This window comes from Legionella micdadei (assembly GCF_000953635.1).
Taxonomy (GTDB): domain Bacteria; phylum Pseudomonadota; class Gammaproteobacteria; order Legionellales; family Legionellaceae; genus Tatlockia; species Tatlockia micdadei.
In genome coordinates this window covers 2,155,144-2,987,500 of record NZ_LN614830.1, presented here as the reverse complement: position 1 = coordinate 2,987,500, position 832,357 = coordinate 2,155,144, and the positions used below count along the sequence as shown (strand labels likewise).

Here is an 832,357-nt window from a genome sequence, read left to right as displayed (position 1 = left end):
ATGCTGACATGAGTAACGATAAAGTGGGTGAAAAACCCACTCGCCGGAAGTCTAAGGTTTCCTGCACGACGTTAATCGGAGCAGGGTGAGTCGGCCCCTAAGGTGAGGCAGAAATGCGTAGCTGATGGGAACCAGGTTAATATTCCTGGACTTTTTGTAAGTGGTGAAGCGGGGACGAAGAAGGCTAGGTGAGCCGGGCGATGGTTGTCCTGGTACTTGCATGTAGGCTGAGGGGTTAGGCAAATCCGGCCCCTTGTTAAGGCTGAGGTGCGAAGTGGTTCTGACACTACGGTGTGCGGAGAAGTCATTGATGCCAAGCTTCCAGGAAAAGCCGCTAGCCATAACTTACAGAGAACCGTACCGCAAACCGACACAGGTGGACAAGTAGAGAATACTAAGGCGCTTGAGAGAACTCGGGTGAAGGAACTAGGCAAAATGGTACCGTAACTTCGGGAGAAGGTACGCCCTTTTTGGTGAATTGACATGCTTAATGAGCTGAAGAGGGCCGCAGAGACCAGGTGGCTGCGACTGTTTATTAAAAACACAGCACTCTGCAAATTCGTAAGAAGACGTATAGGGTGTGACGCCTGCCCGGTGCCGGAAGGTTAATTGATGGGGTTATCTTCGGAGAAGCTCTTGATCGAAGCCCCGGTAAACGGCGGCCGTAACTATAACGGTCCTAAGGTAGCGAAATTCCTTGTCGGGTAAGTTCCGACCTGCACGAATGGCGTAACGATGGCCACACTGTCTCCACCCGAGACTCAGTGAAATTGAAATCGCTGTGAAGATGCAGTGTACCCGCGGCTAGACGGAAAGACCCCGTGAACCTTTACTATAGTTTTGCACTGGACTTTGATGATGACTGTGTAGGATAGGTGGGAGGCTATGAAGTGCGGACGCCAGTTCGCATGGAGCCGCCGTTGAAATACCACCCTGTTATTATTGAGGTTCTAACTTGGGCCAGTAATCCTGGCTGAGGACAGTGTATGATGGGTAGTTTGACTGGGGCGGTCTCCTCCCAAAGAGTAACGGAGGAGCACAAAGGTACCCTCGGTACGGTCGGACATCGTACCAAGAGTGTAAAGGCAAAAGGGTGCTTGACTGCGAGAGTGACGGCTCGAGCAGGAACGAAAGTTGGTCTTAGTGATCCGGTGGTTCTGAATGGAAGGGCCATCGCTCAACGGATAAAAGGTACTCCGGGGATAACAGGCTGATACCGCCCAAGAGTTCATATCGACGGCGGTGTTTGGCACCTCGATGTCGGCTCATCACATCCTGGGGCTGAAGCAGGTCCCAAGGGTATGGCTGTTCGCCATTTAAAGTGGTACGCGAGCTGGGTTTAGAACGTCGTGAGACAGTTCGGTCCCTATCTGCCGTGGGCGTAGGAAAATTGAGAGGAGCTGCTCCTAGTACGAGAGGACCGGAGTGGACGAACCTCTGGTGTACCGGTTGTGACGCCAGTTGCATTGCCGGGTAGCTAAGTTCGGACGGGATAACCGCTGAAAGCATCTAAGCGGGAAGCCTCCCTCAAGATGAGTTTTCCCATGAAGCCCGTTGAAGACTACGACGTTGATAGGCGAGGTGTGGAAGCACAGTAATGTGTGTAGCTAACTCGTACTAATTGGCTGATTGTCTTGACCATATAACCTGAACTGCCTTTAGGTTATGAGTGAAGAAGCAAGGCAATATTGAATGACAGGGCAATGTAAATTGCTCAGACAAATGAATACAGAGTTTGTGTTAACCTCTATCCACTTTACCAAGCTGATTGGTTAATAGCCCAATCGGTAAACCAGGTTTCCTGGCGACTATAGCGGTTTGGAACCACCTGATCCCATCTCGAACTCAGAAGTGAAACATACCTGCGCCAATGATAGTGTGGGGCTTCCCCATGTGAAAGTAGGTCATCGCCAGGGTTTTATTCTAAAAAGCGGCCTTCGTGCCGCTTTTTTTATTTATTGTGTCTTTAAATGCTTAAACCACAATTCAACCAACGCACAGAATTGGGGCTGCTGCCTTATTTAGCATATTGCGATGTAATTTTGAGAAAATTATCGTAGCGCTTTTGTGCTAACTTACCTCCATCTAAAGCTGCAATAATTGCGCACCCAGGGCTATCCCGGTGATTGCAATTACGGAACTTACACTGTGAAACTAGTGGCCTGAATTCACGATAGCCTTGTACGATTTCGGAAATAGGCATATGCCACAAACCAAATTCACGTACACCGGGAGAGTCAATCAGATTTCCGCCGGAAGGTAAATGATAGAGGCGCGAGTTACTTGTGGTGTGGCATCCCAATTCTGAACCTGTCGATATTTCTGCTGTTTGAATATCCACCTCGGGAAGCAGCTTTGAAATGAGTGATGATTTTCCAACACCTGATTGGCCTACGAATACAGAAGTTTGTTGATCGAGCGATTGCTTGAGTAAATCGTATCCTGAATTGTTGTGGCTCGAAGTAAATATAATAGGATAACCAAGTGGTTTATAAAGCTTTAAGAGCTCTTCTTGTAGATTAACACAAGGAATATCTACTTTGTTTAAAACGATGCACAGGTTTAATCCAAGATGTTCTGCCATCACAAGATAGCTATCGAGTAGTGGCCAAGTTAAATCTGGCTTTGGCGCAACAACAACAATCACTTGAGTAATGTTTGCAGCGATGGGTTTAAGTTCGCCCCGCTTGTCGGGACGGCTTAAGACTGACTCACGTGGAAACCGACTGACGACAACACCTCCTTTGCTTTCGGCTTGCCAGATAACCTGATCGCCTGCAACTAAAGAGTCAAGATTTGGGCGAATAGAGCAATGCACGCAGTTTCCCTGAGGGTCTTCAACAATCGCATGGCGACTAAAGCGAGTAAGAACTAAACCTTCTACAGTGGGAAAAGTTTCATTCGCTTCGTTTTTCTGGCGGTATCTTGCTTGTATTTTTTGGATACGTGCTGACTGTTGTTTGTTAATTCGTCTTTTACTCATGGTTTAAACATAGTCTATAATTGACAGCATTATAAATGATATGAATCTAAATTAGCTGGGAAATTGTAAAATTAAGTCACTTAGTTCCTGTCTTTAAGGCAAATAATAGTAAATGAAAGTATATCTAGTAGGAGGGGCGGTTCGCGATCAGTTATTGGGATATCCGGTAAGGGAGCGTGATTGGGTTGTTGTTGGTGGGACTCCGCAACAGATGCGGCAGCAAGGCTATCAACAAGTTGGACGCGATTTCCCTGTCTTCTTGCATCCCATAACTCGAGAGGAATACGCTTTAGCCAGGACTGAGAGAAAATCGGGTCAGGGCTACTATGGTTTTGACTGCAACTATAATCAGAATGTAACCTTAGAAGAGGACTTATTACGCCGGGATTTAACCATTAATGCAATGGCTCAAGATGAAAACGGCAAACTTGTTGATCCTTACCGTGGGCAAGCGGATTTGGAGGCAAAGCTCCTGCGTCATGTATCTCCCGCTTTTGCGGAAGATCCGGTTCGTGTACTTCGTGTCGCTCGATTTGCCGCGCGTTATCATCATTTGGGTTTTAAATTGGCTGATGAGACACGCGCTCTTATGTATGCTATGGTCAAGCGTGGTGAGTTGAAGTATTTGGTTGCTGAACGGGTATGGCAAGAATGGCAACGAAGCCTAGAAGAAATTAATCCCGAAGTTTTTATTAAGATCTTAAGAGAATGCGGGGCGCTCGAAGTTGTTTTGCCCGAAATTGAGGCCTTATTTGGTGTCCCCAATCCTAAAAAATATCATCCTGAAGTGGATAGTGGCGTCCATTCGTTAATGAGCCTACAAGCAGCAGCTGAATTGTCAGAAGATCCCACAGTACGATTTGCAGCATTAGTGCACGATTTAGGTAAAGCAAAAACACCCATGAATGAGTGGCCAAAGCACCATGAACATGAAGAGCGTGGTGCAGAAATAATCGAATCCTTATGCGAGCGTTTGCGTATTCCGGCTGACTACCGTAAATTAGCAGTCTTGGTGGCCAGGCTTCATTTGAACATTCATCGTTTATTTGAGCTACAACCAAAAACCATAGTTAATATTATCGAGCAAACCGATGCTTTCCGTCGCCCGCAGCGCTTTGAGAACCTATTGATCGCTTGTGAATCCGATGCTAGAGGTTGCGGAAATAGTAAAATTGACTATAAACAAGGCCCAATTTGGCGTTATGTTTTTACAGAGTGTGCTAAAGTAACCGCTCAACATTTAATAGAGCAAGGCTTCCATGGGCAAGCAATTAAAGAAGCACTTCATCAACGACGTGTAGCTTGCGCTCATCTTATCTCGAATTCTTGGAAAAAGCATGAAAGACAATAACAATTTAATCTGGATTGATTTGGAAATGACAGGTCTTGAGCCTGAAAAAGATCATATCATTGAAATTGCGACCATAGTCACTGATGCACAGTTAAACATTTTGGCTGAAGGACCAGTGCTGGCTATTCATCAAACGGAAGCGTTGCTTGCAGAAATGGATGAATGGAATACTAAACAGCATAATCAGTCTGGGTTAGTGAAGCGGGTTTTGGCGTCAACAGTAACAGAAGCTCAAGCAGAACTTCAAACCATTGATTTCCTCAAAAACTATGTGGATAAAGGGAAATCGCCGATGTGTGGCAACAGCATTTGTCAGGATAGACGTTTTTTGTATAAGTACATGCCCGAATTAGCGTCTTATTTTCATTATCGAAACTTAGACGTCAGTACTTTGAAGGAGTTGGTGAAGCGCTGGAAACCAAAATTGCTAAGCGGTGTCATTAAAGAATCAAAGCATTTAGCATTGAATGACATTAAAGACTCAATTGCTGAACTTGCTTATTATCGTCAACATTTTATTAATTTAGTGGATAGTGATCATGATTGAACGCGAGCAACTTATTCTACCAAATGGGGCTGACAAACTATTATTACATTCCTGCTGCGCTCCTTGCTCAGGTGAAGTAATGGAGGCGTTGCTTTATTCAAAAATCAATTTTTCTATTTTTTTCTATAATCCAAATATACATCCTGTACAAGAGTATGAAATCAGAAAAAACGAAAATATAGTTTTTGCAAAAAAGCATAATATTCCTTTTATCGACGCGGATTACGATAAAGACAATTGGTTTACACGCGTTAAAGGTTTGGAATGGGAGCCAGAACGCGGAAAACGCTGCACTGCATGCTTCGATATGCGCTTTGAACGGACAGCGCTTTATGCTTATGAGCATGGTTTTTCAGTAATAAGCAGCTCTCTTGGAATTTCGCGTTGGAAGGATATGAATCAAATTAATGAAGCTGGAGTACGCGCTGCCAGTCGATATCCTAATATGAAATATTGGACTTACAATTGGCGTAAGAACGGTGGTGCAGCAAGGATGTATGAAATCGCTAAGCGCGAAAATTTTTATAAACAAGAGTATTGCGGCTGCGTTTATTCTCTTAGGGATACCAATACTTGGCGGAAGAAAAATGAACGTGAACGAATTAAAATCGGTGTGAATTATTACGGCAACGAGCAAGAAAAATCCGACGCCCAAGATAACTGAAGGGGAGATAAGCTATGATTTATCACGAATATGAGGATAAAGAGCATGCCCATAGTCATACTCACTCCCATAATCACCATCATGGTCCTGCCCAATTTAATCGGGCCTTTTTGATAGCGATCATAGCAAATGGTTTCTTTGTCGTTTTTCAGATTATTTATGCTTATATTGCTAATTCAACCAGCTTGTTAGCGGATGCTATTCATAATTTAGGTGATGTTTTAAGCTTAATTCTTGCCTGGATTGCCAATAATTTATTAAATCGGATGCCTACTCACCGAACGACTTATGGTATGAAAAAAACATCCATTTTAGCAGCTTTGGCAAATGGTATTTTGTTAGTTTTTACCTGCGGTATTATTGCCAGCGAAGCAGTGTATAAATTATTTTCGCCTTCAGAAGTTCAGGCTGTTTCGGTGATGGTTGTGGCTACCCTTGGTATTGTGATTAACGGTGCTACTGCTGCTTTATTCTTACGAGGCTCTGATGATTTAAATATTCGCGCGGCTTTTCTTCATTTATTGTACGATGCAATCATTTCTGTCGGTGTCGTCGTGTCAGCAGCCCTTCTTTATTGGACACATTGGCTGTGGATAGATCCTGTGGTGGGGTTGCTCATTGCTTTTTTAATTATTAAAGGTACTTGGAGCCTTTTTGCCGATAGCTTTCGCCTCATTATTGATGCTGTTCCTCGAAGCATATCCTGGAATGAGGTTCGTGAATTCCTACAAGCTGAACCCGGAGTGAAAGAAGTGCATGATCTGCATATTTGGGCGATGAGTACTCAAGAAAATGCCCTTTCAGTGCACCTCTATATGCCTGATACTCCTTTAAGCGACGAAGCTCGGCAATCCTTAGTTAGACTTTTGCGTGAGAAACATAATATACACCATGCGACTATCCAGGTTGAGCGCAATTTAACTTTCTGTGATGACGCTTGTACTCCAATGCTTAGTTAATGCGAAGCTTTTTTCCTCGGACAGCTACTATTTGCTGGGGCTGACTTAGCTATTTTCATCATTCTATAGAAAAGGATCACTGTAAATTTTTGATGAAGGAATGCCAGCAAGAAAAGCTTTTGTTTTTAATTTATTGGTAGTCTCTTTTGGCCCGCAAACATATAGCTGAATATTAGTTTTGTCATCTAGGTAGTTCAATATGTGGTGATTAATATCGGCTTCAGGATATCGTCCATCACTTCTTAGAACGCAGGGGGCATACTTAAAGTTTGAATAAAACGATGCCAAAGTTTCAAGTTCTTCGCAATAGTAAATGTCATTATCGATGCAACCTCCATGGATTAATATGACTTTTCCTTGATGTTGTTTGGCAATAGCACTTTTAGCAATTGCCACCAGAGGAGCAAGTCCGGTGCCTGTTCCAGCGAGTAGAATGTCAAAGGCTTTTTTTTCTGGATTAACATAATAGCACTTTCCGAAAGGCCCCCGAATATGAATAGCGGTATCCACAGTGGCTTTTTCCCGAAACCACTGACTCATTACGCCACTATTTTGTAATTTGATATGTAATTCAATATACCCTTCCTTATCAGGTATATTGGCGATGGAGTAACTTCGGCAGATGGATTCAGTATTAATGAAATTAAGGTATTGTCCTGGTATCCAGCGATCAAGATGTTCCGTTAATAGCTTAACTTTGATGACATTGTAAGTCATAGGTGTTATTTCGATAATGATTGCTTCTTGATCACATTCTGATTTGTCGGGCGATTTGAGATTAAAGTCGGTCAAAGGTTTTGCCTGGCAGGCGAGAAAGTACCCTTGAGATTTGAGGGTGTCGGGCAACCCTTCTTGCCATTTAGGGTCAATGGGACTATCACTTGCTTTAATTAGGCAGGCCTGACAAACTCCTGAGCGGCAGGAATGAGGGTAATCAATCCCGTTACGTATCAAGCATTCCAGGATTGATTCACCTTCATTAGAAGTACAAACATGGTGGTTAAAACTAAGCTTTGGCATGATACTACCTGTCTAATACATCTGAGCGGACACTATTAGCAATCGCGGCAACTTCTTTAATATCATCCTCACTCGCCCCCAATTCTCTTAAGGTATCGCCTAAATGGGCAATCACAATATCTACATGGGAATCATTTAGTCCGCGTTTGAGTAAATGACGGTGGCCTGCACGCATATCTTTTCCTTGATAGTGGTTAGGGCCGCCAAAAACCATAGTTAAAAATCTTTTTTGCTTCAGGATCTGTTGTTCCATGTCAATATCGTCGAAGAAATAATTCACACGTTCATCCATTAACATTTTGCGGTAGAAAATATCAACCGCAGTATTAACGGCATTTTGGCCACCCAATCGCTCGAATAAGGAACTAGACATGGTATACTCCTAAAGATGTATTTGAAATACATCTTATAAAAAGAAATAATACACGTCAAGTTAAAAACAATAGAGGTAATGATGCAATTAACTCAATTTACGGATTATTCATTAAGAGCTTTGATTTATATCTCACTTAGAAACGAACTATGCACAATAAGTGATATTGCTAACGCTTATCGTATTTCATCGAATCATTTGGTCAAAATTATTCATAACTTATCTAAAATGGGCATCATCAAGACTGTTAGAGGTAAAAGCGGAGGAATTACCATGGCATTAAATCCATCGAGTATTAATCTGGGTGAACTGATTTTACAGCTTGAGCCTAATTTTGATTTGGTGCCCTGTTTTAATCAGGAAAAGGCAAATTGTTGTATTGCCCCAGTCTGTCGATTAAAGCGCATTTTGTTTGAGGCTAGAAAAGTTTTTATGGCAGTTCTGAAAGAATATACTTTGGCGGATATTCTGCATAATAGAGGGGAATTAAATCAATTGCTCAATATTGATGATCTTGTATGAGGGACATTTTCCACTTAAACATCAAAAAAAGCTTAGGCTATTCTTTAAATGCTGGCCATTTGGGCCAACTTTCTAGAACTGCCTTCAAAACTTTTGCGTTATTATGTTGCTCATCCTTTGCAGCATAAAATAAAGTGATTTCTGAGTTTTTTGCTTTTTCTAAGATGCTTGTAATTAATTCAGGTTTATTTTTCAGTTCATCGATATACCGATTAGCGAATTCAATCCACTTTTCAGGTTGATGGTTAAACCAAGTTCGCAAAGCTGCGCTTGGTGCTATATCCTTTAACCATAAATCAAAAGGAATTGCTTCTTTCTTAAGTCCTCGCGGCCATAGCCGGTCTACCAAAATCCACAGGCCATTTTTAGAGGAGGAGGGGGCTTCATAGACCCTATAGATGTTTATTTTATTCATTGGATATCCCTTCCTAAAGGACTTGACAAGATTATAGAATTTTCTGAGCTAAAAGTATGCCAAACATTCCTTGTATAGGCTTACCATATTCGTCTAACTTATGAAGCAACCCGGGTTTTTCACGGTATTCAAGTACAGACCAACCACTATCCTGGTAAAAATGATAGAGCTCGTCTTTTTCAGCCAGGAAAGTGAATGCTTTGGGATATGAAAATGGTGCTGCTTTAATTGGAAAAACGAGGAAATGCATCCCATTTTTGATTGTTAGTCCTTGCAATTCAGTGAGTAACGGGTTGATTCTTTGTTTGTTTAAAAATTGAAGTACTACAGTTGAGTAAATAAACTGAAATTGCTTACCAATCAATGGAAGTGGTTGATTTAGATCGTGAACCAACGTCTCTATATTAGACAATTGTTCTTGTTGAGCAATATCCCTGATATTTTGAATAAAAGTTGTATTGAAATCGATGCCTGTAACTTGATGTTTTGCCAAAGCGAAGAACAAAGGGTTTCGGCCTGAGCCGCATCCGACATCCAAGATGGATAAATTTTCCTGATCTTTAAGATAATTTTGATAAACTTGCCATAAATCATGATGAATTTGTCCAAGTCCATGTTTTTTTTCAAAGTAGCGATGAGGTTGGCAATAAAAGCGAAGCGTCACTTTAAAATTCGCAGTGATTGGAACAATTTTATGCCAAGATGCTGGAGGTATCCAAAATGTAGGAGCACTCTGATTCAGTCTATGACGCCGCAATTCGTTGAGATTGCCATCTAAAAAAACAAAATCTATTTCTCCCTCGACTAACTTAAGACAGCCCCAGGTTCCCTCTTTAGTGCTGTGCTTGTTAATAAAAAATTTAAGCTTATTTTGATCATCAAGTGATATTTCTTTATACGGCAGTAAGTTATTACAAAATTGTTCGTGAAGATTCATAATTTTTATCGTTGGTTATTGGTGAACTGCAAGCGCTAATCCCTGTCGATAGGCAGTACAAGCGCCACCCTGATCATTAAGACGTTCGAGCAATTTGCCTAATTCCTCATAAGCCTCCGGGGTGGCTGCTAAGCTAATGCTATTTTCAAAATGACTTTTTGCTTTACCCCATAGGTTGCTATTTAAGCACAGGCGTCCTAGGCAGAGATGTAATTCAGCTGAGTGGGGTTGTTTTTTAAGCAAGGATTCAGCGAATGTAAGTTGTTTATCGTTCCCTTTGACTTGACCGTATAGGTTAATCAAATTCTCGCTAAATTGTCGACGCAGGCACTGACGCAGAATTGATTCTGCTTTTTGATTTTCATTACAAGTCAGCAGAAAACGACAGTATTCAGCCATCAGTTCTGGATCCTGAGACAGGTTTTTAGGTAAATGCTCAATTAGCTTTGTCAAAGCTTCTCGTTGGGAATATTTAGTTAAATCTGAAATGGCTTGCAGATAGGTTTGATGTTGTAATCGCTCAAAGGCAGCGCCTGTAACGACTTGATGCTTTTTTAATTCGGGGAGAAGTTCGATGAGTTGTGACCAATCTTTTACTTCGATGTAAAGACGCATAAGTAATTTGAGTACATAGGGATGACGTGGTGCTAAATCCTGTAAATGCCGTAAAGTAGCCAAGGCTTGCTCCCATTGTTGATTTGCAAGTTGGAGTTGTGCTTGTGTTAACTCGACCGCTATTTTGGCATTTGGCATTGATTGTTGTGCCTCGCGCAGATAGTTATCGCGCAGTTTACTATCGCCCATTTCTTGGGCTGCTCTGGCCGCGGTTAAATAATTCAGTAGGGGACTGTCTGTATCAGGTAACGCTTTGATTAAATGGTTTTTAGCTTGGGACCAATATCCTTCGCTGAATTCAATTAAACCTTGCTGAGTTTTTGCTTGCGCCTTCAGGATTCGGCGTTTATTTTGCCAATCACGAAAACTGGTAGGGCTTCGACTTAGTTTTCTGAGCAATAAAAAAATACAATGAAACAAGAGAAAAAAGATGATTAACGCTATAACAGCGAACCAGAGGGTAGTTTCAATGCTCCAATGATTTATAGAGACAAGTACATAGCCAGGATCATGGCTGAGTTGAATCCCGAGATAGACAGAAATAAGCAAGACAATAAAAAATATTAATAAACGAATCATTGTGTCTTAGCTCCTTCCTTAGTCGCAGAGACGTCCGTCTTCTGCATATTTTTGGACTCAATGAGTTGATTGAGAAGATTGAGGGATTGGTTAATGGTCGGTGTAATCGTTTCTAGCTTTTCTTGCTGTAAATTCTGCAGTTGCTGGACTAAAGCTTGTGTTGCAACTGCATTTTCGTCAAAAGTGCGGTTTATTTCTCTCAGCGCTTGAGCTAGGGATAGCCGAAATATTTTAGGATTATTTTGCAAAAGCGCCCATTGGGCCTCTTGTAAGTTAAAACGAATGCTATCTCGCAGCAAGCTTTGGTGGAGGGGGGAAAGCAAGGGTTGAATGTCTTCATCGTTATGACGTACCACAATTAGTTTTTCTAAAATACTCATGCTCTCTTGCAATTTTTGACGCCAGGGAGAAGTGCTCTCGTCGCCCTGTTTTACTTGCGTGCTGTTAAAAGGCTTCTTAATAGGCAAATTTGTAACCGCATTTTCAGCCGCGTCAAGTTGGCTTAAGAGGCCTGCAGTATCGATTTTGGGAAGAGCTTGCAGTTGTATGATTTCTTGGGCAATGGCTTGCCTTATTGTAAATAACTGTTGATCAGGAATGTTATGGAGCAAAGCGTCTGCTTGTTGCAGGAGGGCAATAGTTGTCTCCTGATCACTGCTCCAGTGGGCATTGATTTGGGCTAGCTCTAGATAATAACGTGCTTTTAATAAAAGCCAGTCTTGCTTTTGATAAAGGTGCTGTTGCATGGCAGATTGGAGATCTTTATTCATCGTTTGCAACTGATTTTGCACAGTGTTGTGCAGCTGGCTGGCAGTTAACTTGAGGGTTTCAAGGTCATTTTGGGCGTCAGATTGCTGTTGTTTTAACTGCTCGACAATGTGATTAACAGCTTGTCCTTGTTGTTCATTTAGCTCAATTGATCGTTGGTTTGCGTGGATGGCATAAATGGCGACAATAAGTGCAATGATAGCAATGACTGCCGCTAGTGCCGATACCCAATTGAACGAACTACTAGCGGGATTAAGATTTTTATTTACAGATTTAGTTGACTGAGGAAGTTTGTCAGCCGGTTTGGAAGATGATTTATTCTGCGCTTCATTGCTATTGGCCATCAATTAATCCTTGGTTGAATTCGTGCAGTTTATTTAATATTGTTTCGGGACTACTTATTATAATTGTTTGCATGCCCAATAAGGCTGCTTCTTTTGCCAAGCGTTCGCTAATAACAATACAGGGAATACTACGAAGCCAGGCTTGTTTATCATCGCCGAACAAGAGAAAGGTGTTGTTTATCGCTTGTTGGCTTGTGAACAGTATAATATCCACAGCCCTATTGTGCCACAAAGAATGAATTTGTTCCGAATTGGCTATGGGCATCAGCCGTTTATAAACGTTAAAAATAAGCAGGTTAGCACCGCGAGCAATTAACGTGTCAGCGATAAGAGGCCTGCCATCTTCACCTTTGAACAGTAAAATTGTTTCATGCTTAATCTGTTGCAACACGCCTAATTCTAGCAAATGCTCACTATTTGCGATTTGGGGAACAAAGCTAACTTCAATTTGGTGTTGTTGTAGAGCCATTGCAGTTGCTTGGCCAACGGCAATGACCTGAATCGTAGGGGGCCATAAGAGCTGGGTTTTTTCTAGTGCAGTGAAGCAATACTCTACTGCGTTACCGCTAATAAAAATGGCTTTATCAACCTGATGTAAATCAGGTAACGTCTTTAGCCAACTGATATCAGTTGGCTCGATTGACAATGCCGGGCAATCAATAGCAATACCTCCTGCTGCATTGATTGCCTGGCTCAAACTTTTACCCTGTGTGAGCGGACGTGTATTTAGTACGCGTAATCCTTTAAGTGAATTCATGATGGCGTAGTTAATATTGCGTTTGCTCCTTTAGCCAGTAAGGCATTTGCACAGGCTTCTGCTAGGGCTGTGGCTTGTGATTTAAGCCCAGTCCGTCTATCGCTAATGACAGTTTTACCATCGGGTGTGAGCACTTTGGCTCGAAGCAGTAATTGTTCTTTTGTTGAACCTGTGCAATACACAGCGAGAGGGACATGGCAATTTCCGCCGAGCAAGGCATTTACTCGACGCTCTGTGCTTACACATAAAGCAGAAAGAGGATCATTTAAAGGCGCTAATAATTTTTGGATTTCTAAGTCATCCACGCGGCATTCAATACCCAATGCACCTTGTCCACAGGCCGGTAGCATGGCATCTTCGTTTAAAATTTCACTGACGAAATTGTCCAAGCCCATCCGTTCAAGTCCTGCGACAGCAAGAACAATAGCATCATATTCATTTGATTGTAGTTTGTCTAAGCGTGTGTTGATGTTGCCACGCAATGGTTTAATTTCTAAATCAGGTCGTACTGCTAAAAGTTGGGATTGGCGTCGAAGACTCGTTGTGCCAACGACACTTCCTTTCGGAAGCTCGCTGAGTCTTAAATGATTTTTGCCAATTAAGGCATCCAGTGGATTGTGTCGGGTACAGATAGTGGTAAGTGCTAAACCATCAGGAAAAATAGCAGGAACATCTTTCATTGAATGAACAGCAATATCCGCTTGATGTCCTAAAAGGGCTTCCTCCAATTCTTTCACAAATAACCCCTTACCGCCTGCTGCTAGCAGCTTATCTTTAAGGAATTTATCTCCTGAAGTGACCATAGGTACTAGCTCGATTTGAATAGCGGGCCAGTGCTGGCGAATGTTCTCGCCAACGTAGTTGGCTTGCCATAAGGCAAGAGGACTTTTTCGGGTTGCTATACGTATGATTTTAATAGCCATGATTTACTCTTATGAGTAACATTGGCCATGCATGATACACCGATTATATGCCTAACGTAATACCTGTTAGTCCGCAGCGAGTTAGAGAAGCCTCTCGCTGCGTTTTGGACTAAGAAATATCTACTTTAAAAACATTTGGCTTCGTGCTCGGCGTGCCTCTCCTCCCCGGCCATTGCGCGAGCCATAGCTTCTTTTAAAGCAGGAATGTTTAAATTAAGCTTGCCCTGCGAGTTAACCCATTGAAGTTCGGTAATGACTCGATGAGTGAGCGTTTCCTCGCGTAATCCTTCCTTAAAGATTGATTCCAGACTGGCTGTTTCATACTCGATATCAGGATGGAGATTAAGGGCTTGATTGGCTAAAAGCGAGCTGTATTTTTTTACGAATGCAGCACGTAATTTTTTTTCGCTAATAAAAAGTTCTTCATTCTCTGCGGCTTTTTTATTAGGTGCTGAAAAATTATACTCTCGTGCATACTTTTCATAAAAAATATCAGCGAGCAGGGCATGCATGTCTGCACTTGGATGGACATCATCCCAAAACATATAACCGCTTGCGGGTGAAGTTCCATCCTCGTTAATTTTGAAATCCGGAGAGGTACTATAAGGTTTCTCGCGCTTGCTCTTAGCAAAATGATATTGCTCAGGATTTTGGTAAGCGTCGGTAAATATACTGTTGACATCAAACAATTCGATAGAGCAATGTGGATACATAATACTGAGCTCATGACATGCTTTTGCCAATTCAGTATTAAAATAGTCAGTGCACTCATGTGCGTTTTCAAGCTCGGCGCCTCCTAATGCTTGGTATCGGGGAGTTAATGAAAGATCAGGTAAATTGAACAGCACAAAGTGGCGGTAACCATTTTTGATTAATTCCTCGGCGTTTTTAATCCGGGCGCGAATAGCCAGATCAGCCTCGACATGAGAAGGGCGGGCGTTAACCGTAATGAGATCATTCGCTCCTGACCATTCAATGATTAATGTTTGCTCTTTTTGGGCTCTGGGAATTGTTTGTTCCTGGTCATAATCGAGTAGTTTTTGCCGTTTTAGTCCTAAATTGGATAAAATCAAGCGGGTAAAAAATCGAACAGGACTATAACTTAATGCCCAGCGGTAGTCATGTGCTGTCAGCCCCCCTTCATCATAACTTCTGACGAAGTCAATGCCTTTATATTTCACGTAAAGATCATTGTCTAAGCTATAACTATGTTGGATAGCGTCTTCTATTTTTGTTTCACCGAATAATATGGAATCAGAAATATCAGTTGCCTCCATGCCTTTTTTCTTAAAGCTTTTTATTAAGAACTCGCTGATGAATCGGGCAACAATATGGTCACTCCAAGCATAGCCGTTGGTGAATCTGCCTTGAGGCGATTTCGACAGATCAGAAAAGCAGCGTAGAATTGGCCTTTTACTGGCAGTTCCTCGGTCAGTAAGACTGTCCCCTTCCGTAATAATACGAGTAATGATTTTTGGTTTCACGATTTTTTCCTTGTTAGTTTAATTAATAAACAACTAAATCGCCCTACACAGGTATAAAACCAAAATTCGAGTACCTAACTCCTGTAGTGGTTAATCCATCATAAAACAAATTGTAAAAAATTAATACTGTTTTTAAACAAAAAATTAAACACTGAGATTATTTAGATAACATAATGAATTTAATAATTATTTTTTGAAACAATAAAGAACATCTCTGGTTAAGGATTTTTATCCTGTTTCAGATACTTTTCATACTCTTGTCGGTGACTGCTAATGGCTTGACTTTATTGACTAGGTATACAACTCTAAAGCTCTTCTAAGGATAGAAGTTGATTTAAAATGCACAACTTAAAAAAAATCGTGAATTATCTTGATCTTTCCATGCAAAGAAGCTTGTCTAATGCAGGGCACCAATTGGTCGCAGTCGGGGCAATTGCTTTTTTAGGATTCCCCTTATTTTATTTGATATGGACGGAGTGGTTTCCTCAATCTTATGAAACGTTTTGGTTGCGGATTATAGGAAGCTTACTTGGTTTGGGCTTGATGCTCACGCCTTATTGGCCTAATTCGACTAAGCGCTATCTGCCTTGGTTTTGGTTTCTGACTATTTTATACACATTGTCTTTTTTTTCGCTTTTTCATTCCTGATGAATAAAGGCAGTGTTATTTCTGCAATGTCTTTGCTTTGTTCAGTATTTTTATTAGTTTTGCTCGTCGATTTATTGAGCTTGACAGTTTTGCTCCTTCTGGGGTGGGGACTCGCGTTGATTTGCTACTATTTAGTTTCCCCTGAGCTCTATTTTGGTGAAGAGCACATCGAAACGGCGATTGTGATGCTATTTGTTATCGTTGCAGGTTCAACAGTCAATTATAAAACAGCGATGCTACAGCAGCAGCGTTTGGAAGGGATGGCTGCGGCTGCTGGCATGATCGCGCACGAATTAAGAACCCCATTATTAGGAATTAAAAGTGGGGCTAAAGCGATGTCGCGCTATTCACCACAATTATTTGAAGCGTATCATCTTGCAAAAGATCATGGCTTGCTCGGGGGGACTTTAAGAGAAATGCGTTTACAACAACTGGAAGAAGTAAGCGATAGGATCATCTGTGAAATCGATTACGCAAACACAATTATTGATATGCTTCTAATAAAGGCAGGCCGTGAAAATTTTTTGCAAAATTGTGTTTTGGAGCCTTGCTCGATGGCTGATTGTCTTGCTGAGGCGATAGCGAGATATCCTTTTAAGTCTGTGGAAGAGCGCGCACTGGTTTCATGGCAAGGTGATTTTTTGTTCGCAGGCTCTAAATTATTAATGCAGCATGTCCTGTTCAATCTTTTGAAAAATGCATTGTATGTTATTGCAACTGCACAAAAAGGAGAGATTACTATTTGGACTGAAAAAAGGGATAAATTTAATACACTTTATTTTAAAGATTCCGCTATTGGGATGTCTTCGCAACAGTTATCAAAATTATTTAATCATTTTTATACAACTACCTTTATGGGCACAGGAATAGGGTTATCTTTTTGTAAGCTCGTTATGAATCGATTTGGCGGGGATATTCGTTGTGATGCTAAAGAAGGATGCTACACTCAGTTTTTGCTCTCATTTCCTGCGATTTGAATAAAAAAGAGTGATAAAATATTGTTATTTTTGAAAAATATCTAATAGGATTTTCGTTATTTTTTATTTGGAAAAATGAAACAGTCATGTTATTTTTATTGACAGTTTGTTAGGGTCTAGTCTTCGAATGCACCTAATAAAAAAATAACTCTTCGAAGAAGAGTTTCACGAAAGACGTAAACTGAAGATAGAGGAGTAGATCGTCCCTAAGGGATTCACTCTTGTTCTCCTATAAAGGAGGAGAAGGTGCCTTAAGGGTAGATGAAGGTTGCTGATTTAAAGTTCTTATTCGGCATTTGCCCCATAAGGGCTGAGGCGCTATAGAACTGTTATCGATTGTGATATTAATTTGGGTGATAGGAACGCTTCGCTCAGGAGGAGCCATGCAATATTTTTCAATACCTACTTGCTATTTTCCAAGCACGGCCTTATTTATTGATGACAGCCGGGATTTTTTGTTAAATTTTGTTTTGCAATTAGATGAAGGTTTGGCGTATCGAGTTTTTGATTCACCTTTCGATGCACTTGATTGCATTCATAAAAAACGCTGTGAATTAGATTTACTAAGTCAGCGTTGCCTAAGTGAATATACTGAGGCTAAAAATTGTCCGTTAACCAACCATACAATTAATCTTAATTTGGCTGCGATTCATGCCGAGATTTATAATCCACGACGCTTTTCAGAAATTTCTGTTGTCGTAGTTGATTATGCCATGCCCGGTATGGATGGTTTGGAGTTTTGTCGTCGTATTGAAAATACTAAAATAAAAAAAATCCTCTTAACTGGTCAAGCTGATGAAAAACTTGCAATTGAAGCGTTTAACGAAGGGCTAATTCATCGATATATTCAAAAAAGTGATCCTAATGTCGCTGAGCTAATCACCAAAAGTATTTATGATTTGCAATTACAATATTTCCAAGCTATGTCCGATATGATTGTAAGAATGTTATCAGTGGCATCACCAAGCTGCTTACGCGATAAAAAATTTGCTGAATTTTTTCATCAGCTTCGACATGAAAAGCGAATTTTTGAATATTATCTTGCTGATAATTCCGGTAGTTTTTTATTGCTTGATGATGATGCTAACCCAAGTTTTCTTATTGTTAGAAATGAGGCTGATTTACGGTTGCATTATGATTTAGCCTTAGATAACGGAGCAAGCGAGGAGGTGTTAGATCAACTTGCAGGCGGAGAAAAGATCCCATGCTTTTGGCAAGTAAGAACTCAACCGCTAGAGCGCAATGATTGGGCTACATGTTTGGTTCCAGCTCAGCGTTTTGCCTCTGATGAAACCTACTTTTATGCGTACGTGCGGGGACCTGCGTTATTTGATGTTCAACAAGATAAAATTCTATCTTATCATCGTCATTTGGAAGAGCTGGATGCAGAAGAATTGCTTTTAGTCTAAGCTTCCTTTTGAACAATGATCGGAAATTCTTCATTGCGAGCATTAGCTCAGCATTATCTAAAATGGAAGCTGTAGATAGCGCTAACTGGTAACAGCAATGGATTGTTGATCTGTCCGACATAGCTTTCGCTCAGACTGTATTAGTGTTTTTTTAATCAAACGAGAGATACATAGCCAAAAAGTGGTAACTGGTGCTTTTTTCTATCTAATTTTGCTAGACAATCGACGACTTTCATTAGATTTTCTTGACTATGATTGGCGGAAATTGATAATCGAATTAGAGCATTGTTCTTAGGTGTTGCAGGCGCACAGAAAACAGCCCCATAAATATCTTCTTTCTCAAGTTCATTACGCAACCAGATTGTATTGGCTTCGCTGCCTGTAATAAGAGGAATAATCTGCGAATCACTCTCCCCAAGATAAAAGCCAAGATCAAGCAAATGATTTCGTAAAAACAATGCATTATCATGCAGTTTACTACGCCGCCACTCTTCCTTAGCAATAATCGAAAGCGAGGCGGAAAATCCTGCTAGATCGTGGGGCACTAGCGCTGAGCTGAAAATAATTGGTAAGGAAGTGTTGCGGATAAGTTCAATAAGGTCATTGTTCGCAGCGATTATTCCCCCTCGGCCAGAAATGGCTTTGGCAAGACTAGCTGTGACAATATCAACTTGATCGGATAAGCCAAGTTCTGCTACTAAACCACAACCTTGCGGGCCGTGAGTTCCTAGGGAATGAGACTCATCCACGATGAGTACGCAGTCAAATTCTTTTGCTAGCCTTATGTATTCAAATAGAGGACTAATGGTTCCCGTTGTGCTGTAAATGGAGTCTACCGCAATAATTCCTGAGCCATATCGCTCTAAGCGTTTGCGCAATGAGTGTATTGAATTATGGCGAAAGGGAACTGGTTTAGCATTGGCGGCTTTTACTCCCTCCCAAAAAGACATGTGTGCATAAAAATCGAGATAAACTGGTAAATTTCGCGAAGCAAGTGCCTGGATTAAGCCAATATTAGCGCACCAACCCGATTGAGCTAGTAAGGCAGCAGGATAGCGGAGAAATTGGGCAAATTCCTGTTCACAAGCAGAAAGTAGGCTATCCTCTCTCAAAAATACGGGTGATTGCATTTGGCCATTACCATATTTACGCAGGGCATTAATTTGTGCTTCGATAAGTTTAGGATGATGGCTAATATGTAAATAATCATTACTAGAGAATATGAGAGCTTCTGCTGAGGGGGGCTTTCCTTTTAAAATATGCTTTCCATGCCAAGATTGATTGACTCGCACCATAAAATACTCTTGCATGGCGTTATTAACAAAAGGCGGAAATTTTCCTCTTGCATGAGCAGAAGATATAGTTTGCCCTTCATCCAGCGCATTTTGATCATCGTGCTTCGCCATTAATTGCCCTATCCATCTAGGTCTACACAGGATCAGTGTAACGATATTGAGGTATTTATAACAAGGTTATGCTAGAACCTGTTTACATTTCTACTACCTTGGCTAAAATGAATTGATTTTTTAGGTTCCGATGCTTGAAAACAAGCTATTTAATCATGCAAAACAGGGCCTAAATTATCCCTTCCCTAACATTTTCAGTGATTCCACCTAGCCATTTTCCGGATTAGAAATCCTGAGCCATAGAGAACAACACCAGTGAGCATTAAGCATAAAATACGTACAATTGTTGGTGTTGATGAGGCGTCATAAAACAAGGCTTTAACTGTCGCAAAAGTTAAGATCATTAGGGTTGATTTCGCCATGATTTTATCTTTGTGCATGAAGGCAAAGCCAATTACGCACACTGCATAAAAAAGCCAAGAAGCCGATACTGCTAAGGAGCCGTAGGGATTAGTGAGTTGATAGAGCCAGGCTACCCCAAGTAGATGGGCTGTGCCTAAGGCAAAGTAATAAGTGTATTCGTCTTTCATCATAAAATCATCGAGATGAACTCTTAAGACTAACCAAACGCTTGCAAAAGAGGCTATTCCTACTAAAAGCCAAGGCAAACTGAAAGACCCCGCTAGATGATTTAGTATATTGATGTACTCAATTCCAAGAACAATCAGAAGAGCAATTAAAGGGAAAAGAAAAGTACGAGTGAATTTGGGATGTTCTATTTTTTTATAAAGACTAAATCCTAAAATAATAATCACAAATAGCCAAGGCCTTATAAAGGCCGGCAAAAGTTCAAGGTAAATAGAATGAAAACAAACAATTGTAGAAAATGTAATAATAATTATTCTACTGCTGTGCAGACGACCTGGAAACCATGTTTTTGCCGACAAATAAAGAACGACAAGAAGGGATGCGAAGCCGAGTGAAATCCAAGGAGCGAGTGCTGGTTGAATACGGTTAATAAAATAATATTCCATTGCGTAGAAAATTAGGAGAACGGGGAAAAAGCTCCAGGCTTCTTTTTCGGTTAATTGCTTTTGTGTCAATTGGGTATGGAAATAAGTGCCAATAGAAAAAATGAGATAATACAGAGCTAATACTATTGCAATTAAGATATCTTGATTGAGTTGGAAACCAATGTAAGAAGTTACTGAAATCGCTAAATAAGAAGAAATCAGGGTTAACGTTCGTGATTGAACCCAGATGGAAAGTGTGGCGAAGGTAAGAGAGCAAATAATATAGTAATAAAGTGCAAAAATTGCATTAGCATCAAACTCTAAAAGAAGCGGACTAAGGAAAGCACCTAATGCCGCTATAATTGCATAGAGATCATGGTTAATTTTTATATAGAGCCAAATGCAAAATGCAGAAATAAGGCTTGTCATTACAATTGCAGTTTGAAATGTAATGAGATGATAATAACCGTAGGCACCTAAAACTGAAATGTACAAAATGATCGCGCCGGCTGCAGGCAACATACTTGCATAAGCAAGATCATATTCAAATAGTTTGATTCCTGTTGAAATGAGAGCAAGACCGAATAAAGTTGCAAAAACGAGCTGCTTTTGGGGAGTTAACCAGCCTGATTGGATGGAAAGTTTAATGATAAATCCAGCAGCTAATACGAAGCATATTACTGCAACTATACCAAGCCAGTTGCCCGTCCTAACAGGTCGAAGAGGCTTATTAAAGGTTTGATCTTTTTCTGTTTCTTGTTGAACTTCACATGGTTTTTTCTGAGGACTCAACTCTAATTTATTTTCGATAAAAGACAGGCGGGCTTCAATAGCATTTAAACTCTCTTCAATTTTGCTAAAGTCCACTAGTTTCTCCTTACGCAAATTATCGATGGAATTTTATCACGAATTATTTATATTTATCCTAGTTATTTTATCAAATCCTTCCATTAGTTCCCTTATCAATTCTGCAACAGAAATTTCTTTACATAAATGGGCTGATTGCCCTGCCCACATGGACATAAAATCTGTGCAATTTTTCTTGCCTGCCTCAATTCGCATTGCGCGAGTCATCGCGTTTTGTACTGGAAAAGGGAGGATGTCCTTCGCATGAGCGGACATGCGTTCAATAAATTTGTTCCTTATACCACGAGCTAACCTTCCTGAAAATGCTGTGGTTAATATTGTGTTATCCTTTTTGGTTTCTAATAAGGCCTGTTTGTACATAGGATGAATTTCTGATTCAGTGCAGGTTAAAAAAGCTGTCCCCATTTGGACTCCTGAAGCCCCTAGCAAATAGGCAGCTGAAATGGCTTTTTTCTCCATAATTCCTCCTGCTGCAATGACAGGAATTTTTACATATTTCGTGATCTGAGGAAGTAAACTTAAAAGGCCAATTAATCCGTCCTCTGCATTGCCAATAAAAGTACCGCGATGGCCGCCGGCCTCGCTGCCTTGGGCAACGATCATATCTACCCCTGATTTTTCAAGTAAAATCGCTTCTTCGACATTGGTTGCTGTGCCTATGAGTAGGGTATTCTGTTTCTTTAACTTGTTTACCCAGGTTTTATCAAGTAACCCAAAAATGAAGCTAAAAACGGGCACCTTTTCTTCAACAATCACACTCATTTGCTCTTCAAAATGAGGAGTATAGGGGGCTGAAACCGGTTGAGGCTTATAATTTAGTTCAGTACATGCTTGCTCGAGGAGTGTGCAGCTATGGGCAATTTGCTCTGGCGAAGCATAATGCTCGTTCGGTATAAAAAGATTAATTGCAAACGGTTGCTTGGTTAACTTGCGAATTTCATGAATAGTTGTTCTTATGTCTCCAGCGGGCATATAGGCTGCCCCAAAAGAACCTAATCCTCCGGAATTGGAAACAGCGGCAACAAGATTGGGTGTGGTGGAACCTGCCATGGGCGCTAAGAAAATTGGAAACGGAATACCAAGTTTTCTGGTAAGAGTTATCGTTGGCTCCATGGATGAGCTTCCTTTTAATGTGTAGAATGGCAATAACTTAAGGCAGGTTGCTTGGCAAGAAGAATACCAAACTTGCAAACTATAGCAGATCAAATAACGCGTGATAAGCTAAATTATTCTTGACAATACTGGCTTGTTTTTACAGATTTAGTTTAAGCCGGGTTTGAGTCGCCCAGGGTTTAATGGCAATATTGCTATTTGTTCCTTAAAGAAAGCCTATTTTCACAAGGAATCTAGAAATACGATTTACTTGCCAGTATCATCATTTAGATTCGAAGTAGAGGATTTAATCATGCGTTTTAGTGTTTACGCCTTACTTGTTGCTTTACCGCTAAGTAGTTATGCTTTCAACACTGTGGATAGGCACCAAATCGAGGATAGAATTAAGCCAATTGGCGAAATTCACATAGCCTCGCAAAGTACTCCCTCTTCGACGCAGCGATTGATTCAAACGGGATCTGAGACAAATACTAAGGAAACACTTGGCCAAGCGACTTATCAACAATATTGTTCAACTTGCCATCGCGATGGAGTTGCGGGCGCGCCCAAATTTCGTGACAAGGCGGATTGGCAGCCTCGTCTTGATAAAAAAACACTGGATGAGCTTGTTGCTTCCGCGATTAAAGGGTTGAATGCAATGCCAATGAAAGGTACCTGTATGCAGTGCAATGATGAAGAGATAAAAAATGCAATTCAATATATGTTACCGCAATCATGAGTAAGTTCACTTATAGACGTTTACAAGGGCTGCTTGCTTTTTTGAGCTTCTTTGTGCTGGCTAGCTCTTTTTATTTTCAATATGTTAAGGGATTAGCACCTTGCCCCTTATGTTTAATGCAGCGTTTTTGTGTGTTGTTATTATTTATGATTTGCTTTATTGGGGTAAATACCCGCAGCTTAAGAGGAGGCAAAATAATAGCTGGGCTACAAATGTTTGTTGCTGCATGCGGTCTATTTTTTGCAGGCCGCCAACTCTGGATTCAATCCCTTCCTGCTGGCCAAGCACCTAGCTGTATGCCAGATCTCGATATCTTAATTCGTTATTTTCCATGGCGCGATGTGATGCGCACTCTTCTCTGGGGGACAGGCGATTGTGCAGAAATTTCCTGGCAATGGTTAGGTTTATCCATGCCAGCTTGGGCAGCCCTCTATTTCTTTTTCTTATTAATAGTAGCAATTCCTGTTTTTTGGATTTTGCGTAAGCAGATTGCTGCTGCTTAGGGGATAAGAATTTTACTTTGAAAAGTCCTGATTAGCAGTGATAAGGTTATCTTTTCTTGCAATGGGATAAACTAGCGTGTTATAAAAATTTTAATACCTCTCCGCTGGAAGGACACTATGCGGTTATCTCATACTATAGGTTTAAGTATCATTGTTTGCTGGTTAGCCGGGTGCGAGCAAGTTGCGGTGATATCCACCCCCAAAAAGCAGGCAATTGCATCAAACAGCGAGCTTGCCGCCAAAGCACAAAATTATTTCTGGGAAACCTTGCACGGCGGAAATTACCAAGATATTCCTAAAGCGGACTACCTATTGATGGCTGCTTATTTACAAAATCCAAATGATCCAAAACTTGCTGCTCATCTGGGACTTCTTCATTTGTGGAAAATTACTGAGCGTCAGCGCAATAAAGATGAATCACCCACGATCGTTAATGAAATTATATTATCTCGAAAATACCTGGCTGATGCGTTGCAGCTTGATCAAAAAAATCCTATCTATCAAGGGTTTGCAGGAGATACTCAATTAATCGAAGGACAAATTTTTCATGATCAGCGCGAGGAAACAAAGGCTTATTTCCTATTGAAAAAAGCGATACATAATTGGCCTGAGTTTAATTATTTTACCGCTGGCTATCCAATGACAACTTTGCCCCCCGATTCTAAAAATTTTAAGGAAGCTTTGTCTTGGCAATGGAGCACTCTTGATTTGTGCCAAGGAAGTAAAATTGATCGCAAAAATCCTGTTTATAGTGTTCCCCCAACCAAAGATGACCAGGGTGAAAAACGAGCTTGCTTCAATTCTTGGATTGCGCCTTTTGGCTTTGAAGGTTTTTTCATGAATATGGGAGATATGTTAGTTAAATCTGGGGATTGGCAAACTGCGGTCGTAATCTATAAAAATGCTCAACTCGATAAAAATTATGCAAAATGGCCTTATCGAGAAATGTTAGAAAAACGCATTACTAATGCAAGAGAAAATGTTGGTAATTTTCAGAAAGAATTTTCTGATCCGGATAAAGCGATAATGTTTAATTCTGGATATGGTTGTATGGTTTGTCATCAAAGCGTTGCAAAGTGATAGTCACAGCTTTGATAATTTTGCCAAGAGGGAGAAGTGGCTAACGCTCTAAAAGAAATCCTCCTTTGATCCACTGGTAAATAAGCACCCAGTTAGCTATTATCGCCAGCCATTGTAATTATTAAAGCACCTTCATATGAATAAGTTTAGCTCCGAGCTTATTAAGAAACATGCTTACACTAAAGCGCGAGTGACGCGCATCAGTACGCCCCATGGTGATTTTTTAACCCCCGTGTTTATGCCTGTAGGGACTCGTGCAGGTGTGAATAATATGACCCCTCGGGAGTTACTTGAGGCGGGCAGCCAAATTGTTCTCGGCGGCAATACTTATCACATGCTTTGTGCTCCAGGCATGTCAGTGATTGAGAAAGCTGGAGGTATGCACCCTTTTATGGGGTGGCACGGTCCGATGTTAACTGACAGTGGTGGTTTCCAAGTCTTTAGCCTATCGAAGAATAAAGAAATTTGTAGTATTGATGAAGAGGGGGCACATTTTCGCTTGCCAGGATCCACCCGTCTAATTCATATGACGCCCGAGATGTCGCTTGAAACACAAAAAATCATTGGTGCTGACATCATTATGGCGTTTGACCAATGTACACCAGATCACTGTTCGCGGGAAGAGGTAAAGCGTATCATGAAGCGCACTCATCGTTGGCTTAGGCAATCGATAGACTATCATCAAAAATATCCTACTTCTCGGTACGGGGCAACTCAGGCTTTATTTGGGATCGTGCAAGGGGGGATTTATGAAGATTTACGTCAAGAGAGCGCTGATTTCATTACCTCGATGAATCCAGACGGTATAGCCATCGGTGGTGAAACAGTGGGGTTTAATATGAAAACCACGATTGATATTATCCGTTGGATTAATAAATACTTACCCGAAAACAAGCCGCGTTATACGATGGGGGTAGGGATGTCGCCTCAAGATTTGCTGGATGTAGTAGCTGAAGGAATCGATATGTTCGATTGTGTCGCGCCGACAAGAAATGCGCGGCATGGATCGTTATACTGTGGGGAATTAATCAAAGAGGGGAACTGGCTAAGGTTTGCAAGTCCTTATGAGAATGCGCGCATTCAAATTAAAAAAGCATGTTTTGCTAGTGACTTAGAACCTATTATGCCTTCATGCACATGCTATACTTGCCAACATCATTCTCGGGCGTTTTTGCATCATTTAAGTAAACAAAGAGCAAACCTCTTTACTGCGTTAGCGAGTATTCATAATGTCCATGTAATGAATGAAGTTTGTGCTAAAATGCGCGACCTAATCTTTAGTTCGTAGGCTATATAAAGAATATACAGGAGAGCTTTAATGATTTTGATTAACACTTCCAAAGGTGAAATTCGTTTGGAACTACACGAAGAAAATGCCCCAAAGACGGTGGAAAATTTTCTAAATTATGTTCGTAAAGGATTTTATACCGATACCATTTTTCATCGGGTCATTGATGGTTTTATGATTCAAGGTGGTGGGTTGACTGCGGAAATGGTACAGAAAACTACTGATGCGCCAGTAAAGAATGAAGCTAAACAAGCGAAACCCAATAAACGGGGCACGATCGCAATGGCTAGAACAATGGATCCTCACTCCGCAACAGCTCAATTCTTTATCAATGTTGCTGATAATGCCTTCTTAAATTTCAGCGGTGAACACGCCCAAGGCTATGGCTACTGCGTTTTTGGTGAAGTTGTTGAAGGAATGGATGTGGTGGACGCTATTGCTAAAGTTAAAACAGGTCAGCGTAAAGGGCATGCCGATGTTCCTGTGGAAGAGGTGGTTATTCACGAAATTCTCGAAATCTGATCAGTCCCATGGAATGAAGCGCAATAATCCGTGATGGTTCAGGGCTTCACAAACAGTCGAAGCTCTGGCGGATTCCTGCTTTGGTTCTAAGCACAGATTTTTAGTCGATTCAGGACCTCATTGGTTTTGGCAAAAAGTCAGGCTTGAGCAGAGGTTGTGAGATGCTGTTGCCCGCATGCATGAAATGGTTAATACGCAAAACACTAATCAGTTATTTTCTTACTCGTTTACGCAGGCTGGCAGAGTAATCAAATTTTGGGATTTCAACATGAAAGAAGATTGCTAATAATCGCGTTGAAAAAATAGCAAGCAAAGTAATCATGATGTTAATGCCGTTTGAAAGCTGGAAATAATCCAAAATAATAAATAATAATGCTCCGGCAAGTGCAATCACAGCATACAATTCTTTACGCAGAACTAAGGGAATATCATTGCAAAGTATGTCGCGCAGCATCCCACCACAGATCCCGGTAATCATGCCGCTAAGAATGGCTACGCTAGGTGATAAGCCGTTACTGAGACTTTTTTGTGTGCCGATAATCACAAAAGTTGATAAACCCAGCGCGTCAAGCACGAGAAAAACTTTCATGATTTTTACTAATGAGTGAGCAATAAAAATAGTTAGAAAAGCACAAGCAGAAGTATATAAAAGGTACTCCGGATGAGCTACCCAAGTGAGCGGATAGGTATTTAATAGGAGATCTCTCACTGTTCCTCCACCAAGAGCGGCAATGGATGCAATGAGAACAACCCCAAAAAAATCCATTTTTTTGCGCCCAGCGGCTATGGCCCCCGTAACCGCTTCGACACAGATGCCCATAATAAACAGATAATGCAGTAACATAAATTTTGCTTAGTGTTCAAAAAATGGGAATCATACCATTCTTTATCTAGCTGGCGAAATAGTTCGTTAAGCGCTAGGATTATAATAAAATTGAATCATCATCTCGGAGTAGTGATAAATGGTTGAAACGCAATCAGGAAAACCGTTCCTATTTATAAACGCGGTCGATAAAGATTTGCATGATAATATTCTGCGGTTGGATCAGAAATTGAAGGGATTCCTAGCAGAAATTAACGTAAAACTTGAAGCGATTGATGGGGATGAATTGGAGTTGAAAGAGGAGCGTAAAGAACAATTACTTCTTTTAAGTGAAGAAATAAAAAAAGCAATTAGCGGAATAAAAAATCTGGTAAACACGGTTCTTGAGGATGGACTAACTAGCAGTGAATTTGCAGAGATGAATCGCGAAAATTTAGATTCGTTGCGCGAAGGATTTAAACAAAGTCTTGAGAAGATATCGAAAATGAGGGAAGAATTTTAGTGTGAGCCCATGTGAGTTACTTTGATTACGTAATCCAGACTTTCCTTGTTCACAGTAAGTAGTGATGCATTTTAAATCACTTTTTCTGTTTACTCGAAATAGGTGGTGCTAAATTATGGGAATAAAAGGATTTCAATATTTTTTAGTTATATTAACACTCCTTTTCTCTTTACACTCAGCCAATAGTTCAACTCCGAGTGATTCCGCTGCGCAATCGGGACAACTAGAGCAGCAAGTCGATCAGATTGTAGCCACAAACATGAAACTTTATAGCATTCCTGGGCTTGCGATCGCTGTGCTGCAAAAGGGTAAACCTACCTTATTAAAAGGCTATGGCTATGCAGATGTTCAATCGCAGCAGCCAGTAGGGAAAGATACCTTATTTGCAATTGGTTCGGTTTCTAAAGTGATTACCGCATTTGCAATAATGATGTTAGTTCAACAAGGGAAGATAAATCTTGACGACTCTGTGCTTCAATATATTCCTAAAGCTCCACAAGCATGGCAGGCTGTCACTATTCGCCAGTTACTTTCTCACTCGAGCGGTATTCCACAACATCAAGGACCGTATTTGCCTTGGGAGCAAATTTGGCAAACAATGGCGCAAAAGCCGATGCAGTTTACGCCTGGTACGGGTATAAAATATAATAATTTTGGTTACATTGTGCTTGATCGTGTTATTGAAAATGTTAGTCATCAATCCTTGAGTGATTTTTTTCAGAACACTATTTTTCAACCGCTGGGGATGAATCAGACTGGTTTTCCCCCCACTTTATTTCCTGCAGGGTTAGCTACTGGTTATCAGGTTAACAATGGGGTAATCGAGCCAAATCCAAATAAAAAGCCCTGGCAACAAATGTGGGGATCAGGGGGTATTGTTTCTTCGATTACCGATATGGCCAGGTTTGATGCTGCTATGAGTGCTGGACAATTATTATCACCTTCGTCTTACAAACAACTGTGGAGCCCAACTTTCTTAAAAAATGGCCAACCTGCTGGGCATAAAGATTGGGCATGGGCTTTAGGTTGGCAAGTCTCTTACGATCATGACAAACTGGTTGCTTTCAAGAATGGAGCAATAAGAGGATATAGCAGTTGGATTGTTCGTCATATTGATGATCAGGTTAGTATTATAATTTTGGCAAATACTAATCATGTCCCTTTGAAAAAAATAGCAAAACAAGTTTTTAAGCAGGTTATGTCAACCCAAAAAGGGGATCAAAACACGAATTGATAGGAACTGTTTCGCTATCCATGGACGCGGGGGAATAAAGCTATAGATTAGTTTGGTTATCCATATTTTTTAACTGGAAGTGGTTTTATTTTTCTCATCGCGCGGTTATTCTCAGTGTTCTTTTAACTCTAGAAGTTTAATAATGGCTATTAGTGGTTGGTATTATCCCTCAATCATTGCTCTTGTATTATATGGAGCATGGGGATATTGGGGGGCTAGAGCATCCAGTTTTATAAATCCTCTATCCATTACGTTTTATTCGAGTCTTGGGGTCTTAATCTCTGGTGTGTTAGCGTTGGCCTTGCTTGACTTTAAGCCAGAACTTTCGGCAAAAGGTAGCGTCTATGGATTATTGAATGGATTAGCTAGTGGCATTGCTTGTATTTTTTTCATTTTAGCATTGCGTAAAGGCCCAGCAATGCCTGTCGTGTTAATTACCTCAATGTATCCTTTGATTACTTTAATCTTATGCATAGTGTTTCTCAAACAGGGTATTACGATACGACAAACGTTAGGAATGATTTTCGCGATTATCGCTTTAATATTGTTTTCCACTGAAGCGTAAGAATCTGTTTTCAAATCTTCACAATTGGGAAAAATCATATTATTGTGTTATAATGCGCCAGTTAATAGGGGAAGCCGCATGTTCTCTGAGTTTGCGGGATCTGTAGGTAAACGATAAAGTAAATTCCCCATAACAAACGGAAAAAGTAGTCAAGCGCATTTGAAAAAACGATGGATTGCGGTTTTTTCAGTGCTTTAAGTCCTAACTTAACAAAAGGGTATTGAATGAAAAAATTAGCATTAGTAATGGGTTTGTTAATTCCAGTATTATCATTTGCTGCTAATGTCCCTCCCAATAGAACAATAGATATGTTTCAAGAACAATGTGCTAAGGAGAAAGATCCTGTAAAGCGTCAAAATTCTTGCCACATTCTTGATCGTCACAGCGAATCTCAACTAAATATTCCCGAATTCCATAAAGAAACTGTCACTGTATAAATAAACAGATCACTGATCCTGGTCGCTAGATAGGCCAGGATCAAAAAAAGTCTATTATCATTTATCTGTTACCCAATCCATCCTATTTCAATTAACTCGTAAAAGGCTTCTGATAGTGGATAGCAAATTGCGGTTCTTCCTCATGGAGAGAAACGATGTCGTATTGATTCTTTTGCAGCCGATATCGTTTCGCTAAAATACTTACATTAATTAGCACAATGCATGCAAGGCCAATCATAATAAGGCACGGTGAGCTAGGGAGATGAGTTTTTCGGGCTAAATAATCAGATATAAGGGGCGGCAATCCGGATGCGAGGCTAGCGGCTACTGAAAATACGATAGATAGGGCGGTACAACGGATTTGTAGGGGGAACAGTTCGGTGAGGAGAACAGAAGACACACTATAGTAGCAGGCACAAGGAACAGAGATTAACATCTGCATCAGGAGAAAACTGTTTGGATGACCATAATTGACGGCGTACATAAAAGGATAAGAAAGAACCAAAAATCCAGTTGTTGCCCACGCTAACATTTTTAGGCGATCTTGTTTGTCTGAGAACCATCCAAAAAGGGGAATAAGAATAGTGACAAAGGTAAGCGATGACATAGTCGACATGACAATGAAGGTTCGCGAGACATGCGAGTATTGAGCGGCATGCAAAGGAATGTAGAGATAGAAGAAAAACCCGGTAGCAACAGACAAAAAACTGGCAAAAAAAGCGTAGTTAAACATGAAAGGATTTCTCTTTACGAAGTCCAGGGATTGACTATAAATTGCTCGAGTTGTTGGCTTTACTCGTTCCGCATAATACATGATATAAGCTAAACTCTCAGGCATTCTATAACGGATATATGAACCAACCAGTGTAGTAAATATTGCCAGTAAGAATGGGATTCGCCATAACCAGTCTTGAGTAAAGAGATAAGTATTACCCAGTGCATGAGTCATTTCGACAACGGTGGAAGCAAGAAGGTAGCCCGCTTTTACCCCTACTGATGGCCAACATCCGCGAAAGCCACGTCGCTCATTACTGCCGCTTTCTACCAAAAAAGAGGCTGAGTTTAAAAATTCGGAACCTAACGCCATGCTCTGGATTATTCTGAAAGTAAGTAATAACCCGGCAGAAAAAAAACCGATTTGCTGGTATTTAGGAATTAAACCAATGAGCACAGTTGATAATCCCATGATTAAAATAGAGCACATCAACACGTTTTTTCGTCCATAGAGGTCAGATAAGAGTCCTAAAATGAAAGCCCCGACAGGTTTGGCTAAGTAAGCGAGAAAAATGAGAGATAAAATAACGGTGGGATTCCCTTGGTTATCGCCTATTAACACTCGTGAGAGTTCAGCTGATAGGAAATAGCAGATCGAGATGTCATACGCTTCAACAACATTCCCCATGAAGCCACCTAAAATAATTTTAGTTTGATGTTTCATATTCAACCTGTGTTTGAGGCAAGCAATCATATTCCTGAAAGAGATGGCTGAGCATACTGGAACAATACTGCCCTATTTTGTAGAAGTCTTCGTGTTGGCTTGCAAACAACTCACGAGTGCGATCACAGGAGCGGCTGCTTGCTAAAGAATAAATAAAAAAATCATTTTCCAACTTCGCAGCCAAGGAGTAGCCAATCGGATAGCAGTGTTTAATCTGTTTTAAATAGTAAAGCTCGTCATATCGCTCTGGACTATATAAGGATTGCCAATTAGCTTGGCCGCAAGCACTATACCAAGCCGTGTGATAGGACTTGTCGTAACGCCAAAGGTTACTGCTAAATAAGTTAAACTCCATGGCAGGAGTAGAGGAAAAACTAAGTATCTTATGTTTTCTATCGATCCGCGATATGGCCATGTGGCTAATTTCATGAATGCCCAGTACATCTCTGAACACACTTGATACTCTGGATCTGAAGGCAAAAAGAGCCTCCAGTAATTGCGGGTGGGGTACTGCGTCTATGCAATTAGTTTCCATTACTGACTCTCAAACAGGCTCCATGTTAATGACTAAAGTGCTTTATTGATGATAAAGCCAGGTCGATAATTTTTTTGGATTGCTCTTCGCTGGCATTGATTTGACTTACATCGTTAATTAAGTCAAGAAGAAAGCCAGGAGTTTCTTTTCCTAAGTGAGGCATATTATATAGTTTTGCAGCATGAGTGAGAATATAGAGAAGCAAATTCTTCGTAATAGTTACTTTATTTCCAGAGGTCGCATCGTCGCTATGACTGTCACCAAATAGTAGCCAACCTGGCGAAACATTTAGTTTCGCTGCAATTTCAACGAGCTTAACTGGCTCAGGAATTGCCTCTCCACGAAGATACTTCCGGCATATTTGTACCGAATAACCAGTAATTTCAGCTAACTTATGAATACAAACGCCAGATGTCGAACGCTGTGAATTGAATCCCGCAGCAATCATTGCATCACGTAAACGGTAAGCAAACTGTTTTGTTAAGTCAACTTTCTCCATGGATGCAGAGATTCAAAAAAGTAAATTACACAAATGGTAACAAAGTGTTTTAAATCGTGCAAATTACAGATTAAACGAAACAATTAGTTTCTTTTAGAAATTAATTGTTGCAAATGTGAAATCGCTATGTAATAATTCATGCGAAACTAAGGGACAGTTTCAAGCTAGAGTCTATTTACTGTAAGGCCCGATGGAACATTGTCTTTACAGGTGAGTCCAAATTAAGGAAAGAGTGGTTTAACCTTAGCAGTTAACCTCGCAAAATTCTGTGGCTTGAATCGATATAACTTCCATTCAAGCCTCTCTTTTTTTCTATTAATAAAGGGTTATTGACCATCATAGGTGTTTACTATGATTAATCAGACATCTTCCTTAGTAGTTATTGCTTTGTGATCTCAGCTTCTATATAATCATCGCCATTTCACATGGTAGAACGAATACTAGGCACGTAGCTCAGTGGTAGAGCACCACCTTGACATGGTGGTGGTCGGTGGTTCGATCCCACTCGTGCCTACCAAATAACCCTGCTGCGCAGGGTTTTTTTTTCTCATAGAATCATTAATATTTATGTGGGCTTGGGGGATGGAGGGACAAAGATGCCAAATATTAAATTACCAGACGGAAGCGTCAAACATTTTGAGCACCCCATAACTATTCATGATGTGGCTCAAAGTATCAGTCCTGGCTTGGCCAAAGCAGCTCTCGCAGGTCGTGTAGATGGGGATTTAGTTGATACAAGCTATACCATTTCTCACGATTGTGAATTAGTGATTATTACCGAGAAACAAGAAAAAGAAAGCTTGGAAGTGATCCGGCATTCTACCGCACATTTATTGGCACAAGCGGTTAAAAGTTTGTTCCCCAGCGCGCAAGTCACTATCGGCCCTGTTATTGAAGATGGATTCTATTATGACTTTGCTTTTGGCAGACCATTCACACCTGAAGATTTGGAGCGTATAGAAGAAAAAATGTACGAATTGGCGAAGGCCGATTATCCAATCCTTCGTCGTGAGCTTCCTCGGGATGAAGCTATCGATTATTTTCGCAGTTTAGGTGAGGAATACAAGGCTAAAATTATTGCTGATATTCCTAAGGGTGAAGTCATATCTCTTTATAAGCAAGGGGATTTTGAAGATCTTTGTCGTGGCCCCCATGTACCATCAACTGGCCGCCTTAAAGCATTTAAGCTAACTAAGGTAGCAGGCGCTTACTGGCGTGGTGATGCGCGCAATGAAATGCTGCAGCGGATTTATGGAACCGCATGGACAGACAAAAAAGCGCTTACGGATTATTTGTATCGTCTTGAAGAAGCAGAAAAGCGCGATCATCGTAAACTTGGAAAGGCCCTTGATTTCTTTCACTTTCAAGATATTGCACCTGGTATGGTGTTTTGGCATCCCAAAGGATGGACTGTTTATAAATTGCTTGAGCAATATATGCGCGATCGGCTAGTTGATTACGGATATCAAGAAATCAGAACCCCCCAACTTGTTGATAAAATTTTATGGGAAAAATCAGGCCATTGGGAGAATTTCCGTGAGGAAATGTTTGTTACAGAAACAGAGAATCGCCAATATGCGGTCAAACCAATGAATTGCCCCTGCCATGTGCAGATCTATAATCAAGGATTAAGAAGTTATCGCGATCTGCCAATGCGTCTTGCCGAATTTGGAAATTGTCATCGCTGCGAGCCTTCAGGTGCTCTACATGGTTTGATGCGTGTTCGCAATATGGTACAGGATGATGCGCATATCTTTTGTACTGAAGAACAAATCCAATCTGAAGTCGCGATGATGCTTGAACTGGTAAAATCAGTTTATACTGACTTCGGTTTCACAGAAATAAAGTATCGATTGGCTTTGCGCCCAGAAAAGCGGGTGGGTAGCGATGCCGTTTGGGATAAAGCTGAAAATGCACTTAAAGAAGCAATGAATGGCCACGCTATTACGTGGATAGATGCGCCAGGGGAGGGCGCATTTTATGGTCCTAAAATCGAGTGTTCTTTAGCCGATTGTTTAGGTCGAATTTGGCAATGTGGTACAATACAAGTTGATTTTTCCATGCCTGAGCGATTAGGTGCGCAATACATCGCCGAAGATGGATCCAAACAGACCCCTGTGATGTTGCATCGCGCAATTTTAGGTTCACTTGAGCGTTTCATGGGTATTTTAATCGAGCATTATGCTGGGCGGCTGCCGCTTTGGTTAGCCCCATCGCAGGCTGTTGTGCTTACAATCAGTGATAAACAGCATGATTTTGCGCGAAAAGTGACTAATATTTTGCAAAAACAAGGGATTCGTGCAAATTTTGACTTGAGAAATGAGAAGATTGGCTTTAAAATCCGCGAGCACACCATGCAAAAGGTTCCTTATTTGCTCGTTATTGGTGACAAAGAAGTCGAAAATGAGTCCGTCGCCGTGCGAACTCGCGAAGGTACTGACCTTGGTGTGATGAGTATTGATACAATTTGCGATGTTTTGCACAAAGAAATTGGGGCAAAAGGTCGTGTTAAAAATGATTAACAGCTATTTGGAGGAATGAACTATTAGTGCATCAAATAAGCGTGACGGCGATCGCGCGCGGATTAATGAACAGATCAATGTACCTGAGGTACGCTTAATTGATGTCGATGGCAATCAGGTGGGAATTGTATCAACGCGAGAAGCCCTGCGTGCAGCAGAAGAAGGAGGGTATGATTTGGTGGAGATATCCCCCACTGCTAAACCTCCAGTATGCCGTATCATGGATTATGGTAAGTTTCTCTTTGAGTTGAGTAAAAAACAAGCAGAAGCAAAGAAAAAGCAGAAGCAAATTCAAGTCAAAGAACTGAAATTCCGTCCAACGACGGAAGATGGAGATTATCAGGTCAAGCTACGCAACCTGATCCGTTTCCTAAATCATGGCGACAAAGTCAAAATCACTCTGCGATTTCGCGGTAGAGAAATGGCTCATCAGGAAATTGGTATGAAAATCATGGAGCGCTTGCAACGCGATACTGCTGAACATGCAGTTATTGAGCAGCATGCCAAACGTGAAGGTCGTCAATTGTTGATGGTTTTAGCGCCGAAGAAAAAGCAATAGTAGTTGTTGAATATCTTTGCTCGGTGGGCATGAGTCCACAAAAGAGCTGATTGAAAGCGCTACATCATAATTAGCAGTAATGTGAATGCGGAGTAAAATGTTATGCCAAAATTGAAGACACATAGTGGAGCTGCAAAACGCTTCCGGAAAACAGCAAATGGCCGGGTTAAGCGTCGTGGTGCTTACAGAAACCATATCCTCACTAAAAAGTCACCCAAGCAAAAACGCCATTTACGCGTTGCTTCAGGTGCTTTAAAAGAGTGTGACGCGCGTTTAGCTAGACGCATGTTGCATGGTAGTTAAGGGGAGGATTCGAAGATGCCAAGAGTTAAACGTGGTGTGACGGCTAAAGCACGTCATAAGAAAATTTTAGACCAAGCCAAAGGTTATTACGGTGCCCGTAGCCGGACGTACCGAGTCGCCAAACAAGCAGTTATTAAAGCGGGCCAATATGCCTATCGTGATCGGCGTCAGAGAAGACGTCAATTCCGTGCGTTGTGGATTACCCGAATTAATGCACAAGCCCGTGAGTGCGGAATGTCATATAGCCGTTTAATTGATGGTTTGAAGAAAGCCGGGATCGAACTAGATCGCAAGATATTGGCGGATATGGCTGTGTACGATAAACACGCTTTCGCAGCAGTTGCTGAAAAAGCAAAAGCGGCGCTTGCTTAATAGGTAATGGCTCATCCCTCATGCTTATGCTTACTCGAACGGTTCGGCCGTTCCCGGCTAGAGGCTGAGTAATTACTTAAGAGTTTTTGTTGCCAATTCGCTAACTTGTAGCCTAAGGGACAAGTTAGTAGAATTGATAACAATGCTTAATTACTATCTGTATAATTATTAAGGAGGCTATAGCCTCCTTTTTTACATGTGGGCTTAATCATGCAAGATATTATCCTGTTACGGCAAAAAGCCGCTGATGCGATTTCTCAAGCACAAGACGTTACAATCTTGGAGAATATCCGTGTCGAATATCTAGGAAAAAAAGGCCATTTGACCGAGATTCTCAAAGGATTAGCAGGTTTATCTGCGGAAGAAAGACCTAAAGTAGGGCAACTAGTCAATCAGGCTAAGATTGATATCAGTAAACTGATCGAAGAAAAAATGGCGCATCTTAAAGAGATGCAGCTGCAAAAAAAACTATCGGCCGAAAGGATTGACGTGACTCTTCCTGGACGCAATCATAAATCAGGCTCCTTGCACCCAGTCACGCAAGTTAAACAAAGGGTCAATGATTATTTTAGCCGTATGGGCTTTGATATTGTTGAAGGGCCTGAAGTTGAAACTGAATTTTATAATTTTGAAGCGCTTAATATCCCAGGGCATCATCCCGCTCGTGCGATGCATGATACCTTTTATTTTGGGGACGGACGTTTATTACGTACACACACTTCCCCTGTACAAATACGAACAATGGAAAAACGGAAACCGCCAATGCGTTTGATTGCCCCAGGACGCGTTTACCGTTGTGACTCAGATTTAACCCATACCCCTATGTTCCATCAAGTGGAAGGATTGTTAATTGATAAACATGCAACACTTGCCGGGTTAAAAGGCGTATTGCAAGACTTTTTTGCCCATTTTTTTGGGCGAGAACTCGCATTGCGGTTTAGACCATCTTATTTTCCTTTCACCGAACCTTCGGCTGAAGTGGATATTGAGTGTACTCAGTGCGCTGGCAAAGGGTGTCGTTCTTGTAAGTTCACTGGATGGCTAGAGGTGCTAGGCTGTGGCATGGTTCACCCTAATGTGCTAGAAGCGGTTAATATCTCACCTGAGGAGTACCAAGGTTGGGCGTTTGGTATGGGTATGGATAGATTGGCAATGTTGTATTTCGGCATTGACGACTTGCGAATGATGTTTGAAAACGATTTGACTTTTTTAAGGCAGTTCTAAGGATTTGTTTACATTTTTTGGGTAAAGCTAGCGAAATAGAAGCGGATCCTAGCGATACAATAGGTCGATATTAGGCAGATATTTATGAAAGTTAGTGAATTGTGGTTACGTGAGTGGGTAAACCCTTCTTTAAATGAACAGCAACTTGCGTCACTCTTAACCATGGCTGGTTTAGAAGTCGATGCAGTGACCCCTGTTGCCGGTGTGTTCGAACGAGTCATTGTTGCACAGGTAATGAGCACGAAACCTCATCCGCAAGCTGATAAATTGACTTTGTGTGAAGTGAATACAGGCAGTGCGAGCCCGATAAAAGTGGTTTGCGGTGCTGCAAATGTTCGAGCTGGATTAAAGGTAGCTCTTGCCCAGGTTGGCGCCAATCTTCCTGGAGGTTTAGTGATTAAGGAGGCAACGCTGCGGGGGGAGTTATCTCAAGGCATGCTTTGCTCTGCTACTGAGCTTGGCTTAGCGGATGCTTCAGAAGGGATCATCGAATTAGAAGATGATGCACCAATTGGTACTGATTTACGTACCTATTTAGCTCTCGATGACCACGTACTTGATATTGATTTAACACCTAACCGAGCTGATTGTTTTAGTATCTTGGGTATAGCGCGCGAAGTATCGGCGATAACCCGATTACCACATAAGGTGGTTCCTCAACACACTACCCAACCAGCAACAGACGAAACGTTAACGATTCGATTACAAGCTAAAGATGCCTGTCCACAATATGCTGGCCGTATCATTCGCGGTATTAACTTTCACGCAAGAACTCCCGGTTGGATGAGTGAGCGATTGCGCCGTGCAGGATTGCGCTCTATTCACCCAGTAGTTGATGTGACTAATTATATCATGCTCGAGCTAGGCCAACCGATGCATGCATTTGATTTGCAAACCATAAAAGGGGATATTATTGCCCGTTTTAGTAAGGATACTGAAACCCTTGAGCTACTCGATGGCCAAGAAGTAAAATTAAATAATAACGTCTTGGTGATTGCAGATAGCGAAAAACCTTTAGCCATGGCGGGTATAATGGGTGGGCAGGTAAGTTCTGTGAAGGAAGATACTCAAGATATCTTCCTAGAAAGTGCATATTTCAATCCACTTACGATCGCTGGAGTTGCCAGAAGCTTTGGAGTAACGAGTGATTCCTCTCAGCGATTTGAACGTGGGGTTGACCCTAATTTGCAGGTTTTGGCATTAGAGCGTGCTACAGCGCTCCTATTGGATATTGTTGGCGGACGCCCAGGGCCCATTTCGTTAGCTTCAGAGCCTCAGTCCTTGCCTGCGAAAGTAAGCGTGCAATTTAACCCAGCAAGAGTAAAACAGATCACTGGTATGACTGTCGATGAAGAGGATATGGTTGCGATGCTGCAAGGTTTAGGGATGAGCGTACAGAAGGAATCAGCCTTATGGAAGGTGGAAGTTCCTTCTCACCGCTTCGATATCAGTCTTGAGGCAGATTTAGTTGAAGAAATCATCCGTCTTTACGGCTATGATAAAATGCACGGAGAAAAAATAACTTGCGCAGTACAAGCAGGGACTATAAACCCGTATGAGGCGCTTTCCGCCCGAATTGCCCGGTTATTCACTGCTAGGGGATACCACGAAACAATTAGTTACAGTTTCGTTGATCCAGAATTGCAGCAAACGCTTTACCCAAATGCAGAAGTATTGCAACTGCTCAACCCTATTTCTTCTGAACTTTCACAGATGCGAGTTAGCATGTGGCCTGGATTGCTTGCTTCTATGGTTTACAATGTTCATCGGCAGCAGACTGCTATTAAATTCTTTGAGAGCGGGGTAGTTTTTGATTTGCAAGGCGATTCATTGCAAGAGCACCCTTGTGTCGCGGGCTTATTAGCCGGTGAATTTGGATCGATGAACTGGAGCGAAAAAACAAGAAAATTTGACTTTTATGATCTTAAGGGTGATTTAGAAGCACTTCTTTCTTCTCTCCATCTAAAAAAGATAAGTTTTGAAAGCGCTGTGCATTCTGCGTTGCATCCAGGTAAATCAGCAAAAATTATGGTCGAGGGGAGACAGGCTGGTTGGTGCGGTGTGTTGCACCCGCGCATTGCCGATGCACTGGATTTGAATTATGAGGTAATATTATTTGAATTGCGATTAAATGAGCTGGTTGCAGCAGCACCTATTCGCTACCAGCAAATTTCAAAATTTCCGCAGATACGTCGTGATTTATCAATGTTAGTTGATAATAATGTTACTGCTGCCCAAATTGAATCACAAGTTCGTGAGGTAGTAAGTGATGACAAGCTAAAAGCATTTGATGTTTTTGATGTCTATCACGGTGAATCAATTCCGGAAGGCAAAAAAAGTTTAGCAATCGCGTTAACTTTACAAGACAACAAACGGACGATGATTGACAGCGAGATCAATGCAATAATTAGTGCTATAATCAAAAGACTAAACGAGGAATTTTCTATTATATTGAGGGACTAATCGTGAATGCGCTAAGTAAAGCAATGATTGCGGAAACCTTGTGTAATGAGCTCAATCTCACTAAACCTGACGCTAAGGAAATGGTAGAGCAATTTTACGAAACTTTAAGGCATGCTCTTGAAAGAGGCGAGAATGTTAAACTGTCAGGGTTTGGTAATTTTACTTTACGTGATAAAGCTCAACGGCCAGGAAGAAACCCCAAAACAGGTGAGGAAATTCCAGTAGTAGCGCGACGTGTAGTCACCTTTAAGCCTGGCCTCAAATTAAAAACTAAAATTGAACTAAGGGATAAATAAGCGTTTGACCTACTACAGTAAGCATATCTTTCTATGTACAAACCAGAAAACCTCCGGAAAAAAGTGCTGCGCAAATTCTGGTGGAGAGCCCTTTTTTGATTACATGAAAACAAAATTACTGGAGCTTGAGTTACATGGACCTGGTAAGATTAGAATTAGTAAAACCGCTTGCCTGGGTCGCTGTAGCGAGGGACCCTGTATCGTTATTTATCCTGAAGGAGTATGGTATACTTACGCCACCATGGCTGATATCGATGAGATTATAAACAGCCACCTCATTGCTGGCGAGACAGTAGAACGCCTGCGAATCCCTAGTTAATGGATAAATTGTGATAATGTGATAGCTTAGAAGGCCAAGCCTATTTTTGGCCGAGCTGTTGAATTTTGATTCAGGTTGATATGGATGATGGCCAATAAGGTTATCGATGCGAGTCGTTTTTTGGCATTTTTTCTCGCAAGATGTGTCAAATTAGATCCTTCCAAGACAAGGACTGCGATACTTGCGCAAGAATTTATGACATTTTTACTTGTAGGTTATCCTAGTTTTAGTTAAAATCGCCCGTCTGATTGAAAGATTACCAATAAAGGCGGTACGGAGTTAATTTAATGAAAACATTTAGCGCCAAAGCACACGAAGTCAAACGTGACTGGTACGTGATCGATGCTAGTGATAAGGTTTTAGGTCGTCTTGCTACCGAGATTGCCCGTCGTCTACGCGGCAAACACAAAGCAGAGTACACACCCCACGTTGACACTGGTGACTACATTATTGTGACCAATGCAGAAAAGGTGACTGTAACCGGCCGAAAATATAAAGAGAAGATGTACTACCATCACTCTGGGTTTCCTGGTGGTATTAAATCGATTTCTTTCGATAAATTACAGGCAAAAAATCCTGTGCGTATTATCGAGCTAGCGGTAAAAGGTATGCTTCCCAAAAATCCATTGGGCCGAGAAATGTATCGTAAGCTTAAGGTTTATGCCGGTAACGAGCATCCACATACTGCACAGCAACCTAAGCAACTTGAGATTGAGGAATAAGTATTATGGCTGATAGACAGCAATACTATGGTACTGGTCGAAGAAAAAGTTCAACGGCTAGAGTTTTTTTGCGTCCTGGTAAGGGTGAAATCAAAGTAAACAATCGCGCTTTAGAAGATTACTTTGGTCGCGAGACTTCTTGTATGATTGTTCGTCAACCCCTCGAAACGGTTGACGTAATCGGCAAATTCGACATCTACGCTACTGTTGTGGGTGGTGGAATATCTGGACAGGCTGGTGCCGTCCGCCTCGGTATCGCTCGTGCCCTAGTTGCCTACGATGAGCATGATCTAGCTGAAGATGCGGAGCCAAATCCCAATTCTTTCCGCAGGAAACTGCGCGCGCGTGGCTTATTAACCCGTGATTCAAGACGCGTAGAAAGGAAAAAAGTCGGTCTGCACAAAGCACGGCGTGCAACCCAGTACTCCAAGCGTTAATTTTCTTTATCTACCCCGCACAAGCGGGGTTTTTTATACCCCTTACCTCAATATAGTAAATGCCTGATCTAATCATTGCTGAATGGAATAAATGCACATGTGAGGGCGGTTGATATCTTAAGTTAGAAATAAGATTAGTTAACCCTTATGTGCGTTTTAATATGAATTGAGGATATGAAGCGTTTGCAAAGTGCTAAATCTTTGCTATAAACGAAGCCTGAATTTTTTATGATCATTTGAATTTAAGTTTAGCAAGGTCGTGTATGACCCTAATTGATAAGAAAAATCTTAATCGAGAAAACTCCGATAATGATACGATAGACGAACAAAGGCGCCGTTTTTTACTTGCTACAACCGGTGTTTTAGGGGGGATCGGCGCAGCATGTGCTTTAAAACCTTTCATTTCTTCTTGGTTACCAAGTGCTAAAGCCCAAGCTGCTGGTGCCCCTGTGACAGTCGATCTCAGTAAACTAGAGCCCGGACAGCAAGTTACTGTTGAGTGGCGAGGTAAACCTGTTTGGATTATACGGCGAACAAAAGAAATGCTAGCGCAGCTCAGTGGTCATGATGCGCAGTTACGTGATCCAAATTCATTAGTCGAGCAACAGCCTAGTTATGCAAAAAATCAGTATCGATCAATCAATCCTGAGTATCTGGTTTTAGTTGGTATTTGTACCCACTTAGGGTGTTCACCTAAATATACTCCGGTTAAAAATGAATTGGGCCATCATTGGCCAGGTGGTTTTTATTGCCCTTGTCACGGCTCGATCTTTGATCTTGCCGGACGAGTCTTTAAAGGAGTACCTGCACCAATAAACCTAGAGGTTCCACCCTATCGATATATTAGTGAGAATGTCATCGTGATTGGTGAAGAGCAAGGGCACGGTAACTCGGCATGAAAAAATTAATCCATTGGTTAAATGCCCGCTTCCCACTTTTGACTACCTGGAAAGAACATTTCAGTGAGTACTACGCTCCCAAAAACCTTAATTTTTTCTATTTATTTGGCTCATTAGCACTTGTTGTTCTGTTTATGCAGCTCATTACCGGATTATGGTTAACCATGTTTTATGTGCCCACTGCAGAGCAGGCGTTTAGTTCTATTGAATACATCATGCGAGATGTGAATTATGGTTGGTTATTCCGTTATATGCATTCTACAGGGGCATCCGCCTTTTTTATTGTGATCTATTTGCACCTGTTTAAAGCTTTACTGTATGGTTCATACCAGAAACCGAGAGAGTTAATATGGCTTTTAGGTATGGCATTATTCATCCTGTTGATGGCTGAGGCTTTTTTGGGCTATTTGCTTCCTTGGGGGCAAATGTCTTATTGGGGGGCGCAAGTAATCACTTCCCTATTAAGTGCAATTCCGTATATTGGTGATAGCTTGGTGACCTGGCTTAGGGGCGATTACAATGTTGCCAATGCCACTTTACAGCGTTTTTTCGCCCTGCACGTTATTGGGGTTCCTCTTTTATTGTTGTTTTTGGTTTTTTTGCATCTTATAGCATTGCATAAAGTCGGATCTAATAACCCTGAGGGAATCGAAATTAAGCAAAATCTGGATCCACAAGGTAAACCTTTAGATAGAATTCCTCTCCATCCCTACTTCACAGTAAAAGACTTTGTCGGCGTCCTCGGTTTTTTAATCATTTTTTTTGCTATTGTATTTTTTTTCCCTGAAATGGACGGGTATTTTTTAGAACCAGAGAATTTTGCCCCTGCTAATCCATTAATAACACCAGAGCATATTGCTCCTGTTTGGTATATGACCCCGTTTTATTCTATTTTACGCGCCGTTCCCGATAAATTAATGGGTGTTATTGCCATGGGGGCAGCAATTTTAGTTTTACTATTTATGCCTTGGTTGGATAAAAGCCCGGTACGATCAATGCGATATAAAGGGTATTATTCAAGAAGTGCTTTAGGCGTATTTGTGGTTTGTTTTTTTATTTTAGGTTATTTAGGAACAGTTAATGTAACACCGTTTACTCAATATTTGGCTCGGGTATGCGCAGCAGGCTATTTTGCCTATTTTGTGTTGATGCCTTTTTACAGCCGTCATGAAACATGTCAACGACCACCTCAGAGGATAAAGAGGTGAGTAGACACTTCAAGTACCTAATCGGTTGTCTTACATTCTTAATGCTGCAAATTGCTCAGAGCTCCGTACCGTTATTACCAATAAAGACAGATGTCCGGGATCAAGCCAAGCTCCAGCGTGGTGCAAAAATTTTCATGAATTATTGCTCTGGCTGTCATTCGTTAAAATATTTGCGCTACAATCGAATGGGCAAAGATTTAGGTTTAGTTACATTTGACGGTGAGTTGGATACTCATTTACTCGTTAACAACCTTATTTTTACTGGCGCAAAAGTACAGGATCCTATTCTGGTCAGTATGCCTGCTACTGATGCACGACAATGGTTTGGACTCGTTCCACCAGATTTATCTCTCATTGCACGAGAACGCGGTGCTGGTTGGATTTATACGTACTTAAAAAGTTTTTATGTAGATAATTCTCGTCCTTTCGGTACCAATAATTTACTTATTGTTGATACAGTAATGCCTAACATCTTGGCTCCTCTTGAAGGCGAGGTGATTGCTGTTAAAGAGAGTTCTTGGCAGATACCCCGATTAGTGCTTAAGCAGAATGGAGAGATGAGCCAGCAGCAATTTAATGAAATGCTTGAAGATTTGATCACCTTTCTGGTGTATGTGTCTGAGCCTGCAAAACTAGTCCGTTATCGTATCGGCATAAAGGTTGTTATTTTTTTGTTTATTTTCTGGATAGTGGCTTATCTGCTTAAAAAAAATTATTGGAAAAAGATTTAGATTAAATAGCACATTAGGCTATTAGTAAAAATTTAGATTAATATCACCTCTTACAACTAAAAATTGTGATAGAATACGACCTTTTGACATATTGCAAAGTATGTAAGTGCTCAGCCCTACCAGGGAACTGCCGTATTTGGCGTATCTTACGCGAAAAACTGCACTCGAATACAGCTGTTCGAATAAATATAAATATGGGAGACCTGAGCTAATAACACAACATCAGTAATGATTTTCAGAGGAGTCACGATGGCCATTGTAACAAAGCGTACAATTATGTCTTTGTATTCTGACAATGATGATGTTTACAGTCATCAAGTGCGTATAGTTTTAGCTGAAAAAGGAGTCAATGTTGAAATCCTTCCTGCTAAGCAAGATGAAGCTCCGGAAGATCTCTATACAGTCAACCCTTACGGGTCAGTTCCAACGCTGCTTGATCGCGAGCTGGTGTTATATGAGGCACGTATCATTATGGAATATTTGGATGAGCGATTCCCGCACCCCCCTCTTTTACCCGTTTATCCTGTTGCCCGTGCCGAAGCCCGTAAAATGATGTTTCGCATTGAGCAAGATTGGTATAATTTATTACAACGGATAAAAGAGGGGATTGAGGTTGAGCAATCTCGCCAGTATTTATTCGATAGCTTGGTTAGCCTTGAACCTGTTTTTGCTGATAAGCCCTACTTCCTAAGTGATGAGTTCTCTTTGCTAGATTGTGCACTTGCTCCATTATTATGGCGGTTACCGCAATTGGGAATTGAGATACCTGCGAAATTAAAAGGCCTAAATGCCTATATGCAGCGGTTATTTAAGCGAGATTCCTTCCAGGCGAGTTTATCGGATGTTGAGAGACAACTAAGAGCGGCCTAATAATGACTACTATGACTTCCAACAAGCCATATCTGATTCGAGCAATCTATGATTGGATAGTAGACAATGATTTAACACCCTATATATTAGTCAATGCTGATTATCCCAGCGTTCAAGTGCCGAGAGAACATGTGAGTGGTGGCCGTATAGTGCTCAATATTTCGCCTAAAGCTTGTCGAGGCCTACACCTTGAGAATGATAGAATAGTTTTCACTGCACGATTTTCAGGTCAAAGTGTACAAATTTTTGTTGTGCCTGCGGCTGTGCTTGCTATCTACGCGAAAGAAAATGGCCGTGGAATGGAGTTTGGCGAAGAATATGGCAATAATGAGCCGCCTCCACCTCCTACGCCTGCAAGCTCCACAACCACAAGGCGAGGCAAACCATCATTAACTCTAGTGAAGAAAGACGAAAAAGATTAATATTTTCTAGGGGAATATTGACGAAATTTATGATTGGTTAACCAAGTAGGTTGGGTCGTTTGGCTTAATCTACTTCGCTATGAAATTAATTGTCAACAGACCCTAGTACAGAGTTCTATTAACGCTTCAATTCACCAAATGGAGCATTAAGCGATGACATCAGCAAAAACCGCTCTTTATCAGACTCCTCATATTCGTGCATGTGAGCAAATGGCCGTCGATGAATTGGGCTTAACCGAAGACGAATTAATGGAGCGTGCTGGTTCTAGCGCTTTTTCGACCCTGACTATGTTGCATCCTGACGTAAGAACTATTTCAGTCTTTTGCGGCAGCGGTAATAATGCGGGCGATGGTTATGTGTTAGCGCGTCTGGCTAAAGAAAAAGGGTATTCCGTTATTATTAACCAATACAAAGCCATTGAGCATTTACCGCCAGCGGCTCGTCACGCAGCTTTGCAGGCTGTGGCGGCCGGCGTGCCTTGTCAATGTCTGGATGATCCTATCGATAGCGATGCCGAATTAATTGTTGATGCATTATTAGGTATTGGTTTAAAAGGAAATGTGCAAGGCCCTATAGCTACTGCCATTACTCAAATGAATGACGCTCAGCTGCCTATTTTAGCTATCGATGTCCCTTCGGGATTGGATGCTGATACAGGACGTGTAATGGGTGTATGCGTGCAAGCCTCCATGACAGTTACATTTATTGGTTATAAGTTAGGGTTGATGACTTTAGATGGACCTGATCATTGTGGTCAGGTGATTTGTCATAATCTCCAACTTGATAAATGCTTATCTTCAATACACCCTGCAGCCTACCTTTTAGATGAAAATTTACCCAGAACGCTTCTACCCCGTCGTTTAAAAAATTCGCATAAGGGAAAATTCGGTCATGTATTAGTCATTGGGGGGAACTATGGTATGCCAGGGGCTGTTTGTCTGGCCGCCAATGCAGCCTTGCGCGTCGGAGCAGGCCTCGTTACTATTGCTTCCCGGCCTGAGCATGCAAGACAAGTTTTGCCTATGCTTCCAGAGGCAATGCTGCATGGAATAGACGAAATTAAAGATCTATTGCCGCTGATAGCGAAAGCAACGGTTTGTATTCTTGGTCCTGGTCTAGGGGATGATGAGTGGGCTAAAGCCTTGTTTACTGCAGCGCTTGCTTCTCAGTTACCTATGGTTATCGATGCTTCAGCTTTGCGCCTTTTGGCCCAAAGTCCTCAGCATGATGATAATTGGATTTTGACACCACATCCTGGTGAGGCAGCAAGCTTATTGAATTGCACAACAGGGGAAGTTCAACAAGATCGTTATCAGGCAGCTATCCGTTTGCAAGATCAATATGGCGGTAATGTGATCTTAAAAGGCACAGGTTCGTTGGTAGCAACGGATGAATCAGAAATTTATCTTTGCACTGCAGGAAACCCCGGCATGGCGAGTGCTGGAATGGGAGACGCACTGAGCGGGGTAATTGCAGGTCTAGTTGCCCAAGGATTACTACTTGCTGATGCAGCCAAATTAGGCACGTGGTTGCATGCGAGTGCAGGGGATGCTGCGGCCCTTGAGAAAGGAGAACGAGGGGTATTGGCTAGTGATTTAATGCCTTATCTGCATCGGTTAGTTAATTGGACACCACATGACAACTGTTAGTGCGATTGATTTACCTGATGAGACTAGCTCGGAAATGGTCGCAACCCACTTAGCAGCCTGTTTAACGCCACCTTTAATATTAACTTTTAGTGGGGAAATTGGTGCTGGAAAAACGACTTTCATTCGGGCAATGCTCCGAGTCCTGGGCGTAAAAACGGCAATTAAGAGCCCAACTTTTTCGTTAGTTGAGAGTTATCAGTGCGAACACTTGCAAATACATCATTTTGATCTGTATCGTATTCATGATGAAACAGAGCTAGAGTATATTGGTTTTAGAGACTATTTTTTGGCAAATTCGATATGCTGTATTGAATGGCCAGAGCGTGCTAGTCATACTTTAGAGCATGTGGATATGAATTTTGCATTTGAAATCAGTGGGAGCGGGCGATTATTAACGGTACGTGCACTAAGCGCCGCTGGAGAAACAATGCTGTCTTGCCTTGTAGGTAAACAATGAAAATGCGAACTTTTTGCTTTTGTTTATTGATGGTAATCTGTCCTACCTTAATGGCAGCAAAACTACTGTCAGTTGAAATTAAGCAGGAAGCAGGTCACCCTTCTGTCCTTTTTAAATTGGATAATGCGGTTGTCCACAAAGTATTTACCCTTACCAATCCTAATCGAGTGGTCATCGATTTTGAGGATACTGATTTAGCGCTGGATCTGAATCGCGTCAGTTTAGGGAATCCATTGATTAAGTATATTCGAAGCGGCCATCCTAACCCTAAGACGCTACGTTTAGTATTAGAGGTTAGCCAAGTTGTGAAAACAAAAACAAACCCTTTAAATCCAGCGGCTGCAAAACATGGATTCTCTATTGATTTGTCTGCAAACGGCGAACGGGGTATTAACCCATCATCATTGAATAAGCCATCGTCTCCAATAAAATCCTCAGGCTCTACCAAAACTGCGGGAACGCCCATTCCGGTGCGTCATGCATCTAATCGAAATTTACGGGATGTTGTTGTCGTGCTGGATCCTGGGCACGGCGGTAAAGATCCTGGAGCAAGTGGGCCAAGAAACACTTCGGAAAAGGACGTTACTTTGGCAATAGCATTAAAGCTCAAACAAATCATCGATAAGCAACCTGGTATGCGTGCAGTATTGACTCGCAAAGGAGATTATTACATCGGTTTGCGTGAACGCTTAAATATTGCCAGAAAATATAATGCTGATGTGTTCATTTCAATCCATGCAGATGCATTTATCAACCAACAATCGAATGGCGCTTCCGTTTTTGCTTTATCGCAATCTGGGGCAACGAGCGAGGCCGCACGTTGGTTAGCAGAAAAAGAAAACTACTCTGAATTGGGTGGTGTTAATTTAGCCGATTTGGATGATCAAAGTGGCTTAGTACGTACGGTATTAATCGATTTATCACAAACAGCGACGATCGGTGCAAGCTTGCATATGGGTGAAAGAGTGTTGCGCAACTTGGATACCATCACCACATTGCATAACCGTAAGGTTGAGCAAGCTCGATTCATGGTGCTTAAATCACCGGATATACCTTCTATTCTTATTGAAACAGGGTTTATTTCCAACCCTCGTGAGGAGAGGAATCTTACCAGTAATGCTTACCAAACCCAACTTACGCAAGCGATTTTCCAAGGGCTTAAGCGTTATTTCTGGGACTACCCCCCACACGGTACACGAGTCGAGGCTTTAGCAGGTAATGGTAATGTCCAGGTACCAACAAAAAATACACACTTGGTACAAAGAGGGGAGTCATTGCCAAAAATTGCCAAACAATATCATATATCAGTCGCTGCCCTACAAGCTGCAAATCATTTGTCTGGTTCGCGAATCCAGGCAGGGCAAAAACTTATTATTCCTTCTTCAATCACATGAGAATCCAGCTGTTACCAACCGCGGTAGCAAATCAAATTGCTGCAGGCGAAGTGATTGAACGACCTGCCTCAGTGGTCAAAGAGTTATTAGAAAATTCTTTCGATGCACAAGCAGATATTATTAGTATTGATATTGGCTATGGTGGGTTAAATCAAATAAAGATGAGTGATAATGGTATCGGGATTATGGCCGATGATTTACCCCTTGCAATTGCCGCTCACGCGACGAGCAAAATTAATGAACTTAAGGATCTATATTCAATCTCCAGCATGGGCTTTCGTGGTGAAGCGTTAGCAAGCATTGCCTCCGTTTCGCGTTTATCAATTAGTTCAAAGCCCGCGGATCAACACCATGCTATGATGCTCTCTACCGCTGGCGGGGATTCTTTTCATCTTTCACCTTGTGCCCGCAGCCAAGGAACGACTATTGATGTGCGCGATATTTTTTTTAATGCGCCTGTCAGGAAAAAATTTTTAAAATCGGAGCAAATCGAATTTCAAGCGATTGAAATGATCGTTAGACGCTTTGCTTTAACTGCACCGGGTGTCGCAATTCGCCTTAATCATAATGGTAGGCAGCATTTCAATTTACCCGCAGCTAACAGCGATAAAATGCAGTTAGCCAGAATTCGTAAGATTTTGGGTAAAAATTTTATTGAGCAGTCACATTTTTTAGACATTGAGCATGCTGGTTTACGCCTTACAGGATGGATCAGTTCAAGTGCGTATCAGCGCAGTCAGAATGATAAACAATGGGTGTATGTGAATAAGCGTATGGTCAAGGATAAATTACTTAATCATGCCATTAAACAAGCTTACGAGGGCGTGTTACACCCAGGACGCTACCCTGCTTGCTTACTCTACTTAACCATAAATCCAGAGGAAGTTGATGTTAATGTGCATCCGACGAAACATGAAGTTCGCTTTCAACAACCGCGATTGGTTCATGATTTTATAAGTTCAAACATTAAAAAAGCGCTGCAGCAATCTCAGTTCCCCGTCGATTATCCGCAAGCAAATCTGGGAGCTGAAGCAACGAATCCTCAAATACGTGAACCTTACTTACCTGCAATTCACCCAGCAACAAAAATGGCTGACTTTTTTAATCAGAAGAAAAATTGGCTCGTTTTAAATGCTGCATTCGCGGTAATTTTTCTTAGCGGAGAACCGTATTTAGTTAATGTCATTGAATTGCAGCGCGCTTGGCTATTATCTCTTCTTTCCACGCAATTATTACCTTTGCCAAGCCGTCCTCTATTAGTACCCGTGAGTTATCCAGTTAACTCGTTAAATATCGAATGCATTTATTCTGGTAAAGAAGGATTAAGCCAAATTGGGATCGATTTAGATTTAGCAGGTGAACACGCGGTATTAGTTCGCTCGTTACCTACCGCGATTCCACATTTAGACCTCAAGCAATTTCTTCTGTCGATATTTAATTCTTCCATGCCTTCAATCACTCAATTATTCGAATTGTTAACGATATGCCAATCGTTTACTGCCCTGAATGCAAAGGAAGAAGAGCTTGAAACTTTAATTGGTTATATACAAACGTCGGGTCATGATAAACTAAACACGTGGTGCAAGCATTTATCCATAGAAACCTGCAGGGGTTTGCTAAATGCCTAAAACTATTTTTTGTCTAATGGGTCCAACTGCCTCAGGAAAAACGGCTTTAGCTTGTGAACTCGTCAAACGATTTCCTCTTGAAATCATCAGCGTTGATTCAGCAATGATTTATCGAGAAATGAATATTGGGACAGCTAAACCAAGCCCGCAAGAACTTTTAGTTGCACCACATCACCTCATTGATATCATTGATCCACCAGAAAGCTATTCAGCAGCACAGTTCTGCGAAGATGTAACAAAGCTTGTTGAAGAAATTTATAGTCGTCATAAATTCCCCTTACTGGTGGGAGGGACAATGATGTACTTCCATGCTTTACAGCAAGGATTATCGCCGTTACCTCATGCTGATGAAGAATTGCGGGCAGCGCTTTCCCAGCAAGCAAATTTATATGGTTGGGCTTATATGCATCAACAATTAGCACAGGTTGATCCGCAATCAGCGATGAGGATTCATCCGAATGATACTCAACGTATTCAACGTGCGCTGGAAGTTTATCATTTAACAGGAAAACCACTTTCCTCTTTTTGGTCAGGGCAGAAGGAAAATCAAAGCTATAATTTTGTCAATTTGGTTCTCTTTCCTCAAGACCGCGGCTGGTTACATGCTCGTATCGCAACTCGCTTTGAGCATATGTTAGAGCAGGGTATGGTTTATGAAGTGGCTCAGCTACTCCAGAAGTGGCATTTAACCTTAACTTGTCCTGCGATGCGATGTGTGGGGTACCGACAAGTGATTGACTATTTGGCGGGGGACTATGACTATGAGAAGTTGCGTCAAAAGGGAGTAGCAGCGACTCGCCAACTCGCAAAAAGGCAATTAACGTGGTTGCGCTCATGGCCAAAAGCAACAGTTTTTGCATGCGAAAATCCAGCTATCTTCAGAGAGATCATAGCACTCATCAGTGAAATATTAGATAATATGCCGAATCCTGGTAAGGGAACGCATGTAAAGAAAACAACACACAAGAAATGACTCGTGGGGAAAAATAGATGGCAGAAACGAAAGAAAAACCAGCGTGTACCAAAAAGAAGTATATCGTTCATCATCGCGATTTACCGCTAAGCTGTCCTACTGATGAAATGATTTTGTGGAATGCGCATCCAAAAGTGTATTTACCGATTGAAAAAACGGGTACGGAAGTTTGCCCCTATTGTGGATCTAAGTTTGTTTTAGAATGATAAAATCAATTTGCGTTGTACGATTATCAGCCCTGGGTGATGTGCTGATGTTTGTCCCATTAGTGCGGACACTGCAAGCGAATTTACCTGATGCAGCTGTCACATGGGTGATTTCTCCTCCCGCTTACGATTTGGTAGCAGGGATGGATGGCGTTGAGTTTATAGTTATCAATAAACCTAACAATTTAGCTGACTATTGGCGCTTTAAAAAACAATTAAAAGGTAGAAAATTCGATGTATTGTTAGCATCACAAGCCAGTTTTAGGGCAAATTTACTCTACCCTTTGATTCGTGCACCAAGAAAAATTGGCTATGATAAAGTACGCGCGAAAGATGGTCACAGCTGGGTAATTAATGAAACCATTACGCCTGGTCATGATCATACCCTTGATGGGTTTTTAAAGTTTGCGTCTGCCTTGGGTATCGAAAAAAAGGAATTGCGCTGGGATTTACCCATTAGTCAGACTGATCACGCATGGGCGCGCGCTCATATACCTCCAGGAAAACCTACTTTAGTGGTGAATCCCGCTGCCAGTAAGCCTGAACGCAGTTGGCCGGTGGAGCGTTATATTGAAGTCATAAAAGAAGCACAAAAGCGTTGGCAGGTGCAAGTGGTTTTAACAGGCGGTCCGGGGGGGTATGACAGGACTTTGGCCGATGAAATATTAAAACAAGTCGAATGCACTGATTTGGTAGGAAAAACAAAACCCAAGCAGCTGCTTGCCGTGATCAGCCATGCACAGGCTGTCTTATGCCCGGATACAGGTCCTTCGCATATGGGGGCAGCTGTGGGTACCCCTGTTGTTGCTTTGCATGCAGTAACTAGCGCTAATGTATCTGGCCCTTACACTTTCAGGCATTTGGCTGTGGATTGTTATCCTGAAGCGGTTACTACAGTGCTCAATAAAACAGCTGAAACAACGATCTGGGGCACTCATGCGCATGGTGAAGAAACAATGAAACTAGTGAAGGTCGATGCGGTGCTTACCAAATTGGAGTCTCTATTTTCAAAAAAATAGTGCCTCTAAAGTTGTCCAATAAAAAGCCTGTAATAATTTATGAGAAAATAATAGGATTACCGGTCACCTAATTTATTTGTTGGCAACTCATTTTCTATAATTTCCTCATCAAAAATTTGATTCATTTTGCTCAATCTATTTTTGAAAGTCTGCAACTTTTCCACTGATTCTGTGGAGGGCTTGCCAAAAAAAGTTGCAATATAACCAGACTGCGACTTAAATGATATCACCAAAGCTGGAATGCCTAGGGGTAACAGGGCAAGGAGGCCAAGAATTCTTCTAAAACTTGGACTTAATTGTTGATGCCAAGAACGATGGTTAACAAACTCTTTTTCAGCGTTACTGATGGCTTTTTCGCAGTGGGTTTTAAATGCAATGAAGTTTTCTGCTGTGGGCTTCGTATTTTTAAAGAAAGTGTCAGCAGCTTGCTTGAGTTCAGAGATTAAAATGGCGGCTTCTTTTCCTGCTTTTGCGTAATTGGGATCATAATTAGATGATTTGCTATTTCCCTTATCAATCAGTTGGGAGGTTTTTAGCTTAAGCTCATCGAAGTATTCGTTAAATTTGGCCTTGAAAAATTGTCTTGAAATTTCTTTTAATTGTTCATCTGTAAGTTCTTTTGCTGTAATTTCAGAAGAGTGTCTCGTTAAATGCGTTACGTGTGGACCCGTTTTACTGCACTCAAAAGATTTACCAAAGAGGGTATCTAAATTTTCGTGGGTAGGAAGAGCTTCAGAACCATTCTTTAAAACACTCATAGGACCGACATGACCATGTACAAATTTGACTTTAAATCCACCTGTTGGTTCTGTCATTAATTCGTTACCTAGGGCTCTATTCCATATTAGCCGCTGCAAAGGTTTTGTAAGAGGAATAGGATAATTGGGGTTTGCAAGGCCTTCCAATTCAATCAGTTGGGCTAATTGTTTTTCTTTAGATAGTTTTTCAATCACCTTATTGATTGCATCAATAGTGCGGATTAAATTTCTAATACTGTCATCCCGATAGGGAATTCTAAATTTTTCTGCGAGAGCTTTAACTGTTTCAAGTCCGATAGGAGCATGTGAGAATATTGTTAGTTGTCCTTCTGGAGTAAGGGTATAGTCAATTGCCTTAACCATGGGTTGATAACATTGCTCAACGATATCTCGAACTTCTTTTTCGTCGATCAAGCCTTTTTTGATTAGGGTTTGCATGCCCTCAAGCGATCTACCTTGTCCCTCCAGAAGTCTGTATTGCCCAGTAAATTTTTCTCTTTCATAATCTCTAATGAATTCCACACTATGGTTAGATAGCATGATATTCACGTTAGCCTTTTCGTCGTGGAGTTTTTTTAGCACTAATAAAGTGAAGTAATCATTTTGTCCTCTGTCCGCTAACTCATCACCAATTAGAGTGACTGCTCTTGCCTTGTTAATCTTGGCATTAGCGATAATTGCTCTAAACCGAAAAAGATCATCGCTATTAATTTGACCAGTAGGCTTAAAATAAATTTTTGTTAGTTCATTATATTGTTGCGGGTCAATATTAAGGACATTCTCTTCAATCAAAGTGTAAATTAATTTAAGTGCGTTTCCATGCAAATCACCCAGGCATACATGTGTACCCTGGTGGTTAATGACTTTAGGATAAAGACGCAGGTTAGCTGCCCTGTAAATGAGTGTCATATGAACATAATGATCAGTTATTATGTTAAAAGTATAACAACAAAGCGTTAAGGAATTCTTAAATTATAGTGATTTTAACAGGTGTACATTTCTAACTAGGTGATACTGGGGGCTATTTTATTTTCAAAATTGGATGTTTGTATTACAATATGATCCTGTTTTGATCTCTATAATAGATTGTGCCTCTCTTCCAAGTCCGAAAACCTTATCAATGGATAGCAAGCCTTTATTTCTTCCAGAGCATGCCATTTGTTGTTGTGAGCTTAATCGCTATGCTCATGTATCAGCAACAGGGAGTCAATAACGCACAATCTGCTTTTATAACAAGTTTATTGATCATTCCTTGGGCTATAAAACCTGTATTTGCACCTTTTTTGGAAAGATTTTCAACTAAAAAGCGCTTAACGACTTTTACGCAGGGGCTTATCTCAATTTTATTTTTTGTTTTAGCTTGCAGTGTGAATCAAAATTATTTCTTAATAATCAGTATAATAGGATTAATTTGTTTGGCGTTCGCTTCAGCAATCCACGATATTGTTTCTGATGGGTTGTACATGATCAATCTGGATGAATCCAATCAAAAGCGCTATGTGGCTTTGCGCAGTTTTTTTTATCAAATGGGGCGTTTAGTCATTAAAGGAGGATTACTAGTCATTGTAGGGCAATATGCAATTTATTGTCATTTAAATACATGGGAAGTATTTTTTTATTGTTTATCGCTGATGAGTCTTGTTTTAGTAATTTATCACAGCATGAAAATCCCTGAAGCCGAAAAGATTACTCCAGGAATGAAGAATAACTATTTTTCCATTTTCCGCAACCTATTATCCACACGTCAATGTTATCCCGTTTTATTTTTCATTTTTATTTATAATTTTTCAGAAGCACAAATGCAAAAAATTGTGCCTCTATTTCTTTTAGATAGCGCTGGTCTCGATTTTAGTCTACCTCATGTGGGTGAAGTGTATGGCATTTTAGGCAGCCTTGCTTTAATGTTTGGTATTTTTACTTCCGGATTTTTAATGGCGCGTTACAAGCTTGAGAGCTGCCTTAAAAAATTTACGGTTCTTCTTCTTTTAGGCCATGTGCTTTTTCTGGTTATTGCTTACTGCGAAGTGCATGGTTCCCTCATTTGGGGCACCGTTGCATTGAGCCAATTTGTTTTCGGTTTAGCAAATGGCGCTTATATGGGGTATTTACTTTCAGTTGCTAATAAGAGTCGGTACCCTATGTCAATGTATACAATTTGTACAGCTATCATGGCATTAAGTTTTGCTCTCTTTGGCTCTTTAAGTGGTTTACTAGAGCAACAGTTTGGTTATTGTGGATTTTTTACTTACATTTTGGTGGCGAACAGTCTGTTAGTCATGATCACTTTTAAGACGTTGAAGTAACATGTGGGATTTAAAGCAATTTGAAAATGAACTCGCACAAGCCAATCTAATTAATCAATGTGATCACGCTTTAGAGCGTTATTTAAATAAAAAAGGCATAACGACTTTTTCTTTCACCTATTATGCTTATCATCCAAATTCCGCTAATAAATTAAAATACGACATGAGCTCGGCTAATTTTAAAGACTGGCATAAGCATTATCTTGCTGAACACTATCATGGTATCGATAGTACTCTAAGTTTTGTGTATAACAGCCATTTACCGATTTATTGGGATATCAAACAACAATTAACCCAGGCTATTTCTGCAACGGAGCGGAAAATGCGCTTAGATTCGATTGCTTTTGGTACTAAGGCAGGGCTGTCAATACCTATTCATGGTCCACAGAATAATTTTGCAATTTTACTGCTAGTGCAAATGCAAAATGAGCAGAGCATTCTTCAGCAACAGGGTTTACAGTACGAATTGTTTGTTGCAGCTCATCTTTATTATCATTACATTCAAATTCATCTTCTTAATGAAACACAAGAGAAACAATCATTTCGCTTAACGCAGCGCGAAATTCAATGTTTACTACTTATTGCCAAACATTATTCAGTAAAACAAATGGCACAATTGCTGGAGTTAAGTGAAAGGACAATTAATTTTCATATCCAAAAAATAAATAAAAAACTAGGTACGAAAAATAAATATCAATCGCTGGCAAAGGCTTTAGAAGAGCAATTGCTCACTTTATAACCCCTGTCAAAAATATCAGTGGTTCAGTAATTACCTCTAAAGATAAAATTTGCACAATTAATGACGAAGAGGTGGTTATGAAGACGCACAAATCAATCATGTTATCCGCATTAGCTGTCTTATTTTTTCCTATTGCAGCTAATTCATCACTGACACTCTATACCACTGGATGGTCGATGTATGGTGATAATCCTTACGAGTACGACGGGGCCTATAAAAATGGCCAACCGTATGGCCAATTAAAGTATGTATTCAATCAGGATATGGTCGCCCAATTTAACAATGCAGAGGTAGTAGCTTGGAGTTTTATGCAGGTCTGGAATAGCAAGGATCCTAACCAAGCACAATACCAGATCCCTAATGCCTGGGATGGCTTAATGCATTTTTCTGATCTTTGGGGCGAATTGCCATTTGAAGCTTCCTGGGTATCTTTACCGCCTGAAAGCAATGATTTCTTAATGTTTTGCCGTGCGAATGAAGGGGCTTGTTCGTCAGTGCAAGTCAATGGGAATACCGGTGTAAAGGAGCTATTTACCTACACAGATCAAAAAGGGGTAGGCCAGCTTAATAGTTTTGGTGCTTTTATTAATTCAAACAAGTACGCATCAAAACGGATCATTGCCATAGGCGGTGCAAATACAGTGAGTAATAAAGGGATTAGCAGTTACACGTTCGATGCGATTTTTGCCAATCAAAACAAATTTTTAAATCAATTTAAATCATGGGTGGGGCATTTTAAGAATTTAAAAGGAGTGGATTATGATTTCGAACCGCCTATTAATTTACAAACGGGGGCGCAATTACCTCCTGATACGAAGACGTTGGCCGACTATAAACGGTTGTATGAGCTAGTTAAAGCCAGCCGACAAACTTTAGGGGCTGAGACTTATGTTTCTGTAACTATCACGGTAAATAAAGAGTACTTAGAAGCGATTAATCAGTCGGTGGAGGGGGGCTGGTTTAAGCAAATTTCGCAGTACGCTGACAGCGTTAATTTAATGACTTATGATTTGCATGGTCCTTGGAGTCATGATAGCGATCCTTATACTTCCATTCATGCATATCTTAGGCAACCCGAAACCAGCCGTAAAGATGAATTTGCAATAACTTACGCTACGGACTCGGTCACTGAACAAGTGTTGGCTTATGGAATGCCAAAAGAAAAATTGCAAATCGGTCTTGCAGCTTATGGGCGAGGATTTGCGGGTGTTGAGCAAGGGGAGGATAGCGAGCATCCAGGCTTTGAACAACCCTGGACAGGTGCCAGTCAATTTGCGGCAACCTATACCAATCAGGCAGGAATGCTCCCTTATAAATCAGTCGACAGAGTAATCAAGGAGCTGGGTTACACGCGTTATCTTGTTCATGCACTGGATGTCGAAAATAAATCATTTATTACCGGAGCTTATCTCTATAATTCCTCTAGTAAGCAATTTGTGGGGTATCAGTCTCCGGAAGTCGTTAAATCCGTGTGCGAATTTGTGAAAAAGAAAGGATTGAAAGGAGCAATCATGTGGAGCGCAGATACTGATTTGCCAGTATCCAACTCTAATAGTTTAGTCGCAGCTTATAAGCGTAACTGCAATTAAAAGAGAAGTTGCCTAAATTGCGCCGAACAAAGTATAATAATTGGTCAATTTAAAGTTAATCAGCAAATATGAAATATTTTTTATACCTGTTTTTGATCGTTAGCAGCTTAGTTCATGCGCAAACGCATGTGGTTAAATTGGGTGATACGAAAGTTAGGGTGATAAAATTACACGGCCGGGGCAAAACGTTTGTTCACCTGCATGAGAGTGAATTTACTGCGTTAGCTGCTGCTAAATGTTTTATTAAGCGGGAGGGTGGATCATTGATCACCCTTAAGCACTCCGGCAAACGCAATGTTGAATTTTACTTAAGGGGTGTTCATTACGAGTTTGACCCTAACCGCATTTTTACTGACAAAGGTATAAAAAGGACGCTGAAAAAATATGGACCTTATTCGTTGGCTGCTCATAGAGAGGTCAAAAAGTTGGCGAATAAAATTATTCGATTATTGCCTAAAGGCAAAGTGATTGCTGTGCACAATAATCGGAATTATTCCATCAAAGAGTATTTCCCTAACCGTTCTTTGGCTAAAGATGCGAAAGCCCTCCACTATCGGGCTTTCACGAATCACCGAAATTTTTATTTTGTGACTAAAAAAGAAGATTATGAGCGGCTAAAGCGACTTAATTTCAATGTTGCCCTACAGTCTAACCATGCTCAGGATGATGGATCTCTTTCTTATTATCTTGCCACAAAAAATTACATTAATATCGAATCGGGCTACGGAGAAATGGTAGCCCAGCTTAAAATGTTGCATTATGCCTAAACCGGATTAATGTCTGAATTAGCTTATTTATTCTCTTTCAGCTATGATAAATCGGACAACATGAAGGATTAATCATTATCCAATGGAGGGAGCATTATGCGGTTGCATCAATCAAAAATAAGTCCTGCCTTGATCTTAGCGGCTATCATCACTTGTTTTTTACCACTCATGACCTCTGCTGAAACGGATGATGATACGAATAAACAAGCAGAGTCATTTCAGGCAATTTGCCTTTCATCTTGGATGAAAAGGGTAAGTGACGTGGGCAATATGGCAGGTTATAAAAATTTTGGGGAAAAGTATTGCGCTTGTGCTTTAACCCAACCTTTAGATACTGATGCGGCTGTCGATAAAGCAATTCAAGTTTGTATGTCCCGCACTCTATTGCACAATACGATGGATTCTCTAGAAGAAGAGGTTGGCTTAGATAAAGCTAGTGATAAAGATATAAGCCAATTCTGCCAGGATACTTGGAATCTTATTTATCCCAAAATGACAGACCAAGCAAAAGAAACCGCCACAAATTTTTGTAATTGTTCGCAACCTAAATTAGTGGCACTCCTTAAGAATTCGAGCAACATGACTGATAAAGAATATGACGCTCAAATTGATTCAGTCGCTGCATCTTGTTCTGAATCAATTCAAGGAGGCTAAGTAAATAAAACTCGCATTTAGTCCTGAATGGAAAAATTTATAACAAGGATATATTAGAGAGAGCTACCCCACGTGATCCTTCGCGTAAAAAGACGTGCTTAGGATGATGTACCTGAGGAGTTACCATAATTATTTCAATTGATTAAAAATTTTGTTGTATGCAATTACCCTGTTCGTGCTTTGGGGAAGGTTCCCTCCTCTCTAAAATATGCTAGGATTACCTTAAATTTTCGCAAGAGGATTCCGCAATAGATAAGAATGCAGAACTTTATTACCAAAGCGCATTAGATTTATTACTCCCTACCGAATTGATTAACACGATTGAAGGATTTGCAGTAAGGCTAGGTAAAAAGCATTACTATTTCCGTGGGGGTGATGCTCCATTTAATGATTATTGCTGTGCAAGTATTGCCTTAAATAAGTATTGCATGAATAAAGTGCTAGAAAGAGGAGGAATTCCGGTCCCTAAAGCAACTGTATTGCATGCAAATGAATTTGAAAAAGGTGAGCTTGAGTCAAGAATAGCAGATCTGACCTTCCCTTTAGTTGCAAAGCCCACAAAGAATGGTTACCGAGGCCGTGATGTCCTATGTAATATTCAAAACATCGGGCAATTAAAACGATATCTAGAGAATACTTTCCCATTTTATGAATACCTAAGCATAGAAGAGTTTCACGCTGGGTTAAAGTCTTATCGGGTGCTTGTCTTTAATCAGCGGGTAATTGGAGTCGTCCGCAGATATCCTGCCCATGTGGTTGGTGATGGTAAACACACGATAGAACAATTGGTTAAACGTACCAATGCGCAGCGTGCAAAGCTGAATAATGCCTTGGGAAATATTGTGATCGATGAGGAATGCTATATCAAATTAAATGAATTGAAATTAGGAGTAGATTATATTCCTTCTAAAGACGAGCGAGTCTCTTTAGCTTATACTTGCAACGCGACAAGAGGGGGTACTTTTAAATCGCTTGGAAAGCAAATCTGTAAAGAAAATAGTAAGTTGCTCATCCGCGCTGCAACGATATTAAATTTAGATCTAGTTGGTATTGATGTCGAATGCGAAGATATTAATGTTCCAATTGAAGAATCAAAAGGCGTCATTATTGAGATGAATGTTAATCCTAGTATCAGAATTCATGAAATTCCAATGAGCGGCATTCCTATTCGCGTGACGAAAAAGATCATGCGTAGCCTTATATATCGCCATCCTCTTTCTTACCTGCATGTGCTATATACTAATAAGAAGGTTAATTTTTATACAAAAAGTATTTTTTTTGTAATATTTTTGGGCCTTCTCTATGAATTATTTATCTACTTTGGCTAAGCAATAGGCTCAAAGAGAAAGTGGTAGTATTACAATGGATATAATCAAAGTTTTAGATGCATCATTAAGAGATGGTGGCCATCGAACGAATTTTCATTTTAATGACAAGGACTTAGAAGAAATCTTAAAGTTGCTTGATCAATCAGGTCTTGAATACATTGAAATAGGTTATCGCAACGGTTCTTTGCATCCGATTGAAAATTTAGGCAGGGCTGGACTTTGTGAAAAAGAGTACCTTCTTTTTTGTCGGTCATTAATAAAAAATGCAAAGATTGCAGTCATGGCACACCCTGAAAATGTTAAAAAGCGTGATCTTGAAGAATTAAAAGCGTGCGGAATTACGCTGCTGAGAATTTGCATTGCTAAGGGCCAGGTAGAGTCGGCATATCCTGTTCTTTCTTGGGCGAAGGAGTTAGATTTAGAAACGTCAGCCAATTTAATTCACATGTCTTATTATAAGGAAAATGAATTAGATCAGGCGGTCGAGGTTCTTTCTTGTCATAATCCTAATATGATTTATTTCGCAGATTCAAATGGCAGCATGCTGCCTTCAAGAATACAAGCGATTTATAAAAAATACACTAAACAGTATCCTATTCCTTTTGGATTTCATGCTCATGACAATTTAGGGTTGGCGCAAGCAAATGCTTTAGCTGCTTTGAGTCACGGTGCTCAGTATATCGATGTGTCGCTTGCAGGGATGGGCAAAGGGATAGGTAACCTCAAAACGGAGTTTTTTATCGCTTATTTGCATGCAATAGACATAAAGAAATATAAATTACCAGAAATTTTAGCCGCAGCAAATTACGTCCGCAGCGCCCTAGGGATTGGTCATGAGGGCATTGAGATGGATGAGTTTATTAGAGGGATTTCTGACTTCTCAACAGCGGATCTTAAAATCTATAAAGAAACGTTATAATCGATAAACAACCGCTTCAAATTGAAAATAAAATGAAAAAAATACTAACTCTTGCCCCAGTAATGCCTCAAGAATCTGATATTGAAGACATAGCCAAGACCTTGTCATTTCTTAACTGCGAATTTCAGATTGATTTCGTAGACCCGTTGAGCGTTGCCGACAACCTTCCTAACGAAGGTTACTATCGACTTTGGCAAAACGAATTAGAGAAGCAACTTGTCAATTATGATGCGTTTTTTGGATTCTCTTTTGGTGGGGTTATCCTTCAGCAATGCTTTGTTCTTTTTGAGCAGGTGAAAAAGCCGATTGTCCTATTTTCCACCCCAACTTTTGCTGATGACCAATTGCAGGAAAAATTAGGCAAAGTAATTCGGCTATGCAAAGGAAATCGCGTTGTGGAAGCACTTGAAGGGCTTTATGATCATGTTTTTTTCCCAAATAAGGCACCGCAAATTGATTATCAAAGATATAACCTAGAAATCGCGTCAAAGCGCTTAATTTTTGGGTTGCAGCGTGTTTTAGAGACCGATTCAACAGAGATTCTTAACAATTCAACGGTTGATCATTTGCATTTAATTGGTGAGTTTTCAAATTTGGTTAATAGAAATAACGTCATAACGCCGAAAGTTGGGCGCTTGGTCATTGTTCCTGAAGCGAGCATGAGGGTTCTACAAGATAACCAAGATTATTGTAAGAGTCTCATCTTAGAACAATTAAGTTGTGGAGCTTAGTCCTTGATAAAGATAGCAGTTTTGCCAGGGGATGGTATTGGCGCGGATGTGACAATGGCGGCAATACCTGTTTTTAAAGCACTTGATATCCCAGCGGAATTAAGCTTTGGTGATATTGGTTGGACATTTTGGCAAAAAGAAGGAAATCCAATACCAGAAAGGACGTGGGCGCTTATTAAACAAGCGGATGCAACACTACTTGGTGCAACAACGAGCAAGCCTGAACGAGAGGCCAAGGCTGAATTAGCCATCGAATTAAATCATGCGAAGTTGCATTATGTCTCTCCGATCATACAACTGAGACAGCAATTGGATTTATTCGCAAATGTTAGGCCTTGTTTTAATATAAAAGCGGAAGGTCCAGATTTTAATTTTTGTGTAATCAGGGAAAACACAGAAGGACTATACTCCGGATTTGATTATTATCCCCTTCCCGCAGCGCTTCAAAGTCTGTTACAGGAAAAGCAAGCTTGGCAAGAGACGCCAAATAATGAGATTAGTTGCAGCTTACGCTTGCAAACTAAAAAAGGGTTAACCCGCATTTTTAGGTTCGCTTTCGATTATGCAGTTCGTCATAAGATGACGCGTGTTACTTTAGCGGATAAGCCGAATGTGCTGCGTCAAAGCGGTGCTTTCGCGCGTGAACTGTTTGAATCGGTGGCTAGTGATTATCCTCATATTAAAGCAGATATTTTAAATGTTGATGCAGTAGGGTTATGGTTAGTGAGGCGCCCGGAGGAGTTCGGTGTCATTGTTGCCGAAAATATGTTCGGTGACATTTTGTCCGATGTTGGCGCTGGGGTAATGGGTGGCCTTGGGTTTGCTCCAAGTGCTAACATAGGTCAACACGGTGGTTATTTTGAACCAGTTCATGGGAGTGCCCCGCGAATCAAAGCCCACCGCGCTAATCCAAGTGCAATGTTCCTAACGATTGGTCTTTTGTTGAACCATTTTGGTTATGCAAAACAAGCGGACAAAGTAAAACGGGCAGTAAAGCAAGTAATAAAAGAACGCCGTTTTGTTAGCTATGATCTGGGTGGCCAAAGTACAACTGAAGAGATGGCAAGCGCAATTATTGATTATTGCCTAACAATATAGTTTTTAATGACGAATAAAAATGAACCAATATCAGCGATTACAAGCATTAAGTACGACTGAAGTATCTGACGCATTGGATGCTTGCGGTGTGGAAGGGGCTTTACTCAATATCAAGCCGCTTCTCGCTGGCACTAAATTAATTGGCCCTGCTTATACAATCCAATATTCTCTATATGAGAAAAAACCTAATACATTTAGAGGGGCTGCGGATTACATTGATTCTGTCCCAGCAAAATCCGTGATTGTCATTGATAATAAAGGGCGAAGTGATTGCACAACTTGGGGGGATATTTTAACCCAAGTGGCTATTCATAAAAAAATAGCGGGTACCATCGTACATGGTGCAGTGAGAGATGCCGCTTGTATCCGTGCTGCGAAATACCCTGTGTATTGTGCTGCGGTTTATATGCGTTCGGGGAAAAATCGTGTTTATAAATCAGCGGAGCAATGCCCCTTAATGGTGAATGGTGTCACAATCAATCCGGGTGACTTTATTTTGGGCGATGACGATGGTGTTTTGGTTATCCCCCAACATTTAGTTGATGAGGTGATAAGCAAAGCAGAAAATATACAGGCCACTGAAAGCAAAATTATTACCGCGGTAAAGGCTGGCTCAACGTTAGAGCAGGCGCGCAAGGATTATCGCTATGACCAGCCTTGGCTCAACAAAAGGAAATAGGCTTGAAAGCATTATGCGATTATCAATTCATTGATATTCATTATCACGCATCTCCCGATCTTTATCTCCGACGCCACAATGCATTAGAAGCAGGAAGTCATTACCAAGCGTTAGCAGGTGCCGTGGTGTTAAGAAGCCATTTAGGTTCGACTTCTATACAGGCCACACTTGGTCAAAGACAAGGGCTGCCGGTTTTTCCCTCTGTTGTTTTGAATTCTATTGCAGGAGGAATCAATTACCGGGTAATTCTGCAGGCACTTGCTGAATATCAGCCGCAAATACCATCAAAGCTCATTGTTGATTTTCCAACGATCACTGGCCGTAAATACCAATCTAAATTGACTCGCCAACTAAGTCATGAAAATTTAACTGACCACACCTTGGTGAGTGAGACACTTTTTGATGCGAAATTTAAAATTAAGAAAGAAGCAATAGACATTTTGAAAATGGCTGCTGATTATCCGATTGTCGTATCTACAGGTCATGCGGCAAAAGAGGAAATCGATTGTTTAATTGACGCTTGCATTAAACATCATGTAGCTGCTTTATTGCTAAACCAGCCTGCGAATCCTTTGACAAATTTACAAGCGATGGCGTTAAAGGAAATCACGAAACATGATTTTGTTTGGATTGAGCAAACGACGCTGACTTATTTGCTCGGGCACCAAACAAGAGAGGATTTTATCGAGGTGTTAAGCCATTTACCCAGAGTGATCTATAGTTCTGATTTAGGACAAACAAATCAAATGGATATTAAAACTTGGTTTGATTACTCAACGGCCTTATTTGATGAAATAAGTTTGACGGCCGCACGCAAAGAGGAGCTTTGGCGCAAGAACGCTTTAGCGCTTTTAAGTTGCTAAGTGGTTTAGCTCCTCTGTGGGAAGCCAGAGGAGCTATTGCCAAGACTAAGAGAGCTCCAAATTAACCCCTAACTGGGGATTCGGGAATCCCTCAGTATTTTTGGGCTCTTTTCCCCAAAAAATTGCAGCCCACGTATTTTTAGGGCTTGAATACAAATGATCAGGAACTGTCGTTTCTTTGTTAAGAATGTAATCTCGTGCAAAATTCCCGATTCTATCAATCTGCTCATCGCGAGCGGAGGTATGGTACTCAGAGTCTAAACAGCTTATTTCCTTGTAGTGTTCTTTTACCCTTTCTAGAACCGTTTCGAATTCACCATCGGATGCAAAAAAAGCCTCTTTATTAGTACTTGCTCGGTAAGCGGATAGAAGTTGATCGAGGGTATACTCTGTAACCGTTGATATATTGAAAGTAAACGCTTTTCGAGTGAAGCAAAGAGGGCCTTTGCGGCCATTCTGCTGCTCAGGAATTTTGCTGTTTTCAGCGAGTTGTCCTAATGGGGTAAGCGCTGAATAAATGTTTTTGAATCGTTGAATTCTTTCATCGTCTTCGCCTAAGCCCTTATTTTCAAAGCGAGGTTTCTTATGCGATTGGTTAATCCCCTTCAATAGTGCCACAAAGGGTGAGCATATTGCACCGAGAAGAAGTGCGCCAATCACAGGAGCAACTTTTTTGCCTACTAAAATTAATACCCCAATGGGTAGGGTACTGACTAATGCAATCACATAGCCTAGGCCGCCTATTATTTTTTGGTTTTGGGTGCGTTCATCTCCCGCTAAACCACTAAATAACGGTAGTTCTAGGCTCCCGTTTAATACGGAGCCGGATAAACTAAGCCAAGAGTAAAACGTGTTCGTTAAGAATTTGACTGAGCCAATTCCTACCAACATGAGAAAGCCTAAGCCTGCGCCAATAAAGGCGCCAGGAAAGCCTAAAAGATATTTGGCTTGCCAATGACGCTTATCTTCTTTTTCCAATTGCTTGTAGTTAAATTGCTCGTTATTGACTAAGCCTAAATTGGCGATGGTGGTGAACATTCTAATGCCTGTGTCGATACTATGCGTGACAACTTGACGTAAACCTACGAAGGTGAAACCTATTCCCCCAGAGAGAATACCCAACAGGATGCCAGGAGCACCAAAAACATAAGTATCAAGCTTAGAGCGCTTTTTATTATCTGTCGCTGTTTGAGATAGTTGTGATCGCTCCTGTGCTTCTATTTCCTCAGCGGGCAAGGCTAGTTTAACGAATGCGAAGAAAAATTCTTTAGTGGTTTTCCAGCTTTCGATGAAGATACGCTCAGCAACTGCAATCGCGATAGCTGCAGGGGAAGTAATGCCACCTAAGATAAGTCCGGGAAGGCCTAAACCATAGATGAGGAAAGGACTACGCCCGTCCCGAAGTCCGCGATTGATTTTCTCTTGGCGAACCAGATTAAATGCTGCAGCGTTAAGACTGACAAAGGTAAAAAATGAATTAGTAGCCACACGTCCTAAACCTGCGGCAGAAAATCCTAAGCCGCCAACAATGCCCCCCAAGACAAGGCCTGGCAATCCGAAGCCATATTTCTCTATTTTGGAACGTTGATCTAGAGGTTGGCTAATGTAATTTTTAGGATCCAGTGCTAAATTGGTGACGCGGATAAAGCTGTTTAGTCCGCTGATAAAAGAGTTAGTCACGGTGCGTGCAAGACCAATTGCAGTAAAACCTATTCCCCCTGACACAAGCCCTAACAAAATACCGGGGGCGCCGAAACCATAGGCATTAAGCTTGGAACGTTTTTCTTTTTTACTTTCTTCTACCTGCTCTGATGATTTTCCGAGTTTTTCAGCGGGTAAGGCCAGTTTAACAGCAGCGAAGAACAATTCTTTTGTGGTTTTCCAGCTTTCCTTAGCGATGCGTTCGGTAATAGCAATAGTAATCGCGATGGGAGCCGTAAAACTGCCCAAGATAAGCCCAGGCAGGCCTAAGCCATAGATGAGGAAAGGAGTACGCCCGTTCCTTAATCCGAGATTGATTTTCTCCTGGCGAACTAGATTAAATGCTGCAGCATTAAGGTTGACGAAAGTGAAAAATGAATTGACAGCAATTCGTCCTAAACCTACAGCAAAAAATCCTAAGCGACCAATGAGTGCGCCTAAGAAAAGTCCAGGCAGCCCAAAGCCACATACCTCTAATGTAGAGCGACGATCTTGGATTTGAGGGATCTCATCGGCTGGATCCAGGGCCTTATTCGTGATGAGGATAAACATGTACAATGCACTTATTAATGAATTAATCAGGATACGTGCACACAGAATTCCAACAAATCCTATTCCCCCAGAAATGATCCCAAGCAATAAACCTGGAGCACCAAAACCATAAGTATCAAGTTTAGAGCGCTTGTTTTCTTCCGCACTTTCTTGAGTTGATTCTTCTGGTTTCTTGGCAGGTAAGATTAGGTTAACGATAGCAATGAAAATTTCCTTTGTAGTTTTCCAGCTTTCGATGGCGATGCGCTCAGCGCCGGCGATAGCGATAGCAACAGGGGCTGTAATACTGCCTAAGATGAGCCCGGGAAGGCCTAAGCCATAGATAAGGAAAGGAGTACGCCCGTCCTTTAATCCGCGATTGGTTTTTTCTTGGCGAACGAGATTAAACGCTGAGGCGTTAAGGCCGATGAAACTAAACCATGAGTTAATAGCCACCCGTCCTAAACCGGCAACAGCAAACCCCAAGCCGCCTGCAATGCCGCCCAAGACAATACCTGGAAAGCCGAAGCCATATCGCTTTATTTTGGAGCCTTCTTCTTGAATTTGAGGAAGGCGATCGTTTGGATCGAGAGCCAAATTAGTGACGTGGATGAAACTGAATGCGCCACTTGCAAGGGAGTTAGCCACGATACGGGCAAAAACAATGCCGGCAAAGCCTATACTTCCTGAGAGGACACCCAGTAAGACACCGGGAGCACCGAAACCATAGGCATTAAGCTTGGAGCGTTTTTCCCTTTTGACTTCTTCCATCAGTTCTTGCGCTTCTTCTGGTTGTTCAGCGGGTAAGGCCAGTTTAACAGTAGCGAAGAACAATTCTTTTGTGGTTTTCCAGCTTTCGATGGCGATGCGCTCAGCGCCGGCGATAGCGATAGCAACAGGGGCTGTAATACTGCCTAAGATGAGTCCGGGAAAGCCTAAACCATAGATGAGGAAAGGAGTACGCCCGTCCTTTAATCCGCGATTGGTTTTTTCTTGGCGAACGAGATTAAACGCTGAGGCGTTAAGGCCGATGAAACTAAACCATGAGTTAATAGCCACCCGTCCTAAACTGGCAACGGCAAACCCCAAGCCGCCTGCAATGCCGCCCAAGACAATACCTGGAAAGCCGAAGCCATATCGCTTTATTTTGGAGCCTTCTTCTTGAATTTGAGGAAGGCGATCGTTTGGATCGAGAGCCAAATTAGTGACGTGGATGAAACTGAATGCGCCACTTGCAAGGGAGTTAGCCACGATACGGGCAAAAACAATGCCGGCAAAGCCTATACTTCCTGAGAGGACACCCAGTAAGACACCGGGAGCACCGAAACCATAGGCATTAAGCTTGGAGCGTTTTTCCCTTTTGACTTCTTCCATCAGTTCTTGCGCTTCTTCTGGTTGTTCAGCGGGTAAGGCTAGTTTAACAGTAGCGAAGAACAATTCTTTTGTGGTTTTCCAGCTTTCGATGGCGATGCGCTCAGCGCCGGCGATAGCGATAGCAACAGGGGCTGTAATACTGCCTAAGATGAGCCCGGGGAGACCTAAGCCATAGATGAGGAAAGGAGTACGCCCGTCCTGTAGGCCGCCCTTAAATTTTTCTTGGCGAACGAGATTAAATGCGGAAGCATTAATGCTGATGAAACTAAAAAAGGAGTTAATCACCACCCGTCCAAGACCTGCGGCGGTGAAGCCTACAGCCCCTACGATTCCCCCGAAGACAAGGCCAGGTAGCCCGAAACCGTACTTCTCTATTTTCGAGCGTTCATCTTGATCGAAAAGAAGGTAATCATCTTGATCTAAAGCTAAATTGGTGATTTTGACAAAACTATACTTTCCGCTTTTAAACGAGTTAATTGTAAGCCGTACCAAACTGATTAGCCCCGCTGAAATGGCCCCTAAAGAACCACCGATAATCAATCCTGGAAGACCAAAAATGATGCGGTACCAGGGCATACTTCCTTCAGGGATATTTATTTGTCGTCTAGGTAAGTCAAATAAAGCCAAATTAGTTACGCGTACAAATCCAGCGATAAAAAGTAATACAGAGTTATAGATCAACGGAGCGGCTGTTAGTGCTGCTAACCAACTTACTATTGTCAGAGGGAAAATGGTCAGTGCTATTTGTCCTAATGGATTTAAGTCACTCGGTTTTGGCGGGTTTTTATTTAGTAATTCTTGTTCAATTGGGGCTGTATATTGTGCAATAAGGTTAAAATGGGCTCTGAATGTGTCGCGAATGAAATACGAGCTGATCGCGCCTAGCCGGGCTAATCCCGTGGTCATACTCCAAAATAGGGTGGGCAGAGTGTGTGTCAATTCATCAAGAAGTTCGCCCATGGCCATAAACAAATCTCCCAAGGTAAGCGCTGCTTTCGTCATATTTGTATTGCTGCACAGCAAGAGCGCAAATTTTATATTAAATTTATCTAATTGCCAATTTTGCTGTCTCTTTGATTTTAAAATTTACAATTTAGAAACAACTACAGTGTTTTTTTGTTGCCGGCTATGAACGGATCTTCAGGCGAGTTTAGATTGCTGTTTGTTTAACATGTCCCGAATAACAAGTTCAGCACCGTAATGATTTAAATGGTCGCCATTAAAGTAAAAGGGAAGTTTACCATCGCGGGCAATGCATTTTTGATTATTACAGAGTAAAGAGCGTGGGTCATAAATTTTAACTTGCGGAAAATCTGCTAACAGGTCATCAATGATTTTGTCATAATCAGCAACCCTTTTGGTGTAGTCGGCAAAATCGATCCAACACTCATCCCTAATTTTGGAAGATAATTGAAATGGCCTTATTTTGAAGCAAGATTTAATATTAAAATTGAGATCAGGGATATCTTTTAAAAAAATAATTTTTTTATTTGTTTTAAGGACTTGTGCAAAGAAATGTTTTCCATTTTCTTTAAAGCTTTTTGCTCCTTCTTTATCGATGGCTTTTGCATGACGCCAACGCTCTCCTGTTTCACCAAAACCGCCTGACATTAAGTAGGCCCAATAGCCGGATAAATAGACCTCCTTAATGGTGGAATTTGTTTTAAGAAAAGAAAGGATAGCATCGAATTTTTGCTTGCATTCACCTTGCAAGAAATAACCGCTCGAAAAGGGTAAACAGGAGGTCTGTACAATCATTAAGACAGATTCCTGTGGAAATTGTTTCCACACCGCATTGTAATAATGTGCTGTGTGGGAATCGCCCATAAACAAGATCGTTGGTGCTGATTCTTTGGATAAGCGACAACCTCCATCGAAGTCAAAGTCTTTTAACTCAGGTATTAAATTAGCGCAAAAATAATCCCTACCACTTGGATAGGGGTAATCAATTAAAGTGACTAATTCATTCAAATCATTTAAGTTGCTAAATCTTGATTTGAATCCCTGGTGTGTATAGATGTAAGTACCCATACCCCCCATAAAAGACATTAAGATTAATAACAAAACCGCTTTGAGTTTACTTGAACTGCTGCCAAAGCGAATGGGTTTTTCAATTAGCCGGTAGGTAAGCCAGGCTAATGCGATTGAAATAATAACGGCGGCAATACGAATTTTTTTATTAGGCTTTTCATCTTCAATGATGCGTGCAAACGCCAACAAAGGCCAGTGCCATAAATACAAAGGAAAGCTAATTAGGCCAAACCAAATAAGAATACGGTTAGAGAGAATGACGCGATTTATCCATGCCTGGGAACCAGCGAAAATGATCAACACCGCACCCAGAGTAGGTATTAATGCCCAGAAGCCAGGAAAATCGGCCTTTGTAAACTGATATATGCCATATTCAATGAGCAAGAAGCCTAGCATCGACATAATATGGTTTATCGTTGCTCTATTCGCATTCAATTTTTTAAAAGAGATTTTGTTTAACCAAGTGATTGAGTTTTGACTCAAACCCGCAAAAAAAGTTTGCTTATTCAGTATTAGCCATGCAAGTAAACTCCCGCTTAATAATTCCCAAAAACGGGTTTGTGGGGAATAGAAAACGGCAATAGCGTCTGAGTGCACGTTTTTTAAGTTAAGAATAAATGAAATCAAGGCTATTATGACGATAATTGCAGGCAAATTGATGCGATTCTTCCATGTAACCCATAAAAGCAAAGGCCAAATGATATAGAATTGCTCTTCTATCCCTAAGCTCCATAAATGCAGCAAAGGTTTAGTTTCAGCTGCAGCGTCAAAATAGCCCGATTCATGCCAAAGCAAAAAATTGGAAATAAAGCCAGCCCCACCAGCGATGTGTTTACCGAGTTGAGTGTATTCATCAGGAAGCAACACAAACCACCCTAAAACAATACAGAAACTTAATACAAGCAACAGTGCTGGAAAGATTCGTTTAATTCTCTTTTTATAGAAGTCAATAAAACTGAAGGACTCTCGTTCTAAATTTTCAAACAGTATAGTAGAAATGAGAAACCCAGAAATAACAAAAAAAACATCGACACCAATGAAACCGCCTCTAAACAACTTTGGAAAAGCATGAAAGCCGATTACGGATAAAACGGCGATGGCTCGTAAGCCATCGATGTCTGCACGATATCTTGGGTATATTAACCCATCATTAGTTTTCATAGAAAATTTCTTGTAAGAATAACTCGGTACTTTTCCAGGAACGACGGTCAGCGGTTGAATTATAATGCAAACCCATTTCATCGTCGTTAGCTGTGGGATCAGTAAAAGAATGCGCTGTTTGTCCATACATATGAATCTGCCAATCAGCCTTTCTTTGAGTCATCTCATGGGCAAATTGAAAGACTTCATCAGGTAATACAAGCGGATCATCATAACCATGCAAGACCAGAATTTTTGCCGACATAGGAGTAAGATCAGTGTCTTTGGGAGCAGAAAGAACCCCATGGAAACTGATAACTCCTTTAATATCAATTCCGGTACGTGCGAGATCTAAAACACATAACCCTCCAAAACAATAACCCATAGCAGCAATTTTTTTAGGATCCACTTGAGGTAATGCTGCGACAGTGTTAAAAGCGGCAACCATGCGAGCGGCGAGGCGTTTTCTATCTTGTCTCAAAGGGGTCATCAGCGCTCGTTTCTCCACCTTGTCTTTTCCTAGCTTTGCTTGACCATACATATCGACGGCAAAGCCAACAAAACCCATGTTGGCTAGCTGCTTTGCTTTGTTACAAAAGGCTTCAGCCCGTCCGCCCCAATCATGAACGACGAGAACGCAAGGTTTGGGGTGAACGTTTTTATCATCATAAGCCAAGAAGCCGCGGCATAAGGTTTCATCATCGCTATACTCAATTTCTTCGGTCAGGATCATTTCTTTTCGCTTGTTAAAAATTTTGTACTAACTTTATAGAAAAGTTGAGGTAGGAACAAGCAGCAAAGGTTTAACAATGCTAAGCTGTAATTAGGAATCACAATACGAATAAGAAGGAGAAGTTCAATGGATTATGAGCAACACATCGATAAAAACGGAAACCCCTATTTTGAAGTAAGTACAAGCGATTATAAACTTATCTTAAATCCTTTGCTAAATAAAGGGACTGGTTTTTCGAATAAAGAACGGGAACATTTTAAATTATTTGGTCTCCTACCCCCTGAAGAAAGTACAATCGTTGAGCAGCGCAATCGTTCTTATAAAGCGTTTAAGAGCAAAGAAACCGACCTGGATAAATATATTTATTTGCGCGATTTGCAAGATTCAAACGAGACACTTTATTATAGTTTGCTTTGCGAGCACATCACTGAAATGATGCCTATAGTTTATACGCCTACAGTGGGTGATGCTTGTACGAATTTTAGTCATATTTATAGACGGCCGCGCGGTATATTTGTAGCCTACCCATATCGCGATCGAATCGACCAGATCTTAGCAAACCCCCGATTTGATCAAGTGAAAGCCATTGTGGTATCCGATGGTGAGCGAATTTTAGGATTAGGGGATCAAGGTGCGGGTGGAATGGGAATTCCGATTGGGAAGTTGGCTTTGTATTGTGCTTGTTCAGGAATCCATCCTTCGGCTACTTTGCCCGTTTTATTAGATACCGGGACGAACAATCCTGAATTGATCAAAGATCCGTTATACCTTGGTTGGCGGCATGAGCGCGTACGAGGTAAAGACTATGACGACTTCGTTGATGCTTTTGTCATCGCCCTAAAAAAGCGCTTTCCTCACATTCTCTTACAATGGGAAGATTTTGCTTTACAGAATGCAACACGCTTATTGGAGAAATATCGCGATCAACTTTGTACTTTTAATGATGATGTTCAAGGTACTGCCGCAATTGCTACGGGCACTTTGTTTGCTGCTGTCCAAGTCACAGGAATACCCTTAACAGAACAACGCATTGTTATTTTAGGCGCAGGTACGGCTGGGTGTGGTATTGCCGAGCTTATCGTGCATGCTATGATGGAGGATGGTCTTTCTGAACAAGAAGCAAGGGACCATATTTTTATGGTCGATCGCGATGGGCTTTTAATCGAAGGAATGAAAAATTTACTGCCATTCCAACAAAAACTCCTAAAGTCCAAAGACATTGTTGCTAATTGGCACCTAGAAAATAGTAATATTATCAGCTTGAAAGATGTCATTAAAAATTTGCATCCTAATGCTCTGCTTGGTGTGTCAGGGCAGCCAGGATTATTTACTGAAGATTTAATTCGAGAAATGGCGGCTCACGTAAAACAGCCGATTATCATGCCTTTATCAAACCCCATTACACACAGTGAAGCTAAGCCAAGTGATCTTATGATTTGGACTGATAATCGTGCTGTTATCGGAACAGGAAGCCCTTTTGGCAATATTGTAAAAAATGGCCAGCTATTTAGAGTGGACCAAACCAATAATGTTTATATTTTTCCTGGTATGGGGCTAGGTTTAATTGCTGGAAAAGTGAAAAAAGTGACAGATAAGATGTTTATGGCTGCTGCAAAAGCACTTGCTGATTGTTCCCCGGCGAAGGGTGATCCTAATGCGAATTTATTGCCTCCACTCACTCAAGTAAGGGATATTTCATTTAAAGTTGCTACTGCTGTATTGAAGGAAGCGATTAAGTCCGATTTGGCGGATGATTTATCGGATCAAGAAATCGAAGAATGTATTCAACGCCATGTTTGGAAACCGGAGTATGTTCCCTATATACCCAAAGTTAAAGAGTAAGGACTCACGCTTAAACGGTTACTCAATAGCAGTTTGACTTATTGGTGTCATTCGAAACCCGCGGCTGGGTGAGCCGCGGGATTATTAACCGCTCATCGTCTTAAATTACTGAGCGCCACTGGCACTAGAAGCTGAAGAAGAACCTGCGGCAGTGAAAGTAGGGCTCGGTTGAGAAGCGCGAGCGTTCTGTATTAATAACATGGTATTGGTCAACAAAATGCGCTCTTGCTGTTGACGGCTTAAATAGAGTTGATAATTAATCTCCGCAAGTAAAATGGCCATTTCTTTTTGCACAGTTGCTGCGGAAGCATTGTTAATTTGAGATACCCATTGGGTATTCGGGCTGTTATCGGTGTTGTAAAGGCGCCAAGTGGCCATAGTGAACTCATTTAAGGCTTGGCTTGTTATCTGGCCTGATTGGCCTGACGTATTGCCACTTAGATTTTGGGGCAATCTCTTTGACAAAATATAATAGAGGTTAGCAACCCCAACCGAACTTTGGGCAGCGTAAATCCTGATACTATTTAAATAGTTGGCTAAAGTTGCCTGAGCTTGAGCTTGTTGTACTGGGTTATTTGTGTTTTGTGTTTGTAACAACAAGGCATCATAATCATTGCGATTGGGCATGGGCATTGGTGAGACCGCACCCGTAGCATAACGAATGAAATTCGCGGCTTGTTGTTCAGGACTTGTTGCAACCAGGCCTTGTTGCTGAGTGTTACTGCCTCCGGGTATAAGTGGTGATGCGCCCGCTGAAGTTGGTGTGCCTGTCCCTGCTGTGGCTTGCGGTGAATAAAGCATAGGGGTAATCAAACTATTTACGTTTAATTCAGCTAAAAGTGGCTGTACCTGATTATAAGTAAAATAATTATTGGTATTCGGCAGAGTTCCCACTGTATTCATTATCACTTTGTTCGTATTCAACATCCCTTGAGGATAAGTACAAGAGACAATTTCTGTTTGAGCATTATTCAAGCAATAACTGGGGTCTGGTGTTGATAAAATATTTAAAACTGCCTGACTGACGGGATCAGTTTGATAAGGGGGTTGATCAATCAACGGTGAAACTGAAACAGTGTCCTGGGCAGCAGTCGAATAGGGTGATGGTTGGGAAAAAGTGTAGTTTGCAAAAGCGTTTAACGAGGTAGCATTAGGAATGTTCGGTGAAACAGTGTTTGAGACTATCGGCGATGAGTTAGGTACTGCAGAATTGATCAGTAACGCCCCTAAGTAGCTGTTAATAGTGAAATTGGAAAAGAGTTGTGTCTGGGCGCCATTGTTAATTAAAGTTTGGCTAATTGCTATGGGTTGTTGATTACCGCTCGAATCGGTACTGGAGGGGGGGCCTTGTAAATTATAACCCAAATAAGCACCTAAATTAAGTAGATAATTAGTCAGATCATTTAAACTCTGGTTAGCTGAATTATCCGAAGCGAAAGCAGACGTTGATGTGGCAAAAAATAAAACCCCAGGTAACACTATGCGGCTTAACGATTTCATTATTCATCCCCTTCAAGAGCGCGAGCAACAAGTTTTAATCGATATTCAGAGAAAACACGAGCTAATAATCGTAATCGTTCAAAGACTATGTTTCGTTTAAGGAAAAAACCGGCGGGATCATGGGTTCCCGTGCTCGTTTCTTCTGCGTGAATTAAAATTCGAGAGGCGCTGCCCGGATGTACTGTATCTATCGCTTGGAGTAGGCGCAAACCTCTACCCGATTTAATATTGCCTACTAAACGAATAAAAATATCTTCTTGAGCGAGTGCACCCATGTCAATTTTTTCGATATCATCCAACTCTTTACCTAGTTGAGTAATTGCGGCTTCTAATTCAGGGTCGCCGTCAAGGGTCCAGTCTTCGACACTCTCCATGAACGTAATCACTCGATAGATCATCGGGTCTACGTAGTCGTACCAGTATTTTGCTGATGCTTCATGGCTTAAATCGGGCATTTTTTACTCTTTTTTTACTCTGGTATTCATTGATGGACGATAGGTATTCTAACTACTATAGTATAGTAAGAAGAGTAAAAGTCTATTTATAAAAAGTAAATTTTATGAAAAAGAAACAAAGTTCCAGAATAGTTACAATTTTATCGAGTATATTTAATTTAAGGGCGTGGATAGATTTTGATCGCCTTAAATCATTTACGACCTATTTGGTCAATGGTTTTAAAAAAATGTTCGTGCCACAGAAACTTACTGGCCCTGGAGAATCTTTTGAGGATGCTATGTCAAGATTAAACATAAGCGAAAAGGATCTTCAAGATAAAAAAACAGCTCTATACCGTTTAAGTCTGTTGATGTGTGTAGCGGCGCTATTTATCTTTGCTTATGCAATCTACCATTTGGTTTATGGAGGTTACCGGGCAGTGATAATTAGCCTGGTAGTAATGCTAATTGCTTTGGTTCTGGCTTTTCGATACCACTTTTGGTATTTCCAAATCAAGGAGCGAAGATTAGGTTGTACTATGCAAGAATGGTATCGGAAAGGTCTGTTGGGTGAAAAATGATGAAAAAAATAGTTCTGATCATGCTGTCCTTGCTTTTCCCAGCATTGGCTTTTGCTTCATCCTCTACTTCGACTGGTTCTTCGTTGAGTTTTGCTCCTCCGCCAAGTGATGTTTCCGTTATTTTCTTAGGCAACATATTTGGTATTGTGGATGGCGTGCTACACGGTACTGGTAGCCAAATCATGGGCAGTATGTTTGGTGTATTCAACTCCGCCGTGTTAGCACTTGGCGGTATCATCATTATGTACACGTTGTTGGTGTCCACCATGAATACGGCCCACGAAGGGCAAATGCTAGGCCAAAAGTGGTCATCCATATGGGTGCCCTTACGTTCTACTTTAGGTCTGGCCCTACTTATCCCCAAAGGCACAGGGTATTGTTTAATGCAAATTTTTGTGATGTGGATTGTGGTACAAGGGGTGGGGGCAGCTGATAAAGTATGGGGTGCCGCTTTAAGCTATTTAAACCGGGGAGGGGTTATTGTTCAGACCAACATGACTCCATTCTCTTTGACGAGCAATGCGTCGACGTCAGTTGCCCAAGGTGCTTCAACGATTCTTGCAGGACAAGTTTGTATGCTGGGGCTGCAGAGTGTGTTAGAAAGTTATCAAAAACAATTTCAAACCGCTAAACAAAATGAATCTGGACCTTGTGCTAATTCACCTTCGGGAGTAATGCAAGATTTTTGTAACTCGCAAGTGCCCGATTTCTTAAGCACCGTCAATGCGGTGACAGTTCAAAGTACAAACACTACCAATACGACACAAAATTATTCTGTACAAATGCCTAATTTCGCTAGCGGCCCTTATTCATTCTTAAATGGTATCTGCGGTACAATCACTTGGGCTCCGTTTAATCCCAGTACAATAAGCTCAATTTCCACATTGAGTCAGACGGATATTCAAACCGCCCAGCTTTCAAGAGCAACGGCGGTTCAACAGATGTATCTTGATTTATCGACCGTTGCACAAATTATGGTAAATAATGATCCAGAATTGAATCAGCAACAAAACACTCCTCCCAATAATACACCACCTACTACAGCAACACAACCTTTTGGGATACCTCTCTTAAACTCAGGTACGCCTTGTACGACAGTAAGTGCTAGTTGTACTTCTTGGGGTGCGCCAACGAATAATTCATCAGCCCTATTTAGTGGTAGCGAGTTTTTAGGGGCGATTGCCGATTACAATGGAATTATGCTGCCAACACTTAATTTGATGCAGCAGGCGAATAATGCCACAAACGCAAACAACCTACGCTCGTTTATCCAGCAAGCAAATTCTCAAGGATGGATTTTAGCGGGTAGCTATTTCTTCAATCTAGCTCTTTTAAATGCCTCTGCAATAAATAACGCAAACCTCACCGATTCCAATACAGGTCTTGATGGTAGTTCGTTTGATGCAAGTTTACCCGGCTCAGCATTTGGCAGTAATGGTAATTTAGGATGCTCAGGAAACTACGCCAATTTATGTGTTTGGTTGACTGGCGGTATCCCGAGCCAGAAGTTACTTAAAGACGCATCAGACTCTGTTGCAAACGTAATTAGCTTGATTAATGGTTCAGGCGTTGTACCAACCCTTTCTACGCCTACTTTTAATGCCACTAGCACTAAAGCAATACCCCCTCCTGGTGCTAACACGGTTTTTGGTTTTGTTAACAATTCCAGCATGGTTAATTTGCCAGGACAACCAGGATTGACTCCTCCGCAGTTTGCAATGAAGTTTAATATCGACATTAATCTTGGCCAGTTCCAATTGCAATCTCAAGATTTCCCTTGCGGAACAGTTAAGATTATGTTCTTTAAATTCTGCTTAGGATCATTACTGGGTAATGTTTTCTACAACCTGATTATTAAGAACCTGTTTAATTTCTTCTTAAGCATGGTTGCACCAGTGATTAATGCTGTCATCATGAGCTTCCTTGCCGCTCCTTTGCTCGCTATTGCGCAGATTTTCCAACAGGGGGTTGCGATTATCCAGCAGCCAACTGTTAATCCAGTTGTTGCGCTGGCAAATATGGGTGTGAACTATATTAACTTTGCTAATGACCTATGGGTTCTCTTGATCGGTTTGTCAGTCACAACAGTCATGATCCCTCTCTTCGGAATCTTTATCTTCCCTCTGATTGCATTAGCCATGCCCCTTTTGCTTTCTTGGATGGGAGTGATGGTCGGGATAGGCTTTATCACGGCTTACTATATTCCATTTTTGCCGTACATGATTTTTACATTCGGTTCGATAGCCTGGCTCATGGCGGTTATCGAGGCAATGGTTGCAGCGCCTATTGTCGCTTTGGGGGTTACTCATCCTGAGGGGCACGAGGCTTTTGGTAAGGGCGAGCAAGCCATCATGATTATATTGAATGTCTTTTTACGTCCTGCGATGATGATTATTGGTTATATCGCTGCAATAGCTCTTTCCTATGTTTCGGTATGGATTATCAATGCAGGTTTTGCCAATGCGGCAGCCTTTATTCAAGGTACGGCTACAGGCCTGCAATGGAATTACAGTGCGCAGAATAACTTGCAAAATTCTTCAAGTTGGGCGCAAGATATGAAAAACGCAGGACAAGCTGCAGGACAAGCTTTCCAAGGCAATACCGCATCTTCAGGTGGTGCTGCTGGCCAGGCTGCTGCCAATGCTGCAGCACAAGCTGCTGCCAATAACTTCAGCTCAATGAGCACGGGTTACAGTGGATGGGCAGGCATTTATGGCTTCTTCTTTGCTGTCCTAATCTACACGACGATGTACCTGATTGTGGTGCAAAAGGCGTTCACGTTAATCACCATTCTACCCGATAGGGTATTGCGCTGGATTGGTGGACAGCCTGAAAGTTACGGGGGTGAAGCCGCTCAATGGGGTGAAAAAGCGGAAGGTAAGGTAGAAGCCGGTGGTAAGGAAACAAGTAAGGCAATGGCTACCCGAGATTCACAATTGCAAGGTTATGGTGAAAAAGGAATTGCCAAACTTAAAGGCGGTGCATCTAAAGGTAAAACCGATGTTAACCTTGGCCCCGATTCAGGTCCAAGTTAAGGTGAAGATGAAAATGAAGGCCTGGTATCCAGGCCTTTTTTATTTGGGGAGAAGTGGTTCGATCTCGCGCCGTATTTTTTTGAAAGATGTTGTGGGTAGATAGCGCTTTAAAACTCTTCCCTGCGTATCAACTAAAATTTTAGTGAAATTCCAAGGAATGAATTTCCAAGGTTTTTTTTCAATATGGTTTGCGAGATAAGAATATAAGGGAGCCCGATTTTTTCCTTTTACATCAATTTTGGCAAATAGAGGAAAAGTGATACGGAAGCAACTTTCGGCAAAATGTTGGATTTCTTGATTGGTTCCCGGCTCCTGATGTAGAAATTGGTCGCACGGGAATGCAAGTATATTGAATCCTCGATCCTTAAATTCACGATAAAGGGTCTCAAGCTCTGCATACTGCGGGGTAAAGCCGCATCGACTTGCTACATTCACGATAAGCAACACTTGTCCTTTGTAGTGGTCTAACGTGATGTTTTGCCCATCAATGGTTGTAACTTCAGTTGCATAAATATTCTGGGTTAAGTTTGTACTCATATTCTTCCTGAACAGGCCTTGAGTTAAGTAGTGTAATAAAACCAAGGTCTGTTGACAATTTGAAGAAGTGATCTATGGTCAACAGACCTTAACCTAAAAAACTGCAAAAGGTTAGCTGCTTAACTCACAATCTCAACAGTCCAGCAGTTACCTAAGGACTGTCACTATAGTTGATGTGGGTGTAGGCACAAAACAGGATTCAATGGCTTGATTTTTTAGGAACCCGGCTATTTCAAGGGGCGTGCCAATCTCAGGGGCTACTGCATGAATATTTGCTTTCTTTTCAATCAGCTGTGCGCAAAGTCGTTTTTGCTGATTACAAACAGCGAGGTGTAAAGCGGTGATCCCCTCATTGTTGCAGAGATTAACATCGATATCAGTGTGAGCTAAGAGATATTCTGCGACATGCCATTGATGGCTCATGCATGCAGTCAGTAAAAGCGTATTACCGTCTTTGGTTGTGGCATTGAGGTTAGCTCCTTTTTCTAGCAGTGCTTTGAGAACCTCCAAATGACCATTTTCGCAAGCGATAAAAGCAGCCCCAAACCTTTTGGAACAAGAAGATTGATTTGGATCGGCCCCTAAAGCTAATAACTGATTCACTTTAGAAAGATTGCCTCGTTGTGCCTCGAGGTAAAGTAGGCCGACGCCATCACAATTGGTCATCTTAACCCTTTGTTCATCAATGCGAGCAAATTTTCCGAGACAATCTTTTAATTGTTTAATATTTTTTGATTCAATACTAGCTGGAGTGATGAACTTAATTTTCATTAGACAAGTATCTTGGTCTGCAAAACAGTCGAGTACAGCTCCTGCGATAGAGGCGTTACCGTAACTGAGATAATAATCATCCGTTTCGCCGTCTAAATCATTGATATCGGTGACTTGCCAAAGCCTGGTTTCGATATCGTAACTGATAAAGATATCGTGGTCGTGTGATTCAATACAAAGGCAAAGTGGTTGAATCGCACTAATTAACGGCTCCAGTGCCTCAAATAACTCAGTGATTTCTTCTTCATCTAAAATTACTACTTTTTCGAAACTGTGCAATCCGCCAATCTGTTGAGCGTGATCGCTGAAAAGAAGCTTGTGCTCAATATATCGAGAATAGTCAAATGCCGGTTTAAATCCAGAATATTGAAGTTCACAAACTTTAGCAATTGAAGTCAGGAACTCTTTTATTGAATAAAGTAAAAGATCTTTCTTATTCCCTTTCCTAAGGGCGATCTTTAATATGGCAGAATCGATATCTCGAGCAAGATAACCCATGCTTTTATATTTCCCTATTGTATTAAGGATTTTATAAAAAATATCTTGTTTGTTACTCATGAAAGCCATTGCTAAAAGAGCATCAAAACCTATACAAGGTCCATTACCAAAATTTATTTCCAGTTTTGAAGAAAGGGTTATTAATTTATAAAGAGAAAATCGCATATATTTCGCACAAAGAAGATATTTTTTGCGATTATATAGTCAAAAAATTAACAAAAAATTAAGTAATGCGTCCCTCGAGGCGTTCGGAGGATCTAGCGTTCGTGAAGGAATCATGGATTCGGCGACAACCACTGAATGTTGTAGAAGGGAAACTACTAGTTTTTACTCTTGTCCTGTGTGGGTGGAGAATACCCTTGACGTTGCCTAGTTACTTTTTCTCATTCTCTAAATACCTATCAACATACTTTGGTAGATGAGTTTGGTTTGCTTCGTTGCCGTAATATAAAGGTAAGGAGTGAAGTAATTCGGGGGTATAATAGGTATGTTGTTTGGGGAAATATTCAAAAAGTAACTGAACTTTCCCTGCGGTTTCGTTGCCAGCGATTTCGCTAATAAATTCAAGCGCTAAATCAATTCCACTTGATATACCTCCTGCCAACCAAATTTTGTCATTTTTAACAATCCGTTCTTCCACAATGTGTACATCTGAAAGCAGAATAGCTTCGGGGAGGGCACGCCAATAGGTGGTAATGGATTGATGATTAAGGAGGCCTGCTTTGTGGAGGAGAAACATCCCGGTACAAACTGAGAGAATATACTCGGCATTTTCAGCTTGTTTTTGTATAAAAGAGATAATTTCTTTATTTTCAATTTCTTTAAGTCTACCAGTTCCTCCAGGGATAAGAAGATAATCAATTGGGGGGGAGTTTTTGAAATGATAATGGGTTTTTAGAGTAATATCATTCATGCATTGGACATAACTTTCTTGCTCAGAAATTAAGTACATTTCGATTGGGGCTTTTAAAGTATTTCTCCAACAAGCAAATACTTCCCAGGGACCCAGGATATCCATCGCTTGTGCATTCTCATAAACAACCACCCCGAATGTTTTCATTCCATGCTATCCTTCGAAATACCCGTTTATATATAAATGGTTGCGTGTTAGTTCACTTGATATATTTTTCTACAAGCAGAATTGTCTACACGATCCGTTTTTACACTGTAATAATTCTCTCTCTCAATATTTGTACAAATGATATCTTGATTTAGAAAATTTAAACACATTGCTAAATGTTGTCCTGCACATTCAGGGAAAATGCCCTCATGATGGATGGCGGTATACCTTTCATTCTGCCATTGTTCAACGGATGAGGTAAAGTAAGTGGTAAAATTACTAAGTAGCCCATTCTCGTCCAGCTTAAAGATTTTCATGGCTGGGTTATTATAATGGATACGGCTAATCGAAGGTGTTGAAAAAGCATAAATCGTTTGAGTTTGATCCAGGTTAATCCTTCTGATTTCCTCCATATGGGAATGCGAGGTCAGCAATGTGATCTGTTGATAATTTGCTTGGTAACGCACAAGTAGCTCGACAAATCGATTTAGATAGGCTTCTTCCCAATAAGGGTTGCCTTGATAGTCTTTTCCTGGCGGTATGTGCATTGCGATGAGAAGTTGTTTTGCCCGGTGTTGTGACAATTGGTTTTCAAACCAAGCCAATTGGGCAAAAGCGTCTTTCTCCTGATTTGGATACTTAAGCAAACGTGATGATAAATCGGTAAATTGTACCGAATTTAGAGCTATGAGCATTATTTCACGGTTATTTGGGATAACATAACTGGAGTAGTATCCGCTATCATACATATGCTCTTTGTTGATGAGCAGATTTTCACAAAAGGCACAAGCGCCACTCCATTCTGTTGCGAGGCTGAGTGGAGAATGGCCGTTATCTGAGAAAGGTTGATAATTACCAAGTAAAGAATCATTATTGCCCGTTACATAGAACATTGGTTTTGCGCTTCGATTAGCTTCATATAACGTCTGGAAGACCACTTTTTCATAAATTTCTTTTTTTGCACGGAGATAGTAACCATGTTTGGGCATATCGCCCAAATTGATTATAAAATCGACATCTTCGGCAAGTTGACTAAATTTGTTCATTGCCAGTTGCAATAAATTTTCGCCAGTGTCATGGCCTTCGCCTGAGGTATTTTGATGACCGTAATGAATATCAGAAATGGTTAAAAAGCGTGTGGATGCAAAGCTCGTATGGATTAGTAGGATAAGAGCTATTATGCGAAAAATGAAAGGGAGCATAGGGTTTATTAGAATTTAGGAAGGAAAAAATGCTAAACGAATTACTGTGTTTAAGCAAGGGAAGGTAATTTCTTATTTGAGTGGCTTTATCAGTAGGTATGCCAACGCAAAGGGGGCGTCCAATTTTTCACTATCGTTGGTACTCCTTGGTACCGGCGATAATCAGTTTATAAATCCGTTCTGAGATAATTCCTTGTTCGAATTTATTTTTTGCATCAACGGTCATGAGTTGTCCACGTTGGCGCACGAGTTTTCTTGTCATGGAGGTCACATCGTTGGGATCGCCTTCCAGCAGGGTATCACGTACTTCTTCATCAAATACCAAGTATTCGCGTAAGGCAACGCGTTTGCCATCAACGGTAGGTACTAACTTCTGCCATATGCAAAGTCGTATGGTCTCTAAGATATCAATTGTTCGTCCAAGTCGCTCTTCACCTGCAAACGAAGTTACTAAACGGCGCATTGTCTCAGCCACTCCGGAAGTGTGCAGTGTGGTGTAGACTGGATGACCGGTTAATGCAGCTTCAAGCGCTGCGCTGATTGTTTCAGCATCCCGGCATTCCCCTACCATGATTAAACGGGGTTTTCGTCGAAGGGCATTACGTACCCCATCGGCAAAGTCGGGCAAATGACGGGGAATTTCTGATTGGCTCACCACCGCTGAAATGGTTTCAATTTCATCGTAAACGAACTCGATAGGTGCCTCATAAGTCAAAACTTTACGATGTGAATCTTCGTTCTCAATGAGTTCACGAATGATGGAAGCTAAAAGCGTAGACTTACCGGAACCTGTTGCGCCAGTGATAAAGACAATTCCCTCCTGAGGCGCGATAGCTTCCAGAATATTTTGCGGTAAATTCATTGTCTCTAATCGAGGAGGCGTCGTAGGAATAGTTCTTAATGTAATCTGAATAGCATCGTGGCCTTCGACTAAGCAGGCAGTGGCATTGACTCGATAGCGATAACGTACGCCGCGATTCGGACGGAATTCATAGTGCGTATCAATGTCTTTACCCGAAAGCAATTGAGTCGTGGCGTTAGGTCCATAAATGGCATTAATTAGATCGCCAAGCTCCGTGTTTGAAAGACGGCGATTCGTGATTCGCAACAATCTTCCATATACCTCGGCATAGATAGGCTCGCCTGTCTGAATAGTAATATCAGAGGCATTGAGATTCTCTGCGTGCTGTAGCATTTTATCCATGAAAACTGGAGAAAAACGCGTCGGCTCGTCTGGCATTAAATTAACGTTAGTCATGGTTTATCAAATTAATACTTGTCACGATCAGTTGTATTCACAGGCGCTATGACTGGCTGCCATGCTTTGCTAGTAATTATAATTTTAGTGTTTTGTGCTAATTTTTCCATATTTTTGAATTTTTCCAGTGCATTTTCATCTTTAGCAACAGGAGCAATCCATTCCTTAGCGTTAACATTAAGAAGAGGAAGTGCAGTGATACGTAACACTCTGTCATCAATATGCAATTCATTCGTATCGCCTGTAACTCCCAAATCAGTGTGGGAAACGTAGGGCGGTGAAACCATATTCATCGCTAATAATTTTCTATACAAAATCATTCCTGTGTAATCTTCTTTGATACGGGCGATACTTTCTTCGAGGATAGTGGCTGCTTGCTCAATACCGTTTTTCCAGCCTTTTTCAACATAATAATCCCAAACTTGTTTTTCCCTTCTCGTTTTTGGAAGTAAAGCAGCATTAGGGTATTCAGGTTGTTGGTAGTCCATCCATAAATATTGTCGCCAGTTAGGAGGAGTAGTTACAAAACGTGCCTGTTTAGCAATTTTATAAGTACGATTAGAAATACGAATTGTTTGCGTGTCTGCCAAGTTAAACGCATTGCGTCCTTCAAGTAACACCGGCGGCAAAATATTGTGTTCAAGCATAAGGGCATTAAAATCATAAATTGCGTCAAGCTTACGTGCCAACCGGGTTAATTGATCGTCAATCATTCGTGCGCGCCAAGCTAACCCAGATTGAGCACCCAAGCTCAGTGCCGATTCCTTGAGGGCTGTTTCTCTAATTTTGCTATTTCTTTTCTTTTTACGGGACTTTTTCTTCTTATGCTGAACAGTTCCCATAGCTTTCAACCCCGCGAGCGAAGCGGTGTTGCCTGGGAGCTGATCGGTATTGGTGCGGCTACAGGCAACTAATAAGACCAAGCAAATGATAACTAGGTTACGAATAAATTTTGGCATAGCGTAATTCAACAACTTGACTATTTGGATAAACATGGATGTTGGCTTTCTTTCCGGCTTGATAGTCAATATCACGCAAGATTTCGGCTAAGCTTTCATCCTTAATATTAAGATCAATTAAAACAGGAACTGCGGGCTCCTTGCCTAATACACGAAAACGAAAATGTGCTGCTTTGGCAATTCTTGCCGTTAACTCCTCAATAGGACCAGACCAGTCGACTGATGCTCGCGCTTGAAGGTTGTAAGCATTGGGAATAGTGAGAACATTATCCCGTTTAGGAGGCGTAATTACTTTTTCCACTTTTGCCATTTCCAGCATTGAATCGCTCACGGATACTGCCGCTTCTGCAAGTTTAATTGTTGCATCATCACTTGGCGCATTTAACGGCGGTTTCTTAAATATTTTTATGCCGCCGCATCCATTGAGCATAATTACAGTAATAATAAGGATGAAAAACTTGTTGATCATCTTATGAACTTTGAAATCGATAAGTATTGCACTGATTGAAACAGGAGCCTCGTTCCTTGTCAAGCAGAATAAGGTAACCTTCGCTGATTCGCCAGCGCAGCGTATGCGGTGCAGCTTCTGAGCGAATAAGGCAAAAAAAAAAAGATCATATAGACAGCTCTACTGTGCATTTTGAGTCTCATTTTGCATTCAAGTTTGTGTCTAAGATACTATACAGCCCTTGAATGGATAGATTGGAAAGGGACAAGCATAATCCGTTGTTTTCACTTTATGATTTTTTCGTAAAGCCCATAATAAACATTGCCGGCTTGTTTTGCTTTTCTCTCTTGCCAAACAAAGGGCTCGAGATGAGGTTTTTCTGCAGATTCAATATAAACCAGCCCCCCATTAACCAGTAAATTTGAATGAGCTAAGGTATCAAGACATTGGGGTAAGTACTTTAATGCAAAAGGGGGATCGAGGAAAACGAGATCGAAACATTCTGTTGTTTTTTGAAAATAGTCTTCCGCCTTGGCTTGAACTACCTGTAGGCAATTTGTATTAAATGATGAGGCAATTTGTTTAAGGTTATTGTAGGCTTTGGGTGATGATTCAACGAGCACGACCCGCTTGGCTCCTCGTGAAAAAGCTTCAAAACCAAGAGCGCCACTGCCAGCAAAAGCATCAAGGCAACGGGCATCACGAATATCGTGCATAAGCCAATTAAATAAAGTCTCTTTGATACGGTCGGGAGTTGGTCTTAAACCCTCAATGTCGGGAAAATGCAATTTTTTCCCTCGGTATTGCCCACCAATGATACGAACAGTCTGCTTCACATTCTACCTACTGCGATAACCAGCATTTTGTCTGGATGAATCTTTCTTTGTAAAGCTTCCCTGATTTGCGTCGTCGTGACAGTATTAATACGCTCAACGTAAGTATCGAGATAATCACTGGGTAAATGGTAGAAGGCGATACGCAGCAGCATATTAGCAATGCTGGCATTGCTCGATAAAGATAAGGGAAAGCTACCCATCAAGTACTGTTTGGCATCAGCTAACTCTTTTTCAGTTGGTCCATTTTTAAGGTAAGCAGCTAGTGTCTCTTGGGTAACCTTTAATGCGTTAGCGGCTTCTTTGTTTTCGGTGGATAAGCTGATTATAAAGGGACCATTCCCGGGCATAGGTAGAAATTGACTTGTAACGCCGTAGGTTAACCCACGTTTCTCCCTTACTTCATGAGCAAGTATTGAAACCAGAGCGCCTCCGCCTAAGATATAGTTGCCTACAGTAAGTGGGAAATAATCAGGATCATGATGGTCGATGCCAATTTCGCCTAACCGAAGTATCGTTTGTGAAGAAGGAAAATCGACTGCTATGTTCTCTCCTACCTTAAGAGGGGGCGCTTTAGGAATTGAGGGCGCAGGTTGCCCCTTGGGCAACCCTGTCATGATTTGCTCAGCGAATCGATGTGCTGTTGCGCTATCTATTGCCCCAACAATGACGACCACGGCATTTGATCCGACAAAATATTTTTTATGGAAATTTCGCACATCAGTGGTGCTCATGGCGAGGACAGTATCTTTAGTCCCATTAACAGGATGAGCGTAAGGATGATTTAAGTAGAGCTTTTCAAAGAGAATTTTATTAGCAACTTCTTCGGGTGATTCTTGCGTTTGCGCAATTGCCAATAGTTGTTGGCTTTTTTCTCGTTCAAAAGCATCTTTTGGGAAATCAGGTTTAGCGATAATTGTTGTAAAAATTTCCAATGCTTTTTTCATATCATTGGGTTTGGTCAGTGTTTTAAGGTTCAAAACAACCATATCCCGACTGTTTTCACTGACAAACTGAGCGCCTGTATCGGCCAAATGCTCCGCAACTTGTGTTGCATCCATTCCTGCATTGCCTTGATTAATCAAATTAGTAGTTAAGGTGCTAAGGCCAAATTGATTTCCATCGTAGGCAGAGCCTGCTGCAAAAGCAACACTGATATCAAGCATAGGGACTTCGTTGGCTTGGTAAAAAACGACCTGTGCGCCGTTTGTGGTTTGCCATTGTTGTGTTTTAAATGTATTGGCATGCAGCGGTTGTGTTAGGGCAAAAGCGAGACTTGCCCCTATAAATTGTTTTAATAAGTTTAATTTGAACTGTAACTTCATTCTTGTTCCTCGGGTGATAAAGGAATTAATCGGGCTTCTGTTATTGCATTATCATTGAAATAGCGTTGGGCAACTTGTTGTATTTGCTCAGGAGTAATGCTGTGAATAAAACTGGTGTAGTTGTCAGACGCTTTCCAGCCGAGACCTATGGTCTCCAATAAGCCTATTTCCATAGCTTGGCCAAAAATAGAATCCTTTTCAAAAGTCTTTTGTGCAATGATTTGTGTTTTAATCCGTTGCAATTCAGCCGGTTTGATGAGCTCAGTTTGTAATTGTTTAATTTCCTTGAGCATGGCAGCTTTCACTTGCTCTGGGGTATGGGATTGCGAGGGTGTGCCTAAAAAGATAAATTGCGTAGGGTAACGAGTATACAGATTATAATAGGTATTCGCATCGCTTGCTACATGCGTCCCACGGATGAGATTTTTAGCAAACCGCGCACTTTCTCCGGCACTTAGGATACTTGCTATGACTTCTAAAGCATAAGGTTCCCAAGCTGTTTTCGCTGTTTTTGTGCTAGGAACGGGATAGCCAAACATTATTAAAGGGAGTTGTGCTGGTGCATAAATTTCTACTGCTTTAGGACCTAAAGGCGGCGGCTCAACTTGGGGTTTGCGTTCGTAATGCGTTTGTTTACTGATTTGACCAAAATGCTGTTTGGCTAATTGGTATACTTCATCGGGATTGACGTCGCCAACCACAACCAATGTTGCATTGTTAGGCGCATAAAACCGCCGATACCAGGATTTCACATCTTGAATTGTCATTTGGTGTAAATCGCTCATCCAACCAATGATGGGATGATGATAAGGTGCTGTCAAATGAGCAGCAGCTAAATAACGCTCAAAAGCCAGTGCTTGTGGGTTGTCATCGGTGCGTAAGCGCCGTTCTTCCCGAATGACTTTAATTTCTTTCGCAAATTCCGCTTCATCTAGCAGCAGGTTTTGCATGCGGTCAGCTTCTAATTCGAAACTAATCGGTAACTGATTAGCTGCAATTTTTTCAAAGTAAGCAGTATAATCATAGTTAGTAAAGGCATTTTCTTGGCCCCCTACAGCAGCGATTGTTCTCGAAAAAATGCCGAGCGGGTATTTCTCAGTTCCCTTAAACATAATGTGTTCTAAGGCATGAGATATTCCGGTTATGCCACCAGGCTCATCAGCAGATCCTACGTTATACCATACCATGGATACAGCAATAGGCGCACGGTGATCTTCCTTTACCAGCACTTTTAAGCCATTATCCAGAGTAAATTCTTTTACTTGGCTGAATGATTCACAAGACAAGGCTGCTAGAAGAATTAATAATAGGATGCGCACAGATTAACTCCAAAGCAAAAAAAGTGATAGAATTCCATATTTCCTTCGTTTTGTATACCTTATGATTAAATGGTTTAAAAGAAATCAAGGTGAAACTAAGCCTGAAGAACCTCTTGTTGAGGTTTCACCCGTACTTACTGAAGAGCAGCATTATGAGGATAAATTAGCTCATTCGCCTGCCCCTAGTGATGAATCGCCAAAGCAAGGATTCTTTGCACGTATCAAGCGCGGATTGACTAAAACCCGCCAACAATTTGGTGAGGGGATTGGCCGATTATTACTTGGAAAAAAAGAGATCGATGCCTCTCTCTTGGAAGAGCTTGAACTCGTGTTGCTTGGTGCTGACCTAGGTGTTGAAACATCACAGTCTATCTTAAAGCAACTGGGCGAGGGTTTAGCAAGAAAGCAATTGACTGACGGGAATGCCGTCTTCCAAGAGTTAAAAAGGCGCCTGGAAGCTATCTTGTTAACTAGCGAAAAACCATTACAGTTAGAGAATCCTGATAAATCACCGTTTGTTATTTTAACCGTGGGCGTTAATGGAGCGGGTAAAACAACCTCTATTGGCAAAATGGCCAAACAATTCCAGCAGCAAGGTAAGAAAGTAATGCTCGCTGCAGGAGATACTTTTCGTGCAGCAGCAGTTGAGCAGCTGCAAGTGTGGGGTGAGCGCAATCAGATACCTGTCATAGCACAACACACAGGAGCGGATAGTGCATCCGTGATTTACGATGCGCTGCAAGCGGCAAAAGCTAGAAATATTGATATTTTAATCGCGGATACCGCTGGGCGCTTACACACTCAGGGAAATTTGATGGAAGAATTGAAAAAAGTGAAGCGGGTGTTACAAAAATTAGATGCCAATGCCCCTCATGAAACCATGCTGATTTTAGACGCAAGTATTGGGCAAAATGCACTTAACCAGGCACGTCAATTTCATCAATCCATTGGGGTAACAGGCATTACGATGACAAAGCTTGATGGAACTGCGAAAGGTGGGATTTTATTTGCTATCGCGAATGAATTAGGGATACCATTTCGTTACTTAGGTGTTGGTGAAGGAATTGACGATTTGCGTCCCTTTGATGCCCAGCAATTTGTCAGAGCAATTTTTAATGATGATTAAATTTGACCAAGTCAGTAAGCGCTATCCAGGGGGCTTCGAAGCACTAAGCCAGATTGATTTTTGCTTGCAAAAAGGGGAAATGGTTTTTTTAACTGGCCATTCGGGTGCTGGAAAAACAACCTTCCTTAAATTAATTGCTATGCTTGAACTTCCCTCATCCGGTCAACTTACAGTAAATAATGTCCGTTTAAACCAATTAAAAAAACGCGACATCGCTGCTTACAGAAGCAGTCTGGGAATTACCTTCCAATCACCTAACTTGTTAAGTGATAGGACAGTATTTGATAATGTTGCTTTACCCTTGCAAATTCAAGGACGCCAGTGATGATCACCAAGCGGGTTCATGCAGCCCTTGATATGGTCGGTTTGCTAGCAAAAGAAAAGATGCTGCCTATTCATCTATCCGCAGGGGAACAACAACGAATAGGTATTGCCCGAGCGGTAGTGCATAAACCTTCCTTACTACTGGCTGATGAGCCTACAGGTAATTTGGATCCCAGCCTCTCAACAGAAATTATGAAACTATTCGAGCAATTTAATCAGGTCGGTGTGAGTATTCTTATTGCGACTCATGATCTTGCTTTAATCGCACGAATGAAACACCGTATTGTGATGTTAAAGGGGGGGCGTGTATGTTAAAAAGTATGCGTGCATTACTTTCTTATCATTTGCAAGCAGCAAGCAGTAGCCTTAACCTACTCTGCCGCCAACCCCTTGCCACAACCCTTACGGTTGTAGTGATTGCTATCGCTTTGACCTTACCCACGCTATTTTGGGTTTTTACAGATAATCTTGCTCAATTAACTGGCAGCTGGCAACGTGGTGGCCATATTTCGCTTTATCTTAAATCGCCTATTTCGGCAGAAGAAGAGACCGCATTATTAGAACGTGTCCAAGCCACAGAAGGGGTTGGCCATGCCAGCTTAAAATCTGCCGCAGATGGACTTGCTGAACTGCAGCAGCAAGAGGGGATGCATGATATCATGCGCTATTTGCCGGAAAATCCATTACCGGCTGTCATCGAAGTTGTGCCATCCCTGGCAATTAATTCACCGGCACAGATGGAACAATTGTTTCTTCGATTGAAAGTTTTTCCTCAGGTAGAACAAGCTAAGCTTGATATGCAATGGATTAATCGATTGCATGCGATCTTGAGTTTCATCAGTAAAACAGCACATGCTCTCATTGCCCTGCTTGCTTCTGCGGTAGTGCTCATTGTGGGAAATACGCTGCGTTTAGCCATTCATAATCGTCATGAAGAGATCCAAGTATTAAAATTAATTGGCGCAACCGATCCCTACATTGCCCGTCCTTTTTTATATTCGGGAATATGGTATAGCTTAGCAGGTGCAATACTTGCAGTGCTTTTTGTTAATATTTTTATGCTTAGTCTTGCTGTCGCAGTAAAACAATTGGCATCCGCCTATCAAATGCATTACCCTATAACGAGTTTATCAGTAAAACAGGCTTACTTACTGGTTCTTATATCCACCTTATTAGGTTGGTTAGGGGCTAGGTTATCAGTAAAAAGGCAACTTGCTTCTATTGAACCCTACAATTGATCTATAATAAATTGATCAGTTATTAGTGTGCTATGATTTTACTTATTCGGAGGTAATAGCATGAATCAGCAGTTACAACTGGCATCATTGAATTTACCCATTGGTAGTTTAGATGCTTATATTCATCGGGTTAATCAGATTCCGATGCTTTCTGCTGAAGAAGAACATGAATTCGCGGAGCGTTTTCAGAATCAAGGTGATTTGGAAGCCGCTCGTCGCTTAGTTCTGGCTCATTTACGCTATGTTGTCCGCGTAGCGCGAGGTTACTTAGGTTATGGGTTACCTCTTAATGATTTAATCCAGGAAGGCAATATTGGTTTAATGAAGGCAGTAAAACGCTTTGATCCGAAAATGGGCGTTCGTTTAGTCTCTTTTGCCGTTCATTGGATAAAAGCTGAAATCCATGAATTTGTTCTACGGAATTGGCGAATTGTCAAAATCGCTACCACTAAATCACAACGCAAATTATTTTTTAATCTTCGCCAAATGAAGAACCGCTTGGGTTGGTTTAACACTGAGGAAGTCAACGCAGTCGCCCGGGATCTAGGTGTAAGTCCTGAAGATGTATTAATCATGGAGCAACGACTAAATGCCATGGATACTTCTTTTGACTCTCCTGTTTCGGATGATGAGGACGAAAATTTCAAAGCCCCTGCCCATTATTTACATGATGCAAATAATGATCCCGCCCATTTAATCGAGCAGGAGACAAGCGATGAGTATGGGCGTGAACAGTTATTCTCGGCGCTGGAGCGTCTCGATGAGCGCAGCCAGGATATTTTGCAGCAGCGTTGGTTATCCGATGAAAAAGCAACTCTACATGATTTAGCGGATAAATATGGGGTTTCTGCTGAACGGGTACGCCAATTAGAAAAAAATGCCATGAAGAAACTTCGGCAGTATATGGAAGAAGTTGCGTAAACTATCAAATGAAGAAAGAGCTTGGTTTTAACGTTGTTAAAATTTGGCCTCATAAAAATTTTTGTCAAGTTTTTTGAGTAAGTTAAGCAACTCTCTAGCTTGACAACAAAAATGTCAATAGCTCGCTCTGTACACCAAAACCATACAGATTTAGCCGATCGGCTAAATCTGTACGGTTGCATAATGAAAAATTACTCTTGGACGATTTCCAAAATAGGGGCTCCAAGCGTCAGGCTAATGTAGTCATAAAATTACCAATATATTCGATGCTTAAACCAGAAGTGGGCAGGTCTGGAGTGTATGACAACATAGTTTCGCGGTGGGATCCAGCGATGAAATTGAGGGTGCCTCCAGGGGCTTGGATGATAATGGTTAACGCTTACTCCCTGGCCGACTGGATAAGTGTGATGATACGCAAAGGACGAGCTTGAGAATAGAGCAGATAGACCTAAAGTGCTACACAGAAGCCATTTTTTAGTTTTCATTGTTACATCTCCCAGATTGCAATTTACACAAGCTAGTCTAGGTAATGAATGTAATAGGAATATAACAAGAGGAAAAAAGATTGTAACAAGATTGTTACGAATTTTTGGCTCAACAGACCCTAGTTCAACAAGCGCATTAATCTTAGCTTTGTTGCTTCATCAGCAAAAGATGATTTAATTGCCATTGTGGTAAAGTCAATCATTTTGCTGTCCGAATAGTGATAAGCTTGCTGTACCCTTTTATATTCTTGGGCTAAATTAGTGCGGAAAAAGGGCGGGTCATCTGAACCCAAGCTCACTGGGATGCCTGCGGCCATGAGTTGAGTTAAAGGGTGCTCCAACATATCTTTAAACAGCCCCAAAGCAATGTTACTGGATGGACAAATCTCGAGTGCAATGCCCCGTTCTTTTAATTGTGCGAGCGTTTCTACGGAGTGCATCGCTTGAACACCATGCCCGATGCGCTTGATAGGTAGATACTCCATGGCTTCGAGCATACCACTTGCTGAAGCGAATTCACCTGCGTGTACTGTACAGAAAAGGCCGCCTTCTGCAGCAATACTAAACGCTTTATGAAACAATTTGGGTGGATAATTGATCTCATCCCCCCCTAGACCGAAACCGACAATATAAGGCATTGTTTCTCTGATGGCTTGTTCAGCCGCTTTAGTCACTGCTTCTACACCGAAATGGCGAACAGCGATAATAATAATCCTACCTATAATATTAAATTTTGCTTCGGCATCCTCAATCGCTTGTTGTATTGCTTGTAAATGTTCAGTGGAAGGAATCCCGCTCGCACGTTCGGCATGATCGGGGGAGTACATCATCTCTACATAAATGGTGCCTTCCAACGCATTCTCTTTGAGATAATCAAAAGTAATGTCGTAATAATCGCGAGGTTGCTTTATCACAGATGCAACTTCGTCGAATGCTTTAAGAAAGCCCATAAAATCGGGATAGGAATAACTCTGGCCATCAGGAGCAATTAAAGCTTCTGGAAATGAAATTTGGTTCCGCTTGGCCAGCTTTTTAGCTAAGTCAGGTTTGATTGTTCCTTCCAAATGGACGTGTAGCTCAGCTTTCTTAATTGTCATGGCGTCTTTCCTAGGGCTATAATCCAAATATAAGTAGAGATGGCATCTTAGTTTAAAAACCGATAAAATGTTCATCTTGCTATTTAGTATATGCTATCCAGGATAAGTCATGAGTAATAATGATATTGATAAGGCTTATGTGAGCCCTTACGATAAATATCTCTTTGAGTTTGATGCTCAACATGAAAAATCAGCATCCCAGCAACAAGAAATTAAAAAGCATCAGCGTATTGCGTATCTTCGTGATCATGCTAAACAAAAAGATGCTAAAGGCGAGATTTGGGACGCTTTTTAATCGGGCACCGAAATTGCCTTTACCAGCTGTAGATGCTGATCTACATGTCCAAGAAAGCAAGTAAGCATACACAGGAACAATTATTATACAGGACGTATACTAATGGATTTTTTAAGGGATTGGTTTCAATTTGGACCTCTGCCGGCAAATCGGCTAGATGGGTATTATGACCCAAGCTTAGTTGTCCTCTCCTACATTGTTGCAGTTCTCGCTTCTTATGTAGCGCTGACTCTCGTGTCTCGGTTGCGAGAAGAGAAAACTAACCAAGCAGCAACTTATTGGCTTATTGGTGGTGCATTTACCATGGGTGCTGGCATATGGTCTATGCATTTTATTGGTATGTTGGCTTTTGTACTCCCTATGCCGATGGAATATGAATTAGGGTGGACTGCCGCATCGTTATTGATGGCCATGGTTGCCTCTGGTTTCGCCTTATTTATTCTACAAAAAAAAGAGTGCTCCATATTCCATTTAGGTTTGGGAGGCTTATTCATTGGCCTAGCTATTTCAACGATGCATTACATGGGTATGGAAGGCATGAAATCCCATGTGAATATCCATTATTTGCCTGGAATGTTTTTTCTCTCTATTTTTATTGGGATTGCTGCAGCCGAAGTAGCTCTGTGGTTGGCTTTGGAAAGCAGTCGTGGCAGAGCCCAGAGGCAAACTTATTTTAAAATGGGCAGCGCTCTTATCATGGGATTAGCGATATGCGGAATGCATTACACCGGAATGTCTGCTTCTGTTTTTACAAACTACCCGAATCATTTGATGTTGGCCGAAGATCAAGTCATTAAGCCAAATTACTTAGCATTTTTTATTGCTGGAATTACAGCGCTCATCATTAGTTTGGCTCTAACCGTATCGAGTTACTATAAAAAAATGATTAATGCTGTCCAAAACGAAAAAGAATTTCTTAACGCGATGTTGGATAACCTCGAAGATGGCATTATTGCTTGCAATGAAAAAGGGGAAATTACGGTTTTAAATAACGCAATGCAAAAAAATTTTAGTATCAACAAAATGTCGCTAACCGTTACAGAAATGCATAAATATTATCAATTGTTCACCGAAAAAAATGAGCCTATCCCCAAAGAAAGTTTTCCCCTCAAACGAGTCTTCGATGGCGAAGTAATACAGCGGTTACCTTTAGTTGTAAAATTTAAAAACGAAGAAACGATAGATGTAATCATCGATGGTCAACCAATTATCAATAAAGAGGGTAAATCTCTCGGTGCAGTCGTTGTTGTACACGATGTGACGGAGTTGAAACGGGCTGAAAAGCTTAAAAGAGAATTTGTCTCCATAGTAAGTCATGAATTGCGGACACCACTTACTTCGATTCGTGGTTCTTTAGGGTTGCTCACGAGCGGATTTTTGGGTTCTTTCTCTGAGAAAGCAAAAAAATTATTAGAAATTGCGAATAACAATTGCGAACGCTTGTTGTTACTGATTAATGATATTTTGGACATTGAAAAAATCGAAGCAGGAAAAATGGAGTTTCAATTTAAGAGCATTAATCTCAAACAAATAATAGAGGAAGCAGTTGATGCGAATAAAATGTACGCAGAAAAATATTCTGTTTCTTTGCAGATAAAATACCCTAAAAAGAAATTGATGGTCAATGTTGACACAGGCAGGTTAATGCAAGTATTGGCTAATCTGTTGTCAAACGCCTGTAAATTTTCGCCGCCAAATTCAACGGTAATGATTGAAGTTAAAAGGCTGGATGAGAAAGTACGAGTATCAGTTATTGATAACGGGGTTGGAATTTCTGAAGAATTCCAGTCACGCGTCTTTCAAAAGTTTTCCCAGGCAGATTCTTCTGATACTCGGCGAAAAGGGGGCACCGGTTTAGGACTTAATATTAGCAAGAGCATCATTGAGGAAATGGGGGGGACGCTTAATTTTATTAGCAAACCTAATCAAGGCAGTACCTTTTATTTTGAATTGCCACTCATTGATCTGGCCCAAGAATTCGAAGTTCTCCTTCCACCTTTCAATAAATCAACAAAGCGCTTGTTAATTTGCGAGGATGATCAGGATCAAGCTGATTACCTGCAAGCACTTTTAGAGTCAGCGGGTTTTACTGTGGATATAGCACTCACAGCAGCAGGTGCCAAAGAAAAATTGGAAAACGGGTTTTATCAAGCACTATTATTGGATTTGATCCTCCCTGATCAAGATGGTATTTCCCTCATAAGGGAACTTCGTTCTGTGCAAAAAACACATGACTTACCTATTATTGTTTTATCCATTATTTCACAAACTGGAAAAACTTTACTTAACGGAGACGCAGTTTCGGTGATCGATTGGGTAGATAAGCCAGTGGACCTAAAGCGATTAATGCAAGCGATTAATCGTATCAAAGTACAGGATACCCAGCATTTACCCACTATTTTACATGTGGAAGATAATGCTGATACCCGGCACGTCGTAGGGTTGTTGTTGGAAAAGCATGCGCAAGTCGATACAGCAAATACCCTGCATGAGGCTAAAAAAGTGTTAGCTAAAAAAAGGTATGACTTGATTATACTTGATTTACTCTTGCCAGATGGTAACGGAGTAGAGTTATTGCCTCTGTTAGCAAGTTATAAAATTCCCGTTTTAGTTTTCTCAGACATGCAATTAAACAATGAATATGCTCAATACGTGAGCCAAGCTTTAGTCAAATCTGACTCAACTAATGAAAAATTGTTAAATACGATTATGAACTTAATTTAATTGTTGGTGACGATTGATTTTGCCAACGAGAATTGAGTTAAATTGCAACTGCTAGACTTATTGTTAATAGATCCTATTTTTCAAGGATGGAATTATGAATATTAGGGAATTGCAAAAAATTATTTATGCCGAAGATGAGGAGGATATTCGCACAGTTGCACAAATTGCTTTAGAAGATATAGGTTCATATACGGTTAGATACTGTTTGAATGGTTATGAGGTATTAGAGGCAATCAAAGATTTCCAGCCCGATCTTCTGCTACTTGATGTCATGATGCCGAGAATGGACGGACCATCGGCACTGCGACAAATTAAGCAAATGCCACATATGGCTGAAATTCCAGCGATCTTTATGACAGCCAAAATTCAACCTCAAGAAATTAAAGAGTACAGGGACCTTGGTGCAATTGATGTAATTAATAAGCCTTTTGATCCGATTACCCTTGCTGATGATATTAGACGGATGTGGGATAAATATCATGGATGACAAAGTACAGCAAAAATTAAATGATTTAATTATTCGTTATAAACGAAATTTACCTGCGAAGCTTAATCACATTCAGACACAATGGCAGGAAATCCTCGAGAAATGGAACTCTGAAAAAGTCACTACGCTTCATCGCGATATTCATAGCCTATGCGGTTCTACTGGGACTTATGGCTATATGGAATTGAGTAGGATTGCTCGGGAAGCAGAAATTTTTTTGAAAAATTTGCCTAAAGATAAAGAGGCTAGTGAAACGGAAAAAAATGTACTCTCCTCTTATCTTGTCCAGTTAAAATCAGCGTATTCTGAAACCCAAGATAGGTATCCAGAGATGGCTGAACTACCTATTTCTCGAATAAATAATAAGTTAATTTACCTTTTGGAGTGCGATACGGCATTAAGTAGGGAACTGTATGAGAATTTAACTAGCATGGGTTACCAGCCTGCTATTTTGGACTCAATTACAACTTTAGCCGAGAAAATAAAGGAGGAGCCGCCAACCGCTATTATCATTAATACCAACTACTTGGATGAGGAAGGCACAAACATTCTATGTAACCGGGATTACAGCGAGCAACCGATCCAGTTATTTTGTCTCGTGCCAAATGATGAGCTGCATCCTCGTTTGCTTGCAGTGCGTGCAAAATGCGATGCCTTCTTTCAGCTGCCTTTGGATCTGAGTTATTTTGCTCAAGTCTTTCAAAGTAAATGCAGTACAGGAATGGAGTCGTTTCGTATTTTAATCCTGGATGATTCGGAAACGCTTGCCGAATATTATTCGCTAATTTTAACTAGGGCAGGCATGATTACTGGAATTTTAACAAACCCCATGGAGTTGCTTGATGTATTAAAATCTTTTCAACCAGACTTGCTGCTTATGGATATCTATATGCCAGGTTGCAATGGGCTAGAATTGGCAGCGATATTACGTAAAGAAAAAAACTACACCAAATTGCCCATTATTTACCTTTCAACCGAGGTCGATCGTAACAAGATTTTATTTGCAATGAGTTTGGGAGGCGATGATTTTCTGTCTAAACCCGTTTCTCCTAGCCATTTGATTTCGGCGGTTCGCTCCCGGGCCAAACGAGCTAGTGCTCTAAATTACTACATGATAACCGATAGCTTGACTGGATTGCTTAACCATTCGAGTATTCTTGGGCAATTGGAAATAGAAATTGCCCGTGCTAAACAAAAAGATGGCCCGTTAACTTTAATCATGATTGATATTGATCACTTTAAAAAAATCAATGATGGCTATGGCCATCCTGTTGGTGATAAGGTGTTAAAGCAATTATCGAATCTATTTTTGCTATACTTCCGCAATCAAGATTTAGTAGGTCGTTATGGGGGGGAAGAGTTTCTTATTATACTCCCGGGTACGTATCCTAAAGATGGTAAATTGATTTGTAATGAATTGCGTATGCACTTTAACCATTATCTGTTTAGAGAGAAAATTTTGACTTTCAACGCCACATTTAGCGCTGGAATTACCTATCTTAAAAATAGGGAGGAGGCAGCATCTCTCATCCAAGAAGCCGATAAAGCACTTTATCAAGCGAAGAAGGAAGGTAGAAACCGCATTGTCCTGTTCAATAAATAGGTAACTTGTAATAGCGCTTGAGAGACATCGAGTTAGATCACAATACAGTATGCTCGCCCACCTCTGCATACGCTTACGTAAATGAGCGCGCAATAAGATAATGAAGCACTTTAAAAGCCAGGATTGTTAATAAAGAAGCTACTGGCAGAGTTAATATCCAAGACATGAAAATATTACGGATGACGCGTAGGTTTAATGCACCAATACCGCGGGCTAAACCCACACCTAAGACTGCTCCAACAAGAGTTTGAGTTGCTGAGACTGGAATCCCTGTACTTGTAGCGACTACTACTGTTGTGGCTGCAGCCAAGGTAGCAGCAAAAGCACGGCTCGGGGTTAAAGCAGTAATCGAGCTGCCAACTGTTTCAATAACCCTTCTGCCGTAGATTAAAAAGCCGGCAATTACGCCTACACAGCCCAATAAAATAATCCATGCTGGATAATTAGCCGCGCCAATTGGTTTGTTAGCATTAATGACTAGGCTATGGATAATCGAGAGTGGGCCTACTGCCAAGGCTACATCGTTTGAGCCATGGGCAAACACCATAGCACAAGCAGTTAACGCCATTAAAACGGCAAAATATTTTTCAACTTGAATGAAACGCTCCCGCCGCCTAATCCTCGGCATTTCGGGGATACGTCTGATAAAAGTCATGCCAATGATGGTTATTGAAATACTTGTTGCTAAGGTTACCGCCAAATCCTGCTTCAGGTTCAAGTGAATATGAAAATGATTCAGCCCTTTAAATACGGTAATAAAAGAGAGGATAGTACCGACTAAGAAGAGGTAGATGGGCACATATAGCTTGGCTTTCTCAAGAGGATCACTTTTTATAAATATGACTTGTTGAATGCTAACAAAAAGTGCGTAAGCTGTAATTCCAGCTATGAGAGGGGAGGTTATCCAGCCAATAGCAATGTGCGAAACTTGTTGCCAGTGAATGGTATTAGGGCCTAACACAACCGAGCCAAAACCGACCATCGAGCCGACCAAAGCATTGGTAATGGAAACCGGTACGCCCAAGTAACTTGCGAGATTCATCCATACAGTACAAGCTACTAGGACACCGAGCATACCTTCAATTAGGATCAAGGGCTGATCGGATAACTCACTGCTATTAATAATGCCATCCCGCATGGTTTCAGTGACACCGCCTCCACCAAGGAAAGCACCAGCAAACTCAAAAACGATAGCGATAATCATCGCTTGTTTAACAGTTATCGCTTTTGAACCCATTGTTGTGCTCATCACATTAGCGAGATCATTTGCACCAACCCCCCAAGTCATGAAGAAGCAGAAAGCAATAGCGATAAAAAGCAATATGAAAGAATAATCCATAGGAATTTACTACCTAGCAATGAGAATTTGTAGCCGACCACCCACGGTTTGGGCATGATCAGCCAAGTCACCAATCCATTGAACTAGCTTGTAGAGAAAAACGATTTCAATTGCAGGCAAATCCTTTTCCAGCTCAAAAATACGATGCCTAATGTCAGCTAGTTTCTCGTCACTGTCGTGTTCGATTTCATCAAGAGTCATGATCATCTCTTCAACAATTTTCACTTCATTGCCGCGAAAACCACTTTCAAGCAACTCGTCTAGCTCATTGATGGCTTTACATGCTTGTTTAGATGCATCTAAACAACGATGTAAAAAAGGGATAAATGCGGAAGCAAGGCTATCCGGAATAATCATTTGCCTACTCACAATAAGGCCGGCGATATCTTGTGCTTTATTGGCGATGCGATCTTGAGCGCTTAACAGCTCAAGCAAATCAGTACGAGAGACTGGAAGAAAAAGCCCTGTGGGTAGATGCAATCGAAGATCGCGCTTAATTAAATCAGCTTCTTTCTCGAGAGCAGATATCTTCTTCTTTATGGTTTCAGCAGTTAGCCAATCCTGTCTAAGCACGGCCTCAAAAAAGGGATAGAGCTGTTTGGCACACTGATGTGCTTTACGCATGTGTTGTTCAATGGGCCGAATAGGCGATGGCCCGAACATATTAAATATGCTACCCATTATAAATACACATCGATAAGAAGATTTGGCGATTATAACCAAACTTTAATCAGAACAAAACAATTTCTGCTACACTTGAAATGAGTTAATGAGCAGTAGTGCACGATGCAAACACGGCAGCCTAGTTTTTCGTGCAAAAATACGAGACAACCTCAATGTTCTTGGCAAAGCCGTCTGCGGCTTCTGATATTTTTTGTAAAAACCTATGTATTTGATTAGTGAAGGAGCATGCTTATTATGAAGAAATGGAGTTTCGCCTTAATGTTTATTGTGATTACTGCATTTGCCCAGCCGACAATGATTACCAAAGTCATCCAACTGAATTATCAAAATGCGGATCACATCATTCAACTCATCCAACCTCTATTAGGCGATGGCGAACAAATCAGTGGTTCAGGACAAACTTTAGTCGTAAAAGTAACTCCAGACACTATGACTCAATTGCGAGCAATACTGCATAAACTTGATCAACCCCCTGTCACTTTCCAAATTAGTATCTATCAGGGTGATCCAGATTGGCTAAGTCAAAATGGTGATAATGACATTACTATTACGACCCCTTCTCATTCTGACCAGCTACAGCATCAAACTGTGACGGTAATGAATGGTGAATCCGCTTTTGTAAGCACAGGCGAAGATCAACCTGTTTTAAGTTCAGCGGGTATTGGCTTTTGGGGAACAGGAGTATCTTATGACAGGCGATTAACGCAAAATGGTTTTTTGGTCGAACCTACCCTGCAAGGGCAGCAAGTGAAGCTAAGAATTCGTCGTATCCGCGAACAAGATAGCCCTGTAGTCAATCAACAGTTTGACAGCCAACAAGTCGTTACCACGGTTATGGTGCCCTTAAATAAATGGGTGCCTTTAGCGAGTCCACAAGGAAGTGAGCCTGTAGATTCTTCAACACAAATTATTCGGGCGGGGAATCAATTCACACAAAATTCAACATTATATATTAAAGTCAATGTGGTACAGCAACCGGCCTCAGATGACGATAATTCAAATTGAATGAGGTTATTACTATGGTAACTGGGAATGACAGGCTCGTTGGGCAAAGTGAATCAGAATCAGTAGTACCCACGTTTTCAGTTGAAAGGGAGCTTGCTAATCTGCTCACTGGCAAACCAAAGCTAGATGATTTGTTTAATTTTCTTGACCGTTTTTTTCAGGCTAATCTCGCTAAGGTGACAGCTGGAATAAGTCCTGCTCCTTTAGTAAGTGCTTATTGTTCCTGGCTCTCACAATTAGCACTGAGCCCGGGGCGGCTTTTAGAATTGGCTCTTTATCCTCTCATACACTCACAAGATTGCACTAACAAAATTTGTTGTGAGGAGCGCGCTAGTGATGGTAGGGATGTGCGTTTTCATACCGAGAGTTGGCAATATTTACCTTGGCGTTATTGGGCCGAGAGTTTCCTACAAGTGGAAGATTGGTGGAACAGGGCTACATCAAAGTTACCTGGATTACCTGAACCTGCTTCACGGACAGTTGCTTTCTGTACAAGACAAATTTTGGATGCCCTGTCACCCTCAAATTTTGTGTTCACTAATCCTGATTTATTCAATGAGACAATAAAATCACATGGATTTAATTTGATTCATGGAACTAAACTTGCTGTTGAAGATACACTCGTAAGGTTAACGGGTGTTCCCCCTTTGGGTGTAGAAAATTTTATCCCTGGTAAGCAAGTTGCTATTACTCCCGGTAAGGTAGTTTTTAAAAATCGACTCATTGAGTTGATTCAATATGAACCCCGGACAAAAACGGTTTATAAAGAGCCAGTCCTGATGTTGCCTGCCTGGATTATGAAATATTATATTCTTGATCTATCTCCTCACAATTCCATGGTCAAATGGCTTGTTGAGCATGGTCATACGGTGTTTATCGTCTCCTGGATTAATCCAACGTCCAAAGATCGCAATTTAAGCATGGATGACTATTATCGACTTGGAGCCATGGCAGCTATCGATAAAGTGTCTTCTCTTTTACCTAAACGGAAAATAAATTTAATGGGGTATTGCCTTGGAGGCACTTTAGCAATAATTACCGCAGCGGCGATGGCCAGGGAGAAAGATAATCGCTTAAACAGCCTATCGTTACTCGCCGCACAAGGTGATTTTACTGATGCAGGGGAGCTGAAGCTTTTTATAACCCAAGGGGAAATTGCTTTTCTTAAAAACATGATGTGGGAACAAGGCTATCTGGATACTAAGCAAATGGCAGGTTCATTCCAAATGCTTCGATCTTATGACCTTATCTGGTCTAAGATGATTCGAGATTACATGAGTGGACAACAGCGGGGAATGATCGACTTACTTGCTTGGAACGCAGATGCAACCCGTATGCCTAGTAAAATGCATAGCGAATACCTCGAAAAGCTTTTTTTGAATAATGATCTTGCGGAAGGCCGCTATAAGGTTGAAGGAAAGACAATTGCACCTGAAAATATCCGCATCCCTGCTTTTGTAGTTAGTACAGAAAAAGATCACGTTGCTCCTTGGAAATCAGTGTATAAATTGCATTTAATGTTAAATAGCGTCATGACTTTCGTTTTGACCGATGGGGGCCATAACGCAGGTATTGTAAGCGAGCCCGGGCGTAAAGGCCGACGCTATCATATTCATACACGAGTGCAGGAAGATCCCTATGTCGATCCGGATACTTGGCTTGAGATGGCTGAAGTAAAAAAGGGCTCATGGTGGTTCCCTTGGCATAAATGGCTGGTGAACCAATCTTCATCAAAACGTGTGGCTCCACCTAAACTCGAGCCTTCATTGCCTTCTGCGCCTGGGACTTATGTGTTGCAAAAGTGACAGGCAGGTAATAATTGTGCGTTTCATGCAAACGTTCGTGAAAATGTAGAAAATTTAGATGCAGTTGGATTCCTCATTGGCTTGACTTTACTTCTTGATAGAAAAACAATACCCCTCAAATAAATTGCTGAGGATAAATTAATGCAAATAGCCAGTATTAAAGGACGTGAAATTCTTGATTCACGAGGTAATCCCACAGTAGAAGCTGATGTCGTATTAACTAATGGGGAAATAGGGAGGGCGAGTGTGCCTTCAGGCGCTTCGACTGGAAGTCGTGAAGCTTGCGAGCTGCGGGATAAAGACATGTCTCGCTATGCTGGAAAAGGAGTACGTCAAGCCGTTGAACACATTAATCATGATATCAGCCAAGCACTAATTGGTTTCTCAGTTAAAGATCAACAGCAAATTGATGAATGTTTATGTCGTTTAGACGGCACGGAAAATAAATCTCGTTTAGGTGCTAATGCACTTCTCGCCGTCTCTCTAGCTAGCGCTCGTGCTTATGCTAATGCGGCACGATTACCCTTGTTTCAGGCACTTAATCATGGTGAATCAATGTCGATGCCAGTGCCGATGATGAACGTACTCAATGGCGGAGCGCATGCTGATAATAATGTGGATATTCAGGAATTTATGCTAATGCCGGTAGGGGCTTTGGATTTTTCGACTGCCTTGCAAATGGGGGCGGAAATTTTTCATGTGTTGAAAACAGTTCTTAAAAAACAAGGATTAAGTACGGCAGTAGGAGATGAAGGCGGTTTTGCACCGGACTTAAAATCTAATCGCCATGCTTTAGATATGCTTGGGGAGGCAGTAGAGCAATCAGGTTATAAATTAGGCCGGGACATTGTGTTTGCCCTAGATGTCGCCGCTTCTGAATTGTTCCGGGATAATTATTACTACCTCTCTTCTGAGAATAAAAAACTCAGCAGCGAGGAACTAATTGATTATTATGGTGATTTGATCGCGAACTATCCTATTGTCAGCATCGAAGATGGTCTTGATGAGCATGATTGGCAAGGTTGGCAAAAACTAACTGCCCGGTTTGGTTCCAAATTACAGCTTGTTGGTGATGATTTATTTGTGACCAACACGCGTATTTTGCAAGAAGGGATTTCACAGAAAATGGCAAATGCCATCCTCATTAAACCTAATCAAATTGGAACCTTAACAGAAACTAGAGAAGCGATTGCCCTTGCTCACCAACATGGTTATCGCTGTGTGATGTCTCATCGATCTGGGGAAACAGAGGATGCTTTCATTGCTGATCTAGCTGTAGCTACAGGTTGTGGCCAAATTAAAACAGGGTCATTGTGTCGTACGGATCGTATTGCTAAATATAACCAGCTATTGCGTATTAATGAAATTGCGCCTATTGCTTATGCAGGCCGTAAGGTTTTAATAAACCAATAATGATGCCGGTCATATGAAGCAAAGTGTAAGGCTATAATGCTCTATTACGCTTTGACTTCATATGCTACTGTATAGTAAACCTCTTTTTTTGGGATTTAATATGCGCTCCATTATTATCGTCCTGATATTAGCGCTCATTGGTCTGCAATATAAACTATGGCTTGGTGGCGGAGGGATATTCCAATGGGTCGAGCTTGAGAAAAAATTAGCGGTTCAGGAGACTGAAAATGAAAAGCTCTTAGCACGAAACCGGGCTATTGAAGCAGATATTATTGAGCTCAAAAGTGGTGATCAATCTTTGGAAGAGCAAGCTCGTTATGAATTGGGAATGATAAAAAACGATGAAATCTATTATCAATTTGTTGATAATTGATTGCTATTGCGATATTACTCGTTGCCAAAATAAAGGGAATATAAATTAACATAGGAATTATCTTCTTCCATTGCTTGTAGTTGCTGGTTAAAACGTTGAATTAAAGAAGCATTTACTGGTAGCGCCATAATCCCAATGCCATCACCGTAAGTAAAAGGATTACCCAATGTTTTGAATTGGCTACCTCCATTCTGCACCCAATAGTTTGCTGCCGATCGATGAAGAAAAGCAGCGGTAACCTCTCCATCATTAACAGCCGTAATTAAATCCTCCATGTCATTAAATTGTTCAATTTGGAATTGCTCATTAAAGTTGTGAAGTAAAAAATTGTAAATAGCGCTTCCTTCTTGTTCTCCCTTAATTACGCCAACCTTTTTACCTTTTAAATCCTCAATGGCATGAATATTACTGTTTTTTGAAATCAGAAACTGTCCTTTACTTAGCACATAAGGCAGACTAAAGACGTATTTTGCTTGCCGTTCCGGAGAAATGGCAATACCAGCAATAGCGATGTCGATCTTTCCGGTGTCTATGGAGGTGAATAATTGGTTGTAATTCATGGGAAAAAATTGACAAGTTTCTTGTAAGCGATGGCAGATTACATGCATTAGATCAATATCAAATCCATCACCGGTAGACATAACAAAAGGTGGATAGAAAAAAACTGTACCTACTTTGATAGTTGCATAGACCGTATTATTGAGGGAAAAACAGAAGAGCCATACCAATAAATGAATTTTAATTTTCATTATTATCAATCCTTTGCATTCATTGACAGCGTGTTATAACCGCCTTCTAAGATCTCCCCAACAACTGCATGCTCAGAGCTAATTACGGAGAGTGCCGGGCAGAGAGAGTTATTAGTGCTTTTGTTGTAAATTTAGACAGTACTTTGGGTTTTGTAAAATAGCAAAATCAAACTGTAATAAATTCTATGGGCAACTCAGAGGGTTGGTTCTCCCATAGACTGATGACATAACCTCCACCTCCTGAACCAGTTGGTTTAACTGCCAAAGCACCCAAGTCAAGTAATGTTTGCATATGTTGCTGTAAGGTTTCACTTATCAGCCCCCATTTTTTAAAGCAACTCGCAGCTTGACGCATGGCATCGGCCAATTCTTCCAAAGAGTGCGGGGTGTTTTTTTCTAAGGCTGATTTTGCTTTTATGACGCTTTCATGCATCGTTTGGTCAATTAAGGCAGCAGTTAGAGGATCTGCTTGCCACAACTGCTGAACTTGATTGATGCAATGCGAAGTGATACCTATTTGTCCACAAGAGGATAAAAACCAATAAGGAGCCCAGTTTGGTTTGATAGGAGTCATCTGTCCGTGTCGAAAATATATGCCTGTCTCGGCAGCTACACCAGCAATATCAAGGCCACTGCTTTTCCCATGGAATAAATGCTCTAAATTCTTAGCAAACGAAAAAACCGATTCGTCTCCCAACATATTCTGTGCTTCAAACCATCGTGCTACTGCCATACAAAGGGCTGCGGATGCACCCAGGCCCACTCCAATAGGGATATCGTTGTAGAGATGGAAATGACCGCTCAAACTATTGAGCGATTTTCCTAGCAGTTGTTGGCCTTGTTCCAATACGCTCCAGAATAATAAGTGCATGTCCGAGCCATTAGACCCTTCATAATCTGCACTCAATTCAGCCCCTAAATTGCGATAACTTAAGTGTAATTTTTTTTCTTTAATAGGAAAAACAAGAGCTCCGTGCTGGCGAAGAACCGCATGCTCACCTGCAAGAATCCATTTGCCATAGGTTGTTGTTTCAAAATCATAAGACATCATAATTGCCAATTAAATAATCTTGTTTAAATCGAAGTGCCAATTCTGCTTGTTCTGGCCGATAGAGTAAATGAATATTAGGGCCAGCATCCATTGTGACAATGGGGCCATCCCCTTCGCGATTCCATAATCCTTGTACATTTTTTAATGCTTCTTCTACTTTTTCGTTAAAATAAGTGAAAGAAGGGACGCTCGTTGCAAATAATTTATGCATATCCTGAAATTCAAGCCAGCAAATATGATAAGCACTAGCCCAATCTTTATTTTTAAGCGCTCTTAGTAGGTTTTTCAAATTTTCAGCGGCGCGTTGGCTACGGCCTTGATAATGGCTTGAACTTTTTACTCTTGTGTGGGCTTCACTGGAAGGGACATGCTTTTCCAAATGGCTGATTACAATGACTTCATGGTGTAATTGGGTATAAGGAAGTTCTATTGCTTCAACGGTTTTATCTTGCCAAAGGGCCCAGGGAGAAAAAAAAGAGCGGCAAGATGAACCGGAACCCAGCATGCTTAATTGAGCCTGTTTTTCAATCGGGGGAATGGGCTGCGAAGTAAGTTCGCTCAATGCCAGTGTTGAACATTTAGTAAGGGCGGCAAAGCTCGATGCTGAACTGGCTAGACCGCTGCTTGTCGGGAAGTTATTGCTCGAACGCACAACAAAAGAGCCGGTGTAATTAAAGTAAGCCTTCATGCGAGCTAAATGTTGTAGGAAACGCTCCTGAGCTTGAGCAGACAAAACAAAAGGGGGAGCACCTGGTATTTCTAAAGGTTCCCAAAAATCTTTTTTTCCCGCATGGCTTTCAAGCATAACGCTAGTTAAAAGATTATTTAAGGTGTAAGACAAGGATGGGTTATCCGGTATATTATTTTTATCATCTTTTTTACCCATATACTTTATGAGGGCAATATTAGCGGGTGCTTGGGCAAACCATTGCATGCCGACTTCTCCTTCTAAACTATTTAATGTCCGGGGGCATCATTCCAAAGAATTTTATGCAACTGCAGTTGGAATCTCACCGGCAATTTATCTTTTATAATCCAATCTGCAAGAGTTGTTGGATCTAATTCATTCCAGCTAGGCGAGAAAAGAATTTGAGCTCGCTCTGACAGATTATAGGTTTTCATCATCTGACATGCCCAATCATAATCGCTTCGACTACATAAGACGAACTTAATTTGATCAGTGTGTTTTAGATGATCAAGATTGGAGAGTAAATTTTTTGTACTTTCCCCTGAGTCTGGGGTTTTTAAATCCATGACAACCATGACCCGTTTATCTACTGGAGTGATGTCCCTTGCCCCACTTGTTTCTAATGAAACGTTATAGCCTCTATCGCACAACTGTTGTAAAAGAGGGATGCAACCTGGTTGTGCGAGGGGTTCTCCTCCAGTAACGCAGACATGTTTACATTGATAGCTTTCAATTTTATCTAAAATGGTACTAACCTGAGTGAGCTCGCCACCACTAAAAGCATAAGCAGTGTCACAATATTGGCAGCGCAATGGGCAGCCTGTTAAACGAATAAAAACCGTGGGGAGACCCACGGTTGTTGATTCGCCTTGTAAAGAATGAAAAATTTCAGTGATGCGTAGTTGATTACTAACTTGCTTCATGAGACGCCTAAAGACTCCAATTTTGTTGCTGCTAGTTGTGCAGTAGGTGTGTCAGGGTAGTTTTTTAACACTTGTTGAAGACGAAGCCTTGCTTCTCTATCTTTACCCGAAGCTGCAAGGGCGTAGCCAATTTTAAGAGTACTGGCCGCTGCTTTACTTGATGAGGGAAATTGCTTCAATACTGTTTCAAAGTGTTCGATTGCTTTGGGATAATTATTTTTAACCATATAGAGCTCACCGAGCCAATATTGAGCATTTGCTGTATAACCCCCTTGAGGGTATTGAGCTACGAAGGCTTGCATGGCAACAAGTGCATCATCAAAGCGCTTATTTTTTACCAACTCATAAGCCGCTAGATAACTGATTTGCTCATTTGCTGGGTTGCTGCGAGAAGAATTAACTACTCCTGCCGTAATTTGTTTTTCTTGTTGTGTAGGTTGGGTTGAAGGCAGGGGAGGGGTTGCTGCCGCGGCTACTTTAGGTCCCAAAGTTAACTCTTGAGGTTGCTCCATCGGTGAAGATTGAGCGGATTGAACAGGTTTTGTTGTGTCAGAACGTAAACGTGTGTCCAAGTCCTTATAGAAGGCTAATTGTTGTTGCTGTAATAATTTTAAATCGTGTGCCTGAACTTCTAGTTGCCCACGCAATTCTTGAATATCTTGCTGTAGGCCTTGTAGTTTATTCAGTAATTCGGCGCTATCATTACTGCGATCGCTGTCATGATTGTCATGCGCAAGAGCAACTTCATCACTGTTGTCAGTGTATTCATCAAGCTGCGCTTTGGCAACAGGCTGCTCTACAGCTGCCTGTTGATCATCAAGAATAGCGAAATTTTCACTGTCATCAACTACAGGGGCCTCAGCAAATACCTGCACAGGAAAAACGCAGGTGATGCAAAGGCTAAGTAGAAGCCGATGGAGCTTAATCATCGCGTTGCCTCGTAAGTTAACTCAACACGACGATTCATTTTATGCGCTTCTTCATCGTGGCCAGTGTAGAGGGGGCGTTCTTTACCGTAGCTAACCACACGAATTTGCTGCCGGGAGACACCTGACATGCGTAGCAAATTAGCAACAGTATTAGCACGACGCTCACCTAATGCAACGTTATATTCGCGGCTGCCTCGTTCATCTGTATGGCCTGCCAAAAGAACACGCGCACCCGGATGGGAACGTAAATAGTCTGCCTGCGCCATCAAAGAAGGCTTATACTTAGGTGCAAAAGACGCATCGTCATAAGCGAAGAGATAACGTTGGTTGTGTGGCGCTTGGGTAGTATATGATTCACCAGGCTCTTGTCCAGCAAATTGAGTAAATTGGCCTAAACCGTGGGCAGAAGCTCCGCCTTCACCATAACCGACATCAGCGTTACCGTGATGTTTGGAACAGGATGCAAGCAGCACGATGCCTGCAACAACAAGTCCTAGCTTAAACGATCTGGCTTTCATCCGTTTTTCTCCTTCTTATTCATAGTTACAAATCGATATAAAGAGCCGCAATGGCGGCTCATTGTACAATTGTTTTATCCATTTCGCCATCATAATGCGAATAAGTCAAACTCAGTTAATTATGCGAAGAGTCAAGTTTGACTTGTGATACCACGAAAGCAGTGGCCTCAGCAGTGAAATTCTTTGCTGCAATGTTTGCCGCAGTTACACCGCCGTAGGGAGTATCTGTTGGGCATTTCACCTGTTGACTAATTAAGCGGGAAGCTACAACACGGTTATCGTTAACATTAGACAACACCACTTTGACAACTAAGTCTACATGGCTGGGTTTGGTTAAAAAATTTTGTTGTAATTTGATAAGCTGAGTATCTACACGATAATCAGTAGACTCGGAATGTGTGCTGGAGGTTACAGCATAAAAATAACCGCTGCGCTGCAAGCTTTGCGCAATTAAAGGCAACAGCATTGCCGCTGGTGGATCCATCCAAGCATTATTAGCGAAAGAACTTAGCTCAAAGGGTTTTTTTACATAGAGCATGTCTTCATTTTGATAGCCTGCAACCGCCTCGGGAGTTGCGACTAAAATGGATAATTTAGAAGGATGAGCAGTCAGTTGTTTGTCACTGTATGCCTCTAGTTTGTATTCGTTGGAATTCGGTATTTTAATTGGAGAACACGCAGCTAATAAAAGAAGCAGAACCCAGGTTGTAGATTTTTTCACAGTTATTCTCCTGGTCCCGGTGGCGGGGGAGTCGTGCCACGGATAATCACCGCAGGATTTTGCCGCATCTGCTTGCTTACCTTTTCAAGATTTGCTGCAATAACGTCTAGACGATGTACTAATGCAATCACCGGAGGAACAGTTTGCTGCGAGATTTTATCAATCGCTGTTTTGCCTGATTCCATCGTTGAAGACACTTTATCGCCAGCAGTAGCCAATGAGGTAGCCATTTTGCTAAATTTTTTCAGACCCGATTTAAGGTCACTCACAATTTCGGGAAAGTCATCACTTACATTTGCCGAATTGTGGAGAAAAATTTCTGCACTTTTTATGGAATGACTAACGCTTACACCATTCTTAGCGAGAACATCGGTAAACGATCTTATATTAGCAAGGGTTCTATGTAAATTATCAATATTATCTTTGCTAAAAACTTGGCTGACTTTTATACTCACTTTGTTAACATTCACAGAAACTTCTTTAAGCACTTTATCCAATTGATTAAATAAAGAGGGTTTTGCCGGAATGACGGGATAGGGTTGATTCGGCGCGGCTTTTAGCGGGGTTAAATCAGAAGATGTTGCTGAAAGCCCTACATAAGTATTGCCCGTAATGCCTTGGGAGATTAAGGTAGCCATAGTACTCACAGTTATAGGAGTTCCTTCTTCAATATTAAGAAGGATTTCAACTTGTCGTGGATCATGGCGGTTCAACTCAATTTTCCTAACAAAACCAACTTTAACGCCATTGTATTTAACAGGAGATTGTTCGCTCAATCCTGATACGGCCTCACGCATAAAAACAGCATAGGTATAGTACTTTTTTTGGTTAAAGCCAACTGACAGCCACAGTCCTGCAGCAACCAATGCCCCTGCAAGAATCAGTACTGCTAAGCCAACCATTGTGTAATTGGTTTTTGCTTCCAAAAAGCGTGCTCCCGTTACTCTAACTGTTTAATATGTTGGTTTACCCAAGATACTTCAAAATGCTATTTTTAAGCTATCGCTTTCTTCGTATATACCAGTTTAAAGTCTACTGAAATAATCAGCAATCGATGGATGTGGATTTTTTATTAGTTCATTAAAAGGGGCAGTACATAATACTTTCCCTTCTCCTATAAAGGCAATTCTATCTGCTATTTTTAATGATTCTAAATCATGACTCACCATCACAATAGTGAGGTGCAATGCGTCCCTTAAAAACAGGATTAACTCGTCGAATTTCCTTGCGCTGTTCGGATCAAGTCCCGTAGTCGGTTCATCTAAAAATAGTAATTCTGGATCCATTGCTAGTGCGCGAGCTGCTGCGGCACGCCTTTGCATCCCCCCGCTTAATTCAGAAGGATACTTACCTGCCGCTTCTTTAGGTAATCCTACCAACGCAATTTTGAGCATGGCCAGTTCTTCCATGAAGCTTTTTTTCAACGAGGTAAATTCATGCATAGGGAACATGATATTTTCTAACACATTCATTGCGGAAAAAAGAGCGCTATGTTGAAACATCATACCCCAGCGCCGACGAAGGGCGTTAGACTGATGTGCACTAAGTTGCAGAATATCTTCGCCAAAAACCTTTAAAGAGCCTGCTGTGGGTCTTAAAAGCATAAGCAGGCTGCGTAAGATAGTTGTCTTACCGCTGCCGCTTCCGCCAATTATGGCTAAAATCTCGCCCCTGTCTACAGTGAGATTAACATCAGAATGTACCCATTGCCCACCCAGATAGTTTTTTAATCCTTCAATCTCAATGACTGGTTCGCTCATTAAATTCCCATCCAGCTGTAAACAACAGAATAAACGGCATCGGCAACGATAATTAAAAATAAAGCTTGAACCACACTTTTCGTTGTTTGAGGCCCAATAGTATCACCACTTGGTTGTACTCTGAACCCCTGAAAACAACCAACTAATGCTATGAGTATGGCGAAGGCTGGAGCTTTGTATAGGCCAAGTAGTAATTGCTCCAAGCCAACTGAGTCTTTAAGGCGCGCTAAAAAATCGAGATAGCCGACATTGAGCATCCACTTTGACATTAATAGTGCGCCGATGATGCTAAAAACATCTGACCAGAAAATGATTAGAGGAAAGACAAGCAATAAACCAATGACTTTCGGCATGACGAGCAGTTCAGTGGGGGAGAGTCCCATGGTTAAGAGGGCATCAACTTCTTCGTTAATTTTCATGCTACCAAGCTGGGCGGTGAAAGCTGAGCTGGTTCTTCCTGCTACAATAATTGCTGTGATGAGAGGGGCAAATTCGCGAAATATCGCCATTCCTGATAAATAAGCGATAAAAATATTGGCCCCATAAGTTTGTAACTGTAAACCCATCTGATAAGCAAGGACTACACCAATAAGGAAGGATAGCAGTGCAATAATAGGTAACGCTTGAATGCCTGCAGAATGAATGTTCGAAACGATGCTTGGGAATTGGAAGCGCCGCCAATATCCAAATGCTTCGAAAAGTTTGGTGCTTAAATCACCAATTAATATAATCAAACCATCCATTTGCCGTATTTTATTAATGGCTTCTTCGCCAATGCGATCAAGTATATTGCGTTGCTTTATTGGGGGTGGTCTATACCCGAGAATTTCTTTCTTTTCTTCAACGAGTTTTAATAGCGATTTTTGTTCCTCGGAGAAATCAACTAATTCGACTTCTTTGTCTTTATCCTTTATTAGATCGATGCAATGCATCAAAGCGATAGCTCCAGAGCTATCGAATTTAGAAATGGAAGCACCGTTAATTTTTACTGTTTTATCCGCAGGAATCGAAGTTAAATCCACGTGGCTTAGCAAATCATTGAGTTTTAAGACAGACCATGCCCCTTCACATTGGAAGCAGTGATTTTCCTTATCAAAAATGAAATTCGTTTGTGGTTTTGCTTTAAGCATGGCAATTCAATTGCAGGAAATAACTTAGCATAATACGAATGAGTTATTTACACAAAGTCTATTGAAAACTAGTTGAAAAAGTTAAGATGTGTTAAAATCTAGGCCATTTTTTCTGGTGCAGTATATGGGTATGCAAGACGACTATAGCCAATTTGAAAAGCGCAAACAGGACCATATTGAGTTGGCTTTAATGCAAGCAAATCAAGCGAGCGAATTAAATGTTTTGGATAGTTTCACGTTAATACACGAAGCACTCCCTGATCTTGATTTTGTGGAAATTAATATCGCGAGCCAACGCTTTGGTAAACAGGTGGCTAAACCTTTTTTCGTCAGCTCGATGACTGCTGGACATCGTGGTTCAGTTAATATCAATCGTAATCTTGTCGAGGCCTGTGCAAAGAGTAATTGGGCAATGGGCGTTGGTTCCCAACGCCGTGAACTTACTGATAACCAAGCGGCTTCGGAATGGTATTCTTTGCGTCGTGATTTTCCAGGGGTAAGTCTCTTTAGTAATCTAGGAATCACTCAACTAATTCAAGCCCCCCTAACCCAAGTGCAAAGCTTAATTGAAGCCTTGCAAGCAGAAGCGCTTATTATTCATTGCAATCCTTTACAAGAAGTGATTCAACCAGAAGGAACCCCCCAATTTAAAGGGTGTTGGCATGCATTGGCTAATATAGTAAAAATCCTGCCTGTTCCTGTGATTGTGAAAGAGACAGGGTGTGGTTTTTCTTTAGAAACACTCAAGCGTCTAAACAACATTGGCATTGCAGCAGTGGATGTCAGTGGTCTTGGTGGGACACACTGGGGACGAATCGAAGGACATCGTGCCGGTGAAGGGAGTGTTAAACAAAAAACAGCGAGTACTTTTCGTAATTGGGGCATTGATACGGTTCAAACGGTTATTGACGCAGTATCCTTAAATCCACGTTTTGAAGTTTGGGGATCCGGAGGTGTTCGCAATGGTTTGGATGCAGCTAAGTTAATAGCACTAGGTGCGACATCAATAGGTTTTGCTAAACCAATGCTGGATGCTGCTCTTGAGAGAGCTTCTAGTGTTTATGATCTTATGCAGTTAATCGAATATGAATTAAAGGTTGCTATGTTTTGTACTGGTAGCCGTGTACTCAGTGAACTGAAGGAGAAGGCATGCCGCCGTTAAGCAATCAAGCAGGTCAGTTATTTCAAGGCTTTTCTAAACTCACGCGTGAGGAAAGATTTCAACGCCTATTAGAGTTAGGGGCTTTGACTGCAGAAGATATTCGGTATTTAAGCAATGGAGGCGTGCAAGACACTGTGCTTGCCGACAAGTTAATCGAAAATGTTATTGGTTATTTTCAGCTTCCGTTAGGGGTAGCTACTAACTTTGTAATCGATGGCAGAGATTACGTGATTCCTTTGGCCGTCGAAGAAACCTCAATCATTGCCGCACTGTCAAAAACAGCAAAATGGATAAGGCAACAGGGCGAGATCAGTACTCATGTCGACGGTGAATGCATCATCGGCCAAATACAATTAGCAAAAATAAACAATTTGTCTAAATTTGAGGATATTTTTCAAGAAAACAAGCAATTTTTGATAGAAAAAGTAAACGAGGAAGTCGCTGCCACAATGGTAAAACGAGGGGGTGGTGTCGTTGATTTACAGCTTCGTCGTCTCACGCGAGAGGATGGGGAAGATATGATGGTTATCCACCTCATGATGAATAGTTGCGATGCAATGGGCGCTAACATCATCAATCAAGCTTTGGAATATTTAAAAGAACCTTTAGAGAATTTAACTGGTGAACAGGTTACCATGTGTATTCTATCCAATTTAAATGATCAAAAATTAACAACAGCTAAAGTTGCTATTTATGAGGTTGAACCTGAGCTTGGGGAGCGTATACAGGAAGCTTCCTTATTTGCTGAGCTGGATCCCTACCGGGCAGCTACACACAATAAAGGAGTAATGAATGGTATTGATCCTGTTCTCATTGCTACTGGTAATGATTGGCGTGCAGTTGAGGCAGGTGTTCACGCGTACGCAACCCGCCGCGGTCGTTATCAGGCAATTACTCAATGGCGATACACACAAGGTACACTGACGGGCCAACTTACTGCGCCTATCATCGTGGGCACCGTCGGCGGGGTGACTGCTTTGCATCCTACAGCAAAGCTGTGCTTACGCATGATGGGTATTGAATCTGCTAATCATTTATCCCGCGTGATTGCTGCAGTGGGTTTAGTGCAGAATTTAGGCGCTCTTCGAGCGCTGTGTACGGAAGGGATTATCCAGGGGCATATGAAGCTGCATATCGATAACCTTTTATTAGTTGCTGGAGCTACTGATAGTGAAATGCCACTACTAAAAGAACGATTACAAAGTTGGTTGACCACGAACAAACGGATTAGCCTAAATAACGCATGTGCTCTTCTCACTGAAATTAGACAAGTGCAGACTGCAACATGAAATGGCGTATCCCGGCAAAAACATTCTTATTGGGTGAATATGCAGCAATAGCAGGCGCTTCAGCCATTATTTTAACGACATCTCCTTGCTTTGAATTATCGTTGACTGAGGATAATCTCATGCAAGGTATTCATCCGGATTCACCGGCTGGGCAATGGTGGGCGCACCATCGGCTTCTATCACAAGGTGTCACGTGGCGCGATCCTTATCAAGGAAAGGGCGGGCTTGGTGCTTCCAGTGCACAGTTTCTTGGTGTTTATTTAGCAAGCTGTCGATCACTTCATGTTGAACCTAATCAGAAGGCGCTGTTGGATGCTTATTATCAATGTGCTTGGCGTGGAGAAGGTTTAAAGCCTAGTGGCTATGACTTATTAGCCCAATCGCAAAATCGCTGTGTTTATATCAATCGCGAACAGAAGTTAATAAAGTCTTACGATTGGCCTTTCAAAGAAATTTCTTTTTTACTATTACATAGCGGTCAAAAATTAGCCACCCATTATCATTTGAGAAATTTGAATCTGCCACCTACAATTAATCAATTATCAGCGACTGTTGAAATTGCCCAAACTGCATTTGAACAGGAAAATAGCGAAGAGTTAGTGAAAGCAGTAAATACATATCAGCAACAATTAACTAATTTGCATTTGGTGGCTCCACATAGTTTAGAACATATTAAGAGTTTCATTTCACAACCTGGGGTTTTAGCAGCTAAAGGATGTGGGGCATTAGGCGCTGATGTTTTATTGCTAATCGTGCACAGTAATTGCTTAAAATCAAAAGTAAAAAGTCTTGCAGCAGAAGGTTGGACGATTTTAGCAACGAGTGACAATTTGTATACCGGGCGGGCATTAATGAAAAATAAACCGCACAAAACACTTGAAATTTTGCCTTAATCCGGTATGATTCCAGCCTCTTTGGGCCGTTAGCTCAGGTGGTAGAGCAGGAGGCTTTTAACCTCTGTGTCATAGGTTCGAATCCTATACGGCCCACCATTTTGACCAAAGTTTTGGTAGTAGCTCAAGTCTTCTTGCGGGATTTCGCGCATAAACAGGCTGATCTATTATGGTGTTTTGTCAAAATAATATGTTAAAAGAGTTTTTCTGTAAGGGCCGTTAGCTCAGGTGGTAGAGCAGGAGGCTTTTAACCTCTGTGTCATAGGTTCGAATCCTATACGGCCCACCATTTAGGCAAGAAGATTTCCTTCAGTGATCCACCGCAATGCGCTCGTAGCTCAGCTGGATAGAGTACTTGGCTTCGAACCAAGGTGTCGGGGGTTCGAGTCCCTCCGAGCGCGCCATTTAAACCCAGTAAAATGGGTCTTTCCCAATTACGGGGGCACTAATCGTTAGCAACAGAGCACCCTAACACGCGTTCTATAATTTTCAAAGTTTTTAAACCGATAAGCTCTACGCTGAATGAGTTTCATTTTTCGATGAAAGCCTTCGGTTATCCCGTTGTTCTTAGTGAATCGGAGCATTCTTGCGACTTCATCTTTCCATCTAAATAAGGTATTTCCTAAGGTTTTCAAAGGTTGAAAAGGACTGTGTCTAAGTTCGTTTATCATTTCTAAGAAACGGGGTAATAAGCGTTTGCACTCTTTAGCGGTGCAATGCTTTTTAGTGAGTAATTGATGTAGTTCTTGCTTAAAATCATAAATGGCAGCAATGGCCGGCTGTTGTTCAAGATAGTGATTACGAAGAGAGAGCCTCTTAGTTGTTAAGTTTTCCGGGTTGGTTTTAAGCGCTGCTAATAAACCTCGCTGATACTTGATGGTTGGGTCAATTTGATGAAAGGTTTGTAAGGTGAGCTGATTAATAAGTCTTATAACATGGAATCTGTCAGCCACGATTTGCGCGTTAGGAAAGTGCTGTTTCACCAGTGCTCGGTAACTCGTGCTTAAATCAATACAAACGACTTTCACCCGCTCTTTACCCTCCAAGTTTTTAAAATAGTCTTTTAAATCAGCTGAAGAACGACCTTTAACAATATCAAATACTTTATGTTTTCTAAGGTCGCAAAGTGTAGTTGCATATCGTTGTTTACGGCTAAAGGAATGTTCATCTATTCCAAGAACAGCTGGACAAGGTGCATTCTTTAGTTCTCGTTCTTGTTCTCGATAGTGCTGCTGATACCAGCGCTCAATGGTTGCTTTGCCTTTGCTATATTGCTTAGCAAGGTCTTTTTGCGATATGCCACGGGTATGGTCATGGAAAACAGCTGCCTGCAAACGCCAAGTTGAACGTTGATACTTATTAATCCCAGGAAACTGTTGATTCCCATAACGCTTACAGCTATTGCAATACAGCTTATAAGCCTTAAAGTGTAACTCGCTTCGTCGGTGGCCAATTAATTCATGCGCCACCCGTCGCATATACGACGCTTTTTTACGAACCTCTTTGCTAGCGCAATGGCCACAACGCGCTTTGCGATTATAAGATAACTCCAAAATTAAGGGTTGATAACCACTTACTTTTTTGATGGTAAATCCAGGTAAATTTAGGATAAGATCATTCTTTGGCACTTTAATCTCCTTTTGACCGTCAAATCAAAGGGTTAGTCTATACTAACTCGATTAAAGTGCCCCCGTTTTTGAGAAAGAGCCTAGTAATCGGAGCATTCTTAAGGACATATTGAACAGTAGATTAATTCAGGAATAATTCTTATTCTTAGATTTAGCAGACAGACAGGGGCATGGGTAGAAGGTGCATCCCAGTAAAAATTAAGCTATAACATTACCTGGCGCGTTAGAGTTTAAATCGGTATGTGGGGAAATCATGCCTAAACCAATCATGGATCATTTTGTGTTAAATGTTAAAAATATGGATGTTATGTTAGCATTCTATAAGGATATACTGGGATTGCATCCTGAACGAGTGGAAGAATTTCGTGCTGGAAAAATTCCTTTCCCTTCGATGCGAATTAATTCTGACACAATTATAGATTTGTTTCCCCAAAAAATAAAAAAAACGGATCAAAAATCAAATCGGTTAAATCATTTTTGTCTTTCATTTGCAAAAAACGAGTGGGAGGAAGTATGCCAACGAATTAAATCCCATGGCATTGCTATTATAGAAGGTCCAATCGACCGTTGGGGAGCACATGGGGATGGTGTTTCGATTTATATTTTAGATCCAGAAAACAATAAAATAGAAATACGCTATTATCCTTAGGCTATCAGTAGCTAATGGCTAGCAGTTTTTGCTGGGACTTGCATTTGCTGATGGCACGTCGTTTTTTACGGAAGTCATTCCCTATTGTGTATCGCATTTAGTTGGAAGTAACAAAAGGTGACTAAAACATCAAATATCATGTATAACCCACCGATTCCACAGGGTGGATTATTGCATCCTATTATCCAATCAGGGTGATTATTTAACTTTCCATACCAAGTCCATGTCTGGAGGTAAGTTCCTATCAATTCTAGGTATAAAACAACAAAAAACATACACGAATAAAATAATTTATTATTTTTTCGTAATAAGCAAAAAGTTAAAAAGCAAATGAATCCACAGGTGTCTTGTAAAAATAGCAAGGAAAATACGCTGATCAATAAAGCAAGAAAAAACAGTAGGCGCTGGACTTTATCGGCGTATTGCTGGATCAAAGTTTGTTGGTAAATATAATAAGCAGACGCAAAAACAAGGGCATGACCAAAAGGCACGTAGAGCGGAATATTCTCAAGACGATAGACATAAAACTTCAAGATAAGAGAACCTACTATTTCGCCACAGCTGGATATCAGAAGCATAAGTAACATCATGCCTTGTACCCGTTTATCCGCAACGTAATAAAACCAAGCAAATGTGGTAAGGGTACAGAAATTAACTATCCATTGGCCATAAGGGAATATTCTACTGAAGGGTACGCTGTCTAGGTAAAGTACAATAGGAGTTACAATGATAAAATATAATAGTTGAAGGCGAATTGTTTTCGTTTGAAATTCCATTTTACTAAACCTGAATACCTTTTCCATAAAGCTATTCCCCGAGCAGGTTATCTGGTAACTTTCTAATGTCTTAATATCCGTATAGTTTAGTCTAATCATGACTTATCAGGTAAATTTCAACAAACCCATTAAGTAACTTGTTCTGAAGTCAATTTGGCAAAAGACATTCATTCATCGAAGTAAGGGTCTATACTAATTATTACTGGGCGTATTCGAAGCGCTTTCTTATTTAGTCCGCTTAATCTGCTTTTTTAATTTGGATGAACCATCTTTCAAGGAGAAGAAAATTGTGAATTAACTTATAACCCGTTGTCGTGAGTATGAAAAAGCAATATGTTAGAGTATTGATGATCCTTTCTTTCATTCCATTGTTGGCATTCACCTCTCCTAACTTTGAAGAAGAAGCTCCGCCTTCGCTTGCCGATCACCTCCATTTATTAAAAGCGCAGGATCCTGTTGATGGCGGTTGGCTTCCAGACCTCACGGGATTGCCTGATAAAGCACAGGTTGGCCGTCTTACCCAACACGTTGTCGATGTAATGATGACAGATAATGATAGTCAATGTAACGCGATAGATCCTCATCTAAGGATGCTTATTTTTCAACATTTTGTTATTTATCAAAGCATGGCGAATGCTCAACATATTTATTTTGACGAGCAGGTTGCACGCAAATGGGCACATGTGCTTGGGATGATTCTTAAAGAAAGCAGTGGCGATTCGACTAATATTACCGACATGCAAGGCAATTCCATGTCCACATATGAATCAAAAACCGATTTAGATCACTGGAAGAACATATTAAATCTTACAATACAAAACCGGATTAAGCTGGATTATCAAACCAATTTTGGCCTAACTCAAACATCCGCCGATCGGCTATTTGATGCATTTCATTTAGCTCAAAATCAAAGCTACGATACGGAGTTTTTAGAAGGGAAAGAGGGTGCTTCAACACCAAGAAAAGTAAGCTTAGATACCGCTATTGCGATAAGGCGGTTGATTTGGTTTTACCAAGATTTTGCTCAAGGCCGAATATCACAATCGGATGAACGTATTTATCAAGAAGATATTAATAACAACCCAGACTATTTTAATCGATATCAAAGTGGGCTAAAGGCGGCTCTCCTGTATTGCGGTACGCATTTGATGTTTCACAAAAAGGATTCAATTCCTCTTAATGAGGAGGCTGGACCAAAACTTATCAACGCAATGGCTTCCATTGCCTATTGCAAATTGGGGAATTCACAGGCTGGCTATGGTATGAATGAATTTGACGAGAAGTGCTTTGCAGAATGGGTAACTTTGTGTCCAGCGTTGAATATTGATATCGCACTGCTTACCCCGCTGAGCTACTTTGAAACCAGAGAGACAAAACCAATATGTGAAGATACGTTTAATCGTCTGATTAATAAGCCAAAGCCCTCGGAGAATAATGAAGCAGTAAATTAAGATCCGGCGGATACTCTTACGCCCTAATCCATTCATGAAAGGAAGGAATAAATGTCGATAAAACTAATCTGGCAGAACTCGTGAAAAGCGAGCACTGCCAGGTCAGACAAGCAATTCGAGTGTACTAGGCATGTATCGCTAAGCTTAGATAAGGTCCTCTGTAGGAAAAACTATTGGTTTCTTTGCCAGCGATATGTTGGAATCCTGGATTAAATAGATAGCCTCTTAGCGTATCCATTGCGTTTTGATAGGTACCAACTTGGTAGCCAGCTTCTAATGTAGCGCGAGCAGTATTGGAAAAAACATGGCTATAATCAACACCGAGCTTTCCGGTTATGCTGTTAACAATACGATCATTTTTTGGCCAGGTAAACATGTGACTGAAATTTTGTACAACCACATAAGAGTGGGAATGGATTTGCCCAACAATGAAGGCATAGTCAAAATATCCGACCAAGCCGAATCCGTGGCCTAAGCCGTAATTTGCATCAACACTAAACAGAGGACCGACACCATTAAATTCGCTAATCATGTTACCTGGAGCCGCAAAAGTAAGCTTATGCTCAATTTCCGCATAACGGACACCTGCTGAGGGATGGATGCTAAAACTTTGTGTTGCATCGGAATATTTTCGGCCTGCTTTCAAATCGGCTTGGTGTATTTCATAACGCAAATACGCATTACTCACAAAACCAGGTGTGGGTGGTATGGTTGCATCTGGAAAAAGAACGGAGCCAAAATAATCTGAGCCATCAGAGAAGTCATTAATAGCATGCGTTTTATTTCTTAAAACAAAATAATTTGCTTCAATGTTATTCGCTGAATTTGCAAAGTCATATCCCAAAACTATGCGGCCAGCGAATTTGTGGTGGGGCTGAACAGGCTTGCTGCGGGACAATTCACCGCCGGGAACTGGGTATTGCCAACTATCGGTGACTAAGCCAATGCCTGTTTCACTTGGGCGTAAATAATAACCGGTGAAGTTAGCATAAATACCTCCGGGGGCTTTGAAAGCACAGAGAAATGAAGTACAGACAGGTCCATCCTTATCGAGCGCTAATGGAGCAGCTGAGGTAGCGCCAGAGAAAACAAGCCCTAAGACAGCTAACCAGCGATGTTTTTTTCTTTCCATGAGACTAATACCTTATGAAATATGGAGTTTTGAATAGGTCGAATAAAAATTTGTAAACTGTTTCAACTGATTGAAACTGAACTAATTTATCAAACAAGTGTATGCAATTCAAACGGTAAGGTTTGCGAAACAGTGTAGAAATTATTTAAAGCAAAACAAGAGGGATAAAAGTCTAAGATTTGGATGTCTTTAAAGGTATTCTGTAATATCAATACTTGATTTTTTTCCAATATAACGCAAATTTTGTTTTAGCCATTTTTCACCCTCTTTACGCCCTTCTTCAAACAAATGGCTGATAAACGACCAAGATGGACTTAGTTTGCTTGCAACAGAATATTTCTCCATGATGACATCGGTTCGAATCGCATGGATGAGCATACGCTTCATTCTCCTTTTATAAGCATCTTTAAACCATCCTTCGTCCAGTAACTTACTCACAAATGCCACCGCTCTCATTTCACGCATTAATGAAGAGTTAAAACTAATTTCATTCATACGATTTAAAATTTCTGTAGCCGTTTCAGGCACTTTCTCCCGGTAAATTGGGTTGATGTGGAGGATTAAAATATCAGTGCATTGCGAATTGTAAATAAGCGGGTAAAGTGCAGGATTTCCCATAAAACCGCCATCCCAATAATAGTCATCATTTATTCTAATCGGTTGAAATAAAAAAGGGAGGCATGCTGAAGCCATGATGGCATCCACAGATAATTCTTGATTATCGAAGATCTTGATTTTCCCTGTTCTTATATTGGTTGCCGAGATAAATATTTTCACTTTATTAGAGGACTTAATTTTATCGAAATCAACTTGATCATTAAGTATATTGATCAAAGGGTTAATGTTAAGTGGGTTTAATTGTGCGGGAGAGAAAATCTCAGTCAATAGATTAAAAAGTAAATAAGACATGGAATATTCAGGTTTTATGCCCCACAGCTCCTCTAACGGGGTAATTCTAATTGGATTATAAATTTGCCCCACATCACTAATGGTTTTCCAAAATTTATATAAAGATTCCCGAGCACCCTCATTGCCGCCAGTGACTAGCCCATGAGCAAGAACAGCGGCGTTTGTAGCACCAGCGCTGGTTGCAGAAATTCCCTCAAATTGCACTCGGCCATCTTCGAGTAATTTATCCAGAATTCCCCAGGCCAGAGCACCGTGGGTTCCTCCACCTTGTAGCGCCAGATTAATCGTTTTGGGCTTGCTGCGCATGATATCGGTTCTCTTTCCTTGTAGCGTTTATGCCTGATTCTTTCAGTATACAAGGTTTCTACCTTTATTGAGGTTAGTAGAGTCAGCTATCGAAAACTATAGATGCATTCAAAAAAAGATCAAATTTTTGCCTATTTGTCTTTAGAATGCGTATAATAGGAAAGTTATTTTCTCTGAGTATATTTTTGAGGGAGAGTATTATGCGGGAAAGGATAAAATCATTTTTTTCTGGCGAGAAGACTGTTACACCCGAAATAATTAATACACTGGATTCTCAAAAAACCGAACCGAATGCTAAATCTGACTCTGAAGCTGAATTCAGGGAGAAAGATAAAAAATCATCGGATACTTACGTATTCATATGGGAAAAAACGACTAGCGATCCAGGCCATGCTGCCATTCAGGTGGGAGGCGAAAAACCCAAATTGAAAGTGGATGAACCTGGAAATTATGTTAGCATTCATCCAAAAGGCTTCCCTTCAATGGGGCCCACAGCGGTACTTCCCTTACCTGCCCATTTAACGACTTCGCTTGAAGAAGATATGGATCTTGCAGCTCAGTCAAGGAATAAAGATCCTATACTCACGAGTTTTGATGAAGTCCCCATTATTTCTCAAGACGCACCCACTATTCCTGCCCCTCCTGATCATGTTTATAAATTTCAGGGGCTCGACAGCGATTTAATGAATAAAGAAATTACAAAGCTTAGGGACAATGTGGAGCAAGGTAAAACGAATTACCAATTGTTGCCTAATGTCTCCCTATTAGGCTTCTTCAGTGACGCCTCCTCGTTTGTCAGTCAGGATCCTTTAGATGTCATGGCCTACCACAGGCAAAGGGGAAACAAAAAATACGAAGCCCAAGTCACAAATTGCAGTACTTTGGTTACACATATATTAAATCAAGGTGGAGCAAACCTTAGTTCTCCTAACAAGCCTTGGGGTGTCTCTCCAGATGGTTTAGCTAAAGAGATAGCCTCCACGGATGGCTTAGCTGAAGAAATAAGGTTAAGTTAACCTAAACATAACCCTTAGCTTTTTACTCTGCGCAGGTTCCTCGGATAAATCAGTGCATGTTGGCATTAGGGGCAAAAAGTAGGTTTTGATTTTTTGTCCTGTGTAGGCCATGGTGCTAAAAAAATTTTCTGAATTTAAGGATTAGTTAAGCTTGGCATTTGTACAATAAAAACTTTCTGCGTTTTTTATCTAGCCAGAATGAGCATTACCGTCAAATGAGAGTAGTTATTATGCCAAGTGATAATCGAAAATTAGGAGCAGACACCAAACGGAAGGGAAATCAAGAGTACTATGTGGTTGCGTTCGTGAAGAACACTAATCAGGAGAATGGTTCAGGCCATGTTTCTGTCTCTGCCATAAAACGATCCCCAGGAAGAAGCAAATTTAATCATTTAAGCTTTTTTCCCGGGCCGATTGGTGCCTTAGTTAATCAGCTTACTTTAGGATCTGTTCCTACAGCAGGTCGATTCGCAGAATCTCATCATGAAGATTTTGAAGAGGCAGATCATGTCTTGGTTAAAAAAATTGAAAAAACACAGTACCAAGAAATCAATAACGCTACAAATGAATTTAAAGAAGACGTGAAAAATAAAAGCCGTCTGTATGCTGTTTTTGGTGCTACCAACCCGATTGCTCCTTGCCTGACTGGTGCTTTGACCTTTACATGGAGCTCATGGAAGACTCAACTGAATCATAAAAGGCTTAATTGCTATCCTGCTCCCGAAGACATGTGTGGCGTAGAAGTTTATGATGATGAGACCCATGTGCTAGCGTCGGGGTTTCAACCGGATAATTGCACAAGTTCAGTAACCCATGTTCTAAATAAAGGTGGATTTTCTTTGAAAAATCCAGTGGTTCCAACATTCTTTACCAACAAACTGACAGATGAACATGGATTTGAAAGGATGGACAAAGAACAATTTTGTAGCTTATTTAAAAAATAAATAAACGTTTTGATAAAGTGCAAAGAGCAAAGCAGCTGGCGGCTTTTTTATTTTACTTGCGGTAGGTCAGGCAAAACAGAAGGTGGTTGACAGGCTTAGTATGCTATGCCAGCCTTATTTTAGTGCGCTACAAAAAACTTGTTAATCGTTACATCAAGGAAGATTTCTATGACAAAAGTTCATGCTTATGCAACTCACGAAAAATCCGGTCGGTTGACCCCTTTCGAGTTTACTTTGGGAGAAATTGGTCCAGGACAGGTCGATATTCAGGTGGAATCATGTGGAGTCTGCCATTCCGATCTCTCCATGATCGACGATGAATGGGGTTTTAGTAATTATCCTATTGTCCCGGGTCATGAGGTAGTGGGTACTGTCATTGCAATGGGTGAACACGTTAACAATCTAAAGGTTGGTCAGCGGGTTGGTCTTGGATGGTTTAGCGGCAGTTGCATGTACTGCCATAGCTGTCTTAGTGGCGATCATAATCTTTGTGCTAAAGCAGAACAAACCATTGTAGGGAGACATGGAGGCTTTGCCAACGTGGTGCGCTGTAATTCGATCTGGGCTATTGCGTTGCCCGACGAGTTGAAAGCGTATGACGCAGGCCCTTTGTTGTGTGGCGGTATTACCGTGTTTAATCCGATTGTCCAATTTGATATACGTCCCACCTTCAGGGTAGGTGTAATTGGTATTGGTGGTCTTGGCCATCTGGCATTGCAGTTTCTTCATAAGTGGGGATGTGAAGTGACTGCTTTTTCGTCTACGGAGGGTAAAGAGGCTGAAGCCAAGCGCATGGGGGCTCATTACGTGGTGAATACAAATGACAACAAAGCGCTTCAGAAATTAGCTGGGGTATTTGATTTTCTACTTAATACTACGAATGCAAATCTTAATTGGGCTGCTTATCTTGAGCTGTTAGCACCGCATGGGCGATTACATACAGTGGGTGCAGTTCCAAATCCTATTCCAGCTCCTGCTTTTTCACTCATCTTCAAACAACGTAGTTTATCAGGCTCACCGCTCGGAAGCCCTGCAACCATTCAAGATATGCTTGAGTTCTGTGTGCGCCATAATATCCTTCCATTGACAGAGCATTTTGCTATGAAGGATGTTAATCGGGCAATAGAGCATTTAAGAGCTGGCAAAGCACGTTACCGTATTGTTTTAGACAATTAATTTTGTGTGGGGGATGTTTCTTATTTTAGGCGTCTGTCTCCCGGCCAAGCTGGTTCTTCATTCAATGCTATAATGGATAAAAAAGATGGAGAGATGGTATGTCAAAAGATAAAATCGAGAAAAAAGGATTCGCTAACGGCAGGTTTCATGGGTATCAATTCCAAGAGGATAATATAGCCAATCAAATGGCTTTCCTTTTTGGAGGTGAAGAGGGTGAAAACGAAGCGGCAAGAATCGCCAGAGAAGCAGAAGAACGCTATCCAGGTCCGCTACGAATGCCTGAACGAAAAAAATTTATCGAGGAAGAAATCAGAAAAAGAGCCGAAACGGTAGACTCAAAATTTCAAAGTGGCCTGATGGACATCTTTAATTCATTAAAGGATAAAACAAAGCCGCTTTCGGGTGAAGAAGCTGGCAAAGAGTTGGCATACAATTTGATGAAAAGCCTTGGGTTAAATGTTGATAAAGATAATCTGCAAACCCACTACGATCCAGGCCCTCCCCAAGTTTTTCAAATCACTTGGATTAATCGTCCTACCCAAAACCTGGCCAATGAAAACTCAAATATAAATAAGCTTGCACAATGTTACGCGGATAACTGCGACCAAAAACAAAAAGAGGATTTTAATAAATCTTGGAAAGGCCACGTGGATAATGCTAAGGTGGGTGGTCCGAAAATGGATAAGCAGGAATTTTTAGATAAAGCTGATAAGTCTTTTAAAGAAACGGTTGAACATCTTAAAAAACAGGAGTTACCCCCTCCTACTGACTCCAAAGATTCCCAAGATGAAGCAAGTTTTACTCCACAGGCGTAGCATTAATGACGTATTAGCATAATGCAGTCCTGATTTTAAAACGAAAAATTGCATTCAAAAAACAGGTTGTATAGATTTTGTAATGGCTTCTTACCCACACTGATATGATTAATAAAGAAAAATGGGACAAATTAGCAGCATGGATGGCTAAACTTCATATCGATGAAGCTGAGCTCATCGAGAAATTTATCTTAGGCAGTGGTAAAGGGGGGCAGAAGCTACATAAAACGGCTTCCACTGTTTATTTGAAACATGTGCCCTCTGGTTTGGAAATTAAATGCCAAGAGTCAAGAAGCCGTGAAGATAACCGCTATTTTGCAAGAATGCGTCTTTGTGAAAAATTACATTCGATAGTCAGTGATGAAAAAACAAAAGAGCAACAAAAAATTGAAAAAATAAAACGGCAGAAAAAGAGACGGTCAAGGCGGGCAAAGCAAAAGATTTTGGATGAAAAATCGAGACAAAGTGCAATAAAAGTATTGAGAAAAAAGCCTGAGTCTTCTGAATAAGAAATTATTCTTAACAACGGGGTTTCGACAACTCCCCCTCTGATTTTTACACAGCTACATCCAGTATCTATACTGTAAGTAACAAGTAGAGGAGATTGTTGTGTACAGCAAAGATCATGATGATATCTCTTTGGGGTTTACCTACAAACATTTTAAACATGGCGCACACGCTTGTCTTATGTATCGAGACGAAAGCGAACGACGGCGTGTTATATCGAAATACATCGAATCTGGGATTCTCAACAATGAGAGGATTGGCTATTTTGTCGATATAATGAAGCCTGAAGAGGTAGTCGATTGGTTGGGCGAATTAGGTATCGAAGTGCCGAAAACCAGTCAAGTAACCATTACTCCCGCAGTCACTACTTATTGTCCTGAAGGTAAATTTATACCAGAACAAATGCTGTCTTGCCTTAAAAGGCATTATGAACAAGCAATTGCTGATGGTTTTGTAGGTGCACGCCTTTCAGGGGAAATGAGTTGGTCTCTCCGAAATATTCCTGGCTCAGAGCAGTTAATCGTCTATGAAGCGTTAATTAATACCATTCTGGATACCCATCCAGTTACTGCCATGTGTCAGTATGATGTCACTAAATTTGATGGGGGCTTAATTTATGATGTCTTACAAGTTCATCCCCTCATGGTCGTACATGGCCAAATTGTAAAAAACCCGGCTTATGTTAGACCCGACGAGTTTTTACGTAACTATAAAAACTAACAATGAATAACAAAAAATTAACCTATAATGAAAAGTCGTTATTACGTCTCTATTCTGCTCATAGCGCATTGTTTATTCTGACATCAGCAGAGCATATTGCATCTTATCTTGAGAGGCTTCTGAATACAGTACCCGGGGTATTAGAAAGCGAAGTATGTCTAATCAAGAGTATGGAAAGGGCTGAAAAAGAACTCTATTCTAAATTTATTGGTAAAATCGATTTAAAACAGGGAAAGTTTAATCTGCATGATTTCTTTAATTTATGCGAGTCACTCGAAGAAAAAGAAATACAAGTATATCCATTGATTACAAAGGATATTTTTTATGGTCTTATAGCATTAAAAATTAGTGATTTTGAGCAATTTTCTCTTTTTGATCCTGTTGTAAATAGTTTTGCTATTTCCACCTCCATTATCTTTGAAAATATATTTCAAAAATATGAGCTTGAAAAAACAAATAAGGAATTGCTACTGCACAGAGAACACCTCTCAGAATTGGTAAAGTTAAAAACACAGTCATTGGAACATGCAAAAATAAAATTACAAAGCATGTTAGATAAAACCGTAGAGTCCTTAGCATCGGTTTCTGAACTAAGGGATCCTTTTACTGCAGGGCACCAATACCGCGTAGCGAAACTTGCAGAAGAAATAGCAAATCGATTTGGGGTAAGTCCGAAAATAAAACATGAAATCTATTTAGGGGCACTCATTCATGATATTGGAAAAACACGTATCCCTATGGAAATATTGGTTTATCCCGCAAAGCTCAGCCAGTTGGAATATGATTTTATTAAGCAACATCCCGAAATGGGTTATCAGATTGCCAAAAAGGCATCTTTTAGTAAGACGATAACGAACATTGTTCTGTATCATCATGAACGTTTAGATGGATCAGGATATCCGTATGGATTGAAAGATAAAGAAATTCCTCTGGAAACAAAAATTGTTTCTGTGGCCGATGTTTTTGAGGCTATGAGTTCACATCGCCCTTATCGCCCCAAACACACGATTGAAGAAACTCTAGCTGAGCTAATTAACGGCTCTGGGAAATTATACGAACCCTCTGTTGTTGAATGTTGTATTGAACTTATCACTAAACAGCACCTTGAGCTGCCAACTCCTCCCTACGAACGTCTAAACCAAAGCATGTATCCCTCGGATAAATAAAATCTCAGGAATATGGCACTTTCGATTTCGTAAAAATCCAATAGAGCCCGATAGAGCTAATAAATTTACTATAATGGAATTACGCTGTAAAAAAAGAGATCATTATGCGATTCAATGATGCGTTTTATTATACGGAGAAGCAGGAAGGTAAAATTTATGGCAGTGCTGCTCCTGGCAAGATTAGCATAGACCGATTACTACAAAGCAAGCCCGATTATTGGGAAAAGCCAAGTCTTGAGAAATTGCAGAAACCAAAGTCGCTTATCCTTGCTGACTGGACAGCCAAAAACTGGTTCAGCGATAAAATAGATGCTGTCATCGCTCGCATGGAGCAATTGATTGAAGAGGGGTTTACTATTTATATCTGGCAGGATGGTGTTATTGAACCATTAACTAAGGAGAAGCTTTCTTCCCTACATAGAGAAGATATTCGAGAAAAAATGACACCAGAATTGTCATCCGTGATTACCCTTGCAGCTTCGCAACAACAAGAAATAAATAAAGAGCACATCCATGTTTTAGATGATTATTGGGTCGATCAATGTCTCTGTCCTGACCCAACAACTACCCCACCTCGGCGCGTCTATGTGAGTAGTTTTAATACTAGAATTTATATTGATTATTTTCGCCATCTTTCACGAAAAGTAGAATTCACTAAATCTAACAAAATAATATCAGTCCTTCAGAACGCTACTCCTCCAGTTGAAGAAATTGCATTTGACGAATATAGCAGAGCAAGCATTCTAGCATTATCTGATTTCGAGAAAATTTTCCCAGAAGCTAAAATACACCTTCAATGCAATGCCCTGAGTTTAGATAAAAGGGACCTTGAAAATTTTTTAAGCGGTAAAAAAATTAATTATCTTCATGGACTTGATATTCCGAACGACGAGATTGCTTTGCTTGAGAGAATTGAATTAAATGGTCCCATAACCGATAAGCAATTTGCACAATTACTTGAGAAAGCTCCGCATCTTAAGCATCTAGAAATAGGTCAGGGCGACTTTCTTGAATTTAAAAAGAGACCACCAACTTCTTCAATCGAAATTATTACTGGTTCTTTGCCCAATAAACCAAATGATTCCTATGAAAACTTGCTATTAAGTACCCCTAATCTTCGCATTCTAGAGATTATTGATGAAATCTCTAATCTTATTATTAAGAACGAGCTCAATTTACCAAACCTTTATGAGTTATCAATCACGGGATGTATTTTTTCGGCTGCGACTATTCACAATATTCTTTCTAAAGTGAACAATTTACACGTTCTTGATCTAATGGATTGCAAATTGGATGAATCATGGGCTTTGGGATTGAATTTATCATCACTTGTAACGTTGAAAGCGACAGAGATTGATCATAAGTCCTTAAAAGCTATTCTAACTTCAGCCTCACAACTACAACATCTTGAATTTAGAAAATTACCAAAAGATTTCGCTTTAAGTCCTTACAATCTTTCTGCATTAAGATCTTTCACACTGAACCATGAAATCAGGACGTTGGATTTGCATGCATTTATTGCTAAATCTCCATTATTGAAAAGTTTGAGATTAGCGTATTGCGTTGGTTTGAATACACCTTGCGAAAATGATTTTGACTTTCCATCACTCGAGTTATTAGATCTAAATGGAAGTGATATTACAGCTAAAAATTTGCAATTGATGCTTGCTAAGTCGCCGCACCTAGTAACACTTAATTTATCTTCATGCAAACTCACCGAGAAAATGGACAAATCTCTGGCTTTACCCTCTCTTGAAGAATTGATATTAAAGGATGCCCAAATAACCCCGAATAATCTCAAAATGTTACTCGCTAATGCCCCTTCGCTCAAAGTATTGCATTTAGATCGTGTTCAAAATATTCCTTGGGATGATCTGGACTTATCATCTTTAAAAATCTTGCATATAAGTCGAGATAGTTCCGATAAGCTGATAGCCTCACTACAGGAAAGATGGCCAAATCTAAGTATAGAGTTATCAGGCGTTCGTCACATAGAACCTCGTCAACCAGCAATAACAAAGCAAGCTCCTAAATCACAATCTGAAATTCCTGAAGAACTCAAACAACTCCTCGATTCCATCCCTTTAACCGAAGAACCTTTAGAAACAACTCAACATCTTGAGACCGCACCTACAGAAACCGTAGAACATGAGCCAACAGCACAACCAGCTACTGTAGCGTATGATCCAACTCAACACCTTCGATATCGTCCACCTGCCGAAAATGCTCCTTTTCAATACCAAGGGCTCAATAAAACAATTGCACAATGGGCAATAATTGAGCAATTATCGCAATATCTTACTCTTACGAATCAACATTTAGACTGTATTCCAAAATTAAAAGGCGGAATTTGTAATGCGTTAGCAGAACTTTTTAAAGACATATCTTTCGATAAGACAGTCAAAGATAAAATGACCTTAGAACAATGGAACTACATGCTTGCCAATATAGTCAGTTGGAATGGTTCTGCTGAAACGCTGGATAAGGGCAACTTAATCGAACAATTCGAATTAATATGGAAATACGTCGATAAATTCTATTTCGCCAATAAAAAAAGCGAGGAAACAACCTTTCTTGGCGATCATTTGCTTTCTTTTTTAAAAGAACATCCGCAGGATTTTGTGCTTGGCAACAATTGGCATGATATAGCGGTTAAATACTCAAAAGAGGATGATCAATGGGTTCTCTATGATCCTAACTCTAGTGCAAGGCCAGAGCGTGTTGGTTGGGAGGAACTTGCCGATCGCGTAAAACACTCCTTGGGGAATTTAATTGCCGTTAGAGGGGATTTTGACGTTCAAATAGACATTAAAGATGGACAGTCATTTTTGCAAGAAGGTGGGTTATTGACTCTCACACGTATAAATTATGGCCAAGTTAAATCGATAATGTCCTTATTGCCTAAACCTGAGGAAGTGTCCGATGAGGCTTTAGATGGACTATTCATGCGCAATTTGCAGGGAGCTCCTGCATGGGTTTGTGCCATGCTTAACTCAACCACCTGTCAATATACTGTTGATTTGTTGCAGCAATTTGTCAAAAGAAATCCCAAAACGTTTGCTCAACAATTAAAGAAAAGTGTAGAGGCTTTATCGGCTAATAACAGAGAGCTTTTAGTGATAGCGTTGGTTGGCGGGGTAATTGATGCTGAGAGAATTGGGTTTGTTGAAGAACTACGCTCTATTTTCCATCTTTCAAGTTCTCATAATTACGCTTACCGATTAGAAACTTGGCGTAAAGAGAAGCCGGTATTTAACTCGATAAAAAAATACTGTCAGCACATTGTGCAACCTGAAATCATCAAAAAACGTTTAATTGAATTCCAATCAACGGACGACCTTCGCGCGATGGCGTTGTCTTTAACTGCTCATTGCCAAGCGATAAAACGACCCATCTTTGTTGTCAATTCACCCGATGATTTAGTTTGTTCAGCTCCTTTTGTAAAAAAAGTAGGTGATAAAGGTCAGATCTGCCGAGGACCTGGTGGCCCATTACACGATTTTTTACAAGCACACCAAGATGAAGCTAATCCACCAGTTATCCTGATTAATTATGATAATTTTGAAGCAGACGATATTGTACGTTTCAATGCCATCCTCGATAAAAAGCGCTCTGCTGATGGCAGTTTATTGCCTGAATGTGCCCTGGTAGTTGGGTTAATTAATACCCAGAAACCGTCCTGTTATCAAGGAGCTGACTTTTATTCCCGGTTTGATGCAGTGGGTGACAATCCTTTTTCTTCAGAGACCCTTGGACAAGCCATTGGTCCATTACCGGTGACAGAAAAAGGTGAAGATCTTCTCGAAACCACAGTGATTGATTTCTATCACGGACAGGATTGGGAAGAACGTTTACTAGGCCGATGGGTTATTAAAGACAACGGGCTTTTCTTTGAAGAAGGTGAGTTAATAAAAGCCATCGACAAGGGTTTGCCTATTACACTGCAAAATGGCTTGTGGGAAAACCGGAAATTTGAAACCTTCTGGCGACAAGCTTTTTTATTAGGTCATATCAAACAGGGTGATAAAATTATCCCCCTTCCTCCTGAATTAAAGTTTTTTAAAGCCTCCGGCTATGATTGGAAGTCACTCAAGGATAATGTACGTATTCAAACCGGATTCCAAGCAGATGCAAGTGTACTCAATCCAAGTCGTTTAATGACATTTTTTTCCGATTATTCCTATAATAATATCACTCAAAGCATCAGTACCTTACCAGGATTGCTTGAAGCAAACCAAGGAACAGAACTTCATGTCAATTTAACGCGAGAACTCAATGAAGATGAGTGGGGAATGCTGCTCAAAGCCTGCCATGAACGCAAGGTTCAATTGGTGGTTCATCGCTTGCCATTCATGAATTTACCGCAAGACTTGCAAGCTGCACTTTCTGAAAACCCCGTTGACAATACATCACCAGCTCTAGAACGCTTTGATGATAAAACCATACTCCCTACTCATGTTTTCCAAACTAACGACGTTGACGCCACCACGTCTTACCTCTCTCAAGCAGGGGAATGGATGGTTATTGATGTTTCTGAATGCGAAGCACCTGATTTGCTGATCCGCTTGAAGGGTAAATTAGATAAAGAAGCATTGGATTTTAAATTTACTCAAACACAATCGGCCCTTTTAAAAGGACTTAGTGAAGGTAAAAATATTATTTTAAAGGGAAAGTTTTCAAAAACACTGGGAGATGAATTAGCTCCCTTACTACTAGAAAGACAAAATAATCCGCATATGAAAGGAAAGTTATTGCTTGTCAGTAACGATACGACCCCGTTGAGTTATTGTAGCCAATTGACTGAATTCATTGTGGATAGTGTTCTTAAAAAAACCTTATTAACTCAAGCCGGATTTGAGCCAAAAGATATTGAATCCCTCGATTCCCGTTTGAGCAAAGAATCATTAAGTCAACTTAAGGCGCGTCTCACTTATCAAAAAAATAACCCAGCCCTAATGATGGATCAAGATCCCTGGCAAGGCATGAAATACTTACCCAAAACGAAAATAGAGGGTACTTTCAATGCTGATAAAAGTAAGGAAATTACTGATGCGTTTAATCAAAATCGCCTCGATAGTGTTAATGAAATATTAAGCCGACAACCCTATGTTTACCTCAGCGGTCAAACTGCAGTTGGAAAGTCCACCTTTGTTGAAAAATACCTGAAAACTGACGAAGCGGCTCGAAGAACCCTATATCAAGGAGAAAAAAAATTACTTGAGTGGGCAAAGGACACACGGCCTGGTGTTCGTAAGATTTTATTCCTTGATGAAGCTAATTTAAGCCCTAAACAATGGAGCGAATTTGAAGGATTATTTGATTCACCACCAGGAATTTTGATTAAAGGAACTTATTATCCTTTAACGGAAGAACATAAAGTCATTTTTGCTGGTAATCCACTCAGCTACGGTGACGCACGTCGATTGGCGCCATTTTTTGAAAAACATGGTAATTCAGTCGTCTTTACTGCTCTACCGCAAGAACTCATTTATGAAGAAATATTAAAGCCCGTGTTCTCAGGAACAGCCCTTGAAGGAAAAGAAAAAGAAATTTGTCTTCCTCTACTTAATATTTACCAATTCATCTGTGAAATTTCAGAAGATGAAATCCTCATTTCGCCCAGGGAATTGCAGATGATGGCCTTGATGATTTTAAATTATCAACAAAAAAATCCAGCCGGAAACATTTCCTTAGCCGCGGAGCACTACGCCTATGAGTTGGCAAAACCGCTCGTACCTCAAAATCATCAAAAACGCTTAGAATTATTCAAACCGCAAACACCCCTCATCATGGAGGGTATACAGGAAAAAAAAGGCTCTTTTCTTTTTACCGAATCACGCCAACCTGCCCGATGTCAAATGGATGACTTAATTTTCTTACGGGAGATAAAACGAAGCGGTTTCGTTACCAGTGATGCCCAAAAATACGGTGGTTTAGGTGGTATGGTCTTGGAAGGTGATCCTGGTACCGGTAAAAGTGAACTCGTGGTTGAAAACTTAGTTGCCCAGGGTTATAAGGAAATTCATGATTATCAATCCCCTTTTGATCCAACTCTCAATACGGATAAAGTATTCTATCGCATGCCGGTCAGTATGCAGCTCCCTGAAAAAGAGAAGTTATTGCTTAAAGCGTTTAACGAAGGGGCGATCGTTTTAATCGATGAAATTAACAGTTCTCCCATGATGGAACGACTGTTAAACGCCTTGTTGATGGGAAGAGGTCCAGATGGATCACGACCTATACAACCTGGTTTCTTAGTAATCGGCACACAAAATTCAGCCGCAAAAATGGCCGGACGACAAGAAGCCAGTACGGCTTTAAAACGACGGATCATTACCACAAAAATACCAGCCTATACTATGGAAGAAATGCATGAAATTTTAATTAGCAAAGGCATTTCTCGTGAGAAAGCAATCCTGATGGTGAATGCCTATACAAAGAATGTAGAACGCGCTGAAAAAGAAAACTTATCCCCCGCACCTACTTTTCGCGATTTAATGAAAGTTGCAGATGAGGAAATTAAAATCAAGTCGAAATCAAAAGAATTGCAGGAACCATTAATTGAGAAATCCGTTGTTGATTATGAACCATTTAGCTTTTTCAAAAAAGAGAAGAAAAAAATTGAATCTGAATTGGCGTCTTCACAAAAAAAAGTACGGCCGTAGCGATATCTTGTGATTTGATAACTTTTAGGTGTTTCGCTGCTATTAAAAGCAGAATTCACTCTATTAATGAATAACTGTGCTAGCATCATTAATGCAATAATTACTATTTTGTAATCGGGGCAGCAAAATTGAAGGAAAAGCAATAGATATCATGCTGATTACGGAATATTAGTTCAGCTTTTTTAACTACATTCTAGTTTTCTATAATCTATACTGATGTGATATAACTGGTTTGTGCCCAAAACGCTTTCAGCAAGTAAAAAGGGGAATGGCATGCAGTTTTGCAATAAAGGCCCTAAGCAGTAGATAAAGGGAATCTTAATCAACTTAGAGGTGCCTATGAGGATCGGCGAATACTGTAATCGGGAAGTAGTTATTATTAAGAGCGATGAATCCGTAAAAGCTGCTGCAGAGCTAATGCGCACTCATCATGTAGGTGATTTAGTTATAGTTGAAAAACAAAACAATAAGCAAGTGCCGATTGGTATTATCACAGATAGGGATTTAGTCATTGAAGTGATGGCTGCTGGTCTTGCACCGGAAGTACTCACCGTCAGAGATATTTTGACGGAGCAGCTAAATTTTGTAGTTGAAAATGATAGCTTCTTTGATGCATTAGATCTCATGCGTACAAAAAAGGTTCGTCGGTTACCCGTTGTTAATCATGAAAACTCTCTTGTGGGTATCATAACTATGGACGATATCCTGGATATTCTGGCAGAAATGATAACTCAAGTAGCTTCTATCATTAAGCTACAACAAAGAAAAGAAATAAGGCAGAGAACTTAAACGTGCTTTTATCGACCTCGGTTAGCAAGCTTGGGTGACGCTTCAACGGGAAAAGGGAGCTTTCAAGCTGAAAGCCTGGTTGGCGCACTTACGACAACCAGGTTATGCAGCTTGCCAAAAGAAAGCGGGGGTTAAAACCTCGCATCTTTAGAGGCTCTTTTTCCTAGATCTTCTTCTATTTGGACTTTTTTGTCCTCTATTTTTTTCAATGTCGAGGTTGCTCTTTCTACCAATTGCTCTAACTCTCCTTTTGCTCCTTTTAACTCTTCTATCTCATCTTTGAGCTCTTTATAACCTTGTCTTACTTCTTTATTCTCCAGCAGCAGTTCTAATCTCACCCACGTAGAATATAGAATTGGGTTTCTGGTATATTCAATCGGGAGTCTTTTTCCTTCTTTTCGTCCTGGTACAATTTCTAATTTCTCTTCAAGTTTCGTTACCTCATGCTGTTTGAGCTCTTTTTCTTTGCTTTCTAAGCATTTCTTTTTATCCTCTAATTGCGCTTTGAGTAACTCCAATTCTTGTTTGTGCCTCTCAATCTCTTTGCCTAGGGGCTTATATTCTTTAAACAGCCTGGCGGTTTGGAAACGCTTTACCCAGCTTTGTATGACTGTCGCGGCTTTTCCTTCTTTGTTGGCTTGCTCCTCTCTTGTCTTCATAACTGCCCTGGTTTTTGTTGCTGATTCCTTAGCATCAATCACTTCATCTACGGTGAGGATTAAACCTTTGCCTTGATATCGTTTATCAATGTATTGTTGAGCCCGCGCCTCAACATCTTTGTGTCTTACACAGCGGCCTGCTGCTTGAGGGCCTGATAAAATTCCATTAATCACATTGATGTTAGATTCAACTACAGGCGAATAAGAATTAACGATTTGAACATTCAAAATATCTTTAATGCTTACTCCAGTGGCAATGACTTCATCCGCTACAATATGCGTTCTTAACCCTACTTCGATTTGGGCAAGTTGTTCATCAATAATAGATTGTTTAGTACCCATATCTATGGCACTGGCGTAATTTTCAGTCCCTCCTAATCTACCTAAATCAACGGCAGGTGCATTGGTTATAATGTCAGAGATAGGCTCTGAAGCTTTGATTTTTGCCACCATTTGTTCTGCCCTATCTAAAATCAACTTTTCGATAGCTTCTTTTTGTTCACGAGGTAATTTGGAAATCGGTGGCCCCATTTTTGCCAGAGCATCAGCTAATTTTACCCTATCTTTTCCTTCGCAAGATTGAAGTTTAGATAAAACAGGTGGGGGTATCTCATCATTTTGCTTTTTATATTTGACGATATGCTCATCGTAACCTTTGAGGTGTTCTTCCAGTTTATGGGTTCTGTCTTTTTCAGCGAGATCCGGGGCTTTTTCATTAAAGATAAGTGCAAGAGCATAGCTGTTGATTGTTCTTTGAATATCTTTTCGTTGCTCCGTATCGATATCCTGTTTTAAGTCCACCTCCCGTAAGGGGACTTGCCTGCTTACCTCTTCTTCATTCGCAGCTCGATTAAATTTGCGAGCTAATTGTAGTCTCGCTTGAAATTCAGATTCTCTTCTGAGCTCGGCAACTTTACCTTGATATTTTTCAAGGGTGGGCCTATCTCCCTCTGCAAGTTTCTGATAAACAGTAGCCAATTGTTCACGCGTTTCCTTATCATCAGAAAAACCCATATTGCGCTGGCAACGGATGCGATTCAATTCCAAAGCGCGCTCTATAGCTAATTTTTCTGCCTCAGAATCTCCCATTTCTGCATGCTCTTTCTTAATCTGGGCTTTTAATTCGACAGGATCAGTATACCCAGTCATTCCTTCCGTGAGATAATAATCATCAAAATAATGTATCACGGCCTGATCCACTAAGTCCCCGGCCTCCCAATATGCGACTTCGGGTTTGATTGGCCGGATTGTTCCCAGTTGTATGGCGGCTCCAAGACTTAAATCATCCAAGGGAGGGCCAGAGAACAAATCATACAATTTAGAAGTAGGGGTTGCAGTCAAAGCCAGGATTGAATTGTTTTCTTTTAGCCCCCTTAAAAGTGCTGTATCTTCATCTTTAAACGTATGTCGGTGGCTTTCATCAATTAACACCATGGAATCTTTAATTTCGGGTGCAATAATTTTGAACAAAGGGTGTTCAGCTTGTAAAACTATTTGATCAAAGTGATCATCGGAAGTGTCTTGTATAACCTGGCGAAAATATTCCTGGATATTTTGGATGTCTTTACCACTTAATTCTTCCCAGTTTTCAACATCGACTTTATCTTTAAGAGTTTCTAAAGTGAAAACTGCAGGAGTTTGGCGAGATCCCCGGACGACACCTGCGCCAAGCATCTTTTGTGTTTCAAGCGCTTGTTGGTCAACCAGTGTCTTATCAGGAACAATCATGACGGTACGGCCAACCGCCTGGGCAATCCCTGCCATAATAATACTTTTACCGGAACCGGTTCCCATCACTGCAAGGCGTTGTTCATTCCCTTCGGCTAAACTTTCAGAATATTTTGCCAATATTTCATTTTGGTACGCGTGGGGAATAAAGGAGGTAGTATCAACTGCTAATCCTTTTTTAGTCACAGCATGAACCTCACCTTCTTTAAGGGTTAATTTGACAGTGGCCGCATGGTCTGGGTTGAAAAATAGTTTTCCCCTACTAACCTCTTCGCTTAATTTACTGGTGATGTTGAGAGTGTACTCTTGCCCTTCTTCGGGTGTTTCTGCTTCAAAAATTACATCAACGGTATAAACAGCGCCGCCAATAGTGATTGCAGCTTCAAGATGCCATTTTTCGTCTTCCTTTTGTACCCATTGGCTTCTCCCTGTGCCGGGCTTGCCTGCTTTATCTAAAATTGCTTTGACGACATTGCCAAGTTTGGGAGATTTTTTGTCATTCTCGATGTCAACGATCTCTTTTGCTGCTCCTACTGTAACCACAGCCCCATTGGCTACCACTTCTTTTAATAAATGAACTGCTGCGATGGTATCCGTGTAATCTTTAAGATCCCGAGCTTGGTTTTCAACAATATCTCTATCGGCGCCCATAGTAATCTCCTTTTATCAATTAGATAAAATATTGACCATTTTAGGTGTTATATTGAAATATAGTTCAAAAATTTTGCATCATGGTGATCGGTTTGAATTCCTTTTCCCAAAAGAGGGAGGAAACAAAGACAGGCTATGATTTTTCCTACTAGAAAAAAATTTTTACTTTAGGGATAAATTTTAGGAAAATTATATGCTATATTTTAGAATCTAGTTCACTTTGATCAATATAATGGCACCAGAGATGACTGTTCGTGAAAGTATGCAAACGATTATGCAGGGTTTAGGATCGGCTTCTCGAAAAGAGGGAAGCGAAAACCAAACGCCTTCTGAAAGGAAGCAAATATCAAACGATATACTTAACCGTTTGAATAAATTAAACCTGGGCGATGATCCCCGAATGCTGAGTCTTCTAGAAGCCTATCCCAATTATACCAATCGCTTAATTACCTTATTCAAAGCCTTAAAGGGGCTCAATATCCCCCTGAGTGATGCGATTCATGCTGCTATCGCTAAAAACATTGCCCATCTTGGTGGGGTTGTCAACTTATTAGAGTTAGTAAAAGAAATGAAGGTCGACCCGAACTCTTTTCCTATCGAGCGGTTATTTGATGCTGCAAAATCGGATATGGCTGTAACTCATAGCGTAAGGAAATTGTTCAATATCGAATCGCTTGATTTAGATACTTTTAAATTAATTCTTACATATCCAAGTCAAGCCTACAGTATTTCTCAATTGATTATTGATCTTCAAGAGCATGCCTACGACACTCAAATATTAATTGATAAACTTCTTGCTGCTCAATCTCCGATAAAGAATATGGGGACTATTATTGAGCTGCTTGGTTATATTTTAGAAAATAATCTTTATTATCCTGGTGTGGTTGATATTCTTTTAAGACAGGATCAATATATCGATACCATTTACGAGGGGGCTAAAAAGCTTTTAGCTGGTCATTGCTTGTCAGCCAACTATTTTACGGTACTTGAGCAAAATCCTAAGAATGCCAACATTTTCGCAATGAATATTTTATTGTTATACAACGCTGGCCTCATTGATTACCGTAAACCAGAAGATCTTTCAGAAGTAAGTGGACTGGGTATAGGAGCGCTTCATTTCCTGAGATTTTTACGGCAAGTGGATATGTTAGATGCTGCAAGTTATAAAAAGATCGTCCAGCATAATAATATCCTGATGGCAGAGAAGGTGGTTGAGACATTCAACAATCTTCCTCTATTTACCAGTTTTGATAAAAAGGAATTGCATCAGATGTTAGAATTAGTGAATAAAGAGAAACCGTCTGATGACGATATTAATCGATTCACCCAAATCATATCCAATTATCTTATTCCTAACGACGGAGTACTATCTGCAGGTGCACCACCAAGTCCTTAAATCTGGATCCTAGATGCTTAAGATTCAGATTATCTCAACCTGAAATGGTAGAGTTCTGAAAAATTAAAAACTTTCAGTGGGCTGACACCTGCTGGTGAAATGGATGCCCCGCTCAAATTCAGTGAGGCAATCATGACGATTAATCTTCAGATAGTCGAAAAAATGATTTTACAGATCGCCGAATTTTTTCACTCTATGGCTGCTAATGAGCAGCGGCGCCTCTATTATATGATGCCGCCCAAGAGCAGCTTTCCTTACGCGTATCAACATAGTTCGATTCGGGATGTAGCAACAATTTGTAATATCCTTGACCTGGTTCATTTTTTTAAAGAGCGCCAAATGATGTTAGGGGCGGGTGTTATGGCCGTTTTTGAAGAAGTGGTTGGTAATACTTTGCAAAAATATCACGAACTTTATCAAAAAAATAAAGTTCTGGATCTACCCGATGGGAACATAGGCGATATTGGTTTCTTTCTACTTGCTTTGGAAAAATGCAGTCAAGTCTTTCCATCTAAATTACCCGATCTTTGGAAGACAACTAGGGCTCAGTTGGTTAATCGGTTGCTTAGACGGCAAAATGAGGATGGTTCAATGAGGCTATTTTTTGACAGCCGTTTAACAGTATATGAAAAAAGTGCCGAAGCTTTTTACCTGCCTGAAGCATTGATTGGCCTCATTGCCACCTTAGGCCATCACTCAAAGGAAATAGATAACCAAATTATCACTTTAATCCAGAGAGCGATTCTCTATTGTTGCCAAGACGAGAATCGTGAGCGAAATGTTACCTCTGACATTGTTACTTTTTATGCGAATTGGCAGTTTCAATTGTTTTATCACTGGATTTATAACCAATCAAAGGGGGAAAATGAGATATCTTTGGAGGTAGAGCACTTAAAAAGACTTATTAATGCTTTGATGAACTCTCCGATTGCAAAAATTCCCTTTGAACATAATGTGGCCACTGTAGAAATTGCTTGTTATCTAGAGGGCCTAGTGCATGCCCGGGATGTAATTAGTTTCGTTAAAATAGCATTACACTTACCTAAAGACTGGTTCGAAAAGGAAATCAACCGCTGTATTCATTTTCTCTACCAATTGCAAACAGCAACTCAGCTCACAATCAAAGGAGGATTCGTGCATACTCCCAATAGCCCTGAGGCGCGTGTTGATGTTGCTGGACATGTTTTCAACGCGTTAGCAAAGCTTAGCCGAGATCAGCACTAAGAAGGGGAAGGGGCTCATTTTCAGTTGATTCTTGCTGTAAAAATTGGGATAAACGCTCTTCTTTCTCAGGTGATTCTTGCTTAAAAAATAGGGATAAACGCTCAGCTTTTGTTTCGGATTGTTTGTTTATGTACTCAAAGAAAGATAAAACCAATCTGCCTATTCCGATAGGGAGAGTAAGGAGTCGCGCACAAAACAAATACGCTGCTGCATAGGTATTCTTTATGATGCTAGGGTGAAAATTCTCATCAGCCGATATTTTCTCCATGCCAAAACCATAGAAAAATTTGCCATAAAAATCATCAGTTATTTTATTGATAATTTCACCAAACTCGGAACTTGTGAAACTGTAGATGCCATCATTGCAATCAAAAAATTCGTAAAGATCATTGTCTATTTTTTTTATGGCTAACGCATGGCCACCAACTAAGCCAAAATATTTTAAAACGACTGCATCATTATTGTTGACTAACAACTTTTTTAAGTTGTCTTCTATTGCTGTTTTATTCCAATCGATAGTTACATCGGGAATCCATTCACTTTTTCCGCTAGGAAGAACCTGGAAAAATTGAGCGAGTTCAATCTCATCATTTAATTCTAATTCAGGAGTCGTTTCTGGAAGTTCTAATTTTCCACGGGACCAAAAATAGCTGTACCCATAACAGCAACCAAGTATGGTTCTTGAAGATTGTTTTAATTGTTTAATTTTTTTCACTATAGGCTCCAGAGGAATGTTTTTTTAATAATCTAATTGACCATGTATATTACAATATTAACCTTAAATAAAAATTAAGCCGTGAAGTAGCGTGAAATAGAAAGTCTGAAAGGAAGAAAAACTGTATCAATTCTCAACTATACTTTTGACAGGCAGTTTGGATTATAGGGCACTAACAAAACCTAATCAGATCTTAAAACATTGCAAGTGATTTGAAGATGATAAGAGCGGGCAATGAATGATAACGATAAAACCAATTTCTATTTAGTCTCTGTAGTCCTCATTACTGCAGTAGGGATGGGTGTCCTATTGAGTTCTTACTCAACTGCTCTCTATCTGGGAAACTTTTCTCGCGCGACTTTGCCTTATTATTTTATAGTGTCAGGGATTCTTTCTGCTCTAACAGCAGGAGGATTAGTTCATTTCCTTTCAAACACAAATAAAAAGACTATATTAGTCATCCAAGCCAGTTCTATTGTGCTTGTTTTGCTTTATGTAATCCTCAATTTTTGGCCTTCAAAATTACTAGCCTTAATCTATACTTTTTTATTTATTGCATTGTCAAATATTTATAGTGCAAATAGTTGGAATCTTGCAACTGCATCTTTTGAGCTTCGTGTATTTAAAAGTTTTGCGAATCGATTTTTAGCTTTAATCAGTATAAACAGTATTGTTATCAGTACGCTGTCTTATATTGGTATCGATGTTTGGGGGCAAAATATTTTAATCTATTTTTCTCTAATCCTGATGATCATAAATTGTTTTGCTGTGGCCAGAATTCAACTTCAGCAAATCAATTTTAAAGGTCCCGTTAATAAATCTGTTTCCTTACGGGCTTATCCTTTGTTTTTATCGCTTGCCATTTTTTTGGCTCTAATAAATATCATTTTTATATTCGCTAATTATCAGATGATGTTTCGTCTTAGCCAGGCTCTTGATATGGCACAAATTACTAAATTCATGACCCTATTTTATCTTTTAGGGAATGTGGGTAGTTTTCTTATTCAACTTTACGCAAAGCGAATTTTGGAATTATTTGGAATTTCAGCATTATTTTTGTCTTCTACAGCAGCTATTTTTATTTCTTTTATACCCTCAATTTTCTATCCTTATTTGTACATAATCACTTTGTTTAATCTGGTTCTTTTAATATTTTATACCAGTTGGGTAAGTTTGGGATGGCAAGTTGCTCTCAACGCACTGCCATTTTCTTTAAAAAATAGGGGGCAAATTGTTATTCAAGCGGTAACTAACAATTTAGCAAGAATCGCTGCCTCGTTTATTTTATTAATTTTTGCTTACCATTATGCTTTTTATTCCTATCAAATTTTGACAGGATTAATCCTTATTTTTATGTTAGTTTTTGCCTGGAAGATTAAACAATTTTATGGTGAAACACTACTCTCAAACATTAAAGAGAAAAGATTTTATTTTCCAATATTAGACGAAGAAAGCGATTATCATTTTCTGGCGAAGCAGGTCAAATACTTATTATCTAGTCAGGACCCGATAAAAATAAAAGTCGGTTTATCTATTTTGAGATGGACTAATCCAAAGCAAGTAAGGGAAGAACTAGTCAACCTTTTTGATTATCCAGATCCGTCAGTTCGTATAAAAGTTTATAAAACTTCGAGTTACTTTGGAAAATTATATGACAAAAAACTGCTACAGCAATTGGAAAAAGAAAAAGATCAGGAAGCAACTTGGCAACTTCTCTTTTTAATTTTTAAAAAACATCACGAAAGAATAATTGAAAAATTAGATGATTATTTTCATTACTCCAATCCCCCATACCAGGCTATTGCGATTATTGCAGCGATCAACTATGGCGAACTTCGTCATGTCAGCGAAGCAATAAAAGTTTTAGAGAAGATGGCAAATTCAAAGGAAGAAGATATCCGTTTTTTTGCGGTAATGGCATTGAATCATATCGATCTTGGCAATCCTGTTGAATTGATAAAGAAATTGGCCAATGATCCGAGTTATAAAGTCGCAAAGCAGGCAATTAAAGCCACACATAATACAAAAGATAGGCGTATTGTCCGTCTTGTAATAGCCCAGTTGGATAAATCCAAAGTGAGTTACGATGCGGTACAATCGTTAATAAAGATTAAAATCGATGTTGCTCCATTACTATTGCGTACTTGCCTAACGGTCAATGTGCATCGGTATAAACCTCTAATAAGAGTGCTTTGTAAGTTAAATACGTCTACTACAGAGCGATGTTTAGGCAAATTAATACCTCGTGCCCCATTTTTATTTTCCGTTGAATTGTCAGAGCAAATTGCGTTAAGAGCAACCAAAATTCCTCTGTCAAATCAACTAAAATCAGATATTTTATTACACATAAATCATATTATTACTGAATTGAATATTTTTAATTTCCTATTTAAACAGGAAAGTGATTTGGATAAAAAACGCGAATTAATGTTGCGTAAACAGCTAACAGAGAAAAAGCTGATTTGTTTCCTTGCTACCGTGATTCAACCAAAAAGTATTATGGAAATCCTACCTAAACTTGCTTCTAAGTACGAGTTGCAACAACCCGATTCACAACACGATATTGCCCTCGAATATTTGGATTGGTTAATTGAGGATAGAGCACTAGCAAAAAAAGTGTTTGCTGCAATTGAAGATAAGCTGCAGATAAACGATTTCGATAGGTCTCAATTTGAATTGGATTGTTGGTCCAAAAAAATGTTGTACCACACAGCCTCAGAGGATAAAACGATGGATACAGTCGATAAAGTTTTTGCATTGCGAAAAGTCCCAATTTATACGCATGTGCCTGCTGAATTACTGATTTCAGTTGCAGAAGAATGTCAATTTGTCGAATTCCCAAAAGGAAAAAAACTAATTGGGATTGGTGATTATCCCGATAAAATTTATATGATTTTAAGTGGTAGTGCTGCTGTGGTATATAATGGAAAAATAGAACGCTATGCTAAAGAGAATGATCTCATCGGTTTATTTATAATTCTGACTGAACGCAATAGCCCGCTTGAAGTGATTGTCAATGAAGATTCTACGATGCTTGAATTATCACGGAGTGTATTTGAACAACTGACTAATGATTACCCTGATATATTAAAAGAAATTGCAAAATATGTTGTCAATATTTATTTCAATGTAGTTGAAAAAACCATTCAAACGGACTCAACTGTTTTATCAAAGATACTTTAGAGAATCAGGGGCTGTTGACAATTTGATTTCACAGCTGCCTTGAGCTTAATTGCGCAAATTGGTTAGGCCGTTAAATGGAAACCGTTATGCCTCGTTTAAGCTCTAGTTTCATTTCGCGAAACCAATTGTCAACAGACCCTAAAGAACCAAGTAGTTTTCTTGGCTCTTTAATAGTAAGCAGAAACAAATTGAAGTCCTTTAATTACTTTGTAGCTTAAATTAATCTACTAAGTTGCGTAGTTGAGGACCTAAAGTTAATTTCCCAAGGTTTCCTTTTAGTTTGAACATCGGGATCATTAATCGAAATTTGCTCTAACCACTTAAAAAAAGAGGTAGTATTCTCCTTGGTTACTGGAGTCCGTGTAAATCCCATTTTTTCATAAAAATGATGCGCCCTTTCTAAACTGGGTTCAGTTTCGATGTACATCGCTTGATAACCCTGATTAATTGCTGTTGTTTGAATTTTATCCATCAATTGCGACGCCAAACCTGTGCCTCGTATTTCTGGTAAAAAATAGAATTTTTCCAGTTCACACACTTTTCTGCAATTATCCCGCGAAAAAAAACCATAATGATTGGAACACAGTGATGAAGTGATTCGTGGAAGAAATCCACCACCGCCTAAAACAGTTCGAGTATCGGTTTCTTCGACTACAAAAAATTTACCTCCTTGCCGATAAATATAAGAAAAGAGTTCTTTTATTTTGGGTGGTAGATTATTGATATCATACCCGCCGGTGCGTTCATCTTTAAATCCGTGCTCAGCCAACACAGTAACAATTATTTTAGCCATTGCCTCATTATCTTGAGGCATCATTTCCCTAATGATTTTCATACCATTCTCCTTAACGGTATTAAAAGACAACCTCCATGCATTCCGATTTTTTCATTCTAAGACTTTTAGCCCCCATTTTTTGCAAACGAGCATCAAATTGAAATAAGTGCTAGAAATAATTTATCCTAAAAGAGCAATTTTTGTAAAGATAGTTCTTTGGAAGATTATTTAGAGCAAAGAATAGAAAAAACAAACGATCAATTTTATTTCATTATGATTAAATTTGAGCGGTTTGGTGTTTCCAAAAGATGTCCAAATGCACAGCATTCAGGTGGGCGATTATGCAAAAATAAGGATTTTCTCTAACAGTATTATCCCAGCCTCTATCTTTATTTTCTTGATATTCAGAACCAAGAAGTTTGCTTGGTTCTGATTAGTAGGCAAGGTTACAAAAAACAGTGTTTATGGATACTATCCATATCTTGTTTAGAGAAACATTGGGCAAGCACGATATATATTTTTAGCCAATGATTTTCTGGGATTTGATGCTTGGAGTGATTTATGGTGTGGATGACCTCGTTTACACTCAAACTAGGAAGGGTGAATTCCATTCCTTCAGCGAGTTGCTCTTTCGATAAGCTTTGTGTAAATTTTATCATGACTTTAGCAAGTTCTTCGTCACTAAAATTCTCCCATAAAATCTCTTTTTGCAGGCGTTCCTCTTCATCGATATGTTCTAAATAAGCCGCTATAAACTGATTAAATAAGGGATACAATGTTTCGGGCTCCTCGGATAAACTATGTTCCAGTTTATAGAGTAATGGCTCAAGTTTTTCATGTTGGTAATTCAATAACTCTAATTTGTCTTCGAAATTTTGGTAATAGGGATGAATGAAAGTTTCTTCGTGCTCCATATGTTTTTTCAAGTGGTCTATCATTCCATTAAGTTCCGTTTTTAACATGGCATATTGTAAGGGATCATTAAAATTTATTTTTCCAATTTTTATTGATAAATTAAATAAGTGGTAACGTTGGGCTTTATGTACCAATTTATACAGATCAACGCGCATGATTTATTCTCCGCATGAGTGGATAACTTTGCTTCCCTTCAACTTAATGGTGTCCTTTTCAGTCCAGAAAGTATGCGAGAATGAGTGAAAAAAGAATTGTAAAAAAACGACAAATTAAGTGCTTAGGCCGAGAAATTGATTGGGGGTCATGCCCGTGAGTTGTTTAAATTCTTTGATAAAGTGAGATTGATCATAATAACTTAGGTTCTGGGCGAGCTCTGCACACGAAATACCTGAACTTAAGGATTCGATGGCTTGCTGGAATCGAGCTGCAATGATAAATTTCTTAGGCGTTATCCCAATACAATTTAAAAAATGCCTCTCTAAAGTGCGCTGGCTATATCCATAGTTTGATCCTATTTCGGAAATTTTAATCGAACTGGGTTTGCTGCTGAGGGTGTTAGCGATGCTCATAATTCGCCTAGGCTCAAAATCCTCATTGAGGCGGTACTGTTTTAGAAGAAAATCTTGGATGATTTGGATTACTCCTTTGGAAGACTTAGCACAGGCAATATTTTCTTCAAGGGAATTAATGAGTGTTTCATCTAAGATATCAGACAATCCAACTGATGCATTGCATAAGGCATGGGCTGATTCCTGAAATAATTTCGGAATTCCCCACGGATAAAGTCTGACCAGAACTGTTTTGGTACGTGGGGATAAAGCTTGAAAATCCCTTGAATTGAGAAGTAATCCTGTCATCCCAATTTTTTTAAGTTTGCGACTTCCCTTTTGGGAATCTACCAAAGCTAATTCCCCTTCATACTGAAATCCAAGGGCGGGATATAGGCTCGGGAACACTCTATATGGTTCTATAGAATGGGTGGTTGATGTTTCAATCGAATGAACATAAAGACGTAAACTGGGATGTACGGGATAAAGTTGCATAATCAATTATTACTTTTGAGCTAGTGTACTCTTGAGAGCATGCTATATTTTAAGATATCTGTTAGCGTATGCAAATTTTTTAAAATCCTATCACCCATTCTCTAAGTAATATGTTAACGATACAGTTGCGTTTCTATGAGGAATTAAATGATTTTTTGCCGCGAGAAAAGCGTAAGATAAGTTTTTTTCATTCCGTTACTCATCAAACAACAATAAAAGATCTCATCGAATCGCTGGGGGTTCCGCACACTGAAGTTGATTTGATCTTAGTCAATGGAAAATCGGTTAATTTTAGTTATCTTATTCAAAATGAAGATTACATTTCTGTCTATCCGGTGTTTGAGACCTTAGATATCAGCGAGTTAACCCAGTTGCGCGCTAAACCATTGAGGAAGGCTCGTTTTATCCTTGATGTCCATCTTGGAAAACTCGCCAAATATTTGCGTTTACTTGGTTTTGATACAGTGTATGAGAACGATTTCTCGGATGAGATAATTGCCCTGCGCAGCAAAGAAGAAAAACGGATTGTTTTGACACGTGATGTGGGTTTACTAAAAAATAAAAGCATTTCGCATGGTTATTGGATGCGCCATACGGATCCTAAGAAGCAAGTAGAGGAAGTACTGAAACGATTTAGCTTGACGAAGCAATGCCATCCCTTTACACGTTGTCTCAATTGCAACGGGTTGCTTAAGACAGTTAAAAAAAATAAAATTATTGACCATATCCCCCCATTGGCACGCCAATATCACGACAATTTTATGCAATGCCAATCATGTAAAAAAATTTATTGGGAAGGTTCCCACTATATGAAGTTAAAAAAGGCAATTGAAAAATTGGTACCTGATTGTGGGTAAATATTTCTACAGCGCTTAAGAAAGTTACCGCTAAGTGAACAATCCAACTTTCACAATTGGTTTTGGGCTCTATTAGATGTAACCCATCAAAACGAATTAACTGCACTAGACGAGAGTTATTTGAGCATAACCATTTATATTTTCAGAGATTTTTGTAACCTTGCCCTGTAGGCAAGGAAATGATAAATTGAGGCCATTTAAAATTTTCAGCAGTTGATTAACTGTCTCGCAAAAGGGCTATCAATATGTCCAGTATCGGTACCAACTCATTGTCGTACTTAATCACCGTGTCACAAGCGCACATTATCCCATCTATCCATTTAATAAATACATTAAGACATAAAACAAAAAATCAAATAGTTGTAGTAGGTAATCTCAACAAAGACGGAGAACAACTATTTAAGAAAATGAATGTCGAATATATTAATGAAAATGATATTGATATGAGTAACAGGTTACCAATCGTCAATTGGACTACTAAGTATAGAGAATTTGGTTGGTACAAACAAATGTTTATACGTTTATGCATTGATCGCTTCATGAGCTCAGAACAAGTAATTATCTTAGATAGTGAAGTGTTCGTTTTTAATAATTGGGATGAATCCCGTTTTTATGATCCAATTTCAAAAAAACCTCGGTCTTTATATTGGATACCAAAATTTCGAAAGCCTGATTGGGATTATAAAATGTACAGAGGGGCAGCCTATTTATTAAAAGATCTACCGGAATGTGCTGCTAATATAATGGATTATGCGAATACGATTATTATCGACGACACATATCAGGTGTTGTAATTTTCTCCACCCGTAATATCAAACACCTTTGGCAATTACTTGAAAAACAAACTGATTTAGAAAAAAACATGTTCGAATTATTTAACAAAGAAGAAGAACTTGCATTTTCTGATCATGATTTTTATGGGCTTGCTGCTGAGTATAATTTATTTGAAAATACCGTCTCCACCGTTATGCACAATGATCTTCTAGGGTGGTATGATAATCATGATGATCCCGTTTTTCACGAATTCAAAAAAGATGCAATGTGGAGCATGTGTCAAAATTATAAAGGATACAACACACCACAAAAATACCGTACTTATATGTTGAACACGGTAAAACATCTGAATAAAGATTTACCCCACTTTAGCTATTGGAATGACAACGATAACCATTTGGTTTTAAAAAAATATATTGAAAATGGCAATATTGAATTTCATTCGTATAAACGTCAACTAAATTACACTAAGCGAATGAGATTTTTATCAATGAAATTAGCATTGGATCTATTAAAATCAACAAATGAGCTGTGCCCAACTTTAGTTGAAGTCGGAACTTTAAGGGACAAAAACGTAGGAGGCGGGCATTCAACAATAAAATTTGCTGAATATTGCTCAATGTATGGTGGACATTTGTACAGTATTGATGTTGACAGTCAAGCAATTAAGCATGCTATAGAAAATACCAAAAATTATCATTCTTGGATCTCATTTCATGAAATGGATTCAGTTGAATTTCTACAACAGTTTGAAAATCCGATCAATTTTCTTTATTTAGATGGTTTAGATTCGTTACCAGGAGATGAAGAAAAAGCGTCATTAAAACAACTTGAAGAAATTAAAACAGCATTACCAAAGCTCACAGAGCGAGCTATTGTATTACTTGATGATGCAGATCTTTTTAACCAAGGCAAAACCAAATATTCAAGTCAATATCTTGAAGATAATGGCTTTTCTCTTTATGTAAATAATTATCAAAAATTATATGCAAGGGGATTTGAAAAAAGCTCTGCTGTTAGGCTCATGTTAAATCGTTATGCCTACAAGATTCAATCCGTATGGAAAAAATACTAGGGTGAATGGGAATTCTCATTACGTCAAAGAAATCCTGACAAGCACTTTTTCAGGCTGAATCCTAGGGGAATTTTCAGTGTTTAACTCAGTGCGTTAGACATCGGATAAGAATTTCGAAACAATAGCCCCTCATCTAACCTTCGAGTATTCTCTGCTCGTTCCCGAGGAGAGGGAAAGAATAGATTAGGATTTTTTAGGTGCAAATTTTTGTTTTTCCATGGGGTCAGTTCACAATTGTTTTTCGTTTTATCCAAATCACTGAAGCATTTCCTAATTTGGTTTTCTGGGAGTAACCATTTCTCTAACAGAGAAGACAACGAATAGGTTATGCTTCCTAATAATGCCAGCAGGCCTATGATTGCCCTTTTCACAGGCGCAACAGGATCTATTTTTATAGGGGATAGGAAAAGACACAGGCTGATTGTAAGCATAATATATTTATAAATGTTAAGCCCATTTTTTAATCCATTTAAAAGAGTAAAAAAATTGGTTCTGGGTTGTGAAAATTTAGCCTGTTTTTTCTCCCAGCGTTTGGTGTCTAGGGCACTTGAAAGAGAAAGAGATTCGTTGATGTTTTCTGCATCCACGAGGCCATTACTTTCTAACTCAACTAACTTGTTTTTTATCCAATTAATTTCTTTTTTTAAGAGGGTTAATGTAATTTTTTTTTCTGATTCTTTCAATTTTCTTTGAAAATTAATTTCATCGTAAATTCTAATCGTTAAAACAGCACAAAAATAGATAACACAAAAAGTGGTTATAAAAATTAATGTTGGGGGGGCTAAAATTCCCAAAGCTAATGATCCGATATAGGGATTAATCCCATCTATTAGCCCACTTAATAGCGAAGAGATAAACGATAAAATTTTAGAACGATTAGATTGGGTAACTATCCGGCTATGAAAAGTTTCAATTTGCTCAGGGGTTAATTCCGCATAATTTTGAATTTCAGCTAATAATTGTTTATTTGCTTTCAGAATTTCCTTTTGTCTGTCCATTTTATAGCGCAGATAAATGCGATTAAGCATTGACACTATGCCGAGGCCTAAACCAGCAGGAACAACGAGGTAACGAAGATCTTTCAGGTCAAGCAAAAACAATAAAGTAAGCGTACTGGTGACTCCACGTAACGAATTACGCAAACTTTTTAAACAATCACGAATATATGGCCATGAAGTAATAATGAATTGATTTAAAAATCGATTATCATGCTTGTCTAAGTAATTGGCTAAGAGTGAGAAACTGACAAGAGTTGCGGCTGCCAACACAGTACCTGCCGCACCAACGGGTGTATGCATCCACGCTTGCATTTCATTAAGCGCTAACTCGCTACTTTTAAAATATACGTCGAAGCCATATTTGATCATACTAAAGGAGAGCTTACCACTATCGATACCAATATAAAGGGCATACAGATAAATGTATTTTTGAGACTTGTGCTTAGATTTCTTTTGAGATCTCATCGACCTTGATGTTTAGCAAAAATAGAGTGGAGCGGACTATACTGGGAGTTCTTATTCCTTTCAACACCAGGCTAGCAGATCAATTTAGGTGTTTGTGTGTTTTTTGTCTACAATTAAATCAATTAGTGCTCTTAATTTAAATCTGGGTAATGGATTATCTATGATTAAATTTTTAATCTTCTATGCTTCTTTATTTTCTTCATTCTGCTTTGCTCAAGAACGAGAAATCGCTATTACAATTGATGACTTACCCCTTGTCGCGTCAAAAATGAATACGCTACATGATCAATTGTTAGCCATGGAGCGATTCAGCAATATTATACGCGCATTAGTGGAATTCAAGGTTCCTGCGACAGGTTTTGTAATAGCTGGTGCTATCGAAAGAGGTCAATGGCATTTCTTAGAGCAATTTCGCCATGCGGGGTTTAAGCTTGGCAACCACACTTATTCGCACTATAACTTGAATAAAATGGGTGCAGAAGAATACATTGCGGATATCGATCGCGCTGATAAAATTCTCGCCTCTATCATCTCTGAACCTAAATATTTTCGTTATCCTTATCTCGCTGAAGGCGATTCAATCTCAAAGGAAAAAGTGGAGAATTATCTTAGTCATCATCATTACACCATCGCCCCCGTGACCATTGATAGCAGAGATTATGATTTTAATGCTTTGATTTACAAAATTCCGTTTCATTTACGGGAATATTATATTAAAGGGCTTAAGCCATTTTATTTAATCTATGTTTGGCGGCAAACTTTGCAGGCGGAGAAAAGGGCAGAAGAGGAGGGGCAGGGAACTCGACAGATACTATTGCTCCATGCCAATCTTCTAAATAGCTATTTATTGAAAGACGTTTTAGAGTTGTACCAGAAAAACGGATATAAATTTATTAGCTTGTCAGAAGCCTTAGAAAATCCAGCGCCTTTGCTAACCGTGCCTACCGCTGAAGAGAGAAGAAAGATGAAATTAGAAAACAAACTGCTTCTCAATAATCCTCATTATCCCCAATTGCTCAATATTCAGTAGGTAAATAATTGTGATGTACGGCAGAAGGAACGGTTTCCTTCTGCCTTTGATATTGATTTCTTAAGAATGTGCCATTTCTTTTTGAATTGCTTGGGCTTTATGGAGATGAGCTATCACGTGATGACGGGTTGACTCTAACTCTCTTACTAATGCTGGGCTTGATGCGATTTTGATTAGGCCGTTAAGAAGGTTCACTGCCTCAGTATGACCTTTTACCATCATGGCAATGTATTTCTGATCAAATTGCATACCCTTAGTATGGTTCAGCGCAACTAACTCTCTTTTCCCATTCTTCTGTAGCTTTACTGCTGCAGGGCCATTTTGCGGCATAACACCTATTTTTTTGCTTAACGCAAGGGTGTTTTGTAAATTATTATTATGCTCTTTATACATCCAGTCAGCATATCTTCTTACAGACATATCGGTCGCTTTATTTTGTGCAAGGGTTGCTAGCGCAATTTCGTTCTGATCAAGCGCAGCTACAGCACCTAAAATTTTGGCATCAGTTTGGGCCTGGGCGGAGGTGAGTGCCCCATTTACAGGTGGGGGATTGTTATAGTTTGTAACCGGTGTACAGCTGGGTAACGCAATAACAGCTCCAAGTATTAAAGACATTGTCAGTTTCAGTTTCATCGCATATCCTTATTTGATTTTGAGAAGAGAAAATCAGCATACAATATTTATAAGTAAAAAAATACTAGGATAATCAGAGAAGTAAATAAATTTTTTGTTCTTCTCACGCGTGTGTCACACAGCTGTCTATTAACTTAAAGCTGTATTTTGCAGGGAAGAATTAACTAAAACTTTGAAGAGCCCAAACAAGTCTTCTGGCTTATTCATAATATAATCTGGATTTTGTTTTAAAAGGATTTGTGCTGAGTTAAACCCCCAAGTTACGGCGATAGATGATATTTTACAGGCTTTAGCTGCATCGATATCCCGTGTTTCATCGCCAGCATAAAATGCCTGGGTTTTATCTATTTTATAAACTTCCAGTATTTGATTTAAGGCTATTCCTTTATCTAAATAACTTGACTCAACATGGATAAAATCGAAAAGATGATACAGGTTGTTGTATTTCAACCATTCAATCACGTTTTCAGTTGAGTTTGAAGTTAGAATGCCTAAACCAATCTTTAGCTTGTGTAGTTTTGCCAAGGTTTCTGGCACGTTTAAAAAGAAGGGTAATGTAGGGATTTCTTCACGTAAAAGTTCTCTGATTTGTAAAATAACATCGGGTATTTTATCTCTGGGAATACCAAGATAGTTGATAAATTCTTTGGAAGTTAAATTCTTTAAAAAACTCAATTCTGAAGAACTAATTTTACGGTAATGATAGATATCAGCGAAGAGGTTAAATTTTTCGATGACAGCTTGAAAGCTGTCTACTAAGGTGCCGTCAAAATCAAAAATGAGATGAAGGTTAGATTCCATTGACTAAAGTGGTTTTGAAAAAAATAGCAGTTTAATTCAAAGATCCAGGCATGCCAACATCTGTAAAAAAAATTGACAAAATTGTTGTTTTATAGATAATTAGGGTTTATTTTGAGAAAATTGTTCTTCAATTGTATAGATTATGTGTTATCGATCAATTAAAGGGTATATTTGTTCCTGCTTACTCACTTTTTGCCTACTAAGTCATGCAAGTGTACAAAATCAGGAGGAAAATGGCCGTATTTACTATCATCTGGGTTTCCCTGTAGCCATTTCTGAACAAACTGAAAGTTTACCACTTGATTCAAAGGTAGCTGATTTGCTCACCTCAAATTTTGTTGCCGGTGCAATGTATGCCTATTTGCTTAATCATCGTTATCCTAACCTCTATTTTCATGAAGACTACTTGAAAGGATCGTTGTTTGCGCAATTGTTGCAAGAAAATCTACAGACAAACGGTTATAAAACAGATTCGAACTGGATTAATCCAGATGACGCAATTCGTGCGATGTTATTAGCGCCTGGCCAAGGCGGCCCTTATCAAATTAATGATTATAGTAAGCGGCTAGAAAATGGTTACGGTTTGATTAATTTTACCGTATTGCAGAAAAGTTTAGGCTATACCATTGAGGAACAAGACAGTGGTGAGCAAACTCTGAAACCAGGTCCAGCTATGCTTGATAATAAATATTTTGGCCCTTTAGCCGCTGCATTTTTTCAATTTAATACGATGATGCGTTTGGAGGCCATTAATCAGGATCCTTGGGGGCCTTCCGCAAACGATTTTAGCGATTGCATGAATAATCTCAAAGCAAATCCGAATAATTTCTTAGATATGATTTTAAACGCAGCCTATAACGCTGGGCCCTGGGCTAATATAACGAAAACATACTTGAGTTTATGTGCAAATTTAACCAATTCTTCTTATACAGAAAAGATTAGCCGCATTAATGATTATTCTTTGACCGATACTGAATATCAACAGGCAATAGGTACGAGTGAATCGGTAGGGAGCACATTTATTCTGTATCCACGCCAAATCCGAATTTACTTGGATCAACTATACAATAACCCTACTGCGCTAAATATCCATACTTCAACAGTTCTTTCTCTGAATTTAGCCCGTGAAGTATTTAGCCAGGCTATGAATACATTAGCCTATCCAATTAATAATAAATATGATTATATTCCCATTAGTGAGGCGCAAACAGCTTTTGATGAAGCATCATCTGCTTTATCTCTAAATAATCAATCCTTCGATATTGGTGAGCAAACTCAGCGCCAACAGTTTTTTGAGCTTCTCGATCTTGCTATTGCTAATTTGGCTGGGAAATTAAATATCGATTTTGCTGAAACGACAGAAACTAACATGAATTCATTGGGATAATTAAGTAGGAAATTTTCCTAACAACCGATAATAAAGCTCCCTGAAATGATTGGAATAAGGGAGTATTTCGTTTTCTTCTAGAATGACAATATCAGCATCGAGTATATCTTGATAAGAAGCCGGGTCATTTCTATTAATAGGTATTTCAACTTTTTTCCCTTTTTCAGAAAATTGGTAATGATTTAATATCAAGTAATAATAATGATCCAGTTTGCTAAAAGCGTTAGATTCGGTAAATAACTCTTTAAAAAAATGCGTAAAACTACCCCCAATAATTGCCAGTTTTAACGGAGATGGTTTCTCGTTTGCATTAAAAGTGACGTAGGGAACTCGATAGTGTTTCGGTGGGAAGAGCAACTTGCAAAGATGTAACAAATCTTTATCCACACCAAGAGGCCTGTTACTCACTGTGTAAGAAAAAGATAGTGGCGGTAAAGGGAGCTGTGTTTGTTGAGAAATTAAATCAATAATTTTTTGCCCGGCTAATGCTGCACCCAGCATGGTCCAGTGAGTGCCTCCACGTGTAAACAGTAAGTTTCCATAGGGTTTTTGTTTATTGGCAAGCATCAATTCACTCGCATCGATATAAGGTACGTCAATATTTTTTAATGCTTTTATCTTTAAAAAATAATCAGGACGAGGATTGGTAACAATTTTTGTATAACTATCTGGTAAGTATTCTGGATAAAATGTTGCCTTAGATGGAGTGATAAGATAAATAAGTTTTTGCCCACGCTTCGCAAAAAAATCAGCTAACTCTTGCAAATCTGCTGCCCACTTATCAAATTGCTTTTGTGTATAAGGTATTTTACTGGGATTAGCATATTGGTCTGTGTAGATTTTTTCATAAAGGTAGCCTTTTTTACCGATGACAATATTTGAGTTAAACATAAGAGAAGTCGAAAAAAAGCTGTAATAAAATTGATTGTTAAATTTAGTAAATGTCGATTTGAGTGGGTTATGGTCATTAAACCAGGTTTCATATTCCTTTTGTAAAGTATTATTCACAAATTTTTCCACAGTGAAATCAGGTAATTTCTGTGTTTGTTTGGTTTGAATGGAGAATTTCCTAGCGAATTGTTTTATCACAAATAAATTAAGAGGAAGTGCTAAAACAATCATGATTAAAAAGAAGGGAACAAATTGTCGATAAGCCCTTAAGAATTCTCTCAAGGACATGAGCCAATTATTCGATTCTTTTCTCGAAAGTTCATCCGAAGTGTGTTCTATGCTCATACTCAAAACCTAAAATAGAGAAAAGATTTGAAAGTTGCGGCAACTACCCTTGAAATGGCAAAAAAGGACAGTGCGCTAATCATCCAGTGCTCAATGAGGCGGTTATTTTTGACTAAACGCCATGGCTTTATAGAATCTAGGCTAGGTACAAAGCTAATAATGATAGCTGCAATCATCGCTGCCCAAATATCATTCGTGATATAAATAAAACTACTTTCCTGGGAAGGATGAAATAGTGCGGTTAAAAAATACCCTAACTGTGTTACGGAACTGGTACGGAAAATCGCCCATCCAAACATCACAAAAATTAAAGTCAGCGCGATGTTGACAACACGGGGTAAATGGCTACTAATGCGTAACCAGCCTAGCTTGTCCAAAACTAAAAATAAACCGTTATAAGCTCCCCAGATAACAAAATTCCAATTTGCCCCATGCCATAACCCTGAAATTAAAAAACAGATCCACAAATTAGCATAGGTACGTAAAGTCCCGTATCGGTTACCTCCCAGAGGGTAGTAAAGGTATTCACGGATCCAGGTTGATAGGGAGATATGCCATCGCCGCCAAAAATCAGTAAAATTGATAGCAAGATAGGGCATGTTGAAGTTCTCGAGAAGATTAAAGCCAAACATTTTGGCTAACCCGATAGCCATGTCCGAATAGGCAGAAAAATCCAAATAAATTTGTAGGCTGAAACAAATAAGGCCAAGCCAGGCATTATAGAATCCCAATTGATCAGCTGGGAGGGCGAATACCTTATCCGCTAATTCAGCTACAGTATCGGCAACCAACACTTTTTTAATAATACCTAGAAGGAAGCGCTTAAAGCCTTGGATAAAATTTTCTAAAGTTTGGTAATGATTTTTTAATTGTGCTGCAATATCATGGTATTTGACAATTGGACCGGCTAATAGCTTTGGAAAAAAGAAGATATAGAGGAGATAATTTTTTAATGAGCCAGCTGGTTTAGAAATGCCGCGATACACGTCCACTAAATAAGTGATTTTTTCAAAAACAATGAATGAAATTCCAATAGGTAACGCAATATTTAAAAGGGGTAGTGGCGATAAATTGAAATAGGAAAAAAAGGCATTACTAGAGCTAATAAAGAAATCGAGATACTTGTAATAAAACAGCACGAAGACGTTTAAAATTATCCCTGTATTTAAAAAGGTAAGTGCTTGATGTTTTTTCTTCGCAAGATAAATGCGTTGACAAAGGTAATAATCAGAACATGCAGACAAAACAGCGATGAAGAAAAAGCGGGGTTCACCCCAAAAGTAAAATAAAAAGCTAGCTGTCAGTAAAATCGTATTTTTCGCTTTTAGCGGTGCCATAAAAAATAGGAAAAAGACAAGAGGCATAAAGGTGAATAAGAAGAATGGGCTTGAAAAAAGCATAGATAGGCATGTTTTAAAAAGTGAAACCTGATTTTAAATAATGATCTAAGAGAGTGCAATCTTCAAAATAGGGCAATAAACGCTTCCTACATCCCAAAGGGTCCGGAGTCCCTTTTTATGGATGGATACCGTGTATAAAATACAAAACGTTGGTTTCTTAAAAAATAGTTAATTTACAACCTATTACTTACTCAGTTTGTCAGAGTCAGCGGTTTCTTTAGCCGATATACCACTTAGCGGCTTCAGTGCATGAGTGGTGTCCAAGTGAATAATGCAATCAAATTGATGAGTTAAATGCGTAAAAAAATAGTGGCTTAATCGTTCAGTTTCAGGACGGTAAATCACACCGATCGCTCTTTGCAGCCGTGGGATTTTTAGAAAGCGCTCAAGATCCTCATTATGCTTGAGATCCAAAATGAAATTTTTATATTTTAGTTGATGAAACAAATCTTCATAACTTCCTTCAAGTCCAGGATTAATTTTTTTATATTCAGCTGGCATACCCCAATCGTAGGCAGCTGTAACATAACCGCTATAAGTTGAAAATCCAATTGAATAAGATTGCATATCATATTCTTCGCGCACAAGCTGGCCAATATTTAGCTCGCCTTGTTGGCCCATTTCGGTGGCACGTGCGTCACCAATGTGTGAATTATGAGCCCAGATGATTATTTTTGCTGGCTTTTTAAAACGATTTTCCAGATGATCGACCAGTTTTTGTAATGTTTCCATCATATGTTGATCACGGATATTCCAAGATGAGGCACGTCCTTCAAACATAGAACGATAATACATTTCTGCATTCTTAACTAAACGAGCATTTTGCGCAGCAAAAAAATAATCTTCTTCAGCACTGAGCCCATCCTGTTGGATGTAATCAAAAGATTTTTTTTGTAATTCAATCAAGACAGAAACCGCCTCGTTGATGCAAGCTTTTTTAACCCCTAAATTGGCTAAATAGCCATAGGTTTGCGGTTCAATGTGATCGAAGCATGCGTAGCGTGATTTTGCACGCTGGGCCGCCACAGGATCAATTTTCATTAAGTAATCGATCACTGCTTCTATGGACGCATTGAGACTATATAAATCCAACCCAAAAAAACCAATTTTCCTGGAGGGAAGTAAGCTATCATTGTAATCACGAAGCCATTGAATAAATTGTGCAATAGTTGTGTTTCGCCACATCCAAGTTGGAAACCGGGTAAAGTGACATAAAGCATCTTGCCAATCCTCTTTTACACCTTTTCCTTGGACATAGCGGTGGATAGAATAAGCATCAGGCCAATCCCCTTCAATTGCAATGGCCATAAATCCCTTTTCTTCGATCAGTTTTTTTGTAATCTCTATGCGCGTTTGGTAAAACTCTTGAGTTCCATGGGATGCTTCTCCGATTAATACAAACCGTTTATCTCCTATTTTGTCTAATAAAGAAGAGTATTTGTTATCGAGAGGGGAAATTGCATTATTTAACAAGTTAATTAGCTTGTCATAAGCTTCCTTATGCATACAACGTCCTAAAAAATAAATTATTTATAAATTTTAGTTTAAAAATATCTATTTTTGAGAATAAGCAGATATGATTTTATATAGATCAATCTGCTGTTAATGCTCTCTTAATGTTCATAAAATATAATATTCTCCAATTTAAATAGGAGAGTCGAACTATGAAATATAAAACATCAGCTGAAGTTAAACATGGAGAATTAGTCCTAATAGATGGTCTATTAAGAGAAATTGGTGATTCTATTATTGCATACCATGCTTTGTTAGAAGCTGTTCACGCACATAAATTACAACGTGGTAGAGATTTTAAAGTTGAGTCGATAGGTAACGGTGCGTTTTATGATCGTCTTAAGGTTACTTTTAGCGAAGAGGTTACCCCAGCTGTTGTAAAAACCATTGAGAATGCCTATCCTGGTTTAGTGATTGTGGGCAAAGAACCTCAAATTGAGAAATCTGTAGACACTTCTTACAAACGGTAATTTTAGAGAGCAAGCGTAGCTATTTACTTATGGATGAATCGTGCTACGCTTGTTTTGCAAAACTTCACATCAATTCAAGAAATAGACTTTGGAGATTGGTTAATTAATCAATTAGTTATCTTTGATAAATGCGTAAAAAATTCCTATTTTTTCGAAAATTTCCATGACTATTTTCACTAAATATAATTTTAAAATTTAATAAAAAATTTTTAAAAAAATAGTGAATTTATTCATAAAGTTCCATACCTATTTTTTGTTTAACATTTGCTTTATTCCTTTTATTGTTCTATCCCTATAGATGGGTAATAAATAAGGAGATTTACATGGAAAATAAAGAATGGAATCAAAGTCAAAAAAACCCTAAACATCAAAGCCCTGGCCAACAACGTCCAGGACAACAAGGTCAAGGACAATCACAACGTCCTGGTCAACAAACTCAAAACCCGTCTCGTAGTAGATAACTGTCGTTCAAAACGGTGTGTTTGCTAAGTTTTAGTAAACACACCCGTTATGAAGTACTGAAGGGTAATAGCCATATAGGTAGGAGAAGATCATGAAAAGGACATTGGTTGCGTTAGCAATACTTGCTTTATCTTCAACAGTTTTAGCAACCACGAACACTGGAAGTAGTACAAGTACTGGAACGTCTACAGGAACAGGAAGCACTTCAGGAACTGGAATGGATTCAGGCACTACGGGTACAGGTAGTAGCGGTACTAGTACGGGAACTGGAACCTCTGGGACAGGAACAACAACTACTCCTGGCAGTTCAAGTGGTGGAACTTCTGGATATTAAGTTAGAGGAATAATCACCGAGTACTACTTAAAACTCGGTGATTATTAAGTTTATTTGCTCAGTTTTTGTATCATTGTATCTATATCTTCGACATCACCGGAATAATGGTAATATATTCTTTTATATTGACAGTCGATGATGCAAAGCGGTTCTTGCGGCTCACCCTCGCGTTGCTTGAAAATCCAATAAATCCCCTCGGAGTTGGCGGCTTTGATTTCTTTCAACAAATCGGCCATCCTCTCTTCTTCATATTCCGAGTGGGTACGGCAGGTTACGTTCTTAGAGTCATTAGTAATTTTATAAGCAAAATGCTTTTCTAGTGTCATGGTATTCCTCTGAATCTTATGAAACTAGTACCATTTAACAGGATTTGATCAGTAAAGCCAATACACTTGAAAGCCCCCTTTGTCTTTAATTGCTAATAAATAATCAAATGATGTAAAAAATCTATTGACTGGCAATTATTTATTCTGAATAATCAATTTATGCGATGACCGATTCTTAGCCAAATTTAGGAAATTTATGCAACCAATTTAATTGATAGACAAAAGGAGATTGCCATGCTTACAAAGGAAGATATTAGGGACATTATTGAAGAATGTCGTCAAATTGGTGCAAGTGGGTTAAGAAACGGCATAAAAGCTGATATTCCAGAAATTAAGGTTGACATATTAAAACCTCCCCGCGATTTTTTAGGGGTAAATGGCAACCCGGCAATTTTCATTAATCAAGATACTTATAAACTTTTAGGTTCCATTCACAGGAACTGGATTTTAAACAAAACTATTGCGTTAAAGCCTGGATTCTTATTAAAAAATACCATCGATATCATTGGGATAATCATTCACGAAACCGGTCATGCATTTAATGTAGCGGCAAAAATCGACAATACTGAAGCAAATGCCTATATTTTTGAAATCGAAGTCCTACTCAAGCTATTAGAAACGGATAGTCCACTTCTTTTTGGTTGTACTAAAGAAGACGTTGGGGCATTTTTTAAAACAAGGTTGCCAGATTACAATAAAGCGCAGCGCAGCAATCGTTATTTAGCTAATCTAATCGACGAAATTAAAGATCAATTCAAATTAGAGGAAATAATGTTACCGCCTGCTGAAACTCCCAAAGAAATGAAACGGGGTGTACCAACCATATTTGTAACTTCACGTTATACGCTCTTTGCTGTCCCCACGGATTCCTATTGGGGGAGAGAATATAACATTGTCATGTCAAAGATTAATGCTGCATTATAAACTCAAACTAATTAACCCTATTAAGGTGCATATTATCCCAACGATATGCACCAAATCATATCTCCTTTTTTGTCATGATTTTTGCTAGTAAATTGCTAGCACGCGAGGCCAAAATTGAATAAATGATAATCTAATGAACTAAAATTAATGTTAGTTTATTTATTATTGGGAAGGAAATTGCTATGTCAACGACAAGTAATATGAAGGGTAAATCGAAGGGACACATTATTTTAACTTCCCATCCTTCCGGTCATAGGACAGTACCATTGCCTATTCATTGGGGAGCAAGGGATCCAAAAAAGCGGGGGCCAATAATAGCTTCTCTTACGAATATGAAGCATCGTAATGCAATTGGAACCCATGCCGGTTCTTATTCACTCTACAGGGCATTAGCTGTTGCTGCTGGTGTTTTGGATCCGGAACATAAACCTGATTTAACAGACACGACGCCGCCAGTCATTATCGGTCCGCACGAGCAGTGGTTTGATCCTACAAAAATTGTTTCCATTGATCCTTGGGGGCACATGGTAGCAGAGGTTTTCGCTGATGAAATTGCAGAGGGTTATGACATAAGGCCAACCATTGCTGTCACCAAAGCGCACATTAATTTGCCTGAGATCGATAGTGCACTTCGTCAAGGCAGACTAAAGGTTGACGGAAAAATTATAGAAGAATCAGGCGATGTAGTTGTCACCAAAGCGGCAATTGATCCGGTTTGGTATTTACCAGGCATCGCTGAACGGTTTCAAATTTCAGAATCAGAATTAAGGCACATTCTTTTTCAGTACACCGCAGGCATGTTCCCTGAATTGGTGACGAGGAGCGATCTTAATCTATTTTTACCCCCCATTGGTGGTTTAACAGCCTACTTTTTTGGTGATGTGACTAAGATCCATGATCCAAAAATTGAATTATCTTGCCGTATACATGATGAGTGTAATGGTTCTGATGTTTTTGGTTCTGACATTTGCACTTGTCGCCCTTATCTTGTGCATGGTATTGAATTGTGTATTGAATCGGCTCAACGAGGGGGGGCAGGATTAATTGTTTATAATCGCAAAGAAGGACGTGCATTAGGGGAAGTAACTAAATTTCTTGTCTACAACGCGCGAAAAAGACAGAAAGGCGGGGACACTGCAGCAAAGTATTTTGAAAGAACAGAATGTGTTGCTGGCATCCAAGATATGCGTTTTCAGGAATTGAGTACGGATGTTTTACAATGGCTAGGCATTACTAAAATTCACCGCTTTGTTTCTATGTCCAACATGAAATATGAAGCCTTAACAAAAGCGGGTATAGATGTGGTAGAGCGAATTAAAATTCCTGATGAACTTATATCACCTGAGGCTCAGGTGGAAATGGATGCAAAAAGGGCCGCAGGCTATTATTCTCCCGATCGAATCATTGACATCAATGAATTGGCTATACCCAAAGGACGTGGGCTCCATGAATAATAACTGTGACAAAATGAAATTACTGCAATCGTTGCGTGATTTACAGACCATTCGCAAACAAGCGAAGCGAATGTTAGCTATAGCTCGCCAGAATAAGCTTAAGTATTTTTCTTTTGCCGAAGAAAGGATGCCTGCTGTAGTTGATTATGTTCTAAAGGTAATTTTCGACCAATACCCGAACTTAATCATTCCTAATCACAGCCGTTGGCGGCATTTTGAAGTTGGAGGGATTAACCGCATTCAAAAAATGCAGGTTTTCCTTAATCACTTATCGGAAGAAGAACAAGGAAAAATTCTCTACGAGTTGGTGATTATCAGTGTCTTGCTTGATGCGGGGGCGGGTAAACATTGGCATTATCGCGAAATGACCACAGGCCAAGCCTACAGCCGCTCCGAAGGATTAGCCATCGCGAGCTTAACCCTTTATTTAAGCGGTATTTTCAGTGCTGTAATCGGGCAGCCATTACGTGTTGATGCTTCACGCTTACTCGCTTTTAGCAAGGAGGAATTTATCAAAGGTTTTCAAGTGAATGCAGAAAACCCACTTGAAGGTTTGGAAGGTCGAGTTGCATTATTAAATCGACTCGGCGGTGTAGTTAAAAAACATAATCAGTATTTTGGTGATGAGGGGCGTTTGGGCAATTTTTACTCTTATATTATACATTTCCAAGATAATCATAGCATTTCAGTCCGTCGGATTTTTCAATCAGTACTCACTGCTTTTGCTGAAATCTGGCCTGATCGTCTAAATTATGAGGGTGTTCCCCTTGGCGATGTGTGGGTGCATTCCGCGCTAAAAAATGATGAGCCAGGATCTGAATTTGTTCCTTTCCACAAATTATCCCAGTGGTTAACCTATTCTTTGATTGAACCATTAGAGCAATTCGGCATGAAGGTGACTGATTTAAATGAACTTACTGGATTACCCGAATACCGAAATGGCGGTTTGCTTATTGACATGGGGTTATTGGAGGTTAAAGATAAGCAAATCTTTCAGCAACTACAGGCTCCGGATTCTGAAATCATTATTGAGTGGCGTGCTCTGACTGTCGCGGTGTTAGATGAGTTGGCAGATGCAATTCGCCAACAGCTTAAAATGAGCATGTCTGAGTTACCACTCGCTAAGATTTTGCAAGGAGGTACATGGGAGGCTGGACGTCGAATTGCTCGACAAAAAAGAAAGGAAGGTACGCCCCCTATTCAGATTGTCAGTGACGGCACTATTTTTTAATCTAGGTTTGGTCAAGGACTGAAAATGAACGAAAAGCAGGTAATCGAAATTAAGCATCCTCTCATTCAGCATAAGTTAACCATCTTGCGAAAAAAAGAAACGAGTACGGTTAAATTTCGCACTTTAGTACAAGAAATTAGTATGCTGCTTGCCTATGAGCTCACTCGAGATCTCGAGATTGAATACCAGGAAATTGAAACGCCTTTAGCAACCATGCAAGCGCCTGTTTTAAAAGGGAAAAAGCTTGTTTTTGTGTCGATTTTACGCGCTGGTAACGGCATCTTGGACGGCATGTTACAATTAATTCCTTCCGCTCGCGTCGGGCATATTGGTTTGTATCGTGATCCCAAGACATTAGGGGCTATCGAATATTATTCAAAGCTGCCTGAAAACATGGAAAACCGTGATGTGATCGTGGTAGATCCCATGCTAGCAACAGGCAATAGCGCGATTGCTGCTGTAAAAGAGGTTAAAGAGACTAACCCGAAATCCATTAAATTTTTATGCTTGCTTGCGGCTCCAGAAGGAATCACGGCTTTTCATGAGGAACATCCGGACGTTATTGTTTATACCGCTGCTGTTGATGAAAGCATCGACCAAAAAGGTTATATCTTGCCTGGTCTGGGTGATGCAGGGGACCGACTTTATGGGACGAAATTGCATAATTAAAGTGTAATGGATTAGCCTTAAGAACCGGTAATAAATCAGCCCTATCTGTAGCCCTATTTGGCAAAGTTTGGGGAAGGCGTGGCAAAAAAACCTCATATAGACAGCTATGCTGCCTTTTTTGCCATATTTCCTCGCAATCTATGCTCAAATCTAACCTTTTGTGCCAAATTCCTCAGATGGAACTGAGCTACTTGATAAAGTTTAGTTGCGAAGCCTATCCTCTTTTTTAATAGAGATATCCAAACGGTCATCGACTTTAGGTTGGTAGCATTGCAGGGGGTTACCTGATTCACAAACGATTGGTCCTCCTTCAACTTTATCTGCCAGTGCACTACCAACAACGAGTAGGGATAGAACGCAGGATTGTTGGGAACCCAATGTAAATGGACTAAAGCAATATCCGGGCGAAGCGATTTGGCTGACCCCCCTGATAGGTGTCATTAGCAATGTGTGGGGTGCATCGGATTGATTGACAACCAAGTATTCAATTCTCGCTGTTTCTGTACGCTTCACAGAGATTGATGTTTTTGTTAAGGGGATAAAAGCCCATAAAGGGATACCTGCTTGTGCTGGACTAGTCAATAAAAACACGCTAAGACTCGCCAGCAGTTTCATTAAAGGCGACACAATTTTCATGATGAGGTGTCCTTATGCAATATAAGTCATATTAAATAAAATTCCATTTGTATAAAGATGATTGAGTGCTAGCCCCCTTTTTCCCACCGATTGCCCGACAGCTTGCCCCAATTGGCTTTTACCCCAGTCAGCAAACTGGTATGCAAACCCAATTTGCCAATTATTCATGACTTGCCGTTGGAGACCTACTTCAATGTTGTAGGTAAATGCATTTTTTGTGTAAGCATAAAAATTATTATTGGGTAAGGCTTCAGGGATAAGGGGGGCGTTTGAAAATTCATTTGCATTATTAAACCCTACACCAGCACTTCCGCCGATCCAAGGTGTTACAAATAAATTCATATCTGCTAGCAATCTGCCCTTTAACGTGACTTGTGAGTGCCTCAATTGATAATGGTAAATATGATTACTGAAGAGTGGGTTGGCATCATCCAGGATAACACCTGAAAGCCTGGTATAACTTACGAGGGCTGCTGCAACGCCCATTTGCGCTTGCAGGATGTTAAATAGCGGGTGTTGTATCCCTAAAAAAATTTCACCCTCGACAACAGAATGGTTTGCCCTGCGAACAGTGTAAGTTTTTTGAATCTCGGGGGTTAAACTAAGTGTCTGAGTTCTTCCGTTTTGAGTCCATTGCGGGCCTACACTTAAGCCAATTAATGGAGACCATGAAGGTGTGGGCTTCGCCTCTCCTGCAGTTCCTCCGAAAACGATTGAAGAGAAGAGGCTTAGTAACGCCAGTGAAAAACCCTTTTTTGTCATGTTATCCCTCTTAGTTAAATGTTCGCCGTTGGCGCCTACTATACTAATACAGAATTTGAGTTTAAGCATTGTTAAAAGCAATGGAAATCATGTTAGATTACTTTTTTCTTTGCCTTATTTCTTAGCTTTATTTTGTTACTCAAATTCAGCTACTCTATTATTCAGGTGAACTTGTGTACTGACATAATGAACAAAAAAATTAAGACTATTACAAAAGAGGCAATTTATAAAGGTTATTTGCAACTCTACAAATATGATCTAGAAATTCCGAGCTTTGATAATAAAAAAGAACATATTGGCTCTAAGAAACGCGAAATTGTTGAGACCCATGATTCAGTCCTTGTGCTTATCTATGCGCCAATGATTGATAGCCTAGTCATGTGCCGAGAATTCCGCCCGGGTGTTTTTTTTAATGCAAACGAAGATGCTCCTTTTATTCTTGAATGCGTCTCAGGAACAATTGATTCTCAAAAAAAACCAGAAGAAACCGCAAAAATGGAAGTCCTCGAAGAGACAGGACTTAAGGTGGATTCAGTGAAATTGATCGCAGCTGCTTACAAGAGTCCAGGCATTTTAAACGAAAAAGTATATATCTATTATGCTGAAATAGGCGGCGCTCCTGAAAATGGAATACACGGCGTAGGGGATGAGGAAATCCTGACCCAGATCATTCCGCGAAAAAAGGTTTACGAGTTAATGGATGAAATGAAAATTGTCGATGCAGCTACGTTGATTGCATTGAATTGGTTTAGGGTAAGGAATGCCTAAAACCTAGCTCTTATTTTCATCGTTATTGAACTTATTTTCTTGTAATAGGTCAGCCACAGTTCTATTGCTTTTATTTTTCCAAATCATACCCTGCGTTCACCCAGCCCGTTGATCCTGTCTCTAAAGAATAAACTTGATCATATCCCATGTTTTGTAAACTATCTGCTACAAGTGCGCATCGGAATCCCCCGCTACAGTAAACAACAATAGGTGTATGCGGATCTGGAATTGCTTTTTCGATGTCACGTTCAATAATTCCTTTACTCATATGGATCGCGGTAGGAATATGCCCCGAGGGCCATTCATTCTCTTCGCGAACATCAATCACGGTAAGAGGTTCGTGATTATCAATTTTGCGTTTAAGCATTTGAGGCGTTATTTCATTGATTCGTTTTTTGGCGGCGGCGACCAAGGCTAAGAACTGCGGCGAATGTTGTTTCATTAGCTGTGCTCCAGAAGAACTTTTTTTAAAGAATACAAGCTTTTTCCAACGATTGGAATTTTTAGTGCTGTTCAAAATAGTCTGGAGGGACACCATAAATTGAACAGGCTAATTTTTTGTTTGATTTTTTCTCCCACTCAGGATTGTCTAGTACCTCGATGGCGTTTTTATAGCCTGTTTCGAGACGATATTCGATTGCTGAGCGAATAAAATTATAATCTTTAAAGGAGTGTGTAAAAGGGGTACCGCGATAAATTATATGTACTACACTAAAGCGTTTTTCGTGGCCTAGCGTTAGCAACTGTTGAATTTCTGGGTTGGCTTTGGCTTCGGGCGTCAGGTGCTCGCCTAGGATTTGGATTGCCGTTTGTAAATTTTGCCGGCTGGTATAGACGTTAGTCAGCCGACGAGAATGACTAGCGTACCGGATGTCTTTCTGACGTTCTTCAAGTTCGTCCATGGTTTCGGGTAAGCGCCCTTTCAGGCTGAAACAATCCACAACAAAACAAAGGGTATCTTGTTCTGGTAAAGCGTCGAGAACAGTCACTAGTGGTGTGTTGGCATAAATACCACCATCCCAATAATAATCTTCTCCAATTTTGATGGCAGGGAACCCGGGTGGAAGAGCACCACTCGCCATGACGTGTTCGGTTGTGATTTTAATTTTTTGATTATTAAAAAATTCCATATCCCCGGTTACTACATTCACTGCCCCCAGACAAAGGGTCACCTCTTTTGCATTGATTCGATCAAAATCAATCAATCGCTCCAAAGTACTATGTAACTCCGAGGTATCATAATAGCTCAACTGATCTGGTGTGTTGTGTGAGAAGATTGTCGGTGGAATGGGGCGAGGCTTGAAAAAGCCATCTAGTCCAAAAAACAACGAGTATAAAGCGCCCATACGATTATGCAAATGATGGATAGGATCAAACGATAGGTGGTTTGGTAATTCATCACACCAGATTCTGGGTGTGATCATATTCCAAAATTCTTCTAATTTGTCGAGTTGTTTGGCACGGGAATTCCCTGCGATGATGGCGGAGTTGATGGCACCAATAGAAACCCCTGCAAGAAAATTAGGATGGTAGCCCCGTTCATGAATGGCGCGAAAAGCCCCCACTTGATAAGCGCCTAGAGCCCCTCCGCCCTGGAAGACACAAGCAACTCGTTCATAAGTTTGTTTTTCTTTTGTGGCCTGGGCAGGTTTATTAATTAGACCAAGGGCTTTTTTATGAGGTTCTTGCTTGGTTGTTTTCGTGGTTTTTGCCATAGATAACCTTCTTTTCCTTAATCCCATATTTTAGAAGTATATACCGAGTGGTAATTTTGTGATAACCCGAATGAAGGGATATTTTGTTTAAGGCATCTTAACGATTTCTAAATCGACTAGTGCTTGAGTAAGGGGAAGCAAGGGTAAGCCTAAAATAGTGCTGTCGCTTCCTTGAACTTCCTTGAATAACCATTTTGCTGCTCCTTCATAATGATAGGCACCGCAACTGTGGTAGGGTTTGGCCAAGCGTAGATAACCTTCTATCGTACTATCGCTCAGCCCATGCATTGTCAGTGTGGCAATGTCGTCATTTTGCCAAACAACGTTACCATTCTGGGCGATGCACGTGGTTGCTATCAGCTGGTGGGTTTTGCCGCTGAGCAAGCGAAGTTGATTAACTGCATTAGCGTGAGTCAGTGGTTTGTCGAGGTACTGATTACCGATGACACAGAGCTGATCAGCTGCGATAACAAAATAGTTAGGATAGCGATAACTCACCTCCAACGCTTTGGCGTTGGCGAGGTGAAATGCCAGATCTAACCAATTGTTTGAATTAAAATTTTTCTTAAGTTTTTCTTCATCGCAATGAGACGGGATTACTTCAAAACGTAAGCCTATAGAACTTAATAGGTTAGAGCGGGCACTCGATGCCGAAGCTAAGATTAGGGGATGTTGTTGGTTGATAAACTCAGACATAAGCAGCCACTGCAGCCATTAGGCCAAAGCCAATGATAACAAAACTAAAATCACCTAAGTTACAGCAGCGTTCAACCATCACACAACGCTCTAGGCCATGTAACGTACCTAAATAGAGAAAGGTGCCCGCCGAGGCAGCGATTAGAATAGGATCGAAAAGTGAATTGGTCTCCACACCATGGCCGAAATACCAGCCAAACAGAATTCCGAGCGGTGTCATTAAACTGAAGCTAAGGAAGAACCATAAACTTTGTGAAGTCGTTAAGGTACTTTTATTCAGTTGCACCGCAATAGCGAAGCTTTCTGCCCATTTATGGGTAATAATTGCTAAAAACAACATGATGACCATTGAATTGCTATGATTCAAACCCAATGCTGTGCCCAACATGATTGAATGAACGGACAGCATGCTCCAGGCAAGGATAGCAAAGGTTGGATGAGCGGCATTTTCATGGTGGTAGATTTCTTTTCCTAAGTGTTCGAACCATAGAAAGAATAAGAAAACTGCGCCGGAAATAATATAGGCCAGGGGATATTGGTAGCCCATCTCAAGAAATAAAGCATTCGCTTCGGGAAGCATATGAAGGAGGGCCGCACCTAAGAAAACACCTGTTGCTAAGGTTTCCCCGACAGGAAAATCGAGGTGCTTATCGTCTTTAACCCGTTTTTTGAAGGGATACCAGCCCGCGAGCAAAATGACTATAACCGTGATTATGGCAAAAACTAATTTTAAGTTACCCGTGGACATAGGCGCTCTCTCTATGGTAAGTGCTCAGCCTCGAATAAAACAGTAATAGGGAACTGAGCGATTACTCTTTATTAAGCTTGCACGACATTAATGGGGTGTCGATTAAGAAAATGAATAATATTTTCACACACCGCTTTTAGCAAGCGTTTTCTTGTAGTAAAAGATGCCCAAGCCATATGCGGGGTAATAAAGCAGTTGTTGAATTGCAATAAGGGATTATCTGCTGCAGGAGGTTCTTGACTCAGCACGTCAAGGTAGGCAGCGGCAATTTGTTTGTGCTTTAAAGCCTGCGCCAAATCGGCTTCATCGATTAATCCCCCTCGGCTTGTATTGATTAAAATACTGGTTGGCTTCATCTGGCTTAGGGTATCACTATTAATAATTCGTTGTGTTGTTTCGTTAAGAGGACAGTGCAAGCTCAATATGTCAGCGCGATGTAAAAGTTCAGACAAGGAAACCGATTGGGCAAAGGAGCTCTGGAAACCGGAGGGCTTGTAGCTAATAACCTGCATACCCAATGCGGTAGCGATCAAAGCAACTTTTTGTGCAACACTACCAAAGCCAAGTAATCCTAAAGTTAAGTCAGTTAACTCAATAATGGGGTTTAGCCAGTAAGAAAAATAAGGCTGAGACTGCCAGCCGCCTCTTTTAACAGATTGTGTATGAAGCTCTATATGGTTGGTGTGTGCAAGCATTAAAGCAATAACATGTTGGGCGACACTGTCGGTGGCGTAGCTAGGAACATTCGTAACCACAATGCCTCGTTTAGCCGCAGCAACGACATCAATATTATCAACGCCAGTCGCGGTTTCACCGATGTAGCGCAATTTGGGTAAGTGAGCAAAATGGGAATCGTTTAATTTCACTTTATTGACCAGAATTATCTCTGCCTTTTGAGAGCGTTCAATAATTTGTTGGTCTGTAGTGGTTTGATCAAAAAGGGAAACTTGTCCTATTTCATGCAGTTTGTCTAAGTTAAGACCATCGTTAATTAAAGGTTTAGCATCCAGGAATACGATATTAGGGAGTTTCACGATTAATGACCTCATGCATGCTAATTAGACGTACTTGCTTTATGTCATCATGTGATTTTAAGTCTTGCTGGATATATTCCCTTAACGCTTGCCAGGCTGTGAAATCTTTAGCACATTCAAGCTCAATAATCATTTTGCCGTCGAGATAATGGAGTGTCCAAGTTTGTAAGTCCGGGAATTTTTTTTTCCATGCTAAAAATAACTCGTCATGTAAGGTTTTGCGATTTTTCAGATGGATGGAAGGACAACATTGTTCATCGTCTTCGGGATCCACGTGTACAGTTACATCTTTAACCGCATCGAGCTGTTCGACTAAAATCTTGTCGACATGTTGCGCAATATAATGTCCCTCTGATACCGAGATGTAAGGATTTACGAGAATATGGACATCAATGAAAATATCACCTCCCATCGACCGACTGCGGAGTTGATGAATTTTTTCTACTCCATCAACGGATTGGATGATTTGCTTGATCTTTTCTAGCATGCTTGGTTCCACAGCACTATCGACTAGTTCTTTTACACTGTTCCAACCGTAACTCATTCCCATTTTAATAATCATGAAGCCGACGATTATCGCAGCGATCGCATCGAGATAGGAAAAGCCGAACAAGCTTCCTAGTAAACCCAGAGCCACGACAATAGATGATGCGGCGTCAGAACGATGGTGCCAAGCGTTGGCAATGATTAAAGACGATTGAATGCGTTTACCGATGTGATGGGTATAATGAAATAAACCTTCGTTAGCGACTATCGATAACATGGCGATAGGAAGTGCGAATAACCCTGGTTTTTCAACGGCATAATTAATCAACTCGTCAAATGAATCCCAGGCAATTCCTGCACCAGCCAGAATTAGCAGAACCGCTAAGAGCAAGGTAGCAGCGGTTTCTATGCGTTGATGACCGTAAGGATGCGAAGCATCGGCATCTTGGCTTCCGTACTTGGAGGCAAAAACAACCATGAAATCAGTAAGTAGATCCGAAAAAGAATGAACGCCGTCGGCAACGAGGGCGTGAGAGTGGTAGAAATAGCCTCCAACTATTTTGATACAGCCTAAAAGCGCATTAGTCATTGCTCCAATCAGGGTAATCCTTTTTGCCTGCTGATATCTCTCTTGCTGAATCATGCATTGTCCTTTACCAGTTGTAGAGTAATATGAAATTCACCATTAATTTCTTTACATTCAATGAGTTGATGCCCATTAATACGGCACCAACAGGGCAGATCATGCTGGGCGCCAGGATCGGTTGCAATGACAGTAATGGTATCACCATGTTGCAGTTTTTTGCTCATATTTTGCGTTTTTATGACTGGCATCGGACAGAGTAATCGTCTGGCATCTAATTCATAATGGGGCATTGTTATCTCACAAATACCAATCTTGTTGAATTTCATCAGCACGCATTGGCTGTACTTTTAAAATTTGCGACTTGCCATCAGGATAGTGCAAATCAATTTTAATCTCCGGTTCTTCACGACCTGAACAAAACCGCCCGGCAATTCGTGCACAAGTTACTAAATCATCCTCATTAGGTTGACCTTCGATTAAAATCATCGGGCCACGATGTTCCAAGGCTTGCATATGGATAAACTGCTTACGATAGCCCGTTAAAAAATTACTTTCTGATTCGTCTCGGGCGATGATCATTTTATAGTACGGGCTAAGGCGCAAATGCCTTCCTGCTTTTAAGAGAATAATGTCTTCCATGTCATAATCACGCGTCCCACGATGCTCCCACATATCCCGTAGGCGGCGAGTGTAATTTTCATCGGTTAATACACAGCACCCACCTGCAGGTTGAGCAAATTCTTCAATGGCCATCGATGCGGCAAGGTTAAGTTGGGGCTTGCGATTACGGCCTCTGAAATCATAAAGTGCATCGCGATTAACCCAACCCTCTCGCTCAGGTAATGTGGGTGCAAGAAGTTTGGCGCACAAAGGACGTAATAGGCGATCTTCTGCCCCGGATTTCTGGGCAACAATAGGCATAGTAGCACTGCGCTGTGATTTGGGGCGCTGGCCTATCACTTCGCCAGTGATAATAAAATCAAAACCCTGTTGCAACATCCATTGATAGGCTTGTTGCACCATGAAAATTTTACAGTCCAAGCAAGGATTAACATTTTTCCCATAACCAAATTTAGGATTAAGAAGCACATTCTTATAGGGTTCAACAATATCGATTATATGAAGTTTAATTCCAAGTTGTTCCGCCACCCATAAAGCGTCATTGCGTAAGGGTTTCCCCGTTTTTTGGTTGCGAATTGCCGATGTGTGTCCTGAATGACAAAATCCAGTATAGAAATTTATCCCTTCAACATAAATACCTTGCTCTTGCATGATTTTTACAGCCAGCATAGAGTCTAGGCCGCCAGAAATCAGCGCTACCGCTTTACGTTTTAAAGACATGAGAAAACCTGATAATAAAATGGCCAATATTTTACCTAAATACGTAGGGTTAATCTATAGAAATCAGCCCTTCCTATGGATGAAGAAATTATGGTGCCGCATTTAGCTTGAATTGGTAAGTTCTCGGGCAACTCGACTTTGAGCTTTATTTTCAAGGTGTTTTACATTCTTTACACAGGATTATCCACAGATTTTGTGGATAAAGCGTTTCGCTTGAATATGAGCAAAAAAGTAAGAAAGTCCTTATCCATACTGGGCTGGGTAAAAAATCAAGATCAAAAAACATTATTTTTTAAATGGAGGATGAGAAAGTTATCCACAAGTTCTAATTGAACGAAGATGAGAATCAGCTCAGCTATCTTAGCTAAAGAAAAAATGAAAAAACAGTCTTGACTGAAATTTTTTAAAATATTTATTTCTTGTGATGGATCTTGACTTGGATAAAAAATAGTAAGGAATGTCCCTGAATTTTTTTTGCACACCAAAAAACTTTAGGACCACTGCCTAGTTAAATACTGACCGTTTAGCTTTGCAGGAACTGTTCGAAATCTCCAAGCCAGCGTTTCGCAATGATGCGGGCGAGTTCAAGATTATGCAGGATTAAATCTTTTGCCATTGAAGCCACTATGGTCAAGAGATTCTGATCGCGCTGTAAGTCAGCAATTTTAAATTGATGGTAACCTGTTTGCCTGGTACCTAAAATTTCACCTGCCCCTCTCAGGTATAAATCTTTTTCTGCAATGATAAAACCATCCGTGGTTGCTCGCATAACACGCAAGCGCGCTGCACCTAATTCCGATAAAGGGGATTGATAAAGTAATAGACAATGGGATTGAGTATTGCCTCGCCCAACTCGACCACGCAATTGATGGAGCTGGGATAATCCCAAACGTTCTGCATTCTCAACAATCATTAAGCTGGCATTAGGGACGTCGACCCCTACCTCGATGACCGTTGTGGCGACAAGTAAATCAATTTCACCTTGTTTAAAAGCCGCCATGGTCGCTTCTTTTTCCACTGTTTTCATACGCCCATGCACGAGACCTACCCGCACTTGGGGCAATTGCTCCTGTAAGTTTGCGGCAGTGGCTGTCGCAGCCATACATTGCAATTTTTCTGATTGTTCAATCAAGGTACATATCCAATAAGCTTGTCGTCCACTGGCAATTGCAGTGTGAAGCCGGTGGATGATGGATTCTCTTTTTTCTTGATTGATTACCGCAGTTGTCACGGGTGTTCGTCCTGGGGGTAATTCATCGATAATAGAGAGGTCCAAATGTGCGAACTGAGTCATTGCAAGTGTTCTGGGGATAGGGGTTGCGGTCATGAGTAATTGGTGCGGAATCAGATTAGCTTTCTGGCCTTTTTGTTGAAGAAGCAAGCGTTGTTCGACACCAAAGCGGTGCTGCTCATCAATGATAACCAAACCGAGCTTTGCGAAAGCAACTGCTTCTTGAAAGAGTGCATGGGTACCAATAAGCAAATGGCACTGGTGGTTTGCCAGTTGAGTCAAGATTTCCCGTCGTTCACTGAGTTTCATTTTGCCACTGAGTCTGCGGCAATTGAGGCCAAGCGGCGTAAACCAGGTTTGTAAATTCACTGCATGCTGCTCACTTAATAATTCGGTGGGAGCCATGAAAGCAACTTGATAACCATTAGCAATGGCTTGTAAAGCCGAAAGTGCTGCAACGACCGTTTTTCCCGAACCCACATCACCCTGAACTAATCGGAGCATGGGTTTTGTTTGCTCCAAATCTTGGGCAATTTCATCAACTACTCGGCGCTGAGCAGCGGTTAAGCTAAAAGGCAATTGTTTAAGGAACCGTTTCTGTGAATGGTAATCAATAGGGATAATTGGTGCACTTAGATTGCTTCGATGAAGTCTGGCAAATTGCATGCTTAATCGTTGGGCTAACAGTTCGTCAAAAGCAAGTCGTTGCAGGGCAGGGTGCGAACCGTCTTCCAAAGCCTGTAGAGAAATATCAGGAGGTGGATTATGGAGCAATTCTAGAGCCTCGGCTAAAGGACAGAAATGATGTTTTTCCAAAAGTTCCGGGCTCATCCATTCCAGGCTGATTAACTGGTCCCGATAATTCACTAAAGCAAGCTTGACTATTTGGCGCAGCCGGGTTTGGGTTAAGCCTTGGGTGGTGGGATAAATGGGGGTTAATGTTTCATCCACATTAAAGTCATTTTCGTTTGCAATTAATTGGTACTCGGGATGAATCATCTCCAGGGTATTTGCAAATTCGCGTACCTCGCCGAAAGCACTAATCATATAGCTTTCATTGAGCGCTTTAACCTGTTGTTTGTTAAAATGAAAAAACCGCAATTTTAAAATGCCAGTTTTATCTTCCACATAACAATAAAGCATCATGCGCTTGCCGTATTTAATTTCGGTTTTACATACCCTGCCTGCAATAACACACCAGTCATCGGGACGTAAATCACAAATCGGCGTAATCCGCGTTCTATCCTGGTAACGATAGGGCAGATGAAACAAGAGATCAGCTATTGTATTTATTCCGCATTTGCTAAGTTTAGCATTTAGGGTTGGACCTACGCCGGGTAGTGTTTCACAAGATTGCTGAAGCACGAGATTCTTAAATTCAAAGAAAAAAACTGATAATAGCAGGAAAATAAGTTAGAGTTGATAGTTAAGACTCGATAATCCGGGCTGCGCTATTTTTGCAGGAAATGATTAATTGGAGTAAAAGCATGAATAACCGTACCGTTACTTTTACGGCGGGATTAATTTTAATGTGGATTATTGGTTATTTGCTTATTATTGGCCGCAATTTATTGATTCCGATTGTAATCGCTATTTTCATTTGGCACTTGCTGAACACTGTCAGGGAAGGAGTGCAGCGTACTCCCTTCATTGGTTCCCGCCTACCTTATTGGCTAAGTATGTTTTTGGCTTTAGCTATTGTTGCCGTTTTTATAAAAATTTTAATCGATATCATTTCCAACAATGTGAGTGAAGTAATTGCCGCTGCCCCTCGTTATCAAGAGCATCTGAATAAAATATATAATATGATTGATCAGCGTTTTCATATCAAAGCATTGGTATCTGTCGACCAATTTCTCAAGAGCTTAAGTGTCCAGGGTATGATAATGAATATCTATGCTGTTTTTAGCGCTATCACGAGTTCCGCAGTATTGATTACACTTTATGTCGGCTTTTTATTTGTTGAGCAGCATTTTTTCCGGGAAAAACTCGATGCACTTTTTCCCCATAAAGAACATCGGGATTTGGTAAATAATATCATGGGCCATATCATTAATGATACGCAAATCTATTTAGGTTTGAAGACATTATTGAGTCTTATTACAGCCACATCCAGCTGGATTATAATGAGAGCAGTAGGTCTGGATTTTGCCGAATTTTGGGGATTATTAATCTTTTTTCTTAACTTTATCCCTAATATTGGTGCAATCGTTGCCACGGCTTTCCCTGCTTTACTGGCATTAATCCAATTTGAGAGTTGGTGGCCATTTCTAATCGTTACTTCAGGCATCGTGGCCATACAATTTGTAATCGGTAATTTAGTTGAGCCGCGGTTTCTTGGAAAATCATTAAATTTAAGTGCACTTGTAATTTTATTTTCTTTAGCCTTATGGGGGGCAATTTGGGGTATTTTAGGGATGTTCCTTTCTGTGCCGATTACCGTAATGATGATGATTATTTTTGCTCATTTTGAGTCGACAAGGCCTCTGGCAATCTTGTTATCTCAGGATGGACAAATCAAAAAAGCCTACGAAGCAATATAAGGGGGCATCATGCAAAAATCAAATCAATTGATTCACGAACTTAGCCCTTATCTACAGCAACATGCCCATAACCCAGTTAATTGGTACCCTTGGGGTAAAGAGGCGCTAGAGAAAGCTCAAAAGGAAAATAAGCCTATCCTACTTTCGATTGGTTATGCTGCTTGCCACTGGTGTCATGTGATGGCGCACGAATCGTTTGAAGATAAGGAAACGGCAGATTTAATGAATCAGTTCTTTATCAACATTAAAGTAGATAAGGAAGAGCGCCCTGATTTAGATAAAGTCTATCAAACTGCGCATAATCTTTTGAATCAACAAAGTGGTGGTTGGCCATTAACGGTTTTTTTGACCCCTGATCTAACTCCTTTTTTTAGTGGGACTTATTTTCCACGCGAAGCCCATTTTCAATTGCCCTCTTTTAAACGAGTTTTACACCTTATTGCTGATCTTTACCAGCATAAACCAAATGAAATTAAACAGCAAAACCAAGAAGTAATCCGCATCTTACAACAGCAACAACCTTTTATTTCTGACACAAATTTAAATGAAAAGCCTTTAGAGCTTTGTTTGGCTAATTTGCAACAGAACTTTGATAAGGATAATGGGGGATTTGGCGGTGCACCTAAATTTCCTCAAGCGAGTAAACTGGATTATTTGTTGCGTGAAATATCGCCCATGGCTTTTTCCACATTAATGCATATTGCGGAAGGGGGCATTTATGATCAGCTAGCTGGCGGTTTTTATCGTTATTCAGTAGACAAAAACTGGAACATTCCGCATTTCGAAAAAATGCTTTACGACAACGGCCAATTGTTATCACTCTACGCGCTAGCTAGTAAGCAATATAAAGAGCCTTATTTTATGGAAATTGTTCGTGAAACATCAGAATGGGTACTAGCGGAATTGCAAGCATCGGAAGGAGGTTTTTTTTCCAGTTTTGATGCGGATTCCGAAGGCGAAGAGGGGAAATTTTATCGTTGGGATAAGAAAGAAATTCAACGGTTGCTCTCTTCGCAGGAATTTGAAGTTGTAAAGCGTTATTTTGGGTTAGATAACCCCCCAAATTTCGAAGGTTATTGGCATCTTTATGTAGCCTGCTCTTTAGAGAAAACAGCAAAATTATTAAACATTAGCCAGGATGAGGTTAAAGAGAGATTGCTTAGCGCAAAAGGAAAATTGTTAAAGGCACGAAGGATGCGGCCTCGACCTTTTCGCGATGAGAAAATTTTAACTTCATGGAACGGTCTCATGATTAAAGGTTTGTTGTTGGCGGGTGCTCTTTTAAACGAGGGGCGATTTATCGCCTCTGCGCAACAAGCGCTTCATTTTATTAGACAAAAAATGTGGCAAAATGGCTATTTGCTGGCAAGCTATAAAGAAGGGAAAGCCTATCTCTCTGCTTATTTAGATGATTATGCTTTTTTGTTGGATGCATTGATCACATCCCTCCAGATAACTTGGGATTCGAATCAATTAAATTTTGCTATTGCTATTGCTGATCGAATGCTTGAGTCGTTTTCAGATAAAAATTCTGGTGGGTTCTTTTTTACCCCCGAAAATCATGAAACCCCACTTTACCGCCCGAAAACCATGATGGATGATGCGATTCCAGCGGGTAATGGGGTTATAGTGCGCGTACTCCTTGTGTTAGGGCATTTGGTCGGTGAATCCCGCTATTTAAATGCTGCAGAAAAAACGCTGAAGGCTGCTTGGCCATCTCTACTGCGCTATCCAGCTGAGCATTGCGCTCTATTGCTAGGCTTAAAAGACTTCTTAAAACCCCCGCAAATCATTATCATTCGGGGGGATGAAAAGGAAATCAAAGCTTGGCAAGACGACGTGCAGTCAATCAACAATTACACTTTTGCTATTCCGGCAGAAACCACCGATCTTCCTAAGGCACTTGCTTTAAAAAAGGCGCAAGGTCCAGGTTGTGCTTATGTTTGTCGGGGTACCCAATGTGAGGCAGTTATCACCGAAAGAAAGAAACTTAAGGATTCCAAGCAATACGGTTAGGTGTGCTAAACTTTGAGAAAACTGGCCTAAAGGACTTATCAGTGAAAACGATATTAATTACCGGTTCAAACCGAGGGTTAGGACTAGAATTCACTAAGCAATTAACTACCCAAGGAGAAAATGTTATTGCCACCTGCCGTCAACCACAGAGGGCAGAGATACTTCAGGAGCTAGCTAAAAAGAATGAAAATCTTTCCATCATTACCCTAGATGTTAGCGATGATCAGAGCATTGCCAGAGTGATTAATATGCTTGGCGATACCCCTATTGATTGGCTTATCAATAATGCCGGCATTACAGGAGAGCAAGGGGTTACTATTGGTAATATTACCCGAGATAATTTTCTCAATGTAATGAATGTGAATTGTTTAGGTGCCGTAAAAGTTAGTGAAGCATTATTGCCCAATCTCCAAAAAGGGGAAGATAAGTTAATTATTTGCATGAGCTCCCGTTTAGGGACGATCTCAGATAATCAGTGGGGGCGTGCTTACGCTTATCGCGCTAGTAAAGCGGCTTTGAATTGTGTCATGCGCTCATTTGCTGTGGATGTTGCTAATTTAGGAGTAAAGGTTCTATTGCTTCATCCTGGTTGGGTAAAAACTGAATTGGGAGGACCACTCGCTGAGATTGATGCACCCACCAGCGTCGCTTCCATGTTAAAAGTCATTGAAGCGAGTAAAGCAGACGCTCACGCTGAAGTTTTACACACCTATGACGGTAAAACAGTCGATTGGTAAGTAAGGCCCATACTAAGGAGGAGTTCAGGCCTTCCCGATGTCTTCTCGCAAGATATGCCTCAATAGGGGCTGATGTTTTACTTATTGACATGCGCCTCTTAAGTCGATATCCCAAACATCCACAACGATACCTTTACTGACGACATAAAATTTATCGTATAAATTAATCGTTGGATCACAATGAGGGACGATCAACTCGAGCACGTCTTTATTGGTGGGCAATGGTCCGTTATCTGTTGTCATGATTTTTCCATGTTCGTCCCCGAAACCACCCCAGTCATAGATAAGGTGAGGGTGGCTGATAATTTTCGGCTTTATATGCAGATCAACATAAATTGCTTTAGTTCCTGCATCAACAGTCACGTGTTCGTTGCGGTTACTGGAAATTACTGTCGTGAGTAAAGACATCGCATGTTGGAAATTGTCGAAGCGCTCTGGGTGTGCTTTTGAGCCAATCGTTGCATATTCAACATCCATCACAGTATAAGAGCCAGGTTGAATCTCGGTAATTTCGGATGCAGCGATATCAATATCATAAGTCCCAGTCCCGGAGCCTGTGAGAATATCACAGGGAAGCCTGTCATTGCGAAAATCGATTACGATCTCACTGGCGAGCTGCATGATTTGTAAAGATCGCTCTTTACGCTCTTCATAAGAAAAAATATGCTGTAAATTACCAGCATAACATTGGATGCCTTTGAGATTTAGCCATTGAGAGCGCGCAATTTGACGCCCTAAATCTAAGGCAAGATGCGGCTTTATTCCTGTTCTACCGATTCCTGGATCAACATCGACCAACACATTAATTTTTTGCTGAATTAAGGCTCCGGCTTCATTCAACTCAGCTAAATTTTGCTGGTTATCCAAAACCACCATGGTGTCAGGCGCTTTTTTCAAGCAGTTCAGCAATCGAGTGATCTTGTATTTGCTTACAATAGGCGAGGTAATTAAAATGCCTCTAAGCCCTTTGTTAATCAGTATTTCAGCTTCCGAAACTTTTGCCACACTAAGGCCAATTGCCCCATGTTCAATCTGTAACTTAGCTAACTGACTGCATTTGTGTGTTTTGCAGTGAGGTCTTATATTAACCTTGTTTTTAATCGCATGTTGTTGCATTTTTTTTAAGTTAAAGAAGAGCTTTTCGCGCTCAATAACTAAGCAGGGGGTATCCAATTCTGCTTTTGGTAGCCCAACGAATTGTTTTGTCATGGTGGTTAGAAGGGAGGCTCAATTTTTGAGAGAATTACAAGAAAGATACCTGATAAGAAATGCCAAAAAAAGGCCTTGATTTAAAAAAAATCAAGGCATTATGAAAATTATTCGATTTCAGGATAAATGACTGAATTTTTATGATCGGCGTACCAGATATCTTCTTCACTTAACGTAGTCTCGATAAGTTCAATTGGTGTCCCATATTCAGCAATCATTGCCACTTTGAAGCCAGGGAAAGGTTCGTAAGGTTCTAAGATGACTTCTTTTCCAGCAATAGCCGCAGCAATACTATCCACTTTGAAAGCGACATGTGTTTTGGTCTTAATCAAAGGATGTAATGGGCAATCAGGTTCAAAGCGATGATATTGAACGCGGTACTCACTGTTTTCTCCCCCGCTGGTATACATTTTAAAAGTTGAACTGTAACGTTCGCCTGGTTGGGGTATTTCAGTAGGGATACCAATATGATGAAACTGATAATTTATCGTTTTGATAGTCATCGTTAACTCCCATTTTTGTCGATAGATTAATTATATTATTTGGGAAAAAAACTTGTAAATTGATATAAAATTCATTCATTATGAACTACAGGTTCATAATGTTTATTTTTAATGATGTATAACTTTCGTCAAATTAATTGTTTTTTAAAAGTGGCTGAATTAGAGAGTTTTTCTCTGGCAGCAGCTCTTTTGCATTTAAGCCCTACAGCAGTGAGCAAACAGATTAAGCACCTTGAAGAAATCATAGGGCAACAGTTGTTTTTACGAACGACGCGAACCGTACGTTTAACCGAATTTGGCCATTTATTTTATGAGAGGTGTAAATTAGTCGATGAACAGATTACAGCAGTAAGCCAATTGATTGAATCGAACAAAGGGCAGCCACAGGGTGAATTAAAAGTTCTGGTATCAACCATTACTTCAAAGGAGTGGGTGCTTCATCATTTACAAGACTTCGTCACAAAATATCCACTGCTTCAGCTTGAGCTTATTTTTTCAGAGCAAGATGAAGCACTTTCTCGAGTAGATATTGATATTATGGTTGGTTTTCCTGTGATCCCGCCTGCCACTGAATCGCTTAAATATCGGAAAATGTTTAGTTGTAATAATATCCTTTGTGCATCTAAAGAGTTTATAAGGGACTATGGTCAGCCATTGACAGCAGAGGATTTACCTCATTTTAAGATAATTTCTCATAGCTTGCGCAAACCGGCCCATTTTTTGCCCCTGGCGGATGGGGGGCGCCTACGTTGTGCAAAACCAATCATTTATATGAACGATTTTGATGCACTGAATAAGGCTTGTTTAGCCGGTATTGGTTTATTTCTAACTGGAGATAGTTTAGTTAAAGAGTGGTTGGATAATGGGCATTTAATTCAGATATTACCCGAATATCGCTTTCGTCATTACGAAATTTTTATGTTCTACCGCGCCTATGACTACGAATTACCAAAAATAAGAGCTTTTCTTGATTTTTTTACTGAGCGTTTGCCGCAGCAACTAGGCTAGCTGCCTACAGCGCTTTGCAACCGGCATTAAAAAAGCGCATAATAGTCGCTTTTTGATGAATTAAAAAACGTTATGAAACAAACTGTCGAACAATTACTCGAACAGGCTCTCGATGCTCTCAAGAAGTCTTCCACTATTCCACAAGATCTTGACGTTGAAATCAAGGTAGAACGTGCTAAAGATAAAAGCCATGGCGATTTCGCTACGAATTTGGCCTTGCTGTTAGCTAAACCGTGTCGCCAAGCGCCAAGGCAAATTGCTGAATTAATCACGAAGCATTTACCAGCAAGCCAAGCAGTTGAGCGCATAGAAATAGCGGGTCCCGGCTTTATTAATTTTTTCATGCGCGATGAAGCTCGCTCACAAGTGATTGCTGAAGTATTAAAGCACGGTGAACACTTTGGCCGTAGTAATTTAGGCCAAGGACAGAAAGTGATTTTAGAGTATGTTTCTGCAAACCCAACTGGCCCTTTGCATGTGGGGCATGGCCGAGGGGCTGCTTTTGGCGCTACTCTAGCGAATGTTTTAGCGGCTGCTGGGTTTGATGTAACTAGCGAGTACTATGTCAATGATGCTGGGCGACAAATGAATATACTCGCGGTAAGCGTCTGGCTGCGCTACTTAACCCTAGCTGGTGAGGAAATCATTTTTCCTGCTAATGGGTATCGTGGGGATTATGTTTTAGATATTGCCCAACTTATTCTTGAACAATATCAACGGGAATATGTCCATCCTTGGGTTGAGGTACAACAAGGATTACCACCGGACGAACCGCAAGGTGGCGATAAAGAACTTTACATTGACGCAATGATTGCACGTGCTAGAACGCTTATCGGTGAAGCGAATTTTAAACTGTTTCACAGGCATGCCCTTGAATTTGTATTAGACGATATCAAAGAAGATTTAGCCGAATTTGGTGTCCATTATGATTATTGGTTCTCAGAACAATCCTTGTTGGATGGGGGCGCGATAGATAAAGGGATCCAAGCGTTGAAAGAAGCCAATCATACCTATGAGAAAGACGGGGCATTATGGTTTCGTGCGACGGATTTTGGCGATGAAAAAGATCGTGTGCTGATGAGGGCAAATGGCCATACGACGTATTTTGCTTCTGATGTCGCTTATCATTGGAATAAATATGATCGTGGTTTTGCCCGTGTGGTGGATATTTTTGGTGCTGATCATCATGGTTATGTCACCCGCGTCAGGGCAGCGGTCAGAGCATTAGGCCACGATGATAGCGCTTTAGATGTGGTCTTGGTTCAATTTGCTATTCTTTACCGGGGCGGGGAGCGAGTGCAGATGTCAACGCGAAGCGGTTCCTTTGTCACCCTTCGTGAATTACGTGAAGAGGTAGGTAATGATGCGGCACGCTTCTTCTACATCATGCGTAAACCTGAGCAGCATATGGATTTTGATCTGGATTTGGCAAAATCTGAGTCGAGTGATAATCCTGTTTATTATATCCAATATGCCCATGCTCGAATTAGCTCCGTTTTACGCCAATTGCATGAGCGCGGCTTAAGTTGGGATGAAGCTAAAGGCCTTGAAAACATTGATTTACTGGCTGAGCCGCAAGAAGTGGCTTTAATTTCACTAATTAGCCGTTACCCCGAAGTGATTGAAGCTTCGGCAAAGGCGTGTGAGCCCCATCAACTTGCCTATTATTTGCGAGAATTAGCTACTGGCTTGCACAGTTATTACAATGCAGTACAATTGCTGTGCGAGCAAGAGTTGTTAAGGTCAGCCCGGTTATGTTTATTAAAGGCTGTTCGCCAAGTGCTAAGAAATGGTTTACAACTAATTGGAGTATCGACTCCTGAGAGCATGTGATGGCAAGGGATTACGGAAAAAGAAGGCCAGTAAGACAAAAAAGTAGTGCGCCAAAACAATTGTTCTGGATGCTAGCTTCTTTTCTGAGCGGCTATCTGGCTGCAACTGTATTTGATTTTACCAGCTTAAGCAACTGGGTAAGGACAAATATCCTGGCTCATACGAATGAAAAACCTGAGATTCAGGTCGCAACTAAAGAGCCAGAAATACCAAAACCGAAATTTGAGTTTTATACCCTCTTAGCCAAGGGGAATAATACTTCTACTCCTGCATCTAAACCCCCTCTACCTGCTCAGCAGCCAAAACCAATTAGCCAAACAGCAACAACAATAGGTAACGCACCAATTGCGCCAACCGGACAAACAGCAACGCCTACTAAACAACCAGGTACGGTAAAAGTAGCTGTGGTAGAAAGTAAGCCGGTTACTCCTGTAAGCGCAAGCAAAGAAGCCTATCAAATACAAATCGCCTCCTTTAAAAACCGAAAGGATGCTGAGCACATGAAAGCTGCACTGACTTTAAAAGGTTTTGATGTAAGTGTTGTACCTGTCTCACAACCGCAAGGTAATTGGTTCAGAGTTATTGTTGGCCCCTTTGGTTCGCGTATGGCTGCTGAAAAAGCACAGCTAGTCTTGGCACAAAGTGAACGGATTAAGGGAATGATTCGTAAGATGGACGCTTAAGTATTCTAAAGTTTCTCCATCCGAGCTACTTGGGGTGTGTTGACAAATACAACAGACCCTAATCAATTAGGTAGTTAGCCCTTCTGTATGCCGCCGGACAAGCCGCGGCATATAGGCGGCAGGAATGAATTGCCAACAAACCCTCATCGTACTTCACCATTGAAGGGACTGGGATGTAGATGATGTCAACAGCGTGTCATGCTCATTTGGTAATTCCGGTGATCGATTGCGAAGGTGTTGGGTAAGTCCGAAAGAAAAGCTGGAGTCATGCTCAACCGGGGATTGCAACCTACTCTTTTTCTCTGAATAAACGGTCGGATTAACGGCTTCCCCATCCGCCGAATTGTCCATACAATTATTCACAAATAAATGAGAAGCAACCAATAAACTAAACAGCCCAAATAAGGTTGCACCTGCTAACACACAAGTGCTACTCACAGCCAAAGCGGCTCCTGCAGTGAATACAACGGGGAGGGCTAATCCGCCAGTTGCTATTGTGGCAATAAGTACCGCACCGATGAGTAAACTGGTTGCGCCAACGATTAAACCTATAGACAGATCGGAAGCTAAAAGTCGTTTTGGCCAGGAAGTATTTTTATCTAAGGCACTATCAATAGACAATCGAACTCGGTAAGAATTGAATAAAGCGAGAAAAGTGGTTGATAACATGATGGTTAAAGGAATAAGTGGAGTCACAGCAATCCCAGCGATTGAAAAACTAATAATGAACGCTAAAAAAGCCACTGAGCTGTAAGCCAATAACCATTGGTTTTGTAGAATATTTTTTTTCAAAAAAAGATTAAGCTTGTTATGTTGAAACAGATATTTTAATGAGCCATTTAAACTAATATCAGTAAAAAAAGCAGCTTTGTCATTGGGTGTTATCGCACAACTGACACCACCTTTGTCAGAGACAATCCGAGCGCAAGGCGCGTCATTTAAGCCATCCCCTACAAACCAAACGCCTCTAGGGTTGTCAGTTTTGGCCATGAATTGTGAAAGAAAATTTTCTTTATCTTGAGGTGTTTGTGCAGCGTGAATATTTTCCTCATCAAACAAAGAGCCTATCTGGTGATTAAAACCGCGTGCTGATGATTCACTATCTCCAGTTAGCATAATGAGGTTTACCTTTTGTTCTTTTAAGCGTTTAAGTATTTTTTCTATACCTTTTCTTGGTTCATGGCGAATAAAAATGACACCCTGATAAACATTATTTTCGCCGATATAGATGGGTGTAACGCCGGGTGGAATTTCGATTTTGGGGATGGCTATGTCTGCCTGTCTAAAATAGTCAGCATTGCCAATGTGAATTTTTACCCCTTGTACGTTGGCTGATAACCCGCGGTTTTTAGCGTCCAGAACTTCATCTTTCACTTCTGCAAAAAGCGAGGTAGGTTTATTTTTCCAGTAATGGGTAATGGCTTTAGCGATGGGATGTCCCCCTCCATGCTTCTTTTCCAATAAATAAATACGCTCCCATAACGCTTCGGAAATACCTTCAAAATGAGCAACTGTACTGTTACCAGTAGTTAATGTCCCTGTTTTATCAAAGACAAGCGTATGTATTCCATCGGTACGGCCACATACCGTTTCATCACGCAAGTGGATCCCTTTATTACCTCGATGGAAAATACTAAGCAAGTTAGGAAGTTGGTGCGCGATAGCGATAGTGCAAGGACAAACGGCAAACAAGATACCCATCACATTTTGTAGGAGTAAAGGGACGGTGAGTATACCTAAGGCTAAAGGTGCAGCGACGGAAGCGATAATCCCCGCAAAAATCAATCCGGTATAAAGATAAGTAAACTTAGAGGTTGTTTCGGGAGGGGTATTTTCCCGAGCCCGATTAGCACGGAATAATATCTTATTGATTGTGCTGCCGTAAGCATCTTTTTTAGCATAGACCGTAACGGTTCGGCCTAAATTGATTGCGCCTGCGGGAATAGAATTCAAAACCGTTTTATCAAGTTGCGATTCTCCCGACAAAATGGATGCATCGATAATCGTGTCACCCCTTATGAGGACGCAGTCAACTGGGAAACATTCGCCTCGTTTGACGACGATACACATCCCCTCCTTAAGTTCATCGGTATTTTCTTGGGCTAATTTTTCGCTGGTAAATAAGCCTTGGGTGGCTTCTAGGAATTGCTCAGGATCATGAGCAGATCCCATTAATTTCGCCAAACTTTCCTGCTCAGAGGCAGATAATTGATAACAATCGTACTCGTTTTCCATTTGTGGAAATAAGCTTTCCATTCCTTTAAGACGCATTTTCTTTGATTTATTCAGAACAATACGTTTAATTTCATCCATGCCATTAATTATGGTTATCAGCATGATAGGCATAATTAATCCCATAAATGCCATGGGAAAACTACTTATCAATGGCATATGGATGGCGTGATAAAGGGTATGTGCTAAAGATAAAAACCAGCCAAAACTAATTGTGGTGGTCATATTTGCAAAATTTTTGTTGCGCAAGTTGCGAAAAAAATTGATTAAGTATTCTCTTGCTGTAAAGGCAGTGGTTAAAAAGGAGAGCGTAGTCAAGGCGATCGTTAAAGGTAATGAGGGAGGAAAAGCAAGCCATAAAGCGATGATCGCACCCATCGATAAAAAATTGACAAGAATGTTAATCCAATTAGTTTTTCCTGAACTTTCAGATTGCGACTCTCTGAGATCGGTGATGATTTGTGGACCTTCAGCCTCCTTTAAGCGGGTATCGAGTTCATCTAAGAAAGTAGTTTCTAGGTTTTCCTGAAGCAAAAATTCCTCTTCGCCTTTAATCTTTATTTCTAAACTATGAATGCCTAATTCGTCAGGTTGTGGGTAAATATGGAGTTCTGCATCTTTAGGAAGGCGGGCTTGTTTCTTAAAATCCTCAAACACGTCAGTAAGAATATAGTGAACGGTATTCCCGCATCCTGCATGACACATGATCCCCTGAATTAAGATTTTCTTTTGCAGAATTATTTTTTTTGCCATTGCGGATATCTGTTAAAGAACATGTTGGCCAATATTAAGCTAATTTGTAGTAAACTACCAAATGGAAATTGCGGGTTAAGCGCTTAGCGGGTGACAGTAACCCGCACATCCGCTGCATTCTTAATGGCGCAGGGTTTACTTACAGAGACGGTGACTTGTTGCAAATGAAATTCGGTTTTGATGAGTTGGGCAACTTGATTGGCTACTGTTTCAATGAGTTGAAAGGCATTGGATTCGACGAAATGAGTTACTTGTTGGCAGAGCTTGTCATAATCGATGGTCGTGTCTAGTCTGTCTTCACAAGCACTAAAATCGGCAGGAATGGTGATGTCCAGCAGCAACCGCTGAGAAATTTTTTGTTCCCAGTTATAAACGCCAATGCGCGTTGATACCGCTAAGGCTTTGATTTGTAGGCTATCCACTGATGTGCTCCGATGAGATTGCGCTAGAATAGCAATTACACCCCTTAAGAGCAATGCGTTATACTCGATTAGATTAATGGCTAACCGTTAACAAGTGCTCTGATGTAGTTGTTGCCTGCTCTTTTTCTTGAGGAGGAGGATAAAGAGTGAATTTCATCAAATCATCATAAGAAGCCCTTAGTGCTTTTCTATGGCCTCCTGTAAATACTGGTTCAGCAGCAATTGTTGGACTTAGGTTTAATTCAGTGCCCTCATCAGTTTCTGTTTTTTTCTGTAATGAAATACCCAGTTTAACTTGTGGTTTAGCAGGTTTTGGTGCGAGGAAGAAGCCAAAAACCCTTAACTTTAATACGAGTTTGATTGCTTCCAATAAATTTAATTCTTTATAACCATGTTTTTCAGGATTTTCCAAAGTCTTTTTATAGTCTTCGGGAGATAACATGTTTATCTGGCTAACGTCGGCACGAAAATAGATTTTTCCGTCAAGACCGTAGATTAACAAAGGTTGGGGTTGAGCTTTAGTGTAATCAACTTCAGGTAAAAAGGCTAAACCGCCGTAGTCAGATGCCTCCAATTGCTCGCCTGTTTTCATCAGCCTGGCAATATCACCCAAAGAATTATCCATCCCATTGATGAGCAAATTACTGGTTTCATCATTACTGCGCTTAAAATAAGTTCCATCGCCGTAGGCTTGAGAATCTTCACGAAAGGTAATGTATTCGGATGAGCCTTCAATTTCATAAGGGTTAACAACTCTGACACTATCGGTATTATCTTCGTTATGCATATTGTTAATTAAAATACCACCTAACACTCCAAAACGCTTAGGCATCTCTTCGCGAAGTAAACCAATACGACTCATATGGCCACCCGCGAAGTGATCGGAATAAAAATGCATGGCAAACAAGTCACGGCTAATGGCTAATGCGTGGTAGCGCTGCCAAAGCTCGGTATAGAGCGTTTCATCATTTGCAATTTGCTGAAGTTTGAAATCATATTGCTTAGGATCGCGCTTAATTTGTTCAATAATACTTTGTAATTCTGAAAGGGCATCAGTTGGGATATTTTCGGGGTGATTCTCAGCTAATTGTTTAAAATAAAAGGCCAATGTCGCCATACGCAACGCTGATTCGTGACCTACAACATAAGCACGGGCAGACCAGGGTGCAAAGTGGGCTGAATTTTGGTTTAACTTATCGCTGTACCCTTTGACTGTAAAAGAATAAACCAGTTGTTGAAAGAGTCCATTGAGTGATTTGAAAAAAGGAATGTAGGTTGTATTCTCAATCGCATAAATTTTATCAATATCTGCTTTTTTTACCGTTGGCGAAGCGAGATCCTCATAGGCTTCTCGAAACGCACGTGATTCTTCTTTGGAAACAGCGATTTTAAATAAGGCTTCGTTTTCAGCAATGACATCGCTCGACCTTGCCGGAAGGGTCAACTTATATCCCCATCCTGCCTTGGTGTAATAGTCTCCTGCCATTGCTACAATATCACCAGCGCTTAATTCCAACTTTAGTGGAACAGGAATTCCGTTTACCGTACTCATCATGGTGACGATGAGATTATTTTCAGGATCCTCTGATAAGGTGGTGCTCCCCTTTAGATAGCGATTTTTCAGGGGTTCAATGCGAATCTGATCGCCTACTTGTTTATGTTCGTTTGTTTCCATTTGTCTATTTTTAAAGTGAAGTGTAATTATTTTAATTGGTAAAAATTAAGACAATATTAAAAATCAAAAAACATGCTACAATGAGCGATTTCAAAGTAAGCTGGGTTTTGGCCCAATACTAGACTGGTGCGATTTGCTAAAATTGTTGCTCCAAAGCTCAACCTACAAACGCTAAAATCGTCCTAAATCATTTAAATCTTATTGAAGAATGAGCAATTATGAAAGACCTGGGTGAATCTTTGTTTATTCGCGCACTACATCGTAAATCAGTGCCTCGGACGCCGGTTTGGTTTATGCGCCAAGCGGGGCGTTATTTACCAGAGTATCGCAAGGTGCGTGCCCAGGCAGGCGATTTCTTAACGCTGTGCAAAACGCCAGAATTAGCGTGCGAAGTGACCTTACAGCCGTTAAGACGTTTTCCTTTGGATGCGGCAATTTTGTTTTCCGATATTTTAACCATTCCTGATGCGATGGGGTTAGGTCTGTACTTTGCCGAAGGGGAAGGTCCTTGCTTTGAACACCCGGTACGCGACCTGAAGACAATAGATACGTTGCCGGTTCCGACCGATGAATTAAGTTATGTCATGGATGCCGTAAGCCTCATTCGCCAGGAAATGCCTCAGGATTTGCCTCTGATCGGTTTTTCAGGGAGTCCTTGGACTCTCGCTTGTTACATGGTGGAAGGAGGCTCCAGTCGTGAGTTTAAGAAAGTTAAGCAGCTCCTTTATGGCGAGCCTCAAGCCATGCATCTCCTTCTCGACAAACTAGTTGAAGCTGTCAGTATTTATCTTGAGGAACAAGTGAAAGCAGGTGTGAATGCACTCATGCTTTTCGACACGTGGGGTGGTACTTTGACAACCCAGTGTTATCAAGATTTTTCACTTAGTGCCATGAAAAAAATCGTTGACCGCTTAAAGCGTAAGTACCCTTTGGTACCCATCATCCTGTTTACGAAGGGAGGTGGACAATGGCTTCAGCAAATGGCGGCTAGCGGTTGTGATGCATTGGGTTTGGATTGGACAACTGATCTTAGTTTTGCTCGCCAACAAGTTGGGAAGACAGTCGCATTACAAGGAAACCTTGATCCTTCCGTATTACTCGCCAATACTGAATGTATAAGACACCAAGTAAAAGAAGTTTTGGCGTCTTTTGGCCATGGTTCAGGTCATGTCTTTAATCTTGGACATGGTATAACACCGGAGGTACCGCCTGAGCATGTTGCTGTGATGATTGAGGCGGTGCATGAGTTTAGCCCTAGTTATCATGGTGAAGATGATGATAATCAACAGCAATTTTAAACCTGCTTGGTGGTTAACAAGTTCTCACGGTCAAACGGTTTACCCGACTTTAGCTCGCAACATTAGTGCCCCTGTGGATTCAATGGAGCGGCTTGAGTTGCCTGATGGCGATTTCATTGATTTGGCTTGGGCGATCAATGGACTGGATAGTCAGGCACCTCTAGTTATTTTATTGCACGGCCTAGGGGGTTCAGTTGAATCGAGCTATGCTGCCGGTTTCATGCATGCGTTTAATCGTTATGGTTGGCGAGCAGTACTTATGCATTTTAGAGGAGCTAGCCCGGAACCTAATCGCTTACCGCGAGCCTATCATTCCGGTGATACAGGGGATGTCGATTATTTTCTTAAATTACTTGCCCAACGCGAACCCAAGACTAAGAAAGCAGTAGTGGGGGTTTCGCTAGGCGGCAATGTTTTATTGAAATGGTTGGGCGAGCAAGAAAAACAAACGTTAGTGGATACCGCTGTGGCTGTGTCGGTTCCTTTTGAATTGCGTTTAGTTGCCGATCGGATTGGTCGCGGATTCTCTCGCATATATCAAGCGTATTTATTACGTCGTATGAAAAAGGTATTCGAACGCAAGAAAGCTGTGTTCAATGGTGACGTACCCCAAGCGTTTAAAGACATGGATAAATGGCAATGCTTTTGGACCTTTGATGAATACGTGACGGCACCCTTAAATGGGTTTCCTCACGTCCATGATTATTACCGGGAAGCTAGTTCAAGGCCGTATATCGCTAAAATTACAACCCCCACGTTAATTATCCACGCATTGGACGATCCGTTTATGACACCTGAAGTAGTACCTTCAGAGGAAGAATTATCCAAAGAAGTGACTTTAGAGCTGAGCGCAAAAGGTGGCCATGTCGGTTTTATCACGGGCAATCTACCAGGTAAGCCTGTTTATTGGTTAGAGCAAAGAATCCCTGAGCATCTTAGTCAGGTCTTTAAGTAGATAGAATTAATAGGCGCTTGTTGAGAATTCATCCCTCCATCTCAGTTCCGCGAACAAGTCTCGGCACGAAGGTTGGGGAGATGGATTGTCAACTCGCTCTAGAATTAATAAGCCGGGTTTAAGTCGATCTGCTTGGTGACCCAAACCCATAATCCCGAGCCGCGTGGGTTAGTAAGCAATTGGAAATGCTTATTTGCATTCACCGGCTCGGATCTTTCTTAAGACAACTCGAGCATTTCGCGGTTTTCAGCCTCAATTAAATGGTCAAGCATCCCTGAAGTACGGCGGCTGAAGAAGCCTGCACGAAGCACGTGCTCTGTATCACTTTCCTCGATGAGCTCAGCGAGCGTTTTATTGCTATTGCTTTCATCTGCAATTTTTTGCACTAAGCGTCCGATTGCTATTCTTTTGCCATCTTTACGTTCGTGGTTCATTGAAAAGAAACTCTCTTTTTCCTGCGCTAAAGTGTCCGTATGCTCTCTTAGAGTATCGAGCGCTGATTTGAAAAAACCATGCTGTTGGGTACGAATTTGTGCACGCAAACGTGCTCGTAATTCAGTTATTTGCAAATCTTTGTTATCCACTTGCCGCCGAAGTTCTTGATTATCCCCTTCTTTATCGGCGAGTTGGCGGCGGAGTTCATCTCGCTCCTCCCCTAAAGCTGTGTGCTGTTGGCGCAGCTCGGACAATTCTGTTTCTTGAGTAGCAAACTGTAAATGTAACGTCGATAGTTCTTCTTCTTTAGCTTTATACCCCAACTGGAGCTGAGATAATTCCTCAGTACAAGCCTCATGCAGACGGCGAACCTGGGTTAATTCTGCTCCAACCGACTCATGTTCCAAACGAAGAGAAGATAATTCTTGGTCACGAGCCTCTTGCAATTTGTGAACGCGGGATAATTCTCTTCCCTGGGACTCATATTCCAATCGGAGTGTAGCTAATTCCTTATCACGAGCCGCTTGCAATTCGTGAAGTTTAGCTAATTCTAGCTCTAGGGTTTGATGCAACTGAGTCAGGGCGAAGAACTGTTTTTCTTGCTCTTTGCGCAATTGTTGAAGTTTGGTGTGTTCTTCATATAATAGCTTATGCTGACGCTGTAATTCTTCTAATTCTTCTTCACGCTTTTGGAGTTGTGTGGCGAGTTGATCGTAGCCTTCTTTCGTTTGTGAAAGCATCTCACGATGAAGCGCAATCTGTTGCTTAGCTTCCTCTATATTTTTTGTATAGAATTTGAGATTCTCACGAATTTCTTGCTCATGTTGTGAGATTTTTGATGCCTGCTGCTCATTATGCTCAAGTAGTCGCTTAGTTTCTTCTTCTTTCATTTTCAGTTTGGCTGATAACTCAGAGATTTCAGCCGAAAATTTAAGGCTAGCTTGACTGAAAAGTTTTGATCTTGCTTCTGCGGATTCCAGCTTGATTTGAAGTTGCTCAACCGCAATCTTATCAGCAGTCGTTAGAAAGTCTCTTCCATCAGCTTCTAAGAGATCATCCGCGGTCATTTCTTCCGGTGTTTTTCCTGCGTTATTTTTAGCACGGGCATTGGCATTAATAGAAAGCAGATTATCGCGTAGCTTCATAGCCTTGCTAAGATGTGCTTTGATTTGCTTCTGCTCGGTGACAGTACTCGCGGATCTAAGATGTGCTTGTAACTTATCACAAATCGCATAAGCCAGGTGTAACGCGCTATTGCCATTTTCATCGCGACTGTTGTTTGGATTAACCAAAGTGCGTAAATGAAGTAATTCGGTATCAGTGCAATTCGCATAAAGTCTAATTATCTGTTCAGGCCGCAATAGTAGTTGGCTTAAATGAATGGCGATCCGATGCGGTTCTACCCTTTGAATTTTTGCCCCACCAAATTCAATCAATAATTGTAGGGTAGTTGGGGATAGTGCTTGCAGTGGATGATGGCCGCATCGGCGATTTAGGAAATCATGGATTCCTTGTCTTCCTTCTTGCGCTAATTGAAACAGCTTTTCTTGGGAAGCATCAAAATCCATCGCGCCGACATCACGGGTATTAATATAGATTGTGCGCTCACTATCGGTGCTTTCTAAATGAGTATGTTCTTGATGATAAAGCAGAGAACCAATGAGCGCTGAGAAATAGCCAAACCCCCCATCAATTTTTTTAGCAGCTGCTTTTATTCCTCGTTCAAATTCAAGTTTTTCATCAGGAGTAGCAAGGTAGAGCCCAATGACATTTGGGTTATAAGTTTGCTGTTTACTGCTCATATCCTTATCAAAAGCGCGAACTGGGTAGTTATCCATTACTCCGCCATCAATCAAATCCACGTCCGTATAATCAGGATGAACTTCGCGCGTGAATTCACCAGCTTTATCAACCCGAATATAGTACTTGTGGGGCCTAAAAGCGATTGGGAAAGACATGGATGCCCGAATAGCATCAGCAACAATTGCGTGAGGTGTTTCTTTTGCTGAAAACCACACGGCGTGTGCACGATTTACATCGGTTGCCACCACACGAAGATCTTTAAATCCGGCATCGGCCAAATCTTGGAAAGTAACAAGTTCAGGATGCTCTTGAAGGAAGGCACTGAGCTTAGAATCTTTAATCTTATCTTTGATTCTTGCCCTAATCCAATCTAGGAATATATCACCTTTCATAATTCCTTTATGGGTAGTGACTGTATCAATCAGAGCTTTTGCTTTGCTGACATCACCTGGAGAAAGTGCTGTCCACAAAGCACCACTGGCAATTCCTCCTGAAAAATTAGCAATCAGTCGTTGTAAGGCATCTTTTTGTTGATTAAAGCTTGCATCGATTGGATCGACAAAGTCGAGCAAATTCAAATTACCCATAATCTGCTCTAACTCATCTTCATTGTAACCTAAGGCAATGAGTGCTGCCGTGATAGCGCCTGCTGAGGCACCGGCGACACCGTCAAGGTCATCAAGTTTAAAAAGCCCCTTCTGCGCTGCCTCTTTAATTGCATAAGGGTAGGCTGTTCCTTTTACGCCTCCACCTCTAATAGCGAGCTTGGTATATTTGATAGTAGTTGTGTTTTCTGGCTCGGGCTCAGAGGCAACTAAAGGCTGTGTTAAACTTTTTAATCTTTCTTTGATAGCTGCATCTTCAGTTAATTGTTCTGGCAATCTTCCATCGAGATCGGGAATCGTAAAATCAGCACCGTAATAATTTAAAAGCGTAAAGAAACTCAATTGACCAGTTGCTGCAGCACAATGCGCGGCTGTTTTCCCTGATTCATCTGGGAAATTTGGATTCGCTTTTTCCTTGAGAAGTAAAGCAGCGATATGAGGCTTCCTTCGTATAATGGCGGTATTTAGCCAGGTTGGCTCAAGGTTAACGCCTGAATCCAAGAGCTTTTTGACAAATAGGGCGTGATCAGTATTTTCCTGCACTAAGATTAGTTCTGCCCATTTTTTCCTAATGCTGAGATCAACTTGATTGAGTAATTCTTTGTTTAATAATCCATTAATAACTGAAAAATGATTCGATTTAATAGCTAAACCTACTAGCTCAATGTATTCTTCAAGAACTAATTTGTCATGAACAGCCTCAAAAAATACGCAGACTGCGGTAGGATTCTCTGCAAGTACCTCTTTAAGTAACCCAAATTTATGATGTTCGGGTATGAAAGGCAAAATGGTAAGAAGAAATTCACGTGGTAACTTGTTTGTTAAAGCAAAAGTAACAATATCAGGAAAAGCAACATCTGCTTGCCAATCTTTTTTATTTTCAGCAGCTAATAAAACCAGTAGTTCTTTAATACGGGCGAGGTATTCGCTACGAACAATAGGATCAGTGGTAGTATGATATTTACCTGCAATATAGGGTAGCGGAAAAAGGTTAGCTATCTCTTTAGGCTTTTGATTTGTGGCAAATTGATGGCTGAATAAAGTAGTTAAACTGAATTCAGTTTCGGGAATTTTTGCTTCTTTTGTAATGCTAACAAGCTGTTGTTTAAGATCGTCTTTTTTGTGGCCATCCAAAACGCTAATTAAATTTGCTCCAACACGATAGGTTAAGTTAGGCATTAAATCACCAAAATAAAATCAAAGTGTCGATATATTACTACAAGTAGATAAAATTAGTCCATTACTGGTTGCAATGGACTAATTTTTTTGATAGGGGGCGTAATCTTGAGAAAAAAAACGATAATTTAGGATTTAAATTCCCTCGTTAACTGAATGGCCATTTCTAAGGATTGCTCGTAATTGAGCCGAGGATCTACTAAGCTTCGATAAGCATGTTTTAAATCTTCTTCATTCAAACCCCGGGCACCACCAATGCATTCAGTGACATTATCGCCCGTTAATTCAAAATGAACCCCTCCTAGGTAGCTGCTCATCTCGCGATGAATTCTAACTGCTTGGCGTAATTCACTTAAAATATTGTCAAAATGCCTCGTTTTAATGCCATCCGCCGTTGTCTCTGTATTCCCATGCATCGGATCACAAGACCATGTAACCGGGCATTTTGTTTCTCGAACAGTATCAATAAGAGGAGGTAACAACTTATCAATTTGTTTCGCGCCTAAGCGGGTGATAAGCAACAACCGGCCTTCTTGGTGTTCCGGATTTAAAATCTGAATGATTTCTTTTAGCCACTCTTTTGTTGCACTTGGACCTACCTTAATACCAATAGGATTCTGTATGCCGCGAAAAAATTCCACATGCGCGCTCTCTGGTTTTGCGGTGCGCATGCCAATCCAGGGCAGATGGGTGGATAAGTCATACCAAAGACCATCATGCAGATGGCGAGAGAGGGCTTGTTCGTAATGCAAATGCAAGGCTTCATGAGAAGTGTAGAAATCCACTTTGTTAAGGTTGCTGGAACGAAAACCATCGATCGCTTCTATGAATTCCAAAGACTCGGTTAGGGAGCGCACGATGTCATGGTATTCATCCGCCTGAGGCGAGTGTTCTACAAATCGTAAATCCCAGCGTTGCGGATAGTTTAAATCAGCAAAGCCCCCATCAAGCAATGCACGTACAAAATTGAGCGTCATTGCTGCACAGCTATAGCCTTGAAGCATCAGTTTAGGATTGGGGACACGGGAGGCTGCGTCAAATTGTTGAGAATTAATTAGGTCGCCCCGATAGCTAGGCAGGGTAACGCCATTAATGGTTTCCTGATCAGAAGAGCGTGGTTTAGCATATTGCCCAGCAATGCGGCCAATACGGACAATCGGTTTGCGCATTCCATAAATTAAGATGAGGCTCATTTGCAGCAAAATTTTAAGTTTGCTGCTGATGATGTCTGAACGGCAATCACTAAATGATTCAGCGCAATCTCCTCCCTGCAGGATAAACGCTTCGCCTCGGCCTGCTTTTGCAATCGCGCGTTTTAAATTTTTAATTTCGCCCGAGGTCACTAGCGGTGGGAGTTGGCTTAATTGTTCAACAACACGCTCTAGCTGATTCTGATCCGGATAGGTGGCGGCTTGTTCATAGGAGAACTGCTGCCATGAAGTAAGCGACCATGCCTGCATACGACAAAACCTCTTGATTATCTATAATACTGAGTATGCGATGAATGAACACTTCGCGCAAGTGCAAGCGCTGTTTTTCACTCTAGGAAGATAAAATTCTAGCGATTGCACTTGAATTTTTTTTTGTCGTCCCCAGCTACAGTGACCAATATTTTGGGAGACTCCTATGAACAAAGATAAGAGCAAAGATTGGCGTAAGATAAAAGAAGACAGTGAATTAAACGAAATGGAATCTATTGATGAAGAGGATACTGTAGAGGACGAGGAAGAAGCCGAAAGTGAGGGTGCTTTAGAACACCCAAGTTATACTGCCTTAGAAGAAAAACTGACGTTAGCAGAGCAACAAGCGCATGAAAACTGGGAAAAAGCAGTCCGTGCAACAGCTGAGTTAGAGAATGTCCGTCGTCGCGCTGAGCGTGATGTGGCTAATGCGCACCGCTATGGCCTCGAGAAGCTAATTCATGGGTTTTTACCGGTAGTTGATAGCCTTGAACAAGCGTTGCAGCTGGCTGAGAAACACGCTGATGAAAGCATGCGGGAAGGTTTATCACTCACCTTAAAATTGTTCATGGATGCATTGAAAAAGCTCGATGTCGAACAAATCGATCCACTCGGGGCAGTCTTTAATCCTCAAGAGCACGAAGCGATGTCAATGCAAGAAGTGAAGGACGCTGAACCCAATACTGTCCTGACAGTGTTCCAAAAAGGGTACAAATTAAATGACAGGGTGATCCGTCCAGCACGAGTAATTGTTGCAAAGCCAAAGCCAATTAACGAAAAAGCTTGAAATTAGTGGACTTCATCCCCATATGAGAAACATTGCATATATAAATACATTGGAGCAAGAAAAAAATGGCAAAAATTATCGGAATTGACTTAGGCACAACGAATTCTTGCGTGGCGATAATGGAAGGCGATAAACCGCGTGTTATTGAAAATAACGAAGGTCATCGCACTACCCCTTCAATCGTTGCATTTACGAATGATGATGAAATTTTAGTGGGCCAAGCAGCTAAACGCCAAGCGGTAACCAATCCGGATAATACACTTTATGCGGTTAAACGCTTAATTGGGCGTCGATTTGATGATCCTGTGGTTCAAAAAGACATTAAGATGGTTCCTTACAAAATTATTAAAGCAGAGAATGGCGATGCTTGGGTACGTGTGAAAGGCCAAGATAAGGCACCACCGCAAATTTCTGCTGAAGTGCTACGTAAGATGAAAAAGACCGCGGAAGATTATTTGGGTGAACCGGTGACAGAAGCGGTAATCACTGTACCTGCTTATTTCAACGACTCACAGCGTCAAGCAACCAAAGATGCTGGTCGTATTGCCGGGTTAGAAGTTAAGCGTATCATTAACGAGCCTACCGCTGCTGCACTTGCATACGGTATGGACAAAAAACGCGGCGATTCAGTCATTGCGGTCTATGACTTAGGTGGTGGTACTTTTGATATTTCAATCATTGAAATTGCTGAAGTGGATGGCGAGCATCAATTCGAAGTATTAGCGACCAATGGCGATACGTTCCTTGGCGGTGAGGATTTCGACTTGGCTTTGATTGAATATTTAGCCGCTGAATTTAAAAAAGATACTGGAATTGACTTGCACAATGATCCTTTAGCCCTGCAACGCTTGAAAGAAGCAGCTGAAAAAGCCAAGATCGAGCTGTCCTCTGCGCAACAAACGGATGTCAATCTGCCCTACATCACAGCAGATGCTTCTGGACCAAAACACTTAAACATCAAATTAACCCGCGCTAAACTGGAGTCTCTCGTAGAAAAATTGGTTGAGCGTACTGTTGAGCCTTGCAAGATTGCATTAAAAGATGCCGGATTGAATGTTTCGCAAATTAACGAAGTCATTCTTGTTGGCGGACAAACCAGAATGCCGTTGGTGCAAAAAACAGTACAAGATTTCTTCGGCAAGGAACCACGCAAAGACGTTAACCCAGATGAAGCTGTGGCTATCGGTGCCGCAATCCAGGCTGCGGTCTTGTCAGGAGAAGTCAAAGACATTCTATTACTTGACGTAACACCCCTTTCTTTAGGAATTGAAACCTTAGGTGGTGTCATGACTAAACTGATTGAAAAGAACACAACTATTCCAACAAAAGCAACCCAGGTGTTCTCCACAGCAGACGATAGACAAACTGCGGTGACCGTACATGTATTGCAAGGGGAGAGGGAGCAAGCTTCTGCAAACAAATCATTAGGCCGGTTTGACTTAACAGATATTCCACCTGCTCCAAGAGGTGTGCCACAAATCGAGGTGACTTTTGATATCGATGCCAACGGTATCTTGAATGTTTCCGCTAAAGATAAGGCAACGGGCAAGGCACAATCTATTGTCATTAAAGCATCAAGCGGTTTAAGTGAGGAAGAAGTTCAAGCCATGGTTAAAGACGCACAGTCCCATGCTGAAGAAGATAAAAAATTCAAAGAAATGGCTGAACTTCGAAACCAGGCTGATGGCCTCATTCACAGCAGTGAAAAATCTCTGAAAGATTTGGAGAGTGAATTATCTGCGGATGAAAAATCAAGCATAGAAAAAGCGATCGCAGAGTTAAAAGAAGCAGTAAAAGGCAACGACAAAGCGCTTATCGAAGATAAACTGAAAGTCTTAACGAATGCTTCTGGTAAAATGGCTGAACGGATCTATGCGAAAAAATCCACTGAAAGCCAAACTGCAGCACAAGAAGCTGCTCAAAGTGGTCAGGGTCAACAGGAAGCCAAAGCCGAAGAAGGTGTTGTTGATGCTGAGTTTGAAGAAGTTAAAGAAGAAGAGAAGAAGTAAAAAAGGGATTAGAAGTCATCCCGAATGAAGTGAGGGTTGTCAGGAGTAAGTAGTTTGGGCCAAAAGGCCTAAACTACTCGCAACAAGCCCTTTTTTTGCACAGGATGGGCGATTCGTGCTATAAAGTGCAAGTAAATCTCCCTATTTTTAATTGGTGTTTGAGTTATGGATCAGAAGGATTATTACGAAATTCTCGGTGTTAGTCGCGGCGCTGATGAATCTGAAATCAAGAAAGCTTATCGCAGATTAGCGATGAAATATCATCCCGACCGTAACTCGAACGATAAAGAGGCCGAGGAAAAGTTTAAAGAAGTCCAAAAAGCTTACGGGGTATTGTCTGATCCCCAAAAACGTGCGGCTTATGATCGTTTTGGTCATGCTGGCGTCGACCCTTCGATGGGTGGCGGTGCTGGTGGTTTTGGTGGGTTCGGCGGTTTTGGGGATGTGTTTGAAGACATCTTTGAAAATATTTTCTCAGGCGGCCGCGGCCAAGGGCGTCAATCCAGAGGCCAACGGGGTGCTGATCTACAATTTAATGTGAGCTTGACATTAGAGGAAGCAGCGCTAGGTAAGCAAATTGAGATCACAGTTCCACGCCATGCCAGTTGCGAAGTTTGCAATGGTTCTGGCGCTAAAAAAGGATCTCAGCCAAAAACATGTGAAACCTGTAATGGCGTCGGTCAAATCAGAATCCAGCAAGGCTTTTTCTCAATCCAACAAACTTGCCCAAGCTGCCATGGTGAAGGTCATGTTATCACTGATCCTTGCAGTAATTGCCATGGCCAAGGCCGTGTTAGGGAAAGTAAAAAATTAACCGTTAAAATACCGGCCGGTGTGGATAATGGGGATCGTGTACGCTTAGCAGGTGAAGGTGAAGCAGGTATTTATGGTGGAGGTCCTGGTGATCTCTATGTCCAAATTAATGTGAAACCTCATGCTATTTTTGAGCGCCATGAGAATGATCTTCACTGTGAAGTGCCAATCAGTTTCACTACAGCTGCCCTGGGTGGTTCTATCGAAGTACCTACCCTGGAGGGTAGGGTAACCCTAAAAATTCCTAGTGAAACTCAAACTGGGAAGGTTTTTCGTTTGCGCGGCAAGGGGATGAAGTCAGTTCGCGGTTATGCAACAGGTGATTTGTTGTGCAAAGCGGTCGTTGAGACACCGGTAAATTTATCGCGTGAGCAGAAAGAATTATTAACCCAGTTACAAGATTCATTAGCAACGAGTAAAAGCCATTCCCCTCGCTCAAGTTCTTGGTTTGATGGGGTTAAAAAATTTTTTGAGGATATGAAGTTTTGATGGTGCCTATATTTTGTAACTGATATCCGGGTTCCATCCCAAGCCACTGTTAAAGTTTTTGACCAAAACAGTAGAAATATCCACAAAGCCTGCGGTACAATCGGCTATTTTGCTTTGCACGGGCAAAAAATGAATACTATTTCTGATTAAGAGCCATGTATGTTTAATAAACCAGCAATATTAGTTCTTGCCGATGATACGGTTTTGCACGGAATCTCTGTTGGTGCTAATGGTGATTGTGTAGGGGAATTAGTATTTAATACCTCCATGACCGGTTACCAAGAAATGTTGACCGATCCATCTTATGCCAAACAAATTATTACCCTCACGACAGCCCATGTTGGAAATACTGGTTGTAATCCAGACGATATGGAGTCCTCACGAATTTGGGCGGCGGGTTTGGTCATGCGTGAGTGTTCACTACTGCCCAGCAATTATCGTTCGCAGCAATCTCTTCCGGATTGGTTAAAAAAGCACGGTGTTGTTGCAATTTCAGGATTAGATACGCGCCAATTAACTATTCGTTTACGCGAGCACGGAGCTATTGCCGCGTGCATTAGTACGAATGTTCAACATCCTGAGCTTGCCTTAGAAAAAGCCCGCGCTTTTACAGGAATGGAGGGGAGCGATTTAGCCTGTGAAGTCTCACGGCAAACAATCGAGCGTTGGCATTCAGGCCGAGCTGAGTGGGGACCTCCTTCTATACCACCACAGTTTCATGTGGTGGCTTACGATTTTGGGGTTAAGCACAATATTTTACGGATATTGCATGATAAGGGATGCCACGTCACATTAGTCCCCGCCCAAACAACCGCTCAAGAAGCGTTAGCGCTTAATCCGAATGGTATTTTCTTATCAAATGGTCCTGGCGATCCTTTAGCCTGTGATTATGCGATAAAAGCAACAAAAGAATTTTTAGAAGAGGGTATTCCCCTATTCGGTATTTGTTTAGGGTTTCAAATACTTGCTTTAGCTTGCGGCGGCAAATCATTAAAAATGAAATTTGGCCATCATGGATCGAATCACCCAGTCGTGGAGGTGAAAGAACCAAAACGTGTATTCATAACGAGCCAAAATCATGGTTTTGCAATTGACGAAGCTTCATTGCCTGAGGTTTTGGAAGTCACTTATCGCTCATTATTCGACCAAAGTCTGCAGGGAATTAGGCATAGACATAAGCCTGCTTTGGGTTTTCAGGGACATCCTGAAGCAAGTCCTGGCCCTCATGACATCGACATACTATTTGATGAATTTATTATGATGATGAGTTAATTAAACAGGCTTGAATAAATTGTTTAACTAGGCAGTATTGTTTCTGATATTTCAAGGTTGAAATAAGTCAATAACTATAAGAGGAAATAGCGTGAGTGATTTTCATGTTTTTACGTCAGAATCAGTTTCTGAAGGACATCCCGATAAGATAGCCGATCAAATTTCAGATGCTATCCTGGATGCAATTTTAGCTAAAGACCCTAAAGCCCGTGTAGCCTGTGAGACATTTGTGAAAACAGGTATGGTATTAGTGGGTGGAGAGATCACGACTTCTGCATGGGTCGATGTTGAAGCCATTACGCGCGAGGTCATTAAAGACATTGGTTATGACAGCTCAGAAATGGGTTTTGACTGGGCATCATGTGCGGTATTGTCGGCAATCGGAAAACAATCCCCTGATATTGCCCGCGGTGTTGATAATCAAGAGACAAAAATTCTTGGCGCAGGGGATCAGGGCCTAATGTTTGGTTACGCCAGTCGTGAAACCGACGTATTCATGCCAGCTCCTATCGCGTATTCACACCGATTAATGGAAAGACAAGCTAAGTTGCGCAAAGGCAAGCAATTAGATTGGCTTCGGCCGGATGCAAAATGCCAGCTGACATTGAAATATGTGGATGGCAAACCAGTGGCTGTGGACACGATTGTCTTCTCAACACAACATTCACCGGAAATCAGCCATAAAGATCTTGTTGAAGCAGTGCGTGAAGAAATCATTAAACCCGTTTTGCCTTCGGAATGGCTATTACCTAAAACCCGTTTTTTCATTAACCCAACTGGACGCTTCGTCATAGGTGGGCCTCTTGGCGATTGTGGTTTGACCGGGCGTAAAATTATTGTTGATACTTATGGTGGTATGGCCCGCCATGGAGGCGGATGTTTTTCAGGGAAGGATCCGTCTAAGGTCGATCGTTCTGCAGCTTATGCTGCTCGCTATGTCGCTAAAAATATTGTCGCTGCGGGTATTGCTGATAAATGCGAAATACAGGTTTCTTACGCAATCGGCATAGCCGAGCCGACTTCCATTAGTGTGGATACATTTGGTACCGGAAATTTACCCAACAATGTTATTATTGATTTGATCAATACCCATTTTGATTTGACACCACAAGGTATTATTGATCATCACGAATTATTACGCCCCATTTACCGCAAAACTGCTGTGTATGGGCACTATGGCCGAGATAATTTTCCTTGGGAACGCTTAGATAAAGCTGAAATTCTATCAAAAGCATTATAGGCCTAGTTTAGACACATGAGGATAATCAATGAAACAGGATTCTGTTATAGCAAAAAATCAGGCAAAGCAAGATTTTAAGGTCGCTGACTTATCGCTTGCTGCATGGGGACGTAAGGAAATTGCGATTGCCGAAACTGAAATGCCGGGGTTAATGGCTCTACGCCAGGAATTTGCCAATAAAAAACCACTCAAAGGCGCTCGTATTGCCGGATGTCTGCATATGACGATTCAAACGGCGGTATTAATTGAGACTTTACTGGCACTTGGAGCCGAAGTCAGATGGTCTTCTTGTAATATCTTTTCAACACAAGATCACGCTGCTGCAGCAATTGCTGAAGCCGGTGTTCCTGTTTTTGCCTGGAAGGGTGAAACAGAGGAAGAATATTGGTGGTGTGTCGAACAAACTGTAAATGGTCCCGATGGTTGGACTCCCAATTTACTTCTGGATGATGGTGGGGATTTAACCCAAGTTATTCACGAAAAATACCCGAGAATACTGGCGGAAATCAAAGGAGTTTCCGAAGAAACAACAACGGGTGTTGCTAGGCTTTATGAAATGGCGAGAAAAGGGCAATTAGGAATCCCGGCAATCAACGTGAATAATTCGGTCACTAAATCCAAATTTGATAATTTATATGGATGCCGAGAATCTCTCTTAGATGGGTTAAAGCGTGCCACGGATGTCATGATTGCAGGGAAAATTGCGCTCATCCTTGGTTATGGCGATGTTGGCAAGGGGTGTGCACAAGCCTTACGCGGCCAAGGAGCAACCGTGTGGGTGAGCGAAATCGATCCCATCTGCGCGCTACAAGCAGCAATGGAAGGTTACAGAGTAGTTACTTTAGATGATGTTGCTGAGCAGGTGGATATTGTTGTTACTGCAACGGGTAATTATCATGTTGTGCGTCACGAACACATGTTGCGTATGCGTAATCAAGCCATTTTATGCAATATAGGTCACTTTGATTCCGAGATTGATATCCAAAGTCTACGTAAATATACCTGGGAGAACATTAAACCACAGGTGGATCACGTAATTTTCCCGGATGGTAAGCGTATCATCATTCTTGCCGAAGGCCGTTTGGTTAACTTAGGCTGTGCTACTGGACATCCAAGTTTTGTAATGTCTACTTCTTTCACTAACCAAGTCCTGGCACAGATTGAATTGTTTCAAAATGGACAAAATTACGAAAAGCAAGTATACATTTTGCCCAAGCATCTTGACGAACGAGTTGCGCGCTTGCATTTAGCTCGTATTGGTGCAAAATTAACGCAACTTACTGAAGAGCAAGCCGCATATATTGGTGTTCGGATCGAAGGACCATACAAGCCCGATCATTATCGTTACTAGAAGTTGACTAGGTTCCGTTTGGTCAAAGAGTTAAATAAGATTTAGGTGTTTGGTTAAACGGTTTGGTCAAACGGAGGATTATTCGTAATAGCAGCTGTCTTTGGAAAATCAATTTAATTCAGGGCAGCTGTTATTACGGATCTCACCTTGTCCGGTCAGTGGCGTGAACCCCACAAAAAGACTACCGACGTCCTTTAATAAAATAGGTACGCATTTTACCTTTTCCTTTTACTTCAATCTCATCCCTTTCTTCAATGATAAACTGCTCTTCAAGCAGTAAAGCCATTTTTTCGGTGATCTGAATTTCTCCCGGAATATTGGTTGCTTCCATACGGCTTGCTGTGTTGACCACATCCCCCCAAACATCGTAGATGATTTTCCTGTGTCCAATCACTCCTGCTATCACTGCTCCACAAGTCATCCCAATGCGGACTTGTAATTCTATCTTATAAAGTTGAGCAAACTCTTTCGCTTTATCCCTAATAGCGAGTGCAAAATCAGCGATGCGAAAAGCATGATCTGCGGTGGGTTCAGGAATTCCTGCAGCAGCCATGTAAGAATCACCAATTGTTTTAATCTTTTCGACACCATATTTTTGCGCTAGATCATCAAACTCGTCAAAGAGATGTCCTAGAATATCAAACATCTTGCTAGTACCCATTTTAACCATCAAGGCTGTAAAACCGACGATGTCACAGAAAAGAACACTGGCTTGCGGGTACTCATCAGCAATAATTTTTTCACCTTTTTTGAGTCGTTCTGCAACCGCAGAAGGGAGGATATTTAGAAGAAGCAGTTCATTTTCTTTGGCAGTCCTTGAAATCCTATGTAATGCTTTACTGATTGAAATTAACATAAAAATAGTGGACAGCACGGCAAGAATAATGGCAATAGAAATGACTTGAGTAATTTCGCGCGAAAGCTGCTCATTTCTTTTTGTGGTCCTATCAATTACTTCTTCTATAAACGACTGTATGGGTGCCATAATTTTTGATTTTGCTTCCATGTATTCCTTGCCAAAAACCAAATTGATCGCAAGGTTTTTATCAGGTGCTCCATGGAGGGTATATTTACCAGTCCCATCATCAAACTTACCTTGCGCAGCATTCATTGCTTTGATTTCAATTTTAGTAAGCTCATTACTCAATTCTTGTGCTTGCCTTAATAGATCAAATTCTTGGAGAGAAAAACCGCGATCGATCATCATCTGGACTAATGATTTGGGTTTTCCGAATGGTCTCGGCCTTTTATCGTCCACCACTAGATCCCAGTAGACGGTATCGTAGTCTTGAGGACGCGGACTCGTACCATTACGTATGGAAAGAATTTCATTATAATGATTAAGGTACGTCTTATCCCCTGTTACCACGTATAGACGTACCATTTTTGTCAAATCGTCTGATGATGTTCTGAGTTCCTGGGCAATTCGATAAGATTCATACCGTTCGTTACTGCTTTCAACTTGGAGAGCAGAGAGATATTTCAACCATAACAGGCAACCAAGCAAAGCAATAACAAGGAAAATTAATCCAATGAAGAAAAAAACCAATAAGTAATCTTGCTTGAAATGAAAACGGCGCATCATTTTTCCTTAGATATAATGAAGCGGTAATCGTATTTTTCTACCTATTATGCGTAAATATAATTAACATTAGGCGAACCACATTATTAATTTTAGATTTATTTTGAGGATATTCAATTTATTAAAATTTTTATGTGTACCGAGTTAGGTGGGGTGTCAATTTGTAAGCAGCGGGACAAGTTTGTTTGCCCGAAGGGTTAAAATGGATCGTTAGCGTTCAATGCCTATTCACAGAACAGCTTTACTTGGTGCATATGCCTTTATGCAGCATTATTTTCGTGCAAACCTGCCTCAAAATGACCATACCCTTCGTTCAAGCATACTTTGAATGATAATAAATCCATCAGCCGATCATCTCTGGCACATGTTTAGCTGCCCATTTAGCAAAAAGCTTGGATACTTTAATGCTGGCATATTCAGAAATGTGGACATCGTCTCTCATGAGCGGCATGCCATTGCGTACCATTGAACATTTTCCATTACTACAAAACAAATCGTTTTGATCAAAGAAGATTACTTGTGGATTTGATTTTGCAAAATATTCCCTAAGCGGTTTAAAAAGAGTTTTAATTTCTTCTCGCTGTGCAGCGTTGAATTCACATTTTGCTGGAGGAGTAGAGCTAAAGGGTCTGGGAAAACATTTTTGAATGTTTGTAGTAAATGAAAGAGGCCTCATGAAGATGATGACTTTCAGGTGATTTTTCTCTAAAAAATCAACTCTTCTTTTTAAACGTAAAATATAGTCTGAATCGCTGACACTTCCACCTAAACTTAAGATAGCATATTTCAGTGAATCCGCATTTTTTTCTATGATGTGGTTTATCAATTCTTGTTGATGAAGTTGACGATCACCTGAGCAAGGTGAGCGAGTGTAATTTTTTGTTAATTTTGATTGATCTACTTCGGCAGGGTCGCAAGTGCCAATGGAAAGGATATTGTATTTTGAAAAGACACTGTTTTGAGAAAGTCCTGCATAGAGTTGGTTAGCTAGGCTATCACCCAATAATATTAGGTTAGGTTTTTCATCTTTGGTTAGCATGCAAAACCACCAAGTGTAATCCTTAGCCTCGGCAAAAGGAAAACGCTTTAGGCAGGTGTCATTTTGTGTATATTTCCATAGGGGTCCTACAAATTGGGAATAGGCTTTTTCAGTATTCTTCACGAGTGGTCGAGTTAAAAAACCATTTTGTTTATAGCAGTAAAAACCAATCAATCCTACCATTACCATCGACATAAAAAGGGCTATAACGATCTTCTTCTGTCCATGTCGGCGGATCGGTTTTTCAATTAGTTCGAAAGTTAACCAGGCTAGTATAATAGAAACCAGAACTATGAAAAGTCGAATTTTAGGTGAAGGAACTTGACTCTCCACGATGCGCGCAAAAGATAAAAGGGGCCAGTGCCAGAGGTATAAAGGAAAACTGATTAACCCAAACCATACTAATATTTTATTCGAAAGGATCTTGCGATTTAACCAAGTATTCGGGCCTGCTGAAATAATTAAAACCGCGCCACTACATGGTAATAATGCCCACCATCCCGGAAAAGCGCGCTCTTTTATGATAAACAAAATACCAAGGATAATTAAAATTCCACCAAAAGCTGAGCGCATGTTGGGAGAAATCAGAAGATTGGCATTAAGGGTTTGGGCGATAGGTTTTTTGAGTTTCAGGTTAAGTTTGTTTAAAACGGCCCAATATTTTTGAGGATAAAGGGTAAGATAGGCTAAAAGAGAACCAAGCAATAATTCCCAAAAACGAGTTTGCGGGGCATAAAACGCCCCAATCACATCGTGATGCACTCTGCCTACATTTAATGCAAATGAAATAAAACAGACAGCAATTACGAGCGATAAGATACTCATTTTTCGCTTCCACGCGAAATACAGCAATAATGGCCAAATGATATAAAATTGTTCCTCAATACCGAGGGACCAAAGATGCAATAACGGTTTTGTTTCAGCTGAATTATCAAAGTAACCGCTTTCAGTCCACAAGGTAATATTAGAAATAAAGCTTGCGCCACTGAAAATATGTTTGCCCAATTGCCTGTATTCATTTGCAAACAAGGCAAACCAGCCTAATAAATAACAGGTGAGTAAAACGAGCAAAAGGGCGGGGAAGATACGTCTTATGCGCCGACTGTAAAATTCCGTAATTTTAAAGTTATTTTGCTCTAAACTGCCGAAAATGATTGATGAAATTAGAAAGCCCGAAATGACAAAAAAAATATCGACCCCAATAAATCCGCCTTTAAGTAAACTTGGGAAGGCGTGAAAGCCGACGACCGAGAGAACTGCTATTGCACGTAATCCGTCAATGTCTGGACGATATTTTGGATGAGATGAAACCATTTATGAATCCAATAGAGTGGTTTGTAAGTGTTCGGCTCCTGCTTAAGGAATGGCCTTGTTCGGAGCGGAATGATTTAGTCTAGCTGCATTATCTCTTCAATTGAGGGAATTTTCAATTAGGATGAAAATTGAACAAAATGAACCGCTTGGGGTTAAGACAATGAAGCAGGGGCCATCGAACTTTCGTTTGCTGTGAGCTTGATGCGCTTTCTTGAGATCGCTAAATAAGCAAGCGGAACAATGTATAAAGAAAAAAACGTTCCAACCATCATGCCACTCATAATAACTAGTCCTAATTGCTGTCGGCTTTCCCCCCCGGCTCCGGATGCTAAAGCTAAAGGCAGGGCACCTAGGATCATGGCGAGGGTGGTCATTAAAATAGGACGTAAACGGATGCGTGCACTTTTTATAATGGCTTCTCGTTTGTTGCACCCTAACTTAATTTGATGATTAGCAAACTCAGTGATCATAATCCCATGTTTAGTGATAAGGCCAATTAACGTAACCATACCAATATTGGTATAAATGGATAAATTTTCCCCGAACAAATAAAGTGCAGATATCGCACCAACTAGGCACAAGGGGACGCTGAAAAGGACGATTAGGGGATCAATAAAACTTTCAAATTGGGCAGCAAGTACAAGATAGATGAACAATAAGGCTAGTAAGAAAGCATATAAGCTATTGTTCGATGATTCGATATAGTCTTTAACCGCCCCAATAAAGCGATATTGAATATCATCAGGGAGTTTTTCTTTTAAAAGCGTTTTGACGTCTTTAATGACTTCATTAAGTCGGGCACCTGGTGTTAATTCTGCACTGATGTTGGCTGCGCGCATACGATTTAAGTGGGGGAGGCTGTCAGGCCCTATCGTGTTTTTAATTTGAATGAGAGTAGACAGTGGAATCATGCGACCCCGGCCGCTTTCAACATAAAGCTTATTTAGCACGGATACATCACGCCGATCGGCTTGTTGAAGTTGTAATATGACTTTATAGGACTGGCCATCGAAATTGTAATTGACAGGATTGCTTCCGCCAAGCATCGTTGAAAGTAGTTCAGCGACATCTGCCAAATTGACGTCTAAATCAGCAGCTAATTGACGATCAATTTCAATATCCACCTGCTCGCTATCAAGGGCTAAATTATTTTTGACATGCCTTAAACGCGGATCATCTGATAACGCTTTTACGATCTCACTGCTGATATCATTTAACTTGAGGTAAGAGCTGTTTCCTAAAAGCGCTACACTGAACTGACTATTAGTGCCTCCTCGGTGGCCAAAGGGGTTAGGGCTAACAGGAAAGACGCTAACACCGGTAATTCTTTGCATCTTATCACTCAGTTCATTGCTGATTTCTTTTTGTGAACGATGACGTTTGTCCCACGGAACGAGTTTTAATAAAGTGAATGCTGAATTAGGCTTTACTGAGGTAAGATAAGCGGCTTTTTCGGGGATGGTTTCATAGATGGCCTCAAGTTCGCGGCTATACTGATCCGTGTAATTGGTGCTCGAGTTAGTGGGTGAGGAAATTGGACCCATGATATAGGATTGATCCTCGATGGGCGCAAGTTCTGCACCCAAATGAAAGTAGCAAAAAAGACCTAGTAAACAAGAGAATAACAATAGAATGGATAACCGCCTTGGGTGATTAAGAGCAAAATTTAGACTTTGCTGATAACGGGAGCTTAATTTATCAAATTGTTGATCTAACCAACGGCTATAGCGCCCGTCTTCATGCTTGAGTAATTTTGAGCACATCATTGGTGATAAGCTGAGGGCGACAATTCCTGAGATAACGACGCTTAGAGCCAGGGTGGTACCAAACTGGAGGAATAATTTTCCTGTAAAACCAGCAACAAATCCCATAGGGGCATAAACTGCGGCCAAAGTGATTGTCATTGCTAAGACTACAAAAACAATTTCATTGGATCCTTTGATTGCCGCTTGCACAGGACTTAGCCCTGCTTGCATATGACGATGGCAGTTTTCAAGGACGACAATGGCATCATCAACCACAAGCCCAATGGCCAAAACCATTGCCAAAAGGGTTAGGGTATTCAGTTCAAATCCTAGTAGGTACATAGGCCAAAAAGCGCTTACCAGGCAGATAGGAATTGTGATGATGGGAATAATGGCTGCGCGTAGATTCCCTAGAAAAAGAAAAACCACCAGGCCGACAAACAAAACTGCTTCTACAAAAGTTTTATAGACCTCGTGAATGGATTGTTGAATGTAGCGGGTAGAATCAAAAACAAATTGAATATTAAAACCAGGAGGAAGATTTTGGCTCAAAGAATCAATTGTTTTATGAACTGCTGCAGCAACCTCAACTGGATTAGCTGTTGATTGGGCAAGTATAGCGAGGCCAACAGCTGGTTTTCCGTTAATACGCAGTAAGTTATCTTCATTTTCACTACCGACCGTGATTCGAGCAATCTCGGCTAAGCGGATGAGTTGATTGTTGCGGTGGGCGATCACTAAATCTGAGAAGTGTTTCGCATCTTGCAAGCGCGCGTGAGTAACGACAGTGTAGTAGCGGTTAGTACTTTTAATTTGACCGCTTGGAACATCGATGTTTTGCTGCATAAGCGCATTTTTTACCTCTGCAACGGTGACTTGATGAGCAGCCATCCTTACGGGATCTAGAGCAATTTTAACCGCATAGTCACGTCCACCATGAAAAATGACTTCTCCAACTCCTTTGATTTCTTGCAAGACTGGTTTGATATTACGAGTGACGAAATCAGTGATTTCAAGGGGTGTTTTTGATTTATCGTTAAAACCAATAACGGCTACCGGATTGGCATCGGCATCATTTTTACTGACAGTCGGAGGATGGCTGTCTTTGGGTAATTTTGCTTGAAGGGCAGAAAGCTTATTACGAATATCGTTGACTGCTTCATTGATATCGATACCGAGTTGGAAATCAATGTTGATTCGGCTCTTGCCGAGAAGGCTCGTTGAGCGCAGTGTGTCAATCCCTGAGATGCCAGAGATCGCGTTTTCTATAGGGATGGTGATCTCTTTTTCTACTAATTCGGGGCTTGCTCCATCAAAGTCGGTAGCAACATGGACAACCGGCTTATCGATGTTAGGCAGGTGCCTAAGCGGTAATTTACCAAAGTTAATTAAACCAGCAATGACTAAAATGAGCGTAAGAACAACCGTGAACACAGGACGTTTGATACATCGTTCCGGAAAATTAACCATGAGCTTTATCCTTTACGAATATCAATAACACGACTGCCTTCTTTCAGCTTATGTTGGCCACGTATGATGACAATATCGCTGGGATTAAGTCCGCTACAAATTTCGGTCATTGAGGCGTGATGGGCCCCGGTTTTTACTCGAACTGCGACAGCCTTTTTACCTCGCAAGACAAAAATTTTCTGGCCATTAATAGTAGGAATTAAACTTTCTTCTGGGACAAGAAGGCGCTTTTTTCTTTCTCCAAATTGGTGATTTACGCGCACGAATAAACCTGCAGACAAAAGGCGTTCAACGTTATCAATTAAGGCTTCTACTGCGATGGTGCGGGTTTCTTTATCGACTGCAGGATCAATATAGTTCACTATGCCAATATAAGTTTTATTGGGGAAGGCATCAGAACGCACGGTAACTTTCTGTCCAAGATGGAGCTTTGGTAAATAGCGCTCTGGCAAATTATACTCTACTCGCAATTTTTGGTTGGCCACTAAACGAACGAGCGGCTGCCCAACTTTAACGTATTGTCCAACGCTCACTTGCCTTGAGCCTAATGTGCCTGAAAAGGGAGCACGCAAGCTTAATTTTTCAAGCTGGGCCTGTTTTACTTTGACGGTATTTTCCTTTTCCTGCAAATCGGCCAGTGTCTTATCCAAAGCTTGTTCTGAAGCGAGGCTTCGTTTCGCTAATTCTTTGGTGCGGATGTAGTTAGTTTCACTTAGAGTTAGGTTAGCTTTGGCACTCGCTAACTCGCTTTTTAATACTGTATCATCCAATTGAATAAGCAGAGTTCCTTTTTTAACATAAGCACCAGGTGTAAAATAGATGGCAGCAATTTGTCCTGCCAATTCCGAGCTAATATCAATGTTATCAGTGCTGGCGAGGCTTCCTAGCGTTTCAAATTTTTCAGCGAGAATTTTTTCAGTAACAGGTGCGGTCTCTACCGTGATAGCTTTCACTTCCTTGCCATTTAAGTTTGATTTTTTATGGTGGCTAGTATAGATATAACCCAGAGTCGAGAGGATCAAGAGTGTCAAAAGCAAGATAATTGAGCGATTTTTCATGCAATAGGCCACCCCTAGAATAGAAGAACAGGAAATTATAAATCACTTTGGGGTAAGATTCAAAAAAGCTGCGATTGCTTAAACGATGGGAATATAGGCTGATAACCGCTCCCTCACGGTCGCGGCCCGGATATTTATGCAAAATATTGCCGATTCAACGTAACATCCCGGCCGTGACGTGAGGACGGATGTGATGTTTCATACCATTAAAAGTGGCTTTAACCCGATTGAGACTCGTCCTGAGCTAGCCATTCTGTCAAAACTTCAATAATTTTTCGTGCCTGTTCTTCGCTGGAAATATTGAATTTCGATTTCATCCAATACTGATTATTGCGTTTTTGATAGCGTCGAATAGAGTATTTCACTGGGCCAAAATCGTTTTTGCTATTATCCCAATCTTGGTAGCGAAACATAATTGTCGTCCAGGCGCCTTTAGATAAAACATGTTTTCCTAGCTCCTTTGTTGTTTCGGTACCGTCTTCGCTATAAGCAATGGTTAAATCATCGATTGATGCACTCATAGTTGATTCCACACTAGAAATTAATCGATGGATTGTAGTTTGCCATTAACAAATGTCAAGGTAATTGGCGATTGATATTCACCGGGTTGATAAATCCATACTTGTGGTTTTTGGTTAGATTGTATCGGTTGATTAATATAAGTATTGTTAACCACGGACGGGCTACCGCAGGCACCGTAAACTTTAGAAGCTGGATCACCCACTTGAATACTTGTACCCCCGCAAACGGAAAAGGCGTTGGTTGCTGAGCCGTTAATATTAACTGACTGGACTTTATTATCAACAATGTTAACTTGCAATTGGGCTCCACCACTGGTGCCGGTGGGTATTGACCATACCCCATAAAATGCAGTTGGACTTCCCACATTGTTATACATGAGTTGTTGCACCGGAACTTTTTGCATCACGGGTTGATTGGATTGTTGTTGGCTAAGTGGTTGCCCGCAGGCAGCGATTACTTGGTCGGGTGTCATACCGATGTTGATATAGCCCTGGTTTTGCGGGCAATAGTACGATTGTACACTAGCCATGGCATTTACTGAGAAGGATACGATTCCTACAGCAATCACTAATCGGCTACTCATGAGCTTGTCCCAATGATCCAATTTGATCCTAGTATAGCTCTATCTGTTTATTTTTGCTGCTAAAATATGACTCAATTTTGGCAAGGGTGATTATTTAATTTCTTCAAGTTGATTTGCCGCAGCATTGCCTTATTGTGTTAAGGCAATGCGGGCATAGGCTTTTTATTAAACAAGTCTTAACGGCAATGATGCACTCATGAACAAAACAATTGCTTTAAGAATAATCATGATAATGAAAGGAGAAAAATCAAAGCCAGATATGTCAGGGATGAGATATCGTCCGAATGCTAATAAAGGATCGGTTATCTTTCTCATAACCTCTTCGATGGGATGGTGCCAATCGGGTTTAACCCAGCTCATAATGACCCGGATCAAAATGATATAAAAAAGTAGGTTGCAGGGTTGTGCGATAAGGTCTGCCAATACAAACACAAATAAGTAAGTTAAAGGCATCAACGTGCCGTAGAGAAGGAAACCAAGCAGAATGAATTTAATTATTTCAGTAATGATAATTACAGCTAAACAGGCCCAATCATAACGGCTGGGGTGCGCTTTATCAGAATGAATGAGCCCCTCGATGGGTCTTACTAGCGGATCAACGAAGGTGTTAACCATTTTAGAAACGGAATGGAGCGGCGAAATTTTGTAGAAACGCAAAAACATGCGCGCCCACAACAAGAGCAGCACTAACCCGAAGAATAGTGAAACTAAAAAATGACCAACAGCGATAAATCCTGACATGTTACCCCTCATAAAAATAAGCTTATGCTATACAACTATAGCATGGGTGAGGAACCGAGCTGTTTTGCCCGTTCGTAAGCGGCTTCCATTGCTTTAAAGAGCAATTCGGCAAATCCATGTTGCTCAAGTATATCGATAGCTGCTGCTGTAGTGCCAGCAGGTGAAGTCACTTTTTTTCGTAATTCTTTGATTTCGAGATTGGAGCCTGAGACTAACCCCAATGCACCGATTACGGTTTGCAGGGTAAAGGTTTTAGCAATTTCTTCAGTTAAACCCAATTGTTTCGCCGCATCAATCATCGACTCTAAAAAGAAAAAAACATAAGCGGGACCACTGCCTGAGAGAGCTGTAAACGCATCGATGTCTTTCTCTTCAGAAGTCCAAGAAATAATTCCCGAGCTATTAAAAAGTTCTTCAGCAATTCGTTTTTGTTCTTGACTGACAAATTGATTGGCGATCAGAGGGGTTGCTCCTTTACCTATCGTAATTGCAATATTGGGCATGGAGCGGATTATCGGTTGTCCTTGACGGCAATGCTGCTCAAGCCAAGCTAAGCTTAAGCCTGCAGCAACTGATATGAGCAAGCAATGCTTGGGTAGATCCTCTCTGATTTCATTTAAAACAGTGGCCATTTGCACTGGTTTAACAGCCAATATAACCAAGTCTGCATTCTTAACACCCACTGAATTATCAGGATGCGTCAAGATTCCTTCAGGTGTCTTTCCTTCCCTTAACGAGGGAGATGCTGCGGTAATCTGGTAGGTTTTACCTTGGCTGCATAAACTGTGAGCAATAGCCTTTGCCATATTACCAAAACCAATAAAATGGATGTTCATTTACTTCGCTCGCCAAAAATTGCTCTTCCAATACGGACCATTGTACTTCCTGCACGAATCGCTGCAACTAAATCATCAGTCATACCCATCGATAAAGTATCCATGTTTAAGCCCTGCGTTTGATTGAGTTGATGAAATAACTTCGTTAAACGCAGCAAACTTTCATATTGTTGTTGCTCACCCAATTGAGGTTTGGGAATAGCCATTAAGCCCCGCAATTTTAAACGGGGTAATTGATGAACAATCAAGGCAAGTTCATGTAACTGATCTGGCGACACACCCGATTTAGTTCCTTCCTCATCTAAATTAACTTGCAGACAAACATTAAGTTCAGGTTGATGTGCTGGTCGGTGATGTGCTAGAAGCTGGGCAATTTTCTCTCGGCTGACGCTATGAACCCAGCTGAATCCTTGGGCAATGTCTTGAGTTTTATTACTTTGGATTGGGCCAATAAAATGCCAGCAAATGGGTAAATGTTTTAATGCATGAATTTTTGCCTTCGCTTCCTGTAAATAATTTTCGCCGATATGATAAACTCCTGCTGCAACAGCTTCCTCAATTACGTGAGCAGGTTGCCCTTTGCTCACAGCCAGTAACTGAATCTCCTTAGGTGAGCGCTGGCAAGATTCGGCTGTTGCAGCAATAAGTTGTTGAATTTGAGCGACGCGTTCGGCAATAGTCATAATCGACAAATCGAATTAGGCACTTTTCTGTAATTCAATCAACCGAGCAATCCCGTTTTCTGCCAATGAGAGCATGCTGTTTAGCTGTTCTCGAGTAAAGCTTCTATCTTCTGCAGTGCCTTGAATTTCAATGAAGTGACCTTCTTCGTTCATCACTACGTTCATGTCAGTTTCAGCAAGTACGTCTTCAGCATAATCCAAATCTAAAACAGGTTGGCCGCGATAAACCCCTACAGAAACTGCTGCGACATAATTAAAAGCAGGCATCTTGCGCAATTTTTCTCTGGCAACCATCCAACTCAGCGCGTCTTTCAGGGCAATGCAAGCACCAGTAATTGCTGCGGTGCGCGTACCGCCATCGGCTTGAATAACATCACAGTCGATAGTTAAAGTCACTTCGCCTAAAAGTTTTAAATCAATGCAAGTGCGCAAGGATCGGCCGATGAGGCGTTGGATCTCAAGTGTCCTCCCGCCTTGTTTACCTTTACTTGCTTCGCGTTCTGTACGGCTGTGGGTAGCACGGGGCAGCATACCGTATTCGGCAGTAATCCAACCCTGGTTTTTACCTTTAAGAAAACGGGGGACACCCTCAATGACCGAGACATTACAGACAACACGTGTCTGGCCAAACTCGATTAGCACTGATCCTTCGGCATGGGCTGTAAAATTTCGTGTGATTTTAATAGGGCGCAGTTCATTAGGTTCACGATTACTGGGACGCATGATAATCCTCGATGAAAATGAGGAATTATAACTAAGTGACTTGTATATTTATACCCGAGATACTGCAAAATCTTGCATTTGTACAAATTTAGTTTATATTCGCCGCACCTTGGATTAGTTTGTAGTATTATGACTCATAGCATGACGGCTTTTGCCAGAGTACAAAAACAACTTGATACAAGTATCTTTTGTTGGGAAATTCGATCGGTAAACCATCGTTATTTGGATGCGACTTTTCGTATTCCCGATGCATTTCGGTTTCTTGAAACCTCTTTGCGCGCTATGCTACGTGGTAAGGTAAGCCGGGGTAAGCTAGAATGCCAGCTTAAATTTCAAGATGTGGGAAGTGAAGAGCAAGCGATTCTTATCAACGAGAATTTAGTCAACGGGTTAATTGATGCCGGTAATAAACTATCCGCTTCCAAGCATTTGGCGAATGACCTGTCGTTAACCTCACTACTTACTTGGCCCGGTGTTATACAAATCACGCAGCCGGATATTGAAATATTAGGCCAACATGCGGAACAATTATTCGGTGAGGCATTGACTCAATTGCTGCAAATTAGGGAAACAGAAGGGCAGGCCTTACAAGCTCTTGTGCAGGGCCGCTTGCAGAAGTTAAAAGTTGTTGTTGAAGATGCAAGGCTGCAGGTTGCTTCCAATGCACAGCAAGCGCGAGACAAGATATTAAATCGGCTGAGAACATTACAAATGGACGTGGATAGCTCGCGAATTGAGCAAGAAATCGCGCTTCTCCTCACTCGTTTGGATGTCAGTGAGGAACTGGATCGGTTGCAAGCGCATATTGAAGAAGTGGCTAAAGCGCTTAAAAACACTGAGGCGGCAGGAAGGCGTTTGGATTTCCTAATGCAAGAGTTAAACCGTGAGGCAAACACACTAAGCTCAAAATCGGATTCCATGGCATTAACGCAAAATGCCGTTGAAATGAAAGTGCTTATCGAACAAATGCGAGAACAAATTCAAAATATAGAGTAATGAACTATGGGTGCCCCTTGTCCAGGTAATTTAATTATTGTTGCTGCGCCTTCAGGTGGAGGCAAAACAAGCTTAGTTAGAAAATTAGTCAGCGGTTTGGAGAATATCGAAGTCTCCATCTCTCATACGACTAGGAAAATGCGTCCAGGAGAAAAGGATGGCGTGGATTATTTTTTTGTTACTGAACAGCAATTCCTAGAAATGATCGATGCCAATGCGTTTGTCGAGCACGCTCAAGTATTCAATCACTATTACGGTACCTCAGTGAAGCAAATTAATGCGCGGTTAGCTGCAGGTATTGATGTGGTTTTGGATATAGATTGGCAAGGTGCCCAACAAATTAGAAGCATTTTCTCCGATGCAATTTCGGTCTTCATTATTCCACCTTCCTTAGAAATTTTGCAAAAACGCCTCTTTGACAGGCGGCAAGATAATGAAGAAGTCATCGGTAACCGAATGCAACGGGCACAAGATGAGTTAAGTCATTTTTCTGAGTTTGATTATCTTATTGTTAATGATGATTTCGAAAAGGCTTCTTTTGAATTGCAAGCGATTGTGATTGCAAATCGCTTGCGCATGTCACGCCAAAAGAGAGAGCAAGGAAAACTACTTTCTTTCCTGCTTGCATCGCAGTAAAATAGATTATTTTCGCCTCAATTTGAGATGCATTTGTCAGGTAGATAGATGCTTTATCTTGCTTGCGGCTATCTACAATGTATAACAATCCTGTTTAGGTATTAATTCGGAGGTAAGAATTATGGCACGTGTCACTGTAGAAGACTGTTTAGAACATGTAGCAAACCGTTTTGAGTTGGTCATGGTTGCTACAAAGCGTGCTCGAGATATCGCAGTACGAGGGGAACAACCCTTAGTTGAATGGGAAAATGACAAACCCACCGTGGTTGCACTGCGTGAAATTGCGCAAGGCTTAATTACGCCAGAGATGTTGGACAAAGATTAGGATTCAACGACCCCAATTGACTATATTACTAATAAGGCCCTATAAATATTGAGCTTTAAGCCAAGAGCCTACGCATGACAAACTTCCAATGTTCCGCAAGTTATCCGCGAAACCAATAATACGTTCGATGGATGGATCCCGCGAAAATATCGTGGGACGCGCAATAGAGTTACATTGGATTTTAATTATGCACGCCCCTGGGTTGAGCCTAGAAATGTTGTATTAGGTGCCTATTTTGCTTTGTTGAATCATAATCTGCTGTTGACTAGGGTTTTTGCCTACATCGATATAAAGTTGGCGGTAGTGGAATAGGGGAGTGCGGGCGTGAGCTACTTTAAGGAGCTAGACGAAGAGCTTAAATGCTACCTTGAGCAACCGCTTATTGAAAAATGTTATCAAGCTTATTTGGTGGCTGAAAAAGCACACCGTGGCCAAATGCGCCGTTCGGGAGAGCCCTACATTACCCACCCAGTTGCAGCAGCATTAATCCTAGCCCGTATGCGGCTTGATCATCAAACGATCATGGCAACACTGCTTCATGATGTTGTCGAAGATACCTCTATCAGTAAAGAAGATCTCATCCAACAATTTGGGGAAGATGTCACTGCCTTAGTGGATGGGGTAACTAAGTTAACTAAAATTAAATTCGAATCCCGAGCTGAAGCCCAAGCAGAAAATTTTCGCAAAATGGTGCTAGCGATGGTCAAAGACATTCGGGTTATCATCGTCAAACTAGCAGATCGCTTTCATAATATGCACACTTTAGGCTCAATGCCTTCAGTTAAGCGAAGAAGGATTGCCATTGAGACTTTGGAAATTTATGCGCCCATTGCCAACCGCTTAGGTATGCACGCAATTTACACGGGCCTTGAGGATTTGGGATTTCAGGCACTTTATCCTATGCGATATCGTGCAATTAAATCAGCGGTAGAAAAAGCGCGGGGCAATCGTCGTGAATTAACGCAGAAAATTGAAAAAGATTTGCAGGAAGCTTTAAATGAACTGCATATCCCCTACGAACATGTTTTTGGTCGGCAGAAACATTTATACAGCATTTATCGCAAGATGCGGCAAAAGAAGGCTTCATTTACCGAAATAACTGATGTGTTTGCTTTTCGGATAATCACTGAAGACATTGATGCATGTTATCGGGTGATGGGTGCGTTGCATCGCACTTACAAGCCAGTGCCCCAGCGGTTTAAGGATTACATTGGGATTCCAAAAGCGAATGGTTATCAATCGTTACACACGACATTATTTGGTCCTTACGGTGTGCCTTTAGAGGTACAAATTCGTACACGGGACATGGATAAAGTGGCTGAAAATGGGGTTGCTGCCCATTGGATTTATAAATCTTCTGGCTTGGAAGTCAATGAGGCACAATTGCGGGCCCGTGAATGGGTGCAGCGATTGTTAGAAATGCAGCGAAGCACAGGAAGTTCTTTAGAATTTATAGAAAATGTGAAAATTGACCTCTTTCCAGACGAGGTTTATGTTTTCACGCCGAAAGGCCATATTATGGAGCTGCCAAAGGGGGCGACGCCGGTTGATTTTGCTTACACGGTGCATTCGGGGGTTGGTAATAGCTGTGTTGCGGCCAAAGTTAACCGCCGTTTAGTGCCTTTGAGTGTGCCCCTCACAAACGGGCAAACCGTCGAAATTATTACTGCTCCTGGAGCCCATCCAAATCCTGCTTGGTTAAATTTTGTAGTGACAGGTAAGGCTCGTTCCAATATCCGTCATTTTCTCAAAAGCCAGCAACATGCTGAATCAATCGTTTTAGGTAAGCGTTTACTGGAGCAATCGCTGACTGAATTAAGAAGTGATTATGAAAAGGTACCACCCGAAACCTTACAGGCGTTACTCCATGATCTGAGCTACAAATCGGAGGATGAGCTTCTCTACGCCATAGGTATAGGTAATCAGATGCCAATGGTGATTGCTAAGCGATTAGTCTTAAGTCAAGATACAGCAGAACTTGATAAAACAGCAAAAAGCCGTCCTTTAGCCATTAAAGGAACGGAAGGGATGGTGGTGCATTTTGCCGATTGCTGCCAACCTATCCCAGGTGATAATATTGTGGGTCGTTTCCAACAAGGACGCGGAATTATGGTGCACGCCAGCGATTGTCCTAACATAAATCAAGGACGTGGCCATCCCGAGCAGCTCATTTCTTTACGCTGGGATGAACAAGTAGAAGGTGAGTATTGGGTTGATATTACTGTTGAGGTAGCAAATCAACGAGGCGTGTTAGCAGCCCTTGCTACAGCTATTTCTGAAGCTGAGTCTAATATTGGTAACATTAATGTCGATCCGAGGGATGGACGCCATAATGCTGTCACTTTTTCCATCAGTGTACGCGACAGATCTCACTTGGCGCGAGTGATGCGTCGTTTGCGTGCCAACAAAGTAGTCATGCGCCTTTATCGTAAAAAGCAGGGAGAATAATCAATGCAACCAATCCAAACTGATTTAGCACCCGCCGCAATTGGTACTTATAGCCAGGCAATTCGTTGCGACAACACAGTTTATTTATCAGGCCAAATACCGCTCGATCCGAAAACCATGCAGCTTTGTAGCGATGAAATTCGCATGCAGATTAATCAGGTATTTGATAATTTAGCTGCTGTTTGCGAGGCCGCTGGGGGTAGTTTGGCTGATTTAGTGAGAATCACGGTATACCTTACAGATTTAAATCATTTCCCTCTAATTAATGAGGCGATGACTCGTTATTTTACTGAGCCTTATCCTGCAAGGGCGGCTATCGGCGTGTCAGCCCTGCCCCGCGGCGCCCAAATCGAAATTGATGGCATCATGGTGCTTAAATCATCACACCGAGGTTAATTCAGATGAACAACCGCAGTGTCCTGGTCAGCAGAGGTTTTCTGAGTGAATAATAAACAACACGCCCAAACTGGGCGTTTGATGTTTATTATTGCGTGGCTGATATTTTTTATGCTCTTGTTCACTTTTTTTTACTATTATAATCAAAATGAGCAAGGTTCTTATCGGATAGAGCATGGAACAGTGACAATCACGCCAGATGCGGAGGGGCACTATCGCATAGACGGATCTATCGATGATTATCCTGTGAGGTTTATGATTGATACAGGCGCTAGTTTAGTGGCCATCCCCCAGGAATTGGCAACCCAATTAGGTTTGCAAGGTCGTTATGCGATTAATTTACAAACAGCGGGTGGTGAAGTAACTGGTTATTTAACGCGGTTAAAAAAACTGAGCTTTGCCGGGTTCACACTGAATAATATCAAGGCCGTGATTATCGCGGGCGGTGAAGATAATGAAGTACTGTTGGGTATGAATGTTTTATCGCAATTTAACCTATCGCAACAAGATAAGCGTTTAATTATAAAGAAGTGAGTTTAAGTTTGTATGAGTATAGTTTCCTTCCACAATATTACTTTAAATCTTGCTGGGAATCGTTTGCTTGATCAAGTGGATTGGAAAATCGAGCCTCACGATCGCGTTGCTTTAGTCGGGCGAAACGGGGCAGGAAAATCAACGTTACTTCGTCTTCTACAAGGCGAATTAGTCCCTGATAGCGGTCAGATTAATCGAATAAATGGTTTGCGTGTCGCAGGCCTCATGCAAGAAGTACCGCTGAGTGCTAATCAAGAAAATGTCTATCATTTCTTAGTAAAAAGTTTAGGTGAAGTTGGCGAAGTTTTAAGCCAATTCCATCAGTTATCAACTTCAAACGATCTATCAGCTTTAGCTAGTTGTCAGCAGCAAATGGATAACCTTCACGCCTGGGATCTGCTCCCCCGCGTTGAAATGATGGCGAGCCGCTTAGGTGTGGATACCCATGCTGACATGAGTGGCTTATCAGGTGGTATGAAGCGCCGTGCATTGTTGGCAGCAGCGCTCATTGCTTCCCCCGATCTTTTATTGCTTGATGAGCCGACTAACCATTTAGATGTTAATGCAATTGAGTGGCTAGAAGCCTATTTGAAATCTTATACAGGCAGCGTGTTGTTGGTCACCCATGATCGCGAATTTTTAAGCCAAGTGGCTAATCGCATTGTGGAGATCGATCGCGGAAAACTTTATTCCTATGAGTGTAATTACGAGACTTACTTAGACAGACGAGAAGCAATGCGTTTGAGCGAACAAAAACAGAATGAACTTTTTGACAAACGTCTTGCCGAAGAAGAAGCTTGGATAAGAACAGGAATTAAAGCACGCCGCACGCGTAACGAAGGGCGTGTCCGTGCCCTTAAAGCCATGCGCGAGCAGTATAAAGCGCGCCGCGAGCAATTAGGCAAGATGCAATCATTAACGCTTGATGTGAGTCGCTCAGGTCAAATTGTCCTTGAAGCCAGGCATCTTAATTACCAGATTGCCGGCAAGACTTTAATCAAGGATTTTTCCCTTTTGCTGACCCGTGGCGACAAAATAGGAATTATCGGCCCAAATGGTTGTGGTAAAACAACTTTAATACGCATGTTGCTAGGCGAACTTAAACCCGAATCTGGAACACTTAAGCTGGGTACCTCATTGGAAGTTGCCTATTTTGACCAGTTGCGCCGCCGGCTAGACGAACAGCAAACGGTGATGGCTAATGTGGCTGAGGGGGCTGATTATGTCACCATTAATGGTAAACAAAAGCACGTGGCCTCCTATTTACGTGAATTTTTATTTCCTCCTGAGCGCTTTAATCAAGTCGTCTCAACACTTTCGGGAGGGGAACGAAACCGTTTATTGTTGGCAAAACTATTCGCCAAACCTGTAAATTTATTGGTCATGGATGAGCCTACCAATGATTTAGATATTGAGACCCTCGAGTTGCTTGAGAATATGCTCATGGACTACCAAGGCACACTATTATTAATCAGCCATGATAGGGCGTTTATTAACCAAGTCGTAACTTCTGTACTGGTCTACGAAGAAGAAGGAAAATTTAACGAATACGTTGGCGGCTACGATGATTATCGTGCACAGAAAAAGCAGCAGCGCGAGCAAAGTTCATTACCGAAGCCTGCAAAACGAGCGACTAATTCGACTAAGCTGAGTTTTAACGAGCAACGCGAGTTATCCCAATTGCCGCAAAAAATTGAAGTGTTGGAAGAGAAAATTTCAGCCCTTCAACTAAAAATGGCTGCTCCTGATTTTTATCAACAAGAGGCTAAGATGATTAGCCAATACAATCAACAGCTCTTGCAGGATGAAGAGGAACTGGCGAAACTTTATGCCCGCTGGGAAGCTTTGGAAGAGAGAGGATAACATGGACAACATGCTCACGGTGGCATTAGTCGTTTTAATCAGTTCAATTGTTGTGTTTTTTTCAAAAGAGTTTGGGGATTTATTCAAAAAACTATTCGCTATTCCCGGTATGAAACTCTTTCTACCTCTTATTTTTGCGACTGGTTTGGTAGCTTATTATGAATCTTGGGTCTATTTGGGACTGACAAAATTTCAAGACGTTTTACTGGGATTAGTTGAAAAATTAGCGAGTTGGATGCCATTTCGCAAGGGTGCGAGCGATGCAGTAAAAATTTTAGCCCTGATGGTTTTTTCTTTCCTTCCTGTTATGGCCATTGATTTTTGGATAAAGAAAAAGAAAAGCTACGATTCTTTCCGCTATGCTGGCCTGACGATTACCATTGTGTGGCTATTTTTGGCTGTGTTGCTAACAATCAATTATCGCTATTAACTTAAAGGATTCTAACTTTCTTTGATCTATTACGTAACTGCTAAAGTCATTATGAACTCCCCAGCTTTAATTTAGGCAAAAAATGTCAGCTTGCTTCGCGCCTAAATTAAAGCTGGGGAGTTCACAAGATCCTTAGCGACGTTACCTAACTCAAAGATTCGGCCAAGACTGTAAGGTAGCGGATAAGCAACAAAAGCACGCATCTGCTTATCCAGTACGCGCTGGGATGAAGAGCAATGCCCAATTCTTGAAGAGAATATTAGTTGAAAACAAAATGCTGTTAATCAATGCGTCTGCATTTCCCCTAATTGGAAAGGGTATTGATAACGGCAGCGTTTAAAAGAATGATAAACGTATTGCGGATTTTCCGAATAACTGTAATGGGTCGCATTGTAAGCGCAGCAAGGAATACTGCTCATAAAGCAGCCCCTCTTAGCATTCCACACAAAACCACTCTGGCTAGTTGCCAAAGTCCTCCCATCAAAACAGACATACCGCGGACGATCCGGCTTATTGCCAATGATGCACCCTTGGGCAAAGAGAAGACCAGGTAAAAAAATAAACAAGATGTATACGATTTTGTTCATGCCACAGTCCCGTAGCTCTGGTATACTATACAAATTATAGGAACTTTCTTTCATTTCAAGCCCTTTCTGCAAAAAAAGGCAGATATTTAAGGTGGAGTTAAGAAAGAAAGATTAAAATTAGATTAAGTAACTTTTACGATTGATTTTTGGGGTATTCCATGGCCTATCACAATGATGAACTTCTCGCTGCTCTTGACACTATACGGGATTACCCCCCTGCTATGGGTGATCAGCAAAATCAAGTTGTAGGCGCCTTAGATGAAATTCTTAAAGCAGGTTATGGCGGTGGTGCTGCTAACACGAACTTTAGGAAAGCGATAATAGATAACGCTGGTTTTTGGAATCGGCTAGGGGTTAATATTACTGGAACTGAAAATCCAGGTGTCGATACAGATTTTGCAGCTACTGGTGTTGGTGGAACAAGGCGAAAACCACGGCTTGGGAACCCAAGTAATAATTTTGAAACCCTCTATAAAACTGTAGCTGAAAGACGAGTAATGTTGGCTCTTAGGGAAGCTAACGAAGCTCAACTCGAAGCGATCATAAGTGAAGCCGATAATAATGAAGCCCGTAAGTTGCTTTTTGGCACTGACGGTAAGAGCATATTTGGTGGACAACAAGTAACACTTCCAGCATGGGATCACACAAACGAAAACGTTATTACCGACCAAGCAATTACCCGAATTAAAGAAGAGGCGCAACGCCAGTTACTCATTCAAAAAATCGCAGCACTTGGTGATAAAGGTATGCTTGATGCGTTATTGATGGTTCAAAATCAAGTTGCTTTTACTGCTGCAGTAAGAGGTATTTTTGGCCTTGCGACTCCTGCTTCTCCCCCTCCCCATCCTATAGCAGATGCAATGGATATTGGCAGAGTATTTACCCATAAAGTCGAACGGGCTGCTATTAAAAAAGGAGCTGAGTTACTTATAAATAGCCTTTCTGACAGAAATGTTTTGCACATAGTAAATGGGGTAGCAACAAATATTGGGGGAGGAATCACCGATCTTTTAGATTGTAATCCAGGCGATTTTAGAACACGCTTTCAATCGGTGCATGGTCAAGACATTTGTATACACAATCTTGGTGATAGTGATGTTGTTTCCTTACAAGGCCAACTCGGAGCGCGTTACCTAGCAGCAAATTATGCTACTCTAAGAGCAGACAGGTCTGCGGATTTAGAACGAATTGCTGAGGCTGTAACTGAGGTCGCGCTTAAAGCCACAATAGCCCCTCGCGGTGGACCTGCCATGCCTGAAGCAGGCGCTTACATTGACCACGCAGTAACTGCTGCTACTTTACCTAGCATTCGCCAAGCTGCCGCAAAGCAAGCTTTAAAACTAAAAATTGCGCAATGCGATGACGCAACGGCACTTGGGGAGTTGATTTCTGTCACGAATGCTGATGAACTAAAACAAAAATTAGCCAGATTAAATGCATTAGGCTACACCACCAAGAATGAATTTCGTAATGCCCTCACCGGCGCTAGCGTTGATGATATCGTTGCGATGGCTCATATTCGCAAGAATTTAGCAATTATCCCTACAGATCCTACTGACAGGGCCAAGCATTTAACCAACCTTAAAGACCTTATTCTAGATCCTAATTTTACTGCCAAATACCTAAACACCTTTGCCGCCGGCCAACCAGCTGGAGTTCAAAATGTTTTAAGTGGTTATTTTGGAGACGTAGCCCAAATCACTGCAGCCAGAGAACTGGCGCTGCTCTCTTATCTGGAGCAAAAACTTGGGCAGCTTTCTGATCCAGAGATAACTAATTTAGCGGCGGCTGTAGGTAATCATGCTACTGTAAAAGATCTTATTAAGCCCTTATTAGGACTGCAACTAGCCGATCCTGCATTAGATCACCTTATTACCGACGCGGATAATGGGATTGGATTACAAATTCGTAGTTATGCAGCAGCCGAAAAGATAATTAGAGACGCGAAAAGTACAATTATTGATGTGTCAACAAAGGACGCAGCAACCGCTCAGGCTCATACAGAGTTATTAGATAAAATTAACAATCCGCGTAGCGCTCATCTAAATAATTTAGTCACTGCGCCAACATTTCCTGCTAAAGAAAAACAAAGAGTCAGGGCAAGCTTAGTCGAATCCTTAGTACGGAATTTCCCAGCAGACAGAATCCCACCTCTTCCTGCTCCCCCAACCCCTGATCGGCTAACTGCCTTGGCAAAGGCAGCTGATATCGATAAATTTAAAGATGCTTTAAGAGATATCGGTGTAACCGAGCACGATTGGGTTAATCCAAAAACAATGGAACAAATCCAAAAGGCAGCTTGTGCTCAAATTATCAAGCTTGATCTAAGTAAAGTTTTGCCTTTAGGTAATGAAAACAATAGGGTACATCCAAAATTAATTGAGTTAATTGAGCAACTCCCGTTGTCTCAACAACGCGCGCTGTTGGAAAAAGATAAGGCGTTGATTTCTTTAAGCCAAGTTACCGAGCCCCAAGAGGTGGACCGTATATTAGGCGCTAGAAATATCGTTGATGATTCTTTTGTCAATGCATTAGTAGATGAAAATGAGAAATTGGCCGATTTGGCAAGAATTCCGAACAGTGAAGTTGCTAAAGTATTAGCAAAAATTGCCCCGCCGCTTAATTTAACTCCTCAACAGATCACCCAAATTAGTGATCATATTTTAAATGGGCCTAATTTATTTGATGATACGGCTGGTGTTGCTCCGAATATTCCTTTCATTCAGACTGTGCAAGCAATTGCTGGATTTATAAATCATCCTAATCCACAGGTCATTTATAATGCTTTTGGACTTGATAATCTAGGTGCAAACTTGGGTGCAACTCCTGAAGAACAAGCGATAAGAACAGCTATTCGGGATCAAGAAACTCGTAATCAACATGTACAGACACTCTACAGTGGCGCACTAACAGACGAAAGTAAAGACATCTATAGAGGAATAGCCGGATTAAGCAAGTCTAGTCAAATTACTCAAAGAGCAGCTACTGCTATTCATGATGCGATAAAGAGCTCAACAACCTATAGTGACTTTATTGCGACAATTAAACGACCTGCTTTCAATCCTCATTTAGCGGCATTTAGTCCACCTGGGGTTCCCGCATTAGATAAACAGCTAACTCCGAAACTTTTTGCCCAAATTAAGGTTGAGGCAAGGAAAAAAACACTACTGAACCCTGGCACCTATGAAGAGGAGTTTAAAGAGCAAGGAAAGGTTGTCAAAAGCCTCAGAAAAGACTTTTCTGATTTAAAATTAAACTCGGCTTCCTCTGCGCTTAAACGCCTTGCTAAAGCACGACCAATCTATTGGTTCAACCCAGCATTTCAAGCAGCCTCAAAGGAAAATGCGAAAAAGATGGGCTCACAGTTTCGCGAATTGTCCGAAATTTGCGACACTATGATAGCTCATCTAAAGCAGCAAATTGAACAGCTCGAAGATCAGGGGCGTAGTTTGCCTAATCAAACGGAGATTAGGGCAAGCGCAGGGGGTGGGGCGGTCAAACGAGATATAATGGACAAGGTGAGCGAAAGAACACAAGAGTTAATCGTCCTCCTAGACGAAATGGAGAAAGAATTAAAGGAATATGAAAAACTACAACTTCTATTCAAGGGTAATCCTGGTAGTGACCATCCTCTTTTAAAACAAGGACTTTTAACCACGCTTAAACAAGCCGAGGAGGGTAAGAAGGATATTCGCGTTAAAGGTTTTCATAGTTATGCTGTGGATTATCCCATCGATCAAAAAAGGGCTCATTTTGCACCAACTTGGCAGGGAGAAGGAGTAAGGCCTGCTGATCAAAACGGGGTTAGCATAAAAACTGGTGTGCCCGCAGAGCGTTTTGAAATTACAGATATGGTTAGCCCGGGTAAATTCCGTGAGTACACAGTCTATTATGATACAGTGGACCGTAATAACCAACCTGCAGTCATTAAAAGCACGTATATCGAGGAACGTGGCGCGGGTAATCTAGCAGGGCAAGTGGGTACTGGCGGTGTAACACAGTATTCAGCCGAGCTGACATTGACAGCGAATAAGTTCCCCCCCCGTAATAACCCTGAGGCGCGGGTTCATCAAGCCATGGAAATGGCAACCCGTATTTTAGCTGCGCGTGGTAAACCCCCTACGATTGATGATCCGATCATACTAGATGGTCCTAAAGATCAGATTGAATTTGCCTGGACAGCATTAATGGCTATTGGTAAAAATGATCCGAACATGCGTTTTGATGCGAGTGCAATCGTAATCGATAATGCGCAGTTTAGCCCTGATAGCCAATTGGGCATCCTTGGCCGCTGGAAAGGTGATTCGATTTTTAAAAAGCACTTTGAAACACATCCTAGCTACACCGGCTTATTAAAAGGTATAAAAGAAGTTGATAAGCTAAAATTCGGTAAGCAAGAACAAAAAGCAATGGAAACTGCAAGAAAAGACAGTGCTGAACTTATGCAGTTTTATAAAACTAAATATAACGTACTCACAGGCGTGAAACAAAAAGTGAGTGAGAGCGATGATACTATACCTCCACCAACACCCCCTGCTGCTTAAGAGGTTATTAAGGGAAATTTAAGAAGAAGAATGGAAATGAATAAAAATAAATTGCCTATAGGCGTATTTGATTCAGGGATGGGAGGTTTGACGGTGCTTCGTGCTTTAAAAACCACTCTCGCCCAGGAATCTTTTATCTATCTCGGTGATACCGCGCGCTTACCCTATGGCACTAAAAGTCCAAGTACCATCCAGCAATACGCTATCCAAATGGCTCGTGTTTTGGTGGAAAGGCAAATTAAAGCCTTAGTCATTGCTTGTAATACCGCCACTACCGCCGCACTATCACATCTACAAGCCATGCTTCCTGATATGCCCGTATTAGGGGTGGTGACTCCCGGTGCTTCTGCCGTGGTTGCTGCCACTAAAAATCATCGTGTCGCTGTGTTTGCCACAGAGACCACGATTGCTTCAAATGCTTATCAGCGCTTAATTACTTCCCATTTGCCACAAGCGAAGATTAGTGCCCGTGCTTGCAGCCTTCTAGTGGCTTTAGCGGAAGAAGGCATGGTGGAAAATGCCATTGCGCGAGAGGCCTTAAAACATTATTTATCTGATTTTAGCAATGAGGATACGCTTCTTTTAGGCTGCACACACTTCCCAGTCTTTAAGCCACTATTAGCTACGCTTCTACCAAATACAGTCACTATCGTGGATTCGGCTGAAGCGACGGCAAAAGCGTTGAAAGAGATGCTTGAACAAGCCAACTTGCTGAATACTGAGCAAGGGCAGGGAAATAAGATAAGTTATCTAGTCACTGACTCCGTTAACCGCTTTCAAGCGGTGGGTGAGATTTTCTTAGGCGAGCCTCTGCAGATTCATCAAATTGAATTAGTTGATGCGCAGATGCCTTCTTAGGTATTAAAGTTGTTGCCGTCATCCCGAAGCAAAGCGAGGAACCCCCTGACTCTTGGCAATAACCTACCAAGGAGATCCCTCACTACGTTCGGGACGACAATACATTGTCACCCCGAAGCAAAAGCGAGGGATCTCCTGAGTCTTGGCAATAACCTACCAAGGAGATCCCTCACTACGTTCGGGACGACAATACATTGTCACCCCGAAGCAAAAGCGAGAGACCTCCTGAGTCTTGGCAATAACCTCACTAAGGAGATCCTCACCACGTTCGGGACGACAATACATTGTCCCCCCGAAGCAAAAGCGAGGGACTTCCTGAGTCTTGGCAATAACCTCACTAAGGAGATCCTCACTACGTTCGGGACGACAATACATTGTCCCCCCGAAGCAAAAGCGAGAGACCTCCTGAGTCTTGGCAATAACCTCACTAAGGAGATCCCTCACTACGTTCGGGACGACAATACATTGTCACCCCGAAGCAAAAGCGAGAGACCTCCTGAGTCTTGGCAATAACCTCACTAAGGAGATCCTCACCACGTTCGGGACGACAATACATTGTCCCCCCGAAGCAAAAGCGAGGGACTTCCTGAGTCTTGGCAATAACCTCACTAAGGAGATCCTCACTACGTTCGGGACGACAATACATTGTCATCCCGAAGCAAAAGCGAGGGACCTCCTGAGTCTTGGCAATAACCTCACTAAGGAGATCCCTCACTACGTTCGGGACGACAATACATTGTCATCCCGAAGCAAAGCGAGGGACCTCCTGAGTCTTGGCAATAAACTCACTAAGGAGATCCCTCACTACGTTCGGGACGACAACATGCCGTCATTCTGTAACTTCAATCTGTTTACCGCGTGCGGACAAATAACGGGCTTCCATTTCAACATCAATATACCGATCTGTGGTTACACTAGAGCTGTGACCTGCATCATCGCGCACATGTTCTCGCGGCCTAGTCTTCACATCTTCCGAAATGCCCGTATGCCTTAACCAATGCACCGTCGCTGCAGCTAAATTATCTGCTTCTTCTGTTAGGCCTTTAAGACGCAATTCTTCGGCGGCTAAATCATAGCAAAGTTGCACTAAACGGCGAATGGGGGCAGTATCACTCATTGGGCCTGTACCTTTAATTTTGGGGAGAAGCGGAGAATTATCAGAAGGAGAAGGCAGTGGGGTTAATCCTAAAAACATGCGCCAACGCACAAGGCTTTCAAGCATGGCTTCACTGACAGCGATCCGGCGCTCCTTATTCCCTTTGCCCACTGTTGTAAACCACCAATAGCCATTGCTGTCTTTGGCAAAATCATTCATGGTTGGAATCCATCGGTCACTTGCTGCCAGTTCGGAGATTCGCAAGTACATCCCAAAAAGCATGCTTAGAATAAAACGCGTGCGCTCATGTTTTTCAGGATTTTCAGCTGCTAATTTTTCACTTGCACTAAGGACGGCATCCCATTGCCGCAAACTCAATCGCCTAATCGGTGCATTGTGTTGATGTTTACGAATAAATTTACTTTTTTGGCGAATTAAAGCAACTGGATTCGACGCTAGGTATTCTTCGGCAATTAAAAAATTAAACAACGTGCTTAAGATAGCAAAAATTTCCTGCACAGCACCTTGTGACAGACTAAACTGGTCAATGGAGGGTGAGGCGCCTTCTTTCCTGGCCGATTTGCTTATGGTAGCAACAAAAGGGCGCCATTCTTCATTCGGCACACGCTTTCCTTCTTTCTCAATAAAACGGGGCACTTTTTTAAGGCTAATCCAGCTTTCGGGCGGGTTTTGGCAAAAGCGGACAAATTGCTCAATGTCTTCACGTTTGAGTGCCGTGAGACAAACTTTTTTGATGTTCCAGCACCATTGGAGGAGTCGTTCTGTTTCACGGCGATAGCTGTTAAATGTGCCCTGGCTTCCTACGTAACTCTTAAGAAAATTGAGGCAATGATAAAAATCTGTTTGGAATTGAGGATGGGGGAGAACAACGTTCTCCATGTTTTTATGCAAGTGGTCTAGATTGTCAAACAGTGGTAAGAGTTTTAATTTCATGAATAAAATAGGGTAATAAACTTGCATCAATGCTAGCTTACTCCCTCTAAGTACAGCAATATTTTTATTAGCCTAAGCGAATTAGCAGCAAATATTATTATTGTCTCCTAAAATTTATCTACTCAGGGTTATTGACCTCAAGTAAAGCTCCGAGTATCATTTGCGCTCTGTCCTTGGGACGGGTTTAAAAACGGGGTGTAGCGCAGTCTGGTAGCGCGCCTGCTTTGGGAGCAGGATGTCGGGAGTTCGAATCTCTCCACCCCGACCAAAATTTTTTGCGCCCGTAGCTCATCTGGATAGAGCATCGGCCTTCTAAGCCGAGGGTAGCAGGTTCGAATCCTGCCGGGCGTGCCAGCCTTAGAGCAGATTCTCCTCACAGTTAAGGGTAAATGATGGTGGGCGTAGCTCAGTTGGTAGAGCCCCGGGTTGTGATCCCGGTTGTCGTGGGTTCGAGTCCCATCGCTCACCCCAGATCTCCTTAAACTGGCCGTTTTTGCATAAGATTCACTCCGAGTCTTTACAAGATAGGCTTACTGTTCGATAATTCCACCCTGTTTTGCGAAAGTGGCGGAACTGGTAGACGCGCTGGATTTAGGTTCCAGTGGGGTAACCCGTGAGAGTTCGAGTCTCTCCTTTCGCACCATTTTATGACAATATCCGAGAGGTGACTAGATGCAAGTTTCTGTTGAGACCTTGAAAGGTTTGGAGCGTAAAGTAACGGTTTCAGTGCCCACCGAAAAAATAGAGGAAGAAGTGAGCCTTCGTCTCCACAATCTTGCCCGCAAAGTAAAAGTAGATGGTTTTCGTCCTGGCAAAGTACCTATGCATGTCGTAAAAAGCCGATTCTCTAACAGTGTTCGCGAAGAAGTTGCCAGAGAAATGGTACAATCTACCTTATTTGAAGCATTGCAAAAAAACGAGTTAGTGCCTGCAGGTATGCCGACTGTTGAGCCTGAGAAAATTGAGTCCGGTAAAGACTTCAGATACACCGCATTTTTCGAAGTATTCCCAGAAATTAATATTACAGAATTAAACCAAGATGAAATCGAAGTCATTCGTGCGGAAGTTAAGGATAGCGACGTAACTGATATGCTGGAAAAATTGCGTGAGCAAAATAAAGAATGGCATGAAGTTTCACGCGCTGCTGCAAAAGACGATAAAGTCATCATTGATTTTGAAGGATTTATCAATGATAAAGCCTTTGAAGGAGGCAAAGCCGAAGGGTATGAAGTGATTATCGGGTCTGGTTCAATGATCCCAGGTTTTGAGGATGGGCTGATAGGTGGGAAAAAGGATAAGCAATTTGATATTAAAGTCACTTTTCCAGAAAATTATGGTCATCAAGAATTAGCCGGTAAAGAAGCAACATTCAAAATCACCATACACCAAGTGCTAGAGGGAAAATTACCGTCTTTAGATGATACTTTTGCTGAGAAATTCAACATCACCGAAGGTGGTATGGAAGCGCTGAAAAAAGACATTAAAGAAAATATGGTGCGTGAGCTCGAGCGCCGCGTTAATGCGATGAATCGTGAACGCATTTTTGATAAGCTACTGGCCGTCAACCAATTTGAGTTACCTAATGCATTGATTGACAAAGAAATTGAACATTTAAAGCATGACATGTACCATCGGCTTTTCGGTCATGAACATTCTGATCATGAGCAAATTCCTGACTTCCCTCGTGCTTTGTTCGAAGATCAAGCAAGAAGAAGGGTTCATTTAGGTTTGCTTTTTTCTGAGTACGTAAAAAAACATGAGCTTGTTGCTGATAAAGCCAGAGTTGATGCCATGATTGAAAAATTTGCTAGTGCATACGAAGATCCTGATTCGCTTCGAAGATGGTATCAAGAAAGCAAAGAGCGTGTGGCAGAAGTTGAAGCATTGGTGATGGAAGAAATAGTTGCCGAAAAAATCAGCGAAAATGCGAAGCTCGTCGAGAAAGAAATGAATTATGATGCAGTAATGAATCCCACTAAGGAAAGTGAGGCGAAAGGAGAGTAAATAGATGGGTTATTCAGACAATGTGATTAGAAATGCCAGTGGTTTGATTCCGATGGTTGTCGAGCAAACCGCAAGAGGCGAACGTTCCTATGATATTTATTCAAGGCTTTTGAAAGAAAGGATAATCTTTCTTCTAGGCGAAGTCGAAGACCATATGGCGAATTTGGTTGTTGCCCAACTCTTGTTTCTGGAATCAGAAAATCCTGAGAAGGACATCTCCTTGTATATTAATTCGCCTGGTGGTGTGGTGACAGCCGGACTCGCAATCTATGACACAATGCAATTCATCAAGCCTGATGTTAGTACGCTGTGTATCGGGCAGGCAGCAAGCGCTGCAGCACTTTTGCTTTGTTCTGGTGCTGAAGGTAAGCGTTTTTGCTTACCGAATTCCCGTGTCATGATCCATCAGCCATTAGGTGGTTATCGAGGGCAGGCTTCTGATATTGAAATTCATGCACGAGAAACATTAGCTGTGCGTGAGCGGTTGAATAGTATTATGGCTAAACATACTAAAAAAACGCCCGATCAAATCATGCGGGATACTGACCGTGATAATTTTATGAGTGCCACCCAAGCCTGCGAATATGGTTTAATAGATAAAGTTCTTTTCGATCGTGAAGCCATGGCTGCGTCTGAGTAATAGGATTGCCAATCTGTTATAATTAATGACAGGTTGGTAATTTTACTGGCTTTATTATTTCAATTGTCTAAAATTTTACTAGAGTATTTAGTTTAGCTAGTTAGCAGGGTAATAGCTCCCTTGGAGGAAGATAACTCGGTATTTTAGGTCCAAATTCAGTCGAGGTTGCACACGCAACACAACGGGCTCCGCATACATCAATGTGAGCCGCCCTGTTTTTCACGGGAACAAGTTTTTAAGATGTATTCAGCGTGCAAGTTCGGCTAGTAAGGGTATCTCCTTATACCAAGTAAGTTGTTGCTCTAGCAGTAAAGAAGGGGTTTGTAGATGAGTAGAACCGGTAACGGCGATGGCGATAAAGTTTTATATTGTTCATTTTGCGGAAAAAGTCAGCATGAAGTAAAAAAATTGATTGCTGGTCCATCTGTTTTCGTTTGTGACGAATGTGTTGAGTTATGCAACGACATTATACGTGAAGAGACTCAGGATACCCCGGAAGAAACTGAAACCCGCCTACCGACGCCTAAAGAAATCTCCAATTTTCTTGATGAATATGTAATAGGCCAACCACATGCCAAAAAGGTATTATCTGTTGCTGTTTATAATCATTACAAACGATTACAGCATAAAACAGAAGATGGCATCGAGTTAGGCAAAAGCAATATTCTGCTTATAGGGCCTACAGGGAGCGGTAAAACGCTACTTGCACAAACGTTAGCTCGATTGTTAAATGTGCCGTTTACCATGGCCGATGCGACTACTCTAACTGAAGCCGGTTACGTGGGCGAGGATGTAGAGAATATTATCCAGAAACTACTACAAAAATGCGATTATGATGTTGATAAGGCGCAGCAGGGAATCGTATATATCGACGAAATTGATAAAATTTCGCGCAAATCAGATAACCCATCGATTACCCGTGATGTTTCAGGCGAAGGTGTACAGCAAGCGTTATTAAAATTAATAGAGGGCACTATCGCTTCCGTACCGCCACAAGGTGGGCGTAAACATCCACAGCAAGAATTTTTGCAGGTCGATACTTCAAACATTCTGTTTATTTGCGGAGGCGCTTTTGCTGGGCTTGACAAGATTATTCGTGAACGAAGTGATAAATCGGGTATAGGTTTCTCAGCGCAATTGAAAAATCAGAAAAATCCTAAGGATATAGAAAAAATCCTTGAACAACTTGAGTCTGAGGATTTAGTAAAATATGGGCTAATTCCAGAATTCGTGGGAAGGTTACCGGTTGTCACCACACTTCATGAATTAAGTGAAGATGCGCTGGTCGATATTCTTACTCAGCCTAAAAATGCACTCACCAAGCAATTCCATGCCTTATTTAAAATGGAAAATGTTGAGCTTGAATTCCGTGAAGAAGCACTGCGCATGATAGCTAAAAAAGCACTTGAAAGAAAAATAGGTGCTCGAGGATTACGTGCGATCCTTGAAAATATTCTTTTAGACACCATGTATGAATTACCTTCTCTTGAAGGGGTTAAAAAAGTGGTGATTGATGAAAATGTCATTAATAACACGAGTAAACCCATCCTTATCTATGAAGGTGAGGAAGGCAAACAAACTGCTGCTGGCGGAAGGGAATAGTAGGATCTGTTTTCTACTACCTCGGCCAAAATAGCTGGATTTTTTAGGTTCCGATGCTCAGATACTGCGTTTCGGTGCCTGAAACCAGGCTATTTGGGCTCAAGCTAGTGAAGTAAATGGGTTCTGAAGTCGCTCGCAGTGGTTGCTTGCAAAAAATTCAACTGAATGGCTGTGCTATTTTCTCATAGGATTATCGTTTTGAATAAGGGCTCATTATGTCTAGCGAAAGCGAAAATGAAATCATGCCGTCTGAAAAGGAAGTAATGTCACCGCTACCCGTATTACCTCTTCGGGATGTTGTGGTGTACCCTCATATGGTCATTCCTTTGTTTGTTGGTCGGGAAAAATCCATAAAAGCGCTGGAAGCTTCGATGGTGGATAATAAACAGATTTTTTTAGTTGCTCAGCGAAAATCCTCCAACGATGATCCCGGTGTTGATGACGTGTTTAACGTTGGAACTGTTTCCAGCGTTCTACAATTACTAAAGCTTCCTGATGGTACAGTAAAAGTACTTGTTGAGGGGGAACAACGCGCTCGTGTTAAGTCTTATAAACTAGAGCAGGGTTTTCTCGAGGCGGATCTGGAACCAATTGAAGAAACAAACGAAACATTAAAAGAGCAGGAAATCGAAATTTTAATGCGCTCATTGATGTCTCAGTTTGAACAATACATTAAGCTCAACAAAAAAATACCACCTGAGGTGTTAAGTTCTTTAGCCAGCATTGAAGAACCGGGCCGTTTGGCAGACACCATTGCTGCCCACTTAAGTTTAAAAGTTGATGATAAGCAAGAATTACTTGAGACCATCGATATCGGTACTCGTTTGGAACGATTAATGGCTGCTATCGAGGGCGAAATCGATCTGCTCCATGTGGAAAAACGGGTGCGTGGACGAGTTAAACGCCAGATGGAAAAAAGTCAAAGGGAATATTATCTAAACGAACAAATTAAAGCGATACAAAAAGAGCTAGGCGAGCTTGGTGAAGAAGGCAACGAAATTGAACAATTAGAAGCTTCGATTAAAAAAGCAGGAATGCCAAAAGAAGCTAAAGAAAAGTCTTTATCTGAATTGCAGAAATTAAAGCTGATGTCACCGATGTCGGCTGAGGCGACAGTAATCCGCAATTACTTAGATTGGATGTTGAGCGTTCCTTGGAAGAGGAAGAATAAAATTCAGTTTGATTTACGCAAAGCGGAAAAACTCCTGGATAAAGAGCATTACGGCCTTGAGAAAGTTAAAGAACGCATTATCGAATACCTTGCGGTACAACAGCGGGTAAAACGGTTGAAAGGCCCAATCTTATGCTTGGTAGGGCCTCCGGGGGTAGGTAAGACCTCTTTAGGACAATCCATTGCTAATGCGACCGGTAGAACCTTCATCCGCATCGCCTTAGGTGGGGTAAGGGATGAAGCAGAAATCCGTGGCCATCGACGCACCTATATTGGCTCTATGCCGGGTAAAATCATCCAAAAATTGTGCAAGGCAGGGGTAAAAAATCCGCTGATCATGCTTGATGAAGTCGATAAAATGGCTATGGATTTTCGCGGGGATCCTGCTTCTGCCCTCCTCGAGGTGCTTGATCCCGAACAAAACCATACGTTCAATGACCATTACCTTGAAGTTGATTATGACTTAAGTGATGTCATGTTTATTGCAACTGCGAATTCGCTGGAGATTCCAGCCCCGTTGCTAGACCGAATGGAAGTTATTCGTTTAGCGGGTTACACCGAAGACGAAAAAATACACATTGCGACAAGTTATTTGGTACCAAAACAGCTCGTGCTAAATGGACTTAAACCAGAGGAAATTAGCATCGGTGAGAGCGCTATTCGCGAGATTGTCCGTCATTACACGCGTGAAGCAGGCGTACGTAATTTAGAACGTGATATCGCCAGCATTTGCCGTAAAGTAGTGAAAGAAATCTTAACAGGTAAGCGAGTCAAAAAAGTCGCTGTTTCGCGCACTAATATCGAGAAATACCTTGGCGTGAAAAAGTTCCGCTACGGTCTTGCCGAAGAGTTCGATCAGGTGGGTCAAGTGACAGGCCTCGCTTGGACCAGTGTTGGAGGAGAGCTGCTCACTATCGAGGCATCGATGATGCCGGGTAAGGGCAAAACGACACACACAGGCCAATTGGGCGAAGTGATGCAAGAGTCTATTCAGGCAGCGATGACGGTGGTTAGAAGCCGCGCGAAGTCTTTTGGCCTAACAGACGATTTTTATGATAAAAATGATTTTCACGTCCACGTCCCAGAAGGGGCAACACCTAAAGATGGCCCAAGTGCGGGTATTGGCATGTGTACCGCTCTTGTTTCTGTGGTCACACAAATACCCGTGCGCGCTGATGTTGCAATGACCGGTGAAATTACTTTGCGTGGCCAGGTCCTTCCGATAGGTGGTTTAAAGGAAAAACTCCTTGCTGCGCACCGCGGTGGAATTAAGCATGTGATCATTCCTGAAGAAAATCGAAAGGATCTCGAAGAGATTCCAGACAATGTCTTAAGGAAACTGACCATTCATCCGGTAAAAACCATTGAAGAGGTGCTAGCGCTCGCACTACAACGAAGTCCTATCGTAAAATCCGCTGAATCGACTCCCTCTGAGGTTATTTCTCGAGGAACTTCGAAAAAAAGTAAAAATAAAGATTTACACGCCCATTAATACCGGGTATATTTCACACCGTTGCCCGCTGCTGGCGGGCGATGCAAGGAAGTGACTGCTTGACTGAGGTAGATGATTTTGTTCTAATCACCTTGGATAAGGAAGAATAACTGATTAGGGGAAAAGATGAATAAGAGTGAATTGATTGAAGCAATTGCAAGTGGCTCAGGCGTAACAAAAGCAGACGCTAGTCGAGTTCTCGAAACTTTTATGATGACCGTCACTGATGCACTCAAAAGAGGCGATCAGGTTGTGCTGCCAGGCTTCGGTTCTTTCTCCACTGGCAATCGTTCTGCGCGTACCGGCAGAAACCCGCAGACAGGAGCAACAATTGAAATTAAAGCTTCAAGAGTTGCTAAATTTAAAGCAGGTAAATCTTTAAAAGAAGCTGTACAGGAAGGCTAAGTTTTTTGGGTGCTTAGCTCAGCTGGGAGAGCATCGCCCTTACAAGGCGAGGGTCGCAGGTTCGATCCCTGCAGCACCCACCAAGAATAGGAGTGGTAGTTCAGCAGGTTAGAATACCGGCCTGTCACGCCGGGGGTCGCGGGTTCGAGTCCCGTCCACTCCGCCAGATTAACGCGCCGAAGGGCGCGTTTTTTTTATCAGCTGTGTTTAAAGTAGTAGATCAAGTCCCCCTTATGTTGGCCTTGGCACAAAGTCAGATTTGAGCCCAGGTTGTAAGGAACTTTTTCTAAAACCGCTGGCATAAGTTGTGCTAAATAGGGCTGTTCCTCAATATGGAGCTGGTCTATTGCTGTTAAATCGAGATTTTCTTGCGAATTGACCAATATGGAACTTCGAACATGTTGCAGAAGCTGAACGAACGCATACAGGGTATTATAGCCTGGGTAGTTATTATTCTGATTGCTGTTACCTTTACCTTATTCGGAGTAGACTATTACATGCAATTCCATCAAGCTTCGGATGTCGAAGTTGATGTGAATGGACATCCGATTACTAAACAGGTTTTTGAAGTCAATTATCGCCGGATTCGTCAACAGCGTGACCCTTCTCAATTGACTGCTGCCAGTGAATCAGCGCTTAGAAAGCAAGTGCTCACTGCCATGATTACAAATGAAGTCAGTGTGCAAGCAGCCAGAAATGCAGGTTTTGAAGTGAGTAAAGAGCAAGCTGATGCTGCCATACTTAGCATTCCGCAATTTCAGCAAGATGGCCACTTTTCTCCCGAACGATACCAGCAAGCGTTAAGCGGTGCTATGTTTACCCCTGAATCATTTCAAAATGAAGTAAGACAAGGTATGTTGCTCAATCAACAACGCTTTGCATTCATTGGTACTGCGTTTGCCTTACCCAACGAAATTAAACGGTTCGTTAAGCTCTACATGCAAACCAGAGACTATGATTATTTAGAGATTCCCGCTTCTCTCTTCATGAAAAATAATCAAATTTCTGATGCGGCGATCAATGACTATTACCAGCATCATCAAAAAGAATTTTTGTCACCAGAAAAAGTAAGTATCGATTACGTTCGTTTATCTACCCAGCAAATCAAAGATAAAATTCAAATTACCCCTGATGACATAAAACGTTATTATGACGAGAATAAGGATAATTATCTTACACCTGCACAATGGCAAGTAGCACATATCCTTTTTGCAGTGCCAGAGGATGCTTCGGATGAGACACAAAATCAGATAAAACAAAAAGCGGATGAGACGTACCAAGCATTACAAAAAAATCCTACACAATTTAACGAGTTCGTAAAAACAAATTCTGATGATAAATTGTCAATCGCTAACCAAGGATTGCTTCCCTGGTTGGTTGCCGGTCAATCAGGTTTCGATAAAACATTGGCTAATCTAACCCAGCCAGGACAAATCTCACCTCCAGTGAAATCACCCCACGGTTATGAAATTTTTAAACTGGTTGCCTATAAACCTGCTACAGTAAAACCTTTAGCAGAGGTTGAGTTCAGTATTAAAGAGCAATTGCTCGCGGATCTTGCTCAGACTCAGTATGCCCAAGCTTTAGAGCAACTGAGTGATTTAAGTTATCAAAGCCCGGACTCTTTGGCGCCTGTTTCTGATGCTTTAAAGCTGCCAGTTGAGCACACCGAACCTTTTTCGCGTCAAGGTGGAAGCACAGAGTTAACTAAAAATAAACAAGTCGTCAATGCTGCGTTTAGTCATGATGTGTTGAATCTTGGCAATAATAGCGACCCAATTCAAGTGGACAACGACAGTGTGATCGTTCTGCGTGTGAATCAGCACCTGCCTGCAGCCGAAAAACCATTGGCCGAGGTCAAAGATTTTATTGTAAAAAAACTCGCTCTATTGAATGCTGAGCAGCAAGCAAAACAATTGGGTACCGAGTTGCTGTCTGATAAAGAAGATGAAAGCCAGCAAGAGAAATTAATGCAAATGAACCAACTGCAATGGCATGAGGTAGAGAAGGCCACTCGCGATACAGATAAAGCGGAGCCTGCCATCAACGATTTAGCTTTTAGCCTGCCACGGGTAAATAGCCGTGATGGCCGTAGCTTAAATAATGGCAATTATGTGATTGTGCGTTTGAAGCAAATCAATGATGGCGAATTGGAATCATTAGATAAAGAGCAGCAGGCAAGCATCGCTCAACAAATTGAATCGAGCTATGGGGTAATGGATTATGATTTATACATCAATGATCTAGTTCAGACTGCAAAAATTGGAAAACCTAAGTAGTAAGGGGGTTAATAATGGCAGGTATATTTACCAGCAACTTGCTCGCTCAGCTTCAGTTAAGCTTAGTGAAAGACTATCAACAATTTCTATCTGAACATAAAACCTACGAAGAAATTTGTTCCCTTTTGCGTTCCAAGCTTGATTGTATTATAATCAAGATAGTTCATTGTATAGTCTTGAACCTTCCGAGAAACTTAAAGCCTACACGGTACTTAACACTTTTTTAGCAGCCTGTCCCCAATATTTAGAGCATGAGGGTTATAGGCCTCCATTGGTCTACCGACCGATAATTGAAATCCGTCTCGTAGAAGATTATCGAAGACATTCTCATTACTGTTATTGCCCAACTAATGACTTTATTTTCTATTGGTTCATGCTCGATGCCTTGTCTTACCATCATCACCATGGACCATTTGTTGACGTTGGAGGCATCGGAGGTCACCACCATGGCCATCCAAACTCAGGGTTTTCTGGTGGTGGTGGCAATGATGAAAAGAAAGCTCAACTTTGGGCGGTTCTTGCCATAATCGCGCTTGCACTGATCGGGATTGTCTTGACCACTGTCGCGTTAATTTTTCTTTTTAGGGCCTTTGCTGATAGTATGGAACGCTTGTGGCATAACGAAGGAATTCGCCAAGCCCTTGTTTCCATGCTCAGCATGGCTGCATTCGGTGCTGCATCTGGTGTACTCACGTTTTTCTTCCTTACTGCCCCTCTCACCACACTTGCTTTAGCGGCTGGAATTACCAACCCTGTAGGCCTCATTGTTTTAAGTATTATTTGCTTATCCCTTATCGGTGCTTTTGCAGGGAATTTACTTATTAATGCATTTCAAAATTATATAATTAAAATTGCTAATCCGGATGCGCTGGATCCTGCGGATCCTCATCGTTATACGCTCGATGAGGAAGAGTTAAGAGAGGCGAATCTTGACCCAATAAAAGTAAACTGTGCTATCGCTACCCTTCGTCAACAACTAGGTAAACAAAGCGTTCCTAATTGGTTTTCGCGAAGTAGAGAGAAGCAAGAAATTTTAAACACGATAAGGCAATTGCGTCGTGGTGAACTGTCTGAAGTGGATATAGAAATCGATAAACAAACCTTCCGCTTCAATTTGCGTCCTTTCCCACAACCTGTTGTGTACGTTCACCAGCATCCATCTATGATGCCATCAGCACCGTCGGACGGGTTTGGTATTATACCGCCGCCGGTTTATGGTCACCCCTCTGAGAGGGTCCCATCGACTGGATACCCGCAATACCCTACTTTCTATGCACAACCAGAACAGTATACCTCACCAGTGCAATTTCCTACTCCGATGGCCTCAGGTTATCCGCCTGTTCAACCAGGCTATCCTGGTGTCCAACCCCCATATACTCCGGTTGAAGATCCGTATGCGCACCATGGCTATACACATCCCAATCCTATGGGTCAACAATTCTAATAAAGTTAACGTGGGTCATCTTGACCCACATTTGCCATAGCTGAGTCATTCATCATTGTTATCTTCTTAGATCCAGTCAGTAAACTGAGTCGCGACCCGGTGCTGTCAGGTTAAGAAATTTTGTCTTTTGAAAAGGAACGACAACTCTCGCCCGCGATAACTTTTTGTTGTCCCGCGATTGGTTCGCGGGATTTAAGAAATGTTGATTTTTTTCTTTATTCAATGAGGCTTATTGATCGCTGCTACCTTAGTTGAGTTGAAAACTGCTATCTGCATGGTCATCGCAAATATCTTTACTATCCGGAAACCTGGCTTTTTTTTCGTTTTTATTATTAAAGAAATCAAAACTTTTCTTAAGGGTTTCGGGACTCATGATTGGCTTATAGGCAATTTTTAAGTTGATATGCGGATACTGTTCTAATTTCTTCTGGATCATAAGCAGTTCTTCCGCAGAAAATCCATTACAGATAGTTATTTTCTTTAGAGTTCTATTATTTTTCTCGATTAAAGCGAGCAAGGTTTTTAGGTTTGTATGATTGTTAGACGGGATGAAATCGTAAATAACAATACTCTCCAGTCTAAGTTCCATTTCATTTAACATGGTAAGTGCATCTGCAAATTGTTCTTTTTTCTCAGTGGGAGGACAAAGGCTTGGAGAAAGCACATCGATGATGCTTAGATATTTTACTCCTCCGAATATTGAATAATCGAAAGGAGTATCTTGCTCAGCCTTCTTTTTTTTCCATTGATGAACGGTTTGTTGTAATGTAGGTGAATTTTCTTCCCAGTTCGTATTAAGGGCTAATTCAACGGCGTGTTGACTCGAGAAAATAGGGGCTAACTCGTCTTCCTCCATGTTATGAAAGAGAGAAAAACCAGATGGTTGTATTCCGACCTTTCCTGTTTTTTCTTGTGACTTGCCAAAACTATCCGCCCTTTTATCGTCGTATAAGTGATCAGTCGATTTCTTTTGTTCAGAAAAAGAGGGCATTTTTTTGAATGTGTTGGTGAAGCGGAGTTTTGGTCTTTCAGTCAAGTTGTTAATATTATTTAAGGATGGATTGATTTGCTCTCGCCCCGTTTGGGTATCCTCTCCTTCGGATTTGGAGTTTCCTGAAGAGATAGCTAATTTTGGAGGATTATTGCTTTTTTCGGTTGTATTTTTTTTCGAAGGGTTACTCATGAATGCTCCTTAATGATCGTTTTTGATTTGACTCACCAAAAAAGAGATAGAAAAGTAATTCTGCTCTGAGTGGCGGAGTTGCGTGTATCAAAATATCATGAAGTCGAGTAACTAAGTAGTTTTTTGAACAAGCAATTTTTATAAAAATTGTTCTATAACCTGCTGATTTTTTTCCAAACTATGGCGAAATAATGCTCTGGAAAAGCGATCTGGTATTGGTTGCGGCGTTTGACCCAATAACACGGATTTGAATAAGATCCAATATTGGGTCAGACGACTCTACCTATAAATTAATCCATCTTCCCCAAATCGGACATTGCCACAGCATGATAACCGGCATCCACGTGAACCACTTCCGCAGTAATTCCTGAAGCTAAGTCGGAGCAGAGGAAAGCGGCAGTATTACCCACTTCTTCCGCGGTGACATTACGCTTCATAGGAGTAGTGTTGGCATAGGCAGTTTGCATTTTACGGAAATCCTTAATGCCTGCAGCTGCCAAGGTTTTAATTGGGCCTGCGGATATTGCGTTGACGCGAATCCCACGAGGACCTAAGCTTGCAGCCAAATAGCGTACAGACGCCTCTAAACTGGCTTTGGCAATACCCATGACATTGTAATTAGGTACTGCCTTTTCAGCGCCATAATAGCTAAGTGTTAAAATTGATCCTTGTGTATCTTGCATCAGGGGTAGGGCAGCTTTAGCAAGGCCGATTAAGCTGTAGGCACTGATGTCATGCGCAATATGGAAACCCTCGCGATGCACACTATCAATAAAATCACCACTAATTTGGTCAGCCGGGGCGAAAGCAACGGAATGAATAAGAATATCCAATTTATTCCAATGGCTCCCCAATTGTTCAAAAACAGCTTGAATATCAACATCGCTGGCGACATCGCAAGGAAATGTTAAGTTGGAATTAAATTCGGCGGCCATCGATTCGACGCGGCCTTGTAATTTTTCATTTTGGTAAGTGAAAGCCAGTTCGGCGCCTTGCTCGTGAAATGCTTTAGCAATGCCATAGGCTATAGAGCGATTGCTTGCTAGGCCAACAATCAGTGCTTTCTTTCCGCTTAAAAATCCCATCGTTTTCTCCTCTAACCGTTTTTATGCTGCGCGAGTAACTCACGCATTTTAGCTTGAATCATATCAATGGCAATACGATTTTCTCCACCTCGCGGAACAATGATGTCTGCATAACGACTGGAAGGCTCAATGAATTGTAAGTACATTGGTCTGACAGTTGTTTCATATTGATGGACAACGGATTCAAAGGAACGCTGGCGTTCAACGACATCTCGTTTCAAGCGGCGAGTTAAACAGACATCCAACGGCGTAGACATAAAGATACGGATGTCCATGATTTCACGCAATGCTCTGTCCGTGAATAACAGAATCCCTTCAAGTACTATAATGGCATGCTGGCCTACACGACGGGTTTCGGATAGGCGGATATGCTTTGAATGGGAGTAGATAGGAATCTCAACCGAATCCCCTTGTTGCAGTTTACGCAGATGGTCACAAAGGAGTGCATGATCAAATGCATCAGGATGGTCGTAGTTAATTTTCTCTCTTTCAGTGAAAGGGAGATGACTATTGTCTTTATAATAAGCATCTTCCGAGATGACAACGACTTGTTCAGAACCCAATTCGGTAACAATTGTGTTAGCTAGAAGACTTTTCCCAGAAGCAGAAGGACCAGAAATCCCGATAATAATTGTTTGTTTGTTCATGACGCCACTATTCGAAATTTTGTGCAAATGGTAAGGCTTTACGGTGATAAATTCAATTCGTTTCTTCTTTTTGCCGCTTAAGAAGAACATATAAAGCACCTTCACCGCCGTCACGTGCTAAAGCACTGTGAAAAGCTAAAACCTGTGGAAATTGGGTGAGCCATCGATTAACCAGGTTTTTTAACACAGGTGCTTCACCTTTATGACTGCCTTTACCATGAATAATTAAAAGGCTCCTATGGGCTAATGCAAATTGCTGCCCAATAAATTTAACCAATGCTTCCTTTGCATCATCCGGTTTTAAGCCGTGTAAGTCCAATTTTGCCTGCCAAGGAATTTTCCCTGTTTTTAATTCCCTTAACCGTTTATTAGGAAGAGGAGAACTAGTATAAGACAATATTGTGTTCGCTTGGACTTCCTCAGCATAATAATCAGAAAGATAAACTGTAGTTGTTTTGGTTACAGTAACGCTTTCCCGCTTACGGTTTTTGACTGTTGTAGACACTAAGCTAATCTTATCGTTTTTTTTTAGCGGCTTTACATCGCTCATCATTTTACGAAATAAAGCTTTGTCTTCTTCAGACAAAGAATCATCAGACATAAGGATTTTTATTCACCGAAAGCATATATAAATGATTATAACGCATTTAGAATGGGAAAAACGAAGAGGATGATGTTAAAAGACAAAGTCTCCAAATTAACGTACAATTTGTGGTAATTATGTTCTCTGCGTTAACATATTAGGCTTTGCAACATTTAAGGCAATTTATGAATGACACCTACGCAACATTAACAGCTCATTTTGAAACCATTGTTGATTTTCTCCGGTTTGGTGTAAGTCAAGCGCATGCATCAAATCTTTTCTATGGTCATGGAACCGATAATGCTTGGGATGATATGTTAGCATTGATTTTGGGAAGCTTATCTTTGCCTCTCGATTGCGATCCCTTGCTCTTACAAGCCCGTTTGACTTCTGTGGAGAAGCAAATGTTAGTCAATCGATTATCACGCCGGATTATTGAAAAGATTCCAGTGCCTTATCTTACTAATGAAGCGTATTTTTGTGATCTTGCTTTCTATGTGGATGAAAGGGTCTTAATTCCCCGATCGCCTATTGCTGAGCTTATCAAACAGCAGTTTTCTCCTTGGATAGACACAGATAGGGTGGAAAACATTCTCGATATGTGTACAGGTAGTGCTTGTATTGCTATTGCTTGTCACTATGCTTTTCCTGATGCGCTGATTGATGCGGTGGATATCTCCACCAGTGCTTTAGAGGTTGCGGCCATTAATCGGGAGCGCCACGGACTGCAAGATATTCTCACACTTATTGAATCTGATTGTTGGGTTCATGTACCTAAGAAGCAGTATGATTTAATAGTCGCTAATCCTCCTTATGTCGGTTCGGAAGAAATGCAGACTTTGCCTAAGGAGTATCTCCATGAGCCTCGTCTTGCTTTGGAAACAGATAATAATGGTTTAGCCATTGTTGAAAAAATTCTTGCAAAAGCCCATGATTACTTATCAGAGCATGGCATTTTGGTCGTTGAAGTGGGTAACAGTGAAGAGGCGCTTGTTGAGGCTTTCCCACAAGTTCCTTTTACTTGGCTTGACTTCGAATATGGCGGACACGGGGTATTTTTGTTGACGTACCAACAATTAAAAGCGCATTTTGCGCCTTAAGGCAACTAAATGAGTGGGAATACATTTGGAAAATTATTTACTGTAACAACTTTCGGTGAAAGTCATGGGACTGCACTGGGCTGTATAGTAGATGGTTGTCCTCCTGGTATGGCCTTATCGGAAGAAGACATCCAGCCATTCCTCGATAAGCGCAAACCTGGTCAGTCAAAATACACTACGCAAAGGCGTGAGGAAGATAAAGTCGAAATTCTTTCTGGGGTATTTGAGGGCTTAACCACGGGGACACCCATCGCATTACTGATTAAAAACAGCGATCAACGCTCGAGCGATTACGAGTCCATTAAGACCATTTTTCGCCCCGGGCATGCAGATTTTACCTATCAGCATAAATACGGACTTCGTGATTATCGTGGGGGGGGGCGGTCTTCGGCGCGAGAAACCGTGGCCAGAGTTGCTGCAGGTGCCATTGCCCGCCTTTATTTACAACGGGTCCTAGGCATTGATATTTTGGGTTATTTGCAGCAAATGGGTACTCTCACTTTGGATTTTGTTGATGAAGCAGAAATAGGTAATAACCCTTTTTTCTGTCCTAATCAGCATCAAATCCAAGATTTAGCTGCCTATATTGATCAATTGCGGCGCCAAGGTGATTCAGTGGGAGCCCGGGTAACAGTGATAGCGCGAGGCGTGCCAATCGGATTGGGTGATCCGGTTTTTGATAAACTAGATGCCACTTTGGCTTATGCGTTGATGTCGATTAATGCTGTAAAAGGTGTGGAGATTGGCGCCGGATTTGCGGCAGTTGCGCAATTAGGAAGTGAGCATCGCGATGAAATGACTCGGGAAGGGTTCCTTAGCAATAATGCAGGTGGGGTTCTCGGTGGAATTTCTACGGGACAACCTGTAGTTGTAAGCATTGCTTTGAAGCCTACGTCTAGTATCGTTAAGCCGGGTAAGTCAATTAATACCGAAGGTGAAGAGGTTACAGTGGTCACAAAAGGCCGTCATGACCCTTGTGTAGGCATTCGTGCAGTGCCTATTGCTGAAGCTATGATGGCTTTGGTGTTGCTCGATCATTATTTGCGCCATAAAGCGCAAAATAGGTAGGAAACTTTGACAATTCTACTATCTTGGCCGAAATGCCTTGATTTTCGAACATTGCAGCATACATGGGTAGGTGGGCGGCAAAGGACAGAAAATCCAGGGATTTAAGCTCAATCTAACGAATTGTTAACCTAGTATAGGTTTTAAATTTTTGGTAATCGAGGAGGTAATAATCCCACGGCTTTATGACTCAATAATCCGAGCCGCGCGTGTGAACAAGGGGATATAGGAGTGTCGCTTCTAATTCGCTCCCTCATAGTCGCAGCCCGTATTACCTTAACTTAATAGTCAGTGGGTAAATGCTTTTTCTCAATAAATGCTATCATCCTGAAAGGAAGATAAATAATTTGACCCCCTAGTTGAGGTAGTGATGAACAGACGACTCAATATTGCAATTGTTGGAGCAACTGGTGCAGTGGGTGAAACCCTGCTTAACGTATTGGAAGAGCGGGATTTCCCTGTCGATAAGATTTATCCTCTCGCCAGTCACCGCTCAGTTGGCAATACAGTGACATTTAATAAAAGCGAATTGGATGTGCTTGATTTAGCTGACTTTGATTTCAGCAAGGCAGATATTGCTCTATTTTCCGCAGGCGGAGCTGTATCTAAAGAGTACGCACCTATAGCAGCTAAGGCCGGTTGTATTGTGGTCGATAATACATCTTGCTTTCGCTATGACAATGATATTCCACTCGTTGTTCCAGAAGTTAACCCCCACCGAATTGCAGAATACAAAAATCGCGGCATTATTGCTAACCCGAATTGCTCTACTATACAAATGGTCGTCGCTTTAAAACCCCTACATGATGCAGTAGGAATCAGCCGTATCAATGTTGCAACGTATCAAGCGGTTTCCGGAACGGGTAAAAAAGCAATTGCTGAACTAGTTTCGCAAACGGGTGAATTGCTAAATGGTCGTCCGGCACGTCATTCCGTTTATCCATATCAAATTGCGTTTAATGTTTTACCCCATATCGATGAATTTCAAGAGAATGGTTACACCCGTGAAGAAATGAAGATGGTATGGGAAACAAAAAAAATCATGGAAGACGAATCGATTCTCGTGAATCCAACGACAGTACGTGTTCCAGTGCTTTATGGGCATTCTGAGGCCATTCATCTTGAATTAAAGGCGCCAATGACTGTAGAAGAAGCACGCAATTTGCTTTCAAAGGCGCCAGGAGTTAAATTAATAGATAATACGGCCAAATTGCAGTATCCAACACCAATTACTCATGCAATTGGCCATGATGAAGTTTTTGTCGGCCGCATTCGCAAAGACATTTCTCATCCCAATGGATTAAATTTATGGGTCGTTGCAGACAATATCCGTAAAGGAGCAGCGACAAATGCTGTGCAAATTGCAGAAATTCTGCAGCGTGAGTATTTATAATTTATACTTTATTTTATGAATGATTTTAATAGAACAGACATTGATTTTCCTACCCGATCACCCACAGGCAATCGGGGGGAATCCATATTGAAAGATGAAACTTGGCAAATGGAGAATCAGCGGCGCCTTGAGGAAAAAAATGGCCATCGCAAATTAGGGGTGAAAGTTCATGAGCGTGAGCATTATGAGCCCCAACAAGCAGCAGGTTTAGAAGAGGATTTACAAAACGGGATTAAAGAGCATCCTTTTTTGGACAATCCCTATTTTGATGGTATTGCTAATAATGAAAATCCAAACCCTCATCTGAGTACACGTGAGGTATTGACTAAATTCGAAAACGAACGAAGGGAACAGGATTTACAGCATAAATTGAAATTAGGGCTTGTGGCAGCACCAAAATTTAATCCTAATCCCAATCCTTAGGATCGCGCTAAATGACTATTGCTGATGATATAATTAGCTCCCGTATGCCGGATTTTGACCACTATTTGAGTCAAGGCGAATCTTTAGATGACATTGATGAGTACGGTTTCACGCCGCTTATCGAATGCGCGATTACCGGCCAAGTGAATATTGCTCAGCAGTTGCTTATGCGAGGGGTTAACGTCAATAAAGGTGATGTCACAGGGAGGACTCCCCTGCACTGGGCCGCTGATAACAACAACCTTGAGTTAGCCAGATTGCTTTTGCAGCATGGTGCCGATCCTAATGCATATACCAGTTCTGGCCTTTCTGTTTTAGTTTACCCTGTCCTAAGAGGTTATGATAATCTTAAGCATTTGCTTTATCAACATGGGGCAAAACTTGATTTTGCCCTTGATTTTATTAACGCTAAATTGCTAGGCCACCGCTACGAATTAAAGGGGTATGTCGATATCGTTAATGCTCAAAATGAATTTATTGAGCTTGACTACGAAGGCTTTATGCTTGAGTTCACTGTGGCTGTCGTCAAAGATTCCTTGCGGCGTTTTACCAGCAGCTACTCCACACGCCATTTGAGAGAACACTTTCCTTTTATCCATCCAATAATGGATGCTTTTGCTGCTGCAGGGGAATTACTAAAACTGCAACATAATCTCTCTTTGAATCTGGGGGAGACTAACAAACCCGTTCTTGCCCGCATACTGCAACAGTCACCGATGCTTATTCTACCCGCGGCAAGCCGTGGTCACGCGCTTGGTTTTATTCGGTATAACGAGTGGTGGGCTAAGATTGACCGGGGTGAAAATAGCCTTAAGGAAGGTACGGTGAATCTTTATCGTATCACCAATCCCAAAGCCATTGACGTACGCTTTCTACAGGAATTTCTTTACAAAAAACAACCCCGTCGTTATTTCCATCATGGAATCAATCAGAAATTGGGCCTGATCCCTTTTGCTAAAATGCCTATAAGTGCACAGATCACGGGTAATTGCTCATGGGCTAATGTGCAAGCCATTGTACCTGTTGCTTACGTTCTGCAGCAGCTTTCTGAAACCTCAGGCAAGGGATTTGATCCGCATACGGCGATGGCACTTTATGACGATTGGGTCGAATGGGATAAGGATCGTGCTCTGGATGAATGTATTCATCGTTTTTACTTGGCAAACCATATTCGGAAGGCAAGTTTTGCAGCAATGCTTGGAGCAGTGCTTTTTCAAGCCTGTGATTATGACAAAGCACAACATGTGAAGCGTGCTGAGAAAATTTTAACTATTCTTACTTTACCTGATTACTACTATATTCTAAATAGCTATCTCGATGCCTATTGCGTTAAGCGATTAACACGTCGGGGAAATAATTTACTTAAATTGCTCGATGATTGCGGAGTGAATCCCAATATTGGCATCACGCCGATTGCTACTGGTTTAAAAGAGTCAGAATAAAATCTTAAAATGTGATTTCTTTGCAAAGAACAAAAAATTAATAGGGTTATGGATCATTTAGGTAATGATCCATAACCCTATTAATGATCTAAAAGTGAGTTCTAGCAAAATACCAATGGAACTGTCTCATTGGCGTAGTCTTCACGCCCTTTTGGCGTGTACAGGTTTTGGTTTGTTTTAAGTGGGTTTGCAGAATAGAATTTTTGGCCATTGCAAAAAGTTTTCATGTCTTCACGCAGCAATTGTGTGTTCTGAAGCTCGCTTTGTTGAATTTTTTCGATAGCGTTATCTATGATTTTGCTAAGTTCGGGGAAGCTGGCTTTGATTTTTCCAAGCCCATTCAGTAATTGTTGTTCAAAATTACCCGATTTTTGGGGGACTAAATTGCGCTCAAAGATTGCGTGTTCATCAGAGTTATAGGTTTCGGTTTCGATGGTCCCATGAGCAAAACGTTGGACTCGCACTGTTTTTAAGACATTAGCAATTACCCTAAAAAACGCAGCTTGGTTGCTGGAAAAATCCTCATTGCCATGGGTTAAAATAAGGGTTTCTAATTCTTGTTCAAAGGTTTTGGCTGCATTTTCTTTGGCTGTAGTTAATGGTTCTTTAGTCCATTTTTTCTTTAGCGCACTGTTCTTATACCAAATTTGATACCATTGGGTTTGTCGTTGTTTATCAGCATTTAAATAATGAAATCCAGTTTGAAATATCTCAACCACTTCTTTTAATGAAGGCATTTATTACTCCTAAATAAATCACAAATAGATTAATGAAGACGGATACAATCAATTTCAGCTTCATTATAACTTTGAAAAATGGCTTAGAGGAAATTGTGAATCACTCTCTCCAAATTAGAGTGAAAAATGGAGAAAATCAACACTTTCGTATTTTCCATTAATCCGGGTTAAGGTAAATCCTACTATAATGTATATACAGTTTGTGTTACTAATTAGGTGTTTAATGCCTGATTTTCCCTATGAGACTCTGAATACCACTCAACATATTGATAGGACTGAATTCAAGAATAATAATGGAAAGAGTTATGAGTATTACATTACAAATGATGCCCCTTTTGCAATTTTTGAGTATCCCCAGACTGAATGGGCAGATCACACCGAACTTCAATCACCTTGGAAAATTCATTTAAATGTAAGTAAGGAGCAGGTAGCAGAAGCCTGGGACTTAATTCATCCTTTTTTGCTAGAGCAAGAAGTACCGAGTTTCAAAGTGAGCCGGTTAAGTAAGGCAGAGAATGCCGATGTTGCGGATTCAGCCATGGCGGAACGTGTCTCAGAAGGGGCTCAAATTACCATTTATATCCCTAAGGGAAAGGAGTACGAATATAATCAGCTGATTGCTCAGATTGAGCAAAAATTCTTGGAAAAGGGAATTCAACCGGGTCGATTTGCTGACAGTGATAAAAAGGTAGGTGTTTTTACCTCTGTTCGTGGAGCGGGTATTCCTGGGGATGAAATAACCCCCTATGTCGAAGCAACCCAAGCTACAAATTACAACCCCCATCATTTGGATGATCCTTTTGTTATGCAAGAGTCTAAGTTGGTAGCGCAATTTACTCAAGCGTTAGCTGGATATCTTACAGCAGAATACGCCAAGGGAAGAATTAGAACTGCGATCGGAAATAAAGATGCAGGGATGCTTACTCGATTGTTTGATAGGATGGAATTTGATGGAAATGAACTGTTGGCGAACACGAGAGCTGCAGCTGCGGCAGGCAATTTAGAAGGGTATTTAAGTCAATTTGCAAGAGGGTGTGCGCGACAGCTTTTTAATGATGATCTTAGCGATCTTCATCCAACAATCAAGGACGCGATTGGTACAGAAAATTATGACAATCTTATCCAATTATGCGGAACAAAAGAGGAGTTAGTCAAGAAAGTGCTTCAAGCCACGATTGCTTTGCATACCCAAATATTAACTTCGGCTTTTGAAAAAGAACAAGGCATGACAATGGAGGACGTAGATGCTGGTAAACGAATGACTGAAGAACAGAATGAAGCTTTTCGTAAATTAAGTGAACAAATTACGGTGCCCTCAGATAATTTTTTAGCCCGGCTAGATCCACAGGTATTGCTTCAAGAAAAATTTTCCGCCAAATCTACACCAGATTCAAATAATGAGGAAAAAGCGAAGGCGCTGGAAGAAATACAACATTTTCGCGACAAGGTTGTCGAGATTCAAACAAAATTAGATAACTATATTCGCTCGCTTCAAAAATGGGGAGTATTAAAGGATAAATCAGAAAAAAATGTTATGAATGGCGAAAAAATTAGTGAATTACAGAAGGTTAGTGCGGCCTTTGGAAATTTTGCTCAGAAATTGACAGACGATGTCGAAGGGATGGAGCTGAAGTTTGCCCTCCCAGGTACCACCCCAGAAACAATTAATGAGACACTGCAAAATTATAAAGAGAGGTATACACAGCAGATTGCGGGAGTTTGTTCCGGTATCAACATCACAATCTTCAATCCAAGAGAAAGACATTGGCTAGAGGAGTTCATTAATAGAGTTTATCAATCATTAAATTGGGGGGAATATGAATTTCCATGGAATAAAACGGCTAAAACAACAAAAGAGGCGCAAACTAGTCAGGATGTTTTGAAGTCATCCCTGGGTAAGGGTGAAGAGACTAAACCTGAACCAAGCGTTGATGAAACTTCTACTAGAGAGGAAAGTCCAGATGAAGAGCATCCTAATAACCCATCCGTCCCAGGAATGATGTAGATTCAACTATTGCCATTATGCGAATACCCATAAGGATTTCGTTTTTCTCCATTCGCCCTTTTTTCAAAGTGCTGATAATCTTGAACATCGTACCAGTCGCCACCCGAATCCCAGCCATATTGGGTAAAGAGTTTATAAATTAAACTTTCTTTCGTGATTTTTCCTGGGAAGGCCTCATCGCGATTAACAAAAGGCGTTCCGTTTTTGGGCAAAACAAGCGTTCCTTTTACATACGGATTGATTTGGGCGTTGATATCAATAGCGCGGCCATAGCTATGCTGAGAGTAAATGCCTGGTTGGCCAGTTACCTCTCTGCAATTAAATGCGCTGGTATTATTAGCTGTAAGGGCCGTATTGTCATCACCTTTAAAGGCTTCCATAGGCTCCATTTTGGCAATAGGGAATTTATTTAAATAAAGAATCTTAAAAATTTGCACAACCTCTTTTGCCAGGGATTTGTTTACAATTAAAACACCTTGATGGGTTTGATGATCAAACCCCCAATAACTTAAATGAAGGTAGCGTAGATCGTTTATGGGCACGGGACAACCTTTGTGCCAGGTGGATGCTTTCATGAGTTTTTCAAAATGAGGAGGGATAGTAGAGATTGAAAACGTATCCCCTTGGCTAGTTTTTGCTGAAACACTCAGAGAAATGCACAGAAAAATTATCAATAGACTGGATTGCTTTATCATCGGTTTTTATACAATTAGCGAGCTTGCAATATTCCAAATTTCTCCTTATTCAAGGTATTACAGCTCTTTAATTAACGGAGTAGGTTAGGTCGTTACCTTTTGGGTGCAAACGCCCCGACCTACTCGCCTTATCTTAAATTTCAAAGAACCGGGATCTCAAAAAAAGATCGCAATTCTTTTCTAAGTTAATATTACTCTTTATTCACCGACTCTTTTTTTTTACCCGTGTCGGATTTTAAAGGAACTACCCTGCCGCTTGATTGTTGACCAGATGGATTTCTTCGACGTTGAGGGCTATTTGTACGTTGTTGGCCTCCACCGGGGCGTCGGCGTCGACCAGCTTGATTCGATTGCCGTTTCTCCCCGCTGGCGCTTTGGCTGGGCAGTTTATGCGCAGTGACTTGAGTACTTTTTTCTTGTCGGCTCGGTTGTTCTGCAGCGGGTGTTGATTCAGAGGCTCCGCCAAACAAACTGGACCACAACCGCTTGATAAAGCTACTATGTGGGGCTTTGGGTGGTTGTTGTAGAGAAAAACTCTTAACTGCCGGCTCGTCATGTTTAGCTGCTTCTTGATCCGAGCGCACTATCGTTAATTCAGGTTGCTGAATTAGCGTGTAGCTTGGTTTTTTGTTCTTTCCGACATTGTCTTCTTTTAAGCGTACAATGTTGTATTGAGGCGGATGGAGGTAAGGATTCGCAATGACTAATACATTAACACCATGGCGCTTCTCTATATTCAGAATAAAATCCCTTTTTTCATTGATAATGAAAGTCGCTAATTCCACGGGTAACTGTACTTGAACCTCTGCAGTTTTCTCTTTTAAGGCTTCCTCTTCAATGAGACGAGTGATTGCTAAACCTTGAGATTGGACATTTCTTACCGTGCCTCGCCCTTCGCAACGTGGGCAAACTTCTTGTGCATTTTCGCCTAAAGAAAGCCTGAGGCGCTGACGGGACATCTCTAACAAACCAAATCGAGAGATACGGCCTACTTGGATACGCGCTCTGTCTGCTTTAAGTGCCTCTTTCAAGCGATTTTCAACTTCGCGCTGATTTTTGCTGGAGCTCATGTCAATAAAGTCAATCACTACCAAGCCACCCAGATCGCGAAGACGTAACTGGCGGGCAATCTCGTCTGCAGCCTCCAAGTTCGTGTTTAAAGCGGTAGCTTCAATGTCGGCGCCACTGGTTGCTTTGGCTGAGTTGATATCAATTGAAATGAGTGCTTCCGTGCGATCGATAACTAAAGCACCACCTGACGGTAATAACACTTCACGTTGATAAGCGGTCTCTATTTGGCTTTCAATTTGATAGAAATTAAAAAGCGGTATGGTGCTGTTGTAAAGCTTTAAATTCGGTAGAAAATCAGGTTTAACTTGTTCAATGTATTGTTTTGCCTTGACATAGGAAATTTGGTCATCGATGATAATTTCGCCAATGGATTTACGTAAGTTATCCCGAATGGAGCGGATGATCACGTCGCCTTCTTGATGAATAAGACAAGGTGCTAGTTGTGTGTTGTAAGCTTGGCGAATGGCTTGCCACTGATTGCATAACATATCAAGGTCGGCTTGCAATTCGTCTAGGTTTTTCCCAACGCCGGCAGTACGGATAATAAGTCCCATCCCATCAGGCAATTGCAACGCATTTAACGTTTCTTTTAGTTCGTCTCGATCATCGCCTTCAATACGCCGTGAAATCCCTCCTGAATGAGGATTATTCGGCATTAAAACAAGGTAACAGCCTGCTAACGTAATATAAGTAGTTAGTGCTGCCCCTTTATTTCCCCGCTCTTCTTTATCGACTTGGATAAGCAATTCTTGACCTTCACGAATTAAACTCGTGATAGGCAGTTTTTCATCACCGAACTCGTCTGGATGCTTGCTTAAGTACTCCGGCGCAATTTCTTTAAGTGGTAAGAAACCCTGCCGTTTTGCACCGTACTCGACAAAAACAGCGTCTAAGCTGGGTTCTCGGCGTGTGACTAAGGCTTTATAAATATTACCTTTTTTCTTAACTTCGGAAGGACATTCGATGTCCAGATCATAAAGTTCACGATCTTTTACTAGCGCAACCCGTATCTCTTCAGTTTGAGTTGCATTGATTAACATTTTTTCCATTATTTACCCCATAAAAGGGCGCAACACACTTAAGCAAAGATAGTGTAAGGCTATCCATTTCGTGTTTTGAGGTTACGTTTTTGCTTGTGCCAAATTTGGCTTGAGCTGCATTGGAATTTTTCCAAAGAGCCTAATTACTTGAAGCAATAAATCGTATCTTATCTCTAACTATTATTAGGTTATTTGCTAACAATAGTCCCTCATAACAAAAAATATCCACTTTAAGCATCACCCAGGACTCATAAGACAGACCGCACGCATGGTACCGGCAAATATTGCGGCGCATGTTGGGTAATATACATCTGTAGATAACCGATTTCGTGATAAATAGGAGCTGAAGGTTGTTTCATGCATGTGAAAACAACCCTTGCCTAAATCTGCAAAATATTTGGTGACTGATGTAAAGCATGTCTGACATGCGTGGGTATCTGATAAGTTCGTTTTCAATTTGGCTCTAGTACTGGGTTGCTTCCTTATATCATATACTTAAGGGGAAGCGCGTATTTGGTTTGTCCTATACTCTACTAATTATAGCTCTAAATAATTTTTCCAGCCTTTATGCTCGAAAGCCCTTGTTTAAAGCTCGCTTTAGCGAGCAGGGACAAAACCCCAATTAAATTGGCCGAGTTACGTCGACCGATAAACTTTTTATTTATTTATGCGTTATAATCCGGTCGTGCGAATTTTTTCACACGATTTAGAATAGTATCAAAAAAAAACAGCCCCAGCAAATAGGTAATGCACAATGAGCGATGTACGCTACACGGAAATTGGTGTCGAAGATGAAGGACAGCGCCTCGATAATTATTTAATGCGGATTCTAAAAGGAGTGCCTAAAAGCCATATCTATCGCATAATACGCGCCGGTGAGGTTCGCATTAATAAAAAAAGAGCCCAAGCCTCTTCGCGATTAATTCACGGTGATTGCGTACGTATCCCGCCAGTGCGCACAGCACAGGATAAAGAGGTTTTTGTCGGAACAAAATTAGAACAGAGATTGCGTGAAAGCATTATTTTTGAGGACAATAACCTCTTAGTTATTAATAAACCAGCAGGGATTGCCGTTCACGGCGGAAGCGGTTTGAGTTTAGGTGTTATTGAGGCTCTTCGTAAGACTCGAAATGACCTCCCTTACCTTGAGTTAGTCCATCGTTTGGATAAAGAAACTTCAGGGTGCTTGTTGCTTGCAAAAAAGCGCAGTATGTTACGGTCTATCCACGCGCTACTCGAAGCACGTGAGGTGAATAAAACCTATTGGGCATTGCTGTATCAACCTTGGCAGGGCAAGAAAACTGTCGTCGTTGATATGCCCCTTGAGAAGAATAGTTTGAAGTCAGGTGAGCGAATTGTAACAGTAAATAAAGAGGGCAGGGCATCACAGACTGTTTTTAAATTACTTGAGAATTATCAACAAGCTTGTTGGGTTGAAGCTTCACCTAAAACAGGGCGTACTCATCAAATTCGGGTACATAGTGCCTATTTAGGCCATGCGATTGTAGGTGATCAAAAATACAGTAAGGCTGAACCAATTGAAGGTTTAGAATCAAAATCACGACTTTATTTGCATGCTAGGGCAATTCAATTTAACCTGAACGGAAATGACTATTTATTTGAAGCAAACTTAGACGAGCAGTTTGCAAAGACGCTAAAAAGATTGGGTCTTTTGACAAGTGATTTCGCAAAGCAAAAATTAAGCTAAATTGCAGCTGTGAAATCTGTTGTCAACAGGACCCTAAGTGCGAGGAGTTTATTGGCTCATGGGTAAACCATATCGCTTGGTGGTATTTGATTGGGAAGGTACTTTAGGCGACATCCTAGGACAAATATTAAATAGTGTATCAACAGAGGCTAGACGACTACAGTTTGGTGAATTGGATGAGCAGCTAGCTCGTCAATCGGTTGGTTTGGGACTGGTTCTCGCTTTAAAAAGATCCTTTCCCCATTTAAACGAAGAACAACAAGAACAACTTTTACTCGCTGTACATCAGTCTTTAGTCGCTCGGACCACAGAAGTTTATTTGATTCCCGGAGCAAAAGAAATGGCGGAGCGGCTGGATCAGGCTGGTATTCACCTGGGGATTGCTAGCAACAAGGGACAGCAATCTTTACAGCGCGTTTTACATGCTAGCGGACTAGATAAATTATTCAGGGTAACGCGTTCAGCAGGCCAGGCTCCAGCAAAGCCTTGCCCGCAGATGCTGGAAGAGATTATGGATGCTTATGGGGTCGGTCCCCACGAAACGTTAATGATTGGTGATTCTGTTAGCGATATCGAAATGGCGAAAAGCATTGGTGTGGATGCAATTGGGGTCGATTTTTATCATCAACAAGAAGCAGCGCTCCGTGCAGCAGGTGCTTTGGCTGTGTTTGATGATTATCAACAGCTTGCTGAGTATTTGCAATTGAATTGAAAGGGGATTTTTTAGTGAGTAGAGTAACCAGCTTGCCCAATTTATTAACTTTGATGCGGATTGTACTGATACCCATCTTTATTATCGTTTTTTATCTCCCTGTTCCTTGGGCTCATGGTTTAGCTGCAGCTATTTTTGCTTTGGCAAGTTTTACTGACTGGCTGGATGGTTATTTAGCACGAAAGCTTGAGCAAATCTCACCGTTTGGGGCTTTTCTCGATCCCGTTGCGGATAAGTTATTAGTGGCTTGCAGCTTGCTCCTTTTGGTGGGGGAAAAAGACGTGGGGTACATCACTATACCTGCAATCGTGATTGTGGGACGTGAAATTGTCATCTCCGCTTTGCGAGAATGGATGGCAGAGATTGGCAGCCGGGCAAGTGTCACGGTAAGTTATATTGGCAAAATAAAAACGACCTTGCAGATGTCTGCCCTCTTTTTATTGATTGCGTTCACGCCGGCTGAGTCTTGGTGGGGCGTTCTGGGATTTATCATGTTATATGTGGCAGCAATCTTAACTATTTGGTCAATGATTATTTATCTTAGTATTGCCTGGCCACAGTTAATGAAAAAAGGTCATGTAGCCAGTTGACAGCGTTCTAAATTTCGGTAGAATGGCACCCCGTAGAGACGCGGGAATAGCTCAGTTGGTAGAGCACAACCTTGCCAAGGTTGGGGTCGCGAGTTCGAGTCTCGTTTCCCGCTCCAAATTAAAGCGACGACAGTCGCTTTTTTTTTAGTGGCTGACTAAAGTTGGAATTTGCCAGTGGAGCTTTCTAATCCAGGCTTTGCATATTAGATTGCGAATACTGATACGGCATGGGGTAAAATCCGTAGAATTCAATAGCTCGGCTGTGTGGCAGAGTGGTTATGCAGCGGCCTGCAAAGCCGTGTACGCCGGTTCGATTCCGGCCTCAGCCTCCAAGATATGCCCAGGTGGCGAAACAGGTAGACGCAAGGGACTTAAAATCCCTCGGAGCTTAAACCTCCGTGCCGGTTCGACTCCGGCCCTGGGCACCAATTACAGTTTTTGTAATTGTTCGCAAGAGTTCAAATTAGTACTTAATTCCTTGATTAATAACACAATAATAGTGATTTACCCCCCTAAATTTCTTCTCAACTAAACGTAATTTTTCGTATTAATCCGCACACACTTTGGGTAAGATCTTGGGTAAGCATTTGGCTTACTAAGAGGCTCAAGGAGTGCTATTTAGTTGAGGTAGTTGTTTATGTTGACGGACACACAGATAAAATCGTTAAAAGCTGAAAATGGGAAGGCCAAGAGAAAGGCAATTTGTGATGGGTTAGTTATTGAGGCAAGACCTAGCGGTAAAAAAGTTTTTATATTTCGGTTTCAATGGGATAAAAAACCACAAACAATTACGATTGGCGAATATCCGATTGTAAAACTTGGGGAGGCTCGAGCTATTGCCGCAGATTACCGAGAGTTAGTTAAAAAGGAAATCGACCCGAGACAAAAGAATGATGACTCTGGAAAAACGTTAAGCACTTTTCAAATTATTGCTGACCAGTGGTTTCAAAAAAATAAAGGGATGTGGAAAGAGGTAGCACGTAATCGCCATAGCAAAAGCCTTACCCGAGACATTTATCCTTTAATTGGTAATAAAGCAATTGATGAGATTACCAAGGTGGACATATTAAATGTAATACAACCCCATGAAGAGCAAGGACATCATGATGTTGCTCATCGTATTTTTGCAAGGCTTAAAGCAATCTTTGAATTTGCAGTAGGTGCTTCTTTCACTGAAAATTACCCATTCATTGGACTACACAAAGCATTAATGCCCAAACCTAAGATTATTAATCAGCCGGCAATTAATGCTTCTGATGCTCATGAACTATTGCATCGTATTCGTGAGAGTACAGCAACCAAAATCAATAAACTTTATATAGAAATACTCGCTCATGTTTTTACCAGGCCTAAAGAATTGCGACTAGCCCAATGGAGTGAGTTTGATTTGTGTTCTGGAGAATGGAATATACCTCAGGAGCGCATGAAAATGGGTTTACCTCACTGGGTGCCGTTATCTTCACAGGTACTAAAGCTATTAAAAGAACTTCGATTATTGACGGGATTTACTCCATATTTGTTTAACTCGCCAACCTCAAAAGCTCATCAGCCTATCAGTGAAACAAGCTCGCGCAAGTTATTGCATCTTTTAGGATATAAAAATCGTCATACTTTGCATGGTTTTCGTTCTTTGGCTTCTAGTGTTTTGCATGAGCAAGGTCATTTCAGGAGTGATGCTATAGAGGCTCAGCTTGCACACAAGGTGCAAGGAGTTAGGGGAGTGTATTTAAGAGCAGACTTTAAACAGGAGCGTAGGCAGTTAGTGGAATGGTATAGCAATTGGTTATCTCAAGGTGCAAGTGATCGAACCTACTCTATGGAGAATAATAATGGATAACAAGTGGGTAGATGCTTCTCTCATATCAGAGGCGCTTATATTTAGAGAGAAAATGGAGAAAGATACTTATCTCAATTATAATGTACCCGTAACTCCTGCTCATCTTGAGGAGCAATTATTTATCAAAGTCTCCTTAAACCAAATATCAGAATACAAAGTAACATCAGAGCACCTGCTGCATATTATAGGCTCATGGCATCTTCATCAATATTTAATAACAATTTCAGAAAAAACGGATTTATCAAAATTGAAGCAAAAAATTAATGAGGCTATAAAACATATGAATAAAGCTATTAAGCTTATGGACGAGACTCATCAACAGGTTATTGATAACGAGCTCGTGATGTTTTCATACCTGGGCGTTAATTATTCTTCTCTTCATTTTACATGGAATTTTGATCAATTGAACCAATTGGTAAATAACTTTAATCGAAAACAAGGTAGCCCATTTAATAAGGAAAGGATTATTAAGCATGCTTATTTTGAATTAATTTTTATTGCTGAAGCTTTAGGCATTACACCCCCTACACAAAATTACGAAAGTAGCCAATTTAAAACCTATTTGAAAATATTTTTAGACTCCCTAGATATCCAAGAGAAAACACTTGAGTACTATTATCAACAATATGCCAAGGCAAAAAATAATGATTTAGTGGCGCTATACAAGATTGAAGCTCTCATTGAGTTGGCTATGGAGTTTCATGATAATGTATCCAAGTGGAAAAATTTATTACCTATCTACCGAGAACAAATTGCACCTTTATTACTGTCAAAATAATTAGATGCCCTACGATACACTGGTGTTTTTTTTCATTGTAATGTAGGGACGTGTTGTAACCCCTTTAACTCTTCATAATGGTTTCATCGAATTCTTAAAAAGTAATTCGAATACGCTTTAATTACTTATGGAGAGAACATGAAATTAAAACCAGAAAACCCTCTATTGGCATACCCCAAGCACGCAAAAGAAATATTGGGTGTAGGCACAACAAAGTTTTATGAACTTAACAACCTCCCAAATTTTCCAAAACCTAGATTTCCACTTGGTAGTAAGCGCCCTATGTATGTTCGAAAAGAACTTGAAGATTGGGTAAATAACCTACCAACAACAGTCGATGAATTGTTATGAGGGGCCTGTTATGCAACATGAAAAGAGTAATTGGCTTGCTTTCAATCTATTTCAACTAAAGATAATTGAAGTTAAAAAGTGTTGTGGGGTAGAGCAGGAATGTATCCAAGGCCAATTAGATGAAGCCTGCTCTCAGACAAAAATGCAAGAAAAAGCATTATATTGGAGTAACTAGAAATGGATTTTAATCAAATTATTCCAGAATTCCAAGCGGAGTTATTAGCCAATGGAATTACGCCCCCAAATGAAATAATTGCCGATGGGAAATTGCATCGTTTTCATATTGAAGGAGATAAATCTGGCTCTAAAAATGGATGGTATGTATTACATCTTGGTGGTGTACCATGCGGAATATACGGCAGTTGGAAAAAAGGAGGTTATTTAAAATGGAGTTATAAAAAGCAAGGCTATATGGGTGCGTCAGAACGTAAACAACAAGTGGAGCGTATCAAATCAAGTTGTAAGATGCGTCAGAAAATGCAGGTCAAGGAACAACTTCAGGCCGCTTTGCATGCTGAACATTTGTGGATAGGCTATTCCAAGGCAGATCTCAATCATCCCTATCTCTTAAAAAAACGCATATTACCATTTTATGCCCGTCAATATGGTAAAGAAATTGTTTTACCTGTAATCGATTTTGACAGGAAAATATGGAGTTTGCAGTATATCAATGAACACGGCGCAAAGCGGTTTTTATCAAATGGAGCAATAAAAGAACATTTCATACCTGTCCGGTATTATCCAGCTTATGATAAAAAAATATTAATTTGTGAAGGATTCGCTACTGGTGCAACACTCGCTGAGAAAAACCCAACCTATTGTGTGATTGCTGCTTGCAACGCAGGAAATTTAAAAGCGGTGGCCACAACGATTCGTTATTGCTTACCCAACGTAGAGTTGATTATCTGTGCGGATGATGATCGTTTAACTCCGAACAATCCTGGTTTAACTAAAGGGCGTGATGCAGCGATTGCCTCAGGAGCGTTACTGAGTAAACCAATATGGCCTCAGGGAGTACCAACGTCCTTAAAAGATTTTAATGATTTAAGTTGTTGGCTTGCAGCTCATCATGGGGGTGTAGCATGTTTGAGTTAGATAGAAAAATCTCTGAGGGAACCGAGGGAATAGCCAACGATACTGCGCATTTCAACGGTTCCCTTGAGGAAATAATTCAGGGAACAGAAGGAACCTTATCCACAGAGGATTTACAAGATCCTTCTAGTTTTAAATTAGAGGCAATTTCACCTCATCATGTTCCACCTGAAATATCTGCTGAACCAGAAATCAAACGACCTGGTTTTATGGTATATGACGATTGGTTTTTAATCGAAGGTCATCAAAAACAACCAGGTTTATATTGGCATGGTTTTACAGGTGGGCAAGAACCTAAGCCTATCGATATCTGGGTGTGCTCACCCATCCATTCAGATGCAATTTCTGCTGATGAGCTTAACGAATCGTTTGGTCTGTTGTTACGTTTTATTCAGCCATTTGGTACATGGCGCGAGTGGGCAATGCCCATGCATCTTTTAAGAGGTAATGGCGATGAAATGCGTGGTGAACTCTTAAACTTGGGCGTCAAAATAAATCTCGATGCAAAAAAATATTTAAATAATTGGTTAATGCAACAAAATCCTCAATGCCGCATAACAGCTGCTTCAAGTACGGGATGGCATAGTGATGGGCAATCTTTTGTAATGCCGAATAAAACTATTGGGGGTGCTAATGTGCGTTTTCAATCAGAATATGCCGCACACAATGATTTCATTCAAAAAGGTGATCTCCGAAGCTGGCGTGAACAAGTTGCTCTTCGTTGTAGTGGAAATCCAATTTTGCTGCTGTCCGTCTCAGCTGCATTTGCAGCCCCACTTTTATTGAAAGCAAAACAACAAACTGCGGGGGGTGGCGGTATTCATTTAATCGGCAAATCAAGTCATGGAAAGACAACCGCATTGCAAGTCGCTGCAAGCGTATGGGGTGGCCCCAATTATGTCCGTACCTGGCGTGCCACTGCGAATGGGTTGGAAGCTACAGCAGCTGCACTAAATGATAGCTTACTGGTCTTAGATGAAATCAGCGAATGTGATCCTCGTGAGATTGGTGCCATCATCTACGCGTTAGCAAATGGGCAAGGGAAGCAACGGGCTAAGCGTAATGGTGGAGCGCGTGATTCTTTTAGGTGGCGCACAATAATTTTATCGAGTGGAGAACGGACATTATCTGCGCATATGCAAGAGGTTGGGCAGAAAATTAAAGCAGGACAAGAAGTCAGGCTACTTAATATTCCAGCAACTGATCGTACGTATGGCGTCTTTGATAATCTGCATGGATTAAGTGATGGCCGAGCCTTTGCTGACTCTATGAAACAAGCCACAAGCTTGTTTTATGGATCAAGTGGTCCTGCATTTATTGAAAATCTCTTGAAGGATAAAGATTCTTTTCCTGAAATATATGCTGAGTTTTGTGATTTATTTCCCACTTCAGACGGTGTGGAAAGTCGAGCGGCAGGATTATTTGCTCTTATTGCTTTGGCTGGTGAGAAAGCCACTGAATATGGCTTGACTGGATGGCAGGAAGGAGAAGCTTTAAATGCAATCCTTGAGTTATTTAATTCATGGCGTAATTTTAGAGGCCAAGGCCAAACAGAAACACGTCAAATTCTTCAGGGCATACGTCATTTTATTGATAGGCATGGAGACAGTCGATTTTCTGGGCTTGAGCAAGCAAGGGCTACTTATCAAGGAGATAACATTGATCAACGACCTGTCGTCAGAGATCGTGCTGGTTATTGGAAAGATACACAACAAGGTCGTTTTACTTATTTAATTCATCAGCACTCCAAGAAGCGGCCACGGGATTTGATTTGAATTGCATATTACGGGCGTTGAATGAATCTAAGTGGATTGTAGATAAAGATCCAGGGAGAAATTCCAAAAAAGTTAAACTGGATAAGCAGTCTCTTTCTTTGTATTGGATTTTACCAATTGATGAGGCTTAAGAAATGGGTGTGCGTGATCTAGTTGCTCGTATGAAATTGGCGGGTTCCCTGGTTCCAGCTAGTGTATTTGATGAGGGAACCTTGGAAATCCAGGAGAGGCAAGGCGATTCCCCCGGTTCCCTTAATTTCTCTGAAAAAGTTGAATATAAAGAATTCACCTACAATTGCAAAGGTAATCAGGCGGGAGGTGATATTTTTAGTAATTATTTAAAATATGCAGAATTAGCAGGGCTGGAATTCTTATACGAAGATGTACAGTTTCTGCAGTCTAAGCTCCGGGAGATCTTGAATCAATATACCAAATGCTGGCTTGATGCTATGAGCCATGAAGAGAAAAGCTTTAGAAAGCAAAACAAAGGTAGATTTGCGGCCAATACATTTATTAGGGAGATTATGGAAGATGACGATTAAATCACTAAATGAAGAAAGGTCTAGGCAAGAGAAAATTAATAGATCCAAAAACAATACAAATAGTTTGTCTAGTGCAGCAATGGCAATCAATAAGCTACATGACCATGGTCGTTTACTTGATGTTCCAACGCTCATGGATGAACTAACTAAGAGTTCTGAGCGCGTGATTGATGGCGATATAACTGAAATAGAACAAATATTGATGACGCAAGCAAAAATGCTTGATTATATTTTCTATGATTCTCTCAATCACTTAGCCGATCTTAATATGGTAAATCAGGTTGAGGCAATCTCAAACATTGCTTTTAGAGCACAATCACAGTGCCGAAAAACATTATCTACCTTGGCTGAGTTGAAACACCCACGCCGAGTAATGTTTGTTAAGCAGCAGAATAATGCGGTTAATCAACAAATTAATAACCAGGAAGCCTCAGGCTCCATTGAATTTGAAAACTCAAAAAAAATTGCAAACAAAGTGGTAAGGGAGAAACATCTTGAGAAAATGGACACAGGAAGAACGCTTGATACAGTCTCAATTAACCAAAAAACAGAAGCCGTGGAAATATTCAACCGGTCCTAAAACTTCTGAAGGTAAAGAGAGGGTTAGTAGAAATGCCTATAAGCACGGAGGTAGATGCGCTGACGTGAGAAAATTATCCCAAAAAATTACGGAATTTAAGAAGCAACTCACTCAATTAGTTTGCTTTATTAGGAAATAATTGAGCCATTCATGGGAAAGTCGTGTCTTCTTATTTGATTTCCGCACGTAAAATGTTGATTGAGGGGAACAGCTGCCCAACCTCCACATCTAGCGCAACTGCTATACGAATTATGTTTAATGCTGCGAGGTTACGTTCACCTCTCTCAATCCCACCAACATAGGTTCGATCTAAACCAATTTCATCAGCAAATGCTTCCTGAGAGAGGTTTTTTAACTTACGAAGCTCTCGGATATTATTACCTAATTTAATTAATGCTGGATGTTTTTTGCGCATTCACATAGAATATGCGCCTGAAGACTATATAACCACGGACTATGAGTATCAATTAAAGGGATGTGCATTGAATTTATAAGAGGCAAGTTTATGAAAACATATTTAATATTACTGTTCGCCAGCTTTTTTTCGGCTGCATTATTTGCTAATAATGCTAAAACAATATTCGGTATAGAGTATCCTACATTTCAGATGTTTATTAATGATAAAGAAAACTCTAGATTTAAAGCAGAATGCACAGAAATTAGAAATAACACTGGTGATATAGAGTGTACATTTCATCAGGTATCAATAATGCATAATGATGCTGAAAAAGAAAGGGAGAAAATTGCGCTATTCAACAGCCAGAGTGAACAAGAATTACAATCAGAAATAAGCTCTATGAAACAATGGTGCAAAGATATGAACAATGGCTCAAAGGCGGATACCGAAGAAAAGCAAAGGCTCATAAAAAGTTTTAAAAAATTTTGTGATAATCCATCTAAAGAAGGAATGGCTTCACTTTTAAAAGAGAGCCTTCAGGAAACAGAACAAACTTGCAAGATTTATGATAAAACCTGGTCTGAAAAATTTAAATTCAATGCGGTAACAAATCAATGGATATCGCAACTAGGACCTACCGGAGATTGTGGATTTATTGATATTTCCCATTTAGAAAAAGATCCTAGAAAAGGTTTTAATGCATTTTCATGGAACTATGTATCAAAACGAATAATAACAAATAAAAATGGAAATATTTTAACAGCTAAATGTTCTCAACTGATTGATGATGAAAAGGATTTTGTGAGCTATGGGGTCGGAAGCCTTAAGTATGAAACTAATAGGTTAATGAACTGTAAGTATATAAATTTATCAGAATTTATTTAGCAGGCCATTATAATTCACCATTAGCTGGAATTCGCTTCTTTAGTTCTATATGAACTTGTTGCCCGAGGGCCGCAGCAATATTAACTAATGAGTCAAGAGAAAAGCGAGACATTCGGCCACGTAGTAAATTATTTATTCGAGGTTGAGTAACGGCACAACGAGATGCGGCTTCAGATTGAGTCCATCCTTTGGATTGAATAATTTTTACTATTTTACTCATTAACTGGCATTTAACCTGCATATTAGCTGCTTCACCTGGGGTGTCTGCAATTGCAGCCCAGGCGCTTGTGTAGGGTTCACTGATGTTCATTATAAACCTCTCATTAGTTTGGTAATATGTGCTGTGACTATATTTATTATATTTGTTCTGATATAAACAGCAAATAGGAACTACCTATCGATTCGTATCTTTCCGTAATCATCCAAATCAATTGCAAAAAATGTTAAAATAAACGATAATGTAATTAAGAAAACCCACCAAGGCTATGTTCAATGAGCATCCTCAAACCGGTGGGTTACTTTTTTATAAGCTGGAAAAATGAAGTTTAACAAGCCTTTCCTCTCTATAGAGCAGCAAGTCAAATTATTATCTCAGCGTGGCTTGATTGTAGAGCATGATACTGCACATTACCTGAAACACCTTAATTATTATCGTTTGTCAGGCTATTGGATTCCGTTTCAACACGATAATAAAACTCATCATTTTAAACCAAATGTCAGATTTTCAGATGTTTTGAATTTATATCTTTTTGACCGAGAGCTTAGGCTGTTGCTTTTAGATGCTATAGAACGGATCGAAATCTCCATAAGAACACAGTGGGCTTATTTCTTTGCTGAGGTTGGTGGTGCTCATGCTCACTTGGTGGAAGGTTTAAATAAAAATGTTCAATGGCACAGCCAAAATATTGTTCAATTACAAAAAGAAGTAGCTCGAAGTGATGAGCTATTTATAAAACATTACCAAAATACTTATACTTCTCCCGATGCACCACCTATATGGGCGGCTTGTGAAGTCATGTCATTCGGCCTTTTATCAAAGTGGTTAAAATCCATGAATGCAAGTGAGCCTTGTAATAGAATAGCAAGATGCTATCAGTTAGATTATTCCGTTCTCGTCAGTTTTGTTGAATATTTAGCCTACCTACGCAACCTATGTGCCCATCATAGCAGGGTTTGGAATAGAGGAATGACGAAGACGATGAAAGTTCCACGCTCTAAGCCATCCGATTTAATAAATAACTTTCATAATGACCCCTTAGCTTCGAGAAGGCTTTACAATCCTTTGGTTATGATTATTCATTTATTAAAAATCATTTGTCCTGGAAATCATTTTAGAAATCGACTTATTGCCTTAATTAAAGAGCACGAGATTATAGTAAGTGCCATGGGTTTTCCTGAAAATTGGTCTAATCGCTCCATATGGATAGAAGACTAACGCGTTGGCGAAGAGGGGATATTCCCTTAAATATTATTTATTGGTTCGCATCTTTTCGCAACTATTCAAATCGGTTATCATGTTCTAGTTGGGTAAGAATTTGGGTAAGATTCGAGTCCCTATTATGTATCTTATTAAAAATCAATAGGTTATATTTAAGTTTGATTCCGGCCCTGGGCACCATACTTTAAACCAGTAATGACTCAGGCAACCCACGTTAATGTTTACCTGAACAGTCGGATTTGAGTGAAGGTTGCGCAAAAGATTTGAAAAATGCCTAGTATAACGAGGTGAGCATTTTTTTAATGCCTTTAGCAAGCACCAAATGTGACAATTCCTTGGTAGATACTGAGCGCTTATTAGACACTCATCGAGAAATGCAGTACATCATCATCGGTAATTTCGGTAATCATTCCCTAGCAGTGATGCAGGCCTTAATTGAAAGGGGCAAGACAGGTATTCATTTTGTTTACGTGAATACAGGCTGGGCTGCATCTTCTTGGGCTGAAAGAGTATCTGCTTGTTCTGATTACGCAAAAAGCCAAGGAGTTGAGGTACACCCATTAAACGCCCAAGCCACTTTTTTACAAATGGTTATGGATCGTAAACAATTTCCTAGCCCTAAATTCCAATGGTGCGCTAGTTTCCTTAAAGGCCTAGCCTTGCTTGACTTTTTAGATGAGTTTGATCCGGCTTGCGAAGCCATTGTTGTATCCGGCAAGCGTCAATGTGATTCAAGACGATATGCTAATTTGCAAGAATTTGAACAAGAAGATGATTTGTACCAAGGAAGAACGGTATGGTATCCTCTTTGGCAAACAACTAATCATGAATTCACTGAATTAATTCAAAGAACAGGGTTTACTCTTCTACCTCATCAGAGTCTGGAATGTAATCCCTGTATCCATGTGAAAGAGAACGAGCTTTCTTCCCTTGATCCGTCTTCTATAGAGCGGTTAGAAGCGCTTGAACAGGCGGTTGGTGAAACTATGTATTCTTTTCCTATTCGAAGTTTATGTAAGTCTGAAAGTCCTTCACCCCCCCCTGGTAGCCTCAACTTACAGCAATTTGACTTGGGTTGTGGGTCTCCGTGGGGATGCGGAGAGTAAGTACTATAAGTTAAGGGCTAAAGCGCCTATAATCGAATTACCTTCGCTTAATCAAGGGTGTGCTGAAATAGGGCTCAATAAAATCTATTTGGGCGGTAAAAAGATAGAGCTCGAGTAAATTGCACGATCTTTATTAGCAGCATCCTCTTTAATTTTTTCTGCTGCTTTAAAAAATCCAACAAGTTTAGAATCATGCCAAACATCCTTTTTGATGAGTCTGGAAAAAAGTCCGTTTGAAATTGCATCTAGAGTTTCTTCGATTGCTTTTAGAGATCTTTGTAAATACGAACATGGCTTTTTCCCTTGATTTAGCTTTGATTTCTCCCGGTAAAAATCAATTAATCGCTCAGCATTGGTTTTTTGTGCATTGTTCAAACCTGCCATCATCTTTTCAATACATAGCACAGCTGCTTTACTAGCTGGATCGTAAGATGCTTCTTCTAAATGCAATAATACTTTTTCGCAGACTTTTAATAAGGAATATACCGTCCATGAATCATTGGCCGTTCTTAATTCTCTCTTATTTACCCATCTCTTTTTAGGATCATTATAATCCAAGATATTAGAAACATCTTTGGAACTTAAATTCCATTGTTTATCTAAAATCAATTTCCATTCTTTATCCCTTTGCAGGGTTCTTGCTTCTGGTTTTAATACCTGCACATTAACTAAATCATAATATTGATTATGATTAATTTCATTCAGTCTTGAAAAAGCCCTAAGCAATAAAAAAGCCTCTTTAAACTTAGGGTTATTAGATTTTCCAGAAGTAATCAAATGATTTAGAATTACTGCTAGTTGATTGCCCAAATTATTTTTATTTTTGAAAAAGGGCCAGCTTTTCTGAATTAAAAGATTAAAAGCGTCATCCACTGCTTCCACATTGACATTTAACTTTATGTAGCACATTTTTGCCTTGTCTAAAATTAAATTCAGTTGCTTTGCATGAATTTGCCCTTTTTCAATCTTGGAAATAATTTCTGTAATTTCGTTGAATAAATTGCCTAGTTCTTCATTTTCTTTAGTTAAGTGATTTGTAAAATTATCTTTGGTCATTTCTGCACCTTAAATATTCAAAATGGTTAAATTTAAAGTTAACAGAAGACCCTTACGCTAAGCTTAAGCGGGTATGAAATGTGTTGTTTCCGCTAAGAACAAATTTAAGTGCATCCCTAATAATCAAGTAATTTCATTTGGTTACAATGGATTCAATGAAATCAAAATATAGGGGCAAGAAATGACAGAACTAGAAATTAAAAGACTTATCGGCCAAATCTCAGATGAAACAATACTAACACTTGGGATTAAATTTTTAATCAGTGAGAGCAATGAGGAAAGTAGAAGTTTATGTGGAGATTTTCTAGCTATTGAAGAAAATTTAAGCGATGAGGATCTTGATGAAATAAGAAATTTACTCAAGGAACGTATCCAGCAGATTGGTTCTACTGAAGAAGGCAGGCTGGAAGTTTTAAAACATGCGCTATCCATGATGGATATAGAAGAAAAAATGAGAAAAATGCAAGAGGCTCTAAGTAACTCTTTTAAAAAAGAAGAGTTCGATAGAATGGTTAAAGCCTTAGAAGCTGATCCAGATAGTTTGGTATGGGATGAACAAGAAGAAGTTGGTTCGGAAAGCCGGGAATCGGCAAATGCTAATTCAAAAGAGAAAATATTGTTTGAAATTATCAATACGCCCGATGAAGATCTGCTCGAGTATGGCGATATTTTTTTGGCAAATTTAAATGATGAAGATACCACAGATGAAGACGCCAAAGATTTCTGCCGAGAGCTGAAGGCAAAATTGCCTGCTGAGGATATTGATGAGATCAGAAAGTCACTGGAAAATTGTATTAGCCAGGCTAAGCTAAGGCTTGCTGAAAGACAAAATACGATCAAAAAGACTCAAGAAGGAGCGGAAGATGCAACAGGTAAAGCGGCTGAGGAGCCAACTAAACGCAATAAAGCACCCATATCAGAGAAGGAGAGTTTGAGCCCACCCATTGCAGAACTGCAGCATTCGTTAATGGCTACCAAAGATGCAGGACAGCGTTTGGCACAAGAGAAGAAGATTCTGACTGAACCTCTGGAAGAGGAGGAAGATTATAATCCAGCGCTAATTGCGCACAGAAAAGCAATTACCGCTTTAAAAGCAAGAATTGCAATGATAAAAGATGATGAATTATTAGAAATAATTCAACAGGTTAAAAACAATGATCAGTTAGTGGAAGTAGGTATTAATGCTGGGCTGATAAGCGGCTTATTTGCAGAGGATTATTTATTGATTGTTGAGGCTGCAAAAGAAAGGCAACAAAATTTGCTTAAACAGAGGGAGGAGCAAAGGGCTAGATTTTTAAATTGCGATGAATATCAACAAGCTTTAGCTGAAGATGGGCGCGAATTAGACAAAGCCAAAAAGCATTTAGATGCGGTTACGCAGCTTGACGATAGCGTACGGAAGGAATTGAGTGCCCTAAGTAAATTATCTCCCATTCATTGGTTTAACCCTGGTTTCCAAACTATCGCTAAAAAACATGCGACGGAAATGGAAAACTACTATGAACGATTAGCGAGGAACTGCAATGTACTTGTTAAATATCTTCGAATTTTGCGTATTGAACTAAACCATCAATTAGCTTCGTTACCCAGCGATTTAAGTGAGATCTCAAATCTGTCTCACAAAAAAGCAATTCAACAGCGATCTAACTATCTTGAGAAAGAGATAAAGAAAGTGCAAACTGAATTGGATTTGCACGAGCCTTTGCAAAAGAAATTTTTTGGGGATTGTAAGGCAACCAATATTCTCTTACGCCAAGGCATACTGAAAACCCTAAAGCAAGCAAAATCCGGACAATTTAATGTTAAGTTTTTAACTTTCGCCAGTAACTTTGTGGATATTGATAGAAGTGAAAAAGAACAATTTTTTGGTAATTATTCCCCTGAGAAAATCGAGAAAGCCACTTCTTTGACAGAAAAATCTTATGGAGCAAGTACTTATAAAACGGTTCCTGCTTTAAAAGAGGGCAAGGCTCGGTTGCATACTATTAACCCCCATAAAAAAACAGTTGGTTGCTTTATTGAAGAGCAAGCTATAAGTTATGAGCCGGGGATTCATGGGGAAGGTGGGCTTGCAGAGCAAGTACCCGAAGTGAAATTTACGGTAAATAAATTTCCGCAGGGTCCTGATCCTGACGATCCAGAGCTTGTTACCGGCCGAGTAGAATTTGCTATTGCTATGGCGAGTGAATTTTTATCTCGTTTCGATAAAGCGCCTTCAAAAGGGAATCCGATTATCATTGAGGGAGACGATCCTATAGAGCAGCAATATATCTGGACTGCACTGATGATACTGGGCCGAGAAGTTCCCGATATGAAGTTTGACCAGGAGGCAATCATTTTCTTAGATCCGACTGTCCAATTTAGACCTGAAAAAGAATTAATGAAAACGTTGGGTTTTACCGGGTTTAAGTATGAGTTTGCTAAAGATTCCTGCTATGCAACTCGATTTATGAAACAGCCTGCACTTAAAGACTATCTCCTGGCAATTAAAGAGGCAAGCACGAATAAGTTTGGTCATCAAGAAGGTAGAAAATACACTAAAGCTATTTTAGAAAAAGCAAGTTGCTTCTTTTTCAAACCCCAGCCTAAAGAAATTGTTGAGGGGATCAAAATGGAAATTGAGGGAAAAATAGCTCCTCCAACAGCTTAGGATTTGAGTGACAAATGTTATTCCTAAGCGGCTATCCGAACCAGGTTGTGAGTAATAGATCAACCCTTTAATAAACGATCGTATTTGGCGCATCTTGCGAGAAAACATCTCCAAAAATTACTCAAATTGGCAGCTTTGCTGCTTTTGTTATGTCTTCTTGCAACCTGTACTCAAAACTGGCTGTTTTGTGCCAAATCCAACATTAGGGAGCTTGATCTTTTGCAGCCCTGAGCAATAGGCCTATGATGAAGTAGATGAGTTATTCTTCCCTAGGAGAGCGGCTCATAAGATTGACTACTGCTTGTTGGGGAGTAATTTTTCCCAATAAAAGCGCATTGACCTGTGAACATATTGGCATTTCAACATCATATTGATTTGCTAAGTAGCAGATTTGTGAGGCGTTATGTTTTCCTTCTACGACTTGTCCTATTTGCTGTTCAGCTTCTACAATACGGATTCCTTTTCCTAAAAATAGCCCGAACCGTCGATTTCGTGATTGATCGTCGGTGCATGTCAGCACCAAATCACCAAGGCCAGCTAGCCCCATGAACGTTTCATCTCGTGCTCCCATTTTTATTCCCAAACGCTTCATTTCGGCCAAGCCTCGAGTAATCAGCGCTGCTTTGGCATTAGCACCGTAACCTAATCCATCACTGATACCACAAGCGATAGCAAGGACATTCTTTACTGCTCCACACAATTGCACACCAATAACATCATTACTCAAATAAACTCGCAAGTTATTATGATGCAGTAATGCCCTGATCGTGTTTTGGTAAATAGCATTATTAGAGGCTAATGTGAGTGCGGTTGGTAAAGAGTGGGCAACTTCACGTGCGAAAGAGGGACCAGAGATCACAGCAATTGGGAAGTCGTCCCCCCAACGTTCATAAACGAGATTACTCAGTAATTTATGACTAACAGGATCGACCCCTTTGGTTAACCAAGCCAGACCTTGTCTGGGTTGGTTTAGTTGAGACAATAATTCAGCAAAAGCATGAGACGGGACAGCAATTATTATTTCTGAAGCGTGATCTAAGCAATAGTGCAGATCCATTGTAGGAACTAGTAGATCAGGAAAGTGGCAAGAAGGCAAGTAGCGCTGGTTACAGCGCTGTTTAATCATATCTTGCACATGCTGCGGAGTATGTCCCCACAGCATGACTTGATTACCATTTTTCGCCACATGAATAGCAACAGCGGTGCCCCAGGAGCCGGCACCAAGGATGGCAACCGTACCTTTTTTCATGGTTTAGTGCGTAGTCTCTTCAGCCTCTTTTTGCTTAGCCTTCTTTTTATCTTCGAGCTGTTGCACGTACAACGCATCAAAGTTAATAGGCGCCAATACTAATTGTGGGAAACTGCCATGAATAACTTGTGATGTAATTGTTTCTCGCGCATAAGGGTAAAGAATGCTTGGGCAGAAGCTGCCTAGTAAATGATCGAGCTGGTCAACTGGAGCGCCTTCGATGGTGAAAATACCTGCTTGCTTAACTTCAGCTAAGAACGCGATGTTATTTTGATTTTTCACTGTAGCAGTGACGGTTAGGACGACTTCATACACGCCTTTTTCTAATTCAACGTTTTGTGTGTTTAAATCCAGAGTGAGTTCAGGATCCCACTTTTGCTGAAAAATTGCAGGGGTGCCTGGTGCTTCAAAAGAAGAATCCTTTACATAGATGCGCTGAATCATGAATTGCGCTTCCTGTTGGTTATTTGCTTGTTCTGACATGTTTGTTCCTATTTTCGTAAAAGTTCATCTAACCGCCCCTGATCGTCCAGGGCATACATATCATCACAGCCGCCAATATGCTGACTGTTTATGAATATTTGTGGTACAGTTGTCCTGCCGCTTTTAGCAATCATTTCATCACGCTTGCTGGGATCTTCGTCAATGCGGATGTCAGTGTATGTCACCCCTTTTTTTTCCAGCAATTCCCTGGCTAGACGACAATACGGACAATAAGCGGTACTGTACATAATCACTGTTGCCATAATTTTATTTCCCTTTAACTAGTGGTAATTCAGCAGTTTGCCACGCGGTGATGCCTCCTGATAAAACCATTAGTTTTGAAAAGCCTTGTGCTTGTAATTTAGCTGCCAATTGTGCAGATTGCAAACCGCGTGCGCAAACAAGAATAATGGGTTTAGTTTTGTATTTATCCATACGTTGCTGGGTAAAATCATCAGGTGTCGCCCGCACTGCATCAATGATATGACCTTTGCGAAAAAGTTCTGCCTCGCGCAAATCCACAACCACAGCATTTTCGTGATTGATCAAATTGACAGCGGTTTGCGGAGAGATTTCCTTCGCTTTTTTTCTTTGAGTTAACAGTTCATTAATAAAAATGAGTGCTAAAACAATAGCTAAAGCGAGCCAAAGTCCCCAGTGATTAGTAATAAATTGGCCTAAATGTCCCATACCCTACCTAGCATTAAACTGCAAAAAACGAATTATCCTTAGAATGGTGTTTCAACGCAAGTTTATCAATCCCAAGCACCTAATATTTTTTAAGGGAGAAGGCAGGGTTAATCTTAGGGAAGTAGGGTATCACTCACGGCGCTTTAATTCATACAAGGTTTAATTGATAATTTTTCCGGTAAAGCAACGTTGTTGCCACAGGCTTTGTTTAAATCACTTTGTCCTAGACCATAAGCGTTACTTAAATCAGCATTAGAGAAATTAGTCTGCTGAAAAATCGCTTGATTAAACCAGGAATTTTTTAAAATAGCCCCAGTAAAGTTAGCTTTGGTGAGATTTGTTTTATCAAACTGAGCAAAAGATAGATTGGCACTGCTTAATTGAGCTGAAACCAAGTTGGCTTCTTTAAATTTTACGAATTGCAAATTAGCACTGTTTAAATTCACATCAGCTAGATTGGCTTTAGAGAAATCGGCATTTTCTAGGTTTGCATTAACTAAATTTGCCCCTCGCAAATCAGCACCTGAAAAATTGATGTTACGCAAATCCCGTCCTTCCAAATTGGCCTTTTGCAAATTTACCCCAACTAAATACCCAGGGTTACTAAAAGTGTTTTGAGAATTAATTATCGCCTTGTTATTTAATAATCGGGAGAGTTGAGCTTTTGATGAAATTTTACCAATATCGACAAGTGGTAATGCGAGAACCAAATAAGTTATTGCAATAACTAAGGCAATAACGGTATTGGCATGTCTTATCATTGATAACCAAGGTTTTGTGCTGAAAAACACAGCGAGGCTATAACAGAGGTGATAAGTAAAAAGGAAGAGAAGTAATAACAGCAGTAAAAATACTTCCGGTTTGAACCCATAATTTTTCATATCCGAGAGAGGAAACCGCAAAATATAAAAAGAATAAAGTGTAATAATAATCAACGAAGCATAAATTAAGATTGAAAACCAACGTGCGTAAGGTGCTTGAGTAAAGCCAGCCTGAAAAATCCCATTAAACAATAAAATGTTGGCTATGCTTAAACCAACGATGACAGGCCAAAAGTCAGCAAAAATTTTATGTGCAAAGGGAATGACGAGTAAAAAACTTAAGCTAATAACGACGAAAATGGGGTATAGGAAGCGGCAAAACGCCAATAAAATATTTCTTAGCTTTGTAAGAATATCCTCATAACGGTATAAGATGGTCATTGCGATACCAAAGAAAAACGAAGGCATGATATAGATGAAGGGTTTGCTGAACACCCAATTACTGATTAAAAAAATACCCAACAACTCAAAAAGCTTTGCTGCCAAGATAAACAATGCCCACGTTAAATAGACTAAAAGTTGGCCTAAAAACACTTTTAAAATAATTTGCCAAAACTCACTAAACAAAGTGAGATACGGAAAGTGAAAACGCCCTTCTTCCATAAGGACACAATAAAATACAAATAAGATAAAGGCACTTAGTGCGCACTGAAAGGCTAGAAGAGAAGGCAGGTAGCTACTAGAGGCATGCATCAAGTTGATAAGATGATAAACAGCATAACCGTAAATAAGCCCCATTGAAATAAGGATTCCTATGCCTAGGGCAACCATTTTTTTATTGGGTAGCTTAATTTGTAGTCCCCATAAGGGAAAATTCAGCGCGATAAGGGCAAACAGGGTACCTGCTTCCGAAAGATGGGCTTGTGTAAAGAGTAGATAAACAATCAATCCTTGAGTGAATCCGAGTATAGGCCTTATATACGTCATAATACGCATCCTTTTCTTGCTGGACTTGATGATAAAGGCTCAGTCTCGAATAGTTTGAACAATTAAGTCTGCTCTATTCCACTCTGCCTCATCTTGCCCAAGTTTCACGTGCCATGGCTTGCAAACGTCTAATCCGTTCTTCGGTAGGTGGATGAGTAGAAAACAGTTGTGTTAATTTTGCTGCACTCAAAGGATTCACGATAAACATGTGTGCAGTATTAGGGTGCTCATCAGCGGCTTGGAATTGACCTTGGCCATTCGCTTCTTCCAGTTTTGCTAACGCACTGGCTAACCACAACGGATTCCCGCATAATTTGGCCCCACTTGCATCCGCATCAAATTCGCAAGAACGCGATACTGCCATTTGAATCAAACCTGCTGCTAAGGGTGCAAGTACGGTCATGGCTATAGCGGCGATTGGATTGACCCGGTCGTCTTCCGAAGAGCGAGCAATCGAGCTCCACATGAAAATGTTTGCCAAAGAACCAATAGCCCCAGAGATTGTAGCCGCTACAGCACTGATTAATGTGTCACGATGGATAACATGGGAGAGTTCATGCGCAAGTACTCCTGCTAGTTCTTCCTTATTCATGCGGCTTAAAATCCCTGTGGTTACAGCAACACTCGCGTGTTCCGGATTACGGCCTGTGGCAAAAGCATTAGGCACAGGAGTATCAACATAGTAGACTTTGGGCATGGGTATTTGTGCTTTTTTAGCTAATTCAGAGACTATAGTGTATACAGGGTGTGTTTCATCTAAAGGTTGTGCTTGATAGGCCCGTAACACAATCTGATCCGAATACCAGTAGGCACTAAAATTCATAATGACGGCCAAAGCGAGTGCGATGACTAAGCCTGTATGTCCGCCTAACAAGTTACCAACAACAAGGAGCAAAGCAGTGAGCGCCGCTAAAAGGATAAACGTTTTCGCTTTATTTTCCATTACATGCTCTTGTAATTTTAGAACTTTTATTTATAAAAGTAGCTAGAACCCAGGGTAATTTCAAGATGGTAAATGACCTTCCATGTATTTTACCAGATGCCCTTTAAAACCCTCGCTAAAATAAACTGAGCTTTGGCTCGACCTTCTTATTATTTGATCTTTCATTACACGATTAAACAGGGTGAAATCGTTTTGTCTATTATGTTCCTTCGAGGCAATAGCTCAGCCCCTATTAGGGAAGCGGCCCTCTTTGACATCTTTCTACGAGAAAACATGCACTCAAATTGACCGTTTTTGTTAAATCCAACAGGGGAGACTCAGATTACTTCTCAAGCTCATGTAAGACCTCTGAAAGCGGGTGTCCCACAGCGGCTGAAGGTAATTTGACCGCTAGCACAGCAGCTAAAGTAGGAGCTATATCGGTAGTGCTCACGCTATGATTTATACGTTGGGCTTTAAATGCAGGGTTGGCAAACAATAGCGGGACATAGCTGTCGTATTGCCAGGGAGTGCCATGAGAACCCCTCTGTTCGTTTTTATCGGCTGAGGCTTGGTAAGGTGGAGGAACCAAATAAAGATCTCCTGAACGTTTTGGAAAAGCCATTTTATCGACTTTCGCACTAAGCCAATCGCGCTCTACGTTGACTAAAGGCAAGGGATAAACTTGGAATATATCTTGCTGCTGCCGCAGAACATCTGCAAGATAATGACTTACCTCGCTGATTGAGAGCTGATGTTCGTTAATGATTTGGTGATTGAGGTAAATATAGGGTAATGAGACTGCTTGTAAACTATTCGGAGGTAATTGATAGCGTTTCGCTAAAGTTTCTTCGATTTTCTTTTGTAATTGCGTAATTTCTAAGGAATGATTTTCATTAACATGATGGGCCGCAAGATAAGTGAGTGAATCACTTACACCATGATCGGCGGTGAGTACTATAAGCGTATTTTGTAGCCCAACCTGTTGCTCGAGGGCAGCAAACAATTTAGCCAGGGTTTTATCTAGACGAAGTAAATTATCTTCTGACTCCAGGCTATTCGGGCCAAACTGATGTCCAATTGCATCAACAGCAGAAAAACTAATTGCCAGATAATCAGTTTTGCCATTTGACTTACCTAAGTTTTCCTTAGTTAAGAGAGTGATAGCAAAATCGGCTGTAAGCTCATCAGCAAGGGGGCTCATTGATAAAAATTTATAATATTCCGACGAGTCGGGAGCGCCTAAATGATGCGGAAACTCTTGGCCGAAACCGGGAAATCGATTTATAAAGCGAGGTGCTTTGGCAAAATGGTAGTGGTTAGCTTGTTGGCTTAAATTCCAGGTCTCATCTTTGGGCTTGTAATGGTTATTCCATTCGATGACCCATTGTGGGTAGGCTGAGTAGTAATGTTGGCTTGTAACAAACCCGCCATTTTCTTTATCAAACCAAAATGCTTTGCCAGCATGGCCTGCTAACGTAATTGCAGAACGATCTTTTAATGAAACAGCAAACGCCCGGCCCGTTTGCGCTAGGACAAGCTCATCGCTTAATGTAGAAGCGGCCAAGTTACGTGGAGAACGTCCCTCTAACGTTTTTTGTGTACGTGAGGTAGGTAGAATAGTGCTTTTCTCATCGGCTACGCAATAACGGTTCCGACCTGTCTTTCTATCGTACCACTCATTATCGACTATACCATGCAACGCTGGGTATGAACCTGTTGCGATGGTAGCATGGCCGGCGCAAGTGACAGTATTCGCATGGGGGTGGTGAGCATTGTGGTAGTCAAGCCCATGGCCGAGTAAATAATTAAAACCATTTGCTCCAAATTCATGATGGTATTTTTCGATTAAATCACCCCGTAATTGATCGACAACCAGCTGCACTACAAGTTTGGGTGGTTTGGGATTAGCAAGCAGCACAGAGGAAAAAGTTAATAGAACCAACAATAACCCTTTTTTCATCATGATCTCGCAGCAATAAATAATGGACGCCATCCTAAATGAGTTTTGATTAGGGGTAAATAGCTCAAATAAAAAAACTCGTTGCGACCAAAACAAAGTCAGTTTGATTTTATTCGATGTTTTTAAGTTAGACAAAAAATGTTTTTTTTAATCCGATCATAAGGTTGTAAATTGGATAATTCGTTTAAAGAAAACTCATGACGAATGAATTTAATTAGTTTACACTGATGGCGGTGAAGTGATTTACCACCTATTTCATGGAGTCTAAGGAGAGAAATAATGAGAGGTAGATTTGAATTTGCAGTAAGATCATACGATGAGATACTAAATGGCAGTAAGCCGAAGGAAGGTAGTCATCAAATCATAGGGTTCTTTTATAATGCTGATCTTTTAAGATTGGAGCATGGAAAAGTCCTTACGGATGAACTTCTGCCTGAGCCCCGTAAACATCAAGTTTTGTTCGTTAAAAAAGTAGCTGAGATTTTATCCAAGGAAGAGCCTCAACGAGAAGAAGAAGATAAAAGTTACATTCTAACAAGCATCATTACTCTGATCGGGGCTGAAATTACTGAAACCTATGGTGAAAGCATTTTAGATCCGAAGCATGTTGAAGGGACCAGTTATACGTGCCAAGGAGGGGCCTTAGGCAGTGGAAGTGATTTTTTCCGTCGCTCACTAATCAATATTGGTAGAGTAAAAGGCAATGACATGGATTCTCATGATATGGAATTTTTCATGAACCTTGCCAAAGTTTTTATTGAATCTCAAGTTTACGACAATGGAAAATCCACAGGCAAATTTAAGCTAGAAGATCCTTTTTCTTCTATTGAAGGACTGGATGTTGCTTATTACTTAACTTTATGTAACAACGTTATTCACGAAGCTGCGAACATAACGGTTGAGCAAAATGTAAAGCAAAAAGCAATTGATAAGAAGAAAAAGCAAGAAGAAGATGAAGAAGCCTTACGCAAAGAGCATCTAGCGCAATTAGAAAGAACGAAGGCTAAGGCACCGCAGGGCGCGCCAACTGATGAGCAGAAATCATATTTGGGCAGCATATTTGGTTTTCTAAGCTCTAAAAAGCCTGAACCCCAAGCTACACAACCTACACTCCCTCCTTCAGTGCCTGAGGATGGAAAGCAAACCGATACTCAAAAAGAAGACACGAGTAGTTTAAGTTATACTTAACACTATACTCAAAAAGAAGACACGAGTAGTTTAAGTTATACTTAACACTATACTCAAAAAGAAGACACGAGTAGTTTAAGTTATACTTAACACTAACCAAGAAGGTTGGGATTGACCCAACCTTCTATTGTACTGGTAGATTGTTGTAATAGCACAGGCTTTCCATGTTTTCTCGCAAGATGTACCAAAAAAGGCTGGGGCTGAGCCATTATGATTAGTCTAAGTTTATTTTTCGATAGGATATCCCGACGCTGCCCACTGCACTATCCCTCCATCAATTGAATAAACTTCGTTATATCCCATAGTTAACAAGCAATTTGCGGCATAAAGCGAACGGACACCTCCCTTGCAGTGTAAATAAATTGGCGTATTTCGCTCGGGAACTGCCGTTTCGATGCATCCAGGTAATTCGTCTTTGGGGATATGTAAGGCACCGGGAATGCGTAGGGTTTGCCACTCATCTAATTCTCTCACGTCAATTAAGCACAAATCAGGGTTCGCATCACGCCGCTTCTTTAATTCATGCACATCAATTGTGCTAATTTTAGGATCTCTCATAATGATTCTCTCTAATCATTGGTCTAGTCAGGGTAGAATGGTGGATAAACCAGTAAACTGCTGCTGTCACTACACCGCCAATCAAGGTGGCGAAAGCCCAGGTGGCAGCTGAGACTAAAGCGGGCCGTTGACCTATTTGGTAAAGATTTCCGGCATCCCGCGCCACAGCACCTGCGAAAAGGACGTGTAAAATAGCATTAATCAATATCAATAAATAGTGAAAAGTCTGAATCTGGGGCTCATATTGTTGAATAATGTCGGTCAGCATGTCCTATGCTCTCTGTATTTCGTTTCGGTTGCCGCCATGATAACAGAAAAAGGACATAAAGCATCCTGCTGACGAGCTTCGCGAGAAGCGAAATCACAGGAACACACAGCGAATTTGCAACAAGTTTTGGTTTATTCAACCCTTAACCTGAGTTAACATCGCTTGATAAGCTTATTAGGGGGAGAGAATATGCATCATGAAAATTTTCCTGTGCCTCATTTAACCACAGCCCATTGCGGCCCATTGCACCATGTAGAGAAAATAATTTTAAAACAAACTGTTACAATTGAATCTTGGTTTCGGCAAAAATGGCAAGAAACGCCTCCCCCCATTACCTCCTCAGTGGATTTGCGCCATGCTGGATTTAAATTAGCTCCGGTTGATACTAATTTATTTCCTGCTGGCTTTAACAATCTGAATCGTGATTTTTTGCCATTATGTATTCAGGCGGCTCAATCTGTAATGGTTGATTACTTGCCAAGATGCAAAAATATTTTGCTCATCCCGGAGAGTCATACGCGCAATAAGTATTATTTGCTTAGTTTAGGGGTTTTACGCGATATTTTTATGAAAGCAGGATTTGTTGTGCGTATTGGCAGTTTAAATCCCGAAGTAACGACAGCAACAGAAATCACTACCGATGAGGGGCAGACCCTACTCATGGAGCCACTACAGCGCTTTAAAGATAAAGTCGGATTGCAAGATTTTGAGCCTTGCATGATTTTGCTAAATAATGATTTGTCATCAGGTATCCCTGAGATTTTACAGAATTTAAATCAGCCCATCAGACCCACACCAAAGTTAGGTTGGGCGTCAAGGCTTAAATCGAATCATTTCCATTTTTTTGACGAAGTTGCTTCTGAATTTGCCAAATTAGTTGATATGGATCCTTGGTTAATTAATCCTTATTTCACTGCAGTGGAGGGTGTGGATTTTATGGCGCAAGAAGGGGTTGATAATTTAGCCTACCAAGTCGATCAATTACTTGAGATGATAAGGGATAAATACGCTACTTATGGTATCTCAGACAGACCTTTTGTGGTGGTTAAGGCAGATAATGGCACTTATGGCATGAGCGTGATCATGGTGCACGATGGAGAAGAAATACGCCAGCTCAATCGTAAACAACGAACGCGCATGGCTGCCAGTAAAGGGGGGCGCAAAGTCGATAGGGTGATGGTTCAAGAAGGTGTATACACCTATGAAACAATGCCTAATGGCGCGGTTGCTGAGCCTGTTGTTTATATGATAGGACAATTTGTTGTCGGAGGGTTTTATCGTGTGCACCAGGGGCGAGGTACAGATGAAAATCTCAATGCCCCAGGCATGCATTTTGAACCGCTTGCTTTTGCCCAAGCTTGCAATATGCCGCGCAATGATTTGGCCGTCATCGAATGCCCAAATCGATTTTATGCTTACGGCGTAATTGCACGCTTGGCAGCGCTTGCAGCAGCAAAAGAAATTGCCGCGATTGGAGGCGAATGATGAGACTTGCTGTCTTAATGGATCCTATTCATAAAATAAAGGCTTATAAGGATTCCACCGTTGCCATGATTAAGAGTGCGCAAACACTTGGGTGGGATTGTGTTTATTTTACACAAGAAGAATTGTATTGTCGGGATGGGTTCGCTTATGCGCGAGTCTCCTCAATTCGAGTCAGGGATGAAAAATTGAGCAGTTGGGCTGAGATAGGGCGAGTGGGGGAGCAACCATTAAGTGAGTTTGATATTATTTTAATGCGCAAAGATCCTCCGTTTAACATGGAATACATCTACGCCACTTATGCCCTCCAACTTGCCGAACGTGATGGAGTACTCGTAGCGAATAAACCAAGCAGCTTGCGTGATGCTAACGAAAAATTTTTTACGCTCAATTTTCCTCAATGTTGCCCACAGACTTTGGTGAGTCGGGACATGAGCCGTCTGCGCAGTTTCTGGCAAGAACATCAAAATGTGATTTTTAAGCCATTGGAGGGAATGGGCGGAAATTCAGTTTTTCATGTGGATAAAAAAGCAGAAAATTTATCAGTCATTTTGGAGGTACTCACTCAAGGCCAAACGGTTAGCATTATGGCGCAGCAATACATTCCTGAAATTACTACTTCGGGGGATAAACGCATTTTATTGATCAATGGAGAGCCAGTGCCTTATGCTCTGGCTCGTATCCCCGCTAAGGGTGAGTTGCGCGGGAATCTTGCTGCAGGAGCACGTGGAGAAGTGGTGCCACTCACTGACAGGGATAGATGGATTTGCCAGCAAATTGCTCCTACGCTCAGAATGATGGGGCTTTATTTCGTTGGAATCGATGTCATCGGAAATTATTTAACAGAAATTAATGTGACTAGCCCGACGTGTATTCGCGAAATCGCAGACGAAACCAATTTGGATATTGCGGGTGATTATCTACGTTGCCTGGCAGATTTAGTTTCGGCGTAAAACGTTGGCTCTTGGCTATACTAGTAAGAAAACCAGGATACTCCATGAGCCTAGAGAGCTATCGACAAAAAAGGGATTTTAAAAAAACGCCAGAGCCCAAAGGGCATGTGCATAAAACCAAACATTTTCTTTTTGTTGTTCAAAAACATGCTGCAACCCACCTTCATTATGATTTTCGTTTAGAGCTTAAAGGCGTCCTTAAAAGTTGGGCTGTACCTAAAGGGCCTTGTCTTGACCCTAAGGTAAAGCGGCTCGCAATCCATGTTGAAGATCATCCTATTGAATATGGCACTTTTGAAGGGATTATTCCTAAAGAGGAGTATGGAGGAGGAACAGTAATGCTTTGGGATCAAGGGCATTGGGTTCCGCTGGATGATGATCCGGAAGAGGCCTATCACCAAGGCCATCTTCGTTTTGAACTCAACGGTAAAAAAATACAAGGGCGTTGGGATCTAATTCGTTTTAAACAAAATCAATGGTTCCTCATTAAATATGATGATGAATTTGCCAAGTCCTTCTCAGAGTATGATGTTACGAAAGAAGAACCCCGAAGTGTTCTAAATGATCAATCAATAGAGGAGATTAGCCGCAATTACCAGGGTGTTTGGAGTAAAAATAAAGCCAACCCGAGGGCTGATTTTATTGATCCTGAATTAAAAGCAAGTTTACAGACTAGCCCTTTTCTTAAAACAATTTCTGCACAATTGGCCACTTTGGTTGACAAACCACCTAAAGGGGATAATTGGCTTCATGAGATTAAATTTGATGGTTACCGCATGGTTGCATTTAAAAAAGGAGACAAGATTCGATTTGTTTCCCGCAATCAAAAGGATTGGACAACGGAGTTTCACCAGCTCATTCCTGATTTGCAAAAATTGCCAGTAGAAAATGGTATTTTTGATGGCGAAATTGTCGCTTTAGACGAAAGGAGCCGCTCTAATTTTCAATTATTGCAAAACTCAATAAAATCAGAAAAACAATCTTCTCTTTTTTATTATATTTTTGATCTGTTATACCTTGAACAATATGATCTTCGTTCATTACCCCTTATCGAGCGAAAAAAAATATTAACCACAATACTCGAAGAAGCCCCATTGTCCATTAAATACAGTGATCATGTTGTTGGTCAAGGCGAAGCCATGTTTAAACACTCATGCGATTTTGCTCTGGAAGGGATTGTGTCTAAGCGGGCCGATAGTCGATACCTAGGGAAGCGTAGTAAATCTTGGCTTAAGATTAAATGTTCTAAGCGACAGGAATTTGTGGTTGGCGGATTTACAAAACCAAAGGGTTCTCGAAAACATTTTGGTTCGCTTTATTTAGGTGTTTTTAATGAAGATAAGGAGTTAGTGTTTATTGGGAATGTCGGGACAGGATTTACTGATAAATCACTAGAAGAAATTTACAATGAACTCAAACCGCTTGAAATTAAAAAAAACCCTTTCAATGAATTCCCGCCTGAAGCGAAAACAGCAACTTGGGTAAAACCGAAATTGATTGTTGAAGTAGAGTTTTCAGAATGGACCGACGAAGGAAGACTAAGGCATCCTAGCTTTAAAGGACTTCGCACGGATAAGAAAGCGCAAGAGGTTATTAAAGAAAAAGAACGCTCGTTGGAATCAATCGAATCAGAGCCACCTGCTATGATGGGTAATCCTCAGAAATTGTCCAGTCCCGAAAAAATTCTTTATAAGGAAGATAAAATTAGCAAACAAGATCTTTATGATTATTACGATAAAATTAGTGATTATATTCTGCCGTACATCCTTAATCGGCCTTTAACTTTAGTACGTTGTCCTAATAACTATAAAGAATGTTTTTATCAAAAACACCTTAATAAAGGATTGACAAAATTACATGAAGTTCCTGTTAAAAATAAAAAAGGTGAAGTCGAACAATACTTATACTTGGATAACAAAGAAGGATTGCTAAATTTAGTGCAAATGGGCGTTTTAGAGATTCACCCTTGGGGAAGCACGATTAACCATCTTGAGCATCCTGATATTTTGATTTTTGATTTAGATCCCGCTCCTGATGTGGAATGGAAAATGGTAGTTGAGGCAGCTTTTGATATTAGAGAGCAGTTACAGCAGTATGAATTAACCTCTTTTGTTAAAACAACAGGTGGAAAAGGGCTTCATATCGTTATACCCGTTAAAGCAGAATATGACTGGGATGAAGTAAAGAACTTTACCCGTGTTTTTGTTGAATTTTTAGAAAAAAGAAATCCTGAAAAATACATCAGTAAAATGACAAAAGCTAAGCGGAAGGGAAAAATTTTTATTGATTATCTGCGCAATCAGCGTGACGCCACAGCAATCGCACCTTATTCAACTCGTGCCAGAATTCATGCCCCCATCGCTACGCCCATTCGGTGGGATGAACTTAGTGAACAATATGAAGACACATTTTATACGATCCGTACTGTATTAAAGCGTTTACAAGCGTTAAAAACCGATCCGTGGAGAGGGTTTTGGACTCTATCCCAATCTTTAAGATTGAATGAATTGTGAAAGCCATGCTTTAAAAGGAATAGATGATTTATTTCCCTAGTACATCAAAATACACCGTGCCCAATATCAGGAGATTTCTCGGACGTTTGGAAGGACGAGTTATTTTTTATTGGGCCACGCTGGCTGGTCTGTAAACTCTGTTCTTGTATTTATGAAAAAGAGTAATTAAGATCACCCTGCAATCGGCTTTTTATGCCAGTGTGTTCAAAAAATAATAAATAAGGTTGTGATTATGAAAAAATTACTTTCCATTTCAGCGATTACCTTAATCTTAAGCGGTTGCGCCGCGATTCCTACTGATCCACAGGCTACCCGTGTCATTGTTTCTCCTAACCCTGTACCCAAAGGATGCAAATATGTAGGCCAAGTTGTTGGCAATCAAGGTAATTTCTTTACAGGTGGATTTACTTCCAATCGCAATCTGGAAGAAGGTGCAATGAATGATCTCAGGAATAAGGCAGCCAAGTTAGGTGCAAACTATGTTCAGTTAGTGACAAATCGCGCTGGAGTTACTGGTTCAACGAGCGGTTCTTTTGATCGTCATGGTGGTTTTGTGAGTGGTGGTTCCCAGCAGACCAACGTCACCAATTTAGGAAATGCTTACGTTTGCTCGCCTAAGATGATTGGTTTAGAGTAGCGATAATCGTCGTGATAGTCAGGTAGGCCCGAATGGAGGGCTATCTGACTGTGGAAAAATCACGCTTTTTCAATTTGTACATCCAATGCATTGAGCACCCGTGGAACCATTGCGTAAAAACTGGCTGTCATGACTAATTCAATCATCTCAGCTTCCGTAAAATACTGTGCTGCTTCGGCATGGGTCGCATCATTAACCTGGCCGTGCACGACCGCCTCAGTCAATCCTAGCGCTGCTTTTTCTTTTGCACTAAACGCATCAGACGATGTCCACATGGGTAATTCGGCAATTTGATGTTCGTCAACACCCACAGCATGAGCCATTTTTCTATGCTGATACCATTCATAAGTTGAGTTTTGCAGTTGTGCTGTCCTTAGAATCATCAACTCCCGGAGCTTACGTGGTGTCTTAGCAGAAAGGCGCAGGCTATACGCAAATTCTAACCAAGCATCCAGCATATCGGGCTGATTTGCCAAAATTCGATAAAGATTAATCGGTTTTCCTCCAAGCTCGTTGATTCGTTCAGCAGTTTTGGCATTAATTTCGGCAAAAGAGTAGCGATTCATTATTTTTCTCTAATGATGATTAATCACAGTACTATACTCCAGCTACTTCAAAATTCTAGGCCATAGCCAGCCATTTTTCTCTGAACGTAATCCAACTAATAAAGCGGTTGATAAGTAGAAAATTTTTGATTAAAATGGCCACATTTTAATTAATGTAGCAAAGTAGTATGTTCTTTTTTACCCGAATTTATTTTCCTCGGTTCTCTTCAACAGAATTAGAAAAGAAAATTCAAGCCAAGTTGTTAGAGCGCTCAATTTTGGAAGGGGAAAGGCATAAATACATAGCTCTGTTAAAGTTAAAAGCACATGCTTCGAAAATCGCATCCAGTTGTCATGAATTAAGGGTGCTCTCAGATTCTCTAAATATTAGTTCTCTGTATCGGAGTATCCAAAATGCAATGGCGGACGCAGTTTCTAATCCTCATTTCGACCCTGCCAGGCACAGGAATCTGATTCGCAATAGGCTTGAGCTAGTAAAAAGCGATCTTGTACAAGAGACGGGTAGAAAACTATTGTCTGGCTTAAATTTATTCACTAATTCCCTATTATTTCTCGCTAGTGCTTCTGGAATCGTTATTTTCGGGGCTGCTATCGCTCCGGCCCACTCGGTATAGCCCTTCTAGGAGTGGCTATGACAATTCTATCCGGCTTAATGTTGGCAATAACAGCATATAGCCTTTATGTGGATGGCCGTAATCTATTTGATGTCCAGTTAAAAGAAATTGAGGAAGGGATCAACTTTTTGGATAATTATCCTGCCCTTGTGCAACAATCCAATCCTGGTGCAGAGCCTCTCCCTCCTGAACATGATCAAAGTCAAAGATTGGCCTACCAATAAAGCTTTGCCGACATAATACAGATATTTAGTCATTTCCCCAGCTAGGTGATTATGCAAATATCTCTTGCATGATTGCTTATTGCCTCTACAGTCTCAATGCCTTTGATAAAAGCCTACGTACACACCTAAGTAAAAGGCATGAGCTTAATTCACCACGAGAAAGCAATCCCCCCTAGTTGCTGTGTGATTGCGGTTTCAGCCTACAAAAATAAACTCCTCTGCGGAATGTGGGTTTCAGAAATGGACAAGGTCTTAGAGGGCAACTAAACTTACTTTGTGCGTTGCAGCATAAGGAGCGATAAAATTTAACTGCATTTTATTTAAGGATATTAAAATGAATACTAAACAGGATAAAACAAAGCATTCACCAAATCGACATGAAGCACACCGTGGTGAGATTGCAGAGCAAGCAGATCACGTTTACCACGAGGCAAAAAAATTGGGTACGCAAATTTATGATGAAGGAAGGCATCGATTTGATGAGTTGCAAGAAAATGTCAAAGGCCATACCGATAAAATTGTACAAAAGGTGCATTCGAGTCCTCTGTCATCCTTACTGATGGCTGCTGGCATTGGTTTTATTTTAGCGCGCTTGTTGCGAAGATAATTTGCAAAGAAGGCTTCGCGTCTCCATTCCACGGCTTGTTTCCAGGACAAGCCGTCGGGAAGCGAGAGAATTGTCCCAATTCCTAATGCATCGAATGAAATTCTTCCCATTCGAAATCGACATAGTTTTCGATTAATTTTTTGATTTCTTTTTTAGCACCGCTTTCAGTCAGGGATTCTGTATGAAATTTTTGTGCAATTCCAGAGGCATCCTTCCCTTGCTTAACCACTTTTCCGTCTGCCTTATATAAATTATCTTTGGATACATTGATTTTATAGGAGATGATAAATCCCCTATAACTATATTCTGGCATGATTCTTATCTCTCCTAATTTTGTAACTCATTATAAGAATAGTGCATTGATCTGATTAAATCTAAAAATGGCCTCATAAAATGCGCTAATTTTTTGCTTATATATTGATTTAATTGGCATTGTATTGTCAAAATAGATCAATAGTTGATTATAAACAGGGACGAATGATGAACACACAAGAATATGTGGATGCTTTGAGGGACGGAAATTATTTCAAAGCTCTCGAATTAACCCATTATATTAGTCAAAAGTATGCCCAAATAAAGGAGCCTATTGGGGCAGATGAACTTCTCCAGTTAGGTGGATATGAATTAAGCCTTACTGATATCAATGAAAATGATATTTCGGCTATTAATTTTTTATATAACTACATCCAATACCATAATCAACTTGCCAATGGTGAATTAGGTTATACACTTATTACCTATCTTTCGTTAATAAGCATTGTTTTATCGATCAAAAGAGACAGGGATTTCCGCACGACAGTGGATTCGGTGTCTATTGCCAATCTGATACAGTTTCAGGGGTTCCTGTCAGATAACTCAGATTTTTCTAAACTTGTGGAAAGAAATATGGGCGAATCTGAGTGGATGGACAGGATGCTAGTGCCTTTAAATGAGGATGGGCTCTTAAAACAGATAGCCGCAATGGCTGATCCCGTTTTTGCCAATTTTTACAAAAGCGTTCAGCAAATGCAAGAAAAGCTCAAGGTGGATAAAATTTACTTCTCCTGTCCTTTGGTGCATGGTGTAGCACAGGCAAAATCACTCAAAGAAACCGTCAAAACATTTAGGCTTCGGTTACTTGAGAAGTTGAGACTAGAAGGGATTGAAGTTGATAACCATGGAGAGCTAATTCCTTCTCAAGAGCCTACTCCAAGACAGTTAAAAATAATTAAAAGATATAACGCTGTTCATGTGTTGTACCAAGAACTTCAGGATAAAATTGCTTTGGGAAGTACTGACAGAGAGATGATTCTAGGGATAGTTGAAATTTGTACCCACAACCAAGCGGGTTGGTTTGAGCGACATTTTTCCCAAAAATTCACTGACGTTTTAAGTGGAGGATTAAAACCGCTTTGTCGAACTTTTTTTTCAAAAGAAGCCCAATACAGACGTGAAATGGATGAGATAGCTCAAATACGGCCTGGATAGTATAAAAAATGACTTGTGAGTAAATCCATGCAGATTAAGCACAGCCCATGAAATCAAGCTGACGCCAGGCTTCAAAAAGTATGATGGCAACAGCATTGGATAGGTTAAGGCTGCGATTATTAGGGCACATTGGAATACGAATGGCAGAATAGCGTTCTCTCAATTCTGCCGGTAGTCCTCGTGTTTCGGCGCCGAAGAGCAGCATATCTTCGTCCTGGTAACAAACCTCATGGTAATTTTTTTGACCTTTTGTCGAACATGCAAAAATCCGACGTTGTTGGTTTTTTTCTATAAAATCCTGTTCATTAGAGTAATGAATAATGTTAATCCATTCTTGATAATCAAGCCCGGCACGACGCATCCGCTTATCATCAAGCGTAAAGCCTAGGGGGTATATCAGATGCAGTTGTGCGCCACTGTTAGCGCACAAGCGAATAATATTACCCGTATTAGGTGGGATTTCGGGCTGGTGCAGAGCGATGTGCAGCATTTTTACTACTATTCAATTTAACTGATTTTTTTGTTGAAGCGGGTTCATCCACGTAATCCCCCACATCTTGCTCATCCACATACAACGAAGCGTCGGTATCGGCCTGTTCGCCAGTGATCAAGTAATTTCGATGTTGTAGATAGGCATCACGCATGAACGCATATTTATCCAGTGCTTCATTCATAATCGCATCGGTTTCAAGCAATTGGGATCGCAGATCGACATATCTCAATATTGCAATGGAATAGATTGCGACCCCACTCGGTAAATATGGGTAGGGAGTAAAGGCATAATCAAGCGGTAATCCCAGAGCATCGCGAACGGTACTTGGACCTAAAAATGGCAGAACGATATAAACTGACTTTTTCTTCCCCCATTTAGCAAAGGTTAAGCCGAAATCGTTGTAGTGGGGCGGTAGACTAAAGGCTTTATCGGCAACATCAAAAAAGCCGGCAACACCAATAGTTGAATTAATCAAAAAACGCCAGCTGTCTTTTATCGCCTGTCTCCATTCTCCTTGGAAAAGATCACTGGCTACTGTCGGCAGCATGTACACGTTATTGTAAGCATTGTTTATGCTCGTACGAACCCGGGCAGGTATCACCGCTTTATAAATTTTAGCAGGGGGTTTTAATACGGTGGCGTCAAAAGCCATATTGAAATTGTAGATTTTGCGGTTAATTGACTCATAGGGATCAACAGGATTGTTGCCTTTATGCAGGCAGGAACAAAGCATTAAAGAACTGACCATCGTTGCAAGAGTGGCAATTAAGCGCATGATTCTTCTATTTTTTAGGATGCGAAAGTTGATGTTACACCACTTTCATATTCTTGGGAACTACTAGAATTGGAGCAAAAATGTGACTGGCCCATTGTTACATAAGTGGACTTTCATATTCGCACCGAATTGACCACTGGCTACCTGGGAATATTTTTCCCTGGCTAAATCGAGCAACCGGTGAAATAAAGTTTGCCCTAATTCAGGTGGCGCGGCTTTAGAAAAACTAGGACGTAAGCCCTTATTGGTATCCGCCATTAATGTAAATTGGGGGACAAGTAGAAGTCCTCCGTTGACCTCTTTGAGGCTTAGGTTCATTTTTCCTTGGGAATCATCAAAAATACGGTAATTGAGGCATTTTTCTAACATGCGTAAAAGTGTAGGTTCAGTATCCTCTTTTTCAAAGCCACAAAGGATCATTAAGCCGTGGGCTATTTCTCCTACGATTTCATTGTTGACAACCACCTTTGCTTCACTTACTCGCTGGATTACAGTTAGCATGCATCTAAACCCTGACGTGAAATTTCTATACTTGCATCAATGAGTGCATCAATGATCCCTATTTCTCGGTCGGAATGACCGGCATCCCTGATGATTCGTAAATTTGAAGCAGGAAGAGCTTGATGTAATTCCCAAGCGCCTTCTAAAGGGCATATCATATCGTAGCGGCCATGAACGAGGTAAGTAGGGATATGCCTAATTTTGTGGATATGGGATAGAACTTGATTTTCTTCAATAAAATAGCGATGGTTAATGTAATGGGACTGCAAGCAAGCAAGCGCAAGGGCAAAATGCGGGTCACTGAATTGCTCAATGACGTATAAGTGTGATTGTAAGCTGCTGCAACGTGCGTACCACATGGCCCAGCTTTTCGCTGCGGACATACGGACTAACTCATTATCCCCCTGGAGGCATTGGGTATAAAATCGACGAAGGTCGTGTTGCTCTTCATTAGGTACAAAGCTAGTAAATTCTTGCCAGTAATCAGGGAAAATCAGATTTGTCCCGCTTTTATAAAGCCAATCGGTGTCTTTCTTCCTACCTAAAAAAATTTGTTGCAGTAACAAGGCAGATACCTGCTGCGGATAAAGTTGCGCATAGAGGAGGGCAAGTAAAGCACCCCAGCCGCCGCCAAATAAGACAAAACGGTTGATTTTCAAGTAATCACGAATGGTATCAATGTCTTCTAACAGGCTTTGGGTGTTATTGTCGTGTAGCTCAATATGGGGGGTAGAACGCCCACAGCCTCGTTGGTCAAAAAGCACAATGCGGTAGATTTGAGGATCAAAAAAGCGTCGTAAATGAGTATCACCCCCTGCTCCTGGTCCAGAATGCAAGCCAATAATCGGTATGCCCTGTGGGTTTCCTATCTCCTCCACATAAAGCACATGAAGCTGACTCACACGTAACTCATGGCATTGATAAGGCTTAATAACTGGATAAAGGGTATGCATAATTCTCTCAGCATTTTTAGCTTTTGATTTTAAATCTTATACTCAAGATACTCCAAAATGCTAGGCCTCGGTTTTAAGCAAGTTGGCATTTCCTAATGGTCATATTCAAAAAATTGAGTCTCTTTTAGGGTAGAGATAAAACGTTGTGCATCATTACTGAGCTTATGTCCTTTTCGATAAATGATAAAATAGTTGATGGATAAATCCTTATGCTCATAAATTGTTACTAAATCCTTGTCGATGATATTTTTTGGAATAAAGCTCCATCCAAGGCCCAATTTGGCAAGTTTTAGTAATGCAAAAATTGGTTCAGCTTCGTGTTGAATAGGTAGAAATAAATTTTTGCGGTAAAGAAAATTATCCAATACCTGCCGGGGCGGAGCATATTTAGGCATGACTATGCCTGGGTATTCTAATATCTCTTCTAAACTTATTTGTTCCTTCTTCATCAGCGGATGCGTCCGAGATAGTTTAATAACAAAGGGTAATGTAAATAGGGGGATTAATTCAAACTCGTGAACAATTTTATTACTAATGCAATTTAGACAAAGCTCTATCTCTCGATTGCGCAGTGCCCTTAGGCTCATTAAGGGAGATAAATAATTGACCGAGAAGTCGATATTGGGATTCCCTTGGCTAAAAGAGGCTAAAAAATCAGGAAGCATGAAGCTGCCAATTAAAAAATCCAAGCCCACTTTTAAAGGTTTTTTTTGCTTTTCTAAAAAAAGATTGACAGATGAGATGCCGGTTTGCACTGTTTGTAGTACTTCTATGGCATGAGGTAGGAAAATTTTTCCTGATTCTGTGAGGATTAAGCGATTATGATCTCTGATAAATAGCGGCGTTTTAATTTCTGCTTCAAGAGAAGCGATGCGTTTACTAATCGCTGATTGTGTGATGTAAAGAAAATCAGCTGCCAAAGTAAAGGAGCCAAAATCTGCGGCAGCAATAAATGCGCGAATTTGATTTAGGTCCATATTTATATTACGCATGAGTGATTCGCTGTAATTTAAGTATAACGTATAGGATTTGATTAATTATTAATAACTGTAACTAATGGGTTTTTGCTGCAGGGTTAAAAGTTACTTGTAGCAACTGTGGTTCTGCTTCGATTATTGAATGGAAAAATATTAAGCCATAATGCCTAAGTATATTACAGTTAATTTTTGGAATCTGGCTAGTCCTGTTTGGAATGCATTATTAAAATCATAAAGTTAAAGATTCCTTTTTTATATAATGTTGATCATAATCCTATGTATCATCTAAAGAGGACTATCAATGCAAATTAAAGCAGCTGTTGCACATAAAGTAGGTGAGCCATTATCGGTTGAAATGGTTGATTTAGCTGGCCCAAGGGATGGTGAAGTACTTATCGAGATAAAGGCGACGGGTGTTTGTCATACGGATGCCTACACTTTGTCGGGTGTCGATCCAGAAGGTTTATTTCCAGTGATTTTGGGGCATGAAGGTGCTGGTGTAGTTGTTGAGGTTGGTCCTGGGGTAACTTCCCTTAAACCTGGTGATCATGTTATACCGCTTTACACTCCTGAATGCAGGGAATGTAACTTTTGCCTTTCACAAAAAACCAATCTTTGCCAAGCAATACGTACAACCCAAAGTAAAGGACTGATGCCTGATGGCAGTAGCCGCTTTAGTGTAAATGGTGAACCTCTCTTTCACTACATGGGAACGTCGACTTTCGCCAATTACACTGTATTACCGGAAATTGCTGTGGCAAAAATCCGTGAAGATGCTCCATTTGAAAAAGTGTGTTATATCGGTTGCGGAGTGACTACTGGCATTGGGGCAGTCATTTATACTGCCAAGGTAGAAGTTGGGTCGAAAGTGGTGGTGTTTGGTTTAGGCGGTATTGGCCTTAATGTTATTCAAGCGGCGCGTATGGTGGGAGCCGAGCAGATTGTCGGGGTTGATGTGAATCCGAAGCGTCGTGCCCTAGCTGAAAAAATGGGTATGACCGATTTTGTTAACCCTCAAGAATTAGGAAGCGAGCTTGTCAATTACCTCGTTGAATTAACTAAAGGTGGTGCGGATTACAGCTTTGAATGTGTAGGAAAAGTCGACCTCATGCGGCAAGCGTTGGAATGTTGTCATAAAGGCTGGGGTGTCTGTACTATCATTGGTGTGGCAGGTGCCGGTGAAGAGATTTCCACCAGGCCTTTTCAATTAGTGACTGGCCGGGTTTGGAAAGGAAGCGCTTTCGGAGGGGCTAGGGGACGAACGGATGTGCCGAAAATAGTTGATTGGTATATGGAAGGAAAGATTAATATTGATGATTTAATTACCCACGTGTTGCCTATCGAGCGAATTAATGAGGCATTTGATTTAATGCATCGGGGAGAATCGATACGGACAATTGTAACGTTTTAATAGGGAATTAATTTTATGGCGTTTGAACTTATTGAAGCGCATCGTTGTTTTGATGGAACGCAATATGTTTATGAACATCCCTCTGCGATAACAAATTGTACAATGCGCTTTGGTTTATTTTTACCCCCGCAAGCCACACAACATAAAGTACCCGTATTGTACTGGTTGTCAGGATTAACTGCGAGTGAACAGAATTTTATTACAAAGGCTGGTTCACAAAGAGCTGCCTCCGAATTAGGTTTAGCTTTAGTTGTTCCTGATACAAGTCCACGAGGCATTGAGTTACCGGGGGACAGGGATGATGATGATTTTGGTATAGGAGCAGGGTTTTATCTCGATGCGATAAAAGCGCCTTGGTCTAAACACTATCGAATGTTTACATATATCACAGAAGAGTTACCTCAATTACTTAACCAAATTTTTCCTCTTGATGAGCAACGTACTGGTATTTTTGGGCATTCAATGGGGGGGCATGGCGCATTGACTTTAGCCCTTAAACGGCCTGAACAATATCGTTCTTTATCGGCCTTTGCCCCTATTTGTGCCCCTGCGCAGTGCCCTTGGGGGCAGAAAGCATTTAAAGGCTATTTGGGTGAAGAAAAGGAAACTTGGAAAAACCATGATGCTTGCGAGTTAGTTCTAAAAAACGGATGGCCACATGGTTCCATTTTAATTGATCAGGGCACACAAGATCCTTTTTTGGACACAGAATTAAACCCGGAACTTTTCCAAGCTGCGTGTTTAAAAGCAAATGTGGATTTAAACCTGAGGTGGCAGAAAGGGTATGACCACAATTATTATTTTATTGCCAGCTTCATTGATGATCATTTGCGGTTTCATGCTGCCAAGTTAAAGTAAAAAATTGATAGTAATAGTAACAGGTGATTCATGGTTTTTGCAGTGGATAGTCGTATCGAGGCAAGTTCAGTTTTTCTAGCGGATTGGACTCTATCGCGTCTTTATTTTAAAAAAGATGCTAATTTTCCATGGATTATTTTGGTACCCAGAGAAGAAAATATTCAAGAAATTTATCAATTATTGCCTTCTCAGCGCCAGATCCTCACTGAAGAAATAGCAGCCATTTCTCAAATAATGCAGGATTATTTCAAACCCGAGAAATTAAATATTGGTGCTTTAGGTAATATCGTTTCACAGCTTCATATTCATGTTGTTGCACGGTTCAAAGATGATAGCGCCTGGCCACATAGTATTTGGCAGCCTGATTTGGTTGCCTGTGCTTATGCAGAGGAAGATCTTCATGAACATGTGAGAGCTTTAAGAGAGCGAATAATGGTTTAGCCCTTTTACGGGCTAGCGGAGCGAGCGCAAAGCCGTTGGCTTTTACAACATATACTCAGGTAACGGTTTCTGATCGGGGAATATTTCTTCCAAAGATACTGAGAAACCATCTTCCCTTACTATGCGTGCATGACTTCGTTGTAATTCCCTGGGTTCATTAACGCCGCAAGAATGGCAAAGCGTGGCAACTTCGTGAGCCATGTTCGTTGCGTAATGATAAACACGCTCAGCTTTATCTTCTACAACCAAGCCGTGTTGTAATTTAGGGTTGTGGGTGGTAATCCCAGTAGGACAAGTGTTTTTGTGGCATTTCATCGATTGGATACAGCCCAAAGCAAACAAAAATCCCCTTGCTGAATTGATAAAATCGGCTCCGGCACAGAGCGCCCAAGTCACTTCAGCAGGGGTAATGAGTTTACCGCTTGCGATGACTTTAATTCGATCTCGCAAATTATAAGTTACCAGAATATCAACGAGGCGAGGCAGCGATTCTTGGATAGGAATTCCCATATAATCCATAAGGCCTTGTGGTGAGGCGCCAGTGCCGCCATCAGCACTATCTAAACTAATGAAATCCGGAGCAAATTGTATGCCCCGCTGATGAATTGTAAAACAAAGGTCTTTAACCCATTCATAGCTACCGAGTACAAATTTACATCCAACGGGTTTACCTGTTATCTGGCGAATATGCTCGATTTTATCCAAAAGCTCATCCACATTAGCAATATCAGTATGCCGATTAGGGCTAATCGAGTCTTGATAAGCGGGAATTCCGCGGATTTCAGCTACTTCTTCCGTTACTTTTACAGCAGGCAAAAGCCCACCTTTACCGGGTTTTGCTCCTTGGCTCAGTTTAATCTCAAACATTTTAATGCAGTCATGGGCGGCTAGTTCACGTAAGCGCTCATCGGATAAATTGCCTTGCGCATCACGGAAGCCATATTTTGCTGTTCCAATTTGGGCAACAATGTCGCAGCCCACTTCAAGATGATAGGGGGAAACTCCGCCTTCCCCAGTATTAAGCCAGCAACCTGCTTTTTTTGCCCCTCTCGCTAAAGCTTGGATGGCTGGCTTTGATATGGCGCCATAACTCATCGCAGAAATATTAAAAATGTGGGTAGAGGTATAAGGCTGTCGGCAGTGGGGGCCTATAGTAACAGGTCTAATAGTGGCTTTATTCGTTTCAAGAGGAGGGAACGGAGCGCTTACAAAATAAACGGTTCCTATGCTGTGTAAGGGGCGTGTGGACCCAAAACCGATAGTGGTATCCTCATTTTTAGCAGCCCGATAAACCCAGGAGCGATTTGCCCTATTGAAGGGTAATTCCTGTCTATCATCCGCAAAAAGGTATTGCCGAAGATATACACCGATGTACTCAAGGAAATAGCGAAAATGGCCAATAATGGGATAATTGCGTAAGACTGTATGTTTTTTTTGATTTCTATCCCAAAGATAGACTGACACTAGCAAAACGAACAGGGTGACAGTAAAAATGAGAATAAGCAGTTCATCCGTTTCCAAAGCACGTAGAAAGAATACATCTCGTTTTTTAAGCTCAATAGGTTCCACGAACAAAATATCCTTATTTATCCTTAAAGTTGCAGAGTATACACTTTGTTTGTGGTGAACGGGAGTTTGTGTTGATCGAAATTATTTGTTGAAAATTAACTTGCTTAAACAAATTGTGACAAATTATTTAGTATATACTTAAATTAAATCTGGTGAGATTTTAGGGGGCTGACATGCATTCCTCACTGGCCAACCATCTTCTGATAGCCATGCCCTCTCTTACTGATCCTAATTTCGAGCGATCAGTTATTTACATTTGTGAGCATCATGTGCAAGGTACGGTTGGTTTAATGATTAATCGGCCCATGCAATTCCCGTTAGGTGTGGTTTTTGATCAAATGCAAATCCAATCTGCTTCAACTGAACGCTACCAAATGCCGCTCCTTTTTGGCGGGCCAGTACAGCCTGAGCGCGGCTTCGTTATTCACAGGCCTGTCGGCGGCTGGCGCTCGAGCTTGTCTTTGCGGGATGACGTGACGGTCACGACTTCGAATGATATTATTCGCGCAATTGCTGCTGACATTGGACCCAAAGACGCTTTAGTGACGTTAGGATACACCGGTTGGGGTGAGAGCCAGTTAGAGCAAGAAGTGCTTGCTAATGTTTGGCTGATTTGTCCTTTTTCTTCTGAGATCCTTTATGAGGTACCCTTTTCTGAGCGTTGGGAGTATGCGGGTTTGAGTATTGGCGTCAAAATGAATCAATTAACCAATCAAGCAGGCCATGCCTAATTCTTTGAAATAAATGAGAAATTATGCCAGAAGGTTTTTATTTAGGATTTGATTTTGGTTATAAGCGTATTGGTGTGGCTGTAGGCCAACAAATCACCTGCAGCGCTAGGCCGTTAACGACCCTTGATGCAAAACAAGGCATGCCTCATTGGGCTGAAGTCCAGAAAATAATTAACGAATGGCGTCCACAAGCATTGATTGTAGGTTTGCCCACATGTATTGATGATAGTGAATTGTATACCACTGAGGCTGCACGACAATTTGCCCGTCAATTAGAAGAACGATTTTCTTTACCGGTCCATTTAGTTGATGAGCGATTATCTACTGTAGAAGCCCGTGCTCAGTTGTTTGCTAAGGGCGGATACCGTAAAATCAAGCAATCTCAAATCGACAGCTTTGCTGCCTGTATTATTCTTGAGCAGTGGCTGCAGCATTCCTAAGAGAAACATGAAACATTTTTTAGAAATCAGTCAACTTTCCGACAAACAAATTAATTCGCTTTTACAAAGCGCTTTGAGTTTTAAGAATAGTCACCAATATCCTAGTTATCCCCAACACACCGTAGCCAATCTTTTTTATGAAAATAGTACGCGAACACGTGTAAGTTTCGAGATTGCAGCTAAAAAGCTATCCATGATGGCAATTAACCTTAATTTACAAGGTTCATCTGAGACAAAGGGAGAGGCAATTGAGGATACGATTAGAACTTTGTCCGCAATGGGGATTGATTTATTCGTAATAAGACATCGGCAAGATGGATTACAAAATACCCTAGCTGAAAAATTAACACAGGGTATCCATATTGTTAATGCTGGTGATGGGCAGCACGCCCATCCTAGCCAAGCGATGTTGGATTTGATGACGATAGTTGAAAAAAAGCCTAATCTAACTCAGCTCAAATTGGCTATCATTGGAAATATCCGGCATTCGCGAGTAGCCAATTCACTGCAGTGTCTTTGTGCAACGGTGGGTATAGGCGAATTAGTACTTGTTGCCCCACCTATCTGGCAACCACAGCAAATTCATTACGGAAGAGTGACCCATTCTTTAAGAGAAGGCTTAGCTGATGCGGATGTGGTGATTTGCTTACGCGTTCAGCATGAGCGGTTACAAGAAAATGAACAAATGGATTTAACCACGTATCGTCGTGAATACGCTTTGACTCGGGAGACAATTCGATTTGCGAAGCCTGATGCCATCATCATGCATCCGGGGCCGATGAATCGTGGTGTGGAAATCGATAGCGATGTCGCTGATGGACCTCAATCTTGCATTTTACAGCAAGTTACTAACGGTGTATTCATGCGCATGGCGATTCTTGAATCTTTAATTATGTAATTGACTCTACAAGGATTTTGGTATGAGTAATAAAAAACCTCTCGTTGTGATCACAGGTGCTGGTGCCGGCATTGGCAGGGCTTTGGCAAATACTTTTTCAGAAGAAGGCCACCCCTGTTTGCTGCTCAGTCGTCATATTGAACCATTGCCTGAATTAAAAGGACGCGAAATTAGTTATGCTCAGGTGGACGTGACCAATTATTTACAATTAGAAGAAGCCATTCGTAATGCTGAAAAAAAATACGGGAAAACAGAATGCCTTATTAACAATGCTGGTCTAATTAATATTGGTGAATTTAAAGATATGCCAATCGACAAAATTGAGAATGAAATTGCAGTGCTAATCAATGGTGTCATTAATGGTATAAAAGTTGTCCTGTCAGATATGTCTGAGAGAAAATCAGGAACAATTATCAATATTAGCTCGATAGGTGATCGAAAGCCGGGGCCTCTAGGAGTCAGCTACCATGCCAGTAAACACGCTATTCGTAGTGTGGCTGAGAGTTTGCAGATGGCTGAAGCTAAGAATAGGGTAAGAATTATGAATATTGCACCGGGATTAATTAAGACGAATATTCATGCCAATATGGGTATTAGCTTTGAAGAATATTGCGAACTATTAGGTAATCCTACTTTTATCATGCCAGAGGAATTAGCTGATATCATTATGTTCTGTTGGAAGTTACCGCAGAAAATATGCATTAGGGATTTAGTGGTCATGCCCACAGATTGTGCATTTTAATTTACCACTAAATCAAACGTTCTAAATTTCACTTGTTCATCTTGGATCCATGCTTGGGTAATTGAATATTCAGGCAACTCTATCCAGGTTGTACGGTCGGTGGACAATGGTTCTGAAGCAAAAAGAATGTTACGCCTTATCCCTGTTCCATGCATTTTATAAATACCATCCACTATACTATAGCTCTCACCTACTGTTAGCCAAAGACTATGATATCCAAGGAATGCTTTTTGTACATTAGACGTGTTGCAGCCAAAGTCGAAAACAAAACGGGTAACAAAAAGATATTCGCCATTCGTAATGAATAAATTAACGGGTGAAGCCTCTTCGATGCCGCATTCTTTCCTTGCTTTTCCTAGAATTTCAAAGGTGTTAATAATGGCCTGAAACGCTTCTTCCATTGGCACATTTTCTCTGAAATCTTTAAATTGAGATAAAAACAACACATAAACCCATTCACTGTCTGTTGTACCCTTAATCATGCTCATTAATTGAGGTTTGATGTATTTGACCAATGCCACTTTCAGGCGGTCCATGTGCGCTAAACTGCCATTGTGGGCTAAAGCGAAATGAGCATCGTCGAATTTGAATGGATGGACATTTTGTTCTGAGACGGTTTCTATTATTTTATATTCCACTCCACGCACATGGGCAACCATACAATTGGTCGTTAATTTTTTTGATAAGCGAAAAAGATTTTTATCAAAAAAAGGTAAGCAAGTTGTTTTATAAAGATAAGGCTCTTCAGGATAATGGGATGACTTAGACCAAGCACAAAATCCAAGTCCGGCAAGATTTTGAATGTGCTTCATGAGCTGCGGAGCATAACTTTGGTGAACTAAACCATTGTCTGGGCCGTAAAGTAAGTCATAAATGCTTGATTCATTTTGACCAAGATAAATTAATACTCTGCACATAGTCTTATCCTATCAAGTTTTCATATTCACAATTAATTCTGACAAATTGCCGATTTACAATGTAAACTAAACGGGCAATGTGATGATTTATCTCTCGGCTAATATGAAAGAAAAGGCCTGGATTAAGATCACGAATTTTGTAATACGCATCAAAATCCAATTCTAGAATTGTAGATCTTTCGCTGGTGAGATAAGCCACGTATTGCTGGAATTCAGGAAAGAGACTCGTTGGATTTTCTAAAAAGATTTCGCCTATGCCGGAAACTGCGATAGATTTATTTAATACTTCATCTTGTTTAATAAACATCATTACCGCACCTGAATACGGAATGCACAACCGCGAGTGTACTGAGTTAAGAAATTGAAACGGATAGCCACGATCATATTGGCGAAAAGACATGAACGATAATAAGAAAAGAAAATCTTTCTCCTGTAAGGCAGAAAAAAAATGGATTTGTTTAAGGTAATTAAAGTCTAAATTAGCGTTCGGTAATTTTTTACACTGAGCTTTATGATTAAAGAGGCGAAGCGCGTGTTGTGATGAAATATCTGCCTGTCCAGCTATTTTTCCGAGTAACGAAATAAGTAGAAGAATTTGATTGATAATTTTTTCTCGGGTTTGCCGGATGATATTGGTTTCGAATTTGTAAGCAGTGACAGGATGGGAAAAATGAAGTGTATTTAAAATTTCTCGAGAAAAGCTTAAGCAAGTGCAATCGTTCTCAGCAACAATTGAAGCGGTAATCGGTGTTTGTGTTAGAAAGGTAACCTCCCCAAAAATTTGGCCGCTATCAAGTTTCGTTGCCAGTTTTTGCGTATCGCCGGGCAAAGTAACGTACACGAGCACTCTGCCTTTTTGGAGTAGGTAAAGTTCGTCCCCATAAGAGCCTTGAGACATGATTGTTTCACCGGCTCGAAAGTGTTTAGTTTGGCTGTGTTCGCGAATAAAAGAGTATTCCTCTTGAGAAAAATCAATGAATAGAGGATGATTTTTAAGGTTAGCAGCAGAAGAAGTATTCATCATTATTCCTTATGCTTTCCATTCAGAGATAGGACGCTCTTGGTATTGATTTTCCAAATAACTTGTCATCAAATTATAGAAATTTTTCCCATATTTTTCGATAAAATTACTTTGCCACTGACTTCCGTTAATTTTCGATTTTATCCGGTGTTTGATAATTCCTAAATAACCCTGGATATCGTCTGAAGTAATACCGAGTGCTTCTAGCCCTTTATAGGCTAGGGGAAGCAATTCTTCAAGAAGAGTGAGAGCATTGACTTCGCGATTGGCAAACCACTTAAATTTTGCTTGAAGACCAAAGCGTGCTGCATTAAAAAAATTCCGTCTTGCATCATGAAAAGGCAAGAGGTGATCGATGGGTACTGATTGGATTGCAAAATAATGAAGAAGCCCATAAAAGAAAGCAGCGTTTGCCATCATATCAATAATGGTTGGACCAGAAGGGGGGCCACGGTGTTCGATGCGTAAATGTGGTTTTAAATTGGGGTTAAAATCAATCACAGGGCGATTCCAACGATAAACCACACCATTTTGCCTTCTCACATGAAACATCTTTTCTGGTGGAAACTCAGGAAAAACCTCGGGTAGAAGACGAGGGAAATATTGGAAATTTTGGTCGAAAAGTTCGAAAAAAGAATTATGCAAATAATTAGTTCCGAATAAACAGCATTTAAATCCTCTATCACGATCAAATAAGCGCAATGTCAAGGATTGATCAAATGAAGCTATTCTCGTTTCACTCCACAGTTGATGCCCCAATAAAAAAGGGCTGTTAGCAGAAATGGCCAAGATAGGCCCTGCAAGTGCTTGGGCAACATTATAGTATTGCACAGATTGGCTTAACCCAATTTGAATGTGCATTTGGAATGCTGAGATAAGGCCATTGATTACTAAGGATTTAGGCCTCATTATCAAGGCTTCTTTAGGACCTTCGATATGAATTTTGGATATCTGTCCTCCACACAGGGCTGCTGTGCAGGAATTGAGGATATGATACCTTGGTTTATTGGTCATATATTCTGGTAAATGGCATCTTTCAGTAGCAGTTGGTAAGGTTCCAATTAAAGCTAAATAAGCATTACGATCGTTAGCAATGCTTAAACAATGATTCCATAACTCCAAAATATTCTTATGCAAAGAACTAAAGCAATCGCCATACAGACTAAAGTGTGAAGTATTGATTTCCAAGTGCCATGCACCGATTTCAGGTATTAAAAAGGGCTGATTCACTCGATCAATGAAAGCTAAATTTTCTGGTAGAGGGTTATATTCTTTATCAAGAAGGAAAAATTCAATTTCAGCGCCAATTGCTAATTCCCTCTCCATGAAATATTCTTCAATAAACCACTCTTCAAGCAAGCTAGTTTCTTTAAATAAATGCCGATCAAACTCTTGATAATCAATCTTGGATGTCGGGGTATGCAGATCTTTATGATAAGCCATCAATGCCCTCCGGCATCAGCTCACTTGATAAAAATAGTATAGCTTTTATATTGAAATATAATTGAGTTAAATAAATCCTTATAACAATCTACATTTCTCTTGATGAAATTGGTCTATATTTTATAAATATCATAAAAATTAATTCATTCATTTTTTAATTAAATAACTAATGCGGGAGATTAAGATGTCTTTACTAAAAAGGGAAAATCCAGAAAATAAATCAGGGAAAATCATTATTGATTTTAGTTCGGAATTAGAAGAAATGTGTTTGGATTGCCAAAAAGAAATGCAGAAAAAACGATCTGACTTTAGAGATAAATTAAATTCTTCAATTCTAGTATTAAAAAATGAAATTGATAATGCAGCTCTCATGAACCTTAAAGAGATGGAAGAAGTAAATAAATACAAAGATACTGAAATTGAACAATTGCAAACGATGGTAAATGAAATGGTTAGGGAATTAGAAATTTGCAATAGGACCAGCAAGAAAAAGATAAAATAATTTACATTTGCAATACAATGCATTAAAAAGTGGGTTGTAAACGAATCTGTAACACGTAACTCATATTTAGGGAGATCATTCATCGAAATAGCAGACGAGCTGTTTTCTCTAAAGAAACAATGAGTTCAGAAGGGCAACCTATTTTTATGAAGCCTATTTATCCTTTAAGACTAATTCTAGCTAGCAACTCTCCAAGACGTTTGCAAATATTGCGAGAGCACGGATTGGATGCTGTGGTTAAGCCCGCCAATATCGATGAAATCAAGCAAGAAGGCGAGGATGCTAAAGCCTATGTCACTCGACTTGCAAAAGAAAAAGCGCAAACTATTTTACTGCAGGTAGTAGGAGACACAGCTGATTTAATCCTGGCAGCAGATACTACAGTGTATTATCAGAGCCATATTTTAGAAAAACCCTGCGATCCCGAAGATGCATACAGAATGCTAAGTATGCTAAGCGGCAATTCCCATGAAGTCTATACGGGGTATGCGCTTATTTTTCTACCAGAAAAACGGTGGTGGATTGATTGTGTGACAACAACCATTACTTTTCACTCCCTGACAGAGCAACAAATACAAAATTATATTGATTCGGGCGATCCTTTTGATAAAGCGGGAGGATATGGCATTCAGAACGTATACGAAACCTTTATTAAAGAAATAGAAGGGTCCTACTACAATGTAATGGGGTTACCTATCGAGGAAATTTTAAAAAAAATCAATGCCTAACTAGGTAACGTCCACCTATTCGTTTTACCACAAAAGGTCATATTGCGGTCTTAAATAAAAGTAATATAGCGGGGCTATTTCGGAAAGCCCTAAGTGGTAATAATATCTTTAAATTTAAGGAATCTCAGTTGTTGGCACTGCGGAATTGGCTTTATCCTCTTTTTCATCTCCCATTTTCGATGAAAATAAAGAATACCCTTTTAAGGGATCCATGCTTTTTCTTTTAATTGAGGTTAAAACAACTTTCGCTGGAGTCATTTTTCTTTGATTTTGAGATGAATCAGTTAGCACCTGCTTTCTCAGTTCTTGTATTCTACCGGAGTAGTATATGGGATTAAGGTTGCTTGAAAGCTTTTTAGGAAAATAGTAAGTATTATTTATCCGAAAAATATTTTCGACAGCATTTTGGAATTTATCCATCAAGTTAGCAACATCAGAATCATTATGTTGTGCTTGAAAGTGACTAAGGGAATTTTCAAAAAAGCTTATAAATACCTCGGCAAACTGGCTAGGAGGATGTGATTTTTTATCGAAGAATGAACTAGGCAAAATATCCTCTTTTAGAAAAGAAGAAAGTTGATCAATAACTACCCCTGGATTTTCTGATCGCAACTTATCAAAATCAATATGATCGGTTTTTCTAGGTTGTATTCTGCGAGATAAAATATAGAGTTTATCCTCCAAATTTCCCGTTTCTGGCAAGGGATATGTATTTATAAATTGCGGTAAATCGGTTACAAAAATAAGACATTCAGAATTAATTTTTAGTTTTATTTCAAGAATAGTCTTTAAGATCTCCCCCACAACAGCTCTTCGATGCAGTGCATTCTCGTTCCCATCCCGGGCGAAAGTGACATCAGTGAGAAAGAGGCCTAAAAAGGGCAGGGCAGTCCGGTGTGTAGTGCATATTTCTCTCATATATTGATAGTTTTTCAAATTGCTAGCTATTGTGCAAATTTCTTCAATTGTTTTTCGATCTGTTGTAGATAGCTTTCCTAACTCCACAGTTAGTCTGGAAATATTACTACTGCTAAACACACTTGCTAAAACTTGTAGATGATTAAGATCAGGGTATTTCTCCTCGCCGAGAGCGCATAGGGCTTGCGATAGCTCAATTAGAAATTGTAATGCGTTTCTAGTGTTATCACTTGGTTGATTCAATATTTTTTCTATAAAATAGAAACTTAATTTATTAAAATAGTCTGTGAATTTTACAATTGATGGAGAAAGATGTTTCGTTTCTTCTTTCGACCAATAACAGTTATTAAATTCACAAATTGACACTTCCTGATAAAACATCATAGTCAACATTCTTAATTCGTTCGCTATAGATTGAACGTATTTTGCTCTTTCCTCACGGGGAAATGCGATTGCACAATCAACTAATTGATCAAAAGAATGTAATTTACTCACAAAAGTGAATTGAACGAGCCGATTTAAGTTACTAAAATTTCTGATTATCGGCTCATCTAATAATGCAGAAGATAGTTTAGCTGCCATTTGTAGAATAATGTTTAATTCTTCACCCAATTCGGCTAACCCTGTATTGAAATTCACATTTTTCTTACAGAAAAACCTTAATTGCATGTGAAATGCAGGCCCAAAAGGAAAAGCATTTACTCCGGAATAAAGAAGTAGTTGGACGAGAATGAAATTTGCAATTAATTTCTGGTTAAAGTCAAAAGATGAATATAAGACTCTTAATTGAATCAATATTTTTTCTAATGGAAAGCTGCTTAGCAAACTAATAGCGCTTTCATTTATGACTGCAAAGTTAATCTCCCGCTGTTTATCAAAATCGGATTGACCAGCAGTTAAAAGCCATAAATGGTTTAGTAGCTCTTCATTAGTCGCTTCAGAAATGTCAATTTGAGGTTTTCCTCGGGGTTCGAGATCAACTCTTTGAATATTATTAAGTAGCAATGGAATGAGTGATGTTTGCAAGTAATAAGCTTCTTTTTGATAGGTAGAATATTTTTTATCAGCCAAAGGATGTAATGTTCTTAGGGAATTGCTTATCACTTCGTAAGTGCCCAGAGTTTGCTCTTCACTGCTTAATTTTAGATGTTCGACAAAGGGATCACTCACACATAAAACATTGAACTCGTGTTGAAAGTTTTGACATTTTATAGATGACTCTTTCTCTTGATGCGCACGGGCAATAAGTTTTAAAAATTGCCTTGCCCTGATCACAGCTTCCTCAATCGCCTTTTGGTTATTTTCAGCAGCCCTAGAGGCGAAAAGAGTGAGAGTAGAGGAAGTAGATTCCTTAGCTCTGGGCGATGATGATAGTGCCGAGCGGGGGCTGGATCGGCTTTTTGAACACATTAAAGGGAAGAAAGCCCTAAAATTTCCATCAACGGTTTCAGGGGTTATGCGGGATTTTAAGTTCAGTGAAGTTATTAAGGAGGGATCAACATAAAAAAAGAGAGGTGCTAATTCTTTTCTATCACGAGCCAAGCTTAAGGCTGTACTTTCTGTATGATTTTTAATGGATCGATCAACTGCAGGATGTTCTAAAAGAAGCTTAACTGCATCGATTTTTTCTGCTAAAACAGCCTCATGCAGCGGTGTATTCTTAGAGTTATTTGGTTTATTGATCAGTTCTGGGAATAATTTTATTAATCGGCCTAGGTCGATTGCTTTAGAACTTTTAATTGCATAATGCAAAATGGTATTACCGAATTTGTCAGGCTCTAACGCTTTTCTTCGCCAATTCGGATTCGAGCAAAGCGCTTCAATGACATTGAGTTTATTTTTTTTTATTAAAAGGTGAAAAACGTTTCGATCAAATAGGTATTTTTCATCGATTAGTAAACTATTATTTGTGAACCATACCGTAAGTTTTTTTATTATTTTTTCGTCATTTTTTTTGGAAGATATTAATAATTCAATCATTTCCCTATTCATAATTTTTCCCTAATAATATGCCTTTATGACTTCCTCACGCTCAAAATTCATGTTTCTGCATTGTTTAATTACGAAAAGAGCCCTTATGTGTCTTAAGACATTATTAAATAAATTGCAGAAGTATAATTTTTTACAAAAACAGATCCAATATAAATCATTTTTTATAAATTTCAATCAATTTCTATCGGGGTTATAGAAAATAAGATATCTAAATGCTAATTCTCTGTATCTCGATACAACTTTCCTGTTAAAAGCCAAATGTCTTCGGCGGCTGCCATCTCCATTGCGTTGTTTTCTATTTTGAAGTTGTTCTCTTGTCTTCCAACAGACGATAATACTTCTTTGAGTGGAATATCTGGTTTAAATATTATTTAATAGCAATAAATTATTACTAAATAAAAGCCCAAAAGCTCAATGGGAAAAAGTTAAGAATAGTTTATATAAGGACAAATTGGGATGTCTAAAGTTGTTGAGATGATAAAGTCGTTTTTAATAAATCCAGCCGTTAAAAAAATTCTTATTGCAGAGGATCATTTTGATTACACACCCAAGGAAGCCTTGATTGACCTGTTGGAGGAAATCGAACAAGGGGTTTTTATTTGTGATAGGAAAGTGATTCTCATACTAGAGCACATATCGATAAAAGACCAGATTAAAATTGATGAAGGGGTTAAAAATAAAAACTTTACATCTGATTTGGAGGCTATATTCAAAAAATGCCCTTTTGTTGAACCCCAAAATTTAAATATAAATATGTATTCGGAGCTTGCTAAAAAAGCGATAATTTCTGGAATCCCAATAATAGCCGCTGAAAACGAACTTACAGGTTATAGCTCCATCATTATCTCAACCTGTATCAACCGAATACGTACAGCAAATCCTGTTTTTGAAAATGTTTTTGATGGTGATATTTTTAAGCAAGAAAATGTGGTTGCTATTTTTCTAGGAGGAGCAGCACACATAGTAGACCTGCATCCCAATAGTCAACTGGAGTATGGGCCTAAATCTATCATGGGATTAAAAACCGCTTTAAATGAACAAAGGGATACTGTTTCTATCTTTATCTATGATGAAGGGGGAAATCATCTACATAAAAATCCACAAAACAAATTACCGAACATTGCCTTAGAAGGATTCTACGGGAGCCATAATTTTGATGCTGTTATTTGTGTTAAACCTGCCAAAAAATTATTATCAAAATCGAAAGACGATACTCAACTTTTGAGTCCTGCTATTCCGTCAGATCAATTCCAATTAGATAGGGCATTAAAATCATCATAAATTAAAGTTACTCACTGATGTGAATATAAATTCATCCAACCCAGTAATGAATCTCTTTCGTTACAAAGAAGGCTTTAGAATTTATTCTTTACTTTGCTGCTTAATCGTCTGCTTAAACGATAGTGACTGTTGTAAGCAACTAAGTTCTACTCGTGCTAATCCATTCATATCTGCAATAGTTCTCGCTACTTTAAGAAGGCGGTGATAGGCGCGAGCTGATAATTTAAGGCGATCTAGTGCATAGCTTAGAAATTGTCGTTCTTCGTCTTTTAATTCGCAAATACGCTCACAATCCTTCACACTTAATTGAGCATTGATGCAGTTTTGGCGTTCCAGTTGTATTAACCGAGTTTTTGTAACGAATTGCCTTATCTCATCACTTTGTGTCCCTCCATGTTCGTGAGGCTTAATCAACTCCGATTGAGGAAGCGCTTGAACATTGATTTGCATATCGATTCTATCCAGTAAAGGGGCAGATAATTTTGCCAAATAACGGTTAATTCGCTCAGGTGTACATAAGCAGTCGGCTTGAGGATTCCCCCACTGACCGCAAGGGCAAGGATTCATGGCTGCGATAAGTTGGAATTTTGCCGGAAAATCCGTCTGCACTGCAGCTCTGGAGATGCAAATATGGCCTGATTCTAAGGGCTCGCGAAGGGTTTCTAGAACATGTCTATGGAACTCAGGTAGTTCATCGAGAAATAAAACACCGTGATGGGCGAGGGAAATGTCACCGGGTTTAGGGGGGTTACCGCCACCCACAAGCGCAACGGGTGACGCAGTGTGATGTGGTGAGCGGAAAGGAGGGCAACGCCATTTGTGGAAATCAAGTTGCCGTCCATGAATTGAATTTATCGCTGCACATTCCAGAGCCTCCTCTTCGGTCAATTGGGGTAATAGCGTATTGAAACGTTTAGCTAGCATAGTCTTACCACTGCCTGGGGGGCCGCATAATAAAACGCTATGACCTCCACAGGCAGCTATTTCTAAGGCTAATTTAGCATGATGTTGCCCCTTAACATCGGACCAATCCAATTCATTCCCAGAATGATAAGCATCTGGCTTGGGGGGTAGGGGTTGCAATGGCGTATCCTGGCATAAATAACTACAGACCTCGCGAAGATTATTGGCAACATAGACACCGTCCTGCCCGGCAAGAGAAGCTTCTTCTGCATTAGCCGCGGCGATGACCAATAATTGTTTATCCCGATGGGCAGCAAGAACCACGGGGATGATTGCTGATATGCCTCGTAGATTACCGCTTAATGCCAGCTCGCCAATAAATTCATGTGAAGCGAGTTTTTGTGAAGAAATTTGTCCAGAGGCGGCAAGAATACCAATGGCTATAGGCAAATCGAAGCCGCTGCCTGACTTAGGTAAATCGGCGGGTGCTAAATTGACCGTGATTTTACGGCAGGGAAAATCAAACTGGCTATTTAGGATTGCACTGCGTACACGATCCTTGCTTTCTTTTACGGCGGTTTCAGCCAGTCCAACGATAGTAAAACTGGGTAACCCGTTTGATAAATGGACTTCAACTGAGACGGGCTGTGCCTGAATACCGACGGCAGAGCGCGTTTTGCTAAATGCGAGATTCATTTTTCTTCCTGATTTTAAGATTGGACAAGGCTATTTTACTGGGATGACTTTCAGCCTCTACTGCCGCTCATCCGTTTTCTTTGCTGATTTTTGTACCAGTAAGGCATCAACTTGTTTTTGTAATGCATCTAATTTTTCGCGGGTTCTTGCCAATACTTTCATTTGTACGTCAAATTCCTCCCGAGTGACCAAATCCATACGCGCGAAAGTAGCCTGAAGAATTTCCTTAAATTTTTGTTGAATCTCATTTTCGAAATTTTGGAAGCTTCCGGGTAAACTGGCAAAAAGCTTCTTAGCCAAATCATCAAATTGTTTTGGGTCAAACATAACGGGTCTCCCTGTGCGCGACTATCGCGACAGTCTAGCAATGGTTATCTATTAATTCTACTAGAATTGTTAAATTCACTGGCCTGTTAATTACAACCCACATTCTGCAGTAGTTTATTTTTGTTTAGACTTCGTTAAAAGAGATCTTCCTCTGTTCGTTTGTTAGCGTATAAACCGAGCTGATTGAATCATTTTTGCCTCATCCAAACAAAATAAACTCTACGGCGGAAAGTGGGTTACAATTTTGTTGCACTTTTAACTGGTTGTGTAGTTTCTGTGGTTTGATTTGCCCTGCTTTTCATGTCAGCTAAGCCTTCTTCCATCAATCTTGCTGCATCCTTTCTGGCTTTTGCCCTCTTTTCTTCTCGAGGAGAAAAGAAAAACTCTTGTCTAGGCGAGGAGAAAAAAGTAGTTTCCTTCGAAAGATCAAAATCCTTTCTTCGAGGAATGGGGATAGGTAAAGATGAGTCACGTTGTTCCTTTGCCATGATTTCCACCTTTGAGGTTGGTTAATTAACAAATAGGTTATATTTTAATTGATATTAATAAAAACAAATCGAATTTACAATAGCAATCAATCTCACATAGAATGAAGCCATTCTCATGAAAAGGAGGCAGTTTCAAGTGATGAAATTTGATGCCATGGTACTGGGGGGCGGAATCGTTGGGGTATCGGTTGCCATCCATTTGCAAATGAGAGGGCGTTCGGTGGCTTTGATTGATTTAAAAGCACCTGGAAGCGAAACTTCATTTGGCAACGCTGGATTAATTCAACGGGAAGGAGTGTACCCGTACCCGTTCCCAAGAGAGGTTACTTCCTTAATTAAATATGCATTTAACCGCTCACCTGAAGTGAGGTACCATCTAAGATCCCTATTAAAGCTCGCCCCCTTTCTGTGGAAATACTGGTTTCACTCGCATCCTCAGCGACATGCTGAAATTGCCCGTTCGTATGCAACGCTAATTCAGCATAGTGTTAGGGAACACCATGCTTTAGCTGAGGTCGCTGGGGCTAAATATTTATTTCGGTCAGACGGATGGCTCAAAGTATTTAGAACAGCGAAAACGCAAGACAAAGAAACACGTTTCGCTGAACAATGCCAAAAAGACTACGGCATTCAGTTTGAAAATTTGGATCCGGCTTCATTGCGCCGCATTGAACCTGATCTTGACCAAACTTTATTAGGTGCACTTCGCTATACGGAATCAGAGTCTGTCAGTGATCCGGGAGCGTTAGTTAATGCCTACGCAAACCACTTTACGCGCATGGGGGGACGGTTCTTTTTTGGCGACGCGTTTACTCTAACGGATCAATGGTGCCTTAAGACAAGGGATGGCCAAATTCAAGCGGATTCGGCAGTCATCTCATTAGGTCCCTGGTCTGATGTTTTGAGCTCTCGATTTGGGTATCGTTTTCCATTTGCGGTCAAGCGTGGGTACCACATGCATTACAATACAAAGCCGAATGCGCAACTTACCCATCCGGTGCTCGATATTGAAAATGGCTACTTGGTAACTCCGATGACGCGAGGTGTTCGTTTAACTACTGGAGCAGAATTTGCAAAACGTGATTCAAGAAAAACGCCTGTACAACTTGACTCAGTAGAGCCTATCGCCCGAACACTGTTCCCCATCACTCATCGCTTGGAAGAATTGCCTTGGATGGGAAGTAGGCCATGCACACCCGATATGCTTCCTATTATTGGTAAAGCACCTCTCCATGATGGACTTTGGTTTGCATTTGGGCATGCTCATCACGGATTGACGTTAGGGCCAGTTACGGGTCGTTTACTTGCCGAAATGATGACAGGGCAAGACACAATCACGAATCCATTGCCATTTAGCCCTGATCGGTTTTATTGATGGCTTTGCATCCAACTAATGAGAGAAGGAATGACTATGAAAATGCTTACTGCCATTATTAAGCCTTTTAAGCTGGATGATGTACACGAAGCACTGATGGAAATTGGTGTACCCGGTATAACCATCTCGGAAACGCGGGGGTTTGGTAGGCAAAAAGGGCACACAGAGCTTTATCGTGGGGCAGAGTATGTCGTTGATTTTTTACCAAAAATAAAGATTGAACTTGCTTTGTCAGATGATATGGTCGAAGCAGCAATTGATGCTATCTGCAAAGCCGCTTATACCGGTAAAATTGGGGATGGTAAGATTTTTGTTTATGAGTTGCAGCAAGTAGTGAGGATAAGAACAGGAGAGGTAGGGGTCGACGCGCTTTGAGACAAAAGTGCTACATTTCTTGGGTAACTTTTCGTTACCCAAAAATTCAGATCTAGATGAGAGTGTTTCGATGTGTGGCGCGAATTGCTACCCAACAGTAAGCTCTTGGGTAATGAATAACCATTCATCTTGAGTAACAGGCAGAACAGACAAACGGTTACCTTTACGAACTAAAGGCATCTTTTCAAGTTGAGGGTATCGCTTTAAAGTATCAAGCGGAATAATTTCTTTAAATTTCTCTTTAAAACGGATGTCTACCATATACCATCTTGGATTGTCGGGAGTGCTTTTGGGATCGGGGTGCTCGCTATCTGGATCAAAGGCAGTATAGTCAGGGTAGGGTTTGCTGACGACTTCTGCGATGCCGATAATCCCCGGAGGATTACAATTAGAATGATAAAATAAGACCTGATCGCCCACCGTCATATTATTTATGAAATTACGGGCTTGGTAATTACGTACACCATCCCAATGTGTTGTTTGCTGGGGTGAGGTACGTAAATCATCAATGCTAAAACAAGAAGGCTCAGATTTCATTAACCAATATTTAGTCATTTTTTATTTTACTCCAATGAACTGTCTTTTCAGTCACCACCGCTGTAAGCGGAATATCCCAGGTATGGGGTTCGATATACGGGTAGCGTTGAAACTCATAAGCAACGCCAACAAGCATGGGATGATCTTCTTTAGCCAAAGTCCGATCATAATAGCCTGCTCCCATACCAAGACGCGTACCGTAATGATCGAAAACAACGAGCGGCATGAAAATGATATCGAGTGATTTAGGCTCTATGGCTTGTGATGTATCTACATCAGGTTCGTCAATGCCATAGCGATTCTTTACGAAAGGGGTTGCTGGTGTGGCAGGTAAAAATAACAAGGTTTTGTTTTCTCTAAGAACTGGGAAATAACAAAATTTGCCTTGCAGGGGTGCTGAATTCCATAACGCGTTTAGGCTAATTTCTCCTCGTGTTGCTTGATAAAGAGCAATTCGTTTTGCATGTCGATATTCATGCATACCACGAATTCGCGTGCACACTCTAGCAGAGGCTGTATGCTGATATTCAAGCGGTAAATTTTCGCGAATTTGTCGACAACTTCGTCTGAGGGCAAGCTTAAAGCGGTTGGGCATAGTTTGATTTTTTTCACTTTTCGTCGATTATTGCCCAGATAAATACCTAAGTTCAAGTTGGATGAGGAGAATTTTTTAAAAGATCTAGGCATAATAAAAAAAATAAGGTATATACGGCAAAATTATTGGTGCTTGTCTAGGGCAATGCCCCTAAAGTTTTTGACGGGTTTCAAAGCGCCAAATTTGGTAAAAATCGCGTTTGATAGAGTTGGCTATTCCTTGATCGAACGCAATTCTTACTCCTATTTTGCGCTTTTTCGCTCCTGGCAAGATTTTAGGGACCGGCCTAAAGCGTGATTAACTAACCTTGACTTGAGAGAGTACAATGAGCGATATATTTGAAGAAGATGACGATCTTGTTGAAAGTGATGTATTTGCCGGTTCTCTGGATGAGGATGTTGATATTGACATACCTGATGAAATTTATACGATGGATGCACGTCGACGCCTCGAAAACAAGCTAGATGATATGCGCTTGGAAGCCGAGCTTAAAGACGACTTTGACGATTATTAAACTAAATGTCAACGCTCGTAATGGTTCAGGAACATGATGCCAACCTGTGTTTTACAGCTGATGATCGCATCTTTTTAGGTGAAGGCCTTTTCGAAACATTACGAGTGGTTAAAAATAAGCCTTGCTTTCCAGAGGCTCACTGGCAACGGTTGAAAAAATCTGCCTCTTTCTTAGGTTTAACTTTTGATATTTCTTTTGAAGTATGGTTTGAAAAGCTCAATGAATGCATTAAATTACATGCCATTCAAGAAGGGGGGATTAAAGCCATTCTAAGTAGCGGTAGGGCTCCACGCGGCCTTTCAGCGCGTAGTAAGGAAACAACCCTTATTCTTACCGCATTCCCATACACTCGAAGTCCTCAACCACTTTCTCTTATGAGTGCGCCCTGGCAACGCGATGCAAAAAATCCTACTTTTCAATTGAAATCGATAAATTACTTAGAAGCGATTATTGCGCTTCGGTATGCACAATCAGCTGGTTTTGATGATGTTTTATTTTTTAATTTTCAAAATCATGCGACAGAAACCACAGTTGCTAATTTTTTTATCATAAAAAACAATCAATTGATTACCCCTCCCTTACACAGTGGTGTTTTACCTGGAATCATACGAGAGCGACTATTGTTTCTAAGTAAAAAACAGGGAATTCCTTGCCTTGAATTGGAATTACGCAAGGATAATTTGATCGAAGCAGAGGCAGCGTTCACATGCAATGCCCTACAAGGTATCCGGCCTGTTCGTACCTTTGATAATCATGCTTACACCGTAAAACACCCAATTTTAGAGACATTAAGCCGTTTTTTAATGCTTGAAGAGTACGACTAATCCTTTTTGCAGAAGTTGTTGTGGGGGGATAGGGTATGTTCTCTCCCCTTTTCAGTTTCGCGCAGCATGTCAGACGGATCCGCTAATCCATCGTTATCCTTAGATCCCGTAATCAAATCGTGAGAAACCAAAGGGAATGAGCTATTCCGTTGGGAGTGTTTAAAAAATTTATACCCTAAGAATGCTAAGGCTAAGAGGCAGAGAACAAGAATGCTAGTGTTTTTATAAAGGGGGGTGGGGTGGGTGAGCGCATCCATACCTGCGTGGCCGCAGTAAGTGTAGATAATTTCAGCCGGTGTTAAAAAGATGAACGTAGTCAGAATATAGTGACTAAACTTAATTTGAGTAATGCCTAAACCATAGTTAACTAAGTTAAAGGGCACGATGGGTACGAGGCGCAGTAAAGCAACAAATTGCCAGCCTCCGCGCTCTACCCCGGATATTAATTTATTTAGTTTTGGCCCTCGTTTAGCGGCTAACCAATCAATGGCTAGATGACGGCTAATGCAAAAGGCACAAGCTGCCCCGAGTGTAGCCCCTATCAGATTGAAAAGGGTTCCGAGTAATGGGCCGAATAAGGCGCCTCCAGCGAGTGTCAAAACCATGGTGGGTAACAGGAGAATAGTAGCCAAGCAATATATCAGTAGAAAAAGGATAGGCGCTAACCAACCTAGTCCTTTAATACTACTAAGAATAATCGGCGCTTTCTCTTGAAAAATAATTGCACTAGCAATCAGTACCGCTAGGATGCAAAATGTCTTTAGAAATTGGTTTTTAAGGCACATGGCTCACACTTTATTACACCAGGGTAATTTGGGCAAGCAGGGATTGCTTCAGGGAGGCTGTATTGCAATGATTCTTCTAAATGAGTATAAAATTTTTAACCCCCTAAGGGATTTTAAAACCATGTTAAGAAAAGAGTGGCAGAAGCTCCTAGTTAAACCGGTACAGTGGTTGTTTCAATTCACTCTTGCCCAATGGTTCCGGGTAAAGATTAGGGGAACGATGCTTAAAGAATCGTCTATTATCATTGCCAATTGTACTTCTGTGATTGATCCTCTCTTACTCGCTTTATTTTTACCTGAACGCTTAAATTTTGTTTTAGAACCACAGTTGCATGATAAATTGTGGGTTAAGGTTCTAAAATTATTTGCAGAAGTGGTTTTTCTGGATTTGTCTCAATCATCAACCAAGCAAAGACTTATTAAAACGATCGAAGCTGAAAACAAATCATGGGTGTTATTTCCACAAGAATTTAAAAATGAGGTCAAAAGTTTTGATGATTACGGCTTTGTCTTACGGCAATTAGGGAGAGAAGTAAGACCTATTCGTATAGAAGGGGCGCAGCATAGTTTTTTCTCTCTTGCTAAAGAGAAACATGCAATCTATTTCTTTCCAAAAATTACCCTTCATCTTATGGAGAGCCTCTCCTTAAATGCCCAACACAAAGATGAAAAGAGCTGGGGTAGAAGGTTATTTTTGTTACTTAGTGAAATGGCTTTCCTCAATTTTAATACGGAGCAATCCCTTTTTGCTGCGATACTTCAAGGTGCAAAACACGCCTACAGTCAAGGTTCATGGATTGAAGATTACAACCGGCAGCCTATCTCTTTTCGTCAGTTTATTGCTCGATGTTTTATCTTGGGAAGGCAGTTTAAAAGTGAAACTCAACCATCGGAGATGGTGGGTGTGATGATGCCGACCACTATTGCCGGCGCTGTCAGTTTTTTTGCTTTACAGGCATATCGACGAATTCCTGCCATGCTCAATTTTAGCAGTGGTTTTTATAATCTCTATTCTGTCTGTCAAGCAGCGGGCATTAAAACCATTTATACTTCCCGCCAATTTATCCAGACAGCAAAACTTGAGACATTAGTTGAAGAATTGGACAAAGCTGGATTTATGGTAAGATTTCTTGAGGATTTTGCGCCCAAAATTAATCTGGCGCGTAAGTTTGCTGGATTATTAAAAAGTACTTTGCCAAGCCTGACCTATCGCTTAGTAAGTGGGGTCGTTAAGCCTGATACCTCTGCTTTAGTGCTGTTTACTTCTGGATCAGAAGGTGTGCCTAAAGGAGTAGCGCTAACTCACAAAAACATTTTGGCAAATTGTTATCAAATGATGTCGCGTGTGGATTTTGCTCTTCAGGATATCTTTTTTAATGCATTACCGATTTTTCATTTTTTTGGCTTAACTGCCGGGACCATTGTACCGCTGGTCGCCGGGAACTCCTGTTTTTTCTATCCCTCTCCTTTGCATTTTAAAATAATTTCAGGTCTTGTTCATGAAACTAAAGCAACGATTTTTTTTGCAACGGATACTTTTTTGACAGGGTACGCCAGGGCGGCAGGACCTAAGGATTTCAGTTCGCTAAGGTATATTTTTGCCGGAGCTGAGAAGGTTAGATCTGAAACGATGCACTACTGGCGGGAAACCTTTAATGTGCAAATCTATGAAGGTTATGGGGCAACAGAAGCCTCCCCTGTGATTTCACTGAACTGTCCCTTAGCCTCCAGGGCAGATAGTGTAGGATTGGTTCTGCCTTCTATCGAATATCGAATTGAGCCTGTTGAGGGAATAGCTGAGGGAGGTAGATTGGTTATTCGCGGTCCGAATGTCATGTCTGCTTATTTAACCCCTGATAAAGCAAACCCAATTGAAAATGACGGGTGGTATGCTACGGGGGATATTGTTGTCGAAGATGACGAAGGTTTCTTATCTATTATAGGCAGAATAAAGCGGTTTGCTAAGCTAGGGGGGGAAATGATTTCCTTATCTGTCATTGAGTCTATTGCCTCCACTTTATGGCCGGAGCAACTCCATGCGGCTCTCAGCAGAAAATGCCCTCGTAAGGGGGAGCAAATTATACTCTTTTCAGAATATGCTAAAGCAAGCAAATCGGCTTTTATCCATCATGTGCATGCACAAAAATACCCAGAACTACTTGTTCCTCAGACAGTTTTACCTAATGTTAAAATTCCAGTTTTAGCTTCAGGGAAAATAGATTATCCGTCTTTGGAACGTGATTTAACTACTTTTTTTCCTGATTCCTCATCAGCTGAAACAAATCTTTCTTAGTAACGGATTTACCGGTACAGCCACGGTTTCTCGGTTTATCCCCAGAACCCGGGAGTTAGAATGGGTGCGAGCTTTTTAGTTTATCTGCTTTATTTAAACGGTTTTTATTTTTTTTTTAATCCTTAAGAAAACCTTAATATTTCCCTGTTATGATGAAACTATCAATTCTCCTTGGAGCTAGCTATGTCAACAAGCACTAAAAATATGTTGAAGACATTAAATCCTGGTGCAAAAAAGGCCAGTGCCAATGTACAGCAAAAAAATCGAGTGCATGATGTTGCTGCTGACGCTCAGAAAAAAGAAAGAGAAAAGAAACAGGCTGAACTCAAACCAAATATGGCTGATGTATTAAAAGCCTCTCTAACCCCGACGAAAGGTGGTCCTTCAAACAAGCTTTAAATTACTCATTGAATAAACCCGATGTGTTACCGATGAAATTAGTGATTCGCTGATGGGGCTATCTGCATCTATTTAAATCCAGTCAAAGCGACCTAACGTGCCTTAATCGGAAACGAAATCGCTCAAGTCGGTCAATTCCCCCAAGTTTTTAATTCTACAATGTTGCCCTGAAAAATAGCATTTTCAAGTTTCTTGGGTATATACTTTACCCTATATAGTTCTGTTTTTATCCGAGGATTTTTATGGCCGGGTTTTCTGAAACATCCCACTGGCGCGATTCGGCTAGAAGCGCTCGTTTTTTCCTGGTTGATGCAAGAGCTGCTTTTCCAATTTTTCTTTTTCTGATGCATATTAGGGTTTGGACCGGTATTTTAGTTCTTGTGTCAACAGTTTTCTTTGGCATCATTGAACATTACGGATTTACTGTTCCAGTTTTTTTGCGTTGGCTTAGAAACTTTTTGGCAGGCCCTTTGCGCTCGTCACAACCTTGGTGGAAATAATGGAAACTGATATTCGTAAATGCATGGCTAAAATTGCTGCGGCTTTAAATGCTAAATTCTATTTAAACGATCGTTTTGTTACCTACGAAGAAGTATTTTCTGACACGGGCTTACTTCCGGCCATAGCCCGTCGTGCTGATCAACTTTGCTCACTCTGTCTGGGTTATGGACTTGGTGCTACTTTTGATGAGGCAGAAAATGCTCTGCTAGGAATACGGGTTGTCTTTGATGAAGTGACTCCTAATGCTTTGCGTTTATTGTGTATGACGGACGTATTAAATGAATTAATTCAAGGAGGTCCGAGTAAGGATTACACCCCCTTAGATGAGTTAATGTATGACTAGTGTACCTTTTCGATTCTACAATCTTGGCCAAAACTTGCTTTTCCGTGCTTTGCAGCATCGATCCTTCAGTGCCTATGGTGATGCCCAAAAAGTTGGTCGTTTAACTCAATCCCGTGAGTTCTTAGCTAGCTCAGATTGTTTTAATCAAACAAAGTGTAAAAAAAGTGAAAGTTTAGCCTCCCTTAAGCTTATCTTAAGGAAATATCTGTTAATGTTGGTAGTAAATTAGAATTTGGTATTGGAGTACCTACTGTATGTTGCGCAATCCGTATACGCATTTTAAATTGACAAGTGAGAGCAAGAGTTCAGCGACAGATTTGCTTTCCAGTTCTTCCCCGACAGAAGGAGAACCTTCCGGTGTGCCTATCGCTGTCGGAATAGATACATTACATAGTTTGCAAAGGTTAAATAGTCAGACCGATAAAATGATGGCGATTAGTAAGACTCCAGGGAATATGACTGCATCTGCAACGTTAGGTAAAGCACTTAAAAGGACTGGAAGCGCTATCAATAATGAATTTCCTAAAGAGATTCAAGAAGTTCAAATGGCTCAAGCAGAATCAAGTCATGATTCGTCCCCCGAAGAAACTACATCTGTAAGCTTTTCAAGGCCCTAAAACAGTATTCAGCGTTTTACGCTGAATACTGTTATAATTTTTGTAGAAACTAAATTTAATCAGCTTTGTTCTAATGTTACCCTAGTTCATATACTATGAAAGACGAATTAACTAAACAACAAGCCCATGCCATTTTAGAAGCGCTGGATGAGGCTATTGAAACAGGGCCTTGGGATGAGTCGAATTTTTTGCGTGTGATAGGAAAAAACCTCCGGGAAATACGCGATAAGTTTGCGTCACATCTTAGCGATGTCAAAGTAGAGGCTAATAAGCCAAAAATTGAAAGACAAACTCATATCAATCGGGTTTCGCAGCGTCCTGATCATCAAGAAATATTTATTTCTCTCTACTCTTCTGAAGGAAGTATTATACAATCTTGGGAGCGTATTCTCGCTAATCTATCCCGGCAAATAATTTCGCGTCCTATTTATTCCGATGAGGATGCAGTAAGAGCATTCATTAAATCCAAAGAAAATAAAGAGAATGAAGCATATGTCGCTATTTACATCGATCAAGCAGATATTTTAAATATACCGCCAGACAAAATTCCTGTGGATAAATTTGGGAAGCCTTTATTAAGCCTCAAAGATCGCGCAATAATCTTGGACAACATAACGCGATTCGTTCATACTTCTGGCACTTATCATTACATCAAAGGACGTTTGGTTAAAAACACTCAAACTGAATAGCTGAAGTCACACCACAGTTGACGCAGACTGGTATATACTTGAGATTATAACGGGTTTATTAGAATTAGGAATGGCTCAACAACCACAACAATCAGGCGGTAGTGGCGATAATTCGATGGCACCTGTGTGGATCATGGTGCTTGTGTTTATTATCGGCTTTATTATCTGGAAAACGTCGCATCAGTATATTGTTGCGTTTGTTTTTTATTTAAATGTTCTGGAAGCAAAATTAGTCACTTTATTCGTAAACAATCCTCAATTAGAAAGCAATGTTTATGTGATGCAGACCATCGACCCTGCAAGTGTCGAGTGGGATCAGCTAGTCGATTTAACCCGCGGAGTTGGTGATTATATCCGTTATCCTGTCGTTGCAATTCTTGTTTTTTTGGCAATGTTTCTCTACAAATCTGATATTACTCTTAAATTTCGTAAAGCACATAATATGAAAACCTTACGTGCCCAAGAGCAGCATAACTGGCTCGCTATAATGCCTATTGTAAAAGAAGATTTAGTCAACACCGATATTAACAAAGGTCCTTGGGCTATGGCCTTAACACCTATGGAGTTTGCGCGTAAATACCACTTATTAAAAAAAGAAGATGCGCTGTTGGATAATCCAGTCCCCGGGCAGGAAATGACTGCTGGAATTAGAAAAGGGGATGCCAAGAGGGTTTTCACCCTGCAATTAGGGCCTTATTGGGATGGATTTGAGCGATGCTCCCCCCAAGCTTATGCTTTAGCGGCAGTTTTTATGGCGCGAATGAACAGAGATAGGGATGCGGCTAATTTAATTTTAGAAACATTGGATAGAACTTTTACTGCTGGAAAACCGGATTTCAGTGTGGCAAGACCGGTATTAAAAAAATATCAAAATGCAGAAAATGTCCAGGAGATTATCGCGAAACATGCTTATCTTTTAACTGTGCTAGCTTCATTATTAGCAGCTGCGAGAGATGATGGTGTTGTGCCTAGTTCGGAATTTTTGTGGTTAAAACCTCTCGATCGTCGATTATGGTATATGCTTAATAGTATTGGTAGGCAAACTCCTTTCGTTGAAGTCGGAGGACCTTTTGCCCACTGGCGCGCTGAAAAGGAAATGGGAAGGCGCTCGTTAGTACCGATGATCGATGAAGCAATTAAAGCCCTCGAGATTGCGGTGAAAGAAGTGAAGTTATCGCCTAAAGAGATGCAGGAGTTACAACCGTAATGCGTGGTATAGATTCGCGACATGAAATTGACCCTACACTGCTGTTAAGGGATACAAGAACCCTTGGCCAACGGATGGGCGATTTTTTTTCTGATCCCACCAATGTTTCTATTGTTTTAGTTTCCTTGGCGGCTGTCGCTTATTATATCTCCGAAATTTCAAGTCTAATGCTTATTATTGGGGCTCTATTCTTCTTTTATACCTATACACGTAAACAAAAATTGCCTTTCAGATTACCGAAAATTGCTCGTGTTAAAGATTACAATGACTTAAAACCTGGCGTGGGTACGCCTAATATTGCACGCGGCATTGCATTTTTTGGTAATGACCGAAAAACAGGTGAGGAGTTGTGGTTTGCCAACGAAGATTTAAGAACTCACGCACTGATTTTTGGTTCTACCGGTAGTGGTAAAACGGAAACTTTAGTTTCGCTTGCCTACAATGCACTGGTACAAGCCAGCGGTTTTATCTATGTCGATGGAAAAGGGGATAACTCGCTGTATGCGAAAGTATTTTCAATGGTGCGGAGCATGGGGCGAGAAGATGATTTATTACTGATCAATTTCATGACAGGGGCCCGTGATATTATTGGTCCACAAGAAAAACGCCTGTCCAATACGCTTAACCCGTTCTGTCAGGGTTCTTCAAGTATGCTAACCCAGCTTGTCGTAAGCTTGATGGGCTCTTCAGGCCAGTCTTCCGATGGTGATATGTGGAAAGGCCGGGCTATAAGTTTCGTTGAGGCGTTGATGAAGCTTCTTGTCTACATGCGCGATGAGGGGGCAATACTACTTGACGCAAATACTATAAGAAACTATTTTGATTTGCAGCGATTAGAATCAATCGTAATTGACAAAATTTTCCCACGCGATGAACAAGAAAGCATTAATATCGAATCAGTTCCCAAACTGGTTACAGACCCTTTACGAAACTATGTATTTAACTTACCAGGTTACAATAAGGAGAAAAAAGGTAAGCAAGTTTCTCAAGTGTTAGAGCAACATGGATTTATTACCATGCAGTTGGTTAGGGTATTTTCATCCCTCGCAGATACGTATGGCCACATCATTAGGACCAATCTTGCAGAAGTTGATTTCAAAGATGTGGTGCTCAATCGCAGAATTTTGGTTGTATTGTTACCTGCTTTGGAAAAATCACCCGATGAATTATCGAACTTAGGTAAAGTGATTGTATCCTCATTAAAAGCCATGATGGCTGCAGGTTTAGGAGACCAAGTTGAAGGTGATTATCGTGATGTGATTTTACGAAAGCCAACTAATTCACCTACACCTTATATGTGTATTTTGGATGAGTATGGTTACTATGCTGTACAAGGTTTCGCAGTCGTACCTGCCCAGGCGCGTTCTCTCGGATTCTCGGCAATTTTTGCCGGACAAGATTTACCGGCTTTCCAAAAGGCATCAAAAGAGGAAGCCGCTTCAATTGGTGCTAACACTAACATTAAAATTTGTATGAAGCTTGAAGACCCAACAGAGACCTGGGACTTCTTTACTAAAACAGCTGGCGAAGCTTATGTGACAAAGGTGGATTCTTTCCAAACAAAAGATACGAGTATTGCCAATAGCTATATGGATACGAAGAGTTCTTCTTTTGAAAAAAGATCACGGATTGATTTACTCGATTTAAAAGATCAAACTGAAGGTGAGGCTCATATCTTTTTTAAATCCAAGATCGTACGGGCGCGTATGTTTTATGCCAACCCGACACCGGTTAAACAGTTAAAGCTTAATCAGTTTTTAAAAGTTGAGCCGCCACCGGATGATTATTTAATTAAATTACAGAAACAGCTTTCGGGATTCCAACAAGTGCTTGAAAGCGGTAATCTCAGCATTGAAAAAGAGGTTGATACTGAAGAAATCGCTCTGATAACGAAGGCGCTGCACGAATCGAATATCGCTGAGCCTATCGAGCGGGGTGTGGCTGCCTTATTAGCTTTCCATGGTTATAATGAACCTGAGCCGATAGAAGAGCTAATTGAAGAGGAGCAAGAAGGTGCTCTGACTATATTTAGCAAACTCCGTCATCCTGCTGGCAGTTTACCGCTATTGGCTAAAGACACTGAGCAGTTTTCAATGCCGCTGCTTGGAATCAATGAAACAAGGAATTATCTCTCTGTTGTCGAACGAGCCAGTGGGGCGAAGGATAAATATGCTGGAACGGTTGCAAACGAGTTAATCAAAGATTTTCAAATGGCAACCTGTTATCCGCCACACGATCGCGATGTAATCAGCACAGAAGATTTAGCGCTTATGACGAGAGACCTGTCAAGCAAAATCGTTAGCGAACGTGAAAAAGCGAAGACTAAGGCGCAAGAAGAGGTTTAATTGATATGAGAAAGTTCAAATAATAAGGCCTTTTCCTACCGAACTTAGGTGAATCGCTCGATTTTTTAAGAATTGCTTGTAACGCAATGATTTGTATGTTTTTATTTCATTAGGCAATGTTCTTTAAAGTTTGCCAGGAGCAAAAAAACAAAATTGAGACAAAAATGGCGTTCGATCAAGGCTAGTAGCCTGCTGTTAGCGAGATCGAACACGATTTTTCGGCAATTTGTCAATATTGCATACTGCCAATAATTTTAGAACATTGTGTATATGGAGAATCTAATTTTAATTAACGTGAGAGGGTTTTGGTGAGACGATTGCGTGTTGGTTTATTAGCTTTTTCAACATGGCATGCAACCTTGCTTGCATTTTTACTTTTACTTGGATGCAAGACAAAGGTATACCACCCTGAAGACAATGAAGCGTTAAAACTGCCTTACAAAGTTGAAGGTGCAGATGATGAAGCAATCATAGGATTGCAAAAAAGTCTTAAACGTTGTGGTGTGGCTGTTATTACTATTGGCCAAGATTACTTAATCAGTATACCTTCCGCCTCATTATTTCCAAACCAATCGCCCCAATTGACCTGGGCCTCTTACGGTTTACTAAATAATGTAGTGCGATTTTTAAAACAATTCCGTAAAGTGGCTGTAAACATTACTGCATTTAGCGGTAAGTATGTTTCTCAGAGGCGAGAACATGCTTTGACATTGGCAAGAGCGAGGGCGGTTGCAGATTATCTATGGTCGCAAGGTATCGACAGCCGTTTTATTTTTACTGAGGGGATGGGGAGTGATAAGCCAATGATGGGCTACACTCGCGGTGGGGATAAATCACCTAATTCACGCATTGAAATCACTTTCAGAGATGCGATTGTTTAGACGAGGCAGCAATGAGTCAAGAGGTTTGGGGTACAATTAAACGGTCTAAATCTTTTTATATTCGGACTTACCGATTAGGCGCAACGAGTCTTCTTATCTCTTTGATGCTTAATCTACTCTTAATACTCGGTATCTATTATCTCTATTTTCATGAACCTGAGCGTGATTATTATGCAACGAGTGGTATTACTCCTCCAGTTCCATTAACACCTTTGGACGAACCGAATTATTCATCAACGCCACTTCTTCCACCCGATCCGATTGATGATAATAGTGAAAAGGTCATACCGCAATAAAAGAGGTAACTATGGCTCAAGATGCTTTGACTGCTGTCACAATGAGAAATGAGTTTTATCGAGACGGTCAACGTAAGACAATTCTTGCTTTACTGTTTTCCATTCTCATTAATTTTGTTTTAGCCTCTCTTTTGGTGTATATGATAACGCATCCTCCAGCACCAAAATATTTTGCAACGAGTATAAATGGTAGAATAACTCCATTGTATCCTTTGGACGAGCCTAACCAATCTGACTCAGCAGTATTACAATGGGCAAATCAGGCAGCAATTGCTGCGTTTACTTATAACTTTGTGAATTACCGTGATGAGTTACAGGCGTCCTCTGGGTTCTTTACTGCAGATGGATGGACACAATTTTTGACTGCATTACAACAATCTAATAACTTGGATGCGGTTAAAGCGAAAAAACTAATTGTATCGGCAGTGGCTACTCGTGCTCCAATTATTTTACAAAAAGGCTTATTAAATGGGGTTTATTCTTGGCGCGTCCAAATGCCTATTTTGGTAACGTATCAAAGTGCCAGTGAATTTTCTCAACAAAACAATGTGGTTACAATGTTGATAACACGTGTGTCAACATTAAATTCTCCACGTGGAATAGGAATAGCCCAATTTGTTGTGGGTCCTGCGAGTGGTGGAATAGTGTAATTTGGATTATTTAATGAATAACAATAAGAAGAAAAAAAATTTATTCCATTTACTTGGATTGGTTATGATTTTCGTAACTAATTCAATGCCTCTTCCAGTGAATGCAGCTGCTGAAGCTGACTCTGCCCAGCAAGCGCTCCAGCAGCTTCGACTTTTGCAGCAACGTTTATCTCAATCAGGGGGCACTCAGCAGCCTTCCGCAGGAACAAATAAGCCAAACCAAGCTAACCAACAAGGCAAAGAAGCAAATAAATCCCCACTTGCTGCCGGTAACGCCCCTCCTGCCGGAGGGCAGCAAGCTAATTCCGATGTTTTATCGCAAGAAGATAATGAATTAATCGATGTTAAGGCTTTCGAAGGAGTGTCTAGACAACTTTTCCCACTCTCTCCGGAACAAATTATTCGTTTAAAGCAGATGTATCAAGCAAATGAATTTGCAGAAGCATCTACTGCTGGTACTCCACCAAAACCCACAGCAACTTCGCAGATTGTTAATCTATCACCGGGATCTACGCCCCCCGTTATTCGTTTATCGCAGGGATTTGTTTCTTCGTTAGTGTTTCTCGATTCTACGGGAGCTCCCTGGCCTATCAGTGCCTATGACCTAGGTGATCCTTCTTCGTTTAACATTCAATGGGATAAAACAAGTAATACTCTAATGATTCAAGCTTTGAAGCTATACAATTATGGTAACCTTGCCGTACGATTGCGTGGTTTGAATACCCCTGTTATGTTAACACTCATTCCCGGACAAAAAGCGGTAGATTATCGGGTGGATCTACGAATCCAAGGATTTGGCCCAAATGCTAAAACCATGCCTACAGAAGAGGGGCTGCCCCCAAGTGCAAATGATGTCCTGTTGCATGTTTTGGATGGGGTACCTCCCGCAGGAAGCCAACGATTAACCGTCAGCGGTGGTGATGCAAGAGCATGGATAATTGGCGACAAAATGTATGTAAGGACCAACCTTACTATTTTGTCTCCAGGCTGGATAGGAAGTATGACGAGTGCGGACGGAATGCATGCTTACGAGATGCAAAAATCCCCAGTGTTACTGGTTTCATGGCATGGAAAAGTCATGCAGCTTAAGGTAGAAGGGTTATAATCAAATGGCAGGTAGAAAAGAGAATCTAAAATCGCTATTTACCAATACCCGTACACGGGTCATTATTGTATTTACCGCAATATTGTTAATCGCTGCTGTTGCCATTGGCGTGTTTAAATTAAAGTTCTCGCAAGAAATTGGAGAAACGCCGTCAGGTGTGGGCCATGTTCCACAAGGGATCCAATCTATCCCGGGAGCCCTTAATCCAACTGTACAATATGCAAAATTGCAAGAATCACAAAATGTTAGTCAAGCGGTTTCGGCTTTAAAAACAGGCGGCAGCGCAATTCCTACTATTGTGCGTACCCAAGCTTTAGGAGCCGGTGTGATGCCAATAGGCCAGCCACCAAGCGGCGAGGGAGGTGTCGGATTTACAACGTTAGCACGCGAAAACGAGGCTGGTGCCCAGCGCAGTTTATGGATACAGGCTTTACAAAATAGCAGTTGCAGTAAAGCAACCGTGACTAATGTAGTCAATCAGGGGGCATCACTGACTGATTTGAAAAATGCCTGTACGTGTACTCAATTGAAAGATAACGGCTATCAGCTTTCTGATTTACAGCAAATATGTTCTTGTAAAGAACTAAGAGCAGCCGGATTTAACGCCCGCCAATTAAAAGATGCAGGATTTAGCGCTGGCCGCTTACGGCTTTGTGGGTTTGATGCCTGCGAGTTACGCAACGCCGGTTTTACAGCTCAACAGATGAAAGACGGTGGCTTTTCAGATGGAGAGCTTAAAGGTGCTGGATTTTCCGATGCTGAGATAGCGAAAGCAGGTGGATTGCCTAATGGGATTAGTGAAGCGGATGTGCGTAAAGCGGGTTGTCAAGTTGATGCCCTCAAGCGTTTGCGTGCAGCAGGAGTCTCTGCGGCTGCTATTCGTCGAATAAGTGGTTGTAGCGCCGCTCAGTTGAAAGCAGCGGGTTTTACTGCAGCTGAATTGAGAAACGCTGGATTTAGTGCTGCAGATTTAAAAAACGCAGGGTTTACACCAGCTGAACTTAGGCAAGCGGGTTATACCGCAAGGGATTTGCTTAATGCAGGTTTTAGCCCCGATGATTTAGCAGGTGCTGGGTTCACTCCTGGTGAAATATCAGCTGCAGAATCTGAATTACCCCCCGGAATTAGTCCTGCGGATATTAAAAGCGCTGGTTGTGATGTTGAAGCTTTAAGGAAACAACGTCTTGCAGGCGTTAGCGCTAGGCTTATAAAGCAATACGCAGGTTGCAGTGCCAAAGCGTTAAAAGATGCTGGGTTCAGCGATAGCGATTTACAGCAAGCAGGATTTACTCCCGCAGAAATCAGTGCTGCAGCTCCTATTAATGATAATGACATAAAAGCTGCTGACTGCGATCCAAATAAACTAAAACTACTTTTAGCCAGAGGTGTAACAGCCGCAAGAATTCGTACTCTAAATGGCTGTAATGCAGCCCAGCTGAAAGCCGCTGGTTTTGATGCAAAGCAATTGGCTGCAGCAGGGTTTACACCCCAGCAACTTTTGGCTGCGGGTTACGCACCTGAGCAGGTTCGCGGAGCCCTCACGGATGATGCCATACGCGCAGCGGGGTGTGATCCAACAAAACTTAAGCAACTATTTAATTTAGGGGTATCTGCTAAACGTATTCGTGAACTGAATGGTTGCAGTGCAGAGGCGTTAAAAAATGCAGGCTATGATGCGAAGGCATTATCTGACGCTGGTTTTACACCGCAAGATCTTTTGGATGCAGGATTTACCCCGCAGCAATTGAGGCAGTCAGGTGTGGGTGGAGCCGCAGTGATCTCTGCGGGACGAACAGCTGACTGCAGTGTGGCTTCACTAAAAGCAGCGCGTGCAGCAGGCGTGTCGGCGGCCACCATTAAACAAACTTTAGGATGCAGTGCAGCCGCAATGAAAGCAGCCGGTTATACAGCACAGGAATTAAGAGACGCAGGGTTTACGGCAGCTGAATTGAAAAATGCAGGTTTTAGTGCAGCTGATCTTAAAAGTGCTGGATTCTCTGCCAAGGAATTACGTGATGCTGGATTTAGCGCAGCTGATTTAAAAAATGCTGGCTTTAGTGCAAGTGAGCTAAAAGACGCAGGGTTTAGTGCCGCTGATCTTAAAGACGCAGGATTCTCAGCAAGCCAACTTAAAGCAGCGGGATTTAGTGCCAAGGATTTAAAAGGTGCAGGTTTTAGTGCCACCGATCTTCGTCAAGCCGGGTATGGTGCTAAGGATCTGGCCGACGCAGGATATTCTGCGGCGGATTTAAAAAATGCAGGTTTTAGCGATGCAGAAATTCAAGATGCTGGGCTGAGTACGGAGGTGGCAGGTTTGGGAGCGGCTACTGTTCCTGGGGCAGAACCGTCTAGTGTAACTCCGATTCCTGGCATACCAGGTGCAACTAACCAAACAGCGGCAGCTGCAGCTCAAGCTGCGAATGCCAAACAATTGCAGGAGATTTTGAAGAAACAAAATCAACAATTAGCTGATCAAAAATTCCAGCAGAAGATCCAACAGCGTACATCCCAAATGCTGAGTACAGCAAACCAGTCAATTAGTACTTGGCAAAAGGTAACTTCCCAAAGCTATGTTGCAGGTAATGAGTCTGAAGAAAAGAAAGAAACCACAACCGCTGCAGGAATGGGACAAACAACTTCTTCTTCCCTAAGCCCTGGGGAAATGGGTGGCCCTGCAAAATCGCAGGGGGCTATAATTAAAACAGGGGATATCCTCTTCGCTGTACTTGATACGTCAGTGAATAGTGATGAGCCAGGTCCCATCCTTGCGACGATTGTTTCGGGCAAATTGAAAGGCGCTAAATTAATTGGTAGTTTCAATTTACCTACTAATGCCGACAAGATGGTAATTAGTTTTAATACGATGTCTGTACCTGGTGCACCTAAATCGACTTCAATTAATGCTTATGCGATTGACCCCGATACGGCGCGTACGGCGTTGTCAAGTAACACAAATCACCATTACTTGCTGCGATATGGCTCTCTGTTTGCTTCATCGTTCCTCGAAGGGTTTGGAAATGCATTCCAATCAGCGAACACAACAGTGACGATTGGCGGTACTGGCGGAGGACAGAATATCACTGTACAAAATGGTATTGGTCGTTCAGCATTGCAAAATGCGGTGATTGGCTTGGCAACCCTTGGTAAAGCATGGGGTCAGGTTGCTCAACAACAATTTAGCACGCCAACGACAGTCGAAGTCTATTCAGGAACACCTTTGGGTATATTATTTACTCAAGATGTAACCTCTCTTTAACATGATGAGCGGGTAAGAAATGGCAGATAATGAATATAATGATGAATATCAATTCTCTGATCTGGATACAATTGGCTCGGATGTCTTAGGTGATGAAGAGCCTATCGCCTCCGACGAGATGGGAGAAGCCCCTGCACAAAAGAAACCCCAAGGTAAGAATATCAAACGAAACGCATTAATTGCGGTAGTAATCATTGTTCTTGCTATGCTTGGGTATAAATTTCTTGGTTCGTTTTTTACAAGTAAACCATCTTCAGAGGAAACCACAGTCCCACCGATAACAGCTGCTACCCCTCAACAAATTGAAACAACACCGCCCCCGGCAACCCCGCAACCACAACCAACAGCACAGGTTCAAACTGCCCCTTCACCTGTAGCTCAGGCTCCTATTGTAGATAATTCACAGATTACTCAGAAACTCTCAGCTTTGGAAATGGGGCAACAAAATGTGCGGGCTGAGGTGAGTTCGTTGAATAGCCAGCTCAATGGACTCAATTCAAATCTAAATCAATTGTCCGAAAAAATTGCTAATTTGAACCGCATGATCAACTTGTTGGTCACTAAACTTGACCAGCAATCCAATCAAATTGCTCTCCTAACTGAGAGGACAAAACCTAAGCCGCCGCCAGTTCGCCGTATGGCAAAGGCAGCTAGTTTACCAATCTATTATATTCAAGCAGTAATACCCGGTCGGGCTTGGTTAATTGCTCCAAATGGGTCTACACTTACCGTTAGAGAGGGAACCCAAATTGCTGGTTATGGTGTAGTCAAATTGATTGATCCGAATCAAGGGCGCGTATTAACTAGTTCAGGAAGAGTAATTAGGTTTAGTCAGCAAGATAGTTGAGGGGGTTATGTCCGGTGGAACTGGTTCTTGGCAATCATGGTTAACAAGTCAAGTTGATATTTTAAACAATATCGCAAATAACTTGTTACCAGTTGAGCGCCTAATTACAGGGGCTGCCTATTTAATTGGTTTAGCTTTCGCGTTTAAAGCGATCTATACTTTAAAGGCCTATGGTGAATCTCGGTCAATGATGTCGAATAGTGCGAGCATCAAAGAGCCTATAATTTATATGGTTGTTGCAGCGATTTTCATCTATTTTCCTACGGGCCTAGCGATTATGCTGCAGACTACTTTCGGCTCTTCGAGCATCTTGCAGTATGCACCTGTAAATAGTAATAATCCAGGTATCAGTGCCTTGTTTGGTACTGGGAGTGTGGTTGGAAGACCAATAGCGATTATAATCCAAACAATTGGACTTATTGCCTTCGTGAGGGGGTGGATTCTTATTGCTCGTTCAGCCTCACAAGGTCAACCCCCTGGGGGGACAGGAAAAGGATTGGTACATATTTTTGGTGGAATTTTAGCAATGAACATTGTAGCCACACTAGAAATCATCAATAATACATTATATGGTACAACTTAATAGTCTTTATTATAAAGGAGAGAGAATAGTGAAAATGCCATTAAAAATAAAGCGCCAAACGGAACGCTTGCTCATATGGGCTGCTTGCTTGAGTTTAATGGCCGTAGCGGGTGAGGTGGCGGCGTCAACATCATTAGGAGGTATGGCTTCCAGTGTTACTTCGTCATTTACTGCTCTGGCTAAATTAATTACAGCAGGATCCTACGTGGCGGGTCTTGGTTTTTCTATTGGCGCAATAATGAAATTTAAACAACATAAGGATAACCCAACCCAAATTCCAATTGGTACGCCAATTGCTTTGGTTTTGATCGCAGCAGCTTTGTTGTTCCTGCCTTCAATCTTGGGTGTTGCTGGACAAACTTTATTGGGAACAAGCGGTTCTGTTGCTGGTCCTTCAGGTACAATTTTCGGAAGCTAATAAAGGGTAATTGAGGAGGCACTAACTAGTTGTTATTGCCTCTTTCTATTTGAAGTTTTTGGCTATTATGAGCATGGTAGATGGCTGCTAAACAGCATAATAAATTAAGGCTTGTTGCTAGCCCGGGTTCCTGGCGTTTATATTCGGCAAGAAAGGCCGATGAGCGCTTTAAAGGTTTTGAGCTTAAAGTATTTCAGCGCGATCGCTATACGTGTCAGTTCTGCGGATTCCAAGCAAAATTATTTCAAGAGGTCGTGAATTTAGATCATGATTTCACCAACAATAAATTAAATAATTTAGTAACTGCTTGTTGCTTTTGTGCCCAATGCTTCTTTATTGAGTCTGTTGGTGTAGGAGGGTATGGAGGGGGTACTTTGATTTACCTCCCGGAGCTCAGCCAACCAGAGTTAAATAGTTTATGCCATGTACTTTTTTGTGCTATTACTAACGATACGGGCTATAAAAATAGTGCCCAAAATATTTATCGGAGCTTCAAATTTCGCTCGCAGATTGTTGAGGAAAAATTTGGTGAGGGAACAAGTGATCCTGCGATATTTGGCCAACTGATTATTGATTCGGGGGTGACTTCGCCTGAGGTTTCCGAAAAGTTATTTAAGAATATTCGCTTATTACCTTCAAGAGCAAAGTTCAGAAAACAAATCGAGCGATGGGCTGCAAGCGCATTGGAAGAAATAACAGAAAACAAGGTTTAGCTAGATTAATAATTTTTCTCTTAACTTAATGCTTTAGGTATTAGTGAGGAGCAGTATGGGAAAATGGGCTGATTCATTTTTTGATGGCGTTGATACTTTTTTTGCCTGGCTAAGTACTTCTCTGAAACAAACAACAGAGTCTTATTGCGAGTTAGAAACCGCAGATAGCCCGACAGTCTTGGTTAATCACGATGGTACATTGCTTTCAATAATTAAAATTGAAGGTATCACAGCGCTTGCTGGCGCTGAGGAATTTGAACGACTTGTCGAAGGGCTCAGTAACGCTTTTCAAGCGGCAATGGGCAGGCCTGGCCACGCCCTACAGGTTCATTTTAGTCACGATAAACAAAATATCAGAAAAGTTATTCAAGACATCTATGCGCCAGCAGAAGCGACTGCGAAAAGACTGGAACTTAATTTAGATGACTTATTCCATGAGCGTGTGGCTTACCTTGCTCAGTATTGCGCAGATGAACGTCTCTATTTTGTGCTGTATACACGTCCCTTTAATTTGCCGCAAGATCAATTAAAAGCAGCAAATAAAGCAAAATTAAAGATGATCAAAGATAAAAAAGCGCCGGCATTTAAAAATAGCCAGACTATCTATGCTGCTATCCCTGAATTACGTGATACGCATGATGCTTATGTCCGCACAATCCTTAATGATTTAGACGCCTTAAATATTCATGCGAAATTGCTGGAAGTCCATGATGCTATCCATGCCGTACGTATGACTGCCGATCCTGATTTCACCGCTGACGATTGGCGCCCCGCTTTGCCGGGAGATAAACTTATACCACGCGAAATCAATGGTTTCAGTGGGGATCCTTCAGATTTGCTATGGCCTTCTTTGGCAAAGCAAGTGATTCCGAGAGACGGTGAAGTTCTCGATCTGCGGACGGTTAGAGTCGGGAATAAAATTTATTCTTGCGTGTATATTGACCTCTTCCCTAAAGATATTCGGCCTTTTATTACCTTATTCTCTCGTATCTTACCGTCGCATGTGCCTTGGCGAATTTCGTTTTTAATGGAGAGTGAAGGATTAAATACCATTAAATTAAAAGGGTTACTTTCTGCTATTTTAAGCTTTTCTTCAGCGCAAAACCGATTAATAAGCGACTCTGTTAATTTGCTAAAATATTTGCAGCTTAATACCGACGATCCTATCATCCGCCTACGGGTTGTCGCTGCGACTTGGGCGCCCGAGGGAGAACTTCCTCTATTGCGTCGCCGTAGTTCAGAGCTGGTTAAAGCAATTGAGGGTTGGGGATCTACGGACGTTTCTGAAATTTGTGGTGATCCTTTTGGCGGTTTCGTTTCCAGTATGTTAGCTACAACGCTCAATAGTACTGCAGTACCCTCTGTAGCGCCCTTGTCAGATGTCATCACCATGTTGCCAATCACTAGACCAGCGTCTCCGTGGCAACAAGGGGCTTTATTATTCCGTACCCCTGACGGTAAGCCATGGCCTTTCCAACCCGGTTCAACGCAGCAAACAACCTGGATTGACCTGGTTTATGCACGTCCGGGTTCGGGTAAATCAGTTTTATCGAATGCGCTTAACCTGGCACTTTGCCTTTCCGGTGGTTTAACTCGGTTACCACGTATTGCTATTATCGATATTGGACCATCAAGCAGTGGCTTGATTTCATTGCTAAAAGAAGCGATGCCCGCATCTAAAAGGCATTTAGTTGCTTACCATCGTTTAAGAATGACGCCTGACTATTCGATTAATCCCTTCGATACGCAATTAGGGTGTCGTTACCCTACGGCGATTGAACGTTCATTTTTAGTAAATTTTTTAACATTATTGACTACCCCGCTTGGTGCAGCAAAACCTTATGACGGCATGCCTGACCTCGCAGGTATGGTTGTTGATGAATTGTATAAAAGTTTGGCTGATGAGTATAACCCAACGCCATACTCTCCTGGTGTTGAGGAGTTTATCGATAGTATTTTGGAAGAAATCGGTTTTGTTAGGGATTCAAAATCAACGTGGTGGGAAGTTACAGATGCCTTGTTTTCAGCGGGGTTCGCTCACGAGGCCATGCTTGCCCAGCGTTATGCAATGCCTCTATTAGCTGATGCAGCATCGATATGTCGTACGCCTTCCATTGAGGATTTATATGAGAAAGTGACTGCACCAACCGGTGAATCATTGATTAATGCCTTTTCCCGTATGGTTTCAGGAGCCGTGCGCGAATACCCAATTTTGTCCCGAGTAACAAGCTTTGATATTGGTGATGCCCGTGTGGTTTCACTCGATTTAGACGAAGTAGCTAAAAGTGGTGGTGATGCAGCTGATCGACAAACATCAGTTATGTATATGCTAGCTCGCTATGTGCTTGCGCGTCACTATTACTTAACTGAAGAAAGTTTAAGCAGCATACCTGAACAATACAGGGAATATCACAGGCAACGTATTTCTGAGATAAGAGAAGATCCAAAACGAATTGTTTATGATGAGTTCCACCGAACTGCAAAATCGTCTGCGGTGCGCGATCAAGTGATTATTGATATGCGGGAAGGCCGTAAATGGAAAGTGCAAATCGCTTTACTTTCTCAATCAGTAGAGGACTTTGATTCCATCATGATTGATTTCAGTACTGCAATTTATGTTATGGACGCAGGCCCTTCGCAAGCCGTTGAGAAAACCGCCCAAATCTTTGGTTTATCCAATACCGCTAAAGTTGCCTTGCGCACTCGAGTTCATGGGCCACGCTTAGGGGGGGCAACTTTCTTAGTTCAGTATGCCACTAAATACGGAGTGAACGTTCAGTTATTGACATTAACATTAGGCCCAGTCGAAGTATGGGCGTTTAGTACTACCGCAGAAGACGCGTTGGTGCGTAATCAACTCTATCGTCATTTGGGTCCTGCAGAAGCACGAAGGGTGCTTGCTGCGCTGTTCCCTAATGGATCAGTGGCAAAAGAAATCGAGAATCGTTTAGCTGCTTTGAAGACTGAAACCGGATTGATTGAGGACGATGTAAAAGAAAGCATTATCGAGCAGTTACTCAGTGATATTCTTAACGCTTATGCGAAGGATCCAAATGTCAAAATGCTGCCTAATAAGGTTTAGTAACTCACTAGGTACGTCCTGAACGTATTTTTAGCCGCGAAGATCTCCCGAATGTGCAGGATTAGAAACACTCGAAAAATTATGCTGTGAACTGGCTCTTCTTCATGCTCAGCAATGCTTGCTAATACACCTTTAGATCTTTCGAGGAAGAAGGTATATTGCACTTTAGGTTACTTCCGGTTTAAGGACAAAACCGGTTAAAATTCCTGGGCTAAAGGGATTAATTTGATTTTGTGTTTTTAGTACATACCTGCCCGAGTTACCGTTCACTTCAAACAGGATTTGCAGGCTTGAGCTGTCATTGTTATCCACCAAAACATTAACCTTCTGCAGCATCTTAAAGAAAGCCCAGGGGCCATTTTCTTCGAGCTCATAGTGATTACCTTCGATAGAATAGAGCGTCAACTTTGCATCGTTTTGCGGCCAGCTAAATTGCGTATAAGAGTCAGAAGTTTGGTTATCAGTGAGTTTGGTTTGACCTATACTCAGTTGCAAATTTGCGACAACAGGATCTAAGCTAATTTTTTGTAAACTGAATTCAATTTTGCTGTTCTCCGTGTTGTCTGGAAAGAACATATTGGAGATCACGTTAGCTCGGATCAGCTCGTTAGTAATATCGCTTGATATGGGCAGCACATAGCCATTTAATTCTTTAGGCTGCCATTGGGGTATTGAGGTGTCTAAAAAAGGTTTAATGTAGTTGTTTACAAAGGAATTAAGGGTACCGCGGGGCGAAAAGAAGTGATCAAAGTCTGCAAGATTGACTTCACTTGCTTGCGAAGAATCCAATGGATAACGATTGGCTATGGTTGTTTGGTATTCTCTATAAACTATTTGTTGCCATTGTCTATTTAAGTAGGTCTTACTTTCATTTATAAAAATAAACCAAGTATCATCGGCTAACTGTTTTGCCCAAGCTGATACTGGCTCAGGAAGCTGTCTGGAACGGTTATATAGAGTGCTAAGCGGATCAGAGAGGGTTGCCCCTTGAAATCTTGATTTGGTTAATTCGAAAGCTGTTCTGCCTTGATCATTGACTAAAGAGAGTGTCGTTAAGAATTTTTCAAGTTCATTAATGTTTTGGGTCAATTCGTTCGTAGCAGAAGCAGTCATTAAATTTAAATTTGTAAATTGATTGGCTACTTTTTCATTGAATCGGGTAGTGGTATCAGTGAGTTCGGGCCCAGTCTGCTGTTGGATCAACTCAATCAATTTGGCAATTGCGTTGGATTGATGCAAGGTTAAAGTTAATTGGCGTGCTTGTTGGTAATCTTGATAATGGCGAAGTTTAGTATGCCGTATAAAATTTTGCCACCAAGTCACGTATTCATAGCTATAGGCTTCTTCCAATAAGGCGGGTAGATTATCAAGATCTTGCCGAGCAAGAACCCAATTTTCATGTTGTAGTTGTGTTGCAATTTTCGGAAGTTCGCCAACGACTTCTTTATATCCCTCTTTTGTATAAAACCGAGGTAAATCTTGCGCGGCTAACTCAAAACCTTCTACAGTAATTTTCTGCTTTTCTTGTGTAAAATGATTTTTAGCAAGTGAATAATATAAGTATGTAGCAGGCAAGGCATTGAGGTAATTGCGCGCATCAATCACAATTTGACGGTTAATCACCAAAGGTTGCATAGGTTGCTTTAAAGCATATTTTAGCAGTACCAATTGCTTATCGATGTTTTTCTGTTGATTATTGCCAGTCCAATATTCCTTAAACCAGTGAATGACCTCTGATTCGGAATAATGCTCAGGTTCAGCAAGCATAAGATAAATTTTTAACGCTTCATAACGGGTTATTTGTGTTTGTGCTGGATCAGAGATAATGTGTTCCATATCAGCAATTAATTCGGGTAAGAAATTATCGTATAACCGCTGCTTATTATTGTTTTTTAATTGTGCTTTTAATTGCTCTATAGTGGGCACAGAAAAGAAACTAGTTGGAATTTGCTCAAGCTTAGTTGTCGCCAAAGATAAATGATACAACGCCGAAGTTTTCTCATTGGATTGGCTAAGTAATGCTTCATAAGTAAGCAATTCTTTGCTTGCTTCATCGAGCAGCTGTGTGGCCTTAAAATGATGATACGCAAGCCAGAGCAGCGATAATCCGACACTTCCTGCCGCAATACCCGCTAACCACTTCTGTGAAGTACTAACTTGTGGAATGTAACGCTTAGTCTGTTCTAGAAAGGCTTTTAGCGCCCCTTCAATGAAATAAGCGCGATAATTATTCGATTGGGGAAATTTATCTTGTACCGTCAAAGCATACTCATGCTGAATTTTTCTATTTAAACGATCCACACTTAGCCCACCTTGTTCAGCGCTCGTAAAGTAAATGGCTTTCAGGCGAAAGAGTTGCAAAGGCAGGTTTTGAATTAAAGACTGAATCGGTACGCGTAAACTGGTGAGCTGAAGAGGAAACTCCCTAATCAAGGTTCGTTTAACCGTTGAGCGGGCAGGATGCAATTTATTAATAATTTGCTGCCCTAAAACCTCAAGCATTTGATCAAATTGATGCCGATAATTTTCAAGTAATTTTTTTCTTAGTTTTGCATTATCTAAAGAAAACCCAAGAGGTTTGGTTAAATCACTTGGATGGTCGGATTGAAAGAAATCACAAAATCCTGCGACTGCATCCAATTTAGTAAATAAAAGCGCTGTATCAACAGGGTAGCCTAAACCTTGGCCAAAACGTTCGAGCAATTGAGCATGTGATTTACAAAGATCTAGAAGATGCACAGGTTCAGTGAGTAATAATTCGCTTGAGTCCACACAGAGTATTATTCCCGAAATTCGGACATTTCGATGGCAGCGATTTAATTGTTTTAAGGTATAACCAATCAAATTTTCTGTCTGATTTAACCACGATTCACCAAGCTCTAAAATAACACCTTGCTGATTATAAAAAAGGTTGGCGCTTGTTTCGTTATCAGCAGGATAATGGGTGAGATTGCTTTGGCGTAGAAGGGAGGTTTTACCTTGATTTATTTTGCCGGTCATTAAAAGAAAAGAGACAGCATTGTGTTGCGGTTTTAGATGTCCAAAAATTTTTTTTAATGCGTCACAAAGCGCGCTTAACGATCTATCCATCAATCATCCAGTTTTGCTGTTACTGTATGTCCAAACTGAACTGTCCTAGCCTGCTTTTCTAAAAGGACTTGACTTACGATATAACTCGAAGTTAACACACTCAAAGCAATGATGCTCACTGCGATTAAGGGTCTACGATTTTTAGGAAAGCTTTCAACCCCTTTTTGCTCATTGAAGAGGTGATGCGATTTATTAACCCGATGTTGTTTAATCAATTGATATAATTCTTCAATTAAATTGTCTAACATCTGCCTACCATCAGCTCGCCCATGCTGTTCCCCTTCAAAACCTGTAATGAGGCAATAATAAGCGAGTTCCAGTAAATCGAGGTACTGATTAGGTCTTTGTTTGATGTAGTTCACAATGTCAAAAAAACGGCATTCTGGGCCTTTTCCGTCGTGTGAGGACGGTGTAAAGGCTTGGAACTCGGCCGCTTTCCCGTAAAGTCTTAAGTAGTTTTTACCAATTAATTCGTCTATGGTAGCGCAAAGCAGGTAATGGGCAATCGCATCAAACTCCTCAGTATAGGCTTTACTGTTTAAACGGCTATGAAACGCGCGCAATTCGTGCTCAATGTTGTCACGGATACTATGAATAGGAGGTAACGACGGTGTCACATACAAACGCTCGAGCAAGGACAGGATGGGGCCTGCTGCAGCAACTAAAGGGTTAGTCGTAAAAGGGGCAATGAATAATTTCGAACGATAATACCCTTGTGGCATTTTGTGGGTGCCAGGTAATGACAGACGGCTGACAAAAGAAGCCGCAATTTGCTCGGCAGCCATGGCTTTCACTCCAAGTGGTATCAAAGTATACATGCTTAGCCCTTACCAGAGAACGGCCATATTTGGCGCATCTTGCGAGAAAAACTTACGGTAAAGACATAAAGATTCACTTGATAATACGTCATCTATATTGCCTTGTCGATAAGGGAAATTAAATAATGCACGTCTGTCCCATTAAAAATGTGATGTCGCTCCGGGCGTAGCGAGGAATCTCCAGCAAAGTGGCACGTTCTGTATCAGTGCATTGACTACCATTAGCTTTTACACTCGTTGTCTTTCCCAAGGAGTTTAATGATGTCAGAGGAAGGTACACCCGGATTTTTATGCCATTTCGAGGCAAAAGATCATGACCCTGAAAATATGGCGATGGTTTGGCATATTATTTTTGAATAGGCTTCAAAATACCAAAATGAAATTTAAAGACATGAGCATTAGGCGACTTCAGAAAAAAGCAGCCTGGTGACCCGACTCTCGATATGATTTTTAATGGCGGCATTTTAATGGGATCGAGTTACCTTCCAGGAGATTCCTCGCTAACGCCCGGAACGACATCACATTTTAATGGGAGAGCCGTATCTTCAAACCTCACAATACGCCATGTATATGAGAAGTTTAATAATTTATTTCCCTACGCTCGGAACGACGTCACATTTTTAAAGGGGCAAACCTGTTAAATAATGCTTCGTTAGAAGACAAAAACGAGAAAGAGGAGTTCTTTGAGAGGATATTATGGGTTAAAATAGGGCGCTCTTAAAGCCCTGAGTCAAATTTGATGTTTGCAAAATTAATTATTGCCTTAACACCAATGGTCTTGGCACTTCCTTTAGCGATGGATATTTATGTGCCAGCTATCCCTCATCTCACCAAAGAGTTCCACGCTAGCGATACGCAAATGCTGATGACATTGAATTTATTCATGCTAAGCGCCGGATTGATGCAGTTGGTGATTGGTCCAATTTCAGATCATTTTGGTCGCAGGAGAATAAGTGTCCTCATGGCATTTTGTTTTGCCCTGGGTTCCTTATGTTGCGGCCTGGCAACCAATGTAAACGAATTGGTGGCCTATCGCATCATTCAAGCCCTGGGTTCTTGTGGGATGATGGTGCTTGGTTTTGCTATCGTTCGTGATCATTATGCAGGTGATAAAAGTGCTAAAGCATACAGCTTCCTAAATGGCATGATTTCTTTTTCCCCCATTTTTGCGACGTTTATCGGTAGTTATCTTGACTTGTATTTGGGATGGCCGTCTACATTTTGGGCGTTGTTATTAGTTGCTTTCCCGGCGATAGTGACGGTTGGGTGTTGGCTCGATGAAAGCCTGCCAGCCAATAGGCGAACAGCGTTAACAACCCAAGTATTAGCGCAATACCTTCATGTCGTCCGTAATCAGGAGTTTGCAATTTATACTTTAGCTTCGGCATTTGGGCATTGTTATTTTTATTTGTTTTGTGCTTTATCACCGTATTTGATTATTCGGACTTTAGAAATTCCACAAACTCAATATGGGTTTTATTTTTGTTTTATGGGCATATCGTTGCTTATTGGTAGTTTCATTGGTGGTTCGATTGTTGAGCGTTTAGGTATTTTTAAGACCTGTCTTTTGGGATATCTTCTTAGTTTAATCGGTGGATTATGGATGTTGATTTGGTATCTAGCGCAGGGCTTAAGTATTCATAATTTTATTTATCCAATGCTATTCATTGGGATTGGCGGTACGTTTTGCATGGGTGCTGGGTCGGGCGGAGCTATGGCCCCTTTTGAAGAGGCCAAAGGCGCTGCTGCAGCTGCTGGAGGGGCTTTGCGTTTCTTATTTGCAGGTATCGTCGGGTATTTTTTGATTAGCAAAACGGTAAGTTCTACCTTGCCTTTAGCCATACCTGCTGTTTTATTTAGCTTAATCGGTATTAGCGTGCTTCTCTTAGTCTATAAAGAAAGCGAGAGAACAATAGTTAATATTGATTGATACAATCGATATATTCGATTTTACTTATCGACACACTTCTCCTAAAGTTAAATTAGACAAACTTTAGGAGAGAAAAATGATTAAAGTAGGCGATAAATTTCCGGAATTCCATCTAAAAGCAACTGTGAGCAATAAAATGGCAGATGCTTTTGCTGTTGTGTCAAACCAGACTTATCAAGGGAAGTGGTTGGTGGTGTTTTTCTGGCCGAAGGATTTCACGTTTGTTTGTCCAACTGAAATTGCCGAATTTGGTAAATTAAATGGCGAATTTAGTGACCGAGATGCACAAATTTTAGGAGCAAGTATTGATAGCGAATTTGTCCATTTAGCATGGCGAAACCAGCATCCAGACTTGTATGAACTTCCTTTTCCTATGCTCGCCGACATTAAACGGGAATTGACACAAGCTTTAGGTATTCTTGATGAAAATGAAGGCGTTGCCCAGCGGGCGACTTTCATTGTCGACCCGGAAGGTGTCACTCGTTTTGTGATGGTTACTGATTTGAATGTTGGACGTAATCCACAAGAAGTTTTGCGGGTTCTTGATGCATTACAGACAGATGAGCTTTGCCCATGTAGCTGGAAGAAAGGTGAAGAAACCCTTCACGTTTCTTAAGAGGGGAAAAATCATGCTAGAAATCACTCAACAACAATTACCGGAATTTGCTAAGGATGTGCGTTTGAATTTGATAAAGGTATTGGATTTAACTCAAACGGATGGTTTAACTGAACAGCAAATTATCGGCTCAGCTTTAGCGGTGGCCTATCATTTGGGGGATAAATTAATCGTAGCCGATCTACTTGAGCTATGTAAGGAAGAAAAGATTCAAGGTACGGCGAAGTTGGCGGCTAGTTTGATGGCAATGACGAATATTTATTATCGATTTATCCATTTGAGCGAGCATGAGGAACTTACCCAAGTACCAGCAGGCCTTCGCATGCAAGGAATGATGAACCCGGGAATTGATCGCTTAACTTTTGAAATCCTCTCCCTTGCGGTGTCGATTTTAAATGGTTGCGGTGCTTGCATTAGTTCCCATACTCGGCAATTACGAGGGAACGGCGTATCATCCCAAGGCCTGGCACGAATTGGCCGTATCGCCGCAGTGATTCATGCAGCGCATGTGTGTCTTAATTTATGAATTATATCTTGGGAGTTTACCCAAAATCTGCAAAGAGCGCGCTATCGCACGCTCTTTGAAAAGTTGTGTCCGCATACTGGATCGTAATATTCGTGTTCACTCCAGCTGACTCCTATTTTCAGCAGCTTTCTTATCGAGAATTCTGGTAATCTTGTCAGGTGGAACAGGTCCACTAAAAAGAAAGCCTTGGATGCCGTCACAATTTTTTTCTTTTAAAAAATTAATTTGTTTTTGATTTTCAACACCTTCAGCTAGGACTTTAAAGTTAAAACTACGCGCCATGGCAATAATTGCTTCAATGATCACTTCATCACTTCTTGATTTTGCAATATTTTGCACAAAGGATTGGTCAATTTTTAGGCGATCAAAATGGAGTTTTTTAAGGTAATTTAAACTTGAGTTTCCAGTACCAAAATCATCAAGAACAATTTTTACGCCAATTTTTTTAATTTCTTGGATCATTTGCTGAATCTCTACATGGGTAATGATGACATTTTCTGTGATTTCGATTTCGAGGTATTTCGGGTTTACACCATGCTGCTTCAAAATTTTTTCTAATGTTGTCGCAAAATTGACTTGTTTAAGTTGCTGTGTGGTTACGTTTATTGAAACGCGTACTAGAGGAAGATTATTTTTTTGCCAAGTTTTCAGTTGATTGCATACCTCGTGTATTACCCATTCGCCAATAGGAATAATAAGACCTGATTCTTCTGCTACAGGGATAAAATCCAGGGGTAAAATGATCCCCTTTTGGGGATGTCTCCAGCGAAGAAGGGCTTCCACGCCAATCAAATTATTTTTCTTTATATCAAATTGAGGTTGATAAAGTAAGAAAAATTCGTGATTAGCTAGGGCCTTCCTTAACTCAGATTCTTGCTGCAATCGCTTGCTAAGTTCTTGATTCAGTTTAGGTATATAAAATTTAAATTGGTTGCCGCCATGTTCTTTTGCATTATACATGGCTAAGTCCGCATTTTTCAAAAGCGTACTTACCTTTTTGCCATCGTTGGGATATAGACTGATGCCGATACTGGTGGAAATGGAAATTTCACGGCCGGCAACATGGAAGGGCTGATCGAACGACGTAAGGACTTTTTGGGCAACATTCACCACATTTTCATTTTTTGCCAGCTCGGGGATAATCATTACAAACTCATCGCCGCCTAAACGAGCGAGGGTATCTTCTTTGCGTAACACAGTTGAAAGCCGTTTTGCCACCGCGAACAATAACTCATCTCCTACTTTGTGACTCAAGCTGTCATTAATCAATTTGAATCGATCTAGGTCGAGAAAAAAGATTGCAAAATGTTCTTTTCGCCGGATAGCCGATGCGATTGTTTGTTGGATACGATCGATAAGTAACACGCGGTTAGGCAAATCAGTTAATGAATCATGGGTGGCTTGATGCTCTAATTTCTGCTCAAGAAAAGCGCGTTCTGTGATGTCGCGAAAACTCCATACCCTTCCTACGATCGTCGTGTGGACTCGATGGGGTTGTGAGTAACATTCAATGATTTTTTCTCTCTTTTTAAATTTAAGTAGATTGAGACTGGTGTCATCAATATGTTTGTTAAGATGATTTATTTTCTCGAGATACTCTTTGGATTTTTGTAATCTTCCCAACATAAACTCGAACAATAAATTAGCGTCTTTTGATTCTAAAACCGATTTAGGGGCATCCCAAAGGTTGATGAATTGTTGGTTGTAATCCACTATTTTTCCTGACAAATCCACAACTAAAATGCCATTTGATGATGATTCAATGGTTGCCCTGAGTAAAGAGAGGGAGTGTTGCAATGATTCGGTGCGTTCATTCACAATTTGTTGAAGGGATAGGGTGTGATTTTTTGATTCCTTAGCCAATAACCATTTGCGTGTCAATGCACAAGCAAGCTGTCTTACCGCAATCTTATCAAAGGGTTTTTTTAAGATAAGTAAGTTATCACTGACTCCTAATTTTTGTACAGTTTCTTCCCAAGAATAGTCCGAATAAGCCGTACAGATAACGATTTGAATGTCCTTATCAATTTGCCAGATCCGCATAATGGTCTCAAGCCCGTCCCAGCCTGGGGGCATCCTTATATCAACAAAGGCAAGAGCGTAAGGTCTTCCTTGTTCTAAAGCGTTTTTTATTTTTTCAACACCTTCACGTCCTTGTTCGGCAGTATCAATTTCAAAATAGGGCAGCAAATTACCATGGTTAGCTGAATTATTTTTTCCAAATAATTCTTCATCGAGCTGATCAAAAACCTGAGAGTTTTCATTGTCAGTCAATACTTTTCTAAAATCCTGATGAATTGCAGGATTGTCATCAATAATTATAATGCGAAGTTCATCACTCATTGGACTATCCCTTCCTTACCCTGAGTTTCTTTGATTGGCAAAGTCAAAATAAACTTAGCACCTTTGCCAATCCCTTCACTTTCTGCTCTGAGTGAACCGCCCATATCTTGCGCTGACAAAGCGCTACTATGTAAGCCAAAGCCGTGACCATTTTCTTTGGTAGTAAAACCGAATGAAAAAATGCGTTCAAGATGTTCAGGAGAAATGCCTATGCCATTATCGATGATTTGGATATTAACTTGAGGTTTTTTGCCATTAACAATAAATTCTATTTTCTTTTCTTTTTTCTCTTGATTTTCTAGTACAGCATCTTTGGCATTTTGGATGATATTGACAAGGATTTGTAATAACTTTGATTTGTCTGCAACAATGTTAAGTGCCTCGATATTTTTTATTTCCATTTTAATGAACTTATCTTGCGAAGGCTTAGAGGTCATATGTAAAGCGGTTTCTATCAAATCTGGGAGGAAAATATTCTCTGGAATGCTTGATTTTCCGCCGACAGATTTCTGAATGGATACAATATCCTTAATATGATGCAAATCTTTCTCTAGGCTTTCTATTTCCCTCATGTTTTCTTGTTGTTTATATGCGATTAATTCAGATAATGCTATCAGATATTCAGGAATTAATTTTCCTTTGCTATCTTGGGTTAGATACAAGCAGAGATCTTGAATATTTTCTTTGACCATATGGGCGATTTTAAAAAGTTTATCGTAATAGGGTTTTGACATATTCTCTTTTAATATATTGAGGGAAATATTTGAGCTATTAAGTACGTTGCCAATATTATGCAAAATCGTAGTAGCGACTTCTGACATACCGGCACATCGCGCAGTGACTAATAATTTCTGATTTAATTCTTTAATTTTTGCTTCAGTTTCTTTATCTTTATTGATATCTATAATAACCCCTGTTAGCTGGTTATCCTGCTCTTGATAATGAGAAATGACTCGATACCAACCATAATTGTTTTCACGATTTTTTATCCTTATTTCGCACTCAAAATTTATTTTTTCAAATAAAGATTTATGCATTAGTAATTGAAATCTTTCGCGATCATCTTTGTAAATATTACGCAAAAATTCTTTAAGGGTAAATGCGGTTTTATTTGGATTGAAAATATTATAGAGTTCTTTTGATCCAAAAATATAATCGGAATTATCATCATATTGCCAATAGCAGAGATGGCCTATATGTTCTGCATGTTCGAGTTTTTCATTCAAAATCATCATTTCACGAGAGGAAATTTCCATTGAACGATCTAATAAATACCTATCTTGGTCGTTTTCTTGATAAGTTTTATTAATGTAAGAAATAAACTCTTGCCATTTCCCTAAATCGTTAGGTAATTCATTAACGCTAACTTCAATGCGATTGAGTTGTCTTTTTAGTAATTTGTGAAGTTCCACAGAGCTCTCCTCAATTTCTCGACTATTCAACCTCAGCATAGGTAGTTAACGTCATGGTTTGATTATGTAACTTACAATCAGGTGTTGCGAGCGGCGATAATTCACCATAGGAGTAAAATCCAATTTGTGTCGATCCGGATGGGAAAGATTCTAAGGTTGATTCGGTTTCTTCTTCTGTCCTCTCACCTAACAATAATCGACGGCCTACACAGCTTATACTGATGATAAGCGCAGGCTTCTCGGATTTATTTTCACCTTGCATTTTTTTTCTAGCCGTTTCTCCCGCTTCATTGGCACTTGTTATCAGGCGATCGAAATTGGCCCGCATTAATTGTGCATGGTATCCTGTAGGCATATCGCCAGCGAAAATAAGGGAGTGCGATTTCTCATCGATCCCTAAAATAGTTCGCACAAGCGGGGTCTGATCATTTGAACTCATGTCTCGGATGGCTAAGGGATACAACAAACCCGATGCAGGTAATTGATCTGCTCTATCACCAAGGTATTCTTTGTAAAGCTGCAAAGCTGGCCGATGGTCTAATTCGTAAAGAACGTTCTTGGAGGAGCGTGTAATCCGCCGTAGGGGGCCAAAAATATCCCAGCCTCCTCTAGATCCGTGTCCGATTTGGATGTGGTCGCCATAAAGTCCTGCTGCAATGACATGGTCAGTAAGTATTTCACCATTAAAAATGGTCCAAGTATGCTTGAAATCACTGCCATCCCCAGCTAATCCGCCAGTAATCACAAGAGAATCTGGTGCTAAGGAATTCAATCCCTTGACTAATTCCGAGCCGTTGATGTTTAAACCGTCCGATAATACGAAAATGCCGTTGAGATCATCACTTAATAATTGTTGTGTGATCGACTCACCTGCACTAAATGAGTCCTCGTTATTCTTTACCTTTGCCTTAGCAATTTTGATTTTTGTCTTATCGAACTTAGCGACGACAACGGATAGGCTATGGTCGTAAATATGTGCCCCAAATATTTCTCCAGCACTGGAACAGCCTAATATTTTTGCTTTTTTATAGGCGCTTGCTATTTCTTTTATAGGTTGGGGATTATGAAGAAATTCAGGTGCAGCAAAGATTAGAACTAAAGTTTGTTCTGAATCTAAATCAGGAAAATGTTCTAGACTCCAGCCTGTTTTTAGCAAATATTGAAAGGCTTGCACTTCCATAATTTCTCCATAAACGAGGTTTTTTTGTGCTAACAGAGGTACTATGTCTAATATTAGTATGGTATATAAAATTGCCTTAGGCCAAAAAAGTGATTAGTTTAACATCTCATTTACCTTGCTAGAGATAGAAAAGTGAGCAATAAAATGAAGAAGTTATTCATGATATTCCTCAAAAGCTTTATACTGAAATTTCGAGGTCTTTTAATGTGAGTGTTCATGGAACTTAGAATTGATAATACTCCCTATAAGGCAATTTTTCAGCCTCTCGATTTAGGATTTACCCAGCTAAAAAATCGCATATTAATGGGATCGATGCATACTGGCTTGGAGGAAGAGAAAGAGGGGCTGCATCGTTTAGCTGCCTTTTATCGCGAGAGAGCTCAAGGGGGGGCTGCACTCATCGTTACAGGCGGGTTTGCACCTAATCGGGCGGGCCGTTTAGCTCCTTTCGCAGCGAAGCTCACTTCAAGCAAAGAACAACATCATCATGAGGTAGTTACCCATACCGTGCATGAGGCAGGGGGAAAAATTGCTTTGCAAATCTTGCACGCAGGCCGTTATGGTTATCATCCCTTTATTGTAGCGCCTAGCGCTATAAAATCGCCTATCAGCCCGTTTAAACCTTGGGCGATGAGCAAGCGGCGGGTGGTAAAAACCATTAAGCATTTTGCCCGTTGCGCTCGCTTAGCCAAAGAGGTGGGCTATGATGGCGTGGAAATCATGGGCAGTGAAGGGTATCTTATTAATCAATTTATCGTAGCACACACGAATCAGCGAAATGATGAATGGGGGGGCAGTTTTACCAACCGCATGCGGTTTCCAGTGGAGGTCGTGCGTTCGGTTCGTGAAGCGGCGGGCAAGGATTTTATTATTATTTATCGTTTATCAATGCTCGATTTAATTGCTGAGGGCTCAAGTTGGGAGGAAGTTGTGCTTCTTGCCAAAGCGATTGAAGAGGCTGGGGCGACATTGATCAATACGGGCATCGGTTGGCATGAGGCGCGTATACCCACAATTGCGACAATGGTTCCTCCCGCTGCATTCACACCTATTACAAAGCGCCTTAAACCAGAAATCACGATTCCTTTGATCACTTCAAACCGTATTAATACGCCTAAGCTGGCTAATGCGCTTCTCGAAGAGGGGGTTGCAGACATGGTGTCCATGGCCAGGCCATTCTTAGCCGATCCCCGCTTTGTGGAAAAAGCAAGATTGGGGGAGAGCGAAGCCATTAATATCTGTATTGCCTGTAACCAAGCTTGCCTCGATCGTGTTTTTGTCAATAAACCTGCATCTTGTCTTGTTAATCCTCGTGCCTGTAATGAAACAGAGCTTGTTTATCAAACGGTGCATCATCCAAAGCAAATTGCGGTTGTTGGCGCAGGCCCTGCCGGGCTTGCATTCGCCGCAGTTGCAGCCGAACGGGGGCATCAAGTCACCTTATTTGAAAAATCAGGTGTTTTAGGCGGACAATTTAATTTGGCAAAAAATATTCCAGGTAAAGAAGAGTTTCAAAATACTATCAACTATTTCACCTATCAGCTGCAAAAATACCAGGTTGATATTCGTTTAAACACAGCTGCCACTTTTGATATTTTAAAAGGATTCGACGAAATTGTTTTAGCAACGGGAATCACCCCCCGTATTCCTGAAATTGAAGGCCTCAACCATGAAAAGGTTATGACCTATGTTGAACTCATCCAAGGGCATAAAATCCCAGGAAATCGCGTGGCGGTAATTGGCGCAGGTGGGATTGGATTTGACGTTGCTGAATTACTAACTCATGGGGCTCATGAATCTCAACAACAATTCTACGACGAATGGGGTATTGATATTAAAATGGAGCATCGTGGCGGAATAAAGAAAGCAGAAATCCCCCCAAGCCTTCGGGAAGTCTATTTATTGCAGCGCAAAAAAGAAAAGCATGGTAAAAGATTAGGTAAAACTACCGGTTGGATTCATCGTTTAAGTTTAAAACACAAACAAGTTAAAATGCTTGCGGGGGTACATTATGAGCGCATTGATGATGAAGGTTTACACATTCTCATCGATGATAAACCACAGCTATTAGCTGTAGATTCCGTAGTGATTTGCACAGGACAAAATGAGTTACGGGATTTATATGAGCCTCTAAAAGAGGCAAGCCTATTAGTACATCTCATTGGTGGTGCATTTAAGGCACTGGAGCTTGATGCCCGCCATGCAATTGATCAGGCTTGTCGTTTGGCTGCCTTGATTTAGTAGGGTTTTCTAGGGAGAAGCATAAAAAAGGGTTTCTAAGGTAAAAATATTGAAAAGTAGTAAATAATAATAAGTTTTTTTGTGATTTTGTACTAAAATTCAGACCATCTATTTCTCATCATGCTATTTGCAGAAAAATAAATTTCGTGCATCAGTATGCTTATTTTGTTATTATACTGAGCAAATTTTACATTACTTAAACCCGTTTTCAGATATTCCCTTAGTTATTTGGATTTTTTATGACACAAGAATTAGCGAACTTCGCTGACCTCAATTTATCAGATACATTATTAAAAGCGCTTGAGGATATGAAGTTTAAGAACCCATCTCCTATTCAAGCAAAAACGATTCCGCTATTGTTGCAAGGCCGTGATGTGATAGCCCAAGCGCAAACAGGAACTGGGAAGACAGCTGCTTTTGCCTTGCCTATTTTGCAGCGGTTATCCCTCAAATCGTCCGCCACCCAAGCGCTTATTTTAGCCCCAACCCGCGAGTTAGCTATTCAAGTTGCTGAACAATTTGAAATGCTGAGTGCTCGCCAAAACATTACCGTTTCTGTTCTATGTGGTGGCCAAGATTACCGTCGACAGTTAAAGCAGCTCCGTGATGGAGCTCAGATTGTGGTGGGAACCCCTGGGCGAATTTTGGATCACATTGATCGAGGAACTTTGCAATTGGATCAATTATCCACTTTTGTCCTTGATGAAGCGGATGAGATGTTGCGCATGGGATTTATCGAGGATGTCGAAGCGATTCTTGCGAAGTTACCTACGGCAAAGCAAATGGCCTTATTTTCTGCAACGATGCCTCATCGGATCCGTCAAATTGCTAACAGTTATTTGAATGAGCCAGTTTCGATAGAAATTCGTGCTGAAACCGCAACAGTAAAAAGCATTGAGCAACGCTTTTTATTTGCATCCGTTGCCCAGAAACCAGATGCTTTATTGCGAGTATTAGCTGCAGAAGATTATCAAGGGGTAATTGTCTTTGTTCGTACTAAAAGCAGTACTGAAGAGGTTGCGGAAACATTGCAGCAACAAGGCTATCGTGCTATGGCTATTCATGGTGATATAACTCAAGCCTTACGCGAACGAATCATTGCGCAATTTAGACAGGGAGCAATTGATATCTTGGTAGCAACCGACGTAGCGGCACGTGGTTTGGATGTCGAGCGTGTGACTCATGTTATCAATTATGATATTCCTCATGATTGCGAAACCTATGTGCACCGTATAGGCCGTACTGGCCGGGCTGGGCGCAGTGGGGTGACTGTTTTATTTGTAACCCCCAAAGAATCGCGCATTTTAAATCTTATTGAACGCCATACCCGTCAGCGCATAGAAAAAATAGCTGTACCTAATGACCATATGATCCAGGTTGCACGCCAGCAGCGATTTATGGCGAATATTAGCTCACGGTTACAGCATGAAAATTTACCTGCTTATCGCCGTATTATCGAAGAGTTTATCAAGCAACACCAAACTTCAGCGATTGATGTTGCGGCTGTCCTCGCGTTAATGCTAAATCAAGATAAACCTTGGCAACAAGACTTACCTAAACCCCGCTCTGCGGCTAAAGAAGCACGTATTATTCGAGATGAAGGGAAACCAAGCCGTGGTGCGGTTGTTGGACGTGGTGCAAGCGATCGTAAAGGGGAAAGAAAGTTTCGCGATGATTATCCCCAAGAACTGTTTCGCATCGATGTCGGCCGAGTACATGGGGTAAAGCCAGGTAATATCGTGGGAGCTATTGCGAATGAAGCAGGGCTGCAAAGTCGTTATATTACCGGGTTGAAAATTCATGATGATCATTCAACTGTTCGGTTACCAAAAGGGATGCCAAAAGAGGTCTTTCAAGAACTCAATAAGGCATGGGTTTGTGGGAGACAATTAAAGTTGACTTCATTGGGTACCGCTAACGGTAGTTAACAATAACCCTAAATTAAATAACGATCCATCCTGAGCATCTTCACAAAAATTGAGGCTGTGAAGATCCGGATCGCTTGGATACGTTCGGCCTGGAGAGGGGTGAAAGCTTGGTGTCGTAGACGCTTTGGCAAAACTTCGAGACAGCGCATCTACCCTTCTGCCGAATCGATATGGAAAAATACAAACCATTTTGACGGGCTCGAACTGAGAAAGGATTGACACCGCCTTGAAGCCATACATTAGGACGCAATACAACTTTTGATTTTGTCCATGGAAAATGTCTCGTCTCAATGCAGAACAAAAAAATAACACGGATAAATTACAACTTTCTCGGTTTTACCTGATTCCCCTCTTGTTCAACAATTCTGGATAAACCCAGGAACGGTGACCTTAGATGCAAAATGTCATTTTGATTTTTTGTCTTGCAATGAGATTTCTCAAATAATGCACTTATTGATTTAATTTTTCCTTAAGCTTTGTTTACTATCATAGCCCTTTTTTTCATTTCATAAGAGAAAGGCTATGTTTTTGCACTATATACGGGAGATCGAAAGCGTTCTTGAATATGCTCGAAGGGAATTTTCATTAGGAAGGCATAAACGGGCTAACTTCGCTCTAAAGGATGTATTCGGATTATTAACACAACAAAATTATTATTCAGGCGAAATTGAATTTAACCATTTGCATGGTGATCAGCAATTTGCTGTACGATTAGATTCGGCAATACATGATTATTGTGATTTGATAAATAAGGTCTATTTTGCACAATCCTACCATTTACTGGCGAGATGCAATGATTTAATTGTAAAAGGGGATTTACAACAAGCGGCATTATTGCTGCATATTGTCAAAAGCTACGCAAATAATTTACAGAAATTTTATTTAACTGCTTTGCATAACGGTTTGGCATCCACACCTGCATACATTGATTTTCCAAAAGATTTTGATTATTTAAAACGTTATATTCATAAATCCGCGGAAAATTTTAATCTGACTCTTCTATCAGATAAACTTGTATACAATATAATGCATTTTAAAGATAACCAATCTGCTTTAGGCCTAAATTTACCTTTTAGGGGGTTAACCGGTGCTGGCAGCAATAGGTACAGCCAATTTTCTCCTTCAACTGTTCCTGCAACCGCCTCTGCTGAGGATAGGGTGGAAACCGAGCAAATTGATCATGATTTAGGATTCAATAATGCTTAAATTCAGATCGGCACTACAGAGAATGCTCCCTGTAGTGTGGATTAAGCCAGAGTATTTATTTTCTTAATTGGGTTATTGCCAAGATTGAGAAGATTCCTCGCCCATGAGAGGGGAAACTGCCGTTTTTTGCTTATAACGTAAAAAGATCCCAATAAATCCGGTCATACAAGCTCCGATTATTGCGCAATAAGGAATCATCACAAGTGATCCATGATAAGAATCCAGAGAATAAAGCCTTAAGCCTTCTTGACTTATTTCTCCTGCCCAAGTTGAATCCATCAAATGGCCGATTAACGTATGGAAAAAAGAGCCTCCAAGCATATTAATGCAATTAAGAAGCGCGACCGCCACACCTAATAGCTTAGGGCTAACCAGTTCGGCGCCGGCAGCAAAAACAATGACTTGGTAACAACACATGTTGCCTATCACGAAGAATAAACCAACGAAGCAATACCAATTGTATTCAGTGATTGAAAGTAGTATCAAAAAGGCAAGCGCCATGCAAAGCCCTGCACCAGTTATGACGAAATAATTACCCAAACGATGGCTAAAAAAGGCAAGCAGCGGACCGCCGCATAACATGCCGACAAAAATAAACGAAACTAACTGAGCAGCCTCTTCTTTAGGCAAACTAAATGCGGTCGAAAGGTAAGAAACGCCCCAGACATCAGCAAAACCTTCCAGGGAACCTACCATAAGGAAATTAGCAATCGCTAACAGCCATATGAGTGGTGAAGAGAGAAGAGTTTTAAAATAACTGAGTTTGAATTGATTCTCAGCTTCTACTGACACCCTTTGGGGTGTGGATAAGAAAAAATAGATTGTAAGGCCGATTAGGAGCGCCGCCACAGCCAAGACGGAAGCGACAGTTTGCCAGCTGTAGTTGGTAATCAGGAGGCTGACTGGTTTTCCTCCGTAAATCGCCCCAAGTAGGCCAAAGGTAAACGAAAAGCCAATCATTTTGCCATAACGATTTTTAGGAAACCATTGAGACACAACTTTTGATACCCCAAGAAAACCCACCGCTGATCCAGCACCCACTAAAAAGCGGCTTAGACAAGCGAGATACCAGTTATTGGTATAGGTGAAAACTAAAGTAGCCAAGCCACAGATAAGGGCAAAAAGACAAATAACAGAACGGGCACTGTAGCGTTCAAGCAAAATGGCAACAGGAATTTGTATTCCAGAATAGCCATAATAATAAAGCGCCGCAAGAAAACCGAAATGACTCGCGTCAATGGAAAATTGACCCATAATCTGTTGCATCATTAGGCCAGGCCAGAGGCGCAAGATGAATTGGTAAGCAAAAAAAAGCAGGGGGAAAAGCCACATTAAATAGGACATATAATTTTTTCTAGAGTAAGGCATCAGTCACCTCATTGCTTGGGGATTTAAGGGGTTTTTACAATTAATTTTAAATGTGGGCGTATAAGAATCGGCTATTCAGCCGATTGGAAAAGTGATAATAGCAATGATGGTGAAAGGATTAAAATGCATTGTTCATTGATTAAAGATGCTTATAAAAAAACTATACCGTATTTTTTATAATCATGGAAGCCTGGTTCCCAAATAAAGTAGTAAGATAACCAGGGTTGCTTTACCATTTATGGACAAAGTATATTTTGCATAATCTTAAAATCAATTAAGGCAAAAGGATTGCGGATGAGGGCTAGGATTGAAACCTCGGGTTAATGGATAATTGCAGAAGGAAATTTTATTGTGGCTGTTCAAATTTCTTTAGATCACACGGTGTTTACCCTCCGAGAAAAAATTCAGGAGTTAAGTGATCATTTCCTCAAAAATTTTGGTTTCAGCTATTTTCAGTATTTAAGATGTTATGACGATGGAGCGATTGGGTTGTTGACCAATAATACCGGCCTTTTTGAATATTTTCAGCACATTGATCATTCACCGGTTGTCTTTTCTTCCTATTCCCAGGAATATGAAAATACGCATTCTTACTGGTTTTTGTGGGATGAATCTTTACCTGAGTCTCCTGTGCAACTCGCGAGAGAAAAGTTTAATATCCACAACGGCATCACTTTGGTGAGACGTGCTAAAAATTATTACGATATGATTGCTGTGGCTTTGCCAAAACAGCACCCAAATGCGGCGTTATTTTATCTAAATAAACTTAAAATCATTGAGCAATACATTAATAGTTTTGATCGCAATCATCGAGAGCTGATCACGTTGATGAATGAAAATAGAATCTTACTTCCCCAAGCCTATCGAGATGTCAATTATGAAAAGCTTTGTCTGACTAACGGTCGGGTTAATCTTTATGGTAAACACAGCATGACCTATGTTACAGCCCAAGAATTAGCTTGTTTACGCATCTGGCTTCAAGACGCTTCATATAAAGAAATTGCTCGATTGCTCGAGCTTTCTCCGCGCACAGTTGAAACTTACATCGATAGGATTAAACAGCGAACAGGATTCGCCTCTCGTTTTGAAATCGAGCAAGCACTTGCTCTTTGTCCGTAATAATCGCTGACAATTAAGTTGAAATGAAATAGCTATAATTCGCTTCCTGTCTTTAATATCAAAAGAGGTTGCTATGAAGATTCGAGAATCGCATGCTCAGCAATTATTTTTGGATTTTTGTGAAGGATACAAAGCACGAGATTTACCCAGGTTACTTACTTTATTCACGAATAATTCAAATGTCTGGGGTTCAGGACTTGATGAATATCGTGTAGGATTGGAGCAAATTGAAGCACAGTTGCAGCGTGACTGGAGTCAAACTGATGCAGGTGCAATTGAAATCATTTCGTTTATCCCCACATCGAATGAGGCTTTATGGGCTGCTGCGGTGTGTAAGGCAAAAGTCACGATTGCCGGCCAGGAATATGTTTTTGAGCATTTCCGCGGCACTATAATTGTCGAAAAAGAAAACGGAAACTGGAAAATAGCACATATGCATGCTTCTTTTCCGGATTACAGAAATGGAGACGGAAATTCATTTCCAACAAAACAATAGCTTGTATTCTGAATAAATGGGCTGAGGTTTGGCGTATGGGCCCAACCTAGATTTGAGAGAAACCGAGGGTTGGGCTGCTTGCTTTGAATGACATTGGAGTTGTATCCTCTATCAGTGAACAAGAGCTGTTCAGATACTCACACTGTAAAAAAAATTGATTGCTTTAGGGTTTTGGATTTTGTATATATTATATTCCTTGTTCATTGAGTCAGTTAATAACCACGCATAAGGTTACAGATGAAAGCCCTATTTATTTCGTTCGTTCTGCTTTTTTCAGGCTTTGCTCAAGCTCAGAGCCTACCCTTAAATAACATTGTTGTTTTTGGTGATAGTTTGTCTGACAACGGCAATCTTTACGAATACATGGGACATAAGATCCCACAATCTCCCCCTTATTTTTCAGGGCGTTTTTCGAATGGTCCTATTTGGGTTGAACGTCTAGTCGAATATTATTTTTCGACAAATCCCAACTCCCATCTTCTCGATTATGCTTTCGGAGGTGCAGGTATATCCGATGAAGAGAGTGATGTTTTGATGACCCTAAAGCGTGAGCTTGATATCTACCTGAACGCACATCAAGGCAAGGCCAGCGAAAATAATTTGTATATCGTTTGGATTGGTGCCAATAACTATATTGGTTTGCCGAGCAATGCCGAAGAAACCGTTACGCAAGTGAACAAAGGGATTGTGGCAGGATTAAAACGGCTGGTTAATGCTGGAGCAAAATACATCATGGTGGTTAACATACCCGATCTAGGCAAAACTCCTATTGCATCTGACCTTGAAGCTAGGAAAACACTTTCAAACTTTAGTAAACGCCATAATGCTATTCTACTCGATTCAGTCGGTGAGCTTCAGCAATCTTATCCCGATGTAAAGTGGATGTATTACGATGTTAGATCGAGAATGAACGAATTGTTGGAATCACCCGAAAGCTATGGATTTACCAATATTGTCGATACTTGCTATGCTGCCCAAATTGATAAATCTTTAGGGAATTCCATTTTACACATTGCTGCTGATGTAAAATTAAAAGCCAATGATGATATCTGTAAGGGATATTTATTCTTCGATCCTGTTCATCCTACGGCACCGGCCCATAGTATGCTCGCTGAAAATGCCAAAGCGATTTTAGATTCTGAAGGCGTTCAGTTTGGGGAGTAGGTTTACTAGGGGGCTTATTTGTGCTTTCTCGCTCGCAAGAAATAACACAAATACATGCCCCTTAACCCGTTAGAATCAAGGCAAGGTTTTTGCTTCCTTCAATCCATCCTCAACAAGACTAATCCACAATGAAATTATTGATTCGGATGTGTATATTAGTCATTTTCATCATTACTGAAAGCAAGGCTGAAAATCTTGAAATTCAGGTGAATGGACTAAAAATAAGCCTAACTTATTGGTCAGCACAGAATAAAAAAGCGCACGGAGGGATTTTGATTATTAAAGGCGATCCTTTTTGGGAAGGATTCGCCCTATCGCCTAACTTAGCTAAACGGTTTGCCAAGTTAGGGTGGTCAGTTGCTATTTTGGATACAAATCAGCAACAAGACAAGCTAACATGGATTGATGTGTTGCCAGAGGCCCTATCTAATCTTCGTCAAAAAAACAACCAGCGTATAGTCGTGCTCTATTATGGAGCCCAATTAAAGAGTTTATTGGGCTATTTCTCTAAATTGCAATCTAAACAGGTTAATGGATTAATTTTGCTTTCTGCTTTTGATGAATCTTCATCGAATGAGACTTTGGATATGCTAAAAAAGATCCCTTTTCCTGTATTTGATGTTGTAGGGCAATTTGATTATTCAACTGTCTTAAGGCAGGCGACACTCCGCCGAGAGAATAATCATAGTAACCAATATATCGCATTGCAATTTCCAGGAGCGACACACGATTACCTCTATACGCGCAACATGCTGGTTGGGTACCTTCATGGCTGGATGAAGCATTTACGGCCTGTGACTCGTTCAAAACCGCCGGTTTTGCTTAATTGAGCGACCGCAAAGATTACCAGCCCTTACTCATGCAAATCTGCTCGTAGGCTTTAGTAATTTTTTGGGTTTTATCATTGGCCTTCTTAATCACTTCCTCAGGTAAGCCTTGAGCTATTAATTTGTCCGGATGATTGCGACTGATTAATCGTCGGTAAGCCCGTTTCACTTCTTGTTTATTTGCGTTTTGATTCAGTTCTAGGATCGCGTAAGCATGAGCTAAGCTATCTTGTGGCCTTTGATAACTGCTGCTGTTTTGATAGGCACGGCTGCGATTATAGGAATAAGTGCGTTGGTTGCTTGATTGATTCGCTTTTTGAAAGCCGAAATCTTCGTAAAAACGAAATTGATCGCGTAGAGGGGCAAATCCCAATCGCCTAAATACAACATCAACAGCTTGAATTTTTCTTTCAGATAGCCCGTCTGTCATTGCAGCACGATATTGGATGTCCATAAATAATTTCAATAGATCAGGATTATCTCGACAAGCACTTTCTAAGGCATTCAGCATGTCCACAAGATCGAACGTGATCTTTTTTCCTTCATTAAAAAGCCGCTGCGCTTCTAATTTTTGCTTACGGTTTAAGCGCATTTCATGCATTAGCGCTTTGGCCATCTCAATTTCCTGTTCGGATACACGGCCGTCTGATTTGGCGATATGACCCATAATAGAGAAAGTGGCATCAAAAAAAATTTTCTGCACATATTCTTGCTTCTCTGAGTAATAATACCAGTCTGGTCGGCGATAATGCTCCATAAGGGCACGATCGAAAAAATTACCAATAAGAAGTCCAAAGAGGGCTCCGGCAGAACCTCCTATCAGATAGCCAAGAAAGGCACAAATTAATTTACCCCACCACTGATTATTGGCAAAGAATTGGCGTAAATTCATTATCACATTCCAATTTAGTTATACCTTTTTAGGTATATAGTAATTTTAGCTTTAAAATTGCTTAGGTGACACTAAACGAGCGAGCATCAAGATTAAATTATAATAAACATGTTAATATTTTGTTCTTTTATCGGTATTAAAGTCAATTAAATCACTTTAAATTACCTTCAACTAATAAAATCACTATATAATTACACTTTTTTGCACTGAGACTTGTTATGCGTCAGGTTTATTCTTTTTTAATGTATCTATTGACACCTTATTTGATCCTTCGGCTTTGGTGGAAAGGACGCCGTTTACCAGCTTACCGTCAGCGAATTGCCGAAAGGTTTTCGCTTGATCCCCAAAAACAGCAGGAAATTGATATATGGGTGCATGCCGTTTCTCTTGGTGAAGTGATTGCAGTCACTCCTCTGATAGACGCTTTACTTGATAAAAAATGGCGAATTTTAATGACTACGATGACCCCTACAGGGGCGGAACGAGTCAAAGTTCGTTTTGGTGACAAAGTGAGCCATCGTTATGTTCCTTATGATTTACCCGTTGTGGTTAATCGTTTTTTCAAGAAGACAAAACCCCGATTGGGATTGATTGTTGAAACAGAGCTTTGGCCAAATTTAATCCACTATGCGACAAAGGCCCAGGTACCGCTTTTCCTAATTAATGCAAGATTATCTGATCGCTCATGTCAGGGATATAAAAAAGTTGATTTCTTATTTAAGCCGGTGTTAAACCAGTTTAAGGCTATTTTTGCCCAAAGTGAGGATGATGCAAAACGATTTAAAACATTGGGTGCGGATGAAGAAAGAGTGGTCGTATTAGGGAACATGAAATTTGATTTACAAACCCAGAATATTAATTCTGAAATGTTTTTAGAATTAAAAAATTGCTGGGGGAGGGAGCGTACCGTTGTTATGGTTGCAAGTACCCATGACGATGAGGAGCAGCAAATATTATCTCGTTTGAAAAAGCTCCAAGCGGGATTGGCGAACATGGTTCTATTAATTGCGCCAAGACATCCTGAGCGTTTCCAAAAGGTTTATCAATTAAGTATGGATCAAGGGTTTAATACAGGGCTTCGAAGTCAAATTGAAACTATAAATCCCAATAACGAAGTAATCATCTTGGATTCATTAGGTGAACTTTTAGGTTTCTACCAGATCAGTGATTATGCTTTTGTAGGCGGCAGTTTAGTTCCTGTAGGCGGGCATAACGTACTTGAACCCATCGCAATGCGGGTTCCTGTGTTTAGCGGGCCAGAAGTCCATAACTTTAAAACAATTTGTCGCGATTTGCAGGTAGCTCAAGCCATTGAGCTTGCGGAAAATGCGGATGATTTGATTGACCGAATTATTGCCCTGCATCAAGATGAAAATAAGAAAAGAAGACTGGTTGATAATGCAACCTCTGTGCTTGAGGCAAATAAAGGCGCTGTCCAGCGTTATGCGGCTCAAGCCGAGGCTGTTTTGGGGTAAGCGTTCCCCCATTCGCCGAAGCTGGGCGATTTTATAGCTAACTAAGTTCTTTTACGCTGTGGATCAGCAGGGCTCCTGGTTTGTGACGAGTTTTGGCATGTTTTTCTGACAAATGTGCCAAATATGTTGCTTAATGATAGGGACTTATCCATTACAGTCAAAATATTGCTTTATGCAATGTAGTGGGTGTGTAGGTTGGGTTGCTGACCAACATCGATTTGAATAAGATTCAATATTGGTCGCGACTCAACCTAGGCTAGGCCTAAATCCTAGATGAGCAGATTGCTAAATTCTAGCTTCCTTGATTTTGCCGCTCTTTAATCTCGGAAAGCGTTTTACAATCGATGCACAGAGTAGCAGTAGGACGTGCCTCAAGGCGACGGAGGCCTATTTCGATGCCGCAGGCTTCACAGTAACCAAAATCTTGATCGCGCAATCGTTCAAGAGCATCTTCAATCTTTTTAATTAGTTTTCGCTCCCGATCGCGAGTTCTCAGTTCAAGACTAAACTCTTCCTCTTGACTGGCACGATCAGAAGGATCGGGAAAGTTAGCCGCCTCATCCTTCATATGGGTTACTGTTCTGTCGACTTCTTCCATTAGTGATTGGCGCCAAGCAAGCAATATTTTTTCAATATGCGCAAGCTGCTTTTCATTCATGTATTCTTCGCCTTCAGTTTCCTGATAGGGGGCTATTCCCATGTTGCTAACGGCGTCATTTTTCACGTTTCTTTTACTCTCACTATTTTTATCAATTAGTTGTTCCGGCATCAATGCCTCCTGCTCTGGTGTCTTTCCAACAAGCCCTTACGGCATGCGCTAGAAAACCGCTAGATATATCAAAAAACAGGCTGGTCATCAACTATTCCCTATTATCGTTTACCACCACTCACTCGGTCATTCCCTTGCAAGTCTTGCCAGCACTGAACTTGCCTATACCCATAATCATTAAGCATAGACCCTACTGCAGATTTTTGATCAAAACCGTGCTCAATCAATAATAGCCCGTCAGGTTTAAGTCTAGCAAGACTATGCTGAATGATATGCCTTATTGCTTCCAAACCATCGGTGCCTCCAACTAATGCCAGAGTGGGTTCAAAGCGAACATCGCCCTGGATAAGATGAGGATCATTAGCTGCAATATAAGGTGGATTGGTAACAATAGCATCGAATTTTTGCGTAAGGCTAATTTTTTCAAACCAATCCGAATGGTAGAAGCAAATATTCGTTACCCGAAGGCGGGCAGCATTTTCTTCTGCGATTTGCAAAGCTGACAGACTGCAATCACAAGCAATAATTTGCCAATCGGGTCGCTCATGGGCACAAGCTAGGGCGATAGCCCCGCTTCCCGTGCCCAAATCCAGGATTTGGGCATGAGGTTTATCGGCCAGTAACTTTAAAGTGAGTTCCACCAGTAACTCAGTTTCTGGTCTTGGTATAAGTGTGTCCTCACAAACTTTAAGAGGAAGTGACCAGAATTCCCTTGTACCAGTTAAATAGGGAATGGGCATACCATGAGCACGCTTGTCAACCAGCTGTTGAAAGGTTTGCCATTGGGCTTTTGTCAGGGTTTTATCCATATGGGTATAAAGGTAGGTACGGGTCTTCATCAAGACATGCGCAAGAAGAATTTCGCCATCTAAACGGGGGCTATCACTTTCTGCTTCAAGTTGGGTTGTCGCTTGTGATAGCGCCCCTTTTATGTCAATCATGGCGTCCAAGCTCGGCAAGTAATTCTGCATGATATTCGCGTTTAAGCGCATCAATTATCGGCGCTAAATCGCCAGAAATGATGTCAGGTAGCTGGTAAAGCGTCAAATTAATGCGATGATCAGTTAATCGGCCCTGGGGAAAATTATAGGTTCGGATACGTTCGGAACGATCCCCTGTGCCCACGAGGGATTTGCGAGTTTGCGCTTGTTGTTGGCGCTGTTTGGTCTGTTCTGCATCCAGTAACCGTGTCCGGAGTAGTGCCATTGCTTTTGCTCGATTTTTATGTTGCGAGCGTTCGTCTTGGCATTCAACAACGAGTCCAGTTGGAAGATGGGTAATCCGTATTGCAGAATCAGTTTTATTGACATGCTGGCCTCCAGCTCCCGAAGCGCGATAAGTATCAATGCGTATTTCATCGTTATTAATTTCAATCTCATCGATTTCTTCAACTTCAGGAAGAATTGCAACAGTACAAGCTGAAGTATGGACACGTCCTTGCGATTCTGTTTCTGGAACACGCTGAACACGATGCGCACCTGATTCAAATTTTAGCTGCGAATAAACATCATGACCGCTGACTCTCGCAATAATTTCTTTATATCCGCCGTGTTCACCATGGCTGGCGCTGATCACTTCAACTTGCCAGCCTTGGGTTTCAGCATAGCGGCTGTACATCCGAAATAAGTCGCCGGCAAAAATTGCTGCTTCGTCGCCACCAGTCCCAGCTCTGATTTCAAGGTAAACATTACGTTCATCATCAGGATCCTTGGGGAGGAGATGCCATTGCAGCTCTTCGTCGAGTCCTTCTAGTTTTTTCTTGGCTGCGTCGATTTCATCAGCTGCCATCTCAGCGAGTTCTTTGTCGTCACCTTCAAGCAATTCTTGTAGCGAAGCAAGGTTATCGCGTGCTTGTACATAGGTGTTAAAGCAGTTTGCGACTGGTTCTAATTGTGCATATTCTTTGGACAAATTCTTAAATTTGTTCTGATCAGCGATTACTGAGGCTTCCGAAAGCAGGCGGCCTACTTCCTGAAATCGTTCAAGCATTTGCTCAAGTTTGGATTCAAGAGATTTCTTCATAGGGGGATTGAATCGTTGTGAAATTATATAAATAATGGACTAAATCAAGAAGTTCTTCACGTCCATCCTGCGCTGCTTGGCGAAGGCCAACAGAGGGAGGATGTGTTAATTTATTAACTAACCGATCACACAATTCCTGTAACACCCCAATTTGGCAATGGCCAGCCCGTAATTTTTCTTGGGCTCGTTTTAATTCTTGTTGTGCTAAATCGTGCATGCGGTTGCGGTAATTACAAATAGCATCTTTAGCCCGCAATGAGCGATGCCAACGAATATAATTGTCTAATTCAGATTCGATGAGTTGCTCTGCTTGAAGTGCGGCAGAGCGCCGTTCATCCATACCTTTTACAATCATGGATTGCAGATCATCGATATTATAGAGACGAACTGCTTCTATTTCGGCAACATCCGGTTCAATATCGCGGGGGACGGCTAAGTCAAGAAAAAACATAGGTGCATGAGCACGTTTACCTAATGCATGTTCCACTAGGCTTTTATTAATAAATGGTAAAGGACAAGCAGTTGCAGAGATGACTACATCAGCTTGGGCAAGGTATTGTGGAATATCCCCAATAGTTAATGCTTTCCCATTAAATGCTGCAGAAAGTTGCTTTGCATTCTCGTTGGTGCGGCTTGCGACGAAGAAATTTCTTACACCTTGTTTGTGCAAATATTTTGCAACAAGTGTCGCTGTTTCTCCTGAACCGATTAAAAAAGCGTTTAATGACTGAAAATCGGAAAAGAATTGGCTGACCAGCTGTACAGCTGCATAAGCTACTGATACAGGGTTTGTACCAATACCGCTGCGGTTTCTGATGCGTTTACTCGCGCTGAAAACGTATTCGAATACTTGGCGTAAATTGGTCTTGATGGTACCTAATTCACAAGCATATTGGTAGGCTTGTTTCATCTGGCCAAGAATCTGGGGTTCGCCCAACATCATTGAATCTAAGCCGCTGGCTACGCGCAAAGTATGGCGAATGCCGTGATGCCCGTGATGAATATAGAAGTATGGGGATAAAGACTCAGGTGCAAGTTGATGTTGATAGGCAAGCCAGGGGGCAAGGCTTTCTGGCTCCTCTGTATCGCAGTAAATTTCAGTGCGATTACAGGTAGATAAAATCGCAGCTTCATTGACAGCAGGCAGATTTACCAGGCTATTAAGCAATGTTCCTTGCATAGCAAGCGGTAATGCGATCTTCTCCCGCACATTAATTGGAGCAGTTTTATGATTTAGCCCACACGCGACAAACACCATAGGAATATAGAGCCACAGAATAATCTTGGAATTGTAAACCATTAGCCAATAAATTTATAGCGTTTAATCAAGTTAAGGCACTGCTGTCCCATTTTTAAGCTGTGCAAGATAAGGAGGATAGTTCCATCGGCTGGGAATTGGCGATTACATTGGATAAGAGGGATTCCTTATTCTTCTTTCGTCGTTCTTTATACGCACGTAAGTGACTCACTGAATTAAGCACATTGGGAATGAAAAGCATAGTCAATATGACTAAAAAAAGTTAAATTTGATAAAATTATTGCATATTAATCTCAAGTCATTTTATTTATCGCCGCTAACAATAGTAGGCTTTCTTGAACAGGCAGAATCCTGATAAGGGGTGGCAATGGACATCATTTTTCGAGGTGAACACAACAGTGAAGAGGCCGCAGAAAGTTTATTGAGTGTGCTACGTTTGTTCAAAGAGCGATATAAAATTGGCAATTTCCGAGAGATGCATCTGAGCGTTACCCTGGTCGATGATCAAGGCGATGACGTTGAGTTAGTGGACAGTGAAACAAGCCAAGCTTATCGAACTTTTGAAGTCTATCGCAAAGGGTATGAATTAGAAGGTCGAAAAGGACAACCTTCGCTACGATTAGTTGTCAATAACACAAAGAATAATGCGTAAATTGGGCTTTCCGTAAAATAGCTTAATGAAAGTGTCAGATGCGCACCGGAGGTCATTCATGATATTGGCTTTACTTGCCATTGTAATAACCCTGATTTTAGTCGTTGGAATACATGAGACAGGACACGCCCTGGCAGCAAAGCTATTCGGCGTTAAGATCAAGCGAATCGCCATCGGCTTTGGCAAACCACTACTATCTTATAAAGATAAATCTGGACGAGAATGGGTTTGGGCTTTGTGGCCTCTAGGAGGCTATGTGCATTTGCTCAATTCAAGAATAGAACCAGTTTTAGAAAAAGAACATTACTCCTTATGTTTTGATAAAAAACCCATTTGGCAGCGTTGTATTATTTTGCTTTCTGGTGCCCTAGCTAACTTAATCATGGCCTGGTTGGCCTTTACAATGCTATTTATGCTGGGTTATCAACAACAGCAACCATTGATTCAAAACGTGTTACCGCAAAGCATCGCCGCATTGGCAGGCTTAAAGGCTCATGATCGCTTTGTTGAAATTTCAGGTTGGAAAACCAGTTCATGGCAAGATGTAGGCATGAGCCTGGTCATGACTCTCGGTAAAAAAAATGTACCGGTTTGGGTTAGCAATGAAGAAGGGGGTTTACGAAAAGTCAATTTGGATCTAAGCCAATGGCACTACAAAAAAAAGGATACCTTATTAAGTGCGCTTGGCATTGAAGCGGTTCCTGCTAATGTTTCTAATTCCTTTGTTGTTGGCCAATCTTTTATGGACTCAATTCGCCATGCCTTTGAACAAATTCTGTATTTGCTTGTTTTTTTTCTAGTGATGTTGAAGCAGCTAATTACCGGGATGATCCCCTTCTCGGTTTTACTTGGGCCTTTAGGATTGTTTTCCGTGTCAATAACCTCTTTTTTGCAAGGAACTGCAGTATTTTTATCTTTTATTGCTAGCTTAAGTTTAGCCGTTGGCTTTGTGAATTTATTTCCTATTCCAGGCCTTGATGGAGGCTCAATTGTTTATTCATTAGTGGAAAAAATTCGTGGGAAGCCGATGTCTATCGCAGTCGAGGTGTTATTATACCGTTTGGCATTCATTGTATTTGCTGTCTTGCTCATTCAGCTTTTGATGAATGACTTACAGCGGTATTTAACTCGTTAAAAAGCCCGCGCACAACACCAAAGATCAATTCGAGTGGCGCCTTGTTGTTTAAGAACACGTGCCAATTCATTAGCTGTGCTCCCAGTTGTCAATAAATCATCCACCAAAGTAATGTGTTGATAGTGAGTCAATTTACTTTGAAAAGCACCGCGCACGTTTTGTTTTCGTTGTTTTCTATCTAAATTAACTTGCGGATCGGTATGGACAATGCGTTTACAAAGATTGGGCTCACAAGGTATCTGTAATTTTTTAGATAGAATTCTAGAGAGTTCAACTGCCTGATTGAAGCCTCTCTGCCTAAGGCGCTTAGGATGCAAGGGGACAGGAATGAGGCATTCTGTGGTGATCGGTCGATTTGCCAATGCTTCTAATATTAATTTGGCCAAAAACCCACCCAGGTAAAATGCTTCATGATATTTAAATCCATGCAATAAAGTGCGTAAAGGTTCTTCGAACCGATAAGCTGTGATTGTATTATCAATGGTTGGTTTTTCTTTTACACAAATCCCGCAAACTAAATATTTTTCATCCGGCAAAGGATGGGCGCAATAACGGCATGCAGGTCCGATTTTCTTAAACAAGCGTGTGCATGGATGACAAACAGGAAAGGGTTGATCATGGTATTGGTTACAAAGGACACAGACCGAAGGCAAACGCAACAACTGTGTTATACTGGTGATTTTCTGGCGCACGACGTTGGATTCCCTTATGGCGTGTGGAAAATTAGAAAGTGCTAAGTTCCTATAAAGCAACGGGCGTATTTGGCGCATCTTGCGAGAAAATCAGACCGTTCGAGTAAAGATTAACGTGGGGAAGCTGAGCAATTACAAATGTGTATCACGCCTTAATTATTGTTGACCTAATGATGAATCGAATAACTGAAATCTGCAATGCTTTTGATAAACAGGCTACGGAGTATGAAAAAGCGGCCAAAGTGCAAAATGAAATCGGTGAGCGCTTATTTGAACGCTTACATTATTTAAAAATCACACCACGTTATGTGCTTGATTTAGGCTGTGGCACAGGAATCTTTACCTCTCAGCTTAAAAAACTTTATCCCCAAGCACAAGTAATCGGCTTGGATTTATCGTATGCGATGCTTAAGCAGTCCCGGAGAAAACAAAAATGGCGGTGCAAGTGGCCGTTGATTAATGCGGATATGACATCGTTACCTTTCAATGATGGTGTGTTTGATTTAGTTTTTGCGAATCAAACCATCCATTGGTCTTCGCCGCTTTCTGCAGTAATAAGGGAGTTGAATCGTGTGATGAATTTGAATGGTTGCTTGATGTTTTCAACCCTCGGCCCAGATACGTTTAAAGAGTTAAAACAGGCCTGGTCAGTAGTTGATAATTATGCTCATACAAATGACTTTATCGACATGCATGATATTGGTGATTGTTTGTTGGCTGAACATTTTCTCGATCCTGTTGTCGATATGGAGTTATTAACAGTACACTATTCTAGCCTTAAGCAGTTATTGCAGAATTTGAAGGCGCAAGGGGTGCGCAATATCAATCAAGCACGCAATGAAGGGCTAACAGGCAAAAATTCGTGGCAAACATTTGAGTCGGCGTACCAGGCTTTGTCTACCCCGCAGGGCAAATACCCACTGACCTATGAGGTAGTTTACGGGCATGCCTGGAAAGGGAGCCAGCACCGAATAGAAAAGGGTACGGAAACATTTATACCCATTTCACAGATTCGACGAAGGGAAGGGTAATGTAAGCCTGTTCTCCTAATACACGCCCGAAACAGATGCACGGTTGTAGACTGAGAAGCGATCACTGTGAATTTAAATGGAATATCAATATGAGAACATATCTCTTAGCTTTTACGCTGTTTGTATCGTGCTTTTCAATTGCCTCCTTTGCAGAGGAAACCGTTGAAGCTACCTTTCTTGATACGAAAATACAGGATGTCTTAAGTGATATTAAAGAGGATATTAATATCGGTATTTATGTGCAAGATGCAAAAACTGGTAAAGTCCTTTTTAAAAAGAATGTGAATCGCTATTTTATGCCGGCGAGCAATCAAAAATTATTCACAGCGTTTGCAGCACTTCACTCGCTTGGTCCTGATTTTACTTATCGAACCCAACTTTTTCTTGATTATACTAAAATCCGTAAAGGGGTTTTGAGGGATAACCTATACCTACAATTTTCAGGTGATCCCGTATTCACTGTGGAACAACTGGAATCACTCATCAATTCATTAGCAGAAGTAGGCATCCTCCGTATCAAGGGTAAAATCATTATTGATGATACTGCCTTTGATCAAATGGGTATGAGTCCGGGAACTTCTTGGGATGATCAAGATTTTTGCTGGGGTTCGCCGATAAGTGCTTTAATTATTAATCATAATTGTGTCAAAGCAACCTTAATTCCTGCTCCTGAACCTGGGCAACTTGCCAAACTTGAACTGCCTAACTACCCACAATCCATGCATTTTATTAATCAAGTTATGACCAGTCCTGCTTCAACGAAGAACTGTAGAGTGAAAGTGAAGCGCAGTGATGAGACAACTTATGTGATGAGCGGGTGTCTTAGTGCTTCCGCTAGCCCTTACCCCGTCGAAATGGCAATCAGTAATCCGCGAGATAATGTAAAACTATTGTTAAAGCATTTTTTAGAAAAAAATCACATAGGTGTCACTGGGGAAGTGGAGTTTAAAAATTTTGAGACTCCAGCCAAACCGTTTGCTCGTCAAGATTCTCCACCGTTAAAAAACTTAGTGGCAACGATGTTAAAAGAATCGGATAACACGATTGCCGATGCTTTGTTTAAGACAATGGGAGCAAACTATGCTCACGAAGCAGGAAGTTTTGCTAATGGGAATAGTGCGGTGCGCGATATTTTGGCCCAATCGGTACAGCTGAATTTTCCTAAAACCACGCTTATTGATGGTGCAGGCAGTTCTCGCTATAATTTTTTAACCCCAGCACAAATAGTTACCCTACTACAGAAAATCTTTTTATCTCCAGGGGCATCTGATTTTATTTCTTCTCTTGCCATATCAGGCGTAGATGGCACACTTAAGGATAGAATGAACGATTCTGTAGCTTTAGGGAAAGTACATGCAAAGACAGGTTCTGAAACCGCAGTGACATCTTTGTCGGGTTATCTTGAGACTAACAAAAAGCAGACCCTGATTTTTTCAATCATGATCAATGGATTTGTTGATCCAGCTGCTAAATATAAGGCGTTGGAAGATAAACTATGCAAAGTTATGATTGAGTCTTAACCAGTTTTTGTGCGATCAGTAAAGCACTATAATTTAATCATAAGAATATTATAATTTTATTTTGTTCGCTTTTAGGAGTTACCATGGAATTTGTCAGCCGCTATGTTGCTCACCAACCTGATGCAGAAGGGATGGTAGAGTATTCGAATGAAGAGCATCGCATCTGGCAAATACTTTATGAGCGTCAGATGAGAATTATACCAGGAAGGGCTTGCGATGAGTTTTTACAAGGTTTAGAAAGTCTTGGTTTGTCTGCTGGGCATATTCCCCAGTTGCCTGAGCTTAGCCGCCGTCTCAATGCTCTCACTGGATGGCAGGTTGAGCCTGTGGAAGCCCTAATTTCGGCACGTGCTTTTTTTGAATTACTGGCAAAGCGGCGTTTTCCAGCAGCCACCTTTATTCGTTGTGAAGAGGAAATCGATTACGTTAAAGAGCCTGATATTTTTCATGAGCTTTTTGGCCATTGCCCAATGCTGACTGATCCCGTGTACGCGGATTTTGTCTGTAATTATGCCCGTAAAGTGCTAAGTCTACCCGAAGAAAAGTGGCCTTTGTTGCAGCGGCTTTTTTGGTTTACTGTTGAGTTTGGTTTAATTAAGACACCAAAAGGGTTGCGAGCTTACGGAGGAGGTATCCTTTCTTCAATTAGCGAAACGGCTTATAGTGTTGAGAGTGATGAAGCAATGCGGATATTGTTTGATCCTGTTGTTGCTTTTCGTATGCCTTACCGAATCGATATGCTGCAGCCAGTTTATTTTGTCATTGACGATTACCAACAACTCTATGACTTTGTCGAGTCAGACATTAAGCGTTACATCGAACGGGCCAAGGAACTCGGTGAATATCCGCCTTTATTCCCTGTTGATCCGAATAATCCAAATATTCATATTTTGGCTTGTTAGCACTGTTTTTTGTGATTAAGATAATATTTCAACAAATAGATAATAAAAATCACAGATAAAAAACAGATCTAATTGTAATGCTTAGTCAGTCTTGCTAATATCGATGCATGTTTTCTGTTCATTGACTAGGTAGTCAAGGAGCAACGCTTGATAAAAGTGCTAATTGTTGATGACCACGCTCTTGTGCGAATGGGAATTCGACGATTATTAGATGACCTGCCTGACATGGAGGTAGTTGCGGATGCTGAGAGTGGCGAACAGGCGTTGGCTTTGGTTAAAAGCCATAAGCCTGACGTTGTGCTGCTCGATATGAAGATGCCAGGAATAGATGGCTGGGAGGTAACGAGGCGACTTAAAAAATCCCATCCGCAAGTCAAAGTCATTGCTGTAACCGCCATGTGTGCCGAACCATTACCTACTCGAGTTTTGCAGTTAGGCGCTATGGGTTATCTAACAAAAGAGTCGGGTGCTGAAGAAATGGCAGCGGCAATTCGCAAGGTCTCTAAAGGTGAAAAATACCTAAGTGCCGAAATTGCCCAAAAAATGGCAATTAATAGTCTAGAGGCTGTGCAAGATTCCCCATTTGACTTGCTGTCAGAGCGGGAAATGCAAGTGATGCTGATGATCACGAGAGGTATGACAGTACAGGATATTGCTGACCGTCTATTCTTAAGCTCCAAAACCATTAACGGTTATCGCTACCGCATGTTTGAGAAATTAGGAATCAAGAATGATGTTGAACTTACCTTCTTAGCAATGAAACATCGGGTCATCGAACAGCCTAATGATGATGCTTTGCATGATGAGGGTTAATTTCTAATTCGTTGGGTAGCCCAAGTTCGGCTCAATCCGAGCCGCGTGCGTGAGCAAGCGATTATCCGCTCCCTCACGGTCGCGGCTCGGATATCATTCATTTACCGACAGCGCGGTTACGCCTAACTCTAACGTCTATAATTTAATCGATCTTCTGATATTGTTTCACATGACTTTTGATAAATGAACGACCAAATGCCAACCGACATAACCCATGTCCTCACAAACCTCACAACCGAGCCTGGCATCTACCGTATGTTAGATGCGAAAGGCGATGTTCTTTATGTGGGTAAAGCGAGAAATTTAAAAAAGCGGGTCAGTAGTTATTTTAACAAGCAAAATGTGGGTGCGAAAACGCGCTCGCTCATTAGTCAAGTTGCTACAATTGAGGTAAGCGTCACTCGCAGTGAGACTGAAGCACTCTTACTTGAGTCCAATTTAATCAAATCGCTTCGGCCTAAATACAATGTCCTACTGCGTGACGATAAAACCTATCCTTATATCCATGTCACTTCTAGTCATTCTTTTCCTCGGATGGAGCTTTATCGTTCTAAGAAAAAACCAAACAAGGGGGAGTTTTACGGCCCTTATCCAAGTGCAGCCGCCGTGCGCGAGACGTTAGGAACAATTCAAAAAGTATTTAAAATCCGTAATTGCAGCGACAGCTACTTCAGCGCACGTTCCCGCCCTTGTTTACAATACCAGATCAAGCGCTGTACAGCGCCTTGTACAGGTTATATATCTGCAGAGGATTATCAACGATCGGTTAATGACGCTAGACGATTCCTACAAGGAAAATCGCAGTTGCTTATTGATGAATTAGAAAAACGCATGGAACAAGCGGTGAAACATCTCGCCTTTGAGGAAGCGGCTATTTTTCGCGACCAAATTAAAAGTCTGCGTTTAGTGCAAGAGCAGCAGGGAGTAGTGCAGCTAAGAGGGGATGCGGATGTGATAGCGATTGAGGCGCAGCCTGGCTTTGCTTGCATTCAGTATGTGACTGTTCGCGAGGGTCATGTATTAGCCAGCCATAGCTTTTTCCCTTCCGTACCTAAGCAAATGTTTACCGATGAGGGGAGTGAAGGGAATGCGTTATGGCAAGAAGTTTTTACCGCATTCCTTTCTTTCTACTATATTGATACGCCCGAACGAATACCGGCATTGATCATTACTCATGAGGCCATTCCAGAGCGTGAAGCACTGCAAGCATTGCTTAGCGAATTACGCGGCAAGACTTGCCAAATTCAAATTAAACCACGCGGTGTGAAGGCCCGGTGGTTAGACTTTGCCCTTAATAATTTGCGTCTGTCTGTGGCAGATTATCGGGCATCATCTTCCACGATGAAAATGAGGTACCAAGCGCTAGCCCATTTACTTCACCGGCAAGAAGCCATTGTACGCATGGAATGTTTTGACATCAGCCACACTCAAGGCGAAGCAACGGTGGCCTCATGTGTGGTTTTTGACGAAGAAGGCCCCCGCAAAGCAGATTATCGCCGCTTTAATATCAGTGGAATTACTCCGGGTGATGATTATGCAGCAATGGAGCAGGCAATTACCCGTCGCTTTAAACGCCTTAAGCAAGAGCAACGGTTGCCCGATTTGCTTATTATCGATGGCGGGAAAGGTCAAGTCGCTGTAGCTGAACGGGTTTTGGCGGATTTACAGATAGAAGGGGTTATCCTGTTAGGTATCGCAAAAGGTCCGGATCGGAAAGCAGGATGGGAGCGCCTCATTTTGGTTGCTGATGACAAAGAGATCAGTTTACCCTCAGATTCACCTGCTTTGCACTTATTACAGCATATTCGCGACGAGGCTCATCGTTTTGCGATTACCTCCCATAGGAAAAAACGGCAACATGCCGGAATGGATTCCTCTTTAGAAACCATTGAGGGTGTCGGTCCTAAAAGGCGTCAAGCTTTGCTACGGCGTTTTGGCGGTTTACGTGAATTGGCTAAGGCGCCTCTCAGTGAAATTGCCAAAGTGAATGGCATAAACAGTGAGCTGGCTGAACGTATATTCGCGCATTTCCATTCCTAGCAGCTTCACAGTATTAGTCCACTGCCAATCGAGGAAGGACATAAATTATTTATCATTATAAATTTTAATCAAACCCTAAACTTTTTAACCAACCAACCGACATACCTTTTAAAGCTTATTTTTAAGTTGTCAAAAACTAAAATTTGCAACAAAAAAATAAGAATTTTGCATTTTAAGCACACTTCTTGCATCACAAATATTGAAAAGTAGATTAGGGGAATCACGACATGAAAAAAATAACAGGAGTGATTGCACTGATGATACAAGCAGCTGCAGTTAATGCTGCGAGTTACTACGGTCCTGCTCTCTGTGCCTACCCGAATTATCAATGCATTAAGGTGGGTTCAGGACAATCTTGGGAAAGATTATTTCCCGATGAGCAACAGCGAGATATTGTTCAACGCTTAAACCGCACCTATAACAGTTTATGGGCAGGTAAAGTCATCGTTGTCCCTCGTAATTTATCACAAAAAACACTCCTGGATTTTTCACCTTTTCCATTAACGATTAACGAAAAAGGTGAGAAACAGGTCATTGTTGATCAAGATAAGTTGGCTTGGGGCGCTTACGACAGGGATGGACAACTTGTCAAATGGGGACCAATTTCTTCAGGAAGGGACAGGTGTCCTGATGCAGCCCGATCCTGCCGAACGATGACAGGTATATTCCGTTTCTTTAGTAAAGAAAATGAGAAATGCCGATCCAACGTGTACCCAATTGGACGTGGAGGGGCAAAAATGCCTTTCTGCATGTATTTCCACAAGGGATTTGCCTTGCATGGTTCGCCTGATATTCCCGGATACCGGGCAAGCCATGGTTGTGTGAGAATGTTTACCCGCGATGCTGAATGGCTCAATCACAATTTCGTCGAATTATCCAATGAAAGCAATCATTACTTGGGTACTAAAGTAGTGATTCGTCCTGTTTTGACAAAAGAGGAGCCACAGCAATGAACACGATCACCAAGAATTTAAGTTTAAGCCTTTTGCTGACGCTATTGTCTGTCGGGGTAGCCAACGCTAAGGCTGGAAAAGAGGAAAAAGCAGAAAAAGAGGATGGTAGACCACCAATAGGATGTTATAACTCCGGTTACCAGTTTGAATTGGAGGCGTTGCATTTACTTCCTGGTGGAAACGGTCAGAATCAATCCATGTACTTCTTATTTAATACATTGGGTCAGCCTGTTAACCTCTTCCAAATGCGTGATGAAGAGAGTTCACGCAGTATGTATTTAAACCATGTTATTGGTCCGCATGAGTGGGGGATTCTATCCACAAATGAGAAGAAGGTTAAATTCATTTGCTCAGTCCCCAACAAAAAATCCCCCTATGGCCAAGTGGTTGATTGTGCGCAGACGCTGAGGGTTTGTGAGTATACCAATGTGCGTTACGGCTTAAATAATCGAGGCAACTATTGGTTGGCCAATAGCAGTACCCGAAATGGCGCAGTAAGTGCAGTGGTGCATTATGGCATTATTCCTGGAATGTAGCAGCAGGGAATTATGCTTGGATTGATTGTTTAAATATTAAGAATTACCTAGAGAGACTTGCGGTAAACAATAAAATGAGGGGAGTACCATGAAATCATTCGTACCATGGTTTTACTTGGTTGCAGCCACTGGAAGCCAATTTGCGTTTGCCGCAAATGGATTGGATGCTTATCGTCAAGGAAATTATCCACTCGCTGCACAAGCACTTCTTAGTGAGTCAGGGAAAGATCCAGTTGCTGATTATTATATGGGACGGATGCGTTTGTATGGTTATGGTCAATTAAAAAATAATAATTTAGCCTTACGTTATTTTACCCAGGCCGCAGAAAAAGGCATGCTGCCCGCGCAGCAATTTTTGGCCCGTTATAATCTCATTGAAGAAAAAAACCCAGAAAAGGCTTTATATTGGTTTAAAAAAGCAGCTGCTGCAGGTGATATTCAAGCACAAATGTATTGTGCAGCTGCCTATTTGTTTGGCTTGGGTACCAAAGAAAATTCGGATACAGCAAGAAAATATTATATTGATGCAGCTAAAGCAGGCAATGCTCTCGCTCAATATACTTTGGGCATGAATTTTCTTGAAAGCCGTGATCAACGAAATAAAAAATTAGGGGCAGTTTGGTTATCAAAAGCAGCTGATCAAGGTTTTACTGAGGCTCAAGCGAAATTAGGTGAACTCTACGCGAATGGTACTGTGGTTGCTCGTGATAACGCCAAGGCGATAGATTTACTGACTAAAGCGGCTGCACAAAATTCATCGTCAGCAATGGCTACGCTTGGGGAATTGGCTATAAAACAAAATGAAATTGAAAAGGGCAAAGAATGGCTAACTAAAGCGGCCAATGCTCAGGATGTGCGCGCAGAAATGATTTTAGCCCGGCTATACCTTGATCCGAAATCCCCACTATATGATCCTAAAACAGGATTCATGTGGACTCTCCAAGCGGCTCAAAATGGTTCGGGTGAAGCACAGCAATCGCTAGCCCTCCTGTATAAAGAAGGTAAAGGAGTTGCGGCGAATCCGCAATTGGCTGAGCAATGGGAACTAAAAGCCAAAAACACTTCAGCAAAAAAAGGCAGTAACATTGCTCCTGAAATTGAAGCTGCGCGTTGGTTAAGTAATGGTAAGACAAGCAGTTTTAAGGATAACAGCTACAGTTTAGGCGGAATTTACAGTGCTTGGCAAAATCCACATGCTTTAAAAGAAAATAATTATAATCCCGCACCTCAAATGGAAACGGTAACACGTGCAGAAATTTATAAACCTAATTTTACAATGGTCGAGCCTAGCGAAATTCCTATCAATGATTATTTCGATTTAATTGCCCCAATGCTTAATGCGAATCAGGCGGCCACATGGACATTCCCACGTTATCCACTCGATAAACAAATCGAGGCTTTACAGGCCAACGAATCGCTAGCACTTAAGCATAAGCCGAGACAATCTATGGTTGATGAAGGTTCTCCTTATCCAGAGAAATCAGATCCGCAAAACTTCAACTATTTCAAAGAAAAAACGGTGGGTTGGGAAAATAAGGCAAATTATCAAGCAGTTTTAAATCACCTTTATGGGCAAGCAATTTTAGGTGATTCATCTGCCCAATTTGAAATTGGCCAGCTCTATCAATACGGTATTGCTGTCAATAAAAGCCCTCAACAAGCCATGATTTACTATCAATTAGCTGCGGCTCAGCAAGAGGTTCGTGCAGAATACAATTTAGGCATTTTGTACTTAGAAGGGCAAACAAACCCGGTCGACTACAAGCAAGGTATTAGCTGGATGACCGATGCTGCTTTCAAAGGAAATGTTTATGCCCAATATGTGTTGGCGAACATTTATGACAAAGGATTTACCGATGCAAATGGCACTATGATAGTTGAACCTGATGAGCAGCAAGCATTGGCAATGTACTACCTAGCCTCATCCAATGGGTATGGTCCAGCACAATATCGCTTAGCTGAGTACCTGGTGAAACAAAAACAAGCGGGATTGAGCGTTGTTGCCAAGCAAAATCGTACGAAATTAATCAGACGCTTATACCAAGGGGCAGTGAATCAAGGTGTAGTGGAAGCAGAATTACCTTTGGCTTATTACAATGCAATGGATTCTGCTAATCCAGAAAAACAATTGCAAGCGTTTAATGTAGCAAAAAAATCAGCTAAAGACGGCAATGCTGAGGCTGCCTTGTTGTTGGGTATGATGTATGAAAGGGGAATTTCGGTACCTGCAAATCAAGTTGAAGCATTATATTGGTATCAACAAGCGGCTTTAAACCCTGTGAATTCATTCATTCTGGGCACCTACTACAGCCAAGGAAAAGGGTTGGGTAAAGACATGGAAAAAGGCAGGGCATTATTGCAACAAGCAGCCGATGCTGGTTTTTCTTATGCAAGCCTCAATTTGGCCATATTAAAACACGAGGAGAATGAACCCTTCGTTGATGACTTGAATAAAGCGCGTGATGCAGGAAATAGCATCGCTAGTTTGCTACTTGCTGACTATTACCTCGCTCAAGCGAATGACCCGACAAACATGCAACTGGCCCAAGATATTTATCAAAATCTAGCCGACAAGGGTGATAAAGATGCCCAGTTAAAACTCGGTTATCTTTACGACACGGGATTATCCGGAAAGCTCGATCGGGAAGAGGCTGCGAAATGGTATTTGGCCTCAGCGGAACAAGGCCAACCAGTTGCCCAGTATTTGTTAGGGCAACTTTACCAATTAGGCCGAATCGGTAAAGAGCCAAATTATGATGAAGCTAAAAAGTGGTACGCACAAGCCCAAAAAGCTTATCCAAAAGCGGCTGTTGCGCTAGGTTTTATCTACGACACGGTCGAAGATGATTATTTAAAAGCCTTTGAGAGCTATCAACTGGCCGCCCAAAAAAATGATGCTGTAGGCGAATATGACTTAGCCTTAATCTATGAGAAAGGGAAAGGTCTACCAGTTGATTATGCAAAAGCCCAAGTGCTTTTTACTCAAGCTGCTGATCAAGGGTATGGCGATGCAATGACACAACTCGCTGACATGTATTTTACTGGTCAAGGGGTTGCTCGAAACGATCAAAAGGCATTGCAACTCTATAAGAAAGCAGCCGATTTGGGTGATCCTGACGCGCTGTATCAACTTGGCTTGTTGTCTGAGACGGGGGTAGCAACGAAGCTTGATTTTGGCAATGCCGTGAGTTATTACCATCAAGCTGCAGAAAAAGGGAATGAGAAAGCCAAGCTTGCCCTTGCAAGGATGTATCAATATGGATTAGGGGTAAACCAAGACGGTGAGCAAGCAAAACAACTCTATGGTGAGTTGGCAGCAAACAATAATGCGTATGCCCAATACCAACTGGCCCTGATGTCATTTAATAATGCACCAGAGCGCAAGTCAGAAGAGGGCAAGCGTTTATTGCAACAAGCAAGTGAAAATGGCAGCTTACAGGCACGTAAAATGTTGCAATGGCTTGATGCCCAACAACAAGAAAGAATCAGCTTTATTGAATCAATTCCCGTCAATCAAACACCTGTTTTGGCCGGGCAACAACCTGCTGATTTAATGTACTTCGATGCCTTAAGTGAATGGAACCGTGGGGATGAAGATTTATCAAGGAGAATCTTAAAACGCTTGATGACCCGTTTTCCACAGTACACGCCTGCAAAAAGGGCATATGAGCAATTAAACCAACAATCTTCTTCGCTGTCTTTAGTCTATAATGAGCGTAGCAAAACTGAGTAATTCTGTATGAACCCCTGCACAATCCGCGTGTTTCCACGCGGATTTACTATTTCTTGATTGCGGGTTATAAAAAGAGTTAGTTATCAGCAAATTAACAGATATCTGGAATCAGACCCCAATATCCTAAGGAAAATAAATGCTCTAATGGAAATCACATTGCGCCACAATCCGGCTTTTATGAGCCTACAGAAGTTCTTGAGATGTATTTAAACAAGGTATGCAACTTTGATATCCTGCATTAGGCAAAGGGTTATCTTTGCCTAATGCCTTTCCTTCTTATCTTTCTTTTGACCTAATAGCCAATCCACACTTACTTCAAGTTCCTCAGCGACTTTTTCCATGGATATAGGATCAACGGCAACACCATTCAATAAAGCTTCAGCTTTAAATTTAGGTAGCCTGAATAGTTTGGAGCAAATTTGAATACGTTCATCCATTAAGCCAGGTACCCCAATCGCGTCTAGCTCTTTATTTAAGCGTTCAGATAATTGTTTGTTACTCATAACCCACCTCCTTTAATTTTTTATTAGTTTAAAGCATAGAACATTAACAATTGCTTAAATGCAAAATAGAAAAAAAAATTAATTTCTGTACAGGACAAAAAATCAAAACTACTTTTTTGCATCAAAGGTCGACATTCGGTTTATTTGGGATTGTTGTATAAATGCCTCACCTGCCATCTCCCGTTCTCGAAGTAGGGGGAGATGGCAGGTGAGAGGGGGAATCTAGTGACCGAGAGAAAGTTGTTATTTTTATCGGCTTTATTTTTCCAGCACAGAGAAAATTAATGGGAGGCGGCAGTTTAGTGGATTGGTTACAGGGCCATACCCAAATTCCGCCTAATAGCTAGCGATAATTCCGGAAAAGTAAGCTTCTCATAATCACCACCAAAATGACCTTGGTTGGTGTATTCATGGTATTCACAATTAAGCTGTTTATGGATAAATCGCGGTTCATCGATTGAAATCCAGGGATCATCTTGTGAGGCAAATAAAGTAATCCATTGCTGATTATTTCGGATATTGTTCCAATTCCACGGGGAATCAAAATAACCAGATAACTTTTCTTTCTCCATGTTTAAATCAGTATAATAAGCGCCGACTAATACTGAACCTAGTAAGGGATATTTTTCGGCAAACCTCATGGCTGCAATTGCCCCTGATGAGTGGCCAACAAGTAGGGTATTTTCATCGGCTTGTAATTCATTTAGTAAAAAAGGGATCCAGAAGGAAGCGCGTGCAAGATCATTATCAGGGAATTCTTCCGCAATAACGTTTAGCCCAAAGCCTTCTAATTCTTTCTTCACGCTTGGGAACCAATTATCCCTTGGGGAGCCCCCGCTGTTGCCTGGAATGAATATAATCCTTTTAGTCACAGTTTAAATCCCTTAGCACTTGTTGTACATCGCATCAACTATAGCTAATTATCTGACGATAACCAATAAAATTCCGATTAAGGTGTGTTGACAAAAAAAGAAATTAATATATAAATGAACGTTTATTTATATTGTGAAGTACTTTCTATGGGTAAACGTTATCGATTATTCCGAGAACATAAATATATTTTTTATGTGTTCACTAATCTCTTGCAAAAAGTAGCAAAAGCTAACTTCTGTTCCCATCAAGAGTTGCTCAGAATCAAAATAGAAATTAATGAATTAAAATTGCTCTTAATTTCTCACGCTGACTATGAAGAGAGTAGAATTCATTTGATTTTGCAAGAGAAAGGTTCGGCGCTTTACCAAAAGGCGGCAGAGGATCATTGTCATCAGCATGAGTTTTTTGAGCGGATTGAGGAAAAATTTGCTGTCATTGAATGCAGTTTAAATGATGAAAATGAAATAAATTATCAAGGGTACGAAATCTATTTAAGTCTAAGGAATTTTTTTAGCGAGAATCTCCAGCATTTTGATTATGAAGAGCGTGTACTTATGCCGGAGTTGCAAAAATGGCTAACAGATAATGAAATTAGGGCAATTGATGCCCGAAGTTATTGCGAGATGCTCCCAGAGCACATGATTCACATGATGGAAGTGTTATTTCCGCATATGAATTTTGATGATAAGTTGGTTTTCTTAAGGGATATTAAAGAATTTGAGCCAGAAAAATTTAATATAGCTTGGGAAGGGATCAGTAGACAACTAGCGCCTATCGATAAAGATAAACTAATTAAAAAGCTGTCAGAAGTTGGGGGTTAAATGGCGAGGATAAAAAAAATTTCGGACGAAGCAGTATTAACCATTATCTTAGACATCATAACGAGGATCGGAGCTGCACAATTTAGCCTTGAAGATTTAAGCCGTCAAACAAAACTTTCCCCCGCTACTTTAATACAACGGTTTGGGTCAAAAAAAGAAATTTTAAATAAGGCATTGGAATTAGCGAATAAAAAGTTGGCTGAAAAATTGGATAGTAATAATGCTTTAGCAGAGACATCAATCCAACAAATCATCACCACGTATCTCGATCTAAGTCTTGTTTTTGTTAAGCCTGAAGACGTTGCAAATGGTCTGGATATTCTAAAGTTGGATATTATTGAAAAAAAACTCAATCAAATAACAAGGGAATATTTTGAAATTCGCAGAAAAAAAATTAAATCTCTACTTGATTTAGCAATCAAAAATGGCGAACTGCCAAAGATAATTTCAACGGGTAACCTTGTTTGGGATATGGAAGCGTTATGGCAAGGTGCAATTTTACAATGGGCTTTAATCGGGAATGGCTCTCTTCATGATTGGCTTAGAAAGAGGTTGCTTAGTTTTTTAAGAGGATTAGGCGCATTATTGCCGTGAATTCAGCAAGATAGATAACGAACCCTATCAATCCTTTTTAGATCATTTTCCATATATAATCGCATCGAAATTTTCATGAGTTAATTTTGTTAATATTTCCTTAATAATCAAGTAAGTTTACCTTAATTTTCTTTCGATATACTGAAACTAATAAAGTTTATCGAAAGAGCCGTGTAAATGAAAACCAGAACTGAAGGAAAACCGCAAATATCAAGTGAAAAATTGGATGATCTAATTAAAGAAGTCCACCAATTAATGCAGCTTGAAAAGCAAGAAATAATCAATAAATATTTTACTAAAATTGTTGAATCTTGTTCAAATGAATCGGTTATTGATAGAGATTCAGTTCGAGAATTGTTCAAAACTCTTTATGGAAAGCTAACATCGGAAGATGATAAAAAATGGGTAAAAGATACTTGGAATAACCAAGATTATTCTCTTGAAGAAAAACTGAAAAAATTAGCAATTTTTTTAGCTAAGAATGAAGAAATTCCATCGCAAACCTTTATAGGCCACATGGGTAAGTTCTTTGGTATCATCAATAATAATTCGAAGTTAAATTTATTTCTGAAAGATCCCCAAGATTATATTTTTAATAACCCTGATCTTTCAGCTCACGATCGTCAAATTTTAGCGATCGTTATCAATGATCCAAAATTTAAAAATCTACCCTCAGTTCATGAAGACACTGTTAATCTTGGCTTGATTTACACTCCGCTCACTTCTTATATGTACCAATTGCGGGCCGATACCTATGGTTCAATGGATGCTTTGCGATTTCCGCAATGTATAAATCCAGATATGAAAGAGCTAGTTATTGAAAAATCAAAGAAAGAATATTACGGCCCTAAAGTGATGGGCGGCATGGGCGCTCAAGAAAATTATGATCGAAGTTCAATTGCAGAGACTGCGTCTAAAGTAAAAACAATGAAGATGGGGGCATGCCATACTTTTGCACAATTAGCTGCTGATCATCTTCTAACCTTAATGGATGAAGGTAAATTGCCAAAGATGGGAATAAAAATAGTAAGTCATAATCAAAGTTTAGGATCGCACACGTTCCTTTTAGTTGGCCATAAATCAGATGATTTAACTGATTTGTCTAATTGTCTTATTGTGGATCCTTGGGCTGTAGCAATGGGATATGGGCAGACCTATGGGATTTTTACTGAAGAAAACTACCCCTATCCTGGAATGACAACTAATTTAGAATGTTGCTATGACAGTGAAGCCCCGGTTGTATCAATTAAAAAGGCGAGCTCAGCAAGCCAATCACTTAGTCAAGAGTTAAGCAGTGCTTTAGCAAGGGGCTTTTTCTCTGGCTCAAGAGCACAAAGTGAAGAAAAATTATCTAAACCACAGCGAATAGTCATTGAATTTCTCACTGATCTAATGGACTATGCTGATAATTCTTTGCACAATCAAACTAAAAAGGAATTAGCAAAAACCCTCATTGACTCTGTTAAGTCAAAAGAGATAGAGCCGGGAACGGCAATCCAACTCGCAACACTTGCGATGCATGCCCGTGCAATAGAAAAAGATGGCGAACGTTATAAATGGCGAGGGACGGCTTCTATTCCTGACGAATCCTTTGTGGCCATTTTTAATAAATCCGCTGCAGGTTATTGGAAAAAATATGTTTCCAAAAACATAAGTGGTGTAGGAGATGTTGATAAAATCGATTCCCCGCTAATTAACAAAATAGTTAAGTCATTAGATACCAATATTGAGCATGAATTTAGCCAAGAAAATACATTAGGTAAGACTCTTTGATCATTTTTTAACAAATAGTTTATAATTGCGTATTGCCGAATGTGGAAACTTATAAGGAGTAGTAGGGGCTAAATATGCATGAAAAAACTGAAAACAATGCAGCTAATATCTTTCTGACTCTGCCTTTGGAAATACTATATCAACAATTTGATGGCATCCCTTTAAGCTCTTTGACTAATTTATATCGAGTTGATCGAGCATTAAAAAACATTGTTGGAGAGTATCTCAAAAATGAACTCCAAATAAAGCAAATTGCCTGTGGCCAAAATCATACACTCATTTTATTAAAAAATGGACGGGTCTTTGCCACCGGTTCCAATAAGTATGGGCAATTAGGTGTTTCGGATACCAATTGTTTTTACCTCACAGAGATTACCGGAATTGACCGAATTCAAGCAATAAGCGCTGGTTTCAATCACTCAATGATGCTAAGCAAAGAAAAGGAAGTTTGGGTAATGGGTGATAACAGCAAGAATCAACTGTTATTTCTTGAAAAAATTGCAGCAGAGGGTAAAGAAAATAGTCCAGAAGAGCCTCGGACAGAAGCAGAAAATTCACCTAAGCCAGTCCCTCTGCAAAAAATTTCTGGACTCGATAAAATTCAAGCGATTACCACAGTTGATTTTACAACTGCCGTGTTAACTACAGACGGAACGGTTCATTCTTATGGTAATGATAAATTGAAACCCCACCTCATCAATAATCAATTAAGACTATTACCTGATTGGATTTCTCTACCTAAGGATTTGGACATAGCCGATGTTTCCTTTGCAAACTCTCCCCATGCCCTTCTTCTTACTACAAAGGGGGAACTTTATGGAATAGGCAATAACGAACTGGGTCAATTAGGATTAGAAAAAACCGAGGATTGCCCAACTTGGACTAAGTTATGTGATCATCAAGTAAGTAAAATTAAAGCGACCTCTTTAGGCAGTATTATTTTAACGGCAGCCCATAAACTAATGGTTTCTGGCTTTAATGCGAACAGGCAGTTTGGTAAAGCAGTAGAGATGATCGCTGGTTTTGAAGAAATTGCAACTGACGTTAGCGATTTTGATGCTAATGATTCTCATACCATTTATCTCGATACTTCCAACAGATTGCATGGTATGGGTTGTAATGATTTAGGGCAATTGGGCACAGGTAACCCCAAGGCTCTAGCTGGATCAACACCTGCACCTTTAATTCCAGTACAACAACTTACTGTTTCTAAAGCAAATCTTATCCAGTCACGAACACCCAAAGTGAACCAATCCTTTTTTCAGTTTTTACCCCAGTTAAGCCGTATTGAGGAAGTAGAATGGGAGGAGAGAGAAGACATAAAATGGGAAGAAGGCAATTTAGATAAAGACAGAAAAGATACAAAGTGGGAAGAAGATGATTGGGATCAAGCATCGCTACAATTGTTCTAGACTCCTTTCCCTTATTCTAAACTCCGACCACAACCGGAAACTACCGGTGAGATAGGGGGTAAAAGGTTATTACCCCCTAACAATTCACTTCCGCAAGATGTGCCAAATAGGGTCGTTTCATGAGAAGGAACTGTTGGATTACCCCAATTGATGAATCTTAATAAGCATTCCTACTTGTGGGTGATCAAAATAGTAAGTATCTCCGCCTTTTAATCGTTGCTTTTGGGCAAATACAAAAGGGGGATGACTGCTGTCAGAAGGTGAAAACAATAATTCCGTATTCAATAAGTAATAGCTTGAACGCTGAATGCGTAGCGATCCTTCCAGTTGCCAACCATCACGATTGATAATAGGCAGGGCAACGGCACGCTGGCTATTAAAAGGTTGCAGCCAAGTGTAATGCAAGAGAACCCGATATTCTGGGTTGCGATGGAGTGCCCAATATTCCTCCCTCAATTGTGAAGAGGAAGAAGGGAGAAGGTGGAAGGGGATCAAATCTTTATGGATTTCTGTTTGTAATGGGGCGGCCTGCTTGCATTCCGAGGATAAGGTTGAAGACAGAGATAACTCTGGAGGAAGATGGGTAGGTTGTGGATGAGTGAAAATAATCAGATCAATTTGATAGAGCGAACGAGTGTCTTTCGCTTGTGAAAAGCAAGAAAAGAACGCGAGCCCCATGAAAATAATTTTTTTTAACATTTATTGTTCTTCTTAGATAATAGGCTGCAGCGGAGTGGGTTGGGTTGAGACCCGTTTGAATTTTATTCAAATCTCAGTTGGGTAAAACAGCACCTACTCAGCTAAAATTCAAAAAATTATACCGAAGAGTAAGAAAGGTGTCAGCTAGTTATTGTTCCTGCTCTTATCTCTTGTTAGAGTGATAATGCTCATTTGTATCAATAGGATTCATGAAAAAATCTGCAGAAATTAAACAGCTCAGTGTTTCATTTCAAAACCGGGGCAAGCTGATTACGGCTGTTGACCATTTAAATTTTAGACTTAGCCCAGGTGAAACCTTAGCCCTATTAGGAGAGTCAGGCTGTGGTAAATCGATTACCTCGCTTGCATTAATGCGCCTATTACCACGCAATGCAGTTTATGGTTGGAATAGCGAAATTCGAATTGATAATCAAGATATATTAAATCTTCCCGAATACCTCATGCGTACTTTGCGCGGAAAGCGAATCGCTATGATTTTCCAAGAACCAATGACAGCGCTCAACCCTGTTTTAACCATAGGCGAACAACTGGTTGAAATTGTAACCAAGCATCACGTTGCTGGTCAGCGAGTAAAAGCGCGGTTAGTCGAGCTTCTTGAAAAAGTAGAAATGCCTAAGCCTGAGCTTCGCCTTCGACAGTATCCACATCAATTATCAGGCGGACAAAAACAGCGCGTTGTGATTGCGATGGCTTTGGCTGCAAATCCGGAAATACTCATTGCAGATGAACCGACCACTGCGTTAGATGTGACTATTCAAGCGCAAATTTTAGCTTTACTGAAAAAATTACAGCAGCAATATCGAATGAGTATGTTGCTCATCACCCACGATCTTGGTGTGGTCAAAGCAGTGGCTGATCGGGTCTGCGTCATGTATGCTGGCCAGATTGTAGAGCAAGCTGCTGTAGTGGATTTTTTTACCCAAGTGTTGCATCCATACTCGCAGCAGTTGCTTGCATCGCTTCCGGGCTTTAATAAACGCAGCCAGCGCTTACAGGCTATCCCTGGTGCTGTCCCGACATTAGATGCGCTACCTGATGGATGTCGATTTCATCCGCGATGTGCGCACGCTTTTTCAATTTGCCCCTTAATAGAACCGCAACTTCAAGTGATTCAGGGGCGGGAGGTCCGCTGTCATTTATATCCTGATTATGAACAGCCACCTGCACTGGCATTAGACGAATCAAATCACGCGGAAAAAGCGGGAAGCGATGAAATTTTATTGCAGGTGAAAGCGTTAGCCGTACATTTTTCTGTAAAGAGAAGGTTATTTCAGCGCAACGTTGATCCTATCAGGGCTGTCGATGGGTTATCTTTTAACTTATACAAAGGAAAAACCCTCGCCTTAGTCGGGGAATCGGGGTGTGGAAAGACAACCGCAAGCCGAGCTTTACTGCGGTTGCAGCATATTAGTGGTGGAGAGATGCTTTATCGTGGCCAAAATGTTAGGACATTAAAAGGTCGGGCTCTGCGTGAATACCGTAAAAAGGTACAAATTATTTTTCAGGATCCTTTTTCCTCGATGAACCCACGAATGACAGTAGGAGAAATTCTAGCAGAAGGCATGCATGCTCAAGGTTTAAGTGCAGGTGTTATTCATAAAAGACAGCAACTTCTTTTAGAACAAGTGAATTTACCCCGCAATAGCCTGCATCGTTACCCCCATCAATTTTCGGGTGGTCAACGTCAGCGAATTTGCATTGCACGGGCCTTGGCAACAGAACCTGAAGTACTCATTTGTGATGAACCTACCAGTGCCCTTGATATTTCGGTACAGGCACAAATACTCAATTTACTGAAAGACTTGCAACAAGAAACAGGGTTATCCTTTTTGTTTATCACCCACAACATGGCTGTGGTTTCCTATATTGCTGATGAGGTGTTGGTGATGCATAATGGAAAAATGGTTGAAACAGGGACTTGTGAAACGATTTTAAAGTATCCACAACACGACTATACCCGGCAGCTACTTGCAAGCGTTTTACAAATTTGATTTAAATATTATGCCCTTGGAGCCACGGGATTATTTTTTCGCACTTCATTCACTCTTTCCAATTCAGTGACTTGGTCTTCTAAAGTACTTATCTTTGGTGTTAACTGCTCAATCCGCTCAATGTAATGCCCTAATTTAGCAGTATATTTTTTAATAAAGTGTTCTAGACTCTCTATTTGATGGTGTAATTCTTTTTGCTCTGTTTTGTCCTGGTATTTTTCAAGTTTTTCTTGTAAATCAGTGAGGTGTTTAGATTTATCCGCCAAATAGTGCTGGATTTCATCAACAATTTCCAAGCTTTTTTGATATTTTTGCTGTGCGTCAACTAGATGGTTTTTTTTAGCAGCGAGTTGCTTAGTGAAGTTTTTCAAACTTTCTTTGTGAATTTGATTTGCTAATGTCAAATTAAAAAAACTAGGACCAGACATACATCAACTCCTTAGATTACCCTGTTTATTGCTTAGTACCAAAAATATTGGCCTCTTCATCTCCTGGAGCATCTATTTCTGGAACAGGTTTTCTAGGACTCTTTCCAGAAGATTCTGGTGGGAGTACTATCGGTTTTACGGGGTGGTTTAATCCTTCCTGTGTATGCATCTCAGCGTTCTCAAGACTTTCTCCTAATCGAACAAATAATTCGCTAATCTCCTCTTTATTCTCTAAGATCAACTCTACAGAATGATCAAAATCATTTTCTAGATTGACTATCCGCTTATCCGCAGCTCTATTTAAATCTTCAATTTGTTGAGTGATTCGGTCATATTCTTTTGCTTCGGACTCATAGTCTTCTATTACGTCTATAAATTTGCTTTCATCATAGGCAGTTTTTATCAGTCCAACTAAAACCGCAATCCCCGAAACACCACCTGCTATAAAAAGTCCAAGAGCAATGGCAAAACCTACTGGTGCTAGAAAACCAGAGGCTATACAGCCGCCAGCTATCGCGGATAAAATACCTACAGAAATCAGGGTATTACGATTTCTTACGAAAAAACCTTTGTCTTCTGGTGCGTGAGGTTCTTGAGCAGGAATATTGCATAATTCAATAAGTTGTGCTGTCTCTTTGTATATTATCTGTTTTTCAAGGTGATGAGCATCATGTGCTAGTGTTTCGACTAATTGACGAAAGTTCCCACATCTAAGGTAATCGGCTGATGGTATTGGAGAAGAATCTTTTTTGCCAAGAAAATCCGTAATTTTACTTTTTAGCTTATCTTTGAAAATAGGGCTGATTCCTTCAGTTTTATCAAGAAGCTCATCTAGCTTAGCCAATCGCCGATAGAATTTATCTATTCGTTCATTATTATGCTTAACAAGGGCTTCAGCTCTTTGCAAAATTTTATTTTGAAATTCCTCGGATTCTTTAGATAGTAAGACTTTCGCTCCTGACTTTTGACTAGGTTCACTTAACTCTATTGAATCAAATCCCTCTTCTTCTGAACTAGGAGGCAACAAATAATCTATGCCTTTTCTAAACAAAGTTTTGTCGTTGGAAAATATTTCATCTAAAAAAAGATCCCTAAATTCTTCAAAAGTTTTATCTATGTATTTATCAACATCGTCAGCAGAGGGGTTTTTCTGGATTGCTTTCAGGTCGTTAAGTCTACTTGAAAGTAATTTTTGCAAGTAATCGGGATTTAAAGCTTTAGTGTCGTTAATGTAGCGCTCGAGTTGCTGTATATGACTATCGAGTTGATCAAAAAGTCTCGGCTGTTGAGCCTTTTGATTACCAAGAAAGGCCTCAAGCTCTATTTTTAAACGAGCCATAAATTTTTCATTTTGATCATAAAAATCTGGATCCGTATGCCGAGTTCGTTGTCGTTCAACAAACTCTTTAAATGCACTATTATTGTTGGTCTGCGGTTTATAGGATTGAAGGAGCTCAAGGAATTTTTTGATTTTCTCAGCTTTTGAATTTTCCTCTTTAACTAAAGTTTCAAGGGATTTGTTGGCATATAATGTTGCATCCTCAGGTGGGTTTTCTGAAGAAGAGAGAGTAGCGCTAATCAACTCACGTAGTTTTTTCTCTGTTTTCGTAAATTGAATATAAACACTATAATCAGCTGTGTTCTCTGAATTATTAGTGAAATCAGTGTAAGTTTGAAGATTAGTAGCTAAAAAGATTAAATTATTAGCAACTTGAAATCTTTCACGTACATTATTATTCATATCTTCATTTGCTTGAAGAGAAGTGGTGATCGCTTCAGAAAGCTTTTTTAAAACTTGTTCAAAGCGAGAATTTGTAAAAAAGTTAAGGTCTGTATCAACGGATCCCTCTATTTCTTTTAGGGTAGCCTCAAGGGCTTCGTTGGCAGGCAAACTCCGGGCAAATTCGATGTATTTTATTAATCGAGTTTTTCGCTCATCTCGATTATCTATGTTGTGATTTTCATGGAGACGGCCAGCTAATTCCCTAAATCCAAGGGGAGAAAAAGTACCATCAGGTTGGAAAACACTAGCGATTAATTGATTTAAGTCAGCAGAATTTGTTGCCTTTTGAATCTCGGCCAGCAAGCCTTTCTCATTTATGCTGCTTTCTCTTTCGGGCATTCTTTTTCTGACAATGTGCCCCGATGCTGATATTGCAGGATCGTCCAATAACTCAGTATCGCCAAGGAAAGTAACTTCTCTTTCACCGAAAGGATGGTTAACATTTTTTATGATAGCAGCGGTAAGCCAATGCTTGCGTTTGCTTTCGGGAATCTCTGCGTTCGAGTCATCTCTTATGTACCCAAATGATAAAGCACAAAGCTGCCCCTGGTCATCCAAGTAACACATCCTTAGATTTTGTTTATCAAATTCCTTTAGGCTCTCCTTGTGTTCTTCCGTCACTAGACGGGTCGCAAATGAGTTTGCTCGGATGGCTGATAATATTGGATCAACGAAAATAGCACCATCCCAATCCCCTTGAGTATAGTTACTGTTATTTATGGGGTGTAGTAATTTGTCTTTTATTTGTTCTGCGGTCAATGAATAGCTTAGGTAACATGTTCGGTGAAGATCTAATAGTGCCTGCTTTCTATATTGTTTTTCTGAAGATAATAAATCAAAGAGCGCCTTAGGGATGCCGAGTTGCTTCATCACTTCGACATAGTTACCAAACAATTTTCTATATATGGTCATACGGAATTCAATTTGTTCATCATTATGGGATTTATTATATACAATAAGTATTAACATATAATTAAATGTTATTTTGATATCTATTTGAATAATTAAAAATCAAACTCTTTCCACCATTGTAAAAATGGGTAACTCCCCAATAGGTCATCCTCAAAGGAGGTGGCCGTTGCAGGATCTCTTGAATGTGGCACAGTCCTTTAACGTTTCTCCTTAATGGCCTGGTTGGTCATCACTTTTTATATTTACTAATTCCACAAAGTGAGCCTGTGTGTGGTGGTTCCTTCAAAATATCACTCGAATAAGGTTTGAGCTGTTGCTGCTATTTTTATTCAGGTGCTTTTCTAGTTCCGCAATTCTTGCAGCTTGATGTTTGATGGCTTTCTCTAATTCAGGAATCTTTATTAAATGAGTTGATATGATTTGTCTGTAGTCTTTCATTCGGGCATCCGTTTTCAAGACTTTTATTGGGTAACCCAATCAAGAGGTTTCTTGAAGGGGCGACGCCACTTTTGGGGCGGCGTACTGGTGAGTTAGACATGGGTCATAGCTAAAATTAGCTTTAATGCCTTTGTTGGGTTGTCGACACCCCTTGATGAAGTGCCGATATTCTAATTGTGATAACTTAGCTGATTATTCAGAAAATCTGTTAAATCGGACAAAGCAACGCGGATAATTTCATCACGGTTTCTTGCCTTGTATTCGATGGCGTTTTGCTCCAAATTACGCTCACTGACCACCAAACGGTGGGGAATGCCGATTAAGTCACTGTCCGCGAATAAAACGCCAGGACGTTCATTTCGATCATCAAGCAAGACATCGTAACCTTGTTGGGTAAGCTTTTGGTAAAGCGATTCAGCAGTGTCTTTCACCAACGCCGAGCGGTGAGCATTGATAGGTACAATGACTAATTGAAATGGAGCAATGCTTTGCGGCCAAACAATGCCGTGTTCATCATGATGCTGCTCAATTGCTGCAGCCACAACGCGGGTAATACCTAAGCCATAGCAGCCCATGATCATGGTTTGCAATTGACCTTCTTCATTGATAACAGCAGCATTCATAGCACGCGCATATTTATCCCCCAACTGGAACACATGGCCAACTTCAATACCACGGCATGAGTGTAAGCGTCCTTGATTATCTGGACTGATGTCGCCTTCTTTGACATTGCGTAAATCATAAGCTTCTTGGTATTGCGCATCCCGTCCCCAAGCAACATGCTGATAATGTTTATCAGCTTGATTTGCCCCACAGATAAAAGAAGCTAAAGCCAGGGCATGGTGATCAGCAATAACGGGAATATTTAGACCGACAGGACCGATATAGCCTGGTGGGACTTTCAGAATCTGCTGAATTGTCTCATCATCAGCCAAACGTAATGGGGATTTGACGAGCGGATGCTTGCTTGCTTTGACTTCATTTAACTCATCATTCCCACATAAAACAAGGGCTATTAAAGGCGTTTCTTTGCCTTCGACAATTAAAGTCTTTACCGTTTGCTCTGTGCCTACTTGTAAAAATTTGGCTACTTCTGCAATGGTTTTTTGCCCTGGGGTGTCAACCATTGTCATTTTTTCTTCAGGGAAAGAGGCGGCTTTTTCAGGAAGCAAGCAGGTGGCTTGTTCAATGTTAGCGGCGTAATTACTACCATCGCTGTAGAAAATTAAGTCTTCGCCTGAATCAGCAAGCACCTGAAACTCATGAGAGGCGGATCCGCCGATGGCGCCTGTGTCCGCTTCAACCGCACGATAACGCAAACCAAGACGGTCAAAAATACGGCAATAGGCTTGGTACATGTCATTGTAGGTTTGTTGCAAGCTCTCTTGCGTTAGATGAAACGAGTATGCGTCTTTCATAATGAATTCACGTGCGCGCATGACCCCGAAACGAGGCCTGATTTCATCGCGGAACTTGGTTTGGATTTGATATAGATTAACCGGTAATTGTTTGTAAGATTGCAATTCATTACGCATTAAGTCAGTTACCACTTCTTCATGCGTGGGGCCAAAACAGTATTCCCGTTCATTACTGTCACGCATCGTTAACAGTTGTCCGCCGAAGGTGTCCCATCGGCCTGTTTCTTGCCAAAGCTCAGCGGGCTGTACTGCAGGCATGAGCACCTCCATGGCTTTAGCGCGATTCATTTCTTCGCGAACAATTTGTTCAACTTTACGCAATACTTTAAGCCCTAAGGGCAACCAGGTGTAAAGTCCAGAACCTAATTTGCGGATCATACCCGCTCTTAACATCAGCTGATGCGAGACAATTTCCGCATCATTAGGTGTTTCTTTGAGGGTCGCTAATAGCCATTCGGATGCACGCATGCAAGCTCCTGAAGATAAATTAAGAAGAGAATTATATACTTGCTCATTGAGCAAATAAAAGGATTCCTGTATTTTGGAATTCTTAAGTCGGAGATCGCTTAATGAATACGATTGCCCTCATTCAAACTTTCTGTAAAGTAGCGCAATGTCGAAGTTTTACGGGGGCTGCCAAAGAACTGGGGGTTTCCCCCGCTGCGGTGAGCAAGCAAGTGAGCTTGCTTGAGGCAGAGTTAGGGGTTTCTTTACTTGAGCGAACGACCCGAAAGGTTTTTTTAACGTCCGTAGGAGAAGCCTATTACCAAGAAGTTCAAGCTGTTCTACACGCTTTAGAGCAAGCCAACAGTGTTGTCGCTGCTTCTCAGATTGAACCAAAAGGCCTATTAAAAGTAAAAAGCTCGCGATATTTCGCCGAAACCGTTATCCTGCCGCGGATGCTCGCCTTTTCTACCCGTTATGCGCAAGTTTGTTTAGATTTACAAATTGCTGAAGAAATCCCGCATTTACTTGATGAGGGGCTCGATGTGGTTTTTGGTATGTCAACGCAGGTTGCTTCAAATTCTATTCAAAAGAAAATAACCACCACGCGTTATGTGTTCTGCGCTTCTCCCGATTACTTGGCTCGTTTTGGTAACCCGCAGAAACCCAGTGATTTGCAGCGGCATCGTTACCTAACCCATAGTATGCGTAATCCTAATAATCAATGGGTTTTTGCTTCCGGTGAGGTAGTCAACCTTGAACCCACTCTCTATTTGAATGATGCAGCAGCACTTTGTGATTCAGCATGCCGGGGGCTTGGAATTACCGCACTTCATCATTATCAGGTTGCCGAAGCATTGGAGTGCGGAAAACTAGTCGAGGTATTGCCTAAATACCGTATGCCTGTTATCCCTGTTTATCTTTTTTATCATCCAGCACGATTTATCCAGCCTAAAGTGAGAATTTGGATAGAAGCAATGACTTCGGATTTGGCTTCATTTATGTAATTGGTGGAATTATTAGCCTTATAAGGCGGGTCACATCAATATCATTCCTTACATCGCTTTATGGCTCTTTAGTTAGGCGAAACCAATTGCCAAGAGACCTAGCCTGTTTCCAAAAATACTATTGTGCTATATTCCGCCAGAGTTAATTTTTGGAGAATATAATGGGTAAAAAAAGGACGCATCGCGACGTAATGGCTAAACTCAGGGAAATTGTAGGTGATTCTGATTATGAGTTATTTAAAGCTAAAATTGAGGAGTTTGATTTAGGGTTGGACGACTCATCTCACTATAATCGAGCTATTCGGCGATTATGTACCTCTAGCCACCCAAAAGTAATATTACTCTTAGAAGAAATATTACCTCATCGTTTGGTCCTTAACATCTCGCTTACTGAGACAAATAAAGAAGGATTGTCTGCTTTTGACTACGCTGAAAAATTCAATCAAGAGGCTTTAGCATTGCTTAAAAAACATCATTTGAGTGAATACAATGGATTGATTAATCAAGGTGCTTCCAAGTTAGCAGAACAATTGCCACAGTACATACCCGTTCAGCCAAATCGCTTTTTCCAACCAACGAGTACCCCATCACTTACCCGCAAGCAAAAAGAATTTTTAGATACGACTGCGGACAAAACAGCTTCTTCCCTTTTGGAAGAATTACCGGGTTTGATGGATATATTCAGCCTCCCTCCAGAAGAAGCGGAAAGAAGGGTTCGACAAGCGACATCAAGATTAATATCTCAAGTTGTACCGGAGAAAAAGGCGGATTCCACAAGTACCGCTAGTACGCTATCACTGGGTGCTCTCATTCCTGGTCTTGAAGAAAAAATGGATAATGATTTGGCTTTCAAACCTTTTGTAGAGCTTTGTAAAGAGGCAAATTACGAAGAAGCGATCCGGTTTGTAATATCTTGTAAAGATCAACATAAAGCAAGCCAGCTATTAGATTATTTATTTGAGTTTCAAAATGAATTATCGCTCGATGTTAATAAAATGCTGAATGAAAAAAGGCAAACCCCTTTACATCAAGCGGCTCTTGCTTCAAATTGGCCCGTCTACTATCTCTTAGTCGGCAAGGGAGCTAATAGTTTCCAAAAGGATTCGGAAGGAATGATGGCACAAGAATACAGGCGGCAAAGACAAATGCATTTTATGAGTGCTACCGGTGAAAATCCTTTGAACACCCTATTATCTGGCGTGGAACCTATTGATGCAGAAAAGTGTATTATTTCTTAGTGCAATTGTTTGCTAAAAAAGGCTGCTCTATTTGATTCGTAACATGTTTAAACTGATAGCGAGCATGATAAGCGCAAATAGACGCTGTAAAACGACAGCTGGGACTCTTGTTGAGAGTTTAACCCCTAAAGGTGCTCCAAAAAGGCCGGCTGTTGTGATCGCCAAGAGGGCAGGCCAATGGATATAACCGATAGTAAACGGAGAAACTGGTATTTTTACCATACCCAATACGATGTAAATAAGCGATCCAGTTAGGGCAATGGGTAAACCAATGAGTGTTGATGTTCCTACGGCATAACGCATTGGATATTGCAATTTTCGCAAGAAAGGAACCATTAAAATACCGCCAGCTGATCCGACCAAGCTTGCAAGACAACCTATTCTAAGACCATTCCATTTGATGTTGATCGTTAACTCCTCAATGGAAGGCATTGATTCGGATGTTTCGTGGGCATTCTTTTTAAATAAAAGCCAACTGGCAAGGCTGATTAGAAATATCGAAAAAATGATTTTTAAAAAATGCCCGTTTAAGAAAGTCGCTAAGAGTGCGCCTATACCTGAGCCTGTTGTGCAAAATACAACAAGATGACGAAACATTTTCCAATCGATAGTCTGATAGCGATAATGATTCATTAACGCGGTTACAGAATTGATTGTTATGGCTGCCATCGATGTGGCAATGGCAATATGTATGGTTTGCTCAGGGTGAAAATGATAATAAGGGAGAATAAACGTCAATACTGGAACAATGATGATACCCGTACCTATTCCGAGCATCCCTTGCAAGATTGCACCAAGACTACCCGCTAAGAAACAAATGATTAATAGCGATAACATAAGCGATCTCAATCCATAATCAGAGGATATTTTTGTACGATCATTTTCTCTTTAGCTGTTAAAGAATTCAGCAATCCATTAATAATTTCTGTAAAACTGGCAATAGCCAAGGGTGTAATGTGATGTTTCTGTAAGTGTTCTAGGGTACTTGTTTCACGGTAAGCACTGATGACAGCGAAATTAACAATACCACCTTGGGCACGAATTTTAAGACCCGCATCAATCAATGTTGCGCCCGTTGAGGTCATGTCATCAATGAGTACGACGGGTTTCTTAAATGTGCCAAATAGCGCTTCTTGTGTACCATGTGTCATGGCTTTTTTCTGAATGACAACATAATCGTTCTTAAACAACGCACTCATTGCGCCGACTATAATTGGGCTCATGATGGAATCTACTACCCCTAAACAATAATCATTGGTTTTATGCTGAATAAGTTCACAATAAAGTTGTGCAATTAAAGAGAGATAGTAAGAGTCGGTTAAAAAATGGCGATGATTTAAATAAACATGGCTTCGCTTGCCGGATTGTAAGGTAAATGGGTTTTCTTTAATCACTAAAGCTTTGGTTTGATAAATTCCATTGATGTATTGCTTTGTTAAATTGGCTATCGAAGTCATCATTGTCTCTTAGTGTCAATAATTTAAGAATATGAAACGATTATAAATTAAGGTATTTTTATAGAAAAATCGTATTTTGTCGTTAAAACCGACAACAAGGAATCGAATGAGTAATCAAGTATTTGCAGGACTTATTTCTTTAGGACTCAGTGAAAAAGAAGCGATATTGTATATCTCTGCATTAAAAATGGGTCCAGCCACCGTACAAAATTTATCGCTTGAAAGTGGTCTTAAACGTGCAACAGTGTATGGATTAATTGAAACGTTGATTGCACAAGGTTTAATGCATGTTGAAATTAACGGCGTCAGAAAATTATATGTGGCGGAACCCCCTGAAAAGCTTGCCTTATTACTTGAGAAGAAAAAGCAAACTTTAAACGCTATCATGCCATCGTTAGTGCAAGATTATCTGCGTTGTTCACCTGCTGCGAATACCATAAAAACATACCAAGGCTTACCAGGAATTAAATTACTTTATGATAATATCCTGACGACATTAAAACCTGGGGATGAGTATTTGGTCATTTCCAATCAAGATAAATGGTACGCCCTAGATCCTGAATATTTCCAGGATTTTACTCAGAGACGTGCTTTGTTAGAGGTTAAAATCAAACTGATTCTGCAAGATAACCAAAATAGCCCCAATCTCTTTCGTGAGCAATCCTGGTGTCAAGAAAGCATAAAATTACTGCCCGCGCATATGCAACTCAATATCAATATGGTTATCTATGGGCATTATGTTATTTTTGTTCAAATTGTTGAGCCATTTCTTGCCATTTTGATTGAGAACATTCATGTTTCTTCAATGCATCGTGTTTTATTTAATACGATTTGGGAACTGTTGTAGCTTAAGGCAGTATGATAATTTAATTTGTTTATATTATCCTTTTTATGTTAAAGTTGTACATTTTTAATCCTTGATGGCTTGGTATGGCACTCACATTTGAGACTGTTAGAGAGAATCAGAATAAGCTCAATCAATTTATCGAAAGATGGAAAAATGAAATAGCAAGGAATAGATTATTTTTAAATTTTCGACAAGACCAAGCTGAGTTGGTAAGACAACTTAGTACCTTGGGTTCAAGTTCCCAATGGTTTGCCCATCAAAACCGTCTCGAGCAATTTAGGCTGCATATTGAATTCTACGTTCGGTGTTTAAAAAATACCAATCTCACGCCGACTAAACGTCACGAGTATCAGGGGATGCTTTATCTATTTTTGGTCAGAGTACCCGAAGCATTAAACAGTAGTTTAACGTATATTGAAAATAACAGATCCTTTGCCAATAACAGAGTATTAAGAGAAGCAACTTTGCTCACTGTTCTTCAATTTCAGCATCTTCTTGACTCAACACTCGACATCCTCATGCCGCGAAGGGAAAAAGTTTTTCCTCTCCAATTAGCTGGGCTCCGAGTAGATTATGAAAAAGCTTATGTCTTTAAACATGGCCGCGGCCTATTTGGTTTTTTTAAATTACCAATTAAGCGTTACTTTAGGCAAGATTCTCGCGAAGAAGAGTTAAACTTTCTTGAAGACATTGATTTTTTCCTACAAGGTGAGGGCGCTGTACTTTCTACAGAGAATAAAGAGAAGCTGAAACTTAGTGCGTTAAATTTGGTGCGTTTCAAAATTCGAATGGAAGAGCATGGAAATGGGAGCCAATTGAAGCGCATCATAGAAACACGGTTAAAAGAGGTAGGATTATTTAATAATCAAGAGATTATTACAGATTTTCTTGATCTCTGTGAGCGAATAAATATTGCAGTGCCGCCAGGTCTTGAAGCTTGTTTTAGGGAGGATTTGCGGGTGCTTGCTTATAATTAGGTCATTTGATCAGGTGTGTTGTTTTAAACACCAAGCCAGTTAGCTGTGCACGGGGCTGGGTTAAGGAAGATCTGGGCGCGATCATGAGGGAGCGGATAAGAAGCAAGTACTCTTGTATCCTCTTGCTGATGCGCCCGCCTCGTATTATCGAGACGAGCATCATTACTAAAGTTATTCCGCAATAGCCATCACCCCTGCCGAACTAAATACCTTCTGAACTTTTTCAGCCAAATGGTTATCTGCCTTTGCGTTACTTAAATCTTTTAAAGTTGAGGAGTAATCTTTGAAGGTCACTTTGCCGGTATTGACATCATAAATAGCACCCACTAAGCCAATATTTTCCTGCTCAATCATCAACCTTAAGATTTCACTATCGCGGTAAATTTGTTGCAGGGTGTTGGCAATATTAAGCTCGGTTACTCTATTTACAAAGTCGTTATTCTTGGAAGTCCGATCTGATTTTGTCTGGGTTTCTGCAGAAACGGCCGGCTGAATTTTAGCTAGTAATTGGGTAATATGGCCTTTCTCAACATGATCGCATGCTGCTTGGATAGCTCCGCAGCGTGTATGGCCTAAAACGACAATTAATTTTGCCCCCACTACGTGGCAAGCATATTCGATGCTGGCCAAGATATCTTCATTGACAACATTCCCAGCAACTCGTACGCAGAATAAGTCGCCAAAACTCATGTCAAAAATAGTTTCCACCGGCACGCGTGAGTCGATGCATCCAAGGACAACCTCGATGGGATGTTGGGTTTTAGCGGTGTATTGAATATCGAGTCTGTTGACACGGTGGATACGCGTATCGTTCAGAAAACGTTGGTTACCTTCGCGCAAAATATCAAGCACTTGATGCGGTTTCAAGTTGGATTGCACATCGTAAGTGGTGACATTAATGAAATCGATAAAGTTATGGATGTCATATTTGTCTTGGAAACCAATCAGGTTTAAAGAAATTTGCTTTAAAGGAGCTTGCTCGCGTTGGAACTCTTTAATAAGCTCAATAATTTCCTTGTCGATGTAGTTTGAGTAACGAGCATCGATAATAAGCTGGGAGTTTCTAGGTATTGAACTCAGTTCGGCAACTAAAGAAGCCTTGTTTAAAAAAGTGATTTGCTGGGGTAGAACCAGGCGGTTAATCTCTCCTGTCGGATAGATTTCTTTAATTATATCCAAACGGGCAGTGGAGTTGGATTTTAAAATGAAGAATAAGCTGATAGCCAAACCAATGAGGATACCTGCTAAAAGATTAAAAATGACGATGCTAACAACCGTTGCAATGAACGGAACAAATCGATCCATGCCTTGTTGGTAAATGGAACGATAGATCGATGGTTTAGTGAGCTTGTAACCTGTGTAAATTAAAATGGCTGCTAAAGACGAAAGAGGTATTTTGTTAAGCCATTCTTCAAGGAGTAAAACGGATAAAAATAAAAATATCCCGTGAAATATACAAGACATTTTGGTTTTGGAACCGGCTTGGATGTTTACTGTGGTTCGTACAATGACGGAGGTCACCGGGATACCGCCAATTAAACCAGCTGCAAGGTTACCAAAGCCTTGTGCAACGAGCTCTTGATCTTTCGAGCAATAACGATGCTTTTTATCTAACTTTTCAGATGCCTTGACGTTGAGCAAACTTTCCATAGACGCAACAACAGCGATGATAAGTGCATAAAGATAGACTTTAGGATTCGACCATGCTGACCAAGTTGGATATTGCAACTGGCTTAACAAATCCGTAAAGCCATTATGAGTTGGAATATTCACTAAATGCGGATAATTTTGTGCGAAGGATGAATGGGTGGCAAGAAAGGCTTCATTAAGCAAAATACCGGTAAGGACTACGACAATAGCTGCTGGAATACCTTTAAGCCATTTCACATTCGTTTTTTCAAAATAAATCAGTATTGCAAATGAAATAAGCGAAATGATAGAGGCACCGTTGTTGATATGGTGGGACAATTCATACAGTGGATTAAGCGCTAGGCCTTCCGTGGATTCTAAGAGATGGCCCTCTAATTCTTTAAGATCAGTTGAGAGGGTAAAAGCCAAAGGGAGTTGTTTAATAATTAATAATATACCGATGGCGCATAAAAGGCCTTGAACCACATTAGACGGAATATAATCGGCAACAAAACCTGCACGAAGGGCTCCAACAATGATTTGGATAACCCCAGCGAGCAATAAGGCTAGAAGAAAAGTATTAAAGTCACCTAATTGCGCTAGTGCTGCGAGAACAACAGCAACCATACCTGCTGCCGGGCCGCTTACGCTGACTTGTGAACCACTTAAGAGTCCAACAATAATGCCGCCAATTATTCCGCTGATTATTCCTGAGAATAAGGGAGCCCCTGAGGCTAACGCAATGCCTAAACACAGAGGAATTGCTACTAAAAAAACCACTATACCTGCAACAAAATCGAACTTCAGGTTGCGATGCTGGTAGATGCGTAACTTACGAAAACCCGTACTCATTGTCTCAGCCATAATTCGTATACCCCCTTTCTTCGGTGGCAGTAATATAACTTAAGTCGTATCATCTTTACAAGAAAGATATATTTCTTAACTTGTTTGTAAATATCATAGCATCCACTAACTGGGAAGATGGGGCTTTTTAGGTAAAATTATTCCAATATTTCCGTTTCCACCTCCAAAATGTCATTTTCTTCTTCAAAAATCAGGGCTTGACCATCTGGAACAGCATTGATTAACTGCTTCTCTAAATTTTTAAATTGCCAAAGATCTTGATCCATCAACTGACTGGGTTTGATACTTTGTAGTGCATGTAAAATGTTACTAGGAACTTTGGGGTTTTCTTCAGCGAGCTGATCAATAAGCTTTCCAATCCGTTTGCGGGCGAGATTTTCTTGAGAGCCGCATAAATTGCAAGGAATAATCGGAAAGGCTTGTTCTTGGGCGAATTGAATAATATCGCGTTCTTGGACATAACAAAGAGGCCGAATAACAATATGCTTCTTGTTATCACTGAGTAATTTGGGAGGCATTGATCGGATATCGCCATTGTAAAGAATGGACATCATGAGTGTGCGGATTAAATCATCTCGATGATGGCCTAAAGCAATCTTTGTGTAACCATGCTCTTCTGCATAACGATAGATAATACCTCGTCTTAATCGAGAACAAAGAGAACAATAAGTTTTGCCTTCGGGTATTTTTTCTTTAACGATACTGTAGGTATCTCGGGTTAATATTTCATGGGGAATGCTTCTTTCTTTAAGCCAACCGCGTAATTTACTATCGTCCCAACCTGGTTGGGCTTGATCAAGGGTAAAAGCAAATAGCTCAAACTTATTGTTCGAGCGCCGCTGCAGATGATGCAACAAAGTGAGTAAGCTAAAAGAATCCTTTCCTCCGGATAAACACACCATTACGCGGTCACCGCGCTGAATCATGTTGAAATCAGCAATCGCTTTACCGGTGTAATGAAGTAATTTTTTTTCAATAGTAGTGAGATTAGTGGACATAGCGGCAACAACCTAAGTTAAAAAGAATGGATGGAAATGGTTAAATGACTGTCATTTTTTGCTCGCATCGGCCGAAATTTGTGGCGGAAAGTCATTTATGCGAGTCGTCTCTAGCCATGAATTGACCTCTTCGAGATCATTCACGTTCAAAGTACCAGCGAGGTATTTTAAATTTAAAAAGGCATTGATTAAATTGTACTGGTCGCTAGCAAGTTGCTCTTGTGCTTCAAACAGTCTTTGCTGGGCATTAACTACATCAACCATCGTACGTGTGCCTACTTGGAATTGTGCTTCTGTACTTTCTAATGAATTCTGTTGGGAGATAATGGTTTGCCTATCCGCCTTTACTTTAGAAATGCCGTCAATAATTGTATTAAAGGCAATGCGGCTGTTTACTTCAACATCTCGGTATACTTGTTCTAATTTTTGGCTACTTGTTTGAAAATCATATTGCGCCTGCCTAGTTTTTGCTTCGACCAACCCCCCTTGGAACACCGGAAAATTCATAGCGATGGCCAAATTGGCATTACTTTGTTTCGATGGGACAAAAAAGGCTGTGGTGCTGTTTGAATTCACATTAGCCTGGTTATGGGTTTGCGTCGCATTACCTTGTAGTGCGAAGGTAGGCCAACTGGCTGCTGATTGTATTTTGATGTTTTGACGTGCAGCAAGCAAGCTATATTTCGCTGAAAAAAGTTTATAATTTTGCCTAAGCCCGGTATTAACCCACTCGTTAATATTGTCTGGTTCAGGTTTAATTAACGGGATGCGGCTGTCGCGTAGCGGAGCCAAGTGTTCATAAACATGATTGGTTAATTTGCGTAAGTTTTCATTTTGGTTGATTTGATTGTTTCTTGCCTGAATAACTTGCGCTACTGATTGATCGTACGCTGCTTTGGCTTCATAGACTGAAGTGATTGCATCAAGACCGACTTTAAACCTTTGCTCTGCTTGATCAAGTTGGCGCTTATTGGCGCGTTTTTTGGCTTCTGCAAAATTCAGTGTATCTTTAGCCAGCAAAGTTTGGAAATAAGCACTGGCAGTACGTAAAATCAGGTTTTGCGCAGCATCGTTGAAAGTTGCTTGTGCAGCTTTAGCGGAAGCCTTCGCTTGTTGGACTTGAGACCAGGCTTGAAAGTTAAAAAGTGCTTGAGAGGAGTTAATCGTCCATTGGTTACTATTGTAGGTACTGATTAAAGTGCCGTCGGCAGTGACCACATTTTCGTAATTGCGGGCTACTTGGCCACTGACAGTAAGTTTTGGATACAAAGCCGCCCTTGCTTGAGGTATCGCCTCGGTATTGGACATATAGGCACTATAGGCTTGCTTGAAAATAGGATCATTTTCCAGCGCTTGCTGGTAAATATCCATCAAGTCTGTTGCATGCGACATAGAAGATGCGCTGAGAGCAAACAGCAAGCACAATAGCGTTTTTTTCATACAACTTGTTCCTAGAAAACGAATTCTTTAGGTTTCAACTTATCAATTAAAGGCGGGATACATGTTTCAAATAGTACACGACCATGCCAGACACCATGATGATCCAGATGATGCAGTTGACCTTGCATAATAGGTTCTTTACCGACGATAGCGAATAATTTTCCGCCGGGTAAGACTTGTAGGCGATGTGTGTCAGTAATCGTTTCAAGGGAACCTGTAAACAGGACAACATCATAGGGTGCTTTATCTAACCAGCCGCGGGAAGCATCGCCAGTAAATAGTTCAACATTGGTGCAGCGATGCTCGTTGAGTTTTTGGCGTGCATAATTTGTAAAATCTGCATAATAGTCGACACTTATCACCTTTTTACTTAAACGGCTGAGTAAGGCTGTTAAAAAACCCGTTCCAGTGCCCACTTCTAAAACAGTTTCATGGCCTTGGAGCGCAAGGGCTTGCAATAAAATGCCTTCTTCTAAAGGGGTCATCATTTTTTGATTGTGTGCTAATGGAATTTGCATGTCTGAGTAAGCAAAATCTTGCATTGCACTTGGTACAAATTTATGACGTGGAATGTCATCGAAAAGAGCGAGGATAGTTTCATCGAGAACATTACCAGTGCGAAGTTGCTGTTTGAGCATATTAATTCGTGCGTTTTGACTTGTAGTCATTGGTTCACCATCACATTAAGAATCCGCTTGTGCTGATAATTCAGCCAACCTGGTTGTCAGTTCGCGAATTAAAAGCAAAGCTTAGGTTAAAACGTTGAGAAGATTTTAGCAAGAATTGATAAAAGGTGCGATCGATTCATATCAATTCGTTCATTTAAAGTTGGTTTTAAAATTAGTTCCACAAAAATAAATTATTTACGTGTGGACTTGTGTAAAATTTGATATCATCCCCCCATTTTATTAAGACCCGAAAGGAGGGGAATGTGCGCGAGCGATTTACTGAGTTTTTACAAGCGGAGCTGAATACTCTTAAGGAAGAGGGCTTATATAAATCAGAGCGTATCATAGCGAGTCAGCAGCAAGCTGCAGTGCAAGTGAAAGAAGGAGAGGTCATCAATCTTTGTGCAAACAACTATTTGGGGCTTGCGAATCACCCAAAGTTGATAGCAGAGGGGCAAAAAGCCCTTGAAAAATATGGCTATGGTATGGCTTCGGTGCGTTTTATTTGCGGTACGCAAACTGTGCATAAGGAGCTCGAACGCAAAATAAGCCATTTTCTTGGCACTGAAGATACTATTCTTTATTCTTCTTGTTTCGATGCCAATACCGGTTTATTCGAAACCCTTTTAGGTCCTGAGGATGCAATTATTAGTGATGCTTTGAACCATGCCAGCATTATTGATGGTATACGTCTATGCAAAGCCCAGCGCTTTCGTTATGCCAACAATGATATGAAAGATTTAGAGGCACAGCTTATCGCGGCTAAAGATGCCCGTTTTCGCCTTATTGCGACCGATGGGGTGTTTTCGATGGATGGCATCATTGCCAATTTGCCTGCAATCTGTGAATTGGCCGATCGCTATGATGCGATGGTCATGGTGGATGATTCCCACGCTGTTGGGTTTATGGGAGAAACAGGCCGGGGTACACCTGAATATTGTGGTGTAGCCGATCGCATTGATATCCTCACCGGAACCCTAGGAAAGGCACTTGGCGGTGCATCTGGAGGTTATACTGCCGCCAATGCTGTCATTGTCGACTGGTTACGCCAACGGTCACGACCCTATCTTTTTTCAAATACATTAGCCCCGGTTATAGCCCATAGCTCAATTGCTGTTTTGGATCTACTGGAAAATAGTAATGAGTTGGCACAAAAACTTAAGCGTAATGCCCAATATTTTCGTCAAGGGATGACAGAACTCGGCTTTAATTTAGTTCCTGGTGAACACCCAATTATACCAGTTATGCTGGGTGATGCCGCGTTAGCAGGCCGTATGGCTGAGCTTTTATTAAAAGAAGGTATTTATGTCGTCGGTTTTTCTTACCCAGTGGTTCCTAAAGGAAAAGCCAGAATTCGTACACAAATGTCAGCGGCACATGAATTAGATCACTTAGACAAAGCGATCAACGCATTTGCAAAAGTAGGCAAAGAGCTTGGTGTCGTGAGATAAACATTTGCCTAAATCGATATGAGTTTGTCATTCCTCGGTAAAACGGGAATGACACAGTTTATTACTAATGTGGAAGATTTCGGAGGGGGTACATGAAATCACTAGTAAAAGCGAAGCGTGAGCCAGGAATTTGGATGGAAGAGGTCCCGGTACCTGAGTACGGCGTTAACGATGTCCTTATTAAAATTCATAAAACGGCCATTTGCGGGACTGATATCCATATTTATTCCTGGGATGACTGGGCACAAGCCACCATACCAGTTCCAATGACAGTAGGCCATGAGTTTTATGGGGAAATTGTTGAAATTGGTCGGGAGGTGACCGGATTAAAGGTTGGACAACGCGTTTCTGGTGAAGGACATATTACTTGTGGCATGTGCCGCAATTGCCGTGCCGGCAAAAGGCACCTGTGCCGCAATACATTAGGGGTGGGGGTCAATCGTCCAGGCTGTTTTGCGGAATATCTCTCATTACCGGCTACGAATGTTATCGTTTTACCCGATAATATTCGTGATGAACAGGCCGCGATCTTCGATCCCTTTGGTAATGCAACCCATTGTGCGCTAGCCTTTGATGTTGTTGGCGAGGATGTGTTGATTACTGGTGCAGGACCTATAGGGATTATGGCTGTAGCCATCGCTCGCCATATCGGTGCCCGTCATGTTGTCATCTCTGATGTCAATGATTACCGTCTTGAGTTAGCTCGTAAAATGGGCGCTACCCGTGCTGTAAATATTAAATATCAAAATCTCAAAGAAGTGATGAGTGAATTAGGTATGCTTGAAGGTTTTGATGTTGGTTTGGAAATGTCTGGAAATCCCATGGCATTAAATGACATGGTTCAAGTCATGAATCATGGTGGTCATATCGCTATGCTAGGCATTCCTCCGAAAGAAACAAGCATTGATTGGAACCACGTGATTTTTAAAGGATTAGTGATTAAGGGCATTTATGGGCGTGAAATGTTCGAAACTTGGTATAAAATGATTGCTATGCTGCAAAGCGGTTTGAATTTAGACCCAGTGCTCACCCATCATTTTCCCGTTGATGAATACCAGAATGCATTCCAAATTATGGCATCGGGTCAATCAGGAAAAGTAATTCTGGATTGGTCTTAAATAATGTCACCCGGACGAAGCGAGAGACTTCCCTTGTAGAGAGGAGAACGTTTTTCGCTACGTCTTTGTGAAGTAAGTTGGGGTATTTATGTCGCAATACATTTTCACTATGAACCGGGTATCGAAAATTGTCGATAACCAACGATTTATTTTAAAGGATATTTCCTTAAGTTTTCTTCCAGGCGCAAAAATAGGCGTTTTAGGGTTAAATGGCTCCGGTAAATCGACTTTATTGCGCATTATGGCTGGGGTGGATAAGCAATATGAAGGCGAAGCAAGGCCACAACCAGGTATTAAAGTGGGTTACTTAGAACAAGAACCCCAGCTTGATATGAATAAAACAGTGCGCGAAGTTGTTGAAGAAGGTGTGGCAGAAATAAAAGCTAAATTGGCAGAATTTGATGAAATCAGCATGCGGTTTGCTGAGCCAATGAGCGATGAGGAAATGAATGCATTATTGGAAAAACAAGGTGAATTACAAAATGACATTGAAACACACGGAGGTTGGGATCTCGATCGTCGCTTAGATATTGCTGCTGATGCTTTGCGCCTGCCTGATTGGGATACAAAAGTTGGCGTCTTATCTGGTGGGGAACGTCGTCGTGTAGCGCTTTGCCGCCTATTGTTATCAAGCCCAGACATGTTGTTGTTGGATGAGCCCACAAACCATTTAGATGCGGAAAGTGTGGCTTGGCTTGAGCGTTATTTAGAAGAATTTCCGGGTACTGTGGTTGCCATTACTCACGATCGCTACTTTTTGGATAATGCAGCAGAATGGATATTAGAGCTTGATCGAGGTGAGGGAATCCCCTACAAAGGCAATTACACCGCTTGGCTTGAGCAGAAAGAGGCCCGTTTGGCACTAGAAGAAAAGCAGCAAGCAGCACATCAACGAGCCATTAAAGCCGAATTGGAGTGGGTTCGCACTTCACCAAAAGGTCGTCATGCTAAGAATAAGGCAAGATTGGCGCGTTTTGAAGAGCTGAATTCTAAGGAATTCCAAAAACGTAATGAAACGAATGAACTCTATATCCCTCCGGGTGAGCGTTTGGGCGATTTAGTCATCGAAGGGAAACACATCCGTAAATCCTTTGGCGATCGATTGCTCATTGATGACTTAAGTTTCCAATTACCCAAAGGAGGCATACTTGGCATAATTGGTCCAAACGGTGCAGGTAAATCCACTTTCTTGAAGATGATTACTGGCCGCGAATCACCAGATAGCGGTGAAATCCGCGTTGGAGAGACTGTTCATTTAGCGTATGTTAATCAAATGCGTGATCATTTGGATGATAGTAAAACAGTATGGCAGGAAATTTCTGATGGCCATGATATTATGCAAGTTGGTTCATTCCAAATGCCATCGCGTGCCTATGTAGGACGATTCAATTTTAAAGGGGCTGATCAACAAAAAAATGTTGCCCAGTTATCAGGTGGGGAGCGCAACCGCGTGCATTTAGCTAAATTGCTAAAGCGGGGTGGTAACGTGTTGTTACTTGACGAGCCGAGTAACGATCTCGATGTGGAAACACTTAGGGCGTTAGAAGAGGCATTATTAAATTTCCCCGGTTGTGCGATTGTCGTATCACATGATCGTTGGTTCCTCGATCGTATTTGTACTCATTTAATGGCTTTTGAAGGTGATTCCCAAGTTGTTTTTTTTGAGGGTAATTACAGTGACTATGAAGCCGATAGAAGAAAACGTTTAGGGGATGAGGCAGACAGGCCCTCACGTATTAAGTATCGCCGACTAAAGAATTGATTTAGTTTAATAATAATAAGAGAGAGAAAGTTCTACCATGAAAAAGTTGTTGTGGGCTAGTGTGCTGTGCCTTGGGCTAGCTGGATGTATGGAATATTATGATGAATCAACCCTCATTACTGACGATGCAGGCTATGTGCATCGCACGACTCACTATCTTCGTGATAAACGCGGACGGGAACACTTTCCCATGAAAGCTCCTGCAACGGGGAAAAAACAATTTATTTTTGATCCTAGAGCATATGCTTGGGCTGCCTATGACGAAGAAGGCAATCGTGTAATGACAGGCAGCGCTTCGGGAGGAAAAGATGTTTGCGATGAAAATCCCAACGAGTCATGCCGTACAGTCACAGGAACATTCCATGTTTACAATAAACGTGGAATTGATTGCCGCTCCGGTGAATATCCAGTAGAAACGACGGGCGGGGCTAAGATGCCTTATTGCATGTATTTCTTTAGAGGATTTACTATTCATGCTGCCTATGAAGTGCCTTACGCCAATACAAGCCATGGTTGTGTTCGCGTACTTCCTAGTGCTGCTAAGTGGCTGAATGAGCAGTTTATTACAGTAGGAACGCAGGTGACCATTTTACCTTATCCTGATGAGACTACTGCGGGGTAACAAGATTTTGGTTTTCGTATTCCCAGGCAATGCAAAACTCGTTATTCTACAGTGGGCTGGTATTAAATTTAACTATGTAGGAGTGCCGTTAAGTTAAGCTCCTCTGCTCAGAAGGTTGTCATCCCCCGCAAAAGCGGGGACTATATAGCCGTGAGCTTTACCTATTATTGAAAGTCGACGGACTGCGGTTTGCCCGCAATATCCAACCGTTCACTGTCAAGAGTGACGTACCTCTGGATGTCGCGAAAAAGTCGCGACCGTTAACATTGGTAGAGATCTAAGCTTTAGGCAATTAGTCTCTTTTTTGCTGCAAATGACCAACCTGTTGACTTGGCGGTAGTATGGCACCAGATTATCTGAAGGATAGATTTTATGAAATGGACCAGGACATTGTTTGGCTTTTGGGGATTGGCCTGCATTGTTTTTGCATCAACCAGTTTCGCTTACGATGAACCCGTCGTCAATTTAGGCTACACCAGCTTTTTGGATGGCGGCCCGCCTTCAGGACCAGGGCTTTATCTGCAAAATTATGCGCAATACTATACCGTTGATAAATTGACAGATAAGAATGGTCGGAAATTACCTTTTCCCCGCACTGACTTAAATGCAACGGCTGATATAGTGCAACTGATCTATGTTTCCACAAAAAAAGTACTCGGAGCTAACTTAGGTCTCTCAGCCCTTTTACCTTGGTTGATTCATGCGAGCGTTCATGATGGTTTGCCAAAGCCAGTGTTGAAAGCGTCTGATGGGGCAGGGGATCTTTTTATTGGCCCTGCCTTGCAGTTTGATCCAATCATGCGTAAGGATGGAAAGGGGCCTCGTTTTGTACAGCGATTTGATTTAGATATTGTATTTCCTATCGGACACTATGATGAAGCATTTGCTGTAAATGCGAGTTCTAATTTTTGGTCATTGAACCCTTATTGGGCTGTTACCTACTGGTTTACACCAAAATGGGATATTTCATACCGCCTTCATTATTTGTGGAACGCAAAAAATCATGATCCCAATGCTTCTTTTGGAGCTTCAACCTATTCAACGCAAGCAGGCCAAGCGATATTCGCAGACGTTGCGACAGATTATGCAATCACTGAAAAGTTTCACCTAGGTATAAACGGCTATTTCTTTTCCCAAATTACCGATACCCGCGTTAACGATGTGAACGTGCCTGGCCGACGTGAGAGCGTTTGGGCGCTTGGGCCTGGAATGCTTTATGGTTTCACTAAGGATCAATTTTTATTCTTTAATCTGTATTTCGAGGCTGATGCAAGAAATCGTCCTCAAGGTACGAATTTTATACTTCGTTACGTAATTCATTTTAAATAAATTAGCCTAAGTTGGGCGTTTTGTGAGAATGCTAGCCGTTGATCTACTACACTTGACGTAGCAGGTAGGTTGAGTCGTTTGACCCAACCTACGACTGGTATTTAAGGCTGAATAGGTTGCTGCGTTGTTGGGGTAGCAGTTGATCCGGTGGTTGGCGCTTCGTTACCTGTGCTTGTTGTCTGACTTGGTATAGCAATCATTTGCATAATGCCTAAATCACCTGAAATTTTTCGACCAACAACTAAATTAACGGTAAGTGGTTGCGTCAATTTTTCTTTGTCATTTTGATAAACCACCTGCATAGGGATGATGACCTTCCATTGATTATCCTTAAGCTCTGTGATTTTGCTCTCGCCGTTAACCATGGAGCTGACCGTAAGTTGCTGGGATTTAATTGCATTAAGGTTCCCGGATTTTTGTAAAGCATCATTGAACCCTTGCCAGCCTTGTTCGGTGTAGCATGATTTTAGGGCCGCTAATTGGCTATCCATAGTATTGTAATCAAAATCGAACGATTGCTCTGCTGCTTTTTCGGCCCATTTCATCACAATAGTTTGCTCAATATGCGTTGTTTCTGCAGGTATACGGTAGTTGCAGTTAAGTGGCTGAGGGGGCGCGGCAGTTGGAGCAGCGGTGTTTGAAGTTCCTGTTGTAGCTGGTGTTGTATTTGTTGTTGCTCCTGGAGCAGGTGGTGTTGCGCTTGGAGTAGAAGACGTAGTATTTGAGGTTGGTGCTGTAGTGGAAGTGGATGTGCTGTTAGGTGTTGTCACCCCTCCGGTAGCTTTGTTGTTAGACGTAGCAGTGGAACTTACAGTGGTTGCTTTATTTGTGCCTGTAGATACAGCAGAAGATTGGGAGCTTCCTGTATTAAGGCTGGATGTTGGTGTTCCAGAGGATGGGGTGCCTGAATTATTCGGAGTCTCTGTAGCTGGGGTCGGCTTGCCTGTTGGAAGTTGATCAGTAGTTGACGGGGTTTGAGTCCCTTTATCAGTAGGTAATTGCAGTCCTTGTGTTGGAGGTGTTTTTACTTCATCTGAGGCAATGATTTGCTCTCTTGCTTGTGCTGTAGCGGGTGATCCAGTCGAGGCTGAATTCTGCGCTAATTGCACGTTCGCAGCCATAGGTGCCACTTGCTCTGCATGTATACTCACTGTACCGTCATTGCTTTCAGCATACACCGTTGTAGTCAAAACAGTCATTAATCCTGCACACAGCATGGATTTCTTCATTGATAACACTCCTTGCATTAAATGTAATCTAATTCCGCCACAAGACATACCACTTTGCCAGGTTGTGGTGTTTATTTCAACAGGGTTTCCTCCTCAAAATTTAGGCTGTTTAGTTTTGCAACGGGAGTTTCTGCTAAAATCGTGCGAATTAGGCTCATGTCTGATATTATCGCCACAATTTTAATTAGGTCAATCAGCAATTTAAACTGGAATACATTCAGCGTAAACAACCAGTTACAGGGGGGAACATGTTTCTAATCACTGGGGGAGGATCAGGGATAGGGCGTGCTTTAGCACATGCATTAGCTTCTCGTGATAAAGAAGTGATGATTATAGGGCGGCGTGAGCACGCACTTGTCGAGACTGCAGCGTTCTCTCCGTTAATCCGTTACATTTGTGCTGATGTGTCAACCGCCGAGGGACGCAAGGAGATTACATCCCATGTGCAAAAATTTTCTTCCCTTGCGGGATTAATTCATAATGCTGGCATTATTGAGCCAATTGTGCCACTTGCTTCGATTGATGAACCTTCTTGGCAGAAAATAATGGCCACTAACCTCTCTGCGCCTTTATTTTTAACCCAATCCCTACTGGATAAATTGCAGGAAGGCCGTATTTTGCATATCGGTTCAGGAGTGGCTTATTTCCCTGTGACCGGTTGGTCTGGTTACTGTGTTTCAAAGGCAGGTCTATCTATGCTGACGCGATGTTGGCAATTGGAAAACCCACATCTGGCGTTAGCGAGTGTTATGCCCGGTATCATCGATACCGACATGCAAGGTACTATTCGTCATGCAGAATTCATGGAGGCTGAAAAACGCAATTTCTTTCAGACTCTGAAAAAAGAAAATAGACTCGTTTCAGCAGAAACCGTAGCTCTTTTCTTAAGTTGGTTGTTATTAGACTTAGATAAAACAACATATACGTCTAAAGAATGGGATATTTATGATAAAAGTCACCATCAGTTTTGGCTTGCTGCACCACATCAAGTCCCTGATTGGGAGTGAACCATGCACGCCTGCGAACGATTGCTGTTGAATGCGGCGATAATCGATGCCAAAGGAGTGCAGTTAGAAAAGCAGGCTATAGCTATTGCAAATGGCTGTATTCTTTGGTGCGGTAATCAGGCTGATTTGCCCTCTGAATATCTGCAGCAAGCGGGTGAGGTTAACGATTGCAATGGTAATTTAATTACTCCAGGATTAATCGATTGCCACACTCATCTTGTCTATGCAGGCAATCGCGCTAATGAATTTAAACAGCGTCTTGAAGGCAAAAGTTACACTGAGATTGCCAAAGCTGGGGGAGGCATTCTATCGACAGTAAGGCTGACACGGGCAATTTCAGAAGAGGAATTAATTGAACAATCCTTACCCAGGATTTTAGCTTTGCGGGCAGAAGGGGTTACTACTGTCGAAATTAAATCGGGTTATGGTCTTGATTTAGAAACAGAGCTTAAAATGCTTCGTGCGGCGAGACGTTTAGGGGAATTAAGCGGCTTAAGGGTTAAAACAACTTTTCTTGGTGCGCATGCAGTACCTCCTGAATATCAAAGCAATAAGCAAGGCTATGTGGATTTTCTCTGTTCAGATATGCTCCCTGCAGTAGCACAGACAGGTTTGGCTGATGCAGTGGATGTATTCTGTGAATCGATAGGTTTTACACTTGATCAAACTGAGCAATTGTTTGTTAGATCAAAGGAGCTTTCTTTACCCATTAAATGCCATGCAGAGCAATTGTCTAATCTAGGCGCAAGTGAATTAGCTGCAAACTTTGGGGCTTTATCTTGTGATCATTTAGAGTATTTAAATGAACAAGGTGCTGCTGCTATGGCACGCAGCGGAACTGTTGCAGTACTTTTACCTGGAGCTTATTATTTTTTACGTGAAACCATTAAGCCTCCTATATCACTTCTCCGTGAGATGGGCATAGGAATAGCAGTGGCTACTGATGCGAACCCGGGCACATCTCCCACAGCCTCCTTACTGCTCATGTTAAACATGGCTTGCCAATTCTTTTCGCTCACAGTAGCAGAAGTTTTATCAGGAGTAACTTATCAAGCAGCAAGAGCATTGGGTATGGAAACACAAATCGGCACTATCGCTATGGGGATGGTTGCTGACTTGGTACGCTGGTCGGTGAATGACAGTGCATCACTTTGTTATCATTTTGGTTATCCTCTGCCTCATAATACAATGGTGGCGGGTGAGTGGATAGAGAATTAAGTAATTTAAAGGAGTTGTTGATGAGAAGGTCAATTTGTGTGACCGCCCTAATATTTTTTTCGATATGCACTTGGGCTTCGAACTTACAGACTGTCACGATTAAAAAAGAGACACCTGAAATGGATCTGCAAATTAAATACCCTCAAGGTTTTGCAGAAAAAAGCATTGACGCTGCAGTTTTAAACCTAGTTACTGTTTTGCAGAAGGGAGATACCCCAAGCAGTGATGCAAAGTTACCAGACGACACTCCGGGAAAAAGCAGTTTATACATCGACTATAAAACGGTATTTCACCATGCACATGCGGTAAGCCTCCTGTTCTCGATTTCTGCTTACAGCCGCGGTGCTGCCCATCCTGCGAACAGTGTACGCACGTTAAATTTTTTAAATGGACAAGAAATAGCAATGGAGCAATTATTTAAGCCAAAGAGTAATTTCTTATCCAAAATTGCTGAGATAAGTCGCGCAACACTTACAAAGAAAAAAATTTCGGATAACGATTGGATCAAAAAAGGTACCGAGCCAACGTCAGAAAATTATAGGAACTGGTTATTCAATCAACAAGGTATAACCATCGTTTTTGATACCTATCAGGTAGCTGCTTATGTTTACGGTCCACAAAAAGTTGAGATTTCGAAGGCAGAACTTAACGGTCTTTTGCGCCCCGAAATAGTTAACTCTGTTTGGGGTAACCGATGAATACACCAAGTCCGTTTATTGCCGCGGATCAAAAAATTGCTGAATTAACAGTACGCAGTGTCGTTTTAGCGATTGCGCTTACTGTGTTGTTGGCGTTATCAAATGCCTACTTAGCACTTAAATTAGGTATTTTGACCTCAGCTTCAATACCTGCAGCGATTATCTCAATGGGGATTTTACGTTTATTTAAGAATGCAACAATTCTTGAAAATAATGCTGTACAAACAGCCGCTTCCGCCGGGGAAGCTGTTGCTGGGGGAATTGTTTACACGATACCCGCATTAATTATTATTCAGTATTGGCACAGTTTTGACTACTTAACCAATTTTTTCATCGCAGTATGCGGTGGTGTTCTAGGTGTTTTATTTTCTATACCCTTACGGCGTGTTTTAGTTAACGAGCCTATACTCAAATTTCCTGAAGGGCGAGCTATAGCAGAAGTCTTAAAATCCTCAGCCGAGAAAGTGGGTATTCGTGATATTTTCCTGGGTGGGGTTGTTGGTGGATTAATCGAATTATTTCAAGCGGGCTTTAAGATTATTGCCAGCAGTTGGTCTTTTTGGTTTGTCGCAAAGCGCTCTTTGTTTGGTTTTGGGATTGGTTTTTCAGCCACGATGATTGGGGCAGGTTATTTAGTTGGCCATGAAATGGCTATAAGTATTTTCTTAGGCGCTATTATTTCTTGGCTCATTGCAATGCCGATTGTCAGTCAATTTTATCCCCACTTCGTCTTACACTATCCCGCTGATAAAGCTGCAACATTTTTGTGGAATAGCGAAATGCGCTATTTAGGTATCGGAGCAATGCTCTTTGCTGGCATTTGGACTTTTTTTAGATTAATTAAGCCATTAGCGAAGAGTATGAGTGTCTCCTTTAGTGCCTTTATTGCAAAAAGCCGTACTGACAAACAGTTGCCACGAACAGATAGAGACATCCCCCTGCCTTTTATTTTCATAGGGGTGGCTATTATGGCCGCTATATTATTTTTGTTCTTCCAATTCATTTTCCCTTTGGCAGAAGTTGGGTTAGATGAACTGTTTCAACCGACTATTGTCTTCGGGGCAGTGCTTTATGTGTTGGTCATCGGTTTCTTATTTTCAGTGATCACCGGCTATTTTTCCGGCATGGTTGGGGTGACAGCAAGTCCTGGCAGTTCAGTCGTGATTGCCGGAATGCTTTTCGCTGCGTGGATGCTCCTGACTGCGATTAACCATGCGTTACCTTTGCCGCTTACTGACAGTCAAATTAAAGCAGCTGAGGCAATTACTATCATTATTGGTTCTGTTGTTACCGGAATTGCTGCTATTGCCAACGATAACACGCAAGATTTAAAAGTTGGGCAATTAGTAGGAGCAACCCCATGGCGGCAGCAAGTTATGCTTTTACTTGGGGTGGTGGTTTCTTCTTTAGTTATCCCTCCAGTCATGCAGTTGTTGTTCGAAGTCTATGGGATAGCAGGGGTAATGCCCCACGAAGGAATGGATGTCAGTCAATCATTGCCTGCTCCTACCGCCGCTTTAATGGCGGCTATTACTGAAGCCGTTTTTCGCAATACCTTGCCTTGGACAATGATGTTCATTGGTGCGTCAGTTATTTTGTTACTCTTAATCATTAATTATTTGTTTAAAATAGGACGCTATTTTAGATTGTCAATCTTGGGTGTTGCTATTGGTATGTATTTGCCTATTGCGTCATCTGTGCCTTTGTTTTTGGGGGGTATGATTGCTTTAGTCGTCCATCGGCGCATCAATAAGCGTCGCATTTCGAATGGGGAAAAGCATACTAGTAAGCAAAAAGGCGTCTTAGTTGCATGCGGACTCGTCGCTGGTTCTGCATTAATTGATGTGTTGCTCGCTATTCCTTTTTCTATTTTGCACTCACCAGATGCGTTAACGTTGGTGGGCCCGGGCTGGTATGGCTACAGCGTTATTCTTTCTGTATTATCCACTTTGGCTTTGGCAGTTTGGATAGGGCACCGTGTTTGTAGGACAGAATAATCAGGGTTGAGTAGATAGGTTGGGACACCCCCCAGATCTACTCCACCCTTTCGTCAGCGAATACTCTCATACCCTCCTTTAAGACCTGATTTAGACAGGACAATTTGCCAGAGTTGTGCTGCCCGCGCTCTAAACATACCGGCGCACATTAATAGATAATATTGCCACATGCGGTAAAAACGGGTATCGAAACGTGATTTCAGGGAATCCCAGTTGTTTTCAAAATTTTGATTCCAGGCTAATAGAGTATTGTCGTAATAAGCGCCAAAATTATGCCAATCTTCAACCAAAAAAATAGACTCCAAAGCATGTGAAATTTGTACCATTGAAGGTAAATATCCGTTAGGAAAAATGTATTTGTTAATCCAGCGATCGGTGGCAATTGTTGTTTCATTATTGCCGATGGTGTGAAGTAGAAATAATCCGTCATCGCTTAGCTGTTCCCTCATTAACTCAAAGAAATCAGCATAATTTTTATAGCCAAAGTGTTCAAAAGCACCAATGCTTACGATCTTAGAAAATTGCTTTTTTTTGGGATTATAGACAGAAGGATTTCGATAATCTGCAATATAAAATTCGATTGGTAAATGCCCGTAATGTGTTTTAGCATAAGAAATTTGATTAGATGAAATACTAATGCCCACTACTTTGCAACCATAGTGTTCGGCAGCATACCCAGCGAAGCCTCCCCAACCGCAACCGATATCTAAAAGAGTGTCTTCTGGAGTAAGGTACAGTTTTTTGCAGACTAGCTCGTATTTTGCCCTTTGAGCTGAGTCTAAATCAGTTGCGTTGCGCCAATAGCCGCAACTGTAGGCCATGCTTTTACCTAGCATGAGCTCGAATAAATTGTTGTCTAAATTATAATGCTGCTGCGCAACTTGCGTTGACCTTTTTGGGGTCTGATAATTAATGAATTTTGTTGAGAGTATATAGAGTAAATGAAAAAAGTTGGGCTTGACTGCTTTATAGACTTCGCCTTTACAAAGTTGATAAGAAAGGGCATCTAGACTATCGCATTCCCACCATCCCTCCATATACGTTTCTCCTAACCCTAAAGTACCGTCAGTAATAATGCGTTTCAAGGCCCTTTCGTCGAGCAGTCTAATGTCATAAGGCTTATCGCCATTGATGGTTACTTCCGCTTTCTCTAATGCTTTTTGAATATACTTTGACACGATCATATTATTCATTAATAACTCCTATAATCCATTATTTTGGGCCGGCGGCTAAATGATAACTCCGTACCCAGAAATGAGTGTATCCTGCTTGGTGCAAGGGAACAATGGGAGGGTTTCTTGGAACCATTACTGCTGTAGTTGTATTTGTGTTTATACTTCGTTAAAAGTGATTCTCCGCTACTCATTTATTAGCGTATAAACTGCGTTGCTCGAATGACTTTTGCCTCGTCTAGATAAAAAATAAACTCTACTGCGGAATATGGGTTGGAAAATCATGACCGTTATTTGAATCAGAAAACCTGGGCTGTCGCTTTGCACATCACCCAGGTTTTACTTTCTAAAGCGTTTCAATCGTCTGCTTATGCTGTAATAATTTATCTTTAGTGAGCTTTGCTTGCATTAGCTTTTCCTGTTCTTTTGCAATGATTTCTGCTGGGGCTTTATCAGTGAACTTAGGATTATTAAGTTTACCCTCAGCAAGGGCGATGTCTTTATCCAATTTTGCTATTTCCTTACTAAGCCGAGACAATTCAGCTTCTTTATCAATCAGACCAGCCATGGGGATTAGCAGCTCTAATTCGCCGACAACAGCTGTGGCCGAGACTGGGATTGGCTCGTCTTCTTGCATGAAATGGATGTGAGTAAGTTTGCTTAAGGCGATCAACGTTGAGTGATATTTTTCAATTCGCTCTTTTATTAGGGGCGTAACATGGCGCAAGGACAAAGGAATTAATTTCGCTGGAGAAATAGTCATCTCGCTGCGGATGGTACGAATCGATTGAATGACTGTTTTTAACCAAGTTAGCTCGTCTTCAATTTCAGGATTGATGAATTCTTGATTGACTTGGGGATAGGGGCTTAGCATGATACTTTCCCCGTTTTGGCTAGTGAACTTGCTCGTGCGTTGCCAGATTTCCTCCGTAATAAAAGGCATGATTGGATGCAGTAACTTGAGGATTTGATCAAGCACATGAATTAAAGTCCGGCGCGTCCCCCGCTTCATCGCCCCTAAGGCTTGGGGGTCATAAAGCACAGGCTTAGACAATTCAAGATACCAGTCACAATACTCATGCCAGACAAACTCATAAAGTGTGTTGGCTAGCAAATCAAACCGATAAGTCTCAAAATAATGATGGCATTGAGCAATGGTATGCTGTAAGCGCGAAAGAATCCATTGATCGGCAGGGCTGTACTGGAAAGCACCATCTCCAAAATCAACTTGTTCTTCATCGGTATTAAGGAGAACATAACGGGATGCATTCCATAATTTGTTACAAAAATTCCTATACCCTTCTACACGCCCTATGTCAAAACGCACATTACGCCCTGTGGAAGCGAGCGAGCAAAAAGTAAAACGAAGCGCATCAGTACCAAAAGCAGGGATTCCTTCAGGAAATTCTTTACGGGTAGCCTTGGCAATTCGATCACGTACAGAAGGAAGCATTAGGTTAGAAGTGCGTTTTTCAACAAGGCTTTCAAGGTCGATACCATCGATGATGTCAATTGGATCGAGGACATTTCCTTTTGATTTAGACATTTTTTGGCCTTCGCTATCCCGGATGAGACCAGTGATTACCACATCCCTAAACGGGATTTTTCCAGTAAATTTCAAGCCCATCATGATCATGCGTGCAACCCAGAAGAAAATAATATCGAACCCGGTGATTAATGCCGAAGTAGGGTAAAAATCTTCTAGTTCTTTTGTCCGTTCTGGCCAGCCTAAGGTCGAAAAAGGCCAAAGAGCGGAGGAAAACCAAGTATCAAGAACATCTTCATCTTGTTTCAGGGAAATGGAATCATCCAGTTTATATTTAAAGCGGATATCATTTTCACTGTAGCCTACATAGACATGGCCTTGGTTATCATACCAAGCAGGGATACGATGCCCCCACCATAGTTGTCGACTAATACACCAATCTTCGATGTTCTCCATCCATTGAAAATAAGTTTTTGTCCAATTTTCCGGGATGAACCGTATTTCCCCTTTTTTTACTGCTTCAATAGCAGGTTCGGCCAGAGGCTTTGTTTTGACGTACCATTGATCAGTGAGCAGCGGTTCGATGACCACATTCGATTTTTCGCCACGAGGAACTTTTAATTTGTGGGGTTCTATTTTGACGAGTAAGCCGGCTTTTTCCAAATCCTGGACAATTTGATCACGCGCAATAAAACGATCCATGCCTTGGTATACAACGGGCGCGTTTTTATTGATGGTGGCTTTCTTAGTTAAAATGTTGATTACGGGCAAGTTATGCCGCTTGCCGATTTCATGGTCATTAAAATCATGTGCAGGTGTTATTTTTACGCATCCACTGCCAAAATCCTTATCAACATAGTCATCAGCAATAATAGGGATAATTCGGTTACATAAAGGAAGTTGTAGATGTTTACCAATTAAATGCTGATAGCGGGGATCGTCAGGGTGGACTGCGACGGCAGTATCCCCTAAAAGGGTTTCAGGACGGGTTGTTGCGATGATAACCGATTCCTTAGAGTCAACCAACGGATAGCGTATATGCCAAAGAAAACCTTCTTCCTCTTCAGAAATGACTTCAAGATCAGAAACCGCTGTACCTAGTTTAGGATCCCAATTAACCAAACGAGTACCACGATAAATTAGTCCTTCATCATAAAGTTGCACAAAAACCCTTTGCACAGCCGCGGATAAACCTTCATCCATGGTAAACCGTTCCCTTGACCAGTCCACAGAGGAACCGATACGGCGCATTTGGCTAGTAATTGTGTTCCCTGATTCTTCTTTCCATTGCCAGACCCGCTCTAAAAATTCTTCCCGAGTCATGTTCTTACGGGTGAGTCCTTCGCCCTCTAATTTTCGCTCTACCACGAGTTGGGTGGATATCCCTGCGTGATCTGTTCCAGGCTGCCAGAGTGTTTTTAATCCTTGCATGCGTTGATAACGAATGAGTGCATCCATTAACGTATGTTGGAATCCGTGGCCCATGTGTAAACTGCCAGTAACATTCGGCGGGGGCAGCATAATGCAATAGCTGTTGCCTTCACCGCGGGGAGCAAAATAGTGATGACTTTCCCATTTATTATACCATGCTTGCTCGATGTCGTGCGGAGAATAAGTTTTATCCATGGGGGCTTAACCTGTACTGATGAAAGTCGCGAATTTTAGCATAACCTGATTGCTGGATAAAACAGCCTTTGTATCTACCCTTGCCCGATAATCCGAGTCCGCGTGGGCAAGCAAATACAAGGAAGCTTTTCATCTGCTCCCTTACGGTTTCGGATTTCTTTAAGTTAAAGGTAGCTGGGTAGCACTGGCTTGAGCAGAATGCCCAAACCAGTGCGACAGGCGGGACGATGCTAAGCTTCTAAGCTGCGTTCTGATTTAAGCTTTTTCATAAAAGAGGCGAATTTATTTTTTTTGCCTTTATTTTTCTCGGTTGTATCCTCATCGTCATCATGACGGTGATCCGCTGCTAGATAAGTGTACATTGTGGGAACCACGAAGAGGGTAAAACCAGTACCCACTAATAGACCGGAAGAAATAACCAAACCAATATCGAAACGGCTCACTGCCCCTGCGCCGTTGGCAATCAATAAGGGCAGTACGCCGAAAACCATAGCGGCTGTCGTCATTAAAATGGGCCGTAAGCGGATAGCGGCTGCTTCTTCGACAGCAGCTCTTCGGTCAAGTTTTTTCTCCCGTTGCAATTGATTCGCAAAATCAACAATAAGAATACCGTGTTTACTAATCAAGCCAATCAGGGTAATTAAACCCACTTGGGTGTAAATATTGATTGAAGCTGCGCCTAAATTCAGTGGGATAAGTGCGCCACATATCGACATGGGGACACTAATAAGCACAATTAACGGATCCCTAAAGCTCTCATATTGCGCTGATAAGACAAGAAAAATAACAATGATAGCTAAGAAAAATGCAAAAATGAGCGCATTGCCTTCCTGGATAAATTGCCTCGATTGGCCACCGTAATCATAAGTAAATCCTTTAGGCAGTAGCATATCGGCTTGTTCTTTCAAATAAGCTAATCCTTGTCCTAAAGTTGTACCCGGCATCATAACACCCTGGATGGTGGCAGAATTAAGTTGTTGGAAATGGGATACCGCATTGGGTTGAATTTTTTCTTTTGCGGTTACCACGGTGGAAATAGGTACCATCGTTCCGGTAGCGGTGTGGACGAAGATCTGTCCTAATTGTTCGGGAGTTAAGCGGTATTTTCTCTCCAATTGCGGAATAACCTGATAGCTTCGACCCTGAAGATTGAAGTAATTAATGTAATTCCCGGATAAGGCACTGGTTAAACTGCTGCCTAATGTTTGCATGTCGACGCCCAAATCTGCCGCTTTGGAACGATTGATTTGGAACTCAATTTCAGGCTGGTTGAATTTAAGGCTATTATCCATGTAAATAAAAAGACCGCTTTTTTGGGCTTTTTCAATCAGCTGGTTAGAAAGATCAAACAAGGTTTGGAAATCATTAGTCGTTTTAATCACAAATTGGATAGGTGTGCCACTGCCGCCTCCTGGAAGGGGAGGCGGTATCACTGCGAACGATTTAAGCCCAGTCACTTGATCCAATTTTTGTTGCAATGGTTCTTTTAATTCAAATTGACTGCGTTCACGTTTATTCCAAGGTTTTAATACCATACCTGAAATAGGGGAGCCCAAGTTGACGGTAAAATAGTGTTCGGTTTCTGGGAAGCTTTTATAAATTTCATCAAACGGTTTAGTGAAGGTTTCTAAGTAATTAATCGTGGCATATTGAGGTGCTTGGCTTGCTACAAAGAAAAATCCCTGATCTTCTTCTGGGGCAGTTTCTTGTGGGGTATGCGTGTATAAATAGGGCAGCATCAACAAGACCACAGCAGCAAAGACCAGCATAATAGCGCGTGTATCCAATAGGCTGTGCAAAGCGCGCTGATATCGTTCCTTCAATTTATTGAATTTTTGATCAAGAAAATGAACCAGGCGGCCATTGGAAATATCGGCTGACAGAACCTTAGAGCACATCATCGGGGTAAGCGTCAAGGCAATAATACCGGAAATAATGACCGCACAAGCAAGGGTAAAAGCAAATTCTTTGAATAGAGCACCAGTCAATCCGCCCATGAATCCGATTGGTGCATAAACGGCTGCCAGAGTGATTGTCATGGCGATGACTGGAATGGCTATTTCTCGCGCGCCCATGAGGGCTGCTTGAAAAGGGGTACGGCCTTCTTCAATATGCCGGTGCACATTTTCAACTACAACAATGGCATCATCCACCACCAAACCAATTGCCAAAACAAAAGCAAGTAGTGTCAGCAGGTTGATGGAGTACCCTAGAAAGAGCATTAACGTACAGACCCCAATAAGTGATAAAGGAATGGTCACAACAGGAATAATGACCGAACGCAGGGAGCCCAGGAATAAAAAGATAACTAAAATGACAATAGCCGCTGATTCCACAATAGTGTGAATCACTTCATCGATAGATGCGCGAATAAAATCAGTAGCATCATAAACGATTGTGCCAGTTAATGAAGGCGGAAATTCGTGTTGAATTGTTGGCATCATTTTGCGCACATTGGTAATGACTGTCAGCGGGTTAGCGGTTGGGGTTGGGGTAATGGCAATGAAAACGGCCTTTTTACCATTGAAACGCACCGTGGTATTGTAGTCCTGCGAACCAAGTTCTACCCTGCCGATGTCCCGTAATCGAATAATGGAATTATGATTGGCGCGAACGATGAGTTGGCTAAATTCTTCTGCACTGTTTAAATCTGTTTTGGCTGTCATATTAAGTGCCACGTATTCGCCCTTAGTGCTTCCCGCCGCAGTCAGGAAATTATTCCGTGCTAGTACGTTTGAGACATCTGAAGGAGCAACGTTAAGGGCAGCCATCTTCACAGGATCAAGAAAAATGCGCATCGAATAGGTAGCGCCGCCTAAAATTTCTGCTTTTGCTACCCCGTCAACTGTCTCGATTTGCGGCTGGACTACTCGTGTTGCATAGTCTGTGATTTGTTGCGGTGTCATATCTTGGCTATCAAGACTGATGTACATAAGGGGGGTAGAGGTATCTGAGCTTTTGATAATGACAGGCTGTTGGGATTCATGAGGTAACTTATTGAGGGTTTGTTGAACCTTGGACATGACATCGGTAAAAGCAACTTGTGGGTCAAAATTTAATTTAATAGTAAGGGTAATAGTACTTAAGCCCTGCACACTTGAGGACGTCATATAATCCACCCCTTCTGCACTGGCAACAGCAGCTTCTAAAGGGGTAGTAATAAATCCTGCAATTAATTTAGCGTCGGCGCCAGGATAACTTGTTGTTACTGTAATGACCGTGTTATCCATGCGTGGGTATTGACGTATTTGCATGGATAAAATTGAATTTAGACCGAATAAAAAAATCAACAAACTGACCACTGTTGCGAGGACCGGTCGTTTGATAAACAAATCTGTAAATTTCATGAATTATCCTGGTAATACGTCTCAACTAGCAACAGACAAGATCCCCACGTGGGCTCTGGCACAAGCGGTAAAATGGGCCAAATGTGCCCGTTTCCCGGTAAGGGCTAATCTATTACCTCAACTACTGACCCAAAGCATTCAGTTTACTCACCTCATTAAGCTTCACGCTATTATTAATGACGACGCGAGTACCATTTTGCAATTTTAGCTCACCTGAACTGACAACCTGTTGACCATCTTCTACCCCTTTTCTGATAATGGTGTAGTTACCTTCTTGCTCTCCGGTACTTACAAAAACACGCTTCACGCGCAGTATGTCTTTTCCATCCTTATCTTTGTTTTTATCCTTCTCAATGACAAAAACGGAATTGCCATAGAGGCTGTAAGATACCGCTGTGGAAGGCAGAACCACCACATCAGGAATAGGAGGTTGCTCGATTTCAATTGATGCAAACATTCCGGGGATAAAGGTAAATTGGGTTACATGATTGGCAGCATTTAACTGGCTATTGCAGTTAACAATCGTTTTTTCTCCGTCCGGTTGTTTTTTTGCGGTGATTAGATTAGACCTATCTAATGAAGCCATTGCCTCTACAGGGCAATTAGGCAGAGTGGCTTGGACAAGGATATTGTGTGTATTGGTATCTACCTTGGCATTAATTGCAGTAATTTTTCCTTTAAATAATAAGTTTGGAAATCCCTCCACGCTAAATTGGGTACCTTGATTGATATGCAAATGTTTAAGTAAATGTTCTGGCAAATAGAATTCCAGGTAAAGGGGATCTAGGGATTGCAGGGTGACAATGGTCGTTTGTCCAGGGGTGATGTATTGTCCAAGATTAACTTGGCGAATGCCTAATTGCCCAGAAAAGGGAGCAACAATGTGTTTTTTCCGAATTTCTGCTTCGGTCCGCTCCACATTGGCTTGTGCTTGTTGCAGACTGGCGGTTGCTTCATCGACAACGGAACTCGAAGTAGCACCTCGTTTGAATAAATCGGTTTGACGTCTAAAATTGAGTTGCCTTAACGCCAATTCGGCTTGGTTAGATTTCAGGGTAGCCTGGTCAACTTGATCGTCAATGTCAATGAGAGGATTGCCTTTCTCGAGGTATTGCCCTGATTCAAAGTGAATCTTAACCACTTTACCCGAGGTTTCGGCGTTAATATCCACACCATTCATTGCTACGAAATTTCCCACAGCAGCAAGATGCGGTTGCCAATTTTTCCGCACAGCAGTGACAGAAGAGACGCTGACAGGTGGTGGCTCATAACTTGCAAAAAAGCGTTTTATCATAAAACTCTTAAATAGATTAAAGCCAATAATTCCCCCGAAGACTACACCCAAGGCGCTTATCATGATAATCATGCGTTTTTTCATTTGTTTCCTCAGAAAGGGGTATGTACCTAAGATTTGAGCATAAATGAGGCGTAAATATAGCATAAGTTATGGCTAGAAGAACCAATTGTCTTCAATCTATTACCGCCACCCTGTGTTTTTGTTTAAAAAAAACACAAAAATGGGATGGTTGGCTGATTTTTCTCAAGCTACCTGCTTCTTAATTAAAACAAGAATTTGTTCACTCTCAAAAGGTTAACTATTCCTATAATATGCTTACAAAAAAAACCTGTTGACTAAATTAAGGTCTTTGATAACATCAGGTCTCCACTACTCATAGGGGAATAATAATAATGAAGTTTAAGACGTTGCTTTTAGCGGGTTGCTTAAGTGTATTTTCCTCAGCTTATGCTGATCACAGCCATACTTATCCTCAGACTAGTAAAGAAGCGGCAGCAAAATCAGCTGCAAAAAAGGGCGCAGCCTATCCTGAAGATTACTGTACAATTGAAATCTATAATAATAGTTATGATGGCGTATGGGTTTACGGCACATTTGATGATGGCACCCGTATGGAGTCATTCTATATTCCGCCCCGTGATATCCCACATTATATCCATTTAGATTACTATGATAGCCGCTATGGTTATGTCTTTTGCCATCCAGGCATGTACATTACCATTGAGGATTATAGGGGACGTACCCTGTATTCAAGATGGACGACTCCAGGTACTCCACTTGAAGTCCGACCTTATTTCAATAATCAACTCCAAGTTGAAACCAAAAAGAAGTAATCGGCAGAATCGGTTAAAAAGGGCACGTGTTTACGTGCCTTTCTTTTATGCTCTAAGCGAGGTATTTTATGAAACGCATAGTCCTATTATCAAGTTTGCTTTTCTCATTAGGTTCTTGGGCAGCACAGGCGGTAGTAAGTCCCTCTTCACCTTCCGTCCATCATCACAAGCGAAACGCTTCTTCCCACAACCACCACCATGAACACCAAGCAGTCACGGTACCAGTCACACCGCACCATCATGGCCATCAGTTTGCTGTGCCAAATACGACTCGTAAGCCTGCGTACGTCAAGAAAACGAAACCTTCTCACCAAAGTAATCGTGCAGATCTTCATGCTCATGGTCATGACTAGTTCGTGGCACTGTGGTAATCTTGTAAAACTTACACCGAAGGCTTAGGCCTGAATGGATCTCAGGTCAGCCAATTTCTGCTAATGCAGCTTATGCATTCTATAATTGTATCATTGTTTATAGGTGAGGACTGATTGCTATGTATAATCGAAATTACACGATTGCAGGTTTTGATGAGGAACTAGCGCGGGCAATCGAAGCCGAACGCGTGCGTCAAGAGGATCACATTGAGCTAATTGCCTCAGAAAACTATGCGAGCCCCCGGGTTTTAGAGGCGCAAGGCTCTGTCCTTACCAATAAATATGCTGAAGGCTATCCTGGCAAACGTTATTATGGCGGTTGTGAATACGTCGATATTGCCGAATCGCTCGCAGTTGAGCGTGCTAAAAAATTATTCGCAGCAGATTATGTCAACGTACAACCTCATTCAGGCTCACAAGCGAATGCCGCGGTGATGATGGCGCTCCTTTCTCCTGGCGATGTGGTTTTGGGTATGGCTTTACCTCACGGGGGGCATCTAACTCATGGCTCAAAGGTTAATTTTTCAGGAAAGTTATACCAATCTGTCGAGTACGGCTTGGACGTTCAAACGGGTCTGATTGATTACGATGAGCTAGAAAGGCTTGCTGTGGATCATAAGCCAAAAATGATCATTGCTGGATTTTCTGCCTATTCACAAGTGCTCGATTGGCCAAGATTTCGAGCTATTGCAGATAAAGTCGGTGCCTATTTAATGGCTGATATAGCGCATGTCGCTGGTCTGGTTGCGGTTGGCCTTTATCCCTCACCCTTACGTTATGCGGACGTTGTTACCACAACCACTCATAAAACCTTGCGTGGACCGCGTGGTGGGATGATTATGGCGCGCGCTAATGAAGAAATTGAGAAGAAACTCAATTCTGCTGTTTTTCCTGGGATGCAGGGTGGTCCTCTGATGCATGTGATTGCAGCCAAAGCTGTTGCTTTTGCTGAAGCACTACAGCCTGAATTTAAGCTTTATCAGCAGCAGGTTTTGTTAAATGCTAAAATTATGGCTGAGGTCTTAAAAAGCCGTGGCTATCCCATTGTATCAGGTGGTACAGAAAACCATCTTCTTTTGGTTAACTTAATTGAGAAAAATATTACTGGTAAAGATGCTGATGCCGCTTTAGGACGGGCTAACATTACCGTGAATAAGAATTCAGTACCTAATGATCCGCGCTCTCCTTTTGTCACTAGTGGATTGCGCTTAGGGACACCCGCAATTACGACTCGCGGATTTAAGGAAAAAGAAGTCAGTCAGTTGACTGGATGGATAGCGGATGTGCTCGATGATATGAATAATGAAGCAATTATTGCGCGCGTTAAGTCACAAGTATTGCAATTATGTCGTGAATTTCCGGTATATCGATAATTATGCATTGTCCATTTTGCCATGCTGAAGATACCAAGGTAGTTGATTCGCGTTTAGTTGCGGAAGGCGCACAAGTACGCAGAAGACGCCAGTGTCTTCTTTGCCACGAACGGTTCACTACTTTCGAATCAGCAGAATTAATCATGCCCTCCATCATCAAGCGTGATGGTCGGCGTGAGCCATTTAATGTGAACAACTTGCGCGCAGGCATGTTGCGTGCTCTGGAAAAAAGACCGGTAAGCCTTGATGCACTTGAAGAAGCCATTATCGCGATCATGCAAGAAATCCGACGCAGTGGGGAGCGTGAAGTTGACTCACGGTTAGTTGGGGAATTGGTGATGAAACAACTGTTTCGTCTTGATCATGTTGCTTATGTGCGATTTGCCTCGGTTTATAAACGCTTTAAAGATGTGAGTGACTTCAGGCAAACTATCGATCAAATGAAAGATGATCGAACATCGGGATCTTCTGATTAAAAACAAGCCAGTCAAAGTTTAAATTTTATATTGCCTATCCCATGTCTTGAGGCTTGTTTGCAGGAACTATCAATGGTGAGAGGCTTTTAGATCCCGCGAACGAATCGCAGGACGTAGAACGAAGGGATAAAAACTTCATGAGGTAATTGTGGAAAAACAATCAATTAAGGGCAAAAGGCGTGCTCGAAAGCTGGCCTTACAGGCTCTTTATCAATGGCTGATGTCAGGCTATGAATTATATGAAATTGAGGCTCAGTTTCGGGTTATCAATGATATGACCAAGGTTGATGCGGAATATTTTTGCCGTTTGCTTCACGGTGTACCCAAATACGTCAAAACCTTAGAAGACAACTTGGCCCCTTTTCTCGACAGACCCATTGAAAATTTAAATCCAATTGAGTTAACGGTATTGCGACTCGGCGCTTTTGAATTATGTTATTGTCCAGAAATCCCCTATCGGGTTGTGCTCGATGAAGCTATTTCTTTAGCTAAGGAATTTGGTTCCCAAGATGGTCACCGTTACGTCAATGGTGTGCTGAATAATCTGGCTAGAAAAGTCAGAGCAGTTGAAATAAGCCTTCATAATGAATGAGTTTTCGTTAATCGATACTTATTTCAAAGCGCCGGCACTTAGCCGGGATGATGTAATTTTTGGAATAGGCGACGATGCGGCTTGCCTTGCAGTGCCTGCGGGTCAGCAATTGCTCGTTTCCACAGATACCTTGGTCGCAGAAGTTCATTTCTTATCGAGTTGGGATCCTTACGATATTGCCTATAAAGCAGTTATGGTTAATATTAGCGACATTGCGGCAATGGCAGCAAAACCCTGTTGGCTCAGTTTAGCTCTGACTATGCCCGAATTTGATAAGATTTGGTTGGATCGTTTTGCTCAAGGTCTACATGATTCATTGCGACAATTTAATATTGCTTTAATCGGTGGTGATACAACCCACGGGCCTTTAAGCATAACCATCACTATTCATGGCTTAATCCCCGCGGGGAAAGCGGTACGGCGTAATGGTGCTAAGCCAGGGGATAAGATTTATGTGAGCGGTGAGTTAGGAGCCGCAGCTTTAGCTGTTGAATTTTTAAAAAATAATGATATCGATGAGCAGGATAATAACGTGTTAATGCAAAAGCTTAAACATCCTAATCCTCGTATTGATTTAGCAGAAATTCTACAGGAACATGCTTCATCGGCCATTGATATTTCGGACGGTTTAAGTGCTGATTTGAATCACATCTGTGTTGCAAGCAAGGTAGGGGTTTGCCTTAACTCTACCGCGATTCCTGTGCATCCCTTGGTGAGAAAATACAAGCAAAATGATGCAGTGGATTTTGCCCTTATTGGTGGTGATGACTATGAGTTATGTTTTACGGTACCTGCTGCAAAAGAAACAAAATTCTTATCTGCCTTGCACAAGGCTGGATTAAGATGTTACCCCATCGGCGTTATTGAAGAAACCCTAGGTTTTCGTATAGAAATGGCAAATACTGAGATTAAAAATTTTGCCCCACGGGGATATAGTCATTTTTAGCTGAAGCTGGAATGACAATAAAAGGGAGTGCTTGGTACCCATTCAGTAAGTTGGGCAGTTAAAGCGTAACGCGATAATCCGGGCAGTACGCATGAGGCAAGCAGATAGAAGGGTGCTTTTATCCGCTCTTCACCGTTGCGGCTCGGATCTTCTTGAAAGACTATATCCTATCTCTGGGCAACCTAACTAGGGTTTAATACCACCCGAAGTAACGAGGAGTTTTAAATGAATCCTATCAATTTATCGCAAAAAGTCTGGCAGGACCCGATATATTTTATTGGCTTTGGGTTCGGAAGTGGATTAATGCCGATAGCGCCCGGAACATGGGGAAGTTTAGCGGCAGTGCCTTTGTATTTATTACTGGCGGGGCATTCCTTGGGAATTTATTTGCTTTGCACTCTTGCCGCTTTTGCCCTTGGTGTATGGGTATGTGATAAGATATCTCAGGATTTAGGTGAGCATGACTATTCCGGTATAGTTTGGGATGAAGTGGTTGGCTACTTGCTTACGATGACAATGGTGCCGGTTGGACTGGTGTGGATGATTCTAGGATTCCTGCTGTTCCGCCTTTTTGATGTTTGGAAGCCGCAGCCAATACGGTTTATTGATGAACGCATAAAAGGTGGGTTAGGGATCATGTTAGATGATTTGTTAGCTGCAGTACCTGCCTGGTTGATCTTGCAATTGCTTGTTTGGGGCTTTGCGAAATGAATGAAAACCATAAAGAGTTAATCAGTATAAGCCTGACCATTGGTATTGTGGCTCTGGCTATCTTCATTGTTCATCGATTCATTCCGTCAATGATATGGGCTGCTATTATTGTGATAGCTACTTATCCACTCTATAAACATTGGCGGCGGTTATTCGGGGGCCGCGATAATCTGGCCGCTTTATTATTTACCACGATTGTCGGACTCATCCTCCTATTGCCGTTAAGTTGGTTGATTTCCATTCTGATCACCGAAATTCAATTGTTTATTAATTACCTACAAGTCATCAACAAAGTGGGCGGCCCGGCTCCTGATTTTATTGGAAAGTTTCCAGTAATTGGGAATGATCTGGTGAATTATTGGAATACTCATTTTAGCCACCCCGGTAATCTTCGTGAGCTACTTACCAATTTGCATATCTCATTAACACCAGCGAGCTATTACATTAAGCAAGTAGGGGTTAATCTTGCGCACCGTGGATTTCAACTGGGTTTTACTTTGCTAACCTTATTTTTCTTTTATCGAGATGGGGATGAATTATTTCAGCAAATCAACCATATAGGAGAATACTGTTTAAGTGATCGTTGGTTCCGCTATGCCGATCGATTACCGTCTGCTTTACGCGGTACGGTAAATGGTACGATTGTGGTTGGTTTAGGAGTGGGTATTTTGATGGGAGTTTGTTATTTTTTTGTCGGCTTTCCAGCACCCACTTTGGTAGGGTTTATCACGGCATTTGCAGCAATGATCCCTTTTGTTGTTCCCATTGTGTTTACAGCAGTTGCCTTAATCTTGCTTGCCAGCGGGAGCATGGTTAGTGCACTTGTCGTGATCGTCTGGGGTACATTTGTCATGTTTGTGGCGGATCACTTTATTAAGCCTGTGTTGATAGGCGGTGCGATTAAGCTGCCTTTTCTTGCTGTGCTCTTTGGCATATTAGGGGGGGTTGAGACCCTTGGGTTGCTTGGATTGTTTGTTGGCCCTATCATCATGGTGTTGTTTATAACGCTTTGGCAAGAGTCGCAGGGTACTGGCAGGGTACCAATAATAGCTAAAAAATGATCAATATATTGAAAATATATTCAATTTATGGCATCATAATAGAAATGAACAAGCCCTTGCAATTTTTGTATCTGACCCAATTTATCGGATGTACAATTTTAAATTACCCGTATTCATGAAGTAGAGGGGGTGTGTATGAATAAAAATTGGCCAACAAAGGATAAGGACATGAGTACTGCTCAGCGTATTATGGAGGAATATGCTAATGAGCAAGAGACTGATTCTTTGGGATTATTTGAAGTAGTGGTCAATCAGGAAGAAAAGCGGATGGATTTTCGTTTATCCTCTTGGGTTTTAATGCTGGCTGAACATTTTAAATCCTTATATGGAGAAAGCAGAGGTGATTTCATTACCCGCCAAGTGATTAGCTCCTGCATCATTAAAGGTGAAACCGTTCACTAATCAAGAATCTTACTTTTGACCCAAGAGGATCAGTGTTATTTGATCCTCTGTGTCGGGTTACTTCATAAATCAGCTCTGAAATTGTATTCAATCTACTGTATTACGGATAGGAAAATAAGATTAACTCCTCGAAAGTAAAAATTCCTTAGCCTGAGGCTATGGATTGATGCCTAACTAACTTTACTAAGACATTGTCGGTACGAAAGTTGCAGCGACGATAGAATCACTTATTTAACCTAAGGACAGGGAATGTTGGAATGGGCCTTTGTTGTATTACTAATTGCCGCTATTGCCGCAGCGTATGGTTATACGAAGTCTGATTCCACCTCTTCTTACATCGCAAAATTATTGTTTGTTTCTTTTTTATTTGTTTTCTTGCTCTTAGTGATTTTCAGTTTATTCAGCACGGCTCCGCCGCCCTCTTCAGAGAATTCAAAATTACCGTTATAAAAGTTACGGTTTGCTGACCCCATTAAAACTGTTTTAAATACCGATCATAATTTTGTTTAAAATCGTTGCTGTTTTGATATTGAATAAGGGCTTTGTTAATTTGCTCTAATAACGTAATTTGTTCTCTATTGACCGCGATGCCGATGCCAAAACCGTAAACAAAAGGCTGGCCTAAGGCAATAAGCGATCCAGATGATTCTATTTCCCAGTATTTAGCCGTCGGGTCATCCATTAAGGCAATGTCTACGTCGCCATTATTTAACGCGTCAACCACATCAACGTTGCGGCTATAGCTGATAATACTCGGGTTGCGGACACCCATGTCACTGATTTCATCAGTAAAAATGCTACCTTTTTCAACGCCTATTGTTTTGTTATTGAGCATTTGGAAACTGAAAGGCTGGCCGGCTAAATTTTTTGGCCCAAGAAAACGAGAATGACTAATTAAATAAGGCAAGGAAAAATTAACATGGGTAGAGCGTTCAGGAGTAATAATGATAGAGCCGACAGCGACATCAACTTTTTTTGATTCGACTGCTGGAATTAAATCTTGAAAGCGCATAGCCTGAAATTGGCAAGATCGTTTTAATATTTTACAAATACTGGTCATCATGCTGATATCAAAACCATAAAGTTGTTTATTGCCGGACTGCATAACAAAAGGGGGTGCAAAGCCATTCACGGCAATTTTGAGAGGTTCATTCTGGGGATGAGCGAAGGTTGCGAATAAAATTCCACAGATAAAGCATGCTATTCTCATTAAACTCATGAGCAGTCGAACCCTTAATTAATCAATATTCTATGAGTATATCCCATATCAGAGGTAGTGAAGTTAGAGATTGTCTAAAAAGTTTGGCATTAAAAAGAGACTAATTAAAGTGTGTTAACAAGAAGCTTCTATTTTTAAAAGCAATATCATTAAGTTAGTTAGACGGAAAGCCAATCTTTTTCCAAATTTTTACGAAACAGGTTGGAACAAAATCCTTCAAAAATTGCTATAATTTACACAAATATTTCAATTGATTACCACTTTGCTTTTTTTAATCACCAGTTAATTGTCATTTCAATTCCCGCAAAGTGGGGCAATTCTTGGAGATGCGTATGCCAAAAGTTAAGATGAGTGAGTTAAAGGCACTTAAAAAAATAGAACCATACCTAACCAAGCTTCGTGGTGAAACCGTAGAACTAGAGGCTGATTTAGATCAAATTCAAACAAATGCGGACAAGATTGCTCCTATTGCGCAGGCACTGTCTAAAGCAGGCAAGCTCACTCCCGGCAATTTAGTGCAACTCTTAGGGTTAGCAAAAGAACCTGGGCGATTGGCTCAATTAGCCGAAATGCTGCCGCTATTAAAAGAGAAAGTAAAAGGGGTCGACATTGATAAATTTTTGTCAACGAGCCCAAAAGGATTGGGGCAAGTAAAAACTATTTTAGAGAAGATTCCAGAAGGCAAGCCTGTTGATGAAAAAGCATTTGACCACATTCTTGGTGGTTTCAATGACCACTCCACAGAAGACAGCGTCGGTGCGTTAGGTAACTGCATCCAGGCCATGCAGAATGCCAACATTCCAATGAAACGATTTTGGAAGGAGCATAATGTAGCCCGTATAGTCCGTATTGCCAAACTTGATGAAGGTCAGTTAGTGGGGGTTTCAGCAGTTTTAAAAGGCCTTACGACCCCTCCCCGTAAAGCATTGGATGAACGCACATTCAACTTTATTGTCGAAAATCCTCAGCGTTTTGAAGGAGAAGTAGTCCTTGCCGAAAACGGTGGATCATTTAAAACGCCTAAAGCTGATGCGGTTGTCAGTGCTTTTACGGCAATGGAAAACGCGAATATTCCCATCGTTGGGAACAGGCAAGCTGTCATGAACATGGAAGGTAAAGATTTAGTAAAACTTTCCCGTGTTTTACCGCAATTCGATTTTTTAAAACCAAAACAACGATTATCGTCAACTCAATTTAATTGGCTTTGTAAGAATGTGGGTAAGTTGGAGTTAGATCAAATACCTCATTTTGGTGAATGTGTCAAAGCGATGAATGGCAAAGTTCCCTTAGTTTCAGCAACAGGTCATAACCGATTTAATGAATTGATGGGTAAGGGAGCGGACTTAAAGGGGATCGCCACTATCTTGAAGAGTCTTGGTAATCGACTGGATGACAAAACTTTTGATTATGTTCTTAAGAATAGTCCTACCTTAGCACCTAAAGCGGACAAGATTGCCGGGGTCTTTGAGGCGATGAAAGACGCCAAAATGGAGCTTGAAGGGCTTCGCCAACCTGTAATGGAAATCAAAGAGCCTGGAGTATTAGAAGCCTTAACAGCAGTCTTGGGTGAGCTGAAAAGAAATGAAGGCGAGCCCCCCCTATTGGATAAGAGTGCGTGTAAGAATCTAATCGACAAGATGGTAAAAGATAAAGCCGAGAAGAAAGATTGGACTCCTGAGCGGGCTCGAGATTTAGGCGGATGCTTTAAAGCAATGCAAGCAAGCAATATTTCATTAACCCCATTTTTAAGAGCAGAAAACCCCAGCCGTCTCATGAGCTTAAATCCTGACGAATTAGCAGCAGTAAATACCCTGCTAACCCGGTTAGCGAAGGACAAAAATTTGGATAAGAAGACCTTTGATTACATTGTAGACAATGCAGAAAGCTTGGCTATGGGAATCGGTGAGGGAGCGGATAGAAAGACGAGGGCTGGGCAAGTCGTTGCCGTCTTTGATGAGATGAAGAATTTGGGTATTCCCATAACAGGAAATAGACAGCCAATTATGAAATTGGCCATGCCTAAATCTGCCGTTGGTGAATCTGGATTAAGTCGCGATTTAAGTGTCCTACACTCTGTCTTAACTGAATCAAACAAGCCACCCAAAATTGCTGCTTTTGCTGCGGATTCTGGGGCTTTTAAAGATTTACGGGACAACATCCACAATTTGGCTGCTGGGCAAGTGAATGACTTCATGGCCTGTCTAAGAGCGATGAATCAACAAAAAATTCCACTGACTAGCTCTGTGCCATTAAAGGATGGCAATCTTGCTAAGTTGTTAAAACTGGGGGATCCGCAAGGCCAGGGGACTAAACTTAAGGCGCTCGCCACAATTGTGAACAGCCTTGGTAAAAGCCTGAATGAAAAAACCTTCGAATACCTCGTCAAGAATGCCAATGATTTAACAACCACTAAAGCAACCGAAATCGCCAATGTGTTTGGCCTCATGACAGCAGCAGGAATCGATTTGAAGGGAAATAGGCAGCCTGTGATGAAAATGGGGGAAGGTGATTTAAAAAAACTAGGGGTTATTTTGGCGGCAGCTGATCCTGGTAAAGTAAGAGCGGAAGGCGAGCAGAAATTACTTCTTAACAATGATACATTTAAGATGCTCCGTAAAGGCTTAAAAGACTTTGATGAAAATGCAGTCAATGATCTTGCCAAATGTATTGCGGCAATGAATGGTAACGTTCCGGTCCAACATCAAGTCATGGGCAACAGGATTGAAGATTTAATGAAAGTAGGAAAGAATCCTGATCATTTGGCTGGGGTAGCTAAGATTTTACAGAGCTTGGCAGGGAAAGAGGGAGAAAAGAGTGCCTTGGATGATAGTACTTTTGATTATGTTGTAAAAAATGCCCCGGATTTGGCAGGAGAAAAAGCAAAAAAAATAGCTCAAGCATTCAACGCAATGAGAACCGCCAAGATTGAAATTGCAGGGCATAGGCAACCTTTAATGGAGCTTGCAAAAGAGAAAAATGGTATAGAAAAACTTCAGAAACTTACGGAGTTTCTAACTAAACTGAAAGCTCCACCTGAGAAAATTAAAGAGCCTTTAGGCAAGGAAGAATTCAAAGCGCTACGAAAGCATGTAGATAATCTCGATAAGGACAAAGTCGAAGATTTTGCTGGATGTATTAATGCAATGCGTACCAATCGTATTCCACTAACCGAAACTCTACCGTTTAAAGAAGATCGCCTTGCCAAACTTTTAGCGCGTACCCCTGGTGAATTGAATACAGTAAACAGGTCAATGACTGAATTAGCTAAAGGTTCAAACCTGAATAAAGCCACTTTTGATTATATCGTAGACCATGCGGATAAATTAAATGCTCCAGTTGACCCAGAAAACCCTGAGGGTGAGAAAAAAGTGGACAGGGTACTGAAAGTATTTAAGGCTATGGATGAGCTTAAAATTCCCATAAAAGGCAACAGACAGCCTGTGATGAACATGAGCAACGAAGAATTACGTATCCTTGCTGATGTTCTCGGGGAATTCAAAGGTAGAAAAGTCGAGATGAGCAAAGATGATTTTAAAGCGCTTCGAAAAAATGTCAGCAAGCTACAAGGCTGGAAGCCTGAAGATATTACACAATTTGGCCAATGTGTTGCTGCTATGAATGCCAATAAAATTCCTCTTACACCTGGCATCCTTAACGATAGGCTTGGCCGTTTAATGGCATTGGCTACCAAGAAAGAAACAAAAGAAGTCGAAATGAAAGAGATGGGGGAAGACTCAAAATATCAAGATCCCGAAGTAAATAAACTAGAAACGGTTAATAATATCTTTCAGGCGTTAGGAAAAGAACTCGATGGGGATGTCTTTGATTATGTCGTGGATAATGTGGCCAATGGTAAACTGACTCAGAAAACTAAGGTTGACGGGGAACCGAAAACCAAAGCACAACGAGTTGTAGATGTTTTCAGCGCAATGAAAGAGGCAGGTATTACCGAGCTCAAAGGCCATCGACGGGCAGTCATGGATTTAACTGATAAACAATTGGTACGAGTCAAAGATGTTTTAACAAATACGCCCGAAGACAAATTATCGTTGACTGGAGATGCTTTTAAGGTAATCCGTAAAAATGCAGATAAAATTCAAGATAAAGAACACGCACAAACACTTAGGCGTTGCATCCAGGCAATGAATGACAGTGGTATTCCACTCACGCAAATGATTGGCTCAGACAGGCTGGCTAACCTGATGCAGCTCGGCAAGGCTGATCTACAAAAAGTGGAAACGCTGATGGCGACACTTAATAAACACGGGGCATTAGACAAGCGAACCCTTGACTATCTTGTCGATCATGCATCAAAGTTCCCTCCTTCTAAAGTTGAGAAAATTGATAAGCTCTTTGAGTTGATGGGAAATAATAAAATTGGAATAAAGGGAAATCGCCAACCGCTAATGAATTTAGGTGAAAAGCAACTTGATAATTTAATTAGTAAAGTTAGCGACATTCAGAAACTCGGGGGGCGAGTGACGGATACTGATTTTAAACAATTCCTAAAAGAATCAGCAAAAACGGTTATTCCAGATATACCGCTTGATAAAGGAACCAATTTAAAAATGGTTTAAAAATGGATGCTGTTTGACAGCATCCATTTTGGTTGTTTATTTATGAAGCTCATCCACAAATTTCATCAATTCTTCATTGCATTTTTTCCACTCGTCATAAAACAGCCCATGCCCGCTGTTTTCAAAGCGGATGATCTTCGAATTTTTAATGCCTTTGTTCATTGCTTCAGCTAAGCCAAAAGGACATACTTTATCGCCAGGGGCGTGGAAAATGGCTGTAGGCACTTTCACTTTTTCTAAGTTTTTACGTTGATCAGTATCCCTAAGGGCGATAATGCATTCGGCAGTGGCATAAGGAGAAGCTTCCATACCCATGTTTTGCATCCAATCAGCAAATTTAGGGCTTACTGCGTCTTCTTTGTGGAAGAAAATCTTGCCGAAATTTTCCAACAATTGAGCTCTGTCAGAATAGCATAATTCAAGTAACTCATTGCATTGATCAATCGTCAAACCATGCGGGAAATCGGGACGTTGTGTCCAGATGGGTGCGGCAGCGCCTAAGAGTACAAGGCCTGAAACGCGCTCATTGTGGTGGCGGACGCAGTAGTTAATGGCAATTGCACCACCCATGGAATGGCCTACTAGGGTGACATTGTCTAAGTCGAGATGGCGTAAAACCTTCAGAATATCATCGGCAAAAACATTGTAATTATAATCGCCCCAGGGCTTATCTGATTTTCCATAGCCTCGCATATCAATCCCAACGCAACGATAACCATGCTTAGGTATTTGTGTGAATTGATATTCATAGCAACGATGGTCAAAAGGCCAGCCAGAAATAAAGACAATAGGTTTACCAGATCCCCAATCCTGTACGAAAACGCGAGTACAGGCATCAACTTGTACATATCCCATAGATATCTCCTTGTTAGATAACTTCTTTAAATATAGATGGATTTTTTAAAAATTGAGAAAAATTTTTAGAAATTCGATAATCGGAACCCATGACCGTTAGGGTGTGAGTGGATAAAAGTGCTTTCGGTTTATCCACTCCCTAACGGCCGCAGCTCGGAGACTTAATTTACTTGTTTACTATAACTCTCCGCGTCAGTTCCACCCAATCCATTTTTTCTGGTAATCTCCCTGTGGAAACGATTCGATTAATGCATTCAATCGAATGGGGCTATTTTATCCATGTTAAAGATCGTGCCATTATAAGGGGATCCCTGCTGACTCAGGATAGCGTAGGGGAGCCTTTTACTTTTAAGAAATAATCCAATGCAACAACAGTTACAATCGAAACTGCATTTTTATCGGAAACATTTTTCTGAGTTAGTGCATCCGCTTAATCACGCGCTGAAGTCCTTACTATTGGTAAGCGATTACGCTTGTCGCCACATTGAAATTTTAAAAAGGTTACTCGCGGAAGATGATGGTTTGCAACCTCTGGGCTATGACGATTATCAACGATTATTGAGCCAATTGCCTGAGCAAGGCCCTCATTTTGGCCGTGAGTTGCGGTATTTTCGTCATCGCCATTTTTTACGTTTGATGCTACGTGAGCTTGCTGGGTTAGCGGATACGGAACAAACAATGGCTGCTTGGTCAGACTGTGCCGATGCGATTATTTTACGTTCACTGCAATTTTGTCAGCAAGAACTAACGAATCGCTATGGCCAACCCTGCGATGAGATGGGTAAACCAACGCAACTTTATGTGCTTGCAATGGGCAAACTTGGCGGACAAGAACTCAATTACTCTTCTGATGTTGATCTAATTTTCGCTTTTTCAGCAGCCGGTTATACCAATGGGCAAGACCAGGTAAGTAACCAGCAATATTACAGTAAAGTCGTGCAGAATTTTATGCAGCTTTTGCAAAATCCGACTGCAGAGGGTTTTGTTTTTCGTGTCGATTTACGTTTGCGCCCTAATGGCGATAGCGGTGCTTTAGTCTGCACTTTAGCTGCCATGGAAACCTATTACCAAGAGCAAGGACGGGACTGGGAGCGTTATGCGATGGTCAAAGCGCGTCTAATTGGTGAGCATACTAAAGATCAAAACCATTGGTTTCATCGCTTGATTACTCCTTTTGTCTACCGCCGCTATGTCGATTTCAGCGTGATTGAATCCTTGCGCAGCATGAAAGCGATGATAGCGCGGGAAGTGCAATTGAACCCCATGCTCGATGACATTAAGCGCGGGCTTGGAGGAATTCGCGAAATTGAATTCATTATCCAGAGCATTCAGTTGATTCGAGGTGGTCGTTTTCCTTATTTAAGACAGCAAAATCTGATAACAGCGCTTGATGCAATAAAAGAAGAGGGGTTGCTCACACGCACTGCGGCTTTAAAGCAAGCTTATCTTTTTTTAAGGAAATTGGAAAATGCGCTGCAAAGCTTAAACGATCAGCAAACGCATACCTTGCCTAAAGATGAAATCAAGCAAACACAAATCGCTTTTGCGATGGGTTTTGAAAATTGGAATGTGCTTTTGACAAGGCTGCAACAATATCAACGGATTGTGAGTACCCTTTTCCGCTCCATTTTGCGCAAAGGCGACCCTTATGAAGACGAAAATCGGCTTATTGCTAACCAATTAGCTAGCTTATGGCAAGGCCATGTTGAAAACAGCATGGCAATTAATTTATTAGCCAGTCTTGGATTTCGTGAACCTGAGCGGTGTTATCAGATGCTGCATGCCTTTCGCCATTCACCACGATGCCGACGTTTATCGCAAGCTGCTCGAATGCGTCTTGATCGTTTTATGTTGCTGTTGTTAACTGAGTTAACTCAGGTGGCTGAGACAGATACCGTTTTATCGCAAGTTTTGCACTTGCTCGAAAATATCGTTGGCCGCAGTGCCTATTTGGCTTTGATAACTGAAAATCCACAAGTCCTAAAAGAATTATTGCATTGGTTTGCCCATAGCCCTTTTATTACTTCTTTGCTTGTAAGCCAGCCTTTTTTACTCGAGATTCTTCTCGATCAGGAAGAAAATTGGCGATTGCCCTCGCGTCAGCAGCTTGAACAAACCTTAAAAAATCAATTGGCGCATTGCACAGAAAATGAATTAGAAGGCGAAATTTTACGTCAATTTAAATTGAATAATTGGCTTTGTGCAGCGCGTGCAGAGATGCACGGGCAGTACGATGCGGTGCGTATTGGCCGCTTTTTAGCCGATGTTGCCGAGGTTATTGTTGAAGAAGTTTTGGTCATCGCTTGTCAGCAATTAACAAGGCGATATCCACAAATGATGCAGATTAAATCACGCTTTGCCATCATCGCTTACGGCAAGTTAGGTAGTAGGGAAATGAATTATAATTCCGATCTTGATTTGGTTTTTATCCACGCAGCGCTTGATGAAGAAGAAGGATTAGTCACGCGGTTGACGCAAAAAATTTTGCATATGCTAACAACGCGGTCGCAAGCAGGAATTTTATATTCTGTTGATACCCGTTTGCGCCCCTCAGGTGCAGCTGGTTTACTTGTCAGCCATATTGACGCGTTCATTGAATACCAGCGTACCCAAGCCTGGACATGGGAGCATCAAGCTTTACTGCGTGCCCGAATCCTAGTAGCCAACAAACGCATCCATCACCTCTTCAAGCAGCTCAAAGCAGATGTGTTATTTTTGCCGAGAGATAGGAATGTTCTTCGGGATGAAGTGTTAGCAATGAGAACAAAAATTAGTCGGCATTCTGACGCCGAGCAAGTGAAATTTGCTGCCGGCGGCTTGCTTGATCTTGAATTCTTAGTGCAATTTCTAGTGTTGGCCAATCCAAGACAGGGCTTAATACGCTATACCAATACCCTCAGTCTGTTGCAAAAATTATACAGCGAAAAGATCCTTACTCGGGAGCAATTTATTAAACTCAAACAGGCATATAAGTCCTATCATCATTTATTACACCAAAATTTACTGCAGCCAGCATCATATGATTACCATGCGCATCAACTTGATGTGGTCAAGGTGAGTAAGGAGTTGTTCGCTTATTATTGATTAAAATTTGACAAATCTACCATTGTCAAAACAGGTTTTGCTCACTATGATAATTATTTTTGAAAGAGCGAATAACAAATGGATTTATCTACATCAGAGATCGATTTCTTTTTTACCCATGGCTACTTAGTAATTAACGGCTTTTTTCCTGAATCAATTTGCGAAACCTTGAGAAACCGTATTCACGCTATCATTGCCCATCATCATCAGGAAATTCCTATTACTATTTTTTCCACGAAATCCAATGAACATGCGCAAAATGCTTATTTTTTGGACTCAGGTGATAAAATCCGCTTCTTTTTTGAGCCCGATGCTTTTGATGAACAAGGGCAAATGATTCGGCCAATTGAAAAATCTTTAAACAAAATAGGCCATGCTCTGCATGAACTTGATCCAGTTTTTCGCCAATACTCAAGAGACTTACGGATTAAAGCAATCTGCCAGCAACTTGGTTTTCGAAAACCAAGCTTATTGCAGTCGATGTACATTTTTAAACAACCTAATATCGGAGCGGAAGTCAATTGTCATCAGGACGGTACTTATCTTCATGCCCACAATGATGAGGTGTTAGGGTTTTGGTTCGCGCTTGAAGACGCGACTTTGGATAACGGATGCTTACAAGTGATTCCTAGCCCGGCGTCAACGCCTTTAGAAAAGCGCATGATTCGTGAGGATGATACAGTCTTTTTTGAGGAATACCGCACGACAAAATGGAAAGAAGACCAGTGCATCCCTCTAGAGGTCAAGCAAGGCAGCATGATCATTTTGCACGGCCGCTTGCCTCATAAAAGCAATGCAAATCAGTCCAACCAATCCCGCCATGCGTATACTTTACATGCGGTTGATGCAGTTTATCCCTACCCAACAACAAATTGGCTACGCTGGCCCCATGGTTTGCCTGAGTGGTAGATAAACCAATTAAGGGCTTGTTCAAAAATTTATCGTCTACAATTTAGTTTCATTATCTTTAAATTCACTTATCCAGAAGTGTTGCGAGGAGTCTATGTTTTTAGGAATCGGTTCAACAATAATGGTTTGGACTAATGCAGGGTAAAAAGGCCCTGAAGAGGTTGCCCATTGATAAGTGATTTGGAATTGCCAGCTGTTTTTATGGTGAGCGATTTGTTTAATACGATAAGAGGTAATCCAAGGGCTCGAAGTTCCTGAAACCCAATAAGGCCAAGAATCTTTATATTTATTTTTTAATGGAGCCGAAAATAGCATAAATTGCACTGCACCATTTCGAGTTTTATTCGCCTCTGCAAATAAAGAGGCAACTGCAGTTGGCGTTTTAGGGGCTAAAGCTCTTTCCAACATGGAAATGCGCGCAGCATCAGATTCAGATTGAGGAACTGTTTCAGCAATACTTGGTGCGGATAATGTGAGCAGTAAGAAGAGCAGAGCTGGGTTAGGGTATAATTTTCTCATATTAATTAGGGCTCTCTAGATTGGTCGAAATCCAGTTATTAATCGATTGCTTAGTCTCATTTGCTACTCGAATTAACTGGAAATAGAGTTCGTTTAATAGCTTAGTGTAGCCTGCTTTTCGATAACGCTCCAAATATTGGCAAGCAAGTTTAAGCCTGATCGTGCCACAATATAATGCTCCGCTTTTCATTTTATGAGCTAGTTTTTCAATTTTATCCCAATCTAGCTCGGTATAAGCTGCTTGAATTTCGCTTAATTCTGTTGGCAACTCTTGTTTTGTCATGATGTTAAGCAGCTCATGTAGAATTGAGGCATCACCGAGGTTAGCAAGTCCTGCATCAATATCCAGCAAAGGGTAAGGATCGAGAAGAAAGAGTTCTTCTTCACTGCTTGGTAAATCAGTTCCCAGCTGCTTTTTTTCTGCTTCATCAGAAGATCTTATATTATCCTTTGAAGAAACTTGCCCTAGCTTACTCATCATACATCCAACAACTTTTTCACATCGCTTCCACGAATTATATATGATTTCTTATTGTCGCAAACGTTTAATGACGTTGCATGTCTAATTAATCACCCGAATATAAAAAAACTTGTCATTCTTAGCTAATTGCTTTAATTTTTGTTGCCAAAAAGAAGGAGGATATCATGCTAGGTGATCCACGCCATCAGGAAAAAGCCAAGAAGACAGTAAATCTACTATTGTTCCTGAATTTAGCTCTCTTACCCCTTTACGTGATGGATGTAAAAACGGGATTAAAGTTATCGCTGGTTCTCACCGCCATGGTACTTTGTTATTTTCATGAGTTAGGCAAAAGTAGGCGGCCTGGTGGAAATCTCATGCATAACGTTTCCAGTTTTTTTGCTCCCTCTGTTGAAGCTGATCTCTATAATGCTTATCGAAATGTCATTAATGGTGGTGATGCGGCAAATGATGCAATTTTCCAACTTATTTTCCGCTAGTCCCAGATTGTTTAGCGACCTTAACCATCATAATTTATCTATGCTAGAATCGTTCACACATTAATGACAATGAGAAAAAGCATGAGTGCTAAAAATACATTTTGTTGGACAGACATCCCGGTGGTTGATTTGGATAGGGCAATCCATTTCTATACAGCAATTTTAGGTGAACCCGTACAAAAGATTGCTGAACATGGATTTGAATTTGGATTGTTGCCCCATACAGAGGACAATGTTTCAGGTTGTCTAGTCGTTATGAACAATAGAAAGCCGTCTTTGGATGGACCACTGGTTTATCTCAATGTCGAAGGCCAATTGGATAGGGCGATCGGGGAAGCAAAAAAGCTTGGTGCAAAGGTACTTCAAGCAAAAGAACAAATAGGGCCATATGGGCATAGGGCTATTGTTTTGGATACAGAAGGCAATGCAATTGCGTTATATTCTAAAGAAGCTTAAAAAACACATCCTTCTTTTTGTCTAAATGTTGGGTCGTTGACCCAACATTTAGCGCATTTCAAGTGGTTGTTGGAGCAAACGCACTAATCTAGCCGGGAAGTCCCTCGTTTCGTGCGGGATGACAACTCTCTTCGGAATTAAATAGTTGATGCCTTCGGTTAAGAAAGGCTACTGAAAGAATTGCCAGCAATGAAACAAGGATTAAATAAAGCGCTGGGGTAGTGACCCAACCTGTATAGTAAATAAGGGATAAAGATACAAACGGAGTCAAGCCTCCAAAAATAGCGAAGCCTAAATTATAACTGACAGCAATTCCACTATAACGGATTTTTGTAGGAAATAATTCGCTAAGAAGAGGTGGGATAATACCCGCAGACAGGCCAAGTAATAAGGAGCTGGCAATAAAGGCAAGGGGGTAGAGATTTGGATGATACACATAAATCGTAAAGATAGGGTATGCGAGACAAGCAGTCAGCATTGTCAGGAGCCTGACTAATTTTTTTAGATTGAAGAGGTCAGTTAAATGGCCGAAGAATATGCTCAAAATGGAGCCAAAAGCAATGGCGGCTGTACGTTCCCAGATATAGGCATCCATTGGTAAGTGCAAAACTTTGGTGAAGTAAGCCGGATTAAATAAGAAGAGCCCAGTCACAATAGCCGCACAAAGCGCTACAATGAGTCCCCCTGCAATCACACAGCTTAATTCTTGTTTAAAAACGGTGACTATTGGAAATTTTTCAACGGATTTTTCAATTGCTAAAAATTGGGAAGATTCGTGCAACTCTTTACGCAGCAAATAACTCAGCAATCCAAAAATTCCTCCGACAATGAACGGAATTCGCCAGCCGTAAGCTTGCATTTGTTCTGCAGGAAGAAATGTTAAGATCGCTGCATGGACGATTGACCCTAACACAATCCCAAAAAGGAGGGCGCAGAAGATAACCCCGCAGGCAAGGCCTTTACGATGGGGTAACGATTCAGTGACGTATGTGATTGCACCAGGAATTTCGCCGCCAATAGAAATGCCTTGTAAAATTCGCAAACTAATAACAATAAGGGGGGCGGCTATCCCGATTGTGGAGTAAGTGGGTATAACGCCTATGCCTATTGTGGCAAGTGCCATGATTAATATCGAGACCGTGAATGTTGTTTTGCGGCCAATTTTATCGCCAAAATGCCCGAAGATAATTCCTCCTAGCGGCCTCACCAAATAACCTATAGCGAAAGTTGCAAAGGTAATAAGTAAGCTGACAAGCTCGTCCGTTGCTGGGAAAAATGCGTTAGAAATATAGCTGGCAAATAGGGCGAAAATAATGAAATCATAAAATTCTAAAGTTCCGCCCAAGCTTGAAAGAATTAACAATCTTTGTTGGTCTTTTTGCACAATTCATCCTTAAATCGAAACAGGGAGCAGACAATTTAGCCTTAAATTAAGGAAAGGGGAAGTGAATTTTCATTCAATGGGATGAGACTCGATTTTCTATTCCATCGAGTCTGACTTCATTGAACACTTAATCCTGCAAAATGGCGACGGCACGAGTCCAACCTGCTGAGGCATTTTTAATTTTGACAGGAAAACAACAAACCATAAACCCGTGTGGAGGCAGGGTTTCTAAATTATGGAGTTTTTCCAAATGGCAATAACTGATTTCGCGGCTGGCTTTATGCCCTTCCCAAATCAAAGAGGCATCTTTATTGGCTAAGTATTTTTCTCGGGTATGGGAAAAGGGGGCATCCCAGCTCCAGCCGTCAGTTCCCGTAATTTTTACCCCTTGCTCAAGTAAATAGAGTGTGGCTTCCCGGCCCATGCCGCAACCTGCGTGGATATAATCATCATGGCCATACCGTGAGCCAGCACGGGTATTGATTAACACGATGTCTAAGGGTTTCAACTCATATTGAATGCGCCCAAGCTCTTCCTGAACATCGTTTTTAGTGACCACATAACCGTCAGGAAAATGGCGGAAATCCAGTTTTACGCCAGCTTGAAAACACCATTCCAGGGGAATTTCATCAACGGTGATGGCACGCTTAGTTTTATCCATCAGTGTGGAGAAATGATAAGGGGCATCTAGATGGGTTCCATTGTGGGTGATCAAATTAACCCTTTCGTAAGCCCATGCCTCACTATCAGGTAAATCTGCAGGAGTCAGGCCTGGGAAAAAATGCATCAACTCTCCTACAGTTTGTTGATGGGTCAAATATTCAATCTCAGGCTGATAACCAGCAGGGTCTGATTTCACTTCATTTTCCAAGTAAATGGAAAGGTCAATAAATTTTTTTGCCATCTTGAGTCCTTAGATCCTTAGTAACTACCTATCCGCACGAATTATCCCGCGACGTCCTCGCGCAAGAAATTGTACCTTAGGTAAATGGTTTAACTCCAAAAATTAATTTCCTTGTTGGATATGTAGAAATCTGATTGTTCATATCATCTATTATTAGAATAATACTTAAAAAGTGAGAGGGTCGTATGGCTGTTTTGCCGAAAGACTTACATTTTGTCTGGTTGGGCAAAGTTCCCGATAAACAAGCGCGTGAGAATATCATGGCTTGGAAAAATAGAAATCCTGATTATACCGTAAGAATTTGGATTGATTCCGAACTTTTTCTTGATCCAAGGCAATCAGCATTACCTGGGGATGAAACCTCTCTCTCAAGTTATGACGATTATATGGAGCTCGTTCGATGGGCAAGAGAAAACCAAATTATTATTGCTGATATTGCCAGAAAACCACTTATCTCCCATCCAGTTATTCAACATGAACATGCCCTGTATCAGGAAATGCCTGCCAGGGATTTTTTTAATGACGAAATTGAAGGTTTATATCGAAATTATGCAGCAGCATCAGATATGTTACGTGTCGAAATTTTATTTCAACGAGGGGGCTTTTACGCTGATGCACAAGATGTGCATCCAGGAGAATTCCCTTTGGGCGATATAGATGCACCGCATGGTTTTTTATTTAATCAAGCCAATGGTACTTATAATAACGATTTTCTCGCGAGTGTGGCTAACGGTAGCATTATCTCTGCATTCCGTGAAGCGATTGTGCAAAATTATCAAGCCCTTTACCAGGATCCTGATCTCACCGCAAAACATCGTAATTCAAAATTAGGGCGGTTCATTTCTTTTTTTGGCTCTGGCGACTACCGCGTCGACACAACTTCACAAACAAGTGGGCCTCAAGCCTTAGCCCATTTGCTTAAAGATTTATACTTTTCTTACCTGTATGCCAATGAATTGAGTTTTGATCCAAAGTTTTACTCCTTACCTGCTGAACAGGCAGCAAGTTGGCATGATGCAGAAGCGTTATCTAAAGTAGATAACTTAAACAGCATATTAAGAAATTTTGTAGTGGATTTTTTTATTGCGGAGATCGAGAAGAAAATGGATTTATTGAATACCGCAATTAAAAAGGAGAAGAAGTGGTTTAGACGTACAGACCAATCTAAAGTGGAAAACCTAGATAGAACTGTCTCTCTTTTAACTCAATTGAAGCACAACTTAAAAGTCATTCCTGCGGAATACGGTTTAGAAGAAATTTATTCCGCCGCAACAAGTGAATTGAACATAGACAGAGTTGCAATCAAGGAATTTTTAACCCAGATGAAACAAGCGTTCTTATTAACTGAACAAGTCATTGAATTTGCCGATGCGCGTCTTCATAACGAAGAGATAAGCATCGAGCATTATTTTTCGTTTATTAAAGAAGTAACTTTCTTTAAAAACCATGATTTCAATGCGCTGCTAAGAATGCCTGATGAGGTCGGTACTGAGGATTTTACCCGCTGGTTAGTTCCATCTGACACTCATCTCGAGGCTAAATGAGTCTTAGAACGGAAGGTCCCAGCATCGCAGATACTATTGGTTGTAAGCGAAATAACCAAGAGAATGTAGCCTTCTTTTGCAGCATTACTTAACCTAAATGAGCCATCTACCATTTTTTAGGTGACTCTGAGAGAATGGTTATATGCAGTGTTCCCCTTAAACTAAATTAGGAATTTAAAGATGATAAGGAAATATCGAACAGCAGCCATTAAGATTGCTTTTCTTGTTGGGTTTGTGATTCCACATGCCCAAGCAGCGGACGCAACTCCCTCATCAGGGCCTGAAACCACCGTTGTTAATGCTAATCCTAAAATTCAGAAACTATTGCAGGACGAATCAGCAAATTTAGCAGCAGAATTTCCTTATCGCATTAACCTATTTAAGCAAGGGCAGGTTGATAAGAATAGCGCAGGAGTAAGAATTGCGGAAACAGCAAATCAACTACTTTCTAATAATTCAGGCCTACTTTTTTATTATGAGGTGGTTACGGATGCCATGAGGGTTCCACATTGGCATGCTAATGCCACAGAAATTGGTACGGTCCTTAGTGGGAAGATGCGGGTGACAATTTGGGAGGGTGCTGGAAACACCAAGATATACACTGTGGAGAAGAATGGGACATGGATTATTCCTAAGGCCAAACTGCACTCGCTAGAAAATGTGGGACAGGAAAAGATGAAGTTTCTTGTCGTTTATGATTCGCCTATCGCTGCTGACAGGGATTTTCTAACTGCTTGGGCCTCATTACCTGATGCCATACTGGCACGTGCTGTTGGCCTTTCTGAAAGCGATATCGCCAGTATTAAAAAGACAACGGTTAACCGATTAAGTGCGTTTGATCCAGCAGCTTCGCCTGAGAAAGGTGATATGTATAGTGATTTGTCGAATAACTTTATGACTACAAAGCCGCTCTATCAATCAGAGTTAGGATCGATCACACGAGTGGATTCCAAAGTTAATCCACACATTGATGGAATGGCTCTGCAAAGGACGATCATGAAGCCAAACGTGTTACGCGTCCCTCATTGGTACACCTCAGGTGATGTCCTTTTATTTGTATTACGCGGTGACGCTTTCTTTACGATGATGGACAATGATGGGAAAGTGTATCACTCGCTTATTCATCGGGGTGATTTGATCTCCATTCCTGTCGGAAATTTTCATAGTTTCTTAAACATTGGTAATGAAGATTTGGAAATTTATGAAGGTTTCAATCGAACTGACGGAATTAATGAAATAACCTTGATGAATGGGGTACAGCACTTTAATTTAGGTACAATGGCAGGTGCTACAGGATTAAGCAAAGACCTGATTAAAAAAATACAACAAGAAAAGCTTGAGTCTTACATGGTTAAATTCTAAAGCAATCATTTGAATCGTCATCGAACAGATTACACAAGCCAATGATTCCTCGAGTGGCCGTATTTGAACGCAGATGTTTTTACCAGATGCGACAAATTTGGCCATTCGCTGCGAGGTTGGGCACCCCTGTTGAACACTAATCTTGGAAATGTGGTAAGAACATGATATTTTTTTCATCTTAAAATCTTTTTAGGAAACAAAATGAGAAAAATTTCTATTGTGGCAGCTTGCTTAATTGCATTAGCTCCCATTGCTTCGAGTGCCCACATAAACTTGGTCAATGTTGACTTTAAGAAAGAATTTTGCGGAAACATGGAGTATTTAGGGAATGCATCGTCAAAACGCCCTCATCTTCATTGTGGCAAGAGCTTTATGGCTTACAAAAAAGCCAATGGCGATCACACAAATATCACCGACATAGGAGATTGTAAGCGCACAAATACTGTTTTTGATGATATTAAAGCAAATAAAACCGCGTTTGCAGATTATCAAGGCATTTATAATGCACTTGTCTTGTATCACCAGTCCGGTTGCCCAAATCAATAATTTTAATACCGCGTTTGAATGAAGGTCGATCCTTTTTGCAAGGATTGCTAAACACGCCGTATGAAGTAAATTCATACGGCGTGATTCTTTTTATAACTTCTGCTCGGCTAACTTGTTTTTCAGCCTGATATAAACGGGTACCCCTTCTTTATAAGGCGGATAAGCTTCTCCCTGAATCAAGGGGGCTAAATAACGTCGACAAGATTCGGTAATACCCATGCCATCTGGGGCAATAAATTCTGGAGGCATCGCCCTCTCTTGGTTAGCTACATCAGCTAATGGAACATGGCCTATTGACCAGCGGTAAGGTGAATCCTGTTCCCGTTTAATAATAGGCATAATCGCATTATGGCCGCTGATCGCTAATTCAACTGCTGCTTTGCCTAAGGCGTAAGCTTGTTCAACATCGACTTGTGAGGCGATATGGCGGGCAGCACGTTGTAAATAATCAGCGACTGCCCAATGGTATTTATATCCCAACTCGTCTTTAACCAGTTGGGCTAACACGGGTGCTACTCCACCGAGTTGTGCATGCCCAAAAGCATCGCGTAATCCAGCTTCGCTTAAAAATTTACCCTCCGCATTACGGATACCTTCTGAAACAACAACGACGCAATAGCCGTAATTTTTCACGCATTCTTTAACTTTATTGAGAAAGCGTTGAGATTCGAAAGGAATTTCGGGGAATAAAATAATATGGGGCGGTTCTTCTACACGATGTCCTGCTAAACCACTTGCGGCAGCAATCCAACCGGCATGGCGCCCCATCACTTCAAGGATAAACACTTTTGTTGAAGAGGCGGCCATTGATGCAACATCAAATCCTGCTTCCAGTGTGGATACGGCCACATATTTGGCGACAGATCCAAAACCAGGGCAATTATCGGTAAAGGGTAAATCATTATCCACCGTTTTGGGAATTCCGATGCAGGTAATGGGGTAACCCATTTTACTGCTCAATTTGGAAACCTTATGCGCGGTATCTTGTGAGTCGCCCCCGCCGTTGTAGAAAAAATAGCCAATATTGTGCGCTTTAAAAACATCAAGCAACCGCTCGTATTCGGCACCATCATCTTTTAATTTGTAGCGGCATGAGCCAAAAGCGCCAGAGGGGGTGTGCATGAGTGCGGCAATATCTGCGTCAGATTCAAGCGAGGTATCAATTAATTGCTCATTAAGAGCGCCAATGATACCGTTTTGCGCTGCAAAAACTTTCCCTATTTTTTCTGGGTGTAATCTTGCTGTTTGAATAACGCCACAAGCAGAAGCGTTAATCACAGCGGTTACTCCACCGGATTGAGCATAAATTGCATTTTTAATTGACATAAAATCTCCGTGAACCACTTCGTTAGTCAGAGGAATTAGTTTGATAGAGATCATTAAATTCATCAATAACCTCATCAATACTTTTAATAAGTTCGGTAAACGCTGGTTTTAATTCTTCGATATTTTTTGCGCGCTTAGCTAGTTTTTCAAGCTGGATAACTTGGGTTTGTAAATGGGGTACACCACAGAAACAACAAGCACCATGTAATTTATGGGCGGCACTTTCCAATCCTTTGATGTTTTTATCATGTAATAATTGCAGGAACTCTTCTCGATTTTTGTGTAATTCATCAACGAAACGAGCAAGAAATTCCTCAGCTAGAGCTTGATTTCCTGAAACTTTTTGCACGCAGAGCTGCCAATCAATGGCTGCTGGTTTTGATTTTTTTAGAAAGAGCAAAAGATGGTTAAGAAGTTGTTTTTCATCAATGGGCTTTTGCAAGCAGAGATCAACACCTGATTTTTCTAACCGCTCTTTATTTAAATCCGAACTATTTGCACTGATGACGACAATTGGAGTTTGCTTATTCAACATGGATTCCTGGCGAATCAAGCGTGCTGCATCGAGTCCATTGATTTTGGGCATTTGTAAATCAAGCAAAATGACATTGTACCGTTTACTCTGACAGGCTTTTACTGCTTCCTCCCCATTATCCACGGTTTCAATATTTGTGTGTTCGCTGAGTAGCGAATTGAGTAACATGCGATTGACTGGATTATCTTCTGCAATTAACAATTCAGGATGGGCGATACGAAGTTGAGACCGCAGGTTGTCTAGTTCATGATCTGTTGCAGGGGTTTGCGAGGCTTGGTTGAGTAAAAATTCAATGGTCTCATGCAGTTTTTGAATACTAATTGGTTTGAACAAGAAGGCCTGGGCGCCAAGTGCTTGAGGATCATGGATAAGCCATTTAGAAATCAGCACGCAAGAAATGGACTGTTTGCGTAATGTCTGAGCTATTTGTTTTTCACAACCTTCATTCACGTTAATGAAGGCAAGCGTGCAATCGCTGTGTTTAGCAAAGGCTGCTTCAAGTTGATTAAAGGAACTGACAGGGACAGTTTCAATACCCCAGTAACCTAATCCATTACACAGGGCCTCTAAATATAGGGGATTGTCATCATAACAAAGGGCTTTTAGATTATCGAAACGCTGGCTTTGATGCTTTTCAACTTCATAAGCAGCTAATTTTTCAAGTTTGATTCGTACCGCAAAAGTTGATCCTTTATTCACTTCACTTGTTAGGGTTATTCGTCCCTGCATGGTTTCAACTAATTTTTTGCAGATGACTAAGCCTAAGCCAGACCCGCCGTAGCGACGGGTGATTGTTGTGTCTGCTTGGTTAAATGCATTAAATAATTTGGTTTGATCTTCACCGGAAATGCCAATCCCAGTGTCGGTAACCGAGATACAGAGCGTATAATCCTTTTCCGTCTCTTGTTCAATCGTAGTACGGATAAGCACGTAGCCTCGATCGGTAAACTTAACGGCATTGCTGACTAGATTGGTAATAATCTGTTTAATACGCAAAGGATCGCCCGGTACTGTTTTAGGTACATTTACGGCCGTTGAAGGGATTAAATCGACTCCTTTTTTGTGGGCATTAGGCGCAGTGAGGGCTAATACCTCATCGATGCAGGCACGAATGTCGAGGGGTATACAATCCAAATGCAATTTGCCGGCATCCATTTTAGAGTAATCGAGAATATCGTTAATGATGGCCAATAAATCTTGCGCAGAGGATTTAATTGTTTTGACGTAATCAAGCTGCAGACTATCTAATTTTGATTCGAGTAAGACGTTAGTAAATCCGATTACCCCATTCATTGGGGTGCGAATTTCATGACTCATGTTGGCAATAAACTCTGATTTTTGCCTGCTTTTTTCCTCTGCTTTTTTCTTCTCTAATGAGAGTTCAATATTTTTCTCTTCCAATAATTCTAAGCTTTGCTGCAAGTCTGCGGTTGCAACTTCGATGTGATGATTTAAATCATTAACAATATTTAAGTACTGTCTTTGTAAATGGGCGCAACCCCGCTCAATAATGCCTAATTCACCTGGGCTTGAGACATTAATGTGCGTTTCAAATTCATTACTTAAGATTTGTTTCATACTGCGTCTAAGACGAGAAATAGGCAGGTAGATTCGCTTGGATAAGAAATAATGGATGGTTAAACTCATTAGCAAGCCAAGCAAAATAATGAAAATGGTCACGATATACATGCGATATTGCATGATAAGCATTGATTGCGTGTCAATATCAAGGGAAAGCCAACCTAAAATATCATCGGCTTGCAAGGCAATAGGGTTAGTTAGTGCTTTAAAGGGCGTGGTTGAATAAAGATTAAACTTAGGAATGGTGATAGGAGCAGTGAAATTAATTGTGTAAGGTTTGATTTGCTTGCTCTCAATATAATCACCAGTGAATTCCGGTGGTTTAAAAGGCTTATGAATGGAATGTTTGCCCCCCCGATACGCAAGCAATTGTCCCTGGGCGTTGTAAAAGGCCAAGGCCTTGACCTCGGGATTCACTGTTGACGCATTGATTAAACCTTGCAATGTTCGACTATCGTTGCGCAACATTGCGAATTGGGCAGCGGGTAATAATTGGCGAATATATGCTTCACCTAAACGTGACATGTGCTGATTTAAATCTTTATTAAATTGGCCATTAAAGAATACGGCAAAGAGGAGGGCGACCAAAAGTACTGGTATTAACGTAGTGATGCGCAGCTGGTATTTGATGCCGAGTCTTTTCATAGTGATGGCAAAATTATCTGATTAGCAGATTTGTTGTTAATTGATGTAAGGAATTAAGGTGCATTCATTTATTTTGCGTTGCTCAGAAAGTTAGATATTATATACTCAAGATACTTCAAAATGCTATTTCTGCTTATTGCTTACAACGGAGCACCTGATGGTAGTTAGAACACGGTTTGCCCCAAGCCCTACCGGGTTTTTACATGTTGGCGGTGTACGCACTGCTTTATTTTCTTGGTTATATGCAAAACATCATAAAGGTCAATTTGTGTTGCGCATTGAAGACACAGATCAAGAGCGTTCCACACAGGAATCTGTCCAAGCCATTCTTGATGGCATGGCATGGCTAGGCCTTGATCATGATGAAGGACCTTATTACCAAACTGAACGTTATTCCCGCTATCAAAAAATCGCAGAACAATTGCTTAATGAAGGTAAGGCCTATCGTTGCGTGTGCAGCAAAGAGCGTTTGGATGCTTTGCGGGAATCACAGCTTGCTGCGAAGCAGAAGCCCCGCTATGACGGCCATTGCCGTGACAAGAATTTACCCGTGGGTAATGAACCTTATGTCATACGATTTAGAAATCCGCAGACGGGCGTTGTTTCATTCAGTGATGTGGTTTACGGTAATATCAATGTTGAAAATAGTGAGCTGGATGATTTGATACTCATTCGCTCGGATGGCCATCCAACTTACAATTTTGCTGTGGTCATTGATGATTGGGATATGCAAATTACCCATGTAATCCGTGGCGATGACCATATTAATAATACTCCCCGGCAAATTAACTTATTCAATGCGCTTAATGCACCCATACCGGTTTTTGCCCATTTACCAATGATTCTGGGTGATGACGGTAAACGCCTATCCAAAAGGCATGGTGCGGTAAGCGTTTTGCAATTTAAAGAATTAGGGGTATTACCTCATGCTTTATTGAATTATCTTGTGCGCCTGGGCTGGTCCTACAAAGACCAGGAAATTTTCAGCATTGACGAAATGATTGAATATTTTGATCTGAGAAATGTTAGCCGAGGGGTATCAAGCTTTAATTACGATAAACTGTATTGGTTAAACCAACATTATCAAAAAAATGATCCGCCTGAGACGGTTGCCCAAGCTCTGCAATGGCATTTTCAAAGTCAAGGTATTGATACAGGAAATGGCCCATCCTTGACTGAATTGGTTTCTATCCAAGCAGAGCGTTATAAGACTTTAGCTGAGATATGTAATGGAAGCCGTTATTTTTATGAGGATGCGATTGAATATGATAACGATGCAGTGAAAAAACACTTACGCCCTGTCGTATTAGAACCATTGGAAGCGCTCTATAAGTTACTGCATCAGCTTGAGCATTGGGATAGTGAATCATTGCAGCAGTGCATCAATGATGTAAGTGCTGAATTTGATGTTAATATGAGTAAAATTGCTCAACCACTTCGCGTAGCTGTAACCGGCAGCAGCGTGTCGCCGGCTATAGCAATGACGCTCAATTTACTGGGCAAGCAACGCACACTATCACGTTTGGATTTTGCTTTGAAGTACATTCGCGAACGTGCTGCAAGCAGCCAATCTAACTGAGTAGGTAACCCGCAGTTGGAAATAGACAGCTCTTATTCAAATCTAATCAGGTAATCGGGTGCAAGGTTTAAGTTAAATATCCGAGCCGTGGTATAGGAGCGGATATAAGCAACCGCTCTTATTCACATGCCTCTAGTGACTTGTTTTCAAGATGATAAAGAATTGCCTTAGCACTGGCCGGGGTAAATGGTTTGTTAAAATATCTTTCTATCCCGACAGCGAGCGCTTTTTTAGCATAATCAGGTTCGCCATGCGCGGTAACAGCAATGATTGGTGTGTTTTTATTGATAGTGCTTTGTTTTTTAATTAAAGTAGCGACTTCAAAACCATCCGGCCCTTCGCCTAGTCCGATGTCCATTAAAATGAGATCATAAGAAAAGGTCATTGTTTTTTCCAAGGCAATTTTTCCATTTGATGCGATATCCACAAGGCAGCCAAGTTTTGCTAATTGTGCTTTAGCAACCATCTGGGCAATGAGAGTATCTTCTACTACAAGCACGTGGATAGGATGAGTCATTCATTTTCCTTTCAATTAACGCTATCCTTTGGGATTAAGATTAATCTAACATCAATTCCATCAGTACTAAAACGTTATTTATACAATTGTTGGCTGAACTTGACAATTTTTAAGTTGAAAAGAATTGTAACGGTTATGTCGTCCTGGGCATAGCGAAGAATCTCCCTGATAGAACTGGTGACAGTGTTGAGTATCCAATAAGCTGTCAGTCAACTATCTCGTCAAGTAAAGGTCGTTTAAAAGGCAGTGTACAGATGAAAGTCGTTCCTGTTTCAGGGCTGCTGATAACATCAATTTCTCCCTCCAACTCTTCGACAAGCTGCTTAACAATATGCAAACCTAAACCTGCTCCTTTGTATTTGTTTTGATTCGCTGGATGTAGGCGGTAGAATTTTTCATAGATGAGATTTTGCTTATCTGGGGATATACCGATACCGGTATCTGCAACTAATAATTGCAGTATAAAATTTCGTTCGTCAATTTGTTTCCCCATCCTCACACTCACTTGAATGCTGCCTTTATCCGTAAATTTAATCGCGTTGCTTAATAAGTTCATGATGATGCGTTGAATCCGGGGTGGATCACCAATAAAAACAGTGGGTATATCGTTTGGATAATCACTATTTAGATCGAGTTGTTTAATGGTTGCAGCTGCCCTTTCCATGCAAATAATCTTTTCAATGATTTTTTTTAGGTCGAATTTCTTAGCAAGTATGGGTAAATTTTCTGAAGGATTACGGGTAAAATCTAATATATCGTCAAGGAATTCTATAAATTCTTTGGCTGAAAGGTAAGTAATTTCAAGCTGTTCTTTTCTCTCAAGATCAGCTTCTGTCTCAGCCAAAAACTCAACCATACTATAGATGCCGCTAAACGGTGTTCTAAGTTGATGCTCCATGTTGCGTAAAAATTCTGTTTTGGCTTGATTGGCTGCCTCGGCAGCAATTTGCGATTTACTCAGCGCTTCTTCTATCTTTTTGCGTTCGGTGATATCAAAAGAAATCCCTAAAATCCCAACAACTTCACCATTTTTATTAAATAAAGGGGATTTCTTGGATAAGAAAATAGACACCTCGTCGGAATTAGCAAGCTGAGATGCTTCTTCACGGGTCAACGTTTGCCGGCTATTCATTACTGCTAAGTCAGATTCCCTGAGCGAGTGGGCATCATGACTCCAAGGCATTTCATAGTCAGTTTTCCCTATCATCAATTTTGGGTGAGAAAAGCCTGCTGATTTTGCTTGGGCAAAATTACAACCTTGATAGACCGAATCTGTATTTTTCCAGTAGACATGACCTGGCAAATTGTCGAGGATACTGGCCAAAGTAAGCTCAGCTTCTTCTTTTTCAATTCGGTTTTTTTCTTCTTGTGCCTTCCTTTCGGTAATGTTGATGGAAATTCCTGCCAAACCAATGATTTCACCTTCGTTATTGAATAAGGGGATTTTCTGCGTCAAATAGATAGAATGTATATTACCAAGTTCTAAACCCTCTTCTTCAAAGATACAAGGTAAGCCTGTAGCAATGACTTCCATATCGTTTTTTCTAATTTCATAGGCTTGCCTTTTCGGATAAAGCTCAAAGTCAGTTTTGCCGACGATTTCTGTTGGCGAAGAAAGTCCCGCGCTTCTGGCTTGCAGTTCATTACAAGCTAAGTAGCGAAATTGATTATCTTTCCAATAGATATGTACGGGCATCCGCTCAATAATTTGCCTGTACAAATCAAACTGCTTAAGAAGACTATCGTAATTCAAAGCCATAAATTCTCCTGGATAGAAGTCTATTTTATGGATTCAGCATTGCATGAGCTTCAAAAGCCTCGCCAGGATACTGAGTGTGCAATTGCTTTATCTCATCCTTTAGTTTATTAACATAAATGTGTTTTAAGAAAAACATAGTTTGATTTTCTTTTGAGCAACCAGCCTCTAAAGCAAAACGCCTCAGATTTGTTAAGTTTTTTGCATGCCGAGCTATCAAAGCATTATTCTGGAGCCATGAAAAAGGGTCATCCCTTAATGCTTCCAACCGTTTTCCTGAATACTGCGGATGACTGGCTGTATTAGCTAAAATTATTTTTAACGGATTTTCTGTTAAGACGCGGTTGATATAATTTTTAATCGATTCCTCTTCATAAAGCATTTCCCCTGCAACGATCAGGCAATGTTCCTCCAAATAGGAATTACAGCTTACCAGGTCATAATCTGTTGATTCTTCTTTACCAAGAAGTAAGAAATAAATAACGTCTGGTGTGGTTGCTGAGGATTGGTTTAAGCGCTTCACAATTAATAAAACCGGTATTTTTTGTTGGATACTGTGGTAAAAAATGATTTCACTCACAGTGTAGCAAGGTAAAACCATTCTGTCTTCGTCTGCTATTTGACAAAGTTTAGGTAAAATGTCTGGATAACCGAATTGGGCAGGTAACTCTTGCGCGATTTCTTGGATAAAATCACACCCTAATTCGCAAATAAGTTGTTGATATCGGTGGCTAAGGCGCTTGGCTCGGTATTTAGAAATATGAAATTCTCGCGCAATATGTTCTAAGTTTACCGCAATCGGAATGTGGTCTTTACGAATACTAAAATGGGTTAGAAAGCAACAGGCAATGATAAAAGCGTATTCTCTTTGCAGGGGAAACAAGAGTTGGTGTCGACTGAGAAATTCACTCGTTTTTTCAACAGCATCAAGATTACAGTTATAAGTAGCTGCATGTTTAAGGGTATTCTCCCAGTCATTGATCACATTTTCAATTTGATGTTTATAAGATTTAATATGCTCAATTTCTTGCATAAATTCAGCAGTTGTTGCCGCTGAGCAGAGCCATTTCTTGCTAAGATGAATAATTTTGTAGGCCCTGATTTGGCAAAGATTTTCACCTACTTGCGGATCAAATGCAGGTAAATTTCCAGCGACAAAAAGTTCTAGGGCTTTTACCGCAAAATCAACTACTGCTCGAATTAAATAGAGGTCATTTATTTTTTGATGTTTGTTAGCCAGTGCTGCGTTGTCGGAATAAGGAAGGAGGAATAGGATATTGCAGGGTATATCAAACAGTGAGGGTTTGTTGTGCATGTTTATTTATTCCCTAAAATTCCTTTTCATATACCGATAATAAATAATCAATAGTGAAACTGTGCCACAGGTGATAATACTTAAAAGATATCCACCCGCGAGTAAATAATCTTCGGTGAGTAACCCATGCAGCATCGTGAAAAGCTGGATAACATTAAAGCCTGCAAAAGTGATGAGCGATACGCCTTTCGCTGTTTTAGTTTTTAATAAAGTTATAATTTGCGGAATAAAAAGAGCGGCATTAGCTAACAGGCTAATTGAAAAGCCAAATTGAACTAGTTGCTCAGTTAATGACATATCCTAAATTCCAGCACAAGCATAGGAAGGCGATTATATACCTAAGAAACGCTAAAATGCTATTCTTAGTCTTGTGTTTAAAAAGCCTACGTATTGGGGTTGTTCGCAGCAACTAGTTGATTGAGAATAAACTTGATAACTGGACTAACCGTTGCTGGCTTGTAGGCTTATTCTTATAATACTAGATCCCTTTCTAAAGCATCTTCGATATCATCAGCCATGGCTTTAGTTGATGAGGTTGACACAAATAGTTTTCCCAAGAAGCTTTGGGCCCTTAATTGGCAAATCACATCATGATTAGTGCTCTTCCATATTCTGATGCTTTTAAGTGCTTGTTCAATATCATTATCGGGAATACCTGCTTGTTCGTTATAAAGATTTTTTAATGCCTCAAATTTTTGAATGGTATTCTCACTGTAGGGATCTTTTTTGAGAAGGTTCTCCATGCGTCGAAATATTTTAGTCAATATGGCCTTTTTGGTTTCGTCTGCTGGATAGCCATCTGGCGGAAGGGGGAAAACATAAAAATATCTATCAGGTACTCCCCATGAAAAATTCGCTGATACTGGAAGGTTAACAAAGAACTGTCTGGAGATATTGTCAGTTAAATGAGGAATCCCCAACGTATATTCAATGAGGTCGATGCCTGTATGCCGACAAGTATTGTTAGGATGAAGATAACAGGCTCTTGCTACAATATCTCGTTCCTGGGTATTTGCATCATTGAGGTTTTCTGCATACGGGAATCCTTTTTTTTCCAGGATGATTTTGTCATCTTGTGTGTCAACAGGTTGAAAACAACTAATTTCTTGGGATTTTTGCACGAAAGGGATAATTCGCAAAAATTGTTTGTATTGTTCAAATGTAATGGCATAAGCGGCGTAACTGATAGAGCCATAAAGACGGAGGGATTCCTCTTCAAGCTCTGATTCAGTGCCAAAAAAACAATTTTTAAAACATGTTTTAATCTCTGTTTTAAGGATTTTTCCTTTTAGTTGAATGCGCCGTGTGAGATTGGTTTTACCGAGTGTTTCCACTTCTTGCCCAAGCCTTATGAGAGTCTGAATATCTGGGTCAACCCGGTTTGTTTTACCTAACCTTCCTAATAAAATGGGTTTACCTTCTTTCATTACCCCTACCATGATAAAAGCATGATTTCGTTCGTTGATATTCCCTGAAGTCTTTTTTCCCAGAGCAATGAAAAATTCGTCTTGTTGATTAACGACGATTCGCCCTAATTGTGGAAGTGATTCAGTTTCCGTAGTGGAGGTGATCTCCTCTTGATCATCTTCTTGATTAGAAGATTCCTGAAGAGCTATTCCAATTGGTGCAGAGGGCTGGTTTGGTATTCTTTCTGTTTTCGCATGTTTTGTTTTTTCTGTCATTGTATTCTGGTTCATATTGCATAAATTTTAGTTGGACGGATTATATCCTATTCGGGATTAATAAAAACAGACAGAATTTTTGAATCTGCATTTGGGGGCTTATTAGGAAAAAGAGGGCAGGCAAGTAACTTGGGGGTAACTATCATCGGTTTCGCTGGCAACAGCATAGTCCAATTTCATGATGTATTCATAAAAGTCGGATGTCTCTTTTTGTCGCCTATTAAAAAAAGAGTGTCCTTTAAATTGATTTGAGGCGTTTGCTTGAAGAATAACTGAATTCAATGTCTCTTGAATACAGGGGGTTTCTCCTTGTTTATACTTCATTACTTGATCGAAAATAGCTGCTGCACCATTGGCAATCTTAATAATCCTACCATCCTGTAAACGACGTTTTTGCCCACCTAAAAGTCCAAGTTTCCCATCGAGATTAATTAGCTTATTTAGAATATTATCCAAAGTCTCGTTGATTGTGGTCTCTTGCGCCAGTGCCCAAGAATTATCTGGGTTCTTAAGCCATCGCATACGTGCCTGATTAAAAAGTCTTTCCGCAGTAAGTCGGTTAACCCTTAGTTGGGTGCTTAGTCTTGCCACTGTTTTGAATTTTCTTTCTTCGGAATTGAAAAGATAGGGAGATTTATAGTCATTTTCTGGCCGATAATGTTTGTAGAATATTTCGGAAATATCCTTATCAAATTTAGCAAAAAAAAATGACTCACTGGCCTGTATAACTTCGTCAAATTTGTTCGAAATTTCCTCGGTATCAATGCGCAATGGACTCGATAGTTTGTAATCTTGATTATATTCATTAATCTCAGCCAATATTTGCCATTTTAGTTGAGGATTACCTATGATAAAGCGTGAAAATTTTTCGTTTTTAATTAGTTCGGCTTTAAGCAAATTCGTGCGTGCAGCTTTATGGGCGACTAACTCATGACGTAATTTTTCGCTACCGATGGTTGCTTCAGCAATATGGCGATAAATTTGGGCATTAAAAAGGGTTCGTTTAAGAAAAATTGTAAATGTATCGCGAATAAAATCTTCATTTTCGTCTATGCCTGCCAAATCTAAGCGTCCTGAATCAGTTTTATCCGGAAAGTTTCTTGGTTTCGCGTCAGTTAAATAAGGAAAATTGGTAATATCCCTTTGAGTAATCGGAAAAGCATCGATGGGTTTTATGCCATAAGCCCTTCTACCTTCCTTAAAATCAGATAAATGGGGGTTAAGATTTCGGTATTTGGAGGTGAAAGGCCAAGTTGCTTCATCATGATCGATTTTGTAGGACCGAAGAAGGGTTGGATCAAAGCCGATATTCCCGCCGTGCAAATCATTCTCTTCTTCACAATAGGCTGCTGCTAATATCCTGCCAATGCCAGATTGAATAAGTTCATCCTGAGAGGGGGAGCAGCCGTATTCCCGATAATAATCATGGAGCGATTTGAAGTTTTTGATGACCCGGGAAAAAACACCAATCCTCTTTCCTTTTTCATCGTGTACACTTCTCACTTTCGGCGTTTGACTATTTAATAATAAGCGATAACACAATCCATTAAATGCTTCAATTTCTGTAATTCTTCGGCCAGAAGGAATTTCTTTGAAAATTTCTTCTTTACCGCTTTCTTGTTTTTTGACTTTTTGCGCTTTATGAATTGCTCGTGATAATGCAATTTGTCTTAAATTTTCATCAACTGTTGATTCATAGTTCGCAATATTTTTGCTCTTAGGGGGTAGTGATTTTTTTATCACTGATTCCAAGGTTTGCTGTAATTCGCTAAAGTGAGCAATTTGCTTTCTGTTTTCCTCGCCCCTATAGCTTCGTTGCAGACGAATTTTTTCGATCGCATTAACAATTTTTAGAGAACCAGTGATGCAAATAATTAATTTACCCTCTTTAATTTTGGTATAGCCAAGATCCTCTAAGTTAGAAAAATTATGGGCAAAATAATCGTGAGTGTATAGTTTTGCTGGCAAAGCAATAAGCAGATGAGGCTTTTTACTAGGTATCTCGAGTTGTAAAGAAGAATCAGGTGGTGATTCATCTGTGTAAATTTCAATCCAATTTTTTAATTGTCGATTATAAAGTTTCATACGAAATTAGGAGGGTCTTGCTTCTCTTCGCTCAGCTATCGGGATTAAGGATAGTCGATTTTTTATTAGGCAACATTCTAGAGTTTTTTCACATTACCCAATTTTAGATTACGCGCAGAATTTTTATTTTCCTTTGAATCACCTCTCCTGCGCAAGGGATTTAAATAGTATGATGATGTCCTTCTCGGAAATGGGAGCATTTTACAAGTGAAAATGTCTTAGATATATAGGTACCTGAATTTATAAACAATGTTATTGAGCGATGATGGCTTCACCTTAATTGAAGTAAATATTAACGATCTCACCGAAGATGGCTCCTTTATTATCCCTCCTTGCGTCACTTCAATTGATTAGGATGCATTTTTGCACTGCACGAATTTGGAACAAATCAATATTCCTGAAAATGTCCGCTTGATTGGTAGAGGTGCATTTTGGGGTTGTCAAAATCTGCGGCAGGGCAATATTCCTAAGAGCGTCACTACGATTGGTATTGAAGCCTAAGATAATGGATGTTTGATGGGAAGGGTAAAGCGGTCCGCTTAATATCCATTCAATGTCCACTGGCCTATAATTTTAAAAGTTAGGGTCTATGATTAGGCATAATTATGTTCATTGAACAAGTTACAGACGAAGTTCTTAAAAGGCGATTTAGAAATTGGGATGAGGTATTAAAAAAGCTCGCTTTAATACCGGCTTTTGAAGGTATTAGTGAGGACCAAATTAATAATATACTCATGGTTGGAGATACCATCGTTTTACAAAGCAATGAATATCTTATTAGACAGAACGAACTCGATGATAATCTTTATATTCTTTTACAAGGGTATTTAGTAGTTACAAGGGAACAAGAAAATCAAGAGATATATTTGGCGGAAATTTCTCCGATTGATGTTGTTGGAGAGGCCTCTTTTTTTACTAAAAATCCTCGGAATGCTAATGTAATTTCAATGCGAGATAGCCTCCTGATAAGATTATCGAGAACAAAGGTTTTAACGAACAATCTTTTTTTAAATTTCATTACAAATATAGGAAAAATTAATGCAAAAAGGTTGGCTTGTTATCGCTCAACTTTTACATTGTATAAGCGTAAAATTAAAACAATTACCTTGGTTCCCTCGGGTGATTTTAAAGAAATTAGAAATTTTTCAGAGAAATTATTTTTATCACTTTCTGAACATGGGAAAACTTTAATCGAGCATGTAAATGATAAGCAATCATCTGTTACTAGAGAACAGTTCATGGAAGATTTTTTTGAAAATGAAAGTAAATACGAATACATCATTAATGTGTTGGATAATGAATTAACTGATATATCAATCAGGTTTATTAACCAAACTGATCATCTTATTTTTGTAGCGAATGAAAATAGCAGTTATCACCCAAATTTAATAGAACAGTACATTTTCAAAGAAAAAAAATATATCCATCGCAAAGAGCTCGTTTTAGTGAAGCATCCAAACACGATTATTACCACAGAGGTACAGAATTTTATTTCAAGAAGGGATTTAAATGGTTATTACACATTAATTGATGAAAAAGGTGAATATAGTCGTTTGGCAAGGTGTATTATCGGAAAAAGTACTTGCTTAGTATTAAGCGGTGGTGGAGCCCGTGGTTTGGCTCATATAGGAACAATCAAGGCATTGCAAGAGAAAAAAATATCCATCGACATGATAGGTGGAACAAGCATGGGAAGTGTAATCGCTGCTGCATACGCAAGACACTTAAATTATGAAGATATGCTGCAGGTAATGAAACAGTTTTGTTTAAACTATAAAGTTAATAAATACACTATCCCTTTTATTTCAATTTTTACTGGAAAGAATATTACCGATGGATTCAGGGAGGTATTCGGCGAGAATTCCTATATTGAAAATTTACGTTGCCGCTATTTTTGTGTGGCGTGCAATTTATCCCGCATGAATCTTAAAGTATTCAATACTGGATTAATATGGAGTGCAGTGAGAGCGAGTTTCTCAATACCTGCAATTTTTCCTCCTTTGATCAATGAAGAAGGGGAAATTTTGGTGGATGGTTGTGTGATGAACAACCTTCCTGTAGACCAAATGGAATTAATCAACAATGGTGGAAAAATCATTGCATCACAGATTGTACAAACCAGTAGCATTCATAGGTATGAGTCCTCCGATGGCAGCATTAAAGGGTCACGATTACTTATCAACAAATTGAATCCCTTTGCTAAGAAAATCGATATGCCAAATTTAAATTTCATATTTATGAAGTCTCTTCTAATAAGTAGCCAGTTCCACCAGCAGCAAATGGCAAACAGCGCTGATTATTGTATAGATCACAATATCAAACGAGTAGGGTTATTTGACTTTAAATGCTTAGAGAAAATTGCTGAATTTGGTTATCAGAATACGATGAATCAGTTAGAAAAAGGATTGTTGGATACCCTAAATGAATAAAAAAACTGAATTCAAGCGATAAATCACTTAATGCATCCTCTATTAAAGGGAATTAACCCTTTAATAGATCCCATCGCAAGAAGGCGCTGTAGGAGCAAATTAATCCGCAACTTCTCAAGCACAGAGAATCTTACCTTTAGTATTCATTAATCCACTTCAGGTTCAAACACAAGCCATAGCTTTCTCTTGTTCCCACTGCTTAAGAGGGGACAACTCTGGGTTAGCCATGGCTTCGGTTGGCAAATAAAAGGTTTGTTCTAGCAAAAATTGCCCACCCAACGCCGCGTGGGATACCTGATCAGTGAACACGATCCATGTGCTTTGTGCTGGAAAATCAATTCGTTGCTTTCTCACTGTTTGTTGATATTCATCACAAAGCTTCATGTTGTCATGTAAGTTAAGCTGATAATGATCATAGGCGGAACGCAATGTTTTTGTTGCTTTAATCATATGCAACAATTTTGCTCGGGTACGGCTATAGTTTGGGATATCCGCTGCGAAACGTTTAAGCACCTGGGGAAAAGGTTCGCCTAAATGCCAAATTCTAGGTTCATTAAAAGGGTTGATATTAGAAAAAACACGTAATATTCGTTTTCCATTCACAGGCGTGGCCGGGAAAGAGTCGACATGTAGACGAGTATCATCTTTCCGCTTTGAGCTTGCCCGTCCTTTTATTTCTGCAGGCCGATAACTGGTTCTACCCCAATGTAAACTATCTTGATAATGCGGCAAGACCAAATCTATAAGTTGCTTAGCAAATTCAGCATAACGAGACATGAAAATTGTTAGTAGTTCGGCTAAGTTGCCATTATCATTTTTTAAATGAAAACCACCTAATCGCTTGGTACGGTAATCAAAGCTGACATTTTTATGCTTACCATCAAGAAGTGTATCTGAAAAAATCTTATTCTTTTCACTGGGCAATAAAGGAAAAGAGCAAGAGGGTAGATAAATGACTTTTCCTGATTCTAACGAGGCAAGTGCAAGATTTTTGCAGTCTTTACTCAGCGAATAGAGATCCTCTGCATCAAGGGTAAGTAGCTGTTGGTCCATTAGCGTCTCATCATCGGATAGATAAAAAAATGATTCTAACAAAATTTTGAAAATAGGGGGGAAATTTGTTTCCAGTCTATCTATTATTAAAGGAATGAATCCAAGTTTAGCCCGTTTCAATTTTAAGGTACGATAGGTCAAATCAATTACATCAATTTAAATAATTGATTTTTCAATAAGATTATTTTTGGCTATTGTTAATTATAGAAATAATAAGGAGTTTAATATGAGCGAGGTAGCAAAAAAATTGGCAATCATCATGGCGGATACCTATGCCTTATACTTGAAAACACAAAATTATCATTGGCATGTCAGAGGTCCGCAATTTAAGGGATTGCACCAATTGTTCGATGAACAATATCATCAGTTAGCTGAAGCCGTGGATTTGATCGCTGAGCGTATCCGCACGATTGGGCATAAGGTACCAGCCACTTTTAAGGAATTTGAAAGCTTAAAGCGCATTAAAGATGGTGATTCAAGCCTTAATTCCAACCAAATGGTCACTGAGTTAGCACAAGATCATGATACTTTGGTGAAAGACTTAAATCAGGCGCTTGTTTTTGCGCAAAAAAATAATGATGAGGGTACTGCAAATTTACTTGCCGATAGGCTCGAAGAACATGAAAAATCCCGTTGGATGTTAGAGGCATCCCGCGAAGTGCAATAGCGGTTTGTTATGCCTTAGCGGCATTATATTTGCTTATACTTAGGTCTGCGGGTCCAATGATCGAGAGCGATTTCTGGATCCGGGGACACAACCTGAGTGTTTCTTCTAACCAAACCATTTTTGATAGATTTTATTATACGTCCCGTCGGTTTTCATTGCAGCTTGTGCGGTATTAACCGCAAAGACCAATCCAGTATTCTTTTTATTAATGCCAAAACCCAACGGTTGTGGAGCATTAGGTATTGCAGCCAGAATTTTTAATTCAGGGTGCTGCTGGACATAATAATAAGCGACTGGAAAGACTTTCATGACAGCACCAATTTTTCCGGCGACTAGATCAGAAATTGCTGAATTAAAATCAATAAAAGGGTAAATTTTTATTCCTTGGATAGCCCCTTTTTCCTTCATTTGTTTGGCAATATCAAAATCGGTTGTGGCTGCTTGAACACCGACAATCAGGTTTTTTAAATCATTTAGGGATTTGACCTGAGGTTTTTTTTGGGCATTGATAATAAGACTCAAGGTGGTTGTCATATAGGGGTTGGAGAAGGAAATTAATTTTTCACGTTCGGTGGTGATAGTAATTGCGCCCATGATAAGATCATAGTGGTTTGCTCTTAAATCATTGATGATTATTTCCCACTGTGTATTTTTAAATTCAAGTTGTAAATTTAATCGTTTAGCAATTTCTTTAATCAAATCAACTTCAAAACCCACTTGCTTGTCATGCTTGAGGAATTCAAACGGAGGGTTAGTAAAATAAGTCGCTACGATGAGTTTACCAGGCTGAAGCGTGTTAAAAGAAGCCTCATCAGCCTGAATTGCTTTGCTGAAAATAATTAATAAAAGAATGGCGATAGGTAAAAAAATCTTCATGTAGGAACGCATTAGCAACTCCTTTGCGGTGCGTATTATTCATCATGATAAGGTTACTGATTAACCCAGAGTGATGTCAATCATCGTAATGCAGGACGAAAAACCACTTATCCTTAAGAGCATGTTAGCGTACCCATGCCCGGTTTTAATTCCCATGTCATCCCGAGCATAGCGAGGGATCTCCGGCAATCAGCACCTAATCTAATTAATTAGAAAAACATGTAAAATTATACGGTTATGCAAAGCATAATAGCGGTGCCCAGAAAGGCAGCTGCTCAACAAAACCTGTATCAAACAAAAGTTAGTTCGGCAAGGAAAACACAATGGTTACGTGTAAAGAAGCATTATCTGGTCAAGACGTGATTTATATCTATTTTCAAAGATTGTGCCACTGCAGGGAGATCCCTCGCTATACTCGGGATGACATGGGTAGTGAGCCGAGTCGGCACGCTAAAGGGCTCTTAAGGGGTAGTGGTTTTTCGTCCAGTGCGAAGGTCAACTATTTGATAGGCTAACCAAAAATCGGTACTTCGCGGGATGATTGTCCTGGTCCTGATGTCGTAGAAGAGATTTCTTTCGAGAAGAAAAAAGGAGCTTTACCCGATTGATACTTCGAACCCGCTGAAGTTTGATGGTCCATTGAGTTCCGTTGACGAGCTGCTGCAATAAGTTCAAAAATCCAGGGATTTTTGGATGCATAAAAAGAAGCATCATGGCCAAAATCATCGACAAGATTGATATCGATTCCTTTTTGCTGGAGTAGAAAGTGGACCGTCTCGATATCGTCATTTTTCACTGCTTTGATAAGTAAGGTTTCTCCCTTTGTATTTTGGGCATTGATATTTGCTCCAAGATGGGCAAATCGTCGAAAATAAACCTCTAGGCATTCCCGAGTCTTTTTTGTTAGGTTAGTTTCAAGAAGACAAAATAAAACCGTTTCTCCTCCCGCATCGGGTTGATTCACTGAGGCTCCGTAATTCATCAATAACTCCACGCCAGCAATATTGCCAGCCAACAGCATATGCGATAAAGCTGTTTTCCCTGAAGGGAGAAGGAGATTCGGACTGGCACCTAAATCTAACAGTTCGCGTATTTTTTCGAGGGAATATTTGCAGTCAGGAGTGAGAAAGAGCTGTTCGAGTCTTGCTTGTTGATCCGTGTCATCTTGCTCCGCATGCAATCCATCGGTTTGGCTGTTTGCCCCAGCGGTATGGTCAAGCAATACTCGGCAGATCCCCTTATTTCCTAGAGATAAGGCAATTTGTAATGCATCGTAAGATTGGTCTTCTATTGTTGGGGACAATATATTGTCTTTGGTGGATACGGATGCCCGCGGGTTTGCGCCTAATGATAACAAGCAGCGAACACTATTTATTTTTCCGTGCCGTGCGGCAAAAAGTAAAGGTGTTTCTCCCCAGCCATTTTTTTGTTCAAGTTGACGTTTATCAAAATGAGCACGAATGAGCTCGGGTGAGTCAGCTAAAATCGCCTTGTGAAATTCTGAAAATTCGGTTTGTGAAGAGGTGCTTCGTTGCGGTTTATTTTGCGAATAGAGCCTTGCTGCAATACTAGTAGAGCTGCTGAGCATCTCTTCAGATACCCAGCGCGATAATAAACCGCGGCAAGCCTTCTGCATTTCCGCAATCGTAGCTAATCTGAATTGGCTACTTTCAACAAGCCCCTTGCCATAGTAAGCGTTATGAATAGCGCTTTGCGAGTGGGGTTCCGCTCGCTTTGCCATTTCTAAATAAGTAAAGACACATTTGATGGCTGCCTCAGCACGTACCGCGTCGGATCTTAGATAAGTAGCAAAGTGCAGGTATAAGTTAGCGATGAGTAAATAACCCGGGGTACCATGCCATTTGGCGTTTTCTATCAATAGGGGTAATTTTTCAAATGCGGTGTCAAATTGGTTTTGTTTTATCAATCCGCAAAGCGTGGCTACTGATTTTTTAAGCGCATGAAAAGAACGAAATGACAAAGAAATATTCAAGTAGTTTTCCCTTTTATCTGGATTTTCCATTGCTTGCATAAAATTAAAAAAGCCGAGGGTGACTTCTAGCTCGCTTAAATTTTCTGCTTTTTTAAATCTAAACTCGGGTGAGCTTTTTATCCTGAAAGCGTCTAATTTATTTTGCCAAAAGGGGGCAAAAGCCGGTAAGTCCAAAAGGCTTCTAATGGTTGGATTTAGGCAATATAAGGAAAGTTGTGTAAGAGAATATTCGCCAATGATTGACAATACTCTTGTGAAATTTTCTTGAGTTGGATCGTCACTAAAATTTTTTAAGTGAAGCTCGAGCAGAAGATTGTTCACAATAATTTTCCCTAATGAGATGGTGAAGAGCTATTATTTTAATCAAATTATGATCAAATTGCATCAAATAAAATTCAAATAGGGAGATAGGCTGAGGGTCTTGGCATTCAACCCTCAGCTAAAATTTATTTAAAAGCTGTCTGAATAGGAATTCCGTCGGTAGGTTTATCGTTATCAAGCTTGGTGTCTATTTGGGTATCGGGAGGTTGTGTTTGAGTTAAGTCATGCAAATCTTTAATATCAAGATTGGCGTCTTCTTCATCAAGTCGCTCGTCAAATTCCAAATGGGGTTCTTCTTTTTTATGCGCTCCCACACCTGAAGAGCTAGCTCCCATGAGGTCGAGCATTTTTACTGGACTTTCCATTGGTTTTTTGGCTTTAATTTTAAGCGGGTCAACGGATTCTTGTTGCATTTGCTCACTTTCCTGTTTGGCAAGATTGTAGTTTGTTGCCTTGAGGCCGTGATCAATACACTTGTTTAGATAAGTCATCAAATTTTTCTTGTTTCCTTCGGGACTTATTGCGAACGTAATCAACACGCGGTTAAAATCATCAAGTCTATCTAATTTTACCGCCGCATCAAACGCTTCGGCTACTTTGGCTTCAAGTTCATCATCAGCGTGAAAATCGTGAATGATTTGTCTTAATTGCTTTTGGATATCCATTTGCAGATTAAGTTCAACGTGTTTTAAAAATCCTTTATTGGTTTCTTGAACGCAATAGCGTTGAATGGCATCCAGCGCTGATTTCATTGCCTTAGCTTTCTCTACAGGATCAACTTTACTCATGACTTCGAATTTATAATGTTCAATTCTGGAAATCGCGAGGTCTTGTAAACCTTCAGGATAACCTTTTGCAATTCGGCGCAAATCTTCGATATTGGTATAATCTTCCTTTTGATTAAATGCACGGAGAGCCGGAAACAAGCTTGTTTCGGTAAGTTTTGCTAATTCGGTAGCAGGAATATGAAGGGTATTCTTAGATTTTTTGCAACTATGCAAATCGACTCCATTTTTTCCTAAAATGTAAATCAATTGCTCAGCATCAAAATTAGCAAAGGTAAGGCTAACCATTCCCGCATTTTCACGAATCGATAAAATGTTGTTCGTGTTACGATAGGTCCATGGATTGCGGTAAGGTCTACCATCATCGGAAAATAAAACAGGATTATTAACCAATTTTTCTAATAATAAACTTGATTTTATGAGGTTTTTGTTAGCCAAAAAAACAGTTGGGGTAATTGCATGGCCATTAAGTGGGGGGAAATTTTTAAATGTGGAGTCTAATCGTCGGTTAAGTGCTGTTTTTATCTTAATGGCATCTTTTTCTAGCGTTTTTAGTTCGGTCAATTCTTTTTTTAATGTCTCGAGTTCTTCGCCTTTTACTCTTTGTGATTTAAGGCCTGCAATTGCATTTTCAATTTGTCTTATTTTAGTTTGATGGGCAGAGATAACCTCATCAAGCATGAAATTAATTTTGGGTTGACTTTTAAATAAATGAGCAAAGCTCTCTACCTTGCTATCAAAAGAGGAATCGTCCACTAACGTTCTATTCCTTCCCTTATAATGCCGAGTATGTCTACCGAACCCGACGGGTACCAGGCTAAAGCGAGTGTCGATTTCCAACCTGTCTTTCTCCATGGTTACCTGATCAAACACATAAAGCGATTGGCCGTCTTTTATGCCTTTGTTTTGCCCCGCCATCATTCCTATAAAATCAGGGTCATTGCATAGGTAACTGAATGCTTCAATCTTGCCTAAGTCTTCAATGAATTTATCGCTATTTAGTTCATTTCCTACAGGTATAATGCTGGCGTAATGCTGGTACTTGTCACCAATTTTTTTGAGTGCTTCCAACGAGAATCCACTTGGGAGAACGACGGTTTCTTCGGTACCTCTAGCAAATTCACTGAGCAGTTGTATCTGATCGAAAGGGACGAACAATGCTGCTTTTCCTTGAAATTGGACCATATTAGAGTTTGTCGTGGTAAAGCCTAATATTCTTGAAATATTCAATGCAATGGCTTCTCGTTGGACTTCAGTGGTTTTCTCATGTTTAGGTAGTTTAAGAATTGCTTTCGTAGACAAGGTAAAGTTGTTTCGGTTATCAGTATATTCTGAGAAACCCATTTCCTCTTCTTGCTGAATGTTTCTCAATTTTTGTTTTACTTCATCTAAACCAATCAGGGATATTTTTTCTGTTACTCCGCCAGCCTTTTCGGGGAGAGTACAAAAATAAGCAGGGGAGCCGTCTTGCTTAGGAATCTCAAAGATTTCTAATCGGGCTATTTTGTTGAGATCGTTTAATAGGTTTAATTCGGAAATTAACTGCTGATTTCCTTTATTCTTACTTAATAATTTTTCGTGATTCTCAATAGCGATTCTCAAATCTTTGTAAGTATCTAATTTGAGATGAGGCATTGTCTGTTTTGCAATAGATAATAACTTTCTAACCGCCTCTTCTTTTAAATATTCGAATTCTTCATCATGATTTGCTGGAAGATGTTGAGCTACCCTTCGCGTGTAATCCGTGTTGGGAAGACCTTTCAATTCATCTGCCAAATCCATACGTTGATCTAATTTTTCTTCATCATAGCCCGTGCAGACAGGAGGGATAGTGTTTGAAAATTGGAGAGCGCCATCCAATATGGCAGCAAAAGTGCTAAAATTCGGATGTGTTGGTTCAAGTTCAGCTACTTTCAAAAAATTAGGTCCCCAATCGTCCATCCGCTCAATTGCCTCATCGAGGGAACCATAGTTTGCTATATTATCTAACCAGGACTCTTGATAGATTTCACCAAATTTGTGCTTTAGATAAAAAGCAATCAATTTCTTTTTAGTTTGAGGATGCATAGTTCCCCCTAATGGAGTTTATATTTTATATAATATGTATATATATTAAACCAAAATTATTAAGTTGGTATTAACTTCGGAGAAGCATTTGCGGCGGGATAAATGCTTTGGCTTATTTTGAAAGATCACTTATTATTTTTGGAATGTTAAAAATGGGCTTATAGATGAATTTGAATAAAAGAGAGGCGCTTGCTCGTTTTATCGTTTGGTTCTTTCTTGCTAATACAATTCTATTTTGGCTATTAGGTTTTGAATTTTTGAAAGCGATTTTCCTGTCTAAAACGTTATTTGCCAACACAGCAGCTGATTTCAGTACGATGACAGGGAAAGTGATCATCGTTCTTTTTGCAATACTTAATTATTTAAGTTACATGATGCTGCTCGCATTTATCCCAGCAGGATTCTTGTTACTAATAGCTTATTTTTTGCCCAACAAGAAGTTGGTTTGGTCTTTAAGCGTTGTCCTAGCCACAGTGTGTATCGTGCTATTGATTGCGGATGTTCGCATTTATTTGATGTTTAAATTTCATCTTAATTTTTTGATATTGTCATTGATTTTTCATACCCAGTGGAACGAAGTGTTTGATTTTTCGGCACAAGAATTAACTTATTGTGCTGTACTGATTTTTACAGTTTTTATATTTGAAATTTTTATTGCTTGGGTAGTTTGGAAAAAAATTGTGCTAGCTGAGCGGCTTAAAATTGGTAAACCCATTTCGCTGGCTTGGTCTGGTTGTTTTCTAGTGTGTTATTTTACTTTGACACTGTCGATTACAAATAACAATAATCTTTTTACCCAGCAAATCCCGAATTTACCCCTATATAATCAAATAATTAGCACTTTGATCCCTGCAAAAAATGCAAAATTGATTTTAACCCGCTTTAGCGAAAGTAATTTTGCTCAACCTATTTTTTCTACTGACAAGTTAAATTATCCTCTCCATCCAATGCGATGTGATAAACCGATTAATTCTTATAATATTATCTTGATCATGGTCGATTCGCTTCGTTTTGATAATCTGCAAAAAGGATATATGCCTAATGTTGAGAGGTTTGCTAAGAAAAGTTGGCAATTTCAAAATCATTTAAGCGGCGGTAATTCAACGCAACCAGGATTATTTTCGATTTTTTATTCCATACCAAGTAGTTATTGGACCGCTGCTTTAGAGCAAAAAGTTCCCGCTATCCTGACTGAATTATTGATTAAATACGGGTACTCAACCCACGTCTTTTGGTCTAGCGTTTTGTATAACCCTCCTTTCGATAAAACGATTTTTACCGGATTAGCCAATCTTGATATCAATGGGTCGCACAAAGACAATATTGGCGATAAGGATAGGGATATAACGCAAAAAGCAATTAATTTTCTGATGGATAAGAATCATAAATCACCTTTTTTCCTATACCTTTTCTACGATGCACCGCATGGTTTTTGCCGTGAGCAAAATTTTTCAGCTCCTTATCAACCTGCACCGAACCAATGCTCCCGTATTAATTTAACCAATGAAGTTGATCCTCAACCTTTCTATAATCGTTATCTTAATGCGGTCAATTTTGATGACGAGGAAGTTGCTAAACTACTAAATACTATTGAACAACAAGGTTATTTGGAGAATAGTATTGTTATTTTTACGGCAGATCATGGCCAAGAGTTTAACGACAATAAACAAAATTATTGGGGACATGCTGGCAATTTTACCCGAGTACAAATTCAGGTACCACTGCTTATCCATTGGCCGGGTCAATCTCCCCGTACAATTGAATATTTAACAACAAGTTATGATATAGTACCAACATTAGTTAACCATTTGTTTAATTGCCAGAATCCAACTCAAGATTATAGCATTGGTCAGGATTTGTTGCGTGAACAAGGACGCTTACCTTTTGTGATAGCAGGAAGCTATATCAACATGGGAGTGGTAGAGCATGATCGACTTACGACTTTACAAGTTTCGGGAGATGTGACGATTACTGATCCTCATGCTGAACCTACACCGGATGCAAAACCAAGAATGGATCGCATAAAGCAGGCATTGACTCTCATGCGCCGTTATTATGCAAATTAATTCAACCATTTTTAGTCTGTGCAGGACAAAAAATAAAGCAGATAAAAATGACAATTTTCTCTCCGGTTTTATGGGGGTTCCGCTTTTTCCCCACACTTCGTGCTGGGGAGGAAGGTGAGGCATTTTGCAACAACGCCGAGATAAATTGAAGAATTTAATCTTAGATGCAAAAAGTAGTTTTTGATTTTTTGTACCGCAATGAGAGTTTATTAAATATACGAGGCTTGCGTCCGTAGAAATTTGCCGATCTTACCCGCTAATTAAGAATAAAATTCGACTTTATGGAATTCATCAGTTAACTTATTTATTTGGATATTAAACTATACTCATGGAATGAACTATCAAGATACTAAAGGAAAAATTTTTCGGTTCATAGGCTGGTTTTTCCTAACCAATGCTTTCCTGTTTTGGTTATTGGGTTTTGAGTTCCTAAAAATCACTTTCTTATCAAGAACTTTGTTCACCAACTACGTAGTTAGCTTCACAGGAATACTTGGCAAAATTTTAATTGTTAGTTTTGCATTGATTAACTATTTATCTTATATGATGCTGCTAGCATTTATTCCTGCTGGGATCCTGTTGCTTATTGCTTATTTTTTGCCATCTAAGCGTTTAATTTGGTTACTAAGCGTGTGCGTCGCCACCATAAGTGTAACCCTATTAATTATTGATAGTCGTATTTACATGATGTTCAAATTTCATCTTAATTTGACTATTTTAACGATGCTTTTTCACAGTCGTTGGAATGAAGTTTTTGATCTCTCTCGACAAGAGATATTTTTTAGTCTTGCTGTCATTTCTCTAGTATGTTTGTTAGAAATTTTTCTTGCCTGGGTGGTATGGAAAAAAGTCGTTGTAACAGAGCGCTATAAAATTGGTAAGAAAATCACTTACTGCTGGTGTGGCGGGTTCTTTTTTTGTTATTACATTTTAGTCTTATCAGTAGTTAATAATGTCAATCTTTTTACTCAGCAAACTCTCAATCTCCCCCATTTTAATCAGCTGTTTGCTTATTTCATTCCTAACAAAGATGCGCATGATATCTTAAGGCGCTTTAGTGAAGCTGATTTTGCCCAGCCTTTTTTCCCTAACGATAAAATGAATTATCCGCTTCATCCGTTGCAGTGCAAAAAGCCCGCCCGTCCTTATAATATTATTTTGATTATGGTCGATTCGTTGCGATTTGACAGTGTGCAAAAGGGATATATGCCGAATGTGGCGCGATTTGCTAAAAATAATTGGCAGTTTTTAAATCACATAAGCGGTGGTAATTCCACTCAGCCTGGATTATTTTCGATATTTTATTCAATTCCCAGTAACTATTGGACGGCCGCATTAAAGCAAAATGTACGTGCTATTTTTACCGACTTATTGATTAAGTATGGTTATTCAACCCATATTTTTTGGTCTAGCCTCATTTCTACTCCTCCGTTCGATAAAACTATTTTTAATGGGTTAACTAATATCGGATCTGATGGTTCGCCAAAAGACAATATTGGCGATAAAGATAGGGATATCACCCAAAAAGCCATTGATTTTTTGCTCGATAAAAACCACAAATCGCCTTTTTTCTTGTACCTTTTTTATGATGCGCCTCATGGATTTTGTCGTGATCAGAATTTTGCGACGCCTTATCAACCAGCATTGAAAGAATGCACCCGTATCACAATGACCAACAGCGATGATCCTATTCCTTACTATAACCGCTATTTGAATGCCGTGAATTTTGATGATGGGCAAATTGCTAAAATCCTTGATATCATCGAGCAGCAGGGATATCTAAATAATAGTATTGTCATATTCACGGCTGATCATGGCCAAGAATTTAACGATAATAAACAAAATTATTGGGGACATACCAGCAACTATACTGAAACGCAAACGCATGTTCCGCTAATCATCCATTGGCCAGGTGAACCACCCCGTACGATTGAATACACAACAACGAGTTATGATATAGCGCCTACGTTGATTAAGCGTTTATTTGATTGCAGCAATCCAGTTCAAGACTATAGCATTGGCCAAGACTTATTGATTAAAGAGGGACGCGCCCCTTTTATTTTGGCGGGAAGTTATATCAACATGGGCATTATCGAACCCGATCGACTCACTACTTTGCAAGTTTCAGGTGGAATAACAATCACTAATCGCCATGCAGAACCTGAGCCTGATGCCGAACCTAGAAAAGACGTGCTTAAACAGGTCTTGATTTTAATGCGCAAATACTACGCAAAATAGAGCGTATCATTATCTTCATTTTGATTAACCATGGAACTTCAGCATACCCGCTCGCTCGCATTGTTAAAATTTTAACCATTTTCAATTGACAAAATAAAACCAAATTGTACAATGTGCGGTTTTTTTGAGATTTATAGGAAATTTAGATGGCCCCCGGAACGATACATTATTGGCAAGGACTGATAGGCGATGAGGAGAAGTTAGAGGAATACAAGCCAATTATAGAGAAGTTGGTAAGAGGGGAATATAAATCGCTAGGATTAGAATGGATAGTAAAGCCGTATGTTTACAGTGTTAGGGCGAGTCAAGGGAATCGTTTACTGTTTGCGAATGCGGAAGTAAAAGGCCATCCGTATATTTTGTTTTTGAAAGACATAGGACATCAATATCACCGGAGTCCATTTGTGGTGATTCCTGGATATTGCGAACGCTATTTGGAGAAATATCGCCATTATTTAGAGGAGGTGTTGGAGCAATCAGGGCAAGAGGAAGGTTTGGTTTCTAATTTGCAGGGTAATAAAGAAGGGACGGGGATAAAATGGGTAGGCCTTGAGTATTACAATCAGAATTTCATTGAGTTAAACAGTAAACAAGAGGAAGCGTTAAAGGCGAAATTACCGTTGTTAGTGAGTGGCCCTCCTGGTTCAGGGAAGTCGTGTGTGTCGTTATTTTTAATGAATCCGTTGCTGAATGGTTTGCCGTTAGAGGGGAATAATGGTGTTTTGTATGTGACGCAATCATCGCGCTTAGTTGAGCAGATGCAGAGGGGTAGTGCGGAAGGATTACCGGCTGAAGCGGAGGGCCGGGTTGGGTATCAATCGTATGAGTCGTTGGCGAGAGTGCTTCATGGAGAAGAGTTAGCGGGTAAAACACTAGTTGATAAGGAGGAGTTTGCAGAGTGGTTTAGGCACTATGTTTCGAAGAAGCAGGAAGAATTAAAAGCGCGAGAGTCCACCCAAGGTTGGCGAAAAGGGAAATTGGAGGAATTAAAGGAGAAGGGCAGCCAAGTCTATCAAGAGTTTCGGATTTTATCGGGATATGATGAAGCGGGGTACCTGTCCTTAGGAGGGAAGCAAAGTATATTTCATGATTCAGAAGAGAAGGGATGGATTTACGCGGCGTATGAAGCGTATCAAATATTTCTTAAATCGGAGAAGAAAGTTGACCTTGCTTTTTTCCCGTTTGTTGTGAAAGGTCGTTATGAGATGGTGGTGGTTGATGAATCGCAAGATTTGTCCTATTTGCAGCTTCGCAATTTGCTGGAATTAGCGAAGGCTGGTCAAGTATGCCTTTGTATTGATACCCGTCAAAGTTTAAATGATTCTAAATCGAAGCGCCCTTATATAGTTGAGACGTTGCGAAAGATGGGCTATGAGGTGAGTCACATTGAGTTGCCATTCTCGCATCGTTGCCCGGAGGTTGTGGTTCCATTTTTGAATAATGCGGTGGGTATCCGCAATGTTTTAACGGGTGGTAGCGATGATAAGTTGGGGCAATCGAAAATCACAGGTTGTTCTGGGAAAAAGAAAGCGGGCAGTATCCGATGGGTTGAAGGGCCTGATGAAGAGACCCTGAAGTTTTTGCATGAGTTAGCTAAGACGACGCAGTTTGCGGTGGTAACGCAAGCGGAATATGTGGAGGAAGCGCGCAAGCTGTATAAAACGGAAATGGTATTTACCGTTGAGCAGATTAAAGGGTTGGAGTTTCGGACGGTTGTTGCGCACAAAATACTTGAGCCGACAGAGCTTCTTCGTGAAGCAGATGATATTCTTGAAGAGTATTTGAAAGTAAACCCGGATGTGCTTTTGGATAAATCGAAGGCGGCCCACCGGGCGAAGAAAGGGCAGGGTGATGAGCGCTTTGGCCCTCCGATGAACCAGTTTTTCACGGCATGTTCGCGTGCAACCGAGCATTTAATCATCAACCAGAAAAGGCATCATGCGTTACGGCATTTATATCAATTGCTGGGAGTGGGGTTGCCCAATAAAGAAGAAGCTCAAGAAGTAACGTTTGCAGTATCGACAAAAACGGAGGAGGAGTTGCGTCGAGAGTGGTTATCCAAAGCCATTGATTTTGTGAAGCAAGGTTTGCCGCAAGCGAGAGAGATTTATATTCATAAATTGGGGCATAAACCGGAAGAATTTGAGGCATTTAGAAAAGAGCATGAGATTAAACTGGCATCGGTGGTAAATCCTGTGGCTGATAAACCCGGGCTTAAAAACACGCAAGCGGCTGAACAATCGCCCGCACAAGAAGACAAACGGTCGAAAAAAAGCAAGAAAAAGAAGAAGAACCGGAAAGGAAAAAAGGATGTAGGTCCTGTGGAACAGCAGAATGCTACCCTCCCGACAAAATCATCTCTTGTTACTAACCCTCCACGCGAGCAAACTTCGAAGCGATTTAGTGAGGTGATATCCCATGCATTACTACCACAACCTAAGCCCCAAAGAACGCCCCAAGAATATGTTGTCGATCTATTTAACAGTCTGACAATCAATAATCTCGAACGTCTATTTGCCTGCGATGAAGATAAGCTTTTTAGATTTTTGTTTGCCATCCCAATGCCAGATGGTCAATGTTTATTAAGCCACATTCTTGAAAGTGAAAAAAATGAGATTTTGTTGGAATTTTTAGATAAGCATAAAGAGAGTGTTTATAAATTCACAGGCGAGCATTTTTCCAAACCTATTCCTGGCCATCCTAATAATCTCACCCCATTTGAATTATTAGCCAAGTCAGTAGGAGGTTTGAGCTTTTTATATTATATTCTTTATTACAACCCATTTCTCATTTTGACATTATCGGTTACTCACATACTATGTCCTCCTCATAAAACATGGGAAGAATTAAATAATCCAAATACGCTTTTATTTCATTTAATGAATGAAAATAGGATAGCGCAGCCCAACGGGATAAATGTATTAAAATTTTTGATGGCAACAGATTTATATAATGAGTTCTGTAAACCGGATGTGAAAGGTAATACCTGGTTTCAATGGGCGGCAGAGCAAGATAGATTCGATCTGACATCACTCATGGTATCGAGCCCTACATTGAATATGGAAATTCTTGAAAGAAAAAACAATGAGGATCGTTCTTTAGCTGGTTTGCTAAACGTGTGTATGCCAGGGTTGGTTGATACACTAAAGCAGAAGAAAACATCCCCTTCCCATATGTCTTCATCGGAGCTTCAAATAAATTCGGCATTAAACCATGTGTGGGGCCACCAGAATTTAAAAAAATTATTCCATTCTCATCCTAGCACGATTTGCAGAAGGTTATTTACTCCATTGTGCAAGGAGGAATATCTAGTAACGCGTTTACTTACAAGCAATCAAGTTGTACAAGTGTTCGAATCAGGAGCGCTTTGGGAGCATGATTGGAATTGTTTTAATGGAAAATTTTTCTCAGAAAAAATTCCAGGAAAAAATTGTACTCCTTTAGAAGTATTGTTTAATTCAGTAAACGGATGCTTCTTTTTATATTCAATTCTGAAGGAAAATGTTAATTTTGCTTTACAAATCGATACTGCCATTATTTGTCCTCCCCATAAAAAATGGGATGAACTAAAAGAGAAAAAATCCTACTTATATCAATTGGCTACAGAAGCTGTGGGGCCTGTGGGAATCAATTTATTATTGGGTTTTTGTGAAAACTGCAGATTAATCGATGCTTTATCTAAGCAAGATAGCGAAGGTAATACTTGGCTTCACTGGGCTATCGAAAATAGGGTGAATCGGGATATGATACTGTCAATTTACTCTATGATAGATGATAGCGTTTGCAAAAAGCCAAATAAAAAAGGCATAACACTTGAGGAGCTCATAAAAACAATTGGTTTAAAAGATATAGGAAAAGGGACTCCTTCACCAAACCAAAACAAAAAAGCAAGCGTTGAAGTAACTGAAGTACCGTTAGGTTATATATCCTTAAATATCTCATAGCAATCTGGCTTGACTCGGGGAACCTCTGTTTTCTCATTATTGTGTTATCCCCAAAGGAGTCTTTCAATTGGCCCTAAATATATAGAATATTGTTGTCAAGTGCAGTGTGAATAAAATTATTGTGGAGAAATAATGTACTTTAAAGATTGGTGCTTTCATGTTCATGGAATTACACTATTTTCAGAAGCTAGGGTAATTAAGAGCATGTTTATTCCTCTACTATTTCAGATTGATATGGGTACAAAATTTGTAGTAGATAATAGAGGATATTTTTGTACTCTCAATGGTGTTTACGGAGTAGTATTCCCTAAAGAGAATTACAATCTTTTTATTGATAATATTCGCGCAGAATATCAATCAATTGATTCTCATGAAGTTAACGAAAATCACTTTAGAAATTACAAAAATAATTATCTTTACAGACTTGGGTTGGATGACCGTCGCGAAATTAAATACAATCAACCAGCAAATATCTCTATCATCATAGATAAAAAATATGTCGCTGAATTTTTTATTCATTTTGGCAAATATAATCCCCGCCCCAGTTTTGATTGTTTAACTTCTACTGAAGTTGTTGAAATGCCCCCAATTTTTTTGGAAGATTTAAAAATACAGTACTACCAAAGCACTCTTTTTTCTGAAAAGAATCTCTCTACTGATCTTTATGCATTAAAAGCCCATGAAGAACGACTAAAACACCTATTGCAACAGGTTTATTCCAATACTTATATTTTGGATGCGGCAAATCGGTTGTTTTTGGATTATGACAACACTCGGTTGCCACTTACAAATGAACAAGCTTGCAGTGCCTATGCATTGTCATTAAAAGTTTTTGCGGAAATTAATTGCTATACATTATCACCAACAGACTACTGTCGATTTCAAATTGCTGCAACTCGACTGGAGGCTTACGATAAGCTGCAGACTTTGAGACAAAGCCTTAAATCTGACATTGTATTCCTTAAATACCTTAGAGAGTATTGTGCTAAATGTTTATCGCAAATCACCACACACGCTCATGGAGAATTTCCTTCGACGGATGAGCTGGCACAAGAAGATAAACGGTTTATCATAAAGCTTATTCAGGACAACATAGACAATTTGTTTTGGGGTAATCCTCATGCTTTTCTTCAGCCTGATGCTTTTTTTACCACATTGCGCTTTCTTCCAGATGATCAAAATCGCTCGGATACTGATGAGATAGTCCTAGAAGGTGGAGCGAAGTCAAATCATTTTTCTATATTCCGTATAATCAAGGTGGGAATTCTTGCCGACGGTCAGCTTGCAGGACCAGATGATACTCCTCACCATTTCGATTATTTTAAAATTGAAAATAATTTAGGATCGAAATCCAGAGGCAAAAATGAAGAGACTAGAACTTGTTTCGGAACTTATATAACAAAATTAGTTCCTTTTTTTCAAAATACTCAGGGGGAGTTTGTAGGTCTGGATATTGATCCATTTGCTCATCCCCGGTTTTATCAACTTATCATGGAAAAGACGCTAAGAGACTTGATAAGTATTGAGCGGCTACTTTTATTTTATCGGGCACCTTACCCAGGTTTTGGAGCCAATAATGGTACGTACTCTACAGTGAAGAGTCGGGAAGCCCAAGATTGGGTGCGTCTTTTTCAATTAAGGGAACTTCTAAGTGGGATCCCCTATGATCAAGCGATTAGGTATTTTATTCGAGATCCAATTGATCCAAGCATTCGCTATGAATATTTTGCTCACAACCAGCGAGGATATCTCCAGGAGGGAGGGAGCTGCCCAATTTTTTCAATTAAAAGTTTTTTGGATAGTATCATGGGAACAGATATCAACAGCCAGCACACGAACTTCGGTCAACAAAATGATGGTAGTGGACTTATTTATGCATTACGACTCGCTTTATCGAGGGTGCGGAACCGAATTATAGATATAGAGTCGTTAAAAATTAAAGGTCGGAATCAAGAAGTTTATGATTTGGTTAGGGATTTTAAAAGGTATCTGGGCGTTAGTGGTAATATAGGTGGATTGTCGTTAGGAAGAATAGATCGGCAAGTTTCATACATCAAAATTACTGATAATGTACTTAAAGGAAAATGGTATGAATTTTTTGCTGAGTATCAACAGAAGCATAAACCCTCTCTAAGTAGTAAACCAAATTTCTTTGCTAAACCACCTTTGACTGGTTCTGTTCGAATTTTAAAGCGGCCTCACCCAGCTTCCCATAGGGGGGAAGACCTGAATACCGCAAAGATGAGATTGTAAGAGACATCGGCTGAAACAACCCAAAAGCTGTTGCAGTGAAGAAAATAGATGTAGTTAGGGAGGGGTATTAGGCTTGCTCTTCAGACCCAGCAATAATTTTAAGGGTATCGAGTAAGATGGGTTTTAATTTTTCCCAATATTTCTTCGATGTGCTTCTCATTTTCATACTTTGTCCTTGGCCAAAAAAATCCCTTTAATCCATCGTGTTTGTTTCTAGGTACAATGTGAATATGTAGATGCGGAATACTCTGGCTTATGACATTATTCATGGCAATAAAGCTGCCGCTTGCTTCCATGGCTTTTTCGACAGCTGTTCCGATTTTTTTAGTTAAAATAAACAAAGGACTAACGAGGGGATCAGGTAAATCGTAGAGCGTACTATAATGTGTTTTGGGTGCAAGTAGCGTATGGCCGTAGAAAAGAGGACGATGATCTAAAAAGGCAATAAACTGCTCATCCTCGTAGACGATATAAGCTTTTTCTTGTTTTTTGACAATTAAATCGATAATACAGCTTTTTTTTGGATTGGCATTATCGTTTTCCATCATTTCCATATCCCGTTTTATTGGCAAACCTCAGCATACAAATCATAATCATCGCTATCAGTGATAACCACTTCAATTTTATCGCCAACTTTGATGTTTCTAGAAGGAGGCAAAAAGACCAAGCCATCAATCTCCGGTGCGTCGCTTTTACTGCGGGCAATAATTTGCTCTTCGTTAATTTCATCCACTAAAACAGTTTGTTTCGAGCCAATTTTGGCTTCTAACTTAGAGCGACTGATTTCTGCTTGAACTTGCATAAAGCGATGATAACGCTCTTCTTTAACCTCTTGAGGCACAGGATTAGCCAGTTCGTTTGCTTTAGCGCCCTCGACAGGAGAATATTGAAAACAACCTACTCGGTCCAAGCGTGCTTCTTCCAAGAAATCAAGAAGCTCTTCAAATTCTTCTTCAGTTTCTCCCGGAAAGCCAACGATAAAGGTCGAACGAAGGGTAATATCTGGACAGACCTCTCGCCATTGAGTAATGCGCGCTAAAGTATTTTCGCTGTTCGCAGGGCGTTTCATTGCTTTCAATACGCGCGAATTTGCGTGTTGCAATGGAATGTCTAAGTAAGGGAGCAGAAGACCGTCGCGCATTAATGGGATGATTTCATCCACATGAGGGTAGGGATAAACGTAGTGTAAACGGACCCAAATACCTAATTCACCGAGCTGCTGGCATAAATCATAAAATTGAGTTTTGATCGTCTTATCCTGCCATGTAACGGGTTGATAACGGGTATCTATACCGTAAGCGCTAGTATCTTGGGAGATGACCAGTAATTCCTGTACCCCTGCATCCTTTAATCGTTTAGCTTCGGTAAGCACTTGGGCAAGTGGGTAGCTTTGTAATTTTCCGCGCATTGTTGGAATGATGCAAAAGGTACATTTTTGATTGCATCCCTCCGAAATTTTTAAATAGGCGTAATGCCTTGGTGTTAATTTGATCCCTTGAGGCGGAATAAGTTGAGTGAAAGGATCAGCTGGAGGGGGTAGGTGCTGATGTACCGCATTAACGACTTCTTCATAAGCATGTGCGCCACTGATGTGGAGTACATCCGGGCAAGCTTCGCGTATGAGATCAGCCTTAGCGCCAAGGCAACCCGTAACAATGACACGGCCATTTTCTGCCATCGCTTCTTTGATGGTATCTAAAGATTCAGTGACAGCTGCATCAATAAAACCGCAGGTATTGACAATAACAATCCCTGCATCCTGATAATTCGATACTAAATCATAGCCCTGGGCACGCAATTGAGTGATGATTCGTTCTGAATCAACTAACGCCTTAGGGCAGCCTAAGCTGACAAAGCCCACTTTATGGTTCATAATCTTCTGTTTGTAAAAAAAGTGGGCGAAATTATAACGCTTCTGAAGCTAGATTGTCTAATAACGATGAGAATGCCCCTTTGGGTTATTTCCTCGAAACAGTAATCGAGCTTAAAGCCAGGTTCAATTGGTTTAAAAATTCATAAGGTGAAGTTTCACCAACCAACCGCAAATGGGTTAGCTCGTTTCCTAACTCATTAAGAAATAAAAAAGTAGGGGGAGCAACGACATTAAATCGGCTCAGTAATGCTTTTTCTTGTTCTTTATTTCCAGTAATATCAACTTTTACCACGATAAAATCTTTTAACGCTTCTGTGATTTGCGGATCTTTAAAAACGGTGGATTCCATCAACTTGCAAGAAGTACACCAGTCAGCGTAAAAATCAAGCAAAATGGGCTTTCCTTTGGCATTGGCAATCGCTTTTTGCAATCCATAGACTGTTTTTACAGTTTTATTGGGTATGGTAGAGGCTACAGCGTTGGCCATTTGTAAACCGGCCAAGGGTTGCAGAGGATTGGTGGTCCCCATGCTAGCGCCTATCAGGACGAGTAAGCCGTAGACTAATAAAATAATGCCACACCCTTGGCGGAACTTGTCGGCATTGGTAAACGCGCGTGTGAGCGCCCCGCAATAAATGCCTGAGAAAATGAGTAAACTTGCCCACAATGCCATAACTAATGGCCCCGCTAGGACACGCTCTAGTAGGAATAGAGCTGTAGCAAGTAACAAAACGCCAAAAAAAGACTTAACTGTGTTCATCCATTTTCCGGCTTTAGGTAACCATTTTCCTGCCGAGGTACCAATTAAGATTAAAGGGGTTCCCATACCTAAGCCTAGAAAAAATAAAGCCGAACTACCTAAGGCGGTATCCCCAGTGTGAGCGATATAGCCTAAAGCACCTATGAGAGGGGCTGTTACACAAGGGGATAAAATAAGTGTTGATAAGCAACCCATAATCGCAGCACTTATATAATGGCCGCTTGATTGACTTTGACTCACATGAGCTAGTTTTGCTTGCCAAGATACGGGTAAGCGCAAGTCATAGAACCCAAACATGGATAATGCTAATAGAACAAAGACGAGGCTAAATAAGCCAATGACCCAAGGAATTTGCATCACGATTTGTAAGTTGCTACCAATCTTCGCGACGAGAGCTCCAGCTATCGCATAAGTAATCGACATGCTTAGGACATAACTTAAAGAAAGAAAAAAGGCTTTTCGAATGGAAAGATCCTTGCCATGGCCTACAATAATCCCGGATAGTACCGGTACCATGGGTAAAACACAGGGAGTAAAAGAGAGGAGTAAGCCAAAACCAAAGAAAGTGAGAATGACGATTGCCCAATGATGACTAACAAAAACTGCTTCCACCTTGTCGCTTTGTTGCTCTTGGGGAGCCACGGGTTGTCCATTTGCAGCATCGGTTTCGATGCTTACATCGCTCAAGGCTAGGCTCTTATCAATGGTTAATTTAATCTGCCTGGTCTCAGGAGGGTAGCAAAAACCATCATCGGCGCAGCCTTGAAATTGTACATTAATTAAGCTTTCTCCCGGTTGTTCCCCAAGAATTGCTACCGGCAAAGAGAGCGCATTGCGATAGACAGTATATACGCGCCCTTGCTGATCAGTTTTTTGTGTGGCAGGAGGAAAACGAATCATCCCCAGGTGCGAATTGCTGTTTGATTGCTCGGTTAACTTAATCCGATCGCTGTAAAGAAAATAGCCTGGTTTAACTTGCCAATTGATAACAAATGTATTGGGGTCAACCCGTTTTGTTTCAACCTGAAAAACTTCGGAAGCGGGAAGCGGAACAGCATGGCTAACAAAGGGAGCAAGCCACAATATACCAAAGAAACTCCAAAAAGCGATTTTGGCGATTCTTGAGTATAGGGCAAATAAGAACCATTTCTTCATGGCATGCCTATCTTTTCTGTAAAAATGTAGACCATTGTAGTTCTAGTCTAAAAAAAACCAAAATTTTTTTTATTTTTACCCTTGAAAGTTGCATTGTTGTCCCCATCTGGCATGTCATCAGCAATGCATTCAGATGTGTGCAGGGCTAAAAAAGTCAGAGCTTACTCTGAAAATTATAGGCGATAATTAAAATCAGGAGAGAACAAGTATGAAAATTCGTCCTTTACACGATCGTGTTGTTGTTCGTCGTATGGAAGAAGAGCGTACCACAGCCGGTGGTATTGTTATTCCAGACAGCGCTACTGAAAAGCCAATGCGTGGGGAAATCATCGCAGTGGGTCCTGGCAAAGTTTTGGAGAACGGTGATGTTCGTGCTTTGGCTGTTAAAGTAGGTGATGTGGTTCTGTTTGGTAAGTACTCAGGTACAGAAGTCAAGATATCAGGCCAAGAACTGGTAGTGATGCGCGAAGACGATATCATGGGCGTGATTGAGAAGTAATTTTAGATTAAGGAGACTGTAATAATGGCTAAAGAATTACGTTTTGGCGACGATGCTCGTCAACAAATGCTTGCTGGTGTAAACGCATTGGCTGATGCAGTTAAAGCAACAATGGGTCCAAGCGGACGTAACGTTGTTTTAGAAAGATCATTTGGTGCACCTACTGTAACTAAAGACGGTGTTTCTGTTGCAAAAGAAATTGAATTCGAAAACCGTTTCAAAAATATGGGCGCACAAATGGTTAAAGAAGTTGCTGCTAAAACTTCTGATACCGCAGGTGATGGTACTACTACTGCTACGGTATTGGCACGTGCCATTGTCGTTGAAGGCCACAAAGCAGTTGCAGCAGGCATGAACCCAATGGATTTGAAACGAGGTATTGATAAAGCAGTTGCCGCAGTTACCAAAAAATTACAAGAAATGTCTAAGCCTTGCAAAGACGGTAAAGCAATTGCACAAGTAGGTACTATTTCTGCGAACTCTGATCAAGCAATCGGTTCTATCATTGCTGAAGCAATGGAAAAAGTAGGTAAAGAAGGTGTTATTACTGTAGAAGATGGTAACAGCCTTGAAAACGAATTAGCTGTTGTTGAAGGTATGCAGTTTGATCGTGGTTACATTTCTCCATACTTCATCAACAATCAGCAAAACATGAGTGCTGAGCTTGAGCATCCTTTCATCCTCTTGGTTGACAAGAAAATTTCAACAATTCGTGACATGTTGTCTGTATTGGAAGCAGTTGCCAAATCAGGACGTCCTTTATTGATCATTGCTGAAGATGTTGAAGGTGAAGCATTAGCAACTCTGGTTGTTAACAACATGCGCGGTATTGTTAAAGTGTGCGCGGTTAAAGCACCTGGTTTCGGTGATCGTCGTAAAGCCATGTTACAAGACATTGCTATCCTTACTGCGGGCGAAGTCATTTCAGAAGAAGTGGGTACTAGTTTAGAAAGTGCTACTTTAGACAGCCTAGGCACTGCAAAACGCGTTGTCGTTACCAAAGAAAACACCACAATCATTGACGGTGAAGGTAAAGCGGCTGACATCAATGCGCGTATTACTCAAATTCGTGCTCAAATGGAAGAAACCACTTCTGATTACGATCGCGAAAAATTACAAGAGCGCGTAGCTAAATTAGCTGGCGGTGTTGCCGTCATTAAAGTTGGTGCTGCTACCGAAATCGAAATGAAAGAGAAAAAAGCTCGTGTAGAAGACGCTCTTCATGCAACTCGTGCTGCAGTAGAAGAAGGCATTGTTGCTGGTGGTGGTGTTGCCCTGATTCGTGCGCAAAAAGCATTAGATGGCTTGAAAGGCGAAAATGCTGACCAAGACATGGGTATTAACATCCTACGTCGCGCCATCGAATCTCCTCTCCGCCAAATCGTAGCCAATGCAGGTTATGAGCCTTCTGTTATCGTTAACAAAGTAGCTGAAAGCAAAGATAACTTTGGTTTCAACGCAGCTACTGGCGAATACGGTGACATGGTTGAGATGGGTATTCTTGATCCAACTAAAGTGACTCGTACTGCATTACAAAACGCAGCTTCTGTTGCAAGCTTAATGCTGACCACCGAGTGCATGGTTGCTGATCTACCTAAGAAAGAAGAACCTATGGGTGCCGGCGAAATGGGCGGCATGGGTGGAATGGGCGGCATGGGCGGCATGATGTAAGCTGTTCATTTGCTCAACACTTAAAAACCCGCCTTTTGGCGGGTTTTTTTTGATATGGCTAATAAAGGTGCGTTTGCATTTGATAATTAAGTTGGCCTTGCATAAATTGCAATCGATAAAATGACTAATCCCATCCCGAGGCTTTCTAAGTGACTCAAATGCTCTCCAAGAATTAGCCACGCAAGTATCACTGTAGCGACCGGCATTATGGCCGTTGACAGTGAGGCCATAGTGCCATCGACATGTTGCGCTCCAAAATACCAGAACACATAAAATAGACCTGAGCTTAAACCCAAAATGATGAGGATTAACCATGTCGAGATAGGTAAAGTTAAGGGATTTAAGGAAAAAAATGGAATGAATAAAAGTAAAATTACGGCATTAATCCCATTAATAATGGACGAAATTAAGAAAACGGGAAGACGATTGGTATGAAGCTTACACAAAACATAGTAAGTGGCCTCGGGAAGAAGGGATAGTAAGATAATCGTATCGCCAAAAAAAGAATGGTTTAAGCCAATCTCATGCCATTTGTCCCAAGCAATGACCAAAAGCCCAAGCGTGGCAAAAAGGATGCAAAGCCCTTTTTTCTTTGAAATGTGCTCCTTGAGAATAATCCAGCACATCAAGGCAATGGTAGCGGGTAAAGCACTTGTGATAATGCCGGCAACATTTGCATCCGTGTAGTGAAGTCCTAAAAGCATCAGGCAATTAAATAGGATCCCTGCAGTCAAAGCCTGGGCAAAAATAAAATACCAATCTCGTCTATGAAGTTTGGAAAAGTGATGGTGCAAATCAAACTGCCTTGCAGGAGTCAGCCAGTGGAGAGGGAAGAGAATAACGGCTGCTAAAACAAAGCGCAGGGTAAGTATAAACAAAAGAGGCAAAGAAGAGACAAGACATTTAGAAAAAACAATATTTAGTCCGACCATGGTTTGCGCTAGGATAAGAAAGCAAATTCCTTGTAGAAATAGATAGCTTCTGTTTTTGGCCATAATAAGTCTCAATAAAAAAGTTTATATAACCCCAATAAGTTTTTGTGCGTCCAATTTTTTTAATGGTGAGGTTACAGACTGCACAAGCATATCAGCTATCATGAAAAAGAGTTTTGTCTTCTACACGCATATTGTTTGCATTAAGCATCATTTCACGCCATTGAGAAGGACTTTGGCCGAAGGTATGGGCAAAACACCGGCTGAAAGCAGACACATTTTCATAACCGAGTTGGTAGGCAATGGATGAAATTGAAAGGGTTTCTGTGCTGAGAAGTAGCTGAGCTTGTGAAAGTTTTTTCATTCGCCAGTATTCTGCAACCGTTTGTCCTGTCATTTTCTTAAATCGTCGTTGCAGTTGGCTAGTGCTAAGATGACAGAGATGGGTTAGTCCTTCTAGATTGATTGGTGCAGCAAAATTGTTGTTAATCCACTGTGTTACTTTTAATACTTTTGGGTCGAGTACCGGTGTTAATGATTGTGAGACCAATTTGAACAGCAAATTTTGGATTAAATAATCAGAAAAGCCATCACTATCTTTTTGCAACAAGTAGTTTTGGGCAAAATGCAAAAATTTTATGGCCGAGGTGGTTAGCGTGGGGAATGCAGGCATCAAATTTTCATTGAGAATAGAGTTCGGTGCTTTGAGATCAACAACTAAAAATTGATTTTTTCGACTAGCGGCAAAAGAATGGATTGAATTTGGGGCGATAAAAGCAGCAGTGTTGTCACGAACAAGCCCCGACTGGCAACCATTTTTAAGTTCCAAAACACCCTGAATGGGTAAAACAAGTTGGGCGAAATCGTGGCTATGACTGCAATGATAGGTTTCGTAGGAACGGAGAGATAATTGTCCGTAGTTAGGTATCATGATAGTCACTTCTTATAGTTCAATAAACGGCTTAGTTGATTATTATATCAACAATATTGTCTAAATATGGTATAGTAGTACTTTTTAATCGTCCAGAGAATTTGTTGTATGTCATCTTCTGATAAGTCTAATCCAAATAAGATTACTGCAAAACACAGGAACCCTTCTCGCGCTGTGCGGATAGAGATCTGTTACAGGGTAGCGGAAAGAGAGCCTTTTTTCGATGAAAAGACCCTCAATGAGGAAGATCAAATCCGAATTCAACTGCCTGAACCTGAGTGAGCTTGGGGATATTTCTAAATTGCCCGCCACAATGAATCAAGAAAATACTGGTTCGAATCAGTAAAATTCCTGACGATTTCAAAACCTGTTGCGCGAGCCAGTTTAGCAACCTTGGAAAAGGTATATTTATGCGAAGACTCAACGTGGATTGCTTCAAACTCCTTAAATTTAAATGATTTTTTTAGCGCTTCAATATAAACAATCTGTGCTTTATTGCTGACGAGATAGCTTTCCATTCTTTTCAGATAAACATTATAGGTTCCATAGTGATAAAAAGATTCGGTATTAAAATTGGCTCCAAGCTCATAATTCATACGCCTTAAAAGATTTAGGTTAAATTCGCGGGTAATTCCATCACGATCATTATAGGCTCTCATTAACACATCGATATTTTTGAGTAGATCAAAGCCAATCAATACATAGTCGCCGGGATGAAGGAAGTTTCTCATCATCCCTAAAAACTCTTTAGTTGAATTGATATCAAAATTGCCAATGCTTGAACCCAAAAATAAAACAAAATTACGGTTTTTAGAAGTCGAACCGAGCCATTTGATGCCGTTTAAGTAATCTGCATTAAGAGCAACTGTCTCAAGGTGAGGGAGTTGGTTATTAAACTGTTCGATAATTTGGTTGAGGTATTTTTTTGAAATATCGATTGTGTAATAGCTGAAAGACAGATTATCGGCTAAAAAATAATCGATAAGTAAGCGGGTTTTTATTCCTTCACCTGGACCTAATTCGATAAGATTGAATTTTTCGTTTTTTAATGATGAGGCTAAGTCATTTTTATAAGTATCTAAAATTTCCAATTCACAATTAGTAAGATAATAATCAGGATGACGGGTAATCTGATTAAACAATTCGCTGCCATATTCATCGTAAAAATATTTTGAGTTTATTTCTTTATGTGCTTTTGAAAAACCTATAAGGACATCGTGCGAGAATTCCTGCGTTTCGTCATAAAAAAAATCAGCATCATCGACAGCAAGAGTTTTAAATTTAGCAGACATGATTTTCCCCTAATTATTCTTTGCTAAGCGAATTCCGCTAAACTGCCAGCGTTTTTCTGGTTGAAAAAAATTGCGATAACTTGCCCTAATATGTGATTGAGGCGTAACGCAGCACCCACCCCTTAATACCATTTGATTAGCCATGAATTTGCCATTGTATTCACCCAATGCACCCTTCAAGGGTGCATAACCTGGATAAGGTTGATAAGGACTTGCTGTCCACTCCCATAACTCGCCGAAAAATTGTTGGGGCTGCGCCTGATTTTGTCCTGCTGGCTGTGGATGAAATAAGCCCTTTTCCATAAAGTTATCATTACCTGGCCTGATGTTTTTTAGTGTAACAAAATGTTCCCATTCATCTTCTGAAGCCAATCTTGCTCCGCGCCATCGTGCATAGGCATCCGCTTCATAAAAACTGATATGGCTGACTGGCTCTGCAGGATTTAGTGGTACTAATCCATGTAAGCCAAAAATATGCCATTCGTTATCTTGATGATGCCAATATAATGGGGACTTCCAGTGATTCTTTAAAAGACAATCCCATCCGTCTGAGAGCCACCAGCAAGGTTCTTTATAACCGCCGGCTTCAATGAATTCCAGGTATTCTTCATTGGTGACTAATCGAGAGGCTATGGAGTAGGGAATTAAATATTTTTTATGGATCGGTAATTCATTATCAAAACAAAATTGCCCGCCGCGATAACCAATTTCAACAACTCCCCCGTCAATATCAATAAAATCAAATTTTGATTGGGTCTCGGGAGTCTTTTGAATTTGGATTGAACAATAGGCAGGAAAATTAGGATCAAGAGAAAAATTATGTTTAATATCCATTAACAAGAGTTCTTGATGTTGTTGTTCGTGTTGTAGTCCTAGCGTTACCAAGGGTTGAATTTCCCTCAGCTGTATGTCTGATATTTCTTCGAGCAAAGTCAGCATATGCATATCAATGTGTTTGCGATAAGCATAAATTGTTTCCACAGTCGGTCTTGATAATAAACCTCGTTTAGCACGTGGGTAGGGATTGCCAATTGCTTGATAATAAGAATTAAATAAATAGTGAAAGGAAGGATGAAACGGTTTGTAGTTGGCTAAATATTGCTTGAGGATAAACGTTTCGAAAAACCAACTGCTATGGGCTAAATGCCATTTTGGCGGGCTTACGTCTTCAATGCTTTGGATGACGTAGTCTTCAACTGCCAATGGTTGACATAAGCACTCAGTCTGCTGACGCACAGTCTTGAAGGCTTGGGTAAGTTCCTTTTTCATTTTTGGATCCAACATACGCGACATTACATCAAAGTATAGTCAGATTTTAAGGGAATGAAATTTTGCTAAGAAAAAGATTTCGGACTTTATGACCTCATCTGCTCATAATGTGATGCGATCGAAAAAATATCAATCCAACAAACCTATCTGGCTTTGTCGGGAGAGTAGACAAAACACCTCAGATAACAATATATTGAATCTACATTTCTCACTCCAAAGATATCATCATGTTCAGAAAAACCGCGCCTTGTTTTTTTGCAGTGGTCATTGATGCTTTAGGTTTTGGACTCGTTTATCCAGTGATGACCGCAATCTTTACGGCAGATCATAGCCCGGTATTAAGTACGGATGCGAGTTTGGCAGTGAAACACTTTTATTTAGGATTAAGTTATATTCTCTACCCTTTGTGTATGTTTTTTGGCACTTCATTTATGGGGGATTTATCTGACGTTTGGGGGCGAAAAAAAGTATTATTGTTGTGCATGCTGGGAATAACCATCAGTTTTCTATTAATGGGGATAGGTGTCGCTTTTTCTTACTTGAGCTTATTACTAATCGGCCGGGCGTTTTCCGGTTTAATGGCGGGTAGTCAACCTATTGCTCAAGCCTCAATTGCAGATTTGAGCACCCCTGAAAGCAAGGCTTTAAATATGAGTTTAATCTCCATGAGCTTCAGTTTGGGATCTGTTCTTGGCCCCTTACTTGGCGGGGTCATGTCGGATCAACAATTACTGCCTTGGTTTACTTTTACAACTCCATTTTTAATGGCGGCGTTACTGGCGTTTATCGCTTGGTTTTGGATAGAACTTGGCTATCAAGATACCGTTTTAGCTTTGTCCCATAAGAAAATATCTATTTTCCGTCCCGTTCAAATTTTCATTGAAGCCTTTGAGCATCGATCTGTACGTATTCTGGCACTGGTGTTTTTATTGATGCAAATGGGCTTCAGTCTTTATTTCCAATTCATCATTGTACATATGAAGATTGCTTACAATTACACCAATTGGCAGTTAGGCGCAGTGCAAGGCATGATTGGTTTGGGGTTTGCCATTGGTATTCTTCTTGGCATGCCTTTCTGTGTGAATCGCTATAAAGTGCACCACATCGCTTTCGCTACCCTCATTTTAACCGGACTAGGGCAATTATTGGTTTATGTTATTCCTAATCCTATATTGCAATGGCCATTAGCAGTGGCGATCGCAATTTTTGATATTATGGCCTTTGCTTGCTTATTAACTTTATTCTCTAATGCCGTGGATGCACAATCGCAAGGATGGGTGATGGGAATTTCTGGTGCAGTGATGGCATTTGCCTGGATGGTCACGGGTTTTGGTTCCAATTTGCTATCCCTTATATCCAGTGCTGGGTTGATTGCTGTTGGAGGGATACTATTGCTGGTTTCAGCGCTGCTTTTACTAACCAAACGGCCGAAGAAGGCCTTTGTTTCTTAGAAAACAGTAATTCTTTTGGCTGGATCGACTTTTTTAATTAAGTCTAATGCAATATGCATATTACAATAATTAAGTATCTCTTTCTGGGATTTTAATTCAGATTTTTTCCAAGTTAAGCATTTAACTGGCGTTACTGCGATCACATCCGCTGTTGTTCTATCGCCAGTTAAGAAGCTCATTTCACCAATGAAAGTATTGTTAGAGAGATGATTAATCACTATACCCTCTTTACTGACCTTTACGTCGCCCTCTACTAAATAGAACAACTCCTCTATTGAAGTATCTTGTTTGATTAAATACTCGTCTGGTGAGTAATGTTGATATCTAGCTAATTTTAGCAATCCACAAAAAACTGATCGAGGTAGGGTCGAAAAATGTTGTTTGTATAATAGTTCTTCCGGCCTTGATAACTGATAGATAAAAAATTCATTACGGTAATACAAAAGAATATCAATCAAAACTAATCCAGAATTTAATCCATAAAGATAGATAACAAAATCATAGGCGTAATAAAATTTATATAAAATGCCATTTATGTATCCTAGGAAGATGATAAATAGAAACCATATACTCTTACTTCCATTTATAGTCGACTTATATGATTTTATAATAGAGAAAGGCCAAGCTGCACCAAAACAAAATAGCATAATGATTTCAAATGCATGCACAGATATCTCCTTAATGAATAAGTGCACTTCCTGGCGTTAAATAGTTTAAAGAAAGCTTTTTGTCTTATCCTGCTGCGAAACACTGGATACCGCTTTTATTGTATTGCGTCATCGGTGAACCAATCAAATCTTTCAACGAGGCCTTTTGTTACATTCTGCGTCTTCGGATAGAGCATGTTTCCGTGTTCGCTGGGATTGACAGGATTGGAAAAATCGGACGGAAAATCCTTGTGTTTCAGCAGGGACTGAATCTATCATCATAGGGCTATTATCTTCAGTAGAGTCATCCATTGCATCTGTTATTTCAAGGAAATCCGAATCCACCACTATACAACCATTTTCATCAAGATAGTATTCCTTGGCATCAGCATTGGCAAGATAATCAGTCGATAGGGCAGGTATTTTCTCCTGTTCTTGGGTAATAGGAAGGATATATCGATTAAAAATATCTTCAAAGGTGACTACATAGCCAAGCTTGTCTTGGTAACGGCGAATCACTCGTCCTAGCATTTGTTCTATGTCTTGCCGTGCTGATTTTTGAGAGGGCGGACGTAGGATAAATTCCCATGCCAAGTCAGGGCAATCGAATCCAAAGCGAAGTTTTCTCACTGCAAGTAGGATGCCTGGTTGGTCATTTTTTACAAATTGCTTGGCTTCTTCAGAAGCCAGTGAATTATCACTATGAATGGCATATGCATTTAATCCTGCTTCACGCAATATTTTTTGTGCCTGCTCACACAATTTAATGGATTTTAAATAGATAATGCCTTTAGTTTCTGCCAAAGTAGCCCCTTCTTGAAATCCTGGATGATATTGATTTCTTAGAATTTGCGGAAGCCATTTAATTATAAGATCTACATTTTCCGGTGAGTAGGGGATATTAAGAGTATCTACAATTAAAGGCGCATGGAAAATACCATTAAGCGCTTGTCTAAGACTAAAAGAATACAAATTATTATTGATGACATCCTGAGTAGGAGGGGTTGCACTACTGGCGATAACCATTGGGGGTGCAGAAGGAAGTCCTTCAACTAATTCCTTCACTGTTTTTGTATACTCATGGTATTCGTCTAAAAGAATTAAAGCAGCTTGGTGGATCATCGCCCGGTTCTCATCTAATAGCTTATTAAAACTATCTTCACAGCAAATAATAATGGATTTCTGTTGACGAATGGGTTGATTTTGCAGCAGTGCTCTTACACTGATACTTTGCATATGACTGGACACCGTGATGATATTCTGCGATGGAATGGAAAGCAGGTTATTACTTTTTTTCAAGGTATCATTATAGCGCAGCAAATCCTCATAGAATTGGATTACCAGTTCGATATGCGGAGTGACAATAAAAATGGGTTGATTTGGAGCAGAGGTATGATAGGCCATCAATGCTAGCGTACATTGGATTAGACTTTTACCACTTCCTGTAGCCATGACAATACGAGAAGGGCCTGAATAAGTAGCTGCTGCTTTAATAGCTTGAATTTGGTAGTCTCGCAGCATGGTGGTTGCAAAATCATAATTAAGAATGGCTTTGGCAAAATCTGTTTTAAAGTCGCTGGGGTTTTGAACTAATGCAGGCGTTGAAGACTCCATATCAGGATTCTGATTATTGGCTTTTGCATGGAGACTTAATAAATCAACGTTTTGGATGGAATTTTCCATTCGCTCATGATTTAAGTAGTTTTCTTGAATAATCTGGTTTAATTTCCTAACAGCGCGTTCAATAACCTGGGAAAATGGTGAGGAAATATCCTTACTTGGAGTAGGAATTTCAAAAAATTCTGCTTTTTTCCCTGATGCAGCAAAGAAATTTTGATGATGTTTTGAGCGAAATAGTCCAATTTTTTGTAAAGGGATAATGCCATACCCGGCAATATTTTGTTCTGCAAATAAATAGTGTAGAACTATCTGAAAATAAAAGTCTTCACCCCATTTTTTTGCTTGAGTTGCTTCAGGAAAGAGACAGAATAAATCTTCTTCCTCTTGAAGTTTTTGGCGGATAAGTTGCATATTTATCATAAAAAATTTAGAACCTAGCTCTCCATGCTTCTTTTTATGGCCATTTGCGGTGCCAACACTAAAACTGGCTTTCTGTGCCATCTGATGTCCTAGAAAATCTATTACTGCATCCCAAGAATCAGAGGAAATTATTTCAGGTGAGAAAGATAGCCTCTCAATATTATCATCTAGAAGAGAGAATTTAGGACAGTTCGCGTGGTATGCAAACAAAAAGGCAGCAAGCCGCCGTGCTGTAATACTCCCTAAATCGGTATACTCCCCATTATATTTACTTTCAATTTTACTTATTACCAGTAAATCAAGATGGCTGGAGAGGTGGGGCAGTAACTCAATTACTTCTTCCTCAGTACAAATTAAAGTACAACGGCTTCCTTCCGTAACTGGCACAAGAGCATTCTTTGTACGGCCAGCACAAATAAAAGTGTTCAATGAAGCAAGTTCTAAATCTTTCTTTTCAGTAAGAAGCCTCGCACTGAAAGCAGGGGTTGCAATAGAATGAGTGTAAAAGGAGGTGGAAGCTGAGCTCATATTACAAACGGGTGTAAACGGCAATTTGCGCTGTGTAGAGGTATTGCTATTAACTGGTCTTTGTTCTTCAGGCAACCGTGGATGAGGAGTGCCAGTAATATATTTCGTATGGATACCACCCCGGATATTTTCAATGCTTTTTTGCGTGGGAGCATTGGATGGCTTGGTTGATTCAACAATATTTTCTTGGTTATTTGCTTTTGTATCACCTGTAATAGAGGGGGGATAATTAGTTCGGTATTTTTGCTCCTTGGCATCGTTGTCGGCTTGAGCATAGCCGGGGGCGATATCTTGCACTGAAGCCTGATATTTATTCCGATATTCATCCACTTTATATTGTTTTCCAAATAGAGCATAGATCGAAGCAATTTGGTTCACTGAAATCTGATGCTGGACTCGGTATTCTTCCACTTTGGCATGGTTGTCGGCTTCAGCATAGCCTTTGATGATTTCATATACTGAAGCGAAATGGATGATTTGGTACTCTTCCACTTCGTCATGATATCCGAGACGAGCGTAGCCTCTAGCGATTTCATCCACTGAAGCCTGGTGCTTAATTCGGTATTCTTCCACTTTGTAATGGTTTCCGGCATAGGCATAGCCTTTGACGATTTCATCCACTGAAGCCTGGTGCTTAATTCGGTATTCTTCCACTTTGTCGTGGCTTCCGGCATGAGCATACCCTTTAGCTATTTCATGCACTGAAGCATGATGCTTAATTCGATACTCTTCCACTTTGTCGTGGTTTCCGGTGTGAGCGTAGCTTTTGGCGATTTCATGTACCGAAGCCTGGTGCTTAATTCGGTATTCTTCCACTTTGGTATGGTTTCCAGCATAGGCATAGCCTTTGGCGATTTCATCCACTGAAGCGTGATGCTTAATGCGATACTCTTCCACTTTGTCGTAGTTTCCGGCATGAGCATAGCCTTTGACGATTTCATCCACTGAAGCGTGATGCTTAATGCGATACTCATCCACTTTGTCATGGTTTCCAGCATGTGCATACCCTAGCGCGATTGTATGCACTGAAGTAGGATCTTGAATCTGATATTCTTCCACCTTGTCGTGGTTTCCAGCTAATGCATAGCCTTTGACAATTCCTTTCACTGAAGCATTATGCTTAATTCGATACTCTTCTACTTTGTCGTGGTTTCCTTCGTGCGCATAGATTAAAGCAATTTGGTTCACCGAAATCTGATGCTTGATTCGGTATTCTTCTACTTTGGCATGGTTGTTAGCTTGAGCGTAGTCTTTAATGATTGAGTGTACTGAAATATGATGCTTAGCTCGATATTCCTCCACTTTATCGTGGTTACCGGCATGAGCATAGCCTTTGGCAATTCCTTGCACCGAAGCCTGATGCTTAATACGGTATTCTTCCACTTTGTCGTGGTTCCCTGCTAAAGCATAGCCTTGCGCTATTTCATGCACCGAGACCAGATTATTAATACGGCATTCTTCCACTTTGTCATGATTTCCAACAAACAAATCATACATTAGAGGCTTTAGAGATACATAACTCTGGCTAGTTGTGATGAGCTTAAGGATCTTTTCATAACTCTCTGCTTGGGGGAGAGATGGGAGCTCTTTTGAATTTGCCATATTTATACTCAAAAAAAGAATTTTACATGGTAACATTTTGAGCATAATTACGCCACTGTGGATTATTAATAGACATTATTGGGGCGTAAAGAAAAGATAGATTCTGTCGCAAAAAATGAGTTTTGGTGAGGTAAAATACAGTTATCGCTAATGCGCCAACAGGTTACTCCCTGTCTATAATCAGCCTGAAGTTATTGGATTTATATCATACGAATAGGATTTCTCTCTAGAACCAATCAAACAACTATTATCCTTTTATTTGAATGGATTGATTTTTAGCGAATTATCCGCATTCAAGAGTAGGCAAAGTGTTAAGCTTAAGTCTAAGTAGTGTGGGTCAGTATTCTCCAGAGCTAAATCAGATCAACTTTGATGTCGAAACGGAATGTAATCGGACTATACTTATCTTTAGGTGCGATCTTCAGGAAACAAAATTATGTATGGCGAAAAAGATATAATAAAAGAAGACATTAAAAACATTTTGTACCGCGATGGATTCTCTAGCGACGAATTTAAAATAACCATCGAAAATGGTTCAAGTTACGACCTAAATCAGATAGTTGCTGCCCAAGTATGGATAACCATAGAAAGAAATTCAAAAAAGAAGCGATATGGACTATACCGCACAAACTGGCCCCATGATTTCGTAGTCGATTTAAAAAATGGTTATTTTAACTGATTGAAATCACATGCTTTCTAACCGGATGGCATTTTTTAAAACCAAGACGTAGAAACGAATTAAGTTGCCATTTTACTTAAGCCGGTATAAAAAGGATTAATAGCTGAGGAGCTCCCATGTCGCCGACCGATTAGAAACCGATTATGAGGGTATTTTTAGTGTTTTCTTAAGATAAAAGCCACGTATATTTTGATCCCTTAATTTTTCACCTGCGCTTTTTATAAGGAGGTCATAGAATTTATAATAAACATTTGGATATTGCTTTTTAAGTTTTAGCAAATTTTCCCTCGTCCAGGTGCAAAACTTTACGGTATTTATTGCTTTAACGCTGGCAATACTTGTGCTGTGAGTGAGAAAGCTAATTTCACCAATAATACTGTTTTGTTCTAACTCTGTAATTTGGTTAGTACCCATTAGCACCCAAGCTTTACCCTCTATGAGCACTGAAACATCAGCAATAATGTCTTCCTGGATTAAATAATCATTAGTCGTAGACTTCGGCTGAGCATAGCTCATTAGGATCATAAACTCTCTAGACAAGAATTGTTTAAATTTATTTTCATAAATAACCTTATAGGCTTCTGGGATCGGAGATGGTATTTTTGCATACAGAAGCCGATAAATATGGAGTATATTGATAAGAAGAATCAATATAGAAAAAATAAAACTCGAAAGCATGCCTGGTTGTTGCAAACCAAACATCAGGGTTGCAATCATAAAACAAACTTGGGCGACGCAAACCAAAGCTCTTAATAAGAGCATCGATGTCATTAAATAGCTAATTAATAAAATTATTTGCGCAAGTAAAAATGCAATTGTGATAACCATAATAATCTATATCTCTCTTCTAAAGAGTAATTAGCCCATTGCGCGAAGTATAGATCCCTATTTAGAAATTAGAGACTAGTCATATAACAAATTAGGAACTCAAAAACAAAATTGCCGATCTCATAATTTCAAATTTTTCTATTTTGCCACCTAAAATTATAGTCAATCTGCCGTCTAATCACTGTTAAAAAATTTAAAAAATACCCAAAGAATAATGAGCAAAAATTCTCAATACAAGACAAAAAATCAAAATAAATTAGGTATAAACTGAGAAAGAAATACTTTTTTGTCCTGCATACTGGCAAAAATTCATGGTGCATGGTTTTCTACTGTTAATGAGGAATGAATATGCTATATTTCCCCGTCCAGTAAATATTTTTATCATTTTGCTCAAATAACTAAGCCATATAGATAATGCGATAAGTTAAAAGAGCAACAAGATGTGGGATCAGAGTTAGAATTGCGCCATGGTAATTACGAAAGAATTAGCTTTTAAAATTGAAAACTGTATAAAGGAAAGCCATTATCGATTTACAAAACAATGTGCAAAGGGTTCTATTTTGGAACTAGGGACAGGTGCTGCCTTTTTCTCAGGAGAGAACTCTTTTTTCTCGCAGGTTATTGGATGGGGATTTGATACTGATCAAGACAAACTAATTTCTCAAATTGAAACGATAGAGAACTTCTACCATAAACTTCTGCATCGACGTGTTGACATAGAATTAAGTCCTCTTGCTGGTAATTTTATCTTTTCTGAACTAAGCCGCCGAGGTTATGTGATTTCGGAGTTAAATAATATCTCTATCCTTGATTTAACCCAACCTGTTCGCAACACGGTACCAAAGCATGAAGAATTTAGGATTCAACCAATAAGTGAAAATCACTTACACGAATGGGCAAACTGCGTGGCTTTAGGATTTGAATACGAAGAAGCAAGGGAACAATTTTATCTTTATGCAAAAACAGAAGGTGTGACTCCTTTCGGTGCTTTTATGAATAATAAGTTAGTTGCAGGGGGTACTATTGCTATACACCAAGGTGTTTGTGATCTTGGAGTTACTAGCACATTGCCCTTTTACCGTGGCAGAGGTTTGCAAAAAGCGCTTTTGGATAAACGTATTGAGTATGCAATTCACTCTGGTGCGGGTATCGCATCTGTAACTACTGAGCCAGGATCGATATCTGATCTGAATATACAAAAAATAGGGTTTCAAATTGCTTATACTCGAATCAAACTCATTTTCCCTTTGTCTGCGGCATGACTTTATCTCTTAAACTAGGAAGGCCGTTAGTTTATTGGACTCAATACCCACTAAGGTTTCTGTATAATATTCACGCCACCTTTGACAACAGCCCTTAGCAACAATTTTAATTTTACAAAATTTAATGTTAATTATTTGAGTATTGTATATGACAAATGAATATTTTCTACATAAAATCAAACACGTTGATACCGATGAGATGGCCTTTTCTTCTGATGCAAAAACAAAAATTAGAACTGAAGGCGTTTCAACTTGTATTGCTTTTATTGTTAGAGGTAATTTCTGGTATGAAGATGAGCTTGTATCTTTCTGCGGCTTATATCATTGGTCAGGCTTTGCTCTTCAAACAAAGGCTTTTCCCGAGGCTGCCATGACTGTTTTAAAGTATTTTTTCCGCACACTGAGAAATCACTTGGAAGTAGAACCAGATGAGCCCTTGATGCTAAGTGAATTAGCTTTTGTCGGTGGAGAGAGAGGTCAAATTGATGCTGATACCGGCAAACTTCTTGTTTCTGGGACAGAAAAAGAAGTGTATTACATACATGAGGCTATTCGACATTTTAATTATAAAAAATTCCTGATCAATATCGACTCAAAAAATATACATCATCATCATTTTCTCACTTCTGGTGAGCAATTTCTGTCAATCACGGTTGATTTAGGTGGTTGGACTTATCTATTGGAAGAAGCTCAACCTGAATTGGAGCATAATACTGGCTATGGGGATTCAATACATTCAATCGGAATTAAATAGCGATTGATAATTTTGTTCCATCATTTGCAAAGTTCTATACTTAATAAAAGGGGATAATGAACTCATTTTAATCCTACAGGAAAGAGTGAGGTATTTGCTTATTGGGCAAGCTCACAAATGAAACAGGGAAGGAGGTAGATGATGAAGAAATTTACCTTATTAATAGCACTGTTTGGTGTTTCAATCTTAGTTAATGGAAGTTTTGCCCATGTTGGGCAATTTCAAGCAAAAACGCAACTGGCGATGGCGGTACAGGGTAGCGGTGCCATGGTGGGTACTGATAAGGCAACGACAAGTTTTCCCAATTCGGGAATGAACACGATGCCAACTAAGCAAGTGGGTACGGACTCTTATGTTGTTAATCCTAACGCGCTTTCAACCAAACCAGGATATGGAGCAGGTGCTGTTTGGCCTACAGCGCCCGCTTATACACCTCAACCACATCAACCAGCAACGAGTAGTGCAACTCATTAGAGCGTGTTGTTAAGAGGTTGCGTTTTCAGCTCATTAAATTATTTGGTCAACACGAAATGATTGACCAATTTAGAAATGATTGTTTCACATTCTCTAAGCTGCTCCAAGGTCACAAATTCGTTGGCACGATGAGCTTGTTCAATGCTGCCAGGTCCACAAATTACGGTCGGTATTTTAGCGCGATGATAAAATCCTGCTTCGGTGGTATAAGCAACTTTGTTCTTTTTCTTCACTTGTGTGACCTGACGAATTAATTGGGTGATTACTTCGTTTTCAGAAGTATCGAGTCCTGGTCCCCCTCCTGAGATTTTTGTAAGCTCAACGGTTGCTTCCGGATATTCTTTATGTAATTCGGGTAACAATGTTTTTTGAATATAGTGTTGAATGGTTTCCGTGATTTCTTGGGGATTTAGATGAGGTAAGTAACGGAATTCGAAAACGAATTCGCACCACTCTGGAATAATATTATAAGCACTACCCCCATGAACCATATTGGTTGAAACCGAGGTGAAGGGTACGTCAAAATCCTTATCAAATGGCCCTTGCTCTTTATAGTGATTTGCTAAATTGCGTAAGTAACTAATCAATTGTGCTGCATGTTCAATGGCGTTACAACCTAGAGTAGTCAAGGAAGAATGGGCTGCTGCGCCATGGATGCGGCAGCGAAAGAGTAATCTGCCTTTATTTGCTGTGACAGGTTGCATGTTAGTCGGCTCACCTATCACACAACCTTCGGGTTTGATTTCCCATTTTTTTAAATTGTCTAGTAAAGAAGGGATTCCCAAGCAGCCTATTTCCTCATCATAGGAAAAAACAAAATGAATGGGTTTAGCCAGCTTGAGTTGGCAAAATTCAGGGACGAGTTTCAGCAAAACAGCAATAAAACCTTTCATGTCAGCCGTACCACGTCCATAAAGACAACCATGGCGTTCGCTTAGTTCAAAAGGGTTGGTATCCCAGTCTTGTCCATCAACAGGGACTACGTCAGTATGGCCCGATAGAACAAGACCTCCATTTGTACAATTGCCATCATGAGCCGGCAGGGTGACAAAGAGATTGGCTTTAGTTCTTTTGTCGTCATAAATAAGTTTTGGTGAAAGATGATGTGATTTATACCAGTCTTGAACTAAATGGATTAGCTCGAGATTTGAGTTGCGTGAAGTCGTATCAAGGGCAACAAGCTGTTTGAGCCATTCGGTGGTGTCCATGACGATGTCCCTATTAGTGAATTACCCTCTTAAGTATATATTAACGCAATGCCCAACTCTTCTAAGATCTTTCTTGAACATACCCACATGTGTCGGAGTGGTTAACATCTAAATTCATCATAGAAGATGCATTGGAACCATCATTAATGCACTGTCTTATTCTTATCCACCTCTTGTAGTACTGTAGCCATCGCTGCATTGATTTGTTCTACAATTTGCGGGAAAGTTTCCTTAAATTGCACTTCAGCTTTTCCCGGATTGGCATGACTTAAATGAATAATTTGCGCTATTTTTGCCAAAAAGCATTCGGAATCTAAGGCTGCTGCTTTAGTAATTAAATCAGCTGCATCATCTAGATTGCTGCGTAATGCATGGATTAATGCTAATCCTCCCCAACCTTCCGAATTGCCCTCATTAAGAGCAATAGCTTGTTGATAACAGTGTTGTGCCTCATCTAATTTATCAAGGAATAGCTGACACCACCCTAAGCTGACCCAATTGTCATAAAACTGAGGATTTAATTTAGCCGCTTTTAAGTAGGCTTTTTCGGCATCTTGCAAGCGAATGGCGCGAAAATAAGTTGTGCCTAAGGCAAACCATAATCGACTATCGGTAGCGTGTTCAGCAAGTAGTTTTTTAATTTCGATTTCATTAACTGTGACTTCTTCTTTCACTAAACGCAATAATAGAAGGATTACCTGGGCTTCATAATTTTTCTGGTTGATAATCAAAACTTGCTGGGCTGTGTTTGCAGCTGCGATTTCATCGTGATTATCGAGGTATAATTGCGCTAATAAGACCAAAGTTTTTTCAGATGAACCATGCTGTTCTAAAACGAATTTCAACAGGTTAATGGCTTGCTCAAGTTGCCCTTGTTGTTGGAGCAATTGGGCCATGAGAAATTCAATCTCGTAGGAAGGATTTTGTTTAAACAAAGGTGTTAAGGCCGCTATACCTTCATCGGGTTCGTTCAATGAATAATGGCACACTGCCAAATTATAACGAAGAATAGGTAAATCTTCTGAGCTAACTGCTTGAAAAAGTGCTTTTTTTGCCCGTTCAAAATGGCCTTGATTCAAAGCAAGAATACCTTCTAAAGCAATGCAGGCATTGGCATCGATTGTTTTAGCTTTGTCGAGATACCGCTGTGCTTCGTTAAAATCATTTAATTGGCGGTAACTTTCACTTATCGAAAGTAATAAATTGACATTTGAAGGATCTTGCTCAAGAAACTGTAAATAACGGTTTAGCCTCTCCTTTATATTATCCATTGTGTCCATTTCCTAGTGAAAACTCCCAATCAAAGCTTGTATCACTATATCCCATCCATCGATTAATACAAAGAGTAAAATTTTGACGGGCAGGGCAATCGTCATCGGTGGAACCATCATCATTCCCATGGTCATTAAAATACCCGAAATAATGAGATCAACCAGCAAAAAAGGTAAAAAAATCATGAAGCCAATTTGAAAAGCTGTTTGTAATTCGCTAAGTAGGAATGCCGGAATAAGTTGATACAATTTGATATCCTGTGCTGTTGCTGGTAAGGGTTCTTTTGCTAATTCTAAAATCACCTGCATGTCTTTTTCGCGCGTCTGTCTTAGCATGAATTGCTTTAATGGAATTTTTGCTTTTGCGAGAGCCGTTTCGGTATTAATTTGATGAGTTTGATAAGGTTGATAAGCTTCTGTGTAAATCACTTTAGCCACAGGCATCATGGAAAAAAGGGTAAGGAATAATGACAAACTGATGAGGACTGAATTCGGCGGTGTTTGTTGCAACCCTAAAGCGTTACGAAGCATAGATAACACGACGACAATACGGGTAAAAGAGGAAAGCATAATGAGTAAACTAGGGGCTAAACTTAATAAAGTTAACAAAACAAAAACCTGCAGGGCTGGAGAAATGCCATCCTGATCGAAGTGAATAGGACCAAAAGATAATGTTGGGGAATGCGCGTGGGCTATTAAAGGGAGGTAGGCAAAGAATAAGGCCATGCTTGTAATTAATAATTTTTTACCGCGCAACATCGTGAGTCTCTTTATTTAATTGTTGGAAAACTAATGCATGTTGATTTTCAGCAAGAAGAAAACGTTGATTTTGATAATCGAGGATGTATACCGTCGTTTTAGTGCTTAAACGTTTCTTATCAACGACTAAGCATGCCGAAGATTGAAGCTGTGAACCCCGATTTTTTCTAGCTGAAATCAAATAAATCGCAGCAAGGGTTAGAATAGCTAAAAGATAAATGATCCAACCTGGTTTGAGTTGGAAATTCTCTTTAAAAGGGATATTTTCCGCAAAGACTTGGCTTGAGGAAAAACTCATTAGCCCAAAAAGTAAGACAGGTTGGCAATTACTCATGAGGAGCCTCGGTTATAAGAAGGGCAAAACAATCGTCAGCGCTCATCAGCTCCCCTCGTGCAATCACTTGATTGTTAACTAAAATATCAATGGGTTCGTGTGTTTTTTGATCCAAGCGTAATATTTGACCTTGTTGAAGCCGGCGCAATTCGCTTATCGAGATGGTGATGCTGCCCAAACGCACTTGGCATTCAATTTCTAAAGAAGCAACAAGATCCAAGTAGTTGTCTCTGAACAGCGATTCGCCCTCTGTTTGTGTCTCTAATTCGGATAAGGCAATTTTTTTTACGGTAATACTCATGTTATGACCTCGTTAGCTGAATTGATTTATGTTGCAATAATCGACCGATTTCGCCTTCGCAAACCGTTTGATTGTTGTATTGAACAAGTAGGGGTTTGTTTAAAGCATGATCGGTTTTAATGATATTTCCTACCTGCAAATTAAGAAGTTTCCCTAAAGGGAGGCGAAATGCTGCAAATTCGATGGTCAAAGTTAGCTTTTTTGAGGCTAAAGTGAGCTCTAAGCCTGTCAAAGGAGTAGGAGAATTTTGGGGTTGCAGATGAGCCAATACCCAGTTTGGATGGAGATAAAGATGAAATAATCCTTTGTTATGGCTAAAGGTTAAAATCAATGACGCCGATCCGGGGTATATCCATTCGTTGTAGTGGGTTGAATTGCGGGTGGTTTGCAGTGAATCCATGGATAGAAAATCATTTAATAAACGGATAAATATCTCAGAACTGACTTGATCGAGGCAATAAGACACTTCACCGAAAATAGATTTTTGCAAAAATGGCAAATAGTCTTGGTCAATTAGGGCGATAGGACTATCATTTCTATCGTTAATCAACTGCGTTTCATTAAACTTATAAATTTCTGAACAGCAACTGACTTCTAACTCAATAGGCTCGATAAAATGTGTCTTATTCCAATGCAGTAATACTTCCTGAAATTGATGCGTAAGGTGTTGCAGCTCAATACTGTTGATTATGCGATATGGTTTAGCATTTTTTTTCATTTCTTATGTAACTCTTCGAGTAATTGTTTATCGATTTCCATGATTTGAGAGCAAGCTTGGAACATGCGTTGCAAAACAATAATATTTGCAAATTCAGTAGTCGAATCGACATTCGACGTTTCGATTTTTCCAGGTTGCAAATTACCGAAACCATCTTTATTGGCGCGGCCAATTTGTCTACCTTGTTCAGTTTTAGCGCGGAATAAATTATCGTTAGCGGGTATTAAATTGTGTTCTAGATCATCGAACTTAGCTAAAGCAATGTGGATTCCTCCTATCGTTTGGTTATTATCATACTGCCAAGAGATTTGTCCGTTCTCATCAAAGGAAAATCCAATTAAATTTCCTTCAATGTTGCCGTCTTGTTGATACACAGTGATGTTGGTAGCGGGTTTAATGGCGTCTTCTATATTGAGACGGACGGATTTGTCTTGATCAGACATATAATTGCCAAAATTGAAGGTGACCAGTTGATTACTCGGTAATTGAAGATCGATAAAATTCTGTCCTGAAGCGGGAGCACCCTGCTGAAGATCACTAAACTCCAAAAATTGTGGAGTAAGTGCGAGATTTATACCATCGTAGCTTGCCTTGATCAGTTCCCATTCCAAACCATCCCGGTTATTGTTTAATCGATTATCGTTGGGATAATTGGTATTGGGTTGATTGTCGTTTGGTTGATTTCTTAAGTATCCTTTAGGTTTAAATTCAAATTCTATTTTATGGGCTTTACCTTTAGCATCGAAAATATTATCAACCGTAAATTGAATATTTTCATAATCACTTTTGATGGGATCTGGATCTTGGTTGTTATTCTGTTTTGCTTTAACAAGAATAAAATCACCTGCCAAATTCACATGACGCGTTGCTTTGCCGACCAATGTTTTAGCAGCAGTTTGCTGTATAGGGACTAAATCGCCATGTGCATTATACCCTTGCACGAAACCACCGCTGCGCTTGTCAACTAGTACACCCTCGCTATTAAAATTAAATTCCCCGTTGCGAGTGTATAGAATCTCACCGTTTTTAAGGCGGACGATAAAAAATCCTTGGCCTACAATGGCAAAATCAGCAGGGTTTCCTGTTCCGAGGTACTTGCCTGCACTAAAATTTGTGGCAGTTTCTGCGACAGTCACTCCTGAACCAAACTGACCGTGGTTTTTTCCATCGCCAAGAGAAGAATAGAACACGTCACTGCGTTTGAAACCTGGACTTTGCATATTCGCAACATTATGCGATGCATTTTGCAAACCATAACTTGCCGCAAGCATTCCTGTTAAACTAGTGTAATAAGTATTACTCATTTCAATTTCCTTATTGGTTAGCCGAATTTCGGACAATGGTGATATCCGTTAATTGCACACGTGGATTATCACCGTTGGTGAGTAGTACATGAACCCATGGAGGAGAATTGGGTGAAAATTCAATTTTGTTGACCACTCCATCGAGATCGCTATTCCTAAGGGTTACATTTTTACCGAGAAGCATTAGACTTTTATTACTCTCGGCTAAAGATTCTAATAGTTGATTAGTAGTCTGTGCTTCTTGGAGTGCTGAAAATTGAGCCATCTGTGCCATGAACTCTTTATTATCAATTGGTTTTAACGGATCTTGATAAGTTAGTTCTTGCATGAATAGTTTTAAGTAATCGGCTTGATCAATGCTCATTTCTTGAGTTGGACTGATCGCATTGGTCATTGTTTTACTCCATTAATTATAAGTTGCTGCAAGCGGATTCCCTTATTTGTCAGCCATTTTTGTAGTAGCTGTACCAGATTTTTTATTTGTTGATAATCTAAGTCAATTGTATTGAGACTGAATTCAGCTTCATTATTGAGGATGAAAAGTTGATGATTTTTTAAATTAATTAAGGTTGGTTTGTTTGGACTGACTTTGGGGCTTAATTTATCCAGAGTAGAGTTATTCTGCAATGGGGAGCTATTGGTTTGAATATTGAATGCATAATTTTCTGATTGGCCTTGAGGTAAATACGAGTTTGATTCCGGTCCTAACAACGAATTTTTTTCAGAAAAAACGAAGTTAGGGTTTGCCATTTTTGTATTAGTTTTCGCATTTGGTTTTACTAGGGGGCTACTTTCGGAATCTGTTATGCGGGTGCTCTCATTCTCAGCGACCGGGCTGGAATAGTGACGGGTATCACCATTAATTAAAGATTGGAAATTCAAGGCAGAATTTTCCAAATCCTTTTGGTGCTGCCAATAGTATTCATCGTCTGTTTTTTGAATATTAGACAAAATTCTACTATGTAAATCGCCGAATTGTTTCTCTTGAATTTTCATGATGTTTCCTTTCTTTGTAAAATCCATTCGTCGTTCGCATTTTGTTGCAAGGAAATATCGTTTTTTATTGATATAACCCTTTGTTTTTCTTGATATTTTTCTAGCATTTTTAGTTCAATCTGTAGGCGAACTTTGCGATCATATAACTGTGAAAGTTTTGTGTTGAGTTCTTTGTTTTTAATGCTTAAATTGTCGTATTTTTGTTGTTGCTGAATGATGAAATTGAGACGGGCAATTTCTTGTTCTGGATTAATGATCGCTGGGGTTGCATAGGCTTTATGAATTTGTTGATGTAAATCATCTAGAGTTTTTTCTATGGTTCTTTGCTCTTCATCAACGGCCTGCGACAATTGTTTGACTTCATTCAATTGCCAGGAAAGTTTGTTCATTAATGCGAGTAATGTTTTATTCATTGTAAAATCTCAGAAAAACGTTGTAACAAAGTTTTGAGGGTTAAAGTTTCTTGTTTTTGCACCAACAGTTGATTGATCGTATCAATCCGGGTAATGGCGTAATCGAGCTTCGGATTATTGCCCGGTTTATAAGCGCCGACATCAATCATGTCTTTGTTTTGCTGATATAGGCTGAATAGAGAAATAATCTTATCAACGAGCAATTGTTCCTCTGGGGTTAATAACTGAGCAGCAAGACGTGAGGTACTTTGCAAAATATCAATAGCAGGATAGTGTCCTTGTTGAGCTAATGCCCGGGTTAGGATGATATGGCCATCTAAAAGCGCACGCATATGATCAGCAATGGGCTCATTAAAATCATCTCCCTCAACCAATACAGTGTAAAGTGCGGTAATACTCCCTTGGCCAACAAAATTACCAGCCCGCTCCACAATTTTGGGCAAAAGTGAGAAAACCGTGGGGGTGTAACCTCGGGTTGTGGGCGGTTCGCCCAAACTTAGGCTAATCTCTCGCTGTGCCATCGCAAGACGGGTTATTGAATCCATAAACAGTGCCACTTTTTTGCCTTTACTGCAAAAATATTCGGCAATTGTGGTTGCTGTAAATACTGCTTGTTTACGCATTAAAGCAGGTTCATCGCTACACGAGACAACCACAACTGATTTTTTAAAAACTTCACTATCTAGGTGTTGCTGAATAAAATCATTGACTTCTCGCCCGCGTTCGCCGATGAGTGCAATTACATTGATATCGCTTGCGATCTGCTTGACTATCATCCCAAGCAAGACGGATTTACCTACACCACTGCCGGCAAAAAGCCCAACACGCTGTCCCTCACCCAGGGGTAATAAACTATCGATGGCATGAATACCTGTGAGCAGGCGCTCTTTGATCGGTTGACGGTGGAGGGGATTTATTTTGCTTCTCTGTAAGGGTGCTTGTTCAGAGCAAAAAATATCCCCTTGTCCATCCAGGGGTTGGGCAAAGGCATCGACAATTCGCCCAAGCAGTGCCTCTCCTGCAGGCACTGTTATGGAATGACCTGTGGCACGCACTTTGAGGCCCATCTGGATTTTAGTCGTGGTAAAAGGCATTAAAAAAACTTTGCCTTGCTCAAATCCAATCACTTCGGCGTGCATGATTGCCTGATAGCGTGAATCCATAATTTCACATAACTCGCCAAGGAAAGCTTGAGGAGGTCCATTGGCAACTAATTTTAAGCCAAGGCATTGCTCAATTTCGCCTAGACGTTCTATGGGTTGTAGGCAATTTAGCCAGTTATTCATGAGCCTGCCTCTTTTTAATTTGTAAAAGCGCATGCTTTAAGCAATCAATTTGTCGCTCAAGACCAGCATCAAATAGGCCGTGTTCGGTTTTGATGCGACATCCACCCAAGGTAAGGGTCTCATCAGCAATAACATTCAGGTCTTTGTACTGGCTAAAATCTATGTTTAGTGTCCCCTGCCGCAGTAAAATTAAATCTTGAGGATTTAATGCCAGGATGATTTTTTGCTTATCGTTGAGATGGGCGAGAACTCCAGTAATTTGTTGAGCGATTGCTTCTTTGGAAGATTGTTGATGGATAAAAAATTGCTGCAAAATAACTAAGACAATGTCCGCAATGTCGGTTTTTAACGCCAGTCGACTTTCATTTAGTGCATCAGGGATAGTTTGCAATACATTTTTCAGCTGTTGCACAATTTCATTTGTCTTGCTTATGGCTAACATTTTGCCTTGATCAAGACCGTCAGCGATGCCTTTTTCAAAACCAATTTTATATCCCTCTTCACGTGCTTGCTCTTTGACTAAGTCATAATCTTCTGTGTGAGATGGGTAGGATTGATGGGGAGCAATTAAGTCATTTTCTTGAGCTAATTTTGGTTTCCGAAAAAGATAAAAATCGTCGCTTAAGGTGACTTGTTTGAGAACTTCAGCCATTCATACTCTCCATGTAGTTATCAAAAGAAAGGGATTGGGTGTTTTCCCATTGCTTGAAAAGGGCTTGTTTAGGTGATAATTTTAATTGTTTTACTTGTGTTTTTAGCAAGGTTTTAATCTTTCCGTCTTGATCAAAAGCCCGTATAAAGTCGTTTTGCCAGTCATATTGACCTTGTTCGAGTACAATAGCGATATAAAGAGGAGAATGGTTGGCTAAGCGTTTGTATAGATCAGAATTTAGAGGTCCACTACCTATTAACAAGCTAATATCTCCTTTTAGCTTGCGAAAATGCTGTGCTTGATGAAGAAGTTGAACACCATTTATCTGCTTAAAAAGTGTTTTCTTCTCTTTTGATAATTGGTCGATTATCCAACGCTGATCCGTTTTGGGTAACCGCGCTATTTTAAGTAAAATGGATTTCAATTGATTACTCATATTTATTTAACCATTGAGTTAATTCGGTCAACAAGAATTGTCTTTGGCGACGGCGTGATTTAACGGTCAAAGAATAGAAAAAAACTGCTAGAACTAAGCAACCAAAGATTGCGCTAAAAATTAAATTCAAGGGTGCATTGTTTTGGGTCGCAGAAGAAGTGAGTGGGAGTGATGGAATTGAAGTGGGTTTAGTAATCAAAGCTTCAATACTGATTTTATCACCCCGTGCTTCATCAAAACCGACAATTGATTTCACCAGGCGTTTGATTTGTTCAATGGTTTGCTGACTAGTAAATTGAGGAATTGCAACCGATACGGAAAGCCGCTCTATATTGCCGCTTGCCCGTGTAAAATGCTCCTTTTCGCTCCCAAATTGGTAACTCTTTTCCCGGGTTAAATCGCGATTAGTGTGGGCTTTATCTGATTTTGATGAAGTGGAGTGTTGGGTTTCTTTTTCATGAGTCACTATCCCATCATGCTGTGGTTTAATGAGTTCGCGCCGCAATTCATCATAATTTAAAGTCACATCAATTTTGACCATCACTTCTTCGTCAGCAAAAACAGCGTTCAACATCTGTGTGACTTTTTGATTCAGGTAGTGTTCTATGTTTTTCTTGATGGCAAAATGTCCTACAGTAGAATTATCCTCGTCATTAGTAAGGCTATTGCCATTTTGATCGACAATAATCACATTGTTTTTCTGCATGTGGGCGACGCTGGCGGTAATCAATTGTTGAATGCTAGCGACTTGTTGAGAAGTAAGCGGCCGGTTTAAGTACAAGCTGACTGCGGCTTTCGGTTGATTTTCCTCTTGTTGAAATAAATGATGTTCCGGAATACTTAAATGAACTCGTGCTTGTTGTACTTCGTCAAGGCTACTGATGGTGCGTTCTAATTCGCCTTGCAAGGCACGTTGGTAATTTATTTTTTGTGAGAAATCGGTCATGCCAAAATCGCTTTTATCAAACAATTCGAAACCAACTCGTTGCGCAAATTGCATCTCGCTATTCATCAGTTTAATGCGAGTTTTATCGATTAAAGGTTGGGCAATGAGAATTTCACTGCCTTGATTACGTACCTTGTAGGCAATATTGGCCTGTTCTAAATGGTTAAGAATTTGATTGGCATCACGACTGTCTAGGTGATTAAATAAAACACCATAAGGGGGGGTAATAGTCCAATATGTAAGTAAAATGCCAACGCCAGCAATTAATATTAAGCCAATGAAAATACTTAATTGGCGTTGCTTACTTTGTGCTTTCAACCAATGCAGGCAAGTTTCTAAATACTTCACGTTAAATCTGCTCTCTCATTATTTCCTGATAAGCACTCATCAAGCGATTGCGCACTTGCTCCAAAAATTGCAAAGATAATTTTGCTTGCTCTAGGGTTAACATGGCCTGATGCAGGTTTATTGTTTGACCACTCGCTAATTGTTGGAGCGCATAGTCTGATGCTTGTAATTGGTTATTCGTCTCTCCTAGCTTTTCAGTTAGCCAGCCGGCAAAAGAAGGAGTGGATTGATTGACTTGTTCTATAGTCTTTATTTCCGAGTTAAAGCCAATTGCATTTGGCGCATGAAGTTTCATCGCTCTTCTCCAATACTTAAGGCCTGAAGATAGAGGCTATGAGCTGCATTGATGATTTTGATGTTGGCTTCATAACTTCGCGAAGCACGCAACAGGGTGGTCATTTCATCCACCATGCTAATCCCTGGATAGCTGACATAACCTTGTTTATCGGCTGCAGGGTGCCCCGGTTGATAAACTTTATTAGGTGAAGTAGTCTGAGGAACCAACTCAATTGTGGCAATGTCAATTTCTTCTGAGTTGCCAAGATAATCTGAAAAAGGTATTGCTGTTGCTAGAACTTGCATGGGTTGAAACAGGGTCCCATCTGCATTTTGCAAGCTATGCTGATTGGCAATGTTGTTAGCAACTACGTCAACACGTAATTTCTCTAAGCGCATACCTTGCCCTGCAATTGCATAAATTTGATCATAGTTCATGGTTAATTGTTCCCGTGTAAAGCCAATTTCATGATGGCCAACTTTTGATTTAATCCTTTAATGAGTGCGCGATAATGAGTCGTATTTTTTACACTTAAAGCAATCTGCTCATCGATTGGCGAATAGGTATTGCTGGTTTTATAGAAGGGGCTTACATTGTGCAAGAGATCCGTACTGATATCGTTTGTTTGGGCTAATTGCTCTTCAAAATTGACCTCCATGGTTTGGTAATGACGAGTATTCGCATTGGCAATGTTATTGGCAATCGCTGTTTGTCGCATTAAACTTGCGTCTAATGCCAAGCGAATTAATTCGATAGTCGGATCATTGCTCATATTTCCTCCTTGTTATTGAATCACCAGTTCGGCGTGTAGGGCTCTTGCACGCTGCAAGCTTTGCAAAATTGCAATAATATCCCGCGTAGATGTTTGTGCTTTGGTTAAAGAAGCAATTAAATCCGCAATGGTTGCGCCATTGCTAAGTGTCACCGAATTAGCCGTCGTTTCTTTCACGTTAATATTCGAGGACGGGGTAATCGCGGTATGAACTTCTCTACTGACATCACTGAGTAGTGTGGGTTGGGAGATGTTATAAGCAGTGGCAATAGCAATTTGTAAATTTCCATGAGAAATAGTAACAGGATCAATTTTCACATCAGCACCGGCAATCACCACCCCTGTGCGCTCGTTAACTACAACTGTAGGCAAATTGTCAGGTTCAATGACGATGTTCTCTAATTGGCTGATAAAACGAATAAAATGCTTCTTTGCTGCCGCTGGGGGGTGAATTTCGATATCTTGAGCTGTTCTAGCAAAGGCTATATTGGCACCGAATTGTTGATTTAACGTACTCTCCACATGGTCGGCGGTAGTAAAGTCTGGGCGATTTAAAATAATGTGTAATTCACCTTCCTTATTGATCAATTCATTGTGAATCGTTTTTTCAACCACTGCGCCACTGGGTATAAGTCCTGTTGTGGGATGATTTTTTTGAATTACATTACCGTAGAAATCGTATTTAAAGCCGCCAATCGAAATAGGGCCTTGTGCCAGAGCATACACTTGATTGTCAGGGCCTTTGAGCGGGGTGACCAGAAGTGTTCCTCCGAGGAGGCTTTTAGCATCGCCTAAGGAGGCGACATTGACATCAAGTTTATCCCCCTGATGCGCATGAGATGGGATACTAGCTGTCACAATGACAGTTGCTGAGTTTCGGCTGTTCACTTCATTAGGATTGATATTGACACCAAAAGTTTGTAATAGATTAGCAATAGCTTGGGTTGTGTCTTTGTTTCGGCGAGAGTCGCCCGAACCAGCAAGGCCAATAACTAAACCATAACCCGTGATGGGGTTTTCTTGTAAACCTGAGACATGGGCGATGGATTTAAGGCGTACCGTTGCATGGCTTGAAATGAAGCTCAAAGCCAGAATTAAGCTAATCAATAACCAATTAAGTGAATGCCTAAATGGTCGTAGCCTCAATTTCTCCATCACACTAACCCCACCAATGACAACATTTTATACACGTAATTACGTCGCTGTGAATCTGCCACAGAGCCATCCCCGGTATAAGTAATTTGTGCGTTAGCAAGGCGAGTGGAAAGCACGGTATTTTGCGAACTGATATCTTCGGATCTGACAATGCCTCTGAGTAAAATTGTTTGTTGTTCGCCATTGATGCGGATAAGCTGATGCCCTTCTACGAGATAACCGCCAGATTGAACATTCTTAATGCGCACAGTTAGAGCAGCTTTAATTTTGCCATTACGGCCAGTTTTAGCGGCAGAGCGACCTTTACCACTTAAACCAAAACCGACCTTGTGGTGTTCTTTGTTATAATTTGCTTCTAATGCAGCCTTGATTTCCTTGCCCGAAGCAAGATCGGCACTACTGTGGGCATCTGATGTTTCCATAACGATGACGGTCAAAAGATCGCCAGGCAAATAAGCTTTTCTATCGGCAATAAGCGAGCGATAATTGTTTTCGTCAAATAAACTCACCGCCCTTGCTAAAGGAAGGACTAACAGAAGAATAAAGAAGCTAATGATTAATTTCATAATTTAATCCAGGCTTGTTGCATCACTGATCGCCAAAATATTAAACTTGCCTTAACTCCGAATTTCATTGGTTATTCTTTCCAATTCGTCAGTGATTTGCACGGCTTTGGCATTTAACTGATAGACTCGCTGGGCGAGCGTTAACTGCATTAGTGCACTTACCATATCAACGTTTGATTGCTCAATTTGCTTTTGTAGCAAAGATCCCATGCCACTGTTGCCCGGGATATCTATGATCGGTTCACCAGCCTGATCCGTTGTGTTGTATAGGCCAGTGCCGATAGGATCTAAGGCTTCAGGATTTATGAATTTAGCGAGTTTAATCGTACCTAATAATTGAGGTTCAGGCTCATCGGGCAAAATGGCTTCAACATCGCCATTTTTTTGAATCCTAACCTCAATGTAATCTTCCGGGATTTGAATGTTGTCCACTAACCTTAGGCCATCTTGAGTAGCAAGGTAACGATCTTCATCAGTAATCAATGTAGAATTGCGTGTATAGGAAATATTGCCTTCACTGTTTATAACTTGCAGGAAACCATTACCATCGATGGCAATGTTATGCCAATCATCGCTTGGTTTTAGCGATCCCGTGCTAAAATCTTTTGTTATTTTATAAATTGCAGTGCCTAAGCCTAATTTCGACTGCGCTTGAGTTTGATAGTTTGGAGAACTACCGGTAATATTTTGGTACAGTATATCGGTAAAAATAATTTTTGAGGCCTTGTAATTTGGTGTGTTCAAATTCGCAAGATCATTAGCAATCTTATCGATATAATATTCCTCAGATTTTAAGCCGCTTGCGGCAATTGCAAATGCGTCAGACATTTCCTTCTCCTAATTGATTGATTGCTGCAGACAATAGATTATCAGCGGTGTGCATAACTTTTTGTGATGCTTCAAAATGGCGCGAAGTTTTGAGCATTTCTAGCATTTCATCAACAGACTTCACATTGGATTGCTCAATAAAACCTTGCAGTACACTGGTTGTGCTATTAGCGGGCTTAGGTAACTCAATGGCTTCATAGAGTCCATTACCTCGGTAGTTCAATTTTTGTATTTCTGCAAACTCGACAAGGTTTATTTGATCAACCTTGCGATTATCGATATACACCATACCTTGGGTGTCAATGGTGAAAATATTATCATCCACCCTTATGGGGCCTGATTTTCCTAAAAGTAAAGCACCGGTCGCCAGAGACAATTCACCCCGTTCATTGACATGCAAATCGCCTCGACGGGTATAAAAAATACCTTCTTCTGCTTGCACTTCAAAAAAACCGTCGCCAGAAATTGCAATGTCTTTTGCATTTTGTGATTGCATCACGGTACCTTGAGTAAAGAATTGTGCTCTTTCCATTTGTTGGTTAGCTGACGCGATTTCTGCATCAAGTAGACTAGCGAATTCGGTGCTTTCAAGGAGCTGGCGTTTATAACCCGGGGTTTGCATATTAGTGATGTTTTGGTTGATCGACTGCAAACGCATTTGGTCTTGTAACATGGCAATTTGTGCTGCTCCGAGGGCATCAATCAGCATTCCTTTTCATCCTTATTGTACAACTGCGAATGATTCAACTGAAATACTGACCGGTACTTCATTCATGGCCAGTACAGTAAGATGTGGAATCACTCGCTGTGTTAATTGTTTTATGTGTTTTCGCAGGGCTGAAGAACAGAGCAAAACCGGTCTCTTTCTTTCACCAAGCATTTTTTCAACTTGATTGGCAAGAGAAGTAATAAAGGTTTCAGTTAAACTGGGTTCTAATGCCCAAAAATCTTTGCCCAAATTTTGATTGAGCTTTTGCTCTAAGACAGGTGCAAGTGTGAGTACCTGTAAACTCTTTTGATTAATCATTAATTTTTGGCAAATCGCTGCACCAAGACGCATGCGGACTAGTTCAGTAAGTTGGCCTGGATCAGTGATATTTTTTGCATGTTCAAGCAAAACTTCGAGAATAGTGGATAAGTTACGGATTGAAACTTTTTCTTGTAATAAATTTTTAAGAATACATTGGACGTGGCTAAGCGATAATAGGGTAGGGATAAGTTCATCGCGAAGATGACGTATATCCGCTTGCTCGAGTAGAGCTCCTGTTTCCGTTCTGGTAAGCAAATCAGCAGTATGATTATAAACAACTTCTTTTACGTGAGTGATCAGCACATTAATGGGATCACAGAGGGTATATCCCATTTCAATCGCTTTGGTTTCTTGATTTGCATCAATCCAAACTGCAGGCAATCCATAGCTGGGATCTCGTACTTCAATACCTTGATTCAGGATGGTGGTTTCTTGATGCGTTCGACTTGAAACAATCGCGAGAACTTTATCAAAATGCAGTTGGTGGTAGCCTTGATTATTACCCTGGATACTGATGCAATAAAATGGATAACTGAGTTTTTTATCGCTTATTAATTTGACTTCAGGCATGACAAAACCGATTTCAAAAGCTAAGCGTTCCCTGACTTGTTGCAAGTACTGAAGAAAGGTTTGCTCTTGTTGGGCTAGGCAAGCATATAACTCCTGATGCAACTGGATTTCTATCGGATAAATTTTAATTTTTTCGTAAAGGGATTCTTCAATTTCTTCAATGGTTTCTTCCGCCTTTGATCGAAGTGCAAACCAGGCGGCAATGGCAACTAAGCCTGAAATAGTGATTACAGGCATGGCAGGAATGCCTTTTAGCAGTAGCAAGCTTAAGAGGCCAAAACAAACCATAATTAAACTTTTAGGATAAGCTGCAATTTGTTTAGAAATTTCACCACCAAGCTGGGTGTCAGTGGCTGCTCTCGTTACAATAATTCCGGTCGCTGTTGAAATGATGAGTGCAGGAACTTGAGTTACTAAACCATCGCCTACGGTAAGCAACGTATATCGCTGAATCGATTCAGTAAGACTTAATCCTTTTTGTGCCATGCCGATGGCAAACCCACCAAGAATATCGACTAAAATAATTAAAATACCGGCAATCGCATCTCCCTTAACAAATTTAGATGCACCATCCATGGAGCCATAGAAATTGGCTTCCTTTTCAATTTGGGCGCGCCTAAATTTTGCTTCCGCTTGGGAGATAATGCCCATATTGAGATCGGCGTCAATACTCATTTGCTTACCCGGCATGCTGTCTAAGGTAAACCTAGCGGCTACTTCGGCCACTCGTTGGGCACCATTGGTGATCACGAGATACTGAATGAGAATTAGAATTAAAAAAACCACTAATCCCATTATGTAATTGCCGCGGATGACATACTGCCCTATTGCTTGAATGACATTTCCGGCATTGCCGTTGGTCAAAATAAGGCGAGTAGCAGAAATATTAAGCGATAAGCGAAAAAGGGTTGAAAGCAGTAATAGCGCTGGGAAAGTAGAAAAACTCAAAGGCTTATCAGTATAAAACGTTAGGAGAAGTATAATTAAAGCCCAACTAAAGTTGATGATGAGTAAAAAATCGAGTAATCCAGCTGGAATGGGAATAAATAAGATAAGTAATATGCTGATTGCAAAACTTATCATGATCAATTCACTGTTACCCTGATATTTATTTCTATTGTTTTCCATCATGAGATACCTTGGTTGCGATAAATCTCACGAAAAATTAGGGCAGCAACTGGGAAATGTTCGGTGTGAATCCATTGATTTAACTCCACAGTGGCAAACAATGATTGCGCAAATGATTTATTTTGGATAATCGGAATAGCATGGCGCTCGGCCAGTACCCTTGCGTGATGGGCAAATTCTCCACGCGCTTTAAACACCACTTTCGGTGCAGGCATGATGCTGCGTTCGTATTTCAGGGCAATTGCTAAGTGGGTGGGATTAGTAATCATTACATCGGCTGTTTTTACTTGTTCTAATGCTGCTGTTTTTTGCCTTATTTGTTGCTGCAATTGTTTGATTTTAGATTTAATTTTAGGATCGCCTTCACGTTGGCGATACTCGTCTTTAACTTCCTGTTTACTCATGCGATTGTCTTTTTTATATTTCCAGCTCATATAGAGCTTATCTAATATGGCTAGTGCAAATAACAATAATAAAAGTTGCAAACCCAATTTTAAAATTAGCTGCATTATTAAATGAGGATGGGCGCTAGGGTTGAGAGCGTGTAGTTGTAATAAGGTATTAATTTCACGAGGAAGATTTAAAAGGATTAATATGAAAATTAAGAGTAATTTGAGACTTGACTTTATTCCCAAAAATAAAGAGTTAAATGAAAATAATCGTTTCAGCTCTTGAGCTAAATTTAACCGATTAAAATTAGGTGTAAGCGCACTTGTGGACCAAACAAAACCAGTTTGAGCAATCGTTGATAGAACAAGTAAAAGTATGCTTGTTAGGGCAAAAGGTAACCATAAGCGAATTAAGGTGGATAAGAAAAATTGCTGTAATTTATCCAGGTTATCAATGCTCATGGGTAGATGTGTCGCAAAAAAGAATAGATGCATCATTAACGCCTTAATGTGCTGTAGCACTGAAGGCCATAGAGCGCTAGTTACAATGAGCAAACCGATTAAAATTAATGTGGAATTCAACTCAATGCTTTTATTGACGTAGCCCTTTTCTTTCGCCTTTTGCAGTTTATAAGGCGTTGCTTTCTCTGTTTTATCGCTCATACCATCACCTCATGCCACGTTTGAAAACAGAGGTTGAAAAGGTGATCCGCCAGCGGAGTAACATAATTAAATATAAAAATAAGAAGAAAAAAGCCAAGCAAAATTTTAATCGGCATTGCTAAAAAATAAGTACTCATTTGCGGCATATTTCGGGTGATGATGGCACTCAAGAATTCAATGAGCAGTATGGCGATGAGCACCGGGCTAGCCAGCATCCAAGCGAGGTTAAGAACCAAACCAAATTGATTAAGCAAAAGGCTAAGATGGTTGAAAAAAATAAGTTTGCCTGGAGGGATAATTGTTAATGAAAAAGCTAACCCTTGTATTAATCGATGATGCCCGTTCAAAGCAAAAAAGGTTAAAACCGCAAAAAGGGATAATAAACGGCCAGTTAGTGGATCATAAGAATGATCAACGGGATTCAAAATGGCAAGAGAATTCAAGCCAATTTGTGTATCGATTAATTGACCGGCAATCTGGAAAACGGCAAAAGCGGCAAAAAGGCTAATGGATAAAATTAAGCCATTACTTAATTCTACCAGTGCGTCGATAGCTAAACCGATCTCATCCGGTGGTCGCACGGACAAGGATAAGTTGCTGACAAGAAAAATGCTCAACGCAAACACAATGAATAGCCGTACATGAATAGGCAATTGTCGGATTGCTTGAATAGGAGTGAAAATTAAGATCACACCGAGGCGAATGGCGACTAGAGCAAAAACAGCAAATGGAGAATAGCTGACAGTGATCATCCTATTGTCTCCGGAATGCTTGCGATCAGATTTTTGGTGAAATCAACAAGGGAATGCAGCATCCATTCGCCACAGAGCATGAGCATTAAGACAACCGCTAGAATTTTAGGAATAAAGCTTAGGGATGAATCCTGAATTTGAGTGATGGCTTGTAAAATTGAAATGATTAGCCCGCAAAAGAGAGCCGTCAGAATAACGGGCGAGGGGATCAACAAAGCGTGCCAAAGCAGCTGTTTCGATAAAAAAATCGCTAAATCGTTAGACATCATCCATTTCCATGTATTTGAGCTTACTTGCAATCTTCCATGCGGAATCCATAAGACGGGTGGATTAAAGCAAATTTAAAAATAATTAGCAATAGGATTTTTCGACATTGTTCTTTAATGATTCAGTTCCTGAAGGTAGCTTGAGATTCCCTTGACTGAAAACGTGATAGCACGCTCATTCAGGTGTGTGTCTGTGTGGTGGCTTGGGTGCGCACGAAGAAGCTCTTGGGCATTTTTGATGCGTAGTCAGCAGCCGGCCTCAGGCATTGTCCTGAGTACCCTTTTTCAATTTCCTGGTTATGGTTATGCTTACACCGGGGCTTCCTGAGTTGGAAGGTAAAAATCCCTCCCAGATCAATGACCCAACCACTTGCTATACTTTCCCATGACAATTTTTGTATTTCTTTTGACTTCCACAAGGACAAGGTGCATTACGGGAAATTTTCGGTTTTTTAGGCGGCAAAGGAGTCTTAAGATGAGTACCATCCGTATAGAACCATTTGCCTTCATGCCGCTGAAATTGACTTAGTTCATGGATTGTTTGATTTTCTCCTTGCATTTGATAACTTGCAATAAATTCGACATAGCCAACATCCTGTCGTTTAGGATCCAAGTAGCTTTTTATAATTCGTAATCCAATCCAAGTAGCCTGTTTTGCCCAGCGCTCGGCCTCAGCTGCATCAAACCCTTCTAACGATTTACCACTCATGGTTTTTTTGATGTAGCCGATGTTAGCTTGAGAATAGGCCGTATAGCGTGAGCGCATTAAGCTTTCTGGGGTATTGGGTGTTTCCTGATTTTCTATATATCTGCCGCAGCAAGCCAGATAATGCGTTTCTGAACCGCAAGGACATTGAATCATTTTTCTCTTTCCTAAACTTGTTTACTACCTATTTGACAGATTATCATCTCGCGAGATTTGAGGGTCAACAGACCTTGAATTCTCCAAAATTTTACAAACACAGTGCTATAGCTAAGGAATAGCCAACATGATTACATTGTACCAATTTCCTGGTATTTGGGGATTGCCAAATGCTAGTCCATTCTGCCTAAAGGTCGAGACTTATTTGCGCATGGCAGAAATTCCTTTCGAAATTCGATTTGTGAGGGATCCGCGCAAAGCACCTAAAGGTAAGCTTCCTTTCATTAAAATCGACGGTAAGACGCTTGCTGATAGTGAGATGATTATTGATTATTTAAAAAGAAAATTCGGCGATTTTCTTGATAGAAATTTAAATAAAGAACAGAAAGCATTGACTGTAATACTCGATAATACTTTTGCTGAGCGGTTATATTGGATTATGGTTTATATGCGTTGGCAATATGAACCAAATTGGCCGGTTGTTAAGAAGGCTTTCTTTGACAAAATGCCAGCATTATCCAAATTAGTTATTCCAACTGTAGTACGTAAGAACATACTGAAAACTTTATACTCTCAAGGCATTGGGCGTCATAAATATGAAGAAATTTTAGAGATGGGCTATAGAACGCTTGATGCCATTGCGGACTTGCTGGGTGAGAAGAAATATTTCCATGGAAATGAACCAAGTACCATCGATGCGATTGCTTTTCCATTTTTGGCGAATATTGTGTGGGTGCCTTATGTGGATGCTTTGAAAACCCATCTAAACAAGCATGAGAATGTGCTTCGCTTCTGCGATAGAATGTGGAGTAGTTTTTATCCCGAATTTCCAAAACCTTTTGCTATTGTTTCCTAATTTGAAGTGAATATATGACGCTAGCTATCGATGACGGATAAGGTTTTGTTGTTCACTTTGCAATAGGAATTTTATTTGCTAAGATTGATGACGCTTAAAATAACAGTTGAGGTCAATATGCCAATTATCAATGGAACTCGTGTACATAAGAAGGAAAAAATCAAAGCTGAAATAAGTAGTGAAACTTTCGATAAAATTTCTGAGTATTGTGCTTGGGCAAATATCGATGATATCGGTTTCTTCATCGAAGAAGCAGCAAGCTTCATTTTTGCAAAAGACCGTGATTGGAAACAACACAAAAAAGCAACAAGAAAGCGCTCAGAAGCAGTAGACGCTAATTAGTTTCGAATGAAGGTATCCCAACGATAGATGCCTTCATCCATCTTTACTTTCCTTAACACTTTCTCCCTTTAACTATTTCTTAATGTTGAACAGATCTCATATTGATGTTTTTAAATCCTTGCAATTCCCGTATTATTAAAGAATAGTGTGATAACTCATTTGGGAATAACCCATTAAACCAATCTGGCCTTCCTTTGTCGGTGTGAGTTGTTACCCCCTGAATAAGGATAAGAGGATGCACTTACCAGAACGATTACGTTACTATGGAGCGCCAGTATTAGGTTCAATTATCATTTTTTTCTATTTTTTTGGTCATTTATGTTTGAATTTTGTGGATCTTCTAACAGGTAGGTTGTCTCTTTCATGGCATGGACTGCTATACACAGTCTACCGTTCCGGTGTTAGGCTTTTAATTCCGTTGATGTTGATTAGCTCTCTGCTAGGTATATCGATTGTACTCAATATTTATAATATTCTGAGTCCATATAACTTACAGCACCAAGTATTATTGATTTCTCAGAAAATATTATTTTATGATTTTCTGCCTTTTCTCATTGGACTTATGTTGTCGTTGCAAACTGCTTTAAATTTGATTACTGCACGCATCAAAAAGTTGAATTTATCACCTGACGAAGTCATTGTGCTCTATATTATTCCAATCATGTTGGGAATTACCTTCAGTGCGCTGGTTTTATACTTGTACTCAGTGAGCATTGTCTTTATCAGCATCTATTTCTGTTTTCGATTTCTTTTATATACCGATATTTATGAATACATGTTTCATTTAACAAACACTGTTACAAGCTCTGGTCTTATTTATTCAGTAATTAAGATGACATTATATTGCACTATAGTGAGTCTGATCGTAGGCTATTACTATTATCAAGTAGCAACAAGACATTCTCTATTAAGAAAGGCAATGTCGCGAATTATTACTCGAAGTTTTGTGTGGTTAGTAATAAGTAGCATTTATTTCAAATTAATTGCCTATTAAGGGACAGTTATGCGTCAGGAACGATTATATACATTAGTTGGGCTGTTTGTGGGTGGAGCAATCAGTTTGACAATCATTATCGGACTTTATGCATACGATGAATACATCCGTGAAAAAGTCGAAACTTATGTTATGTTTTTTAGAGGCTCTTTGGCAGGGGTGAATGTAAGCTCAGATGTGACATATCGAGGAGTAAAAATAGGCGAAGTTAAGCGCATCGAGATCACAGAAAATGAAACTAAAAACAAAATAAAAATTCCTGTCTATGTCCAATTTTTTGTCGAAAGAACATTTGTTGGAGAGCAAAGCCCTATCCAATTGTTAATCAGTAAAGGGTATGTCGCTACGATAAAAAAACCTAATTATTTAACGGGAATTGCCTCGATTGATATAGAAAAAGCTATTCCCCCGCAACCTCCTATAAAGGCTGAGTTCCGTGGCTACCCTATTTTTCCTACGAGTAATACACCTCGGGAATACACAAGTTTAGATGAAGCTTTTACAGCGGCTAAAAAAGCGTTTGAAGATATTAGTGATTTTGTTCACTCTGAAAAAGTAAATGGCGCATTCGATGCAACAAAAAATATGGCTATAAGTATGGATCGATTGGTTACTCATTTGCATGAACTGATACCGCCAACTTTAACTAATTTTAACCATAGCTTAGGAGATGTTTCTGCTTTAGCGCTAAACTTAAATCACTTAATGCCGCCTGTATTTGTTGCTTTCGGCGAGAGCTTAAAGCAAGTCTCGAGCTTGGCTACTAATTTGGACGAAATTATTCCACCAACGTTTAACACGTTTAATCAAAGCATGAAAGACGTATCTGCTGCTGCAAATTCGACTCAGAATTTGACAGATTATTTATTACGATATCCAGAATCATTATTGCGAGGGAGAAAGTGAGAGGGAGCATAATAGGAGTGATTATATTAGTGAGTGTTATGCTCATATCTTGTGGTCGCAGCCCCGATTCGCAATTTTATGTGCTCAATCCAATTTCGCCTATGCAAAAGCCGGTGAAAAAATACTCCTATTTACGCATTGGAATAAATGAAATTAATACCCCTGCGTACATGTTAAAACCTGAGTTTATTATTCATTACACTTCCCACGAAGTTAAATTGGAAGAGTATCACCGGTGGGTTGAAAATTTAGATAAAAATACAAAGAGGGTGATCGAAGCGAATCTTTTAACTTTATTGCCTGGTGCCACTGTAGTTAGCGCGCCTTGGGACTATAAATCGAAACCTGACTACCAGTTACAAATTGATATTTCACAATTTGAAGTAGATATTGAAGGAAATAGTATTCTTCGAGCTGAATACCTCATTTATTCCGGTAATCAGCTGTATAAAAGGGGAGTGCTTTATTATCATCAAAAAACGAAACAGGTAAATATTGAAACTTTAGTTGCTAGTATGAACGCGAATTTGAATCATTTCACCGAAGACTTAGCTAGGGTTTTTGCCTCGATTGACTCCAATAAAAAGAATGAATTATCGCAAAAGGAGCCCCGCAAACCTTTTCCGACAATAAAATAAGCATATTGATCAAAACTTGACATTTTATAATTTATCCACCTAAACTCATTTGTGCAATTAAGATTTATTCTTGCTTTTTTTGCAATCAGATATAGCTGTGTTGTTCAATCTCTCGTTAACTTTGAAAAAGGAATTTATGATGGATAAAATGAAAATAACAGGTGCAGCTTTAGCCATTGGTGCAGCAGCTTTATTTTCGGCTGTTCCTGCCGTTGCTTCAGCACATTGCCACCACCACGGCATGGTTAAGTGTTTAACTGTAAATGGCTGCAAAGGCTACAGCAGTTGTAAAACAGCTAATAATGCTTGCAAAGGGCTCAATGCTTGTAAAGGACAGGGTTTCGTGTATTTAACAAGGGCTCAATGCCAACAAATTCTAGGTCCAGCAGCAGTAACTTACAAATAATCAGAAACTAAATTAGCATGGGCACCGAATTCTCTTGGGATTTCGGTGCTGCTAATTAAAGCAATTAATGAAACAAAAGTTGACCTCCAATTCCTAATACGTTGTCTTCCCCGCCACCACCAGCTTTTTCATCAGTCGATTTTTCGTTAGAACCTTCTGATGCAGGGAAAGTGAGTGCGGGTGCAGGGTTTTTAAGCGCCTCAGTCAAAGTGATAAAAGTATAACCATTTTGTTTATACATTTGGATAATATCACCCAAAACATAACTATTCAGCAAATTTGCATGGATAAGTAAAATTTGCTTGACTGGTTGGCCTTTTGCACGCTGTTCGGCTTTTAACGTTTGATTCCAGATATAGTCGAGGTAACGCGGTTTTAGCTTATTGATATAGGCTTCCCTCGAGCGATACGGTACTTTATAGAGCTGTTCATTGAAGCGAAAATCTTTGCTATCTATTGTAACTGGAGCAATGACATAATGGTTTTCTGTTAAATAATTGAGAACCTTAGGTTTAGAGGTTTTATTCCCCTCAGCAAGATAAGGGTAACGGAAATATTTAGGTTCAGTAAGCAAAGGAGCTAGAATTTTATCAGCTCGAGCCACGTCCGCTATGTATTTATCAGCACTCATTTGGTTCAAATTATAATGTGAGTAGGTGTGGTTGCCTAAGTCAAATCCAGCATTACGAAATTGTTCAAGAAAAGCCCATTGTCCTTTGGCAATAGCACCCGCTATGACAAAGCCAGTAGCAGGAACGTGGTTTTGTGTGAGTGCTTCAATTATTTTATTAAATCGCTCTGTTGCCCTTTGTTGATTCCCTGGTGTATCCATTTTAGAAGCAACGAGTGGCAAGTCATCGATCGTTATTGCTATTTCGCGTGTTTGAGCAAAACCATTGCAAGCCAGTAATAATAACCATAAGAGATATAATTTACGCATCGATAATCCTTTATCGGTTAGGGTACATAAATTTAGTGTAGCAGGGGTTTCTGCAAGAAGCGATAAAAGCAATAAATTTACACTTAACTGGTTATTTTTTGTTCTATATCAAGGTGTTATTCGAGATTTGGCGTAGGTGATTGGAAGAACCTATTTGTGGTTACCGCGCAAGTTTATGGAATCTCCCATAGCAGAGTTTTGTGAGTGTTTGTACTTTTCTCACCTTATAAATTTATTAAAAATTGCTTGACAGCCACGAGGTGCCTCATTAAACTGCGATTCTCTTTTCGGGGCTATAGCTCAGCTGGGAGAGCGCTTGCATGGCATGCAAGAGGTCGGCGGTTCGATCCCGCCTAGCTCCACCATCATCAATTTCGGTTGTTGATGGGAAACATTTTAGGTCCCCATCGTCTAGAGGCCTAGGACATCGCCCTTTCACGGCGGTAACAGGGGTTCGAATCCCCTTGGGGACGCCATATCGCAAGATATTAGGGTTGCGTTAGCAACTCACTTCTCATCAATACCAAGAAAGTTATTGGTGAGATTCAATGATAATAAGCGATTCCTTGACCTGCAGAGTAGTCGCGGGATGGAGGAATAAAGGGAGTATCAGCTTTGACACTGATCCTCCCCCAAAGTAGTTCAAATCTAGGTCCCCATCGTCTAGAGGCCTAGGACATCGCCCTTTCACGGCGGTAACAGGGGTTCGAATCCCCTTGGGGACGCCACATTAATGAATAAATCAAAGAGTTAGCACCTTCTGATCAAACCCCATACTATATTGCGCTTACGCCTTACAGCCTCTCAAAAATAGTTCTTGTGTTAAATCCAAATAATCGTTCATGCATGCGGTACGCATATTCATCTGTCATATTGGCAATATAATCGCAGATCACACGGAACCCGGCTTCTTCGTCTTGAGCTTCCCTAAATAAAATGCGATTTTTATTATCGAGCAAGCTGTTTGGATTAGAACTAATTGCTTCAAAAAGACGCAAAACAACAGTTTGGCCTCCGTATTCAAAAGTTCTAGCCTCTTGAGAGTCAATCACATGCTCGTAAATGCATTGCATCAAGTAATTGAGCAGGGCAGCCGCTTCAGGTAATAGGGTGATATTGTGTTTTAGCAGAGGATTTTCAAATGCTTCGTTAGTCATTGAAATATGAGTTGATGTAATAAAATAATTTACCATTTCACCGATTGCTTGTTTTCGCTGATGTAGTTCTAGGCTAAATAAAGCATCAAGTAATTGACGTTGATTTTGTACTAAAGGTGTCGCGTGCAGAAGCTTGCAAAATTCTTGGGTTTCTAAGTGAGTGCGATTAATTAAACGTAAGTGAATCGCATCTTCTAAATCATGAACCCCGTAAGCGATATCGTCTGCTGTATTCATGATTGAGCAATCAAAACTACGGTAAGCTGCTTTGCCGTGTTCATTGTGTTGTGGTGGCTTGGAGAGGGTTTGAAATAGAGTTCTGTCGTTTTCAGTGAAGGGGGACAACAGCCAATCAACCTCGGGTTGTTCGCAATCAAAATAAGCTTTCGGTGGTAACCAATCGTTAATGCGGATAGATTTTTGCAACGACTCAACCGTTTTGGGTAATTCAGGAGCGACTACCTTAGCGCGACTCACAGGGTATTTAAGAATGCCTAACAAAGCTCGACGGGTTAAATCAAGCCCGTAATTACCATAACTGTTTTCAACTTTGGTTAACAGGCGCATTGTTTGCCCATTTCCTTCAAAGCCACCATGATTACGCATCATGTAATTTAGCGCGACTTCACCTCCATGACCAAAAGGAGGGTGGCCAATGTCGTGCAGTAAGCAAATGGTATTGATTAAATCTTCGCTGGGTAATAATCCTTCAAGCACAAATTGTGAATGGTTGATTGCAAGATTACGTACGATACTACAACCTATGGAAGCTACTTCCAGGGAGTGCGTCAAGCGAGTGCGATGAAAATCACCCTCGTCCGTACCGAGAATTTGCGTTTTACGTTGAAGGCGGCGAAAAGCGGGACAATGGATAACGCGGGTTCGATCCCTTTCATAAGGATCACGATGATCTTGGTTCCCGCGCTGGTGAGTTTGTCCCGAACGTCGATGTGTCCACATAGTCAATCAACAAAGCAAAAACCCATACTGTATGCGATAACTTGATTTGAGACAACAGGTAGTGAGGAATCAAAGAGTGAAACTGGAATCATTTATGCTTATCCATTTTATATCCCCAAAAGAATAAAAATAAAGGGAGTGCGATGATGAAGAAAGCAAGAATTCTAGTAGTCTGCCTCTGTGCGAGTGGGTTAACAGCATGCCTTAGTGATCGTCAAAACTATTATTCGAGATACAGCACAAATCAGCCTTATATGTATCAAACTACACAATTTTATCCGCAGTCTTATGATGGGACGGCAAATTATGGTGAATTTGTCCCAGCCTATCGCGAAGTTTCTGTGCCTGATTCTTATTACGCGGGATCATATCGTTCCCCTGCTTCGCACAAAGATATGGATCGCAATTGGGTAAATAGCCAAAACCCGAACAGCTATACCATTGAACTTGGCGAAAGTGAAAAAGCATCTCAGGTGGCTGGAAAACTCTATAAGGCCCCCAAAAATAATCGTATGGCGGAAGTTAAGTACTATCGTGACGGCAAAAATTATTATAAGGGGGTTTATGGAAGCTACAATAACTATGAAGAAGCCCAGAAAGCCTTAAGTAAGTTACCTCCTGAACTTAGACAAGGTGCGGGAATTAAAAGCTGGAGCAGCGTTCAAGAGAATACCCAATAAAGAGTATTACATAGGTTCCCACATGCTCATTGGCCATTGCGGTCGGATTTGACGGTAAGAAAGCAAATACGGCCGTTCCCTCAAAGGTGCATTCTGCTGACAATGAATAAATTTACGATTTTGCGGTAATGACCATGGTCAATTTGACAATCCCAGATGTTTCTGTACGTTCAGCAGAAAACTGCTTAAGGGCGATTGCGTAGTCGTTACTTAAAGACCATAGCCAAGGTAAAAATTGATTGTAGGGGACACGATCATAAGATAATTGAATGTCGCCAGCTCCAGTTTGTTGCAGTTGATAGGGGAATTTTTGCAATGAATTGCTGCTCAATTGGTTGCCCATTAGTGCTAGAAGTTTGGTATTGCTAATCAATTGCTCAGTTTTTTGTTTTTTGGGAAGTTGACGGACTTGTTGCATCCAGACTAAGGTTTGTTGTTTCTCATTGAGTTCTTTTGACTTGGACTCAACCGTCGCTGCTAGAGGAGAATAGATGAGTTCATAAAATAAAAAGATCAGCAAGCAGACAGAACCAGCCATTGCCATCCAGCGCTCGCGCTCATTTAAATTATGCCAGTAATTTGCTATCACAGATTTAACTCCAGAGTGCTCACAACTTGTTGATTCAACGTTGAGGCCTGTGTTTGTTTAACTTTGACTTTATTATTCTGCAAAGCTGTCTGAAAGTGCTCTAAACTTGCAAAATTTTTTGTTGCTAAGGTAACTAGGAGCATCTGATTCTGATACCGAAGCTGTTCTATGGTGACTGAACTCTCTTTAACTGTTTTTGTTAATTTATCCAGCAAAGTCCAAAAGGTTAAATCGGAGCTTTGATTCGATTTAAGCAGTTGGGTTATACGAAACTTGGGGCTAATGACTTGTCGTGCTTGGGGGAAAAATTCACGGTAAATCACGGCTGTTTTTTCATCGACAGCGGCAAGATCTTGATTAAGGGTGTAAATCTTACCCATATTGATGGTGATGATACTCAACAGCCACAATAAACTCATCCCAAGAGCAGCCTGATAGAGTCGTTTTGTTTTGGTTTGGTTGCTTCCGTGCTGTAATTCGCCTTGGCAAACGTTGATAAATCTATTGGTTAACAGGCGTTGGGCTATCCACACATAAGAGGGTTCCGGATTCTCAATAGTTTGCACGTCAATTGAGTTAAGCAAGGATTTATCACTGTTAGAGAAACAGTAAAAGATTTGTTCGTTTGTTCGTTCGTTCAAGTAAAACGGGCTGAGATCATGACTTAATGCACCTTGAAATCCCTCATTATTAACCAGCAACAACGAGTCTGTGATGGCAGTTTCATGCGGCTTTAGTGCAAACCAGTCAAGCGTTAATACATCGAAACTGATTTCGTTATCATCAAAACGAGTAATAAGTTCTTTAAGGTCGTTTTTATCGCTGACTACAACCAGATATTTCCTGTCTTGATAGTGATAATTATCGAAAGCAAAGTGGAGGGTATCCACGTTCTGTGCTAACCGGTCTTCCAAAGCAAAAGGAATTGCTGCCCGCGCTTTCTGTTCCGGGAGCCTCGGCAATTCGATTTGATGAAGGCTGAACCGTTCTACAGGTGCAATAATATAAGTTTGCGCATTGGTTTGTAGGGCTTTGATTTCAGCAAAGCTACGCTGAGCCAGAGGGGCATCAAGCTGACCATTCTGATCCAATCTTAAACTCAAACAACCTTCTTCACCTAGGTGTCGAATAAAAAGGAAGCAAGTACTCACACTAAGAGCCTTAAGGGTATAGCCCTGAACGTGAAAAGAGGATTCCTTGGACTAAGTGTGCTCTGTATGACCATAACAATCCGATCATAAGGCTTAAACATAGGCGTACTTCTTCTCAATCATGCTCATGGCCCATTGGTTCTTCAATTGCTGTGACAAAAGATAGACAGCCATTGCGTATAAGGGACTAGAATTATAACGGGTAATGACATAAAAATTCGGATAAGCTAACCAAAATTCTTGTCCTGTTTGTGTCGTTAGTTCAATCAAGCCCACTTTTGAAGGTGTATTTGCTGCCGCAGTTAGAGGTTTAACGCCCACTGCCTCTAATTGTTGGACACGATAGACCGCCTTTTTATAGCTTGTGTTGATTTTTTTGTAACTCAAACCTTCGACTTGGGCTGGCTGAGCAATTCCTTGGTTCATTTTCCAACCATGTTTGTGGAAATAATTGGCAACACTTGCAATAACCGCATTATCATCATTCATCAGATCAATTTTCTCACTCTCATTAAAATTGACTGCATAATACCGGTAACTGGAGGGCATGAATTGCGGTTTACCCATGGCTCCAGCATATGAACCAAGGTATTGGGTCGGCGGAACATGATGTTCTCGGCAAAGCAGCAGAAATTCGCTGAGCTCTTTTTTAAAAAATGGGGAACGCTTCGGATAATTGAAGGCCAGCGTTGATAAGGCATCTAGAACGCGATAGTTTCCTTGATGTTTACCATAAAGCGTTTCAACGCCAATGATTGCTACAATGATATTAGCGGGTACACCGTATTTTTTTTCAGCCTTTGCCAAGGCGTCACTATTAGCGCGCCAAAATTCCATGCCTGCTCGAACTCGCTCAGGGGTCAGAAACAGTTGTTTATAAACGTCCCAAGTTTTTTTCTCAAAAGGTTTTTCCATCGATTCAATAATTTGGGGCTGCAGTTGGACACTATCCATCACTGTTACGAGTTCCTTCCTATCAAATTTGTATTCTTTGACCATGTGATTAATGAATTGTTGTACGTCTTTTCGTTGAGTAAAGGCCGTATCTGCTTGTGCTAAAAAACTACTGCCGAGTAGTAATATGAAGCTGAAACAGAGTGTGATTAATCGTTGCATTGGTCATCCTTATCTGAATTCAAAAAAGGCCGATTGTAGTAAGAAAATAAAACAACGGCAATTTTTTTACAAATTTGTACGGAGCCGCTAATTAAGTAAATCATCTCTGTTTTTTATTTGCAATGTGGTTTATTAATCAGAGGTGTTCTGTGTATTTTCTGTGAATGTTTGCGACCGCGTCTGATTTATCCAATTCAATCCGTTGATGGTGTTTTTATACAATCGATAACGCGGCGGGCACGCAAGCGTTCGTGTTAAGTGGACATACAGCCTTATAAAGTATAGATCTTTGCCCAGGTTTATCAAATGCCTACTTTCTGTGCGTTAATAATTAAGCTAGAATAGCGAAATTTATTATCAGGTTTTTCAGTGAGTGATTTAAGCCGAATCCGTAATTTTTCTATTATTGCCCATATTGATCACGGTAAATCCACCTTGGCTGATCGATTCATTCAGCTTTGTGGCGGGTTGACAGAGAGGGAAATGTCTGAACAAGTCCTTGATTCGATGGATATCGAGCGTGAACGGGGCATTACGATCAAAGCACAAAGCGTTTCCTTGAACTATAGGGCGCGCGATGGCAAAACCTATTTGCTTAATTTCATTGATACTCCCGGGCATGTCGATTTCAGCTATGAAGTTTCACGCTCGTTGGCGGCTTGTGAGGGAGCAATTCTTGTTGTTGATGCAGCGCAAGGGGTTGAGGCGCAGACTGTGGCTGTTTGCTATACCGCAATTGATCAGTCTTTAGAAATCTTGCCTGTGCTTAACAAAATCGATTTACCACAGGCTGAACCCGAACGAGTTATCGGTGAAATTGAAGACATTATTGGTCTTGAAGCGCATGATGCAATTCGGGTTAGTGCAAAAAGTGGATTTGGTGTTGAAGACGTTCTGGAAGCGATTGTTGCTAAAATCCCTCCTCCAAAGGGTGATGTGGACACCCCCCTACAAGCACTAATCATTGATTCTTGGTTTGATAGCTACTTAGGCGTTGTTTCGCTTGTTCGTATTGCCAATGGAAGCATGCGCAAGGGCGATAAACTGAGAGTGATGTCGACGGGGCGGACTTATGAAATTGATCAGGTCGGTATTTTTACACCTAAACGTACTAAACTTGAAGTTTTACAAGCAGGTGAAGTCGGTTACGTGGTTGCGGGTATCAAAGAAATTCAGGGTGCTCCAGTGGGGGATACGCTAACCTTGGAAAAAAATCCGGCACCGAATCCTCTACCTGGATTTAAACGAGTCAAACCTCAGGTCTATGCTGGGCTTTTCCCTATTAGCGCGGATGATTTTGAAGCCTTCCGTGAAGCATTGGCAAAATTGAGCCTTAACGACGCTTCGCTTTTTTATGAACCAGAATCCTCAGAGGCACTTGGTTTTGGTTTTCGCTGTGGTTTTCTTGGCATGCTGCACATGGAAATTGTCCAAGAAAGATTGGAGCGGGAGTACAATTTAGATTTGATTTCCACAGCACCTACGGTGGTTTATCAGGTGGTAACGACCAAAGGTGAAACATTGATGATCGATAATCCTTCCCAACTGCCGCCGCCTCAGCAAATCAAACAGATGTTTGAACCGATTGTGCGGGCAAACATATTAGTGCCCCAAGATTATTTAGGGCAAATTATTACCCTCTGTGTTGAACGCCGCGGGGTTCAGGTCAATATGATGTACAGTGGCCGACAAGTATCGGTTACTTATGATATGCCTATGAGCGAAGTGGTGTCAGACTTTTTCGACAAATTAAAATCAGTGAGCCGCGGATATGCGTCATTGGATTATAACTTTATCCGCTTCGAGGAAGCAGATTTGGTAAAAATGGATGTTTTGATTAATGGTGACCGCGTCGATGCTTTAGCGGTGATTGTCCATAAAGATGCTGCCTACAATCGAGGCAAAGCCTTAGTTGAAAAAATGCGCGAACTCATCCCGCGACAAATGTTTGATGTAGCTATTCAGGCTGCAATCGGCAATCACATCATCGCACGCCAAACAGTAAAAGCTTTGCGTAAAAACGTAACGGCTAAGTGTTATGGCGGGGATGTAACCCGAAAGCGTAAGCTATTAGAAAAGCAAAAAGCAGGTAAAAAACGCATGAAACAACTTGGGCACGTGGAAATTCCGCAAGAAGCGTTCATGGCTGTTTTTCAGACTGATCGGAAAAAATAACTTTCTTTAATCGGATAGGGAACAATTAAGCATGAATTTCGCTCTGTTGTTAGTTTTACTTTCTTTCATCACCGGGATTATTTATTTATTTGATGTTCTTTTTTGGGCCAAAAAGCGTGCACCTGAGCAAAAACCTGGAAAAATCATTGAATATTCGCGCTCTTTTTTCCCCGTGTTTTTTTTGGTTTTACTATTGCGATCCTTCCTTATTGAACCCTTCCGCATCCCTTCGGGTTCATTAGAACCTACCTTATTAGTAGGTGATTTCCTTGCTGTAAATAAGTTTGCCTATGGATTCAGGGTGCCTGTTTGGGAGAAGAAAATAATTCCTGTTTCTAATCCTAAAACGGGGGATATTGTTGTTTTCCGCTGGCCGCCTGATCCCAGTTACGATTACATTAAGCGGGTAATTGGCGTTCCTGGGGATAAAATTGCTTACCATAATAAAGTTCTCACGATTAATGGCAAGGAGATGAAGCAAACTTTTGTTGAATACACCACCGATGAAAGTTCAGGTAAGGCTGTTGCAAAATACCAAGAAGATTTAAACGGTGTTGTTCATGATATTTATGTGAGACCTGAAGTTCCAGCAGAAGATTTTGAAATTGAGGTTCCTCCTGGGCAATACTTCATGATGGGCGACAACCGTGATGATAGCGCTGACAGCCGTTTTTGGGGATTCGTGGATGATAGCTATTTGCGTGGAAGGGCATTTGTCGTATGGATGAGTTGGAATGGCAAAACAGATAGTATTAGGTGGTCAAGGATAGGGCGGCTGATTAATTAGTATATAATTTAATTAAAATATTTTGCTGTTTGTAAGTTGGGTCGTTTTACCCAATATAGATTTAGATAAGATCTAAAGTTGGGCCACATGGAGCAGCCCTATTTAGAGATCAATTTTTTATTAAGAGGTAAGTATTGGTTCCAGTCGATTTGCAGCGTCTTAGTAGACGATTAGGTTATGAATTTAAATGCCGCTCTCTATTGAAACAGGCTTTAACGCATTGTAGTGCTGGAAGTGTGAATAATGAGCGCTTCGAATTTTTGGGCGACTCTATTCTCAGCTTTGTCATTGCTAATGCGCTATTCACCTCCTTTCCGGATCAAAGTGAAGGGCAATTAAGTCGGTTACGCGCGTTTCTCGTGAAAGGTGAAATGTTGGCTCAAATTGCAGCTGAAATAGAACTAGGAGATTATTTATTCCTTGGACAAGGTGAATTAAAGAGCGGTGGTTTTCGCCGTGCTTCTATTCTTGCAGATGCACTGGAAGCCGTTATTGCCGCGGTTTTTCTTGATGGTGGTTTTGCTGAAAGCCAAAAACTAATCCTTAAACTATATCGCTCTCGTCTGGAAGATGAAAATTTGCATAACAACCTGAAAGATGCAAAAACACAGCTGCAGGAATACCTACAAGCTAAAAAACGACCTCTTCCTGAATACAGCCTGTCCAAAATTGAAGGCGAGGAACACGATCAGGTGTTTCATGTGACTTGTAAAGTCAGTGGTGTTAAAACCCCAACCGTTGGTTATGGGTCTAATCGACGTAAAGCAGAGCAGCATGCGGCAGAATTATTGCTCCAACAGTTAAAAAAATCGTGAAAGCCACGTAATAGAACAGCCCCCTATAAAGCCGCTCAATGAAATTCCTCTAGAGCATTTACCGCTTCGAGCCATTCTTGCTCTGCTTGTGTTGCTTCGCGTTGTAATATTTTCTGTTGTTGCAGTAATGTTTGCAGTTTTTGTTGCTGTCCGTCTTCATAAAGCGATATATCCGCTAAAGTCTCATCCAGTTTAAGTAGGCGTTGATGAAGCAGGTCAACCGTTTGTTCCAATTTTTTTATGCGGTTCTGTAACGTTTTTTTCTCACGATAGGAATTTGTGTATGGGGTTTGTTGAGCCTCTTTGTGAGCTTCTCTGTTCTGTAGCCACAGGTGATAATCTTCCAAATCGCCTTTAAAAGCCTGAACTTGTTGGTGATAAACTAGGTAAAAGTCGTCAACTGTTGTGCGTAAAAGATGCCGATCATGAGAAATCAATATGAGAGCCCCCTCATAGCTTTGCAGTGCAATTTCAATGGCCGCACGCATGTTAAGATCAAGATGGTTGGTGGGTTCGTCAAGAAGTAAAAGATTTGGTTTTTGCCAGACCAATTTGGCCAAGGCGAGCCTAGCTTTTTCTCCGCCTGAGAAATGGTGAATAGGCTTAAGTGCCATGTCCCCCATAAAATTAAACCCCCCCAAATAATCACGAATAGCTTGCTCTTTGGTTTCAGGTGATAAGGCTTGTATTGTTTCAACAGGGCTTAATTGATCATCTAATTCGTCTAATTGATGCTGGGCGTAGTAACCAATTTGTAAATTAGGAGAGCGATAAATAGTTCCAGAAAGAGGAGGGAGTGCGCCTGTTAGGGTTTTGATTAACGTTGATTTCCCCTCTCCATTTGGTCCGAGCAAAGCGATACGATCACCTGGATTGAGTACCAAATTTATTTTATTGAGTACAGCCTTATTACCCTCATAACCTGCTGATACCTGATCACAACGAATGAGTGGGTTTCCAGCTCGTGGGCAAGAGTAAAAAGTAAAGGAAAAAGGGGAGTCTACCTGCGCTTGAGCGACAATATCCATCTTGGCAATAGCATTCAGCCGGCTTTGGGCTTGTTTGGCTTTTGATGCTTTAGCACGAAAGCGATTTACATACGACATCAGATGATTAATTTTTTGCTGCTGCTTTTCATACATCAATTGTTGCAATGCTAATTGTTGTGCTCGTGTTTGTTCAAAACGGCTGTAGTTACCGCTGTATAAGTTGAGGGTTTGGTGGTCAATATGAAGAATATGACTAACAAAGGCATCCAGGAATTCTCGGTCATGGGAAATCAGAATGATGCTGCTCGGGCTTTGTTTTAACCATTTTTCCAGCCAAAAGATGGCTTCCATATCCAAATGGTTTGTCGGTTCGTCAAGTAATAAGAGATCCGCAGGTTTCATTAAGCAGCGTGCAAGGTTTAGCCGCATGCGCCAGCCGCCTGAAAAACTATTGACAGCAAGGCCTTGTTCTTCGGCTTTAAAGCCTAACCCTGCCATAATTGTTGCCGCTTTTGCAGATTTACTATAACCGGATGTTTGATTGAGGCGCTCATGACAAGCTAAGACTTCACTATCATTGCCTTCCTTCTCTGCTTGAGCCAAACGCTCCAGCAAAGCAATATGATCTTCATCCCCTGAGAGAACAAAATGGATTGCTGAATCATGGCTGTCAGGTAATTGCTGAGAGAGGTGGCTGATGCGCAATTGCGGATTGATTAAACATTCTCCAGTATCAGCGGTGAGTTCACCTAAAATCAAACTAAATAAGCTAGACTTTCCGCAGCCATTATCCCCCACTAAGCCAACTTTTTGTTTTTCATAGACAGTTACACTGGCTTTATCGAGCAACACTTTATTACCGCGAGAAAGGGTAACTTGATTTAAAGATAACATGGTATTAAGTACAAAAATTTCATTGTCGCTATTTTATACCCAAGAAACTCCAAAATGCTATTTTTAGGCAAAACCTAGCTTTTTGAAGTATCTTAGGTATAGCACAGGATGAGGTTTCCTTTTTTTTATTTCCACATAACATTGCATTTATTTTTGCTAGCCGCTTTGAGCATATTGATTAATGGAAAAGCCCTATGAGCCAAACTCACCTGATCATCTTGAAAATTATCATCTTCTTCGGTTTTAATTTTTTGAGGTTCTTTTTGTTTTGTTTGGGCAATCGCTTGCTCTAATCGCGCTAAAGCTTCTGGAACTTCTTCAGCAACGATTGCGCCTGGTACAGTGCCACTATGTCCCATGAGTGATAAGAGTCGTTTTGCTATATCTCCGAACATTGTAATATTTTCATAGGCATCGCAGGAGAAAGTGACCAACATAATTATTCCTTATTTTTAACACCCAATTATTTCTAAGGTTAGGGTAAAATTGGATTAAAGCAAAATAGTTTTGTTTCGCACCGTCAAAATACCTATAATGTAATCCATTTAGTCGCCAGGTTGAAGAATGAATAAACAAGATTTTTATTTCGACTTACCGGAGGAATTGATTGCGCAATACCCTCTACCTAACCGAACTGATTCACGCCTGTTAGCTTTTGATCGCGAGACTGGTCAATGCACACATCGTCAATTTAAGGATATTGGTGAGTTTTTGCAGCCAGGCGATTTATTAGTGATGAATAATTCAAAAGTCATTCCGGCCCGATTATATGGCCACAAGGCAAGTGGGGGCAAAGTTGAATTACTGGTTGAGCGCTTGTTAAGCGAGGATGCTTTTTTAGCGCACATTAAAGCCAGTAAGGCGCCCAAAGCGGGTACACCGATTCACTTGGATAATAATTGGCAACTTAAAGTCATTAGCAAATTGGATGATTTGTATCATTGTAAAGTGTTAGGTAATGTTGAGATTATGCTGGAAGAAATTGGCCATATTCCCTTACCACTTTACATTACCCGACCCGATGAATCCGCGGATGCGGAGCGGTATCAAACAGTTTATGCTAGGCATAAAGGTTCAGTCGCAGCGCCCACTGCAGGATTGCACTTTGATGCAGAGCTAATTCAAAGCCTGAGCAGCAGAGGAGTGAATATCGCCTATTCAACTTTGCATGTGGGTGCAGGAACGTTTAGACCGGTGCGGTGCGATGCAATCAAAGATCATAAAATGCATAGCGAATATTTCACGGTGAGTGAAGAGCTGTGCCAGACAGTCAATGAAACGCGAGCAAGGGGTAAGCGAGTTATTGCGGTTGGAACCACTTCAATGCGCAGCTTAGAAAGTGCAGCAGAGAATGGGATTCTTAAGCCTTGTAGCCGGGATACGGACATCTTTATTTATCCGGGCTATCAGTTTCAGATTTGCGACGGGCTTATCACGAATTTTCATCTACCGGAATCAACATTGCTGATGCTTGTTGCCGCCTTTATTGGTCATGCACAAACAATGATGCTCTATAAAGAGGCAATAGCACAAGGTTATCGTTTCTTTAGTTATGGTGATGCAAGCCTCTTGCTTTAAAGGAATTCATCATGCAACAAAAAAAGAAAACTCATTTTGTACCCGTATTTACTTCAAAGGCTGGGGCGTGTTTAACGTTGAGGAATTGGCAGGAAGTAGGGGTCGAAGCTTTGTCTTATTATTTGCATGAGCTGCTTATGAAACCCGGCATGCAATTGTTTGAGTATTTGCCAGATTTGCGAGCCTATTGCGGTTGGCAAGGCAGAATCGTACTGAATGCCAGCTTACTCAGCAAAGGGGGCGACGGCATTTATTCTTTTCGTTCGCATTTTGATGGCAGCACCATACGCATCACTGATGATGAGCTTTTTTCGATCGTCCTAAAACTTAAACCTGATATCGTTGTTTTCCCTTCTTGTTTTCTGACTTATTTAAGTGAATTTAACCAACTTGCACCGAATGAGTTAAAAATTTTTATTGTTGGAAACGAAAGCTCTGTTAAGTTTCATACAACAAATTTCGGCAGTTATTTGATCTATGATCAGAAAACAGCCTTTTCCGATTTCTTAAGATCTCTTAAAAAATACGATGAAAAATCGGTTTATCTTGCCGGTGAATTTGATTTACTACAATTAGAAGAATTAGTCGCACATGGCATTCGTTTCATCGAATCAGATAAACCAGCAAATGACGCAATAAATGGGCGAATCTATACTCATCAGGGTGATATTGCCTTATTGGAAACCCAGATGGCCCAGTTGCATGAAGTGATTGATGCCGAATGTGCCTGCCCAACTTGTGAACAGAAATTTACGCGTGCTTATTTACATCATTTATTATTGCAGACCCCTTTACTCTGTCAGCGTTTTTTAATTCAACATAATGAGTATTTTTATTTGCAGCACATACGGTCTGAAGACCAGGCATGAAAAATTTAGACTAGGACTTCATTTACGTGAGGTTGAAATCTCGCTATGATGTCACGCTACTTAGCTAGCCCTTATTTTTATCGGTAAAGGGAGTAAAATGACAATGCCTCTGGGTGGCATCAACAGCGAATTGAGGAGATTGGTATGAGTTTTTTTATAAGTAATGCAATGGCTGCAGGTTCTGCGACTCCAGCAGCTGCACAACCTGACGGAACTTTTTCGCTGATAATGATAGCAGCTATTTTTGTAGTCTTTTACTTTATGTTAATAAGACCGCAAAACAAACGCGCAAAACAACATCGCGAAATGGTGAGTAACTTAAAAAAGGGCGATGAAGTCGTGACCTCTGGCGGGATACTTGGCAAGGTTGTGAATATTGATGAACAATATATAAAGATTGCCCTTACTGAAGGCGTTGAAGTGAGTTTACAGCGAGGAGCGGTGACCGCTGTTTTACCTAAAGGCACCATCAAATCCCTTTAAGTTTGGTACTGGGAAAAGCACATGCAGAATAAATATCCTCTTTGGAAAAATCTAATGCTGATTGCTATTGTAGTAATCGGCCTAATTTATGCGGTACCTAATTTATATAGTGAAGATCCTGCAGTTCAGATTTCTTCACAGTCTTCTGTTGATATGGAGCAGTTAAAGCAGCAAGTTGAGACACTGTTGGATAACGCCAAGATCCCTCATTTTCCAATTACAACTTCTGGTGATCATCTTGAGGTGCGCTTTAACACGCCGGATATTCAGTTAGTGGCACGAGACATTATCAAAAATGGGTTAGGCTCTCAGTACACTGTTGCCCTGAATCTTGCACCTTCAACACCCAAGTGGTTTAGCAACATAGGTGCGGAACCAATGAAACAAGGTTTGGACTTACGTGGCGGTGTTCACTTCCTTTTAGAAGTTGATGTTGACAGTGTTATTAATCGTCGCTTTGAAGGGTTGATGAAGGGAATAGGTCAAAATTTACGTGAAGCAGGTATTCGTTATGCCGGCATTCGTTATGTTGCTGATAAAGGGATAGAGATTGGTTTTCGTTCACCAGACATTATGAATAATGCTGTGGATGAAATTAAGGAAAAATTCCCCGATGCAATTTTAACTAAATCGGACATTACCAGCACCATCACCGTTTCATTATCACCGACTGAATTAAATTCAATCCGTCAAAATACAATCGAACAAACCATGAGTATTTTGCGTAATCGAGTAAATGAACTGGGTGTTGGTGAAGCGGTTGTGCAGCAGCAAGGCGCAACTCGCGTTGGTGTGGATTTACCCGGTATTCAAGACGCCGCCCGGGCTAAACAAATCCTTGGAGGTACAGCCACACTGGAATTCCATCTAGTTGATCAGGATAATGATGCTCAAATTGCCAAGCAAACTGGTGCTGTGCCTGTAAATGATAAGTTGTACCTGATGGATGGCCACCCTATCTTATTAAAGCGGCAAGTTGTCTTAAGTGGTGATTCAATCACAAGTGCTGTTTCAAGTTTTGATCAGCAATCGGCTACTCCCGCAGTCCAAGTACAATTAGGTGGGGGCGGTGAGAGCTTATTTACTAAGATTACCCGCGATAACATCGGTAAACGAATGGCAATTGTTTTCGTAGAAACCAAGACGGCTACGCAAATGGTTAATGGGGTGGAGCAGCGTGTAACGCATCGCGAAGAGCGAGTGATTTCTGCGCCTGTTATTCAGACTGCTTTGGGTAATAGTTTCCAGATTACTGGCTTGGTTGACAGTAAGGAAGCGAGTAATCTAGCTTTATTACTGAGAGCTGGAGCATTGCCTGCGGTCATTTATCCGGTCGAGGAACGCACTGTTGGCCCCTCTTTGGGTAAGGAAAATATTCATCGTGGTTTAGTTTCGCTTCAAGTGGGAATGGGATTAATACTGATACTTATGTTGGTTTATTACCGCTTCTTTGGTTTAGTTGCCAACATCGCGTTATTTATCAATCTGATATTGCTAAGTGCACTAATGTCCATTATTGGAGCAACACTCACTTTACCCGGTATCGCAGGTTTCGTGTTGACCGTGGGTATGGCAGTTGATGCAAACGTGCTCATTTATGAGAGGATTCGCGAAGAGTTGCGCCATGGCTTATCGCCCCAGGCTGCTATTCACGCGGGTTATGACCGGGCATTCTCAACAATTATTGATGCGAACGTCACAACGCTTATTGTAGGTATTATCCTATTTGCAGTGGGTACTGGGCCTGTGCGTGGCTTCGCTGTGATCCTCTGTTTAGGACTAATCACTTCGATGTTAACCAGTATCACTTATACCCGAGCCATCGTAAATTGGTATTACGGTAGCCGTAATGTAAAAAAATTATCGATTGGTATTTAAAAACGAGGCTTAGATGGAATTTTTTAATCCAAATTCAAACATCGATTTCATGGGGGCGCGCAAGTGGACTGCCCTGTTTTCTGCGCTTATTTTTGTGATTTCTATTGCTGCGTTAGTTGCAAATGGCTTGAAATGGGGGCTCGATTTCACAGGAGGAACCCAGATTGAGATCAGTTTTCCTCAGGCCGCGGATTTAAATGCGATTAGGGATAGTTTATACAATGTCGGCTTTAAAGAAGCCCAAGTCGTTAGCTACGGAACGTCCAAAGACGTCTTAATCAGTATTGCACCGCGAACCAATCAGGATCAAACCTTATTAGTCAATAAAGTCATGGAGCAATTACCTGGAGCGGTAAAGCAGCGCGTTGATTTCGTCGGGCCACAAGTTGGACAAGAATTAGCTACAAAAGGAGCTTTAGCTGTTATTGTGTCTTTATTGGCGACTATGATTTACATCGCGATGCGTTTTGAATATCGCTTAGCGGTGAGCTCCGCAGTTGCACTAGTCCACGATCCCGTGCTTATTCTTGGTATTTTTGCCATGTTTGGTATCGAATTTGATTTGAAAGCCCTTGCAGGCTTACTCGCAGTGATTGGCTATTCACTAAACGATACCATTGTAGTTTTTGATCGTGTTCGTGAGAATTTCATCAAGATTCGACGAGCTACCCCTTTAGAAATCATGAATATCTCCATTAACCAAACTTTGTCAAGAACAATTATGACTTCAGTCTTGACGTTGTTTGTTGTAGTTGCATTGCTCGTTTATGGCGGCGAAACAATACGAGGATTTTCGTTAGCACTGATTATCGGGATCGTTATTGGAACTTATTCTTCAATTTACGTAGCAGGCGCCCTTGCTGTGTGGATGGGTTTAGATAGAAAAGATTTTCTTCCTTCTCAACGGAAGGAAATAGATGAAAGGCCGTAATCCCTTCCAATATCATTTTTTGCCAGGGTCTGAGAGAGCCTCATGCATAGTTTAATTGCGGTGTAAGGCAAAGTCGTAATCCTGGAAACCTAGCTACAAAATTCAGCATTGTTGAATGGGAACAAAACATGGCCATTAGCTGGCCATCCCTTTGTTACCCTTCTACATTGCTTAATGGCCTAAACCATACGTCCACTTACTCTAGCAACGCATCTACCTTAGCTGCGCAAATGAAGTCATTAAGAGTTAAGCCATTCAATGCATGAGTCATAAAGCGAACGTGGCAATAGTTGTAGCCTACTTCAAGGTCAGGATGATGATTTTCAGTATTGGCTATCCATGCCAAGGCGTTGACAAAAGCCATTGTTTCATAAAAATTGGTAAAAGAAAAAGAACGCTTGATTTCTTTATTATTCGCTTGTACCTCCCAATTTTTATTGAGTTGGGGCATAAGGTTGTAGATTTGTTCTGCTGTCAGTGCTTGGCCAATTCCTTCACATGATTCGCAATGTTTTTGATGTAAATCGCTTTTCACGATGAAAACTCCTTAGTTATCCAGGCCCTGTGAATTTTTACAGGGTCAGTTATTTTTTAATTCTGGATAAGCAAATTGACAGCTTATCCAGTAATAATTCATTTTGTTGGTTTGTGCCTATGCTGATGCGTAAATGATTAGGCAGACCATATTGATTTAAAGGGCGAACTATAATCCCATACTTGAGCAGATCTTGGTAGATTGATTTAGTCTCAGTTTGGCAATCAATGGTGACGAAATTGCAGCGGGAGGGTAGATAATTTATTTTTAATGCCTCAAACCCTTGAATAAGCTGTTGCTTGCCCCTGATATTCGCTTCTAGGCTTCGATGAATAAAATCGTCATCGTCTAGTGCTGCATGTGCTGCAGCAAGGGCAGCTTGATTTACCATAAACGGAGGTTGGACTCGTTGAACTAACTCGGTAATTTGAGGGTTTGCAATAAAATAACCTAAACGCAAGCCCGCTAGTCCATAGACTTTAGAGAAGGTCCGAGTAATAACTAGGTTCGGATATTGAGCGAGTAAATTTATACTCTTGCCGCTGACTTGGCCATAGACATATTCATAATAAGCCTCATCGAGAACCAGAATGGTTGAGGTGGGAATACTAGCAATTAGTCGCTCAATTTCCTCTAGGGGAGTGAGCTGACCTGTGGGATTGTTGGGGTTAGCAAGAAAAATAAGCGCGGTTTGCTCATTACAAGCACTAATCATCGCATCAATATCAACTTGCCAATTCGCTTTGAGTGCAATTTTTGACACCGGTATACCTAGTGTTTGTGCTTGGATTTGATAAGAAATAAAGGCATATTCGTGAGTTAAGATATGTTTCCCCGTATGCAGCGCAAAAGTGACCAATAAAAAGAGAAAGAGAGAATCAGTACCATTCCCAAGCATTAACATATCCTGGGTGATAGCTAATCTCTCACTCAGTTTTTGTGATAAGGGATGGTTGGCAGGGGAAGGATAACTGGCAATTTGGATTGCTGAAAGTTTTGCCAAGGCTTTTTGCACTTGAGGGCTACAGCCAAACGGATTTTCGTTGCTAGCCAGTTTTATAATGTCAGTCAAACCTTGTTCACGAGCAACTTCCTCAACAGACTTACCAGGAATATAGGGATGCAGGGATTGAATTCCAGGATGAGGAAGCTGATGATAATCGCAGGGCAAGAGATTCTCCTTAATCTTTGTAGGCGGTACAACATCCATCTTAACCCAACAGCGAGCTAAAAGTGAATGTTCTGTAAAGGGCATTACTGTATCGCATTGTTAAACTTGCATTCATTATCCTTTCGACCTATTCTTGTTCACTGCAACAACCTCAGGAATGGAATATGAATAATCAAAAAGGGTTCTCCCTGGTTGAAGTGGTAATTTCCCTGCTTCTCATCACCAGCACTTCAGTTCTGCTTTTACGTCAACAATGGCAACTCAGCCAGTTACTCAACCAATTATTAGTAAAATCAGCGGCCTTGGTGCAGATTGACAATGACTATGAAAAGTCATCTGACTAGATTCATCAAGTGAAAACGCCAGGACTGCCCTCAAAAGGGATGGAGAGGATGACTAAGCAACTAGGAATAAGTTTAGTTGAGTTAATGATCAGTGTATTGCTAAGTAGTTTTCTTGTGATTTTGGCCACTCAACAATACCTGATATGCAAACGACAATACTTCCATGTACACGCGCTGTTAGAGCAGGATTTCGAATTGCAATTGGCCAATGACTTGCTGCGTGACAGTGTGAGGAGAGCGGGATTTACACCGTGTTTAAACGTGAATTCATTAAATATACTCGATCAACGCAATGGGAGAATAGGAATCGACGCAATCGAAACCAATAAGAAGCATGATCGTTTGCAAATTAGACGAATGGGCGAGGATTTTACTGAGGTGATTAAGCCATTAAGTCAAAACTTGTTATTGGCTAAATCGGATCTTCATTTTGAGCCGCAACAAGTCATTTTAATTGCCGATTGTTATCATGGTGAAATTCAACAAATTGATTATGCAAGAAAAACAAACAATGGAACGATTCTAAAACTTAATCATCATCTAGCATTTAATTATAGTGAACCAATTTATCTTGGTGAATGGATAGAAGAATCATTTTTTGTACAAACAAATCGACAAGGGAAACGTGCCTTGTATTATCGTCAAAAGCATGCTGAAGAGTTAACAGAGCGAATTGATAAAATATCGATTGAATTAACTACCCATCAAAGCAAAACGCTAGTTAATGTGGCGTGGGGAATGGATCAATCGGAAACTTTGCAGATTAGTACTAGGGTTAGGTTAGGATGACTGCTTCAGATAAGCAGACTGGAATAGTGCTTGTTACCGTTCTGTTATTCATCACGGTGTTATCGTTGTTAGTGCTGACACAAATGCAACTGGTTTTTTTGGATTACAAGTCCATCAACCAACGCAACGAACAACATCAAGCGTTTTTTCAATTTGAGAAAGATGCTAAAAAATTAGCTGAAATAATTACCTCATCAACCCAACACGCTTGCGTTATTCCAGCAATGGATGCGAATGCGGTAATTCGAGTTTTAAAAACTAAGCAAGCGTGTATTTCAACGCACGAAAAACAGCAATTTTATTACTTAGTCGAGGATTTGGGGCAATTTCCATGCATACAAACAGTTGTGGATAATATTATCTACAGTACTTCCCATTTACGAATTAGCATGTTGTCTGCGAATCAACAGGCAGGTATTTTGCAATTACGTATAGCAAGGTTAGCACAATTAGCAAATTGCGAATGCAATGAACCTATCTTGATAAGGTCTAGATTGTTAAGTTGGCGTTATCTGTCGAATAATCTGTAGGAGGATAAAAAACAGAAGTGATACCAACTGATTCTCTTTCTATAGAAGGGCGAAAAAAGGGAAGTGAGCCCGCTAGTGAGCTTGTTGAAGGTGAATAGTTAATTTTTGTCTTTGGTTTGTCTGGCATAGAGCCCTTAGGGACAGGTTCAATTCCCAACGAATCAACATCATCTTCGAATAATTCATCATCCTCAAGGACATCAAATTGATTTACTCTCGAATAAGATTCTTCCATTTCCGACGCGTAAACTCCTTCGATATAATTTAATTCCTCTTGAAGGTGTTCTCTTAGTGAGGTTTCATTGTATTTAAGCCAGAAATGTTTGGCTGCATAAACTAGCCCAATGGCTGAAATAGCCGCTAATGCAACAGCGATTCCTCCACCAGGAATGAAACACCAAAGCGACATGATGGCCACTATCATGAACGCTGAAGTCAAATTAATTCTTAGAGCTTCCATTCGTTTTTCATAGCCAAAAACGCGGCGGGCGTGAGCTCTATGTACGCTTATTAAATTATTGTCATTTAGCGGAGGGTTTAATTTATATTGAATGTATTCTTGAATTAAGCAAAAAATCTCTTTAATGACATCCACGCCTGCTCCTGCTACGAAAACACCGGCAATGATGGGATTCATGGTGGCGCCTGCAAGTATGAGCAGGAAAGAGGCAACAACTTTAGCTGAGGTGCCTAGAAATAGAAAGCAAATATTACGGAAGCGATTGACTATAGTTATTTTATTATCATTACAGATTGAGTAAAAATGGTAAATACCAATACCCAAGCCATAAAATAAGCCTAAAATAGGTACAGCAAAAATTGAAGAAAAGCAGCTTCTGATTAGCTCCAAGACAAAATGAAAAGTCGAAGTTGCTAATAAAATACTTATAAAAGTTAAAAGAATCCCCCCTCCTGTTAAGAGTAAGGATAATTTACTTATCGTAGTTTTTTCATCGATTAGGTCAATAACATAATCAACCTGCGAGTAACCTTTTCGAGCTAATATCAAAAGGAATTGGTAGATTGTGAGCCTTTTTTTTTTGAAATCGCTATTCCATTCAGCTTTCGAGATATTTAAATTTTTTAATATTGCTTTGATACGTTTTTTTATTTCAGGATTTGCAAGAATAGTTGTTTCGTGGAAATCACACTTCAACGCGTCTAAATCTTTATCATAACATTCCATATAATGCTTTAGATCGCTAGATTTTCCGCCCCTGAAATAGGCGTCAAAACGATCTAAACTTGAAAGTAAGGAGTTCAATTTATTCTATCTCGAATTAATAATTAAATCGCAATTCGACTAAAAGAATTTACGCGAAATAAATCCAAAATTTTCGAATGCCATAGCACAAAGGGACGAAATATTGCACAAAAAATAGTCTCTAGTCAAGTAAGGATAGGCGCAGCTGAGCTCAGGTTGGGAGCAAGACCTAGCATTTTGAAGCAGCTTGGGTATATATTTAAAGCCTAATGCTTCTGCAAGCAAAGGATTGTTTTTCTATGAGTCGAGAACGTTTAGCGACGTTTCAATATTGGCCCCACGTCATTACGCTTGTAATCATCGCTCTAGCTTTTGCTGGCTACCGCTATTTTGCGTATTATTTTACCTACTCAAACGATGCTTATGTGTCAGCTAATATCGTTAATATGGCTTCCATTGTTTCAGGGCCTATCACCGAAATTTACGTTTGTGAAAATCAAAAAGTAGCAAAAGGGCAAAAGCTAATTGAAATCGATCCTCGACCCTATAAGTATGCAATGGACAAGGCTGCAGCGGATCTAAACATTGCTAAGATCAATTATCAAAATGAAAAATATGCAATCACGGTTGCAGCGGAAAAACTGAAACAAAGCCAAGATCTTTTAAATTTAAGCAAGGATCATTTCGTACGATTTCAAAAACTTCAGGCAAAAGGTGATATTGCCTTTATTAGATTGATTGATCTTGAATCGCGGCTCAAAGAACAGGAGGCAGGTGTGGTCGCTGCCCTGCAAGAACTTAAAATTGCCCAACAAAATTTGGATATTAATAAAGTTTTGGCAGCTGAAGCCATTTACAAGAAGGCGCGATACATGTATGAACATACTACTGTACTCGCTCCGGCTGATGGTTATATTACTAATTTTAATCTCCGTCGAGGGCAATACATAAAAATTGGTGAAGGCCTTTTTACTCTCATAGAAACAAGCCGTTGGTGGGTAGTGACCCGTTATAGGGAAACGGCAATAAGGCTCATTAAGCCTGGCGATAAGGCAAGGATTACTATAGATATGTACCCAGGAAAAGTCTTTCATGGCCATGTTCAAAGTATTGGTTGGGGAATTAATCGAGTTCAAGCAGGGGATGTTGCCCCTTCGACTTTACCCTATTTAGAAGCAACTGAGGACTGGATTAAAATCGCACAGCGATTCCCTGTGCGTATTTACATCGATGATTTGAGTGCCGAATACCCATTGAGAATAGGTGCTAGTGCTAAGACGTTAACTTATCGCTGAGGTTAGAATTATTAAGATAATTCCCAAGACCCTGGAAAATAGAGCTGCACTACGAACAGCGATTGCTACGTTAATCGCTGTCCTCATCGCTTTTTTTCTGCATTTGGATAGACCTTACTGGTCAGGAATGACTGTGGTAATTCTTGCTAATGTGTATACCGGTAGTATCATCGACAAGGCCATATTACGCATTATTGGAACAGTTATTGGCGCTTGGATTGGTTATTTTTTAGCAGGCTTAGTTGTCAATAGCCTTCTTCTTTATTTTCTTGCCAATTTTTTACTAATTAGTCTTGCAGTTTATTACTATAATTTTAGTCCGCATGCCTATGCCTATTTGTTAGGTGCATTAGCAGCATTTTTTGTCATTTCGCAGCTGGCTATCTCATCAGAAGATGCTTTTTATGTTGCCATTTGGCGGTCGATCGAAATCGGATTAGGTGTTCTTGTTTCCGCAGCAGCAGCTTTATTCATTTTTCCTAATAATATCCAAGATAATTTAATTAAAGATGTGAATTCAATATTCGATCAAATAAATAATTTGTTTGATAACTTGAGTAAATCACTACTTGATGGCGAAGCTAATTTTCAGGAAATTTCAGCAGGGAGTTTTCAACTGAGAAAGACTATAAAAAAATCAACTGAAATTATAGGTTTCATGCGGCGGGAGTTAGGAATTAAGAGGGAGAGGATTGATCAGTTTAGGGTGTTTCTCGATCAATTTCATAGCCTTAGCCGTACAATCACGTATTTCATTTCTTCATACCAACAACAAAATGCAGAAAATACTATTAGATTGCTTGCCAAACCTATGGCTGAGGTTTTTTCTGCCGCCAAGCATGATTTACAAGTTCTAAAACGAGCGTTCTTTTCGGCAGAGGGAGGACAAAACAATTTAGAAATGGAAGCTAAGTTAGCCAATTTGCAGCAAGAAATTACCAATCAGTCGATGAAGCTTAATGAAGAAGTGCTTTTAGTTACACCCATCAGCGATTTTCTTAATGTGCTGTCATTATTGCAGAGAATTAACTCAGTGATTATCAATTTAGGTAATGTTTTAATTCATCGTCAAAAACCAATAAGGCAGGAGGTTAAGTGGATCACCAGCCAGCAACAATTACGGAATGATTCCGATATCATCTTTAGCAGTATTAAAACGGGGTTAGCTGCCATACTGGCGCTTGGCTTTTGGTTATTCACTAATTGGCCCAATGGGTTACCTGGGATAGTTTCAAGCATTGTGATTTCTTTGAAAAAAAACTTGTTTGAAATGAGTAACATTAGCGTGCATCGTTTACTTGGTTGGATGATAGGGGCAAGTGTCGTTTTGTTTCCTTTGGCTTTCTTTTCCTTAGAGCTTTACAGTTTTATGCTTATTCTGTTTCTTTCTATTTGGGGGTTTTCCTATTTTTCATTTAAATACATACCCTATGGCTATATTGGCTTACAAGCCAATATTGTCATCATCATTTTTATGGCCCAGGCAGGCGGTCCTCCCACGGAACTTGAACCCGCTATGGAGAGATTAGCAGGGATAGTTATTGGCATTGTGTCGAGCTTCTTAGTAGGTAATGTGCTTTGGCGAACGGACTACTTCTCTATACTAGTAAGGCATCTGCATAAACTCTATCGCTTTCTCATCTATAACATGAGCCAGTTATTGCAATTTGAACCAAGTAAAGCACGATTGTACGACTTAACAGGACTTTTTTGGTTATGTCGTGGTTTACTAGAAGCGTTCCCAGAAAGCCATTTTAAGGGGAAAAAACAACAACGAATAATTCATGCAAGAAAAAATTTTGAGCAGATGGTTTTGATACAAGCCATAATAGGCCATATCAATGATGCCATTGATAGGAATGGAGCGCATGCAACTGCTGCCAGCTATGGTGTTAATTTAAAAGAGTTAGAGGATGCTGTTGTTGGACTTTATCATGCAGATACCGAAGAAGAAAAGATACAACTTCACCAACGACTCGAGGAAAATTTAGGAAAATTTGATCTCGGTATCCAATATGCAAAATCACCTACTAATGAATTAACCAATTGTATCGCCTACATTAATGCCTTAAATCAATTAAAATTTTCCCAATTAGCTAACTAATTAAAAATTTAAATGAGTTTGGGGAACGACTGCACTTCGAGAAAGGAATCGATTTCCTCAAATAAAGAATCAAGCTCAGAAGCGTCCAAAGTAAAATCGTCATTTGGGAAGGAAGAAAAATCGCGAAGTGGAGCGGGCGGTGTTGCCAAATACGCGGTTGATGAAGGTTGAGCTATGGAATAAGCAGGTACAGAAGGCAAACGGGTCGGGGTTGTGTCGGGGCGTGGAGTTAAATCGAGCGTATTGCTAACACAAAAAGCCCTCCTTCTAATCGCCTCGTCACGATTGAAAAAAGTAGAGTGGTTTTCACAGGTCTTTGCTGGCTGAGACGGTGGTATTAGCCCTTGAGGTTTCATGCCTAAGGAGGGACAGGGAGGAACCACCCCGGTTATAGAAGCTGGACTAACATGCCTCTGTTTTGGCGAAGCAGTGTAAGTGCGCGGTTGGCTTCCCGGGTCAAAAAAGCACGAAGAAAGTGGCCTAGCTTGTGATTGTGAAAATTGTTGGGTGTAAGCTTCGAAGATTTTAGTGCAACGCGGGTTTTTTAAGAATGCTCTAATCAGCGGTGATATTAAAAGTAAATTCTCTTGCTTTGCCGCATTCGCCAAGGCTAAGCCTAAGACAGTATCTGGATTGCGAAGAGTCCTATATCCTGAAACAATCTGGTTAATATGAGAAAAAATTAAGAGTTCAGCATACTCGTCTAACCCAATCAATTGACAAAGTTTTCTTGTGGCTAAAATTATTTGCTGAGGGGAGTACTTTACTGAAATATCCGTAGTTTCAAAATCATTGAGGAATCGGCCTTCTTTCTCTGTAATATAGATAATATTTTTGTTGCCTAATCCATATTTCTCAGCGTCTTTTGGAGAAAGATGTTGAAAGTAAGCCCAATGGAAAGATACCCCTAATTCATGAGTTTTATTATTCAATAACCGTTGGATCGATTCGGCGGTTGTGGTTTCGAGCATAAAGTAATACTGCTCGTTAATTTGGATTTTAAAAAAATAGTAAGAGAAAAAAATACGAATATTCTCATCCCATAAAAAAGAATTTTCAACATAAGATGTACCGGCTAGTCGTTTATCTTTCATGAGTGTCATTAAGCATGTTTATAAAATTATGGAATAGTCCGAAAGCCATTTTGCTAATGGCAGAATAGAGCAATCACATCTATCCTTTTGGTAGGACTATAAAAAGGGAAATATAATCATGCTTAATGATCTTTTTTGCAAGGCGATCTGTGCTGGTGTTATTGTATTTTTACCGGCACCTGCCTTTGCAGATGGCCTCTCAAAAGATGATTGGATTAATAGCCTCAAAGATTTAGCCCCTGCTGCGGTATGTAAAAGCTTTGTCCAAGACAACGATTTAAGCAAAAGGCTTAAAGAGGCAAATATTAGTTATGATAAATGCTTAACCTTAATCCCCACTAGTTTTGATAAATGCCAGGCAAAATATTATTCTCAGATTCCTGATAAAATTACCAAAAAAGAAGCAGAAAAATGGGGGAATAACATAGGGATGTGTATTGGAGGAGACTTTACTGTCAATTATCTGTTAGTTCCTAAATAATCTCATTAATGCTAACCTAGAGCATAAAAGGAGCTTCGAGTGTAGCAATGGACTTCAATGGATTGCTTGAGTGTGCAATAAATAATAATGCCTCGGATTTGCATTTGTCTGCGGGTTTACCCCCTGTGATTCGTGTCGATGGTGATCTAAAAAAACTCAATTGGCCTGTCTTAGATCAAGAATACATGAGCAATTTTGTTCAAGGTATGATGAACGAGGCACAACGGGCTATTTTCAAGAGGCAGCTCCAAATCGATTTCGCAATCCAATTTAATGATCACTACCGATTAAGAAGCAATATTTTTGTTCAAGCCCGAGGCATCAGTGCGGTTTTTCGTATTATTCCAACAAGCATTAAGACGCTTGAAGAATTGGGTTTTCCTGCTGTTTCCAAGAAAATTGTGTCTTGTCCTAACGGATTAGTTTTAATTACTGGCGCTTCGGGCTCTGGTAAAAGCACCACTCTTGCCGCCTTTATTCACTATATGAATTCACATTTTTATCAACACATTATTACCTTGGAGGATCCGATCGAATTTATCTATGAAAGTAACAAATGCCTGATTCATCAACGTGAAATTCACCGCGATGCCCTTCATTTTTCTGCAGCGCTGCGTTCGGCTTTGCGGGAAGACCCTGATATTATTTTGCTTGGAGAGTTGCGCGATCCTGAAACAATTCGTCTTGCGATTACTGCTGCTGAAACAGGACATCTTGTTTTTGCGACACTGCATACGAATTCGTCGGCGAAAGCCCTTAATAGAATTATCGACGTCTTTCCTGGTGATGAGAAAACAGTAATAAGAACCATGTTATCTGAATCATTACAAGCAGTGATTACTCAGGCGTTGTTGAAAAAAACAGGCGGTGGACGTATTGCTGCCTTTGAGATAATGCTGTGTACACCTGCAATTCGCAACTTAATTCGTGAAAATAAAATTGCACAAATCTATTCTGTCATCCAAACTGGTCAAAACATGGGGATGCAGACTTTAGAGCAGCACGTAAGGAAGTTGGTTTCAAGTCAGTTAGTGCCCACAGAAATTGAACTGTTTTATTGAATAGAGCTTCCTGCAATATATTCTTAACTTAAAATTTAAATGGAAGGAGGGGCTTCATCTAAATTGGGATTAGCCATCTTCTCGCTTATCTTATTTGAGCTGCTTAATTTGATAAGCAATAAGATCCCAGCGCTTCCTGCTAAACCAATTGTAGCCAGCATCATCGGTAAGACAGCACCAACTTGCGCAATGAAGCCTGTAAAAATTGAAGTCAAACCAAAGCAGAGTGCCATAACTGAGCCAGTTACACCCATGACCCAACCTTGTTCGTTTTCATTAACTTGGTTAGAAAAAATAGTAAGTAAGACCGAATAGGCGACAGATAAGCTAACGCCGATCAATAACGCGGCAAGCCAGGCTACCCATTCTTGGTTAACGAGTAATGTTAACAAGACTAAAGTGGCTGTGATGGTTAACCCAACAATGACTATTCGATCGAAAGAATAACGCTTGGTGCAATAATTCACAATGGATCCGCAACCTAAACTAAATCCAAGTCCCATTAGAGCCAGGAAAAATGAATTTTCCATAGTTGAGTAATGGTAAACTTGTGATAGGTACATTGAGATGAATGAGAAATAATTTGACCAACCAAAAATCATGACAAGCAAAACAAAAGAGTATTTTTTTATCGAATCGTGCTGAAATGCCGAAATAAAAATGTGCACGGCATGATGCCATCGAATGGCGAGCTTATGGTTGTTGGCTTTGACAAATGTTTCCCGGAATGACCATTGCAATAAAAAAGCATTGACCAAGGACAAAGCAGCTGCAAAATACATTGGCGTCTCAAAGTTAAACCAGGATACCCAGCGATTATCTGACAGTAATCCGCCAAAGACAGGGCCAAACACAAAACCTAAGGATACCGATAGAAGGATAAGCCCAATATTACGCGCTTTGTGGTCCTCCGAACTGACATCCACAATTGCAGCTTGCGCTATGGGTTGGCTGCCTGAAGTAAATCCTGCAATGATGCGTCCTAAAATCAGCAGCCAAAAATTATGGCACACAATCGCAAGGGCTGATAAGAAATAACCAAAGAAAGCACCGATAAGACAGATCATCAATGATTTTTTTCGACCTACATTATCTGATAAATCACCTAAAATAGCTGCGCCGAAAAACCAACAAATCATAAAAATACCAATGGTTAAACCATAATAAAAATCCCGTAAGCTTAAGCTTGTATCAACCGGCAAAAACCCTGCTTGCGGTTCTATGAGAATGGTATTGAGAATTGGGAATAACAGCCCCAGTCCCATACCATCAATGAATAGAACAAGGAAAAGTGGAAACATGGCCGACAGTGAATTTTCTTTATGCATGGTTTACACCTTAAAAATTGGTTTGAGAATATTTGGGTCAACAGACCCTAATCCTAACGACGAGTACTGACAATTTTTTAATGATTTTATGAGCTGCTAATAATGCTTTATTTGATAGGCATTCAAATATAAAATTGCGACGTTTGAATTCTGGTAATAAGCATGACAAAAACAGCAGAGAAACATTGGTCTTTAGTTGAATTTCTACATGAGAGTGTAAGAAACCCCAATATTCATATTAAAGGTAAGCATAGCTACTACAGTAATGCTTGGACAGGAAGCTTTGAGGACTCAGTTGTCAGATACCTTTATGGCGACCAATACAGTTTAAACCATTGGGAGCCACAATGGCAAATTGATCAACTATATATCGGTGATTATGTGTGTATAGCAGCCGAAGCCATCATTATGTTAGGGGGGAATCATAATCATCGCATGGACTGGTTCTGTTTATACCCTTTTGCAGATTATTATGCTCAATCTTATGAGGGAAGAGGCGATACAGTGATTAAGGATGGAGTATGGCTTGGAATGCGCTCAATCATCATGCCCGGTGTAACGATTGGCGAAGGCGCTATTGTGGCTGCGAATAGTGTAGTGACTAAGGATGTTGAACCTTATAGTATTGTTGCAGGCAGCCCAGCTAAATTAGTCAAAAAACGGTTTGAAGACAACGTGATTGAGCGGATTCAAAAGTTAGATATTTATTCTTGGGATGAAACAAAATTTAATCGTTTAAAAAGATATCTTTGCAGTAATGACATTGATGCTTTAGAAGAGCAACACAGGAATTACGATGCGGCATTAATTTAATGCTTGTCATCTTTTGCAGGGAGCTGACGATTACTTTTCACGAATACGTAAAATCAGGTATGCGATTAAATGTATTAATATTATCCTCTTCAGTCAGTTCACGTCCAAAAAGGGTGGTATCAGGCAGTTCAAAATCTAAATATTTTCGGTTGTTTCCCCAGTTAATATTTAATTTGCGTAATTGCTCTAACGCAGTTTGGCCTTTTTCTATAGTCTCTTCTACCCAATTTTCATCGAGTTTAATGGAAAGCGCGCTCAGATGGCGAACAATATCAGCAAGAACGAGATCGCCAGCCCATTGCCCGATTCGATTGCGGGGCCTGCCTACTAAAGCCTCGTGGGTGGCAGGAAACAACCAGTGAAATGTTTTGTGAGTATACTCTTTTTCGCCTAGGGAATAAGTTCTAGTTTTTGTAGTATCGAATACCCCGCTAAAAAAAGGGGTATTGATCTGATATTTTTCAGGAAGATACTCTAATACCGCGTCCCAAATATTGAGATTACCGCTGTTTGAGTAATAATTATGAACGCTCAAATTGATTGGCGTTGAGTAATGGCCCCTTCGTTCTTTAAGGAGGTATCGTAACCGATCAGTTGGGCCGCCAACGACAGTATCAATGAAATAGAGATGAATGGCTTGTATTTTAAATTTTCCTTGCACTGATTTTTGCTCAAGCCATTCTTTCATTTGGCATAATACAAATCCACCGCGGCTCCAGCCGACGCCACAAATGAGCAAAAGCTCATCGGCTAGCTCGGCTTCCTCAGCCTGTTTTTTTAAAAATTGTTTTATTTTCGTAAGATTGGCGGAAATACCATTATTGCCGATATGCCCATCAATTAATGCACCGATTGATTTAACAATCGAACCATTTTCTTCAGTAATATCAGAACCTGGGCCATCTAAAGCAAGAACATGCTCTTCTTCGCAATATTCAGCCAATTGATTAATAAAATTCTGGGGATCGAACATGAGCCAAGAGGCGATATTATTCAGGCAAAAAAAACCAAAATAACCATTTTTACTGGTTTTTTTTTGAGTGATAGAAATTGAGCCGTTGGCAAGAATAAAAATCCTTCTAATTTTACTCATAGTATTAGCGCTGACAAGCGTCCTTACCGTCTGCGAGCCGCGACTAGTTTCGCGGCAATCCAGTTAATGATTAAGACAAAACCATAACGTAAATGAATTTACAAATCTATCAAAAAATCTAATTTCCCGGATGCTGTCGATCGTATTCCCGCAACCAGTTCTCAATCACTACTCTCAGCACTGGCAAACTCAGTGAGCCGTTTTGTAAGACTTGATTATGAAATTCGCGTATATCAAACCGATCTTTGAGCTGTTTTTTTGCTAAAGCACGTAAATCCTCGATTTCAGCTTTACCAAGCATATAAGCTGTGGCTTGCCCGGGCAGCATGATATAACGATCGACTTCCGCTTCAATAATATTTTTACTAAGCGACGTGTGATCAACTAAAAATTGTATCGCTTTTTCCCGCGACCATCCCATCGTGTGCAGGCCGGTATCAACAACTAAGCGTGCAGCTCTTAAAATTTCATTTGATAACATGCCTAGTCTGGAAATGTCGTCCTGATACAACCCCATCTCGTCAGCGAGCCGCTCCACGTACAATGCCCAGCCCTCGCCATAACCTGAATTCCACAAGTATTTGTTTAGGCTCGGAAGGGATTTATTCTCGTAAGTTAAGGCTATCTGAAAATGATGGCCTGGGATTAATTCATGAAATAAAGTGGCTTCTTGGTCGATACGATTGCGTTTCTGGGGTTCAAAGGTATTAATATAAAAGATACCCGGTTCTGTGCCGTCTTCACTGGGTGGGTGGTATTCTCCTGAAGCGCCTGTTTTGGCTCGATACTCTGGATAGGGTTTGATTGTTCCTTCTGTTTTGGGAACGGTATCAAACCAATTCGCTAACTTCGATTTTGCCCTCTCAAGTGCGGCAAAATTATAATCTAGAAGTTCTTTTTCCGAGGAAAAATAATTTTCGGGATCAAGTTGCGCTTGCTGAAAAACATGGGTAATGTCAGAAGTACCGTATTGTTTTAACCCAATGTCGCCGATTTCCTGAGACAATTTTTGTATGTATTGCAGGCCAAGTTGATGAATTTCTTCAGGGGATTTAGAGAGAGTGGTTTCTTGTTTTATTTTCGCTTGATAACACTGGGCTCCTGCGGGTAAAGCTGAAACACCGAGCACTTTCCTTGCTAAAGGTAGGTATTCGTTCTCTAGGTAATTGATGTATTTAATGAGTGAGGGGTTGATCACGGTGCCAATGATGCTGGCGATTTCTTGTTTAAAAACAGGGTTATTATCTTGTTTGGCGAAATTAAAAAAAGGCGATTCTTCGACCCCGCTATTCAACATTATTTTAAGTTGAGCTAGTACTCTTTCAATAGCAGGTTTAGGCGCACTATACCTAAGCGCAAGACCCTTTTTTAAATTGGTGATTTGATCATCCACCACCCGGTCAAATGTTTGCCAGCGTTTTAGTGCCAAACGTCTGTTTTCAATGGTGCCTATTGGCTGTTTTTCAGCAACGATAGCCATTTTCACATGCCATCCCCACGCTGGATTAACATCCCAAAGCTCTTCTTTACAAATTCGGCTCGCTTTTTTATTTTCTAATGTTTCTTTTAAAAGCAAATAAGTGCTATACACTGGGGTTTTTTTAAGTGCTGCCTCGTCCAATTGGGATAAGGCATTAAGGAAATGATCTTCTTGCTGTTGCCATTTCTCAGTGGCCTCAATGGAGTAATCGGTAAATCTATCCTGAGCTACATCTGATTTCCCCCAAAAAAGCCCGAGTTCGGGTGAATAATCAAATAAGCTTTTTTCATAATCAGCTGCAATTTTATAAAATTTATTTATCATTGTAGTTTCGAACTCAGGGTGGATGGAAGCAAATAACTTTAAACTAGCTAGTGATATTATTAAATAGAGTAGGGATAGAAATAATTTTCTTTCAAAAAGCATTGGGGTTGATCACAATTTTGCATTAAAAGCATCATAATTGAAGAATTCTGTGAAGCCAAGAATTTCCCAAATTTAAGGATCGCACTGTGCTCTTCTTCATTCTTGAATTGTTGGGCCAAGGCCCAACAAATTATCTATCCCGGCTCAGTGCATTCAACGTCGGAATGCACTTGCATTCACTCCTTACGGTATTCAACAATATCCCCGGGTTGGCAATCTAAATAAGTGCAAATAGCATCAAGCGTAGAAAATCGGATGGCTTTAGCTTTTCCATTTTTTAAAATAGATAAATTAGCTTCGGTAATTCCTATCGCTTCTGCTAATTCTTTAAGCCGGCATTTGCGTTTTGCCATCATCACGTCCAAATTAATAAGTATAGCCATTGCTGTTTTCCCTCAAATGGTTAATTTGGAATCCACGTTTAATTGCTGAGCTTCCTTGATAATCCAGGAAGCTACTAACATGATAATCGCAGTGATGATGGTAGATGCATTGGTAGTGCCTAAGGTTATGCTTGCAAATCGCTCACCAGCGGGATTATTGAGGGTCAATGCCGCGGTGATTAGCGGCTGATAGACCAATTGAATCAGTTGGCCGATAAGCATAAAAATTGCCACATGCTTAATTAGACTTATATTTTCCTCTTCAAATAAATAGCCTCGTTCATACAAGCGAAATAAATTGGCTAACTTATGGCAAATCAATACCGTTATGGATAAAGGTAAAAATTCGATTAATAAAATAAAAAGGCGGTGGGTGAGTGAGAAATAACCTGCATTTTGAACTTTTTCAGATGAAATCACTTGGGAGAAAACGCCTATATTCAATGCGCCTTCGAGATGAAACAAAGTGAAATAGGACATGATAAGCGGCAGTAGCCAGCAGAGTCCTCGAAAAAATTGGGAAAGGACGTGGCTTACGGATTTAATTTTTTGCATGAATGAAAACTCCTCGAACAAATTAACAAAATCGAATTATAATAAAAATTTATCGAAAAACAATATATAATCTTGATTTTCGAAATGCTGAGGGTGAAATTTCATGAAGAAAAATCGAGGCTATTTCTTCGTTTAGCTGCGCACACGAGGCCGTATAAAATTAGGGTTTCGTTCTAACTTTTAGATAATCTGCAAAAATAATTATCAAAAAGAATTTATATTATTCCTTATTTCGATTAATATATAGCGATTTTTTTAATCTCTCTGGGATTTTTCATGACAATTTCTACAAATAATCAATATTTGAAACGGTTACTAGAAGATTTAATTGCTACCCACGAAACTGAAATCGATTATCTCCCCATCGAAGTTGAACTTAAGCCTGAACATATATCCGCAGAAGATATCGACACCATACTGTCGTTTGTTTCAGAACCACGTAAGCGGCTTTTTATTTTTAAGTTGGAAAATAATCCTGCTGTTACAGAGAATCTCTTTTTCAGAGCCCGACGTGCTTTTCTTAATCAAATAGCAGAAATCAATCTACAAAGAACTTCTCATGAACCCAAGATTAATCCGCTAAAAAAAGAGTTGAATAATCCTCCGTCAATAGTACGGGCAGCTATTCAAATTCAAAGAAGCTTTGCTCTGCCTAAACAGGCCCGCGTTATTAAAACCAAACAAAAAGAAAAAATTCACCAAGTAGCTGCTGCACTCGATGTTATCCTTACATCGCTTGATGAGCTTGCCGAATTTCCAAATCTGGCCAGGCAACTTCAGGTTTTAAACATTCACAATATACAAGATACCGCGTCACAAAAAATCAAAGAGCAGGCACATGCTTTCACTGATGGAATTATCCCGGGCAATTTGCCTAAGGGATTTTATATTGATTACGAAAAACAAGCCCTATGCTACACAAGTACCCCGCATAGACTTCCCTCTGCATTAGCACCCATACTTGAAACGCCAAAACCGGTCAATATGCCTTCAGTTGAGCAACTGGAATCCTTATTGCCCACTCTCCAAAAAACAATAATTGAGCATCTGTTAGGTAATAATGGCTTCCCTGCCCAAAAAGACGCATTATTGACCGCCTTACCTGCGCATGTTAGAGAGATCAGGGCGCTTTTAAGCGTGTTAAAAGCAACTGATGCAGAATTTGTTGTACCTCTGCTTGCAAAACTCTTTATTTTAGGTGGTGAAGCCCATATGCGCTTATTTGTGCAGCTTCTTACAGTCTGTATAAATAAGAACATTAATATTGAATTCCTTAAGGATGCAGCTGCTCAAAACGCACTTTTGAGCCCCCATGGACTCAAAAACCTGCAAAAGCTTCTACAGCTGCCCATTGAGCAAAGAGAGTGGTGGAATACGCTTGCTGCTGCACATCTACGTAACGAACACCATCATTTTGACTTCAACGCTTTTTTTGAAGCTTACACACAAATTTTCTTAACTCAGGTTAGCGAGAAGAACCTTACTCTTCCACATCCTTGCCCCATTCAACATGAGGGGCATTTTTTAATTACTCTAAACCGTGTCATGGAGGTTCTGGAGAAAGCGCAAAATCCGCAGGAACAATGCTCGAATTTAGCGAATCTCGATTGGGGACCAACCGGTGTACATTATGCGATGGCTCAGGCGCCTAAAGAAGCTCGTTTCTGCCAAGTCGCTGCCTGCATGCAACTGAGAAATCCAGAAGATACCAGGGTTAATCCCGAAACCGTTTGTCAGCAGATTATTGAAGACGAACATTTTGATCTTGATCCTTGGTTATACCGGTATATAGGCCAACATTGGAAAGCAGAAATTCGATTAAGCGATATTCAAGCACAGTTTACTGAAATTCAAACTATTCCTTCATGGACTAAAACCGAAAAAAATCAATTAGCATTCATTTTAGCTTGTAGTTTTGCGGATGAATCTACTCTCACGACCGAAAGTTGGAAAAAGGCAATTAAAAATTGTATAAGTTTGATCCAGTCGCTCGAAGCAAATGAGCGTTCCGAACTTATAAATGCACTTGTCCGTTGCTTTAACTTTAAGCCAAGTCCATCCCTCATCCAGATCCAGCAGATTATTGAGCTATGCCTTGAATTAAAAACCAATTCTCCTGAGCTGAATTTCAGAAATGAACTTTTGGCGCCTTTGATCTCTTCTTTGGAAAACGAGGGGTTTGAATTAATTAATACGTTGCAAGCACGTGGGCAAAAAATAGGGCAAGAACGGGATGATCAGTTAAGGACGATTGTTACTTTCACAACGATGTTACAAAACCAGCGTGAAAATTTATTCCCGAATATTATCAGGATGCTTGCTGCGCTTAATGAACCTGATTTAAATGAAGTACAGATTGGCGAAGTCAAATTAGCTATTGAAGATTTGCGGGCTAAGAAAGGCCAACAATTCAGTACGGTTCTATTGAGCCTATTAGCGAAAATTAATATCGAGAAATCGCAAACATTACCCAAAATCGTACAAATTCTCGCTTTGATTAGAGAGCTTGCTAATTCACCTGAAACCATACCAGTAGACTGCAGGACCGAAGAGCGACAAGAATCTTGGTTAAAAGATTTAATCATTAGCCGAACTCCACTTCCAGGATGTGTCCTAGGGAGTGGGGATATCTCAAAATTAGACGATCTGATTGTTGATGCACTTGCTGACGCGATTAAAAAGCGCAGCGGGGTGTTGAAAATAGATAGCCTGAGAGACACTTTAGACAAGTATCTTGGATATAAAGTTGTACCAACGCAATTAAGAGATCAATTACATCGGGAATTATGGCCCTTATTTGATGCCCTTAATGATCTCGTTGTCCTGCTTCAAGGACCTGACCCTCAGTTTGAGGAAATTCTGGAGAAATTCAGAATTTTTGAAGAAAAGAAAACCACGCTGCTCGAGGCAAATTACGCTATAAAATTGCTAGGGTCATCTAAAGGGGAATATATTTTAAGTTTTCTTCTCACTGGGGAAAGAAAAGAGGCCGATAAGCAAACTGGGTCGGCCTTTGCTTTGGCATTAGGTAAGGTACATACTCTCATTGCCGATGAAATTAATACTTTTTTTAGCGACGAGCGGAACAAAAATAAAGCCAAAGATTTAGACGCAGCAACCACGCTAAAGTGGTTAGCGGAGTTTAATGACACCCACACCCTGCACTTTTTATTCCGAGATGAGCTGGTTCAGAAAAAAGTTTTGCCGGCGCTTAAAAAGACTTTAACACAACTTGATACCCAAGACATCGCCTTTGAAACGAGTATTCTTCAAGCGGCTGCAGAACTAGAGCAAGATAAACCCTCGGATCGTTCGCTTCAAGACTACAAAATTAAAATAGAATCTATAGCGAGCTACCTCAATTTACTGATTGATATTAAAGCAAAATTCCCAATCCAATTCCCTGGGATATATAGACAACTCAATACGGGTGCATTGGCTCGGTTAAACTATTCGCAAAAGAAAACGCTTGTAAGTACCTTATTGCATGCTAACCCTGAATCCCTTGATCGCTATTTGCAACTTACTAGTTTTGCCTTAGATGAAAATCCAGAAGCCGATGAAACTGCAATTGATCGTGCGGTAAATAACTTAGAAACACTTTTTGAATTAGAAGATTTAGAGCTCGAAACGCAGATCATGTTCTTTAAAATGAGCGTGAACCATAACTTGAGAAATCCAAGTCCTTTCCCGCTTACGATTCTAAATGAATTAAAGCAAACCAATCTCGACGAGGAAGCGAAATCTCTAATTATTAAACAAATTATTCAGATTTTAAGGTATATGCCTGATTCGGAATCACCCGATACAATCCGAAAACTGATTCAGCAAACACAATCATTCCTTACCGAAAATCCACAACAAGCAACTTTGTGTATTGCATTATTAAAGCAAGTTTCTTCCCATGGATTCAATCGAGATGTAGATGATTATTCCGAAATTCTTCGTCAGCTTGCTTCACCCACTCGAGAATTTAGAGAAAGTAAAACAAGACTCGTTACTATCTTAACTTACCTTGCTGAAAATCAAAAAGACGATACTGTCAACTTGCCAACCTTGCTGGATATTACTAAGGGATTGGGGCGCCGACCTCCTGAGATTGTTGACCAGGTTCTGCAATTATTTGCAACGCCTCCCTATCCTAGTGCAAAAAGGCTAAACTCAGTTTTGGGTGAACATGGCTCAGAAAAAATTCAAGCTTATTGTCAAAGTTTCGATACTAATCCCTTTGCAAAGACTGGAGAACCCAGAGCTCTAGACCAACAATTTGCCACTCATCGGGTAAAAGAAGCACTCCTCAATTTAAAAGATTTAATGCGTGGAATCACTTTGCCCCATTCTCTTCAACTCCAATTAGCAAGACAGCTTTCCTATATAGAAACCTTAGGTTATACCGATCCTTTAAACCCTTACGACTTTTCGAGGCTTAAAAAACTCACTGCGTGCCCTCGTCGCGAACTGAAAGAGAGGGCAACGTTGCTTTTGGAGCAATTGCGCAATGATCAAATTCCTGCCGAACAACTTGAGTTAACGCGAATGGAACTTGTGGCTTACTTGCGCGAAATTTATTTCCGCAGCACAGGCTTATTTCCTAACAGCACTCAAATACTTGTGCTTTTGCTCTCTCTCCACTCACCATATACCAACTTGCTTATGCGTATAGAAACTGGTGAAGGGAAAAGTTTGATTACGCCTATGTTTGCTGTTCTACAATGGGCACAGGGTGGTACAGTGGATGTGTGTACTGCAAATGGGACGTTATTGAGTAGGGATTATGAAAATAGCTGTGAACCTTTCTTTAAGTTTTTAGGAATTAAATCGGCTCTCATCAGAGCGAATAGTCAGCCTGAAGAGTATCAATTAAATGGAATTAACTGTTCTACGGGTGAGGACATGTCACTTTTCCGTCAAGCAGCGAAAGAAGCGGGGAAAGAAGCACGTGTACAAAACGGTGGCCCGATTCACCTAGTTATCGATGAGAGTGACGATGCGCTCCTTGATCAAAACACGCTAAATAAATTGGTAGCCGAAATTGAAGAGAAAGAAGAAGATAACCCTTCTCAGTGGGTTTATCCTCTCGCATACCAATTTATCAATTTGCCCCTGTTCCGTAATGTTGATCCAGCGTTAGGAAAAATTTGGGATGAAGAAGAAGATTTAGATCAATTTCGTCTATTTATCATTAAAGAAATTAATGAAAAGTATAATGGGGATGCAGATAAACTGAATTTCATTGCAGCGGCAACGAATACTCAACTAAGAGAATGGATTCGTGCCAGCTGTAAAGCTGCATTGCTCGTTGAAAACAAGCATTTTATAGTACGCCCTATAAAGGAAAAAGATGAAACAGGTAGCGAAGTCACCAAAAAAATTGTTTGTATTCCTTTAATTAAAAGTGTGCCGAAAGGCGGGAGTATTTTTACTGATGGTGTGCAACAAGCCCTACAAGCACGCTTGATTGCTGAGCGCCCAGAGCAGGCACGTTACTTTGTAATTGATCCCTATCCGCCTGTGCTCTCGAGCCAATCAATCCAAAATTTAATTCGCTTTTATCAAGAAACAAACGGGCGTATCCTCGGAATCTCAGGTACGCCGGGCGACCAAACGGAGCTTCAATATTTAGCCACGCTCCTGGGAACACAAGCGCTAGGAGTCGCCCCGCACGCGGGTGATAAGCGGATAAAGCACCCTCCCATCTTTACTTTTTCTCGGGATGAAACAATCCAGGCTATTCATCAGGCTATCGATAGGATTAAACGGCCGGTCACTAAACCTAATTTAGAGTTTGATGCAGATACGCCTACTCAAACACTCGAAGAACGGGATGCATTTATTCTTCGCAAAGAGCAAGCATTACGTCAATGGAGTCAAACACAAACACAGCCTGTGCTCATTGTCTGTGAAGACTTCGAGGAAGCCCAAAAAATCGGCCAGAGTTTTGATGCCTACAAAGCTGCGGGCTTTAAAATTCAAGTGGTTACCGGAAAAGAGAGCCCTGAGGAACTTAATCGGATCATAAAACAAGCCGGCCAAGCTAATACAATCACTATTGGCACTGCTATGCTTGCACGCGGGATTGATATAAATCCCGGCGATCATCCAGAAGGTTTATTCGTTATCCAGCCTTGTATAGACAGTGAACGTATCACCACTCAAATCGCTGGTCGTGCGGCTCGAAACGGTAAGCCTGGTCAATGGCTTCCTATTTACCAAGTTGAACCCCCAAAAACCTGGCTGGAAAAAGTCATGTATTTTGTATTTCCTTGGTACCGCCAGCGTAAATGCCAGGAAGCTGTTACCGATTTGCAAGCAGAAATTAGATTACAAGCGAATGTAGACAGACTTTATACGCAAGCAATTGATCAAGCGCAGCAAGCGTTGATGCAACAAGTCTATGCATGGGAGAGTTTTTTATTGGAACTCTACCCAACTGATCTGCAAGTACGCTCTGAGCTTTATCAATGGCGCGAAACTCTTTTAAGTGAACTTACACAAGCTCAGGAAACCAGTGTATCTCAAGATACGCTCGAATCAAGCATCGCCCAATTTCAAAATGCGATATGTAAAATCTGGGAGATGGCCAAAGAGGAGAAGTGGGTAGCCAAAGCACAAAAAGCCACTGATATTACTGCTGAACAAAACCTAAGGCTTAACTATCTAAAACAATTAGATCTAAGCCAAGAATTAAAAATTCAACGGGCGCTAGCACAAAAAAGCCAGCCTGTCATCGCCGGAACCGAAACGCTAATGCATTATAATTTGGATGCGATGATTGACGATAAGGCGGGTGCAGTTCTTCAGTTTACTAATCCGACGGGAGAAGAAAAGCAACAATTAGAGTTGGCTCAGATTAAGCAGCTGCTTCCTACTTTAATTGGGGAATTATGCAGTTTTTACCCGCATGCGATTAACGAATTTTCTTCGGCAAATGGAGCGAAACTTCCGCCTGCGATACTCGAAGCATTTGCTTCACTTGTTAATAAGGTCATTGGAAAAAATAAGATCTTGTTCGGCTCTAAAAGTAAGGAAAAGATCATCCAATCAATCACACAGTTCTATCAAGAAGATTTAAAACAAGCTGATATTGAGGCAATCCGTGAGCTACTTAACAAGATCAAGCCATTAATTCTTGAACAGGATCAAACATCGAAGGTTTCACTGGTTGATAAATTCAAAATGCAGGGTTTAATTTTGACGTTTAGCAAGCTTTATGAACAGTCAGGTCTGCCTGGCGATGAAGAATTAACCGGGCTCAAGACGAGCTACAGCAATGAAATTATGAAATTGCTTGCTGAGCATCTTCTTCAGGAATTGGCATGGATTAAAGAAGATCCCCAACCTCTTTCTGCTTTCTTTGAACGCAAAGTAGCTAAAGATGCCGCTGAGATCATTTATAATGTTGCTGAAAAAGTACACCAATCTCCTAATGATGAAGCCAAAATTCATGAACTATTTGTTTGCCTTAAAGAGCAGCACTTCATTTTAAAAGATAAGTACCTGTTCTCGATAAGGCACCGTAATCCTCGTGATGTGATCAATACTGCGCTTTCTGCTTTAGAGGCCTTAAATGTCGCTCCCCATTGTAGTCGTGAAGCCCAAGAACAATGCCATGATAAAGTCCTATTTACACACCACTTAAGGCAATTTGATAATCTTTTGAGGCAGATATCGATTTCTTTTAGAAAAAGCGAAGATCCCGTTTGGAATCATCTTGAAGAAAAACTGCATGCGATAATCACAACCAACGAAAACCAAAGCCATGTGATTACAGAATTATATGAAGCTGTAGAACGCTTTAGTAATTACAATGCTTATTTACCCTATAGGAACCACCTTAGGAAAATGAAAGAGCTATTAGCTGGCTCTGTAAAAGCTTTAGCCGATGCCGATGATGGACTAAAGGAAGATAATTTGGATGGTTTATTTATGCAAAAGACCTCCCAATTGGCTTCATTACTTCACTTGAATGAGGATCAAATCCGCATTCAAAAAGGTTGTAATGGCATGCGGACTTATATCGAAATTCAGGTCGAAAACGCACCATTAATTAAAGGATTCACAGGTTACTCCTCTTCATCTATGGCAAGTCTCAGAGCTGAAAAAGAACATATTGCTTTACAAAAAGAAACTTTCGAGAGAAACCGTGAAACTTTATTAAATTTATCGAATAGGGAATTCATAGAGAATCTTCCCCCAGTTAAGAAAGCAGAATTTCAAAGGTTACTTCACTTAAAAGACCTCTTGGCGCAAGATTGGCACAAGGGTTTTGATGAGGAAACTGTTAACGACCTTCCTAAGTCAATCCAGGCCCTCTATAAACATGCTGAACGAGTCAGGCAATGGGAGTGTCCCAGCTCAATGATTGGGCCCGAACAGCTTCGGGAAATCGCTGTTACGGATTGGAGTGATAATCCTAGGAGTTTGCTTGAGCACCATGCCAGGTTATGTCATGAACTTCAGATTGTACTGGAAAGAAAACATGAAGCTCAGCTACTTGCGGAGAAAAATGAAAAAGAAATCTCTGGAAAAGAGAGTAAGGAAAAAGAGCTTGATAAACGACAAGGCGAATCCGATTGTGGTGTTTTAGAAAAAATCTCTATTGGGAAAGACAAATTGGCTCTAAAAATTGGGCTTTCTTCTCTCCGATCCGGTTTGGTTAATTATAAAGAAAATGTAGAGAAAATATCCCAGGAGGAAAGAAGTCTTCGAAAGCAATTACAAAGTGTTATTTTGGGGCTTAATGAAAAAAGGATGAACTACGTTGCCATGCGTAAAGAGCAAGCCAAAATCAGCCTAACCAATTACATACAGGAAAATACTGAAGCGCTTATTCGCACGATGGAAGAGGAGTTTAAAGCTGCAGACACTACGGCTGAGCAATTAATGCAATTGGAAGCCAAAAAAACACATTATCAGACACGTCGATTTGATGATGTTGGTGAATTATTGGAGTATGAAGCCGGCCTGGTAGGAGAGGAGGGTGATATCCCTGCAATCAGAAAACGGGAAAGTACAGCGTTTGATCGATTGATTACTACCTTCTTTGATAGAAAATCGTTGATTCGTCCAACTATGGAGGCTCCAGCTTTAATGGTCGAGCCCTAGCTGAGTTAGAGGCGCGACCGACACATTAGTGTATTTTGCAAATCTATGTGAGGTTATCGCGGTTTCATTTCAGTTGAAAAAGGCGATGGGTTAAAGGGTTTCAATTCTTCTTTGTCTTCAGGGTTCTTAGAGACTGTGCCCTCATTTTGCGTCGCTTGGCTTTGTTCAGAGGGTTTATCCTCAGAAGAGGTAACTGACTTTTCTTTAGGGGATGTTTTGGGCTCCATGGGTAGAGGCGTGGGAACCAAATTTGAAGCGTGCTGGTTTTGACTTTGTGCGCGTAATTCTTGCATTGGTGTTGGCAATAAATTGTTAGCTAACTGCTGCATAAATGCATCATATAAAGCTACTGTTGGTAAGGTAATGCGAATTGCTAATATATTTCTTTTTTCGTCTTTAACAATGTTGACACAATCATCGGACAGGTGATTGCGTTCTTTGAATGTATTAAATTCCTTTAAAATTGCTTCCATGAATTTCTTCAGTTCATTTTTTTGTACGGGAGTTAAGGAATCAAGATCACATTGTAAATTGATGCTAAGCGTCATTGACTCGCGGTCATTAGTAATTACCAATAATTCTCTATCAATTAACTCTGCGATGATCCTCGGATCGAAATTTTCTGCGTCTGCCTGAAGTTGGGAATCGAGATTTCTTCCCTCAACCACTGAATCGAGTTCACCAGCAACATTGACACTGTCGTCCATGGATTTTTCTGATTTACTGCCCGGTGATTCGCTCATACCTTGGCTGGCTTTTTCCTCCGAAGCACTCTCAGAACCGCCGCCACTGCCACCACCGCCACCACCATGTCCTCCACAAATACGCTTTGGTGATGTTTCTCTGAAACAAATCTTACATCGTGTTCTCATCGCTTCAGCAGCTGCTTCTTTTTTTTCTGTTTCTTTGTTCAATTCTTGTAAGGTTAGAGCAGTAGAACTTTTTAGCTCTGCTACCATCTGGGTTTCGGAGGTAGTTTGATGTTCGTCTTTCTTCATAGCGAAATTTCCTAATTCGTATTGATAACGTCATGATGAATGTTAAAAATTATAAAATAAAATAGGTATTTATTAAGAAAGAACAATTGATTTTTACTGATTTCTTACACTAGTTTTACGGATCTTGTTTGAGGCGAAAAAGGGAATGCAAATAAGTGCATGGAAAATAAATTTTGTAATGGTATTATGGTGCGCCGCTTAATTCATGGAAAAGCAAAAATGCATATTAGAAAAATTAAACTTGATGAAGAATGGTTACAACGCAATGTATCAGCTAAATTGTACAAAAAATTAAAAAATAGTCCTGTTAAAAGCTGCCCAGATTTATTGGTAGGAGAAGAAATTGAGCTGCCGATTAGTGTCAAAAAAATTGAGGGAACAAACTGCTATAAAGTAGGGACGGTTACAAAGGCAACTGCTTTGATTGGCCGTAAAGAAGGTTGTAAATTTGGTGTTCCTCTTTCGTTATCAGAAGAGGAGGGGGAAGACTACTGGCTTGTAACTGATGAGGATAAGGTTGGTGAGTTTGAGGCAACACATGGTGCTTTGTTTCGATCCCAAGAGCAGGCTGAAGAGTTTGCTAAGATGTATTCAAGCCTGCATGATTTTTGTAAATCTAACTATTCCAAAGAAACCAACATTCATTTGGTACTAAGTGAGGCTACTTATTGTCAATTCGAAAGGGAATTAAAGCAGTATCACCATGAGATCAAAAAATCCAAAGGAAAACGTAAACAAGAGTCAAATGATGAGCAAAAAACACTCGACGCTGAACACCTTCCTTCAAAACCAATCCTTGCTACCTATGAATTTTTCACAGTGAATGATATTAAGGGTCGATACCCAATGCCGGATAATTCGCCAATCCGTGTTATCTCATTTTCTCCTATAATTACCCATGAATTTTTGATTAGGCATTTTCCCGCTTCATTATGGGTACATAATGAGTTAATAAGACTGGGACAGAAAGGCGAAATTGTTCCAGGATTGGAAGTCCCACAGCAGTTGATTAGAGTGTCGCAACCCGTTGCCTCGTCAGGATTTTTCGGCAAAATTAAAGAGGTTGTCGGTTTAAAACCAAAAGAAGGTAAGCATCAGGTATCTAGCGAATTATCCAGGGGACAAAACCAGGTTGCAACTATCCAATATTTAGTAGAAAACGGATTATATAATAACAATCCTGTGAGTAAAAAAGCTGAAAAAATCAGTTTGGAAGTAGGCGAAAATAGATCCGAAACAACACCTTTACTTTAGCACTTTCAAAAGGTTGGGCCTTGACCCAACCTGCACCTTATTTTTGTATACGTTTGTTTCAAGGTTAAATTTGTGCCCTAAATCTCAGAAGATAATATTTCCTTAATGTTTAGTTGTTAGACTTGCGTTGACTAGGAGAATGATGTGGAATACCCCGAATTTCTTAAGTGGTTACACAATTTAAAAGAAGCCAACGCCAAGCATACAGCTTTGTTAGCGCTTATTGACAAAACCTGCCACTCGCTTAGCAAGACAAATACAAGACAGGCTCAAAAGACTATTATCGATTTACTTAAAAAAATTATAGCGATAGATGCAAAATTAGAGAATCGCGTTATTTACCCTAACCCGCAAGAAACTGCAGGCACAATACTTGAAGCGTTAAGTAAACCTTCACAAGTAGCACTATTTGAATCAAGCTATAAATTTTTTAATTTAAAAGCAGTTTTAGAAAAATACAGAGAACATTTAAACCAGGTTCTTGAAGCCCATGCTGAAATCTATTTTCCATACAAAAAAACCATACTTACTGAATTGCGCGATAGTTCACAACTGCAGGAATACCCAGAAATTGCACTCGCTATAGACAAGATTAAATCAGTAGAAGGTTACCTTAAAATTTTTAATGATGAAGAAAAAAACTTCGGGGAAAAATTAAGCACATTTAAAGCGGCCTACTTCAAAGACATCAATCATGAGACCGGAAAGCATCTATTCGAAAAACGCAGAGACACTACAGGAATGATAATTGCAAAATTGTTTGCATCCTTATTCATCATCCCCATTTTTTTTGTCTGGAAAGTAAAAGGCCAAGAAGTGGATAGAGATATTAAGCAAATTTCGGACTTTTCTCTTCCAAAACCCGGCTAACCATACAAGCCAAGAAATGGTTTATTTTTTATCGTCTTAAAGAGATATATCATTTCCAATAAAGGATCTCTGTTAGTAGAGCTCCTCCTTCATAAAACTCCTCCAATTTCGTGGTGTTTGTGGCCTTAAAGTTCAGTGATTCGTAGAATTTACGGGCTTGCGTATTGCCTTCTAAAACCCAAAGGAATATTTTTTTATATCCTTGTGATTCAAGTTCTGAAATAGCAGCTGTGCAGAGTTTAGTTCCTAATCCCATGCGCCAATAATGGGGATCTAAGTAAATAGCACTTATTTCCCCTGATGAATCTTCTGCATGTGCATTTCGGAAGCGGCAAACGCTCGCAAAACCAACCACTTTGTCCTCAACTTCAAGGACTAATACTTTTACTCCTTGCAAGATCAGTTCTTGCCACTGTTGAGTTCTTTCTTCTATGGATAAATTGTTTAATATCGACTCGGGAATAAATTCTTTATACATGCCTTGCCAAGAACGTATATGCGTTTCGGCAATTGCATGAGCGTCTTGTATGGTTGCCGCTCTGATAGAATAGTTTAATTTGTTATTCATATAGTCTCGTTCGCTAAGTTCACAAACCCAAATAGATTAGGATCAAAAGACCCTGACTCGTAAATGATAACAGTATCTCCATCGTGTGCATAATTTAATAATCAGGGAGAACCATCACCTCAATGTTTTTGGTTAGAGTATGTCGATCAGCAACCGCAATCGTCATGCTCACTCTGCTTTCCTTACTTTATGGAACAAATTTTGCTAGTTATCTCTCAATTATCTTATGAGCGAACAATAAGATGGACTTGAATAAAAAGGATGAAGGACTTTACCTGTTCAAGCTATTTGGTTTTGAAATAAGGTTGGATTGGACATGGTTTTTTTTGGCCATTCTTATCACTTGGACATTAGCTGATGGGTATTTTCCCATAAAATACCCAGGCTATAGTGTAGGGTACTATTGGATTATGGGCTTTATTGGTTCAATAGGGCTTTTTTTGTCGATTATATTGCATGAATTGTGTCACTCTTTAGTCGGGCGGTTATATGGGATCCCTTTTACAGGAATTAAGCTTTTTATTTTCGGTGGGGTAGCGAAGATGGGGGCTGAGCCACCAAGCCCTAAGGCAGAATTCTTAATGGCTGGGGCTGGTCCATTGCTTAGTATCGGTTTAGGGGTAGTTTTCTATGCCCTTTCTCGAATTGGTATTGCAATGAATTGGCCTATCTTACTCACCGGTGTAATACACTACCTAGGCATAATCAATTTTGTTGTAGCAGTTTTTAATTTGTTGCCTGGTTTTCCGTTAGATGGCGGACGAATACTTCGTTCAATTTTGTGGTGGTGGTCTAACAATTTAAAATGGGCGACACGAATTGCTTCCCAGGGTGGAACTTGGCTTGGTTTTAGTATGATTTTTTTAGGGATTATCCAACTTATTCAAGGGGGTCTAATCGGTGGTTTATGGATGATATTAATTGGGTTTTTTCTGCAGTCTATTTCTAAGATGTCTTATCAAGAACTCTTTATCAAAGAAATATTCCGCGGAGACTCTATAAAAAAATACGTCAAAAAAGACCCAATTTATGTCGCATCTGATTTAACGCTTCAAGAGTTAGTAGAAGATTATTTCTATCGTTACTACCACAAACTCTATCCAGTCATGCAAAATGGTGAATTAGTAGGAAGTATTTCTTTTGATACAGTAAGCGAAACAGAAAGAGAAAAGTGGCCAGAAATTCGTGTCATGCAAGTTATGTCCGAATGCTCAGAAAAAAATATGGTCGATGTTGAAACCGATGTTGCAAAAGTCCTAGAAATCATGCGATCTCACATGACCAAACGTTTGATCGTTACCCAAGAGGGTAAGCTTTACGGAATAATTACGCTTAAAGATTTAATGGATGTCATTTTTATCAAACGCGTACTTCGAGGGTAACTCCCAAGAAATTCCTTATTTTGTGACAACCTAGTGTCAATTAAATTTCAAATTGCGAACTACATGGCGGTTGCTCTTGGACTTCTTCAGAGGGCTGAGAACAATTTTTGCTATACTGTTGCCCTTCAAAAAAAGCGATCGGTGAAATTTGTATAAATTCTTTTCTTGAAATGTAACGTTTGGGTTGAACAGAAGGGTAATGGCATCGTTGGGAATCTAAAAAAAGACATTGGTTATAGGGGTTTAAGAAGCCAACTCTTTTATCGGGTTGGGTGTCCTCTTTATCTCGTGTGTCATCATATTTTCTTTTTTTAATTACCTTGGGAGCAGAACCTATTTGGCTTGATAAGTGGTTTAAATTTGACCGATATTGCGCATAAACTTGGCTAAGAAAGTCATCAAATAACTTGCTTTCGACCATTAAGTTACTGAAATAAATGATCAATTCGATATTGATATTTTGTTCGTTTTGATGATTCAAAATCTGCAGGATGTGGTTTAAATCCGGGCTCACATTGTAGCCTATTTCTATCAGCTGTTTTATTTCTAAATCTTTAACTTGGCTAATGGTTGGGATGTCTGCTGAAAAGCCAAGAATGCGTAGCTTTTCAGGATCTTGGTAAATTTTTTTAAAATCCTCCACATAAACTGCCTCATCTTCTGTGGCTTTAGATAAAATAATGCCTAAAGCAAATAAATCAGAAGTAAATTTGCTAACTGCAATAGAATCGTCTGCGACTTGCCCATATTTTCGATACATCTTATCGATAAGGCCCAAACACACTTGAGGGGGCACCGATTCAGGAAATTGTCTATTAATTTCCGAAATAAAAGAGATTAAAAAAGAGTCTGCTTGTTCTTGGTCTGCCTGCTTGACTTTAGAGATTAAGGCAAAAAGAAGTTTGTAATACCACATGATGAAGAACCGAATAACGCTCTAGTAAAAATAGCCCTGCATTCTAAGGCCATTTTGATTATTTATCAAATCAATTGAGTTATTTAAATGCAACAAGTTGATTGATTGAGAATTTCTGATTGCTCATAATGCATAGTTAACACAGTAAGTAATTCTTCCCTTTTCATAAAAGGAGCACTATTTTCTCGAATTTGATTATTTAAATAAGAGACGGCTTCTCTAAGCACATCAAGATTAGGTTTATTTAAATTCTCTAAAAGGTTCAATAAAGGGTTAAGCGTCTCTGCTTGTACTCTTGATAAAACAGTATGAAAAGCCCTAGATAATGTGGTCAAAAATAGCTCGCGATCAGCGATTACGCTTTTAAGGCGGCATTGTGTAATGAGCAATTGACATTGGTCGTGGTGGTTCAAATTAAATAATGGATCTAAGTCTTCGGGTGCAACAATGGGGTTTTGCCAAGATGCCCGGCCATGTTGCGTATCAATACTTAAGTCATATTTTAAATCAGCTTCGCAGAATTGCTGAATAAGCTCAATAACCAACATCATTTCATGAGGGTCGTAGCAGGTAATCAGTAGAGGAGCCTTTTCATCTTTATTGTCTAAAACATGCCATAAAATTTGACACATATCTAAAATTAACTCTTTAGGTGTTTCGGCATGGTCGCTTAAAAACTCTGGATGACGCCAAATTATGCAATGAGCCTTTGCTATGGCTGCCACCGGAGGGGAACTGGCAATATCAGCATGAACATAGGCTTGCTTCACACTCGGGGACTTGGGCTGTAGGACTCGAGCATTGAACCGCAAATCACGTTTGTTGATATCGCAGCCTAAATAATTCACTTTGATTTCTCTGGAACGAGCCAATAGCTCGAAGGTAGATAATTCCAATGCTGTACCACAAGCAATGCTAACGACATTTACCGCATCATGGCCGACTGACCTCGAGATAAGATTTCTAATTGGTGGTAAGAGCGAATATGAAATACGAAAATGTCTAAAATTGAATAAACTTGGGTTTGGGAAAGTATTAAAAATAGGGGGCATTTTGTAAATTACACTCAAATTATGTTTTTTGTTAACAATATAGATTTACTATTCGCTAGCAAATACTGGCATCGCTTTGCAGCGAGCACAGTACCAACCCCTCTATCAAAAAGAATTACGTTCCTTTTATATTCCCTTACTCATACCCACAGAGAAAGGTCTGTCTTCTGTTGTATATTGATCTTTCATTGATTTAACTGCTTGGTGAATTAATACTTCACATTCTCCCTTTCTTTCTCCACCTTTAATATTTGCATCAAAAAATCGGCAACGGCCTTCTTTTATTCGACCCAAATAAATCTCGTGGGCAGCTTTTTTTTGTGGGTAAGTAATTAAGAGATGATCATTTTCATCTAATAAATCAGTCACGGTTTCTTCAGTTAAATCGCGCTTAGCAACAGAAATGTCAGTGTGCTCAGCTCCATTTTCTTTAAAAGCTAAGTGGTCAACATCAGAATCACCTGATTCTAATTCCTTATTTTCTTCTTCAATTGCCAGTTTTAAAAATTTCTTGTCATCTGCAAGGTATTCTTCAGGGTTTTTGCCTTTTAAAATAAGGCTAGCGTAAGCATTGGCCATTGGCCGACACATTCCTACTAATTCGCCTTGATCGTTAATGCCTTGACCATATTTTTCTAAAACCTCCCCTTGCGTGGTGAATGGAGTCGTTTCCTCTTTTTTTGTTGGTAAAAGTGAACAGAAAAAAGTACGCATGGTTGTTCTCCCTATAAAAGCCAAGGGAAATTATAACACAAACTGGTTATATAAAAGCAATAAGTCTTAACAAATATCAGAATCCTGACTTGTTCATTGCTAGGATTCTGATAAAAAATGATTATTGCATCCCGTGCTTAAGATCCTGCTGAAAATCAATATAATCATGGATGGCGCCAATGCCTAATCCTTCCTCATGGGAGACATAAGGATTCATAGCTGCTTTTCCGGAACCAAATAGGGTATGGGCTAAATATCCTGCCTTTGCATAAGTGATTTTAGTTTGATCGGCGTCAACGCCTTTCTTGGCCTCTTCATCCGCTTCTTTTTGAAATGAATCAGCAATTTTCCTTTCATTTTTTACGGTTTTTGCCCATTTTTTCATATTATGTTGATAGCCTTCGCCTTCGTGCCCATCTATCTCAAATCCTCGTTCAAAGTGGGTAACATGCTCTTGAGCCAAATCAACCCCTTCTTTATCAAGATGCTGGTTAACTGCTTGCACATGAGGCGGTGCTTTTTCGTGTAGCATCTTTCGTTGTGGAAATTTGTATTCATAACTTTCATCCACATTTGAAAACGCCGCTTTTATAACATCAAAAGTTGCTTTAAATATTCCTGGGGATTTTTTCTCTTCTCTGGCTTTCATGGTTACCTCTGCTTGTTTACGACTAATAACGAACAAATTCTAACCACTTAACATTAAGGAAATATTAATTTAGAACAGATTAGTTAAATTTATGATTGTTTGAACTATAGGAGATCAAATGATCATGTTGGTGATGGAAATTATTTCGCTTTAAATACTAGTAAGGGCTTTATGGCAATGATGACCAGTTAATGGATCCAGTCCAAAATACTCTGCAGTGCATTAAAGTGGATTTAATTTTTTGCAAGTGAAGAAACTTGTAAAGCAGGTCGCGGGCACAGCGCTAAATGAGTGGCATCGAGACTTCGCCTCTAGAATCGCGTTATCTGCTACTCGAAAGTAGCCGCCTATCCAAACATATCCAAGACTATCCATTGCTTTGCATTGCCACCATGGGCGTATTGATTGCCCGTTGACCAAGGCATCGCAATCTTCTTGTGAGACCCGACATGTTTTTGGATTTTTACTTTGTTTTTTGCATAACTTCATCGCATTACGCAAAGACGACCATTCATTGTTGCTAAAACCATTGAAGTATTGCTCAGTACGATCATGGGAACTGCATTGCCAGACTACCATATCTATCGCTGCATGAAGTGAGGGAATCCATAGGCTCAAAAAAAGTGCCAGTATTCCATTAGATGTATGCATGATTTTCTCCATAATTTACTTGAACACTTAAATCAAATAACAAAACTTAATAATTAAAGTGTAATCCAAATAACAAATCATGCTTGCATCTACGATCCTTATATTGACTTTAGCCTTGGGACACAGAGAGACTTCAAAAGAAAGGAACTTCCTACACTCAAGGTTATTCCTTTTAAACAGGGTATTCGTTGTAGAACAATCGATTTTGATTCGGATTTTTCGAGATAAGATGATTATCCAATTCGACAATTAAGTCGCATAATGTGGGTATATTCTCGTCACCCACAGGATAAAAATTCCTTTTGACTCGCTTCCTTCTAGTCTTGATTTTTTAAGCTTCATCCATTTAAGAATAGGAAAAACCCAACAAAGCAATCCCTACAAAAAACAAGGTGATACCACCGAAGAACTTACACCATTTTGCATACTGAATACTTATTCTGTTGACAGCATAAAGATAATCAAATCATCAAGCATAAAGAATAGATCATACAAAAAAAGATAAAGATAATATTGCCAAACTTGAAGATTATGTAAAGCTAGGGCTTGAATAAAAATGGCAGGTATAAATGATGAGCATACAAATTCTAATAAATTCACAACTTGAACTAATCTAATTTCTCTATATTTGGAGAAATTTTTCGGAAATGCCCGGGCTGCCCACGGAAGAACTCTTGGATTAGTTAGGAAATGCCGACCCCCAACTGTCCATCCATCGTTCTTTGATCGACGTTTTTGTCTTTTTCTTGCTACATTCTGTTGCTGCAGATTCCAGATACTTTTGTTTTTGCATCATAGCGGCAATTGGCCCATAATGATTTAGTAGTATTTGTCGGTCTGTTAAAGGATAAGTTTAACTAATCTGTGAGTAATAAAAGTTGATCGACTGTCCAAAACACTGAGCAATGGCGGCCAGGATAGAAGCAATGGCTAGCTAAAAATCTAGCAAAAAAAAAACCTGCCAAAGCTCAGTAAAGCCGCAAAAGGTTTGCATGTGCTTGATGAAGCCCCCTAGCACCTATGTTCTCAAAAATAATGACGAGTGATTTAATATCAAAGGGACATGAATATGAATCAACCGGATTTAGAGACAGATCCTAGCAAAGGCTTGAATTCTCAAGAGGTCAAAAAAAAACTGGCAGCTTATGGTGTAAATGCCATTGAAGAAAAGAGAACAAGTAGCCTAATTAAATTTTTTTCTTTTCTTTGGGGGCCTATTCCCTGGATGATTGAAACAGCGCTCTGTTTATCAGCAATTTTACAACATTGGACAGATTTTTGGATTATTTTTCTGATGTTAGCGCTTAATGCGAGTGTCGGGTTTTGGCAACAATATCAAGCAGATAATGCCATTGAAGCCTTAAAGAATAAGTTGGCATTGACTGCGCGCGTGCTACGTGATGGCAAATGGATAACCATTCCCGCACGTGAACTGGTACCAGGGGATATTGTTTTAATTAAATTAGGGAACATTATTCCAGCGGATATAAAGCTATTAGCTGGTGAATATTTAACAGTGGATCAGTCGACCTTAACGGGTGAATCTCTTCCAGTTGATAAAAAAGTAGGGGAAGAGGTCTATTCAGGTTCTATTGTTAGATTGGGTGAAATGACAGGGATTGTCATCGGAACTGGAATGAATACCTATTTTGGTCGTACAGCAAAATTGGTTGAAACAGCTAAAGCGGCCTCCCATTTTGAAAAAGCGGTGTTAAAAATTGGCAATTTTCTTATCCGCATGACCCTGGTTTTAGTTCTTATTATTTTAGTTGTTGCTCATTTGCGCCAAGTAGCTTTTCTCCATTCATTACTTTTTGCCCTAATTCTGACGATTGCCGCAATCCCTGTGGCTTTACCGGCAGTATTAACTGTAACCATGGCAGTTGGTGCTTTGCAACTTGCTAAAATGAAAGCCATAGTTTCACGATTATCTTCTATCGAAGAAATGGCCGGCATCGATGTTTTATGTTCGGATAAAACAGGAACACTGACTAAGAACCAACTGACTATGGGGGAACCAGTTATTATCGAGGCGACTGGTAAAGAAGAACTTCTTCTTGCAGCTGCATTAGCTTCAGAGGAAAACTCTGTCGATGTCATCGATCAGGCTATCATTCAAGCACTTCCCCCGGGCATTCAAATGGAACCATACAAAACAACTCAATTTATTCCTTTTGATCCAAAACATAAGCGCTCGGAAGCACTCATTGAACATGATCATAAGTCTTTCAGGGTATCTAAAGGGGCTCCACAAATTATATTGGAATTAGTTAATAAACCAGAGCTCACACAACAAGTCGAACGTGAAGTGGATAGATTTGCAAGCACAGGATATCGTGCATTAGGTGTGGCAAGGAAAGATGGGGATGGAGCATGGAGGTATATTGGACTCATTGCTTTATTTGATCCTCCAAGAGACGACACTGTTGACACGGTTAGAAGCGCGCAAAAGATGGGACTCGAAATAAAAATGTTGACAGGCGACCACGGTTCTATCGCCAAAGAAATTGCGGGGAAAATTGGATTAGGAGAAAACATTGTTCCTGTTTCCACAGTATTTAAAGAAGAACCAGATGATGCTCACAAACTTGAAACTATTGATGGCTTTTCGGAAGTCTTTCCCGAACATAAATTTAAAATTGTTAAACTGCTTCAATCCATAGGTCATATTGTAGGGATGACAGGTGATGGAGTTAATGATGCTCCTGCCTTAAAGCAAGCGGATGTTGGTATTGCTGTGGGTGGTGCAACTGATGCTGCCCGTGCTGCGGCTGCTTTGATTTTGACTGAAAGTGGATTATCGGTAATTACGCAAGCTATTGCGGTGGCCAGAAAAATTTTCGAACGTATGACCAGTTATGCCACGTTCAGAATAGCGGAAACTATAAGGGTACTACTTTTTATTTCATCCAGTATCGTCCTGTTTAATTTCTATCCTGTTACAGCCATTATGATAGTGCTGCTGGCGATATTAAATGATTTTCCGATTATGATGATTGCCTATGATCATGTTCCTGTAGCTCCATTTCCAGTCCGCTGGGATATGCAGCGGGTTTTAATCATCAGTACCACTCTTGGGATCATTGGTGTTATCGAAACATTTATCCTATTTTATCTTGCTAAAGATTATTTTGAGTTGTCTTTACCGATGATCCAAACCTTTATTTTTTTAAAATTGTTGGTATCGGGACATCTTACTATTTACATCACTCGAAATACGGGGACCATTTGGCAACGGCCTTGGCCAAATCTTTGGTTCTTCCTCAGTATTGAATCCACTCAAATCATGGGTACTCTGGCTGCAGTTTATGGGTGGTTTATTACCCCAATTGGCTGGATCTATGCCTTAATTATTTGGGCTTACGCACTTTTGTGGATGTTTGTTGAGAGTGGAGTGAAAATTTTGCTTTATAAGAAGTTGATTCCCCGTGATCACAAGCAGTGGATGGGAGGTGGCCATGCTGATTGATTTAGATGGAAAATTAGGGGTAGTAGTTGGTATTGCGAATGAGCATAGTATTGCCTATGGCTGTGCTGAGAAGTTTCATCTGGCCAAAGCAGAGTTAGTGGTTACTTATCTGAATGAAAAGGCAAAAACTTACGTTGAACCCTTAGCAGAAGCATTACAATCACCTTTGTTTTTACCGTGTGATGTACAAAAGAAAGAAGAGCTCGCCATGTTGTTTGATAGCATTCAGCAAAAATGGGGGAAGCTCGATTTTATGCTGCATTCGATTGCTTATTGTCCAAAAAGCGATTTGCAAGATCGTGTGGTTGATTGTTCTCAGGAAGGATTTTTAGAAGCAATGGCTATTTCTTGTCATTCCCTGATTCAAATGTCAAAACTTGCTGAACCATTGATGAAACAAGGGGGAAGCATCTTAACTATGAGTTATTACGGCAGTCAAAAAGTGAGCAAAAATTATAATCTCATGGGTATTGTTAAGGCCGCATTAGAAGCTACTGTTCGCTACCTTGCTTATGAATTAGGCAAAAATAATATTAGGGTTAATGCGATCTCTCCCGGTCCCATTAAGACTCGTGCAGCATCAGGGATTCTTAATTTTTATGAATACGTTGAAAAAGGAATAGAGAAATCCCCATTACATCGACTAGTTAATATCGAAAATGTGGGTAATCTTGCGACATTTCTTGCTAGCGATGCAGCCCAAGATATCACAGGACAAGTTCATTATATCGATACAGGCTATTCAATCATGGACTAGGAGGGTTTTCATATGGTATTCATCGAAAATCGTACGTTTGATGAACTCAAAATTGGTGATTTTGCTAGTTTAAAAAGGACGCTGACTCAAAAGGACATTGAATTATTTTCAATCATGTCAGGTGATGTCAATCCTGCTCATGTAGATGCCGAGTATGCAAAAGATGATAGGTTTCACAAAATTATTGCTCAGGGGATGTGGGGGGCATCACTCATCTCTACAGTTCTAGGCACTGAGCTTCCAGGACCTGGAACGATTTATTTAGATCAAACCCTCAAATTTTCTGCACCTGTAATCCCGGGAGATACGCTAACAGTGACAGTTACTGTCTTAGAGAAAAAAAAGGAAAAAAATATCATTAACCTGGACTGCAACTGTAGGAATCAACAGGGAAAAACAGTAATTTCAGGGATTGCAACGGTGATTGCTCCAACTGAAAAAGTGAGGAGAAGGCGTGTTGAATTACCTAAAGTAGTTCTTCAAGAGTCTAAGGACTCATGGTATAACCAACTGATTAAAAAGAAAAATGGTTATACCCCTCTTAAAACAGTGGTTGTCCATCCAGTTGATGTGCTCTCACTACAAGGTGCGATCGATGCTGCGGAAGAAAATTTGATCAGTCCAATTCTCGTGGGACCCTCCGAAAAAATTCAAAATGCAGCTAAAGAGGCCAACATTAATCTTTCTGCGTACGAAATAGTAGCAACAAAACACAGCCATGAAGCGGCAGAAATGGCCGTTAAAATAATTAAGGAAGGAAAGGCTGAAGCGATAATGAAAGGAAAAATTCATACTGATGAATTGATGAGTCCTATAGTGGATAAAGAGAATGGTTTACGCACAGGACGACGAATGAGCCATGTTTTTTCTATGGAAGTACCGAACTATTTTAAGCCATTGTTCTTGACTGATGCTGCAATCAACATACAACCTGACTTACAAACTAAAAAGGATATTGTACAAAATGCGATCGATTTGTTTCTAAGGTTAGGTTTGCGACAGCCAAAGGTAGCTATTTTATCTGCAGTTGAGACAGTCAATGAAAAGATTCCATCAACCTTGGATGCAACAGCTCTGTGCAAAATGGCTGAACGTGGTCAAATTACAGGTGGAATTGTTGATGGTCCACTTGCTTTTGATAATGCCATTTCTATTGAATCTGCTCGTGAAAAGGGAATATTTTCCCAAGTAGCGGGTGATGCTGATATTCTCGTTGTTCCCGATCTCGTGTCAGGTAATATGCTGTACAAGCAAATTACATTTTTATCGGGTGTTGAAGCAGCGGGGATTGTTCTGGGGGCGCGAGTTCCTATTATTTTGACCAGTCGTGGCAGTAATGAAGTGTCACGTAAAGCTTCCTGTGCGATGGCCTTAATCTATGCTCGACTTAAGGATACCTTCAACGAATAAACACATCCTCTTTATTTAATCTGACCAATCTTTTGTTCTGGCATTTAGGTTATCTTGGAATAAAAATTTATGTAGTAAAAAACAAACGCTAATACTAACTAATGAAGTGTTTGATGAGAGCACAATTCAAGTTCTGAACGATATTTCACTTGGTTCAATCAATCACAACTAAATTTCTACTTAATTAATCTATTTTTCAAAAACAATTCTATTACTGAAATACTCTCTATATTTTTCTGTATCGTTAATATTTCCTTAATCTTAACCATGTAAAATTTAAAGATTTAATTTTTGAATAAATTTTAAATAAATTTGTTCAAAAAACACAAGTAATAACAACTCAATTTTCAAGCGATATCAACAGATTATTTAATAATTTTTTGATAATTATTCAATTCAATCAATCCGTTATTTGAAAAATAAATTTATAGTAAAAAGAGTGAGAAGTATGAATAAAGTTATTATTTACACTGATTTTGATGGTACGGTAACTAGAAGGCCTGGGGGGGATCTTGTATTTACAAACTTTTATCAATCATTATTGCAAGGTTATAAAGAAAATGTAAAACAAGACTATAAAAGAACTTCAATGAAAACCCCATGTGAAATTCAGTCTTTATTCGAAGCTAAATTTGGACAATATGACAAAAGTTTTGATTGCAGCCAGGTAGATGTTGATCTCCTTATGAGCCCAGATGCCATCCTATTTTTTCATGAAATATTATTAAATGATGACGTTACAGTGAATATTGTGACAAAGAATCGATCCGAGTACATAAATGCGGTCTTCAAATATCACGGATTTTCTAACGAAGAAATAAGAAAACTAACTATTTTAGATTCTGGGAATAAATTTAGGGACGTTAATTCCCAACTCAAGCGGCAAAATCGCGAAACAGTCAACTGTGTTTATATACTTGATGACAGTGAGAGAGATTATCAAGAGATGTTTCGCGCTGTAAAAACCAACCATTATGATGAGATCCGAGGATATAATAAGAAACCAGGAGAGTTTGAATGGATTCAATACCTAAGAGATATTAGGGCTGTTACTTCACTCGAAGCTGATTTTAAAGACGGTAACACAATAATGGAGACAACAAGCCACCAGCTCGAGGTAAACAATGCGGAAAATGGTGAAACGATAGACTCAGCAGATGGCGAAGGAAAGAAGGGCGGGATAAAGCGCAAACATGAAGACAACGATGCTACTGCTAAAGATTTGCCAACCTCTTATAAAAAGCGATGCATTCGGCCATTTTTTGATAGTCAACCAGAAGACTATGCGGCCAAGGAACCGCACCTGGGCGACGTTTCAAGCACTATGAACCCACCTTCGGTTTAATGTATCGGAGTAATTCCTATAACCTTACAAATACTGCTTCCCCGGGGAGCAGTAGTCTCGAAGCGATAGTGTATGTATCTCTCACTTTGGAAAAATTTACGCAGGCGCCTGTGTCTGGAATGTGTAATTACCAGAGGCAAAGCTTGTATGAAGCGTTTAGTCAGTATAGTGAAAAGCTTTAGTTTTATTACCCCTCTAGCGCTTTCTTGGCTGCGTTAGAATCAAAATCACCCTCCCATTTAGCAATCACTATGGTTGCTACACCGTTTCCAATTAAATTAGTAAATGAACGGGCTGCAGACATGAATCGGTCGATACCAAGCAGCAGCACGACCCCTTCAACGGGAATGGTATGCATGCTGGATAAGGTTGCAGCTAACACAATAAATCCGCCACCTGTAACGGCAGCAGCTCCTTTAGAGGTTAATAATAAAACGGCGATAAGCGTCAATTGCTGGCTTAGTGAGAGGTCAATGTTAAGCGCTTGGGCAATGAATAATGTGGCGATAGTGAGATAAATCGATGTTCCGTCGAGGTTAAAAGTATATCCAGCTGGCAAAACCAATCCTACAACTGTTTTTCCACAACCTAATTTTTCTAATTTACTAATCATCCTCGGCAAGGCGACTTCAGAAGATGAAGTGCCGAGTACTATGAACAGTTCTTCTTTAATGTATTTTAGAAAACGCCACAAACTGAATTTAAATGTTTTCGCAATGAAACCCAATACAATGAAGATAAAAAATAGGCTTGTAAGATACACATCCGCCAATAATTTGCTCAGTGCAACTAAGGTGTGTATGCCATATGCGCCTATTGCATAGGCCATTGCGCCAAAGGCACCTATGGGTGCGACTTTCATGATAAAACCAATAATGGAAAAGAGCACAGTAGAAAATTGATCAATTAGTTTTGTAAATGGCTGAAGTTTTTCCCCACCCTTTAAAATCCCAAAACCAAATAAAATCGAAACAAATAAAACGGGTAAGATCTCACCTTTTGTAAAAGCACTTACTAAGGTATCGGGAATAATATTCAAGAGGAAATCAACAGTATCAAATGCGGCTGTCTGAGAAGTGTAATTAGCAATGCTCTTGCTATTTAACGAATGGACATCAATGTTTAACCCAGCACCAGGCTGATATAAATTGGCTACAACAAGCCCTATGATTAAAGCAAACGTGGTCAACACTTCAAAATAAATAAGGGCTTTGATGCCAATACGTCCTACTTCTTTGATATCTTTCATACCGGATATGCCGGTAACAACGGTGGTAAAGATAATAGGGGCTATCATCATCTTTATCAGCTTGATAAAACCATCCCCCAACGGCTTCATTTTCATAGCAAGCTCAGGGTAAAAGTGACCGAGCAGTATTCCCATGATAATGCTAACCATAACTTGGAAGTACAATTGCTTATGAAGCTCAGTTTTTTTAATTAAATTTTTTTCCAGATATTTTTGACTTGCTTGAGCATCGATAAGTTTTTCTTCCAATTCGAGTTCTAACATCATCTACACCATCCGTTATTGATAAAATTTGAATATCCAGAAAATTGATTATTGTAGCATAATTAACATTTCAAAGTATTTTATTTGGACATTAAGAGGAATCCGACTAGCTATTCAAACGGATTTTGCTGATTATTGCAATCGATCCTATTTTTGGTGAGAACAGATCGCCCCTTTAAATTATTGGAAATGGCCACTGAATTACATTTCGGTAGCACAAAATATACTATACTGATTGTTAAGTATTTTTTAGGGAAGATAAAATGCCGACTGTCAGAGAAGTCACTTTCAATCTATTAAGAAAATTGGATGTAAAGCATTTTGTTGCAAACCCAGGGTCAACTGAAGAAACATTTCTAGCTAATTTCCCTAAAGATTTTAATTTCGTCATGGCATTGCAAGAAGCAAGTGTAGTGGGAATCGCTGATGGTTTATCTCAAGGATTAAAAAAGCCAGTGATTGTGAATGTGCACACCGGAGCTGGAATGGGGAACGCGATGGGATGCATTTTGACTGCCCGGCTGAATAAAACCCCTTTAATCATCACTGCAGGCCAACAAACGAGGGAAATGTTGTTGATGGAACCTTTTTTGACAAACCGTGAGGCAACCGAGTTTCCAAAGCCTTGGGTCAAATGGAGTTATGAGGTGATGCGTCCTGAAGATGTACCCGGAACCTTCATGCGTGCTTACGCAATAGCTACCCAGGCTCCAGCAGGACCTGTTTTTGTATCTATTCCGTTAGATTTATGGGATTGCCACATTGAGGCGGTGGATGTTTTTCGGACTTCTTCCGTGAAAACAGCTCCTGATCCCGAAATTATATCCTCCTTCGCAAAACGAATTAACGAAAGCATCAACCCGATTCTTATTTATGGAGGGGATGTTGCAAGAAGCGGTGCTTGGAATGAGGCTATCTTATTGGCTGAAAGGCTTGGTGCGCCAGTATGGAAAGGACCGTTTTCCGAACTGGTTTCATTTCCGGAAGACCACGGTTTATTCAAAGGCGAGTTACCTTCTGGGAAAGGATTGTTAAGCCAGATGCTTAATAACCATGATCTGGTGATTGTGATCGGCGCTCCAGTGTTTCGCTATTATCCATGGATTCCAGGGGCGTATCTCCCTAAAGGTGCTTCTTTAATCCAAATTATTGATGATCCGTATGAAGCAGCCAAATCACCAGTAGGGGATAGTTTGATTTCCGATAGCCGTCTTGCCCTTAAATGCCTTCTTGAAGAAGTCAAAGAGCGTCATTCGTCAATGAATTTCTTAACGGATGTGAAGAAAAAACGAAATCAGGCTCAAATTTCGCCAACTTATCCTCTCACCGCAAAACAAGTCTTTGATGTCCTCTCTTTAAATACACCCGATGACTATGTTTTGGTAGAGGAATCACCTTCTAATTCCCATGAGTTCCAAGAATCAGGAATAGGAACTATTACTAAACCTGACTCTTTTTACGCGATGAGTTCAGGAGGATTAGGTTGGGGAATGCCGGCATCTGTTGGTTTGGCCTTAGCTGAAAAAAAGAGTGGGCGCAAAAGGCCAGTGATTTTAATTATTGGAGATGGTTCATTCCAATATTCCGTCCAATCAATTTGGACCGCGGTACAGCATCAAGTTCATCTCATAATAATCGCATTAAGAAATGAAGAGTATGCAATATTAAAATCGTTTGCTCTTTTGGAAAAAACGCCTAATGTGCCTGGATTAGATTTGCCAGGATTGGATCTAGTCGCATTGGCTAAGGGGTATGGCGCAGAAGCTTGTCGTGCCGATACGATTGAGGCGATTGAGAATGCCTATCAAGGCGCACTAAAAAAAATGGGTGTGAGCGTAATTGAAATACCGATTGATAAAAAAATTCATAAGTTGTTAGGATATATCCACATGAAATAGATTTGATTTTTGTCTAAAATGCCTCCTAAATTTAGTCGGCTGATGGATTACTTTCCTAAAAATTTCAAAGATACCCGCCGAGGAGTTATGCAGAAAATAACAGGAGTATACCTCAAAATACATTGAATAATTTTTAAGAGCCCATAACTTAATTGGGCTACCGAAAAATTAATGAGAGGAGATTTCAATGAATAAGAAACAATTACTTTCGATTCTAATCTCTGGTGTACTTGTTACGATGATATCTACCAGAACTTTGGCACTCGAGGCTAAACAAAATAAACAAATGCAAAATAGTAATAATAACCCACTCGTCTTAGATCCATTTGATAGCGATCCATTCTTTCAATCAAATAACGATGTATTCCAGCAAATGTATAAAATGCAACAAACAATGGATCAATTGATCAAAAACCAATTTTCACAAATGCAAAATAGCCTCATGAACCAACCGAATCAAAATTTATTCGGTAGTGCAAGTAATATACAAATTCAAGAGAACAACAACGAAATTATCTATAAAATAAAGCTACCAAAAGGTGCTGATAGTAAGGTCGATGTGTCTGTCAAACAAGGGCTATTGGTGGTAGGTACTAACATAACGCAAAAAATAACTCGAGAAAATAATAACAATAAAAGTGTCAGCTATTCCCAGAGCAACTACAGTCAATCATTCCAGTTGCCACACGGCTATGATCCAAATTCAATGGACACAAAAATGAAAGATTCAAATTTAATTGTGACTTTTAAGAAATCACTTTTGCCATCGTCTTCATTGAAGAGTTAAGCCACAACAAGTTCATGATAGTATAAGATGATGAACCGTTACCGATAAAAGAGAGATTTTACTTATGTAAATTTACTTTATCGTAACCGAGGAAAGGAGCGCAGGGTGAGACTTAGGAGTATGGAATATTCGTTGCCGCTCGGTAGATGAGAAGAATTGAACCATATCTTTGACCTGCTGCAAACTTATTTGGGCATTGATTAAGTCTAATCGAACCTGCGTTGAAGTTTGTTCCCTTTGGTTTACCAAAAAAAGGGTGCTATCGCCTTCATAGAACTTCTTTATTTCACCGCGCTCTACTTTCTTTGCTAAGCGCAAAGAATGGGTGAGTAGGTTAATCTGCTGGGTGTACATTCTGATGGCGATAAAAAGATTGGCTAATTCATTACTTAATTTTTCATAGATAAATTTTTTTTTAGTTTTAATTTGTTGAAGCTCGCTGGTGCTACTTAAGAGTCTTCCTTTTGCTTCACGCTGGCAAAAAGGAAATTTAAAAGAAATACCAACCAGCGCCGCTTGTGGAATTAACCTTGGGTATCCTCCGCTTCCATATTGTTTGGAGGTATAGGCCATGGCATCCAAGTTAGGTAATAAATCATTACGGGCTAAATTTTGTTTCATTTTAATGATTCGGTAATAACTTTCCATTTTGCGAAGGGCTGGATGACTTTTTAATTTTTCAAAACTGGTTGATGTTTTAATGCGTTTATCCATTATCTGATGAGGTAGTTGTGAAGTTTTTGGTTTTAATCTTCTACCACGTCCATCCCGATAATAAATTGAAAGGTTTATCGCGGCCTGCTCTAGCATCATCTCGCCCTGATTTACAAATTGCTCGCGCTGGATCATCATTTGTAAATTTTCTGCTATTGCCAATTTAGCTAATTCCCCCTGGGTTGCTTGCTTTGTAATAGCATTTTGCCTCTTTTGTGCTAGGGAGAGCAAATGCCTAAAAGCTTTTAGTTGAAATCCAGCTTCAACCCATCGCCAATAAGCTTGAATGGCTTCTTGATATATTTTTATTTTTGTTGAAGCTGCATTTTGATTGTTTAGATGAATTGTTTCTGCTTGGGTAAAAAGAGCCGTTCTTTCTTTATCAATTGCTCTGTTCCTGAGCAAAGGAAAAGATAAGCCCACTCGATATTCCCCTCCAGAATTGGTGAGGTAATTTTGGTAATAGATGGGCCAATCACCTCGTCCAATCCGGTATCCGCCAAACAATTTCAAGCCATTTTTTAGTGTGGGCACTACTACTTCGTTATCTATATGCGTATTAACGTACCCACCAAAAGGTTGAGAGCGGCTGTTAATGTTCAAAGAGGGGTCGAACTTGCCAAGTGCACTGATATAATCCCCTTGAGCTTTGCTTATTTCTAAATAAGCAATGATCACTTGTGGATAAAATTGATCAACTTTTTCAAGGATATCTGCCAGCTTTAATTCTTGGTTGGCCCTGGAAAAGCTGTTTGGGGAGCACAAAAGAAACATGATTAGAAAAATTGCATGGAAAAGACTAGTATATTTTCTAATTAAATAATTAATCATAACTTCCTGTACTCATTATCGCTTTCAGGAGGGAACCCATTGAATTGACGCCAAAGCTCATACCATAACGGCACTTTACCTAACTGGATCCAGCCATGAACTAGGACTCCTTGTCTTAAAAATCGTATGTTAGGCCAAGGCTCGTTTGGCACAATAACCGCACGGAATAGGCCCTGACCATTATCTGTTGGATCAATGAAAGCAACAGTGCCGCCAAAAGTTCCTACAGCAATTTCAGGCCATCCGCGAAATTGAATCGCCGGCCAGCCCTCAAATTGCAGCTGGGCCTTCTGATTCAAGCGAACAAAGGGAATATCGTTCCCATCTATCCAAAGTTCTACGGCTCGTGACTTAGTTTCAGGAATAATTTGCGCTAAAATTTGTCCCGCACTCACAACGACACTTTTTTCACCCGTCAACCGCTTAAAAATAGTACCTGCTACATGCGCTTTAATCACTTGAGTTTTTTGTCGGGCAATGCGTATATCGATATTAAGTTTATCGATGTTAGCTTGTGCGAGATCATTTTGATATTTTGCATATTCAATCTGAGCAAGTTCATATTGACGTTTTGAGTTGATGCCTTCGTTATACAACCTCTTCTGCCTATCCACATTAGCTTTTCCTGCCGCTATTGCTTGCTTTGCTGCTTCGACTCTAAGTAAGGTTGCTTGTTTTTCAAGCTCAAGGCGGGACAAAAGCTCAGGATCGTTATCGGATACATCGACTATCGGATCACCTGGTTTGACGGTCATCCCCTCATCAACATACCATTTTTTTATTCGTCCACTAATGGGTGAATTGACAGTATGTAATCGCTCTGTCGGGGAATAGGCAATAACACGGCCATTGCCTAATGCAAATTGTTGCCATGGAGTTAACAAAAGGATCAGCACCACGCCTAAAAAAATGGGTAAGGTTATGAATATAACTGTTCGGGGTTTAGGTAATTTTTTTAAAATGGCATAGGAATAGAGTTTCATAAATTCACACTTAAAAAGTGAGGGGATAATGGCAAGTCTGATCGTTTACTTAAGATGATTAAAAGGGTTCTGTCTAAGCTTTGTAATAAAATTAATATTTCTTGAAGTGTCTGTGAGTCGAACAAGTCGAGGCTCCTATCGATAACCAAAAGCTGCGGTTTTAAGAAAAAAGCGCGCGCTATCATCAGTTTTGTTAGCTCAACTTCAGTAAATACACTTTGCCAATCATAGATTACGGTCTGAAGGTCTTCGGGTAGCTTTCTAATTTTTTCAATTAAACGTAATCGCTCAAGTAAAGCATAGACTTCTTTGTTTGCAATACTCTTGTGACTTAAAAATAGGTTGTCGTAAATACTGCCTGCAAACCATTGGACACCCGTAATAAGAAGGCTGTGATGGCGAAGGGGGACAAGATGCTTATTATCACAGGGGACTCCATTGATATCGATTTCCAAGAGATTATGTTTTGTGAAGCCGAATAATTCCTCAACAAGATTCTGGCACAAGTCGGAGCTGTCTGTTTTTATGATGAGAGGTCGGCTAAGTGTGACTACTGCTTCATAATTAGCATTAAATTGTAATCGAATATGATCTAATGGAGAGAGAAAACCGAGTGATTTTTGTACTTTCTCAGTAGGAAGATTGAGGAGTGCACCTATTTTGTCTGATGATGCCCTCAAGTCATAGTAGTTTTCCAATAATGTTCCGAATCGCTTGAATGCATAGATGAATGATCCGAGAACTATCTCCGATGCGACCAACTGGCCAAGACTTAATTGGTTATTGATAACAAGATACCCACCTAAACCCAGTAGAAGGCTAGTTGCCAGAGCCGATAAAACATAAAAACCAGTTTGCTGCTTGATTAGTTCTTTAAAATGTTGATTTCTCACCTTGAGGAATTCGACAAGTCTGCGATCTGTTTCTCGAAGGACAAATTGATCATAAAAATTGAATTTGAATAAAAAGCGGTTGATCAGAATTTCCTCTAGCCATGTGCCAATCTTGTGTTTCTTATCACATTCCTGTTTTGCAGAATCCATGGCTTTGCGGTGAGGAAGGAAAACGATGAGTAGAACGCTAATGATAATAAAGCCATCAAAAATAATAAAAAGAGGATGATAGGCCAAAAGCAAAATTAAGCCAAAAAACACTTGTAGCCCCAAATTGATTCCATAAATTAACAAGCTAGCAAGCGATTTTTTTACAGTTACAATTTCAAAAAAGCGATTGACTAATTCAGGCCCATAGTGGGTTGAAAAACTATTTATTGATAAGTGGGCGAGTTGTTCGGTTAGATTTAAGCTTATTTTTACCATCAACTTCTGTTGAATTGTTTCTATGATAATCAGCTGCCAAACACTCAGGGCTCCCAAACTAGCCATTAAGATGAAAACCATAAAGCTTAGAGTAAACACGGGCTGCAATAATTTGCCAAAGGCAATTAAATTAACCAATGTCTGGGCAGCAATGGGAACAATCAGAGACAAAATACTGACCAACACACTAATAATGACAATTGACAGAATGGTTGACCTATCTAATGCTTCTGCTGTGAGAGAAACTTCCTTCGTCATTCTTTCTGTCCTTATCTTTTGGATAGCTTCCCAGTGCAATACTAAAAATCATTAAATCACTAATGCTTAAGTTTTTTCAATAAAAAAAATTCAAGGGATTCTATCGCTTTACTTTGATTATTTTTTTTCAACAGGCAGACACGAATATCTTTCAAAGACGGTAAAAATTCGAAATCTAAGCGCTCAAGATAGGGAGGAATTAAGGTTCGTTGGATAGCGGTTATACCTAATCCAGCGCGCACAGCTGCCATTTTACCTGCATAACTTGGGCTACTATAAACCAATCTCCATTTAATTTTATTTCTATTCAGTGAATTAATGACATTGTCTCGATAAATACAAGGTGAAGGTGATAACACTAAGGGAACTACCCCATTTTCAGAAAAAGTTGGTAGTAGTTCTTTTTTGCCTATCCATTCAACAGGTTCAGACCAAATATTAACCACAGGCGTATCTTCTTGTGAATTAGTTTTAATCAGAATTAAATCGAATTTATCCTGATTAAATTTATCTATTAGGTTTAGTGAAAGATCACATTCAACATTGAGGATCACTCTTGGATGCAACCGTCCAAATTCCACTAAAACATCCGATAAAATCATACTCGCAAAATCTTCAGGTAAGCCGAGTCTAATCTCCCCATGAATTTCAGGTGCTTTGAAGTAATCAAGTGACTCACGGTGTAATTCATAAATTCGTTTTGCATAACTTAAGAAGAGCTCCCCATCGGTCGTCAGAGATAGAGTCTTACCTCTATTAAACAGAGGTTTTTCTACCAGGTTTTCCAGTTTGGCAATCTGTTGACTAATCGCTGATTGAGTGCGCCCAACTCGTTCAGCGGCTTTAGTAAAACTGTTGGTTTCTGCTACAGCGAGAAAACATTGCAAGGTAACCGTATCAAGCGACATTTATAAGAATTCCTTATAACAAAAATAAAAATTTTTAATTTTACTAATATTAGTATCGCTTATATATTAAATCAAGAAAAACATAAATTCTAATGGAGTCGCTTATGAACTTATCGAACTGCAATGAACTGTTGTTTGTTGCAATATTGCTGCCTCTTATTATCAGCACGTTTATCAATCACTTAGTCAGTGAAAAAAAATCAGTAATAGGTGCGAAATGTTCTTCTTTTTTAACAGGGATTGCCTTGATTATTGGTTTATTTACACTTTTCACTAACCCAAGCAGAAGTTTTACTGCCAATGAATTATTCAGCTTAAGCAATTTAAGCTTTTTAACAGCCGCTTTGATTTTATTTGTCAGTTTTGTCGTTCATCAATTTTCAAAGCGCTATATGGATGGAGACAGGCACTACTGCCTGTATTTCCGGAGGCTATCCCTGATTACTTTAACGGCTACTGTGATGGCTTTTGCTAATCATTTGATCCTTTTCTGGTTCGCCTGGTTCCTTAGTAATATTCTCTTAGTCATTCTGATGATCCATAAGACAGAGTGGGAAGCGGCAAAAAATTCCGGCATTTTGACAATGAAAATCTTGATGCCTGGCAGTTTGGCACTTCTCCTTTCCTTTACGTTGTTTTACATTCTGACTGGAAGTTTTTCAATTGAATCAGTTAACATCCAATTAAAACAATTCGATTCGCCAATCTTGACTGCGGCGATTTTGCTCGTTGTTTTTGCGGCGTTTACCCAATCTGCAATTTGGCCATTTCATCGTTGGCTTTTAAGCTCACTCAATTCGCCAACCCCTGTTTCTGCCCTGATGCACGCTGGTCTAGTAAATGGTGGAGGATTGTTGTTAGTCAAATTCTCTCCCATCTTGATGGGCGATCAAGCTATTCTCAATTTAGTGTTTATATTAGGGGCAACAACTGCTTTCTTAGGGAGTCTATGGAAATTAATCCAGAATAGCATTAAACGAATGTTGGCTTGCTCTACGATGGCCCAGATGGGCTTTATGATGATGCAGTGCGGGTTAGGTCTATTTCCAGCTGCAGTGGCTCACTTATGTTGGCATGGATTATTTAAATCGTACTTATTCTTGAGCTCTGGTTCAGTTGTCCAGCAACGCCGTATTGAAACTCGCTTCTTCTCTGCAAAAAGGTTTAGTCTCTTTTTTGCAATGTTGGGCGGGTTAGCAAGTGCTTTTAGTTTTGCGATGGTCACTGAGAAGCCAATTTTTCCTCTCCAAGCAACAAGCTTTCTCTTAGTTTTCACTTTCATGGCAGGGGCGCAATTATCTGACACATTAATAAGGGCAAGCAATTTTAAGCTTATGAAATTGCTCGTAATCATGGTTTCTTTCCTGACGGGTTGGTTATACGGAGAGAGTATACACCTGATTGAATTTTTCACAGGTATTGCAACAGTCCAATCCACTTCGCTCAATGGGGTGCAAGTAATAGCATTAATCCTGTTTGTAACCGTATGGCTTACGTTCAACCTAAGAAACTATCTACAACTGGAAAAGACAAAACTATGGGCCTTCATTTATACAAGAATGCTCAATGAGAGCCAACCGCATCCTAAAACAATTACCACTAACCGTAAAACTTATCAGTACTAAGGGGTTAACATGAAACTTCACCTATCAGATTCACTCAATCAGCAACCAGCGAATAAGTTTAGTTTTGAGAGTAACCAACCTAAGAGCATCTCTGCCATGGTGGCTAATGCTGCCACATTGCTTACACCGGTATGGCCGCTTGAAACATTCATTGCATGTAATTCCTTGCATGGCTATGAATCGTTAAATTTTGAAGAGGCTGTCTTAGAAAGTCAGCTTAATAAAAATGCACAAGTGGAGCCCAAACTTGAAGAAGTCAATCGCCAGATGATTAAATGGTGTAGCGCTTTTCTTGATTCAGGGCAAAGCGCCATTACTATGCCGAATAAGGAAAAAGGGTTTTATGCGGCTTTTATCAGCTTAGCCCTTTACGATAGTACATTACACCAGAAAAACAAAACAAATAAATCCTGGCTTGTAAGTTTACCTCATAATGCTGAACAAGCCATAATCTATTGCTTTAAACAGCTTGGTATCCCATCTTGCGAGCAAGAAAAGTTTATTGAAAGAACATTATGTTATTTACCTGGATGGGCAGGGTATATCAAATGGATGGGTGAATGGTCTTCGCGAAGCTCCCGATTTTCCAGTAATTTGGTTGATTTCCTTGCTATAAGATTGGTCATAACTTGTCTTCTTTGGCCTGAAGCTGGAAAAAAAACAAGTCATGAAAATCAATCTTCACTGTCAGCAGAGTTCCTCAAGGAAATGAAAGCGAAAGAACGATGGTTCAGAAACGATCTTTTAATTAAAATTTTATACGATCTTAAGACAAGCAAAAAAGACATGGCCAGGCCAGATGCTCAGTTGGTATTTTGTATTGATGTTCGATCTGAACCTTTCCGTCGTGCCATCGAGAAACAAGGTTGTTATGAAACATTAGGATTCGCAGGTTTCTTCGGTTTACCGATCAAGACTTGTGATGTCGACACTGGAAAAGATAAAGAGTTATGTCCTGTGTTATTGAAACCCAAATTTACCATTGATGAGACGCCGGTTGATTCTCAATTAAGCTGTGTTACCCGCCATAAACAGGGCAAAAAAATTAAAAACACTTTGAGCAATGTGTATTACCAACTTAAATATAACTTCTCTACGCCTTTTGCACTCGCTGAGTTTTTGGGAGCTTGGTGTGGATTAACTATGTTTATGAAATCTTGTTCACCCATTATGTATACCCACTTAACTAATTGGGTAAATGAGCTGATAGCACCTTCATTAAGGACAAAGCCAGTTTTTGACCCAGATCCTTCTAAACCTAATCGTGGGATTGCAAAAGAGGAACAATTGAGCTACGCAGAGGCAATACTAAGGTTGATGGGGTTAACCAAAAATTTTGCTAAAGTTGTGCTGCTTTGTGGCCATGGGAGTACCACCCAGAATAATCCCTATGCCTCTGCTTTGGACTGCGGTGCTTGTGGTGGAAACCCTGGAAGCACTAATGCAAAATTGCTCGCCACTTTATTAAATAAGGCGGATATTCGCACTGGACTTGCTGAAAAAGGAATAATCATCCCATCCGATACCGTGTTTTATGCTGCCCTGCATAATACAACCACCGATGAAATTACTCTCTATACCGATCAGAAAAAGCCTATGAACCAAGCCATTCTGAGAAAGCTTAAGATTGCATTCGCTGATGCAAGAAAAGAGACGAATATTGAAAGAAAGGCCAAATTAGCAAAATCTGCTTCCAAAGCAGACGACATTGTCAGAAGAAGTTCTGATTGGTCCGAGGTAAGACCGGAATGGGGGCTAGCCCGAAATGCTGCATTTATTGTGGGGCCTCGTAGTTTAACCGAGAACATCAATTTGGATGGAAGGTGTTTCTTGCACTCTTATGATTGGCAAGAGGATACGCACGGTAGTTGCCTTGAAACCATTTTAACTGCTCCAATGGTCGTAACTCAATGGATTAATAACCAGTATCTGTTTTCGACTCTTGACAATATTGCTTACGGAAGCGGCAGCAAAATTACCCAGAATGTTACGGGTAAAATAGGTATCATGCAGGGTAACGGAAGTGATCTGATGCACGGTTTACCTCTCCAGTCTGTGAAAAGCGATGATAGGACTAATTATCACGAGCCTTTAAGGTTATTAACTATTGTTTATGCTCCGAAGCATTTAGTGACTCAAATCATCGACAAGCACGAAATTTTGAAAAAATTATTTTTTAATCATTGGGTTTCATTGGTTGTCATCGACCCCACGGCTCGTTCAACTTACAGCCTCAATGAGAAAAATACATGGGAAGTAATTTAATGAAGGGATGAGAAATAATGGACAAATATAAAAATAAGCAAGTCTTATTGGCGACAAAGCACGCCAAGGAGCAAGTCATCCAACCCGTTTTTGAATCTTTCCTTCATTGCCAAGTTAATACGGAGCATTTTGATACGGATAAATATGGGACATTCACTGGAGAGATTCCCAGACCGCTTAGTCCGTATCAAACCTGTATTTTAAAAGCAAAAGAAGCGGCAGAAAAATTTGGTTATGAGTTAAGCATTGCCAGCGAGGGAAGTTATGGGCCGCATCCATTTATACCGTTCATACCTGGAGGGCATGAAATTATGGTTTTCTGGGATAAATCCAAGGATTGGATTATCGCAGAGCAATTAATTACGGAAAAAACCAACTACAGCAGAATCTATGTTGATTCGTCGACCAATATTGATGACTTTTTAAAAAAAATGGGTTTCCCAGAACACGCACTGATTATTCAAACTGCAACCACGAAACAAATCATTGCTAAAGGAATTAATGACATTCAATCACTTCAAACTTATTTAACTACAGGTTACGAAATAGAAGATCGCTTGTTGCTTACAACCGATATGCGCGCCATGATGAATCCTACAAGGATGAAAATTTTATCCGAATTAGCAATTAAACTTGCGAATCGCATTAAAACTAACTGCCCGCATTGCTTGGCACCCGGATTTGGTTTTAAAAAAACGCAAGACAATTTATTATGTCAAATTTGTAATTCACCCACTACTCTTTATAAATTCGAATTATATGGTTGTGTACAATGTTGTTATGAGGAATCTAAGCCAAGACAGGATGGTTTGGAGTATGCCAATCCTGAGTTTTGTAATTATTGTAATCCCTAATATATGGTAGGGTTTGGAGCAACGATGAGTAAAAAACGCGCTTTAGTTGGTATTATTATGGGGTCAAAAAGTGATTGGAGAATATTATCCCATGCAGCAGAGACACTTGAGACTCTAAGTATAAATTATGAAACCAAAATTGTTTCTGCCCATCGCACGCCAGACAGATTAATTGAGTACGCAAATAATGCAGAGTCTTTAGGCTTGGAAATTATTATTGCAGGTGCTGGTGGGGCTGCTCATCTGCCCGGCATGGTTGCTTCAAAAACGATACTTCCAGTATTGGGGGTTCCTGTTCCGCTAGAAATATTAAATGGACTAGATTCGTTATTGTCCATAGTTCAAATGCCATCAGGAATACCGGTTGGTACTTTAGCAATTGGAAAAGCTGGTGCCATTAATGCCTCGTTATTAGCAGCTGCAATGCTCGCAAATAAATATCCAGACATTAAAAGTAAGCTAAAATCTTATCGTGAAGAGCAAACCCGTAAAGTGCTTGAGGCCGATTCACCACAATTAGGAACCGTTTAAGATGAAAATTGGCATTTTGGGTGGTGGGCAATTAGCAAGAATGCTATCAATGAGCGCCCATACTTTAGGAATTAAAACCATATGCCTCGATCCCAATAAAGAGGCTTGTGCAGAAAACTTAAGTGTAGTGATAAAGGGAGAGTACACCGATAAAAACGTTCTAAAGCATTTTTTAGAGAACGCAGATTTTGTGACGCTTGAAACAGAAAATATTCCCCTAGATGCAGTGGAGTTTATCAATAGCATAAAACCTGTCTATCCTTCTATCAATGCGTTAAAAATTTCACAAGATAGGTATCTTGAAAAATCCTTTCTTAAATCGCTTGGTATCGCAACTGCTGAATTTACCGAAGTCAATACTATGAAACAGCTTGAGGATGGGATTGATAAGATTGGTCTACCAGCCATATTAAAGACGAGGCGTATGGGATATGATGGAAAAGGACAATTCCTTATCCGAAATCATTCTGAATTGCCGTTAGCGTGGCAAGAATTGCAACAGCAACCCTTGATTTTGGAAAAATTTGTTCCTTTTCAATATGAAATATCGCAGATTGCTGTGCGCAACAAAAAAGCTGATATCCAATTTTATCCATTAATACACAATCATCACAAAGAAGGGATATTGCGCTGGTCTGAGGCCCCGTTCAAAAACAAAGTTCTTGAAGAAGAGTGCAGAAGAATCACAACGATCATTTTAGATGAGTTAAATTATGTCGGGGTTATAACGGTAGAGTTTTTTTATGATGGACATAGGGTAATGGTGAATGAAATTGCTCCACGAGTGCATAATTCTGGGCATTTAACCATTGAAGGTGCGGCAACGAGTCAGTTTGAAAACCATTTGCGGGCAATTTTTGATCTTCCTTTAGGAAGTGCCTCCTTTTTAGGCGATTGTTTTTTACTTAATTTTATAGGGGAGATGCTCCCCATCCAAACCTGCTTGAAGTATGCGGGGGTTCATTACCATGATTATGAAAAAACACCACGGCCTAATCGGAAAGTAGGTCATGCTACCCTCGTCAGTTGGCAAACTTCCAGCTACGACAAGACAAAACAAGAACTAAAATCCCTTTTAGGAATCCATGAAGATGGATAAGAGGAGATTATTAAAGTGAAAAATTTTGCAATCCATAACTTACACTCAATCGGTACATAACTAATCTGGTGCTGGATAAAATATGACTACTGCCCTTGTTTGGTTTAGACAAGATTTACGATTAACCGATAATCCCGCATTATTTGAGGCCTGTACCCGGCACAAAAACATTATTCCTCTCTATATTTTGGATGGAAAAAACAGTGTTCTTGGACAAGCACAGGCGTGGTGGCTTCATCATAGCCTTAATTCGTTAAAGAATTCGCTAAATGATAAGTTGGGGCTAAAACTTGTTTTACGCAAAGGCAATCCCTTGGAGGTTATTTTAGAGTTAGTTAACACCTGCTCTATAAACGCTATTTATTGGAATCGTTGTTACGAACCTTTAGTCATTGAACGCGATAAGCGAATTAAGAGTTCCATGCAAGAGCTTGGATTAGAAGTGCTCAGTTTTAATGGGAGCCTATTGCATGAACCGTGGACTATTAAGAATAAAAGTGGCGATTATTTTAAAGTGTTTACTCCTTATTGGAATGCTTGCAGACAACCCCTTTTCCCGCAACCGGCTAATGAAATAATCAATCGACCTACCGGCATAGATACTGTCAGTGATAAACTTAACGAATGGGGGCTTTTACCGAGCCTGGGTTGGGCTTCTCAATTCCCCGTTTTTTGGACTCCAGGTGAGGAGGGGGCGCAACAAAAATTATGCCATTTCATAGCCCATCATCTTAATGGCTATAAGACAAATCGTAACTTCCCTATAAAACAGGCTACTTCACGACTATCTCCCCATCTACACTTTGGTGAAATAAATCCGTGGTCTATTTTAAGAGCTGTTGAATTAGCAAAGCTGGATCCCAACTGTGACTTAGTTTCTGCAGAACATTTCTTATCAGAGTTGGGTTGGAGAGAATTTTCTTATTATCTTCTTTACCATGTGCCGACCTTGTCCTATGAGAATTTTAAAAAAGAATTTGATGCTTTTCCTTGGCATAACGATGAACAATTATTAACATGTTGGCAAAAGGGAATGACAGGTTATCCTATTATTGATGCAGGGATGAGAGAGCTATGGGCTACTGGCTATATGCATAATCGAGTACGTATGATTGCTGCATCTTTTCTCACTAAGGGATTGTTTATTGATTGGCGCCTAGGGGCTGATTGGTTTTTGGATACCTTAGTTGATGCGGATCTAGCCAATAATAGTGCAAGTTGGCAGTGGGTTGCAGGCTGTGGTGCTGATGCTGCACCATATTTTCGTATTTTTAATCCGGTGCTACAAAGTCAAAAATTTGATCCTGATGGGTCATATATTCGTCGTTGGGTTCCTGAACTGTCTTCTTTAAAAAATGAGGTCATCCATGCCCCTTGGGAAGCGGTTAATTCCGCTGAGATTTACGGACAAACCAAATATCCAAGACCTATAGTTAATCATAATGAAGCTCGCGCCATCGCAATGGCTTATTATAATCAGTTAAAAAAGAAGAGAAGTGTATGAAGCCTTATTTTTTAATTTTTGGCTTTGGTTACACAGCTAAAGTACTTTCATCAAAACTGATATCACAAGGTTTCAGGGTAATCGGGACAAAGCGTTCGCTCGATGAACAGGAGTCCAACGGCTCTCAAGGCGTCAAATTAATTGATTTTAATTCCCCCAAGATGGAAGATTATATAGGTCAATCGAGTTATATTTTAATTGCTATTCCCCCCACAAGCACCATGAGTGACTTAGTCTTAACAAAATACGGCGGCTTAATCAGAAAGCAAGCTCGTCATTTTCAATGGTTGGGATATCTTTCATCTACCGGTGTCTATGGCGATCATCAGGGGAGATGGGTTGATGAAAAAACCGTGTGCATACCTCATACGCCAACGGGTATTACACGGTTAAAAGCAGAGCAAGCCTGGTTATCGTTTGCAAAACTAAATCAATTGCCTCTTCATGTCTTTAGGCTATCGGGTATTTATGGACCAGGGCGGAATGCGATTGAACGATTGCAAAAGGGGAAAAAGTACAGCGTATTTAAAGAAGGGCAGGTTTTTTGCCGTATCCATGTAGGTGATATAGCTTCTGTTCTTCTAGCGTCGATGAATGCCATTAACCCCCTATCTATTTACAATGTATCGGACGATGAGCCAGCACCCGCGCATACGGTAGATCACTATGCTGCTGCTTTGCTCCATCGGGAGCCGCCACCCTTAGTTCCATTTTCAGAGGCATCTTTATCACCAATGGAACAAGAGTTTTATGGTAATAACCGGCGTGTTTCTAATTTAAAAATGAAAGAGGAGCTTCATGTAAGCTTGAAGTACCCTACCTTTCGCGAAGGTCTAGCCCAAATTTGGAGAGACGATTTTGCACCTAAAAAACATGGCTAAATTGATTATTTGGATTGTTGTCTTTCAAGCGATCGGATTTTTATTAGGGTTGTTCACACAAACCAATATTCATCCATGGTATGAGAGCCTAAATAAATCATCTTTAACCCCTCCAGGAGCAGTGTTTTCTATTGTTTGGACAGTACTGTATGTTTTGCTGGCAGTAATTGGTTGGACTTTGTCAGGCCACAAAAACGAACATCATTATAAATCAATCTATTATTTATTTGCGGCGCAGATGCTTATGAATTGGCTCTGGACGCCACTCTTTTTCCAGCTTCATTGGTTGAAATTTAGCGCCATTTGGCTTGTTAGCCTAACCGTCTTGAACTGGGTTATTATGATGAAAGTTAAAAATAAACAAAAAGGGATCACTTTATTGATCATACCTTATGTTCTCTGGCTTATTTTTGCTTCTTATCTCAATGTTGTGATAGCGGTCATGAATTAGACAGACTCTAATTTACCTTCCATGCTCAATTAGCTCATGTCCATCCTCTTTTTTAAGTATGATAAAAATGCCTCCTGAGCATAAAGTAATAATGCCTAACGTGAAAAAAGATGCATGAAATGTTTTCAGGGTTAATTCAAGAGGATGCGAGGTTACTGAAAAAAAGCGGACCAGAATTGCTGCAACTGCTACACCAAAACTTTGCGAAAGTTGTTGAACTGTACTCATAATACTCGTTGCGGCGCTAATATTTTCTTGCTCAACATTAGCATAAGCTAAAGAATTCATGCCTGTGTACTGTAATGCAATTAGAAACCCATAAAAAAAGGTCAGTAGGACAATAATGACAAGCGATGTAGTTTGATTGACCCATAAAAAAGACCAAAGGGATAATCCTACTAAAAAAGTATTGAGTAACAGTAATTTCTTATAACCAAAAAGGCGCAAAATACGAAGTGACAAAGGCTTTACTATAAGTACGCCTAAAGCAATAGGCGCTAAAAGTAACCCTGATAATTGAGGGGAATATCCTAAACTCACTTGAAAAAGTAATGGCAGCAAAAAGGGGATTCCGCCAAATCCTAAGCGGGCAAGTAAATTGCCGATAACAGACACTTTAAAAGTTCTAATGCCTAATAATTCAACTTTAACAATTGGATATTGTTTATTCTTAGAATGCCAGCAATAAAAAAAGAAAAGAAAACAAGATACAGCAATGATTGTGGCTGATTGCGAATTTTCAACATCGGATTCACTAAGGGTTGCCAAACCAAATGTTAAAATGGCAAGGCTACTGCCAAACAAGATAAAGCCTATTTTATCGAGTGAGTGGACTGGGCGGGGCGGCATCTCTGGAAGTAATTTAGTTGCCAGTAATAAAGTAAAAAAGCCAATAGGCGCATTTATCCAGAAAATCCAACGCCAAGATAAATGAAACGTAATGAAACCGCCAACTACTGGGCCGGACATCATACCCAGGGCAGCAACCATGACAACAATTGACATTTTGGCTACTAATTCATGGCGTTCACAAGTGCGGATAATGATCAATCGTCCTACTGGTAATGTTAACGATCCACCCAGCCCTTGCAGTATGCGGGCAATAATCAATTCTGGTAAATTTTGGGTAAAGCCACACCAAATGGAACTTAACGTAAAAAAAGCCAATGCTCCCATAAATACTTTCTTAACCCCAAATTTGTCTGCAATCCACCCACTAATCGGAATGAAGATTGCTAAGCTTAAAAGATAGCTGATTAGGGCTATTTTTAAATCAATTGGATTAACTTTAAAACTTTTTGCCATAACCGGAATAGCTGTGTTGATTACTGTGGTGTCAATTGCCTCCATAAGCATGGCAAATGAAACAAGTAAAAGAATAAGATTTTTTTTCATCGTAGTTAATTTATTTGCGGTAACGGACAATAATTTAAGGGGCAACCATTTCAAGTAACATTGATTACCCAAGCAATGGGATTTCCAATCATTCACTTCAATTGACCTATACTATATTGAAGTAGGCGAAGTTCTACAAACTGGGTTGCATGGTATAGAGGATGAAACCATAACAGATGTACTAGAATGTAGGGGTATCGGCATTGATTGTTTCTAGCTCTAAATTGGCCTTGGGTAAATAGATTTTGATAGGTCTTAAAGGTGATAGGATGTCACTCATTGATAAAATCTTAGGGAAGCCTTTAACCCTACGCCAACGTAAGAAGCAAGAACTTAGCATTCTTACCGGCATTCCTGCCTTAGGCTTGGACTCTTTTGCCTCCACTGCTTATGGTCCTGAGGCCGCTTTAATGATTTTATTACCATTAGGCATGGCAGGGCTTCATTATTTTTCCTTCATCATGCTAGCAGTCATTGCAGTTCTTATTATGCTTTACCTCTCTTATCAACAAACTACAGCTGCGTACCCTCAGGGCGGAGGAGCTTATATTGTTGCGAGTGATAATTTTGGCAAAAAAGCAGGTATATGGGCTGCAATCGCTTTATTAATCGATTATCTTCTCAATGTTGCCGTTGGCATTTCAGCTGGAGTTGGCGCAGTCGTTTCAGCGATCCCTATACTTCAACCTTATACACTGTTGCTTTGTCTTTTGGTTCTGACTCTCCTTACCTTCCTTAATTTGCGTGGTGTTCGTGAATCTGGATTAGCGTTTGTTACGCCAACGTTGTTATTTATTGTCTGTATCTCTATTGCAATGTTAATTGGATTATTTGAGAGTTTACGAACCGGAGGGCATCCTCAGCCATTGGTATCGCCTCCAGAATTCCCACCTGCAACGGAAACCATCAGCGGATGGTTGATTCTAAGTGCGATTGCTAATGGGCTGACAGCGATGACAGGGATTGAAGCAGTCAGCAATGCTGTTCCACTGTTTCGTAATCCAAGGGTTAGAAATGCCAGATGGACTTTAACTGTAATTTTGCTTACGCTAGCTTTATTTTTATTAATTCTTGGGTATTTAATCCCAACTTATCATATTGTAGCCATGGATGAAAAAAATCCAGGCTATCAAACAATATTATCTCAGTTGATTGCTGTAACTACTGGCAAGGGAATATTTTATTATTTTTCTATCTTTATTATTTTCTTTGTCTTAGTCAATTCAGCACAAACCAGTTTTATTGCTTTTCCGAGAGTATGTCGATTTTTGGCGGAAGATCACTTTCTTCCTCATTTTTTTGCTGAACGAGGGCGCCGTTTAGTTTTTTCATACGGAATCATTTTGTTAGCAATCTTTGCTGGGTTGCTTCTCATCCTTTTTAAAGGAATTACATTAAGTCTAATCCCCTTATTTGCCGTTGGGGCGTTTACTGCATTCCTTTTTTCACAAAGTGGAATGGTTGTTTATTGGCTACGGAACAAGAATAAGCCCATGGCTAAAATTAAATTATTTTTTAATGCGCTGGGCGCTACATCAACCGCTTTAGCACTGATCATCATTATCGCCGCTAAATTTATAGAAGGTGCGTGGATCGTTGTAGTCCTTATTCCAATGGTTGCTTTTCTAATGCTGCAGATTCGCCGGCACTATAAAAAAATAGCGCGTGAAATTGGTTCGCCACTAGAGTTGGATGTTGCTGAATTAAAACCGCCTGTGGTTGTTGTTCCCATTCAAAACGTGGATCGTGTGGCTGTCCGTGCAATTGAATTTGCCATGCTTCTTTCAGATGACATCACAGCAGTTTTAATTGATAGGGAGGGAAATGAGCAGTTAGTGAAAGAGTTATGGGATAAAAATGTAGTTAAACCAGCCAAAAAAAAGCACGCAGCAGTGCCGAAACTAAAAATCGTTAAATCACCTTACCGCTTTATTTATGGGCCTTTTATGAGATTCATTAAAAAAGTAAAAAAAGAAAAACCTGGCCAGTTAATAGCAATCATTATCCCTGAACTCATCGAACCGCACTGGTACGAATTTTTACTGCATAATGTTCATGCAACAGGGTTTCGGACTTTGCTTTTTTTAGAACGCGATCAACGCACCATTATCATTACAATTCCATGGTATTTGCGTGAATCAAGAACCTAATTCTGCCCTATAATGTCTACCAATCGCATGGCAAATGATTCAAACAATCCGGTTTTCTTTTACTCCATTACGTTGCCCCCTTACATAAGGATACACGGAATTGATATGCCTGAATCCACAATATCATCCTGATCATCTTCCACCTGATAGGCTTCAACGTTGGTGGTTTGGGGTTGAGAGAGTGTGTACCACAATCGATTAGGGTTGGTGATTTGAAAATTTTGTTTTTCAGCTTCGGCAGCTTGAGGATTAAAACAGAGCTGAAATTTTTTTGCTTGCTCAGAAGACATTGCTGATTGGGCAAGGTCGTTATAAAGCCTTTCCTCGGCATTTCCTGCATAACACTTTGTACTTACTAATTCATTAATGTGTTTGCATTCTTCCAAAGAAAGGGATTCAAATATCGCTGCTCGGAGTCTTAGGAATGCTTCTACATTCGAGTCCAATGTTAACTCAGTCGTTGACTGATTACAGAGGTAATATAGCTCCAAAGAACAAGAAAGAAGCCCTAAATATTTGGAGTGATAATCCGTATGGGGTAGAAGGCGTTTAAGTAGAGTTGCTGGATCAACGTTAGAATAGCCTAATTGCCTCATCCAAATGGCAAAAGGATTGTTATGTAATCCCTTAATTTCATTTCCAAGAGTAGCGCCTTGTTCCAGTAAACGGTCGAGTACCTGAAAAAAGCGTTCACTGAATTGAGGTGGATTGCCAAAAATATGCGCATTGAAGCATGATAAGTCTCGTGAAAGGACCTGTCGTTTTGATAATAAGAAGTCCGTATTCCCGTATTGAGCTGTTCTAAATGATAAATAAATAGGCGTACTAAGAGTTTCATCACTCATAAGTAAATCGTAGTAGCCGGGATCGAATTCATAAATAGCTTTTAAAATGGCAGTACAGGGTAATGAAGCTGCAATTTGTAGGGGGCATCCCATGGTTCGATCGATGGTTGTAAAAGCGCGTTTGGGTAGCCGACTTAAACACATCTCAACTTTAGGCAAATTTTGGTTAGCAACATAGTGAAGTAGCCTTGATTTCAGGGCTCGCTCATCCATTTCATCCCAGTTATCTTCTTCATAAGAATAAACCAAAGTTGATTCACCTTTCTTCTCACTACTTAGGTTAGAGAGGATCCTTTCTAACCCTTCAATGTCATGTAAAGCATATTGTGGCTGCTTAACTAGGTTGTCTACCAGGCGAAATAGGGGCTTATCGAGATAAATGTTTTCAGAATATACCTCGATTAATTTAGACAATAGGGCAACAAGCTTTGCTGATTCTTTTGTCTCATTCTGCTTAGCTAAAGATAACCATTCGTGTGCTTTTTGTATTTTTAATTGCCTGAGCTTGTCCTTAAATTCAAGAAAAATTTGCATCGTTGCATGGTGAATATCTTCATTTTGGTAGTTATTGGTAAAGATACTGAAGACAATCTGGGCAGCTGAAAAAGCATGGGTACCGCATTTACCAAGGGGGTAACTTTTAAAATCATAAGGAACACGAGCGTCATCCCCTCTAAGCATCAAATGAAAAGCTGCGTCCTTAAAGTGATTAGAAGGGCAATGGTAGTGCTGAAGCGAATTGAAAATAAAGTGTTCAATTTCTTTTTGTAACGTGACGCAGTTCTCATCAGAAATAGAATGGCTGAAAGAGGAGAATGCTTCATTTAAGCCATAGTTAGCTAAACTCACGGCATCTCCTCTACCGGAGCCGTTTTTTTGCTCATCAAGGCCCTTTTCTAGTTCGACATGCCGTAATGCTAAGCCATTAACTCTTAAAAACTCCAAATCATCAAGATCAAAAACAGAAGTCACGATTTTAAACACCTAGATTTAAAAATTTTCAATTATAGGGAATTACTGACTTCAGTACAAATACGGAAATACGTTCTGACTGGGTATGGCGCGGGAAAAAACATTCTCCAATTATTATTTCGAAATATCCGCTTGAGCCTTTTCTACTGCCAAATAAACACTAACAATAGTAACTAGGGCTAATACGATTAAATACACAGAAACGGGCCAAGTTTTCCCGTGAGTCCAATTCACTAATCCAGTAGCAATTAATGGAGTTAATCCACCGGAGAGTGCTGCAGATAACTGATAAGCAATCGCTGTTCCACTATAACGAATACGTGTTTTAAAGAGTTCAGTATAAAATGCACCTTGAACCCCGTGCATTGCTGCATGGGGGATGCACATGCCAAATATTAAAGCAAAATAGATCAAAAGAGGAATTTTGGTTTGTAATAACCAGAAAAAAGGAAAAGCAAACAGCCCCATCAATAAAGCACCTGCGATATACACCGGGCGACGTCCAATCTGGTCAGAAAGTTTCCCAAAATAGGGAATGAAGAACGGCTCCAAAGCCGCCCCCATCATCACTGCGTACAGAAGGGTTTTTTGGGGTAATTGCAACTCTATAGTGCCATAACTAAGCACAAAAACCGTCATGACATAGAAAGAGGCGCTTTCAACAAAACGAGCACCGATGACAAGGATAAAATTTTTAAAATGGGAGCGTAACATTTCCAAGGCAGGAACTTTAGGGAACCGCTTATGCTTTCTAGCTGCTTCAAAAACCTTGCTGTCCATAATTTTTAATCTGAGATAAAGCCCTAAAAGCACGACAACAAAACTCAATAAAAAAGGGATACGCCAACCCCAAAGTAAAAATTGTTCACGTGGAAGCGATGAAAAAATAAGAAACATTGCAATAGAAATGACTAAGCCGAATGGCGCTCCAGAGTTTGGCCAACTTGCGTAAAACCCTCTTTCATTTTTGCGGGAGACTTCAGCGGACATAACCACTGCGCCCCCCCACTCACCACCGACCGCAATTCCTTGCAGGCATCGTAAAAGCACGAGCAATATGGGTGCAAATATGCCGATTGTATGATAGGTAGGAAGTAACCCGATCAAAAACGTCGATCCACCCATTAAGCATAGGGTAACAACGAGCATTTTTTTTCTACTTATGCGATCCCCATAATGACCGAAAATAATACCACCCAAAGGTCTTGCAAAAAAACCTACAGCATAGGTTGCATAGGCTGCCATTATTCCTGCATAGGGGCTGAACTTAGGAAAAAAAAGAACGTTGAAAAATAATGCGGATGCTGTACCAAAAAGATAAAAATCATACCATTCAACTGTTGTTCCAATAAAACTTGCGATAGCAATTTTTCTCGATGCCTTCGATTTTGGATCTTTTCGTATGATGGCCATAGGATTATTTAGTACGAGGGTATATATTCATCCTATATGAATAATTTTAAAAAAGCGAATCGTCGCTAGGCAGCTACTAATCCCGCTATGCAATGATTTTCGCACGAAGTAAGAGAATAAAAATTGGATCAGTGCAAGATAAGGAAATCAAAATGAATTATTTAGGGATTATCTTAAAAGCATTAGACAAATTTGCACAAAATTTTCTCGCTCTCATTCCTAATATCATCATTGGATTTATTATCGCGATTGTTACCTACTTTATCAGCAAGGTGATGGGGCGTATTGTGAGCTCGCTTTTACCTAAAATGTCAATCCGTGCAAATTTAGTCATCATATCGCGTAAATTAACAATTATATTTGTATGGTTTATTGGAGCCTTAGTCATTTTAGCAATAGTTGTTCCCTCGATTACCACTGCGGATATTTTGACTACATTTGGACTAACCTCTGTTGCTATTGGCGTCACGTTCAGGAATATTTTCGAAAATTTCTTTACAGGTATTTTGCTTTTATTTAGAGAACCTTTCAGTATCGGGGATTTTATTGAAGTTGATTCACAACAAGGTTATGTGCATCGCATTTCTGTTCAAAATACTCATCTGCGTAAAACAGATGGGACAAGGGCGTTTATACCCAATTCGAAAATGTTTACGAGTACAGTGCAAATACTGACCGACACAACACTTAGGCGAAAAAAGGTTACCTGTAGTATTGATTTCGGTACTGATGTGGAAAAAGCCCGCACAACGATTAGAAAAGCGGTCGAACAATGCGAGAGTGTCTCTAAAGATAAATACATTCAAGTTTATGTTGTATCCTTCTCATCTAATGGTATCGATTTTGAAATATATTGGTGGGCAAAACCTGCGCCTAGCCAACTTCGTCATTCGCTTGATGAGGTGCTTACGAGCATTAAAAAAGCGCTTGATGAAGAAAAAATTCCGATGACTTATTCAACTTCACTGAGTTTGAGTGAACCGCTAACAGGGTTACTTAAGCCAAACGACTAATTATGGAGCGAATTGCTTATTCAAGGTAGAAGGAAACTTGGCTTTGCAGGTGCATTTTGCGGTAAATCGGTTTTCCAGGGAAAAAGTGAGAATATTGTTTAGGGATAGGAACATCTAAATGCTTTGTATTTCAAGCTGGAATGCTTCATCAACCAGTATTAAATGGTTTGTAGGAACATTGTGCCATTCTACTTTATGGCTCGTTAGTTGCTCTGAAGCAATCAGGACTGATTGTTTAGCCTGATTTTCAGAGTTTCCCATATGACAATAGCCGTCTTGATACTTAAATCCACTACCAATTGCATAATGCAGACTTCTTGTTTTTTCATTTTTATTTGAAACATAACGCATGGCTAAAAGGGTTTTGCCGTTACTTATCACCGCATTTATAAAATTCATTTCCTTAATATGCGATTTTTGTTGAAGGGTTTCAATATAATCCAGTGTTTTTCGGACAAGATCCGCACAAACGTGGATATCGAATGTTTTTTTTGAACGAATTAAGAAATCTAAAAATACAGCAAAAAACAATTCAGAATCAGTTTGCCCTTTAATCCAGTGATAAATTTCATCTGACAATTGATTTGTGACTTGGCGCCTTAATTTATCGAAACCATTGATAATACCATTATGCATAAAACAATATTCTTTATAGATGAACGGATGGGTATTAAAAATATTCACATCACCTCGACTGGCTGCCCGAACATGGGCGAGAATACACCCGGAGAAGATTTTTGTCGAAAGCGTTTCCAGGTTCGAGTCATTCCATGCGGGTTGTATCGATTTAAAAACGCCAGGATATTCATCAAGTTGTTTCACGTACCAGCTTATACCAAAACCATCTCCATTCAACGGGTGTTCCATTTCTTGTGCGTGAATGCTTTGCTTAATTAAAGAGTTAACTGGTTTGTATAGGAGATCATGTAAAACAAAAGGTTTCCCAAGATAAGCAATAAACCGACACATAATCAATTATCCTTAATTTGTATGGTGTATTAGGGTCTGTTGACAATTGATTTTACAGCTGAAAATTAAGCTAAACTAGTTCAATTTTGCTTTACAAAACCAATTACCAACATAATGATTTTCAATTTCTTCGTGACGCAATATTTTTTGTCCAAAGTGAGCTTGGTTTTGATTTACGAGGGATTCCTTTTTGACTTATAGATCCAAACCACCTATTCTCAAAAAAAGAATATCTTTTCTTTTCTTCGAAATCAAAGAACGATCCTTAGAAAATAGTAGGCCAGGGATAGCTTATTAATGAAAGGAGTCATGGTTAACCATGGGTAAATTTATACCGTCATTCTCTAGTTGCATTTGGATGGGTCTATTAACGGTTTTCTTTTTTTTAGCCATTTGGAACATAATTCAAAAAAAACACAGTGTTCTTAGAAATTACCCAATAATTGGCTACATTCGATACATTGCAGAATGGTTAGGTCCTTATTTAAGGGATTATTTTTATGCGCGTGACCGGGAACAACTCCCTTTTAACCGAGCCCAACGAACATGGGTCTATGAAGCATCAGAAAACATCGATACCACTATTGGATTCGGAACAACTCGCAACCTCAAAACAACTGGTGCCATTTATTTTGTTGATTCCCCTTTTCCTATACTTCAGCGGGAAGTGGTTAAAGCTAAAGCAATAACGGTGGGTAAAAATTGCCGTTATCCTTACACGACTAATTCGTTAATTAATATTTCGGCCATGAGCTATGGTTCGATTTCCAAAAATGCTATTAAAGCGCTTTCTTACGGGGCATATAAGGCTGGTTGTTGGTTGAATACGGGTGAAGGTGGTTTATCCTCTTATCATTTAGAAGGGGGATGTGATATTGTTGCCCAAATTGGCACAGCAAAGTACGGTTACCGGGATAAAAAAGGCAACTTATCGGACGAAGAATTGCGTAAAGCGGCTGCCTATCCACAAGTCAGAATGTTTGAAATCAAATTAAGTCAGGGAGCTAAACCAGGTAAAGGAGGATTATTGCCTGCAAAAAAAGTAACAAAGGAAATTGCTGCCATTCGCGACATCGAACCTTATAAAGACTCTATAAGCCCCAACCGGTTTCCTGAAATTTCTAATTCGAATGAATTATTGGATTTTATTCATCATGTACGAACAGTAACTGGCAAGCCGACCGGTTTTAAAGTTGTGCTCGGAAATTATGATTGGTTGGATATTCTGTGTCAGGAGATCATTAAAAGAGGAAAGGAATATGCTCCTGATTTCATTACGTTGGATGGTGCAGAGGGCGGGTCGGGTGCAGCCCCAGTCACCTTAGCGGATTACATGGGTTTGCCCTTATCGGAGAGCTTGCCGGCTCTTGTTGATACCCTAGTGGAATATGATCTGCGCGATCGCATCAAGATCATTGCTTCAGGAAAGTTAATTACGCCCGAGATGGTTGCTTGGGCATTATGCGTTGGTGCTGATTTTGTTAATTCGGCACGTGGTTTTATGTTTTCTTTAGGGTGTATCCAGGCATTACGATGTCATAAAAATACATGCCCTACTGGCATTGCCACACATAGCCAGTGGCTTACCAGGGGCCTCGATCCGATCAGCAAAGCAGAAAGGGTAAATAATTACGTTCGGAACCTGACTTACGAAGTAGGTGTGATTTGCCATTCCTGCGGAGTGGATGAACCAAGGGAATTAAGACGACATCATGTGCGAATCGTATCCGCAAATGACACTTCAGTTTCTTTGGAAGAAATTTATCCGCCTAAAGAACCAGGGTCGAAGCTTAAAAATAAAAAAGGGACCTCAGACTAACAGAAGCATCGATCAAGTATCCGCCAATTAAAGTCATGTTCAAAGTCAGTTGGCAACAGATAGCGCAATTCATGGCATTATTTTTGCCTTATAAATGCTGCAAGAGTTCAATCGTGTGCTGTCAGATAGTCAATTCATGCGATAAAGATTCCCATAGGAAAGTTTAGTATGGCCGCTCAAAACAAGTCTCATGATCAAATTGTTTACCTGTTACAAGGCGGTGGCGCTTTGGGTTCTTATCAAGTGGGCGTGTGTGAATCACTGCTCGAAAGCGGTTGTCATCCGAATTGGATAGTAGGAACATCCATAGGGGCTATTAACGGGGCAATTATTGCCGGAAATAAACCAGAAAACAGAATCCCCAAATTACATGAGTTCTGGAATTCAATTACTTTTCCATACCCGTGTTATTTTGATACGCAAGACAATTCTTTAGTCCAAGAATTCCAAAATCATTGGTATGCACAATTGGCCGCACTATTCGGACTACCCAATTTTTTTAAACCACGAATTTTTAACCTACAAATGCTTCTATCTTCTACCCCCGATAAAATTAGTTTTTATGATACAAGCGAGTTATATGAAACATTAAAAAAAGTGATTGATTTTGATTTAATCAATCAAAAGAAAGTTCGTTTAACCTTAGGGGCTGTGCGGATTAAAGCTGGACGAACAGTTTATTTTGATAATTATTGTGAAACCATTGGCCCGCAGCACATCATGGCAAGCAGCGCCTTGCCACCCGGATTTCCGGCGATTAAAATTGATGATGAGTATTATTGGGATGGTGGGCTTAGTTCTAATACGCCATTTGCGGTTTTATTGGAAGAAAAAGCGCCTCAAAAATTGTTGTGCATTATAGTGAATCTTTTTTCCTTTCCGAACTATTTGCCTTCTTCTCTTTTGGAAGTCTACAAATACAAAAAAGAACTGGAATTCGCAAGCCGCCATCAAAGGGTTTTACACTATTTTAGTGAATTGCATTTCCTCCAACATTCGTTACATGAATTAGGGAAAACGAGGATAAATCATCCTGAACTCGAAAAAGCACTGAATAAAATCAAAAAATTAGGGCATCCTACCGCATTAAATATTGCCAGATTCCATTATCGCGATCGTCAATGCAACCTATGGAGTAAAGATTATAATTTCTCACATGACGCCATAAGGGAGCACTGGAAAGCGGGTTTAAAAGATGCGGAAAAAGCTTTACAAGATCCGTCATGGATGAAATTTGTAGAGAATGCTAGTGGTGCTGTGATACATGAATTTTAATGAGCAAGGCTACCTGTTATGGGTAAAGCAGGTCCTGATAGATACTCTGTGGAAGTTCTCTTACCTAGGAATGATCTAATGCGTGCAGGACTAATTGAATATTCCTAAGCCGTAATATCCCTACTTTGAAGAACGTAAAATTGTCCACCGGATATAAGCCATTCTATATCTTGGGGGCAGCCAAAGAGTGCCTCAATATTGCGCCCCAAGTGGTAAAGTGTGAGTAATTGGTTGTGGGTTAGCGTCGTCTTATACCCCTGATATTGATGAGTTTGTCCTTGTTGATCTAAATAGAATGAAGCATGCAATTCATCACCCTGCGCTACTCCTTCCGCACCAGAAATTGCAATTTCCACATACATGAATTCGGGGTTTACGCTCTTAGTAAATAACACACCGCCATATTCTCCCAGAAGATAAGGTTGCAGGAGGATGTGGTAGCTCAACTTATCTTGTTTTGTGGAGTAATGGGGTAGTAAGGGTAGGATTTCTTCAATTTTCTGCCAAGCAATTCTAATGTGCTTTATAATATCACTACTGTTGGTTACGTGATGCGAATAGAATAAACCTGCATAACTATACTGTTCACTGTCTTCTAAATTAGTCGAGGATCGAATGATAAAACCCTGATTTGGTGAATCAAAAAGATTGAGCAATTGTTGTAAATCGTTGTCATAGTCCTCCATACTTTGCTGATCTTTTGTCTGGCTGATCGCTTGCACTGAATCGTGCTGCAAAACCAGTGAATAAGGGATGTTAATTCCATTTTTTTCAATTATTTTCAATCGGTTTGCTTTATTGCCAATTTTTTCATTGTTATCGATCTCATCTAAAAAGCACCAATTTATCTTTTTTGTCTGTATAGGGACAACCTGATTACCACTAAGCAAAAGCCTAGATCGAGGTTTTAACGTATGGATAGGATAAAAGATAATTAAATTGAGATTTTTTTCACGGGCAACTATCGAAGTGTGGCTTAACACCCCTCCCTTGGCTAATACCACACCACGAATATGTTGGCAGTTGAGAAGCTGTTCTGGTGATAAATTTTCAGCTAGCAATAAGCTGTTGTTTGGCAACTGGTGAAGAATTAAGTCGGGCTCAAAATAAACGGCAATTCCTCCGACTTTTGTCTGGCTTCCAGCTACTCGAAGCGGAGTAAAAGATGCTTTATCCTCTGCATCAGGAATAAAAAAACCTCGCTCAAGCTCTTGATGGGAAAAATTCAAAGGGAAGTTCAATTGGTTTTGCAGCTCCCATTGTGCGATTCGTTCCTTTAATAATTCAATTAATGCTGATTTATTTTTGGGGAGCCGACGAAAATCATCGATTAACAAATAACTCAAATCAAAAGGTAATTCGAGCTGGCGACGTAGTTTTTCTAATAATAAGCCAAGGAACTGCCATTCTTTTAACTGCAAGTTCCGCATTTTTTCACGAAAAGCCTCTGCTGCAAAAAAAGAGTCTTGTTGAGCATCGCGATTTTGATCAAAGATGAATTGATCCGCAGCTAAACTGTAGGATTGTGGTGTTGGAAGGGTGAATCGTTTTGCTGTTAGTGGATAAGATTTTTCCTGCATTTCATCATAGACATGACGATGGAGTATGCCGCTATAACATTGCCATTTATTTTGGTAAAGATTGGATAAGACTTGATTAATTAGCCGTTTCAAATGTTTTGTTGAAATTGGTTGTTTAAGACGTTGTATTCCCTTTAAAAGCTTTAGTTCTGTTCTTGGTAAGATGGAACCATAATAATCGAAAACCAGTCGTTCGAGTGCGAGTTTGCATGCAACATGGACTAATTTTTTTCTAATATAACCCTGGATTTTTCCTGCTGCAAAAACGCTTTTTTCTAAGCCTTCATCGAGGTAAATACGATAAGATAATCCAAGAAGTTGTTGGGTTGCTGCAGGAGTTGATTGAATAAAATATCCAAGTTTACGCAGCGCTTTAATGCAGCCGCCTTTTTTATTCCAGCGGTGATTTAGAATATCGATCATGAGTGGTGAAGGCTCATCAAAACCCTCTTGAAAACGTGTGGCAGTGAAGTGGCTTGAACCAATTTTATCGTCATAAAGTGGTTCATGGGTTAGGAAAGCATGACGATTGATCACACGTGGGTTGTTGAGATTATGATAGAGGTCGATTGAAACAAGGTAATTTTCCAGATTATAGCTGAGTTTGATATCTTGTTGAAACGTAAAGAGCAGCTTGCGGATCAGCTGGCAATGTTTTTGCAGATTAATTTCTTTAAGCAAATCGTTGGAAAAACCAGAGAGAGGTTTGCCACTAAAAAGCCCAATAATCGTTGAATTTTGACCAACTCGAAGCTGCACTTGGCCTAGGGATGAATCATGATAAGTATCAAACTCAAGAAAGGATTGGCCATTGGGCTCGCAATCTACCCCACAGTTTTTTAAAAAATCCAATACAGAGAGCGGTTTTAAACGATTAAATGCATAAAAGACGAGATCAACTAGAAATGGTAAGCATAAAAAGAGACTGATGAAAAACAGCACTTGTAAAGGGATCTCAAAACTATAAATCAAAAAAACAGAAAGCGCTGTGAGTAGCAAGTTTCGAGTAATATTCAATAAAGGTAGACGGAAATTGGGTTTAATTGCCACGACTCTTTCGAGAATGTGTTCGCGTAATAAAGCTAAACGTGTTTTTCTAGGAAATTGTAAATTGGCTAAAAAACTCATACTCCAAACGGCATAGCAAAGCACTAAATAAAAATAATTCACAGGTAAAGGCGCATTGACTGCATAAAGTTCAAGATCAAAGGGGATCGGAATTTGGATGATGAGGTAAAAACAGGAAGCAGTGACGATGGTGCATAGGAGTGCACTGAGATAGGGATAATAATTGAAACGTTGGCTTAGAAGGGTTTTGAAAAACTCTCGGCGCCGGATGATATACAGTAGGATGAATACGGCTGTGATGATAGCTACTAATGGATTCAGTACAGATAGGTTGCTTTGGGGCGTGATAAAAATAAATTCTTTAACACCAAGTTTGCTCAAACGGTTTGGAAGTTCGTCATGGCTAGGTGAGTGATACATGAGGGGGCGTTGACCTTTGGCAACTAAGCTTTGATAGGTAGTTATCTGGTCTTCGAAAGACAAATTTCCTGACTTATCAAATAGAACAAAATGTGGCTGTTTTAATAAATAATGTGCATATTCGGGCGAAATATTCATAACCACAGGAAAAGGGTTATTTGCCCTAAGGTTAAGTAATGCATTCAGCCCTCCAGGGAAAAAGTACAATTGATTACCCGCGAGGTCATTTTTTGAGATGGGTGAATTTGCTGGCAACCAATCATACCCAGCCGATTGAACCCCGAGCTTACAATACAGGACTATTTTTTTCTGCTGATTCTCATGAAAAAAGAATGGTAATTGATCTTTTTCTGGAAGGGCAATGGAATCAACTAGGTGAATGTGCTCATATGCCTTTTTTCCACGAATATCGACTAAGAGGGGAGGATTGGCAGATTTTTGCCATTGATAAACTTCTTCAGGAGTAACGGGAGTGTTTTGGATTTGGTTTTTTGCTAGGTTATAAGTCAAGAAGGTCAAAAGTAAAATTAATCCAACGATACCCAAACTAGCTACGACGCGAGTCAAGTAAATTTGCCAGACAATAAATAGTTTAGTTTTAACCCAAAGGTAGTTGAGGAGCAGGGTTAAGATACCAAAAATAAATAACGCAGGAGGAATGATTCCCCCCCCAATAAAAAGAAAGGTCTCTGGAGGCGGAATTGCATAAGCAGGGTGCGGATAACTGAGCAAACTTAAAATTAGAATGAGAAATGCTAATGCCATTGAATTCGTCTCATTACATGATGCATCGTTTTTGATAATATATTCGTCCCCTAACAGCGTAGCATTTGCGACTAATCTTGTCTAAAAAGAACTTTTATTCATGTGGAATTTAACCAGTCGAATTCATAAATTAAATCATTTCCCTAATGAAGGCGTTGTTTGCTACGTTAAACGAGATGATGAATTAGGTTGCGGAATTAGTGGCTCGAAATTGCGTAAATATGCGAGTTTAATACCTCATCTCATTGATCATGGTATAAAGCATCTTATTATTATTGCCGGACCTCAATCCAATAACTTACTTGCTGCGCTTCAAATTGCAAGAGAACTTCAGTTACAACTGACTGCTTTTTTGATCAAACCGCGAAATTTTGAAATCCAAGGCAATTTTAAATTAAGTCGCCTCTTTTTGGCTGAAGACGAAATCATTTGGGTTGATCGTAATGATTGGCCAAACGTTGAAGAACTCGCTAATCATTATCTTAAAGAACTTCACCAGCCTGGATTTGTCCTTAGTGAGGGGGCTAGTGTTGCAGAGGCGATGCTTGGAGCGAGTAGTATTGCAACGGATATTTTACACAATGAGAAATTATCAGGGGTAATTTTTCAACATATCTTTGTCGATGCCGGTACTGGTTTTTCTGCTGCAGCATTAATTAAAGGATTAATGGAATTAAATCATCCAGCAATCATTCATGTGCTTTTATTGGCAGATGACGAAAAAACGTTTCAGCACAAACTGATAGGTTGGATAGGGCAGATCCCCGCACACGTATGTTGTTTTTATCCGAGCACCGCAAAATCATTTGGGTCCATCAATCAAACCATAAGAAAAGAAATGGGTCGCCTAGCACGTGAGGAGGGTTTATTGGCTGACCCAATTTACTCTGCCAAATTATTCCATTCAGCAAGAAAGCGTATCGAAAGCGAACAACTTAAGGGTAATATACTTATCATTCATTCTGGCGGCACATTAACTATGGCTGGATTTGAGTGGTAAGTTATTGGATATGGTAGTTTGGTTGGCAGCATAAGCTGACATCCTTGCGTACTTGTTTTAGACCCGAAGTATTCATCATCTGTCTATTATCGCCTCCATCATCTGGATTCCCATTCAAGATCCATGGGGATCAACTATATTTAAATTTATTTGATGGAGATTTTTATGCCAGCCCCTTTTGTTTCATTGGGTCGATTTAAAATTGCGCCTTTCCAGGATCCTGGCCTTAAGCCTTACGGTGCTTTTGCTAATACTACTCCTTCGGGCATCTATCCGATTAAGCAAACAGTGACTATTGATGGTAAAGCTCGTACATTTAATTGGCTCTCTTCAGAGCATGCTTACCACGCACAAAAAATCCTCCACTTAAAAAGTAAACTGAACGACAAGGATCCAGCACAAAGGACCTTAACTCGTATGCTAGATGAAATTGAGCGGACGCACGCAGGAACAAGGAACGAATATAAACCTCGTGGGGACTACGATACCCTGGTTAATAAATACCTCGATCAATTAAAAAAAGATGGTCTGAAGGTAACAGATAAAACATCGTTTGATGCCTTGTGTGAGGCTGATTTTCATAAAACCCTGAACCCCACTGGCAAAAAAAAGGGCGTCGATTTTATGCGTACGGTGATTAACCTGAAGCTTCAGCAGTACCCTGAGTTGCGTGAAACAGCGATGCAATGCGCACGAGAAGGCATCCTTCCAGTTGAAATAAGCTCAAAAGACGTGAACTGGGCTACTGGCCCCAAAGGGGATGGGCTAAATATGCTAGGGATTTTGATTCTAGAGGAAGGGAACAGGTTGTTACGTCAAAATGGAGAAACACCTCGAATTCCCAATCCTGCACAAGCCTTTCAGGAATTACAGCATAATCATAGTGCATCTTTAGCACATAGTGTCCAGGCCAAAAATTTAAGGTTTGATGCAGGAAATCGAGTACCGCCAAGAACCGGTCCTTTTAGTTTCAAGGGGAGTGATTACTTTGTTGCCCCGATTTTATCACCCGGTGAAATTGAAAATTCACTAAAAAAAGGGACAATTCCGCTAGTGTCAAATAAAGAAACTGTTTTTGATGGTTGTTTAAGATTGGGAATTAATAGTAATCAAGTATCTACTTTGCTGGCAACTTACTCTGTAAAAAGTGCCATGGCTAATCTTGATACTAAAATTGATGTGCAAATGGTACATAACACCCGGGCAAATGAAAAAGGCCATGATCCTCAGGCGATGAGAATTAAATTTAGTTCGCAAAAAGAAGCCCAGGATTTTTGTGATCGACTATATAAAGAATATGGGATCCATAGCCATACTTTTGGTCCTGGGAAAATGAAAACGCCACAGAATGGTTCGGTCTTTTTAACTAAAAATGATTTGGATAAGTTAGCTCAATGCTCACAATTGTCAAAACAACCAGGTGTCGGTAAATTTGCTTTCGAAACGTTAGCTAAATCTTTTGCTGAAAACAAACAACCTGCACCAGCGCAGGATAAAAGTGTTTCTCATAGCTCAGGGATGAGATCCAATAGGTGAAGGGTTTCAGTTGGATTTATTTCCAATTCGGCCTGGTATTATACTACCAGACCTTGATTGGGGATATTGATGCGTTAGCTTCCTTTTACACCTTTTTCGATACGTTCACCAATCTGCTGATCAATGTTTTTCCAATATTGGAATGCACGTTTTAATACGGCATCCGAGACGCCATTTTGAAGGTGACCTACCACGTTACTGACCAGCCTGCTACGCGCTTCATCGTCCATCACTTTACGTACGAGGGTTCCTGCCTGTCCGAAATCGCCGTCATCTTTGCGAAGTGTATAGGCTTCGCGTACGAAATCACCATGTGCTTCCCATGTCGCTACTTCAGGATTTCTCGAGCTATCCGCGGTCGGACCTCCTTTGGAGTTGGGAGCGTAAACAGGATCGGAAACGTTTTCAACCCGCATTGCCCCGTCTTTACTATAACTGAAAACAGGACAACGAGGTTTGTTAACAGGAATTTGCTTGTAGTTCACACCTAGTCGTGCACGATGGGCATCGGCATAGGAGAACACTCTTGCGAGAAGCATCTTATCTGGACTAATCCCTGTTCCAGGCACCATATTGTTAGGCTCAAATGCGGCCTGCTCAATTTCGGTGTGGTAATCAGTTGGATTACGATTTAAGGTCATTTTTCCCACTTTGATAAGAGGATAATCCCCGTGCGGCCATACTTTTGTGAGATCAAAAGGATTGAAGCGGTACGTCTCTGCCTCGCTGAAGGGCATAATTTGCATGTACAGTGTCCAGCTAGGATAGTTGCCGCGTTCTATAGCCTCATAGAGATCACGGGTGTGATAATCACTGTCTGTGCCTGCAAGGTGATCAGCTTCTTGTTGTGTTAAGAATTCAATCCCTTGATCAGTCTTGAAGTGATATTTTACCCAGAACTTATCACCTCGCGCATTCACCCACATGTAAGTATGGCTGGAATAGCCGTTCATGTGCCGCCAGGATTTGGGGATTCCACGATCGCCCATGAGCCAGGCCACTTGGTGGGCAGATTCCGGCGATAGGGTCCAGAAGTCCCACTGCATGTCGTGATCACGTAGGTTGTTATTGGCGCGGCGCTTTTGAGAGCGAATAAAATGCTGAAATTTCATTGGATCTCGCACAAAGAAAACGGGTGTATTATTGCCAACCATATCGAAATTACCTTCGCTGGTATAAAACTTCACGGCAAATCCACGAGGGTCGCGCCAGGTGTCAGGACTACCGCGCTCACCTGCTACAGTTGAAAAGCGAATCATGACATCGGTCTTTGTTCCTGGTTGGAACACTGCCGCTTTAGTGTACTTGCTTACGTTTTCAGTTACTTCGAAATATCCAAATGCGCCACCCCCTTTTGCGTGTGGTTGGCGTTCTGGAATCCTTTCTCGGTTAAAGTTTGCCATCTGCTCGATTAAGTAGTGATCGTGTAACAGAATCGGACCGTTCGGTCCAATAGTGAGCGAGTGCGCATCGCTTGGCACAGGTATTCCCGAATCAGTTGTGGTGAATTTTTGATTGTTATCCCTCTTCGCCATTTAAAAATCTCCTTTTATACCTCAGTTGAAATTGTCCTTTTAGGATAATTGATGCAAATCGATTCTTATTTCATTGCAAGTATGATTATTCAGACTACTATTCTTTTCCTCCAAAATACAGCAATTCGTTATCGATCCGTTGAGTGGGGATAAGGATACTAAATTCTTACTGCTATAATTGTTTCTAACATCATACTTTTGGCTATTTTAAAATGATGGAATTAAATTTATGGATGGGGAAATCACAAAAACAATAAGGAAATTTTAATGAATAGTAAGGCACTTAAATCCTATATCGAAGAGCTTTTAAGTGATAGTGGAATTCATCTCAATGGAAGCAATCCTTGGGATATCAAAGTTTATAATGAAGCCTTTTATGCACGCGTATTAAGGGAGGGCTCATTAGGGCTTGGCGAATCCTATATGGATAAATGGTGGGAGTGTGAGCGACTCGATCAGTTTTTCGTACATCTCCTCAAAGGAAATATCCAAAATAAAATGAAAATCAATAAATGGAGGCTCGTCAAGCTGATACTTCCCATTATTGTTAACTATCAAACAAAGAAACGTGCTTTGGAAGTAGGAGAGAAACACTACGACCTTGGGAATGAATTATTTCAATCCATGCTCGATAAGCGAATGAATTACACCGCCGGTTATTGGAGGGATACAGATAATTTAGATGTTGCTCAGCGTGATAAATTGGAATTAGTCTGTCAAAAATTAATGTTAAAACCAGGGATGCATCTTCTTGATATAGGCTGTGGCTTTGGGGCACTGTCAAGGTATGCTGCTGAAAATTTTGGGGTTTCTGTTGTAGGAATAACTCTATCTAGAGAGCAATACCAATATGCAAAGCAAAATTGTGCTCATTTACCAGTGGAAATTCGGTTTCAGGATTTTCGCGATGTGCAGGGAAAGTTCGATCGCATCGCTTCACTTGGGATGTTTGAGCATGTTGGCCAAAAAAATTATCGTGCTTACATGCAACTGGTTCATCAATGTCTACAAGACGATGGCTTATTTTTACTACGCACTATAGGAAATCTTACTAGTCGTTTTTCTGGTGATGAGTGGCTCAATAAATACATTTTCCCTAATGGCATGCTTCCATCGATTACACAAATAGGGAAGGCAATTGAAGGGTTATTTAGTATGGAAGAATTGGGCAATTATCCTTCTGACTATGATAAAACCTTAATGGCTTGGCATGCTAATTTTAACAAACATTGGGAGTCCTTAAAAACGCATTACGATGAGCGGTTTTACCGTATGTGGAACTATTATTTGCTTTCATGCGCAGGTGCTTTTCGTGCCCATTATATGCAGCTTTGGCAAATCCTATTTACTAAGCAAGTTCAATAACTAGCTATCCTATCAGCCACTGGACTCACAACTGATTTCTTAATTTCGGGATAATCGTTTATGTCCCCGATTCATTAATATGCGCATGAGGAATATTATCAATTGTTTTAAAAAGGCTTCATCCCTTTTAATTTTAAAATAGGTATACTTTAGTGAATTTCAAACCGACACTCATGGTCAATGAGATAAGAACATCAAATGACTCGTGTTTGTCTTTTGTGCTGTGATAATTGGGTTAAGGGAGTTAACCAGATGAGTCAATTAACAATTCGTCGATGGATTCCTTTATTTATCTTACTATGTCTCCTGGGTCTTTTCTTCGGATTGAGGTTAAATCGGTATTTAAGTTTTTCAGCCCTACGGGAACATCGTGCTCTGCTTTTGTCCTGGACTCAAACCCATTTTCTTTTGAGTGTGATGCTTTTTATGGGGTGCTACACGCTTGCCGTTGCGATTTCGATTCCAGGGGCAGTATTCTTTACTATAGCCGGCGGCTTCTTATTTGGAGTATTCACTGGTGTTTTATTGGTCGTCATCAGCGCCACGCTTGGGGCAACACTGCTTTTTTTTGCTGTACGCACTTCTTTAGGTGAGTGGCTTACTAAGAAAGCCTCAGGCTCGATCGGGCGTATGCGCCTAGGTTTTCAGCGCAATGCCTTCTCCTATTTATTAACCTTAAGACTTATCCCTTTGTTCCCTTTTTGGGTTGTGAATATTGTTCCCGCATTATTGAATGTGAGTGCCAAAACCTTCATTTTAGCAACCTTGATTGGCATCATTCCGGGATCATTTATCTACGTCTTAGTAGGTAATGGCTTAAGTCAAGTGTTTGCCACTAATCAAACGCCTAATCTTGCAATTATTTTTGAACCACAGGTATTAGGGCCTCTATTGGCTTTAGCTGCTTTATCATTGATGCCAGCGCTGTATCAATTCTTTAACTCGAGATGCAAGGATGGTGATCGTGAGCGAAATAATACACTGTGATCTTGCTATTATTGGCGGTGGAGCCGGTGGTTTAACCTTGGCAGCCGGCAGTGCCCAATTAGGACTGAAGGTTGTCTTGGTGGAAACAGGCAAAATGGGAGGCGATTGTTTAAATTATGGATGTGTACCCTCCAAATCGTTATTGGCAGCAGCTAAATCTTTTTATCATATGAAGCATTCTTCAAAATTTGGTATTCACATCCAAGGACTTGTGCTTGATTTTCCCCAAGTCATGCAGCATGTTCGTTATGTTATTGATAATATTGCCAAGCATGATTCAGTAGAGCGCTTTGAATCACTTGGAGTACAAGTCATACAAACCCCTGGAAAATTTATAGCACCTGATGCCATGCAAACGGGCAACCAAATCATCCGTGCTAGACGATTTACAATTGCGACAGGTTCTTCTCCTTTCATACCCCCAATTCCTGGTATAGATTCCGTACCTTATCTGATTAACGAAACCCTTTTTGATTTACAAGGGCAACCTGAACACTTAATTGTGATTGGGGGTGGACCCATCGGATGTGAACTTGCTCAGGCATTTGCTATGTTAGGTTCAAAAGTCACTATTTTAGAGGGGCTAAACATCCTTCCCAAAGACGATGCCGATTGCGTAGCTGTGATACGCAATCAACTGAAAAAGATGCCTATTGCGATTTATGAGCAAGTCAACGTACAGCAGATCGAATCAAACCAAAATGCCGGCATTACAGTTTCCTTCAAACACCAAAACAAACTAGCAACTGCTACCGGTAGCCATTTGCTCATCGCGACAGGTCGTCTTGCCAATGTGCAGGATCTTGATTTGGAAAAAGCTAATGTCAAATATACATCCAAAGGTATTGAGGTGAACCAACGCTTGCAAACCAGCAACAAAAAAATTTATGCACTAGGCGATGTGGTAGGGCCTTATCAGTTTACTCACATGGCAAGCTACCAGGCTGGGGTCGTGCTGCGTAATATTGCGTTCAAACTGCCTGCTAAAATCGATTATCGTGCTGTTCCCTGGGTGACTTATACGGAGCCTGAATTAGCTCACGTGGGGTTATTGGCTTCTGATGCAGAACAACGGCCTGACCTCCGTATGATTGAATGGCCATTTGTGGACAATGATCGTGCCCAAACTGAGCGTACTTTAATTGGAAAAATCAAAATCGTCACCGATAAAAAAGCGAGAATCTTAGGGGTAACTATCGTTGGTCCCCATGCTGGCGAACTGATTTTGCCTTGGGTTATAGCAATAAATGAGCAGAAAACGTTACGAAGTTTCACCGATGTGATTGCTCCCTACCCTACATTAAGTGAAATTAGCAAGCGCGTTGCAGGACAATTTTACACACCGACATTATTTTCGAATAAAGCCCGCTGGCTGGTGCGCTGGCTACAAAAATTAGGATGAGTACTTTATGATCGAAGAATATTTAAGACCGCGCTACCAAAAATGCCTGGTCAATCCTATTGCCAGTTTCGTGAGAGAACGAATCAGTGCAAATCAAATGACTTTGTTGTCGGGTATGCTTGGTGTTCTTGTTCTGCCTTCTTTGCTTTTTCATCAAGTCATACTTGCTATATTTTTACTGTTGTTGTCAGGCTATTGCGACACGTTGGATGGGACGCTTGCTCGTCTTAACCACAACCCATCTGATTGGGGTTCTGCATTGGATATCACCATGGATCGATTGGTGGAGTGGGTTGTTGTTTTTTCGCTGTGGAGTTTGGCGCCATCCGAGCGCGGGGGTTGGTGCCTGTTGATGTTGGGCAGCATGTTACTGTGCATTACCAGCTTTCTTGTGGTGGGCATTTTTAGTGAAAATGCTTCACAAAAGAGTTTCCATTACAGCCCTGGCCTTATAGAGCGAGCTGAAGCGTTTTTCTTTTTCATCCTGATGATGCTTTGGCCTGAGGCATTCAGTGCATTAGCGTTCTTGTTTACATGTTTAGTCACACTAACAGCCATTATGCGACTTATTCAATTTCGCAATCAATACAATGAACCTTACCCAAAACGACCCGATGGGGTTAAAACAAACTCATTAAACCAGGATGAGCAGCCATGAACTACATAAGGAGACAGCCATAATGATAATAGAAATCCGTGTGGTTTTAGGAGGGATACTGCTTGGACTTGCTACCGGAATGATGTTGTTGGTTCGCGGTAAAATTCTTGGTTGCAGCGGTATACTCTTTCGTTCATGGGATTTTTCAACTTATCGACCTAATATCGATAATGTTTTATTTATCCTGGGATTATTCTTAAGCGGCGTAATTTTTAATTCCACTCAGGTTGTCCCTGATCCAACAAGTATTTTTAAAGTGAATCCTTGGTTGCTCATTCTTGGGGGTATATTGGTTGGGGGCGGTACCCATCTTGGCAATGGCTGCACCAGTGGGCATGGGTTATGTGGAATATCACTCTTACGTAAGCGCTCGATAATTGCCGTCAGTATTTTCTTCCCTGTTGCAATCATTACGGCTTGGTTAATACATTAAGGAAATATGCCATGAAATCAATAGTTTCATTAATAGGTGGCCTGATATTTGGTTTCGGTTTAATTCTAACAGGGATGTATAGCCCAGATATTGTGATTTCCGGTCTCAAAATTGGCGCTGAAACATTCAAGATAAATTTATATGTCACTTTTGGTACCGCTTTATTGGTTACTTTTCTTTTATTCCAATTACGTAAATGGTTGGCAACACCGATACTCAATAAATGTTACGAATTGCCTACTAAAGAAAAAATTGACTGGCAACTTATTCTTGGCGCAGCATTTTTTGGTGTGGGCTGGGGAATAACTGGAATTTGTCCAGGCCCCAACCTGGTAGGACTCGGAATTTTTTCCTGGCCGTTTTATTGGATTAATTTTGCAGGTATGGTTATCGGTTTCTTACTTACACGCTCTCTTTTGAAGATGGTAAGAATATAGCCTGAATGGCAATGCAAGACAATGAATGATGGGATCGATAGCTGTTTTAATAGTTATACCAGGATTTAAATCTAATTTTTACCGGTATCCCGTGGATTTGATATTGTTCGGGTATTTTATTTATTGTCTTGATTGTCACTACAAGTTTATTTTGTCTGGTTGCTAGTGGGTTGATTTCATTCATGGGTGTCATTTCCGCGTAACCTGGTTCACTAGTAATATAACCCTTTTCTGTATCTCCATTTGGAAATTCAATAGATACTTCTCTGCCTTTATGAATTAATCTAAGAAACCATTTAGGCAATACATTTGTCTGGAAAAAGGCAGATTAAGATAATCATTTCAAAATCTTCTGAGCTTTTGAGATCTTCCGGAATGAGTTCAAGCCGCTCCAAAATAGCCCGAGTTTTTCGAGTAGAGTATCATCCGCTAATCCATCAAATAGAACCAATTCTTCAGTACTTAGTTCGCCAGAATAAAAAACAGGGGTAAACCTAAATGTTGGGATTTGCCTTATTTTGTAGAGTAGTTTTAGATCATTTGCAGAATGCATTTGAAAGACGATGGCGTCACAACCAGATTGGGGTAAATCATGAATAGTATGAACAAGGTTGTAGGGAACAGAAAGAGGGGGACTCGATTCTTGGTTGCAAATGAGCCAGATATTGTTTTCCTGCGCCATAATCATAAGTCCTTTTACTAAGCAATAAACATTTATCGTCTAAATTTTAGCTTTACTTTATATAAGATGTTACTTTGATTGAACAGGGAATGAAACAACTCTTTGAATTTAAAAGCATATAAAAATAATGACAACGGAGAGCATGCATAGCTCATCTTGGGTTTAGTCATTATTTTGAAGGATAGTTAATTTAACTCGATTTTATCGAGCATTTAGCTCCAATGAACTAATTTCATCACTTTGTCGACAAAAGCGGGGCCTGGATCATTTTTATCCTTCTGATAATTCGGATCCCTTTCAAGCCAAAGGGGGGTATTTTTAAATCTCAAGTACTCATAATGGCCAATAACATATTCTATTTTGGGGTACTTCTTTTTTAAATAACAAACTAAAAATGCATTTGCTTTAGCCTGAGCTTCAGTTAAATCATCTATACTGTTTACTCCACCTACATTTTCGATGCCAATCGCAAAATGGTTCAGTCCTATAACATGCCTAGCCATCCAAGTTTCGGGCATGAGTTGATAGATGGTGCCATCACGATCGACGACAAAGTGAGCGGATACATTCAATGTGCCCGGTAACTCTTTTGTTCGCGGTGAATCTTTGGGGAAAGTAGGCGGATTAAAAACACGAAAAGTCGCTGCGAAAGTGGGTATGCATGTCCAATGCAATACAATCATCTTCGGTTCAATTTCAATCGACTTGGAGTCTATCCCATAGTGGGTTAATTGATATTGTTGGGTTAAAGCAATACGCTCCTCGTTGAATTTAATAGGAGCTTGATGAATCACTTGCGCATCGTAGCAAGAAAATGCATGGGCATAGGAATTTATAAATAACAAAAAGGGTATAAAAAATTTCATATTAGTCTTTTAAAATCATGAAGTAAGCTGCTACATAATTAGGTAGATGCTGAGTTGCTTGATAAAAAGCCTCGCTACCTGCATAGCTCCCTGCTAAAAAGTCGACTTGGTAAAGATTATTCTGAAAAGCACCTCCAGTATCCGCAAAAATACCCGCCCTTGTCACTACTTTTCCTGTTTTATCTTGATATTGCACCATGAGTAGTTTTCCCAAACCAAACTGTTCAATGTCTGCGGCAAAAGTAACTTCACTATTGACTGTGATTTTATGGTCAGCATCCTTACCATAGCCTTTGATTCCATTTACTTGCTTAAAATACCAGTAGCGTTCTTGGTTATATGGGTTTTTTGCCTTATCGTAAGGAATATTGTTGCTTCGATGAACATTAAAGATCTTAAGCCGATGGTCTGGATAACCAAAATCTGCCACAAGGGTGCCTTGCATTAATGCTGCTTCAAGATCGTCTCGATTTAAATAAGCTAAAACAGGGACGTTTTTATTGGCCAGTACCCCTTTTAATATGGCTTGCTTTCCGTATTGAAAACGTAAAAGCCCAGGTTTCGCATCCGCTTGCTCAAGTGTCAGGGAGGATTCATCGCTAGGCAGGGCGTAAAGTGCGTAGGGATGGGTCGGAGTGGGATGGCTTGATACTTTAGCACGATGGACATAGTACTTAGTCATTAAAATTTTATCTTTAGGTAAATTGGCGATTAAAGGTTTATTTGATCTGAGTGATTTAACTGATTCAGTGTCTGGATACCAGCGAACAAAATCAAAGTGCTTTTTAATAAAGACAGGGTCATTCAATTGCTTTTGATGGCGGCAGATGAATGACAAAGTGGCTTTAACTCGCGTAAGGGGTATTCTAAAGACCTTGCCTTCATGAATAACTCGGGGATCGTAATGATTTCCCCTATTGATATAAGCCAATGTTTCTAAAGCTGTTGCACATAAAGCTGGCCCATTAATCAGAGACTGGGTAGGGAAAATCGGCTCTGCAGGAACAAAACGAGGAGCAGCGACAGCTTGGATACTTACTAATAAACTACAAAAGAAAAGTTTTAATTTCATTTCCTCGATTGCCCTAACTTTAAATCCAAATGATACCATAAAAAAATAAAGCGCTGTCCAAGTAACAGTTCGCGTTATTCGATTTAGTTTATAGAATCAAATTGCAAAAAGAGATCCTATTTCATGAAGGTAAATTAAATGTTTCAAACAGGAGTCAAACCCATCTAACTTCCGGTTTCGATTAGCTATTCTCTAAACGAGTTATCCCAAAATGTTTGTACTTTATTCCAAAATGGAAAATGAATTTTCTAATTATTCGTTTTACAATGCCCAATTTCATTGGTCAAATATATATCAATAACTTTTAAAGTTAGTTGATTCAGACATTGCAAAACGGTGAGAAAGTAAAATGAAGACAAAGTCAGAATTAGGTTATCAACTCGCTATTGCATGGCTAAAACATGCTTATCATCCTCCTGCCTTACAAAAAGCTTTAGGAACTTTAGGCCGTACTCCATCAAATTTCAATGATCCATTTATAAGTGCATTGATGAATATGGTCCATCAAGGAACTCATGATAAAATAGATAAAAAACAAGATATTGATGAATTTAAAAAAAGGGTTAGGGTCTACTTCGAAGAGACAAATTTAGGTAAGTATTTTTCAACTCGTGTTGACTATGCAGCAGAGAAACCACTCAGTGATTGGGCAGATGGATTATTTTTTAATATGTGTTTTCCTGGAAAATATGGTGTCTTCCTTGAGCTAGAAAGCGGAGAAATTGGTCAATGTTCGTTTTACATGCATGAGCATGAAAAATTGATTTATCAACCTTGCGAAGAAACCATAGAGGAAATGGAGGAGAAGATTGGTCCTCAATTGATGAGGGCAAAAAATGCTATCGCAAAAATGCCTTTATCAGAAGAAGCTAAATTAAAATACCAGAACATGATAGACGCAGATTTGGAAGAAATTAAAAAAGATTTTGAGTTGCTTAAAGAATATGCTTCTCTTGAAGTTGAAGGCAGGGAAAGAATGACACCAATAAAAATTGCGGAATTAGCATTAGAAAGAGTAAAGCGATATGCAAAAGCTGAATCAGAGCAATTCCCCAAACTAGTCCAAGCAATTTTAACTTTAAAAGAAAACGCCGAGGCGAAATCAATGCAAGATTTGGAAAGTTGGGCTAGCAGAGCTACAACGATAGTTAGTAGTTATACTAACTTACCTAGTACTTCATTTTCAGATTTTAAATCAGAATTTTCTGAACTTTTTGCAGAGGAGGCAATTCAGGATTTACCCTCAGAAGAAGAAGGCTTAATTGCTAAAATACTACAAGCTTTTCAAGAGTTATTGTATTTTGGGACAAATTTTCAGTTTTTTAGGCCGGCAACACTACGTGCTGATATCTACGATGTGACACAAGCGAAAGATATTCTAACTGAGATTAGCCTGACCTAAAGAAATGGTATGAACAAGGCACCTGCCTCATCAGCTGAAGTTAGGGTAGGGCCTTGCCAACAAGTTTCACCATAACTTATTGAAACCTACGCCAAATAGAACTCTCACTATGAGCTTAGAGCAGTAACAGGTAAAGCGAAGTTTAAAAAAATTTTGATCCAAAGGTAAACCAAAGAATTAGCATAACTTGTCCTAAAAGGGGATGCCTGTTACAGATCCCTTTAATTCCTTATAATTTCCCTGTTCTGCGATACGTCCTTGTTGCAAGAGATATATGTTATCCGCATTTTTAAGAAATTCAGGCCGCTGTGTAATTATAATTCGAGTCGCGTGTAGGTTTTCGACACAAGTTTGTAGCACTTCCAATGTTTGGTTATCCATACCGCTCATTGCCTCATCCAAAATCAAAATACGGGATTTTTTTGCCAGAGCACGGGCAAGGAGCACCCGTTGTCTTTGCCCCACGGAAAGCGAGCGGCCTCCCTCAGAAATTAGAGTTTGCATACCCATCGGCATGTTTTCAATGTCATTGGCAATATTAGCAAGTTTCGCCGCTTCCCAAGCATCGTTAAGTGTGAGTTCAGTATGAATACCAATAATATTCTCTTGCACAGTACCTGGCATTAATAAACTATTTTGTAAAATAACACTCAATTGACTGCGGAGGTGATGCTTATCCAGCACAGCTAAATCACAATCATCAAAAAGTATTGAACCCGCCAGCGGTTTTTCAAAGCCTAAAAGCAACCTAATCAGTGAGGATTTACCAGTACCCGATTGACCCAAAATGCCGATATATTGTCCAGCATCGATCTGTAGATTAAAATGATCACAAATGGGTGTCTCATTCCCAGGATATTTGAAAACGACATCCCTAAACTCAATTTTACCGGTAATGACAGGCTTTAACGTTTCCTCTTTACTCTCCTCAATCGACGTATTTAATAACGGACGGGTACGCTCGAAAATTGGAATGATACGCACAAACTGATTAATATTGCTCCAGATGTTAATAAAAAGAGTAAACATTTGAGTTAATGCAGTACTGTACATAATGAAAGTTCCTAAAGCCATAGGTTTTACGCTTAAAATCATGAAACTATAGACAATCAGAGTAATTACCAAGCTAAATACCAAATTGAATACCCCGCTTATAACAGCAATATTAGAGCCCTTAAGAAATACTAGTGTTTTACTATAGAATTTCTCCAGCCATAACATAAACATATTCTTTTCACAGTGACTACTTCTTATTTTGTTTATACTTGAGAAAAACTGCAGCAATAAAGAATACGTTTCACCAAGTAAATTAAAGTAGTTACGCAAATAATGCAGTTGTTTCGAGGTTAAAATAGCTGAAACAATACCGGCAAAACAAACTGGTATTAAAACCAGCGCAGTCAATTCTGGGGCAACATAAAATAAAAAAAGAAGTAATAACAAAAGTTGTACACAATTGGTTAATGATAAAAGAATAGCAATATTCATCTCTTGCTGTATTGCATCAATTGCATTGATACGATTGGCTAAATCGCCTGCTTCGAATTTGTGAAAAAATGAGACTGGAAAGCGCAAAATTCTATCCCAAAGGGCAGCTTGTAACGTCGCATTTGCTTTAAGCTATTCGGAACAAACTAACAACTTGCACATAACGTAATGATGCCGCGATGAAAACACTGATCACAAGTAGGAGAAGAAGCTGTTGCAAGGCCTTAATATCAGCAAAAGGGATAATGGTTGAGAATAGATACCCTGTAGCGATTGGTATGCTCAAAGCAATCAAGCTTAGCATCAATTGCAAAATTGCAGCCCGCCAAAAATCGGGTTTAATTTGCCTCCAGGCGAAACGAAAAACATCCCGGCTGGATAATAGCTCATCCGGTAAAGGCTTATAAAAATAAAAAGCATTTTTTGCTATTAAACCAGCGTTTTTTTTGTTCAAAATCATGCTTTTGTTTTGGCCTGGAATAATAACTTCATACCCTTTTTTGTGTGGCAAAAGTGCACAAGGGTAATTGTCCTCACACAAGAAACCAAGCAGCGGGCCATTGTCTTCCTGCCACCAATCATCCTCCAACACTACTTCTCGAAAGCGAAATCGCGATTGGTCAGCTAAAGCTTGGAGAAGGGACAAAGTGTTTTTATTTTCATTTGTTGAAGGAAAAATCAATGAAATATCAGCACGGGCAGCAACCAAAGCACAAGCTTCATAAAACGCATCGTTTGTAATAGGTAGTTGATATTCGGATTGAGAAAGAACTTCAGCAATTTTGCCAATTGCTTCCTGTGGTAGTTCTGCTTCATCAATCACTACGGTTCTCCATTTTTTTTAATTGTCCTTTTTCTAGGATGTAAATACTATCACAACCTTGTAAGGCAGTTTTACGATGGGTGACAATCATTGTTGTACAATTTCTTTTCTTGATGTTTTCTAAGATGGTTTGTTCTGTTTCAACATCAAGATTGGAGGTCGCTTCGTCAAGAATAAGAAGGGCAGGGTTTTGTGCTAATGCCCTTGCTATTTCGATACGCTGCCGCTGACCGCCACTGAAATTAATTCCATTTTCAAGCACTTTACAATCAAGCCCACCACGCGCTTGAATAACCTCAAAGAGACAAGCATCTTGCAAGGCTTTTTCAATTGCTTCGTCAGGTATATTTTTTTTCCAAAGCGTAATATTTTCGCGAACAGTTCCTGCATACAAAAAAACATCCTGATCCACATAGCTCAATTGATTTGCTAAACTCGCTGCATCGATCTCATGCATCGGTATTCCACCAATGAATATTGTTCCAGTTTGTGGTTGATATAAGCCGGCGATTAGTTTGGCGATGGTTGATTTTCCCTCTCCAGATTTTCCCATCACAGCAAAAGTTTCTCCCGCTTTGATTGAAATGTTTAACCCTTCGAGCATTGGTTTTAATGGAGAATAACTAAAGGATACGTTGTCTAAGCAGATTGAAGGGGAAAGAACCGTATTACTTTGTTGTTTCAATAAGCGTTGATCCACTTCATAATTCAATATGTCATCTTGGCGAAATAAATCCCCCTTAATTTTTTGCACATCATTGCCCAAAGCCAATATTGCTTGGATTGGTGCGGTAAATTGGGTTAGTAATAACTGAAATGCAACAAGAGTACCAATTGTTATTACGCTGTTTATAATTAAAAAACTGCCATAACAAAGAATAACAACGACCGTAATTGTTTGTAGCCAAAAGGGTACTACAGTTAAAACTTGTGTTAGGATACTTTGCTTTTGTTGTAATGAAATTATTTCAGCATGTAACCCTGACCAGCGTTGAAAAAAATCATCCTCCCGCCCATTTGCCTTAAGATCTTCAATGAGATACAAACCAATCATTGAGAAACCAAGTAACTTGCTGTTTTTCTGCAGAAAATTAAAATTAATATCCGCATACTGCCGAGCGATTAGCCGATAAACTAAATAATTACATGCTGTAACAACAAAGGCAATTAATGCCAATTGCCAACTCATGAGTAATAAAATAAAACCATAAATAACCAAGGTAACCAAACCTGTGAGGGCAGACATCAGCTCTGATGACAAAAGATGGGCAATACGATCATTAGCCGAAATACGTTCAATAATATCCCCAGTAAAACGTTGTTGGAAAAAATTGACAGGCAAACAAATGACATGCCAAAGCAAGCGGATACTACCCACCATCAATAATTTCACCTTTGACAGTAAAAGATAGTATGTTTGCAACCAAGTGATTAACCCAACTGCCGCGATGTTTAAGACAAATAACGTAAGAAATGGGATTTGCCAGCTAGTAATATTTTCAAGCAGAATACAGTCAATAAATACTTTAGTAAAAGCAATGACCAATAAATTAGGCACAATCAAAATAATACTTGCTAACAGAATAAATTTAATTTCTGTAGCCATTCCGCGGGTTCGTCGTCTTAATCCGCTAAAGAGTGAGGGTGGAATACCACAACGTGTAAACTCAGGAGTAGGTTCAAGAACAAGGGCTACTCCGGTGAAAGATTTATTAAATTGCGTTTCATCAAGAACTCTTGGACCTGATGCTGGATCATTAATATAAACCTTTTCCCCTTTCATCCCTTCCCAAACAACAAAATGATTAAATTCCCAGAATAAAATTGCTGGGGCACGTACTTGTTGCAGCTCCTCAAGTCGTTCAAATTTTGCACCTTGGGCCCTCAATCCATGCTTTCTCGCAGCTTGCAGCATAATGACGGCATTACATCCGTCTCGCGATACGCCGCATTCGATTCGTAATTTTTCCAATGGAATATATCTACCATAATAAGCAAGGACGATTGCAAGCGCCGCGGCTCCACACTCTGTAGCTTCCATTTGTAAAATAGTTGGTGTTTTTATGCGTGTCATTTAATAGCTCCCGAACAGTTTTTTAAGTCCAGGAATTATTAATGTAACGGGTGCTTGTTTACGGACAATAGTGCTTACCTCTACCATTGTCCCAGCAGTAATTTTTTGAGGGGGCCCTTCTGAAGATGACCATTTGAACCCACTAAACGTGGTAGGATCCTTTTGTAAATTAACACGAATTTCCATTGTGGGATTTTCAATCAATTTCTTGACTAAGTCTTCATTTTTTAAGACTGCATTCATACTCTCTGATGTAGCAGGATAAGGAGCAACATAATCAACATATCCAATAATGCTGCCGTATTCTTCTTTTTTTATTGTCCCTGGTGTAACCATAGTGATCATCCCTTTTTTAATTTTTTTCCCTTGATTAATAGGAACATAAGCAATGACTTCAAGATTTATATCCAAAGGAGAAAGACTTAGGACGGGGGTGCCTTCCTTAGCCATATCCCCGAGCTTTACTTGAATATTAGTCACTCGACCGGTTATTGGGCTGTAAACATTTTTACCTGTCTTCAGTTGACTTATTAAACTATCTAGCTCTTCTTTTTTGTCCTTAATTTTTAAATCAATTGAGCGTAATTTATCGGCCCAACTTTCAACATAATTTTTTTCATTAATTAAATTTTGCGAGATCTCTTTGCGTGCATCTTCGATATTCTTGCGAATATCGTAATATTGCTGCCAGCTACTCACCACTTCTTGACGCGTAATTAATCCTCGTTTGAAAGCATCTTGGCGAATCGTGAGTAATTCTTGGGCGTGGATAAGGTTTTCATTTTGCTGAGTAATAATATTTTCGAGGATAGTGTTTTGCGTAATTAAGTCTTTATGCCTATTAGCTATTCCTATTTTGGCTTCTGCGGACATTTCTTTGTTTTTTTGTTGCAACTCAGCCAGTGCTTGCTGGGCTACCACGATTTGATTTTGCAGATAGAGGTTGTTGAAAGTCATCACCAATTGGCCTGCTTTAACTGTATCCCCAGGCTTAACCAAAATTCTTTCAACCTCACCCGCTCCTTTTGGAGCAACTGCATTATAGATCCCTTCAATATCAGAAAGAATGATACCGTCACCTTCCACCCGGGTATTTATTTTGCCCAAAATACTCCACACAATAACGAGTACCATAGTGACTGTTAAGGTCAGCAGTAAAAGCCAGGACTTGCTTCCAGTAATAGTAATTGCTTTATTCAATTGCTCTGGGGTTGTGAGATGAATCAATGCTTCTTTACGAAATAATTTTTGCGATTCCTCTCTAACCACTCGAGCACTCCTCGAAGTCCTAAGTTTTATTATTATATTCTAGTATTAAAGAACTGAAAGATTTTAAAAATGGGGGATAATTTTTTTTAAAAGTAATAATTAAATTGCGCCATATAAAATGATTTTTATATGGCGCAATGAAAGCTTATTAAGCGTAAGGGTTAAAAAGGATCGGTTGTTGATTGGAATTACCAGCCGTAGTATTTAAATTTGGATTATTAACAAGTCCATCTAGAGCATTTAAAGCATCGTTTGGGAGAGGTACGGCATTACCGGGAGTATAAACCGTTGCTCCTCCGACAATGTCAACCAACTCTTCATCTTTTAAAATATTCATAATAGCTACTCCTGCAAACAAAATAGATTGATCCTCTCTTTTTTTTTTGCTAGCTATCTATCCATATTAAGCTAAGTATAGTCTATGTTTTTGTAATAACCATCTTGCCACTGGTTGTATATGGGTATCTGCTAAAATCAATATGTCCAAATAGCAGCTTATTTATGCTCTTTCCCCTATTAAGACTAAGTCGCTAGGTTTTTACTGTTTCATGTAACTCTTTGAAGGCATTAATAAATTTAACTATTAGGTCATAATTTGTGCAAAAAATTAAAATTTTGTCTAGACTTTGAATTGACTTGAACAAATAGTGAAGGAGCATTTTATGGTTAAGTCATCGAATAAAATTTTTGCCCTGCTGCTAGGAGCTATAGTTTGTCTGGGCTTTAGTAATTTGGCACTTGCTGATGATGTATGCAAAGCAAATTGTGAAGTTCAATCGAAAAGTTGCACAAAAGGATGTAATGGTGATACGGATTGCATATTAAACTGCTCTGATACTCGAGATAGTTGTGTTCAAGGCTGTGGCGGTTAGCAAAAAGCAATCTTTTTTGCACTGTATGGGGCTTACACAATATCAAAAGGGATAGTAGCATGAGAAAACGATTCCTTCTTTTCTTGTTACTATTCCTTGTTAACCCCGTTACTTTTGCCAATGGGCCTTCATTCGGGGTTTATTCCAATGCCCGTTATAATTATGCATTGGAGTATCCATTATTTTTGGTTCCACAAGGTGAATCTGAAAATGGAGACGGGGAAAAGTTTATTGGAAACGAAGGGGAGCTAACAGTTTATGGATCTTTTTTACCAACCCTTGATTCGCAAAAAAATCAAGACAAATTCAATATTGAAGAAGAGTTTAATTACGAGAAAAAACAACTCAAGCAAGAGGGATTTGAACTGGATTATGCCTATTTAAGCAAGAATATCTTTGTTATTTCAGGTACTAGCTACACTCAAATTGTTTACTTAAAAAAAATATTTGTCCCTTCTTGCAGTATACACCTTTATCTCTGGCTTTATTATCCAAAAACAGAAAAAAAGCAATGGGATCTCTGGGTAACGAAAATCAGTAAATCTTTTAAATACAAAAGCAAAAAATGCCAGGGAGATTTTATCCGAAATTGATGCTCAGGGGGTATCAAGTGGGCTAAAAGGAGGGATTGATGAACGGTTTTGCAAAGGTATTCATTTTTCTTACATTATTAACCCAGTCAATTAATTCTAGTGCCAATGACACTGAATTTGGTGGAAATGGATCACTACCTATTCCTATTGAAAATAACGCAATTAGTATGATTTCTGAAAACATTAGTATCAATGGAGAAGATTTACTAAATCCAAATAAAAGAGGGCGTTGGTTATACCATTGCCAATTTACCTTTAAAAATTTTACTCCCAAGAAACAGAGGTTACAAATGGGTTTTCCCTTCCCTATCTATAATGAAGAGGAAGCTGTTACAGTGCCTAAAGGTTCAATTAGCCATCCGGGAGATCCGTTAGTCTATGATTTTAAAGTAACGACTCCAAATGGTCCTATTCCAGCTGTACGGAGTAAAATAGGTACGAATAAAGACAAAGGTGTAGCCTATCAAGAAGCTTATATCTGGCCCATGTCTTTTGAGCCCGATCAAATCCTTAAAATAGAACACAGTTATTCCACGGGTACTACTAATGATGTCATGGGATTTACATGGGTCAGTTATGTATTAAAAACCGGTGCACTTTGGCGAGGAAACCAGATAGGCCACACCCGTATCAAAATCAGTCCCAATACTCCTACTCGTCTTTGTTCTGAAATCTCCCAATACAAGGATATTGGAACACCTATTCTGCCTGGCATGAAAATAGTTCAGAAGGGAGCTTATCGTCAATACCTCTGGGATCTGGAGCATTTTAAACCCAAACAAGACTTAACCCTTTGCCTACAAACTGGAAGAGATTATGTGAGATATCAGTTGGTCTATCCTCTAATTGGTATTTCGTCTTATCCTCTTCCGCCCTTAAGCAGCATGAGCCGTTCAGAATTAAGAAGAATGAAGAATTCGATATTTGCCCAATACGGACGGGTTTTTAACGATCCAGAATTACAACACTATTTTAATCAACAATGGTGGTATGAACCGAATCCTAATTATCAAGATAGCCTATTAACTAAAGAGGATAAAGAAGCGATTAAAGTTTTAAATGCTGTTCTTAATAAATAGAAAAGATTGGTTCTGGTGAATTTCGCACTACTCATTTTTATGCTGATTTTGTTTTGTTAATAACTATCTTAATTGTGCAAGCATCGGGAGTGGGGCGGTTTTACTTGTTTTGAGACCGCTCTGTCGTCATGACTTAACAACACAATAGAGAGAGAAAATAAAAAACGGTTGCGGAAGTGATAATTAAAAAAAACACCCAAACAACAATATAGGAAAAAGGCCTTTTACTTTTACGGAATAAATTCGCGATAAAATTAATTAGGCGAGCAATCAGGAGCGGTAGGGAGAAATTAACAATCAATCCAAAAGCTATACCAATTATAATGAATGAATAAATGTTATCTGTAATCAGATGTGAAGAACGCGGAATTTGTAGTTCATAAAATGCTGCTAATAGCGCAACAACGAATAAGGTGATTAAGTTGTATTTTCTTATTCTTGTTGATTTATTTGCCATATGCTTCATGATTCTAAAAAACTAACCATATACCAAAAACGACTGGCTCGCAAATTTGGTCTATTAAATAAAAGTGACTTCGGTTAAGAACCTTTATATCCTCACTTTATCTAATGACGAGGATTTTTAACAGTGCAGCGGAAATTGAGTGAAATAAAAATGAATAGTGATGTGATAGATTTTCATATAGTAGAGAATAACTTTTTCTCGTTAGTGAGTGTAAACCAAATGGATTATGATCATTTAGTTGCTTTTACCACAGGGGTTCAAGCATCAGGCTTAAATCCAGCTATCGTTAAACATATTGATGATCGATTCTTTCAGAGCCTGAATGCCTGCCAAGTTTATTACGAGAAAAATCATGTGCCTTGGGCATTAGTATTCCCCGATTATTTACTAAATGAAACTATTGAACGTGATGTTCAATTACTTGGGTTTTCAAATACAGGAACTGGTGTAGCTATGGTAGCCGTATTTGATAGTATCCAGTTCCCATCGCAATCTTTGTCACTCCAATGCAAATTAATGGACGATGATTTACATACTTGGAGTATTCCCTTGATTTACGGGTTTGAATCCACACCAGAAGTTACTTCCGTTTATACCCACAGACATCAATTGGCATCAGAAAATGCAGGATTAATCTATCATTTTTCTGGCTATTTTGAAAATACAGTGGTGTGTTCATTGACTTTATCATTATGCGGAAATTGCGCCCGGATTGATGATGTTGCTACGATGCCTGCTTTTCAAAAGCAAGGATTTGGTTCCGCATTGATTTATGAGGCGTTAAAGTGTGCTAAGGAGTTAAGCATAAGCCGTTGCTTTTTAGAAGCTTCAAACAACGGGTTAGGACTCTATAAACGAATTGGCTTTAAAGCGCTTTTTACAAATCATTATTATGAAAAAATACCAACTTAATTTTGAAAGCAATTTCTGAACGACGATACAAAGGGTCTATACGCCTATTAGTGCATTTCTTCAATTTTGAATTCGTTTTTCAAATTATCTAAATTAGTATCGATTGCAATATCTAATCCTTTTCCAGGGATTTTTCGCGTTTCATTAGCCCATTCCCCTAGATCAATGAGTTTACAGCGGTCTGAGCAAAACGGCCTATAATGATTCCCTGGGCGCCAAGTATTGTATTTGCCGCACGTGGGGCATTTTATTTCTGAGGATTTCATAAAATACTTCTCTCTAACTTCTTTTCATTATAAATATTTTATCGCAGTTTATAAAAATAGTAATAAGTTGTTCTATCAGATTAGAATGATGAAGAGTGGAATGGATGCATTATCAGTGAGTTACTTATGAAAAAATTTCTCTTTTTATTTATGAGCCTCAGTTGTGGTTACATCAAAGAGGCCTATCCAATTATTTCTCAACGCAACCTAGATAATTTTTCCGTTACTTTCGGAGCCCCGATTCTTACATCAACAGCAGAAACTCTGGATAAAGGCTCTTGGGCAGTGGGAGAGCGAATGGAATACGATCGTACCCACCCTTTTTCTGATGTAACGTTACTGTCAAATCCGCTCTCAGAAAGCCAAAAAGGATTTTTCATGAATTTTTTTATGTTAAGTTATGGATTATTAGACAATTTTACAGTAGGTACTTTTTTACCTATTCAGCATAGTCATGGCTTGCGTGCAGTCAATGAAGCAACTCTTTCTGCAGCAAATGAAGCGAGTCTACACCTAATTAATAAGGCAGACCTCGATGAAGCCAAGAAAGCAGAACTACATGCCGATTATGAAGCAGGCTTACATGAAGACAACGAAACAGATCCACATGCAGCTAATCAAGCTGAACAAAAAAAAACTCCTACTGTCACAAACCTGGGTAATATATCTGGAGTAGGTGATTCAACTATTTTTGGAATTTGGCGACCCCATCAAGGAAACAAGGGCGCTTCCGCTATAACAATGGCTTTTCTTTTTGGCATGAACCTGCCCACCGGAAAAAAAACGGCGAGAACCCGTGAGGGCGAACTATTTCCAGCTGCAAATCAGCCAGGAACGGGCGCTTGGGTACCATTTGCTGGTGTTATTTTTTCAAAAAAGATGGGGCGGCTATCATTAAGTAGTAATTTTACTTACAGCCAAACGACAAAAGGAACCCAATTTACCACGTTAGGGAGTTATTTCTACTACGATTTTGCAGCAACTTATCCTCTCTACGAGCATCAAGGCAAAATGGCTTATAAAACCGAGGGAATATTAGAATTAACCGGAGAATATCTAAATCACGATAAAATTAATGGCATCAAAGACCCGAATACCGGTGGTAATAGCATCTATGTTAATCCAGGGATTCGAGTTAACGTGGGTGAGAGTATTTCTTGCTTTTTAGGCGCAGGTTTTCCTGTCGTAGAAAAATATTATGGCACCCAGGTTAAAAGTCGATATGCGGTTTACAGCGGTATAGAGGTTAGTCTTTAAGTTTACAAGAGAGGCTAAGCTTTGCATTATTTGGTATAATTATAAATCAGACTGTTCCTTTTTTCTTTAAAATTTAACACCCACCAACTATGCTTAGATTTTGAGGGATCGAGAACAAGATGAGAAAAAAACTATTTTACAGATTAGGAAGGATTATTTTTGGGCTGCGTTGGAGTATCGTTCTTATTTGGGGAATAGTTATTACAATTTCTATACCGATTCTTATCCATTCAATCCCCCCTTTTAAAAGTACGGGATTTAGCGACGAAAACTCTACAAGCGCTAAAGCCCAACATTACATCAACAAGCAATTTGGTTACAATGACGCAAATAAGATTTTAATTATCTATCACAGCCCTAGCCTTTTAGCTAATCAAGCTCTTTTTAAAAGCAAAATAAAAAAATCGCTTTCAGGATTAAAAAATTTTCCAATTGGGCATGAAATAATTCTACCTTCCGATAATAAAAAGCAAATTTCCAAGGATAAGCACTCCGCTTATGTGGTAATCATTTTTAAACGTCATGAAGTACTCTCAAACAAAGAGTTAGTCCAAATCAGATCGTTGATAAAAAAACCTTCTAATATGACCATTGTGTTTGGAGGGCAAGCGGCATTTATTGATGAGATTAACAAACAGACGCAGCTTGATCTCTATCGAGCTGATTTGATTGCAGCGCCGGTTGCGATTATTACTTTGCTTTTCATTTTTGGATCGTTAGCTTCGGCCTTACTTCCTATTATATTGGGCGGAGGGTGTGCCCTGGTAATTTTATCATCACTTTATATTATTGGACAAAGTTGGACTCTTTCAATTTATACTTTAAATATTGCTTTATTATTAGGTCTTTGTCTTAGTCTAGATTATGCCCTGTTTATTATTAATCGCTTTCGTGAAGAATTTCATAAAGGGAAAAAGCCGGAAGAAGCCCTTGCGATTACTGAAGAAACCGCGGGAAAATCTGTTTTCTTTAGTGGATTAGCTGTTCTAGTCAGTTTGAGTGCTTTATTTTTATTTCCTGTGAATATCTTATTTTCCATGGCTGTAGGAGGTATTATTGCTGTCATAGTTGCAGTAATGAATGCGGTTTTAGTATTACCTGCATTTCTTGGGATTATTAAAAGCCGTATCGATTTTTTAACCATTAGATTAACTAGAAGAAATAAAGGGAACCGGTCTCCTTTTTGGCACTGGTTAGCTGAAAAAATAGTAAATAAACCTCTTGTTTTTTTCTTTCCGATAATTATTTTTTTATTGGTGCTTGGTTATCCGTTTGCTTCAGCTAAATTTGGTATATCCGATTATCGTATAACCCCTAAAAACTCGGATAGCCGGCAATTTTTTAACAGTTATGAAGCGTATTTTGATCCCAAAGAGTTAACCCCAGTTGTCCTATTAGTTCAATCTCCAAATGGCTACATTTTATCAAAAAATAATATTTCAAAATTACATAATCTTGTAAGGAATATCAAAGCCAATTCGTTAGTAAAAAACATTATCGGCATTATTTCATCTGATTCAAAATTAAATAGCAAAGAATATTACAATCTTTACTCGACTTCTAACGATGTTTTGCCAGCAAGTATTAAAAAATTACTATCCACGACTACCAGACACTCATTCACAGTGTTGGATGTTAATAGCAAATACAGCATTAACTCTGAACAAACAACCGATTTAGTTAAGAAACTAGAAACCATTAGGCCTCCATCGAAACTTGAAGTGGAAGTGACGGGAACACCTGCTATCAATGTCGATGTTTTAGAACGAATTTTTAAAATCCTTCCCTACGCTATAGTCTGGATAATTCTCCTTTCCTATCTAATCTTGCTTCTATTATTGCGTTCCTTGTTTTTACCATTTAAAGCCATTTTAATGAATTTATTAAGCTTATCAGCTTGCTATGGCGCTCTCGTATTGGTTTTTCAGGATGGGTACTTGGCCAACTATCTTAATTTCGAAGTCCAAGGCATTTTAGATGTCAGCTTATTAGTGATAATTTTTTGTGCCTTATTCGGATTTTCTATGGATTATGAAGTGTTTCTATTGTCGAGAATAAAAGAAGCACACCAAGAATATAACGATAATAATAAGAGTATTGTTGTGGGCATTGAAAAAAGCAGTCGCATTATTACCTCAGCAGCTTTAATCGTAATTGTTATTTGTGGTTCTTTTTTGGTCGCAGATGTCTTGATGGTGAAAGCGTTTGGACTCGGCATTGCAGTTGCTATTTTTGTGGATGCATTTTTAATTCGTACACTGTTAGTGCCTTCTACGATGGCGCTTTTGGAAAAATGGAACTGGTATATTCCTAGATGGTTAGATAAATTTTTACCCGAATTATAATTATTCAGGAGATATATAGGCTGCATTTGAGGAAGTAGCATCTTGAAAAATACCTCCCGCTGCTTGGTGTTCTACTTTTTGCCACAAGTAAAAGAGGGTGCATTATCAAAAATTCATGTTTCCTTTAATGAAAGTTCTGATAGAATTATCAACTCGATTCATTAAGGGATTAATATGATAAAAAAAATCTGCCTAAGTGCTGTTTCCTATTTATTCGCTTTTGCTACTTTTGCATGTCCTAATGCTTTACCTACAAATGATCCGAATTTTTGCGCTTCCTTCAAAACTGCTGCCAAATGTTATTGCACTTCTTCGGGTGTGCCTTCCGGTATGTGTGAGGATATGCATCAGCTTTATTCGAGGATGGTCGCTGTATATGGTTCATTAGAAAATGCTTGCCGAGCTCAAAAGTATACCACTATGGAAGATTGTTTGAATAATTGGAATTGTTACCTTTATGGGATAGATTCCCATCAACGAGTTTGCAGTCCATATTATAGCAGATGTCCTTAGATCTTAATCAAAGAGAAAAGGTTGCCTAGTGATTTTTAAGAAATTTACGCGATGTAGCTCATTGTTTTTATTGCTATGTTCCTCATTTTGCCATAGCAATGAGGCTCAATCCTTTCCTTTCAACCGAGCATTCTATCTGGGGGTACTTGGCGGATATGGTTCGACTACTTGGAGAGGGTTGGTGCCTACAGTAGAAAATCAGAATTCAGCCCTAAATTTATCCACTCCTATTCATGTGAGAGAGGGGGGGGGCGTTTGGGGAGTATTAGCTGGGTATGAAATTATTCCAGCATTTGCCTTGGAAGCAAGTTACATGCACTTTCCTAAGGCAAACGTTTTCTTTGATCCAGACAGTCTTTTCAGTTTTAATAATAATGACTTGGTAACATTAGTCACCAACACAGATACATTAAATTTAATGGGTAAAATTATGCTGCCCATTTCAAATACCCGGTTCAGAGTATACTCAAGTGCTGGCGTTGCCGGGGTACATCGCACCGATATCCTGACAAAAGATTGGCGTCTTAGCCCCACTTTTGGCGGAGGAATAAATTATCTTTTGAATCCCCATATCATGTTTGAAATTGGTGGAAATTATACAGCAGGCTATGGAGAGTCCCAGCTAAGTCCGACTGACTCCTATTTCCCTTTTCTTTATTCTGTAATGGCGCGATTAAGTTATCGTTTTTAGAATGGTATAGAGCAAAATTAAAGACTTGATTTAGATTTAATAGCAACGATAGATGGAATAATTGTATAAGGATATGATTATGTGGGTGAATCTTAGGAATACTCTAGGACCTCTCTTTCTTATTTTAGTATGCCCTCCTTTTGTAATGGTAATGTGGTTCACGAATACGAAATTAGAAGGTTCTTTCTCCACATTATGGAATAGTATCTCTACAGAAGGCGTTGTTAAGACCCTCTATTACTTGTGGCAACCCTATTTTTGGGGTTCTGGTTTAGCCTGGGCAATGATTGGTGGTTTTATCCTTTTTGAAGCTGCTTTAATGCGCTTATTGCCTGGAAAGGAATTCCAAGGACCAATATCACCAAAGGGATATATACCGACCTACAAAGAGAATGGATTATTAGCTTTTGTGATAACAATTGTCACATTTTCCTTTGCTTCTTTTGGATTACACTTATTCCCTGCAACAATCCTTTACGACAATCTCGGTAGCATTCTAGGCGCACTCAATATTTTTAGCCTTGTTTTCTGTGTTTTTTTATATATCAAAGGGCGGGTTTTTCCTTCGACAAAGGATGCAAGTGTCACTAAAAATTTCTTATTTGATTACTATTGGGGGGTAGAATTATACCCGCAAGCTTTCGGGTGGCACATTAAACAATTAATCACTTGTCGTTTAGGTATGATGAGTTGGGGGTTATTACTTATTTCTTATTGTGCCAAACAAGCAGAATTGACTGGATTAGCTAATTCGATGGTGATTTCTGTCTCTTTACAAGGCATCTATATAGCGAAATTTTTTCTCTGGGAAAAAGGTTATTTGCGTTCACTGGATATCATGCATGATCGAGCAGGATTTTATATTTGTTGGGGCTGCCTAGTTTGGGTACCTTGTATCTACACTTCGCCCAGTATGTTTCTTGTACTACACCCTGTACACCTAAGTTTGGGTTGGGCATGTCTTATTTTTACTCTTGGAGCGATTAGCATCCTCGTTAATTACTCAGCAGACAAGCAACGCATGAGGGTAAGAGAGACAGCGGGTAATTGTAAAATTTGGGGTAAAAAACCGACCATTTTGTTAACGCATTATAAAACTGCGAAAGGAGATATCAAAACCAGTATTCTGCTTGCTTCCGGCTGGTGGGGAATTTCAAGGCATTTTCATTACATTCCGGAGGTAGCGGGTGCCTTTTTTTGGTCAGTTCCTGCGCTATTTACTCATTTTGCACCTTATTTTTATGTTTGCTTCCTGACAATTCTACTTATGGATCGCGCTTTTCGTGATGATAGGCGCTGTGCTAAAAAATACGGTCTGGATTGGGATAAATACTGCTCGCTTGTGCCTTATAAGATAATCCCATTTTTAATCTAAGGTAAATGAATAAGCAAAGCCAATTTTTTTAAGTAATCACGCTCTGAGTGGACTAAACTTATTTTAAGTTAGTAATCTTGTAGTTGGAGATGAGTATGAAACATGAGAAATTTATACATCGTTTAGTGGTTGAATTTAAACGTAAACTAAATGAGCTTTCCACCGAGCAATTGGAAAAATTAAATCCGCAAATTACGCTCACACCGGCAGTAGGACATGAAGCTGGAGGTTCAACAGCCAATCTCCGCAAAAAAAGGCCGCCAACTTCGCCTTCACTTCCTGTAGAGCCCCAAAAACCAGGCTCGACAATTCCTCCTTTACAAAAGGCAAATTAATTCCGAAGGCAGTTAAGGGGTAAATTGAAATTGAAACCTGCAACATAATGCTTTAAAAACATAAAAAGTTGAATAAATTTGCAATATGTTGCAGAAGGATGCTTCTTTATGAATCATCTCGCCTATGCTGCTATTTCAGCAATCTCTTCATCGAGGAAGTCAGCTGCAGTTTATAAAGTAAATTCAGTTGGCCTATTAATGATTCAGTTTTCGGAAGTGGATAATGCTCCCATGCTTCTTTTAGGTATAAGCTATAATTAACCACAAACTACAATACTGCTAAAATCGGAAACTTTAAAAAGAAGGGGGTCAGGATGACTAATTCACGAATTGACTTTTACAAAGTTTCACCAGAAGCGGTTAACGCGATGATGGGTCTTGAAAAATTCGTTAATAATTGTGGCTTGGATAAATTACTACTTGGGCTTGTAAAATTACGTGTTTCTCAAATAAATGGTTGTACTTTCTGTGTAGATCTACATTCCGCGGAAGCGCTTAAAGAGGGTGAATCACAAAGACGGTTAAATGCTGTTGCGGTATGGTATGAAGCTCCATTTTTTACCGAACGTGAGCGTGCTGCATTAGCTTGGGCAGAAGCAGTGACATTGTTATCCGAAACTCGTGTACCTGATGAAGTTTACCAAGAAATACGGAATCATTTTAGTGAAAAAGAAGCTGTTGATCTTACTATGGCCATAGTAACAATCAATGGGTGGAATCGCCTTGCGGTTAGTTTCCGTAAATTACCTTTAAAATAGAATACAATGGGAAAAATATTAAGCGCCTGATGAGCTATTTATTTGCGCTAAGGAGAGAATTAATTTTATAATTGGGCATTTTCTTGTGCAATATACTTCTTTTGCGAGCACGTTTTATGCCCAGTTTTTTTAGTGTTATCAATGCAGGTTATCATACTCTTGATGCCTTAATAAAAGGGCCACCTAAGACGCTCGAGGAGATGCATACTTCACAGGAAGCTCGCGCACAAACCTTTATAGAGTTAATGCGTACTCAAAGCTACAAACCTCACCAGATCGAGGCTAGACGCCAATACTGGTGTGCCCAAACCCTTTTTTTAGCGCAACTGATAAGATCCAATATTAAAATTTTAGAAATAATTGATCCGCCAGTTTCTATCGATAACGAAGTGGGTTTAGCCGAGGTAATCGATAAATTAATTACTGCGCTAAATAACGAAGGGAATTTGCAGAAATTTCTTGACCTCTTGCAGGCAGATTGCTGTTCCATTGCGACAACTGCTATCACCAAAAGAGACGGCCAATCTCCTCCTTCCTATTCAGGAATCCAATTTTTTAATGGAGATGTCATCGAATTAATTCAAGAATTGTCAGTTCAAGGGCGCATTGTTGTGGTAGATAATGCACCTAATTCCCACCGTGATGGTGCTGCCAAATACTCTGCGGGCTCAGTCGAAGAACTATTTTCGCGATATACGGATTCTGCGCTTAAAATGGCGCTTCATTTTACTGATGTTCATCAACGCAATAAGGACGCTGGTTATTATGCTTTTGCAGAGGATTCAAAACCCCTTGACGTAGCTGATTATCAAAGACGTTATTTACAAATGGTTCTTACCATTTGTGCCAAACTGCTTAAGCAAAGCGAGACCTATTTAGAGTCTCAAGAATTTTTTGATGATTTATTTAATTCATTTCCGAACCAAGACGAGGAATCATTCCAATTACCTGTTTATTTTGACATCCAGAATAATGCCTACGAAGTTCCAGTGGACGGTGGTTTTGTCTCAGAGCATTGGTTTGTAGATACAAAAAACCTCACGACTGTAGAGGGAATTTTTCAACTCCTTGAAACACCTAATACGCTTACTCCAATAAAAGTAGTCAGTTATGCAGCGCCTGATTTACGTTTAATTGAAACTTCCCCTTTAGATGCCAGAGCGTCATCGAACAAACGATTACAGCTTCCGACGGAAGAGGGTAATTTAGGCTGCATGCTTACAGCAGGTATTTCGCTACAATGCAAACAAGCGATTGAATTGGCGGAACAATATAAAGCAAAAGGAATAGAACAGCCTATTGCTGTCGTCTTTATAATGCCTGGTTGTGGTGCCTTTATGAATCCAGAAAAAAGTACCGCAGCACACTTTATTAGCACCATCAAATATTTTTATCCACAACTTGCAGAACAAGGCATCCATTGTTACGTCGCAGAATATAATCCTAAACTTCACCGGATACTTAAGCAAACCAGTGAACTATGTGATTCGCAACTTGGGGAGTTCAATACACTAATTAATGATCTGACTATCTCATCTATTCGTCAGCAAGCCATTATAGTCAGAGAACGGATGGTGAATCTCATCGAGAATGAGGGTTATACAGAAGATGTAACCAAGCATCTTGCACTGACTATTAGATTACTAAAATCGAAACCAGGGAATGAATGCAAAGCGATTGCGGAAGAATACAAGCAAAATGCCTTACAGATGCAAGGAAGTGCCAATCCATTGAGGAAAGCGCTTGGTGCTGCCATGTTTGCTCTAGGTATAGCGATAGCTGCAACTGGATTTATTCTAAGCAGCACGGGAATGGGATTGCTACCGGGGATGGGTGTTGCAGCTGTTGGGGCGTTGATGGCCGGTATAGGTTTTGGTTTATTCAGCCATAATAAATATAGGGGGCTTACACAAGCGACATGCGAATTAATTGATGAAACCAGCAACGATGTAAGCGAAGCTGATGGAAGTGGGCTCCTTCCGTAAGGATAAAATCATAGATTGTTTTGGTTACGATAAACTAATCATTCATTGCCTTTCTTCATTTTACCCATTAAATAACTTCTCTATTTACCATCATTAAGTAAATTTATGAGTGAAAATTAATACAATTGCACTGTAGGTTCTTGTTTCAACCGGATTATAGTTGTTTACTGTATATAGTGAATAAATAATCATAGGGTTGAAGGGATATGCTATTACAGGTAGGACGATGTAAAATTGAATCTATTTTAGGTGATATTACCGAGCAATTGGATATGGTTGCTATTGTCAATGCAGCAAATGCACGACTGCGCAGAGGAGGCGGTGTGGCTGGTGCTATCCATAACGCCGCAGGACCTGAACTTGAAAAAGAATGTCAGGACTTAGCACCAATAAAGCCAGGGGAGGCTGTCATTACCAAAGCTTATAGCTTACCTAATCAGTATGTCATTCATTGTCTCGGACCTGTTTATGGTGTGGACAAGCCCGAAGATGTTTTATTAGCCAATTGTTATCGTAATGCCCTTCACCTAGCGGATAGTAACCAAATCACTTCAATTGCTTTTCCCGCTATTTCAACGGGTATATTTGGTTATCCTATTGAGCGAGCTACTGAAACTGCCCTAAAAACCACTTACCAAATAATAGCGACGCTTAGGAATATAACGCATATTCGATACGTGCTTTTTAGTCCTAATGATCTTAGGATCTATGAAAATAAACTCGCAGAAATTTTTGATAAAAAAGCAGCCATGGATGATTAATTTCGATGATTAAAACATCGGGATTATTTGCAAAGGACAAATGTAGTTATGAAACTATTATTAATAAGGATTATATCATTTGCTTTTGGTTGTTATTCAGTCTTTGTTTTTGCAGACACTGTCAATAAAACTATAACAAGTAGTGTTAAATCAGAACAAAATACAGAAAGTGATGCGTATGTGACACCCCAACCGTTCTGGAATCTATATTATGATTTTACTGGGCATGAAGACCCAGGATATCCGAAAGGTAAGATCAATATTTCTAAAGCGTTATTTCAATCAGAAGCGAAAAAAAACAGTGAATTAGCCCATCAAAATGATGGACCATTAATTCTATTCATCAATTCTACACTCTATGTTTATAACAATGATCGTCAATTAGAACTCAAACAAATAATGCGCACGGCACCGAATTCTGGGTTCACTGAAATGACAGCAGTATCTCATATTGGTCCTGCCCTGATGTATCTCGCACGAATAAAGGAAAATGGCGATATCAGTTGGAAATCGCAAATGGAGACGTTATTAAAAGATGTTAAGGCAGTAAAATCAGTAAATAAGCAGAGTCAAAATAATTGGCTGGAACAAGTACTTGCACCCGCTTGGAGCCCCTATATCACAACAATTCATAATATGGTTGATTATGCCTGTTCTATGGCAGGGAACTATATGCGCGATGTCCTCAATGGAAAACAAGCATTTGATTTGTTTGCCTTACAGGATGACTTCCTTAATGGCAATAAAGCTTACCCAATTCCTTATAATAATGTGATGGTTGGCACATTTATGTTAACCGCCTTACAAAGCATGGATGCGATCCATAGAAAAATGACTCAATTAAATATTAATTGGCCAAAAGCAAAAGTCATTATTCGTTTTGTTGCAGGGAGTAATGTTTCGGCAGGTCTTACTAAAGGAAGCAATTGGTTAGCTCCATTTGTTGTAGCACTTTCGAATAATGCCTTACCTTCAGAGCGAATTTATATCGCTCCCTATGCAGATGTTAAACCATCGTTGGGTGAAAAAGAAATGACCCAAGCTGATTATGATTATTACAACTATTCTGTTTGGGACTCGAGAAATAATAGTACAATCATTGCAAATGCTGTTTTTACCAATATTACTAGTATCTTTATTCCTGAGCGTCCGGCCATTCCTGGCGATTATCTTTATTCGAAAGAGCCTAAGATTGAGGATTTCTTAATGCGCTTAAAGTATTCATTAGCCGAACCGACTGAAATGTTGTCCAATACAGTTGGTTTTTGGATGGCTGGTGAGCTTGCTGCAAAAAATTGGGATTACAACAAAATTAATATACCGGGTATTACCACTGGATTTCCACAAGGCATACTTACCTATCCAAGTAATAACCCAGAGGTACAATGAGGGGAACTATTGCCCCGTTTGAAAGATCTGTAAGTAGGGTAGGGAGTAATCTATCTACTGCATTGAGAAGAGGGAAAGACAACACTACGCCAAAATAGATTTGCCACTCAGTGTAATAGGCTTCTGCCTGTAGACACTAATGCTAACCATTGCACAAGGATGAATTTTAATGAAAATGATTAATCTTATTTTTTGCTCTGTACTTGTATTTCAATTACAGCAAGCTTATGGAACAACTATCCACGGAGCTGCAAATGTTACGCAAGAAATACAAAATATTAAGGAAGATAATTATATTATACCTCAGTACTCATTTAAAAACGGTCAAAGTTTAAATAATCTGAAAATTCATTATATTACTGCGGGGAGTGCAAAAAGAAACAAGCAAGGGGAAATTGAAAATGCAGTGTTATTCTTGCATTGGACGGGTGGAAGCGGCAGTGAAATGTTTAAACGCTTCGAGAAAACACTCTTGGCTCCAGGCCAGCCTTTTGACGCACAGCACTATTTTCTAATTTTTCCTGATAATATTGGCCAAGGGAAATCAAGCAAACCGAGTGACGGCTTGCGGATGAAATTTCCAAATTATAGTTATCAGGACATGGTGCAATTACAACATCGGTTAATTACGCAACATTTAAAAATATCGCATCTAAAAATGATTGTGGGAACCTCAATGGGGGGTATGCACAGTTGGATGTGGAGTGAATTATATCCGCAATTAATGGATGGAGTCATGGCGATTGTCTGTCTTCCTAAAGCAGTTGACGGACGAAATTTACTGTGGCGAAAAATCGTGGTGGAAAGTATAAAAAAGGATCCTTCTTGGCAAAACGGAAATTATAAAACCGCTCCCTATGGAGTCAAAGCAGTGTGGCCTTTTGTAGCGATGATGGTGGATGGAGTACCGCATATGCAACATATCATTTCGAATGCGGAACAGGCTGTCAATTACGCCCGCTCAGCGATGATCGGGAGTACAAAACAAGATGCAAATGACATTATTTATGTTATGGAAGCATCAAGAGACTATAATCCAGAGCCCCATTTATCGACCATAAAAACCAAAGTATTTGCTCTGGATTTCACGGATGATGCTTTGGATTCACCTGAATTTTATCGCATGCCTGGATTAATTAAAAAAGTAAAACAGGGTCAATGGATCCTGCAAAAAGGTACAGCTGACTCGCATGGTCATTTCACTCTCCTTTACCCAGAATTATGGGCGAATCAAGCAAAGCGTTTTGTAGAATGGATTAACCAGGGACAAACGCCAAATTCTTAATCTTCAGACAAGCGCTTGTTTACAATTTAGGTCTAACAAACACTGCTTTCTGCGGAAAAAGCTTTACTTTACACAAAATCAGGGAGATAAATAGGATTGGTTCCTAGTCGAGAGCCTGGGTTTACAAATTTGGGGATTTCTTTTAGGTTGTCAGTTTTGGCCCTAATATAATCTAAACGGCACATCAGAGAGCCTTCAGCATTAAAATTTGGATGCGTTTTAGCTTTCTTTTCCAAGTTATCTAAAATCTGCTTCAAAGTCCTATCACCCTGTTGGAGTGATTCAATTGCCTCATTCACTATGCTGTGGTGATGACGATTCCAATGACCGGTGAAAAATAAACCGAGAGAAGGTAAGCACCAATTTTTCTTGCTGTAATCGATCAAGAGCCTTAACACGTTACCTTCGACTGTGTCATCTTCAACCCATAGGTCTTTGTAGGCCGGCTCGAGCTTTTCGTGAAAGCGTAATTGTTTTGCGGCCTCTGCGGTACCTATTTCTTGCAGGAATTGATGTTGCTCTTTGCTGAAACCAAATTTCGCTGGTTTTCTTAAATAGTCCAATAATTTTTGATTCGCATTGGCCAAATAGTTTCGCGGTTGGGAATCTAAAAAATTGTCTATGGATGGTTCATCTGCCTTTGCCAATTTAGATAGGGCAATAAACACAGCAATAAAATCAGGTGCATATTTTTGGTTTTTTTGCGAAAAATCAACATTAATCGTTTCCCTGGTATACGGGCAAATAATTTGATTCTCACTCAAGGGTGAACCATCCTTTTGCAGTAATTTTTGCCTATTTTCTTCAACGATGGCTGTCTGTTTTTGGAACATTATCATCGCAAAATTAGCTAGCGAAAATGGAGGATATCCACCCTGGAGCATTAGGCAAAAAATGAGATTAGCTATGTCAGCAACAGGTGAATCAATTTCAAACATTTGGTTTAGGAGAGGAAAATTATCAGGCTGGAGTAGGATAGTAAAAAATGCGATTCTCTCCATGGAAATAATTTGCTGGATATTTAAGCCACGGCGAATCAATTTTTCCAAGGCCTCTTTAATAAGCTTCTCTCTCGGAGGTAAATCTTCTGCAAGCCGCATGGCCACCATTATACCAGAGTTATCGTGATTCCCCTCTCGAACTATGGTACGGGCCTCGGCATTTTGTCGTAATGATGCTTCTAATGAACTTTTAGATAAGAGACGAATCCCATGTGGCTTAACCTGATTAGCATAGGTAACGAATACAGCATCACTGGGTATTTCCATGAGAGCGGCATCTTGGAAATAAGAACTTGCTTCTTTAAGGCGTGTTTTATATTGACTAAGATTGATGAGAGAAAGTACCAAAACAAAAACCCCCATTCGGCTATTGGCTAGGTATCAAACCAAAAAATCGACCAATTCGCCAAAAATTACACATTTTGGCCATTCTAAATGGAAAAATGCCCTTTTTCAATAAGAACCTGCGAAGGCATTTGGCTAGGAGTTTACGGTTTTTGAATGAATGCCTTTCGTATCGCACTTTTTGTACTTTGGTTGCAACTCTTATGTCAAAGGTAGTTTTTTTACGTTTTCTTTTCAGGTGTTCATTAGAACGTATTCAGGGGTGAATGCTCCTGACTATTCTTACTCGTCTCTTCAGGAAAGCCTTGTGCCCTTTGTTTCTCAGAGTCATTTTCTTGGAGCTTATCTTTATAACACTGCTCAGCATATTTGTAAGCAAAAATGTTTTTTTTAACATGTTCTGGTGTTTGGTTTCTAAAAATATAGATTTTTTCTGGCTGGCCATGTATCTGGCAATAATCAGTATGTATTGACAACGCCGGCATAACAGTTTTGATATTTTCTAAAATTCTATTTTGTACAGTTGTATCAATAACCGTTGCCACGATATTGGATGGGTACATGTACACGTTTTTTACCTCAAGATAATCGAGAATATTCTTTACTTTGACAAAGGTTGTTGCATCGGCCCAAGATTGCTTGATTAGCGAAGTATGTTGAATCACGGCTCGTACATAATCATAACCAAATAATTCAAATAACGAATTAAAATGCACAATGATATTTTGATTGAGATAATGAACACCACGCGAATTGTTTCTGGATAATTCGTCATCAACGACTCTTACGTATAAGTGTTTATACCGTTCAAGGAAGGCGGGTAAATGTTGAAAAAATACCTTACGTGTCCCAGCTTTCTTGTCATCCTCCATAAATGCCCTCAAGGCATACCAAAAATTGTAAACTAGGGAGCTATTGTCAATTAAAATGATTTTGGGTGTATGGATTGCGTTGCCTAACATACATGCCAATGAAACCGCTCTTAACCCTGATGTGGCAATAAGAGCAATTTTTCCCTCCGATTCTTGAAATTTATTTAAGCTCAATGGCATACCAGGATCATTACCCACAACAAAAGTAGGATGATTCGTTTGATATCGCGCTTCTAAAGGGTGGATGGCGTATCTTTTTCTTACTAGGAATCCACGGCAATGCTTTTGTATAGTAATGGTGGCCTTTTCTTGAGCTGTATTTTCTGTATTTGGATTTTCGTATTTGTTTTTCATATCTTTACTTTTTACCGAAAAATGCTTATGCCTGCGTTTTGTTGCTACGTCTGGCTTTAAAATGAATAAGTTACAAGCGAAACTGCCAATGTATCTCTTGTTTCCTATGGCTATTTATTAAAAAAAATTGACAAAAGTAGCAAAATTTTTACTTTCTGTCCAAATAGAAAAGTACAGAATGCATCATATTTCCTGCTGAAGGAGTATTTAAAGTGGGTTCTAAAGAAGAATAGCCAGGCTAGCATCCTTTACTAACGGGGTGTTAGCACAGATCATCTAACATAATACACTCTATTATTTAAGCATAAGCTTTTTGCTAAATAAGTATTATCTAATAAGGCAATTGGGAGTGGCCGGGTTTGGGTTTGTAGACCCAGCCCGGATTTCAATGATTCAATAAAAATTTATTGTAGACAATTGACGGTTTTTCCTACTTTACCTCCATTTACCCCTTGGCATTGTAGTCCGGTATCAACATATACTGAATCAAATGTAATCGGATTGCATTTATTGTACTTGCCGCAAAATAGTTGCGCGGGGCCTCTTGAGTTTTCAGCAGTAATGTTTTGGTAGCTTATATTTTGTATTGCTACATAGGAAGTTCTCCCATTATCGCTATAGCTTAAATCATAGAAGATTGGGCGATGAACATTGTCCATATGGATGTCAGAATAATGCACGTAACTAACTATTCCTTTTTTAGTGTCAGAGCAGTCTTTTTTATCGCAAGCTGTCTTAATCCGTAACCCATTTTCGGAGGAGTGAAAGTGAACATTAGTTACCTCTATATTGGAGACCACTTGTTTTACACCGCTGCCAATGGAAATTCCATGGCCATACCATAAATCAACATTACTGATTTGAATGTTGGTAGACGGTTCATTAACTGCATTTATTGCTATGCCGTCATCTCCGTTATGGATATTTACATTGTTTATTTTCATTTGATTGATTGAGCCTACATTAATACCATCGGTGTTAGGTGAATTTTCTGGTGAATTAATAGTCATATCATGAATGTTTATATTTTGCCCGCCCCTTATCATGACATGAAACCGTGGCGAATTATGGAGCTGAATATTACTCATTTCCAAGCCATTAATGTGATTGATGTGCACAAGAAATGGACGGCTATTAGAGGAAGCCTTATTCCACCAACTTCCACCTTGGCCATCGATAATACTTGTATTTGGGTCTGTGCCACTTAACAGAAAATTGGAAACATTCACTAAATTAATTAACCCTTCATTATCGCTCCAGCTAGTATCCCCTCTTTCAGGAGCAATTAGGGTCACATTTGCATCTAAATGAAGATTAATTTGGGACATTTTCTTGATAGTAAGCGGTTTTAATAGATATTGGCCTTGTTTAATATTCAGGGTGAGATTGCCATTGTATTTGTTTATAACTTTATTGAGTTGATCGGTTAAGTCATCACCGCTACCCGAAAAATCACAAGTTACATTCCCGAGTGCCAAATTTTGACAGGATACGTCAACGGCCCAACTGAGGTGGGAATATAGTGCTGATAAAGGTAGGGTGCATAAAATGATTTTTCTTAATCCATTCATTCAACAATCTCCTAACGTACTAAATTCAACTAGGTTTCAGTGAGGCTCGAATCAAATCGAATCTCGCAATTCATAACAGGAATTAGACAATAAGCTAAGGCGAGTGATAAATCAATAAATTGAGATTATTCAAAAGATTATCGGTAACTAAGACTTATTAAAACTTTAGTGATTTCAACTAAAGATAAAGGTGTCTATTCAAACAAATAACTATAGGCGCTTTCTGTTAAAAATGCATTTTCATGATATACCTGTAATTCAATCCGACAATGAAGCTGGTCTGTCTGAATGACATAAAAACTGTTGTGGTTATCTTTTCTGCGTGGGCTTAATAGGCTTCCTGCGTGTAAAATAACGCAGTTGATCTTATTTTCTTGGGTAATGTTTTTAACATTGGCATAATGTAGGTGTCCGGTGCAAACTAAATGAATGGGGCTTTGCTGCAAGTACTGAATAAAATGCTCCGCATTATTTAACGGATGATGCATGCCTGAAAATTGATACAAATTATGGTGAAAAAAAAGAATGTTTAATCGTTGATGCTTGGTTGAGAAATGAGTCTGAATCCGATGAATCACTTCATGACTAAATTCCCCATTTTTTATTCGATAAGGTGTCGCACTGTTTACACCTAATATGTTTATTTCTTCATTTTCAAAATGGGAAAATAGCTCTTTTGAGACATATTTCTTGTATTTTTTAAAAGGCGATAAAAATCTTGCTATAAAATTGTATAATGGAATGTCGTGATTGCCAGGAACCATCAAAACAGGCGTAGGTAATTGCTGCAAAAAATTTTGGAATAAAAAATACTGTTTTGTTCGAGCCCGGTGGGTGAGATCGCCAGAAATGATAATTAAATCCGGTCTTATTCTCTTTAAATGCTCAAGGAAAGGCTCAATAATGGCATCCACATGTAGACCAAAATGAAGATCTGATATATGAACAATACGCATCATGGCTTCACCAGTATCCTGAGGGATTGAGGCAAATTTTGATAGTAAAGGGGCGGCTTCATCTCCTCCCAATCACCATCTAAAGAAACCCTAATTCTACTCCGCTTAGGGAAATCAATTTCTAATGAATCGTTAATCTCTTTAAAGATGAAATTAGTTTCTTTTCCAAAGAGGATATTAATTAATCTTTGTAGTCCAATTTTACCGTGTTGTATGTAGTACAGCCCCAGCAAACCTCTAGTTAACTCTTCTCTTTTGAAGGTTAAGGGAAATTCAAAGCAGTAAATGTTGTTACTAATCATTAAAAATGGGCTTAAAATATAGGAATTTAAAGAAGTACTTTTAATTTTTGCTTCAAAAACATCATGCTTTTTTAATGCTTCTATCAAACTAGGGAAATAACTAATCCACTTATTATACTTTTTTGAATATGCATCTCTCATTTTGGCAAATTTCGGATAAATACCAACTGAAGAATTATTAATAAAAATCTTTCCATTCACTGAGGCTAAATCAATGGTCATAGTTTTAAATTCATCGATACAGCTAATCATATCCTGGGGATTCTGCGGAAGGTTTAATTCTTTTGAAAAATGATTTAGAGTACCTAGGGGAAGGATACCGAAAACAATTTTACTACCTGCACAGTAATGCGCTGCTGTCCGGATCGTGCCATCACCACCACCAACGATTAAAAAAGGATATTTAGGAGCAGTTTCCTTGATCGTTTGCTCTATGTCCTTGGAGTTAACCTGATGAAGTTGGTAGGATAAATTTGCCTGAGCAAACTCATCCAAGTACTGATTAACATCGTGAGCATTTTTAGCATCCTTATTTATTATTATCGCGAAAGGATGGGTAGAGAGATGTTCTTTGTTAATTTTTATAGCCTTTACTGTAATTGCCTTATCTTAATATTTAGCAAAAAAATACTTTCCCTGCCTGTGATCAACACAAAATATACCCACGACAAATAATTTACCGTTTTCTGCGAAATCTGATTATTTGAAGGAAATTCATTGGAAGTCTTGGTGAATTGTTATCGATGAACCTTGTGAACTTTGTTGGCGGCGGCCCATAAACATTAAGGAACCGCCAATATAGTGTAAGTCAAATGGGAGTCCTATAGGCATTTTTCGTACAGTTTTCAAACCAACTATACTTTCTTTATATAAAGATTGATGGCAAGAGACCAATGTCCGAAAGAGAATTAATAGCTGCAATTAAACAAGGGAATCTGGAACAATTCACAAGATTACTGCAAGGCATATATGAAGACAATTTTCTGATTACCGATGAGAATGGTAATACCCTCATGCATCTTGCTGCCATTTATGATCAGCCTGAAATTCTTAAAATCCTTATGGAAAAAGCGGAAGGTTATGATAGTCCTATTTGTGAAATAACCAATGACAATGGATTTACTCCTCTTGAGTGTTGTTATTTATATTCCTCATCGAAGGCGATGTCGTTACTGCAGTCAAAATCAACAATAAGTCCTTCATGTGATATGGTTATTACCCAGCAATACGAAAAAATGACGCGTATATCCCCAACCGGTCTTCGTAGGGAGGGGTTTAGTAAAATTGCCATCATAGCAAGTGCGTTAGGTGATATTAACGCATTACGAATCCTTATGGCTATTGCGAAGGATAAAGAAGGGTTATTGCGCGTAAAAACAAAAGATGGTTGGTCTGGAATTCATTTTGCTGCTTACAACGATAGACTGGATCTCATTCGATTATTCCCTGAAAAAATAATACAAGAGGTAACAGATAATCAAGGCAATACCCCGCTAATGGTTGCCGCACGAAGAGGAAATTTAACGATTATTCAATACTTGCTTGAAAAAGGGGGGGACCTGCATGCAAAGAACATTCATAGGGAAAACGCGATTGTGTTAGCTGCTGAAAATGGACAATTGGAAGTAATTGAGTTTTTGGATAAAAAAAATGCCGATCTGATGGCAGTCAATGATAAGGGCGAAAATGCCTTAATGCTAGCGGCTCGAAATGGGCACATTGACACCGTCAATTACTTATTAGCGCGGGGTATACGGACGGATCTATTAAACAATCAAAGTAAAACAGCATTTCAACTTGCTCTGGAATCCTCCCAACTTAAGATTGCTGAATTGTTTATTACCCATTGTACCGTACAGGAAAAAAACCAAGCTTTGTTTGATGCAGTAATCCGAAAAGATTTAGAGGTGGTGCAATGGTTAGTCGAGCAGGGAGCTTCGCTATCAGCCACGGATAAATTCGAAATGACCCCAATGCTGTTAGCTGTAAGTATAGGCGACATAAAATTAGTCGATTATTTTCTTAGTCTAGACTCCGCACCTATCGATAATAAGGATAGCGAAGGGGATAACTTACTGTTTTTTGCAATAAAAAAACGCCAAACCGCTCTTGTTAAGCATCTCGTTGAAAGCGGTCTTTTTTCATTAGAGGATAAAAATTTACAAGGAAAAACTCCTTTGCTAGCGGCCGCAGAAGTTAATTCCGATGAGATCGTCGAGTTCCTTCACCAAAATGGAGGGAAATTGGAGGTTCAAGATAATGAGGGAAATAACGCTTTGCACTTGTTATTTGCGAAGGGATATATGGGCTGCGCCCTGAATTATATACATGCTCATGGCCCCACATTGTTGCTGCAAAAAAATAATAAAATGGAAACTCCCTTGCATACCGCTATTGTGCATAAACGAAATTATGAAATAGCTGAAATATTACATTTAGTTGCTTCCGATCATGAGGTAAAAACAGATTTAATTGAATCAAGGGATGATAAGGGCAATACTGCTCTATTATTAGCTGTTGAATGTCATAATATCGAGGCAACAATTTTGTTTTTGGCAGCAGGAGCAGATGTTATGGCCAAAAACGATAAAAATCAGTCCGTCATTACTATCACATACTTGCATTCATTTCCTAACGAAATTCTTAAACAATTATTTGATAATTACCAGATTGATTATAGAGACTATATAAATCGCCGAAGGCTTTACTTTATCTTTGGTGGAGAGAAGTTAAACGAGGTTCTTAAATTTCCGAATACCGAGGTGAAATTTGGTTCAGGCTTATTCGATGAGGGAGTTAGTGTTCTTAATAGTTATTTAAGTGCTTTCATTAAGGAAAAACATCCTGAGTATTCTAAACACTTTAAGCAACTATTAGGATCTTTAGATAAGCTCCAATATGATTCTACCGTTTCAGACATATTAAGGCATTTAGAAAATGGGAAAATGGCTTTTCAAGCAACGGGATTTTCAGGCCATGGCGTTCTCGCTACTTTAAAAAAAAATCCAGATGGCAGTATCAAACTCTCACTTGCCGAACGAGGTGCACGAGTTGGGGGGGCACCTTTTTTGAATGATGAAAAGAAGAAATTTGCCTCGGTGCGGTCAATTATTATTCCAGAGGAAAAATGTCAGAGGGTAATCGAGCTTTTATATCAGGCGAGAAATGAATCTATGGCAAAGGGAGTAGATATTTTATTTAATCAAATACCGGATTTTGTGGGGCAACCATATCAATTTTCTACTATTTATCAGAAAAAATTCATGGATATCTGTTTTTACAGCAACCCTAAAACGGGTTTATATGAACAATTTATTGAGATTCTTGGGGCAGAGGAGGGAAAAGTCTTCTATAAGGAATTTGAACTATACATGCGAGAACAAGAATTAAATCACTATAAGGAATTCCGTGAGCTCAATTTTCCAGGTGAAAATTTACAAGAAAATCCTATTATTTTGGCTGCGCAAGAGCTTATTGAAAAAAGACATGCCGCAATACATACTTCATCCTTTTAGGAAATGGGTTTAATAAGAAAAACCCTGCTTTGTCCTTTACTATTACACGAAAAGATAAAAATATGCAGACTAATACTCGAAATTTAAAAGAAAGTCTTTGCTTAACATTACTTATGAGTTTCTCTACTTATTTGCTTTCCTTTAATCTTGAAAAAGATCGTCAAGAATTAAGTAGAGCTGATGGGATGGGCATTATAGGTTTTTATCTAAGCTTTATTCTGACTCTCTATCTAAGTGGAAAAACTATATACAATTCTGGTTCCACAGCCTTTACAATCTGGGGTGAACGCCGTCGGCGAATCCAACTTGAAAACTACAAAGAAAATTTGGTTAGTATAAAAAATAAAGTATATGATTTAGAATTGCGCTTTAGCAATTTATCATTTGAGGAGAAGTCAGCCTTGTACGCTGATGGACTTGTTGATAAGGATGCTGTTGGAACTTTCTTTCTAAAATTTCAATGTCCTATTTCACACCAACTAATGGTCGATCCGGTTGTAATCTGCGTTAGTACTAATGAGGGTGAAAAATATGAGACCTATGATGGAATCTCAATTAGGGAATTCATTTACCTGAATCCTTCACTGTCATCTAGTCCTCTTTCCAGATTACCTATTGTGAAGTCTCAAGGTGAGATAGTCCTGAGCCCCGACTCACTAAAACAGGAGCACAAAGAATATTTACTTCAATTAGAGGAAGCAATAACTAACTTGGAAGCTAAAAACCGGTTGAACTTCAACGGATAAATTTTAAAAATAATATTGAAAACAAAAAATTAGGGATATTTTTTATTTCATCAATATGGCTTTTTGCGAATTTGAGGGCTTTGATGGTTCGACTTAACGCTTCTGGGGCGGCTTCAAGTAAAGAATTTCAAATAGACTCGCAAACCATTGGCGCACTGGTGTAGCGAGGCGCTCCCGATGTACCTCATCTGCATCAAAAGGTACAGTATTGACCTCGATGCTGTGGTGTGAAAGTTGCTCCATTCTATCAGCAAAATCCTGACTTGCGACTTCAATGCTGTACTCGTCCGTGGTTAGCGTACTGGCTTTGGTGAAATTATGTGATCCAAAGAACACATGATCGTCCAAAATAAGGAGTTTTCGATGTAAGTAAATTCCAGTTTCAGCTCCCTTTTGTTTCACCTCGTGAGCGGTTACACCCACCTGTAATAAATCATCCAGTGTATGAATTCCCGCAAACCAGCCTGGAGCTGTTGGAAAAACTGAGTGGGCTTTTTTTCCGTTAGTAATAAGCTCCATTTCCATACCTCGTTGCCGCTCTCTAATAATTGTCTCGACAACTCGATCTTCTAAAATTGTAGCAAGAATGCTCATTTGAAAGCGATTTGTTTGAGGAAGAAGCAGAAGCACTGTATCGATAAAAGGATCTTGAAGAAATTTAGCCCTCTCGTCGTAGCTGAAACTTCCCGGAGTTCGCCCCTGGAGATCGGCCTCTGTTCTCATTTGCTCAAGGAAATTGTAATAAATGGATCGTGCTTGATAATCATGATTGTTAGAGGGTGGGGCTTCTGCCCAGAGTTTTAGCGCATTGAATTCTTGCATTTCTTCGGAGGTTAGCTGGAGAGAAGGACAATCTGATAAAAAAAGCTGCTTGGGTGACTCCTCTGGTATTACAGCATTAGCCAATCCTAAGACTTCCTCTTGGTCTTGTAATCCATTTTCTCTTTCGATGGTCTGCCACATTTGCTCAAAGGCATCGCGAGTTTGATCAACAATATCCCCTTTATAAAAGAAAGCAGTATCTAGCCAGTTTAAGTATTCTCCTGCGTGTCCGCGTCCTGTCACTAAAGCTATCTTGTTGTCGATTAAAAATATTTTTTGATGAATTCCGTCTAAAATTCCCCAGCCTTGCTTCCACATCGTCGGGCCGCCTACTGAAATAAATTTAAAATTTGGGTGACGCGAAGCAATCCCCTTCAAGTATTGCTCTGCCTTTCTGCTTGGATCGTTTAACAACGCTGAAACCCAAGCAGCCGCAAAACGGATTTGAACCCCTCTTTGGGCTGCGCTTTCTAAGGCTTGAAGTAGAGGTAATCCTATAGGCTGATCCATTCGTTGATCAAAGGTCGCAATATCAAGGGATTCTTTAGCGTTTGCAATTAGATGGAGTCGAAATTTAGCTTCAAGCCTTGCGTGATCAGTAACCCGGATGTCGTCCTTGCCTAGCCAAACCCAAGGATAAACTCCCGCATTGGCACTTGAGGTAGTCATCAATAAAATAACTGTTAGAACAGAGAAGAGAATACTCCTTGCTCTTTGACTGAGTTGATTATTTATTGTGGCTGATTGATTTTTCAAATTGGTCCTTATTTACTCGTAACTAAAATTGCAAACTCATTCGTAAAGGGTAAATTGGTCAACACCATGGAGTGCGCAGATTGTAAGCATGCTGACTTTAAAAAACAATGGCTGATTAAGGTGAAGAAATGAATTTATTTGTTATCTTTTTTCGTGTTTATTTTACCATCTCAATTGGGCAGGCGAGGATTCTCTTTTATGGGTTTAAGTTAATGAAGCGCAATTCGATCATTCATATATCTTAAAGACAACGTCTCGACTTTATTCAAAATGTTCTTTTAAAGATAGTTCTTTGGCCACCAACATCAGAAATTATTATTAATATAAAATTCTTGATTTTGGCTATCTGGATGATGAAGATTAAAGTGGTTGCAGAATATAGAAACGATGAATTTGAATAAATATTCGATTATTTTCCAAATTTAGTAGAAAAAGCTTTTATATTTCCTTTAATTTCTGTTGATCTTAAACTAAGTGATAAACCACTACATCTATAGGAAGATATAGTGGCAAATGCAAAAATAGTTTAGATTTAAACGACCGTTATATTTTGTGCTAGAAGACCTTTTGAGCCTTGCGCTACGACGAATTGTACCCGCTGACCCTCTGTAAGGGTTTTGAAGCCAGAACTCAAAATTTCTTTAAAGTGGGCAAATACATCCGGACCGGATTCTTGCTCGATAAATCCAAATCCTTTAGCTTCGTTAAACCATTTAACAACCCCATTTACTGTTTTAGACATGAATACATCCTTAAGTTTTTATTTAAGATACCTTAATAGGCGAAATTAGCGTGAAGAGGTCAAGAATTAAAGACTACAGTACGAAGGATTAAATAGATATAAAACGACGATTTGGAGAGTATAAAAAAAGACATTTTCTAGCTGAGTCCATCATACTACTATTTTGAGATATAGGCAAATTTAAGGGTAGAGGAAAGGGTAGCAAAAAATTGGCTTTATAGAATAACTCTTTCTTAAGGAGAATAAATCCAATGAATCTACTGGATATAGAGCCAAGACATTAGCTTGTAGAACGGTATCCTATAACTAATGTGCTATTTGGTTTAGAGGAGCAAAAACCAAAATTTGGAACTGGAAATTGTAATTTTTAATGAAGATTTATGAAAATTTTTTCATTAAAGCACAAGTTCCTGATCGCTAAGCTTTATACTATAATTTATCAAGTTGATTCATCTAACAAATTGATTATGAAAGCAAAATGGCTTGATAACCTTATTCCCTTACACACTCGCTACCTAGGTATTCAATATGCTGGTTGGAAACCTACAAAATTTGCTGATGAGAATCTGGGCTGTATTCTTTATTCAGATGTCTATGTCCCCATGCCGGATGGTGTCCGACTTTCAGCCGACATTTATACACCAAAGAAAAAAGGAAAATATCCTAGTATCGTCCAATTTGCTGCTTATAACCGCGACCTGCATACAGTGGGTATGCCAACGGGAACCAATGAGATTGGCTCCCCGCCTAGTTTTACTAATCGTGGCTATAATGTCATCGTTTTAACGGCTCGCGGTGTTGGACGTTCTGAAGGTGAGCTAAGGTACTGGCAGTGTGATGAAGAAGTCGATGATCATTTTCATGCCATACAGTGGGTGAGTGAACAAAGCTGGTGTGATGGACAAATTGTATTATTTGGCTCTTCATATTATGGAATGTCTCAGGTGAATGTTGCAGCAAAAAATCCTCCTGCACTGAAAGCTTTCTTTGCTAATGAAGTCTGTACAGATTATTTTCGGCATGTCTTTCATTATGCGGGTTTAAGTGCCAATAGCTTTATGAGTTTATGGGCTGGCTCTAATTTTACTGAAAAAAATATCAAACGATATATTGCTCCTTGGAAACGGGCTTTATTAAGCCATTTCATCAATCATTCCTGGACTTCAAAGCTTGGGCATACTTTTATCAATTACATTTATTATCATTTGAAAGACCATTATGCAGCAAAAGAAGCGCTTCCGTTTTATGAGCACATCCTATTTGACTTAAATACAAGAGAGGAAAATGTCGCTCAAGGGCCTTACCAACAGTTAAGAAATATAAATATCCCTTTTGTTGTGGTTCAGAATCGGACTGATATTGCTTTACATCAATTTGGTGCTTACGATTTATTCGAGCATAGTGCAACACCCAACAATAGAAAATGGTTGATTATTAATCATCCTGAATATGAGCTACCTGTCCTGGAATGGCAGTTGGAAGCAGCGGCATTCTTTGATTATGTAATCAAAGGATTGGATAACGGATACGAAAAACTATTACCTGTACGTTTTTGGGTTGATGGGGAAGAAAAGTTTGAGGGTGCAACAACCTTTCCTCCTGAAAATACAGTAAAAGAAAAATGGTATTTCTGTCCCAATTCACTCTCAAAAACTGTCCCTGAAACAAGTGAGGAGACTTGGTTAAACATACCGCCTAATGCCGATATTATTAAAAACCTAAATAATATGACAGCACAAACCTTACGGTACGAATTTACGGTTGGCGATTCATTTAAAGTGGCTGGTCCGGTTACAGTGCACTTAAAATTTAGTTGTAATGAAATTGACTCTTTCATTGTTGTCAGAGTCGATAGAATAGACAGCGCAGGCAATTCATTTTTTTTAACAATGGGGCACATACGGGCAGCGACTAGAAGTCTTTATGAACATTATTCGTCGAAATGTGAGGTTGCGTTAGATACGTCCATTCATCAGCCCTTGCAAAGGGATGTGCCTGTATTACTTTCTTTTAGCTTGATGCCTACTGCCGCCCTTTTAAAAAAGGGAGATAAAATTATTATTTCTATCGGTAGTCGAACGGATTATGTGAGTCCAACGCCTAAGGAAGGGATAATAGCACCTCAATTCCAAACACCATTTTATTTTTGCAGAAATAAAATTTACTACGGAAGTGAAAGCTATATAGAGTTTAATGTTGAGACGAATTGATAATTTAGCACTATCATTCCTGTATGCTAATAATATCTTCAAAGCGCGTCCGATGTCTTTCGCTACGTAATTTTAAACTCTTTTCTGGCCAGCTTAACCAATTAATCTACTCCCTGATTATATAAATAATTTCTGATACCTCGATTTAGAAATTTTTTTAAACTTATCAGCAAGGTAATTAAAATGCGATTGCTTGAGTTTTATTCACGTTTTGGCAATGCCAAAAATAATGAGCCTGGGTGATTTAGCTCGTTTGCTTCTACACCAGCTTGGTTCCCCTCACCTTTATAGACGTCAACATGAGCTCCCACAATGGCGCCACCTGAGTCTTGAGCCACACACCATGAAGTAGTTTTTTTGCAATTGTAGATAAAACTCATTCCGATAGGAATGACCTTGTGATCTGTTGCACATGAAGCATGTGGGGTTAGAGAAATATTTTCTGAACCATAAGGACCGTCCTCTTCTTTAGCAAAAAAGACATAGCTTTGATCGCGATTTCGCAAGTCGGCGGCTTTGTGACGGTTAAGAGGATGATTTAGGTATTGGCGAATTTGTTTTTCTGATGCAGAGCTTTGTCTAATTTCTTTTGACACGTTACAGCGTAACTTTGCTTCATCATGGCATTTCGGATCTTTTGCACACTGTTCCATTGTATCAAGGTTACCCCCGCAAGTTGGGTCTTGTGCGCATTGGATTATCCGCCCAAGCATGGTGCGTGGCCTGCCGTTGGTGCTATCGTAATTGAGATGAAATAATTTGCCATCAAGTATTAACGAACCAGAGCCTTGAATCATTAAAAAAGGGGGATCATTTGGATCTCTAACGTAGCCAATTATGTATTTTGGATTTAAAACCCCGTGCTCAATTTCGCCTCGGTCTGGCGCTACAGAGTATTTGCCATTGTCATTTTTCAAACAAAATCCACGCACTATTTTGGTAAGCGGATCAACTCCGCAAAGAGGGGCTTTCAAATGAAATTTTTTGCATTCCGAAGCGACATTTACAACTCCTGGGTTACTATAAATTGGATACAAAAAGGCTCCGTCGCGCTTGGTCCGAGCTTCAATAGCGGCTGGGGCGTAATAGGCAGTAAATTGAAATTCACCCTTTTTAAATCCGGCATGATTTTCAGGCCAACCATCACTTTTATACCAGTCAAATTCGGTTTTGATATTTGATAAATATTTTTGAAAATCCCCATGAGCTGCTTTTGCAAGAGCAAGCATTTTTTTGTTGGTCTTAAGGCACCATTCTTGGCGTTCGAATGTATGGCCGGCAATAGTCACACTCTGAATTTCACCTTTGTGATTAGTGCAGTTTTTAATCTGATTATTTAATGCCTTAATTATTTCCTCCATATTCCCTACTGGGTTGTCTAACGGTAGATCAGATGCTGAAACTTTATGAAATTTAAAACGCAATACACCGGGCTCTTTGGCGGCCATTTTCTGCCTTGTGGTAAAATCCGCGAGCCTTCTAATATCTAAACAGCGTTGGATCGAATCAGCAGGAAGGGCTGCATTAGTGATTATGCTGAAAGTCATTAAGAAAATTATTAAAACTGATTGAAACATTAGCATCCTTTGCTTAGCAACGGTTGAACTTTTGTCCAGCCATTGATTTGAGTTTCTCAAGATAACATAGTTCGGTCATCCAAGATGAATCTAGGTAAAAATTTAACATAAGTCAATAAAACAATGGAATGCTTTCATAACAAACTTATTAAAAACATGTGTTGTTTTAAGGGATAACTTAAGAAAATGGCCAGGGAGATATAGATGTGGTTATACCTGAATTTTATTTAGATCTTTCCAATTTCTCAAGCCAGCAAACTGAACCACGGATAAAGCAAATTATGATAAAAACAATTTGAGCTAGCTTTTAATGAGGTGTGACAGCGTTTACTCAAAATGATCCGCAACTACAACGTGCAATTTCTACTTTAGCTCAATTGTAAAGAATTCTAAATAAGGTTGTTATAGAGAGGAATGGACAAATAACCCCACATATTATTGGCATTAGCGGAAACATGGGTGAAGGAAAAACCACCCTGAGTACTAAGCTTGCTAACTATTTACAAAGCTGCCTGGGATGATTTTGACTACTCTAAGGAGTTACTGTGTGCATTTTGCAGAATGCTCTTGGGCATGATTGGCTTGTTCTTTTGATGTACCATCCTTGGTTATACCGCTCATAGCAAAAAATGAATAAAAACCGCAGCCTCCGTTTTGATCAGTAGTAAAATGTCTCTCGTAAGCTGCTAGAAATTTTGCTTTTAATTTTTCCTTAAAAAGATTCGTCTCTAAATAATGAAGTTTAATGATTTTAATTTTAAGATGATTTTTTAATTTTCTGATATTTAATCTTATATTTTGTGTTTCATGAGACTGTTTTTACCACCAGGGTTTGCTAAGAATTTCCTTTAAAAGTTCAAAATCCTTATCCCCCAATTTTTCTTTTACTTCATCGTCTAATTTCTTTAATGCTTTTTTAGCTGTTTCTTTAAGAACCACTCCTTTTTCTGTAAAAACAATTATTTTATCTCGATTATTTTCGGGCATAGGTTCTAAGGACAAGATACCTTCGTTGACCAATTGGCTAACAATCTTATGCACGGCTTGCCGGCTAATACCTAAACGACGTCCCACTTCTGAAATGGTGAGATTTTCTCCGCGTAATGTAGCCAAGATACGTGACTGAGCACCAGTTAAGTGTTGATATGAGGATTTTTCGCGTTCATTTGCAAGTCGTTCTTCTAACTTCCACAGTTTTTCCTGTAGTAAACCTTTTAAGTTAGTCAATAGAATATTTTTGTCATCATTGGTTGACATAAATCGGAGCCTTTAGTTATATTGTCATCTTTGGTTAACATTATAGCTGGAGAGAGAAAATGAGCAAAGAAGAATTGTACTTTAAGGATGATGGGATAAATAAAATTCCATTTGAATTAGCTGTTCGTCTAGAAGGGTTTATCAATTTGGGAATTCCAAGAGAACAATTAATGGATGTAATCACTCGGACTGCTGCCAAGACAAAACCGGGTACAGAGGAATGGTCTCAAGTTATCCTATCAGCTGCTGACAATTTTGCAGAAAAAGCAAAAGAGTGTGAAACAGATTGGTTGCATGCATCGTTTTGGTATTTTTTAGCAAGATTTCCTCATTATTTTAATAATACAATGAAAAAAGCTTACATAAAGCATAAGAATGCTTATCTGAAAGCGAGCTCTTTTTCTAAGTACCCCATAGAAAAGATGGTAATTCCTTTTCAGAATCAAGGTGTAGTAACTTACTTGCGCAAACCGGCAACTAAAAGAACGTCTCTACCTTTGGTTATTATTTGGGGAGGAATTGATATCTGGAAAAGCGACATGCAGATCCACCAGATTGGTAATGCTTTGTTAGAAAAGGGGATAGCAGTCCTCGCTATCGACGGCCCAGGAACTGGAGAATGTCCCGTACCTATTTCTACGTCATCTGATAATTGGTTTTTGGCTGTTCTCGATGCAATAAAGGAAAGAAAGGATATTAATTTCGATAAAATCGCATGTTATGGGTTATCTTTTGGCGGGTACTGGGCTACAAAATTAGCTATCCAATTACCTTGGTTAGCTGGGGCGGTTAATGTTGGAGGGCCAGTTCATCACACCTTTAATCCAGATTGGATTAAACAGTTGCCTGATTCAACTTACAATACTTTAACTTACTCATGTGGGTTTAATCGTTTTCAAAACTCAGATCTCATGTATTTTGCCAACTTATCACTAGCTAAGCAGGGGCTCTTGCCAGCTGAATCGAATGCTCCATTGCTCATAATTAATGGCGCTAAGGATAATTTAGTAACCATTGCTGAAATGGATTTTTTGAATACGCAAGGAGTTGAAGGAGATACGCTAGTCTTTGCCAACGATCGACATGTTGCCAGCCAAAACTGGAAAATCCACAGCCAACTCACTATTAACTGGTTAGAGATGAAATTACAATGAATAAAGAAAAAATGACCGACGGTATCATTATATTCCTGCTAATTTTTCCAATGAGTATCCTTTTTCCATGGATTTATCACCAACTTTTTAATTCATTGGCAATAAATAGTTGGTTTTGGGAAAAAGCAGTAACAGTTGCAACGATGGTTTTCCTTATGATGCTATTGATGCCTCCTGTAATGAGCCTTAAGGCTAAATTAAAGCGGTTAAATGCATGATAATTATCTTGGTGCATCATTCTAGCCGTCAAGCTAAGAAATGGGCGGCAGCGATAGAAGCGGAAGTAGCGGAATTTAAAGAAGACATTACCGTAACGAATAAATAACTGGGTGTACCTCAAAACCCTCTATATTCTCTTGGCTTAAAGCTGATACTTCAAGCTGGGTGCGCTCTTCTGCATTATCTTGCACTGGAGTTAAATTGCTTACATCGTCATGGGCTTGGATAGGAAACGATTTTTGCATTTGCAATAAGGCAGTGGCTGTTGAGAGCATGACCGGCTCCTCCTTCTCTGAATGCTCAATTTCGTTCTGATCGGAACAAGATTGCTCATTTTCTTCTTTAGAACTATACCAACTGTCTTGAATAAAATGGGGTATTCCTAATAAACCATAATGACCACTATTGCGTGCTAACTTCGAAAGCCTTGTTAGCACAAATCCACCGAATAATCCCCCTGCAGCAGAAACTCCTATTCCTGTTCCTAACATGGGAGTCATTGCGGCAACTAGACCTCCAAATAGAGCCCCTCCAGCAAAATGAATGCATTTATTAATGAACTCCGCAGATTCCATACCGTCATCATATTTTGCTCCGGTTAGAAGAGTACGGATTTTCCCCATGCTTGTTTGGGATTCGACTAGTTGATTGTCTTTGTCATAGATTAATTCCGTTAGTCGATAAAAATGGAAGTCAACTCCGTCTTCTTTGTCTTTTTTAGCTGCGGCCACATAGAAATCAATAAAATCTTTTTTGTTGCGAAATAAATATACACCATGCTCAGGATCCATGTATCTGATTTCCTTATCATGCTGCACACTAAGATAGCAAGCATGAAATTTCGTGCCATCTCTAAGGGTTAACATTAGTTCTTTCCCTTGATTCGCATTAGCCAAATCAAAAATTTCTTTCGCTTGTTGCTTTGGCTCAGGACAAAAAATCTCATGAGTAAGACGTATTTTTTTTATAATCGCCTGATCCAATTTTCGATCCCCTTGATGCTTCTGGTAATGATGAACCTGCTGATTGAGATCGATTTTCATTCCCTTATTTTTGTAAGGAGAATAATTTGGATCAACCATCATCATGGTAAATCCATAACACTCTCCTTGAGACATGCCTAATCGATAGGATTTAGACTGGTTTAATTCAGCAATACAGTACTCAGGAGTTTGGAATTTTTGATAGTCCTTTTTGTTGTGAAATTCCTTATGATTTGGATCAAATTGTTCAAACCCATTTTTTATCGTTTTTAAATCGAGAAGTATTTCGTTTAGATAATAATCATGCCGCAAATGCTTATGTATATTGATGTAAGTTTCAATTCGTTGAATTTCTCTGGATAAGTCGGAGTAATTATCGGTCGAGACACGGTGGTTAAGATCATTTCTTAGTTCGGTAAGAAATCGCTTATCTGCCCGCGAGATGGTACTGTATTCACCATTTTTTGTTGTTGAATTTGGTTTTGGAGTCGTTAATCGGCTTAGTTGCTCATCAAGCAGATCAATACATTGATATAAACTCATTAGAAATTCGTTTTGCGCAAATAACGAGCATTATACTAAAAAATTATTAGCGCTTTATTAAGTACCGATAAAATGTCAAAATGGGCCAATCCATCTTGCAAAAACTAGGTTGCAAAACGATGAGCAGCGCAATTTATCGTGAGTACTCGTTATGGTGAAATCAAAGCAGAAGATTGATTGGCAGTGTGGGGTAGGGGCAGTTGCAAATTCCACTCCCTGTGGTCAATACACCCCTGTATTCTCTCCATTTAAGGGCATCATGTCCCGAAATTTGCAACTTCCATGCGTATTAGTGTGACTTAATTCAGGCTGTTCGTCATTAAGACATGTTTGGTAAGTGTTGTAAGAAATGTCTTACAAAAATTCAGGGTCTACGCAGTTTTTTCTGTAATGTGGTTTTTATAATTCCTTGATTAAACTATGCTTCATCAAGCTACGCTCGCTAAAAAATAAATCAACCATTTTGCCATGGCGCACTGTGAAGTGCATGATATAAGGGAGCCATTAGGGCAGACTCCATTGATTTACTCCACATAAGGAGTGTCATTACCCCTTGAAACTTGATAACACGTACATAACGTTTGAGTTTCGAGAGTTTTTTAAAGAAAGAAGGTTTTTGTGTATCAAGAAAAACTGCTGATAATTTTGTTTTTGTTCGATTTGATGCCGATGGACTTTAAAAGAATTTAGGAGAGGCCATTAAAAATGTTAGAAAGCGGAAGGTTTGAAACCAAGAGCTATTGCGATGGAAATATTCCTTTTAAAGTTGAGGAGTTAGATGAATTGACTGTTAAACTTAAAATAGAGGGTATTAGAAGAGGCTTACTCTCATTGTGGTTATAATTTCGTAAAAATGCCAAAAGCCTCAATTAAAGAAAGGGTTGATTTTATTCTAAAAAACCTTACAAAAGCAGCAGATTATGGATTTTAAAATCGAGAGGAACCAATTACTAGGATTCCATGAAGCTACTCCAAGGATTAATTATGGGCTCTGTGTGTATTTGCTAAATTGTTCTTTGATGCTTGGAACAGTCTTTAAAGATAAAGTACGTATTGTATTTTTAATGACGAAGTCTAGGGAAGAATGCTGGAATATTAGAGTATATTATAAATGAAATTTAATATATATATTAAAATTTTGATTGCGTTCCTTGTGATTTTTTTAATTCTTGTTTTGGCATTTTTTAAATATTTAAAGTCGGTTGAGACAAAGATAGTTACTAATGCAGGGCAAACGATGTCACAAGGAATTTTAATTGGTTTAGAAAAAGAATTAATTAATAACCCGAAATCAAAATGGGATGCAATAATAAAGAAAAAAACAGATAATGTCATTCATCTTATAGCAATCGACAGTTTAAAACTTTCCTCGAAGCAGAATAACCAATTAAACAATGGTGGAATCACTTTCTTATCAGGTACAACCTATCAATTTCTAAACGAGGTAATTGTAGAGCATACTGCGTATAAAAAAATTGGTAATACCTCATATGCATTAGCTTACAATTTTTCAGATCCAAGCCAAATTATTTTTAATTATATGAATCCTGTTTTAAAACAAATCGTTCAACATTTATTATCAAAATCAAAAAATATATGGGGTAATGAATTACTAAAGTTAGAAAAAATATATGGTTTCCCTCTTTGTTTTTATAAAGCCAATAGTACACACTTACCAAGCAATATAATTAATTCTTTATCAACAAAACGCCTAGTATTTGAAACAAATAAGAACTCGTCACAAATTGCTATTCTTTATTATAAATTTAGTGATGGAATACTCAAAATTGGCCCACTAAGCTATCCATCATTTATGGCAAGAATTAGTGATGTTATGTATTATTTTATAGTGGCTTTCTTTTCGTTATCCCTTTGTCTTATTGCATTTTTTTCACTACTTTTTGTTAGAAATATGAAGAAGGTATATCAGATAACAAAAAATTTTAGTCAAGGGAACTTTGACTTTAATCGGAAAATAGGCGCTACCTCTGTTTTATATGGGCTTTATATCAATATCATCCAGATGGGTGAGCGATTAAAAGAGCTGATTGAATCACATAAACAAATGTGCCGATTTGTCGCGCATGAAATTAGAACTCCTTTGTCAACCATACAAATGGCGACAGATAGCATCAAAAGGAAAAACGCAGAAGATGTATTACTCAATAAACAGGTGAGCAGCATACAAGAAGATATTGCAGACATTAACCGCATCGTCAGCACCTTTTTGATTTACTCAAAAATGCATTCAAGCAAATTAAAATTAAAACAATCCAAGATAGATATAATAGTATGGTTAAGAAAATTATTGGAGCCTTATTCTTCATCCATATTTGAAATTACACTTCATGCTCATGAGTTAAATTCTTTAGAAGCATACATAGATGAAGATATTTTAAAACATGCTGTTGCTAATTTGATTACAAATGCCATGAAATTTGCAGTGCATCATATCTCTATAACCATTTCGCTGGATAATAGTCATATTTTAATTCATGTAGACGATGATGGCCCAGGTTTGCCAGATGACGGTGGGGATGACATTTTTTCTGAATATACGATTGCTGAAGACGCTGGAATTGGAGATAAACATATAGGCTTAGGATTAGCTATTGTTAAGAAAGTTGTTAATCTCCACGCAGGAAGGGTCATTGCTACACAATCACCGATATTAAAAGGCGCTCGATTCACAATGATACTTCCACGATATTCTAGTGAATGGCAACTATAAAAATTACATTTTCCTTTTGGGACACCCTCTTATGGCTTCCAGAATAGGTTGGAGTCGTCCGAAGGACTATTTTTTTCTCTAACCTTAGCATCTTTTGAAGTAGCCACCTCTTGTTTCATCTCAACCAGTGCGTCCATAACCGCTGCTAACTTGAGTTTTGCATCACCAAAACGTTTAGGGATAAATTCATCTTCATTGCCATCAATCACCTCTCCAGTTCCAAGACCTCTTTCAAGATAGCTGGTAACCTCACTAAACTCTGATTCAAACGTCGCTAATAGTCCATGATTACCTCTTGCAAATTGCAGGACTCCATGCAATTTTTCAACTACATCTTCAGGGATATAAAGAGTGCCTTCACTACATTTGCTATATTCACGTTTCGCAATAGGTAAGGAAAGTAGTTCATCAGCCTTGTGTTGGCTCATCTGAAATATTTGTCTAATAGATTGTTTTATTTCTAACGGAGTTGGTGGCGAATTGCCGTATTTCAAAGATGCTAGAAGTTTATCACTAGCAGTCACCCTTCCATCTTTACTATGTTCTTGCGCTGTCTCGATAGGGGTCTGTCCTTTCTTATTTTGGACTTCAAGACTCGCACCACTCTCTAATAACTTTTTAATGAGATGTAGCGGTTCTTTTCTATAATTATAAAAATTCTGTACCGCATAGTGTAAGGCAGTCATGCCTTTTTTATCAGTACAGTTAATATCAGCACCATATTTTAATAATAAATCAATGACACTATCGTTATTTGGGCCGCCAATAAGGACTTTTCCACAACCTACCATTGCTAACTGTAACAAGGCTTTATTAGCCAGAATTAACTCTAGCAACTCTTCATGGCCTTTAAATACAGAGGGTTCTTTTAAACCTAGGAGAAGTTCTAGTACATCTCTATCTGTCAGTTGTGCTATAGGGTCTACTCGATCTAAGATACCACGGACACGTGTTAAGTAATTTTCTTGCTCCTTGCCTAAAATTAGACTTTCCTGTTCTACAAACCTTGCGGCATTCTCTTCTTCAAGTTGCAATTCGGGAAAACCATCAATTTTTTTTAAATCTTGAATAGTTAGAATATCTCGACTTAAAGCTATTTTCGCTACCAGTTCATCGCTGTCGGCTTTATCTAGCATTGCCCGTGCATATTCTATGGTGTTAACTTTTAATTCTTTAGCCGTTTTTGTTGAGGCAAATAAAGATTTTCGAACGGCAACTTGATATTGGCCATGATAAAAAATAACACTGTTTCCAGCCTTCCAAATATTTCCTGCCATCGATGTGATAGGAGCTTCCGGCGTAAGTGATCGGAATCCTGTCTGTGCATCTTGAGCATCCCATGGTCCAGTCCCAGCAAACGTGATTTCCGGATGTTTCACTGATACTCTTTCTAAAAATGTTTTTTCCTGTTGGTTCGCTGTAGCATCAAGCTGACTGTCTGTATTACAGCCCTCTAAAGTCACAAAGACTTCACCATGATGTTTGGGCAATGCTTGTTTAAAATCAGATAATAATTTATCAAAATCATTATCATATAAATGCTCACTTGGGCCATGGCAATTACCCAAACCATAATAGCCGCCATTACCATGCCCCATAATAAATAATTTTGGTTTTTTCTCGAATATTTTGCTTAGTCCCTCGGGTAAGTCTGCTTTGAGTTCATCCCAACTACTATAGATTTTGGGGGCTTTATCACACTTATCGAAAAAATAATACCTCAAACCGGAACCTTCTAAATAAACGCCAATTGGAACAAATTGCGTAAACCGTTGTTTTAGGTGAGGGTTTACCACCACGCCTCTTTGCTCTTCAGGCATTGGATGTTCTGGATCTGGTTTATATATTAAGATTTCTATTGCAGCATCTTTCATGGCTCAACTCGACAATTGTTACTTCATGCTAATAGAGTAACAAAAACACTTGGTATAAATGTATATAAATTGTACATATCTTATCATCTTAAAATGATACTTTTGTCGAAGGACATGCTTATAGATTTGCGATATATTTCGTGAAGCGCTTTATAATAGGACTTACGAAAAATCCCAAAGTCGAGTTTAACAAAAGAATTTGGGGCTTTTTTGTGTGTTCTACTTTGGCGGTGGTCTGTGTTTATTCCCAAGCCGCAGATACAAAGATGTATCCTTTTTTATGGATTGTTTTTATCCGATAAGGCTTTTTACTATTATCATTCAATGCTTTTCTTATACGTGATATTTTTAAATCGATACTTCTATCAACCCCATCATATTCATGCCCAAAAAGAGCATACATAATACTATCTCGACTGAGCAACCTATCATGATTCTTAACCAACAAAGCTAGCATTTCAAAGTCGCTGGTACTTATTGAAATTTCTTCGTCAAAGAGACGAACACTCTTCGTACTAAAATTGATAGAAAAATTCCCAAATTGAAATTGATTTTGATTATTAACTAAATTTGGTCGACGTAACAATGCTTCGATTCTTGCTTTTAAAACCTCGTCTGCAACAGGTTTTGTTAGGTAGTTATCTGCTCCTAAATTTAAAGAGGATACTTCACTTGCAATATCATTAACTGCTGTTAGCATGAGTATTTTCCCCAAATAGTCCTCTCTAATTGTGTGACATATTTGATCTCCATTCATGCCAGGAAGCATTATATCTAATATGACTAGTCTAGGTTGCTCACGGATGATGCGATAGACAGCCCCTGTCACCACGTTTTTCAATAGATACATCATAATTTGCTTCTTGTAAGCTTTCTTTGAGGTAATTTGCTAACTTGACGTTATCTTCTACAAGCAATATTGATTTATCTTTCATTGTTCTTCCCTACGCCCTCTTTGAAAATAAAAACCCAGAAACAAATTCGGTCTTAGATGATGTTTCAGTTAAGTGTTACATAGATAAAAAGATATATACAAACACGCGGCGAACTTTTGCAATTAGCATGCAGTTGATCTTTTAAACTCGATCTAATGATAGCTAATGGATAACGTGTGGAAGAAAATTATAAACATTTATGTTAAAAATTTTGATGAACATAAAGAAAATCCGTCTGATGGGAAAAAAATTAATGTAGCAGGAAAAGGTAGTGTTTTAAATAACCTGTGTCAGCTCTCAGAAGTTGTTATAATGAGCACTTAGGAGGAGAGTGTTCATCTAACTGTGTCACCTCATTGATTATCTAAGTCTCAGGTTCATACGGTCTTCAAAATAAATATGAAGCTGAGACGCGATAAGCGCCCAATTGTGCATGGGCTGACTCCATTTTTCCAGTACTTTTTGGCAGGCACAATAAATAAGCTTTATCAGTGCGTTTTCACTAGTGAAAGCGCCTTTGTTTTTGGTGTACTTGCGAATTTGGCGATGGAACCCCTCTACGATGTTCGTGGTGTAAATGATACGTCTTAGCTCTTCGGGGTATTTGAAGTATTGAGACAAAGCCTCCCAGTTATTATTCCATGACTTCATAACTGCTGGGTATTTCTTGCCCCATTTCTCCTCTAGTTCAAGCAAATGATGCTCAGCTAAATCTTTGCTAGAGGCCTTATACACAAGCTTTAAATCAGCCATGAATGCCTTTTGGTCTTTACTAACAACATACTTCAGGGAGTTTCGTATTTGGTGAACTACACATAGTTGGATTTCTGTTTTAGGAAAGACTTCAGCAATAGCTTCGGGAAAACCCTTAAGTCCATCGATACTCGCAATAAGAATATCTTCTACCCCTCGTGCTTTAAGGTCATTTAAGACACCAAGCCAAAACCGCGCGCCTTCAGTTTCTGACAAATAAAGCCCTAAAATATCTTTCTTGCCCTCAGGAGTAACGGCAAGGACCGTGTAAAATGCCTTACTTGTGACTTTGCCCTCAACACGTACTTTAAAATGCATCGCGTCTAAAAAGGCAATAGGATATATAGACTCTAAAGACCTATTGCGCCATTCGGTAATCATAGGCAACAATTTATCCGTGATGAGGCTTATTTTAGCTGAGGATACGTCTAGACCATACATTTCAGCCAGGTGCTCACTAATGGCTTCATAGCTCATACCTAGGGCATATAAGGCCAGCACTTTATTATCTAATGACTCATTCAATACTGTTTGGCGCTTCTTAACAATTTCAGGCTCAAAAAGTCCTTCTCTGTCCCGTGGAGTGTCTAATTCAAAAATACCAGTTGTAGATTTCATTAACTTGGATGTTTTGCCATTGCGACGATTGGTTAGGCCTGAATCATGACAATCAGAAATGTGAGCCTCCATTTCACCTTCTAAGGCTGCTTCAAGAAGCTCTTTGATCAGAGGAGTTAAGATACCGTCTTTACCAGTAAGGGACTGGCCAGACTTTAATTGCGTTAAGGCTTCAGACTTAAAATCATTGAAATCAAAATTGGATAAATCTATCTTTTTATTCTTACTCATGGGCACCTCTTTTAAGTGTTGAAATTATAACAAGTTAAAAGAGATGACACAGTTATTTAAACACTACCCTTAGGAGAGCTGACACAGGTTATTTAAAACACTACCAATTGCATGGATTTATCTTTTTCAACAGCAATGGTTGTTGTTTTTTCTAAATATTGCGCTTTATAGTTCTCTCTAGCAAATAAAAACATATTGAGTACATTGGAAAAACAATCAACTATGTTCCCAATATGTTTTGCTCTTGCTTCAGCGTAAGCATTGGCATAAGGTTTGATGCTGCTAGAGCAATAATCCTTTTTAATATTATACTAAGCTTAAACAACAAGCATTATGCAGAACATAGTTTTGGCTAGTACCATTTGGTCCTGCTCCCATTTCTTCAGCTAGCTTTTGAATTTGCTCTTTAGCTGGACCCTCAAAAAAGAAAGCATTTGGATTACGGTTTAAAATTGAAAAATAGTCCTTTACTTTAGCATCTTGTTCAGGTTTAAATTTTATTAAATAGCTAGCTAATGTTCCTGCAATGCATGTGAAACCTAATCCTGGAGAGGCTAGGCACATCAATAGAAAACCGCCAGAAATGCCTGACAATAATATTTTTTCAGCTTTTGGAATGTCGTTAAGGCTACTAATCTTGAGATTGGCTACCGAAGCCCTCTGGTGTTGATATTGACGTTGGTGCATATTATCCCTCATTTTCATTGATTGTGCGCATTATATTATCGAATTAATAGAATTTGAATCTTTTAATCATTTATTTAATCAAATGAGTCAGATTGAGCCTGATCATACAAGATGTCCGGCATTATTATCATGATCCGAAAGTACTATCCATGCTAGAGCGAATCATCATCAATCCTATTGAAACACCCAGAGGTTATCAAAACCTGATCGTGGGATTGCTTTGTGGGGGGCCGTTATCCCAATTTTTTAGTGGCATTTTTTTAAAACCGATCGATGACGCATTTGATGAAAGAGAAGTCAGTTATTTCCCTTTGGGAAATAAAACTTCCTGAAATGCCTCATTTAATGGTGTTTATCATTCCTTCAGAATTAGTGAAGAATGGCGATGAGCGCCTTGTAGTTTGCAATCATGCAGCTCGTAAAGCGGTTGAAGATGAGCGCGGGAAACATGATAAATATGTGTTTACCTATAAAAGGAAGCCCATAAGTAGGATGAACAGTACCGCATGGCGTAATGCAAGGATCAAAGCGGGTTTGGAGCATGTACGCGTACATGACTTAAAACATACTTTTGGCCGTAGATTACGTGCAGTAGGAGTTAGCTTTGAAGATCGCCAAGATTTATTAGGCCATCGTTCAGGGCGAATAACTACTCATTATTCATCTGCAGAGTTGCAGAACTTGTTGGAAGCAGCTAATAGGGTTTGCGAAAAGCAGCAAAGTGGGGTGGTGCTCAGTTTACTTCGCAATCCTAATAATCGTGCAAGTACGGGTAAAATTGAAAGTTCTAAAGTCATTTCTTTATAGCTTGATTTACCCTAGGTCCCGAAGATCTCCCGAAGTGAGATTTTCGGAAATTGAAAGGTCGATTGTAACTTATTGATTTTACTGGTTTCTCGTGGTGGCCAGAGGCAGAATCGAACTGCCGACACGAGGATTTTCAGTCACCTAATTCAATAATAACCAATTGATTTTAATATAAAAATTTATCGCAGGATATATCACTACAAATGGCGTACGATGTATAACAGCGTCGTACTCAAATACGCAAATTCCCCACATGGCCTTAACTATTATTTAAATTTTAGCTTGAGGCTCATTCTTAGTTATGTTCTCCCAAAGATATAAAATTAACGCCATTCTCAACTTTTTAGGGTTTAACCACTAACTCAAATTGAAGTAAAGGGTTAGCGCTTTTTGTTTTAGTGCCATGCGGCTCTCTTTTTACATCCTGCGTAAGCGAATTCGCCGTAATGGTATTCCAAAATGGAATTACTTTTGATTCTAAATTTCTTAGCTTGCTAAGCCGCAATTAAGTCAATTTGTTCATAATAAATCCTATTTCTAACAAATGGATAATTATTAGCATCATGAAACTACCCCTAAAAGAACCTCTATCTGCCAAGTACCTCTACATAAGCCCCGAAAACATAGTCCATGTCTTCATGCCGATAGTCAGTGGCACGAACATTGGGTTAGACAACACCTGCAAGGCGGTCTATTCTCTACAAGAGTTTTTCGGCAAGGGCAACAATTCAAACAAAAAGTCCACCATCAAAGGCGAGCTATTAGCATACAAGGAAGCTTTGGAAAGTGACATCAGCCTATTGGGAGCAGATGCTCTCCTTACCCAATCAAAACAAGAAAGACTCACCCAGATAAAGGCCTATTTAAAGGTGGTCAGGCATTTAGAAAATCACCCGGAATTAGATTGTTTAAACCAAGGTTTCCCCAGTTATCCCAGACCCATGGAAGAGTTAATGCAAGACAGGACAACATCCAATCTCTACAGCATGGTTTTACGCCCCGCGGAAGAAGATGGATTTCTTCGCTCAGAAGCAGCCAAGCCAGTATTTAGTGTGGCGCATAAGAGTGTCGCAAGACAAATAGAGCATGCGGTATCCCCGCTACAACAAGAGCTAACCCAAGCTTATACCCCGCTCATCTTTGAAGCCAAAGATTTGAAATCCCAAGTCATTCAACAGACATTAGCGCGATTAGTGCCTCCTAAAATGCCTGTTGATTTTGAACGCTTAAGACAAATCCTGCAGGAAACGGTAAAAGCCTTACTGAATGTAGAAATTGATTTTACCAAAACCCAGCAAGGCAGCTCTATCAATCAACAATACATTGATAAGGCCATGGGTTTTAATCCCCAAACAACAAACCCCAACGAGTATATGGAGGCCTTATTCGGGTACTGTGCTGGCGATTTATTTGACACCCTAATCGAATCACCCTTCAACCGTTTAACCCAGGTAGAACACTGGTCCATAGCAACCCAATTTTTACTAGGCATCACGAATATCTATTGTGTCTCTCAAGGAAAAATCAGTCCAGACACGAATTTTGGGCGAATTCTGGATGCTCACCCCAATTTAAACATTCACTTTGCCCAAACTCTAGCCCAAGCCCAACAAAGTAACAGCAGCATAGAAGAAGCCTGTTTATTGTGGATGAATGACCATGCAAAAGAATTGGACTTAACTCATCCACTAACCCAAGAAGACATCAAAAGCACCACAGAAACGTTTGTAAAGCGTTATGCAGAAATCAAAGACTCCCCCCATTTTGATGAATTTTTCATATTAGACACTCAAAAGAAAGGCGATTTTGTCATACACCAAGGGTCTATCTGTACGAGTTTTGCCAAGTTTGTGAGCTCTCCTTTATTGGATGTGCCCCAAGAATTAAACCAACCTTTAGAGGAAGCGCGCAGTCATGTAGGTAGCTTAAGTGTAGAAATCCCCCATAAAAACCCATTAGTTCAAGGGGAAGTAGAAATTAACGCAATGACCATGGACAACACTGCATTACAAGCCTTATACGAACGAATCAACACCTACAAAGACCCAAAGCTCAAAGAAGCGCTCTTGGTTCAACTCAAACAAGAAAGGCCTGACTTCAAGCCGCAAATAGACGCCAAGCAATTCTTGCAACATGTGGCTTATGGCGAGCAAAATGAGGCCGAAAGCTTACTTGAAAAAGATATTGATGTTGCTCAACAGCTTCTCACTGCAAGAAAAATCCCGTTTGCAGACTACTCAGGCAGAACCTTCAACTGCACCGCCTATGAATACGCCTATTGGGCCAAAGACACGCATATGTGTCGGATGCTGGAGCGGTATATGGATGACCAGACTAAATCCATTATCCATAAACGTGTTCAGAAAATCGAAGAGCCTATAGGTCCTGAACTCATCAAAAAACCTAGGGGGCTTGCCTATACCAAAAAGGGAACAGAATATCGGAGCGCTCATTTTGATTTAACTCCATTGAAGCAGGCATTGAAGACTTATATTGATGCATACAACCAAAGTGTCAAGAAAACTGAAGAGGATTGGGAAGTACTGGATGCACTATGGATAAAGGTTGGCCTTCTCCAAAGAGAGGTACCTGCTCATATCGCTCAGGAATATTGTCATCCAAAACGTTCATTTGACGATGTAGTCAAAAACCCCGCTTTATTGGATGCAGTTAATCCAGCTAATCTGGAGCGACAGCTTAAATTTTATAACTGGGATACCGGTTCTTGGGATATGTGGTTTACTCCTACGTCCTGTGGCGAGGATTCTGGGCTGGGTTTTTCATTCGCCATATTACGCGGGTGGGCCCCGCTGGTGTCGGGGTGGGGGCGGGGGCGTGGTGTGCAGGCCTCGTTTGGTCTCGTGGATTGAACATCTTGCTGCGCCATCAAGCCTACAGGCACTCACGATTCACAGTAGTTAGTCAACAGCAGCTCAATAGCAATATCCGCTATTTGGATGCTAAACAGGCGACGTAAATCGAAGGGGTTTCCAGGGGATTATCTCCTTATGCTAAGGGAGCAATTCCACACGGGAGCTTGCTCCCGTGGTAGGGTTGTATGATTAAAACGGAATTTCTTCTGAATCGGATTGCAACATTTCACGCATTTGCGCCATATGGTGTTCTGCAGTTTTGTTGCTTGATTCATCAGCTGATTTGGGCTGGCTGAGTAGTTGAATATGATTGACGACAATGCTTAGGGTTTGATTCGTTTTACCTTCACTGTCTGTCCATTGATTAGAGCGCAGCTTACCCTCGAGGTAGATCTGCGAACCTTTCTTCAAATACTCAGCTACTTTGGACAGTTTGCCAAATAGTATCAACTGATGCCATTCCACTCTGGTTTTCCACTCATCATTCTGTTTAAATGACTCATTGGTTGCCAAAGTGGCCGTTACAAAAGATTGTCCGTTTTTTCCGGTGATGCTCTTAGGATCGGCACCGAGATTACCAATTAATTGAACGCGGTTTAAAGCTGCAGTCATAATATTCTCCTGTTATTAAATAAAAGCCCGCATAACAGAAAAACTTCCGCATAGGCAGGTGGTTTTCTGTTATGCGGATAAGACTTTGTTTGTTTTAATCAACCAGCAATCGTTTGTTATCAAACAGTTTGACAAAGGAAATCAAGATTTCTAGTTTGTGCAAACTTAATTCTGCTCGCTGAATGTCATGGGAATTAATTTGAAGTCGTTGGCGACTTAAATCATTGACACAACAATCAAGTTCAAACAGCAAATGTTCAATCTCAAGTTGTGATGGTTCCTGTCGTTGCATAGTAGGCTCCTTGAAATAGGGGAGGATTAGCCCCAAAGGGGACTATCAATCCCAATTGGGTTATGCAAAAAAAAAAAAGATCACCGAAACATCGGTTAATTGACTTGGTTTTTAATGATGATGTGCTTCAAGCACTCCTCGGGCGTAAAGCCGTAAAGACATCTCCTGAAGGGTTTCCCTGCTAAACGCTCCGCCATAAATTAGGGAACAAGATGGCGTAATCACAAGACCTATAGGTTTCGTCAGTATTGCGCTGACTCTTCAGTTGTGTTTTTCCCAGATTATCAGGCCAAAAAAGGAAATCAAGCATTTTGCGCAAGTGATACTAAATGAACCTATTTGAAATAATGCAATTCATCTCAGGGTTTAGTTAGAATGCACTTTGTTGATAAGATTTTTGACCTAGTATACTGAGGTCTAATTAGAGGCTCCATGGATAACGTAAAAATTGATACCTGTTTGGTTCAAAAACTGATTGCTGAACAACTCCCACAATGGCAATCATTGCCAATTTACCCAGTTGTTCAAAGTGGTTGGGATAATCGAACATTTCACTTAGGCGAAGAAATGGTAATTCGTTTACCTAGCGCTCAGGAGTATGAACCACAGATAGAAAAAGAATATAAATGGTTGCCATGGCTCTCCAAACAACTTTCATTTCAAATTACACAACCGATTGCCCTTGGGAAACCATCCTCAACATATCCTTGGCATTGGAGTATTAATCGTTGGATTGAAGGGGAGTCTGCTTCAAGACAGAATATTCATGACATGAAATCTTTCGCAAAAGCATTGGGTAAAAGTTTAAAAGAATTACAATCCTTAAATAGTACAGGTGGACCTGCGGCTGGCGCACATAATTTTTATCGAGGCGGTTTTTTAAACGCCTATGATCATGAAATGCAACTTGCAATTCCTAAAATTAAAAATGCTCCTGAACAAAATCTTGCAGCGTCATTATGGCAACAAGCAATTTCTTCAGAATGGCAGGTAAGTCCTGTTTGGGTTCACGGCGACATAGCGGTTGGAAATATTTTGGTTCGTAATGGAAGATTCCACGCACTTATAGATTTTGGGCAGCTTGCTATAGGCGATCCAGCTTGTGATTTGGCGATAGCATGGAATCTTTTTTCCGCTGAAGAACGTAGCGTGTTTAAGGATGCAATTCAATTGGATAAACATACCTGGGTTCGAGCCTTGGGATGGGCATTTTGGAAGACCTTATGTTGGCCAATTAAAGGTACTGATATAAAAGCGGTTTTGGGTGAAATTTATACAGATTATAATGTGCTCAAATAACTATTGGATTTTTTGATTCAATACTACTTAGAGAACCAATCTTCTGCTGTCAAAGCGAAGCTGTAAATGGTCTTGCCAAATCCCGTGAATTTTTAAGTAACGAGGAGAAAACCCTTCTTTTAGAAACCCATTTCTTACAGCAAGATGAATAGACTGTGTATTTGTGGGCTGAATATTAGCTTCAATGCGGTGAAGGTCTAAAGTAGTGAAAACTTCACTTAACACAAGTTTCAATGCTTTACTCATTAAACCCCTACCTGCTTTGTCAATTGAAGCATAGTAGCCAAGAAAGGCACTTTTAAATACGCCGCGCATAATGCCACTGACATTAAAAACACCAATAATATTGTTATCACAATCCCAAGCTATAAAGTACTTTTCGGTTTCCTTTTTACTTTTTTCTAAATAAGTCAGAAACATCATCTGATGTCTTAGGTGCAGCAATGAAAGGAAAATGAAAATCTTGGCTTTTTTGCATTGTTTCAAGGAATATTTTCTCATCTTGGAGGGAGGGGGCTTTTAAGGCAATCATATTTGATTAGCTCACATCAGAAATTAAAAAATTATATTTTAACATGAAGAGTATGGTGGTTATCCAAGATAAATTTTAGTAATACTCAATCTTGAATGGCCAAGCTCCTGACTAATCCTTTCTCTTGTAACTTTATCCCAAGTTTTTTCTAAATTGTTAAGCTCTTTATATGTTCGACCTCCCTGTATTGGGCATAAAAGACCGTTACCTGCTTTGTCATAATGTTTAGTAATTTCTTTCAAGATATCTTCGCTGAGCATAGGCATGGCGAAGTCCATGACATTTGCTTAATCCCATTTCCTTAGTTACTTGATAATAGTGGGCTAAATGGCTTTTATAGGATTTTTCCTTAGGGATTAGAGAATGACCGGTCGGTATTTGATTCGTGGCTTTAATTAACCATTGACGCTGCTCTTCATTAGTTAATTTAAAATCTCGCCCAATACCTCCCTTTGTCCAGCTGGGTTTTATAATCAATCTTGCTCCTTGCCAGGTTTCACTGAGCACGAGCTTCATGGACTCCTCACGACGAAGACCAAAGAGAAATTGGGCTTCCAAAGACAAACGGATCATAGGATCTTGGCATTTGGAAAAATCGACATGAGTTATTGCTTTATTATATTGGGGAGCATAATTTCTTCTACTTATCTGGTAGCTATCAGTATTAGATTTAACTAAATCAGGTTTATTTAACAAGGAGGCTACTTTACGTAATTTGGCCATGTAGTTTTTGATTGTCGCGGGATTTTTATTCTGCTTTTGCCAATGTTCAACTAAAATATGTATGTGTTTTGGTTTTAACCCTTTGATGTGCGTTAACATGTATCCTAGTTCATGCAGGTCTTTGATGCAGCGATTAAGCATATGTTTCATATCAGCTCGGCTAGCATGTGAATACTTATGAACTTTCTTCACGCATCCATTAATGGAATATTGGGCATTTTTAAGCTTGGTTTTACTCATTAAGATATCTCCATAGCGAATCACGAGATTTGATACCCATTTCAATACGGATTAACCAGTAGGTTTCATATTTTCCCAACAGCGGTAAGAGATAGCGATGCATCTGTTTTGCATATAAATAACGCCATGATTTATTAAGCGGTAGGGCATTTTTTTTAAGTTCTTTTCGCCACGCAAATTTTGTTTCTTCACATCCATTAGATTCAGCAATAGTTTTGCCGCTAGTTATTTCCTTAATTTCATCGAGAATGGATTTTTGTGTTTCATTGCGAATGGGAATTGTTCTGTCGATGGAATTGAAAGAGATATCGCGCGTTATCCAGAGGCTATCCTCTTGCATGTGAATTTCTGGTTTTATGTAAATTGCTTCTTGAAATGTCAGACCAAATTCTGTTTGAAGTGTCATAATTATGCGGGGTATTTGGCTATTCATTGATTGCCAATAATCATGTTCGATTTTCAGTTTTCTTTTACGCTTTTTAGTTTTTCGAAGTTGTAGCGATTTATTGTCTACATTAGCTACCAAGCAGTCTATGCTTTTTAGATAATGCCGAATTATTGTCATGTAATTCATGATAGTGCTTGCGCGAATTTTACTTTTTTTCCAATGGGCTACTAGATGATGAATATGATGTGATTGAAGACCTTTCCAGGAGGATGGCACTTCACCAATGGTATAGAGGTCATCTATCATTTTACGAATGACAAAAGCCCGTTGTTTTCTTACTTTGTAGCTGCCTTGATTGGCCAGTTTCAAATATTGATTTGCAGTCTGTCTTATACTGTATTTTCTCATCGTCCTATCCAAAATAAATCTATTTGCCCTGTCTTTGGTTTAGTGTTGGTCGAGCGGCTCACTCAAAGATGAAACCTGGCCAAAGCCACAAAGCTCGAAGTAGGGGGCAAATCAATCGTTATAAGGCAAACGATCTCGCCGATTTACAACAGTTTTTGGTGAGTATTTCCTCCTTGTTTTGATGAGTAATAGAAACGACAAGACAATGGGTCTTGTTACACAAAGTCCATGGTCAAATTGAGATAAAATTGACTTAAACTCCCGAGGGAGTTGCCCTGTCGGATGACAGAGTTTCCTAGATGGGTTTCCCGACTGTACGTCCAGCCACAAGGTTAGGGAATGAAGTGGCTTTGCATAAGACATCGGTTGATGTTTCACCGGAATTTCACCGGCTCATCAGTTATGCTTGATTTCAAATTAGCAAAGCAGTCGTTGCTTCACAAGGGATTTTAGAAAGTATTTTGTCCAATCCCGATTGGCGGGATCGGACAAAATGGGAAAATGTGTTGATTTTACGCGGTAAAATCAAGGTGATTTTTCTGCGTCACTGCAGGAAAATTGCAGTGACGCAGATAAACCGGACTGTAAAAATTCATTTGCAAGACAGCAAAGAATAAAATAGTATTAAAAGCGCGTTTGAGGTATTAAATGCAACAAGCGCTGATAGGAGGGACTGCAATCCCTCGCTACCAGCTAACCATATCTACTTTAAAGGAGTAAATAATGGCTAAACGAATCTTAGTCTATTTCAGTTTTACATTTCAATGGCTAGTCGGTAAGAGGCCACCGAAATTTTCCCCCTTGATTACACAGTTTGAATATTAAAATCATGGTTATAAGTAAGCCTTAGGCGTGCTTTTAGCTAAAAATCTTAATGAATTCAACTACTTGCTAAGTCTTATCGGCATTCTTTGGGTAATAACAAACCCAACCGCAAACAACTTGCTGAAATCCAAGCCTTACTTTCTGATATCTGGATAAAGCAACCCATTAGCATTGATTTGCACTTAAGCCAGCAAGAGAAACAATGCCTCTATTTATCAGCCCAAGGTAAAAAATTCAAAGAAATAGCTAATCACCTAAATGTATCTCAAAGAGAAATAAGCCAATATCGTCAATCAATCTTGCAAAAACTAAAATGCAAAACGATAAACAGCGCAATTATTGTCGGTATTCGTTACGGGGAAATCAAAGCAGAAGATTTACTAGCAGCGGGGTAGGGGGTAGTTGCAAATTCCACTCCCTGTGGTCAATACATCCTTGTATTGTCTCCGTTTAAGGACATCAATGTCCCAAAATTTGCAACTTCCATGGTATTAGTATGACTTAATCCAGGTTGTGCGTCATTAAGACATGTTTGGTAAATGGTGTAAGAGATGCCTTACAAAAATTCATCGATTTACACAAGCTATGTTGTATCAAGCTACCCTTGCTAAATTTTAATAAATAAATGATAGAAGTATTTAGAGATGAAAAAATTTACTATAATAATAATAATCTTCTTGACCCTGCACAGGCAGGCCCGAATTACGCGGGAAAATGGAGGAGGACCAAAAAAGCGGCATTTAGTCGCTTTTTTATTACTGTGGATGAACAAAAATCCCATAACCAAATTCAGAGTTTTTACAGGCATTAATATTAAAAATAGGTTTCAAAACATCAATCCATTCTTTAATTTTTGCATCCGAAATGAATTTTTTACGTTTTGGTGATTGATTTATGCCTAATTCTATATAGACATATTGTGATATTAGGTAAGCTATTAAGTCTGCTGCTTGAATGAAATAACTAAATTGTGAATTTTTAGGAAGTGGATCATCAACAATAGACTCAAGCTTGATCGGTCTGGATTGCTCACCGCCTTTATAAGGTACATAATTGTATCGATATAATTTTCTGCATATTTTTCTTGTCTTATGTAGGTACCATCATCTAGTAAAAGCAAGAACTTGCCATATTTATAAAATCTATCTGTCTCATTTTTTTGCTGGTCATAGTATAAATTGGTATCAATACGAGTAAGCCCATATGTAAAAGCTTTCTCCAATACGTCATATTTTCCATCGATTCTATCTTTAATAATAGCTACATTCAAAGATTGTACATTTAGTGATTCCAAGTCTGAAATTGCTCTAACAAATTGTTCAATTATTTTTATTCTTATATGGTTTGAAAGGGATAATCGTGTATAAGGATTTTTGTTAAGAAAAAATTCACGAGAATGGAATTCTATCCTAGTTGGCAGACCATACGATTTTAGGCTTCTTCTTAAATCTAAAAAATGTTTAAAACATTTGTCCCATTTATCAACATTCATATAAAGAAAGCTCAAAAAAAACAGGGACTTTCATATTTTGGATATCCTGGATCACCTGCTTCATCACAGTATACTAATTTCATTTCTCATCCATAAGAAGAAAATATCTACAATCAGTATAGATAGAGAATAATGAAAACTGTAGGATAAGGGCTAGGTCTTACTCTTTGAACAGTGCTCTTAATTGGGCATAAAGCAGAGATTTATCCAAGAACTACTTTATTACTTTTTTAAAAATCCTCTTTTTACTATTTCTCTATAAAGCATCGTCCAACTGTTCCAAACTGTTTGAAAGTCCTCTATCTTCTTCTGCGATTTGGGTTTGTTCATATCAATTTTGAGAATTAATTTATCTATAAAAGAATCTCCATGAGGAGGGGTTTGATTTTTGGATATTTCATCAAAAAAAATTTCAAAATAAAGGCTAGTATAAGTAGGGTTATTTATATCATGGCCCATGGAAGTGGATGAAATACAAATATTCAGAAGGTCGGCTAGTTTATTTAGATTTTGCTCGTCCATAATCACTCCCTAAAAAATATATTTAATTTTGCTATTGAACAACAGGATTGCTGCAATTTTCGTTGAAGCAAGAGTTGTATTTAAGATTATCCAATTATAGTATGAGTTTCATTTAATGAATTGATTTTTACAATTTGAATATCTGGATTAAGTGCATTAGCTAAAGTATTTAAGAGATAATTGTCATGACTTACTATTGCTGAAGAATATGAAGCGCCAATTAATTGTAAACTATCAGTGAATTTGTCTTCACTTGGTGTAGCCTGGTTTCGAATAATTAAGTAGTTCAAATAAAATTGTGAATAAAGAGATGTTCGTAATGCGGGGTAAGAGCCCAACCTCTTCATGAGGCAAACTGCATTTTCCGCAGGTAATTTTTTCCCAGTCAATTCTTCTAACCATTTTTGCAGTATTGGTATATTACTTTCAATTTGTTTAAGACAATGTTGTAAATAATAATCAAATGTTAAACTGAGGCTCTTTTTATTTTTTTCAGGTTTCCATAATTTTTCTCTACAGTCATCCCAAAAAAATTGTCTTCCGGATATAAATTCTTCATGAATGCTATCAAAAATGCCTAATGAAAATTGTTTAATGCGTTCAGCTAGAATTTCTGCAGTATAATGGCCTAATGATGCAATTACTGAAGAACCATGCAATAAATTGTCTAATTCCTGGTTATAAAGCATGGATCTTTGGCAATAATAAATTGGATTTAGCTGTTTTAAGAAGGTAAAAAGTGCTGAGGCTTTGTCCGTGGCATTTGTTTTAAAGCAACGACCCATTTCATAAATGGTATCCATCCCGACTACTGGGATAAAATTATTTGACGAAAAAAGGTGATTGGTTAATTGTGCATCAGCAGCGCTATTGTCATAAAGCCAGTTGATTGCTGATGTTTCGATAAACGCTGTTTTCAACCTGATTCCTTTTAGTGTCTACATTGCGTCTACATGGAAATTTCGAGCTTCTCGCGATTTCACCATAACCCCTTGATTTATATGGTGGCCAGAGGCAGAATCGAACTGCCGACACGAGGATTTTCAGTCCTCTGCTCTACCGACTGAGCTATCTGGCCGCGAGAGGTTGCTATTAAACTCCGAGAATGCTTTCGAGTCAAGCGGTGTTTAGGACTTTTTTGTAAAAAATTAATAGGGCTTTAAAAAGAGGGTATTTCGAAACCTAAATGGTTTAATTTTATACTTTTTTTGGTTTTGTTAGGTCGAAAGCTTGAGCGTTGTGCATGCATTAGTATTCGGTAAAGACATAAGTTAAACTTAGCTAATCTCTCTCCTAAATGAGCTGATACATGGAAACGAATACACAAGTCACTATCGTGGGGGCTGGGCCTGTTGGGTTAAGTATGGCAATTGGGTTGGCTCGCATGGGTATCCGCTGTGTTGTGATAGAAAAGCATGCTTCGACTACCAATCATCCTAAAGCTCGGGGGGTAAATACCCGAACCATGGAAATTTTTAGGCTGTGGGGATTGGAGAAGGGGCTGCGTCAATATGAACTTCCTTTTGAGGCTCACCGGTTTATTTGGTTAGAGTCGTTTCAGGGTAAAGAATTGTCACGCATAAGCGCCAAACCAAGATCGTCTTCAGCGAGTCCGACTTCAACTGCTTTAATATCACAAGATTGGGTTGAGCATGAATTATTTGTTGCTACCCAACGCTATCCTGAGATTCAATGCTTATTTAATACCACCATGATTGAGTTTTATCAGGATGCTCATGGGGTGCGAACGACAGTCAATGATAATAAAACCAACAAGCAACTTGATATCAACTCACAATTTTTAATAGCCGCTGATGGCGCCGTCAGTCCCATTCGCAAAACGTTAAACATTGCAATGGAGGGAGAGGATAATCTAGGGGAATTTTGTAACATCTATTGTGAAATGGATTTAGGTAAATATGTTAAAGATCGTCCTAGCGTAGGATTTATGTTCACTCGTAGAGATATCATGGGAACATTTATCTTGTCAAAAGATGGAGCAAAAAAATGGCTTCTTGGCGTGCGTTATGATGCAAATCCAGAGCTCTCTAAGAAATTTTTTACCGATGATTTCTGTGTTGAATTCGTAAAACGGGTTATAGATGACGACTCAATCAATGTTTCATTAATTAATAAGTCATTTTGGACAATGGCAGCTCTGGTTGCCAAAACTTATCGTCAAGGTCGTATTTTTTTAGCGGGAGATGCTGCACACCGATTACCGCCTACTGGTGGTTTAGGTATGAACACTGGAATTCAGGATGCCCATAATTTATCTTGGAAGCTTGCTTTGGTGTTACAGGGATATGCTAAAGATGCTTTGCTTGATACTTATTTTGAAGAGCGAGCCCCCATTGCGGTAGCTAATATTGATTGGAGCACAAAAAATGCGAGACGATTTAGTACTATTTTTCAAGCTATTTACGAAGAGGACTTTGTGACAATGAACCGAGCTTTGGAGGAGCAAAACGAACACTTAAACCAAATTGCTTTAGATATTGGTTTTCATTACGAACAAGGCGCATTAATTCCAGATCGTGGATCTTATCCTGCTATGGAAGCAGACCAGTATATCCCTTCGACCCTTCCAGGTAGCCGGGCTCCTCATTATATGCTGTATCGGGATGATAAACCGGTATCGACTTTGGAGTTGTTCGAACGATCATTTGTAATTTTAAGTAGCGATAGAAATCCAGATTGGCATAATGCCGCATTAGCGATAAAAACTTGCCCGCTAAAAAGCTATCGTGTTGGCACTCATGGGGAGTTGCAAGATCCCGAAAATCAATGGGCTCAGATGTATGAAATTAGTGAGCAGGGGGCTGTCCTCGTACGTCCGGATGGTCACGTTGCGTGGCGATCGAGAGAGGCAGTGAAGGATGCTGCCCATTGCTTAAGGGAAGTATTAAGAAAAATGCATTGTGTGGTTTAATGTGCATTAACCCAATTATTTCTTTTGTTGAAAAGCAATCGCAATTTGGGCACCCAATATTGCATTGCTTTTAATAAGTTCTATGTTGGCTTGTAAACTCTGACCTGCTGTTAATTGGGCTACTCGCTGTAATAAGAAGGGGGTGATGGCTTTGCCATTAAGATTTCGGGCTTCTTTCTGCGCTTGTTTAATAATCGGCATGATTTGTTCATCGGGTATTTCAGCGGCTTTAGGGATGGGGTTTGCGATTACAATGCCATTGTTGAGGCCTAATTTATATTGATAATACATGAGGTTGGCAACGTCTTCAGGGTTATCTAAACGGTGGAGCAGAGGAATACCACTCGACTGACTGAAGAAAGCTGGAAATTCGTCGGTGCGATAACCAACTACAGCAACCCCGTACGTTTCTAGCACTTCTAATGTTTTGGGTAAGTCTAAAATTGATTTTGCGCCAGAACAAATGACTGTGACAGGGGTCGAGCTAAGTTCGAATAGGTCAGCCGAAATATCAAAGCTTTCGCCGACGTGGTGATGTACACCGCCGATTCCACCCGTTACAAAAAGAGGTAACCCTGCTAAATGTGCACAAAACATGGTTGCTGCCACAGTCGTGCTAGCAGTTAGTTGATGGCTCAAGGCAAAAGCAATATCTCTTCGTGAAGCTTTAATGACTTCCGGATGATTGGCAATATGCTTCATGATTTTATGATCGATACCAACGTGAATTTTGCCGTCGTATAGGGCAATGGTTGCTGGAACAGCGCCATTATCACGAATGAGTTGTTCAACTTCTTTCGCTGTGGCCAAATTATCAGGATAAGGCATACCATGCGAAATAATAGTGGATTCGAGAGCCACAATAGGGCGCTGCTTTTTAATAGCTTCTGCAACTTCTTCACCGATATGCAACAGTTCATGACCCATGTTAATTTGCCTCATTCTTTAGGAACAAAACCTGCTGGTGTTGCTGAACCTTCTCCAAAAAAATATTTTTTCATTTCTTCATTTAGAAATTCTCGTGCTTTTGGATCAATCAGGCTAAGGCGATATTCATTAATCAGCATTGTTTGATGGGCTAGCCACATTTTCCATGCTTGTTTACAGACATGATTAAAAATTTTTTCGCCCAGGGGACCTGGAAACGGAGCGGTATCTAAACCTTCTGCTTCTTGCTTTAATTTACAACAAAAAACGTATCTTGCCATGCCATACCTTAATTTATAGTTTTATAACCCATGATTATGCGATAATGAAATCGCTATTGCTAGTTCCTATTAATCAGCACGACATTTGGACTGTTGGGCCAACATAATATGTTGGGAGAGCAATTGCTCTTGTTCCTTATTCATCTCTTCGAATTGCACCGCAGTATGATACTGGTTTTCATTGTAATACTGACTATAAACAACTGAGGCATTGAGCAAAATTGGAATCATTTTGGGTTTAGTGTAGATGATGATTTTCATGTGCGTTTTTTCTTTAACACGCTCTTTTGTTTTAAAAGCCATCCCACCTAAACTGAGATTAATTTTGCGTAAATGGATTTTTTCACCAATCATTAGATGACGTGCCAAGTATTCAATTTTGGCATTGATTAAATTGAGATAATGCGCAAGGGCTGGTTCATGCACAGCAAGTGATTGAGTCAGCTTAGATATCTCATAATCGATGCTTTGAAAATACTGTGTTGTTTCGAGGTAGCGCTTTCCGCTTTGTCCCAAAAGTTCTTCGGTGATTATTTTATCGGAATAAAGCTCACCTGGTTCGACTAACCTGTAATCAAAATAAACCTGATCTTCAATGCGGAAATGTTGACGTCTTTCGTGTATTGGCATGTTTACTCCATAAATTCCGTTTTAAGGGGTACCTGCTTGATTGAGGTAGTGCTATTGCAAAAGTCAAGGTACGCTAAGTCTTATTGCAAGCAGTTTCTATCCTTAAATATAGACATATATTTGCATTATTGGTAAAAAATAGAGCAAATTTTATAGCCATTTACTTAAGAAGTATAAAGTGTACAAATGCAGGGGATAATAAAAGTAAAAAAAATGACGAATACGAGGAATTCTTATATCGATTTGCGTCGCCAAAAGAATTACGGCTAAGCTGACAAGAGCCCAATGATTAGCATTAATGTCATCAAGAAAAAAGTAGGCTACAGCGCACGCTAGAAGGCGAAGGAGTGTGGGGTTTTTACAATAAAACCAGGCAGTAACACAAAAGAAAATTCCTACCCAACTATACTCTACAAAAAAGCCGCCGATTAAAAAAATAAAAATGGCGAAAACACGATTTCTATTCCCTCCTAATGCACAACAATAAAGGGTTGCAGTGGCGACTCCTAGTGTAAACAGAATGTTCAAAGGCCAAATAAATTGCAAATGACGCATGGCAATATAGCCGGGTGTTGCGATTGCTCCAAAAATGACTAAGCGGACTAAAACTTTGGAATAAAGTCCGCGGGGAAGGGCATCTGGTCGAGCGAGATTATAGGCAAAAATAAAAGCAAATAGGGGCATGGCAAGTCTGCCAATGCAATAGAGCGTTTGAATAGACGAAGCGTAAAAAAAGCGGTTGATGTGATCGATAGTCATGGATACTAAAGCTATCCATTTCACTAGCTCCATACTACCGCTGCTGATTTTGATCGGAGGAAGATTATTAACTTTTTCCCAATTTAGGTAATCGCCCAATAGTTATCTCCAACCCCATCCAGTAGTTTTTAGCGAAAACTAATGTTAACCATATAAATTGCTTTATGGAATAAGTTAATAGAAAAATATGATTAATCGCAGTAGGTTTCTAACCAGCATTCACCGAATGAATTACAGACTTCAACGTTTTCGCATACTGGGGCATAATATCTTCTGGGGGGCACATTGATAACAATATTGGGGCCAGACCAGCCACCATTATAAAAGAAACCGCCTTGGCCATAATAGCGACCAAAGCCATGACCATAGCCACCATGGTAATGACGATGGCCACCATACCAGCTACCATGGCTATGCCAAGCATTACCAGCTGTGGTTGCAAGAAGACCTATAACAAACACAAGTGTACCTATTATATTGCGCTTGCTGTTCGTAAGCATGATTATCCTCAAGAAAATTTTTGTAATTATTGAGTGGAGTACTCAGATAAGATTGGCTATGAAAATAGGCTTTTTTCTTAACTGAGTGTTGATAGAGTATACAAGAGATTCCAAAGGGCGGCTATTGTTTCGTCATAATGGCGATTTCACAATAAGTTAAATTTTAAGCAAGGAGACGACTTGGATGTGGGTAGGTTTGCTTGAACCTTCCAGATTTCATAATCGACGTGGTTAAATGTTGGATTAATGGCTCAATAAAGAGCCATTTGTTCATGAACATCAGGAGCCCAGACACTGCATTGGACCTGACCAATGTGTTTCTGTTTTAATAACAGCATGGTTAAACGAGATTGGCCAATGCCGCCGCCAATGGTTTGAGGAAATTCGCCCCGAAGCAATTTTTGATGCCATTCCAAATTCAAGCGCTCTTCATTTTGAGTAATCATCAGTTGCTGTCTTAATGTTTCTGCATTAACTCTGATGCCCATAGAAGAAATTTCAAAGCTATCTTCCAGGACGGGATTCCATACTAAAATATCCCCATTCAGGCCTACAAAACCCTCTTCATTCTGACTTATCCAATCATCATAGTCTGGTGCCCTTAGGTCATGGGGTTCACCATTGGAGAGTTGAGATCCAATACCGATTAAAAAAACAGCACCTAATTCTTTTGTAATAACACGTTCACGTTTTTTAGCGCTCAGATGGGGGTATCGTTTAAGAAGTTGCTCGCTATGCACAAATGTGATTTTTTCAGGTAAAAATGGAGCTAAACCAAATTCAGCGTATACCGCTGCCTCAGTCTTTTTTATGGCATCATATACTTTAGTTACTGTTTGCTTCAGGTAAGCTAAAGTACGTTCGCCTTCAGCCATGACGCGTTCCCAATCCCATTGGTCGACGTGCACAGAATGGATGGCAGTTAGTTTTTTTTCATCAGGGCGAAGGGCTTTCATATGGGTGTATAGTCCTTCTCCGACTTCAAAATTGAATCGCCCTAGCATCTTACGTTTCCATTTTGCGAGAGAATGGACTACTTCGTAGGCAGCCCCGGGTAATGCTTTGATTGTTACGTTAACTGCTTTTTCAACGCCGGAAAGATTATCTTGCTCCCCATCCCCCACTTTGCTCAAGATGGGGGCTTGAACCTCTATCAATCCTAATTGTTGTTCGAGTTGTCGCGAGAAAAAACGTTTTACAAAGCTGATTTGCTGTTGCTTTTCGATAAATTGCTGCTTCATTGTGGCTACTCACTTAAAAGTTATCATGAATATTTCACAATAAATAGCCTTATAAATTCAATATTAATTAATAAATTTTGTATTTTAACTGTATTTTATTTAAAATAAGCTAAATTATTTTAAATTAAATTCAAAATAGGTGGTGCTATCGGATGGAAAATTATCAAATCGATAATCTCGATAAAAATATTCTCAATGCTCTTATTAGAAATGCACGGGTCCCTTATGCTGAATTAGCTAAAAATTTTGACGTAAGCCCAGGGACTATCCATGTGAGAATAGAAAAAATGAAACAGGCAGGAATCATTACAGGTGTGTATGCCCAGGTTGATCCAAAGCAATTAGGCTATGACGTTTGTTGTTTCATTGGTATTATTTTAAAAGGTGCAAAGGATTATCATTCCGTGCTTGCTAAGCTGAAAAGCCTCGACGAAGTGGTAGAAGCTTATTACACGACAGGTTCTTACAGCATATTTATTAAAGTCATGTGTCGCTCAATTGAGGCACTCCAAAAAGTGCTGATTAACAAGATACAAGCGATTGAGGAAATTCAATCCACGGAAACTTTGATCTCTTTAGAAAATCCAATCTTGCGTACTATTATTCCATGAAGCCATTTTTGAGAAATGGTTTTAAAAATAAATGAAGTCAAGACTGTTTTTTTATTTTTTATTTGTTAAGATAGTCCACCCGGTGGACTTCCCTTCGTTCATCAATCCTGTGGATATCTTCTCCAACTCACTTATCTCAATTTGCCTCAGCTTTCTTTTTATAACAATAATAATCCATACCGGACAAGGGGTTGGCGCTTTCCTTAACTATTTCAAATAAATTTTGTTATCCACAAATTCAGTGGATAACTCTGTGTATACACTGTCGAATAGCTTATAAAAAAAGGAGATTAGTGTGATGTTTAGGTTTTTTACATCACGATTGGCAAAAGACTCAGTTGTGTTTGGTAGTGGTTTGAATAATCCAATCCAAAATTTGAGGCCATAACTGTTGATGAGCGAGTTGAGAAACAAGAGGGCCTAAATGCTGAATTACTGGGCCGCAATCTGACTCATAAATGAGTACCTTGAATGGTTGGGCTTGAGTTGATTGAAGACCTTTGATTAAAGAATCAGGAGGGACTACGCCGCCAAAAGGGTTGACAATAGCTAAGGTAGGTGAGCGTAATTGGGCTAAGCTTGTATAACGTTTGCCAATTTTAAGTCCTCCCTGAAGAAAGGCATTGTTACGAAAAAGTTGTTCAGTAATTTCTTCGAAAAGTCGCCAAGGCAAAGGGAATTCATCATATGCCCAACGACTTACACGTGCATGAATTTCCATTGCTTTAGGATTGAAGGAACAGGCTGCTAAATCAGATAATGTTTGAAAATGAAAAACTTCAGGCGCAGCAGCAAGGCTTAAGAGGTTAATCAATGTTCCAGAAACAGCGTTTCCAGTAAAGGCATGGAATAAGTTCAGGTCAGGAATTTTGGCTATGGCTTCTGCTAAAGGGCCTCCTTCTTGGCCAAAAGCAAGAGGAGTATCCACTAAAACAAGACCATGGACTCTCTCTGGAAATAAGGAGGCGAAAATTGCGGCAAATGTACCTCCTAAGGAATGACCCAGTAACACTGGCGCTTGGCACTGTGTATTTGCTTTGATTGCATTAACAGCCGTTAGAGGCAAGGTGTCGGTATATTCCCTCAAACCAAATCCTTGTTGGTTGGGAGTAGTCCATTCTAGTAAAAAGACTTGCATTCCTTGTTCTAAGCAACGCCGTACAACACTGACATCGGGAATGAGATCCCAAATATAGGCTCTCTTAAAAGGGGCAGGAATAATAAGGACGTTAGGGCCTGATGATTCATCATGATCGTATTTCCTCAGCCTTGCCCCATCAAACGTAGCAATAATTTGGTAGGGAGTTTCCTGGGGGCCTAATCCCATACTGTCCAAAATTTTTCCCAAATGACGTCGTGTATCATCGATCCATTCCATTATTGCTCTCAATCCCGAGGCATACTTGCCCCATTTGTCCATTAATCGTTTATTTTGAGTGCTTCTATTTATTAAAAATATCACAACTCTTCATTGATAGCGGAAAAATTTTCCACAGAATCTGTGGATAACTGTGTGTATTGCATGATAATGAGTATATGAATTGTTGAGATTGCTTGCTAAAAAACAAGCGTTTGGGAGTATCTGGAATAGAGAAAAGTGAATTAGCTATATCATGCCAAGCTGAATTTAACTACAATAGATCTTTTACAAGTTACATTCCTTATGTTTAAGCCACTGGCACTTTATATTGGACTACGTTACACACGCGCTAAAAAACGAAATCATTTCGTTTCCTTCATTTCTTTAAGCTCAATGCTAGGGATTGGACTAGGAGTCATGGTACTGATTACCGTGCTCTCGGTAATGAATGGTTTTGATGAAGAAATCCACAAGCGTTTTTTTGGAATGGCCCCAGAAATTACTGTAAGCGGTAAGGAAGGCAAAATAGTCGATTGGCAGCTTTTGCAGAATGAGCTTAAACGTACGCCAGGAGTTATTGCGGTAGCTCCTTATATTGGTGGACAAGGCCTGCTTACTCATGAAGGCCAAGTATTACCTATTGTTCTTACTGGTGTTGATCCTATACAAGAGCAGTCTATAACGCATATACAAGATAAGTTGCTTATGGGAGATATTGCTGATTTGCAACATTTTGGCATCCTCCTTGGCCGTAATCTGGCTGATAGCCTTGGCGTCATGGTGGGAGATAAAGTAACAATTATGATTCCTCAGGCGACGGTCACTCCAACAGGGATGATTCCCCGTTTTAAGCGCTTTACAGTGGCAGGGGTATTTTCCGCAGGCACTGGATTTAATTTTGATGCAAAACTTGCTTTTATCAATTTGACAGATGCCCAAAAACTCATGCAGTTAGGCGATGCAGTAACTGGGCTGAAAATGAAAATTAGTAATATTTATGATGCCCCAAAAATCTCTGATCAATTAGCTGATAAGTTAGGCGAGCAATATGAAGTAGGTAACTGGACACAGCAATTTGGCCCATTTTTTCATGCTGTTAAGATGGAAAAAACCATGATGTTTTTAATCTTGCTTCTGATTATTGCAGTGGCCGCTTTCAATTTGGTTTCATCCTTAGTAATGGTTGTGAATGACAAGCAATCGGAGATCGCTATTCTAAGAACGATTGGCGCAACGCCATCCACGATTCTTTGGATATTCATTGTGCAAGGAATGATGGTAGGAGTAGTAGGGACATTATTAGGATTGATTGCGGGAATTATTTTGGCATCGAATGCGACATCAATCGTTAATTTTCTACAGTCGGTCTTCCATACTCAACTCCTTTCATCGAATGTTTACTTTGTGGATTACTTGCCTTCAAAAATTATGATGAGTGATTTATGGCAAATTTGTGCTGCTGCTTTATTCATGAGTTTTATTGCGACCATTTATCCGGCTTGGCGTGCCTCAAAAACCGTGATAGCGGAGGCTTTACACTATGAGTGATGTTATTTTTGATTGCCAAAATTTAGGTAAAACTTACCATGACGGCACAGAGTCAATTGAGGTATTAAAAGGGATTAATTTCACCATTAGCCGTGGTGAACGTATTGCCATCGTTGGGCCTTCAGGTTCCGGTAAAAGCACCTTATTGCATTTGCTAGGTGGCTTGGACAGACCGAGTAGTGGGAAATTATTGATACAAAATGTTAACTGGCAAACACTCTCCGAAAAACAGCGATGTAGGCTGCGCAATAAGGAATTAGGTTTCGTCTATCAGTTTCATCATTTATTACCTGAGTTTACTGCTTTGGAAAATGTGTGCATGCCTTTGTTATTGGCAAATAAATCCCTTGCTGAGGCACAAAAACAGGCGGAAACCATTTTAGAGAAAGTTGGATTAGCACATCGCCTAGGGCATAAACCTTCACAACTCTCTGGCGGAGAGCGTCAACGCGTTGCAATAGCTAGAGCTTTAGTCCATGAGCCTCATTGCGTTTTGGCGGATGAACCCACAGGGAATTTGGATAATGCAACTGCGTTAAAAATTTTTGATCTTATGCTGGGCTTGAATGAACATTTGAAAACAGCGCTGGTTATTGTGACGCATGACCAACAAATAGCTGCACGAATGGATAAAATATTAACCATTCAGGATGGACATCTCATTTAGAATCATTAGGTCGGGTTCTGAACAAACTGAGGATCCCCTCGAAGAGGCTACTGCCAGGAGTCAGGGGATCCTTCGCGATATTCAGGATGACACGTTAATTTAATAACCTTTAATAATCTGCATGTCCAGGAGTGCGTGGAAAAGGAATCACATCACGCACGTTGCTGACCCCTGTTACATAACTGATTAGCCGCTCAAACCCCAGGCCATAACCGGCGTGAGGGACTGTGCCGTAGCGACGCAAATCCCTATACCATTGATAGCTCTCTTTATTTAAATTGCACTCATCCATCCGGTGATCAAGGACTTCTAACCGCTCTTCGCGCTGGCTACCGCCAATTATCTCACCGATTCCTGGGGCTAATACATCCATAGCGGCAACTGTTTTCCCGTCTTCATTTAAGCGCATATAAAATCCCTTAATGTCTTTGGGATAGTCAGTAAGAATGACCGGCTTTTTGCAAAGCTCTTCTGCAAGATAGCGTTCATGCTCTGATTGCAAGTCAAGTCCCCAACTCACAGGAAACTCAAACTTGTGATTGGTATTTTCCAAAGCTTTGATTGCATCGGTGTACGACATGATTTCGAAATCAGAGGCTACGATGTGTTCTAAGCGCTCAATGCAACCCGGAGCCACAAACTGGTTAAAGAAGTTCATATCGTCAGCACGCTCTTCCAAAACGGTTTTACATAAATAGCGCAACATTGCTTGGCTAAGCTCGCAAATGTCACTTAATGTTGCAAAAGCGAGTTCAGGTTCAATCATCCAGAATTCAGCTAAGTGTCTGCTTGTGTTAGAATTTTCAGCCCGGAAAGTGGGACCGAAAGTGTATACTTTAGACATTGCTAAACAATATGCTTCAACGTTTAATTGACCTGAAACGGTGAGAAAGGCTTCGCGGCCGAAGAAATCTTGGGTAAAATCGATTTGCCCTTGTGGGGTTTTAGGGATGTTAAACAGATCTAAGGTGCTTACTCGAAACATTTCACCAGCGCCTTCACAATCGCTTGATGTGATAATCGGCGTATGGATCCAAAAATAACCCCGCTCATTGAAAAATTGATGCACTGCTTGTGCTAAACAATGACGAACTCGAGTAACTGCGCTTATGGTATTGGTTCTTGGGCGTAAGTGGGCGACTTCCCGTAAAAACTCTAAGGTATGACGCTTCGCTTGAATAGGATAAGTGTCAGGATTTTCTACCCAGCCAACCACCTCAATGGTTTCAGCTTGAATTTCAAAAGCCTGGCCTTTACCTTGAGATAAAACAAGTTTACCTGTTGTGATGATAGAACAACCGGTTGTGAGTTTGATGATATCCTGATGATAATTCGTTAAATTATCAGTGGCTACAATTTGGATTGGCGCAAAGCAAGAGCCATCATGTAAACTAATAAAGGATAATCCTGCTTTTGAATCGCGACGCGTTTTAATCCAACCGCGTACGGTGACTGTTTGATCAACAGGAATTTCACCATCTAAACATTGTTTTACTGTGTAGACCTCTGTCATGATGTACTCCAATTAGTATAGGGAGAATAAGCTGCTGTATAAATTACGTATAATGTAATCATTGGATAAAAACTTTGAATGATACACTAAATGAAATCAAGGGGGGAACATATGCTGCGTGGAGTTATAGTATTTTTTATGATTATCCTGCCGGTTTACTCGTTTGCGGATGATACTGAATTAAAATTATACCGTCCTTTTGCCGATGGAACCCCCGTAGTGATTAAAGAAGTCATCCCTGGACAATGCTGGCAGCAATCGCAGCGTATTAAACGAGAGGATGCTTGGCGTTGTGTAGCAGCGAATAAAGTTTATGATCCTTGCTTTGTGAAAGAATACGGGTCGCACAAGGAAGCTGTGTGTCCACAATCCCCTTGGGTTGGAGATAGTGTCCAAATTAATTTGTCCACACCTGTAGATAATACCCAAAATACCTCTCTTGATATGGCTGAGGCTTATCCTTGGGCTGTTGAATTAACGACAGGAGAGAAATGTCAAGCAGTGGATGATGGCGCTGTTTATGATGGGATGAAGGTTCATTATCAGTGTAATAGCCAAACTGTCTTGATTGGGCGCGTACAACGCTGTGAGGCAAAATGGAGTATCCTTCAACGGACTCCGAGTGGGATATCAACCGCTTTAGTCGCAAAGGCTTGGTTTTAGAAGAAAAATTATAGATTTTTAAATCGTCTATAATTAAATAGAGACTATTGTTTAAGGATAAACCAATGGAAAATATACATCTTCATTCTCTTATTCTCGCCCAGATTATCGGCTTATATTTATTGATTATGGCCATTATTATGTTAATGAGGCGACAAGCATACCTTGCCTATGTAGAAAAACTGCAGCCATCTTCCGGAGTCATTATAATGACTGCTTCTTTGGCCCTTATTATTGGTCTCTTTATCATTGTGGTTCATAATCGATGGACTTTTGCGCCAGATGTTGTGATCACTATCTTAGGCTGGTTAATAGCGATTAAATCGATTTTATGGTTGGCAGTACCTGAGAAAATGGTCAGTTCGACAAGAGCAGTCTATGAAACAAATTGGTATTATTTAATCGTTGCCCTAATCGCAATAATCGGAATATTTCTCATAACAATAGGATTTTATCCTTTTATGTAATAATGGGAAAAACGGTGTTAATCTTTCATGTTGCTTTCTGGCGCAGCCGCTTTAAAGGGCTCTAAAGAGCAGCAATAAGCATAGATCTCATTGATGAGGGGGTAGTTCTCCATAGAAAAATTAAACCGGTGTGCGTTATAAACTTGAGGAATAAGACACACATCCGCCATACTTACTTCGTTGCCATAACATACTTTATTTTTATGTGGCATGGCTTCGAGACGATTTTCCAGGGCGTCAAAACCTAGTTTCAGCCAATGGTGGTACCAGCCCAGAATTTGTTGTTCATCTGCATTAAATTCACCTCTCAATCGTTCCAAAACACGTAAATTATTCAGGGGATGAACATCGCAAGCGATAGTCAGTGCCATACTTCGAACTTGTGCGCGGGCAAGAGGCGTTTGAGGCAATAGATGCGGAGTAGGGCAAATCTCCTCGAGGTACTCAATGATGGCTATTGACTGGGTAATGATATGCCCATTTTCATTCAAAGTAGGAACTAAACCTTGTGGATTCAATTGCAAATAATCGGGATGGTATTGCTCTCCACCATGATTGATTAGATGAACCGCTAAGGTTTCATAACTGATATTTTTAACATTGAGTGCAATGCGTACACGGTAACTCGCAGATGAACGATAGTAATCATAAAGTTTCACTTTAAACCTTTATAGTTAGTCAGGGTTTGCTTAATAGCGCCAAAATAAGATTGCCCTTCCGGACTTAGCATTTCTATACGAATAATATCCCCAAAATGCATAAATTCTGTTTTGGGTTTCCCTTCATCGAGAACTTCAAGCATCCGTCTTTCAGCAATACAAGATGACCCTTTGCTGCGATCGCGATTTGAAACTGTTCCCGAGCCAATAATAGTACCTGCTGCTAAATGTCGCGTTTTTGCAGCATGAGCAATTAATTCAGGAAAGGAAAAGGTCATGTCTATGCCGGCATTAGGTTGACCGAATAGGTTATCATTTAGGTAACTAAACAACGGTAAATGCACACGCTGGCCATCCCAGTGGCTTCCTAATTCATCTGGTGTAATTGCAACGGGTGAAAAACTGCTGGCAGGTTTAGATTGAAAAAATCCGAATCCTCTCGCAAGTTCACCAGGGATTAAATTGCGCAACGACACATCATTAACCAGCATGAATAATTTAATGTGCTGAGATGCCTTTTCGCTGGTAATTCCCATTGGTACATCGTCAGTGATAATAGCAATCTCCGCCTCAAAATCGACACCGTAGGCTTCATCCGCAATTTCTATGGGGTCATTAGGGCCTAGAAACCCGTCAGATCCTCCTTGGTACATCAAGGGAGTGGTCCAAAAATCAGCTGGCATCTCAGCGCCACGTGTTTTTCTGACCAGTTCCACATGGTTCACATAGGCACTACCGTCAGCCCATTGATAAGCGCGTGGGAGAGGAGCTGCTACTTTACTTGAATCAAAAGGGAAGCAATTCGCTACCGAACCTTGATTCAAAGCAAGATAGACTTCATTCAGGCGTGCTTCAACTTTGTCCCAATGATCCAAGGCTTCTTGCAGCGTTTTGGCTATGTAATCAACTTTGGTAGCCCTTGTTATATCGCGGCTTACTACGCAGAGTTCGCCGTCGCGATTTCCAATTGATTTAAGACTGGCTAATTTCATCCTTAAAACCTCTTAGTGAATTTCTTGTAAGGTGCCTCGTTTAATTTGATCCCGCTCAATAGCTTCAAACAGTGCTTGGAAATTACCCTCACCAAAACCTTGATTTCCACGGCGTTGAATAATCTCAAAAAACACTGGTCCGAATATATTTTCGGTAAAAATCTGTAACAATAATCCACCTTTCGGATCTTTCTCACCGTCGATCAAAATGCGTTCTTGCTGCAGCTTAGCAAGAGGCTCTTTATGCCAAGGTATTCTTTGATCGACTATTTCATAATAGGTATCCGGAACGTCGAGAAAAGCAACACTGTGTTTTCTTAATGTATTTACTGTGGTATAGATGTCATCAGTATTAAGGGCCACGTGCTGAATCCCTTCGCCGCGATAGTCATGTAAGAATTCCTCGATTTGTGACTTGTCGTCCTTTGATTCATTCAGTGGAATTTTGATTTTGCCACAAGGGCTTGCTAAAGCTCTACTCACTAGTCCAGTCATCTGGCCAACAATATTGAAAAAGCGAATTTCATGGAAATTGAAAATGGATTCATAAAAAAGTGCCCATTTATCCATATTCCCACGGTGAACATTATGGGTAAGATGATCAATAAAGGTAAGGCCGCATCCTTGCTTTTCTTGCTCGGATGATTTCATTGTCTGCCAGTGACTGGCAAAAGGTTGATGATTATCATCAACAAAGTAGATGACACTTCCGCCGATGGCTTGAATGGCCGGTAGATCATGATTAGCATGCTGACAGTCATGAAAAGGTGTTGCACCTTGTTTAATGGCATGATCATAAGCTTGTTTTGCATCTTTAACACGAAAACCCATCGCACAAGCACCTGGCCCATGGGCTTTGGCATGTTCTTGGGCTTGGCAGTCAGCAGCTGCATTCACGATGAATTGGATTCCTCCTTGTTGATAGAGGCAAATATCCTGATTTTTATGCTGAGCGATTTTATGAAAGCCCATATTGATAAATTGCTTATCGAGTAAAGCTTTGTCTGGACCTGAGAACTCCAAAAACGCAAACCCGTCTAATCCGCAAGGGTTTTTAGCAGTATTTTCGTTCATTGACTCACTCCTGTTGGTCTTTAGCGCAGTATCCGAACTAAGGCTAAAGACGTGGTTTGACTAAAAATAATCCATCTGCGATTGCTAAAAGACTTACCTCAACCCGTTCATCCGTCTTAATTAATGCATTTAGGCGGCGGATTTCACGAGTTTGCCCACCCGTTTCATGTTCATCAATTACTTTACCATCCCAAAAAACGTTGTCTATGGCAATAATGCCTCGTGGGCTAATTAATTGCAGAGCCAATTCGTAATAATTCACATAATTTGTTTTATCAGCATCAATGAAGATAAAGTCAAAACTACGGTTATATCCTTCTTCCAGCAAATGATGAAGTGTATCCAGAGCAGGGGCTAAACGTAAACTGATCTTATGCTCTTGCTGCGCTTCACGCCAAAAAGGGGGGGCTATTGAAGTCCATTCGGTATTAATATCACAAGTGATGAGTTCGCCATCATCAGGCAAAGCCAAGGCCATGGCTAATGCGCTGTAGCCAGTAAAAGTACCTAATTCCAAGATTTTTTTTGCATCGATAAGACGAATGAGAAACTGCATGAACTGTGCTTGCTCTGGCGCGACTTGCATGTTTGCAAGGGGCAATTTAGCGGTTTCATCGCGCAGTGCTTTCAGGACAGGGTGCTCCCGCAAAGAGATATCGAGCATGTAGTCATAAAGCGCTGGAGTGAGACTTAAATGTTTCATTGGGGATGCCTTATTTATTTAATGCGCTAATCGCTCAAAAGAAGCCGGATTAGCGCTTAATTATCCTAGTGAACAGGTAGCAAACCTAATTTTTCTTGGGCTAAAGTGTCAGCAATTTCACTCGCTGGAAGATTCTCGCGCATTGAACGAGCAAAAATAGCTAACAAGGAGGTATGAATACCATCAATCTGCTGATTTACTAATTGTTCAGGCGTATGTAAATACTTGCTTGCTGCATAGATTAGTCCCCCTGCGTTGATTACGTAATCAGCGGCATAAAGGATCCCTTTTTCATGCAACAATTGTCCATGGTAAGTGTGGGCGAGCTGATTATTGGCAGCCCCTGCAATAATCGGAGTTTGTAATTGGCCTATAGTGCGGTCGTTGATAATCGCCCCCAATGCACAAGGTGCAAAAACATCGCAAGGCACTTTATGAATTGATTCAGTAGGGACAACTTCGGCACCAAATTCTTTTACTGCGCGTTCAACATTAGTGGCTTTGATATCGGCGACCGTCAGTTTAGCACCCAATTCGTGAAGATGCCCTGCTAGCAAATAACCAACATGGCCTAAGCCTTGTATGGCAATATGTAAGCCTTCTAATTTATTTTTGCCTAATTTGAATTCAACAGCGGCCTGAATCCCTCTCAACACCCCTTTAGCTGTGGAAGGAGACGGATCGCCATTATGGCTTGATAGGCTGGCTACGTAAGGAGTATGTTGGGCAATTATGTCCATGTCGCTTAATTGCGTACCACTATCCAAAGCCGTGATATAACGACCGTTTAATTCATTAACAAATTTTCCAAAAGCATGTAAGTATGCTTCACGGTCAAAAGGTTTATTTGGTTTAATAACAACTGCTTTGCCACCGCCTAGAGGAAGATTAACCGAAGCAGCCTTATAGCTCATGCCTCTGGCTAAACGCATGGCATCATAAATGGCACTTGTTGTATTTGGGTATTCTATAAAACGACAACCTCCTAGAGCTGGACCTAGTTTAGTACTATGAATGGCAATTATGGCCTTCATACCTGTTTCGGGATCCACTTTAAAATGCAGATCACCAAACCCATGCACTAGTGCGTAATCAAGAAAATCATCTTGAATGGTGAGTGCTTCGTTTGGCTTTATTTCGTTAACAGACATCATCAATAGTGCTCCAGTGAAATTGCATCCTACATGTTATAAATCCATTCCCGATTGAAAGCAATGTAGTTAAGTAAAATTTAACTTCCGATCCTATTATTAAGTTAAGCATAGATTCATGAGGATAAAGTTGGGTAGCCAAGCTCAGGCGGCAAGTGGAAAGCCAGCCGACGCTAGTGTAAACTGCTTTAAATTGAATATCGGAGATAGCGATGAGAAAACTGGCTGCAATGTTAGCACTGGCGGCGCTAAGTCCATTAGCGAATGCTGCTAATTTACCTCATAAAATGATGCTGGATAAGGTCGTCTTTCAAGTTTCTGCTAAACAGTGGGTTACAACCCAATCTGCATTGCTAACCGTAAGTATCAATGCCACTTTGACGAATGCTGATTTAGTGAAAGCCCGTGCAGAGATTATGAATAATTTAAATAAAATTGCTGCTGGTCAGTGGCAATTAACTCAATTTGATCGTTCCCAAGACAGTTCAGGACTTGAAAAATTGTATGTTGCAGCCCAGGCAAGGGTGCCTCAAGGAAGCTTGACTGACATTTATCAAAATGCAAAAAATGTGAGTAAACCAGGAGCCACTTACGAAATCAATGCGGTTGAGTTTAAGCCAAGTCTCGAAGAGACCCAACAGGTTAGAGCGCAGCTAAGGGATTATTTGTATCAGCAGATTAACGGTGAATTAAACCGATTGGATAAAACGTACACAAATCAAAATTACAGTGTACATCGCATCTATTTCTTTGAAGGGGATCAAGCTATTCCAATGGCTAAAGCTTATCAACCGCGGGCATTGAATACAATGGTGATGGCTGCTGCAGCTACCCCAGCACCTGCATTGACCGTAAGTAATGAATTAATAATGAATGCATTAGTCGAACTCGCCTCCAATCGACAAGAGGAAAATCCAAGTGCAAACCCTTGAGCGAATCATAGGACATCGAGGCGCTTCTGCTTACGCACCTGAGAATACCATTGCTGCTTTTGATAAAGCCTTGTCAATGGGGTGTCGTTATTTAGAATTCGATGTGATGCTTAGTGCGGACGGAGAGCCTTTTGTCTTTCATGATGAGTCCTTAAAGCGTACCACAAACGGCAAGGGTGAAATCGGTTTAGTTACTGCGGAATATTTGCAAAGCTTGGATGCGGGAAAATGGTTTTCCAGGCGCTTTCGTGGGGAAAAAATTCCTCATTTTCGTGACGTGTTGCAGTGGTTAACCTTTTCTGATGTGAAAGCGAATATTGAAATAAAGCCTTATCCAGGGACTTCTGAGCAAACAACCGTAGCAGTACTTTCCCATATTAACCGTTATTGGCCTCAGTCAAAACCCTTGCCATTAGTATCCAGTTTTGATCTTGTTGCTTTGAGCTTATGCCGAAGCTTAGCGCCAGAGATGCCGCTTGGCTTACTTCTCGATGAGTGGGATAAAGATTGGTTAGCAAAGGCTAAAGAATTACAATGTTATTCGGTGCACTTTAATAAACGTGCCCTTAATGCAGCCCGTGTCCAACAAATCAAGGAGCAAGGTTACGTGCTTTGTGTTTATACTGTGAATCGCAAACGCCAAGCTAAAAAACTCTTCGATTGGGGCGTTGATGCAGTGTTCAGTGATTACCCAGATCTGTTGTCATGAGCCGGTTCATTATTTTATTTTTCTTGCAATTTTCCTTCCTCACGCTGCAAGCAAAACCCGTCGAAATTGTGATGTGGCATTCGTTTGCTGGGCATTTGGGGGAAGAAATTAATCAGTTGGCGGCTGATTTTAATCACACTCAAAGCAATTATGTAGTAAAACCGGTCTACAAAGGTGAATATATTGAATCACTAACCAGTTTCGCTGCTGCTTTTAGAGCCAAGCAACCCCCTGATCTTATACAGGTTTTTGAAGTAGGCACGGCAACGATGCTCCATCCTAAAGGCATCATTAAGCCTGTTGAAACACTCATGCAAGAACAGGGTGTTTTTTTACCTAAAGAAAGTTTCTTACCTGCAGTGCGGGCCTTCTATAGTGAAGAGAACCGCTTGCTGGCCATGCCTTTTAATACCTCTATTCCTGTTATTTTTTATAATGCCGATGCGGTCGAAAAAGAGGGGTATAACGCGGATACTTTCCCACGAACTTGGGCTGAGCTGGAAATTCTAGCAGGTAAGCTCAGGAAGGCAGGTTATCCCTGTGCCTATACGAGTGCATATCCAGGTTGGATACAAATCGAGTCATTTTTATCTATTCATGGATTGGCAATGATTGAACCTGCGCCAACACATGCTGTTTACAACAGTAAGGCGATGGTTGGTCATCTTGAGCGCCTAAAAACATGGCAGGAAAAACATTATTTTGAATACGGTGGAAGAACGAGTGACGCCACGGTGTTATTTACCAGTGGTCAGTGTCCATTATTCAGTCAATCTTCGGGAAGTTATAATAGCCTTGCTGGATTGGTAAAATTCCGCTTAGGCGTTGCAATCTTACCGTTGGATACACAAATTAGTAAAATCCGTCATAATGACGTTGCTGGAGGAGCTGCGCTTTGGGTTGTTGCGGGGCGATCTCCTACTGTATATCCTGGTATAGCTCAATTTTTTTCATACATCGCCCAACCGCAGGTGCAGCAACGGTGGCATCAGCGAACTGGCTATTTGCCATTAGGCACTGACGGGATTTATTCTTTTTCGAATGAAATCAACTCTTCTATCCTCGCGCTTGCTCAGGCAGATTTGGGTCAGCAGCGAGATGAGCGGGTACGTCTCCACATCGGTCCGCAGAACCAGATCAGAACGATTAATGATGAAGCTTTAGAATCCATCTTTGCTGGCCTTAAGACACCTCAGCAAGCGATGGATGAGGCTGTTGCACGGGCAAACTATGCTTTATTGCGTTTTGACCGCAATACGGGTAATGAGTGATTCTGTGATAATATATCCCTTTTCTATTTTAGGCTCTAGCGAAGAAATACGATAATTATTAAGCTAGGGCAAGTTTTTTGAGAGAGTTCTTAGTTATGCCCCGTGCCTTCGAGAAATCTAGTTTAGAATCCTGTCTTGCGATTATCCAAGGACTTCCAGTCAATGAACTTAAGTACTATTTATTGTTGGCACTTAATTCGATAAAAAAAGCAGATGCTGAGGTTTATCAGGATTTTCTTGAAGAATTGACAGTTTTAAGTCAAAAATTATCCAAATTCTTACAACCTGAAGGCGACACTTTACCCCAAAATTTACTCGACGAAGTGAATCAATCTTTCCAAAAACTTTGCAAATTTTCCCAAACAAACCGTCTTTCTGTTGTTGTAGGTTATGCATTGATTGATCTTGGTTCAACGCTGCTAGCCATTATGACTGGTGTGCTGGGAGGTTTAGTTGGAGGTATCGTGGGGCTTGGTCGAAGCATTTGCAGCTTCAGCAATCCGCTTAGCCATCTTTTAGATGGATTGATCATTGGGTTTTCTCTAGGAGCGGCTATTGGTTTTAGAACACCGAAAAAATTATTTAAAGAAGAATTAACGCGACAATTAAAGTTTTGCCTAGACGGAATTAAAGAAAGTTTGCACGTTCTGCAAACGAATATTGTAATGCCTCTATCGCACTGTAAAGATCAAGTGGAAAGTAGGCTCTTGAAAGACTGTTTTGCAGGCAATAGAACCACTTATGAACAATTTTTAGATTCAGAGCAAGTTTTTACAATTGGTACACTTAGCGCTCAATTTACGAGTAAAAACTTGGAAGGGTATCTGGGGCATCATGCTTGCATTATTTTGTCACTACCAAATCAGGAAGACCCTGAGCTGATTGAATTCTCAACGGGCCAATCTGATGTTAAAACTCGAAAACTGACCCAAATAGAAACACGAACAGTGACAGGTGAAAAGATTGTAGAAATGATGGCATTGCATCTGCAGTTGCGAGAAATTCATAATAGCTATGCGTACATATTCACTAAAATGAAAGCAGGTGAAAGAGACTGCTTCAGTTATGTCGATAAAATTTTGCTCGGTACTGGCCAAAAAAGCTCTACAGTGAGACGTTTTGATGGTACCGAAAATTGGGTAGGCAGAAACATCGTAGGATTTTTTATTACCAAATTGAGTCCCTTTAGCCAAGATATTTTAATGGATAAACCTTGCTGCCCTTTGGCAGTTTAACTGTGCGCCTAACATCATTAAGTGTAATCTGGAGTGTGAATGCGTAACTTTTTAGGACGAATAAAAAGCTTTGTTTTCTCCTTGTTTGTTGATAAAAGGGTGGGGGCTAGAGCGCTAGTCATTCAGGAAAACAGAGTATTACTGATAAAGCACACTTATGTCACGGGATGGTACACTATTGGTGGTGCTATTGAAGCAGGAGAAACTCCGATACAGGCCGTACAGAGAGAGCTTTGGGAAGAGGCTGGGATTACTTGTTTAGCTTTGCCGAAGCTTTTTAGCGTTTACCATAGCAATCACGAAAATCGCGATGATTACATTGTCCTCTACTTAGTGGAGCAATTTGAAAAAAAACCTGTGCGCTCTTTCGAAATCTTAGATGAGCAATGGTTCGATCTTAAGAATTTGCCGGAAGATATTAGCCCTGCCACAAAGCGGAGAATTGAGGAATACATAGGCAATCGGGTGATTGATGAGCGGTGGTGACTCACTTCAATTAAGCTATTAATTCTATTTTTTGTGTTTTTGCTGCTTCCGCGACCTCCTCGATTACTGAAGATGAAAGAGGGGTTTCTCTGAAAAAGCCAAATGCGGATAGACTTCCTGCTGCGACGCCACATGTGCCACTAGCTGCCAATAAAGTGATTGCAGCAGCAGAGCCTGTTGCAATACCTGTTAGCAAAGCGAAAGGACCAGTCCATACACCGGCAGCACATCCTAAAGTAAACCCAACCCCAAAAACAAAGAGAGTGGCAATTGCGGCTGCCACGACAGCATCAACCGCCTTGTTTATTTTTGAGGGTTCGTCTTTCAAAATCCTATGGCAATTTTTAGAGAAGGTTTCAATCGCCGCGCTTTTTATAGGAACGCTTTCTGTTTTTAAACCCCGTATTAATAGGCAAGCTTCTTTCCCGAGTTCATCCATCTGATTTTTTGTTAAATCTAACTCTTCAGCGACAAAAATAAAATGATCAAGAGCTTGATAAAGGACGGACTCCTCGGGTAATTTATTTCTCGCCTTCAAGAGGGAATAAGCTAGAGGCTTTTTCTTTGCAGCAATGGATTCAAGCCATTTTGGAAACTGTGTTAAATTTTCGTCATTATCTGAAACAGCAATGTGTTCAGCAAATCCTTCGATATCCATTTCATCGAGTTTTGCCTGAAGACTTTTATAGATGGCGGAAATTTTACTATCAGCATCCTCGCACAACTCTCTTTTTGTTCCTACTAAAATTAAAGGTGCGTTAGGGTTATGCTTCCGGTACTCGATAATGTCCTTAATTATTGTCTGCTCATCCTCATTGTCGTCCTGGATTTTAGACAAATCCAGGCAATAAAGACCTATATGTGCGTGCGTGTAATAAACAGGAAGTAGGGTTATATATTTTTCAACATGATGCATAATCCACACATCACATGCAGGTGAATCATTTTTTTGCGGTAACCGTATGTACTCAAAGGAATTCGTTTCTGATTTGGATTTATTGTTATTGTATAAATCTTGTTCAGGAGTAATACTTCTTTCTATTTGGCGTACAAAGTTTGAGTTACCCGCCTTTTTGACACCGAATACGACAACCCTAATAGTCATAACAAATACATAATGAACATTTTGGCGCATTATAAGTCATCATGCGTTTAAAAACCAGGACATAGATGAAAAAACACCCGATAAACACAGGAACGTTGACCTCAGATGCAAGAAGTAGTTTTGATTTTTTGTTCGGCATAGAGCTAAATTAAAGGAACTATAATACTTCGATATGGAATGATTAGGTTCCATCTAAATTCTGTTATTGCCAATAGCCCGGGTCTAAGTGCGGTTAAACCTGCACTTAGACTACTTGAACGCTTATCAAATGATCCAATTTACCCAGCTAATTAAGGGATTGATTGGTGTCAAATTTTACTTCTTCCTGCTCGTCAATGTCCTCGATAGCTTTTGGATTGGCAGCGGATTGAGGAGTCGGTTCAGGAAAAGAGAAGAAGCGGATTGAATAACCTATGCTGGTTGGAAAAAAAAGGCTTCCAGTCTCGTATTGGTCTGCTTGTATTTCTGCCACTTCCTGTGAATTCTTGCCGGCTTCCGAGTCATCAGGATTTGTCTGAACAGTTGTAGTTGTCACAAATGCCTCTGGGAAAGGAGCGGCACTTTGTAACCCTTGTTGTTCCGTTGAAGCTGTAGATTTTCTTTTTTTCGCTTTTTCTTTCCTTGCAGTTCTCTTTCCTCGTTTCCGCTTGTGTGATTGCTTTTCTTCTTCGTTTGGAGAATTATTGCTTTCCTGTTCTAATCCTTTTTCACTAACCTTCGATCTTCCTTTAGCAAAACCTTCTTTATAAGCTTCCACGTAGAGCTCTTTTAGTAGATTTGTACGCACCTGAGAATTGTCAACGAGTAGCGTAAAAGCAGTCAACCTACTCAGTTCAGAAGGAAAATTGATCTTTTTCGGAAGGGACGTATGGTTTGAGCTAAAATGCAGTCCTTTTGCTAAACCTGCAGCTTGAATTTGAATTTTTAATTTTTCGAATGCGGATACCTTATAAAGAGAGTGTTTTGTTCTTAGTTTTTTTTCTAACTCAACTTCGATTTCTAATTCTCTGGTTATTCGTTTACGATTTTTGAATGTTTTGGCAAAGGCTAAAATCTCTTCTGTATCAAAGGGAGGACGATTTAAAATAGAATCGTGATGAAATAAGACGTCGCGGATTGAATTCAAGGAATAGCCTTCCTTAATCATTACAGAAATAGATTCTTGAAAGTCAACAAAGGGCAGCAAAAGCTCATGCATTATTGAATCTTTAGATAAACCACAAAGAATTGGCAAACCATACACGAAGCATTTATTGACCAAATCCCTCATATTATCTTTTGAACGGATCGACATGTGGTATACAAACATCGTATCCCCATGCATGACGGCAGCTTTAAAAACCCGCGCATTAATGACTGCCCCCTTGCTCAATAACAGGTCAAGACATTTATCCCTCATGAAGTCAGGAGCTTCTTTGACAGCTTCCTCAAGAAGGGTTGTTCCCGAAGAGTTAGGCTTATTGATATCGCCAATATCTAGTACCAATAATCGCTCAAGCAAATTTGGTTGCTTTGCTAAGATAACACTCCTTAATAATGAATGCCTGATAGGCTCGTTTCTTTCTTCTATCGCCCGAACAAGCATTTCTTCTATTTGGTAAAGGATACTGGCTGACATGCGATTTCTAACCAGTTGATCCTGCGGCGATACCCACAGAGAATCGCTTAGAGCAGCAAGTGCTTGTTGAGGATCTCCCTGCTGATTCAATAAAAATCGCACGAGTTTGGGGTGGTAAGATTGTGCTGCTCTGGATAAAAGAGTGCTTCCATCATCCTGTAATATCTCGTTTATGCCGATAAACCTTCTCTCTAAAGCATATGCAATAATACTAATTTGACCGTATGTAGCCGCTACATACAGGGCTGCATTTATTGTTGAACTGAATTGTTTCTTTATCATTTCATAAGCTTCAACCGCTGCTGTTTCTTCTTTGAGTGCCTCATCGGCATTGCGGGAAACTCGATTTTCTTTAACAGCAGCTAAAGCCTGTTCAGCTTTGAGAAGGCTTTGATATAATCGATTAATATGTACTTTAAAGATAGCAATAGCCCCGTGGCGTGCTGCAAGCCTTGTGCGACAAGGCAAATTCTTTGCTCCATTCACGATTTTAGCTGAATGCTCTCGTTCCAATCCTTGGACATGGTTTACTTTTTCTCGATGACCAGCAATAAAATCATCAAATCCAATCAGCATGCGCATCTGCCCGCTTTTTACCAGGGAGACAGATAGGTCGCGGTACCCTTCGCTGATTGCTTTATTTTCTGGATGATTTAGAAGCTTTATTAATAAATCCAGATGGCCAAATTCCGCAGCAAGCATCGTTGCTGTTTTTCCTGTTCCCATTTCAGGTTCGTTAAGCAGGCCTGGCAACTCCTGATTAATTTTATTCTTTTGGTTGCATCGGATCGCCCAATAAAATGGATTCATTAAAAAACTGACTTCCTGATTTCTCGGGTTTATGGGGGAGCTAAGTCGCTGCCCAACTGATTCTAAACTTTCCTCTTCTTCTTTGGTTCCTACATTCCAAACTGTTTCGGGTAATTGATAAAAATAATCTAAAATATCCTGACGTCCTAACCGTGCTGCTGTTTTGACTAGGATAAATTCGTTCTCTTTTAAATCATTATGAGTGATATTACATTCCTGCAACTTGTTGATATTACCTGTTGCAATGAAAAAGATGCGCCTTTTGGTTTCAGGTGGATAAGCACCATATTGTTCTAAGTAATGGGCTATAAAAGCCTCTTTCCAATTAAATCCCACTGGCACAGGGTAAGGCATCTCCTCGGGAAAATAGGTTCTGAATAAAACTTTCCAAGGATAATTGTCATTCGCTAGTTGAGAAAATCGATGGTCGATAATCTGTGCTTTAATAAGTGACTGCGGATCGAGAAACGATAAAATCGTCAACCAAACCTCATCTGGGAGTTCTGATATTTGTTTCTGTTCACCAATAAAAGTTACGTCTTTTTCTCTCATAAGGATTTCTTCCAAAGCAAAAATTCATCAATTTATATTTGTGAATTAAAAAAGTACAATGAATTTTTGTTATCCAAAGATGCCACATTGGAAGTGGGGAAGGATTGTAATGCGATTGGGGCTAAGAGTAGCTACTGTCTTTAAAAGCAAGCAAAATTTACCATAAAATTGCTTGCATTTTAAGAATGCATCTCTCTCGCTAATTAAGGAACTGATTTGTGTCAAAGTCTTCCTCAGCATAATCCATGCTCTCTACCTGTGGTGTTGGAGAAACCGGCTGCGCAGTTGCAGGATAGGGGAAGAAGGGGATTGATTGTCCACCATTTGGTGGAAAAAAACGGTTTTCACCAAAATATTGGTTTGTTGGTATTCTTGCTGCTTCAATTGCATTTTCTTGCGAATTTGTAACAGTTGCTCGAAAAGCAGCTTCAGGGTGGGGAAAGAAGCGGAGCGAATATCCATTGCTTGATGGGGAAAAACGGTTTTCAGTAGCGTATTGGCCTGCGGGCATTTCTACGGCTACCGGTGCTAAAGGCTCATTGTTACTGGCTTCCGATTCATCCTGATCCAGTTGAAAAGTTGCCGTTGTCATAAATTGGTCCTGCGATGGATTGGTATTTTGTAAGCTTTGTTGTTCTGTTGAAGCATCAGGTTTCCACTTTTTCTCTTTTCCTTTTCTCTCAGTATCATCTGATAATTTTCGCTTATAGGATTCATTTTGATTGGAGTTTGATCTGCCATTGATAAAACCTTCCCGATAAGCTTCCGCATACATTTCTTTGAAAAGGTTCATTAGTTCTCGATCATTGTTGACCAATTTAGTGAAAGCATTCAAATAGCGTAAGTCTGAGGGAAAACTGATCCTTTTAGGCAGTGATGTATGGTTTCTACCGTAGGCTATGCCTTTAGCTAGACCAGTCGCTCTAACTTGAATCTTTAATTTTTCAAATGCGAATACCTCTTTGGAAAGCGGTTTTCCTATTAATTCTTGTTCTAGTTTAGCTTCGATTTTTAATTCATTTATTATTCGATTGCGATTTAATGTTTTGGCAAAGGCTAAAATCTCTTCTGTATCAAGCCGAGGCCTGCCTAAAATATAGTCGTTATGAAATAGGACATCCCTAACATAACTTAAGCAAGGTCGAGGCCTCCTCAGGATTTCAAAAATTGATTCTTTCAAATCTGCGTATTGGAGCAAAAAATTACGCATGTTTGAATCTACAGATAAGTCACATGTAATTGGTGTGCTATACACTAAAGTTGTATTAACCAATTGCCTCGCATTCACGCCTGGTTGGTTTAACATTTCGGTGACAAGCTTCATATCATTTTTCTTTACAGCAGCCTTGAGCACACGGTGGTTAATTTTTGCTCCACTACTAATTAAAAGAGTTATACAACGATCCCTCAGGGAGTCGGGTGCTCCGCTCACTGCTTTTTCCAGAAGGGTTTCTCCTGAGCTATTGCTCTTATTGATATCGCCAATATCTAAAACTAATAATCGCTCAAGTAGGTGTGCTTGCTTAGCCGAGATGACGGCGCTTAATAATGAATAATCGATCGAAGCCCGTTGTTCTTCGATGGCCCGAATAAGCATTTCTTCTACTTCAGAAATGGCTGCTTGATCGACCTCCGAGTCCAATTCATTATAGGCATTCATTAACGCTTTGAGCCCTTGTTGAGGATTTGCCTGTTGATTTAATAAAAATGCTACGAGCTCAGGATGAAAAGATTGGGCTGCCCTGGACAAGAGGGTGCTGCCATCATCTGCTACTATTGCGTCAATATCAACAAAGCGTTTGATCAAAGCATATTGGATGATATTCACTTGACCGTTTTTAGCGGCTGAATACATTGCTGCTTTTATGGTTGAAATGCATTGATTTCTCAATTTACTGTAGGCTTCAATTGCCACCGTTTCCTGACCCGACGCTTCGTTAGTATTATTGGTTTCTAAGTGAGAAACGCGGTTTTCTTTAGCTGCAGTTAAGTCTTGTTCTGCTTGAGCTAGCTCCTGACATAATGAATCAGTAAGTTTTCTAAAAAGGACTATGGCACCATGACGTGCTGCAAGCTTAATTCGGCAGGGCAAATTCTGTGCTGCATTGACGACTTTAACCGAATGTTCTTGGGCTAGGCTTCGACTGCTGGTTAGATTTTCTCGGTGGGTAGCAATAAAATTATCAAACCCGCTGATCATGCGCATTTGTCCGCTTTTAACTAGGGCTGCTGATAGCTCATAGTAACCTTCGTTAATGGCACTATTATCTGGGTACTCTAATAGATCCCTTAAAAGATCCAGATGGCCTAATTCCGCAGCAAGCAAGGTTGCTGTTTTTCCTGTCATGGGTTCAGGTACATTCAATAGAGTCGGCAAATCAGAAAGAATTTTGTCCCGTTGATTACATAGAATTGCCCGCCAAAATGGACTCATTATGTAAGTGGTTTGATTTACTTGTTTGACGGGATCATCAATTCGTTGGGCCATCAACTCTGGGTTTCCTTTCCCCTCATTTTGGGTCGGGATAGACCATGATGTTTCGGACAAACGATAAAAATAATCTAAAATATCCTGACGTCCCAACTGAGCTGCTGTTTTGATCAAGATAAAGTCGTTCTCTTTTAAGTCATTAAGGTTGATGCCGCATTCGTGCAATTTACTTATATTACCGGTTGCGATGAAATAGATACGCCTTCGGATCTCAGGCTGGTAGGCGCCATATTGTTCTAAGTACAACGATATAAAGGCTTGTTTCCAAGAAAAATCAAAAGGTACAGCGTTAGGCACCTCTTCTGGAAAATAGGTTCTAAATAAGACTTTCCAAGGATAATTGTCGTTTGATAATCGATAAAATGTACTGTCAACAAACTGGGCTTGAGTAAGCGATTGAGGATCCAAAAATGATAGGATATGCACCCAAAGTTCGACAGGCAGTTGTGTTGTTTCTTCTTGTTTATCAAATAAGATTTTTTCTTTATCTTTCATAAGGTATCTTCGAGCGAAAAAGGGTTAATTTATCTTTTTGAATTCATAAAATACAATGAAATTTTATAGTTACGAGATTCCAATTTGGAAGTGTGAAATTTACGGTAATTTGAGGGCATAGAAAGTACTTTATAGTGAAGTTAAATCATTTAACTCAAGGTTTGTAGCATGCCCAAATCGAGTTGAAGTAACCGACTTGATCGTGTGTGTTCTGAATGACGGCGCTCCGTTAAAGAGGCTTCATAAACGATTGCAAATCAGCTTTTTGTTGTAAGCGAAATTGGTATACCGCATAAAAAGCGATGATGTTTTTTAAATAATTCCGGGTTTCATGCCAGGGTAGGGTGTCTATCCAAATATCCATGTCTTTTGGGGGATGGTTTTTAAGCCAGTAATTCACTTGAGTAGGACCGGCATTATAAGCCGCAGCGACAAGGACTGGGTGTTGATTATAGCGATAAGTTAATTGTTTTAAGTAAGCAACACCAATGTTGATGTTTTTCTGGGAAGAAAAGAGTTCGTCTTTATTGCTATAAGCAATTCTTTCACGTTTAGCTACCACGGTCGCGGTGCTAGGCATGACTTGCATTAACCCCCTAGCTCCCGCAGGTGAAACAACATCTTCGCGAAACCCGCTTTCTTGACGGATAATGGCATAGATCAACTCAGGAGAGACATGATAATCTTTTGCGTATTCTTTTACCGTGTCATAATGAATGACAGGAAAGCGAAGTGTCAACTGATTATTCAATTCCTCAGTATTACTGAGGTATACGGATTTTCCATACCATTTGAGTGTAGTCGCTATCCAATAAATAAGCGCGCTTTTCTCTTCTTTTGGAAGCTCACTAATAAAATCATTTAATAACCTTGAGGCTTGCAGTGATTGCTTACCGTAATACAGCGATTTAATATAATCGGTAAATGGTTGATAAGGTTTTAGCACCGCTAAATTATCAACCGGTTTTTCGTTTTCAAAATTAGGGATTTGATTTAGGCGCATACTTGCTAGAAAACCGTAATAATGTCGATTCTTAGCGATGGTTTGATAGGTCTCTTTTGCTTTTGCCAATTGACCTTTAACTTCTAAAGCACGGGCCAGCCAATATTGCCAACAAGGCTTTTCTTTATCAGGCGAATGATTGACCAAGTGTTCAACTTGATCCCATTGCTGATTTTTGAGGGCAAAACGAATTTGCCAGTCGAGAATGGCTTCGTTGTAAAAAACGGGTTTTATCTTAGAAAACCAAAGTGGCTCGTCTTCATGACCGCGCATTGCTTTATACAGAACAAGCTGGATAAGAAAAGATTGCTGTTGAGCTTCATTGAGGAATTGTTTGGTTTTAGCATCCTGCCAATAACGAATTGCTTTATTCATATTGGTAGAGATCATGCGTTTTAAACCAAATAGGTAAAAATAATCATGAAGCTCACCAGGTTGAAGTTGGGTTATGCGTTCAGGATTTTGATTAATGCTCGCTAATAATTGTTCATCTTGAATTCGGGGTTGTTTGTATTGTTTTAACAAATAGCGCGCTAAACCTACATTACGCTTTTCTAAGGCAAGGATAATGCGTTGAGTGATTAAGTGCTCATCAAAATTATCCATTTTTGTTATTAAGTCAAAAAGTACATTACAGGCAGGTGGCTGTGAGTTACCTGTAAGCCATAATAGGCGTGTTGCTTTAAGGGCTTCCTCTGTTCTTCCTTCAGTGAAATTGGCAATTTGTGCAAAGCATTGCAAATTGATGTCTGCTGAGGGGTGATAATATTTAGAGTAATTAACCCAGTCTTTCTGACGGGCTAATTGATACAACCATTTTTCACGAAGTTTGGTAGCTAAAGGGGTATCGCTATCTATGAAAGCAAGAAAATCAGGCCCAGGCTGTTGAGGTAAATTTTGGCTCCATTGAGCGTAAGCCATGAATCGTTCTAAATAAGCTTGCCCCGAAATGGCATGAGCCATTGCGGATAGGCTTAAGACACATAATAGAAACAGTATTTTTTTCATAGCCTCTTAGTCGACAAAGTCAATGTCCTCAAAATAGTTCGATTCTTTCCCTTTTCCCCGGTAAAGGAGAAGGTACCCGAGGGGGGATGAAGGGATTGCTTATTCGGGTTCATTCTACATTGCCTTACAGGACAAGGAACTCTATATAAGAGCTAATTTTTCCCGCATGGCTTTAATAGTTTTAGCATAATTAGCAGTAGAAAATATAGCTGTGCCAGCGACAAATTCTGTAGCGCCGGATTTAGCTAAACTGGCAACATTATCTACGCTTACTCCTCCGTCAACGCAAATAGGGAGTGCAGGGTATTGTAGCTTGATTAATTTGATTTTATCGATGACTTCAGGGATTAATTTTTGACCGCCAAAACCTGGGTTGACGGTCATGACTAAAATGAAATCCAATCGATGGATACTCCAGCGAAGGCAATCGATTGATGTGGCTGGATTTAGTACCAGGCCAGCCTTACACCCTTGCTGTTGAATAAGTTGCAAGCTGCGATCCAGATGGGTTGTCGCATCCGGATGGATGCTTATCCGTTTGGCACCTGCTTTGGCAAATTGAACAATTAAGTCATCAACGGGGCATGCCATCAGATGAACATCAATCATGTAATTAGGAAAGCGTTGGTGTAAAGCTTGGCAAATTGGCGGTCCAAACGTTAAATTGGGGACATAATGATTATCCATGACATCAAAGTGGATCATATCAGCGCCTGCGTCCATTACAGCTAAGGCTTCCTCACCCAGTTTTGTCATGTCCGCTGAAAGAAGTGAGGGGGCAATTAAATAAGTCATAGCAACCTTTATAAATTTTAAAACCCTATTAGTCTTGGTTATCCAGGCCAACACGAAATTGCACAGAGAATTTGATGGCCTCTGCGAGGCCATGTATTTTATCTGATTGATTACCCCACATTATTACATTTAATCAGAAAAATAATAATTAAAGTTCAGATTAAGTGTATTGGTTTGTATACGTGAATTAATACTAGAAATCGTTCTTGTAGTAATGTAACGATAGTCTAATCCGATTGAGAGATCATCGGAAGCAAAATAGCTAATACCTAATATTGCTTGGCCAATAGGCGCGCTTTCATTACCTTTGACAGTGACGCTATAGAGATTTTTGAAAAGATAGGGGACTGTGAATGTAATTGTGTTGCGGACGTAGGCATACCCTATACCTAAACCTAAATAAGGAACCCAAGTAGGATCATTTTCTTCATCATAAAAATCATAATAGCCGTTAATTAGTCCTGCGCCAACAACTGATTGACCACTCAAGCGTAAGGGATCAGTAAGGGTTACGTGTTTCTTAATAGAAACACCACCAATTTTTACCATGGATAACGGGGCATAATTGAACAGTAACTCTCCCTCAGCGCGGAAATTACAAATGCGGTAACCCAGTTGTATACCAAAATCCCCGCCGACACCATACTGTAAGCTACCATTCATCGAGGTAAATCCAGGAAAATAATAATTGGATAAACCTGTTACATAAGTATTAACTCCATTTGTCACAACAGGCGTGGGATTGGGATTAATTTGATTATTTATTGCAATAAAAGGTACAGGATTAGGCCCCGTAATATCAATACTGGGAGTATAGCTGAGACCACCCATTAATCCCCAGTACCAGCCTTCTGATGGTGTAGCAGCAAAGACTGAGTTAGCAAGGAATAGACTGGTTAAAGCGAATTGACTAGAACGTTTCATTTTGCTCCCTTACTTATAATTGTATTCACTAAAGCGATAAACCACGCCTACGCTAGCTAAATTGCCCTGTAAAACCTTGCCGTAAGCGCTGATGCGTGAAGACCCTACATAGCGGTAAGCAAGGTTAAGGGCGTAATTTTCGGTAAAATTGTAAGTCAGGCCGGCTGTTCCTTGATAAACGAATGCGCCGCTTGATCCGGAGTAATGGAGCCGATTTTGAAAGAGAGGATTTTGAAAAAGGCCTGGGTTTAATAAAAAGTTAGGATTCAAGAGAAGATTGCGTCTGTGAGAAAAATCATTGTGTAAGTTAACGTTAAACCAGCCATAACCAATTCCTGCTCCCAAAAAGGGTGCGATACAGGGAACCATTTCAGGGAAATCATAATAAAGGTTAGCGGCTCCGATCACCATGTTGGTTTGTCCGCTGACATCACGTACTCTTATTGGATCGATGAGTAGGTTTGAGAAAAGCCCAAAACGAAAAGAGTTAACTGTTGTGCGAATATAAGTGAGTTCACCTTCGTAACGCCAATGATTGGTTTGATAGCCAAAACGCCCACCGGCATTAAAGCCGTTATCGAAGACAGCATGGTCAAATTTAATACCATCGTGGAGCTTGTCTAGGTTATCAGGAACGTAACTATATCCGCCAAATAGACTCCCATACAAGCCATCGATGGGAGTTGCAGCAGTAGCCAGGCTAGAACAAAGCAACATGACCGAAAAAAATGCAATTCTCATGAATTCCCTTGTTATTATTATTTTTAGCAACTCAATGTTAGCGTGTTACTTTTATTTTGCAAGCTTTTGTAGCAAACCTAGGGTTATCGCACCTGTTTTTATCCCTCACTTATTGGTGAGTGTTTTTGCGAATTTGGGAGAAGATTTTTTACCGCGGTAACAAACCTCTTCTTCTAAGTAGGAAAAAAGAAAAAGATACAAAGGTTTTCTTATTTCTTACTTGTTGCGACTGATTGAAGGGTTTGTTCAAACATTATCTCATTGTTATTAAAAATAATCTGCCCAATTTCTTGGAAATTGATCTATTATTATCCTTTTTTTACTTGTATTAATCAGATAATCGGTTAAGATGTTAGGGAATTAAGGATAACGGAGCAGGGATATGCCCAAAAAAATAATCAATAATCTAGAGAATTTTGCTCAAACTTTCGTTGATTGCATTGCGAACGCCTCATTCAATGTACCCTCTGACGGGCTCCCAAGCGATTTGCCAGAAACGTCTCAACAACCTGTATTAGTTGAAACCGTAGCCGTTTCGGAGGAATCTACCAAACAGGAAGGTAAAGAAGGTTCGCAAGAGGCAGTAGAAGCTGATAAATCTAGTGTAAGCGCGAGCAGTGAGTCTTATTCCTATGTTTGGTCATGGCTATCAAGCCTTACGGGCTATGCCGCTTCACCGCAGAGCTCCCCGAATAACTCTTTAGAGCGCCATGGAAGTAAGGCATCGGATAAACATGAAGAGGAAGCTGCAAAACAAAAGCTCGGGCATAACCAGTCATTAATAAAAATATTTGAAATCGCTAGTGGAAAATACTCCAATAAAGACTCTTATTGGGGGTGGATCTCCATGTTTTTTCGTCACCGCTCATTTGAAAAAACAATTGATGATTTAAAAAGCTTCCCTGATCCGATTTTGCGATTACAGGCATTCCAATTATTTATCAGCGAAGGGACATGGCACATTGGATCGGCAAACACCACTTTGATTATAACGGCAATCAGATCGATTGATGGTTACGAGAACGATGAGAAATCAGTCCCAGATAGTTTTATCCATGAGACGATCATCCCGCATTTAAAACCGCTCATTTTGGAAGAGATTTCCAAACGGATTGAAGCAAGAACTGAGTTTTTAAAAAAACAAGAAGAAGAGCGTAGAAGATTAGAGGCAATGTGTCTTGAGCAAATAAAGCCTGCCGCTGATGTTGAGATATTCGATGATGGACAAAAAGCAAAGCAATTTGCTATTGAAAATCCTACAAGATTAAGTTTTTGTATCAGTGCAAGAAAGCCGACAGAAAGAGAAATCAGTGCGAGAAAATTAACTGATGCAAAATCAGACGGTAATGAATTGGTTTGGCAACTAACTTGGTATGATGCGAGCGGTAACCCGCATTCGTTGAAATTTCAATCAGATGCTGAAGAGCCCCTCGCAGCCATCAGACCCGCGGAGTTAAATGTTCAAGGCACAGCAAACACTGTGCAATTGGATTTTGAGCAAAAGACAGAAGAATTACTCAAAGAACATCAAGCGAGAGAAAAAGTACTGTTCGAGCCAACACCACAAGAGCTTGAGAATTTAAAATCGGCCTATGCAGTTACTGTAAAAGATAAACAGCTTCAGATCTTTTGGTATGACAGTCAAAGCAGAAGTCAACAGATAAATCTCGAAAACCATACCTTATTGGTTAAATGGTTTAAAATTAAACTTGAAAAAAATGAAGAGGTTACAAAAGAAGATTTACCGCTTCTTAAGGTTTACTTACACCCTCAATATACAAACCCCGTCGTTAAGTTAAAGTTGAGCTGCCGTGCCTTGCAAGAAGAAAGAGTTGAATCTTTGAAAAGGGATGAGGAGGAAAGAAAGCGTTTAGAACCCGAATGCCTTGCTCAAATAAAGCCAGCTGCTGAGGTAGAATTGTTTGATGATGCAAGAATGGCCAAGCAATTTGCAATCGAGAATCCTACAAAATTAAGTTTTCATATCAGTGCAAGAAAATTAACAGAAAAAGAATTCAAGCTACGTAGAGAGAAAGATCCGAAGACAGATGAAAATGAATTAGTATGGCAATTAACTTGGTACGATGTGACTGGTAATGCAAATTTATTGCAATTTAAATCAGATGTTGAAGAGTCACTCGTCCACTTTAGACCGGCTGAATTACAGTTCCAGAGTACAAACACAGTACAGTTGCACTTGGAGCAAAAAACCGAGCAATTACTTAAAGAATATCAAGCAAGAGAGAATGTACTTTTTGAGCCGACACCACTTGAACTTGATGATTTAAAATCGGCTTATGTGGTTGCAGTAAAAGATAAACAACTTCAGCTTTTTTGGTATGACAGTCAAGGCCTAAGTCAGCAGGTTAACCTCGTTCATTATAGTTTATTGGTTGAATGGCTAAAGAAAAAACTTGAAAAAAATGAACTTATTACAAAAGAAGATTTGCCGATTCTTAAAGTTTATTTGCTTCCCCAGTACTCAAATCCTGTCGTTAATTTGAAGTTGCGCTGCCGTACAGTTCAAGAGGAACATCTTGAAAAAACAAAACTATTGGTTGATCCGACCGAGAAAGAACTTCAATCATTAACCTTAGCGTTTACGCTGACCAAAAAGGATGGCCACTACCACCTGGCTTGGTATGATAGCCTTAATAAATGCCACCCAGTTATCTTGGAAAATTATCCGAAACTCGCAAAATGGTTGAATTCAAAAAAAGAAGTTTCCAAAGAAGATTTACCGTACCTTAAAACCTTTTTACAACATGTCAAAATCTTAAGAAAAATTGATCACTCACAAAGAACTTTCCAGAGTTCAATGCGAGTCCCATTTGTTGCAATTAATCATTTTTCTCCAGAAAACACAAAGCAAGTTAAATCGAGTACGTTTGTTCTCACAAAAACGGATTTGAATTGGCAACTTTTTTATATCGATGCTTTTCAAAAAGTAAAACCAGTTGAGTTAGATGCTGTCCCAGGTCTAGCTGGGTTATTAAAAAAATATGAAGAGGAATCAGAATCTGAAGTACAACCAGAAACTTTAGAACCTGTGCAATTAAAAGAAATTTCCCAATTGCTTGAGCCACTAAAACGCCCAGGTTCACGTATTCAAATTACTAACTTTTCAAACATACAAAAACTGTATGCAAGTAGACCTAAATTTAAACCTGAGCATTTAGTGGTGTCAAAACAACAGATTGATGATAGTGCTTCTGAATCTGAAAAAATGGCTCCAAAGCTGCATGTATCGATTGCTCATTCTACTGAGAATTCTACCCTACCTGCCCAATCAGCTTGTATGGAAGAGGAAAAGGATATGGTTAAAACAGAAAAGCCTGCTGAAACACCATCGGCCACGGGTAGGCTAAAACTGAGTCAATATGATAACCTCAGTCTTCTCTATAAGAACAGACCAAAATTTAAAGAAGAGGAAAATACTGGTATTTCCCAAGCTAAAGTCGTTGAAGAGGGAACGCTGGGTACTCAAACGACAACCTTTATTTGATCTTCAAGCTGAGTTGTTAGGGTATTTGATGTAACATCGACTCGAATAAGAGCCAATGTTACGTCAAGCGACTTGTCTACTCACGGAGTCAATAGCTGCTATCTTTAATATCCCGATGTAATTGGGTATCGCCAATCACGCCCGAAAGCACGAGTGCTAATTTTAATTCCTGGTGCTGCTTGACGACGCTTGTATTCATTTCGTTGAATGAGCCGGATAACCTGATTAACAATTTCAGGACGATACCCTTTTTGGATAATGTCAGCTGCCGCGAGATCATTTTCCATATAATCTTTAATAATGGCATCCAAAACAGCGTATTCAGGCAAGCTATCTTGATCAGTTTGATTTGCTCTTAACTCGGCGGAAGGCGCTCGCTGGATGACACGTTCAGGGATAACTGGTTCCAAACGATTTCGATAAGTCGCCAAGGCATATACTTGGGTTTTTAAAACATCTTTTAGTACAGCGAAGCCGCCTGCCATATCGCCATATATGGTGGCATAACCAACGGCTGTTTCGCTTTTATTGGATGTGGTTAATACCATTCTGCCGCTTTTGTTCGATAAAGCCATCAACAGCATACCGCGAACACGTGCTTGTAAATTTTCTTCGGTAATATCTGGTGGCAATCCTATAAAAGCAGGGGCAAGACTGTCAAGAAAACAATTAAAGATAGGTTCTATGTTAATAAGTGTACTCTCTACTCCCATCGCATTGATTTGCAACTGAGCATCTTCAAGACTCATGTCGGCAGTGTAGCGTGAAGGCATCATTACCGCTTGAACCCTGGAGATCCCCAAAGCATCCACTGCAATTGCCAAGGTAAGCGCCGAATCAATTCCTCCAGATAATCCTATAAGTACACCATTGGAAAAACCGTTCTTCTCAACATAATCGCGAGTGCCGCACACTAATGCTTCATAAATTAATTGATCTTGTTCATAGGCAGGTATAATTTCAGAAATGATTTTTTGTTCAGCAAGAATCACAGTATGTAAATGTTCTTTGAAGGCAGGTGATCGGGCACAAACTACTCCAGAATGATCGAGGGCCATAGACTGGCCATCAAAAACCAATTCATCTTGGCCACCAATTTGATTGACATAAATAAATGCAACACCTCGTTGGGCATATTCCCGAATTAAATTTTCACGCAGGGCTGGTTTGCTGTAATCAAACGGAGAAGCATTGATACAAAGGATAGCGTCTACTCCCGCTTTAATTAATCGATCCACGGGCCCTTTTTGCCAAATGTCTTCACAAATACACAGTCCTAAACGATGGTTTTTAACTTGCAGGATACAAGTTTCAGGTGGTCCGGGCACAAAATAGCGCTCTTCATCGAAGACCCCATAGTTAGGGAGGATTTGTTTGAAATAGATTGCTACGCGGGAGGCCTGGTAGAAAACCGTTGCTGCGTTAAAACAATTTTTTTGGACAAGATAAGGATGGCCGACAACCACATGGCAATCGGCGGTTACTTCTTCAATAGCGACTAAAGCCTTGGTTACCCTTTCGTGCAATTCTTTTCGGAAAAGGAGATCTTCCGGTGGATAACCAGTAATCGTTAGTTCAGGGAAAATAATGACGTCATGCTGTTGTTGTTCTTGGAGAATAATATTAATAATTTTCTCAGTATTGGCTTCAATTGCCCCCACTGTCGGGTTAATTTGCGCCATCAGTATTTTTAAAGGTTGATGCATGGAAAAAAAATCTCAGCAAAAAAATTCATTCTATAACAATTATGAATGATATACCCAAGATATTTCAAAATGCTAGGGTGAGATATCTGACATACTAGGATATGAGTTTTTCTCTACAAAAGTTTGCTATAATCTCGGGTTGAATTCTTAATTTGTTGTAGGTTATTTATGCTAAAAGAGGCATTGTCACGGATGGCGAGCGTTTTTTCACCCTCTGTGTTAATGCGTGGGCAAGAATACCAACAGAAGGGATATGTACTAAATATCCGATTAAGCGAAGGGCTATTGAAGGCACGTGTTAAAGGGCGCTCAAGTCAGATATATGACGTCCATCTCGATCTAAAAAAATGGCCTTCTATTCCTGCACGTTGCAGTTGCCCTTACAGTATTAATTGCAAGCATGCTGCAGCAAGTTTGTTTTCGTTACAGCAACGAGAAAATTATGAAATCCCCGCTCCTGTTCCGAACAAGTTGAATCTTTCACTCAATGCCTGGTTAGATTCTTTACGCGAAAAGGAATTTGAAGACCAAAAGCCGGACAACAGTCATGAAATTATCTATTTGATTGAGCCGCAATTTGGTGATTTTGAACATCGTATTGTTGTAAGGCTTGCTATAGCCAAACGACTAAAAAAAGGTGGGCTAGGTAAAAAAGCTATTTTTAATACGGTGACAGACAGCAGAAAACAGTATTTCCGAGGTAAAGATGAAGAAATCATTGCTTCTTTACTTTTTAAGAATGGTTCTCGTGGTTGGTTCGATCGTTTGTATCTGCGCAACAGTGAATTACTTGAAAAAATTCTTATTACAAACCGAGCTTATTTAGCTGGCGACACAGAGCCGCAGCTCTTTTTGGGTGAGGATTTGTCAGCGAAATTAAAATGGCAGTTAGCTGCCAATGGGGCCCAATTTTTAGCATTAGAAGAGGTCGATGGGGGCGAAGTAATTTTGCCTTTGTTATTAGATAAACCTTGGTATTTTGATCGGGAGGAATGTCGGATTGGTTATTTAGAGAGCCCCTATGGTTCAGGGCAATTAAGAAATTTATTAAATGCACCGCCTGTAGAGTTGGATCATGCACCTTTAATTGCCAAACAATTGGCAGAAACTCATCCAGAGTTACCTGAACCTAGAATTTATAAAGAGCGAATTATTCATAAAAATCAGCCTAGTCCGCTTCTTATTTTTGATGCCATTGAACTGAATAAAAATCAACTTGAACCGGAGAATAATTTCTTATTCATTATAGATTTATTTTTTGATTATGAGGGTTTATTAGTCGCCAAAAACGAAACTCATAGCACACTGTTCCGTTCAGAAGAAAATCAGCTATTTGAGATTCATCGTGATCTGGATTTTGAAGAAAGAAAAGTAAATGAATTAAAGCAGATTATCCCTACGCGAAGCCCCAAAATTTCTGAAAAAATTCGTGCCAATTATGACTTGCGGGATGAGTTGGTTTTGGCTCATTATAAAAGCGAAGATGACTTACCGCGTTTGTATAATCAAGTTATCCCTCTATTAAAAAATAAGGGTTGGCGCATTGAGTTCGCACATTCTATTTACGAAGAATTTATCGATGCAGATGAACTAGAATGGTTTTCGGAACTTGAAGAAAAAGGGAATGATTTTTTCGGTTATCAGTTAGGGATTTTAGTGGATGGTAAACCAGTCAATATTGTGCCTTTGGTTGCCGAGCTTATTACGCAACTTGGTAAGGATAATATTGATAACTTACCCGAGAATGAACGTGTTAAATTACCATTGTCCGAAGGCAAAACTTTGCAAATGAGTTTAGGACGAATCAAGCCATTACTGCGATTTTTGTTGCAGTATGGTCTTCGCCATATCAAGAATGAAAAATCGCTGCAGATCAATCGCTACCAGTTGGTTTTAATGCAAGAAACTGAACGGGCGATGGCTTCTATTTCTGCCCGTTGGCAAGGAAATACGATGCTGCAGAAACAATTACAGCAATTGATTCATTTAACTGATCTCCCCACGGTTGAAACCCCTCGAGGATTAAAAACAACGCTTCGAGATTATCAACATCAGGGGTTAAATTGGTTACAATTTTTACGAACCTGCCGCTTTGGCGGCATTTTGGCGGATGATATGGGGTTAGGGAAAACAGTACAAACCTTAGCTCATTTACAAGTGGAAAAGGAGCAGGGGCGGTTAACAAAAGCAAGCTTAATTGTCGCTCCCACTAGCCTTGTTGGTAATTGGTTCGAAGAAGCAAAGCGTTTTACCCCCGAATTAAAGGTATTCGTTTTTCACGGCTCAGAACGTCACAATGACAATTTTGACGATTATGACTTGATTATTTCTACGTATGGCCTCATTCAACGCGATAAAACTCGCTTTATCGATTACCCTTTTTATTATTTAATTCTTGATGAAGCCCAATCCATCAAGAATGCTAAAACCAAAACAACACAAATCATTCAACAAATTCAAGCCGTGCACCGCCTTTGTTTATCAGGAACGCCTTTAGAAAATCACTTAGGCGAACTGTGGTCACTGTTCCATTTTCTAATGCCAGGTTTATTAGGTGATGCAAAGCAATTTCGCCAATTTTTTAAAACTCCCATTGAGAAACTCAATGATGCCGAAAGAAGAAATTTACTTGCAAAGCGAGTGCAACCCTTTATGTTACGCCGGAGTAAAAATCAAGTGGCAAGTGAATTGCCCGAAAAAACAGAGATGACTCGAATCATTGAATTAACTGGAAGCCAGCGTGATTTATACGAAGCAATCCGAATGAGCATGGAGAAAAGGGTCCGTGAAGCGATTGCAAAACAAGGAATTGGAAAAAGCCATATCGTCCTCTTAGATGCGTTACTCAAATTACGACAAGTCTGTTGCGATCCCAAACTGCTCTCCATACCCGAAGCAGAAATAGCCCATGGCACTTCAGCCAAAATGGATGCATTAATGGAATTACTTGATAATTTAGTGGATGAGGGGCGTAAGGTACTGGTGTTTTCGCAATTCACTTCCATGCTCGAATTAATCGAAGAGCAGCTCAGAAGCCGTAATTATGCATATTTGAAATTAACAGGGCAAAGTCAAAATCGCCAAATTTTAGTGAATACCTTCCAAGAAGGCCATATTCCCATATTTCTAATTAGCTTAAAGGCGGGGGGGACCGGGTTAAATTTAACCCGTGCCGATACAGTAATTCACTATGATCCCTGGTGGAATCCAGCTATCGAAGACCAAGCCACAGATCGCAGCCATCGCATAGGCCAAGAAAATCCTGTTTTTGTTTATAAATTGATTACCTCGGGGACAGTCGAAGAGGCAATTCTAACGATGCAACAGAAAAAACGTCAATTATTTGAGGGTATTTTATCAGACAATGCGAACAGCATGATTGGTTTGACGAAAAGCGATGTTGAACAGTTTTTCATGCCTTTAATTAAATAATCTTAAAGACTGATTTGCAAACCATAATGCCTTAACCTATTCTGTAGCGAAATATTATCAGGGAGAAAATCACATGAAACAGTTCAGATCTTATTTAGCGTTCCTCTTTACACTGATGTTTATGCCGGTTGTATTAGCGCAGTCACCAGCGGGTACATGGACAACGATTGATGATTCAACAGGCCAAAAGAGAGCTGTTGTGAATATAAGTGAATCAAACGGTACGATAAGCGGAACCATAGTGGACGTATTTCCACAACCTGGTGATACTGGGATCTGCGAAAAATGCCCAGGAAAATTTCAAGGGAAGCCAATAAAAGGGTTAACGTTTGTTTGGGGGTTGAAGGACAAAGGTGATGGCATTTGGGATGGTGGACAAATACTTGATCCTAAGAGCGGCAAAATTTATCGGGCTAAAATGACTTTAGAAGGCAATAAACTCTATGTGCGCGGGTATATAGGTATTTCCGCATTAGGGCGTACACAAGTGTGGGTGCGCTAGTTGAGTTGGGTTATTTGACTTGATTAAAGGGGTAGCCCGCGGTTTGGGCTACCCCTTAACGCCATTCAATTAAAGACTGTGCCCTTGTATCTCTTCCTTAGGTTGTGCTCGGATTACTAATTGTTACAGTACCCCAATACCCTCTGCGATCACGTTGGAGGACAAGTTGGCAGAAAATCGAAATCTATATCTACTTTTAGAAGTCTCACTTAGGTACAATAGCTATCAAGACTCTAGAGCGCGTTAGTACCCATGACTGAAGTTCAAAGCCGAAAAAAAACCATCGATCCGTTAAAGCGGCCACCCCATTCTGCTGAAGCTGAGCAGTCGATTATTGGCGGATTGATGCTCGATAACCAAGTTTGGGATAAAATCAGTTCAAAATTATGTGAAACTGATTTTTATCGCACCGAGCATCGAATTCTTTATCGAGCTATTGCTGAATTAGCCAAAAAAAATCAACCCTTTGATGTGGTCACCTTGCTCGATATTTTAAAATCGACCAATGAATTGGATGATGCAGGTGGTGAAACTTATCTCTTTGAATTAGCGAACAATACTCCGAGCGTTGCCAACGTTTCTGCTTATGCGGATATCGTGCGAGAAAAATCGGTGCAACGCCAATTAATTACCGTTGCCAATGACATTGCCGATTCGGCTTATAATCCTGTGGGTAGGAATGTCACTGAATTGCTTGATTTTGCAGAAACTAAGGTTTTTGCCATTGCTGAACAAACAGGGGGCGATGGAGGTCCTGAAAGCATTAAGTCCATCCTGGTAAAAGCAGTGGAACGAATCGATGCCCTTTATCATAATGGCGATTCCGTTACAGGGCTTGCGACTGGTCTTTCTGATTTGGATGAAATGACATCCGGTTTACAACCCTCTGATCTGATTATTGTGGCTGGCCGTCCATCAATGGGTAAAACTACTTTGGTGATGAACATGGCCGAGCATGCCGCCATCAAAGCAAATAAGCCCGTACTCGTTTTTTCGATGGAAATGCCGGCGGATTCTTTAGCCATGCGGATGATGTCATCCTTAGGCCGCATTGATCAGCATCGAATTCGAACCGGAAAGTTGGATGATGAAGATTGGCCGCGGGTGACTTCCGCCGTGCACATGCTCTCAGAAGCGCCGTTATTCATTGATGATACGCCAGCACTCAGCCCTGCAGAAATGCGGGCCCGTTGCCGGCGGTTAGCCAAAGAGCAAGGAAAATTAGGGTTGATTGTGGTGGATTATTTGCAGCTTATGCAAGTACCTGGCTTTAAAGCGGATAACCGTACCGCAGAAATTTCGGAAATATCTCGTAGCCTCAAAGCGTTGGCTAAAGAATTGGAAGTGCCGGTCATTGCTCTATCCCAGTTAAACCGTAGCCTGGAGCAGCGCCATGATAAGCGTCCGGTTATGTCAGATTTGCGTGAATCAGGGGCGATAGAGCAAGATGCTGATTTAATCTGCTTTATTTATCGTGATGAAGTTTATAATGAAGATAGTCCCGATAAAGGAATAGCTGAAATTATTGTGGCGAAACAACGGAATGGTCCGATAGGAAAAGTGAGAGTTGCCTTTCTTGGCAAATATACTCGTTTTGAAGATTTAGCGTTTAATGGTTATCAAGGGGTAGATTGACGTGGCAAGACCCACTCGCGTGCAAATTGATGAAAATGCTCTTTTACACAACGTAAATAAAGTAAAACACTGTGCTCCAAATAGAAAAATCATCGCCATGGTTAAAGCGAACGCATACGGCTGCGGTATACCCGCAGTTGTGCCTGTGCTTGAAGGCCATGTGGATGCTTTTGGTGTAGCTTGCTTAGAAGAAGCAATGGCCATTCGTGCACTTGGTGTCCGCAGCGATTGCGTGTTATTTCAGGGGGTATTCAGCGCGGATGAATTACGTGTGGCAGCTGCGCAACATTTTCAATGTGTTATCCATCAGCCTCATCAACTGCGCTGGCTGTTGTCCACGCCATTGCCTAGCAAAATAAAATTGTGGGTAAAAGTGAATACAGGAATGCACCGTTTAGGTTTCCCGCCACAGGAAATCTATGAAGTTATGGCTGCTTTGGCAAATTGCCCATGGATTGATCCAGAAATTGGTCTAATGACTCATTTAGCTTGTGCTGATGAGCCAAAGAATTCGGCAAACCAAAACCAAATGCGCGTATTCAGAGAGTTGAACTTGCCTGAAGGAAGATTCATCACAAGTATTGGCAATTCAGCCGCAATCCTTGCTTTACCTAATACTCATGCTGATGTGGTGCGTCCCGGGATTATGCTTTATGGTGTTTCTCCTTTTGCCCATCAAACAGGCCAAGAACTGGGGCTCATTCCAGTTATGCGCTTTGTTTCGGCCATAAGTGCTATTCACCATCATCCTGCACAAGCACGCATAGGTTATGGAGGAACTTGGCAAACCAAAAGACCCTCGATAATTGGTGTGGTTGCTGCAGGTTATGGCGACGGTTATCCGCGGCATATTGCAGAGAATACTCCTGTTTCGGTAAATGGTTATGAGGCACCTATAGTAGGACGGGTGTCGATGGATATGTTAACTGTCGATTTAACTGATTGTCCGGAGGTAAAGATTGGTGATCCTGTGGAGCTATGGGGAAAATATATCCCTGTAGAGACCGTTGCATTGTCCGCTGGAACAATCGCTTACGAATTGCTCTGCCAATTCTCTCCTCGAGTTCGCCAGGACAGGCTTTTACTCTAGGTATAATTCTTAATTTGGATAAAATATGGATAATATCTAAGCGTGATGGTAGAATGGCAACCGATTTTATGAACCATTACACAGGTGAACTTAAAATGAAAAAAATAGTGTTGGTATCATCACTTTCCCTTTCAGTTTTACTGACAAGCTGTGCTCAAGTAACCAATGAAGGTGTAGGCACGGTAACCGGAGGCGTAGTTGGAGGTCTTTTAGGCAGCCAATTTGGTGGTGGTTCAGGCAAATTTGCTGCAGCTGCAGGTGGTGCCCTTATTGGTGCTTATCTTGGTGGTAACATAGGTCGTACCATGGATAGGCTTGATCGATTGGAGATGCAAAAAGCTTTAGAAACTGCACCTACAGGACGCGTTGTCACTTGGTCAAACCCTGATACAGGTAACCGCTATACTGTTCAGCCAACAAGAACTTATTATACAAATGAGCAACCTTGTCGCGAATACATTACTAAAGCAATTATCGGTGGTAAGCCTCAACAGATTTATGGTAAAGCTTGCCGTCAAGCAGATGGTTCTTGGAGAGTAGTAGGATAAGATATAGTTTTACTTGATTTATATTGAAACTTGTAACCTGGGTGGAGAAAAACTGCACCCAGGTTTCAGTGACTCCGCAGAACCTTCTAAAAACTATAATTAAGAGTTCGGGGTAACCACATACTCTGCAATCAAGTCCTTTATCTTGTTTCCCTTATAGGGCTATCTCTCCAAAGGTTAATAATTTAACTAATCGAACAAATAATAAAAAAATTTAGATTGGACTTTGGCCTACCAACAGGATGGCGCGATTTTTCTAAAATCGTAGGGCCAATGCCTCACCTTATTATATGTGGTCTTAATAGTTTCTTAAGGAATCGTTGATACTATGCTTAAAATCCGCTAAGAGGATTGGGTTATGACATTTTCAGATTTAGCTTGCCGACTCATCATTGGATATGACTTGTTGCCTTTATCAATTCGCACCGAGTTTGAAAGGAGCGAAGTTGCTCAGCATTTTGTTAGAGCTGTCAGGGGGGCAGAAGTATCTATAAAACAAATTAACCAACAAAGCAGCAGGTGGTCGAGATTTGTCGGGACTACGCAACAGCAAATTGATACTGTAGTGGAACAATTATCCGCTAAGGCATTAAACCATGAGTTATTAGTTTCTTCGGAATATCAAAATCTAATTAGCAAAATTGTTCTTATCGTTCTTCCACGTGCCTATCCTGATATAGAATTGCTTGACCCCGAACAGAAGCAGCTTGTTGCCGATGCTGAGTTTTCGAAGATTCTGCAAAGTGAATTCATTCAAGCCAATAAAAAGTACAAAGAATTTAAGCAGCAATATAATAGTGCCTGGAGTCCAAGCATTGAAGATGGGCTAGAGGTTGATGCTCTCAAACAAGCCAGAAACGCCATCAGCGAAAAATGGTACCAGCGTTTTTCTACCAATGAGGGTATGTCGAATATACGGGTTACGATAGGCGAGCGAAAAGCAGCTCGCCGTGCTCAGCAGTTAGCGAATTTTTTCCCTTTTCTTAATGATCCGCGATGGGATCATAGTACTCCGCCGATTGATAGGTTGCGACAAGACTATAACGACGAAGTTGAGCTTGCTGAAACTGAGTCCAGAGCTCTTAATCTGGACAACGTAGATGAGGAATTTTTAACTAACTTATTAAACACTCACCTAAACGCAAAAACGAGCCAGTACATTAATTTTATTGAAGTAGAAGAGTTTAACGAAGAACAGGCGAATAGTCTGGCTAAAAAAATCCTGCAAGCGTTTAATGATGGCGAAACTTTAAGGATGAATGAGTGGCTTGATGATTACCAGCGTGAATTAACTGAGTATATTCGTAAGAAAATTTCATTAGTTGATGGGGAAGAGTGGGAACAATCAACTATAGAGCTCAGTGAGGCAGCGAATGCCTTATCTTTTCTTTGGAATAACAAGGCGAGTCGCTGGTCTAGTGATTTCCTAAACCGAATAGGTGATGCTTATTCTTTCCTCCAGTACATGGGGGCTACAGCCCAAAATGACAATTTTGTTTTTTCGATTATCGATGTCTACAATTTATATCGGAATGCTGATGGGTTGGCCGAAACTAAAAGTATTTTTTTAAGTCTATTTAAACCTTTCCTACCGTTATATCAAGAGTACAAAGAAATCGCGCGGTTCGAAAAGAGTTTCTTTCGAAAAGTCTTTAGGACGTTAATGCCGCTGTTGATTATAGCGGGGTTTGTGGTATTGGTTGCCGCATTAATGTCGCCTTTAGCTATCCCTGAATTGGCTTTTCTGATTGCTGCAGTACCTATTTTATTTATAGGAATTGCGTTAGCAACTCAATATGTTAAATGGAAGAACAGCATTTCTCAGTATTTGCGCGAATTATATTATGGTGGCCCTTTTGAAACCCCCGAATTTACGGTAAATGAAAGAATGATTCATACGTTTGGTTCTCTTGATCAAGCTGAAGTAATCCGATCTATTTACATTGATGAAATACAGCGCTGCGATGAAAATGAAGCTTGGTTTAAAGAAAACGAAAGTCATTTAGAAGATCCGAACCAAAGAAAGGAAAACCTTGATAGAAGATACGCCTTACTCTTGGAGTGGTATGATATCCATAGTAATTATGAGCTTGGCGTGGGTACTGTCAAAGCAATTGTGGCCAAACAATTAACTCAAATCGCTAACGAAGAATATGAATCACTGAAAATGAATCTTGAGGGGGATGAGGGAAGAGCAATCACGAGACGTACTCAAGAATTTGTCGATAGTTTAAAAAGCAGCTTATCCCCCCAAGCTATTGCTCTTCATCCAGTGCCGGATATAGAAACAGGACCCTTATTACGGGAAACTTCGGAACCCAACACCGCTTCGAGAAGACAAGTAAGTACTGGGACAGAACGAGAGCAGTTAGTTCCAGAGCCTGTGCTGAGAGGCATGGAAATAGTTAGGGATAGAAGGGAACTTGGTGTTCCCCCCAGTGTGGTAGTGGGATCATCTGTCCATCCACAACGTTTTTTCCTGCCGCTAACCTGCTTACAGCAACATGATCGAGTCGAAAAGGCAAGTCGTGCTCTTGCTGCAATCAGACACCCAATAGCTGCGGAAGTGCCAATTGATGACCAGGATTATGAGCGAACTGTGTCTTTAAGAGGCTGGTAGCCTTTGGGTTGCAAAATGCGTTCAAAGTTAAGTCAGTATTTGTGCTATATTTAAACATGCACAGAGTGCATTTAACTAACTTAGCCTCGTACGAGTTGCAACCTTAAATCTGGAGATTGCTAACTTAAATGGGAGGAAGCTATTGCAGGAGGAAGCATGGCTCATCTAATTTATTCAGCGCTACCTCAGCCGAGGCGTCCTATTGTTTATGTGAATCCCAAGGCCACAGTTGCTCAATGTATTGATATTATGATCAAGGAAAACATTGGGGCTGTCGTGGTGTTTGAGGGTAAAAATCTTATGGGCATGGTCACTGAGCGAGATATCGTTAGGTCATGCTTACAACGGGCATTAGACCCAAACAAAGCCACCGCTGCTGATGTTGTTTATACTGACGTCAGTGTACTCAACCTTTTTGATCCTGTCGAAAAGGCGATGGAAACAATCACTGAAACCAAAAGACGTCATATTCTAATCGAAGAGAATGGAGAGATCGTTGCAATACTTTCAATAGGTGATTTGCTTTTCCATTTACTTGAGGATAAAACGCGAGTTATCGAGCAACTAGAAAATTATATTCATACATTCTGATAGGCGTGGAGAATAAATTTTTTTCCTATCTTGCTCGAAAGCTAAAAACAATTCCTATAATTGATTGTAGATTGTATATTAATCAAATCATGATATAGGAAATACAAATATGCGCGCTTCGTTAAAAAATACGTTGTTCTTCCTCTTGTTAATTTTCGCTAGCGTGAATTGGGCTGACAACAATCTATCTTCATGGTTTAGCAAGGGACCAAATAATCAAATTAAGTTGCGAATTGATTTATTTTTATCTTCCACCTGTCCGCATTGTCAAAAAGCGGATGCCTTTTTCCAAACCCTTCAAACGCAAAAACCCTGGCTTGAGGTCCACAGATACATTATTAACCAAGATAAGACCGCATTAGAAGCCTTTCATCAAGAATTACAGCAAGTGAAACTCGATGATTACGCCGTGCCGGCAATCTTTTTCTGTAGCACGCGCTGGGTGGGTTTTGATGAGGCAAACACGACAGGACAAAACTTATTGCGGGCGCTGGATTATTGCTACCAGGAAGTTAGTCAAACTGGCACCCTTACCCCACAGACGGTTCATGTCCTCCATCAGTTATCCAATGCAAGTTGGTTCGATGCAAGCATGACTAGTCAACCCTCTTTACCGCTATTTACACTAACGATGGCATTTACTGATGCATTTAGCCCATGCTCATTTTTTGTTATTCTAGCTTTATTTTCCTTTCTCTGGCTCAATAAGGAGAGGGGGGTGATGATAGGATTAACGCTCTTGTTCTTACTCGCAGTTATGGTCGTTCATCATTTCCAACAAGACCACACCATCTTTTATTATCAAGTTCTAAACGCATTTCAAATCCCGGCGATATTGATTGGTCTGGGTCTAATAGCTTACGTTTTAGTCATTTATTTTAAAGAGATAAGAGTGAGCCCAGGTTTTACAATTCCTATTTTAGTCGTTTTAACGGCTGTAGCGGTGCAAGCTTATCAGCAAAACTGTACGCCTAATTTTGGACTAATTTATCAACAGTGGCTGGATGCACGAGGCCTTACTACTTTTCAGGGTGAACTCATTGAGGTTGCTTATCAGATACTTTATATTTTGCCATTGGCTTTTTTTGCATTCCTTCTTATTTATTTTCGAAATCATAAAAGCCTACAAAAAATTAATCGGATTTTAACTTTTTTCTCTTGGTATTCTCTGCTAATTATCGGTGCTCTTTTGATCATTTTTCCGCATGGTTTTTCATATTTTATCGTTTCAGCGGCGGCAATCGCGTTATCTTTACTTGCAGGATGGTTAACGGTAAAAAAATTATCGCGGTTTAAACAATGAAAAAGAAAACCGCACAGCCGCAATTTTTCCCAATTGCTTATGAAGTTGAAGAGGGAAGAACCTATTACTGGTGCAGTTGTGGAAAAAGTAAAACTCAACCGCTCTGTGATCGCATGGATTGTGGTGATAAAGCGATTCCTTATCACGCGGAGCTCACTGAAACAGTGTATTTTTGCGGTTGTAAAAAAACCAATGATCCCCCTTTATGTGATGGTTCTCATGCCAAAGTGCTGATGGAATATCTAAAAAATAAGAAATAGGTGAGTTGTTACTGAAAAATTAACTTGATCTCGTCTAATTGATTTGGGATTATCAGTGCATTGTGTATTATCGGTAGAAGCATGAGTAAACTAATCGACATTCCAGTTATAGTTGAAAGCGGACGTAAGTATAAAACTGCACAGGGAATAACCGCGATTAAAGATGGAGTTAAAACAACGGAATCTCCTGCTGAGCGCCTACCAAAACCGAAATGGTTGCGTATTGTAAACCACACAACTCCCGCCTATAGCAAAGTCAAACAGCAGGTTACACAGCATCGCTTGGCCACAGTTTGTGAAGAAGCAAAATGTCCTAACATTGCTGAATGTTGGTCCCATGGTACCGCCACGATTATGCTGATGGGTGCTGTCTGTACACGAGCTTGCCGTTTTTGTTCGGTAGACACAGGCAATCCTCACGGCTGGTTAGATTCCCAAGAACCTGAAAATACTGCCAACACAGTTGCTCTAATGAACCTTGACTACGTTGTATTAACATCAGTAAATCGAGATGATTTGCCAGATGGGGGAGCCCAGCATTATGCAGCTACTATTCGCGCTATCAAAGCCCGTTGCCCTAATACAAAAATTGAGGCATTAACACCAGATTTCCAAGGGATAGAGAAAGATGTAGCTACGCTTTTAGACAGCGGTGTCGATGTCTTTGCGCAAAATGTTGAAACAGTGGAACGGTTAACCCATCCTGTTCGTGACAACCGAGCAGGATACTGGCAAACGCTAAACGTGTTAGCTTTTGCTAAGCGATATCGTCCGGATGTTTTAACCAAAACAAGCTTGATGTTAGGACTTGGCGAAACCAATGAAGAAATCATCAAGACGATGGATGATTTACGCGCACAAAATATAGATATACTGACACTGGGACAATACCTCCAACCTACTAAAAACCATCTGCCTGTTACACGTTATGTCACGCCAGAAACCTTTATGGAGTTACGCGAAATTGGCTTAAAAAAAGGCTTCTTTGAAGTAGCATCTGGCCCATTAGTACGCTCAAGCTATCGTGCTGATCGGGTTTTCAAACGAGATAATTTAGGTTTGTAAGGAAATATATTAATGCGTTTAATACCAACGATTTTATGTGGTGGGGCGGGATCCAGGTTGTGGCCTGTTTCCCGTGAATTGCACCCCAAGCCTTTTATTCATGTGGCTGATGGGCAAAGTTTATTGCAAAAAACCTTTTTGCGAGGTGCGCAATTACCAGGCGTTAAGGAAATTCTTACAGTAACTAACCGTGAGTTGTTCTTTAAAACGACTGATGAGTATCGTGAAACCCATCAGACCGGGCTATCGTTGTCCTACATTCTTGAGCCTTTTGGCCGGAATACTGCGGCTGCCATTATTGCCGCTGCTTTACAGATCAAGGCAATGTATGCGGATGAAGAAGCGCTTATGCTGGTGTTGCCTGCTGATCACTTAATCACCGATCAGATTGCCTTTGCCCGGGCAATTGCAGAAGCAACAAAACTGGCACAGCAAGGGAAACTCGTCACGTTTGGAATTCAACCTACTAGTCCAGAAACAGGTTATGGCTATATCGAAGCTAAAGGAAACAAAGTATTACGATTCGTAGAGAAACCGAGCTTAGAGAAAGCCCAAGAATACTTAGATTCAGGACGCTTTTTCTGGAATTCGGGTATGTTCTGCTTTAATGTCAAAACATTATTACAAGAAGTGGAATTGCACTGTCCGGAGATTTTTGTTGCCACTCAAGCCTGCATTCAATGTTCGGAGACAGCTACGGGTAAAGATTTCATCCAGCTTGAATTGAACGCAGAAACGTTTAGCGCAGTTCCTGAAGATTCAATCGACTATGCGCTTATTGAAAAGTCACAACAAGTTGCGGTTGTCCCTTGTCAAATTGGTTGGAGTGATATCGGCTCCTGGAGTGCTTTGGGCGAGTTGGTTGAGTCAGATAGTAATGGAAACCGCATTGAGGGTGAAGCACTACTTCACGAAGTTGCGAATTGCTATATCCGAGGTAAAGACCGATTGATTGCTGCTGTAGGTATAGAAGATCTCTTTATTATTGATACTGCCGATGCGCTCTTAGTTGCTGATAAAGCGCGTGCGCAAGACATTAAAGCAATTTATAGCCAGCTAAAAAAACAAGGGCATGAAGCTCATAAAGTACACCGCACTGTCCATCGGCCGTGGGGAACTTATACCGTCCTTGAAGAAGGAGCACGGTTTAAAATAAAACGAATCGAAGTAAAACCAGGCGCAAGCCTTAGTTTGCAAATGCATTATCATCGGAACGAACATTGGATTGTCGTGAGTGGAGTTGCGAAGGTAATCAATGGAGACAAGGAAATCATAGTTAATACAAATGAATCCACCTACGTTCCAGCAGGACACAAACATCGTTTGGAAAATCCCGGTTTAACTAATCTGGTGATGATTGAGGTTCAAAGCGGCGAATACATGGGTGAGGATGATATCGTGCGCTTTGAAGATGTCTATGGTCGGGTCAAAGCCTAAAAAACCAGTTGAAGGGAATAACATACCTTCCCTTATCCCCGCTAATATTAAGAGAAGGGATAAGGGCAGCGGCCGTAAGGAAGTTAAAAGCTCAAATCCGATATGTTCGATTTGGCACAAAGGGTCATATTTGGGTACTGGCTTTGAGAAAGTATGGCAAAAAAACACAATCCTGGATTTCTCTGTAAATAATTTTATTATTTTTTCTCGCTAGATGTGCTAAATAAGGTCGGTTTCTGATAGGGGCTGATCGATGACTCAGGGAGTGGATAGAAGTAAGCGCTCTCATATCCCCTTGCTCATGTGCGCAGGCCGGGTTATTGAATGTTGGCCCGGGATAGTTAATTAAGAACACTAAGCCAAGCTAATTCCTTTCTTCTTGAACCTAATTTGTATGATATAAGCTATCCCTAGCATGACCACGCCTAATCCCAAGCTAAATACGCCCATGATGAAATAATAATGTTGATAAATGGCCAGGCTTTCTGTTGCTGAGGGTAAGTTGTTAGGAAGAGCCACAAAGCTTGCGAGTCGACCTGAGATGGTATTAGATAATGAAGCTGCTAAATACCAAACCCCCATGGCGAAAGCAATCGCTTCGCTATCACAATAAAGGCCTATCATGCTTAGACCAATCGCCGAAACCCATAACTCAGCGAGAGTAATCAAAAGGTAAGTCAGACCAATGTAATTGCCATCGACATAACCGTTGATTGCCTGAGTGGCTGCAAAGGCCATGATGAGTAGTGCAAAGCCAGCCAACAAAGTTCCTGAGGCAAATTGGTAGGGAATCGTAAATTGCGGGACGAGCCGATAGAATCGAGGCAATTGCGTGCCGATAGCAATAATAAGCAGCGGATTAAGCAACTGGTATTGAGCTGGCGATATTTTAAGGTTAAAAAGTTCTAAATTGGAGTTATTTTGGGCAAACAAGACTAATGTGCTGTTCATTTGGTTATAGATAATAAAAAAAACCACGGCTTCAACGATGAGGAACAGTGCGACCAATTGTTTTGAACGCGCGGTACCTGAGAGTGCTAATGTTTTACGTATAAACCAAAAAATACCTACTGTGCAGCCAGCGCCAATGATTATGCTTGCGATATAGACATGTGAATAGGCGAATAAAGTAAAGATATAGATCCCGATGACATAAAAGAAGAGGTGATATTTACTTTTGAGAGATAGATTGATTCTATCTTTTCCCCATACCACATTATCATAAAGGGAATACCGTTTGGCAAAATTAAGAGCAGCAATGGATTTTCCAGCAAAAGCAAGAGCTAACACAGATAACGGTCCGTAGCGGCTGTCCAAAAGAGTAGGAGAAACAAGGATAGCTAACAACGCGCCAATATTAATGGCCATATAATAGTAGGTCATAGCTGCTTTCGCTTTAACTGCATCATCTGAATAAATATGGGAAACCATCGAGGATGTGGTTCCCATTAAAAGCGAATTCGTGGCAGGGAGTAAGGCATAAGCGGCAATAAATAATGTATCCCCGTAAGCAGTTAGGGTAAAACCGCTTAACATGACTAATAAGTAGGCTGAACCAACCAAAATACTGCCCAAAAGAATTGCACGTCGTATTCCCAATACTTTGTCAGCCATAAATCCGCCTAACACGGGCATAAGATAGCCTGTGGCCTGACTTACGCCCATAAAAGCATAAGCCGTTGCTTGGCTATAACCTAAGCCATGAGTGAGAATAGGGCGTGTTAGGAAGAGGATTAATATCGTATTGAGGGCATAAGCTGAAAATTGACTCCAAAAGGTAATGAGTACGATATTATTGGTTTGTAGCTGGCGAGTATCCCACCGAGGTAGGTAATTTTTGATTGTTTGATAAATCACCCTTCGCTCTCCTTACCGCTGCTAACCAAATTGATACATTATTTCTTAGCTAATACAACATCAATAATATGGGTGTCATGATATGGGAAAGTAAAAATTTGACTAAACAAACGCTTTAACCGCTGTATCAAAAAATTCTTTGGTAACATCCGCATTGAAATACTGTTTAAAAACCAGGTGCCTTCAATACCAAATTGGGCAAGTTCGTCGATATCTTGTATGGTGATCGGGATATGCAAACGTTGATGTTGAACAACTTTAAATCGGTGTTGCACAAAAATATTCATCAACTCATCCAGCCCTGAAGCAACAGTGGTATTTTTTACCATTGCTTTATAATAGTGACCTACCACGCTACTTAAAATAGTCCCTTGCGCAATGAATTTAGCTAACTGCTGCTGGGCGATTGGAAACGATTCATAGGTTGTTGTGATTAGTGAAAAATGGCCATTCGCACGAGTTAGAAGATCAGCTTCATGGAAAAGAGTGTGAATGGGAATATAGGCATTAATGAAATGGGCTAATACCAAATCTTGACTATGATGCGGCAGATAATGGCTTGCCTCTGTTGCACTGGCTTCAATAGTTGTCAACGGCACAAGTTTACGGGCATAAGCAAGCATCTCTTTCGAAATGTCGATCCCGGTAAAGTCGGCTTCAGGCATGAACTGCTTCAGTTTTTCTAAAAAAGAGCCATTACCTACCCCGAAGTCCAGTACTTTATAGTGGGCCTTCAAGCCTAGGTGATGTTTTCTAATTTGTTCTATTGCAGCAAGATGGCTAGTACTTATTGAGCCGAATCGATCTGCAGTAGCATAATGTCCTGCAATTTCGTTATACATGGCCTTTAAGGACATGTAGCCTTCCGATTTATGAACATTCGGACAGTATATCTCCAATTGCCCTAAATTTGCGAATATTCTTTTAGAATTCAGGGAAAAAGAGTTATTTAAAAAAGTTGTTTGCTCATTTTTGGGGCTTAAAAAACGGCTAATTTAGTTTTTGTACAAAATAAGGTATTATCCAGCGTCTTGGTCTCATTTGATCAATTGTGTACGAGGAGGAAGAAGTGCAGCAGTTAAAGGAAGCATCTATTCACCATGAAATGAATTTAATCGATTTCTTGCACACGCTTTGGAAACAAAAGGTACTGATTTTATTGAGTACCGCGTTCTGCTTATTTCTCGGGCTAGCTTATCTTTTAATGAGTAACCCCATCTATGAGGCCGCAACCATCATTTCTCCACCTTCGCAAGGGGATATTGCGACTTTGAATCAGGGCCGCTCATTAGCAAAGAATTCACTGCTAAAGCCTTACCAGGTCAAAGAGGTTTACGCCATTTTCACAAAAGCGTTGCAAGCTGAATCCACAAAAAGGCTATTTTTTAACACTGTCTTTTTACCCTCCTGGAAAGAGAAAGACACGGCTAACTTATATTCTGTTTTTTCCAATTCATTAATTATTAAAGAAATTAAACCCATATCGAGCGTATTCGATTCGCCACCTTCAACTTATATTGTTGCAATGCGGGGTGTTTCCCCAGAACAAGATGCAAAATGGCTGACAAAGTATATTGATTTAGCCAAACAAAAGGCACTTGAAGAAGTAATGACTGACGATAAGCGCCAGCGTACTAGTGTATTGCGCAATCTGCGCGATCGGATTGATTCAATCAGAGAAGTTGCAAATGCCCAACGCCTTGACCGAATCCAACAATTAAAAGAAGCAATCAAAGTGGCACATGCGATTGGCGTGAAAGGGGGGAATGTCCCCACTGGAATAATCACTGACGCTGAGGTTATGAATAATCCAAGCATGATGTATCTGCGGGGAAGTGTTGCGTTGCAGGCTGAATTAAATAACATCGAAAATAGAGGTTCTTCTGATGCTTTTGCACCAAAGGAACTCAAACTGCGTGAGACTCAATCACGATTTGATTTTTATAAAAAAGTGACAATCAATTCTAGCAATGTGCTCATGTTTAAGCAGGATGGTGAAGTGATGAAACCGGAATCTCCTATCGCACCGCGCAAAAAATTGGTTTTATTATTATCGCTCTGCGCAGGGTTAATTTTAGGGATAATGGGCGCGCTCACACGCAAAGCGTTTTTGCTTATTTTTAAACATGGATCCTGATTGCTATTCTGAGCAAAAGTAGGTCGGTGCGTCTGGCCACATCGATGGAGATTCACGATTGATGAAAAAAATTCTTCTCCTTGGGAAGTCTGGCCAATTGGGTTGGGAGTTGCAACGGGCTTTATCTCCACTGGGTGAAGTGATTGCCCTTGATCGCCACGCGAACGTCCCTTTTTGTGGGGACTTAACTAAGGTATCTAACCTTGTTCAAACTGTGCGTGCTTTGGCTCCGGATGTTGTCGTAAATGCAGCAGGTTATACTGCAGTTGACAAGGCTGAAACTGAAACCGAATTGGCTAGTTTAATTAATTCTCAGGTTCCTGGGATTCTGGCGCGCGAAGTTGCGGCTCTTGGTGCTTGGTTGGTGCATTATTCAACAGACTATGTGTTTGATGGGAGTGGATGCACGCCATGGGAAGAAGGTGACAAACCCATGCCGCTCAACTCTTATGGTCGAAGCAAATTGGCAGGAGAGCAAGCAATCCAAGCATCTGGATGCAAACATCTAATTTTTCGCACAAGCTGGGTTTATGGGGCACACGGTAATAATTTTGTTAAAACGATACTACGCCTTGCTCGTGAACGAGAAACACTGAGTGTGGTTGCCGATCAAATTGGAGCCCCCACTGGAGCAGATCTGCTCGCTGATCTTACTGCACATGCTTTACGCACAGCCGTGAAAAATCCTGAAGTCAGCGGATTATATCACATGGCTTCTCATGGCGAGGTTTCTTGGTATGATTATGCGAATTTGATAGTCAATACGGCATCAGCCCTTGGGCAGCAATGTCTAGTTAAACAAATTTTTCCTATTCCAAGCAGTGATTATATAACAGCGGCAAAGCGTCCGCTTAATTCACGACTAGCAACAACGAAATTAATTGATACTTTTTCTTTGCAGCTACCTCATTGGGAGTACGGAGTGGTTAGAGTAATCAAGGAAATTCTAGAGAATGCGTAATGAAGATACCTATCTTTCACAAAGGGAAGAGAGTGAATTATGAAATTAACTCAGACCGATATTCCTGATATCGTTGTTGTTGAGCCTACCGTATTCGAAGACGAGCGAGGTTGGTTTTTAGAAAGCTTTAACGAAAAGCGATTTTGTAGCGAACTAAAACGCCTGAATTTAGCTACACCAACCCAATTTGTTCAAGATAATCACTCTTTTTCGCGAAAAGGGGTATTACGCGGGCTTCATTACCAACTGCCTCCCTATACTCAGGGAAAACTGGTCAGGGTTATCCAAGGTGCGGTTTATGATGTTGTTGTTGATATCCGTGAAGGTTCCCCAACCCTTGGACGTTGGGTAGGCCATGAATTGAGTGCCAGCAATAAAAAGATGGTCTGGATTCCTCCAGGATTTGCGCATGGTTTCCTGGCACTCGAAGATGATACTCATTTTTTGTATAAAACAACCGATTTTTATCACAAGGAATCAGAAGGTTGCCTTCGTTGGAATGACCCAAGTTTAGGCATTAATTGGCCATCATTAACAGAAGGGATCATTTTAAATGCAAAAGACGCCAATGCGCCTTGCATGGATAACATTGCTAAATTGCCTTACCGCAAAGGTGCGAAAATTAGCGGATTAATTGACATCGAAGTGATAGGTGATTCAAGGGGGAGCTTAATTGTCATGGAGCAAGGCTCCAATATCCCCTTTAATTTAAAACGAGCTTACTATATTTTTAATACAAAGGCGGATGTAAGCCGTGGATTTCATGCGCATAAAAATTTGCAGCAGCTTGCTGTTTGTGTTGCTGGGCGCTGCCGTCTGGTTCTTGACGATGGTACAAATAGACAAGAGTTTTGGTTAGATTCACCAACCAAGGGCTTACCCATCGAGAGCATGGTTTGGCGAGAAATGCATGATTTTAGTCCTGACTGTGTTTTAGCGGTGTTTGCTAGTGAAGAATACAATGAATCGGATTATATCCGCTCTTATCAAGAGTTTAAGAATAGGGTGAATCAATGAGGCCATCGGGCTATTTAAGAGAAGGGCTATCCTCCATGGATAATAGCGTGTTAAGCCATCCTTCATCAGACGAAAGGGTTTCTTTCCTTAATCTAAAAAATGTAAATCATGCGATGCGCGAAGAGCTGATTGCGGCTTGCACAAAGGTAATCGATTCGGGGTGGTACATTATGGGTTCTGCTCTCGATGATTTCGAAAAAGCCTTTGCCGATTATTGCAATACTGAGCACTGCATTGGTGTGGGTAACGGGCTAGATGCACTGACTCTGACTTTACGGGCGTGGAAGGAACTCAAGCTACTCAAAGAAGGAGATGAGGTCATTGTTCCTGCAAACACATATATTGCCAGTGTTTTAGCCATTACTGAAAATCGTCTACACCCCATTTTTGTTGAACCGCAACAGCATAGTTTTAATTTAAACCCGGAAGGGATTGAAAAAGCAATTACCCCAAAAACCCGGGTGATTTTGCCTGTCCACTTGTATGGACAATTAACGGATATGCCGGCAATCCTTGATATAGCCCAACGTCATCAATTGCTTGTTTTGGAAGATTCTGCCCAAGCTCATGGTGCAAGCAGGAATGGACGCAAAGCAGGTAGTTGGGGCAATGCTTCCGGCTTTAGTTTTTATCCTGGTAAAAATTTAGGTGCTTTGGGAGATGCAGGAGCGATAACGACTGACGATGCTGATTTAGCTCGAATGTTACGTGTATTGCGCAATTATGGTTCTCACGAAAAATATAAAAACCTCCATCAAGGGATCAATAGCCGTTTAGACGAAATACAAGCTGCAATGCTAAGCGTCAAACTCAAGTACTTGGATGCCCACAATCACCATCGCCGACAGGTAGCAAAGTGGTATCGCCAAGAAATTAACAACCCGGCGATTATATTGCCGTCTACGGACGAAGAAGAACAACATGTATGGCATTTGTTTGTGGTTCGATCAGCCTACCGTGCACAGCTGCAGCAGCACCTAGCGCATTGCGGCATCGAAACTTTAATTCACTATCCTATCCCTCCTCATCAACAACAGGCTTATGACAATTATAATCAGCAATCTTATCCATTGACTGAACGCATTCATCAGGAGGTATTAAGTTTACCCATAGGTTCGACAATTGCTCTTGCTGATGTTAAGCGTGTTATTGAGGCTTGCAACACATTTAAACCAATAAGATGAGTTAGGGTATGACCTTAATCAAAACCAGTTTGATCAATGCAATTGCGGTAGGGGTTAGGATACTTAGTTTGCTGGGTATCAATAAGTTACTAGCACTCTACGTAGGACCCGCTGGTTATGCAGCACTCGGACAATTTCAAAATGCAGTCACGATGATTACCACGTTTGCGAGTGGTGCACTTAATTCAGGGGTTGTTAAGTACACAGCGGAATATTATCAGGATGAAGAAAAGCAGCGTGCAGTTTGGCAAACTGCAGGGACGATCGCGTGCATAGGGTCAGTATTCACCTCTTTACTCATTGTTTTATTTCGTAAACCTTTGACTTCCTGGTTTTTGCATGATGAAGTTTACTCATCAGTGTTTCTCTGGTTTGCAGCATCTTTGCTTCTTTTTGTTTTTAATGCGCTTTTTCTTGCTATTATGAATGGTAAAAAGGAAATCAAGCGCTATGTTGCAGCAAACATTGCGGGTAGCTTACTAGCTCTTCTTATAACCAGCATATTAGTGATTAATTCTGGACTCTATGGTGCGTTAGTTGCTTTAGCCGTATTCCAATCAGTTGCTTTCTTTGTCAGCCTCTTCATTTGTTCTCGCGCCACATGGTTTAGATTAACTTATGTCATTGGCAAGTTTGATAAGCAAATTGCCAGGGATTTAGCGAAATTTACTTTAATGGCTCTGACCAGTGCGGTATGCATTCCCGTCAGCCATTTATTCATCCGCCATCATCTAGGAGTAACAATTGGGTGGGATGCAGCAGGCTACTGGGAGGCGATCTGGCGCTTTAGTGCGGCGTATCTTTTATTAATTACCACAACGCTGAGCATTTATTATTTACCGCGACTTTCCGAACTCAACGATCCCCTGGCATTGAAAAAGGAAATCATGCAGGGTTATAAGATTATTTTACCCGCGGTCACTTTAGCTGCATTGCTCATATATTTGTTGCGTGATTTGATCATAAACCTACTCTTTAGTCCGGAATTTTATCCAGCCAGGGTATTGTTTTTGGGGCAAGCGGTTGGTGATATCTTAAAAATAGGAAGCTGGGTTTTAGCTTACACCATGTTAAGTAAAGCGATGACAAAGTACTTCATTCTAACCGAAATACTCTTTTCAATTAGTTTGTATTTCACTGTGGTGTTAATGACGAATTGTTGGGGATTACAAGCAGCCACTTGGGCTTATGCACTGAATTATTTAATTTATTGGATAGTGATGTATTTTCTTATTTTTAACAACCTAGAAAGCGATCTCGTTTTATGCTCCCAGTCATAAGTTATTTAATACCGAGTTATAACCATGAGGACTACTTACCGTTTCTTTTGGAAAGCATTGTTTTAGATATAAAGCAATTAAAAGTACCTGCAGAAGTCATTATTATCGATGATGGATCCGCGGATCGTTCATTATGGGTAATTCAAGCTTGGGTAGAGGCAAATCGTGATTTATTTCCGATATCCTGTGTGTCTCAGGAAAACAGAGGCATTGGTGCTGTGCTTAATCGGATGGTTGATCTATCCAGAGGAGAGTATCTAAGGGTTTGTGCCTCTGATGATGTTCTTGTCCCTGGTAGTACTCAACTTCTTTATGAACAATTTATGTTGCGCCCCTATTTAGTTTGTGTGTTGGCAGATGCTAAAGTCATTGATGCGGGCGGTGAACTCATTCATTCAAGCTCGATTGCTTATCATGGCGGTAGGATTAATCGTTTGGTAGAGCCTCAAGCTTTACCCAAAGAAATTATCCAACACTGGTGCGTCGCTGGTCCTACTCATCTTCTAAAGAAAAATCATCATCAATATATGCGCTATGATGAATCATGCAGGATTGAAGATTATGATTTGTTCTTATCTTTGTTAGAAATTCCGGATTCAATCTTTTTTATCAATGAAATTGTGAGCTTATATCGAGTTCATACAACCAATGTTTCAAAAACAACAAACCCACATCGAAGAATTGAGAACATAAAAACATTTTTATCTATCATTGAGCGCTATATTGATAGACAGATTTTGGCAGGCTATTTAATATCGGTTAAATATAAAACGGTTGCTAAAATCAAATTTTTACAGAAAAAATACCTAAGCTGTTTTTTTAATTTATGCTTAAGTACTCTTTTTAAAATGAAAAGTGAGCTGCAAAATTGAAAAAATTAATTAATTCAATTTCTTTTTATTTTCTGCTCCCCATTTATTTTGCGCTTTTCTTGTTATTTACCTTTTTCTATGTCCCGCAAGACTATTATTTTAGTCTAGCTATTCTCTGTTCAATCATTACGATTCCCGTGTTGATAAGTTTAAGGATAATCCCTTTAAGAATGCAGATACAAGATTACTATAGGCGAATCTTATCCCATGCGAGGTACCGCTTTATTATTCTTTCTTTGTGCCTTTTTATTATTATTTGCGGACCTATTGATATTTATGTGAATGGTTTTAAGTTACTCAATCCTTCGACTTATGCGGATATCAATGGCATTGGAAGATATGTGAGACATGTTACAACGTTATGTTGGATCTTTGTTCCTGTTGCTTTCATTTTTCTTAAGTCGCCTTGGCTAAAGTTTCTTTTTATCAGTTATGCGATTTTATTTCCTATTGTAATCATTGATCGAAATCGTTTTTTTCTTTCTGGCTACTCTTTATTCTTTTGTGCAGTACTTGTTTATCATACCTCCCAAAAAACTCGCACAAAGACGAAGAGTAAAATTTTATTTTTTTTAATTCCTTTCGCATGCTTGTTTATTTTTTCGCTTATTGGCCATTTCAGGAGTGGGGCAGCATTCATCGTGCCTTCTTCCGGCACATTATTGCAAGAGGGGGCATATCCTCTCAAAGCCTCATTCGCATCGCTTCCTGCTTTGCTGCAACAAATTATTTTGTATATCACAACCCCTCTTTTTAACTTTGCAACGATCGCGTCAGAAAATTACATCAATCAAAATTTTTTAATAAGCCAGTTCTCTCCTTTTAGCCGAGAAAGTTTAGAAAGTTATATTTATGCGCCCACACTGGTTTCGCGATATACGGTGGGGACGGAATTTTACCCTTTCTTACTTTATGGTGGACTCAATTATGTTGCTTGGGCTTTCATTTTCATGCTGATTGGCTTTATTCTCGCTTCTTATTTATTTAAGAAATTCCCCAATATTTTTACTTTTCTAATTTTTATAAAAATCTCTTACAATGCATTATTTATGGGATTCGCACCACAGTATTATATTTTGTTAAATTTAATCTTTTTAATGATGATGTTTTTTTTGTGGTTTTTTGCGGAACTTGTACGAATTTCAGCAGTTCACGCAAGGTAGGTAGGAGCAATTTGTTTTGGTTTTATCGCGAGGAGGCTTACCTAAATGTGCAGTACTTTTAGCTGTCTATAATGGTATGCATTATTTAAGAGAACAGGTTGAAACGATCCTTAATCAACAGGATGTGAGTGTGACGTTGTTTGTTAGCGTCGATTTATCTACGGATGGCAGTTTAGATTGGTTTTTTGATTTATCTGAACTTGATACGAGAGTTATTGTTTTACCTTACGGGGAAAAATTTGGCGGAGCTGCAAGAAATTTTTTTCGCCTAATCCGTGATGTTGATTTCAAGTCATTTGATTATGTTGCTTTTGCTGATCAGGATGATCATTGGTATCTTGATAAGCTTTCTCGAGCCATCCACATTATGAGCACGTCGGGATATGATGCATATTCAGGGAATGTCATCGCTTTCTGGGCAGATGGTAAGCGCTTATTAATTAATAAAGCGCAACCACAGCGCCGGTGGGACTATATTTTTGAAGCCGCTGGACCTGGCTGCACTTATGTAATGAGCGTTAACTTAATAAATGCAATAAAAACACACATAATGAAAGTATGGGATTTACTGCAAGAAGTGAGTTTGCATGATTGGTTCTGTTATGCGTTCGCAAGAGCAAATGGGTTTAAGTGGTATATTGATGATCAACCTTCGATGCTTTACAGGCAGCACGCTAACAATCAGGTAGGAGTTAATTTAGGCTTGAAGGCCTATGCTAATCGCTTCAAAAAAATAAAAAATGGTTGGTGGCTAACTCAAGCGCTATTGATTGCTGAACTTGTCGGTGTAAGTCAGAGTCGTTTTATTCAGAGCTGGTTAAGACTAAGAAGATCGGATTTATTCCGTTTAAGCCTCCAGGCGTTCCAATGCCGTAGACGTTTACAAGAGCAAATTTTCTTTTTCTTTGTCTGCTTATTGCTTTGCTTTACTGGTATTCGTAAGTAGCTTAGCATACCGTAATAGCGCAGCCCTATTAGGAAAGGCTATATTCCGCACATCTTGCGAGAAAATATGCCCAAGAATTGCTCACATAGATGGCCATGCTGCTTTTGCTGTATTTTATCACAACCTACACTCAAATCCGACTTTTTGTGCCAAATCCAACATGGCGAACCTGATCTATTACAGAGTAACTTGGCTTCGAATACATTCGTCCTTTTGGGCTAACTCATCGAGTATTATTCGAGTCGTTGATGCAACAATGTCTTCCCGTTTGGAGGCGTTTTTGTTGTTTGAAGTGTAATAAACTGCCATAACAATTGGATCGCATTTTGGAGGCCAAATGATAGCAATATCATTGGTCGTTCCATAGAAGTAGCCAGTTCCCGTTTTGTCTCCAACTAACCAACCTTTGGGTACACCAGCTCGAATACGAGCATCGCCTGTTGTATTCGCTTTCAACCACGTAAGTAATAACTCACGCTGAGGTTTAGCTAAAGCATCAGTGAATGCCAGTTTTTTTAAGCTGGTTGCCATCGCTGCTGGTGTAGAGCTGTCATCGGTATTGTTTTGACCGCCTGACATTGCTTCCCCTGGCCAACCATGGGTTTGACGAAATGAATCATCATCAATTGTACGTGCAAAAGCGTTCATACCTTCTAGCCCACCTAACTGTTTGAGCAAAAGGTTCATCGCAGTATTGTCACTATAACTGATGGCTGCGGCGCATAATTCTTTAACACTCATCCCTGTGTCCAGATTTTTTTCAGTAATTGGATTCCAGTTTGTTAAATCATTTTTAGTGTAAGTCACTTTCTTTGATAGGAGTAAATTGTCCTTCATGCTTTTTTTAAGGACAGCTGCAACACCCATGACTTTAGAGGTGCAACCCATTGGAAAGCGTTCGTCTGCACGATATTCTAGATGGGTGTTATTCGTTGTGTTGATCGCGTAGACACCAATTCTTCCGCCTGAGGATGATTCAAGTTTCGCTAGTTTTTTATCAATTGAAGTGAGGTGGCGATTCGGGATTTCTGAAAACGAAGAGTTGCATAAACCGATCGTGATGAGGAGAGAGGATAAAAATTTCTTGGCAGATAACATGATGTTTATTTTAAGTTTAAATTGCACGTATTATATCGATATTGAGTACTTCCGTCACTCTAAACCGGCCAATTGACGTGTAACATTGCTCACTGCACTCCAATCTTTATTCTCCATACCATGCGCCAAGGCGATGATAAATTTATTCACCAAAATATTAGCCAGATCGGGTACTATTTGCTCCTGCAAGAATGCCTTTTGAAAGAGTTGGAGATCTTTCAAACCACCCCTTAGGGAAAAATTTACTTGATCAAAGTCGCGATCTTTTATTTTAACTGCATAAAGCTGATAGGCGGGGTGGGCAAAAACCGTATGGAACATTTTATTTATGTGCTCAGCTTCTAAGTCATTTTTTTCTGCAAAGGTATAGACCTCGGCCATACATTCGATGGAAGTCGCTAGAAAATAATTCATGCAAATCTTCATAACATTGGCTTTATAAGGTTGTTGGCCGATATTGAGTATTGTTTTTGAATAAGCATTGAAGAGGGGCGTACACAATTTAACCGCATTAGGGTCACCAGCCACAATCGTAGTCAATTCTCCTTTGTCAGCCACTTTCGGGATGCCTAGGACATTAGCTGCAACATAAATGGTGTTTTTATCACGGTGCAGTTCGGTTAACTTTTTTGACGTGGCCGGTAAGATTGTCGAGGTGCTAATATGAATCGCGTTTTGTTTTAATCCTGCCAACAAACCTTCAGGACCGCAAACCACATCAAACACTGAGTCGTCATCAAAAAGCGAGGTCAATACTACATCAGCAGCCATGGCCACTTCTTTAACGGAATCAGCACCTTTTGCACCCATCTGCAAAAAAGGTTGCATCCGTGATGGAGTGCGGTTGTACACCGTGAGATCAAACCCAGCTTCAAGTAGTTTTTTGCCGAGGGCTGATCCCATTTTACCTAATCCAATTAAGGCAACTTTCTTCATTCTGATATCCCTATTCGAATAGTCGAGCCTATTATAAGCTAATTATATTAAAGGAGTGGCTTCCATGGAGTAATAACGTCCAAAGAAGTCTTGCGCCTTGTGTGTTTCTGTTACTCCAAGTTCACTTGCTTTTTTCAAGTCGTTCTCGTACTGACTAACCACGGTAACATGTCTACCAGTGTGTTGTATCAATTCTTCAAGCAGATTTCCAGTAGTTGGGTATTCAGTTTTAAACGCTTTATAGCGATAAGATAAACATAAAAAGACATTCGGCAAAATTTCAACTGGATTTTTGTCGTCTTTGATATTGGTGTCAATTCTTTCGTTAAAAGACAGTTCGGGGAAGTTTTGTCTGAAGCAATCTAAAACAGCTTGAATGTTGAGCTCATTGGTATTAGAAATTAAATAGACCGGTTCTGTTTTAGCCATTTCCATTACCTGTACAAATCTCTCGCGAGTCATTTCATTCATTTGAATGCTTGCATTCCATGCTTCACGGAGTAAGTTGTTTCTCCTATCGATATCCATCCCGTTTAAAAAATAAAAAATTTGAGCCAAATTATCCAAAAACTGTTCAGTAGAGATTCGACCTAGTTTATATGGTTCAATCAGCGACTTATAATGCCATTTATACTGTGCCATTACCCACAGATAATTTGTTCCATTCCGGAAAAAGTGTGGTGTACATTGTAGGCATCCCCGGCTGTATTTGTTACAAATCTTGGCAAACGCAGACACCGTTTCATCGATAGAATAGGCGTGAATAGTGGAAAGGTTAATAATGTAGGGCATAGTTGTTTCAAAAAAAATAAAGCAAACTGTTGCGCGATTTTATAGTATAATGAACGAATTTGTAAACTATGCATATTAATGAGGCTTTATGATAATTGTCATCATAGAATTATCTCCGCGAATGAGATTCAATCCATTTCGAGCTAACGTCAATAATCTTTTCGATGTTTTTGAAGCAGCCAAAAATGATGCGAGAGTATCCAGGACGCCATTTATCTCTCACTATAACAATCTGAACAGTGCACAAGCCCAAATGGAGTTATTAGCTGCACGCATGAGTCGTTTCTTGGTATTGGAAATGTTGTTGGAGAATCATTTCCACATTGCAAATCGTCGTGCCCCCTTTGCTGAATCGATCTCACGGGCTGATTTTCATTTTGGAGGATTTCAAAGCCCCATACCAAGACCAAGTTCGCGGCCTCATGTTCAGGAATCTACCGATCCTCTAGCTCATATACCAAAGCCAAATGCGACTCTGAGCGATAAAGCTAAAAAAGTTGCAGCAGAATTGGATGATAAACTTCCACAGGAGTGTTGCGACCCTATTTCCATGGAGCCTCTCGCTGATCCCATTGAGATAAATAAGCGAGTTTATAATCGTGAAACCGTATCCAGATTGATAAAAGATGGAAAATTTGAGGATCCATTTAACCGAGCTAAAGTAGATCCTTCGACGGCAAAACCTGCGCATTACATGCTGGATGCGATTATTGCTCATTCAGATGTTTTGGCTCATAAAGAGCCCATTATGTTGCGTAATCATAAAAGCACTGACGTCCACCCACTTAAGGATTTAATAGAGCAGTGGGGACAATTATTGAGAGCAGAGATTCCAGCTCCATAAGTACTGAAAGTTATTAGTTATTCCCGCGTAAGCGGGAATCTGTGTTTTGATTTGGATAGAGTTTTTAGTGTTGATCTTGGTTACAACGCTAAGAGCAACGCAGCATTGTTTTATTCACTACGTTTGGATTTATCATCCACTGAATGTGCCATGCATGGTCTTCATCCTGCTCAAGACACACCATGGTTCCTGGAACAAAAGAGACAAGGTTTTGGTTTTCATCATTAACAACCAACTTAGCTACAAGTTTACCCATAAAGGGCATGTGCCCCACTAACACAATATCCTGATTTAATTGTTTTAGGATTTTTTCAATTGGCTCAACTGCATCCATAGGAGCTAGTCCTTTTCTTGACTCAATTTTTCCTTTAAAAATAAGACCTGCCACTAAAGCTTCGGCTGTTTGTTTGGCTCTTAATTTCTCGCTGTGCCATAGAGAGTGGACTTCTAGTTTAAGGAAAGAGAGAAATTGGCAAAGGTTATCAACTGCTTGTTTGCCTTCTGCGCTAAGAGCTTGTTCGGGATTAATTGTCTTTTCTAAACAGGCTCCATGTTGCACTAAATAAATTTTCATTGAAATTCCCTTTCTTCGCTATTTGCTTAATTTTAGCATAGCGAGATTCACTGAGGTAACGACAACTCAGACCCAGAGATGATTTCCTTTTTATCCATGAATTTTTTATTTAAATAATTTCTAAATTTAATTTCAACAAAATGATGTGATATTGCGGAAATAATAATAAGCAATAGGAATGCAACCGTTGCCAAAATAACATGATTAGCAAGGAGCGGATATTTGTAACCAATGGAGTGATAATTGGTTACAATTATTAGTAAGATCAAAACTTGGAAGGAGTAGAATGAGTAACTGATGCGCCCTAAGTAGACGAAACTTCGACCTACCATAAAGCGATATAATCGACCTGAGTTAATGGAAGCAAGGCTGAAAATGAGTATAGTAGTTAAGGGTACTGTAATAAAATTTTGTGCGATTGCAATATGGCCATGCTTAGGTCCCCAAACAAAATAAAGGTATAACTGGGTTAGACAAAAAATGGTGCAGGCGCTAGGATGGGCTACACGAATGCCTCGAGTAAAAAGAAGACCACAAATAACGCCAATAATAAATTCAGAAACCCGAAATATTGGAATGGAATAGAACACGATATTATTTGGAACTGGATTAAATAGCAGTAATGAAATTCCGGGCAAAGAGGATGTCACATATAAAATACATAGGGCAATAACAAGTTGTTTATTTTTTAATTTTTTTAAATGGTGAATGATGAAAGGGAATAGGGCGTAAAAAAACATTTCTGAACAAAGGGACCAACTTCCCCCATTGTTCCAGATGGTAAAAAGTTGTGGCATCCATGCTTGGATCATAAAGATATTAGCAAAAATGACATAGATATAACGTAAAGTCTGAAGTGAGTCCTCTAATGATAAAGTGGAGATTAACCAAGGTATGGTGACCAGAGCTGCCAAAAAATAGGCGGGATAGATGCGAGTGAAGCGATCAAACGCGTATTTTTTATAGTCTGGGACACCATTATGGAAGCGATAGCCTAACACGAAACCTGATAAGATGAAAAACAAGCTCATTCCGCAGGCACCGTTGTTTAAAAAACGAACTAATTCACCATGCTTAAGAACTGGAAAATAAAGTTGGATATGAAACAAAAACACATAAAAGGCAGCAATAAACCGCAAGCTTGTTAATGCCAATATTTCCTTTTGCATACCTTTTGCCGTTGTATCGAATTTATCTGAGTTTAAATGATTGTCAGGTAAATAGAAACTTAAAGATTTTTTTGTTTTTAAGGTATCGTCCGAAGCATGTTCGCTCGTGATTTCCACTTAATTTCATCAATGCGTTTTTATTAGATCTTGTGGGAACTACTTTGTGGAATCATAGATTAGATGTTTACTTTAGCGCAATAATGTAGATAAAATGACAATCATCAACGATGACCATTAATTCGATATCCATTAGTTAGGGCCTCATGAAGATTCTCCATGTTTATAAGACATTTCTAGGTGATGCTTTTGGTGGGGTAGAGCGCGTAATTGCGCAAATTGTCCGTAATCAGCAATCCAATTTTCATCATACTATCTTGTCTCTTTCTCCTGATCCTGAGCCAAAAGAGCTGGAGTACCTGGGCATTAAAATAATTCGCTATAAGGAAAGTTTGAATGTTGCCTCGAACAGTATTTCCTTTTCGCTACTGAGGGATTTTCGCAAAATAGCTCAGCAAGTTGACGTGATCCATTACCATTTCCCCTGGCCTTTTGCGGATGTTTTACATTTGTTTTCAAGAATCAAAAAGCCTTCTATTTTAACGTATCATTCTGATATTGTCCGGCAAAAAATTTTATTTCATTTCTATCGACCATTAATGCATCATTTTTTAAAATCAATAGACACCATTGTGGCCACCTCTCCGAATTATTTTTCCACCAGCCCTGTACTGCAAAAATATCGGGAAAAAGTTACTGTTATTCCAATCGGTTTAAATAAGACAAATTACGCTATAACAACCGATGAACGCATAGCATACTGGCGTGATCTTTATGGGGATAAATTTTTTCTCTTCGTTGGTGTCATGCGTTATTATAAAGGGCTTCACATTTTATTGGAGGCAGCCCAAGGTACTTCGTTCCCTATTTTGATTGTAGGCTCAGGGCCTATCGAAGATGAATTAAAAACCCAGGCAAAAGAGTTAGGATTAACTCATATCCATTTCTTAGGCCGATTGGCCGAGGAAGATAAAATTGCTCTTCTTAGGTTATGTCTTTCAGTTATATTCCCCTCGCATTTACGTTCAGAGGCTTTCGGTGTTTCCCTTCTTGAAGGGGCAATGTTTGGTAAGTCCTTAATTTCCTCAGAAATTGGTACAGGAACCAGCTATATCAATATTAATGAGGAGACAGGACTTGTCGTCCCACCCGGCGATCCGATTGCATTACGAAATGCAATGCAATTTATTTGGGATAATCCGGAAAAAGCAGCAGCTATGGGTGAAAAGGCTGCAGAACGCTATTGGACGCTTTTCACCGCTGATAAGATGGTGGCTGAATACGAGCGGCTTTATCGAGATGTCGTGAGTAAAAAGCAGGATGATTCTGTGCTACTGAATAAAGATTCGATAACCAACCAAAATGTATGAAATTTAGGAACAACTCATTCGATTTGATTAGACATTTCGCAGCTTTTTTGGTGCTTTTTAGCCATCATTTTGCTCTATCAGGTCGACCTGAGCCGATTTTTCTCCATTGGGATACACTTGGATTTGTTGCTGTTGCTATTTTCTTTGCGATTTCTGGTTATTTTATGCCCAGTAGTTTCACGAGCTCGGGCAATTTTGCGGTATTTATGGCAAAACGCTGCCGACGGATCTTTCCAGGATTGATTGTCTGTTCTTTTTTGATGGTGTATTTGATTGGGGGCATTTTTACACCAAAACCAATCCTCCATTACTTATTCAGCTTATCGACACTTAAGACAAGTATTATGTATGTCTCTTTCGCAGGCAGACCAATTCCTGGGGTGTTCTCTGATTTCTTATGCAAGGACGTGATTAATGGTAGCTTATGGACTTTGCCCGTGGAGTTTGCCAGTTATATTATCATTGGGGTAGTGCTTTCTTATATGAATAGTTGGAGATCAGTTCTACCTCTATTGATGTCATGTATTCTGGTAACAGTGATTTTAACAAAGACAGGTAAAAATTATGGATTCTATTCAATTCCCTTAAATTATCTAGCTCTCTTTGGTATTGCATTTACAGGTGGAGCGCTGATGTCTATGACTCAAGAACATTGGTACAAAAGTAGAGTTTATCTAGCCCTGGCTTCGGTTGTGCTTCTTATTGTTTTACAAGGACGTCCAGAAATGCAGGCTTTAGGTACTTTGAGTCTTGCAGTGTTGACAATAATTATTGGTGTTTCGTTTCAAGATAAACTGATCAATGGAAAATTCGATGTCTCTTATGGTATCTATATCTATGCTTTTCCAATCCAACAAATGGTGATTAATTTACTTACCCAGCGTTTTTGGCCTAGTATGGTCATCGCACTAGCAATAACAATTGTCGTGGCCTATTTGTCCTATCACTTCGTTGAGAAACCTTTTTCATATGCCAATGTGCATAAAAAGTTTACTCAGAAACTAGGGGGCATGGAGTTGTCCCCTTCAGCTTCAATTCATTGAAAGCAAAGGAAAATTTTATATGATAAATGGACAAATAATTCTAACTGGCGCTACAGGTTTTGTCGGGCAGCAATTAGTTAAGCGGCTTATTAACGAAACTGAATGTTCTTTAAAATTAGCATTGCGATCGGGAGGAGAACAATTTACTCATCCGCGCATCGCTATTTTCTCTCCCATTCATATCTCAGGGAACACCGATTGGAATCCCGTCCTTAAAGGTTGTGAGGTCATTGTTCATATGGCTGGGCGCGCCCATGTGTTGCATGAGACTGCACAAGATCCTTTAAGTGAATTTAGGAAAGTCAACACGGAAGGAACATTAAATCTAGCATGGCAAGCGGCACAACATGGTATTAAACGCTTCATTTTTATTAGCTCAATCGGCGTAAATGGAAATGAAACCACCCGTAATCAGCTATTCTCGGCTAATGATTTGCCAAACCCCAGTAATCCTTATGCCATTTCCAAATATGAAGCGGAGCAAGGGTTGTTGCGCATAGCTAAAGAAACTCAGATGGAGGTTGTTATCATTCGGCCGCCTTTAATTTACGGGGTTGAGGCAAAGGGAAATTTCCAGCGTTTAATTCAATGGTTACAAAAAGGTATCCCCTTACCTTTAGGAGCTATAAACAATAAACGCAGCTTCGTATCCATCAATAATTTGCTAAGTCTTATTGTCAGATGTATGAATCATCCATCTGCCGCTAATCAAATTTTTCTTGTCAGCGACGGAGAAGATATATCAACGACAGATCTACTGCGAAAAATAAGCCAAATCATGAAGTTGCCAGCTCGATTATTACCGATACCCCAAGGTTTGTTGACCGTTGCTGCATATCTTTTGTGCCGAAAGGCAGATTTACAGCGTTTATGTGGTTCGCTTCAGATAGATATCAGCAAAACTTGCGCAACCCTTGATTGGAGACCGGAAGTGACAATGGATGAAGCTTTGCGCCTAATGTTAGACCCAAAATGATGAATAAAGATATTCTGCGTTACAAGCATTGATGTAGCTAGGGATTACTTATTACCTTGACTGCAATACAATTCAAGTGGGTGCCTGTTTCGCCATTTTTAAATTTGGCTAGCCAACCTGCATGGCAACATCAGGAGCAATGTAATTGCTAAGCCCCTTTCAGAAAGTGAATATTTGCCTCATTTTGATAAAAAAATAGAGGCTAGTCAGATAGACAGCTAGCTGTCCCTGTTTTGGCATGTTTCCTCGAGACCTTACTAAAATCTGGCCGTTTGCTCCAAATATACCGGTGGTCTGGGTTAATACGGTGCAATAGCCCAAATCTTTCAATAGGTTCTATGTTTCACTCAGAAGGAAACTTAAGCGCCTAAGATAGATGCTAATTAAATTGATTCAACTTCAGAAGTAACTAAAGTTTGCTGGCGTTTTTGCTTATCGAATATTGCTTTCTGGCGTTTCGCACTTTCAACCCCCGGTTGATCAAACGGATTAATATTCCAGAGTACACTTTGAACATAAACTTTGTGTTCATATAGGGCAACTAAAGCACCAAAACAGAAAGGTGAACACGATTCCAAACGAATGTGATTAATTGGCATACCACCCGGAATATACCCGTTAGGATCAGCATGTGAACTAGTACCTTCGCTTAAAACACGCATTTTTGCATTGCAGAAAGAGTCAATAAGGTCGCCCTGGTATTCAAGTGTTGAAATAAAATCGGCAGCCACTTTATGAGTCCCCTGACAAAGCAATTGATAATAGCTATGCTGAGCTTGATTACCTATTCCTCCCCAAACAATAGGGCCTGTAGCATGATTGACAGAGCGTCCATGGTTGTCAATCGATTTTCCATTGCTTTCCATATCAAGTTGCTGGATGTAAGGGACTAATTGCTCTAATTGCTTAGCATAAACAAGGATAAGGAGAGTTGAGCAATGTAAGAAATTAATATTCCATAATCCAATGAGCGCTATAAGCACAGGGATATTTTCATGTAATTCCTTTGTGGCAAAATGCTCATCCATTGAGTTTGCGCCAGCAAGCAGTTCACTAAAGCAGTCGTAGCCAATGGCAATGCAGGTAATGAGGTTAATTGCAGAGCAAAGAGAATACCTCCCGCCTACCCAGTTCCATATTGGCAGAATAGTAGGGATGCCAAATTCTTTTGCTTTATCGACATTAGCCGTAACGGCAATAAAATGTTTATCTAAATGCTGATAATTGTTTATCCACGACAGCGCTTTTTCTGCATTATAGAGAGTTTCTGTCGTGGTAAAAGATTTTGAAGAAATGATAAAAAGGGTTGTTTCTGGCTTAAGCTTTTCAACTGCGTTTTCAAAAGCCCTTGGATCGGCATCTGATACAAAATGGAAGCCCAAATCAGATTTTACATAATCCTTGAGTGCGCTAATGCAAAATCGGGGACCAAAGTCAGAGCCGCCAATCCCTATGTTGACCACATCGGTAATTGGCTTCCCTGAATGACCATACCACTGTCCATCTCTAATACGGTTTGATATTTCCTTCATTTTTTCACGGGTGACGATGATGTCAGGCATGATGTTATGCCCATCAACCCAAATTGATTTTTCATCTGAAGCGCGAAGGGCAGAGTGAAGAGCAGGCCTGTTCTCACTTTGATTAACTTTAATACCGTTGAGGAGATCGTTAATTTTTTCTTTTAGATGCCGCTCGTTTGCTAAATCAATCAGTAAGTTAAGTGTGGTTTCATTGATGCGCTGATGGGTAAAATCAATGCTCAGGCCAGGTGCATGTAATTTAAGCAGTTTATCCCGGGCACCAAAGGTTTCTTTTAAATCATTAAACGGGAGTAGGCGCAGGGATTCAGAATGTTGCTCAAGTGCTATCCAAGATTTGAGTTCAGTTAGTTGCTTCATGCTAGTTGTTATCAATTTTTTGGGCTTAAGATATCACTTATGAGACTGCGTTTAAAGCAAGAAAATAAAAATTTTAGATGTTCGTCATATTTGCGTATAATCAGCAATTTTTCACACAAATAGTCAGAGCCTGTTGGCTCTGGTGCGGCGCAGTAGCTTGGAGTAGCTGGAGAAAAGATGATTTGGTTATATTGCCTTTTAATTTTTAGTCTATCTTGCACTCTGACATGGGCATTACGCCGTTACGCATTGGCAACCAATATGCTTGATGTACCAAATCATCGGAGCTCACACCTGATAGCTACGCCAAGAGGCGGAGGTTTATCTTTTGTTATTTGTTTTTTATTAACAGTGATCTCGTTATTTTATTGTAACTTGATAAGCTGCCCTTTAGCTGCAGCGTTGCTGATCCCTGGCTCACTTATTGCGGCTGTCGGGTTTTTAGATGATCGATACAGCATTCCCGCAAAATGGCGATTGTTAAGTCATTTTGCAGCGAGCGGCTGTGCGTTATACCTGCTTGGAGGTATGCCAGAAATCCCTTTTTTTGCATGGACTTTATCGAATAAGTTGCTTACTAATACTCTAGCTATTTTTTATTTAGTTTGGTTGCTTAACTTGTATAATTTTATGGATGGCATTGATGGTATTGCTGCTACGGAAGCCGTATTTGTTTGTCTTGGTGGTGTGGGATTGTATTACCTCGAAAGTAACCTTAATGCGATCTACCTACCCATTGGTTTGGCTTTTGCCGTTGCTGGATTTTTATTTTGGAACTTCCCTCCAGCAAGAATATTTATGGGAGATGCTGGAAGTGGTTTCCTAGGGCTTATTTTGGGAATTTTGTCAATCCAGTCCACGAAATTAAATCAAAATTTTTTTTGGGCTTGGATGATACTTTTGGGTGTTTTTATTGTTGATGCTACGGTAACATTATTGGGTCGGGTGATGCGTGGTGAAATTATTTTTGAAGCACACCGCAGCCACGCCTATCAACATGCCTCACGCTATTATGGTAACCATTTGCTTGTGACATTAGGGACTTTAGTCATTAACATACTTTGGTTATTACCTATAGCAATAGCAGTTGGGCTTGATTTTATCGATGGTGGTTTGGGTTTGCTGATTGCTTACCTTCCGCTAATCTTCTTGGCTTTGAAGTTTAAAGCAGGACAAAAAGAGTAATTTTGTATTTTCAAGCCCTTAAAATTTTAAAAAAAGGGCCAAGTTAATATTTTGTTAAGAATGGTTGTGTAAAATTATGATCGAGAAGTAAATTTTTGGTTGTGTTTTACACAAAGTGTAGTTGCCTGAAGCGCCATGGAAGTCTTCTATGGATTTAGAGGGTAACTGTTATGTAGAAGGGAGATTGATATGTTGATTTTAACTCGCCGTATCGGCGAAACATTGATTATTGGTGATGATGTAAATATCACTGTTTTGGGGGTGAAAGGAAATCAAGTGCGATTAGGCATTAACGCACCAAAAGACGTTTCAGTACACCGTGAAGAAATTTACCTAAGAATTCAACAAGAAAAAGAAGCGCCAGGCACAACAGAAGAGACTGTATAACAACCGGATTCATTCGCAGTCGTCCAGTCCCGAGTAGACAGGAGGTTCTTAGCTCGGGACAAACCTTCAAAGTTTTAAGACCCCCAAATTTTCCATCAAGTTTTAGAATCTAAAACGCTAGCCCCCGCCATACAATACTTTCCAGTCCTTTAAACTCAGAGAATGACAAGCAACTGCCAATTATAGTCTCAATGAAGTATCTCCAGAAGAAAGGTAATGCAGTTTTCCTTCATCGTCTTTAAGGCATAACAGGCCTAATTCATTAACACCACAAGCATAACCGCTGATTCTACCGGTAGGTTGTGAAACCTGAATAAATTGCCCTTGTAAATAATCAACTTTTTGCCAATCAGCGGTGAATGCACCAAATCCAGCAACTAAAAATTGATTTAAATACTGATCTAAGTAGTAGATGAGGTTGGCTAAAATAAGATTGCGATCGAAGCGCTGACCTGTTATTTCGTACAAAGAACACCAAGGCTTGTCGGGAAGGGGGTGTTCTTGAGTTGCAGTATTCACATTCATTCCAATGCCAATGATCACTTGGGCACAGCTATTCGTTTCAGCAATCACTTCTATAAGAATACCGCACAGTTTTTTGTTACCCCACATCAGATCATTTGGCCATTTTATGCGAATATTCTGGCTAATATGAATCGCTTGCAAGCTGGCTAAGATTGCAAGGCCGACTACAAGACTTAATCCGGATAGACGAGATAAGCAGCAGTTCAAATCCCAGCGACCGGAAAAATAAATATTTTCGCCAAAGGGTGAATACCACTCTCGCCCAAAACGCCCACGCCCTCGTGTTTGTTTCTCAGCGCAGCAAATATCAATTGAAGACGTAGGGGATAATTCTTTTAAAAATTGATTCGTAGAATCGACTGCCGCAAAAAGATGAATATTGGCTTTTTTACTAAATCGCTTACTTTTTAAATGTTGATGGATTAATTGTTCATCAAGTGGAACCAAGGGTTGGGTTAATTGATAGCCATGTTGCGGAATACGGTGAATAGCTAAACCAAATTCTGCCAATTGGGTGATGTGTTTCCAAACTGCTGTGCGTGATACGCCCAGTTTTTCAGCGATCAATTTACCACTGTGACAATGACCATCAGAAAGTTGATGAATCAGTTCTAACTGTGTCTTACTAAATTGTCTCGTCTTGATATTCAATTGCCTAATCCTTCAATAAAGGAAGTGAAAAACTATGCTTATTTTAAGCACAATTTGCTTGAAGGGATAGGGCTTCACTGGCGAAGTGAGGGCCTTGATCGTCTATTCAGTTGGGCAGATTGGGTCGCCCTCCCAATCTGCATGGCTTCGCTTTTTCTAACTCTGGCAGACAATTAACTACGACGAATTCCAAGCGCTAGAAAGATATAGGTCCAACCGTCGACGATCATTTCAATGGCAATAAATAATCCGATAACCCATAATCCGCTGATAGGCCATTTCATCAGGATCATTACCCCTAAAACAATGGCGACAATTCCCGCCAGCAATAGCCAACCCCATCCTGATGAGCCCTTAAGTTTTAATGCCATAATAAAGCGAGTAACGCCAATGATAATTAATACACTACCCAATAAGGCTGTAATCAAAATCGAGGCTAAGAAAGGATCATAAATAACTAACCCGCCACCGATGATATATAAGGCGGCAATTAGGGCATGCCAGGCAACAGCGCCCCATTTTTTGGCTTTAAAAACATCTACGAATTGTGAACATCCGGCAATAATGAGGAGGATACCGAGGAAAAGCATGCTGGCAAGGGTTAAACCAACAACCATCCCTAGGCCAATACAACCTAATATAACGAATAAAATACCCAGAGCGAGTAACCACCCCCAACTGCGTTTTAAATCGGCTGCATCTTGCTCTAAATCAATTTTGGTCTTTGTCATAAAAATATCCCTAGTACACTGTCCTTGTCTAAGTTTGAGTATATACCTAAGATGACAAAGTGCAATGGTTCATTGGATATGAGTTGGGTGCATTTTGGCGTTCAATTACGCGAACGTGCGCCCTAAATCGCAATAGTAAAAAATTCTTATAAGACACTGAATTATTATTAAAAAAGCACAGCAGGATTATCAAGCCGAATATACCTTAATTCTTTAATCCCAGGATGATGGCAAAGAGCGGCGCTTAAGGCTACTTTAGGCATGAAGGAACGCATTATCCATTGACAATTATGGATAGAATCAGTAATGAGTTCAGCCTCCTTAGCAAAAACAGGAACAGAAAACAGTTTAGTAGGGTAACTGAGGCCTAAACCAATGGCCTTGATAAACGCTTCTTTTTGAGACCAAATATGAAAAAAAACCTGGGGCTTTAAATAATTCGGTAGTTTTAAGAAAATTTGCAATTCTTGCTCTGAAAATAAACTTTCAGCAATACCATCATAAGGTCTTGCTGAAAAAAACTCCAAATCGATGCCGAGAGGAAATTGATTTCCTACGGCTAATAAGGCAAGCTCACCTGAATGGCTCAGATTAAATTGAATTGCCAGGTCATGATTGACTTGGGGCTTACCATGTTGGCTGTAGTTAAAAGTCAAATGATGGCCTTCTTGATGAAGATAGCGACCTAGAATAAGACGTAAGCTGGCTCGCGCAATCGTGAAACGGCGTTTATGACGGTCAAAATGATAACGATTCGCTCGGGTTAATTCGGTTTCATCGAGCAAAGAATTTGCCCGATCAAAAGCTTTATCCAGTGGAAATTCCCAGATATCAATACGGGATGTTTTTAAATAACAGTCATCAGCTGACATCAATTGGGCATTTATCGACATAGAATGCGAGGGAACGGTAGCGTCAAAAAGCAGTTACGGGTATCATAGCGCATGAAAATAAATTCTCCAAACGAGTAAGTGAATGAGCCGACAATTTTTGGATTTTGAACAGCCTATTGAGGAATTAAATCAGAAAATTCAAGCACTGCGGATGGTGGGCAGTGATAATGAAGTGAATTTAACCGAGGAAATTGCACGTCTGGAAACCAAATGCCAAGAATTAACCGCAAATATATTTGCCAATTTGGAGCCTTGGCAGGTTGCGCAAATGGCAAGGCATCCCCTCCGCCCACAAACAACCGACTACATTGAAAATATTTTCACCGATTTTCAAGAGCTGCACGGTGATAGGCATTATTCAAGCGCGCCTGCTATCATTGGTGGGCTTGGGCGATTAAATGGTGAGCCGGTTATGATTTTAGGGCACCAGAAAGGTAAACGCACGAAAGAAAAAGTATACCGCAATTTCGGGATGGCCCGTCCTGAAGAATATCGAAAAGCATTGCGTTTAATGAAAATGGCTGAAAAATTCAAGCTACCTATTTTCACCTTTATTGATACAGCAGGAGCTTATCCCGGGATTGGTGCAGAGGAACGTAACCAATCTGAAGCCATCGCTAGAAATTTGCTTGAAATGGCCAAACTAAAAACGCCTATCATCTGTACAGTCACGGGTGAAGCCGGATCAGGTGGTGCTTTGGCAATTGGCGTTGGAGATAGGGTATTGATGTTGCAGTATGGAATTTATTCAGTGATTTCGCCAGAAGGTTGTGCTTCCATTTTGTGGAAGGATGCGGCAAAAGCAAGCGAAGCGGCCCGAGCCATGGGAATTACAGCAGATAAAATTCTTGAAGCAGGCTTAATTGATGAGGTAGTAGAGGAGCCTTTAGGGGGAGCCCATCGTAATGTTGTGGATATGACTTCTCGTCTCAAAAATATATTAATCAATGAATTAAACGCGTTAAAAAATATTCCAGTAAACGAACTGTTACAACAACGATACAACAAATTTATGGCTATGGGTGCTTGTGACTAGATCCCTTCTAGATACGGATTGGCTTAAAAAACTAGACCGATATCGTAGATTATACATTGGCTATAGCGGTGGACTTGATTCCACTGTCTTGCTGCACAATTTGATTAGTCATTGTTCATTAACTAATAAATTAACTGCAGTACACATTAACCATGGGCTCAGTCCCAACGCGCTCACTTGGCAAAAACATTGTGAGAAATTTTGCAGCGGCTACAAAATCCCTTTGGTAATTGAGCAAGTCGAATTTACTCGACAAGCGAATATCGAGGAAGAAGCAAGGAAAGCTAGATACAAGGCTTTTGCCCGCTTACTTAACGAGAATGATGCTTTAGTTTTAGGCCATCATTTAAATGATCAAGCTGAGACCTTGCTTCTACAACTTTTCCGCGGTGCAGGAATTGATGGATTAGCTGCCATGGCACCTATAAAGCAATTTGCTCAAGGTGAACTGCTTAGGCCTTTTCTGCATTACTCTCGTCAAAGTTTAGAGGATTATGCCCAATTTCATCAATTAAAATGGGTAGATGACGAAAGTAACTTGGATGTATCTTACACAAGAAATTTTCTAAGACATCAAGTGTTACCCGTTTTGCAACAACGTTGGCCAGCAATTGAGACTAATCTTGGACGGACGACCCAGCATTGTCAACAAGCCAAAGCCAATTTGGATGATTTAGCTCGAATTGACTGCCCATCACTTAATGAGTCTTCAATGACACTGCCTGTTGCATCCCTCCATGCTTTAAGTCAGGCTCGCCTTAGCAATGTATTGCGTGTATGGTTTAAATGTAACCAAGTTAAATTACCAAGCACATTAATTTTTAATCGCGTGATTAAAGAAGTGATTCAAGCAAAAGAAGATGCCAATCCCCTAGTGGCTTGGAAAGATGCTTGTGTAAGACGCTATCAGCAAACGCTTTATCTTATAAAACATGAGCCCAAAATTGTCTTTCAGGCTAGAATGTGGCCTTCTTTCCCTAAGCCTCTTACTATAGAGGGTCTAGGCAAGATTTACGCTGAACAGCGGGACAAAGGCTTAGTATTACCGGAACAGGCTAAGGTTGAGGTTCGATTTCGCACAGGGGGGGAATTATTCAACTGGCACGGCCAAACTAAGCAGTTGAAAAAATTATTTCAAGAGTGGCATATCCCGCCATGGCAGCGTGATTCTATCCCGTTGCTGTACGTTAATTCGCTTCTAGCAGCGGTAATCGGTTATGCCATTGCTGATTGTTTTTACGATGAAGGGGTTTTAAACGCTTACCATTTATTTGTTAATCCAACTCGCTATAAAAATTGAGTTTTAGATGAAACCGCTTGAATTTTCCTGGTAATTTTAAATAGTTAATGAAAGATTATCTCGCCTCGGTTATCCTAATTAGATTAACTTGATACAAGAATCACTTATCGTTTTTGCAAAGGAATGTACCAAGTGGGTTGGGCTCAAATAAGAATAATAATTGCGATCTTTTTACTCTCAGTTTTTCTGTCCGCCTGTATGGTCGGGCCTAATTTTCGTACGCCTGGCGGATTCAGGGTCAAACGCTACACAGAAACACCTATCCCGGCAAAGACAGCCGATGCCCCAGTACCTGGTGGCCCTACGCAAAAATTTATTACTGGAAAAGACATTCCTGAATTATGGTGGGAATTATTTCATTCTCCGGCCATCAATGCACTCATACGTAAAGGATTAGCGAATAGCCCGGATTTGTCTTCAGCCATGGCTGCCCTTCGTCAAGCCAAAGAAAATTTAAATGTCCAGATTGGTAATACGCTTTGGCCTGCTTTTGATGCATCAGGATTTGCCCAAAGGCAACGTTATTCAACAGTTAATATTGGTGACGTAGGAGGAAATAGAGCATTTACTTATAATCTTTTTAACGCCTCGATTAATTTATCCTACACCGTGGACTTGTTTGGCGGAGCTAGACGGGAAATCGAATCATTGCGAGCAAAAGTCGATAATCAACAGTTCGAAGTGATTGCTGCTTATCTTACACTTACCTCTAATATTGTCACCACTTCAATTACCATTGCCTCATATAAAGCACAGATTGAGGTTACTAAGCAGCTTATTAGCGAACAACAAACCTTACTCAATATTTTGAGAAAGCAATACCAACTGGGAGGTGTTTCTCAGGCTAATGTAGCAACCCAAAAAACATTATTGGAACAAACGAAAGCAACGTTACCTCCTTTGGAAAAAAATTTATCGCAAAATAAACATGCGCTTGCTGTACTCGTGGGTTCTTTTCCTGAGGAGTCTTTGCCAACAGTTGATCTTGATCAGTTAAGATTGCCAGTTAACTTACCTGTAAGTTTACCATCGTTACTTGTGCGTCAGCGGCCTGATGTTCGTGCTGCAGAAGCTCTACTTCATTCTGCTTGTGCTGAAATTGGGGTTGCGACAGCCAATTTATTTCCAAAGTTGGATATCACCGGTTACTATGGATGGATAAGTTCTTCCTTGTCCAATTTGTTTTCGGCACAAAACAATATCTGGAGTATTATGGGACAAGTTACCCAGCCTCTATTTCATGGCGGCGCGTTATTGGCTCAGCGCCGAGCTGCAATCGCAGCCTACCAACAAGCTGATGCTCAATACCGAAAAACGGTGCTTCAAGCATTTCAAAATGTTGCAGACGTTTTGCGTGCGCTTGAAACAGATGCGCGAGCCTTGCAAGCTCAGGCGTTAGCTGAGGAATCGGCTCGTCAATCACTTAATCTAACCATGGCACAATATCGCTTAGGGGGTACAAGTTATATTAATTTGCTCAATGCGCAGCAACAGTACCTGCAAACCCGAATTAGCCGAATCCAAGCCCAGGCCACGCGCTTTGCGGATACGGCTGCTTTGTTTCAGGCACTGGGCGGAGGATGGTGGCATAAGCCCTGGTGTGTTAAAGAGTGTTTATGATTTAATGATTATTTCTGACGAAAGGATCTACTTGGGTTGAGGGGTTTTTATATAAATTTATTTTGCCTTTTAGGAGTGAGATTTTATTGAAAAAACAAATGATCATCATGCTAGTTTGCGTAGGTCTTTTGTTTGGCTTAATTTTTGGTTGGAAAACATTTAAATCAGCAATGACCAAAAAATATTTGGCCTCCATGCAAGAGCCTGCAGCAACAGTTTCGACGATGAGGGTAGAGTCATCGCTATGGCAACCCAAATTAAAGGCGGTTGGCAGTACTCGTGCGCGCGTTGGCGTTAATGTCACGACTGAACTCGCTGGCATGGTGCAAACCATTTATTTTACGCCTGGTTCCAGGGTTGAAAAAGGGGCAGTGTTAGTGCAGTTAAATGCGGGGACAGAGCTGGGGCAGCTACATTCTTTACAAGCCCAAGTTGAGTTAGCAAAGATTACCTATTTACGTGATATGGCTCAATATGAGGCACGTGCAGTCAGCAAACAAACCGTTGATACTGATTTATGGACTCTAAAAAATTTACAAGCTCAGGTCGAAGAGCAAACGGCTACAACAGAGAAAAAAACGATTCGAGCTCCCTTTTCAGGCCAATTAGGTGTTAATAATATTAATCCTGGACAATATCTAAATGTGGGGGATACTGTCACCACATTACAATCGCTCGATCCTATTTATGCTGATTTTTATGTCCCACAACAAGTCTTGGCTAGATTAAAAATAGGACAGATTGTTACAGTTGTGACGGATACATTTCCAACGCGGACATTCAGGGGAAAAATAACAACGATCCAGCCGGTAGTTGATACAAACACAAGGAACGTACTCTTGGAGGCGACTATTCCTAATCCCGATTATGAATTGAAGCCAGGTATGTTTGTCAATGGTGAAATAGATACTGAAATGCCGAGAACTTATCTGACTCTGCCACAATCGGCAGTTAGTTTTAACCCCTATGGGGATATTGTTTACGTGGTTAAGAACAGTGGAAAAAATGATAGCAATAACCAGCCCATCCTTTTTGTCCAACAAGTTTTTGTTGAAGTAGGGGAAACAAGAGGGGATCAAATTGCTATTCTGAAAGGACTAAAACTGGGCGATATTGTCGTCACGAGTGGGCAATTGAAACTTAAAAATGGTAGCCGTATCAAGATAAATAATACGATACAACCAAGTAATCAGGCTGCGCCTAAGATAACTGAAAAGTAAAAACCCTCAGTATCGCTGGATGCAGCAATGATGTTTGTTGTTATTTGAAAAATAGCCTGTGATTTAAACTTAAGAAGGGACCGTGGCAGATGCAGTTTACGGATATTTTTATTAGGCGGCCAGTACTAGCAACGGTGGTGAGTCTGTTGATTTTAGTCTTAGGCTTGCGCTCGATTAATCTGTTGCCGGTCATGCAATACCCGTTTACTGAGAACGCAATTGTTACTGTGACTACGACTTATACGGGTGCCGATCCCGCCGTCGTTGCAGGTTTCATTACCACACCTTTAGAGAATTCAATCGCTCAAGCTGGCGGTATTGACTATATGACTTCAACCAGCACGCAGGGCACTAGTACAATTACCATTAATCTCCTTTTAAACTATGATCCACTGAAAGCGTTATCGGATATTACTACCAAGGTCAATGCTGTTCTTAATCAGTTACCAGCGAATTCCCAGCTTCCTGTTATTACTGTTTCTGTGGGGCAAACAATTAATTCAATGTACATCGGATTTTATAGTGATGAACTGCCTATCAATAAAATTACTGACTATTTGATTCGTGTGGTACAGCCTAAATTGCAAGCCGTAAACGGAGTACAAAATGCGCAAATTTTAGGAAATCAGACTTTCGCCCTAAGAGCCTGGCTGGATCCTGTAAAACTTGCTGGGTTTGGTATCTCAGCTGCAGAAATTGGAGCGGCTCTTGCGAATAATGATTTTATTTCTGCAGTAGGGCGCACAGATGGGCAAATGTTTATTCAAAATTTCTCAGCGAATACTAATTTAACTGATGTTAATCAATTCAAAAAAATGGTGATCAAAGCACAAAATGGTGCGATCATTCGCTTAGAAGATGTTGCGAATATCGAGCTTGGTGCGCAAAACTATAACCAGTCTGTCGGTTTTGATGGCCGCACCGCTGTCTATATCGGTATTACCGTAGCACCATCTGCGAATCTTCTGACGGTCATCAGCGACATTAAGAAAATATATCCTGTTATCAAAGCACAATTGCCACAAGGCTTAAGCTCAAACATAACCTACGATGCCAGTCTCTTCGTTGATTCTTCCATCCACGAGGTAATTAGCTCTTTGATGGAAGCGTTTATCATTGTCACATTGGTTATTTTTATTTTTTTAGGTTCCATACGTTCGGTAATTATACCTCTTGTAGCGATTCCACTGTCTATAATTGGTACATTTTTTATCATGTTGGCACTAGGGTATTCAATCAATTTATTAACGCTTTTGGCGTTAGTACTCGCTATCGGGCTGGTAGTTGATGATGCAATTATTGTGGTGGAAAATGTGCAACGCCACATTGAGGAAGGGCAGACGAAGTTCAAAGCAGCCATTCTAGGTGCTAGAGAATTAGCTAATCCTATCATGGCGATCACTGTGGTGCTTATTGCAGTATATGCTCCTATTGGTTTCATGGGCGGACTAACAGGTGCGTTATTTACCGAATTTGCTTTTACCCTAGCTGGTGCCGTTACAGTCTCGGCCGTGATTGCCCTTACGCTTTCTCCGGTGATGTGTGAAAAATTTCTTAAAGCAGGGAAGGAAGGGGCTAGAGGCCGCATTATGGCTAAAGTTGATCGGTTATTTAGAAAATTGGAGCATGGTTATGATATGGCATTAGCTAAGTCATTAAATTATCTTCCAGTTATTGCTGTTTTCGCTATCATCATTTTGTTGAGTAACTATTTCCTATTTATTACTTCAGACTCTGAACTTGCACCGCAAGAAGATCAAGGGATCATTATCGCGCAAATTACTGCCGCAGCAAACGCGTCGTTGGCCCAAACCAAACTTTATTCAAAACAAGTGAATGACCTGTTTAGAAAATATCCTGAAACTGATCATACCTTCCAAGTGGATGGTAATGGTGGGCTGAATAAATCCATTGTGGGTATGGTTCTGAAGCCATGGGATCAGCGAACACGTACAACGAATGAGCTTCAGCCGATCATTCAAAAGCAACTTGATCAAATTGCGGGTGCTAAAATTGCCGCTTTCCAATTGCCTTCTCTACCTGGTGGAGGAAGCGGCCTACCTATTCAATTTGTCGTTACGACAACAGAAACGTTCGAAAATTTAAATAAAGTGCTTGAGACAATTCTAACAAAGGCTCGTGCTGCTGGGATTTATGCTTACATTGATCCTGATCTTAAAATTGATCAAATTCAAACTAAAGTGATGATTGACCGTGATCGAGTGGCCCAATTCGGGTTAACTATGCAGGATATCGGAAATCTTTTTGGTTCCGCGCTTAGCGAAGGATATATTAATTATTTTGATTATGCAGGGCGTTCTTATCAGGTCATTCCTCAAGTCAAGCGTAGTACGCGCTTAAATCCTGAGCAGATACTCAATTACTACATCAGAACGGCTGACGGCTCCTCTATACCCCTCTCAACTGTTGCGGATTTGAAAAGGGAGGTGGTTCCTGAATCCTTAAACCATTTTCAGCAACTTAATTCAGTAACTATTTCGGCAGTTGCCCTTCCTGGTATATCCATGGATCAAGCCTTAACTACTTTTGCAACGATTGCAAAAACAGTATTACCACAGGGCTATTATGTTGATTACGCTGCACAATCTCGACAATTTATACAGGAAGGATCAAGTTTAGTGCTCACGTTTTTCTTTGCCTTGCTGATTATTTTCTTATCACTGGCAGCTTTGTTCGAAAGCTTCCGCGATCCATTAATTGTTCTCATCAGTGTGCCGATGTCAGTATGTGGAGCAATGATTTTTGTCAGCCTTGGTGTTGGCCATGCAACACTGAATATTTATAGTGAAGTCGGCTTGGTAACCTTAATAGGTTTAATCAGTAAGCACGGTATTCTTATCGTTGAATTTGCGAATGAACTGCAACTCAGTGGGAAAAGGAAACGAGAGGCTGTTCAACAAGCTGCAGCGATTCGTTTGCGTCCAATTTTAATGACAACAGCGGCGATGGTTCTTGGGGTTATTCCCCTCATTCTCGCTACTGGGGCTGGAGCTGAAAGTCGATTTAATATTGGTCTTGTGATCGCAACAGGTATTTCGATAGGGACTCTTTTTACCTTATTCGTTGTCCCTGGAATGTATGTGATGTTAGCGGCAGATCATACCAAGAAAAGGGCTATCGGGAAGTTGGAGGATGAAGAGCTTTTACCTTAACATAGTTTATTAACTTTTAGTTAAAAGAAATTAACCAATTCCTACATTTATTAGTCCTCTGTTAATTATTATACTAAAGGCCATGGTTAAAAAAGAGACAGATTATGATTTCAAATCTCCGAATTGCATGGTTGCTAAGCTATATTTCTATCGCTTCTTTCTCGGCGGCTATTGTGACTCCAGCCTTACCATTTATTCAAATACAATTTGGTTTAGGTATGGGGCAAGTCGAATGGATGGTTTCATCTTTTCTTATTGGCTATGTTATTGGCCAATTAATTTATGGGCCAATTGCAAATCGTTGGGGCAGGGTTTATGCCTTGCGTATTGGTTTATGCATTAATTTAATTGGAATTTTGCTTTGTTTACTCGGTTTGGCCTTAAGTGCTTATTGGTTAATTATCATTGGGCGTTTAGTCAGTGCTTTGGGTGCAGCGAGTGGTCTGTCATGTACTTTCATGCTGATTAATGAATGGCTGGTTGAAAATCAACGAAAAACAGCCATGTCTTACACCATCTTGTCGTTTACAATTGGAATCGGTATGGCTGTCACCATCGGCGGATTGATAGCTGAATATTGGAATTGGACTTATTGTTTTCTATTTTTACTTGTTCACGGTTTGTTGATGCTTTGGGGCACACAGGTTTTTAATGAAACCTTAGAAGAGCAACAGCCCATTCATTTCAAAGATATCATACATACTTACAAGCAAGCTCTTTCTTCTAGAATTTTAGTTCTATATGCTTTGGTGGTAGGTTTTTGTTCAATAATTGGTTATTGCTTTTCTGCAGCAGGTCCTCAAATTGCTAATGAGGTGTTACATATCTCTGCTGCGAAATACGGGTATTGGAATTTACTCAATATGATGGGCATGCTGCTTGGAGGGTTATGGGCTAAGGTTCTGTTAAATCGATTTATTGCTGTTCAAGTTGTTAGAGTTGGGTTAAGTGGTTGTGCATTAGGTATTACTAGTATTTTAATCATGATGTATTCCAATTCCACTTCCCCAGCTTGGTTTTTCATTAATACATCCGTGTTGTATCTTTTTGGGGGGTTACTGTTTGCAGGTGGATCATTCATTGCCTCTAACGCTTTAGCAGATAAAGCAAGCTGTTCTTCAATGATGAGTTTTATCAATATGTCTACCGCTGCTTTGGCTGTGATGATCATGGGGTATCTAGGCAAAAGTCCTTTGCAAGCGTTTGTGGAAATGCTTACGGGAGCCTGGTTGGTGATTGTGGGTTTGTTGTTGTTCAATGTGCTTGTCATGGAAAAAAGGACGTTGTTAATGAGAGCGTAATAGTTGTATTCATTCAATGAGCATAAATTGCGCGAAGAGGGCCAAATTTGGTGGGGTGGAAAATAGGGTGGTGATTACGCGCTTAGCATAACGCTTGTTCAGAGTGGGTTGGGTAGCATAACGGCCTACCCGACCTTTTTGTAAATAATCACCCCTAGCATTCAGGAAGATTTACTGCCAAGCCTCCCAGGGAGGTTTCTTTATAGATGCTTTGCATGTCTTCACCTGTTTTTTTCATGGTCTTTATCACTTTGTCCAATGAAATTTGATGTTGACCATCTCCAATAAGTGCCATTCTTGAAGCATTAACTGCTTTAACTGAGCCCATTGCATTACGTTCTATGCAGGGAATTTGCACCAAACCTAAAACAGGATCGCAGGTCATCCCAAGGTGGTGTTCCATAGCAATTTCAGCCGCATTTTCTATTTGTGCAATTGTTCCACCCAAAACAGCTGTTAGGCCAGCAGCCGCCATTGAGGAAGCGACCCCCACTTCGCCTTGGCAACCAACTTCGGCACCCGAAATAGATGCACCCACTTTATAGAGAATACCGATAGCTGCAGCGGTCAAGAAGTAGGTGTAGATATCTTCATCATTGAGTCTATCATGTGCTTCTTGGCAATACTTAAGAACCGCTGGAATAATACCTGCCGCGCCATTGGTGGGTGCAGTTACAATTCTTCCTCCAGCCGCATTTTCTTCGTTCACTGCCATAGCGTACAGGTTAAGTCGATTCATAATGTCTGACTGTTCAAAAATGCTAGTCACCCCTTTATGCTCAATTAACTTTTTATACAAATCAGGTGCGCGCCGTTTTAAATTTAATCCTCCAGGTAAAATACCTGGGTGTTTGCAACCATTTTCGATGCATTCGGTCATGACTTTTGCTATGGTGAGAATGCCTTGCTGAATAGCTGTTTTATCGCGCCAGGTTAGCTCATTTGTCATCATTAGTTCCGCAATAGTCAGGCGATTCTCCTGGCATAGCCTCATCAACTCCCGGGCAGTAGAAAACGGGTAGGGCGGCGGAGCGAGCGTTGTCGAAGGTTTGTCAAATTCCTCTTCTGTCGTAATAAAACCACCGCCGATCGAATAATAAACTTGACTGATTTGAATTGCACCTGCGTTATCATAAGCCAAAAATCGCATGCCGTTGCTGTGTTTTGGTAATAATTCCTTCTGATAAAGTAAAAAATCATTCTGTTCATGGAAAGGAATGATTTTTTTCCCTGACAGGTTAAGGGTGCAAGAAGAAATAATTTCCTGCATGCGAGGAACCATACTTTCAGGCGCAACGGTCTCAGGCGATTTACCCTCCAAACCATTTAAGATGGCTTTGTCGGTACCATGTCCTTTACCTGTTAAAGCTAGGGATCCATAAAGTTCAATTTTAATTCGAGCTACTTTCTCAAAATATTCCTTTTTCTCAAGCAGATCCAAAAACGCATTGGCTGCAAGCATAGGACCAACTGTATGCGAACTCGATGGGCCGATACCGATGGAAAATAAGTCGAACACACTGATACTCATGGTACAAAAACTCTATGATTAAATAATGTCAAGTTTAGAAGGAAAACAATCGATTAACAACAGGCAACATTAAAGTTTCCTATTAAATTAAGTTTACCTTACTGGTAATTTTACTCAAATTTAGGCAGAATGGTGGAGCATTTTCGCAAAGTTCTATTCTGAAAAGACAAAAGGGGATTGTTTATGAAGATGAGATTGGTCGCTGCAGCTGCCATGGGTTTGGCAATGTCAACGACAATAGCTGCAACCGCTACAACTGATGCGACAACTTCTGCACCAGGAACATCATTGACTACAGACACAGAAAAGCTCTCATACAGCATTGGTGCTGATTTGGGTAAGAATTTTAAAAAGCAGGGAATAGAAATTAGTCCTGCTGCTATGGCAAAAGGTTTACAAGATGGAATGAGCGGCGGCCAATTGTTGCTGACCGACGACCAGATGAAGGATGTGCTAAATAAGTTTCAAAAAGATCTAATGATGAAACGCAGCGCAGAATTCAATAAGAAAGCTGAAGAGAATAAGTCGAAAGGAGAAGCTTTCCTTAACGAAAATAAATCAAAAGAAGGTGTTGTTAGTTTACCTAGCGGTTTGCAGTATAAAATCCTTGAACGAGGCGATGGTGCTAAACCGACCAAGGATGACGTCGTTACTGTGGAATACACCGGCAAGCTGATTGACGGTCAGGTTTTCGACAGTACTGAAAAGACAGGCAAACCTGCAACCTTTAAAGTTTCTCAAGTTATTCCAGGTTGGACTGAAGCACTGCAATTAATGCCAGCAGGTTCTACTTGGGAAGTGTATATCCCTTCCAATCTGGCTTATGGCCCACGTAGCGTTGGCGGCCCAATTGGACCTAATGAAACTTTAATTTTCAAAATTCATCTGATTTCAGTGAAGAAATCTGACGCGTAAAATGCGTTTTATCCCAGTCGCTCAGGAGGCTGGGATAAATACCAATTTAAATTCTCGAGTATTTCCAAGCATGAACAAACGCCTATTGATTGTTTTTTTGCTGGGCTTTTCTTCAGGGCTTCCTTTAGCGCTTACAAGCAGTACTTTACAAGCTTGGTTCGCAGATGCCGGTATGTCCGTTTTAGCTACTGGCATGTTAAGTTTGGTAGGTATGCCTTATGTGTATCGTATTGCCTGGGGCCCAATACTCGATCGGTACTCTATTCTTCCTTTGGGTAAACGGCGAAGCTGGATGCTTGTGATGCAATTTGCATTACTGTTAGGCTTTAATTGCATGGCATGGTTATCGCCGAATAAATCCCCAGAATTAATGGCAATTCTCGCTTTTGCTTGTGCCTGCTTTTCAGCAACCCAAGACGTAGCCATTGATGCACACCGAGTGGAATATTTACCTACTAAAGAGCATGGTTTAGGGGCCTCTTTAGCAACATTTGGTTATCGTTTAGCTTTGCTCATTGCAGGAGGGTTTGCGCTCGTTGTGGCGAAACATCTTGGTTGGGCTTACACTTACCGCCTGATGGGCGTTCTAATGCTAGTGGGAATTGTAGCTACACTATTGAGCAGTGAACCATCTCGATATGAAGATAATCAGTCGGGTAGTTTTGTCGAGTTGTTCATCGCTCCAGTGAAGGAACTTTTTGCGCGACGCGGAATAATACCTCTACTGTTTTTTGTCCTATTTTACAAGTTAGGCGAAGCATTTACCGCCACAACCAGCGGCATTGTAATGCCGTTTCTAATTCAGGGTGTAGGCTTTTCAATTGATACTATTGGCTATGTCAATAAAATGATGGGGATTAGTTCTATCTTGTTAGGTGGGTTAGTTGCCGGAATTCTACTCATTCGTTGGTCATTATTTCGTGCGTTATTTGTTTTTGGTCTTTTGCAGGCCTTAACCAATCTCTTATTTATTGTTCTTGCCATAGTAGGAAAAAGTTTATCTTTATTTGCGATTGCAGTTATTTGCGACAACTTCGCAGCAGGAATGGGTTCGACTGCTTTAGTGGCGTTCTTTATGAGGCTTACGAAGCAACCTTATACTGCAACCCAATTTTCACTCTTGGTTGCAATCTCAGCTTTGCCTCGGATTTTTTCAGGCCCTGTTGCTGCAATGTTACAAATGCAAGTCGGGTGGGTTGGCTTGTATCAACTGTCTTTTCTATTGGCATTAGGTTTCATCCCTTTCCTTGTGATGATTCGAAACCATACCCAAATAAATGATAGGCAATTTATTGAAGGAAGTGAGGGGAGCCAGAGCGTCAAAGTTTTGCAGTAAATTTGATTTTTCGCATAATTTTACCAATTAATTATGCAAAGAAATTTAATTTTTGGGGCAAGGAGGGTCTGAAAGTGGAAAAAGGGTATCAATTAAAATTTTTTATGGAACAAAATGAACGCCATGGAAAAACACCTCTTTACGAGTGGCTGATAGAGGTTGCACGGGAGCGCGGAATCGCTGGAGCGACAGCTTTTTTTGGCACGATGGGATTCGGAGAGCATCGCAAAGTTCATAGTGCGCATTTTTTTGAGCTTTTAGATCAACCTGTTGAAGTGAGCATGATCGTTACAGAGGAGGAAACGAATAAATTGCTTCAATTCCTTCGTGAAGAAAATGCAAATCTATTTTATGTTAAAACACCAGTCGAATTTGGAAGATTGGGTGGTAATTAGCCAATTTTTCCACCCAATATATCCTATCTCAGCAAGTAAAAGAGGATTGATAAAGATCCTCTGAAATGGTTGAGGGTTCAATCCCTTGGGTTAACCCTAAATCATCGGCAGCATTTAAGTAATCATGCTGCGTTTTTAAAAGCCTCGTCACTATTTTCATTGCTGCCTCCTGACAGGATAGATCCTGAATGGAAGCGGAGTTGGCGCCAAAAATTGATTGTTCAGTTGCTGCATTACAATTACCTGCGCGAATATAGCGATCGCCACAAGGGTGGAGAAAGCTAAACAAACTGTAAGGCTCCTGTAAGCTTCGCAAAAGTTCAACATTACTTCTGTATGAAGCAAGATTTACTTCTAAGGGCGGATGCAAAGGAAGAACATGAACAAAAAGAGGGTATTCGGGAGCAGCGGCAGCACGTTTTAGCCACTGTATTAATTCTTCTTGAACTGAGGGATAGCGTGGAGAAAACAATCGTGTTGTACGGCATTGATTTTTAAAGCGTGGATCAGGGATCCGCTTGCGCTCTCCAATCATCGATGTGGTATCAGGTCGTTTACTCATGGAGCAGGCCGTTTCACCGTTATCGTCAGTCACGGATGAAAAATTATGGCCTGGATAGATACAATCATCATAGTCGCTTTTTAAGCGTTGAGTAGGTGTTGTCCAAATAAGCAAACTATTTTTATTTTTCTTTATTATTTCCTGTTCAATTTCAAGTTTTGCTTTTGGCGAAGCTGTTTTGCCAGCTAAATTTACTCTTAGTAATTGGCCGAGCATAGGAAGATTTTCTGATAATTTAAAATGTCTTGTACAAACCGATAGTGATTTGGATGGTAATACGAAAAATTGACCCGAGTAAGGTAGGATCCTATTTATGCTATATTTGCCCATAGGTGTTCTCCGATCTTGAAGTTAACAGGATAATCTTTGATTTGCTAAGCACCAGCTCCCCTTGAAGGGGTGCGTATCAAAGAAACATCCTCTTCAAGGGGAAACAAAGGCAGATAATCACAAGCACAAGAAGGGTAATTGATTGGAAGGTAGAAAAAGGAACGCCGCAAACAGATAAATCTCTTTGTGAAGAAATTGTTTTGGTCTTAATCTGTTTGATTTTCAAATGGCAGTTCATTCGTTTTCTAAGCTAATGGTATTTTTTCTGCAAAATAGCACATTAATTGGTCTCAATGCAAATTTATTAGAGAAAATTAAAGATCCAGGTAAAAATCGTGTTGGAAATTCTATTGATTCTTTTCTTGATTAAGGAACTTTGGAATCACGACTTTGATTATTAACCTTAACGACTCAGCAGAATAGAATGTACTATACTAATTTTGCACTCTTTTCTTATTATGAGGCGGGCTATGAAACATGAAGATTTTATTAAAAAGTTAGTTTCTCAATTCGAAGAACAAGTTAAGAGCTTTTCGACTGAGGAGTTAGAGGGATTAAAATCTGGAAAATTGGAGATTAGATTAACCCCAACAGTTGGTAAGGAAGCTGGAGGCAGGTTCGTTAGAGAACCTTATCGCCCTATACGAAACAGGTAAATAGATTTTATTAAGGATTTTTAGAGCTATTTGAAATAGCTTGCCTGTTTGGTACCGAGGGTGGGACTCGAACCCACACGGTGTCACCACCACCGGATTTTGAATCCGGCGCGTCTACCAATTCCGCCACCCCGGCACAGGCGGCCATTATAACAAAGTTAAGTAGCGAAACAATGGGAAAAGAAAAATTATTTACTATGCTTGTGTATAACTTTCATTTGGTTAAAAATGATATCATTTGGCAGACAAGATAGCCTCTTCAAACTGAGATAGTAATGAATCAAAAAATTGGGATAAGTATGATACTTTGCTTACTCAGCTTAGTAACCTATGCTGAAATGAAAACTTGTCCTGATCCAAAATCAACCTCACTCAAATGGGGACAACCGCCTAAGCCTTGGGAAGTTAATCCTTACTCTCCTAACCGCCCGCAAATTGATGAAAATACGAAGTTTGTACGGGCTAACATTTTGGTGGCTGGTATGGGGCAAGGGGTTGCGTGTACTTATCAAACTTCCACTGGACTTTATTCAATTTGGTGGCAGGTAAGAGTGATGATTCCTGCCCGAGAGGATTATAATTGGATTTATAGCTTAGGCGGCTTTGTTTGTGCTGGCTCCCTGAAGGACTGCCAATTCAGTATAGCGGAGTAAAAATTCATTAAAATTCGCAAAATTTCGATTAATCAGCTAGGCTCAGATAGTGCAATGCAACAATATGGAGATAATTATGAATCAGGACTATTTAAAAAATTGGACGATGATGACAAATGAAATGCAGAAACCATTTCGTGCAATGTTAGAACTACATGTCAATACATTAAAAAATTTAAGGTATCTAAGGCCAGAAGAATTATCAAATTTACATCTACCAGGAGAAATGATAAGCAGACATCTCGCTCTTGCAATGGAGAATAGTCACAATATGCTTAATTACATGCAGCAATCATTTCAGATTTTTGAGAATGCTTTCTTATCATTATCAAGAGAAATGACAGAAAATGCAGGCCTCCCGTCTAGGCAAATAAAAATTAATATTGAAGGTGAGAAAAAAGCACCGGCTAGCCGCAGGAAACCCACAGAAAAAAAAGCCTCACGGGCAAAATCAACGAAGGACTTAAGTCAAAAATCTCAAACCAAAACAAAGGTTGCTACAACCAAGGCTAGCACGAAAGCTGAAAGCAAAACCACCGCTTCAAAACCTAAGACAAAGCTCTCAGCGAAAAAAATGAGTACAGCAGGGACAAAACAAGCACAGGCGGATAAAAATACAGCTGAAAGCGTGCGCAAGCTGTCTGTACCTGAAAAGAAAAAATCCACTTCGGCAAAGAGGCCATCCACTAAAGCAGCTGCGGAGCCTAAAAAAACTCTTTTTACAAAAAATATAAATAGTCAGGGACAGAAGGCGACTATTCCCGAGAAAAAGGTAATGCCTGAGGAAAAAATGCCCATGCCAAAGGCAAGTGCTTCCATGATAGACCCAAAAATGAATTTTTCGGCAAATAAAATGCCGGAACCTAAACTGAATATGCCACAAGGAACCACAAGTTCTACTGAAAGTAAAATAATAGGATCGGAATCAATACCAAATCGATTCCAAGATAAAAATCCTTTCCGTAAATAATACACAATACCCGTGATAGCAGTTTGGATGAATAGATTCGTTCAAACTGCTTTTTAGCTGTTCCCATGGACTAATTCTCGAAAAGGGAAGTCTGGAAAGTTAGGCAGATCATAACATTTATATCTCCTACAATTTATGTTCAGTTTTCAGGAGTCCAAGTTTGCCAAAAAGAGAAAGATTAATTGTTTGCAGCGAGAACCTTTCGCTCGAATACCTTCCTCATTTTTTTTCTAAGAATGAAGCCGACTTCTATTTTCAGACGCTTTTACAGCGTATTTCTTGGCAAGAAGAGACTATCGCAATTTTAGGTAAACGGGTTAGCGTACCTAGATTAATATCATGGTATGGAGATGAAGAGGCGATTTACCATTATTCAGGGGTTAGGCATGAGCCCCAAAAATGGACTGATCATCTGCTAGAAATTAAAACAGTTTTACAAGAGCGCCTTGGTATCCAGTTTAATTCGGTATTGGCGAATTTATATCGAAATGGGCAAGATAGTATGGGATGGCATGCAGATAATGAACCGGAGCTTGGAGAAAATCCTGCTATCGCATCAGTCAGCTTAGGGGCTGTAAGGCAATTTTGCCTGCGTCATAAAAAGCAGAAAACTGTTTTACAGATTTCACTTGGCCATGGCTCCGTCTTAGTAATGCAGGGTGAAACCCAACATTATTGGAAACATGCCCTACCCAAAATGAAAGGTATTGATGAGCCCCGGATTAATTTAACGTTCCGCAGGATTTTGGGTTCGCAGTAGAGCGACCCTACATTCTGCAGTACTCTACTGCGGCATGAAGGGTCTAATGAAGCACAATATTCTAGCCCTCTGTTGCTTCACTCAAAACCATGCTCGAAGTCAGCTCCTCATGTGCTTTGCTGTCAACAAGTACATACTGAGAAAAATGAAGTACGATAATACTGAGAGGTAAAATAATTATAATATCTATTGGGAACTCTAAGCGGTGAATACCGCCAAAGGCACCCAGGTAAGAGATGATTAACATGCTGATCATATAAAAGGCAAACCAATACAAGCTTGGACTACAATGAGTGATGCTGCGTTTTTGGTAGCTGAGATTAATAACAAACCCAACTAATAATGCTAAATCCAATTTCCATAAAATATCAAAACCACACCAATATAGCATCAGATTGCAAGCATAAAATGCAGCATGGCAAAAGAAGAGGCTGGCTGAAAGTTTAAAAGGCCTTTCGCGATGGGGTTGTAACTTGCGCATTGCTAACAAACAAATGGGACCAATGCCATAGGATAAGATACTGCAGGAAGAGAGAAAGGCGACCATCTTTTGCCATCCTGGGAAGGGCAAGAAAGATAACATACCTACAAAAAGATTGGCATAAAGAGTAATGTAAGGAATTTTGTGACGATTTAGTTTAGTGAATAATTTGGGTAAGTGATTGTTTAAGCTCATGCCATAAAGGATTCGTGATGTTGCAGCAGTGTAGACTAGAGTGGTGCCAAAGGGTGAGAAAGCTGCATCAAACATTAGCAACATAGCGACTACGCCTAAACCAAGTAATAAGGTTAGTCCGACCAAGGGGCCACTTTCACCTGGGAAGCTTAAATTTTGCCAGCCCTGGCTTAAATAAGATTGGGGAATGGCCGCCAGAAAACTGAGCTGCAGCATAAAATACAAGACAAAACCAATAAGCACAGCACCTAGAATTGCTATTGGGATATTGCGCTGCGGATTTTGTACCTCGCCAGCGAGCATTAAGCCATTTTGAAAGCCGGTAAAAGCAAACGCAACACCACCCGCAGAGAGGGCTGTAAATATTTGCACCCACGCTTCCTTGCTGGTTAAATTTAACTGAATATTACTCATTGAAGGGGCGGTGTAAAGTAGGGAAACAATCGCGATACTGGGCACTAAAAATTTAATGATACTGGCAATTTTATTACATTCAGCCAGCATTTTGATGCCATATGAATTTAATAACACCACAAAAAGCATGATGCCCATTGCCACGACATAACCAATGCCTGAAAGGGTAAAAGTAGCTGCTTCTTTAGATACCAAGCTAGGAAAGAAATGACTGGAATATTGCAAGATCGCTTGAATTTCTATGGGGGTCATGACCACATAAGATAACCATGATGTCCAGGCAAATAAAAATCCGACATCATTACCATGAGTGAAACTTGGGTAATTAGTCATTCCACCTGAAATTGGGAACATTGCACCGAGTTCACAGAGGGGTAATGCAATAAATAACATGAATACTGACGCAATAATCCAACTCACTAAGGCATTGGCACCTGCCATTTGGGCACTAATAAAAGGGCTGAATAACCAACCTGAACCAATCATTCCGCCGGCTGCAGCGATCAACACATTTGTCCGAGAAATATCGCGTTTTAGCATCCTTCTTTCCTTGTTGACGTTAAGGCACGGATTTATAGATTAATGATTATACACACCACATTTTATACACTTCTTTAGCCATTTGGAGAAGAGATTCTTATAAATTTGTGCAGGAATAACAAATTAACAGCCAATTTGCGAGCATTTTGTTAATAACCTAGGCATCTATTTTTTAGCATAAAAAATGTAGGAAAAAAGCGATTATGAACGATTTTCAGTGATAAGAATCATCATTTCCAAGGCTTTTTTGGCATTATCAATAATCCATTGTTGCTCCGTTTCCTGTAACCGTTGACGGGAACCAGTAAACTCGTTCACCAGATCACCAGGTTTTACTTCGTTGTATGCCATAGTCTTACCTTGTCTTAGAAGATCAACTAAAGCAACTAAGTGGGGGGGATCATTGCGTGACATGGTTGCACAACCACAGCCCATTCCTTTTTCATGGTTCTTTTTAGGTGCCTCTGCGAGATTGACCACTTTAATTCCTAAGGGTTTACAATATTGTTTCAGGTTTTCTACCATGTGATTTTCGGTGCCAATGGCATAATGTTGAGTATTTGCTTTATCGTTAACTACATAATCCCAAATAAAGGCGGTAGAACCTGAATGCTGAGCCACACGAATCACCGTATTTCGACATTCGGGATGGACAATCGTAGTATAGCCTTGAGAATGCCAATATTCGCACATTTCAGGTTGATAATGCGTATGAACAGCACATTCACTTGAGAATAAAATTAATTCAGCTTTATCAAATTGCGACAAAATTTCTTGTGATTGGGCAGGTAAGGAGTATTGTGCGCCTGCTGTACCGCCAGGCCAGTAGGCGAGATTTTTAATTCCTAACCAGTACGCAATGTTTTCTCCCATGTGGCGATCGGGAATAAAGAGAATTTTCTTATTTTGCTTTCTCGCCCATTCAAAGATTTTTTTGACGTTTGAGCTGGTGCATACCGCACCACCTTGAGCGCCAGTCATGGCTTTAACCCGTCCTGAAGTGTTCATATAGCAAACGGGCAAAATATTTTCAGCACCATAACGCTCGTTCAGATCCAAGAAGGCGGGTTCTACCATAAAATCTTTTGCCAACATTTCCATGGTACAGCCGGATTTAGGATTAGTAATATAAACCTGCTGATTTTTATTGGCCAAAATACTAATGGACTCTGCCATGAAGTGGACGGCAGATTCGATAATGATTGATTTTTCCGGATGATTTGCCGCCATTAAGGCTAATTGGTAAGAATCACCAATTTGTCCGCCGAATTGTTCAACCAATCTTACAATGTCTCCTCCCATATAATAATGGGCGAGTAAAAGCAGCTTATCACCAAAATGCTCTTTTGCCTTTTTCATGTACGGACTCATCCAGGCAAGGACGGTTGTTAGCCTACGATCAGGTAAAGCCTGATACTCTTCTGCATAGGGGATAAAATCCTCTTGGTACCAATCTAAAGGATAATCCGCTTGGCAAATACTCATGTCGTTATGAATCTGCATGAGCGTTTTTTCTGGTTGATAAGTGGTCGTTTTACTATAGAACATGGGTTACAGCCTCATTAAATAAATGGGTTCTGCGGTGAGTTAAGACGCGCAATGCTTTCCTGTGGACTGTCATTTTTAAATGGAAAATCTTCGCGATAATGCCCACCTCGTGACTCTCTTCGTGACAATGCCGCTCTTACAATGAGTTCAGCGTTTAATACAATATTGCGCAATTCAATAAAATCTCGGGTGATACAGTGTTTCCAATAATACTCATCAATAATTTTCTTTCGTTTCATAATCAATTGTAGTAGATCTTGCAAGCCAGCTTCAGTACGCACGATGCCAGCGTAAGAAGTCATTTCACCACGTAAACCGCGCCAATGCGCATTAATTTGGCTAGCTCTTCTCGCATTGACTTCCCCCGGTGAACTCCAATTTGGAATCATTTCAATAGTTTTGCTTGGTGTTGCGATATCTTTGAGTGTGCTACGTGCTGCATTACTTGCCATGACCAATGCTTCAAGCAATGAGTTGCTTGCCAAGCGGTTTGCTCCGTGTAAGCCAGTAAAGGCTACCTCGCCTATAGCATAGAGCCGTTTTAAGTCCGTGCGGCCGTCCACATCAGTTAATACACCACCGCACTGATAATGGGCGGCAGGGACTACAGGAATCATATCTTGGCTCATATCAATGCCGATAGAGAACAGGGTAGTATAGATGTGGGGAAAATGTTTTTTTAAAAAGGATTTGGATTGATGGGTAATATCCAAGTACACAAACCCAGACTGACTTTGCTCAATCTCGCTGAAAATAGCACGGGCAACGACATCACGTGTGGCTAACTCGAGTTGTTGAGGCGCGTAGCGTTTCATAAAACGCTCACCGGTGTCCGCATTTTTTAGCAAGGCACCTTCACCGCGAACTGCTTCAGAGATTAAAAAGTTATTTAACGAGTGATGATGCAGCACAGTGGGGTGGAATTGATAGAATTCCATGTTTCCTACTCGAGCACCTGCACGATAGGCCATAGCTACTCCATCACCGGTGGCAATCATAGGATTTGTAGTATAACGGTAGGTTTTACCTGCTCCGCCTGTAGCAAGTACAACACAGCGTGCGGCGAATGTGTCAATGCGGTTACGCTGACAATCCAGAATATAAGCCCCAAGGACTTCGCCTTGGTTGTCAGTACGGTGGGGATGATAATGGCTAATCAAATTCACCGCAATATGGTGTTCAAAAATGTGTATCTGTGATTGTTGCTTGACGGCTTTAAGTAAGGCTTCGGTTATGGTTAAACCCGTGTGATCGCTACTATTGAAAATTCGCCTGTGCGAGTGCCCCCCTTCTTTTGCCAAAGCATATTCACCATTAGGTGATTTGGTAAAATGAATGGAATAAGACAGTAAATCCTCAATAATCTGTGGTCCCTGGCGAATAATGAATTCAACTGCTGGTTGATAACACAATCCATCGCCCGCTTGCAAGGTATCAGCAATATGGGATTCGAGTGAGTCTTCGGGTAAAACCGCAGCTGCAATTCCGCCTTGTGCATAACGGCTGTTGCATTCACTCATTTCCGCTTTGCTGACCAAAGCGATCTTTAGATTGGGCTGTAACTTTAGCAGTTGTAAGCAATAATTTAATCCGCCAAGCCCAGTCCCTAGTACTAAGACATCAAATTCCAGGGTTTTGCCTTGCTGTGATAAATTAGTATTCATGAAAATGCTTTCACTAATTGCGCAGCAAGACCTGTGTATTTTTCCGGAGTTAATCCCGTGAGCTGAATTTTAATTTCTTCTGGTATCTTTAGAGACTTAATGAAATTTTTCAAACTCTCGCTGTCAATACCTTGGCCTCGAGTTAAGGCTTTTAATTGTTCATATGCATCCGGTACTTCAAAGCGGCGCATCACTGTTTGAATTGCTTCGGCTAAGACTTCCCAATTTTCATTCAGATCTTCTTCTAAAGCGTGTTTGTTGATTTCTAGTTTGTCATTACCTTTCGCAATGGCTTGATAAGCAATCAGTGTGTAAGCAAAGGCAACTCCTAGATTGCGCAATACAGTAGAATCGGAGAGATCACGTTGTAAGCGGGATTGAGTGAGCTTATTGGCAAAATGGTTAAAAAGAGCATTGGCTAAGCCCAAATTACCTTCTGCATTTTCGAAATCAATCGGGTTTACTTTGTGCGGCATTGTCGATGAGCCAACTTCTTCAGCGACAGTTTTTTGCTTAAAGTAATTAAGCGAAATGTAAGTCCAAATATCCCGGGTATAATCAAGCAAAATATTATTGATCCGGATCATGATATGTGAGACTTCTGCAATCCCGTCATGAGGCTCAATCTGCGTGGTGTAGGCACTAAAAGAGAGGCCCAGAGCGTTAACGAAATTGGCACAATGCTTGCGCCAATCGACGTGAGGATAGGCGATAATATGCGCATTATAATTACCGACAGCACCATTAAATTTTGCTGGAATTAATACTTCCGCGAGCTGCTGTTGCGGCCGTTTTAAACGAGCTACAAAATTAACTAACTCTTTACCCATGGTTGTAGGTGTAGCTGGTTGTCCATGAGTCCTAGATAACATGGCGATGTCTGCGTGTTGTTTACCGAGGAGCATGATGCTGCCAATAATTTCTGCTAGCGTAGGTTGTATAACCTGAGCAATTGCTTCTTTCGCCATTAAGGCATAGGCCACGTTATTTATATCTTCAGACGTGCACGCAAAATGAATGAAGGCAGTATACTTACTTAGGATTTGATGTTTACTTAGCTTATCCCGAAGGTAATATTCCACTGCTTTGACGTCATGGTTTGTTTGTTTCTCGTAAGCCTTGACTTTCTCCGCTTCTTCCTCATCAAAATTAACGAGTAGCTCTGCAAGATAAGCTTTAGCATCATTATCAAACTCTTCTACCTCAATGATCTCTTTATTCGCCCCGAGAGATTCTAACCAACGGATTTCTACCAGTAAACGGTAATAAATGAGAGCGAATTCGCTGAAATAAGGACTTAAAGCACTTGTCTTTTTAAGGTAGCGTCCATCAATAGGAGAAATAGCATTTAAAGAAGTTAAAGTCATAAGTATGCCGCCACAGTCGTAAATTCTATATGATATTAGATGCAGGAGCAGATGTGAATTATATTCTGGTTTCTGCAACGCGGTTAAGCACTTCGCGATGATGAGGCCTCGCTTATCTTGACGAATTTACTCTAAGTGATACAGTATTTTAACGACACAATACTTAAGGCAAAGGACTGGCACTATGCTAAAGATTTTTATAATAGTGTTGTGTTTTCTCCTCAGTTCTTGCCTTGTCGGACCCAATTATAAAGAGCCCGAGAAAAAAGTTGCTGATCGTTGGCTAGTAAACGATCCAAAAATTAAAAAATGTTCTATCCAAAATGCGAATTGGTGGCAAGTTTTTCACGATCCCATCCTTACGAATTTAATCAATCAGGGTTATCAAAATAATTTAACTATTCAGAGTGCAGCAGTTAATGTCTTAAAAGCGAGGGCTCAACTTGCGCAATCGGTGGGAGAGCTGTATCCCCAACAGCAAGCGTTATTTGGAAATCTTACTTACAATCGGATTGGCGGCGGGTCATTACAACATGTCATACAATCCAATTTTTGGACCGATGTCTTAGGTGTAACGGCGAGCTGGGAAATCGATTTTTGGGGAAAATACCGCAGGGCAATTTTGGCTAACGATGCCCTTTTCTTAGCCTCCTTTGCAGCTTATGACCAAGCTTTAGTCACCCTCACCTCGGATATTGCAACAGCCTATATTGATATTCGCACCACAGAGGAGTTAATTCGTATCACCAAGCAGAATATTCAGGTGCAAACCGAAGGATACAATTTAGCGAACGCTCGTTACACAGCAGGGCAAACCAGTCAAATTAATGTAGAGCAAGCTAAGACAGAATTATCCCAAACGCAGGCAAAAATTCCGCAACTAATTAGCCAATTGCAGCAACAAAAAGATTTTCTAGGCGTATTGCTGGGAACTACGCCAGATAAAGTGGATGGTTTGTTAGGCAAAAATCGAGGAATTCCTCAAGCCCCACTGAGTGTTGCAGTGGGAATTCCGCTAGAAACATTGGCTAAACGACCCGATATTTATCAAGCGCGAATGGAAGCTATTGCACAATCTGAATCGATTGGGGCAACAAAAGCTAACCTTTATCCTGCCTTTTCGCTTTCGGGCACGTTTGCTTTTGCTGCCAATACAATTGGCCGTTCTTCGTTGAGCGATATATTTCATTGGTCAAATCGCACAGTCACAGCAGGACCTTCTTTCAATTGGCCCATATTAAATTATGGCCAGATTACTAATGCAGTACGTATTCAAGATGCTGCTTTCCAGCAGGCGCTTTTGGATTACCTTAATGCAGTGTTAAAGGCGCAACAAGAAGTTCAAGATCATATTACTCAGTTTACTGAGGCAAAAAAAGCGGAACGCCATCTTATCGTAGCAAATAATGCAGCCATTAAGACGACACGACTTGCAATGGTTCGATTCGTAGAAGGGGAGTCTGATTTTACTCCCGTCCTCATCGCAGAGCGCGAACAGCTTCAAGTCCAGAGCAATTTAACGAATGCAAAGGGGGATATACCTAAAGCTTTAGTAGCGCTTTATCGCGCATTAGGTGGCGGCTGGCAAATTCGTGATGGCAATGATATTGTACCTAATAAGATTAAAGAAGAGATGGCCGCTCGAACTAATTGGGGTAGTTTACTTAAGCAGCAAAACCATGAGCCACCTACCACGAAGGCGCAGAGAACCAAGCAACTTTATTTACCTAATTGGTGATGAGTATGAATCCAAATCGATCATCAAAAATAGCATACATCGTGATAATCGGGCTCGTTATCGCTTTTCTTTTTTGGTTTGCTAAACACCGCTCAACTAACCCCGTTCAAGAAGTGCCACTTCCAGAAGCTGTCGTGCAAAAACCCAGAGCGAATAACATGAGAGAGTTTGTGACTCAGACAGGGACACTTGTGGCTTATAATTCTGTCGATTTAGTCGCACGTGTTAAGGGTTATTTGCAGGCGGTGGAATTCACTGACGGCACGTTTATCAAAAAAGGGAAAGAGCTATTCATCATAGAACCACAACCCTATCTTGATCAATTAAAAGAAGCGCAAGCGTCTGTTGTTGCCCAAAAAGCCTCCTATGACTATGCCTTAGCTGAATATAAGCGCCAGCAACGCATGTATAAACAACATGCTACTTCTCTTGATAATGTGGAAAAATGGTACGCAAAGACTGTTGAGAATAAAGCCGAAATTGATAAGGCTGTGGCTAATGCGGATGAGGCTGCAATTACCTATAGTTATACTCATGTCCTCGCCCCTTTTGATGGGCGTATTGGCCGTCATTTGGTTGATCCCGGAAATTTGGTTGGTGATGGCGTGGCCACTGATTTAGCTACCATTGAGCAAATTGATCCTATCTATGTTTACTTTAATCTTAATGAGCTAGATTTAATTAAAATCCGTGAAGCGATACGCAACAATACCTTTAATCCTGGCAAAATTGATGAAGTACCTGTCGCGGTAAAAATGCAAACTGAAACAAGTTTTAGCCATCAAGGGAAACTTAATTTCGTTAACACTGGTCTAAATGCTTCAACTGGAACAATGGAGTTTCGTGCGCTTTTGTCCAATAAAGACTACAGTTTACTTCCAGGCCTCTTTGTGCAAGTCCGTATTCCTGTGACGAAACCGACACGTCAACTAACCGTGCCGAATACAGCAGTGCAGTACGATCAAATTGGGCCTTATGTATTGACAGTCGATCAAAACAACTACGTCCAATTAAAGCGTGTTCAACTAGGAACATTGGAACAAGGAATTCGAGCTATTGTGAAAGGGCTTGATGCACAGGATAACGTGGTGATTTCTGGAATACAAAATGCGGTGCCTGGCAACCAAGTTAAAATTGTTCCGAATGGGAATATACAAGAATGATTTCAGAATTTTTTATTGAACGGCCCGTACTCGCCAATGTGATTGCGTTGTTGTTCGTATTGTTGGGCGCAGTTGCAATCTATGTCCTACCTGTTTCTCAATACCCTGCCATTGTCCCACCGACTATCCAGGTCACAACAACTTATCCAGGGGCTGATGCGAAGACACTGATTAAAACAGTAGCACTTCCTATCGAGCAGCAAGTCAATGGTGTAGAAAATATGCTCTACATGCAATCAACAAGCACTAATAGCGGCGCATATACCCTGATTGTTACTTTTGCCATTGGGACAGATCTCAATTTTGCGCAAATGCTTGTGCAAAACCGCGTCCAAGCAGCAATGGCTCAATTACCAGAATCTGTTCAGCAGCAAGGGGTCGTCGTTCAGCAAAAATCAACAGCAATTTTGCAATTTATCACGTTGACAGCAGCGCATGGTGAGTATGACGGGTTATTTCTGAATAACTATGCCACCATCAATATGCAGAATGAACTAGCACGCTTACCTGGTGTCGGCAATGTGCTCATTTTTGGTTCAGGTTCTTATGCGATGCGAATCTGGCTTGATCCGCAAAGAATGTTTGCGTTCGGACTAAATCCGAGTGATGTGCTTGAAGCGATTCGTAATCAAAATAAGGAAATTTCTGCAGGGCAAATTGCTGCTCCACCTACAGTGGGGAATCAACCTTATCAACTTACAGTCAATGTGCCGGGACAGCTTGCTAATCCAGACGAGTTCGCTGAGATCATTATCAAAACAGTATCGACTAAACCCAATCAAAAAGCGAATGCGAGCACGAGTGCCCAGGTGGTACGCATTCGGGATGTGGGGCGTGTCGAGTTAGGCTCTTCCAACTACAGCATGCTTGCAAAACTTAATGGTAAGCCTGCTGCTGCAATTGGGATATACCAGCTTCCTAATGCAAATGCTTTACAAGTCGCCAAGGAAGTCCGTAAAACAGTTGCTAAAATGGCGGCAAAATTTCCGCCAGGATTGCAATATTCAATTCCTTTTGACACCACTGTCTTCGTCAAGGCATCGGTCAATGAGGTCTATAAGACCCTTTTTGAAGCGGGTATTTTGGTGTTGGTTGTTATCATGGTTTTTTTACAAAATTTTCGTGCAACCATGGTGCCTGCAACGACAGTGCCTATCACCATTATTGGTGCATTTATAGCCATGCTGGCTTTGGGGTTTAGCATTAACCTCCTTACTTTATTTGCTTTAGTGCTAGCTATAGGAATTGTGGTGGATGACGCTATTGTCATCGTTGAAGGGGTTTCTCAGCATATTGAACGAGGCACTCCCCCAAAATCATCAGCGATTGAAGCCATGAAAGAGCTTTTAGGACCTATTCTGGGTATCACGTTGATGTTGATGGCTGTCTTTTTGCCTGCGGGCTTTATGCCTGGCTTAACCGGTTCAATGTATGCGCAATTTGCGTTAGTCATTGCTGCGACCGCTTTTATTAGTGCCATCAATGCCCTGACTTTAAAGCCCACGCAGTGTGCTTTGTGGCTTAAACCAATCGACCCGAATAGAAAGAAAAATGTATTTTTCCGTGCATTTGATCGAATTTATAATCCAATTGAAGCTAAGTACGTTGCATTGATCGACCGGCTTGTCCATAACAGTGGGTCGGTTTGTCTACTTGGCCTTGTACTCATCTCACTTGCTATTTTTGGTTTAAGCCGGGTTCCTACTGGTTTTATTCCCATTGAAGATCAAGGTTATCTCATCCTTAATGTCATGTTACCCGATGGCGCGACGTTAGAGCGAACAGAAAACATAATGAATGATCTAAGTAAAAAGGTAGCTAGAGTGGGTGGTGTTAGAGATACCATCGCTATTGATGGGGTTTCACTCTTAGATAACAATACCAATCTCGCAAATGCAGGCGTTTTGTATGTTATGTTCAAAGATTGGAGTGTAAGAGGTAAGGGTGAAGATTTGCGGGCCTTGTACAACAAACTTAATGACATTGCGGCAAAAACCCTCGAAGCTAAAGTTTCCGTGATAGTCCCCCCGCCGATTCAAGGATTAGGATTATCAGGTGGTTTTCAGATGCAGGTTGAATTACAAGACGGTAGTTTTGACTATCGGAAATTACAAGACGTGACTGATCAACTTGTTGCTCTTGGTAACAAACAACCTGCCTTACAAAAGCTAATCACTACTTTTCGTGCTTCTGTACCGCAAGTGTCGGCACCTATTAATCGGACTAAGGCAGAAACATTAGGCGTAACGTTGGGTGATGCATTTGATACTTTACAGACTTATTTAGGCTCATCTTACGTCAATCTTTTTACTAAATTTGGTCAAGTATTTCAGGTTTATGTACAAGCTGATGCACCTTCAAGAATGACTATCAACGACGTACGTAATTTTTATGTAAGAAATAAATCAGGCGAGATGGTGCCTTTGGGGACTCTAACTGATATTGATTCAGCGCTTGGACCGTCAATTATATCCTTATATAACCTTTATCCGTCCAGTCTTATTAATGGAATAGCAGCATCTGGGTACAGTACTGGACAAGCCATACAGTCATTGGAGCAATTGGCTAAGGCGTTCTTACCACCAGGAATTTCTTATGAATGGACAAGTACTGCTTATCAAGAGAAAGTGGCAGGAAATATTAGTCAATATATTTTTATTTTATCACTCGTTTTGGTTTATCTGATCTTAGCCGGCCAATACGAAAATTGGGTCACTCCTCTTGCCATTCTTCTCAGTGTTCCATTGGCGTTAATCGGAACTGTATCCGCCTTATCTCTTCTGGGGCTTGCCAATAACATGTATACCCAAATTGGTATTTTGTTACTGATAGCTTTAGCTGCGAAAAATGCGATTTTAATTGTTGAGGTCGCACGCGAACAAAGACTCATTCATAACAAAACAATTTTAGAAGCGGCGGTACTGGGCGCAAAAACTCGGTTTCGGCCTATTCTCATGACCTCATTTGCATTCATTATGGGCGTATTGCCTTTAGTGTTTGCAACAGGTGCTGGTGCTAACGCGCGCCATTCCATCGGAATTGCCGTATGTAGTGGTATGATTGCTTCGACCTGCCTTGCTGTAGTTTTTGTTCCTGCATTTTATGTTTTACTGCAAACATGGCAAGAGAAACGGCATGAAAGAAGGGCGCAAATAGCGCTAACGAATGCACCATAATGTTCCTCATGATTCGATATTAAAAGATTATTATATTCCACAGCCTTTGGGCCTAGGCTTAAGATGAGCAGGCTAGTTTTAGTAAGTATATGCATAAGTTTCCGGATCACGAGGTCTATGTTCAGGAATCGTTGTAGGCCTCTGGCCTGAAAACAGAGGCTCATAATTTGCTGAGTCTATCAATTCTTTTGACATTGTCTAGCTATCTTGATTAAGGGGGGCTGGTGAAGCATGTTGCTCTTGCAATTGACTAAGAGCAGCAATATGACTACCTGGCTCTCTCATGCTATCGCCATAAATCCAAGCTTGATACCTCTATCCTCTCCTGGTTATAAAGTAAGAGAAGTTTACACCTTAAAAATTGTATTTCAGCGACTTGCTTAAATTTAGAAAGTAAGTTTTGCGGGATTTGTATCAATTCACTGGAATTAATCACCAAATAACTATTCGGATTGGATGCAAATAAGAAGGCCAAATAATAGAGGTTCCGCGTCGATAATGCCCTCCCATCGGAATAAAACTGGGCTGAATACTCAAGGCGAGTAGCCCAGTAAATGAGTTTGGTGTTGTTTGGGGGATTTTGCCTTTTCCATAAAGACACGACTGGTCTTTGTGATTTGGCGATTTTGCCTGGAGTTAGCTCTATAATAGTTGTGGTTACAAGAAAAGCAATTCCAATAACTAGAGTTAAATAAAGTATTCTTGTTGCATTGCGTTCTGTTATCCCTGTTCGTTTCCATAGCTCGGCAAATAATAGGGCAAAAGCCGGTAAGCTCGGAAAGACGTAAGTATAGATAATATTCTTTGAAAAGGTAAAAAATAATAAAGGTAAGTAAGCCCAGAGAAGAAGATACAGCAACCATCCTTGGTCTTTTTCACGTAAAAGAGAAGGTAGCTTTTTTCCATGATTAAGCAACCAAAGTCCTGCAATGGGAGACCAAGGGAAGAGGCCAATTAGACCATAAATCCAGATTAAGCCGTAAGGTTTTGCATGGGAAAACCCATACATATTACCCCTCCAGGAGGGCACAAAAAATCGCAGGAAATGCTCTCCAATAATGAAATAATTGAGAAACCCAGGGGTACGAATTTCTGCCATAATATACCATGGGAGGGCGATCGCTAGTGTAATGAAGCTTCCTTTTATCCAAGGGAAATTCAACCACAGTTCTTTCCATTGTTTACGTAATAACACCCAGGTGAGAATAGGCATTGCCGTAAGGACTGTAGCGATGGGGCCTTTTGCTAATAACCCTAAACCCAAAGCAATAAAAAAGATGTAAGACCAGCCTTTTGAGCGGCTGGCCATGCTAAGCCAGAAGGCAACCATGCTTGTTGTGGTGCAGAAGATGAGGGATGCATCTGTCATTGTTGCACCAGCATTTAAATAAAAATACAAACCGCCGGAAAGAAATATCACCGTTACAGTGGCTACAGTCGAGTCATTCCTTTTCTTTGCTAAAAACCAAACCAGCCAAAGAATACCAATGGATAGCAGTAGGCTAGGTAGACGTACTGCTAATTCGTTAAGACCAAATAGTTTTAAAGATAAGGCTGTTAACCAGGTCGAAAGAGGGGGTTTTGCCAAAAAGGGGGCACCATAGTGATGGAAAAGCGTAATCCAATTATTGGACCGCAGCATTTCCCGGGCGATTTCACTGTATCGTGATTCAGTGCTATCCATTAATGGAACGAAATACATAGCTATTAATCGACACAGCAAAAGAAATGACAAGGCAAATACTGCTTTGTAATAGAATTTTTTACTTAATTTAAATGGATAATTTACGCTCGTCATTAATTAAAAACCTTAGATAACTTCGGATTTGCATTGTAATCTACATTGTTGCTCGTGTAGATCACTTAAAAAAGCATCACTCATAAAATAATCCAGCTCATAATGGCGATAGTGGTATAGAGGATCATTGAGGTCATTGGAGCGATTACCCGGATGGCACATGATTAGACCTCCTGAACGAGTTTGTTTTAAAAACTGCCGAAAGTAATAGCGGTAATTTTTTGCGGAAGCAAAGTTATAAATACCTGCAAAACTCGAATTGGTTGGAATAGCTTGTTCATTTAGAAGCGTTTTTAACTTAAAACCGCCGAGTAAAGTGATCGCTTGGCGTTTGGGAAAATTGAAATCGAATAAATCTTTCAAATTATTACTTGTGCTGCGACAAAATGCAGTCAAATTTTTTTGCTTATAAACAGAAATCAAAGCATCGCGAATAATAGGGAATTGATGGATGTGTTGATGGCCGTCAATGAAATCGGGAGGTATGCCGGTAGAGTTGATAAAGGTGTCAAGTTGAGCACAAATTTCAGCTTCTACACATTCCTTATCTAAACGACGTAAATAGCTTTGTTTAGTAAGGGAGAGAAAGTGTTCAAAATTCGGTGCATATATTTTTTGCCATGCTCCACTCACTGCTTTGCCAAAACTAAGGTTAATATGCAGACCAATGAAGATATCCTTTCTTATTCTTCGCAATTCGGCGTGCGCTTTTTTCCAATGAGGTAGATTAACCAAGCAACTGACGGCATTAATACGTTTATTTTGTACTAATAAGAGAATGCCTTCACTGATTGCTTCATTTTGGGCGTAATCATCGGCACAAATAATGATTTTCCTACTCATGAAAAGCCTTAACCTCAAATTGGTTAACGTTTTGCAGCGTTTCGTAGGATATTTCTTGTTTGATATAATACAAGGGTCTATTTTTTGTTTCCACAAGAATCCGGCTTATGTATTCGGAAATGATCGCTAAGAATAAAAATAAAACTGAAAAAAGGCCTGATGTTAAAAAAATAACGGAAGCAACCCCATTAGCCAATTGTTGGTGAGTAAATAATTTTTCAATCAAAATAAAACCGGCATAAAGCATCATCACTACGCTTATAAAAATCGAGACAAAAGACATTGTGCGGAGTGGACGGGCAGAAAATGAGATAATTGAGTCCAAAGCCAAATTAATTAATTTACCAAAACTATATTTTGATTTTCCGGCAGTTCTTGGCGGACAATAGTACGGAATACTTGCTGTTTTAAAGCCTACATAGGCAAACATCATGAGCAAATGACGATTGCTCTCTTTCATTTTTTTTAGTGAATCAACAACACTCCGTTTTAGAAGGCGGAAATTCCCTGTATCACCTTGCATATCAAAGCCTGTCATTTTTCGAGTTAAGCGATAAAAGAGTTTAACCGTGTACTGTTTAACTCGTGTTTCATGTTCGCGATTCATGCGTGAGGCGCAAACGACATCATACCCTTCTTGAGCTTTCGCCACCATCGAGGGAATCACCTCCGGCGGGTGCTGCAGATCAGAATCCATTAATATTACGTAATCTCCTGTTGCATGATCTAAGCCCGCGGTTGACGCAATTTCATGGCCATAATTTCGTGAAAAAGAAAGTAACCGAATATTTCGATTTGCTTTCACGTATGGAGTACAACGGGCTAGGGTATGATCAGTTGATCCATCATCAACAAGGATCAATTCATAGCGGTGATAGTGAGCTTCCAATATTCTGAGTGTTTCCTGAAGATAGGTTTCAATAATAGCTTCTTCATTGTACATCGGAGCGACTACAGAAATCTTGCTAGGTTGATGCATAATTTAATTAATCATTAGAAATGGGGCAAATGGCTATCAATCTAGCGAGAGTCGATGTTTATTGCAAGTATGAAAATAAAGTAATTTAAACAAGTTACGTTATTAATTCACATCCCTGAGTAATTTCAGTAGAATGAATGTCATTTTTTAAGGATTAGAGGGTAATTTATGGCTGTCAGTGCACACACAATTGATTTGCAGAACTTGGGTATGAAGGATCTGGAGCAAGTTGGGGGTAAAAATGCCTCTTTGGGAGAGATGATAAGCCATTTATCTTCTGCAGGCGTGTTAGTGCCAATGGGATTTGCGACCACTGCCGATGCGTTTCGGGAGTTTTTAGCTAATGATGGCCTAGATAAAAAAATTTATGATTTGCTTAATGCATTAGACCCGGAAGACCTTTCTGCTTTAACTTCGGTGGGCAAAACCATTCGTGAGATGGTCATTAAAGCGCCATTTTCCCCAAGCTTTGAAAAAGCGGTTCGCGAATCATATGAAAAACTTGCAAAAGCGATTGGTCATGATAATTTTAGTGTGGCAGTCCGCTCTTCGGCGACAGCAGAAGATTTACCGGAAGCTTCCTTTGCAGGACAGCAGGAGACCTTTTTAAATGTTCGTGGGATCGAGGATATATTAATCACCATAAAGCACGTTTTTGCCTCATTATTTAACGATCGGGCAATTACTTACCGTGCTCATCATGGCTTTGCTCATAACGATGTTGCTTTATCAGCAGGTATTCAGCAAATGATTCGCAGCGATTTAGCTGAGAGCGGTGTAATGTTTACCATGGATACCGAATCCGGTTTTGATCAAGTTGTTTTTATTACTTCATCCTATGGCTTGGGCGAAATGGTTGTTCAAGGTGCTGTCAACCCCGATGAATTTTATGTGCATAAACCGGGCTTAAAGGCAGGAAAACCTGCGGTCATTCGCCGCAATTTAGGTACAAAGGCTTTAAAAATGGTTTATTGCGATAAAAGCCGAGTAAAAACCGAAGAGGTTGCTCCGCAAGAACGTTTACAATTTTCTTTAACAAATGAAGAAGTTGAACTTTTAGCTAAGCAAGCAATTATCATTGAAGATCACTATGGCAAACCAATGGATATTGAATGGGCTAAGGATGGTAAGGATGGCAAGCTCTACATCCTTCAAGCTCGGCCTGAAACCGTAAAAAGCCGTGCTAATAAACAGATCTTAGAACGTTATACCCTTAAGAAGAAGGGTAAAATTTTAAGCGAGGGGCGAAGTATCGGTCAGCGAATCGGTCAAGGACGCGCTCGGATTATTAAAGACATTAGCGAAATGCATCGTGTTGAGCCAGGGGATGTATTGGTGTCTGATATGACGGATCCAGATTGGGAACCTGTCATGAAGCGCGCGGCAGCTATTGTGACTAATCGGGGCGGTAGAACTTGCCATGCAGCAATTATTGCGCGAGAACTAGGAATCCCAGCTGTCGTCGGCTGTGGCGATGCCACACGAGCGATTCAGGATGGGGACGAAGTTACTGTCTGTTGCGCAGAAGGTGACATTGGTTATGTTTATGAAGGATTGCTGCCGTTTGAGCGTGTTAGCTTGGATATAAACACAATGCCAGAATTACCGCTTAAGATCATGCTTAATGTGGGAAATCCCGAACGCGCATTTGCTTTTCAATCAGTACCTAATGCAGGGGTTGGATTAGCGCGCCTTGAATTTTTGATTTCAAATACCATAGGGATTCACCCAAAGGCATTATTGGAGTTTGAAAATTTACAAGATAAAGTATTAAAAAAATTTATTGCTGATAAAACAGCAGCTTATGAATCACCAGTTGAATTTTACATCGAACGATTAAAAGAAGGGATTGCTACTATTGCTGCTGCATTTTACCCTAAACCGGTGATTGTCAGGCTTTCTGATTTTAAATCAAATGAATATGCTAATTTAGTCGGTGGTCAATTGTACGAGCCACATGAAGAAAATCCTATGCTCGGTTTCCGTGGCGCTTCTCGCTACGTATCCGACAGCTTTGCTGACTGCTTTGCTTTAGAATGTAGGGCAGTTCGCCGCGTAAGGGAAGACATGGGGCTTAAAAATGTCGAAGTGATGATTCCTTTTGTTAGGACAGTTTCTGAGGCAGAAGAAGTGATTAACGTACTCAAAAAGCATGGCCTTGAAAGGGGGAAAGAAGATTTGCGGATTATTATGATGTGTGAACTGCCCTCTAATGCCCTGCTTGCAAATGAATTTTTAGAATATTTCGATGGGTTTTCGATTGGCTCAAACGACTTAACTCAGCTTACTTTGGGCTTAGACAGAGACTCAGGTTTAATTGCTTCCCAATTTGATGAGCGTGATTCAGCCGTTAAAGCGTTGTTGCATATGGCCATCTCGACATGTAAAAAAGCAGGGAAATATGTTGGTATTTGTGGCCAAGGACCTTCTGATCATCAAGATTTCGCCCAATGGCTAATGAAAGAGGGAATAGACAGCGTGTCTTTAAATCCTGATTCTGTATTAGAAACCTGCCTGTTCCTTGCTGAGCAGTAATTTATGCTGCCTAGCGCAAAGACATGGATTTTATTGGCAGGATATATTCCTGCTATTGCTTTTGCAGATGGTTCATCTGGACAACATCATGATCCTATTGCACCAGTCATCCTTTGGGTCACTTTTATTTTCTTATGTGCGCTGATAGGTCGTGATATTGCCCAGCGCTTTAAGCAGCCAGCTGTGCTTGGCGAATTATTGATGGGGGTATTGTTAGGCAATCTTTTTTATCTTGGTGGTTCTCATCTCGTTGTTGTTTTACGTGAAGGGTCAGCTGTTTTTGACATCATGAGGAATATGCTAACTGGCGTTCCCCTTACAGAAGCAGTTAATAAAAGTATCCCTAATCCCTATTATGCTGAGCAAGTTGCTAGTGCCCTTAGCAAGAGTAATGGTGTCGACTTAATAAAAGTCGCCTATATTCTGGATATTTTTTCTCGGTATGGCGTCATTTTCTTACTTTTTAAAGTGGGTCTTGAAAGTTCAATTGAAGACTTAAAACATACCGGACGAGAAGCGGTACTGGTTGCTATAATTGGCGTGGTTGTACCCATTATCCTTGGTTTTTTAGTCGCTTATCTATTGTCACCAGGTTCTAGCTATAAATCCCATCTTTTTGTAGCAGCTACGTTATCGGCAACCAGCATTGGAATCACGGCGCGCGTACTTTCGGAAATGAAAAAATTGCGCACTCGCGAAGCGAAAACAATCCTTGGCGCAGCAATGATTGATGATATCTTAGGTCTAATTATCCTTGCTGTCGTCAGTTCTATAGTACTCAGTGGTGAAGTCGATGTGATGATGGTAACTAAAATTATCATTTCGGCCATTGCCTTTTTTGCTGGCGCGCTCCTCATTGGTCCTTGGATTGTGCGTAAGGCAGCTTTATATTTTCGATTTCTAGAGTTATGGGAACTCAAATTATTTATTGCATTTATATTCGTAATGATGCTCGCCTGGTTGGCAACACTTGTTCATCTGGCAACAATTATCGGAGCGTTTGCTGCAGGATTAATCTTACAGGATGATTTTTTTGACTCAGAAAAATCCAGAGAAAGTTCCCAGAGTATAGGGAATCTCATTACTCCACTCGAATCTATTCTAGCGCCTTTATTTTTTATACTGATTGGTATTCAAGTCAAACTGGAGTCTTTTGGGGATTGGCATGTATTATTGATGGCTGGCGGATTAATTGCTGCTGCGATTTTAGGAAAATTAATCAGTGGATTAGGCGGAAGTAAAAAAGATGATCGATGGCTAATCGGGATTGGTATGTTACCGCGAGGCGAAGTAGGGTTGGTTTTTGCTTCTATTGGCAGAACGTTGGGCGTAATATCTGATCAGCTTTTTTCGGCAATTGTCCTTATGGTTATTGTTACAACCTTTTTAGCGCCACCGCTTTTAAAAGCGCGGTATGCGAATCATGACAAAAAAATGATAAAAAAATGAAAATCGAACAATCTGATATTTTAACAGACGTAAGAAGAGCATTACAGGAAGATGTGGGTACAGGTGACGTGAGTGCAGGACTCATACCTGGTTCGCTTATGGCCGAAGCTGAAATTATTTCCAGAGAGCCTATGTTAGTTTGCGGGCGCCCTTGGGTTGAAGCTGTTTTTGCTGTAATTAATTCGACCATCAAATTGGATTGGCTAGTGAAAGAAGGAGAGTGGTTAGCTAGCCCGGCAACCCTATGTCGCATGAAAGGGTCTGCTGCATCGATATTAACGGCTGAGCGCTGTGCATTGAATTTTCTTCAAAGCCTATCAGCAACAGCCACACAAACCTATCATTATGTACAGGCGCTTAAAGGAACCAAGACGCGCCTGCTGGATACCCGTAAAACAGTACCTGGCTTACGACTTGCGCAAAAATATGCTGTAGCTTGTGCTGGGGGTGTCAATCATCGGATGGGTTTATACGATGCTTTTTTAATTAAAGAAAACCACATTAAAGCGTGTGGGTCGATTACTAAAGCTGTCGAGTTAGCTAAATCACTTAAGGAAAATTTACTGATTGAAGTAGAAGTAGAAACACTCGATGAATTGGATGAAGCGTTGAAGGCAAAACCTGACCGAATTTTACTCGACAATTTTTCTATAGAAATGATCGAAGCCGCAGTACAAATAAACCAACCTTATGGTTGCAAATTAGAGGCTTCCGGAGGAATTAATTTGTCAACAATCGCTGCTATTGCTCAAACTGGAGTAGACTATATTTCAACAGGGGCAATCACTAAATCAATCCAGGCGATTGATCTGAGCTTATTAATCAGGAATGTTCAATGAACCTACGAATTGTTTTTACTGGAGGCGGCACTGCAGGCCATGTCACGCCGAACATACCCTTAATCACTGCACTGCAGCACGAAGGTTGGCAAGTTGATTACATTGGTTCAAATGAGGGGGTAGAACAAGGGATAATCACCGCATTACATATCCCTTTCCATGGAATAAGCAGCGGGAAATTAAGGCGCTATTTCAGTTGGCAAAATTTTTTAGATCCATTTAAAATTTGTCTTGGCATCGGTCAGGCTTATCGACTGATGCGCAAACTTAAAGCCGATGTGGTTTTTTCGAAGGGTGGATTTGTTGCTTTTCCTGTTGTTGTTGCAGCCTGGTTAAATCGTATACCGATAATTGCTCACGAATCTGACATGAGCCCGGGTCTAGCTAATCGTCTCAGTTTCCCGTTTGTTGATAAAATTTGTGTGACGTTTGCCGCCGCTAAACAATATTTCAAGAACCAAGAAAAAGTAGAAGTGACAGGCACACCGATTCGCCCAGAATTATTCCAAGGCTCAAAAGAAGCCGGTTTAGCTTTATGCGGATTTAAGAAAAATAAACCATGTTTACTTGTAATGGGTGGCAGTCAAGGTTCATTGAAACTCAATTCAATCGTTCGAAATGCGCTGCCGGCATTGAGCCTGCAATATCAGATTATTCATTTATGCGGCAAAGGTAAGCGAGATAGCGCTTTATTAAATCATCCCGATTATTGTCAGTTGGAATACGCAAATAAGGAAATGGCTGATTTGTTTGCAGCAAGCGATTTGGTTGTTTCGCGTGCAGGGGCAAATTCCGTCTATGAAATTCTAGCCTTGCAAAAGCCACATCTTTTTATCCCTCTATCGATACATGCCAGCCGTGGCGACCAAATTCAAAATGCACGCTATTTTATGAAGCAGGGAATTAGTCACGTTTTGGATGAGGAGACACTCTCTACAGACAGTTTCTTGCAAGCGGTTAACGATGTATATCAACATAAAGAGGAAATCATTGAAAGGATCAAAAGATTAAATATTGAATCCGCAACCCTAAAAATCATAGCCCTTATCAAGGAGCAGATGCATGTTGAATCCCCAAAAACTGTATGATTATGTCAGTCGGGAATGGAAAGAAACAATTCTACCCAGTTTGTGTGATTACATAAAAATTCCAAACAAATCACCTCATTTTGATAAAGATTGGCAAGCACATGGCTATATGGAGCAAGCAGTTAACCATGTGGCAGAGTGGTGTAAGAATCACGGTCCAGCTAACATGAGGCTGGAAATAATGCGATTGCCAAATCGAACCCCGTTATTATTCATGGAGGTCCCTGGAAAAACGGAGCAAACTGTATTGCTTTATGGCCATCTTGATAAACAACCAGAAATGACAGGTTGGCTTGAAGGTTTAGGTCCTTGGACACCTGTCCTTAAAGATGACCGTCTCTATGGGCGGGGTGGTGCTGATGATGGTTATGCGGCTTATGCATCGATAACGGCAATACGTGCTTTGCAGGAACAAAACCTAGCGCATGCCCGTTGCGTGTTAATCATTGAGGCGTGTGAAGAAAGTGGTAGCTATGATTTACCTTATTACATCGATGCTTTAAAAGAAAGAATCGGTGAGCCTTCGTTGGTGATTTGTTTGGATTCCGGCGCAGGAAATTATGAGCAATTATGGATGACGACATCGTTACGCGGGAATGTTGTTGGTGAGTTGACAGTGGAATTGTTGAGTGAAGCAGTGCATTCTGGGTATGGCAGCGGGATTGTCGCTGATAGCTTTCGCGTTGCAAAACAGGTGATAAGCCGCATTGAAGATGAACTAAGCGGGGAGATCAAATTACCGGAATTGCACTGTGATATTCCGAAAGAACGTGTAAGTCAGGCCGAAGTGTGTGCGGAAGTTTTGGGGGAGGAAGTATACTGTGGGTTTCCATTGCATCCTGGCGTAGAACCTATCACCAAAGACAAAAAGCAGCTTATTTTAAATCGCACTTGGTGTCCAGCTTTAGCAGTGACTGGAGCAGAAGGACTCCCGAGACTTGCCGATGCCGGAAATGTTTTAAGGCCTAAAACCTCTTTGAAACTGTCAATGCGCCTACCTCCGTTAGTTTCTCCCCAAAAAGCGGCAGAGGCAATTCAAAAAGTTTTGACTGAAGATCCCCCTTATCGAGCTAAAGTGAGTTTCCGCGTTGATAATGCTGCAGGAGGATGGAATGCGCCACCTTTATCTGATTGGCTGTCAAAGGCCGTAGATGAGGCTTCAATGGCGTTTTATCAGAAGCCACCTGTTTATATGGGGGAAGGCGGGACTATTCCTTTTATGGCTATGCTTGGTGAAAGGTTTCCCCAAGCCCAGTTTTTGATAACCGGAGTCCTAGGTCCACATTCAAATGCTCATGGGCCAAATGAATTTTTGCACCTAAAAATGGTGGAAAAATTAACATGCTGCGTTGCCTACGTTCTAAATCATCATTTTGAACAAATAGCCCTCGACAGATAAAAAAAATATTGCAATACTTTGCTGCCTCTTTAAAAAAAGAGGCAGCAAAGGTGGTCTGAAAACCACATAAGTCCAATCAAAAAGGAGATTTAAATGAAAGCAAATTTATTTGCTGCTGTCTTGTTGTTATCAATAGCCTATCTTCCTGCCCACGCTGCTAGCGAACAGCTTAATAAAAGCCCTGCATTATCCATGCAAAAATCCACAGCAAAAATTGATTTAAACAAAGCCGATCTGAATACTTTAGTTGGAGCTGCTAAAGGCAT

713 protein-coding genes, 18 tRNA genes, 2 rRNA genes and 5 pseudogenes (2 of these 738 running past the window's edge) are annotated in these 832,357 nt (G+C 40.3%); 416 read left to right on the top strand and 322 right to left on the bottom strand.

All coding sequences use genetic code 11. The features are described 5' to 3' along the window. A 23S ribosomal RNA gene (locus LMI_RS13350) occupies positions 1-1,642 on the top strand (it extends 1,255 nt beyond the left edge of the window). 158 nt (positions 1,643-1,800) lie between these two features. Beyond that, a 5S ribosomal RNA gene (gene rrf / locus LMI_RS13345) occupies positions 1,801-1,916 on the top strand. A gap of 101 nt (positions 1,917-2,017) precedes the next feature. Here rrf and rsgA read toward each other — a convergent pair. After that, positions 2,018-2,983, bottom strand: coding sequence for a small ribosomal subunit biogenesis GTPase RsgA (gene rsgA / locus LMI_RS13340; protein ID WP_045100231.1), 966 nt, complete (start codon positions 2,981-2,983; stop codon positions 2,018-2,020). A 112-nt stretch (positions 2,984-3,095) separates the two neighbouring features. Here rsgA and LMI_RS13335 point away from each other — a divergent pair, with 112 nt between their 5' ends. Genes LMI_RS13335 through LMI_RS13320 form a run of 4 tightly spaced genes read left to right on the top strand, consistent with a single transcriptional unit; the run spans position 3,096 to position 6,504 of the window. Beyond that, entirely contained in the window at positions 3,096-4,334 is a 1,239-nt protein-coding gene (locus tag LMI_RS13335) for a multifunctional CCA addition/repair protein (RefSeq protein ID WP_045100230.1), read from the top strand. Continuing rightward, positions 4,321-4,881, top strand: coding sequence for an oligoribonuclease (gene orn, locus LMI_RS13330; protein ID WP_045100229.1), 561 nt, complete (start codon positions 4,321-4,323; stop codon positions 4,879-4,881). The genes LMI_RS13335 and orn overlap by 14 nt, the downstream gene beginning before the upstream one ends. Further along, complete coding sequence (locus tag LMI_RS13325) at positions 4,874-5,545, top strand: epoxyqueuosine reductase QueH (RefSeq protein ID WP_045100228.1); 672 nt, start codon at positions 4,874-4,876, stop codon at positions 5,543-5,545. Before orn ends, LMI_RS13325 begins: the two co-directional genes overlap by 8 nt. 14 nt (positions 5,546-5,559) lie before the next feature. Further along, a complete protein-coding gene (locus LMI_RS13320; RefSeq protein WP_045100227.1) occupies positions 5,560-6,504 on the top strand; it encodes a cation diffusion facilitator family transporter in 945 nt (314 codons plus the stop codon). A 63-nt stretch (positions 6,505-6,567) separates the two neighbouring features. Here the strand turns inward: LMI_RS13320 and LMI_RS13315 are convergent, their stop codons facing one another. Both LMI_RS13315 and LMI_RS13310 read right to left on the bottom strand, forming a co-directional pair. Beyond that, positions 6,568-7,524, bottom strand: coding sequence for an FAD-binding oxidoreductase (locus LMI_RS13315; RefSeq protein WP_045100226.1), 957 nt, complete (start codon positions 7,522-7,524; stop codon positions 6,568-6,570). 4 nt (positions 7,525-7,528) lie between these two features. Continuing rightward, positions 7,529-7,897, bottom strand: a complete 369-nt coding sequence (locus tag LMI_RS13310; protein ID WP_045100225.1) for a group I truncated hemoglobin — start codon at positions 7,895-7,897, stop codon at positions 7,529-7,531. A gap of 81 nt (positions 7,898-7,978) precedes the next feature. Between LMI_RS13310 and LMI_RS13305 the strand changes: the two genes are divergently transcribed. After that, a complete protein-coding gene (locus LMI_RS13305) occupies positions 7,979-8,419 on the top strand; it encodes an Rrf2 family transcriptional regulator (RefSeq protein WP_045100224.1) in 441 nt (146 codons plus the stop codon). A gap of 37 nt (positions 8,420-8,456) precedes the next feature. Here LMI_RS13305 and LMI_RS13300 read toward each other — a convergent pair whose 3' ends face one another. The 7 genes from LMI_RS13300 to LMI_RS13270 all read right to left on the bottom strand — a co-directional run bounded on the left by LMI_RS13300 (position 8,457) and on the right by LMI_RS13270 (position 15,241). After that, positions 8,457-8,834 (bottom strand): DUF488 domain-containing protein, encoded by a 378-nt coding sequence (locus LMI_RS13300; protein ID WP_045100223.1) that lies wholly within the window; start codon positions 8,832-8,834, stop codon positions 8,457-8,459. Between the two features lie 31 nt (positions 8,835-8,865). Next, a complete protein-coding gene (locus LMI_RS13295) occupies positions 8,866-9,771 on the bottom strand; it encodes a methyltransferase domain-containing protein (protein WP_045100222.1) in 906 nt (301 codons plus the stop codon). A 15-nt stretch (positions 9,772-9,786) separates the two neighbouring features. Further along, complete coding sequence (locus tag LMI_RS13290; protein ID WP_045100221.1) at positions 9,787-10,965, bottom strand: heme biosynthesis protein HemY; 1,179 nt, start codon at positions 10,963-10,965, stop codon at positions 9,787-9,789. Then, the gene (locus LMI_RS13285) at positions 10,962-12,077 is read right to left on the bottom strand and encodes a uroporphyrinogen-III C-methyltransferase (RefSeq protein WP_045100220.1); all 1,116 of its coding nucleotides are present in this window, start codon (positions 12,075-12,077) and stop codon (positions 10,962-10,964) included. The genes LMI_RS13290 and LMI_RS13285 overlap by 4 nt, the downstream gene beginning before the upstream one ends. After that, positions 12,067-12,834: a uroporphyrinogen-III synthase gene (locus LMI_RS13280; protein WP_045100219.1), complete on the bottom strand. Its 768-nt coding sequence runs from the start codon at positions 12,832-12,834 to the stop codon at positions 12,067-12,069. The genes LMI_RS13285 and LMI_RS13280 overlap by 11 nt, the downstream gene beginning before the upstream one ends. Then, on the bottom strand, positions 12,831-13,757 hold the full coding sequence (hemC, locus tag LMI_RS13275; protein ID WP_045100218.1) for a hydroxymethylbilane synthase: 927 nt from the start codon (positions 13,755-13,757) through the stop codon (positions 12,831-12,833). Before hemC ends, LMI_RS13280 begins: the two co-directional genes overlap by 4 nt. Before the next feature lie 125 nt (positions 13,758-13,882). Beyond that, positions 13,883-15,241: an SGNH/GDSL hydrolase family protein gene (locus LMI_RS13270; protein WP_052679585.1), complete on the bottom strand. Its 1,359-nt coding sequence runs from the start codon at positions 15,239-15,241 to the stop codon at positions 13,883-13,885. A 339-nt stretch (positions 15,242-15,580) separates the two neighbouring features. On the opposite strand from LMI_RS13270, the gene LMI_RS15680 reads away from it, so the two are divergent. The 3 genes from LMI_RS15680 to LMI_RS13260 all read left to right on the top strand — a co-directional run bounded on the left by LMI_RS15680 (position 15,581) and on the right by LMI_RS13260 (position 18,275). Beyond that, positions 15,581-15,889 (top strand): hypothetical protein, encoded by a 309-nt coding sequence (locus LMI_RS15680; RefSeq protein ID WP_231852169.1) that lies wholly within the window; start codon positions 15,581-15,583, stop codon positions 15,887-15,889. Then, a complete protein-coding gene (locus LMI_RS13265) occupies positions 15,889-16,866 on the top strand; it encodes a sensor histidine kinase (protein WP_231852167.1) in 978 nt (325 codons plus the stop codon). Before LMI_RS15680 ends, LMI_RS13265 begins: the two co-directional genes overlap by 1 nt. Positions 16,867-17,249: 383 nt before the next feature. After that, entirely contained in the window at positions 17,250-18,275 is a 1,026-nt protein-coding gene (locus tag LMI_RS13260; RefSeq protein WP_045100216.1) for a response regulator, read from the top strand. Positions 18,276-18,430: 155 nt separating this feature from the next. Here LMI_RS13260 and cqsA read toward each other — a convergent pair whose 3' ends face one another. The 3 genes from cqsA to LMI_RS13245 all read right to left on the bottom strand — a co-directional run bounded on the left by cqsA (position 18,431) and on the right by LMI_RS13245 (position 22,614). Then, positions 18,431-19,681: an alpha-hydroxyketone-type quorum-sensing autoinducer synthase gene (cqsA, locus tag LMI_RS13255; protein WP_045100215.1), complete on the bottom strand. Its 1,251-nt coding sequence runs from the start codon at positions 19,679-19,681 to the stop codon at positions 18,431-18,433. Positions 19,682-19,875: 194 nt separating this feature from the next. Further along, positions 19,876-21,501 carry a DUF2339 domain-containing protein gene (locus LMI_RS13250; RefSeq protein WP_045100214.1) on the bottom strand — a complete coding sequence of 542 codons (1,626 nt, stop codon included), beginning with the start codon at positions 21,499-21,501 and terminating at the stop codon, positions 19,876-19,878. Between the two features lie 36 nt (positions 21,502-21,537). Continuing rightward, positions 21,538-22,614, bottom strand: a complete 1,077-nt coding sequence (locus LMI_RS13245; RefSeq protein ID WP_045100213.1) for an NAD(P)H-dependent flavin oxidoreductase — start codon at positions 22,612-22,614, stop codon at positions 21,538-21,540. Positions 22,615-22,906: 292 nt separating this feature from the next. On the opposite strand from LMI_RS13245, the gene LMI_RS13240 reads away from it, so the two are divergent. The 5 genes from LMI_RS13240 to LMI_RS13220 all read left to right on the top strand — a co-directional run bounded on the left by LMI_RS13240 (position 22,907) and on the right by LMI_RS13220 (position 26,725). Then, positions 22,907-23,332 (top strand): c-type cytochrome, encoded by a 426-nt coding sequence (locus tag LMI_RS13240; protein WP_045100212.1) that lies wholly within the window; start codon positions 22,907-22,909, stop codon positions 23,330-23,332. Further along, positions 23,329-23,835, top strand: coding sequence for a disulfide bond formation protein B (locus tag LMI_RS13235; protein WP_045100211.1), 507 nt, complete (start codon positions 23,329-23,331; stop codon positions 23,833-23,835). Before LMI_RS13240 ends, LMI_RS13235 begins: the two co-directional genes overlap by 4 nt. A gap of 117 nt (positions 23,836-23,952) precedes the next feature. After that, positions 23,953-24,915 carry a hypothetical protein gene (locus LMI_RS13230; RefSeq protein ID WP_045100210.1) on the top strand — a complete coding sequence of 321 codons (963 nt, stop codon included), beginning with the start codon at positions 23,953-23,955 and terminating at the stop codon, positions 24,913-24,915. Positions 24,916-25,051: 136 nt separating this feature from the next. Next, positions 25,052-26,203: a tRNA guanosine(34) transglycosylase Tgt gene (tgt, locus tag LMI_RS13225; RefSeq protein WP_045100209.1), complete on the top strand. Its 1,152-nt coding sequence runs from the start codon at positions 25,052-25,054 to the stop codon at positions 26,201-26,203. 30 nt (positions 26,204-26,233) lie between these two features. Continuing rightward, positions 26,234-26,725: a peptidylprolyl isomerase gene (locus LMI_RS13220; RefSeq protein ID WP_045100208.1), complete on the top strand. Its 492-nt coding sequence runs from the start codon at positions 26,234-26,236 to the stop codon at positions 26,723-26,725. Between the two features lie 211 nt (positions 26,726-26,936). Here the strand turns inward: LMI_RS13220 and LMI_RS13215 are convergent, their stop codons facing one another. After that, the gene (locus LMI_RS13215; RefSeq protein ID WP_045100207.1) at positions 26,937-27,569 is read right to left on the bottom strand and encodes a trimeric intracellular cation channel family protein; all 633 of its coding nucleotides are present in this window, start codon (positions 27,567-27,569) and stop codon (positions 26,937-26,939) included. Positions 27,570-27,687: 118 nt separating this feature from the next. Here LMI_RS13215 and LMI_RS13210 point away from each other — a divergent pair, with 118 nt between their 5' ends. The 4 genes from LMI_RS13210 to LMI_RS13195 all read left to right on the top strand — a co-directional run bounded on the left by LMI_RS13210 (position 27,688) and on the right by LMI_RS13195 (position 30,286). Then, positions 27,688-28,050: a hypothetical protein gene (locus LMI_RS13210; protein WP_045100206.1), complete on the top strand. Its 363-nt coding sequence runs from the start codon at positions 27,688-27,690 to the stop codon at positions 28,048-28,050. A 115-nt stretch (positions 28,051-28,165) separates the two neighbouring features. Then, complete coding sequence (locus LMI_RS13205; protein WP_074454248.1) at positions 28,166-29,284, top strand: serine hydrolase domain-containing protein; 1,119 nt, start codon at positions 28,166-28,168, stop codon at positions 29,282-29,284. 142 nt (positions 29,285-29,426) lie between these two features. Next, complete coding sequence (locus tag LMI_RS13200; protein ID WP_045100205.1) at positions 29,427-29,849, top strand: EamA family transporter; 423 nt, start codon at positions 29,427-29,429, stop codon at positions 29,847-29,849. A 224-nt stretch (positions 29,850-30,073) separates the two neighbouring features. After that, positions 30,074-30,286, top strand: a complete 213-nt coding sequence (locus LMI_RS13195; protein WP_045100204.1) for a hypothetical protein — start codon at positions 30,074-30,076, stop codon at positions 30,284-30,286. A 91-nt stretch (positions 30,287-30,377) separates the two neighbouring features. Here the strand turns inward: LMI_RS13195 and LMI_RS13190 are convergent, their stop codons facing one another. Genes LMI_RS13190 through LMI_RS13180 form a run of 3 tightly spaced genes read right to left on the bottom strand, consistent with a single transcriptional unit; the run spans position 30,378 to position 32,758 of the window. Continuing rightward, positions 30,378-31,724, bottom strand: a complete 1,347-nt coding sequence (locus LMI_RS13190; RefSeq protein ID WP_052679584.1) for an MFS transporter — start codon at positions 31,722-31,724, stop codon at positions 30,378-30,380. Beyond that, positions 31,708-32,259 (bottom strand): hypothetical protein, encoded by a 552-nt coding sequence (locus tag LMI_RS13185; RefSeq protein WP_045100203.1) that lies wholly within the window; start codon positions 32,257-32,259, stop codon positions 31,708-31,710. Before LMI_RS13185 ends, LMI_RS13190 begins: the two co-directional genes overlap by 17 nt. 25 nt (positions 32,260-32,284) lie before the next feature. Further along, complete coding sequence (locus tag LMI_RS13180; protein ID WP_045100202.1) at positions 32,285-32,758, bottom strand: helix-turn-helix domain-containing protein; 474 nt, start codon at positions 32,756-32,758, stop codon at positions 32,285-32,287. Positions 32,759-33,200: 442 nt separating this feature from the next. Between LMI_RS13180 and LMI_RS13175 the strand changes: the two genes are divergently transcribed. The 23 genes from LMI_RS13175 to LMI_RS13065 all read left to right on the top strand — a co-directional run bounded on the left by LMI_RS13175 (position 33,201) and on the right by LMI_RS13065 (position 53,432). Continuing rightward, positions 33,201-33,275 (top strand) — tRNA-Val (locus LMI_RS13175). A gap of 79 nt (positions 33,276-33,354) precedes the next feature. Further along, positions 33,355-35,280 (top strand): threonine--tRNA ligase, encoded by a 1,926-nt coding sequence (gene thrS, locus LMI_RS13170; RefSeq protein WP_045100783.1) that lies wholly within the window; start codon positions 33,355-33,357, stop codon positions 35,278-35,280. Positions 35,281-35,302: 22 nt separating this feature from the next. Then, positions 35,303-35,839 (top strand): translation initiation factor IF-3, encoded by a 537-nt coding sequence (gene infC, locus LMI_RS13165; RefSeq protein ID WP_045100201.1) that lies wholly within the window; start codon positions 35,303-35,305, stop codon positions 35,837-35,839. 102 nt (positions 35,840-35,941) lie between these two features. Beyond that, positions 35,942-36,142 (top strand): 50S ribosomal protein L35, encoded by a 201-nt coding sequence (rpmI, locus tag LMI_RS13160; protein WP_045100200.1) that lies wholly within the window; start codon positions 35,942-35,944, stop codon positions 36,140-36,142. Positions 36,143-36,157: 15 nt separating this feature from the next. After that, a complete protein-coding gene (gene rplT / locus LMI_RS13155; RefSeq protein ID WP_045100199.1) occupies positions 36,158-36,514 on the top strand; it encodes a 50S ribosomal protein L20 in 357 nt (118 codons plus the stop codon). Positions 36,515-36,724: 210 nt separating this feature from the next. Continuing rightward, on the top strand, positions 36,725-37,738 hold the full coding sequence (gene pheS / locus LMI_RS13150) for a phenylalanine--tRNA ligase subunit alpha (RefSeq protein ID WP_045100198.1): 1,014 nt from the start codon (positions 36,725-36,727) through the stop codon (positions 37,736-37,738). A gap of 84 nt (positions 37,739-37,822) precedes the next feature. Further along, positions 37,823-40,201 (top strand): phenylalanine--tRNA ligase subunit beta, encoded by a 2,379-nt coding sequence (gene pheT / locus LMI_RS13145; RefSeq protein ID WP_045100197.1) that lies wholly within the window; start codon positions 37,823-37,825, stop codon positions 40,199-40,201. Between the two features lie 2 nt (positions 40,202-40,203). Continuing rightward, positions 40,204-40,497, top strand: a complete 294-nt coding sequence (locus tag LMI_RS13140) for an integration host factor subunit alpha (RefSeq protein WP_045100196.1) — start codon at positions 40,204-40,206, stop codon at positions 40,495-40,497. A 4-nt stretch (positions 40,498-40,501) separates the two neighbouring features. Continuing rightward, positions 40,502-40,816: a (2Fe-2S) ferredoxin domain-containing protein gene (locus LMI_RS13135; RefSeq protein ID WP_045100195.1), complete on the top strand. Its 315-nt coding sequence runs from the start codon at positions 40,502-40,504 to the stop codon at positions 40,814-40,816. A gap of 287 nt (positions 40,817-41,103) precedes the next feature. Continuing rightward, a complete protein-coding gene (rplM, locus tag LMI_RS13130) occupies positions 41,104-41,538 on the top strand; it encodes a 50S ribosomal protein L13 (protein WP_045100194.1) in 435 nt (144 codons plus the stop codon). Between the two features lie 5 nt (positions 41,539-41,543). Then, positions 41,544-41,975, top strand: a complete 432-nt coding sequence (rpsI, locus tag LMI_RS13125) for a 30S ribosomal protein S9 (protein ID WP_045100193.1) — start codon at positions 41,544-41,546, stop codon at positions 41,973-41,975. 263 nt (positions 41,976-42,238) lie between these two features. Next, a complete protein-coding gene (gene petA / locus LMI_RS13120; RefSeq protein WP_045100192.1) occupies positions 42,239-42,874 on the top strand; it encodes a ubiquinol-cytochrome c reductase iron-sulfur subunit in 636 nt (211 codons plus the stop codon). Further along, the gene (locus LMI_RS13115; RefSeq protein ID WP_045100191.1) at positions 42,871-44,082 is read left to right on the top strand and encodes a cytochrome b; all 1,212 of its coding nucleotides are present in this window, start codon (positions 42,871-42,873) and stop codon (positions 44,080-44,082) included. The genes petA and LMI_RS13115 overlap by 4 nt, the downstream gene beginning before the upstream one ends. A gap of 41 nt (positions 44,083-44,123) precedes the next feature. Beyond that, on the top strand, positions 44,124-44,813 hold the full coding sequence (locus tag LMI_RS13110) for a cytochrome c1 (protein WP_045100190.1): 690 nt from the start codon (positions 44,124-44,126) through the stop codon (positions 44,811-44,813). 249 nt (positions 44,814-45,062) lie between these two features. Next, positions 45,063-45,683 carry a glutathione S-transferase N-terminal domain-containing protein gene (locus LMI_RS13105; RefSeq protein ID WP_045100189.1) on the top strand — a complete coding sequence of 207 codons (621 nt, stop codon included), beginning with the start codon at positions 45,063-45,065 and terminating at the stop codon, positions 45,681-45,683. Between the two features lie 11 nt (positions 45,684-45,694). After that, on the top strand, positions 45,695-46,105 hold the full coding sequence (locus LMI_RS13100) for a ClpXP protease specificity-enhancing factor (protein WP_102010602.1): 411 nt from the start codon (positions 45,695-45,697) through the stop codon (positions 46,103-46,105). Between the two features lie 153 nt (positions 46,106-46,258). Next, positions 46,259-47,755, top strand: coding sequence for a bifunctional ADP-dependent NAD(P)H-hydrate dehydratase/NAD(P)H-hydrate epimerase (locus tag LMI_RS13095; protein WP_045100187.1), 1,497 nt, complete (start codon positions 46,259-46,261; stop codon positions 47,753-47,755). Next, positions 47,742-48,212 carry a tRNA (adenosine(37)-N6)-threonylcarbamoyltransferase complex ATPase subunit type 1 TsaE gene (tsaE, locus tag LMI_RS13090; RefSeq protein ID WP_045100186.1) on the top strand — a complete coding sequence of 157 codons (471 nt, stop codon included), beginning with the start codon at positions 47,742-47,744 and terminating at the stop codon, positions 48,210-48,212. The genes LMI_RS13095 and tsaE overlap by 14 nt, the downstream gene beginning before the upstream one ends. Further along, a complete protein-coding gene (locus LMI_RS13085) occupies positions 48,209-49,606 on the top strand; it encodes an N-acetylmuramoyl-L-alanine amidase (protein ID WP_045100185.1) in 1,398 nt (465 codons plus the stop codon). Before tsaE ends, LMI_RS13085 begins: the two co-directional genes overlap by 4 nt. Continuing rightward, positions 49,603-51,234, top strand: a complete 1,632-nt coding sequence (gene mutL, locus LMI_RS13080; RefSeq protein WP_045100184.1) for a DNA mismatch repair endonuclease MutL — start codon at positions 49,603-49,605, stop codon at positions 51,232-51,234. Before LMI_RS13085 ends, mutL begins: the two co-directional genes overlap by 4 nt. Next, the gene (miaA, locus tag LMI_RS13075; RefSeq protein ID WP_045100183.1) at positions 51,227-52,207 is read left to right on the top strand and encodes a tRNA (adenosine(37)-N6)-dimethylallyltransferase MiaA; all 981 of its coding nucleotides are present in this window, start codon (positions 51,227-51,229) and stop codon (positions 52,205-52,207) included. The genes mutL and miaA overlap by 8 nt, the downstream gene beginning before the upstream one ends. A gap of 17 nt (positions 52,208-52,224) precedes the next feature. Then, complete coding sequence (locus tag LMI_RS13070; protein WP_045100182.1) at positions 52,225-52,413, top strand: zinc-finger domain-containing protein; 189 nt, start codon at positions 52,225-52,227, stop codon at positions 52,411-52,413. Continuing rightward, entirely contained in the window at positions 52,410-53,432 is a 1,023-nt protein-coding gene (locus LMI_RS13065) for a glycosyltransferase family 9 protein (protein WP_045100181.1), read from the top strand. The genes LMI_RS13070 and LMI_RS13065 overlap by 4 nt, the downstream gene beginning before the upstream one ends. Positions 53,433-53,488: 56 nt before the next feature. On the opposite strand, the gene wip is transcribed toward LMI_RS13065, so the two are convergent. Continuing rightward, positions 53,489-55,099, bottom strand: a complete 1,611-nt coding sequence (wip, locus tag LMI_RS14975) for a Dot/Icm T4SS effector Wip (RefSeq protein WP_052679582.1) — start codon at positions 55,097-55,099, stop codon at positions 53,489-53,491. Positions 55,100-55,341: 242 nt separating this feature from the next. On the opposite strand from wip, the gene LMI_RS13055 reads away from it, so the two are divergent. The 11 genes from LMI_RS13055 to LMI_RS13005 all read left to right on the top strand — a co-directional run bounded on the left by LMI_RS13055 (position 55,342) and on the right by LMI_RS13005 (position 65,860). After that, the gene (locus LMI_RS13055; RefSeq protein WP_231852165.1) at positions 55,342-56,493 is read left to right on the top strand and encodes an MFS transporter; all 1,152 of its coding nucleotides are present in this window, start codon (positions 55,342-55,344) and stop codon (positions 56,491-56,493) included. A gap of 1 nt (position 56,494) precedes the next feature. Further along, a complete protein-coding gene (locus tag LMI_RS13050; RefSeq protein ID WP_045100179.1) occupies positions 56,495-57,232 on the top strand; it encodes a helix-turn-helix transcriptional regulator in 738 nt (245 codons plus the stop codon). A 77-nt stretch (positions 57,233-57,309) separates the two neighbouring features. Continuing rightward, entirely contained in the window at positions 57,310-58,821 is a 1,512-nt protein-coding gene (locus LMI_RS13045) for a glycosyl hydrolase family 18 protein (protein WP_045100178.1), read from the top strand. A gap of 68 nt (positions 58,822-58,889) precedes the next feature. Next, entirely contained in the window at positions 58,890-59,588 is a 699-nt protein-coding gene (locus LMI_RS13040; protein ID WP_045100177.1) for a hypothetical protein, read from the top strand. A 96-nt stretch (positions 59,589-59,684) separates the two neighbouring features. Then, positions 59,685-60,242, top strand: a complete 558-nt coding sequence (locus tag LMI_RS13035) for a hypothetical protein (protein ID WP_052679581.1) — start codon at positions 59,685-59,687, stop codon at positions 60,240-60,242. Positions 60,243-60,670: 428 nt separating this feature from the next. Further along, positions 60,671-61,570 carry a UDP-N-acetylmuramyl peptide synthase gene (locus tag LMI_RS13030; RefSeq protein WP_231852164.1) on the top strand — a complete coding sequence of 300 codons (900 nt, stop codon included), beginning with the start codon at positions 60,671-60,673 and terminating at the stop codon, positions 61,568-61,570. 34 nt (positions 61,571-61,604) lie between these two features. Next, positions 61,605-62,489 (top strand): beta/alpha barrel domain-containing protein, encoded by an 885-nt coding sequence (locus LMI_RS13025; protein WP_045100175.1) that lies wholly within the window; start codon positions 61,605-61,607, stop codon positions 62,487-62,489. Between the two features lie 32 nt (positions 62,490-62,521). After that, complete coding sequence (locus LMI_RS13020) at positions 62,522-63,220, top strand: hypothetical protein (RefSeq protein WP_045100174.1); 699 nt, start codon at positions 62,522-62,524, stop codon at positions 63,218-63,220. A 3-nt stretch (positions 63,221-63,223) separates the two neighbouring features. Further along, positions 63,224-64,318 (top strand): isocitrate/isopropylmalate dehydrogenase family protein, encoded by a 1,095-nt coding sequence (locus LMI_RS15840; RefSeq protein ID WP_045100173.1) that lies wholly within the window; start codon positions 63,224-63,226, stop codon positions 64,316-64,318. Positions 64,319-64,337: 19 nt separating this feature from the next. Then, complete coding sequence (locus LMI_RS15835; RefSeq protein ID WP_045100172.1) at positions 64,338-64,997, top strand: RraA family protein; 660 nt, start codon at positions 64,338-64,340, stop codon at positions 64,995-64,997. 2 nt (positions 64,998-64,999) lie between these two features. Next, positions 65,000-65,860 (top strand): DUF6282 family protein, encoded by an 861-nt coding sequence (locus LMI_RS13005; RefSeq protein ID WP_045100171.1) that lies wholly within the window; start codon positions 65,000-65,002, stop codon positions 65,858-65,860. A gap of 45 nt (positions 65,861-65,905) precedes the next feature. Here LMI_RS13005 and LMI_RS13000 read toward each other — a convergent pair whose 3' ends face one another. From LMI_RS13000 to LMI_RS12990, 3 genes are all read right to left on the bottom strand, one after another. After that, positions 65,906-70,468 carry a hypothetical protein gene (locus LMI_RS13000; protein WP_144405784.1) on the bottom strand — a complete coding sequence of 1,521 codons (4,563 nt, stop codon included), beginning with the start codon at positions 70,466-70,468 and terminating at the stop codon, positions 65,906-65,908. Between the two features lie 138 nt (positions 70,469-70,606). Next, on the bottom strand, positions 70,607-72,658 hold the full coding sequence (locus LMI_RS12995) for an acyltransferase family protein (RefSeq protein ID WP_045100169.1): 2,052 nt from the start codon (positions 72,656-72,658) through the stop codon (positions 70,607-70,609). Beyond that, positions 72,648-73,370, bottom strand: a complete 723-nt coding sequence (locus LMI_RS12990; protein ID WP_045100168.1) for a dienelactone hydrolase family protein — start codon at positions 73,368-73,370, stop codon at positions 72,648-72,650. Before LMI_RS12990 ends, LMI_RS12995 begins: the two co-directional genes overlap by 11 nt. 126 nt (positions 73,371-73,496) lie before the next feature. On the opposite strand from LMI_RS12990, the gene LMI_RS12985 reads away from it, so the two are divergent. Then, the gene (locus LMI_RS12985; RefSeq protein WP_045100167.1) at positions 73,497-75,212 is read left to right on the top strand and encodes an NAD-dependent malic enzyme; all 1,716 of its coding nucleotides are present in this window, start codon (positions 73,497-73,499) and stop codon (positions 75,210-75,212) included. Between the two features lie 105 nt (positions 75,213-75,317). Here LMI_RS12985 and icmX read toward each other — a convergent pair whose 3' ends face one another. Continuing rightward, complete coding sequence (icmX, locus tag LMI_RS12980; protein ID WP_045100166.1) at positions 75,318-76,712, bottom strand: type IVB secretion system protein IcmX; 1,395 nt, start codon at positions 76,710-76,712, stop codon at positions 75,318-75,320. Then, a complete protein-coding gene (icmW, locus tag LMI_RS12975) occupies positions 76,712-77,167 on the bottom strand; it encodes a type IVB secretion system protein IcmW (RefSeq protein ID WP_045100165.1) in 456 nt (151 codons plus the stop codon). Before icmW ends, icmX begins: the two co-directional genes overlap by 1 nt. Positions 77,168-77,271: 104 nt before the next feature. Here icmW and icmV point away from each other — a divergent pair, with 104 nt between their 5' ends. Both icmV and dotA read left to right on the top strand, forming a co-directional pair. Continuing rightward, positions 77,272-77,727 carry a type IVB secretion system protein IcmV gene (icmV, locus tag LMI_RS12970; protein ID WP_045100164.1) on the top strand — a complete coding sequence of 152 codons (456 nt, stop codon included), beginning with the start codon at positions 77,272-77,274 and terminating at the stop codon, positions 77,725-77,727. Then, on the top strand, positions 77,727-80,762 hold the full coding sequence (dotA, locus tag LMI_RS12965) for a type IVB secretion system protein DotA (protein ID WP_045100780.1): 3,036 nt from the start codon (positions 77,727-77,729) through the stop codon (positions 80,760-80,762). The genes icmV and dotA overlap by 1 nt, the downstream gene beginning before the upstream one ends. A 39-nt stretch (positions 80,763-80,801) precedes the next feature. Here dotA and LMI_RS12960 read toward each other — a convergent pair whose 3' ends face one another. The 10 genes from LMI_RS12960 to LMI_RS12915 all read right to left on the bottom strand — a co-directional run bounded on the left by LMI_RS12960 (position 80,802) and on the right by LMI_RS12915 (position 90,972). Beyond that, on the bottom strand, positions 80,802-81,299 hold the full coding sequence (locus LMI_RS12960; protein WP_045100163.1) for a glutathione peroxidase: 498 nt from the start codon (positions 81,297-81,299) through the stop codon (positions 80,802-80,804). A 147-nt stretch (positions 81,300-81,446) separates the two neighbouring features. Then, complete coding sequence (locus LMI_RS12955; protein WP_045100162.1) at positions 81,447-82,733, bottom strand: ankyrin repeat domain-containing protein; 1,287 nt, start codon at positions 82,731-82,733, stop codon at positions 81,447-81,449. Positions 82,734-82,941: 208 nt separating this feature from the next. Continuing rightward, positions 82,942-83,628: a DJ-1/PfpI family protein gene (locus LMI_RS12950; protein WP_045100161.1), complete on the bottom strand. Its 687-nt coding sequence runs from the start codon at positions 83,626-83,628 to the stop codon at positions 82,942-82,944. A 47-nt stretch (positions 83,629-83,675) separates the two neighbouring features. Next, positions 83,676-84,830: a metallophosphoesterase gene (locus LMI_RS12945; RefSeq protein ID WP_045100160.1), complete on the bottom strand. Its 1,155-nt coding sequence runs from the start codon at positions 84,828-84,830 to the stop codon at positions 83,676-83,678. 130 nt (positions 84,831-84,960) lie between these two features. Further along, the gene (gene dotB / locus LMI_RS12940) at positions 84,961-86,070 is read right to left on the bottom strand and encodes a Dot/Icm type IV secretion system ATPase DotB (RefSeq protein ID WP_045100779.1); all 1,110 of its coding nucleotides are present in this window, start codon (positions 86,068-86,070) and stop codon (positions 84,961-84,963) included. Between the two features lie 29 nt (positions 86,071-86,099). After that, entirely contained in the window at positions 86,100-87,047 is a 948-nt protein-coding gene (locus LMI_RS12935) for a type IV secretion system DotC family protein (RefSeq protein WP_045100159.1), read from the bottom strand. Beyond that, positions 87,028-87,516: a type IVB secretion system lipoprotein DotD gene (gene dotD / locus LMI_RS12930; RefSeq protein ID WP_045100158.1), complete on the bottom strand. Its 489-nt coding sequence runs from the start codon at positions 87,514-87,516 to the stop codon at positions 87,028-87,030. Before dotD ends, LMI_RS12935 begins: the two co-directional genes overlap by 20 nt. A 263-nt stretch (positions 87,517-87,779) precedes the next feature. Next, on the bottom strand, positions 87,780-88,331 hold the full coding sequence (gene rsmD / locus LMI_RS12925) for a 16S rRNA (guanine(966)-N(2))-methyltransferase RsmD (RefSeq protein ID WP_045100157.1): 552 nt from the start codon (positions 88,329-88,331) through the stop codon (positions 87,780-87,782). Beyond that, positions 88,328-89,653, bottom strand: a complete 1,326-nt coding sequence (locus tag LMI_RS12920) for a M16 family metallopeptidase (RefSeq protein ID WP_082050751.1) — start codon at positions 89,651-89,653, stop codon at positions 88,328-88,330. Before LMI_RS12920 ends, rsmD begins: the two co-directional genes overlap by 4 nt. Next, positions 89,650-90,972 (bottom strand): M16 family metallopeptidase, encoded by a 1,323-nt coding sequence (locus LMI_RS12915; RefSeq protein ID WP_045100156.1) that lies wholly within the window; start codon positions 90,970-90,972, stop codon positions 89,650-89,652. Before LMI_RS12915 ends, LMI_RS12920 begins: the two co-directional genes overlap by 4 nt. Before the next feature lie 61 nt (positions 90,973-91,033). On the opposite strand from LMI_RS12915, the gene ftsY reads away from it, so the two are divergent. From ftsY to rpoH, 4 genes and pseudogenes are all read left to right on the top strand, one after another. Further along, positions 91,034-92,098: a signal recognition particle-docking protein FtsY gene (gene ftsY / locus LMI_RS12910; protein WP_045100155.1), complete on the top strand. Its 1,065-nt coding sequence runs from the start codon at positions 91,034-91,036 to the stop codon at positions 92,096-92,098. After that, positions 92,091-92,737: pseudogene (gene ftsE / locus LMI_RS12905) on the top strand (cell division ATP-binding protein FtsE). The gene ftsY and the pseudogene ftsE overlap by 8 nt, the downstream one beginning before the upstream one ends. Continuing rightward, the gene (ftsX, locus tag LMI_RS12900; protein ID WP_045100154.1) at positions 92,731-93,660 is read left to right on the top strand and encodes a permease-like cell division protein FtsX; all 930 of its coding nucleotides are present in this window, start codon (positions 92,731-92,733) and stop codon (positions 93,658-93,660) included. Before ftsE ends, ftsX begins: the two are co-directional and overlap by 7 nt. Positions 93,661-93,720: 60 nt before the next feature. Continuing rightward, the gene (gene rpoH / locus LMI_RS12895; RefSeq protein ID WP_045100153.1) at positions 93,721-94,581 is read left to right on the top strand and encodes an RNA polymerase sigma factor RpoH; all 861 of its coding nucleotides are present in this window, start codon (positions 93,721-93,723) and stop codon (positions 94,579-94,581) included. A 604-nt stretch (positions 94,582-95,185) separates the two neighbouring features. Here rpoH and LMI_RS12885 read toward each other — a convergent pair. Beyond that, positions 95,186-96,163 carry an adenosine deaminase gene (locus tag LMI_RS12885; protein ID WP_045100151.1) on the bottom strand — a complete coding sequence of 326 codons (978 nt, stop codon included), beginning with the start codon at positions 96,161-96,163 and terminating at the stop codon, positions 95,186-95,188. A gap of 109 nt (positions 96,164-96,272) precedes the next feature. On the opposite strand from LMI_RS12885, the gene LMI_RS12880 reads away from it, so the two are divergent. The 4 genes from LMI_RS12880 (at position 96,273) to LMI_RS12865 (ending at position 101,272) form a co-directional block, all read left to right on the top strand. Continuing rightward, the gene (locus LMI_RS12880) at positions 96,273-96,458 is read left to right on the top strand and encodes a CBU_0585 family protein (protein ID WP_045100150.1); all 186 of its coding nucleotides are present in this window, start codon (positions 96,273-96,275) and stop codon (positions 96,456-96,458) included. Between the two features lie 102 nt (positions 96,459-96,560). After that, entirely contained in the window at positions 96,561-99,182 is a 2,622-nt protein-coding gene (locus LMI_RS12875) for an MHYT domain-containing protein (protein WP_045100149.1), read from the top strand. A gap of 94 nt (positions 99,183-99,276) precedes the next feature. After that, complete coding sequence (locus tag LMI_RS12870; RefSeq protein WP_045100148.1) at positions 99,277-99,669, top strand: response regulator; 393 nt, start codon at positions 99,277-99,279, stop codon at positions 99,667-99,669. Then, a complete protein-coding gene (locus LMI_RS12865) occupies positions 99,662-101,272 on the top strand; it encodes a diguanylate cyclase (protein ID WP_045100147.1) in 1,611 nt (536 codons plus the stop codon). Before LMI_RS12870 ends, LMI_RS12865 begins: the two co-directional genes overlap by 8 nt. A 73-nt stretch (positions 101,273-101,345) precedes the next feature. On the opposite strand, the gene LMI_RS12860 is transcribed toward LMI_RS12865, so the two are convergent. After that, on the bottom strand, positions 101,346-102,611 hold the full coding sequence (locus LMI_RS12860; protein ID WP_045100146.1) for an inorganic phosphate transporter: 1,266 nt from the start codon (positions 102,609-102,611) through the stop codon (positions 101,346-101,348). Positions 102,612-102,620: 9 nt separating this feature from the next. After that, the gene (locus LMI_RS12855) at positions 102,621-103,292 is read right to left on the bottom strand and encodes a TIGR00153 family protein (protein ID WP_045100145.1); all 672 of its coding nucleotides are present in this window, start codon (positions 103,290-103,292) and stop codon (positions 102,621-102,623) included. Positions 103,293-103,529: 237 nt separating this feature from the next. On the opposite strand from LMI_RS12855, the gene LMI_RS12850 reads away from it, so the two are divergent. From LMI_RS12850 to ftsB, 4 genes are all read left to right on the top strand, one after another. Further along, positions 103,530-104,300, top strand: coding sequence for a secretin N-terminal domain-containing protein (locus LMI_RS12850; RefSeq protein ID WP_102010563.1), 771 nt, complete (start codon positions 103,530-103,532; stop codon positions 104,298-104,300). 14 nt (positions 104,301-104,314) lie between these two features. Beyond that, positions 104,315-106,105: a PHA/PHB synthase family protein gene (locus LMI_RS12845; RefSeq protein ID WP_045100144.1), complete on the top strand. Its 1,791-nt coding sequence runs from the start codon at positions 104,315-104,317 to the stop codon at positions 106,103-106,105. Between the two features lie 141 nt (positions 106,106-106,246). Then, complete coding sequence (eno, locus tag LMI_RS12840; RefSeq protein WP_045100143.1) at positions 106,247-107,518, top strand: phosphopyruvate hydratase; 1,272 nt, start codon at positions 106,247-106,249, stop codon at positions 107,516-107,518. A 100-nt stretch (positions 107,519-107,618) separates the two neighbouring features. Then, complete coding sequence (gene ftsB, locus LMI_RS12835; RefSeq protein WP_045100142.1) at positions 107,619-107,891, top strand: cell division protein FtsB; 273 nt, start codon at positions 107,619-107,621, stop codon at positions 107,889-107,891. Between the two features lie 14 nt (positions 107,892-107,905). Here ftsB and LMI_RS12830 read toward each other — a convergent pair whose 3' ends face one another. The 10 genes from LMI_RS12830 to LMI_RS12785 form a co-directional block, all read right to left on the bottom strand. After that, positions 107,906-108,640 (bottom strand): transporter substrate-binding domain-containing protein, encoded by a 735-nt coding sequence (locus tag LMI_RS12830; RefSeq protein WP_045100141.1) that lies wholly within the window; start codon positions 108,638-108,640, stop codon positions 107,906-107,908. Positions 108,641-108,806: 166 nt separating this feature from the next. Further along, on the bottom strand, positions 108,807-109,688 hold the full coding sequence (locus tag LMI_RS12825) for a mevalonate kinase family protein (protein ID WP_045100140.1): 882 nt from the start codon (positions 109,686-109,688) through the stop codon (positions 108,807-108,809). Further along, positions 109,678-110,625, bottom strand: a complete 948-nt coding sequence (locus LMI_RS12820) for a diphosphomevalonate decarboxylase (protein ID WP_045100139.1) — start codon at positions 110,623-110,625, stop codon at positions 109,678-109,680. The genes LMI_RS12825 and LMI_RS12820 overlap by 11 nt, the downstream gene beginning before the upstream one ends. A gap of 23 nt (positions 110,626-110,648) precedes the next feature. After that, positions 110,649-111,302 carry a 7-carboxy-7-deazaguanine synthase QueE gene (queE, locus tag LMI_RS12815; protein ID WP_045100138.1) on the bottom strand — a complete coding sequence of 218 codons (654 nt, stop codon included), beginning with the start codon at positions 111,300-111,302 and terminating at the stop codon, positions 110,649-110,651. Beyond that, positions 111,299-112,231 carry a tol-pal system protein YbgF gene (ybgF, locus tag LMI_RS12810; protein ID WP_045100137.1) on the bottom strand — a complete coding sequence of 311 codons (933 nt, stop codon included), beginning with the start codon at positions 112,229-112,231 and terminating at the stop codon, positions 111,299-111,301. The genes queE and ybgF overlap by 4 nt, the downstream gene beginning before the upstream one ends. Then, positions 112,228-112,749, bottom strand: a complete 522-nt coding sequence (gene pal / locus LMI_RS12805) for a peptidoglycan-associated lipoprotein Pal (RefSeq protein ID WP_045100136.1) — start codon at positions 112,747-112,749, stop codon at positions 112,228-112,230. Before pal ends, ybgF begins: the two co-directional genes overlap by 4 nt. A gap of 115 nt (positions 112,750-112,864) precedes the next feature. Then, positions 112,865-113,470, bottom strand: coding sequence for an ABC-type transport auxiliary lipoprotein family protein (locus LMI_RS12800; RefSeq protein ID WP_082050750.1), 606 nt, complete (start codon positions 113,468-113,470; stop codon positions 112,865-112,867). 2 nt (positions 113,471-113,472) lie between these two features. Next, entirely contained in the window at positions 113,473-114,396 is a 924-nt protein-coding gene (locus tag LMI_RS12795) for an MlaD family protein (protein WP_102010562.1), read from the bottom strand. A gap of 99 nt (positions 114,397-114,495) precedes the next feature. After that, positions 114,496-115,230, bottom strand: coding sequence for an ABC transporter ATP-binding protein (locus tag LMI_RS12790; protein WP_045100134.1), 735 nt, complete (start codon positions 115,228-115,230; stop codon positions 114,496-114,498). Next, complete coding sequence (locus tag LMI_RS12785) at positions 115,230-116,360, bottom strand: MlaE family ABC transporter permease (protein ID WP_045100133.1); 1,131 nt, start codon at positions 116,358-116,360, stop codon at positions 115,230-115,232. Before LMI_RS12785 ends, LMI_RS12790 begins: the two co-directional genes overlap by 1 nt. Positions 116,361-116,490: 130 nt before the next feature. Here LMI_RS12785 and fni point away from each other — a divergent pair, with 130 nt between their 5' ends. The 6 genes from fni (at position 116,491) to LMI_RS12755 (ending at position 120,108) form a co-directional block, all read left to right on the top strand. After that, entirely contained in the window at positions 116,491-117,522 is a 1,032-nt protein-coding gene (fni, locus tag LMI_RS12780; protein ID WP_045100775.1) for a type 2 isopentenyl-diphosphate Delta-isomerase, read from the top strand. Beyond that, entirely contained in the window at positions 117,510-118,811 is a 1,302-nt protein-coding gene (locus LMI_RS12775; RefSeq protein WP_045100132.1) for a hydroxymethylglutaryl-CoA reductase, degradative, read from the top strand. The genes fni and LMI_RS12775 overlap by 13 nt, the downstream gene beginning before the upstream one ends. Then, on the top strand, positions 118,808-119,704 hold the full coding sequence (locus tag LMI_RS12770; RefSeq protein WP_045100131.1) for a mevalonate kinase family protein: 897 nt from the start codon (positions 118,808-118,810) through the stop codon (positions 119,702-119,704). The genes LMI_RS12775 and LMI_RS12770 overlap by 4 nt, the downstream gene beginning before the upstream one ends. Positions 119,705-119,727: 23 nt before the next feature. After that, positions 119,728-119,803: transfer RNA gene (locus LMI_RS12765), tRNA-Lys, on the top strand. A 114-nt stretch (positions 119,804-119,917) separates the two neighbouring features. After that, a tRNA-Lys gene (locus tag LMI_RS12760) sits at positions 119,918-119,993 on the top strand. A 38-nt stretch (positions 119,994-120,031) separates the two neighbouring features. Next, positions 120,032-120,108 (top strand) — tRNA-Arg (locus LMI_RS12755). Between the two features lie 48 nt (positions 120,109-120,156). Here LMI_RS12755 and LMI_RS12750 read toward each other — a convergent pair. Further along, positions 120,157-121,332 (bottom strand): ISL3 family transposase, encoded by a 1,176-nt coding sequence (locus LMI_RS12750; protein ID WP_045099560.1) that lies wholly within the window; start codon positions 121,330-121,332, stop codon positions 120,157-120,159. A 253-nt stretch (positions 121,333-121,585) separates the two neighbouring features. Here LMI_RS12750 and LMI_RS12745 point away from each other — a divergent pair, with 253 nt between their 5' ends. Continuing rightward, on the top strand, positions 121,586-121,981 hold the full coding sequence (locus LMI_RS12745; protein ID WP_045100130.1) for a VOC family protein: 396 nt from the start codon (positions 121,586-121,588) through the stop codon (positions 121,979-121,981). A gap of 74 nt (positions 121,982-122,055) precedes the next feature. Here LMI_RS12745 and LMI_RS12740 read toward each other — a convergent pair whose 3' ends face one another. Then, positions 122,056-122,757, bottom strand: a complete 702-nt coding sequence (locus LMI_RS12740; RefSeq protein ID WP_058393269.1) for a hypothetical protein — start codon at positions 122,755-122,757, stop codon at positions 122,056-122,058. A 320-nt stretch (positions 122,758-123,077) separates the two neighbouring features. Between LMI_RS12740 and LMI_RS12735 the strand changes: the two genes are divergently transcribed. After that, on the top strand, positions 123,078-124,208 hold the full coding sequence (locus tag LMI_RS12735) for a hypothetical protein (protein ID WP_143001031.1): 1,131 nt from the start codon (positions 123,078-123,080) through the stop codon (positions 124,206-124,208). A 124-nt stretch (positions 124,209-124,332) separates the two neighbouring features. Here LMI_RS12735 and LMI_RS12730 read toward each other — a convergent pair whose 3' ends face one another. Both LMI_RS12730 and LMI_RS12725 read right to left on the bottom strand, forming a co-directional pair. Next, positions 124,333-125,340 (bottom strand): Lpg1974 family pore-forming outer membrane protein, encoded by a 1,008-nt coding sequence (locus tag LMI_RS12730; protein ID WP_045100127.1) that lies wholly within the window; start codon positions 125,338-125,340, stop codon positions 124,333-124,335. Positions 125,341-125,529: 189 nt separating this feature from the next. After that, positions 125,530-126,555 carry a patatin-like phospholipase family protein gene (locus LMI_RS12725; RefSeq protein ID WP_045100126.1) on the bottom strand — a complete coding sequence of 342 codons (1,026 nt, stop codon included), beginning with the start codon at positions 126,553-126,555 and terminating at the stop codon, positions 125,530-125,532. A gap of 200 nt (positions 126,556-126,755) precedes the next feature. Between LMI_RS12725 and LMI_RS12720 the strand changes: the two genes are divergently transcribed. From LMI_RS12720 to LMI_RS12680, 9 genes are all read left to right on the top strand, one after another. Beyond that, positions 126,756-127,571, top strand: a complete 816-nt coding sequence (locus LMI_RS12720; RefSeq protein ID WP_052679580.1) for a hypothetical protein — start codon at positions 126,756-126,758, stop codon at positions 127,569-127,571. Positions 127,572-127,801: 230 nt separating this feature from the next. Then, positions 127,802-128,515: a hypothetical protein gene (locus tag LMI_RS12715; protein ID WP_045100125.1), complete on the top strand. Its 714-nt coding sequence runs from the start codon at positions 127,802-127,804 to the stop codon at positions 128,513-128,515. Between the two features lie 168 nt (positions 128,516-128,683). Further along, positions 128,684-129,691 (top strand): NADPH-dependent aldehyde reductase Ahr, encoded by a 1,008-nt coding sequence (gene ahr, locus LMI_RS12710; RefSeq protein ID WP_045100124.1) that lies wholly within the window; start codon positions 128,684-128,686, stop codon positions 129,689-129,691. 98 nt (positions 129,692-129,789) lie between these two features. Then, the gene (locus tag LMI_RS12705) at positions 129,790-130,506 is read left to right on the top strand and encodes a hypothetical protein (RefSeq protein ID WP_045100123.1); all 717 of its coding nucleotides are present in this window, start codon (positions 129,790-129,792) and stop codon (positions 130,504-130,506) included. Between the two features lie 104 nt (positions 130,507-130,610). Continuing rightward, positions 130,611-131,015: a peptide chain release factor family protein gene (locus LMI_RS12700; protein WP_045100122.1), complete on the top strand. Its 405-nt coding sequence runs from the start codon at positions 130,611-130,613 to the stop codon at positions 131,013-131,015. A 100-nt stretch (positions 131,016-131,115) separates the two neighbouring features. Further along, positions 131,116-131,733: an MEDS domain-containing protein gene (locus tag LMI_RS12695; protein ID WP_045100121.1), complete on the top strand. Its 618-nt coding sequence runs from the start codon at positions 131,116-131,118 to the stop codon at positions 131,731-131,733. 2 nt (positions 131,734-131,735) lie between these two features. Further along, positions 131,736-132,899 (top strand): HD-GYP domain-containing protein, encoded by a 1,164-nt coding sequence (locus LMI_RS14965; RefSeq protein ID WP_052679579.1) that lies wholly within the window; start codon positions 131,736-131,738, stop codon positions 132,897-132,899. A 104-nt stretch (positions 132,900-133,003) separates the two neighbouring features. After that, a complete protein-coding gene (locus LMI_RS12685) occupies positions 133,004-139,564 on the top strand; it encodes an AAA family ATPase (protein WP_045100120.1) in 6,561 nt (2,186 codons plus the stop codon). Positions 139,565-139,903: 339 nt separating this feature from the next. Then, positions 139,904-140,353, top strand: a complete 450-nt coding sequence (locus LMI_RS12680) for a CBS domain-containing protein (RefSeq protein ID WP_045100119.1) — start codon at positions 139,904-139,906, stop codon at positions 140,351-140,353. A 131-nt stretch (positions 140,354-140,484) separates the two neighbouring features. On the opposite strand, the gene LMI_RS12675 is transcribed toward LMI_RS12680, so the two are convergent. Next, positions 140,485-143,391 (bottom strand): DEAD/DEAH box helicase family protein, encoded by a 2,907-nt coding sequence (locus tag LMI_RS12675; protein ID WP_045100118.1) that lies wholly within the window; start codon positions 143,389-143,391, stop codon positions 140,485-140,487. A gap of 244 nt (positions 143,392-143,635) precedes the next feature. On the opposite strand from LMI_RS12675, the gene LMI_RS12670 reads away from it, so the two are divergent. Both LMI_RS12670 and LMI_RS12665 read left to right on the top strand, forming a co-directional pair. Further along, on the top strand, positions 143,636-144,787 hold the full coding sequence (locus tag LMI_RS12670) for a hypothetical protein (RefSeq protein WP_083331803.1): 1,152 nt from the start codon (positions 143,636-143,638) through the stop codon (positions 144,785-144,787). 132 nt (positions 144,788-144,919) lie between these two features. Next, the gene (locus tag LMI_RS12665) at positions 144,920-146,011 is read left to right on the top strand and encodes a hypothetical protein (RefSeq protein ID WP_144405783.1); all 1,092 of its coding nucleotides are present in this window, start codon (positions 144,920-144,922) and stop codon (positions 146,009-146,011) included. Here the strand turns inward: LMI_RS12665 and LMI_RS12660 are convergent. Then, a complete protein-coding gene (locus LMI_RS12660) occupies positions 145,992-146,726 on the bottom strand; it encodes a YopT-type cysteine protease domain-containing protein (RefSeq protein WP_045100116.1) in 735 nt (244 codons plus the stop codon). The two genes, LMI_RS12665 and LMI_RS12660, sit on opposite strands and share 20 nt — an antisense overlap. A gap of 234 nt (positions 146,727-146,960) precedes the next feature. Here LMI_RS12660 and LMI_RS12655 point away from each other — a divergent pair, with 234 nt between their 5' ends. Continuing rightward, complete coding sequence (locus tag LMI_RS12655) at positions 146,961-149,909, top strand: cyclic nucleotide-binding domain-containing protein (protein WP_045100115.1); 2,949 nt, start codon at positions 146,961-146,963, stop codon at positions 149,907-149,909. 214 nt (positions 149,910-150,123) lie between these two features. Here LMI_RS12655 and LMI_RS14960 read toward each other — a convergent pair whose 3' ends face one another. The 3 genes from LMI_RS14960 to LMI_RS12640 form a co-directional block, all read right to left on the bottom strand. Beyond that, positions 150,124-150,744 carry a GNAT family N-acetyltransferase gene (locus tag LMI_RS14960; RefSeq protein ID WP_052679577.1) on the bottom strand — a complete coding sequence of 207 codons (621 nt, stop codon included), beginning with the start codon at positions 150,742-150,744 and terminating at the stop codon, positions 150,124-150,126. A 386-nt stretch (positions 150,745-151,130) separates the two neighbouring features. Then, positions 151,131-151,754 carry a hemerythrin domain-containing protein gene (locus LMI_RS12645; RefSeq protein WP_045100114.1) on the bottom strand — a complete coding sequence of 208 codons (624 nt, stop codon included), beginning with the start codon at positions 151,752-151,754 and terminating at the stop codon, positions 151,131-151,133. Positions 151,755-151,868: 114 nt separating this feature from the next. Continuing rightward, entirely contained in the window at positions 151,869-152,642 is a 774-nt protein-coding gene (locus LMI_RS12640) for a helix-turn-helix domain-containing protein (protein WP_052679576.1), read from the bottom strand. Between the two features lie 110 nt (positions 152,643-152,752). On the opposite strand from LMI_RS12640, the gene LMI_RS12635 reads away from it, so the two are divergent. The 3 genes from LMI_RS12635 (at position 152,753) to LMI_RS12625 (ending at position 155,348) form a co-directional block, all read left to right on the top strand. After that, positions 152,753-153,499 (top strand): Mut7-C RNAse domain-containing protein, encoded by a 747-nt coding sequence (locus LMI_RS12635; protein ID WP_045100113.1) that lies wholly within the window; start codon positions 152,753-152,755, stop codon positions 153,497-153,499. Between the two features lie 443 nt (positions 153,500-153,942). Continuing rightward, a complete protein-coding gene (locus LMI_RS15285) occupies positions 153,943-154,293 on the top strand; it encodes a hypothetical protein (RefSeq protein ID WP_143001029.1) in 351 nt (116 codons plus the stop codon). A 68-nt stretch (positions 154,294-154,361) separates the two neighbouring features. Beyond that, positions 154,362-155,348, top strand: coding sequence for a class I SAM-dependent methyltransferase (locus tag LMI_RS12625; protein WP_045100111.1), 987 nt, complete (start codon positions 154,362-154,364; stop codon positions 155,346-155,348). Positions 155,349-155,428: 80 nt separating this feature from the next. Here LMI_RS12625 and LMI_RS12620 read toward each other — a convergent pair whose 3' ends face one another. Beyond that, positions 155,429-156,811, bottom strand: coding sequence for a hypothetical protein (locus LMI_RS12620; RefSeq protein ID WP_143001028.1), 1,383 nt, complete (start codon positions 156,809-156,811; stop codon positions 155,429-155,431). Positions 156,812-156,971: 160 nt separating this feature from the next. Here LMI_RS12620 and LMI_RS12615 point away from each other — a divergent pair, with 160 nt between their 5' ends. Continuing rightward, positions 156,972-157,841, top strand: a complete 870-nt coding sequence (locus LMI_RS12615) for a polysaccharide deacetylase family protein (protein WP_045100110.1) — start codon at positions 156,972-156,974, stop codon at positions 157,839-157,841. Positions 157,842-157,901: 60 nt separating this feature from the next. Here the strand turns inward: LMI_RS12615 and LMI_RS12610 are convergent, their stop codons facing one another. Further along, a complete protein-coding gene (locus tag LMI_RS12610; protein ID WP_045100109.1) occupies positions 157,902-158,474 on the bottom strand; it encodes a DUF4142 domain-containing protein in 573 nt (190 codons plus the stop codon). 129 nt (positions 158,475-158,603) lie between these two features. Next, positions 158,604-159,275, bottom strand: a complete 672-nt coding sequence (locus LMI_RS12605; RefSeq protein ID WP_045100108.1) for an HAD hydrolase-like protein — start codon at positions 159,273-159,275, stop codon at positions 158,604-158,606. Positions 159,276-159,417: 142 nt separating this feature from the next. On the opposite strand from LMI_RS12605, the gene LMI_RS12600 reads away from it, so the two are divergent. Further along, a complete protein-coding gene (locus tag LMI_RS12600; protein WP_045100107.1) occupies positions 159,418-160,662 on the top strand; it encodes a hypothetical protein in 1,245 nt (414 codons plus the stop codon). Here LMI_RS12600 and LMI_RS12595 read toward each other — a convergent pair whose 3' ends face one another. From LMI_RS12595 to LMI_RS12585, 3 genes are all read right to left on the bottom strand, one after another. Continuing rightward, positions 160,663-161,898 carry an alginate O-acetyltransferase AlgX-related protein gene (locus LMI_RS12595; protein ID WP_045100106.1) on the bottom strand — a complete coding sequence of 412 codons (1,236 nt, stop codon included), beginning with the start codon at positions 161,896-161,898 and terminating at the stop codon, positions 160,663-160,665. Between the two features lie 2 nt (positions 161,899-161,900). Further along, the gene (locus LMI_RS12590) at positions 161,901-163,298 is read right to left on the bottom strand and encodes an MBOAT family O-acyltransferase (RefSeq protein WP_045100105.1); all 1,398 of its coding nucleotides are present in this window, start codon (positions 163,296-163,298) and stop codon (positions 161,901-161,903) included. A 183-nt stretch (positions 163,299-163,481) separates the two neighbouring features. Next, positions 163,482-164,804 carry an erythromycin esterase family protein gene (locus LMI_RS12585; RefSeq protein WP_045100104.1) on the bottom strand — a complete coding sequence of 441 codons (1,323 nt, stop codon included), beginning with the start codon at positions 164,802-164,804 and terminating at the stop codon, positions 163,482-163,484. 158 nt (positions 164,805-164,962) lie between these two features. On the opposite strand from LMI_RS12585, the gene LMI_RS12580 reads away from it, so the two are divergent. From LMI_RS12580 to LMI_RS12575, 3 genes are all read left to right on the top strand, one after another. Beyond that, positions 164,963-165,280 (top strand): hypothetical protein, encoded by a 318-nt coding sequence (locus LMI_RS12580; RefSeq protein ID WP_045100103.1) that lies wholly within the window; start codon positions 164,963-164,965, stop codon positions 165,278-165,280. Positions 165,281-165,603: 323 nt separating this feature from the next. Beyond that, entirely contained in the window at positions 165,604-165,741 is a 138-nt protein-coding gene (locus LMI_RS15480) for a hypothetical protein (protein ID WP_164493057.1), read from the top strand. Positions 165,742-165,833: 92 nt separating this feature from the next. Continuing rightward, positions 165,834-166,076, top strand: a complete 243-nt coding sequence (locus LMI_RS12575) for a hypothetical protein (RefSeq protein WP_052679574.1) — start codon at positions 165,834-165,836, stop codon at positions 166,074-166,076. 50 nt (positions 166,077-166,126) lie between these two features. Here the strand turns inward: LMI_RS12575 and LMI_RS12570 are convergent, their stop codons facing one another. Then, a complete protein-coding gene (locus LMI_RS12570; protein WP_045100102.1) occupies positions 166,127-166,402 on the bottom strand; it encodes a hypothetical protein in 276 nt (91 codons plus the stop codon). 234 nt (positions 166,403-166,636) lie between these two features. On the opposite strand from LMI_RS12570, the gene LMI_RS12565 reads away from it, so the two are divergent. The 4 genes from LMI_RS12565 to upp all read left to right on the top strand — a co-directional run bounded on the left by LMI_RS12565 (position 166,637) and on the right by upp (position 170,680). Beyond that, a complete protein-coding gene (locus tag LMI_RS12565) occupies positions 166,637-167,326 on the top strand; it encodes a hypothetical protein (RefSeq protein ID WP_052679573.1) in 690 nt (229 codons plus the stop codon). Positions 167,327-167,508: 182 nt separating this feature from the next. Next, on the top strand, positions 167,509-168,780 hold the full coding sequence (locus LMI_RS12560) for a GTP cyclohydrolase II (RefSeq protein WP_074454243.1): 1,272 nt from the start codon (positions 167,509-167,511) through the stop codon (positions 168,778-168,780). Next, positions 168,773-170,011 (top strand): URC4/urg3 family protein, encoded by a 1,239-nt coding sequence (locus LMI_RS12555; protein ID WP_045100101.1) that lies wholly within the window; start codon positions 168,773-168,775, stop codon positions 170,009-170,011. Before LMI_RS12560 ends, LMI_RS12555 begins: the two co-directional genes overlap by 8 nt. Positions 170,012-170,035: 24 nt before the next feature. Further along, entirely contained in the window at positions 170,036-170,680 is a 645-nt protein-coding gene (gene upp, locus LMI_RS12550) for a uracil phosphoribosyltransferase (protein WP_045100100.1), read from the top strand. 201 nt (positions 170,681-170,881) lie between these two features. Here upp and LMI_RS12545 read toward each other — a convergent pair whose 3' ends face one another. After that, a complete protein-coding gene (locus tag LMI_RS12545) occupies positions 170,882-171,316 on the bottom strand; it encodes a hypothetical protein (RefSeq protein ID WP_045100099.1) in 435 nt (144 codons plus the stop codon). A gap of 12 nt (positions 171,317-171,328) precedes the next feature. Beyond that, positions 171,329-172,078 carry a hypothetical protein gene (locus LMI_RS12540; RefSeq protein WP_045100098.1) on the bottom strand — a complete coding sequence of 250 codons (750 nt, stop codon included), beginning with the start codon at positions 172,076-172,078 and terminating at the stop codon, positions 171,329-171,331. A 186-nt stretch (positions 172,079-172,264) separates the two neighbouring features. Here LMI_RS12540 and LMI_RS12535 point away from each other — a divergent pair, with 186 nt between their 5' ends. After that, positions 172,265-172,846: an NUDIX domain-containing protein gene (locus LMI_RS12535; RefSeq protein ID WP_045100097.1), complete on the top strand. Its 582-nt coding sequence runs from the start codon at positions 172,265-172,267 to the stop codon at positions 172,844-172,846. Positions 172,847-172,916: 70 nt separating this feature from the next. Here the strand turns inward: LMI_RS12535 and LMI_RS12530 are convergent, their stop codons facing one another. The 9 genes from LMI_RS12530 to recG all read right to left on the bottom strand — a co-directional run bounded on the left by LMI_RS12530 (position 172,917) and on the right by recG (position 182,048). Then, positions 172,917-173,288, bottom strand: coding sequence for a rhodanese-like domain-containing protein (locus tag LMI_RS12530; protein WP_045100096.1), 372 nt, complete (start codon positions 173,286-173,288; stop codon positions 172,917-172,919). Between the two features lie 61 nt (positions 173,289-173,349). Next, positions 173,350-174,561: a patatin-like phospholipase family protein gene (locus LMI_RS12525; RefSeq protein WP_074454242.1), complete on the bottom strand. Its 1,212-nt coding sequence runs from the start codon at positions 174,559-174,561 to the stop codon at positions 173,350-173,352. 87 nt (positions 174,562-174,648) lie between these two features. Then, the gene (locus LMI_RS12520; RefSeq protein WP_045100094.1) at positions 174,649-175,257 is read right to left on the bottom strand and encodes a Maf family protein; all 609 of its coding nucleotides are present in this window, start codon (positions 175,255-175,257) and stop codon (positions 174,649-174,651) included. Further along, positions 175,250-176,005 (bottom strand): ZIP family metal transporter, encoded by a 756-nt coding sequence (locus tag LMI_RS12515; RefSeq protein ID WP_045100093.1) that lies wholly within the window; start codon positions 176,003-176,005, stop codon positions 175,250-175,252. The genes LMI_RS12520 and LMI_RS12515 overlap by 8 nt, the downstream gene beginning before the upstream one ends. Positions 176,006-176,076: 71 nt before the next feature. Continuing rightward, a complete protein-coding gene (locus LMI_RS12510; protein ID WP_052679572.1) occupies positions 176,077-177,039 on the bottom strand; it encodes a D-2-hydroxyacid dehydrogenase in 963 nt (320 codons plus the stop codon). Continuing rightward, positions 177,026-178,168 (bottom strand): cation diffusion facilitator family transporter, encoded by a 1,143-nt coding sequence (locus LMI_RS12505; RefSeq protein WP_045100092.1) that lies wholly within the window; start codon positions 178,166-178,168, stop codon positions 177,026-177,028. Before LMI_RS12505 ends, LMI_RS12510 begins: the two co-directional genes overlap by 14 nt. Beyond that, positions 178,165-178,401, bottom strand: coding sequence for a sulfurtransferase TusA family protein (locus LMI_RS12500; protein WP_045100764.1), 237 nt, complete (start codon positions 178,399-178,401; stop codon positions 178,165-178,167). Before LMI_RS12500 ends, LMI_RS12505 begins: the two co-directional genes overlap by 4 nt. 7 nt (positions 178,402-178,408) lie before the next feature. Beyond that, the gene (locus LMI_RS12495; RefSeq protein ID WP_045100763.1) at positions 178,409-179,452 is read right to left on the bottom strand and encodes a tRNA (5-methylaminomethyl-2-thiouridylate)-methyltransferase; all 1,044 of its coding nucleotides are present in this window, start codon (positions 179,450-179,452) and stop codon (positions 178,409-178,411) included. A 523-nt stretch (positions 179,453-179,975) separates the two neighbouring features. Further along, positions 179,976-182,048 carry an ATP-dependent DNA helicase RecG gene (recG, locus tag LMI_RS12485; RefSeq protein WP_045100090.1) on the bottom strand — a complete coding sequence of 691 codons (2,073 nt, stop codon included), beginning with the start codon at positions 182,046-182,048 and terminating at the stop codon, positions 179,976-179,978. Between the two features lie 122 nt (positions 182,049-182,170). Here recG and LMI_RS12480 point away from each other — a divergent pair, with 122 nt between their 5' ends. The 3 genes from LMI_RS12480 to LMI_RS12470 are packed head-to-tail and all read left to right on the top strand — an operon-like array spanning position 182,171 to position 185,979. Next, positions 182,171-183,226, top strand: a complete 1,056-nt coding sequence (locus tag LMI_RS12480) for an AI-2E family transporter (protein WP_045100089.1) — start codon at positions 182,171-182,173, stop codon at positions 183,224-183,226. A gap of 9 nt (positions 183,227-183,235) precedes the next feature. Beyond that, positions 183,236-185,242, top strand: a complete 2,007-nt coding sequence (locus tag LMI_RS12475) for a thioredoxin domain-containing protein (protein ID WP_045100088.1) — start codon at positions 183,236-183,238, stop codon at positions 185,240-185,242. A gap of 41 nt (positions 185,243-185,283) precedes the next feature. Next, the gene (locus LMI_RS12470; RefSeq protein ID WP_045100762.1) at positions 185,284-185,979 is read left to right on the top strand and encodes an SDR family oxidoreductase; all 696 of its coding nucleotides are present in this window, start codon (positions 185,284-185,286) and stop codon (positions 185,977-185,979) included. 81 nt (positions 185,980-186,060) lie between these two features. Here LMI_RS12470 and LMI_RS12465 read toward each other — a convergent pair whose 3' ends face one another. Next, complete coding sequence (locus LMI_RS12465; RefSeq protein WP_045100087.1) at positions 186,061-187,188, bottom strand: DSD1 family PLP-dependent enzyme; 1,128 nt, start codon at positions 187,186-187,188, stop codon at positions 186,061-186,063. A gap of 107 nt (positions 187,189-187,295) precedes the next feature. Next, positions 187,296-187,691 carry a VOC family protein gene (locus LMI_RS12460; RefSeq protein WP_045100086.1) on the bottom strand — a complete coding sequence of 132 codons (396 nt, stop codon included), beginning with the start codon at positions 187,689-187,691 and terminating at the stop codon, positions 187,296-187,298. Between the two features lie 111 nt (positions 187,692-187,802). Between LMI_RS12460 and LMI_RS12455 the strand changes: the two genes are divergently transcribed. The 3 genes from LMI_RS12455 to LMI_RS12445 all read left to right on the top strand — a co-directional run bounded on the left by LMI_RS12455 (position 187,803) and on the right by LMI_RS12445 (position 191,215). Then, a complete protein-coding gene (locus LMI_RS12455) occupies positions 187,803-188,699 on the top strand; it encodes a LysR family transcriptional regulator (RefSeq protein WP_045100085.1) in 897 nt (298 codons plus the stop codon). Positions 188,700-188,771: 72 nt separating this feature from the next. Continuing rightward, positions 188,772-190,532, top strand: coding sequence for an arginine--tRNA ligase (argS, locus tag LMI_RS12450; protein WP_045100084.1), 1,761 nt, complete (start codon positions 188,772-188,774; stop codon positions 190,530-190,532). Then, a complete protein-coding gene (locus LMI_RS12445; protein ID WP_045100083.1) occupies positions 190,532-191,215 on the top strand; it encodes an SPOR domain-containing protein in 684 nt (227 codons plus the stop codon). Before argS ends, LMI_RS12445 begins: the two co-directional genes overlap by 1 nt. A 153-nt stretch (positions 191,216-191,368) precedes the next feature. Here LMI_RS12445 and LMI_RS12440 read toward each other — a convergent pair whose 3' ends face one another. The 3 genes from LMI_RS12440 to LMI_RS12430 form a co-directional block, all read right to left on the bottom strand. Then, positions 191,369-194,200: an HAD-IC family P-type ATPase gene (locus tag LMI_RS12440; RefSeq protein ID WP_052679570.1), complete on the bottom strand. Its 2,832-nt coding sequence runs from the start codon at positions 194,198-194,200 to the stop codon at positions 191,369-191,371. A gap of 83 nt (positions 194,201-194,283) precedes the next feature. Beyond that, positions 194,284-194,622, bottom strand: a complete 339-nt coding sequence (gene folB / locus LMI_RS12435; RefSeq protein ID WP_045100082.1) for a dihydroneopterin aldolase — start codon at positions 194,620-194,622, stop codon at positions 194,284-194,286. A gap of 73 nt (positions 194,623-194,695) precedes the next feature. Further along, positions 194,696-196,297 (bottom strand): hypothetical protein, encoded by a 1,602-nt coding sequence (locus tag LMI_RS12430; RefSeq protein ID WP_052679569.1) that lies wholly within the window; start codon positions 196,295-196,297, stop codon positions 194,696-194,698. 218 nt (positions 196,298-196,515) lie between these two features. On the opposite strand from LMI_RS12430, the gene hemE reads away from it, so the two are divergent. Together hemE and LMI_RS12420 are read left to right on the top strand one after the other, a co-directional pair. Beyond that, on the top strand, positions 196,516-197,595 hold the full coding sequence (gene hemE, locus LMI_RS12425) for a uroporphyrinogen decarboxylase (protein WP_045100081.1): 1,080 nt from the start codon (positions 196,516-196,518) through the stop codon (positions 197,593-197,595). Next, the gene (locus LMI_RS12420) at positions 197,573-198,550 is read left to right on the top strand and encodes a hydrolase (RefSeq protein ID WP_045100080.1); all 978 of its coding nucleotides are present in this window, start codon (positions 197,573-197,575) and stop codon (positions 198,548-198,550) included. Before hemE ends, LMI_RS12420 begins: the two co-directional genes overlap by 23 nt. Before the next feature lie 218 nt (positions 198,551-198,768). Here the strand turns inward: LMI_RS12420 and LMI_RS12415 are convergent, their stop codons facing one another. Both LMI_RS12415 and LMI_RS12410 read right to left on the bottom strand, forming a co-directional pair. After that, positions 198,769-202,572, bottom strand: coding sequence for a patatin-like phospholipase family protein (locus tag LMI_RS12415; protein ID WP_045100079.1), 3,804 nt, complete (start codon positions 202,570-202,572; stop codon positions 198,769-198,771). 125 nt (positions 202,573-202,697) lie between these two features. Then, complete coding sequence (locus tag LMI_RS12410) at positions 202,698-204,029, bottom strand: 3-deoxy-7-phosphoheptulonate synthase class II (RefSeq protein WP_045100078.1); 1,332 nt, start codon at positions 204,027-204,029, stop codon at positions 202,698-202,700. Positions 204,030-204,195: 166 nt separating this feature from the next. Between LMI_RS12410 and grpE the strand changes: the two genes are divergently transcribed. The 6 genes from grpE (at position 204,196) to ahcY (ending at position 211,990) form a co-directional block, all read left to right on the top strand. Beyond that, complete coding sequence (gene grpE, locus LMI_RS12405; protein ID WP_045100077.1) at positions 204,196-204,816, top strand: nucleotide exchange factor GrpE; 621 nt, start codon at positions 204,196-204,198, stop codon at positions 204,814-204,816. 65 nt (positions 204,817-204,881) lie between these two features. After that, positions 204,882-206,825, top strand: coding sequence for a molecular chaperone DnaK (dnaK, locus tag LMI_RS12400; protein ID WP_045100076.1), 1,944 nt, complete (start codon positions 204,882-204,884; stop codon positions 206,823-206,825). A 165-nt stretch (positions 206,826-206,990) separates the two neighbouring features. Continuing rightward, positions 206,991-208,127, top strand: coding sequence for a molecular chaperone DnaJ (gene dnaJ, locus LMI_RS12395; RefSeq protein ID WP_045100075.1), 1,137 nt, complete (start codon positions 206,991-206,993; stop codon positions 208,125-208,127). Between the two features lie 159 nt (positions 208,128-208,286). Beyond that, complete coding sequence (gene carA, locus LMI_RS12390) at positions 208,287-209,399, top strand: glutamine-hydrolyzing carbamoyl-phosphate synthase small subunit (protein ID WP_045100074.1); 1,113 nt, start codon at positions 208,287-208,289, stop codon at positions 209,397-209,399. Between the two features lie 91 nt (positions 209,400-209,490). Beyond that, positions 209,491-210,639: a methionine adenosyltransferase gene (gene metK, locus LMI_RS12385; protein ID WP_045100073.1), complete on the top strand. Its 1,149-nt coding sequence runs from the start codon at positions 209,491-209,493 to the stop codon at positions 210,637-210,639. Positions 210,640-210,667: 28 nt separating this feature from the next. Then, positions 210,668-211,990, top strand: coding sequence for an adenosylhomocysteinase (gene ahcY / locus LMI_RS12380; RefSeq protein WP_045100072.1), 1,323 nt, complete (start codon positions 210,668-210,670; stop codon positions 211,988-211,990). A gap of 181 nt (positions 211,991-212,171) precedes the next feature. On the opposite strand, the gene LMI_RS12375 is transcribed toward ahcY, so the two are convergent. From LMI_RS12375 to rph, 10 genes are all read right to left on the bottom strand, one after another. Further along, complete coding sequence (locus LMI_RS12375) at positions 212,172-213,575, bottom strand: adenylate/guanylate cyclase domain-containing protein (protein WP_045100071.1); 1,404 nt, start codon at positions 213,573-213,575, stop codon at positions 212,172-212,174. 340 nt (positions 213,576-213,915) lie between these two features. Beyond that, on the bottom strand, positions 213,916-215,925 hold the full coding sequence (locus tag LMI_RS12370; RefSeq protein WP_045100070.1) for an acyltransferase family protein: 2,010 nt from the start codon (positions 215,923-215,925) through the stop codon (positions 213,916-213,918). Between the two features lie 152 nt (positions 215,926-216,077). Further along, positions 216,078-219,140, bottom strand: a complete 3,063-nt coding sequence (locus LMI_RS12365) for an efflux RND transporter permease subunit (protein WP_045100069.1) — start codon at positions 219,138-219,140, stop codon at positions 216,078-216,080. 5 nt (positions 219,141-219,145) lie between these two features. Continuing rightward, positions 219,146-220,198 carry an efflux RND transporter periplasmic adaptor subunit gene (locus tag LMI_RS12360; protein ID WP_045100068.1) on the bottom strand — a complete coding sequence of 351 codons (1,053 nt, stop codon included), beginning with the start codon at positions 220,196-220,198 and terminating at the stop codon, positions 219,146-219,148. Between the two features lie 218 nt (positions 220,199-220,416). After that, positions 220,417-220,719, bottom strand: coding sequence for a hypothetical protein (locus LMI_RS12355; RefSeq protein WP_045100067.1), 303 nt, complete (start codon positions 220,717-220,719; stop codon positions 220,417-220,419). Positions 220,720-220,739: 20 nt separating this feature from the next. Next, entirely contained in the window at positions 220,740-221,303 is a 564-nt protein-coding gene (locus LMI_RS12350; RefSeq protein ID WP_045100066.1) for a DUF2845 domain-containing protein, read from the bottom strand. 165 nt (positions 221,304-221,468) lie between these two features. Beyond that, positions 221,469-222,044, bottom strand: coding sequence for a YggT family protein (locus LMI_RS12345; RefSeq protein WP_045100065.1), 576 nt, complete (start codon positions 222,042-222,044; stop codon positions 221,469-221,471). A gap of 35 nt (positions 222,045-222,079) precedes the next feature. After that, positions 222,080-222,880, bottom strand: a complete 801-nt coding sequence (gene proC / locus LMI_RS12340) for a pyrroline-5-carboxylate reductase (RefSeq protein ID WP_045100064.1) — start codon at positions 222,878-222,880, stop codon at positions 222,080-222,082. Next, positions 222,877-223,563: a YggS family pyridoxal phosphate-dependent enzyme gene (locus tag LMI_RS12335; RefSeq protein WP_045100063.1), complete on the bottom strand. Its 687-nt coding sequence runs from the start codon at positions 223,561-223,563 to the stop codon at positions 222,877-222,879. The genes proC and LMI_RS12335 overlap by 4 nt, the downstream gene beginning before the upstream one ends. Before the next feature lie 15 nt (positions 223,564-223,578). Beyond that, positions 223,579-224,286 (bottom strand): ribonuclease PH, encoded by a 708-nt coding sequence (rph, locus tag LMI_RS12330; RefSeq protein WP_045100062.1) that lies wholly within the window; start codon positions 224,284-224,286, stop codon positions 223,579-223,581. Between the two features lie 129 nt (positions 224,287-224,415). Here rph and LMI_RS12325 point away from each other — a divergent pair, with 129 nt between their 5' ends. The 8 genes from LMI_RS12325 to LMI_RS12290 all read left to right on the top strand — a co-directional run bounded on the left by LMI_RS12325 (position 224,416) and on the right by LMI_RS12290 (position 231,914). Continuing rightward, positions 224,416-225,282, top strand: coding sequence for a YicC/YloC family endoribonuclease (locus LMI_RS12325; RefSeq protein WP_045100061.1), 867 nt, complete (start codon positions 224,416-224,418; stop codon positions 225,280-225,282). A 6-nt stretch (positions 225,283-225,288) separates the two neighbouring features. Beyond that, positions 225,289-225,918: a guanylate kinase gene (gene gmk, locus LMI_RS12320; protein ID WP_045100060.1), complete on the top strand. Its 630-nt coding sequence runs from the start codon at positions 225,289-225,291 to the stop codon at positions 225,916-225,918. Positions 225,919-226,039: 121 nt separating this feature from the next. Beyond that, positions 226,040-226,243: a DNA-directed RNA polymerase subunit omega gene (gene rpoZ, locus LMI_RS12315; protein ID WP_045100059.1), complete on the top strand. Its 204-nt coding sequence runs from the start codon at positions 226,040-226,042 to the stop codon at positions 226,241-226,243. Positions 226,244-226,567: 324 nt separating this feature from the next. Then, positions 226,568-228,691 (top strand): bifunctional GTP diphosphokinase/guanosine-3',5'-bis pyrophosphate 3'-pyrophosphohydrolase, encoded by a 2,124-nt coding sequence (gene spoT / locus LMI_RS12310; RefSeq protein ID WP_045100058.1) that lies wholly within the window; start codon positions 226,568-226,570, stop codon positions 228,689-228,691. Between the two features lie 3 nt (positions 228,692-228,694). Continuing rightward, the gene (locus LMI_RS12305) at positions 228,695-229,087 is read left to right on the top strand and encodes a RidA family protein (RefSeq protein ID WP_045100057.1); all 393 of its coding nucleotides are present in this window, start codon (positions 228,695-228,697) and stop codon (positions 229,085-229,087) included. 45 nt (positions 229,088-229,132) lie between these two features. Then, entirely contained in the window at positions 229,133-229,621 is a 489-nt protein-coding gene (locus LMI_RS12300) for a retropepsin-like aspartic protease family protein (RefSeq protein WP_045100056.1), read from the top strand. Between the two features lie 12 nt (positions 229,622-229,633). Continuing rightward, complete coding sequence (locus LMI_RS12295; protein WP_045100055.1) at positions 229,634-231,484, top strand: ATP-binding cassette domain-containing protein; 1,851 nt, start codon at positions 229,634-229,636, stop codon at positions 231,482-231,484. Position 231,485: 1 nt separating this feature from the next. Further along, positions 231,486-231,914 carry a hypothetical protein gene (locus tag LMI_RS12290; protein ID WP_052679567.1) on the top strand — a complete coding sequence of 143 codons (429 nt, stop codon included), beginning with the start codon at positions 231,486-231,488 and terminating at the stop codon, positions 231,912-231,914. Between the two features lie 284 nt (positions 231,915-232,198). On the opposite strand, the gene LMI_RS12285 is transcribed toward LMI_RS12290, so the two are convergent. Beyond that, the gene (locus LMI_RS12285; protein WP_045100758.1) at positions 232,199-232,501 is read right to left on the bottom strand and encodes a hypothetical protein; all 303 of its coding nucleotides are present in this window, start codon (positions 232,499-232,501) and stop codon (positions 232,199-232,201) included. Between the two features lie 158 nt (positions 232,502-232,659). Here LMI_RS12285 and LMI_RS12280 point away from each other — a divergent pair, with 158 nt between their 5' ends. Both LMI_RS12280 and murI read left to right on the top strand, forming a co-directional pair. Further along, positions 232,660-237,045 carry a hypothetical protein gene (locus LMI_RS12280; protein WP_045100054.1) on the top strand — a complete coding sequence of 1,462 codons (4,386 nt, stop codon included), beginning with the start codon at positions 232,660-232,662 and terminating at the stop codon, positions 237,043-237,045. A gap of 36 nt (positions 237,046-237,081) precedes the next feature. Continuing rightward, complete coding sequence (gene murI, locus LMI_RS12275; RefSeq protein WP_045100757.1) at positions 237,082-237,903, top strand: glutamate racemase; 822 nt, start codon at positions 237,082-237,084, stop codon at positions 237,901-237,903. 829 nt (positions 237,904-238,732) lie between these two features. On the opposite strand, the gene LMI_RS12260 is transcribed toward murI, so the two are convergent. After that, entirely contained in the window at positions 238,733-239,953 is a 1,221-nt protein-coding gene (locus LMI_RS12260; RefSeq protein ID WP_045100756.1) for a tyrosine-type recombinase/integrase, read from the bottom strand. Between the two features lie 191 nt (positions 239,954-240,144). Between LMI_RS12260 and LMI_RS12255 the strand changes: the two genes are divergently transcribed. From LMI_RS12255 to LMI_RS12190, 13 genes are all read left to right on the top strand, one after another. Then, positions 240,145-240,221, top strand: a tRNA-Pro gene (locus tag LMI_RS12255). A 9-nt stretch (positions 240,222-240,230) separates the two neighbouring features. Continuing rightward, positions 240,231-240,307, top strand: a tRNA-Arg gene (locus tag LMI_RS12250). Positions 240,308-240,348: 41 nt separating this feature from the next. Beyond that, positions 240,349-240,424: transfer RNA gene (locus LMI_RS12245), tRNA-His, on the top strand. A gap of 87 nt (positions 240,425-240,511) precedes the next feature. Beyond that, a tRNA-Leu gene (locus tag LMI_RS12240) sits at positions 240,512-240,596 on the top strand. A 29-nt stretch (positions 240,597-240,625) separates the two neighbouring features. Continuing rightward, on the top strand, positions 240,626-241,957 hold the full coding sequence (gene tig / locus LMI_RS12235; RefSeq protein ID WP_045100051.1) for a trigger factor: 1,332 nt from the start codon (positions 240,626-240,628) through the stop codon (positions 241,955-241,957). 4 nt (positions 241,958-241,961) lie between these two features. Further along, positions 241,962-242,597 carry an ATP-dependent Clp endopeptidase proteolytic subunit ClpP gene (gene clpP / locus LMI_RS12230; protein WP_045100050.1) on the top strand — a complete coding sequence of 212 codons (636 nt, stop codon included), beginning with the start codon at positions 241,962-241,964 and terminating at the stop codon, positions 242,595-242,597. Positions 242,598-242,924: 327 nt separating this feature from the next. Next, the gene (clpX, locus tag LMI_RS12225; RefSeq protein ID WP_045100049.1) at positions 242,925-244,199 is read left to right on the top strand and encodes an ATP-dependent Clp protease ATP-binding subunit ClpX; all 1,275 of its coding nucleotides are present in this window, start codon (positions 242,925-242,927) and stop codon (positions 244,197-244,199) included. A 215-nt stretch (positions 244,200-244,414) separates the two neighbouring features. Next, positions 244,415-246,862 carry an endopeptidase La gene (gene lon, locus LMI_RS12220; RefSeq protein WP_045100048.1) on the top strand — a complete coding sequence of 816 codons (2,448 nt, stop codon included), beginning with the start codon at positions 244,415-244,417 and terminating at the stop codon, positions 246,860-246,862. 126 nt (positions 246,863-246,988) lie between these two features. Next, on the top strand, positions 246,989-247,267 hold the full coding sequence (locus LMI_RS12215) for an HU family DNA-binding protein (RefSeq protein WP_045100047.1): 279 nt from the start codon (positions 246,989-246,991) through the stop codon (positions 247,265-247,267). A 7-nt stretch (positions 247,268-247,274) separates the two neighbouring features. Then, positions 247,275-247,350, top strand: a tRNA-Val gene (locus LMI_RS12210). A gap of 6 nt (positions 247,351-247,356) precedes the next feature. Beyond that, positions 247,357-247,433 (top strand) — tRNA-Asp (locus tag LMI_RS12205). Between the two features lie 232 nt (positions 247,434-247,665). After that, complete coding sequence (locus tag LMI_RS12195) at positions 247,666-249,546, top strand: SurA N-terminal domain-containing protein (RefSeq protein ID WP_045100045.1); 1,881 nt, start codon at positions 247,666-247,668, stop codon at positions 249,544-249,546. A gap of 166 nt (positions 249,547-249,712) precedes the next feature. Next, the gene (locus LMI_RS12190) at positions 249,713-250,990 is read left to right on the top strand and encodes a hypothetical protein (protein WP_045100044.1); all 1,278 of its coding nucleotides are present in this window, start codon (positions 249,713-249,715) and stop codon (positions 250,988-250,990) included. A 247-nt stretch (positions 250,991-251,237) separates the two neighbouring features. On the opposite strand, the gene LMI_RS12185 is transcribed toward LMI_RS12190, so the two are convergent. From LMI_RS12185 to LMI_RS12170, 4 genes are all read right to left on the bottom strand, one after another. Beyond that, entirely contained in the window at positions 251,238-252,173 is a 936-nt protein-coding gene (locus tag LMI_RS12185) for a hypothetical protein (protein WP_045100043.1), read from the bottom strand. A gap of 290 nt (positions 252,174-252,463) precedes the next feature. Continuing rightward, complete coding sequence (locus tag LMI_RS12180; RefSeq protein ID WP_045100042.1) at positions 252,464-253,258, bottom strand: enoyl-ACP reductase FabI; 795 nt, start codon at positions 253,256-253,258, stop codon at positions 252,464-252,466. Between the two features lie 11 nt (positions 253,259-253,269). Further along, complete coding sequence (gene udk / locus LMI_RS12175; RefSeq protein WP_045100755.1) at positions 253,270-253,905, bottom strand: uridine kinase; 636 nt, start codon at positions 253,903-253,905, stop codon at positions 253,270-253,272. A 52-nt stretch (positions 253,906-253,957) separates the two neighbouring features. Continuing rightward, entirely contained in the window at positions 253,958-254,506 is a 549-nt protein-coding gene (locus LMI_RS12170; protein ID WP_045100041.1) for a Smr/MutS family protein, read from the bottom strand. Between the two features lie 167 nt (positions 254,507-254,673). Here LMI_RS12170 and prmB point away from each other — a divergent pair, with 167 nt between their 5' ends. From prmB to ankH, 5 genes are all read left to right on the top strand, one after another. Continuing rightward, a complete protein-coding gene (gene prmB / locus LMI_RS12165) occupies positions 254,674-255,588 on the top strand; it encodes a 50S ribosomal protein L3 N(5)-glutamine methyltransferase (protein ID WP_045100040.1) in 915 nt (304 codons plus the stop codon). Positions 255,589-255,597: 9 nt separating this feature from the next. Further along, positions 255,598-256,656 carry a chorismate synthase gene (gene aroC / locus LMI_RS12160; protein ID WP_045100039.1) on the top strand — a complete coding sequence of 353 codons (1,059 nt, stop codon included), beginning with the start codon at positions 255,598-255,600 and terminating at the stop codon, positions 256,654-256,656. A gap of 367 nt (positions 256,657-257,023) precedes the next feature. Next, the gene (locus LMI_RS12155) at positions 257,024-258,046 is read left to right on the top strand and encodes an aspartate-semialdehyde dehydrogenase (protein WP_045100038.1); all 1,023 of its coding nucleotides are present in this window, start codon (positions 257,024-257,026) and stop codon (positions 258,044-258,046) included. 15 nt (positions 258,047-258,061) lie between these two features. Then, positions 258,062-258,469, top strand: a complete 408-nt coding sequence (locus tag LMI_RS12150; protein ID WP_052679566.1) for a hypothetical protein — start codon at positions 258,062-258,064, stop codon at positions 258,467-258,469. Positions 258,470-258,480: 11 nt separating this feature from the next. Continuing rightward, positions 258,481-259,911 carry a Dot/Icm T4SS effector AnkH/LegA3 gene (gene ankH / locus LMI_RS12145; RefSeq protein ID WP_045100037.1) on the top strand — a complete coding sequence of 477 codons (1,431 nt, stop codon included), beginning with the start codon at positions 258,481-258,483 and terminating at the stop codon, positions 259,909-259,911. A gap of 101 nt (positions 259,912-260,012) precedes the next feature. Here ankH and LMI_RS12140 read toward each other — a convergent pair whose 3' ends face one another. Beyond that, positions 260,013-260,648, bottom strand: coding sequence for a hypothetical protein (locus LMI_RS12140; protein ID WP_045100036.1), 636 nt, complete (start codon positions 260,646-260,648; stop codon positions 260,013-260,015). Between the two features lie 223 nt (positions 260,649-260,871). On the opposite strand from LMI_RS12140, the gene LMI_RS12135 reads away from it, so the two are divergent. Beyond that, positions 260,872-262,653 carry a hypothetical protein gene (locus LMI_RS12135; protein WP_045100035.1) on the top strand — a complete coding sequence of 594 codons (1,782 nt, stop codon included), beginning with the start codon at positions 260,872-260,874 and terminating at the stop codon, positions 262,651-262,653. A 2-nt stretch (positions 262,654-262,655) separates the two neighbouring features. Here LMI_RS12135 and LMI_RS12130 read toward each other — a convergent pair whose 3' ends face one another. Both LMI_RS12130 and LMI_RS12125 read right to left on the bottom strand, forming a co-directional pair. Next, positions 262,656-263,228, bottom strand: coding sequence for a M15 family metallopeptidase (locus tag LMI_RS12130; RefSeq protein ID WP_161939849.1), 573 nt, complete (start codon positions 263,226-263,228; stop codon positions 262,656-262,658). Between the two features lie 311 nt (positions 263,229-263,539). Further along, complete coding sequence (locus LMI_RS12125) at positions 263,540-265,468, bottom strand: Rne/Rng family ribonuclease (RefSeq protein WP_052679565.1); 1,929 nt, start codon at positions 265,466-265,468, stop codon at positions 263,540-263,542. Between the two features lie 745 nt (positions 265,469-266,213). On the opposite strand from LMI_RS12125, the gene LMI_RS12120 reads away from it, so the two are divergent. From LMI_RS12120 to LMI_RS12060, 14 genes are all read left to right on the top strand, one after another. After that, positions 266,214-267,167, top strand: a complete 954-nt coding sequence (locus LMI_RS12120) for an RluA family pseudouridine synthase (protein WP_045100033.1) — start codon at positions 266,214-266,216, stop codon at positions 267,165-267,167. 58 nt (positions 267,168-267,225) lie between these two features. Further along, complete coding sequence (locus LMI_RS12115) at positions 267,226-267,879, top strand: HAD family hydrolase (RefSeq protein WP_045100032.1); 654 nt, start codon at positions 267,226-267,228, stop codon at positions 267,877-267,879. Positions 267,880-267,893: 14 nt separating this feature from the next. Next, on the top strand, positions 267,894-268,469 hold the full coding sequence (pgsA, locus tag LMI_RS12110) for a CDP-diacylglycerol--glycerol-3-phosphate 3-phosphatidyltransferase (RefSeq protein WP_045100031.1): 576 nt from the start codon (positions 267,894-267,896) through the stop codon (positions 268,467-268,469). 40 nt (positions 268,470-268,509) lie between these two features. Beyond that, a tRNA-Gly gene (locus tag LMI_RS12105) sits at positions 268,510-268,585 on the top strand. Positions 268,586-268,727: 142 nt separating this feature from the next. Next, positions 268,728-268,801: transfer RNA gene (locus LMI_RS12100), tRNA-Cys, on the top strand. Positions 268,802-268,807: 6 nt separating this feature from the next. After that, positions 268,808-268,897: transfer RNA gene (locus LMI_RS12095), tRNA-Leu, on the top strand. A gap of 209 nt (positions 268,898-269,106) precedes the next feature. Continuing rightward, on the top strand, positions 269,107-270,306 hold the full coding sequence (locus LMI_RS12090) for a tyrosine-type recombinase/integrase (protein WP_045100030.1): 1,200 nt from the start codon (positions 269,107-269,109) through the stop codon (positions 270,304-270,306). Continuing rightward, positions 270,299-271,084 carry a hypothetical protein gene (locus tag LMI_RS12085; RefSeq protein WP_045100029.1) on the top strand — a complete coding sequence of 262 codons (786 nt, stop codon included), beginning with the start codon at positions 270,299-270,301 and terminating at the stop codon, positions 271,082-271,084. Before LMI_RS12090 ends, LMI_RS12085 begins: the two co-directional genes overlap by 8 nt. A 138-nt stretch (positions 271,085-271,222) precedes the next feature. Then, the gene (locus tag LMI_RS12080) at positions 271,223-271,435 is read left to right on the top strand and encodes a helix-turn-helix transcriptional regulator (protein ID WP_045100028.1); all 213 of its coding nucleotides are present in this window, start codon (positions 271,223-271,225) and stop codon (positions 271,433-271,435) included. A gap of 10 nt (positions 271,436-271,445) precedes the next feature. Then, entirely contained in the window at positions 271,446-271,610 is a 165-nt protein-coding gene (locus LMI_RS15360; RefSeq protein ID WP_153280306.1) for a hypothetical protein, read from the top strand. Positions 271,611-271,612: 2 nt separating this feature from the next. Further along, on the top strand, positions 271,613-272,530 hold the full coding sequence (locus LMI_RS12075) for a toprim domain-containing protein (protein ID WP_045100027.1): 918 nt from the start codon (positions 271,613-271,615) through the stop codon (positions 272,528-272,530). Beyond that, positions 272,518-274,302: a DUF927 domain-containing protein gene (locus LMI_RS12070; RefSeq protein ID WP_052679564.1), complete on the top strand. Its 1,785-nt coding sequence runs from the start codon at positions 272,518-272,520 to the stop codon at positions 274,300-274,302. The genes LMI_RS12075 and LMI_RS12070 overlap by 13 nt, the downstream gene beginning before the upstream one ends. Before the next feature lie 134 nt (positions 274,303-274,436). Further along, entirely contained in the window at positions 274,437-274,844 is a 408-nt protein-coding gene (locus LMI_RS12065; RefSeq protein ID WP_045100026.1) for a hypothetical protein, read from the top strand. Next, entirely contained in the window at positions 274,834-275,424 is a 591-nt protein-coding gene (locus LMI_RS12060; RefSeq protein ID WP_045100025.1) for a hypothetical protein, read from the top strand. The genes LMI_RS12065 and LMI_RS12060 overlap by 11 nt, the downstream gene beginning before the upstream one ends. A gap of 169 nt (positions 275,425-275,593) precedes the next feature. On the opposite strand, the gene LMI_RS12055 is transcribed toward LMI_RS12060, so the two are convergent. After that, positions 275,594-275,839, bottom strand: a complete 246-nt coding sequence (locus LMI_RS12055) for a helix-turn-helix domain-containing protein (RefSeq protein WP_045100024.1) — start codon at positions 275,837-275,839, stop codon at positions 275,594-275,596. Positions 275,840-275,929: 90 nt separating this feature from the next. On the opposite strand from LMI_RS12055, the gene LMI_RS12050 reads away from it, so the two are divergent. Next, positions 275,930-276,706 carry a hypothetical protein gene (locus tag LMI_RS12050; RefSeq protein WP_045100023.1) on the top strand — a complete coding sequence of 259 codons (777 nt, stop codon included), beginning with the start codon at positions 275,930-275,932 and terminating at the stop codon, positions 276,704-276,706. Between the two features lie 7 nt (positions 276,707-276,713). Here LMI_RS12050 and LMI_RS12045 read toward each other — a convergent pair whose 3' ends face one another. Continuing rightward, positions 276,714-277,016 carry a helix-turn-helix domain-containing protein gene (locus LMI_RS12045; RefSeq protein WP_045100022.1) on the bottom strand — a complete coding sequence of 101 codons (303 nt, stop codon included), beginning with the start codon at positions 277,014-277,016 and terminating at the stop codon, positions 276,714-276,716. Positions 277,017-277,244: 228 nt separating this feature from the next. On the opposite strand from LMI_RS12045, the gene LMI_RS12040 reads away from it, so the two are divergent. After that, positions 277,245-278,141, top strand: coding sequence for an Abi family protein (locus tag LMI_RS12040; protein ID WP_045100021.1), 897 nt, complete (start codon positions 277,245-277,247; stop codon positions 278,139-278,141). A gap of 290 nt (positions 278,142-278,431) precedes the next feature. Beyond that, on the top strand, positions 278,432-279,250 hold the full coding sequence (locus LMI_RS12035; RefSeq protein ID WP_144405781.1) for a phosphoadenosine phosphosulfate reductase domain-containing protein: 819 nt from the start codon (positions 278,432-278,434) through the stop codon (positions 279,248-279,250). An 84-nt stretch (positions 279,251-279,334) separates the two neighbouring features. Here the strand turns inward: LMI_RS12035 and LMI_RS12030 are convergent, their stop codons facing one another. Continuing rightward, positions 279,335-280,306, bottom strand: a complete 972-nt coding sequence (locus LMI_RS12030) for a hypothetical protein (RefSeq protein WP_045100019.1) — start codon at positions 280,304-280,306, stop codon at positions 279,335-279,337. A gap of 181 nt (positions 280,307-280,487) precedes the next feature. On the opposite strand from LMI_RS12030, the gene LMI_RS12025 reads away from it, so the two are divergent. Further along, positions 280,488-282,956: a coiled-coil domain-containing protein gene (locus LMI_RS12025; protein ID WP_045100018.1), complete on the top strand. Its 2,469-nt coding sequence runs from the start codon at positions 280,488-280,490 to the stop codon at positions 282,954-282,956. Between the two features lie 259 nt (positions 282,957-283,215). Here the strand turns inward: LMI_RS12025 and LMI_RS12020 are convergent, their stop codons facing one another. The 7 genes from LMI_RS12020 to LMI_RS11990 all read right to left on the bottom strand — a co-directional run bounded on the left by LMI_RS12020 (position 283,216) and on the right by LMI_RS11990 (position 290,014). Beyond that, positions 283,216-284,205: an NAD(P)H-dependent glycerol-3-phosphate dehydrogenase gene (locus LMI_RS12020; protein WP_045100017.1), complete on the bottom strand. Its 990-nt coding sequence runs from the start codon at positions 284,203-284,205 to the stop codon at positions 283,216-283,218. 3 nt (positions 284,206-284,208) lie between these two features. Next, positions 284,209-284,688 (bottom strand): protein-export chaperone SecB, encoded by a 480-nt coding sequence (gene secB, locus LMI_RS12015; protein WP_045100016.1) that lies wholly within the window; start codon positions 284,686-284,688, stop codon positions 284,209-284,211. Between the two features lie 8 nt (positions 284,689-284,696). After that, complete coding sequence (gene grxC, locus LMI_RS12010; RefSeq protein ID WP_045100015.1) at positions 284,697-284,951, bottom strand: glutaredoxin 3; 255 nt, start codon at positions 284,949-284,951, stop codon at positions 284,697-284,699. A 4-nt stretch (positions 284,952-284,955) separates the two neighbouring features. Next, positions 284,956-285,378, bottom strand: a complete 423-nt coding sequence (locus LMI_RS12005) for a rhodanese-like domain-containing protein (RefSeq protein ID WP_045100014.1) — start codon at positions 285,376-285,378, stop codon at positions 284,956-284,958. 143 nt (positions 285,379-285,521) lie between these two features. Next, the gene (locus tag LMI_RS14955; protein ID WP_052679563.1) at positions 285,522-287,126 is read right to left on the bottom strand and encodes a pentapeptide repeat-containing protein; all 1,605 of its coding nucleotides are present in this window, start codon (positions 287,124-287,126) and stop codon (positions 285,522-285,524) included. 88 nt (positions 287,127-287,214) lie between these two features. Then, positions 287,215-288,069: a zinc metalloprotease HtpX gene (htpX, locus tag LMI_RS11995; protein WP_045100013.1), complete on the bottom strand. Its 855-nt coding sequence runs from the start codon at positions 288,067-288,069 to the stop codon at positions 287,215-287,217. Between the two features lie 322 nt (positions 288,070-288,391). Further along, positions 288,392-290,014: an alkaline phosphatase family protein gene (locus tag LMI_RS11990; RefSeq protein ID WP_416419525.1), complete on the bottom strand. Its 1,623-nt coding sequence runs from the start codon at positions 290,012-290,014 to the stop codon at positions 288,392-288,394. A 276-nt stretch (positions 290,015-290,290) separates the two neighbouring features. Between LMI_RS11990 and LMI_RS11985 the strand changes: the two genes are divergently transcribed. Then, a complete protein-coding gene (locus LMI_RS11985) occupies positions 290,291-291,199 on the top strand; it encodes a hypothetical protein (RefSeq protein ID WP_045100012.1) in 909 nt (302 codons plus the stop codon). 225 nt (positions 291,200-291,424) lie between these two features. Here the strand turns inward: LMI_RS11985 and LMI_RS11980 are convergent, their stop codons facing one another. Together LMI_RS11980 and LMI_RS11975 are read right to left on the bottom strand one after the other, a co-directional pair. Continuing rightward, positions 291,425-291,757, bottom strand: a complete 333-nt coding sequence (locus tag LMI_RS11980; protein WP_045100011.1) for a rhodanese-like domain-containing protein — start codon at positions 291,755-291,757, stop codon at positions 291,425-291,427. After that, complete coding sequence (locus tag LMI_RS11975) at positions 291,744-292,025, bottom strand: hypothetical protein (protein ID WP_045100010.1); 282 nt, start codon at positions 292,023-292,025, stop codon at positions 291,744-291,746. Before LMI_RS11975 ends, LMI_RS11980 begins: the two co-directional genes overlap by 14 nt. Positions 292,026-292,214: 189 nt before the next feature. Here LMI_RS11975 and gshA point away from each other — a divergent pair, with 189 nt between their 5' ends. From gshA to LMI_RS11955, 4 genes are all read left to right on the top strand, one after another. Next, a complete protein-coding gene (gene gshA, locus LMI_RS11970) occupies positions 292,215-293,510 on the top strand; it encodes a glutamate--cysteine ligase (RefSeq protein ID WP_045100009.1) in 1,296 nt (431 codons plus the stop codon). Beyond that, positions 293,510-294,460 (top strand): glutathione synthase, encoded by a 951-nt coding sequence (gshB, locus tag LMI_RS11965; protein ID WP_045100008.1) that lies wholly within the window; start codon positions 293,510-293,512, stop codon positions 294,458-294,460. The genes gshA and gshB overlap by 1 nt, the downstream gene beginning before the upstream one ends. Before the next feature lie 44 nt (positions 294,461-294,504). Next, on the top strand, positions 294,505-296,973 hold the full coding sequence (gene ligD, locus LMI_RS11960; RefSeq protein ID WP_045100007.1) for a DNA ligase D: 2,469 nt from the start codon (positions 294,505-294,507) through the stop codon (positions 296,971-296,973). Positions 296,974-297,205: 232 nt separating this feature from the next. After that, on the top strand, positions 297,206-297,610 hold the full coding sequence (locus LMI_RS11955) for a DUF4156 domain-containing protein (protein ID WP_045100006.1): 405 nt from the start codon (positions 297,206-297,208) through the stop codon (positions 297,608-297,610). A 59-nt stretch (positions 297,611-297,669) separates the two neighbouring features. On the opposite strand, the gene LMI_RS11950 is transcribed toward LMI_RS11955, so the two are convergent. Beyond that, positions 297,670-298,176 carry a carboxymuconolactone decarboxylase family protein gene (locus tag LMI_RS11950; RefSeq protein WP_052679562.1) on the bottom strand — a complete coding sequence of 169 codons (507 nt, stop codon included), beginning with the start codon at positions 298,174-298,176 and terminating at the stop codon, positions 297,670-297,672. Positions 298,177-298,807: 631 nt separating this feature from the next. On the opposite strand from LMI_RS11950, the gene LMI_RS14950 reads away from it, so the two are divergent. Further along, positions 298,808-299,014: a hypothetical protein gene (locus LMI_RS14950; RefSeq protein ID WP_052679560.1), complete on the top strand. Its 207-nt coding sequence runs from the start codon at positions 298,808-298,810 to the stop codon at positions 299,012-299,014. Between the two features lie 334 nt (positions 299,015-299,348). Further along, the gene (locus LMI_RS11940; protein WP_052679559.1) at positions 299,349-299,621 is read left to right on the top strand and encodes a hypothetical protein; all 273 of its coding nucleotides are present in this window, start codon (positions 299,349-299,351) and stop codon (positions 299,619-299,621) included. Positions 299,622-299,703: 82 nt separating this feature from the next. Here the strand turns inward: LMI_RS11940 and LMI_RS11935 are convergent, their stop codons facing one another. After that, on the bottom strand, positions 299,704-299,934 hold the full coding sequence (locus tag LMI_RS11935; protein WP_045100005.1) for a hypothetical protein: 231 nt from the start codon (positions 299,932-299,934) through the stop codon (positions 299,704-299,706). Positions 299,935-300,098: 164 nt separating this feature from the next. On the opposite strand from LMI_RS11935, the gene LMI_RS11930 reads away from it, so the two are divergent. Continuing rightward, on the top strand, positions 300,099-301,088 hold the full coding sequence (locus tag LMI_RS11930; protein ID WP_143000993.1) for a hypothetical protein: 990 nt from the start codon (positions 300,099-300,101) through the stop codon (positions 301,086-301,088). A 34-nt stretch (positions 301,089-301,122) separates the two neighbouring features. Here the strand turns inward: LMI_RS11930 and trmL are convergent, their stop codons facing one another. The 5 genes from trmL to LMI_RS11905 form a co-directional block, all read right to left on the bottom strand. Next, complete coding sequence (gene trmL / locus LMI_RS11925) at positions 301,123-301,578, bottom strand: tRNA (uridine(34)/cytosine(34)/5-carboxymethylaminomethyluridine(34)-2'-O)-methyltransferase TrmL (RefSeq protein ID WP_045100003.1); 456 nt, start codon at positions 301,576-301,578, stop codon at positions 301,123-301,125. After that, a complete protein-coding gene (locus LMI_RS11920) occupies positions 301,538-302,356 on the bottom strand; it encodes an MlaA family lipoprotein (RefSeq protein WP_045100002.1) in 819 nt (272 codons plus the stop codon). Before LMI_RS11920 ends, trmL begins: the two co-directional genes overlap by 41 nt. A gap of 63 nt (positions 302,357-302,419) precedes the next feature. Then, positions 302,420-302,857, bottom strand: a complete 438-nt coding sequence (dtd, locus tag LMI_RS11915) for a D-aminoacyl-tRNA deacylase (RefSeq protein ID WP_045100001.1) — start codon at positions 302,855-302,857, stop codon at positions 302,420-302,422. After that, positions 302,851-303,810 (bottom strand): prolyl aminopeptidase, encoded by a 960-nt coding sequence (gene pip / locus LMI_RS11910; RefSeq protein ID WP_045100000.1) that lies wholly within the window; start codon positions 303,808-303,810, stop codon positions 302,851-302,853. Before pip ends, dtd begins: the two co-directional genes overlap by 7 nt. 92 nt (positions 303,811-303,902) lie before the next feature. Then, positions 303,903-304,802: a LysR family transcriptional regulator gene (locus LMI_RS11905; protein ID WP_082050746.1), complete on the bottom strand. Its 900-nt coding sequence runs from the start codon at positions 304,800-304,802 to the stop codon at positions 303,903-303,905. Between the two features lie 286 nt (positions 304,803-305,088). On the opposite strand from LMI_RS11905, the gene LMI_RS11900 reads away from it, so the two are divergent. Genes LMI_RS11900 through LMI_RS11890 form a run of 3 tightly spaced genes read left to right on the top strand, consistent with a single transcriptional unit; the run spans position 305,089 to position 307,497 of the window. Further along, positions 305,089-306,198, top strand: a complete 1,110-nt coding sequence (locus LMI_RS11900; protein ID WP_045099998.1) for an S-(hydroxymethyl)glutathione dehydrogenase/class III alcohol dehydrogenase — start codon at positions 305,089-305,091, stop codon at positions 306,196-306,198. Positions 306,199-306,213: 15 nt separating this feature from the next. Continuing rightward, positions 306,214-307,056, top strand: a complete 843-nt coding sequence (gene fghA, locus LMI_RS11895) for an S-formylglutathione hydrolase (protein ID WP_045099997.1) — start codon at positions 306,214-306,216, stop codon at positions 307,054-307,056. Between the two features lie 30 nt (positions 307,057-307,086). Further along, a complete protein-coding gene (locus LMI_RS11890; protein ID WP_045099996.1) occupies positions 307,087-307,497 on the top strand; it encodes an HIT family protein in 411 nt (136 codons plus the stop codon). Positions 307,498-307,539: 42 nt separating this feature from the next. On the opposite strand, the gene LMI_RS11885 is transcribed toward LMI_RS11890, so the two are convergent. Next, positions 307,540-309,066 carry an FMN-binding glutamate synthase family protein gene (locus LMI_RS11885; protein WP_231852155.1) on the bottom strand — a complete coding sequence of 509 codons (1,527 nt, stop codon included), beginning with the start codon at positions 309,064-309,066 and terminating at the stop codon, positions 307,540-307,542. A 173-nt stretch (positions 309,067-309,239) separates the two neighbouring features. Between LMI_RS11885 and LMI_RS11880 the strand changes: the two genes are divergently transcribed. Genes LMI_RS11880 through LMI_RS11865 form a run of 4 tightly spaced genes read left to right on the top strand, consistent with a single transcriptional unit; the run spans position 309,240 to position 311,877 of the window. Next, positions 309,240-309,797, top strand: a complete 558-nt coding sequence (locus LMI_RS11880; protein WP_045099995.1) for a YqgE/AlgH family protein — start codon at positions 309,240-309,242, stop codon at positions 309,795-309,797. A 23-nt stretch (positions 309,798-309,820) separates the two neighbouring features. Continuing rightward, complete coding sequence (ruvX, locus tag LMI_RS11875; protein WP_045099994.1) at positions 309,821-310,237, top strand: Holliday junction resolvase RuvX; 417 nt, start codon at positions 309,821-309,823, stop codon at positions 310,235-310,237. Between the two features lie 7 nt (positions 310,238-310,244). Further along, positions 310,245-311,135, top strand: a complete 891-nt coding sequence (locus LMI_RS11870; protein ID WP_045099993.1) for an aspartate carbamoyltransferase catalytic subunit — start codon at positions 310,245-310,247, stop codon at positions 311,133-311,135. 22 nt (positions 311,136-311,157) lie between these two features. Continuing rightward, the gene (locus tag LMI_RS11865) at positions 311,158-311,877 is read left to right on the top strand and encodes an SDR family oxidoreductase (RefSeq protein WP_045099992.1); all 720 of its coding nucleotides are present in this window, start codon (positions 311,158-311,160) and stop codon (positions 311,875-311,877) included. Here LMI_RS11865 and LMI_RS11860 read toward each other — a convergent pair. From LMI_RS11860 to LMI_RS11850, 3 genes are read right to left on the bottom strand one after another with little or no spacing between them, the layout of a single operon-like run. Further along, entirely contained in the window at positions 311,874-312,794 is a 921-nt protein-coding gene (locus LMI_RS11860) for a class II glutamine amidotransferase (protein ID WP_045099991.1), read from the bottom strand. The genes LMI_RS11865 and LMI_RS11860 overlap by 4 nt on opposite strands. Positions 312,795-312,798: 4 nt before the next feature. Beyond that, entirely contained in the window at positions 312,799-313,818 is a 1,020-nt protein-coding gene (locus LMI_RS11855; protein ID WP_082050745.1) for a cyclic nucleotide-binding domain-containing protein, read from the bottom strand. A 6-nt stretch (positions 313,819-313,824) separates the two neighbouring features. Continuing rightward, complete coding sequence (locus LMI_RS11850) at positions 313,825-315,258, bottom strand: glutamate-cysteine ligase family protein (protein WP_045099989.1); 1,434 nt, start codon at positions 315,256-315,258, stop codon at positions 313,825-313,827. 184 nt (positions 315,259-315,442) lie between these two features. On the opposite strand from LMI_RS11850, the gene LMI_RS11845 reads away from it, so the two are divergent. Further along, positions 315,443-315,760 carry a hypothetical protein gene (locus LMI_RS11845; protein WP_045099988.1) on the top strand — a complete coding sequence of 106 codons (318 nt, stop codon included), beginning with the start codon at positions 315,443-315,445 and terminating at the stop codon, positions 315,758-315,760. Positions 315,761-315,906: 146 nt separating this feature from the next. Beyond that, positions 315,907-316,488 (top strand): Maf family protein, encoded by a 582-nt coding sequence (locus LMI_RS11840; RefSeq protein ID WP_045100747.1) that lies wholly within the window; start codon positions 315,907-315,909, stop codon positions 316,486-316,488. Between the two features lie 114 nt (positions 316,489-316,602). On the opposite strand, the gene LMI_RS11835 is transcribed toward LMI_RS11840, so the two are convergent. Then, the gene (locus LMI_RS11835; protein WP_045099987.1) at positions 316,603-319,398 is read right to left on the bottom strand and encodes a RasGEF domain-containing protein; all 2,796 of its coding nucleotides are present in this window, start codon (positions 319,396-319,398) and stop codon (positions 316,603-316,605) included. Between the two features lie 456 nt (positions 319,399-319,854). Between LMI_RS11835 and LMI_RS11830 the strand changes: the two genes are divergently transcribed. After that, positions 319,855-320,679 (top strand): hypothetical protein, encoded by an 825-nt coding sequence (locus LMI_RS11830; RefSeq protein WP_045099986.1) that lies wholly within the window; start codon positions 319,855-319,857, stop codon positions 320,677-320,679. Positions 320,680-320,760: 81 nt separating this feature from the next. Here LMI_RS11830 and LMI_RS11825 read toward each other — a convergent pair whose 3' ends face one another. The 3 genes from LMI_RS11825 to LMI_RS11815 form a co-directional block, all read right to left on the bottom strand. Next, the gene (locus tag LMI_RS11825) at positions 320,761-322,278 is read right to left on the bottom strand and encodes a YifB family Mg chelatase-like AAA ATPase (protein ID WP_045099985.1); all 1,518 of its coding nucleotides are present in this window, start codon (positions 322,276-322,278) and stop codon (positions 320,761-320,763) included. 57 nt (positions 322,279-322,335) lie between these two features. After that, positions 322,336-322,605, bottom strand: a complete 270-nt coding sequence (gene ubiK, locus LMI_RS11820) for a ubiquinone biosynthesis accessory factor UbiK (protein ID WP_045099984.1) — start codon at positions 322,603-322,605, stop codon at positions 322,336-322,338. Between the two features lie 236 nt (positions 322,606-322,841). After that, the gene (locus tag LMI_RS11815) at positions 322,842-323,093 is read right to left on the bottom strand and encodes a hypothetical protein (protein WP_045099983.1); all 252 of its coding nucleotides are present in this window, start codon (positions 323,091-323,093) and stop codon (positions 322,842-322,844) included. Between the two features lie 139 nt (positions 323,094-323,232). On the opposite strand from LMI_RS11815, the gene LMI_RS11810 reads away from it, so the two are divergent. Both LMI_RS11810 and LMI_RS11805 read left to right on the top strand, forming a co-directional pair. Then, on the top strand, positions 323,233-324,468 hold the full coding sequence (locus tag LMI_RS11810; protein ID WP_045099982.1) for an NAD(P)/FAD-dependent oxidoreductase: 1,236 nt from the start codon (positions 323,233-323,235) through the stop codon (positions 324,466-324,468). Positions 324,469-324,504: 36 nt separating this feature from the next. Continuing rightward, positions 324,505-324,843: a P-II family nitrogen regulator gene (locus LMI_RS11805; RefSeq protein WP_045099981.1), complete on the top strand. Its 339-nt coding sequence runs from the start codon at positions 324,505-324,507 to the stop codon at positions 324,841-324,843. 87 nt (positions 324,844-324,930) lie between these two features. On the opposite strand, the gene LMI_RS11800 is transcribed toward LMI_RS11805, so the two are convergent. Further along, complete coding sequence (locus LMI_RS11800; protein WP_045099980.1) at positions 324,931-325,398, bottom strand: EVE domain-containing protein; 468 nt, start codon at positions 325,396-325,398, stop codon at positions 324,931-324,933. Next, positions 325,391-325,975 (bottom strand): 5-formyltetrahydrofolate cyclo-ligase, encoded by a 585-nt coding sequence (locus LMI_RS11795; RefSeq protein ID WP_045099979.1) that lies wholly within the window; start codon positions 325,973-325,975, stop codon positions 325,391-325,393. The genes LMI_RS11800 and LMI_RS11795 overlap by 8 nt, the downstream gene beginning before the upstream one ends. Positions 325,976-326,300: 325 nt before the next feature. On the opposite strand from LMI_RS11795, the gene LMI_RS11790 reads away from it, so the two are divergent. Together LMI_RS11790 and LMI_RS11785 are read left to right on the top strand one after the other, a co-directional pair. Then, positions 326,301-326,489: a hypothetical protein gene (locus LMI_RS11790; protein WP_045099978.1), complete on the top strand. Its 189-nt coding sequence runs from the start codon at positions 326,301-326,303 to the stop codon at positions 326,487-326,489. A gap of 5 nt (positions 326,490-326,494) precedes the next feature. Then, on the top strand, positions 326,495-327,313 hold the full coding sequence (locus LMI_RS11785) for an aminotransferase class IV (RefSeq protein WP_045099977.1): 819 nt from the start codon (positions 326,495-326,497) through the stop codon (positions 327,311-327,313). On the opposite strand, the gene LMI_RS11780 is transcribed toward LMI_RS11785, so the two are convergent. Beyond that, on the bottom strand, positions 327,310-328,098 hold the full coding sequence (locus LMI_RS11780; RefSeq protein ID WP_064102980.1) for a TVP38/TMEM64 family protein: 789 nt from the start codon (positions 328,096-328,098) through the stop codon (positions 327,310-327,312). The genes LMI_RS11785 and LMI_RS11780 overlap by 4 nt on opposite strands. Before the next feature lie 121 nt (positions 328,099-328,219). Between LMI_RS11780 and LMI_RS11775 the strand changes: the two genes are divergently transcribed. The 18 genes from LMI_RS11775 to LMI_RS11685 all read left to right on the top strand — a co-directional run bounded on the left by LMI_RS11775 (position 328,220) and on the right by LMI_RS11685 (position 348,323). Continuing rightward, complete coding sequence (locus LMI_RS11775; protein ID WP_045100745.1) at positions 328,220-330,391, top strand: AMP-binding protein; 2,172 nt, start codon at positions 328,220-328,222, stop codon at positions 330,389-330,391. 183 nt (positions 330,392-330,574) lie between these two features. Further along, a complete protein-coding gene (locus LMI_RS11770; RefSeq protein ID WP_045099976.1) occupies positions 330,575-330,790 on the top strand; it encodes a hypothetical protein in 216 nt (71 codons plus the stop codon). A gap of 242 nt (positions 330,791-331,032) precedes the next feature. Beyond that, positions 331,033-331,290 carry an IcmT/TraK family protein gene (icmT, locus tag LMI_RS11765; protein WP_045099975.1) on the top strand — a complete coding sequence of 86 codons (258 nt, stop codon included), beginning with the start codon at positions 331,033-331,035 and terminating at the stop codon, positions 331,288-331,290. Further along, positions 331,290-331,634 (top strand): type IV secretion IcmS family protein, encoded by a 345-nt coding sequence (locus LMI_RS11760; protein ID WP_045099974.1) that lies wholly within the window; start codon positions 331,290-331,292, stop codon positions 331,632-331,634. The genes icmT and LMI_RS11760 overlap by 1 nt, the downstream gene beginning before the upstream one ends. A gap of 254 nt (positions 331,635-331,888) precedes the next feature. Beyond that, positions 331,889-332,251, top strand: a complete 363-nt coding sequence (gene migB / locus LMI_RS11750) for a protein MigB (protein WP_045099972.1) — start codon at positions 331,889-331,891, stop codon at positions 332,249-332,251. 95 nt (positions 332,252-332,346) lie between these two features. Continuing rightward, a complete protein-coding gene (gene icmQ, locus LMI_RS11745) occupies positions 332,347-332,940 on the top strand; it encodes a Dot/Icm secretion system protein IcmQ (RefSeq protein ID WP_045099971.1) in 594 nt (197 codons plus the stop codon). A gap of 70 nt (positions 332,941-333,010) precedes the next feature. Further along, positions 333,011-334,147 (top strand): type IVB secretion system coupling complex protein DotM/IcmP, encoded by a 1,137-nt coding sequence (gene icmP / locus LMI_RS11740; protein WP_045099970.1) that lies wholly within the window; start codon positions 333,011-333,013, stop codon positions 334,145-334,147. After that, positions 334,147-336,492, top strand: a complete 2,346-nt coding sequence (locus LMI_RS11735) for a TraM recognition domain-containing protein (RefSeq protein ID WP_045099969.1) — start codon at positions 334,147-334,149, stop codon at positions 336,490-336,492. Before icmP ends, LMI_RS11735 begins: the two co-directional genes overlap by 1 nt. Positions 336,493-336,800: 308 nt before the next feature. Continuing rightward, positions 336,801-337,373 (top strand): type IVB secretion system protein IcmN/DotK, encoded by a 573-nt coding sequence (gene icmN, locus LMI_RS11730; protein ID WP_045099968.1) that lies wholly within the window; start codon positions 336,801-336,803, stop codon positions 337,371-337,373. Positions 337,374-337,384: 11 nt separating this feature from the next. After that, the gene (icmM, locus tag LMI_RS11725; RefSeq protein ID WP_045099967.1) at positions 337,385-337,669 is read left to right on the top strand and encodes a type IVB secretion system protein IcmM/DotJ; all 285 of its coding nucleotides are present in this window, start codon (positions 337,385-337,387) and stop codon (positions 337,667-337,669) included. Positions 337,670-337,680: 11 nt separating this feature from the next. After that, complete coding sequence (locus tag LMI_RS11720; protein WP_045099966.1) at positions 337,681-338,319, top strand: type IVB secretion system apparatus protein IcmL/DotI; 639 nt, start codon at positions 337,681-337,683, stop codon at positions 338,317-338,319. Positions 338,320-338,332: 13 nt separating this feature from the next. Then, positions 338,333-339,424, top strand: coding sequence for a DotH/IcmK family type IV secretion protein (locus LMI_RS11715; protein ID WP_045099965.1), 1,092 nt, complete (start codon positions 338,333-338,335; stop codon positions 339,422-339,424). A gap of 4 nt (positions 339,425-339,428) precedes the next feature. Beyond that, on the top strand, positions 339,429-342,680 hold the full coding sequence (dotG, locus tag LMI_RS11710; protein ID WP_045099964.1) for a type IVB secretion system protein DotG/IcmE: 3,252 nt from the start codon (positions 339,429-339,431) through the stop codon (positions 342,678-342,680). A gap of 19 nt (positions 342,681-342,699) precedes the next feature. Then, the gene (icmG, locus tag LMI_RS11705; protein ID WP_045099963.1) at positions 342,700-343,527 is read left to right on the top strand and encodes a type IVB secretion system protein IcmG/DotF; all 828 of its coding nucleotides are present in this window, start codon (positions 342,700-342,702) and stop codon (positions 343,525-343,527) included. A 7-nt stretch (positions 343,528-343,534) separates the two neighbouring features. After that, the gene (locus LMI_RS11700) at positions 343,535-344,110 is read left to right on the top strand and encodes a type IV secretion protein IcmC (RefSeq protein WP_045099962.1); all 576 of its coding nucleotides are present in this window, start codon (positions 343,535-343,537) and stop codon (positions 344,108-344,110) included. Positions 344,111-344,144: 34 nt separating this feature from the next. Then, positions 344,145-344,528: a hypothetical protein gene (locus LMI_RS11695; RefSeq protein WP_045100744.1), complete on the top strand. Its 384-nt coding sequence runs from the start codon at positions 344,145-344,147 to the stop codon at positions 344,526-344,528. A gap of 80 nt (positions 344,529-344,608) precedes the next feature. Further along, positions 344,609-345,241, top strand: a complete 633-nt coding sequence (icmJ, locus tag LMI_RS11690) for a type IVB secretion system protein IcmJDotN (protein ID WP_045099961.1) — start codon at positions 344,609-344,611, stop codon at positions 345,239-345,241. Between the two features lie 55 nt (positions 345,242-345,296). After that, positions 345,297-348,323, top strand: coding sequence for a type IV secretion protein IcmB (locus LMI_RS11685; protein ID WP_045099960.1), 3,027 nt, complete (start codon positions 345,297-345,299; stop codon positions 348,321-348,323). Positions 348,324-348,488: 165 nt separating this feature from the next. Here the strand turns inward: LMI_RS11685 and icmF are convergent, their stop codons facing one another. Both icmF and icmH read right to left on the bottom strand, forming a co-directional pair. Beyond that, positions 348,489-351,413, bottom strand: coding sequence for a type IVB secretion system protein IcmF (gene icmF, locus LMI_RS11680; protein WP_045099959.1), 2,925 nt, complete (start codon positions 351,411-351,413; stop codon positions 348,489-348,491). Next, positions 351,413-352,198 (bottom strand): type IVB secretion system protein IcmH/DotU, encoded by a 786-nt coding sequence (icmH, locus tag LMI_RS11675; RefSeq protein WP_045099958.1) that lies wholly within the window; start codon positions 352,196-352,198, stop codon positions 351,413-351,415. The genes icmF and icmH overlap by 1 nt, the downstream gene beginning before the upstream one ends. A 772-nt stretch (positions 352,199-352,970) precedes the next feature. Between icmH and LMI_RS11670 the strand changes: the two genes are divergently transcribed. The 3 genes from LMI_RS11670 (at position 352,971) to LMI_RS11660 (ending at position 355,303) form a co-directional block, all read left to right on the top strand. Beyond that, the gene (locus tag LMI_RS11670) at positions 352,971-354,161 is read left to right on the top strand and encodes a multidrug effflux MFS transporter (protein ID WP_045099957.1); all 1,191 of its coding nucleotides are present in this window, start codon (positions 352,971-352,973) and stop codon (positions 354,159-354,161) included. A gap of 76 nt (positions 354,162-354,237) precedes the next feature. Further along, positions 354,238-354,777, top strand: a complete 540-nt coding sequence (locus LMI_RS11665) for a peroxiredoxin (RefSeq protein WP_045099956.1) — start codon at positions 354,238-354,240, stop codon at positions 354,775-354,777. 13 nt (positions 354,778-354,790) lie between these two features. After that, positions 354,791-355,303: a carboxymuconolactone decarboxylase family protein gene (locus LMI_RS11660; RefSeq protein WP_052679558.1), complete on the top strand. Its 513-nt coding sequence runs from the start codon at positions 354,791-354,793 to the stop codon at positions 355,301-355,303. Between the two features lie 96 nt (positions 355,304-355,399). Here LMI_RS11660 and LMI_RS11655 read toward each other — a convergent pair whose 3' ends face one another. Genes LMI_RS11655 through LMI_RS11645 form a run of 3 tightly spaced genes read right to left on the bottom strand, consistent with a single transcriptional unit; the run spans position 355,400 to position 360,238 of the window. Further along, on the bottom strand, positions 355,400-357,646 hold the full coding sequence (locus LMI_RS11655; protein WP_045099955.1) for an EAL domain-containing protein: 2,247 nt from the start codon (positions 357,644-357,646) through the stop codon (positions 355,400-355,402). Beyond that, positions 357,643-359,058, bottom strand: coding sequence for a sensor histidine kinase (locus tag LMI_RS11650; protein ID WP_045099954.1), 1,416 nt, complete (start codon positions 359,056-359,058; stop codon positions 357,643-357,645). The genes LMI_RS11655 and LMI_RS11650 overlap by 4 nt, the downstream gene beginning before the upstream one ends. 22 nt (positions 359,059-359,080) lie before the next feature. Further along, positions 359,081-360,238 (bottom strand): FIST signal transduction protein, encoded by a 1,158-nt coding sequence (locus LMI_RS11645; RefSeq protein WP_045099953.1) that lies wholly within the window; start codon positions 360,236-360,238, stop codon positions 359,081-359,083. Between the two features lie 216 nt (positions 360,239-360,454). Here LMI_RS11645 and LMI_RS11640 point away from each other — a divergent pair, with 216 nt between their 5' ends. From LMI_RS11640 to LMI_RS11630, 3 genes are all read left to right on the top strand, one after another. Then, positions 360,455-362,479, top strand: a complete 2,025-nt coding sequence (locus LMI_RS11640) for an NADPH-dependent 2,4-dienoyl-CoA reductase (protein ID WP_045099952.1) — start codon at positions 360,455-360,457, stop codon at positions 362,477-362,479. Between the two features lie 239 nt (positions 362,480-362,718). Beyond that, entirely contained in the window at positions 362,719-364,407 is a 1,689-nt protein-coding gene (locus LMI_RS11635) for a DEAD/DEAH box helicase (RefSeq protein ID WP_045099951.1), read from the top strand. Positions 364,408-364,929: 522 nt separating this feature from the next. Beyond that, entirely contained in the window at positions 364,930-365,613 is a 684-nt protein-coding gene (locus LMI_RS11630) for a hypothetical protein (protein ID WP_045099950.1), read from the top strand. 72 nt (positions 365,614-365,685) lie between these two features. Here LMI_RS11630 and LMI_RS11625 read toward each other — a convergent pair whose 3' ends face one another. Next, positions 365,686-366,981 carry an MFS transporter gene (locus LMI_RS11625; RefSeq protein ID WP_045099949.1) on the bottom strand — a complete coding sequence of 432 codons (1,296 nt, stop codon included), beginning with the start codon at positions 366,979-366,981 and terminating at the stop codon, positions 365,686-365,688. Positions 366,982-367,332: 351 nt separating this feature from the next. Between LMI_RS11625 and LMI_RS11620 the strand changes: the two genes are divergently transcribed. The 4 genes from LMI_RS11620 to LMI_RS11605 all read left to right on the top strand — a co-directional run bounded on the left by LMI_RS11620 (position 367,333) and on the right by LMI_RS11605 (position 370,590). Beyond that, the gene (locus tag LMI_RS11620; RefSeq protein WP_074454219.1) at positions 367,333-368,100 is read left to right on the top strand and encodes a response regulator transcription factor; all 768 of its coding nucleotides are present in this window, start codon (positions 367,333-367,335) and stop codon (positions 368,098-368,100) included. A gap of 73 nt (positions 368,101-368,173) precedes the next feature. Further along, positions 368,174-368,596, top strand: a complete 423-nt coding sequence (locus LMI_RS15150) for a nuclear transport factor 2 family protein (protein ID WP_064102981.1) — start codon at positions 368,174-368,176, stop codon at positions 368,594-368,596. A gap of 237 nt (positions 368,597-368,833) precedes the next feature. Beyond that, on the top strand, positions 368,834-369,760 hold the full coding sequence (gene plaA / locus LMI_RS11610; protein WP_045099948.1) for a GDSL family lysophospholipase PlaA: 927 nt from the start codon (positions 368,834-368,836) through the stop codon (positions 369,758-369,760). A 128-nt stretch (positions 369,761-369,888) separates the two neighbouring features. Further along, positions 369,889-370,590, top strand: a complete 702-nt coding sequence (locus LMI_RS11605; protein WP_052679557.1) for an alpha/beta hydrolase — start codon at positions 369,889-369,891, stop codon at positions 370,588-370,590. A gap of 13 nt (positions 370,591-370,603) precedes the next feature. On the opposite strand, the gene djlA is transcribed toward LMI_RS11605, so the two are convergent. Next, the gene (djlA, locus tag LMI_RS11600; protein ID WP_045099947.1) at positions 370,604-371,479 is read right to left on the bottom strand and encodes a co-chaperone DjlA; all 876 of its coding nucleotides are present in this window, start codon (positions 371,477-371,479) and stop codon (positions 370,604-370,606) included. Between the two features lie 218 nt (positions 371,480-371,697). Here djlA and waaA point away from each other — a divergent pair, with 218 nt between their 5' ends. Beyond that, complete coding sequence (gene waaA / locus LMI_RS11595) at positions 371,698-372,954, top strand: lipid IV(A) 3-deoxy-D-manno-octulosonic acid transferase (protein WP_045099946.1); 1,257 nt, start codon at positions 371,698-371,700, stop codon at positions 372,952-372,954. Between the two features lie 292 nt (positions 372,955-373,246). Here the strand turns inward: waaA and dksA are convergent, their stop codons facing one another. The 4 genes from dksA to hemA all read right to left on the bottom strand — a co-directional run bounded on the left by dksA (position 373,247) and on the right by hemA (position 377,003). Further along, positions 373,247-373,723 (bottom strand): RNA polymerase-binding protein DksA, encoded by a 477-nt coding sequence (gene dksA, locus LMI_RS11590; protein ID WP_045099945.1) that lies wholly within the window; start codon positions 373,721-373,723, stop codon positions 373,247-373,249. A 101-nt stretch (positions 373,724-373,824) separates the two neighbouring features. Further along, on the bottom strand, positions 373,825-374,664 hold the full coding sequence (gene prmC / locus LMI_RS11585; protein ID WP_045099944.1) for a peptide chain release factor N(5)-glutamine methyltransferase: 840 nt from the start codon (positions 374,662-374,664) through the stop codon (positions 373,825-373,827). Continuing rightward, positions 374,657-375,745, bottom strand: a complete 1,089-nt coding sequence (gene prfA, locus LMI_RS11580; protein ID WP_045099943.1) for a peptide chain release factor 1 — start codon at positions 375,743-375,745, stop codon at positions 374,657-374,659. The genes prmC and prfA overlap by 8 nt, the downstream gene beginning before the upstream one ends. Then, the gene (gene hemA / locus LMI_RS11575; protein ID WP_045099942.1) at positions 375,729-377,003 is read right to left on the bottom strand and encodes a glutamyl-tRNA reductase; all 1,275 of its coding nucleotides are present in this window, start codon (positions 377,001-377,003) and stop codon (positions 375,729-375,731) included. The genes prfA and hemA overlap by 17 nt, the downstream gene beginning before the upstream one ends. A 367-nt stretch (positions 377,004-377,370) precedes the next feature. Between hemA and LMI_RS11570 the strand changes: the two genes are divergently transcribed. Together LMI_RS11570 and LMI_RS11565 are read left to right on the top strand one after the other, a co-directional pair. Then, positions 377,371-377,655, top strand: coding sequence for a hypothetical protein (locus LMI_RS11570; protein ID WP_045099941.1), 285 nt, complete (start codon positions 377,371-377,373; stop codon positions 377,653-377,655). 58 nt (positions 377,656-377,713) lie between these two features. Beyond that, positions 377,714-378,790, top strand: a complete 1,077-nt coding sequence (locus LMI_RS11565) for a M50 family metallopeptidase (RefSeq protein WP_045099940.1) — start codon at positions 377,714-377,716, stop codon at positions 378,788-378,790. Here LMI_RS11565 and LMI_RS11560 read toward each other — a convergent pair. Next, entirely contained in the window at positions 378,787-379,482 is a 696-nt protein-coding gene (locus tag LMI_RS11560) for a ComF family protein (protein ID WP_102010556.1), read from the bottom strand. The genes LMI_RS11565 and LMI_RS11560 overlap by 4 nt on opposite strands. A 173-nt stretch (positions 379,483-379,655) precedes the next feature. Between LMI_RS11560 and bioC the strand changes: the two genes are divergently transcribed. The 8 genes from bioC to LMI_RS11520 all read left to right on the top strand — a co-directional run bounded on the left by bioC (position 379,656) and on the right by LMI_RS11520 (position 391,010). Then, complete coding sequence (bioC, locus tag LMI_RS11555; protein ID WP_045100738.1) at positions 379,656-380,513, top strand: malonyl-ACP O-methyltransferase BioC; 858 nt, start codon at positions 379,656-379,658, stop codon at positions 380,511-380,513. Positions 380,514-380,602: 89 nt separating this feature from the next. Continuing rightward, complete coding sequence (dacB, locus tag LMI_RS11550) at positions 380,603-382,033, top strand: D-alanyl-D-alanine carboxypeptidase/D-alanyl-D-alanine endopeptidase (RefSeq protein WP_045099939.1); 1,431 nt, start codon at positions 380,603-380,605, stop codon at positions 382,031-382,033. A gap of 83 nt (positions 382,034-382,116) precedes the next feature. Then, positions 382,117-382,935, top strand: a complete 819-nt coding sequence (phhA, locus tag LMI_RS11545; RefSeq protein WP_045099938.1) for a phenylalanine 4-monooxygenase — start codon at positions 382,117-382,119, stop codon at positions 382,933-382,935. 147 nt (positions 382,936-383,082) lie between these two features. Further along, positions 383,083-383,748, top strand: a complete 666-nt coding sequence (gene letA / locus LMI_RS11540; RefSeq protein ID WP_045099937.1) for a two-component system response regulator LetA — start codon at positions 383,083-383,085, stop codon at positions 383,746-383,748. 183 nt (positions 383,749-383,931) lie between these two features. Further along, positions 383,932-385,788, top strand: a complete 1,857-nt coding sequence (uvrC, locus tag LMI_RS11535) for an excinuclease ABC subunit UvrC (protein ID WP_045099936.1) — start codon at positions 383,932-383,934, stop codon at positions 385,786-385,788. A 227-nt stretch (positions 385,789-386,015) separates the two neighbouring features. After that, a complete protein-coding gene (locus LMI_RS11530) occupies positions 386,016-386,741 on the top strand; it encodes a L,D-transpeptidase (protein WP_045099935.1) in 726 nt (241 codons plus the stop codon). Then, positions 386,738-387,277 carry a hypothetical protein gene (locus LMI_RS11525; protein ID WP_045099934.1) on the top strand — a complete coding sequence of 180 codons (540 nt, stop codon included), beginning with the start codon at positions 386,738-386,740 and terminating at the stop codon, positions 387,275-387,277. The genes LMI_RS11530 and LMI_RS11525 overlap by 4 nt, the downstream gene beginning before the upstream one ends. 88 nt (positions 387,278-387,365) lie before the next feature. Beyond that, complete coding sequence (locus tag LMI_RS11520) at positions 387,366-391,010, top strand: tetratricopeptide repeat protein (protein ID WP_045099933.1); 3,645 nt, start codon at positions 387,366-387,368, stop codon at positions 391,008-391,010. 260 nt (positions 391,011-391,270) lie between these two features. Here LMI_RS11520 and LMI_RS11515 read toward each other — a convergent pair whose 3' ends face one another. Both LMI_RS11515 and LMI_RS11510 read right to left on the bottom strand, forming a co-directional pair. Then, positions 391,271-391,513, bottom strand: coding sequence for a hypothetical protein (locus LMI_RS11515; RefSeq protein WP_045099932.1), 243 nt, complete (start codon positions 391,511-391,513; stop codon positions 391,271-391,273). 311 nt (positions 391,514-391,824) lie between these two features. After that, positions 391,825-392,385, bottom strand: coding sequence for an RBBP9/YdeN family alpha/beta hydrolase (locus LMI_RS11510; RefSeq protein WP_045099931.1), 561 nt, complete (start codon positions 392,383-392,385; stop codon positions 391,825-391,827). Positions 392,386-392,499: 114 nt separating this feature from the next. Here LMI_RS11510 and LMI_RS11505 point away from each other — a divergent pair, with 114 nt between their 5' ends. The 4 genes from LMI_RS11505 (at position 392,500) to LMI_RS11490 (ending at position 396,986) form a co-directional block, all read left to right on the top strand. After that, positions 392,500-393,207, top strand: a complete 708-nt coding sequence (locus LMI_RS11505; RefSeq protein ID WP_045099930.1) for a hemerythrin domain-containing protein — start codon at positions 392,500-392,502, stop codon at positions 393,205-393,207. Then, entirely contained in the window at positions 393,208-393,801 is a 594-nt protein-coding gene (locus LMI_RS11500; protein ID WP_045099929.1) for a TetR/AcrR family transcriptional regulator, read from the top strand. It begins immediately after the preceding gene. A gap of 177 nt (positions 393,802-393,978) precedes the next feature. After that, positions 393,979-395,574 (top strand): hypothetical protein, encoded by a 1,596-nt coding sequence (locus LMI_RS11495; RefSeq protein WP_045099928.1) that lies wholly within the window; start codon positions 393,979-393,981, stop codon positions 395,572-395,574. Positions 395,575-395,648: 74 nt separating this feature from the next. Then, on the top strand, positions 395,649-396,986 hold the full coding sequence (locus LMI_RS11490; RefSeq protein ID WP_045099927.1) for an RCC1 domain-containing protein: 1,338 nt from the start codon (positions 395,649-395,651) through the stop codon (positions 396,984-396,986). A gap of 138 nt (positions 396,987-397,124) precedes the next feature. Here LMI_RS11490 and LMI_RS11485 read toward each other — a convergent pair whose 3' ends face one another. Further along, positions 397,125-397,685: a CsiV family protein gene (locus tag LMI_RS11485; protein ID WP_045099926.1), complete on the bottom strand. Its 561-nt coding sequence runs from the start codon at positions 397,683-397,685 to the stop codon at positions 397,125-397,127. Between the two features lie 209 nt (positions 397,686-397,894). Between LMI_RS11485 and LMI_RS11480 the strand changes: the two genes are divergently transcribed. Beyond that, positions 397,895-399,697 (top strand): ABC transporter ATP-binding protein, encoded by a 1,803-nt coding sequence (locus LMI_RS11480; protein ID WP_045099925.1) that lies wholly within the window; start codon positions 397,895-397,897, stop codon positions 399,695-399,697. Between the two features lie 8 nt (positions 399,698-399,705). On the opposite strand, the gene LMI_RS11475 is transcribed toward LMI_RS11480, so the two are convergent. The 4 genes from LMI_RS11475 to LMI_RS11465 all read right to left on the bottom strand — a co-directional run bounded on the left by LMI_RS11475 (position 399,706) and on the right by LMI_RS11465 (position 405,144). Further along, positions 399,706-400,125, bottom strand: coding sequence for a hypothetical protein (locus LMI_RS11475; RefSeq protein WP_045099924.1), 420 nt, complete (start codon positions 400,123-400,125; stop codon positions 399,706-399,708). Positions 400,126-400,150: 25 nt separating this feature from the next. Next, on the bottom strand, positions 400,151-402,820 hold the full coding sequence (locus tag LMI_RS11470) for a hypothetical protein (RefSeq protein WP_144405780.1): 2,670 nt from the start codon (positions 402,818-402,820) through the stop codon (positions 400,151-400,153). 282 nt (positions 402,821-403,102) lie between these two features. Then, complete coding sequence (locus tag LMI_RS15355; RefSeq protein ID WP_153280305.1) at positions 403,103-403,258, bottom strand: DUF6444 domain-containing protein; 156 nt, start codon at positions 403,256-403,258, stop codon at positions 403,103-403,105. Positions 403,259-403,428: 170 nt separating this feature from the next. Beyond that, positions 403,429-405,144 carry a proline--tRNA ligase gene (locus tag LMI_RS11465; RefSeq protein ID WP_045099922.1) on the bottom strand — a complete coding sequence of 572 codons (1,716 nt, stop codon included), beginning with the start codon at positions 405,142-405,144 and terminating at the stop codon, positions 403,429-403,431. Between the two features lie 101 nt (positions 405,145-405,245). On the opposite strand from LMI_RS11465, the gene LMI_RS11460 reads away from it, so the two are divergent. Together LMI_RS11460 and LMI_RS11455 are read left to right on the top strand one after the other, a co-directional pair. Continuing rightward, a complete protein-coding gene (locus LMI_RS11460; protein ID WP_045099921.1) occupies positions 405,246-406,127 on the top strand; it encodes a LysR family transcriptional regulator in 882 nt (293 codons plus the stop codon). Positions 406,128-406,288: 161 nt separating this feature from the next. Beyond that, a complete protein-coding gene (locus LMI_RS11455; protein WP_045099920.1) occupies positions 406,289-407,365 on the top strand; it encodes a hypothetical protein in 1,077 nt (358 codons plus the stop codon). Positions 407,366-407,392: 27 nt separating this feature from the next. On the opposite strand, the gene LMI_RS11450 is transcribed toward LMI_RS11455, so the two are convergent. Together LMI_RS11450 and LMI_RS11445 are read right to left on the bottom strand one after the other, a co-directional pair. Beyond that, positions 407,393-408,202, bottom strand: a complete 810-nt coding sequence (locus LMI_RS11450; protein WP_045099919.1) for a sulfite exporter TauE/SafE family protein — start codon at positions 408,200-408,202, stop codon at positions 407,393-407,395. 8 nt (positions 408,203-408,210) lie between these two features. Next, positions 408,211-408,825, bottom strand: coding sequence for an orotate phosphoribosyltransferase (locus LMI_RS11445; protein ID WP_143000992.1), 615 nt, complete (start codon positions 408,823-408,825; stop codon positions 408,211-408,213). Positions 408,826-408,928: 103 nt separating this feature from the next. Between LMI_RS11445 and LMI_RS11440 the strand changes: the two genes are divergently transcribed. Both LMI_RS11440 and LMI_RS11435 read left to right on the top strand, forming a co-directional pair. After that, positions 408,929-409,669, top strand: coding sequence for a TrmB family transcriptional regulator (locus LMI_RS11440; RefSeq protein ID WP_045099917.1), 741 nt, complete (start codon positions 408,929-408,931; stop codon positions 409,667-409,669). Between the two features lie 83 nt (positions 409,670-409,752). Continuing rightward, positions 409,753-410,646, top strand: a complete 894-nt coding sequence (locus LMI_RS11435) for a hypothetical protein (protein ID WP_045099916.1) — start codon at positions 409,753-409,755, stop codon at positions 410,644-410,646. A gap of 171 nt (positions 410,647-410,817) precedes the next feature. Here LMI_RS11435 and LMI_RS11430 read toward each other — a convergent pair whose 3' ends face one another. The 4 genes from LMI_RS11430 to LMI_RS11415 all read right to left on the bottom strand — a co-directional run bounded on the left by LMI_RS11430 (position 410,818) and on the right by LMI_RS11415 (position 416,245). Then, the gene (locus LMI_RS11430) at positions 410,818-413,139 is read right to left on the bottom strand and encodes a bifunctional SulP family inorganic anion transporter/carbonic anhydrase (protein ID WP_045099915.1); all 2,322 of its coding nucleotides are present in this window, start codon (positions 413,137-413,139) and stop codon (positions 410,818-410,820) included. A 137-nt stretch (positions 413,140-413,276) separates the two neighbouring features. Next, positions 413,277-414,137, bottom strand: coding sequence for a tRNA 2-thiocytidine(32) synthetase TtcA (gene ttcA, locus LMI_RS11425; protein WP_045099914.1), 861 nt, complete (start codon positions 414,135-414,137; stop codon positions 413,277-413,279). Positions 414,138-414,188: 51 nt separating this feature from the next. Beyond that, entirely contained in the window at positions 414,189-415,577 is a 1,389-nt protein-coding gene (locus tag LMI_RS11420; protein ID WP_045099913.1) for a TolC family outer membrane protein, read from the bottom strand. An 11-nt stretch (positions 415,578-415,588) separates the two neighbouring features. Continuing rightward, on the bottom strand, positions 415,589-416,245 hold the full coding sequence (locus LMI_RS11415) for a protein-L-isoaspartate O-methyltransferase family protein (protein ID WP_045099912.1): 657 nt from the start codon (positions 416,243-416,245) through the stop codon (positions 415,589-415,591). Between the two features lie 263 nt (positions 416,246-416,508). On the opposite strand from LMI_RS11415, the gene LMI_RS11410 reads away from it, so the two are divergent. The 5 genes from LMI_RS11410 (at position 416,509) to LMI_RS11390 (ending at position 422,527) form a co-directional block, all read left to right on the top strand. Next, a complete protein-coding gene (locus tag LMI_RS11410; RefSeq protein ID WP_045099911.1) occupies positions 416,509-417,696 on the top strand; it encodes a glycine C-acetyltransferase in 1,188 nt (395 codons plus the stop codon). Positions 417,697-417,788: 92 nt separating this feature from the next. After that, the gene (tdh, locus tag LMI_RS11405) at positions 417,789-418,814 is read left to right on the top strand and encodes an L-threonine 3-dehydrogenase (RefSeq protein WP_045099910.1); all 1,026 of its coding nucleotides are present in this window, start codon (positions 417,789-417,791) and stop codon (positions 418,812-418,814) included. A gap of 88 nt (positions 418,815-418,902) precedes the next feature. Beyond that, positions 418,903-420,576, top strand: a complete 1,674-nt coding sequence (gene ettA, locus LMI_RS11400) for an energy-dependent translational throttle protein EttA (RefSeq protein ID WP_045099909.1) — start codon at positions 418,903-418,905, stop codon at positions 420,574-420,576. A 37-nt stretch (positions 420,577-420,613) separates the two neighbouring features. Continuing rightward, on the top strand, positions 420,614-421,198 hold the full coding sequence (locus LMI_RS11395; protein WP_045099908.1) for a L,D-transpeptidase: 585 nt from the start codon (positions 420,614-420,616) through the stop codon (positions 421,196-421,198). Between the two features lie 372 nt (positions 421,199-421,570). Then, on the top strand, positions 421,571-422,527 hold the full coding sequence (locus LMI_RS11390; protein ID WP_045099907.1) for a SphA family protein: 957 nt from the start codon (positions 421,571-421,573) through the stop codon (positions 422,525-422,527). Positions 422,528-422,628: 101 nt separating this feature from the next. Here LMI_RS11390 and LMI_RS15665 read toward each other — a convergent pair whose 3' ends face one another. Beyond that, positions 422,629-423,756 carry a DotI/IcmL/TraM family protein gene (locus LMI_RS15665; RefSeq protein ID WP_052679556.1) on the bottom strand — a complete coding sequence of 376 codons (1,128 nt, stop codon included), beginning with the start codon at positions 423,754-423,756 and terminating at the stop codon, positions 422,629-422,631. Between the two features lie 248 nt (positions 423,757-424,004). Between LMI_RS15665 and LMI_RS11380 the strand changes: the two genes are divergently transcribed. The 4 genes from LMI_RS11380 to LMI_RS11365 are packed head-to-tail and all read left to right on the top strand — an operon-like array spanning position 424,005 to position 428,676. Then, complete coding sequence (locus tag LMI_RS11380) at positions 424,005-424,763, top strand: SDR family NAD(P)-dependent oxidoreductase (RefSeq protein ID WP_045099906.1); 759 nt, start codon at positions 424,005-424,007, stop codon at positions 424,761-424,763. Positions 424,764-424,766: 3 nt separating this feature from the next. Beyond that, on the top strand, positions 424,767-425,981 hold the full coding sequence (hutI, locus tag LMI_RS11375) for an imidazolonepropionase (protein ID WP_045099905.1): 1,215 nt from the start codon (positions 424,767-424,769) through the stop codon (positions 425,979-425,981). 20 nt (positions 425,982-426,001) lie between these two features. After that, entirely contained in the window at positions 426,002-426,679 is a 678-nt protein-coding gene (locus tag LMI_RS11370; RefSeq protein WP_045099904.1) for an RsiV family protein, read from the top strand. Then, positions 426,676-428,676 carry an OPT family oligopeptide transporter gene (locus LMI_RS11365; RefSeq protein WP_045099903.1) on the top strand — a complete coding sequence of 667 codons (2,001 nt, stop codon included), beginning with the start codon at positions 426,676-426,678 and terminating at the stop codon, positions 428,674-428,676. The genes LMI_RS11370 and LMI_RS11365 overlap by 4 nt, the downstream gene beginning before the upstream one ends. A gap of 53 nt (positions 428,677-428,729) precedes the next feature. On the opposite strand, the gene cfa (LMI_RS11360) is transcribed toward LMI_RS11365, so the two are convergent. The 4 genes from cfa (LMI_RS11360) to LMI_RS11345 all read right to left on the bottom strand — a co-directional run bounded on the left by cfa (LMI_RS11360) (position 428,730) and on the right by LMI_RS11345 (position 437,685). Then, a complete protein-coding gene (cfa, locus tag LMI_RS11360; protein WP_045099902.1) occupies positions 428,730-429,869 on the bottom strand; it encodes a cyclopropane fatty acyl phospholipid synthase in 1,140 nt (379 codons plus the stop codon). A gap of 325 nt (positions 429,870-430,194) precedes the next feature. Continuing rightward, positions 430,195-432,960, bottom strand: coding sequence for a valine--tRNA ligase (locus LMI_RS11355; RefSeq protein WP_045099901.1), 2,766 nt, complete (start codon positions 432,958-432,960; stop codon positions 430,195-430,197). A 230-nt stretch (positions 432,961-433,190) separates the two neighbouring features. Next, entirely contained in the window at positions 433,191-436,307 is a 3,117-nt protein-coding gene (locus tag LMI_RS11350) for an efflux RND transporter permease subunit (protein WP_082050743.1), read from the bottom strand. Between the two features lie 121 nt (positions 436,308-436,428). Continuing rightward, positions 436,429-437,685 (bottom strand): efflux RND transporter periplasmic adaptor subunit, encoded by a 1,257-nt coding sequence (locus LMI_RS11345; RefSeq protein ID WP_045099900.1) that lies wholly within the window; start codon positions 437,683-437,685, stop codon positions 436,429-436,431. A gap of 311 nt (positions 437,686-437,996) precedes the next feature. Between LMI_RS11345 and LMI_RS11340 the strand changes: the two genes are divergently transcribed. The 10 genes from LMI_RS11340 to LMI_RS11300 all read left to right on the top strand — a co-directional run bounded on the left by LMI_RS11340 (position 437,997) and on the right by LMI_RS11300 (position 444,819). Further along, entirely contained in the window at positions 437,997-438,437 is a 441-nt protein-coding gene (locus LMI_RS11340) for a hypothetical protein (protein ID WP_045099899.1), read from the top strand. Between the two features lie 68 nt (positions 438,438-438,505). Continuing rightward, positions 438,506-438,790 carry a hypothetical protein gene (locus LMI_RS15275; protein ID WP_064102983.1) on the top strand — a complete coding sequence of 95 codons (285 nt, stop codon included), beginning with the start codon at positions 438,506-438,508 and terminating at the stop codon, positions 438,788-438,790. Positions 438,791-438,927: 137 nt separating this feature from the next. Then, positions 438,928-440,181, top strand: coding sequence for a serine hydroxymethyltransferase (gene glyA / locus LMI_RS11335; RefSeq protein ID WP_045099898.1), 1,254 nt, complete (start codon positions 438,928-438,930; stop codon positions 440,179-440,181). Between the two features lie 2 nt (positions 440,182-440,183). Next, on the top strand, positions 440,184-440,657 hold the full coding sequence (nrdR, locus tag LMI_RS11330; RefSeq protein WP_045099897.1) for a transcriptional regulator NrdR: 474 nt from the start codon (positions 440,184-440,186) through the stop codon (positions 440,655-440,657). A 148-nt stretch (positions 440,658-440,805) separates the two neighbouring features. Beyond that, a complete protein-coding gene (nusB, locus tag LMI_RS11325; RefSeq protein WP_045099896.1) occupies positions 440,806-441,249 on the top strand; it encodes a transcription antitermination factor NusB in 444 nt (147 codons plus the stop codon). Further along, positions 441,242-442,195, top strand: a complete 954-nt coding sequence (thiL, locus tag LMI_RS11320; RefSeq protein ID WP_045099895.1) for a thiamine-phosphate kinase — start codon at positions 441,242-441,244, stop codon at positions 442,193-442,195. Before nusB ends, thiL begins: the two co-directional genes overlap by 8 nt. Before the next feature lie 225 nt (positions 442,196-442,420). Further along, the gene (locus LMI_RS11315; protein ID WP_045099894.1) at positions 442,421-442,906 is read left to right on the top strand and encodes a phosphatidylglycerophosphatase A family protein; all 486 of its coding nucleotides are present in this window, start codon (positions 442,421-442,423) and stop codon (positions 442,904-442,906) included. Next, a complete protein-coding gene (locus tag LMI_RS11310; RefSeq protein ID WP_045099893.1) occupies positions 442,903-443,967 on the top strand; it encodes an AI-2E family transporter in 1,065 nt (354 codons plus the stop codon). Before LMI_RS11315 ends, LMI_RS11310 begins: the two co-directional genes overlap by 4 nt. A 135-nt stretch (positions 443,968-444,102) precedes the next feature. Beyond that, positions 444,103-444,369, top strand: a complete 267-nt coding sequence (locus LMI_RS11305) for a hypothetical protein (RefSeq protein ID WP_045099892.1) — start codon at positions 444,103-444,105, stop codon at positions 444,367-444,369. Between the two features lie 249 nt (positions 444,370-444,618). Next, complete coding sequence (locus tag LMI_RS11300) at positions 444,619-444,819, top strand: DUF1328 family protein (RefSeq protein WP_045099891.1); 201 nt, start codon at positions 444,619-444,621, stop codon at positions 444,817-444,819. 22 nt (positions 444,820-444,841) lie between these two features. Here LMI_RS11300 and LMI_RS11295 read toward each other — a convergent pair whose 3' ends face one another. Continuing rightward, positions 444,842-445,579: a transporter substrate-binding domain-containing protein gene (locus LMI_RS11295; RefSeq protein WP_045099890.1), complete on the bottom strand. Its 738-nt coding sequence runs from the start codon at positions 445,577-445,579 to the stop codon at positions 444,842-444,844. A gap of 341 nt (positions 445,580-445,920) precedes the next feature. Between LMI_RS11295 and LMI_RS11290 the strand changes: the two genes are divergently transcribed. Continuing rightward, positions 445,921-450,165: a hypothetical protein gene (locus LMI_RS11290; protein ID WP_045099889.1), complete on the top strand. Its 4,245-nt coding sequence runs from the start codon at positions 445,921-445,923 to the stop codon at positions 450,163-450,165. Between the two features lie 36 nt (positions 450,166-450,201). Here the strand turns inward: LMI_RS11290 and LMI_RS11285 are convergent, their stop codons facing one another. Further along, complete coding sequence (locus tag LMI_RS11285; protein ID WP_045099888.1) at positions 450,202-451,020, bottom strand: alpha/beta fold hydrolase; 819 nt, start codon at positions 451,018-451,020, stop codon at positions 450,202-450,204. Between the two features lie 363 nt (positions 451,021-451,383). Between LMI_RS11285 and glnE the strand changes: the two genes are divergently transcribed. Next, positions 451,384-454,104, top strand: coding sequence for a bifunctional [glutamate--ammonia ligase]-adenylyl-L-tyrosine phosphorylase/[glutamate--ammonia-ligase] adenylyltransferase (gene glnE / locus LMI_RS11280; protein WP_045099887.1), 2,721 nt, complete (start codon positions 451,384-451,386; stop codon positions 454,102-454,104). 78 nt (positions 454,105-454,182) lie between these two features. Further along, positions 454,183-455,013 (top strand): phytanoyl-CoA dioxygenase family protein, encoded by an 831-nt coding sequence (locus tag LMI_RS11275; RefSeq protein WP_045099886.1) that lies wholly within the window; start codon positions 454,183-454,185, stop codon positions 455,011-455,013. A gap of 36 nt (positions 455,014-455,049) precedes the next feature. Here LMI_RS11275 and LMI_RS11270 read toward each other — a convergent pair whose 3' ends face one another. Further along, a complete protein-coding gene (locus LMI_RS11270) occupies positions 455,050-455,532 on the bottom strand; it encodes a hypothetical protein (protein ID WP_045099885.1) in 483 nt (160 codons plus the stop codon). A gap of 1 nt (position 455,533) precedes the next feature. Then, positions 455,534-456,013, bottom strand: a complete 480-nt coding sequence (locus tag LMI_RS11265) for an Hpt domain-containing protein (RefSeq protein ID WP_082050742.1) — start codon at positions 456,011-456,013, stop codon at positions 455,534-455,536. 164 nt (positions 456,014-456,177) lie between these two features. On the opposite strand from LMI_RS11265, the gene LMI_RS11260 reads away from it, so the two are divergent. After that, the gene (locus tag LMI_RS11260; protein WP_052679555.1) at positions 456,178-456,492 is read left to right on the top strand and encodes a hypothetical protein; all 315 of its coding nucleotides are present in this window, start codon (positions 456,178-456,180) and stop codon (positions 456,490-456,492) included. An 81-nt stretch (positions 456,493-456,573) separates the two neighbouring features. Next, positions 456,574-456,948, top strand: a complete 375-nt coding sequence (locus LMI_RS11255; RefSeq protein ID WP_052679554.1) for a VOC family protein — start codon at positions 456,574-456,576, stop codon at positions 456,946-456,948. An 88-nt stretch (positions 456,949-457,036) separates the two neighbouring features. Here the strand turns inward: LMI_RS11255 and LMI_RS11250 are convergent, their stop codons facing one another. Both LMI_RS11250 and LMI_RS11245 read right to left on the bottom strand, forming a co-directional pair. Further along, positions 457,037-458,332, bottom strand: a complete 1,296-nt coding sequence (locus tag LMI_RS11250; protein WP_052679553.1) for an MFS transporter — start codon at positions 458,330-458,332, stop codon at positions 457,037-457,039. A gap of 127 nt (positions 458,333-458,459) precedes the next feature. Further along, positions 458,460-459,236, bottom strand: a complete 777-nt coding sequence (locus LMI_RS11245; RefSeq protein ID WP_045099881.1) for a cyclase family protein — start codon at positions 459,234-459,236, stop codon at positions 458,460-458,462. 185 nt (positions 459,237-459,421) lie between these two features. Here LMI_RS11245 and LMI_RS11240 point away from each other — a divergent pair, with 185 nt between their 5' ends. The 3 genes from LMI_RS11240 to LMI_RS11230 all read left to right on the top strand — a co-directional run bounded on the left by LMI_RS11240 (position 459,422) and on the right by LMI_RS11230 (position 462,688). Then, positions 459,422-460,780: a TcdA/TcdB catalytic glycosyltransferase domain-containing protein gene (locus LMI_RS11240; RefSeq protein ID WP_045099880.1), complete on the top strand. Its 1,359-nt coding sequence runs from the start codon at positions 459,422-459,424 to the stop codon at positions 460,778-460,780. A 180-nt stretch (positions 460,781-460,960) separates the two neighbouring features. Further along, positions 460,961-462,142, top strand: coding sequence for a cupin domain-containing protein (locus LMI_RS11235; protein WP_045099879.1), 1,182 nt, complete (start codon positions 460,961-460,963; stop codon positions 462,140-462,142). 201 nt (positions 462,143-462,343) lie between these two features. Continuing rightward, positions 462,344-462,688: a hypothetical protein gene (locus LMI_RS11230; protein WP_052679552.1), complete on the top strand. Its 345-nt coding sequence runs from the start codon at positions 462,344-462,346 to the stop codon at positions 462,686-462,688. Between the two features lie 90 nt (positions 462,689-462,778). On the opposite strand, the gene LMI_RS11225 is transcribed toward LMI_RS11230, so the two are convergent. Further along, entirely contained in the window at positions 462,779-464,014 is a 1,236-nt protein-coding gene (locus LMI_RS11225; RefSeq protein ID WP_045100733.1) for a 6-phosphofructokinase, read from the bottom strand. Between the two features lie 22 nt (positions 464,015-464,036). After that, entirely contained in the window at positions 464,037-466,775 is a 2,739-nt protein-coding gene (letS, locus tag LMI_RS11220; RefSeq protein WP_045099878.1) for a two-component system sensor histidine kinase LetS, read from the bottom strand. Between the two features lie 157 nt (positions 466,776-466,932). Between letS and gltX the strand changes: the two genes are divergently transcribed. Next, a complete protein-coding gene (gene gltX, locus LMI_RS11215) occupies positions 466,933-468,354 on the top strand; it encodes a glutamate--tRNA ligase (RefSeq protein WP_045099877.1) in 1,422 nt (473 codons plus the stop codon). Positions 468,355-468,472: 118 nt separating this feature from the next. Here the strand turns inward: gltX and LMI_RS11210 are convergent, their stop codons facing one another. The 6 genes from LMI_RS11210 to LMI_RS11185 form a co-directional block, all read right to left on the bottom strand. Further along, complete coding sequence (locus LMI_RS11210) at positions 468,473-468,871, bottom strand: response regulator (RefSeq protein WP_052679551.1); 399 nt, start codon at positions 468,869-468,871, stop codon at positions 468,473-468,475. Positions 468,872-469,076: 205 nt separating this feature from the next. After that, positions 469,077-470,630: a PAS domain-containing sensor histidine kinase gene (locus tag LMI_RS11205; protein ID WP_052679550.1), complete on the bottom strand. Its 1,554-nt coding sequence runs from the start codon at positions 470,628-470,630 to the stop codon at positions 469,077-469,079. Positions 470,631-470,655: 25 nt separating this feature from the next. Continuing rightward, the gene (locus LMI_RS11200; RefSeq protein WP_045099876.1) at positions 470,656-471,942 is read right to left on the bottom strand and encodes a hypothetical protein; all 1,287 of its coding nucleotides are present in this window, start codon (positions 471,940-471,942) and stop codon (positions 470,656-470,658) included. Between the two features lie 6 nt (positions 471,943-471,948). Then, the gene (locus tag LMI_RS11195; protein ID WP_045099875.1) at positions 471,949-472,239 is read right to left on the bottom strand and encodes a SemiSWEET family sugar transporter; all 291 of its coding nucleotides are present in this window, start codon (positions 472,237-472,239) and stop codon (positions 471,949-471,951) included. A 173-nt stretch (positions 472,240-472,412) separates the two neighbouring features. After that, the gene (locus LMI_RS11190) at positions 472,413-473,624 is read right to left on the bottom strand and encodes a hypothetical protein (protein ID WP_143000991.1); all 1,212 of its coding nucleotides are present in this window, start codon (positions 473,622-473,624) and stop codon (positions 472,413-472,415) included. A gap of 102 nt (positions 473,625-473,726) precedes the next feature. Continuing rightward, entirely contained in the window at positions 473,727-475,709 is a 1,983-nt protein-coding gene (locus tag LMI_RS11185; protein WP_045099873.1) for a hypothetical protein, read from the bottom strand. Between the two features lie 363 nt (positions 475,710-476,072). Between LMI_RS11185 and LMI_RS15830 the strand changes: the two genes are divergently transcribed. Together LMI_RS15830 and LMI_RS11180 are read left to right on the top strand one after the other, a co-directional pair. After that, positions 476,073-476,210, top strand: coding sequence for a leucine-rich repeat protein (locus tag LMI_RS15830; RefSeq protein WP_082050741.1), 138 nt, complete (start codon positions 476,073-476,075; stop codon positions 476,208-476,210). A 104-nt stretch (positions 476,211-476,314) separates the two neighbouring features. Then, positions 476,315-478,138, top strand: coding sequence for a cyclic nucleotide-binding and patatin-like phospholipase domain-containing protein (locus LMI_RS11180; RefSeq protein ID WP_045099872.1), 1,824 nt, complete (start codon positions 476,315-476,317; stop codon positions 478,136-478,138). A gap of 162 nt (positions 478,139-478,300) precedes the next feature. Here LMI_RS11180 and kdoO read toward each other — a convergent pair whose 3' ends face one another. Next, complete coding sequence (kdoO, locus tag LMI_RS11175) at positions 478,301-479,191, bottom strand: Kdo hydroxylase KdoO (protein ID WP_082050740.1); 891 nt, start codon at positions 479,189-479,191, stop codon at positions 478,301-478,303. A 226-nt stretch (positions 479,192-479,417) separates the two neighbouring features. On the opposite strand from kdoO, the gene LMI_RS11170 reads away from it, so the two are divergent. Beyond that, positions 479,418-479,858: a Dps family protein gene (locus LMI_RS11170; RefSeq protein ID WP_045099871.1), complete on the top strand. Its 441-nt coding sequence runs from the start codon at positions 479,418-479,420 to the stop codon at positions 479,856-479,858. 105 nt (positions 479,859-479,963) lie between these two features. Here the strand turns inward: LMI_RS11170 and LMI_RS11165 are convergent, their stop codons facing one another. From LMI_RS11165 to LMI_RS11155, 3 genes are all read right to left on the bottom strand, one after another. After that, positions 479,964-480,746, bottom strand: coding sequence for an ABC transporter substrate-binding protein (locus tag LMI_RS11165; protein WP_045099870.1), 783 nt, complete (start codon positions 480,744-480,746; stop codon positions 479,964-479,966). A 499-nt stretch (positions 480,747-481,245) separates the two neighbouring features. After that, the gene (locus LMI_RS11160) at positions 481,246-483,048 is read right to left on the bottom strand and encodes a DUF5630 domain-containing protein (RefSeq protein WP_045099869.1); all 1,803 of its coding nucleotides are present in this window, start codon (positions 483,046-483,048) and stop codon (positions 481,246-481,248) included. 125 nt (positions 483,049-483,173) lie between these two features. Further along, positions 483,174-485,900, bottom strand: a complete 2,727-nt coding sequence (locus LMI_RS11155) for a hypothetical protein (RefSeq protein ID WP_045099868.1) — start codon at positions 485,898-485,900, stop codon at positions 483,174-483,176. A 164-nt stretch (positions 485,901-486,064) separates the two neighbouring features. Between LMI_RS11155 and LMI_RS11150 the strand changes: the two genes are divergently transcribed. The 4 genes from LMI_RS11150 (at position 486,065) to LMI_RS11135 (ending at position 496,401) form a co-directional block, all read left to right on the top strand. Then, positions 486,065-487,966 (top strand): DUF3413 domain-containing protein, encoded by a 1,902-nt coding sequence (locus LMI_RS11150; RefSeq protein ID WP_045099867.1) that lies wholly within the window; start codon positions 486,065-486,067, stop codon positions 487,964-487,966. Between the two features lie 333 nt (positions 487,967-488,299). Then, positions 488,300-490,204, top strand: coding sequence for a DUF3413 domain-containing protein (locus LMI_RS11145; RefSeq protein ID WP_045099866.1), 1,905 nt, complete (start codon positions 488,300-488,302; stop codon positions 490,202-490,204). A 146-nt stretch (positions 490,205-490,350) separates the two neighbouring features. Beyond that, positions 490,351-494,148: a DEAD/DEAH box helicase family protein gene (locus LMI_RS11140; RefSeq protein ID WP_045099865.1), complete on the top strand. Its 3,798-nt coding sequence runs from the start codon at positions 490,351-490,353 to the stop codon at positions 494,146-494,148. A 132-nt stretch (positions 494,149-494,280) separates the two neighbouring features. Beyond that, positions 494,281-496,401, top strand: a complete 2,121-nt coding sequence (locus LMI_RS11135; RefSeq protein ID WP_045099864.1) for a hypothetical protein — start codon at positions 494,281-494,283, stop codon at positions 496,399-496,401. 98 nt (positions 496,402-496,499) lie between these two features. On the opposite strand, the gene LMI_RS11130 is transcribed toward LMI_RS11135, so the two are convergent. The 3 genes from LMI_RS11130 to dsbD all read right to left on the bottom strand — a co-directional run bounded on the left by LMI_RS11130 (position 496,500) and on the right by dsbD (position 500,189). Then, the gene (locus tag LMI_RS11130; RefSeq protein ID WP_231852150.1) at positions 496,500-496,949 is read right to left on the bottom strand and encodes an HIT family protein; all 450 of its coding nucleotides are present in this window, start codon (positions 496,947-496,949) and stop codon (positions 496,500-496,502) included. A gap of 14 nt (positions 496,950-496,963) precedes the next feature. Continuing rightward, a complete protein-coding gene (rimO, locus tag LMI_RS11125; RefSeq protein WP_045099863.1) occupies positions 496,964-498,274 on the bottom strand; it encodes a 30S ribosomal protein S12 methylthiotransferase RimO in 1,311 nt (436 codons plus the stop codon). 85 nt (positions 498,275-498,359) lie between these two features. Continuing rightward, positions 498,360-500,189, bottom strand: coding sequence for a protein-disulfide reductase DsbD (gene dsbD, locus LMI_RS11120; RefSeq protein ID WP_082050739.1), 1,830 nt, complete (start codon positions 500,187-500,189; stop codon positions 498,360-498,362). Between the two features lie 208 nt (positions 500,190-500,397). Between dsbD and groES the strand changes: the two genes are divergently transcribed. Further along, positions 500,398-500,688 (top strand): co-chaperone GroES, encoded by a 291-nt coding sequence (gene groES, locus LMI_RS11115; RefSeq protein WP_045099862.1) that lies wholly within the window; start codon positions 500,398-500,400, stop codon positions 500,686-500,688. Between the two features lie 21 nt (positions 500,689-500,709). Next, positions 500,710-502,359, top strand: coding sequence for a chaperonin GroEL (groL, locus tag LMI_RS11110; protein WP_172838929.1), 1,650 nt, complete (start codon positions 500,710-500,712; stop codon positions 502,357-502,359). An 86-nt stretch (positions 502,360-502,445) separates the two neighbouring features. Here groL and LMI_RS11105 read toward each other — a convergent pair whose 3' ends face one another. The 4 genes from LMI_RS11105 to egtB all read right to left on the bottom strand — a co-directional run bounded on the left by LMI_RS11105 (position 502,446) and on the right by egtB (position 506,783). Beyond that, positions 502,446-503,354 (bottom strand): DMT family transporter, encoded by a 909-nt coding sequence (locus LMI_RS11105; protein WP_082050738.1) that lies wholly within the window; start codon positions 503,352-503,354, stop codon positions 502,446-502,448. A 91-nt stretch (positions 503,355-503,445) separates the two neighbouring features. Further along, positions 503,446-504,222, bottom strand: coding sequence for a helix-turn-helix domain-containing protein (locus LMI_RS11100; RefSeq protein ID WP_045099859.1), 777 nt, complete (start codon positions 504,220-504,222; stop codon positions 503,446-503,448). Between the two features lie 296 nt (positions 504,223-504,518). Next, complete coding sequence (gene egtD, locus LMI_RS11095) at positions 504,519-505,514, bottom strand: L-histidine N(alpha)-methyltransferase (RefSeq protein ID WP_045099858.1); 996 nt, start codon at positions 505,512-505,514, stop codon at positions 504,519-504,521. Between the two features lie 9 nt (positions 505,515-505,523). Continuing rightward, on the bottom strand, positions 505,524-506,783 hold the full coding sequence (gene egtB, locus LMI_RS11090; RefSeq protein WP_083012577.1) for an ergothioneine biosynthesis protein EgtB: 1,260 nt from the start codon (positions 506,781-506,783) through the stop codon (positions 505,524-505,526). 227 nt (positions 506,784-507,010) lie between these two features. Between egtB and LMI_RS11085 the strand changes: the two genes are divergently transcribed. Continuing rightward, positions 507,011-508,234 (top strand): MFS transporter, encoded by a 1,224-nt coding sequence (locus tag LMI_RS11085; protein WP_045099856.1) that lies wholly within the window; start codon positions 507,011-507,013, stop codon positions 508,232-508,234. Here the strand turns inward: LMI_RS11085 and LMI_RS15420 are convergent. Next, a complete protein-coding gene (locus LMI_RS15420; RefSeq protein ID WP_064102975.1) occupies positions 508,231-508,902 on the bottom strand; it encodes a cyclic nucleotide-binding domain-containing protein in 672 nt (223 codons plus the stop codon). The two genes, LMI_RS11085 and LMI_RS15420, sit on opposite strands and share 4 nt — an antisense overlap. A gap of 132 nt (positions 508,903-509,034) precedes the next feature. Further along, complete coding sequence (locus LMI_RS11075) at positions 509,035-513,051, bottom strand: DEAD/DEAH box helicase (RefSeq protein WP_058393278.1); 4,017 nt, start codon at positions 513,049-513,051, stop codon at positions 509,035-509,037. A 436-nt stretch (positions 513,052-513,487) separates the two neighbouring features. Here LMI_RS11075 and LMI_RS11070 point away from each other — a divergent pair, with 436 nt between their 5' ends. Next, on the top strand, positions 513,488-513,730 hold the full coding sequence (locus LMI_RS11070; protein ID WP_045099854.1) for a hypothetical protein: 243 nt from the start codon (positions 513,488-513,490) through the stop codon (positions 513,728-513,730). 141 nt (positions 513,731-513,871) lie between these two features. On the opposite strand, the gene LMI_RS11065 is transcribed toward LMI_RS11070, so the two are convergent. After that, the gene (locus LMI_RS11065) at positions 513,872-514,558 is read right to left on the bottom strand and encodes a cyclic nucleotide-binding domain-containing protein (RefSeq protein WP_045099853.1); all 687 of its coding nucleotides are present in this window, start codon (positions 514,556-514,558) and stop codon (positions 513,872-513,874) included. A 467-nt stretch (positions 514,559-515,025) separates the two neighbouring features. Between LMI_RS11065 and LMI_RS11060 the strand changes: the two genes are divergently transcribed. The 3 genes from LMI_RS11060 (at position 515,026) to LMI_RS11050 (ending at position 517,048) form a co-directional block, all read left to right on the top strand. Next, complete coding sequence (locus LMI_RS11060; protein ID WP_045099852.1) at positions 515,026-515,820, top strand: GNAT family N-acetyltransferase; 795 nt, start codon at positions 515,026-515,028, stop codon at positions 515,818-515,820. A gap of 148 nt (positions 515,821-515,968) precedes the next feature. Beyond that, positions 515,969-516,574 carry a hypothetical protein gene (locus LMI_RS11055; protein ID WP_045099851.1) on the top strand — a complete coding sequence of 202 codons (606 nt, stop codon included), beginning with the start codon at positions 515,969-515,971 and terminating at the stop codon, positions 516,572-516,574. 138 nt (positions 516,575-516,712) lie between these two features. Beyond that, positions 516,713-517,048, top strand: a complete 336-nt coding sequence (locus tag LMI_RS11050; RefSeq protein WP_143001009.1) for a hypothetical protein — start codon at positions 516,713-516,715, stop codon at positions 517,046-517,048. A gap of 38 nt (positions 517,049-517,086) precedes the next feature. On the opposite strand, the gene argE is transcribed toward LMI_RS11050, so the two are convergent. From argE to LMI_RS10920, 26 genes are all read right to left on the bottom strand, one after another. After that, positions 517,087-518,256 (bottom strand): acetylornithine deacetylase, encoded by a 1,170-nt coding sequence (gene argE / locus LMI_RS11045; RefSeq protein WP_045099849.1) that lies wholly within the window; start codon positions 518,254-518,256, stop codon positions 517,087-517,089. Between the two features lie 143 nt (positions 518,257-518,399). Then, positions 518,400-519,527, bottom strand: coding sequence for a tetratricopeptide repeat protein (locus LMI_RS11040; RefSeq protein WP_045099848.1), 1,128 nt, complete (start codon positions 519,525-519,527; stop codon positions 518,400-518,402). 12 nt (positions 519,528-519,539) lie between these two features. Further along, a complete protein-coding gene (fliP, locus tag LMI_RS11035) occupies positions 519,540-520,286 on the bottom strand; it encodes a flagellar type III secretion system pore protein FliP (protein WP_045099847.1) in 747 nt (248 codons plus the stop codon). Next, entirely contained in the window at positions 520,273-520,620 is a 348-nt protein-coding gene (locus LMI_RS11030; protein ID WP_045099846.1) for a hypothetical protein, read from the bottom strand. Before LMI_RS11030 ends, fliP begins: the two co-directional genes overlap by 14 nt. After that, positions 520,613-520,921, bottom strand: a complete 309-nt coding sequence (locus tag LMI_RS11025; RefSeq protein ID WP_052679549.1) for a FliM/FliN family flagellar motor switch protein — start codon at positions 520,919-520,921, stop codon at positions 520,613-520,615. The genes LMI_RS11030 and LMI_RS11025 overlap by 8 nt, the downstream gene beginning before the upstream one ends. Position 520,922: 1 nt before the next feature. Then, complete coding sequence (locus LMI_RS11020) at positions 520,923-521,639, bottom strand: FliM/FliN family flagellar motor C-terminal domain-containing protein (RefSeq protein WP_045099845.1); 717 nt, start codon at positions 521,637-521,639, stop codon at positions 520,923-520,925. After that, entirely contained in the window at positions 521,636-522,943 is a 1,308-nt protein-coding gene (locus tag LMI_RS11015) for a flagellar hook protein FlgE (protein ID WP_045099844.1), read from the bottom strand. The genes LMI_RS11020 and LMI_RS11015 overlap by 4 nt, the downstream gene beginning before the upstream one ends. A gap of 10 nt (positions 522,944-522,953) precedes the next feature. Beyond that, the gene (locus tag LMI_RS11010) at positions 522,954-523,337 is read right to left on the bottom strand and encodes a flagellar hook assembly protein FlgD (protein WP_045099843.1); all 384 of its coding nucleotides are present in this window, start codon (positions 523,335-523,337) and stop codon (positions 522,954-522,956) included. Beyond that, complete coding sequence (locus LMI_RS11005; RefSeq protein WP_045099842.1) at positions 523,334-523,939, bottom strand: hypothetical protein; 606 nt, start codon at positions 523,937-523,939, stop codon at positions 523,334-523,336. Before LMI_RS11005 ends, LMI_RS11010 begins: the two co-directional genes overlap by 4 nt. After that, on the bottom strand, positions 523,936-524,352 hold the full coding sequence (locus tag LMI_RS11000) for a hypothetical protein (protein ID WP_045099841.1): 417 nt from the start codon (positions 524,350-524,352) through the stop codon (positions 523,936-523,938). The genes LMI_RS11005 and LMI_RS11000 overlap by 4 nt, the downstream gene beginning before the upstream one ends. Continuing rightward, positions 524,349-525,638 carry a FliI/YscN family ATPase gene (locus LMI_RS10995; RefSeq protein WP_045099840.1) on the bottom strand — a complete coding sequence of 430 codons (1,290 nt, stop codon included), beginning with the start codon at positions 525,636-525,638 and terminating at the stop codon, positions 524,349-524,351. Before LMI_RS10995 ends, LMI_RS11000 begins: the two co-directional genes overlap by 4 nt. Further along, positions 525,631-526,290 (bottom strand): FliH/SctL family protein, encoded by a 660-nt coding sequence (locus LMI_RS10990; RefSeq protein WP_045099839.1) that lies wholly within the window; start codon positions 526,288-526,290, stop codon positions 525,631-525,633. Before LMI_RS10990 ends, LMI_RS10995 begins: the two co-directional genes overlap by 8 nt. Further along, on the bottom strand, positions 526,283-526,726 hold the full coding sequence (locus tag LMI_RS10985) for a hypothetical protein (protein ID WP_045099838.1): 444 nt from the start codon (positions 526,724-526,726) through the stop codon (positions 526,283-526,285). Before LMI_RS10985 ends, LMI_RS10990 begins: the two co-directional genes overlap by 8 nt. After that, complete coding sequence (fliF, locus tag LMI_RS14940; protein WP_052679548.1) at positions 526,719-528,020, bottom strand: flagellar basal-body MS-ring/collar protein FliF; 1,302 nt, start codon at positions 528,018-528,020, stop codon at positions 526,719-526,721. Before fliF ends, LMI_RS10985 begins: the two co-directional genes overlap by 8 nt. A gap of 1 nt (position 528,021) precedes the next feature. Further along, the gene (gene fliE, locus LMI_RS10975) at positions 528,022-528,315 is read right to left on the bottom strand and encodes a flagellar hook-basal body complex protein FliE (RefSeq protein WP_052679547.1); all 294 of its coding nucleotides are present in this window, start codon (positions 528,313-528,315) and stop codon (positions 528,022-528,024) included. Next, on the bottom strand, positions 528,312-528,734 hold the full coding sequence (flgC, locus tag LMI_RS10970) for a flagellar basal body rod protein FlgC (RefSeq protein WP_045099837.1): 423 nt from the start codon (positions 528,732-528,734) through the stop codon (positions 528,312-528,314). The genes fliE and flgC overlap by 4 nt, the downstream gene beginning before the upstream one ends. 2 nt (positions 528,735-528,736) lie before the next feature. Further along, a complete protein-coding gene (locus tag LMI_RS10965) occupies positions 528,737-529,069 on the bottom strand; it encodes a flagellar basal body protein (protein ID WP_045099836.1) in 333 nt (110 codons plus the stop codon). Between the two features lie 12 nt (positions 529,070-529,081). Continuing rightward, positions 529,082-530,224 carry a flagellar basal body P-ring protein FlgI gene (locus LMI_RS10960; protein ID WP_045099835.1) on the bottom strand — a complete coding sequence of 381 codons (1,143 nt, stop codon included), beginning with the start codon at positions 530,222-530,224 and terminating at the stop codon, positions 529,082-529,084. Further along, a complete protein-coding gene (locus LMI_RS10955; RefSeq protein WP_045099834.1) occupies positions 530,224-530,790 on the bottom strand; it encodes a flagellar basal body L-ring protein FlgH in 567 nt (188 codons plus the stop codon). Before LMI_RS10955 ends, LMI_RS10960 begins: the two co-directional genes overlap by 1 nt. Positions 530,791-530,841: 51 nt before the next feature. Further along, complete coding sequence (locus LMI_RS10950; protein WP_045099833.1) at positions 530,842-531,618, bottom strand: flagellar hook-basal body protein; 777 nt, start codon at positions 531,616-531,618, stop codon at positions 530,842-530,844. Next, positions 531,611-532,327 carry a flagellar hook-basal body protein gene (locus LMI_RS10945; RefSeq protein WP_045099832.1) on the bottom strand — a complete coding sequence of 239 codons (717 nt, stop codon included), beginning with the start codon at positions 532,325-532,327 and terminating at the stop codon, positions 531,611-531,613. Before LMI_RS10945 ends, LMI_RS10950 begins: the two co-directional genes overlap by 8 nt. Positions 532,328-532,339: 12 nt before the next feature. Then, complete coding sequence (locus LMI_RS10940; protein WP_052679546.1) at positions 532,340-534,349, bottom strand: flagellar biosynthesis protein FlhA; 2,010 nt, start codon at positions 534,347-534,349, stop codon at positions 532,340-532,342. Further along, positions 534,346-535,398 (bottom strand): EscU/YscU/HrcU family type III secretion system export apparatus switch protein, encoded by a 1,053-nt coding sequence (locus LMI_RS10935; protein WP_045099830.1) that lies wholly within the window; start codon positions 535,396-535,398, stop codon positions 534,346-534,348. Before LMI_RS10935 ends, LMI_RS10940 begins: the two co-directional genes overlap by 4 nt. Then, positions 535,395-536,150: a flagellar biosynthetic protein FliR gene (locus tag LMI_RS10930; protein WP_045099829.1), complete on the bottom strand. Its 756-nt coding sequence runs from the start codon at positions 536,148-536,150 to the stop codon at positions 535,395-535,397. Before LMI_RS10930 ends, LMI_RS10935 begins: the two co-directional genes overlap by 4 nt. Next, the gene (gene fliQ / locus LMI_RS10925; protein WP_231852149.1) at positions 536,147-536,419 is read right to left on the bottom strand and encodes a flagellar biosynthesis protein FliQ; all 273 of its coding nucleotides are present in this window, start codon (positions 536,417-536,419) and stop codon (positions 536,147-536,149) included. Before fliQ ends, LMI_RS10930 begins: the two co-directional genes overlap by 4 nt. Before the next feature lie 370 nt (positions 536,420-536,789). Continuing rightward, a complete protein-coding gene (locus LMI_RS10920) occupies positions 536,790-537,278 on the bottom strand; it encodes a YchJ family protein (protein WP_045099827.1) in 489 nt (162 codons plus the stop codon). Positions 537,279-537,405: 127 nt separating this feature from the next. Here LMI_RS10920 and LMI_RS10915 point away from each other — a divergent pair, with 127 nt between their 5' ends. From LMI_RS10915 to bufA2, 6 genes are all read left to right on the top strand, one after another. Continuing rightward, the gene (locus LMI_RS10915; protein ID WP_045099826.1) at positions 537,406-538,134 is read left to right on the top strand and encodes a glutathione S-transferase family protein; all 729 of its coding nucleotides are present in this window, start codon (positions 537,406-537,408) and stop codon (positions 538,132-538,134) included. Between the two features lie 117 nt (positions 538,135-538,251). Continuing rightward, on the top strand, positions 538,252-538,476 hold the full coding sequence (locus LMI_RS10910; protein ID WP_045100723.1) for a hypothetical protein: 225 nt from the start codon (positions 538,252-538,254) through the stop codon (positions 538,474-538,476). A 235-nt stretch (positions 538,477-538,711) separates the two neighbouring features. Further along, entirely contained in the window at positions 538,712-539,470 is a 759-nt protein-coding gene (locus LMI_RS10905; protein ID WP_045099825.1) for an ABC transporter permease, read from the top strand. Between the two features lie 9 nt (positions 539,471-539,479). Beyond that, positions 539,480-540,376 (top strand): MlaD family protein, encoded by an 897-nt coding sequence (locus tag LMI_RS14935; RefSeq protein WP_052679545.1) that lies wholly within the window; start codon positions 539,480-539,482, stop codon positions 540,374-540,376. A 38-nt stretch (positions 540,377-540,414) separates the two neighbouring features. Continuing rightward, positions 540,415-541,014, top strand: coding sequence for a PqiC family protein (locus tag LMI_RS10895; RefSeq protein WP_045099824.1), 600 nt, complete (start codon positions 540,415-540,417; stop codon positions 541,012-541,014). 136 nt (positions 541,015-541,150) lie between these two features. Further along, on the top strand, positions 541,151-541,420 hold the full coding sequence (gene bufA2 / locus LMI_RS10890; protein WP_349267097.1) for a BufA2 family periplasmic bufferin-type metallophore: 270 nt from the start codon (positions 541,151-541,153) through the stop codon (positions 541,418-541,420). A gap of 64 nt (positions 541,421-541,484) precedes the next feature. Here bufA2 and LMI_RS10885 read toward each other — a convergent pair whose 3' ends face one another. After that, positions 541,485-542,360 (bottom strand): polysaccharide deacetylase family protein, encoded by an 876-nt coding sequence (locus LMI_RS10885; RefSeq protein ID WP_045099822.1) that lies wholly within the window; start codon positions 542,358-542,360, stop codon positions 541,485-541,487. 289 nt (positions 542,361-542,649) lie between these two features. On the opposite strand from LMI_RS10885, the gene LMI_RS10880 reads away from it, so the two are divergent. The 3 genes from LMI_RS10880 (at position 542,650) to LMI_RS10870 (ending at position 543,088) form a co-directional block, all read left to right on the top strand. Beyond that, a tRNA-Ala gene (locus tag LMI_RS10880) sits at positions 542,650-542,725 on the top strand. A 35-nt stretch (positions 542,726-542,760) separates the two neighbouring features. Next, positions 542,761-542,836: transfer RNA gene (locus LMI_RS10875), tRNA-Glu, on the top strand. Positions 542,837-543,012: 176 nt separating this feature from the next. Then, positions 543,013-543,088: transfer RNA gene (locus tag LMI_RS10870), tRNA-Glu, on the top strand. 66 nt (positions 543,089-543,154) lie between these two features. On the opposite strand, the gene LMI_RS10865 is transcribed toward LMI_RS10870, so the two are convergent. Further along, the gene (locus tag LMI_RS10865; RefSeq protein ID WP_045099821.1) at positions 543,155-544,477 is read right to left on the bottom strand and encodes an anti-phage deoxyguanosine triphosphatase; all 1,323 of its coding nucleotides are present in this window, start codon (positions 544,475-544,477) and stop codon (positions 543,155-543,157) included. Positions 544,478-544,620: 143 nt separating this feature from the next. On the opposite strand from LMI_RS10865, the gene LMI_RS10860 reads away from it, so the two are divergent. Further along, positions 544,621-545,157, top strand: coding sequence for an SPOR domain-containing protein (locus LMI_RS10860; protein WP_045099820.1), 537 nt, complete (start codon positions 544,621-544,623; stop codon positions 545,155-545,157). A gap of 112 nt (positions 545,158-545,269) precedes the next feature. On the opposite strand, the gene LMI_RS10855 is transcribed toward LMI_RS10860, so the two are convergent. The 3 genes from LMI_RS10855 to mltB form a co-directional block, all read right to left on the bottom strand. Continuing rightward, a complete protein-coding gene (locus LMI_RS10855; protein WP_052679544.1) occupies positions 545,270-545,746 on the bottom strand; it encodes a type II secretion system protein M in 477 nt (158 codons plus the stop codon). Beyond that, the gene (gene gspL, locus LMI_RS10850; protein WP_045099819.1) at positions 545,743-546,897 is read right to left on the bottom strand and encodes a type II secretion system protein GspL; all 1,155 of its coding nucleotides are present in this window, start codon (positions 546,895-546,897) and stop codon (positions 545,743-545,745) included. The genes LMI_RS10855 and gspL overlap by 4 nt, the downstream gene beginning before the upstream one ends. A 93-nt stretch (positions 546,898-546,990) precedes the next feature. Then, entirely contained in the window at positions 546,991-548,013 is a 1,023-nt protein-coding gene (mltB, locus tag LMI_RS10845; RefSeq protein ID WP_045099818.1) for a lytic murein transglycosylase B, read from the bottom strand. Between the two features lie 369 nt (positions 548,014-548,382). On the opposite strand from mltB, the gene lepA reads away from it, so the two are divergent. The 3 genes from lepA to rnc all read left to right on the top strand — a co-directional run bounded on the left by lepA (position 548,383) and on the right by rnc (position 551,790). Beyond that, entirely contained in the window at positions 548,383-550,188 is a 1,806-nt protein-coding gene (lepA, locus tag LMI_RS10840) for a translation elongation factor 4 (protein WP_045099817.1), read from the top strand. A gap of 31 nt (positions 550,189-550,219) precedes the next feature. Further along, complete coding sequence (gene lepB, locus LMI_RS10835) at positions 550,220-550,975, top strand: signal peptidase I (RefSeq protein WP_045099816.1); 756 nt, start codon at positions 550,220-550,222, stop codon at positions 550,973-550,975. A 134-nt stretch (positions 550,976-551,109) separates the two neighbouring features. Beyond that, positions 551,110-551,790: a ribonuclease III gene (rnc, locus tag LMI_RS10830; RefSeq protein WP_045099815.1), complete on the top strand. Its 681-nt coding sequence runs from the start codon at positions 551,110-551,112 to the stop codon at positions 551,788-551,790. A gap of 35 nt (positions 551,791-551,825) precedes the next feature. On the opposite strand, the gene LMI_RS10825 is transcribed toward rnc, so the two are convergent. Then, positions 551,826-553,673, bottom strand: a complete 1,848-nt coding sequence (locus tag LMI_RS10825; RefSeq protein WP_045099814.1) for an ABC-F family ATP-binding cassette domain-containing protein — start codon at positions 553,671-553,673, stop codon at positions 551,826-551,828. A gap of 125 nt (positions 553,674-553,798) precedes the next feature. Beyond that, positions 553,799-554,110, bottom strand: a complete 312-nt coding sequence (locus tag LMI_RS10820; RefSeq protein WP_045099813.1) for a DUF1840 domain-containing protein — start codon at positions 554,108-554,110, stop codon at positions 553,799-553,801. Between the two features lie 127 nt (positions 554,111-554,237). On the opposite strand from LMI_RS10820, the gene queA reads away from it, so the two are divergent. From queA to secF, 5 genes are all read left to right on the top strand, one after another. Further along, positions 554,238-555,251, top strand: coding sequence for a tRNA preQ1(34) S-adenosylmethionine ribosyltransferase-isomerase QueA (gene queA, locus LMI_RS10815; RefSeq protein ID WP_045099812.1), 1,014 nt, complete (start codon positions 554,238-554,240; stop codon positions 555,249-555,251). An 11-nt stretch (positions 555,252-555,262) separates the two neighbouring features. Next, positions 555,263-556,120, top strand: coding sequence for a tRNA guanosine transglycosylase family protein (locus tag LMI_RS10810; protein WP_045099811.1), 858 nt, complete (start codon positions 555,263-555,265; stop codon positions 556,118-556,120). 144 nt (positions 556,121-556,264) lie between these two features. Then, on the top strand, positions 556,265-556,603 hold the full coding sequence (gene yajC, locus LMI_RS10805; RefSeq protein ID WP_045099810.1) for a preprotein translocase subunit YajC: 339 nt from the start codon (positions 556,265-556,267) through the stop codon (positions 556,601-556,603). Between the two features lie 21 nt (positions 556,604-556,624). Then, the gene (secD, locus tag LMI_RS10800) at positions 556,625-558,481 is read left to right on the top strand and encodes a protein translocase subunit SecD (RefSeq protein ID WP_045099809.1); all 1,857 of its coding nucleotides are present in this window, start codon (positions 556,625-556,627) and stop codon (positions 558,479-558,481) included. Between the two features lie 13 nt (positions 558,482-558,494). Further along, a complete protein-coding gene (gene secF / locus LMI_RS10795) occupies positions 558,495-559,412 on the top strand; it encodes a protein translocase subunit SecF (RefSeq protein ID WP_045099808.1) in 918 nt (305 codons plus the stop codon). A gap of 196 nt (positions 559,413-559,608) precedes the next feature. Here secF and LMI_RS10790 read toward each other — a convergent pair whose 3' ends face one another. Further along, on the bottom strand, positions 559,609-559,947 hold the full coding sequence (locus LMI_RS10790; RefSeq protein ID WP_045099807.1) for a 4a-hydroxytetrahydrobiopterin dehydratase: 339 nt from the start codon (positions 559,945-559,947) through the stop codon (positions 559,609-559,611). 49 nt (positions 559,948-559,996) lie between these two features. Further along, on the bottom strand, positions 559,997-561,118 hold the full coding sequence (hisC, locus tag LMI_RS10785; RefSeq protein ID WP_102010597.1) for a histidinol-phosphate transaminase: 1,122 nt from the start codon (positions 561,116-561,118) through the stop codon (positions 559,997-559,999). Between the two features lie 164 nt (positions 561,119-561,282). On the opposite strand from hisC, the gene LMI_RS10780 reads away from it, so the two are divergent. The 3 genes from LMI_RS10780 to LMI_RS10770 are packed head-to-tail and all read left to right on the top strand — an operon-like array spanning position 561,283 to position 562,781. Further along, positions 561,283-561,462 carry a type IV pilus modification PilV family protein gene (locus LMI_RS10780; RefSeq protein WP_045099806.1) on the top strand — a complete coding sequence of 60 codons (180 nt, stop codon included), beginning with the start codon at positions 561,283-561,285 and terminating at the stop codon, positions 561,460-561,462. A gap of 48 nt (positions 561,463-561,510) precedes the next feature. After that, positions 561,511-562,251 carry a PilW family protein gene (locus LMI_RS10775; protein ID WP_045099805.1) on the top strand — a complete coding sequence of 247 codons (741 nt, stop codon included), beginning with the start codon at positions 561,511-561,513 and terminating at the stop codon, positions 562,249-562,251. Then, complete coding sequence (locus LMI_RS10770; protein ID WP_045099804.1) at positions 562,248-562,781, top strand: hypothetical protein; 534 nt, start codon at positions 562,248-562,250, stop codon at positions 562,779-562,781. Before LMI_RS10775 ends, LMI_RS10770 begins: the two co-directional genes overlap by 4 nt. On the opposite strand, the gene LMI_RS10765 is transcribed toward LMI_RS10770, so the two are convergent. Further along, entirely contained in the window at positions 562,741-563,967 is a 1,227-nt protein-coding gene (locus LMI_RS10765) for a hypothetical protein (protein WP_045099803.1), read from the bottom strand. The two genes, LMI_RS10770 and LMI_RS10765, sit on opposite strands and share 41 nt — an antisense overlap. A 317-nt stretch (positions 563,968-564,284) precedes the next feature. Here LMI_RS10765 and LMI_RS10760 point away from each other — a divergent pair, with 317 nt between their 5' ends. Beyond that, complete coding sequence (locus LMI_RS10760) at positions 564,285-565,280, top strand: efflux RND transporter periplasmic adaptor subunit (protein WP_045099802.1); 996 nt, start codon at positions 564,285-564,287, stop codon at positions 565,278-565,280. Then, complete coding sequence (locus tag LMI_RS10755) at positions 565,273-567,384, top strand: FUSC family protein (protein WP_082050736.1); 2,112 nt, start codon at positions 565,273-565,275, stop codon at positions 567,382-567,384. The genes LMI_RS10760 and LMI_RS10755 overlap by 8 nt, the downstream gene beginning before the upstream one ends. Positions 567,385-567,392: 8 nt before the next feature. Here LMI_RS10755 and LMI_RS10750 read toward each other — a convergent pair whose 3' ends face one another. Further along, the gene (locus tag LMI_RS10750; RefSeq protein WP_045099800.1) at positions 567,393-568,478 is read right to left on the bottom strand and encodes a hypothetical protein; all 1,086 of its coding nucleotides are present in this window, start codon (positions 568,476-568,478) and stop codon (positions 567,393-567,395) included. A gap of 118 nt (positions 568,479-568,596) precedes the next feature. On the opposite strand from LMI_RS10750, the gene LMI_RS10745 reads away from it, so the two are divergent. Both LMI_RS10745 and LMI_RS10740 read left to right on the top strand, forming a co-directional pair. Beyond that, positions 568,597-568,959 (top strand): hypothetical protein, encoded by a 363-nt coding sequence (locus LMI_RS10745; protein ID WP_052679542.1) that lies wholly within the window; start codon positions 568,597-568,599, stop codon positions 568,957-568,959. 23 nt (positions 568,960-568,982) lie between these two features. Beyond that, a complete protein-coding gene (locus LMI_RS10740) occupies positions 568,983-570,020 on the top strand; it encodes a type IV pilus twitching motility protein PilT (protein ID WP_465066293.1) in 1,038 nt (345 codons plus the stop codon). Positions 570,021-570,055: 35 nt separating this feature from the next. Here LMI_RS10740 and LMI_RS10735 read toward each other — a convergent pair whose 3' ends face one another. Next, positions 570,056-571,348, bottom strand: a complete 1,293-nt coding sequence (locus tag LMI_RS10735) for an MFS transporter (protein WP_045099798.1) — start codon at positions 571,346-571,348, stop codon at positions 570,056-570,058. A gap of 162 nt (positions 571,349-571,510) precedes the next feature. Here LMI_RS10735 and LMI_RS10730 point away from each other — a divergent pair, with 162 nt between their 5' ends. Continuing rightward, positions 571,511-572,161 carry a CatB-related O-acetyltransferase gene (locus LMI_RS10730; RefSeq protein WP_045099797.1) on the top strand — a complete coding sequence of 217 codons (651 nt, stop codon included), beginning with the start codon at positions 571,511-571,513 and terminating at the stop codon, positions 572,159-572,161. A 37-nt stretch (positions 572,162-572,198) separates the two neighbouring features. On the opposite strand, the gene LMI_RS10725 is transcribed toward LMI_RS10730, so the two are convergent. The 4 genes from LMI_RS10725 to LMI_RS10710 all read right to left on the bottom strand — a co-directional run bounded on the left by LMI_RS10725 (position 572,199) and on the right by LMI_RS10710 (position 576,098). Beyond that, complete coding sequence (locus tag LMI_RS10725; RefSeq protein WP_045099796.1) at positions 572,199-573,254, bottom strand: hypothetical protein; 1,056 nt, start codon at positions 573,252-573,254, stop codon at positions 572,199-572,201. A 118-nt stretch (positions 573,255-573,372) separates the two neighbouring features. Continuing rightward, the gene (locus tag LMI_RS10720; protein ID WP_052679621.1) at positions 573,373-575,058 is read right to left on the bottom strand and encodes a DUF885 domain-containing protein; all 1,686 of its coding nucleotides are present in this window, start codon (positions 575,056-575,058) and stop codon (positions 573,373-573,375) included. Between the two features lie 278 nt (positions 575,059-575,336). Beyond that, a complete protein-coding gene (locus LMI_RS10715) occupies positions 575,337-575,543 on the bottom strand; it encodes a helix-turn-helix domain-containing protein (protein ID WP_045099794.1) in 207 nt (68 codons plus the stop codon). Between the two features lie 12 nt (positions 575,544-575,555). Continuing rightward, positions 575,556-576,098: a DUF2975 domain-containing protein gene (locus LMI_RS10710; protein WP_045099793.1), complete on the bottom strand. Its 543-nt coding sequence runs from the start codon at positions 576,096-576,098 to the stop codon at positions 575,556-575,558. A gap of 276 nt (positions 576,099-576,374) precedes the next feature. On the opposite strand from LMI_RS10710, the gene LMI_RS10705 reads away from it, so the two are divergent. Continuing rightward, positions 576,375-585,203 carry a preprotein translocase subunit SecA gene (locus tag LMI_RS10705; protein WP_052679541.1) on the top strand — a complete coding sequence of 2,943 codons (8,829 nt, stop codon included), beginning with the start codon at positions 576,375-576,377 and terminating at the stop codon, positions 585,201-585,203. A 53-nt stretch (positions 585,204-585,256) separates the two neighbouring features. On the opposite strand, the gene LMI_RS10700 is transcribed toward LMI_RS10705, so the two are convergent. Further along, on the bottom strand, positions 585,257-586,201 hold the full coding sequence (locus tag LMI_RS10700; protein WP_045099792.1) for a hypothetical protein: 945 nt from the start codon (positions 586,199-586,201) through the stop codon (positions 585,257-585,259). Positions 586,202-586,360: 159 nt separating this feature from the next. Between LMI_RS10700 and LMI_RS10695 the strand changes: the two genes are divergently transcribed. After that, a complete protein-coding gene (locus LMI_RS10695; RefSeq protein WP_045099791.1) occupies positions 586,361-587,455 on the top strand; it encodes a hypothetical protein in 1,095 nt (364 codons plus the stop codon). Positions 587,456-587,599: 144 nt separating this feature from the next. Next, positions 587,600-588,325: a hypothetical protein gene (locus tag LMI_RS10690; protein ID WP_045099790.1), complete on the top strand. Its 726-nt coding sequence runs from the start codon at positions 587,600-587,602 to the stop codon at positions 588,323-588,325. Positions 588,326-588,374: 49 nt separating this feature from the next. Here the strand turns inward: LMI_RS10690 and LMI_RS10685 are convergent, their stop codons facing one another. Next, a complete protein-coding gene (locus LMI_RS10685; RefSeq protein WP_045099789.1) occupies positions 588,375-588,893 on the bottom strand; it encodes a GNAT family N-acetyltransferase in 519 nt (172 codons plus the stop codon). A 242-nt stretch (positions 588,894-589,135) separates the two neighbouring features. Between LMI_RS10685 and LMI_RS10680 the strand changes: the two genes are divergently transcribed. Then, positions 589,136-590,275 (top strand): site-2 protease family protein, encoded by a 1,140-nt coding sequence (locus LMI_RS10680; protein ID WP_045099788.1) that lies wholly within the window; start codon positions 589,136-589,138, stop codon positions 590,273-590,275. Positions 590,276-590,315: 40 nt separating this feature from the next. Here LMI_RS10680 and LMI_RS10675 read toward each other — a convergent pair whose 3' ends face one another. The 5 genes from LMI_RS10675 to LMI_RS10655 form a co-directional block, all read right to left on the bottom strand. Beyond that, a complete protein-coding gene (locus LMI_RS10675; protein WP_045099787.1) occupies positions 590,316-591,191 on the bottom strand; it encodes a hypothetical protein in 876 nt (291 codons plus the stop codon). Positions 591,192-591,274: 83 nt separating this feature from the next. Beyond that, positions 591,275-592,243, bottom strand: coding sequence for a hypothetical protein (locus LMI_RS10670; protein WP_045099786.1), 969 nt, complete (start codon positions 592,241-592,243; stop codon positions 591,275-591,277). A gap of 126 nt (positions 592,244-592,369) precedes the next feature. Continuing rightward, the gene (locus LMI_RS10665) at positions 592,370-592,957 is read right to left on the bottom strand and encodes a hypothetical protein (RefSeq protein WP_045099785.1); all 588 of its coding nucleotides are present in this window, start codon (positions 592,955-592,957) and stop codon (positions 592,370-592,372) included. Positions 592,958-593,078: 121 nt separating this feature from the next. Next, complete coding sequence (locus LMI_RS10660) at positions 593,079-593,606, bottom strand: hypothetical protein (protein WP_045099784.1); 528 nt, start codon at positions 593,604-593,606, stop codon at positions 593,079-593,081. Positions 593,607-593,828: 222 nt separating this feature from the next. Further along, positions 593,829-594,257, bottom strand: coding sequence for a hypothetical protein (locus LMI_RS10655; RefSeq protein ID WP_045099783.1), 429 nt, complete (start codon positions 594,255-594,257; stop codon positions 593,829-593,831). 1,069 nt (positions 594,258-595,326) lie between these two features. Between LMI_RS10655 and LMI_RS10650 the strand changes: the two genes are divergently transcribed. From LMI_RS10650 to LMI_RS10635, 4 genes are all read left to right on the top strand, one after another. Next, positions 595,327-597,726 carry a plasma-membrane proton-efflux P-type ATPase gene (locus LMI_RS10650; protein WP_197540462.1) on the top strand — a complete coding sequence of 800 codons (2,400 nt, stop codon included), beginning with the start codon at positions 595,327-595,329 and terminating at the stop codon, positions 597,724-597,726. After that, positions 597,716-598,483: an enoyl-ACP reductase FabI gene (fabI, locus tag LMI_RS10645; protein WP_045099781.1), complete on the top strand. Its 768-nt coding sequence runs from the start codon at positions 597,716-597,718 to the stop codon at positions 598,481-598,483. The genes LMI_RS10650 and fabI overlap by 11 nt, the downstream gene beginning before the upstream one ends. 12 nt (positions 598,484-598,495) lie before the next feature. Continuing rightward, on the top strand, positions 598,496-599,893 hold the full coding sequence (locus LMI_RS10640) for a bifunctional enoyl-CoA hydratase/phosphate acetyltransferase (protein ID WP_045099780.1): 1,398 nt from the start codon (positions 598,496-598,498) through the stop codon (positions 599,891-599,893). Between the two features lie 448 nt (positions 599,894-600,341). After that, positions 600,342-601,238: a hypothetical protein gene (locus tag LMI_RS10635; RefSeq protein ID WP_052679540.1), complete on the top strand. Its 897-nt coding sequence runs from the start codon at positions 600,342-600,344 to the stop codon at positions 601,236-601,238. Between the two features lie 187 nt (positions 601,239-601,425). Here the strand turns inward: LMI_RS10635 and LMI_RS10630 are convergent, their stop codons facing one another. Next, positions 601,426-602,754 (bottom strand): dicarboxylate/amino acid:cation symporter, encoded by a 1,329-nt coding sequence (locus LMI_RS10630; RefSeq protein WP_064102974.1) that lies wholly within the window; start codon positions 602,752-602,754, stop codon positions 601,426-601,428. A 260-nt stretch (positions 602,755-603,014) separates the two neighbouring features. On the opposite strand from LMI_RS10630, the gene mdlC reads away from it, so the two are divergent. Both mdlC and LMI_RS10620 read left to right on the top strand, forming a co-directional pair. Beyond that, positions 603,015-604,649: a benzoylformate decarboxylase gene (gene mdlC, locus LMI_RS10625; protein WP_045099779.1), complete on the top strand. Its 1,635-nt coding sequence runs from the start codon at positions 603,015-603,017 to the stop codon at positions 604,647-604,649. A 187-nt stretch (positions 604,650-604,836) separates the two neighbouring features. After that, complete coding sequence (locus tag LMI_RS10620; RefSeq protein WP_045099778.1) at positions 604,837-605,436, top strand: Hsp20/alpha crystallin family protein; 600 nt, start codon at positions 604,837-604,839, stop codon at positions 605,434-605,436. A gap of 72 nt (positions 605,437-605,508) precedes the next feature. Here the strand turns inward: LMI_RS10620 and LMI_RS10615 are convergent, their stop codons facing one another. From LMI_RS10615 to LMI_RS10600, 4 genes are read right to left on the bottom strand one after another with little or no spacing between them, the layout of a single operon-like run. Beyond that, positions 605,509-606,981 carry a TolC family protein gene (locus LMI_RS10615; RefSeq protein ID WP_045099777.1) on the bottom strand — a complete coding sequence of 491 codons (1,473 nt, stop codon included), beginning with the start codon at positions 606,979-606,981 and terminating at the stop codon, positions 605,509-605,511. Continuing rightward, positions 606,978-607,964: an HlyD family secretion protein gene (locus tag LMI_RS10610; RefSeq protein WP_045099776.1), complete on the bottom strand. Its 987-nt coding sequence runs from the start codon at positions 607,962-607,964 to the stop codon at positions 606,978-606,980. Before LMI_RS10610 ends, LMI_RS10615 begins: the two co-directional genes overlap by 4 nt. Beyond that, on the bottom strand, positions 607,961-609,541 hold the full coding sequence (locus LMI_RS10605; protein ID WP_045099775.1) for an ABC transporter transmembrane domain-containing protein: 1,581 nt from the start codon (positions 609,539-609,541) through the stop codon (positions 607,961-607,963). Before LMI_RS10605 ends, LMI_RS10610 begins: the two co-directional genes overlap by 4 nt. Positions 609,542-609,600: 59 nt before the next feature. Continuing rightward, entirely contained in the window at positions 609,601-610,449 is an 849-nt protein-coding gene (locus tag LMI_RS10600) for a LysR family transcriptional regulator (protein ID WP_045099774.1), read from the bottom strand. Between the two features lie 104 nt (positions 610,450-610,553). Here LMI_RS10600 and LMI_RS10595 point away from each other — a divergent pair, with 104 nt between their 5' ends. The 8 genes from LMI_RS10595 to LMI_RS10560 all read left to right on the top strand — a co-directional run bounded on the left by LMI_RS10595 (position 610,554) and on the right by LMI_RS10560 (position 619,659). Beyond that, positions 610,554-612,074 (top strand): proton-conducting transporter transmembrane domain-containing protein, encoded by a 1,521-nt coding sequence (locus LMI_RS10595; RefSeq protein ID WP_052679538.1) that lies wholly within the window; start codon positions 610,554-610,556, stop codon positions 612,072-612,074. Between the two features lie 9 nt (positions 612,075-612,083). Then, positions 612,084-614,339: a DUF2309 domain-containing protein gene (locus LMI_RS10590; RefSeq protein WP_045099772.1), complete on the top strand. Its 2,256-nt coding sequence runs from the start codon at positions 612,084-612,086 to the stop codon at positions 614,337-614,339. A gap of 17 nt (positions 614,340-614,356) precedes the next feature. Next, positions 614,357-615,193: a DUF6671 family protein gene (locus tag LMI_RS10585; RefSeq protein WP_045099771.1), complete on the top strand. Its 837-nt coding sequence runs from the start codon at positions 614,357-614,359 to the stop codon at positions 615,191-615,193. A 24-nt stretch (positions 615,194-615,217) separates the two neighbouring features. Continuing rightward, positions 615,218-615,724, top strand: coding sequence for a 5-(carboxyamino)imidazole ribonucleotide mutase (gene purE, locus LMI_RS10580; protein ID WP_045099770.1), 507 nt, complete (start codon positions 615,218-615,220; stop codon positions 615,722-615,724). 1 nt (position 615,725) lies between these two features. Beyond that, the gene (locus LMI_RS10575) at positions 615,726-616,823 is read left to right on the top strand and encodes a 5-(carboxyamino)imidazole ribonucleotide synthase (RefSeq protein ID WP_045099769.1); all 1,098 of its coding nucleotides are present in this window, start codon (positions 615,726-615,728) and stop codon (positions 616,821-616,823) included. 82 nt (positions 616,824-616,905) lie between these two features. Continuing rightward, the gene (locus tag LMI_RS10570) at positions 616,906-618,327 is read left to right on the top strand and encodes a cryptochrome/photolyase family protein (RefSeq protein WP_045099768.1); all 1,422 of its coding nucleotides are present in this window, start codon (positions 616,906-616,908) and stop codon (positions 618,325-618,327) included. Next, complete coding sequence (locus tag LMI_RS10565; RefSeq protein WP_045099767.1) at positions 618,324-619,208, top strand: SDR family oxidoreductase; 885 nt, start codon at positions 618,324-618,326, stop codon at positions 619,206-619,208. Before LMI_RS10570 ends, LMI_RS10565 begins: the two co-directional genes overlap by 4 nt. After that, positions 619,201-619,659 carry a TspO/MBR family protein gene (locus LMI_RS10560; RefSeq protein WP_045099766.1) on the top strand — a complete coding sequence of 153 codons (459 nt, stop codon included), beginning with the start codon at positions 619,201-619,203 and terminating at the stop codon, positions 619,657-619,659. The genes LMI_RS10565 and LMI_RS10560 overlap by 8 nt, the downstream gene beginning before the upstream one ends. Positions 619,660-619,671: 12 nt before the next feature. Here the strand turns inward: LMI_RS10560 and LMI_RS10555 are convergent, their stop codons facing one another. Further along, positions 619,672-621,054: an MFS transporter gene (locus LMI_RS10555; protein ID WP_045100715.1), complete on the bottom strand. Its 1,383-nt coding sequence runs from the start codon at positions 621,052-621,054 to the stop codon at positions 619,672-619,674. 269 nt (positions 621,055-621,323) lie between these two features. On the opposite strand from LMI_RS10555, the gene LMI_RS10550 reads away from it, so the two are divergent. Continuing rightward, on the top strand, positions 621,324-623,204 hold the full coding sequence (locus tag LMI_RS10550; RefSeq protein ID WP_045099765.1) for an APC family permease: 1,881 nt from the start codon (positions 621,324-621,326) through the stop codon (positions 623,202-623,204). 80 nt (positions 623,205-623,284) lie between these two features. On the opposite strand, the gene LMI_RS10545 is transcribed toward LMI_RS10550, so the two are convergent. Then, the gene (locus LMI_RS10545) at positions 623,285-625,021 is read right to left on the bottom strand and encodes a hypothetical protein (RefSeq protein ID WP_045099764.1); all 1,737 of its coding nucleotides are present in this window, start codon (positions 625,019-625,021) and stop codon (positions 623,285-623,287) included. A gap of 114 nt (positions 625,022-625,135) precedes the next feature. Further along, positions 625,136-626,434, bottom strand: a complete 1,299-nt coding sequence (locus LMI_RS10540; RefSeq protein WP_045099763.1) for an MFS transporter — start codon at positions 626,432-626,434, stop codon at positions 625,136-625,138. Between the two features lie 152 nt (positions 626,435-626,586). Between LMI_RS10540 and LMI_RS10535 the strand changes: the two genes are divergently transcribed. Next, the gene (locus LMI_RS10535) at positions 626,587-627,447 is read left to right on the top strand and encodes a mechanosensitive ion channel family protein (protein WP_045099762.1); all 861 of its coding nucleotides are present in this window, start codon (positions 626,587-626,589) and stop codon (positions 627,445-627,447) included. Positions 627,448-627,561: 114 nt separating this feature from the next. On the opposite strand, the gene LMI_RS10530 is transcribed toward LMI_RS10535, so the two are convergent. Then, positions 627,562-628,416 carry a class II glutamine amidotransferase gene (locus LMI_RS10530; RefSeq protein WP_045099761.1) on the bottom strand — a complete coding sequence of 285 codons (855 nt, stop codon included), beginning with the start codon at positions 628,414-628,416 and terminating at the stop codon, positions 627,562-627,564. Between the two features lie 319 nt (positions 628,417-628,735). On the opposite strand from LMI_RS10530, the gene LMI_RS10525 reads away from it, so the two are divergent. Together LMI_RS10525 and LMI_RS10520 are read left to right on the top strand one after the other, a co-directional pair. After that, positions 628,736-630,235, top strand: a complete 1,500-nt coding sequence (locus LMI_RS10525) for an FMN-binding glutamate synthase family protein (protein WP_045099760.1) — start codon at positions 628,736-628,738, stop codon at positions 630,233-630,235. A 168-nt stretch (positions 630,236-630,403) separates the two neighbouring features. Beyond that, positions 630,404-631,510: a patatin-like phospholipase family protein gene (locus LMI_RS10520; RefSeq protein WP_045099759.1), complete on the top strand. Its 1,107-nt coding sequence runs from the start codon at positions 630,404-630,406 to the stop codon at positions 631,508-631,510. Between the two features lie 104 nt (positions 631,511-631,614). On the opposite strand, the gene LMI_RS10515 is transcribed toward LMI_RS10520, so the two are convergent. Continuing rightward, complete coding sequence (locus tag LMI_RS10515) at positions 631,615-635,343, bottom strand: PEP/pyruvate-binding domain-containing protein (protein WP_045099758.1); 3,729 nt, start codon at positions 635,341-635,343, stop codon at positions 631,615-631,617. 100 nt (positions 635,344-635,443) lie between these two features. On the opposite strand from LMI_RS10515, the gene LMI_RS10510 reads away from it, so the two are divergent. Then, positions 635,444-636,343, top strand: a complete 900-nt coding sequence (locus tag LMI_RS10510) for a pyridoxal-phosphate dependent enzyme (protein WP_045099757.1) — start codon at positions 635,444-635,446, stop codon at positions 636,341-636,343. A 165-nt stretch (positions 636,344-636,508) separates the two neighbouring features. Continuing rightward, positions 636,509-637,879: an NADAR family protein gene (locus LMI_RS14930; RefSeq protein WP_052679537.1), complete on the top strand. Its 1,371-nt coding sequence runs from the start codon at positions 636,509-636,511 to the stop codon at positions 637,877-637,879. Positions 637,880-637,953: 74 nt separating this feature from the next. On the opposite strand, the gene LMI_RS10500 is transcribed toward LMI_RS14930, so the two are convergent. Then, the gene (locus tag LMI_RS10500) at positions 637,954-639,414 is read right to left on the bottom strand and encodes a catalase (RefSeq protein ID WP_045099756.1); all 1,461 of its coding nucleotides are present in this window, start codon (positions 639,412-639,414) and stop codon (positions 637,954-637,956) included. Between the two features lie 267 nt (positions 639,415-639,681). Between LMI_RS10500 and cfa (LMI_RS10495) the strand changes: the two genes are divergently transcribed. The 6 genes from cfa (LMI_RS10495) (at position 639,682) to LMI_RS10470 (ending at position 644,696) form a co-directional block, all read left to right on the top strand. Further along, entirely contained in the window at positions 639,682-640,779 is a 1,098-nt protein-coding gene (gene cfa, locus LMI_RS10495) for a cyclopropane fatty acyl phospholipid synthase (protein ID WP_045099755.1), read from the top strand. A gap of 252 nt (positions 640,780-641,031) precedes the next feature. Further along, positions 641,032-641,766 (top strand): TVP38/TMEM64 family protein, encoded by a 735-nt coding sequence (locus tag LMI_RS15660; protein ID WP_231852144.1) that lies wholly within the window; start codon positions 641,032-641,034, stop codon positions 641,764-641,766. After that, the gene (locus LMI_RS10485) at positions 641,744-643,168 is read left to right on the top strand and encodes a dihydrolipoyl dehydrogenase family protein (protein WP_074454229.1); all 1,425 of its coding nucleotides are present in this window, start codon (positions 641,744-641,746) and stop codon (positions 643,166-643,168) included. The genes LMI_RS15660 and LMI_RS10485 overlap by 23 nt, the downstream gene beginning before the upstream one ends. A 7-nt stretch (positions 643,169-643,175) precedes the next feature. Then, positions 643,176-643,826 (top strand): CDP-alcohol phosphatidyltransferase family protein, encoded by a 651-nt coding sequence (locus LMI_RS10480; RefSeq protein ID WP_064102973.1) that lies wholly within the window; start codon positions 643,176-643,178, stop codon positions 643,824-643,826. 22 nt (positions 643,827-643,848) lie between these two features. Next, complete coding sequence (locus LMI_RS10475) at positions 643,849-644,259, top strand: YeeE/YedE family protein (protein WP_045099754.1); 411 nt, start codon at positions 643,849-643,851, stop codon at positions 644,257-644,259. An 11-nt stretch (positions 644,260-644,270) separates the two neighbouring features. After that, entirely contained in the window at positions 644,271-644,696 is a 426-nt protein-coding gene (locus LMI_RS10470; RefSeq protein WP_045099753.1) for a DUF6691 family protein, read from the top strand. Positions 644,697-645,033: 337 nt separating this feature from the next. Here the strand turns inward: LMI_RS10470 and LMI_RS10460 are convergent, their stop codons facing one another. From LMI_RS10460 to LMI_RS10450, 3 genes are all read right to left on the bottom strand, one after another. Further along, positions 645,034-645,378, bottom strand: coding sequence for a hypothetical protein (locus LMI_RS10460; RefSeq protein ID WP_045099751.1), 345 nt, complete (start codon positions 645,376-645,378; stop codon positions 645,034-645,036). 212 nt (positions 645,379-645,590) lie between these two features. Beyond that, positions 645,591-646,244, bottom strand: coding sequence for an N-acetylmuramoyl-L-alanine amidase (locus tag LMI_RS10455; RefSeq protein ID WP_045099750.1), 654 nt, complete (start codon positions 646,242-646,244; stop codon positions 645,591-645,593). A 1-nt stretch (position 646,245) separates the two neighbouring features. Further along, positions 646,246-647,316, bottom strand: a complete 1,071-nt coding sequence (locus LMI_RS10450; RefSeq protein WP_045100710.1) for a hypothetical protein — start codon at positions 647,314-647,316, stop codon at positions 646,246-646,248. 349 nt (positions 647,317-647,665) lie between these two features. Here LMI_RS10450 and LMI_RS10445 point away from each other — a divergent pair, with 349 nt between their 5' ends. Further along, complete coding sequence (locus LMI_RS10445) at positions 647,666-648,718, top strand: hypothetical protein (protein ID WP_045099749.1); 1,053 nt, start codon at positions 647,666-647,668, stop codon at positions 648,716-648,718. 192 nt (positions 648,719-648,910) lie between these two features. Here the strand turns inward: LMI_RS10445 and LMI_RS15735 are convergent, their stop codons facing one another. From LMI_RS15735 to LMI_RS10420, 6 genes and pseudogenes are all read right to left on the bottom strand, one after another. Continuing rightward, on the bottom strand, positions 648,911-649,747 hold the full coding sequence (locus LMI_RS15735) for an ATP-binding cassette domain-containing protein (protein ID WP_256324296.1): 837 nt from the start codon (positions 649,745-649,747) through the stop codon (positions 648,911-648,913). Between the two features lie 3 nt (positions 649,748-649,750). Then, positions 649,751-650,323 (bottom strand): annotated as a pseudogene (locus LMI_RS15730) (ABC transporter transmembrane domain-containing protein); the annotation flags it as partial. Positions 650,324-650,333: 10 nt separating this feature from the next. Then, entirely contained in the window at positions 650,334-651,029 is a 696-nt protein-coding gene (locus tag LMI_RS10435) for a hypothetical protein (RefSeq protein ID WP_045099747.1), read from the bottom strand. Continuing rightward, entirely contained in the window at positions 651,022-653,103 is a 2,082-nt protein-coding gene (locus LMI_RS10430; RefSeq protein ID WP_045099746.1) for a cysteine peptidase family C39 domain-containing protein, read from the bottom strand. Before LMI_RS10430 ends, LMI_RS10435 begins: the two co-directional genes overlap by 8 nt. Continuing rightward, positions 653,104-654,372: an NHLP bacteriocin system secretion protein gene (locus tag LMI_RS10425; protein ID WP_045099745.1), complete on the bottom strand. Its 1,269-nt coding sequence runs from the start codon at positions 654,370-654,372 to the stop codon at positions 653,104-653,106. Between the two features lie 148 nt (positions 654,373-654,520). After that, positions 654,521-654,709 carry a hypothetical protein gene (locus LMI_RS10420; protein WP_045099744.1) on the bottom strand — a complete coding sequence of 63 codons (189 nt, stop codon included), beginning with the start codon at positions 654,707-654,709 and terminating at the stop codon, positions 654,521-654,523. 325 nt (positions 654,710-655,034) lie between these two features. Here LMI_RS10420 and LMI_RS10415 point away from each other — a divergent pair, with 325 nt between their 5' ends. The 4 genes from LMI_RS10415 to LMI_RS10395 all read left to right on the top strand — a co-directional run bounded on the left by LMI_RS10415 (position 655,035) and on the right by LMI_RS10395 (position 658,294). Continuing rightward, entirely contained in the window at positions 655,035-655,244 is a 210-nt protein-coding gene (locus LMI_RS10415) for a hypothetical protein (RefSeq protein ID WP_045099743.1), read from the top strand. Positions 655,245-655,303: 59 nt separating this feature from the next. Beyond that, positions 655,304-655,837, top strand: a complete 534-nt coding sequence (locus LMI_RS10410) for a hypothetical protein (protein ID WP_045099742.1) — start codon at positions 655,304-655,306, stop codon at positions 655,835-655,837. 38 nt (positions 655,838-655,875) lie between these two features. Continuing rightward, positions 655,876-656,916, top strand: coding sequence for a YARHG domain-containing protein (locus LMI_RS10405; RefSeq protein WP_052679536.1), 1,041 nt, complete (start codon positions 655,876-655,878; stop codon positions 656,914-656,916). A 616-nt stretch (positions 656,917-657,532) separates the two neighbouring features. Further along, on the top strand, positions 657,533-658,294 hold the full coding sequence (locus LMI_RS10395) for a GNAT family N-acetyltransferase (protein WP_045100708.1): 762 nt from the start codon (positions 657,533-657,535) through the stop codon (positions 658,292-658,294). A gap of 47 nt (positions 658,295-658,341) precedes the next feature. On the opposite strand, the gene LMI_RS10390 is transcribed toward LMI_RS10395, so the two are convergent. After that, positions 658,342-658,560, bottom strand: coding sequence for a DNA gyrase inhibitor YacG (locus LMI_RS10390; RefSeq protein ID WP_045099740.1), 219 nt, complete (start codon positions 658,558-658,560; stop codon positions 658,342-658,344). A gap of 126 nt (positions 658,561-658,686) precedes the next feature. Here LMI_RS10390 and LMI_RS10385 point away from each other — a divergent pair, with 126 nt between their 5' ends. From LMI_RS10385 to LMI_RS10335, 11 genes are all read left to right on the top strand, one after another. Next, entirely contained in the window at positions 658,687-659,817 is a 1,131-nt protein-coding gene (locus LMI_RS10385) for a transporter family protein (RefSeq protein WP_045099739.1), read from the top strand. 119 nt (positions 659,818-659,936) lie between these two features. Next, positions 659,937-662,162: an MMPL family transporter gene (locus tag LMI_RS10380; protein ID WP_045099738.1), complete on the top strand. Its 2,226-nt coding sequence runs from the start codon at positions 659,937-659,939 to the stop codon at positions 662,160-662,162. Between the two features lie 541 nt (positions 662,163-662,703). Next, positions 662,704-663,366 carry an outer membrane protein gene (locus LMI_RS10370; RefSeq protein WP_045099736.1) on the top strand — a complete coding sequence of 221 codons (663 nt, stop codon included), beginning with the start codon at positions 662,704-662,706 and terminating at the stop codon, positions 663,364-663,366. A gap of 79 nt (positions 663,367-663,445) precedes the next feature. Next, positions 663,446-664,741, top strand: a complete 1,296-nt coding sequence (locus LMI_RS10365; RefSeq protein ID WP_045099735.1) for a phosphatidylethanolamine N-methyltransferase family domain-containing protein — start codon at positions 663,446-663,448, stop codon at positions 664,739-664,741. Positions 664,742-664,836: 95 nt separating this feature from the next. Next, on the top strand, positions 664,837-665,076 hold the full coding sequence (locus tag LMI_RS10360; protein ID WP_045099734.1) for a hypothetical protein: 240 nt from the start codon (positions 664,837-664,839) through the stop codon (positions 665,074-665,076). A gap of 108 nt (positions 665,077-665,184) precedes the next feature. Then, the gene (locus LMI_RS15350; protein WP_153280304.1) at positions 665,185-665,337 is read left to right on the top strand and encodes a hypothetical protein; all 153 of its coding nucleotides are present in this window, start codon (positions 665,185-665,187) and stop codon (positions 665,335-665,337) included. A gap of 53 nt (positions 665,338-665,390) precedes the next feature. Then, positions 665,391-665,834: a carboxymuconolactone decarboxylase family protein gene (locus tag LMI_RS10355; RefSeq protein ID WP_045099733.1), complete on the top strand. Its 444-nt coding sequence runs from the start codon at positions 665,391-665,393 to the stop codon at positions 665,832-665,834. 116 nt (positions 665,835-665,950) lie between these two features. Next, positions 665,951-667,819, top strand: coding sequence for a hypothetical protein (locus tag LMI_RS10350; protein WP_052679534.1), 1,869 nt, complete (start codon positions 665,951-665,953; stop codon positions 667,817-667,819). 206 nt (positions 667,820-668,025) lie between these two features. Continuing rightward, complete coding sequence (locus LMI_RS10345) at positions 668,026-668,580, top strand: macro domain-containing protein (protein ID WP_045099732.1); 555 nt, start codon at positions 668,026-668,028, stop codon at positions 668,578-668,580. Between the two features lie 48 nt (positions 668,581-668,628). Further along, positions 668,629-669,969: a DUF5624 domain-containing protein gene (locus LMI_RS10340; RefSeq protein WP_045099731.1), complete on the top strand. Its 1,341-nt coding sequence runs from the start codon at positions 668,629-668,631 to the stop codon at positions 669,967-669,969. Positions 669,970-670,138: 169 nt separating this feature from the next. After that, a complete protein-coding gene (locus tag LMI_RS10335; RefSeq protein ID WP_045099730.1) occupies positions 670,139-671,254 on the top strand; it encodes an alpha/beta fold hydrolase in 1,116 nt (371 codons plus the stop codon). A 68-nt stretch (positions 671,255-671,322) separates the two neighbouring features. Here LMI_RS10335 and LMI_RS10330 read toward each other — a convergent pair whose 3' ends face one another. From LMI_RS10330 to LMI_RS10310, 5 genes are all read right to left on the bottom strand, one after another. After that, positions 671,323-672,603 (bottom strand): DUF5617 domain-containing protein, encoded by a 1,281-nt coding sequence (locus LMI_RS10330; protein ID WP_144405779.1) that lies wholly within the window; start codon positions 672,601-672,603, stop codon positions 671,323-671,325. Between the two features lie 242 nt (positions 672,604-672,845). Then, positions 672,846-673,826 carry an IQ calmodulin-binding motif-containing protein gene (locus tag LMI_RS10325; RefSeq protein WP_045099728.1) on the bottom strand — a complete coding sequence of 327 codons (981 nt, stop codon included), beginning with the start codon at positions 673,824-673,826 and terminating at the stop codon, positions 672,846-672,848. Between the two features lie 404 nt (positions 673,827-674,230). After that, a complete protein-coding gene (locus LMI_RS10320; protein ID WP_045099727.1) occupies positions 674,231-675,397 on the bottom strand; it encodes a glycoside hydrolase family 28 protein in 1,167 nt (388 codons plus the stop codon). A gap of 194 nt (positions 675,398-675,591) precedes the next feature. Then, positions 675,592-676,356, bottom strand: coding sequence for a metallophosphoesterase family protein (locus tag LMI_RS10315; RefSeq protein ID WP_231852143.1), 765 nt, complete (start codon positions 676,354-676,356; stop codon positions 675,592-675,594). Continuing rightward, the gene (locus LMI_RS10310; protein ID WP_256324295.1) at positions 676,353-677,192 is read right to left on the bottom strand and encodes a diacylglycerol/lipid kinase family protein; all 840 of its coding nucleotides are present in this window, start codon (positions 677,190-677,192) and stop codon (positions 676,353-676,355) included. Before LMI_RS10310 ends, LMI_RS10315 begins: the two co-directional genes overlap by 4 nt. A 356-nt stretch (positions 677,193-677,548) precedes the next feature. On the opposite strand from LMI_RS10310, the gene LMI_RS10305 reads away from it, so the two are divergent. After that, on the top strand, positions 677,549-680,170 hold the full coding sequence (locus LMI_RS10305; RefSeq protein WP_045099725.1) for an ankyrin repeat domain-containing protein: 2,622 nt from the start codon (positions 677,549-677,551) through the stop codon (positions 680,168-680,170). A 62-nt stretch (positions 680,171-680,232) separates the two neighbouring features. Continuing rightward, the gene (locus LMI_RS10300) at positions 680,233-680,916 is read left to right on the top strand and encodes an RING finger protein (RefSeq protein WP_045099724.1); all 684 of its coding nucleotides are present in this window, start codon (positions 680,233-680,235) and stop codon (positions 680,914-680,916) included. Positions 680,917-681,009: 93 nt separating this feature from the next. On the opposite strand, the gene LMI_RS10295 is transcribed toward LMI_RS10300, so the two are convergent. Both LMI_RS10295 and LMI_RS10290 read right to left on the bottom strand, forming a co-directional pair. Further along, positions 681,010-682,494, bottom strand: a complete 1,485-nt coding sequence (locus LMI_RS10295; RefSeq protein ID WP_143001007.1) for a phospholipase D-like domain-containing protein — start codon at positions 682,492-682,494, stop codon at positions 681,010-681,012. A 532-nt stretch (positions 682,495-683,026) separates the two neighbouring features. Beyond that, positions 683,027-683,236 carry a cold-shock protein gene (locus LMI_RS10290; protein WP_045099722.1) on the bottom strand — a complete coding sequence of 70 codons (210 nt, stop codon included), beginning with the start codon at positions 683,234-683,236 and terminating at the stop codon, positions 683,027-683,029. Between the two features lie 380 nt (positions 683,237-683,616). On the opposite strand from LMI_RS10290, the gene LMI_RS10285 reads away from it, so the two are divergent. Further along, the gene (locus tag LMI_RS10285; protein ID WP_231852141.1) at positions 683,617-685,446 is read left to right on the top strand and encodes a CocE/NonD family hydrolase; all 1,830 of its coding nucleotides are present in this window, start codon (positions 683,617-683,619) and stop codon (positions 685,444-685,446) included. Between the two features lie 200 nt (positions 685,447-685,646). On the opposite strand, the gene LMI_RS10280 is transcribed toward LMI_RS10285, so the two are convergent. Both LMI_RS10280 and LMI_RS10275 read right to left on the bottom strand, forming a co-directional pair. Continuing rightward, a complete protein-coding gene (locus LMI_RS10280; RefSeq protein WP_045099721.1) occupies positions 685,647-687,023 on the bottom strand; it encodes an MltA domain-containing protein in 1,377 nt (458 codons plus the stop codon). 819 nt (positions 687,024-687,842) lie between these two features. Then, on the bottom strand, positions 687,843-688,280 hold the full coding sequence (locus tag LMI_RS10275) for a MarR family winged helix-turn-helix transcriptional regulator (protein ID WP_045099720.1): 438 nt from the start codon (positions 688,278-688,280) through the stop codon (positions 687,843-687,845). Between the two features lie 59 nt (positions 688,281-688,339). Between LMI_RS10275 and LMI_RS10270 the strand changes: the two genes are divergently transcribed. Continuing rightward, on the top strand, positions 688,340-689,434 hold the full coding sequence (locus LMI_RS10270; protein ID WP_045099719.1) for an alpha/beta fold hydrolase: 1,095 nt from the start codon (positions 688,340-688,342) through the stop codon (positions 689,432-689,434). Continuing rightward, positions 689,431-689,652 carry a hypothetical protein gene (locus tag LMI_RS10265; RefSeq protein ID WP_045099718.1) on the top strand — a complete coding sequence of 74 codons (222 nt, stop codon included), beginning with the start codon at positions 689,431-689,433 and terminating at the stop codon, positions 689,650-689,652. The genes LMI_RS10270 and LMI_RS10265 overlap by 4 nt, the downstream gene beginning before the upstream one ends. A gap of 87 nt (positions 689,653-689,739) precedes the next feature. Here the strand turns inward: LMI_RS10265 and LMI_RS10260 are convergent, their stop codons facing one another. Further along, positions 689,740-691,179: a hypothetical protein gene (locus tag LMI_RS10260; protein ID WP_045099717.1), complete on the bottom strand. Its 1,440-nt coding sequence runs from the start codon at positions 691,177-691,179 to the stop codon at positions 689,740-689,742. Positions 691,180-692,290: 1,111 nt separating this feature from the next. On the opposite strand from LMI_RS10260, the gene LMI_RS10255 reads away from it, so the two are divergent. Continuing rightward, entirely contained in the window at positions 692,291-693,910 is a 1,620-nt protein-coding gene (locus LMI_RS10255) for a sensor histidine kinase (RefSeq protein WP_045099716.1), read from the top strand. 29 nt (positions 693,911-693,939) lie between these two features. On the opposite strand, the gene LMI_RS10250 is transcribed toward LMI_RS10255, so the two are convergent. From LMI_RS10250 to LMI_RS10235, 4 genes are all read right to left on the bottom strand, one after another. After that, complete coding sequence (locus tag LMI_RS10250; RefSeq protein WP_045099715.1) at positions 693,940-695,784, bottom strand: ankyrin repeat domain-containing protein; 1,845 nt, start codon at positions 695,782-695,784, stop codon at positions 693,940-693,942. A 241-nt stretch (positions 695,785-696,025) separates the two neighbouring features. Continuing rightward, the gene (locus LMI_RS10245; RefSeq protein WP_231852138.1) at positions 696,026-696,637 is read right to left on the bottom strand and encodes a winged helix-turn-helix domain-containing protein; all 612 of its coding nucleotides are present in this window, start codon (positions 696,635-696,637) and stop codon (positions 696,026-696,028) included. A gap of 442 nt (positions 696,638-697,079) precedes the next feature. Further along, entirely contained in the window at positions 697,080-698,321 is a 1,242-nt protein-coding gene (locus LMI_RS10240) for an IS256 family transposase (protein WP_045098241.1), read from the bottom strand. A 306-nt stretch (positions 698,322-698,627) separates the two neighbouring features. Then, positions 698,628-699,008 (bottom strand): hypothetical protein, encoded by a 381-nt coding sequence (locus LMI_RS10235; RefSeq protein WP_045099714.1) that lies wholly within the window; start codon positions 699,006-699,008, stop codon positions 698,628-698,630. A 92-nt stretch (positions 699,009-699,100) separates the two neighbouring features. Between LMI_RS10235 and LMI_RS15415 the strand changes: the two genes are divergently transcribed. The 3 genes and pseudogenes from LMI_RS15415 to LMI_RS10225 all read left to right on the top strand — a co-directional run bounded on the left by LMI_RS15415 (position 699,101) and on the right by LMI_RS10225 (position 702,685). Next, a complete protein-coding gene (locus LMI_RS15415; protein ID WP_052679532.1) occupies positions 699,101-699,340 on the top strand; it encodes a hypothetical protein in 240 nt (79 codons plus the stop codon). Next, positions 699,321-699,815, top strand: a pseudogene (locus LMI_RS10230) (tyrosine-type recombinase/integrase); the annotation flags it as partial. The gene LMI_RS15415 and the pseudogene LMI_RS10230, both read left to right, overlap by 20 nt. Before the next feature lie 563 nt (positions 699,816-700,378). Continuing rightward, positions 700,379-702,685 (top strand): hypothetical protein, encoded by a 2,307-nt coding sequence (locus tag LMI_RS10225; protein WP_052679530.1) that lies wholly within the window; start codon positions 700,379-700,381, stop codon positions 702,683-702,685. 192 nt (positions 702,686-702,877) lie between these two features. On the opposite strand, the gene LMI_RS10220 is transcribed toward LMI_RS10225, so the two are convergent. Then, positions 702,878-703,300: a single-stranded DNA-binding protein gene (locus tag LMI_RS10220; RefSeq protein ID WP_045099713.1), complete on the bottom strand. Its 423-nt coding sequence runs from the start codon at positions 703,298-703,300 to the stop codon at positions 702,878-702,880. Positions 703,301-703,394: 94 nt separating this feature from the next. Next, positions 703,395-703,592, bottom strand: a complete 198-nt coding sequence (locus LMI_RS10215; RefSeq protein WP_045099712.1) for a hypothetical protein — start codon at positions 703,590-703,592, stop codon at positions 703,395-703,397. Between the two features lie 432 nt (positions 703,593-704,024). Between LMI_RS10215 and LMI_RS10210 the strand changes: the two genes are divergently transcribed. Then, positions 704,025-704,891, top strand: a complete 867-nt coding sequence (locus tag LMI_RS10210; protein WP_045099711.1) for an aminoglycoside phosphotransferase family protein — start codon at positions 704,025-704,027, stop codon at positions 704,889-704,891. Positions 704,892-704,918: 27 nt separating this feature from the next. Here LMI_RS10210 and LMI_RS10205 read toward each other — a convergent pair whose 3' ends face one another. From LMI_RS10205 to LMI_RS10195, 3 genes and pseudogenes are all read right to left on the bottom strand, one after another. Continuing rightward, positions 704,919-705,314: a GNAT family N-acetyltransferase gene (locus LMI_RS10205; protein WP_231852135.1), complete on the bottom strand. Its 396-nt coding sequence runs from the start codon at positions 705,312-705,314 to the stop codon at positions 704,919-704,921. A gap of 168 nt (positions 705,315-705,482) precedes the next feature. Beyond that, a pseudogene (locus LMI_RS10200) lies at positions 705,483-706,386 on the bottom strand (phage integrase N-terminal domain-containing protein). Beyond that, entirely contained in the window at positions 706,379-707,182 is an 804-nt protein-coding gene (locus LMI_RS10195) for a phage integrase N-terminal domain-containing protein (protein WP_045099710.1), read from the bottom strand. The pseudogene LMI_RS10200 and the gene LMI_RS10195 overlap by 8 nt, the downstream one beginning before the upstream one ends. 911 nt (positions 707,183-708,093) lie before the next feature. On the opposite strand from LMI_RS10195, the gene LMI_RS10190 reads away from it, so the two are divergent. Beyond that, a complete protein-coding gene (locus LMI_RS10190; RefSeq protein WP_045099709.1) occupies positions 708,094-708,402 on the top strand; it encodes a response regulator transcription factor in 309 nt (102 codons plus the stop codon). A 360-nt stretch (positions 708,403-708,762) separates the two neighbouring features. On the opposite strand, the gene LMI_RS15825 is transcribed toward LMI_RS10190, so the two are convergent. The 4 genes from LMI_RS15825 to LMI_RS10165 form a co-directional block, all read right to left on the bottom strand. Continuing rightward, the gene (locus LMI_RS15825; RefSeq protein WP_161939857.1) at positions 708,763-709,086 is read right to left on the bottom strand and encodes a DUF3800 domain-containing protein; all 324 of its coding nucleotides are present in this window, start codon (positions 709,084-709,086) and stop codon (positions 708,763-708,765) included. Positions 709,087-709,721: 635 nt separating this feature from the next. Further along, positions 709,722-710,021: a hypothetical protein gene (locus tag LMI_RS10175; protein WP_045099706.1), complete on the bottom strand. Its 300-nt coding sequence runs from the start codon at positions 710,019-710,021 to the stop codon at positions 709,722-709,724. A gap of 86 nt (positions 710,022-710,107) precedes the next feature. Continuing rightward, entirely contained in the window at positions 710,108-710,941 is an 834-nt protein-coding gene (locus LMI_RS10170) for a hypothetical protein (protein WP_045099705.1), read from the bottom strand. Between the two features lie 82 nt (positions 710,942-711,023). Further along, positions 711,024-711,099: transfer RNA gene (locus tag LMI_RS10165), tRNA-Phe, on the bottom strand. Positions 711,100-711,330: 231 nt separating this feature from the next. Here LMI_RS10165 and LMI_RS10160 point away from each other — a divergent pair. Continuing rightward, on the top strand, positions 711,331-712,953 hold the full coding sequence (locus LMI_RS10160; protein ID WP_045099704.1) for an FAD-dependent monooxygenase: 1,623 nt from the start codon (positions 711,331-711,333) through the stop codon (positions 712,951-712,953). 15 nt (positions 712,954-712,968) lie between these two features. On the opposite strand, the gene LMI_RS10155 is transcribed toward LMI_RS10160, so the two are convergent. The 6 genes from LMI_RS10155 to asnA form a co-directional block, all read right to left on the bottom strand. Then, positions 712,969-713,880, bottom strand: coding sequence for a pseudouridine-5'-phosphate glycosidase (locus LMI_RS10155; protein WP_045099703.1), 912 nt, complete (start codon positions 713,878-713,880; stop codon positions 712,969-712,971). 11 nt (positions 713,881-713,891) lie between these two features. Next, positions 713,892-714,161 (bottom strand): oxidative damage protection protein, encoded by a 270-nt coding sequence (locus LMI_RS10150; RefSeq protein WP_045099702.1) that lies wholly within the window; start codon positions 714,159-714,161, stop codon positions 713,892-713,894. 69 nt (positions 714,162-714,230) lie between these two features. Further along, positions 714,231-714,791 (bottom strand): PilZ domain-containing protein, encoded by a 561-nt coding sequence (locus LMI_RS10145; RefSeq protein WP_045099701.1) that lies wholly within the window; start codon positions 714,789-714,791, stop codon positions 714,231-714,233. 150 nt (positions 714,792-714,941) lie between these two features. Further along, positions 714,942-715,574, bottom strand: a complete 633-nt coding sequence (locus LMI_RS10140) for a TraX family protein (RefSeq protein WP_161939856.1) — start codon at positions 715,572-715,574, stop codon at positions 714,942-714,944. 167 nt (positions 715,575-715,741) lie between these two features. Further along, a complete protein-coding gene (locus LMI_RS10135) occupies positions 715,742-716,050 on the bottom strand; it encodes a hypothetical protein (RefSeq protein ID WP_052679529.1) in 309 nt (102 codons plus the stop codon). A 251-nt stretch (positions 716,051-716,301) separates the two neighbouring features. Then, positions 716,302-717,291 (bottom strand): aspartate--ammonia ligase, encoded by a 990-nt coding sequence (gene asnA, locus LMI_RS10130; RefSeq protein WP_045099698.1) that lies wholly within the window; start codon positions 717,289-717,291, stop codon positions 716,302-716,304. 152 nt (positions 717,292-717,443) lie between these two features. Between asnA and asnC the strand changes: the two genes are divergently transcribed. Then, positions 717,444-717,902, top strand: a complete 459-nt coding sequence (gene asnC, locus LMI_RS10125) for a transcriptional regulator AsnC (RefSeq protein ID WP_045099697.1) — start codon at positions 717,444-717,446, stop codon at positions 717,900-717,902. Between the two features lie 334 nt (positions 717,903-718,236). On the opposite strand, the gene LMI_RS10120 is transcribed toward asnC, so the two are convergent. Next, a complete protein-coding gene (locus LMI_RS10120; RefSeq protein WP_052679527.1) occupies positions 718,237-719,280 on the bottom strand; it encodes an alpha/beta fold hydrolase in 1,044 nt (347 codons plus the stop codon). Positions 719,281-719,565: 285 nt separating this feature from the next. On the opposite strand from LMI_RS10120, the gene LMI_RS10115 reads away from it, so the two are divergent. Together LMI_RS10115 and lolD are read left to right on the top strand one after the other, a co-directional pair. After that, positions 719,566-720,810 (top strand): lipoprotein-releasing ABC transporter permease subunit, encoded by a 1,245-nt coding sequence (locus tag LMI_RS10115; RefSeq protein ID WP_045099695.1) that lies wholly within the window; start codon positions 719,566-719,568, stop codon positions 720,808-720,810. Then, positions 720,803-721,477: a lipoprotein-releasing ABC transporter ATP-binding protein LolD gene (gene lolD / locus LMI_RS10110; RefSeq protein WP_045099694.1), complete on the top strand. Its 675-nt coding sequence runs from the start codon at positions 720,803-720,805 to the stop codon at positions 721,475-721,477. The genes LMI_RS10115 and lolD overlap by 8 nt, the downstream gene beginning before the upstream one ends. 109 nt (positions 721,478-721,586) lie before the next feature. On the opposite strand, the gene asnS is transcribed toward lolD, so the two are convergent. Next, positions 721,587-722,990, bottom strand: coding sequence for an asparagine--tRNA ligase (gene asnS, locus LMI_RS10105; RefSeq protein ID WP_045099693.1), 1,404 nt, complete (start codon positions 722,988-722,990; stop codon positions 721,587-721,589). 90 nt (positions 722,991-723,080) lie between these two features. On the opposite strand from asnS, the gene LMI_RS10100 reads away from it, so the two are divergent. Together LMI_RS10100 and LMI_RS10095 are read left to right on the top strand one after the other, a co-directional pair. Further along, positions 723,081-723,653 (top strand): hypothetical protein, encoded by a 573-nt coding sequence (locus tag LMI_RS10100; protein WP_349267096.1) that lies wholly within the window; start codon positions 723,081-723,083, stop codon positions 723,651-723,653. 65 nt (positions 723,654-723,718) lie between these two features. Continuing rightward, positions 723,719-724,120: a hypothetical protein gene (locus LMI_RS10095; RefSeq protein WP_045099691.1), complete on the top strand. Its 402-nt coding sequence runs from the start codon at positions 723,719-723,721 to the stop codon at positions 724,118-724,120. Between the two features lie 17 nt (positions 724,121-724,137). Here the strand turns inward: LMI_RS10095 and maiA are convergent, their stop codons facing one another. From maiA to LMI_RS10070, 5 genes are all read right to left on the bottom strand, one after another. Continuing rightward, positions 724,138-724,779: a maleylacetoacetate isomerase gene (gene maiA / locus LMI_RS10090; protein WP_045099690.1), complete on the bottom strand. Its 642-nt coding sequence runs from the start codon at positions 724,777-724,779 to the stop codon at positions 724,138-724,140. Then, positions 724,776-725,771: a fumarylacetoacetate hydrolase family protein gene (locus LMI_RS10085; RefSeq protein WP_045099689.1), complete on the bottom strand. Its 996-nt coding sequence runs from the start codon at positions 725,769-725,771 to the stop codon at positions 724,776-724,778. The genes maiA and LMI_RS10085 overlap by 4 nt, the downstream gene beginning before the upstream one ends. 12 nt (positions 725,772-725,783) lie before the next feature. Next, a complete protein-coding gene (hppD, locus tag LMI_RS10080; RefSeq protein WP_045099688.1) occupies positions 725,784-726,845 on the bottom strand; it encodes a 4-hydroxyphenylpyruvate dioxygenase in 1,062 nt (353 codons plus the stop codon). Between the two features lie 43 nt (positions 726,846-726,888). Further along, positions 726,889-727,548, bottom strand: a complete 660-nt coding sequence (locus LMI_RS10075; protein WP_045099687.1) for a class I SAM-dependent methyltransferase — start codon at positions 727,546-727,548, stop codon at positions 726,889-726,891. A gap of 65 nt (positions 727,549-727,613) precedes the next feature. Further along, complete coding sequence (locus LMI_RS10070) at positions 727,614-728,702, bottom strand: Leu/Phe/Val dehydrogenase (protein ID WP_045099686.1); 1,089 nt, start codon at positions 728,700-728,702, stop codon at positions 727,614-727,616. Positions 728,703-728,911: 209 nt separating this feature from the next. Here LMI_RS10070 and LMI_RS10065 point away from each other — a divergent pair, with 209 nt between their 5' ends. From LMI_RS10065 to LMI_RS10045, 5 genes are all read left to right on the top strand, one after another. Next, positions 728,912-729,631, top strand: a complete 720-nt coding sequence (locus LMI_RS10065) for a hypothetical protein (protein ID WP_045099685.1) — start codon at positions 728,912-728,914, stop codon at positions 729,629-729,631. Further along, positions 729,618-730,340: a glycerophosphodiester phosphodiesterase gene (gene ugpQ / locus LMI_RS10060; protein WP_045099684.1), complete on the top strand. Its 723-nt coding sequence runs from the start codon at positions 729,618-729,620 to the stop codon at positions 730,338-730,340. Before LMI_RS10065 ends, ugpQ begins: the two co-directional genes overlap by 14 nt. Then, complete coding sequence (locus LMI_RS10055; RefSeq protein ID WP_045099683.1) at positions 730,337-731,611, top strand: extracellular solute-binding protein; 1,275 nt, start codon at positions 730,337-730,339, stop codon at positions 731,609-731,611. Before ugpQ ends, LMI_RS10055 begins: the two co-directional genes overlap by 4 nt. A gap of 95 nt (positions 731,612-731,706) precedes the next feature. Further along, the gene (locus tag LMI_RS10050) at positions 731,707-732,846 is read left to right on the top strand and encodes a hypothetical protein (protein ID WP_045099682.1); all 1,140 of its coding nucleotides are present in this window, start codon (positions 731,707-731,709) and stop codon (positions 732,844-732,846) included. Positions 732,847-732,885: 39 nt separating this feature from the next. Further along, positions 732,886-733,332, top strand: a complete 447-nt coding sequence (locus tag LMI_RS10045; RefSeq protein ID WP_045099681.1) for an NUDIX domain-containing protein — start codon at positions 732,886-732,888, stop codon at positions 733,330-733,332. A gap of 10 nt (positions 733,333-733,342) precedes the next feature. On the opposite strand, the gene LMI_RS10040 is transcribed toward LMI_RS10045, so the two are convergent. From LMI_RS10040 to LMI_RS10010, 7 genes are all read right to left on the bottom strand, one after another. Further along, positions 733,343-734,437: a P-loop NTPase family protein gene (locus tag LMI_RS10040; protein WP_143001005.1), complete on the bottom strand. Its 1,095-nt coding sequence runs from the start codon at positions 734,435-734,437 to the stop codon at positions 733,343-733,345. 286 nt (positions 734,438-734,723) lie between these two features. Then, positions 734,724-737,417, bottom strand: a complete 2,694-nt coding sequence (locus LMI_RS10035) for an F-box-like domain-containing protein (protein ID WP_045099679.1) — start codon at positions 737,415-737,417, stop codon at positions 734,724-734,726. A 199-nt stretch (positions 737,418-737,616) separates the two neighbouring features. Next, a complete protein-coding gene (locus LMI_RS10030) occupies positions 737,617-740,403 on the bottom strand; it encodes an F-box-like domain-containing protein (protein WP_045099678.1) in 2,787 nt (928 codons plus the stop codon). 229 nt (positions 740,404-740,632) lie between these two features. Continuing rightward, positions 740,633-742,414, bottom strand: a complete 1,782-nt coding sequence (locus tag LMI_RS10025; protein WP_045099677.1) for a lytic transglycosylase domain-containing protein — start codon at positions 742,412-742,414, stop codon at positions 740,633-740,635. Between the two features lie 141 nt (positions 742,415-742,555). Continuing rightward, positions 742,556-743,209 (bottom strand): ribulose-phosphate 3-epimerase, encoded by a 654-nt coding sequence (rpe, locus tag LMI_RS10020; RefSeq protein ID WP_045099676.1) that lies wholly within the window; start codon positions 743,207-743,209, stop codon positions 742,556-742,558. 129 nt (positions 743,210-743,338) lie between these two features. Continuing rightward, positions 743,339-744,133, bottom strand: coding sequence for an outer membrane protein (locus LMI_RS10015; protein WP_045099675.1), 795 nt, complete (start codon positions 744,131-744,133; stop codon positions 743,339-743,341). A gap of 9 nt (positions 744,134-744,142) precedes the next feature. Next, positions 744,143-744,874 (bottom strand): outer membrane protein, encoded by a 732-nt coding sequence (locus LMI_RS10010; RefSeq protein ID WP_045099674.1) that lies wholly within the window; start codon positions 744,872-744,874, stop codon positions 744,143-744,145. Between the two features lie 382 nt (positions 744,875-745,256). On the opposite strand from LMI_RS10010, the gene LMI_RS10000 reads away from it, so the two are divergent. Further along, positions 745,257-748,379 carry a hypothetical protein gene (locus LMI_RS10000; RefSeq protein WP_045099672.1) on the top strand — a complete coding sequence of 1,041 codons (3,123 nt, stop codon included), beginning with the start codon at positions 745,257-745,259 and terminating at the stop codon, positions 748,377-748,379. 104 nt (positions 748,380-748,483) lie between these two features. Here the strand turns inward: LMI_RS10000 and LMI_RS09995 are convergent, their stop codons facing one another. Beyond that, entirely contained in the window at positions 748,484-750,085 is a 1,602-nt protein-coding gene (locus LMI_RS09995) for an NAD+ synthase (protein WP_045099671.1), read from the bottom strand. Positions 750,086-750,253: 168 nt separating this feature from the next. Here LMI_RS09995 and LMI_RS09990 point away from each other — a divergent pair, with 168 nt between their 5' ends. The 11 genes from LMI_RS09990 (at position 750,254) to LMI_RS09940 (ending at position 764,568) form a co-directional block, all read left to right on the top strand. Further along, complete coding sequence (locus LMI_RS09990) at positions 750,254-753,517, top strand: DEAD/DEAH box helicase (RefSeq protein WP_045099670.1); 3,264 nt, start codon at positions 750,254-750,256, stop codon at positions 753,515-753,517. Between the two features lie 115 nt (positions 753,518-753,632). Next, complete coding sequence (locus tag LMI_RS09985; protein WP_416419537.1) at positions 753,633-754,019, top strand: DUF2147 domain-containing protein; 387 nt, start codon at positions 753,633-753,635, stop codon at positions 754,017-754,019. Between the two features lie 252 nt (positions 754,020-754,271). Continuing rightward, the gene (dnaB, locus tag LMI_RS09980; RefSeq protein WP_045099668.1) at positions 754,272-755,654 is read left to right on the top strand and encodes a replicative DNA helicase; all 1,383 of its coding nucleotides are present in this window, start codon (positions 754,272-754,274) and stop codon (positions 755,652-755,654) included. Position 755,655: 1 nt separating this feature from the next. Further along, the gene (alr, locus tag LMI_RS09975; RefSeq protein ID WP_045099667.1) at positions 755,656-756,744 is read left to right on the top strand and encodes an alanine racemase; all 1,089 of its coding nucleotides are present in this window, start codon (positions 755,656-755,658) and stop codon (positions 756,742-756,744) included. A 95-nt stretch (positions 756,745-756,839) separates the two neighbouring features. Then, complete coding sequence (locus LMI_RS09970) at positions 756,840-757,292, top strand: RT0821/Lpp0805 family surface protein (RefSeq protein WP_045100702.1); 453 nt, start codon at positions 756,840-756,842, stop codon at positions 757,290-757,292. A gap of 358 nt (positions 757,293-757,650) precedes the next feature. After that, positions 757,651-759,912, top strand: coding sequence for a hypothetical protein (locus tag LMI_RS09965; protein WP_045099666.1), 2,262 nt, complete (start codon positions 757,651-757,653; stop codon positions 759,910-759,912). Positions 759,913-760,068: 156 nt separating this feature from the next. Further along, entirely contained in the window at positions 760,069-760,503 is a 435-nt protein-coding gene (locus LMI_RS09960) for a CBS domain-containing protein (RefSeq protein ID WP_045099665.1), read from the top strand. 109 nt (positions 760,504-760,612) lie between these two features. Then, on the top strand, positions 760,613-761,806 hold the full coding sequence (locus LMI_RS09955; RefSeq protein ID WP_052679523.1) for a hypothetical protein: 1,194 nt from the start codon (positions 760,613-760,615) through the stop codon (positions 761,804-761,806). Further along, positions 761,803-762,066: a CDGSH iron-sulfur domain-containing protein gene (locus LMI_RS09950; RefSeq protein WP_045099664.1), complete on the top strand. Its 264-nt coding sequence runs from the start codon at positions 761,803-761,805 to the stop codon at positions 762,064-762,066. Before LMI_RS09955 ends, LMI_RS09950 begins: the two co-directional genes overlap by 4 nt. Positions 762,067-762,147: 81 nt before the next feature. After that, a complete protein-coding gene (gene lipA / locus LMI_RS09945; protein ID WP_045099663.1) occupies positions 762,148-763,131 on the top strand; it encodes a lipoyl synthase in 984 nt (327 codons plus the stop codon). Positions 763,132-763,143: 12 nt separating this feature from the next. Further along, positions 763,144-764,568 carry a mannose-1-phosphate guanylyltransferase/mannose-6-phosphate isomerase gene (locus LMI_RS09940; RefSeq protein ID WP_045099662.1) on the top strand — a complete coding sequence of 475 codons (1,425 nt, stop codon included), beginning with the start codon at positions 763,144-763,146 and terminating at the stop codon, positions 764,566-764,568. Positions 764,569-764,922: 354 nt separating this feature from the next. Here the strand turns inward: LMI_RS09940 and LMI_RS09930 are convergent, their stop codons facing one another. Both LMI_RS09930 and LMI_RS09925 read right to left on the bottom strand, forming a co-directional pair. Beyond that, a complete protein-coding gene (locus LMI_RS09930; RefSeq protein WP_045099660.1) occupies positions 764,923-766,425 on the bottom strand; it encodes a peptide MFS transporter in 1,503 nt (500 codons plus the stop codon). Between the two features lie 38 nt (positions 766,426-766,463). After that, complete coding sequence (locus LMI_RS09925; RefSeq protein ID WP_045099659.1) at positions 766,464-767,282, bottom strand: class I SAM-dependent methyltransferase; 819 nt, start codon at positions 767,280-767,282, stop codon at positions 766,464-766,466. Positions 767,283-767,494: 212 nt separating this feature from the next. Here LMI_RS09925 and LMI_RS09920 point away from each other — a divergent pair, with 212 nt between their 5' ends. The 8 genes from LMI_RS09920 to LMI_RS09885 all read left to right on the top strand — a co-directional run bounded on the left by LMI_RS09920 (position 767,495) and on the right by LMI_RS09885 (position 775,985). Continuing rightward, a complete protein-coding gene (locus tag LMI_RS09920) occupies positions 767,495-768,562 on the top strand; it encodes an LPS O-antigen chain length determinant protein WzzB (RefSeq protein WP_045099658.1) in 1,068 nt (355 codons plus the stop codon). Positions 768,563-768,623: 61 nt separating this feature from the next. Next, positions 768,624-769,523 (top strand): dTDP-4-dehydrorhamnose reductase, encoded by a 900-nt coding sequence (gene rfbD / locus LMI_RS09915; RefSeq protein WP_045099657.1) that lies wholly within the window; start codon positions 768,624-768,626, stop codon positions 769,521-769,523. A gap of 39 nt (positions 769,524-769,562) precedes the next feature. Then, positions 769,563-770,540 carry a dTDP-4-dehydrorhamnose 3,5-epimerase gene (gene rfbC / locus LMI_RS15820; RefSeq protein ID WP_045099656.1) on the top strand — a complete coding sequence of 326 codons (978 nt, stop codon included), beginning with the start codon at positions 769,563-769,565 and terminating at the stop codon, positions 770,538-770,540. A 35-nt stretch (positions 770,541-770,575) separates the two neighbouring features. Beyond that, on the top strand, positions 770,576-771,724 hold the full coding sequence (locus LMI_RS09905) for a DegT/DnrJ/EryC1/StrS family aminotransferase (protein ID WP_045100700.1): 1,149 nt from the start codon (positions 770,576-770,578) through the stop codon (positions 771,722-771,724). A gap of 8 nt (positions 771,725-771,732) precedes the next feature. After that, positions 771,733-773,004, top strand: coding sequence for an O-antigen translocase (locus LMI_RS09900; protein WP_045099655.1), 1,272 nt, complete (start codon positions 771,733-771,735; stop codon positions 773,002-773,004). Beyond that, a complete protein-coding gene (locus LMI_RS09895) occupies positions 772,989-773,876 on the top strand; it encodes a glycosyltransferase family 2 protein (RefSeq protein ID WP_045099654.1) in 888 nt (295 codons plus the stop codon). Before LMI_RS09900 ends, LMI_RS09895 begins: the two co-directional genes overlap by 16 nt. Beyond that, positions 773,873-775,039 (top strand): oligosaccharide repeat unit polymerase, encoded by a 1,167-nt coding sequence (locus LMI_RS09890; protein WP_045099653.1) that lies wholly within the window; start codon positions 773,873-773,875, stop codon positions 775,037-775,039. The genes LMI_RS09895 and LMI_RS09890 overlap by 4 nt, the downstream gene beginning before the upstream one ends. A 16-nt stretch (positions 775,040-775,055) precedes the next feature. After that, a complete protein-coding gene (locus LMI_RS09885; protein WP_197540460.1) occupies positions 775,056-775,985 on the top strand; it encodes a glycosyltransferase in 930 nt (309 codons plus the stop codon). 177 nt (positions 775,986-776,162) lie between these two features. On the opposite strand, the gene bla is transcribed toward LMI_RS09885, so the two are convergent. The 3 genes and pseudogenes from bla to LMI_RS09870 all read right to left on the bottom strand — a co-directional run bounded on the left by bla (position 776,163) and on the right by LMI_RS09870 (position 778,811). Beyond that, entirely contained in the window at positions 776,163-777,083 is a 921-nt protein-coding gene (gene bla / locus LMI_RS09880) for a class A beta-lactamase (RefSeq protein WP_045100698.1), read from the bottom strand. 54 nt (positions 777,084-777,137) lie between these two features. Then, positions 777,138-778,034, bottom strand: a pseudogene (locus LMI_RS15765) (NAD(P)-dependent oxidoreductase); the annotation flags it as partial. A gap of 27 nt (positions 778,035-778,061) precedes the next feature. Further along, a complete protein-coding gene (locus LMI_RS09870) occupies positions 778,062-778,811 on the bottom strand; it encodes a hypothetical protein (RefSeq protein WP_045099652.1) in 750 nt (249 codons plus the stop codon). Between the two features lie 88 nt (positions 778,812-778,899). Here LMI_RS09870 and LMI_RS09865 point away from each other — a divergent pair, with 88 nt between their 5' ends. Further along, on the top strand, positions 778,900-779,655 hold the full coding sequence (locus LMI_RS09865) for a U-box domain-containing protein (protein ID WP_045099651.1): 756 nt from the start codon (positions 778,900-778,902) through the stop codon (positions 779,653-779,655). A gap of 88 nt (positions 779,656-779,743) precedes the next feature. On the opposite strand, the gene sixA is transcribed toward LMI_RS09865, so the two are convergent. Together sixA and LMI_RS09855 are read right to left on the bottom strand one after the other, a co-directional pair. Then, on the bottom strand, positions 779,744-780,229 hold the full coding sequence (sixA, locus tag LMI_RS09860) for a phosphohistidine phosphatase SixA (RefSeq protein ID WP_045099650.1): 486 nt from the start codon (positions 780,227-780,229) through the stop codon (positions 779,744-779,746). Between the two features lie 47 nt (positions 780,230-780,276). Continuing rightward, the gene (locus LMI_RS09855) at positions 780,277-781,515 is read right to left on the bottom strand and encodes an acyltransferase family protein (protein ID WP_045099649.1); all 1,239 of its coding nucleotides are present in this window, start codon (positions 781,513-781,515) and stop codon (positions 780,277-780,279) included. A 146-nt stretch (positions 781,516-781,661) separates the two neighbouring features. Between LMI_RS09855 and LMI_RS09850 the strand changes: the two genes are divergently transcribed. From LMI_RS09850 to LMI_RS09840, 3 genes are read left to right on the top strand one after another with little or no spacing between them, the layout of a single operon-like run. After that, on the top strand, positions 781,662-782,825 hold the full coding sequence (locus LMI_RS09850; RefSeq protein ID WP_045099648.1) for a glycosyltransferase family 4 protein: 1,164 nt from the start codon (positions 781,662-781,664) through the stop codon (positions 782,823-782,825). Continuing rightward, the gene (locus LMI_RS09845) at positions 782,822-783,868 is read left to right on the top strand and encodes an acyltransferase family protein (protein ID WP_045099647.1); all 1,047 of its coding nucleotides are present in this window, start codon (positions 782,822-782,824) and stop codon (positions 783,866-783,868) included. The genes LMI_RS09850 and LMI_RS09845 overlap by 4 nt, the downstream gene beginning before the upstream one ends. 19 nt (positions 783,869-783,887) lie before the next feature. Continuing rightward, the gene (locus LMI_RS09840; protein WP_045099646.1) at positions 783,888-784,844 is read left to right on the top strand and encodes a UDP-glucose 4-epimerase family protein; all 957 of its coding nucleotides are present in this window, start codon (positions 783,888-783,890) and stop codon (positions 784,842-784,844) included. A 383-nt stretch (positions 784,845-785,227) separates the two neighbouring features. Here the strand turns inward: LMI_RS09840 and pgi are convergent, their stop codons facing one another. After that, positions 785,228-786,745: a glucose-6-phosphate isomerase gene (gene pgi, locus LMI_RS09835; protein WP_064102999.1), complete on the bottom strand. Its 1,518-nt coding sequence runs from the start codon at positions 786,743-786,745 to the stop codon at positions 785,228-785,230. A 177-nt stretch (positions 786,746-786,922) separates the two neighbouring features. Here pgi and LMI_RS09830 point away from each other — a divergent pair, with 177 nt between their 5' ends. Continuing rightward, entirely contained in the window at positions 786,923-787,930 is a 1,008-nt protein-coding gene (locus LMI_RS09830; RefSeq protein WP_045099645.1) for an MraY family glycosyltransferase, read from the top strand. A gap of 189 nt (positions 787,931-788,119) precedes the next feature. Further along, positions 788,120-788,317 carry a carbon storage regulator CsrA gene (csrA, locus tag LMI_RS09825; RefSeq protein WP_045099644.1) on the top strand — a complete coding sequence of 66 codons (198 nt, stop codon included), beginning with the start codon at positions 788,120-788,122 and terminating at the stop codon, positions 788,315-788,317. Positions 788,318-788,497: 180 nt separating this feature from the next. Here the strand turns inward: csrA and LMI_RS09820 are convergent, their stop codons facing one another. The 3 genes from LMI_RS09820 to LMI_RS09810 all read right to left on the bottom strand — a co-directional run bounded on the left by LMI_RS09820 (position 788,498) and on the right by LMI_RS09810 (position 791,096). Next, on the bottom strand, positions 788,498-789,493 hold the full coding sequence (locus LMI_RS09820) for a biotin--[acetyl-CoA-carboxylase] ligase (RefSeq protein ID WP_217423684.1): 996 nt from the start codon (positions 789,491-789,493) through the stop codon (positions 788,498-788,500). A gap of 173 nt (positions 789,494-789,666) precedes the next feature. Continuing rightward, complete coding sequence (locus LMI_RS09815; RefSeq protein WP_045099643.1) at positions 789,667-790,224, bottom strand: HdeD family acid-resistance protein; 558 nt, start codon at positions 790,222-790,224, stop codon at positions 789,667-789,669. 167 nt (positions 790,225-790,391) lie between these two features. Beyond that, positions 790,392-791,096 (bottom strand): 4'-phosphopantetheinyl transferase family protein, encoded by a 705-nt coding sequence (locus LMI_RS09810; RefSeq protein ID WP_231852131.1) that lies wholly within the window; start codon positions 791,094-791,096, stop codon positions 790,392-790,394. A gap of 103 nt (positions 791,097-791,199) precedes the next feature. On the opposite strand from LMI_RS09810, the gene LMI_RS09805 reads away from it, so the two are divergent. The 6 genes from LMI_RS09805 (at position 791,200) to LMI_RS09780 (ending at position 800,767) form a co-directional block, all read left to right on the top strand. Further along, positions 791,200-792,153 carry an acetyl-CoA carboxylase carboxyltransferase subunit alpha gene (locus LMI_RS09805; protein ID WP_045099641.1) on the top strand — a complete coding sequence of 318 codons (954 nt, stop codon included), beginning with the start codon at positions 791,200-791,202 and terminating at the stop codon, positions 792,151-792,153. Then, the gene (gene tilS / locus LMI_RS09800) at positions 792,146-793,453 is read left to right on the top strand and encodes a tRNA lysidine(34) synthetase TilS (RefSeq protein WP_045099640.1); all 1,308 of its coding nucleotides are present in this window, start codon (positions 792,146-792,148) and stop codon (positions 793,451-793,453) included. Before LMI_RS09805 ends, tilS begins: the two co-directional genes overlap by 8 nt. Positions 793,454-793,585: 132 nt before the next feature. Next, entirely contained in the window at positions 793,586-795,073 is a 1,488-nt protein-coding gene (locus LMI_RS09795; RefSeq protein ID WP_432416316.1) for an efflux transporter outer membrane subunit, read from the top strand. A 98-nt stretch (positions 795,074-795,171) separates the two neighbouring features. Next, entirely contained in the window at positions 795,172-796,293 is a 1,122-nt protein-coding gene (locus LMI_RS09790; RefSeq protein ID WP_045099638.1) for an efflux RND transporter periplasmic adaptor subunit, read from the top strand. Between the two features lie 89 nt (positions 796,294-796,382). Further along, complete coding sequence (locus LMI_RS09785; RefSeq protein WP_045099637.1) at positions 796,383-799,466, top strand: efflux RND transporter permease subunit; 3,084 nt, start codon at positions 796,383-796,385, stop codon at positions 799,464-799,466. Positions 799,467-799,570: 104 nt separating this feature from the next. Continuing rightward, the gene (locus tag LMI_RS09780) at positions 799,571-800,767 is read left to right on the top strand and encodes an MFS transporter (protein WP_045099636.1); all 1,197 of its coding nucleotides are present in this window, start codon (positions 799,571-799,573) and stop codon (positions 800,765-800,767) included. A 154-nt stretch (positions 800,768-800,921) separates the two neighbouring features. Here LMI_RS09780 and LMI_RS09775 read toward each other — a convergent pair whose 3' ends face one another. Continuing rightward, positions 800,922-802,298 carry an L-serine ammonia-lyase gene (locus tag LMI_RS09775; protein WP_045099635.1) on the bottom strand — a complete coding sequence of 459 codons (1,377 nt, stop codon included), beginning with the start codon at positions 802,296-802,298 and terminating at the stop codon, positions 800,922-800,924. A gap of 183 nt (positions 802,299-802,481) precedes the next feature. On the opposite strand from LMI_RS09775, the gene bamJ reads away from it, so the two are divergent. The 3 genes from bamJ (at position 802,482) to LMI_RS09760 (ending at position 804,944) form a co-directional block, all read left to right on the top strand. Beyond that, complete coding sequence (bamJ, locus tag LMI_RS09770) at positions 802,482-803,213, top strand: BamJ family beta-barrel-assembly machinery protein (protein WP_045099634.1); 732 nt, start codon at positions 802,482-802,484, stop codon at positions 803,211-803,213. A 70-nt stretch (positions 803,214-803,283) separates the two neighbouring features. Further along, complete coding sequence (locus LMI_RS09765; protein ID WP_045100694.1) at positions 803,284-804,549, top strand: AmpG family muropeptide MFS transporter; 1,266 nt, start codon at positions 803,284-803,286, stop codon at positions 804,547-804,549. 74 nt (positions 804,550-804,623) lie between these two features. Next, positions 804,624-804,944, top strand: coding sequence for a DUF190 domain-containing protein (locus tag LMI_RS09760; protein ID WP_197540458.1), 321 nt, complete (start codon positions 804,624-804,626; stop codon positions 804,942-804,944). A gap of 28 nt (positions 804,945-804,972) precedes the next feature. On the opposite strand, the gene LMI_RS09755 is transcribed toward LMI_RS09760, so the two are convergent. After that, the gene (locus LMI_RS09755; RefSeq protein WP_143001004.1) at positions 804,973-805,722 is read right to left on the bottom strand and encodes a hypothetical protein; all 750 of its coding nucleotides are present in this window, start codon (positions 805,720-805,722) and stop codon (positions 804,973-804,975) included. 584 nt (positions 805,723-806,306) lie between these two features. On the opposite strand from LMI_RS09755, the gene LMI_RS09750 reads away from it, so the two are divergent. Then, the gene (locus LMI_RS09750; protein ID WP_045099632.1) at positions 806,307-806,492 is read left to right on the top strand and encodes a hypothetical protein; all 186 of its coding nucleotides are present in this window, start codon (positions 806,307-806,309) and stop codon (positions 806,490-806,492) included. A 49-nt stretch (positions 806,493-806,541) separates the two neighbouring features. Here LMI_RS09750 and LMI_RS09745 read toward each other — a convergent pair. Beyond that, positions 806,542-806,628 (bottom strand) — tRNA-Leu (locus LMI_RS09745). A gap of 139 nt (positions 806,629-806,767) precedes the next feature. Between LMI_RS09745 and LMI_RS09740 the strand changes: the two genes are divergently transcribed. The 3 genes from LMI_RS09740 (at position 806,768) to LMI_RS09730 (ending at position 808,875) form a co-directional block, all read left to right on the top strand. Beyond that, complete coding sequence (locus tag LMI_RS09740; RefSeq protein WP_045099631.1) at positions 806,768-807,145, top strand: DUF3757 domain-containing protein; 378 nt, start codon at positions 806,768-806,770, stop codon at positions 807,143-807,145. Positions 807,146-807,221: 76 nt separating this feature from the next. Further along, positions 807,222-808,115 carry a hypothetical protein gene (locus LMI_RS15515; RefSeq protein WP_064102998.1) on the top strand — a complete coding sequence of 298 codons (894 nt, stop codon included), beginning with the start codon at positions 807,222-807,224 and terminating at the stop codon, positions 808,113-808,115. 160 nt (positions 808,116-808,275) lie between these two features. Beyond that, entirely contained in the window at positions 808,276-808,875 is a 600-nt protein-coding gene (locus LMI_RS09730; RefSeq protein ID WP_045099630.1) for an alpha-ketoglutarate-dependent dioxygenase AlkB family protein, read from the top strand. 61 nt (positions 808,876-808,936) lie between these two features. Here the strand turns inward: LMI_RS09730 and LMI_RS09725 are convergent, their stop codons facing one another. From LMI_RS09725 to purB, 4 genes are all read right to left on the bottom strand, one after another. Continuing rightward, complete coding sequence (locus tag LMI_RS09725) at positions 808,937-810,505, bottom strand: APC family permease (protein ID WP_045099629.1); 1,569 nt, start codon at positions 810,503-810,505, stop codon at positions 808,937-808,939. Between the two features lie 201 nt (positions 810,506-810,706). After that, positions 810,707-812,053: a quinolinate synthase NadA gene (gene nadA, locus LMI_RS09720; RefSeq protein WP_045099628.1), complete on the bottom strand. Its 1,347-nt coding sequence runs from the start codon at positions 812,051-812,053 to the stop codon at positions 810,707-810,709. 14 nt (positions 812,054-812,067) lie between these two features. Then, positions 812,068-813,717: an L-aspartate oxidase gene (gene nadB, locus LMI_RS09715; RefSeq protein WP_045099627.1), complete on the bottom strand. Its 1,650-nt coding sequence runs from the start codon at positions 813,715-813,717 to the stop codon at positions 812,068-812,070. Then, positions 813,714-815,084 carry an adenylosuccinate lyase gene (gene purB / locus LMI_RS09710; RefSeq protein WP_045099626.1) on the bottom strand — a complete coding sequence of 457 codons (1,371 nt, stop codon included), beginning with the start codon at positions 815,082-815,084 and terminating at the stop codon, positions 813,714-813,716. Before purB ends, nadB begins: the two co-directional genes overlap by 4 nt. Before the next feature lie 184 nt (positions 815,085-815,268). On the opposite strand from purB, the gene LMI_RS09705 reads away from it, so the two are divergent. From LMI_RS09705 to LMI_RS09695, 3 genes are read left to right on the top strand one after another with little or no spacing between them, the layout of a single operon-like run. Continuing rightward, positions 815,269-816,822: an efflux transporter outer membrane subunit gene (locus tag LMI_RS09705; RefSeq protein ID WP_045099625.1), complete on the top strand. Its 1,554-nt coding sequence runs from the start codon at positions 815,269-815,271 to the stop codon at positions 816,820-816,822. Further along, positions 816,819-817,985, top strand: coding sequence for an efflux RND transporter periplasmic adaptor subunit (locus tag LMI_RS09700; protein ID WP_416419536.1), 1,167 nt, complete (start codon positions 816,819-816,821; stop codon positions 817,983-817,985). The genes LMI_RS09705 and LMI_RS09700 overlap by 4 nt, the downstream gene beginning before the upstream one ends. Then, complete coding sequence (locus LMI_RS09695; RefSeq protein WP_045099623.1) at positions 817,982-821,161, top strand: efflux RND transporter permease subunit; 3,180 nt, start codon at positions 817,982-817,984, stop codon at positions 821,159-821,161. The genes LMI_RS09700 and LMI_RS09695 overlap by 4 nt, the downstream gene beginning before the upstream one ends. Before the next feature lie 286 nt (positions 821,162-821,447). Here the strand turns inward: LMI_RS09695 and LMI_RS09690 are convergent, their stop codons facing one another. From LMI_RS09690 to LMI_RS09680, 3 genes are read right to left on the bottom strand one after another with little or no spacing between them, the layout of a single operon-like run. Further along, positions 821,448-822,959 carry an ArnT family glycosyltransferase gene (locus tag LMI_RS09690; RefSeq protein ID WP_045099622.1) on the bottom strand — a complete coding sequence of 504 codons (1,512 nt, stop codon included), beginning with the start codon at positions 822,957-822,959 and terminating at the stop codon, positions 821,448-821,450. Positions 822,960-822,971: 12 nt separating this feature from the next. After that, the gene (locus tag LMI_RS09685; RefSeq protein WP_045099621.1) at positions 822,972-823,802 is read right to left on the bottom strand and encodes a ChbG/HpnK family deacetylase; all 831 of its coding nucleotides are present in this window, start codon (positions 823,800-823,802) and stop codon (positions 822,972-822,974) included. Beyond that, a complete protein-coding gene (locus tag LMI_RS09680) occupies positions 823,795-824,781 on the bottom strand; it encodes a glycosyltransferase family 2 protein (RefSeq protein ID WP_045099620.1) in 987 nt (328 codons plus the stop codon). The genes LMI_RS09685 and LMI_RS09680 overlap by 8 nt, the downstream gene beginning before the upstream one ends. Positions 824,782-824,949: 168 nt before the next feature. Between LMI_RS09680 and ppsA the strand changes: the two genes are divergently transcribed. The 6 genes from ppsA to LMI_RS09650 all read left to right on the top strand — a co-directional run. Next, complete coding sequence (ppsA, locus tag LMI_RS09675; RefSeq protein WP_045099619.1) at positions 824,950-827,316, top strand: phosphoenolpyruvate synthase; 2,367 nt, start codon at positions 824,950-824,952, stop codon at positions 827,314-827,316. A 6-nt stretch (positions 827,317-827,322) separates the two neighbouring features. Then, on the top strand, positions 827,323-828,765 hold the full coding sequence (locus LMI_RS09670; RefSeq protein WP_102010593.1) for a cation:proton antiporter domain-containing protein: 1,443 nt from the start codon (positions 827,323-827,325) through the stop codon (positions 828,763-828,765). Next, entirely contained in the window at positions 828,762-829,604 is an 843-nt protein-coding gene (nadC, locus tag LMI_RS09665) for a carboxylating nicotinate-nucleotide diphosphorylase (protein WP_045099617.1), read from the top strand. The genes LMI_RS09670 and nadC overlap by 4 nt, the downstream gene beginning before the upstream one ends. Further along, a complete protein-coding gene (gene murG / locus LMI_RS09660; RefSeq protein WP_045099616.1) occupies positions 829,601-830,692 on the top strand; it encodes an undecaprenyldiphospho-muramoylpentapeptide beta-N-acetylglucosaminyltransferase in 1,092 nt (363 codons plus the stop codon). Before nadC ends, murG begins: the two co-directional genes overlap by 4 nt. Next, on the top strand, positions 830,667-832,091 hold the full coding sequence (locus LMI_RS09655; RefSeq protein WP_045099615.1) for a M20 family metallopeptidase: 1,425 nt from the start codon (positions 830,667-830,669) through the stop codon (positions 832,089-832,091). Before murG ends, LMI_RS09655 begins: the two co-directional genes overlap by 26 nt. A gap of 93 nt (positions 832,092-832,184) precedes the next feature. Next, positions 832,185-832,357: the 5' portion of a ComEA family DNA-binding protein gene (locus LMI_RS09650; protein WP_045099614.1), read on the top strand. 151 nt of this gene lie beyond the right edge of the window; only the first 173 of its 324 coding nucleotides appear in the window; the start codon lies at positions 832,185-832,187; the stop codon falls past the right edge of the window.

Bases quoted from the DNA above. Each gene is read 5' to 3' on its own strand.
- rsgA (WP_045100231.1), bottom strand. From the start codon at position 2,983: ATGAGTAAAAGACGAATTAACAAACAACAGTCAGCACGTATCCAAAAA.
- LMI_RS13335 (WP_045100230.1), top strand. From the start codon at position 3,096: ATGAAAGTATATCTAGTAGGAGGGGCGGTTCGCGATCAGTTATTGGGA.
- orn (WP_045100229.1), top strand. From the start codon at position 4,321: ATGAAAGACAATAACAATTTAATCTGGATTGATTTGGAAATGACAGGT.
- LMI_RS13325 (WP_045100228.1), top strand. From the start codon at position 4,874: ATGATTGAACGCGAGCAACTTATTCTACCAAATGGGGCTGACAAACTA.
- LMI_RS13320 (WP_045100227.1), top strand. From the start codon at position 5,560: ATGATTTATCACGAATATGAGGATAAAGAGCATGCCCATAGTCATACT.
- LMI_RS13315 (WP_045100226.1), bottom strand. From the start codon at position 7,524: ATGCCAAAGCTTAGTTTTAACCACCATGTTTGTACTTCTAATGAAGGT.
- LMI_RS13310 (WP_045100225.1), bottom strand. From the start codon at position 7,897: ATGTCTAGTTCCTTATTCGAGCGATTGGGTGGCCAAAATGCCGTTAAT.
- LMI_RS13305 (WP_045100224.1), top strand. From the start codon at position 7,979: ATGCAATTAACTCAATTTACGGATTATTCATTAAGAGCTTTGATTTAT.
- LMI_RS13300 (WP_045100223.1), bottom strand. From the start codon at position 8,834: ATGAATAAAATAAACATCTATAGGGTCTATGAAGCCCCCTCCTCCTCT.
- LMI_RS13295 (WP_045100222.1), bottom strand. From the start codon at position 9,771: ATGAATCTTCACGAACAATTTTGTAATAACTTACTGCCGTATAAAGAA.
- LMI_RS13290 (WP_045100221.1), bottom strand. From the start codon at position 10,965: ATGATTCGTTTATTAATATTTTTTATTGTCTTGCTTATTTCTGTCTAT.
- LMI_RS13285 (WP_045100220.1), bottom strand. From the start codon at position 12,077: ATGGCCAATAGCAATGAAGCGCAGAATAAATCATCTTCCAAACCGGCT.
- LMI_RS13280 (WP_045100219.1), bottom strand. From the start codon at position 12,834: ATGAATTCACTTAAAGGATTACGCGTACTAAATACACGTCCGCTCACA.
- hemC (WP_045100218.1), bottom strand. From the start codon at position 13,757: ATGGCTATTAAAATCATACGTATAGCAACCCGAAAAAGTCCTCTTGCC.
- LMI_RS15680 (WP_231852169.1), top strand. From the start codon at position 15,581: ATGCACAACTTAAAAAAAATCGTGAATTATCTTGATCTTTCCATGCAA.
- LMI_RS13265 (WP_231852167.1), top strand. From the start codon at position 15,889: ATGAATAAAGGCAGTGTTATTTCTGCAATGTCTTTGCTTTGTTCAGTA.
- LMI_RS13260 (WP_045100216.1), top strand. From the start codon at position 17,250: ATGCAATATTTTTCAATACCTACTTGCTATTTTCCAAGCACGGCCTTA.
- cqsA (WP_045100215.1), bottom strand. From the start codon at position 19,681: ATGGCGAAGCACGATGATCAAAATGCGCTGGATGAAGGGCAAACTATA.
- LMI_RS13245 (WP_045100213.1), bottom strand. From the start codon at position 22,614: ATGGAGCCAACGATAACTCTTACCAGAAAACTTGGTATTCCGTTTCCA.
- LMI_RS13240 (WP_045100212.1), top strand. From the start codon at position 22,907: ATGCGTTTTAGTGTTTACGCCTTACTTGTTGCTTTACCGCTAAGTAGT.
- LMI_RS13235 (WP_045100211.1), top strand. From the start codon at position 23,329: ATGAGTAAGTTCACTTATAGACGTTTACAAGGGCTGCTTGCTTTTTTG.
- LMI_RS13230 (WP_045100210.1), top strand. From the start codon at position 23,953: ATGCGGTTATCTCATACTATAGGTTTAAGTATCATTGTTTGCTGGTTA.
- tgt (WP_045100209.1), top strand. From the start codon at position 25,052: ATGAATAAGTTTAGCTCCGAGCTTATTAAGAAACATGCTTACACTAAA.
- LMI_RS13220 (WP_045100208.1), top strand. From the start codon at position 26,234: ATGATTTTGATTAACACTTCCAAAGGTGAAATTCGTTTGGAACTACAC.
- LMI_RS13215 (WP_045100207.1), bottom strand. From the start codon at position 27,569: ATGTTACTGCATTATCTGTTTATTATGGGCATCTGTGTCGAAGCGGTT.
- LMI_RS13210 (WP_045100206.1), top strand. From the start codon at position 27,688: ATGGTTGAAACGCAATCAGGAAAACCGTTCCTATTTATAAACGCGGTC.
- LMI_RS13205 (WP_074454248.1), top strand. From the start codon at position 28,166: ATGGGAATAAAAGGATTTCAATATTTTTTAGTTATATTAACACTCCTT.
- LMI_RS13200 (WP_045100205.1), top strand. From the start codon at position 29,427: ATGGCTATTAGTGGTTGGTATTATCCCTCAATCATTGCTCTTGTATTA.
- LMI_RS13195 (WP_045100204.1), top strand. From the start codon at position 30,074: ATGAAAAAATTAGCATTAGTAATGGGTTTGTTAATTCCAGTATTATCA.
- LMI_RS13190 (WP_052679584.1), bottom strand. From the start codon at position 31,724: ATGAAACATCAAACTAAAATTATTTTAGGTGGCTTCATGGGGAATGTT.
- LMI_RS13185 (WP_045100203.1), bottom strand. From the start codon at position 32,259: ATGGAAACTAATTGCATAGACGCAGTACCCCACCCGCAATTACTGGAG.
- LMI_RS13180 (WP_045100202.1), bottom strand. From the start codon at position 32,758: ATGGAGAAAGTTGACTTAACAAAACAGTTTGCTTACCGTTTACGTGAT.
- thrS (WP_045100783.1), top strand. From the start codon at position 33,355: ATGCCAAATATTAAATTACCAGACGGAAGCGTCAAACATTTTGAGCAC.
- rpmI (WP_045100200.1), top strand. From the start codon at position 35,942: ATGCCAAAATTGAAGACACATAGTGGAGCTGCAAAACGCTTCCGGAAA.
- rplT (WP_045100199.1), top strand. From the start codon at position 36,158: ATGCCAAGAGTTAAACGTGGTGTGACGGCTAAAGCACGTCATAAGAAA.
- pheS (WP_045100198.1), top strand. From the start codon at position 36,725: ATGCAAGATATTATCCTGTTACGGCAAAAAGCCGCTGATGCGATTTCT.
- pheT (WP_045100197.1), top strand. From the start codon at position 37,823: ATGAAAGTTAGTGAATTGTGGTTACGTGAGTGGGTAAACCCTTCTTTA.
- rplM (WP_045100194.1), top strand. From the start codon at position 41,104: ATGAAAACATTTAGCGCCAAAGCACACGAAGTCAAACGTGACTGGTAC.
- rpsI (WP_045100193.1), top strand. From the start codon at position 41,544: ATGGCTGATAGACAGCAATACTATGGTACTGGTCGAAGAAAAAGTTCA.
- petA (WP_045100192.1), top strand. From the start codon at position 42,239: ATGACCCTAATTGATAAGAAAAATCTTAATCGAGAAAACTCCGATAAT.
- LMI_RS13115 (WP_045100191.1), top strand. From the start codon at position 42,871: ATGAAAAAATTAATCCATTGGTTAAATGCCCGCTTCCCACTTTTGACT.
- LMI_RS13110 (WP_045100190.1), top strand. From the start codon at position 44,124: ATGCTGCAAATTGCTCAGAGCTCCGTACCGTTATTACCAATAAAGACA.
- LMI_RS13105 (WP_045100189.1), top strand. From the start codon at position 45,063: ATGGCCATTGTAACAAAGCGTACAATTATGTCTTTGTATTCTGACAAT.
- LMI_RS13100 (WP_102010602.1), top strand. From the start codon at position 45,695: ATGACTTCCAACAAGCCATATCTGATTCGAGCAATCTATGATTGGATA.
- LMI_RS13095 (WP_045100187.1), top strand. From the start codon at position 46,259: ATGACATCAGCAAAAACCGCTCTTTATCAGACTCCTCATATTCGTGCA.
- tsaE (WP_045100186.1), top strand. From the start codon at position 47,742: ATGACAACTGTTAGTGCGATTGATTTACCTGATGAGACTAGCTCGGAA.
- LMI_RS13085 (WP_045100185.1), top strand. From the start codon at position 48,209: ATGAAAATGCGAACTTTTTGCTTTTGTTTATTGATGGTAATCTGTCCT.
- mutL (WP_045100184.1), top strand. From the start codon at position 49,603: ATGAGAATCCAGCTGTTACCAACCGCGGTAGCAAATCAAATTGCTGCA.
- miaA (WP_045100183.1), top strand. From the start codon at position 51,227: ATGCCTAAAACTATTTTTTGTCTAATGGGTCCAACTGCCTCAGGAAAA.
- LMI_RS13070 (WP_045100182.1), top strand. From the start codon at position 52,225: ATGGCAGAAACGAAAGAAAAACCAGCGTGTACCAAAAAGAAGTATATC.
- LMI_RS13065 (WP_045100181.1), top strand. From the start codon at position 52,410: ATGATAAAATCAATTTGCGTTGTACGATTATCAGCCCTGGGTGATGTG.
- wip (WP_052679582.1), bottom strand. From the start codon at position 55,099: ATGACACTCATTTACAGGGCAGCTAACCTGCGTCTTTATCCTAAAGTC.
- LMI_RS13055 (WP_231852165.1), top strand. From the start codon at position 55,342: ATGCCATTTGTTGTTGTGAGCTTAATCGCTATGCTCATGTATCAGCAA.
- LMI_RS13050 (WP_045100179.1), top strand. From the start codon at position 56,495: ATGTGGGATTTAAAGCAATTTGAAAATGAACTCGCACAAGCCAATCTA.
- LMI_RS13045 (WP_045100178.1), top strand. From the start codon at position 57,310: ATGAAGACGCACAAATCAATCATGTTATCCGCATTAGCTGTCTTATTT.
- LMI_RS13040 (WP_045100177.1), top strand. From the start codon at position 58,890: ATGAAATATTTTTTATACCTGTTTTTGATCGTTAGCAGCTTAGTTCAT.
- LMI_RS13035 (WP_052679581.1), top strand. From the start codon at position 59,685: ATGCGGTTGCATCAATCAAAAATAAGTCCTGCCTTGATCTTAGCGGCT.
- LMI_RS13030 (WP_231852164.1), top strand. From the start codon at position 60,671: ATGAATAAAGTGCTAGAAAGAGGAGGAATTCCGGTCCCTAAAGCAACT.
- LMI_RS13025 (WP_045100175.1), top strand. From the start codon at position 61,605: ATGGATATAATCAAAGTTTTAGATGCATCATTAAGAGATGGTGGCCAT.
- LMI_RS13020 (WP_045100174.1), top strand. From the start codon at position 62,522: ATGAAAAAAATACTAACTCTTGCCCCAGTAATGCCTCAAGAATCTGAT.
- LMI_RS15835 (WP_045100172.1), top strand. From the start codon at position 64,338: ATGAACCAATATCAGCGATTACAAGCATTAAGTACGACTGAAGTATCT.
- LMI_RS13000 (WP_144405784.1), bottom strand. From the start codon at position 70,468: ATGACGAAAGCAGCGCTTACCTTGGGAGATTTGTTTATGGCCATGGGC.
- LMI_RS12995 (WP_045100169.1), bottom strand. From the start codon at position 72,658: ATGAAAACTAATGATGGGTTAATATACCCAAGATATCGTGCAGACATC.
- LMI_RS12990 (WP_045100168.1), bottom strand. From the start codon at position 73,370: ATGATCCTGACCGAAGAAATTGAGTATAGCGATGATGAAACCTTATGC.
- LMI_RS12985 (WP_045100167.1), top strand. From the start codon at position 73,497: ATGGATTATGAGCAACACATCGATAAAAACGGAAACCCCTATTTTGAA.
- icmX (WP_045100166.1), bottom strand. From the start codon at position 76,712: ATGAAATCGTTAAGCCGCATAGTGTTACCTGGGGTTTTATTTTTTGCC.
- icmW (WP_045100165.1), bottom strand. From the start codon at position 77,167: ATGCCCGATTTAAGCCATGAAGCATCAGCAAAATACTGGTACGACTAC.
- icmV (WP_045100164.1), top strand. From the start codon at position 77,272: ATGAAAAAGAAACAAAGTTCCAGAATAGTTACAATTTTATCGAGTATA.
- dotA (WP_045100780.1), top strand. From the start codon at position 77,727: ATGAAAAAAATAGTTCTGATCATGCTGTCCTTGCTTTTCCCAGCATTG.
- LMI_RS12960 (WP_045100163.1), bottom strand. From the start codon at position 81,299: ATGAGTACAAACTTAACCCAGAATATTTATGCAACTGAAGTTACAACC.
- LMI_RS12955 (WP_045100162.1), bottom strand. From the start codon at position 82,733: ATGCGATTTTCTCTTTATAAATTAATAACCCTTTCTTCAAAACTGGAA.
- LMI_RS12950 (WP_045100161.1), bottom strand. From the start codon at position 83,628: ATGAAAACATTCGGGGTGGTTGTTTATGAGAATGCACAAGCGATGGAT.
- LMI_RS12945 (WP_045100160.1), bottom strand. From the start codon at position 84,830: ATGCTCCCTTTCATTTTTCGCATAATAGCTCTTATCCTACTAATCCAT.
- dotB (WP_045100779.1), bottom strand. From the start codon at position 86,070: ATGCCAGACGAGCCGACGCGTTTTTCTCCAGTTTTCATGGATAAAATG.
- LMI_RS12935 (WP_045100159.1), bottom strand. From the start codon at position 87,047: ATGCCAAAATTTATTCGTAACCTAGTTATCATTTGCTTGGTCTTATTA.
- dotD (WP_045100158.1), bottom strand. From the start codon at position 87,516: ATGATCAACAAGTTTTTCATCCTTATTATTACTGTAATTATGCTCAAT.
- LMI_RS12920 (WP_082050751.1), bottom strand. From the start codon at position 89,653: ATGAAGTTACAGTTCAAATTAAACTTATTAAAACAATTTATAGGGGCA.
- ftsY (WP_045100155.1), top strand. From the start codon at position 91,034: ATGATTAAATGGTTTAAAAGAAATCAAGGTGAAACTAAGCCTGAAGAA.
- ftsX (WP_045100154.1), top strand. From the start codon at position 92,731: ATGTTAAAAAGTATGCGTGCATTACTTTCTTATCATTTGCAAGCAGCA.
- rpoH (WP_045100153.1), top strand. From the start codon at position 93,721: ATGAATCAGCAGTTACAACTGGCATCATTGAATTTACCCATTGGTAGT.
- LMI_RS12885 (WP_045100151.1), bottom strand. From the start codon at position 96,163: ATGACAATTAAGAAAGCTGAGCTACACGTCCATTTGGAAGGAACAATC.
- LMI_RS12880 (WP_045100150.1), top strand. From the start codon at position 96,273: ATGAGTAATAATGATATTGATAAGGCTTATGTGAGCCCTTACGATAAA.
- LMI_RS12875 (WP_045100149.1), top strand. From the start codon at position 96,561: ATGGATTTTTTAAGGGATTGGTTTCAATTTGGACCTCTGCCGGCAAAT.
- LMI_RS12870 (WP_045100148.1), top strand. From the start codon at position 99,277: ATGAATATTAGGGAATTGCAAAAAATTATTTATGCCGAAGATGAGGAG.
- LMI_RS12865 (WP_045100147.1), top strand. From the start codon at position 99,662: ATGGATGACAAAGTACAGCAAAAATTAAATGATTTAATTATTCGTTAT.
- LMI_RS12860 (WP_045100146.1), bottom strand. From the start codon at position 102,611: ATGGATTATTCTTTCATATTGCTTTTTATCGCTATTGCTTTCTGCTTC.
- LMI_RS12855 (WP_045100145.1), bottom strand. From the start codon at position 103,292: ATGGGTAGCATATTTAATATGTTCGGGCCATCGCCTATTCGGCCCATT.
- LMI_RS12850 (WP_102010563.1), top strand. From the start codon at position 103,530: ATGAAGAAATGGAGTTTCGCCTTAATGTTTATTGTGATTACTGCATTT.
- LMI_RS12845 (WP_045100144.1), top strand. From the start codon at position 104,315: ATGGTAACTGGGAATGACAGGCTCGTTGGGCAAAGTGAATCAGAATCA.
- eno (WP_045100143.1), top strand. From the start codon at position 106,247: ATGCAAATAGCCAGTATTAAAGGACGTGAAATTCTTGATTCACGAGGT.
- ftsB (WP_045100142.1), top strand. From the start codon at position 107,619: ATGCGCTCCATTATTATCGTCCTGATATTAGCGCTCATTGGTCTGCAA.
- LMI_RS12830 (WP_045100141.1), bottom strand. From the start codon at position 108,640: ATGAAAATTAAAATTCATTTATTGGTATGGCTCTTCTGTTTTTCCCTC.
- LMI_RS12825 (WP_045100140.1), bottom strand. From the start codon at position 109,688: ATGTCTTATGATTTTGAAACAACAACCTATGGCAAATGGATTCTTGCA.
- LMI_RS12820 (WP_045100139.1), bottom strand. From the start codon at position 110,625: ATGCAATGGTTTGCCCAAGCACCCGCTAATATTGCCCTCATAAAGTAT.
- queE (WP_045100138.1), bottom strand. From the start codon at position 111,302: ATGAAGCAAGTTAGTAATCAACTACGCATCACTGAAATTTTTCATTCT.
- ybgF (WP_045100137.1), bottom strand. From the start codon at position 112,231: ATGATTAAGCTCCATCGGCTTCTACTTAGCCTTTGCATCACCTGCGTT.
- pal (WP_045100136.1), bottom strand. From the start codon at position 112,749: ATGAAAGCCAGATCGTTTAAGCTAGGACTTGTTGTTGCAGGCATCGTG.
- LMI_RS12790 (WP_045100134.1), bottom strand. From the start codon at position 115,230: ATGAGCGAACCAGTCATTGAGATTGAAGGATTAAAAAACTATCTGGGT.
- LMI_RS12785 (WP_045100133.1), bottom strand. From the start codon at position 116,360: ATGCTTAAAGCAAAACCACAAACGAATTTCATTTTTGATAAGGAAAAT.
- fni (WP_045100775.1), top strand. From the start codon at position 116,491: ATGCAAGACGACTATAGCCAATTTGAAAAGCGCAAACAGGACCATATT.
- LMI_RS12775 (WP_045100132.1), top strand. From the start codon at position 117,510: ATGCCGCCGTTAAGCAATCAAGCAGGTCAGTTATTTCAAGGCTTTTCT.
- LMI_RS12770 (WP_045100131.1), top strand. From the start codon at position 118,808: ATGAAATGGCGTATCCCGGCAAAAACATTCTTATTGGGTGAATATGCA.
- LMI_RS12745 (WP_045100130.1), top strand. From the start codon at position 121,586: ATGCCTAAACCAATCATGGATCATTTTGTGTTAAATGTTAAAAATATG.
- LMI_RS12740 (WP_058393269.1), bottom strand. From the start codon at position 122,757: ATGGAATTTCAAACGAAAACAATTCGCCTTCAACTATTATATTTTATC.
- LMI_RS12735 (WP_143001031.1), top strand. From the start codon at position 123,078: ATGAAAAAGCAATATGTTAGAGTATTGATGATCCTTTCTTTCATTCCA.
- LMI_RS12730 (WP_045100127.1), bottom strand. From the start codon at position 125,340: ATGGAAAGAAAAAAACATCGCTGGTTAGCTGTCTTAGGGCTTGTTTTC.
- LMI_RS12725 (WP_045100126.1), bottom strand. From the start codon at position 126,555: ATGCGCAGCAAGCCCAAAACGATTAATCTGGCGCTACAAGGTGGAGGA.
- LMI_RS12720 (WP_052679580.1), top strand. From the start codon at position 126,756: ATGCGGGAAAGGATAAAATCATTTTTTTCTGGCGAGAAGACTGTTACA.
- LMI_RS12715 (WP_045100125.1), top strand. From the start codon at position 127,802: ATGCCAAGTGATAATCGAAAATTAGGAGCAGACACCAAACGGAAGGGA.
- ahr (WP_045100124.1), top strand. From the start codon at position 128,684: ATGACAAAAGTTCATGCTTATGCAACTCACGAAAAATCCGGTCGGTTG.
- LMI_RS12705 (WP_045100123.1), top strand. From the start codon at position 129,790: ATGTCAAAAGATAAAATCGAGAAAAAAGGATTCGCTAACGGCAGGTTT.
- LMI_RS12700 (WP_045100122.1), top strand. From the start codon at position 130,611: ATGATTAATAAAGAAAAATGGGACAAATTAGCAGCATGGATGGCTAAA.
- LMI_RS14965 (WP_052679579.1), top strand. From the start codon at position 131,736: ATGAATAACAAAAAATTAACCTATAATGAAAAGTCGTTATTACGTCTC.
- LMI_RS12685 (WP_045100120.1), top strand. From the start codon at position 133,004: ATGCGATTCAATGATGCGTTTTATTATACGGAGAAGCAGGAAGGTAAA.
- LMI_RS12680 (WP_045100119.1), top strand. From the start codon at position 139,904: ATGAGGATCGGCGAATACTGTAATCGGGAAGTAGTTATTATTAAGAGC.
- LMI_RS12675 (WP_045100118.1), bottom strand. From the start codon at position 143,391: ATGGGCGCCGATAGAGATATTGTTGAAAACCAAGCTCGGGATCTTAAA.
- LMI_RS12670 (WP_083331803.1), top strand. From the start codon at position 143,636: ATGACTGTTCGTGAAAGTATGCAAACGATTATGCAGGGTTTAGGATCG.
- LMI_RS12665 (WP_144405783.1), top strand. From the start codon at position 144,920: ATGACGATTAATCTTCAGATAGTCGAAAAAATGATTTTACAGATCGCC.
- LMI_RS12655 (WP_045100115.1), top strand. From the start codon at position 146,961: ATGAATGATAACGATAAAACCAATTTCTATTTAGTCTCTGTAGTCCTC.
- LMI_RS14960 (WP_052679577.1), bottom strand. From the start codon at position 150,744: ATGAAAATCATTAGGGAAATGATGCCTCAAGATAATGAGGCAATGGCT.
- LMI_RS12645 (WP_045100114.1), bottom strand. From the start codon at position 151,754: ATGCGCGTTGATCTGTATAAATTGGTACATAAAGCCCAACGTTACCAC.
- LMI_RS12640 (WP_052679576.1), bottom strand. From the start codon at position 152,642: ATGCAACTTTATCCCGTACATCCCAGTTTACGTCTTTATGTTCATTCG.
- LMI_RS12635 (WP_045100113.1), top strand. From the start codon at position 152,753: ATGTTAACGATACAGTTGCGTTTCTATGAGGAATTAAATGATTTTTTG.
- LMI_RS15285 (WP_143001029.1), top strand. From the start codon at position 153,943: ATGAGTAACAGGTTACCAATCGTCAATTGGACTACTAAGTATAGAGAA.
- LMI_RS12625 (WP_045100111.1), top strand. From the start codon at position 154,362: ATGTTCGAATTATTTAACAAAGAAGAAGAACTTGCATTTTCTGATCAT.
- LMI_RS12620 (WP_143001028.1), bottom strand. From the start codon at position 156,811: ATGAGATCTCAAAAGAAATCTAAGCACAAGTCTCAAAAATACATTTAT.
- LMI_RS12615 (WP_045100110.1), top strand. From the start codon at position 156,972: ATGATTAAATTTTTAATCTTCTATGCTTCTTTATTTTCTTCATTCTGC.
- LMI_RS12610 (WP_045100109.1), bottom strand. From the start codon at position 158,474: ATGAAACTGAAACTGACAATGTCTTTAATACTTGGAGCTGTTATTGCG.
- LMI_RS12605 (WP_045100108.1), bottom strand. From the start codon at position 159,275: ATGGAATCTAACCTTCATCTCATTTTTGATTTTGACGGCACCTTAGTA.
- LMI_RS12600 (WP_045100107.1), top strand. From the start codon at position 159,418: ATGTGTTATCGATCAATTAAAGGGTATATTTGTTCCTGCTTACTCACT.
- LMI_RS12595 (WP_045100106.1), bottom strand. From the start codon at position 161,898: ATGAGCATAGAACACACTTCGGATGAACTTTCGAGAAAAGAATCGAAT.
- LMI_RS12590 (WP_045100105.1), bottom strand. From the start codon at position 163,298: ATGCTTTTTTCAAGCCCATTCTTCTTATTCACCTTTATGCCTCTTGTC.
- LMI_RS12585 (WP_045100104.1), bottom strand. From the start codon at position 164,804: ATGCATAAGGAAGCTTATGACAAGCTAATTAACTTGTTAAATAATGCA.
- LMI_RS12580 (WP_045100103.1), top strand. From the start codon at position 164,963: ATGAAATATAAAACATCAGCTGAAGTTAAACATGGAGAATTAGTCCTA.
- LMI_RS15480 (WP_164493057.1), top strand. From the start codon at position 165,604: ATGGAAAATAAAGAATGGAATCAAAGTCAAAAAAACCCTAAACATCAA.
- LMI_RS12575 (WP_052679574.1), top strand. From the start codon at position 165,834: ATGAAAAGGACATTGGTTGCGTTAGCAATACTTGCTTTATCTTCAACA.
- LMI_RS12570 (WP_045100102.1), bottom strand. From the start codon at position 166,402: ATGACACTAGAAAAGCATTTTGCTTATAAAATTACTAATGACTCTAAG.
- LMI_RS12565 (WP_052679573.1), top strand. From the start codon at position 166,637: ATGCTTACAAAGGAAGATATTAGGGACATTATTGAAGAATGTCGTCAA.
- LMI_RS12560 (WP_074454243.1), top strand. From the start codon at position 167,509: ATGTCAACGACAAGTAATATGAAGGGTAAATCGAAGGGACACATTATT.
- LMI_RS12555 (WP_045100101.1), top strand. From the start codon at position 168,773: ATGAATAATAACTGTGACAAAATGAAATTACTGCAATCGTTGCGTGAT.
- upp (WP_045100100.1), top strand. From the start codon at position 170,036: ATGAACGAAAAGCAGGTAATCGAAATTAAGCATCCTCTCATTCAGCAT.
- LMI_RS12545 (WP_045100099.1), bottom strand. From the start codon at position 171,316: ATGAAAATTGTGTCGCCTTTAATGAAACTGCTGGCGAGTCTTAGCGTG.
- LMI_RS12540 (WP_045100098.1), bottom strand. From the start codon at position 172,078: ATGACAAAAAAGGGTTTTTCACTGGCGTTACTAAGCCTCTTCTCTTCA.
- LMI_RS12535 (WP_045100097.1), top strand. From the start codon at position 172,265: ATGAACAAAAAAATTAAGACTATTACAAAAGAGGCAATTTATAAAGGT.
- LMI_RS12530 (WP_045100096.1), bottom strand. From the start codon at position 173,288: ATGAAACAACATTCGCCGCAGTTCTTAGCCTTGGTCGCCGCCGCCAAA.
- LMI_RS12525 (WP_074454242.1), bottom strand. From the start codon at position 174,561: ATGGCAAAAACCACGAAAACAACCAAGCAAGAACCTCATAAAAAAGCC.
- LMI_RS12520 (WP_045100094.1), bottom strand. From the start codon at position 175,257: ATGTCTGAGTTTATCAACCAACAACATCCCCTAATCTTAGCTTCGGCA.
- LMI_RS12515 (WP_045100093.1), bottom strand. From the start codon at position 176,005: ATGTCCACGGGTAACTTAAAATTAGTTTTTGCCATAATCACGGTTATA.
- LMI_RS12505 (WP_045100092.1), bottom strand. From the start codon at position 178,168: ATGATTCAGCAAGAGAGATATCAGCAGGCAAAAAGGATTACCCTGATT.
- LMI_RS12500 (WP_045100764.1), bottom strand. From the start codon at position 178,401: ATGCCCCATTATGAATTAGATGCCAGACGATTACTCTGTCCGATGCCA.
- LMI_RS12495 (WP_045100763.1), bottom strand. From the start codon at position 179,452: ATGTCTTTAAAACGTAAAGCGGTAGCGCTGATTTCTGGCGGCCTAGAC.
- LMI_RS12480 (WP_045100089.1), top strand. From the start codon at position 182,171: ATGAATAACCGTACCGTTACTTTTACGGCGGGATTAATTTTAATGTGG.
- LMI_RS12475 (WP_045100088.1), top strand. From the start codon at position 183,236: ATGCAAAAATCAAATCAATTGATTCACGAACTTAGCCCTTATCTACAG.
- LMI_RS12465 (WP_045100087.1), bottom strand. From the start codon at position 187,188: ATGACAAAACAATTCGTTGGGCTACCAAAAGCAGAATTGGATACCCCC.
- LMI_RS12460 (WP_045100086.1), bottom strand. From the start codon at position 187,691: ATGACTATCAAAACGATAAATTATCAGTTTCATCATATTGGTATCCCT.
- LMI_RS12455 (WP_045100085.1), top strand. From the start codon at position 187,803: ATGATGTATAACTTTCGTCAAATTAATTGTTTTTTAAAAGTGGCTGAA.
- argS (WP_045100084.1), top strand. From the start codon at position 188,772: ATGAAACAAACTGTCGAACAATTACTCGAACAGGCTCTCGATGCTCTC.
- LMI_RS12445 (WP_045100083.1), top strand. From the start codon at position 190,532: ATGGCAAGGGATTACGGAAAAAGAAGGCCAGTAAGACAAAAAAGTAGT.
- LMI_RS12440 (WP_052679570.1), bottom strand. From the start codon at position 194,200: ATGGCAAAAAAAATAATTCTGCAAAAGAAAATCTTAATTCAGGGGATC.
- LMI_RS12430 (WP_052679569.1), bottom strand. From the start codon at position 196,297: ATGGAAACAAACGAACATAAACAAGTAGGCGATCAGATTCGCATTGAA.
- hemE (WP_045100081.1), top strand. From the start codon at position 196,516: ATGAAAGACCTGGGTGAATCTTTGTTTATTCGCGCACTACATCGTAAA.
- LMI_RS12420 (WP_045100080.1), top strand. From the start codon at position 197,573: ATGATAATCAACAGCAATTTTAAACCTGCTTGGTGGTTAACAAGTTCT.
- LMI_RS12415 (WP_045100079.1), bottom strand. From the start codon at position 202,572: ATGCCTAACTTAACCTATCGTGTTGGAGCAAATTTAATTAGCGTTTTG.
- LMI_RS12410 (WP_045100078.1), bottom strand. From the start codon at position 204,029: ATGCAGGCATGGTCGCTTACTTCATGGCAGCAGTTCTCCTATGAACAA.
- grpE (WP_045100077.1), top strand. From the start codon at position 204,196: ATGAACAAAGATAAGAGCAAAGATTGGCGTAAGATAAAAGAAGACAGT.
- dnaK (WP_045100076.1), top strand. From the start codon at position 204,882: ATGGCAAAAATTATCGGAATTGACTTAGGCACAACGAATTCTTGCGTG.
- dnaJ (WP_045100075.1), top strand. From the start codon at position 206,991: ATGGATCAGAAGGATTATTACGAAATTCTCGGTGTTAGTCGCGGCGCT.
- carA (WP_045100074.1), top strand. From the start codon at position 208,287: ATGTTTAATAAACCAGCAATATTAGTTCTTGCCGATGATACGGTTTTG.
- ahcY (WP_045100072.1), top strand. From the start codon at position 210,668: ATGAAACAGGATTCTGTTATAGCAAAAAATCAGGCAAAGCAAGATTTT.
- LMI_RS12375 (WP_045100071.1), bottom strand. From the start codon at position 213,575: ATGATGCGCCGTTTTCATTTCAAGCAAGATTACTTATTGGTTTTTTTC.
- LMI_RS12370 (WP_045100070.1), bottom strand. From the start codon at position 215,925: ATGGTTTCATCTCATCCAAAATATCGTCCAGACATTGACGGATTACGT.
- LMI_RS12365 (WP_045100069.1), bottom strand. From the start codon at position 219,140: ATGGTTAATTTTCCGGAACGATGTATCAAACGTCCTGTGTTCACGGTT.
- LMI_RS12360 (WP_045100068.1), bottom strand. From the start codon at position 220,198: ATGAAAAATCGCTCAATTATCTTGCTTTTGACACTCTTGATCCTCTCG.
- LMI_RS12355 (WP_045100067.1), bottom strand. From the start codon at position 220,719: ATGAGTGCATCAATCGATGATTTAACCATTGCTTATAGCGAAGACGGT.
- LMI_RS12350 (WP_045100066.1), bottom strand. From the start codon at position 221,303: ATGAGTAGCCGATTAGTGATTGCTGTAGGAATCGTATCCTTCTCAGTA.
- LMI_RS12345 (WP_045100065.1), bottom strand. From the start codon at position 222,044: ATGTCAGGATTTATCGCTGTTGGTCATTTTTTAGTTTCACTATTCTTC.
- proC (WP_045100064.1), bottom strand. From the start codon at position 222,880: ATGAACATCCATTTTATTGGTTTTGGTAATATGGCAAAGGCTATTGCT.
- LMI_RS12335 (WP_045100063.1), bottom strand. From the start codon at position 223,563: ATGACTATTGCCGAACGCGTCGCTCAAATTCAACAACTTATTGCTGCA.
- rph (WP_045100062.1), bottom strand. From the start codon at position 224,286: ATGCGTCCCAGTAATCGTGAACCTAATGAACTGCGCCCTATTAAAATC.
- LMI_RS12325 (WP_045100061.1), top strand. From the start codon at position 224,416: ATGACTCATAGCATGACGGCTTTTGCCAGAGTACAAAAACAACTTGAT.
- gmk (WP_045100060.1), top strand. From the start codon at position 225,289: ATGGGTGCCCCTTGTCCAGGTAATTTAATTATTGTTGCTGCGCCTTCA.
- rpoZ (WP_045100059.1), top strand. From the start codon at position 226,040: ATGGCACGTGTCACTGTAGAAGACTGTTTAGAACATGTAGCAAACCGT.
- LMI_RS12305 (WP_045100057.1), top strand. From the start codon at position 228,695: ATGCAACCAATCCAAACTGATTTAGCACCCGCCGCAATTGGTACTTAT.
- LMI_RS12295 (WP_045100055.1), top strand. From the start codon at position 229,634: ATGAGTATAGTTTCCTTCCACAATATTACTTTAAATCTTGCTGGGAAT.
- LMI_RS12290 (WP_052679567.1), top strand. From the start codon at position 231,486: ATGGACAACATGCTCACGGTGGCATTAGTCGTTTTAATCAGTTCAATT.
- LMI_RS12285 (WP_045100758.1), bottom strand. From the start codon at position 232,501: ATGAACAAAATCGTATACATCTTGTTTATTTTTTTACCTGGTCTTCTC.
- LMI_RS12280 (WP_045100054.1), top strand. From the start codon at position 232,660: ATGGCCTATCACAATGATGAACTTCTCGCTGCTCTTGACACTATACGG.
- murI (WP_045100757.1), top strand. From the start codon at position 237,082: ATGAATAAAAATAAATTGCCTATAGGCGTATTTGATTCAGGGATGGGA.
- LMI_RS12260 (WP_045100756.1), bottom strand. From the start codon at position 239,953: ATGAAATTAAAACTCTTACCACTGTTTGACAATCTAGACCACTTGCAT.
- tig (WP_045100051.1), top strand. From the start codon at position 240,626: ATGCAAGTTTCTGTTGAGACCTTGAAAGGTTTGGAGCGTAAAGTAACG.
- clpP (WP_045100050.1), top strand. From the start codon at position 241,962: ATGGGTTATTCAGACAATGTGATTAGAAATGCCAGTGGTTTGATTCCG.
- clpX (WP_045100049.1), top strand. From the start codon at position 242,925: ATGAGTAGAACCGGTAACGGCGATGGCGATAAAGTTTTATATTGTTCA.
- lon (WP_045100048.1), top strand. From the start codon at position 244,415: ATGTCTAGCGAAAGCGAAAATGAAATCATGCCGTCTGAAAAGGAAGTA.
- LMI_RS12215 (WP_045100047.1), top strand. From the start codon at position 246,989: ATGAATAAGAGTGAATTGATTGAAGCAATTGCAAGTGGCTCAGGCGTA.
- LMI_RS12195 (WP_045100045.1), top strand. From the start codon at position 247,666: ATGTTGCAGAAGCTGAACGAACGCATACAGGGTATTATAGCCTGGGTA.
- LMI_RS12185 (WP_045100043.1), bottom strand. From the start codon at position 252,173: ATGAGTAACCCTTCGAAAAAAAATACAACCGAAAAAAGCAATAATCCT.
- LMI_RS12180 (WP_045100042.1), bottom strand. From the start codon at position 253,258: ATGGGATTTTTAAGCGGAAAGAAAGCACTGATTGTTGGCCTAGCAAGC.
- udk (WP_045100755.1), bottom strand. From the start codon at position 253,905: ATGAACAAACAAACAATTATTATCGGGATTTCTGGTCCTTCTGCTTCT.
- LMI_RS12170 (WP_045100041.1), bottom strand. From the start codon at position 254,506: ATGTCTGATGATTCTTTGTCTGAAGAAGACAAAGCTTTATTTCGTAAA.
- prmB (WP_045100040.1), top strand. From the start codon at position 254,674: ATGAATGACACCTACGCAACATTAACAGCTCATTTTGAAACCATTGTT.
- aroC (WP_045100039.1), top strand. From the start codon at position 255,598: ATGAGTGGGAATACATTTGGAAAATTATTTACTGTAACAACTTTCGGT.
- LMI_RS12155 (WP_045100038.1), top strand. From the start codon at position 257,024: ATGAACAGACGACTCAATATTGCAATTGTTGGAGCAACTGGTGCAGTG.
- LMI_RS12150 (WP_052679566.1), top strand. From the start codon at position 258,062: ATGAATGATTTTAATAGAACAGACATTGATTTTCCTACCCGATCACCC.
- ankH (WP_045100037.1), top strand. From the start codon at position 258,481: ATGACTATTGCTGATGATATAATTAGCTCCCGTATGCCGGATTTTGAC.
- LMI_RS12140 (WP_045100036.1), bottom strand. From the start codon at position 260,648: ATGCCTTCATTAAAAGAAGTGGTTGAGATATTTCAAACTGGATTTCAT.
- LMI_RS12135 (WP_045100035.1), top strand. From the start codon at position 260,872: ATGCCTGATTTTCCCTATGAGACTCTGAATACCACTCAACATATTGAT.
- LMI_RS12130 (WP_161939849.1), bottom strand. From the start codon at position 263,228: ATGAAAGCATCCACCTGGCACAAAGGTTGTCCCGTGCCCATAAACGAT.
- LMI_RS12125 (WP_052679565.1), bottom strand. From the start codon at position 265,468: ATGGAAAAAATGTTAATCAATGCAACTCAAACTGAAGAGATACGGGTT.
- LMI_RS12120 (WP_045100033.1), top strand. From the start codon at position 266,214: ATGAGCGATGTACGCTACACGGAAATTGGTGTCGAAGATGAAGGACAG.
- LMI_RS12115 (WP_045100032.1), top strand. From the start codon at position 267,226: ATGGGTAAACCATATCGCTTGGTGGTATTTGATTGGGAAGGTACTTTA.
- LMI_RS12090 (WP_045100030.1), top strand. From the start codon at position 269,107: ATGTTGACGGACACACAGATAAAATCGTTAAAAGCTGAAAATGGGAAG.
- LMI_RS12085 (WP_045100029.1), top strand. From the start codon at position 270,299: ATGGATAACAAGTGGGTAGATGCTTCTCTCATATCAGAGGCGCTTATA.
- LMI_RS12080 (WP_045100028.1), top strand. From the start codon at position 271,223: ATGAAATTAAAACCAGAAAACCCTCTATTGGCATACCCCAAGCACGCA.
- LMI_RS15360 (WP_153280306.1), top strand. From the start codon at position 271,446: ATGCAACATGAAAAGAGTAATTGGCTTGCTTTCAATCTATTTCAACTA.
- LMI_RS12075 (WP_045100027.1), top strand. From the start codon at position 271,613: ATGGATTTTAATCAAATTATTCCAGAATTCCAAGCGGAGTTATTAGCC.
- LMI_RS12070 (WP_052679564.1), top strand. From the start codon at position 272,518: ATGTTTGAGTTAGATAGAAAAATCTCTGAGGGAACCGAGGGAATAGCC.
- LMI_RS12065 (WP_045100026.1), top strand. From the start codon at position 274,437: ATGGGTGTGCGTGATCTAGTTGCTCGTATGAAATTGGCGGGTTCCCTG.
- LMI_RS12060 (WP_045100025.1), top strand. From the start codon at position 274,834: ATGACGATTAAATCACTAAATGAAGAAAGGTCTAGGCAAGAGAAAATT.
- LMI_RS12055 (WP_045100024.1), bottom strand. From the start codon at position 275,839: ATGCGCAAAAAACATCCAGCATTAATTAAATTAGGTAATAATATCCGA.
- LMI_RS12050 (WP_045100023.1), top strand. From the start codon at position 275,930: ATGAAAACATATTTAATATTACTGTTCGCCAGCTTTTTTTCGGCTGCA.
- LMI_RS12045 (WP_045100022.1), bottom strand. From the start codon at position 277,016: ATGAACATCAGTGAACCCTACACAAGCGCCTGGGCTGCAATTGCAGAC.
- LMI_RS12040 (WP_045100021.1), top strand. From the start codon at position 277,245: ATGAAGTTTAACAAGCCTTTCCTCTCTATAGAGCAGCAAGTCAAATTA.
- LMI_RS12030 (WP_045100019.1), bottom strand. From the start codon at position 280,306: ATGACCAAAGATAATTTTACAAATCACTTAACTAAAGAAAATGAAGAA.
- LMI_RS12025 (WP_045100018.1), top strand. From the start codon at position 280,488: ATGACAGAACTAGAAATTAAAAGACTTATCGGCCAAATCTCAGATGAA.
- LMI_RS12020 (WP_045100017.1), bottom strand. From the start codon at position 284,205: ATGAAAAAAGGTACGGTTGCCATCCTTGGTGCCGGCTCCTGGGGCACC.
- secB (WP_045100016.1), bottom strand. From the start codon at position 284,688: ATGTCAGAACAAGCAAATAACCAACAGGAAGCGCAATTCATGATTCAG.
- grxC (WP_045100015.1), bottom strand. From the start codon at position 284,951: ATGGCAACAGTGATTATGTACAGTACCGCTTATTGTCCGTATTGTCGT.
- LMI_RS12005 (WP_045100014.1), bottom strand. From the start codon at position 285,378: ATGGGACATTTAGGCCAATTTATTACTAATCACTGGGGACTTTGGCTC.
- LMI_RS14955 (WP_052679563.1), bottom strand. From the start codon at position 287,126: ATGACGTATATAAGGCCTATACTCGGATTCACTCAAGGATTGATTGTT.
- htpX (WP_045100013.1), bottom strand. From the start codon at position 288,069: ATGGAAAATAAAGCGAAAACGTTTATCCTTTTAGCGGCGCTCACTGCT.
- LMI_RS11990 (WP_416419525.1), bottom strand. From the start codon at position 290,014: ATGATGAAAAAAGGGTTATTGTTGGTTCTATTAACTTTTTCCTCTGTG.
- LMI_RS11985 (WP_045100012.1), top strand. From the start codon at position 290,291: ATGAGAGGTAGATTTGAATTTGCAGTAAGATCATACGATGAGATACTA.
- LMI_RS11980 (WP_045100011.1), bottom strand. From the start codon at position 291,757: ATGAGAGATCCTAAAATTAGCACAATTGATGTGCATGAATTAAAGAAG.
- LMI_RS11975 (WP_045100010.1), bottom strand. From the start codon at position 292,025: ATGCTGACCGACATTATTCAACAATATGAGCCCCAGATTCAGACTTTT.
- gshA (WP_045100009.1), top strand. From the start codon at position 292,215: ATGCATCATGAAAATTTTCCTGTGCCTCATTTAACCACAGCCCATTGC.
- gshB (WP_045100008.1), top strand. From the start codon at position 293,510: ATGAGACTTGCTGTCTTAATGGATCCTATTCATAAAATAAAGGCTTAT.
- ligD (WP_045100007.1), top strand. From the start codon at position 294,505: ATGAGCCTAGAGAGCTATCGACAAAAAAGGGATTTTAAAAAAACGCCA.
- LMI_RS11955 (WP_045100006.1), top strand. From the start codon at position 297,206: ATGAAAAAATTACTTTCCATTTCAGCGATTACCTTAATCTTAAGCGGT.
- LMI_RS11950 (WP_052679562.1), bottom strand. From the start codon at position 298,176: ATGAATCGCTACTCTTTTGCCGAAATTAATGCCAAAACTGCTGAACGA.
- LMI_RS14950 (WP_052679560.1), top strand. From the start codon at position 298,808: ATGACAATTCTATCCGGCTTAATGTTGGCAATAACAGCATATAGCCTT.
- LMI_RS11940 (WP_052679559.1), top strand. From the start codon at position 299,349: ATGAATACTAAACAGGATAAAACAAAGCATTCACCAAATCGACATGAA.
- LMI_RS11935 (WP_045100005.1), bottom strand. From the start codon at position 299,934: ATGCCAGAATATAGTTATAGGGGATTTATCATCTCCTATAAAATCAAT.
- LMI_RS11930 (WP_143000993.1), top strand. From the start codon at position 300,099: ATGATGAACACACAAGAATATGTGGATGCTTTGAGGGACGGAAATTAT.
- trmL (WP_045100003.1), bottom strand. From the start codon at position 301,578: ATGCTGCACATCGCTCTGCACCAGCCCGAAATCCCACCTAATACGGGT.
- LMI_RS11920 (WP_045100002.1), bottom strand. From the start codon at position 302,356: ATGCGCTTAATTGCCACTCTTGCAACGATGGTCAGTTCTTTAATGCTT.
- dtd (WP_045100001.1), bottom strand. From the start codon at position 302,857: ATGCTAACTGTAATCCAGCGAGTAAGTGAAGCAAAGGTGGTTGTCAAC.
- pip (WP_045100000.1), bottom strand. From the start codon at position 303,810: ATGCATACCCTTTATCCAGTTATTAAGCCTTATCAATGCCATGAGTTA.
- LMI_RS11905 (WP_082050746.1), bottom strand. From the start codon at position 304,802: ATGCGTAATATAAATATGGACCTAAATCAAATTCGCGCATTTATTGCT.
- LMI_RS11900 (WP_045099998.1), top strand. From the start codon at position 305,089: ATGCAAATTAAAGCAGCTGTTGCACATAAAGTAGGTGAGCCATTATCG.
- fghA (WP_045099997.1), top strand. From the start codon at position 306,214: ATGGCGTTTGAACTTATTGAAGCGCATCGTTGTTTTGATGGAACGCAA.
- LMI_RS11890 (WP_045099996.1), top strand. From the start codon at position 307,087: ATGGTTTTTGCAGTGGATAGTCGTATCGAGGCAAGTTCAGTTTTTCTA.
- LMI_RS11880 (WP_045099995.1), top strand. From the start codon at position 309,240: ATGCATTCCTCACTGGCCAACCATCTTCTGATAGCCATGCCCTCTCTT.
- ruvX (WP_045099994.1), top strand. From the start codon at position 309,821: ATGCCAGAAGGTTTTTATTTAGGATTTGATTTTGGTTATAAGCGTATT.
- LMI_RS11870 (WP_045099993.1), top strand. From the start codon at position 310,245: ATGAAACATTTTTTAGAAATCAGTCAACTTTCCGACAAACAAATTAAT.
- LMI_RS11865 (WP_045099992.1), top strand. From the start codon at position 311,158: ATGAGTAATAAAAAACCTCTCGTTGTGATCACAGGTGCTGGTGCCGGC.
- LMI_RS11860 (WP_045099991.1), bottom strand. From the start codon at position 312,794: ATGTGCAGAGTATTAATTTATCTTGGTCAAAATGAATCAAGCATTTAT.
- LMI_RS11855 (WP_082050745.1), bottom strand. From the start codon at position 313,818: ATGATGAATACTTCTTCTGCTGCTAACCTTAAAAATCATCCTCTATTC.
- LMI_RS11850 (WP_045099989.1), bottom strand. From the start codon at position 315,258: ATGGCTTATCATAAAGATCTGCATACCCCGACATCCAAGATTGATTAT.
- LMI_RS11845 (WP_045099988.1), top strand. From the start codon at position 315,443: ATGTCTTTACTAAAAAGGGAAAATCCAGAAAATAAATCAGGGAAAATC.
- LMI_RS11840 (WP_045100747.1), top strand. From the start codon at position 315,907: ATGAAGCCTATTTATCCTTTAAGACTAATTCTAGCTAGCAACTCTCCA.
- LMI_RS11835 (WP_045099987.1), bottom strand. From the start codon at position 319,398: ATGAATAGGGAAATGATTGAATTATTAATATCTTCCAAAAAAAATGAC.
- LMI_RS11830 (WP_045099986.1), top strand. From the start codon at position 319,855: ATGTCTAAAGTTGTTGAGATGATAAAGTCGTTTTTAATAAATCCAGCC.
- LMI_RS11825 (WP_045099985.1), bottom strand. From the start codon at position 322,278: ATGAATCTCGCATTTAGCAAAACGCGCTCTGCCGTCGGTATTCAGGCA.
- ubiK (WP_045099984.1), bottom strand. From the start codon at position 322,605: ATGTTTGACCCAAAACAATTTGATGATTTGGCTAAGAAGCTTTTTGCC.
- LMI_RS11815 (WP_045099983.1), bottom strand. From the start codon at position 323,093: ATGGCAAAGGAACAACGTGACTCATCTTTACCTATCCCCATTCCTCGA.
- LMI_RS11810 (WP_045099982.1), top strand. From the start codon at position 323,233: ATGAAATTTGATGCCATGGTACTGGGGGGCGGAATCGTTGGGGTATCG.
- LMI_RS11805 (WP_045099981.1), top strand. From the start codon at position 324,505: ATGAAAATGCTTACTGCCATTATTAAGCCTTTTAAGCTGGATGATGTA.
- LMI_RS11800 (WP_045099980.1), bottom strand. From the start codon at position 325,398: ATGACTAAATATTGGTTAATGAAATCTGAGCCTTCTTGTTTTAGCATT.
- LMI_RS11795 (WP_045099979.1), bottom strand. From the start codon at position 325,975: ATGCCCAACCGCTTTAAGCTTGCCCTCAGACGAAGTTGTCGACAAATT.
- LMI_RS11790 (WP_045099978.1), top strand. From the start codon at position 326,301: ATGAGCGATATATTTGAAGAAGATGACGATCTTGTTGAAAGTGATGTA.
- LMI_RS11785 (WP_045099977.1), top strand. From the start codon at position 326,495: ATGTCAACGCTCGTAATGGTTCAGGAACATGATGCCAACCTGTGTTTT.
- LMI_RS11780 (WP_064102980.1), bottom strand. From the start codon at position 328,098: ATGTGCCTTAAAAACCAATTTCTAAAGACATTTTGCATCCTAGCGGTA.
- LMI_RS11775 (WP_045100745.1), top strand. From the start codon at position 328,220: ATGTTAAGAAAAGAGTGGCAGAAGCTCCTAGTTAAACCGGTACAGTGG.
- LMI_RS11770 (WP_045099976.1), top strand. From the start codon at position 330,575: ATGTCAACAAGCACTAAAAATATGTTGAAGACATTAAATCCTGGTGCA.
- icmT (WP_045099975.1), top strand. From the start codon at position 331,033: ATGGCCGGGTTTTCTGAAACATCCCACTGGCGCGATTCGGCTAGAAGC.
- LMI_RS11760 (WP_045099974.1), top strand. From the start codon at position 331,290: ATGGAAACTGATATTCGTAAATGCATGGCTAAAATTGCTGCGGCTTTA.
- migB (WP_045099972.1), top strand. From the start codon at position 331,889: ATGTTGCGCAATCCGTATACGCATTTTAAATTGACAAGTGAGAGCAAG.
- icmQ (WP_045099971.1), top strand. From the start codon at position 332,347: ATGAAAGACGAATTAACTAAACAACAAGCCCATGCCATTTTAGAAGCG.
- icmP (WP_045099970.1), top strand. From the start codon at position 333,011: ATGGCTCAACAACCACAACAATCAGGCGGTAGTGGCGATAATTCGATG.
- LMI_RS11735 (WP_045099969.1), top strand. From the start codon at position 334,147: ATGCGTGGTATAGATTCGCGACATGAAATTGACCCTACACTGCTGTTA.
- icmM (WP_045099967.1), top strand. From the start codon at position 337,385: ATGAGTCAAGAGGTTTGGGGTACAATTAAACGGTCTAAATCTTTTTAT.
- LMI_RS11720 (WP_045099966.1), top strand. From the start codon at position 337,681: ATGGCTCAAGATGCTTTGACTGCTGTCACAATGAGAAATGAGTTTTAT.
- LMI_RS11715 (WP_045099965.1), top strand. From the start codon at position 338,333: ATGAATAACAATAAGAAGAAAAAAAATTTATTCCATTTACTTGGATTG.
- dotG (WP_045099964.1), top strand. From the start codon at position 339,429: ATGGCAGGTAGAAAAGAGAATCTAAAATCGCTATTTACCAATACCCGT.
- icmG (WP_045099963.1), top strand. From the start codon at position 342,700: ATGGCAGATAATGAATATAATGATGAATATCAATTCTCTGATCTGGAT.
- LMI_RS11700 (WP_045099962.1), top strand. From the start codon at position 343,535: ATGTCCGGTGGAACTGGTTCTTGGCAATCATGGTTAACAAGTCAAGTT.
- LMI_RS11695 (WP_045100744.1), top strand. From the start codon at position 344,145: ATGCCATTAAAAATAAAGCGCCAAACGGAACGCTTGCTCATATGGGCT.
- icmJ (WP_045099961.1), top strand. From the start codon at position 344,609: ATGGCTGCTAAACAGCATAATAAATTAAGGCTTGTTGCTAGCCCGGGT.
- LMI_RS11685 (WP_045099960.1), top strand. From the start codon at position 345,297: ATGGGAAAATGGGCTGATTCATTTTTTGATGGCGTTGATACTTTTTTT.
- icmF (WP_045099959.1), bottom strand. From the start codon at position 351,413: ATGGATAGATCGTTAAGCGCGCTTTGTGACGCATTAAAAAAAATTTTT.
- icmH (WP_045099958.1), bottom strand. From the start codon at position 352,198: ATGGCTGCCGAGCAAATTGCGGCTTCTTTTGTCAGCCGTCTGTCATTA.
- LMI_RS11670 (WP_045099957.1), top strand. From the start codon at position 352,971: ATGTTTGCAAAATTAATTATTGCCTTAACACCAATGGTCTTGGCACTT.
- LMI_RS11665 (WP_045099956.1), top strand. From the start codon at position 354,238: ATGATTAAAGTAGGCGATAAATTTCCGGAATTCCATCTAAAAGCAACT.
- LMI_RS11660 (WP_052679558.1), top strand. From the start codon at position 354,791: ATGCTAGAAATCACTCAACAACAATTACCGGAATTTGCTAAGGATGTG.
- LMI_RS11655 (WP_045099955.1), bottom strand. From the start codon at position 357,646: ATGAGTGATGAACTTCGCATTATAATTATTGATGACAATCCTGCAATT.
- LMI_RS11645 (WP_045099953.1), bottom strand. From the start codon at position 360,238: ATGGAAGTGCAAGCCTTTCAATATTTGCTAAAAACAGGCTGGAGTCTA.
- LMI_RS11640 (WP_045099952.1), top strand. From the start codon at position 360,455: ATGGAACTTAGAATTGATAATACTCCCTATAAGGCAATTTTTCAGCCT.
- LMI_RS11635 (WP_045099951.1), top strand. From the start codon at position 362,719: ATGACACAAGAATTAGCGAACTTCGCTGACCTCAATTTATCAGATACA.
- LMI_RS11630 (WP_045099950.1), top strand. From the start codon at position 364,930: ATGTTTTTGCACTATATACGGGAGATCGAAAGCGTTCTTGAATATGCT.
- LMI_RS11625 (WP_045099949.1), bottom strand. From the start codon at position 366,981: ATGCCTTACTCTAGAAAAAATTATATGTCCTATTTAATGTGGCTTTTC.
- LMI_RS15150 (WP_064102981.1), top strand. From the start codon at position 368,174: ATGAAGATTCGAGAATCGCATGCTCAGCAATTATTTTTGGATTTTTGT.
- plaA (WP_045099948.1), top strand. From the start codon at position 368,834: ATGAAAGCCCTATTTATTTCGTTCGTTCTGCTTTTTTCAGGCTTTGCT.
- LMI_RS11605 (WP_052679557.1), top strand. From the start codon at position 369,889: ATGAAATTATTGATTCGGATGTGTATATTAGTCATTTTCATCATTACT.
- djlA (WP_045099947.1), bottom strand. From the start codon at position 371,479: ATGAATTTACGCCAATTCTTTGCCAATAATCAGTGGTGGGGTAAATTA.
- waaA (WP_045099946.1), top strand. From the start codon at position 371,698: ATGCGTCAGGTTTATTCTTTTTTAATGTATCTATTGACACCTTATTTG.
- dksA (WP_045099945.1), bottom strand. From the start codon at position 373,723: ATGCCGGAACAACTAATTGATAAAAATAGTGAGAGTAAAAGAAACGTG.
- prmC (WP_045099944.1), bottom strand. From the start codon at position 374,664: ATGATTGACATAAAAGGGGCGCTATCACAAGCGACAACCCAACTTGAA.
- prfA (WP_045099943.1), bottom strand. From the start codon at position 375,745: ATGAAGAAATCTCTTGAATCCAAACTTGAGCAAATGCTTGAACGATTT.
- hemA (WP_045099942.1), bottom strand. From the start codon at position 377,003: ATGGTGTTTGTCGCGTGTGGGCTAAATCATAAAACTGCTCCAATTAAT.
- LMI_RS11570 (WP_045099941.1), top strand. From the start codon at position 377,371: ATGGACATCATTTTTCGAGGTGAACACAACAGTGAAGAGGCCGCAGAA.
- LMI_RS11565 (WP_045099940.1), top strand. From the start codon at position 377,714: ATGATATTGGCTTTACTTGCCATTGTAATAACCCTGATTTTAGTCGTT.
- bioC (WP_045100738.1), top strand. From the start codon at position 379,656: ATGAATCGAATAACTGAAATCTGCAATGCTTTTGATAAACAGGCTACG.
- dacB (WP_045099939.1), top strand. From the start codon at position 380,603: ATGAGAACATATCTCTTAGCTTTTACGCTGTTTGTATCGTGCTTTTCA.
- phhA (WP_045099938.1), top strand. From the start codon at position 382,117: ATGGAATTTGTCAGCCGCTATGTTGCTCACCAACCTGATGCAGAAGGG.
- uvrC (WP_045099936.1), top strand. From the start codon at position 383,932: ATGAACGACCAAATGCCAACCGACATAACCCATGTCCTCACAAACCTC.
- LMI_RS11530 (WP_045099935.1), top strand. From the start codon at position 386,016: ATGAAAAAAATAACAGGAGTGATTGCACTGATGATACAAGCAGCTGCA.
- LMI_RS11525 (WP_045099934.1), top strand. From the start codon at position 386,738: ATGAACACGATCACCAAGAATTTAAGTTTAAGCCTTTTGCTGACGCTA.
- LMI_RS11520 (WP_045099933.1), top strand. From the start codon at position 387,366: ATGAAATCATTCGTACCATGGTTTTACTTGGTTGCAGCCACTGGAAGC.
- LMI_RS11515 (WP_045099932.1), bottom strand. From the start codon at position 391,513: ATGAGTAACAAACAATTATCTGAACGCTTAAATAAAGAGCTAGACGCG.
- LMI_RS11505 (WP_045099930.1), top strand. From the start codon at position 392,500: ATGAACGTTTATTTATATTGTGAAGTACTTTCTATGGGTAAACGTTAT.
- LMI_RS11500 (WP_045099929.1), top strand. From the start codon at position 393,208: ATGGCGAGGATAAAAAAAATTTCGGACGAAGCAGTATTAACCATTATC.
- LMI_RS11495 (WP_045099928.1), top strand. From the start codon at position 393,979: ATGAAAACCAGAACTGAAGGAAAACCGCAAATATCAAGTGAAAAATTG.
- LMI_RS11490 (WP_045099927.1), top strand. From the start codon at position 395,649: ATGCATGAAAAAACTGAAAACAATGCAGCTAATATCTTTCTGACTCTG.
- LMI_RS11485 (WP_045099926.1), bottom strand. From the start codon at position 397,685: ATGTTAAAAAAAATTATTTTCATGGGGCTCGCGTTCTTTTCTTGCTTT.
- LMI_RS11480 (WP_045099925.1), top strand. From the start codon at position 397,895: ATGAAAAAATCTGCAGAAATTAAACAGCTCAGTGTTTCATTTCAAAAC.
- LMI_RS11475 (WP_045099924.1), bottom strand. From the start codon at position 400,125: ATGTCTGGTCCTAGTTTTTTTAATTTGACATTAGCAAATCAAATTCAC.
- LMI_RS11470 (WP_144405780.1), bottom strand. From the start codon at position 402,820: ATGACCATATATAGAAAATTGTTTGGTAACTATGTCGAAGTGATGAAG.
- LMI_RS15355 (WP_153280305.1), bottom strand. From the start codon at position 403,258: ATGAAAGACTACAGACAAATCATATCAACTCATTTAATAAAGATTCCT.
- LMI_RS11465 (WP_045099922.1), bottom strand. From the start codon at position 405,144: ATGCGTGCATCCGAATGGCTATTAGCGACCCTCAAAGAAACACCTAAT.
- LMI_RS11460 (WP_045099921.1), top strand. From the start codon at position 405,246: ATGAATACGATTGCCCTCATTCAAACTTTCTGTAAAGTAGCGCAATGT.
- LMI_RS11455 (WP_045099920.1), top strand. From the start codon at position 406,289: ATGGGTAAAAAAAGGACGCATCGCGACGTAATGGCTAAACTCAGGGAA.
- LMI_RS11450 (WP_045099919.1), bottom strand. From the start codon at position 408,202: ATGTTATCGCTATTAATCATTTGTTTCTTAGCGGGTAGTCTTGGTGCA.
- LMI_RS11445 (WP_143000992.1), bottom strand. From the start codon at position 408,825: ATGATGACTTCGATAGCCAATTTAACAAAGCAATACATCAATGGAATT.
- LMI_RS11440 (WP_045099917.1), top strand. From the start codon at position 408,929: ATGAGTAATCAAGTATTTGCAGGACTTATTTCTTTAGGACTCAGTGAA.
- LMI_RS11435 (WP_045099916.1), top strand. From the start codon at position 409,753: ATGGCACTCACATTTGAGACTGTTAGAGAGAATCAGAATAAGCTCAAT.
- LMI_RS11430 (WP_045099915.1), bottom strand. From the start codon at position 413,139: ATGGCTGAGACAATGAGTACGGGTTTTCGTAAGTTACGCATCTACCAG.
- ttcA (WP_045099914.1), bottom strand. From the start codon at position 414,137: ATGTCCACTAATCTCACTACTATTGAAAAAAAATTACTTCATTACACC.
- LMI_RS11420 (WP_045099913.1), bottom strand. From the start codon at position 415,577: ATGAAAAAAACGCTATTGTGCTTGCTGTTTGCTCTCAGCGCATCTTCT.
- LMI_RS11415 (WP_045099912.1), bottom strand. From the start codon at position 416,245: ATGACTACAAGTCAAAACGCACGAATTAATATGCTCAAACAGCAACTT.
- tdh (WP_045099910.1), top strand. From the start codon at position 417,789: ATGAAATCACTAGTAAAAGCGAAGCGTGAGCCAGGAATTTGGATGGAA.
- ettA (WP_045099909.1), top strand. From the start codon at position 418,903: ATGTCGCAATACATTTTCACTATGAACCGGGTATCGAAAATTGTCGAT.
- LMI_RS11395 (WP_045099908.1), top strand. From the start codon at position 420,614: ATGAAAAAGTTGTTGTGGGCTAGTGTGCTGTGCCTTGGGCTAGCTGGA.
- LMI_RS11390 (WP_045099907.1), top strand. From the start codon at position 421,571: ATGAAATGGACCAGGACATTGTTTGGCTTTTGGGGATTGGCCTGCATT.
- LMI_RS15665 (WP_052679556.1), bottom strand. From the start codon at position 423,756: ATGAAGAAATCCATGCTGTGTGCAGGATTAATGACTGTTTTGACTACA.
- LMI_RS11380 (WP_045099906.1), top strand. From the start codon at position 424,005: ATGTTTCTAATCACTGGGGGAGGATCAGGGATAGGGCGTGCTTTAGCA.
- hutI (WP_045099905.1), top strand. From the start codon at position 424,767: ATGCACGCCTGCGAACGATTGCTGTTGAATGCGGCGATAATCGATGCC.
- LMI_RS11370 (WP_045099904.1), top strand. From the start codon at position 426,002: ATGAGAAGGTCAATTTGTGTGACCGCCCTAATATTTTTTTCGATATGC.
- LMI_RS11365 (WP_045099903.1), top strand. From the start codon at position 426,676: ATGAATACACCAAGTCCGTTTATTGCCGCGGATCAAAAAATTGCTGAA.
- cfa (WP_045099902.1), bottom strand. From the start codon at position 429,869: ATGAATAATATGATCGTGTCAAAGTATATTCAAAAAGCATTAGAGAAA.
- LMI_RS11355 (WP_045099901.1), bottom strand. From the start codon at position 432,960: ATGGATAAAACTTATTCTCCGCACGACATCGAGCAAGCATGGTATAAT.
- LMI_RS11350 (WP_082050743.1), bottom strand. From the start codon at position 436,307: ATGAAATTTACAGATTTGTTTATCAAACGACCGGTCCTCGCAACAGTG.
- LMI_RS11345 (WP_045099900.1), bottom strand. From the start codon at position 437,685: ATGAAAAAACGCATGATTATCATGATAAGCGCCTTGGGTGTAGTCTTC.
- LMI_RS11340 (WP_045099899.1), top strand. From the start codon at position 437,997: ATGAAGTTTAAGACGTTGCTTTTAGCGGGTTGCTTAAGTGTATTTTCC.
- LMI_RS15275 (WP_064102983.1), top strand. From the start codon at position 438,506: ATGAAACGCATAGTCCTATTATCAAGTTTGCTTTTCTCATTAGGTTCT.
- glyA (WP_045099898.1), top strand. From the start codon at position 438,928: ATGTATAATCGAAATTACACGATTGCAGGTTTTGATGAGGAACTAGCG.
- nrdR (WP_045099897.1), top strand. From the start codon at position 440,184: ATGCATTGTCCATTTTGCCATGCTGAAGATACCAAGGTAGTTGATTCG.
- thiL (WP_045099895.1), top strand. From the start codon at position 441,242: ATGAATGAGTTTTCGTTAATCGATACTTATTTCAAAGCGCCGGCACTT.
- LMI_RS11315 (WP_045099894.1), top strand. From the start codon at position 442,421: ATGAATCCTATCAATTTATCGCAAAAAGTCTGGCAGGACCCGATATAT.
- LMI_RS11310 (WP_045099893.1), top strand. From the start codon at position 442,903: ATGAATGAAAACCATAAAGAGTTAATCAGTATAAGCCTGACCATTGGT.
- LMI_RS11305 (WP_045099892.1), top strand. From the start codon at position 444,103: ATGAATAAAAATTGGCCAACAAAGGATAAGGACATGAGTACTGCTCAG.
- LMI_RS11300 (WP_045099891.1), top strand. From the start codon at position 444,619: ATGTTGGAATGGGCCTTTGTTGTATTACTAATTGCCGCTATTGCCGCA.
- LMI_RS11295 (WP_045099890.1), bottom strand. From the start codon at position 445,579: ATGAGAATAGCATGCTTTATCTGTGGAATTTTATTCGCAACCTTCGCT.
- LMI_RS11290 (WP_045099889.1), top strand. From the start codon at position 445,921: ATGCCAAAAGTTAAGATGAGTGAGTTAAAGGCACTTAAAAAAATAGAA.
- LMI_RS11285 (WP_045099888.1), bottom strand. From the start codon at position 451,020: ATGGGATATGTACAAGTTGATGCCTGTACTCGCGTTTTCGTACAGGAT.
- glnE (WP_045099887.1), top strand. From the start codon at position 451,384: ATGCAACAACAGTTACAATCGAAACTGCATTTTTATCGGAAACATTTT.
- LMI_RS11275 (WP_045099886.1), top strand. From the start codon at position 454,183: ATGGATTTATCTACATCAGAGATCGATTTCTTTTTTACCCATGGCTAC.
- LMI_RS11270 (WP_045099885.1), bottom strand. From the start codon at position 455,532: ATGAGAAAATTATACCCTAACCCAGCTCTGCTCTTCTTACTGCTCACA.
- LMI_RS11265 (WP_082050742.1), bottom strand. From the start codon at position 456,013: ATGATGAGTAAGCTAGGGCAAGTTTCTTCAAAGGATAATATAAGATCT.
- LMI_RS11260 (WP_052679555.1), top strand. From the start codon at position 456,178: ATGCTAGGTGATCCACGCCATCAGGAAAAAGCCAAGAAGACAGTAAAT.
- LMI_RS11255 (WP_052679554.1), top strand. From the start codon at position 456,574: ATGAGTGCTAAAAATACATTTTGTTGGACAGACATCCCGGTGGTTGAT.
- LMI_RS11245 (WP_045099881.1), bottom strand. From the start codon at position 459,236: ATGGCAAAAAAATTTATTGACCTTTCCATTTACTTGGAAAATGAAGTG.
- LMI_RS11240 (WP_045099880.1), top strand. From the start codon at position 459,422: ATGGCTGTTTTGCCGAAAGACTTACATTTTGTCTGGTTGGGCAAAGTT.
- LMI_RS11235 (WP_045099879.1), top strand. From the start codon at position 460,961: ATGATAAGGAAATATCGAACAGCAGCCATTAAGATTGCTTTTCTTGTT.
- LMI_RS11230 (WP_052679552.1), top strand. From the start codon at position 462,344: ATGAGAAAAATTTCTATTGTGGCAGCTTGCTTAATTGCATTAGCTCCC.
- LMI_RS11225 (WP_045100733.1), bottom strand. From the start codon at position 464,014: ATGTCAATTAAAAATGCAATTTATGCTCAATCCGGTGGAGTAACCGCT.
- letS (WP_045099878.1), bottom strand. From the start codon at position 466,775: ATGAAAAGACTCGGCATCAAATACCAGCTGCGCATCACTACGTTAATA.
- gltX (WP_045099877.1), top strand. From the start codon at position 466,933: ATGGTAGTTAGAACACGGTTTGCCCCAAGCCCTACCGGGTTTTTACAT.
- LMI_RS11210 (WP_052679551.1), bottom strand. From the start codon at position 468,871: ATGACTCATCCTATCCACGTGCTTGTAGTAGAAGATACTCTCATTGCC.
- LMI_RS11205 (WP_052679550.1), bottom strand. From the start codon at position 470,630: ATGGCTTTGAATTACGATAGTCTTCTTAAGCAGTTTGATTTGTACAGG.
- LMI_RS11200 (WP_045099876.1), bottom strand. From the start codon at position 471,942: ATGCACAACAAACCCTCACTGTTTGATATACCCTGCAATATCCTATTC.
- LMI_RS11195 (WP_045099875.1), bottom strand. From the start codon at position 472,239: ATGTCATTAACTGAGCAACTAGTTCAATTTGGCTTTTCAATTAGCCTG.
- LMI_RS11190 (WP_143000991.1), bottom strand. From the start codon at position 473,624: ATGACAGAAAAAACAAAACATGCGAAAACAGAAAGAATACCAAACCAG.
- LMI_RS11185 (WP_045099873.1), bottom strand. From the start codon at position 475,709: ATGAAACTTTATAATCGACAATTAAAAAATTGGATTGAAATTTACACA.
- LMI_RS11180 (WP_045099872.1), top strand. From the start codon at position 476,315: ATGTTCATTGAACAAGTTACAGACGAAGTTCTTAAAAGGCGATTTAGA.
- kdoO (WP_082050740.1), bottom strand. From the start codon at position 479,191: ATGGACCAACAGCTACTTACCCTTGATGCAGAGGATCTCTATTCGCTG.
- LMI_RS11170 (WP_045099871.1), top strand. From the start codon at position 479,418: ATGAGCGAGGTAGCAAAAAAATTGGCAATCATCATGGCGGATACCTAT.
- LMI_RS11165 (WP_045099870.1), bottom strand. From the start codon at position 480,746: ATGCGTTCCTACATGAAGATTTTTTTACCTATCGCCATTCTTTTATTA.
- LMI_RS11155 (WP_045099868.1), bottom strand. From the start codon at position 485,900: ATGCATCCTCAAACTAAAAAGAAATTGATTGCTTTTTATCTAAAGCAC.
- LMI_RS11150 (WP_045099867.1), top strand. From the start codon at position 486,065: ATGAATTTGAATAAAAGAGAGGCGCTTGCTCGTTTTATCGTTTGGTTC.
- LMI_RS11145 (WP_045099866.1), top strand. From the start codon at position 488,300: ATGAACTATCAAGATACTAAAGGAAAAATTTTTCGGTTCATAGGCTGG.
- LMI_RS11140 (WP_045099865.1), top strand. From the start codon at position 490,351: ATGGCCCCCGGAACGATACATTATTGGCAAGGACTGATAGGCGATGAG.
- LMI_RS11135 (WP_045099864.1), top strand. From the start codon at position 494,281: ATGTACTTTAAAGATTGGTGCTTTCATGTTCATGGAATTACACTATTT.
- LMI_RS11130 (WP_231852150.1), bottom strand. From the start codon at position 496,949: ATGATGGAAAACGATAATGCCAATCCAAAAAAAAGCTGTATTATCGAT.
- rimO (WP_045099863.1), bottom strand. From the start codon at position 498,274: ATGAACCATAAAGTGGGCTTTGTCAGCTTAGGCTGCCCTAAGGCGTTA.
- dsbD (WP_082050739.1), bottom strand. From the start codon at position 500,189: ATGAAGAAATGGTTCTTATTTGCCCTATACTCAAGAATCGCCAAAATC.
- groES (WP_045099862.1), top strand. From the start codon at position 500,398: ATGAAAATTCGTCCTTTACACGATCGTGTTGTTGTTCGTCGTATGGAA.
- LMI_RS11105 (WP_082050738.1), bottom strand. From the start codon at position 503,354: ATGGCCAAAAACAGAAGCTATCTATTTCTACAAGGAATTTGCTTTCTT.
- LMI_RS11100 (WP_045099859.1), bottom strand. From the start codon at position 504,222: ATGATACCTAACTACGGACAATTATCTCTCCGTTCCTACGAAACCTAT.
- egtD (WP_045099858.1), bottom strand. From the start codon at position 505,514: ATGTCTGCTAAATTTAAAACTCTTGCTGTCGATGATGCTGATTTTTTT.
- egtB (WP_083012577.1), bottom strand. From the start codon at position 506,783: ATGAAAAAGGAACTTACCCAAGCCTTCAAGACTGTGCGTCAGCAGACT.
- LMI_RS11085 (WP_045099856.1), top strand. From the start codon at position 507,011: ATGTTCAGAAAAACCGCGCCTTGTTTTTTTGCAGTGGTCATTGATGCT.
- LMI_RS11075 (WP_058393278.1), bottom strand. From the start codon at position 513,051: ATGGCAAATTCAAAAGAGCTCCCATCTCTCCCCCAAGCAGAGAGTTAT.
- LMI_RS11070 (WP_045099854.1), top strand. From the start codon at position 513,488: ATGTATGGCGAAAAAGATATAATAAAAGAAGACATTAAAAACATTTTG.
- LMI_RS11065 (WP_045099853.1), bottom strand. From the start codon at position 514,558: ATGGTTATCACAATTGCATTTTTACTTGCGCAAATAATTTTATTAATT.
- LMI_RS11060 (WP_045099852.1), top strand. From the start codon at position 515,026: ATGGTAATTACGAAAGAATTAGCTTTTAAAATTGAAAACTGTATAAAG.
- LMI_RS11055 (WP_045099851.1), top strand. From the start codon at position 515,969: ATGACAAATGAATATTTTCTACATAAAATCAAACACGTTGATACCGAT.
- LMI_RS11050 (WP_143001009.1), top strand. From the start codon at position 516,713: ATGATGAAGAAATTTACCTTATTAATAGCACTGTTTGGTGTTTCAATC.
- argE (WP_045099849.1), bottom strand. From the start codon at position 518,256: ATGGACACCACCGAATGGCTCAAACAGCTTGTTGCCCTTGATACGACT.
- LMI_RS11040 (WP_045099848.1), bottom strand. From the start codon at position 519,527: ATGGATAATATAAAGGAGAGGCTAAACCGTTATTTACAGTTTCTTGAG.
- fliP (WP_045099847.1), bottom strand. From the start codon at position 520,286: ATGTTGCGCGGTAAAAAATTATTAATTACAAGCATGGCCTTATTCTTT.
- LMI_RS11030 (WP_045099846.1), bottom strand. From the start codon at position 520,620: ATGAGTAATTGCCAACCTGTCTTACTTTTTGGGCTAATGAGTTTTTCC.
- LMI_RS11025 (WP_052679549.1), bottom strand. From the start codon at position 520,921: ATGAGTATTACCGTAAAAAAAATTGCCTTATCCGAATTAGAGACACAA.
- LMI_RS11020 (WP_045099845.1), bottom strand. From the start codon at position 521,639: ATGAAAAAAAATGCTAAACCATATCGCATAATCAACAGTATTGAGCTG.
- LMI_RS11015 (WP_045099844.1), bottom strand. From the start codon at position 522,943: ATGAGTAATACTTATTACACTAGTTTAACAGGAATGCTTGCGGCAAGT.
- LMI_RS11010 (WP_045099843.1), bottom strand. From the start codon at position 523,337: ATGACCAATGCGATCAGTCCAACTCAAGAAATGAGCATTGATCAAGCC.
- LMI_RS11005 (WP_045099842.1), bottom strand. From the start codon at position 523,939: ATGAAAATTCAAGAGAAACAATTCGGCGATTTACATAGTAGAATTTTG.
- LMI_RS11000 (WP_045099841.1), bottom strand. From the start codon at position 524,352: ATGAATAAAACATTACTCGCATTAATGAACAAACTTTCCTGGCAATTG.
- LMI_RS10995 (WP_045099840.1), bottom strand. From the start codon at position 525,638: ATGAATAACTGGCTAAATTGCCTACAACCCATAGAACGTCTAGGCGAA.
- LMI_RS10990 (WP_045099839.1), bottom strand. From the start codon at position 526,290: ATGGCTGAAGTTCTCAAACAAGTCACCTTAAGCGACGATTTTTATCTT.
- LMI_RS10985 (WP_045099838.1), bottom strand. From the start codon at position 526,726: ATGAGTAATCAATTGAAATCCATTTTACTTAAAATAGCGCGGTTACCC.
- fliE (WP_052679547.1), bottom strand. From the start codon at position 528,315: ATGAAACTTCATGCGCCAAATGCAATTGGCTTTAACTCGGAAATAAAG.
- flgC (WP_045099837.1), bottom strand. From the start codon at position 528,734: ATGAACTATGATCAAATTTATGCAATTGCAGGGCAAGGTATGCGCTTA.
- LMI_RS10965 (WP_045099836.1), bottom strand. From the start codon at position 529,069: ATGAGCAATGATCCGACTATCGAATTAATTCGCTTGGCATTAGACGCA.
- LMI_RS10960 (WP_045099835.1), bottom strand. From the start codon at position 530,224: ATGGAGAAATTGAGGCTACGACCATTTAGGCATTCACTTAATTGGTTA.
- LMI_RS10955 (WP_045099834.1), bottom strand. From the start codon at position 530,790: ATGAAATTAATCATTAGCTTCTTTATTCTTCTGTTAGTCCTTCCTTTA.
- LMI_RS10950 (WP_045099833.1), bottom strand. From the start codon at position 531,618: ATGTCTGACGCATTTGCAATTGCCGCAAGCGGCTTAAAATCTGAGGAA.
- LMI_RS10945 (WP_045099832.1), bottom strand. From the start codon at position 532,327: ATGCTGATTGATGCCCTCGGAGCAGCACAAATTGCCATGTTACAAGAC.
- LMI_RS10940 (WP_052679546.1), bottom strand. From the start codon at position 534,349: ATGATGGAAAACAATAGAAATAAATATCAGGGTAACAGTGAATTGATC.
- LMI_RS10935 (WP_045099830.1), bottom strand. From the start codon at position 535,398: ATGAGCGATAAAACAGAGAAAGCAACGCCTTATAAACTGCAAAAGGCG.
- LMI_RS10930 (WP_045099829.1), bottom strand. From the start codon at position 536,150: ATGATCACTGTCAGCTATTCTCCATTTGCTGTTTTTGCTCTAGTCGCC.
- fliQ (WP_231852149.1), bottom strand. From the start codon at position 536,419: ATGATGTCTAACGATTTAGCGATTTTTTTATCGAAACAGCTGCTTTGG.
- LMI_RS10920 (WP_045099827.1), bottom strand. From the start codon at position 537,278: ATGATTCAATGTCCTTGCGGTTCAGAAACGCATTATCTGGCTTGCTGC.
- LMI_RS10915 (WP_045099826.1), top strand. From the start codon at position 537,406: ATGATTACATTGTACCAATTTCCTGGTATTTGGGGATTGCCAAATGCT.
- LMI_RS10910 (WP_045100723.1), top strand. From the start codon at position 538,252: ATGCCAATTATCAATGGAACTCGTGTACATAAGAAGGAAAAAATCAAA.
- LMI_RS10905 (WP_045099825.1), top strand. From the start codon at position 538,712: ATGCACTTACCAGAACGATTACGTTACTATGGAGCGCCAGTATTAGGT.
- LMI_RS14935 (WP_052679545.1), top strand. From the start codon at position 539,480: ATGCGTCAGGAACGATTATATACATTAGTTGGGCTGTTTGTGGGTGGA.
- LMI_RS10895 (WP_045099824.1), top strand. From the start codon at position 540,415: ATGCTCATATCTTGTGGTCGCAGCCCCGATTCGCAATTTTATGTGCTC.
- bufA2 (WP_349267097.1), top strand. From the start codon at position 541,151: ATGATGGATAAAATGAAAATAACAGGTGCAGCTTTAGCCATTGGTGCA.
- LMI_RS10885 (WP_045099822.1), bottom strand. From the start codon at position 542,360: ATGCGTAAATTATATCTCTTATGGTTATTATTACTGGCTTGCAATGGT.
- LMI_RS10865 (WP_045099821.1), bottom strand. From the start codon at position 544,477: ATGTGGACACATCGACGTTCGGGACAAACTCACCAGCGCGGGAACCAA.
- LMI_RS10860 (WP_045099820.1), top strand. From the start codon at position 544,621: ATGATGAAGAAAGCAAGAATTCTAGTAGTCTGCCTCTGTGCGAGTGGG.
- mltB (WP_045099818.1), bottom strand. From the start codon at position 548,013: ATGCAACGATTAATCACACTCTGTTTCAGCTTCATATTACTACTCGGC.
- lepB (WP_045099816.1), top strand. From the start codon at position 550,220: ATGAATTTCGCTCTGTTGTTAGTTTTACTTTCTTTCATCACCGGGATT.
- LMI_RS10825 (WP_045099814.1), bottom strand. From the start codon at position 553,673: ATGTTATCTTTAAATCAAGTTACCCTTTCTCGCGGTAATAAAGTGTTG.
- LMI_RS10820 (WP_045099813.1), bottom strand. From the start codon at position 554,110: ATGTTGGTCACTTTCTCCTGCGATGCCTATGAAAATATTACAATGTTC.
- queA (WP_045099812.1), top strand. From the start codon at position 554,238: ATGAATAAACAAGATTTTTATTTCGACTTACCGGAGGAATTGATTGCG.
- LMI_RS10810 (WP_045099811.1), top strand. From the start codon at position 555,263: ATGCAACAAAAAAAGAAAACTCATTTTGTACCCGTATTTACTTCAAAG.
- yajC (WP_045099810.1), top strand. From the start codon at position 556,265: ATGAGTTTTTTTATAAGTAATGCAATGGCTGCAGGTTCTGCGACTCCA.
- secD (WP_045099809.1), top strand. From the start codon at position 556,625: ATGCAGAATAAATATCCTCTTTGGAAAAATCTAATGCTGATTGCTATT.
- secF (WP_045099808.1), top strand. From the start codon at position 558,495: ATGGAATTTTTTAATCCAAATTCAAACATCGATTTCATGGGGGCGCGC.
- LMI_RS10780 (WP_045099806.1), top strand. From the start codon at position 561,283: ATGAATAATCAAAAAGGGTTCTCCCTGGTTGAAGTGGTAATTTCCCTG.
- LMI_RS10775 (WP_045099805.1), top strand. From the start codon at position 561,511: ATGACTAAGCAACTAGGAATAAGTTTAGTTGAGTTAATGATCAGTGTA.
- LMI_RS10770 (WP_045099804.1), top strand. From the start codon at position 562,248: ATGACTGCTTCAGATAAGCAGACTGGAATAGTGCTTGTTACCGTTCTG.
- LMI_RS10765 (WP_045099803.1), bottom strand. From the start codon at position 563,967: ATGGAATGTTATGATAAAGATTTAGACGCGTTGAAGTGTGATTTCCAC.
- LMI_RS10760 (WP_045099802.1), top strand. From the start codon at position 564,285: ATGAGTCGAGAACGTTTAGCGACGTTTCAATATTGGCCCCACGTCATT.
- LMI_RS10750 (WP_045099800.1), bottom strand. From the start codon at position 568,478: ATGAAAGATAAACGACTAGCCGGTACATCTTATGTTGAAAATTCTTTT.
- LMI_RS10745 (WP_052679542.1), top strand. From the start codon at position 568,597: ATGCTTAATGATCTTTTTTGCAAGGCGATCTGTGCTGGTGTTATTGTA.
- LMI_RS10735 (WP_045099798.1), bottom strand. From the start codon at position 571,348: ATGCATAAAGAAAATTCACTGTCGGCCATGTTTCCACTTTTCCTTGTT.
- LMI_RS10730 (WP_045099797.1), top strand. From the start codon at position 571,511: ATGACAAAAACAGCAGAGAAACATTGGTCTTTAGTTGAATTTCTACAT.
- LMI_RS10725 (WP_045099796.1), bottom strand. From the start codon at position 573,254: ATGAGTAAAATTAGAAGGATTTTTATTCTTGCCAACGGCTCAATTTCT.
- LMI_RS10720 (WP_052679621.1), bottom strand. From the start codon at position 575,058: ATGATAAATAAATTTTATAAAATTGCAGCTGATTATGAAAAAAGCTTA.
- LMI_RS10715 (WP_045099794.1), bottom strand. From the start codon at position 575,543: ATGGCTATACTTATTAATTTGGACGTGATGATGGCAAAACGCAAATGC.
- LMI_RS10710 (WP_045099793.1), bottom strand. From the start codon at position 576,098: ATGCAAAAAATTAAATCCGTAAGCCACGTCCTTTCCCAATTTTTTCGA.
- LMI_RS10705 (WP_052679541.1), top strand. From the start codon at position 576,375: ATGACAATTTCTACAAATAATCAATATTTGAAACGGTTACTAGAAGAT.
- LMI_RS10700 (WP_045099792.1), bottom strand. From the start codon at position 586,201: ATGAAGAAAGACGAACATCAAACTACCTCCGAAACCCAGATGGTAGCA.
- LMI_RS10695 (WP_045099791.1), top strand. From the start codon at position 586,361: ATGGAAAATAAATTTTGTAATGGTATTATGGTGCGCCGCTTAATTCAT.
- LMI_RS10685 (WP_045099789.1), bottom strand. From the start codon at position 588,893: ATGAATAACAAATTAAACTATTCTATCAGAGCGGCAACCATACAAGAC.
- LMI_RS10680 (WP_045099788.1), top strand. From the start codon at position 589,136: ATGGACTTGAATAAAAAGGATGAAGGACTTTACCTGTTCAAGCTATTT.
- LMI_RS10675 (WP_045099787.1), bottom strand. From the start codon at position 591,191: ATGTGGTATTACAAACTTCTTTTTGCCTTAATCTCTAAAGTCAAGCAG.
- LMI_RS10670 (WP_045099786.1), bottom strand. From the start codon at position 592,243: ATGCCCCCTATTTTTAATACTTTCCCAAACCCAAGTTTATTCAATTTT.
- LMI_RS10665 (WP_045099785.1), bottom strand. From the start codon at position 592,957: ATGCGTACTTTTTTCTGTTCACTTTTACCAACAAAAAAAGAGGAAACG.
- LMI_RS10660 (WP_045099784.1), bottom strand. From the start codon at position 593,606: ATGAAAGCCAGAGAAGAGAAAAAATCCCCAGGAATATTTAAAGCAACT.
- LMI_RS10655 (WP_045099783.1), bottom strand. From the start codon at position 594,257: ATGCATACATCTAATGGAATACTGGCACTTTTTTTGAGCCTATGGATT.
- LMI_RS10650 (WP_197540462.1), top strand. From the start codon at position 595,327: ATGAATCAACCGGATTTAGAGACAGATCCTAGCAAAGGCTTGAATTCT.
- fabI (WP_045099781.1), top strand. From the start codon at position 597,716: ATGCTGATTGATTTAGATGGAAAATTAGGGGTAGTAGTTGGTATTGCG.
- LMI_RS10640 (WP_045099780.1), top strand. From the start codon at position 598,496: ATGGTATTCATCGAAAATCGTACGTTTGATGAACTCAAAATTGGTGAT.
- LMI_RS10635 (WP_052679540.1), top strand. From the start codon at position 600,342: ATGAATAAAGTTATTATTTACACTGATTTTGATGGTACGGTAACTAGA.
- LMI_RS10630 (WP_064102974.1), bottom strand. From the start codon at position 602,754: ATGATGTTAGAACTCGAATTGGAAGAAAAACTTATCGATGCTCAAGCA.
- mdlC (WP_045099779.1), top strand. From the start codon at position 603,015: ATGCCGACTGTCAGAGAAGTCACTTTCAATCTATTAAGAAAATTGGAT.
- LMI_RS10620 (WP_045099778.1), top strand. From the start codon at position 604,837: ATGAATAAGAAACAATTACTTTCGATTCTAATCTCTGGTGTACTTGTT.
- LMI_RS10615 (WP_045099777.1), bottom strand. From the start codon at position 606,981: ATGATTAATTATTTAATTAGAAAATATACTAGTCTTTTCCATGCAATT.
- LMI_RS10610 (WP_045099776.1), bottom strand. From the start codon at position 607,964: ATGAAACTCTATTCCTATGCCATTTTAAAAAAATTACCTAAACCCCGA.
- LMI_RS10605 (WP_045099775.1), bottom strand. From the start codon at position 609,541: ATGACGAAGGAAGTTTCTCTCACAGCAGAAGCATTAGATAGGTCAACC.
- LMI_RS10600 (WP_045099774.1), bottom strand. From the start codon at position 610,449: ATGTCGCTTGATACGGTTACCTTGCAATGTTTTCTCGCTGTAGCAGAA.
- LMI_RS10595 (WP_052679538.1), top strand. From the start codon at position 610,554: ATGAACTTATCGAACTGCAATGAACTGTTGTTTGTTGCAATATTGCTG.
- LMI_RS10590 (WP_045099772.1), top strand. From the start codon at position 612,084: ATGAAACTTCACCTATCAGATTCACTCAATCAGCAACCAGCGAATAAG.
- LMI_RS10585 (WP_045099771.1), top strand. From the start codon at position 614,357: ATGGACAAATATAAAAATAAGCAAGTCTTATTGGCGACAAAGCACGCC.
- purE (WP_045099770.1), top strand. From the start codon at position 615,218: ATGAGTAAAAAACGCGCTTTAGTTGGTATTATTATGGGGTCAAAAAGT.
- LMI_RS10575 (WP_045099769.1), top strand. From the start codon at position 615,726: ATGAAAATTGGCATTTTGGGTGGTGGGCAATTAGCAAGAATGCTATCA.
- LMI_RS10570 (WP_045099768.1), top strand. From the start codon at position 616,906: ATGACTACTGCCCTTGTTTGGTTTAGACAAGATTTACGATTAACCGAT.
- LMI_RS10565 (WP_045099767.1), top strand. From the start codon at position 618,324: ATGAAGCCTTATTTTTTAATTTTTGGCTTTGGTTACACAGCTAAAGTA.
- LMI_RS10560 (WP_045099766.1), top strand. From the start codon at position 619,201: ATGGCTAAATTGATTATTTGGATTGTTGTCTTTCAAGCGATCGGATTT.
- LMI_RS10555 (WP_045100715.1), bottom strand. From the start codon at position 621,054: ATGAAAAAAAATCTTATTCTTTTACTTGTTTCATTTGCCATGCTTATG.
- LMI_RS10550 (WP_045099765.1), top strand. From the start codon at position 621,324: ATGTCACTCATTGATAAAATCTTAGGGAAGCCTTTAACCCTACGCCAA.
- LMI_RS10540 (WP_045099763.1), bottom strand. From the start codon at position 626,434: ATGGCCATCATACGAAAAGATCCAAAATCGAAGGCATCGAGAAAAATT.
- LMI_RS10535 (WP_045099762.1), top strand. From the start codon at position 626,587: ATGAATTATTTAGGGATTATCTTAAAAGCATTAGACAAATTTGCACAA.
- LMI_RS10530 (WP_045099761.1), bottom strand. From the start codon at position 628,416: ATGTGTCGGTTTATTGCTTATCTTGGGAAACCTTTTGTTTTACATGAT.
- LMI_RS10525 (WP_045099760.1), top strand. From the start codon at position 628,736: ATGGGTAAATTTATACCGTCATTCTCTAGTTGCATTTGGATGGGTCTA.
- LMI_RS10520 (WP_045099759.1), top strand. From the start codon at position 630,404: ATGGCCGCTCAAAACAAGTCTCATGATCAAATTGTTTACCTGTTACAA.
- LMI_RS10515 (WP_045099758.1), bottom strand. From the start codon at position 635,343: ATGGCATTAGCATTTCTCATTCTAATTTTAAGTTTGCTCAGTTATCCG.
- LMI_RS10510 (WP_045099757.1), top strand. From the start codon at position 635,444: ATGTGGAATTTAACCAGTCGAATTCATAAATTAAATCATTTCCCTAAT.
- LMI_RS14930 (WP_052679537.1), top strand. From the start codon at position 636,509: ATGCCAGCCCCTTTTGTTTCATTGGGTCGATTTAAAATTGCGCCTTTC.
- LMI_RS10500 (WP_045099756.1), bottom strand. From the start codon at position 639,414: ATGGCGAAGAGGGATAACAATCAAAAATTCACCACAACTGATTCGGGA.
- cfa (WP_045099755.1), top strand. From the start codon at position 639,682: ATGAATAGTAAGGCACTTAAATCCTATATCGAAGAGCTTTTAAGTGAT.
- LMI_RS15660 (WP_231852144.1), top strand. From the start codon at position 641,032: ATGAGTCAATTAACAATTCGTCGATGGATTCCTTTATTTATCTTACTA.
- LMI_RS10480 (WP_064102973.1), top strand. From the start codon at position 643,176: ATGATCGAAGAATATTTAAGACCGCGCTACCAAAAATGCCTGGTCAAT.
- LMI_RS10475 (WP_045099754.1), top strand. From the start codon at position 643,849: ATGATAATAGAAATCCGTGTGGTTTTAGGAGGGATACTGCTTGGACTT.
- LMI_RS10470 (WP_045099753.1), top strand. From the start codon at position 644,271: ATGAAATCAATAGTTTCATTAATAGGTGGCCTGATATTTGGTTTCGGT.
- LMI_RS10460 (WP_045099751.1), bottom strand. From the start codon at position 645,378: ATGGCGCAGGAAAACAATATCTGGCTCATTTGCAACCAAGAATCGAGT.
- LMI_RS10455 (WP_045099750.1), bottom strand. From the start codon at position 646,244: ATGAAATTTTTTATACCCTTTTTGTTATTTATAAATTCCTATGCCCAT.
- LMI_RS10450 (WP_045100710.1), bottom strand. From the start codon at position 647,316: ATGAAATTAAAACTTTTCTTTTGTAGTTTATTAGTAAGTATCCAAGCT.
- LMI_RS10445 (WP_045099749.1), top strand. From the start codon at position 647,666: ATGAAGACAAAGTCAGAATTAGGTTATCAACTCGCTATTGCATGGCTA.
- LMI_RS15735 (WP_256324296.1), bottom strand. From the start codon at position 649,747: ATGTTTACTCTTTTTATTAACATCTGGAGCAATATTAATCAGTTTGTG.
- LMI_RS10430 (WP_045099746.1), bottom strand. From the start codon at position 653,103: ATGACACGCATAAAAACACCAACTATTTTACAAATGGAAGCTACAGAG.
- LMI_RS10420 (WP_045099744.1), bottom strand. From the start codon at position 654,709: ATGAATATTTTAAAAGATGAAGAGTTGGTTGACATTGTCGGAGGAGCA.
- LMI_RS10415 (WP_045099743.1), top strand. From the start codon at position 655,035: ATGGTTAAGTCATCGAATAAAATTTTTGCCCTGCTGCTAGGAGCTATA.
- LMI_RS10410 (WP_045099742.1), top strand. From the start codon at position 655,304: ATGAGAAAACGATTCCTTCTTTTCTTGTTACTATTCCTTGTTAACCCC.
- LMI_RS10405 (WP_052679536.1), top strand. From the start codon at position 655,876: ATGAACGGTTTTGCAAAGGTATTCATTTTTCTTACATTATTAACCCAG.
- LMI_RS10395 (WP_045100708.1), top strand. From the start codon at position 657,533: ATGAATAGTGATGTGATAGATTTTCATATAGTAGAGAATAACTTTTTC.
- LMI_RS10390 (WP_045099740.1), bottom strand. From the start codon at position 658,560: ATGAAATCCTCAGAAATAAAATGCCCCACGTGCGGCAAATACAATACT.
- LMI_RS10385 (WP_045099739.1), top strand. From the start codon at position 658,687: ATGAAAAAATTTCTCTTTTTATTTATGAGCCTCAGTTGTGGTTACATC.
- LMI_RS10380 (WP_045099738.1), top strand. From the start codon at position 659,937: ATGAGAAAAAAACTATTTTACAGATTAGGAAGGATTATTTTTGGGCTG.
- LMI_RS10365 (WP_045099735.1), top strand. From the start codon at position 663,446: ATGTGGGTGAATCTTAGGAATACTCTAGGACCTCTCTTTCTTATTTTA.
- LMI_RS10360 (WP_045099734.1), top strand. From the start codon at position 664,837: ATGAAACATGAGAAATTTATACATCGTTTAGTGGTTGAATTTAAACGT.
- LMI_RS15350 (WP_153280304.1), top strand. From the start codon at position 665,185: ATGAATCATCTCGCCTATGCTGCTATTTCAGCAATCTCTTCATCGAGG.
- LMI_RS10355 (WP_045099733.1), top strand. From the start codon at position 665,391: ATGACTAATTCACGAATTGACTTTTACAAAGTTTCACCAGAAGCGGTT.
- LMI_RS10350 (WP_052679534.1), top strand. From the start codon at position 665,951: ATGCCCAGTTTTTTTAGTGTTATCAATGCAGGTTATCATACTCTTGAT.
- LMI_RS10345 (WP_045099732.1), top strand. From the start codon at position 668,026: ATGCTATTACAGGTAGGACGATGTAAAATTGAATCTATTTTAGGTGAT.
- LMI_RS10340 (WP_045099731.1), top strand. From the start codon at position 668,629: ATGAAACTATTATTAATAAGGATTATATCATTTGCTTTTGGTTGTTAT.
- LMI_RS10335 (WP_045099730.1), top strand. From the start codon at position 670,139: ATGAAAATGATTAATCTTATTTTTTGCTCTGTACTTGTATTTCAATTA.
- LMI_RS10325 (WP_045099728.1), bottom strand. From the start codon at position 673,826: ATGAAAAACAAATACGAAAATCCAAATACAGAAAATACAGCTCAAGAA.
- LMI_RS10320 (WP_045099727.1), bottom strand. From the start codon at position 675,397: ATGAATGGATTAAGAAAAATCATTTTATGCACCCTACCTTTATCAGCA.
- LMI_RS10315 (WP_231852143.1), bottom strand. From the start codon at position 676,356: ATGATGCGTATTGTTCATATATCAGATCTTCATTTTGGTCTACATGTG.
- LMI_RS10305 (WP_045099725.1), top strand. From the start codon at position 677,549: ATGTCCGAAAGAGAATTAATAGCTGCAATTAAACAAGGGAATCTGGAA.
- LMI_RS10300 (WP_045099724.1), top strand. From the start codon at position 680,233: ATGCAGACTAATACTCGAAATTTAAAAGAAAGTCTTTGCTTAACATTA.
- LMI_RS10290 (WP_045099722.1), bottom strand. From the start codon at position 683,236: ATGTCTAAAACAGTAAATGGGGTTGTTAAATGGTTTAACGAAGCTAAA.
- LMI_RS10285 (WP_231852141.1), top strand. From the start codon at position 683,617: ATGAAAATTTTTTCATTAAAGCACAAGTTCCTGATCGCTAAGCTTTAT.
- LMI_RS10280 (WP_045099721.1), bottom strand. From the start codon at position 687,023: ATGTTTCAATCAGTTTTAATAATTTTCTTAATGACTTTCAGCATAATC.
- LMI_RS10275 (WP_045099720.1), bottom strand. From the start codon at position 688,280: ATGTCAACCAATGATGACAAAAATATTCTATTGACTAACTTAAAAGGT.
- LMI_RS10270 (WP_045099719.1), top strand. From the start codon at position 688,340: ATGAGCAAAGAAGAATTGTACTTTAAGGATGATGGGATAAATAAAATT.
- LMI_RS10265 (WP_045099718.1), top strand. From the start codon at position 689,431: ATGAATAAAGAAAAAATGACCGACGGTATCATTATATTCCTGCTAATT.
- LMI_RS10260 (WP_045099717.1), bottom strand. From the start codon at position 691,179: ATGAGTTTATATCAATGTATTGATCTGCTTGATGAGCAACTAAGCCGA.
- LMI_RS10255 (WP_045099716.1), top strand. From the start codon at position 692,291: ATGAAATTTAATATATATATTAAAATTTTGATTGCGTTCCTTGTGATT.
- LMI_RS10250 (WP_045099715.1), bottom strand. From the start codon at position 695,784: ATGAAAGATGCTGCAATAGAAATCTTAATATATAAACCAGATCCAGAA.
- LMI_RS10245 (WP_231852138.1), bottom strand. From the start codon at position 696,637: ATGATGTATCTATTGAAAAACGTGGTGACAGGGGCTGTCTATCGCATC.
- LMI_RS10240 (WP_045098241.1), bottom strand. From the start codon at position 698,321: ATGAGTAAGAATAAAAAGATAGATTTATCCAATTTTGATTTCAATGAT.
- LMI_RS10235 (WP_045099714.1), bottom strand. From the start codon at position 699,008: ATGCACCAACGTCAATATCAACACCAGAGGGCTTCGGTAGCCAATCTC.
- LMI_RS10225 (WP_052679530.1), top strand. From the start codon at position 700,379: ATGAAACTACCCCTAAAAGAACCTCTATCTGCCAAGTACCTCTACATA.
- LMI_RS10220 (WP_045099713.1), bottom strand. From the start codon at position 703,300: ATGACTGCAGCTTTAAACCGCGTTCAATTAATTGGTAATCTCGGTGCC.
- LMI_RS10215 (WP_045099712.1), bottom strand. From the start codon at position 703,592: ATGCAACGACAGGAACCATCACAACTTGAGATTGAACATTTGCTGTTT.
- LMI_RS10210 (WP_045099711.1), top strand. From the start codon at position 704,025: ATGGATAACGTAAAAATTGATACCTGTTTGGTTCAAAAACTGATTGCT.
- LMI_RS10205 (WP_231852135.1), bottom strand. From the start codon at position 705,314: ATGATGTTTCTGACTTATTTAGAAAAAAGTAAAAAGGAAACCGAAAAG.
- LMI_RS10195 (WP_045099710.1), bottom strand. From the start codon at position 707,182: ATGAGAAAATACAGTATAAGACAGACTGCAAATCAATATTTGAAACTG.
- LMI_RS10175 (WP_045099706.1), bottom strand. From the start codon at position 710,021: ATGGACGAGCAAAATCTAAATAAACTAGCCGACCTTCTGAATATTTGT.
- LMI_RS10160 (WP_045099704.1), top strand. From the start codon at position 711,331: ATGGAAACGAATACACAAGTCACTATCGTGGGGGCTGGGCCTGTTGGG.
- LMI_RS10155 (WP_045099703.1), bottom strand. From the start codon at position 713,880: ATGGGTCATGAACTGTTGCATATCGGTGAAGAAGTTGCAGAAGCTATT.
- LMI_RS10150 (WP_045099702.1), bottom strand. From the start codon at position 714,161: ATGGCAAGATACGTTTTTTGTTGTAAATTAAAGCAAGAAGCAGAAGGT.
- LMI_RS10145 (WP_045099701.1), bottom strand. From the start codon at position 714,791: ATGCCAATACACGAAAGACGTCAACATTTCCGCATTGAAGATCAGGTT.
- LMI_RS10135 (WP_052679529.1), bottom strand. From the start codon at position 716,050: ATGCTTACGAACAGCAAGCGCAATATAATAGGTACACTTGTGTTTGTT.
- asnA (WP_045099698.1), bottom strand. From the start codon at position 717,291: ATGAAGCAGCAATTTATCGAAAAGCAACAGCAAATCAGCTTTGTAAAA.
- asnC (WP_045099697.1), top strand. From the start codon at position 717,444: ATGGAAAATTATCAAATCGATAATCTCGATAAAAATATTCTCAATGCT.
- LMI_RS10120 (WP_052679527.1), bottom strand. From the start codon at position 719,280: ATGGAATGGATCGATGATACACGACGTCATTTGGGAAAAATTTTGGAC.
- LMI_RS10115 (WP_045099695.1), top strand. From the start codon at position 719,566: ATGTTTAAGCCACTGGCACTTTATATTGGACTACGTTACACACGCGCT.
- lolD (WP_045099694.1), top strand. From the start codon at position 720,803: ATGAGTGATGTTATTTTTGATTGCCAAAATTTAGGTAAAACTTACCAT.
- asnS (WP_045099693.1), bottom strand. From the start codon at position 722,990: ATGACAGAGGTCTACACAGTAAAACAATGTTTAGATGGTGAAATTCCT.
- LMI_RS10100 (WP_349267096.1), top strand. From the start codon at position 723,081: ATGAAATCAAGGGGGGAACATATGCTGCGTGGAGTTATAGTATTTTTT.
- LMI_RS10095 (WP_045099691.1), top strand. From the start codon at position 723,719: ATGGAAAATATACATCTTCATTCTCTTATTCTCGCCCAGATTATCGGC.
- LMI_RS10085 (WP_045099689.1), bottom strand. From the start codon at position 725,771: ATGAAATTAGCCAGTCTTAAATCAATTGGAAATCGCGACGGCGAACTC.
- hppD (WP_045099688.1), bottom strand. From the start codon at position 726,845: ATGAACGAAAATACTGCTAAAAACCCTTGCGGATTAGACGGGTTTGCG.
- LMI_RS10075 (WP_045099687.1), bottom strand. From the start codon at position 727,548: ATGAAACATTTAAGTCTCACTCCAGCGCTTTATGACTACATGCTCGAT.
- LMI_RS10070 (WP_045099686.1), bottom strand. From the start codon at position 728,702: ATGATGTCTGTTAACGAAATAAAGCCAAACGAAGCACTCACCATTCAA.
- LMI_RS10065 (WP_045099685.1), top strand. From the start codon at position 728,912: ATGAGAAAACTGGCTGCAATGTTAGCACTGGCGGCGCTAAGTCCATTA.
- LMI_RS10055 (WP_045099683.1), top strand. From the start codon at position 730,337: ATGAGCCGGTTCATTATTTTATTTTTCTTGCAATTTTCCTTCCTCACG.
- LMI_RS10050 (WP_045099682.1), top strand. From the start codon at position 731,707: ATGCCCCGTGCCTTCGAGAAATCTAGTTTAGAATCCTGTCTTGCGATT.
- LMI_RS10045 (WP_045099681.1), top strand. From the start codon at position 732,886: ATGCGTAACTTTTTAGGACGAATAAAAAGCTTTGTTTTCTCCTTGTTT.
- LMI_RS10040 (WP_143001005.1), bottom strand. From the start codon at position 734,437: ATGACTATTAGGGTTGTCGTATTCGGTGTCAAAAAGGCGGGTAACTCA.
- LMI_RS10035 (WP_045099679.1), bottom strand. From the start codon at position 737,417: ATGAGAGAAAAAGACGTAACTTTTATTGGTGAACAGAAACAAATATCA.
- LMI_RS10030 (WP_045099678.1), bottom strand. From the start codon at position 740,403: ATGAAAGATAAAGAAAAAATCTTATTTGATAAACAAGAAGAAACAACA.
- LMI_RS10025 (WP_045099677.1), bottom strand. From the start codon at position 742,414: ATGAAAAAAATACTGTTTCTATTATGTGTCTTAAGCCTATCCGCAATG.
- rpe (WP_045099676.1), bottom strand. From the start codon at position 743,209: ATGACTTATTTAATTGCCCCCTCACTTCTTTCAGCGGACATGACAAAA.
- LMI_RS10015 (WP_045099675.1), bottom strand. From the start codon at position 744,133: ATGAAACGTTCTAGTCAATTCGCTTTAACCAGTCTATTCCTTGCTAAC.
- LMI_RS10010 (WP_045099674.1), bottom strand. From the start codon at position 744,874: ATGAGAATTGCATTTTTTTCGGTCATGTTGCTTTGTTCTAGCCTGGCT.
- LMI_RS10000 (WP_045099672.1), top strand. From the start codon at position 745,257: ATGCCCAAAAAAATAATCAATAATCTAGAGAATTTTGCTCAAACTTTC.
- LMI_RS09995 (WP_045099671.1), bottom strand. From the start codon at position 750,085: ATGCATCAACCTTTAAAAATACTGATGGCGCAAATTAACCCGACAGTG.
- LMI_RS09990 (WP_045099670.1), top strand. From the start codon at position 750,254: ATGCTAAAAGAGGCATTGTCACGGATGGCGAGCGTTTTTTCACCCTCT.
- LMI_RS09985 (WP_416419537.1), top strand. From the start codon at position 753,633: ATGTTTATGCCGGTTGTATTAGCGCAGTCACCAGCGGGTACATGGACA.
- dnaB (WP_045099668.1), top strand. From the start codon at position 754,272: ATGACTGAAGTTCAAAGCCGAAAAAAAACCATCGATCCGTTAAAGCGG.
- LMI_RS09970 (WP_045100702.1), top strand. From the start codon at position 756,840: ATGAAAAAAATAGTGTTGGTATCATCACTTTCCCTTTCAGTTTTACTG.
- LMI_RS09965 (WP_045099666.1), top strand. From the start codon at position 757,651: ATGACATTTTCAGATTTAGCTTGCCGACTCATCATTGGATATGACTTG.
- LMI_RS09960 (WP_045099665.1), top strand. From the start codon at position 760,069: ATGGCTCATCTAATTTATTCAGCGCTACCTCAGCCGAGGCGTCCTATT.
- LMI_RS09955 (WP_052679523.1), top strand. From the start codon at position 760,613: ATGCGCGCTTCGTTAAAAAATACGTTGTTCTTCCTCTTGTTAATTTTC.
- LMI_RS09950 (WP_045099664.1), top strand. From the start codon at position 761,803: ATGAAAAAGAAAACCGCACAGCCGCAATTTTTCCCAATTGCTTATGAA.
- lipA (WP_045099663.1), top strand. From the start codon at position 762,148: ATGAGTAAACTAATCGACATTCCAGTTATAGTTGAAAGCGGACGTAAG.
- LMI_RS09940 (WP_045099662.1), top strand. From the start codon at position 763,144: ATGCGTTTAATACCAACGATTTTATGTGGTGGGGCGGGATCCAGGTTG.
- LMI_RS09925 (WP_045099659.1), bottom strand. From the start codon at position 767,282: ATGTCCTTAAAGGCCATGTATAACGAAATTGCAGGACATTATGCTACT.
- rfbD (WP_045099657.1), top strand. From the start codon at position 768,624: ATGAAAAAAATTCTTCTCCTTGGGAAGTCTGGCCAATTGGGTTGGGAG.
- rfbC (WP_045099656.1), top strand. From the start codon at position 769,563: ATGAAATTAACTCAGACCGATATTCCTGATATCGTTGTTGTTGAGCCT.
- LMI_RS09905 (WP_045100700.1), top strand. From the start codon at position 770,576: ATGGATAATAGCGTGTTAAGCCATCCTTCATCAGACGAAAGGGTTTCT.
- LMI_RS09900 (WP_045099655.1), top strand. From the start codon at position 771,733: ATGACCTTAATCAAAACCAGTTTGATCAATGCAATTGCGGTAGGGGTT.
- LMI_RS09895 (WP_045099654.1), top strand. From the start codon at position 772,989: ATGCTCCCAGTCATAAGTTATTTAATACCGAGTTATAACCATGAGGAC.
- bla (WP_045100698.1), bottom strand. From the start codon at position 777,083: ATGTTATCTGCCAAGAAATTTTTATCCTCTCTCCTCATCACGATCGGT.
- LMI_RS09870 (WP_045099652.1), bottom strand. From the start codon at position 778,811: ATGCCCTACATTATTAACCTTTCCACTATTCACGCCTATTCTATCGAT.
- LMI_RS09865 (WP_045099651.1), top strand. From the start codon at position 778,900: ATGATAATTGTCATCATAGAATTATCTCCGCGAATGAGATTCAATCCA.
- sixA (WP_045099650.1), bottom strand. From the start codon at position 780,229: ATGAAAATTTATTTAGTGCAACATGGAGCCTGTTTAGAAAAGACAATT.
- LMI_RS09850 (WP_045099648.1), top strand. From the start codon at position 781,662: ATGAAGATTCTCCATGTTTATAAGACATTTCTAGGTGATGCTTTTGGT.
- LMI_RS09845 (WP_045099647.1), top strand. From the start codon at position 782,822: ATGAAATTTAGGAACAACTCATTCGATTTGATTAGACATTTCGCAGCT.
- LMI_RS09840 (WP_045099646.1), top strand. From the start codon at position 783,888: ATGATAAATGGACAAATAATTCTAACTGGCGCTACAGGTTTTGTCGGG.
- pgi (WP_064102999.1), bottom strand. From the start codon at position 786,745: ATGAAGCAACTAACTGAACTCAAATCTTGGATAGCACTTGAGCAACAT.
- LMI_RS09830 (WP_045099645.1), top strand. From the start codon at position 786,923: ATGATTTGGTTATATTGCCTTTTAATTTTTAGTCTATCTTGCACTCTG.
- csrA (WP_045099644.1), top strand. From the start codon at position 788,120: ATGTTGATTTTAACTCGCCGTATCGGCGAAACATTGATTATTGGTGAT.
- LMI_RS09815 (WP_045099643.1), bottom strand. From the start codon at position 790,224: ATGACAAAGACCAAAATTGATTTAGAGCAAGATGCAGCCGATTTAAAA.
- LMI_RS09810 (WP_231852131.1), bottom strand. From the start codon at position 791,096: ATGTCAGCTGATGACTGTTATTTAAAAACATCCCGTATTGATATCTGG.
- LMI_RS09805 (WP_045099641.1), top strand. From the start codon at position 791,200: ATGAGCCGACAATTTTTGGATTTTGAACAGCCTATTGAGGAATTAAAT.
- LMI_RS09790 (WP_045099638.1), top strand. From the start codon at position 795,172: ATGATCATCATGCTAGTTTGCGTAGGTCTTTTGTTTGGCTTAATTTTT.
- LMI_RS09785 (WP_045099637.1), top strand. From the start codon at position 796,383: ATGCAGTTTACGGATATTTTTATTAGGCGGCCAGTACTAGCAACGGTG.
- LMI_RS09780 (WP_045099636.1), top strand. From the start codon at position 799,571: ATGATTTCAAATCTCCGAATTGCATGGTTGCTAAGCTATATTTCTATC.
- LMI_RS09775 (WP_045099635.1), bottom strand. From the start codon at position 802,298: ATGAGTATCAGTGTGTTCGACTTATTTTCCATCGGTATCGGCCCATCG.
- bamJ (WP_045099634.1), top strand. From the start codon at position 802,482: ATGAAGATGAGATTGGTCGCTGCAGCTGCCATGGGTTTGGCAATGTCA.
- LMI_RS09765 (WP_045100694.1), top strand. From the start codon at position 803,284: ATGAACAAACGCCTATTGATTGTTTTTTTGCTGGGCTTTTCTTCAGGG.
- LMI_RS09755 (WP_143001004.1), bottom strand. From the start codon at position 805,722: ATGCTCGGCCAATTACTAAGAGTAAATTTAGCTGGCAAAACAGCTTCG.
- LMI_RS09750 (WP_045099632.1), top strand. From the start codon at position 806,307: ATGAAACATGAAGATTTTATTAAAAAGTTAGTTTCTCAATTCGAAGAA.
- LMI_RS09740 (WP_045099631.1), top strand. From the start codon at position 806,768: ATGAATCAAAAAATTGGGATAAGTATGATACTTTGCTTACTCAGCTTA.
- LMI_RS15515 (WP_064102998.1), top strand. From the start codon at position 807,222: ATGAATCAGGACTATTTAAAAAATTGGACGATGATGACAAATGAAATG.
- LMI_RS09725 (WP_045099629.1), bottom strand. From the start codon at position 810,505: ATGCTAAAACGCGATATTTCTCGGACAAATGTGTTGATCGCTGCAGCC.
- nadA (WP_045099628.1), bottom strand. From the start codon at position 812,053: ATGTTCTATAGTAAAACGACCACTTATCAACCAGAAAAAACGCTCATG.
- nadB (WP_045099627.1), bottom strand. From the start codon at position 813,717: ATGAATACTAATTTATCACAGCAAGGCAAAACCCTGGAATTTGATGTC.
- purB (WP_045099626.1), bottom strand. From the start codon at position 815,084: ATGACTTTAACTTCTTTAAATGCTATTTCTCCTATTGATGGACGCTAC.
- LMI_RS09705 (WP_045099625.1), top strand. From the start codon at position 815,269: ATGCTAAAGATTTTTATAATAGTGTTGTGTTTTCTCCTCAGTTCTTGC.
- LMI_RS09695 (WP_045099623.1), top strand. From the start codon at position 817,982: ATGATTTCAGAATTTTTTATTGAACGGCCCGTACTCGCCAATGTGATT.
- LMI_RS09690 (WP_045099622.1), bottom strand. From the start codon at position 822,959: ATGACGAGCGTAAATTATCCATTTAAATTAAGTAAAAAATTCTATTAC.
- LMI_RS09685 (WP_045099621.1), bottom strand. From the start codon at position 823,802: ATGAGTAGGAAAATCATTATTTGTGCCGATGATTACGCCCAAAATGAA.
- LMI_RS09680 (WP_045099620.1), bottom strand. From the start codon at position 824,781: ATGCATCAACCTAGCAAGATTTCTGTAGTCGCTCCGATGTACAATGAA.
- ppsA (WP_045099619.1), top strand. From the start codon at position 824,950: ATGGCTGTCAGTGCACACACAATTGATTTGCAGAACTTGGGTATGAAG.
- nadC (WP_045099617.1), top strand. From the start codon at position 828,762: ATGAAAATCGAACAATCTGATATTTTAACAGACGTAAGAAGAGCATTA.
- murG (WP_045099616.1), top strand. From the start codon at position 829,601: ATGAACCTACGAATTGTTTTTACTGGAGGCGGCACTGCAGGCCATGTC.
- LMI_RS09655 (WP_045099615.1), top strand. From the start codon at position 830,667: ATGTTGAATCCCCAAAAACTGTATGATTATGTCAGTCGGGAATGGAAA.